This window comes from Methylomonas sp. LL1, from assembly GCF_015711015.1.
Classification (GTDB): Bacteria; Pseudomonadota; Gammaproteobacteria; order Methylococcales; family Methylomonadaceae; genus Methylomonas.
Window position 1 is genome coordinate 689,725 of the sequence record NZ_CP064653.1, and the last position, 922,746, is coordinate 1,612,470.

Here is a 922,746-nt window from a genome sequence, read left to right on the forward strand (position 1 = left end):
CATCGTTTCTTCGCGAGGTGATCCCGGTTGCTTAGCTGAACTGAATTACATCGTGTCGAGACTTCTGATAATCCAGATTCAGGATCGAATCATCGTAAGAATCATCTTGAATTGCTTCAGCGCCTTAAGACTGTGCGGTTGCTGCGCGGGTATGAGAATCATATCCCCTCCATGCAAGTGATTGGGTATACCTGCGATGCTGACTTCCGCTTCGCCTTCGAACACCTGCACCAGGGCGTCGAAGGGCGCCGTATGTTCGCTCAGGCCTTGTCCTTCGTCGAAAGCGAAGATGGTCACGTTACCCGTTGGCTTTTTGACAATTTCGCGGCTGACGATTGAGCCGTCCTGGTAGTTGACCAACTCGCTGACCCTGGCGATTTCGGCGCCATTGAGTCCTTTGGCCTTGGGTGTGTTTTCTGCTTGCATAATTCACCTTTTCAATCTGTTGTACTAAAGAGACAGAAGCCCGATATTTTCGAGATTTGTTGTCACGAGTGAAGTGATGGCTTATTCCATCAGTTTAAAAAAATCTTTAGGTGCGCCACAGATCGGACAAGACCAGTCATCGGGTATGTCGGCCCAAAGGGTTCCGGGAGCAAGGCCGCTATCGGGATCGCCCTTTGCTTCATCATAGATATGTTCGCATTCCCTGCACTGATACTTTTTAAAATTGGCCATGATGATTCTCCAGAATGGATTAGTAACTTGAGTAGATGAAGCAGTCCACGGCAATGCTTTGGATACCCAAAAGAAAAAAGGATAGCTTCGCCTTCATCTTTCGAGTGCCTCGGTTACTCGCTGCTTAAGCATGGGGAGCAACTCCTTCTCGAACCAAGGATTTCGGCTAAGCCAAATATTATTTCGCGGACTTGGATGCGGAAGGGGGATTATCTCGGTCCAATGGGATTGCCAGCCTCGAACCGTCTCGGTAAGTGACGCGCGTGCTTCGCCGATGTGATACGCCTGTGCATACTGCCCAACGACCAACGTCACTTCAAGATGGTGCAGGTGACCGAGAAGTTGGTCGCGCCATGCCGCCGCGCATTCAGACCGTGGAGGAAGGTCACCGGATTTACCCGTGCCGGGAAAACAAAGGCCCATTGGTAGAAAAGACTTCGCGCGTCACCCCCATCCACTCACGCAAACGCTTACCACTGGCATCATCGAAAGGCACACCGGATTCATGAACTTTTCTGCCGGGTGCTTGACTGGCAATCAACACTCTAGCCAGCGGATGTATCTGTAGAATGGGTCGGGGGCCGTGCGGCAGATATGCTGCGCAAATACAGCAGTCTTGCACCTCGGTTAGCAAAGATTCAAATGCGCTCATGGGTGACGTTCCTCACGACAGGCGAACAAACCATAGCGGTACATTTGTTGTTCTCTCCAGCTAACGGAAAAGCCAGGCATTTTCCTGGATCACTATCGCTTGGTTATGCTCTTCGTCCTTAGCTGCATAGACGAGCGTGACGATACCCTTGTCCAGTTCTTGTTTTAAGAGCCGGATTTGCTCGTGATTGTCCTTGAGTTCAACGAGATACCGATCCTGGAATTCTTCCCACCTGCCAGGATCATGGTCAAACCATTTCCGCAGTTCGGTGCTGGGAGCGATATCTTTCAGCCATAAATCAATACCTGCTTTTTCCTTTGTTAAACCACGCGGCCAGAGCCTATCCACGAGAATGCGCCGGCCGTCATGCTGGTCCGGCAATTCGTATACCCTTTTAATCTTGATGCTATGGTTTTCTGGCTGTTGCATTTGTGAATTGGATTCGCCGGTTGATTTAAAAGAGTAATCACGAGGTATGGTGCAGTGGCATATTTGAAAATTACCAGGCCAAGCACTAACCATTTAATCTTTAAAGATAATCGTGAGCAAAACAACCGAATCAACGACTGCTTTAACTGAGTGCGGATCATCGGGCATTAAATAAAGTAGCTGGCCGGATGCCAATAGTTGAGTAGTTCCTATTGCAACGCACTCAATTTCCCCGGTTAGACAATGAATCACACACGGCCCTGATACTTTGTGATCAGCAAATTCTTTGCCTGCCGGAAGAACCAGGCGAACCATTTCCATTTCATCTGTTTTCACAATGACTTTAGTTTTTTCGTTTGGTACGTCTTGCGCCCAAGTTGCCAAGTCAACAATTTCACCTGGTGATGCGTGATGCGTGGCCATGAATATTTCCTCATAAGTTTAAATTTATCAGACACAAGCTAATGCACATCCAGCCAGCCTTTGATGGATGCGATTGCCAACGGTATGGCGCCAAACAGGATAAATACCAGATCACCGGGCAGACGTAGCCATTCGATCAGGCGCGACCTTTCGCTGCCGATGTAATCAAGGCTGCGCGCATGCCAGTATCCATGCTGAACGACATCCCAAACTTGCAACACGCCACTGGGGAACAAGCTCATGATTAACATCAGAGCCAGGCCAACATTGGAGCCCCAAAATCCGACCCTTACGTATTTCTCGATGTCGACCCAGCGCAAATCGGAGCTGGTCTGGCGCAACACGAATACCATCAGTGCCAGTGCCAGCATGCCGAATACCCCCATCATCGCGGCATGGCCATGGTTGGGTGTCAGTTGGGTTCCGACTTCATAATAGCTGACGATAGGCAGGTTGATTAGAAAGCCGAAGATGCCGGCACCGACGAAATTCCAGAAGCCGACGGCCATCAAGAAATAGAACGTCCATTTATGCGGTATGGCTACCGGTTTGCCGCAGACGTCGCAGTCAGCGCGTGTGGTGCGCACGAAATCCCAGGCGTCCAGAGTCAGCAGCGTCAAGGGCACTACTTCCAGTACCGAGACCATTGCCGACAGCGCCATGTTGACGCTGCTCTGGCCGGTAAAATACCAGTGATGGCCGGTACCAATCAGGCCGCCGACGAAATAGAGGATGGCGTCGAGGTAAATCACTCGAAGCGCAACGTTGCGCTGGGTAAGACCCAGTTGATAAAACAGCAGCGCCACCAGCGTGGTGGCAAAGAATTCAAAGAAACCTTCGACCCATAAATGAATGATCCAGAAGCGCCAGGTATCGACCACTGTGAAGTTGGTCTTTGCGCCGAAGAAGAGTGCCGGGATGTAGAACAGCGGAATCGCCAAGGAAGCTAGCAGGAACAGCCTGACTAAAGGTTTCGCTTCTGAGTCGTTCAGGGTATCAGGCTGTAGCAACTTAAATAAAAGCGTAAACCACGCCAGCAGACCGGCGATAAGCAGGTACTGCCACAGACGGCCGAGCTCCAGGTATTCCCAACCCTGGTTGCCAAGCCAGAACCACCATTGATCCAGCATTTGTGAAATCCCCGCCCACTCGCCTAACAGGCTACCGCCTATGACCACGGCGAAAGCACCGAACAGCAGATGAACCCAGCCCGCGAACCAGCGAGGTTCATCATTGCGCAGTGAACGACCGAGAAACAAGGCTGCGGCGACAAAAGCGGTGGCAATCCAGAAAACCGCGGTTTGTAGATGCCAGGTGCGCATCAGATTGCTGGGAAATAGCTTCTCCAGCTCAAGGCCGTAAAAACTGCCTGGATCGGCGCGATAGTGCGCCGTTGCACCGCCCACCAAGGTCTGAGCAAGAAACAGCAGCGCCACCACCACGAAAAATTTCACCAGTGCTAGTTGACCGGCACTGGCTTGCCCAGGCAACAGATGAGGATGTACATGATGTCCTGTGCTAATCCAGCCAAGATAATCGAATTTTCCAAACATCAGAAGTACGATTCCAATACCGGCCAGCAGCACGATAAGGCTCAACGCACTCCATAACAGCGCACCGGGAACGGGCATATTCCCGACGCTGGGGTCGTATGGAAAATTGTTGGTGTAGGAGTAGTTCTCGCCGGGGCGGTTGGCCACCGAGGCCCAGGCAGTCCATGTGATGAAGGCGGTAAACTGGCGCAGTTCAGTCGGATCGCTGATCAATCCACGTTTGAGTCCGCCATTCCGTTCAGGATTCAGGAAATAATCCGTCCAATAAGCGATCTGCTTACGATAGGCGGATGTCTCCGGCACGGTCAGACGCAACGTTGCGCTGGCGGCATCATAATGATTGGTCTTTAGCTCGACTGCGGTTTGTGCATACACGGCGGCCAATTGGCCGGGCGTGAGTGAGGAAAGTGGCTGTTGGTATTGCTGCTGGGCAATGATAGTGGCGGTGTTCTCGCCGATTCGGTGCAATGCCTCGGCCGAATAATCTGGCCCCAAGTATGCGCCATGACCCCAGATACTGCCGTTGTTCATCAACCCGTATTTGAGAAAGATAGCCTGGCCTTCTTTGATTTCGTCACCGGAAAACAGGCGAACACCTTGTGCATCAACGATTTGGGCCGGAATCGGCGGAGCATTGCGATAGGCCAGCGATGTTATGACGATCAGGCCTGCAAAGCCCAGCACCATCACGATCAGCACCGTGCGCAGCCACCAGGGAGACAAATCAGGAGTTTTTGTCATTAAGGGCTGCGCGGCAACATTCATGGTGTTTCAGCTTTCATCAGTAACCTGAAAACTCTTCCGTGCGGATGTTGTCTTCATCGACACCCGCTTCGCTCAACATATCACGCATCGCTTTTACCATTGGGGCAGGACCGTCTATGTAAAAAATGGGCAGCGTCAGATCGTCGATGAACTTCAGCAGCATGGCTTTATTGATAAACCCGGTTTCGCCATGCCATTCGCGACTGGACTTTTCCATCTCGGCCATAGTGCCGACAAAGGTATAATTGGGGTTGTTGGCGTGTGCTGTGGACAAATTGTCCAGAAAGGCCGCATCTTCCGGTCTTCGATTAGCATAAAAGACAAGGATTCGGTGCGAAACCCGATCATGCAAGGCTTGCAGCACAATGCTTCTTACCGGTGTAACGCCTATACCGCCGGTAAGAAAAACCGCCGGAACACTGGCATTGTTATGTAGGGTGAACGAGCCATAAGGTCCATCTAACATCACCTCGGTGCCGGGCTGCAGGGTTTTTAATACCCGCTTAAATGCCGTATCACGCATACGGGCCGCAAAAATAAGGTCGTCTTCGTAAGGCGCGCTGGCAAACGAAAACGCTCGCGTATTGCCTTCGGCATCTGTTTCAGCGGGATTTATCAGCGTCAGGCTGCCGAATTGACCTGCTTTGAAGGTAAAATCCGCAGGCTTCTCAAAATGAAACGCCATAGTTCCTTCAGCAATTTCGCGGTTGCATTTCAGTTTGACGGTGTATCTGGACATGGCGAACTCCCCTGACTTTTGTTAAAAAGCACAAAAAATAGCCGCAAGTACATGCTATACGGGCTGACGGACATTGAACACATCGGCGTAGATATTCTTCACCGCTGTTCCTGCCTCTCTTTTAGTGACACGCATCAGTTCCGGATGCCCGCCGCCAATTTTTCAGACTGGGAAGGCAATGTCGTGAGCACGCCTTGTCGCACAACCAGAGGGGACATCGTCCCCGGAATCCAGTAGCTCTTTGGGATACAAACCGCCTCATACCGTTACCGGTTCGGCTACATGAACTCCCGCAAAAAGTTGCACATTGCCGCTAGCCAAATTCGCGATTGTGATTCTAGGTCACTATAGAAACCCATTTAATATAAGACAAACGATTTTTATTGGAATTTAATATCGGCAAATCAAATGATAAAGCTGACATTCCGCATTCCCATGCAATATTTTGATAAAAAAATCCGGGGTCATATAGGTCTTGTAATCAAGCATCGATAGCTAAACTGACCGGCGGCTATTGAATCAGCTGCTGTCAATACCACTAAAACGGGGCAGCCCGCTTTTGGCCGGCTGCCGCCGATGGACAGTGACATATTTCAGTTGCAAATAATCCCGGTTTGAACGCCCGTCAGTTGTATTTAATTCCGGTCGAGAAATGCGCTGATTGCTGGTTTATGGGTTTTTGATTGCAGGTCGCAACACATAAGCACCGTGGGCATGAGTCATGCCAGTAGGACCCCTCGAAATGAAACCCCAACCAGTACGAACCCTACTGAGGCAATGGTGACTAGAATGACTCTGTGCGCCATTGCAGGAAGGGTTGATGCACTGAGATTTGGAATGACACGAAACCGGGCGTCTAGCGCGGTGAGGATGGTGACGATTAGCAAGGTGAGCTTAAGCGCGATAAGCTTGCCCTGCAGAGAGTTCATGGTAATCCAGCTGGAGAAATCGGGTTCTAACAGGTGGGCCATCCACAGACCCGAGACAACTTGAACAAACAAAGCCGGCATACCGATGCGTTCGAACCCTGCTTCGAAATCGAGCAATATCTTTGGATCTTGTGCTGCCAATGCGCGAGGAAGAACTGTGAAAGCCAGCACCAAGTGCCCGCCAGTCCATACAGTTGCAGCCAGAATGTGGGCTAAGAGTACGTAGCTGTACATAGGTGCGGCCTAATAAAATATTATTCAGACCGACCTAAACTACGTTTTTTCCTGTTCGATTGTCAAGAATCGCGCTTAAACGGCATAACCGACGGCCTATTCGCAAAGGATAGCAATGGCCGTTTCACGACTCATAAACTCCTCTCATCATGCTTCACTTCACAATAACTAGCTCTTTCCAATCCGTCGTATAGCGCTTCGAAATCCGCTCCGCCTTGGGCTTCCAGCTCTTGTCAATGCCCGTAGCGGCGAGGGCAATAGCCTTCGGATAGCGCCGATTGATCCGGTCCATGGCTTGCATCAACTCGCGGTTTTCCGCCGGCAAGTCGCTATCGGCCAGGTCGAATAAATCCAACTGAGCCGGCGCCGTTGCCGGCTGGATGGCGCTCAATTGCACTCCGGCTTTTTTGTAGCCGTAGCCGGGCTTGTAAATCGCTTCGAGGAGGCGGTTGGCCGTGGCGACGATGACGCGGCTGTCCTGGGTGCCAGCGTCGAGCTTGGCGCTGGCCGCGCGCTGGTATTGCGGCTCGTTGGGGTTGAACGGATTGGTGCGGATGAACACCGTGATGCAACCTGTGACAGAGCGCTGCTTCCTGAGCTTTTCCGCCGCGCGCGAGCCGAACTCGGCCAGCGCCGCCGACAGTTCCCTGTATGCGGTCAGCTTGCGGCTGAAACTGCGCGAGCAGACGATTTGTTGCTTGTTCGGTGCTATCTCCTCCAACTCCAGGCAAGAAATGCCGTTCAATTCCAACACCGTGCGGGACACGACGACGCTGAATTGCGCTTGAATGCGCTCGGGCGGCTGGCTGGCCAAGTCCCAAACGGAATTGATGCCAAGCTGTTCCAGGCGCGCGGCGATCTTGCGGCCAATGCCCCACACCTCGCCGACCGGCACGATCTTCATCAGCTTTTCCCTCCGCACCGGGTCGGACAAGTCCAGCACGCCGCCGGTTTTTTTCCACTTCTTGGCCGCGAAATTCGCCAGCTTGGCCAGGGTTTTGGTCGGCCCCAGGCCCACGCTTACCGGAATGCCGGTCGCGCGAAACACGGCCTGCTTGATGCGCTGGCCGTAGGCTATCGGGTTTTGCTGGCACGGGTAAACGCCGGACAAGTCCAGAAAGGCCTCGTCGATGGAATACACCTCCAGGCTGGGTGCGAATTCTTCCAAGGTGGCCATGACGCGGGAAGACATGTCGGCATAGAGCGCGTAGTTGGACGAAAACAGCCGGATGTCGTGTTGGTCGACCAAATGCCGTATCTGGAACAGCGGCACGCCCATCTTGATGCCAAGGTCCTTCACTTCCTGGCTACGGGCCACGACACAACCATCGTTGTTGCTGAGCACGGCCACCGGCTGGCCGATCAAGTCGGGCCTGAATACCCGTTCACAGCTCACGTAAAAATTGTTGCAATCGACCAGGGCCAAGCGCCGTTGCATCAAACGGGATGAATGACGTTGGTCACCACGCCCCAGACCAGCATATCCAGCTCGTCGTTTAGCTCGATGTCGGGGTAAGCCGGGTTCTCGGCTTTCAGCTTCCATTGTCCGTTTTCCGAAGCCAGGCGCTTGACCGTCAGTTCACCGTTCAAGGCGCAAATGACGATCTTGCCCGCTGCGGGCTCGATAGAGCGATCGACGACCAGAATGTCGTTGGGGTGAATGCCAGCGCCGAGCATCGATTCGCCTTGGGCGCGCACGAAGAAGGTGGCAGCGGGTTTTTGTACCAGCAGCTCGTTCAAGTCCAGGGTCTTGTCGACGTAGTCGTCCGCCGGCGACGGGAAGCCTGCCGCGACCTTGCCGCCGAACAAAGGCAGCCGCAACGGTTTGGGGTGGCTGGCCGGCCTGCAAATCCAAGCGGGCAACAGCGCGTTCAAGGGTTTCTTGGGTTTGGGGAAGCGGACAAGCGGCATAGGGGTAACCGGTGAAAATCAGGGTTTGGGTAAAGGTTACCAATGAAATAATAAAAGTTCTAGTATTGTTCTTTTAATGGCGCTATGCTATTTTTAATAAAAACCAAACAAGAACTATAACCATGGATGCCTTGACCCGAAAACAACGCGAGATCCTCGATTTTTTGCTGCAGAACCAAGATGCCTTCGCGCATCCGCCCTCGTTGCAAGAGCTGTGCACGGCGCTGGGCTTGAAGTCGCGCGGTTCCTTGCATTTACTGATGCAAGGCTTGGTCGAGGCCGGCTTGGTCGAACCATTCGACCGCAAGCACCGCGGCGTCCGGCTGACCGAAAAGGCTTTGGACATCGGCAAACACCGGCAAACCTCGCCGCATTCAGTGCGTTACGTCGGCAAGATTGCCGCCGGTAGGCCCATCGAGGCGATAGCCGACGAGCGCTACATGGTGATTCCGGACGAACTCAAAACCGAAAACCCTTGTTACATCCTGAAGGTACAAGGCGATTCGATGATCGAGGCCGGCATCTACGATGGCGACTGGGTCGTCATCGAACAACGTTGCCATGCCCGCAACGGCGAGATCGTGGTGGCCCTGGTCGACAAGGCCGAAGCTACCTTGAAATACATCGAGCAATACCCGCACGAAACCCTGCTCATCCCCGCCAACTCCAAGATGGAAGCCATGCGCTACAAGCCGCAGCAGGTGGAAATCCAAGGCGTATTGGTGGGCCAGATGCGCAGCTACAAGCGTCCACACTAGATAAGGAGCACACCATGAACCGTCCACTCGTCCACATGCGTGACCAAAAAGCCAGCTTGATAGCGATGGAGAAATACCGCAGGCAACAGACCATTCAAGCCGGTTTGGAGAACTTCCTGATGGTGATCAGTATTTGGGTGATGGCGTTTGTGGCGTTGGGGTGAGGGGTAAAGCAGAGCAGGCGTGCGAATATTCAATTCAAAAACAAGGCATTCATACGATTTGCCAAAAAATCAGGAATAGACGATTCAAGCCTCTGTAAGGCAGTCAGTGATGCCGAAAAGGGATTACTGGATGCTGATTTAGGCGGCGGCGTCATTCAACAACGTGTCGTCCGTAGCGGTGGTGGTAAATCGAGCGGATTTCGCACCCTGATCTTGTTCCGCATCGGTTCACTGGCGTTTTTGTGCATGGTTTTGCCAAAAATGAATAAGCCACCATAGATGAACTGGTTGCTTTGCGGAAATTGGCGGCTGTCATGCTGGAGTATGACGAAGCAGCATTAAACTGCGCATTGGCAAATAAGACATTGATAGAGGTGAGCTGCAATGAAAAAACAATACCGTAGCCGTTTGATGGCCTCCGTGCATGAAACCGCTGAGGGTCTGCATGAGGCGGGCATCATGGATAAGCGTACTATGCGGGAATTTGACGAAATGTGCCTAACGCCTGTCAAACCTTTGCAGCCGGAAGAAATTCGCGCGTTGCGGCAGCGTGAACAGGCAAGCCAAGCCGTCTTTGCTCGTCACCTGAACGTTACGACCGGCCTGGTTAGCCAATGGGAGCGTGGAGAAAAACATCCAAAAGGCGCATCACTGAAGCTTTTGTCCCTCGTCGCCAAAAAAGGACTGGAGGCGATAGCGTAAAACCAATGCCTGGTTTCAAATAGCCAACTTCAGCAAAGAACGAATAATCTTCATCGTTTCCAAACTTCTCGTAACCACCCGCCGAATCCTGATAATCTCACCGGCCACAACATCTTGGTTTTGCTAGACATCAGACCGGATCATGACAATCAGTGATCTGTCGATTCATAGTAAAATCGCCTAGATTTTTATTTGGTTGGATTCATCGTGAAAAGAAAAGCAAGAAAAATTCAGATACCACAAGAGGCAGAATTGGCCATACAGCGTGGTAATAAAGTTGAAGCGGCCCGCTTGATACGGATCAAGAATGGTATCAGCCTGCTTGATGCACAACGGACGGTCGAGTCGGTTGCAAGCAAACACAAAGACGGTCATCAACTGGAACAATCTCCGTTGGATTCCAGGTCGATGAGCCATACTCAAGTCTTGTTTCCGTTAATTATTGCATTAGTGGCGGTTTATCCCTTTCTGTATCAATCGCTAGCAGTCCTAGTGGCTGGAGACATGGATGGGCGCTGCGTTGACTCGCCTCTTGCCATTTGCCAGTTGTGGCCGACCGTGGGTAATGCCTTATTTGGTGCGTCGAATGCTTATCTAGGCTATGTATTGCTCATGGGCTTGATTGCCTCCACGCTGATTGGACTGGCGTACCGGTTGTATAAGAGATAGTTGCCTTCGATCTCACGGCCTGGTTTTATGATTGGAGAAAAGATTAAATGGCGGTTAATCCACATTAGCCGCCACAGGTTTTAACAATCGTCGCCTTCAACCTCCACGGGTTGAAGAACCTACAATGTGAATTCAATGCGCCGACGGCAATTCTGGACTACGCCAAGCTTCCAATACAAATTCGGCCACTTCGGTGACGAACAAGCGAATCAATTGAAAACCAGCGACCAGCAAAATCGCTGCAGAAAACAGCATGGTCAAAGCCACGAGTAAAACTTTCATAGCGCACTCCATCAAATCCAACAGGTTATCGATGGGGTGCATTGTTTCAGTTTTTACTGGAATATCAAGTCGATACGCTGCAACAAGTTGTTGCGAGCCAATAGCGATAGCTTGAAAACTCAAGACCTTGGCGAATGTAGTTCAGGTGAAATATTTTTTATAAACAAGCCGACTGTCGACGCTCACTTTGGCAGTTTCACGAAGCCCTGGTCATCCAAGAGAAAGAACGGGTTGTAACAGACTTCCCAGAGAAAACCATCGGGATCGGCAAAGTAACCTCGGAAACCACCCCAGGGTGCTTTTTCTGCAGTTCGAATCAAACGACCTCCCGCAGCCATTGCTTCCCGCAAGGTCGTTTCAACGTCGCTTTCGGAAGCCACGTTGTGTGCAATAGTAAAACCCGGAAATCCCGAGCCCTCGGACGAGACATTGGCATCGTCAGCCAAGGATTCGCGACCAAATAAGGCAAAGGCAATGCAGCCAACTTGAAAGAAGGCGACAGCTGTCTGACTGCTCGGCGATTCGGTCCAGCCCAACGCACGATAGAAGCGGCGACTGCGTTCGAGATCAGCAACCCCCAAGGTGACAAAGCTGATGGTCTGTTTCATGACGCTTTACCTCTCCAAGCTATAGAATCCTTTCGCCATAGAATATTCTCAATCGGTTAATTCAGTTGCATCCATAATGGTACATATTCCAGCCTAAATCAGCTATCCATTCCGAATCAAACCCTCATCGATTCCGATACGATTACGCCAGTAGCGAACTGGCTGAAGCCTTCAGTGAAACTGTCACGATATACGGTGACGGCGCGCGTGTGCAGGCCATAATGCGAATGAACCCCGAGCAAGCCTCGAAAAAGCCAATGTGCAGGCAGCCCCGATTCTACATTCGGGGAAAGCTAATACGCCTGGGGGAATTAAGCAAATGAAGATCCCAGGTGCTGCACCGGGGTAGTCGCGACAGCATGTACACAAGGAATAGAGGTTGACGGGGTGAATCTAGTGTTTGGCTGAGCTTGCGACTTAATATGGGTGCTTGTTTTCTGAGGGGCGACCAGTCCAGGTACCTGATGAAATCCATGGCCTGCCTCTAAATCCGCTTTTGCGTATTGGCCAACAGCACGTTGACGGCATAGACCACGACAAAAACGCCCACCGGGACGGCTTGTGGCGGAATCGGAAACGGTAAGGTCAAGCTGACCAGCAATAGATACAGCGCGCCCAGAATCAAATAAAGACTGTAGCGATGCGCCATGGGGCTGGGGTAATCGAAATTGGTCTGGCTGATCTTGCGCCGCACCAATCCGTCGACGACAAACGGCAGCAAGGCAGCCACCAGGTACGGCAACCAGATGCAGGCCGTCGTCAGGCGCTTGAACATTTGAAAGATCGTGTCCCAGAGCACGTTGAGCCGGCTTTCGATAAAGGGAAACAAATCGTTGCGTCCCACATCCTCGAAACCTTTGGACATCTGGCGTTCGCGCTCGGTCGGGATGAAGTAGCGGAATACGTTTTCTCGGATGCCGGTGGTGACAAACAAGCGATCAAACCAGCGCTGCGCGGTATGTCTGATCTGAGATTCTTTTGCAGCGCCAAAATAGCCGATCATCATCCGGTCTTCGGCGCGCTGCAGTTCACGCGTCCAGCGGTCCGACACAAAACTGGCCACCAGGATCACTTCCAGTAGCCAAAGCATCAGGCTGAACAGCAGATTGCGCGTCATGAGCTCGCGCCCTGACGATCTTCGGCCGAACGCAGTATCGGCAAACGCCCTTTGACAATCCGGCCGCCGGATAACTTGGCGATGTAATGCAAGTCAGGCAGTTGTCCGAGTAACTGCGGGGCAAACAAATCACCTTCTTCTTCCATTAGCCGTTCGCCGACATTGCCGGAAAACACCGTAGGATTAGTCGCGCTAGTGGCTACGCCTTGGGTGCGCATGATGTATTTCAAGCGGGTTTTTGGCAGATTGTCGGTGATGTACTGCTGGGTCTCGCTGTCCATGATCCTCAGCGCGATCAGGTTGTTGACGTTACCCAGCACTTGCCGGGCTTTGTCCTGGGAACCGGTACGGGCGGCAAAATCGGCAAAGGTCTGGGTGGCGATGAACAGGCGAATCTTGGCACCGCGGCCTTTGTTCAACACCTGAATGAAGGGGTCGTTAATGACTTCGGCCGCCTCGTCGACAAACACATTCACCGGTCGGTCCGTGACGCCGTAGTTGTAGCGATCACCGGCTACGGCCGCCAAATCGGCCAACAGAATCGAGCCAATGGCGCTGCCCACCATGCCATCCGATAACGAGTCCAGACCGATATAAGCGACCTGGGCTTTTTCAATGATGTGGCCGGTATTGGTGATCGGCCTAAGATCGTCAATATCATGAGGGTTAGGGGAGAGCAGGGGGCCTAAAGAGCCCGAGGTCAGCATGTTCATGATCGGAATCAAGGAGGCGACCATCTTGCTGAAGTGCGCCCGGTCGTGTTCGAACAAGGACAATAGGCCTTCCAAATCCAAATTGGGCAGTTGGTACTGCACGACCTCCCGATAAAACCGAACCAAACCTACCGCTTTGGAATCGATGTCCTTGGCGTTTTTCAGGTAAGGCCGCGCCTCTTGCCGCCAATGCCCCAGATTGTTGTCGAAATAGCGTTCCAGGGCCTGAATCACCAACGTCGAAGGGCCGCCTTCCAGATAACGGCGCAGCTTAACCAGGGTAGGGCGCTCCTCAATCACCATCAAACCCTGAATCACGTTATCCAACGATTTTTGGCCAAAGGCTTTGAACGGATCGTTACTGCTTTCGCTGGGCGAAATGGCGCTGATACGGCTGGCGATTTCCGAAGGTCGGTTGAAATTGTGCAAGGGATCGAGTCGGACGCTGTCTTCCGGAAACGCCGGGTGGAAATACACGAAACGATCCGGTCGCTTGGCCAAGGCGCAAGCCCGTTTGGCAGAGGCCATCAAATCTTTGTCGCCTTTAGGATCGATGATGATCACCGCTTCGCCGCGCAACACGGCTTGCGTCACCAACACGTCAAAGGCGCGAGTTTTGCCGGCGCCGGTAGTACCGACCAGCAGCGTATGGCCGGCGGTATGCTGCAAAGGCTGGCGGATATCGCTTTCGGAGACTTCCAGGCCGTGTATCCAGGCCGAGCCCATGCGTTGATGATCGCTAGGTATCAAAGTCGAGACATCGCGTTTCAAAATCTCGTAGGCCAATTGCGCGTGCTTTTGCACCCAATCGAATCCCCAGCCGAACCACAAGGCTTCGGGATGCTGTTTCACCATCGCTACCAGCTTCTCGGCATCCAGGTATTGGAACCGAAACTGCCGCAACAGGCGTTTGCGGTACCAAAGATTCAACGCCGGCGACAACCGCCAACACGCCATCACGCCGCACGCCGTCATCAACCAATCGAAGGGCTCACGCGGCAAGCCCGACCAACGACTAGTCCAATATGCCAATCCGGCACCGCCCAACCAACCCGAGATGGCATACACCTCGAAGATCGGCCGCCAGGGAAACTGGTAATCGTAATCGGATTTCATGGGGTACGCCGCAGTTGTAAACAGGTACCGACACTTCGGAAATCACCATGACTGCCGAGTTCACGCATTAACTGCGTGCGGGTCAAGCCGGGTGTATTACTCAGAAAAGTCGCTATCGCCTGTTCGTCCACATCAAGCCATGCCGAGTCATCCCCAGGGGCTGGCGTTCGCGTCGGTGTTTGTTGCAATTCCTCCATCCAAGTTTTGATGGCTTGCCGGTAATGCTGTTTTTTGTCAGCTTTGGCTTTGGATGACTTGGCCGTCACGTGTTCTGGATTGTCGGGAGACCATGCAGCAGGCGTTGGCGGATGGATTCCCGGCGTGCTGGCCGATGGCGCTGAGGGCTTTAGGGTATTTTTCGGCGTGCGTTCGGCCTTCTGTTCCGGTGTCTGTACCGAAGATTCTGATTCGAGCGTTTGAGGCCGATGGGCATCGGGCGTGGTCGTGGTCGCCAACAACTGTTTGAACATGCCGCTCGGTTCACTGGCGAGGAGTACCCCACGGATTTGCTGGATCTCTCTGACTTTACGCATGGGCGAAAGCACATCGGTCACCAACCAACCTTTTTCCTCCAGAGTGCGAATAAACTGGTTGGCTTCCAGCTTAAGCGCATCGGGCGTTCTGGGAAAACTCAACAAGCACTGTTGCTGTACGTCCAAAATATCCGTGCCCCAGCGCCACTGTTCGGCGGTGACGATAGCGGCCAGTTGAATCAGCCAGTGTCCTGCTTGACCTTGCGATGCCAGCCAGTGTCGGGCAACGTCACTTTGATCCGGCGCAGGATTTTGAGATGAAATCGATGCTGCCTCTGCGTCAATCGTGCTGTCCGAACCGCTATTTGAAGCGTTTGGCTGTTGATCGATTCTATCCGCCAAGACTTGACCCGCATGATCGTGTAGCCCACGGTCTCTGTCAGCGTCGGCATCCATCGCCAACATGGCGGCTAAATCCACCGGGATGATCGGCTCAGCCCGTTGCGCAACATTCGGTTCAGCGCTCGCTGTTTGGATTACGCTGTCAGGTGTCTTCGTTTTTCGTCGTTTGCCTCCACTGGTATCGGCAGCCGATTGGCTGGTGGATTGGGAGGGGGCGTTGGCTGGGTTGGCAGGTGCAGACTCCGACACCTCACTGACTTCGATGCCATCCACCGCTACCGGCGGTTCCCCGCTGTACACCAGTTCAATCGAAGCCAGACGTAACATGAACAAGCTGCCGTTCAGGGTTTCGGTTTGCATGCGCCAATAGCGAAACCGTCCGCCGTTCGGCAAGGTTTTGGGAATAGCCAGTCCGCGTTCGATCAAAATATCGGCCAAGGTATCTTCATCGCGGGGAATGCCGGGGATGTGATCCTTGTCCAGCAGGGCCAGCATGTCTTTGACGGCGCTGCGCCAGACGATATGGAGACCCTCCTGGAAACGCCAGATGCGGGCGCCTTTTTCGTTGGCTAGCCATTGACCGGATTTGACCAGTCGACGCATCGCATCGCACAGGTAGCGTTCGATCGGCATGCCCATGGCCGATTCCAGGCCGTGGTAGTGGGCTTTCAAATCCCGTTCCACACTCCTGCAATCCGCGGCCATGACCAGTGCGTAGCATTTCGAGCCACGATCCAGACCGTGAATGGTTTCCAGCATGGCCTGCATGATGTCCGGACCGGGTGCCAGAATGTAGGCGCGTGCCTCACGGGTCAATACGCGTTCGATGACCAGGGCCGAGAACTGTTCATGGCGCTTGTGACGATGCTCTCGCCAGCGTAAGAAATAACGATCGATGTGATGCTGCGCAGCCCAATCGGTCAGGTTTTCATCACAAGGATTCCAGGTATGTTCACCCAGTCTATCCGTCACGGCGATGTCCGATACCGGTTTGCCGATGTCATGCAATAAACCGGCAAAACAGACCGCCAGTCGCCAGCGCGGTTCCAACGCTTTACGTGCCTTCGGCGTAACATCGGTGGCAAACAGACAGTCCTGGGAGGCCAACGTTGCCCAGTGCGCGACTTCCAATCCATGCCGAAACAAACCGCCGGCACCGCGATGGTGATGCGATTCCGACGCCGGCAGCAGATGGCTGAAGGCCGCATAACGCGCGATCACCGGCAGCACGATGCTTTGAAACAGGGATTCCGGACAGGCCAAGGCCTGCTCAATAGACTGGATCAACTCGGTTTGTGTGCCGAGAATACGGGCCACCGGTGCAGCCGGTAAGCCTTTCATGAACGGCGGATAGCGCGGTATCTCTTCCTCCGGGCTGGCTGGATTTAACTCAGGCGCAGGTTTGCCGGCAACGAAGAAACGTTGCAGCCAAGGAATCGAGAACGGTGAACGCGTGGTTTTCATGACTCGCTATCATGCCAGTCATTTTTTTGAGTCAATCTTCGAAAAACGCATAATTATCGAGTTTTCGCAATCGAGCCCAAAAAAATAGTGCTTACTGTGTCGAGTCTTCTTACTGTTTTGGAGACGACATGAACATGCGCATCGCCCCGTTTGCCGCCATCTTGCCCACCTTGCTCAGCGTGAGTTGTAACACCTTACCAACGCCGTCTGCTCAAGTCGGCGAAACCGTCATCGAATCCCTGATTCCCGCCACAGCATCCGAGGCTTGGCGTCTGGATATCACCCGGCAACCCAGTCGTTTGGGAGGCTCGGTATTGTGTGGATCGTCCATCGAACATGTGGTCAGGCTGGAGGATCCGGTCTTGTCGATAGCCACCGAGGCCACCGTCGAGGGAGAGAACCGCGATGAGCTCTCGGTTACACCCGACCCTCAGGCGGTAGAGCGCGCCTGGCGCAAATACTGCCATCACCAGCTCGATCTGACTGCAGCCGAGCGCGAATGGATCGAGAAACCCCCACTGCCGCCGACCGATCCAACCCGGCATTGTGATCCGCGTAGTTTGAAAAAGTGAGGTGGCTATGACTCAACCAACTGCGACCTCACTGACCAATCTGACCGAACGCTTCCAGTTGCTGACGGAGCGCAAAAAAGCCCAACCACGACGTGTTGAGCCGCTAGACACTCTGCCCAGTTGGCCTGCCGGCATGCGCGGCACGCCAAATGCCTGTTTGCGCAGTGCCTTGTTTGCCGGTGTGCAGGGCAATGAACGGATAGCGTACAAAAAGCGCACCTTGCTGGCGGCTGTCGATGGCATCGAAGTCCGTTATCTGGGGGTTCAATTGAATCAGTCCGACCTGGATGTCTGGATGCAGATCGTGCATCTGTCCAGAACACAATTGCCGGGCTTTAGCGTGACCTTCAGTGCCCATGCCTTGCTGACGGCGCTGGGTCGCTCGACCGGCAAAAGTCAGCACGAATGGCTAAAAGAATCCATGGCGCGTTTGGGCGGTGCCTTCGTCGAAATCACCTACCACGGCCGACAGACCTTTGGTGAAAAGGGCTTTTTGCGCTACCACCGCGACGAGTCGACTCAGCGCTATGTGGTGGAACTGACCGAGTCGATGTTACGCCTGTTCGAAGACGGTTACACCCATATCGAATTCGAACAACGGCAGCAATTGCGGAAACAGCCACTGGCGTTATGGCTGCATGGCTTCCTGTCGTCGCATGCCGCACCGTATCCGTTGAAACTGCAAACGCTTTACCAACTCAGCGGCAGTAGCACCCAAAATCCCCGTGACTTCAAGCTGCGGATGCGCAAAGCCTTGCAGGCCTTGGTCACTATCCGGGCTATTGAGCGCTTTGAAATAGATGAGGATGTCGTCAAGGTCCAAAAACAACCCACACCAGCACAAAAACGGCATCTCGAGCTCAGGCAACATTAACCAAAATGGCACGGCATTCGACTGACGCACTTTTAGCCCGGTCGATGCCACCCCGACACGGCATTCGGCTGACGGGCACACGGCATTCGACTGACAGAGGCACGGCATTCGGCTAACAAGGTAACGGCATTCGACTGACACCCCACGGCATTCGGCTAACGCAAAGCACGGCATTCGACTGACAAAACACACGGCATTCGACTGACGCTCGGCTCATTTTTTCGAATCGCTGTAGGCCTTGTCCGGAGTGGGCTGCAGCGATTTTTAACGGCACGAAAAAACGGGTGCTAATCTATTTATAATCTTTTTTTAATCTATATAAGGGGCTACGCCCCTGTGGATAACTTCGGGCCAACATGGCATCCGCAACAGATTGCCGATCAATCCAGGGCTTCCCTCAGTCCACGCCGACAGCGATGAAAGGCATCTCGGAACTTGCCCAATAAATCGACTTGTTTGCGCAGGTCGGCAAACTCGTTCTCGAATTCCTCTACCAGTGCGGCTTCCCAATCGGGCTCTTTTTTCAGAACCTGCTGCAAGGGATAGCGGTAGCCTTTGCCCTTTTTGAGGTATTGCGTCACCGGTTTGGTTTGCCCATCGATCGACAGCGAGGCAATCAAAAACCACTCGATGGTGAAAGAATAAGCGCTCTCTCGGCGCCGGATTCGGACACCCAGTCGGCCGCGTTGAGACGCCGGATATTTTTTGCGTTCCTGGCTGACTCGCCGCCAATAATCATCGACCAGCATACGTGCCTGACCATGCAGACCTTCAACGTTGGCGGCCAGCCACTCGATGACGCGCTCATCGGCATATGCCATGCGATCGTTCGATTCGGTGATCGGATTCATGTCAAAAACCTCTTCTTAACCACAGGTTTTTTCGCTGCAAAAACCTAGTGACTTTTTTGGGAAAAATTACGTGTTCAGAGCAAGTCAAAATCCGAGTCAAAAGCCTAGCCAGTTTTTTTAACGAAACGTCTCATCGAATCAACGACTTGTCAGGCCTTGAGGCGACTCTAATCGTCAGTCATTTCCCTGTATGAACATTGGACGAAAAACCCTGTATAGGGCGGCCATGATCTCGCCGGTCCTCGGTTAGCCTCGCCAGATCAGGCATACCAAGGCGATCGTCACGCCAATGTCACTAGGTTTTTTCATCGTAATCTTGCGCCTGCGCGCTGAATTTTAATCAGCTGCGACTGACGGCCTGCCGTGAGAAGTCGATGTTTTCGCGGTTTTCGTTGATTCAAGCGGTTAAGACACAATTTTTTTGCCACAACTTGCGAAAACTTAAAAATTAGCGAGTTTTCGCAAACTACCGAATCAGGGGTGTAGTGGACAATTCGGCTATGAGCCCAAAAAACGTCCTGCTTCCATTCCTGATCGTTCTGTCGCTGCCGACCTCGATGGTCTGCGGGGATGAGGCGGTGCAGTCGCCCACTATGTCGTATTTCGAAGACAAGCAGCGCGGCTGGTTTTGGTATGAGGTGTTTCCAGAGCCAGTTGTAAAAACCAAACCCGAAATTCAAGCCCATCAGCAAAAGCCCAATCCCGAAATCAAATCGCCGACTGTCGATCAAAACGACGACAAATTAGCTGCGCAGCCTTCTGCAGAACCCCAGCCACTGTCCTCGGCCTGGTTGAAGCAAAACCTGGAGAATTACCTGAACCAGGCCATCGACGATCCCAGTCCCGTGAATGTCGCAGCGTTTTATTACCTGCAACGGGTGATGATGGACAAAGCCGAGCGCTTTACCAACGCCGCCCGTTACGTGGTGATGTCCGATCCGCAACTCGATGAAACCGTGCGCCGACCGGTGGCAACTTATGCGGCCAATGAAGCCAATCATCAGGCCGGCGTGGTGGCCGAACGCGCCTTGAAAACGATTGCTGCGCAAGCCGGCATTTTGTTTTTCTTCCGGTCCGATTGCCCTTATTGCCATGTGCAGGCACCAATTCTGGCCATGCTGGAAAACGCCTACGGTTTCAAAATCTATCCAGTGTCGCTGGATGGTTTACCGATGCCGAACGGCTTTTTCAGTCAGTTCAAACGGGATAACGGTCAGGCTGCAATGTTGGGTGTTGAGCAAACCCCGGCACTGTTTCTGATGAAACCGCCTAAGCAAATCGTACCGTTGGCGCAAGGTGCGTTGTCGTTGGAAGAACTCACTGGTCGGATTCTGCTGGCGGCCAAGGAAGCCGGTTGGATCGATGCATCCCAATACCAAACCACCCAGGGCATTCGTAACACACCGATGTTATTACCGGTCGCCGGCAGCATCAGCCCTGCGGTCACTCAAGATCCACTGTCACTGATCCAGGCATTGCAACGCAGTGCGCATTTGGGGAGTACGCCATGATTTCGTTTTCATTGTCTTTGCGGTATCGCCAGGTTGTCGTGTTGATTCTGTTGGTCGAGAGCTCCGTTCCAGCCTATGCCGACTTGCAACAGGAAATGGACAGCATGTTCGGCACCATGACCAATTTCACGGCCCCGACCGCGCATTTGGGGCAACGCCGTGGCGTGATTACCGGTGGAAGTTTGGTCGCGCGGAACGGTATCACCAATACCAATCTGGTTTCATTCGTGCCGCCGTCGTTCAGCGCCGGCTGCGGAGGCATCGATTTGTTTGCCGGCAGTTTCAGCTTCATCAACTTCAACCAATTCGTGCAATTGATGCGCAACGTGGCCGGCAATGCGGCGGGCTATGCGTTTCAACTGGCCGTCGGTGCCATGTGTCCCTGGTGCGCGTCAGTAATGACCGACCTGCAAAAGAAAATCCAGGAGATGAATCAGATGTTCAGCAACTCCTGCCGTTTGGCTCAAGGCCTAGTCAACGATACGGTCAAAGCCTTCGACCTGCAAAGCAAAACCAATCTGTCCAATGCCTCGTTTACCCAAGGTATTTCGGATGTGTTTTCCAGTTGGACCAATTCCAGCACCTTGGGCGATCCAGTACAGCAAATTAAGCAGAACGACCCTACCGACATGACCAAGATCATTCAGGGCAATCTGGTGTGGCGAGCTTTGGTCAATCAGAACGTCGGCGGCTGGTTCCGGTTTGGCGGTAACAGTTTGCTGGAAGCGGCGATGAGCATTTCCGGTACGGTGATCGTTGATGCGCCGCAAACTGCGCCTGACGGCAAAGGCGAGAACAATGCCATCAGCGCGCCGCCACCGGTGTTGCGAATCAAGGATTTGATGTACGGCAACGAGGCCGGTAACAGTTATCAAACCGTGCGCATGTACACCTGTAGTGATGGTCACGATGCCGATCAGTGTCTCAAACCCATTGTCCAAAACGTCAATCTGGTCGGCTTAAAACAACGGGTAATGGATATCCTGTTGGGTTCGGCTAATACCGGCAACGGCTTAATTTACAAATTCTCGACCAACAGCGGCCAAATCACCGATAGCGAAAAAGCCTTCATGCAAACCGTGCCGGATGCCATCGGCGGCATGATCCACAACTTGGCGCGGGAAGATGCCGGCATTGCCAAGCTGTGGGCTGAAGAAGCCGCGCCGGTGATTGCCTTGGAACTGGCACAACTGATCGTCAACGATTTACTCAATGCCGTGCAAGCGGCCGCGCACATGAATGACCACGCCTACGCCAAATTGCTGATGGATGCCTTGAAGGATGCAAGGGAGCAGGTCCAGGATGAATACGTGACCATCGCCGGTCGCTACGGTAATCCACAAACCTTGATGGCGTTTTACCAGCAGTTGATGACCACCGTGAAGCCGAAACACTACGGCACCGTGGCGCAGTTGCCAGCTACCGGGACGGCTTGGCCAAGTCCTTAAACGCTCATTACTTCCGTCTCCACACTATGCATCTCACCCACGTTGTTTAAAAGGCAGGTCGTCCATGTTTGAAATCTTCTCCGTGGGCGATTCCGCCTATTTGCAAGCCGTCCTCAATGCCATCGCGATGATTTCCGGGACCGGTGATTACCGCACCGCGGCGGCCGTCGGCGGCTTGATCGGCGTCATCATCGTGATGCTCAGGGCGTTGTTGCAATGGGATGGCCGAGGCATTCGTTATCAGGATTTATTGCTGGCCTACGTGTTGTGGTTGATGCTGTATGCGCCGTCGGTGCGGGTGTCGATCGAGGATGCCTATACCGGCAGCGTCGTGGTGGTCGACAATGTACCCTTGGGGCCGGCGGTCGTGGGTAGCGTGATGTCGAACATGGGCTATCGCACGACACGGCTGTTCGAACAGGGCTTTGGCACACCGTCGATGACCGGCAATGGCTTTGCCGACAGTTTGCAGACCTTGACGGCGGTGCGGAAGAATTTGTTGTCGCGGGTGAATTTAGGCGCGGCCAACGTGCCGACTGCCGGCAGCGACATGGAAACCTCGTTTGCCAATTACGTGCGCGAATGCACCTTGACCGGTGTCGATCTGAACCAGAAATCGGTGGATGCCATTTTGCGGGATGCCGATCCGTTGAATGCGATAAGGTTTGATTCCGACATCTACATGACCCAAATCTATGTCGGCGGCCAACCGCAAACCAAAACCTGCACGGATGCCTGGGCCGATTTGAGCGTGGTGGCCACCGGTAATTTCGCGACGGCGCTGGAAGGGTTGTTGCAACCGACCTTGGCTGTGCCGGCGGCGGCCGATACGGTGCCGAAAATCCAGGATGCCTTCGATGCTCTGGCAGGGCCCGGTGTGGTCGATGCCGCCGATTACATGCTGATGTCGGCGATCCTGCCGATGTTTGAGAAAGGCGTCATCGGCCGGCATGAAGACGGCTTGCATTGGAATAAGGCGGCGATGGTCGAACAAGCCATTCAGCAACGCAATACCCAATGGGCGGCCGAACAAACCCTGTTTGCCAAGATCGTGCGTCCGATGATGGCGTTTATCGAAGGTTTGAGTTATGCCATCGCACCGATCATGGCGTTTGTGGTGATGCTGGGCAGTGTTGGTATTCGGATGAATATCGGTTACTTCTCAATGTTGCTGTGGATCCAGTTGTGGATGCCGATTTTGGCAGTGATTAATTTGTTCATCCAGATGTCGGCCGCCGGCAAAATGGCGGCGCTGACCTCAGCCACCTACAACCTGCCGTCGATGATGGGCATTTACCAGTTGGACATGGAGTTGCAGCAATGGTTGTCGATTGGTGGCATGCTGGCCGCGTCGACGCCGGCCATTACCTTGATGCTGATCTACCGTGGGGCAGTGACAGCCACGCATTTCCTGGGGCGCATGGATGGCGGCGATTATGTGAACGAGAAAATTGCCACGCCTGATGTGATCAGCCCGGCGCCGGTATTGAATGCCCAATCGCAGCATCAATACAGTCCGTTATCGGCAGTTACGCAAACAGGCGTCGACAAAGTGCTACCCACATTTACCGCCGGCAAGGACATGAGTGCGGCGGTATCATCGGCTTACTCTGCATCCGAGCAAGCCACCAGTAACTTCATGCACAGCGTATCGTCGACGGCATCGAAATCGGCCAGCATCACCAGCGATGCATTTGATAGTCGTTCCTTGGGCAATCAAATTGCCAGCAGTTCCAGTTATACCGACGCCTATAATCGTCAGTTCGGTGAAGCCTTTGCCAAGAAGCATGCCGATACCGGTATTTCCGCGGATCACTTTTCGGCACTAGTGGCCGGTAGTGCAAATGCCGGCGGCAAGACCTCAAACGATAAATTGAGTGCAGCGATTTCGGGACGGCTCCAGAATGACTTTAAAGTTAGTCAGGACAAGTCCGACGCCATTGCCGCTGATATCAGTCAAACCGTCAACGACAGTCAGGGCTATCAGGCCGGCTTGGCGAAAAGCCTGACACTGGATGCGCAAACCGGCACCCGAAACGTCGCCTCAATGGGACTGCAAAGTCAATCGTTGTCCTCATTGCAACACAGCGCAACCGACGCCATTTCCGCCAGCAAATCCTATCAACAAACCCTATCGGCCCAACAACGCTTCGGGACACAAGCCAGTTTCGGTGCGGCAGAAACAGGTAACAAAATCGCCCATGACCCCGGCCTGATGGAACGCCTGGATCGGACGCTGGATCAATACGGCTTGCGGGGCGATACGCAACGGCTGGCATCGCAATGGAAAGCGGCGGGTTGGATCAGCGATGCCGATCAGGCCTATGCCGCCGCTGGTATGTCGTTATTGACCGGTTTTTCGTCTCCCAGTTACCGCACTCTGGATGATCAACAATCGCACCAGGCGCAAATCTCGGGTTATCAACTGTTGGGCGATGCCTTTAATGCACCGCAGGCCGATCAAAGCTGGAATGCCAGCCGGAACGAATCCCTGAAAGCCAATGCTCCGGAAACTGGCAGGGTTCAAGCCGCCGTCGAACAGGCCAATCTCAAAGGCCCACGCGCTGATACCGAATCATTGGGTCAGCGTGCTCAGGCACAGATTCGTTCAACGACGGGGAAAATTGCCGGTGGCGAAGCCCGTATCGAAGCTCAACATGATCGTAATCTGGCTGAGCGCGAACAAAATTCAAGAGAAGGCTTTGGGCAATTGGCGAATGTCAAAGCGGAGCATTTTAGGCTATCGATCGCGGCAGCGGCCAATGACACGCCTTCGGCAGCGGAGGCCTCCTATAATTTTCTGGGGGGCAGCCTATACAATACCGCTAAGACATTAGAAGCAGTCGGTATGGTGGGTAAAGAGCACATAAATCAATTCGTTGCTCATGCGCGCGCAGCACATGAAAATGGCGAAAACGTATGGGATGCTATTAAAACTGCAGCATCACAATCCTACCCTGGGTTTACCGAAGTGTCTCAAGTTTGGGCTGATCAAAGGGTAAATGAAGTAGCGGATAAGTTGACGCCAAACCAACAGGCTTACTATAAAGCAGCTATGTTTGAAGCCTTTGCTGGAATTGCCGTTGGTGGTGACGATAACGGCAGTATGGGTGAGGCAAGACAACGCTTAATGGATGAAGAAGACCCTTCCGATGGAGATAATATAGCGAAATTATTAAGACAGGCCGCTGGTCAAAATAGACCGGATTTAATCGATCAAATAAGTAACTTAAATCGTGCACGTGGGCGAATTAATTATTGAGTATGGATTACTTGCCTTTTGTTCGAAGAATTTGTAAAACACCTACGACGAACCAGCGCAACATCATGATTCCTGAAAAAAGAAGCAAATAGTCGATTAGATTAGGGTTTTCGTTCGCTAACACCAGGGATATCAAAACTAAAGCAGCCCAATAGTAGTTAATTTCGTGAGACAGTTTGGCGGCTATATACTCAACACACTGAACGATTAGCTCTGTTGCAGCAATAATGCCTAATATAATGGTACCGATTGTCCCAACAAAATTGAATTCTTCCGGCACCTTTAACCAGTCACTGATGAGCCAAATTAATCCAAAGCATAATGTCATCATCATTAAGCTTTTAAAAGCATCAAAAGACAGAGTTTTTGGCTGAAAGCGTTCAAAAAATCGTTGTAACCCACTCGGAAACTTCACAAAGGTCGCACCGCAAAATGGACAGATCGATCGAAGGGGTTGGCCATAATACGTCACCACTCTGGGCACCATGGTTCGATTACATTCGAGGCAATTGACCGTGGCATGATGGCCAGCAAATACCGAATTTACGGAATCAGTTTGGTAAGGCTTACTTGACAGTCGTAAGCGACGGGAGTGCGATGAAAACGAGGGCATTGATGGTCTCCAACCTTGCTTAACAGGATTATCGTACTGCGAACAGACTGAGTTGCCAAGTTAACTTTAACTCATTGGGATTGCTAGCCATTGACTTTGAAGTTCTTTGGCACTTTCTCAACTTTAATCTCGATAGCAGCCCCTCAAATTTCTTGAATTTTTAGGAAATGGCAGACAAGATCCGGCCAATTGCTGACTGCCGCACTTTTTAAGTCATTGGCAGGTAAAAGCCCTAGACCAGCCATTCAACGGTTGAGCAGAGCGGCGGGCTGCTCGAACGAATGGTTTTGCTTTTCACTCCTGACAGATAAATGGGGAATTCATTTAGGCGCACAGTCCAGAATGATCTTCCATATATCCTTTGGATTGCTCGTCAATATTCCCTTATTACACCTACTACATTTACGCCCTTCATCGAAGGGACTTATTTCATAGCAATGGGTACATATTCTCGTTTTGTCAAAGAAAATTTCTAGTTTTTTCACTGCAATATCCCAAGATGATCCGTCAAAATCACGGTCTATTGGCCAACTTCGATATGGCTCAAGGAATTTTGATATGGCCAACTGAGCTTTCTTGATACAAGCCCTCTCATTACTCAATTCGCGCTGATAAGCCTCCTCAGCCTCTTTCTTTTGGGTTATAACTGCCTGGTACTGCTTCGCCTCAAGGTCAAGATTGGCGTAGCGTTGTTTTTTCTCACGGTAATCATTTTCAAGACAGGTAATATCCGATTTTAATTTGCTCAGTTTTTCCTGCATTTCTTTCTCAACGGAATCGAAATCACGAATTCCATAGAGAACTTTCAGGCTTGCCCTAGTTTCGTTCAACTGGGAAGTTAGCTCATCAATTTCCTTGCGTAGAGAGACGCGCTCGGCAGTCTGGTTTCTAAGTTCTTCCTTCTGCCTCTCCAAATCTCCAATTTGCGTTATCAATAGGCGGTATTGTGTTTCTTTCTCTTGCAAGTGTTCGTCGATTTCAGCCAAGGATTGCTGCCGTTGTCGCAACTGCTTGTCGAGTTCAGAGACTTCAGGTGCTTTCCGAACGGCGAGCAATTCATAGAGCCGTTTGAGCATAAATTCAGTATCGTACCTCAGAGAGAGCTGACCGTATGGCAATTTTTCAAGAGTCATTAAACCACTTGGCTGGAGATTGCCCTGAACCAGCCGATCTGTATATTTGTCGGAAAGCCACGGGTACTTTTCTTTGTAATCCCGGTATGTATCGTTTGTGATGATGCTGCGATTTTGATGGTTTGCATCATGTAGAATGACACCATCAGCACGGGTGGCACCGATCACACGATAGAACCTTTCAGGATGATCCTTTAGCATATTCTCAATGCTTGCCGCTTCCGCCTCCTTCCCGTTGTCGCCCATGGAGTGTGTGATCGAAGCATCAAATACGCAATAGAAGTCATCGCCGTTTTCAAGGAGAGCAACAAGAACCGTAAGCAGCGGTTGGATGGATACCTCTTTTGGATGTGCCTGACTGTACCACCAGCAAACATTCATTGCATCGATTACATACGTCTTATTCATGATGTCATATCCTTTAGTTATGCCTTTAACTTAACAATAAGTGACTGCCGGGTTATTTTGAGAGGGTTGATTGAACGGAATCCCCTTGAAAACGTAGGCGCGTTTCCTGGCACCGGGATGTGGGTAATCGTAATAAACCGGCATGCCTGCGAGCCTAATGAGGCTTCTCGCCATCTGCTGCATGACACTTCCAATGTCGCCCTCACATTCGAATGTCCGATTCACTGAGCCGAATCCTTTTATCGATAGTGTCCGCCATGCTTTGCCATCAAATACACACGCGTCGATGTAGCGGGTTCCATTTGCCCCCGGCTTGAGGCGGCAATCGCCAATGGAAAGAAAATTTTGCCCGCAATTGTTTGCATATCCATAGACGGTCCCCGACAGTGTAATGATTGTTTGCTGCATTGTACGCCTCCAAAAAGTTGAAATGCCTGCTATATGATGTTAATAATATGTAAAAATTCATTATTTAAAATCGTAACATCGAAAATAGGATATATCAATAGATATGAATTCAAAGCCAAAGCCAATTCAGATAAGGCTGCCTCAAGACCTTGAGGACTCACTGCGGTATGTGGCATACAAGACTAGGAGCACCTTGAATTCCGTGGTGATCGAGTGCTTGAAAGAATACCTACCGACTGTAAGTCAACTGGATCTAGCCGTCTACGACGGCATGAGCCATTTCTATCAATCGGAGGACCAGCTCTGTAGGGACGCGAATGGGCATCTAGGTCGCTATCAAAAAGCTGTTCAGCTTCAACTCGAACTAGTCATGCAGCTGGCGAGCTTACTGAACGCACAGGCCATCCATGCAAGTAACATGAGGGACGGACTACTAAATGGTGCCAAGCTAAAGGTGCCAGAGAACTGCGATGGGACGATTCCTGACATGCGAACTAAGAGAGGAATCTCTTCCGACGTCCTAAACTACATGGATGCGTCAAATCTGCTCAAGAGTGAAACAGCAATTCGCAAATGCCGTAAAGAGATGGCTCGCCACCAATATGATGCCGCCGGTGAATGGGAGCAAGTCAAGGAACTGCTTCGGAGGCTAGATCAAAACAGTCAGGCACCTACTGATCCTCCTAATTGCTAAGTGGCGTTCACCTCAGCTTGAACAGCGGATGTTCTGGGAACTCCTTTTTTACCGTTCCATCATCAGCGCTTTAGTTACCCAATGCCGATGATGAAGCTAACACGAGCATAACGAGAATATTCGCTATACGCTGCAATCCGGCCGATCACAGCTAATTGATGAACTTCCGCTCTGGGTCGTTAGCGACTGAAATCCCGATGTTGAATTACAACTTTTGACTGTCTGGTACGTAGACGAACATATCGATGATAGTCTGTGAGATCACCAGACCATACAGACTGGTTTGCTGAAATGCAATTCCAAAGCTCGATTTACTTCAACATAAGCGCCGTGTTAGCGGAACCATGGCTTTTTGCTTCTTCTAGGTCGCATAACTGGCAAACTGGCAGAAATTTGCTCTGGTAGATAATCAGAAAGTTATGCCGGCAACGGGGACAATATTTCAGGGCAACCTCACCCTTACGCAGGCCTCGCGCCAATATCCAGGCTTCATTGAAATTGGCCGGCCGGATTTTGCCATAGGGTCTTTCGACAGCGATATGCTCTTTGAAGGTTTTCTGGAAATAGTCCCAGGCAAATAGGATGGCAGGCACATCAAATTGCGATTGGGTGTTGACTTGACTGGCGGCCTGGTAAATTGACAGGAATACAGTCAGGTATAGAAACGATTCGCGGGATGACGGGATGGTTGAGACTATCGGTAGTTGCCCGGACGGTGGTCGATGCAGATGAATGGCATAGTGGATATTCTTGAGTTCGTGCTGGCTAATGGTTTTGATCTGCTCTCTGACGAATGATGTTCTTAGATTGCGTTTCAGCAATTGATAGGCAAGATAATGATCCCTGAGCCGGTCTTCGTAGGTATACCAAGTGCTCATGCGGCATTCCCAGAACCGGTGATTAACATGAGCAAGTCACGCGCCTGGTATTCACAAGCCAGTTTGTCATCCGCCGGTTGTTCGCTCAGCAGATAGCGACTCCAATAGTTGGCATTGAAACGCGGGGTAAACGCCACGCATTCGCGCCGAGCGATTTCTCGGATCTTCTGAACGGGTAATTTTTTCAGGATGGCCACGGCTTCTGGCGTCAAGCCCAAACTAAACATGGCTTTTTGTTCCTGACCGGCCAATACCATTTCCCGTGCCAACATCAAATAATCTAATTGCAGTTGATAGAGACTTTCCTCCATATCAAATTACCTGCCTGACGTGGTCGGCGATGGCCATGACGCTTTGTCCGTAGGCGACAGCGGCTTCCACATTGTTCCAACTATAGTAGCGGCCAATGCCTAAGGCCAAATCGTGCGGAGCCGACCGAATCGCTGTGGTTAACAGTTCGGCGCCGATTTGCACATTGGTCATCGGATCCAGTAATTGCGCCGGTGTGCTCACTCGGTGACCATGCCAGCGCAAATTGATTTGCATCAACCCCACATCGATCAGACGATTGCCTTCGTCGAGCGATTGTTTGAGCAAGGCCTGGGCCTCTCGCCGCGATGCAGGCATCAAGGCTTTTCCTGATTTATTCAGCGCCCAGGGCCAGGGTTTAACCGATGCAGGATCGGCATCGTTGGCGGATTCTTTTAATGCCACCGCATACAGAATGTAGGGGTCCAGTTGGTGCTGTTTGGCAATCCGCCACCAAAGGGTGTTTTGTAGTTTCTGCGCGGGGATAACCGCATGTGCCTGCTTGCTGCCGCCATTGGCTAAACAAGAGGTACTGGCGAATAGAACGCTCAGCAAAATCGGTAGTGGACAGAGACGTTTCCGATTGACGGCGCAAAACCATCGGATTCCGGATTTCAAATCGACATTGTGCATGGCAGCGTTGACTCGTAAGGTTGAACCGAGTCTACTGAAAAATTCAATGCTGTACGTGTTCGAAAAAGGCCCATTTTGAGCCTAATTACTGAAGCTTATTCCCGCTAAAGAAATAATTCGTTGGCAGTACAGTCGGTTACAGATTGTCAATCACTTTTATTGCTCAATCACGGACTGCGACCTTGCCACGCCTTGTCTCGCAAGGCTTTGCGCGGAAAGTGACCCAAAAACACCCACTTTGCGCGCGTGACGCTTACAACGCTAACCTCGTAGCATGGCCCCATGTCGTTATCAACCAGGGAGCATTGCATGGCTACGTTAGAAGAAGATCTGACCCATCTGAATTTTCAGTATTTGCTGCTATTCAGAGAATGTGCCCGCAGCAACGTCATGGAAGCCGCTTGGCGGTTTGGTGTTGATGCGGAAGTGGTCAGCCGAGTGGCAGATCTATCACTGGAAATCCTCAAAGAACAGGCGGCGATCAATCGCGCCGTCATCAGCTTGTTGCCGCTAGGCCATCATCCTGTTTCAGCCGCATCTTATGCGGCCTTGCTCGTCCATGATTCATTGGATCAGGGTGGGCATCATGAATAACGGTGGCTTCGTCGACTTGTCGCATTTTGGTGTCGAACTGATGTTGGCTAAAAATCTGTTCAATCTGGGCGCCCGAACGCCGATCGTTTGCGCTCTTTGCGGTATCAAACGGAAAGCGGCGAACCGGATTTACTGGCTTGCGCACCGGCAAGCACCCATCAAAGGCATGCTGCCATGGGATCCGCAATGGATTGAGCGATCGACCGTCAATAATCTGCATGCTTCGATTTTCTTGGGATTGATTCACGATTATGTGCCTGAGCATTACGATGGCATCGCGTATGGGCAGCAGTTTTGCGATGCATATGCGTTGTACTGCCGCATCGTCGCCCATAATCCAAAGCCCAGCCATCGAGAGTCAGCATCAGAACACCATAGAGTGCTGGACATCAATCGGGCATGGCAACTGACGCAACAATTGCGTGCCTCCACCTTGCGTTTTGTGACGTGCCTGACGTGTCATGCCCGGCACTTGTGCCTCCATCAAGTTACTCAACGGCCTATCCATTGTCCAGTTTGCCAAACCCAAACAGGCATTAGGCGTCGGCAATCTCGTGTTTTGCGAACATTTTCACAAAATGCGCACAAAACTTCGGCGATATGTCTTGGCCGCTACTAACGACCAAGGAGAGTCTTTATGTACTTATTCGTTCAATCTATCAATGCTCGAACAAGACTGGATGCGGCGGAAGGAAAAAATTTAGCCCATCTGGCGCGAGAATGCTTTTTCAATCATCAACCCTTAACCCTCGATTTTGTGAATGTTGGGCAAGTGTCGCAGGCTTTTTGCCAGGCGCTATTGTGCCCCTTAACGAACGAATTCGGCGCCGACTTTTTGAGTCAATGGCTGCAGCTAAAAAACCTGTCAGCCGAAGTCAATGGCGTCATGCGGTCTGCCCTCGGCGAACTGGATGACTATTTCGCTGGCTTGGAGCGCGCACAGGCTCAGGCCACTGATCAGGAAATCGTGTCATTGAACAGTCTATGGCTTATCAAAGCTCGCGAGCTTTGCCGCGATAAACCGTTATGCGCCAGATACATATTGGGCATTACTGATCAGGATTTGCGCCAAGCCATCGGACGCTTGTCGCTGGAAGATATTGAGCATATTGCCCAGTCTGGCTGGTTATGCTTTGCGCCCAGGATGCCGAATCATTTGTTTACGCAGCTCAATACCAAACAGCGTAACGGTATTGATGTTTTGTTGACATTAAGCGGTAGCGAGTAATGGAGGCAAAAAGGATGATCAAAAGACTAAAACAGTATGAATTGACTGTTCAATTGATTCAGCGCCAAGCCAGAATTGCAGTCATTATTAGGGAAACCGCTGTTCCTAAAGACTTGATAAAAGCAGCCTATAAAGAGCTGCTTGGACGCCCTGGCAATCCCGGCCCGATCAAGGAGTCGATTCGTGGACTGACACACAACGTGAAACGTTATAAAGAAGCCACGCTCTTCGCCAAGCTGTTCCGATCAATTGAAACCGAAAATATCCAGGGTGGCATCGATAACGTCATCCAGGCATTCGACTTTTTCAAAATGTCCTTGCCCGATAGCAGCCTGGATTTCACCACGGCGTGGTTGGTGGCGCGAGACCTGAGGAATAAGCAGTTGCGGTTGATTACGTGCCATCAGTGCTGTTCGCCCGTATTGATAATCGTGGGTAGTGAAAAATCATTAGAGCGGTGTTGCGTTTGTAGAACCGCTGTAAAAACCGAGCCTTAGATTCTGTATTTATAACATTCGATGTTCAGAGTCGACCAATCGCTTTTTAGAATAAAGGATTGGTCGACTGGCTGACTTGAAATAAGGACTATCGCCCCATTTTTCCAATGATTATGAGGTTAATAAACATGAGTAAATTGCCCGAAACTGGTTTTCTGCGTTTGAAACAAATTATTGGTGATCCAAAGGCCAATCCGCCCATTTATGGATTGCTGCCCATGAGTAAATCATCCTGGTGGGATGGCATCAAAAAAGGCATCTTTCCTAAGCCGATCAAAATGGGCCCCAATATGACCGCCTGGCGGGTCGAGGATATTGCCCAGCTCATTGCGCGTTTAGGTGCTCAATGCACCGGCAACGCTGATGCCTGATCAACGATTGCCGTTGCCGCCGTTTGGCATAGAGCTGATCGCCAGACTGCAATCCGCTTCGCCGCCTTGGCCGATTGTGATCTGCTTTGGTCGTGATTCCTGGCAGCGCGCCCGGCAGTGGCAAGGCAATCCCACCGTATGGGCACTGATATGTCCTTCTAACTCGGCATTGATCCAGTATCGTTGGCCTGTACTGGGCCTGATGTTAATCGTCGACTGGCAACCTGATCAGGCCGCCGGTCATGATGACGTGATGGCACTGGTCAAGGTGCTGCTCGGTTACGGCGCAGAACGGGTTGCCGTCTGGCCAAGCGATGTGGATTTCAGTCAACCCGCGTTTGATTACGATTCTGGTCGGCTCGTGGGCCAGCGATGGGCGTAGGTGCGTGACGAGATTGTGGTGTATCGACTGGAGGATGGTAGGGGATGACTAACGTAAATACTGATTCTTAACTCATTCTGGAGGAAACGGTCGATGACGGTTTTGCTTTGGTATCCAGCATAGAGCGATTTTTGTTTGCACAGTTGTCGTCCGCCGATTTGGCCGAGATCCGGAAAGCGCGTCAGGCAACAGGTACTGAAATTTGATGTGGATACGGCCCCTTATCAGCATAGGAGGGCAACCGCTTTACCAAAAAACCGACGATCCCAACCGCCTGCACGGCGAGCGTTCCGGTTGTTGGCGCCAAACCGAACAAGGTCGGCAATGGTTGTTCAGCACAGCCGGTTTTAAAAAAGCGATTGGCCATGCCGATCTGGCACTGGCCGTCAAATTGCTGATTGGCCAAGGCATTCTGAAATCCGGTCCCAACCCGAAAAAGCATGTCACTCAGGTCAAGGTTCACGGAGGCTCGGGTTGGTTTTACGTGATTCAATTTGATGACGACTATGTTAGCTGATGTGATCCGGCATTATCTGGTCGAGACGGCCGACGAGCGGTCTCAGTCGGACGATCAACACCTCGCAACGTAAAGTGAAAATGTTTCAGCGGTAACTCCGGTGTTACCCGATCCTGCATCGGTAATACCGCCACAACCCGCGCTAGAAGTGGCCGTAACACCTCAAAATAACGAATACCAACAAAACAACGTCAACAAGCTCGACACTCAGGGGCAGATCCAGTTTCAACATCTTTCAACAGCTGTTGTAATGAAACTCGATCATCGATTCGCATACCACTTTTACCGGCATCGGTGTAGGTTCGTATGATCTCAATATCATGACGAGCGGCGTATTCGCGGATTTTGTCAGACTGATTTTCTGTGGAGTACTGCTGGTGCTCGGTCGACATTCGCACATATTTCACCGCGCGTAATTTGACGAACGTTTCTGGGCGTTCTTCGTTGGATTCAATTTGATTTATCAAACCTGATGATCCCCAATCGATTGAAAATTAGGCTCTCGCTAAGCCACTTACGGACCGGAGCTATCTTCTAAACAGGGACAGCCAAATCCAGGGTTTACCAAGAGCGAACTGACAATACGGTATATGAATCAGGATTGGTTTGCCGATCAAGTCATCTCTTTGCAATGCCGGCCTTTGGTTGGCATTCGCAACCATGTACCGTAATCTCTACGGTCCAAACGTCCGTCTTTGCAATATTGGCGTCTGTCACCAAACTGAGTCTGTAAATCCCGGAAGGCAGCAGTTTCGCTGGAGTTAACGCGTCCATATTTGCAATTCGATTATTCCTGGCTTTGGCGTTGCGTGTCCGTTGCAAAGAACGATTACGATCAGCATACTTTGGATGAGATTCACGGTATTGACACCAATAATCGGGATTGCGCTCTATCCACGATTGTTGAGCCCGTTGTTGGTTCTCTTGATAATCAGGGTCTGTCTTCAGTTTGTTGCGGTGCCATTGTCGTTTGCGATGCTGTTGGCACGAAGGCGTCGAACAATAGGTTTGCAGTGGATCTTGTGGACATGGTTGAAAAGATTGGCCGCAAGCGAGGCATTGTTTAATCGCCATCGAAGGCTCCCTACACAAAATGCGTATTGAGCCCAATTAAATGAGTTAAAAGGCTGAAACTCGATGTTCAAGTTTTTAATTCTTGACTTTATAGAACGCCACAAAATCAGGCCTTGCAGCCATGATCACTACCATGTAACGCCTGACGCTGTTAATGGAAACACCTTAATTTATCTGGGTTCGCTTCAGTCAAGCTGAAAAAACTTGAACATCGAGTGAAATAAGGCTTGGCTTGATTGAATTTTTGCTGATGTAGTAGCTGTGACTTTGTTACGGCAGGATACTAATAACTTTGCGCGCTTTGACTCAAATCATGCGCGGAGTCGACAAATGGCTGATAATGATCCTGTATAAAATAACGCCGACTGAAATGGAATCAGTGATGGTTATTAGAATCAAAAGTAGGGTAGGGAGTAGGGTAGAAAAAATTAAGGCCTTGATAAATCGTTATTTATCAAGGCCTTAACTATAAATAATGGCGGAGAGCTAGGGATTCGAACCCCAGGAAGGGATAAACCTTCAACGGTTTTCAAGACCGCCGCTTTCGACCGCTCAGCCAGCTCTCCATGAGCCGCGCATTATGCCAGAGTTTTTTTATAAATCCAGTATTTTTTCTTGCTACCATAAAATTTTTTTCGTCATCCTACATGGGCAGCATGGACAGTCTGAATCTTCCGTCAAAGTTGTTGGTGATTGCGCAGTCCGCGCGAATGCTGGCGCAACTGGCAGCCAATGCCGGTTTTATGCCCTTCGTCATCGATTGTTTTGGCGATGAAGATACCCGATCGTTGGCGATGGACTCGGTCAAGGTCAACAGCTTGGCTCTGACTGATCTTCGGCCCGCGGTTGAGAGCATGGCAAAACGATGCGAATTAACCCATCTGGTTTACGGTAGCGGTTTCGAGAATCATGTCGACAGTTTGGATTTCCTGGAAAGCCAGTGGGTTGTCCTGGGCAATCCGGCCGCGCTTTTTCGGTGTTTTCAGGATAAGCCGGCATTTTTCTATCATTTAGCCGCATTGTCGATCACGCATCCGCAAACGGTTTTTTCCCCGCCTAATGATGGCGATGAATGGTTGGTTAAACCGATGCGGGGCGAAGGGGGGCTTGCAATTGCGCGTTACGATGGCGCTCGTAGTGTCTATGACGCTGATTTTTACTGGCAGCGTTATTTGGCGGGTGATGTGTTTTCCGTGTTGTTTGCCGCTGCCACTGGCCAAGTCAAGCTGTTGGGATTCAATCGGCAGTGGGCGGCCAGTATTGATGATCAGGAGTTTGCGTTTGCCGGGATCCGTAATCATGCGGAGTTGTCGCCTTTGCATCGAGAACTGCTAAGCGAATGGCTGGAAAAACTGGTCAATATTTATCCGTTGCGTGGCTTGGGGAGTTTGGATTTCATCGTGCATGATCAGGAATGTTATGCCTTGGAGATTAATGCTCGGATTCCGTCCGGCGCCCAGTTATACGGCCAGTCTGTGTTCAGGCTACATTTGCTGGCTTGTTTGGGGGTATTGGCCGAGGTAGAGCAAGCAGCGCCCGCCGGATATCAAGTAATCCTTGCCGAAAAAGACATAGTGATTCCGGTCGGGTTGGCTTGGCCGAAATGGGTGGTAGACAGGCCCGAGAGTGGCGTATTTATTGGCAAGGGCCGGCCGGTTTGCAGTATCATTGCCGGAGGAAACGATGCCGGTCGGGTCGAGGCACAATTGCGGCGTCAGCAAATTATCATCGAAAATTTTTTAAAATCAGGTCTTTAAAGTCATGCAATACCAGGCAAGCGTCAATAAACTCACTCAACCCTTGGTTAAACATCTGCTGGAAAATGCGGATAAACTCAGATTGGGGGTCGAGAAACTGGAAAACGGTTGCACGATTATCGATGCCGGTATCAAGGTGCCGGGTGGCTTGGAAGCCGGCCGTATCATTACCGAGATTTGTATGGGCGGCATGGGTAGCGCGACGATCTCGCAAAGCTGTTACACCCATAACTGGCCGCTGACCATTAATGTACATGCCACCAATCCGGTTCTGTCTTGTTTGGGTAGCCAATATGCCGGTTGGAGTTTGTCGCATGGTAAATACTATGCGCTGGGTTCCGGTCCGGCGCGGGCGATGGCCACTAAGCTGAAAGACGGTGCGGTTGAGCCGGTCGAAGAGCTGTACAAGGAACTGGAGTATCGAGACAACTGTGACAGCACGGTATTAGTGATCGAAAACGATGCGTTACCGCCGGTCGAGATCGTCGAAAAAGTCGCAGTCGCCTGCGGTGTCGCGCCAACCAATCTGACGATTATCGTCACGCCGACCAGTAGTTTGGCCGGCGGCGTGCAGGTGGTGGGTCGGGTGTTGGAAGTGGCAATGCACAAAGCCCATGCACTGCATTTTCCGTTGGAAAATATCATCGACGGTTCAGGCTCCGCGCCGATTTGCCCGCCGCATCCGAATTTCGTCAAGGCGATGGGTCGCACCAACGATGCGATTCTGTTTGCCGGCCAGGTGCATTTGTTTGTAAAAGGCAGCGACGAAGCGGCCGAAAAATTGGCGAAGGAACTGCCTAGCTCGACTTCCAAGGATTACGGTAAGCCGTTTGCCGATATTTTCAAAGCCTACGAATATGATTTCTTCAAAGTTGACGCGATGCTATTTAGTCCGGCTAGCGTGATCGTCACCGCAGTCGAGTCCGGTAAAAGCTTCCGTGCCGGCAAGCTGGATAATGCACTATTGGATCAGTCTTTCGGTTTCTAACCCGCTTTAGCGGTCATGTAAAGCCGGGCTACATTCTAGCCCGGCTTTTTTATTTCCAATCTGATTCAATCAAAATATTCCCTTGCGTCGTATTGCCATTGTTACTGACGACCCCGGTTGGCACGGTAAGCAGTTGTGCCGGGCTTTCGCCGAGCGGTCTTGCGTTGCCGATTATATTTCTCTGACGGCTTGCCGAATTCACGCTACCGGCGGCTTGCCGATTCGAATCCCCGGTTTTGAACAAAATTTACCGGATGCGGTGTTCGTGCGCGGCGTGCCGGGCGGTTCGCTGGAAGAGGTGGTGTTTTATCTGGACGTCTTGCACGCCTTAAAAATACTGGGCGTGCCGGTGTATAACGATGGCCGTGCCGTCGAGCGTAGCGTCGACAAAGCCATGACCAGCTTTTTATTGCAAAACGCCGGTATTGCCACGCCGAAGACATGGGTATTGCGCGATCGTGACGAGGCCTTGGCAATTGCCGAGAATGAGTTGGCGGCCGGGCATTATTTGATCAGCAAGCCGCTGTTCGGTTCGCAGGGCGAGGGGATTCGGCGTATCGAGAAATCTACCGATCTATTCTGGTTGACCAGTAGCCATGGTATTTATTACCTACAGCGATTCATCGAATGCGATGGCGAAGGCTATTCGGATAAACGGGTGTTTGTGATCAACGGCAAGGCCATTGCGGCGATGCGCCGGCGCGGTGTTTCCTGGCTGAATAATGTCGCGCGCGGAGCCTCCTGCGAAACCATCGAATTAAGCGAAGCCGTGTCCGAGCTGGCCGTTAAGGCTGTGGCGGCTTTGGATATGGATTATGCCGGGGTGGATATCATCAAGCAACGCGACGGTACGCTGAGTGTGATCGAGGTCAATAGCGTGCCGGCCTGGAAGGGTTTGCAAAGCGTGTGCGGCGTTAATATCGCCGATTGTTTGGTAGAGGATTTAATCGGGCGCCATATGAATAGGGTGCTTGCGTGATAGGTAGGCGTCAAGTGATCGATGCCTATCGGCGAGCTTGCGAGATTGAGTTGCAAGCCTTTAAGCCCGGCAATGTCAGCGTGTATAGCGAGGGTCACGATATGACTGTGGGCGATTTTAGAGCCAGTGCCATCGCCAGTTCGCTACCGATTACCAATCCGGATTATTCGCTGGGTGAAAAAATTTATTATGCAGTGAAAGCCACCCGCGATGCGGTGGCGTGCAATACCAATCTGGGTATTATTTTGCTGTGCGCGCCGATAATCCGGGCCGCCGAAGTGCGTATGAAGCGCCAAACATTAAGGCAGTCGTTGGGTATGGTGTTGCAAAGTACCACCGAGCAGGATGCCGATTGGGTGTTTAAGGCTATCGTGCTGGCCGCGCCGGGCGGGCTTGGTAGCTCCGGAGAACAGGATGTCGGCGAGCCGGCCACGGTCAACTTGGTTGAAGCAATGGCGATTGCCGCGGACAAGGATAGAATCGCATTACAGTATACAAACTGCTTTAAAGATATTTTTGATTTTACAGTTTTGCGGTATAATCGTGCTTTCGTTTTGTCTGGCGAAAGCGGATGGGCGGCATTGGCGGTTTATGCCGAAATGTTGGCCCGTTTTCCGGATAGCCATATTGAGCGAAAGTATGGAAAGCAGTATTCAGAGTGGATCGCGGCGGAAATGGCATTGCTGTGCAATGCGATGAAAACCGCTACAAGGCTGGAAGAGGTTTTACCAATGCTGCATAGCATTGATGAGACTTTCAAGGCAAAAAAAATCAATCCGGGTACTACCGCCGACATCACTGTCGCAACCGTACTGGTGGTGCTTCTGGAACAACTTTTAGATTGCGAAAGCGATCGATAAAGTATTAGAGGGAACTGTCCGGAAGTTACATTAAACGGACATAAAGTGTCTTTTTCTTGGTTCAATCTTATCTTTAGGGGATAAATTTAAAATGGCAAAAATTACAAACCTGCGCGTTGGCGAATCTTTGGTTGGCGAAGGCAACGAAATTGCTCACATCGACTTGATCATCGGCCCACGCGGTTCAGCAGCTGAAACTGCGTTTGCAAATGCTTTGACAAACAACAAAGACGGTTTCTCAACTCTGTTGGCTGTTGTTGCACCTAACCTGATGGTTAAACCCGCAACTATCCTGTTCAACAAAGTAACCATCAAAGGTTCTAAACAAGCCGTTCAAATGTTTGGCCCTGCTCAACGCGCTGTAGCGATGGCTGTTGCTGATTCTGTTGAAGATGGCACTATCCCTGCCGACGAAGCTGATGATTTGTTCATTTCCGTAGGTGTTTTCATCCACTGGTTGGCTGAAGACGATGCGAAAATCGAAGAATTCAACTACAAAGCAACTAAAGAAGCGATTGAGCGTGCCGTTGCCGGTACTCCAACAGCTAAAGAAGTTGTTGCTGCTAAAAAAGAAGCAAAACACCCATTCGCAGCTAACAAAGTTTAATTTTTTAGCTTTCGAATGATAAAAATACCCCGGCATGCCGGGGTATTTTTTTGCCTAGAGGTTTCTGATTTGATCGGCGCTGATTGCGCCGGAATGCAGGGCCGTGGCTACCAGCGCCGACTGAATACCGACTTTTTTTAGATGATTCAGATCATCCAGGTGGCGTACGCCTCCCGCCGCGATGAAATGTTTGTCGGGATTGCGACGGTATAATTCAGCCAGTTTCTCCAGATCCGGCCCCTGGTTGCCGCCGACTCGGCTCAAGGTCATGACGATAATGTCGTCGGGCCAACAATCGGCTTGCTCAAACCATGATGGATGGCCGGCTGCTTGCTGGTTTTTAAAGTCCAACGACAATATGAATGGCTGGTCGGCGCGGCGAGCGGGGGATGTCTGCGATTCGGTGCCGAGCACCCATTTTTGATTCGGCGGGCCTTGAGTGATGTCCGATATTTGGCGGCCGTTGTCGATCCAGAAGTCTATGTCGGGATATTTATATAGCAGCGACTCGATCAATTCTCGATGGTTGCCCGACCCGGTAATGGCATTTAAATCGGCGATATAAAATCGATTAAACGGATAGAGCGTTAAAAATCCCGTTAAAACGGCATCGATATCGCTACGATGGCTTAAACCGGAATGTAGATGTATCGGTTGGTACCGCGCCCGATCACCACGCACGGCATGCACTACCAAGCCGTCTTTTAAATCAATTACTGGAATAATGCGCATACAGGTAGTTAACGGTTGAAGATTTTAGTGTTCGAATTCATTACCGGCGGCGGGCTGGCGGGGCGGACCTTGCCCGCTTCGTTGCTGGCCGAAGGCGGCATGATGTTACAGGCTTTATTGGATGATCTGAAGTCCTTGCCGAATTTAGAGCTGCTGTTGCCGCTGGATCAGCGTTGTCTGAATCTTTCGTTACCGGCTAATACGCGGGTCATTCCGATTACGCGGGCCGACAACATCAATCCGATATTGCAAGATTTGATCCGGCAAGCCGACCTTGTCTGGCCGATTGCGCCGGAGAGCGGCGGGATATTGGAACAACTGGCGCGAACAGTCTTCAATTCGCACAAGGTTTTATTGCTGTCCGGGGCCGAAACCATAGTCCTGTGCGCCGACAAACTGGCGACCTGCCGTCGGTTAGCGGCCCATGCTTTGCCGGTTGTGCCGGCGCAATCGTTGAGTGGAATAAATGACATGCCTTTTCGGCAATGCGTGATCAAGCCGATTGACGGGGTAGGCTGCGAAGGCAGTCTGATCATTGATGGCTCGGAGGCCTTGTTGGCTGTGATGAATGGCCTGGGTGATCCGGCGAATTATTTGATTCAACCCTTGCTGGAAGGCCAGGCCATCAGTTTGTCTTGTTTGTTCAAGCAGGGCAGGGGGTGGCTGTTATGCTGCAATAGACAACAAGTAGCCGTCGAGCAAAACCGGTTCAGACTAGAGGCCTGCGTGGTGAATACGGCAAATCCTCGCCGGGATTTTTATCAAAATCTAGTGGAGCGAATTGCGCTGGCCATTCCCAGTTTATGGGGTTACGTCGGTATCGATATTATCGAAACCGCCGATCAAGGGCCGCTGATTCTGGAAATCAATCCACGCCTGACAACCTCTTACGTCGGTATCAAGCCAGCCACCGGCATCAATGTTGCCGAACAGGTTTTCCATCTGCTGGATGGCGAGCCCGATTTATCTTTATCCAACGATCAACCGGTTCGGGTTGATATTCATTAGAGGTTTATGCAAAAAAATATCATAGGTTGGGACATAGGCGGAGCCCATGTCAAGGCGGCCCTGCTGAATCAGGCGGGTGAGGTTGTGCAATCGATTCAACAGCCATGCCCGCTGTGGAAAGGACTTTCCTATTTGGAGCAGGCCGTGGAGGCGATATTAAGGGTTTTACCGAACAATACCGCGGCGCACGCGGTAACCATGACCGGCGAACTGGTGGATTGTTTTTCCAGTCGCGAGCAGGGAGTCGAAGCGATTATCCGGACCCTGCAAAATCGGTTGAATACAAGGGACATTCGGATTTTTGCCGGCGTGAAAGGCTTCATCGGCGTTGAAGAGGTGACAAAAGCCGACTGCATGGACATCGCCTCCGCCAACTGGATAGCCAGTGCGCAATTGGCGGCAAAACGGAACGAGCAGGCGCTATTTGTGGACATTGGCAGTACCACCACCGACATTCTGCTGATCGAACGGCATGCGTTACAGGCTTTGGGTTACAGCGACTATCAGCGTTTGGTGTCGGGCGAGTTGCTTTACACCGGCATAGTCCGCACCGCCGTGATGGCGGTGGCTCAACAGGCGGAGTTCAACGGGCAAACCATGGGATTGATGGCCGAGTATTTCGCGACCATGGCCGATGTGTATCGGGTGATTGGTGATTTGAACGAGGCGCATGATCAGAACGAAACCGCCGATGGCGCGGAAAAAACCCCGCAAGCCAGTGCCCGGCGTTTGTCGCGGATGACCGGTTACGAATTTGTCGAAAGCGATTGGTCGTTGTGGCTGGCATTCGCCCAGACTCTGAAGCAACGGCAAAAGTCCTTGATTCGTCAGGCCTGTCTGAAGCAGATCAAAAGAAGCTCGCAACCGGATCGGATAGGATTGGTCGGTGCCGGTGTCGGGCGTTTTTTGGTAAGGGAAATCGCCGCCGAATTGGAACTCGATTATCTGGATTTCAATCGGCTATTCGATCGATTGCCGGCGCTGGATACTTTGGATGCCGCCGATTGCGCGCCGGCGGTTGCCGTGGCTTATCTTGCCGGCGAGTTTGGTTAATGCCGGCGGCTGGTATAAAATCGGGCCATTGCCACGCATGCTTTCGGCCATGCCGAGTCGTCTAATCACACCACTGAATGTCTTTAGCTAAAGTCACCAAACAATTGCTGCCTTATTTCGAGGACAGCTCGTTATTATTTGCCGCCTGTGCCGACCAGCCCTGGGCTGTTTTTCTGGATAGTGCTTTCCCGGTCAGCCAGCAAGGCCGTTTCGACATCTTGGCCTATGATCCAGTTTGTACGCTGCAAACCCACGGGCCAGTCACCGTGATCAGTGAACGGTCGGGTCAAACAACCAGCCGGGCCGATCCGTTTGAATTGCTTAAACTAAAGTTGGGTGCCGTATTGCCGGCCATTGATGACTTGCCGTTCAACGGCGGCGCCATCGGTTATTTTGCCTATGATTTGGCCCGGCGCATTGAAAAATTGCCGGTGCTGGCCGAAGATGCCGAACAACTGCCGGATATGGCTGTCGGTATTTATCGCTGGGCGCTGGTGGTCGATCATCAACAACGCCAAAGTTGGCTGGTCGGTTACGGCCTTGCCGAGGAACAGATAAAACACTTATCCGCGCAATTCAGCCGGGTGCCGGAGCGGCATCGGATCGATGACTTCGGGGTTGCGCGGGCGCCGCAATCGAATATGAGCCGGCAAGCCTATGGCCGGGCTTTTGCCAAAATCAAACATTACCTGAAGGAAGGCGATTGCTACCAGGTCAACCTGACCCAGCGTTTTTCCAGCCCTTGTAGCGGAAATCCCTGGTTTGCTTATCAAACCCTACGAAAAATCAATGCCGCGCCATTCAGTGCTTACCTGAATTTGCCCGATGTGCAGGTATTGAGTTCCTCGCCGGAACGTTTCTTAAAAGTGATAGACGGCAAGGTGGAAACCAAACCCATCAAGGGCACACGTCCGCGCAAGGCCTTGGCCAGCGAAGACCAAAAACAAATTGCCGCCTTGGCCGCCAGTGAAAAGGATAGGGCGGAAAATGTGATGATCGTCGATTTGCTCAGAAACGACATCGGCAAAAGCTGCCGGGAGGGTTCGGTGCAAGTGCCGACGCTATTTGCGGTCGAAAGTTATGCCACCGTACATCATCTGGTCAGCACCGTCACCGGCGAATTGGCGGAAGGTCAACATGCGCTGGATTTGTTGCGCAGTTGTTTTCCGGGTGGATCGATTACCGGCGCCCCTAAGATTCGGGCGATGGAAATCATCGAGGAACTGGAACCGCATCGGCGCGGGATTTATTGCGGCGCCATCGGTTATATCGGTTTTGACGGCCATATGGATACCAATATTGCGATCCGCACCCTGGTGCATAACCACGGCAGCATCCGCTTCTGGGTCGGCGGCGGCATCGTCAACGATTCGGTCGAGGATGAAGAATACCAAGAGTGTTTCGACAAGGCGGCCGCCTTATTGCAGCTGCTGGAACTGTTTCGGCGGTGATCACGGTCATCAAACTGGGCGGCAGCTTGCTTGAAGCTTCGGTTCTACCGGCCTGCCTGGATGCGGTTGAGCGTTATCCCGGCAAAATTCTAATCGTACCCGGCGGCGGGGTGTTTGCCGAGCAGGTGCGGATTGCGCAAAAACGTTGGGGTTTCGACGATCTGGCCGCGCATCGGATGGCTATTTTGGCCATGCGGCAGATGGCGTTGTTGTTCAATAGTCTGAAACCGCAATTTGGGTTATTCGATAGCGTAGCTAAGTCTGCCTGTTTGGAAAACACCGGCATCTGGTCGCCGAGTTTGCCTGATCTGGAACGCGCCGGTATCGCCGCCAGTTGGGACATTACCTCGGATAGTTTGGCGGCCTGGTTGGCCGATCAAGTGGAGGCGGACCGGTTGATTCTGGTAAAGTCGGCCGCCGTTGCCGAAAATTCCACATGGGCCGAATTGCAAGCTCAAGGCATTCTGGATAAGGGCTTTGTCGAATTTGCCGCGCACGCCCGTTTCAATATTCTCGTTATCAACAAAGACCGTTTTCTATCCGCCGCATGATTAAGTTTATAAAAGCGCTCCTGAACAAGCGTCTACGCCAGTCCTATTATCAAAGCCGGGAATCCTTGCTGGGTCATCACAAGCGCGACATCGTGGTGGTCAAGGTCGACCAAGCCTGCGAGAGCCTAAAGGATAGCCGGGATCAGTTTGTCGATGCGTTGGAAAAATTCAAATCGATTGCCAAGCAGGACGATAGTCCGTTGGATGTGCGCTATCAACAATTGAAGAGACGTTATGATGCCTGCCGCGGCAAGGCCGATCAGGTGGCTCAGCGTATCAAAGCCATCGAAGAAGTCAGTGAAGCCTTGTTTAACGAGTGGGAAGCCGAATTGGAGCTTTATAGCAGCCGTTCGCTGCGGGCCAGGAGTCAGCAACAGCTGAAAAAATCCCGCCAACAATACGGGCGCTTGTTAAAAGCCCTGCAAATAGCCGAGTCGCGCATGCATCCGGTACTGGCGGCTTTTCAAGATCAGGTATTGTTTTTAAAGCATAATCTGAATGCGCATGCCATCGCGGCATTGCGGCATGAGTTTATCGAGATGGGCGTGGATATTTCCCGCTTGATCGAGGTGATGGAAAAAACCATCACCGAAGCCAGCCAGTTTGTTTCGGTTCTGGTTGAACAGAAACAACTGCCGGCGCCGGTGTTGCGTCGATAGCTTACATGGATTGCATTTTGTAGTCGACGCGGTGGGGGTTGGATTTGTCGCGGGCATCCGGATTTTTCTTGCGGTTTTGGTCGATCCGCTCTTGAGTATACTGAGCGATCATCTGCTCCCAATTGCTGTATTGTTCATACTCCTTGTTACCGCTGGCCTTGCGTTTCAAGAATAACTCCTTGCCTCTTTCGATCAGCTGTTCCGGTGTTTTACCGTCAATGGCATCCAGGAAGTCATTGTTGTTTCTGATCTCGTCGCGTAGCGTCCAAAAAGACACTTCGAATTCGATGCGTTGATCGAGCGGCAGTTTTTCCTTGATTGCATTAACCGAGCGGTTGACGGTTTTAAGGCTGCTACCGTTAATTTGGTGGCTTTTATTGCACCCTACCAATACTGCACAGGCAAGAAAGACTAAGACAGTTGTTGCTTTTTTCATAATACACAGCTCCCCAGCGGCTAAATGAACAAACCCGGCTTTTATATTTATAATGTTCGAGAGCCGGGCCATTAAACAAACTAATTTGCTTGGTAATTATAAACTCAAGCCTATTTATCATGCTGGAATTTATCCAACTACTCAAATCGCGTTACCAGTCCGTACTTACGCAACTGGATAAAAGAGATCCCCAGTATTTTGAATATCAAACGCGCATGGAGCAACTGCTTTATGGCGAGGCATTCATACGCAAGGGGCTACTGATTGCCGATAAGCCGGGTTTTCCGTTGCAAATTGCGGTGATTGGCCCTACCCAGGCCGGTAAGAGTTCGATTGTGAATCTGTTGTTGAACAGCGATCTGGCCGGTGTTAGCCCGTTGGCCGGTTATACCGTGCATTCGCAGGGGTTTTGCCACCAGGTATCGGTCGATGATTGCGATGGATTGCAGCATTATTTTGGCCGTTTCCAATGTTTGGATCGGGCCGCGCTCAGTCGGAGCCGCTTCGATTGTTACGCCCTCGGCCCCAGTCTATCGGCTTCTTCCTTGTTGCCCGAATGCGTGGTGTGGGATACGCCGGACTTCGATTCGATCGATGCCGCCGATTATCGCGAGGGCGTGATTAGAACCATGGCCTTGGCCGACCTGATTGTGCTGGTGGTCAGCAAGGAAAAATACGCCGACCAGTCGGTGTGGGACGTGATGCAAACCATAGCGGCTTTCGGGCAGCCGACTCTGATTTGTCTGAATAAGCTGGCGGAAGGCAGCGAGACGCTGGTGCTGGAATCCCTGCGCCAGAAATGGCAACAAAGCCGGAACGAGCCGATGCCACCGGTCGTATCGATGCTGTTTCACAAACAGTCGGCCTTGCCAAGTTGGCCGGTTGCCGATACTCGGATTATTGCCAGTCTATTGAAACAGGTCGAACATAAGAAACAGCCGGCCTACCAGCAACAGTTGCTCAACCATTACTGGCCGCAGTGGCTGGAACCGGTATTTGCCGAGCATCGGAACCAGCACCATTGGGAAACTTTGGTCGACCAATGCATGGCTCGGGCGCTGACCGCCTATCGGCGCGATTTTCTCGATCATCCGCACCATTACCATACCTTTCAGGATGCATTGCTGAAGTTACTAAACTTACTGGAGATTCCTGGGCTGGCCAAGGCGCTCGGTAAAACCCGGCGGGTGATGACTTGGCCGATACGTAAACTAATGGCATTGGGGCAGGCTGGCTTCAACCCCAGTCCGGCCCAGGAAGTCGGCGTCTTGAATCAGATCGGCGACCATCTGATGATACAGCTGGCCGACAAATTATTGGAGATTACCGAATCGGAAGCGCTTTACGGTAGCTGGTGGCGCGAGAGTGCGTCTTTACTGAGACAAAAAAAGCCGGAACTGCTGCAAAGCTATCAACAAGGCGTTCTGGCTTATCACCAGGGCTTCAAGCAGGATGTCGACGCCGCCGCCCACCGCCTGTATTACAAGTTACAAGAGCAGCCCTTGGTGTTGAACAGTCTGCGCGCAACCCGGCTTTCAACAGACGCCGGGGCGTTGCTGTTGGCGATCCAGGCCGGCGGTATCGGTGTTCACGATCTGATCATTACGCCCATCATGTTAACCGTCACCTCATTACTGGCGGAAAGCGCTATCGGCGGTTATATGCACAAGGTCGAGGCCGAACTGAAACAACACCAATTGCAGACGGTTAATACCGCCCTATTCGAGAACTGTTTACGCGACCGGCTTTATCGATTGCCTGGGCAAAGCCATTCGCCAACGCGGTTCAATATCACCCAAGAACAATGCCTGCTTGCGGAACAAGCGCTGAAAGAGAAAAAACATGGTTTACGATTACTCTGACATCCTGGCCCAAGCTCAAAACTGGGCCGAAACAGCCCTCTCGGAAGGCCGTCTGAGTGCCGAGCGGGCCCGGGAATTATTGGCCATGGACCTGCGTTCTCCCGCGCAATTGTTTGGCGGTGCCGGCCATGAGGGTGTCAGACCATTGATCGTGGCCTTCATGGGCGGGACCGGAGTCGGCAAAAGCTCGTTGTTAAATCGGCTCGCCGGCCAAGCCATAGCCAGAGTCGGCGTGGAACGGCCCACCTCGCGCGAAGTCACCTTGTACCATTATCGAGCCTTATCTCCGCAACAATTGCCCGCCGGTTTGCCGCTGGATAGTATCAAAATCAATCAACACGACGATGCCGGCAACAGTAATATCGTCTGGATCGACATGCCGGATTTCGATAGCGTGGAACTGGCTAATAAAAGACTGGTATTGGAATGGTTGCCGCATATCGACGTGCTGCTGTACGTGGTCAGCCCTGAACGCTATCGCGACAATAAAGCCTGGCAGTTGTTACTGGCGGAGGGCGTCAAACACGCTTGGTTGTTTGTGATGAACCAGTGGGACAGGGGGCAATCGGTCCAATTCGACGATTTTAGGCGGCAGCTACATAAGGCCGGTTTCACCGATCCGCTGATATTTCGAACCAGTTGCGCCGAGCCCGACGGCGATGAATTCGCCGAATTATTACATCAGTTACAGGAGCTTTCCGGCCGACATAACATGGCCGAGCTTGTACTGCGCGGCGGCCAGTTGCGTAAGCAACAATTAATGCAGGTGTTGGGGCAATTGCTGAACGATTTTCCCGATCAAGCCCATGCGCAATGTCAGCAGGACTTGGAAACGCTCTGGCGGCAAGCAGAATCGCAATTATTTGAAGGTCTGTCTTGGCCTTTGCAGCAGCTTTCGCAGGCTTGGGCGGACAACCTGGGACAAAAAACCGAGATCCAGCTATGGGACGATTGGGCTCAGAATCGCTTGAACGACCTGCTGGATCAGCTGATATTGCAAGCGGCACAATCCGGCCTGCCCAGCAAACCCTTGAAAACCGCGTTGCATGGCGTACGTGAGCATGCCGGCGAAAATCTGACGGCCCGGGTTGAACTGGCCGGCCGCCAAGCCTTGGTGAAACCCGGCAATGCCATGCAGCGCTTTCTGATTCGATTCACCGCCGTTTGCGAAACCCTGTTGCCGTTAGTCGCCATGGGCGTGGTTGGTTATCAGGTGTTTAACGGTTATTATCACAGCGCCGCCGATGAAACCGCTCCGGCTTATTTGGGGGCTAATTTTGCGATTCACAGCGTGTTATTAATTGGACTTAGCTGGCTAATCCCGTATTTTCTACATCAAAAAATTCAGCCGTCGTTGCGGAAAGCCGCTTACAAGGGCGCGCGCAAGGGCTTTCGGCAAGGTTTGGCGACTGTTTTGGCGCAAATTCAACAGGCCTTGGATACCGAGCGCAAGCGTAATGACGTGTTGCGCCGGCAATTGCTGGCAATCATCGAACACTGTTCAACCGAAACGCCGGCTACGATTGACAAGCACGGCGTGTTGGGGAGGGCGTTGCTCGGCGTTTGAAAACGATGGCGGGTTGTCGGTAGACGCTTAACGCACCGCCACGAATGGATTGTTGCGCATTTCTTCGGCAAAGGTCGACATCGGGCCATGGCCGGGGATGAAGGCAATCTCGCCGCCCAGCGGCCACAGTTTTAGCCGGATAGAGTCGATCAGGGTTTGATAATCGCCGCGCGGAAAATCGGTGCGGCCGATCGAGCCTTTAAACAGCACGTCGCCGACCAGAGCCAGGCTGTCGCTGGCGCTATAAAACACTACATGGCCGGGGGTGTGGCCCGGGCAATGTATCACTTGCAATTCCGAGTCGCCGACAAGCACCTTGTCACCGTCGTTTAGCCAACGCGTGGGTTTAAAAGGTTCGCACTTCGGGAAGCCGAACATCTTGCATTGCTCGGCTAGGGCCTGAATCCAGAAATCATCTTCCCGTTGCGGACCGATAATTGGTAAATTCAGTAGTTTCGACAGTTCGGCGACACCGCCGACATGGTCCATGTGGCCGTGAGTCAGTAAAATCGATTCCAACGCAACCTGTTGTTGTTTGACTTCGGCCAGCAGCAGATCCAGATCGCCGCCGGGGTCGACCAACGCGGCCTTTTGGGTTTGTTCGCAGACCAGCAGCGTGCAGTTTTGTTGATAGGGTGTGACCGGGATGGTGGTGTACAGCATGATGTCGATTGAACAATGCAAGGCGCGCCGGTTCGCACTGGGCGCGCGTGGATGAGGTTTAGATATTCAGCAGCAAATGGGCCGGTGATTCCAGGGATTCCTTGATGATGCCAAGAAACTGCACCGCTTCCTTGCCGTCGACCAGTCGATGGTCATAGGACAAGGCTAGATACATGATGGGCCGGATCACGATCTCGCCGTTTTCCACTACCGGTCTGTCCTTGATGGCATGCATGCCCAAGATTGCGCATTGCGGTGGATTCAGAATCGGCGTGGACAGCATGGAGCCGAAGATGCCGCCGTTGGTAATGGTAAAGGTGCCGCCGCTCAAATCCTCGACGCTGATCGAACCGTTGCGGGCTTTGCTGCCGAAGTCGTGGATGCCTTTTTCGATGCCGGCAAAGTCCAGTTGGTCGGCATCGCGCAAAATCGGCACGATCAGTCCGCGCGGCGTGGTGACCGCGATACCGATGTCGTAATAGCCGTGATAGATAATGTCGTTGCCGTCGATGGAGGCATTGATGGCGGGGAAGCGCTTCAAGGCTTCGATGGAGGCCTTGACGAAAAAAGACATGAAACCCAGCTTGACGTTGTGTTTGGCTTCGAAGCGCTCCTTGTACTGATTGCGCAAGTCGATTACCGATTTCAGGTTGACTTCGTTAAAAGTGGTCAGCATGGCGGCGTTTTGCTGGGCTTGCAACAGGCGCTCGGCTACCTTGGCCCGTAACCGGGTCATCGGTACCCGTTGCTCGGGACGCAAACTGGCCACGGCGGTTGCCGATAACGGCGCATGGCTGGTTTCGGCGGCGGGGGTAGGTTCTTCGGGAGCGACCTGCTGTTCGTTCAAATAATCCAGTACATCGGTTTTCAAGATCCGGCCATGCTTGCCCGAACCGCTGATAACGGTAGGATTGAGCTCGTTTTCCGCCACCAGTTTGCGTACCGATGGGCTGAGCGGCGCTTCGTCCTTGACCGCCGGTTTAGCTTGAGTTTGTTTCGAGGCCTGGATATCCAGGGTTGCCAGCAGTTCGCCGGGCAGTACGATGTCACCGGGGGCTTTGACGATTTGTTTCAATATACCGTTATTGGGGGCGGGAACTTCCAATATTACTTTATCGGTTTCAAGGTCGGCCAGATTGTCGCCCGCGTCAACCCAATCGCCGGGTTGCTTGTGCCAAGCCACCAGCGTGGCATCGGACACCGATTCGGGTAGGCTGGGGACCAGAATGTCAAAACTCATGCTTTTTTCCTTCTCTGCTGCCATATAGGGCGGTGTGGACTACGGTTTTCTGTTCGTTCAAATGGGTTTTATAATTGCCTACCGCCGGTGCCGCCGACGGTACCCGTCCGGCATAAATCACCGGTATATTTTCATCGATGATCTCATAAAAATGGTGCTTGCTTTGATACCAAGCCCCCTGGTTTTTCGGTTCTTCCTGGCACCAGACCACCAGTTCCACATTGGGATATTTATCCAGTTCGTTTTTAAAATACTCATTCGGAAACGGATAAAGCTGTTCGATGCGGACAATGGCGACGTGCTTCAAATCGTCTTCGCGGCGCGCTTCCAGCAAGTCGTAATATACCTTGCCGCTACACAGGATCAAGCGAGTGACATGAAAGGGATCGATATCGTCGATTTCGCCGATTACCGGTAAAAACACGCCATCGGTTAATTCCTTCAGGCTGGAGACCGCCAGCTTATGTCTGAGCAGGCTTTTGGGGCTCATCACAATCAGGGGTTTGCGATATTCGCGCACCAGTTGCCTACGCAACAGGTGAAATATTTGGGCCGGTGTCGTCGGGTAGCAGACCTGGATGTTTTGGTCCGCGCACAATTGCAGATAGCGCTCTAATCTAGCCGAAGAATGTTCCGGGCCTTGGCCTTCGAATCCGTGCGGTAACAGCATTACCAGGCCGCTGAGTTTGCCCCACTTGGTCTCTCCGGAGCTGATGAATTGATCAATCACCACTTGCGCGCCGTTGGCGAAGTCGCCGAATTGCGCCTCCCAGATCACCAACTTGTCCGGCACGGTGGAACTGTAACCGTATTCGAAGCCGAGTACGCCGGCTTCCGACAACAGGGAATTGAAAATTTGGGCCCGGCCTTGGTTTTCGGTTAAAAATTTGAGCGGAATATGGTTGTCGCCGGTTAGTTGATTCAGCAGGATGGCATGGCGATGCGAAAAGGTGCCGCGGCCGATGTCTTGACCGGTCAACCTGACGTTATAGCCCTCGATCAGCAATGTGGCATAAGCCATATTTTCGGCAAAGCCCCAGTCCATCGCGAGTTCGCCATGGGCCATTTTGTTGCGGTCTTCCATGACTTTAGCGACCCTCGGATGCAGTTCGAAGCCTTTCGGAAGATCCTGCAGGCGTTGATTACAAAACTGGATGCGGTCCAATGGCACGGAGGTGTCGGCCGGTTGATCCCATTCTCGATTCTGGTATTTCTCCCAGCGCGCCGAATAGGAATAGCTATGGTTTTCCACGATAGGCCGTGAAACCACTTGGCCCTCGCTCAATTTTTGATAATACTCGTCTTCGATTGCATCGACGGCTTCATCGGTCAGTACGCCTTCCTTGATCAGTAGCTGGGCATACAATTGACGGGTGGGGGGAAGATTACGTATTTTTTGGTACATCATGGGCTGGGTGGCGGCCGGCTCGTCGGCTTCGTTGTGGCCCAGTCGACGATAGCAAATCAAGTCGATTACCACATCCTTATGAAAGGTCATCCGGTAATCCAGTGCCAACTGGGTGATGAAGGCCACCGCCTCGGGGTCGTCGCCGTTGACATGAAACACCGGTGCCTGAATCATGTTGGCGACATCCGTGCAATACAGCGTGGAGCGGGCATCGAACGGATTGCTGGTGGTGAAACCGATCTGGTTGTTGATGACGATGTGCACCGTGCCGCCGGTATTGAAGGCGCGGGTTTCCGACATGTTCAGGGTTTCCATCACGATGCCCTGGCCGGCGAACGAGGCGTCGCCGTGTATCAGTACCGGAACGATCGCATCAATGCCGTCAATCCCATGTCTGTCCTGTCTGGCCTTGACCGAGCCTTCCACCACCGGATTGATGATTTCAAGGTGCGAGGGATTGAATGCCAGGGTCAAATGAATCGGTCCGCCTGGCGTGGCGATATTGGAGGAAAAACCCATGTGGTATTTGACGTCGCCCGTCAGCACGCCTGGCGATGAAGTGTGCGTGCCTTCGAACTCGCCGAATAACACGGCCGGACTCTTGCCGAGCACATTGACCAGCACGTTCAAGCGGCCGCGATGAGCCATGCCGAGCACCATTTCACGAACCTTGTTTTCCCCCGCCCGCTGAATTAGTTCGTCCAGGATGGGGATCAGCGATTCGCCGCCTTCCAGCGAAAAGCGTTTTTGGCCGACGTATTTGCGATGCAGGTATTTTTCCAGGCCTTCGGCGGCCGTCAACAGTTTTAACAGGCCAATGCGCTTTTCCGGATGGCTGGCATAGTCCGGTTTGGCGCCTTCCAGTTTTTTTCTGATCCAGTTTTTGGGTTCGGCATCCACGATATGCATGAACTCGCTACCGATGCTGCCGCAATAAATCTCCCGCAGGGTTTGGATGATGGCGTGCAAGGGTAGTCTGTCGATGCCGCACAATCCGCCGGTATCGAACAGGGTGTTCATGTCGGCTTGGGTTAGGCCGTAGTAGATCGGCTCCAGGTCGGCCGGCATGGTGTTGGGATTGCCCAATGGATTGTTGGCGGCAATCTGGTGGCCCTTGACCCGGTAATGATTGATCAGGCGGGCAACGGCCGATTGCTTTTTGACGCTTTGTTCGGTGAAGCCTTGCATTTTGGCCAGCTTGCCCGGTTCGGAGATGGCCAGTTTTTCGAAGCGCTCAACGATCACGCTATGTGGGGTGTCATCGGTTGAACCGCAGTGTATGTCGTCAAAGCGCTGTCGCCAATTCTCGCTGACCGATTCAGGATTGCTCAGGTACTGCTCGTAGAGGTATTCGATGTAGTTGGCATTGCCGCCATACAATGCCGAGGATTCTTCAAACAGTTTAAGCAGGTTGCTCATGCGACATCCCAGTTTCAGCAAGTCAGGAGCATTATGGTAGAGCTAAAATGGTATATTACCAAGGGAAAAATGCAGCAAAAACGCGCGTTCCGGCAGTCGGCGGAACAGGCGCAATTTTAGTCGGATTAAAGAGAACCGGTATGGCGGAAAATAGAGTGGTTATTAAGATAAATTACGACAAGGATAAACATAGAAAGGAGCTCATCGATCCCAAAATGGTGACTGTCTGGCATACGAAGCGGATATTGGTGGCGGCTGTTATTCTGCTGCTATTAATAATACTGATTTTTTCCTGGTTTTCCGTCGGTGAGACTAGCCGGCAAAATCAGTCGGTGCCGGAAGTTTCACCTAATCTCGCCGAGGCACTTCCGCAATCGGTGGCTGCCGATAGGTCCGCAATAAAACCGCTTCCTGGCGGGCAGGATACTCAAGCCACGCAAGGAAGTCGTCCGCCCGCTATTATTCTGGATAAGCGGGTTGTTAGGGCTTCTATTAATAGCGTGATAAAAAACAATGAGCCAGGTGAACCGATTAAATCGCCGGTGACTATCGAACCGAATCAAACTCTTGAATTGTTTTATTTTAGTGAAATTAAAAACATGAAGGATAAGGTTTTATTCCATCATTGGTTTAAGAATGGCCAAGCGGTTTATAAAAAACAATTAGATATTAAAGCCAACAAATCCAAGCTTATATCCAGCAGGAAACTAACGGCTAAAGATAGTGGTGATTGGCAGGTGGTGTTAATCGATAAAAAGGGCAAGTTGTTTAGCGAGGTTAATTTTTCAGTGAATCCTTAATAGTTGTTTATTATTATTTTGATTGAATGTTATAATTAATCCGCTTTTTTTGATTTACGAGGAAAATATGACTGATTTTAACAATCTCTCTGAGACTGAAATACAGGCCCTTATTGAGAATGCAGGGAAGGCCTTGAAAGAAAGGCAATCTAGCAAACGTAAGGAAGTGATTGCGCAAATAAAAGATTTGGCTGCGTCGATTGGCGTGACGGTGGATATTCATGACGGCGATAAAAAAGCCGAAAGAAAAGCCGGTAAAGTGGCCGCCAGATACCGCAATCCGGCGGATGCGACGCAAACCTGGACAGGTCGTGGCCTTGCGCCAAAATGGATGCAAGAATTATTGGCCGCCGGGCGCGATAAGTCCGAGTTTGAGATTAAATAGTCCGCGCATCGTCGCGAAGTTGTTTGATCCAAGCTTCCAGACGATCCGCAACCCATGCGCCGTCGTCTAGTGTCAGATCGTGACCGGCCCAGGGATGAGTCTCCAGTTGCAGCTGCCATTTTTGTTGTAGGGCGCTAGAACAGGCCGGGGCGACCAAGCGGTCGCCCCGGCCGTTCAATAGTAAAATGGGTGGCTCGGGTTTTTCATCACCCGGACGATAATGGGCTGCGGCCGTTATTTGTCTTAGACTGTTGCGTAAACTGACAGGCCGAGCCCGCTGTATTTTTTCCCATTTCAACGCAATTTCTCGATCCCAATCTCGGCGATTGGCCACCCATTCGAGGATGGCTAATTCTCGTCGATACAGATTCGGCAACAGCATGATTTTGAAGAAATCGGGGTAACTCTGCCAACGCATGCGCCGATAAAACGGACTTAGGCTGGCTAGACTGGTGTTAATCAACGCCGCGCCGCAAATATCGTCGGGATGCCGCAGCATCCATTCCCATGTCAGCATACCACCCAGCGACAAACCCACTACGGTCAAGGGTCGACTCAGTAAACCTTGTTCCAGAGCCTGTTTGCGCACGGATTCGGTGATTTCATCCATCCGGCATGGGCAGGTTTGCCGATAAAGCCGGCCGGTACCCGGTAAGTCCAGGGTAGTGATGCGAGCGCTTGGAAAGCGTGATTGCAACAAGGGTAAAAATGCTCCCCAATGCGCCGCTTCGCGAGATAGGCCTCGTAATAACAGCCAGTTTTGCCCGATATCGTTATGCATACCAAAGTGCCAAGGCCTGCTGCCTGTTCATATTGAGTTGCCCGGAATCCAATCGCGACCATTTTGCCGGATACAGCAGACTTCGATACAAAAAATCAAACAGGGTGAAATGCCGCCGCAAAATCCGTTGCTGCCGATGCGGTAACAATGGATGGAATAAACCGTGGCGTTGGAACAAATGCAAGGGACTTTTACGCAGCCAGAGCCAGGAGCCCATTTCCAGTGTCAACGGCAGAAACAGGCCTTGCCGGTTATCGGATTGACTAAAACTATCGTACAGATAATCCCACAAATCGCCGTTGATCACATATTCCTGGCTCATGGGTTCGATTTTATAAAAATGATTCGGATAGCAACGGTCAAACAGGCTTTTCAATGCATGGGCTTCGGCGATGTCGGGAAACGGTTGTTTGCGGGACGCATAGGGAAACCATAAGCGGTCGTGAATACCAAAGCCTGAATGTAAATCCAATGCGATCGATAGCGGCGCGTTGGTTACATGGCGTTGCACCACTTGGCATAAGGCTTGGGCTTCGGCCTCCATTTGGGAGCCGTCACCGCGATACCAGGGTAACCTAGGGCTTAGGCGATGGCCACTATATAGTTTGGTGTTGCCCGAGCCCTCGATCGGCGCATTGCGCATCAAGTCGACGCCGTTAGCGTTACAGCGAGTGCCGCGGAAAACTCCAACCGGATTGACAATCGGCATAAACACCAACCGGGAGCGTTCAAGACGCTGGGCAAACTCTTCATCCCAGTCCAACAATTGAATGATGGTTTGCAGGTAAGACAAAATCACTTCCGAGCCGATTTTCTCCAAGCCATGCACGCCGCCGAAAAATGCCAGGACCGGCACATCGCTACGCATGGAACCCATCACGATGCTGTAAATCGGAAATTCACGGGCCTTAAATGGAATCAAGCCGACTGTCTCCACCCTCGCTCGATCACCGAGCTGCTGGATCACTGTTTCCAGTTGCTCCAGCTCGGTAAATGCTTGGTTCAGCATATCGGTATTAATGGTCTGTTAACGCGCTTTCGATATAGCGCAGGCGTTTTTTCGGGGCGATTTTGTCGATTTCGACCATGATCAGGCTGTCGATGCAGTTATTGAAATCGGGATCGATATTGAAGTCGATGAAATGGCAGCCTTTATCCACGCAGAGTTCTACATATTGTTTGTACAGCGTGGGGACTTTAACGCCGAGTTTTTTCAACTCACTATTCAGAATTTTAAAGCTGGTCGAATAATCGCCATTAAATTCATGTGCGGCAAATTGCCGGCATTGCTCGGAAATCACAAACGGTGTCTTGGCATTGGCGCGGGGAAGGTCGGAGCCGAATTGCTGTTTATAAAAACCGATGATCAGTTCCTTGGCGAGTTGTGGATAGGCATTACTGATACTGACCGGGCCGAATAAGTACTTGATGTCCGGTTGTTCGCGCAGATAAGCGCCGATGCCGTACCAAAGATATTCCAGGCTATGTTGCCCCCAGTAACGAGGCTGAACGAAGCTGCGGCCTAATTCGATGCTATAAGGCAAATAATCGGCAAATTCGCCGTGTAAATCGAACAAGGTGCTGCTGTAAAAGCCCTCTACGCCATGGCTGGCCATGATTTTCGGTCCTTCGCCGATCCGGTAAGCGCCGACGATCTCCAGCGCGAGGTCATCCCACAGCACGATATGGCTGTAATATACGTCGAATTTATCCAGATCCAATGCCTGGCCGGTACCTTCCTCCACGGTTCTGAAGGTTAATTCCCGCAGGCGGGCAATTTCGCGCATCACCGGACAATCATCCTGAAATTGGTACAGGAAAATTTTTTTACCGTCGCGGGTTTCGCCCAGCAGGCGAGACTGAAACAAGGCCTTCTTAACCGCTTTGACATCCAGCGGATGCAGCACGGTTTCGAAGGTTTCAAACAGCGGTGCCTTGTTCTTTTTACCCAGGTTTAAAACGTGTTTGCGAAAGCGTTGGCTAAGTTGCTTGTTGGTTTGCACGCTGTCGGCGATCACGCTATGCGGGATGGGGGCGCCTACCTTGAATTTGATCTCCTGATTTTTTTTGTTGAACATTTCCTTAACTAACAGCATGGTCCCCAGCGGTTTGTAAATAGTGGACATGCTGTAAAAAAAGGCCGAATTCTTGGCCTTGATATGAATCGGCAGAATCGGGCAGTGGGCTTTTTTTGCCAGTTTGATGAAACCGGTTTGCCATTTGCCGTCGCGTATGCCTTTCGGCGTGATACGCGAGACTTCGCCGGCCGGAAACATGATCACCGCTTCTTCCTTTTCCAGCGCATCCAGCATGGCTTTATAACTGTCTTTCAAGCTTTTCTTGTCGGACAACACATCGACCGGCAGGAATATCGATTGCAGCGGTTGCATATGTGACAGCACACGATTGGCGACGATGCGCACATCCGGCCGCACCGAACGAATCAGTTTAACCAGCGCCAACCCGTCCAAGGTACCTATCGGGTGATTGGCTACGATCAGCAATCGGCCTTCGGAGGGAATGTTGCCATAGGAGTCGTTGCTGATCTGATAGTTGAAATTGAAGTAACTCAACAATTTATCCAGAAAGGCAAAGCCGCGCAGATGCTGGTTTTTGCCGATCACGTCGTTGAAGTCGTCTTCGTGTAGTAGCTTTTTCAAGGCTTTGACGGCTAGTTTATTATCCTTGCCGAATTTAAAGTCGGGGTAGGTTTCCTGCAATATGCGTTCGGCATCAATCATTGATGTTGATCCAGTAATAAAGTTTCCACGAGTAACCCGCACAGCCTAATCCGGTAACATGACAGGAATATGACAGCAGCCTCGCCCTGATTGGGCGCGGAGTAATTGGAAAAGGGAAACTAAAAAGGCTAATAATTGCGTGGCCGAATTATTAAAAATTTAATGTATAGGGGCGATGAGGTGTTGAGGTGTTGAGCGTGCATTCGCTCCGAACAACAAGCCGGGCGGGAAAGTAACAAGTAGGATAGGGGGAGAAACAAATCCTACTCGTTGGACCTTTGGGGGTGAAGGTGTCCTGAATTTTGTGTAAACGGGTTTAATTAACGGTTTGGCATCCGGTCGTCGAACTGAATGCTAAACCGATTTAAAGCCGCTTTCCAGTCATGCAATGGCATGGTCCATTTTTTACTGATATTCATCAGCGCCAGATAAAACAGTTTCGATAATGCCTCGTCATTGGGGAAAGAGCCACGATTTTTGGTGATTTTCCTCAGGCTCATATTGACCGACTCAATGGCATTGGTGGTGTAGATGATTCGGCGTATTTCCGGCGGATAGTCGAAAAACGGGATGACCCGACTCCAGTTACGCCGCCATATCTGGGCAATCGAAGGATAATCGCCATTCCATTGTGCCTCGAACTCAGCCAATTGCTGCTCGGCTTCTGCAACGGTAGCCGATTGATAAATCCGCTTGAGGTCATCGGCAATCCGTTTGCGCATTTTCCAATTGACATAGTTCAGGCTGTTACGCACCAGATGGACGATGCAAAGCTGAACGGCGGTTTGCGGATAAACGGTTTCGATGGCTTCGGGAAACCCTTTCAGCCCATCGACACAGGCGATAAAAATGTCCTGCACGCCGCGATTTTTCAGTTCGGTGACCACCTGTAACCAGAACTTAGCCCCTTCGGTTTGGGCGATCCATAACCCCAGAACTTCCTTCTCGCCATTCAGATTGATACCAATCGCCAGATAGACGGCTTTGACCCGCACAGCGCCGGTATCGCGCACTTTGACGTGTATGCAGTCGAGATAGACAATGGGATAAACCGGTTCCAGCGGGCGCGATTGCCAGGTTTTAACTTCATCGGCTACCGCATCGGTGACCGAGGAAATCAACGAAGGCGAAACCTCGGTGCCATACAGCTCTTCCAGATGACTCTGAATTTCTCGGACCGTCATTCCACGCGCATACAGCGAAATGATCTTGTCGTCGAAGCCAATCCAGCGCGTTTGATGTTTGGCGACGATTTGCGGCTCGAAGCTGCCATGACGGTCACGCGGAATCTCAATCGGTAATTCGCCGAAGTCGCCTTTCAGGTTTTTTCGGCTTTTGCCATTACGGGCATTGCCACTCGGATTGGTGATGGGGTCATGCTTGGCGTGGCCCAGATGTTCGGTCAGTTCGGCTTCCAACGCACGTTCCACCAGCGCCTTGGTTAATTGCTTCAACAGACCGTTTTCACCAATCAGGTCTTCGGGTTTTTGATAACCCGATAGCAAGGTATCGAGCAATTCGGTTGGGATGGATTTTAATACGGTCATTTTTGCTCCTTTAAGGATCGGCAGTTTCCCGCCTAATGGCCGTTTACACAAAAATTCTTACACCCTCTTGGGGGTTAGATTTTACCGTCCAAACCCATTTGAAAATATTTGTGAGTGATCTTGTCCTGGTTTTCCAATAGCCAGTCTATATCCGGAGCATGGGTCATGGCTTTGTGTATGGCTTGCGCCATGGCTTTACGATGAATATCAAACAAAATCCGGTGATCCAGGCTGTCGTCCTTGATGACACTGGGATTGAGCCAAACCGAGCAAATAATCCCCAGATCGTTGGCTTTTTCCTTTGGAATATCGCCCGCGCGGACCGCATCCAGTACGCCGTTGGCTATCGCCGCTTGCACCGTACCCATCAAAATATTGGTATAGCGGCTGTTTTTAACCGTGACCTTACTGACCATTAGCGTCACCGGTCTGACTTGGATGTCGGTGTTTAACAGCGCAAACACCCGGCTGTGGCCTTTAACCTGGTCACCGGTCAGTGTTGCCAACGCCACGCCCACTGGACCATCGAGTTCGCCGATAATGACTTCAGGCTCCGCCGCGGTACCCGGTGGCCCTCCGGCTACCAAGGCTTCACCCGTTCGCATGATGATTCGATTACTCATATATTCTCCAGGATTAATTTTTTTTATTCCCGCCGCTTGGGCGGATTGAAAGGAAAACTTACTATGTAGCGGATAACAGTACAACCGTTGATTCCGGTTTGATTGAATAAAATAGGCGCCAATTTCCGCCACGTCGACCTTGTGTTGAAGCGCCATCATACTTTTTGCACATTCGCAAACAATACTAAAACATTCGATTAACGAGCCGCGCCGTGTACAAATCCATTCGAGTCAAATTATTCCTAGCCTTTCTGTTAACGACATTACTGGTTGTGGGCGGGATGTATCTTTTCATGCGTTGGTCGCTGGACCGAGGCTTTAATGAGCTTATCGAGTCTCGCCAAAGCGAACGGGTGGCTAATTTGGTGGAAAGTTTATCCGAATACTACGCCGATGCGGGCAGTTGGGAGCCGCTGGCCGAAAACAAGAAAAAATGGATCCAATTGCTTCTGCAATCGGATAGTCGTCGTCACCGGCATCCGAGGCCGTGGATGTTAAAGGCCATGTCGGAGCCTTCGAATAGCTGGCCCCCCGCCGAAGCAGAGAACGGGAACGATAACAGGCGCTTCAAGCCCTTGGAGTTGCGGGTCATGTTATTGCGCCAGGATAGGTCAATTGTCTTCGGGCGGTCGGATACGCTATCTCAATTAAAGCTCGAGCCTATAAAATACCAGGATCAAGTCATTGGTTTTCTCGGGGTATTGCCGGGCAAACCGGACAACCAGTTCGGAGAACTCAGATTCATGGAGCGGCAGGCGAAAGCCTTTGGCTGGATTGCGCTGTTAATGATCGCGCTTTCCGCCGGCTTGGCCGTGACTTTGGCTTATATCTTGGGGCGGCCGATCAAGCGCATTGCCGTAGCGGCCAAACAGCTGGCCGTGGGTCGCTATAATGTACGGCTGCCGGTCGAATCCGCCGACGAACTGGGTCAATTGGCCCGCGATTTTAACGAAATGGCAGCTGCCCTGGAGCAATCTGAACAAGCCAGGCGGCGTTGGGTTGCCGATATTTCACATGAATTACGGACACCGATGGCCGTATTGCGCGGCGAATTGGAAGCTTTGCAGGACGGTATACGGCCCATGAACCGCGAAGCCATCGATTCATTGTTAAACGATGTGATGCGTTTAAACCGGCTGACGGAAGACCTTTATCAACTGGCTCTTTCCGATCAGGGGGCGTTGACTTATCACAAGGCTATTGTCGATCCGGTGATGATCCTAAAAGATGACGTGGCCGCCCTGAGGCAGGAATTCGATAATAAGCGGATCAGCGTGAATTTGACGGACACTCTACCTCGGGCTGTCGGTCTTTATGCCGACCCGGATCGGTTATCGCAATTGTTCCGAAATTTGCTGAACAATAGCGCCAACTATACCGACAGCGGCGGCCGTTTGGACATCAGCATCGGCAAAAGGGCGGATAGGTTGTTGATACAAATGGCCGACAGTGCGCCGGGGGTTTCCGAACAGGAAAGGGATAAACTATTCGATCGCTTTTATCGGGTCGAAAGTTCGCGCAGCAGGCATCACGGCGGTGCCGGCCTGGGCTTGGCCATTTGCCGAAACATAGTGGCCGCCCATAACGGCGGCATCGAAGCCCATGCTTCGGAACTGGGTGGGCTGTCCATAGAGATTGAATTACCGATCTAATCAGGATTATGAACGACCTCATGCACATTTTGATCGTCGAAGATGAAGAAAAATTGGCCAAGCTGGCGGCCGATTATTTGCGTAATGCCGGTTTTTCCACCGAAACCTTGGAAAATGGCGACGCTGTCGTGCCTCGAGTCAAGCAACGGCCGCCCGATCTGATTTTGCTGGATTTGATGCTGCCCGGCCGCGACGGCTTGAGCCTTTGCGCTGAGATCCGACGTTTTAGCCGTGTACCCATCATTATGGTGACCGCGCGCATTGAGGAAATCGATCGTCTGCTTGGCCTGGAAATGGGCGCCGACGACTATATTTGCAAACCCTACAGTCCGAGGGAAATGGTGGCTCGCGTCAAGGCGGTGCTGCGCCGATTGCAGCCTCAAGCAGGCGAAAATTACCATGCCGATGTTTTAACCCTTGATGCCAACAGTTTCCGGATACTGGCCGCCGGGCGTGAAATCGAACTGACCTCGGTCGAGTTTCAACTGCTGCAAACCTTATACCGGCATCCCGGCCATATCTTTTCCCGCTCCAAACTAATGGATCTGATTTATCAAGATCAGCGTATCGTTTCGGATCGGACCATCGACAGCCACATCAAGAAACTACGGAAAAAACTGGAAGAACTATTGCCCGGCCAGGAACTGATTCATTCCGTCTATGGCGCCGGTTACCGATATGAGCGCTATCAAGCAGGCACGAATTGAATTTGCACAATCTTTCCTCAATTGCTCCAAAGTGTTTGCGATTTTCATGGTTAGAGTAGATACCGAGAACGGAGATAAACCGTTTGAAAATCCTTAATCAATGAGAGACCTAACATGAACAAAAAAATCATAACCATCGCACTAGCCCTTGCCCTGCCTTTGACAGTCGCCGCATTTCCGGGTGATAAAGGTGGAAACCATTTTGAAACTCACCGGGGCGAGAGAGTGGAGCGCCTGGTCAAGGAGCTGGATTTAAGCGCCGAACAAAAAACTCAATTGGAGGCCGTATTCGAGGAACAGCAGGCAAAACGCGAGGCGATCCGTCAGGAAACCCATCAGCGCATGCAGGCAATATTGAGTCCCGAGCAAATGACAAAGTTTGAAGACTTGCAAAAAAACCGCCATCAGAAATGGCAAAAACGCCATGGGCAAAGAAACGCCGATCAGCAAAGCGAAACGCAAAAATAATGGCGTTTGATTAAAGGATTGCGTAGGTTCCAGGGATGGCCCGCGCTTTACATCACCAGCGTGGAGGAAAAGTAACTTGCTTACGAACGAGAACCCAAGCCGGCCTAAATTGGCACTGCGCCATTATGCGGTCGGCTTGAATGAGTTTCGGGATATTGTTATTCCGAAGGATCGCAAACGAAGCCACCATATATGAACATGTCGTCATCCAAGGGTTGCTCGATGAATATATGAGAATAAGTACGTGATTTTGGGACGGTAGGGCACGGTTGAACACCCCGTGCGCGGCGTAGACCGGTAAGGCTGGCGCCGAGTTGTCTGATTACGGCATTGCGGTGTTTTACAGTTACATTCATGTAGATCGTAATGAATTTTCCCGCCTGACTGCTGCTGGCGCTATTTACCCAATTTTACGTTTTGCTAACGGCGCTTTACCTGTATGTTTGGCATCCTGAAAATTGTCGATTTTATGCCCGTTATTTTGCCGGAGCCGCAATACATGTTCACTAGCACATTTGCTCGATTGGCCTGCATGGCCCTGTTTATGCTGTTACTTGCCGCCTGTTCTGGTTTTCGTTTTTCGCCACCGGACCCGGAGGAGCAATCGGAAAAACTGGCCGAGCTGATGGAAAAAGGCGGGTATGCTCCGGCTAGCGGTCTGGCGATCGAGAGCAGTCGCGATATCTGGAACCATGACCGAACCGAGTTGGAAGTGGTGATGACCGCACCGACGCTACCGGGCCGTTATCCGTTGATTATCTATTTGCCCGGCTTGGGCGAGGAGGCCAAGGCCGGCCATTTGTGGCGGGAAACCTGGGCCAAGGCGGGTTATGCGGTATTCAGTATGCAGCCATTGACGATAGCTCGGGCACTTAAGGATCTTCCGGGGATGGAGGGTGCTCCTGATGGACTGGATGACGAAGAACCGGGGCTGGCGGATCCATACAGCATGGAGCCGCCGGAGGATCGGGGAGGCGGATGGCTCGGTGAAAAACGCCGCCGACCGTCGCGTACCGCCCGCAATAGCGAGATGCATTATCTGGGACACGAGTATTTTAGTCCCGATAATTTAAAAAATCGCATGGAACAATTATTCTGGGCCTATCGGCAATTAAAGGCGCGGGCCGGGAAGGGCCTGCCCTTGTTTGCCTCGGTCGATTTTTCCAAGGTGGTCTTGGCCGGCTACGACTTGGGGGCGCAAACCGTGACGGCGGCACTGGGCGAAAATTTCGAGACCGCCCTGCCGGACAGCGGCGAGCTTAAACCAATTGCCGGCTTAGTATTGAGTCCGTCGGTCAATTTGGCGATGGGCAATGTTCGCAGCCGTTATCAGGCATTGAATCCGCCGTTGTTGGTCATTACCGGCACTGAAGATAACGACCCTTACGCGATCAGCTCGGGGGCGGTAAGAACAGCGGTCTGGGAATATGCGCCGGCTGGAGGCAAGTATTTGCTCCTGTTGAAGGAGGCCGGGCATCGAATATTGGCCGGCTCCGAAATGGGCGGGCGCTTCGGTCGGGACGAGCCGGACGGATTCGGTGGTGGCTCGTCAGGTGGTGGTGGACGGTCCGGAGGGCCTCGCGGCCCGGGAGGCATGAACGGCGAACCGGGTGCGGCACGCCGGGTTAGAGATCCCGAGCTGGGTTACAAACATGTCGCCGCAGTCTTTAGCGCATCCACGGCTTTTCTGGATGCGGTGGTCAAAAACGACGAATTTGCCCGTTTTTGGCTGGACGATAAAGGAAACAAATGGTTAGGCAAGGCTGGTTCATTGAGAATTCGATGATAGTTCGCGGACGGAAGCGACGAGGCAATCATTCCGTTCGGAACTTCGCTGTCTCGCGCCTGACGTCTTCCACCGCCGACAGCAAGCGCTCCGAAAGCAGGTTGAGGTCGCGGGAAATATTCGCCGCTTGTTCCGCGTCCTGGGCGGCATCGCCGACACTAAAAGCAATGCCGTCGGCGAGACTGTCCTGCTCGATGGCGGAGCGTTTGACCTCCTCGATCTGCCGGAAGACGCTTTCGATACGAGCCTCCGCTGAATCGAGTTGATGCGCCGTGGCTCCCGAGGCATCGGCCACCGCCCGCATCAGGGAATTGGTGTCCTTCATGGTCTGGTTGGCGTTGGCTATGCCCTGGTTGAAACCGATCAGTATGTCATTGATCGATTGGGTTAAGGTGGTAGTGTTGGTGGCCAGGTTGCGCACCTCTTCGGCGACCACGGCAAAGCCGCGGCCGTGCTCGCCGGCGCGCGCCGCTTCGATGGTCGCATTCAGCGACAGCAAATTGGTCTGGTCGGCGATTTGATCGATGTGCCGTAACTGTTCGGCGACGGCGTGGGATTTTTCGATGATCTCGCCCATATTCCGCGAGGCAACGCTGATCTTGTCGACGACTTGCAGGGTTAATTCCTGGTTTTTGTCCGAGGCCGCGCTGGATCGGCTCAACTCACCCATGACCTCGGTCATCGCGCCATGAATGTCTTGCACGTTATGCGTCACCTGCGCCGATGAATGTTTCAGGTCGACGGCGTTACCGGCGGCGGTCTGCATGCGTTTGGCGATACGCTGATTGTTTTCCAGCATGCTACGGCTCTGCGAAGAGACTTGATTGGAAGCTTGGCCGACGACCAGCATGCGTGCCTTGACTTCGGTGACGATGGTGTGGATTTTGGCCAGGAACTGGTTGAATAGCCGCGACATCAGGCTCATCTCGTCGTGGCCGGACTCGTCGAGTTTGGCCAACAGGTTGCCTTGGCCCTGCGTCAGATCGTCGAAACCGACGATCAGACGGTCCAGAGGCCTAAATACCATCAAGCGCAAGACGATGATCATGACGATGACGACCGGGATCAAAACCGAGAGCACCGAAGCGGTGATGGTCAGCAAATTATCCCGGCGTTGTTCGGCACTGAAACGGTTACTGAGCACTACTTCCAGGTAGCCCGACGTTTCGCCGTTTTTCCAGTTGGCGTGGCAATGAACGCAGTCTTCGTTAGCCACCAGTTTTTGGATGAAACGCGGATTGCCGGTGCCGTCAACCATCGTGGCGCGGCCGTTGGCATCGAAAGCCATATCCTTGTCGAGTCGATAGTGGCAAGTGCTGCAAGGCTGGCCGGCTTCCTCCCTGCTTTTGATATGGGCCTTGGCGGCCGACGTTTCGTGGAGGTCGCGCAGATTCCAATCCTCCCGTTCGTAGCGTCCGGCCGTGGCGTCGTGGATGCCAAGATTAGGGTTGATGAATTGGCCGCCTTCATGGACAAAGGGTTTGCCGACGGTGACGACGCCGGACTTGTAAATCATCATCCCAATACGCGAATACAGTGCCGCGCTTTCGACTTCCGAATTCTGGGTGATGTTGTCGAGTGCTTGCTGGAAGGAGTTGCGTTGGCCTTTGTTGATGGATTCCTTGCTGTTTTCTATCAGCGTATCGAGTATGCCTTCGCCGCTTTGTTCCACCTGATGTTGCAGCTCAAAATTCTGCCATTGGTAAAGCAGGGTCAGCGCCACCAGTAATACCGCGCCAATGCCAAGCCCCAAGAAAAGCATCGCCCGAAACAGAATGGATTGAGAACGCTCGATGCGCCTATCGGAATGCATGTTGCCGCCTTACTAAAACGCGAATATTGCTAAAAAACGAAAACCGGCTCGGTTTCACGAGTCCTCCGAGACACCCTGAGGGTCGCTTGCAATATGAAACATGACCCGGCGCGGAAAGTGTTCGCTTGCACAGCCAATACAGGGGTGGCCGGCGCGGATGCAGATATTGGTATTGCCGTTGTGACCGATGATTAGGCAGTCGTTGCGGGTCAAAGGGCCCTGGCAGCCCAGTTTAAGCAAACAGCCCGCGTCGCCGATGTAGCGCGCATAGTGCTTTTCCTGGAAGTCGGCGTAAAAGATGCAGTGTTCGTGCACGGTGCGATCGAAAAACTTGAGTGGCCGCCCCTTGCTGTCGGTGCTCGGAAAACTGCCTTTATAGGCATAATGCAGCAAGGTGTAAACCAGGTGCTCGGGCTTGAGCGGGCAGTTGGGCAGGTTGATGACCGCTTGCGTGATGCCCTTGCGCGCATAAAAGGCATCGAGCGGAATAGAGCCGGTTTCCATGCCTTTCATGTTGGTGACGCCGCCGAACACGGCGCAAGTTCCTATCCCCACGGAGGCTATCGCCTTGCTGCCGAGTTTTTCCACCCAATAGGTAATCGGCTGATCGGCCATCAGGCAGGCGTGTGGCATCGCGGTCGGAATACCGCCCTCCAGCACGAACAGATACGGCATGCCGCTAGCCGAGACTTTGTCGAGGATCTCGGTAACCTGATCGCCGGTGGCCAGCGACAAATCGGGGTGAAAGATCAGGTTGGCGAACTTGGTCAGAATGTCGAGTACCGAGACATCTTCGATGTTCAGAAAGCTACATGAGCATCCGCTGCACGAACTGGCGTGCAACCAGACCAAGTTGATGCGCTTGTCCGGGTTGGCATCGGCGGCCAACAAGTCTTCGAATGACAGGAAACTGCTGGCGCCGGCGGCAACGATGGCCAGCCAGATGGTTTTCAGAGCTTCGCGGCGATTCATGATGGCCTCCTGGGGATTAGTGCACGGAACAAGCCATGCAGGGATCAGTGGAGCGGATGATGCGGGCCAGTTCCATGGGATTATCGGCATCGGCGACGCGCGTACCGATCAGCATTTTTTCGACCGCGCCTGGCCGGCCGCTGGCATCCCGTGGCGACATGTTCCAGGTGGTGGGCACGATCATTTCATAATTCTTGATCAGGCCTTTATCGTCGGTTTCTATCCAATGCGCCAGCGCGCCGCGCGTGGCTTCGGTGAGGCCGACCCCGCTGGCGTTGCGTGGCAGGGAGCGCTCGATGAAGCCGGATTCTTCCGGGACGACTTGTTCGAGTTGTTCCTCGAGTTTTTCCAGGGTCACCAGCGCGCTGACCAAGCGGGACAAGTGACGCCCCATCACCGAGTTGTAATCGTGTATAGTCAAGCCCAGCGCATTGTTGTATTTGTCGACCCTCTGGGTCAGCGCGGGATTGCTCTTGGCAAAATAGGTGTTGACGACACGGGCAACCGGGCCCACTTCCATGATCTCGTTGCCGTAGCGCGGCGCCCGCGTCCAGGTGTATTTGCCGCCTTCCTTTTTCTTTTCGCTCAGGTATTCTTCGTAGCCGAGCGGATGCAGATTATTCAATTGCAGAGGTTTGATGGTCTTATCGGGTTTTGCCGTGTAGTAGGCATAAGTGTGATCCTCGGTGATTTTGCCAATATCCAGCGCCGCGTATTGACCATTGATGGTGGCGCCGCCGGTGAAGCTGTGATCCTTGCCGTTGCGATCAATCAGCCAGGGATAAGAGAGCAAATTGCCGTAGCCGCGTCCTTCCTTGAAATAGCCTGGGAAGGCCTTGGCGACGCCCAATACGTCGTTCTGGAAATTGTTGCGGATGAACTGGCCAGCTTGACCCAGCCATTGCCGGTAGCGCGCCAAACGCTCTATGGTCGGCATCGTGGTTACGCCGCCGGCTTCGATGGCGACCGGATGTGGCGCCTTGGCGCCGAATATGGCGACCATCTTATGCAAGGTAGACATCATCGGTAAGGCACCGAGATAGTTTTGGATCACCGTCAGATTCAGTTCGCGGTCGTCGCTGTAGGCGGCTTGATAGCGCGGCAGAAAAGGGGATGCCGGAAACACCTTGCCGCTATTGAGCTCTTGCCCTATCCAGTCTTTGAGTTGCAACATGCCGGCATCCCGCCCTTGGTAGCTGGTGATGGCGGTAACATCGATAAAGTCCAGCGCGCACAGCGCGTAAAAATGAAGCAGATAATCGTACAGATGATAGGCGCCAACGGTCAGGTTGCGCAGCAAGCGGCCGTTTTCGTTGATCTGCAGGCCCATGGCCGACTCCAGCGCGCGCGCGGCGGCATCGGCGTGCGCATAAGGACAAACGCCGCAAACCCGTTGGGTAATCTGTTGCGCGGTACGGGCATCGTAGCCTATCAAGGCCTTTTCGATACCACGGTACATATCCCCCGAGCATTTGCTGTCGACCACGATCCCGTCTTCCATCCGCGTCTCGAAACGCAAATGCCCTTCGATCCTTGTCATCGGATCAACGACTACTCGTCTTGCTTCCATTTCACTTCTCCTATGGCAATCTATGGGCAAACCCTAGATCAAAACTAACCATTAATGATAACAGTAGCTCATTTTTGGCTAAGGGCAAATCCATCTGGAATTGAATCGCCTCATGGATCAAGGGAATTCGAAGTTAAAATCCTTCCCGTGGGGGAATAGCCGGTCCGCCGGGGTTGGAGGAAGGTGCCCGATACGCCGATACAATTTTGGTTAGCTTGTTATAATGCCTAGCTTTTCCAATTGATTGGGTCGTTAAAGGTGGACGTTAAACAATACATGCAGCAGTTGGGCCGGCAGGCCAGGCGGGCGGGTCGGGAAATCAGCAAAGCCGACAGCGGCCGGAAAAATAATGCTTTATTGAAAATCGCCGAGGCTATCGGCGCCGGTAGCGCCGATTTGGCAATCGAAAATCGCAAGGATTTACTGGCCGGCAAGGACAACGGCATGGATTCGGCATCGCTGGACCGCTTGGAACTGACGCCGGCCCGGATCGAGGCGATGATCGAAGGCCTAAAACAGGTTGCGGCCTTGCCCGATCCGGTTGGCGAAATCACTAATCTCGGCTATCGGCCCAGCGGCATTCAAGTCGGGCAGATGCGGGTGCCTTTGGGCGTGATTGGCATTATTTACGAATCTCGGCCCAACGTTACCGTCGATGCGGCGGCACTGTGCTTGAAGGCCGGTAATGCCTGTATTCTGCGCGGCGGATCGGAATCGATTCATTCCAACCGGGCGATTGCCGCTTGTATTGCCAAGGGTTTGGCCGAAGCAGGTTTGCCGCAACTGGCGGTGCAGGTGGTGGAAACTACCGACCGGACGGCTGTTGGCGAGTTGATTACGATGAAAGACTATGTTGACGTGATCGTGCCGCGTGGCGGCAAGAGCCTGATCGAGCGCATCAGTAGCGAGGCAACGATTCCGGTGATCAAACATCTGGACGGTATTTGTCATGTCTATATCGACGGCAAGGCTGACCTCGACAAGGCGGTGGCTATTGCGATGAATGCCAAAACCCATCGCTACGGGGTTTGCAATGCAATGGAAACATTACTGGTGGCGGAATCCATCGCTCCCACGGTGTTGCCGAGATTGGCCGAACAATACGCCGAAAAAGGCGTGGAATTGCGTGGCTGTTTGAAAACCTGTTCGTTGGTTAAGAACGCCGTGCGCGCGACCGAGGAAGATTGGCATAGCGAATATTTGGCGCCTATTTTGTCCATCAAGATTGTTACCGATATGGACGAGGCGATCGATCATATCAACAGCTACAGCTCGGCGCATACCGAAGCCATTGTCACCGAGGACTACACGCTGGCGCGGCGATTCCTGCGCGAGGTGGATTCCAGTTCGGTGATGGTGAATGCATCGACCCGTTTCGCCGATGGTTTCGAGTACGGCCTGGGCGCGGAAATCGGTATCAGTACCGATAAATTGCACGCCCGTGGTCCGGTCGGATTGCACGGTCTAACGTCATTGAAATACATCGTGCTGGGTGACGGGCATATCCGGCAATAATGATCGGAATTTATGGTGGTACCTTTAATCCGGTGCATTACGGCCATTTACGCACGGCGCTGGAAGTCAAGGAACTGTTCGAATTGGATCAACTGCGTCTGATTCCTTGCCGTTTGCCTCCGCACCGTGATCAACCGGACGTGGATGGCGAAATGCGATTAGCCATGTTGCATTTGGCCGTTGCCGATTCGCCTGGGTTACAGGTCGATCGGCGCGAGCTGGATAGGGCCGGGCCATCCTATATGGTCGATACGCTGCAAGCCCTCCGCGCCGAAAATCCTGACACCAGGCTGATACTGTTCATCGGTGCCGATGCCTTTGCCGGCTTGGAGAGTTGGCATCAATGGCAGCGCTTGTTCGATTATGCGCATCTGGTGGTCATGACTCGGCCGGCTTATGGCCTACCGGATATGCCGGCTTTTTTATGCCAACGGTTATGCGAAGATCGTCGCCAGCTACGGCAACAATTCGGTGGGCGGCTATTTTTTCAAGCGGTGACCGGGCTGGATATTTCCGCCACTCAGATCCGAAACCTGATCAGGGCCGGCCGCGATCCGCAATTTTTACTGCCGGATCGCGTCATTGCTTATATCCGGCAACATCAACTTTATCTATCCTCAACACAGGACATTGAATGCAAGCAGAACAACTGTTAAAACTGGTCGAGAACGAACTCGACGAGCGTAAAGCTCATCAGGTCACAATTCTCGATGTGCGCGGCAAAACCAGTATTACCGATTACATGATTGTCGCCACCGCCACATCCACTCGCCACGCCAAATCCCTGTGCGATTATGTGGTCGAAAAAATCAAGGAAAACGGCCTGCAGCCCTTGGGGTTGGAAGGCGAACTCGGTTCGGATTGGGTGTTGCTGGATTTGGGTGACGTGGTATTACACGTGATGACCGGCCAGGCACGCGAGTTTTATCAATTGGAGAAGCTCTGGTCCGTGAGCGGCGACCAACAGAGCCGCCAGCGAGTGTAGTTACAATAAATCACCCTGTTAACCGTCCGGCGGGCTTGTTCCAGGCCTGAATTCACTGTCGACCAGCCATTCTGTGATCGTCGGTTCGAGGGACTAATAAAGCGAACCGACGCGATCAAGGTAGGTTAGGTAAAGCCGCATGTCGAATTCCAGTTGGTGATAATCGGGTTCCATGTACTCGCATAGTTTGTAGAAGGCCTTGTTGTGCTGTTTTTCGCGTAAATGCGCCAGTTCATGCACGGCAATCATGCGTAAAAATTCAATCGGCGCGGTTTTAAATACCGCGCCGATGCGGATTTCGTTTTTGGCTTTCAGGTTGCCGCCCTGAACTCTGGATACGAAGGAATGTAAGCCCAAGGCTTGATGAAGCAGATCGATTTTGTCGTCGTACACGACTTTGCTTAGTGGAGCGGATTGGCGAAGAAATTGGTTTTTGATGGCGACGACATAGAGATAAAGCGCTTTGTCGGTTCGAATGTCATGGCTTGCCGGATATTTTGTTAGCAGCATTTGCCCCAGTTTTCCGCTCTCAATCAGCCGTTCAATTTGCTCGGTAATGCTTGCCGGATAAGCGGCCAGATATTTTAATGCCGTCATTGGAGGAGGGGCTTTATCAAAATTGCTTATTCTACCGTCTGATTAGTCGAATGGTTTCTCGCAATCCTAAATGCCGGTATTACCGGCTTTTCTGTTTGGTGCGAGGCTGGGAATCCCTGGTTGATGATGGCTGTCATGCTCCAGCGTGGTCGCGCGGTTTAAGGCTTGGTCGGTAATAACGTGGCTTTTTGGCTGATGGAATGTCGCCGGTGTAGGTCTTTAGCTGCGGCTAAAGCTCCTTCCACGCAGCCCATCGGAGAAGTGATTTATACAAAGTTGTTATTCGCTCTGGTGTCGAATGGATTAGTCGGTGCGCATACCCGAGGTAAGTCCCCCCATCCCATCCGACGGGGGCGACAAACCAATCGGTTTAGGCGCTATGGCAAGTCGTTGCGCATTGGGGGCAGCCGTTGACTTGCTTGAAGGACTCGGCGGCTTTTTTCACCGCGCTGGCGCAACTTGCGATAGAGCCTAAATAACGTATTGCGTCCTTGGCGGGCAATAGAGAGCAATTTGCGTTGTGGACGATATGGTCGCCGTTGGGCTGGGCATTCGTTTCGATGTAAAACTCGGCCATGATAGATACCTCTCTTTAGTTAGTTTTGGGTGGATGGCTCGGATAATGGTTCGCCAGTGACTGATTTATCGGTCGTTGATCCAACACACTGTATTGATAATGTATCGAACCTGACAGACAAAACCGGCAATTTCCATGGTTTGCGAGCTCCGATCCAGAATCAGCAATACATGTGCCACGTTTAATGCAGGATTTCCGGCCCCCAGCGTCCCGCTGGCATGGCGAGACAGTTTTGTAGGCCACAACGAGCAAAAAGCCTCGTTATCCGGATTACTTTTCGGGCCTTGGAGGATAGCCGGTGGGTCCATTGGTCGAACCTCCATGTTGGGCGGTACGTTAACATCAGGTGTCGAATTGATTATCAATAGGTTAAGTTTCCATTTCGTATGGCAAAAGTAAAAAAATCGAAAACCAAGGGCGCCGGCAAAGAGACGAGTAAAGGCACGGCAATGGATTCGTTCTGCGGCTGGGAGGGCGAAGTCCTGGTGCTGAATATTCTCGGTACGCCCAGTGCCAAGCAGGATGCCATCGGCAAACCGAAGGGCCATCAACTGAAGGTCAGTGTCACCGCCGCGCCGGTTGGCGGCAAGGCAACCGATCACATGGTGCGTTTCCTGGCGAAAGAGTTCGGGGTGGCGGCCGGCGATATCGAAGTGGTGTTTGGCCGGTTTAACGTCAATAAGCAATTGCGGATTAAATCGCCCAAGCAGTTGCCGGCCGTGATCAGCAAGGAATTGGCCCAAGCCGGGTAGCCGTTCGCCGTGGCCCGGTAAGCGGATTCATCTGTTTTATAACGGTCATCCATGCCGCCGTTAGCGTCGATAGAGAAGCTAATTGGCTGTTTCCCGGCTATTCAGCCTGCTTGGTTGTCCCTTATTGCCCGCATCGCGTAAAATCCTGAATAAACGATCTTCAACCCATGGAGTTATACAATGAAATATTCTTTAATCGCTGTGCTGTTGTTAGCCGCCAATCTGGCTTTCGCCGAAGAAGCAGCCAAGGATGAGTGGAATGAAACCACTTTGTCCGAAGAAACCATTCAGAAAATTCAGCAAGCGCAATTCACTTATAAAAAATGCGTGGTCGATACCATGCAAAAACCGGAATTTTCCAAACTGGAAAGCCGGAATGCCACCGATGCGATCATCAAACTGTGCGAACCCACGCTGGCGGACATGCGCAAGGTCTATACCGATGCCGAGGTGCCGGGCGTGATTGCCGATCGGCATTTGAAAAAACTCAGAATCCAAGTCACCCGCAATCTATTGCAGGAACTGATGTATGTCGAAGCGGCTAAAAAAGCCGGCCAACCTTAACGAATTTAAACCTAACCCATGAATACCTATACCATTGATTTAAGCCTGCGTCCGACCACATTCGATTTATGGCATGTGTGTCTGGCCGGCACGGTGGCCGTGTTGGCACTGCTGCTAATCGTCGTTTTAATCTCGGTTGTGCTGGGCATGCGCCGCTGCAAACGCATGGAACCCGCGCCCCAATTGGCGCCAGTGCAAAGGCCGGAACCGGAAGTGAATATTGTCGAGAAAATCGTTGAGGTTGAAAAAGTCGTGCAAGCCCCGGCGCCGGAGCCGGTGATTTTGAAGGAAGCCACGCCCGACGCGGCCCTGCAATTACTGAGCCTGTTGCAAAAAGAGGCCCGTTTCATCGACTTCATCAAGGAAGATGTCAGCGTGTTTTCCGATGCAGACATCGGCGCGGCGGCACGGGTGGTGCATCAAGGTTGCGGCAAGGCCATCAATGAGCATTTCACCCTGGCGCCGGTCAGTCAGGATCAGGAAGGCAGTCGGGTGACCTTAAGCAAGGGTTTCGATGCGGCGTCCTATCGTTTGACCGGCAACATCGTCGGCGAAGCGCCGTTTACCGGTACCTTGGTGCATAAAGGCTGGCAAGTTACCGATTTGCGCCTGCCCAAATTGACCGAAGGCCATAACGCCAAAATTATCGCCGCCGCCGAGGTGGAATTATGAGTACCGAGGTTCGCTACTCGGTCGGTATCGACTTGGGCACCACGCACTGTGTATTGTCCTATGTCGATCTTGAGGCCGGCGATGACCAAGTGGTGTTGACTGTGCTACCGATTCCGCAACTGACCGGACCCGGAACGATAGAAGACCAGGCTCAATTGCCGTCGTTTACCTATTTGCCGCACGCGGCCGAGATCGCGGAAGGCGCTACCGCGTTGCCGTGGTCGGCCAAGCCGGAGCATCTGGTCGGCGAGATTGCCCGTAATATGGGCAGCAAGACCCCGATCAGGTTGGTGGCCAGCGCCAAGAGCTGGCTGTGCCATGCCGGCGTCGATTGCAAGCAAGCCATTCTGCCGGCCGATGCGCCGGATGATGTGGCGCGGATTTCGCCTTTCTCGGCCACTAGGGCCTATTTGCAACATTTACGCGATGCCTGGAATCATCGGTTTCCCGATCATAGTCTGGAGCATCAGGATGTAACCATCACCGTACCGGCCTCGTTCGACCCGGCCGCGCGTGAACTGACCGTGGAAGCGGCGCGCTCCCTGGGCTTGGGGCAGGCCGTGCTGTTGGAAGAGCCGCAGGCGGCTTTGTATAGCTGGATCGAAAATAGCGAGGGCGACTGGCGCAATCATGTCCAAGTCGGCGATGTGATCTTGGTGATCGACATTGGCGGTGGCACCACCGACTTGTCGTTGATCGCGGTGACCGAACAGGACGGTAATCTGCAATTGACCAGGGTGGCGGTGGGTGACCACATTCTGCTGGGCGGCGATAACATGGATTTGGCGCTGGCTTACACGGTCAAGGCCAAGATGGAACAGGATAGCGGTAAGAAGCTCGAATCCTGGCAGTTGCAATCGCTGACCCATGCTTGCCGCGAAGCCAAGGAAAAATTGTTCAATCATGCCGAGTTGGGCAGTATGCCCATCGTCGTCGCCAGCCGGGGTTCGTCATTGATCGGCGGTACCTTGCGTACCGAATTGACCCGCGACGAATTGAACCGGGTGTTGGTCGAGGGCTTCTTGCCTCAAGTGCCCGTCAGTGAAAAACCGGTGGCCAGACCGCGTAGCGGTCTCAGATCGGCCGGTTTGCCGTATGCGCAGGATGCCGGGATTACCCGGCATCTGGCGGCTTTTCTGTCCAGGCAAAAAGACGCCACCAGCGAATTTGCCCACGCAGCCAATGCCGAACATGCCAGCTTCCTGCATCCGACCGCCGTATTGTTCAACGGCGGGGTGTTGAAGGCCGAAGCGTTGTCCGAGCGTTTGATGGGGATTTTGAATACCTGGTTGCAAACCGAACAGGCGCCCGGCGCCCGCTTGTTGCAAGGTGCCGATCTTGATTTGGCGGTGGCTCGCGGTGCGGCTTATTACGGTTTTGTGCGTAAGGGCAAGGGAGTGCGGATCAAGGGTGGTACCGCCGCGTCTTATTACGTGGGGGTGGAAAGCGCCATGCCGGCCGTGCCCGGATTGCCGCCGGAAATCGAGGCGTTGTGCATCGCGCCGTTCGGGATGGAAGAGGGCACCGAACAGGAGTTACCCAATGACGAGTTTGGTTTGATCATCGGTGAACCGGTGCGGTTTCGGTTTTTTGCTTCCAAGACCCGCCGCGAGGATCAGGTTGGCTCGCGTCTGGAAAGCTGGAGCGACGAGGAGTTGGAAGAGTTGGACGAAATCGAGATCACTTTGCCGGAGGAAGGCAGAAGTCCCGGAGAAATTGTGCCGGTGCATTTGTCGTCGGCCGTGACCGAGGTCGGCACCCTGGAATTGAAAGCCGTATCCAATCGCGATGGTAAACGCTGGAAAATCGAATTCGAGGTCAGGGCTGGAGAGGCCTGATTGATGTCGAACATGAGATTGGGCATGTCCTTATGCCCAATCTTGGTTAAGGCTACCGATTATATGGGTAGTTTTGTTGCTGATACGGTTGTTGTTGCGGATACTGCTGCTGGTATTGTTGTTGCTGTTGTGGATATTGTTGCTGCGGATAGCCTTGCTGTTGAGGGTAACCTTGTTGATAGTTAGGTTGTTGGTATCCTTGAGGCTGCTGGTAGCCTTGGGGTTGTTGGTATCCTTGTGGCTGTTGATAGCCTTGGGGTTGCTGGTATCCCTGCGGCTGTTGATAGCCTTGGGGTTGTTGGTATCCTTGCGGCTGCTGATAACCTTGAGGTTGTTGTTGGTTGGCGCCGGCGTTGGGGTTAGCAATGATAGACAATTCTACCCGGCGATTGATGGCACGATTGGTATCGTTGGTGTTGGGTGCCTTTGGCTGACTTTCACCCATGCCTTGTTTGGAAATCCGTATGGGATTGACTCCGCGTTGCGCTAAATAGTTGGCAACGCTGGTGGCGCGGGCTTCGGATAACACTTGGTTGTCGGCATCGGAACCCACGTCATCGGTATGGCCCGTGACCATGATGGTGGAATCAGGGTAGTTATTCAACACTTGGGCAACCGAATTCAGCGCATTTTGTGCTTCGAAACTTAAGTCCGACTTGGCAAAGGCAAAGGTTACGTTACTGGTACTGGGCATGTTCAGGGTCAAGGTGTTTTCGGCGGTACGTTGCACTTGGATGCCGGTGCCTTGCAACGATTGCTGCATTTCCTGTTCCTGTTGATCCATGTAATAACCGATACCGGCACCGACCGCGGCGCCGGCCAGCGCGCCCAAACCGGCATTTTTCAGATCGTTGCCGCCGAACAATGTACCGGCGCCTGCGCCGACCGCGGCGCCTATGCCGGTGCCTTTGCCTAGATTGCTGATGCTGGATTGGCCGGTATAGGGATTAGTGGTACAGCCCGCCAGCAAGCCCACGCCGATACCCATTGCTAGTAATTTTTTTTTCATTGTATAAGTCCTGTTTAGGTGTTTAAAAACAGCTCAAGTCGTGCAATTGTCCATATATTCAGCGGAAATTGCGAGTGGCTGAGTTGAGGGAATTTTTATCTTGATTGGCTTAACTCGAGCTTAATCATCGGTTAGCGGAGGTGGTTTTGATCTTGGCTGAATCGCATGCTTAACAAAACCGCCTTCCGTGCCACCTTGGTGTACACCCGATTAAAAGTCAAAATCAATGGTTAACGTCGAAATTTTTATGCCATCAGTCGATAATTTTGCAAGAGGCTTTGTCGTGAAGTTTTAAGTTGATTCTATTCCACGATCCCGCAAATTGTTAAAAACAGCACAACGTGGTTGATTGTAGCAATTACGACAAAATAACCGTTTTATTTGTAGGTAAAATTTATTAGTGCTTATGCTGTATTTGCATAAGATATTGTTTTTAATAAATAATATTATCGAATTGCAAGGTTGGCAGTGATTTTGCTTTATGGTTATACGGATATTATATCCGCTATTCAGACTTATCACGGAGTTATCAATGTCAATCAAGGTAATAAAAGAATTTTCCGAAAAAGCCAAAAGCGATGAAGTTCTTAAAGAAAAATTAAAAGCGTGCGTGAAACTGAAGGAACTACTCATGCTTGCCAAGGAATATGGTTTTGAAATCGATGAAGTAGAACTCTATCCGCCCAATGAACCGCAATTTGTCGAAGAGCAACTCTCTGAAAAAATGGCTAAGGCGTTGTTGAGGGTATAAATCCTTACTGTCGTTTCCCGGTGGTTTTATGCCGGGAAACGGTGCCAAGGATGCCGTCAAAAATAACCTCTTGAAATCAAACGTCTTGAGGTATAGCGTGCTAATTCCAACCTGACAAATGATCATCGAAAACGATTCGCCTGTTTTGATGAAGTCAGCGGCACACTTTATTCCAATCAGGTAAACGAAACGCCGGCCGGAATATCCAGTCAGAATTTCAAAACGGTAGAGGTCTTTGCCTTAGGTAATTTTTGAGAAAGTTTGTACCCATTGCCAATGTCAAATATGTGTCGTTCGCTGAGCGGAGCCGAAGCGAACGACAAATTGCTTGAATTGGGTACATTTATTGCCATAAATCGCCTTAATCCTCAAGCATTTGGCAATGTCGACCGTATGAAAACGACAACCTGGCAAATGCGGGGTCATCGATTGACGACTTCTGCCTCCGCTTGGATTCAGTCAAAAATAAGTTCCCGTTATTCGAATGTCCCGGGGAGAAGTTATTGCCAACCAAATTCTTAGCAATAACAGCCTCCCGAATCGTTCCCGCCAAGATAAAAAGGATTGGAGCGAGATTAGTTTAATCCCGCTAAAACATCCTGAGCCCGACTCGCCATTTGCGCAGCCTGCAAATCTTCGGTGCCGACCTCGCCGCTGTCATTCAACTCTGCCAGTTCTTCCGCTGACAATATTCGGTTTTTGGCCTTTGTTTGTCACCAGCCTCGGCTTTTCGGTTGGCCGTCGAAAAACAATGGGGTTTTACGACGGCCTCCGGTTAACCAAAATTCAGTGCATTTTTCGATACGGATTTCGTTTGTCATAAAAGCTTAAAAAACGAGTCATAAAATGGCTGGCTAGCGGTTTTCATCGGGAAATCCGTTTTTCTAGGAAAAAAAGCATACATGCAGTTAATCCACACCCCATTGGCAAGGACATTGTTCCTATTGACATGCAGTGTAGTCGTTCCGGTTGGCGAAGCCTGGAGTCAGGAGGTCGAAGCGGAAACCGGTACGCAAGAGCAGCAATCGAACAACGCTGCTGCACCGGCGACTTTCGACATGCTGGAATTGCGGGTCAAGGGCAATAGCTTGCTCGATAAAAAGCAGCTGGAGCGCACGGTTTATCCTTTTTTGGGTCCGAAAAAAAGCATCGACAATGTGGAGTCGGCCCGCTCCGCCTTGGAGGAACTGTACCGCAATCAAGGTTATCAGACCGTTTCCGTGGATATTCCGGAACAGGATGTCAAAAACGGAGTGGTTTACTTGCAGGTGGTGGAAGGCAAGGTTTCGCGCTTGCGGGTCAAGGATTCGCGCTATTTTTCGCTGGGAAAAATCAAGGCCGGCGTACCGGAACTGGCGGAAGGCAATGTGCCCAATTTGCCGAAAATGCAGAAACAGCTGGCCGAACTGGCTGGGGAAAGTACGGATAGGCAAATCGTACCGGTTTTACGCGCTGGCGAAACGCCGGGCACACTGGAAGTCGATTTGAAAGTTAAGGACGAACTGCCGTTACATGGCAAAGTGGAATTGAACGGCCGCAATACCGCGACAACCTCGCGCTTACGCTTGGTGTCTTCGCTGCGATACGACAATCTATGGCAGCAAATGCACAGTGCATCATTGATGTATCAGGTCTCGCCCGAAAACAACGAAGAAGTGGATGTCTGGGCCGGTACCTATGCGATGCCGCTGTTCGATGACGGCACCCGGTTGGCGGTATATGGGGTCGGATCTTCGTCAACATCTCAGATAGCCAGTGCCGGCGCATTGTCGGTGATCGGTATCGGTAATATTTACGGTGCCCGTCTGGTCAAGCCTCTAAAACCGTTAACGAATTATTTTCATAGCGCAACGCTGGGCGTCGATTACAAGGATTTTCAGGAAGATTTGGCCTTAATTGGCTCCGATAGTTTGAAAACCCCGATTACCTATTTACCCTTCACGGCGCAATACAGCGGAACGGCGAAGAACGCGGAATCGATGACTACATTCGATCTAGGCATGCATTTTTCGGTTCGTGGCTTGGGTAACGATCAAACCGAGTTCGAGAACAAGCGTTATAAGGCCAAGGCTAATTACATTTACCTGACCGGCGATTTGAAGCATCAGCATAATTTGCCGTTGGGCATGGAACTGGTTGGCCGGTTTTCCGGCCAGGTGGCGGATACGCCCTTGATCAGTAACGAACAATTTTCGCTGGGTGGCGCTCAAAGCGTGCGCGGTTATTTCGAAACTCAATCCCTGGCCGATGACGGGGTGTTCGGTTCGCTGGAACTGTACTCGCCGCATTTGGGTATGACTGACTGGGACTATCTTGACCAACTGAAGGTGCTGGCCTTTTTCGATGCGGCCAAGGGCTGGATCAAGGAAGCGTTGCCCGGCAATTCCAAGGGTGATTTTTTGAGCAGTGCCGGCGTGGGTTTGCATTTCCAGTTATGGAAACACTTGAGTGGCGGATTGGATGTGGGCTTCCCCTTCACCTCGCTGGAACCGGTCAAGAGCGGCGATCCCAAGGTGCATTTTAATATCGCTACCGAGTTTTAGAAGGTTTTGTTTTGGGGGATTTACCGGGGTGACCGGTGGCCCGGAAACCGGGTCGATTCAAGGGTATGGAGTTCGCCTCTCCGAAATTACACAGGGTGCCATCGCGTCAGCGTTTAGCACCATTACAAACAGATCGTTTCGATGTGTCGACGCCAAACCCGTTGCGAGGCGGGGAGGGCAAGCCGAGGGTCTTGAAATCTCAAGGCGGCCTGGTTAGCGCATACAGTCAAGATTAAACATTGAGTAAAGGCAGCAGTATGGTCAGTAGAAGGCAATCAAACATAATTCATTCATCGGACATTCGTTTTCGCTTGAAACCCCTGGTTGCGGGTATGCGTATCGTAGTGGCCGGCGGTATGTTCGTTGGCGCCGTTGCCCGTGCTGAATTGCCGATACCCGCTCAGGCATGGGTTAGCTCCGGTAGTGCCACCAATCAAGTGTTGGGGAATACCTTGCGCATTGATCAGCAAACCGATAAAGCCATACTCAACTGGGAAAGCTTCAATGTCGGCCAGCAAAATGTCGTTCAGTTCGTACAGCCGAACGCCACCTCAATTGCGCTTAACCGGATTCAGCAGCAGGACCCTAGCCGGATATTCGGCCAAATCATCGCCAACGGTCAGATTTATTTGTATAACAAAAACGGTTTCGTGTTTGGCAAGGATTCGGTGGTCAATGCCAACAGTGTGCTGGCCAGTACCCTGAATATTACCGATGAAGTATTCAATCGCGGCATTACCAGGGTCTTCGACGAGGATGGGCGCGCGGCGCTGGCGGTTGATGGCGCTTTTGATGCTAGCACCTCGAAAATATTGATCGAGGCCGGCGCCAAGATCAACGTGGATAAGGCTGGCCGGATCATCCTGGCGGCACCGACCATCGAAAATAAAGGTTCCTTAACCGCCGATGCGCAAGGTCAAATCATCATGGCAGCCAGCCAGGACAAGGTTTACCTACAGGCCGCCGATAGTGAAAGCCCGTTTGCAGGATTAGTGGTCGAAGTCGAAACCGGCGGCAAAGTGACCAACGCCGGCGATATTTTGGCGCGCCAGGGCAACGTGACGTTGGCCGGTTTTGCGGTCAATCAGCAAGGCCGCATTAGCGCGACGACTTCGGTTAGCGTGAATGGTTCGATTCGGCTGTTGGCGCAAGAAAAACACGATACCGTGGGCGGCAAATTGGTGGGAACCAAAACCACCCGCGATAACGATTTGGGCGATGGTTTGGGCACCGAGGCCAAACTTAATTTTGCCGGCGGCAGTGTCACTCAGGTGGTCGCCGATAGCGATGGCGGATCGGCGATCGACGAACAGGAACAACCTCAATCCTATATCGAGGCTAGCGGCCACACAGTCAGCATGCAATCCGGTTCCGCCATCGTGGCGCCGGCGGGCAAGGTCAATATTACCGCTACCGATAAACCACAAAGTCCCTTGCAAGGCACGAGCGGCCGTATTTTCATGGATACTGGAGCCGTAATCGATGTCTCGGGTTCAGCCAATGTGGCGGTTCCGATAGAACGCAATGTGGCGGAAATCTCGGTGCAAAGTTTTGAGCTGCGCGATGCGCCCTTGCAAAAGACCGGGCCGTTGAAGGGCGAGACCGTCAAAATCGACTTGCGCAAAGGCAGTAAAATAGTAGACACCAGTGGCGCCGAATCCAGGATTAGCCGCAGTATCGAGGAGCGGCTGGGTACCGGTGGTGAAATCAATCTGACATCGAGCGGCGACGTGGTGATAAACAGTGGCGCTAAAATCGACATATCCGGAGGATCGGTCGATTATCAGGATGGCTATATCAGCACCACCAAGTTATTGACCGAATACGGACGTGTCGTCGATATCAGTGATGCCGATCCCAATGAACGATATGTGGGCATCTTTGGTATTGTCAATGAGGATCATGAGAAATGGGGCGTGTACAAGGAATGGAACATCCTCGACCAATTCGCCTCGGCCCAATTCGAAGCCGGTTATGCGGAAGGTCTAGCAGCCGGTAGTCTGAATATCAAGGCGCCCAATTTAGCCTGGAATGGGCGGTTGATCGCCGGTTCGGGCAATGGGATTTATCAGCGCCGGCCCGGTAATCGGGCCGATGGCGGGCATTTTTTGTTCGATTCGACCGCCTTCGTGACCGCGCTGCAAAAGGTACGGTTTCAGACCGACAAAAACAGCCTCGATATAGGCCAGGATGAGCCGTTTCCGCAAGATCAAGAAGATCAGCCGCAAGCCTTGATATTGTCGACTGAATTAACCAATCGCTCGGAAGTCCAGCATGTGCTGATCAAAACCCTGGCGGAGGTCGAAGTGGCGGCCGATGCCAATATCAACATGGTGCCGGGCGGCGAATTCAACATTCAGGCCGCCGGCATCGATATACAAGGGAAGGTGCATGCGGCCGGCGGTGAAATTACGCTGGCAATCGCCGATTCCCTGGCCGAGTTGAATCTGGGCGAAGGTTCTGAACTGGATGTAGCGGGCCAATGGGTTAACGATTATATGCTGGGTTATACCCAAACGCCGACCGATTCTTTATATGTCGATGGCGGCAAGGTCAAAGTCAATTCGGTGGGTGACCTATATTTGCGCGCGGGCGGTAAAATCAACGCCGACGGTGGTGCATGGTTGGCACAGAACGGTAAATTGACGCCGGGCAAGGGCGGTAGTATTGAATTGATCGCCGATGGACAGGGTTTTGCCAGCCCAAGCCGCTTGCATCTGGACGGAAGCCTGTCGGCGGCGTCGTTAAGCGAAGGAGGCACACTAACCCTGGGCAGTGCGGAAATCGTCGTGGGTGATGGCGTAGCCAAATCAATCGATCCATTAAGGCTTGGGGTCAGCAATGGCCGATTCGATTTCGATCAGGACGGTGGTTTTGCCGAAATCAATTTGATAGGTAACCTGGAAGGTGTCACGGTTTCCGAAGGTACGGAACTGAACCTAAAGACCGCCAATTTGCTGCTGGATGATGACTATAGAGACCATGCCAGCGGTGACCGTCCGCGCGACTTTGCCCAAATGACCTTGCTGGAAGAGCATTTGCGTTCCGGCAATAGCCTGAATCTGTTGGGACGCGGCGATGTCATTTTGGCGACCGGTAGCACGGTGACGATGGATACACAAGGTAGCGTTGGCTTGGTTTCCTCCCAGGGTGGTGTCTATGTCGACGGTAGCATCAATACGCCGGGCGGTAGTATTCGTCTAGCGATAGAATCCTCCGCTAACGCCGAATTCGATGATAGCCAAAGTGTTAGGCTTGGCCCGAACGCACGCTTACTGGCGCGGGGTGCTACCCGTCTGAATCCTCCGGATAGCTTGGGCCGGCAAACCGGCGAAGTCCTGGACGGCGGCCTGGTTAGCTTTGATTTGCAACGCGGCAGCCTGATTTTCGAGCAAGGATCATTGGTGGACGTTTCCGGCACCCATACCGTGTTGGATTTACCCAAGCAAGGCGATAGCGCCGACATCACCACCCCAACCCAGGTATTTGGCGATGCCGGCAAGGTTGACATCTCGGTGGCCGAAGGCGCGGTTTTCGACGGCAAGATCATTGGTCTGGTCGGCTCGGATAGTGCGCGCGGCGGTCGGTTTTCGTTTGCGTTGGATCGGACCCGGCGATCGCCGCCCCAGGAACCGGTGGCGCCTTTTCCCAATAACCCGCTGGTGGTACGGCTCAGAAACGACCAGGAACCGCTATTCGATAGCGATGTTGAGTTCGGCGAGAGCATACCAGAGGTGTACGAGGGGCAGGGCTTCCTTTCGGCCAGCATGTTACAGGATGGAGGGTTTACCGACATTCGGTTGAAATCCCCCGATACCATTCGTTTTGAAGGTAATGTGACTTTAAACGCCAAGGCGCGTATCGATCTGGATGCGGCGGTCATTGACTGGGTGGGGTTGAATGGCGAGGCGAACGGTGTGGTTAATCTGAATAGCGCATTGATTCGGATGGGGTCGAGTCTGCAGCGCGAAGTTAGCGGATTACCGGCCACCGGTGCGGCGATTTTTACCGCCCAAGCTAAATGGATTGAATTGTTCGGCGCTACGCGTTGGGATAAATTCAACGCCATCAGCTTGAATAGCGCTTACGATTTGCGCACGGTCGGTTTGCGCTTCGGCGCCCAGCGCGAGTTTCTAGGCGCGATGGTGACGGCCGCCAACCTGAACCTGAAGGCCGGTCAAATTTATCCGAGTACGCTGAGCAAGTTTACTTTTGCAGTCAGAAACAATGTGCTAGGCCGAATCAATATCTCATCCAGCGGCAATAGCGTTGAAACGCCGCTGTCGGCGGCGGGTAGCCTGAATTTCGAAGCCTCGGCGATAGAGCAGGGTGGCGTGATCAGGGCTCCGCTAGGCGTCATCAATCTGACCGCGGCCGATCATCTAACCTTGCACAATGGCAGCCTGACCTCGGTATCCGGTCAAGGACTGATTATTCCATTCGGCGTGACTCAAGCCGGACTGGATTGGTTGTATCCACTGGATAGCATTCGCAATTTAGTCTTTAACACGCCGCCGGAGAAAAAACTGGTTCTAAACGCGCCGGAACTGATTTTGGAAAAAGGCAGCACGGTTGATGTTTCCGGTGGAGGCGATTTATATGGTTACGAATTCTTGCCGGGTTCCGGTGGTTCGTATGACTATCTCAATACCGGTAGCCAGTCATATCAAGGCGGCTTTGCCATTTTGCCAAGTCTGGGTTCGGAACTGTCGCCTTTCGACCATTACGAATACAACACCCTCGGCTGGTCGCGCGAAATCGGCAGCAAGGTCTATTTGAGCGGTGACAATGATATGGGCTTGGCCGCCGGCGAATATACCATCCTGCCGGCGCACTATGCCTTACTGCCGGGGGCATTTCTGGTAACGCCGCAAACCGGTACGCGGGATCAAACGATTACGACATTCAATACCCAGGGTTTGCCGATAGTCACCGGCTATTATACCGAGGCTGGAGCCGGTACCCGCGACGCGCGCCGAACCGGCTTTCGTATCGAAAACGGTGCCGACGTGCGTTTACGCTCGGAGTACGAAGAGCACTTGGCCAACGATTATTATCCGGCACAGGCCTTGAAAAACGAGACCGTGGCGCCGTTCTTGCCGATGGACAGCGGCCAGATTTCGCTCGTGGCTCAGAATAAACTGGTACTGGAAAGCACTTTCATGGTCGATGCCCTCGCGGGTGGTCGCGGCGCTAGAATGGATATAGCCGCCGATAAGATTCACGTGGTCAGTGGTTTGAGTCAATCGCCGCAAACCGGGGTTTTGGAAGTGCTGGCTAGCGATTTGAACAATCTGAGCGTGGATAGTTTGATGCTCGGTGGTGATCGCGCGCGTAGCGCCAGTACCGGCGAAACCGATATTACGGTGAGGGCGGAAGAAGTGATCTTCACTAGCGGCACTCGTCTCGGCGTCAAGGATTTGATTGCAGTGGCGACCGATAAGGTCGAGGTACAAAGCGGCGCGGCGTTATCGGCCCAAGGTCCGGTCGACACGGGTGACAGGGTTCTTAATGTTACTGGCGACGGGGCCTTACTGCGGTTGTCGGGCGATGAGCAAATAACGTTGAACAGAAGCAATGCGGACGAAGTAAATGGTCAATTGATCATTGCCGCCGGCGCGACACTGTCGGCTTCGGATTCGATGTTGTTGGATGCCACTGATTCGACCATTTTACAAGGCGACATTTTGATGAGCCAAGGTTCGTTGAGTCTGAGCGCCAAAAGAATCAATCTGGGCGAGGTCGACAATCTGGGGGGGAATGCGCTGAATCTGTCCAATCGCAAATTGCTGAATCTGTCGGTGGATGAATTGATTCTGTCGGCCCGGGATAGTATAGGAATTTACGGTAATCTAGGCCTACAAGAAGCGGTTGCTTTCAAGCGCTTAGTTATCGACAGCGCCGGTTTCACCGGGCACGGCCAGTCCGGCAACCGAGGGCGAATCCAGGCCGATACCCTGCGTTTGCAAAACAGCCGAGGCGTCTCCAGTCAGCAGGTTGCGGATGGGTTGGGTAGTTTCGATTTGATCGGCGACAACATTGAATTCGGTAGCGGTAACCTGGTTATGCAAGGCTTTGATGCCGTCAACATTCTGGCCGGCAAGCAATTGCGCGCCGACGGCATTAGCGTATTGGACATTAGGACGGATTTGAATCTATCCACCCCGGTACTGACCGCGTCAGGCGGCGCCGATTTGACTATCGATTCAACCGGGTACAATGTTCAATTTAATGCGTTGTCTTCCACCGAGGAAGTCGCCAGTGGTTTTGGTGCCGCGTTGTCGGTGATTGCCGACAGTATTGCTTTTAACACCCGGGTCTTGCTGCCGTCGGGTCGATTGAGCCTTCATGCCCTATCCGGCGATGTCAGCTTGGGCGGTCAAGCCGAACTGGATTTGGCGGGGCGGGCGGTCAAGTTTGCCGATATTTACGATTACACGCCGGGCGGCAATTTTACCGCCGTCTCGGATCACGGTAAGGTGATATTGGCGGCGGGTTCCCTGGTCGATCTCGACAGCGGCGGCGGCAATAGTGCCGGGGGGCTGTTGAAATTGCAAGCGGCCGAGCAATCGCTGGTGTTGGCCGGTCAAGTCCAAGCCAGGGCCGGTAGTGCCTATGTCGAAGTCGACGGTTTCAGCGCCGGCATCGGTTTTGATGCCCTGATGCAAACGCTGTACGGTGCCGGTGTTAACCAATCGGTTTATTTTCGATCTCATAGCGCTGATATCGCACAGGGTGCAAACTCCATCATCAACGCGCATGACATAACGCTGGTGGCGGATAGCGGCGCGATTGATTTATCGGGTAGTCTGAATGCCAACGGCGGCAGTGAAGGTGGAACAATTGCTTTATACGCCGGTGACGGCATTACCTTGAGCGACGGCGCGAGTCTGACGGCTAAAGGCGATAAGGGCGGCAAGGTATTGTTGTCGTCAACCGACAGCGACAACGACACTATCGGAGGTATCGACATCAAAGCCGGCTCGTTGATCGATGTCAGCGGCAATACCAACGAGCAGGGCGGCGAAGTCACCTTGCGCGCTTTACGTGACGGTAACGGCATCAAGATTCAGCCGATTGCAGGCAACGTGCAAGGTTTTGCCCAACGGAATGCGGTTTACGACGACAGTAACAACTTGGTTGAATACGGCTACAGCGAGTTTTTCGCCGAAGGGGTTCTGAAATATATCGATGCTAATGGTTTGCTGACCAGTGATGACTATGCGGCAATAAAAGCCGATACCGACGCTTACATGACGGCCGGCAATATGCAGGCGGTGACGGCATTATTGGGAGCCCGATTGCGGGCCGGGGTCGAAGTCGATTACAACGGTAATTTAACCGTCAGCGATCGTTGGGACTTGGCCGATTGGCGTTATAGTGACGGTAGCGATTTGGTGATGATGCCGGGCACGCTGACTATCCGCGCCGGAGGAGACCTGCGTTTCGACCAGTCGCTGACGGACGGTTTCAAGGATGGGGTGATTTCGTCGATATTCGGCGATATTCCGTTTAGCGATATGCTGCAAGCCGGTGCCTCCTGGTCTTACCGCCTGACCGCCGGCGCCGACTTGAGCAGCGCCGATATAGCCGCCACCGGCACGATCGGTAATCTAAAAGTCGGCTCGAATACCGCGATACGTACCGGTAGCGGCGACATGCAACTGGTTGCCGGCGGCGACATCGAGTTGGCCGATGCCAGTTCGACGATCTACAACGCCGGCCGTATTGCCGATAGCAATCCTTACGGCAGCCTGGCGTTGCATATGGCAATCGGATCAGCCCCTTATGTCTATTATCCGGTTGACGGTGGCGATCTGCTGCTTCGGGCCGGCGGCGATATTAAAGGCGCCAATACCAGCCAGTTTATCAACGATTGGTTGATCAGGCAGGGTAGCGCGGATTTCGTCACGGATCAGCCGTATCTGCTGCCGGTCGCACAGACTTTGGAGTCGCTGAAAAACGACGCGGCCGGATTGGCGGCCTATAAGGCAAGTTTGCCGGCCGCGGTTCAGGCCCGCATCGTCGACGGTTATCGACTCGATTCACGGGCCTATGCCGAACCGACCAGTTGGGGATTGTTGCTAACTAATTTCCAACAAAATATCGGTTCGTTCGGCGGCGGCGATGTGACTATCAGCGCCGGTAACGACATCGTCGACTTATCGGTGATGATGCCGACTACCGGCAAACAAACCGGCGATCCCGCCTTCGATCCGAATAATCCCGAAACTCTGGCATTGTTCAGCAATAGCCTGGAGATCAGTGCCAGCGGCGACATGCGGGTGGCAGCCGGCGGCGATATCAAGGGCGGCGCCTATTTAATCGGTCAAGGCCAGGCTAGTTTGGTGGCGGGGGGCGAGATTGGCGGCGGTAGCCAATTTAGCACCGGTCCGCAGCTGTTGCTGGGCGACGGTCAAATCAGCCTGTTGGCCAACCGGCAATTGAGCGTGGCCGGGGTGTCGGACCCGATGATTCTGCACGGTGGCGAAACCAACTTCTTTAGTTATACCGACGATAGTGCAATTGCCGCGCGTTCGTTATCCGGCGATGTGCATTTAGGTGCCAGTATTGCCGCGATTGCACCGATTCTGAATCCGGGCAGTAATCAAACCGCCTTGGCCCAAGTTTATCCCGGCACGTTGGCGGCGACCGCGTTTGGCGGCAGCGTGGTACTCGATAGCGACCTGGTGTTGTTCCCGGCGCCGCTCGCGAATGTCAATATATTGGCCGAACAGGATTTCAAATCACAAGGCGCGGCCAGCCGTCTGGCGATGTCCGATGCCGATCGCGGCTTGCTGCCTACTGCATTGACACCATTGGCGCGCAGTAATATGAGCGATGCCAGTGCCAGAATCAATCCGTTCGGTCTGGCCAGTTTTGTGCATGCCGCCACGCCGGTTCACGCCGACGACACCACGCCCGTCAGATTGGTGGCACGGACCGGCAATATCGAAAATGTCCAGATCAATTTGGCGAAAAAAGCACTGGTACAGACCGGCAACGATTTCAAGAACACTTTGTTATGGATTCAACACGCCAACGCCGACGACGGCACTGTATTCGACATTGGCCGCGATTTGAAATACACCAGTAATCGAGATGTCAATGGTCAGTTAGCGCCGAACATCAATGAAATCAAAGTGGCCGGCTCGGGTGAAGTGCTGATCAAAACCGGCCGCCATCTGGATTTGGGCGCTGCGGTCGGAATTTCGACGGTCGGCGACTTGGGCAATCCCGCCTTGGCCGATAGCGGCGCCGCTCTGACTACGCTAGTCGGCCTGAACGGCAAGCAACCCGCCTACGTTGATTTCATCGAAAAATATCTGCAAACCGACAGTGTCTATCCAACCGATGCGCTGCTGGTCGGCGAATTGATTACTGAATACATGCGCGATAAATTCAACGATCCTAACTTGAGTAACGATCAAGCCTGGTCCGCCTTCAAAGCCTTGGAGGCCAATGATTATCTGGCGCTACAACCCAAACTGAATGCCATGCTGGTGTCGGTGTACATGAATGAGATTAGGGCGGCCGGCAGGGCCGCCGCAAAAGCGCCAGATTCGGAAAAAATGGACGCCTATCAACGTGGCTTGAATGCCATAGAGACACTGTTTCCAGACCAGGACTGGCGCGGCGATTTGAGTATGTTCTTCAGCAAGATACATACACTGGACGACGGTACTATTAACTTGTTGGTGCCGGGTGGTGGAATCAACGCCGGTCTGGCGGCCGGAACCGACGCCAAACAACCGTCCGAACTGGGCATCGTGGTGCAGCGCGCCGGCGACATTAATGCGGTGATACGCGACGATTTTCTGGTGAACCAGTCGCGGGTATTTGCACTGGCCGGCGGCGATATCATGTTGTGGTCATCAAAGGGCGATCTCAACGCCGGTGCCGGCGCCAAATCGTCGATCGCCGCGCCGCCGCCGCAAATCACCTTTGACGAAAATGGCAACATGGTTGTCGTGTTCCCGCCTATCGTCTCGGGCAGCGGGATTCGTACCGCGGCGGAAGCCGGCGATATTCCGGGTGATGTCGATTTATTTGCTCTTGAAGGGGTGGTCGATGCCGGCGAGGCGGGTATCAGCGGTACCGGCGTCACCATTTCGGCCACAGCCGTTTTGGGGGCTAAAAATATTGAAGTCGGCGGTATCGCAACCGGTGTTCCGGTGGCCTCGACCGGCAGCCTGGCGGCGGGTTTGACCGGCGCCGGCAATCTGACCGCCGGTGTCAGTCAAATGGCGGAAAGTTCGGTAGGCAATAGTACGGATAAGGATTCAAATCAAGCGGCCAATGCCGTGCTCGGGATGTTGAGCGTGGAGGTGGTAGGCCATGGCGACTAGCATAACTAGACTGTCTGTCGTCCTAGGCTGACGAGGCCGATCCATGCCGCAAGCCTATCAAGGGGCGTTGATTGAGCGGAGCCGAAGTCGGATGTTTTTAGCAGCAGCTTGGTCCGGCAAATGAGTTCGGTTGGAATAGGTTGTAGGCGGAGAAATTGGTTGTTTTGCTAAATCAAACCCTTACCGGCAATGTTCCGCCTCGTGGCCGAGAGGCTGGCATATTCTCGGGGCATCTGCGGGTATGAGCGACAGGCCACATTGGCTCGGGCCTCGAGGAAACATCTCCAATTTTCAGCGCCGAGGCTTGTAGGATAAATACTGCAAAAATTCGCCATCTTGTCATAAAAATGTAAAAAACGGCTGCGATAATTCAGTAAGTATCCTGAATTGAGAATTAGCATGAAGCGTATCGTTACATTAATTTTGATGCTGTCGATGGTGCCGGGTTTGGCCCTGGCTTGGTGGAATGACGAATGGGGTTATAAGAAGAAAATCACTATCGATGCCCAACGGTTGCAGCAAGAAGGCGTCAAGCTGGTAGCCGAAGGCTTGGTGCCGGTGCGTTTGCATACCGGCAATTTTGCTTACTTTGCGGATCTGGCTGAAAACGGCAAGGATTTACGTTTTCTGGCGGCCGACGATAAAACGCCGCTGAAGTTCTATGTCGAAAAATTGGATCCGGTCAATGAAATGGCGTTGATCTGGGTCAAATTGCCCAAGGACATCGCCAACGCGGCCGAGCCGATGATCTGGATGTATTACGGCAATCCGAAAGCGGTCGATGCTCAGGATGCCGGCGGTATATTCGATGTCGCGCAGTCGGTGGTTTATCACTTTGGCCAAGGTCCGGTCACGGACGCCACAGCCTATGCCAATCAGCCCGCCGCGGCAAGCAATACTATCGTCGACGGCGGCGCGGTGGGCGATGCGGCCGCATTCGACGGCAATCAATCGATTCGTATTGCCGCCTCTCCGGCTATCCAGATGATGGCCGAATTTGGTTGGACGGTTTCCGCTTGGGTCAAAATCGATCAAGCGCAGGACGATGGTGTGATATTTGAACGCGATGGACTTATTTTATCCGTTAGGGGTCAGGCGCCGGTTTTGGATTTAAATCGAAAGGAAATCGTCAGTCCGATTAGTTTGAATTTGGCGGCATGGCATCACTTGGCCGTTTCCGGAACCAAGGAAGGTTATACCTTCTATGTCGATGGCAAGGCGGCCGGTATGTTGCCGGCCAGTGTGTCCGTTTTTCAGGGCGACATTAGTATAGGCTCGGCATTGAGCGGTTCACGCGGTTTTGTCGGCGCGATCGACGAGTTCGGTATTGCCAAGGTAGCCAGGGATCAGAATTACTTGCAGTTTGCGGCGATGATGCAGGGGCAAAGTTCGGCGTTGTTGAACTACGGCGAAGACAGTACTCCCGATAGTGAAGGCGAAAGCGAATCCTATCTGGTATCGACGTTGAACAACGTCACCATCGACGGCTGGGTGATCATCGGTATTTTGGGGGTGATGTTTGTGATCAGTACCCTGGTGATGATCGTTAAAGCTATCGTGTTGAGTCGTACCAGTCGCGAAAACAAGAAGTTTGAAGAAGCCTTCAGCAAGCTGGGAACCATGAATATCAGCAAGCTGGATCATCAGGACGAGGAAGGGCAGGCCGATTTCGACGAATCCCCCTTGTTGCTGTCGTTGACCGGTAACCATGCGGCATTCGCCGGTTCTTCCATCTACCGCATCTATCATATGGGGGTGCAGGAAATGAACAAACGTCTGCCGAAAGGCGTGGGTGCCGATGCCGCCGACCAAATTTTGTCGGCCCAAGGCTTGAATGCGGTCAAGGCTTCGATGGATGGCGTGCTGGTGCGCGAGCTACAGAAACTGAATTCGCAAATGGTGCTGCTAACTATCGCCATCTCCGGCGGCCCGTTCCTGGGGCTACTGGGTACCGTGGTCGGGGTCATGATTACCTTTGCCGCAATCGCGGCCAGCGGGGAAGTCAATGTCAACGCAATCGCGCCGGGTATTGCCGCCGCGTTGGTGGCGACGGTAGCCGGTCTGGGCGTGGCGATTCCGGCCCTGTTTGGCTACAACTATTTGGGTAGTCAGATCAAGATGGTGACCGCCGACATGCATGTGTTTGTCGACGAGTTCGTCGCCAAGCTGGCCGAGCAGCATAGCTGATCGATACGAAACTATCATCGAAAAATGCCGAGGATTCGTAGGGTACGCACTGCGTACCTTTTCGACCGGCTCTTGATCGAAATGGTTGCCGGTACGCAATGCGTACCCTACCGAGCTTGACCTACGAGAATATACAATGAAAGTTCAAGAAGAAAACGCCGCGTACGACGAAATCAACGTCACGCCGATGCTGGATTTGGCATACGTGCTGCTGGTGGTATTTATTTTGATGACTACCGCCGCGGTACAGGGCGTCCAAGTCAATTTACCCAAGGCCAGCAACACCCCCAGTTTGGCCAAGCCGCAAACCAAGGCGATTACCGTGACCGCCGACGGCACTATTTTCCTGGATACTTTTCCGGTCACGATGGAGCAACTGGAGTCGACCCTGATGCAGTATAAGGCCGCCAATCCGGAGTTGCCGGTGGTGGTGAAGGGCGATTCCACAGTGCAGTATCAAAGCGTGATCGATATTTTGGCCTTGCTGGGCAAACTGGAAATCACCCAGGTTGGTTTGGTGACGCAAAGTCTTACCAAATAGCGTATTCAGCCATGTCCGAAACAAAGCATTTCCGGGTGTATATCCCCAGAATCATAGGTGGTTTGCTGGCGGCGCTGGCGATTTTTTACGTGGTCAAGGTCATCGTGGATTTCATCGATAAAAAACCGGCCAAAAATGAGAAAAAAATTCAGCCGATCACCTTAATGAAACCTCCGCCACCACCACCACCTCCTCCTCCCAAGGTGGAAAAGCCACCCGAGCCCGAGATCAAGGAGAAAATCGAAGAGCCGGAACCCGAGCCGGAGCCGATGCCCGAATCGCCACCGGATGAAGCGCCAGCACGCGACTTGGGACTGGATGCCGAAGGCACGGCCGGCACCGACGGTTTCGGTCTGGCCGCGCGCAAGGGCGGCAACGGTTTGTTCGGTGGCGGCGGCAATCCCTATGCCAGGTACGACGGATTGGTCTCGAAAGGCATTCTGAACTTTTTGAGCAGCCACGAAGAACTGCGGCGTAAGGGTTATACGGCCATCGTCAAGGTTTGGCTGAAAGCCGACGGTTCGGTCGAACGGGTCGAGTTCACCAAGGGCAGCAACGATGCCGACATTGACGAATTGATCAGCCGCTTGTTGAACAAATTCGACAAAGTCGCCGAGGCGCCACCTCCGGGCATGCAACAACCTATCAAGCTCAAAATTTCATCACGAATTTAATCATCCAACGGGTAAACAAATGGCGAATAACAAACAGCTGATGGCCTTGGCGCTGTCCGGGCTGATCGGCGTCGCGCACGCCGGTGAAAAGGAAGAATTGCTCAAGTTGCGCAATACCACGACCAGTTTGATCAAACAATTGGTCAAGCAGGGCGTGATTACCGACCAGATGGCTAATGAGATGATCAAGCAGGCTGAAGCCGATGCCGAGCAGCAAGTGGCTGAAGCCAAGGCGGCCGGCGTTAAGGAAGCGGTGCCGGCCGATGAAGTGCGGGTGGCGTATGTGCCTGATTTTGTCAAGGATGAGATTCGCCAGCAAGTGCGTAGCGAATTGCGCGAGGAAGTGGTTGGCGACGTGATGCAAAAAGCCAAGAACGAACAATGGGGCTTGCCGAATGCGTTGCCGGAATGGACCAAGCGCTTCAAATTGTCGGGCGATATACGGTTGCGCTCGCAGCATGAGTTCATGGCCAAGGATAATATCGCCAACTCATACTTCGATTATTCGGCTATCAATGATGCCGGCGGTTTTTTCAGTGCGGGCCAGGATGCGTTTTTGAACACAACCCACGACAGACAGAGATTCAGGGAACGTTTTCGCCTGGGTATCGATGCCAAGATTACCGATGGCTTGAGCGCCGGTATGCGTCTGGCAACCGGCAATCTGCGCGATCCGGTTTCCACCAATCAGACCTTGGGCAACACCGGTCAAAAATACGAATTCGACGTCGACAGAGCTTACTTGAAATACGAAAACTTAGATGACAACAAGTTTAAATGGCTCGAATTGGCGGGCGGCCGCATCAAAAACCCTTGGTATACGGGAGGGGGAGAGTTCACCGGCGGTAGCGAAATGGTTTGGGATACCGACTTGTCATTCGAAGGGGCGGCCGGCACCATCCGCTATAATTTACAAGATACCGATGGCTTGGTTTCCGCCGGCGATGCGGCAAGATCCTTATTCCTGACCGCGGGAGCATTTCCCTTGCAGGAATTTGCGCGGACTAACGACAAATGGTTGTTTGGCGGTCAGGCCGGTATCGATTGGGGATTCGACAATCAAGATAACTTGAAAGTCGGTGTGGCCTATTACGATTATGTCAATATCCAAGCCCAGCAGAATAAAACCAAGATCGGCACTTGCGATCTGAATACGTTTGATAATAATGCCTCCAGGCCGGAGTTTATGCAGGGAGGCAACACCTTGGCAACTATTTGCCGCGAGGGTGACAGGGATAATCCTTTAACCAGTCCGGGCATGGTTGGCTTGGCATCGGATTTTAATATTGTCAATCTGAATGCTTCTTATGATATAGCCCTGTTTGCGCCTTATCATCTAAGATTCAGCGGCGATTATGCCAAAAACATCGGTTTCGATAAGACAGAAGTTAGCCGGCTCTACGGTCAAACTGTCGAGGATAAAACCAGCGCTTGGCAGTTTCGCGCTGATTTCGGTTGGCCGAAGGTTCAACTAGCGGGCAATTGGAATCTGTTTGCAGCCTATAAATATGTCGAGCGCGATGCGGTGCTGGATGCTTTTACCGACTCCGATTTTCATTTGGGCGGCACCAATACCAAGGGTTGGTTTGTCGGTGCTAACTACGGCTTGATGAAAAACGTCTGGTTGAGCGGCCGCTGGTTGACTGCCGACATCATTACAGGTCCGCCGTATGGCGTCGATGTGCTGCAAATCGACATCAATACTCAATTCTAGGTGGGTATCGGGATGCGTAAATGGGTAATCAATTCGTTGGTCGTGCTGTTGCTAGGAAGTCTATGTCACCCGATAGCGTTGGCGGCCCCGCGCGAAGCCAACAAAAACGATGGCGCGATATTAAAACTGCAAGCCATGGTCAAAAGCCTGACCGGCGAGCGAGACGCCGCCAAGTCCGAGGCCGCTCGATTGGCGGCGGAAGTCGAGCAGCTGAAGCAGGACCATGCGCGGGCGGTTGCGGCCAAGGAGCAACTGGGTAGCGAATTATCGGCCCAAAAAAACAGCAATGGCGAAGTGCGCGGCAGGTTGGATCAAGCTCACGCCAAATTGCTGGAGATGATCGAAAAACATAAGCAAATCAGCCAGGATAAATCCGAACTTGGTAACCAACTGACTCAATTAAAGGCCAAACAGGAAGCCACCGACCAGCAATTGTCGGTATGCGGTCAACATAATGTTAAACTCTACCAGTCAGGTAAGGAATTGTTGGAACGGTATCAGAACAAAGGCACTTTAGCCGGTTTGTTGCAGGATGAGCCGCTGCTGCAATTCAATAGCGTGGAGATGGAAACTATCATGCAGGATTATCAGGACAAGCTGAATGACGGTCGGTATAGACTGGATGCCGAAGTGAATTGATTTTCTTTGCGGATGTGTTTCGATACAATATTTATTCATCAATAGATCAATGGCTTAGGAAAAAATCATGTCTTCGGATGATTCAAAAAACAGCAGAAAAAAGATTGCCTTGACCGAGCATACCTATGACCGATTAAAGACATTCTCAAGATTTAATGGCTTGAAGACTCGCGTTTTTATCGACGCCATGGTCGATGTCGTGTTGCAGGACGAAGAGTTGAGTAAACGGGTCGTTGAGATGACATTGGAAAATCAGGCTAGCGATAAGGAATAAAGCGTAAGCGATTGAAACATAATAATTTCTTAAATTATCGCCATCCTGGCGGCTGTACGCCCGTACCTTGGCCGCCAAGTTTTGAACCCTAAGCGGTAAACCTTCATTTGCCATTTTGGCTTTCATGTCCCGCAAGTCAATCTGACTACAAGCACGTCAGCCTTGTATTACATTTCTTGAAAAATTAACCGAGCTGTAAAATTCATTTCTTATGAGCTGGTTAACATTCTTTCCGCAAATCCTGTGAATCAGCTATTTGCGGAACACACAAAACTTAACCCATTTTGCTCAGGAATGTATAACCATGAAGGCTTTTAAATTAACTCTGATTGCCGCGGCAGTGGCATCTCTGGTGTCGCCCTTGGCGGCGCAAGCGGCTGATACCGAGTTTGACAATTTCACCCCCATGACCGGTGATACCACACCGATGAACCCCGGCTCGGCCACACCGTACAAATTGTCTTCGCCTAATTTCAGCCAACAAACCATTGCCGACCGTGCGACCCAAAACGCTTTAGTGCCAGGATCAAATTCCGGCAACTGGGATATGATTGCCGCCAACGAAACGGGCCCTAACGCCGGCCGTTACTTGTTCATGCCATGGGAAATATTTTCTACCACGGCGCCTACTAAAGCCGGTGTTCAACGTATCGATTTGCAGGATAGCAACTATAACACCCGCACCACCACTATCGTGGCTGCCGGTACACAGAATTTCTCTTCCGGCGATGCTTCCCGCTGGACACCCTGGGGCGGTTATCTGACCGCTGAAGAAAGCTGGGGAACAGGTAGCACTGCCGGTCGCCTGTTTGAAATCACCGATCCAACCACGGCGGCGGCTAATAGCGCCAATTTCGTGCAACGTAGCGTGATTCCACGCGTTTCACATGAAGGCTTGGCTTTCGACAGCAACAATAGTCTGTATTTCGTCGACGAATTGAACGGCGGTTCGATCTATAAATATGTTTCGGCCAATCCTTTCGCTAGCACCGGTAATGACTTTTTCGCGGCCGGTCAAACCTTTGCGATGAAAGTGGGTAATGGCGGCCAGTTCGAAGGCAACAATGCCGCGGCAATTACTGGTTTGGCTTCTTGGGAGGCTATCACTGACCTAACTGGCGCCGCGCTGGCTGGCGTTTCCACCGTATTGGCCGATGGAACCATCGATGGTCGCGCGTCGGCGGACAATGCCAATGTGTTGGGCACTGGCTTCAACCGTCCCGAAGACCTGGAAATCCAGACTCTGGCTAACGGTGATCAATTCCTGTACTTCACCACCACCGATTCCGATGACAATGCCAACAGCGGTGACGGACGCGGCCGGGTGTATTCATTTAATCTGACCAGCTATGAGGTCAAACTGTTTGCCGATAGCCACACCACGGACGCAGCCACGGGCCTTGAGGCCGGAGTGGCTTTCAAAAACCCCGACAATCTGGCCATTGATTCCGAAGGTAACATCTATATCGTCGAAGATCAGGATGGCGGTGTCGAAGATGTCTGGTACGCTCTGGATGCCGACCGTGACGGTGTTGCCGAATCCGTTTCCAAATGGATCAGCCTGACGACTCAAGGCGCTGAAAGCACCGGTCTGTATTTTGACAAGTTCAATGCTAATAAAGCCTATATCAACGTTCAGCATCCCGCCGATGGTATCGACCGGACGATTGAACTGACTGCCGCGCCGGTTCCTGTTCCTGGCGCCGCCTGGTTGTTCGGAAGCGCGATCATGGGCTTTCTGGGCGTTAAACGTCGTAACAAAGCCTGATTGATAAACGGGCAAGGACGTCCGTCAAATCAATTACCGAAAGCGGCGGCAAGTGAGTCTTGTCGCCGCTTTTTTGTATGGCATAGGCTGCGATAGCCATTAACCCCCACAGCCTCGGCCACGGACGGAGTCACCATCACCACAATTGCCACTGTAGAACCCGGACCAAGCAAAACCGAACAGGATGATAGGGAGATTCGTGATTACACCAGGCTAACTCCAGTGCGATTTATGCACGTTAAAGTTGCGGCCTTTGATCTTGCCGTTTCTTAAACAAGTCAGCGCCTTATCGGCACTTTCGCGTTTTATGGCAACGTAGGCTTGTTTGTCGAATATATCGATTTTGCCGACTTCACTGCCGGCTATGCCCGCCGTGCCGGTCAATGCGCCCAAAATATCGCCTGGACGAACTTTCTGCTTGCGGCCGCCATCGATCCACAACGTCACCATTGGCGGCTGGAAGCGTTGTTCATAGGCCAATTTAAAAGGCGCCACTTCGTCCCAGCGGGCGGATAGGGTTTGAAAGTCTTCAATGGCCTTAACCCGATTCAGTTCCGCCTCGGTACAAAGACTGAGCGCCAGTCCTTTTTTGCCGGCCCGGCCGGTTCGGCCGATACGGTGCAAGTAAACTTCCGCGTCCCAGGGCAGTTCGTAATTGATCACGGCTTGCATGTCGTGAATATCCAACCCTCTAGCGGCTACATCGGTCGCGACGAGTACCGAGCAACTCTTGTTGGCGAAGCGAACCAGTATCTGGTCACGGTCTTTTTGTTCCAAATCGCCATGCAAGGCTTGCACCGAAAAACCGCAATTGGCCAGCGTATCGGCCACGTCCTGGCATTCGCGCTTGGTGTTGCAAAACACCACGGTCGATTCAGGACGATGATAGGCCAGTAAATAACCCAATGCGTTCAGTCTGTGGGCTTTGTCTATTTTGTGAAAACGTTGTTCGATCACATTGTCGTGATGGCTGGTGTCGATGCTGACCGAAACCGGTTTGAACTGAAACCTTTGGCTCATTTCTCGGATAGGGTCGGCATAAGTCGCCGAAAACAGCAGGGTTTGCCGGTGGCTGGGGGCGTGGGAAATGACATCGGTGACGATGTCGGAAAAGCCCATGTCCAACATACGGTCGGCCTCGTCCAGCACCAAGACTTTCAAATGATCCAGACGCAGGCTGTGTTTTTGCAGATGTTCCTGCAAGCGGCCCGGCGTGCCTACCACCACATGCACGCCATGTTCCAGCGAGTCGCGTTGTGGAGCAAACGGCGTTCCGCCACTCAAGGCCAATATTTTGATGTTTTGGGTAAAACGGGCCAGCCGGCGAATCTCCTTGCAGACCTGGTCGGCCAGTTCGCGGGTGGGGCATACCACCAGGGCTTGCACTTTAAAGCGGCTTAAATCCAACCGGGATAACAGGCCGATGGCAAAGGCCGCGGTTTTACCGCTCCCGGTTTTGGCTTGGGCAATCACATCGCGGCCTTCCAGGATGTGCGGCAGACTTTCGGCTTGTATCGGCGTTTGCCGGCTGTAACCCAGCGATTCGATGTTTTCGAGCAGGGCGGGTTTTAACGGCAAACAGGAAAATTCAGGAGTATTCACAAAGGTTCTAATTTCAAGGAGATACGGCGGATTGCCGTTATTCGATTGGCAATCATATCAGGGATGCATCACAGGGAGGCTAAAGTGATCAATTTTTTCATCAACTCGCCCCGACTGTGCCTATGCATTTTTGCATAGTGTGTAAGGACCGTTTGGAAAGAAGAGGGCAGAGCAATGCTGTTTTGAGAACGCAGCGGCGTATACAAATAACTAGTAATTTATGTTTGTAACTTTCATTAACGATTGCCTGTGTCTATACTAAAAGCCTGTTCAGGAATACCAAATATGAGCTTTAATCAAGGTGTTTCTGCAATGTCATGCCAAATAGATCGGGGGACGTTTGGCGTTAATTACCTAGTTAATTAAGTGATTCAATTATGACTATGCGCTCCCATCGTTTGTTCGGCTTCAGCCTGATTGAGCTGATAATCACCATGACCATTGGCGTGATACTTTTAGGCAGTGCCATGCCCAGTCTGACTTCCGGCATTGTCAGCAACCGATTGACCTCAAACGCCAACGATCTGGTGGTTGCGTTGAATTTCGCCCGCAGCGAGGCGATCAAGCGTGGTCAGCATGTAGTCATTCGGAAAACCGGTGAAAATTGGGAAAATGGCTGGCAGGTGTTTGTCGATATTGATCGAACAAGCGACGCAAGAAAAAACCTGTTAGATGCCGGCACGGATGTAGAACTGAGAACGAGTTCGGCGCTTCCCGATAGATATACCTTGAGAGGCAATAACAATTTTGTCAGCTTCATCCGTTATCAACCGGACGGAACCAGTAATAGATTCGGTAGTTTCGCCATTTGCGAAGGTGGTAACATCCGAGGAGCCAAACTCGTCATAGTCAATTCAGTCGGTCGGGCACGGATGGCGCCCGATGCCGATCATGACGGTGTTCCGGAAAAAGAAGATGGCAGCGAAATCGGCTCATGTACCAGCGGGTTCTAATAAAGTAGTCTAAAAAACAGGGTTTTTAGGATTGGTCCTGGAGAGCCATGCTATGCTAACAGCGTGCTTGGTTAGCCGATGTCCAATTTGGATAAGAGCTAAAAACTATCACTTATCAGCTATGTTGATACGATGAGCTAAACCTGTCCGCTATAAATCCATTATGTGTTGCTCTTCACATTCATCGACTAGCGCCTATACTAGCATCCTGTTCCAGGATTTAGACGAATAAGGCATGGGTTGTGTTTCTTATTCGATTTTCAGGGGGCATGGTTTAAAACTTTTCAAGACGTGGCCGTCCGGCTCAATATTCTGGCAACACATGCAGATTAGGATCGATAACAATGTTTCCCCGGCGCATAGCGCGTGCTCAGGAGATTTGCCCATTATGAATAAACAGCACGGTGTTACCTTGATCGAGCTGATGATCGCTCTAGCGGTGCTATCAATATTATTGAGCATTGCCGTGCCTAGCTTTCGCCAGTCCATCATTAGTAATCGATTGACCACGGTGACCAATGAATTCATGGCTGCGATCAACTTTGCCCGTTCAGAAGCGATCAAATTAGGTCAAAGCGTCACCTTGTGTAAAAGCACTGATGGCAGTTCTTGCTCGACGGTGAATACGGTTTATTGGGAAGACGGCTGGATCGTTTTTGCCGATGCCAATGCGGACGGCGACTTGGATGTCGGTGAAACTCTATTAAGGGTATGGCCGGCGCTTCAACCCCCTTATAGCTTGCGATCTTCTGCATTCCCCAATTTTCTACGCTATAACCCGCAAGGCGCGGCCAGTAACAACGGCAACTTTGCCGCTTGTCACGATAGTGCGGAAGTGGGAGCCAAGGCGGTGATTATCACCCGTGTCCGTCCAAGGCAGGGAGTCGATGGCAATAACGATCGAATCCCCGAAACCGACAGTGGTAATATTAGCTCGTGTGAAAGCCCATGAAATCCTTATCCATTTCCCGTAATAGCGGTTTTTCCATGATCGAAGTGCTGATTGCCGTCTTGATCCTGGCCGTCGGCTTGCTGGGCGTTGCGGCACTACAGACTAACGCCCTGAAAAATAACCAGAGCGCCTTGCAACGCAGTCAAGCCACCATGTTGAGTTATTACATGATGGATGCGATGCGCGCCAACCGAGCAGTCGCCTTGCTGGGTTCCTATAATCTAACCAAGACCTGTTCGGCACCTTCGGCCGGAACGCTGATTACCAACGACCAAATAGCCTGGATCAATGCCTTGAAAGCGAATTTGGGCAATCAGTCCAGTACCTGCGGCGAAATTACCTGCAATACCAACTCCTGCACCGTCAAGGTTTACTGGGATGATAGCCGAAGTGTTGGCGGTGGAAGTAGTCAGGTCGTCGAAATTGCGAGTCGCATATGAACTTACATTCAATAAACTTGCGCAAAAATAGCGGTTTTAGCCTGGTTGAGCTGATGATAGCCTTGCTATTGGGTTTATTTCTGATTGGCGGCGTAATTAGCGTGTTTCTGTCTAATCGGGTCGCTTACCGGCAAAACGAAAATCTGGCCCGGATTCAAGAGAACGCCCGTTATGCCTTCGAAGTAATGGGAAGGGACATTCGGGAAGCCGGCGGAATTGCCTGCGGCAGCAACCTGTTGACCGCCAACGTGCTGAATGACAAAAGCACTACTTGGTGGGCCAACTGGGGCGATGGCCTGCAGGGTTATGAAGGCGATGAAACCTTGCCGGCCAAGGCAAACGGTACCGGCGCCACCGACAGAGTAGCGGGTACCGATGCCGTCGTCATTCACACTGGCACCGATGATAATGGCGTTACCATCACCGAGCACAACCCAGCATCAGCACAATTCAAGGTTAATACCACCGCTCATGGCATCGTGGATGGCGATGTGTTGCTGGTCTGCGATTACAAGCAGGCGGCAATTTTTCAGACCACCAACGCCAGCAGCACCAATGTCACTATTGTGCACAACACGGGTACTGGTACGCCTGGCAACTGCAGCAAGGGTTTGGGATACCCCACCGTTTGCACCGCGCTTGGCACGCCTTATACCTTTGAGGGGGGAGGCTTGATGACCAAGCTGGCCGCTAATGCTTGGTACATCGGTTTCAACGGTCGCGGCGGACGATCGTTGTATCGGGTCAGCGGCACACCGACTCCCGTAGCCGAGGAAATCGCCGAAGGCGTCACCGATCTTCAAATCCAGTACCTTGCCAAGGACGCAGGCGGTAGTTTGCCGGCCAGTTATGTCGATGCCGACGCTATCACCGACTGGACGCGAGTCGTGGCAACGCGGCTGGTTTTTACCATTCAGTCCTTGGAAAACGTCGGTACCGACGCTCAACCGTTGGAGCGTACCTGGAATGTCGTGGTCAGTTTAAGGAACCGAGTATCATGAAAGCCCTAACTCCCTCGCCAATAGCGCAACAAGGCGTCGCATTATTTGTTTCGTTGATGATGTTGATACTGGTCACACTGATCGGAGTGGCCGGGGTACGCATGGTCAGCCTGGAGGAAAAAATGGCTGGTAATAGCTACGACCGTAATTTGGCATTTCAGGCGGCGGAGGCGGCACTACGCGAAGCTGAAAAATATGCGGAAGATAACAAGCCCACGCCCGCGTATACCGATGCCGACGCTACTTGTCCAACCAGTCCCAGCTCCATCGATAATTGCACCAGTGGGGTCTGTCCCACACCTGACCATGATTGTGTCTCGCGCTGGGAGGACTCGACCTTTACCGGTTGGACTGATATCAGCAGCAGTCTGGAAACTCTACTGGGCACAATGGCCGGAGATGCGCCGCAATATTTCATCGAATACCTGGGCAATACGTTTAACTGTAGCGATGGCGGTGCCTCGGATCCTAAAAACTGTAAACGTTACCGGGTCACGGCACGCAGTCATCCTGCTACCGGACGCGCCACGGTGGTTTTGCAATCGGTATATGCCACCAATTAATTCAAGAGGAAGCCATCATGAAACCGCATAACTCCTCGCATATTTTCGCTTGGCTGACTAGCCTTCTCGGTTGCTGTTTTATTTTGTTGACTGCGCCGGCCCATGCCGAATTAATTTTGCCGAACACCCCGCTGGCGGTCAGCGTGTCAGCCACGCCCTTGACGCTGCTGACGGCTAGCCGAGATCACAAACTCTATTACGAGGCCTACAACGATGCTTCCGATTTGAACGGCGACGGTTTTCTGGATATTGGCTATAAGCCGGCCATTACCTATTACGGCTACTTCGATTCGTATAAATGTTACAACTACAACTCTGGCGTATTCGAACCGGTTTATCTGACCATCACTAAAACCTGCAGTCTGAATACTGGCGAATGGAGTGGCGACTACCTGAATTATCTGACCATGACCCGGATGGATGCCTTACGCCGGGTTTTGTATGGCGGCTATCGCAGTACCGACGATGCCGGAGTCACCATCCTGGAACGCGCATTCATTCCTCAAGACGCCCATAGCTGGGGTAAGGAATATACCAGCACCACCTTGGATGGTTACAACATTAGCGACTATACCCCGCTGTCGCAACCTAGCAGCGGCAAGCGGCATATTTTCGCCAACACCACCTTGTACGGTACCTCCGCCCCTTTGTTGCGGGTTTTGACCAATAGCTCCTATCGGGTCTGGGAATGGCTTTCGATAGAACGGCCAGTGGCAGGCACCCAATGCGCCACCGGAAACAACAGCCGGGCTGACTGTGCCGGAGCAGCAAGCACCGTCAATACTTCGCATCCGTCCAACCATGATACATTCGCGACATTAGTTTCTACCTTTGCCAATGCCGACCACTTAACCAGCACTGGCTCGATCTCGACTATCAATGTTAATGCAAACTCGGGCGATAACTACATCACCGTGATTAGCGGAACGCTGACCATTAAAAGCGGTGAGCAAGGCGACTATGAGTTTGCAGTCGACGGTGACGATGCCGTGGAAGTCAGTATCGATGGGAGTGTAGTGGTGGGTTGGTACGATGGCCATGGCAAGTGCAATTGCAAAACCCATACAGCGACTGTTACTTTAACTAGAGGTGTTCATACCATCACGTTTTGGCATGAAGAAGTGTTCGGAGATGACAATTATTACTTATATTGGAAGAGACCTAGCCAAGATTGGGCGATTGTTCCAGCCTTGGATGATGGTCGAGGGCTTTCGAATTTAACCCGATCCACCTACAACAGAACTACCTCGTCTGGTTCGGTCATGACTGACTACACGGTCCGGGTCAAAACCTGCGTATCCGGCTTGTTGGAGCCTGAATGCCGTGGCTATCCGACCGGTGCTCCAACCGCCTACAAACCCATCGGCATCCTGCAACAATACGGCGAAGACGACAGCATGGCCTTCGGCTTGATGACAGGCTCTTATGCCAAAAATACCTCGGGCGGGGTGCTGCGTAAAAATCTGTCGTCACTAACAGACGAAATTAATCTGACCAGCGGGCGCCTGAGTGCCACGGTGGGCGTGATTAAGACGCTGAATCAATTGAAAATCACCGGATTTGGCTCCGGCTACTCTTATGATCAAAATTGCGGCGTGCCTGAAGTTACCGATAGCTTGAGCGAAGGCCGCTGCCGGATGTGGGGTAACCCGATTGCCGAGATCATGTACGAAGGCGTGCGCTATCTGGCCGGTAAGACTACACCAACGGCGGCTTTCGCTATTGCCGACTCCGGCAATGACGATGCCGACCTGGGCTTGCCGAAACCGGCCTGGCTAGACCCTTATCGAACCGAGGGCGGTTATCCCTATTGCGCTAAACCTTCGCAAATTGTCATTAGCGATATTGATCCCAATTTTGATACTGATCAAATGCCCGGCCGTTACGAGTATACGGCCCCGGCTACCATGGCCAGTTTCAGTGGGGATACCAGTTTAAATACTCATGCCATCAATGTCAGCGGATTGGGCGACCTGATCTGGACTGGCGAATTCGGTAGCGGTGTCAGCAAGAATTTATTCATAGGCCAGTCGCAAAATAACTACGATGGCGCGCCTACCGCTAAATCCGCCAATAGTTTTGGCAATATCCGCGGTCTTGCGCCGGAGGAGCCTTCGCAGCAAGGGGGATACTATGCCGCCAGCATTGCACACTTTGCCAAAAACAACGACATTCACGCTATCACGGGTTCGCAGAAAGTCGACACTTACAGCATCGCCCTAGCGTCGCCCAAGCCTCGCATAGAGTTTCCGATTGGTGACCATGTTGTTTCCTTGGTACCCTTTGGTAAAACAGTAGGTGGAATACCGGATGAGTGTAAAACCACCAAGCCACCCGAGGAACCTCTTCCTATCGACCGAACTGCGGGGGCTTATCAGCCAACCAACACCATCGTGGATTTTTATGTATTGGCGTTCAAGAACACCAATGCCGGCAATCAAGACGCTAGCGTCAATAGCGGCAGGCCGTATGCCAAGTTCAGGATTAATTACGAGGATTCCGAATATGGCTCCGACCACGACATGGATGCGATCGTCGAATATGAACTGACCGCCACCTCCAACCACACACTCGATGTCAAGTTGACTTCGGATTATGCGGCGGGTGGCTGTATTCAGCACATGGGGTATGTGATCTCCGGTACTACCGCCGATGGGACTTACCTGGATGTGCGTGATTCGGATACATCGGAAGCACAAGACCTGGATTATTTTCTGGATACACCTAATACGGCGGGTGTCGCTTTGCCGTTAACCAATACACGCACCTTTACGGCGGGAACCTCGGCATCGGCGCAGTTCGTGCCGCATGATCCGCTTTGGTATGCATCCAAGTGGGGTAGTTTTACCGACAGGAATGAAAACGATTTGCCCGATCTGGTTCCCGAGTGGGATGGGAATGCCGATGGGGTGCCCGACACCTATTTTCTGGTGCAAAACCCGTTGAAACTGAAGGAGGCACTAAAGAGGGCTTTCGATAATATTATCGAGCGCACCGGTAGCGCCGGTAACGTAACCTCGAACAGCACCTCGATCTCCACCGATACCCAGGTATTTCAATCGTTGTTCAACACCGCCACCTGGTCGGGTAATTTGTTGGCCTATCCCGTCAGTAGTGCCGGCGTGGGAAGCACGCCGAATTGGCAGGCCAACCAAAACATCCCCATTGAGACCGCTCGTAAAATATTCACTATAAGCAATGGTTCCGCCACTGAGTTTAAGTGGGATCTACTCTCCGCGGCCGACAAAACCGCCTTGGTTAGTGCTAATGTGGTGAGTTTCTTACGTGGCGATCGGAATGGGGAATTACAAAATGGCGGTGCTTTACGTAATCGCACCACCCATGTACTAGGCGACATCGTTCATTCCTCGCCTTATTACGTAAAGGACAATAATACTGTGTTCGTCGGTGCCAATGACGGTATGTTGCATGCTTTCAATGCAGCTACAGGGGTGGAAAGTTTTGCCTATATCCCCAGCGCATTACTGTCGAAGTTGAAAAATTTAAGCGATGTTAATTATGGCTCAACTACCGTGCCGCATGATTATTTTGTCGATGGCGATATCGCTGTTTCGACTCTAGCGGAAACGGCTTCGCATAATTATTTGGTCAGTACCTTGGGTCAGGGCGGCAAGGGCTTGTTCGGCCTGGATGTCACGAGTCCAGGCACTTTTGGCACGAGTAAGGTTTTATGGGAATATTTCAGCACAACGGATCTTGATCTCGGCTATATGCTTGGGCGCCCTGTAATAGCCAAGATGAATAAGGCTAATACAACTGCTGTTATTGTCGGTAATGGCTATAACAGTGCCAGTGGTAAGGCGGTGCTCTATATTTTTAATCTTTCCACCGGCGCCCTCATTAAAAAAATAGATACTCTGGTGTCGGGCGATAACGGCATGGCCTCCCCTGCGGTGTATGACAGCGATAATGACGGCAAGGTCGATGTGATCTATGCCGGTGATTTGAAAGGCAATGTCTGGAAGTTCGATGTCAGCAGCAACAATGAGAATAGTTGGGATGTAGCCTTCAAATCGGGTACCACGCCTGAACCGTTTTTTATTGCCAAGGATGCTTCGGATAACGTCCAACCGATTACGGCACAAATCACCGTCTCGCTCGACAATGTCGCTAGTGATGTGAATGTTGGCAAGCGTTTCATTTTCTTCGGCACCGGTAGTTATCTGCGCACCGCCGATCCCAATGACGAGCATGTGCAAAGCTGGTATGGTTTAATCGATGAAAACCTACAAATTGCCGATCGAAGTGTACTCAAACAACGTACGGTTGTAGATGAAGGAACATTTGCCAGTACCCCTGTGCGTACTTTTTCTGAATCCGTTGCCAATGACATGACGGGTAAAAAAGGTTGGTATACCGATCTGACCGAAACCGATGGCACGGCCGTGGGCGAGCGTATGGTAACGTCCTCCAGGGTGTACCAATTCGCGGAACCGACACTGATTGCCAGCTCCATTATTCCTGTTATCGATCCGTGCATTCCAGGGGGCAGGGGTTATCTGAATGCGGTTAATCCCTGGACCGGTGCCAGACTGGCAATTGGTTTCTTTGATGTCAATGGTAATTCACAGTTCACCGATGACAAGCTAAACGATAATTTGATTGGCTCAGTCGACCTGGGTGTCGGCATGCCCAGCGAGGCCGTAGTGGTGGGTGATCGTTTGGTAGTGGGTGGTTCCGCGGGGCTTATTGAAGATATCAAAATTAATACGGGTATTGTTCCTAACAAGGGCCGGATTTCCTGGCGAGAGTTGATATCGGATTAGGATTTTCACTGCTGCTATAGCATGATCAATCAAACGGCATGTATGCAAGTTGTTCGGCATGAGGCATAGAGATGTACGATTTTAATAGGATTTTTCAAATGCAAAGAAATGTGCTTAAGCCTTCCGGCTTTACACTGGTTGAATTGATGATCGTGGTAGCGATTATCGGTATTCTGGCGGCGATCGCTTACCCATCTTATACTGAACATGTGCGCAAAACCCGGCGTACTACCGCCGAGGCTTGTCTGTTGGAACTGGGTCAGTATATGGAACGTTATTACACGACTAATATGAGTTATGCCAGCGCGACTTTGCCGTCGACCCAGTGCAGAACCGATCTGACCGATTTTTATACATTTGCATTCTCCACCGGCGAGCCGACCGGTTCCACCTATATTATCGAATCCGGTCCAACCGGTGCCCAAGCCAATGATAGATGCGGCACATTGATATTAGATAATACGGGCGACAAAAATATAGTCGATGCTGAAACAGGCCTCACCGCAGCCGATTGTTGGTAGCCAGTCGATCGCTATTCAGTATAATAGCGAAGCCGTTTCATACTCTGTTGGGGAAACTTAGATAGGTCGCCGGTGTAGGAAGGGGCTTTAGCCGCGACCTAGGGCTTATCGTAGCGGCTAAAGCCCCTCCTACACAGACATTCCGGGAAGTTATTTGTTGTCGAATCCTAAGGTAATATCACAAAATCAAAAGGATAGGTTTTGCTTTTTCGTTACTGTTCAGCGCGAAGCACAACTTACCTTCTCCCGCTGGACAAGAGATCGTGCATCATACTGAATAGTTACGTTTTTCTATTAAGCCCGTCTTTCGAGGCGTCAATGAAGACGCGCTCTTATCGCTTTCATTATTAATTTTCGTCCAGGATGATTCCAAGTTGGCTGGCTGTACCGGCCAGCGTAACTGTTGTCAATCGAAATTAAACTATGGTTTCGGATGAAAGATGAGGTAAGATTTTTCGATATATTTTTGGTCAATTTTTTAGGAGTTAATTGTGGCAACGATTCTTGCAGTCGATGATTCTGCATCCATGAGACAGATGGTTTCTTTTACCTTGAAGGGGGCCGGATACAATGTAGTCGAAGCGGTTGATGGCGTGGATGCCTTGAATAAGGCTAAGGCCCAAGCGTTTGATTGTGTTGTTACCGACGTCAATATGCCCAACAAGGACGGCATTCAGTTGATCAAGGAATTGCGGGCATTACCCAACTACAAGTTCACGCCGATGTTGATGCTGACCACCGAGTCGGGCATGGACAAAAAGCAACAAGGTAAGGAAGCCGGCGCCACGGGCTGGATAGTAAAACCGTTTAATCCCGATCAGTTATTAAAAACCATCAACAAAGTCATGGGCTAATTCCCTGAAGCCATCAGAACAGACAATGCGCGGGTAGGGGTCTATGTCAATCGATATGGCGCAATTTCATCAGGTATTCTTCGAGGAAAGTTTCGAGGGCCTGGATGCGATGGAGTCCGGTTTGCTCAATCTTGACATGGGCGATGTAGATGCCGATGAAATCAATACCATTTTTCGAGCGGCCCACTCGATCAAAGGCGGTAGTGGAACTTTTGGATTTACCGCGGTTTCCGACTTTACCCATGTGATGGAAACCTTGCTGGATGAGATGCGCGATGGACGCAGGCAAGTGACTCAGCCGGCGGTGAACGTCTTGCTGGGTTCGGTCGATTGCCTGAGAGAAATGTTGCAAGCCATTCAGAATGGCGGAGAGATCGACCGGCAAACTGTCGATATACATAAGCGGGCTCTGGACCGGGAGCTAAATCATGCCGCTAGCGCCGGCGAAAATGCATCCTCGGAAATTGATCAGGTTGCGTCCGCGCTAAGCGTTTCACGGCATCCATCGGATAGTGCCGAACAGATTTGCGGATGGTCGATTGCCTTTAGCCCTCATCTGCATTTACTGAAAACCGGAAACGAGCCGGTCAGAATGTTCAGGGAGTTGGCAACCCTGGGTGATTTGACCGTGACCGCCGACTTGCATGGGCTTCCCGACATTTATCAGTTGGACCCAGAAGAATGCCATCTTTCATGGAAGCTGGATTTACAAGGCGATGTACCGGCCAGCGAGATTGATGAAATTTTCGATTGGGTGGAGGACGATTGCGATTTAGCCAAACAACCGGTTTTTTCGTCGGTAAATGCCGAACTAGGTCCGCTTGTGGCCGAACCCGCTACAAACCTCGCCGAACCGGTTGCCGCTCCATCGGTTCAAACTCGTCCCGAATCGGTTACGGCGGAAGTCAAGGAACCGAAAAAAGACGAGCAAAAAGCCCCGGCGAAAAGCTCCAGTTCAATCCGGGTGGATACAAGTAAAATCGATACCTTGATCAATATGGTCGGCGAATTGGTGATTACTCAGTCCATGCTGAGTCTGGTCGGCGAGCATTTTGAACTGAGTAAGCTCGATCAGCTGAAAAACGGCCTTTCGCAACTCGAACGCCACACGCGTGAATTGCAAGAAAGCGTGATGAATATACGCATGTTGCCGATCAGTTTTGTGTTTAGCCGTTTTCCGCGCTTGGCGCATGACATTAGCAGCAAACTGGGCAAAAAGATTGAACTGAAATTGGTGGGTGAACATACCGAGGTGGATAAAACCGTGGTGGAGTTGCTCAGCGATCCCCTAGTGCATCTGGTCAGAAATAGTCTGGATCATGGCATTGAAATGCCGGACGTGCGTGTCGCCGCCGGCAAGCCGGAAACCGGCACCGTGACGCTGGAAGCCTATCATCGCGGTGGTAATATTGTGATCGAAGTCAGTGATGACGGTAAAGGTTTGGATAAGGACAAACTTAAAGCCAAAGCCATCGAAAAAGGCCTGATCGAGCCCGATGCCATTCTGACCGACAAGCAAACCTTCGAACTGATTTTCATGCCGGGTTTTTCCACCGCCGAAAAGCTCACGGATATTTCCGGCCGCGGCGTAGGCATGGATGTGGTAAGGCGCAATATTCAGGCTTTGGGGGGCAATATCGAAATTATTTCTACCCTGGGGAAAGGCTCGACTATTTCGATACATCTGCCATTAACCCTGGCGATTCTGGATGGGCAATCGATAGCCGTTGGCGACGAAACCTATATCGTACCGCTGGGTTCCATTATCGAGTCGCTGAATATCAAGGAAGACAGGGTCAATCGGGTAATAGGCAAGGGCGAGACTTTTTTGTTGCGGGGCCAATATCTGCCAATCATACGCATGCACGAAATTTTCAATGTCACTACGGCTAAACACACCAAACTCTCGGAAGGTCTGTTGGTGGTGGTGGAAGGGCAGGGCGTGCGTTGCGGCTTGTTTGTGGATGATTTGTTGGGTCAGCAGCAAGTGGTGATCAAATCGTTGGAGGCCAATTACCGCCGGGTTGAAGGTGTATCGGGGGCAACCATACTGGGCGATGGCTCGGTGGCGCTCATTCTTGATATACCCGGTTTAGTTCGCTTGGCAAACCAGTAAACACGGATCAATATGTCACAGACAGCCGAAATCAGTGAAACAGAACAGGAAAAGAAAACGCAAGCCGCTAGCGCGCAATTTTTGAGTTTTACGCTGGGCAACGAGGAATATGGTGTTGATATTCTGCGGGTTCAGGAAATTCGTAGTTGGGAGCCGGTTTCGCGTATTCCCAATGTGCCGCATTATGAAAAAGGCGTGGTCAATTTGCGCGGTGCCATCGTACCTATCATTGATCTTAGAGAGCGTTTTGATTTGGGCTATAGTCGATACACGCCGTTGACGGTGGTTGTGGTGCTTCAGGCGCGGATTGGCGGCAAATGCCGGGTGATGGGCGTTGTAGTGGATGCGGTGTCGGATGTGATCGATGTCGATAAAAAAAACATCCAGAGCTCGCCTAATTTCGGCGCCAAGGTCAGTACCGAGTTTATCAACGGTTTGGTTGCGGTGAACCAGCGCATGGTGATGTTGTTGGATGTAGACAAATTATTAAAATTAGATGGCGTGGATGAAGACGATGAAAGTTGAAAAATCTGGTAGGAATAGGGTCGGAAATAGTTGCTCGACATCAAGACGTATAGTTGCCGTAATTAGCCTGGGAAACCTACGCGGACTTGGTTTTGGGCGAAACACTGAGTATGGCCGGGATTTATCGGAGAATTTACAATGAAAATCAATCATCCCGTGACCGATCGTGAAGTGATGATGAAGCCGGGTACCATATTGGTGACCCGCACCAATTTAAAAGGCATCATTACCTACGCCAATGATGCTTTCATCGAAATCAGCGGTTTCACCAAAGACGAATTGATAGGGGTCAATCATAATATCGTCCGCCATCCCGATATGCCGCCGGCTGCTTTCGAGGATTTGTGGCAGTGCCTTAAAAATCAGAAACCCTGGTCCGCGCCGGTTAAAAACAGGACTAAATCCGGCGACTATTATTGGGTCGAAGCCAACGTTACACCGGTTTATAAAAATGCCAAGGCGACGAAATCGGTGATTTCAATCGGGCCTTGTATGGCATGCAAGTCAAGTTGAATGCCGACATGGCCTATACCAAGCAAGTCGCGGCCGAAGCCACCCGCATCAGACAGGCTCTGGATAATGTGCAATCGTGCGTGATGGTGGCGAATAATGATCTCGACATCATTTATATGAACCGCACCGTAGCGGAGATGTTCAAACATGCCGAGTCCGATATTCGCACCCAGTTGCCGAATTTCGATTCCGGCAAATTAATGGGGGCCAATATCGATCAATTTCATCGGAATCCGGCTCATCAACGTGGATTACTGGCCGGTTTGAATACTACCTTCAGTTCCGAACTGGTGATTGGCGGGCGTCACATGAATATCGTCGCCAATCCGGTTAAAAACGACGATGGCGAACGTATTGGCGTGGTGGTTGAGTGGCTTGACAGAACCAATGAAGTCAAAGTCGAACAGGAAATCGAGGATATCGTCGAAAGCGTCAAAGTCGGACGTCTGGATAAACGTTTATCGTTGGCGGACAAACAGGGCTTCTTCGCCAAATTGAGCGAGGGGATCAATGAACTGACCGATGTGATCGAACGCGTGTTCAAGGATGTAGGCAGCACCATGGAAAGCATGGCCGAGGGTGATTTGACCAATCGGATTCATAGCGATTACCAAGGGGTCTATCTCAACTGCAAAAACGACATCAATGCCACGATTGATAAATTGAGCGAGATTTTTGGCCAAGTCAACGAATCGGCCATTTTCATCAATAATTCGTCTCAGGAAATCGCCAGCGGTAATAACAATCTATCGCAGCGCGCCGAACAGCAGGCAGCCAATCTGGAGCAAACCGCCGCCAGCATGGAAGAGTTGACCGCGACGGTAAAAAATAACGCGGATAACGCCCAGCAGGCCAATTTAGTTGCCAGCAATGCCAGGGAACTGGCCGAAAAAGGCGGCACCGTGGTTACCGCGGCGGTGGCGGCGATGCAGGAAATCAATGAAAGCAGCAATAAGATCGCGGATATTATCAGCGTAATCGATGAAATCGCCTTTCAAACCAATCTGTTGGCGCTAAACGCCTCGGTGGAAGCCGCCCGGGCCGGCGAGCAAGGCCGCGGTTTTTCGGTGGTGGCCACCGAAGTTAGAAATCTGGCTCAACGCAGTGCGACTGCCGCCCGCGAAAGTAAAGAGCTTATCCAGACCAGTGTGCAGAAAGTTCGCACCGGTACCGAGTTCGTCAACGAAACCGGAAAGGCGTTGAGTGAAATTGTGGCGGGTGTTAAGAAAGTAGGCGACATCGTCGCCGGGATTGCAAATGCCAGCGTCGAACAATCGGCCGGGATCGCGCAGGTCAATCAGGCCGTGGCTCAAATGGATGAAATCACCCAGCAAAATGCGGCCTTGGCGGAGCAAGCTTCGGCCGCAAGCGTGTCGATGAGTGATCTTTCCACCAACATGGTTGAATTGCTGTCGTTTTTCAATCTGGGCAATGAAGGCAAAAAAAACGAGTCGCCCACCCATTACCAAACGCGCGCGGATACTCGTGTTTCCGCCGAACCTAAGACCGCTGCTCATGCGCGCCAGCCCAGCTATAAAAGCGTTGCCAGCGACGAGGAATGGCAGGATTTTTAAGTTTTTATAACGATTCAAAACATTGTGTTGGCGCGAATTTTTTTGCCCATTGAATTTCGATACCTCCGCCTACTGGGTAATCAGCTTCCCACGGGATGGCGTTATCGTGTTAAAACCTCCCGATCTGACCGCCTGGAACAGCCGTAATGACAGCCGATATAAAGTCTGAAACACATATAGAGCAATTCCTGACTTTTGAGTTGGCGGACGAGGCTTATGGAATTGAAATTCTTAAAGTACAGGAAATCAGAGGTTGGGAACCTATTAGAAAAATTCCTAATACACCGGCCTATGTCAAAGGCGCCTTGAATCTTAGGGGAACCATCGTGCCCATCGTCGATTTGCGCGAACGATTCAATATGGAAACAGTGGAATATACGCCGGTCACGGTCGTGATCGTGGTCTGTATTCAGACCGAAAATGCAGGCCCGGCGGTGATGGGTATCGTGGCCGACGCGGTTTCGGATGTTTTGGATATCAATCCGGCGGAGATCAAACACAGTCCTAATCTGGGGGCCAAGATCAATACCCGTTATATCCGCGGCATGTTCGTGGCTAAGAAAAACATGGTGATGTTGCTGGATGTGGACAAGCTGTTGAATCCGGATGAATTTGTCGAGATTACCGATTTGTCCGGTTCCAAAGACTAAATGAGTGCCAGGATCGTAGCTGTTTTGAATCAGAAGGGCGGTGTCGGAAAAACCACTACCTCCGTTAACTTGACTCATGCCTTGGCTCGGCTTGGCAAAAAGATCACTGTCATCGATCTCGATCCACAAAGTCATCTGTCGGTTGCATTGGGGGTGGTGTCGAGGCAGCAAAGCGGAATAGACCAGGTCATGCTAGGCCAAAGTTCGCTTACGCAACAATTGATTCCGGTCAGGGAGAACCTGAACTTGGTGCCGGCCGGCCCCCGGTTGCAGGAAATAGAACAGCTCAACCAGGGTGGTTCTCACCGTGGTGATTTGCTCCGAAATGCCCTGATACAGGGAGTGGAAAATCAGGACTTTGTGTTTATCGATTGCCCGCCTTCTTCGGGTATTTTGGTGGCGAATGCCTTGTTTGCGGCAGAAGAATTGTTGGTGCCAATGACCAGCGATTACCTGGCGCTGCAGGGGTTGTCGCATTTGATGGGCACGATCAAGAAATTTGACGCGGCCTTGAATAAACGCTACCGCATGCAATTGATTATGTCCCGCTACATCCCTAATCGCCGGCTGTCCAAGGATGTTCTCGATACCATAAAGAAATATTTTCCCGGCCAAATTCTGGCAACCCCGATCAGGGAAACCGCCGCGCTGGCCGAGTGCCCCAGTTTTGGCAAAACTATTTTTGAATATCGTCCCGGCTGGCGTTCCGCGCAAGATTTTTCCGCGTTGGCTGGAGACTTTTTAGCAGGCAAGGTAATGTGATGTCGGAAAACGATGATAACAGTTTGATTGGTTACGATCCCCTGGCCTGGATGCATGACCCCGATCAACAGAAAAGCGAAGCGCCTGCCTGGGTTGATGAGCCGACGGCCGAGGAGCTGGTCGAACCAGACCAAAACGCATCGATTGACAATAGTGTCGATGATTCGACTGCCGGCACCGAGGAGGTTCTTGACGTAGTGCAAGAATGGCCCACGGCAGGCTCGGCGGACACGATTCAACGGATTGCGTTGGAGCCGGCGCAAAACATCCAGAATGTTGCCCAATTACATGAACAATTACTGCACATGCTCAATACCGGTAACAAAATAGAGATTGATGCCTCCGCCGTGACCCAGATCGATACGGCAACCTTGCAATTGCTGTTGATATTGAAGCAAACCGCGATCAATTTGCAAAAAGAAGTGGCGATAGATTTTCCGTCGGAGAAATTCACCGAAGCGGCCGGTTTGCTGGGTATTGCGGGCTTGTTGGAAGTCGATCAGTCCGTGGCCGGTTTTTTCTAGTACGGTGCTGGCTTCGATGACCGAATGTAATCGCTTTGAAGAAGGTGGCAATGATTGAAAAAGTGCGCGAGTTTGAATATACCCTGGAGGATTTCAATTGTTTACGAAAAATCTCCAATCAGCATTCCGGGATAATGGTACCCGACGACAAATTCGATATGTTTTATTCAAGGCTATCCAAACGAGTGCGCATGCTGGGGTTTAGCCGTTTCAAACAATATTGCGATTATTTACATAGCTATCCCGATCAGGAGTTTACCCAGTTCATCAATGCGGTCACGACCAATCTGACCTCGTTTTTTAGAGAGAATCACCATTTCGACTATCTAAGTCAAAGCTTGCTGCCCGAGTTACTCAAGAAAAATCAGGCGCAAAGACAAATCAAGGTTTGGTCGGCGGGCTGTTCCACCGGTGAAGAGCCTTATTCTATTGCCATGGCATTGATGGAAAACATTCCGGAAGATTGGGCCATAAAAATTTTGGCGACAGACCTGGATACCAATGTACTTTCGACGGCCGCCGAGGCAATTTATCCGCTGGATAAAGTAGCCGCGATTGGTGAACAACGTTTGCATCGTTGGTTCCAAAAAGGTGTCGGAGCTCAAAACAACAAGGTTCGAGTAAAATCTTCGTTGCGGCGGCTTATCCACTTTGCCCCATTGAATTTGATGCAGGAATGGCCGATGAAGGGGGGATTCGATTTTATTTTCTGCCGGAATGTGCTGATCTATTTTGATAGGGATACCAAATCCCAATTGGCGAATCGTTATGCCGGTTTGTTGAGGGAGGGGGGGCATTTATTTATCGGTCATTCCGAATCCCTGCATCAACTCGACACCCCGTTTACCCTGATCGGCAATACCATATACAAAAAGACCGCTTTATGACCGATAACCTTTCACTGGGTCGGCCATCCCTGCCCGGCTTTGAACACGTCAATCGCTATTGGGATCCGGAAAACCAGATTGTGGCGGCGAAATTATTGCCGGGGGAATACTATGTCACCACCGATAACGAGATGGTAACCACGGTGCTGGGTTCTTGTGTTTCCGCCTGTATCCGTGACGCGGTGAGCGGGATAGGCGGCATGAATCATTTCATGTTGCCGGAGACCAGTAAGTCGCGGTTGAATTCAAGAGACGAGAAAGTTGTGGGAACTGCTTTGCGCTATGGCAATTACGCGATGGAGCATTTGATCAATACCATATTGCAATATGGCGGCAAACGTAAAAATCTGGAAGTGAAATTGTTTGGCGGCGGCAAAATTATTGCGACCTTGAGCGATGTCGGCTCCAGAAACATCGAATTTGTATTGGATTATGTCGATACCGAAGCACTAAAGCTGGTATCGCAAGACCTGGGTGATATTTATCCGCGCAAAGTCAATTTCTACCCGCAAACCGGCCGGGTACGGATGAAAAAGATCAAGGATTTGCATAACGACACAATTATATTGCGTGAAAAACAATACGGTTCGCAAATTAAGGACGTGTCGGTTGAAGGTAGCATAGAGTTATTTTAGGACGCAGATGGACAAGATAAAATTGCTGATCGTCGACGATTCGGCGTTGATAAGAACTATGCTGACTCAGATTTTTAGCGAGGCTGAAGATATAGAAGTGGTCGGCACCGCTAGCGATCCGTTGATTGCCAGGGATAAAATCAAGGCGCTGAATCCGGATGTGCTGACGCTGGATGTGGAAATGCCGCGCATGGATGGCTTGACCTTCTTGCGTAATTTGATGCGGCTCAGACCGATGCCGGTCGTGATGATTTCGACCCTGACTGCCAAGGGAGCCGAAGTAACCTTGGAGGCATTGGCGCTGGGTGCCGTGGATTTTGTGGCTAAACCCAAGGCCGATGTGCCGAACGCCTTGCGGGATTACTCGGAGGAAATTATCAACAAGGTGCGCATGGCGGCCAATGTGAACGTCAAGCCTTTGGAATTCAATAAGCCCAGAGACACGAATGCGATGCTCGAACAACCGCAATCCAACCTGAAAAAACATTTCAAAACCACCGATAAGATCATCGCCGTCGGCGCCTCCACCGGGGGAACCGAAGCGCTGAAGCAAGTGGTGCAGATGTTACCGGCGCATGCGCCGGCCATGGTAGTGACACAACATTTGCCGGTTGCATTTAGTGCTTCATTTGCCAAGCATGTCGATGAAGTCGGCAAGATGAGTGCCTGCATCGCAAACGATGGGCAGCTGATTTTGCCTGGCAACATCTATATAGCGCCCGGCGATCAGCATCTGAGAGTGGCGCGCGATGGCGCCCGGTATATCTGCCGGTTGGATGATGGGCCGCTGGTCAATCGCCACAAACCTTCGGTGGAAGTGTTGTTTCAGTCGATAGCCGAGAATGTGGGTAAAAACGCAATCGGCGTGATGCTGACGGGTATGGGCGCGGATGGGGCTAAGGCCATGCTGCAGATGCGCGAGGCGGGTGCCGTCAATATTGTCCAAGACCAGGCATCCAGCGTGGTTTGGGGCATGCCGGGCGAAGCTTATAGGCAGGGCGCCGCGCATCATATGGTATCCTTGGAACGGATCGCGGCACAAATTCTGGCTTTAATGGATTGAGTTTTTATGACCAAATTTCTGGTAGATAACAGTTTGTCGGTGCTATTCACGCTGTTGCTGGTGTTATCGCCACTGGTAGCTCCCTTGCAAGCATGGGCCTGGTTGTCCGCGCCATTGATTGCGGTTTTATGGATTGCCAAAGCCTTCATCCTGCAGCGGCGGCGATTGGCGGCGGACGAAAATGTCGGCAATAGTCTCGATGAGGAGCGCTTGAATCGAGCGATAGACCGATATGTGAATGGTTTGGCCGGCTGCGTGGGCGATGAATTGATGCAGTTGAATCATGAGTTGCAAAAACTGAAATCGATAGTGGCCGATGCGGTATCTACCATGTCGAGTAGTTTTAACAACTTGCATCAACTGACTTCGGGCCAGTCGTCAGTCGTGCGCTCCTTGATTAGCGATCTTGACGGTTCGACTGAAAAGGCCGACGGTACCATGAGTTTCCAGCAATTTGCCGAGGAAACGGATAGGGTGCTGGGTTTTTTCATTGAACATATCGTGCTGATTAGCAAACAAAGCATGGAAATGGTGGGCGTGATTAACGATGTCGGCGGCCACATGGCTCATGTGGAAAAGTTGTTGGGCGACGTGCAGAAAATTGCCGATCAAACTAATTTGTTGGCATTGAATGCGGCAATTGAAGCGGCAAGGGCTGGGGAAGCGGGCAGGGGATTTGCGGTGGTGGCCGATGAAGTGCGCAACCTGTCCAAGCATTCGGATAAATTCAGCGAAGAAATCAAGGCCGTGGTCAACGCCTCTAAGAATAATATCCGCCAGGCCCAATCCATGATTGAAGTGATGGCCTCCAAGGATATGAACGTGGCGCTTAGTTCAAAAGCCAAAATCGATAAAATGATGGCCGATATTACCGTGATTAATGCCAAGGTATCGAACAGTGTCGCGCAAGTTTCGCAACTGACCTCTCGGGTGGAGGCCAGTGTCAACGATGCGGTCAGGGGCTTGCAGTTTGAGGATATGTCGCGGCAATTGATCGAATATTTGCAAGGTAATATTCAGCATTTTCAAGCGATGAACGATGAAGTCGCGATCGGCATGGGCATATTTAAAACCACCGATGCCGCCAGTTGGGAAAAACAGTTGAATGAAGGTGTCGAACGTTTGCGGGACATGAAGCAACAATGGCATGCCAAAACCACCCATCAGGCGGTATCGCAATCCTCGGTGGAAGAGGGTGATGTCGAGTTATTTTGAACGGGATTATTGTCACAATGCGCGGAAAAACCGATAGGAGAGCAAAATGAGTGTCGAGGCTAGCGTGGTTTCAGGGGTGTTAACGATCAAGATAGGAGGCCGTTTCGATTTTGGCGTACACAAGCAAATGCGAGAGGCCACCAATCTGGCGACGGCCGATGTCAAAAAAATTGAAGTCGATTTGTCGAACACGGACTATTTGGACAGTTCGGCATTAGGCATGTTACTGGTCCTACGCGACAAGATTGCCGGCGACAAGCATACCGTTTCAATAAAAGGCGCTAGGGCTGAAGTAAAAAAAATTCTCGAAATCGCCAATTTTGACAAACTTTTCAGTCTATCCTGACGACTTTTCCTCTGCTTGCTCGTCAACCAAGAGTAAGTTGCGGCTGTTTTCCAAATCAAATTCCCGATGAGCAAACAAACCGATTTTTCCAATCTCGACTTCGTGCGGGATTTCTTTCACCGCTTTTTACCTAATTCTCAAGTCGTTTCCCTGGCAATCAGCCTGGTCGCCGGATCGTTGCTGATCTATAGTCTGGCGGGTTTGTTGATGCCGGTATTTGCTTCCGTTGTGATCGCTTACTTGCTGGAAGGTCTGGTGACCAAGGCCGAGCCTCGCTGGATGCCTCGGTTGGCGGCCGTGCATCTGGTGTTTTTTGCTTTTTTGACCATGCTCGGGTTCATATTGTTTGTGTTGGTGCCTATCGTTTCGGAGCAAACCGTGCAACTGGTGCAGCGCATACCGGAGATAGTCTACAGCGCGCAAACCCAGATCATGCGCTTGCCCGACATGTATCCCGAATTGATTTCGCAGGCGCGTATTCGGGAAATGATGTTTTCCATCCAACAAGATTTATTAAAATACGGCCAAGGAGTGATTTCCGGGTCGGCCCAGTCTTTTGCCGGATTGCTGGCGGCGATTATTTATTTGTTTTTGGTGCCGTTGATGGTGTTTTTCTGCATGAAAGACAAGGACTTGTTGATCGGTTGGTTTGCCCAGTTTTTTCCTCGGGACATGACATTGACGCTACGTGTCTGGCAGGAAGTGGATGCGCAGATAGCCAATTATGTCCGAGGTAAGTTCGTGGAGGTCTTCATCCTGTGGGCAGCCAGTTATCTGACCTTTTCGCTGTTGAACCTGAACTATTCGATGTTGTTGGCCGTGTTGATGGGGCTATCCGTGGTGATTCCGTACGTCGGGGCCACGCTAGTGACGTTTCCGGTGTTGGGCGTGGCCTATGTTCAATGGGGGATGGAGGGCGGCAACGACTTTATGTATGTCATGATCGCCTATTCCATCATTCAGGCTATCGATGGCGTGGTGCTGGTGCCGCTGTTATTTTCCGAGGCGGTCAATCTGCATCCTATCGCTATTATCGTCGCCATTTTGTTTTTCGGTGGTTTGTGGGGATTCTGGGGGGTGTTTTTCGCGATTCCATTGGCCACGCTGGTCAAGGCCGTGTTAACGGCATGGCCGCGGACGGGACAAGGACAAATTCAAACCTTTAATAGCGAATTGCCTTAATCGCTATTTCAACTTGAACAGCCACATAGCCTTTCATGGGGCGAATGAATGTGTCCCAATATTGCTCGCCAAAATTTCTGGAAGTTATTTTTGACCAAACTATGCACGGGCGGGAACCCGTCCGATTTTGCTTTTGCACTATCGGACGGGTTCCGGCTTAAGCTGTTACAGCAACTGCTTTAAGCGGGAAGATGGTTTCGTCTTATAAGTTTTCGGAGGCATAATCCGCCAGCCGCGAACGTTCGCCGCGTTTTAGCGTGATGTGCGCGCTGTTTTCCCAGCCCTTGAAGCGGTCGACCACGTAAGTCAGACCCGAGCTGGTGGCGGTCAAATAAGGCGTGTCGATTTGGGCCAGATTGCCTATGCAAATGATTTTGGTGCCGGGGCCGGCGCGGGTAATCAGGGTTTTCATCTGCTTGGGCGTCAGATTTTGCGCCTCGTCGATAATCAGATAACGGTTTAAAAAAGTCCGTCCGCGCATGAAATTTAACGATCGGATCTTGACCCTGTTCATCATCATGTTGTGCGAGGCGCCTTGTTCCCAGTCGGTCGTGCCCGAGCGGCTGCCCAGCAGTTCCAGGTTATCCATCAACGCCCCCATCCAGGGCGCCATTTTTTCCTCTTCACTGCCGGGTAAAAAACCGATGTCCTCGCCGACGGGCACCGTTTCACGCGTCATGATGATTTCCAGAAAAGCCTTGTGCTCCATGGTCAGCGACAGGCCCGCCGCCAGTGCCAGCAAGGTCTTGCCGGTGCCGGCGGTGCCGAGCAGGGTCACGAAATCGATGTTGGGGTCCAATAACGCATTCAAGGCAAAATTTTGTTCCCGGTTCTTGGCGCACACGCCCCAGACGCTATGGTGCTTGTTGCGGAAATCCTGGGCCAGTTGTAAAACAGCGGTTTCACCGTCGCAGGATTTGACCAGTGCTTCAAAGCCGGACTCGTCCTCGATATACAGATATTGATTCGGATACCAGTCCGCCACATGCGGGCCATGAATCCGGTAAAAAGTATGATTGTTTTCCTGCCAGGATTCCATTTTGCCGCCGTGTTCTTCCCAAAAATCCGGCTCCAGCGCCATCTGGCCGCTGTAGAGCAGGTCGATGTCTTCTATGGTTTGGTCGTTATGGTAATCCTCGGCATTGATTTGCAAGGCTGCGGCCTTGATCCGCATGTTGATGTCTTTCGAGACCAGAATGACGTTAACGTCCGGATATTCCTTACTCAAGGCCAATACAATGCTCAAAATCGAGTTGTCGGCAATCTGGCCCGGCAGGTCGGCCGGCAACAGATGCGACAGTTGCCGGGTTTGAAAATACAGGCGGCCGGATTGTTCGGCGTCTCCGCTTGGCCCATGTTCGATACGCGATAAGGGCAGGCCTTCATTAATGGTGTGCTGATCGGCGCCGCGAATCAACTCATCCAGGAATCTGCTGACTTGACGTACGTTACGAGAAACGTCCGACAAGCCTTTTTTAGCATGATCCAATTCTTCCAATACCACCATCGGAATGAAAAGATTATGTTCCTGGAAACGAAAAATAGAGGCGGGATCGTGCATCAAAACATTGGTGTCCAGCACGAACAGTTTTTTGGCGGTGGAATGAATATTCATGAATACCTTTAAATTGAGGTTGGGTTTTATTATTCGACTTTGTACCGTGCGGCATTTCTACCCCATCCAGCCGGGATGCGTCAAATCCGGCTGAAATCTTGCTATTAAGGTTTGCCGTTAGTCTGCAAGCGGTTTGTATTGCCGGGCCAATTACAATAGAATGCGGGAGTGGCTTCGTTTTGACAGCTTGTGTAGTTTTTTCTTTTATTATTTGGTGTCCATCTATGACGTTTTCAGGATCAAGCCAGCCGGATTTGGATTGGAGCCAGATCAGGGAAACCATTAAATTGCTGGCGGTATCCGTCGCTCAGGTAGAGAGCGGTATGAAGATAGGCGACGCATCGGTGACCGAATTGGCCGAGTCATTTGCCAGCATGGTGGATGACATGAGCGCGATTCAAAATATCCTGATAACCCTGGCACCCAGCGATCAACGCGATAGTGCCTTGCGGCATTGCACCGCGACTCAGGAAAGAATTTATGCTTCGATCGTGGCTTTCCAGTTTTACGATAGGTTGCAACAGTGTTTGCAGCATGTTTCGATCGGACTAAAGGGACTGTCGGACATCATCGAAACACCGAGCAGGCTGTATAATCCGTCCGAATGGTACAAATTTCAGCAGGAAATTCGCGGGCGTTACACGATGGAATCCGAAAAAATCATGTTTGATGCCATTCTGCAGGGCAAAAGCATAGACGAGGCTTTGGCCTTGGCATCGGATTCCGCAAACAATGTCCCTCAGGATGAAATCGAACTCTTTTAATTGATGTAAAAACCCCAAGTTGTTAATGAAAAACAAAGCTCTGTTAGTCGTCCTGCCCGTACTTTTATTGGCTGCGGGTTGTAGTACTTCTCCCGAACAACCGCCAAAGCCGGTTGCGAAAGTAGTCAAGCCGAAGCAGCCATTGCCGCCTCGTCCCCCGGCTAAAAAAGTGGTTCCCCCCGTTGCTAAAAAGTCCGTTCCGAGTGCGGGAAATGCCACCTATGCCATCGATGATGCCAAAACCAATTTCAAAGTAGAGCCGACATTGCCGAGTTTCCGCGCCGAACCGCTGGTGCCTCCGGTCGACGCGGCGCCCGTTCCAGCGCCGGTGGCGCCCGAAGTTCCGGCTTTTACCGTGGAGGAAGCGCGCATACCTTCAGGGACTTCGCCGGCGGTGGTCGCGTTGTTGACCGAGGCCGATCGTAATCGGACGGCGGGTGATCTGGACGCGGCCGTGGTGTCAACCGAACGGGCCTTGCGCATCGATTCCCGTAATCCGACCCTGACCTATAAACTGGCTCAACTCAGAATCAAACAGAACAAACCGCAACAGGCGGAAGAGTTGGCCGGCAAGGCCGCCTTACTGGCCGGTGGCGATCTGGATTTGAAGCGCAAAAGCTGGATGCTGATAGCTGAGGCCAGACGTGTGCAGGGTAATATCGAGGGTGCTAAGGAAGCCAAGGCCAAAGCCGAAAGTTTTTTCGGCCGTTAGTTTAGTTTCGGATTTAGATAGGTTGTTGCTCAATGACTGATCTTGCCGAGATATTCGGCGGCGATGGGGCGTTGGCGGGTGTCATTTCCGGTTATTTACCGCGTTCCGCCCAGATTGAAATGGCGCGGAAAATCGCCGACGCCATCGACAGCCAGCAAAACCTGATTGCCGAGGCCGGCACCGGCACCGGCAAGACCTTCGCCTACTTGATTCCGGCTATATTGTCCGGCAAAAAAGTCATCGTTTCCACCGGCACCAAGAACCTGCAGGATCAACTGTTCAGCAAGGATTTGCCATTGATCCGCAAGGCCTTGAGTCATACCCCGTTCAAGGCCAGTTTATTGAAGGGGCGGGCCAATTATTTATGCACTTACCGGTTGGAACTGGCGCTGAATTCGGCCTTCGGTTACAGCCAGGAAGATGCCGCCGCGTTATCCCAAATCAAGGCCTGGTCCAAGCGCACCAAGGCCGGCGACGTGTCGGAAGTGGTCGACGTGCATGACGGCGACCCGGTCTGGTTCCATGCTACTTCCACTACCGATAATTGCCTGGGGCAAAATTGTCCGGATTATGCGGATTGTTTTTTGACCAAGGCCCGTAAGCAGGCACAGGAAGCCGACATCGTGGTGGTCAATCATCATTTGCTTTGCGCGGATTGGTCGATACGCGAAACCGGCTTCGGCGAATTGCTGCCGGATGCCGAGGTGGTGATTATCGACGAAGCCCACCAACTGGCGGATACCGCCTCCAATTTTCTCGGCGTGACTATCAGCGGCAAGCAGTTGACCGATCTGGCCGACGACAGCCTGGCCGAATATTTCACCGATGCCAAGGACATGCCGGACTTGCGCACGGCTTGCGAGGACTTGCAGCACGAAGTCAAGGACATGCGGCTGGCCTTCGGCTTGGAACTCAAACGCGGCGAATGGCAGGATATCGAAACCAATCCGAAAATCGCCGGAGCCTTGGATTCGCTGCAGAAACAACTGGCCAGATTGACCGACCAATTGGAACGAGCCTCGGTGCGCGGCAAGGGCCTGGAATCCTGTTTCGACCGAGCCGAAGCGCTGGATATGCAGCTGGAAACCCTGATCAAGGATCAGGACGGGCAGTGGATTAAGTGGTACGAAACCTATAGCAAATCTTTCGCGCTGAGCCGCACTCCGCTGGATATTGCCAAGGAATTTCGCGGTTTCATGGCGCGGCATAAAGCTACCTGGATCTTTACCTCGGCAACCTTGAGCGTGGCCAATAATTTCGTGCATTTCTCCAAAAGTCTTGGCCTGAATGGTGCTGACAGCCAAAGCTGGGAAAGCCCTTTCGATTATCCTAATCAGGCCCTGTTTTATCATCCAAAAGGCTTGCCGCAACCCAGCGACCCGGAATTTACCGACAAGATCGTCGAATTTGCCTTGCCGGTTTTGGAAGCCAGTCGAGGCAGGGCCTTTTTCCTGTTCACTAGTCATCGTGCCCTGCAGCGCGCCGCGCAGTTGCTGGAAGGCAAGATCGATCATCCCTTGCTGGTGCAGGGCACGCGTTCCAAGGGCGTGTTGCTGGATCAGTTCAAGCAGTTGGGCAATGCGGTGTTGTTGGCGACCGCCAGTTTTTGGGAGGGCGTCGATGTGCGTGGCGATGCCTTGTCTTGCGTGATTATCGACAAACTACCGTTCGCCTCGCCGGGCGATCCGGTATTGAAGGCGCGATTGAGCGCGATGGAAAAACAAGGCCGTAATCCATTCTTTGAGCACCAACTACCCAGCGCCATCATCATGTTGCGCCAAGGAGTAGGGCGTTTGATACGCGACGTTAACGACCGTGGCGTGTTGATGGTCTGCGATCCCAGATTATTGAAGCGTGCCTATGGGCAAATGTTTTTGGATAGCGTGCCGGCCATGAAGCGCAGCCGGGACATCAATGATGTGCGGAAATTTTTTGCGACGGAGGAAAACACTTGAAATTACTGGCGCTGGAAACCTCCACCGATGCCTGTTCGGCGGCTTTGTTGATCGATGGCGACATCCGGGAAAAATTCGAGCTGGCTCCGCGTGAACACACCAAGCTGATTTTGCCGATGATAGACAGTCTGATGGCCGACGCTCAACTTAAACCGCAACAGTTGGACGCGGTAGTCTTGAGTCGCGGCCCCGGTTCGTTTACCGGCGTGCGCATCGCCACCGGAGTGGCGCACGGCATCGCTTTTGGCGCCGATTTGCCGGTGGTGTTGGTGTCGACCCTGGCGGCGATTGCCCAGGATTTTTTCAATCGGCATGATGTCGGAATCTCTTTTACCGCGATGGATGCCAGGATGGATGAAATATTCTGGGGCGTCTATCGGCGCAATGGATTGGGTTTGGCCGAATTGCTGGGCGGCGAGGCGGTGACGCCGGCCGCCGCGGCGGTATTTCCGGATGTTTCAGGCTTCGGGGTCGGTTCCGGCTGGGGCGTGCATGGCGAAGTTTTGACGGCTCGATTAGGTCGTCGAGTTGAAGACATCGTTTCCGAGGTCTGGCCGCGGGCGGCCTGCATCGCCCAACTGGGAGCCTACGATTTCGCCAACGGACTGGCCGTTCCGGTCGAGCAGGCCATGCCGGTATACTTGCGGGACAAAGTCGCCAAAAAGCAGTCGGAAAGATAAGGTACAATGGCTTTCATTTAATCCTTGTTCCGACTAATGGCCGAGTTTCTCGAAATCCATCCACAAAATCCGCAGCCACGCTTGATACAACAGGCGGTCGCCATTATCCGTAACGGCGGCGTCATCGTCTATCCCACCGATGCCTCCTATGCCTTGGGTGCTCAAATCGGCGACAAGCAGGCGATGGACACTATCCGCCGTATCCGCCGGCTGGATGATAATCACAATTTTACCTTGCTGTGCAACGACCTGTCGCAGGTGTCGACTTTTACCAAGATGGGGAACGATGCCCACCGCTTGATCAAAAACCTGACACCGGGGCCATTCACCTTTCTGCTGGATGCGACCCGCGAAGTGCCGCGCCGGTTGCAACACCCGAAAAAGAAAACCATAGGCGTCAGGATTACCGACAACCGGATTGCTCGTGCTTTATTGGAAGAATTGGGCGAACCGCTGTTGACCACCACGATGATCTTGCCGGGTGAAGACGAGGCCATGGCCGATCCTTATGACATCCGGCAAAAACTGGATCGTGAGCTGGATTTAATCATCGACGGCGGTGTCATCGACTACAAACCCACCACCGTGATCGCATGCATCGATAATGTGATCGAAATCGTCAGACAAGGCGTTGGTAAAGCCCCGATGCTGGAGACTTAATATGATGGACGAACTGACGCTGGTACAGCGTATCGTCGTGTGGATTCTGCCGGTAATTTTCGCGATTACCGTGCATGAGGTGGCGCATGGCTGGATGGCTAAGCAATATGGCGACAAAACCGCCGATCAACAAGGGCGTCTGACCTTGAATCCGCTAAAACATATCGATCCGTTGGGAACCATTATCATCCCCGGTTTGCTGCTGATTAGCTTTACCGGCTTTATTTTCGGCTGGGCCAAGCCGGTGCCGGTCGACGCCCGCAATTTCAAAAATCCGAAACAAGCCATGATGATGGTGGCTCTGGCCGGGCCGTTGTCCAACGTATTGATGGCTCTCGCTTGGGCCTTGTTGGCACGTATCGGCGTTGCCATCGAAATCGAGTTTATTTCCATGCCGCTGATCTACAGTGGCGTGGCCGGTATCACTATTAACCTGGTACTGGCCTTGATCAACATGCTGCCGATTCCGCCGTTGGATGGGAGTCGGATCGTGGCCGGATTGTTGCCGGATTACTGGGCCTGGCGCTTCAATCAGCTCGAACGCTGGGGGTTTTTGATCCTGCTGTTACTGCTGGCCACCAATGCATTGGGTGCGATTTTGTCTTATCCGATGTATTACGCTCAACAATTGTTCTTTAGCTTGGCCGGCTTGTGAGTTGGTTTAGAAATGTGGGATACGCAGTGCGTACCCTAGCATAAACATGAATGCGGTAGAGCCTCGGGTAGAAGCGCCCATTACCCCATTGGCGATGGTCGAGGGCCAGCCCTATCAGGATGCGCCCGACGATTTATACATTCCGCCCGATGCTCTGGAAGTTTTTTTGGATGCGTTCGAAGGACCGCTGGATTTGCTGCTGTATTTGATTCGGCGCCAGAATCTGGATATTCTGAATATCCCCATCGCTCAGATTACCCATCAATATATCGGCTACATCGAGATGATGGATCAGATGCGGCTGGAACTGGCGGCGGAGTATCTGGTGATGGCGGCGCTACTGGCGGAAATCAAATCCCGCATGCTGTTGCCCAGACAGCCAGAGAGCGAAGAAGAGGAAGAAGACCCGCGCGCGTTCCTGATCCGTAAACTGCAGGAATACGAAGCGATCAAAAAAGTCGCCGAGGAAATCGATTTATTGCCCAGAAACGAGCGCGATACTTTCGAGGCCAGCGTCGATGTGTCGACTGTCAACGTACTGCAGGCCCCGCCGGATGTGCAACTCAAGGAAATATTGCTGGCGTTTCAGGATGTATTGAAACGCGTCGAGCAACTCAGTCATCACCAAATAACCAAAGAGCCCTTATCAGTCCGTGAACGAATGGCAGCCATCTTGGAAAAACTTAACGGAGCAGATCAGCTCCCTTTCGCAGCGTGTTTTACCCGAAGTGAAGGAAAAAATGGGGTGGTTGTCGCGTTTCTTGCCATCCTTGAACTCTCCAAGGAGCGAATCATCGACATCTTCCAGCCCGAACCCTACGCCGCCCTCAGCGTTAGAATCCGCCCCGCCACCGCTGGCGGCGATTGACGAGCCGATTAGCGAAACCGTCGTCGATGATGTCATTTCGGAACCCGAACCTAAACCCAAGCCGCGCAAACCCCGAGTCAAGCCGGAGCCTGTTACGGTCTTTGTTCAAGCCCGAAGGAAAGCCGCGCGCTTCCCGGCTGTTTGGACGGCTGAATTGCGCGAGCGCACAATTCCACCGCCTAGCTCGCTGTCGCCCGAACGAAAGGCCGCGACCCGCTTGCCATCCACTTGGGCATCAGACTTGCGCCGGAACAAACAGCAGCCTATTGTTATAGAGCGCCAACCGTTATTACCCGAAAATATTGAGTGCGACGTGAATACCAAACGCATCGTGGAAGCCATCCTGTTTGCCGCCAACAAACCGATGACGATCAAGCAGATACAAGAGGCCTTTCCCGAACTGGAACAGCCCGATACCCTGGAAATCCAGGTGGCGCTGGAAGCCATCGCTCAGGATTATCTGCCGCGGCCGATCGGCTTGAAACAATTGGCGAGCGGTTACCGCTTCCAAATCAAGGAAGGCATGGCGCCCTGGGTGACTCGGCTGTTCGAGGAAAAGCCGGCACGCTATTCCAGAGCCTTGTTGGAAACCTTGTCCATCATCGCCTACCGCCAACCGGTGACGCGCGGCGAGATCGAGGACATACGCGGTGTCAGCGTGAGTTCCGGCATTATTCATACCTTGCTGGAACGGGAGTGGATACGGGTGATTGCCCATAAGGAAGTGCCGGGACGTCCGGCTTTGTATGGCACTACCAAACAATTTCTGGATTATTTTAATTTAACCTCGTTGAACGAATTACCCACGCTGCAAGAAATCGTCGATCTTGATTTCAGCAACGAACAACCACAGCAGGAACATCGTGAAAGACCGCAAACCGAACCATCCCAAACAGAACCCCCATTCGAATCAGCGGAACAAGCAATCGGAGACGGAACGCAAGCCGAGACCGACGGCGATGCCGAAAGCCCAACCATCCACTAAAACCGGCGCGGCAGGCGGCGAGCGCATCCAGAAACTGCTGGCCAGAGCCGGTCTGGGTTCGCGCCGGGAAATCGAACGCTGGATAGAAGAGGGCAGGTTGACGGTCAACAATAACCCGGTTCAGCCCGGTTATCACTTGAAACCCGGCGACCATCTGCAAATCAATGGGCGGGTGGTGAAATGGGAAAAATATGCCGAGCAACCGACTCGGGTGCTGGTCTACCACAAGCCGGTCGGTGAATTGGTCACCCGGCGCGATCCGGAGGGGCGGCCGGTGATTTTTACCCAGCTGCCGCGGTTGCCGGTCGGGCGCTGGATAGCCGTGGGTCGGCTGGATATCAATACGTCCGGCATGATTTTGGTCACCAATAACGGCGAACTGGCCAATCGCCTGATGCATCCGTCGCGCCAGGTCGAGCGCGAATATGCGGTACGCATCTTGGGCGAAGTCGACGAAGCCATGATGGAGCGGCTCAGAGTCGGAGTGGAATTGGAGGATGGTCCGGCGCATTTCGACGAGGTGCGTTTTTATGCCGGCGAAGGCGCCAATAAATGGTTTTATGTCACGGTCAAACAGGGGCGTAACCGTCTGGTCCGGCGCTTGTGGGAATCGCAGGGCGTCAAGGTCAGCCGTTTGATCCGGGTGCGTTACGGTGACGTGGTATTGCCGGAGCGGGTCAGAACCCATTCGTTTTACGAATTGGAGCCCAAGGAATTACAAGCTTTGATGGACTTCGTCGAGCTGTGAGCATTAATTTTTTGATTCAAACCATGGAACAATTCGCCAATTTCAAACAGGTAGGCCGAACTGTTCCTGGTTTATTTAGTTGCTCGGACGGGCTTTGACTGTTTGCCCCAATTGCCGGGTATGGGCATGGGCGTGGATTGCTTGGTAAAGGCTTAAACAGCAAGCTAACCGGCATAAATCGGCGATTTTTCTGTTTAGAGTCGCATCCTCGCTGGTGTACAATCCCGCTCATGGCTTATACGCCGAACCCTTTTATACACACTTACAATTTAGAACACAGGTTCAGACGATGAAAACGATGGATGACAGAGACGGTTGGATATGGCTAGACGGACAATGGGTAGCATGGCGCGATGCGAAAGTCCATGTCTTGACCCACACCCTGCACTACGGCTGCGGCGTGTTCGAAGGCTTGCGCGCTTATAAAACCGACAACGGCACCGCGATTTTCAAACTGGCCGAGCACACCGACCGCCTGTTCCGTTCCGCGCATATCATGAACATGAAAATGCCGTTCTCCAAAGAGGAGATCAATCAGGCCCATCGCGACGCGGTCGCTAAAAATAATCTCGACAGCGCCTACATCCGCAGCATGTGCTTCTTCGGTTCGGAAGGCATGGGCTTGCGTGCCGACAACCTGAAAGTGCATGTGATGGTCGCCGCCTGGACTTGGGGTGCTTATCTGGGCGCGGAAAACATGGAAAAAGGCATCCGCATCCGCACGTCTTCCTATACCCGCAACCACGTCAACAGCACCATGTGCAAAGCCAAGGCCAACGGCAATTACATCAATTCCATCCTGGCCTTGCAGGAAGCCTTGTCGACCGGTTACGACGAAGCTCTGTTGCTGGACCACGAAGGCTTCTGCGCCGAAGGCAGCGGTGAGAACCTGTTCATCGTCCGCAACGGCAAAATTTACACGCCGGAAACCACCTCGGCGCTGGAAGGCATCACCCGTGATACTTTGCTGACCATCGCCCGCGAGCAAGGTTACGAAGTGATCGAAAAACGCATTACCCGCGACGAAGTCTATGTCGCCGACGAAGCCTTCTTCACTGGTTCCGCCGCCGAAGTGACGCCGATTCGTCAATACGACAATCGCGACATCGGCTCCGGCAGCCGGGGACCCGTCACCGAGAAACTGCAGGCTTTGTATTTCGATTATGTTCACGGTCGTAAAGCCGATCACAAGGAATGGCTGACGCCGGTAGCTTAAGTTTTCGTGTCAAAACCGTTTAACATCCTGGTCATCGGCCCGTCCTGGGTCGGTGACATGGTGATGGCGCAAAGCCTGTTCATCACCCTCAAACAACAACATTCCCACTGCAATATCGATGTGCTGGCGCCGGCATGGTCATTGCCGTTGCTGGAACGTATGCCGGAAGTAAGGCTAGGCATTGCCATGCCGCTCGGCCACGGCCAGCTTGGTCTCGGCGCGCGCTTGGCGCTTGGCGGGCAATTGAGAGCGAATCAATACGATCAGGCTATCGTGTTACCCAATTCGTGGAAGTCGGCGCTGGTGCCGCTTTTTGCCGGCATTCCCAAACGCAGTGGTTATCTGGGCGAGCTGCGCTGGGGGTTGTTGAACGACGCCCGCCGTCTCGATAAAAGCCGGTTGACGATGACCGTACAGCGCTTCGTGGCACTGGGTTTGCCGGCCGATGCGCCGCAGCCGCCGGACTATGCCTTTCCCAAGCTGGCGATTAGCGCCGAACAGCGGCAGCAAGTCCTGCGGAAATTTCAAATAACCGGTAACGGTAAAATTCTGGCGTTATGCCCCGGCGCCGAATACGGCCCGGCCAAGCGCTGGTCCGTCGAACACTATGCCGCCGTGGCTCGCGCCAAGCACGCCGCGGGCTGGCAAATTTGGTTGTTCGGCTCGGATAAGGACAAGGTGGTTGCCGAGCAAATCGATCGGTTATCCGGCGGAATTTGCCGAAATTTCGCCGGCGTTACCTCGCTGGCCGAAGCGGTGGATTTGTTGTCTCTGACCGACATCGTGGTCAGCAACGATTCCGGCCTGATGCATGTCGCCGCCGGGTTGGATAAAAAGGTCATCGCCTTGTACGGCTCGTCCGATCCCGGTTTCACGCCGCCGCTAAATGCTACAGCCGAGATTATCAGCCTCAAGTTGGATTGTTCGCCCTGTTTCAAGCGCGAGTGTCCATTGGGTCACACGCGTTGTCTGGCCGATATTGCGCCTGACCGGGTGTTGGCCGCGTTGGACGTTTAAGCGGGCATGAAAATCGCCATCGTCAAATTGTCCGCGCTGGGCGACATCGTGCATGCGATGGCGGCGCTACAGTTCATTAAGGCCGCCTTGCCGGAAGTTCATATCGATTGGCTGGTGGAACAAGGTTTTGCCGGGGTTTTAGCCGACAATCCGGATATTAGGCAGGTCTTGAGCGTCAATCTGAAAGCGCTGAAGACCGACAAAACCCTGTTGTTTCGGGAATTGGCCAAACTCAGGCAATACCGTGAACATCATTATGATCTGGTGATTGATGCTCAAGGCTTGATCAAATCGGCGATAGTGGCGCGGATACTTTCGGCCCAGTGCGCCGGTTTTGATCGCCATTCGATTCGGGAAAAATGGGCCGCCAGCTTCTATAACAAGACCGTAGCTTGCCCCTATGACGCCAATACCATAGACCGTAACGTCAAGGTCTTGACCCAGCCCTTAGGTATTAGTGTCAGCCACCAGCAAATTTTGGATAAACAGCCATTCTTGTTTTTCAAGCCGGCCGATTCCGTGCTGGACGATTATTTCCAGGTCGACAAGCATAATGTGATGCTGGTGATCGGTTCGACCTGGCCCAGCCGTAATTACCCGATCGAGCTATACCTAAAACTGATACTGGGACTGCAAGCCCATTGTTTGATTTGCTGGGGCAGCGAACAGGAGCAACAAAATGCGCAATGGCTGGCCGAGCGTAGCGATGCCCGCGTGTTGCCGCGCCTGAGTTTAAACGATTTAAAAGCCGCGATTGCCCGCGCCGATTTGTTGATCGGCAACGATACCGGCCCTACTCATATGGCATGGGGGATGAATCGGCCATCGATCACGTTGTTTGGCCCGACGCCGGTCAGCCGGGTGTATCAGACCGAGATCAACAAAGTGTTGAAATCGCCGTCCGTGGTCAATCCTTTTAAGCTGGATAAAAACGATTTTTCCATTGCTAAAATTCCGCCGCAACACGTTATTGAGTTGGCGCAAGGTCTGTTGGCCGGAACACCAGGAGTATGAACTATGACAAGCGTTTGCCACTAAACAATATAACGCCCAGCGCGGAACAATTAGCCACCAGAAACATAGCGACTGCGCCCGACTAATTCATCCAGCAATTCTTGCCTAGCATATCGCCAAAAACAACTTACCTGAATTGATAAAGGGGATCGACGAAAATATGGCGCTTTATCCAGCGCAAAATTAGAAACCAGTGATCGGTTACGAACAAGCCATTGAAATTAAAATGCAGCGACTGTTTTGTTTTGCACGCTATTGGAAAAGAATTAGCCTAGTTTGCGGGCATAGCAGTGACGAAACTGGCCATGGTGGTGTCGACTATATTGCGAAGTTATTTTAGATTGATCTCAAAACCATACGACGCGGAGTACAGGAATGAGACTTGACCGATGATCCACCATCGGACCTGGTCCGAAAAAAATGCGGGGCCGGAAATGGCGGTTCAGCACAACCTCCAGTTGTTGGATAACTTTTTGGCGACTTTGGCCTTGAAGGTCATAGCCATATCCAAGCGACTGTCGAAACTCTGGATCATGATTTCCCAAGTGCCAGCCAAGGCAAGCTGATTCCACATGGTATCCATGATGCGACCCTGAATGAGGGCACTATACATCTCAATACCAGCGAATTGTGTTGCGTTAGCATCTCCCTGTGCTGGCAACGGCATGGCAGTCGGCACTATTCCAAAACGTTGCGGATATGATTGGTTTTTTCAATCAAACGATCACTAATAGGAGTTTAGCCGTTGCTCTCGCAGCCCATCCACCACGATAGCCCGTTCCCGTTTTTTTATGCCAATTCTGCATTCTCGGATGAGCAGTGCGCCGCGCTTGAGTATTTATTCTTGCAAGAAGCCGAGTGGCAGCATCGGGATGGTGCGTTTTATCGGTGTTCTCTTAGGGACGTTACCGAGAATATTCCAGCTACGTTTCTGACGGAAGTGCTCATTAGAATGCGTCAGATTACAGGAATGCCTCTGATTAATCGTGTTGTGGTCACGGCTCAACGAATGCAGCCAGGACAAGTCATTGGTATACATAGCGACCGGCCGCTAGTGGGGTATGAGATTGCTCGACTGGTTGTGCAACTGAATATGCAATGGCAAGCTGAACATGGCGGCGTTCTGGAATTATTCTCGTCGCCGGAGAGTGAAGCGGTTTTCAGTGTTAACCCCGAGTACAACAAAGCCTTTGGCTTTCTGCTTCACGTCGATTCATACCACGGCGTCACCGAGGTTACCCAGCCGCGACAAACAGTCGTCTTCAATTTCTGGCATGCGGCGAATACACCAGAACTTGCCGCGCACGTTCAAGCCTTGTTTGCCAACATTCATTTCTCTGACTTGCCGACAGCACTCAATCCTGTTGCCTCGACCGCGGAACTGAGTCTGCCCGAAGATACGACATTTCGTGCAGGCACAGCCGCCGTTGCACTCCAGCGCTGGGGCTATGATGAGACTACCATTGTGGCCGGGTATCTGCACAGCGCCGGTCTTTCCATCTGTGATACTAACGATGCCGAGACCTATGCCGCCGTGCTATTGGCCGATTGGGTGGCGTGTTTGTATCGGGATGCGTTTGATTTGGCACGTTGGCAGATCTTGCGACGCGAACTTGAGGGAATAGAAGTGTTTACACGCCTGATGCCTACATGGCGGCTTTGTCTGCCGGAATAGAGACAACCTGCCGCAGCTAAACCAAAGCTTGCGGCAGTTGTTTTTGCCGAATAGTCAGTGCCTGAAAATAGCTGCGCTTAATCGACCTCATGCTCACAACCCAGTGCAGATTGGTGCGTAAGCACAAATGTTCGAATAGCTGACGAAACTAAAATGGCCGCAAGGTAAAGGCCGTGGGGTCGGTAATCATCTCACCCGGTTTACGATTGGCAATCTGCACAAACTGCTCCGCCCAGCGGTCCATGATGCCTTTAACCGGTCCGTACCAGGTTAACCGGGTAAGATCGATTGGTCCCGCGTCTTGCGTATCGCGATCGGCAAACGTCGCAACCACCTCGCCGGTGCGCAGGTCGCGCAAGCGTCCTTCAAACGCGGCAGTACGTTTGTTGACTAAACCCACTGCGGTTCCCGTACCTGGAGGGCCGGCCCAACTCAGCGCATGCAGCATGGATTGCGACGGATTGACTTCGATCAATGCCAATTCCAACCTAAGCGCGGATGTCATGTTTTTCTGCGGATGTTCGATGACCTGAACCCGGTGATGCGGATCATTTTTGAAGCTTTTCACTACCTGAGCGTGAAAATACTGGGCGAGCTCTTGCGTATCTTTTTTGATATCGCCCAGCACGTTAGCGGAACTGAGTTGATGCATCCAGTCCAGTTCCAACATGTATTGGGTGTTTACCGGTGCAACAACCAGATTCCGGTAACCACCCAGTTCTAATCCCGGTTTGATCCACACCTTCTGAAAAGGAAGATCGGCGGGTTTTGACTGTCTTTCCGGGTGGTCGATAAATCCGGCATCCGGTGCGGGTTGCACCATTTCGTCCTTGATGGCATTGCTGCCGTTATTGACGGTAGAACAACCTACCGCCAGCAGAGCGGCGAGGCAGATAGGCAATAGCCCCGCCATTGAAGCGATGTTTTTTTGAGGATATTTCAAAGGTATTCTCCTGATTGAATGAAATCTACAGCAATGATTAGGATGGATTGTCATTGGCCGGAGCTTGGGTTTCCACGATCACTTTGACGATCTTGCCGGTAAACTGGTTATTGCCTTGGGCATAATCTTCGCTGACAGGGGTGTCTTCATCCGCACCCACATCAGCACCTTCATCCAGCGAGAACACGAATGGCGCGGTGTGTTCGATGCGGCCTTCCGCGGCTTTTTGACCATTCACCAATAGCGTTGCCGCTCCTCCCTTGCCGGAACCGCCGCCGTCATAAGCAAAATCCAGCTTGATGGTGGCTTTACCCGACGCCAAGGGCTGCGAGGAAACGATGCTGGTGCGTTGCATACCAACCAGATTATAGGTATAAGCGGGCTTGCCATCTTTCATATACAGCGCCCAGCCGCCGAAACGTCCACCTTGTGCCAAGATCACGCCATTCGCGCCATTTTCAGGCACTTCAACTTCAGCGGTTATGGTCAGCGAACGGTTTTTAACATCGATAAAGGCGTTTTCCATGATACCGGTCATGCCTTCATAGAGCGTCAACGAATGCCGTCCCGCCATCAAATCCGGGCGCCCCGCCAGCGCCGGCACCAGTCTTTCCAGACTGCGGTCATCCAGCGGCAGCACGTTGTATTTAACCGCTTCTTGCAGGAATAACGCCTGCATGGCTTTCAGCTTGGCGGGTCGTTGTGTCGCCAGATCGTGGGCCAGACTGAAATCGCTGCGGGTATCAAACAGTTCCCATTGATCCTGCTCGAACGGTGCCCGTGGCTGTTTTTCCCAAGGAGCGCGGTGAATGGTGCGCGCCAGCCAGCCGTCGTGATACAGCGCTCGATTACCGAGAATTTCGAAGTATTGCGTACGATGCCGATCAGCTGCGTTGGCATCGTTGAAGGTATAGGCCAGACTGGTGCCTTCAAATGGCTTTTGCGGCGTGCCATTGACCGTTTTCGGCGCGGGCAGGCCGGCAATTTCCAGCACGGTCGGGGCAATATCGACCACATGATGCCACTGCGAACGTAGCTCGCCGCTGGCATGAATGCCCTTAGGCCAATGCACCACCATACCGTTCTTGGTGCCGCCATAATCGGCCGCGACCTGCTTGGACCAGGCAAACGGCGCATTGCCGGCCACCGCCCAACCGACGGCGAAATGTGGGTAAGACTCCGGGCCGCCCCATTTGTCGATGAACGGCATTTGCTCCGCCACGTTGGCGGGCATGCCATTGAAGGCCAGCATTTCGTTGAACATGCCGACCATGCCACCCTCGGCGCTGGCACCATTATCGCCGGCGATATAAATGAACAGGGTATTGTCCATTTCACCGAGTTCTTCCAGCGCCGCGGCGAAGCGACCCACCTCGTGATCGGTAAATTCGGCAAAGCCGGCGAAGACTTCCATCTGCCTAGCATACAGACGTTTTTCCTCGTCGCTTAAGGTTTCCCAGTTCGCAATGACGGGCGGCTTGGGCGCCAGCTTGGTATCGGGCGGCACCACGCCCAGGCGGATTTGCCGGGCCAGGGTTTCTTCGCGGTATTTATCCCAACCCGCATCGAATTTGCCTTTGTATTTATTGATCCAGACTTGCGGCGCATGGTGCGGCGCGTGTGTTGCGCCGGGGGCAAAATACACAAAAAACGGCTTATCCGGCGTTAATGACTGTTGAGACCGCACCCAGGCGATGGAGCGATCGGTCATGTCGGTCATGAAGTTGTAATTGGGGTCGTGCGGCAGTTCTACACGCGCGGTGCCGTCAAAAATATACGGTGACCAATGGTTGGTTTCGCCACCGAGGAAACCGTAAAACTTCTCGAAGCCGGAACCGGTGGGCCAGCGCTCGAACGGTCCGGAGCCAGTGGTTTCCCACAATGGAGTCAGATGCCATTTGCCAAACGCGGCGGTATTGTAGCCGTTCAGCTTCAGCATCTCGGCCAGCGGTGCCACGCTGTTGGGGCGTATGCCGGTATTGCCGGGAAATGCCGTTGCAATGTCCTGCACAGCGCCGGTATTGTTGGTGTGATGGTTGCGGCCGGTGAGCAAAGCCGCCCGTGTCGGCGAACACAAGGCGGTGACGTGCATGTTGTTGTAGCGCAAACCGCTATTGGCCAAACGATCCAGGGTTGGCATGGCCACGCCGCCGCCGAAGGTGCTGGGCTGGCCGAAGCCCATATCATCGATCAGCACTACCACCACATTAGGCGCTCCCTTGGGCGCCTTGACCTCAAAACGCGCGGGAGCTTTGGCTTTACGCACATCGATTTCTTTGATGGGTTTTGGCTTGGTTTCGACAACAGGCAATACCGTACGATCCAGCTTATCGCCTGTTTCTGCGGCCTGTCTAGGCCTGGCCTGCACCGCGCCTATAATGGCAATCCAAATGCCTAAAGCCAGGATAAAGTTTGATTTCAGTTTCATGGCGATTATTTTTCAATTCGTGGCTGTCGATCCGCGCCGATACAATTGCCGCCAACACCGACTTTGGGTACAGCGGAGACGGATAGACTTACTTTTTTGTAATCTGAGGAGTTGATCATCTTTTTCTCCAAGTTGGAACGACAGAACTAGGTAAGGCTAGAATTTGATAGCGGCGGTGAACCCGGCGTAATCGCCGCGAAAGCGGGATTCAGCCTCAAATTCGGTAAAATAATGGAAAGTAAATTGCGTATCGGCCTTGGGTAGTGCCAGTCCGATTTGTCCGCCCACCGCATGCACCTGATTGGGCGAATTCAAAAAACTGGGCTGATCGGCACCGTGATTATCCTGCACCTGCCATTGGCTATAACCAGCCGGGCCTACTTCCAGCAGAACGTTATCGGTAATCGGCAAAAACTGGCTCATGCCCCAGTTCAAGGTGAAATGGCCGCCCTGGGTGAAATTATTGCCTTGGGTTTCATGATTTATTTCGTAAGTACCGGCCAGCATTAGTGCCGTGCCTTTGTGTTCGAAGGGATAATATGCACCGGCCAATTGGAATTGATGTCCCCAAAATCCCAAGCCGGTATTGGCAATGTCATCGACATTGTATTTTCCGCTGGGCGCATAAAATCCGTAGGCCGTGGACACATCGTAGTGCTTACCGTGCCAGCCCAGCATCAGCGGCTGCACGAAAATATCGGCGATATCAAAGGCACTGTCATCGACCGCGAGCTGTTTATTGAACGATGCCGCGCGATTCGCCAGATTAATGTTGGTCAGGGTATCCAGCGAGGCGCCAACAGTAGTGTTGGCGAAGGGTAGTGACAGCAGCATGGCATAATCGGCGCCGAATATTTGATAACCGGTATTCCAGACAAAGGTGGGTGCAATTAAGTACATGTCCACATTGGCATCGATATTTGCGGTAATCGACGCGCCCGCCGGTATGCCCGGCCCCAGGCTCCTGCCGGCTTGAAAGGTAGCGCTGTCAATGGCATTGCCGTGCTGGTCAGTTAATTCGGATGTTGAATAATTGCCCAGATATAGCGCGGCATAGACACCTTTCTTGTCCGGCACCAGAAAATCCCGGATATTCATCATCCCGGGCAAAAAGTGGCTCGCACCGGCAAAGCTTGAGATGGGCCAAGAGAGACTCGCTAGGGCGTAGAGCGCTCGACGAAATTGAGATGTAATGTCAGCCATGTTGATTTTTCTGATTTAAGCGGTGTAGCAGTGGAAACAAAGCAAACGCCATGCCCCCGTTAGCTGATAGCGAACTGTTAAAACTACCTGCGTTCGGATTTTGCAAATTCGTCCGTTAAGGTTTGGCGGTACCGGCAGTCCATGATGCCAACCGTTTAGTCAACATTTCACACCATTGATCGATGGCGTGTTCCGCATCGCCCCATTGCCATTGAAAGCTGTTAACGGCACTACCACCACCAATGCGCTTGTCGACTGCCGCCGCCAGCACAGCACCGGATACTGAATCGGTAATTCTGACTTCCCCTTGGGCTCCACCGACAAATGGGAAGGTACCGGTCGCCAAATACTTCAAATTACTCAACATGTGCGCCTGCGGCACTAGCATCGAAATGCTACGTAATACCGGGGTCGCTGCTTCGGCGTCGGTCATCGCCACTGTCACCTTCAAAACGCCTGGCCCCGGCTGGTCTGCGAGCTTTAATTTTTTCCCCAGTTGCTCGCGAAGCTGCTGCGAAAAATAATTCGTCAGGGCTTGTTGGTCGGCGGCGGGAACTGTCGTGGACTCTCCCCCCCAGAAAGTTACCGGGTCAATTAACACCTTGTCGTATTGTGTCCACTGCGCAGAGGGGGTGAAATAGCGATAGTTCACCTGATCTTTGCCGCCTGCTTGGAGTTTGTGACATTCGTTGGCTAGCAAACCGCAACGAACGTCTGACTGTTCGAGGGGTGCTTTTTGGGTGACGGTACAAGCCGTCAGCAGCAACGCACCTAATACTGACGCCGTCAAGGAGGCAAAGGATTTAAAGTGTCGTTTGGTAACCACTGGATTTATCATGATCATTCTTCCTGATTTTTGTTTTATTCAATGTTGATGGGTCGGTAATGTTCTTTAACCTCAATTACAGGTTTTTTCGCACGCATCATCAGCCAAATGAAATGGATAAGTTGTCTCGCCCATAACTTCAGCGGCATATCCAAGCCCGCGAATTTCATTAATGACTCTGAACTCGCAGCCAATAAACTCCGGTGCTGACTCGGTCAAGGCAATCAGTTGACTGAAGTGACGTGTACGAAGCATCGATTGAAGCTCATCTTCCGATTTCCACCTTTCAACATAGGAAAGGCAATAGGCATCCGAGACCGCCAAATACAGGTCTACGCCAAGACAACCTCGCTCGGCACGCGCCCAAGCCGCGACAAATTCAAATGCCTTTAACAATGACCGTCGTTTATGCCGCGGCAGGCGAATTGATAGATGAAGTTCAATCATGCATTAGACAGTGCAGCTTGCATGCCACACATGGCCATCACAAACTATTGACAGCTGTATTCTTATTAATTCAATAAGTTACAGTCAGATTGGTGGAAGGGTAAAAAAATTAAGCGTTCGAGGGGAATCGATAACTACTAAATATCGTAGATTGCATCCAACATAGTGGATTTATCGCAAAATCGGCCGAGCAATACCCAGTCTAGCCATTCGGCTTTCCAGAGTGGTAGGCTTGACATCCAGAATCAATGCCGCGCCCGCCGAACCACGAATTCGCCAACGGGTCGCCTCCAAAACTCGAACAATATGATCGCGTTCGACATCCGCCAGCGAAGCCAGGCCTAAATCATTGGCAGGCACTGCCGCCGCAGTTTTTGCAGCAGGTAAATCAATCCTCAGCGACGGCCCTTGCGCAAGGATCACCGCCCGTTCTATCACATTACGTAGCTCGCGAATGTTGCCAGGCCATGCATAGTTAATTAAAGCATTAATGCTGGCTTTGGAGATGGTCTCAATGGGTTTACCCATGGATTCAGCGAACTCGCGCACGAATGATTCGATCATGTGCGGCAAATCATCCAGCCGTTCGCGTAATGGCGGCAAATGAACGGGAAACACATTGAGACGGTAATAGAGATCCTCGCGAAACCGGCCAGCGGCAACTTCCTGGCGTAAATCCCGATGGGTAGCGGCGATGATACGCACATCCACTTTGATGGGGCGTGGGTTACCCAAGCGCTCAATCTCTTTTTCCTGTAGCACCCTGAGCAATTTGGCTTGCATTTCCAGAGGTAACTCGCCAATTTCGTCGAGAAAGAAAGTCGAACCATTGGCCAGTTCAAAACGGCCAAGCTGCCGGGCGACGGCGCCGGTATAGGCACCCTTTTCCCGTCCGAACAGTTCACTCTCAATCAGAGCGGTTGGAATGGCGGCGCAATTCACACGAATCATGGTTCTTTCACTGCGTGGACTGAGTTCATGGATGGCGGTTGCCAACAGTTCCTTTCCGGTCCCGGTTTCTCCGGTAATCAGCACGGAAGCCTGCGTCGGTGCCACTTGTTCGGCCAAAGTCAACGCTTGTTGCATCAGTGCACTACGACTCACAATACGGCTTAAACCTTGATGTTCTCCCGCTTCATGCCTTAGATAGACATTTTCCTGCTGCAGTCTGTCCTTCAAACCGCGAATTTCTTCCATCGCCTGCCGCAGCTGATCTGTAGCCAGTTTGCGTTCGGTAATGTCGAATCCCGCTCCCATCATCCGTTGCGGCTGTCCCGTCTCATCCTGTTCGCAATATCCGACGGCGCTAATCCAGCGAATTTGGCCATCGGGTAGACGGACTTGATATTCTTCGCGTAACTCACCACCTTCCAGCAAAATCCGCTGCAAGATAGTCTGCATCCGTATTGAGTCATCGGGCACCAGCGTTTCCAGGAAACGTTGCAATGTCACGGGTTCGTTGTGCGATACACCATAAATATCGCGGGCCCGTTCGGTCGCCCAAATGTTGTCCGCCTTGATATCCCAAACCCATAAGCCAACCTGGGCGGCATCCGCCGCTAAACGCATTTTGGCTTCACTTTCTTTCAGGACTTGCTCAGCCCGCTTGCGTGCCAGCACATTGGCAAACATATCGGCGATCAGGCGCAGTCTGCGCACCAAAGTATCTGGCCAATCCCTTGCATAACTTGACGAAAATGCCAGGCCGCCACGTACGTGTCCGCCGACTATCAACGGAAATATTAAATCGGCCCGAGTGCCCCAACGCAAAAAATTCTCCCGGTCAGCCGGTTCTAAATCCTCCACGTTACAAACGATAACTGTCTCACCTGCCAGCAAGGTTTTCATGACTAGAGGCACTTCGGTCATGACTGATTGAACGATATTGTGAGGAATGCAGGGCTTGTTGTAGCAATGGGTAACAAAGCCATCCTTGCCGTCGGGCGTTACCTCTCCGAGCGTTGCCCGATCCAGATCGATCGTTTCCGCGATTCTCCTCAAACTATCATTGATGACATCATCAATTTCTTCAGCCAGTAAGTTGACAAAACGCGCAGAAATTTCAGTCAACAGTGATTCAAACCGCAGACGATTTTCCAGCTCGGTCAGAAGCGCATTTTTAGTAAAATGTTCCATTAAATTGACCCGACAAGTATAAAAGACGCTACTCAATAGCGGCGCCGTTACGATGAATGGTTTTATCATAACGACTCCGATATGGCGTGTCAGGCATAATTGGTAGAGAAAACTCTAAAAATTTCCTTTCGTCGTTTTCCGACTCAAGTGTTTGACACTTTGTTTTGTCCGGCTGAATTCGCCTTGACCATTTCAACCTCAAGCGGCTTTACGACATCGTGGTGAACATCGCGCTGCAGAAAAGGAATAACACTGTCGGCCTCCGCGAACAGTTGTTCGATAGGCAAACGAACATCGCTCATCACTCGGTAACGATTGGGCTGAATCTGCGAGTTGATCCAAAAATCCAGTTTCAAGCCCAGTGCGTCGGAATTAAGTGTGAAGCGAAATGCTTGATTGACTCAAAAAGATCTACGACATATCGTAGGTTACACGAAATCAGCTCGTTTTAGGCAATCAATGATCGAATCGACGCGCGTAAGCCGCATTCTCTCGGCGCTTGAACATGGCTAATCGTGTGGCATTTTTTTTGCTAATAACTCTGGAAACATTCATGCGTTTTCCGCCAATCTAAATTCACACTGACAACCGAGCTCATGACGACAATTATTTCAGCCTCATATAAAAAGCTATTCTTGGTTTCGTTGATGCACATGGTGATATGCGCCACAGTCGCATTATCGCTGCAGGGCTGTGCGACGCCAGTCGGCAGTAATCCGGTTGACATTCAGACCGGCTATCGATTGAACACCGTCAGTGCGCTCTCGACCGCAGAGGCATCGGAACCTACAAAAACGGTACTCAGGCGCAACGGTTTGCTGGACCGCTTCGAAACCGAACCTGAAACGGTTCTGGCGGAATTACATGCCGGCTTAAAACCCAACGGGGATGAAGACAAACTGTTCGCACTGGCTGAACTGTCCATGCTACATGCGCAGCAAACCAACGACCATGCCTTTTTTCTGGCATCATCGGTCTATGCATGGTCGCTATTGTTTCCGGGCGACACCGGTGGTATCCAATTAAAGGCCTCCGATCCACGTTACCGTCTTGCTTACGATTTTTATAACCAAGGTATCGCTCAAGGTCTGGCGGATCCCGAAGACGATGACCAGGGGGAAATTGAAGTGATATTAACCCCCGGTGATTACCAGCTGCCCTTCGGCAAATTGACCATCGCGGTCGACGAGTCTGGGTTGACCTGGGGCGGGTATAAACTAGAGCATTTTATTTCAACGGCTTCGACAGAAGTGCGAGGTTTACGCAACCGCTATCGCATGCCTGGTTTAGGCGCCTCTTTAGCGGCCAGCATTGCCGCCAGACAGGAAACCGGCAGTAAAACCGTCGGTACTGACCGGTTGGGGCCACGGATCAAAGTTCCGGTGACGGCTGTATTGCATTTGAGCGATGCGCGCCGCCGCCTTGCCAGCGGTAATCTTGGCGCCCACATTCAGATTTACGCCGCCGACCAGGTCTTAGAAATCACGGTCAACGGTCAACCGCAATCCCTTGAGTACGAGCCTACTGCCGCGTTGGCACTTCAGCTACAAGACAATCCGATCTATGCATTGGAAATTGCCAATTTCTTTAGCGGCGGTTTATTCGACAGCATCGTTCCGCAAGATCGCGCCCAAGACGGCTTGCTTACTTTGCGCCCCTACCGACCAGGCAAGATACCCATCGTGTTGGTGCATGGCACCGCTTCAAGTCCACTGCGTTGGGCGGAATTAGTTAATGAATTGGAAGGCGATCCGCTTATTCGCGAAAGGTTTCAGATATGGGGATTCATGTACGACTCTGCCAACCCCGTTCCTTATTCCGCTGGCCGGCTAAGGACGGCTTTACAAAAGGCGGTCATGGAATTCGATCCCGAGGGAAAGGATAGCGCCATTCAACGAATGGTGGTAATCGGCCATAGCCAGGGCGGCTTATTGACCAAAACAACCGCAATTGACACGGGCACACGTTTCTGGGACTTGATTAGCGACAAACCGTTTAATGAAATCTCGGTCAGCCCCGAAACCCGGCAAATGTTGCAGGAATCTTTGTTTTTCAAACCCTTGCCGTTTGTCAAACGCGTGGTCTTCATTTCCACACCACAGCATGGCGCCATGGCGGCAGCCTATGATTGGGTGACAGGGCTGGTTTCAAGACTAGTCAAATTGCCGTCAACCGTGGTCAAGGGAATTGCGCAAGCAGCTACTTCCAGTGGCGACGAAAAGCTAAATCGTTTGTTGCATAGACCGCCAACCGCTGCGGACAATATGAATCCCAACAATCCCGGCTTGAAAGCATTGGCTTCCATTCCAGTATCACCGCTCGTGCGCGCGCACTCCATCATTGCAGTTGAAGGCGACGGCCCGGTAGAAGAAGGCGATGATGGCGTGGTGGCTTACAAAAGCGCGCATATCGACGAGGCAGTTTCTGAAAAAATCATTCGCTGGGGACATTCCTGCCAAGATCAGCCTGAGGCCATCGAGGAAATTCGCCGTATTCTGATGGAGCATTTGATCCTACCGGATTATGCATCCAGATAGATATATTTATGCTGATTTTTACGTCCTGTGCTGGACTGGACTGATCGGCTTGCTGGGTGAACAAAGCTGTCAGACATTCCGCCAAACGGATTGCTGCCATTTTGCTTCAATCAGTCGATCATCCGCCAAGACAAGATTGAGACGCTAAACGCTCGTTCAAAGCCACACATCTTTATCAACTGCAAGGTAAGGAATTCCAAGAAGTGGATGCACTGATTCCGGGTGACATTAGGGCGGTGATTAAAGTTGATGACATCAAATTCGATGTAGTGCTACACGACTCGCACGACGAGGATTACATTCATCTCAAGCCGTTAAGCTTTCCGAAATCTATGTTTGGATTGTCAGTAGAAACCAAACGCAAAGGCGACGAACAGCGATTGTTTGATGTTCTCGATAAACTGGCTTTGGAAGATAGCGGCGTGGTAGCAGGTTTTCCAGTGGTAGACGTGCGTGTTACCGTTTGCGATGGCAAAACTCATGCCGTCGACAGTAAAGAGATCGCTTTCGTTACGGCCGGCCATAAAGCAGTTATTGAAGCCATCCGCGCTGCGAAACCACTGATGTTGGAGCTTGTTGTGGATATTGAGATTATCGCTCCCGAAGCCACGATGGGTGACATTACTGGTGATCTCTCTGTCAAGCGCGGTCATATCATCGGCACAGACCAAGAGGACAAGGCAGAATCGTCATCAACGGTAAGGTGCCGTTGGCAGAATTGACCGATTATCAATCACGCTTGAACGCACTAACCAGCGGACGAGGTCATTATGCTATTGAGTTAAGCCATTATGCGGAATTACCACCACAAATCCAGCAGCAGTTGACCTGCGGGTTTAAATTGAAGGAAGACGAGGATTAAATAAATCTAGCGATTTCGCACAGCATTTCTGTATGCGAAGGATGGAAGTTATTCTCAGATGTTTCGTTAGATCCTTGGCAATATCAGGATCAATCAAGTTGCTTGAGTTCCAGTCTGCGTGGTTTTCGGGGCTAGCCTCGCCGTGGCCACCACTAACAAAGTCCTTGTAATACCGAATATAGCTGACGGCACCAAGCCCAATAATCGCGCGATACCCCCTGATGCGAACGCCCCCAGTTCGTTTGAAGAACCGATAAATATGCCGTTGATCGCCGTAACCGGCTTCGCATGGTGTCTGGTGTAGTCAGTTGCAAGATGGTGGTGGCTATCACCAGCGGATATTTGGAGTAAGGTTTATCAATTTATTGGCCGGTTGGCCCGCGTTGCTGCCCATGGCGAACGATTGCTTTCCGGCATCGAATTCTTGTCCCTGAATGTCGCAAACTGGCCGACAAGCGCCGACCAATTTAACAGGATTGCCGTCAGTAATCGGGCTTGGCGGTGTTGCGCCATGGTTTTGAAATTTATCCAGCAGGACAAGGAGTTGGGTGATGGTTTGGCGTAGTAAATCATTATCTGTTGGCCTGATTGTCCTCGATTCTATTCTCTTTCATCGAGGCTACAGACTGTTGATGTCTTACTAAGCCTCAATCTTGGATGCGCGCGAACGGTTTGATCATGATGGTCTATAAAATGCTAAAATCTAAACTCCATTAAACCAATGCAATGAACTGACATGACTCAAATCAAAATCGAACACAACCCCAGCGAAGAGCGTTTAAAAGAACTCGGCGTTTCAGGCTGGGCGATCTGGGAAAAAGAGATTTCCAAATTTCCGATAGACTTTGATGAAACCGAGTGCGCTTATGTGCTGGATGGCGAAATTCTGGTAACTCCGGCGGGCGGCGAACCGGTGCGGATTCTGCCGGGCGATTTGGTGGTGTTCCCAGCCGGCCTGGATAGCCAATGGGAAGTGGTAAAACCCTTGCGTAAGCATTATAGCTACGACTATCCAAACGGCATCTAGGCGATAGCCAGTCCGTCTATCGTGCGGAAGGGGCTTTCAGTCAGCCTATGCAAGCAAGCCACCGGTCAATAAGGTGATTTTTGAGAAAATTTGTATTTATTGTCAATGCTAAATAGGCCGTTCGCTGATTAGCGAAGCCTAAGTAGCCTAAGCGGACGGTTGACTTCGGCTTCGCTCAGTCAACGGTAAATGGCTTGGATTGGATACATTGATTGCCATAAATCGCTTAAGGATTGGGTTGGAAATAATTTCCGTGAATTCTTTGTAGGGCGAATGAATTCGCCCCTACAGGACATGTGATATTGGGAACTTATTTTTGACGCAATCCAAAGCCCGTTCAGGTACATTTTTCGCGGAAAATCGCCTTAAGCTCCGTTTAATTTGAAAAAGGCATCCTAGGATGCCTTTTTTATTTGTGAATCTCGCCCGATTGCGAATCAACATGAGCCGTTTAATAACTGTTAGAACGATTGCCCGTAAAGCCAGGCTACCAATCGTGCTGTTACTGATAGCCGGTGGCGGCTGGTATTTTTTGATGCCTTCCAAGGCGGGGGAAGATAAAAATCAAACCACGTTGAAAGTGATTGTGGGCGACATCGAAGAAAATGTCACCGCGCAAGGCAAGTTGGAGCCGAAAGAATACGTCGATGTCGGCGCTCAGGTCACGGGCCAATTGCAAAAACTTTATGTCGACATTGGCGATGATGTAACCGCCGGGCAATTGCTGGTGGAAATCGATCCAAGGGTTTACGCGGCCAGGGTGCAGGCCGACGAGGCCAATATCAAAAATCTGCGGGCACAACTGGCCGGGCAGCAGGCCAACGTGGTTTTTGCTCGCCAGCAATTCGAGCGTAACCGTGAGTTGATGAAGATCAAGGGCGTCAGCGAGCAGGATTTTCAAAACAGCGAGTTCAATCTAAAGAAGGCCGTGGCTACCGCCGATTCGATTCAGGCCCAGATAGAGCAAGTTCAGTCTACTTTGAGCGGCGATCGCGCCAATTTGAGTTTCACCAAAATATTTGCGCCGATGGACGGTACCGTGGTGACACGTACTGCAAGGCTCGGGCAAACCCTCAATGCCAATCAAACCACGCCGATGATCCTGCAGTTGGCCAAATTGGATGCTATGACGGTGCGGGCGCAGGTGGCGGAGGCCGATGTGATGCGCTTGAAGCCTGATGTTCCGGTGTATTTCACCACGCTGGGTTCGGGCGGCAGACGTTGGCATGGCACGGTGCGGCAAATTTTACCGTCTCCGGAAGTGGTTAATAATGTGGTGCTGTATAACGTACTGGTCGATGTCGACAATCGGGATCGGCAATTGATGTCGGGTATGAGTACCCAGATGTTTTTCGTGTTGGGCAGTGCCGAACAGGTGACTTTGATTCCGGTGGCGGCTTTAGGGGCCAGAATGGCGGATGCCGATAACGACAAAGGCCGCGCCTATAAAGTCAAACAAGTCGACGGCGATGGGGTAACGGAAAAAATCGTGCATGTCGGCTTGCTGAATCGGCGCTTCGCCGAGGCACGGGACGGTATCGAAGCCGGCGCCGAATTGTTGAGCGCGGCTCGTCTTGACGATAAAACCAACGGCAGGAAGAAAGACAAGGGTTATCCGGCCTCGGGTACGCCGCGCTTATGAGTGCCGAACGATCGGGAAATCAATCGCCCTTGTTGCGGCTCGAACATATCCAGCGCTTCTATCCCAACGGCGAGTCGATTATCAGGGCGCTGGACGATGTGTCGCTGACCATCTGGCCTGGCGAATTCGTGGCGATCATCGGCCAGTCGGGCTCCGGAAAATCGACCTTGATGAATTTGATCGGTTGTCTGGATAAGCCCGACAAAGGCGTCTATCGAGTGTTGAATCGGGAAGTCGCCGGTCTGGATGCCGACCAATTGGCGGCCTTGCGCCGAGAGACCTTCGGCTTTGTATTTCAACGTTACAACCTACTCAATACAGCCTCGGCGGCGGAAAATATTGAAATTCCGGCCTTGTATGCCGGCATGCCGAAAACCGTGCGGGAAAACCGGGCCTTGCAATTGCTGGATCAATTGGGCTTGGCCGAGCGTAGCGGACACCGGCCCATGCAGATGTCCGGCGGACAGCAGCAGCGGGTGGCAATCGCCAGGGCATTAATGAACAATCCGCCGGTGATTCTGGCTGATGAGCCCACGGGCGCGCTCGATAGTCAAAGCGGTAAGGAAGTGATGAGCCTGTTGCGGGAATTGCACAACCGTGGCCGTACCATTTTATTGATCACCCATGACGAGCATGTCGCCGCCCATGCCGAGCGCATCATCAGTATCCGTGACGGTAAGATCGTCAGCGATAGCGGCGAAAACCGTGGCGAAAGAATTGCGCAGGTGCCGGAACATCATGAAATCGATGCGGTAGGCATTTTGGCCGAATTACTGGAGGCCTCCAAAACCGCATTACGCTCACTGCGGGTCAATCTGTTTCGCACCGCCCTGACCTTGCTGGGGATTATCATCGGTGTCGCCGCCGTGGTGACGATGATGGCGGTGGGAGAGGGTAGCCAGAAGAAAGTGCTGGATCAGATGAAGGCGATGGGGACTAATGTGTTGTCTGTCAGACCTGGTGCGCCGGGATTACGCGGTAGTTCCGATGTCGCTACGCTGGTGCCGGCCGATGCCGATGCGATTGCCGAATTGGATAATGTGGAATGGGCCTCCGCCGAGCGCAACGCCCGCTTAACCCTACGTTACGAAAACATCGATTATGCCAGCAGTGTGCAAGGCGTGGCGCACAGCATGCCGGTCGTGCGCGATTGGCCGATCGCAACCGGCGATTTTTTCAGCGAGGATGACTTGCAGCGCTATGCGCCGGTGGTCGTGCTGGGGCAAACCGTAGCCAAGATACTGTTTCCGGAAGGAATTGATCCCTTGGGTAAATATGTGTTGTTACAGAATATTCCCTTTGAAGTGATCGGCGTGATGGCCGCCAAGGGAGCCTCGGCGATGGGAACGGACCAGGACGATGCGGTATTTATTCCGTTGACGACCGGCTTGATCCGGCTGTTCGGGCAGAATTATCTGAACGGTATTACCGTGCGGGTGGAGGACGTGACCCAAATCGACGACACCCAGCAGGCGATTACCGATTTGTTATTGGCACGTCATCAAACCGAGGATTTCCGGATACGTAACATGGCTTCCATCCTGGAAACCGCCGAAGAAACCCAGAGTACCTTTACGATGATGCTGGGCATTGTCGCCGCCATTTCGTTGCTGGTCGGCGGCATCGGGGTGATGAATATCATGTTGGTCAGCGTCACCGAGCGTACCCGCGAAATTGGTATCCGAATGGCGACCGGCGCCCGGCGTCGGGATATTTTGCTGCAATTCAACACCGAGGCGGCGGTGGTTTGCACCCTGGGCGGCATGATCGGAGTGTTGCTCGGTTTTGCGCTGGGCATGCTGTTGCGTTCCCTGGATATGGCCGTGGTTTTTTCGCCGTTGCCGGCCATAATGGCGTTCTCCTGCGCTTTCGGTACCGGTTTGTTGTTTGGATATTTGCCGGCGCGCAAGGCGGCGCATCTGGATCCGGTCGTGGCGTTGGCGGCGGAGTGATGGCCGGATGAAATCGAAAGTATTGATCGTTTCCTTGTCGTTGACTGCCTGTAATCTGGTGCCCAACTTCCAGCAACCGGCTTTGGACATCCCGGCGGATTGGCGCGAAGCCAGCACCGGGCCAGCCAGCCAGGTCGATCCACAATGGTGGACCGCCTTCGGCAGTGCCGAGCTTGAGCGTTTGATCAAAGCCACGCTGGCCTATAACAACGATCTGGCGGCCGCCGGACAACGGGTGGAACAGGCTAGGGCACAAGCCAAAATCGCCGGTGCCGATTTGTGGCCGGCATTGGGGCTGGAAGGCGATTTTAGCAATACGCATAATAAGTTGGGCGACACTCAAAGGAAATCCGCGCTGGTTTCGGTGGCCTACGAAGTCGATCTTTGGGGTGCCAATCGCGCCAAGCGCGATGCGGGACAGGCTCTGCTACTGAGCGAGACTTACGCTCGCGATGCGTTGCAATTGGTGGTGATGGCCGATGTCGGCCAAGCTTATTTCAATTTGCTGGCGGTTAAGGAACGTAGACGCATCGCCATCGAATTTCTGCAAAATGTCAACGATGTACTGGCTATTGTCGAAGCCCGTTTTCAGGCCGGTGCCATATCCGCGGTCGATCTGGCTCAGCAAAGAACCGAACAGGCCAGCGCCCAAGCCAGTCTCGATCTGGTGGTTCAACAGCAAACCCTGGCGGAAAACGCCTTGTCCATCTTGCTGGGCCTGTCTCCCGGGAAGATCGCGGAGGGGGCGGAGCAATTGGCCGATGTGCGCTTGCCCGTGATTAATCCGCAACAACCGTCCAGCTTGGTGCAACGCCGCCCCGATGTGAGGCAAGTAGAAATGCAATTGCAAGCCGCCAACGCCGATATCGGTATCGCGCTTGCCGCGTTTTATCCCAAATTACAACTGAATCTGGACACCCTGCTGGCCAGCCCACAGCCGGCCGGTCTAGCATTGGCCATGGCCGCCAATCTGGCGCAGCCTCTTTTTCAAGGTGGACGCTTGGAAGGTGGCTTGGAGGACGCCAGGGCTCGTAACGCCGAATTGGTGGAAATCTACCAGCAAACCTTGTTGACGGCTTTCAAGGAAGTCGAGGATTCCGCTGCGGTGCGTAGTCAATCCATGCAAAGGATGCGGGCGCTGGCCGAGGCGGTTAACCAAGCGCGGGAAGCTTATCGATTATCGCAAGAGCAATATCGGGTCGGCGCAATCGACTACCAAACCTTGCTGAATACCCAACAGAGTTGGTTGACTGCTCAGAACAATCAGGTTCAAGCCCGGCTGGATGTTTTGGTGGCACTGGTACAGCTATATAAAGCCTTGGGCGGTGGTTGGCGGGCTTCCTCCTGAAGGCCGTAGTGTTGCCAAAATTGGCAGTCATGACAGTACATCAGGCAACTTATCCGCCAAAGGCGCCAGGGAGATGACAGCTTTGGGACACGGGTGTAGACTTTCAAGCGTGGTCGGGTTCCCTTTTACACTGTTGTCAAAGGCTTTTCCCGCGTGCGCTTTTATTATTAGGAAATGATGATATACTGCGATCAACGCGGGTCTATCGTGCCTCCCCGATCAATTTTGCGATAAACGCTTGGTTTATGAGGCGTTTAAGAAACTTAACTGATTGAATTTGCACGTGTATGGGCCGCAATTCCATCCGGATTACTTTCTCGCCACGCGACCCAATCCATGCTGGCCGGGCGTTTTTGCGGACTTTATACACTGTTCCCAAATCCGAGTTTATCGATTTAAAACTTTAATTTAAAGTGGCTTGAACATTGCTTTAAATTGATTGAAGCAGGTATTACGGATTTTAGGAAACTGAGTTCGATTCCCTTATCTTCCGCCAGCTTATTAAGCTAATGCAATGTTTACATTCAATGTTCCATTTTGTCGTTACTGCTTTGGCTGAACCATTTTTACAAAGTATGCGAGTGAGTTAGCCCACATACCGACATACATTTTATAACCGATTGGTTAATTAACGACACGGAGACTAGGCATGAATACTTTATTAATCGTTTTATTTGGATTGCTTCATGTCGCCGATGGCGTTGTGACCTATCTGGGTTTGAACTTTACCTCCGTCGACGAGGTAAATCCTGTTTTGAACTATTTTGTTGAACTATTGGGCCTGGGTTTTTCCATTACCCTGTTGAAAGCGGCCTGCCTTTCCGTACTGATATTCATGTTTTACGATCGGCATAAAATGAAAAGCCGCTGGATTACGGCATCATTGATGTCGGCCGTGACATTTTACGGCTGGGTTGTCAGCAACAACGTGCTGCTGGTGGTTTATGCATAGCCGGTTGGTGTATCGCTAATCCGATTAAATCGTTGACTTGGATTAAAAGGGTTTGGTTAGGAATAACCAAACCCTTTTTTATGTCGTTAATTTTCATACCCGATTTTCTAATTCACATAAAATAGGCATTAAAAAACAATATCGATTTTGACGTTGTTTGCTGGCAATATCCAACGCCGAATAACCCTAAAGACACAATGACGTCTCTCAAAAAGCATTTGTTCCGATTCTCCGCCAGTCTTTGGTTGACCATGGCAATGTTCATCGTGTTTGCGGTGGTGTTTGTGATCTATGTCCGGTCCGAAAAACAAATCGATTTAGCCAATGAACTACGGTTCCAATCCTATTTTCTGGCCGACGAATTACGCCAATCGTCCGACGATTTGTCACGGATGGTTCGCGGTTATGTAACAACCGGCGACCCCATCTATAAACGCCACTATCAAGAAATCCTCGATATCCGAGACGGCAAGCAGGCAAGACCGGTTGACTATCATTTGATCTATTGGGATTTGGTTTTGCAGGACGATCGCCGGCCAAGGCCGGACAGCTCTCGGAAGATTCCCTTGCTGGACCTGATGCGGCAGGCCGGATTCAGCGAAGCCGAATTTGCGAAACTGGCGGAAGCCAAGGCTAGATCGGACGCGCTTACCCACACCGAGTATGCCGCGATGCGGCAGCTCGAGTCAGTTTCTTCGCCGACCGAAGCTGACCGAAACAGAGCTAGCCTGATACTGCGAGATACGGCCTATCATCAAGCCAAGGCCGAGATTATGCGGCCGATCAGTGAGTTCTATCGGATGATGGATAGCCGTACATCGGCGGCGGTTCAAAATGCATTGCTTAAGGCCAAGCTATTGAGAGGAGTGTTCATTGCCTTCGGCCTATTGTTGGTGCTGATGTTGTGGCGAGCTTATCGGAGTTTATTCAATATATTGGGCGGTTCGCTTGATGAATTGCATGACGTTCTGGTCCGCCTGGCTAGCGGCGATTTTTCATCGGTGATTCCGGTCGGCCACGGCAGGAAAAACAGCATCATGGCGTGGGTGTCCGAAACGCAAGTCCAACTGGCCCAACTCGATGCCGAACACCGACTGGCCGAAGCCAAAAATCAGCGTCTGACGCAACTCTATGCCGCCTTGAGTCAGTGCAATCAGGCTATCGTGCGTTGTGGAAATCAACAGCAGCTGTTTTCGGAAATCTGCCACGCCGCCGTGACCTTTGGCGGCATGAAGCTGGCCTGGATTGGTTGGCTGGATCGGGAGGGCGGGAAAATCAAACCTGTTGCTTGGTATGGCAATGACGCCGACTATCTAAAAGACATCGAGATCTCAATCGATCCCAATGACCCGTTCGGTCGCGGGCCAACCGGCACGGCCATGCGCGAGGATCGTCCGTACTGGTGTCAGGATTTTCAACAAAATCCGGCTACCGCCCCCTGGCGCGAACGCGGTGCCAAGTTCGACTGGAAAGCATCGGCCGCGCTGCCTTTGCATCGGAATGGCGAAGTGGCTGGGGTTCTGACGCTTTATGCCACCACCGCCAACGCCTTTGACGAGGCCGCGCGTAACTTGTTGGTCGAAATGGCGATGGACATTGATTACGCCCTCGACAACTTTGAACGAGAAAATCAACGTAGGCAAGTGCGCTCGGACTTGGCGGAATCCCGTAATTTGCTGCGGACCATTATTGACGCTGTACCACTGCGTATTTTTTGGAAAGACCTGGCATCGGTGTATCTGGGCTGTAATCCGGCTTTTGCCCAGGATGCGGGTGTCGATAGCCCTAGCGATCTGATCGGCAAGAACGACAATCAACTCGCGTGGCGGGAGCTGGCGGAGTTGTATCGAGCCGACGACCGCCGAGTGATGGATTCGGGCATTCCCAAATTTTTCTACGAAGAGCCCTTGATCAAGTCCGATGGCGAGACTATTTGGTTAAGAACTTCCAAAGTACCTCTGCTTAATTTCGAGCGGCAAACCATGGGCGTACTGGGTGTCTATCAGGATATAACGGCAATAAAGCAGACTCAACTGGCATTGCTGCGTAGCGAAGCCAACCTCAATCGGGCGCAGGCCGTGGCCAAAATCGGCAGTTGGCGTCTGGATCTGGAGCAAGGCAGTTTGGAATGGTCGGCCGAAACCCACCGCATTTTCGGAGTATCCCCGGATACTCCGGTGGACTACCCATTATTCCTCTCCCATGTGCACCCGGATGATGTGGATCATGTCAATAATGCCTGGCAAGCCGCGTTGAAAGGCGCGCCTTACCACATCGAGCATCGCATTGTCGTAAAAGGTGACATCCACTGGGTGGAAGAGCGGGCCGAATTGGAGTTCGATGCGGCCGGCAACTGTCTCGCGGGTGTCGGCACGGTGCAAGACATCACCGAACGCAAGCTGGCACAGGCGCGCATTGATCTTTTGGCTAACTTCGATCCATTGACCGGCTTACCTAATCGGGCTCAGTTGGATGACCGCGTCAGGTATGCCGTCAGTCTGGCCAAGCGCGGTCATGGATATTTGGCCTTGATGTTCCTCGATCTCGACCGCTTCAAGGATATTAACGACACGCTTGGCCATAGTGTCGGCGACGCCCTGTTGATTAAACTCGCCGATCGTCTGCGCCGATTGCTGAGGGAGGAGGATACGGTCACGCGCCTAGGTGGGGATGAATTCATTTTGCTGTTGCCCGGCATCGATGCACGCGGAGCCGCCTATGTGGCGCAAAAACTGTTGGATGCCATCGCGGAGCCTTATTCGATCGAGCACTATAATCTGACCCTGACTGCATCGATTGGTATTGCGCTTTATCCCGGCGATGGCGAGGATCTGGAAACATTATCCAGAAGCGCCGATGCCGCGATGTATAACGCTAAACAGGAAGGCCGCCAAGGCTATCGGTTTTTCACTCCGGAGATGCAGGCGAAAGCAACGCGTAATTTGTTATTGCTGAACGCCTTACGTCACGCACTGACACTTGAGCAACTGCAGGTCTACTACCAGCCGCAAGTGTCGATGCCCGACGGCCGAATCATCGGTGCGGAAGCCTTGCTGCGTTGGCGGCATCCGGCGCTGGGCATGGTGTCGCCGGCTGAGTTCATACCCGTTGCCGAAGACAGCGGGCTGATTCTGCCGATCGGAGAATGGGTGTTGCGTTGCGCCGCGAGGCAGGCGAAAGCCTGGGAAGCCGAGGGGCTAGGTTCAGTGGTGATGGCCGTCAATTTATCCGCGGTTCAGTTTCGCCACCCCGACCTGCCGGACTTGGTCTCGCGCGTGTTGGATCAAGAAGGCTTGGCGCCTGGCTATCTGGAATTGGAGTTGACCGAAGGCGTGGCAATGCGGAACCCGGAAAGCGCCATCGATGTGATCAACAATCTGCACCAACGTGGTGTACGCATGGCTATCGACGATTTCGGCACCGGTTATTCCTCGCTGAGTTATCTGAAAAAATTCAAGGTCTACAAGCTCAAGATCGACCAGTCCTTTGTGCGCGACATCAGTACCGACGCCGAGGACAAAGCTATCGTCAGTGCCGTGATCAGTCTAGCCCAGAGCCTGGGGCTGCAAACCATCGCCGAAGGCGTCGAAACCATCGAGCAACAGACTTTTTTGAATCAGCAAGGCTGCGATGAAATGCAGGGCTATTTATTCAGCCCGCCGCTACCAGCCGAACAGTTTGCCGCGTTACTTAGGCCATTTCCCGGGAAAAATATAACCGACTGACGGGGCTTTTTGTCCATCTACTTCGGCTGAATTTTTCAATCATCGTCCAGTTTAAAAAAACTAACCACACTCTGTAACTGTTCAGCCTGGCCGTTTAACTGCTCGGAGGTGGCCGCCATCTCTTCCGAGGCCGCGGCATTTTGTTGGGTGACTTTGTCCAGTTGGTGCATGGCTTCGCCGATTTGATTGATGCCCTTGGCTTGCTCGGTGGATGCGGCGGCGATTTCTTGTACCAGGTCGGATGTTTTAATGATGGTGGGCAACACATTGGCGATTAAGTCGCCGGCTTTTTCGGCAATGGCGACACTGTTGGAGGCCAGTTCGTTGATTTCCTCGGCGGTCATACGGCTGCTTTCGGCAAGCTTTCTAACCTCGGCCGCCACCACGGCAAAGCCCTTGCCATGTTCGCCGGCCGAAGCCGCTTCAATGGCCGCGTTCAATGACAACAGGTTGGTCTTATAGGCAATGTCCTCGATCAGGCCGATTTTCTTGGCAATGTGTTTCATGGCTTTGACGGTTTCGATAACGGCTTCCCCGCCTTGTCTAGCCTCGTCGGCCGATCTGCTCGCCATTTTTTCGGTCACCTGTGCGTTTTCGGTATTTTGCTGGACCGAGCCGTTAAGTTGCTCGATGGAACTGGTGGTTTCTTCGACACTGGTGGCTTGTTGGGTAGTGGCCTGACTAATGGCTTGCGCGGTGGCGCTGACTTCCTTGGACGCGCTGCTTAATGCATCCGAATTGCCGCGCACCTGTTGCACGACCTGGCTCAGTTGATCGCGCATCATTTTCAAGTCATACAATAAACTGCCTTGATCGCCGGGGTTAAGCATGACATCGACAGACAAATCGCCGGCGGCCATTTTTTTCATGGTATCGGCGGCATAGCCGGGCTCGCCGCCGAGCTGATTCATCAATGCGCGGGTAATCCAATAAGCCGCGATACAGCCTAAAATCAACGATATCAGGGCTAGAATTTTGATGATATTGCCACTGCTGTTTACCGTGGCCTTTGCTTCCTCCCCGGTTTTTGCCATTAACTGGACTTGGTAATCGATTAGTTTGATGATGGCATCAAAATAGGCGGTTTGTAATTGTCTGACTTTGGTCAGCAGGTGTTGAGCGGCTTCATCCTGTTTGCCCTCGCCGGCCAACTGTATGAATTGATCTTGGGCCAGGAGATACGGGCGGCGGGCATCCTGCACGGCCTGTAACAAGGTTTTGCCTTCCACCGTTTTAATACCGTTGTCCAGCTTATCCAGGTTTTCGGAAATATTGTTACGGGCTTGCTTAATTCGGTTCAGTTCCTTAGTGATGGTGTCTTTATCATCGACTATCAGCGTGTTCCGCATGGCGCGCGCTATGACATTGATATTATCGATAACATTATTGGCCCAGACGGTTTTGGGGAATTTATCGTTGACCATGTCGTCGATATTCAGCAAAAGTTGATTCATTCGAGAAATGCTGAGACCGGCAATAATGGCTAGCAACAGTAACACGCCGCCAAAACCTAGGCTTAAACGGGTTTTAACTTTCATGTCGCTCATTTTTCGTTCTCCAATGCGGGTGGCCAATGTGACGGAGTGGGTTATCTTGAAGAGTATAGTGGCGGAATTCCGGCAAGGCTATGGCCGGTATCGCGCGACATTCTCGTTGCCTATGGCAACCTGAAAACATCGGCCAGTAAACCTTCCGGCGAGGGCTGGCGATTGGCGGCAGCGGAATCGTTGACGATCAGGATCGAAAGCTTGTCTTTGTGGTCGGCGGAAAACAATGTCATGCCTTCCGGATGGTCTTCACCTTGCCCATAAGGGATTTCTAGGATACGTTCCAGTTCAGCGGCCGGAACCAGGCATTCTTGATCCACTGTCGCGGCATCCGGCCAGCGAAAAACCGCAACCGGGCCGTCCAGATTCATGCTCGGTCCGGCCAGAATCAATAAATCCGAACCGGACAAACACAAGTCGCGTATGCCCAGGCCATCCAGTTGCAGGAAATGTTTACGATACAACGCATGCTTGGGGCCAATATTCCGCAGATGTTTGCCTTGTTCATCCGGCTCGATTTCCAGAATCAACGCCCATCCGCGCAACACCGGGCCGCGTAAGCCGATAAACAATCGTTTGCCCACGACCGCCAGGCCCTCGATGTCGAAACCGTTATCTTTGCCGGGAATAGCCATGAACGCCGCTAAATGCCTGTCCTTTTTCAGCGCTTGAGTGAGTTCATTGCCGTCCTTATCAGCGTGCAGACAAGCGGCTTTTAAGGTTTTACCCTGAGTTTCGACTTTTTTGACCAGGCTATAGAGACCGTTATTTTCCACTACGGGGATTCTGGCCAGCAGATAGCGGTTGCCCTCGCTCGATACGGTGGCCAATTTGTCTTGGTTAGCGTCATCGCCACGATCTGGTTTGGGTTTGCCGCGCTTAAGGCTGTGCGAACCTATCATCCACAAATAACCGTCGGCATGGGCCAGGCCTTCCAAGTCGACTTCTTGCCCGGCTTGAACGGAAATATCGGGCGTTACAGGCAGTTTTAAAAAATCCGATAAGCGGAACTGACAGTGATTGAGACCGATAAATTGGGTGTTCTGGTCGGTTTTGAACAGTGTTAGCCTTTCCAAACTCGCTGTTTCGTCGTTGGCCAGCCAGAGTGTGTCGCCGATTCGGGTGACCACGGATAAACCGCCAGCCAGTCTTTTGCCGTTGCCAAGTTGGTTCAGCGCAGGGTCAAATTGCAATAAAACTTGGCTGGTTGGCTTCATGGCAGCAGGCCTCAGGGCTTGATTTTGGAAATTTGGGTTTCAAATTCCTCGATTTTCAAAGCCCCGCTTTTGCCGACGCGATTATGTGTCGAGGAAAAGAAATAGGTTCTGGGTAATTCGCCATACCAGCCAGGATCGATTTCGTAACGTAATTTTTGCGCGTCGTCGCTGCCGAATATCCAGTTATCGAGGTCGCCTAACCGGTTTCGGGCCAGGATGTTCTTGACTTCGGAGGTGGCGCTGGGATCGTCGGTGGAGAGCATGACGATTTTCAAGTCCGGATGATTTTGCCGAATCTGGTTCAGCACGCCCATATCCTTCAGGCACGAAGGGCAATCGACCGACCAGACGGCTAAGATAAACGGTTTGGCGGCATTTTCCCGCAGGATTTGTTGGTAACTGCCGGGATTGAAGGTTTTAACGAATTTTTCTTGGGCTTGGCTGCTGCTAACGGCTAGGGCCGATAACAGCAATCCGGCGAACACGGTTTTGGATGTCATTTGGATACCTTGCTAGAAGAATGAACGAATCGGCATCATAACCGAGGCTTATCCAGGATGAAAATCGTTTAGTAGCAAAGTTTTTTGGCTTGGGTTATCGTTTTCAGGCTGGGCGACTATCAATCGGCCTGAATCAGTTATCGACTTTGGGATCAATAAAATGAAAATGGGTTTTTGGTTTTTTTTAACGGCTTCATTGCTCGTTAGTGCTTGCGCATCGCAGGCGCCGAGTCAGCCGGCAACGGATGTAAGCAACAAGGATTCGGCCGCTGGAAAACTCGTGGTTTGTTCTGATAAAACCACGGCTTCCGTCGCTTGCTCGAATACGGTAACGGCTGTTTTTGACTCAAAGGGCAGGCTCTGGGTGGCCTGGGTTAATCAAGATCATGTTTATGTGCAGCGTTCGGGTGACAAAGGCAATAGCTTTTCCGAGCCGGTTGTGGTGAATAAGATTGCCGAGCCGATTATTGCCCACGATGAATATCGGCCAAAAATTCAATTGGACCAACAAGGCAATATTTTTCTGACTTGGACCCGTAGTCTGGATAAACGTCATACCGGTCATATTCGTTTCAGCCGTTCGCTTGATGGCGGCAAAAGTTTTTCCGAGCCGGTGACGGTCAACGATAACCAAGATGTAATCAGCCACCGCTTCGATAGTCTGTTAGTCGGTGAAAACGGTGAAATTTTCATTGCCTGGCTGGATGCGCGGGATAAGGAAAAAGCCAAAACCGGCAGTGCGGAATTTTTGGGGACGTCGCTGTATTACGCTTGGTCGGATGATGGCGGAAAAAGTTTTCATGCCAACCAGTTAGTGGCTCCGCATACCTGCGAATGTTGTCGGCTGGGTACGGCACTGGACTTAGACAATCTACCGGTGGTGATTTGGCGGCATGTGTTTCCCGGCGGTATTCGGGATCACGCCTTGATTAAATTTGAAAATTGGCAAACCCCAGGTGAATTGAGGCAATTGAGTCATGAAAACTGGAAAATCGACGCTTGTCCGCATCACGGGCCGGCTTTGGCGATTGCCGACGATGGGGCTTATCACGCTGTTTGGTTTAGCGGGGCAGAGTCTCGGCAGGGACTGTATTATGGTTATTCGACGGATCAAGGCTTGACATTCGCCGGCAGCATGCATTTCGGCGGGCAGGGGGCAATGCACCCGCATCTGGCAACCCTGGGCCAACAGGTGGCTATTACTTGGTTAGAGTTTGATGGCACTAACACCGTGGTGCGGCTTTTACGGTCGTCTGATGCCGGCAAGAGCTGGTCAGAACCCAGGCAGGTCGCTACCGCGGCTGGGCCGGCGGATTACCCATATTTGGTGGCCGATCGGGCGGCCATTTATTTATCCTGGCGCAACGGCCAAGGCTATCAAATCAGGGCGTTGGAGTCATTTTAATTCATGACGGCGGATTGTCGGCAAAAATACCGAGGTATTTGGCGCATTACAACCCGCTAATTTATGTCATATAGCATAGTTTAATTAATTGGGAGAAGGTCTTCTGGTTTTCGTTTAGTGATGACAGCCTGATTATACCTGGCTTCCGGCCATTCGGAATCGGCTATATCAGGCTTTTTTAATTGAGAATGATTTTTAGTTGATGTGGCAAATCCCCCTGAAATCGTCAAAATAATCGGTTATTTAACGCAGATTAATTATTGTATAACTGGGAAGGGCGGAAATACCGAGTATTAGGGTTGTAATTTAATGCTTACATATTTTATAAGATACTGTATTTTAAGTTATTTGGTGTTGTTGGTATAAGGGTTGCGATCTAAATCAAGCTCTATTCCTGCTTTGCTTGCCGCAAAAGTGGATTTTTGGAGTTTGATATTGACTGAATAACCAGGTAACACGACTCATGCATAGAACAACTAAAATAACGCCGGCAATCATGTTGCTGCCGGGTGTCATGATTTTACCGACAGCGCCGCGGGCCGCCGAACCTGAAGCCGTCAAACTTGAAGCCGTCGAAGTTTCATCAACCGAAGGGCAATTGTTCCCGCAAACCGCGAAGGCCACGCCAACCTATCAGGTGAATGTCAAGGAAGTCGAAAAATTCGTTAATGCCACGACTGTTGAAGATTACTTAAGATTTTCGCCATCACTGAATATACGTAAACGTTATATCGGTGATCCGAATGGTTCATTGGGCATGCGCGGCTCCAACGTGTTCCAAACCGCGCATACCATGGTGTTTGCCGACGGCATGCCGCTGCATAATCCCTTGCGTACTACTTTCAACGGCGCGCCGCGCTGGTCCATGGTGTCGCCCAGCGAAGTGGAATCGGCCGATGTACTGTACGGACCTTTTTCCGCGCAATACGGCGGTAATTCGTTTGGCGGCGTCGTCAATCTGAATACGCGCATGCCGGACAAGTTTGAAGCGCATGTCGATGCGATGGGCATGTTTCAAGACGCGCATCGGCGCGGCCGCAACGACACCTTGAGCGGTTTTAAAACCAATATATCGGCCGGTAATCGCTTCGACAAGTTCAGCCTGTTTGCCTCCTATAACCATCTGGAAAACGAAGGGCAGCCGATGACGCCGAGAACCACGGCAACCTCAACCGCGGCCGGGGGCACGGCCGTAACCGGGGGGATTCAGGAGCGTCAGCCGAACGCTACGCCTGGCATGTATCTGGGGGACGACGGTATAGCCCAGTCCACTACGGATTTGTTTAAGGTCAAACTGGGTTACGATTTTACCCCGGACCTGCAAGGCCGTTTCACCATCGCTTATGAAGAGCGTCTTGGCGTAACCGACGACCCCTTGAGTTTACTGAAGGATAGTAACGGTAATACCGTTTGGGGCGGGGCGACGAATACCGGCGACAGCCAGAGTACCAACTATCGGCAGGACGGAAAACGGTTCGCGGTACCTGGGGCGACCTTTAACGTATCCGAATCCGAGCGTCAGGCTCTCAACTATGGTTTGAGTTTGAAAGGTAAAGTTTCGGAAGATTGGAGTATCGATACCACGGCCAGCTACTACGATGCGTTCAGGGATAAATCGGTATCGTCGTCATTAAATCCCAATCATCCGCTTAATCGGAATAAAGGCCAGGTGAATGATATCGATGCTTGGTGGGCCAATTACGATATTAAGCTGTCTACCGATAATTTCCTGCAAAACAAGGATTTGTCGTTCATGGGCGGTTACCAATTGAGCCATGCGTCGTTAAATAGTAAGACATTTGATAGCAATAACTATGTCGCCGGTACCAGGGCGGGCATGACCAATGATAGCGGCGGCGAAACCCAGACTAATAGCGTGTTTTCGCAGTTGGAATGGCGCTTTTTGCCTGATTGGGCCATCATGGCCGGCGCCCGTTTGGATAATTGGCAGGCTATTGGCGGGCACGTTTATACCGCTACCTCGACTGAAAATTATGCCGACCGGGATGCGACTCGGATTTCGCCGAAAGCGTCGTTGGAGTTTTCACCCGATGTCTGGACTTTCCGCTATTCGTTCTCGAAAGCCTATCGTTTCCCGATTGCCGAAGAGATGTTCCTGAGCAACTCCCGCTTTAATACCCAATCAATAGCATTTCCCGGCTTGGGACCGGAAAACGGTTATTTCCATAACTTGATGGCCCAATATGATTTAGCCAAAGGTTTTGTACGGGCGAATTTTTTCTACGATTTGATCAACGATGAAATCGCCAATACCTTGCAAAACTTTGGCAACGTAGCCGTGACCACTTTTCAACCGATCGAACAAACCGAAACCATCGGCGTGGATCTGACCTTCCAACAAAATCAACTGTTTGATTTGCCCCTGGATTTCATGGTCAACGGCACCTTTATGAACAAGCAGATCGTGAAAAACAGCCGCAATACCGGCTTGGTCGGCAACGAATGGGATAGAATTCCCAAACTGCAGGTTAATACTTCGGCGACCTACCACATCTTGCCGGTATGGGATTTCTCGGCGGCGGTGCGTTACCGGAGCGATGTGTTTCAACGGTTGGAGAATACCGATACCGAGTCCAATGTTTATGGCGGTACCGATGAATACACCTTTGTCGATCTGAAAACCAGCTATCAATTGCCGACTTATCAGCATCTGAAAAGCACGATTTCGGCCGGTATCGATAATGTGTTCGATCAGAGCGCCTTTGAAAATCACCCATTCCCGCAACGTACTTACTTTGTCAAGGCCTCTTTCGATTACTAAGCGAAAGACCGGAACCACCCAAGATATGCGCTTGCTACATCTTGGGTGGTTTTTATTGTTTTATCCCCATCAATCTCTATTTCTCTGCAAGACATACATATTCGGGAAACTTTTGCGATGAACTCGGCCGATCTTGGCTTAGGGTTTGGTAAAAAACAACTTCCCGGCTGGACGATGTTAGGAGGGGGTTTAGCCGCGACCGAAGGCTTGACAAGTCGCGGCTAAAGCCCCTCCCACGATATACAAGCATCGAAACCGGGACGTTATTTTTGGCGAAATCCTTAGCCGACTCACCAAGGGAAGCCGGTCCATCTTCTGTTTCTAACTCATAGGTATCGGCAAGGCAAGTAAGTAGTTGCCCTGGGTTATTGACGCCTTCGATTTGCTGCTATTATGGTTGCCAAGGCAGCCACGATAATCCAACAGTTCATTCGAATAGTCACATGTCCGGTCAAACCATCAAGTATTTAGAACTCGTCGATGTCGACAGTCTGCGGACGCTGATGGACAGCTTGAGTCAAGTAATCGGTATCGCCAATGCGATTATCGACACCGATGGCGTGGTGATTACCAGTTCCGGTTGGCAGGATACTTGTGTCAAATTTCATCGGGTCAATCCGCAAACTTGCATCAATTGCATCGAAAGCGACACGTCGCTGGTCAAAAGCATGCTGAAGGGGGAGGATTTCGCGATCTATAACTGTCTGAACGGTTTGGTGGACACGGCGATGCCTATTGTTGTCGATGGCCAACATGTAGCGAATGTATTTACCGGCCAATGCTTTACCGAACCACCGGATTTCGAATTTTTTCGCGGGCAAGCTCGGCAATATGGTTTCGACGAAGTCGACTATCTGGATGCTATCGCCAAGGTGCCGGTGCTTTCCCGGCAGCGGATCGAAATCATCACCCAAGTGTACGCGCAAATTGCACGGATGTTGGCCTCCAGTGGCCTGGTCCGTTTACGTGAAAAACAGGCGACGGCCGAATTGGCAAAACTCAATAACGAGCTGACTCGGCGAGTTCGGGATAGAACACGGGAACTGTCCGATAAAAATCTGCAATTACAACAAGAAAAACAAGCCTTGGCCGACAGCGAAGCCAGATTGGCCGCATTGTTCGAAAATATGAGTAGCGGCGTGGCGGTCTATAAACCTTGCGAGGATGGCCGGAATTTCATGTTCACCGAGTTTAACCAAGCGGCCGAACGCATCGAGAAAATCAGCCGGCACCAGTTGATCGGCAAAAAATTGGATGAAATCTTTCCCAATATCGATGCGTTTGGTTTGCCCGAGGTACTGAGGCGGGTTGCGAAAACCGGACAAGCCGAAAGCTTTCCGGTCTCGTTTTATCAAGACGGACGGATTCAGGGTTGGCGCGATAACTACATCTATCCGCTGCCTAGCGGCGAGATCGTAGCCATTTACGATGATGTCACCGAACGAAAACAAGCGGAACAGGCATTGCGCGACAGCGAAGCTAATCTGAAGGCTTTTTTTGATTATTCACCGATCGGTATCAACGTTCTGGACCGGAATGGCAAAGTTCTAGCCGTGAATCGGGCGGCCCGAGAAATGTTTGGTGTCGCTCCCGACGATCCGTTGGAGCGCTATTGTTTATTCGACGACCCCGCAGTGCTACCGGAAACTAAAGCCGCGCTACGGCAGGGCTTATCGGCTTCGGAAGAGCGCTTCATCGATTTTCAGCAGATTAAGCGCAACAGGCTCTATGAAACCTACAAATCCTCGGATAGCCGGATTTTTATCCATCTAGCGTTCAGTCCCTGTTTTACCCAAAACCAGGAATTGGCCGGCTACATTGCTTCGATTATCGACATTACCGAGCGTAAGCAGGCAGAGAAAAAGATGCAGCTAACCCAGTTTTCAGTCGATTGCGCCATCGAGTGTATCTATTGGATCACGGCCGATGCCCGTTTCCAATTCGTTAATAATACCGCGTGCCAATTTCTAGGCTATAGCCGTGAACAATTGCTGACGCGTACCGTGATGGATATCGATCCCGGTTTTAGCCGAGAGGCTTGGAGGAACCACTGGCAACAAGTCAAGCAGCGAGGTTCGCTGCAATTTGAATCGGTGCATAGAACCCGTGAAGGCTGTGAAATACCGGTAGAAATTGCCGCTAACTATATCGTTTTCGATGATTGCGAATATCACTGCGCATTCGTGCGGGACATCAGAGAACGCAAGACATTATTGGCCGAACTGGAACACCAGGCCCATTTCGATTACCTGACCGGTATTGCCAATCGTCGCCATTTCATGGAACAGGGCGAAATGGAGCTGGCGCGAGCACAACGATACGGCAATTCGCTTTCGATATTCATGCTGGATATTGATCACTTCAAGAAAATCAACGATAGCTTCGGTCATGCCGTCGGCGATAAAGTTCTGCAAAAAATGGGATGTATCTTTGCGCAGACATTGCGGGAAGTTGATATTCCAGGACGCCTAGGTGGGGAAGAGTTTGCGGTGCTACTGCCCGAAACCAATAGCAGTAAGGCGCTTGAAGTCGCCGAGCGGCTCAGAAACTTTGTCGCCAACACCACAATTCCGTTGGAAGCGGGGGTGTCGTTGCAGTTCACCATTTGTATAGGCGTGGCGACGCTGAGGGAAAAAATTTCCAACATCGACAGCCTGCTCAATTTGGCCGACAAGGCGCTTTATCAGGCCAAGGACAGTGGCCGGAATAAGGTTTGTGGACTGGAAGAATATCAATTATTCCGCTTGTAATGACCTCATCGGTTACGATTGGCCATAATTGGGCTGGCCCTAGAGTCAGTTAATCGTCTAAAAAATCACCCTATTGATTTGCGCTCAAGCCGTCGTGGTTTTTCAACTTATTGGCGGACGGATTCTATGAATTGAGCCAATGCGGATACCGAAGCAAAGATCTTAACCACGTCATCGTGTTCGACGTCGATTTTGACGTCGTATTTCTTCCTGATTGCCAAGCCCAACTCCAGTGCGTCGATCGAATCCAATCCCAGGCCGCTATTAAACAGCGCGGCGTCGGACTTGATATCGTCGACGTTCACCTCTTCCAGTGCCAGAGTGTCGATGATCAGCTGTTTTAATTCGATTTCAGTCTGACTCATAGCATACTCATGGGTGGGAGAAAGTGTCCCGAAATGTTGAATTCAGCAAAAAACGCTGATTGGTTTGAATCGCCGACAGCGGCAACACACGCAAACGATAGGCTGTAAAGCCGGTCGGGTTTGATTGAAGGTGCCGGCAAACGCCGTTCGCGAGCTGTTTCTGGAGTCAAATGTCGTGCCATTGTCGATCTCTGCCCTTGTTCCCTAAATGCAAAACAACAATCATGGAAAGCCATGATTGATAAAAACCGACAATTGTAACGGTTGCCGATGGCCATGACGAGTGTGTTGGGTTATGGCTTTATCACCAAGGCATCGTTTCTAAGGCAGATTTGGGTATTTTTATGCCAAATGACGGCTAGGTCTTTGATAAATGAGGCAAATGACTATATTGGTTAGTCATTTAACGCAGTTTAATTAACGCCGGGGTTGTTTAAGTATATTAGGGAATATTTTATATCATTGAAACCTAGGATTTTACTGGGTTTTGGCATGTAATATGATAATCATTCTTAGTTGGCTAGGTTTCTGGTCCGATCAGGGAATGATGAGTTTATGTTTTAGTTTATTGGATTTCCCCTCGCCAACCAAGCCACACCCGTCGCGAGGCGGGGCCGGAAAGCCACGGTTCTTGAAAATAACAAAAACAAGAAGGCCGGGCCGCCTCCTAAAGTGATGGGGAGGAAGCGGCGTTTGTCTTTTCCCGAGGCAACGCCGAGAACATTACTGTTAACAATAAATAATTATTTGTACAGTAAAGAGGATTAAAAATGAAAAAAATCGCACTATCTCTAATTGCTCTAGCAAGCTTTTTGTTTGCAAGCCAGGCGTTCGCGCACGTTTCTTACTACAATTTGAACGCCAATAACCCTTCAGTAAGAGCTGTAACCAGCAATATCGGTTGGTCTGATGCGGCAGATGGCGATTGGGGTGATAGCCATCACGCTGCTTGGTTTAAATTTACATGGCTATGAACTTACCACAGGTTACCCGATCTGAATTTTAGTGGGATATTCTGGAGAGCGGTCATGCAAGCAAAGATCACGAGTTTTTGGGAGTGGCAACAGCACTTTGCCGATGAAAAAAGTTGTCTTCAAGCCATCATCAACCTCAGGTGGCCTGAAGGGTTTTGCTGTCCACGCTGTGGCCATCAGAAAGGTTGGTTGCTCCAGACACGACATGTCTACGAATGTGCAGTTTGTCATCATCACACATCGGTGACAGCCGGCACCTTGTTTCACAACACCAAATTACCGCTCGTGAAATGGTTTTGGAGTCTTTATTGGGTATCGTCGGACAAGGGTAGTATCTCCGCATTGCGGCTGACCAAACTAATTGGTGTTTCCTGGCTGACGGCGCAACGGCTGTTGAGAAAATTACGCACGGCCATGGGTGATCAGAATAATCTGTACAAACTAAGCGGCATTATCGAATTCGATGATGCCTTTATCGGCGGCAAACGTGCCGGTAAACGCGGGCGAGGCGCCGCCGGTAAAACCACTATTTTAGTGGCTTGCGAACATAATGATGGTAAGCCCGGCTTTGTGGCTATGAAGGTGGTTGAGCAGGTGACGCACGAGAGTGTTAGAGCATTCGCCCAACAAACGCTTGCCCCAGGCCAAACCCTGCATACCGATGCGCTGGCTGCGCTCAATGTGCTGGCCGAGGAACATCACCATATCGCCAAGGTAACCCCTCCTGAAATGGCGAGTGAATGGTTACCTTGGGTTCATGTGGTCATCAGTAACCTTAAAAGCTATTTGCTGGGTACTTACCATGGTGTGTCAGGTAACTATGTACAGGAATATCTCGACGAATTTTGCTATCGGTTGAATCGACGATTTTGGGAAAACCAGATTCCTAACCGATTACTCACGCTATGCGTCACACATGACCCGGTATTTCTTCAACCTGCAACTTGTTCATAGCCATTTAAATTTAACTTGGCCCAAGACTCTTTGGTCAGTATTACAGTTACTGGTTTAAATGCGGGTACCTACGCAAGCGTTAACCAAAATGGTGCCGCAATTAATGTGACGACTTCTTTAAACCTGGCAGATGTTGGTTTTTCCATTTACAAAGGTTTGTTTCCTGCTGGTGCGTATGATTCTGCCGCTTCATTGCCAATTGATGCTGGGAAAGACGGTCGCTGGGATGCCTTAGGCGACACAACTATGGCTAACAATTCCGCAGTAGTTGGCACTGCAATATACAAAACTGCAGTTAATAACAGCACTGGTAATATTGAAACTTTGATCAACTATTTCCTGGCCGCGGGTGATTACAGTATTGGTACAGGTGGTGCATTTGGTTCTACCGGTACCGTAATTGACGCTAATGTTGGTGATCACGCAGGTTCCTACGCGATTCAAGCATCTTTGAGTGTTCAAGCTGTTCCGGTTCCAGGTGCCGTCTGGCTGTTCGGTAGTGCGGTAGCCGGTTTGGTTGGCCTTAATAGACGTAAACGTGTGCTTAACTGAGACTCAGGAATAGCCTATAGCCTAAAGGAAATAGGCAACACGTTTTGAACAGGATGACTTGGAGTTTGGTTGGAAATAATTTCCCTGAATTCATGTAGGGGGCGATTTTAATCGCCCAGGGCGAATGAATTCGCCCCTACAGGACATTCGAATATCAGGAACTTGTTTTTGACGAAATTCTTTGAACGCTGGAGGTTAAAGGATTAACTTGAGCAAGGAAGCATGCAACCCCGACACGGAATGAAGCCGGTTCGGGGTTTTTTATGGGTAGCATGGTACAAATCCTTATTATTAAATTTCATTGATTTCATTTATGGCAAAAAAAACCGGGTCTGGATCGCCATCCACAGCAGCCCATAAATCCAATATCCCTAACTTAAGCAAGGCGGTCCTGTTGCTCACCGTGACCCTCAGCGGCGGAGCCGTGATGATCCTGGAATTGCTGGGTACCCGCATCATCGCGCCATTCTATGGCGCCAGTCTGTATGTGTGGTCGGCGCAGATAGCCGTGACCATGATCGCCTTGGCGCTCGGTTATTATCTGGGCGGTTTTCTGATCGATCGTTATCCCAAGCTACGTCTGGCTCATGTGATCATGCTGGCGGCGTTGGCGACCAGTTTGATTCCCTTTATCAGTGCAACAGTGATGACGTTGACTAACCCGCTAGGCATGCGCGGTGGTGCGTTTACCAGCGCTTTCCTGTTATTTGCCTTGCCTTTGACGACGCTGGCGATGGTCGGTCCGTTCGTGATTAAACTGGCGACCGAAACCCTGGAGGATGTCGGTAGTACGGTTGGTTCCGTCTATGCGATCAGTACGGTAGGGAGCGTGCTGGCAACCCTGTTACTGGGATTTTTTCTGTTGCCGGTATTCGGCACTCGGGCCATTATTTTTGCTCTGGGATTGATACTGATGTTATGGGCGATAGGCTTGATGTTGGGCGATAAACGGGGATTTGCCCATATTTCATCGACGCTGCCGTTAATGATGGTTGCAATAGTCACTGGCCTGCTCAGTATCAATGGCTATGCCAAGTCGCAACAAGTCGGCCGCGAGTTCAAGGTTTTGCATGAAGCAGAAAGTATTTATGGTTGGGTGCGTATCGTGGATCATCAACGGGACGGTTATCGGCTGTTGCTGTCCGACGCTTCGGTTTTGAGTGCGATGTCCTTGGCCGACGGCAAAACCTTGCTAGGCTATCAAACCATCATCGGTACTTTGCCGGTTTTGCGGCCCCAAGCATCCGACGCCCTTGTGATAGGCTTGGGCGGTGGCCATATCGCCCGCGATTTGAAATCCAAGGGCTTGACTACCGATACCATAGAAATCGATCCGGTGGTGGCCGATGCCTCGTTGAAATACTTCAATTTCACGCCTACCGGCGAATTTATCGTCGGCGACGCCCGTTACGAAATCAAAAAATTAAATAAAAAATACGATTTCATTATCCATGACTGTTTTACCGGTGGTTCCGAGCCGACTCATCTGTTGACGCTAGAAATGTTGCGGGATTTGCGCGGCTTATTAAAACAAGATGGGATTCTGGCGCTGAACTATGTCGGTTTTACTCGGGGTGAAGGTACACAAGCCGTGGCTTCGGTTTACAAAACCTTGAAGCAGGTGCTGCCGAACATGCGCGTGTTTGCTACCGAGAAAACGGAAATGACCGATTTTATTTTCCTGGCGTCAAATCAAGCCATGGTTTTGGATTCAAACAGTCGCGATCAACGGACTCAATGGTTATTAGATCATCAATATGCGTTGACTGAAGAAGGCGGCATTGTGATCACCGATGATTACAATCCCATGGAAAGCCTGCAAGTCAGAAAAGCCGAGTATTATCGGGAAGTGTTTTTAAAACGCGTATCCGCGGAATTATTGTTTTTATGATGCTTGCATCGTCAAAAATCAGCCGCAACGCTCCCTGTCCTTGCGGCAGCGGCAAAAAATACAAAGTGTGTTGTGCCGACTCGGCGGCGGTAAATATGTTAACCCCCTGCCGCCGATATTGAATGGCTGCAGCAGCAAGCACAACAAGCGGTTGCCCGCTCGGATTTTGCCGGAGCGGAACACTATTTTCGGCAACTGACCTTGGCCAAACCGAAGGGTGCTTATTTTCTGGCCAGCCTTGGTCAAGCGCTTTGCTGGTTATTGCGTCGCCGAGAAGGGGTGGGGCATCTGCTTCAAGCAGCCCGCTTGCTTGAGCGTCAGGCGAGTAAAAGTCGCAATCCGCGCTTTTTGGTCGAGTTATCCGGGCAATTGGTGCATTGGGGTGAGATGGCCGCTGGCGAACGTTTAGCACGCCTTGCGGTTGCCTTGGGACCCAGTTCGCCGGTGGCATTGAATAATCTTGTGCTATGCCTGACAAGAATGAATCGCAATGCCGAGGCTCTGCCGATTTCTCGGCAGGTGTGCAAAATGTTACCCGATCATCCCGGTTGTAATATTTTACTGGCGATTTTAGAAGCGCAACTGGTTTCTCCCGAACCAGCCCTGATCAGATTGAATAGCGTGATTGAAGATAATGCCGAGCCGGAACAGACCGCGCGGGCCTGGTTGGAAAAAGCCGTGATCCTGGATAAGAGCGGATGCTTTGATGAAGCGTTTGCCGCCTTAACCGTGGCCGGCGAAATGCATACCACTCTCTCGCCATTTAGTCCTGATCAACGCGAATTGATTTACGAGACTTTGGAGCGCAATCGGGCGGGATTCGATCGCAATCTACTTCAGCGCTGGCCGGTTGATACGCTGATTGACGACGATTTGCCTGCTCCGGCATTTTTGTTGGGTTTTTTACGTTCCGGTACCATATTGACCGAACAAGTGCTAGGCTCGCATCCGGATCTGATAGCCACGGATGAAAGCAGCGTTATTCACGAATTGACCCAGGAATTGCAGCGCATCAGCGGCGTAACCGGCGACCATGCCAAGGCGCTGTCTACGTTGAATTTGCGGCGGATCAAGGAACTCAGGCAATTTTATTGGCGGCGTATGCGTGAAGAATACGGCGACGCAGTTATGGCGAAACAGCTGGTCGATAAAAATGCGCTGAATACCATAGAGCTTGGCGTAATCAGCGTGGTTTTCCCGGAGGCAAAAATTTTGTTTGCCCTTCGCGATCCCAGGGATGTTTGTCTCAGTTGTTTCATGTAGGCTTCAGCCCATCGCCGGCCACGGCTAATTTGACTTCCTGGCAAGGCATTGCCAGACAATATGCGGAAGTCATGAGTTATTGGCTATTGATCCGGAAGGAAATTCAGCCCGGATATATGGAGTTGCGTTACGAGGATACCGTGAATGAGTTTGAAACAAGCTTTCGACAGGTATTTGCTTTTCTGGGCCTGGAATGGAACGCGTCCGTTACCCAGTTTCATCAGCGCGCCAAGGGGCGTTATATTTCCACGCCCAGTTTTGCGGCTGTTTCGCAACCGGTTTATAAAACAGCTGCCTATCGTTGGCTAAATTATCAAAAACATTTTCAGAGTATAGATTTGCAATTGAAACCCTTTGTTGACGCTTTTGGTTATACAGACAAGCACAAATAATTCATTGTAAGAGTTTACCTGGACGTTAGAGCATGTTATCTATACCTACAATTTTTTGACCCGTTCTATAGCTGTTGCAAACCGAATTTCGGCATCTCGGTTTCCTCTCCCGATGGAGAGCTAGGGTGACTATATCCACCGCGGATTAGTTGGCTGGGGGCATGTAAGTTATTTTGTTTTTTAACCACACAAGGAAATGTTATGCAGTTAAATCTAAGAAAAAATCTATTGTTGGCGGGCGGTTGTATTTTGTTGTCTGCTTCCCCGGCACAGGCGGCGGTTTTTGATATTCATTTGAATTTCACCAGTGGATTGAGCACGGATTACCAGAGTTACTTTACCAATGCGGCCAATTTCTGGAAATCGATCATTACCGGTTATGATTTTGATATTGGCGGTAACTTGCTGAATTCCGGCATCACTATCGATGTTTCGGGTTCAGCCGGCGCTGTGGGAGGGACATTGGCAACCGCCGGTGTTTCCTATATTCAACATTCTAATCTGACTAGCGGCCGCGCCGTGGTCAATGGCGGTTCTATCAACATCGATACGGCAGACCTTCCAAATATGATTGCCAACAACACCTTTCAATCCGTGATCGAGCATGAGATGGCGCATGTGCTGGGTTTCGGCACGTTGTGGGAAGCCAATCACTTATATACCGATGGTATCGGGCAATATACCGGCTCTTTCGGATTGGCGGCCTATAGAGCCGAATTTGGTCAACCAGCGGCAGCCTTTGTGCCGGTCGAATTGGGCGGCGGTGCCGGAACCGCCGACGGTCACTGGGACGAAGTTGATGATGGTTTCGGAGTCACAGGGATTACCGATAGCCAGGGTCGCGATATGCGCTATGAATTGATGACCGGCTGGTTGAATGGCCCGACCTTCTTGAGCAATACGACTATCCAATCTTTCCGTGATCTGGGATACACGGTTGCGGCTGTGCCGCTGCCTGGAGCCGTCTGGTTGTTCGGTTCGGCGTTGCTGTCATTGATGGGCCTGTCCGCCAAGAAACGCAGAGTTGGAATTGTATAATTACAACATTTACCACGGCATACGAAGTTGGAAAGCGTTTCATGAAGGTATTGCTGATGCTGGTGCTGTTGGGATCGTCGATCAATTCGATTTTAGCCGCCGAAATCGACGTTCCAGCCTCTCCAGATTATTGGCTTCCGGCCGCCCATAAAACGGAAATCATTCGTTTCGATCTTCTTGGTGGCATGCTGCGGGAACCGCATTCACAACCCTTACTCACCATTACGGCTGACGGATTACTGACGGTTAGCGCTGCCCGGGGCGGAGCCGAAACCAGTCAGTTACTCAGTCAGTCGGAGTTGCAGGCGTTATTACATTTCGTCATCGCCGAACAACAATTTCTGAGTATTCGGCCGGCCGAGATCAGTCAACAAATCAGTCAATTACAACGGCAACAAGGTCGCTTTTTTGCCGTTGCCGATGCGCCGACTACGTTGATACGCATTGATCTGCCACAGTTTCGGCATAGCGTCGAGTTTTATGCCTTGGATTTAATGGCGGGGCGATTCCCGGAAATCGAACCTTTGCAAAATTTGTTGTCGGTACAGACGCGCTTGCAGGCGCTGATGGATGCCGCCATTGGTAAGCCGCAGTAAAAATTATAAATCGGATAAAACCGCCAGCGCTTCCTGGATATTGCTGACCGCGTGAATCTCCAGGTTTTTGATGACTTCCTTAGGCTTGTTGGCTTTAGGAATAATGGCCCGCTTGAAGCCATGTTTGGCGGCTTCATTGAGGCGGGCATGGCCGTTGGCGACCGGGCGGATTTCGCCGTTCAGGCCCACCTCGCCGAAAAACACCGTATCGTAAGGGATGATGCGGTCGCGCAGGCTGGAAACCACGCCGACCATGATCGCCAGGTCGGTGCTGGTCTCCGACACCTTGATGCCGCCGACCACGTTGGTATAAATCTCGTCGTTGCCGGTGAATATGCCGCCGTGGCGCGACAGCACCGCCAACAGCATCGCCAGCCGGTTTTGATCCAGCCCCACCGCCAGGCGGCGCGGATTGCCGTATTGGCTTTCGGTGACCAGGGCCTGTATCTCGACCAGCAACGGCCTTGTGCCTTCCCACAACACCGTCACCACGCTGCCCGGCGAGGGTTTTTCGGCCCGCGACAAGAACATCGCCGACGGGTTCTTCACTTCCTTTAGCCCCGTGCTTTCCATCGCGAAGAAGCCCAATTCGCCGACGCTGCCGAAGCGGTTCTTGTCGGCGCGCAGCACCCGGAAACGCGAATCGTCGGTCGACGACAAAACAACCTGGGCATCGACGATGTGGCTCAAGGTCATCGGCCCCGCCAGCGATTGATCCTTGGTGACGTGGCCGACCATGAAAAAAGACACGCCGCTACGCTTGGCGTATTGGGTCAGGTAGCTGGCGGATTCGCGTACCTGCGAAACCGAGCCGGGCGCGGAATCGGAGTCGGCGGTGTACATGACCTGGATCGAATCGATGATCACCACCCGTGGCTTCTCTTCGTCCAGTACCTGGCAAATCTGCTGCACCGAGGTTTCCGCCAGCATCTTAATGCCGGCGGTTTTCAGGCCGAGCCGGTGAGCGCGTTCGGCGATTTGTTGCAGGGATTCTTCGCCCGATACATACAATACCGGCAACTGCCCGCCGATATGGGCGATGGCTTGCAGTAGTATCGTGCTCTTGCCGGCACCCGGTGCGCCGCCGATCAACACCACGCTGCCGGTGACGATGCCGCCGCCCAATACCCGGTCGAATTCGGCCAGTCCGGTGGAGATGCGTTCTGCCTGGGCGAGGTTGACCTCGGACAACAAGTGTACTTCGCTACGAGCGCCGGCGTAACCGCTGTTGTCGCGTCCGGGCTTGGCGTTGCCCAGCCTGACTTCCTTGATGGTATTCCATTCGCCGCACTGGTTGCATTGCCCCGACCAGCCGGGATAATCGGCGCCGCATTCGGTGCAGACATAAGCTGATTTTTGCTTTTTAGCCATCTTAAGGGTGTTGGGGTGGAATTAATGGTTTAGCCACAGACGCTCGAAATCGTAGGACAATTGCTTATGATGCCTGATGGCGAGCAGATAAACGGCATCCGCCGGTAAATACAGTAGTAAATATTCTTCGAGCAAATATTCGCGGATGGACGATAGGCCCACTGTCAGTCTCTCGGTATGTACCCGCGCTTCAACCGATTCGCAGGGGTGCCGGGAGAAAGCGCGGCCCATCTCCGGGTAGCGTTCGAGATTGGGAATGACGGACTGGTCGAGTTCGTCCAGTAAGCGGTCGAAACTGTGCGGGAAATCGGTACCGGCCCAGTAGTCTTCGATGCTTTGCAGGTTGGCCGAGAAGTTGTCGGTTATCCGAACCCGCATACGCTATAGGCTACCTGATTTAGAGCGACGCTGTCTGAGTTCGCTCAATGCCTCGCGGGCATCGCGATGCCGGCCGGCTTCGACATCAGCTAGGCCTTTGTCGATTTCATTCAGCAACGATAAGTGGATGTGCGCGCGTTCAAGCTGGTGATAATGATCTAGCCTATCTGCCGCGATGAGTGCGGCGACGCCTTCGCCGTTTTTGGTGATGATTTTTTCCTTGCCGGCCTGAACCTCGGCGACTAAGGCGGACAGGTGGGTGCGAGCCTCGGAAAAAGGAACAATATCGGCTGCAGAGATGCTCATGAGGACTCCAAGGATACTTTTTTTGCCCAAAATTTAGCTCAATATAACAGCTTGTTACCGCGCTTGTATACCGTCCGCCGCGACTTGCTCGACGATCTGCACCCGCTGGGTAATCCCGCACAACAGGGTGTAAGGAATGGTGTCGGCATGGCGGGCGATTTCCTCCACCGGTAGGCCGCCGCCCCATAAGATGACCGGATCGCCCGGCTGGGCGTTGGGCTGGCTGTTTAAATCCACGGTGATCATATCCATCGACACCCGGCCGATCAGCGGCACCCGTTGGCCATTGACCAGCACCGGCGCGCCGGATCGGGTATGGCGGTGGTAACCGTCGCCGTAGCCTATCGAAACCACGCCCAGCCGGGTATCGGTTTGGCATTGCCAGGTGCCACTGTAGCCTACGGTTTCGCCGGCGGCGACATGTTTCACCGAGATCAATCTCGAATGCAGGCTCATCACCGGTTTCAAGCCGAAATCGGCGCCGGTCTTGCCGGCGAACGGCGAGCAACCATACAGCATCAAGCCCGGACGCACCCAATCGTTGTTTTTTTCCTGGGTCTGGCCGCTCGGCTCCGCTCGGGACTCGATCCGAGCGGAGCCGAGCGGCCAGCCGATGATGCCGGCCGAGTTGGCGATGCTGCGTTCGCCGGGATAGTCTCGTACCGCGTCGTTGAACAATTCGATCTGGCGGCGGGTCTTGTCGTCGAGCAAGTCGTCGGCATTGGCGAAATGAGTGATCAGTCTGATCGGCTGTTTGACGATGGCGCACTTTGCCAGTTGTTGGTAGGCTGTATTGAAATCGCTACCCTTGAAACCCAGCCGGTTCATGCCGGTGTCCATCTTCAACCATACCGATAACGCCAATGGCTCGCCATTTTGCTGTTGCAGAATGTCGATTTGCTGGTGGGTGTGAATCACCGCTTCCAGTTGATGCTGAAGCATCAGCAGCAATTCATCCACGCAAACAAAGCCTTGCAGCACGGTGATGGGCTGGGTGAAACCGGCTTTCCGCAGGCGCACGCCTTCGTCGACGCGCGCCACGGCAAGACCGTTCGCCTGATCCAGAGCTCGAGCGACACGGGTGATACCATGACCATAGGCATTGGCCTTAATCACCGCCATGATTTTATTGTTGGGAGCGTAGCGCTTTACCTGGGCCAGATTATGCCGCACCGCCTCCAGATCCAGATGCGCGTAAGCAGCGGGCGTCATTCGTAATCCTCGCTACCGGTGTAGACGCCGGCGAAATTCTCGAAGCGGGTGTATTGGCCGAGGAAGGTCAACCGTACCGTGCCTAGCGGGCCGTTACGCTGCTTGCCGATGATGACCTCGGCGATGCCCTTGTCCGGGCTATCCTCGTTATAGACCTCGTCGCGGTAGACGAAGATGATCAAATCGGCGTCCTGTTCGATCGCGCCGGATTCGCGCAAGTCAGACATTACGGGGCGTTTGTTGGGGCGCTGCTCCAGATTACGGTTGAGCTGAGACAGGGCGATGACCGGCACATTCAATTCCTTCGCCAGCGCCTTCAGGCCTCGGGAAATATCGGAAATCTGTTGCACGCGGTTGTCGCCGCTGGAAGGCGACTGCATCAATTGCAGATAATCGAGCACGATCAAACCCAACTGGCCGTGCTCGCGGGTCAGGCGTCGGGCGCGGGAGCGGACTTCGGTCGGGGTCAGGGCAGGGGTGTCGTCGATGAACAGCTTGGTCTCGGCCAGCAGGTTGATCGCCGAGGTCAAGCGCGGCCAGTCGTCATCGTCCAGCTTGCCGGTCCGTACCTTGTGCTGGTCGATACGGCCCAGCGACGACATCATCCGCATTGCCAAGGCCTCGCCAGGCATCTCCATACTGAATACAGCCACCGGCATGCCGCTTTTCAAGGCCACGTTCTCGGCCATGTTCATGGCGATGGTGGTCTTGCCCATCGACGGCCTACCGGCGACGATGATCAAGTCGGATGGTTGCAGGCCGGAGGTTTTTTCGTCGAGATCGGTGAAGCCGGTGCTGGCGCCGGTAATGTCGCCTTCCTGTTCATACAGCATTTCGATCTTGTCGACGGCCTTGGCCAACAGCGACTTGATCGAGTTGAAACCACCCTGGCCGCGTTGGCGCTGCTCGGCGATTTCAAATACCCGGCGCTCGGCGTTTTCCAGCAAGTCGGCGGTTTCGCGGCCCTCGGTGCTGAAGGCTGAATCGGAAATCTCGGTGCCGACGTGTATTAATTGCCGCAGTACGGAGCGGTCACGGACGATGTTGGCATAGGCGACGATGTTGGCGGCGCTGGGAGTATCCTTGGCCAGCATGCCCAGATAAGCCAAGCCGCCGACGCTTTGCAGCTCGCCGGTGCCTTCCAGTACTTCGGACAAGGTCACCACATCGAACGGGTCCTGTTTTTCGGCCAGTTGGGCGATGGAGCGGAAAATCAGTTGATGGTCGCGGCGGTAAAAATCGGTTTCAATGACTTTGTCGGCCACCGAATCCCAAGTCTGATTGTCCAGCATCAAACCGCCCAGCACCGATTGCTCGGCCTGGATGGAATGTGGTGGTACTTTCAGGGATTCGACAGCGTAATCGGGAGCGAAATAATAGTCTTCGGACATCGGCGGCTTAATTAAAAGCGGTGGTTATTGGCAGACTTCCAATTATACCGCATCGGATTAAGAGATTTTTAATGCCTACACAGCCCGATGTACTAGCCGCGCGCCAAGCGGTAATAAAGCTCGGCGTGTTGGGTCAGCTTGTCGACCACCGTGGCATCCAGTTCGCCTAGCGATACCCGATGCTGCAAGTCGTCCAGAATGTCTTGTAATGCCATGCTTTCCCGGTACGGCCGAGCTTGCGCCAGAGCCTGAAAAATATCGGCGACGCTGATGATGCGGCATTCCAGGTCTTGCGATAAGCCGCTGGTTTTAAAAGGATAGCCTTCGCCCCGTAGGTTTTCGTGGTGAAAACCGGCCCAGACCGGAATGTTGGTGTGGGCGAATACCCGTTGCAGGATGCGGAAGGTGTCGTAACTGTGCCGTTGCATACTGGCTCTTTCATCGGCTGTCAGCCGTCCCGGTTTTTCGATGATGTCTTCGGATACCCGCAATTTGCCGATGTCGTGCAATAGACCGGCAATCTCGACTTGTTCCAGTTCCCGTCCGCTAATATTGAATTCCCGCGCCAGTTGTCTGGCCACCAACGCTACCCGCTCCGAATGCTGTTCGGTATAAGGGCTCTTGGCATCGACCACCCGTGAAAACAAATGCGCAACTTCGCGCTGGGTGGGGTAATCCAGCGCGATCAGCGGGACTTTTTTGCCCAGCGTGCGTAAATCTTCATCCAGATAATCCGGATCCATGGCCAGCCAAAATGCCTGACTCTTGGCAATCCTGGAAAACGCATCCAGTAATTCGGGGGCGAATAAAGTGCCGGATAAGCCTTGTAGCCGGATCACGATGCTTGGGGACGCGGTTAATATTTGTTCGCTGTTCAGATAGGGCACTTGTAATACATCGATGCGATCGGCCAGAAACAGCAGATTCGCGCGCAAGCGGGTGCGTTGATCCAGGGGCAATTGCAGCAACCGTTCCCAGCGGGTGTGGTGATAGCGGATTTCGGTCGCCAGATGTGCCAGCGGCGGACAGGCGGATAAATACTCGGCGCCGCGTTCGGCATGCGCTTCGGCACCCTCCCATTCCAGGGTTTCGGTGAGCTGGCGGTGTTCGCGAATTTTCGCCACCCCGCAATCGTGCAGCATGCCGGCATGCAGTAGGCTTAAGCGCTCGCTGTCGGGCCAATTCAATTCCTCGGCAATGTGATAGGCCATCATCGCCACCCGTTTGCCGTGCTTAACCTCGTCAATGCCCACCAGATCCAGCGAGCAACTCAAGGCAGTGATGGCGCTGTGCAAATCGATGTCGGGTTGATCCATGCGTGTTAGCTCCATAATCCGAATGAGGTTTGATGCTACCGTAATTGTTCCGAATCAGCAAAATATCGGTTTTGCGAGACGAGCAAACGGTTTGCATGCAAGCTATCCCTGGACCCGTACTAGTCAGGCAAGGCACAATAGGATTCAATTATTGGTTTTCGATACTTCATGCTTGCTACCCTGATCCGCTTTTCCATCCGCTATTCCGGCATCGTCGCCGCGCTCGCCGTGCTGCTTTTGGTTTATGGCGCTTATCGATTCGCCAGTGCGGGCCTGGACATTTTTCCCGAGTTCTCGCCCAAACGGGTCATCATCCAGACCGAGGCGCCGGGCCTGGCCGCCGAGCAAGTAGAAGTGCTGGTGACACAAGCGATCGAAACCGCAATTAGACCCTTGATCGGTTTGGAAAGTTTGCGTTCGGAATCGATCCAGGGATTGTCCATCGTTACCGCCACCTTCAGCGAAGATAGCGATATTTACCGTAACAGGCAGTTAGTCAGCGAACGGCTGGCCAGTCTGGGACAAAAGCTGCCGGCCGGCATCGGCACGCCGGTCGCCGTGCCGCTGTCTTCGTCGTCGTCCACCGTGCTGACCATTGGCTTGAGTTCCGACACTAAATCGCCGATGGAGTTGCGCGGCCTGGTGGATTGGACCTTGGTCCCCAGATTACTGGCGGTGCCGGGCGTGGCCGATGTTAACGTGTTCGGCGGCGATGTCCGGCAATTGCAGGTACAGATCAAACCGGAGGCTTTGCAGCGGTTTAATCTGGCCATTGAGGATGTGGTCAATGCGGCGGCCGGTGCGGCGGAAATCAGCGGTGCCGGGTTTATTGAAAATGCCAATCAGCGTTTTACCTTGCAAGTCAGCGGTCAGCCGGCCAATCCCAAGCAATTCAAGAGCTTGGTGGTCAAGCACCAAAACGGCGGCGGCATTACGCTGGGCGATGTCGCCGATATTCGGTACGCGGCCGAACCGCCGATCAGCGCCGCTCAAATCATGGGCAAGCCGGGCATAGTGTTGATGGTTATCGGCCAGTTCGGCGCCAATACCTTGTCGGTGTCGCGCCAGGTGGAAACGGTGTTGGCTGGCTTTGAAACTTTATTCAAGCAACAGGGCGTGGATTTTTATTCGCACTTGTTTCGGCCGGCCGATTACATCGAAACCTCTGTGCATAATCTGGCCGGGCACTTGTTGTTTGGCGGTTTGTTCGTGGTGCTGATCTTGTATCTGTTTTTGTTCAATTTTCGCAGCGCCTTTATCGCCGCATTGGCGATTCCGCTGTCATTGATGGCGGCGGTGATCGTACTGTTGGAATTGGGCGTCAATCTGAATATCATGGTGTTGGGCGGTCTGGCGATTGCGTTGGGCGAAGTGGTGGACGATGCCATCATCGATACCGAGAACATTTTTCGCCGGTTACGGGAAAACCGGCTTAAATCACGGCCGGACAGCGTAGCCCAAGTCATTCAGCAGGCTTCGCTGGAGGTGCGCGGTTCGGTGGTCTATGCCAGTTTTATCGTGGCCTTGGTGTTCGTGCCGTTACTGACCTTGAGCGGAGTGGCCGGGCGTTTATTCTCGCCGCTGGGCTATTCCTATATTCTGGCGATTTTGATGTCGTTGTTGTTGGCGCTGACCCTGACGCCGGCATTATGCCATTTGCTGTTGAATCGCAATATGGCGGAAAAGATGGAACCGCCGTTGATCCGTTGGTTGAAGCCGCGCTATGCCAATCAGCTCAATTGGGTGATGCGGCATTTTAAAGCCGTGGTGTCGGTCAGTTTGCTGGTTTGTCTGTTGGGTTTTGTGGCGTTTTTGCGCCTGGAGCATAAATTTCTACCGGAACTGCGCGAAGGCCATTTCATCGTCCATACCGCCAGCGTACCGGGGACCTCATTACAGGAATCGATTCGGGTCGGCGCTTTGCTGACTGAGCAATTCTTGAACATCGAAGGCATCGAATCGGTATCGCAATGGGCCGGCAGGGCGGAACGGGGCGCGGACACTTATGGTAGCCATTACAGCGAATACGAAGTGCGGCTGAAGCCGCTATCCGGCACCGAGCAACAACGGGTATTGGATAGCCTGCGGGAAACGCTGGATGATTTTCCCGGCATCAATTACGAAGCCAATACTTTTTTGATCGAACGGGTGGACGAAACCATTTCCGGCTACACCGCGCCGGTGGTGGTGAATATTTACGGCAACGACTTGGCCGCGCTGGATGTCAAGGCCCAAGCGGTAGCCAAACTGATCGAAACCTTGCCCGGCGCCAGGGATGTGCAAATGCGTTCGCTGCCGGCCACCGCGATGCTGGATGTGCGCTTGAACCTGGAACAGCTTAAGTTTCGCGGCATCAGCCCGGCCCAGGTCATGGCGGTTTTGCAAACGGCTTACGAAGGCCGCATCGTCGGCAAGAATATACAAGGCAACCGCATTTTCAATGTAGCGGTGACCTTGCCGGCCGATATGAAAACCCGAGCCGATTCCTTGCAACAACTGGCCCTAAAAAATGCCGATGGTGAACGGGTGTTGTTGGGGCAGGTGGCGGAAATTCGCCACAGCGAAGGCCGTTACAACATTTTGCATCAAGGCGCGTTGCGGGCGCAAACCGTCACCTGCGACGTCGATCAGCGCGACATGGATGACTTCATGCGGGAATTGAAAAGCCGTGTGTTGAATGACATCGCATGGAGTAGCGACAGTTACCCCGAATTCATCGGCGCGGCGCTGGAGCAGGCCAAGGCTCGCGAAGCGTTGATCATGCATTCATTGCTGGCTGGGGCGGGGGTGTTGGTGTTTATTTATATTGCCTTGGGCAGCCTGCGGCACATGGCGTTGACGCTGGTGAATCTGCCGTTTGCGTTGTTGGGCGGCGTGCTGGCGGTGGTGGTGACCGACGCCGCGTTATCGGTCGGTTCCTTTGTCGGTTTTGTGACCTTGTTCGGGATTACGGTGCGTAACTGCATCATGTTGATTTCGCATTATCGGCATCTGATCGAACATGAAGGCCGGGTCTGGTCGCCCGACACCGCTCTACGCGGGGCACAGGAACGCTTGCCTTCAATTTTGATGACGGCCTTGGTTACTGCGTTGGCGATGTTGCCGGTGGCCTTCGACAGCGACAATCCGGGTCGGGAAATCATGGGACCGATGGCGGCAATCATCATCGGCGGGCTGTTGTCGTCGACCCTGCTGAATCTGTTGCTGTTGCCGGCGATTCTATTGAGGTATGGACGGTTCGAAAAGAGCGCCGTGACAGCGGGAGATTGAGTCTTAAGTTTATCCACCCGAGGACAATATGATGAATCCGACTTGGTTGCATGCAGGCGGAAATATTTTAGATCGCAGTAGTCCTTTGCGCCCAGCCTTAGTCGGAGCGAAACTGCTAACGCTGTTATGGCTGTTGATCGTATCCAGCCCATGCGAGGCGGCGATGGCGGGCGGCACTAGCTCCGAAACGATCGTATTACAACTCAAATGGCGGCATGCTTATCAATTTGCCGGCTATTACGCGGCACGAGACTTAGGTTATTACCGAGAAGCCGGACTCGATGTGGTGTTGCGCGAGGGTGGGCCGAATATCGATCCGGTGGAAGAGGTCGTCAGCGGTCGGGCGACTTATGGTGTTAGTGGGGTGGATATTCTATCGGCCAACAGCCAAGGTAAACCGGTCATCGGGATTGGGGCGATATTTCAGCATTCGGCCGAGGTATTGCTGGTGCGCGACGATGGCAAAATCACTCAACTGGCCGATCTTAAAGGCAAACGAGTCATGCTTTCCCGAGGTACTCCCAGTATCCAACCCATGCTTAGCAAAGCATTGGGATCGCTTGATGCAATGACTGTCATTGAGCATGACGGCGATTTTTTAAAATTAATCGATGGCAGGGTGGATGCGCTATCGGCTTACTACAACGACGAACCCCAATTTTTTCACGCCCGCAACCTGCCGGTCAAAATGTTCCGGCCTATCGATTACGGCTTGGATTTTTACGGTGACGTGCTGTTTACCACCGGTCTGGAAGCGTCGGCCCATCAGCGGCGGCTGGACAAATTTTGGCAAGCATCGCTACGCGGCTGGGAGTTTGCGATGCATAATCCCGAAAAAATGTTGCCGATCATCCGTAACTATTCCGACAAATTCACCGACCAAGAACTCACCTCCGAGTATCGGATCATGTTGGAAACCGTGCAACCGCATTACATGCCGCTAGGGCACATGAGCTTATTACGCTGGCGGGCTATCGGCGAGGCCATGAAAACCGCCGGCCAATTGCCCGAAAATTACGACGTCAACCGAGCATTCCATGCACCCAACCTAAGCATGCCCGACGACGGAAATTACCAGAGGCTGCTGATGATCGACCTGATTGCCGCGACAGCGTTTATGGCGGTGATTTTGTACTTGGTGGTCATGAATCGGCGGCTGAAGCATGCGATGAAAAAACGCCGGCAAGCCGAGAACAGTATTTTACAGTTGGGCGATATTCTGGAACACTCGCTGAACGAAATCTACATTTTCGATGCCGATAGCCTGCATTTCATCAATGTCAATGAACCGGCGCGGCGGAATCTCGGCTACAGCATGGAAGAACTTGGCCTGATGACGCCCTTGGATCTGAAGCACGATTTCAATGAAACGCTGTTCCTGCAAAATTATATCGAGCCGTTACGAACCCGGCAAATCACCAGCAAGTTATTTACCACCCAGCATTTTCGCAAGGATGGTAGTGCCTACCCGGTGGAAGTTCTTTTGCAACCCGGTAATTACCATGACCGGATCGTATTCATCGCATTGATACTGGATATTTCCGATCGGGTGGCGGCGGAAACCCGTTATCAACGGGAAAAAGCCCTGCTTAAAATGCTGATCGACAATATCCCGGATTTGATTTTCATCAAGGATAAACAGTCGGTATATCTGGGGTGTAACAAGGCATTCGAGCAGTATTGCGGCCTTGCGGAACAAGACATCATCGGCAAAACCGATTTTGATTTCGTGCCCCAAGCCAGGGCCGATTATTTTCGGCAATGGGATCTGGAGGCATTGACCAGCGGTAACGTGTCGGAGAGGGAGGAGTGGATCACCTATCCGGACGGGCGCGAGGCATTACTGGATACCTTGAAATCTCCCTATTTTGGGGAAGATCGAGAAATTCTCGGCATCATCGGCGTCAGCCGCGATATTACCCATATGCGCGTGATCGAAAACGCCAGACACGCCGCATTGTTAAGGTTCGAAGCCATTTTCAATTACGCGCCGCAAGTGGCGATTCAAGGCTTTGCTCGGGATGGTACCGTGCTGCATTGGAATCATGCCAATGAATTGATCTATGGCTATAGCAGCGAGCAAGCGCTAGGCCAAAAAATCCAGGACTTATTGCTCACGCCCGACCAGCATCAAGAATTCATGCTGAAGATCGAGTCAATCTGGCAGTGTGGAGCGGACCATAAAAATTGCTCCGACAATGATCATTGCAAACTCGATAACCGGTGCCTGGTCACCAAGAGTAGCGAATACTGGTGTCAGCACAGGGACGGCCGTTCCGTATGGGTTTATCGCGCCATGTTTCCCATCGTCGAAGACGGTCAAATCACCGAAATATTTTGCATGGATGTCGAAATCAGCGAGCTGAAACATGTCGAAATGGAGCTGCGCGAGCTCAACGAAGAATTGGAGCTTTGTGTCGAGCGCGAGGTCGAAATCAGCCGGCAGAAAGACTTGGCATTGATCCATCAAGCGCGTTTTGCCGCACTGGGCGAGATGATAGGCAATATCGCCCATCAATGGCGCCAGCCGCTTAATTCCTTGTCCTTGTTGATGGCGATTCTGCGCGAGACTTGCCATCAATGCGACAGCAATGCCGAAATCCTGCAACATACCTACACCGAGTCGCAACGGTTGATCCGAGCCATGTCCCAGACCATTACCGATTTCAGTAATTTCTTTAAATCCGGCCGCGAAGAGGAACCCTTTTGCGTTATGGATGGGGTTACGCACGCGGTGAGCATGATTAAACCGGTGTTGGACGATGCTGAAATCACCTTGGTGATCGAGGGTATGGCAACCGCTAGGGTACAAGGAATTTACAACGAATTCGTGCAAGTCGTCATGAATCTGATGACCAATGCCAAGGATGCCATTCTCGACCATTGCGGTAGTGGCGGACGGATCGGCATCCTGATCGGCGAAGACGAGCAAAATGTGTTTATGTCAATTAGGGACAATGGAGGCGGCCTCCCCGATCACATCATCGAGAAAATCTTTGATCCCTACTTTACCACCAAGCCGCAGGGCACCGGCATCGGTTTGTCCATGGTGCGCATGTTGCTCGAACGGGCAAACGGCTGCATTGGTTGCGATAACGTTGAAGGCGGCGCGGTCTTCACTGTCAGTTTGCCCAAATTATCCGAAGATGCCGGTTAGGACATGGTCAACATACTTTTATTCCGATCGAATGTCGCCTGCCACAACAACCCATTCCGGGAAGTAATTTGTTACCGAATCGTTAGGTGATTTTTGAGAAAGTTTATACCCATTGCCAATGTCAAATATGTGTCGTTCGCTGAGCGGAGCCGAAGCGAACGGTTGACTTCGACTACTTCGGCTTTGCTCAGCACAAGTCCGCTCAGTCAACGGCAAATTGCTTGGATTGGGTACATTTATTGCCATAAATCGCCTTAGTCATGGTAACCGCGGATTCGGCGCGGGGTTGTTAAATCCGCGTTTCGGCCGTCCCGAGCGAGTGTGACTCGGCTTTTTTCAGCGCCGCCACCGGCAAATGCTGATTTTTCCATGGCTGATCAAGCACGTTGTCGCCGGGAACCGGGCGGCTGAACAGGTATCCTTGGATTTCATCGCAACCATGCCGCAGCAAAATGGCCAGTTGGCCCAGCGTTTCCACGCCCTCCGCGATCACTCGCATATTTAGGCAGTGCGCCACCGAGATGATGGCGTGGACGATTTCCTGATTGCCGCTATCCTCGGTCAGATCGTCTATAAACGATTTGTCGATTTTCAGCACATTCGCGGGAAATTGCTTCAGATATGAGAACGAACTATAGCCGGTGCCGAAGTCGTCGATAGCGATCCGGACGTGTTGTTCGCTCAGCGCCCGGAATGTTGCCAGAGCCTGCTTGGGGTTGTGCAGCATCACGCTTTCGGTAATCTCGACTTCCAGGCAATCGCCGGGCAGTTGGTAACGATCCAGCGCGGCGGTAATGCGGGCGAAAATATCGTCTTTGTGGCATTGCACGGCCGATAGATTGATGGCCACCCTGATATTGTCAAACCCGGCAATACGCCACAGTTCCAGTTGGCAACAGGCTTCTTCGATCACCCAGGCGCCGATTTCGACGATCAAACCGCAATCCTCCGCCACCGGGATAAATTGCGCCGGTGAAATCAGACCCTTTTTGGGATGGCGCCAACGAATCAGGGCTTCCATGCTGGTGACTGTCATGCTTTTTAAATCCAGCTTGGGTTGATAATGCAGTTCGAATTGTTCGGATAATAATGCTTCGCGCAAGCCGGTTGACAATTCCATCAGCTCCAACTGCTTGCGATGCATGTCGCGAGTGAAATAGGCGTAGTTGTTGCGTCCGTTTTCCTTGGCCCAGTACAGAGCGGCGTCGGCATTGCGCAGGATTTCCTGCGCATCAACCCCGTCTTGTGGATATATTGCAATACCAATGCTGCAACACAGATAAAAGTGGTGATTGTTGACCTCGCAGGATTCCGCGATGGTTTGCAAGGTTGCCGTTGCCATTTGACTCAGGGATTCCTTATCGACCACGTCCCGCAGTAAAATCAAAAAATTGTCTCCACCCAAGGAGGCGACCGTAGCCGATGGGCCGCTCAATCCTTGCAGGCGGCTGGCCATCACCCGCAGCAGCCGATCGCCAACCGCATGGCCAAAGGTCTGGTTGACAGTCTTAAAGTGGTCGAGATCGATATACATCAGCGCCACCTTAGTGCCATTGGCGTCCGCATCCAACAATGCTTGCGGCAGATGAGCCAGGATCGAAGAGCGATTCTGCAAATCGGTCAGGCTGTCGTAATTGGCCTGGTAGGAAAGCTGATGTTCGTAAGATTTGCGTTGAGTAATATCCCGTATCAAGGTTATCAGCCGCATACCTTGCGCGGTATCCAAGCGGTTGACGCTGACCTCGCCGGTAAATTCCGAACCGTCGGCCCGACGGCATTGTCTTTCTTCCGCTGTGTTGCAGCCAAGTTCCTCGGCCGAGGAAGCGCCGGTTATCAACGCCGGTAACGAGCAGCCTTGTAACTGGTGTTTCCGGTAACCGAACATCTGCTCCGCGCGGTTATTGGTGAATAAAATTTCACCTTGTGGATTGGCGACGAGTAAGGCGTCGGGGGCAAACTCCAGTACTTCATGCAGGGTTTGATTGACATGATTGAGTGTTTGTTGAGCTTGGCGGCGGTCGGAAACGTCCTTGAACACCATCACCGCCCCTACCGTCTGGCCATCCGGCAGGCACATGGGCGCGGCAAAATCCTCAATGGGTACGCTACTGCCGTCGCTTCGGAGCAATAACAACTGGCCGGCCGAATCGTAAATGGGTTTCTGGCAAAAACATTGCGCCATCACATTGTCCGCTTCTTGATGGCCGTGTTCGTTAATGATCTGAACCGCCATGGCGAACGGTTGGCCGCGCAGTTCCCGGCTGCTTTTCAGCAACAGCCTTTCGGCTTCGGTATTGACGTAGTCTATGTTGCCGTTTCCGTCAACGGTAATCACCGCATCGCTGATGGCCTCGATAGTCGCCGAGGTCAATGCCTGCAAACGTTTCATGTTGGCGAGGTTGGATCGAGTAAATGACGCTTTCATCTGTAAAGCCTTGCTCATGCAATTATTCTCTATGGACTATTGGGGGGCCGGTATATCGGCCATGTGGCAATTTCTCGAATAGCGGATTCGGCATGATCATGGCCCAGGTTTGCGATAAATGGATGGGGCTACCGATTCCAGAGCAAGACCCAAATCATTCAAGGTTTCGGAGTGGCTAATAAAAAAATACCCGCCGCCGCGTAACGCCGGCAACAGGCTGCTCACAACCTGACGCTTGGTGTCCCGGCTAAAATAGATCAAGACGTTCCGTAAAAAAATTACATCGAATTGGCTTAGCGTTGGCGGAGCGCCCATCAGGTTATGTTGAAAAAAATGGATGCGATCGCGCAGCTTTTTTTCCATCAGCAACAAACCGGTTTGCGATCCCGTGCCTTTGAGACAATAACGATAGAGGTACTGCTTGGGAATTTCGGCGATGCGTTCGGCCGGATAGATGCCGCCACGGGCCCGCTCCAGTACCCGTGTGCTGATATCCGAGGCTGAAATTTCCCACGGCTCAAGGCCCAGACTATCGTCAAGTAACATGGCCAGGGTGTAAGGCTCTTCGCCGCTGGAACAGGCGGCACTCCACACCCGCAATAGTTGCCCCTTGCGTCTGGCCGGAAGAATTTGTTGCCGTACAAAGTCGAAATGCTTGGGTTCTCGAAAGAAATGAGTTTCGTTGGTGGTCAGTAAATCGATGGCCATTTGCAATTCGGCTTTACCTTCCGAAGCCGTGATCATCCGGTAATATTCGGCAAAGCTTGACAAATTGTAGTGGCGCAAGCGCTTCATCAGCCGGCTGGTCACCAGCGGCTTTTTAACGGACGACATCGTGATTCCGGCAATCCGAAACAGCAGTTTGCTCAGTAAATCGAATTCATGATCATACAGCTTGGGTACGCTATAAGTACCGGAAAAGCCTTCTGTTTGAATGGGTTGCTGCATGATCGCCTTTTCCTAAAGAATATCTCACAGATTTCCTCTCGCTAGTCTGGTTCCAAGTAGAGGCCGGATTGTTTCCAATTCGCTTAAGGATGCGGTAACAATATTCGATTGCTGTTGTCATCAGATCCTGTTGTAGGGGCGAATTCATTCGCCATATGGTCTTTCATTGGGCGAATGAATTCGCCCCTACAATTTTGCTTTTCAAAACTTTTGGAAGTTATATTCTCAGGTGACTTTTTAGAAAGTTTGTACCCACTATCGATGCCAAAACCGCTCAGTCAACGGCAAATTGCTTGGATTGGCTACATTTATTGCCATAAATCGCCTAACTACCTGATCTCCGAATGACGACCGATGGTTGCCGCCGGCGGCTAATTACGCCGCTAGTGCTTGTGCCGGATTTTCTTCGCGCTTGCCGTCGGAGGCAACGCCGGCCAACGCCGCGATTTCGTCCATCGCCAGCACGTAATCGACGTTCAGGATGATCACAAACTCATCGTTCACCTTACCGACAGCGCTGATGAAATCGGTGCGTATATGCGAGCCGAAGGAGGGTGGCGGTTTGATTTCCGATGTTGGAATCTCCATCACCGCGCTGACACCGTCCACCATCACGCCGACATCCTGTTTATCATCGTCGTCATCGCCGACTTCGATGATAATGATGCAGGTACGCCGGGTCAGCTGTGCCGGTGGTTTGTCGAAGCGCGCGCCAAGATCGACGACGGGTACCACGCCGCCGCGTAGATTGATCACTCCACGGATAAAGTCGGGCATCCTCGGTACCGTGGTCAGGCGGCCCACTTCGGTAATTTCCTTGATGACCAGGATGTTCATCGCGAACATTTCCCTACCCAGCATGAATATCAAGTATTGGCCCTGTTCGGAGGGTTCGGTTGTGATTAACTCGGTGTGTTTTGAATCCATGATTTTCTCCTTACACTGTTCGGCTTATTTCCCGGCGCATGCTTATTCGGCACTGAAACGAATGAATTCTGCCTCGTCCCCGGATTCGATGGTCGGCATCGCCGCCATCACAGCGCCCCTAGAGGTGGGCGCGGAGGCTCTATGCACCAGTTTTAGATCTCCGGTTGCCCGGCGCATACCGCCGCCACGGGTGCCGGATACTTTAAAGAACGCCATCAGTTCACGCAGTTGATTGGATTGCGACTTGAGCTCTTCCGAGGTGGCGGCCAGTTCTTCGGATGAACTGGCATTTTGCTGAGTGACTTGGTTCAATTGGCTCATCGCGGTATTGATCTGACCGACACCGGCGGATTGTTCCTCGGAGGCGGCGGCAATTTCCTGCACCAAATCGGAGGTTTTCTTGATCGACGGCACGATTTGATCCAACAATGTGCCGGCGGATTCCGCCATGCCGACGCTGCTGGATGCCAGTTGACCGATTTCCTGAGCCGCCACTTGCGAGCGTTCCGCCAATTTGCGAACTTCGGCCGCGACTACCGCAAAACCCTTGCCGTGATCGCCGGCACGGGCGGCCTCGATTGCCGCATTCAGCGCCAGCAGATTGGTCTGATAGGCAATGTCATCGATGATGCTGATTTTGTCGGCAATGCTCTTCATCGCCGTGACGGTTTGTTTGACGGCATCGCCGCCTTCGACGGCCTCCTTGGAAGCCTTGGTCGCCATGCCGTCGGTGACTTTGGCATTTTCGGTGTTTTGATTCACCGAAGCCGACATTTGCTCGATCGAGGCCGAGGTCTCCTCGACGCTGGCGGCTTGTTCGCTGGCCGCCTGACTCAAGCTTTGCGCGGTGATGTTGACTTGTTCCGAAGCGTTGTTGACCGCATCGGTGGTGGAGTTGACATCGGTAACGATTTGCGACAACCGGCCCAGCGTGCTGTTGAGCGTTTCCTTCAACTCCAGCAATTTGCCTCGATAATCGCCATTCACCATCCGGGTCAGATCGCCTTGCTCCATCGCGATCATGGATGCCATGGCCTCGTTGACCGGGCCTATCACCGCATCCAGCGTGTCGTTCACCCCTTGGACGATTTTGCGGAAGTCGCCTTGATGCTTGGTCGCATCGGCGCGCGTTTCCAACTTGCCGTCGACGGCGGCTTGCGCCAGCATCGAGGCGTCGGCCACCATTGCATTGACCGCATCGATACAGGTGTTCAGATTATTTTTCAGGATATTGAAATCGCCGTTGTAACTATCGGTGATTTTGGCTGGAATCGCGCCCTTGGAAATGTTATCGACATAAGCTGCAGCCACGTTCAATGGACCAATCACCGCATCCAGCGTATCGTCTACACCTTGAACAATTTTACGGAAATCACCTTGGTGCTTGCTCGCATCGGCGCGGGTGGCCAGACGGCCTTCCACGGCGGCTATCGACAGCATGTTGGCATCGGCTACCAGTGCGTTAACCGCATCAATGCAGGTGTTGAGGTTGTTTTTCAGGATATTGAAATCGCCGTTGTAGGTGTCGGTGATTTTGGCCGGAATAGCGCCCTTGGAAATGTTATCGACATAACTAGCAGCCACGTTCAAAGGTCCAATCACCGCATCCAACGTATCATTCACGCCTTCGACAATTTTGCGGAAATCACCTTGATGTTTGGTTGCATCGGCGCGGGTGGCCAGACGGCCCTCCACCGCGGCTATCGACAGCATGTTGGCATCGGCTACCAGTGCGTTAACCGCATCAATGCAGGTGTTGAGGTTGTTTTTCAGGATATTGAAATCGCCGTTGTAGGTGTCGGTGATTTTGGCCGGAATAGCGCCCTTGGAAATGTTATCGATATAAGTTGCAGCCACGTTCAATGGACCGATCACCGCATCCAACGTATCGTCAACACCTTGAACAATTTTACGGAAATCCCCTAGATGCTTGCTCGCATCGGCGCGGGTGGCCAGACGGCCTTCCACGGCGGCTACCGACAGCATGTTGGCATCGGCTACCAGCGCGTTGACCGCATCGATACAGGTGTTGAGGTTATTTTTCAGGATATTGAAATCGCCGTTGTAACTGTCGGTGATCTTGGCTGGAATCGCACCCTTGGAAATCTTGTCGACATAATCGGCCGCCACGTTCAATGGCCCAATCACCGCATCCAGTGTGCCATTAACCCCTTCGACAATTTTACGGAAGTCACCTTGATGCTTGGTTGCATCGGCGCGGGTGGCCAGACGGCCCTCCACCGCGGCTTTGGACAACTGGTCGGCATCGATTACCAGTGCCTGAATTGACAGTACCATGTTTTTCATCGCCGCCATGATGCTGGTGCTGTCGCCGGCTTTGAGTTCGATTTGAGTACTGAGATCGCCGCCGGCAATTTTATTAGCCAAGCCGGATACGAATGCCGGCTCGCCGCCCAATTGGCGCATCAGATTGTGGGTGATAAACCAGCCGAGCAGGGCGGTAAACAGCACGACTATGCTCGAAATAATGCCGGACATCAGGGCCGCATTGTCATTGGCTTCAGCCGCTACATTCGCCCCTTTTTTCGCCAGCTCTACGTTATATTCCATGTGTGTAGTGAATGCGGCGTTCAATCTATCGACTTGCGGGGTCAAGTCCGTCAGCATGGCGTTAGCGAGATCCTTCTTGTTCTGGCGGGAGAGGTCCAGAATTTTTTCCATGCCAATTGTGTATTCGTTAAAAGAGGTGACATCCTCATCCAGCATTTGCTTATCCTTGGCATCGGCTATCGTGGTCTCATACTCTTTCAGGCTACTCGTTATTTTGTTTTGCGCCTCCTTGAGCTTGGTTTCGATTTCCGCCGTCTTACTCGCATCGGCATTCAGAATATGCCGGTACAACTGAATACGCATGCGGCCGAGCGACTCGGTAGCCTTATCCAGCATCACGATCGCGGGCACGCTGTTGACATTGGCAAAATTGGCTTTTTCATAAACCTCGTCCATCTTGCTGTGTCCTAGCCAGGCCAAGCCCACCAAGCCCATGATGGCGGCGGCCACCAGTAAAATCATCATATTGTTAACGGTCATCTTCATGGCATTTACTCCTCGCTATATTTAAGCGACAAAAATTGCTTGGTTTATCAATTAAACTTGTTAAGAAATCACGCATACAGCGCTTGAAAGCCATGTAGGCTTATTGGGTGTCGATGATTCGATTGCTTGGCTAGACGTTGTAAGGCACCGGATACATCTGTTCGTGCTCGACCTGATGCAACAGTCCCCCCACGTCCAAGACTAGCGCCACGTCGCCGCTGCCTAGTATGGTAAATCCGCCGATGTCCTTGGTTTTGCTGAACACCTTGCCCAGACGCTTGATGACGGTTTGGAATTCGCCCATCAATTTGTCCACCACCAGTCCGGCTTTTTGACCGGCGTAGCGAACCACCACCACACTTTCGCGTTCGGCTCGCTGTCCGGCCTGCGAGAAATAATCATGTAAGCGGATGTAAGGCAGCACTTCGCCGCGTAATTTTAAATATTCCTTGCCGTCGGATTGGCAGTCCCAGGCCGCCAGTTCGATGCATTCTTCCACCATCTCGAGCGGCAGCACATAAGCTGAATCGCCTACGCCCACTAAAAAGCCATCGATGATCGCCAGCGTCAGCGGCAGACGTATCCTTACCGTGGTGCCTACGCCTTCATGGCTCTCCAGTTCGACCGAACCTCGCAGGTTTTCGATATTGCGCCGCACCACATCCATGCCGACGCCACGCCCGGAAAGATTGCTGACCTGATCGGCGGTAGAAAAGCCGGCCTCGAAAATCAGGTTATAAATTTCACGATCGCTGAGAGTTTGGCCTTCGCTGATCAGGCCGCGTTCAACCGCCTTGGCGAAAATACGGTCCCGGTTCAGGCCTCGGCCGTCGTCAGCCACTTCAATCACAATGCTGCCTGAATCGTGATAGGCGTTGAGTCGCAAGGTGCCTTTTTCCGGCTTGCCGGCCTCGCGGCGCGCGTCGGCCGGTTCTATGCCGTGATCCATCGCATTGCGTACCAGATGGGTCAGCGGGTCGCCGATTTTTTCGACCACCGTTTTATCCAGTTCGGTTTCGGCGCCGTTGACCACCAACTCGATTTCCTTGCCCAGCTCTAGGCTGACATCGCGCACCACGCGCTGAAAGCGGCTGAAGGTGGAACCGATCTGGACCATGCGCAGATTGAGCGCTGAATCGCGTACTTCCTCGACCAGACGTTGCAGGGTCGAGGTGGATTCCAACAGTTCGGGTATACCGGCATTTTTGGCAATCTGTCCGGTGCCGGCACCACAGATGATCAGTTCGCCGACCAGATTGATCAGTTGATCGAGCTTTTCCGCGTCGACCCTGATAAAGCGGTTGTCGGTACTCTTGTTTTCCTTAACTTGCTTAAGTTCGGCCGGTTGCGCATTACTTTTTTGCATTTCCAGCGGAACTAATGAAACGGTATCGGCGGCATGGCTAGGATGGCGCATCGCTTGTACGCTCGATAGTTCGCTCGGCGTCAACGTGCCGCATTTCAGTAAAATGCTGCCGATACGTTCGTCATCTTCCGGCACCGATTCGATCAGCTGAAAATAGTCGGATAGCTGACTATGCGGCGGCAGTATCAGTATTTGGCTGTCTTCGCGGACGAAATCGAACACGCCATTAATGTCGTCCTGATTGGCTTCGCTCCTAAAAGCAACTTCAAAGCCTAAGTAACAGCTTTCCGGGTCCATTTGGCTTTCCGCTGGCATGGCATCCGGCAAGGTGACGATGTGTTCGACATGGCCTAAGGTGGACAGGTATCGGAGAAACGACAAAGGGTCCATGCCGCTACGCAGCACATCGGCGCCGAATCGCAGGGAAAGGTGCCAAAGCTCGCTTTCCGACCTGTCGCCTTGCGGGTGTTCCGCGGGCAAGGCGACAGGTGTTGTTGGTTGCTGTATACCTTCCGTTTTGCCGATATGGCTGAACAATTGATCAATTAGCCGTTGGCTTGTTTCTTCGATGTCCGGCGTCAGGACTACGCTGCCGGCGGAGACTTGGTCGATTAACAGTGAAATATGGTCACGGCTTTCCAATAACATCGCCACCAATTCGGTGCCCAGTTCCAGTTCGGCGCTTCGTACCTTGTCCAGCACGCTTTCGGCGGCATGGGTAAACTTGACGATATGATCGAGGCCGAACAGGCCCGCCGAACCCTTGATGGTATGAGCGGCGCGGAACAAGGCATTCACTAGTTCCGGATCGAGTTGCGAGTGTTCGCACCGCAACAGGGCATCCTCCATTTCCCGCAGCAGATCACGACTCTCCGCGATAAAGGTCTGCAATGCATCGTCAATGTTCATGTCAGCTCCCTGGATTAGACCTCAAGTCGTTTGACTGGCCTCTATCCTGACAAGAAATAGGGTTTTGGGCTATCGGGTGATGCTGATTTGGCTATAGGAATTATCGTGCCGGGATAAGACTATTCTTATGGCTCATTCGGGTTGGCCACGGCTAATCCACTTGGCTAACACCGTCAATAATTCGTCTACATCCACCGGTTTTCTGACAAAGTCATTCATGCCGTACTTTAGACAATCCTTGGTTTCGTTGTCCATCATCGTGGCGGAAAGTCCGATAATGGGCAGTAGGCTATATTCCTCAATTGCCCGTAAACGGGTAGTCGCTTCATAGCCATTCATGACCGGCATGTGGATGTCCATGATGATAGCGTCATAGGGACTGCTAGGGTTTTCTGTCTGGTTGCGTTCTATGAGTTGCAAGGCATGCAAGCCATTTTCGGCGGTGTCTACGTCGGTCGCAAAATGCAGTAGAAAGGTTTTGAATAAATTGCGGTTGAGTTCAAAATCTTCCACAATCAAAATTTTAGTGCCGCGGAGAAATGCGCGGTTGTTGAGTCGACCCGCATCCTGCTGGTGGGTGGCTGTTGAACTAGCCATTGCTACGGAGTTTTTATGATATTGATCGGCCATGGTTTTACCTCATTCCGCTGATTCGCGCGGGTAAGCCAACGAATATTCGCCATTCCGATCGCTCCCGATGGATTGCGAACAAATGGTTGCTCATTACGAAAATCCGATAGTTTCAAGGCGGTAACGAAGTTGAATGGGGGTCGTTTCCGCGCGTTACGTTCCGGTTATTCTGAATCCCGCATCAATCACCGAAAGGGCGTTAGCTTCCCGGACGGCAGATTCATCCCGACGGTGTCTCTATTTGCCTAGCATTTGGCTTGTTTGGCTATCGGCTATGCCTGGTTTTTGACTAAGAATGTCTGTAATTGGAATAGGAATTTTCCGAGACCATGCTGTTTCGGAGATTTTCATTTTTTATCGGAATAAATAAGCGGTTATCGCTTTGTTTGATCCAATATTCGGCATGGGTTAACTTCTATCGACGTGCGTAGCGGATCGACTTGACACATCGGTAAATCGAAATAGGGCGGATAGCTGGGCGGGCCATGCATGGCATCGCAAACGGATTTTTGGGCATAAACGGGCGCATGTTGGGTACGCCAGGGCGCTTGCAGGTCGAAACTAATTTTATACGCGATGGGATGGAACATCAGGTTTCAGGATGAATAAAAGATTCCTCCACCGTCACGCCGGCCGCGCCGATAGCCTGCAGCATAGTCGCTTGTAGGTTGTTAGCTTTGCGCAATTCGTTACACACCAAATACTCTCTTTCAAGCTGGTTACACAGTTCGGTATTACAGGATTCCAAGATCACAATTCGCTTTTCCAATTGTTCGGTGCGAGATTGAACATGCTGATCCAGGAAATAGCGATGTGTTTCCAGTTCGTCCCGCATGCTCTTGAGGTCGGTAATATCCCGTATCACGCCTTGGAAAAACATGGCTTGTCCGCTGTGGTTCCTGATAATGCGGGCTTCGTCAACAAACCAATGCAATTTGCCGTGGCGGCCCAATGCTCGGTATTCGCAATGGAACAACTCTCCGGTTTCACAACTTTTGGCAAAAGCGCGTTCAACCATGGTCCGGTCTTGTTCTAAAATACATTGAAAGCGGAGGTCCGGATTGGATAGCCATGTTTCGCGGTCGTAACCCATGGACTCGATTTGGGGGCTGACATACAGCCACTGATGGCTGATTTGCAACGATGCAATATAGGTAATAGCCGGAATATGCTCAATCAGGGTGCGATACAGCGTTTCTATCTGTTGTTTTTCGTGCGCTAGGCGCCTATTGTCCAACATGCGCTGAATCAATACGGGTAACAACTTGAGATAATGGCCGTCCTCGTCCTTTATCAGAAACTCATGTATGCCTCGCCTGACGGCTTCAATTGCTAGCTCGGGTTTATGTGGAGGAACCAGTTTTAATAGCGGTAATTGCAATCCGCTGGTCAACTCGGTCAGCCGGCCTAAAAACTCCAGGCAGTCCATGTCCGGCAACGAACAGTCGAGTAAGATACAGTCAAAGGCGTCTTGGCATGCCAGGTGCAGACCTTCTCCGCCGTTTCCGGCTTCCACCAGCTCGACATTGAAATCACTGGTTTGCTGTAGTGCATTGCGACAGGCGTGGCGATCTTCGGTATTTTTTTGGATCAGGAGTACTCTTACGTGAGCTGGTATTAGGCCGGATTGTGTGCGATGCGGGATATTGGTCGAGGGTAGCGGCAAAACATTGGCTCGATCAGTGTCCGAATGCGGCGGCTGGCGATTTTTTTTGGCCCTGGGAATGGGTACGACATTTCCGCCTGGCCCAAACGAAGCTTGTTTTCGTGCGAATTGCTCGTTACCCAGTATCGTGCCTATGTCGTTCATCTCAACCCCCCTGGTTGCTGCATGTTTATCAATAACAGCGGAAGCGGTTCAACTGTTCCAATGGGGTAATGTTGACAAAAAAAATCTCTAGTCTCTATCGGGCTACGCCGATTTTGTCCTAGGAATAAGTGATGGTTGGGTAGGAATTTTCCGATGAGGCCAGCCTCTACGTTATTCGAACAAGCGATGTTGCAATGCGTATTTCACCAGTTCGGCGGTGCTGCTGACTTGCATTTTTTCCATCAAGTGAATCTTGTGGGTACTAACTGTCTTGTTACTGATTTTAAGCCGTTCGGCTATTTGATTGACGCCTTGCCCATCCGTCAATAGCCGGAAGATTTCAAACTCACGATTCGATAAATGCTTGTGTTGCGCGTTTTCCTCGATGTCGGTCGGTGCGAAAATCAGTTGCTCGGCCATTTGTGCATTGATAAACCTGCCGCCGTCGGCAGTCTTACGGATTGCCAGCAACAGCTCTTCCGCCGCCGATTCCTTGCCGATATAACCATTGGCGCCGGCCTTGATTGCGCGCGCAACCATGGCGACATCTTGATGCATGCTCAGGATCAGAATCGGCAAACTAAAACCGTGGCTGCGAATCCGGACAATAAGGTCGACTCCGCTTGGCTCGGGCATGGACATATCCAGCAGCAGCAATTCGACCGCTTGATTGCGCAGATAATCCAATACTTCATAACCGCAGGTAGCCTCGCCGACAACAGTCATATCCGGTACCGAGGTGATCAAGTTTTTCAAGCCCTTTCGAACAATTGGGTGATCGTCAGCCAATAGGACACGTATCATTAAACTATCTCCATCTGTGCAAGAGTTTTACTGGAAGGATTGAACGAAAGTTTCCTCATTCGCGATTGAGTCGTTGCTGTTTCCGTTGGATTTTTAAACCGAGACCAAGAAGCCCGGAAAGCAAAAACCCTATCAGTTTGGCCCATCCGATAGGGGCTAATGCCCCTTCTAAGCCGACTCTAAGTACCGATAATGCTTGAATAAATTGATGACTGGTTTCGACCGAAAATTTTCGAGCGACTAACTAATTATTAGTTTCGCTGTTTTTGCTTCGCAAGACAATATTTTATCAAGGGTTTTTCATCCGAATGATTCCGGCGGAATCCTTAGCCTCAGTGCTGTACCTATGTTTTTTGAACTGGCAATTTCGATTTGTCCGCCTAGCGCGAATGCACATTCGTCCATTAAAGACAGCCCCGAACGCTTTTGGTGGGGCGCGGTATCGTGAGGATCAAATCCCCGTCCGCTATCACTGACAACGACTTCAAGACCGGTATCGGATGCGTAATTGCAGGTAATACTGACCTTGCAAGGTCCCGCATGCCGGATTACGTTGTCTAAAGATTCATGGATAATGCGGAAAAATACCGTGGCGAAAGTTCGGTCAAATGCCTTGCATTCGCCGGATATAGTCAGCGCGCATGGTAACTTATGCCGTCGTTCAAAGATATGACAAAGCCGATTTAAAACCGTTGCCACATTGGGTTCGGCATCCCCGGTTCGCAGATTATCGATTAAATGGCAGATGGATTGCATGCAACGTTCCGTCAACATCAACATACCGTTAGCCGTTTCCGTCATATCCTTGTCGTCTTGATGCCGCAGTTTGAATAGCGAAATTTGCATGCTGAGTGCGGTCAGTAATTGCCCTAAATCATCGTGTAATTCGCGAGCAACCGCGTTGGATTCTCTCTCCAAAATCGCATTCCATTGCTTGTTGATTGCTAATAAACGTTGCCGCAGGCAAGCTTGGGTAAATTCCGCGCCGATGGGGTTCAATTCATCCTTCATGACCATTATCTTGAGTGCTTAAATGTTGTTTTGTCCGAATCATTGTCGTGTCGCTTCAAAATATTCGTCGACTCCAGAATTGCCAATCAACCTAGGTTTGCGCCGGCATAGACAGCCCCATGATGGATTGCACTGATAAGCGTCCCACAAGTAGGCGCGGCTGGTGGCGCTGGCGGATTGACGTAATCCGAGTCTATAGTCTTCGAAAACCACTATGGAGTCACGCGTTGAAAACGTTTAAGGCCCAAGCCTTCGCGGGGCAAGAACGCGCGTAATGACGGGATTTTTACGGCATAGCCATCATTTGCGCTATAAACAGTCGCTTTTATACCTAAAAACAGCGGTCATGGATAGGCCGATTAATCCGCCGACGATGCCTATGAGAAACCTTGAACAACTGTTCGCCGCGCTTGCCAAATCCGCGTTTCGCGGCAAATTTCATTTGCAAGATAAGGATTTGCATTATATACAGGCGAAAGGGTTGCCGACGATACTCGATCACGCGCGCGATTTTATTGGCAAGCGTCTGGCTCCCGGTTTTATCCCCAACGATGGCAAACAGACGCCTTTTCGCGGACATCCCGTGTTCGTCGCGCAGCATGCAACCGCCTGTTGTTGCCGAAGTTGTTTGCAAAAATGGCATGGGATAGAGCAGGGGCGTAAGCTGAGTGCTATTGAGCAAGACTACATTATCGAAGTACTGCGGCACTGGCTACAGCGGGAAATCAATCGATTCACCGAAAACAGCCATTGACATGTTCAATGAGCCCGGCTTGCTAGGAATTGATAGGCTATAGGGTCAAATTAGCCTCGGGGTGTGGAGTTTGCAAAGATCGGGCCTGATTATTTGTTAAAATGCCGCGCATTCAAATCATTGTCTACTCAATATGAAACACGTCGAACTCCTTTCTCCCGCCGGTACCCTACGTAACATGCGTTATGCCTTTGCGTTTGGCGCGGATGCGGTATATGCCGGCCAACCGCGTTACAGCCTGCGCGTGCGCAACAACGATTTTCTGGCCGATAACTTGGCTAAAGGCATTGCGGAAGCGCATCAGCTGGGAAAAAAGTTTTTTTTGGCGGCCAACGTGATTCCGCATAACGCCAAGATCAAAACCTTTGTCAAGGATATGGCGCCGATCATTGCCATGCAGCCGGATGCCTTGATCATGGCCGATCCCGGCTTGATCATGATGACGCGCGAAAATTGGCCGGAGATGCCGATTCACCTGTCGGTGCAAGCCAATACTGTCAATTTTGCCACGGTTAAGTTCTGGCAGCGGATGGGGGTGGAACGGGTGATTCTGTCACGGGAATTGTCACTGGACGAGATTGCCGAAATTCGCCAGGAATGTCCGGACATGGAACTGGAGGTTTTCGTGCATGGCGCGCTCTGTATCGCTTATTCCGGCCGTTGTCTGCTATCGGGCTATTTCAATCACCGCGACCCCAATCAAGGCACCTGTACCAATTCTTGCCGTTGGAAGTACGACACCGTACCGGCCCGGGAAAATGCCGAAGGTGATTATGTGTTGGACGAGAGTTCGGTATTGTCGATGGACGATCTGAACCAAAGCCTGAATACCGCCAGTTGCGGCGGCGCCGAACGCCATCCCTTGGCCGACAATATTTATTTTCTGGAAGAAGAAGGGCGTAAGGGCGAATTGCTGCCGGTGATGGAAGATGAAAACGGCACCTATATCATGAATTCCAAGGATTTGCGTGCCATCGAGCATGTACAGCGTCTGGTTGAAATCGGTGTCGATAGCCTGAAAATCGAAGGCCGTACCAAATCGCATTATTACGTGGCCCGCACCGCCCAAACCTACCGGCAAGCGATAGACGATGCGCTGGCCGGTAGGCCATTCCAGCCCGAGTTGATCGGAGTGCTGGATAATCTGGCTAACCGCGGTTATACCGATGGTTTTTATCAACGCCATCATACCCACGAGCATCAAAACTATATTTCCGGCTATTCGAAAAGTCACCAACAGCAGTTTTGCGGGGAAATTACCGCCTACGATACCGCAACCGGTCTGGCCGATGTCGGCGTAAAAAATAAATTCGCGGTGGGTGATAGGTTGGAAATGATTTTGCCGACGGGTAACCGTGATATAACCGTGGACAGTATGCTGGATAAATACGGCAATCCGATGCGGGAAGCACCAGGCGGTGGTTATGAGGTGAAGATTCCATTGCCGGATGCCGAGTGCGAATATGGGTTGCTGGCACGTTATTTTTAGGAGGCTATCATGTCGTTTGTAACGGCCGATCTCTGTGACCGCTTCTCCGGTCAGGAAAACTTTCAAATCGCCGAACCACTGTTTCGGCACTTTGGCGGCAATCGCCGGTTTTGCGGGCGCATCTCGACGCTTAAAGTGTTCGAGGATAATTCCTTGGTGCGTACCGCGTTGGAGGAAAAAGGCTATGATCGGGTGCTGGTGGTTGACGGCGGCGGCTCCAGGCGGTGCGCTTTGTTTGGCGATACGCTTGCCGGTTTGGCGGTCGAAAACGGCTGGCGGGGTATTATTATTTACGGTTGCATACGGGGTGTTGAACTGATCGATCAAATGCCGATTGGCGTGATGGCATTGAATACGCATCCCTTGCGCAGCAGTAAGCATGGCGAGGGTCACCGCGATGTGATGATCACTTTCGCCGGCGTCAATTTCAAGCAGGATCATTATTTATATGCCGACGCGGACGGAATTATCGTTTCGGAAACAAAATTAGATTAAAATCGTTCCATCTTTACCCAGTAAAATACTCAAGAATATGCAAATCGTACTCGCAAACCCACGTGGATTCTGTGCCGGCGTTGACCGGGCTATTGAAATTGTCGATCAAGCCATTGATACATTTGGCGCGCCGATCTATGTGCGGCATGAAGTGGTGCATAATCGCACGGTAGTGGATGGCCTGAAACAAAAGGGCGCCATTTTTATCGAGGATTTGAGCGATGTGCCGGTTGGATCGTATCTGATCTTTAGTGCTCACGGCGTGTCGAAAGAAGTACAAAAAGAAGCCGAACAGCGTAAATTAACCGTCTTCGATGCCACCTGCCCATTAGTGACCAAGGTACACATGCAGGTTGCCAAACACGCCAAGCAAGATAGAGAAGTCATATTGATCGGCCATGCCGGCCATCCGGAAGTGGAAGGCACGATGGGCCAGTACGATAAATGCACTGAACATGGTGATATTTATTTGGTGGAAACCCCGGAAGACGTCAAAAACCTGAAGGTCAATAATCCGGATAATCTGGCTTATGTGACTCAAACCACCTTGTCGATGACTGATACCAAGGTCATGGTCGACGCCTTGCGCGAACGGTTTTCTTCCATCAAGGAACAGAAAAAGGACGACATTTGTTACGCCACCCAAAACCGTCAAGATGCCGTGCATGACTTGGCCAAGATTTCGGATTTAATTTTAGTGGTAGGGTCACCGAACAGTTCCAATTCCAACCGCTTACGCGAAATTGCCGAGCAATTGGGCAAATCGGCCCATTTGATTGATACCTACAAGGACATGAAACAGGAATGGCTGGCGGGAATCGAGGTGGTTGGCGTGACGGCCGGAGCTTCGGCGCCCGAAGTGTTGGTACAGGAAGTGATTAATCAGTTGAAGGAATGGGGCGGAGAAAGTACTGTAGTCAGGGAGAACAAAGGCATCGAAGAAAAAGTGGTGTTTTCCATCCCCAAGGAATTAAAAAAACACATGGAAGCCTGATCGAAAGCAGGCATTTTATATTCACGGCAAATGGAGATTTAACATGAGCATAACCGCGCAAGATATGGTTGCCGCAGCTAAGCAACAAATCAAGGAAATTGATAGCGCTACCGCGCAAAGCTGGTTGGACAACAGTTTGGTGCTTGATGTCCGCGAGCCGGCCGAATTCGCGGCCGGACATCTGCCCGGTGCCGTCAATATTCCACGCGGCCTGTTGGAATTCAAGATCGACAGTCACCCGGATTTTCAAGCTAAGCAGAATGCGGATATCGTGGTGTACTGCCAAACCGGTGGCCGCTCCGCGTTGGCGACTTTGGCCTTGAATCAGCTGGGCTATGAAAAGGCGGTCAGCATGGCCGGCGGTTTTAAAACCTGGGCGGAGAGTGGCTTGCCTCTTGGCTGAAATCTCCGAAGTTCGTATCGATAAATGGCTGTGGGCCGCGAGGTTTTTCAAAACCCGCGGCCTGGCGGCCGACGCCGTCAATGGCGGGAAAGTGCATGTCAACGGCCAGCGCTGCAAACCGGGCAAAAACATCAAAATCGGCGATTTGATCAGGGTACACAAAGATCAATACAGCTGGGAAATCGAAGTCACCGATCTGAACAAGCAGCGTCGGCCCGCCAAGGAAGCGTCCTTGCTGTACCAGGAAGATCAGGACAGCATCGGCAAACGTCAGCGGCAAATGGAATTGCATAAGCAACAACAAGCGTTGCAGCACCCTTCCGAACGCGAGCGTAAGCCCAACAAAAAACAACGCCGGTTGATACATCGATTCAAACAAGACGCCAGTTAAACCGCGTCGCGCCTACAAAAACAATAGCCACAATACCTGCTTCAATTTATCATTCCATCCGCTTCGCAAAGGGAACTCCGAGGGTTTGTGGCGAAGCTTGCGTCACCTTCGAGGATAACTAATGTTGAAACGCCGTGCCTTATTGCTCAATTTTGCCCTGTTTGGCAGCGCATTGCTGTCGGGTTGCTCCACCAGTCGGCAAATCGTTGTCGATTATCCTAAAACCGAAACTTCTATTTTAAAACCACTGAAAGGGCAATCCGCTGTCAGTGCCGATGATTACTATGTGCAACTGGTCTCGGAGTTTGAATTCAAGGGCGATAGCGCCCTAAAAGGCGGTTGTAGCGATGTCGGTGCCTCTTACGAGACCGGCGATATGTCGGCGGCACTATTGTTCAAGATCCACAACGACGCGCTCAAGTACAAGCAAGAGGCCAGCGGATTTTTATACCAAGCCACCACCGGCAAATGTAATTTCAAGCTGGAAACCAAGAAGGCCTATCTGACACCTTGGTTGAGATTGGATTCGGCCAAGGATACCTCGCTTGAATACAGCTTTTTGACCAGTAACAGCCGCGAAGCCAATCTTTCCCAATTGGTCGGCGATGTCAATACCGCCAGCAACCTGATGATGTTGACCGGGGTCGGCACCGGGGTTGCCTTGATGGGCAAACTGGCCGGCAGTTGGGTCGAGAGTGCCGCCGCGCAACCTGTTGGCAATAAGCAGCCGTCGCCGTCGGCCAAATACAGTTCCGAGACGCACAATTTGCCCGCCAGCGTGGTGCTGGCTAACGACGGTGGCAGTCTGAATCAAAGCCGGTTGGCGGTCTATGAAGTGGTGGATGGCGGGCTGAAAATGTGGGCCTCCGAAACCAAATTATTGGGCGAAATGCGGGTTTATCCGGAACTGGTGCCATCGTTGTTGTTGAAGTCTTCGGTCGAGGGCATTCCGGACGCGCATGATTTGTCGCTGGATGAATTGATGCGCACGCCGATCAAGACCGTGAGCGGCGAAGTACCGCTCCGGCAATTATTCGAACAAATCGATCCGGCCGATAGACCGGATTTCAAGCCGGATTGGCGCGATTATGACGAAATTGTCAACCAGTGCCGGCGCTTGAAATTGGTCATGAAAGGCATGGGATACAATAAATTCGATCGCAATGCGGTGTTGTTTTATTTCCTGGATAAAGCATCGCCCGACTGGAAAAGCTTTAATATCACGGCGCAACAAGCAATGACCGACGCCATTCGTCCGCGGGTATTGGAACAGTATCGCGCCAAGGATTTTTCCGGTTGTCTGGCCAGCGAAGATTATGCGGTGATGAAAAGTATGCGGTTGCCGGTTAACACCGTGGAAGATTGGGATAATTTGACCAGTAACCGGCAGAAAAAAGAAGGTGTGATCAGTTCGGTTCAGTCGTTGGGGCGGCAGTTATTGGCGGCCTTGAGTCATCCCGATAAGGACGAAATGGCCAGGCAATTGTATCCCTTGTTGTTTACCGCCAAGGACGGTAACGGTTCGGTGTTGCTGCAAAATCACCTGAGCAATTTCGGTTTGGAGAGTTTGCTGCAAATGCCGCCGATTGCCGACGAAGGTGTAGCCATCAACGCCGCGAAACTGGCCGACGTGATGGTAGGGTTGAACGTAGAGAGTTTTAGTTGTGTGCGTCCGGCCCAGGATCAAGGTCAGCCTTTGGCGAATATCGGGATTTTGCTGTTTGCCACCCGGCCCGGCAGTCCGCGCGAAAAGGGCGGGGCGCTGGAGTTTGAAGTGGCTCAAGGCAAAATCAGCCGCTTAAGCTTTCAGCACCCGACATTCCGCGATTTTGAACAGAATATAGCCGATTACCCCGATCTGGGCGGCTGCCGAATCGAGGCCGATTTTTTGAATAAACTGCATTAAAGTCCGCCGAAAATGCTGAAAAAAATCCTGATATTGGCTGCCATCCTGGTTGCATTAATCGGTTTGTACGCCATTTCGGGATTTTATTTGCTACCCAGACTGGCGACCGACAAACTGCCGAAACTGCTGACTGAAATGAGTGGTCGGACGGTGCAATTACAGACCGTGCATTTCGATCCGTTCGAGTTGAAGGCCGAGCTTCAGGGGGGTGATTTTCCGGCCGCGGACGGCAAAGCCTTGTTGAGCTTCGAGGCGTTATCGGTCGATGTCGATCTGATTGAATCGGTCAAGCAAAAAAGCCTGATTGTGGCGAACCTGACCTTGCGTAAACCCGTTGGCAATATCGAGCGCGGCGCGGACGGCCGTTTCAATTTCAGCGATTTGGTCGACAAGGTTTCAGCATCCGGCCAGGAAAAGCAAGATACGTCCGAATCCGGCGCGCCGCCGGTTTTGATCCACCAAATCAGTTTGGAGGAGGGCCAAATCAGCTGGTCCGACGCCTCGTCCGGCCAGCGGAAACAGGAAGCCTTGCTGCCGGTTAATTTGTCGATTTCCGAACTTGCGACACTGCCGGATAACAAGGCGGCTTTTAATTTGAGTCTGAAACTGGCTTCGGGCGGCGGTTTGGATATACAAGGTGATCTGGCTCTGTCCGCGTTGGGTTCGCAAGGGCATGTCAATCTGGACGGCGTCGGCTTGACTCAAATCTGGCGGCTGTTTTTACAAGAGGCAATGCCGTTGGAAATTGTCGATGGCCAGTTGTCACTGCAAGCTGATTATGTATTCGGCGGCAATCAGAAATCGGGTTTGCAGGTGTTGGTCAGCAACGGCTCCGTGGTTGTCAAGCAATTGGGGCTAACCGAAAAATCCAAGGACGCGCATTTGATCGACCTGCCGCTGTTGGCGGTAAACGGCATCCATCTGGATTTGCAGAAACAACAGCTCGGTATTGCTTCCGTTGCCAGCAGCGATGCCAACATCAAAGCCTGGTTGCAAGCCGACGGGCAGGTTAATTACCAAGCTTTATTCACTGATCAAGCCGTGGAGAGCTCTTCGCAAGCGGAACCCGCGGTAGCCGAATCCGCCCCCCCCTGGCAAATCCAGTTGGACACATTGGCGCTGAGCAATTATCGAATCGAGTTTACCGATCACAGCCAGGTCAAGCCGGTGGAAATGGTGTTGAGTGAACTCAATTGCACGCTAAACGACTATCGCAATGCCGACGCCATCCGCGTGCCGCTGGAATTTAGTGCGCGATTCAATCAATCCGGCAGTTTAAAGTTCGGTGGCGATCTTGGATTGTCGCCATTCTCGGCTAATTGGGCGCTGGACATGCGCGCGATCAAGCTGAAAACATTCCAGACCTATGTTGATCCGTTCGTGCGCCTGGAGTTGGTCGATGGCGAACTGAATACTCAAGGTAACCTACGCTTGAGCATGGCGGATGCCATTCAAGTCAACTATCAGGGCGATGCCAATATCGATAGTTTGATTACCCGCGACAAGGCAAAAAATCAGGACTTTGTGAAATGGGCCAATTTGGAGCTCAAGCAAATGGTCATTGATGTGCCCAAGCAGGATTACAAGTTAGCCAAGGTCATTTTCGATCAACCCTATGCGCGGTTCATGATCAAAAAAGACGGTACTAACAATATCAGCGATATTTTGGTAGCTAAAACCAGTAGCAAGTCGTCAGCCAAAAATAACAACAAAATCGATAAAGAAAACGGCAAGGCGGCTGAACCGGTGGTTACCATCGGCAACATCGAGCTGAAACAGGGACAATCGGATTTTGCCGATTATTCGTTGATATTGCCTTTCGTGGTAAAAATGAATGACTTGTCGGGAGAAGTGGATGGTTTTGCCTCGAATTCCGATAAGGCCGCCAAGCTGAAACTGCAAGGCAAGGTCCACGATCTGGCCAGCGTCAAGATTCAGGGTAATTATCAATTTCAAAGTGGTGATTCCGATATTGTCTTGAACTTCAGCCACCTGCCGTTACCTTTGGTGACGCCGTACATGGCTGAGTTTGCCGGTTACCGGATAGAAAAGGGCCAGATGGCGCTTGATCTGAAATACACCATTAAAGACAGCCTACTGACCGCGCAGAATAAAATATTCATAGACCAGCTGGTGTTGGGCGAGAAAGTCGAGAATCCCAAGGCTGTCTCATTGCCCTTGGAGTTGGCCGTGGCGTTGTTGAAGGATGGCGATGGCAAAATCAATCTGGATTTTCCGATCACCGGCAGTTTGGAAGATCCGAAGTTCAGCGTTGGCTCGTTGGTGGCCGATGTCATGGTAAATGTCATCAGCAAAACGGTCTCGGCGCCGTTCAAGGCGATTGCGTCCCTGTTTGATAGTGAAGCTGATCTTAGTACCATAAGTTTTGCGGCTGGTAGCGCGGAATTAAGTTCGGAAGAAATCGCCAAGTTGGATGTCATCGTCAAAGCCTTGACCACCAAGCCCGAACTGGTTTTGGAAATCAAAGGGGTGGCCTACGAGGTTAGGGACTGGCCGGTCATGCGTTTTGACGCACTGACGGATATTTTGAAAAAAATGAAATCAGGCGAGTTGCGCGACAAGGGCGAAAAGGTCCGTTCCGAATATATCGAGTTATCGGATCAGGATTATAAAAGGCTGTTAGCCAAGTTTTACGCCGAGGTTTTTCCGCAAAAAATCGAATATTCGCTTTTCGGCGAACCTAGGATCAAAAGCAGCCCCGCTGCCGATTTTTATAATCAGGCTCGTCAGGAACTGGAGGCTATGATGCAGCCGGAACCACAGCGTCTGAACGATCTTGCGGTAGCTCGCGCCAACCATATTGCCAAATATTTGACCTTGCAAGCCGGGGTGGATAGAAGCCGAATCTATATTTTGGCAACCGAGTTAAGTAACGAAAATGCGGAGAGCGGGATTGTCGCTCATTTATCCTTGAACGTGGCATCGTGACCGGCAGCGCTGGGTTTGTACTATAATTGGCCATTCATGCAATTTAATTCCGCTTTTTCGCGGGATACGTGGAGATAAAATGAACATTCGATTTTCCCGGCTTTTACCGGCGCTGACCGTGGCCGCCTTTTTCGGGGCTGGCGCGATGCCTGCCGCGGCGCAATCAATGGCATCCTGTACCATGACCTATAAACTCAGCGGCTGGTCTTTCGTTTACAAACAATATGATGGCATCGGCCATATCAGTTGTAATAACGGGCAACGCGCGCAAGTAGGGCTGTCGTCAAAAAGCATCGGTTTCACCATAGGCAAATCCGAAATCGAAGGCACCGGCGTGTTTTCCGAAGTGCGAAATCTGAATGAAATTTATGGCCATTATGCCGCGTTTGAGGGACATGCCGGCGTGACAAAATCAGTCGATGCCCAGGTGTTGACATCCGGTGAGATTTCGCTGGCTTTATCGGGTAATGGGCGTGGAGTGGATATTGGCGTGACCATTGGGGCCTTGACCATATCGCCTCGGTAATATCTAGGCCGGTTTTGTTATTGGCATAATAGGTGGACGCACCAGTTTGCTGTTCACGCTCCTACCCAGGCATGGCCTGTTGGGCGAGCATCCGCCGGTGCAAAACCTTTAACGGCCACGGAATTTTAGATTTTCAACTGATGTTTTTCGACTGCCACTAACCCCTGATAGCAGCAAGCAATGTATTTTCAGCAAGCATTCTTTTATTTCGAATTTGATAAAGCTTTGAGTTTTTTCAATGATCCGCATTCGCCTATCAGGCTAAAAAAACGATTGTTTGCTTAATCCATGACTTTGGACAGTGTGTGAAAAACTCTTTTTTTCTGGTCATTCCCGAGCAAAAAAACGATCCGCAATTAGTCGCCACTTTTGCCGAACCGGCATTGCGGCAATGGGTTGCGGAATTGCCTTCGGCTAATCCCGGCCTGGCTACGCGTTTGTTTCAGGATTTAATCAATGATTTGATTTCATTGAAAATGACCACCGCCAATCGCCTGAATGCACTGGAGTTACTCAGGCAGCAGTTTTTAATGATTGAAGAGTATTTGCGTTCCAGGTTGATCAAATCCGGTTTTCCGAAAGGCGAAATTGAAAAAAAGATATTTTCGTTGGTAGTGGTGATTGAAAAACAATTCACCATCGGTTACTGGAGTGTGGCTCGCGATCTGACTCGGCGCGAAGTCGGTTGGTTGCAAGGCAAAAATACCGCATTATCGATACAACGGTCGATTAAGGGTTTGAGCGGCATCATTATCAGCCATTACATGATGGGCTATCCGGTGCCGGAATGGATATGGTTTGATCTGCATTCGCTGTATAGACTGGCCTCCAAACTAGGCAAGGAAAATACTCGTGTCAGCGACCAGGCCGGTATGTTCAGCAAGTCGAGTAGTGTTGAAGATAGCTATAAACAAATCTTGTTGTTGAGTTTGGCCTATCCGTTCGGATTGATGCAAAAAGAGTTTCAGTTGGTGTATGAGTTCATCGAAAAAATCAGCGATCTGGTGGTCATCGAAAGAAAAGCGATAGCCGATCAGGCTACGCAGTGCGTGATATTGGCGGATGAGGATTTGCCGCCGAGTTTTTTCGCGGCCGAAAGCGCCGAAAAGGATAGCCGGACCGAGTCGGTCAAGCTGTATCTGAATCTGAGCAAGTTGCTCAAACTTATCAAGCAATCCGAGAAGTTTTGCAGCAAGGATGAGGCGCGCTTCAGTTCATTGGAGGTCCGTAAAAGCGACAATCAAAAACTATCCGCCGAGCTATTCGACTATCTGATGCAGCGCTGGCAAGGTAATGAACCGCAAGGCACGGCTTTTTTTACCGATCGATTGAATCGTTATCTGGCGATCGGACTGGATGCTACGCATGAATTGCAGGATACCCGTCAAGAGGCTTCCGCCGACCTGGAAATCCTAGCCGAAACCTATTCGGATCGCGCGTTGTTCTGCTGTTTCGAAAAAGAAGGGGTGTTATCGATCGGCAGCTTGGTCAGTTTTAGAAAAATCGACGCATTGCCGCATCAACGTTGCCTGGGCGTGGTCTGTAAAATTCAGTTGCCCAAACAGGATAATAAGCTGATCTTTGAGGTCACGATCATCGCGCAGCAGTCTTTTTCGGTGACCTATCAGGAGCCGGACGCGGCATCGGAATCCGAGCCCAGAAAAGCCTTGTTGTATGGGGTTAAACATCATAACGAGGAAAGAAGTTATATCATCCTGGAATCGTTCATGATAAAAGATGGCGATGTGCTTAGAATGACCATGGGTCATGAAAATTTCCCCATTATCCTTAATGGCCGTAAAAATATCGGCTTGGGATACTGGCAGTTTGAATGCCGGCGTATCATGGAAAAACGCACCCAACAGAGTGAAAGCAAAAAAGGTTATGATTTTATCTAACTTACGAAGCTGTCTTGCGGCAGCCACCCGCCAGTCCCGGCCAAAGTTTTATTCAATGAAAATAAATGACAGAAAACCACGATCAGGAAACTGATTTTAAAACGCTCGAAGATCCTTACGCTCAGCGCGAGGCCGAGAAATACGAAAACCCGATCCCCAGCCGCGAGCTGATACTTCAGCTTATCCAGCAAGCCGGCAAACCCCTACGCCGTCAACAAATAGCTCAACAATTCGGTCTGGAAAGCGCCGATGCCCTGGAGGCATTACGCAGACGCCTGCGGGCGATGGAACGAGATGGGCAATTAGTCTTCAATAGTCGGCAAAAATACAGTTTGGGCGATGGCCATAATACGATTGCCGGTCGAGTGTTGGGCCATCCGGATGGTTTCGGTTTTCTAAAGCCCGACGACGGCAGTGACGATTTATTTTTGTCGCCGCGCGAAATGAAGCCTTTAATGCATAACGATAGGGTGACTGTTCGGGTCTCCGGTATCGACCGCAAGGGCCGGCGCGAAGCTGCGGTGGTGGAAATAATCGAACGTAATACGCATCAGGTGGTGGGCCGGTTTTTTGTCGAAGGCCGGGTGGCCTGTGTGGTACCCGATAACAAAAAAATCATTCATGAAGTGCTGATTGCCAACGAAGATATTGGCAATGCCAAAAAAGGCCAAATCGTCGTGGCCGAAATCGTTCAGCAACCCACCGCGCATTGCCAACCTATCGGCCGAGTCACTGAAGTGTTGGGCATGCACATGGCACCCGGCATGGAAATCGAAATGGCGATTCGTTCCTACGATTTGCCTAATCAATGGCCCGACGCCTTGCTGGAAGAAATCAAATCCCTAACCCCGCAAGTGCCGGAACAAGCCAAGCAGGGTAGGGAGGACATTCGCCATTTACCGTTGGTGACGATAGACGGCGAGGATGCGCGCGATTTCGACGATGCGGTTTATGCGCAAAAAACCGCCAAGGGTTGGAAATTGCTGGTCGCGATTGCCGATGTCTCGCATTATGTGCGGGTCAACACCGCGCTGGATGCGGAAGCGCAAAACCGTAGCACCTCGGTCTATTTTCCGGAAAAAGTCATACCGATGCTGCCGGAAATTTTGTCGAACGGTCTATGCTCGTTGAATCCGGAAGTCGATCGCTTGTGCATGGTCTGCGAAATGCTAATTAATGAAGAAGGCAATGTCTTGCGTTCTCGGTTTTTTGAAGCCGTGATGCGCTCGCATGCCCGGCTGACCTATACCCAGGTAGCCAAGATGCTGGTGGAGGGCGATCAAAAACTGGCTCAAAAATATGCCGGGTTGATGCCGCACTTGCAGAATTTGTATGGTTTGTACAAAGTCATGCGCCACCAGCGTGAATTGCGTGGGGCCATGGATTTTGATACCCAGGAAACCCGCATCGTATTTGGCGCCGGACGCAAGATCTCTGAAATCGTGCCAGTGGTGCGTAACGACGCGCACAAATTGATCGAAGAATTCATGATCACCGCCAATACGGCGGCGGCCAAGTTTTTAAACCGCAAGAAAATGCCGCGCTTATTACGGATACACGATGGTCCGGGCGCGGAAAAACTGCTGGCCCTGAAAACCTTTCTGAGCGAACTCGGTTTACATCTCGGTGGCGGCGCCCAGCCCACGCCTCTGGACTACATGCATTTACTGGAGTCGGTCAAAGAGCGTAAAGACGCTCATCTGATTCAAACCATTTTGTTGCGCTCGATGTCGCAAGCGGTTTATAGCCCCGATACCAAGGGCCATTTCGGTCTGGCGCTGGATGCCTATGCGCACTTTACCTCGCCGATTCGACGCTATCCGGATTTGTTGGTGCATAGGGCAATTCGGCATTGCTTGGCCGGCAAAAAACCGGCCGAATTTCACTACAGTCATCCCGATATGGTGGTGCTGGGTGAGCATTGTTCCGCCCACGAGCGCCGCGCCGATGATGCTACCCGCGATGTGGTGAGCTGGCTGAAATGCGAGTATATGATGGACAAAATCGGCGAAGAGTTTGCCGGCATCATTTCCGCCGTCACCGGTTTCGGTTTTTTTGTCGAGCTGCAATCGATTTATGTCGAAGGCTTGGTGCACATAGCTTCCTTGCATAACGATTATTTCGAATTCGACGCCGGCAGGCATCAGCTATACGGCGAGCGCAGCGGTGTACGCTATCGTTTGGGCGATTTGGTGCGGGTAAAAGTGGTGCGGGTAAATCTGGACGACAAAAAAATCGATTTTGAATTGATAGCCTCGAATAAAGACACCAAAAAAGCCGGAAAAAATTCGGCAAGCAAGTCGTCGCGAGGCAAAAAATCCTCGGATCAGCCGCCGGCCGCAAAAACCAAAGCCAAGCCTAGAAGGCGCCGTAAATCATGAGCTCAACCCAACTCTTCGGAATCCATGCGGTGCAAGCCGCTTTGGAATATTCTCCGGACAAGATTCTACGGGCCTGGGTTGACAGCCAGAGGCAGGATGCCCGTTTGAAACAGGTCATCGATGATCTGGCCGCGCTAGGGATACAGCCGGAAAAAACCGAACGTAAAAAACTCGAACGCATGGCCGAGGGAAAAAATCATCAAGGCATTATTGTGTCGGTGGAATTGCCGGCCATGCGGAGTGAAGACCAACTGAAGCGGGACGTGGAAGCCCTGGCCGAAATGGCGTTCTATCTGGTGTTGGATCAGGTGCAAGATCCGCACAATCTGGGAGCCTGTTTGCGCACCGCCGATGCGGTTGGTGCGCATGGGGTTATTGTGACCAAGGATAACGCCGCCGGTATTACACCGACGGTTTGCAAAGTCGCCAGCGGCGCGGCCGAAACCGTGCCGGTCTATCAGGTAACCAATCTAGCTCGGGTGTTGCGCTGGTTAAAGGAACAAAACATCTGGATCATGGGCGCGGCCGGCGAAGCCGAACAAACCCTCTATGACATGAAACTGGATATGCCGCTGGCCTTGGTGATGGGTGCCGAAGGCAGCGGCATGCGGCATTTGACCCGGCAGCATTGCGACTTTTTGGTCAAGATTCCAATGGCGGGGCAGGTCGAAAGTTTGAATGTATCGGTGGCGGCCGGCGTGTTGATGTACGAAGTGTTTCGACAAAAGCAGGTCAAGCGCTAATCAGGATGGCGATGAAGTTTGCGGGGGCTTTGTGGTTGACTTTCATCGTTTTTCCTGTCCTGGCCGAGGTTGATGCGCGGTTGATCGCGATGAACTGCATGAATTGCCATCAAGCCGATTCACCAGCCGATGCGAAGAGCATTCCGTCGTTGACGGCTTTATCCGAACGGCAATTACTGCAAGTCTTGTTGGATTTCAAATACGATAAAAAACCGGCTACCCTGATGCCTAGGATTGCCAAGGGCTTCAGCGATAGCGAGTTGGCGGCGCTAGCGAGCTACCTGAGCCGGCCTTGAGCGATGGCCGGATTATCCCGCAGGCACTTTTTGCAAGGTCTAACCACGGCCGCCGGTTTGTCCTTGGCAGGTTGCCAGAACCTGCTTCGCAAGACGCCAACGGCGCATGTGGTGGTGGTGGGCGCTGGTTTCGGCGGGGCGACCGCGGCCAAAACCATCCGTTTACTGGATGCCGGCATCAGAGTGACTTTGATCGAACCGAAATCCCATTACACCACCTGTCCGGCCAGTAACTGGTTGTTTGCCGGCTTGACCTCGTTGGACAAACTGACTCTTGATATTCGGGATTTGCACGGCCGGTATGGCGTCGAGCGCATGGCCGCAACCGTCGCCGAAATTGAGCCGGCACGCCGGCGCTTGAGGCTGACAGATGGGCAAAGTGTTTGCTATGACCGCTTGATACTGTCGCCGGGCATCGCTTTTAGATGGGATGCCATGGCCGGTTATGATCAGGCTGCCGCGGAAAGCTTTCCGCATGCTTGGCAAGCAGGTCCTGGGACCCTGCTGTTGATGCGGCAATTGCAAACCATGCCGGATGGAGGGGTGGTTATCATCGCCGCGCCGCCCGATCCTTACCGTTGTCCGCCCGGGCCTTACGAGCGGGCCAGTATGATGGCGCATTGGTTGAAGCAATATAAGCCCCGGTCGAAAATCCTGATACTCGATCCCAAACGTAGCTTTTCCAAACAGAGTTTATTCGAGGCCGGCTGGACTAGACATTACGGTTACGGTACGGCCAACAGTCTGATTGAATGGCATTGTCTGGCCGATAATCCGATCACTCAATTCGAACAAGGCAATAAAACCTTGATCAGCGAATTTGGCGATCGTTTCAGCGGGCATGTGCTGAATATCATTCCGCCGCAAACGGCCGCCGCCCTTGCGCTGGAAAACGGCTTGACCGATAAGTCCGGTTGGTGTCCGGTCAAGCCGCAAACCAGTCAATCGGTTTTTGATGAGTTTATCCACGTGATAGGCGATGCGGCGCATTTCGCGCCTATCCCCAAGTCGGCGTTTGCCGCCAATTCCGAAGCCAAGTCTTGCGCCCTGGCGGTGGTAAGCTTGATAAACGGTTATGAGCCGACGGAACCGGCCTGGTTGAATACCTGTTATAGCCTGATTGCGCCATGGCACGGAGTTTCGGTGGCGGGCGTCTATACACTGGATGACGCACGGGCGATTGTTGCCGTTAAAGGCGCCGGTGGTATCAGTTCTAGTTCTTCCGCTGAAAACGTAGCGTTGGAAGCAGACTATGCGCGCGCGGCTTATCGGACCCTAATAGGCAATACTTTTGCCTGATTCCCGTTTGGCGAGTCTTATTTAGTTCATAATTATCAATAGGTAACAACGCTTTTTTGTTAGTTTGTTTTTATTGTTTTTGCTTGTACTTGAAACTAAAAAATAAAAGCATTTTTTAGGCCAAATTGATGAAGATTCGCTGATTCAACAGTCTGTAAACCTCAAACCGCATGATACAATCGCGCCTATCTATTTTTTCTGGTCGAATGAGTGAAAAAAAATCCGCTTTTACAAGTACTAGTGCTGAGTATGCTGACCGGCAAGGCGGCTCTTGCCAGTAGTTTTGTAGTTGAAGACATACAGGTCAGAGGGTTACAAAGAATTTCAGCGGGTACGGTTTACAACTATTTGCCGGTGGCCGTTGGAGAAACGTTTTCCGAGGACAAACAAGGCGCGGCGATCAGGGCGCTGTTCAATACCGGATTTTTCAAGGACATTACGCTGGAACGTCAAGGTGGCACGTTAGTGGTCAACGTGGTCGAACGGCCATCGGTTGCCAAGATCGTCATCGAAGGCAACAAGGATATTAAAAAAGAAGACCTGGCCGACGCGTTAAAGAAAATCGGTTTGGCTGAAGGCAAGGTTTATAACAAGCAAATTCTCGACAAAGTAGAGCAGGAACTGCGCCGCCAATATTTCAGCCACGGTAAATACGGCTTAAAAATCAAGACGGAAGTCACCGAACTGACCCGAAATCGGGTTGGGATTCATATCGATATATCCGAGGGTCGGGTCGCCAAAATCAAACAAATCAACATCGTCGGCAGCAGGGCGTTCAGCAATGATGATTTAAAGAAAGACTTCGAACTCAGCACTACCAACTTTTTGTCCTTTTATTCCAAGGACGATCAGTATTCCAAGCAAAAACTCTCCGCCGATCTGGAAAAACTGCGTTCGTATTATCTGGATCGCGGTTACATCAATTTCTCGATCGAATCCACTCAGGTTGACATCACCGCCGATAAAAAAGAAATTTATATCACCATCAACGTCAAGGAAGGCGACGTCTACATGCTGGAAAAAGTTAAGCTTTCCGGCGAACTGGTAGTGGATCCGGAGGAATTGGTGAAATTGGTCAAAGTCGGGCCGGGCGAGATATTTTCACGTAAAAACGCCACCGAAACCTCTAAAGCAATTTCCGATCGCTTGGGCGATGAAGGCTATACCTTCGCCAACGTCAACATGGTGCCGGAAATCAACGAGCCTGCTAAAACCGTGGTCATGACTTTTTTCGTCGATCCGGGCAAGCGTGTCTATGTGCATAGGATCAATTACAAGGGCAATACCAAAACCCGGGACGAAGTCATACGGCGGGAAATGCGGCAGATGGAGTCCAGTTGGGCGGCCAGCAGTAAGATCGAACGCTCTAAAACCCGTCTGGACCGCTTGGGATATTTTGAGGAGGTCGGCGTCGAAACGCCGCCGGTCGTCGGGGCGGCGGACCAGATCGATGTCAATTATTCGATCAAGGAAAAAGCCTCGGGAAATCTACAGGCCGGTATTGGTTATTCGCAGGTGCAGGGCGTGATTTTCAATGCCAACATTTCCCAGGATAATATTTTCGGTACCGGTAAGCGGGTCAATTTTGCCTTTAACAACAGCAGTATTTTAACCCGTTATAACTTCGGCTACCGTGATCCTTATTTCACGCTGGATGGTGTCAGCCTGGGCTGGGATGTGGGCTACACCTCGCGCGACGGCTATCAGGCCAATATCTCGCGCTATAACACCGACGTGGCGAATGCCGGCTTTAACTTCGGCATTCCGCTGAACGAATTCGATAATCTGGGATTCGATGTCGACCTGAAAAACACCAGTGTTTCCGACACCGATTATTCGCCGCAAGAAATTGTCGACTTTATCCGCGACAACGGCGATAGTTTCATGACGCTATCGACTGGCCTGGGCTGGTCGCATGATACCCTGGATAGGGCGGTGTTTTCCACCCGTGGCGGGCAGCAGCGATTTTCGGCTTTGGCCACGGTACCGGGCAGCGATCTCGAATATTTCAAGGTCGGTTACAAGCAAGAGCACTATTTTCCGTTAGCCAGTGATTTTACCTTGAGAATGTTGGGCGAAATCGCTTATGGTGATGGCTATGGCGGTACCGATGCCTTGCCGTTCTTTGAGCATTATTATGGCGGTGGCTCGACCTCGGTTCGGGGGTTCAGGGATAATACCCTAGGGCCACTGGATACTCCCCAGGCGGGCAGTGGCCAAAATCCCAGACCTTTTGGCGGCTCCAGCAAAATCCTGGGCAAGGCTGAGTTGTTCTTTCCGGTGCCGTTCCTAAGCGATGTGAAATCGGTCCGGATAGGTTCTTTCGTCGATGCCGGTAATATCAGCGATGGTTTAAATTTCAACAATATGCGTTATTCGGCGGGCTTGTCGGGGCAGTGGCTTTCACCTTTTGGCGCCATAGCGGTCAGTGTGGCTCAACCGTTTAATGCATCCAGTACGGATGATGTGCAGAACTTCCAGTTTACCTTCGGTTCAGGATTTTAGTTTGGACCGCTTCGTTTTTGCCCTATAATTCAACATTGTGTTTTGTTCTAAATCCCTCAAAAAATCTAACCCGGAGATGGTTGTACTCATGAAAAGTAGAATTTCGTTGTTTTTAATGCTGATGTTGGTTGCCGGCGCGAGCCACGCTGAACTGAAAATCGGTTTTGTGAATGTGGCCAAAGTATTGGAAAAGGCGCCTCAGGCTGCAAATGCCAAATCCCGGTTGGAAACTGAATTTTCTCCTCGCGATAAAGCCCTGGTTTCCCAGCAAAAAGAAATCAAGAGCATGGAAGAAAAACTGGGTAGGGATTCCGCCGTGATGGGTGAAGAAGAACGCCGTAGATTGGAAAAGGACATTCTGGATAAGAAACGCGACGCGCAAAGAGCGCAACAGGAGTTCAGCGAAGACTTCAATATGCGCAGAAACGAAGAGTTGGGCAATTTGCAAAAACGTATCGTGGAAGCCGTCAGAGCCCTGGCCAAGGAAGAGTCTTTTGACTTGCTGTTGACCGATGGCGTGATTTACGCCAACGATCAAATCGACGTCACCAGCCGTGTTCAGCAAAAGCTGGAAACCTTGTCGCAATAAATTAAGCGCCGGCTCGCCGGCGTTGCCATGCATAATGCCGGATACCGCAACCGTTGCGGGCATCCGGCCGATCTTCTTACCTGCTTAAAATTTCAATGACAGGCAAACTCGATATATTACAAATCCAGGAACTCCTGCCTCATCGCTATCCCTTTCTCTTGGTTGACAGAGTCATCGAGTGCGAGCCGGGTGTGAAGCTGCTGGGTATCAAAAACGTCACTTTCAACGAGCCTTTTTTTCAGGGCCATTTCCCCAACAAGCCAATCATGCCCGGCGTGTTGATCATGGAAGCCCTGGCGCAAGCCACCGCCCTATTGACCGCGCAAAGCGATGCTAACCTAGGCAAAAAAGGCACGACGTATTTTCTGGCCGGTATCGACAATGCCCGTTTCAAAAGACAAGTCATTCCCGGCGATCAGTTACGCTTGGTAGTGACCTACCTTAAACATAAGCGCCATCTTTGGTCATTCGACTGTCGCGCCGAAGTCGATGGCGAACTGGCGGCCAGCGCGCAAATCATGTGCGCCGCGGTGGTGGACTAAATGATCGATCCACGCGCGGTGGTTCATATCAATGCCGAATTGGCCGATGACGTCAAGGTCGGCCCTTTTTCGGTGATTGGTCCGGATGTGCAGATCGACTCCGGAACCGAAATCGGCCCGCATGTAGTGATCAAGGGGCCGACCAGCATCGGTAAAGATAATGTCATTTATCAATTTACCTCGATAGGTGAAGATCCGCAGGATAAGAAATATGCCGATGAAATTACCAGGCTGGAAATAGGCGACCGAAACGTAATCCGCGAATTTTGTACCATGCATCGTGGTACCCAACAGGATCAGGGGGTGACGCTGATAGGCGACGACAACCTGTTCATGGCCTACACCCATGTTGCCCACGATTGCGTGATCGGTGATCATGTGATCATGGCTAATGGCGCCTCGATTGCCGGGCACGTACATCTCGGCGATCATGCGATACTCGGCGGTTTCACCTTGGTGCATCAATTTACCCAGATCGGCGAATACAGCTTTTCGGCGATGGGCAGTGCGATTACTCAGGATATTCCGCCCTATGTGATGGTGGGTGGCCGCCCGACGCGTCCGCACGGCATCAACTCGGTCGGTATGGAACGTAACGGCAAGTCACCCGAGGTGATTCGGCAAATCCGCCAGGCTTATAAGATTCTGTACAAAAACAATTTGCGCCTGGAAGACGCGATCGAAGAAATGGAAGGCATGGCCGGCGAAAGCAACGAGCTATCGAATATGGTCAGTTTTCTGCGTAATGTTACCCGCGGCATTCTCCGATAATCCCTCGCGCGTTGCCGGTATCGACGAGGTAGGGCGAGGTTGTATTGTCGGCCCCGTGGTCGCGGCGGCGGTGATTCTCGATCCGGCCAAGCCTATTACCGGCTTGACCGATTCGAAAAAACTCAGCGAAAAACGCCGTGCCGTACTGGCCGAACAGATCAGATGTTCGGCATTGGCCTGGGCGGTCGGCCGTGCCGAAGCCAGCGAAATTGACCGCATAAATATCCTGCAAGCCACCATGCTGGCCATGCAGCGGGCTTTCTCGCAATTACAGTACAAACCCGATTTCGTCAAGGTCGACGGTAACCGTCTACCTAATCTGGATTGCCCCGGCGAGGCCGTGGTTCAGGGCGATTTGCTGATAGCCGAAATCTCCGCCGCTTCCATTCTCGCCAAGGTCGCCCGCGACACCGAAATGGAGGTGTTGGATAGGCTTTATCCCGGCTATCAATTTTCGGTTCATAAAGGCTATCCCACCCAATTGCACTTACAGGCCTTGCATCAATTCGGCGTTACGCCCCAGCACCGGGCATCGTTTGCGCCGGTCAAAAAAATTCTCGCTTAGAACGTCATGCATCCGACTTTCGTCCATCTCAGGATCCATACCGAATTTTCATTGGTCGATGGTATCGTCAGGATCAAACCGCTGGTGAAAAAGCTGGCGGATTACGGCATGCCCGCCGCCGCGATCACCGAGCAGAGCAATATGTTCTCGCTTGTCAAGTTTTACAAGGCTGCCCAAGGCGCCGGCATCAAACCCTTGATGGGCGCCGACGTGCTGGTTTTCAACGATGACGAACCGGCGTCGCCCTTCCGGTTGACTCTGTTGGCCCGCAATAAACAGGGTTATGTGACGCTGACCGAATTGATTTCGCAAGGCTATCAGCTTGGACAGCATCAAGGTATTCCGATGTTGCGAAAGGAGTGGATTGCACAAAACCACGAGGGTCTGATTGTCTTGTCGGGGGCGATGGAGGGCGACATCGGCCAGGCTCTGCTGGCTGAAAACGCCGAACAAGCCAGACAGTGCGCAAAATTTTGGAACGAACTGTTTCCGCAATGCTTTTATTTGGAGCTGCAACGGGTCGGTAAAAGCGACGAGGAGCGCTACATCAAGCTGGCGGTCGATCTGGCCGCCGAGCTGGATTTGCCGGTGGTTGCCACCAATGACGTACGCTTTATCGGCAAAAACGATTTCGATGCTCACGAAGTCAGGGTTTGTATTCATCAAGGTCGGGTGTTGGACGACAGCCGCCGGCCGAAAAATTACACCGACCAGCAATATCTGCGTAGCGCCGAGGAAATGGCCGAGCTATTCGCCGACATTCCCGAAGCCCTGCAAAACAGCGTCGAAATCGCCAAACGCTGCAATGTCGAACTAACGCTGGGCAAAAACTACCTGCCGGATTTTCCCGTGCCGGAAGGCATGACGCTGGACGATTATTTCAAGCAAGCCTCGCGCGATGGCCTGGAACAACGTCTGCGGCAACATCCGCCGATAGGCAAGGGCAGCTTCGAAGAAAACCGCAAGGTCTACGACGAACGGCTGGAAATCGAGCTGAACGTGATCGTGCAGATGGGTTTTCCCGGCTACTTCATGATCGTCGCCGACTTCATTCAGTGGGCCAAAAACAACGATATTCCGGTAGGCCCCGGACGGGGGTCCGGTGCCGGCTCGCTGGTGGCCTATGCGTTGAAGATTACCGACCTCGATCCTATCGAATTCGATCTGCTGTTCGAGCGTTTCTTAAATCCGGAACGGGTATCGATGCCCGACTTCGATATCGACTTCTGCATGGATAGGCGCGACGAGGTGATCGACTACGTGGCGCGCCATTACGGCCGCGACCACGTGTCGCAGATCATCACCTACGGTTCGATGGCGGCCAAGGCGGTGATCCGCGATGTCGGCCGGGTGATGGGGCACGCTTACGGCTTTGTTGACCGTCTGGCCAAGTTGATTCCGTTCGAAATCGGCATGACGCTGGACAAGGCTCTGAAGGAAAGTCCCGAGCTGAAAGAGTTGTACGACGCCGAGGAAGAGGTCAAACAGTTGATCGACATGGCGCGCTCCTTGGAAGGTATCTCGCGCAACGCCGGTAAGCACGCCGGCGGCGTGGTGATTTCGCCGACCAAGTTGACCGACTTTTCGCCGCTCTATTGCGAGCAGGGTGGCGGCAACCTCGTCACCCAATTTGACAAGGACGACGTGGAAGCGGTCGGTCTGGTCAAATTCGACTTCTTGGGTTTAAGAACTCTGACCATCATCGATTGGGCGCTGCGGACCATCAACCGCCAGCGTGCGCAACGGGGTGAGCCGCCAGTCGACATCAGCCAGATCCCGCGCGACGATCTGCCGAGTTACGAGCTGCTAAAAAACGCCCAGACCACGGCGGTGTTCCAGCTCGAGTCCAGCGGCATGAAGGCGCTGATCAAGAAACTGAAACCCGACTGTTTCGACGACATCATTGCCTTGGTGGCGCTGTTTCGGCCCGGCCCCTTGGAATCGGGCATGGTCGACGACTACATCAACGTCAAGCACGGCGCCAAGGCCGAATACGCCCACCCCTTGCTGGAACCGATCCTGAAGCCGACCAATGGCGTTATTCTCTACCAGGAACAGGTGATGCAAATCGCCCGGGAATTGGCGATGTATACCTTGGGCGGTGCCGACATGCTGCGGCGGGCGATGGGTAAGAAAAAGCCGGAGGAAATGGCCAAGGAGCGGGAAAAATTCATGTCGGGCTCGGTGGCCAACCAGATCGACGCCGGCATCGCCACCTACGTTTTCGATTTGATGGAGAAGTTTGCCGGCTACGGTTTCAATAAATCGCACTCGGCCGCCTATGCGCTGGTGGCCTATCAGACCGCCTGGCTGAAGGCGCATTACCCGGCTGCCTTCATGGCGGCGGTGATGTCGTCGGACATGGACAACACCGACAAGGTGGTGGTGTTGATCGAGGAATGCCGGGAAATGAAGTTGCAAATCCGGCCGCCCGACATCAACCTATCCGATTTCCATTTTACCGTCAACGACCAGGGCCAGGTCGTTTACGGCATCGGTGCGATCAAGGGCGTCGGCGAAAACGCCATCGACGATTTGCTCAAAGAACGCAACGCCAACGGCCCTTATTCCGGCCTCTACGACTTGTGCAAGCGTGTCGATTTACGCAAGGTCAATCGCCGGGTGCTGGAAGCATTAATCAGGGCAGGGGCCTTGGATTCTATCGATCCCAACCGCGCCGCGCACTTGGCCGAACTGACCACCGCGCTGCGGGTCGCCGAGCAGCATGGCAAGATGGCGCTAGCCGGTCAGAATGACCTATTCGGGTTGGGCGTCGAGGTCGAGGCCAGCGAAAACGAAACCGAGGCCTATTCGACTGAAGTCGAGGCCTGGACCGAAAAAGAACGACTGGAAGCGGAAAAGTTGACGTTGGGCTTGTTCCTGACCGGTCACCCGATTGCCGAATATCTGCCGGAATTGAAGCATATCACCCACGGTACGCTGGGTGGCCTGGAAGTCGATGCCGGCCGCGCGCGGGGCAAGATGGAAGCTCGCGTCGCGGGTCTGATTGTCGACATGCGTACCCGTCAGACCAAACAGGGCAAGATGATGGGCTTCGCGACCCTGGATGACCGTACCGGACGTCTGGAAGTGGCGGCGTTCAGCGGTATTTTCGACAAATACCGCAACCTGTTGGCCAAGGACACCATCCTGGTTGCCGAAGGCTCGCTGGCAATGGACGACTTTAGCAACAGTTTGCGGATGACCGCCGAGAAGCTTTACAGCATCGAAGAGGCGCGAGAAATGTTCGCCCGCGGCATCGTCTTGACTTGGGATGCGGCGCAATGGCCGCCGCAACGTCGGTTTGTCGAGGAACTGCGCAGGATTGTTGAGCCTTTTTGCGGCGGTCAATGTCCGGTAACGATCGATTATTCAACCGGCACGGCCAAGACTAGCCTGCAATTGGGCGATAGCTGGCGGGTCCGGCCAAGCGACGAACTGCTGATTCGCCTGCGCAAGTTTTTATCGTCCGAGGCGGTGGTGGTTAAATATACCAACTGATTTAATGGGCGAGGCCATTGGTGAATACGATGCGGTTGCCGCGCCGTTGGTCGATCGGAGTCGAAGCCCGCGTTCGGGGCTGTGTTACAATCCCCCTTTCATTTGAAATGACTCAATAAGGCCTTCACCATGCAAATTCAAAAACTTCCCGTTATCGTCCTGATGCTGTTATCTTTTTCCGCGGCGGCGGAAGTTAAGTTAACTCAAGCCGATCTGTTGGGGACCTGGAGAATCGATAAAGAATCAGCCAACAGTGACGGCAGCAATGCCAGAAGCTCGAATACCACCTGGACCATTAAAAATGATGGAACCATAGAAGGCTTGACTCACGAATCCGACTCGCACGCCCGCGTCGACAATCTGCGAGCAGTATTAAACTATTCGGTTGAAGACGGCAAATTAGTCAAACAAGCGGCCCCGGGCCGTTCCAAAATGGAAGCCTGCGAGGCTATCGAAAAAAGCGGCAATCAAATGGTGTTAAAGTGCCAAACGGTTTATTTTTTCATGACCAAAAAATAATCGGCGATTCAGTCTGGAACATCCCAGGCGAAAATGGGCTTCGTACCGCCCTGGTAGGTGTCTAATTCGAAGGCAGGATTCCGTCAAAAATAAGTTCCCGATATCTGATGGTCTTGTAGGGGCGAATACATTCGCCCCTACAATGAATTCAAGGAATTATTTCCAACCAAATCCTTAGCCTAAGCATCTTGCCAGTCAGGAAAACTTAACAGTCAGTTAGAATGGCTTGGTGCTCAAGCAAATAAATCGGTTGTGCAGAGATAGTCCGATCACCTTGATCGTGAAACGCTGTTTGGCTATTTCTGCATACGAAGTGTAGTCGGTGCATGCCGCCGTCCGGATCGAACTTTTTGATTCAGGAGGTCTGTTGAATTGCAATCCGTGCTTCATCATCTTCGTGCAGCGTTCGAAATAGTGGGGCTGGTTATTATGAACCGGTCCCGTGGCAGGCAGCGAATAGTTACAAATTGACAATGTTCTGTAACAACAGTACCTTAGCCGGCCTTGCTTACAAGTTGTCTTCAAACCCGAATCTCAAGAGTCATTAATGGAAGAATTTCATCGCATCAGTCGTCTCCCTCCTTACGTTTTTAATATCGTCAACGAACTGAAAGCCAAGGCGCGTGCCGAGGGCGAGGATATTATCGACTTCGGCATGGGCAACCCCGATCAGCCGACCCCTAAGCATATTCTGGATAAAATGCTGGAAGTTGCCCAGCGCGACGATACCCACCGTTATTCCGTTTCCAAGGGTATCCCCCGTTTACGCAAGGCCATTTGCGGCTGGTATAAAAATCGTTTCGATGTCGATCTGGATTTCAACACCGAAGCCATCGTTACCATAGGCTCGAAAGAAGGTTTGTCGCATCTGGCGCTGGCGACCTTGGGACCTGGCGACGTAGTGTTGGTACCGAATCCGGCCTATCCGATCCATCCTTACGGTGTGGTGATAGCTGGCGCCGATATACGCCACGTGCCGCTGACGCCCGGTACCGATTTCTTCGAGGAATTGCGCAAGGGCATCGCCGAGTGTTGGCCCAAGCCGAAAATGTTGATCCTGAACTTTCCGGGCAATCCTACTTGCCAGTGCGTGGAGCTGGATTTCTTCGAGAAAGTGGTGGCGATCTGTAAGGAACACAATATCTGGATCGTGCATGACATCGCCTACGCCGACATCGTATTCGACGGTTATGTCGCGCCGTCGATTTTGCAGGTGGAAGGTGCCAAGGACATCGCGGTCGAATTTTTCTCGCTGTCCAAAAGTTACAACATGCCGGGCTGGCGTGTCGGATTCATGTGCGGCAATCCGACCTTGGTCGCCGCGTTGACCCGGATCAAGTCCTATATGGATTACGGCACCTTCACCCCGATTCAAGTAGCGGCGATCACCGCGCTGGAAGGTCCGCAGGATTGCGTCAAGGAAATTTGCGAAATGTACCGGGTGCGCCGCGATGTATTGTGCGACGGCCTGAATGCGATGGGCTGGCACGTGGAAAAACCCAAGGCGACCATGTTCGTTTGGGCCAAGATTCCGGAAGCCTACCGCGAGATGGGTTCGATCGAATTCGCCAAAAAACTGATCATCGATGCCAAGGTGGCGGTTTCGCCGGGGGTTGGTTTTGGTCAGCATGGCGACGACCATATTCGTTTCAGTTTGATCGAAAACGAACATAGGACCCGGCAAGCCTTGCGCAGCATCCGTAATATGCTGAAGAAGGACAACGTAGTATAATCCGCGCCATTTTGGGTTTAACGCTAGGAGTCAGGTTTGAAGCCGGTAAAAGTAGGGGTTTTGGGATTGGGGACTGTCGGTGGCGGCACCGTCAACGTACTAACAAGGAATGCCGAGGAAATCGCGCGCCGGGCGGGACGAGAAATTGTGGTTAGTCGAGCCTCCGCGCGTCATCTGGCTCAGAAACGGATTTGCGATACCCAGGGTATTGCGCTGACCGCCGATCCGTTCGAAATCGTCAACGATCCCGATATCGATGTCGTGGTCGAATTGATCGGCGGCTATGACATGGCCAAACAACTGGTGTTGTCCGCCATCGCCAACGGCAAGCACGTGGTCACCGCCAACAAAGCCCTGATTGCCCTGCACGGCAACGAAATCTTCGCCGAGGCCAGCAAGAAGGGGGTGATGGTGATGTTCGAGGCGGCGGTGGCCGGCGGTATACCGATCATCAAGGCCATTCGCGAAGGTCTGGCCGGCAATCGTATCAAATGGCTGGCGGGCATTATCAACGGCACCGGCAACTACATTCTGACCGAAATGCGCGACAAGGGCCGCGACTTTGCCGACGTATTGGCCGAGGCGCAAGCCTTGGGTTATGCGGAAGCAGATCCGACTTTCGACGTCGAGGGCATAGACGCCGGTCATAAGCTGACTATCCTGGCCTCTATTGCTTTCGGGATTCCGTTGCAGTTCGACAAGGTCTTCACCGAAGGCATCACCAAGATCACCCGGCTGGACGTCGAATACGCCGAAGCCCTGGGCTATCGAATCAAGAATCTGGGCATCGCCCGCAAAACCGAGGATGGTATCGAGCTACGCGTGCATCCGACCTTGATTCCGAAACGCAGGTTGATCGCCAATGTCGACGGCGTGATGAATGCGGTGCTGGTCTGCGGCGACGCAGTCGGCCCGACTTTGTATTACGGCGCCGGCGCCGGCGCCGAGCCTACCGCTTCGGCCGTGGTGGCCGATTTGGTCGATGTGGTGCGGGCAATGACCAGCGACCCGGAAAACCGGGTTCCGCATCTGGCCTTCCAGCCCGACGCTATCGCCGACATTCCGGTATTGCCGGCCGATGCGATCAAAACCGCGTACTACCTGCGTTTGACCGCCGAAGACAAACCCGGCGTACTGGCCGACGTGACCCGAATTTTGGCGGCCCACACTATCAGCATTGAGGCTCTAATTCAAAAAGAGCCTCCGCAAGGCGAAACTTCGGTACCCATCATTCTGTTGACGCAACAGACCTTGGAAAAAGAAATGAACGCGGCGATTGCGGAAATCGAGGCCCTGGCAACGGTCAGCGGCAAAGTTGCGCGCATTCGCTTGGAAACCTTAGGATAAAACATGGCAACAAACACACGCTACACGGGACTTATCGAACATTATCGCGACCGCTTGCCGGTGTCCGGCACGACGCGCCTGATTAGTCTGGGCGAAGGCAACACGCCGCTGATTCAATTGCAAAACATTCCGCGCCTGATCGGCAAGAACGTCGACATTTACGTTAAATTCGAAGGCTTGAATCCGACCGGTTCTTTTAAAGATCGGGGGATGACAATGGCTGTGACCAAAGCCGTGGAAGAAGGCAGTCAAGCCATCATCTGCGCTTCGACCGGCAACACCTCGGCATCGGCCGCCGCTTACGCGGTTCGCGCCGGCATTAAAGCCTTCGTGTTGATTCCGGAAGGCAAGATCGCACTGGGCAAACTGGCGCAAACCCTGATGTATGGCGCGAAAATCATTCAAATTAACGGCAATTTCGATGCCGGCATGGGCATCGTCAAGCAAATTGCCGATCATGCGCCGGTCACCATCGTCAACTCGATCAACCCCTTCCGTCTCGAAGGCCAGAAAACCGCCGCATTCGAAATCGTCGACGAACTCGGCGACGCGCCGGATTACCATTGTTTACCGGTGGGTAACGCCGGCAACATCAGCGCTTACTGGAAAGGTTATAGCGAATATGCCCGCGACAGTGAAGCGCACAAAGCCGTGACCGACAAACGTCCGGTGATGTGCGGTTATCAAGCGGCCGGCGCCGCGCCATTTGTGGCCGGCAAAATGATAGACCATCCGGAAACGGTGGCCACAGCGATCCGCATCGGCCATCCGCAATCCTGGGATTTGGCTTGGAATGCGCAAAAAGAATCCGGCGGCTGGTTCGATTCACAAACCGACCAGCAAATTTTGGCCGCGCAAAAAATGCTGTCGGCCTACGAAGGCATATTCTGCGAACCGGCTTCCGCCGCTTCCCTGGCCGGCGCCTTGCAGGATATCGGTTCCGGTAAAATTCCCGAAGGCAGCCGTATCGTTTGTACCCTGACCGGCAACGGCATCAAGGATCCGGATACCGCGATCAGTCAATGCAAGGATGCGCATCCGGTGACTATCGAAGCCACATTGGATGCGGTTAAGAAAGCGATTCTGGATAATATGTAATCACCCTGATGAGTATTCAAAAGCCGGCTGTTGCCGGCTTTTTTATTTCCTGATATGTATCTGCAAGGCGTCAAAAAAAATATAGTCCAGCGGCCGCAAGCCGTCGGCAAGGTTCAACTCGGCGACATTGATCCGGTGCTGCAACGCATTTTCAGTAGTCGCGGTATCCAACAGGCCGACGAACTGGAGCGGACTCTGTCGACATTGCCATCACCTTGGCTGCTCGGCGGTATGCAAGTCATGGTCGAACATTTGATCACGGCCCTCAAACAGCAACAAGCCTTGACGGTGGTGGCCGACTTCGATGCCGATGGCGCCACGAGTTGCGCTCTGGCGATCAAGGGCTTGGCATTGCTGGGATTCAAGTGCCTGAATTTTGTGGTCCCAAATCGCTTCGAATACGGCTATGGCCTGACGCCGGAAATCGTCGAATGGGTTAAGCGGCAAGGCCCGGACCTGATTCTGACGGTCGACAATGGCATTTCCAGCGTGGAGGGTGTCAGGGTGGCCAAGGCCGCCGGGATTAAAGTGCTGATCACCGATCACCATTTGCCGGGCCAGCAGTTGCCCGAGGCCGACGCTATCGTCAACCCCAATCTGCCCGAGGACAAGTTTCCCAGCCGCAATATTGCCGGCGTCGGTGTGATGTTTTATGTGCTGATGGCCTTGCGGATACGGCTACGGGAATTGCACTGGTTCGAACAAAACCGGATTCCCGAACCCAATCTGGCCCAGTTGCTGGATTATGTGGCGCTGGGTACGGTGGCCGACGTGGTTGCATTGGATCGAGTCAACCGCGCCTTGGTGCATCAGGGCTTGCTGCGTATCCGGTCCGGGCAGTGCCAAGCCGGGATCAAGGCCTTGGTCGAAGTCTCCGGTCGCTCGTTGCCGAATATTCACGCGGCCGATCTGGGTTTTGCGATTGCGCCGCGATTGAATGCGGCCGGCCGGATGGATGATATGTCGCTGGGTATCCAGTGTCTGTTGACCGAGGATGCCGGATTGGCGCGGGATATCGCCGAGCAATTAGATGCCTTGAACCAGGATAGAAAGGAAGTCGAAGGCCAGATGAAAAACGAGGCCATGGCATTGCTGGCCGAGATGAAGGCGCTGGATGAAAAACACGTGCCGGCCGGTGTCTGTCTCTACGACGCCAATTGGCATCAGGGTGTGATAGGCATTCTGGCGTCGCGAATCAAGGATAGGTTGCACCGGCCGGTGATAGCTTTTGCCCCGGCCGATAAGGCCGAACTGAAAGGCTCGGCCCGTTCCATTCAGGGCGTACATATTCGCGATGTATTGAGCGATATTGCCGCCGCTCATCCGCAGATACTCAGTAAGTTCGGCGGCCATGCAATGGCGGCCGGGCTCAGCATCAAATTGCACGATTATCCGCATTTTGCCTTGTTGTTCGCCGATGCGGTGGCGGCCAAGCTGAGCCAGGCCGATCTGGAGCAAAAAGCCTGGTCCGATGGCCAACTGGATATGCAACACCTGACTCTGGCATTCGCCGAGCAATTACAGCAGGCGGCCATTTGGGGGCAAGCCTTTCCGGAGCCGGCTTTTGACGGTGTTTTTGATGTATATCAGTGCCGCATCGTCGGAAAGCAGCATCTCAAATTCGTGTTAAAGCCGCCGTTCAGTGATTTGTTGATAGACGCGATCGCGTTTTTTGCCGACAAGCCGGAAAATTGGCTGGGTTGCCGCAAGGTTAATGCCGTCTATAAACTGGATATCAATGAATACCGGGGTCAGCGCAGTCTGCAATTGCAATTGCATTATCTGGAAAAAGTGGAGTAGCGATCGATGTTTGAAAAATCCTTGCGCTGGATCGACGAGCACCTTATCGGCTTGTTGTTGACACTGGCGCTGTTGCGTGGCGGTTTTTTGCTGGCCAATGGGCTGGACTTGATCGGCGACGAAAGTTATTACTGGGATTGGTCGCGCCAGCCCGATTGGTGTTATTACAGCAAACCGCCGATGGTGGCTTGGCTGATAGGGGCTTTTACTTGGCTGTTCGGCGGCTATACCGTTGTCGTGCGATTACCGGCCGTGGTGCTGGGCACTGTTTTTCTGGGCTATTTTCACGCCACCGCCAAAGCGTTTTACGGTTCGCGCGCGGCCGCACTGGCTTTGTTGCTGATATTGGCAACGCCAATCAACGTGTTGGCCAATTTTTTGATGACCATCGATCCGCCCTTGTACTGCTTCTGGGTGATGGCGCTGTATTATTTGCGCAGGGCTTTATTCGATCATCAGCCGCGCGCCTGGTTATGGGCCGGTTGCGCCAGTGCCGCGGCTTTATTGACTAAGCAGGCGGCTTTGGCGCTGCCCTTGATGTTGCTGGTTTTTTTGGCTTGCGACCGGCAACGCCGTGCTTATCTGAAGCGCGAGTATTGGCTATACCTGTTGCCGATGCTGGCGGCGGCGCTGCCGATTTTACTGTGGAATCAGCAACATGACTGGGTCATGTTCGGACACAGCAAGGGCCATTTCGGCAATCATGAAGCGGTCGGCTTGGCTAAACATATCGCGCATGCCAGGGATTTTCTGCTCTATCAATTGTTGCTGTTGTCGCCGGTCATTTTTGTGATGGTGCTGGTTACCAGTTTGAAGGCTGCGGCGGGTTTCAAGCGTTTGAGCGCGGAACGGCAGTTCTTGTGGCTGATGGGGCCGGCCTTGCTGTTGGGCGTGTTATTGTTGAGCTTTCTGCAAAAAACCCAAGGCAACTGGCCGATGCCGTTTTATATCAGCGGCTTGATTTTGTTAGCCGGCTACTGGGTCGAGGGGGCTTGGCGTAGGAGCCTAAAGTTCGGTTTGGCGCTGGGTTATACGATGGTGGCGATGACTTATGTGCTGCCGCTGCTGTTGCAGGCCTTGAATCTACAGGATAGTGCCTTCGATCCGACCAAACGCTTCAAGAGTTGGCAAGAATTGGCGGTAAATATTCACTTCGAACGCCTGATTAGCCAGCCCAAGCTTGATGATAGCTTCGTCGTGGCGCTGGGGCATCGCTATTTGGCCAGCCAACTGGCGTTTTATTTGCCCGATCATCCCAAGGTATTCCGGTTCGAGGAATCCGGACAGGTCATCAGTCAGTATGAGGTCTGGCCGGGACCGCGGGCGGCCTATGCCGGCAAAAATGCCTTCATAATCGGCGAGACAGCGGAAGAAAATGTGCCTGCGTCGCTGAAAGCGGCGTTTCAGCGCTTTGTGTTTTTGGCTGAAATCGCCAATCCCAACAACCCGAAGTCGCCCTATTTTCTCTATTTAGGTGAAAACCTGAAGGCTTGGCCCGAAGCCGCCAAGCAATTATCCATAAAGGAATGAGATGCCTCATCGAAAAATAAAGCGTGCCCGGCTGGAGTTGCTGGTATTGCTGCTGTTGGCGGTCGCCACCACCGTCTTGTTCTGGTTGACCGACCTGGACTATCGAGCCGCGGCCGTGTTTTATCGGCCGGACCCTAGTGGGCAAGTCTGGCCGTTGCAGCATTGGTGGCCGTTAAAGCTGCTCTATGATTATGCGTTTCCGTTTACGGTGATTTCCGGCTTAACCGCGCTAATGGTTTATGTCGCTGGCCACTATCATGCTTACAGTCGGCGTTTTCGCAGAAGAGCCTTGTATATTTTGTTGGTGATACTAATTGGTCCGGGCCTGCTGGTTAACCTGGTATTCAAGGATCATTGGGGGCGGCCGAGACCGGTGCATATCGAGCAATTCGGCGGCGAATATCAGTACGTGCCGCCGTTGAAATTGGGCCATACCCCGGATAAATCCTTCGTCTGCGGGCATTGCTCGGTGGGCTACGCCTTTTTTGTGCTGTATTTTTTGTCGCAAAATCATAAGCCGTTGTATTTTCTGTTGACCTTGGTGCTGGCCTGGACCATGGGCTTTACCCGGATGACATCCGGCGGACATTTTGTCTCGGATATTTTATGGTCGGGTTATCTGGTGTTTCTGGTGGCTTTTGCACTGTATTACGGTTGGTTTGTACGCGTGAAACCGGAGCACCCCGAGTCTCCTTCCTCATCATGAGTCTGACGATTTGGGTGGATGGTGATGCTTGCCCCAACTTGATTAAAACCGTGTTGTTTCGTGCCGCGCAAAAACGCCAGTTGGCTTTGCAGCTGGTCGCGAATCAATCGATTGCCACGCCGCCGTCGAAATACATTCGGGCCATTCGGGTAGGCGGCGGTTTTGATGTAGCGGATGATTACATAGTCAAGCATATGCGGGGCGGGGATTTGGTCATTACCGGCGACATTCCGTTGGCGGCCAAAGTGATTGAGCGGCAGGGAGATGTGATCAATCCGCGCGGCGAGGTGTATGGCGCGCACAACATCGGCGAAAAGCTGGCGATGCGTAATTTCATGGAGGAAATGCGTAACAACGGCCAGGTATCCGGTGGCGCGGCGGCGATGGCGGCCAGGGATGTGCAAAAGTTTGCCAATGCCCTGGATAAATTTCTGGCCGGCAAGCAAATATAACAGGCTGGGTTTTGTGGCCGAGCTTGTTATAATGCCGGCTGTTTTTGGAAAAATTCTGACGAGAGATTTGCATGATTCAAGGTAGTATCGTTGCTTTGGTAACCCCGATGACTGAAGACGGCGCGGTGGACGACGTTAGTCTGAAAAAGCTGGTGGAGTTTCACGTCGAGCAAGGTACGGATGCGCTGGTCGCGGTAGGTACCACCGGCGAATCGGCAACTTTGGACGAAGACGAACATTGTCATGTGATCAAGACCATCGTCGATTGCGTGGCTGGCCGCATGCCGGTGATTGCCGGGACCGGCGCCAACTGTACCCGCGAAGCGATTCGTCTGACCCAAAGAGCCCAACAAGCCGGGGCCGATGCCTGCTTGTTGGTCACGCCTTACTACAACAAACCGACCCAGGAAGGTTTGTATCTGCATTACAAAGCCATTGCCGAAGCGGTCGATATTGCGCAAATCCTTTACAACGTGCCGGGACGTACCGCTTGCGACATGCTGCCGGAAACGGTCGGCCGCTTGTCGCATATCGACAATATCGTCGGCGTCAAGGAAGCGACCGGCAAGCTGGAGCGGGTCAAACAAATCCGCGACTTGACCGGCGACGATTTTGCGCTGTACACCGGCGACGACGCCACCAGTCTTGAGTTTTGTCTGCTGGGCGGTAACGGCAGCATCACCGTTACCGGCAATGTCGCGCCTAGACTGCTACGCGATATGATAGCCGCCGCCATGCGCGGCGACCGTGCCACGGCCGAGGCGCTGGATGCCAAATTGACCGGCTTGCACGGCAGTCTGTTTATCCAATCCAACCCGATTCCGGTGAAATGGGCGGTGGCGGAAATGGGCCTGATGGGCAAGGGCATACGCTTGCCGCTAACCTGGCTGAGCGAGGAGTGCATCCCACCGGTGCGCGCCGCGATGCAGCAGGCAGGCGTTTTATAGGTATGAATAACAAACTTATCCTGCGCTGGATAACCGGAGGGTTGCTGGTGGGAGTTCTCCCGGCCTGCGGCACCATCAAAAGCTGGTTTCCGGATAAAGAACGAGACTATCAATTTACCTCCGAAATTCCGGAGCTGATAGTGCCGGACGATTTGAAGAACAAGGGCTTGGCCAGTCTGAGCCCGCAGTCCGCCGAACCGCCTGTTTCCGAAGCTGAATCCGTTTCCGGCTCCAGATATCCGGCCGAAGCGGAAGCGGAACCAACTGCCGCTGAAGTTGCTACAACCGAATCGCAAGCGGCCACTGTTATCTCGGCCGCTGAAACGGAATCCGTCAAAAATCCCGATCAAGATGAGAGCAAACCGGTCGAGCAACCCGTGGTTGCCGGCGGCGTCAGCAGCTTGCAGATCGATCAGCCGAAAAGCCAAGCGGTAAGGATGGTGGGCAGGGCTTTGAGCCGGCAAAAGCTGGAAGTGGTCGAGCGTAACATCGACAAAGGTTATTTTTATGTCAAATTCGATCTGCATGCCGTCAAGGCCACCGATGAAAGTATTTGGGACGAATTGAATTTCTTTTTTGGCGACGATCCGAGTCAGGAACAAGAATATCGGATTACCGTGCGGCAAATCGAACCTCAATTGTCTCAAGTCACAATACAGGATAGCGCGGGTGTTTCCTTGTCCGATGCCACGGCCAATGCCTTGTTGAAATTGATTACCGACGCCATCAACGAGGTTCAGACTCAGGACGCGAACAAGGGCCCAGCCGAAGCCGAGCCTAAGCCAGAAACCGAGCCTAAACTAGAATCCGAGCCCGAACCGAAAGCGCCGGATAATCCCGCCAAGCAGGAATAATCAGGTTTTATATTTTGTCGATCTTGAGGCGTGGACATCGCCATTGGGATCACGAACATTAACCGGCGGCGAATTTCCTTGCGCCCTTGGGAGATTTGCCCTTTAGTTTCAAGCGGGCGAATATACCTGGGGTATTTAAGTTAATTTGCTCCTATCCCGAACTTCGCTGAATAGTCAGGTTAATTTTTACAGTTAACGAACCTTCATCAGCTATTTCTAAACGCTTTACCCATAATTCAAGATCGCCATGTTGACACTTCCCGGAACCGCAGCCCTTTCATCGTTTCGTATCGAAAAATTACTCACCCAGTTGCAAAGTCTGGATAGTGGCATACAAGCCGTGTCGGCCCGTTTCGTGCATTTTGTCCAGCTCGAGGCCGGATTGGCGGATGCGGAAGTTGAAATGTTGAAGCGGTTGCTGGATTACGGATACGCCACGCCGGTAGCGGACTTGCAGGGTGACAAGTTGTGGGTCGTTCCGCGTCTGGGCACTATTTCACCCTGGTCCAGCAAGGCCTCTGAAATCGCCGAACGTTGCGGTTTGACAGCGGTAAAGCGCATCGAGCGCGGTATCGAATATACCATCGTCTCATCCTCGGAATTGAGCGACGCCGTCAAACACCAACTGGCGGCCTTGCTGCACGACCGGATGATTCAACAGGTCGTCTATTATGAAGCCGAGCTGGATTTGTTCGCCGAGCATGAGCCCAAACCGCTGCAAAGCGTCGCCATCATAGAACAGGGCAGGGAGGCTTTGGTCAAGGCCAATACCGAATTGGGTCTGGCTTTGTCGGCCGATGAAATCGATTACCTGACCGACAGCTTTACCAATCTGGGCCGCAACCCGACCGATGTCGAGCTGATGATGTTTGCCCAGGCCAACTCCGAACATTGCCGGCATAAAATCTTCAATGCCAGCTGGACCATAGACGGCGAGGAACAAGCCAAGTCGCTGTTCGCGATGATACGCAACACCCACACTCTGAACCCGCAAGGCGTGTTGTCGGCCTACAGCGACAACTCCTCTGTTCTGGAAGGCCCGACCACTAAGGTATTCATCCGCGACGCGGCTAATAACTATGCCTACGGCTATGTCGAGGAACAGGCGCACATGTTGATGAAGGTGGAAACCCACAATCATCCGACCGCGATTTCCCCGCATCCCGGCGCGGCGACCGGTTCCGGCGGTGAGATTCGCGACGAAGGCGCCACCGGCAGAGGTTCGGCGACCAAGGCCGGCTTGACCGGTTTCAGCGTTTCGCATCTGAAAATTCCCGGTTTCGAGCAACCTTGGGAAGCCGATTACGGCAAGCCGGAACGTATCGTCTCGGCCTTGGACATCATGCTGGAAGGCCCGATAGGCGGCGCGGCGTTCAACAACGAATTCGGTCGTCCCAATATCGCCGGTTATTTCCGCAGCTTCGAACAGCCTTCGGAAACTGGAGAGCCCAATCAATATCGCGGCTATCACAAGCCGATCATGATCGCCGGCGGCATGGGTAACATCCGGCCGATGCTGGTCGACAAGCATCCAATTCCGGCCGGTTCCTTGATCGTGATCCTCGGCGGTCCGGCGATGCTGATCGGTTTGGGCGGCGGTGCGGCATCGTCGCAAACCTCCGGCGAAAGCGCGGCGGAGCTGGATTTTGCTTCGGTGCAGCGCGAAAACCCGGAAATGGAGCGCCGCTGCCAGGAAGTGATCAATCACTGTAATTCCTTAGGGCACAATACGCCTATCGTCTCTATCCACGACATCGGCGCCGGCGGGCTGTCCAACGCCGTGCCTGAGATCATTCACGATTGCGACCGTGGCGGCCGTTTCGAACTGCGCAAGGTGCAAAATGCCGATAAGGGCATGTCGCCTATGCAAATCTGGTGCAACGAGGCCCAGGAACGCTATGTGGTGGCGATCAAACCCGAGTCGCTGGAACTGTTCGAGTCCTTTTGCAAACGCGAGCATTGTTTGTATGCGGTGATCGGCCATGCCACCGACGAGGAATATCTGACTTTGAGCGACGAATGGCTGGGCGGTAGTCCTGTCGACTTGCCGATGTCGGTGCTGTTCGGCAAGCCGCCGAAAATGCACAGAGATGTAAAACGACTGCAAAAAAAATTGCCGGACTTGGTTCTGCAAAATGTCGAGCTGGCCGAAGCCGTCAAGCGCGTGCTGGCGTTCCCGGCCGTGGCCGACAAGAGCTTCTTGATCCATATCGGCGACCGTTCGGTGACAGGTTTGGTGGCGCGTGATCAAATGATAGGCCCATGGCAAGTACCGGTGGCCGATGTCGCGGTGACGGCCTCCGGTTTTTATGCGCATAGCGGTGAAGCGATGGCGATGGGCGAACGCACGCCATTAGCCGTTATCGACGGTCCGGCTTCCGGACGCATGGCAATAGGCGAAGCCTTGACCAATCTGGCGGCGGCCCGAATCGGCAAATTGAATGACGTGAAGCTGTCGGCCAACTGGATGGCGGCTTGCGGTAGCCCCGGCGAAGACGCGGCCCTGTTCGATACCGTCAAGGCGGTGGGCATGGAATTGTGTCCGGAATTGGGCATCGCAATTCCGGTCGGCAAAGACTCCTTGTCGATGAAATCCGTTTGGAAGGATGGCGGAAGCGGTCGCTCTCAGCATCCTGCTTCCCGCGACACTAGCACATCCATGTCCGTCGGTCGTTCACAACATCCTGTTTCCCACGACACTAGCACATCCTTATCCGTCGAAAAGACCATGACTTCGCCGTTGTCACTGATCATCACCGCTTTCGCTCCGGTGCTGGATGTTCGCAAGACGCTGACGCCGGAACTCAAGGATTCGGATAGCGTGCTGCTGCTGATCGATCTGGGGCAGGGCAAAAATCGCCTCGGCGGCTCGGTGCTGGCCCAGGTCTACAACCAGATCGGCAACCAAGCGCCGGATTTGGACGCCGCCGGTTTATTCAAACGTTTTTTCGATACCATCCAATCCTTGAACGAACAAGGCTTGATTTTGGCCTATCACGACCGCGCCGACGGCGGCTTGCTGGCGACCGTAACCGAGATGCTGTTTGCGGCCCGCAAAGGCGTCGATCTGGATATTTCCGAACTGGGCGGCGACGCCTTGGCGGCCTTGTTCAACGAAGAGTTGGGCGCGGTGCTGCAAGTTAAAAAATCCGAGCTGGATCATATCGCCCGCCTGCTGGATCAAGCCGGACTCGATGAGTTCACGCACATCGTCGGCAAGGTGGTCTCAGGTCAACGGCTGCGTATCGTTCAAAACGGTAATGAACTCTTTAGCGCCGAACGCGCCGAACTGCAGCAAACCTGGTCGGAAGTCAGTTACCGGATGCAGGCTCTGCGCGACAATCCCGATTGCGCCCGCCAGCAATTCGAGCGTATCGCCGACGATAGCGATCCTGGCTTGTCGGTCGTCTTGACTTACGACCTCAACGACGACATCGCCGCAAAATTTGCTGGTGCGGCGCGGCCAAAAGTCGCGATCCTGCGCGAGCAGGGCGTCAACGGCCATGTCGAAATGGCGGCGGCCTTCGATAGGGCCGGTTTCGCGGCGATCGACGTGCACATGACCGACATCATCAGCGGCAGGGTTAGCTTGAGCGAGTTCACAGGTCTCGTGGCTTGCGGCGGCTTTTCCTACGGCGACGTGCTGGGTGCCGGCGGCGGCTGGGCCAAGTCGATTTTGTTCAACGCCAAGGCGCGTGACGAATTCGCGGCTTTCTTTGCCCGCAAGGATACCTTTGGTTTGGGCGTCTGCAACGGTTGCCAGATGATGTCGGGGCTGAAAGACATCATTCCCGGTGCCGAGCATTGGCCGCAGTTCAAGCGCAATTTGTCCGAGCAGTTCGAGGCGCGGGTGGCGATGGTCAAGGTACAGGCATCGCCGTCGATTTTCTTTACCGGCATGGAAGGTTCAATGCTGCCGGTCGTCGTCGCACATGGCGAAGGGCGGGCGGAGTTCGGTGAGCAAAATCCCGCTAGCGCGCAGGTTGCGATCAACTATGTCGACAACTACGGTAACGAAACCGAAGCCTTCCCGGCCAACCCCAACGGTTCGCCGAATGGCATCACCGGCCTGACTACTTCCGACGGTCGTTTCACCATCATGATGCCGCATCCCGAGCGTTGCTTCCGCGCCGTGCAGAACTCCTGGCATCCGGCTGATTGGTCGGAAGACGGCGCTTGGCTGCGGATGTTCAGAAATGCACGGGTTTGGGTGGGGTAAATCAGTAGCCGCCATGGCTAGGCTGGCGGCGGTTTTGATGGTCTTTTTTTCCGCTTCGATGCCGGTGGCAGCGGTTGCCGACGGCGTCAGGATTTACAAGGCGGCTCATAAGCTACAAGTGTTGGACGGTCGCCGAGTGCTTTACGAGTTTCCGGTCAGTCTGGGGCGCAATCCGCAAGGCCACAAACTTCAGGAAGGCGACGGACGCACACCGGAAGGCATGTACCGGCTGGATTACAAAAATCCGGCCAGCGCCTTTTATAAAGCTATTCACATTTCCTATCCTAATTCGAAAGACGTTGCCGCCGCCAAGCAACGCGGCGTCGATCCCGGCGGACAAGTCATGATACACGGCCAGCGCAACGGTCTGGGTTGGCTGTGGTTTATCAGCCGCTTTTTCGACTGGACCCAGGGCTGTGTGGCGTTGAGCGACGATGATATGGATTTACTCTGGAATGCCGTTGATGCGGGCACGACGGTTGAAATTTTGCCGTGAATTTAGTTGGCGATACATAATGCGCCAAACTATCCGGAGCCAACCTGAGCGCAATATAACTCGCGCCTATTGATATTCCATGGGTTTGTAGCCAACCAGTTGGCTTTTGATAATAGTTGCCCCTATATTTTTTCTGGTATATAAAGTTATCCCGCACCGACCACAATTTGTCAGCGCCGTGACACTGCCTTCAGTGCCCACTGTGTCCAAGGGGAGAAGAACGATGGCAATCAAACTTGATGTTCCGCTGTTGGCGCAGGAAATGCCTAACTGCTGCTGGCACACTGCGGCTATGATGATCTGGTTGTACCACCAACAGAAGACTCATCGTCAGGGACCAATGAATACGGTGCCCGAGGCTTACGCGCGGGCCGCAACGCAACCGCTCTACTGGGCCGAATTCATCACGTTGGCTAAGAACGTCGGCATGATCGGCTTGCCAATGGCCAACAACTACAGCGTAGAGAGTCTCACCCAAATGCTGACCAATTCCGGCCCGCTCTGGTGCTGCGGGATGTGGTACGGTGCCTGTCATGTAATCGTGCTCACCGGCGTCGAACCGGGTATCGTCTACCTCAACGATCCGGACAGAGGTGTTAGGAAGACCGGTACGATCAACTGGTTTAACCAGAAGCTTTATAGTGCCGCGAGTTGCTCCATCATGGTGAAAGACCCAACCAGATATTGATCACGGCGGGGAGCTTAAGCGTTTAAACGTATTAATGTCGGACGCCAATATGTGCGCAATACGACGGTTGCCCATTCACTGATTAAAACTGCATCCGTTTCGGGCGTGCGAAATTGTCCAAGCGGCGAGAGTTGATGCACAAAAGGTAAATCCCATCGGACTTACCAAACCCCGAAGGGTCTATAATAACCTTACGTCGGCCATTGTTTAGTTTTGGCAGCTGGCTGGCGGCGTATTTTCCGGAATGGCCTTCGTTGTGTCGCCCAGTTCTAATGTTTTAAAAGGATAAAAAACTATGCAAAAATTAACCGCGCTGTTCTCCGATCCCGACTTTATTGCCACGGTTGCTTCTGAAAAAATCTCCTATCCCGCCAATAGCCCCATAGTCGAAGAAGGCGACGAAGGGCAAGATTTGTTTATCATTAGACACGGAGAAGTAGAAGTCAGCTACAACCTGCATGACGATGCCTACGACCAGCCGGCACGCATCACCCGCTTGGCGGATGGCGACGTTTTCGGCGAACTCTCCATGTTTGATGGCGGGCCGCGTAGTGCGGAGGTTAAGGCATTAACCGATTGCGAAGTCTTTAAGGTAGACGGTCCCGCGTTGATCGCTTACCTCGATGGCCATCCCGCGACAGGCTATTTTGTGCTGCGGGAGTTGTTCATGCGTTTGATTATGCAGATGCGCCAAAACAATTTACGCACAAAAATGGCTCTGCAAATGTACTTTCATGAGCACGCCGACGACTAATTTGTACTGGTGAGTTATCTCGATAACCTAGGGCTGTTCGGATAGCGTAGCCCTATTACGAACAGCTTGGGCATGCCTCGTGCCTAGGTTTCACGGTTTTTCTAATTCCGCCGATTGCTTTTGGGGGTCGCGAATATAGCCTTTCATCTTGCGTCGATCGCCTGAGTTACAATCTATTATTTCCTAATCAACAATAAAGCATCAATAAATATCGGTATTGTATATTTATTGTAAGCCTTTATAGTTAAGCCGCACTCATTAATCGACTGAACTCAGTCTAGGCGGCGGTATGGGCAAATCGCAAAATCCGTACAAATATATTATTTTCGGACTGGTTTCTTTGATCGGTCTGTTTAGTTTTCTTCCGGGCGAATTCGTGATTTCCACGCTACTCTTTGCCGCGGTGACTTATGGTGGCGTGTTGATGATCCAATCCGCAATAGCACGCGACTTGAAAACCAAAAAGACCAACAAGACTTAATGCCATGACGGGGGCTTTCTTCCGCAAGGGTTGTTAAACAAGCTCGGGCGAATGGTAACATTTCGCGCCGAGCTTCATCCGGGAGCGGAACCAGCTTGCCTTATTGGCGTTTCGAGACACTTTTGAACCTTTGACCGGGGCAGTTAATCGGATAATTGGGTTTAGCCGCATGGCAAAGGCTTTATTACCCTAGCGCAAAAAACCGCCGATAAAGGTCCGGAGGCTCGTCATGCGTCTTAAGTTCATCTTTTTCACGGCTCCTTCCGACAAGCTCGGCTTTCTTGCGTTGTGGCGATGTCGGTCCTTGGCCGAGGGCCATCAATTAATCGGCTTTATGATGAAGCGTAGCCTGCTGGTCTCATCATTGGTCGCTATCCTTGCCTTAACTCTTTCAGCCTGCGCCGGATCGAAATGGTTTTCTCCCGCTGCGCCGGCGATGCGGGAAGTAGACTGCGAGCGCCTTTTTACTGAGTTTGACCGGTTGGTAGCCGAGCAGGGCACCGCAGATGCCGGGGCGGTTCGGGTGCCTGACTTTCCCGAGCTTCGACTCGACCGCTTTCTGGCGTCCTTCGCGGAAGACAAACCGACAGGGAAGGCTTATGCCGCCTGGTTTGAGCGCATGCGAAAGCTGGATGAAACAGTCCGTTTGATCGAATGGCGCAACCTGCCGCCCGAAGCCGTATCCTCGCTGATAGCTTCTCATGGGCCTAATGTTGGGACGGTATTGAATGTCTGCGGACAAATCCTGGCCGAGCGGGATCTGAATTCGGCGGATCGGCGAGCGCGCTTGCTTTCGGCGGTAGAACCACCCGACGCTTATTCGACTTGGCGGCGCTTGTTCGGATTCTATTTTTTGAGCCGTTGGGCCATCGTCGGTGGCGTTTGGCGGGTGCAGCGGGAAATGCGCGAACCCTTCATCACGCCGGTATTGCCCCACTCCGCCGCAGGGCTATCGATCCGCTATGGGCCGGCCAAGCCGGAAACGCTGGATGCGGCCGAAGTTGCCGAGATTCTGCAACAGTCGACTGCTAACCCGTTGCGTATTCCGGAGCCTTCCACGGAGCAATTGGCTCGATTGTTTTCCGGTTTTGCGCCGGTATGGGTCATCGACACGGAAAATGACAACGATAGGATCGGTAGCGCCCGCATCGACGCAAATGGAATTAATTTCATAGATACCACACAAGCCAGCGTTTATCGCCTACCTTCCCATACCCGCTACGGCGGACAAGTGTTGCTGCAACTGAATTACCTGATCTGGTTTCCAGCTCGCCCAGCAGCAAGCCGAATCGATATTTACGCCGGCCGTTTCGACGGACTGATTTGGCGCGTCACCCTGGGGCCGGACGGCAAGCCACTGGCTTATGACAGCATACATCCCTGCGGTTGTTATTATCAGATCTTTCCGGGCGAAGGGGTCAAGGTTGTACAACCCCAAGACGGCAGCGAACCGATCTTGTCGCCGATGCCGATTCTTGGCCTAAAGCGCGGCCAGCGGCTAGCCATCCATCTCGGTTCAGGAAGCCATTTTATCCATCGCATCTCGGTGGAAAAAAGCGCGCCTGAATCCGTGGTGTATGACTCGCTTGATTACGACCAACTCCGCTCGCTGACTTTGCCCAACGGTCGGCAACGCAGTTTTTTTGATCAGGATGGTTTGGTAACGGGCAGCGAGCGAGCGGAAAGATTCCTGCTCTGGCCTATGGGCGTGCCGAGCGCCGGCGCCATGCGGCAATGGGGAACCCATGCCATTGCTTTCCTGGGTAAACGCCATTTCGATGACCCATGGCTATTGGAAAAGCTAATCCGGCCACTGTGGAAATAGGCGAGGGGAAGGTTTGCCGAAATCGGAAACGAGAGGAAACAACAACAGCGGCGAGCGAGCCGGATTATTCCGGTGCCCGGTCGTGAATTAGCCGTTTGCCGAGGCTGATGACGTCGTCCTGGACGTAGCCGAGTTTGCGATAGAATTCCAGCACATCCAGGTTGCCGGTGCGTACTTGCAGGTTTAGTTTCGGGCAGCCGCGTGCCGTCAGCAAGCGTTCCGCTTCATTCATCAACTGCCGACCCAGCGACAGGCGACGTTTGTCGGCCGCGACGGCCAGATAATTGACCCAGCCGCGATGGCCGTCGAAGCCGACCATCGCGGTAGCGATAACATTCTGCTCGGCATCGATACCGACCAGAAACAGTTCCGGTTGCACGCCAAGCTTGCGCTCGATGTCGCGGTCGGGATCGTTCCAGGGCCGGAGCAAGCCGCACTCATCCCACAACCTGATCACGGCGTTTCGGTCGGCGGTTTGAAACGGGCGGATTTTCATTTAGGCGATTTATTTCAATAAATGTACTCAAGCCAAGTAATTTAGCGTTGAACTAGCTGAGCCGACGTCAACTCTTCGCTTCCTGGCGGCTAACAACGCAGGGTAAACGTCACCGGACCATCGTTGATCAACGCTACTTTCATATCCGCGCCGAATTCACCGAATTGCGAACCCGGATAAAGCAAAGCGGCTTGTTGTTGAAAATAGCCGAACAGTTCGCGCCCCAGTTCCGGTGGCGCGGCCGAAGTGAAACTGGGCCGGTTGCCTTTTTGAGTGTCGGCGGCCAGGGTGAACTGCGGTACAACCAGCAAACCGCCCTGAATGTCGCGTAGGCTGAGATTCATCTTGTCGTCGGCATCGGCGAATATGCGGTAATTCAGAATGCGTTCCAACAGCCGATCCGCTTGGGCTTTGCCATCGTTTTTTTCCACCGCCACCAGCACCATGATGCCTTGATCGATAATACCGATGTCGTTGCCGCCGACCGTGACTTTGGCTCGGCTGACCCGTTGAATGATGCTGATCATGCGTATATTGGTTCCGGTTGTAGTGCTACTGGCCGGGCATTTTATCGTTTTTGGCCCGTGTCTGATCAGTTGGCCTATAAAAATCCCCAATAACCGCAAAATTTTATTTTTTCTTGATACCGGCCCAAGGAATTTTTAGGACATTTTTATTCGCCGCTCCGTAGACTGAAGTCATGGCAATTCGGTCGAGTCGCCATGTTGATGAAAGATTACGAATCGTTGAGGGGGGTAGTCATGAGTGGAATATATTGGCTGAGCGGAGGCTTGGCACTGGCCGTGTTTATTTATCTGGTCGTGGCCTTGTTTTATCCGGAGAAGTTCTGATGACGGCGCAGGGGTTTCTACAAATTAGTATTTATATCGTCACGTTGCTGGTATTGGCCAAGCCATTGGGTGTTTATATGGCCAAGGTGTATCAGGATCAACCGGTGGGCTTGAATCGTTGGTTTGCCGGCATCGAAAAGCTGTTTTATCGATTAAGCGCTATTCAACCCGAGCAGGAGATGCGTTGGACGCAATATGCGCTGGCGATGTTGCTGTTCAATTTGGCGGGCTTGTTGGCGGTTTATGCCCTGCAATGCTTTCAGGATTTATTGCCGCTCAACCCGCAAGCCTTGCCGGCGATCAGTCCGGATTCCGCCTTTAACACCGCCGTCAGTTTCGCCAGCAATACTAACTGGCAGGGCTATGCAGGCGAGACTACGATGAGTTATTTGACTCAGATGCTGGGCTTGACGGTGCAAAACTTTCTGTCGGCCGCCTGCGGCATGGCGGTGTTGGTGGCGTTGATTCGCGGTTTTAACCGCCGAAACAGCAATAGCATCGGCAATTTCTGGGTGGATATGACGCGCGGTACTTTGTACATCTTGTTGCCTTTATCCATGATATTGGCCGTGGTTTTGGTCGGGCAGGGCGTGGTGCAGACTTTCAAGCCTTATCAAAACGTAATGCTTTTGCAAAGTGGTAGCGAGCAGTCGATCTCCTCGCCCTCCGCGGAGGAGATTCAAAATGGCAAACCGAGCACTCAAACCCTGGCGCTAGGCCCGGCGGCGGCGCAAATTGCGATCAAGCAATTGGGCACCAACGGCGGTGGCTTTTTTAATGCCAATTCCGCGCATCCGTTTGAAAACCCAACGCCGCTGTCCAACTTTTTGGAAATGCTGGCGATTTTGTTAATCCCTGCCGCTTTGTGCCACACGTTTGGCGTGATGGTCGGCGATACCCGGCAGGGTTGGGTGATATTGGCGGCGATGACGCTGGTGTTCGTCGCGCTGGTTTTTGTGGCGATCCCGGCCGAGCAAGCTGGCAATCCGGTGTTCAGCAGTTTGGGTGCAGACCAAACCGGGTCCGATCGCCAAGCCGGCGGCAATATGGAAGGCAAGGAAACCCGTTTCGGCATCGTCAACTCGGCCCTGTGGGCGGTAGCCACCACGGCGGCGTCCAACGGTTCGGTCAATTCCATGCACGATTCCTACACGCCCATTGGCGGCATGGTGCCTATGTGGCTGATACAACTGGGCGAGGTGATTTTCGGCGGTGTCGGTTCCGGGCTGTACGGAATGATCGTATTCGCCATCGTTGCGGTGTTTATCGCGGGATTGATGATAGGCCGTACTCCGGAATATCTGGGTAAAAAAATCGAAGCCTACGAAATGAAAATGGCGGCTGTGATTATCCTGATTCCGCCGTTGCTGGTGCTGGGCGGCAGCGCGCTGGCCTTGATGCTGGATGCCGGCAAGGCTTCGATCTTTAATCCCGGCGCTCACGGTTTTAGCGAAGTGCTGTATGCCTTTTCCTCGGCCGGCAATAATAACGGCAGTGCCTTCGCCGGCTTGTCGGCCAACGTGCCGTTCTATAATTTTATGTTGGGGCTGGCGATGCTGGTATCTCGCTATGGGCTGATGATACCGGTGCTGGCGATTGCCGGATCGTTGGCCGCCAAAAAGACTGTTCCGGTCGGTCCCGGTACCTTGCCCACGCACACTCTGTTATTCGGACTATTGCTGATCGTCACCGTGTTGATGGTCGGGGCATTAACCTTTGTCCCGGCGTTGGCCTTGGGTCCTATCGTCGAACATCTGCAAATGCTAGGCCATCACTAATTTTGCTACAGGTACAGTCATGACTGATAAATCAAGTGTCACCTCCATGTTTGATCGAGACATTCTTCGGCAAGCGATCATCGATGCTTTTTACAAATTAACGCCGAAACAGCAATGGAAAAATCCAGTGATGTTCGTCGTTTATCTAGGCAGCTTGTTGACCACGCTGTTATGGTTGCGGGCGTTGAACGGCGACAGCGAAGAACCGGCCGGTTTTATTTTGGCGATTACCCTGTGGTTGTGGTTTACCGTGCTGTTCGCCAATTTCGCCGAGGCGGCGGCCGAAGGCCGTAGCAAGGCGCAGGCGGCATTCTTGCGAACCGCCAAGCGCGATATTGCCGCCAAGAAACTTGACGAGCCGCGCTACGGTAGTCGTTATACCAACCTGGCCGGTTCGGACTTGCTCAAGGGCGACGTAGTGCTGATCGAAGCCGGCGATTTCGTGCCGGGCGACGGCGATGTGATCGAAGGCGTGGCCTCGGTCGATGAAAGCGCCATCACCGGCGAAAGTGCGCCGGTGATTCGCGAATCGGGCGGCGACTTCAGCTCGGTTACGGGGGGAACCAGGGTGTTGTCCGACTGGCTGGTGGTCAGGATTTCCACCAATCCCGGCGAGACTTTTCTGGACCGGATGATTTCGATGGTGGAGGGCGCCAATCGGCAGAAAACCCCCAACGAAATCGCATTGACCATTCTGTTGGTGGCCTTGACGCTGGTGTTTTTAATGGCAAGCGTGACCTTGTTGCCGTTTTCGTTGTACAGCGTCGAAAGCGCCGGGACCGGTCGGCCGATTTCGATTACCGTGTTGGTCGCGTTGCTGGTGTGCCTGATACCTACTACCATAGGCGGATTGCTGTCGGCGATCGGCGTGGCCGGCATAGGCCGGATGATGCAGAAAAATGTTATCGCGACTTCCGGTCGGGCGGTGGAAGCGGCTGGCGATGTCGATGTATTGCTGTTGGACAAGACCGGTACCATCACGCTCGGTAACCGGCAGGCGGCTGCGTTCATGCCGGCCAAGGGCGTCAGCGAAAAACAGCTGGCCGACGCCGCCCAATTGGCTTCGCTGGCCGACGAAACTCCGGAAGGACGCAGTATTGTGGTGCTGGCCAAGCAGAAATTCGGGATTAGAGCGCGCGATGTGCAGTCCTTGGGCGCCACCTTCGTGCATTTCAGCGCTCAAACCCGGATGAGCGGTGTCAATCTTCAAGGCCGGCAAATTCGGAAAGGCGCCGAGGATGCGATACGCGGTTATGTGACCGAACAAGGCGGACGTTTTCCCGATGAAATCCAGACTATGGTGGTCGACGTGGCCCGGCGCGGCAGTACGCCGCTGGTGGTGGCGGAAGGCAAGCGGGCGCTGGGAGTGATCGAATTAAAGGACATCGTCAAGGGTGGCATCAAGGAGCGCTTCATCGAACTGCGGCAGATGGGTATCAAAACCATCATGATCACCGGCGACAACCGCTTGACCGCCGCCGCGATTGCCGCGGAAGCCGGCGTCGATGATTTTCTGGCCGAAGCTACTCCGGAAGCCAAACTGGCTTTGATCCGTCAACATCAGGCCGACGGCCGCTTGGTGGCGATGACCGGCGATGGCACCAACGACGCGCCGGCCTTGGCTCAAGCCGATGTCGCGGTGGCGATGAACAGCGGCACCCAAGCCGCCAAGGAAGCCGGTAATATGGTCGATCTGGATTCCAACCCGACCAAACTGATCGAAATCGTCGAGACCGGTAAACAGATGCTGATGACCCGCGGCGCGTTGACCACCTTCAGCATCGCCAACGACGTCGCCAAGTACTTCGCGATCATCCCGGCCGCGTTTGCCAGCACTTATCCGGCCTTGAATGTGCTGAACGTGATGGGCCTGGCGACACCGGCCAGCGCGATCCTATCGGCGGTCATCTTCAATGCGCTGATCATCATCGCCCTGATTCCACTGGCGTTGAAGGGTATCCGATACCGGCCGGTGGGTGCCGAGCAACTGCTGCAAAACAACATGCTGGTCTATGGTATCGGTGGACTGATCGTGCCGTTTGTCGGCATCAAGGCGATTGATTTAGTCCTGGTTACGATGAATTTGGTGTAAAGGAGTATGAATATGACGAGCTATGTAAAACCCGCCCTAATGCTGTTATTAACCTTGACGCTTGTAACCGGCGCTATTTATCCGGCGCTGGTTACACTGATCGCGCAAACGGCATTTCCAGCGCAAGCCAACGGTAGTCTGATAACGGATAAACAAGGCCAAACCATCGGCTCTAGCCTGATCGGTCAGACCTTCGATCGGCCGGAATATTTCTGGGGTCGGCCGTCGGCTACCGCGCCAGTTCCTTACAATGCCGCCGCTTCCGGCGGTTCAAACTTGGGGCCGACCAATCCGGCTCTGCGCGACGCCGTATCCGCCCGTATTCAGGCCTTGAAACAAGCCGATCCGGATAACAAAATGCCGGTGCCGGTCGATTTGGTCACGGCTTCCGCCAGCGGTTTGGATCCGCATATCAGCATTGCGGCAGCCGAATACCAGATCAAACGCATTGCCAAGTCCGGTAAAATCACCGAAGCCGCGCTATACGAATTGGTCAATGCGCATACCCAGGATAGGCAATGGCAGGTGTTCGGCGAACCCAGGATCAATGTATTGGAGCTCAATTTGGCTTTGGACCGGTTCAAGCCGGGTAAGCGCAAATGAATGATCAACGGCCTAACCCCGATCAACTGCTGGCGCGGGTCGAACGTGAACAGGCCAAGGCCAAGCGCGGCCGCCTGAAGATCTTTTTCGGGGCGGCGGCCGGCGTCGGTAAAAGCTATGCGATGTTGCTGGCGGCGCGGGAACGGCGGGCGGAAAATGTCGACGTGGTGGTTGGCTTGGTGGAAACCCATGGCCGCAAGGAAACCCAGGCCTTGCTGAATGGCCTGGAAGTGCTCCCTACCCGTAAAATCGATTACAAAGGTACCGTATTGCATGAGTTCGATCTCGATGCGGCGCTGAATCGGCGGCCGGGGATCATGTTGGTTGACGAACTGGCGCATACCAATGCGCCGGGCTCTCGACACCCGAAACGCTGGCAGGACATTCACGAATTGTTGGAAGCCGGTATCGATGTTTACACCGCGTTGAACGTGCAACATCTGGAAAGTCTGAACGACGACATAGGCCAAATTGCCGGAATACGAATCTGGGAAACCGTGCCGGACACGGTATTCGAGGACGCGGACGAAGTCGAGCTGGTGGATTTGCCGCCGGACGAGCTATTGGTGCGGCTGAAGGAAGGCAAGGTCTATCTGCCGCAACAAGCACAGCATGCGATCCAGAATTTTTTCCGCAAGGGGAATTTGATTGCGTTGCGAGAATTGGCGTTGCGCCAGACCGCCAGCCGGGTCGATGCCCAGATGCTGGACTACCGCGAAGACAATGCGATCCGCGAGGTCTGGCAGGTTAGCGAACGGATTTTGGTTTGCATCGGCCCCAACATGCTGGCTGAACGCCTGGTACGGGCGGGCAAGCGGTTGGCGGCTAGCCTGCGTTCGGAGTGGGTCGTTGTCTATGTCGAGACACCGGAACTGGCGCGGATGCCGGCCGAGAAGCGTGATGGCGTGTTACGGATTTTACGGCTGGCGGAACAACTCGGCGCCGGCACCGTTACCCTGAGCGCGCCGGCGATGGGCGAAGCGATAATCCGCTTTGCCCGCGAGCGCAACATCAATAAAATCGTGGTCGGTAAGCCTAGCCGCCGCGGTTGGAGGCGCTGGTTGTTAGGGTCGGTGGTGGATGTGTTGATTAGCCATGCCCACAATATCAATATTTATCTGCTGGGTAGTCCGCAGTTGGGCGAGCGCGAGGAACTGGAAGCCGAGCTATCTCTGTTCAAGAAAAAGCCCTTGCCGGGGCTACGCCAGCGTATTCCCTCCAAAACCCGGAAACGTTATCGTGGCTATATCTGGGCGCTTGCGGTAACCTTGCTGAGTACCGCGGTCGGCCGCTTGTTGTTCGGGCGGGTGGAACTGGCTAATGTGGTGATGGTGTTTTTACTCGGTGTGGTGTTCATCGCTACTCGGTTTGGGCGAGGACCATCGATTTTGGCATCGGTGTTGAGCGTCGGGATACTCGACTTGCTGTTTGTACTGCCGTTTTACAGCTTTTCGGTATCGGATAGCCAGTATCTGATTACCTTGCTGGCGATGCTGGTGGTGGCCATCGTCATCAGCAATCTGATGGTCAATGTGCGCGCGCAGGCCAAGGTAGCCGCGCATCGGGAGCGGCGGGCGGCGGCGTTGTATGCCATGAGCAAGGAGTTGGCGGCGGCACAGAATGAGGATCAGATCGTGCAAATCGCCGTCAGACATTTGCATGCCGAATTCAGTAGCCGTAATGTCATTCTGTTTGCCAATGCCGCTGGGCGCTTGGTTTATCCCAGACGGCAAAGTCTGGCGGAATCGTTGCGTGGCGCGGATTTGAGCGTGGCACAATGGGTGTTTGAGCACAACGAAATGGCCGGACAGGGTACCCATACCTTGCCCGGCGCCGACGCCATTTACTTTCCGATTCATGATGAAGACAAAGCGGTCGGCGTATTGGCTTTATTGCCGGTCAATTTACGCCGGGTGTTTCTGCCGGAACAGCAAAAATTGCTGGAGACTTTTTTGCGCCAGATCGGCCAAGCGGTAGCACGCTTACGCTTTTCCGAGCAGGCTAAATCGATACAAATGCAGATCGAAGCCGAGCGTTTGCGCAATTCGCTGCTGAGTGCCATTTCCCATGATTTACGCACGCCGCTGTCGACTATCATAGGCTCGGCTAGTGTACTGGCGGAGGACGATGGCCATCTGCAGGCGCCACACCGGCTCGAACTTAGCCGAGGCATCGTAGATGAAGCCGAGCGCATGGCTGATTTGATTAACAATATTTTGGACATGGCCAGGTTGGATGCCGGCATGGTGGAGTTAAACAAGCAATGGCATCCGGTCGAGGAAATCATCGGAGTGGTGCTGACCCGCCTGCGCAAACATGCCGCCGGCAGGCCGATTAAAGTCAAATTACCGCCGGGTATTCCGATGGTACACGTCGATGCGGTCATGATCGAACAAGTGTTGATCAATTTGTTGGAAAATGCGTTGCGTTATACGCCGTCCGCTACTGAATTGGAAATCACTGCGGAAAGCGTCGGCGATAGAATGGAAATCAGCGTGGCCGACCATGGGCCGGGCATCCCTGATGGGCAGGAGGATAAATTGTTTGAAAAATTTTACCAGGCCCGGCATGAATCGGCGCAAAGCGGGGTCGGCTTGGGGCTGGCGATTTGCCGGGCAATCGTCGAAGTGCATGGCGGCCGGATTCGGGCACAAAACCGGCAGGGTGGCGGGGCGGTGTTTACCTTCACGTTGCCGGCCGATCAGCCGCCGAGATTGGAGTCGGAAGAATGAAACTACTGTCGCTGAATCCGCGCCATGGCTAAAACCAATCCCGTCATTATTTTGATTGAAGATGATCCGCCGATCAGGCGTTTTTTACGTACCAGCTTGGCCTTGCATGAATTTATCGTATTCGAAGCCGACTCGGGTAAACAAGGCCTGATTGAAGCCGGCGTGCGTAAACCGGATTTGTTGATACTCGATCTGGGACTGCCGGACATGGATGGCGTCGATGTGATCAAGGCCATACGTGGTTGGTCGGCCGTGCCGATCATCATCCTCTCCGCCCGTAGCAACGAGCAACAAAAAATCGAAGCCTTGGATGCCGGCGCGGACGATTATCTGACCAAACCGTTCGGATTCGGCGAGCTGTTGGCGCGAATTCGGGTGGCGCTACGCCATTCGAGCCGGCCCATGGAGCAAGTCCAGGCCGATGTGTTTAATATCGACAATCTGAAAGTAGATTTCCTGAATCGGTTGGTGAGCCTGGATGACAAGGAAGTTCATCTGACCCCGATTCAATACCGCTTGCTTTGCGTGCTGATCAAACATGCCGGCAGGGTATTGACCCATCAGCAGATTTTGAAGGAAGTATGGGGGCCGTCCTATCAGGAGAATCCGCATTATTTGCGGATTTACATGAGCCAATTACGGCAAAAGCTGGAAGCCGATCCGACCCAACCCAGGTATTTGCTGACCGAATCCGGCGTCGGTTATCGGTTCAAAATTTAGCAGATTAGTAAGGGGGATTGGTAAATCCGAGTGCGTTTTTCGTTTTCAGGCGATTTCCAACAATCAATAGGCTTGAATGGCGCCGGATTCTTATGGATGGGTAAAAAATCCGTCACTCGGCTGTATCTTTATCGGGAAATTGCCTAAAGTACCTGGGGGCCCAGTACCCGCAGCACCTCGTCACAAGTGGTCAGCCCCTGGCTGACTTTTTCGACGGCATCGTCGAGAATGGTTTTATAGCCGCTGGCGATGGCTACTTTCTTGAATTCCAGATGGCCCGCCTGCCTGACTATCAGGTCGCGCATTTCTTCGTTGGGTATCAGTAGCTCGAATAAACATAGGCGGCCGTGATAACCGCTATTGCCGCAACGTTCGCAGCCCTTACCTTTAAATAGCGGTTGTCGGAGGCTGACAAACCCTGGTCCGAGTTGTTGTAGTAGACTGGTATCCACCGGGTCGGGCGCTTTGCAATGCTCGCAGATACGCCGTACCAGCCGCTGGGAAATAATGCCTTCCAGGCTGCTGGATAGAATATAAGGTTTCAAGCCCAGGTCAAATAAGCGGGCAATGGTGGCAATGGCCGAGTTTGTGTGCAGGGTCGAGAACACCAAGTGGCCGGTCAGGGCGGCTTGAAAAGCCACTTCAGCAGTTTCCAGGTCGCGAATTTCGCCGAGCAGAATCACATCCGGGTCCTGCCGTAAAATAGCCCGCAACACCACCGGAAAGGTCAGTTCGATTTTGCCCTTGATATTAACCTGGCCGGCGGCATCCAGATAATACTCGACCGGTTCTTCGAGGGTAACGAAGTTTTTGGTCGGTGTCGCCCCATGCTGCAAAAACGAATACAGGGTAGAGGTCTTGCCGCTACCGGTCGGCCCGGTACACAGAATAATGCCCTGCGGTTTATTGATCAGCCTGTCGATCTTGAGCAGATCGTCCGCTGAAAATCCCAGTTTGTCGATAGGCTGGATCGAGGCGTTTTGATCTAGTATCCGCATCACTACTTTTTCGCCGTTGATGATCGGCAAGGTCGAGATGCGCAAATCGATAATCCGGGTGGGGGTTTTTACGGTCACCCGGCCATCCTGGGGCCTGCGGCGTTCGGAGATATCCATCTCGGCCATGATTTTGATCCGCGACACCAGCGGTCCATGAAAGTGGTGAGGGAAATAAATCTTGTCCTGCAAAATGCCGTCTATCCGGTAACGCACCACCACATTTTTAGCTCGCGGCTGAATATGAACGTCGCTGGCGCCCAAGTGAATCGCTTCTATGATCACGGCGTTGACCAAACGAATGGCCGGCGGCTCGGCGGTTTGTTGCAATAGCTGGCCGAGCGGCACGGCATCGTCTTCTTCGATGATGATCTGGATGCTTTCAAAGGGATCGTTACCGTTAACGATTTGGTCGACATCGTTAAAACTATGCACTGCGCCGTACACTTCATCGATTTTCTTCTGAATGTCGGCGACATTGGCCATCACGACTCGCAGCGACAAACCACTCATGAAGCGCAGTTCGGCTTGCAAATCCATATTGACCGGATCGGCCATCGCCAATAGCAACAGGCCGCTTTCGATTTTTAACGGCAATACCGCATGTTGTTCGCAAATCGAACGGGGCAACAGGTTGTGCACATCCGAATCGATTTGAAATTCGGCCAGCGAGACTTCTTCCACCATCAAGTCTTTGCGTAAAATCGCCCGGATAGCGGATTCATCGACCCATTGCCGGTTCAGAATCAGCTTTAGCATCGATTGATTGCTGTTTTGTTTGAGCTTGAACAGTTCCTGCAGTTGGTTGTCGCTGAGCAGGTTTTTTTTGTTGAGCAGGATGGCGATCTCGCCGCTATCGGAGCCTATCAGTTTTTTTAGGCTTTTGATTTCCTTGGTTTTGTTGTTGTTATCGACCTTTAGCTTATTGTTCTTTTCGATCAGGTCGTATTGCTCGAGCGCCAGACCGACGGTGATGCGCAAATCATCGTCGTTCCAAGGTTTTAGAATGAATTTGTAAACCGCGCCCTCGTTTATGGCCCCCAGCACCGCGCCGGTATCGGCTTCGCCGGTTAGCATGATACGGATGGTGGCCGGATGCAGGGCCTTGACCCTTTTTAGCAGTTCAGCTCCGTTCATGACAGGCATCTTATAATCGGAAATTACCAGTTGATACGGATTATCCTTGAGTAATTGCAGAGCCTCCGCGCCGGACAGAGCGGTATCGATGTGGTAGTTTTCGCGGCGGAATATCCGGCGTAACGCACTCAGGATGTTGGGTTCGTCGTCGACAAACAGGATCCGGTAAGCGGCTTTTGCCGCATGGTCTTCCTCGGCATTGCCGCCGGTAAACAGCGAGCTATAGCGTGACATAGATGGTGGTTGTCATGATGAGGCTTGACGAACCGGTTTCAGCGGCAAGACGATGCTGACCAGCGTGCCGACATTGGGTTTGCTTTTGATTGCCAAGTTGCCGCCATGGGCCTGAATGATATTGCGGCAGACCGTCAAACCCAAGCCCATGCCTTTTCCAACTTCCTTGGTGGAAAAAAACGGATCGAATACATGCGGCAGATCGGTTTCGGCAATACCGCAACCGTTGTCGCGCACTTCGATGTGAATCCGCTGATCCTTGGAATAGGTGCGAAATTGAATCATACCGGTGGTGTTGATCGAATCGACTGAATTGATCAGCAGATTCAAGAATGCTTGCCCCAGTTCCCCTGGCTGACAGTAAAAAGGCGGCAGCACGGCTAAATCCAACGATAACTTGACTTTGTCGCGTAATTCGGCGATGGCGATATTACAAATTTGCCGAATGATTTGATTCAAATCGGCGCTTTCCCGAGCGGAATCGTTGATGCGGGAGAAGCCTTTTAAATCCTTGACGATGGCGGCGATTCGCTCGGTACCCTGGATGCTCTCGTTGAGAATATCCTGCATATCCTGCTGTACAAAAGCCATATCCTCGGCTTGCCAGGCGGCTCGTAGCGCGGCAGTGTTGGCGCTAGCCTCGAACAGTACTCCGATTTTTTTCAGTGATTCCAGGTAACCGACCGCAGTCGTCAGATTACTGCGGATAAAACCGATCGGATTGTTGATCTCGTGAGCAATGCCCGCCGCCAAACGTCCGACCGAGGCCAGCTTTTCGCTTTCATAGAGTTTCAGTTGCGCGCTTTCTATGGTTTTGACTTGTTGTTCGACCCGTTGCTCCAAGGTTTCGGACAAGGCTTTATAACGTTGTTCGGATTTTGCCAGGGCGAGATGCCGGCGTTGCAGTTCCTCATAATCGGCGCGCTGGGTTTGCAGATGCAAATCGGAGGCCATCAGGTAACGGGCATTGGTGCGCAATAACAAGGTCAACAGTTCCGCTGCCGCTTGAAGGTGTTGCGGCGCGACATCGGCGTTCAGGCTGCCTATGGCTTCCAGTTCAACGATGATCGGTAGACAGGGGGCCTCTCGCGTTACTTCAGTCTCGCCTAGCAGGCGGACCCCCTTGGTATCGAAGATCGCCAGCGGGGCATTCAGCAGGCCTTGCAAGGCGGAGAGCAGGCGGCGGCCATCGATACCGCGCAATAAGTCGTCTAGCGCCAGTTCCCGCTCGAAATCGTTGAAGGGTTCGGTCGACATGATCAAGTTACCTCATTGCCTAACTGCCCGGTGGATTGCCGGATGAATTCGTCGCGAGACAGCTTGTGGGTTTGTTGAAAATCAAATTCCTGATTCAGATTGTCATACACTTGAAGCAGTAGAGCGTTGAAGGTTTCTATCACGCCGCGGCCGTCCAGCGCGGCGCTGAACACAACCGGCCAAGGTGCCTCCCGCCAACGGTCCATGACTTCGTCTTCGCTCAGAATATTGGCCATGTCGCGTTTGTTGAATTGCACCACTAGCGGCAGATGATCAAAGTCTATGCCGACGCGGGCGGCGTTTTCTTCCAGATTGGCAAAGGCCTCGCCATTGTTGATGCTTTGGGTGCGTTGCGAGTCGGCGACGAACACCACGCCGTCGGCGCGCGACAATACCGCCTTACGGGTGCTGTCATGCACAACCTGGCCCGGCACGGTGTAGAGCTTGAACTTGATCAACAGACCCGATGGCGCCTTAAAACCGACCGGTAGCAAGTCGAAAAACAGGGTGCGGTCGTTGGCGGTCTCCATCATCATGATTTCGCCCTTCAGATCGGTACGCAGCAGGTCGTGTAGCCGCATCAGGTTGGTGGTTTTACCGCTCTGCGCCGGGCCGTAATATACCAGTTTGATGCTCAAGCGCTTGTTTTCGTCGTCGTATAATGCCATGGCGATAATGTCCTGGGTCTGACTATTACAGTCAAGTTTACGGGAATCCCGTTAGTATTTCAGCTTGTTGGAACAGGCCGGCTTCACATTGCAATTGGCAAGCTGTGTCTAACAGGCGCATTGTTGCTCGGCTCGGTCTGGCTCGATTTGGTACGCATAATTTTGCCGCATGGATGATTTTATTCAGTACCTGTTCTCGCTGCGCTGGCTGAAAAACGGTTCGACTAGACAAGGGCAAAGTCTTGTCCAGTGGCTATCCAGTATGTTGGCGGGACTCGCCCCCATGCCATGATGCATCAGGATACTCTTACATTAATGTTGGCTTGTTGTATTTCTGATTGCCTAACTCCGGCTATTAGGTGTAGCGATATAGACTGATTACGCCTGACCACCATCCGGACCAGCTCGTTTTTTTAGGCATGCATTTTTACGAGTCTGAAGAAGTATTATCAACTTGTGGCCGGTTATTTTTCGAACAGTTTTTGCGAGAAAAATCCAATCACCGCAATTACGATTAAACCGGAAAAAACGGCTAACCCAATTTCATCTTCTTTTGCGACTTGATGGCTTCTTTTGGCGGCCAGAACCGAGGCGGATGTTCGGCCATCAACGGAATAGCCCGCTTTCAACGTGGCAATTTTTGAAGATTTTTCCGTGGGTTTTGCCGGGCCGGCTTCTAAGGACTGGGTGGCTGCAGTGCTTGTTCCCAAGATTGAAACCATCATCAATAGAGCCAAAAGTAAACCTTGTAAACTGAAAAAATGTCTCATTTTTCTACCCCATCAAACAACTAAACCTGATATTGGCCTACTTTTTTGTAGCGATTTTTATGTTGCGTTTTTATTCGGTGCTTGGTGTGACCTGCCCGGACAAGACGTTTTTGAGCCTGTTTCAGTCCCCGGTAGTCTGCAAACAACACTAACGTTGTAACCCAATCTTAACTGATAGTCTACAACGTTTGCGGTAAGTTGATGGTCAAGGATGCTTTATCGAGAATTCAGCGGAGTTTACTAAAGCAAAAGCTTTTATGTAATTATTAATTAATAAAAAACAATTATTTAACAAATATATTTAATGTTATTTGTATGATTTTTGGCGAGGGAAGGCCGGACGTTTAAATGGTGTTCAGAGAAGCCTGTAAGTTAAGATTTACCCGAGCAATGCAATAATTCAGCAGGTTTTATAGTCTGGTCAGGTCTTGTTGTCTAATCCCGTAGACGTTTTTCTGATTTTTAGTGAAATGTGAATGCGTGGGCATGACATCAGGCGCGAATATTAGGCGGCTCAAGCAGAATCACGATCTATTCAATCAATTTTGCCGGCAATGGTTTCACGGGGAACTCTTAATATTTAGGATTAACCCACTTTAACAATATGCTGTAACTTACTTTAATAATGTTGTGCAATATATTGATACTAAAGTAATAATGTTAATTGTTATTTGTAGTTTTATTTAGAGAGGCAGGTGGAGATGCGGTGTTTTTGCCGATCGAATAAGTATTGGCGCTGGCTTATTCGTTGATGTGTTTTATTCATGGTCTACAATGAACAAAATGATAATGGGGGAGCTGCTATGCAAACCATATTGATTACAGGTGCTAATCGAGGTTTGGGATTTGAGTTTTGCCGGCAATATGCCATGGCCGGATGGCGGGTGATTGCCGCTTGTCGCGATCCTTCCGCCGCGATTGGATTGGTAGCTTTGGCGGAGCAATATCCGTCGCTACAAATCGAGGCATTGGAAATTGCTAATTTTGCCCAGATCGATGCGCTTAGTCTACGTTTGGCCGATCAATCCATTGATGTGTTGCTGAATAACGCCGGAGTATATCCAGACAAGCCCGAGCAGGGTTTTGGTTGGATTGATTATCCGGAATGGTCGAAGACTTTGTTGATTAACACCATGGCGCCAGTGAAATTGGCCGAAGCGTTTTTGCCTCAACTTGAGCGCGGCCACAAAAAGTTGATTGTCGCCGTCAGTAGCTTAATGGGCAGCATAGCTGACAATAGTAGCGGCAGTAGTTTGTTGTATCGCACCAGTAAAGCCGGCTTGAATGCCGCAATGAAAAATTTAGCTATTGATTTGGCCGCTCGTTCGTTGGGTGTGCTGATTTTGCATCCTGGTTGGGTTAAGACCGATATGGGGGGCCAAAATGCGTTAATCGAAGCCAAGGAAAGCGTAACCGGCATGCGAAAACAGATTGATGCATTCTCACTCGAGCAATCCGGTTGCTTTATTAAGTATGACGGTAGCCGTTTACCCTGGTGATTGGGGATGGATTTGTCTATTTTAACCTGGAGTTTGGCTGTTACCGTTGCCCCTTGTTCAGGGGTTATGCACAGAATGTTGGCGTTTTTTCTAAATAAAAATGCTTGACAACGCAACCCTTTGAATTGCTGTGTAAAAATCTTAAGTTATTGATTTGTAATATTTATGCTTGGTTGTTCAAGTTCGATGCAATCTAACGAAAACCCAGTAAAATCGAGGTTTAGCATTCGTTTACGACATTTAATACACAGAGTTATCCACAGTTTCTGTGGGTAACTTGGTTTTTCACAAAACTAGTAATCATACCTAGAACTTACCGAATTTTCCTCGGCAAAACGTTAATAGGGGTAAATTTCAGGGTTTGCGGGTACCGCAGACATAAATCGTCTCGTTTGCTAGTTGCGCTGACTTATAATCGGTGTAAAAGGGTTATGTGCCATTAGCACGGCTATAAGTCCGGTCTTTTCTTTCAGTTAATAAAAGGTTGTTCTATGCAAAATCAGCAAACACTTACCATTGACGGCAACCAGGCCGCGGCTAGCGTCGCGCATAAATTGAACGAAGTGATTGCCATTTATCCGATTACGCCTTCGTCGGCAATGGGGGAGTGGGCGGACGAATGGTCATCGCGCGGGCAGAAAAACCTCTGGGGTACCGTACCCCAGGTCATCGAAATGCAGAGCGAGGCCGGCGCGGCCGGCACCATACATGGCGCGTTGCAGGCCGGTACCATGGCCACCACCTTTACCGCCTCGCAGGGCTTGCTATTAATGCTGCCCAATATGTACAAAATCGCCGGTGAATTAACCCCGACGGTGTTTCATATCGCCGCGCGGTCGCTGGCTTGCCAGGCCTTGTCCATTTTCGGCGATCATAGCGACGTAATGGCGGCGCGCATGACCGGTTTTGCGATGCTGTGCTCCAACTCGCCCCAGGAAGTACAGGACTTCGCCTTGATCGCTCACGCCGCCAGTTTGGAAGGCCGAATTCCGTTCATGCATTTCTTCGATGGTTTTCGAACCTCTCACGAAGTGGCCAAATTGGTGACCATTGATGACGGCGTGCTGAAGGGCATGATCGATCAGGAATGGATTAGCGCATTCCGTAACCGGAGTTTGACGCCTGATCAGCCGATGTTGCGCGGCACCGCCCAGAATCCCGACGTGTATTTTCAAGCCAGGGAAGCGGTTAATCCGTTTTATCAAGCATTGCCCGGCATTGTGCAGCGGGCAATGGATAGGTTCGCCGGTTTGACCGGCCGCCAATATCATTTGTTTGATTATGTCGGATCGCCCGATGCGGAGCGGGTGATAGTGCTGATGGGCTCGGGAGCCGAAGCGGTGGAAGAGACTCTGGATTATCTCAATCGTCACGGTGAATCAGTGGGTATGCTGAAAGTACGGCTATACCGGCCTTTCGCGGCAGATGGTTTGATTGCGGCGCTGCCGGCCAGTTGCCGCAAGATTGCGGTATTGGATCGCACCAAGGAACCCGGTTCCGATGGCGAACCCTTGTATAAGGACGTGTTGGGCGCCATTGCTCAGGATGTTATTGCCGGCAATGGCAAATTTTCAGTGATGCCTAAAGTCGTCGGTGGCCGTTACGGTTTATCGTCGAAGGAATTCACGCCGGGCATGGTCAAGGCAATTTTTGACCAACTCAACAACGATCGGCCCAAGAATCATTTCACCATCGGCATCGATGACGATGTGTCCAACAGTAGCTTGCCATGGGATGCGGGTTTTAGAACCGATGTACATGCCGACATTTTTCAGGCCATGTTTTACGGCCTTGGTAGCGACGGCACGGTTGGAGCCAATAAAAATACTATTAAAATCATTGGCGAAGAAACGGAAGATTTTGCCCAAGGCTATTTTGTCTATGACTCGAAAAAGTCCGGCGCGATTACCGTATCGCATTTGCGTTTTGGCTCCAAACCCATTAAATCGACATATTTGATCGGCGAAAACGACGCCAATTTCATCGGCTGCCATCAAACTATCTTTCTGGAACGTTACGACATGTTGATCAACGCCGCCGACAACGCGGTATTCTTGTTGAACACGCCGGAGCCAGTGGATCAGGTCTGGGACAGCCTGCCCAAGAAGATGCAAGAGCAGATGCTGGCCAAGAATATCCGTTTTTTTGTGATCGATGGTTATGCGGTGGCGGAAAACTGCGGGATGGGGAAACGCATCAATACCATCATGCAGACCTGCTTTTTTGCCATTTCGGGCGTGTTGCCTCAGGATCAGGCGATTGAGGCCATTAAACATGCGGTCGAAAAGACTTACGGTAAAAAAGGCCGTCGTATCGTTGAGTTAAACTTCAAGGCTATCGATGACACACTGGCCGGTTTGCATCAGGTGACTTTACCAAAGCATACCAGCAGCAACTTCGACATCATGGACCATGTTGCCGAATCGGCCCCTGACTTTGTCAAACGCGTCACCGCCGAAATCATCGCCGGGCGCGGTGATTTACTGCCGGTCAGTGCGATGCCCATAGACGGCACATTTCCAACCGGTACCACCGCCTATGAAAAACGTAATCTGGCACTGGAAATTCCGGTCTGGGAAATCGACTTATGTACCGAATGCGGTAAGTGTGCGATGGTTTGCCCGCATGCCTCCATACGCAGCAAAATCTATCCGCTCGAAGCCCTAGACAATGCGCCGGCCACTTTCAAGCATGCGCCGATGCTAGGCAAGGATTTTCCGGCCGGTTTGGCGATGACCTACCAGGTAGCGCCGGAAGACTGTACCGGCTGCAGTTTGTGCGTGGACATCTGTCCTATCCGCGACAAATCCAATGCCAGCCGCAAGGCCTTGAACATGCGTCCGCAAGCGCCGCTGCGCGAACCGGAGCGTGAAAACTGGGATTTCTTCCTGTCACTGCCGGAATACGATAGGCGTCATTTGAAAACCAACACCATCAAGGGGGCAATGGTGTTGCAGCCTTTGTTCGAATTTTCCGGCGCCTGTGTCGGTTGCGGCGAAACCCCTTATATCAAACTGGCTTCGCAATTGTTCGGCGACCGGATGATAGTCGCCAACGCCACTGGCTGTTCATCAATTTACGGCGGTAATCTGCCGACCACGCCTTGGACTAAAAACAGCGAAGGCCGAGGTCCGGCCTGGAGTAATTCCTTGTTCGAGGATAATGCCGAGTTTGGTCTGGGCATGCGGGTGTCTATCGATAAACAGACTGAATTTGCAACCGAACTACTGTCGAGTCTGCGTGAACCATTAGGTGGAGAGTATGTCGATGCCGTCCTGCAAGCCGATCAATCGGACGAAGCCGGTTTATACGAGCAACGTCAACGCGTGGCGGAATTAAAACAGCGCCTGCAAGCCATGACAGAGCCCGCCGCAAAAACACTGCTAGAACTGGCCGATTATTTATGCAAGAAAAGCGTCTGGATCATCGGCGGCGACGGCTGGGCCTATGACATCGGTTACGGTGGTTTGGATCATGTGCTGGCCAGTGGTCGTAACGTGAATATCCTGGTGCTGGATACCGAGGTTTATTCCAATACCGGTGGCCAAACCTCCAAATCCACGCCGCTGGGGGCGGTGGCCAAGTTTTCCGCCAGCGGTAAAGCCACGGCAAAAAAAGATCTTGGCTTGCTGGCCATGGATTACGGTAATGTCTATGTGGCGCATGTGGCCTATGCCGGCAAAGACATTCAGACCCTGAATGCGTTTATCGAAGCCGAAGCGCATGACGGGCCATCCATCATCATCGCCTATGCGCCTTGTATCGCGCACGGAGTGGATATGTCCAACAATCATCGCCAGCAAAATTTGGCCGTGAAAAGTGGTCACTGGCCGCTGTTCCGCTTCAATCCGAATCGGATCAAGCAAGGTAAAAATCCGATGCAACTGGATTCGGCGGAACCCTCTATCCCGTACCGGGAATTTGTGATGAGCGAAACCCGCTTCAGCATGCTTTGGCAGTCCCATCCGGATGCGGCCGAAGCCTTTTTACAGCAGGCCCAGCAGGATGTGAAAAGCCGCTACCGTTATTACAAACAACTGTCGGAGCTGGAATGGAACGAAGCCACCAGCGTTTCGGCGGTAAAAGCGCAGCTGATTACCGAAACTGCCAAGGAGACTCAAAATGGTTGATTTGACAACACATTATCTAGGCCTGCGGTTGGCGCATCCCTTAGTGCCGTCCGCCTCGCCGCTTAGCAAAAATTTGGATAGCGCTCGGCAACTGGAAGATGCGGGCGCATCCGCCCTTGTGATGCCGTCACTGTTCGAGGAAAAAATCGAGGCCGAGCAACAGCAAATGGAGCGGTTTTTTTACGGTCAGGCTATCGGCTATGGCGAAGCGGATTCTTTTCATCCGGTGCCCGATCATATTCTGACCTATCAGGAGCAATACCTCGAACATTTGCAAAAACTGAAAGCCAATTTGCAAATACCGGTGATCGCCAGTCTGAACGGTACTTCCCTCGGCGGCTGGATCGAATACGGGCAGGCCTTGGAACAAGCGGGGGCCGATGCGCTGGAATTGAATATTTATCATTTGGCGGCCAATTCCGAGGAAAGCAGCGGAAGCGTGGAGCGGCTTTACCTGGATATTTTGCAGGAATTGAAAGGCAAGGTCAGCATTCCTCTCGCCATGAAACTTTCGCCGCAGTTCAGTTCTCCGATCAATTTCGCTCAGCGCTTGCAAGCCGCGGGTGCTGACGGCATTGCCATCTTCAATCGATTTTATCAACCCGACATTGACCTGGAAACCTTGCAAGTCGTACCTAAGCTGGAACTTTCAACCGCGGCCGAAGCCCTGTTGCGTATCCGTTGGACGGCGTTGATGTTTGGGCGGGTCAAGATGTCGCTGGCCGTTACCGGCGGTTTTCATCAAACCCCTGATGTGCTCAAAGCCTTGCTGGCTGGTGCCGATGTGGTGCATTTGTGTAGTGTATTGCTGGAACATGGGGTGGGGCGCTTGACCGAAATCCTGAATGAAATGCGGCAATGGTTGGAAGAACATGAGTATCAATCGATCAGCCAACTGAAGGGTAGTGTCAGTCAACAACATGCCATTGATCCGAGTGCCTATGAACGTGCCAATTATGTTCAGGTCTTGGATAGCTACACGCCGGCTAGCGGAGTTTTGAGATAGGGATGGTTAAAGTTCGCTGGCTGGAAAAGCCGAACCGCGCCCGGTGTGCGGTTGCATGACGGATCATTATCAGAGTTCTGTTGACGTTATCATTATTGGTGCCGGCGCTTCAGGTTTAATGTGCGCGATAGAAGCAGCCAAACGCGGCCGTAAGGTGCGCGTGTTGGATCATGCCAACAAGGCCGGTAAAAAAATTCTGATGTCGGGAGGAGGACGCTGTAATTTCACTAATTACCACGTCGATGCCGATAATTACCTTTCGCATAACCCGCATTTTTGTAAATCCGCTCTAAAGCGCTTCAGTCAATGGGATTTTTTGGCGTTGGTGCAGCTCTATCGGATTCCATTTCACGAGCGATTGCATGGCCAGTTATTTTGCGACGATAGCGCCAAGGATATTCTAAATATGTTGCTGTCCGAATGTCGTCAGTTTGGCGTGACTATCAGCTTGCAAACGCCCATAGAGCGAGTTTCCGCCGATGCGGGCGGCGGTTTCGCCGTGCATACGCCATCGGCTAAGCAGCATTGTCAATCGTTGGTGGTGGCAACGGGCGGTTTGTCGATTCCGAAGATGGGCGCCACGCCTTTCGGTTATCGGATTGCCGAACAGTTCGGGATCAAGGTGTGGCCAACTCGCGCAGGCTTGGTGCCGTTGACGCTGCATCCCGATGATAAACAGATCTTTTCGGCCTTGACCGGCATAGCCGTGCCCTGTGAAGTGACCTATCAGCGTCACAGTTTCAAGGAAAACCTGTTGTTTACGCATCGCGGCCTGAGCGGACCGGCCGTCTTGCAAATATCGTCATATTGGCGGCCGGGAGACGTGCTGACGATTAATCTATTACCCGAGCATAATCTTTTGCGGATGTTGAAACAAAGGCGCAATCAAGGCAATAAAGTGAAAGTCAGAAATTGGCTAAGCGATTATTTGCCGAAGCGTTTGATTCAAGCTTTGTTGTCTGAGTCGTCGTTGGAAATGTTGTTGGCCGATTGTTCCGATAAACAACTACAGCATATCGTCGATAGTCTGCAAGCCTGGCGAATCAAGCCTAATGCCAGCGAAGGCTATCGGACCGCCGAGGTTACGGTGGGTGGGGTGGATTGTGATGCGCTTTCTTCCAGAACCCTGGAATGTCTGCAAGTTCCCGGCTTGTATTTTATCGGCGAAGTGCTCGATGTAACGGGTTGGCTGGGTGGCTATAATTTTCAATGGGCCTGGTCGTCGGGGTGGTGCGCGGGTCAATACGCCTAGCGGGTTGGAGTAATTCACCGCCTGTGTGATAATCCTGATTACCTTTCATGGGACATTGATACGGGATATAGAGAACACTATGGCAAATGATACCTTGCTGGTAAAACACAGCGGTACCGGAAAACAGGTTGAATATCCACTCCTGAAAGGCACTTTGGGGGCCGATACCGCCGACATTCGCAATCTCAATAAGGATCTGGGCTGTTTCACCTATGATCCTGGTTTCATCGCAACGGCGGCTTGTAAAAGCAAGATTACCTACATCGATGGCGATAAAGGCATCCTGTTGTATCGCGGTTATCCGATCGAACAACTAGCCGAACACTGCGAATTTACCGAAGTGGCTTATTTGTTGATGAACGGTGAGTTACCTAATCAGACTCAATTGCGCGATTTCAACGAGGAAATCAGCGATCGCGCCATCATTCACGAAGCCTTACGTAAATTTTTCGACGGTTTTCATTACGATGCTCATCCGATGGCGATGCTGGTCGGCGTGGTGGGTTCCTTGTCGGCGTTTTATCACAGCGATCTGAATATCAAGGATCTCAATAGTCGCCGGATTTGCGCGACACGCATGATAGGCAAAATGCCGACCATCGCCGCCGCATCGTATCGGCATTCCGTGGGGAGGCCTTTCGTTTATCCGCGCATGGACTTGAGTTATTGCGAAAACTTTTTGAATATGATGTTCTCGCGCTCATCGCAAAACTACATTGACCAGGATCATTACATCGATCCTAATTTGGTCAAGGCCTTGAATTTGCTGTTCATTCTTCACGCCGATCACGAACAAAACGCCAGTACATCAACCGTGCGTCTGGCGGGTAGTACCGGGGCCAATCCTTACGCCTGTATCGCCGCCGGTATCGCGGCGTTGTGGGGGCCGGCCCATGGCGGCGCCAACGAGGCGGTACTGAATATGTTGGCACAAATCGGCAGCGTCGAAAACGTGCCCAAATATATAGCCAAGGCCAAGGACCATGATGACCCCTTCCGTTTGATGGGTTTTGGTCATAGGGTTTATAAAAATTTCGATCCCCGAGCCACCATCATCCGCAAGACTTGTTACGATGTCCTGGCGCGAACCCAAAAGAACGAACCTCTATTTGAACTGGCCTTGGCGTTGGAAGAACATGCATTGAAGGACGAATATTTCATCGAGAAGAAGCTTTATCCGAATGTCGATTTTTACTCGGGGATTATTTATAAGGCTTTGAACATTCCGGTGGATATGTTCACGGTGATGTTTGCGATCGCTCGCACCGCCGGTTGGGTTTCGCATTGGCTGGAAATGATGGAAGATAGCGTGACTCCGATCAGCCGCCCCCGGCAACTGTATGTCGGTTCGCCGCGCCGCGATTTAATAGCGATCAATAGTCGTTAGTTTTTTCATAAAAACGACATGAAAAAACTAGAGACTATCCACGAACAAGCATCCGAACCGGCACCAGCCGGATTGCCGGATCAGGCATTAACTTCTTCCCCGGTTCCGGAATTAAAAGAAATCAACGGTCCCAAGGGACTGGAGCCCACCCGCTTCGGCGATTGGGAACGCAAGGGGCGCTGCGTTGATTTTTAACCTAACGTCTTGGTAATTTCATAGGGTAACCATGCCAGTCAACAGACCTCTTTCACCTCATCTGCAAGTCTATCGATTACCCTTGACAGGGCTGGTGTCCATCACCCACCGCGTGACGGGTGTTTTGCTATCGATTGGACTGGCGTTGTTCGTCTATCTGTTATATGTGCTAGCGGCAGGCGAAAGTATGTATCTGGCCATGCAGACCTTCATGGCTTTTTGGTGGTCGAAATTGGTTTACTGGGGGTTTATTTATGCCTTGTTTTTTCATCTCTGTCATGGCATTCGACATTTGATTTGGGATGTAGGCAAGACTTTAGATCGTGCTAGCCTGAATTCCTATGCCGTTTTGGAATTGCTTGCTTCGGTAGCACTGACTCTGGGCGCTTTCTTATTGCTTGACGGAGCTTGCTATGTCTGACAAAGCCCTGCGGGTAAAATCAGCTCATCCCGCCACCAGTCATTTTTGGTATCAACGCCTGACCGCCATTGTTTTAATACCATTGACGGCCTGGTTGATCGTGTTTTTTCATAAATCCTTAAATGCGCCCCATGCGGAAACCTTGGACTGGCTGAGGTCGCCGGTCAATGCCGCCGCTGCCTGCGTTTGGGCTATCGCGGCGACCTATCACGCCGCCCTGGGTATGCAGGTGGTGATAGAAGACTATGTATCGACTATCCCGGTCAGACGCTGGGCGATTCGTGGTAGCCATCTGATTTTTTTAGTTCTGGGGGTTGCCGCGCTAGTTGCGATCGCCTTCATTCTGTTTCCAAGGTAACTCATGGCCTCAGCATATAACATCATCGAACACCAACACGACGTGGTCGTGGTAGGCGCGGGCGGAGCCGGTTTGCGCGCCACTTTCGGCATGGTGGAAAAAGGCCTGAAAACCGCCTGCATCAGCAAGGTGTTTCCCACTCGCAGCCACACGGTTGCCGCTCAAGGCGGCATTAGCGCCGCGCTGGGCAACATGGGCGAGGACGACTGGCGTTTTCATATGTACGACACCATCAAGGGGTCGGATTGGCTGGGTGATCAGGATGCCATTGAATATATGTGCCGCGAAGCGATCCCGGCTGTTATTGAGTTGGAGCATTACGGCGTGCCGTTTTCCCGCACTCCGGAAGGCAAGATCTATCAACGCGCCTTCGGCGGCATGTCGACTCATTACGGCAAGGGCCAGGCCCAACGCACCTGCGCGGCGGCCGACGTCACGGGTCATGCGATTCTACATACTCTTTACCAGCAGGCCTTGAAACATAAGGCCGAATTTTTTGTCGAGTACATCGCGCTGGATTTGATCATGCAAGATGGCGAGTGCCGAGGCGTGTTGGCCTGGAGTCTTGACGACGGCTCGATTCATTTGTTTCGCGGCCACCAAACGGTTTTGGCAACTGGCGGTTATGGCCGCAGCTATTTCTCCTGCACTTCCGCGCACACCGTTACCGGTGACGGCAATGGCATGGTATTGCGAGCAGGATTGCCGCTGCAAGACATGGAATTCGTGCAATTTCACCCCACCGGCATCTATGGCGCCGGCTGTTTGATGACCGAAGGCGCGCGAGGCGAGGGAGGGTTTTTGACCAATTCCGAAGGCGAGCGCTTCATGCCGCGTTACGCACCGCATGCCCAGGATTTAGCTTCGCGCGATGTGGTTAGCCGGGCGATAACCATCGAAATCGGCGAAGGCCGCGGTGTCGGACCTAAAAAAGATCATGTGCTACTGCATCTGGAGCATCTTGATCCCGCCGTGATTCATGAACGTTTGCCCGGCATCACCGAAACCGCGCGCATCTTTGCCGGCGTGGACGCCACCAAACAGCCCATTCCGGTATTGCCGACCGTGCATTACAACATGGGGGGCATTCCGACCAATTACAAAGCCGAAGTCGTCACATTGAAGGATGGTAACCCGGACACCGTGGTGCCGGGCTTGATGGCGATAGGGGAAACCGCCTGCGTATCGGTGCATGGTGCCAATCGCTTGGGTTCAAACTCGTTACTGGATATTGTGGTGTTCGGCCGGGCGGCGGCGATACGTTGCTCCGAGTTGGTCAAGCCAGGCATGCCGCTCAAACCCTTGGCGAGTGAGGCTTGCGAATCAGCACTGGCACGTTTCGATAAAATTCGTCATGCCAATGGCAGTCGCTCAACCGCCGAAATCCGGATGGATATGCAAACCACCATGCAGGCTAAGGCCGCCGTTTTTAGGACAGAGGCCACCTTGCAAGAAGGCATACAGCGTATCGGTGAAATCGCGGCATCGTTCGACGATGTTAAGGTTGGCGATAAGTCGCTTATCTGGAATACCGATTTAGTGGAAACCCTGGAGTTGGATAACTTACTGGGTCAGGCGCAAGTTACGATTACCGCGGCCGGCAATCGCCAGGAAAGCCGGGGAGGGCATGCGCGGGAAGATTTCCCTAAACGGGATGACGAAAATTGGCTGAAACATACACTGACTTGGCGCGAGAATAATCAGGTCAAGATCGATTACCGCCCGGTGCATCTGTACACGCTGACCGATGAAGTCGAAGTCGTCGCACCCAAAGAGAGGATTTACTAATGGTCGAGTTCTCATTGCCGAAAAATTCCGTGGTCAAGAAAGGTAAGGCTTACAAGGCTGCATCGAGCGCCAAAAACGTTCGCAAATTCGAGGTGTATCGTTGGGATCCCGATTCCGGCGAAAACCCGCGTATCGACCTATACGAAATCGATATGGATACGTGCGGCCCCATGGTGCTGGACGCAATCTTGAAAATCAAAAATGAGATCGACAGCAGCCTGACTTTCAGGCGTTCTTGCCGGGAAGGTGTTTGCGGTTCTTGCGCGATGAACATCAACGGCAAGAACACCTTAGCTTGTACCAAGGCTATTTCCGACTACAAAGGCACGGTCAAGATATTTCCATTACCGCATATGGCCGTGGTGAAAGATTTGGTGGCCGACATGAGCCATTTCTTCGAACAATATGCGTCGATCAAGCCATGGTTAATCGACGAAACCGAAGCGCCAGCCGATACCGGCGACGCGGGTTCCCTACCGACTGCCGCACTTCCACCTTCCATGGCGGTCGAGCGCCTGCAAAGCCGGGAGCAGCGCGCGAAGCTAGACGGTTTGTATGAATGCGTGCTGTGCGCCTGCTGCTCAACCAGTTGTCCCAGTTACTGGTGGAACGGCGACAAGTATCTTGGCCCCGCCATTCTGCTGCAAGCTTATCGCTGGTTGGCCGACAGCCGTGATCAGAGCGACCAGGAAAGGCTGGACGAACTGGACGACGCGTTCAAGCTTTATCGTTGTCACACTATCATGAATTGTACCGATACCTGTCCTAAAGGCCTGAATCCCGCCAAAGCTATTGCCGAAATCAAAAAGCTGCTGGTTCAACGCGAGCATTTGTGAGCGAACTGAATAAGCTGCGCTGGCGTTGTCGGCGCGGGACGCTTGAACTGGATTTGATGCTAATCAGGTATCTGGACTTATGCTATCGGAATGCCGACACTCGGGAAAAGCAATCTTTTTTGGCATTACTGGAATTGGAAGATACGGAATTGCTACGCTATTTGATGGGAGAGGTTTTGCCCGACAACCCATTGTTAGCTCAACAGGTTTCTATCATCAGAGCGTTACCGGCGCATGATGATTTTGACCTGCGACCATAAAAAGCTAAATCACACTTTACCATTCCTGCCAGCGGTGTCATGCAGTTGGATGCCGCGCGGCTTAACGTTATAAAATCAATGCATTGGGTTATTGTTTTATCGTAGCGCTATTGGCTACACGGTCAGGATTCTCGCCCGGTAATGGGAGTTCGAACGGTAAGTCAGGCATGACACACTTGTCAGTTCAAGTGTCAAATTTGGCATTGGCAAGGTAAAAATGTGAACTAATTCACGACAATCGGCGACGCTTGAGCTCTATTTGATTGATTCGAAGAAAATTTAAGTACATGGCTCGGCTTATGCTTGGTATTTAATGAGTTTAATCAATCAATAGGTGGCCGTCATGGAAACCTTCAGTGAAATCAATGATATGTACGTGGAGCGATTCGCTTTTATCGAAATGTTGAGTCGTGAATTTGTTGCAATGACTGGATGCGGGGTTTATGTTTATCTTAACCCGCTGGATGTTGATCAGTTGTTCAATAACTATCAGAATCTGCGCATGCCTATTAGAGCTTTCGCGCGGCAATGCATCAAAAATGTTGCCGGTTAAGTTTCGGCGGCTGGCTGGCTAGCGGAGAATTGACCAGCATTCAAAAGCAATCTGCCCGTCAAGCTAGATGTTATCACGCAGTCACCTGTGATCGAGAACCGCATATTGAGCGGATCGAGCATGGCAAGAAAGCCAGCCGGTCGGCGGATATGCGGATTCATTTGCCGCTAGCGGGGCTTTGAAAAAGCAAGCCCCGTAACCCCGGTCTTGAAGATCGGCAAAATTTTGGCTTAATAGACATCCCTAACATAGCGTTTGTCTTTTTTCAGTTGATTGACATAATCAACAGTTGTGGTGACGGTTTTTTTGCCGTGTATACGTATCACATCATGCAGGGCTTGATCGACATCCTTGGCCATCCGGTAAGCATCTCCGCAGACGAAGAAGTAACCGCCTTGTTCCAGCCAGGCATACAATTCGGCGCCATTTTCCAGCATCCTATCCTGGACGTAGATCTTCTCGGCTTGGTCGCGGGAAAAGGCCAAATCCAGCTTTGTCAGCAGGCCCGATGCTTGCATGGCTTCGATTTCATCACGGTAGATAAAATCAGTCGCGGCGTTACGGTCGCCGAAGAATAGCCAGTTTTTACCGGAGGCCTTGCGGAATTCGCGTTCTTGCAGGAATGCGCGGAATGGAGCGATACCGGTTCCGGGGCCGACCATAATCATCGGTAGACTGTCGTTATTGGGTACCCGGAAGTTGTTGTTGGGAGTAAAAAAGATCTTAACATCGGTTTCTTCACCGACCAAATCGGCCAGATAAGTCGAGCAAACGCCTTTGTGATGCCGTCCGTGCGCATCGTAGCGGACACTGGCGACAGTTAAATGCACGCTATCCGGATGTTTTTTGCCGCTGGAGGAAATGGAGTAAGCCCGGTGTTGCAGGGGTTTTAGCAAACGCAGGAATTCGGCGGCGGAAAATTCAACGCTTGGAAATTGCAGCAATAAATCCAGTGTATCGCGACCCCACAGATAAGCGGTCAATTTGTCTTTGTCGCCATTATTAAGCAAGGCATTGAGTTCTTGATCACCTGAGCGCCTGGCGATTTCCTCGATCAGCTCCTTGCTCGGTAGTTTGATCTCGAAGTGAGTGCGTAGGGCTTCGGACAGCGTCATCAATTCGCTGTTAACCGGTTCCTCCTCATTACCGCTACAACCCAACACTTCCAAAATCCGAGCGACCAAGTCCGGACAGTTGGTGGGGACGACGCACATCGCGTCGCCGGCTTCGTAACTAAGACCTGAACCTGCAATCGAGATTTCGTAATGGCGGGTTTCCTTGGACGAATCCAACGCGGTGACGATGCGGTTGACGCGCATTTTGGCCGGGAACGGATTTTTACGGTTATAAGCCGATTTGGTCGGTTGCGTTTCACCGCCGATGACCGAGACAGTGGCAGCGCCTTCCGCCATCAAGGGAATCACTTCGCTAATCCATTTTTCCGCCGGTGCTTCGAAATCGACGTCGCAATCGACGCGCTCTAACAGGCGTTTACCACCCAGTTCATCCAGGCGCTTATCCCAATCGATGCCGGCCTGGCAGAACAAGTCGTAGCTGGTATCGCCCAAGGCCAATACCGAATAGTTGACCTTATCCATGTGTGGGGCAACTTCGCTGCTGGCGGATTCCCACAGCATCTCGGCATTATCCGGCATCGCGCCTTCACCGTAGGTACTGGTAATGATCAACAAATACTCCATGGCCGCTAATTGGCCGATTTCCACTTCGTCCATGCTTTTGACCACCGGGACCAAACCGTGGCTTTTGGCGCGCGCGGCGGCATCGTTGGCCACTGATTCCGAATTGCCGGTCTGGCTGCCATAAAGAATATGCACGGTGCGGGCATCGGCCTGATTGATGCTGCCCGCGCTATGCAGCATATGGCTGTGCATGCCGGCAAAAAAGCCGCTTAGCCAGGCGCGTTGAGTATCACTGTAAGGTGCGTTTAACGGGATAAAAGGTGCTTTCATTTTGTTACCAACTTTGGGCCGATTTTCGTCGGCCCTGTCACTTAATAAATCAACGTAGGGATTCATAGGCTGTTTTTTACCCGGTAGGGCAAACCGATGTAAAGCCTGCTGGTGGATTGCCTATTGCGAATCCAGCCTTACGTTAAGCTGTTTCGTTTTCCAACATATCTTTGACGATTGCCAAACTTTCCAAGCTGGCCAGATTTTTATCGACGGTCGGTACCCCGGCCAAGGCTTGGCGGTTGAGGTTGTCCTGCTCGATAATCCAGGCGGTGGAGCCTATGGAATAGATACTTTGCACATCGCGCAGCATCAACGTGGTTTTATAGTCGTGCAAGCGTTTTTCCGCCATCAGCGTGGCGAGTTGGGCGTCGTCATACTGGCTATAGGCTTCCCGGATGTTTTTGACCAAGGCATCCTGCAGCTTGCGCGGGCGCTCCATGATCAATTTGCGGGCATGTTGGTCTATTAAGACTTCGCTAACGGGCAGGCCAGCCTTGTTCAACTGATCCTTGGCGATCTGTTGAGCCTTGTCGATCACGGCGTAGCTGTTGATCAGTTTCAAGGTCAACTCGCCATCGACATCGCCGTAACCGGGAATCGCGCCGTTAAACAAAGTCGTTTGGCTTTGATAAGCCTGTTTGATTTGCGCGATTTGCTTTTGCGCAAAGGCAACCGATAGTTCTTCGATCATGACTTTACGGTCCATGGATTGGCTGAGGAACTCGGCGGTTTGGGTTCTGTTCAGCCACAAGGGTAGGGCAAACTTAAAGTGCTGGCGCTCTTGTGGCCAGTTCGCCAGGATGGCTTTGGCTTTTTCGGAACCCGTGTATTCGATGTGCAGTTCCAGCATGTACAAAATAAATTGTTCATGAGCAGCCGCGACATCGCTACCTTCGCCCAGACTGTGAATACTGACCGAGGTTTTGTCGTACAGAGTTTGCAAGCGGTTTTCCGGATCATATTGATAGGCATTGCCGCCGGACATGCCGGTGCAGAAACCTTTGCCGAATCCGCCCAGATTCAATACCGCGCCATTGATCATGTATTCGCAGGCGAAATCACCGACACCTTCCACAACGGCCATAGCTCCTGAGTTACGCACCGCGAAACGGTCGCCGGCTTCGCCGTTGATGAAGGTTTTGCCGCCGGACGCCCCAAACAAGGCGAAGTTGCCGATCAGCACGTTTTCGCCAGGCAATTTAGAGCCACCGCCGGGCGATTTGATGATGATAGTACCACCGCAAGCGGTTTTGCCGACGCCGTCGTTACAGGTGCCGGTATGTTCCATACGGATGCCGTCGTTGTTGAACGCGGCATAACTTTGACCCGCCGAACCGTGGGTACGGACGATGATGGTGTCATCGGCAAGGTAACGCCGGCCATGCTGGTTGGTGTAAATGATTTTGGACGCGGTAATTTGCTCGGCGCTCAGTTCATATTGCAACAAGCGCTCCAGGTCGATCGCGGTTTGTCCGCCGACGGTTTTGTTGCGATTGTTCAGTTTGAATGCATCGCCTTCCACAATCACTTGCTGTTGGCCTTGTTCGAACAAGGCGGTTTTGACCTGGGCAAAAATCTTGTCGTCGATGGCAAAATCTTTTTCCAGATAGATTGGTTTTTCGATTTTGACTTCCTTGACTTCGGCCAGCAATTTTTGCAGATGAATTTGGCCAACCATGCTGGAATGATTGATCAAATGCAACAATTCGGTTTGTCCCCGAATCTCGCGTAGGCTGGTATAACCCAGGTCGGCCAGAATCTCGCGTACTTCGTGCGCCAGATTCATGAAGAACTGCGCCAGAACCCGTGGATCGCCCTTGAACTCTTCATGTGCGGTGGTCAAGCCGGCCGGGCAGCGGATATTGCAGTTTTTCGCCATTACGCAGCGCAGCATCATCAGCGCGGTAGTACCGAACTCGAACGAATCACCGCCCAATATGGCGGATTTGACCACGTCGACGCCGTTTTGATGGGCCGCGCTACAGCGCAAAACGACTTTGTCGCGTAGGCCGTTGGCGGCAAGGGCCTGATGGACTTCGGCGATACCGATTTCCGGTGAGCGTCCGGTGTTTTTCAGGCTGGTGACTGCCGCGGCACCCGTGCCGCCGGTGTTGCCGGCTACGTTGATCACATCGGCGCCGGCCTTGGCCACGCCAACCGCGATGGTGCCTATGCCTTCGGATGAAACCAGTTTGACGACGACTTTGACTCGCGCGGCCTTGGCGTCGTGAATCAATTGACCTAAGTCTTCGATCGAATAGGTATCGTGATGCGGAGGCGGGCTAACCAGTTCCACTTTAGGCGTGCCGCCGCGCAGGGCCGCAATTTCAACCGATACTTTAGGTGCCGGCAGTTGGCCTCCTTCGCCGGGTTTTGCTCCCTGGCCAATTTTGATCTCGATTTCTTCAATGGTCGGATCGGCCAAGTAGCCGGCCCATACGCCGAAACGGCCCGAGGCAAATTGTTTGATCTTGCTGGAACGCAGGGTGCCGAAGCGGCTGGAATGTTCGCCGCCTTCACCCGAGTTACTTTTGGCGCCGGCTATGTTGGTGCCCTGTGCCACGGCTTCGTGAGCTTCCGCCAGCAAAGCGCCGTGACTCATCGCGCCCGACGCAAAAGCCGGGGTGATTTGATGCGCGGGTTGCACGTCAGCAATGGCTATGCCGGAACGGGCGGGGCGGATATTGCCGAGATAGCGGTAAATATCGCTATCGCCGTCGTTGGCGCGCAGGCTGATGGCGTCGTTTTCAACCGTCAAACCAAAGTCGTTACCGCTAAAACGGGCTTTCAGGTGTTCGGCCAATTGTTCCAGGCGCGCCTTGCTGCTGTTGCTGGTCAAACTCAGGCTAAACACGACATCATTGGATTTTTCGACCTTGAGGCCGCGTACCAGGAAATTGTTATTACCGTACAGATTTTGACTGCCCAACAGGCGATCGAAATCAGCCTTGCTAGTGGCTGACGAAATATCAACCGGAAAATCCATGACATCGCGCAAGGCGGCCGGACGGTTTGCCCGTTCTTGAGACAAATTACGGGAAAAACTGCGATAGGCCGGGGTAATTCCAAAGGCGTCGATTTGTTCCGGTGTGCGTTTGTCGTAACCGAAATCCCGGTAAGCCGTGTCGCTGGCTTCCGCGGCTTGCTGCTCGGCTATATACAGAATCGGTTCATCGGTCATGTTGATGTATTCACGTACCGCCGTATTACCGAAGGTATGGCCGGCGCCTTCCTGACGTTCCTTGAACAGTCCCAGGAATGGGATGTCGTTTTCATCCTTAACCGATAGTGCTTTGTGATGCCATTCGGTGGTGCTGGCGGCAATGTCGGTATAACGCACGCCACCGACCGATGCATTGATGTTGGGAAAATAGGCTTGCAACTTGGGTTCGTCGGTATCCAGATAGTTGGATTCAAAAAATTCGCCGCCGATATAGCTTTCCGCCGTACACAGGCCGAATTTGCCCATGGTTTTCATCAGCGATTTTTCGACGCCTTTCTGGAAGTTATACAAGGCTTTTTTACGCGCGTCGCTGTCGCTGTATTCGGTCATCACCCGGTTATGTACGCTTAGCGGACAAATAGCCGATGCGCCGAAGCCAAGTATGGTGGCGACATCATGCGGGCTGGCGGCTTGTCCGGTTTCCAGAATTAGCGATGAGTTGAACCGCAAGCCGTGCTTGACCAGGTGTTGGTTGGCGGCGGCCACCATCAGTAGGGCCGGGATGGCGGCCTTGTGTTTGCCGATGTTGGCGTCGCTTAGAATGATGATGCCGGTGTTGCCGCGCGCCGCTTGTTCGACCTGGTCGCAAACTGCTTGCAACGCTTGCTCCAGGGATTTTTCATTTTGCGCGGCATTATCGAAATCCGGGCTATACAACATGTCGAAGGTGATGGTTTTCACCTGATTCTGGCGGCGGATTTGTTCCAGCTGGGTCCGTTGCAGGATCGGTGATTCGATCATCAGCTGTTTGCTATGGCTAGGCGCAAAAGTCGGTTTGGCGCCTAGCGCCACGCGCAAGGTCATGCCGTCGCTTTCACGCAAGGAATCCAGCGGCGGATTGGTGACTTGAGCGAAACGCTGGCTGAAATAGCGCGACATACCGCCTTCCGCCGCGCTCAGTGCGTTGGGGGCCAGACCGTAACCCATGGCCGAGACTTTTTCCAGGCCGGTTTGCAGGATAGGATCGAGCAGGAATTTAAAGCTTTCCTGATTCAGCGAATAAGCGGTATGGCGTTGGTCGATATTCAATTCGTGGTCGTTGCCGATTTCCGATAGCTCAACCTTGGGCAGGTCACCAATGTGCATGCAACGTTGCGCCAACAAGGTTTTGTAATCCTTTTCCGTGGCCAACCGCTCCATGACCTGATGGCTGTCATAAGACAGGCCGGTGCCGTGGTCGAAATACAGCATGCCGCCAGCTTCGATCCGGCCGCGTTTTAACACCTGTTCCGGCGGGAAATCGATCTGCCCGGCTTCCGACATGACCGCCAGATAGTCGGCGGTTTCCACCGAACGCAAGGGACGCAAGCCCAATCGGTCCAGTCGCGCGCCGACCCGAATACCATCGTTGAAAATCAAGGCGGCCGGGCCGTCGTTTTTCTCTTCATAGAGGCTGAAGTATTCCAGCATCGCCCGGACTTCATCCGACAGAGTGGTGTCGTTTTCCCAGGCCGGCGGCATCATCGCCAGAATCGCGGTGACGATGTCCAGTTCGTCTTCATTGATCCGGCGAGTCAGGGTTTGGTCGAGGCGGCCGGAGTCGGACTGGCCGCAAGGAAAAATGACGTGTTTGTTATTTTGCCGGGCAATCGCATTTTCGCTGAGGCGGTTTTTCTTGTCCGTGTTCAATTCACCGTTATGCGCCATGTAGCGGAAGGGTTGCGCCATCATCGTGGCGGGCGCGGTATTGGTCGAAAATCGGGTGTGGAAAAACAGCGTGCGGATTTCGTTGTTTTTGTCGTAAAGATCGACAAAATACGGAATCACCTCGAACGAGTTTAGGCGGCCCTTGTAAACCAGGGTGCGCGAACTCATCGACAGCGGGTAAAAGCCTTGAAGTTCGGGGCGGCTGAAGCCGTCGGCTTCGATCGTCAGCAAAGCCTTTTGAATGTGTCTTTCAAATTCGGTATGGCTGGCATCTTGCAATGCGGCTGGTCGGCCGAAAATAACCTGTTTGATCGGTAACTGGGCTTTGACCGCGGCCGCATTCAATACCGAATTGTCGACCGGAACTTCGCGCCATTTGATGATCGGCAGGGCGAATTCCTTGAAGTGTTCTTCAACCAATTGCGCCGCGCTGGAATCGTAATGAACGTGATCTTCCGGGAAAAAGAAGTTGGCAACACCGAATTGCCCAAGTTCCAAGCTGTTGTCGCCAGTGATTTTACGGAAAAAATTTAGCGATAGGTCGATGTTGACGCCCGCGCCATCACCTATGCCTTCGGCGCTCATGCCGCCTCGATGAGGGATGGTACATAATGCTTCATGTGACTTGATCAGTAGATCATGGGTTTGTTTGCCGTCCTTGCGGGTAATAAAACCAACTCCGCAGCTATCCTGGGATAAGTCGGCGTCATAAAGCATATGTACTGTATTGATTTTCTGGGCGTTTTTAATCATTGCTTTCCAGATCCTGTCTTGCTGATCAAATGCGCTACCCGTTATTTGTGTGAACGGCAGCGCTGTTTATGGTTTTTCTACCTGCTGCGTGTTAGAGTCAGCCGATGCAGCGAAAACCTTACGATTTTATACGGAATTTCGGTTAGTGAAACTTGCTAATGATAACACGTGGCGCCGTTTCTGTCATTCCGCCAATATTGAACCCGGCATTTGCTTGCCTAATCTTGCGATTTAGACTCTTTAGACAATTATGAAAGAACATTTTGATGTGGTAATTATAGGCGGTGGCATGGTGGGTGCGGCCGTGGCGTGCTGTTTGGGCAATAGTGATTTACGGGTGGCATTGATAGAGGCGCAGCCGCCCGAGCCGTTTCATGCAGATCAGCCGCATGATTTAAGAGTCTCCGCCTTGAGTATCGCTTCCAGAAATATCTTGGAAACAGTCGGTGCTTGGGAGGGTGTGACATCAAGACGCTACTGTCCGTTTAAACGTATGCGGGTTTGGGAAAATGCCGGTGATACCACGTTTAATAGCGATGATATTCGCGCGGCCGAGCTAGGTTATATCGTCGAAAATCGGATTACGCAATTGGCATTGCTGGAAAAATTACCGAGCTTCGATAATGTGCAAGTGTTGATGCCGGCCATGATCAGTAAAATCAATTATGACGGTAGCGCCAGTGAAATCTCGTTGAGTGATGGCCGGGTATTACGGGCTCAATTGGTGGTTGCCGCCGATGGCGGGCAGTCGCGGGTTAGGCAGGCGGTTGGATTGGGCGTCACCAGTTGGGATTATAATCAACATGCCCTGGTAATTTATGTCGAAACGGCTTATCCGCAGCAGGACATCACATGGCAGCGTTTTGTGCCCAGCGGCCCGCAAGCCTTCTTGCCATTAACCGGTAATTACGGATCTATCGTCTGGTACCAGTCACCCGACGAAGTACGCCGATTACAAGCTTTACCTTTTGAGGCATTGCAAGCCGAACTTATCGCGGCTTTTCCGGATTGCCTGGGCGAGATAAAGCAAGTCTTGGGGGTCGCCAGTTTTCCGTTGAAACGCCAGCATGCGCAGCACTATGTCAAACAAGGCGTGGCTTTAGTGGGGGATGCGGCGCACATGATTAATCCATTGGCTGGGCAGGGCGTCAATATCGGTTTGCTGGATGCCGCGGCCTTGGCCGAAGTGTTGGTGGACGCGCATAACCGCGGCAAAAACATTGCCGATCTTGCCGTTTTAAAACGTTATGAAGCCATGCGGCGAAATGAAAATCTGAAAATGATGACGGTGATGGATTTGTTTTATCAGTCCTTCAGTAACGATATTTTGCCGGTCAAGTTGATCAGGAATCTGGGGCTGGGATTGGCGCAGCGTTTGACGCCGGTCAGGAACAAAGTCATGAAGGCGGCAATGGGGCTGGAGGGTAGTAGGTTGCCGAAATTGGCGCGCGGGGAAAGTTTGTCCGCCAGATCAAGCTGAGGGCCGAATTTTAGCCCTATGTATTAGCGGCGTTTACGGGGCATGGTTTGAGCGACCCTGATTTACTCCTTCAATGCCAGGTAGCGCTGTAGCGTAGTGCTGATCCGCTGCTTTTCGTGATCGTCCATGATGGGCAGCGAATCCTGGTTGCTGACATAAAACATGTCTTCCGCGCGGCTGCCGATGGTGGTGATTTTGGCGTCGTGCAGTTGAATGTCCAACTCGGTGAATGCCCGGCCTATCGTGGACAACAGGCCGGCGCGGTCGGTGGTAACCAACTCGATGATGGTGTGTTGGTTTGATGGATCATCCAGAAAGGTGATGCTGGTGTCGATTGGAAAGTGGCGCGCCTGTCTGGATTGTTTATGAATGTTTTTCGACACTTTGACTTGCTTGGTAATCAAGCCTTGGCGCAATGCGTCGCAGATGTGGATTTCCCGGTGCAAATCGTTGATGGCCGCGCCGGATTGTTCCAATACCTGAAAGCTGTTCAACACATATTGATCGGCGGTAGTAATGATGCGTGCGTCGAGAATAGTCAAGCCCAGTTGGTCCAGTGTCGCGGTGCAAATCGAAAATATCTGCGCTTCATTGCGGGTGTAAATGAATATTTCGGCGCTGCCGCGCTGGGTTTGCGGGCGCAGTAGTACCAGCGGTAATTCGGATTCGGTGGAGGCGGCGATGGCGATGGTGTGCCAGGCAATTTCGTCCGCGGAATAGCGCAAAAAATAATCGTCGCTCAAATGCTGCCAGGATTTTTTCAGCGTGGCTTTGGAAATGCCGAGCTTCAGTAGCTCGTCCTGCGCCTCTTTCTTGACGTCGTGGATTCGCTCGGAGCGGGCGACGGGGTTGTGCAGACCGCGATGCAAAGCCTTATGGGTGGAAATATATAGCTCTTTCAGTAGCGCATCTTTCCAGGCGTTCCATAGGCTGGGATTGGTGGCACGAATGTCGGCGACGGTCAGCAGATACAGATAATTCAAGGATTCGATGCTGCCGACCTGCAACGCAAAAGTATGTATTACGTCCGGATCGCTGATGTCCTTGCGTTGCGCGGTCATTGACATCAGCAAGTGATTGCGCACTAGCCAGATAATGATTTTGCTGTCATGTCTGGGCAGGTCATGCTGCCGGCAAAAGTCGCTGGCGATCTTTTCGCCCAAGATCGAATGGTCGCCGCCCCGGCCCTTGGCGATATCGTGGAACAAGGCCGCGATATAGAGTACGTCAGGCTTTGGTGTCAGCAGAAAGATGTTATTGCAAAACGGCAGTTCCTTGCTGTGTTTGTCCAGTGCAAAGCGGCGCAAATTTCGAATCACGAATAGAGTATGTTCGTCGACCGTGTAAATGTGGAACAAATCGTACTGCATGCGGGCGACGATATTGGCGAAGTCCGGCAAGTATGCCGCCAACACCCCATAGCGATTCATCCGTTTCAGCTGATGGGTGATGCCGCGTGGTTGCCGCAGAATTTCAATGAACAGGCGATTGGCATCCTTGTTGTGGCGAAAGTCGTCGTCGATTAACGGCAGACTCTTGCGGATCAAGCGTATGGTGCCGGCGCGTATCCCTTTCAAGGATGGTGACTGCTGCAGGAGTAGAAAAATTTCCAGTAAGGCCAGGGGATGGTTTTGGAACACATCATCGCTACTCACTTCCAGGTAACCGGCAATGGATGAAAAGTTTGCGGTAATAGGCGTCGGGGTCAGGGCTTCATGGCTGCCGATCAGTCTTTCATTAAGCAATTGCAACAGCATTTCGTTCAGGCGCTCAATATCGACCACGGTCTTGAAGAAAAACTGCATGAATTGTTCGACATCGGGTTGTTGTTCCGGGTCGACAAAACCGAACAGCGTGGCCAGTTCGCGCTGATAGTCGAATAAAAGCCGGTCTTCGCAACGGTTGGTCAAGGCGTGTAAGGCAAAACGCAGGCGCCAGAGGATGTCTCGCGATGCGACCAGGCTGTCGTATTCCGATTTGGGCAGAAAGCCGTATTTGATCAGTTCGCGTAGGGATTGCGCGTTGTAGTGATGCTTGAAAACCCAGCTTATGACTTGAATGTCCCTGAGTCCGCCGGGACCTTCCTTGATGTTGGGTTCCAGGTTATAGGCGGTGTCATGGTATTTGCTGTAGCGTTGTTCCTGCTCGTTCATTTTGGCCAGGAAGAACCGCTCCGACGACCAAAGCTGTGTGTTGATTATTTGTTTTCTGAGCTGCTTGAACAGGTCGTTATTGCCGGTGATTAGGCGCATTTCCAAGCGACTGGTGAATATGGTCTGATCCTGAGAGGCAAATGCCACGCATTCGTTCAGAAAGCAGGTGCTCAGTCCAGGTTTAAGGCCGATATCCCATAGAAAATTACTGAAGCCGGACAGGCTGTCCTGAGTGCTATCGCAATAGTCCGGATTCAGAATGATCAGAATATCAATATCGGAATGCGGAAATAATTCGCTTCTACCATAGCCCCCGGTTGCGATCAGGGCGAGATTGTCCGACTCGCCGGCCAGAAAATGCTTCCAGCTGGCCGATAGCAGGCTGTCCATGAAATGGGCTTTCTCGCTAAGCAGGCTTGCGGCCGATTGTTCGGGGTGAAAGCGCTGCTTTAGATGTTCGTTTTCCTGGCTAATGGCGCTTTTGAAACTGGCGACAGGGCTGCTGTCTAAAAAGCCTCTAGCAAAATCGGCTTCGGTAAACAAGTAAGAGGTCACCGTTCTTCCTGGCGCAAAGTCAAAATTTCATAGCCGTTGTCGGTCACTAATATGGTGTGCTCCCATTGAGCAGACAGGCTGCGGTCCTTGGTCACCGCTGTCCATCCGTCGGGTAGGATTTTCATGTGCCGCTTGCCGATGTTGATCATCGGCTCTATGGTGAAAATCATGCCGGGCTGTATGACTGCTCCATCGCCGCGTTTGCCGAAATGCATTACATGCGGTTCTTCGTGAAAACTTTTACCGATACCATGTCCGCAAAACTCACGCACCACCGAGTAGCGGTTGCTTTCGGCGCATTGCTGGATAGCGTAACCAATATCGCCAAAATGGGCGCCGGGTTTGACTTGTTCGATGCCTAGAAACAGGCATTGGCGAGTGATTTCAACCAGTCTTTTCGCGTGCTGGCTGACTTCGCCCACGCAGAACATTTTGCTGGTGTCGCCATGATAACCGTCTTTGATCACGGTAATATCGACGTTGACGATGTCGCCATTCTTCAGTTTTTTATCGCAAGGGATGCCGTGACAAATCTGATGATTGATAGAGGTGCAAATCGATTTGGGAAAACCGCGATAATTCAGAGGAGCCGGAATGGCTTGTTGTTCGTTGACGATATAATCATGGCAAAGCTGATCGAGTTCGTCCGTGGTGGCGCCGACCACCACATGAGGCGCTATCATTTCCAATACCTCGGCGGCCAGCTTGCCGGCAACCCGCATTTTATTAATTTCGTCGGTGGTTTTTATTACAATGCTCATCAGGCGGTTGGGGTTTTGTTTAGGTTATTAATGCGATACGCGGGCCGTTATGTTGCCCGGTTATCGGACCAGTCTATCAGACTTGCTATTGTTGTGAAATCGTAATCATGGTATAAAGTGAAGTTCACTATGTTTAATACTCACGCCTGTCGACACGATTGATGGGGTGCCGGTTAAAGTCCTAGGGCATTAACGGGTCATCAGTCGGGACGGAGCGGAGGCGTAACCCAACGCCGAATCATTCGGCAAAATCTTAGGAGAAATACATGGCAGCAGTGTCAATGCGTCAAATGCTAGAAGCGGGTGTTCACTTCGGACACCAAACTCGTTACTGGAATCCCAAAATGGCTTCCTATTTGTTCGGAGCCCGTAACAAAATCCATATCATCGATTTGGAACAAACGCTTCCAATGTTCAACGACGCGATGAATTATTTGGGCCAAATGACCGCCAATAAAGGCAGCATTCTGTTTGTCGGCACCAAAAAGGCCGCGCGTAAAGCCGTGGCGGAAGAAGCCAAACGTTGCGGCATGCCTTATGTCAACCATCGCTGGTTGGGTGGTATGTTGACCAACTTCAAAACCATCAAAAAATCCATTAATCGCCTGAAAGAACTGGAAGCGATGAAGGCCGATGGTACCCTGTATCAACGTTTTAGCAAAAAAGAAGCGTTGGGCATGGAGCGTGAATTGGAAAAACTGGAGCGCAGTCTGGGCGGTATCAAAGACATGCGCGGCACGCCGGACGCGATTTTCGTGCTGGATGTCGGCTATGAGAAAAACGCTATCATGGAAGCCAAAAAACTGGGTATCCCTGTTATCGGCGTGGTTGACTCCAATAACTCGCCTGAAAACATTGACTATGTCATTCCTGGCAACGATGACTCGATTCGCGCGGTCACTCTGTATTGCCAAAGTGCTGCCGCGGCGGTTTTGGAAGCCAAGGCATTGCGTATGGATGCCGGTGCAAAATCGGATGACTTCGTCGAGGAAGTTGTAGCGGAAGCGTAAGTTTTATGCATCCCGGCCGCATAAAGCCGGGTATGCTTGAGCCTGATTCGACCAGGCTCCGATTTAGTCTTTTAAACGCCTCCTTAGTGAGGCGTTTTTTTAGTTAATAAACTTGAGGAAAAAATATGAGTATTAGTGCGGCTATGGTTAAGGAACTGCGTGAGCGTACCGGTTCCGGCATGATGGAATGTAAAAAAGCCCTGGTTGAAGCTAATGGCGATATGGAATTAGCCATCGAGAATATGCGCAAAGCGGGTTTGGCTAAAGCCGATAAAAAATCCGGCCGTATCGCCGCCGAAGGCGTGATCGGTGTAAAAGTCTCCGATGACGGTAAAACCGTCGTGATGGTGGATGTCAATTGCGAAACCGATTTCGTGGCCAAGGGCGATGATTTTTCAGGGTTCGTCAACGATGTGGTTAATGCAATGTTGTCCGCCGATGTTGAAAGTGAAGAACAATTACAAGCCATGACTCTGGCCAGCGGCGTCACGGTTGATGACACTCGCCGCGCGTTGATTGCCAAACTGGGCGAGAACATCACCGTTAGACGCTTTAAAAAGTTTTCCACCGCCGAAGGTGGCCAAGCATGCTATTTGCACGGCAGCAAAATCGGCGTTATCGTAGAACTGTCGAAAGACGACAGCGCGCTGGGTAAGGATATTGCGATGCATATCGCCGCATCCAAACCGGAATATGTGTCCGAAGATCAAGTATCCGCCGACGTGATTGCCAAGGAAAAAGAAATTTTCTCCGCCCAAGCCTTGGAAAGCGGCAAACCGGCCGAAATCGTCGAGAAAATGATCGGCGGTCGCATCAGCAAATTCCTGGCCGAAATTACGTTGGTTGGGCAGCCTTTCATTAAAGACGATAGCATGACGGTCGGTAAACTGCTGTCTTCCAAAGGCAATTCCGTGGTGCGCTTTGCCCGTTTTGAAGTCGGCGAAGGGATTGAGAAAAAAGAAGAAGACTTTGCCGCCGAAGTGATGGCGCAGGTAAGAGGTTAACCTCATCCGATAAAAACCCGGTTTTTACCGGGTTTTTTCTGTTCTGAATTGATTACTTTAACCTATCAGCCTTGGGATACTATCGAATATGAGTCACACGATTTGCCAGAGAATTTTACTTAAATTAAGCGGCGAAGCACTGATGAGCGAAAAAGGGGGTAGTATTGATCCCGATATCGTTCAGCGTTTGGCGCAAGAAGTTAAAGACTTGTGTGATGCCGGTATTCAGGTGGGCTTGGTGATTGGCGGCGGCAATATCTTGCGGGGTGGCGAGAAAGCCTCGGAAGGGCTTAATCGCGTTACCGGCGATCAGATGGGGATGTTGGCAACCGTGATTAACGCCTTGGCCATGCAGGATGCACTGGAATACCTGGGCCAGCCGGTGCGGGTGATGACGGCGCTTAAAATCAATCAGGTTTGCGAGGACTACATTCGCCGACGGGCGGTCAGGCACTTGGAAAAAGGCCGGGTCACCATCTTTGCCGCCGGCACCGGTAATCCGTTTTTTACCACCGATACCGCGGCCAGTTTGCGCGCCATTGAAATCGACGCCGAGTTGATGATCAAGGCCACCAAGGTCAAGGGCGTTTATTCGGCCGACCCTAATAAAGTCGCCGACGCCGTGTTTTATTCGCGTTTGACCTATGACGAAGCCATAGACCAGCGTTTGAACGTGATGGATACCACGGCGTTGGTGTTATGTCGTGACAATAACCTGCCGATGCGGGTAATGAACATTTTTGAGCCGGGAGCGGTAATGCGTTTGATGCGCGGTGAAGACATCGGCTCTCTAATCGTGAGGAAATAGAATGATCAGTGATATTCAACAAGATGCGGCGGCGCGGATGGTAAAAAGCATCGAAGCCCTGCAAAAAGCGTTCACCAAAATCAGAACCGGGCGGGCACATCCTAGCCTGCTGGATCAAATCAGTGTCAGTTATTATGGTTCGGAATCGCCCTTATCCCAGGTAGCCAATGTCTCGGTGGAAGATGCCAGAACTTTGAAAGTGGTGCCCTGGGAAAAGGGTATGATACAAGCCATCGAAAAAGCCATTTTGTCGTCCGGTTTGGGCTTGAATCCGGCTACCCAAGGCACGGTGATTCGTATCCCGTTACCAGCCTTGACCGAGGAGCGTAGACGCGACTTGGTGAAAGTGGTTAAAAACGAAGCCGAACAAGGCCGGGTTGCGATCAGAAACATCCGCCGCGATGCTAATGCGGCAGTCAAGGATGCGCTGAAGGAAAAGTTGATTTCAGAAGACGATGCGCGGCAAGCCGAAGACAAAATTCAAAAGCTCACCGATCAATACATCAAAGAAGTGGAAAAGCATCTTGAAGAAAAAGAAGCCGATCTGCTGTCCATGTAGATTAACCGAGAGTGCTTATGTCAGATGAGCTTGGTAGCCCATTGTTAGTTAACAACGATAATCCCCGGCATATTGCCATCATCATGGATGGCAACGGCCGCTGGGCGCAAAAACGATTGATGCCAAGAATCATGGGGCATCATGCCGGCGTCAAAGCGGTTAGAAAAATTGTCGAGTATTGTGCCAAGCAAAACATCGAAGTGTTGTCGCTGTTTGCCTTTAGCAGCGAAAATTGGCGGCGTCCCAAGGATGAAGTCAGTTTGCTGATGGAATTATTCATGAGCACGCTGCAAACCCAAGTCGATAAACTGGACAAAAACAATATTCGCTTGCGTATCATCGGCGACAAGGAAGCATTCCCGGAAAAATTGCAGGAAAAAATCCGTGCCGCCGAAGCCCAGACAGCCCATAACACCGGGCTGACCCTGGTGATTGCCGCCAACTACGGCGGCCGCTGGGATATTACCCAGGCTCTGCAAAAAATTGTTGCTGCTATCAAAGCCGATGAAATCCAGGAACAAGCCATTACCGAAGACTTGATCAACCAATATCTGGTAACGGCCGATCTGCCGGAACCGGATTTGTTTATCCGTTCCGGCGGCGAGGAGCGGGTCAGTAACTTTTTGTTGTGGCAACTGGCTTACACCGAGTTTTATTTTACCGACGTGCTGTGGCCGGATTTCGATCAGGCTATGATGCAGAAAGCCATAGACAGTTTTAAGGGCAGGCAAAGGCGTTTCGGCCACACCGGCGAACAAATCATCGACAAACGTATTCTCTAGGCACTTTTCACAACCATAATAATTAAAAGCACACTATGTTAGTACAACGCATCCTAACGGCCTCGGTGTTGGCGGCCGTCGTTATCCTGGCGGTTTTTCAATTGCCCTCCATTTATTTTTCATTGTTCATCGCTATCGTCACATTAGGTGGGGCCTGGGAATGGCTGTCTCTGACCGGGGTCGAAAAAATGAGCAACAAACTGCTGTTTTTGGCGCTGCTGATTTTCCCGATGTTCGGAGTCACTTACTGGACGGTTTTTCTGGAATTGCTCGGCGAAGCCATGGAATGGCCGGAAGTCAAGGATTACTCCGATGCGCTGGAATGGCTGGTGATTGCCCCGGTATTGTTCTGGATTTTGGCGATGATAGTCATCAGACAATCGGCGCCGCAATTATTGAAAATGGAGTTCAAACCACGCTTGCAAGCTTTTCTCGGCTGGCTGGTATTGTTGTCGGCCTGGATGTTTTTGAGCAAATTGAGAGCTTATTACGGTCCCGGTATGGTGTTGTATTTTCTGATATTGATATGGGCGGCCGATATCAGCGCCTATTTTGTCGGTAAAGCATGGGGCAAGGACAAGTTGGCGCCTGAAATTAGCCCCGGCAAGACAGTGCAAGGCATGTATGGCGCATTGAGTTCCGCGGTAATTTGCGGTATCGGTTTTCACATTTATGGCCGGTTAACTTCGGACGATTCCTCCGAAGCGCAAGACGGAATGTTAAGGTTCCTGGATGAGCTGGTGTTTGTGGATATGCTGGTGTTATCGGTTTTCACTGTATTGGTTTCAATTTATGGTGATTTATTTTTCAGTTTGATTAAGCGGCGCAGTGGGGTAAAAGATAGCGGTAGCTTGCTGCCCGGTCATGGAGGCATATTGGATAGAGTGGACAGTATCATCGCCGCCGCCCCGTTTTTTTATGCGGGTATTGTATTGATCGGTAGGATTTTCTACTCATGAAAGGTATCTGCATTCTCGGAGCGACTGGCTCGATAGGCGTTAGCACCTTGGATGTCGTGGCTCGGCATCCGGATAAATACCGTATCGTCGCGTTGACCGCCAACGGTAACATCGAGACGCTCTACCAACAGTGCCTAACTCATCATCCCGAATACGCGGTGGTCGTCACCGAAAGCAAGGCCGAAGAATTCAGGCAAAGAATTGCCGTATCCCCGGTGGCGGACATCAAGGTTTTGGCGGGCAGCGATGCCTTGCAACAAGTCGCCACGCTGGATAATGTCGATGCGGTGATGGCGGCGATTGTCGGCGCGGCCGGACTATTGCCGACGTTGGCGGCGGCCAAGGCCGGTAAGACGGTATTGCTGGCCAATAAGGAAGCGCTGGTGATGTCCGGTCAAATTTTCATGCAAGCCGTCAGCGATTCGGGCGCGGTGCTGTTGCCGATCGACAGCGAGCATAACGCCATTTTTCAATGCATGCCGGCCGGTTATACACCGGGGCATAGCGCGAAGCAGGCGCGGCGGATTTTGTTGACCGCGTCCGGCGGTCCGTTCCGAAAAACTCCGCTGGAAACCTTGCCGAGCGTCACCCCGGATCAGGCCGTCGCCCATCCAAAATGGGACATGGGGCGGAAAATTTCGGTGGACTCGGCTACCATGATGAACAAAGGCCTGGAACTGATCGAGGCCTGTCTGCTGTTCAACATGGATCCCGATCAGATTCAGGTGGTGATCCATCCGCAGAGCATCATTCATTCGATGGTGGATTATGTCGATGGCTCGGTTTTGGCGCAAATGGGCAATCCCGACATGCGTACCCCTATCGCGCATGCCATGGCTTGGCCCGAGCGTTTTGATTCCGGCGTGGCGCCGTTGAATATCTTCGAAGTCGGGCACATGGATTTCGAACAACCCGATCTGCAACGTTTTCCGTGCTTGAAGCTGGCCTACGACGCCATCAAGGCTGGAGGTATCATGCCGACGGTATTGAACGCGGCCAATGAAATCGCGGTCGAAGCGTTTTTAAACCAAGAAGTGAAGTTCACCGACATCGCCATCATCATCGAACGCAGCATGGCCCAATTTGCCCCTGACAATGCCGATAGCTTGGAATTGGTATTGCGGGCAGATAGCCAGGCGCGCGAGGTGGCTAAAACCGTGATCGGAGCCCTGGCGGCCTAATGGAAACTCTGCATACTCTGTTTTATTTCAGCATCGCGATTGCGGTGCTGGTCGCGTTTCATGAACTGGGCCACTTTTTGGTGGCGCGTAAAACAGGGGTCAAAGTCATTCGCTTCTCGATTGGCTTCGGCAAAAAATTATGGGCTTACCAAAAGTCGCCCGACCAAACCGAGTTTGTGCTGTCCGCCATCCCCTTGGGAGGGTACGTGAAAATGGTGGATGAGCGCGAAGGCGAGGTTAAACCGGAAGATTTGCCCTATGCATTCAATAGGCAATCGGTTGGTGTTAGAACGGTTATCGTGGCGGCGGGCCCGCTGTTTAATCTGATACTGGCCGTGGTTCTATTTTGGCTGGTTCTGGTCATCGGCGAAACGGGTATCAAGCCGATATTGGGTCCCGTCGCCATCGGTACGTTGGCGGCGGACGCCGGATTCCAAGCCGGCGATCAAATTGTTAGCGTCAACCAAAAGCCGACCCCAACGTGGGCGATGGCTTTGGATGAAGTTTTTTCATCGGCTATCGATGGTCAGCGCGATATTGTGGTCGACGTTAAAACCAACGACGAGCAACAGCAGTTTCGTGTAATCACGCTGAACGACGATGATGTCAAAACTCCGGAAGTATTTAATGATCGGCTTGGATTGAAACCCTGGATGCCGGTGATCAAACCTGTTATCGGCAAATTGCTGGAAGATGGCCCCGCAAAGCAAGCCGGTTTGCAAACAGGTGATTTGATCCTCAGTGCCGATGGTCAAGCCATCACGGATTGGCAGCATTGGGTCGATTATGTGCAAGCCAAGCCCGACATGCGGATTGATGTCGCCATCGAACGCAATGACGTGCGGAGCGAGTTGCAGCTGACGCCTCGTGCCGAGACTCAGCCTGATGGCAAATCCATCGGCAAAATCGGCGCCGGCGTGGATATACCGAAAGAGTTGCTGGATAGCTTGCAGGTCGAATATTCGCTATCGCCCTTGGAGGCCGTGCCGGCGGCATTTGAAAAAACCCGGTTTTACGCGCTGAGTACGCTAAAAATGATAGGCAAAATGTTTATCGGGTCGGCCTCGGTCGATAATTTAAGCGGCCCCATCAGTATCGCGCAATATGCCGGACAATCGGCCGAAATGGGATTGACCGCCTTTCTGAAGTTTTTAGGTTTGGTCAGCGTTAGCCTTGGGGTTTTGAATTTGTTGCCCGTGCCGGTTTTAGATGGTGGGCATTTGTTGTTTTTTGCCGTGGAAGCCATCAAGGGCAGCCCGGTTTCCGATCGCTTGCAAATGTATTTTCAGCAAATCGGCATGTTTTTGTTGATTTCCTTAATGGTACTCGCCATGTTCTTGGATCTGGGGCGTTTGTTTCAATAAGGCTGAACAAAGTACCGGATTTAAAGTCCACTTCATTTCCTTCAAATCAAACCATTAGTCTTCATTATGAAAAAAATCACTCAACTATTGATATTTGCGGCCGGTGTACTGATGGCAAGCAGTTGCATGGCCGACGAAGCGGCGATTAAGAAAGCCTTGGCCGAATTCATCCCCGGTGCTCAAGTCGATTCGATTAAAGCGACGGAAATCAAAGGCCTGTACGAAGTCGTTGCCGGCGGTAACATTTTTTACGCTTCCGAGGATGGCCGTTATTTGTTGCAGGGCCAATTGTTTGATGCGGTAGACAAAAAAAATCTTACCGAAAGCAAGCTGGCTGATGTGCGCAAACTGGCGCTCGATAAAGTCGGCGAAAAAAATATGATTATCTTTAAGCCCGAAACCAGTAAACATTTCGTTTCGGTGTTCACCGACATCGATTGCGGTTACTGCCGCAAATTGCATTCAGAAATCGACCAGTATCTGGCTCAAGGTATCACCGTGCGTTACTTGTTCTTCCCGCGCGCCGGCAAGGGTTCCGAGTCTTACACCAAAGCGGTTTCGGTTTGGTGCGCGGCCGATAAACAAAAAGCCCTTACTGCGGCGAAAAAGGGCGAATCACTGGAATCAAAGTCTTGCGACAATCCTATCGACCAGCATATGCAATTGGGTGAATCGTTCGGCATGAGCGGTACGCCGATGATCATTACCGAGAAAGGCACGGTACTGCCGGGTTATGTGCCGGCGGCACAATTGGCAAAAGTTCTTGGCAGCGAGTGAGTTGACACGAGGCGGCTTAGGTTTTTCAAGCCGCCTCAAAGTCCTTATCTTATCGTGACTTCCACCCGGCGATTTTTAGGTTCGGAGGTTTCATCGCCGGTTTTTACCAGTAAATTTTTCTCGCCATGCGAGGTTACGGTAATTTCCTTCACATCCATCTGGCTTGGATCAAACAGCTGACTGACTTGCTCGGCCCGCTGCCGAGCCAGTTTTGCATTCAGTCTATCTTCGCCAACCGTGTCGGTATGGCCTATCACTGAAATATCGGCCGCGGGATGTTTTTTAGCGGTTTCGATAATCTTCGGTAACAAGGCATTCGATTCCGGGGTTAGTTGGGTACCGCCGGTTTCAAAATACAGTAAAAAGGTTTCCGGTAAAACAGGTTCAGAAGCCAATGCTCCGGCAAAATCCGATTTGATCTTTTGTTCATCGACTTTGAAAGCCTTATGGCTGGGGTCTTTTAGATTCGCGCCATAACCGGCCTGATCGATTACGGTTTCTCCTTGGTTGCTCTTGAAAATAACTTGTCCGGTGGAGCCGTCGTGATCTTCCAATAACACCAGATAGGATTGGTTACAGCCGGATAAAAGCAGGCTAAGGCCGACTACAAAAGTTTTGCTTGGAAAGTTTTTTGTCATGGCAAATACTCACTAATCTTCAAGTTTGACCAGAAAACGAGTGCCTCTGACCGCAATCACGCCGGTGGGGGTTTTCACGCTAACGGCTTCGGGTTTCAGCTTGGCGATCACGCCTGAAATATATTGCAAGGTGCCTTTTAGCAAGCTTGCACTGAGTTCCAGCTTGTCGTCCTCGGGCGCGAATTGGTAAGCATCGATGCTGAATTCGGTGTTGGGGCCAATCGACAATAGGGTGTTGTCTTTTAAGGTCAATCCGGCTGAACCATGCTCATCGGTTTTGATCAGACTGCCGATATGCACTGGGGAGCCCTGGCTAGCCCTGCTGGTGTTGCCATCATCGACAATGTAGGCGATGTCACTGACGGTTTTAATATAACCAATGACCGAGGCGTCGGCGGCTGCGTTGCCCGGTATCAGTAGCACGACAAACAGTGCCGAGCACGGTGAAAAAGCTTTCATGTTAACCTCAACTATCAAGGGTGTGGGAACAGGCATCAATACATCCAGCATTGAAATCGCCCTGCAAGTATAGACAGTATTGGTATTTAATCAGGCGGCGAGTCGCTTGCCCGGCTAGTGCTGTTGCTACGGTGTTTACGGATAACGATATTTTCAACGCCGTTGATGGTTAACACCGAGCCGATCAAATTGCCGCCCTTGGCAAACAAAGGCGCAACCACTAAATTCGCCGTCATGCTCTGCCTATCCAAAATAGATAATTCGCAGGCAGGAAATTTCAATGGTTCGTGATGAGTGATGGATTGCCGGATCAATTCACCAAGTTTATAGCGATGCTCATTCACCGCCACGCAGAAAACCTGGTCGACATTTAGCCGTGGTAAGCGAGGCAGGCTATTATCAAGTAGATTGAGCGCCGCCGGATTCATGTAATCGATAAAGCCTTCGGCATTGGTGGTGATCACGGCGTCGACTATCGAATTTAACGTAATGTAGGCTAGCTTCCTTTCCACGAATAAGGAATGGATTAGCTTCTCGAATTGCCCCCAACTGCGTAAGGGATAACCGAGCAATAACACGAACAAGATCGCGGCGGGCGCAAACCAAAAGCCGGCAAAATAAAGCAGAGCAAGGCTGAAAAGCAAGATCACCGCGGCGATTTGAGCTATCACGAGCGGCAGCCAGCGCGGCGAATAGCGTGCGCAAATACTCATCGACAGGGTGACGAAACATAACGTGACGAACAGTTGCCACTTCATTGGCAAGGGTTGCCAGAGAGTGTTTTTGAGCAGGCCATCGAGCGTGGCGGCAGCGAAGTCCACGCCGCTCATAGGCTGGCTGCCGGTGGATACCGGTGTGGTGATGCTAGTATCGATGCCGTTGGCGGTCACACCTACCAGCACGTATTTCCGGTGGAAAAACTGGCTTGGTATGCTTCCCGACAATACGTCTATATAAGAAACCCGGCTGAAGTGGCTACTCGGATCATAAAACGGCAGCCATACTCGATAGTCACCAACCAAGGTGTTGTTCTCGGCGTTGGCGGCGGCAATGACTCGCTGCCCGGGTAAGGCCTGTTGAATTTCGGGATGATGCGGCGTAAACATGGCTAGCGCCAAGGCCGGCCAGCGCCTGGTACCCAAGCCGATTTGTAAAAATACGCTACGGCTGACACCGTCCTTGTCCAACTCGACATTGGCGTGGCCCATGACCGCATGATCGGAAAAAGCGGGTATGGGCAAGGTTTCCACAAAATTCGGGCCGTTGCGTTCGATAATAACCGGTAGAACGACTGATTCGGCGGCGGCCAGTGCCTTGCCAAACTGAGTATCAGGATCGGGGTTGTATTGATCTGCCTCGGAGAACAGCAGGTCGAAGCCGATGGCTTGTGGTTTTGCCGATGCCAAGATTTGCAATAATTGGGCATGAATATCTCTAGGCCAGGGCCAACGGCCGATTTTATTCAGGCTCTTTTGGTCGACTTCGATGATGACAATCTCTTTAGAGGCCGGTGTGGCGAGTAGCTGTAATTCGGCGTCATAAATCCAGCGGTCGAATCGCCACAATAGATCGGAATAACTGAGTGCGGCTGCCAACAGCAACATCAGTAGCGGCGCAAATGACGATTGTTCAAAATAGCGTTTTGCCATATGAGGTTGCAGCGAATGATGTCGGTTAGGGTGGGAGTTAATTAAAGTCGCCCTACAATAGCGTCTTCAAGCGATAGAGTGTATCCAAGGCTTGTCTAGGACTTAAGTTATCGGGATCGATTTCTTCCAGCAAACATACCGCGGGATGGCATTCCTGACTAGTAAATAAATCAAACTGATTCACCTCGCTGTGGCTTTGCTGCTCGATATAAGCGGTATTCTCCAGTTGCAGCAACTTGCTTTTAGCGTTGGCAATCACCGATTGCGGCACGCCGGCCAGCGCCGCCACCTGTAGGCCGTAACTCTGGCTGGCGGGACCGTCTTTCACCGCATGCAAAAACACGATCTTGTCGCCGTGCTCCATCGCATCCAGATGGATGTTGTGGATGTTGCTTTGCTCCTCGGCCAGCGTGGTCAGTTCGAAATAGTGAGTGGCGAACAGCGTGAAAGCCTGGGTGTGGCGGGCCAGATAATCGGCGCAGGCCCAGGCCAGCGACAAGCCGTCGAAGGTGCTGGTGCCGCGGCCGATTTCGTCCATCAGGATCAGGCTGTTGCTGGTGGCGTTGTGCAGGATGTTGGCGGTTTCCGACATTTCCACCATGAAGGTCGAACGGCCGCTGGCCAGATCGTCCGACGCGCCGATGCGGGTGAATATCTTGTCTATCGGCCCGCAACGCAAGGATTGCGCCGGCACATAACAGCCGATATGCGCCAGCAGCACGATCAATGCCGCTTGGCGCATGTATGTCGATTTACCGCCCATGTTCGGGCCTGTGATCACCAACATCCGTCGTTCGGCGGAGAAATTTAGATCGTTGGCGACGAAGGGGATACTGGACAAAGCCTCCACCACCAGATGCCGGCCGGCAACAATTTCGATCCCGGCTTGCTGATCCAGAATCGGTTGCGCCAGATTCAGGGTATCGGCGCGTTCGGCGAAGTTCACCAAAACGTCCAGCTCGGCCAAAGCGTTGGCGCAATGTTGTAAATCGATCAGCGCATCGCTCAGCGTGGTCAACAATTCGTCGTACAAGGCTTTTTCGAAAGACAGTGATTTTTCTCGGGCGCTGAGGACTTTGTCTTCAAAGCTTTTCAGTTCCGGCGTGATGTAACGCTCGGCGCCTTTCAGGGTTTGCTTGCGGGTGTAATGCACCGGCACCTTATCGGCCTGGGCGTTGGATATTTCGATGTAATAGCCGTGCACCCGGTTGTAATTGACCTTGAGCGTGGCGATGCCGGTGCTGGCGCGTTCGCGCTGTTCCATGTCGATCAGGAACTGGTCGGCGTTCTGGCTGAGGTTGCGCAGCTCGTCCAGCTCGGGATGATAGCCCGGCGCGATGACGCCTCCGTCGCGGATCAACACCGGCGGATTGTCGATGATGGCGCGTTGCAGCAATGCCAGCAAATCAGGTTGTTCGCGCAGTTGCGTGCGCAGGTTTTCCAGATGAGGGTTCTCACTGTCGGCTAGCTGGGTTTGTAAGTTGGGCAACACCGCCAAAGTGTGACGCAACACCAGCAAGTCGCGGGGACGCGCGGATTTCAAGGCAATTCGCGAGCTGATGCGCTCGATGTCGCCAACCTGGCGCAGGCTGGCTTGTAAATCGCGATAGAGTTGATCGTCCAGCAAACTGGCAACGCAGGCATAGCGGCCATTGATGATGCCGTGGTCGCGCAACGGCCGGTGTATCCAGCGCCGCAGGCAGCGGCTGCCCATCGCGGTGGCGGTCTTGTCCAGCACGCCCAGCAAGGTGTATTGCAGCTGGCCGCTGGGGTGGCTGTCCAGCTCCAGGTTGCGGCGGCTGGCGGCGTCGAGGCTGATGCTGTCGTCGCAGTTTTCGACGCTGATGCCCTGGATGTGGGGTAGGGCGCTTTGCTGGGTATCGCGGACGTATTGCAACAAGCAGCCGGCCGCGCAAATCGCCGCCGGCAGATGTTCGCAGCCGTAGCCTTTCAAATCGTGGCTGTTGAATTGTTTCAATATCAATTGCCGGCAACTGTCCAGGTCGAAATGCCAGGGCGGCCGCCTGCACAGGCCTTTGCGTTCCTTGACGGCGGCCGGCAATGCTTGGTCTTCGCTAAACAGCAATTCGGCCGGATTCAGGCGTTCGATCTCGCTGAGCAACTGGGTTTCGGTCTCGAGTTGTTGCAGCACGAACTTGCCACTGCCCAGGTCCAGGCAAGCCAGTCCGTAGAATTTATCGAACGCCGCCAGCGCCACCAGCAAATTGTCCTTGCGATCCTCCAGTAAGGCCTCGTCGGTGACCGTGCCCGGCGTGACGATGCGTACCACCTTGCGTTCCACCGGTCCCTTGGATTTTGCCGGGTCGCCGATCTGCTCGCAAATAGCAATCGACTCGCCTTGTTTCAATAGGCGGGCGATATAGTTTTCGGCGGCGTGATAGGGAATGCCGGCCATCGGGATAGGCTGTCCGCCGGAATGTCCGCGCGCGGTCAGCGTGATGTCGAGCAATTGCGCGGCCTTCCTGGCATCGTCGAAAAACAGCTCGTAAAAATCGCCCATCCGGTAGAACAATAGTGTCTCCGGGTGTTGCGCCTTGATGCGGAGAAATTGTTGCATCATTGGCGTGTGTTGTGTTTCGTTGCCTTGCTTGCTTTCTTGTATTGTTTGGAGATTCATTCGTAAATTAATGAAATAACAGATAATTGTTCTATGACTATGGGTCAGGTTTTCACCAGCTACACTTTTCAAAACTTCCCTGTGCTTTGCTGTTTAGTATAGGTTTTTTAGAGTTATCCTTGCGTCATCGAACAACATAAAAAACCTATATTAAAATGCAATTCCATGCCTGCACCGCTAAAGCTTTGAGGCTAGGACAGCATATGGCTTTTGACGATTACCCAGGGCTGCATTTGTCTGCCATGGCAAAGGTGAGAACTTGGTTTTATCGATATAGAAGCTCCTTTGATGGACGCCTTAGGCAGGTGTCCATTGGCCATTGGCCGCCTATGTCATTTTCAGCGGCTATTGTCGCTTGGGAAGCTTTGAAAAACCAGCGTGATTCTGGTAATGATTCTGTATTAGAAGTAAAGCAAGTTAAATTAGAGACAAAAGCTTTCCTGATTAGCAAGCTCCTTTAGCAATCGGCGGAATCCAAGTGATCCCCGATTAAAACGCACATACTAAGTTCAAATTCCAAGGAGACATTCGTCATAGCAGTGTTGGGAGCCGGAATTTGTATTCGGTTGTTGCAATACCTACACTATGTGACGTCTACCTTATATTTTGTAAATCAAAATGCGCCTTCCGCCTAAACACCAGCGAGATGTTCTTAAAATCGGTGAACTGGCCGATGAACTCGGCACCACGCCAAGAACGATTCGCTTGTACGAAGAGCTCGGACTGATCGCCCCCGACCGCACAGAGGGCGGCACACGTCTTTATGCCCGGAAAGATTTGAAACGCATGGCTATCGCGTTGCAGCTTGGTCGTGTCGGTATCGAACTGGAATCGGTGCAAAAGCTCGCTCAAACCCGGCAGCAATGTGTTTCCGGCAAAGAAGCATCAGCCGCGATGCAGCCGCTCCTGCATGATTTGCGTACCAGAATAAGGGGATTGCTGGATGATTTGGAAGAACTGGATCGAGACCTGGAGCGGGCGGATATGCTGATCCGCCAATGCGGAACTTGTCAAAATCGCCCCAATCGCCAGGATTGCCCGGAATGTCCGGTGAATAAGAACGTGGATTTAACCAACATTGGTCGTCTGGTTTGGGATCCGAGTTGTCCGTGAACGACCCGTTGCGGTGTGCGCCAGGATAAGCTGAAATGGTTTAATGATCCCGGACACTTCAAAAGGCAGACTTTATACTGTCAGCAGAGGTGACCATGACAAACGAGCAAAAACTGATGTGTCAACACTTTTCCGGACACACAGCTAAGCAGCTTTAAGCTGCACTTCGTAGTCAACGGGCGACAGGTAGCCATTGGCGGAATGAAGTCGCTCGCGGTTATAAAACACTTCGATATATTCGAATACGGCCTGCCTGGCCTCGGATCGGGTTCGATAGGTCTGGTGATGTATCAACTCGGTTTTCAGGGTATGAAAGAAACTTTCCGAGACGGCATTATCCCAGCAGTTTCCCTTACGACTCATGCTTTGCCGGATGCCGTGTTGCGTTAATAAGGCTCGATGGCTGTCCGATGCATATTGGCTGCCGCGATCGGTATGCCATAGCAAGCCTTTCTCGGGCTTGCGCTTCCAAACCGCCATCAGTAGCGCATCGTTCACCAGTTTGGTCCGCATATGTTCGGCCATAGACCAGCCCACGACTTGCCGGGAATAGAGATCAATCACCACGGCCAGATACAGCCAGCCCTCCTGCGTATGGATATAGGTGATGTCGCCGGCATAGACTTGATTGGGCTTTTCCACGGCAAATTGCCGATCCAGGTGATTGGACGCAACCGGTTGATGATGCTTCGAATTCGTCGTGGCTTTGAATTTGCGCTTGGTTTTACAGGCCAACCCCGCTTCCCGCATCAAACGACCGATACGGCGGCGGCTGACGGTTCGGTTCTGAGCGGATAAGGCGGCTTTGAGACGGCGCGTACCGTAGGTTGCCCGGCTTTTGCCAAAGGTGCTTTGGATCATCTCGGATAGGGCGGCATCGTCTTGTTCGCCCGCAGAGGGGCCTTGCTTCAGCCAGTCGTAGTAGGCGCTTCGGGATACCCTCATGAACCGGCACAGGGTATCTACCGCAAAGTCCTCTGCATGCTGCTTGATCCAGGCGTACTTCATCTTTGTTCCTTGGCGAAGTACGCCGCTGCCTTTTTTAGTAAATCGCGCTCCTCGGTCAATCGGGCCACTTCCTTCTTAAGGCGCTTGAGTTCATCGTACAGATGTTCATCGGTACGGACCGCTTTATTGCTGTCTTTGGGGCGACTGTATTTTCCTATCCAGGTATGCAAGGTATTGACGTTAATGCCAAGATCCTGGGCTACCTGGCTGATCGGTTTATCGGATTCATTCGCCAACTTGACGGCTGAGGCTCTGAATTCGGCTGTATAGGTATTGGGTTTTTCTTGGCTCATTTTGGATTCACGCTTTTTCAGGTTATTTTAAAAAGTGTGTCCGGTTTAGTGTAGCCACATCAGGTGCCGACGGCTAAGGCGACCTTGCCGGAGCGGCTGTATATGCCGAGTCGGATGGCGGTGCGATGCAGATCAAGTAATTTTGCAAAGCAATTACCAGCGGCGGCATTGAAGCCAATCGATTTACACATCTAGAACAACCTCTAACAAAAATGTAGATTTGGAGCGCGCTGTATGGCAAAAAGCAATGCGCATAAATCCATGCAATTAAGCGCGGACGATAAAAATGATAAGCCACGCTCTTTGTTCAAAATATACCATTAAGGTTATATTTTGCAAAATCTCGCAGGTTCCGTTCAATGCACAAAACCATCCAAGTAAGCGCTTTTGCATTGCTTGCTTAAGTCCGGATAAGGCCAAAGTCAGAGCAAAGCGCCGCCGCAGCTGCTGCCTTGGCCGGCGGTGCAGCCGTAACAATGGGCGGCGGTGGCGATGGGTGCGTTTTCGAGTTGTTCCAGGTGCAATTCGCTGATATGTAGTTTGGGTTTGGCTGCGGCGCCCAATGGCAAATCCAGCATCTGATTGAAATCGCAGTCGTAGACGTAGCCTTGCCAGTCGATGCTGAGGGTATTCAGGCACATCAGGTTTTCAAGGTTGGCTGTGCGAAAGCTGCTTTTTAGCAAGGCCATATAAGATTCGAAGCGGCCATGGCTGATCAAGGTGCTGCCGAAGCGCTGAATCGGCATGTTGGCGATGGCAAACAGGCGGTTGAAGACGATGCCGTAATGTTGCCGTAAGTGCTGTTTGTAAGCCTGTTCCAGTTGCTGTTGATCGGGCGGCAACACGGCGTCTTGCGGGTTGAAAACCAAATTCAACTCCAATCCGCTGCCCGGCTGACCATAACCCAAGCGGTTCAGGCGCCGCAAGGCCGCCAGACTGTCTTTGAACACGCCTTTGCCGCGTTGTTTGTCGACATTTTCTTCCAGATAACACGGCAGGGAGGCGACGATGTTGACCTGCTGCGCGGCCAGAAACTCCGCGAGATCGGCGTATTCCGGTTCTTCCAGAATGGTCAGATTGCAACGGTCGATCACCTCGATGCCACGATCACGCGCGGCTCGCACCAGATAACGAAAATCGGCGTGCATTTCCGGTGCGCCGCCGGTCAAATCCAGCGTGTGAATGTTAGCGGCATCGGCCAAAGCCAGTACCTGATCAACGGTTTCCCGACTCATCATCTCGGTACGTTTGGGGCCGGCATTGACATGACAATGCACACAGCTCAAGTTGCACAGATAGCCAAGGTTGATTTGCAAAATCTCCAACGGATTGCGAAAAACGGACGGAAAATCACTATTGGCCAGTAAAGGTTTGGTGTCGTGCATGCTTAGTCCTTGGAAAACCAGATATCGCCGTAAATAGCAGACACCGAGCCATTGCTGTTGTCGGTATCGGTCATGATGGCGACGGCATCGATAGTGCTGATGTCTTCACCGAATAGTTTCTTGAAATCGGCCCTGATGTTGCGCTTTTCGGTTTGCCAAACGTTCAACGATGCTTCCGGGCCGCGCAAAGCCAACATCATGGCATGATCACCGGCAAAGGCATTGGGCCAGACGCTGTCTTTTTTAGTGTTGCCGGCCCATACGTAATTGATGGCCTTGGTTTGCCAAAACGCCAGCCCGCCTTTGACCACCACATACACCCGCGCCGCGTAATCGTCGCCTGCCTTACTTTGTTCATTCAAGTCGGTCAAACGATTGCCGATGCGCCACGACCAGTTCAGGAACGGGGTTTGTTCCAGATCGATATGCTGCTCTTTGAATAAACCGGAACCGGCGGCACGACTATCAGCCGTCAATACCGTCACACCATCGATAGCTTGCAATCGATACTGGGTTTCGCCTTTGAAGCTTTTATGCTCCCAACCCTCCAGGCGATTTTGGCTGAACTCGCCGATAGGCAGTTTGTTATCGGCAACTGCCGCGTGCTGCGGCAGTAAAATAGCCAAGCAAAGCAATAGGCGATTATTGATGAATGGCCTCATGGCGCTAATATGGGAAGGATAGGGGAGAGCTGTCATAGTCGGTTGTCCAGGTTTTGCTTCATGAGGATGTCGTCACGATTTTCCTGCAAATGATAAAACGAGCAAGGCAAGCTGGCTTGCCTTTTCTACTCTAGTAGTCGTGACTGGCGGGGATTCCTTACAGAGGAAATCACGCCCGAAGCGGTCGAGGTGGCCGGTCACAGCCGCATGAAGCGCGGCCGCAAACCGCTCGATCCTCATCTGCCGCGCGAGATTGTGCGCTATGAATTACCGGAAGCCGAATGCATCTGCTCGCATGACGGCGGCCGTCTGGTGGGAATCGGCGCGGAAATCAGCGAGCAGCTCGACATCGTGCCGCAACAAGTGCGAGTGATTCAGCATCACCGTATCAAATATGCCTGCCCCTGCTGCGACAACAGCATCCGGGTGACACGCCAGCACCGGTTCGCACTTGTGCCCCAGAGGGTATCATTCCCAAAGGCTTATTGACCGAAACGGCCTTGGCCTGGGTTGTCACCGCCAAATATCAAGATAGCCTGCCACTGTATCGGCAAGCCGCATTGCTCAGCCGATTCGGCGGCGATTTGTCGCGCACCACGCTGGCCGCCAGCCTGATGCGGGTCGGTCAGGCGGTGCAGCCCATCATCAATCTGCTGCGCGACCATCTGCTGGAAGCCGATCTGATCCTGGGCGACGAAACCGTGGTTCAAGTGCTCAAGGAATCCGCGCGAGTCGCGCAAGCTAAAAGTTATTTGTGGGCACAGATGACCGGCTCCGGCCCGCCGATCCGACTGTTCAGCTACACGCCGGGTCGTGCGGGCACGCATGCGCAGCCGTTGTATGAAGGTATCGAGCCCGGTGTGGTACTGATGAGCAATGGCTATGAGGTGTATAACACTATTGCCGCTGCGCGGGGTGCTATTCACCTCGGCTGCTGGGCGCATGCGCGCCGTTATTTTGTCGAAGCCGAAGCCGCCATCCCCAAAGCCGCGCGTGGACCGGAATCACTGGCGACGCAGTTTATCGTTGAGATTGGCGAGTTGTATGCCATTGAAGCCAAGGCGAAAGACCACCTTAGTGCCGAACAGCATGGACAACAGCGCCAACAGTTAAGCAAGCCGGTTTTGGCCAAGATCGAAGGCTTGCTGATACAGCATCTGCATGGGGTAACTCCCGGCAGTTTGCTGGGCAAGGCCTTGCATTATCTGTCGTCGCAATGGCCGAAATTGATCCGCTTTGTCGACAACGGCGCCTAGCCTATTGATAACAACCTCTGCGAAAACGCCATACGCCCGTTTGTCGTCGGCCGCCGCAACTGGTTGTTCTGCGGCACGGTGGCCGGTGCCCAGGCCAGCGCCAATCTCTACTCGCTCATCGAAACCTGCAAAGCCAACAGTATCGAACCCTACACCTATTTGGTGGCATTGTTCCGCCAGTTGCCTCTGGCAAAAACCGTCGAAGATTTCGAGGCATTGCTGCCTTGGCAACTCGTCGAGCCAAAGATCGAATAATAAACTGGGCGGCTTTGTTCGAAAAATCAATCGCGTGGTTTAAAGGGCGCTTACTGTGTTCCCTATGCGTGGTAACCACGAGGAAAAACGCTGACGTTGCCTGCCAATACGATGGGGCGCATGAATGTGGTGGGTTTGGTCAGTCGGCTAGGCGCGAGCTATTTTCACGCCGTCGAAACGACGGTCACGTCCACCGTGATTGCCGAGGCCATGGCGGGTTTTATTCGATCTCGTCCTACCGGTAAATTGACGGTGGTGATTATGGATAATGCACCGCCTCACCGAAAGGCCGAGCGAGAAAGCCAAGCTGATTGGTTGTTGGGACATGTCTGGGTGTGGTTCTTGCCACCTTATTCGCCAGAACTGAATCTCATCGAAATTCTATGGAAGAAAATCAAATACGAATGGCTTCCGTGGGCGGCTTATGCCAACTTTCAATCTCTCCGTAGCGCTTTGCAGGATATTTTTGAAAATTATGGCGCTGGCTCAAAATACCAAGTGAATTTTGTATGACTGCTTAGGTTAAATTCACTTTTGAATCCGTCTAGCATTTTTTAATAGGATTAAAGTGCAGTAAACCATATCGTTGTGTTAAACGCTCAGCAAAAAGTTAACTGGCATTAGTTGATCTCGCTCCTCTTCGGTGTTTGACACTCATCCCTTGGTTCTTACATTGTTAAACATCCGTTTATTTTAATGCATGTCAATTTGTTGCGGAGCGCTGATCTGTAAAAATCTTAAAGACGCTCCCAGCAGGATAAATGTTTACTCTGGGGCTATAGTTACCTGTCAATATTAGCCCAGTTCGATCGATGAAGTTTATGGCTAAAGTTTGGAACAGCCATCCCAGAGGGAACGAACAGAACATCACACTGCAATTCATCTGCATGCATATATGGCTTAATAGCCACATTAACTCTATATGCTGAATATCCTAGCTCACAAAAGCCATTAATTAATTCATGTTTGTTTGAGCCGAGTTGACGTAAAAACGAGTCTGATATTTCAGCAATGACATAGGGTTTATCACGTGCCAATAGACTTTTCATGCCATTCAACACTAGGGTTTCAGCGCCCTCCACATCGATCTTGATTAACCTAATTGGTGGAAAGTCGTCAATCATATTATCGAGTCGAATTGCTGAAACTTTGACGACAGAACTGGTTTTATTTCCTAGAGATCTAATAGATGATATACCCGTGTGGTTTGTAGGGCCGCAATGAAATTCTATTTCACTATTGGCATCGGAAACCGCATGATTATAAGTCTTGATGTTTCTGTAAAGATTGTTATTGGCTAATACTTGGAGGCGCTGATAAGTACTGGGTGACGCCTCGAATGAGAAGATTTTTCCATTCAATCCGACGGTTAAAGATGCCAATGCAGAAAAATAGCCAACGTTAGCTCCCACGTCTATCATGTTATCGCCTGGTCGAAGCAATTGGCTGATAATATTCGTGAGTGGCTCCCTTATATTCAAACCGTAAATTAAAGTCTTTAGGCCGTCAAAAGATTCCAAAGGGTTAAGGTAAATATAGGTGCGATTGGCGATTTTTGCTGGTCCAGCAGGGGAAGCCCGAAGTACTGTTTTTTGCTGATCAAGCCACCGGCATAGTCGCCATCTTGCAGGGAAGTTTTGGTTTAGTCTATTAAGTTCGCATAAATACTTCAGAAACCGATATTTCATTTTGAACATGGTATAGCCCCTAACTAATTGTCTTATCCTTGATTAAAAGGATAGCCGAATCAAGGAAAAAATGCGTCGAAGTTTTTCCACAGCCCCGGCGCTTAACAATCAATACTTTGGTGCGGATTGGCTCCTAACCAATCAATAATTCTTCCAAAACCCACTGATTTACCCCGCAACCTTAATCCTGGTCGTCATAGGCAATGTGAATTGCGTGGATAGATAATTATATTCTGCTGATTTTGGATGTGATGGCCTATTGAAAAATTGGCAGAAATGCAACTCCCCGGCAGCCATATCTGTGATACTGTTGCTATGGATCATGGAGGCTTCGGCAGATTGGTCGCTTTAAAACAGTGAGGTTTTGTGGCGCCACCTCAAGGCAAAATCGCATTTAACTATTCAATTGAGGTGTTAATTCAGAGGGAAAATGATGGAAAAGCATGCAGCACTTTCGTTAAGTATTGGTGGATTGTCCGGTGTAGCAACGTTTTTGGCGGTAGGTCCGGCCAGCGGCGTATTTTTTATCTGGGCGGCGACTATCGCCTGGGCCGCGTACTTTATGTTGGGCGCCAATAAAGAAGCTTTAATCAACACTATCGTAAACGGTATTTATGGCGTGGTCATGGCATGGATAACGGCCATTTTCCTGACGGAAATTTCGCCCGATGCGGTGCTAGGCTTTACCCTGATGGCTGCGATTACGGTGGCGGTTGTGGTAACGGTGATGTGCCTGTTGGCGGTTATTCCGCAAATCGCGGTGATTCCAGTCAGCGTGCTGGGTTATTCGGCAACTTTTGCCTATTTGCTGCAGACGCCGGATACCTTAACAAAAGACGTATTATTGGGCGCTTCCTTGGGCAATCCATTGTTGGTGATAAGCATTTCAATCTTGGTTGGCGCATATTTTGGACAGCTCTCGGGTCAATTAGCCGCCAAATGGACTAAAGTCTAGAAGTTAGACCATCGGACGGGATTCGCCATCCCGTCCGTGATGTGTTAGCGGTTGTGAAGGACTGGAGGCGGAGTGTATTACGCAAGGATTTGCGTTGATCATCATAGCCTCGAACGTGTCACAACCGTCGGATTAATAACACCGTTAGCCATGGTAAAGTCAATATTGCCAATCCGATAAACCAGTCTTTGCTTGATACGGGCGGCGATGGCGGTTCCAAACTGTCGGCCGCCGGATTGCTGGGAGCGAAACTCAACACGAGTGCAACCAGCAGCATTAGCGGTGGCGCAAACATAAAACCCAACAAAATTCCCCAGGCCGAAGAGCCGATGTCACGGGCGCGTTTGATCATGGCAGTGGCGCCAAATAAACCGAGCAAACTCGCCAAAACCCAATAAAAGCGCTCGGTGTATCCGTCCGGCAAACCGGCTGCGCCGATGTTCAGCGTATAAACCAGCACGGCCGCGTTGAACAAACTTGGTAGGCCCAAGGCGATATATCGGGATCGATCGTAACGTAGCATTAGAGAGCCTGAAGTGATAGGGTTTTAGCTGTGCCGCGGACGTGTAAGGGCTTCAATTGTTGTATAAAAGCTACGGCACCTTAAATGTTGACCGTGGTGAGTAAATGCCTCAACGGTTATGATTTCGGCCCTAATCGTAACAACAACTTTTCCAGAAACACCACCTTATCCTCCATATCCTTAAACGTGTAGGTAAACCTTAATTTATCCGCGCCGTCGAATTTATAGACCCGCGACTGACTTTGAATCATCGTGATTAACTCGCCGGTATCGATTTGAGGACTGGAACTGAAGACGATGCGACCACCGGTGCTGTATGCCTCGATTTTTTTGATACCCAGATGCGCGGCTTGCTGTTTGAGTTCGGTGATGGCGAACAGAGCCCTGACTTGATCCGGCAACAGACCGAAGCGATCGATCATCTCGATTTTCAGCTTGCGCAAATCGTCCTCGGTTTCGGTGCTGGCGATGCGTTTGTACAGCACCAGGCGGGCGTGGATGTCCGGCAAATAATCTTCCGGAATCAAGGCCGCGATTTGTAGATCGACTTCCGGGCCGGTCTCCAGCGGCGCATCGAGCTCCGGCTGCTTACCGGATTTCAAGGCTTTCACGGCCCGTTCCAGCAACTCGGTATATAGGGTAAAGCCGATTTCCTGAATCTGCCCGCTTTGTTCGTCGCCCAGCAACTCCCCCGCGCCGCGGATTTCCATGTCGTGCGAGGACAGCATGAAACCTGCGCCGAGTTCGCCGGAGGTTTCGAAGGCTTCCAGGCGCTTGATGGCGTCCTTGGTCATCAAGGATTTCGGCGGCACGATGCAGTAAGCATAAGCTCTATGGTGCGAACGGCCGACCCGGCCGCGCAACTGGTGTAATTGCGCCAGACCCAGTTTGTCGGCGCGGTTGATGACGATGGTGTTGGCGCTGGGAATGTCGATGCCGCTTTCGATGATGGTGGTAGCAATCAGCAGGTTGAAGCGCTGGTGATAGAAATCCAGCATGATCTGCTCCAACTCGCGCTCCGCCATCTGGCCGTGAGCAATCTGAATCCGGGCCTCCGGCACCAAGGCCTCCAACTCGCGGGCCATCTTGTCCATGGTCTTGACGTCGTTGTGCAGGAAAAATACCTGGCCGCCGCGCTTGATTTCGCGTTGGCAGGCTTCCTGGATTTGCGAGTCTATCCATTCGGTGACGAAAGTCTTGATAGCGTGGCGGTTCGGCGGCGGCGTGGCGATGATGGAGATGTCGCGCAGGCCGGCCATCGCCATGTTCAAGGTGCGCGGAATCGGTGTCGCGGTTAGCGTCAGTAAATCCAACTCGTAACGCAGTTTCTTGAAGTGTTCCTTTTGGGTGACGCCGAAGCGGTGTTCCTCGTCGATGATCACCAGGCCCAATGATTTATATTGCATGTCTTTCGACAGCAGTTTGTGGGTGCCGATGACGATGTCGACCTTGCCTTCGGCCAGCTCGTCGGCGATGGTTTTTTGCTGCTTGGCGGTGACGAAGCGCGAGGTGACTTCCACGCGCACCGGCCAGTCGGCGAAGCGGTCGCGGAAGTTCTGGTAATGCTGTTGAGCGAGCAGGGTGGTCGGCACCAGCACCGCCACCTGTTTGCCGCTCTGCACCGCGACAAAGGCGGCGCGCATCGCCACTTCGGTCTTGCCGAAACCGACGTCGCCGCAAACGACGCGGTCCATAGGCTGAGTGGTGGCCATGTCTTGCAATATGGCGTCGATGGCGTTGAGCTGGTCAGGGGTTTCCTCGAACGGGAAGGCGGCGGCAAAAGCGTCGTAGTCGCTGTTGTCGACATTGAAGGCAAAACCCTGGCGAGCGGCGCGTTTAGCGTGGATGTCCAGCAATTCGGCGGCGACGTCGCGCGCCCGTTCCATGGCCTTTTTCTTGGCCTTACTCCACTGGTCGGTGCCGAGGCGGTGTAATGGTGCGTTTTCGGCACTGACGCCACTGTAACGGCCGATCAAATGCAGCGACGACACCGGCACGTAAATCTTGTCGTGGTTGGCATATTCCAGCATTAAAAACTCGGCGTCTATGCCGCCTACGTTCAGAATTTGCAAGCCCAGATAGCGGCCGACGCCGTGTTCTTGATGTACCACCGGCGAACCGACGGTCAGTTCGTCGAGGTTGTTGAAGATATTTTCCAGCGCCCGGGCCGCGGATTTCTGGCGCCGGCGGCGTTGCTGAACTTTTTCGCCGCTGAGTTGGCTTTCGGTGATAATCGCGATCTTGGGTCCGTCTAGCCACAGTCCTTGGTCCATCGGTGCCACGACGATGCACGGCGAATGATCGCTTTGCAGAAATTCAGGCCAGCTCTGGACTTGTTTGGCGGCGAGTTTGACGCTTTTCAGTTTGTCGATCAGGCCTTCACGGTGGCCGGCGGTTTCGGCGACGAACAGGACTTTGCCGTCGAATCCCTCTATAAACTGGCGTAAATGCTGTGCCGGTTCTTTTAGTCGGCTGTCGATTGCGACCTCAGGCAGGCTTTTGCAATGAAAATCTTGTCCATCTCCACTTGGGAAAGGGACTGGAGTGAGGTTATCCAACACGATGCGGTTGAAACTATCCGTGTGGCACTGGATTTCCTCGGCCGACAAAAACAAGCGCTCGGGTGGTAGCAGGGGGCGGTCTACATCGTATTTGCGCTGTTGATAACGCTCGTCGGCCTCGTTGTAAAAACGCACGGCGTTGTCGGTAAAAGCGGCCGGCAACACGAACAAGGCGGTCTTGGGCAAATAGGCGAACAGCGATTCGGTGCGCTCGACAAACAGCGGCAGATAATATTCGATACCGGCCGGAGCGATTTGCTTGGAAACGTCCAGGTACAGATTGTTTTTGGCGGAAGCGTTAGGAAATTGTTCGCGGAAGGCTTGGCGGAAACGTTTGATCGCATCGTCGGTAAACGGAAACTCGCGGGCCGGAAACAGCTCGACCTTAGTCATCTTTTCCCGCGACATTTGTGTGTCGGGGTCAAAACCGCGTATCGATTCCACGTCATCGTCGAACAATTCGATCCGGTAAGGTTGCTTGCTGCCCATCGGAAACAAATCGATGATGGAGCCGCGCACCGCGAATTCGGCGTGCTGATAGACTTGCGACACGCATTGGTAGCCGACCGCTTCCAGCCTGGCGCGGGTTAGTTCCAGATTCAAGCCGCCGCCGACTTCGATCGCGAAGCTGTGCGCCAGGATATGCTCGCGTGGCGCCAGTCGCTGCATCAGGGTCGAAATCGGTACAATCAGCGCTCCGCGCTTGGTCTCGGGCAGCAATGCCAGGGTACGGATGCGTTCCGAGATAATTTCCGGCAAGGGCGAAAACACGTCGTAGGGCAGGGTTTCCCAGTCGGGAAACTGTAGAATCGGAAACGCGTTGTCCAGGAAAAACGCCAGCTCGTGTTCCAGGCGTAATGCGGTCTGGGTGTCCGGCGTGACGATGACGACCAAACGTTTTTCCTGGGCAATCGCGCTGGCCAGCGCCAGCGAATCGCCACAGCCGGTTAATCCGGACCAGTACAACGGAGCGTCGGTGTCTTTAGGGACAGCGGCGTTAATCAGCGAGAATGACGGCATTACAATATCGAGATGCTAAAAGCGTTGATTATAAACTTGAAGAACGGCGGAAAGGCATTCAATTGCCCGGCAATTCGGGTTGAAGCCGCCAATCCCGCCGTCAGGCAATGTTTTTATGTTGAATATCGATGCTGTGAATATAACGCTGGAGCAGGCTGTCGACATTGGGCGGCAGATAACTGAACTGACAGCCGATGCGTTGCTGGACGCAGAGGCTGCTGACGCGCATGTCGACGTTGTTTTTGATCACAAATGCCACTCGCGCTTGGCTGCCATCCTGCAAATTCAGGATAGAATCGGCAAATTCACGGTCGGGCCGCAGGCATTGAGTCCAATCCGGCTCGGGGTTGAGGAAGGAAAACCCACCCACGCTCATATCGTACAAGGCGAAGCGGATTGTATGGCCGCTATGGTCTGGATTGTCGTCGCTAAAGGTTAATTGGCAATAACTGTCGGTGTGGGATAGCGGGATTTTTACCCGGTGGAATTGGCGGCGCTCCATCCAGAAAATCACCTCGGGAATCGGCATCGATAAAACCCATTCGCTTCCTGCTTTGACTTTTTGGATGCGTTGCCCGTTAAACGACACCTTGACCCCGCCTATCTCGGTGCGGAACAACACTTTTTCCGAAGCCAGCAGTTGATTGTCCAACACCGCCGTGGGACCGCAGTCCAGTTGCAAAATATTGTTTTTAGGGTCTAGGCCGACAATCGTGGTTAGGAAGGAAGCGTTGTGACGGCCGAAATGTGCGGACATGATGCACTTGTGCCTGACTAGATCGGTCAAGTAATTCAATACCCGGTTTGGGGTTCTGACCAGAAAGTCGGAGGGATTTGTCATTATGGGAAGCTAAATCTTGCTGTTTAATCAGCTGGCTATTGTAAAATAGCCAGAATTATTCTGCACTTAAATAGGTATATTGATGGGCTGGTTGTTATTGTTTGCCGCGGGTTGTTCTGAAATCGTGTTTGCGTTAAGTCTGAAATATAACGAAGGTTTCAGTAAATTATGGCCCAGTGTGGTGACTTGTTTTTCCGGGGCAGGCAGCTTTTATCTGTTGATGCTGTCGCTCAAAACCCTGCCGCTGGGCACCGCCTACGCGGTTTGGACCGGCATGGGCGCGGTAGGCGTGGCGATCATCGGTATCTTCTTGTTCAAGGAGTCAGCCGATTGGATTCGTCTGGCGTCGATTATGATGATCGTGATCGGCATTGCCGGTTTAAAACTGACGCACGTCGATTGATGTTGCATTTGATTGCGGAATCTTCCCTGCCTCGGGCAGTGGTTGAACGGATTGCGGCCGGCGACGATGTGGTATTGCAGGCCGGCGCGGTTTGGGCGGCATTCCTGGGGCACCAAGACAACTCCAAGCTGGCCCAATTGCTGGCTGGCGGTTGTAAGGTTCATGCCTTACAGGATTCGTTGTTCATGAACGGTATAGATGATCGGCAATTGTTGCCGGGCGTCGAGCGCATTGATTATCCCGCATTGGTGGAATTGACGGTCAAAAATCCGGTGATTCATACGTGGTGTTGATGGTCGATGGCGTCGTACTGGAAACCAGTGCCGACGGATTTTTACGCGATGCGCGGCAATGGGATCAGAAAGTGGCGGAAGAGTTGGCGCGGAGCTGCGGCATTGAACTCTGCCCGGCGCACTGGGAAATTCTGTTATTTATCCGCGACTATTATTTCCAGTTTCAGCACCTGCCGAATGCGCGAATGTTTGCCTCGGCGATACGCAAAAAGCTAGGCGAGGACAAAGCCGGCAGCCGCTACCTGCAAAAATTATTTCCGGATGGGCCGTTGAAATACGCCTGCAAGCTTGCCGGTTTACCTAAGCCGCCGACCTGTCTGTAATCCCCAATTTATACATTTTGAGAGAATTGAATGAGTAATCCCCGCGTTGGTTTTATCAGTCTGGGCTGTCCGAAAGCCTTGGTCGATAGCGAGCAGATATTGACCCGCTTGCGTAGCGAAGGCTATCAAGTGTCACCCAACTACAAGGATTCGGATCTGGTGATCGTCAACACCTGCGGCTTTATCGATGCGGCGGTGGAAGAGTCGTTGGATAGCATCGGCGAAGCCTTGGCGGAAAACGGCAAGGTCATCGTCACCGGTTGCCTAGGCGCGCGCCAGGATGAAATCCTGGCGCGCCATCCTCAGGTGTTGAAAATCACCGGCGCCCATGCCACCGACGAAGTGGTGGAGGCTGTGCATGAGCATTTGCCGCCGGCGCACAATCCGTTTTTGGATTTAGTGCCGCCGCAAGGCATCAAGCTGACGCCCAAGCATTATGCCTATTTAAAAATTTCCGAGGGCTGTAATCATCGATGCACTTTTTGCATTATTCCGTCGATGCGCGGCGATTTGGTCAGCCGGCCGATCGACGAGGTGATGCTGGAGGCTGAGCGACTGGCCGATGCCGGCGTCAAGGAATTGCTGATCGTTTCGCAGGATACCAGCGCTTACGGCCTGGATTTAAAATATCAGCACCGCCGTTGGCGTGGACGGGATTTACAGACTCGATTTAATGATTTGGCGTCTGCGTTAGGCGAACTGGGTATCTGGGTGCGCATGCACTATGTCTACCCTTATCCGCATGTTGATGAGGTGGTACCGTTGATGGCGCAAGGCAAAATCCTGCCTTATTTGGATATTCCGTTTCAGCATGCCAGCAGCCGGATATTGAAACTGATGAAGCGGCCGGCGGCGGCGGAAAACAATCTGGAACGCATTCGTGCCTGGCGTGCTATTTGTCCCGACCTGACCATACGCAGCACTTTTATCGTTGGTTTTCCCGGCGAAACCGAGTCGGAGTTTGAAGAATTGCTGGATTTTCTGAGCGAAGCGCAAATGGACCGAGTGGGCTGTTTTGCCTATTCGCCGGTCAAGGGGGCCGCGGCCAACGAATTGCCGGATGCGGTGCCTGAAGAAGTCAAACAGGAGCGATTGGCGCGCTTTATGGAGCATCAGGCGGGCATCAGTGCCGAACGTTTGCAGCGTAGGGTAGGGCGTATCGAAACTGTATTAATCGACGAAGTGGTCGAAGAGGGGGCGGTGGCCCGCAGCAAATGCGATGCGCCGGAAATCGACGGACAGGTATTTATCGACGGCGCGACCCATCTTAGTGTCGGCGATTGGGTCGATGTACAAATCGAAGAGGCCGATGAATACGATTTGTGGGGAAAACTAATCTAACGGAAAAAGCCGCCCTGCATTAAATTCAGGGCGGCTTTTTGGTTTATAAGCGCAAGGCTTATAAAGGATTTACGTTTTCGGCTTGAGGGCCTTTTTGACCGTTGGTCACTTCCATAGTGACTTTTTGGCCTTCTTTCAGGGTTTTGCGACCGCTGCCGACGATGGCGCTGAAATGTACGAATACATCTTTGCCGCCGTCTTGCTCGATGAAACCGAAGCCTTTTTCATCGTTGAACCATTTAACTTTGCCTTCTACTTGTGCTGACATAAATCTCTCTTTCTTTAAAGTGCCAATAATGGCGTTTTTGTTACGGGTGGTGAATAAAGCGGGTAGTGGAAGACGTGTAAAGCGACAACGATTACCTTGCTATATCGGTGACATTATACATAGCTGTGGCAATAGTCCAAGAAAAAAAGATGGATTCCGCTTGTTAAGGTTTGATGACGATAAAAAGCCAGCAAATTCAAGCTTGGCGCGCGGCAGGGAGTGGCGCAAATATCATTGATATTAAAAGTATTTTTTATGAATAAGCCTTGCCGATACGCCTTGGCGTAAGGTGCTGACAATTTGTCGCGCCCGGTTATCGGTTGGTCAATTTTACCGATTTCCAGGATTTATTAGTTTTTGTACCGCCCTGGAAATTGATCAAAATTCCGGAGTAAATCAAAAATCGACTGCGGTAACGCAAGAATTTTAACCGGCGTATCCATGTGGAGAACACAATACGGATACACTGATCACGCTCGGGATTTGCCTTGTTCGAGTTCATTCCGCAGCATGATGTACAACTTTCGGGTGATGATTTCGTTTTTATGCAGTCTGTCCAGAGTCTCCATTTGCGCTGCGTGCAGTGTCTGGATGGCCGTGGTTTCATTCAGATGGTTGAGCAAGTCGGTATTTTGCTTGATGATGGTCTGCATGCGATGTTCGGTATTGGCATGTAATTCTTGATAGAGTGCGATCAATTTAGCCAATGCGGTATTGTCGTCAAACACTTCGTTTAGCGTGGTGTCGCTGATGGTGTGTAAGGTATCCAGCACCTTGTTGATGATTTTATTCAAGGCGCGATAATACAGATACAGTTCATCCGGTTTGAAGGCATGATCGCGCCAAAAGGCTAGCCGACTGATGCGCAATACAAAGCGTTCCAATATGTCGATCGGAAAATGTTCGCTGGCGGATATGAGCTGTGGCTGGTTACGCTTTACGCGCTCCGATTCTATGCTCAGCATATTGCTGATTTTTTTATAGGTTTTTTCCTGAATTTCGCCGCGCTGAAAAATTTCCTTCAATTCCTCTTTTTCTATGCCGAGCGCAAAGGTGCGCAACATGCTCTCGATCAAAGTCGATGAGTTGCCAATCGCCTCCTTGCACTGGTAGTAGGCGATATGATAAAGGTTTTGATAATGCTGGTTCAGCGTGTCGTATTGTTGCTGAGTGAGCTGCTGGTTTTGAAATAGCGAGTCAAGCTTCTGTAGCGATTCCTCATACATTTGGGTTTTACATTTGTGGTAGCCGACGTGTTCAACCGCCGTCAGCGCGTCCAGGCCCAGCGCATGCATGAATTTTCCTATAGTCGTGGCCTTGATCAGCAGCGTGAAATAAATACTGCCGATGGTAACGGCGGCAACAAATTGCTTGACGGTGAAATCATAACTCCAACCTTCGATAATGAGATCGTCCGGTATCAGCAACACCATGATTACCGCCAGCGATCCTCGTAAACTGCCCCAGGCCAGTAAATGCATCCAATTTTGAGGGATGGGACGTTCCTTGCCGATCTTGTTCATCAGCCACAGCAATGGATAGACGGATAGGGCGCGACCCACCACCACGGTGGCAATGGCCAGCAAAATCGGCAGAATGGCCACGTTCAAATCGATCGCCAAATCGGCGAACAGCAGCCCCATCAAGATGAACACCAGCGAGTTGGCTACAAATGCAAAATAGCCCCAGAACTTTTCCATGTATTCCTCAACGTCCGACGACATTTTGTAGCGGCCGAAATTGCCCATCACCATTGATGCGGTCAGGGTGGCTATGATCGATGACAAGCGGATTTCATGACCGCCGACCACCCAATGCTCGGAAATGACTTCGGTCAAGACGAAGGTTAAATGCGCTACCAGCAATGTTAGGGTGATTTCCAGATGCTCGTTACCGCGTACTTTTTCGATCAATTTGGCGAACAGAAAGCCCATGATCAGACCGAAGATAATGCCGCCGCCCAACATGATCGAGAATGACATTAGCGCCGCCAGTACCGATTCGTAACCGTGATAGCCTTTCGTCATTACGTCCAACACCACCAGAAAGGCCGCAAAGCCGGTGGCGTCGTTGAACAAACTTTCGCCTTCGAAGATCAAGGTCAACCGTTGCGGCGCGCCATATTCCTTAAACAGTGCCAATACCGCGACGGGGTCGGTGGAGGAGATGATGGCGCCGAACAACAAGAGGGCAAGCATCGGTACTTCGAAACCGGCGAGTTGGAACAGATAAAAACCACCGATGCCGACGAACAAGGTACAAACTATCAGGCCGACCACAGCCAACAAGCCGATTGAATAGATATTTTCGGTTACATTCTGGATATTCATGTTGTACGCCGACTCGAAGATCAATATCGGTAAAAACACGAAAAACAGCAATTCAGGTGTCAGTTCAAAGCTGGTAATGAACGAGAATATCTCGATATGGGAAATTGGGACTAGTAGTGAGCCGGCAATAACCAGTAACACCGTGTAGGGAATGTTAAGTTTTTTCGACAGCAAGAACACGGCTAGCGAAATCAACATCAGACTGAACAACGATAAAAACACGTCAAGGTTCATGATCGATTCTCCAAGATCTAGTTTGCTGCATTACGCATCCCCAAGCAGTCGAAAGTTATGCCAACGCTGACTTCTGGCGCTATTAAACCCTAAAAAATCAGGTTTGCAAGAAGATGCCCAATGAATGGGCGATGTTGCGGATTTTGAAATTTATCGCCATCCTTGGCGATATGGAAGCTAAGGATGCTGTCAAAAATAAGTTCCCGCTATTCGAATGTCCTGTAGGGGCGAATTCATTCGCCCAGGGCGATTAAAATCGCCCCTACAAACATTCAAGGAAATTATTTCCAACCAAATCCTGAGCCGAATCAGGCTTTTTCAAGCAGATAGGTCAACCATAGCGAGGAGAGTTTTTCCTGTACGGTATTCTGCCGCAGGCGGGCAGCCAAGTTAGGGAAGTCGACGTAATCCAGCGCTTGGTCCTGGTTGTAGCAGGAGTACATAAAGCTTTCCTCGCCGCTTTCGGGGTCGACGTGTTTGCACATGCATTGCGCGCAGACGCCTTTCATCATGCACTGCATCGGCGAGTTGATTGAGCCGATCGCTTCGTGGCCGGCTTTCAGATACGGTTGCAGCACGCCGAAACGGGCAGCCTTGACCGCCGCCATCATCTTGTCGGAGCCGATCACGATCAGGTGCTCGACATCCTGCAAACGTAGCGCGGTGTCGCCCAGATGGCCGTCCGCATAAGCGATCATCGCTTCGACGATATTGCCGACGAAGGTTTTGTCTTGAGGACGGGTAACCGGAATCGCTTCGTTGCCGGGACGGTTATCAACCGCCCAGACGATGACGTCGGAAGCGTCCTCGATTTCAGCCACCTTGAACAAGTCTTCGCGGTTACGGTAACCGGCGAAATACAGCACTTTGTTGCCGGCTGCGCGCATGGCTTTGCCGATCGAGAACAGTACCGCGTTACCCAGGCCGCCGCCCAACAGCAGCACGGTTTTGCCGGTCGGAATTTCGGTTGGCGCGCCGGTGACGCCCATCAACACCAGCGGATCGCCGGCTTTCCAGGTCGCGCACAAGCGACTGGAACTGCCCATTTCCAGCGCGATCAATGATACCAGGCCTTTTTCCTTATCGACCCAGGCACCGGTCAGTGCCAAGCCTTCGGCGGCCAGAGCAGTGCCTTCGACCACGGGGGCCAGCGATTCGTAGTTTTGCACCCGGTAGAACTGGCCGGGCTCGAAGTTTTTCGCGGCGGCCGGAGCCTTGATCACCACTTCGATAATGGTAGGGGTCAGGCGGTTGACTTCGACCACATGAGCCAGGAAGGTGGCATCCAAACGTTGCTGCAGGTCGAGCAGTTGCGCATCGCGTTGTGCTTGTTGCGCTGCATCCAGTTTAGCGATGTGGTCGGCAAACAGTTTGACGATATAAGGATAACCGTCCTTGGCGCTGGCCATCGCTTTCACGACGTTGCCGGCGTAAACCGGATGGTTGTCGCCGTAGAAGGTGATGTAACGGCCTTCGCTTTGATACGAAGTGAACGGCGCCGGTTTGCCGACCTTGACTTGCGTATCGTCGGCCATGGCCACCAGTTCCGCCTTGCCTTGCAGCCATTCGGGTTCATGACGTTTATAAAACTTGCTGTCCATCACGAAGGTGCGTGGATGTTCGGACTGGTAAATGGTGTTCGGCGCGGTACCGGCGGCGATGAACAGGCCGCGCAGCTTTATCTCCACCTCATCGGTTTTACGCCAGCGGCCTTCTTGTTCGGCCAGTTTTTCGAAGCGTACCGCCCGTAAATGGCCGTATTGATCCTCAAGGGCTTCCAGCGGACTCATGCCTTCGGCCAGATAGATGCCCTCGGACAAGGCTTCGTGAATTTCTTCGTGGTTTTGACGATACGCGGGCGAATCCTTGATGCCTTTACGGTAGAACATGGTCACCCCGCCCCATTGTTTCAGGAAGGGCAGGAAGTTGGGCGTTTCGCCGGCCGCGGCCGCGCGTTGACGTTCTTGTTCGATGACGCGGCCGTGAGCCAGGAATTCTTCCAGGATTTCTAGTTCTTCCTTGTCGTAACGACCTCGGACCTCGTCTTCGCCGTATTTAGCCACCAGTTTGTCATAGCGATTGGTGATTTTGCTGACCTGCAACGGATAGTAAGCCAGTAATTCGGTGGCGGTATCGATCGCGGTCAAGCCGCCGCCGATCACGCCGGCCGGCAGACGCACCTGCAGATTGGCCAGTGACGATGGTTTGGCCGCGCCGGTCAATTGCAGGCCCATTAGAAAATCCGAAGCCTTACGGATGCCGCGGATCAGGTTGTTTTTCAGGTCGATCACGGTCGGTTTACCGGCACCACTGGCGATGGCGATATGATCGAAACCCAGCTCCCAAGCTTCGTCGATCGTGATGGTGCCGCCGAAACGCACGCCGCCGTAACATTTGAACGCGGCGCGGCGCAGCAGGGTCAGGTAAATTACTTTCAGAAAGTTTTTGTCCCAGCGCACGGTAATCCCGTATTCGGCCACACCGCCGAAGCCCAGCATGACCCGTTTATCCAGGTCTTGGTACAGATCCTTGAAATCGATGATAGGTTGCGGGATGGTGTCTTTATCGCCGGTCAGGTACAACGGCAGCGGCTCGATTTTCAATGCGTCGATGCCGACCACGCCGAAGCCTTCGTTCAACAGATAGTGCGACAGGGTGTAGCCTGCCGGACCCATGCCGGCCACCAGCACGTTTTTGCCGTTGTAGGGCAGGGCGGTCGGGCGTTTGACGTTGAGCGGGTTCCAACGGGTCAACAGGCTGTAAATCTCGAAACCCCAAGGCATGAACAACACGTCGGTCAGCACGTTGGTTTCGATTTGCGGGATGTTGACCGCTTCGGTTTTTTGGTAAATGCAGCCGCGCATGCAGTCGTTGCAAATCCTATGGCCGGTGCCGGGACACATCGGGTTGTCGATAATGATCATCGCCAGCGCGCCGATATTGTCGCCCTGGCGCTTGACCAGATGCATCTCGGAAATCTTTTCTTCCAGCGGACAACCGGTCATCAGCGAACCCAAATGATTGGCCTTGAAGCTGCCGTCTTTTTTGTTCTTGATACCTTTCGAGCAGGAATCGTTGTCGCGGTCGTGGCAATAAATGCAGTGATCGACTTCGTACAGTGCTTGTCTTTGGTTGAAACGTTTGTCGGTGAGGGCAAAGCCGTCGCGGCGGCGATGGTGATGCTCGTCGCAAGCCCAGGCGTCATAACCGGTTTGAGTTACAGTTTGATGCTCGACCAGATTTTCCAAGTCGGTTTTTTCGGCAATTTTGAAGCTCAACCATTTTGCCACCACGGCTTGCAATTCAGGTGCTTGCTTGGCGGCGAAGCTCCAGCGGCAGACGATGTCGAGTAAACCGGCAACCAGCGCGGCGGGACTGTCGTAGCCGGCGCCTAGCGTCTTAAAGTTAGCGACGTCGGCATCGCTAATATTGTCTTGTTTGGATAAGCGCCACAAATCGGCGCCGAGTTGGCTAACCGCCAGTTCCGGATCTTCCAGGAACAACGGCTGTTTGCCGGCGGCTGCCAGCAGCGCATCCAGTTGGGAGCGTAATTCGCCGATGTCCCAGCCTTCGATGGTTTGGCCCTTGAACAGCTTGTTCAGGTTGCCGATGATTTCGGTGCGGTAAACAAATACCGCGTCGAATTCAGCGCGAATATGCTTGATTTGTTGATCGCGCACATTGCTGACATTAAACAGCTTGGCGACGAAAGTACCGACCAACGGCGCCATTCTGACCAACAACTCGGATATTTGCTCGGGTTTCATGCCTTCGCCCGCGCAGGCACGGTAAGCCGAAACTTCAGCAAACAAGTCCGGATCGTGTTGTTGAACCGATTGGTCGAATACTTGCATTAAATCGGTTAGGCGTTTGGCATCGTAGAGGTCTTGGTAGGCAAAACCGGGGATACCCAGGGTCAGTTGTGTCAGGTCGCGAGTATTGAGCTGTTGTGTCATCAAGTTATTCCGTGTCTATTCGCTTGAAGGTGTGAAGTATAAACATTGCAAATTATGGCTAAGGCATTTCGTCAACAACGGTATCTTTTTCCAAAGGCATTAGGTCTTGACGTGTCAGGCCGAAAGTCAGGGCCAGAGAGCTGGCGATGTAAATCGATGAGTAAGTGCCTTTAATCACGCCGATCAACATGGCGATGGCAAAACCGTGTATGGTTTTACCGCCCAAAAATGCCAAGGCCAGCACGGTCAGGAAAACAGTCAACGAGGTCAAAATAGTCCGGCTCAGGGTGTCGTTCAGTGCGTTGTTAACGATCTCGTGAATCGACTCCTTGACGCGGCTGGCTCGGACGGTCTCACGAATTCGGTCGTATACCACAATGGTGTCGTTGATCGAGTAACCCACCAAGGCCAGAATCGCCGACAACACCGTCATGTCGAATTCCCAGCCGAACACGGAAAAGAACCCCATGGTGATAATGGTGTCGTGGAACAGGGCGGCAATCGCGCCGACCGAAAGTTTCCATTCAAAACGCACGCTGACGTAAATCATCACGCCAATGAACGAAAACAATAATGCCAGGCCGCCATCATCGACTAAGTCTTCACCGACCTGCGGACCGACGAACTCCACCCGGCGAACTTCGCCGGCTTGCGGTTGGCTGCTGTTGCTGACGCTAAGCACTTTTTCGGTCAGCTCTTTCTGATTGACGTTATCAACCGGTTTTAGGCGGATTAACACATCTTCCGAACTGCCGAAATGCTGGATGTTGGCATCGGCAAAACCTTGTTGTTCCAGAGTGCTACGCATTTTGTCGAGATCGACAGACTGGTTGTAGTGCAATTCGTAAACGCTTCCGCCGGTAAAATCAACGCCCAATTCCAGGCCTTTGACCATAAAGGAAATGATCGAAATTAAAAATAAAGTGCCGGAAAAGAAAAAAGCCAGTTTTCTTTTGCCGAGAAAGTCGAGTTGTCGAGAGCGAGTCATGCGGATTCCTGAATAAATGAAGAGTTTGTTATCCGTTTGTACCAAAAAGTACGGGGTTTATAGGGGGTATGCCAGTGCCAAGGTGGTGAATTGTACTATTTTCTCCAAAAAGTAGGAGTAAAAAGCACAACTAACGTGAATACTTCCAGGCGTCCGAGCAACATGGTGATAGAGCAAATCCAGGTTTGGAAATCGTTCAGACTGGAAAAATTGGTTGCCGGCCCTAGCTGGTTGAGACCGGGGCCGGCATTGTTAATGCAGGCAATTACGGCGCTAAGTGCCGAAATCGGGTCCAGACCGGTAAAGATCAAGGTAAAAGTCATCACCACTATCGAAATGAAATACAGAAAAATAAACGCCAGTACCGCGAAGATAATCTTGTTGGGAATGGAGGTATTGCCGATCCGAATCGGATTGACCGCGCTTGGATGCAGAATGCTGAACATTTCCCGCCCGGCCTGTTTCATCAATAATAAGGTGCGAAACATTTTGATGCCGCCGCCGGTGGAACCGGTACAAGCGGTAATACAACTGAGATAAAGCATCCACCAGGGTACGAAGGGCGGCCATTTGTCGTAATCAACGCTCATGAAACCGCAGTCGGTGGCAATAGAGACCAAATTGAAGGAAACATGGCGCAAGCTAACGAAAAAATCCGGATAGGTATCCAAATGCCATAAATAGCCCGCGCAGAGCAAGATGCTGCCGGCAACCAAGCCCAGCATCGGCATGGCTTCCGGGTCGAGCAGATAGGGCTTTAAGCTTATTTTGTTCAAGACCGTGTAATGGGTGGCGAAATTGATGGCCGAGATCAGCATGAAGACCGTCAAAACCAGTTCGATAGCCGCCGAATCAAAATAACCGATACTGGCATCGTGAGTGGAAAAACCGCCTAGAGCCAATGTGGCAAAGGCATGGCATATGGCGTCAAACCAACTCATGCCAGCCACTTTCAAACAAAGTATGCACAGCAACGTGTAACCGGCATACACCAGCCAAAGCAAGCGGGCGGTTTCGGTAATACGAGGTGTGAGTTTGCTGTCCTTGACCGGGCCGGCTATCTCGGCCTTATAGAGCTGCATGCCACCGACACCCAGCAATGGCAGAATCGCCACGGCCAATACGATGATGCCCAAACCACCTATCCAATTCAGTTCGTGCCGCCATAAATTTAGCGAGGGCGCCAGAGTATCCAGGCCACTCAGCACGGTAGCGCCGGTGGTGGTAAAGCCTGACATGGTTTCGAAGAAGGCATCGGTAAAAGTCAGTCCCGGAATACCCCAGATCAATGGCAAGGTTGCCGCGGCAGCCATCAGCAGCCAGAAAAAGGCTACCAGCAAGTAGCCGTCCCGGGTTTTGACGTCACCGCGAAACTGCATGGTGGAGCCCGCCAGGATACCGCCCACTCCGATATTCAACGACATGCCGCGTAGGAAGTGGTCGCTCATGCCGTCGTTAAAATACAGCGAGGTAAAAATCGGCAGAAAATATGTCAGCCCGAACACCATCAGAATCAGACCGAGGACAAAGGCGAGGGTACAAAAACGTTGCATGGGTTGCCTGTTTAAGCGGAAAAGGTCGACGGTGGCCGGGATTCGAGAATGGTAGGCAACAAATTGTAGCAAACAACCGACAACGTCGCGCTGTCACAAAATCTTAAACAACTCTTCATCCGCCTGTCATAAATCCTTTTTAAGCTGGCTTCGACCTAACGGAAAGTATTAATAACGGAAAAAATGGGTTTTCCAATTATCGCCGCGGTGGGTTGCGGCCAGGCCGGGAGAGTGCGATGAAGCTGATGTATTCGATCCATCAATTCGATGTCCGAATGTTTATTTGTCTGAATAACAGCACGGCGCACGCCAGTTTGGTGCGCCTGTGCAGGATGCTATCCCGCAGCGGAGACGGTCTGTTGTACCTGCTATTGGCGGCATGGTTGTACTGGGACAGAGGCGCGGGCGACTTATTACTGCAAACCTTGCTGGTGGCTTTCGCGCTGGAAAGGCCGGTGTATTTTGTGTTGAAAAACGGTTTCAAACGTAACCGTCCGCAGCAGGCTATTCAAAACTTTCATAGCGTGATTACGCCTTCCGATCAATTCAGTTTCCCTTCCGGCCACACCTCGGCGGCCTTCATGGTGGCTACTCTGCTGGCGTATTTCTTTCCCGGTTTAACGATGGGTTTGTATTGCTGGGCGCTGCTGGTCGGTTTTTCGCGGGTGGTGCTAGGGGTGCATTTTCCGACGGATACCTTGATGGGAGTGGTTTTGGGTGTCGGTTGCGCAATTTTTAGTCTTAATTTTATTCTACGATGAAGATATTCTACGGTGTACAAGGTACCGGTAATGGCCACATTACTCGGGCTCGAGTCATGGCTCGCGAACTATACGCGGCCGGTTTCGATGTGACTTTTCAATTTAGCGGCCGGCCGGCCGAAAAATATTTCGATATGCAGGTGTTTAACGGTTATCAAACCCGAGAAGGCCTGACCTTCAACACCAGCAAGGGCCAGGTTTCCTATCTAAAAACCGCCCTGCAAGCCAGCCCGATCCGGTTTGTCAAAGACATCAACAACCTGGACTTAAGCGATTACGATTTGGTGATCAGCGATTTCGAACCGGTGACGGCCTGGGCCGCCAAACGGCAGAAAAAACAGGTGATCGGTATCGGCCATCAATATGCCTTCGGTCACGCCATACCACGCAAGGGTTCGGATCCCTTGGCGGACCGGGTGATGAAACATTTTGCCCCCGCCGATATTGGAGTGGGGTTGCATTGGCACCATTTCGGCCAGCCGATATTGCCGCCCATCATAGAAACTCCGGCCTTTCCGGATACGGTGCAAGCGGACAAGATTCTAGTCTATTTGCCGTTTGAAGATCAGCATGAAGTCATGCGGCATTTGTGTCCGTTCGAGAACTTTCAATTTAATGTCTATTCGCCGGAACCGATAGCTTCAAAGTATCCGAACATCGTGTTCAAACCGTTGTCGCGCGACGGCTTTCAAAGGGATTTGTACGATTGCGCCGGTATCATCAGCAATGCCGGTTTCGAGTTGGCCAGCGAATCGTTGCAACTGGGCAAGAAAATTCTGGCCAAACCGCTGCATGCGCAAATGGAACAGATCTCCAATGCGGCGGCGCTGGAGCAATTGGGTTATGGACACACCATGTTCGATCTGGATACGCAAGTCATAGAGGACTGGTTGCATAATCCACACGCTGTGCATGTAACCTATCCGAATGTGGCGAAAGTGCTGGTGCAGTGGTTACGGGACGGCATGCCGAAAATGGACAGCGATTTTATCGAAGCGATTTGGGATGGCGTGGAAGTGTTGCGGGTGAGGCGGCAATAGCTTTGGGCTTCGGCTCCGCTCAGCCCGAGGGCATTTTGAATAATGTCAGCAGCGTTTAGGCTCCGCTCAGCCCGAGGGCTAAAACAACCTAAACGCTGTTGACCATGACGCTATCCAAAATGCCGTTGGCTGAGCGGAGTCGAAGCGATCAGTCATTATCCTCGCTGGGAATCAGATTTTTCAATTCTTGCGACAACAGAGTTTGCGCGCCGGTAATCACAATTTCGTCGCCCGGCTTGAAGTCGCCCGATGCGAAATAGCCGGTTTTAGCCGGAATCAATTCCGGCAATAAACGCCGCTGAAATTCGCCATTCACCGATTTGATAAAGATAAAGGCTTGTCCCAAATGCCAAACTACCGCGTTGTCCGGGATGATGACGCCGGTATTTTCAGGAGTGCCGTTGGTAATCCAGGCGGTTATATGGGCACCGAAAGGCAGGTTGCGCCCCTCGCTTTTGAAAAAATAGCGTTCTCCTTGAGTAACGGGATCGGCTTGAGGCGCAACCGAGATCAGGCTGGCTTTAATCGCGTGATCGCGTCGGCCGTGTTCGTCGACATCGACGGTGCGTAAGTCGGGGGCAAGACGGCTGTTGGCCGGCAATGTAATTTGCAGCAGTTGGGCACGATGGTTTAAAAACTGTTCGGCCTGTTTGCCGTGATTCTGAGTGAACCAGTCGGTTAAAAGTTCGCCCCATTGCAGGCGGCTGGTCGCCAAAATGGTTTGTTGTTGATAATTGCTGGTGGCAAGGTTGGCTTGATCGTTTCGCCATTGTGCCTGCTGTTCCTGCAGTCGGCGTGTCGAAACGATGTCATGACGATGTAAATCTTGAGTTCGGGTTAGATTCAGATCGGCTTCTTGATATTTGGCCCGGGCGCTGTCCTGTTGCGCCCGAGCGGCCAGAAATTGCTGTCTCAGCGCGACCAATGGCTCGAGATTGACAACCGTCCCGTAGGCGCTGAATTCGGGTTGTTGCATACTGGCTTCCAGGCGCTGTGTCTTAATGCCTGCGATGTGGGTGTTTGAAGCGGCCGAGTCGGCTGGTTTCATCGCCCGCGGTTCATCGTCCTGATCGGCGTCGGCAAAGGGACTTGAAGCGGCGAGTAACGCAGCCGCCAGGCAAGCGAAACGGATCAATTTGTACATTTTTAAAGTATTAAGGAATAGTATGAGCCGGAATTATAGGGTTTGGCGGTTCCGGATTTGTATTTTTTTGTTGTGAAAAAAAAATTGCCGGTTATTCTTTACCGGTTGATATTTAGGCTAGAAACGGGAAATGGAAATGAAAAACATACCGGAAAATTTAAAATATGCGGCCACCCATGAATGGGCTGCTCTGGAACAGGATAATCTGGTTCGGGTCGGCATCACCGACTTTGCCCAATCGGAACTGGGAGACATCGTCTTTATCGGCTTGCCGGACGTGGGGCGGACAGTATCCGCCAACGAACAGCTAGCGGTGGTGGAATCGGTTAAGACAGCCTCCGATCTGTTTAGCCCGGTCGCGGGTACCGTGGTGGCGGTCAATGAAGCGGTGCGGGACGAACCTGAAAAAGTCAATGAGGATGCGTTTGCGACTTGGTTGTTCCAGATCAAGGCAGACAATGCCGCCGAGCTGGATCAATTGATGGATGCCGAGGCTTATCAGCGCATGATAGAAGAATAACGGGTAGCGGAATGGCCAATCAAAATGCAAAAGGCTTTAAGCGATTGATCAATGCCTGTTTTTTCTCGATTGCCGGATTTAAAGCCACCTGGCAACATGAGGAAGCTTTTAGGCAGGAAGTAATGCTGTTCATCGTTACCACCCCTCTGGCCTTGTGGCTGGGAAACGGTAACATCGAAAAAGTGCTGCTAATCGGTAGCATGGTGTTGGTATTGCTGGTGGAATTGCTGAATTCGGCGGTCGAAGCCGTGGTTGACCGGGTTGGTTTCGAACATCACGAATTATCGGGCCGGGCCAAGGATATAGGGTCGGCGGCGGTGATGCTGTCCTTGCTGTGGGCGGGAACAACCTGGGCTTTAATTTTGCTGTAAACAGTTAAAACGCTGATGGATGAACGGCGGGAAAATCTTTCGCCTTTCATCTTTTGCCTTGTACCTAAATCGAACATCCGTTATTTTAAACAGGTTAAAAAATTAGTTAATCCAAAAGGAGAAGAATGAGCGCTTTAATCTGTGGTTCGATGGCTTACGACACCATCATGGTGTTTCACGATAAATTCAAACATCACATCTTGCCGGAGAAGACGCACATTCTGAATGTGTCGTTTCTGGTGCCGACGATGCGTCGTGAATACGGTGGCTGCGCCGGCAACATTGCCTATAACCTGCAATTGCTGAAGGAAGAACCGTTGATCATGGCTACCGTGGGCCACGATTTCGAGCCGTATGCGCAGTGGCTAAGCCAATGCGGCATTACAACCCGCTACATCAAAGTGTTGGATGATCATTTTACCGGTCAAGCCTACATCACCACCGATGAAGACGACAATCAGATTACCGCCTTTCATCCCGGTGCGATGAGCTTTTCCCATCTAAACGATGTGCCGGCTACTTCGGAAATCACGGTTGGTATCGTCTCGCCCGACGGAAAACAAGGTATGCAAGAGCACGCCGAGCAATTCGCCGAGTTGGGGATACCGTTCATTTTCGACCCCGGTCAAGGCATGCCGATGTTCAGTGGCGAGGAATTATTGCATTTTCTGGAACTGGCCAATTACGCTACCTTCAACGATTACGAGTCGGAACTGATGCAACAACGTACCGGTTTGACACTGGAGCAAATTGCCGAAAAAGTCGATGCCTTGATCATTACCCTGGGTAGTAACGGCTCCAAAATCTATACCCAAGGTACTTGTATCGAAATTCCGCCCGCCACCCCGAAACAGGTGTTGGATCCCACCGGTTGCGGAGATGCTTACCGGGCCGGCCTGTTGTATGGTCTTATGAATGATTACGATTGGGATGTCACCGGCCGTATCGCCTCGTTATTGGGTGCGATTAAAATCGAACATAACGGCACCCAGAATCATGTGTTCAGCATGCCGGAATTCAAGGAACGTTACCAGGAAACCTTCGGTTCGTCATTTTGAGTTTAACCAAAACCCAGGCCTTATTAGCGCTGATGGCCCGCTTGCGCGACCCGGAAACGGGTTGCGCCTGGGACCGGAAACAGGATTTTTATAGCCTGATTCCGTATACCATCGAGGAAGCTTATGAAGTGGCCGATGCGATTGAGCGCAACGACTTCGATGATTTGCGCGGCGAGCTGGGCGATTTGCTGCTGCAAGTGGTGTTCCATTCGCGTATAGCGGAAGAACGTGGCTTGTTCGATTTCGAACAGGTTGCCGCTGCTATCGGCGATAAATTGGTCAGTCGCCATCCGCATGTGTTTGCCGGCGTCAAGTTCGACAGTGACGATGAACGCCAACAGGCTTGGGAAGAGGCCAAGGCCCAAGAAAGGCAACAAAAACATCCTAATAAAAAAACAGACAGCGTATTGTCCGGAGTAGCCAAAAGTCTGCCGGCGTTGGTGGAGTGCGAAAAAATCCAGAATCGTGCCGCCAGTCACGGTTTCGACTGGCCGGATACCGAGCCTGTATTCGACAAGGTCAGAGAAGAGTTACAAGAAGTGCACGAAGCCTGGCAGTCGGGCGATCAGACTCACATTCAGGAAGAGGTGGGCGATTTATTGCTGGTAGCGGTCAATTTGGCCCGCCATCTGAAAGTCAATCCGGAAATCGCCTTGAAACAAGCCACCAAGAAATTTACCCGCCGCTTCAATTACATTGAAAAGCAGATCGAAGCTTCGGGCAGAGCATTGCGCGATTGTGAACTCGAGGAACTGGATGGCCTATGGCACGAAGCCAAGCGGGTGCAAAACAAGACCGGATCGAGCCATGATGATTAAGTTGGCGCTATTGGCAGTCGCGCTACTGGTTCCGCTCACGGCCACGGCGGAGGTTTTGGGCCATATTTCCGAGGACACCACGCCAATTCCACCGTCGCAACCGGAGGGCAGTCAAAATCACGACAGACGCATCATTTATCGGGTGATCTGCTCACCGGAGGACCAAGGCTTACCGGACTGCGAGCGGCCGTTCGACGATACTGAGTCTTCGGCTCGGCCGGTTTCCCGACCGGAACCCGATATGCCGGATGATGCCTTGCAAGCGGAAACGGAACAGGCTATTCAGCCGGCAAAGCCACTAAAAGCAACGCCAGCCACCAGCAAAAAATCCAATTCCAGCAAAAAAAGCCCAAAGGCCGCTAGCCGGAAAAAATCGACGAAAAAATCACCCGCTAAAAAAGCCGCAAACAAAAAGAAATAAGCCCGACTGGATTCGGCTTCGTGAAACCGTTACTCGGATTAACCAGCCGACCGAACTCTACGGGGCGCTTAATATCTGTTTCCAGGTTTAGGGCAGAAGGCGCTCTGTCGAAGTGAAGCTTGTTAGCCGATAAAATCCCCTCGAATAGTGAACAATATAGCAAAGCATGACCTGCATTTTTGAGGGAGCTGAATTTTATGCCTATTCAGCGTAAATCGCCCTGTCCGTTACTTGTCGTGCCTTGTTTAACGCCATGCGGCGATTGAATTAGCCTCTTCAAGGTCTCGCTGAATAGTTATTGATTTTCTTGATTGCGATGGGCAATCGTCGATTAAAATGGCAAATAGTAACCCGCCAAACCTTAAAACTTAGCCCTGAACAAACGCCGGCAAATAACGAAGTATCCCATGGAAATTTGCAATATCGAATCCTGCGGCGAAGTCGCGGGGCGCAGGCTCGCTGAACAGCGTCTCTCTGAACGGGAACGCCACTACCACGACATACTCCACAACCTTTCCGATGCCATCTATCTGGTGGAAGTCACCGAGGATGATCGTTTTCGCTACCTGGAAACCAACCGCGCCTTCGAGGCCATGATGGGCATGGCTGAGGATGGCATGTTGGGAAAATGTGTCGGCGAGGTGCTGCGGGCGTCGGGCGCGGAAACTTCGGCCGAGAACGCGATCGCCAAGTTTCACCGCTGCCTGGAGCTAGGCCACGCCATCAGCGGGGAAATCACGCTGGATACGCCGTCCGGCCGTCGCATCCTCAATTCAACGCTGACGCCTTTGTTCGACGACGCGGGCCGCATCGACCGCATCCTCGGCGTTTCCCGCGACGTCACCGCAAGCAAACTAGCCGAACGCTTGAACGATTTTCTGGGCTTTGCGCTCAACCAAGCAAACGACGCGGTGTTTTTAATCGATCCCAAGGCCGACCACCGTTTCCGCTACGTCAACGACCAGGCCTGCCGCTCGCTGGGCTATGGCCGCGACGAATTGTTGGGCATGAGCGTGCCGGATATCGATCCTTACGTGGATTTGGAGGCGGCCCGGAACATTGACGAGCAAATACGCAAACAGACTTCTTTTCGTTTCGAAACCTTTCACCGCCGGAAGGACGGCCAGGTTTTTCCGGTCGAAATCAGCGGGACGGAAATCGAGCATGACGGCCAAACCATGGCGCTTTCCATTGTCCGCGACATCACCGAGCGCAAAGCCGCCGAGGCCGCGCTGCGCGCCAGCGAGGAACGCATGCGTTTGTTCTTCGAGCGCCAGCTGGTCGGCATGGCGATAACCTCGCCGGAAAAGGGCTGGCTTAAGGCCAACGACAAGATTTGCAAGATGTTTGGTTACAGCCGCGAGGAGCTGGCGAAGCTGACCTGGGCCGATCTGACCTATCCGGACGATTTGCCGGCCGACGTAGCCCAATTCGAGCGCATGCTGAGCGGCAAAATCGACAGTTACGCGATGGAAAAACGCTATCTCCACAAGGATGGCCGCATCGTTTTCATCAATCTATCGGTCGGCTGCGTACGGCGGGAAGACGGCGCGGTGGATTACGTGCTGGCACTGTTGGAAGACATCACCGAGCGCAAACGGTTCGAGCTCGATAGAAAATTATTAACCGAGATTCTGGAACAGTCGCCCGATTTCGTCGGTACGGTAGACATGCAAGGCCAGCTCGGCTATCACAACCTCGCCGCGCGAAGGATGGTCGGTTTGGCTGATGATGCCGATGTTACCCAGTTGAGCATTTCCGACATGCATCCGAAATGGGTGACGAAGTTGATCATGGAGACGGCCTTGCCCATCGCGCTGGAACAGGGTGTATGGCGCGGTGAAACCGCCTTGTTGCATCGAGATGGCCGGGAAATTTCCGTTCAGCAGACGATCATGTTGCATCGGGATGCCGACGGTAAGCCGAAGGGCACTTCCACCATCATGCAGGACATCACCGAACGCAAACACATGGAAGAGCAGCTTAAATTAAAGGAGTTCGCCCTCGAATATGCGCAAGATGCCGTTTACCTGATGGTTCCCAATGGGCGCTTCGCCTATGTCAACGATCAGGCCTGTCGCGCCTTGGGGTACAGCCGCGACGAACTGTTAAAGCTGACGCCGTTCGACATCGACCCGGACATCACGCCGGAAAGTAATCTAGGCCTCCAGGAGGAGGTTCAAACCCAAGGTTTGATTAGCTTCGAAACTCACCATAAGCGCCGCGACGGCAGCGTGTTCCCGGTCGAGATTCGCGGCTCGCGCTTCGATTACCAAGGGCAGGTATTTTTGCTGGCTTTGGCTAGCGACATCAGCGAGCGCAAACGCATGGAGGAAGAACGCCTTGCCCATCTGCATTTCTTCGAAAGCATGGACAGGGTCAATCGCGCTCTCCAAGGCTCGAACGATTTGGAAATCGTGCTTAACAATGTACTCGATACCGTGTTGGCTATCTTCGACTGTGACCGGGCGTTTCTTTGCCATCCCTGCGATCCAAAAGCCGATTCCTGGAGTGTGCCCTTCGAAAAGACCAAGCCCGAATTTCCGGGAGCCCAGGCCTTGGGTATGGCTATGCCGATGGACGCCGATATGGCTAAGACATTTAGTCTGTTATTGGATACCGATGGCCCCGTGACCCAGGGGGCGGGAAACCAACATCCACTGCCAAAAGAAGTGTCGGAGACATTCGGCATAAAATCCCACATGGCGGTCGCCGTTTATCCCAAGGGCGATAAGCCCTGGCGGTTCGGGATACATCAATGTTCCCGCACCAGAGCCTGGACAGCCGACGAACAAAAGCTGTTTCAAGAGATAGGCCGGCACCTGGCCGACGCGTTGACTGGTTTGTTGGTCTACCGTAGCTTGCAAACCAGCGAACGGGAGTTCAGGACGCTGGCGGAAAATATGCCGGACACCTTGATCCGCTATGACCGCGAAGGCCGTCGTACCTACATCAATCCGGCGTTGGTGCGGATTTCTGCTGTCAGGGAAGAACAAATGATCGGCTTGACGCAGCAGGAATCCAATCCATTTACCATGCCGGAAATTTACCAGCTGGCACTGGAACATACGCTTGCTACAGGTGAGCGTAGCGAGCTCGAGCTACCGATACCCACGCCATTAGGCGACATACGCACCAACCTGATTATCATCGCGGCAGAGCGGGCGGCGGACGGACAAATTTCGGGCGCGATTACCATCGGTCATGACATCACCGAGCGCAAGCAAGCGGAAGCCCTGCTGGTGCAGCGTGAACTTGAGTTCCGCACCCTGGCGGAAAACTCGCCGGACGCTATCATCCGCTACGACCGCGACTGCCGAAGAACCTATGTCAACCGGGCTTACGAGATAGCGACCAATACCCAGAGGGCCGAAATCGTCGGCAAAATCCCGCAGGATGATTGGCGTTTGGCGGTACCCACCGCGGACAAATATACCAAGCTATTGCGGCGCGTGATGGCGACCGGGAAAGTCGAGCAATTGGAGGCACAATTGCTCGACGCCGACGGCGGTTCCCATTACTTTTCCATGCATTTTGTGCCGGAATACGACGAACATGACCAAGTCAACGGTGTGCTGGCGTTCGGTGCCGACATTACCGAACTCAAAACCGCCGAACGCCGCCGCGTGGAGGCGCGCGAAGACGAGCGAAAGCTGCTCGCGCGCGAATTGCACGACGATTTGGGACAACGCTTGACGGCATTGCGTCTGGATGTTGCCTTGCTGGAACTGAAGTTTGGAAAGAATGACCCCGAGTTGTTAGCGAAAATAAAGGAAATGGACGCCGCCGTGGGCGAGACTTTTAAGATCATCCGTAGCCTGTTGACCATGTTGAGACCGGCCATATTGGATATGGGCTTGGTTCCGGCCATGGAATGGTTGGTCTCAGAATTTCGTAAAAGAACCCAAGTTGCGTGCAGATTGCAGCTTCCCGAGCAAAAACTTGCTCTGAACGAAGCCCAATCCATCGCGATATTCCGTATCGTTCAGGAATCGCTGACCAACATCGTCAAGTATGCTCAGGCCAGTAAAGTCAGCATCGTCCTGACTCGGGAGGATGGCGCTTACTGCCTGGACATCCAAGACGACGGCAAGGGTTTCGACCTCGGTGCCGCTAAAAAAATGGGAGCGTTCGGCCTGAAAGGTATAGAGGAGCGGGTCCAAGTGTTGGGCGGCAAACTGACCATCGAAACCGCACCTAGACATGGGGTGAGATTGACAATCCAATTACCTCGGTGGGGTTGAGGGGATAGTCGGCGTATTAACCTCGGCCTCGACGCACGATAGCCAAGTCGTTATCCCCTCACAGCCGACGCGATCGCTGAGAGTCAGTTTAGAGTTGCTTTGGTCAACCAATCTGTTTCAGGTTAGCTGGAGCTCGATAAGCTTCCGGTGCGCGAGACCACAATACAGGCGGTGACCGGGATTTTAAGCATTAACGTACAATTACTTCCTAATTCTGTGAGGAACTCTCTAACCCGCCAGCCTGGTATCAAAGGGTTCAACCGTAACCATGTCGCCGGCAGCCACGCCGGTGCAGTCGTTATCCAATACGATAAAACAATTCGCCAGACTGGCCACCTTGAGTTGGTGCGAGTCTTGTTGGCCTGCAGGTTTCACCGTGAATTCGCCGGGAGCGATTTGGCTCAGTATGCCGCGTTGATATTCCCGCCGGCCAGGAGATTTGCGCAAGGGGTTGTCGCAACGCGCTCGCAGTTGCAACGGTCTTGAAGGCGATAAGCCGGCCAGTTGCAGTAGGGCCGGTTTGACGAATTGTTCGTATGTCACCAATACAGCCACCGGGTTACCCGGCAATCCGAAAAACCAGCATCGGCCAATCCGGCCAAACGCCAATGGCTTGCCCGGCTTGATCGCCAGCTTCCAGAAATTGACCTGGCCGCATTTTTCCAAGGTTTGCCGGATAAAATCAGCTTCACCGACGGAGGCGCCGCCGGTGGAAATTAACACGTCAAATTGTTGCGCCGCCGAGCTCAAGGTCTGTTCCAACAGGGATTGATCGTCTTTGATCACGCCTAAGTCCGTAATGGAATGACTAGGGTCGCTTAATAAACCAGCCAGCATATAACGGTTGCTATCGTAGATTTGTCCGGGTTGCGGGACTTGGCCCAAGGCCGTCAATTCATCGCCGGTGGAGAAAAAGCCGACTTTTAATTGCCGCTTTACTACCAATTCAGCAATGCCGGCCGCGGCCAGCAGTCCCAGGTCGCTGGCATGCAGTTTTTTGGGTGCTTGGATCAGTTGCTGTTGCAGCATGACATCGCTGCCGGCGGCGCGGATGTTTTTGAAGGGCTGGCTGTCGCCGGGCAAGGTAATTTGTGCGCCATGGCGAATAACTTGCTCCTGTGTAATCACGCTGTCGGCAAATTCAGGCAACACGGCGCCGGTGAAAATTCGCACGCATTGATTTTTTTCCGCCGTGCCGGTAAAGGGTTTTCCCGCCCAGGAGGTGCCGACCACCTCTAAGTTTAAAGGCTGGTTTTCAACCAAATCCGCGCTGGAAAATGCATAACCATCCATCGCGGCATTGGCTTGCGGTGGAATATCGATTGGCGAGTAGAGGGTTTCGGCCAGCGCCCGGCCCAAGGCTTGCGGTAGTTTGATGCGTTCATGCTCGCTAATGCTTTCTATGGCGTTACCAATGTTTGACAACGCTTCTTCAACGGACAGAAGCTTGGCCGTTTGGGGATAACAAATTTCGGTCACGTTTGAGGCTCGAAAAAATGATGGAAAATAAAGTCGGCTATAGCATCGGGATGATTCAAATCCAGACAAGGCAGGTGTTCCGGCGTGTCCAATAGCCGGTCGCTGGCAATGGCAATGATGCTGCCGTCATGGGGATAAAGCAAATCCTTACCTAAACCGGGGCGATGCAGTTCTATCTTGGCGAACTTTTCATGCCGAAAGCCTTCGATCAGAATCAAATCCAATTCATCGACGGGAAAGGCGGCTAGTTGCTCCCGTAAACCGATTTGGCGTTGCGGACTGAATTCCGTAATCAACGCCCGCCGATAAGGCGATACGATCATCACCGGGCTGGCACCGGCCAAACGAAGTTGATAGCTGTCCTTGCCGGGATAATCGATTTCAAAGTCATGGTGACTATGTTTAATGACGCCGACCCGCAATCCGCGCTGCTTTAAAATCGGTATCAGTTTGGTCAGTAAACTGGTTTTGCCGGTGCCGCTGTAAGCGGCAAAACCTAGAATGGGAGGCGAGGGCATCGGCTAACTCGGTGGCTGTGAATGGACCGGCATTCTAAGGTATTATGCCCGACTGTTGTTGCTGTTTGCCGGGAGAAAAAGTGATTCGCATTTTGTTGCTGTTGGTGCCGGCGATACTGTTGTACCTTGCCTTTCGTCGACTGCGGAAATTACCGCCATCAGAGATTGGTGGGCGGCTAAAAAAATTCGGCTGGATCCTGGTCATTTTATTGCTGCTGGTGCTGGCCGGCAGCGGCAAACTGAATGTAGTGTTTGCCATGCTGGGGGTGGCAATTGCATTTATCGTGCGATTGATGCCGGCAATTTTGCATTATGCTCCGCAACTGCATCGTTTGTGGCTGTTATTCGTTAGCGATAAGCAACGGCAAAATCAACAACAGTCCTCCTACCGTCCGCCGCGCGGCGGCGGCATGAGCAAAACCGAAGCCTTGGACGTGTTGGGTTTGAAGCCCGGCGCCAGCGAAAAAGACATCATCGAAGCCCATCGTAAACTAATATCCAAACTGCATCCGGATCGCGGCGGTTCGGACTATTTGGCGGCACAGATCAATTTAGCCAAAAAGGTCTTGCTCAACCACTGAGTGCCGATATCCAACTTTATTTTAGCAAAATCCAAAAAAATATTAATCAAAACAAGTATTTGCTTTTAGTTTGTCGCAATTTGACAACAGGCAGCCAGCGATTAGTCCGCCTGAAAATTATTTGAATTGTTTAGCAAAATCAATTGATAACATAATTATTTTAAAGTTATACTGGCACTAAGCCTTGAAAGGCGTTATGCTAAAACCCGTGATTGGAAAGCAACTGTGTTGTCGAAATGGCACACTTGTGTTAACGGGCTTCCAAGCCTTTAACGCCTTGGTTTAAACCGTTGTGTGCGATAAAACAAAAACCTGATTTGAGTCAAGTCAAACTCCGACCACTAACGTCAGTATATGTAAGGGCGTTAAAAAACAAGGCAAGCCGATAAAACCACCCATAATGTAAGCCAATTGACCAAAAGCCTCAAACCTGGAGAAGAGTCATGATGGAAGAAGCGATAGATATAACTAAAGAGCTGGAAATGGACATTCCCCATCTCATGTCATTCGACGATATTGAGGATGACAGCCCCGAGATCGATTCTACCGAGAACTTGAAATTGGCCGAAGTTGAAATCGGCGATACTCTGAGCGAAACCAGCTTCGATGCCACCCGCGCTTATCTGAATGAGCTGAGTAAATCGCATTTATTGACGGCCGACGAAGAAAAGGTCTACGGCAAACGCGCTTTGGCGGGCGACTCGGATGCACGGAAAATTATGATAGAGAGCAATCTGCGTTTGGTGGTAAAAATATCCCGCCGCTATTTAAACCGGGGCTTACCGCTACTGGATTTAATCGAAGAGGGCAATTTGGGTTTGATTCGGGCCGTGGAAAAATTCGACCCGGAACGGGGCTTTCGCTTTTCAACCTATGCCACTTGGTGGATCAGGCAGACTATAGAGCGGGCCATCATGAATCAAACCCGCACCATTCGCTTGCCGATCCACATCGTCAAGGAAATGAACGTTTACCTGAAAGCCCAGCGCAATCTGGCCCAGCATCTGGATCACGAGCCTACCGCCGACGATATTGCCAAGCATCTGGACAAGCCGGTCAAAACCGTCAATAAAATGCTGAAACTGAACGAACGCGTCAGTTCGGTTGATGTTTCCTACGGCAAGGATTTCGATAAACCTTTACTGGAAACCATCTCCGAAGAGGAAAGCCGTTCGCCCGCCGAAATTCTGCAAGACAATCTGATCCAAACCAACGTCACCCACTGGGTCTATCAACTGGCCGATAAACAGCGGGAGGTGATTTGCCGCCGCTACGGTTTATGTGGTTTCGAAAGCGCAACCCTGGAACAAGTGGCGCTGGAACTGGGCGTTACCCGCGAGCGCGTCAGACAAATTCAGATGGATGGCTTAAAACGCCTGAAAGAAATTTTGGAAGATACGGGCTATTCATTCGAATCGATTTTTAACTAAAGTCCGCCGATTCCCCATATCCCGGACCGAAATGTTCGTTGATTGAGCGGAACCGATGCGTTGGCTTCGGCTCCGCTCAGTCAACGGGAAATCCGCAAGACCGCAAAGTTTAATCTTGCAGCCAAAGGCAACCGCCAGCCACCTTAGCGATTTTGTCTAGGCGTTGTTGATGAGCGGCCAGCTCCTCTTCGTCGCAACTAATCACTTTTAGCCTTGGACGGTCGGCGGATAAGCGCACGATAGTTTGTTGCTCGCCACCGCCGGCATTATCGCTTTCCTCCAGCAACGAAGCCTGACCGCCGGTCATGATCAGATAGACGTCGGCCAGAATCTCGGCATCCAGTAACGCGCCATGCAAGTCCCTATGACTGTTGTCTATGCCGTAGCGCTTGCACAATGCGTCCAGACTATTGCGCGCACCGGGATGTTTTTTGCGGGCGTAGGCCAGGGTATCGAATACCGTGCTGTTGCTTTCCACCGAGCCGGTCTGGTGTCCCAATAGGGATAATTCGTGATTCAAAAAACCGACGTCAAACGGTGCGTTATGGATGATCAATTCCGCGCCCTTGGTAAAGGCTAAAAAGTCGTCCACTACCGCGGCAAAGCGCGGCTTGTCTTGCAGAAATTCGTTGGTGATGCCATGCACTTCAATCGCACCGGCATCGATTTCACGGTCCGGATTCAGATAGACATGAAAACGGTTCTGCGTCAGGCGGCGATTGATCAATTCCACGCAGCCGATTTCGATAATTTTGTGGCCTTCCTTGGGATTAATGCCGGTGGTTTCGGTGTCTAGCACCACCTGGCGTATGGATTTTGAGGTTTTCGGCATACGGTCGGATTGATTATTGGCAAAAAGTTTTCAGCAGTTCGGTTTGCACCTGAAACACCGGCTGATCGCCCGGCGTGGCGCGCAAATATTGGCCGTTGGTTTGCAGTAACCAGGCTTGCGAATTGTCCTTCAGATTGGCATGCAGATCGTTGATGATACGTTCGCTAATCCGTTTATCGGCAATCGGGAAGCACACTTCCACTCGGCGAAACAAATTACGGTTCATCAGGTCGGCGCTGGAGGCATAAACCGCCCAATCGCCGCCGTTGTAAAACGCGTAGATCCGGGTATGTTCCAAAAAGCGGCCGACAATCGAGCGCACCTCGATGTTGTCCGACACGCCGGGTACCCCCGGCCGCAGACAACAAATCCCACGCACGATCATTTTGATTTCCACCCCGGCCTGAGAGGCCCGATACAGGGCTTGTATGGCTTGCTCCTCGACCACGGCGTTGACCTTGATAATGATTTTGGCCGGTTTGCCCTTTTTGGCCTGCTCGATTTCCTTGTCCACCATTTTTAGCAAACCGTAGTGCAGGGTGAACGGCGATTGCAGCAGCTTATTCAGTTTGCTGACTTTACCCAGACTGGTCAATTGCATGAATACCCGCCGCACATCTTCGCTGAGCTCTTTTTCACAGGTAAACAGGCCGTAATCGGTATATAGGCGGGCGGTCTTGGGGTGGTAGTTGCCGGTGCCGAGGTGCACGTAATTGCGCAGGGTGCTGCCTTCCTTGCGCAGTACCATGCACATCTTGGCGTGGGTTTTATAGCCCACCACGCCGTAAACCACATGGGCGGCGGCTTCCTGTAGCTTGGCCGCCAGACCGATGTTGTCTTTTTCGTCGAAACGGGCGCGCAGTTCGATTACTACCGTTACTTCCTTGCCGGCGCGCGCGGCCTTGATCAAGGCCGCCACGATCGGCGAATCGACGCCGGTACGGTACAAGGTTTGTTTGATGGCTAATACATCCGGATCGGCGGCGGCTTGGCGAATGAAGTCCACGACCGGCATAAAGGATTCATAGGGATGATGCAGCAAAATATCCTGTTTTCGGATGCTGGCGAATATATCCTTGTTACGTCCCATAGCCGAAGGTACGCCGGGTTTGAACGGCAAAAACTTCAGGTCGGGCCGATCGACCATGGCATAGATCGCTTGAATACGGCTCAGATTGACCGGGCCATTGGCCAGAAACATGCGATCGGCGGTGAGTTCGAACCGAGCCAGCAAAAAATTGACGGTTTCTTCCGGACAATTGGCATCGATCTCCAGCCTAACTTCGTCGCCGTAATTGCGCATGGCCAACTCGCCTTCGACCGCCAGCATCAAATCGTCTATTGCGTCATCGTCGACGAAAAAATCACTGTTACGGGTTACCCTGAATTGGTAACAGCCCTTGACTGTCATGCCGTTGAACAGTTCGGAGACGAACTCGTGAATGATGGATGATAAAAATACAAAATCGTGCGGACCGTTGTCGGTTTCGGTGACCGGCAATTGTATGATGCGTGGCAAGGCGCGCGGTGCTTGCAAAATGGCGCGGCCGCTATTGCGGCCGAAAGCGTCCTTGCCGGTCAGGGAAATAATGAAATTTAAACTCTTATTCAGGATGCGTGGAAAGGGATGGGCTGAATCCAGTCCGACAGGCGTCAGAATCGGTAACAATTCTTCATTGAAATATTTTTCCAGCCAGGCTTTTTGTGTAAGACTCCAATTATCTCGCCGCAGAAAGCGGATGTTTTGGGTTTCCAGGCGCGGAATCAATACATCATTCAGCACCCGATATTGTTCGGCTACCAGTTCATGGGCCTTGATGGATATTTTTTCAAACTGTTCCTGAATGCTCAAGCCATCCGCGCTGATGAGGGTGGCATCCATTTCAGCCATTTGCAGCAAGCTGGCGACCCGCACCTCGTAAAATTCATCCAGATTGGAACAGGAAATACATAGATAATTCAACCGCTCCAGCAGTGGCAGATTTTCATCCAGCGCCTGCGCCAACACGCGCACATTGAATTCCAGCAGGCTTTGTTCGCGGTTGATGTAAAGCTCGGGACTGTTAAGTTCCGGTACGCTGATTTTCGCGCTATTCATAATAATGGAGTGTGAATCAAGGTAGGTTAGGGTAGTCGAATTATAGAGCAATTCGTGGCGCCCGATGGTTAAGCTTGCCTGCTCGGGATTGGCTGATTTGTTATAATCGGCGCATCTTTATTCAGTTTCCGGCCCGTCATGAATTTTCCAACCATAGAGTCCCAAGTTGGCAATACCCCGTTAGTGCGCTTACAACGTCTACCGGGCGCAACCAGTAATATTATTTTAGCCAAGCTGGAAGGCAATAATCCGGCCGGTTCGGTCAAGGATAGACCCGCCCTGAGCATGATCAAACATGCCGAAGCGCGTGGCGAAATCAAGCCCGGCGATCGTTTGATCGAAGCCACCAGCGGCAATACCGGTATCGCGCTGGCAATGGCGGCCGCGATCAAAGGTTATAAAATGACGCTGATTATGCCCGACAATATGAGCTCCGAACGCATTGCCTCAATGAAAGCCTACGGGGCCGAGATCATACTGACGCCGGCCGCCGGCAGCATGGAAGCGGCGATCGATCTGGCTCGCGGCATGGAAGCGGAGGGACAGGGTAAAATCCTCGATCAATTCGCAAATCCCGATAATCCGCGCGCACATTACGAAGGTACAGGCCCTGAAATCTGGCGCGATACCGAAGGCAAGATCACCCATTTCGTCAGCGCCATGGGTACCACCGGCACCATCATGGGCACATCCCGTTATTTGAAAGAACAAAATCCCGCTGTCAACATCGTCGGCGTCCAACCGGAAGGCGCGTCGAAAATACCCGGCATTCGGCGCTGGCCGCGGGAATATCTGCCTAAAATCTATGATGATCAACGCGTCGATCAAATCATCGAAGTCAATCAGCTCGATGCCGAAAATACCACGCGTGCACTGGCCGCCGAGGAAGGTATTTTTGCCGGCGTATCATCCGGCGGCGCGGTATTTGCCGCCTTGCAATTATCCAAGCAACTGGAAAACGCCATCATCGTGGCGATCATCTGCGATCGCGGTGACCGTTACTTATCCACCGGCGTGTTTCCAACCTGAAATCCTTAATCCGGCGGAACCGCCCCTCAAAATTAACGCCTTCAACGTCGGATTACGCTCTGGCGAGCTTATTTGATTTATGTATTTAAAATATGGCCCATAAGAAAAAACTTCCGCAAGACCCCGTCACTGTAACCATCGAATCCCTGTCCCACGACGGCCGAGGCGTTACCCACGTTGACGGCAAAGTCGTGTTCATAGACGAAGCACTGCCCGGTGAAACTCTCGAGTTTGTTTATACCGACAGCCGCAAGGATTATGCCGAAGGCAAGGTGGTAAAACTATTGACCCGCGCCGAACACAGGGTCGATCCGGGGTGCGCGCATTATGGGGTATGCGGTGGTTGTAGTTTTCAGCATGTAGACGACGGAGAACAAATTCATTTCAAGGAAGCCTTGCTGCAAGAACAATTCCGCCGTATCGGCAAGCTCGAGATTCCGCAAATCTGGGAAGCGTTGACCGGCCAGCACTGGTGTTATCGCACCAAGGCGCGGATGGGCGTCAAGTGGGTGGCTAAAAAGGCCCGGGTGTTGGTGGGTTTTCGCGAGCGGCGCAATCCATTTCTGGCCGAAATCGATAGTTGCAAGGTGATGCAGCCTATCGTCGGCGAAAATCTGTTGGCGCTGGGCGATATGATTGCCGGCCTGACTATCAAGGACAAAATACCGCAAATCGAGGTCGCCATCGGTGACAACGCCGTGGTGCTGGCATTTCGTGTACTGACGCCGCCGACCGAGGCCGATAAGCAAATAATGCGCGAATTTGCCCATCAACATCGGATCAGCATTTGTTTGCAGCCTAAAGGCCCGGATACCATAGCTCCGCTGGACGGTGAGCCGGAGGTGATTCCAAGCTATACGCTGGCGGAGCAAGGGGTTAAATTTAACTTCCGGCCGGCCATGTTTACCCAGGTCAACTATGACATCAACCAGAAAATGGTGACGCGGGCGCTGGATGCGCTGGAATTGAGCAGGGACGACAGAGTGCTGGATTTATTCTGCGGCTTGGGCAATTTTACCTTGCCGTTGGCTACCCGCGCGGGCTATGTGGTGGGCGTGGAAGGCGATTTGCCGCTGGTCAAGCATGCGCGCGAAAACGCGCGACTGAATAATTTGGATAACGTCGAATTTTATGTCGCCGATTTGAGCAAGGATGTCAAGGATTCACCCTGGTGCCAGCAGAAATTCAACAAGATATTACTCGATCCTTCGCGCGCGGGTGCGTCCGAAGTGCTGCATAATTTCAAGCACTGGCAACCGGAACGCATCGTTTACGTCTCCTGCAATCCTTCTACGTTGGCGCGCGATGCCGGTATTCTGGTCAACGAATTGGGCTACAAACTGGTCAAGGCCGGGGTCATGGACATGTTTCCGCAAACAGCGCACGTCGAATCCATCGCCCTGTTCGTCAAAAAATGACCTTCACCGAGCGACAACTGGACATTAGTATCGCCAATCAGCAATTGACCTTGCTGGAAAACGGCCGGGCTATCCTGCAATTTCCGATATCTACCGCCAAAAACGGGCCGGGGCAATTGAAGGGCAGCGAATGCACGCCGACCGGCTGGCACCGGATACGGGCTAAAATCGGAGCCGGCGCGCCGATCAACAGCGTGTTCGTCGGCCGCCGCGCTACCGGCGAAATTTATACGCCGGGCTTGGCCGCCGACCAGCCACAACGTGACTGGATATTGAGTCGGATTCTGTGGTTGGGCGGCTTGGAACCAGGACATAATCGCTATGGCGAGGTCGATAGCAGTTGGCGCTATATCTATATTCATGGCTGTCCGGACGAATTGATGCTAGACCAACCCGCCTCTCATGGTTGTATCCGGATGGCTAATGCCGACGTGATCGAGCTATTCGAGTCGGTCGAAGCCGGTTGCAAAGTATGGATTCATGCCTAGAATTTCCGTATGACACGTATTGTTTTAGGGATTGAATACGACGGCAGTGCTTACGCCGGCTGGCAATGGCAGAGCGGTAAACCCACCGTTCAAAGTGAATTACAATCGGCGTTGAGCAAAATCGCCAATCAGCCGATTACAGTCTTGTGTGCCGGCCGCACCGATGCCGGCGTGCATGCGCTGGAACAGGTGGTACACTTCGATTGCGAAGTCGAGCGCGATTTAAAGGCTTGGTTGATGGGCGGCAACAGCCAATTGCCGGATGATATTCGTATCATCTGGGCTAAACCGGCCATGGCCGATTTTCATGCCCGCTATAGCGCGATAGCGCGATTTTACCGGTACGTGATCCTGAACCGGCCGATGAAATCGGCCTTGCTGCGCACCCAGGCCACTTGGTGTTACCAGTCGCTGGACGAGCGGAAAATGCATGAAGCCGCGCAGGCCTTGATCGGCGAGCATGATTTTTCCTCGTTTCGAGCGCAGGGTTGCCAATCCAAAAGCCCTAATCGATTGATGTATTTCATTGATGTGTACCGCCGGGATCAGCAGGTCATCATCGATATTTGCGCCAACGCCTTTTTGCATCACATGGTCAGAAACATTGCCGGTGTGTTGATGGAAATCGGCATGGGGCGCCAACCGGTTGATTGGACCGACCGCTTGCTGCATTTGAAGGATCGTTCGCGCGCGGCCATGACCGCTTCGCCGAACGGTTTGCATTTGGGCGGCGTGCTATACCCCGAACACTACGGCATCGATAGGCATCCGCTTTTTACTAAATTACCCAAGGATGCCCGGCGCTTTGACTAATCAAAAGGTAGGGCGGCATGAGCGATGAGTCGTTGAAGGGTTTAAAGGCTTTACCGTTGAAATTTCCCAGACAATGCGGGTCATGTGGACGGATCTATCAAACCGAGGCCGAGTTTCTGCAACAAACTCTGGGTATGCGGGCGGGGCGCTCATCCTTGAAAGAAGGCGAGGATGATGACGGACGGGTCATCGTTGAAGTTTTCAGAAATTGTCTGTGCGGCTCTACCATGATGGACGAGTTTCATTCGCGCCGCGACAACTCCGTTGAAGGCCAAAGAAGGCGAGCGGAATATGCCAAGGCGCATGCTAAATAAGTAGCCGATCGTTACAAACGGGTTAACACCCGCGCCTAACCGGATCAAACAAGCTTGGATTAACCCATCACAGCCAAACAAACGGGTAATGGACATTAAAAATATAGAAATATTGATCGTTGACGATACGCCCGCCAATTTGCAATTGTTGGCCAGTATCCTGAAGGAAGAAGGTTACAAAATCCGTCCGGCATCCAGTGGTCGGTTGGCCTTGGACTCGATCTCAAAAAAACTACCCGATCTGATTTTGCTCGACATCAGGATGCCGGACATGGATGGTTACGAGGTTTGCAGCAGACTCAAACAAAATCCGCTGACTAAAAATATACCGGTGTTATTCATCAGCGCGTTGACCGATGTCAATGACAAGTTGAAGGCCTTTAATGTCGGAGGCCTGGATTACATCAATAAACCCTTCCAAATTGAAGAAGTCAAGGCCAGGGTTTCTACTCACCTGCAACTCAAAGCCTTGCAAAGCAGCATGGAGCAGAAAATCTCGGAAGGCATAGACGAGATACAGTCGCTTAGCCGGGAAATCATTGAAACTCAACGAGAACTGATCCTGACGATGGGCGAAATCTGCGAAACGCGTTCGCATGAGACTGGCATGCACGTCAAGCGGGTAGCCGATTATTCATTTTTATTGGCGCAATTATACGGTTGTAGCGATGCCGATTTGATCAAGCAGGCTTCGCCCATGCACGACATCGGTAAAGTTGCGATTCCCGATTACATATTAAATAAACCGGGTCCGTTGACCGAGGCCGAGTGGGTCGTGATGAAAACCCATAGTGAATTAGGTTTTCACATGCTGTCGGTTTCGCAACGGCCCTTGCTGAAAATGGCGGCCATCATCGCCCAACAGCACCATGAAAAATGGGATGGCAGCGGGTATCCGCAAGCTTTGAAGGCCGATGAGATTCATATTGCCGGGCGCATCAGCGGATTTGCCGATGTACTGGATGCCCTTGGGCACGAGCGTTGTTATAAAAAGGCCTGGGAGTGGGATAGAATTTTGCAATTTATTGAAGTTCAACGCGCCAAGCATTTCGATCCCAGATTGACCGATTTGTTCTTCGAACACATCGATCAATTTGTAGCACTGGCTGAACAGCACCGGAAACTCGAGCACGGTTAGGGTGATGCAATCATTGTCATTGGGGCGATTTTAATCGCCCAGGGCGAATGAATTCGCCCCTACCGGACATTCGAAAGCGCCATAAGTCGTCTAGTTCGCGAATTGAAGATGTGCGAACTCGCTGAATGTAGCCGGCTCACGCCGGCTTAGTTTTAATCTATGGTTTCTATCCAACGGCAACGTTCGTTGACGATAGGGGCGGTCTTGTCGTTGGCAATTCCCTTGGCGATTAACGCTATCACTCTATCGTCGGTATCGTAACCGATATGCGCATCCATCGGATTGGCCATTCTGCCTAATCCGAAAGCATCATAGATTTTGGCGACATTGATATTGATGTTGGTAACGTTGACGCATAAACGCGAATCCAGGTATTTGCTGACGAAATCATGCGGTAGTGCATAGCTGAGCAAATCATTGGGATCGCTGAAAGCGATGATGTTGGTCTTGCGCAGCATGCGCTCGGCATATTTTTCGCCTTCGGGCCGGCAATAGGCGGCTTCTTGATTGGTGATCTCGGGCAAGACTCTGCCCAGTTGCAGCATGGGTAACTGGTTGGACATCATATAAATCGGCACGTCCTTGTTTCTCATCGCATCGGCCATGGCCGCGTAGTAAGACGTCTCTTTATCGTTGTCTAAAATCGATACGATACGCTGCAAGCCATCTATGGTAATCCGGCTGCCAAGACTGTGCGACACAAAGGCGTAGCTATCGTTATAAAACGGCGTGACGTTTTTCGATGAACACTGTTGATGCACATCGTCCGGCAGATTATTCCAATCACCGTTAATCATCCAGCAAAACGATTGGGCAAACGCGGTCAATATATCTTCGCGCTTTTCGCCCAGATAGATGATGGGGTCGGGGCCGGTATCATTGGAGAATTTTTTCAACAAATCGTTGACTTCGGCTCGACGAAACGACTGCTCGCCGGAGTTGTCGTAAGACAACACTTCCTTTTCCTTTGAAGTGTTCTCGGACCAAGTTAATTCGTAAAAAAGCAATTCTTGGACTTTATCCTTATCCAGATAGCGGTTGATTCGCAGGTTGCCCAATTTTTTACTCGGATCTTTAGGACTTGCCAGCGTGATGTTTTTATAAGCCTTGGCCGTGACCGGCAGATCCAACTCCTTGGCCAGTTTCTCAAGAAACTGGGTCGAATAGCCTGGCAGGTGATTGCCGACACCGTGCACCATCAACACCTTCATTTTCCGTCCCGGCACATCCAATTGCGGCTTGAGGCCGTTGAATTTGTCGCCGGTAATTTCGCATACGCGCGTGTCCACAGTCTCTTGTTTTTCCAGTAAGGCCTCGGCAATGCCCCTGCCGAAACTAGAACATCCGCTCAGCAGGATACCGATACAACAAATAAGCAGTTTGCTATTGATTTTTCTCATCGGAATATAAAAGTTTTAGTCAAAATTGAATCAGTCGGAACAGAAGGCGGTTAAGCTCAGGATTTGGTTGGAAGTTCTTTTGCGATTATTCGATCGCATCACCAGTGAGGAACGGATTTTAGCCGCGAACGCAAACCTTTTCAGGCTATTGACCAATCTCCATCCATTTTCCGACATTATCGCAGGCACCGCCGGTATTCGCCATTATCGCCGCCAAAAGGAAGCTGTACGCGATTGATGATGGTTATTCGATGATTTTTGTGGCACGCTGCCTTAAGGGAGCTTTAGTCAAATAAACTATTTTGCCATTCTTGGTAAATCAACTATCTTGGAACAACTAATTGGGATCAGCGTCCGGTTTCCACGGAAAGAATATAAACAATTTTTAAAATTTTATGGCAAACAATATTTTCTTTTTAGTACCTGTCTCGGCTTTCGTCGCGTTGAGTTTCGCCTTTTATTTCTTCAAGCAGATGATGCGGGAAAGCGAAGGCAGCGACAAGATGAAGCAAATTGCGCTCTATGTACGCGAGGGTGCCATGTCCTATCTGAAACAACAATACAAAGTTGTATCGATTGTTTTCATTGTATTGGCCCTGCTTTTTGCGATTATGGCCTATTTCGGCCTTCAAAATAGCTGGGTGCCGTTTGCTTTTCTTTCGGGTGGATTTTTTTCAGGTCTAGCCGGCTTTTTTGGCATGAAGACCGCCACTTACGCATCGGCGCGCACCGCGCAAGCGGCATCGAAATCATTGAATCAAGGCCTGCAAATTGCTTTTCGCTCCGGGGCCGTGATGGGCTTGGTCGTCGTGGGCCTGGCACTAATCGATATTTCGGTATGGTATTGGGTGCTGGGTTATTTTATCGACGATACCGGAGCCGGACATAAACTGATCGTTGTCACCACCACGATGCTGACCTTTGGCATGGGTGCTTCCACTCAGGCATTATTCGCCAGAGTAGGCGGAGGGATTTATACCAAGGCGGCCGATGTCGGCGCCGACTTGGTGGGTAAGGTGGAAGCCGGCATTCCGGAAGATGATCCCCGAAATCCGGCAACCATTGCCGATAACGTCGGCGATAATGTCGGCGACGTGGCCGGCATGGGGGCTGACCTGTACGAATCCTACTGCGGTTCGATTTTGGCGACGGCCGCTTTGGGCGCTTCCGCATTCTCCTTGAATCCCGGCATGCAGGAAAAGGCGGTTTTTGCACCGATGTTGATTGCCGCGACCGGTATTTTTCTGTCCATATTGGGGATTTTCCTGGTCAAAACCGACGAGAATGCCGACATGAAACAATTGATGCGAGCATTAAATCGCGGCATCAATATCAGTTCCCTGCTGACAGCCATTGCGACTTTTGTGATTCTTCATCATATCGGTTTGCATAACTGGGTGGGGGTTTCCTCCGCGGTCGTCTGCGGCCTGATCGCCGGTATCATCATCGGACAAAGCGCCGAGTATTACACCTCGCACTCATACCGTCCCACCCAAAAAATTGCCGAAAGTGCCATCACCGGTCCCGCTACCGTGATCATTTCGGGTCTGGGGTCGGGTATGATTTCAACAGCCATTCCGGTCATGACCATAGCCGTTGGCATTATCGCCTCGTTTCTGTGTGCCATAGAGTTTGACGTGCAAAATATGCTGGCGGCAAAAAATCTGAGCCTGGGCTTGTATGGCATAGGCATCGCCTCGGTGGGTATGTTGTCGACACTCGGCATTACCTTGGCGACCGACGCTTACGGCCCTATCGCGGATAATGCCGGTGGTAACGCCGAAATGAGCGGTCTGGACCAAGAAGTGCGCAAACGCACCGATGCCTTGGATGCGTTGGGGAATACCACCGCCGCCACCGGCAAGGGCTTTGCGATTGGTTCGGCGGCGCTAACCGCGTTGGTGTTATTGGCTTCGTATATCGAGGAAATTAAAATCGGTTTGCTACGGATCGGTCACACCACATTAGAATTCGCCAATGGCGACACCATTGAAACCGACAAAGCCGGTTTCATTGATTTCATGACTTACTATCAAGTTACTCTAATGAACCCCAAAGTGTTGATAGGCATGTTCCTGGGATCGATGATGGCTTTCGTCTTCTGCGGCTTGACCATGAATGCCGTGGGGCGAGCCGCGCAAAAAATGGTGGAAGAGGTGCGCCGACAGTTTCGCGAAATAAAAGGTATTCTTGAAGGCAGTGGAAAACCGGATTATGCCCGCTGTGTGGAAATCTCGACCCAAAGCGCGCAGCGGGAAATGCTGCTGCCATCGCTTTTAGCGCTGGCCGTTCCGATTGTTACCGGTATTGTTTTTGGTGTTGCCGGCGTCATGGGCTTGTTAGTCGGCGGGCTTTCCGCCGGATTTGTATTGGCTATTTTTATGGCCAATGCCGGTGGAGCCTGGGATAACGCCAAAAAATATGTCGAAGAAGGCCATTTGGGTGGGAAAGGTTCGGCGGTTCACAAAGCCTGCGTGGTGGGCGATACGGTTGGCGACCCGTTTAAAGACACATCCGGTCCATCACTGAACATCTTGATCAAACTGATGAGCATGGTCGCTATCGTAATGGCGGGCTTAACGGCGGCATGGAGCTTGTTTTAAACCCTTCACTCGTAAATGGACTCGATCTATGTCATGCCTGGAGGAAATACTCCAGGTTGATCAGTTCCAGAGGCAAACCCGGTGTGGTGGGCGAAAACTGGCCCAATTCCAGAAGTTGGCTGGGCGCAAGACTGCCGACAATCTTAGTCAGATCGGTCAATTTGATGCCCTGACGCACCAAGTACAAGATGTAGGTATAACGCAAAGTTTCCGCATTAACTTGTTGTGGATTATGCAAGCCGGCGTCGAGCGCCGCACAACAAAGCAGGGTTTCGATTTCCTCGACTGTCGGCCAGTTTAAACAAGAAAATCCGCCGGCAGGGCATTCGGCAACCGATCGTGTCATGACTAGACTGCGCCCTTCCGGAATCATGATCATCAATAACTGGCTATCCAGGCAATCCGGTGTAAGGCTGAGAATCTCGGCCAACGACAAGCCGTTGAACAGCAGATTGATAATCGCCTGGATGGGCGGATCCGCCTCCTGATATAAGGCAAGCACCTCCGGTTGGGTCATTTCCCTGGCGACATCTTCTTTAGACAGCGCTTTGAGTGGATCGTAAACCACTCGCGGCTGATGATGGCTTACATCCAGCATTTCCCGTGGCTGATGATGTAAATGTATGCCTCCCAAAGACATCGGGGCGGGCGCAGCGCTTTCCCGATTCAAAAAATCGATAATCAACACCGCCAGCAGGGCAAGAGCCAGACTCACGCCAAAGGCCAGCAAGGATTGTTGCAAATAATTCGGACTGATGGGTTTGTCCGGCAACGTGGCCCAGTCGACCACATCCACTTGCGGATATTTTTGCCGTTGTTTAACGTCAATGTCCACCAGGCGCTGCCGGGTGTCCTGCTGCAAGGTTTCCAGCTTTTCCAGCTCCTGTTGCAAGGCCTGGTGTTCGGCAAACTGCGAGGTGAAATCGGCGGCCAGTTTCTTGTGCTCCAGCATCTGCTGCTTGAGGGCTATCACGGCCTGTCTGGCGGCCGCGTAGTTATTTTCGGCTTCCTGCCGGGCAAAACTCTTACCGACGCTGGCCTTTTCGCTGATTTTTGTCTCTATTTCTATCAGTTGCTCCCGCACCCGGCGCAAACTGGGGTTTAGATCGATGTAATCTCGAGTGTACTGGGCTTCGATAGCCGCCAATTGATCCCTTAATTTTTCCGCTTGATGAATCAATACCGCCATCGATTGCGAGTCGGACTCAGGCACGACCGTCTCATTTCGGGAAATCGCGATCAGTATGGCATCGAACTTGGCTTTGGCTTTGACTTCTTCCTCCAGTGCGGCATTTAACGAATTATTCAAACCTTGCAGACGGGCATGGGCCTGATTATCGGCGCTCTCGGCGGATAAAATGTCGTGATCCAATCGAAACCGGTCGATTTGGTTACGTTTGTCCCGCACCTGCCGTTCGATCCGCTGCAGTTGCCCGTTTAAATCCTCGGTCACTTTGTCGGTGTTTTCGGCAATGAAGGCGGCCCGAACACGCAGATAGCTATCTATCCAGGTATTCACGGCCAATTGCAATAATTTAGGTTCCGGGCCTTGGGCCTGCAAATGCACCAGATTGGTCTCCGGTTCCGGAACTACCGCAAACAAGCTCCTTAGTTCGTCGGCGTTCCAGTTTTTTGTCTGGAGCGACAGTTGTTGCAAACGTTCCGCCGTTTTGTCCAAAATCGTCGAACCCAGCAAAATCTGCTTTTGAATGCTGACATGTTGTAGATCGGCCGAGGGACTGGCTTGATCGATGTCGGTGGCAGCCATCGTCAACACCGTTGCCACGCTCTGGTATATGGCCGGTTGCAGAAAGATGTAACTCTGCGAACCCAGCATGCACGGTATGAAAATCAACAAGAACACCAACCAGCGCCGTAGCCGAGGTGAATGGAGGCGCGCGGAGTCTCCGAATCCGTCCGAAGCCGACTGAAAACTATGTGATTGATTATTCATGGTAGCCCGCCATTGAACGGAATAGAAGGGACTCAATGCTCAAACATTTGCGGGCTATTCTAATGCAATGCACGCGCAAAACACTATGCAAACCGGCAATTGGTGATGACCACTCCGAGCTTTAACACCGAAACAAGGCTATGGGGTTGAAATATCGGTTGCTTATATCTCTTGGCTTGTGCCTACTCAACGGAATCATGATCAAACCAGCGTCTTTGGAATTCATCCTCCGGCAGCGGTGGCGAGAGATAATATCCCTGATACACATGACAACCATAAGACTGTAATAGTGACAATTGAGACTCGGTTTCGACGCCTTCGGCGACAACCGTTATATCCAAGATTTGGCCCAGGGATACGAAAGTCTTGATAAAAGCCGCCTCGTTCGATGCTGGATCTCCGTTATAAGCTTGAATGAACGAGCGGTCTATCTTTAAAGTCTGGATAGGTAAACTTTTCAAATAAGATAATGACGAATAACCGGTGCCGAAATCGTCCATGGCAACGTGAATACCGCGCTGGCGGATTTGATGCAAGCGTTCCGTGGCCGTATGAATATCATGCATAACTAGGCTCTCGGTTACTTCCAATTCAATCCAACCGGGATCGGTACCGGTTTCGGCCAAGATGGCGTCCAGAACAGGAATGAAATCATCGGCCAGCAGTTGCCGGGGCGATAAATTGATTGCCGTTCTGAATCCCGCCTGTTTCTTCGCCCAAACATTGGCTTGCAGGCAGGCCGTTTTCAGTATCCATTTGCCAAGCGGAACAATCAATGCGGTTTCCTCCGCTATGGAAATGAAACTATCGGGCGGCATCATTCCCAAGCCGGGGCGGCGCCAACGAATCAACGCTTCGGCGCCGATTATCCGGCCTAAAACGCAATCCGCCTTGGGCTGGTAGTAAAGCTGAAACTCTTCTTGTTCAATCGCCAGGCGTAGGGCGTTTTCCAGTAACAGTCGCTGGCGCGCGGCTTCGTTCATGCCGGCCTCGAAATACTGAAACGTGCCCCGGCCCTTGGTTTTTGATGCATACATGGCGGTATCCGCATGCTTGGTCAGGGTGTAAAAATCCCCGCCATCGTCGGGAAATACCGCGATACCGATACTGACGCCGATATAAACCGTGTGATCCTTCAGTTGCACGGGGTCAGTCATCACATTGATCAGTTGCTGGGCGAGTTCGGTGGCTATGGCTATACCGTTCAATCCGGGCAGGATGATAGTAAACTCGTCGCCGCTTAGCCTCGCAACAGTGTCCGATTTACGCAGACAGCCTTGAATGCGGGTCGCGATGATCTGCAATAAACAGTCACCGGCCCAATGCCCCAGGGTATCGTTGATATTCTTGAAATGGTCCAGATCGAGAAAGAACAGCGCCAGACGGTGGTTATTACGCTGCGCCAACAAAATTTCCTGCTCGAGCCGGTCCTTGAACAATGCGCGGTTGGGGAGCTTGGTTAGTACATCGTAGTACGCCAGTTGTTTGAGTTCCTGCTCCGCTTGTTTCTGATAACTGATATCGGTGGCGATAGCCACGTAATGGGTGAGTTGGCCCTGTTCGTTGGACACGGCATTAATGCTGGTCAGCATCGGACAGAATTCTCCGTTTTTTCGGCGGTCCCAGATTTCGCCTTTCCAAAAGCCTTGGTTCAAAAGCGTTTGCCATAAACGTTGATAAAAGGCCTGATCGTGAAGTTGCGACTTTAAGAGGCGGGTGTTTTGGCCCAACACTTCGTGGCGCTGATAGCCGGTGATGGCACAGAAAGCCGCATTGACTTCCAGGATAGTGCCGTGGGGATCGGTGATAAAAATGGCTTCGCAACTATTTTGGAAGACTTTGTTGCTCAAACGCAGTTGTGTTTCCCGGTTTTTTAATTCGGTAATGTTCAATGCGGTAACGACAGCGCCTTCGAATTTTCCCTGCGCCGAGTGCAGCAAATTGCTTTTTAGCCAATAGACGGCTTTTTGCACGCCCTGATTTTTAGCCAGCAATTGATGTTCATGGCTGTAATGGCCGTTCAGGCGGATGGTTTCCAACAGTGCTGAATTTACCGGCCAAGGCAAACTCGGCAGTTGTTCGGCCAGCCGCTGACGTTCGGCCGGGGGCAGCAAGTCGTCAATACCAGTGCCGAGTAGTTCCGCGTCACTGTATCCCAGTTCGCGCGATACGGTCGCATTCAGCCGCCGGATCAAGCCTTGCTGGTCGATGACGAACAACAGATCATCCATGGTATCCATGATACTGTCGACAAAACGGGTCAGCGCTTGTTGTTGGCCGACCTTTTCCTTCAGGATGATTTTTTGCGCCTCAGTCTCGCTGAGCATGGCATCCATGGTTTGGGTAATCACCAGGATTTGCCGTTCCTGTTTTAAATTGGCCAGCCGCAATTGCTTGATTTCCTCGCGCAGTTGTTGCATGGTTTCAGCGTTTTCGCCGCCGGCCGGCGCGGCGGACCAATCTTCGGCGGCTCTCAAAGCGTCGATGTCATTGAGGGATACAAAAAATTGCCCGTCATAGGCCGTCACCGGATAACCGTCGGTTTTCAGCGCGATCCGGTGGCCGTGGGCTGGACAACTCAGCGTATCGCCGTTCGTTAGCGGGCACGCGGACAAGTCGTAGCCTTGATGAGGACAGCGGTCCGGCACCGCCCAATATTCGCCCTCAAGTTTGAAAAGCAAAACATCCAGCGGACGCTGCTTACCCGGCAATTGCAAGCGGCCGGTCCAGCGCGGAGGCTCGGCCGAGTCGAGCAGCGTCAATGCTTCGATCACGGCCACGGCTGCATTGGCGATAGGCTGACTCATTCCGGCAACAGCTCTCTTATCAAGCGGACCGCTTCCGGCACCGCCCGTTCAATCTCGGCGGACAGGCCGAGGCAAAAAGGTTGAACCTTTGCGACCTCGACGCCGACGATCAGGATTTCCGGTAGCGGCGCGCGGACGATTTTTAGCGCCTCCAGCAAATACGGTATGCCGAGGCCGTGACTGGTGGACGTTTGTGGCTGACCAGTCAAATCTTCCGGCGTTAACACGCAAATCTGGCCGATAGTGCCGAAGCCCGCAAAGGCATCGACCAGAATCGCCTGCCGGCAATCCTGCAAAAACCGCAGTGCATCGAGCCCGGCGATGCCGGCGTTGAACAGTTCCACATCGGACGGCCAATCCAACTGGTTGAGCTGTGCATAAACGCCGATGCCGAAACCGTCGTCGCCATGCAACTCGTTGCCGAAACAAAGCACGTGCCGCTCAGGCATTGCTCAAGGCCATAAGGTGAGGCGTTTTCCGCTGTCCAGGATGTGTACGGTACACACCAGGCAAGGATCGTGGGAGCGGATGATGTGGCCGATTTCCACCGGGTCGTCCGGGTCGTCGACACGCATGCCGATCAAGCTGCTTTCCCAATGACCGTGCCGGCCAGCGCTGTCCTTGGGCGAGGCATTCCAGGCGGTCGGGGTGACGACTTGGTAACGGCTGATCGCGCCGTCGGCGATTTGCAGCCAATGCCCCAAGCCGCCGCGCGCGGCGGTGACCAGCCCAAAACCCTCGCCGTCGGGAATGTCCTTTGTCGCGGGGGGCAGCATGTGCGGTTCGTCAAGGTCCGCACTCAACTCGTGTAAGGTGTCCCGCATGGTGCGTAGCAACTTGGCCGTGCGGCGCAGGCGGGCGAACTGGCGCAGCCAGGCGTTGCCGCCCTCGGCTTGATACAGCGAGCGTATCAAGGGTTCACCGTCGATCAAGGCGTCGGCCAGCGGGCCGGTTTGCACCACTTTGTCTTGATAACGCGGGGCTTTGCACCAGGTGTAGCGGTCAGAATGCGGCTGGTAATCCGGCACGGTTTGGCCTTGAAACGGGTGCAGGCCGCCGGGATAAGGTTGAAACCAGGCATAACGCACGTGTTCGGTGATCTTGGCTTGATCGAAAGCTTCGACGATTCCGGTTTCGCCATTCAGGAAGCCGGCTTTGAACAAGCGTTGCTTATGCTGCGTAAAGGTTCCCGCATAGCGCGGGTCGTCGTAAGCGCCATAGCTGAGCATATGCGGCGTGCCGAAACCCAGATACTGCAAACCGATCTCGCGGCTGATTTGAGTCAACAGACCGGTGGCGCTTTCGTCGTGGGCCGGTTTTTCGGTTAACCAGGCAAAAAATTGCTCGGCGCTTTGTAAATCCAGCCAGACATCCAGATCGGTGCCGATCACGGTTTGCTCGAACCAACGGGTTAATTTATTGAGGATGGACAGACTGTCGATGATATGGCGGCTATTGGCCGGCGTGGTGACGCCGCCCGGCAGCATATACGACGAATGCGGCCACTGGCCGCCGAACAGCGCGACGATCTCGACGATATGCCGGGAATTTTCCAGTGCGCCCCGGTGCACCGAACCCTTAAACGGCTGAAATGCGGCCAGGGCTTTGTCGTAAAACGGCCGGGACAGGTATTTGGGGTGACAAAAATCGGCGGTGAAAAACAGGAACGATTGCCGCAAATCGCTTTGTACCGTTTCGGCCATCAGGCACAAGTTACGGATGCGGACAGCATTGGGCGGCACCGCAATCCGGCCGGCATGTTCCAAAGCCAGCACGGCGGCATTCAGTTGCGCGGTACCGCAGATGCCGCAAATTCGCGGGGTAATCACCAGCGCGTCGGTGGGCTTGCGGCCCAGCATAATTTGTTCGAAGCCGCGATACAGCGTGCCGATGCAGCGGGCGTCGACGACGATGTTGTCTTCCATCTCCAGTTGGAAATCCAGATCGCCCTCGACCCGATTCATTTCGATTTGGATGGTTCTGCGGCTCATGTTCAAGGGTCCATGGTTTTGTTCAACACCCGCTCAGGCGCGGCTTCATGCGCCAGGCTTTTGTAGGCCATGTAATTGGCCCGCTCCACGCCCAAGGGCAGGTTGACCGGGATAGGGCCGATTTTTTCGGTGCGGAACAAATCGTGATCGGACGGAAAATCCGGCGAGGTGCAACCGAAACACGGTACGCCGGCGCGGGTTTTGCTGCCGCGGCCGTTCCACAACTCCGAATTGCAAATCGCCATGGTTACCGGCCCCTTGCAGCCCAGATTGAAGAACATGCAGCCCTTGCCGCCGAACAGCTCGTCTTCGACATCGTATTCGTGATATTCGGTTCGGGTGCAGCCTTGGTGCACCATGGTATTGAAAAAAGCCTTGGGCCGGTTCAAATGATCCAGTTCCAGCGGCAGTCCGGCAGCCAGCATGGCCAGGGTTTTAGTCATTGCATTGGGATGAGCGGGACAGCCCGAGATATTGACCACCGGCAGGCCTCGGCGCGAGCGCCAGTCGACCGGCAACAAGCCGCCGGGGGCTTGTTTGTCGAATTGCAAGCCGAGACAGTCGGTGGGATTGGGCGGCGCGGCATGCACGCCGCCGTAGGCAGCGCAGGTGCCCATCGCCACCAGATAACCGGCTTTTTCCGCCAGTTGCCGGATCAGACTCATTTTCGAGCGCCCCCGGTACGGATCGTACATGCCCGATCCATTAGGGCCGGTCATGATGCTGCCTTCCACGCACAAAATATCCAGGGCCAGTCTATCCTCGAGAATCGCATCCAGCACAGTATCCAGATGCTTTTTGGGTTCGGCGGACAGGGAGGGTTGCCAAAGAAATTCAATACCGTACTGATCGACCAGTTCTTCCACGGAAGGACTGTCGGCGCACAGAATCGACATGGTGTCGCCACCGCAGGAGCCGGTTTGGAGCCAGAGTAAGGTCGTCATAAAAGTGTCCGTGAAGCGTCAAGATTGCAGATAGCTCTTAATCGGAACTGCTGCTAACACCGATTAAATGACATGAATCCATAACTTTAAATGGCTATGAACAAGTTGCAGGTTGAAGAAATACCGGGTCATGTGTGACGCATAGCGTGAGTAATCGGTTAGGAATCTGGTTTTCCCAAAATCGTCGATTCAACCGATAGCAAAATTCGTCGAGATATTCCTGTACATAGTTACCTGACACACCATGGTAAGTACCCAGCAAATAGCTTTTAAGGTTACTGATGACCACATGAACCCAAGGTAACCATTCACTCGCCATTTCAGGAGGGGTTACCTTGGCGATATGGTGATGTTCCTCGGCCAGCACATTGAGCGCAGCCAGCGCATCGGTATGCAGGGTTTGGCCTGGGGCAAGCGTTTGTTGGGCGAATGCTCTAACACTCTCGTGCGTCACCTGCTCAACCACCTTCATAGCCACAAAGCCGGGCTTACCATCATTATGTTCGCAAGCCACTAAAATAGTGGTTTTACCGGCGGCGCCTCGCCCGCGTTTACCGGCACGTTTGCCGCCGATAAAGGCATCATCGAATTCGATAATGCCGCTTAGTTTGTACAGATTATTCTGATCACCCATGGCCGTGCGTAATTTTCTCAACAGCCGTTGCGCCGTCAGCCAGGAAACACCAATTAGTTTGGTCAGCCGCAATGCGGAGATACTACCCTTGTCCGACGATACCCAATAAAGACTCCAAAACCATTTCACGAGCGGTAATTTGGTGTTGTGAAACAAGGTGCCGGCTGTCACCGATGTGTGATGATGACAAACTGCACATTCGTAGACATGTCGTGTCTGGAGCAACCAACCTTTCTGATGGCCACAGCGTGGACAGCAAAACCCTTCAGGCCACCTGAGGTTGATGATGGCTTGAAGACAACTTTTTTCATCGGCAAAGTGCTGTTGCCACTCCCAAAAACTCGTGATCTTTGCTTGCATGACCGCTCTCCAGAATATCCCACTAAAATTCAGATCGGGTAACCTGTGGTAAGTTCATAGCCATGTAACTTTAAAAAAGTCCTTGATCCATGCGCCACGGTTCAGCAGTGCTGTAACTAACTATGTTGAATTTTACACTGATCATCTTTTAAGAAGCGGCATAACTACCGTCCGGCAAGCGAGTTTATTCGACTTTTTGTGTCAAATTGTGATCGTCATAGCAAGCCCTTTGTTTTTCGGCTGCAAAACTTTGCAGTTGCGCCAACAATTCATAATTGACATCTGTCCGGTTTTGTAAGGCCAGCAGCGTTTCATTGAACCAAGTCAAGTTGCCGCTACCCTCCGGATTTAACCATCGGTTTCGGCAAAATGCCTGCCATTCATGTAGTTCTTCCGCAGTCAATGTGTCGGAATAATTTCTGCCTCGGTAACGAAACAGCATCTCGGGCAGGCGGGCATCGTCAAAATCGGCGGGAAAACTTGCCAACTTGGCCGGAGGCGTTTGCCTGATTTTTTGCATGGCGACTTTGTCCTTGTTGCTGAAAAAGCCTCCGCTATAAATCATCAAGTCAGGGTCGGCGGGAGTGTAGGCATAGGCACGGGTAAATACTTTCGCCAGTTTTTGTTCCAGCGCAGCCCCGGCGGCGACTTTGATCCGTTCCAAGTGAACTTGGCATTGCGCGATGTCCAATTCCAGCCGTTGTTCGTCGTTTGGGCGGACGACCGATAAAGGTGCCAGAACTGGGCTTTTGTTGATATGCACGGTTTTCAACGCAATGCGCTCAGCGCCTTCGGCTAAATCATCATTGGCAACAAACACCCGCTGCTGAATCTCCGTATCGGATAACTCCAGTAAGGCGGAAGGATCGGCGGACAAGTCATAAACGATGACTTCATTGCTGTTTTTAGGATGCATACAAATCGGCACGACGATAGCCAGGCAATTTTTTCGAGCTGGAAAGCGCCCGGATACATGCAGCAACGGCGTAAAACTACCCAATTGCAGTAATTTCAATACCGCCTGTTTATGCCGGTTGGCATATAGATAGTCGTAAAGTTTGGGTTGGCGTTGTTTAATCAAGCGGGCTAGGGCGATAGTGGCGTATACATCGGACAGGGCATCATGAGCGGCTTGATGCGCTATATCATTGGCGTGCGTGAGCTGTTCCAAGCGAAAGCTGGCCACGCCTTCGTCAGTCATCGGCCAGATGATGCCATCGGGACGCAAGGCACGGGCGGCGCGGGCGACGTCGATCAAATCCCAGCGCGAATTGTCGTTTTGCCATTCGCGGGCATAAGGGTCGTAAAAATTGCGATAGAGCAGGTTACGGGTGACTTCGTCATCGAATCGAATACTGTTGTAACCGATGCCGCAGGTACCGGGTTGGGCCAGTTGCTCGTGGATGATGCCAATAAATTCGGCTTCACACAAACCTTTTTCAGTGGCCAGTTGCGGGGTGATGCCGGTGATCAGACAGGCTTCGGGGTGCGGCAGGTAATCATCGGCGGTTTTGCAATACATCATCAATGGCTCGCCGATGATATTGAAATCCGTATCGGTGCGGATTCCGGCGAATTGACAGGCACGGTCACGTTGCGGGTCGGTGCCGAAGGTTTCGTAATCATGCCAGTAGAAAGTGGTTGTCGTCATGGTTTGAGCCGGAAAAATCATTGAAGGAACGGGAAATTTTCCGCAATTCAGTTTTTGCGGCTACCCGAGCGGGGAAATTATTTTATAATTGCCAGTTCAATTTTATGTGACCACCATAGGAAAGTGTTATGAAAAAAACCTCGCTACTCGCTTCGGCTGCTTTGCTGATGTTTACCGGCATGGTCAATGCCCACGGCCCGGTCAGAGCCAAAATGACTGCAACTATCACCATTGATGCGCCGGCGGCTAAAGTTTGGGAAGTCATTAAAGATTACGGTGACATGTCCTGGCACCCTAGCATCAAAAGCGTCAAAGGTGGCAGCAATGATAAAGGCGCTATCCGCACTCTGACCCTGGCCAATGGCGGCACCATCACCGAAGAGCTGAAATCACATGATGACAGCAAAATGGCCTATAAATACAAAATCACCGAGATGAGTTCAACCGGTACCATCAAACATGCCGGTCAAGACGAAGAACTTCCGGTATTGCCGGTGGGTAACTATGCCGCCGAGCTTTCAGTTGAAGACAAAGGTGGTAAAGCCGAAGTCGAATGGGTTGCGACTTACTACCGCGCCTACGTCAACAACAATCCGCCAGCGGAATTGAACGAGGAAGCGGCCGACAAAGCGGTAACCAATGTGTTAACCACCGGTCTGGAAGCCTTGGCTAAAAAGGTCAACCCCAGCGCCAAAGCCGACGTTAAAATCGACATCAAACGTTAAGCTTGTTTTACGGTTTCCATCGTCCGGTGGAAACCGCCTTCCTCTGCCCTCGAGTGACCATGCCTAAAAAATCGATTGCTGTTGTCGCGTTTCTATCGGCTTGTGCGACTATCGCCAGTGCTCAGCCCCATGCTTTTATCACTAATCAGCTAGACAATAGCGTTTCGGTGATCGATGCCGACCGGCAACAAGTCATCGATACGATTAAGGTTGCCGGAAAGCCGGCCGGCGTGGCGGTCAATCCGGCAAAAAAACAGGTTTACATCAGCACGCCGGAAGGCGGTGGTTTTGCGGTGATGGATGGCGAGTCATTCAAAGTCCAAACAACCGTCAAGGTGGGTGGGGCTTCGTTGGGCATCGCCGTGGATAAGGCCGGCGAGCAGGTGTTTGTTGCCGATTGGTACGAAAATTCGGTCGCCGTATTCGATACCAAGAATTTTGAAAAAATCTCGTTGATCACGGTTGGAAAATCGCCATCCGGCATGACCGTCAGCCCGGATAACAAATGGTTGTATGTGGCTAACCGGGTCGATGACTCTATTTCCCAAATCGACTTAAAAAAACTGGCGATCAGAAACACCACCAAAGTCGGCGCGCATCCGTTCGGTATCGTGGTGGATAGCAAGGGCAAGCGGCTTTACAGCGCCAACGTCGAAAGCAATGATGTTACCGTGCTGGACACGCGCCGAATGAAGCGCGTGGCTACCGTCAAAGTCGGCGCGCGGCCCTATGCGGTGGCATTGGCGATGAACGATAGTTTGTTGTTCGTTACCAATCAGGATGATAGTTCGGTATCGGCCATCGATACGGCCACCTTAAAAACCGTTGCGGTGATCGAAGTCGGCGACAAACCGGAAGGCATCAGCACCCATCCCAATGGCCAATTTGTCTATGTCGCCAACTGGTTTGACAACAATGTCTCGGTGATCGACGCCAAAACCCTGCAAGTGGTGAATACCATTAATACAGGGGAGGGCAGTCGCGCCTTCGGCGAGTTTATCAGCCCGTAACAGCGCTTGTGGTACACTGCGCGCCGTTTTAACCAATCTTGAGAACACTATGGCAGAAACCGTTGAAGAATTAACCATCCGCTACGAGGATGGCGGCATCGAAACCGTCAAGGAACTGGACAAAAAAGTATTGAGCAAGGGCGCATGGGCCACGGTAATCTACCGCTATCAGGACTGGGAGCCTAGCAAGGAACAATATAGCCAGGATAGATTCAGCATTCGCCGCTACCAAAAACGCAACGGCGAATATCAGCAAAAGTCTAAATTCAATATTTCCAGCGAGAAGCAAGCGCTGGAACTGATCGAAGCCTTACAGGGTTGGCTGGCCGAAAAATAAATATTTTAGACGGGGCGGGCCTAAAACGCCGGCTTGCCCCGTATCAATCTATCCATTCATAAATTTCGGTTAAAAGCGGATCGCATTTACAACAGCTGGTGCCGCAACTAGTTCCCGCCGGCGACAAGCGCACCTTGCCCTTGCTGATCCATTTCGCCAACATGCCGCGTAGCGCGTTGGCATCGACATGAAAATGCAACACCAAATCGTTCAACGTGACTCGATGTTTGTCTTGCAGATAATTACGTAAGTCCGACAATATCATGACAAGACTCCTGACTGTTGGCGGGAACCGTAAAAGCGCAGCAGCGACAGAACCGCTACAAATAACAAAATTAACAAGCCAAACCAAAAACCGGCCGTGGCGGGATGCGCGTTAAAGGTCATGCCTTGATAGAACAGGGTAGCGGTCATGTAGGCGACGAAGGTTGTCCAGCACACCACAAATAAGGCCCAGCCGGCGCTGGTTTCCTTGTAGATGGCCGCGGTAGCCGCAACACATGGCGCATAAAGCAAGATGAACAACAAGTAGGCGAATGCGCCGACTTGGCCATCAAACTGATTTTGCATCACAGCAAAGGTGGCGACTTTGACTTCCTGTTGTTCGGCCGCCGCCGCTACATCGTCGACATCGGCGATGCCTAGGCCCAGAGGGTCCAATAATTTGTCGGCGATGGCGGCCAGGTTATCGGGAACGGTTTGGCAGGCCGCCAGTAAGGCTTGCGATAAATTGAATGCTTCGTCTTCCTGAGTGCCGGCATCGGCAGCCATCTGGCTATATAACGCATCCAATGTGCCGACCACGGCTTCCTTGGCTAAAACCCCGGTAAAAATACCGACGGTGGCCGGCCAGTTGTCTTCGCTGATGCCCATGGGTTGGAATACAGGCGTCAACAAACGGCCAATCTGGCTCAACACCGATTGTTCGCTGTTTTCGCGGCCGAAACTACCGTCCATACCCAGCGAATTGAGGATATTCAGCACCAGCACCATCGGCACGATCAATTTGCCGGCATTAAAGATAAAGGTCTTCAGCCTTTCCCAGGTTTTGATGTAAATGCCGCGTAGGGTAGGCAGGTGGTAAGTGGGTAGCTCCATCAGGAACGGGGTTGGTTCGCCTTGCAGCAAGGTATGGCGCATGATCAATCCGGTGAATACCGCTACCAGGATACCGAACAGATATAAACCGAATACCAGATTTTGGCCGCCCACCGGAAAAAACGCCGCCGCAAACAAGGCATAAACCGGCAGGCGGGCACCGCAGGACATAAACGGGTTCATCAGATTGGTCAGAACCCGGTCGCGCTGATTATCCAGAGTACGGGTGGCAATGATGGCCGGCACATTGCAGCCAAAACCGACGATCATCGGTACGAAGGATTTGCCCGGCAGGCCAATCACGCACATAAATCTATCCATCACGAAAGCGGCTCTGGACATGTAGCCGGAGTCTTCCAGCATCGACAAAAAAATAAACAAAAAACCTACGATCGGAATAAAGGTGGCGACCACCTGAATCCCGCCGCCGATGCCATTGCTGATCAACACCACCAGCCAATCCGGCCAGTTTAGAGAAGTGAGTAGGGCGCTCATGCCATCCACCAACAAGGCGCCGACCGCCTGATCGAAGAAATCGACGAAGGCGCTGCCGATATTAATGGTGAACATGAACATGGCATACATCACCAGTAAAAACACCGGTATGCCTAAGAAACGGTTTAACACCACCGCATCGATCTTTTCGGTGGTATGGCGGGAAACTTCATTCAGCTTACAAACACAAGCTTGTACCAATTGATTGACCAAACCATAGCGAGCGTCGGCGGCTAAAATATCGATTTCATCGTCGGTTTCGGTTTCGATGGCTTCGCGCAAGGCTTGCGCAACGGCTTCAAATTTGGGGCCGGCCAGTTGCTTGGCCAGCGTGTCGTTTTCCAATAGCCGCAGTGCCAACCAGCGCAAATCGCATTGATCCTTATAAACCGTAAGTTGGGGTTCCAGGGCGGAAACCGCATTTTCGATAGCCGGATGATAGCTAACCGTTAGCGAGGGAACGGCGGGATGAGTACAAGCGTGGTTGATGGTTTCGCGTAAATCGTTGATGCCTTGTCCGGTTGCGGCGATCACCGAGACTACCGGGCAAGCCAGTTGCTTGGAAAGTTCGGCAAGATCGATTTTGATGCCGCGTTTTTTCACCGCATCCATCATATTCAACACGACGATCATCGGCACTCGCATCTCAATCAACTGCGAGGTCAGGTATAAATTGCGCTCGATATTGGAGGCGTCGATGATGTTGATGATCAGATCGGCTTTACGCGATGCCACGTAATCGCGCGCGACTTTTTCATCCAGGGAAACGCTGTCGTCGTCGGCTTCCAGTGAATAGGTGCCGGGCAAATCGACTACGGTGATGCGTTTGTCTTGAAATTGATATTCGCCGGTCTTTTTTTCGACGGTTACACCGGGCCAATTGCCGACATGTTGCCGTGAACCGGTTAAGGCATTAAATAGCGTGGTTTTACCGCAATTGGGATTGCCTACCACGCCTACGGTTAAATCGATACTCATAGTTTCTCGATCATTAAAACCGAGGCTTCGTTTTTGCGTAGGGATAACGAAAATCCGCGTAGCTTGATCTCGACCGGATCGCCCATCGGCGCGAAGCGAGTAATGGTAAATTCGGTTCCGGGCGTTAAGCCCATCGCCAGCAGTTTTTTGCGGTAAGCGCCGCCGGCTTGGTCAAAACCCACGATACGACCAGAGTCGCCGGTCGCCAGCATCTTTAAAGAAGTCATCATATGCCGCCTGTAGCCAAAAGGTAATTAATAATGGTTCTCATTAATGGCCAATATAGCACATCAGCAAAAATCGATATAAAAATTTGCATGATTTAACGCAAATTATTCGTTATTGGCATCATGTATTGGTTTAGCGCGCCTTAATGTCCTACGAGTAGGCGGGAGGTCGGTTTTGAGCCGAGTGAGATTAAAGGCTACAAGATGCGCACCGGCAATTTCAATGCAAAGCCGGCAGGTCGAGGGCTACCAGCAACCACCAATTATGAGGGCCTGCCATCCCTGTTGCACTACTCCATTGCTTCAATTTTTTTAAGCAGTTGTTTGTATTCCGTCGATTGCCAAGCAGCATAATTCATGTTTTTGAATAGTCCGGTTAGCCGGGTGAAATAGTCCCTGGCCTGGCTCTGGTCGCTGAACTGGTATTGGCGGCCCATGATTTTTATGATCAACATGAAAGTTTCTTTTTGGCGTTCCAGCGGTACGGAAACGTCTACGTTATCGAATGCATCCTGTTGCAGATACACCATGTCGACAAAGGTGGCTTGCTGGTAGATTAAAAAATCTTCCATGGTCACGCCTTCTTCGCCGGCTACTTGGATCATTTCGTAAACACTGTTGCCATGAGCCAGCAGTTCCAAAACCCGCTGAACCTGTTCCGTCCAGTCGGGTGCCAGTTCACGCTGATACCAAGGTTTCAATTGTTCCAGATAGCGCGACCAGGACAACAAGGGGTCAACCGCCGGATAAAAGCGTTTGTAGGCACGATCGGCGCTGAGACCCAGAAAGGTTTTTACGGTACTCAAGGTAGATTGGGTAACCGGCTCTTCGAAATTACCGCCGGCCGGCGATACCGTGCCTATCATGGTTAAACTGCCGGTAACGCCATCGCGGCTCAGGGTCACGCCGGCGCGTTCGTAAATATTTTTGATCGACGAGTCCAGATAGGCTGGAAAAGCTTCTTCTCCCGGAATCTCCTCAAGCCGCCCCGAAGTTTCCCGCATCGCTTGCGCCCAGCGCGAAGTGGAATCAGCCAGTAGCAACACGTTCAGCCCCATTTGCCGGTAGTATTCGCCCAGGGTAATACCGGTATAAATCGAGGCCTCGCGCGCGGCCACCGGCATTGACGACGTATTACAAATGATGATGGTACGATCCATTAACGAACCGCCTGTTTTGGGATCGGTCATCAATGGAAATTCGCTAATGGTTTCCACTACCTCGCCAGCCCGCTCGCCGCAAGCCACCACGATCACTACGTCGACTTCCGAGTTTCGGGCAATCAGACTTTGCAACACGGTTTTGCCCGCCCCGAACGGCCCCGGTATACAACCGGTACCGCCACGGGCAATCGGAAAGAAAGTGTCGACCAGGCGTAAATGAGTCACCAAGGGTTCGCCGGGGTACTGACGTTCAATCAGATTGTTGCGCAATAACTGTTGAGTCAACGGATTGCGCACCGGCCAGCGTTGTTTCAAGGTAATGACTTGTTCCTTGCCGTTGTCGAGGCGGATTTTGGCCACCGGTTCGTCAACCGTAACGTTACCTTCCTGGATCCAAATGACTTCGACGCTGCCTTTAATATCGAAAGGCACCATGATCTTATGTTTGAAGCGGCGCTCTTGAACGCTACCGATAGACGAGCCTGCATACAATTTGGTCCCTAGCTGCACGCAGGGAGTAAACGCCCATTTACAGTTGTGGTCCAACGCATGCAAAGCTACCCCGCGCGGTAGGAAAAAACCGAATTGGGTCGCCAACAAGTCCAGCGGATTTTGCAAGCCGTCGAATACCTGGCCCAATAAGCCGGGGCCGAGTTCCACCGACAGCAATTCGCCGCTTTGTTCCACCGGATCGCCGACTCCGACACCCTGGGTGCTTTCATAAACCTGAGCATCGGCCCGATTGCCATATATGCGCAACACCTCGGCTTTTAGACGCTCCTGGTGTTTCGCTTCGCTCCGGCTGGGTAGGATATAGACCACTTCGTTTTTGGTCAGTGGGGTGTCGCCTATTGATTCGAGCGAGATGATGTCGTCCTGCACGGCGATCACGCGTGCCGTGGGGGCTGCTAAGTGTTGTTGGTTCATGATCTTCCTTCGGACTCCAGCGAAACATCGGCCATTCCGGCGCTGATTAATTCATTAAATCGTAACAAGGCTCTATCCCCATCATAACTGACCCAGCGATTGATCAAATACCAGCGCAGCACATAAAGCACCACGGCCGGAAAATCGAAATAATGGCCGTTACTCAATCGGGCGTAATATTTCCAATTTAGATCCAGCATCAGTTTATCCAATTCCAGGGTTTTATTTGCCGATATAAGCTGTTGAGCCTGATTGATCCACGGCAACGTTTGCCCCATACCGAAATCGGCTTTCCGCCAGTTGCGGCGGATATACTGAATTTTGTCACCAAAGCCATAAAATGGCTGGTTCGCCGCTAGGGATTCACCGGCATGCCGGCGTCTCAATGCGGTCAAGATGGTTCTCAGCTCCAATCGCCACAATACTAGCGAACGCAGGAAGTCATCGCGAATCAACTCCAAATCGGCCAGACCATTTTTTACGATGCTGGCGTCGTCCCATTCATGCATTTTTGACCAATGTAATAAGGCTTCGATGCGGGCAAGATCAGCGGCATCCTCGGGGCTAAGTAAAACCAAGCGTTTATCCAGTTGAATCCTGGATATAGGTAAAATTTTGGTATAAAACAAATCGGCCGGCTGTAGCGGCAAGCTGGTAAGCAACAGTGTGTATTTGAACCGTTGGTTAATCACTTGACTATGCCTTGCAGCAATGCTCTAAAACGGGGTTGAAGATGTTCCAATAACAGCGCGGCAACGGCTTCGTCGGTAAATTCAATCCGCATGGCGTTTTGTTCCAGTTTGATTTTTAAGCCGGACTTGAACTGGTCACTGATGTCGAAACTGACGCCTTGGCGCAACAAATCCCCCGCAATCAAGGCGCTTAAACTGGATAAGGCACCCTGCCGCAGTTCTTCCGGATTTTTGCGGAGTTCATCGACACCGATGACATCCTCGGGCAATATCAAGGTGATTTGCTGATTGTCATCCAGGCCGGCCTTTGCCCGCACCTGGCCGGCCAAGGCCAGAATCAGCTGCTCAATGATAGCGGGTTTAGCCATCTGTTCGGCCACCGCGCGCCGCACTTCCTGGCTGAAGCTGCCTAGCAAGGTGTCGCGCAATTTCAACAAGGCATCGCGGCTAGCCAAATTCAAGGCATCAATGCCGGCTTTTGTAAGGGCGTCGGCTTCGGCTCGGGCTTTACCGACGATGTTTTTGGCTTCCTGTTCGGCCTCGCCGATCAACCAGGTCGCGCGTTTTTGAGCATTGGCGACAATATCCTCGGCTTTTGCTTGCCCGGCATTGACGGCTTGTTCACGCAAACGTTCGATTAATTGTTCGACACCCGAAGATGCAAAATCGGCTTTTTCCTCTTCTTTCATGATTACATCCTTAACCTTTAGGAATGCCGCCGCTGACTACCAGCGCAAAAATAAAGGAAAACACCGCAAAGCCTTCGACAATAGCGGCTGGTACGATCGACAAACCAAAGATTTCCGGTTTGGATTTGGCGGCATGAATGGCGGACGCGCAACATTGGCCTTGATAAATGGCGCTTAACATCAAGGCTAATCCGGACATCACGCCTACCGCGAACAATCCAGGCGCGTTTTCAATGGTCACGGGTCTGTTCAAGGTAAACATGACCACGATGCCGAAAATAACCTGGGACGAAGCCATGGCCGATACGCCAACATAGCGGCCATGACCGGTTTCCGTGTCCAACATCGCGCCGATGGCGGCTTGTCCGGCGGTTGAACAACCGATGATGCTACCAAGGGCTCCCAGCGCCATGGGTGCATATAAACCTATCCAGCCTAAAATAATTAGTAATTCATTCATTAATGGACTCCTTTTTTGGAAAATGCTTTAAACGGGTAACCTTCATCGGAAACGCTCCAATTATAAAATTCAATGAAATTCAAACGTAAACCATGCACCAAACCACTCAATACGCATAACAACAAGTTCAATGCATGTCCCAATAAAAGAATCAAAATACTGAGGAATAAGCCTGGCCCCGGTAAGCTATGAAAAACTTGTTCCGCCAGATTATTGAATGTCACGGCCAGTGATGCTCCCGCCAAACCCAATGCAAATAAACGCATATAACTCAGAACATCGCCAAATAATTTGGTGATATTGACCAGACTCTCAATGCCGTCCAATAATCGCCAGAACCCGTCGCTCCAACGGCGCAAGGGCCGTTCACTGCTGAACAACAGCAATAACAGGGCTCCTAGGCCTAATCCCGTTTGCCCCGCCGTACGCAATAAATCGGAGTCTTGTTCCATGGCTATCCAATAGCAAAATCCGCCAGTTACCATGCCAATCCAGCCTATTGGCGCCAAAGCCTGACTGGAGGTTCGTAGTTGCCAGGCTTTGATCAGATTGGCCATGGCGATATGAACCACACCGACCGCGATGGAAAAGCGCATCATGCCGTCAAAATCATTTAGGTCGAATAGCTTTAATGCCTCTAAAGGACTGTTCGGTTTTGGACCATAACCGAAATAACTGCCGCATAAAATGCCCCAGATGATAGACAGTATAATGGTGGTGGCTGCTAAAACACGTATCCGGCGGCCTTTCAGGTCGGCGCCAAGACTGCGCCACTTGAACGCGAGAATGCCGGCAAATACGGTCGCGTAGCCGGCGTCCGACATAATGATGGCAAAGAATAGCGAGAAGGAGAAAAACACCATCAATGAAGGATCCCAACCTTGATAATGCGGTGTTTGATAGAACTCGACCAAATCTTCGCCGCCGCCGAATTGGGTTGGATTTTCCAATTGTGTCGGCGGTTTATCGTCTGGCGCCGGATCTTCCACCAACAAGGCCAAACCTTGTTTTTCGGCAAATTGAAGATAACGATCAAGATGTTTTTCCGGTAGCCAGCCTTGCACGGCAAAAACCCCGGCGTCATCCCGAGTCAGGGTCTGAGCCTGTTTCAACGCATCCTGATTTAGAGTTTCGTTGAAATGCAACGTCAGCAAGGCAATCCAACGCGTCAATGACTCACGCTGAGCTTGTAGATCCTCGAGGTTTAATTCAACTTCATTGCACTGATCTTGTAGCGTGGATAGCGGCACGGAGCCGGTATGGGTTCTGGCAACCGGTAAGCCATGTTCGGGCGGCTCGGTTTCGGAAATGACGACGACGTAGCAAAACAGGTTGTTTTGATATACCGTTTGCCAGACAAGGCTACAGCTGTCGAGTTGCTTCATCATTTTTTTAGGAATGATATAAAACCATAAGCGTTGGGCGGCCAGCAGACCGGTTTCCGGTAGATTAAAATTGCCCCAGGGTTCCAGTTCCTTGATACGCTTTTGTAACGAGTCAAACCGATCGGTCAATTCGCGGGCTTTATCCTTCAGTTTCACGGCCTGATCGACTACCTGATCGATGTTGAACGCTTTGCCGTGTTTGGCTTGATGCCGTTTATTAGGGCAATTGTTGAGGTATCTCAAGGCTTGAATCACGCGCTCGGATTGCCGGCCTACCTCCCTTTCCCTTGAGCGTCTGGAAGGATTCAATCGAATCAAATGTAGTTCGCCCATGGTTTGCAATTGATCTAGGATTCGAACCTTGTCTTCAATCAATCCGCAGAACGTCAATTTTTTCAGTCTGACAATTGCCATTTAATCCCCCGACTTAGCCCGTAGCTGTTTGGTGATTTTGGAGCGCACGACATCGGCGCGTTCGGCGTCGGACAGAAAAATCCGGATTTTACGGATGTTTTGCTGGGATTTTGGGATCAATACCTTGTCGAATAAATTGACCTTCTGGGTTACTTTTTTGACCGCGGCATTCAACAATTGCAACCGTTGTTGCTCGACCCGGTGTTGCACCTGTAATTCCAGCATCTCACGCAATTGCACCACCACGCCATCGACCCAATGCGGCTTCAAATAAGGTGAATAGGGCTTGTTAATCAATTCAACTTGTTTTAATACCGGTAGATTGATGCCGACGATATTTTCCTTATCCAGTTCCACCGAGCCGACCTTAACCAAATTATCGAGATCGATATCAAGATTGGAGATCATGGGCAGCGAATTAATCACGACTTGTTGGCATTGCGCCATGCGCTGCCGAGTGCTTTCCAGCTGCGTCCAGCCCTTGGCGCGCTCGATCACCAGCTTTTGCCGTTTCATTTCCAACGACGGCAGGTATTGCTGGTAACGTTTAAGCTTACCGTTTTCCCGGTGCAGCGAAGCCTTGTTAAGCGACAGCCTGGCCATGTTGCGCCTTGGGGAAGTATTTGTCGATTAGGGCTTGTTTCATCAATAATTCGGTTTCGGAAAAGCATTCGGCCAGGGTTTGCCAGCTCAAGTCCAATGCTTGCTCCAACGGAATCGATACGTTGATGTCCATGAAACGCTTTCTGAACAATTTACCGAACTTCAGTAACTTATGGTCGTAATCGGACAAATCGAAGGCCATGGCTTGTTTTTGCTCGGCATCGTTGGCCGCGGCATAAAAGCGGATCATGGTGTTCATGATTTGAGAATGGTCTTCGCGGGTCACCTTGCCGATTACATGTTGTTTCAAGCGTGACAGCGAGCCGAACGGGTCGAGCATCCCGTCATGCAGGTAAAACTGGCCTTCGGTGATATAGCCGGTGTTATCCGGTACCGGATGGGTGACATCGTTACCCGGCATGGTGGTTACGGTCAAAATAGTGACCGAGCCCGCGCCCTTATAGTCGCAGGCTTTTTCGTAACGGCGGGCCAATTGCGAGTACAAATCCCCCATGTAGCCGCGATTCGACGGTACGTGCTCCATCGAGATGCCGACTTCCTTCATCGCATCGGCATAAGCCGTCATGTCGGTCATCAACACCAGTACCCGCTTTCCTTCCTCTACCGCAAAGCGTTCGGCCACCGCCAACGCCATATCCGGCACCAATAATCGCTCCACGATAGGATCGGAAGCCAGGTTACAAAACATCACGGTTCTGGCAAAGACGCCGGCCAGTTCAAACTGGGAGCGGAAATAATGGAAGTCGTCGAATATCAAACCCAAACCGGCAAACACCACGATGTCGGCATCCGCCTGAATCCCCACGCGCGCTAAAAATGCGTTGAAGGGTTCTCCGGCAATCGAGAATATCGGGATTTTTTGGCTTTCGACCAGACAATTGAACAAGTCGATCATCGGAACGTCGGTGCGTATCATTTTTGACGCCAACACCCGCTTCATTGGGTTGACCGAAGCGCCGGTGATGGTGACTTTGGGGTCGGGTTGTAAGTCCGAGCCGCCATCCATCGGCTCACCGACACCGTTGAAAATGCGGCCGAGAATATTGGTCGAATAGGTTACTTGCAGGGCATGGCCCAAAAAGCGAACCGAGGCCGCGGTCGATATGCCGCGGGTACCCGAGAAGACTTGCAGTGAAACTTTTCCGCCATCGATTTTGATCACTTGCGCCAGCGAATCGCTGCCGTTGGGATCTTCTATCCTGGCCAGATCGCCAAAGCGGGTGCTAATGTCCTGATGCGTGGATACACTTCCTATGTTGACCGTGATGATGTTACCGACTATAGACAAAATATCGCAATGTCTAATCATGTGTTCAATCATGCCGTGCTCCGTTCAAATCCAGTTTGAATTACCCAAATCTAATATTGAGATTATCACTGGTGGGGGAATATGGGAAATTTGTTTTACGAATCGTCCACTCGCTCCGCCAGCGACGTCAACTGTAACAGGGTTTGCCGAAATGTATCGGCGTCATCGGTTCTCAAGCTGGCGTGGGCGACTTTACGGCCCTTGCGCGGGGTTTTGTCGTAAAGATGCAAATGCGCATGGTTTAAGTCTAGCACTTCTTTCGTTTCCGGCAGGCCGCCGATGAAATTGACCATGGCCGCGTATCCACGGGTTTGGGTTGAACCCAACGGTAAATCCAAGATGGCGCGTAAATGATTTTCAAACTGACTGGTTTCCGAGCCTTCTATGCTCCAATGGCCGGAATTATGTACCCTTGGCGCAAATTCGTTGGCTAACAGGCGGCCATCGACATCGAACAACTCCAGCGCGATCACGCCGACGTAATCCAGTTTTTCCAGCAAGCGCCGTGCATAATCCTCGGCCATGGCTTGTTCGGCATCATTGTGACAAGCGGTCGCCAGCCGTAAAATGCCGCCGCTGTGTTGATTTTCCGACAGCGGATAAAACACGATGTCGCCCGACGGGCGGCGGGCGGCGATAATGGACACTTCGCGTTGGAACGGCACAAAACCTTCGACAATGGAAGATGCGCCCTGCATGGCTTCCCAGGCCGACTCCAGATCATCGGCTGATCTTATAACCATCTGCCCCTTGCCGTCATAGCCCATGCGCCGGCTTTTCAAAATCGCCGGATAACCGATTTCGGGCATGGCACGCTGCAAATCCGCCAAACTATCAACGGCGGCAAACGGCGCGGTACCTATAGCTAAGTCCTTGAAAAAGTTTTTTTCCAGCAATCTATCCTGGGCCACCGCCAAGGCATTGGCTGGCGGATACACCGTGGTATGGCTGGCTAAAAATTCCGCCACATGCGCGGGCACGTTTTCAAACTCATAGGTCACTATATCGGCTTTTTCGGCCAACTCGGCCAACAAAGCCGGATCGTCGTAAGCGCCGCGCAGATGCTCGCTCAAGCCGGCCGCGCCGGCATTGATGTCGGGATCCAGTACGATGAATTTCAAGCCCAAAGGATAACCGGCCAGCGCGATCATCCTGGCGAGCTGGCCGCCACCGAGAATACCGATCTTCATGCTTGCACCTGCCGAGGATCTGGGTTGGCATTGACATTATCGGTTTGTTGCTGGCGATAAGCGTCCAGGGCGGGGCGGTATTGCGGGTGTTTATTGCTGACAATTGCCGCGGCCAGCAAGGCGGCATTGACCGCGCCAGCCTTGCCGATTGCCAGGGTACCCACCGGGATACCGGCCGGCATTTGCACGATAGACAATAAGGAATCCATGCCATTCAGCGCTTTAGACTGCACCGGCACGCCCAAGACCGGTAAGGCGGTTTTCGCGGCGGTCATTCCGGGCAGATGGGCGGCGCCACCGGCGCCGGCGATGATGACTTCCAGGCCTTTGGATTCAGCCGTTTCGGCATATTGAAACAGCTTATCCGGCGTACGATGGGCCGATACCACTTCCACTTCGTGCGGTATATCCAAATGTTCTAGGGTTTGCGCGGCATGTTGCATGGTTTCCCAGTCGGATGTGGAACCCATGATGATGCCTATCAATGCGGTCATGCAAAATCTCCGGTTACAGCTATAGCCAAAATTAGCGCGATTATCGCATAAAAGCGAATTTGATCAGACTGCGGATCACATTTAGCTTTTGCCCAGTTGATAAGTATTCGCGATTTCACGCAATAATGCCCAGGCTTCGGGAAAGTCATAGTTTTCGATCAGTTGATCAAGTTTGCCGCAAATTGTCGGGTTCACCTTGTACTTAACTAAAGGGGCCAGTTCCCGCCATATTTTATTGGCTTTCATGTTGCCATCTTGCAGAAGCTCTAATAACGATTCGGTCAGTGCCCGAATTTGCTCCGGGGCAGCACTGCTAGGCGTTGATGCCGACGGTTCCTGTGCTGATAAGTTAGCAGCGATGGCGCTGCAGGCCGCCGCGAGGTTATCGGTCAACAAGTCGAGTTGTTGTTTGATCTGTGGTTCGGTGGCGTCATTGCGGGCGAGATTTTCCAGCATCAACGTCGTTTTTTGCAACTCGCTAGCGCCCAGTGTGCCGGCAATCCCTTTTAATGTGTGCGCCAAGCGCTTTGCCTCGTCTAGATTGCCGGCGGCGAATAACCGCCGCAATATTGAAGCATCGTCGACATGTTTATCGAGGAATTTAACCAGCATACGCTGATAGAGTTCCTGGTTGCCGGAAAGATGTGTCAGTGCCTTAGCCGTGTCGAGAATCGCGTCGCATGCCGGTTGCCGTGGCAACATGTCGGCATTGGCGCTCATGCCGGCGTTCGCTGAAAATCTTGGAAACGGAGCGTAAGCGAAGTGAAGATTTTTAGTCCACGATAGCCGTAGCGCCGGGCGGGTTTTCGTAGCGAAGCGGAGAAAACCTGCAAGGCCTCGCGAAACGGCGTTAAGTCATGCGAGAGCCGATGTTTCGATCCCCTTGTTGGGTCGAAACGAGGTGACGCGGACGAATCGGGGCCGCCGTAGGCATAAGCGGTCGCGTAATTTTTGCCGCTTGTTGGGGCTGGGATGCCCCTAAACAAGCTTTCGCAAAAATAGCGACTCCCCGAGTTTTGCTCGATAGCGGCTGCGGGAATCCAATATGCCAACTTGGCGTATAAGATATTCGGCTCGACAGGCTTAACGATATGGTCGTTCATGCCGGCTTCCAGGCAACGGTTGCGATCCTCGGCGAAAGCATTGGCGGTCATCGCCAGAATCGGTATGTTTTGCCCTTGTGCTAAAGCGCGAATTTGCCGGCTGGCTTCCAGGCCGTCCATAACCGGCATTTGCATATCCATCAAGATAAGATCGTAGTCGCCGTTTTGTATCATGGTCACAGCTTCGCCGCCATTGTTGGCGATATCAACGCTGAGTCCGAAGTCTTGCAATAATTCCTTGGCGACTTCCTGATTGATTTCGTTGTCTTCGGCTAACAGGATACGAGCATTGCTGCGAAGTTTGCCGCCGTCTTCCTGTCGCCAATGCTTCGGTAAGTCTTCGGCGTTTCCCCTGTTTAAGGTGATAACGGCCCAAAAGATACTGCCCTTGCCCAGTTCACTGATGACCCCGGTTTCACCACCCATCAAGCTTGCCAAACGTCGCGAGATTGCCAAACCCAGGCCTGAACCGCCATACCTGCGGGTTGTGGATGATTCCGCTTGTTCGAAGTCTTGAAACAATTTGTCCAAATGGGCGGCGTCGATGCCGATACCGGTATCTTCAACCTCGAATTTGATCGTGACATGTCCGCTGTCTTCCTTGACTAACTTAGTGCGCATGATGATTTTGCCGCGTTCGGTGAATTTGGCGGCATTGCTCAGATAGTTGACCAGTATTTGCCCAATCCGTAGCGGATCGCCGACTAGCGGCAGATCTTTCAGTCTCGGGTCGGTTTCCTCGATAAATTGCAAGCCTCTGCTGGCGATACGGTCGGCCATCATGCTGCAGACATGGTCCAAGGTTGGAACAATCAGAAAGGTGGTTTTCTCCAGCGTCAAACGCTGGGCCTCGATTTTCGATAAGTCCAGGATGTCGTTGATGATGCCGAGCAAATGTTTGCCGGAGGCAATGATACGATCCAATTTGTCAATATGATCGCTGTCTTGGCATTTGCCGCGTAGTAAATGGGCATAACCGATGACGGCATTCATTGGGGTGCGGATCTCGTGGCTCATGTTGGCGAGGAAAGCACTTTTTGATTGATTGGCGACTTCCGCTGCGTGACGGGCCATTTCGAGTTCGGCGGTACGGGTTTTGACCAGATCCTCAAGATGTTTCCGGTAACGTTCTAATTCTTCGGCATCGCGTTTTTTTTGCGTGATGTCCTCCTTGACCGCAACGTAATGGGTCATGACGCCGGCTGAATTGCGCAATGGGCTAATGTTGACCCATTCGGTGAATTCACGGCCATCCTTGCCGCGATTAATCAATTCGCCTTGCCACACCGAGCCTTTTGTCAGTGTTTGCCACATGTTTTCGTAGACGCTTAGCGGTGTGTGTCCGGACTTGAGGATGCGAGGGTTCTGTCCCATCACTTCCTCGATGCTATAGCCCGTGACTTGGGTAAAGCGCGGATTGACGTATTCGATTTCGGCATTCAAATTGGTGATGACGACGATATTGAGGCTTTGCTCGACGGTCAGCGACAACTTGTTCAACTGTTCTTCGTTTTTCTTACGCCGGGTAATATCGCGGGCGATTTTCGACGCCCCGACAATCTTGCCGTGTTGATCGCGTATCGGCGAAATGGTGACCGAAACATCGATTTCGCTGCCGTCCTTACGGATGCGTTTGGTCTCGTAATGGGCGTAGGGTTGGCCTAGTTTGATTTTTTCGATGATTGTCGATTCTTCGTCGACGAGTTCTAACGGTATTAGCTTGAGCAATGACTGGCCGAGCATTTCCTCGGCGCCGTAGCCGAATACTTTAGCGGCTCCTGGATTCCAGCTGGTGACGATGCCGTCCAGGTTTTTGCTGATAATGGCATCGTCGGAGGAATTGACGATGGCCTCGAAGCGCTTGGACTGTTGTTCCAGACGCTTGCGTTCGGTGATGTCGGTCCAGACCACATGAATCAACAGCTTTTCCTGATAACGTATCGGCGTCAACATGACTTCGGCAATGAAATGCTCGCCGTTGCGGCGAATATGTTCCCATTCGAAACGATTGCTGCCTTGACGGATCGCGTCATCAATGACTTTGACCACCTTGTCGGCCGATAATTGCCCGTCGGGTTGGTATTTCGGCGAAATCTCCTCGGGCGCGGAATTCAGTAGTTGATCCAGAGAGTCCATGGCCATCATGTCCAAAGTGGCCTGGTTGGCGTCAATAAAACGGCCATTCTCCACCAGCAGCACGGGCTGTCTGGAGTCTTCGAACAATTTACGGAAACGTTGTTCGCTTTGTCGCAGTTGTTCCTCGGCTTCGCGTTGCGCGCTGATGTCGACATGGGTGCCGCTGATAATCAGCGGTTTGCCGTCATTCGTGCGTTTCGAGACTCTGCCGCGGTCGGCAATCCAGACCCAATGCCCATCGCGGTGGCGCATGCGCAAATCACAGCTGTAATAGTCGCTTCCGCCGGCTAAATGCTCGGCTAATAATGTATTGGCGCGTTGCAGATCCTCCGGATGCACGAAACCATCCCAGGATTCGACGCTAAACGGCTGCAATTCCTCCAGACGGTAGCCGAATATTTCCGCCCAACGCTCGTTGAAAATCGCTTCGCCGTTTTGCAAATTCCATTCCCAAGTGCCGGCATGGGTTGCATCAATGATGTTTTGCAGGCGTTCGCGTTCCTGTTTGAGCTGGGCCTGCATGGCAACCCGTTCCGAAATGTCTGTCCACATTAGTGATAAGTAATGACGGCCCTCCAACACCATCGCTTGCAAACTGACATCCACGCTTTGTAAATTTCCGCCCTTGGTTCGGCGCAGGGTTTCGAAATGCGCCGAACCCTGTTCCATGAAGTCGGCTGTCATTTGTTCGATTTTGTCCTGGTCGAATTCGCCTTGTATATCCGCCAAGGTCAGTCGGGCAAATTCCTCGCGGCTGTAACCTAAATGCTCGCAAGCGGCATTGTTGAACTCGACGAAACACAAGGTTTCGACATCGAGCAGGGTAATGGAATTGGGTGATTGCGAAACGATGGCTTCGAATATGGCTTGGCGCTTTTGCGCTTCGGCGAACTGGTAGCGGCGGGCGAGGATACTACCTAAGCGATCGGCAATGGCATCGATCAATATCCGCTCCTCCTTGAGGAACGGGCCTTCGTCCAGTTCCGGGTATTGTTGTAAATAGCCGACAATAACTTGCCCGTGCCCATTACCCGAAGAAAAACTGGCGCTCTGACGGCGATGGGTTGGTGCTTGGTCAAAGTTTTTGGTGCTGAATTGTTGGCCTTGCCATTCGATGCAGGCTTCCGCGTTTTCCGGATGGAACCAGCCGTGAGGCAGTACCTGTGCGACGTCGGCCAACATTTTTTCCAATGGCATACCGATGTCTTCGGTCAGGCGCAGCACTTGGTTCAAGCAGCACTGCTCCTTGACCCGTTCGGTCAATGCATTCGCGGTGTTGCGTAGTTCGGTAATGTCGCGCGCCACGCCCAGTATGCCGATGACTTGGCCTTGTGGATTTTTGATGGCAATTTTACTGGTTTCAAACAGCCGTTCGTGGCCCTCATGCACGATGCATTCTTCTTGATTGAACGGCTTTGAGGCAAAGGCGGCGGTAATATCCTGTTCGCGGAAGCGGGTGGCTAACTCGGCATCAAACAGGTCGAAATCGGTTTTGCCTATGATTTCCTGGTCAGAACGGCCGATGAAGTTCTCGAATGCGGCATTGCAAAGTTGAAACACGCCTTGGGTATTCTTGAAAAATACTAAATCGGGTAGGGCACGGATCAAGACATTCAAACGCGACCGTTCTGTGTTCAGAGCCTCGTTGGCGAGTTTTTCCTTTTCGCGAAGCTGTGTCAGCCGCGATGAATAGCGGATAAAGATGATCAACAACAGGCTTATCGTCAGGGTAGCCAAGCCGAGTACGATGACGATCGTACTGTGGTCGCGCCAGATTTCATGCAGGCTGACGGGAGGTTGGTGGTCGTAGGGTGGGAGGCGCAACTTACGTGACAATTCCCGCACCGACTCATAATCGTATGGCAAGGAAAATCCGTGGATGCTCAGGGCTTGCGTAACCGGATCCCCAGGCGACAGATCGAGCAGGGCGCTGGTGATGCGTTTGGCGATTCTCGTATCGACATGCGGCATCGCGGCCACCGGCCGTTCCGGATACAGACGGGTTGAGACCGCGTAGGGATAATCCGGTAATTTGCGCGCATTAATGACTCTGAACATCCCGGCCGGAAACTTGCCGTGTCGTTCCATGGCTTCGAGAAAGCCGGTTCGCAGGAAGGCGGCTTCCGCCTTGCCGGCCAAAACAGTGTCGACCACGTGGTCGAACGGTAATCCGGTTTGTATGATTTTTGATGCTTCAGAAACATCAATGCCGATTTGAGCCAGTTCATAGGCCTGGGCCAAAAAACCGCCCATCAAACCGGTATCCGCGACAGCAATGGTTTTGCCTTTCAGGTCTTGCAAGCGATTGATGTCCGGGTTATTCGACTTGACCACAATGACGCCGCCGAATCCCTCCAGCGCTGCGAAATCGGGAGCGGGTCCCTGATTGATTAAGCCCGCGATCGGTGCCGACAGCCCGATTTGATGCGCATATTTGAGGTAACTGGCTGGGTTGGTGATCACGATGTCGACTTGACGAGCGTTAACCGCCCGGTCCATCCCCGCTAAGTCAAGGGCTTTGACTTCAACCGCTGTCTCGTCCAATCGAGATTCCAGGTATTTAGCCAACGGCCGCCAACGAAAGTTTTCAGTTTCCAAGGGATCCAATGCCAACCAGCCGATGCTCAAGGTTTTCGGATGGGTTTGTGGCCAAGCATTGAGCGCACAACCCATCCAAAGAATGATGAATGCAATGATTTGACGTTTCATGACGGCGCTCAAGGAAGATAATCGGCGATAAACAGTTGGGCGAGGTCGGGTATGTGCTCAAGCGTACCGAATCGGTGCATGATTTGGGCGATGTTCTCGGCTTTAGTCTTGAGTTCCGATGTTGCCGGTGCCAATAGATGGCGGTTGTAGGCCGCATCGGGTAGATCCAGCCCATGGTATGCGGCTTTGACCTCGCTACTCTTTAGTCGAAGTAGTCTGGCGAGACCGTAAACCGTGTCGATCGGTTGATGTTTCCACAATTCCTGAGCTTGAAAATGGCCGGCAATCAATTCACGGACCGCGGCTTCATTATCTTGCAGCGCTTCGCCGCGAATGGCCAACACGTCGATGACGGTGTTGGGGATGCTACGGCTGTCGAAGATATTGACCATGCCGATATTCTCGAACCGTAGGGTATTGGGGGTATAGGTGATGACGGCGTCTAACTGTTGTCGTTGAACTTCTTCAAAATGATCAAAACCGATGTCGACTTTTTGTATTTGCTCGGTTTGCAATCCTGCCGCTTCCAGTAGCCTGGCGAACATGATGGCTCCCAAAGTGGAGTTTTCCACACCTATCCGTTTGCCGGCGAGCTGGACTAGGCTTGTGATTCCCGGTTTAACCAAAACGGCATCGCCGCCCGCGGATGAATCGAGTACCAATACCACACATAAGGAAACGCCTTGCTCGAGCAGGTGTAATACTTCATCCAGGGTCAATGCGGCGCCATCGACACGGCCTTCCAATAACAATCTCGACGAATGAGCCAGATTATCGGTTTCGATCAAATCGATATGGTTGGCGTCTATAAAACCGTTGTCGCGGGCCAGAAATAGAAACGCATATCCCGGCCACATTTGTGCCGCGATTTTCAAGGGGCGCTTGGGTTCACAACCCGTTACATATAACGTTGTGGCAAAGCCCATCGAACCCGCCAGCAGACGTAAAAAGCCGCGGCGCCTTAACGATAAACATAACGAGCGGACTTCGGGAGACATTAGTCGTTGTCCTGAAAGCGCGTGGCAATTGCCGCAAAATCGCCGAGTCGGTGGGCAAACGCATCGACGACAGCCGGATCGAAATGGCTGGCTTTACCTTCGAGGATGATGGCGGTTGCTTCTTCAAACGTGAACGGCGGTTTATAGACGCGCTTGCTGAGCAATGCATCGAAGACATCCGCCAAAGCCATTATCCGGCGGCAAATGGAATGTCTTCGCCGGCCAGGCCATTGGGGTAGCCGCTGCCGTCCCATTTTTCATGATGATGCGCGGCAATCTCCATTGCAATATGTAGAAAACTCAAGCCATCCTGGTCCGACTGGTCCTGTATGGCTTCCCAAATCGCGTTGGCGCCGATTTGGGCATGGGTTTTCATGATTTCCCATTCTTCAGACGTATGTTTGCCCGGTTTATGCAGTACTTGATCCGGTATGCCGACCTTGCCAATGTCGTGAAGAGGGGCGGCCTTGGTATACAAAGTCACGGTTTCAGCGGTCAACACCTTGCCATAACGCGGATGCCCGGCCAATTCTTCCGCTAAAATTTGGACATAGGCCTGGGTGCGCAAGATGTGGTTACCAGTCTCGTTGTCTCTGGCCTCCGCCAGTTTTGCCAGCGCCCGGATGCTGACATCCTGAATCATTTGATTTTGACGCATGCGGCGGGCAACTTCGTTTTCCAGCCAGGTATTGCTGTTTTGCAATAGGTCCCGGGCGGTCTTGGGCTCCAGTTGAGCTTTGACGCGGGCTAAAGCGATAGCGGGTTTAAACGGCTTGGTGATGTAATCGACCGCGCCTGACTCCAGGCCATGGGTTTCGTCATGTTCTTCGTTGAGGGCGGAGATGAAAATGACCGGTATCGATTGGGTTTTGGGGTTTGATTTAAGGCGACGCAAAACTTCATGACCATCCATTTCCGGCATCATGATGTCCAATAAAATCAAGTCCGGTGCGGGTTCACATTCGGCGGAAATCAAGGCGCGCATGCCGTTATTGGCAATTTTTACATTGTAATGCGGCATCAGTAACTCACCCAGAATGGTCAGATTATCGGGGGTATCATCGACGATGAGTATCGTTTTGAGCTCTGCTGGGTGTATATGTGTTTCGGTCATTTTGGCTTTCAATGATTATTCCGCAAGTCAAAAAACATTCCGACCTGATGACCATGTCGTATGCTGTGATATGTAGCAGAGTTTTAAGTCAAGCCCATTTTCAAGGGCTGGGTTGAATTGAACTAATTGCAGCTTACTCACCTAATGGCTTTTGTCAAAGAACTTTGCCGTAAAATCAGATCAATCAACCGAGGTCGATCAAGCCTCAATAATAGAGGTTGGTGGTTTCATTTACAGCCTGGAGGCTATGCTTAATCCCTTAGGGATTTTGTCTGATTACGAATAACCGTCGAATTTGATATGATAAGCAGGACTTTACCGGGACTCGCAACTACACATGGATCATCAATCAGCGTCATTGAGCGTCAGCAATCTGGCTTGCAGCCGTGACGAGCGCTTGTTGTTTTCCAATGTCAGTTTTGCTCTGTCGAGCGGACAAATTCTGCTGTTGGAAGGTAGCAACGGTAGCGGTAAAACCACGCTATTGCGGATTCTCTGCGGTTTCCGCGAGGCCGATGCCGGCGAAATTTTTTGGCGTGGCGCAGCAATTGACGACGGCGATTATTTCAACGAAATGGCCTATGTCGGCCACGCCGACGGCAGCAAAAAAGAATTGTCCGTGTTGGAAAATCTGCATTTCGCGCTGGCCTTGAATACGCCCGGTCATTATTCTATCGATCAGGCATTGGAAAAGGTGCAACTGGCCGGTTTCGACGATAATCCAGTGCAAACCCTGTCCGCCGGACAAAAGCGCCGCTTGTCGCTGGCACGGTTGTTAATTACCCACAACCAGTTATGGATATTGGATGAACCTTTCACCTCGTTGGATAAACAGGGCGTCGAATTGATCGAGAATTTGATGATAGACCACACCCGCCAGGGCGGCATGGTGATTTTGACCTCGCACCAAGACTTGACCTTGTCGCATCTCGATTTGCAACGCGTATACCTGGATACATGTCAATAAGCGCCGCTTTTTTCGCCATCGTCCGTCGTGATCTGCTGCTGGCATTTCGCCGCCGCGCCGAAATGGCCAACCCGTTGTTTTTTTTCGTATTGGTGGTGACCTTGTTTCCGCTGGCGGTCGGCGCGCAACCCAATTTGCTGCAAGCGATGGCGCCGGGAGTGATTTGGGTATCGGCCTTGCTGGCGGCCTTGTTGTCGCTGGACGGCATGTTCCGTTCCGATTTCGACGACGGTTCGTTGGAGCAAATGCTGCTCAGTAGGCATTCACTGTCGATTCTGGTATTGGGCAAAATTTTCGCTCATTGGCTGGTCACCGGGTTGCCATTATTGTTGGTCGCGCCTTTGTTGGCCTTATTCCTGGGCTTGCCGGAACGGGCCATGCCGACCTTGTGGCTGACTCTGACTCTGGCCACACCCATGCTGAGCCTGATCGGGGCCATAGGCGTGGCATTGACGGTGGGCTTGCGCCGGGGCGGCATGATTTTATCGCTATTGGTGTTGCCGCTGTATATCCCCGTGCTGATTTTCGCCAGCAACGCCGTCGACAGGGCCGCAAGCGGCTTGCCGGTCTCGGCCCAAATCAACATTTTGTCGGCCATGTTGTTGCTGGCATTGGTTCTAACCCCGCTGCCGACCGCGGCGGCGCTTAAAATGAGTGTTAATTAACGCCTATGTCCTTCATCCCAGCCCCCGTCAGCCGCTTCTTCCACCGCACCGCCTCGTCACCGCATTTTTATGCGCTGGCGGATAAATTCATCCCGTGGTTGACCGTGTTATTTCTGTTGCTGTTGATTCCGGGGTTGTACGGAGGCTTGGTAATGGCACCGCCGGATTACCAGCAGGGCGACAGTTACCGCATCATTTATATCCATGTGCCGGCGGCCTGGATGTCGCTGTTTATTTATGTTTTGATGGCTATCATGGGCGGGATTGCGTTGATTTGGCATATGAAACTGGCCGAGGTGATGCTGATCAGCAGCGCACCGATAGGCGCCGGGTTCACCTTTATCGCGTTGGTCACGGGCTCCTTGTGGGGTAAGCCGATGTGGGGCACCTGGTGGGTGTGGGACGCGCGTTTGACCTCGGAACTGATTTTGCTGTTTCTGTATCTGGGCGTGATCAGTTTGTATGGCGCGATCGAGGACAAACGCAGCGCCGCTCGCGCGGTGTCGATTCTTGCTCTGGTCGGCGTGGTCAACATTCCTATCATCCATTATTCGGTGGAGTGGTGGAATACGCTGCATCAAGGGCCTACCGTCAGCAAAATGGATAAGCCGTCCATTCATATCAGCATGTTGATCCCGCTGTTGCTGATGGCCGGGGCGTTTAAGGTCTATTACGCCATTGCGGTATTGCAGACGGCCAAATTGGAACTCTTGAAACGCGAAGCCTCGGCGCAATGGGTGAAAAACCTGCTGGAGGAAAAAGCATGAGCCTGGAATATTTTTTACAGATGGGCGGTTACGCCTTTTATGTCTGGACTTCATACGGCATCACTACCGCCGTGCTGCTGTGGAATTTATTTGCGCCCATAGTGCAACGCAAACAGTTACTTAGACAAATGGCCCTGAAACAAAAACGCGCGCAACGATGAAACCACACCGTAAACAACGACTGATTTTAATAAGTTTGATGCTGATTGGCATCGGCTTGGCCGCCACCTTTGCTTTAAAAGCCTTCAACGAGAACTTGATGTACTTTTTCTCCACCACCGATGTCGTTGACGGCAAGGCGCCCAAGGATGCCTTGTTTAGATTGGGTGGCATGGTCGTCAAGGGCACTGTCGAGCGCCCGGAGAAGGATTTGCTGGTGCGTTTCAAACTCAGCGATTTCAGCAAGGAAGTCACGGTCGAATACAGCGGCATTCTGCCGGATTTGTTCCGGGAAGGGCAGGGCATTGTGGCCAAGGGCCGGTTGGACAGCCGTGGGGTGTTCGTGGCCGAGGAAGTGCTGGCTAAGCATGATGAAAATTACATGCCTCCGGAAGTCGCGGGCAGCCTGAAAAAGCCGGCGGAGGCCAAATGATTCCCGAAATCGGACATTTTGCGTTGATTCTGGCGCTATGCATGGCCCTGGTTCAGGGCGTGCTGCCGCTGGCCGGCGCATCGCGCGGCATGGCGGGTTGGGTGCATGTCGCCAAGCCGGCCGCTTATGGCCAGTTGCTGTTCATGGGATTGGCCTATGCCTGTCTGACTTACAGTTTCATCGTGCACGATTTTTCGGTGGCTTATGTCGCGCAAAACTCCAACACCGCCTTGCCGTTTTTGTATCTGGTTTCCGGGGTTTGGGGTGCGCACGAAGGCTCGTTATTGCTCTGGGCCTTGACCTTGTCGATCTGGACCGGCCTGGTAGCATTGTTTAGCCGGCATATTCCCGATGCCACCCGCGCCAGAGTGCTGGGCGTGATGGGATTGGTCGCGGTCGGCTTCATTCTGTTTTTACTATTCACCTCCAACCCGTTCGCACGCCTGTTTCCGGCCCCGGCCGAAGGGCGTGATTTGAATCCCTTGTTACAGGATCCGGGACTGGCTATCCATCCGCCGATGCTATATATGGGCTATGTCGGTTTCTCGGTGGCGTTTGCCTTTTCGATCGCGGCCTTGATCGAAGGCAAACTTGACGCGGCCTGGGCCCGTTGGTCAAGGCCCTGGACTACGGTGGCCTGGATGTTTTTGACCATGGGCATCACGCTGGGTAGCTGGTGGGCCTATTACGAATTGGGTTGGGGCGGCTGGTGGTTTTGGGATCCGGTTGAAAATGCCTCATTCATGCCATGGTTGGTCGGGACTGCCTTGATTCATTCGCTGGCGGCCACCGAAAAGCGCGGTGTATTCAAGACCTGGACCGTACTGTTGGCGATTTTTGCATTTTCACTGAGTTTGCTTGGTACATTTTTAGTTCGTTCCGGCGTGTTGACCTCGGTACATGCCTTTGCCAGTGATCCCGCGCGCGGCGTATTTATATTGGTGTTTTTGGCGGCCGTGGTCGGTGGTTCGTTATTGCTTTACGCAATCAGGGCGCCGCAAGTCAAAAGCAGCGCCAGTTTCGAACTGGTATCGCGCGAATCGGTATTGTTGATCAACAACGTGTTGCTGGTGGTCACCGCCGCCAGCATCTTATTGGGCACCTTGTATCCGTTGGTGATCGACGCGCTGGGACTGGGTAAACTATCGGTCGGACCGCCGTATTTCAATGCGGTGTTCATTCCATTGATGGCGCCATTGGCGATCGTGGTCGGTTTCGGGATATTGCTGCATTGGAAACGCGACGACCTCAAAGTCGTTGCGGGTCGAATCTGGTTGATTGCACTGGCTTGCGTGGCTATTGCGGCCTTATTGCCGCTAGCCATGCCATTTTATTCCTGGGCCGCGGTGCTGGGTTTGAGTCTAGCCCTGTGGACCTTGGCAGTTTCCGCCTTGGCCTTTAAGCAAAGGTTACAAACTTGGTCGTTGGAACGTCTGAAACAAATACCGGCCGGTTTTTACGGCATGACGCTGGCCCATATCGGTATTTCGGTGTTTGTGGTGGGCATCACCCTGACTTCGGTGTACAGCATCGAGCGCGATGTGCGGATGGCGCCGGGCGATACGCTGGATATGTTCGGTTATGTGTTTAGTTTTCAGGGCGTCAAGCAAACCCAGGGGCCAAACTACACGGCCCAGCAAGGCTATTTAACCGTCAGTCATAACGGCGAAACCGTGGCCGAACTGGCGCCGCAAAAACGGGTATACCGGGTGCAAACCATGCCGATGACCGAAGCAGCTATCGATGCCGGCGTGTTCCGGGATTTGTTCGTCGCCATCGGCGAACCGCTGGGCGAGGAGGGGGCCTGGAGTTTACGGGTCTATTACAAGGCTTTCATCCGTTGGATCTGGATGGGTGGCGTATTCATGGCCTTGGGTGGCATGCTGGGCGCGATGGACAGACGCTATCGATTGCTGAACAAAAAAGCGGTGACCGCCGATGCTTAAATATCTGCTGCCTTTAGTATTGTTTATCGTTCTGGCAATTTTCCTGGCGGTGGGTTTGCGCTTGAATCCCAAGGATATTCCGTCACCGTTGATCGATAAGCCGGCACCGGCCTTTTCCTTGCCGATATTGGCGACACCGGATAAAAACTTGAGTAATCAGGATTTAAAGGGCAGGGTATGGCTGTTGAATGTTTGGGCGTCTTGGTGCGTGTCCTGCCGGCAGGAGCATCCCTTGTTACTGGAATTGGCCAAGCTGAAACGGGTGGCTATCGTCGGCCTGAATTATAAAGACGAAGCTCAGGCGGCCGGCTTATGGTTGAAGCAATTGGGCAATCCTTATGACGTCAGCATCATGGACACGGACGGACGGGTCGGTATCGATTACGGCGTATACGGCGTACCCGAAACCTTCGTGGTGGATAAGCGCGGCATCATTCGTTACAAGCATACCGGCCCGGTCGAACCCGGCGACATCGAGCGGGTGTTTCTGCCGCTGGTGCAACAACTGGAACAGGAGCCGGCATGAGAATCGGCGTATTGATGCTGTTATGGCTGATAGCCCTACCGCTGCGGGCGGTGGTGGAATACCACCCGTTTGACAATCCCGAAAAGGAACAGGCCTATCAAACCTTGATTTCCGAGTTGCGCTGTCTGGTTTGCCAAAATCAAACCATCGCCGATTCCAATGCCGATCTGGCCAAGGATCTGCGGCGTCAGGTTTACGAAATGTTGCAGCAGGATAAGACAGAGCAGGAAGTGGTGGATTTCATGACTCAACGCTACGGCGATTTCGTCATGTACCGGCCGGCCTTTACACTAAAAACCGGTTTGTTGTGGCTGGGTCCCATCGTATTTTTACTGATAGGCATCATCACGGTAGCGATTTTGGCCCGCAATAAAAAAGCCGCAAGCCAAGACATAGGACTGGATAGGCAACAACAAAACCGGCTCGACGATATTTTGCAAAAAGGTGAAGAGGATTGAATACGCTGTTCTGGATTATCGTGGCTGGCCTGGTGCTCTTGGCACTGGCGTTGATCGTGCCGGCATTACTAAGAAAACCGACGTTGCAGGATGACGACCACAGTCAGCGCAACATTAAAATTGCCCGCCAGCGTCTGGCCGAATTAAAACAACAATTGCAGGATGGCATTCTGGATCAAGTTCAGTTTGACGAGCAATACACCGAGCTACAACTGATGCTGAATGACGATCTGGAGACAAGCCAAGTCAATCAGCCGTCGAGTCGTGGCGGGCACTGGGTTATTCCGGTCCTGGTGTTGCTGATACCGGGTATCAGTCTGTTGCTGTATCTAGGGCTGGGCGACATCCATGCCCTCAACAAAGCCGAACTGCAGCAGACCGAAGCCAAGACAGCCGCCAATGTTTCGGACATGATAGCCAAGCTGCAACAACGACTGAAACAGAAACCGGACGACATCGAAGGCTGGGTGATGCTGGGCCGCTCCTATACTTATTTGCAACAACATCAAAACGCGGCCGACGTGTTTGCCCAGCTCAATCGCTTGAAACCCGATGACGCCGAGATCATGTTGCAATATGCCAATAGCCTGGCGATGGCTAGGGACGGCAGCATGAAGGGCGAACCGGCGCTGTTGATTGCCAAAGTGATACAAAAGGCGCCGGATAACGGCAATGCCTTATGGTTGGCCGGCATCGCCAAGGCGGAGGAGGGCGATTTCGCCCAGGCCAAGCATTACTGGCAAAAACTGATAGCGCTGTTGCCGCCCGATTCCGAAGCCCTCCCACAAGTGCAACAAATGTTGACGGCGCTGGATAGTCAGCAAACCAGCAATAGCGTGGCCACGCCATCGGTTGAAATTGCTGTTGAGGTAGACATTGCACCGGCCCTGAAGGCTAAAATGAAGCCGGAACATACCGTGTTTATTTATGCCCAGGCCGTCAACGGGCCAAAAATGCCGCTGGCGATAGTGCGGAAAACACTGGCCGATTTGCCGGTCAAAGTGACTTTGAATGATCAAAACACCATGCAAGGCGGCTCGCGCCTAGGCGATCATCGACAGCTTAAAATCGTGGCCCGCGTCTCGCAATCCGGCCAAGCCATGTCCCAGCCCGGCGACCTGATCGGCGGCGTGGAACTCTCAGGGCCGTTTACCGGCCAAGTGGCTAGCGTACTCATCAATCAAGAAGTCAAATAATGGATCAATCAATCAAATTCGATCTCGACCTGATCAATCGTTACGACAAATCCGGCCCGCGTTATACCTCCTATCCGACCGCGCTGGAATTGCACGAAGGCTTTGGCGATGCCGAGTATCGCCAGCACATAGCAAAATCCAATGCCGCCGGCGGGCCGCTGTCCTTGTATTTTCATATCCCGTTTTGTGACACCGTCTGTTTTTATTGCGCCTGCAACAAGATCGTCACCAAAAACCGAGCCCATTCCGCGCCGTATCTGGACAATCTCTGCCAGGAAATCGCGATGCAAGGCGCGTTGTTCGATAAACGCCGCAAGGTAAACCAATTGCACTGGGGCGGCGGCACGCCGACCTTCTTGAGTTACGAACAAATGCAACGGTTGATGGATACCACCCGCGAGCATTTCAATTTGCACACCGATGACAGCGGCGAATATTCGATCGAAGTCGACCCGCGCGAAACCAACGACAAAACCATTGCGCAACTGCGCGAACTGGGCTTCAACCGGATTAGTTTAGGTCTGCAGGATTTCGATCCGGACGTGCAAAAAGCCGTCAACCGTTTGCAAAGCAAGGAACAGACCTTTGCCGTTTTGGAAGCGGCGCGCAAGGAAGGTTTCCGTTCGACCAACATCGATCTTATATATGGCTTGCCGCTGCAAACCGAGCAAACTTTCGCCAAGACGCTGGATCAAGTGCTGGATTACGCGCCGGATCGTTTTTCGATCTTCAACTATGCGCATATGCCCAGTCGCTTTAAAACCCAGCGCCAGATCAACGAAACCGATTTGCCGACGCCGGCGGTGAAGCTGGAGATTCTGCAAATGGTCGGCAAAAAACTGTCCGACGCCGGTTATGTTTACATCGGCATGGATCATTTCGCCAAACCGGACGACGAGTTGGCTGTCGCTCAGCGCCAGGGCAAGCTGTACCGCAATTTTCAAGGCTATTCGACTCATTCCGATTGCGACTTGGTCGGTTTGGGCATTACCTCGATCGGCCGGGTTGGCGATGCCTACATGCAAAACTACAAGGAACTTGACCAATACGATGAAGCGATTTGCGCGGGCCGTTTGCCGGTATTTAGAGGCGTGGACCTGGATGAAGACGATAAATTGCGCCGGGCCGTGATCACCCAATTGATTTGCCATTTCGATCTGACATTCAGCAAAATTGAACGCGAATTCAATATCGTGTTTAGCGATTACTTCGGGCCGGAACTGGAAAACCTGAAAATTATGCGGGACGATGGTTTATTAAGCATGAACGCCAACAGCATCAAAGTGCAACCAGCCGGGCGCTTGTTGATTCGTAACATCTGCATGGTATTCGACAAATACCTGGCGCAAAAACAGCAGCAGTTTTCGCGAGTGATTTAATTTTCTTAATCATCATGTTCTCAGGCCAAGCTATGCAGGCGGTCGCTAGCGCGACCATAATGACTTCGCATAATGTATATTATGTTAAATAATATACAGATAAGGAACATACCAGTAAAACTTCAAATCCACTGAGGTTTTCTTAGCTACTTGTTTATGCAACCAGACGGCAAAAGCCCAACTGTTCTCAGTTGGGCTTTTGGGTCTATAGCATCTAACTGTTTACCTGGACAGTCAGTTCGTTTTTATTCTTCAATCCAGATCAACTCGACACGGCGGTTTTCGGATTTGCCTGCTTCGGTGGCGTTGTCGGCAATAGGCTGAGTTTCACCGTAGCCCTTGGCGGTCAATTTGTTGGTAATACCCTTCATTTTCAGGTATTCAACCACCGAATGCGCTCGGCGTTCCGACAGCTTCATGTTGTACGGATGACTGCCTTCGCTACTGGCATGGCCTTGAACTTCGATTTCATTTTTCTGCGGAAAGGCAATCAAGTCTTTGGCGACACCGTCAAGTAATTCCTTGGCATTCAAACTTAATTTTGCTGAGTCGTATTCGAAGTGTTGTCCTCGGAGTATCAATCTGACCGCGCATCCCTTATTGTCAACTGTGGCGCCTTTAATAGTGCCGGGACACTTATCCAAACAATCGTTAACACCGTCGGAATCGGAATCGCGGGTTGAACAATCCGGCTTCGGTGCCACGGCTACCGGCGCAACGTCCATTCGAGTCTCGGACTTTGCCATATATTTGGGTTTATCGCCGAACGGAATAACCACCCCCAGATTGACTGTCATATCATGGAATTCGTCGGTACCCGGCTGCACATGCGCGTTGAAATTGTTGTTATAGCGATAACGCACGTCGGAACGGATTGATAGATGGTCGTTCAATTCGTAACTAACCCCGACCCCCGCTTCGCCAATGAAGCCAACGCCACAGTTGGCGGAAGCGCAGGTATTCATGGCGCCCAATCCAACCACGGCATAAGGCGAAAAGGTGTCGCGGAAAAAATAGTATTGCGCCTCGGCCGCGCCACCCGCCAGATCCCATGGTCCATTAGTGCCGCCAAAACCTTGATAAAAGCCTTTCAATTCGACATTGAAGTGTTTATCGATCATCTTGCCGATACCAAGACCGCCGCCCCAGCCATCGCTGGCCTTTCGATCGCCGCCGGTGTTTATAAATGTTGCAAAGGGGGCGGCATACCATCGATCGTCCGTCATTTGTTCGGCGGCTTGAACCTGCGGAAAACAACCGGCGCCGATTGACGAGGCAATGAAAAGCAAGTATTTGTTATTCATGATATTTCCTTAGATTATTGAAAATTGAAAATCCTAAAAACACCTCATTGAGTCATCAAATTCAATCCTTGACTCGCTTGGTTTTTAACACCTTATCAGCGCTCACCCGCTACAACCTGTTTAAAATTGAATAGCAGCCACAACGGTTAATAGCATGCATCCATGGCCAGCACTGTTGTAAAAAAGCTGTTAAGTAGCTTATTCGCAACAGCGACAGCCTGTCAGTGCGGTAACGCACATAGCGGCAACCGCTGTAAAAATATCCCACTCTACTGCTTCCCAAAACCCCTAGCTATGTACGTTAGCGTACCGACCGCAGCCACCATTACGCTTACAGTTCACCCAAGACTTCGACGCAGCCGCTTTTAATTACCTACGCTGCGAAACCTTGGAAACGAAGCGTTAGCGAGTGAAGGTTGAGTAGTCCCTGGAAGCCGTAGCGCCGGGCGGTTTTTCGACTAGAAAAACTGCAAGGCATCGCGAAACGGCGTCGAGTCATGCGAGAGCCAAGGCTTTGATCCCCTTGTTGGGTCAAAGGCGAGGTGACGCGGACGGCCAGGGCCGCCGCAGGCAATCACGTGGCGGTGTAGGCGCGATTGCTAGCCAGGGATGGCTAGCAATCTTTCCCGCCGGAAGCCGACACTCGCCGATTTTGCTCTAGCAGTTTCGCGCCTAAGCACAATCCGCCGAATCGGCCTACTCATAAACATTACGACGATTCGGTGAAACCCCTTTTGTATTTTTGTACTCTGGAGATTGACCGATGAAACATCTGCTAAAACTTTTATCCGTAGCGATTATTGCCCTAACCTTAATCGTCGCGACAGGCTGCGCATCGACCGCAAAACACGAGGGAACCGGCGAATATGTCGACGACAGCGTTATCACTACTAAGGTCAAGGCATTGTTATTTGACGAGCCCGACCTCAGGTCCGGCCAGATCAATGTCGAAACCTTCAAAGGTGTCGTGCAACTGAGCGGCTTTGTCGGTACAAGAGCCGACATTAATAGAGCCGTCGAAATTGCACGCAGCGTCAAGGGCGTCGAGTCGGTCAAAAATGACATGCGTCTTAAATAACCAAGGAAACTATTATGGAAACTGTAGAAAAAGCATCGAATTTCGCCCATGAATCTGTCGATAAAATCGCCAGAGTATCCAATCAAGCCGCGGACGCACTGGAGGAAAAAGGCCAACAACTTAAAAGTGCCGAACAGCGCCTGATGAAAAATTGCCAGGGTTACGTTCGGGACAATCCGGTAAGCTCGCTGGGTATCGCAGTAGCCGCCGGCTTTATACTGAGCAGATTATTGAGCAGCCGTTAGATTCTTAGCGCAGATGCAACCGGACACCGTAAAGGAAAACGAAAGCCTGGGGCCATCGACACTACATGTCGACCCTCACTGCGATACCAGCAGTGTGCTGGACGATATTCGGTTTCTATGGCTTGAGTTACGCGGGCTAAGTCACGATCACGTCCGGCTCGCCGCACTGGAAACGCGGCGAGCCGGTCAAAGCCTGGTGACAATGGTGGTGGCCGGCATGATGCTGGCCTTGTTGCTGAATGGCGCCTGGCTTGGATTGTTGGCGGCAGGAGCAACATGGCTTATTGAAAACGGTCTGAATACCAGCAGCGCAATATTTCTCACGGTGGCTTTGAATCTTGTGTTGTTATTGATTGTTGGTGGCGTTATTCGCCGCCGCAGTCGCTACTTACAATTTCCTGCCTTACTGCGTAGCCTGAGAACCGAAACCGAGGAACGGGAAAATCCATAATGTTGACGCTGCGTAAAAACCTAAAAACATCCACTTCACTGAATGCTCAAATTCGGGAAGCCGAGCAGCAGTTGTTAAGTCGTCGTCAAATGATAGCCGGCAGAACAGCAACACTGATTAAAGATATACACAGAAAAATAACAGCCCCCTCCAGCTTGCTGCTGGCGAGCGAAATGGGTTTTATCATGGCCGAATTTAGTAAATGCCCTACTCCCCAAGCCCCAGATACTGGTAACAGCGTTCAAGCCCGAGAAATGACATTTTTTACATCTTCTCTGAACCTGATGCTGTCGGCATACACGCTCTATAAAGCCTTGCCTGTTACCTGGTTGATGAAATGCTTTTCTCTGCCAGATAAAAGGCAAGACCCGCCTAAGCGAGAAAATGAGTGAAACTGATAGATGCCGGGATACCCGCTAAAAGTTTCAGCTAGGGCTAGACCCGAGTGACTTTTCACCACCCTACCCTACAGCAAGCGCTAACTTTTCCTGCTCGCTGCAAATAAAAGCCCACCCCCAGCCACTATCGACACCACGCCAGCCCAAACCGGAATATTGACGGTCTGAGTATCTTTTACCGATAGCTCAATCGGGCCTAATTTGGCCTGCTGGGTTTCCTTGGTATAGCTGAAACGGCCATACATCAACCCCAATAGCCCGGCTATGATCAACACGATCGCCATGATCTTGACTGCGCTCATCTGAGTTCTCCTTTGAAGACAGCATTGCAATGTTGAACACAGGCCAACAAGGCAATGTTGAAATACTCTAAACTGGTGTAGCTAAAGTGCTCGTCGGCCTTGTATGACACGAAGCACGATCACGACGATCGCAACAACCAATAATAAATGAATAAATCCGCCCAGTGTGTACGAAGAAACCAAACCAAGCACCCAGCCGATAATTAGGAGGATCGCAATTGTTTCGAGCATATGTATTCTCCAACTAGGGTCGCCAATTGACGACGAAATCGGAGATGAACATACGAAGCATTGACGAATATCAAAGGCCTAGCTGGCCCCTGCCCCGACAAGCTTCATCATCATCTCCTATTAAAAGCAATTGGTAGGGGATGTTTATCCCGTACTGATTGCATGACAGAAGATACTTTATTGCGCGGCTTTCAGATGGGTTACGGCTTCTTCGGCGGATTTCTTCGCTAAATCGGCGTGCCCTTGTTTGCCATGTTCGATTGCCGCGTCCAGACTAGTGGCTCCGGCTTTCAAATGATCTTCGGCGATGGTCACATGGCTTTTGGCTGTCTCCGCATGTTCGGTTATAGCCTTTGCATCGGTGGCTTTGCTTGCGGCTTCCGCATGCTTTAGCGATTGCGCCATGTGGCTTTCCGCCGCGTACGCACTAACCGAGCATAAGGTTAAGGCAATGCCCGCGCATAAACCGGCGTATTTGATGTTGGTTAATTTCATAGCTGTTCCCCCTAAAAGTAATGAATAGAAATCCCGGTGGCACACTGCCGTTGCAGTCACTGTAATCAGTACTCGGCAGCGTGACACGGTAGTTTTTATTAGTCGTCGTCCTTTATATCCTGTTTCAGATCGCCATACCCCGCCCGGACTTTGCCGACGTTCTTTTGGATATTGCCTTCGATTTCCATACCCTTGTCATCCAGTATTACGCCAGCGGCTTCCTTGATTTTTCCCTTGGTTTCTTCGACTCGGCCTTTTACTTGATCTTTGTTCATGAGTGTCTCCTGATGATTAGTTACATACACAGCGCGGAAAACTCTGTCCCAACGCTTGACACCAACCATACACGCATGGGTGGACTAGGTCGGTACGGCAACGCACATAGATTGAGGGTTAGTGTTTATGTTCGATAGCGTACCGACTGCGGCGCCCGTGACGGTTAAATTCAGGTTGGGTTTGTGAACCTCATCGCGAACCCGGCTAGTTTACAAATAACTAATTCAGTTCGGTCTTTAGCTCAGGTTTAATGTAGGTGGGGATTTATCCGCACGGTTGCCGAACGTATTTCATTCGTATTACTTAGCGAACATTAAAAATAATTGGAGAATGCTATGAAAACATTAATTCCCGTTGTAGCCGTGACTTTTCTAAGTGCGGCATTTATCAGCCCAATTTGCTCGGCTGGCGTCCATGAGAAACAACTGGAGGTTCTCGAAAAACAGGAAGAAGTTAAAGATAAACAAGCCGAACTCAGGCAAGAAAGCCAAAAGGCAGCGACCGAACAAGCCCAGGCGGCCAACAAATCAATGCAGCAGGTAAGCCGGGCCAGCAAGATCACCGGCACCAAGGTGAAAAATACCACTGGAGATAGTCTCGGCGACATCAATGATTTGGTGATTGATCCGGATAGCGGCCAAGTAGTCTATGCCGTGGTGTCTTTCGGTGGCGTGTTAGGAGTGGGTGACAAACTGTTCGCCATTCCCTGGAGAGCGCTGCATTGGGCTAGCGACAAGGAACATTACGTCCTCGATTTGGATAAAGACACCTTAAAAAATGCTCCAGGATTTGATAAAAAGCACTGGCCGGAAAACTCAGAAAAATGGGAGGAACAACGCCAGGCCCTCGGCCAGTTTTACCGCGTAGCGCCCTAAACACGGCGGCAAAGGGATCGGGTTCTAATGCCAATGTATTGACTTAAGAATCTGATCCTTCACATGCCTTAGGTGATTTTTGAGAAAGTTTGTACCCATTATATGTGTCGTCCGCTCAGTCAACGGCAAATTGCTTGGATTGGGTACATTTATTGCTGTAAATCGCCTTAGGTGCTGGCAAGCCGCCGAAGGGCTTGTCGATTAAAGCCTGAGCTTATCCGAGCAAACCGTCAAGGAACACGTCAGCGGTGCTCGGCATCCTTGCCGAAAAGAACCATTATTTCTTTGACTTGAACTTACCCAGCAAACCCGAAAGTTGGGAAGAAACTTTTTTTCCGCCGCTTTCTGTTGGCTTCTCGGTCTCTATTAGCTCTGGCTTACTCTGTTCAATAACGGCCATAGCCGCTGCTTCCGGTTGCTTGGCGGGAGACTTCTTAAATCCGCCTAATAAGCCGTTCAATTTGGCGTTCATGCCGGCGGATGGTTTTTGTTCTTTTTCCACGGCCGCAACGGGTTGCGATTCGGGTTCCGGAGCAGATTCAACCGCTTCAGTCCGAGTTTCGGTAACTAGTGCTTGCTCTTCGGCCTCAACTTTAACCGTTGTCGGGCTACCCATTTTTTCATCCATTTTGGCGATTTTTTCCATCGCCCTGCCGAATAGGCCTTTCAATTTCCCAGCATCTGCCGTTTGAGAAGGTTTGGTGATGGCTTGCGGTTTAACCTCGGGCGTTTGGGGCACGATAACCTGGGGTTTGATCGGTTCCGGCTTGGTCTCGATGACAACCGGTTGAGGCTCGAGGGCTTGTTCGATGATTTCCGGCTGCTTCACGGCCTGAACCGGTTCCGGCTGAATATTGGGAACTTGGTGCGTTTTGACGGACTCCGCAACCGGCGCTGACCGTACTTGCTTTTCCAACTCGGCCAATCTGGCCGCATCCGCCTGCTGTTTACGTATGTCATGCGCCAGTTGTTGTCTATCGGCTTCCAGTTGACGCTGCGCGGCTTCATACTGCTCAACCGCCAATTCCATCTTGGCCATTTGTTGGGTCTGGGTATCCAGACGATTTTGCAAACTGTCGATTAACATGTCTTTTTCCGCCTGTTTGGCGGCTTCGGCATGAAAGCTTAATTGCAACTGGGTTTTAGCCTGCTGTTCATTCTGGAAGCGTTCCGCGACTCGGCCAATAACGGATTCGTATTCAGACAATAGATTGCCGGCATCGGCCGTTGGCAGGTTAGCCAGATTCAATTCAAAACATTCCACCAGTTTAGCTAGGCTATTGGCTAGTTGTTTGTTGCCGGCATCCAAGCGTTGCTTTATGTCCGAGGCGCGCTGGGTTTCGGCTTCAGCCGTATGCACGGATGCTTGCATTTGTTCAGTCGCTTCGGCCAATTGCTGTTGCAAGGTTTGGATTTGTTCCTGGGCGGTATTCAGGCTGGTTTGTGTGTCATTTTGGGCCTTTAAGCTCCGGGCAACGCGATTTTTTAAAAAGCCGATTCGAATACTGTAAAAAATGGCCGTCAATAACCACACCGAAATAGCCAGACACGCGGCATAAACCGGATTGTCCAGTGTAAATTGATACCACTGAAGCGACAGTTCTTGAAAAAATGGCGTCAGTTTTTGCAGGGTTTCCATGGCGGGTTCCTTAGTAAAATTTTCGGGTTTGGCTAAACAAGGCGGTCATTAGACGGCATCAAAACGAACTATTGTATAACGCCACACCTATATTTCGTTCAGTAACGATAATTCGGCCGGATGTGGTGTCATGTAAAAGGATTGATCGATAAAAGCGTCCGGCTGCCTACGGAAATGATGGCGTAATAAGGTCAACGGCACGATCAACGGCACATTGCCCTGCCGATAAGTCTCAATGGTTTCCACCAACTCTTGTTTGTCATCGCTATCCAGTTTAGTTTTCAGATAACCTTGGATATGCTGCAACACATTTACATGATTTCCCCGGCTAGCGACGATTTTTAAACAAGCCATCAGATCGACCACATACCGCCGGGCTATGTTCTCAATATTATCCGAACGCACATCGGCAATCAGACGCCCCAGTTCCTTGGCTAGATTCTGATCGTGACTCATGGCGATCAATTTATGTCGGCTATGAAAGGTCATCAACGCATGCGCGGTTAAAGGCCGCGCGTTTAATTGTTGCCAACGGTGCCGCACAAATACCCTCTGGATAAAATTCTCCCGCAGCCCCGGATCACCCAAACGGCCCTCTTCCTCGATCGGTAAGGTTGGGTAATGTTGTTGCAAATAGTCGGCAAACACCCCTACTCCGTTGCGGGCCGGTATCTCGTCTTGATAAACTTTTACCCGTTCCATGCCGCAGCTGGGTGAATCCTTTTTCAATATATAACCGCAGAGTTCTTCTAACCAGAAACGTTGCTGCTCGCCAACTTGTCGCAAAGGCTCGGTGACATCCAGGTCATGATTCTTCACACCCACTACCCGGATATTCGCGCCGATTCGCCGTAGTTGCACGGCCGGGCGTGGTACGCCTAAACCGGCCTCCAGTTCCGGACAAAAAGCTCGAAATTGAAAATATTGCCCCAAGGTACGCTCAATATAACTGTGGTATTTATGCGCGCCATCGTAACGAACCAGATTGCCCAATAAACAGCTGCTGATGCCGACTAAAATAGTGTCCATGCTCAATGCTCGGGTTGGAGGTAAATTAAATCCTGGGTTGGAAATCCCGCTGCCTTAGCTTGATCAATCAGCTGTTTCAGAATGGCATTCTCCAATCTGGGAGTGCGTGCCAATATCCACAGATAATCCTTGCTGTTACCGGCAACCATCACATATTGATAATGCTGTTTATCCAACGCGATGATGTTGTAAGCCCCATAAAACGGCCCGAAAAACGACACTTTCAGGCGCCCGACATCGGGGCTCTCGATAAAATAGGCTCTGCCTTCCGCCGAGCTGTGTTGCTTCCGTTCGGCATTGTAGCCGCTGTTGATGACTCTGACGCCGCCATCGTCAGTCAAGCTGTATTCGGCTGTCACGTCAACCAATCCGCGCTCGAAACCATGATCCAGACGGGCGATTTCATGCCAGGTTCCAAGATACCTATCCAGTTCAAAGCCGGAAACAGGTTTAACGCCTTCCGGAATTCCAGTGCAAGCGCTCAATAACAAGCATAACGTTAGGAATAAAAATCGAAGCATGGCTGAATGGGCTTGGTTAATGTTCACGGCAATTTTGAAATAGGGTTTTGGCCTGCTGGCTGCGCAAACCATGATCCACTATCGGCGCTGGATAGTCACGGATCAAGGGACTCTTGAACCCATTATGAATCGCGGCCGCCGGATAAGGTTGAAGCTCGGTAAGCCAGCGCTTGATATACAGGCAATCGGCGTCAAACTTTTTTTGTTGCAACCAGGGATTGAAAATCCGAAAGTAAGGCTGGGCGTCGCAGCCGGTAGACGCCGCCCATTGCCAGTTACCGTTGTTTAGGCAAGGATCGTAATCCAACAAATGCTGGGCAAAATAACGTTCGCCCCAACGCCAGCTGATGTGTAGGTCCTTGACTAAAAAAGAAGCGACTATCATCCGTACCCGGTTATGCATGCAGCCGGTTTGATTAAGCTCGCGCATGCCGGCATCCACAATCGGGAATCCGGTACGGCCTTCCGCCCAGGCCTGAAATTCTTCCCGGTCATTACGCCAGTTTATAGCGTCGTAGCGCCGATGAAACGCATGGCCAAACACTTGCGGAAAATGAAAACCGATATGGCTAAAAAAATCCCGCCAATAAAACTGGCGTAATAACGGATGATCACTGCCCAGTTTTTCCACTACCGCGTAATACGCTTCTCTGACCGAACAACAACCGAACTTTAGATAGCCCGATAAATCGCTGGTCGCCGTCCGTGAGGGAAAATCGCGCAGTTGGCTGTAATCTCGACATTCGCCGATAGCATTCAGTTTATCCAAGGCTGGCCGGCGGCCACCCGATAAGCGATTATGGTGATGTTGTTTCAGACCCTTGATCAAATCGCCAGCAGCATCGGCTTGATCACGGCCGAATAAATTTGCCGAAGCCAGAGGTTGCGGCAAAGCCACGGGATTTTGCCGAGCACGCTTGTAAAAGGCGGTAAATACTTGGTAAGCCGAGCCGTCCGCTTTTAACAGCTGTTCGGGTTCATTCAGCAAGGCATCGCCATAGCGATGAAAACCCAGTTCATTTTGTTCACAAAAGATTTGCAAATCGGCATCGCGTTGCCGGCTGAAGGGCGTGTAATCTCGATTGACGAATACCGCCTCAATCGCGTGTTGTTGTTTTAACCTAACGATGACTTTCTCGGCTTGCCCCTCCAATACAAGTAACAGCGCGTTCCGCTGCTTGAATTGCTGTTGCAGATCTTGCAAGGCTTCCAGCATGAATTGCAGGCCCGGCCGGCTTTGATAGGGATGAGGTTCGATCTGCCGGGGATCCAATATAAAACAGCACAATACTTGCTCGGATTGAACAAGCGCCGCATTCAAACCGGTATTGTCGAACAGCCGCAAATCACGTCGAAATATAAACAGGGATTTTGAATAGGGTTTTGCCATTAAACGCAGTCGCCCCAATGGATAATCATCTGCTGGCAATTGAACAGGATATTGGGGTAATACTGGTAAATCACCCAGCGCAAGGCTAAATCGGCATAAGCCGCAACCGTCAGCCATCGCGCCACGCTGGGCCAAATTCTGCTGGAACAATTTTTGGAACAGCGCCAGATCGCGCCCGTCCAGTAAATCAAGGGCATCAGCATGATCACATGCATGGTCACCCAACTGGCAACGGTAAACGTGCCCTCCTCCACCCGATAATCGATGTACAACAAAATAGCGTTATACAAAATAAAAAAAGGCCAGAAAGCGTCTTTTAATTTCAAATAACCTAGCCAACTCCATTGCAAATAAAAATACAGTGTCGCTGGCGTACGTTCCTCCCATTCCGGCAGTGGTTCCGGCGTGATGGAATACATCAGAAAAGCAAATGCCAAAGCCACTATGAGTGCTTCATACCAGCTAATAAAGGAAGTAAAGGCAAATAACAATGACAGACTGTCGATTAACATGGTTGATTATTGAGTTGGCGTCAGGACATTGCGCAAGGCAGTATCCAACTGTGAATATTGGAATTGAAAATCCTGTGCCAATAAGCGTTGCGGCATCACCCGTTGGCTCCCCAATACCAAGGCGGCCATTTCGCCCAACACAACTTTCAGCACGGTTTCCGGCATGGGTAACAACATCGGCCGGTTTAAAATTCCGGCCAAGGTTGCGCTGAACTCCTGGTTGGTCACCGGCATTGGCGCGGTAGCATTATAAGGCCCACGCATGTCGGGATTATCCATCATGGTCAACACGATGCCTATCCAGTCCTGCCAATGTATCCATGACATCCATTGCCGACCATTACCTAAACGCCCGCCCAAGCCAAAACGAAAAGGCAGCAGCATGCGTTTCAATAAACCACCACCCTGCCCCAATACCAAGCCTGTCCGTATCAAGCAAACTCGGGTGCCGGCAGTCTCCGCTTGTAAAGCGGCAGTTTCCCAGTCGGCACATAGTTTTTGAGAAAAATCCGGTCGCGGTTGGCTCTGTTCGGTTAACGTCTGATCGCCTTGATCGCCATAAAAACCGATTGCCGAACCACTGATCAACACATCGGGAGGGTTGCTGGAATCAGCCATCCAGCTCACCAGTTGCTGAGTCAGTTGAATACGGCTGTCGCGCAATACCTGCTTGCGAGCCTCGTTCCAGCGCCGGTCGAAAATACCGGCACCGGCCAAATTGATAACAGCTTTAAACGACCCCGCATCGGCTAAATCCGAAACACGGGTAACGGCTTGCACCTGATTGCCAAAACACCGCATTATCTTATCCGCGCTACGGCCCAAGATTACCGCCGGTTGATGTTGCTGCAGCAATTTAAAAGTCAAGGCGCTACCTAAAAAACCGGTGCCTCCCGTAATTAGAATCGATTTATTTGGCATCCGCGTACTCCGAATAAACGCTAACAAACGACGTCATTGATTGTCTCCAAACGAGGTTAGGCGTCCTTTCGGTAACATCAATTTAGAGAGTTGACGATTTTTAAGCCAGACTAAAATCCTGAATCCCAGTAAAAAAGCGATGATGGTCAGATAAAATAAAGGCTGAAATAAATTGCCCTTCAGTTGCCAAAAATAATGAATCATTGCGGCTCCGGCGGAATAATAAATTAGCCGATGCAATTTTTTCCAATTCTTCCCGAGTTTTTTCTTGGCTAATTTGGGCGACGTTATCGCCAATAAGAACAAGATTATATAAGCCATAACGCCAAACCAAATATAAGCGCTTTCCAGTATGTCGATACCAATAACCCGCCAGAGACCGGCATTATCGACAAACAAATAGCCCAGCACATGCAGGGTGGCGTAAAAAAATGCATATAAACCAAACATCTGCCGGTAATCCGTCATGCCGCGCCATTTGGTCATGGTTTGAATCGGGGTTATTGCCAGCGTAATACATAAAAACCGCAACGACCAATCTCCCAGCCGAATATGAATAGCCTGGATGGGATTTGAACCCAACTGGTTAGTGCTGATATCGAATAACAACCAAAACAGCGGTAGTAAACACCCTATCGAAGTGACTATCCATGGATTATTGATACGAAACAACATTAGAAAAAATGCCGTAAGTCCATGCCGCTATACAGTGAGGCAACTTGCTCACCATAGCCGTTAAATAATTCCGTTTGCCGGCGGGGCGTAAAAAAACCACTACCGAGCTGACGTTCGCTAAATTGGCTCCAGCGCGGATGAGGAACCGAAGGATTGACGTTGGCGTAAAAGCCATATTCGTTTGGCGCAAATTGATTCCAGCTAGTCATCGGCGCTTTTTTTAATAACTCGATTTTGACGATGGCTTTTATGCTCTTGAAGCCATATTTCCAAGGCACCACCAGCCGCAAGGCGGCCCCATTTTGTTTGGGCAACAGATCACCATACATGCCCACGGCCAAAATGGTTAAGGGATGCACAGCTTCGTCCATGCGCAGGGCTTCAACGTAAGGCCAGTCGAGCATCGCATTAATCCGCTGCTTGGGCATGGTGTCGGGTTGATAAATAGAGGTGAATTTGACAAATTTGGCTGACGATAGGGGCTTAACCGATTTGATCAGATCCGCCAGTCCGAATCCCACCCACGGCACCACCATGGACCAGCCTTCCACACAACGAAAGCGATAAATGTATTCTTGCAGGGTTTGCCGGCTGAGAATATCTTCCAGATGATAGATGCCGGGTTTTTCTACCTCGCCACTGATTTCCAATTCCCAGCCGTCGGTACGAAGATTTTGCGCCAACTCGGTTGAATCTTCCTTATTAAAAGAAAATTCGTAATAGTTGGTGTAATTTTTGCTGAGTTTAGCCGGCGTTTCAGGGCCGTAATCGCCGGATAATGGGCTTCCGACAAGTTCCGGCCAACGCGGTTTAGCGGGGTTGGCCGAAACAGAGGCCAAGCTGGAGGGTAGCAGCATGCCGGCCAGCATGGTCTTGATAATTTTTCGCCGTTGTTGAAATACCAAGGGATCGGTAATTTCACTGGCGGGGATAGGCTTTTCTGTTTTTATAATCATCCCAAATTCACCTGCTGATTAGTCCACGCTGAATAAATGCCGGATTGGGCTTATTTTTTACCTTTAGGAATAAGGCCCAATAATTGCCTAATTTTACGTTCGGTAATAAACGCCAAGGAAAATAACTGAATAAAGTTTTCCGCCTCAATCAAATCCAGACCGATATTGGCGGGTACCAGTTCTTTTCGAGTACCAAACAGTCGATCCCAGAAAGCCAAAACGATGCCATAGTTACTATCATGTTCCATGCGCAGGGTTGAATGATGAGGGCGATGCAAGGATGGTGTGATGATAAATTGCGAAATAATCTCTTCCTTGGGAACCCTGATATTAGCGTGATGAAAGAAAATGAAAAACAATTCTATGATTTCAATCGACAATACTAAATAGGCATCGACGCCTATCACAACCACGAACAGACATTTATAGACGATCTCCAATAGCAGATCGAAAACATGAAAGCGAAAACCGGTGGATACATTAAAACTTTTATCACTATGATGGACTTTGTGAAAACGCCATAGCCACTCAAATTTATGCCCGGCCACATGCCAGACATAGATGGCAAAATCGAAAAAGGCGAAAGCCAGCACCCATTTTACCGGCCCATTATCCAGGCCACTCAACAGGCCCATATAAGAAAATTGTTGTGCGACTAGAAATAAGGACGAGGCTCTTAAAATGGTCAGTATAACGTTGTTTATCAAGAAAGCGGTCGTATTGGTGACTAATGACTCCCTATAAACCTTTGGACTAAATACTCGGTAGGGTTTATATTTTTCAACGATCAATAGCAGGATAAAAGCCAGAATGGCTAGACCGAATAATGTCTGGTTGAAAGCCATCCCCCCGCTTCCGGCATTGTCTACTGCATTCATAACACCTACCTTTTAGGGCTGCAAATTAATTATTATTTTTCAACTGCATTTAATAGGTCTGTCAATACTTTAATTTCATTATTTGCATTGACTTGCTGGGTTATATCATATTGAACGCCCAGGTAATAAATTACCCGTTGTTTTTTATCAAATAATGGAATAATTTTTAAATGATTATGGAACAAGGTTCCGTCTTTTTTATAATTTCGCAACGTGACTTCGACCGCTTCATGCTTGTGCATGGCTTCGGCGATTTGAAACCGGGCGGGCTGTTCTCTATCTTGCCCCTGCAGAAAGCGGCAATTATGGCCAACGATATCGGCCTGACTATATCCCGTCAGGCGCTCGAAAGCCTTGTTGGCATAAATAATGGGTGCATCTTCCAAGTCTGGGTCCGCCAAGGTTACTCCATTGACACACTCATCTAAAATAGCGGACAACACTTGTGGAATGATTCCGGAATCTTTTTCAACGATAAAAGCCATGATTAAACTCCAAGCCCTAGCAATGATGTAATTATTTTTAATTGCATTCGACGGCAATTAAATTTTTTATATTTTCAACCGTGTTTTCAGCGCCATCTTCAATTGCATAGCGAATCAGCTTTTCGAACGGTCTCATGAAAACTTCGAGTTCCAACAATTCAAACCGAAAAGTCAAACGAGTGGGTTGTTTTTCTTCGCTGCCTTCCAATAAATAACTATGCTTATAAGGTTCATTCAATCCCTGAAAAATAAGTTTTGAAAGGGGTTGATAATCGGTAATCTCAAAAACAGATTCCATTTCGGATTCATTGTCTTTACGAACCTGTTTCGCTTTCGCGCCGATAAATACCTGCTTGCCGTCCAATGGCTGAAAATCGATGACTTCCACGGCCCATTTAGGATAATTATCAAAAAAATGCTCACCGATAAAGGAAAAGACCGTGGTTAAGGATTTATCAATTTCCACACTCGCCTCTCCGGCAACGGGTTTGGTTGAATCAAATGGAAACTTTATATGCATGCCAATTCCCCGAGTTTAAGCCAAACGAATTTTCGGCTTAATGTGGTATCTTGTTCAAATTAGTCGCTAATAGCAAAATTCCTGGTTTTTCATCACAACCAAGCGGTATTTAAAACTGATGAGTCTTTACCGAGTCCATTAACCGCCATTTTTGGGTAAAATGCAAATTCCACCGTACAAAACATGCGATAAACCGGCGTATAGCAACAATTGCCGATAATTCGGATCAATTTCTATCTGATTAACCGTGCAATAAAATTCCAACGATAGAATCAGTATTAATAAAAAAGCTCCTAAAAAAACTACAGCCGCGTAATTGTTGCTCATTTGATAGAAGCCATAAACAGCCAATTGCACTAGGCACAGATACAGCAATACCAAACGCAAATTATTGGCTAGTGGACCGTATAGGTCACTGCTGTTATCAAAAAAAAGTTCACTGCCCGCCATCGAAAGCACGCTGGCGATCAGCAAGAACAATACCGAAGCATTAAAATTGACCTGCAGCATGAGCCGCAACAGATTTAACGAAACGCTGGATACCGAACGGGCATTCATATTCAATACCTCTGACGATCAAAAAAGCACCCTCCCAAAGTACCACGGCGGGAGGGCACATAGAGGAGGACATTTAAGGCGTCATGACAGGACCGGTTGATACCGGTTGGACATGGTCGCTATCGAGTTCTATTTCAGTTACAACAACTTCGGGTTCTGGCGGCGCAATCATGCGGCCTTGCATCAACTCGTCGATCTGAAATTTATCGATGGTTTCCCAATCCAACAGCGCATGCGCCATGTTGTGCAGAATCTCGATATGCTCCTTCAGGATGGTCTCGGCTCGGTTGTAATTGCTATCAATCACCGCGCGGATTTCTTCGTCTATGGTCTGCGCCATTTTTTCCGACATCGGCTTGGCTTGCGTACCCATGTAGCCACCTTCGCTATCGCCGTAGTCCATGGGTCCGAGGCGGTCGGATAATCCCCATTTGGTCACCATGTTACGAGCCAGTTGAGTGGCGCGCATGATGTCGTTGGAGGCTCCGGTGGTGACTTTGTTTTTGCCGTAAATCAGTGCTTCGGCGACGCGTCCTCCAAATAGACTGGCGATCTGGCTTTCCAATTTATCCTTGCTGGCGCTGTATTGGTCGCGTTCCGGCAGGAACATGGTGATACCCAATGCGCCGCCCCGCGGCATGATGCTGACTTTATAGACCGGGTCGTGTTCGGGCACCATCCTGCCGACAATCGCGTGTCCTGCTTCGTGATAAGCAGTCATCAACAAATCGTCCCGACTCATCACCATGGTACGCTTTTCGGCACCCATGATCATTTTGTCCCTGGCCTTATCCAAATCACTCATCGTGACTTGCCGTTTGTTATTGCGGGCGGCGAACAAGGCGCCTTCGTTGATCAGATTGGCCAGTTCCGCGCCGGAAAAGCCCGGTGTACCACGCGCCAGATCGGTGATATTGACATCTTCGGCCAACGGCACCCGGTCGCCATGTACCTTAAGAATTTGCTCGCGGCCCTTGATATCGGGCAAGCCGACCTGCACTTGCCGATCGAAGCGGCCCGGCCGCAACAAGGCTTTATCCAGCACATCGGCGCGGTTGGTGGCGGCAATCACGATGATACCTTCGTTACCGCTGAAGCCGTCCATTTCCACCAGCAACTGATTCAAGGTTTGTTCGCGCTCGTCGTTGCCGCCCATGTTGCCGGCGCCGCGTTGGCGGCCGACGGCGTCGATTTCGTCGATGAAGATGATGCAGGGCGCGCGCTTCTTGGCTTGCTCGAACATGTCCCGTACCCGCGAAGCGCCGACGCCGACGAACATTTCCACGAAGTCGGAACCGGAGATCGAAAAGAACGGTACCCCGGCTTCGCCCGCGATGGCTCTTGCCAGCAGTGTTTTACCGGTGCCCGGCGGGCCGACCATCAATACGCCGCGCGGAATCTTGCCGCCCAGCACTTCGTACTTGCCGGGATCCTTGAGGAAATCCACCATTTCCACCACATCCTCCTTAGCTTCTTCCACCCCGGCCACATCCTTGAAACGGACTTTGACCTGATCTTCTTCCATCAGTTTGGCCCGGCTTTTACCAAAACCCATCTGTCCGTCACGCCCGCCCGCCATCATCGATTGCTTGCGCATGAAATAGACCAGTACCGCAATCAACAACAAGGTCGGAGCCCAGGAAACGAAGATATTCATCAAGGTCGATGGTGGTTGCGGTTTTTCGACCTTGATTTTGACCCCGTATTCCAACAACTCGTCGATCATGCGCATGTCGTTGGGGTTGTAGGTCGAAAAACGAGTACCGTTGTTGCGTTTGCCGTCGACATAATTGCCGTTGATGTCTACTTCGGTCACCACTTTATTGCGGACGTCTTCGATAAAATCGGAATAGGAAATTTCATAATGCGGATCGTATTCGGGCATGGTCCGATTGAATATCGAAGACACCACGATGCCGATTGCCGCCACTATCACTGCAAAGAATAAAAACTTTTTCATGTACGGATTCCCCTAACTCACTTTTCGCTGGAGAAATATTTGAAAAAATCGGAGTTTGGTTTTAATACCAAGGTATCCTGGGTTTTTTCAAATGACGCTTGATAAGCCTGCAAGCTGCGATAGAAGGCATAGAATTCCGGATTCTTACCGAAGCTTTTGGCATAAATTTCCGCCGATTCCGCATCGCCGCGGCCGCGAACGTTCTCCGCTTCGCGGCGGGCGTTGGCGACAATCACTTGTTTTTGCTTATCGGCTTCGGCGCTAATCAACTCCGCGCTTTCCGCGCCTTGTGACCTGAACTCTCGGGCGACCCTTTCCCGCTCGGCCCGCATGCGCTGATAGACCGAGCTGCTGACTTCCTGCGGCAAATCGATACGTTTGATGCGAATGTCGATCAACTCGATACCGAATTTGTTGGCCGTCGGCGAAAGCTTTTCCAGCAAGGTATCGCGCAATTCGCTGCGATCTTCCGAGATCAACTGTTTGATGGTACGCACGCCGAATTCGCTACGCATCGCATCCTTCATGATTTGGTCGAGCCGGAGATTGGCCTGAAATTCATCGCCCCCGACCGTGGTATAAAAAAGACCCACATCACCGATTCGCCACTTGACGAACGAGTCAACAATAACGTTCTTCTTTTCGGAGGTAAGAAAACGCTCGGATTTGGCATCCAAGGTCAGCACGCGCGCATCAAACGTACTGACATTATTGATGATGGGGGTCTTAAAATGGAGCCCAGGTTTCAAATCCGCTTTGACGATCTCCCCCAGACGAAACAGGATCGCTCTTTCATGTTCGTTGACATGAAAGACCGACATCGAGGCCAACGCCACCGCGGCAAAGCCTATTGGAAAAAGAATTTGTGTTCTGGTCATTGTTTGCTCCTGCTGGGACGCAATTCATTCGCTGGTGTTTTATGCACGCCATTTTTATCAAGGCTATGTTGATCGACATTCAATTCCGGTTCATTGGCTGTCGTGGCCGGTTGCGACTGATGCGCGGGCATTTGTTGCATCGGCAGATACATGGCGGGCGGTTGATCGGTATCCACTACGATTTTATTAGTGGATGCGTATAGCTTTTCCTTGGCTTCCAGATATAAACGTTTACGAGTGATGGCCGGATTTTTTTCATATTCCACCAGCAACTGATCGAAGCGCTCGGTTTCACCCTTGGCTTTGGCGACTTTTTCGGCCGAGTAAGCTTCCGCTTCCTGCAAAATTCGAGAGGCCGCGCCGCGGGATTTGGGTATGATTTCGTTGCTGTAGGCTTCGGCCTCGTTGATCAAACGCTGTTTATCCTCGCGGGCGCGGATCGCATCTTCAAAAGCCCCCTGCACTTCTTCCGGCGGCTGAGCATCCTGCAGATTGACGCTCGCGACAATGATGCCGGCCTTATACTCGTTCATCGCCTCCTGAATCTGCTGCTTGATTTCGGCCACGATTTGGCTGCGGCCTTCGGTCAAGACGAAATCCATGTTATTGCGTCCGATCACGCCGCGCAGAACACTTTCGGTCAGTTGTTTCAGCGTGTTTTCATTGTTTTTAACGTTGAATAAATAGTCCCTGGCGCTATTGATTTGATATTGCACCGCTAATCGCACGGCGATGATGTTTTCGTCGCTGGTCAACATCAACGACTCTTGCGGAACCAATGCCGATTTACTCAGGCGCGCGGCGTCGCTGTAGCCGACCTCTATGAATCGCTGTTGCTCGACATTAACGACACTGACCGATTCAAATGGAGCCGGAATATGCCAATGCGGACCAGGCAATGTGGTTTCACTGTAGGCACCAAATCGAGTTACCACGCCCCGATTGCCCTGGTCGATAATATAAATACCACTAATCAGCCAACCCAGTACCAATGAACCGCCCAGCAAACCGGCTAATTTGGATAGAGAAAACAGGTTCTTGTGGTCATTGTAAAAATCGACCGTTTTGGCGGAAATCACTTTCCATTGTTTATCAAACTCCATTTTCCAATCCGGTGGCGGTGTTTGTTTATCGGCGTTGTGGTTTTCTGATGACATAATCACTCCTCTTGTTGCATAAGTAGCCAGGCCTGGGCTTTGTTGTTATTTTTTAGTCAAACCGCGAGGGTTCAACCTTATAAAAAGCGAAAAACACAGATACAGAGTCTCTAAGTATCTTTTGGTTCCAAAAACAGCATAAGGTCAAAACCAAATTGCTGTTCCAGTTTTTTTAATGCTTCGTTTTGTATTTGTCTGACTCGCTCGCGAGTAACTTGTAAATGATCCGCCACCGCTTGCAAAGTCATTTCGGTATGATTCTTTAATCCGAAGCGCATTGCCAGGATACTGGCCTGTTTTTCCGGCAATGTCGCGACCGCTTTATTGACAAAACGGGCCAGATCGGACTCGATCAAATCATCCAGCGGTTGACTGAATTGCTGTTGTTGCATTTTCTCCATCATGGACATGCCATCATCGTCGGTATGGGCGTTCGTGTCATAACTAAAAGTAGATTGATAGTAACCGCTGATGGTTTTAATCTCTTGCTCGGATAAGTCACAACAGGCTTTTAGTTCCGCCAGACTGGGCCAGCGCTCATGCTGCGTGTAACAATTACGCATCGCCTCGAATATCGGTGAGGATTTTTCGGCCAAGGCCACCGGCAAAGGCACGACTTTGTCCTGTTTGACGATCAACCTTGAAATAGCCTGCCTGATCCAGAAAATAGCGTAGGTAGAAAAACAGTTCCCTCGATCAGGCTCAAACCGATCGACCGCCTTGATCAAGCCGACCAAACCCTCCTGCATCAAATCGTCGAAGCTCAACGAACTGGCTCTAAATTTGTAGGCCACAAAGGCCACCAAGCCGGTATTGCCGGCTATCATGGCTTGACGTAACTGTTTTAGTTCAAGCCGATAGCTTCTCAACTTGGTTTTATAGCCGACATCAAGCTCCGCCACCAGGTTCGGATTCTTTTCGATCGACTCACTGACTTCTATCAAATAGACGGGCAGAAAATGCAGCGCCTGCAAACAGAGGCAAAGTGAAGCGTAAACGGATTCCGATAGGTGACTGAAAGGGTTGTCTAGTTGTAAAAAGACCGATTCTTGTACAACATTGTCCCCGCCGTTCCTTTTGTACTGACAAAGCCGATCGGGCCTGTGTTGGCCGGAAAATTCCGCAATAAAGTCTTGCAGTCTGTGTTTATAGTCCGGATTATTCTTGATCAGGATTATCTCGGAATAATCCTGGCTTTTGCTCAGGCCATCGAATAGCTGTTTTGCGATAAAACCGATTACTTGTTGATTTTCAAGCAATAACGACACTAATAAACCACGCGCCCGTTCGACACGGAATGCCAGCAACACTTGCTCGGACTCCAAGGCGGGTGTTGTGGCGGTAATTATTTCGGATAGTGCTGGCATCAGGATTTACCGATTTAAATATTTGATTGGCATCGAAGATACAATTCTGTAGAATGTTTGTCAAACTATTTTTTGTACAAAACATAAACAATGTATTCAATCAAAGCAATTACCTCATTAACCGGTTTAACAGCCGAAACGTTAAGAGCTTGGGAACGGCGTTATGATTGCATTACCCCGCAACGCAACGAAAACGGCCGACGCTCCTATTCGCAACAGGATCTTGAAAAGCTGAAGCTGTTGGTGAATCTGACCAAAAATGGCCATGCCATCAGTAAAATCGCCGGTTTAAATTGCGACCAGCTACGCCATTTCCAACATCAATCGCCCGAGCAAGCCGACAACAAACAAACCGCCCTATTCAACCAAATCATCGATGCCTTGCAACACTATCGGATCGAGCGTTGCGAACAACTATTAAAGAGGGCCTTGCTGGCTTACGAGCCGTTGGACTATGCCAGAGACATTTTGTTGCCGGCTCTACAAAAAATTGGACTGCTCTGGCACGAGGAGAAAATCAACATCGCTCAAGAACATATGTTCTCCAACTGTGTTAAGCGTATCGTGTTGACCATGGTGAATAATCTGCATCAACCATCCAAACATAATCCATCGATGCTTTTTGCCACGCCCAGCGGCGAGCCGCATGAATTCGGAATTTTGCTGGGTTGTTTGATCGCCGCCACGCAACAATATACTTGCTATTATGTCGGCGCCGACTTGCCAGGCTTGGATATCATTGATGCCAGCCGACACCTCAGACCAAATTTGGTTGTGATCGGACTGGTGAAGTCACCACCGGATCCGCAGACGGCGATACAACTCGAACAGTTGATTGAATACGCCAATACCAGTAAAACACCGATCTGGCTGGCCGGACAAGGCGCCGAATACTGGTTTGAACAACAAACCTCAAACTCGGCCTATTGCGAATACATTAGCGACATCGATCATTTTCAGGCCAAGGCTCAACAACAGCCGTTTTTTAAGCGTTAACCGATTGATCGGCCTTGACAATCCGCATCAGCCCATCCAGACTCAGCCGCCATAACAACTATAAAGAGGTGTGCTATGAGACCCAGTCATTGGATTTGTTTCCTGAGTATATTCTGCCTATTGAGTTCGGCCGGCCATGCCGCGAGCAACGCCCAATTCGAGCCGGGTGATGTGGTATTGACCAACTGCCACCAGATTTACACCAAAGGTAGCGTTAAAGCCAAGGTGGACGATGGCTATACCATCCACTTCCCGAAAAACAGCGGACCGATTAATTGTCCCCCTTTCCGCTGGCATGCCGAATTTGTATTGCCCTATCAATCGGTTCCGGAATATCGGCTACAGTTTATGGGCGGATTTAAAAAAGACCTGATTTTTCGAACCGGAGAAACGGTGACGTTACGCTTTGATGCCGACAAACGCATCATTAAAAACAAGGAGACTGTCGATATTCAGGCCGAAATCACCGACATCAGCAGCAACGGCGCCATTGCGGTTAAATTGCTCAGCAACTCACCGGAGGAAGCCGCCACATTCTGGAAATGGGTAGGCGGCAATTATATCGATTTACGGCACAAAGCACTGGAAGCGGAAAGAAGCAAACGCTAGCTAATAGCAATAAACCCCGCCGGCCGAGGTAGTCGGGCCGGCGGGATTCACAATTTTAGGTTGTTACTGAACGATGGCGGTTCCATAAAATCAACATGGCATCTTCATCGACCGGCCTGCTGAATAAGTAGCCCTGGATGGTGTTACAACCGTTTTGAAGTAAAAAGTTACTTTGAACTTCGGTCTCCACCCCTTCCGCCACCAGTTTGATATTCAGATTTCTGGCCAGATCGATCACCGCCAATGGAATCGCGGTCAAACGGCTGTCATCCAAACTTTCCATATCGGTAATTTCCATGATGAACGATCGATCGATTTTAATCTCATCGATCGGCAGATGCCGCAAATAACTCAAACTCGAATAACCGGTGCCGAAATCATCGATGGAAATCGCAATCCCTAGATTCTTGATCGCATTGAGCAACTCGATGGTGCTCTGCTGGCGATTCATCACCACCCCCTCGGTCAGCTCGATCTGAATCATGGCCGGATCGACGTCATAATCGGTGATGGCTTTCAACAAGGTTCTACGCAAGTTGCCGCGATGGAATTGAATCGGTGAAATATTGATCGCAACAGGCCCGAGTTGCGCGCCTTCCGCTCGCCAATGGTCTATGGTTTTACAGACCTGATTAATCAACCAGCAACCAATATCGACGATAAATCCGGTTTCCTCGGCAATCGGAATGAACTCGCCCGGCGAAACCGTTCCCAAATCGGGACTAGACCAGCGTAACAGGGCTTCGGCGCCAACAATGATTTTCTGGTCCAGCGCATATTTAGGCTGGTAATGAATCGTGAACTCGCCGCGTTTCATCGCGTTGTGCAAACCATGCTGTATCAACATATAGCGCTCGGTTTCGCTTTCCAGTTTTTCTTCGTAGAACTGAAAATTATTGCGCCCTTCCTTTTTCGCCAAATACATCGCGCTATCGGCATGCTTCAGCAAGGTCGCCGGACTCTCTCCATCGCGCGGAAACAAGCTGACACCCATACTCAAGGTAGTACGCAACTCCCGTCCGGCGATTTGGTAGGTTTTACTGCCGGCATTGAATATTTTGGCCACCATGCGTGCCGCCATTTCCGGCGACCCCACGTTAGGCAACAAAATGGCGAATTCATCGCCGCCCAAACGGCTGACGGTGTCGGATTCGCGTACGGACGAACGCAAGGATTGGGCGACGCTTAGGATCAAATCATCGCCAACCCCATGCCCGAGGGTGTCATTGATGTTTTTGAAATGATCGATATCCAGATAAATCACCGCCAAAATAGTTTGATCGCGTTGAGCCTGGATAATTGCCTGACTCAGCCTATCATGCAGTAACAGGCGATTCGGTAAGTTAGTCAGGCAATCATGATGCGCCAGATGCCGCATCTTTTCTTCCGCCGCAATCCGCTGAGTAATATCGGCAAACACGGAGGCATAATTACAAATCTGGCCAGTTTCGTCGCGAATCACGCTGATGTTGATCCATTCCAAAAAAAGCTCGCCATTTTTATGCCGATTCCAGACTTCGCCGGACCAGCGGTCATGGTCGTTCAAATCGGCCCACATCTTGCGGTAAAACTCACTATCATGCCGGCCGGAGCTCAGAATTCTGGGGTTGCAACCCAAAACCTCGGCATCGGTATAGCCGGTAATTTCGGTAAAAGCCGGATTGACGCTGACGAAATTGCGATCTTTATCGGTAATGGTGATCGCTAGCGGCGAGGTCATGAACACCGAGGAAGACAACTTCAGTTTATTCAGGTACTCGACCCTACCCACGCAGTTGTGGACCGCGCTCAACAGTTTTTCGCCTTGCAAGGGCTTGACCAAAAACTGGTTGATTTGCATGCTGAGCAAGCTTTCGATCTGAATCGGCCGGCTTTGCCAACTGTTCATGCCGCTGATCAAAATCACCGGAACCTGCGGGTCGAGAGTGCGTATTTTTTGCGCCAGTTGCAATCCGTCCATGCCCGGCAATACCATGTCGGTAATGACCAATTGCGGACGATAGCGCTCAAACAATGCCCATCCCTGCTCCGCATCCGCGGCCGCATGCACCGCTCCCACCCTGCGCAGCAGATACTTAGACAGATTTTCCAGTGCGTCCCGGTCATCCTCGACATACAGTACCGACAACCATTTCAGCGAATCGAGTTCCTGGCCAACATCCAAGCCGCTAACCGGCGCTTGCTTTTTATGCTGGTCGTGCACGGTTTTAGGGCTATGCGCTTCGGGCGTATACATCAACTCCAACAAGGTGACATCGTCATGTTGAAACTGGTCGGGCACCTGTTGCAGCAAATCGACAATTTTATCGAGTAGTTCATCGTCGTGGCTTTGAGTCATCAGCTCCAAACAGCGCTGCATGCTTACCCGCGGCGCGCCGCGATCCAGAACCTCCGGCAAGCCGTCGCTATACAGGTAGACTTTGGCGGCATCGGCGCATCGGTAGATCTGCAACTCGGGATTAAAATCGTCACCGGTTACAATGCCCATCGACACATGATTGGCGGGAAATTCCTGTAATAACTTGCCATCCAGGGAGAAAACCAACATCGGCGGATTGCCGCAATTGATCACTTCAAGCCGGTGTTGCTTGCTATCCATGCACAACAAGGTCATTGCCACAAAATGGTCGCGTAGACCGCGCTTATAAAGCAGCTGATTCAATTCATCCGCGATTCTAGGCAAACTGAACTCACTCGCCGCCAATTCGCGAAAACGCCTGGGTATATCCAATGCCGGCAAAATAGCGGCCAAACCATGACCCATGCCATCGGCCAACATCACATACAAGCCATTTTCGGTCGCTTCCATGCAATAAAAATCGCCGCTGATGCTTTGCCTGGGCCGATTGAGAACCTTGGCATCCAGGTGCTGATCCCCATAAACCAACTGAGTGACGTACTGCTGCAGTCGCTGCTGCTCGGTCTGATAGGTGTTTACACTTTCTCGAAGATGGTTCAAGGTGATATCGAGAGTGCGCTGCCTATCCAGTTTTTCCATGGCAATATTCAAGGCCTTGTTCAATTTGTCGAAACTGATAGGCTTGACGATGTATTGCGCCGCATTCAGCGTGATGGCTTCTTGTAACAGATCGACTTCCGAGTGCGCGGACAAAAAGATCATCGGCGTACTGGAACCCAAATTCCGGATGGCCTCGCCCATCCGAATGCCATCCATCACCGGCATGCGAATATCCGAAATAATAATATCGGGCCGATGTTGTTGATAAAGGGCCAAACCTTGTTGCCCATCCTCGGCTTCAATCACTTGGGCACCTTGCCGGCGCAAATAAATACTCAGCAGATTACGCGCCTCCCTGACATCTTCGACGCATAATACGGTTAAACCCGATAGTGCCAGATCGGCCGGCGCCGTGGTTGTTTGCGGTTGGTTCATAACAAATGCTCCCGGGCACTGATTTTTGGCAGATATATACTGAATTGCGCGCCATCATCACAATTTTTTACTTCGATACGCCCGTTCATGGTTTGTTGGATAGTCAGGTTACTGATATATAAACCCAGGCCGATGCCGTCGGGTTTGGTGGTAAAGTAAGGATCAAAGATTTTTTGCAGGTTGGCTTCGCTAATGCCGCCCGCGTTATCACTTATCCGTATCTCGGTCCAATCGGCTGGCTGTTCGATACTGATTGTGATTTCGCCGTTTTGAATCTTTCTTTGCAGGATCTGTTCCTTGGCATTATTAATCAGACAGAGCAATGCTTGCGACAGTTCACCCGAATTAACCGTAGCAGTCAACGCACATTCCGGATTGATGAACACCAGTTTGATGTGATGGTAATCCATCGCGGCTTGCAACAGCCTCAAGCTATTTAAAATGACTTCGGCCAACACGGTTTCCGATACAAACTGTTCGTTTTTCAGAAAACCGCGAAACTCATCGATCGTACGCGACATATCCGACAGAATTTCCTGGGATCGCCCCAAAGCTTGGCGGACACTGCCGTCATGGATTTCGCCATGCGCCAGGGCATCTTCCACATTCAATAATATGATGGCCAACGCATTCAGGGGCTGTCGCCATTGATGGGCAATATTGCCTATCATTTCACCCATGGCCACCAGCCGGGCCTGCCGTTGCAGCAACAGATTGGTTTTTTCATTCCTGACCAGTTCCTGTTGCACCCGCTGATCCAGTTCGGCATTCAGGTTCAGCAAATGCGCTTCTTCCTGTTTTTGCAGATTAATATCATGGGTCGCGCCTACCACCTGCTGTATGGATTGGTTACAATCCAAAATCACCGACATCGACAGCGCCATCCATTGCCATTGACCGTCGGCATTTTTGATTCGATATTGCAAATTTCTCACCGATCCGCCGTGTTTCAGCAGGGTACGAAATCCGGTCAATAAGCGGGTACGATCTCGCCGGTGGAACCTATCGGACTGAATCAGGCCTTGTAAATTCATGCCGACAAAGTCGTCGGCCGGCAAACCTAAAATCTCGTTGATCTGTGGCGACACATAATCGATTTGTCCGTCGGCATTGGCCGACCATATGATCACGTTGACCACGCTTAATAAGCTGCCGAGGCGCGCCTCAAGTTGCTTGGTCTGGCTAATGTCGCGCGCGAAGGCTACATTGTATTCAAGATCGCCGACATGCAAATAATTAGCCAATACCTTAACCGGAAAGACCCGGCCATTCTTGGTTTTATGCCGGCTCTCGAACACCAAGGCGCCCTCGCGTTTCAGGGCTTGCCAGTGTTCCCGCCATTGGTTCAGCGGATGGAGGGGGTCGATGACATCCACCGTCAGGCTTAACAACTCCTGTTGGCTATATCCCAAGGTTTGACAGGCACTACGGTTGGCATAACGGACACGGCCATGTTGATCCAGCCAATAGACGGCGATCGAAACGTTATCCATCACAAACTGGGTCATTTGTAATTGTTGCTGATGGCTTTCCAGGATTTTCGGGTTTTCTACTTGGACATGAATAAAACGCCTGCCATCATCATTGAAAAGCTCAAATTTCAACATAACCCGCACCGGATGAAGGTCTTTTCCCTGTTGCAGGGTTTCGAATCTCAGCTCCGACAATTTCCGGGTCAGCAAGGGTGATAATTTTTCAACAAAACTGGCGGTGTTCGCGGTAAATTCCGGATAAATGTCGGTGACTCGCATTGCCAGCAATTGTTGCCGTGAATAACCCAAGTCTTGAATAGCCTGTTGATTAAGCCAACAGAACCTAAGATTATCAGCGTTGAACAGATACAACTCACCGCTAGTAGTCATGCTCTATTCTCATGGATGTCCCGCATTACGTGTGTTACCAACTATTTGATTGAATTGGCCTAATTTTACATTGAAAATAGCCGGTATTTACTATTATCGGTTTTATAGAGACAAATACGCATATCCGATCAAATTGTCTGATTTTGCAGACTGATCCAGGGTACAATTCCTTGAACCCCAATCCAACAGCTTTGAACGGTGCAACTAACCCAAATTAGGAACGCGGCAACCCTTAACAGACTTTTGAATCATTGACATAGTCCAGCCCGGATAGGATAGTTAGGCGTATGCAATTTGACAGCCAGCTCGAACAATTACGCAAAAAATTTGCCGACAACCTACCCTCGCGTTTACAGGAAATCCAGCAACTGTATCGGGAGCAACTGGACGGCGGCGGGCAATCAGAACCGCTACGGCAAGCCTTGCATCGATTGACCGGCTTGGCCGGCACCTTTAAAGCCAATCGGATCAGCGAATTGACGCGCAGCATAGAAATGCACTATGCACAAAACCAAGCCGACGCCCCGCGCGAAACTCAACAAATCATTGCGATTCTATTCCGACGCTTGGAAGAAGCCGTTGATAATTATTTGGCGCAACCGCTACCCATCAATGATTCCCATCCCTCCGGCTTACCGCTAACCCGCGACCAAAAAACCATCTGCCTGATCGAAGACGATCCCCTACAGGCCGAACAAATGGCCGCCGTACTGGAGGAAAATGGTTATCGGGTCAACATTCACCGCACCCTGGCGTCTTCTTCAACCTTTATTAATCTAAGCCAGAGCCTGCCTTCGCTGATTATCATGGAGGCGCATTTCATCGCCGAAAATGACAGCGCCGGCCTATTTTTTACTCAGCTCAAACAACGGATCAGCGACTTTCCGCCGATTATTTTCATATCCTCTTTATCCGATACCTTGTCAAGAATAAGGGCCGTGCGTGCCGGTGCCAGCGAATATTTGGTCAAACCCATCGCCAATAGCAGCCTTATCGATACGGTGGAAAAATATCTAAGCACTTCCGTCAGCCACAGGATTCTGATCGTCGATGACGATCCGATCACGGCCGGTTATGTTGCCCACATCGTTGAGGGCGCCGGCATGCAGGCTCAAACGCTTACAAATCCGTTACAAATTTTTGATGTGCTGAATAACTTCAAGCCGGATCTTTTGATTCTGGATATTCATATGCCGGAATGCAGCGGAATCGAGTTGGCGCAAGCCATCCGCCAATGCTGTTGCTACAATCTGATGCCCATTCTGTTTCTGACTACCGGCACCGACATAGACCAGGAATTGAGTGCCCTAAGTAGTGGCGGCGACGAATTCATTCGCAAAACCGACCCTGACGTGTATCTGTTGCAAAAGCTGGCATCCCGGCTAAGGCGCATGAATCAGATCCGCTCGCTCAATGTACAACTTCACCGCGCTCAACAGCGCTCGGAACGTTTACGCAAATCGCAAAACGATTTTCTAACCTATGTGACACACGAGTTAAAATCGCCCTTGCACGTCATCCTGGGATTCAGCGACCTGTTAAAAATGGACGGCCAATTAAATTCGGAACAGGCTGAAATGGTCAATGAAATCGTCCGTGGCGGCCAAACTCAACTGGCGATCATCGAAGACTTGTCCGAACAGGTCAAAATCGCCACCGGCAGCTTGACCTTGAATATCGAAAGCTTCGATATCTCCGCATTATTGAAGCAAGCGGTGGCCGATGCTTCGGTGCTTGGCCTCCAATCCGGCATCACGGTCAAAGCCGAATTCAATCCAGAGCAAATGCTGCCTATCAAGGCCGATAGGCGCAGAGTCAGTCAAATAATGAATAACCTGCTGTCCAATGCCATCAAATACAACAAACCGAATGGCAAAGTCTGGGTCGGCATGCAAAAACGCAGCAATGGCATGTTGCGGATCAACGTCGCCGACACCGGTATCGGCATTGCCCGCGACGACTTGGATTATGTATTCGAAGCCTTCGAACGCCTCAGTGCCCAAGACCACAGCATAGACGGCATAGGTATCGGATTATCCATTTGCAGCCAGTTGGTAAACCTGATGGCCGGACACATCGGAGTCGACAGTGAATTAAATGTCGGCTCGCAATTTTGGATAGAATTACCGTTAATTTAAGCTTAGCCTGTTTACCGATATGTCGACCGACACCGAAAATCTGATCAATGAACTTCGTAGCCAACTGAAGGATTGGGAGGTACGCCATCACACGCTATTGAACACCTTGAGCGACGCCCTGATCACCATCGACAACCAAGGCCGGATCAAAAATTTCAATCAGGCCGCCGAGCATGTGTTCGGTTATCTGGCCGGCGAAGTGGTGGGTGAAAAAGTCAATATTTTGATGCCGGAACCGCACAGCATCGAGCACGATAAATACATGACCCGCTACATCAATACCGGGCGCAAGCACATTATCGGTACCGATCGTGAAGTCATGGCCATGCGCAAGGACGGCTCCCAATTCCCGATTGAACTGGCCGTCAGCGAGATGTGGCAGGATGGCGAATTACAGTTTACCGGCTTGATCAAGGACATTACCGAGCGTAAAAAAATCGAGCAATTGAAAAACGAGTTTATCTCCACGGTCAGTCATGAACTCCGCACGCCATTGACGTCGATTCGCGGCGCATTGGGCTTGATCAACAGCGGCATTTGCGGCCCGTTACCCGACAAAATGGGCGATTTATTGACCATCGCCACTAACAACACCGAGCGCTTGCTGTTACTGATCAACGACATTCTGGATATCGAGAAAATCGAGTCCGGTAATCTGCGTTTTGATTTTAAACGCCTCGATCTGGCAAATCTGATTGAAAACGCCATCGCCGATTGCAGTAGTTATGCGGCCGAACACCATATTCACTACCGCTTCATTTGCCAGGACAACCCCTTGTATGTCAACGCCGACCCCGACCGCTTGATACAAGTCATCAATAACTTGCTGTCCAACGCCGCCAAATTTTCGCCCAAAAACGGCGATGTCGAAGTCACGCTGATTCAACATCAAGGCTTCGCCCGCATCAGTGTCCGCGATCATGGCCCTGGCATTCCCAGCCAGTTTTTGCCGAGATTATTCGATAAATTTTCCCAAGTCGACGGCAGCGACAAACGCAATACGGGCGGAACCGGTTTGGGCTTGAGTATCGCCAAGGCCATCGTCGAAAAACATCAGGGCAAAATCGGCGTTGAAACGCAGGAACACTTCGGCAGCACCTTTCATGTCGATCTCCCCATGCAATCCATCAATGGCCTGGGCGAACAATTACAGGATGAACTGGCCGAAGGCGCCAAAATACTGATTATCGAGGACGACCCCGACGTTGCCCATTTGATCAAGCGCATCCTGCTGGATGCCGGCTTCAGTTCCGAAATAGCTTACGACACCATGCAAGCCAAGCAGTTATTGCGGAAAAACACCTATCACGCAATTACGCTGGACATCATTTTACCCGGCCAGTCGGGCCTGGATTTTCTGAAGGAATTACAGAACAATAAGGCCGACGAAACGCCGGTGGTGGTGATTTCGGTCGATAGCTACAAAAAACATGCGGATGGCGATGACTTCAGCAGCAGTATTATCAACTGGCTGCAAAAACCGATTAATAGCGAAATACTGATAAGCACCATTAAAAACATCAAACCCAGTTCCGGCCATCACCGGCCTCTGATTCTGCAGGTCGAAGACGAAGCCGACGTGCGCAAGATCGTCGAGCTGATTTTGACCGACACCGCCGACGTGATTGCGGCCGGATCGCTACGGGAAGCCCGCCAACAGCTCGGCCAACGCCATTTCGACCTGGTACTGCTCGATGTCGGCTTGCCGGACGGCAGCGGGCTTACTTTGTTGCCGGAGATCAAAAAGCGTCACCCCGGCACCGAAGTGGTGATTTTTTCGGCGCAGGATGTGGGACAGGATATTGCCAGTCAAGTCAGTGCCGCATTGGTAAAATCCGCCACCAGCAATATCAAACTGATTCAAACCATCAAGGCGGCAATTAAGTAATGAGTCAAAGAAGTCAATCACGCTTCCCCTGCGTCGGTATCGACTTGATGTTCTCGCCGTTGCAGGATGATTATATCGAAGGCATGGGGGCCAAAATCTATCAGGCCGTTTGTCACGACATGAGTTTTTCCGGTTTATCGTTCGATGTGGTTCACGCCATGCAAGTCGGCGAGCAAATCATCATTATCATTGAAAACCAATTTCAACCCAGCGAGCGTCTGCAAGCCGAAGTACGTTGGTGTAAAACCATCTCGGAAGGCGTGTTTAGAATCGGGGTCAAAATCCTGCTCGAACAAATTCACGATGGCTCGCCCATCGCCAGCGCCGATCTTCTGGAAGACATCGCCGCCCACCCGCTTGCCATGCCCAGCGGGGCCGAATTACGCTGCCCAGCCTGTTTGGAACGGGCGGTGTTCGAACTGGTTGATAATCAACTGGGTTACTGGATGGATGGGGTTTTACCGCTTTATACCTGTTCGGTCTGCGCCACCACCCGCACCATACCCAATATTTTGGAGTTCAACCGCCGTTTCTATCTGACCGAACTGAACAGTAACCGACTGGTGTTCGGCGCGAACACCAAACTTAGCCGGCCGAATACGCTGCATAAAATTCTGTATGTGGAGGATGACCCCGACATTCAAACCGTCGCCAAGATGGCGATGGAAATGATAGGCGGTTTTGAGCTGGAAGTCTGCGATGACGGTTACCAAGCCCAGCAGAAGGCTCAAGCCTTTCAGCCCGATCTGTTTTTATTGGACATGATGCTGCCGGGCATGACCGGTATACAAACCCTGGAACAGTTACGCGCGCTACCCGGCTTGGAGCAAGTACCGGCCATATTCATGACCGCAAAAATTCAAAACCATGAAATTGAAGACTACAAACGCCAAGGGGTATTGGGCGTCATTCCAAAACCGTTTGACCCAATGACCTTAACCAACGACATCAATAACATCTGGCAAGGCCAATAAAAATCAGCGCATCGCGCAAGACGAATAGAGGTCTGCCTGGGAACCCAATTGTTGCAGCTTGGCTTTATCCAGCATCACCCTGGCAAACCATTGGGTCTTGGTTTTTTCCCGCTGGTTGATTTCCGCTTGAATGCCGATTTGAGCTAACTGATTTTTATAGTTGTTTGCCCGTTGCCTATCATTGAAAACCCCCAGCGAATATCCGCCTTTGTTGTCTCCGGCCGGAATCAGCCAAATATCCTGCAAACCTTTCGCATTTAACATCAGTTTGTTAATCCTGGATTGCTCGGGATTTTTCGCCGCCGGATAAAAAACCTGAAAATCACTGGGAATGGCGGTTTCTTTTGCAATGATTTGCTTGCTGGCCAAGTTATGCCCGGCCAACCATTTGTTCACGCTAGACTCATCGGCAAATGGGCCGGCCTCGACACATTTGCGAACCACGGCTTGAAGCGGTGTTTTTTCCGGCTCAACCGGTTTGGCGACTACTCGCGGCTTGCGGGATGTGGCAGAGGCTGAATAGGCTTGAAGCGTCCAATGCCGGACGCGCGACTTTTCCAGCAGGCGATCGATTTCAGCCAGACGCCAACGATTGATGTTGTTTTCGACGATTTCGGCAATAACGGCACCGCGCCTAGCGTCGGCATACTCACTGACCAACAAGATGGACGACGGCGTGACGGGTTCGGATGGCCGAGGCGACACCCGGCCGGCATTGAATTGCCACAGAAAAAAACCGATGTTCAGTAGACATAACAACAAAAACAACGATTTCATGCCAACCGATCTCCCTCGCAAAAAACCGACAACCCTTTCAATACCAGTTTCTCATCGACCACGCAAGGCCGTGACAAGGACAGGGCTAGCGTATTGGCATCGCCCCCGGTCAATAACAGGCGATAGCTGCTTGAAAACTGGCGAACGCTATGTTCTACCATGCCCAAGGCCGCCATCAACACACCATTGGCAATCGCCGCATCGGTCGAGTTTGCCGGTTCCGTCCGGTACACCCGAGCATTGAAAGTCAGGTCGGCGGTATTGGAGGCCAAGGCCTTTTGCATCGTGATCAATCCCGGGCAAATCAAGCCGCCCAGATGGGTGCCGTCGGCCCGCATTGCGTCCAAGGTAATCGCCGTGCCGCAATCGACCACGCAGACATCGCCCGGATAATGCCGGTGAGCGGCAATCAATCCCAGCCAGCGGTCCACGCCTAACTTTTCCGGTTCAACATAGCTGTTTTTGACGCCATGGGCATAGTCCGCCGATTTCGGCAGCACCAGCGCAAGCTCCGGCCAAAGGCTATGCCTTAAATCCATAATATCCGTCAGCAGCTGCTTACTGGAAACCGAGGCAATCGCCAGTTTTTTGGGCGGCTCAATGGCCAACCAACGCTCGCGCAGAATCGAAAAAAAACGCGGCTGCCGATAATCCAGGGCCTCGACGACTTCGATACGGCCGTCGGTTTCAACCGCCCATTTCAGGCGTGAATTGCCTATATCGACTAACAGATTCATGCCGCCCTGAAACTGACTTCTCCGGATGCGAAGGCACGTAAGCGGCCATCGCCATCCTCCAGCAACAACAAGCCTTGGTCATCGACGCCTCTAACGATGCCGTCAATACGCTGCTGGCCGATGAAAAGACTTACCGCTCCGCCCCGCATGCAGTCGAACTCGCGCCATTGGTTGACATGATCCGGCAAATCTTGATTATCGAAATCGGCGATGACTGGCAACATTTCGTTCAATAACAATGCCACTAAGCTATTGCGCTGGCTTATGGCGCCGTCGCCGAGGATTTGTTGCAGATCGACCCAAGCCTGCTCGATGCCAGCGGCCTGTCCACTGGGCAAATAAACATTCAAGCCCAATCCGATTACGGCATGACAAGGCCCGCTGCTTTCGCCGGACACTTCTATCAAAATACCGGCCAGCTTACGCCCGCGCCAATAAATATCATTGGGCCACTTCAAGCCGACATCTTCGACGCCGGCACCGCGAAGGGCGCGCACGACCGCAACCCCAATGGCCAAACTTAAGCCGGCAATCGCCCCGGGGCCATTCTGGTAACGCCAAAGCAGGGAGAGATAAATATTATGCCCGAAAGGTGAAATCCATTGGCGCCCACGCCGCCCCTTGCCGGCTGTCTGGTATTCGGCCAGACAAACCCAGCCCGACGCTTGATTCTGTTGGGAGATTTGCAATAGATAGCCGTTGGTCGACGGCAGACAGGTGTGGATTTCCATTCGCTGCATCAAAGACCGGGTTTGCTGGCGCAGACCGGTTTCAATCTGATTTTGATCGAGTAATTGCAAGGGGTGTTGCAACTTGTAGCCTTTGCCGCTGACACCGACCACCTCGACACCCCAAGCAGACATGGCCTGTAGATGCTTCCAGACAGCCGTGCGGCTAACCGCCAGCACCCGCGCCAATTCGGTGCCGGAGTGGAATTGACCATCTGCCAATAAACCCAGCAGGCATTTAAGATTATCGGAATTCAGCATAATGGCCTTGCAGCCACCCGAAACATTGGCATCAAACGATCAACTGGCGTTTTTGTCGCGCAACTGCTGCATCTGCTTTTTGATGACATGTTTAATCAGCAATTCACGGTCTTCTTCTTTCATATTCACATATTCAACACAAATCGCAAACGGGTGCTCGGCATTGTGTTCTGAAATGTCCTTGCATTGCACCACGCGGGCATAGGCTACGATGACCGCCAAACAAGAAGTCAATAACATCCTCAATTCGAGCAATTCGCCAATCTTGATGGGCTGATCATTGGTAAAGGCTACACCGGCGGCGCTCAAGCTGACTTCGCGCATATCATGTTCGGAAAAAGCCTCGTCCTGGGAGGTTAATGCCTGACTAACTAGGTTGACCTTGCTGTCGATCAGTTTGAGATACTCGAACATTTCAGGGTCTCGCCGCTCCAACCTAGGGGCCAGCGTGGACAACTCCTGGTTCAATACATCGAGCGCGGCGGTTAAACTGCAACTGCTCAACACATCGGTTGAAACATAACTCAATTCCTTGATTTTGCTTGGGTCGATCACTCTGTGCAGCAGATTAATCGTATCGCTTACCCTGAAATAACGTCTCTTCTCTTCAAACTCATCCGCCATGATCACTATCCTAACCGGTGTTAATATCTGTTGATTTTAGCCGATGACGGCCACAAACAGGCAATATTTACCACGCCCGTTCAATCCGGAATGACTACATCGTGTTGCCGAATCAGCTCATTCACCCGCTCGCGTCCGATAATCCGGGCCGGCAGAATCAATTGATCCTCGGTCAGTCCTCTGTCCGACAACGATTCGGCTTCCACATACAGGTTTTTAACGTCGTAAATATCCAGCGCTAAATACATCGCCGCGGTATTTTTTAACACCATGGCATCCGGGTTTTGCCCGGCTTTCAGCTGAAATACCCCGTCATCTAAAAACAGTATGCTGACGGACTGATCGAATGCAGCCGTGGTCAGTATCTGATCCAACGTCTCCTGCACATGGCTGCTGACATGCGGTAGTTGCCGCATCACAAATAGATAGTTTTTTTTCACGCCTTTCTACCCGAACACCAAACAGCGGTCGGCCATCAAAGTCGATTCCAGCCATTGGCCTAAACCGGCGATCCGGAAACCGTCCGCCAAATCATCGTCTTTAGCGCCCTGGCGCCGTGCCTCGTCGCCACACAGCAGTCCCCGCCGTTGCGCGGCGGAAATGCAGACCACCAAATCAATTCGATGATCGCGCGCCAACGCCGACCACAGTGCGCCGATCTGGATCTCGTCATCGGGCGGCAAGGCATAGCGGAATGCATGCTGTATGCCATCCTGATAAAAAAAGACACGCAAAATTTGATGATCGGCTTGCAAGGCCGCCAGAATAAATCGATAGGCAATCAACCCGGCATTGGATGCATACGGGCTGGTGTTGACTTGAATGGCATATTTCATGACGCAGTAAAGGGCCGGCAATAAATAACTTATAATTTGTTTATTTTACTACCAACATATCATGTTGTTCCGGTTTTCACTGCCACCGCTATGGGCCTGAAACCAAATTGCCGCATTCTTGTCGGATTTGCCATGAAACTAAAAACCTTAACGCTAGCTATCGCAATCAGCCTACTTCCCTCTATCCCGCGCGCGCTGGAGATCGAAAAAATCCAACTGCCGGAGATGGGCGATTCCGCCGGGGCGCTGATTTCTCCGGTCGAGGAAAAAGAGTTTGGGGCGGCTTTTTTCCGCAATCTACATAGCCAGGCCGACATCAGCCAGGATTTGGAAATAGAACAATATATCCAATCCATTGGCCGCCAACTGGCCGCGCATAGCGACAATCCTTCCACTCCGTTCCATTTCTTCGTGGTGATGGACCCCAACATTAATGCTTTTGCCGGCCCTGGCGGTTACATCGGAGTTAATTCGGGCTTGATTCTGCTGACCGAAGCGGAAAGCGAACTGGCCTCGGTCATGGCTCACGAGATTGGCCACGTCACCCAGCGCCATCTATATCGGCAAATCGAGGCGGCCAGTAAGATGTCGATTCCGACCGTGGCGGCAACCTTGGCCGCGATACTGATAGGCACGCAATCCCCCAGCATGGGCCAGGCGGCATTAATGGCGGTACAGGCCGGCAGCGTTCAATTTCAGATTAACTTTACCCGCGACAATGAGAAAGAGGCCGACCGGGTAGGCATGCAAACATTGGCGGATTCCAGCTACGATCCGCGCAGCATGCCGACTTTCTTCGAGCGGTTGCAGCACTCCACCCGCTATTACGGCAAAGGCATCCCGGAGTTTCTGCGGACTCACCCGGTTTCCGAAAGCCGGATCGCCGACACTCGCGGCCGGGCCGAGACTTATCCCTACAGGCAATATCCGGACTCGATGGGTTACCTGTTAACCAAGGCCAAATTATATGCCCTGACTACTTTCGATAAAAATGCCGCGATGCAGCATTTTTCCACTCTGGAGCAACAAGGTACCGCCGAACAACGCGCCGTCGCCCGCTACGGCATGGGTTTGGTCCATCTGCAGAATTTGCAATTTCCGGCGGCCAGCGAAATCTTTCAAAAGTTGGCCGAGCAATACCCCAATCAACCGCAATACGTGGCGGCGTTGGCCCGCACCGCGATGGAAAGCAAGGATAATCAAAAAGCCAATCAATTGTTTGCCCAAGCCGTCCGCAATTTTCCAAACAACGATGCGATAAAAATCGAATACACCCGCTACTTGCTCAAAAGCGCACAGCCGCAACAAGCGAAAAACATTCTACTCAGCCTGTCGGACAACCAAAAACAGCAGCCGTTTTATTTCCAGCTACTGGCGCAAATTCACGCCGACATGAAGCAGGCGGCCGAGTCCCACCGCTATATGGCCGAACATTACTATGCCAGCGGGCAAACCGACGATGCCATCATGCAAATCAGACTGGCCAAACAAGAAAAAAACCTCAACTATCAACTTCAGGCCATTCTGGATGAACGCTTGAACTTTTTTCTGTCCGAACAAGAACAGAAAAAAATCGATGATTAATAAATATTAGTATATGCAGATATAGCCAAGTTTCTGTTTCAACATATTAATTTCGGCACGAAACTAGTTTTAGGTAAAAGCATGCTTTTTTTGATGGACATCTCAATTTTTTTTCCCTAAACTCTGCCCACCTTTTAGGGGTGCACAAGGTCTTTACACACTGAGGCCAATGTCTTTGAGGGGAGGGAAGCGGCCTGTAGCTAAGGCGCATAACAATAACAATAACAGTAACTGCTTGACTAAACTGCCTTAACCGGTAGACGTCCAAAAATAATAAAAAACAAAAGGACGAGCCCGCGTACAGCGGGCTTTTTATTGCTCGACGTCCCTACTCTTCCCCAGTCCTACAAATAGTCGTTCCCAAGCTCACCCATCGGGAATGCGCTTAAATATCGGTTAACTAAGGTGACCATGTGCCAGGCCTCCGGCCTCGGCTTGCTCCGGCGAACTTCATTTGCCGGCAAAGCCATTGTTAAAATCAGGACTGCAGTCGTTCCTATGTTATGAGGATAGCCGCTAACTGATTTTTGCTGTAGCCTTTTACCGCACCCCACGCTTCCAAAGCCGAACTTCAGTACTTAAAAATATGCCGAATAATGCGTTTCAATCGCTGGCTAAACTACCAGTTCGCCTTCCCTGGCTGATCTTGCTGTTATTCATCGCCGCCAGCGGCATTTGCTTGCCTTATATCGCCGAACATCTGGGAGTTAACAACAACACATCGGAAATGCTTTCGCCGGATTTGCCGTTTCAGAAAGTCAGGCTAAAACTGGAGAAGGAATTCCCTCGCGATGCCGCGGCTATTCTGGTGGTGGTTGAGTCGACAACTCCGGAACAGACTGCGATGGCTGCCGACTATGTCAACCGGCACCTGCAGACGCAAACCAATCTGTTCGAATCCAGCTATATTCCGGAAGATAATCCGTTCTTCCGCCGCCAAGGACTTTTATATCTCAGCCTTGATGACCTGGAAGTCCTATCCACCAAACTGATCGACGCCCAACCGTTTATTGGCTATCTCTCCACCCATTACCATTTTGCCGGATTGATCGACATCATTTCGTTGGCTTTAGAAGGTCATGAGCAAGACCTGACCATGCCTCTCGATCCACTACTAAGCGCAATCGACCAAACCCTAGTCGCGGTCAAAGCAGAGCAACCGCATTTTCTATCATGGCAGCAACTATTGACCGAAACTCGCTTCGGTCGCGATCAGACCCGGCGTCTGGTGATAGCCAAACCCCATATGAATTTCAAGCAACTAATGCCGGCGAAAGCACCAATGGCTCATTTGCGTGGATTAGCCGATGAAGTGTCCGCCCAATTTCCCGGCGTTACGCTCAGCTTTACCGGAGAAGTGCCATTGGAGCACGAGGAACTGGAAACCGTCATGCAAGGCATGGTGATTTCCAGTATGGCGTCCTTGTTGTTGGTACTAATTGCGTTGTGGTTAGGTTATCGCTCCTGGCGGCTGTTGTTCGTAACCTTCATCGTACTCATCATTGGCCTGGTTTTGACCACAGGGTTTGCAACCTTGGCTGTCGGCCATCTGAATCTGATTTCGGTGGCGTTTGCGACGCTTTACATCGGACTGGGTGTCGATTACGCAACCCATTTTTGCCTGCGTTACAAGGAGTGCCGCCGGCAAGGCATGCCTGGTGATCAGGCGCTGTTTAGCACTATCAATAGCATAGGTGTACCCCTTTTTTTATGTGCATTTACCACCGCGATTGGTTTTTTTGCCTTCATTCCGACCGATTTCAAGGGGGTCTCGGAATTGGGCGTGATCGGCGGTGTCGGTATTTTCATTGGCTTCATTGTTTCGGTGACCTTGCTGCCGGCGTTGCTGAAACTGTTGCCGCTGACATCCTTGAGCATTAATGACAAGCCGCTATTGCCTGTCTGGGCTTATAGTTTTCCATTCCGGCATGCCAAAGCCATCCGTATTGGAGCGGTGCTGCTGGCGATAGGCGCATGCTTTATGCTGACCCGACTTACATTTGATTCCAACCCGGTCAATTTGCGCGATCAAAACACCCAGTCGGTGATTGCCTTCAAGAAACTCCTCAAAAGCAAAACCGATTCGCCGTTCTCGACCTCGGCTTTGACCGATAGCCTGGAACGCGCCGACCAATTGGCTGGGCAATTTGCCAAATTGGCCAGCGTACATGAGACCATCACCCTTAGCGACCTAGTCGCTGATCAGCAAGAGGAAAAATTGGAGATCATCGATAATTTGAATCTGATCATGCCGACCCAGCTCAATCGATTCGAACAGCCAGCGGAACCATCCAATGTACGTGGAGCCTTGCTGAAACTGGCCGAAACCTTACAAAAAACGGCGGTGCAACAATCAAGCGTCGTCGCCGGCGGATTATTGAGCAAATTGCATGGCGATGTGCTGGATTTCATCCAGCATGCCGACAATAACGCAAATCCGTCCGGCGTCTACGGTCAATTGGAAAAAAGCCTGTTCGAATTACTGCCGCACACTCTATTGCAACTACGCGATGGTCTGACCGCGACAGCCTTCGGCATCAACGACATTCCGCAAGAGGTTCGGTCACAATGGGTCAGTGATAGTGGCGTGTATCGGGTTTTGGTGATGCCGGAACAGGATCTGAACAATACCGATTATCTGAAAACCTTCGTAAATGATATGCTAAACACCTATCCAGACGTATTCGGCCTTCCGATCGGTGACGTCAAGTCCGGCGAGGCAATAGTCCAGGCCTTTGTCGAAGCCTTTACTAGCGCATTATTGGCAATCATCCTGTTGCTATTGGTGCAGACGCGTAACGTTAAAACCACGTTACTTATAATTACGCCATTGCTCTTGGCGTCCTTGCTGACCGGCGCCGCCAACGTACTACTAAACAACCCGTTCAATTTTGCCAACATCATCGTGTTACCCCTACTACTGGGTATTGGCGTCGATAGCGGCATCCATATCGTCTACCGTTTACAACACCAGCATGACGCGGAAGACACTGTATTACAAAGCAGTTCCGCCAGAGGCGTTTTTTATAGCGCGTTGACCACCCTGTGCAGCTTTTCCAGCTTGGCTTTTAACACCCACGCCGGTACCGCTAGCATGGGTTTGTTGTTGGCTATAGGCATTTCCCTGATGCTAATATGCTGTCTTTTGGTTTTGCCAGCCATCGCACACAAACCATCCCTCCCTCGGTCAAAATAGCAGCATGACCAAAGCGCCCTAAGCCCTGCTTTACATAGCATTTAATCAACGTAACGTTGACAACCACCCCGGCACCACCTTTAAAACGGAAGTCTACGCTCGTCAACTGGATGGCGAGAAATATCTAATAATAAGATCACTGAAGACAACAGAGCAAAAATCACGACGAACAAACCAGCCGGGAGCGTCTGCCATTTGCCGATGTGAAAAAGGAGACAGATTGCCGCTAATGGCTGCCCTACCCCGGTTCGCCGTCGATACGCGGCTCGGTCAGAACCGGCGTGTAATAAAACACAAACAAGGAGAACGCCGCCAGCCAGCAATAACTGGAAGCCAGCACAAAACCGCCATACCAGCCGGGCAGAATGGCCGGTAACAGTACCCGCAACAACGCCGCAACATTGATTAACACGAAAGCAATGGCCATGACATTGGAGGCTTTTAACGCCCTGCCGGTATGCCCCAAGGCCACCCGCGCCATCATGCCCAAGGTCAAAATACCGATACCACCCACGGTAAAGGCATGCAGTGCCAAGGAAGGCACGACCAACGAATAAGCCGCCAACGCAACCAGCGCAAAGCCTAAAATCAGCCAGGCGTAACCGACATATAATACCCACAGCAAGGGTACAAACCAAATACGCGGGTTATACCAACCTAAAACCCGCATCACATTCAGCACCACGGCCGCTAGGGCAACCAGGGTTAATACCAGGCCGGTAATACCGAACATCATCAACACAAAAACCGCCAAGCCGAGCACAATAGCGGCAATATCAAGCCCAGGATTACGAATACAGATGACGCCGGACAAGCCTCGCTCGGTAAAAAACGGAAACACCCGGCCCGCGATCACCAGTATCATCATCACAATCAGCGCAACCACCAGATTCAGCCCCAGCATGGCGCTGGTTTCCGAACCACCCAGGATTTGCGTATGTATCAAACCGTTCCCCAAGGCCATCAACAGCAACAAGGCGGTAAAAATTAGATTTTTAAAATCGCCGGTTTTCAAAACCGGTTTAGTCACGAAATAAGCCAGAGCCGGCAGAAAGGCGAAATCCACAGCGGCAATCAACCCATCCGGCAACAGTTCGGAGTAAAACGGCGTGACTCGGCCGTAAATCCATAACAAACCGAGCGAGGCCAATTGATCGGGTGTCACCGTCTGTCTACCGGTCCAGTTTTTGACGGCCGTCAATAAAAAACCGGCGATCACCGCGACCGAGTAACCCAGCAACATTTCATGCGCATGCCAGATGGTCGACGGATAATAATTGTCGATATGCAAGGAACCATTGGAGATGGAATTCCACAGCGCAATCAGGGCCAAGGCCGACAATCCCGCCAGGGCAAAAAACACCCTGAATCCCATGGCAAACAGCGGGTAATCAAAAACCGGTTTGTTATTCATGCAGCCTTTCCTCCAGCCAATCAATTTCGTTATCCGAGAATCCGGCGATTATACGCACTTCTCGATTAAACGGCCCCTTGGGTTTGCCTTTGTAATAATTCAGAATCAATTCCTTATAGGCTTGCTCGGGCTCCAGGCCGCGCTGTTTTGCCAAGGCATTGAACCAAAAAGAACCGCGCTCGACATGGCCGATTTCGTCTTGATAAATCCGGGTTAAAATCGCCACCCCGGCGCTATCGCCCAGGGCTCGCAGTTTGTCTATCATCGCCGGCGTCACATCCAGGCCGCGCGCCTCCATGCAACGCGGCACCAGTGCCAGCCGGGCCAGAATATCCTCTGCGGTGTCCTCGGCATGAGACCACAAGCCGCGATGCGCCGGTAAATCACCGTAATCAAAACCCAAAGTCAACAGATGATTGCGAATTAAACCGAAATGTTGGGCTTCCTCGTCGGCTATCCCGAGCCAGTCGCGATAAAAATCCTCCGGCAAGCCGCGAAACCGGTAAATGATGTCCCAGGCTAGATAAATCGCCACAAACTCGATATGCGCCAATGCGTGAAAGAATGCCGCCTTGCCTTCCACCGTATCGAGCCGCCGGCGCGGCATATCGCGCGGCATCAGCAATTGTGGTTTAGCCGGAAACATCGTATTAACGATCGGCAAGGCTTGGCTGCCCGTTTCAAATGACAAGCGATTATCATCCAGCAAAGCCCTCGCTTGATGAGTTAAAGCCAGTTTTTGTGCAATGTCGCTGTCGAACAGACAACGCTCGGCAAATTCAAAAAGGTTGTTCAAGTGTGTCCCAAAAGTCGTGAAAGCCAGCCATCGGTTAACCAAATCGAGCAACGGACTGGCATGTCCCGCCGCCGAGTTAAATTGATACCGGGGTGCGGTATTGAAAAGATTATATCCCTGGTTTGTCGTGGTTTGCTGATAGCGGCCTATTCCGACTACTTGTTGCGGAAGAAATCGGCGCAGGCCGACTACTTTCCGCTTACGCCAAAGGCAGATAAATATCCGTGACCTGTTCGTGTTCGGGCGTTTCAGGCACCCGTTTGATGTAGTGGAAAAACAGCGGAAAATCGCGCAGTTCCTCGCCGCTTTCCGGCAACCACTCCCTATAGAGGTAATAAACACTGTCGCTAATGCGGTCGGTCGAGCCGATATGGCGCACCACCGCGCAACGACCTTCCGGAATCCGTTTGTTAACCACCCCTTGCGGGTTTACCGGCACGGGTTGCTTGACCTCGCCGCACACATCGAAACGAAATGCTTCCGGCGGCGTGACCGCCGGATCGTCATAGGCGATACCAAAAGTACGGCTGCCGGCGACCGGTGACAAGCCGCTTTGCTTGCGCCAGTCTATGAATTTTCTGACCGTATCCATCACAAGGGTATGTGATCCACGGTGCTCCAAGACTGCGAGCATGGTTTCTGAAAAATCGACGGTTGTTACGTTCATCTGGGGACTCCTAATTCGTTTGGGTAATTGCATGCGCTCGTTCCAAGGCTGCCATGCAGGCTGCGTTCTGAATTGAGTGGGCGTTTGTCCGAAGCATTTTTTGAACGCGCGGGAGAACGATTCCGCATTGCCGAAACCGGTTTCCAACGCAATGTCGGTAATGCGGCGCCGCTCCTGAAATACCAGTTGGTACGAAGCCTTGCGTAGTCGCAATAACTGAATGTAACGCGTCGTACTCAATCCGGTGTAAGCGGAAAATTGCCGTTGAAAGTGAAATCGGGAAAAATTGGCTTGTTTGCTCAATTCGTTTATGGACAGCGGCTCGAACAGATGCTTGTCTATGTAATCGAATACCCGATCGAAGCGCGTCGCATAGGCCGCGCCGGCCGTTTTGTTGCTCACCTCTATACCCTCCTCAATCGAGATGTACTGTAACAATCTTCGATTAATACCGCCTGACTGAGCGTGCTAAGTTGACATGAGGGATGCATAGAACAAATGGCTGGCGCATTGACCCGATCTCTGTGTTTAAAGATCCCCGCCGAGGAATGACGCGCACGACACACTGGAGTTGAACGCCGTGGCCTCGGCGCTCAAACAGAGGTGGGCTATCGCTCCTCAATTTACAGAATCACAACGGCCTGCTCCCCCCTGATCGGTAGATTGAGCCGCCCGCAGCACCAGTATTTTCCCGAACGTCCGCAAGCCCACCACCTCCCGCAGCACTAACCCGCTCTGATCGAACAGCCGCCGCCATTCGTCCAGCGTCCGTTCCCGGCCGCGCGTGTTGACGAACATCTGCATGTCGAACGCGGTCGCGGCGATGTCGGCCCGTCTGTCCGGCATCAGCATTTCCATCACGGCGATAGTCGCATCAGGGCCTGCGGCGGCACTCGCCACGTTGGATAACGCGGCGATGCAAACGCCGTCATCAAAGCCATGCAGCACCGCGCTCAGCAGGTAAATGTCCTTGTCGCTGCCCGCCTTGGGCACGGATTGCAGTAGGTCGCAGGCTTCGAAGCTCATGCGCTGCAGTACGGCGCCCTCGCCCTGGTCTTTCCAGAACTGCGCCGCGCCTTGGATGATCTGTTCGCGGTCGGCCACCAGCGCTTTGAGATGCGGATGGTGTTTGAGGATGGCGAGGGATTTTGCGCCCTTGGAGCCGCCGACGTCGATGATGCGCTCGAAGCGCGACCAATCGAAATCGGTAACGAAGCTGTCTCCGCTCAATGCTTCCACGCTATCCATCGCTTGCCCGAACAGTGCATCGAATTCGGGGTTGCGGTCCATATACGAGTAAAACGCCTGCCCGTGCGCCGATTCGAACGGCACGCCGCCGCTACGTACGCCCTGCTCCAATTGCTCGAACCACGGCCGGCTCATTTCCGGCGAGTTGTGCATCAGCACCATCGCCCGCACGCTATGGGGATGATCCGGGCACAAGCAGGACGAAAGTTTGTTGTTACGGAAGCGACGCGGCGAAACTTCCTCGAACACGTCCATCGCCGCCAGCATGCGCAGCAAGCGGTAAAGCGCTTCGGCATCGGCAGCGACGCGTTCGGCCAAGGTTTCGGCGCTAGCTTCGCCGTCGGCCAGTGCACCGGCGATATCCAACTTCGCCGCGACATACAGCGCTCGCGATTGCCAAAAGGCTGAACCGATCTGGAGCAGGCGGCTCGGCGGCGGTACGAGTTTGTTGGGCAGATTTTGCAGCCAGGCGCCGAATCTGGCGAGTTTGGCGAAGCGGCGCACTGCGGCGGCGTTCTTTTGCAATGTCATATCATGCCTCCGGTTGCGCGGCGGCCATGCCAGCCGCCAATAATTTGCCGTTGAGGGTGGCGAGTTCGGCGAGAAAGGCTTCGTCCATCTGCCCGCCCATTTGCTCCTCGAAAATATCCTTCAGCAACATCGGCATCATGGCAAGGCTGACGAAGGCCATGCGCGCCACGTCGGGATTGAGCGCCTGATCGACCTGCCCGTTTGCCTTCAGCTGTTCCAGCTGCCGCGCGCCACCGCTGCGGCCACGCTCCAGCAATTGCAGGATAAAACGTCGGCCCGGCCCGTGATTGAGGGCGAGCACTTTGAGGATGAGCTTGGGAAACTCGGGATGCCGGCGCATGGTGTCGTAATAGAAGCGCAGATATTCGGCGAAGCCGCCGACCTCGGACAGGATGTTGTTGTCGAGTATGTCCAGGATGGGCTTAAGCGTCTCGCGGATCATCTCTTCGTACAGCCCTTCCTTGTTGCCGAAGTAATAGCGGATCATCGAGATATTGGCGCCCGCCTTGTCGGCGATGGCGCGGGTGGTGACCTTGTGGTATTCGTCGGCGAGGAAACATTCCAGCGCCGCCTTGAGCAGCCGCGCGTAAACCGGGTCGCGAATATCGTTCATCGTAAATCTCCTGCAAGCCATGATGGCGGCAGGTTAGCACCGGCAGCGCGAGGGCCATAACGTTTTCGCCAATCAAGATACGCGGTTTGATTGAACGGCGACGGCTTCCTTTCGCTGTTAGCGTAGCAAGCGAATCCCAAGCAACATGCAGCCCACGGCAAACGTAAAAATCCCGGCGATAGAAACGAACACCGAAATCGCAGGCCCCAGCGCATAAACCAAGGCTCCGGCGAAAATTAACACCGCCGCAGGTTTGGGATAGAGAGTCGAACGATAGATCGATAGACAAAACAGCACGATGCCGATCAATATCGTCACGGATGCCGAAATTCTAAACGCCAATACAGCCGGATCGTTTTTGATGATGGCGTCCCGTAACAGGAAGGCGGTTTCCGGATAGCGGGCGATGACGGGATAGAGAAATAGCTCCCAAGTCACCTTGCAGGCCTGTAACAAATAAGCCGCCTCGACGAATAAAAAACCGACGGCTCCCTGCAAACCGGCTGTAGCACGCATTTTTGCATAAACGGCGTAGAACCCAACCAGCAACGCTAAAACGCCGGCGAAGGCGACCGCCGCCAAAGGCACCCAGCCGGGACTGCGCACGACCTTGGCATAGTCGAAGGTTCCCGTCCCTAACGGTAATACTAGTGGGAACAAGACCGCATAGGCGCTGAGCAGCAATGAACCGGCTATGATGGCGGTGCCACCGAGTTTTTCGAAAACGTGCATATTCCTCTCCCTGTTTCGATTGATTGTCGACCACCGCCCCATTGGCGACATTCAAGCTTTCCAAGCCAATGTCAGTAGCAAAAGAGTGAGCTGTCAGTCAATGCCAAGTTAGATTGTGTATGCCGGGCATGTAGTGGGCGATAACCCAACCAAGCTAAACGCCAACGTGTTAATTGAAGGCTAAAACCCGGTAACAGAATGGATTTTATTACAGGTTAGCCTTTCGGCTTAAATTCCGCCAGCACCTTCATTAACTCAAACATTTTAGTCGTCGGATCATCCGTATTCAATTGACTTTGTTGTTTGAATAATGATTCAGACCAGACGATTGCGTTTTCTATATTTTTGCCATTATTCAAAAGATTAAATCTATCTTTATCAATCCGCTTATTAGTATGACTATAATCAGTTATATGCTTTTTGAGCCGTTTTATCGTGTTATTTTCGGATCCTAGCGGAGAATCCGCTTTCTCAAAGTGTAATAACATCCAATATTCAAAGCACGGAACAGAGGTTATTTTTATTATTTCACCGCCACGAACAGATTTGGTTCGGTGGCAAGCTTTGGTGAACGCATCCGGATCGTCCTTATCGAATAGGCAATATATGTATTCGTAAGGTTTAAACGGTGTTTTGCGTTTCTGAGCAACGGCAACGGCATAATCAACAACGCTAATGGGCGATGACCCGTACTTAACCTCACCAATTTTGGGTGGAGCTTTTTGAATCTCTGAAAACGTTTTAGGGCATACATGCTGAGTGGCATCTATCAAATGAATTTTGTTTTCAATGTCCCAAGCGTTTCGTAAATGGCGAATATAATCGCCTTCGGTTTCACCTTCGCAAACCACTAAAATGACAGCCGCCTGTTTAACTTGTTGTCTTTTTAGATCGTCTGTTTTTTTCTTATTTCTTTGAAAAAGCTTATCGCTCATTGCCAACTAAACTCATCGATGAAAGGGACGGCACCATACTTTCCTTCTAAATAACCTTTTGCCAGCGATTCATTAGATCGCGGGCAAAAATCGCTCAATGGGTAAAGTTGAGTCGCTAGTTCGCTATCTTTTTCAACAAACCACACTTGGTCGCGGCGGAAAATATCATTTTTTAATACCGAAATATCGTGAGTCGTAAAAATTAACTGGGCATTGTTAGGATTGGTTTCTGGGTTATTGAATAAACCGATAATCATCTTTACGATAAATGGGTGTAAGCTATTGTTTAACTCGTCAATATAAACAATACGCCCATTTTCTAAAATATCAATAATAGGAAATGCCCATCCGAATAGCTTTTGGGTGCCTTCAGATTCTTCAGTTAAACTAAGTGGGGCACGTTGGTCTTTGACATGCGTTAAATTTACTTTGAATTTACTCAAATTACCCTTTTCAAAGGCGACTCTAAGTCTATCAGGGATACTACCGTTTTCTTGTTCAAACTTTTTTAAATCGTCTAAATCCAATTTTTTTTCTTCGACATCAAGGTCGATAATGGATAGGTCAGCAGTAGTGAGGTAGCGTAGAACTTTCTTTTTAAGCTCACTATCTTGGATTTTGTTAGCTGTATAACCAATATATCCTTCTGAAAGAAAGACAATTTTATTTCTAAGCCAATTAAATACGGGTTTTAATGTTTCTGAATTATCTTGTACCGCTACGGATAATAACAAAGAGTTATTGCGTGTCCGGCGTTTCCAAGCCTCTCTATCCGCTTTTTTGGCTAGATTTCTGTGTACAATCCATTGCTCTTTATCTTCCCCATCGCGTTCAATCCAGGTTTGTACTGAGTTTTTTGGAGTAACATAAAGCCATTCATTCAATACTGCTTCCTGGTTTACGGCAAAGCCATACTGATAGCGTGCGCCTTTATCGATAAATACAACTTCAAACGTGGATGGTTCTAGGTAGGAGGTATTGTCTAATTTGAATGGGATCGTGTCGGTTTCCTCGCCTTCATTCATCTTGCTATTGTTAAGAATAAATTGCTCCATGAATTTCAAGGCATCCAGTAACGATGTTTTTCCTGCCGCATTGGCTCCATAAATCGCCACGGTACGAAGTAATTCGCTTGGCTGGCCGCCAGTAGAAAACAGATTATCAGGATGTTCCTTATAAGCTTTAACTGGAGTAAGCCTTAACGTTTGTTGCTCCCTAATCGACTTAAAGTTAGCAACGCTGAATTCAACTAGCATGATTTGTATTTGGCCGCGACAAGAATTATCAAAAATTGCAGGTTTTATGCAAAAAATAGGATTTACGGTTCGAAGTATAGACCTGACTGCCCTAAAATGCACTAAAAATGACGAATCGTCACCCCTACCGATCCGCCGGATGATTGATACCATCCCCGGTTCGCACTTCGCCCAGTTCAAAAGGGTTAACGCCTTCCAGGCAGGCGACGTTGTAGCCATACAGACTAGGTTCCGATCGGCGCTGGTGGTGGGTATAGATGCCGCAATTCGAGCAGAAATAATGTTTGGCGCTCATCGTGTTGAATTGATAAAGCTTCAGGACCTCTTCACCCTTAACGACCCTGATTCCCGAGAGCGGCACCGACGCCATAATCGCGCCTTTGCGCCGGCATAGCGAACAATCGCAACGGCGCGGATCGACGATGCCGTCGGGAAGATCGAGTTCGAGTTCCACCGAACCGCAATGGCATGTCGCGCGGTGCTTGGGGTTGATGGTGGTGTTGCCTACTTTTTTGATCATATCGTGGTTGTCCATTGGGTTTTATTAAGGTTAAGTCTGCGTTAGCAGTTGATTTTGTCTGCAAAAAGCCGCGAAGCGAACAACTGCCGAAGGCACGCTTTTAAACCTCTTACATACCGCCCGAGCATCGCAGCTTTTGTCGAGACAAATCGGCAGGACAGCCGATTTACATGCACAGCACCCGAAGGGCGAGGTACATGGATGTACCGAGTGATTTGCCCGAAGGGGCGCGGCAGGGATGCCGCGCGTTTTACGTAGGGGCTGGGAAGCTCCTTCGGAAAACCCTCGACAAAAGCGAGAAGCGCAGGATTCAGCGGCATGTGGGTGGCCTTTTCTTTGGATACTTTCTTTTGGCCGCGCAAAAGAAAGTATCTCGGCTGTCGGTCCGAGAACCGACTTCTAAATGGCTTCGCGTAGCGTTACTGATCAAAATATATCGGCGGAAGCAATTCAACTACTAACGCACACATAGCAATTATTAATCCGGCCTAAGTTATCACCGGTATTCCGTTCGGGCTGAGCTTGTCCAAGCCCGCTGCAGCCTGCCCTTCGACAAACTCAGTACCCTCAAGGGCATAAAGGCGAACGGTGTTTAAAGGCCGGTTAATCGTCTATGGTCCTCATGCTTTGGATTGGGGCGACTGGCGTATTTTATGACACTGCCTAGCTCTGCACGCGAGCTTACGGGCCAATGCCACGATAGTCGTGCAGCCAAGTGCCGGCGTTTCGGGCCATCTGCTCGTGTTCTTCATCGCGCCATGTTTCGTTCAACGCGGCGGCATACCAATCTTGCATGGCCGGCAATGCTAGCAAACGATCGACGTAGGTTCGGCAAGCAGGGGCCAACTCCAGTCCATAGGTTTGTACGCGAAATGCGACGGGCGCGAAGAAAGCGTCCACGGCGGTAAATACCTGCCCGGCCAGGAAGGGGCCGCCAAAGCGAGTCAAGCCATCGAGCCATAGTTCATTCAGTCGCGTCAGATCCCTTTCCAGCGCCGGCGAAGACGATGCCATTTGAATCCGTAGCCCGCAATTCATCGTGCAACACTCCCGCAGTACCTGAAACCCCGAGTGCATTTCCGCAACCGCGCAACGCGCCCAGGTTCGCGCCGCTGCATCGGCCGGCCAAACCGCCGGGGTTCGCTCGGCCAAGTATTCGGTAATCGCCAGCGAATCCCAAACAACTGTTTCGCCGTCGATCAGGCAGGGGACTTTTCCGCTTGGCGAAAAACTGTGGAAGGCGTTGGTTTCATCGGTTTCGGCAAACGGGAAGAGCTTTTCGATAAATGGAATGTCGAGTTCACGCATCAGTACCCAAGGTCTTAGCGACCATGATGAGTAATTTTTATTGGCAATGTAGAGTTCGAACATGATCGATTTATCCTCTTGGTTTCTAAACGTTGATTTTGGCACTTCGCGCAAGCCCGGCGAAAAAATTGCTTGGCCGTTCGCCATCCGATTTCCGAGCAAGAGATTTCGCAAATTCGCTCACGGCGCCGACAAATCCATCGGCTTGGTCCTGCATGATGAAATGTCCGCAGTTCTTTCGGTTTGATAAACGGCGCCCGCCAGCGCTTAAAAACATGCGATTGCCAAGCCGAACAGCAAGTAGCGCAAACGCTGCAACAATACGAATGTCATGTCAGCGAACGGAAGGTTGGATGCTGCGAGAAATCGAACCATATCCGAACCGGTTGCTGGGCTTCAACTTGCAACTCTCCAACCCACGGAATAAAGCCATTTTTGATATTGCTCATCCAGGTCGGGCGGTGTCGGAATATTCTCGCGCGTGCTTTGCGCTGTTAATTCGGCGGTTCTTTCCTCGATGGTATTCAAGCCGACCGCAAGCCGTCGATCATTGACGGTTTCCGGATTCTCGATTGGATAAGGTTCGAGTTCGCCATTCTTATTTGGCTGGAATTGAGTCCCGTAACGTTGCGGTTTTCCCTCATACATGCGAATACGGTCTTCCAGAAATGCCACCTGCCAAAGCATCACTTCGTTGTTGGAGGCGGCTTGCTTCAGCAAAGAAAGGCAATGCCGCATGAATGAAGGATTGCCAATGGCATGTTGAGCGATCAACCATGCCGCCCAAGCCCCCTCCTCACTCACAAGACGGTTTCCAGGCCAACCATATTGCTCGATGATGGCCTCAAGGCGAGCGGCATTGCTTTTATGTACGGCCTCCATGCGCGGGTGATAGAGAGCGTGGCTTAGAGAGCCATCGGCGACCAACGCCTCCCGTACCGAGAGATCATTTTTTGCCATCGCCACCAGTTCCTGGCTCAACATTTCGTTTGAATGATTCATCGGGGCTCTGTTTTGGCAATTAGAACGTGTACAGTATGTCTTCCAGCAACGATAAGTGGCGCTTCAGCTTGTGCCCACCGGTGGACGATCCGCCGCGCGCCATGAACATGGCATACTATCCCGGCTGCCAATCAGCGTCGAAGATTAATCCGCTTTAAGCTGACGGACGTTTGATCAAGAGCCGAATCCAAAACCACGTCTCGAAGGCTGCCCCAACGATGAAGGCGGCGTTACCAACACCGGAATAGCCAGCCAGATAACAAGCCACGGCTACCGCTAAAATCATTACGGTAATGATGTGATGTTTCATATCCCCGTTCTCCTAAGCATTAACGGCGTAAAAAATTTCTTGGTTCATACCGAACCAATCATACAAAGCATTCATGATTTATTCGCTTAAAAGCTCAATGGCCGGGATCGGCAAATGGTAGACATAAAACTGTTCGTCGCGCGTCCAGCCTGTTGTTCGATAAAGCCCCTGCGCCTCTGTGTTGATTGCTGCCGTTGACAAGGTCAGGCGAACAGCGCCTAAGGCGGCCGCATATTCGACTGCCGCCGCTATGAGCCGGCCGGCAATGCCTTGTCTGCGAAATCCTGCATCGACGAACAGATCGTTGAGAATGTAGGTTCTAGCCAGCGAGACTGACGAAAAGCTGGGATAAAGCTGGACAAAGCCGGTGGTTCTATTGTCCTGTTCGGCCAGGAACAGTATCGATTCGCCGTGTTCGAATCGATCCCGCAAAAATGATCTCGCCGCATGCGGATCGCTGGGCTTACCGTAAAACTGACGGTAACCGTCGAATAACGGAATGAGTGCATCCAGGTCGAACAGCGTAGCTTGGCGAACAGCAAATGGCTTCATGGCGACTTCTCTCAATGGTTGGACTCAGGATTTGGTTGCATCGGCGACCAAACTTGCCATGGCCGGCTGGCCGGATTCGCTCAAAGCTTTGATCACGCTACTTTGGTTTTCCGGCGGCTGGTTTTGGCTGACTTTCCACTTGCCTTGCAGCCGCGTCACGCTGATTTCGATGCCGATAATCTGTGTGATCAATCGTTCGGTAAAATCAGCCGGGGCGTCCGATACAGACCAGGGCTCGGGAAAACCAGCTTCGAATTCCTGCGTCATAGCCTCCAATTGCCGGCGAATCCAGACTGGATCGTCGATGATCCGCAGCCTGCCGTAAGCATGCACGGCGGCGTAATTCCAGGTGGGCACCACCTTGCCGGTTTCAGGTTTGGTCGCATACCAGGATGGCGAAATATAGGCATTTGCTGATTGGAACACCGCCAATACTTCGGTTTGCGGTTCGAAGTCCGTCCACAGCGGATTCGAGCGGGCGATATGGCCGTGCAAACTGCCGTAAGGTGAACCGTCGTCCTCCACCCAATGCAACGGAATATGGTTAGCGTTCAGGCCCTTGGCGGACAAGGTAACTAATGTCGCCAGTGGATAATCGCGTATCAATGTCTGCATGACATCGATTCTGGGTTGTTCGAAATGTTTGGGGATATACATGAGTGATTGCTGGATACTTACCGTTTAAGTGTCGATGTCGCTTAGACATTGATTTTGTAATTCAAGGTCACTTCGTCGCCGTGCATGCCGCGGAATCCCCAATTGCAGGCGGGACTTTCGACAATGCAAATTTCGATGTCCTAACGTCGGCGTGTATTCGCCGAGCAATGCGATTGATACGGTCATGGATGGGTAAACTCTTTGTTTAACCCAACGTTTTGATCGATATGCATATCATCGGCGCGGTTCGATACAGACAGGAATAATGGGAAAGTCCGTCCAGTACCGTGATGTTCGAACAGCCAGGCAACGCCGATGCCAAATAATCGGCCATGGCAACCGGCGACCAATTGTCTTCCGCACCGTGCCAGATATGAGTATCGACGCTTATATCGGCCAGCGTCGCTTTCCAGGGCTGCACGTAGGCAATAACGTCGCGAGTGTAGCCTAGCGAATCGCGCTTGAAACAGGTTTTGAGCGTTCGGGTCATGGCGATCCGAAACGTCTTGTCCACTGCCAAAGCCTTGTCTTCACCGGCCGCGCTGGAAAATAACATTCGCAACAACAGGCCGGGAAAAATACTCGCCAGCCATCCTTGTACGCGAGCCAGCCGCAGAAATGCCGACGGATGATTTTGAGCCAGCCGGAAAACGGCTTTTCCCGCCGCCGCGTCGATAAAGTTACCGGCATCCAGCGGCGCGGCCGCGGAAACCAAATGCAGGCTGCGGACTTTGCCGTTCATCGCGCGGCATACTTGTAAGGCTACGAATGCTCCGATCGAAAAGCCAATAAAATCGACGGGTTTATCGCCAACCTTCTTGGCAATCTCTTCGGCTATACATTGATAATACGCAGCACCTTGCAACCGAGGGGCTATGGTCGAGCGGTCATAACAAATGATGGTCAGCTGATGTTGTTTGCCATAAACATCGAATATTTCGCATTCGTCGGGCGAACCCGGCGTACCGTGGAAATAGATCACCGGCTGGCCGTCGCCGGCGCCGAATTGGCTAAATTCTATTGATGGCATAAGGGCGGCATCCTGTGTTTCCAAGGCTCGGCCTGTTCGAGCTGGGCGGCCAGTTGGAACAGTAGCCGGTCGTTACCTGTTGCGGCCATGAACTGCGCGCCATGCGGCAAGCCGTCGTCGCTCCAATACAGCGGCACCGACATGGCCGGTTGGCCGGTAATGTTGGCAAGCGGGGTGAACGGCGTTTGCTGCACGGCTTTGCTGATGATCGCATCCAACAAGCGGTTGCAGAATAGCTTGTCGGCCAATCCGGTCACCAGCAATCCGCGCATCAGCCATTGTTCCAAGATATTGGGATCGAGCGCATCGGACGCCAACGGCGGCGTGGCGACTGTCGGCGTCAGAACCACGTCGTAGCGGCGATGAAAATCCGCCAAGCGCCCGGCAATCCGCTGCCAGACAGCCAGCGCCTGCTGTACCTGTTCGTCGCTCACGCCTTTGCCGATGCCGGCCATCAGCCGGGTATTCAACTCGATGGCCAGCTGAGGCTCGGTCAGCTCCAGCCACTGCGCCATATTGGCGACATCCCGAGCGGTATAGTAAAAAATCACGGTCAGAAAGGCGCGCATCAATTCGCGGCCGTCGAAATTCCAGACCGCATCCTCCACAACGTGGCCGAGCGCCTCGCAATGTTTGGCGGCTTTGGCCGCGGCAGATAGACAGTCGCGGTGTATCGGCGTCTCGACAGGCGCCCGGTTGACCAGCGCAATTTTCAGCCGTTTCGGTGGCTGCGTGGTAGCGTGCAGGTAAGACGTCAGAGCCGGATTGGTCGAAGCCTGATCGGTGTTGCCGGCCACCCAATCCAGATAGGCGGCGCTGTCGCGCACGCTGATCGTGCAGACATGGCTGACCACAGCCCCGCCCCAAGCCTTCGATAAATCTTCGAAGCGATTCAAGCCTCGGGACGGTTTGAAACCGAAGATGCCACAATAGGACGCCGGCAATCTGATTGAACCGCCGCCGTCGCTGGCATAGGCCATCGGCACGATGCGTGCGGCCACGGCAGCTGCACTGCCACCGCTGGAGCCGCCCGAATTAAGGCTTAAATCCCAGGGGTTGCGGGTGCTACCGAACACGGCGTTGTTGGCCAGCGCCGATGCGCCGAGCTCGGAGATGTTGGTCTTGCCGAAGGTAATCAAACCGGAGGCATTGAGCCGGGCGGCCATCTCGCTGTCGGCGGCGGGACGGTAATCCTTCATCGCCACGCTGCCGTTCGACATCGGGACACCTGCGAAACGCAGCATCAGGTCCTTGACCAGGAACGGCACGCCGGTAAACGGTCCGCGGTTGCCTAGGTTTTTCACCAGCGATTCCGCCAGTTCGTCCATCGGCGTGACGACAGCATTCAGTAACGGATTGAACTCAGCCAAACGCGTCTGAGCGGCCTTCAGCAACTCCCCTGCCGAAACTTCGCCGGATTGCACCAGTTGCGCCAGACCCAAGGCATCGTATTGCGGATATTCGCTGAAGGGGTTCATCGCTCAGACAGCCGTTTACTCGCGCGGGGCATGCCGGTAAGCAACATCAACGTGCCAGCGACCACGACCATATCGGCCACGTTGAACACGCCGGTGCGGATTGGCCCAATGCCGATATTGATGAAATCCACCACATAGCCGCCGTACATCAATCTATCGATCAGATTGCCCACGCCACCCGCCAACAACAGCGTGTATGCCAGTATCGAGGACGGCGAGGCCGATTTGGAAAACAGGATGTAACCCAGCAAAACGGCTAACATTCCGGCTACGCCAAGCGAGAATAAGCCGTCGCGCAAATTTTCCGGAAACGACGATCCCAGACCCAAAAATGCGCCATGGTTATGAGCCAATTGCAAGCGCACCGTGTCCCCCCAAAACGACCAGACTTCAGTCTCGCACAATAACGACTGGGCAACCGATTTACTGGCCTGGTCGCAGCCGACGCAGGAGATCAGCACGATAACGGTCAAGACAATACGTTTGGCTAGGTTCATTCGCTACTTCCTCATGTTAAGTATGTTGTTTCAGTTCAAGATCGGGATTGACATAATCCCAAGGCTGATGGCTGGCAGCCCAAAACACCGTCTGCGGCTTAAACACAGTCGGGGTATCCAAGGTTGCGGCATGAAAAAACAGCATGCCCGGATAACCCGATGATTTCTTTAAAACCGGATTGCCGCAAGTGGACAAAACCCGCTAGTGACTGTATTGCCGCTATCGGCAGTCAATTCGTAAAATTTCAGCTCTCCCGAAATAGCCGTGTCCTTTTCCGATGCCACAACCTCGGCCGAATGGCCTGTTCCGGTGATTCTTTGACACTGCCTGCATTGACATAAAAACGCTAAACGCGGCTCGGTTTGTAATTTATAGCGAATTGCTCCGCACATGCAGCCACCTATAAACTGGCTCATGCAAATTCCCCTGGCAATGATTTAATCGCTATGATGATAGTCATTCCGTTGGCGACATGGATAGGTTTGGCGGAAAGTTCGTTGAAGCACTTAACCATGGCTGTCTCGGTGGCTTGAATGGCTAACGGTTGAATTGAGTAATATTAGCAAATTGCTCGAGCAGTTGCGGCAGCTGCGACATATCATCGAATAAAACATAGCCCGCGGTCTGATATGAATTGGTCACGCCGGTTTGTGCATAGTAAAGCGGCGTCATACCTGCTGCTATGGCAGCCTCAACCCCCACTTCACTATCTTCAATCACCGCACATTGACTAGGCATAAAGCCCATCGCATGGGCGGCATATTGGAATAAACCCGGATCGGGTTTCCAAGAACCGATCTCATACGAACTGAATAGATTGTCACCAAAATAAGCAGCAAGGCCGCTAACTTCCAAGGCCTGACGGATTTTCGGAAGCGGTCCGCTGGAAGCAATGCATTTCGGCGAGTTCAGGGTTGCGAGCATTTCCAAAACGCCAGGCATGGGTTTCAAATCATGCGCGAAGAGTTCCGTAACACGCTGACGATAGTGCTGTTCAAACGAATCTTGCAGATTTAGACCAAGTCGATTTTCTAGGTCAATCAGAATCGAGCTTAGTTTTTGCCCGCGATAGCGCTCGGTCAAGGTCTCCAGTGGATCATGCAATTGCGGAAGCAGATCGAGAAAGGCTTGATTGCACAGTCCCTCGCTGTCAACCAGCGTGCCGTCCAAATCGAAGATGACACAAATATTGTTCATAGCGAGAAACTTGTTAGGCGTCTCAAGCGGACCAAAACCGACGATATAGCGGATGTTGGGGGCGAATTGGAAACCGGAAATGGCATAGGCCCATTGACACCATTTTTAAAGTACCCCAGCCAGCGATTCTTTGAGCGGGATGTCTGCTTTAAGCCTGTACCAGTCATTGAACCGCTGACGATAGGATTCAAAGGGTTCGTGCAGTGCTACGCGCGGATCGTTACTCAGGGCGTAGGCCATGCCTTCGATCAGCCACTGCTCACTTGTTAACAACACCAGGCTACCAAAGCGGTCGGCCTGCCAATGATGGATGAGCTCATGCGCCACGTAGTGTTGCCGCCAAGCTCGTGGCGCGATGGCGATAGCGAAACTGCCCAAGGTGAATCCAGCCTTGTTAGATAGCCCGAATGTCGACCGGCATTGCTCCGTGCTACAGAAGATAATCTTCGGCTCGCCGATAGACAAGCCCCATTGCGCGGCAAGATAATTTTTCGAATCCTTGAGTAGTGATTGCGCCGCCGCCAGCCGAGAAAAATCGTCTACACATAGGTTTTGTTCGTTGCAATTGACGCCGAATGCTTCCGGAATCAACACCCGAACCGGTTTGAAAAAAGCCAACGCGGAAATCGGCAACAGCAGCAGAATCACGACAGACCATTTAATGAATTTCATCAATCTTCCTCCATGGCATCTAATGCAAAGTACCCGATTGCTTAACCATTTGTCGCTAAATTCTGCCTCATTTTCCGACCGCCAACCGGAATAAGACCATTATGTTGATAAAAACTTAATGTCCGCTCGAATTCCGGAAGCGGCGGCGTGCATAACTCCATGCACGACCAACCGCGCTGTTGCCCATAAGTTCTAACCTGCTCAATCAACAGGCCGCCGACACCCGAACAGCGAAACTCGGGAATCACGTAAAACTCTTGAATGACGCCTATTTTGCCGCCGGCATATAACGCATAGGTTTCGGTGATGGTCGCAACGGCAACGGGAGTATTATCCGACCAGCCAACAATGGCCGCGTAGTGACCTGCGGATAACAAGGCTTCACAGCGCTGAACCGTACCTTCCAAATCGATATCGAAATGCTGCGCATGAGTGCGCTCACAGATTTCCTGTGTAAGTTGAATTACCAGCGAGCCTATAATTTCTGCGTGGTCTGGCGTTGCTTGGATAAACTTCAATTTCATTTGTGTACTTACATGCGATAGTTGCTTTAATCCAAGTTCGTTATTTAGACTTGATGAGCAGCATTTGATTACCGCCGCGTTGAAATTCGTATACAACCTTAACGATCTGTACGTCAAACCCTCGACTGGCAAATTCTTCGCTGACAAGAGAAAGATAAGGCGATACCGATCCATCCAGCGTAAGCAGCGGAAAAACCCGCACCTCGCTAGCAATGCTGTAGTGCCTGAAGATGAAACTCCGCCGACAAGTGCGCGCTGTACAAAAACAGAAAATGCGACGACAAGGCAATATCGAATTTTCCGTTTTCGAAAGGCAGCGAAGGTAACTCTCCAGCTACATATCGGCCTTGGTCAGACCAAACATGTCGACATATTCGGTGTATGAACGTCCCCAAGGTACGACCTTGTCCAGTGTAAAAGCCATCCAATGTTCCCTAAATGTTTCGGGTTTCTAACCCGGTTATTGCGCTTCTGAATGTTTGACAGCAAATCGCCCGATGCGGCCAAGATGGGTAAAGCCAAATCCCTCCGGGCATTTGAGTCCGTAACCCAGCGCCCGATCGAAGCCGATGTGGGCACACCAGATTAAACCGGCACATTGCAGTGCCGGAGACGGAACCGTAAAACCTATCACCAGGCTGGTAATGGCACCGATGTAGGAATGTGCGGTGTTATAGCTAATGGCGCCAACTTTGGCGCCGGCGAAATAACCAAGCAAAGATAGATCGGGCACCAGGAAGTAGATTGCGAAAGTACTCCAGTCCAGATCGAGTTTTGCGTAAGCGATGCAGGCCGCAACCAGCACACAAAATCCCTCCAGCCGCAATAAAACACGAACGGCACCTGCTGTTTCACCTAGCATTTTGACTCCAGAAGTTTCTGCATAGAAACTGATTATTTTGGGTTAATTACAACCCAGGTTGATGTCTTGCAACAACTGTCAGTGTTGACAGGGTATGGTTTGAAACTTGTAATTTCCGGCGCGCAGCCCGCTTATTATCCGGCTATAACTGCAATCCAGGATTTGCTATGTATCGACAAGCGCTCTTGGCATTTTGCCTCTCATTCGGCGCCCATAAATGCCAACATAAGATTCATTTGTGCGGCCAACATGGGAACGCCGGTTTGGACGACCTTCCCTTGTCCGGACGCTTCCAGGAGTAGCGGCGTCATTTCCGGCGCGATCACGCATTCGGCTATCAGGTCGCATTGCCATATCAATCCCTTGGCGATCGGTAGCTCGTCACTTGGCTTCATGCCGAGAGAAGTGGCGTTGATAGCGACATCGTAGTGATCATTCGAATACACCTCTGCCGATATCTTTACTTGAGGATAGGCATGGCTGACTCTCGCTAACAGCGCGCTGGCTCTTTCCGGCGTTCGATTCTTTATGCAGAGTGAAGTGCAGCCGTGTTTTGCAAGGGCAAAAGCAATGGCCGATGCCGCGCCGCCAGCCCCGACCAGAAGGACGTGCGCGCCTCTCACGTTGTATCCGGCGCCGACTAATCCGGCAACAAAACCCTCGCCGTCCAGTATGGTGCCGATGAGGCGGCCGTCTTGGTTTCGGCGAACCACATTCACGGCGCCGACCAGGCGTGCCTCCGGGGTAAGTTCATCGACTAAACTGGAGGTAACGATTTTATGAGGCATGGAGACGACTGCGCCCCCGAAGTTTTTCATAGCGCGCAGGCCCGCAATAAATGCGGGAAAGCCTTCGGCCGAGACTTGCATGGGAAGCATTGCAAAGGCCCCCAAGAGTCCCCGTTCATCCAGTAATGTGTTTGCCATGACCGGCGTTCTAGCCTGGCTGACGGGGTCGGCTATTACGCCGAGTATTTTGGTGTTGCCGGTAATGGATGCAAGCATGTTTTTTGGATTCTGCATAAAAGTGAGGCGTTGTCCCTTTGAATGTCATGTTGCACGATAGTGATATACCCCATATTCCCAATAGCCGCCGCCCGGCTTTGAGGGACCAACCCAGTTTCTGGCTAACAATTCCTGAGCTATGAAGTAATTAACGAAACCATGTCCCACCAACAAGATACTTTTATGCTCACGCGCCATGTCTATTAATGTCGATGCGGCAACTTGCGCCCGCTTTTTTGCCATGTAGAGCGATTCGCCGTTTCGCGAGAATCCAATTACCGACAGACACCGCAACAGTATGCCCCAGGCTTCGACCGACATCGTCAATGTACCCTGTTTGAAATGAGGGATAGCAATTTCCCGAAATAGTGGATCGCTCAGTAAAATATCGCTAAATCCCAGTGCCTTGGCCGACTCTAAAGAACGAGTAAAATCGCTACAAACGGCAGCATGGCATGCCGATGCACGTTGCTTGGCGTTTTCCGGCGGTTCGTCTTCTATACCGGATAAATCATAACGGCTGATAATCTCGCCAACGTCCCGCGCTTTGGCTTTACCTTTCAGCTCGAACGTCGGTTTACCGTGCCTGATTAATGTAATTTCCATCACTGCGCATTCATGCAAAACGTAGAAAAACTGAGGAGCTTTTATATGATAGTGGCGTACTTTGTATGCCTAAAGCCTGTTTTGGGAAATGCCAGTTCATGACAGCGATTGTGGTAGAGAATGAATTAGGTCTGTGATCGCCAATTGCATCGGGACAAACGCCACGCCATTGTCTTCGACGCCTGGCCCTTGCGGCTGAAAGCCAAGCCGCGCATAAAACGGCACGGCGGGCAGCGAGGAATTAACCGTGAAAGTTTCCGACGGACTTGCGGCCAGCGATAACTCGATGGCTCGCAACGCTAATGCCGTGCCGATGCCTTGGTATTGGAACACGGGCGCTACGAACAGATGAAAAACATGCCGCGCGTCGCGGACGGCAGCTACTCCGGCCAGCGTATCGCCGAACAAACCCAGCAGATAAAGGAAATTGGCGTTAGCGATGTAACTGTTAATAGCTTGGGCGGAAATGCTCGAAAAAAACATCTCTGTGCCTTCGCCGCTTGGGTTAACTGTACAAAAACCGGCAACTCTGTGAATCAGCTGGCTGATTGCGTCGGCATCTGCCGGCACGGCGTGGCGGATGATCAATGGCGAGTTCATGAATAAGCGGTCGTTTCGACGTTCATTGGTTTGTAGCGATAAAGTCCGGCAAGTTGTCATAAACCTGCTCGACGGTTTGGTGTTCGGTGAGGGCTTTGACGACGGCCGGCAAAGGCTCAGCCCGAATGCCGGGCAAATCTTGTTCCAAAGGATTCACAATCGGGAACGCCAATTTTTCCAGCGGCGGGCAAAAGTCCGCTTCCACGCCGGGCTTGTTGCCGCGCGCATCGATCCGGTACCAGCCGTATTGTTGCAGGTAAACCGCGTTCAAACCGTGCAGGCAATAAGGAGTCCGGTCGCCGTCCATGGTCAGCCGCTGGTAGCAAAGCCCAGCTGGAATGCCATAGGCGCGCAACAGCGCAGCCAGCAAATGGCTTTTGGCATAACAGTAGCCGGTGCCGTGGATCAACACCTCGGAGGCTTTACAGGTCACCGGATTCAGCCGGTAGTCCCAACTATGCTTGATCTCGTCGCGGACGAATTCGAAACAGCGTTTGGCGATTTCTTCCTCATCGGCGCAACCGTCCGCCAACTTGGCGGCTTGCGCGACGATCGCGGTATGTTGGCTATCGATATAAAGGCTACTGTTCAGATATGGCTTCATCGCCGCGCGTTCGATTTCCACTAATACGTCGGTAAGTAAAGAGACTATTTCCGGCGCAGCCAGCAGGTCTGCTTCGCCGATATTCGCGCTCGGCAACGGTAACGTGATCGATGCCGCTTCGATCAGCTTGGCCGACATGGTGATCAAGGTTTCCCGGAGTGCGGCGTCGGCATGATGGGCGCGCGGCGTCGCGTTCAATACCGCCACCGTTTTATAGGCAAATCCCTCGAATGCCACCAGCCAATCTAGCGCGTTTTTGATGGTGCCGGTGACGCCGTGGGCGTATTCCGGGCTGGCAATCAGCAATGCATCCGCCGAGGCCACTTTGTTACGCAATAGCTGTGCGGCGGCCGGAGGCGCGTTTTCCAAATCCGGATTGTATAAGGGCAAGTTGCCAAGGCCGGAAAACAAACAGACTTCAATCGAAGCCGGCGCCAAATGCTTTACGGCGCGCAGCACGGCGGAATTGATGGACGCCGCCCGCAAGCTGCCGGATAAAGCCAGTATTTTCATTGCCAAGCTAGGTGTTGAATGCCAGGGAAAAGTGATGACTGCTCAGTTGAAAGCCCTTGTTAAGATATAAACGATGGGCGTTAATGCGCTGATAGCCGGAATCCAAATGCACGCCCTGGCAGCCGTGCGCTTGCGCATGCTCGATCAGCCAATCGAGCAAGGCGCCGGCGAAACCTTGCGAAGTCTGGCCGCTGAGCGTGGCTAAATCGTCGACATACAGAATTTTGCCCCAGGCCAAAAACTCGGCGAACCGGAAACCCGCCACGCTTTTAATGGCGCCTTGTTGTCTAACAGCCAAAATTTGGTAGGACTGCGCTTGCTGGCGGCGAATTTGGGCCAAGAACTGCTCCTGCTTGAGATGCGGGCGCAGCTCGCTGAACACCGGAAAACAGGCTTGAATGTCGGCGTCGGTATCGGCAATGAAAATATCGAGGGTCATGGCGGCTTAACAATCAAAAGGGTGTCTGTTGGCTTAAAACAAGATACAGTGTGGCTGAAATTCCTACCAACTTTGTTAGATTAGATGCTATTTGCAGTCGGCTAACAACTGTCAATATTGACAGCTTATATCGCCATTTTGCTTTGCCGGTAAATCAGGATTTCGATGCATTCACCATTTTAGGATAAGCTTTCCAACAGTTTTAACGTTGGTAACCCCATGAAAGCCTGGCAAGAAATTCAACTTCAAGCACTGCAGACTTGTGAAAATGAGCATCAGATTTTTCAAACCATTGTTTCAATGGGTGCGGAATTGGGTTTTGATTACTGCGCCTACGGACTGAGGTTGGCGCTGCCACTGAGCAATCCGAAGATCGTGAAAAAGAGTAACTATCCAATGGCTTGGCAAGCGCAATATCAGACAAAAAACTATTGTGCGATCGATCCCACCGTCAAACACGCCCTGCGCTCGCCACTGCCTATCCAGTGGACGGACGGTTTGTTCGCTTCGACGGCGGCGTTTTGGGAGGAAGCGCGTTCGTTCGGTTTGCGTTATGGTTGGGCGCAATCCATGCGGGATGTCCCTGGCGCAACCGGCATGCTCACTTTAGCGCGATCCGATGAGCCGCTTACCGAAACCGAGCTTGCGGCCAAGGCTTTCAAAATGGCTTGGTTAACTCAAAATGCGCATATTGCCTTGTCGCGCAGCTTGTTACCGAAATTGCTGCCGGAAGCGGATACCAAATTATCCAACCGCGAGGTTGCGGTACTACGCTGGACTGCCGATGGCAAGACTTCCGGCGAAATAGCCAGCATCATGAAAATAACCGAGCGGACCGTTAATTTTCATATCAGCAATGCCGCGACGAAATTGAATGCGGCCAACAAAACCTCGGCAGCCGTCAAAGCGGCGATGCTCGGTTTTTTATAAAAACCCTGCGGTCAAATTTGATTACGGTGAATTCGACTCTTCATGACGCTAAAAACTGCCACATTGACTGTTTGATTATGAGCAAACACCTCATGGTATTTCGGCTTTTGCATTCCGCGCCACGACTCAAAAAGGGCTCACACCTGTTGAGGTGCATCATTTGCTCACGCCTCGCTCCGCTGCCGACTTGGCCCGTGAACCGTGCGCGCTGTTCATAAATATGATCGACCCGATGATGCCAGCCCTTGCTCGTCGAAATAATGGGCGCTTTCGGCATCCACCTTGAGATACAGTGTATTGTCCACCACTAGGGCGAACATCAACCCACCGTGATAGATGCCGCAGCCGCCGAACATCATGCGCAGGGTAACGGGGCCGAACAGTTCGAAAACTTCGGGTAGATAGGCAATCAGTTCGCTCATCGCAACCTCAAAAAATGCATGCCCGCACCATCCAGCTAAGTGATAACCCCCCTTTTACCTTACGACCGCCGGTAATGGCAAAGCCTTCGGAATAATCATGCCCCTACCCCAACCGGAAACGCCGTCTTATCCACCACCCGCCGCAATACGAAGCTGGTATGTACTCCGCTGACCCCCGCAATGCCGGTGATACGTTTCAGCAGCAATTCCTGGTAGGCGTCCAAGTCCTTGACCATAACCTTGAGCTGATAATCGGCGGCCTGGCCGGTGATCAGCAGGCATTCCATCACCTCCGGAATCCCGGCAATAGCCGCTTCGAAGGCGCTGAAACGTTCCGGCGTGTGTTGGTCCATCGAAATGTGGATCAAGGCCATCAGCGTCAGACCCAAGGCTTTGGCGTCCAGCAGCGCCCGATAGCCGACGATCAAGCCGCCCTCCTCCAACGCCCGCACCCGCCGCAAGCAGGGTGACGGTGACAGGCCGATGCGATCGGCTAGGTCCTGGTTGCTGATGCGGCCGTCGGCTTGCAGGATGTTCAAGATTTGACTGTCGTATCGATCCAGTTCCATAAAATATCCATTATTCAGATACTAAAACAATTAAATAAAACGTTTTCCATTCTTACGGCAATATTCTATCAATGATAGGCATTTTTCATAGCACAAACGCAATCGCCTAGCGGACGGTTTGGCTTATCTTATCGGCATCCCATTTACCGAGAGCACGCAGCCATGTTGACCGATCCTTCCCGCAAATACCGCCCATTCCCGCCGGTGGCGCTTGCCGACCGGCAATGGCCAAACCGCACGATCACTCAAGCGCCGATCTGGATGAGCACCGATTTGCGCGACGGCAACCAGGCCTTGTTCGAACCAATGAACGCCGAACGCAAACTGCGCCTGTTCCGGACCTTGTGCGGCATCGGTTTCAAGGAAATCGAAGTGGCGTTTCCGTCGGCCTCGCAAACCGATTTTGATTTCGTGCGCCGCTTGATAGACGAGGCGTTGATACCCGACGACGTAACCATCGAAGTGCTCAGCCACGCCCGCGAGCAGTTGTTGCGCCGCACCGTCGAAGCTCTACACGGCGCACGTTCGGCCATCGTCCATATCGTCAATGCAACCTCTCAACCGTTTCGCGAACTGGTATTGGGCATGAGCCGGGCCGAGGTATTGGCGATGGCCGTCAATGCGGTACGGCTGGTCAAACAATTGACCGCCAACCAGCCGGAAAACCAATGGCGCTTGCAATATAGCCTGGAAACCTTCACCGCCACCGAGCCGGAGTTTGCCGTCGAAGTTTGCGATGCGATCAGTGCCGCCTGGGGCGCGACGCCGGACAATAAGATCATTCTGAATTTGCCTTCGTCGGTGGAAACGGCGACGCCGAACGTCTACGCCGACCAGATCGAATGGATGCACCGCCATATCGCCCGCCGCGACAGCGTCATCCTCAGCGTGCATCCGCACAACGACCGCGGCACCGCGGTAGCCGCCGCCGAACTGGCGTTGATGGCCGGCGCCGAGCGCGTCGAGGGTTGCTTGTTCGGCAACGGCGAACGCACCGGCAACGTGGATTTGGTGACGCTGGCGTTGAATCTCTACACCCAGGGCGTGGCGCCGGGCTTGGATTTTTCCGACATCAATAAAGTGGTGGGCGATTTCGAGGCGTGCACTGGCTTGAGCGTACCGCCCCGCCAACCCTATGCCGGCGAGTTGGTGTTCACCGCATTTTCCGGCTCGCACCAAGACGCCATCAAGAAAGGCTTTGCCGCGCGGCAGCCTGATAGCGTCTGGAATGTGCCCTATCTGCCGTTCGATCCGGCTGATGTCGGCCGTGGTTACGACGCGGTGATCCGCATCAACAGCCAGTCCGGCAAGGGCGGTATCGCCCATTTGTTGGAAAGCCATTATGGGGTCGTACTGCCTCGCCGCCTGAAGTTGGAGTTTTCGCAAGTGGTGCAACGCCATGCCGACCGCCGCGGCGGCGAAATCGGCGCGGAACAGTTGTGGCGATTGTTCGCAGAGACTTATCTCGACGCGGCAAAACCGTGGCGTTATCTGGATCACCAATTGTTCGAGCATGCGCAAGGCCAAGGCATACAGCTGCAAATCGAATTTGATGGCACGTCGCACGAATTAACCGGCCTGGGTAACGGACCGATAGCCGCCGCCATCCAGGCTTTAGGCTCGCTCGGCAGCGCAGTGGTGGTGTGCAGCTACGAGGAACGCTCGACCGGCAGCGGCGGCGATGCCCTGGCCTGCGCCTTTGTCGAACTGGCGACTGCGAATAGCCAAACCGCCTATGGCGTCGGCATGGACGGCAACATCATCAACGCATCGATCAAGGCGCTGATCAGCGGTTGCAATCGCTTGGCCAACGATACCGGCATTCTGCAACACCACTCCATTAAATCGGCGGGTTTAACTCAAACAACTCGCCAACCGCAAACCTTATAAAGTGAAACAGGAGACAACATTGAATACTTACCGCTGGAACGCCCAGGATTATGCTCAAAACTCGCAAGCCCAACAGCAATGGGCTAAAGAACTGATCGCACTGTTGCAGCTAAGCGGCCACGAAACCGTGCTGGATTTAGGTTGCGGCGACGGCAAAGTCACGGCGGAAATCGCCAGAATCGTCGATTGCGGCGCGGTGGTCGGTATCGATAATGCCGAGGCGATGATAGCTCTAGCCAAGCATAGCTACCCGGAACAGCAACATCCTAACCTGTCGTTTCGGGTCATGGATGCGGGGAATTTAAGCTTTGCCGAACAATTTGACGTTGTGTTCTCCAACGCGGTGCTGCATTGGGTCAAGCAGCATCAACCGGTGATCGACGGCTTATACCGAAGCCTGAAAATGGGCGGCAAAATCCTGCTGCGCATGGGCGGACAAGGCGATGCCGCCGCCATGCGGGCGGCGATTGACCGGATCAAGGACTCGGCGCCATGGTCGCGGTATTTTATCGGCTTCGAGTTTCCGTATACCTTTTCAGCGGTCGATGAATACCGGGTGATGCTGGACGCCGCCGGCTTTAATGTCAAACGGCTCGAACTCGTCGCCAAGGACATGAGCCACGACGGACGGGAAGGTCTGGCGAGCTGGATTCGAACCACCTGGCTGCCGTACACGCACAGGATTCCCGAAAACCATAGAGAATCGTTTATCGAAGCGGTCTGTTCGAGTTACCTAGATCAAGTGCCGTTATGTGCGGACGGCCAAGCCCATGTGGCGATGGTCTTGCTCGAAGTCGAAGCGGAGAAATCGGCAAAAACTTAAGCCCGCGTGACCCGGACTAGTGAAGCGTTTTCGGGAGAAACGGAAGTCTTTGTTCGTGCTAATACGCTTCGGTATTCGCGCGGCCTTCATGCTCAAGTGCTTACCTGATTGTATTAGTTCGGCCAATACTGAAATTTCGCGCCAATCTCTCCTATGGGATCAGCACACGCTAGAAACCATTATTATCTGTTTTTTTCAATATGAGTACGTGTGTTGTAGTGGTTTACTCTACTGTTTCTGGCGAATAGTCAATACGATTCCACTCAATCGAACGCTTGCGCCAGTGTGTATCAATTTCCTGAGTGAAGTCAGGCCGTACCAACTTGGCGCGAACTTCACACCATTCCGACGATTCACGGCGAATCACCAGCCCTTCCAGGGAGCCAGATCGATAATTACTGGGAGCGGTCACGACTAACCGTTTCAGTTCGGAAAGTGAGGTCTTACCATAAAACACTTGCGGCACCGTTACCAAACCGGCTTCGTTTGCCAACTTATTACGACGAGAGGAGTTCCAGAACCGGCCAACGCTCTTGTCGTACACATCAAACAAAAGCAACCAATCCGGCAGCGCTGAATAGTCCAGCGAATGGCGCGCGGCACACCATTCACAAAAAAAGACTAAGCGAGGGTTTAGCACTGCGTGTAATGCGTCACCATGCTGAGATAGCCAAGCGGGCAAGCGCGTAAACTGGCCTGCATGAGGTTCAGTAAGATACTGGCCCCGATTTTGCAATTGCAGTTGACCGTCGGCATCAAGCGACAACCCTAGATTGGCACCATCGAGCTTCTCTTCCACCAACACTGCATCTGCAAGCAATGATTTGACCTCAGCAGTGGTCAACACCTTGTCATCGCGTGGCACACCTTCACCCAGCCAAGCAAGGTGCGGTGTATGAGGGTAGCGGAAGAAACCGGTCACGACTCAAGCCGGCAACTCTGGCAAGGGATTGTTTGGAAATTTCTTGCGATAAAAAACGCAAGCGTCGGCGGGACACAAAAATTCCACTCTAACACCTTTTGCCTGCAAGCTCTGCCACCAGTCCAGCCATTTGCAGTCGGCGGCCTGCCAAACGGTTGGCTTATTTGGGTGAGCGTTGGCTACAGCCGCGAATTTGCGATCAGGCGCATCGAATACACGTTGCAGTGACGGATCGGGAAACTCCGCAAAATAATCATTCGTGGTTTCAGTTAGTGCTACAAATTCTACTCTTGCGGTATTGCCTTGGTTTTGTAACAGCCATTTTAAAAAACTATCGCCTACTCCTTTAGGTTGATTCGGGTGCGTTTTATTCAGATACTCGCCAAGAATCCGGAAGTCATCATCAATGACAGTTATCCCTGATTTTTCCATGTCCTGCAAACGACGAATACACTCTTCAACGCACTCAGGCGAAACTTCCGGATGCCGTCCATTTGCCACTAGCAGTACATTGGTATCAATTACTGCCTTCATTGCGTGCTGGCCTGTTTATTGAGTTCTTTTTTGCGGTGCATCGCTGCCAAAGTACGGCCGGCAATGTCAGCCATCTCATCACCAAAAAAATTTTCCGGCCAGTTTTCGATCTCTCCAAACATATTAAGGCGCAGTGGCTCCAGTTCTGTTGCTGCATCAGTGCGATGGCAGAAATATACCGCTACATCGTCAGGCAAAACGGAACCCTCTGCCACTCGCCGTTGCAGGCGATTGAGAAAATGTTCTGAATGACTTTCGACGATCAATTGAACGTTGCGCTCTTTGCCGTTTTCACGGGCTTGCGTTGCGGAGATAGATACGTCGGCCAATTCAGCCTGGACTTGTGGATGTAAATGAATTTCCGGTTGTTCCATCCAAATCGTCGAATTGGGAGTGCAATAAAAAGCCTGTACCAGAGCGGGTAAAACCTGTGATACGCCAAAACCCACATCCGTGATTTTGACCTCGCTGGCTGAGGCGTGTGTTTTGACCAGTACCTCGTATTCTTTTCGGCCTTCCGCCACGGGTTTGACCGAAAAACTTTCAATGATCCCCAAGTCTTTAAGCCATTGCGCGATAAACTCATCAAAGCGCGCCAAATGTTTTTTAGGGCCACGATTCAGCTTTCTTTCCTGGGCACTGGCAGCCAGAATGGCTGCAATCGCAAACTCACCCTTCTGTCCTACGCTCTCCGGCGTTTCTCCCGACCATGAATAGATGCGTTTTGGATGATCACGCAAGGGTCCTAGGTAGTACACACTATTGAGCGCCGCTTCCGTACTCAAGGCAAAATCCGATAAAAATTCCGCATTTTGAAAGCGGGCGCGACTCTGATCGGAAATGCGGTAAAACTTGTCTGGGTCATCCAACGGCCAAATTCTTCCTGTATTGCGCACAAATTTATATTCGTTCGAAGAAATATCCAGTTTGTTTTTTTCGTCGCGCGAGTATTCAACTGACAACTGATTTTCATTGTTACGCAAAAGTTGATAAGTCAACTTGTCAACTCTGGGTTGTTCTTTCGCAGCGGCCGAAAGCGTGACATCTAACCGCAGTTCATCTCCGGCAAATTTTTTCTGGCTGATCGGGTCGCGCGCCACCAGCTCTTTGCCTGGAATTTTCCATCCGAGTTCAAATTCCAGCTCGTTCGTTAAATCATGGTTATGCAGGCATTCTGCAAACGTGCCCAAGTCAATAAGAGCATTATCATCACCCAAGTGAAGAGGTCGCTTTCGGTCGGCCGATAATGTTGTTTGCTTGAGCGCCAGCAGTAAGTGACCCAAACTACTCTTGCCCGAGCTGTTCGCGCCGAAAATCACCGTCAACGGTGCGAGACGAATGGGACCGGTGTCTTTCCAGGCTTTAAAGTTTTTGATGTGCAAATGGGTTAGCATTTATGTGATTTTCCTGTTTTAAATTTGTCCTAGGCATACAAGGCGATAAGTGAATATTGGCTTCGAACCATGCACGCTAATCGCACATTTTGACGGACAGATTGTTGAGCGTTTGTTGTCCCTGCAAATTAATTATCTTACGACATCTTAAGCTTAGGGTCGGTTTTACTCACCCATCCTCCATAATCAGAACATTCTACGCGATTAGCGTTTTACGTTCTCACGCGTCCGCATTGGCGGCGACAAATTTAAAAGCTCTCAATACGGCATCCCGTCCTTGTGGGCGAAGCGAAAGTTATTATCGACAAAGGCAGCCTGCAAGTCGTCGTCCGGGTAGACGACTTGGTCACCCGCGCTGCGGTCGCCGATTTCCAGATACACGACGTCACTCGCCGTTTCGTTGACCAGCCGGTGGGCATCGCCGCTGCCGGCTTTAAAGCCGGCGCACATGCCGGGCGACAACGGCGTGGGGCCGGCATCGGTGTAAAGGGTTGGGCAACCTTGCAAGATGTAGATAAATTCGTCCTGCTGGCTATGCGCATGGCGCAAAGCCGATATCGCCCCCGGCGCCAACCGCGTCAGATTGACGCCGAAATTTTGCAGGCCAAACAATTCGCCTAACGCCCGTTTTTCACGGCCCTCCAGCCGGGCGCCATGCAAGTGCAAAATGGCTTGCGGATACAAGGATTTTCTTGCGCGCGGCGGCACTTGCTCCGCTTCGGCGGCAATTGGGAACGTTGATTCAGTCATGGGGAACGATCCTAAGAAGATTGAAAAATGCTGGCGGTTTACTCCCTCTCCTGCTGGAGAGGGCGGGGGTGAGGAGGTTTAAATAGGCAAAATGCATTGTTCTAATTCTCCTCACCCTACCCTCTCCAACAGGAGAGGGGTTTTTTGCTTCGCGCTAAATAGTTACAAAAATGCAAGATTAGTCGACAAACGGCGCGCAGATGAAATCGATGGCGCCGTAGTCGCAACCGCACTGGCTCAACAACGCGGTGATTTGGCCGCGATGGTGGGTTTTGTGGATCAACAAGGTAGTCAGCATAATGGTCACGGCCAACACTTTATCTTGCCCGGTGGACAGGCTGCGGAAGGCGATGCGCCGTTGTAAATCGTCGCTTTGCAAACCTTGAATCCAATCCAGCAAAGCCTGGTCGCAATCGGCTTGCGCCGCGCGCAATTCGGCAAAATCGGCGTAAAGCTCCAAGTCCAGGCGTTGGTATGGCACCGGTTGACCTTGCAAGCGGGCCAGCCAGACGCGGTCGCCCAGCAGCAAATGGTTCCAGGTGCCGTGGATCGAAGCAAAAAACACGCCCCTATCCTGTTTGCGCTCGTCGTCTGTCAAGCTGGCACAAGCGTCGTACAGACGTTGATTCACCCATCGGCTGTAACGCGCCTGCAACTGCAAATTTTCCAACAAATTCATAAGATGCCTCCGCACTCTTGGTCTATGGTCCGCCGAAATGCCTGTTGCAATTGGTGAAACACCGGTCCGGGGCAACTAGGCATTGATCGGCAGTCGATACTGGCGACCGCAATCAGTTCCGCGCCGGTGCCGGTCAAGAAACATTCGTCGGCGGCATACAAGTCGTACACGCCCAACGGCTGTTCGCTGGTTTCGACGCCGTTATCCTGCGCCAACTGTAGCACCAACTCACGAGTGATGCCTTCCAACGCGCCCTCGCTGCACGGCGGCGTCAGCAAGCAGCCGTCGCGGACGATGAACACATTGTCGGCGGTGCCTTCGGCCACCCGGCCTTGGGCGTTGAGCAGTATTGCTTCGTCGGCGCCGGCATGGTTGGCTTCGATTTTGGCCAGAATGTGGTTCAGATAATTCAGGCTTTTGATGCGCGGATCCAGGCCGTCGGCCGGCAAGCGGCGCACCGACGAAACGATCAGCCGCGCGCCAGCTTGTTGGCCGATGTCTATCATCGTCAACTGATCGGCGATGGCGATGACATTAGGCTGAGCACAGCTTTTGGGATTCAAGCCCAGCGGTCCGGCGCCGCGCGTCACCATCAGCCGGATATAGCCGTCGTCGTCTGCAAACGCTTCGATCAGCCGTTCGATGACAGCCTCCAATTCCTGGGTGGAGTATGGTATTTCCAGCGCAATCGCCCGCGCCGACAGCGCCAGGCGTTGCAAATGCCGTTGCAGACGAAAAGCCCGGCGCCGGTAAAAACGTATGCCTTCGAACACGCCGTCGCCGTAAAGTAGTCCGTGGTCGTTGACCGGGATACACGCTTGATTGGTTGGCAGCAATTGGCCGTTCAGCCAAGTTAGCGAATGGGTACTCATAAAATGCTCCTGATGTTAACGTTGGCATGAAGATTTTCTGCCGGCCAAGACGCAGGCGACGACTACAGAGGCGGTTGCCAATTGTTCAATCTCGACACTTTCACCGATCAACCCCGAACCGGCTGCCATGCTGAGAAACGGCTGCAGCAATTGCAGTTGGCCGATCTGCGCGGTGCCGCCCAGCGCTAAACCGCGATACCAGGCAAAAAATGCCAGATACATGCTGACCACACTGACGTAGGCGAAGCCCAACAGACTAGGCCAGCCGACCAGCTCGATGCGCGACGGCGCGGTTTGCACCACCCACGGCAACAACAGCGGTGCACTTATCAATAAGGCCCAGCTGATGGTTTGCCAAGCGCCGAGCTGTTTGGCCAACCGCGCACCTTCGGCATAACCGTAGGCCACGCAGGCAATCGCCGCCAGTAAATACAGATCGGCTTGCTGCAAACCTGCCACACCGGACCGGTAAACGAAGATCAGGATCGCGGAGCTACCCAATGCCGTTGCCAGCCAGAATCGCCATGCCGGCCGCTCACCCGACAACAGCACGCCGAAACCGGCGGTCAACAACGGCGTCAAGCCGACCACCACGGCGCCATGCACCGCCGAAACTTGTTGCAAGGCCAATGCCGACAGTAGCGGAAAACCAATCACCACACCGCCGGCGGTTGCGGCCAATCTGAGCCATTGACGGCCCTTGGGTAAACGACCGCCTCGCCACCACAACGCCAATGCGGCGAATAGTGCCGCGACTACCGCTCGGCCCAGGCCGACGAATACCGGATCGAGTTCCGCCACCGCTAGCCGGGTCGCCGGTAAGGTCAGGCTGAAACCGAGGATGCCGGCACAGCCGAACCAATAACCGCGTGTCAGCTCGGAGGATTGGGGAGGATTACTGAGATTTAGACCGCCAGCGGCAAACGCGGCGCGGTTCAACAAACGGAATTTCATAGTCTTGCCCTGTTTGATCGGAGGCGTCACTTTAGACTATGATGCGGCGATCAATACAGATGCAAAATCTGTAAATTATATCGATACAATTTCGACTCAAAATGAATTGTATCGATAGCCAAACGCCTCAACTGTATTGCAAACGCCATGAATCTTCGCTACGAAAACCTCGCCGAACATTTGCTCAACGCCATCTCCCAGAATCTGTATCGACCGGGGGAACGCCTGCCCAGTGTCCGTCAGCTTAGCCAGCGGCACCAAGTCAGTACCGCAACGGCGGTCAGCGCATTACGGTTGCTGGAGGACCAAGGCCATCTCGAAGCCCGCCAGCGTTCGGGGTATTACGTCAAGTCGCGCCCGCGCTGTTCGCTGCAGGAACCAGCCATGTCGGCGCCACCGCGCGAACCGACGCTGGTGACGGGGCAGGAATTAGTGTTGCGTCTGGTCAAGGCTGCCAACGATCCGAGGATCGTGCAATTGGGCGCGGCGGTGCCGTCGGCGTCGTTTTTGCCGACACAAAAAATGGCCCAGTTGTCGGCCAATGTCGCCCGCCGTTACAGCCAACGCATTGCCAATTACGAATTTCCGCCGGGCGCGCCGGAATTGCGCCGGCAAATCGCCCGGCGTATGTCCGAACAGGGCTGCCCGGTCGATCCCAACGACATCCTGATCACCAATGGCTGTCAGGAAGCGATGACGCTGGCTTTAAAAGCAGTTACCCGGCCGGGCGACATCGTCGCCGTCGAATCGCCGACCTTTTATGGACTGCTGCAAGTCATCGAATCGTTGTCGCTGCGCGCGATCGAAATTCCGACCCATCCGCGCGACGGCATCGCGCTGGATGCGCTGCAACTGGCTTGCGAGCAATGGCCGATCAAGGCCTGTATCGCGGTGCCCAACTTCAGCAACCCTTTGGGTTATTGCATGAGCGATACCCGCAAACGCGCCTTGGTGGAACTGACCAATCGCTACCGGATCTCGCTGATCGAGGACGACATTTACGGCGACCTCGGTTTCGGCCCGCAACGGCCGTCGCTGGCGAAAAGCTGGGACAACGAAGGACGAGTGTTGTATTGCTCTTCGTTTTCCAAATCGCTGTGTCCCGGTTTACGGGTAGGATGGCTGGTGGCCGGGCCACACTTGGAACAAACCGAATATCTGAAATACGTCGGCAATCTGGCGACGCCGACTCACGCGCAATTGACGGTTGCGGAAATGCTGGCCAAGGGCGGCTACGAACGCCATCTGCGCCAGGCGCGCAACCAATACCGGCAAGCGGTGGAGCGAATGACGGCGGCCATCGGCGCTTATTTTCCGCCAGGCACCCGCGTTACCCAACCGGAGGGCGGCTTCGTGATCTGGGTGGAACTGCCGGAAACTGTCGATGCGACGGCGTTGAGCCGGCGAGCATTGGAGCGAGGCATCAGCATCGCGCCCGGCCCGATGTTCTCGGCGACGCAAAAATACCGCAATTTCATCCGCCTGAATTGTGCGGTCGATTGGGATGAGCGAGTCAATCAGGCCTTGGTTAGGTTGGGGCAGATGGTCGGCAAGCAATAACCCGAATTGCATTTCCCAAATACCCTGAGTCATCCAAAATCAAGCCATCGTGTCAACATCGATTTTCTAGCCTTTTTCCAGAGTGATTACAGCTGTCAGCGGTTAGCCTGATCGATGCGGATTGCCGACGGTTCCGCTATCCAGCCGCCGCCGAAAGCCCGGTAGATAGCCACCATGGCTACGCGTGTCGCTGTCTCGGCCTTCGCACGTTCGTCGTTGACGGCCAGCATGCCGCGCTGGGCGTCGAGTACGGCCAAATAATCGCCCGCTCCGCGCCGATATAAGGCATCGGCCAAGCGGTAGGCTTTTTCCGCCGCAGCTTCAGCCTGGGTTAATCGCTCAAAGTGTTCCAGCGCGGATTGACGGGCCACGAAGGCGTTTTCCACGTCCTCCATCGCCAGCAGAAAAGTCTTCTCATAATTGGCCGCGACTTGCTCCAGCCGGGCATCGGCCGCAGAGATGTGTGCCCGGATGCGTCCGGCGTTGAAGATCGGTGCTGTGAGGCCGGAGCCCAGCGCATAAACGCTCTCCGCCAGACTCGGAAATCCGCCGACCGCCAGCGAGCCGAAACCGCCGCTGGCCGACAGCACCAGTTTCGGAAACAGATCGGCTCGCGCCGAACCCAGGCTGGCCGCCGCCGCGCTGACTTCGGTTTGCGCAAAGCGCAGATCCGGTCTTTGCGCCAGCAAATCGGACGGCAGCAGGCCGGGCAGGTTCGGCGCTTCCTTAGGCATCGGGACGACGACGCTTAGCCGGTTTTCCAGACTCTCCGGTTGCTCGCCCAGTAACACGCCCAAGCGATGGATCAGGTTTTTCGCGGCGTTGCTCAGCATTGGCAAGGTGGCTTCCGTGCCATGCAACAGAGTCTGTTGGCGGGCGATGTCCGCTTCGTTGCCGAGGCCGGCTCGATAAAACGATTGCAAGGCTCTCAGCCGCTCCCGCTGCAAGTCGATATTTTTTTGCAGGATGCCGATACGTTGCTGCACGCCGCGCAGTTCCAGATAATTGGTCGCCACCTGTGCCAACAACCCTACTTGCGCCGCATGCAGGGCTTCTCCACTGCCTTCGGCTTGAGCCGCCGCGGCTTCGGCTGCCAAATGCCGTCCGCCGAATAAATCGATTTCCCAACGCGCGGCCAAGCCGCCGCTGACCGCATCAGCGGTAGGCGCGATCAGTTCGATGCCCTGTGCGCCCGGCACGCCGACGATCCGGTCTATCCGCTTTTCCCGGCCGCCGGAGGTAAAAAAATCGATGCTGGGATACAACGCTGATTCAGCGATAGTTACCATCGCGTTGGCTTCGCGAGCGCGGGCGGTGGCAATTTTCAGGTCATGGTTGGCAAGTAGCGCGCGGTCTATCAATTCGTTCAGCAAGGGATCGTTGAACCCTTGCCACCAAGTTTTCAAGTCCGCCGTTTCGGCGGTTTGGGCGTTGGATACGTGTTTCCATTTTGCCGGGCTATTGAGCGCTACTTGGTCGCCGACACGAGTCGGCGTACAGGCGCTTAGCCAAGCTAGGGACAATAGGGTTAGCGGTGTTAAATATCTAGTATTCATTGCAAAACTCCGTGGTCGTATACGCCAAAAATGTAGGTTGGGCAGAGCATCGCGAAGCCCAACAAAATCAAATCGTTGGGCTTCATTACATTCAGCCCAACCTACCTTTTTTATTCCCTCACCCCAACTCTCTCCCGGCGGGAGAGGGAACTTTTGCGTCTCCACGTTTCACTCTGAACCAGGCCGCATAAAGCGCCGGCAGGAAAAAGATCGTCAGCGCGGTCGCCACCGTCAATCCACCCATGATGGCGATGGCCTGTGGGCCGAAGAAATCGTTGCGCGACAACGGAATCATCGCCAGGATGGCGGCGGCGGCCGTCAACAAGATGGGCCGGAAACGCCGCACCGTCGATTCGACGATGGCGGCCCAGGTGTCCAGCCCGGCTTTTTCGTCCTGTTCGATCTGATCCACCAGAATCACCGAGTTGCGCATGATCATGCCGGCCAGCGCCAGAATGCCGAGCAGTGCCATGAAACCGAACGGTGCTCCGAACAAAAGCAAGGCTAAGGCCGCGCCTATCACACCCAGCGGCGCGGTGCTGAACACCATGAAAGTCCAGGACAGGTTCTGCAACTGCATCATCAACAAGATCAACGTGACGATCAGCACCAGCGGAATCCAGACCAGGATGGACTTCTGGGCAATCCAGGCATCTTCCTTGGCCGCCCCGGTCTCGATGAAATAGCCGGCCGGCAGCTGGTTTTTTATGGACTCAAGCTTCGGGATGATTTGCGCCGACACATCGGGGGCCAGCATGCCGTCGGCCACGTCTGCGCGTACCGAGATGGCCGGGAAGCGGTTGCGGCGCCAACGCACGCCGTCCTCGAACACGGTCTCGAACTTGACGAACTGCGACAGCGATACCGATTTGCCGTTGGCGGTGCGAACCGCAACCTCCGGCAATTCGTCGGCGGCCCTGCGCAGTTCGGGGCTGGCCCGCCAGACGATGTCGATCAATTTATCCTGCTCGCGCAATTGCCCGACCGGGATGCCGGTGTAATGCGCCTGCAAGGCCAGCGACAGGCTGGCCGTCGAAACGCCGAGGGCACGGGCCTTGTCCTGATCCAGCGCCAAGCGCAACGAAGGCATGCGCTCGTGCCAGTCGTCATTGACATCCACGGCATTGGGATTGCCGCGCACAACCTCGGCCACCCGATCGGCAATGGCGCGCACGATATTGGGGTTTTCGCCGAGCACTCTGAACACCACGGGATAATCCATCGGCGGCCCGACATTGAGGCGCATGACGCGTCCTCTCACGTCCGGAAAGTCCGTGGCGAAGGCCTGCCGGACGCGTTGCATCACCCGTTCGCGCGCCGCATTATCCTTGGTCATCACCACCAATTCGGCCAGATTGGTATTCGCCAGTTGCTGCACGATCAGCAGGAAAAACCTTGGCGTGCCGCCGCCGATATAGCTGGCCACATTCACCACATCCTCGTCTTCGGCTAATAAAGCCTCCATGCGTTGGGCGGCGGCTTCGGTTTCCGCAAACGAACTGCCCTCCGGCAGCCAGAGGTCGACGATGATTTCCGGCCGGTTGGATAGCGGGAAGAACTGTTCGGGAACGCGGCTTAACGTCACGATACCAAGGCCGAACAATACCAACGTGGCGATAATCACTTTGTTGCGGTGCGCCACGCAGGCATCCACCCAGCGGCGCAAGCGATTGTAGAACGGCGTATCGAACAAGTCGTGGACCGGACCGTCGGCATTGGTGTGCACCTTGAGTATCAAAAATCCCAAATACGGGGTAAACACGACCGCGCCTATCCACGACAGCAGCATCGAGATACCCACCACCTGAAAAATCGACACCGTGTATTCGCCGGCTTGCGACTTGGCTAAACTCACCGGCAAGAAACCGGCGATGGTGATCAAGGTGCCGGTCAGCATCGGAAACGCCGTGGCGCGGTAGGCATAGGTCGCGGCGCGCATCCGGTCCCAGCCTTCTTCCAGCTTGCGCGCCATCATCTCGACGGCAATCATCGCATCGTCCACCAACAGGCCCAGCGCCAGGATCAATGCCCCTAACGAAATACGTTGCAAATCGATACCGCACAGCAACATGACCAGCAAGGTGGCGGCCAGCACCAGCGGCACGGTCAGCGCCACCACGGAGCCGGTACGCCAGCCCAGGCTCAAAAAGCTCACCACCAACACGGTGGCCAGAGCCTCGAAGAAAGTCCCGCCGAACTCCGCCATCTGCTTTTTAACCACATGCCCTTGATTAGCGACCACTTCTACGTCCATGCCCAACGGCAACTCGGTTTCGATGCGAGCCAGCGTGTCATCCAAGGCTTGTTCCAGGTCGATCACATTGCCTTTCTTGTTCATCGTCACGCCGAGACCGAGGGCCGGTTTGCCGTTGAAACGCATCTTGAATTCCGCCGGATCGGTATAGCCGCGCGTCACCATGGCAAAATCGCCGACCTTGAAAGTTCGATTTTCGATGCGCACCGCCAGATTGGCGATGCTGTCCACCGAATCGAACGCGCCAGTCAGGCGTATCGGTAAATTGCGTTGCGGGGAAAATACCGTGCCGGCCGGCACCATGCCGTTTTGCTCCTGTAAGGCCTGAGCAAGCGCCGATGCATCCAGGCCCAATTCGGCCAGCTTCTTGTCGGAAAATTCGACGTAAATCTTTTCGTCCTGCACGCCGATCAGATCGATTTTCTCGACATCCTTGACCCGCAAGAGCTGTTGGCGGACCGAATCGGCCGCCTGTTTCAGCTCGGCATAACTAAAACCCTCGCCGGAAAAGGCGTAGAGCAGGCTATAGGTGTCGCCAAATTCGTCGTTGAAAAACGGTCCGATGCTGCCGGGAGGCAGCGTCATGCGGATGTCGTCGACCTTCTTGCGCACTTGATACCAAAGCTCGGGAATCTCCTTGGGCGGCGTATCCTCGCGGGGCGTGACGAAAATCAGCGATTCGCCGGGTTTCGAGTAACTGCGCAGGTAATCCAGGTTAGGCAGCTCCTGGATTTTTTTTTCCAGTCTATCGGTCAACTGCTGCTCCACTTCCAACGCGGTGGCGCCGGGATAGAGGGTTTTGACCACCATCACCCGGAAGGTGAACGGCGGATCTTCCTGTTGGCCCAGCCGGTAATAAGCGAACATGCCACCGAGAACCACCAATGCGATCATAAAACCGGTGAATGAGCGGTGTTTAAGCACCCATTCGCTGAGATTGAACTCGCTCATAAGCTAGCCTCGCCGCTGGCGGCGCCGTCGCCATCCATGCTCGGCCGAACGGATTGCGGAATACGCACGCTTTGGCCTTCCCTCAAACGATTGCCGCCGGTGCTGACCACCAGTTGTCCTACCGTGAGTCCGGAAACGGCCAGCCGTTGCTCCGGCAAGGTGGCGATTATTTGTATCGGTATGGCTTTGACGGTTGCGCTGTATTCGTCGATTAGCCAGACGCAAGCCTGCCCCGGCCGATTTTGCGGCGTAAAGACCGCCGATAGCGGAACGCCGAGATGGGCCGGGGTATTTGCAGGTATCCAAACCGTCGCCGTCATGCCGAACCGTGCATCCTCTTGGCCTTCCAAAAGCGTTACCTTGGCCCGATAGGTGCGGCTTAATGGATCGGCCGCCGCCGCGATTTCACGAACACGCGCCTTGAAGCGCCGATCGCCGCCGGCCCACAAGCTAACGCTAACCTCCTGCCGGAGACCGATGTCGGCAATCCGATGCTCGGGGATGTCGATAGGGATCTCCTTTTCATCCAGTTGAGCTATCTTGACGATGGGCTGACCGGCGGCGAGGACTTGCCCGGTCTCGACCTCCAACCCCGTCACCACCCCGTCGCGGTCGGCCTCTAAATCGGTGTAAGTCAATTGGTTGCCGACTTGCCCTAGCTGGGCTTCCAGCGCCGCGACCTTCTGCTCCGAGCCAATATAAAGTGTTTCGCGCCTGTCCAATTCCGGCTGGCTGACGGTATTTTCAGCATACAGCGCCCGGTAACGTTCGAGGTCATCCCGGCTGTATTCGCGTTCGGCTTTGGCCGCGATCAATTGAGCTTCGACATTTTGCTTAGCGAGCCGATAATCGCTTGGATCGAGCCTGACCAGAATTTGCCCCTTTTTTACCTTGTCGCCGATTTCGACCGAACGGAATACCACTTTTCCGGCCACCCGGAACGATAACACCGTCTCGTAGCGAGGACGCACCTCGCCGGGATAGGGTCTGTCGTTGTTTGTCTCCTGGCTGGTAATCCTAACCACATTGACCGGGCGAATAGTTTGCTGGGTGTGATCTTGTTGCGCGCAACCGGTCAAGGCAAAAAGCAGACAGCCTATCCATGGCTTGAAGACTACCAGTTGGCCGCCGCAGACTAATAGGCAAGGAATGTTCCGAGAATGCATGGCTACTCCGGTTTAATGGCTTACTCGTATGATGGGACAAACCTTACCGAAACGGATTGGGTTAAGAAGGATGTCCTACGGGTAAACAAATTAATGCAATCGCTTTAACGGCGCGTCACCCGTTCGGGTGAAAAAGGAAAATAATGAAGAAAAATTTGCGGATGGCGTTTTTCCACCGGCATAAATCCGAGGGTGTAGCCAGCGGGGTGCGATTCAAACCGAGGCGGAAATATGCCGAAGGCATGGGGATAATCCCCTTATATCGCCCCGAGCATCACAGCATTTGGCGAGAATAGCCAGTCAGGGGAGCGGCATGGATGCCGCTCGTTTTCGGAGGGGCTTGGAAGCCCCTTCCGAAAACCCTCGCCAAATGCGAGAAGCGCAGGATCCAGGCGGTATTGGGGCGGCTTTTTCTTTGGTTGCTTTCTTTTGGCCGCGCAAAAGAAAGCAACTCGGCTGTCGGTCCGAAAACCGACTTTTAAATTGGCTTCGCGCTAGCGTTTCATTAATTTACGCCTCAATTTGAATCGCACCCTAGCCAGCGAGGGAGGGAGGATCAATTTTTTGTTATCGCGGTGTTGCTTGGCGCCGCCAGCACGCCGAAGCTGGCCGTCAGCAATTGGACGAGTTCGGACTGGCGGTGAGTGCCAGTTTTTGCCAGCACCTGTTTTAGCTGAGTTTTTACCGTATTGTTGCTGATGCCGCGTGTTTGGGCATAATCGGCTAGGGTTTGTCCGCACAACAAGGCCATGGCGAGTTTCGCTTCCGACGGGGAAAGCCCGTAGCATTGAATCAATAAGCTGTCGTCCAGCTCCAACGGCCTGTCAGGATCGTGGAGATATAAGGCAGCGGCTGGCCTGGCGCCGAAAAAAGGCAGATGTTGGTTTTGCAGCGATACCGCGATTGCCGACAACGGACGGTTTGACGCGTAACGTTGCAAACTCATCGCATTGCTTTGCCCCAGCGCTATGGCCTTGCCGATTAACTGGCGCAAGGCCCGGGTGTCGCTTGCATTACCCGCCATGCAGCGGCCCCCGGCATTCAGCGAAAAGCCTGCCGCGGAACCGATTAAGATGTCAGCCTGACGATTGCTGAATACGGCCTGGCCGCATTGATCGAACAAGACTAAGCCGATTGGCAGGCGATTCAAGAGTTCGGTGCCGGTCGCGAGTGCGCCTTTAAGGTCACACAGTTGTTTGTGAATCAGGCAAGAGCGGCGCAAATGCGGTACAAAACGGGCGAACAAGGCGGTTTCGTCGGCGGAAAACGGTTGCGGTTTGGCTCTGAAAATCGACAGACGCACCGCCAGCGTATCCTGCTTGAGAAGATGCCCGACCATGGCATGAAAATAACCCTGGGGTTTAAGCCAGTCGTTGTACCATTCGGTCCTGACCAACTCCCGCGCCGGCAACAGCCGATCAGTGGTGACTAATTTACCTTCGGCTAAATGCCTGGAGTTTTCAAACCAGACATTGACCTTGGAATAATAGCGGTCATAAGACGCTCCGGCTTCGGGGGCGATGCGGACGGATTGAATAAAGGAAATATCGTCGCTATGGCAAATGGAACTGCGGCTGGCAAAATCGACCAGATATAGCGCCGTCCCCCGGCTACTGAAAATATCCGACAATTGTTCCAAAAATATCGGCCATAGCTCGGGCATGACGCTGGCGTCGTAGATTTTTCCGATTAAATCGTCATAGTGGCTTTCGTTCATCAATCGTTTGCGTATAGGTTTGGTCGAAGTCGGGTTGTTATTCATCTAACGACGTGAAAATTGCGCTATCGTTGACGATAGGGCTTTTCCTCGGGCTTGTCGAGTCTCGATCGCTCAGGCCAAAAAACAGCGCCCGAACGCCAGCAGCATCCGGGGATTCCCCTTGAATCGAATTTTTCGTTGGATCAATGCCCAGGCCAGATGCTTTTCCTTGGCGAGAAATGCCAGCCAGGTTTTGCCGTCCGCATGCAATTGAAAATCGGGCCAACCGCAGTGTCCCGGCAAGACTTCCAGTTGTTGATCGCGAATAATCACGGTGGCCTCGATGGCTTCGGCGCCGGTGAAGGTGAAGTGATAGCTGGCGTTCAAACCCGCCGATTTTCCCTTTTGAAACACATGGGGAAGCCCGTTCAGAAAGGCTTGTATCGAGGTTGGCCTAAGGCTATTGTTGACCGGCTTGACATGCTTGTGCGGAAAGCGGCGAACGACATGCTCTTCCGCATCGGATTTGGGCACCACGTAGATGGTCTCCTGCTTGTCCTGCAACGGCCGTACCACCCGTTTTATAAAACCCTTCTTGTCGTTCAGGAATGGGCCTATCACATCCTCGCCCGCCGGACACACCGCCAGACAATAGGCCGCCTTGTAATTGGCGCCGAACGACAGGCTTTGCCACATCGAGACCGACTCGGCATCCGCGACCTTTTGCCGATAACGCTTAGCATTGCCGCTGGCAGCCACCGTTTCGACCCAGTCGGTGAAGCCGCCCATGAACTCTCGGTAGTTATGGGTATAACAGGCGGAAAAGTCGAAATAGCCATCCGCCGCTATAGCTCCCACCGGGCAAGCGGCAACGCAAAGCTTGCATTCCAGGCAAGGGTTGTAATCGATCGGCCGCGATTCCACGTCGATCTCGGCATTCAGAATAATGGTGCCGAGCAGGATGAAGTTGCCGAAAACGGGATGAATGACATTGCGATGAAGGCCGATACGCCCCAGACCCGCCGCCTCGGCGACCGGTTTGTGCGAGACCAGCCACATTTTGTTGGGCCAGCGCTCGGTCTCCATCGGAAAACCCATCGCGGGGTTGATCGCATGGATGCCCTGTTGCTCCAGAGTTTTGACGATGCGTCTGGCAATGTCGTTGACCTCGTCGCCGCTATGATGAAACTCCAGATTCGCAACGGAACGGGCGGGGCTTCGTATGTTTTCCCGATTCATGCGGCAGACGAAGCTCAACAAGCTCTTCGCCTGAGGAAAGGCTTGCAGGATGTCCGTCCGCTGCCCGTCCAGTTCCGTTCGGCTCAGGCTGACACAGCCGGCGTCGTCCGCCCCGGCCTCCAGTGCCAGTTGTCGCAACCATGACGCCGCCAGAATTTGTTTATCCACTCTTAGCTTTGGAGAACCGGCTTCGCGGTAGCGAAGCACTGTGGGATGCTCATCGAATTTCATTGTTTAACCCTCTGTTACCTGTATATACACGTTTATTAACCTAATTTTCCTTTCGCATCGCGCTGCTTGCAGGGATGAACACAGCATTCGCGCATCTATCTAAACCACCGCACCCATGTTCCGGAATTTCCGCCACTAAAGTGTAGTTACACCTATTAATGCAAAAAAATTTACCTCTGGGTTGCCGCCACCAGGGCCGACAGGCCTTCCATTAATGCAGTCAAATGCTCGGGGCTCATCTTCTCCCTGATTTTGGCTTGCGCCTGCTCCCATAGCGGATAGGCTTTGGTCAGCACGGCCAATCCGGTTTCGGTAATAGTGACCATCCGCGTACGTCTGTCGTCGCCCGAACCGACATTGACCAGCCCTTGTTTGCCCAGAATTTCCAGATTGCGGGTCAAGGTCGTGCGGTCCATCACCACGGATTCGGCGAGCTTGGTTACCAGCACCGGACCGCTCAATTTTACCGCCACCAATAGCGAATACTGGGTGCCTCTGATGCCGACCGGCCGTAAAATCTCGTCGTAAAACTGGCTCACGGCCCGGCTCGCTTTACGGAGGTTAAAGCCGGTACAATCCGCGCAAGAGCTGTAATCCGGTGTTTCAATGGACGAGCTGTGTGAATGTGACAAGTTAGTAAACCTAGCGATAAAACACATAAAGGAGTATATGCACATATTAACGTGTGTCAATACTTTTAACGCCGAAGCTTCACGCCATCTTTCGCATCGCGAATATTTTTTGTAAGGTTTCATACTCTTCCGACGACTCACCGCATATAGTCGATCCGATCGAGGAGATTTTCCATGCTCACATGCATCTTATTCATCGGCGTTTGCTTTCTGGCCTATGCCAACGGCGCCAACGACAACTTCAAGGGCGTGGCGAGTTTGTTCGGCAGCGGCACCGCCAATTTCCGGCAGGCGCTGACTTGGGCGACGCTGACGACGTTTGCGGGTTCGATGACAGCGCTGTTTTTAGCTCAGACTTTGCTGGTCAAATTTTCCGGCAAAGGCTTGGCACCGGACGAATTGATACACACTCCGCCGTTCATGATTGCGGTCGCGGGCGGTGCAGGGATGACTGTGATTTTGGCGACGCGTTATGGCTTCCCGATTTCCACCACGCATGCCTTATTGGGTGCCATGGCCGGGAGCACTTTATTAGCGACGTCCGGCGACATCAGCCTGGCGCCTTTGCTGAACAACTTTGTGCTGCCATTGCTGTTGAGTCCGGTTGTAGCGTTGCTATCGGCCGGATTGTTGTATCGAGTTCTGAACCTGTGGTTTAGTCGTCGGCGCATCGAAAACGACTTGTGTTTATGCGTTGAAAACCCGGAAACTCTGGCTCTGGCCGCTGACGCCAATATGACCATGACAATCGAAACGGCAACCCTTCCCTCTCTAAGCCTTGATCGACAAGAGGCTTGCGCCGAGCGACAAGCTAGCCGGATTTTGGGTTTTAATCTTCAGCGCCTGCGCGACGGACTGCATTTTTGCAGCGCCGGCGCAGTTTGCTTTGCCCGCAGCCTGAACGACACTCCGAAAATTGCCGCCTTGTTGTTGCTGGCTCCTGGTTTTGATCTGCAATGGATCATTATCGTTGTTGCTACTGCTATGCTGCTAGGTGGTGTGTTCAACGCTCGGCGGGTAGCGGAAACCATGAGTCATAAAATCACCAGCATCACGCACGAACAGGGTTTATCGGCCAATCTGGTCACCGCATTGTTAGTGATTTTTGCCAGCAAGCTCGGGATGCCCGTATCCACCACCCATGTTTCAGTGGGTGCTTTGTTCGGTATCGGCGTGGTCGGCGGCAAGGCCAATACCGGCGTGATCGCATCCATTGCCTTATCCTGGCTATTGACGTTGCCCTGCGCGGCTGTCTGTTCCGCCGCAATCTCACACTACCTTAACGCCAACCTTCAATAATAAAAATACGAGACATCTCATGACGACCACTATCGAAATCAGCGAATCGGTCCGCCATTACTATGGCCAGGTTTTGCAATCCAGCGACGACCTGAAAACCAGCGCCTGTTGCAGCATCGACGCCATGCCAAGCTATTTAAAAGCGCTGCTGACCGGCCTGCATCCCGAAGTGTTGGAACGTTTTTACGGTTGCGGTTCACCCTTGCCGCCTGCGTTGGAAGGTATGACCGTGCTGGATTTAGGCTGCGGCACCGGCCGCGACTGTTATCTGCTGTCGAAACTGGTCGGACCGACAGGCCGGGTGATCGGCGTGGATATGACGCCGGAGCAACTGGAAGTGGCCGTACGCCATCGCGACTGGCACGCCGAACGCTTTGGTTACGCCAATATCGAGTTTCTGCACGGCCATATCGAAAATCTGGCCACGGTCGGTATCGCTGACGACTACATGGATGCAGGAGGTAGGGCAATGCAGGGAGCAATTGCCGATAACAGCATAGACGTGGTGGTGTCCAACTGCGTGATCAACCTGTCGCCGGAAAAGCCTCGCGTACTGGCGGAAATCTTCCGGGTGTTGAAACCGGGCGGCGAACTGTATTTTTCCGACGTATTCGCCGACCGTCGGATCCCGGTCGAACTGCGCCAAGACCCGGTATTGCTAGGCGAGTGTTTGGGCGGTGCCTTGTACTGGGAAGACTTCCGGCGCATTTTGCAGGACCTGGGCAGCCCCGATGTCCGCAAGGTCAAGCAAAATCCCATCAGCATCGACGACTCCGAGGTGTTCGCCAAAATCGGCATGGTCAAGTTCGATTCGGTGACGGTGCGCGCCTTTAAAATGCCTTTGGAGGATCGTTGCGAGGACTTCGGCCAAGTCGCCGTCTATTTGGGCTCTATCGACCAACACCCGCACAGTTTCGATCTGGACGACCATCATCATTTCGAAACCGGCCGGCCGTTAAGAGTGTGCGGCAACACCGCCGACATGCTGGCGGGCAGCCGTTATGGCGATCACTTCCAAGTGTTGGGTGACAAATCCCGTCATTTCGGTTTATTCGATTGCTCACCCAGACCCGGCAGCGAATCGGCCAAGGCCGACAGCGCATGTTGCTGAACCCCGAGATGGACACATCCAATCAATTGAGCGAAGCATTATTGGCCGAACATCGACCGGTGCTGTTTCGCTATGCCTTGCTGCAACTGAAAGATGCTGAACTGGCCGACGACGCGGTGCAGGAAACCTTGCTGGCCGCCTGGCAATCCTCGGCAAACTTCGAAGGCAAGGCCGGTTTACGCACCTGGCTGATCGGCATTTTGAAGCACAAGATCGCCGATCACTGGCGGCGTAGCAGCCGTGAAGTCACTACCGCTGATTTCGATCAAATGGATAACGACGCAGATGAAGTCGACGAGGAAGATTTTTTCATGAGTAACGGTCATTGGATTGGCGGCCCGACCACCTGGAACGATCCCGAAGCGGCCCTCAAGCAACAGGAGTTCTGGGCCATTTACGAAACTTGCCATAACAATCTACCGCCGAAAATGGCCAAGGTATTCATGTTGCGCGAACTGGTCGGCCTGGAAGCCGAGGAAGTGTGTCGGGAAACCGGCTTAAGCGACGCCAATTACTGGGTCACCATGCACCGTGCCCGATTAAGGCTACGCGAATGTCTGGAAATCCGTTGGTTCAATCAGTCAAAAAAGGAGAATCGTCATGCGTAGTTGTCGCGACATTACCGCCCTGGTATCACAGGGTTTGGACAAGCAGCTCAGTTTAGGCGAACGCCTGGCGATTGGGGTGCATGTGATGATGTGTTCCCGCTGTCGTAATTTCCAAAGCCAAACCCGGTTTATCCGCAAAACAGCGCATCGCTATACCGAGCAATTGCAAAATCGTTTGGATAAAGAACCCTGATGCACAAACCATTACAATCCCAAGTGGCTCTACTATGGAATAACCAAGCCAGATCTGTGAAAAATTGTAATCGGCATGCAAGTAATAATTCCTAACCAGAGTACTATTCAAACGTTGCCAAACTCCGTCAATGGTTTATCAGACTGTTTGTGCCATCGCTACTTACACTGTATTCTCCTCCCGAAAAACCATCACGGCCGTTCGAACAATCTGCGGAACCCATGATACCAACATCAATTGAATCACATTTACGACCAGAACCACAAAGAGGCCTACTGCACTCATGATCAACTTCCCGATAAAACTGGCCGTGGCCAGCAAGGAAGGCATGGCGATCAGCGAACATTTCGGCCATGCCAAACAGTTCCGCATCTATGCCGCAACTCCAGACAGATGCGAACTGCTCGAAACTCGTGAAGTGTCGCATTACTGCCTGGGACAGCATTCCGATCAATCGGCCATGGCCGGCATTCTGGAAACCATCAAGGATTGCCATGCGGTGTTTGTCGCCAAAATTGGCGATGGCCCCACGGCAAAAGTCAATGCAATCGGCGTGCGCGCCGTCTCGCGCTACGCCTACGAGGCAATTGAGGATTCGCTGCTTGACTACGCGCGCCGCATTGAATCAGGCGAGGAAATGTTATGACCAAGAAGCACGTAGCCAGCTGGGTGCTGGCTCACCCTCTATCGCCTATCCATGTGGACTGTGCCACCACGGTGATGCTGAAGATCCTGGACGGCAAATGCAAAATGCGCGAAACCGAAAAGCGGGTGATGGAACTGCTTTACGATGAGGTAAAAACCCGTCCCAGCCAATTGCTGACCGAGGAACTCCATTCGCTGATTGCCGCCGCCCGCGCGCATCCGGATGAGACTATGAAAAACATCATCTACGAAAACCGACTGCTGGCGGAAACCACTATCTCACGTCCGGTGATGAAGGATTTTAAGGCCATGATACGGCGGGAAGGTCTGCTCGATGGCGGATTGGACGAAGACCCGGAAGCCTGATGTCGATAACAGAATTTACCGACCACCGCATCGTCTCCTACAAAAAGCATCCCCGTCACCACAACATGAGTTCGGAAACCTATACATCATGACAACCTACGCTATCGGCAGTGTCAAGGGCGATTATCAAGCGTTATTAAAACTACTGGACAAAATTGAGTTCGATCCGGACAACGATTGCTTGTGGTTTAGCGGTAATTTAGTCAACGAAGGACCGGAGTCGCTGGCAGTATTGCGATTTATCAAAGGTTTGGGCAAAAAAGCCGTGACGGTATTGGGCTATCAGGAATTGCATTTGTTGAGCGTGGCTTCCGGCTTTATACCGCGCGAAGCTGGCGATACACTGGACGAAATTTTGAATGCGCCGGATCGGGACGAATTACTCAAATGGCTACGCCAGCGCGGGCTGATTCATCATGATGCCAAACTGAACTTTACCCTGGTGCATGCGGGTATCCCGGCGGAATGGACTTTTAGCCAAGCCCTGACCTTTGCCTATGAAGTCGAATCGGCACTGTCCGGCGGTAATTATCCGGCGTTTCTGGAAAATCTGCGGCGTGACCAATCGCGCTGGCATGCCAAGCTTAGGGGGTGGAAGCGACTGAATTTTATTGCCAATGCCTATACTCTGATCAAATACTGCAACGAGCAAGGCAAACTGGATTTTAATGCCAGGGGTGCCCTCGGCTCTCAAGCCGAGGGGTTAATCCCCTGGTATCGGCTGCCCAATCGGATGACGGCCAATTTGAATATCGTTTTTGCCGATGATGCCGGTTTCGCTGACGCGGCGTTCCCAGGCATTTACCCATTAGCAGGGCAAGGCAATCTATCCGCGTTAAAGCTGTCCGCAACACCCGAACCCCTGGGCATGCCACGATCGAAATCAAGTTCGATAACGAAATAGCTTCCTTCCCTTCGTTTGGAATCGAGTTAATCGTTAGAATCTTCGCCCCCAGCGGCGCATGCGGATATATCTTTGCCGCAACTTCCAGTCCGACACCAGCTGTTAGCCGAGATACCGATCGGCCAATTTCTGCTTACAAGACTGAATCAGCGAAGACAGTTCATCGGTTCAACACTTATAATGCATGGGTTTTCCACAATTGGAATGTGGAAGCGTGCAATCAATTTCAGAATAAGGCGATTAACCGAATGTTCCAAAAACTCTATGACCGCGTCATCCGCTGGTCCAAGCACCCTCACGCATTAAAATTCCTATTCGCCTTGAGCTTTGCCGAATCGTCGTTTTTCCCGGTACCGCCGGACGTGATGCTGGCACCGATGGCATTGGCACAACCCTCCAAAGCCTTTCGTTTTGCGCTTTGGACTACGGTTGCATCGGTTGCCGGCGGAGTGTTTGGTTACGGGATAGGCTATTTTCTGTTCGACAGCATCGAACCTTGGTTGAAAACTTCGCATTACTGGGACGCCTACCGGCAAGCGACGGCATGGTTTGACGAATGGGGCTTCTGGGCTGTTTTTGTCGCCGGGTTTTCGCCTATCCCCTACAAAGTGTTTACCATTGCCGCCGGCGCCTTGAATATGGCTTTAATGCCGTTTGTGTTGGCTTCCTTGATAGGCCGCGGCGGACGTTTTTTTCTGGTTGCCCTATTGCTGGCGGCGGGCGGTGAGAAACTGGAAGCCAAACTAAGAGAATACATGGATCGTTTGGGCTGGGCGTTGGTCGCTATCGTCGTGGTCGGCGGTTTGATTTACCGTTTCATGCGGTGATCTCATGCGGAATCTTTTTTGACTCACCCTCTCCGACATACCCGAGAGCTATAAAAAAGAGAAGAAGCGCCGAATTTGAAATGCGAAAGGCATAAATTGTGTACACCTCATCCAAACCGGCTATGCGTCTGATCAAATCATGACCGAACTGCTGACGTTCATTCAAACCCATATCGAATACGCCCCATTCATAATTTTCAGTCTACTGATATTGGCCGGTTTTAACATACCGGTGTCCGAAGACGGCATGCTGTTTATTGCCGCATTTTTGGCAAGCCAAAGTCCCGAGCATTGGCCGTTGTTATACGCCAGCGTCTATTTGGGGGCTTATTTTTCCGACCTAATCTGCTATGGCTTGGGTCGAATCATTGGCCCAAGACTATTAGATTTGAAATTTTTTGCCGGCATGGCGCGGCGGGAGCGGATCGATAAAATCCACGCTTATTACGATCGTTATGGCGTAATAACGTTAATCCTGGGCCGGTTTATCCCTTTTGGCGTGCGTAACGGTTTATTTTTAACAGCGGGGCTGGCCAAAATGAACCTCATCAAATTCGCCGCGGCTGATTTATTGGCGTGCACGATCTCCACCGCATCATTTTTTACCCTCTATTATCGCTATGGCGAACAAATGATCGAAATGGTGCGGAAAGCCAATATTGCCATTTTTATTTTAGCCCTAGCCGTGGGTGGTTATTTTTATTTTCGCCGGAAAAACCCCGGTAGGCCGAACCAGCCCTAGGCCCGTTCCGTGAGTCAGCCGAGAAGTTGTTTGTTACCGAATTCTTAGGAAACGCCGGCAGGATAATCCTGTTCCGCGATATCCAGGCTTGGAGCTTCGGCTAACAGCCGATCAACCTCGTTCATCATTTGTAACAACAACGTTTCTGCCTGTTGCAATTGCCGATCAAGTGGACTATCGCCACCCAGCCTAAACTCCTGCTCCAATTCCAGCAAGAGCGTTGCCAGTTCTCGATGAGCAATCGAATTGACGCTACCGGCCAGCTTATGGATGATTTCGGCGGCGCCAATTCGGTCCCCGCTCTGATAACAAGCGCGAGTTTTGGCGATATCATCGGCATGTTGCTCTCGAAGCAGCGCGAGTAATTTACGATATACCAAGGGATTGTTGCCAACTTGCAGTCTGGCACGAGGACCATCAACCCCAGTCGGTAACGGAAAGTTCGGAATATCGGCGGCGATCGATGCCGATATCAGAGTTGAGGGGATACGCGCGGATTGTGTGTTCACCCAGCGAGCCAGAATCTGAAACAATTGGTCCCATTCAATCGGTTTGCCGATATGGTCATTCATGCCGCTCTCTAGGCAGCGCAGACGATCGGGCTGCATGACATTGGCGGTCATGGCGATAATGGGTAATTCGGCATGACTTGGATTGCCGCGGATGGCGCGGGTAGCCTGATAACCATCCATCACCGGCATCAGACAATCCATCAGAACCGCGGAATAATCGTTTTGATCGACCATACTGACCGCTTCTTCTCCATTCACCGCCAAGTCGGCGCGTATGCCTTTATTGGCCAGCACGGCCATCATCAATTCCTGATTAATCGGATTGTCTTCCACAACCAACAAGTAAGCTTGCCGCAGTAGCGGCATCGGGTCGCTGACAGCGACAATCTCTGGCTCGGAGAGACGCGCCTCTTCGGTTAACTTATCCAACACCAGACTGAAATAAAAACAACTGCCCTTGCCCAATTGACTCTCGACGCCTATATCGCCGTTCATTGCGCCGACCAGTTTCTTGCAGATCGACAAACCCAAGCCGGTACCTCCGTATTTTCGGGTAGTGCTATTGTCGGCTTGATTAAAGGCTTCGAACAATCGGCTTTGGTGCTCGGCGCTCAATCCGATGCCGGTATCGGTGACGCTGAATCTCAATTGTGCCTGACTGGCTGTGTTGCTTAAGGCTTCCACCCGCAACACCACCGAGCCTGTTTCGGTAAACTTGATGGCATTGCCGCACAAATTCAGCAATATCTGCCCTAGCCGCAATGGATCGCCCAGGAAAGCCTCCGGCACCGTGTCATCCACCTTAAACTCCATGACCAGGGATTTAGCTTCCAGCAAGGTTGATGTCACATCTTTTAGATACTGCAACAAGTTATCCAGATAAAATTCGGTATGTTCCAACTCCAGCTTACCCGCCTCGAGCTTGGAATAATCCAAAATATCGTTAACGATGCCTAACAACCATTTCGACGAGGTTTTGATTTTATCCAGATAATTGCGTTGCGTGGGGGTGAGATCGGTTTGCAAGGCCAAATCGCTCATGCCGATAATGGCATTCATCGGCGTGCGGATTTCATGGCTCATATTGGCCAAGAACGCGCTTTTGACCCGTGCCGCCGCCAAGGCTTGCTGATGCATGTCTTGCAGTTCCGCGGTACGCTTATCAACTTGATGCTCCAGCCTGATCCGTATCCGTTGTAATTGGCGCACTCGCCACACATAGATACTCAACATCAGCGAAAACAAACCGAGCAGCAATAAGGCACGGAACCAGTTGGTCCGCCAGTAGGGCGGTGTGATGGTAATGGGTAGATTGACCCTTTGTTCGCTCCAAATACCGGCATTATTGCTGGCCTTGACCCTAAACAGATAACTGCCCGGATCGAGGTTGGTATAAGTGGCGACACGATTGTTGCTATCGCCTTCTATCCAGTCCCGATCGAAACCCTCGAGTTTATAGGCATAGCGGTTTCGCTCGGGATTGGCAAAATGCATCGCGGAGAAACGCAAGGAAAATACACCCAGCCGCCAAGGCAAGGTCAGGCTTTGGGGCCGGGTTAGACTACCTTCCAATTTGACGTCCGGGTCATTAAAGTTTGGGCCTAGCGAGCGGTTGAGGATGCTGATGTCGGTGATGGTGGGATGGGGCGGAATCTGATTTTGCTTGAGTTCGGCCGGATCAATCAACATGACCCCATCGGCGGTACCAACATAAACCAAGCCTGCGCCGCCAACCACCGAGGCAGCGGCTTCAACTTTGCTGGTAAACCCCGGTGGATAGGCGTAATAGGTGAAGCGTGCATTTTCGGGGTCAAACCGCGACACGCCGTGTGCTCGAGTAAACCAAAGTTTACCGGCTTGATCCACATGCAGATTTGTGACAATGCCGTTGACCAAGCCATTATCAATCCCCAAATTTCTAAATTGAAACCCGGTTCCCGTTTCAATGGCCTGGCAAACGCCCGCAGCCGTGGCTATCCATATCCTACCCCGTTCGTCCTCAACCAGATCAAACACGGAATCGCTAGGCAAAGAACTGGAATCGGCGGCATCGTAACGATAATGTTGGAACTGCCCCGTCATTGGATCAAGAATACTTAAGCCGCCGCCCGCAATATTGGTTCCTCCCGTCCAAACCCTACCCGCATGATCAACAAACAAGGTATTGACCGAATTATTGCCCAAACTTTTAGGATCGCTTGGATCATGGCGAAAATGTCTTTTGACGCCGGATTTCAAATCGTATTCTATCAAGCCGCCGCCGGTGCCGAGCCACAACACACCATCGGCACCCGGTACGATTTGATTGACAAAATTACTCGCCGAATCGCCAAGATCGATCAACTGAGTGCTTTCACGTTCGTCGTCGTAGCGAATCAAACCAGCTCGGCTACCCAGCCACAATGAACCCTGCGGTTGCTGATACAAGCTATAAACCATACCGATTGAAGCTTGGCCATGTTCGCCAGGCATGGCGGTCAGTTTTTTAAGTATCCGCCGCGTATGCGGATCTATGAGTAATGCGCCCTCCCAACTGCCCAACCATAATCGTTCGGAGCTCTCGGTGGCTATTGACCTGATTGAATTGTTAACAGTATCGTCGGCCCCTTTGAATGCACTGGGAATCAACCTTCCAAAACCGGCATTGGTAACGTCAATTCGGCTCATGCCGCTGGTTGTCGATATAAAAAGACCACCGGAACGCTCGACCAGCAAGGATGGAACTATATTGCCGGCCAGGCTATTGGGATCCTCAATCTTATGCTGGTAAACATCGAATTGTTGTCGCGCTTCATCCCAACGTAATAAGCCCTTCGCCGTTCCGACCCAGATATTACCGGTCGAATCTTGGTTAAATTGGTAAACTCTAAAGTTGTCGGGCAAATTCGAAACTGACAGGTGTTTTCTATTAACCCAGTCCTCGCCGTAATGCCAAACAATGATGCCGGCCTCGGTACCCAGCCATAAGCGTTGCCTATCGTCAAAAAACAAAGTTTTGACATTATTGGCCAAGGCCGACTCGCCATCTGCACTGATTTGATAATGCTTAAATTGCTTGCCGCCGGCGGGCAGATAATCAAGACCCGATGGCCAGGTACCAATCCAGAGTCCGCCGTCCGGATCCCTGGCCAACGCTTCAATATTATCTAAAGCCAAGCTGGCGGGATCATTCGGATCATGCCGATATATCTGAAATTGCCCGCTATCGGGATCAAAATGCCGCAGCCCGGCGCGAGTTGCCAACCAAAAGCCATTACCCCCGTCCGATATAAGGCTGCGAATATTTCGTCCTTGGCCTTCATCCGCGCTATCTTCCGGCAAAGCAATGGTTTTAAAGGTCTCTGTTTCCGGTTCAAAAACAACCAGCCCCTCGCGCGTTCCCAACCAGATTCGATGCCGCCGGTCTTCAATCACACTGGTGATAGAATCAAATTGTAAGCCCCCTTTCACATTCGGCATTTTCTTAAACGACTTAAGTTCATGCCCATCATAGCGGAGCAACTGCCCGATAGTCGCCAGCCAGATAAAACCTTGCTGGTCCTGAGTCATGGTAATGACTAAACCTTCACTAGGAATGCGCTTATCGTTGATAAACAATACATTCGGCTGGGTATGGCCAACTTCCGTAAATAACATCAATCCAAGCAACAATACGGCAACAAGGGATTGTGTTAAAGGAAAACCGATTCGCGGTCGCATGCCGAGTCTAAAAATCCCTTCAAAAATCGGTCGACAGCATGACGCTGAAACTGCGAGGAGCACCGATGTAATAAGAAGGGGCAATACCTCCGGCACCTTGAGCGCGCGTGGTAAAAGTGCTGCCGCTACCGGCATTCAGGTTCAGGTAATCTTCATCCAGCAGATTATAGACATTGAATCTGACCATCGGATCGCGAAACCAGCCGGTCGATGGCAGCCGATAACCGGCATCGAAACTCACCAAGGTATAGCCGCTGATGGACTCATCGTTGACCAGGGTGGAATAACGCCGGCCGGTGTATTTAGCGGATAAATTGGCCGACCATGGCCCGTTGCGATATTGCAAGGCGGCGCCGGCTAGATACTCGGGCACATCGGGAAAGGCCTTGCCGGCCGTGTTTTCGAAACTATTGGCCGCCGTCCGCAGATTCTGTTCCATCCGGCTATGAGTATAGGAAAACGAGCCGTACACGCTCCAGTTGGGCAAAAAACGCCAGGCTGATTCCAGTTCCACACCCTTGGTGGTCGAATCGCCGACGTTGTAATTGGTGCTGGTGGCATTAATTGGGTCGTAGGCCGAAGCGATACGATTGCGGTAATCGATGTAAAACAAGGTACCGGCGAATGACACATCCTGGTTGCTAAACCGGTAACCCAGATCCCAATTGGTTGAGACTTCCTCGTCGATATTCACCGATTTCAATCTGTAGCCGGTTAATTTGCCATCGGCGCCGGCCGTGCCGCCGTTGATCAGGCCGTAAAACACCGAATCGGGCGGAGCCTTGAAGTTTTCGGCCCGGCTGGCAAAAATTTGTTGCTGTTCAGTGAACTGGTAACGGATACCGACATTGGGCAACGGCCTGGCATAACTGGCCTTGACGTTGTAATCGGCGGGAAAACCCTCGCTGGCATAATTGTAGAAATCACGCCTAAGCTCGGTATAGCGAAAACCCAGTGACAACAGCAATTTATCGTTCAAGAACTTGATGTCGTCCTGGGCAAAAAACGATTGGGAATAATTTTCGGTCAGAAAATCCCGGCCCTGAAACGGCGTGCCATCCTGGCGGAGCAGCAATGCCGATGTATTTTCCAGCCAAGGGTCGGCGCTATTGCCGGCCCCATCGAAACGTACCCCCGGTTGCGTGCGGCGATGATGGGCATATTCATACCAGTATCCGGCCATCAGGTGATGGTTGGCGAGCTTGCTATGCAGGCGGGCCGTTACACCGGGGCGCTGCGTTTCAGTCAGGGCTCCGCTGTAAATCATCACGGTATCGCGGCTGTCGCCGTCCTGATTGATGTCGGCCACGCCGCCACCGATTTTGCCGCTGCCATTGCTTTCGGCAAGGGTTCTAAGCTCGTTGCCGCCGGTGCCGTAACCGTAGTTGTAATAAGGGTCGACATCAAATTTCAGATTAGGCATCGGCTCAAAACGGCCTTTCAAGGTCGCCAGATAATTCCGGTAGGGATTAAGGCTTAGATCGAAATAATTATCGGCCGGGACTCGCTCGACCTGCGCCGTGCCGTTCACGCCGACTAAATGGGCGGGCGGTTGATTACCGAAATCGGCATAACGGCCGAGCGTCTGGATTTCCCGCAAAGTCAACGTGCGCAAATTATTGTTGTAAAGCTCGTTATACAGCAAACCGCCGGTAATACTGTTACCGGGCGACAGGTTGAGTACGCCTTTAAAATCCAAATGTTCCCGATCGGCGCCACCATAGCCCTTGAATTTATCGGCCTCGGCCTTGGACACCGAAACAAAGGCCTTGAAGCGCTGATCGCCCAAATAACCGGTATCGGCCCGTAAAAAAGTTTTATAGGCGTCGAAAGCGCCATAGCTTTGTTGCACCCGAAATCGGGCCTGGTCGGTGGGATTGGATGTCAGCATCCCTATCGAGCCGCCGGTGGCGCCGACCATGGGCGCATCGGTGGGATTACCGCCTTGGATAACGTCAATCTGTTCCAGATTTTCCAATTCCACCAGTTCCGAGGCAAATACCGCAAAATTACCGGCATCGTTCATTGGCGCGCCATCAATGCTGACACCAATCTGATCACTGTTAAAACCCCGCATGCGGATTCCGCCGCCAAACAATCCGGTCGCGTCATAACTATAAGTATTAACTCCCGGCAGCATGTCCATGGCTTGGTAAACATTGTTTAGACTGTTTTTCTGCTCGATGGCCGGGCGAGAGACTACGCTAGTGGCTTGGGTCGAATTCTGCGGCGTCATCAATCCATTGCCTGGGGCGGAGATGCCTTCGACTATCACATTTTCAAGTCTGACCGCCTCTTCGGCCTGGATAGGTGTTGTAGAAAACGATGTCACCCATAACGTGAACAGTTGGAGTTGTAACTGACTGGTGAATGATATTTTCATAGGTTGGAACGGTTAAAGTCGGAGTTTTTGTGGCTCATTATGTTGTAAACCGTTGATATATCCTTAGGTTTAATTGTTGTTTTTGCGGCCAAATTCTCGTTTTTTGCTAATGCCTTACCCCTTGCAGCCCGCCCGTGTGCAAAACCACTATGCGTTGCCCTGGCATAAAAAAGCCCTTATTCAGCAAATCAAACACGGCAAATAGCATTTTACCGGTATAAATCGGCTCCAGCGGGACGCCATGTTCGGCCGAGAAATAGCGGATGAATTGTTCCAACGCGGGCGTAGTCTTGGCAAATCCGCCGAAATGATAATTCAAAAGAATTTGCCAGCCAGCCAGAGATGAATTGTTAGGCAACAACCGGTTTACCTCGTCACTCAGATAACCGGCATTTTTCAAAGCCGCAATCCCAACCACTTGCAAATGGGCGGGCGCCGCGGCAATCAATCCGGCCAAGGTAGTACCGGTGCCGCACGCCGTCACCAACACATCAAAAGGCCGTTCAATCTCGGCCAGTATTTCGGCAACGCCTTGTAAAGCCAGATTGCTGGCGCCACCTTCCGCTAGCCAATATTGACCGGGTTTCAAATCAGGTAGACTATCGTGATGCTTGAATGCCCGCAGCTGACGATAATCGCTGCGAGTGACAAAACGCAGCTCCATGCCCCAGTTTTGCAAATCGATCAATGTCGGATTGAATTTTTGCGGTTGCTCGCCGCGCACATAGGCGATGGTTTTCAGCCCCAGACATTTGCCGGCAAAAGCCAATGCATGCAGGTGGTTGGAATAAGCACCGCCCATACTGACGATGCTATCGGCACCGCTGTAGAGCGCATGATTGAGAATAAATTTGAGTTTACGCCATTTGTTGCCCGAGATAACCGGGTGCAGTAAGTCGTCGCGTTTGATCCACAACTCCAGCCGCTGAGCCGTTAACTTATCATCGAATATAGGCGTCAAGGTCGGAACACTTAATTGTGACTCGAGCAGCTTAAGACGTGGATGCAACGCCGAGTTCACCGTGCCTGCTTGATGGCCCAAGCCACGTCGGCCGCCTGCCGATTGGCTTTGATATCATGCACCCGAAACATACTCACCCCAGCCATTACGCCCAAGGCGGTGGTGACGGCGGTAGCGGTGACGAGTTCGGCCGGTTCGCTGACATTGCATAGGCTGCCCATGAAGCGTTTACGGCTAGTACCCAGCAATACCGGAAAGCCAAAACCGACAAACCGATTTAGATGCGCCAACAACTCGATATTATCCTGTTTGCGCTTACCAAATCCGATGCCAGGATCGATGGCAATATTCTCCGGCCTGATCCCGGCCGCCAGGGCCGCGTCGATACGTTGTTGCAGCGCAATTGCCACCTCGGCTACCACGTCGTCATAGCAGGGATTGTCCTGCATGGTTTTCGGCGTACCTTGCATGTGCATCAAAATGATGGGCGCTTGACTAGTCGCAACCAGGGGCAACATATCGGCGTCGTCCAGCCCGGCCGAGATGTCGTTGATCATCGCCGCCCCGGCATTCAGGCACGCATCGGCGACGGCGCTCAACGTGGTATCGATGCTGAGCAACAATCGTGGGTAGGCTTGCGTCAACGCCTTGATAACCGGAAGGACGCGCCGCAATTGTTCATCGGCCGGAACCGGATCGGAGCCGGGCCGGGTAGACTCGCCACCGACGTCAATGATGTCCACGCCCTCCTCGAGCATACTCTCCGCCCGCCGTAATGCGGCGGCAACCCCGGTAAACTTACCGCCATCGGAAAAGCTATCCGGTGTCACGTTAAGTATGCCCATGATTTGAGGGCCGGCATGGCGATTGAACATACGAATTCCTGAAAATGTGATACCGCTCTTGCTCGAATCGGGTATGCAAATTCACCACGCGGCGGCAAAATCGGCTAAGCTAAGGCGGTTAATTTTAGCGCAGGCGGGATGACGATGGCAGAAAATGACAAAATTTTAATTGGGCATCTGACGGAGGTGCGCGGCGACGGCATGGATGCGCGCATCACCGAGGAACATTCGACGGCGGCCCCCATCATCAAAGTCGGCAACGAAGAGATCTTGGCCGGTAATTTGGGTTCCTATGTGGTGATACGCCAAACCAATATCAGTGTGTTGGCCCTGGTATTCAAAATGTGGGAACGTGATCGTTTCGACAGCCTGGGCAACCGCGCCACGGACCGGTTCATTTCGCTGATCCCGGTCGGCGAACTCAACGACAACAATGCGTTCATTCGCGGCGTGCGCCACTACCCCACCCCCGGCGCCAATGTATATGCCGTCGGACTCGAAGAAATCAACGCCATTTTCGTCAAGTTTCGCGAATATCAGTTCTTCATCGGCCAACTCGCGTCGCATAAAGACTATCACTTGAGCCTGGACCCGCGCGCCTTGTTCGGCCGCCATTTCGCGATTCTGGGACAATCCGGTTCCGGCAAATCCTGGACCGTGACCAGCATGATACAACACACCATCAAAGCCATGCCCAAGACCCATTTGATCATGCTGGATCTGCATGGCGAATATTGCTGGAAAAATCAGGAGGGTAAAATTCAATCGGCCTTTCCCGAGGAATTGGTGAATTACGTCGACGCGATGGAACTGGAAATGCCTTATTGGATGATGTCTTATGCGGAATTGGTGGATTTATTCATCGACAAGGATGACCGTGGCGCGTCGATGCAAATGGCTTTTTTGCGCGAAATTCTGCAGACGCTCAAACGCAAGGAAGCTAAGGATATAGGCTTGAGCTCGGTTTCCATCGACACCCCGATTTATTTTTCACTGGCGGAAATGTATATGCAGTTCAAGGCCGCCAATGAAGAGCGCAAGGATTTCGGCAAGACTCAAGGCGCGTTGTTCGGCCAGTTCGACCAATTTTTAGTCAGGATGCAAAGCCGGTTCAACGACGTGCGCTACGACTTTTTGTTAAAGCCCAAAAAACGCAACAACTCGGCTAGCATGGCGGATTTACTCAGGCAATTCATCGGCTTGGGCGACAAAAAAGCCAATATCACCGTGGTCGATTTAAGCTCGGTACCGACCGACATACGCCCGGCGGTTTCGGCCCAGGTCGGCCGCCTGGCCTATGAATTCAACTACTGGAACCCCAAGCGGCGTGAATTCCCAATCACGCTGATCTGCGAGGAAGCTCACGCCTACATCCCCAGGGAAAGAGGCGGCCAATTCGAGGGCACCAAGAAAATGATGGAAAGGATCGCCAAGGAAGGCCGTAAATACGGCGTATCCATCGGCGTAGTCAGCCAAAGGCCGACCGAATTGTCGGAAACCATGCTGGCACAATGCAGTTCGTTTATTTGCCTAAGAACCACCAACCCCGACGACCAAGCCTATATCAGGGGCCTGGTACCTGAAGCCGAGGGCGATTTGACCGACATTCTAACCTCATTGGGCCGCGGCGAGGCCTTGGTACTGGGCGAAGCAGCCCCACTACCGACGCGGGTACAAATCTACCGGCCGAACCCGGAACCGAAAAGTAACGACGTCGATTACTTTACCGGCTGGCGAGAAGGACCGGACGATCTCGACGTCGAAGGCATCGTCAACAACTGGCGAACTCAGACACGCCAGTAAATTCAATCATTATTTTCCGGCGCCCTCGAACTGCGCCGATACATCTGGCATAGGTGGCTGAGATTGACCCGTTGCTGCCAGATAAGATTTAATTTGCGGTGATAATAAAAGGCAAATAAGCTGTCGTCCAAAATGTGATGACGCTCCGTTAATTGCGGGCTTAATAGGATGTGCCGACGTTAGGAGGCGCATCGCTCGAGTATCAAACACAGCATGACGGAATGCCGACGTTTTTACATGCCAAAAGCCATGTGATTTTTCACCGTCAATCTTGCCGCGCGGAAAAACAATCGCCTGCTGATTAATGAGATTGATCAATTACGAAATGCCTTTCGATATGTAAAACAACGCAAACCGTTTCATATTGATGCCATCGTCATCATGCCGAATCATTTACATTCGACTGCATGGATGCAGGAGGTAGAGCAACGCATGGAGCAGTTGCCGAGCATTTGGACATTGCCGCCCGACGACGGTAATTTCTCCGTCAGATGGAATATGTCGTCAAAAACGCCGTGAACGTGGAATATGGCAACGGCGATTATGGGCGCATTTAATCGAAGACCAAGACGATTACAATCGCCATGTCGATTATATTCATTGGAATCCGGTAAAACATGGGCATGTTCAAAATGTAATCGATTGGCCTTATTCAAGCTTCCAGAGTTATGTAAAGCAAAGTATTTATGAAAGAAATTGGGGGCATGATGAAAACAACGAGATTGATGGTATTGAGTGACGCGACCGATGCGCCTCCTAACGTCGGCACATCCTATTTGGCGCACCTTATCGCGTTAAAATTACTCGTTATGCGACGTATGATTCGATTAATTGCCAATAGATGAGGCTATAAATGTGAGATGGGCAATAGAAATTCAAAAGACGAGTCTTAATACAAGGAATCTTTCCGACCTGCTTCACGGATTAGGATTTAACCTAGTTGAAGGAATAGAATATCCGGCTTTAACATCACCGGTTATCGATGCCTGCTTGACTTCAGCAGATGTATTCGAAAAAGCCAAGGCTGTAAGAGAAGCATTTAAAGGCCCTGCACAAATAGATACCAATTTTGTACTAGGGTCAGTCATAGATTACTCCACGAATCCACCAAGACGCCATGCATTTCTTGAAGTTGAATCATTGGTATCAACAAGTACAGTAAGTGCCTGCGCTATAACAATTTCTCCACCAGATGGACTTTCAGCAACCGAATTAAAGCAGTGGCACGCAGAACACGAAGAACAGCAATATCAAGCAAAACTAGAACGTCAACGTTCGAAGCTAGAACCCGCTTTTTATAGTCCAAGAGCGAAAAAGGTTTTAGAGTTGTTAGCTATTGAGAATCCATCCGGTGAAACAATTTACAAAATTTATGAACTAGCTCAGGGACCAGCAGGGAATCGAGAAAATTTCCATAGACAGTTTGGTATATCAAAAGAGCAATTCAATCGTTTTAGAGATGCCGTACATAGCCCAGAAATTTCTGGTGATATGGCTCGACACGCTTATGGACATGGACCAAATACGCCAAATCCTATGTCACTAAGTGAAGCGGAAATCTTTATCCGTCATATTGCAGATAACTGGTTAGAAAGTGTGCGAGACAATGGATCGGACTCGTAATGCCTAACTTTGCTCGAATAGCGAATATATTGCCTTTACCGGCCATTATTTGACTTATCCTGATAGGCAGTTAAGGCCGGTTCCCGTCTTACATACACTGTCTAAGCGCATTCCGAATGCTGCCAGAATCAAATCCGGCTTTCGCAGCCTAAATTTTCATCTTGCTATCCAAAACGATAGTTTGTTCTTCTTGTGCGGCTTGTTCCGCATCCAGTTTTTTACGCTTGTCGCATTTCTCTTCGCAAACACAATTGCCGGTTCCACCACAGGAACCTTTAATGGCGTGGCGCCCGAAGATAACGCCCACCGCCATGATCGCTATCACGATTAACATGAATAAAAAAGTCGCCAAAAAGTAACCCATTGCCCTTCTCCTTAAATCATTTCAAAACCGCCTAAAACAAAAAACGAGGAGAAATCGTTAGATCGCTCCTCGTTCCATGTTCAGCGCAACGCTTGTTTAGCCGCCGAAGTCGTCCAGGAAGATATTTTCCGGATCGACGCCGTTGGCAATCAACATGTTGATCACTGAAGAGTTCATGATTGGAGGTCCGCACATGTAATACTCACAGTCTTCCGGATTCGGATGGTTTTTCAGGAACTCTTCAAACAATACGTTGTGAATGAATCCGGTATAACCTTTCCAGTTGTCTTCCGGCAACGGATCGGACAAAGCCACATGCCATTCAAAATTGTCGTTTTCCTTGGCCAGCATGTCGAAATCTTCGACATAGAACATTTCGCGTTTGCTGCGAGCGCCATACCAGAAGGTCATCTTGCGTTTCGATTTCAGTCTACGCAGTTGATCGAAGATATGCGAACGCATCGGCGCCATACCGGCACCACCACCGATGAACACCATTTCGTTGTCGGTATCCTTGGCGAAAAACTCACCATATGGGCCGGAAACGAAGACTTTATCGCCGGGTTTCAGGTTGAAGATGAAGGACGACATCTTGCCGGGCGGTATGCCATCCGGTGCGCCTGGCGGTGGCGAGGCTACACGCACGTTCAGCATGATTTCTTTTTCTTCCGGATAAGAAGCCATCGAATAGGCACGCAAGACAGGCTCGTTCACCTCGGACACATAGCGCCACAGGTTGAACTTGTCCCAATCGGGGCGATATTCCTCTGCGATGTCCATGTCCGCGTATTTGGAAACATGCGGAGGACATTCGATCTGGATATAACCACCGGCACGGTAGTTGATGGCTTCGCCTTCCGGCAGTTCCAATACCAATTCTTTAATGAAAGTCGCGACGTTGTCGTTGGATTTAACGGTGCATTCCCATTTTTTGACGCCGAACACACTGTCTTCGACTTCGATGTCCATGTTTTGCTTGACGGACACTTGGCAAGCCAGACGTTCGCCGTGGGCCGCTTCGCGTTTGGTAATGTGCGATTGTTCGGTCGGCAAAATATCGCCGCCGCCGCTATGTACCTTGACTTTGCATTGTCCGCAAGTACCACCGCCACCGCAGGCGGAAGATACGAACAACTGGTTATCAGCCAGCGCCGTCAATAATTTAGCCCCTACCGGCACATGGATTTTCTTCTCATGGTTGATCAGAATTTCCACATCCCCGGAGGCCACCAGTTTGTTCTTGGCGCCGATGATCAAAAACACCAGCGCAATCACGATGACCGTGAAGAAAATAACACCTAATGCAATTTCCAGCATTACGATACCCTTATAATTGAATTCCAGAGAAAGCCATGAAGCCCAGAGACATCAAGCCGGCTGTAATAAACGTGATGCCCAGGCCTTGCAACGCAGCCGGTATGTCACTGTATTTGAGTTTCTCGCGCACGCCGGCCATGACGGTAATCGCCAAGGCCCAGCCGAAACCGCTGCCTACGCCATAAACCGCACTTTCAGTGAAGTTGTAGTCGCGTTCTATCATGAACAAACTACCGGCCAGAATTGCGCAGTTAACGGTAATCAACGGCAAGAAGATACCCAGAGCTTGATACAGAGCCGGGAAGAACTTATCCAGGATCATCTCCAGAATCTGCACGATCGCGGCGATCATGCCGATACAGCTCAACAGGCTCAAGAAGCTCAAATCGACGCCGGTAATGCCTATCCAGGATAAGGCATCTTCTTTCAACAAGGTTTGATAGATGAAGTTATTGGCGGGAACCGTCAAGGTTTGCACCACCATTACCGCAATACCCAAGCCCATCGCCGTGGAAATCTTCTTGGACACAGCCAGGAAGGTACACATCCCCAGGAAAAACGACAGCGCCAGGTTTTCGATGAAAACCGCTTTAACAAAAAGACTGATATAGGCTTCCATTAGTGGTGCCCTCCTTCACCGTGAGCAATCGACATGATTTTGAACTCGTTATGCTCGACTTGTTTGGGTTTCCAAGTCCGGAATCCCCAGATAATCAAGCCGATGATGAAAAATGCGCTAGGCGGCAGCAACATCATACCGTTAGGTACATACCAACCACCGTCCTTGACCAGAGGCAACACGTCGAAGCCCAGTAATTTACCCGAGCCCAAGGTTTCTCTAAAGAAGGCCACCATGATCAAAATCAAGCTGTAACCCATGCCGTTACCGATACCGTCGATGAAGCTTTTCATCGGTGGATTTTTCATCGCATAGGCTTCGGCGCGGCCCATCACGATACAGTTAGTGATGATCAAACCGACGAACACCGACAGCTTTTTGCTGACATCGAAAGCAAAGGCTTTCAACAGCTGATCAACCACGATTACCAGCGACGCAATGATGATCATCTGCACGATGATCCGAATGCTGCTGGGCGTGTGCTGACGCACGGCGCTGATCGCCGCGCTGGAACACGCCGTGACCGAAGTCAAGGCCAATGCCATGATCAACGAGGTCGACATTTGCGAAGTCACCGCCAGCGCCGAACAAACCCCGAGCACCTGCAAGGTGATCGGGTTGTTATCGACCAAGGGTTCGAATAATACTTTTTTAGTTTCTTTATCCATTGTTCTGCCCTAACCGTTTTTTCTAATTTTGTTTAGATAGGTGGCGAAACCTTCGCTACCCATCCAATACTGGATCAGGTTGCTGACGCCGCGACTGGTCAAGGTCGCGCCGGCCAAGCCGTCGACTTTATTGACCGCATCGGGGCGACTGGTATCGACCGTGCCTTTGACTAAAGTCAGCGCCACATCACCATTTTCGGAATAGACTTTTTTGCCTTTCCACAATGCGCGCCAGTTCGGGTTGACGACTTCGCCACCCAGGCCCGGAGTTTCGCCTTGGTCATACAGGTTGATGCTTTGCACGGTTTGACCGTCGGCTTCCAAAGCCAGGAAACCGTACATGGTTGACCACAAGCCGTAACCGTTGATAGGCAAAATGATGGATTGCAGCTGATCGCCGTCTTTCACCAAAAACACTTTGGCAACCTTGGCTTTCATGCGAATGCTGGCAATGTCCTTGTCGACAGGAATCAATTCGTTCGTCGCTGGATCCTTAGCGGCTTTACGCTGATCGTATTCATCGACGTTGCCGTCAACATATTCACCCGTTGCCAGATCGACCAACTTGGCTTCGATTCTTTGGTTGAAAGCCTGATCAATATCGGTATCGTCTTGCAGCAAACCGGCCACATCAAGAATATTTTTCTTCATGTCCAGCGCCTTGTTGTAGCCTTGCAAGGGACGCAAGGCGACGGTCGCCAGCGAAACCAGCACTGCGCAAACCAGACACAGGGCCAGCGCCACGTTAACGGTTTTTTCCAGACTGTCGTTGCTTAAAGCCAGGATACGGTCGGCATAGACTCTGAACTGTTCATAATATTTGCAGAGCTGCTCGTTATAATTGCAGGTCTTTTTCTCGGCATTAAGCATGGCGTTTGATCCTTCTTCTAATATTTGCTTGAACAACAAAGTAATCAATCAATGGTGCAAACATGTTTGAGAAAAGAATTGCAAGCATCACACCTTCCGGGAAAGCCGGATTGATAACTCGAATGATGACAATCATGACGCCGATCAAAGCACCGTAAATCCAGCGACCGGTGTCGGTTACTGCGGCGGAAACCGGATCGGTAGCCATATAGACCGTACCGAAGGCAAAACCGCCCAATACCATGTGCCAATACCAGGGAATCGCAAACATCGGATTGGTATTGCTGCCGACCACATTCAGCAATGTCGACATCGCGATCATGCCGATCAACACGCCTGCCATGATCCGGTAAGAGGCAACGCGGGTGTACAGCAGAAAAGTCGCACCGAGCATGCAAGCCAGAGTCGAGGTTTCGCCCATCGAACCCGGAATGAAACCGACGAATGCTTGTAACCAGCTGAAGCTGGCTTTGATAGCTTCCAGACCACCGGCGGACGCCAACGACAATGCGGTCGCGCCGCTATAACCGTCGACGGCAACCCAAACCGCGTCGCCGGAAATCGAAGCCGGATAAGCGAAGAACAGGAAGGCACGGCCGGTCAGCGCGGGATTCAAGAAGTTTTTACCGGTACCACCGAACACTTCCTTACCCAACACGATGCCGAACGAGATACCCAGCGCCACCTGCCACAACGGCATATCGGGTGGCAGGATCAAGGTATACAGCATCGAAGAAACCAGGAAGCCTTCGTTGACTTCGTGTTTACGCACGGTGGCGAACAATACTTCCCAAACGCCACCAACAGCCAAAGTAGTGATGTAAATCGGGAAGAAATACAGCATGCCATGCACTAGGCATGAGATCGGGTTGTACGGGTTGTAACCGAACAAAGCCATGATCAGACTGCGCCAGCCGTTGGTCTCTTCCAGACCCATGCCTTTCATGGCCAAGTTGGCTTGATAACCGGTGTTGTACCAGGCCATCAAGATACAAAACGCCGTGGCGATGACCACGAAAGTCATGGTCCGTTTCAGGTCGTTGCCGTCGCGAACATGGGTTTTACCGCGCGTTACATCGGACGGCGTATAGATGAAAGTATCGACCATCTCGTACAGGCCGTAATACTTTTCAAATTTGCCGCCCTTTGTAAAATGCGGCTCTATGCTATCTAAAAGGTCTCTAGCCGACATTATCCTTCCTTCTCTATTTTATTTAAATTAGCTCTGAGCACTGGCGCGAAGTCGTGCTTGCCCGGATCGACGAAAGTAAACAAGGAAACATCTTCCTCGTTCAGTTCCAGACAGCCCAGGGATTGCGCCATATCGCTATCGCCCACCACGATGGCTTTCAACAGTGGTGTTGACAGAATATCCAGCGGCATCACCGACTCGTAAACGCCGACCGGCACGATGGCTCTGTTACTGCCATTTTTGTCGGTGGTTAACGGAAACAGGCGATTGTCTTTTTTATCCTTGCTGGATACATAAACATTCAATGCCGAATATTTGTCCTTGCCAGGTACTATCCAACCGAACAATTCACGCTCGCGGCCTTCTTTCAGGGCGGAAACCTGCAAGGTATTGGCGCCTAGGAAGGCAACCGGTCCCGCCGCTTCATGGCCGTACAGTACGGAACCTGAAATCACGCGACTTTCAACACCATCTTGCAACTCGCCCGCCACCAAGTCATCAATGCTGGCACCCACGCGGGTACGCACCAAGCGAGGATTCTTGACGGTAGGACCGGCCAATGACACCACTCTTTCCATGTTCAATTTGCCGCTGGTAAACAAGGCGCCGATCGCGATGACCGCTTGATAATCGATATGCCAGACAAATTTGTGAATATTGACCGGGTCGATGAAATGAATATGGGTACTAGGCAAGCCCGCGGGATGTGGACCGGAAAACTCGGCCACTTGTACCGCCGCATTACTGATGACATCGGCACCGCTGGCTTTGCACAGATAGGTTTTGCCCGAGGTTAACTTCGAGATGACGCTTAAGCCATTAGCAAAGTCGTTGGCACGTTCTTTGATGATGACCGAAGGATCCGCCGCCAATGGCCGCGTATCGATCGCCGTGACGAAAATTGAACTCGGCTCGCTGTCGACGGCCGGCACCTTGCCGTAGGGCCGAGTGACAAACGAAGTCCAAAGGCCGGACGCCAGCAGATTTTCCTTGACTTGGCCGGCCGACAGGTCAGCCAGTTCGGCTTCCTTATAACTGGTAAAGGTTTCTTGCTGGTTACCTTTCAACTCAATCACGACCGATAGCAGTGCCCGCTTATCGCCACGATGAATGGCTGTAATCACACCGGCACCCGGCGCGGTATAGTTGACCCCCTCGTTTTTCTTGTCGGAAAACAGAACTTGGCCCAACTTGACCGTATCCCCCTCCGCGACCATCATTTTTGGCTTCAGCCCCACATAATCGGCACCCAAAAGTGCAACCGACTTGATACTGTTACCATCAGTTATCTTTTGTTCGGGTCCGCCCGTGATAGGCAAATCCAAACCTTTTTTAATTGTAAATTGCATAATTGTTAAGCCTGCTCTCCAGACAAATTGCAGCCAAAAGCCCCTTGAGAACCACAAAACTCAAGGGCAGTTCAAGACATAAAACCGCATCATTACATCACAAGTTACAGGCTTACTCAACGACAAATCGCCCCTTACAGAGCGTTAACAACGCCAGCCGAGGATTACAACTCCATATCAAATATCGATTACTTTGTTGATATCAAAAGCAGCAACCGTCCTGCGACCGACATAACCGCGGGTGTTGCTTAAAATCCGGGCATCCGCAATTCGATAATCGCCCATGTTATGCACATGCCCATGAAACCAGGCGGCGATTTCATACTCATGAAACAAGGCTTTTAGATCATTGCAATAAGCCATTTTTTTTAAGGCATTCGGCGTTTCTATCCAACTCCATTCGGTGGGCGCATGATGCGTGATGACGACTGTTTTACCCGGATAAGGCTGAACCAACTGTTTTTCCAACCAAGCCTTGGCTTCATGATACAACTCGGAAAAATGGCTTTGGTTGAAGGCTTGATCGTTGAAACGGACTTTACGAAAATCATTCAGGGTTTTGCCTATCGCGACGGCTTTCTCATCCCCATCGATATACAAATCGGTCCATAGAGTACAGCCAAGAAACCGCACGCCCTGAAAGATAAATTGATCTTTTTCCAGGAACTGGATATTCGATCCGGCGCACTCCTGCCGCAGCATGCTGAGTACCTGCCCATATTCGCCGCCGTAAAATTCGTGATTGCCCGCGACATAAATCACCGGCTTGTTGATGGCCTTCAACCAAGCCACGCCTTGATTGGAAACCCCGATATCGCCGGCCGCAATCACAATATCGGCATCGGTTTCCGGCAGGCTTTGCTCTCCGAACTCAAGGTGCACATCAGAAAAGTAGTTTATCCGCACAATTTACTCTTTCGTTTTACTGCTCATAAGGAGGTATAATTCTAATTCCTAAGTGATTTACTTGGTATTTTTTAAATAACTTTGATTGATTGCAAACAAGAATTCTATGTCGATTAGCCCCAGAAAACACACACAACAGGTTTTGGTCGGAAACATTAAAGTCGGTGGCGGCGCGCCGATTGTGGTGCAGTCCATGACCAATACCGATACCGCTGATGTTGCGGGAAGCGTTCAACAAATCATGGAATTGTCCACCGCCGGCTCGGAAATGGTCCGCATCACGGTCGACCGAGAAGAAGCAGCCCAAGCAGTACCGGAAATCGTCAACCGTCTGGAACAAAAAGGTTATTCGGTCCCCATTATCGGCGACTTCCATTTCAACGGCCACAAGTTACTGGAAAAATATCCGGAATGCGCCCAAGCGCTGTCCAAATACCGTATCAATCCCGGTAACGTGGGCAAAGGCAAGGCGCGGGATCCACAATTTCAGCAAATGATCGAATTTGCCTGCAAATACAATAAACCGGTGCGCATCGGCGTTAACGGCGGCAGCCTCGATCAAGCCGTTTTGACCCGTTTGCTGGATGAAAACAGACAATTGGCAAATCCAAAACAACTGCCAGCCATCACCCGCGAAGCGATTGTTTTGTCGGCGCTCGAAAGCGCCGCCAAAGCGCAGGAGCTAGGCCTTGGCAAAGATAAGATCATCCTGTCCTGCAAAATCAGCAATGTGCAGGAATTGATCAGCATCTATGAAGACTTGTCCAACCGTTGCGATTACGCCTTGCACCTGGGCTTGACCGAAGCCGGCATGGGCTCGAAAGGCATCGTCGCATCCTCGGCCGCGCTCGGCGTGTTGATGCAACAAGGCATAGGCGACACCATCCGCATTTCGTTAACCCCGGAACCCGGCGCGGCGCGCACCAAGGAAGTCATCGTTGCCCAGGAGATCCTGCAAACCATGGGATTCCGCTCGTTCACACCGATGGTAATCGCCTGCCCCGGTTGCGGCCGCACCACCAGCGATTACTTCCAAAAACTGGCGCAGGAAATTCAGGCCTATTTGCGCGATCAAATGCCGATCTGGAAGGATAAATACAAGGGCGTCGAAAACATGGAAGTCGCGGTAATGGGTTGCGTCGTTAACGGCCCCGGCGAAAGCAAAAACGCCAATATCGGCATCAGCCTGCCCGGCACCGGCGAATCCCCTGTCGCTCCTGTATTCGAAGACGGCGTCAAAACCGTCACGTTGAAAGGTGACAACATTGCCGGCGAATTCCAAGCTCTGGTCGAGCGCTATATCGAATCGCACTACAGCGCTCACTAAGCCACAATCTATAGATCGAGCGCGATTGCCATGCCCGAGGGGAAGAGGAAAGCTGATTGACCGAAAATGCTAATAGCGCTAATTACATTAAAGGACCGCTATCGCCAACTTCCCCTAGGATGACGCGTACCCGATGCGGCAGTCCATCATTGTTTAATCCCAGGCTATTGACGCTTAACTGAGGCACTCCGTCCAGCTCCAGCATGACAATACCGCGCGTGACGCCATGGGGGTTTTCTACCGTGATTTCATAGCGGCTATCCAGATGCTGATAAAAAATGCTGTAACCGGGCCAACCGCGAGGAATGCAGGGATCGAATACCAATTCGTTGCCACGCACTTGCAGCCCCAATAGTGATTCCAGTCCCGCCCGGTAAAACCAGCCCGCCGCACCGGTGTACCAGGTCCAGCCGCCTCGGCGGGCGTGCGGCGATTCGGCATAGATATCCGCCGCCAGCACATAGGGTTCGACTTTATAGGCATAGACGCCGGTACGGCTGGCCGTGCGGTTGATCGGATTCAACATCCGCAGCAACTCGGCCGCTTGATCGCCGTCGCCCAGCATGGCATAGGCTATCACCGACCAGATGGCGGCGTGGGTATACTGGCCTCCATTCTCCCGCACGCCCGGCGGATAACTTTTGATATAGCCGGGATCGCGTTCGGTCTTGTCGAACGGCGGCGTGAACAGCAGCACCAAATCGTCGCCGTAACGCACCAGATATTCCCGCACCGAATTCATCGCCCGCCGGGCGCGCTCGCCATCAGCCGCTCCGGAAATGACGCCCCAGCTCTGCGCGATCGAATCGATACGGCATTCGGCGTTGGCGGCGGAACCCAACGGCGTGCCGTCGTCGAAATAGGCGCGCCGGTACCAGGCGCCGTCCCAGCCTTCGGCTTCGACGGCAACCTTCAATTGACTGGCATGCTCGCGCCAACGCTCGGCTTGTTGGTTATCCCCCCTTCCCTCCGCCACGCCGGCAAACTCGAAAATTGTGGCTATCAAAAACCAGGCCAGCCAGATGCTCTCGCCCCTGCCCTGATTACCGACCCTATTCATGCCGTCGTTCCAGTCACCACTGCCCATCAGCGGTAAACCGTGCGAGCCTGTAGTCAGGCTCAGGTCCAACGCACGCGCGCAATGTTCGAACAGACTGGCGCGCTGCTGCGACTCGATCGGCTGATAATAAGCATCATCCTGTTCCGGCCCCAAACTGGCCCCTTCCAGAAACGGCAACTCTTCCTCCAACACGCCGAAATCGCCGCTGACTTTGACGTAATGGGCCACGACATAGGGCAACCAGATGCGGTCGTCGGAAAAACGGGTGCGCACGCCGCGGCCGGTGGGCGGATGCCACCAATGTTGCACATCGCCCTCGCCGAACTGGCGCGCCGCGGCCCGCAGAATGTGGGCACGGGCAAGCTCGGGCTTGGCCACCACCAAGGCCATGCAGTCCTGCAACTGGTCGCGAAAGCCGAAGGCTCCGCCGACCTGATAGAAAGCCGCTCTGGCCCACATCCGGCAACTCAGGGATTGATACAGCAGCCAGCGGTTCAATAATAAATCCAGTTCCCTATCCGGCGTTTTTACCTGCACCTTGCCCAACACCTGTTGCCACGACGCTTGCACCTTGGCATACAGCTCCGTTACCTGGCTGGCGCGATAACGCCGCAGCAACTCCATGGCATGGGCTTTATCATTGCCCTGCCCCAACAGAAACACCAACTCGGTTGTGCCGTTGGCCGCGAGTTCTATCGTCGTCTCCATTGCCGCGCAAGCATCCAGGCCCGCGCCGACCCGGCTTTTTTGCGCCTTGGGATTCAACAGGCCGGCCGGCGCATCCAGGCTGCCGTTCCGGCCGATGAAGTCGGCCCGATTGCAGGTCCAGCCGCTGTGGCGGGCGGTGAAATTGGCGAAAGCAACCCGCTGGCCGAATTCCATGTCTCTGGGGTTGCTGGCCAAGATGGCACCGGTTTCCGGATCCAATTCGGTGATGATGTAAGGCGCGGTCACGCTACGCGAAGCGCCCAGCACCCATTCCACATAAGCCGCAATCGTCAAGCGGCGGGTGCGCCCGGATACGTTGGTCAGGGTCAGCACGGAAATCTTGACCGGATCGTCGGTTCCGACAAATTGCAGCAATTCGCTATGAATGCCGTGCGAGGCATGCTCGAAACGGCTATAACCCTGGCCGTGGCGAATCACATAGCTGGCGTTGTCAACCCGAATCGGCAAAGCGGTCGGGCTCCACAACTGCTGGCTTTCATCGTCCCGGATATAGAAAATTTCGCCGGGCGTATCGCTGACCGGGTCGTTCGACCACGGTGTCAACTGATTCTCCCGGCTGTTGCCGGCCCAGGTGCAGCCGCTACCCAGCTCCGAAACCATGAAGCCGAATTCGGCATTGGCGATGACGTTGATCCACGGCGCCGGCGTCCATTGTCCCTTATCCAGCACAATCAGATATTCTCGTCCGTCTTCGGCAAAGCCACCCAGACCGTTGAAGAACTCCAGCGGCGGCAGCGCCAATGCCGGCGCGTCGTAGACCGGCGAAGTCGGCGCTTTGGCCGCAACAAACGGCGCGGCCAGCCTGGGCCGGCGCAATAATTGTTCGGCTAGGGTGCCACGACTGCTGACCAGCACCGCCCGCGCAAGGGTTTGCAGCAAGCGCCGCTCTTCCATCGACAACTGGTCGATCCGCATCACAAAAATCGTCCCATGGCTTTCATGTTCGTGATGCTGAGAACGCGCCTGATTGTCCCGCACCATGCTCTCCAGCAGAGACTGCAGGTCGTCGACATAGGACACTTCTTTTTCGTTCAAAATTACCAAATCAACGGCCAGTCCCTTGATGCGCCAGTATTCATGGGCGCGCAGCAATTGTTCGACGATGCCGCGGTCTTCCGGCTCGGTTACCCGCAACAGCACGATGGGTCTATCGCCCGAGATACCATGCCGCCACAAGCCGGTAATATTCAGGTTGTTCATCTGCATCAATTTGCTGGCGGGCCGCAGGGAGGGATCGGCGTAAATCAGGCGGTTGGCCAAATCCTGGAACAGCTGAGCTTCGTCCGGCTTGGTACGCAAATGATGCAACTGTACATGGGCATGCGTCCAGGCCAGGGCCGACACCCTATCCCAAACCGTCACGTTGTGGTATTTGTCGGCCAGATCCTCCGCCGCCTGACGCGAACCGGCAACCAGGGTGGTAAAGGTTACATGTTCGGTGGCACCGGCGGCAATCCTGACCCGCGTGCGCAGACTGAAGATGGGATCGAGCACCGCCCCCACCGTGTTACTGAGCGGACGGCCATCCATCACCGCAATCGGTTCCCGCAAGGTTTGGCCGCGACCGATAAAACGGGCGCGGTCGGTTTCATATTGCAGGCCGTCGCCGGTTTGCCGCTCGGCCAGTACATGCACCGACCATAGCTCGGGATCGCTGGCCGCACGCTGACGCCGGTGCGCAAGCAAGGCCCGCGTCTGCGGCAGAAATTCGGTATGGACGAACAGATTGGAAAAAGCCGGATGGGCAATGTCCGCCGGCATGGCTGCCAGCACCAGCTCGGCATAGGAGGTGATGTCGATTTCCTGCTCGCGCATGCCGTTGTTGGTCAAACTCAGGCGGCGGATTTCGGCGTCGTCCTCGGGCGACACCACGATCTCCAGCGTCGTCACCAAGCTGCCGTCGTCGCGGGTGATGCGCACGCGATCTTCGACGAACAGCACTTCATAGTGATCGGGGGCTTTGGTGGTCGGCTGGTAGCCGGCCGACCACACCTGACCGCTGGCGACGTTGCGCAGGTACAGATAACTGCCCCAGGCATCGCGGGTTACGTCTTCGCGCCAGCGGGTCACCGCCAGATTCCGCCACAGGCTGTAACCAGATCCGGCTGCGGTGAGCATTACCGCGTAACGGCCGTTGGATAACAGATGGCTGGACGGCACGGCCGACATCGGCGAAGGTACCCGTCTCACCGGCGGCTGCACGGTTTCCTTGACTTCGGACAATTCCTGCAGCAACGGCAGGCTGGCGGACTCCGCGCCGTGCGGAATGCGTTCCTGCAATAATAAATCGGCGGCCTGAATCAGCGGCGCGCAATGGAAGCGATGCCGCATGGCCCCGTCATGCACCGCATTGGCAAAGGCCACCAGCGACATGCCCTGATGATGCGCCATATAACAACGCACCATTGCCACCCGCTGGCCTTCCGCCAGCCGGATCGGGGTGAAATCCAGCGCTTCGTAGAAACCAAAACGGCCCAAGGCGCCCTCCCGTTCCAGATGCTGAAAATTTTCCACGGCGGCATGCGGCAAATACATCGCCGCCAATGCCGTGGCGTAGGGCGCAATCACCAATTCTTCGCCCAGCCCGCGCTTCATTCCCAGACCTGGCACGCCAAAGGCGGAATATTGATAGGTCATGAACAGATCGCGGCCGTTGAAGGCCGATTCCGAAACCCCCCACGGCACCCCGCGCTGTTCGCCGTATTCGATCTGCCGGTTCACCACCAGCCGGCAGGTTTGATCCAGCAGGCTGTAACGCGGGGTAAAAGTCACCAACGAAGGCATCAGATATTCGAACATAGACCCCGACCACGACAGCAACACCGTGCCCTCGGCGGCGCGCGTTACCCGCCGCCCCAAATGGAACCAGTGATTACTCGGCACATCGCGCTTGGCAATTGCCACCAAACTGGATAGGCGGGCTTCGGAAGCCAGTAAATCATAATAACTGGGATCGAGATCGCCCTCCATGACCCGATAACCCAGCGCAAACATGTGCCTATCCGCCGCGTACAGAAAGCCGAAATCCATCTCATGGAACAAGCTGTCCAACTGTTCGACCATGTTTTGCAGACGTCTGGTCAGCGCATGGGCCTGTTCGCCGGCACGCCGCAACTGGCCAGCCCGTGCTTTCAAATCAGTGGAGGCAATGGGCTGCGTAACCGAGGTTTCAATGTCGGCCAAACACTGTGCATAGTGGCGGGAAAGTTCACTCAAGCCGAGTTGCAGCGTCGGCTGTTTTGGCAACCCGGACTGAGCGGAATGGGATGTCTCCGACTCCGCGCCGGTAGCGAAGAAAGCGGCGAAATGAATCCACGGCACCAGACTATCGACGTCGCGTGCGTGAGAGCGGATGTCATCGCACAGTAAATTGGCCCATGCCAGCACTTCGCTTTTCTCCGCATCGCCGCGTTCGGCGGCATAGGCATGCGCCAAATCCTGCAGGGTGTCGGCGCAAAAACGCAACTGCCTCCAGAGAACGCTCCAGGCGTGAGGCTCGCTCGGCTGGTTGGCCAGCAATTCACCCAGCACAACGGTTTTTTGCCGCAGCTCTTTCAAGGTCACCGTCAACGTCCGCCGGTCGTCCTGGATTTTTTCCAGCTCGTTTATCAGCAGTTGATGAGTATCGGCTAGGCCGCTCAAGGCGTTGGAAAACGCCAGCGGTTGGGACAGCATTTCCCTGCAGGCCTGAGCCAGCACCAACAGATGTCCGGCCAGATTGCCGCTATCCACGGTCGACACGTAACGCGGTTCCAGCGGGTGCAGATCGACGGTGTCGTACCAGTTATAAAAATGCCCATGCAGACGCGGCAGCGCTATCAGTGTCGTCAGGGTCGCTTCCAGGCGGTCAACGCTGTCCATCAAACCAATCCAACCAAAATCTCGTGCTGATACCACCGATAACAAATAGAGACCGAAATTGGTTGGCGAACTGCGATGGGCGATAACGGGTTGCGGGTCTTCCTGAAAATTATCCGGCGGCAGATGGTTTTCCGCCGCCGTGACGAAGGTGGTGAAAAACCGCCAGATACGCCGGCCGATCAAACGCAGTTGCCGAGCGTCCTCGGGCAGCAAGGATTCGGCCAGATCGAGTCTGGGCGGCAGGCTCAAGCCGCGCGCAATCACCGGCGCCAGCCACCACAACAACAGAAACGGTGCCGCGACCTCGATTGCGGCTGGATTGAACAGCAGTACCAGCGCGCCGGCACCGATCACCACGGTAGACGAGTGGCTTAACGGCCGAATCAGGTTAGTCAGTGCGTAACCGGTCGACTCCTTTGCCTGCAAGGCGGTGACCCACTTCAACAATTGGCGCCGGGTAATGAATAACCTGACCAGCGTGCTGACGATGGCATCCGTCATCAGCCAGGCCTGTTGCGCCAAAAAGGTCAACGCCACCAGGCTGTTGCCGCCCGCCAGCAAGATATTTTCCGCCGCCGCGCGCAAATGGGTTTGCAACGAAATGCCACGGCGCAAGGAAGTAAATCCGGCCGTGAATGCCAGAATCGCCGGGAAGGCTAGGGCTGCCAGCACCAAGCCGATCAAAATGACCTGAGGTGCATCCGGAATGGCCCAGGTCGCCACCAATGCCGAGAATGCCGCCGGCGCCGACAGCGAGCGGCGTAAATTGTCCAACATTTTCCAGCGGCCTATCATCGGCATGCCCTTGCCGCGCCGGCCGAAAATCCAGGGTATCAGTTGCCAATCGCCGCGTGCCCAACGGTGTTCCCGCGATGCGGCCACTTCGGTGTGCGAGGGAAATTCCTCGTAAAACTCGATGTCGCTGACCAGTGCACAACGGACATAGACGCTCTCGAACAAGTCGTGACTGAGCTGGGTATTGTCCGGCACCCGTCCCGCCAGCGCGGCCTCGAAGCTGTCTACATGATACAAGCCCTTGCCGCTGTAAGTGCCGAGCGCGAATAAATCCTGATATAGCTCGGACACCGAACTGGAGTAGGCATCGGTGCCGGAAGCACCGGCAAACATCTGGTGAAACATCGAGCGTTCCTGGCGTTGCGGCAAGGTCGGCGTCACCCTGGGCTGAAGAATGCCATAACCATCCACCACCGAGCGGCTGTCGGGATCGAATACCGGCCGATTCAAGGGATGGGCGGCCACGCCGACTAATTGCGACACCACGCCCATCGGCAGTTTGGTATCGGCATCCAGCGTAATCACATAACAAACACCGGGCGGCGCCGTGGCCGGCTTGTCGTCAATCGGCACAAACGAGGTATCGGTGGCGCCACGCAGCAAACGGTTGAACTCGTGCAGTTTACCGCGCTTGCGTTCCCAGCCCATCCACTTGCCTTCGCCAGGATTCCACAGGCGTTTGCGATGAAATATAAAAAAGCGTTGTTCGCCATACTTGGCGTTGAGTGCGGAGACAGCGGTCGAGGCTACGCTCAATAACTGTTCATCGTTGGGCATGGTTTCCTGTTCGGCATCGCTCCAATCGGACAACAAGGCAAAGCGCACCTCGCCTTCCGGATTGGCCAGATAGCGAATTTCCATCTGGGCTACCTGTGCGCTTACGCCGGCCTCGTTTTCAAACAGGGTCGGCACCACCACAAAGGTGCTGAAGAGCCGCGGCACCCCATCCTTCAGATCCAGCCTGGGTAGATGGCTGGGCGGCAGACTGGCGATGATTACATGGTTCAATAAACCGACGGCAATATCCGAGGCCGGGAACAGGCCGAACAACATCAGCAGAAACACTTGAAATCCGTTAAGTCCGGCCGCGATACACACCGTCAGGGGCAGTGCCAGCAGCAACAAGGTTAACAGGGCCAGACTGCCGACATAAGCCACTCCGGCCTGGGCCACATAGGCGCGCAACAGCCGTTGTTTAAGTGTAGGTTTAAAATCGACTTCCGGCTCGAACGCGTAACGGCCGGCGCCGATCAAGTAATAGCCGGGTTCCTGTAGGCGTGGGTCGGCAGTCAGCTGTTCCTTGGCCGATTGCACCTTGGCAATCACCTTGCGGGCGATCTCCACCTCGGAATGTAACGAACGCTTGGCCAGATCCTCGATCGCATGCCGGTAACGATCGCGGGTAAAAAAATCCATTGCCGCGTAACCTTCATGGCCGCGCAGACAGGCGTCCACCAGGCTGGCTTCCTCGACAAAGCTAGGCCATTCGAACGCCGAGATGGCGCGCATACTGGTGATAATATTGCGCACCGTCCAGTTATCGGCGATTTGTTCGGCGTGTTCCCGCCGCACAATGTCGTCCAGGCTGGCGGCTTCCTGGTCCAGCCAGTCATTCAGAAAATCCAGGGACAGCATGGCACCGGGATGCGGGTCGTGCGAGCGTTGCAGGATTTGCACCGCATAAGCCTGACGCAAGGGCTCAGTGGGCAATACCGGCACAGGCAAGGCTGTGTCCGGCTTATCGGCGCGGGCGGCGATTTGTTCGATTTGATCGACGAATTCGTCCGCCAATTGCCGGCCGGTTTGTGAGCGCATGATGCGCACGGCCAGGCGGCGCAGGTTCTCAACCAGCAACACCCGCAGTGTAATCGGTATTGCCCACAATTCCCCCAGCGTCAGCGGCTGCACGTTTTGATAAGCCCGCACGAACAAGGTCAACAAGTCTGGAGCAAAACGGCTGTCGGTATGCGCCACCAAGGCCCAGGCAATGCCGTAGATGCGAGGATAGCCGGCCAGTACGCCTTCGCTCAGTTTCGGCAATTCCCGATAAAAACTTTCGGGTAAGTCCAGGTAAATATCGCTGACCTGTTCTTCGATGACGTGAAAATTATCCAACAACCATTCGGCGGCCGGCGTGATGGCATGCTGGGCACGCACCGACTCGGCAACCGATTTATAGGCTTCCAGCAGCACCAGGGAATTTTCGTGCACCCTGGGAATCAGCTTCTGCACTTTGCCGATGTTGCCGACTTTTTGCGCCTGCGCTAGACTCACCGCATGTTGTTCGAGCCGGTCGGTGCTGAACAACTCGAAACGAATGGGAGCATCCTCGCCGCCGGGATGATCGAGTCTAACCCGTTTCCGTTGTTCTCGCCGCTTAGCCATGCTGATTCCTTGATCCCCAATTTTAAAAAGCGAATGGCCAGACCTGTAACAGATGCAACCGAAACGGTGTGACTTTTCGATTAAATGACGCCTAATACCAGCAGGATCAGTAGGATGATTAAAATCGTTCCCAGTCCGCCGCTGGGTCCATAACCCCAAGAGCGGCTATGCGGCCAGACAGGAATGACGCCAACCAGCATTAGGATAAGTAAAACGAGTAATATTGTGCCGAGTGACATGATAGAGCTCCTGATAATTACAAAGATTGAACGAAAAACTATTGCGATTCCGCGTGACCTTGGTCAGCGGAGAATTGCTGTCAGCGGTGAACGAGGCCCAAGATGCCCACGACAATCAAATACACCGCCACGAAATAATTTAGAAACCTGGGAACCAACAAAATTAATATGCCTATCACCAGGGCCAACAACGGTTCGATTGCGAGATTCATGACACCTCCCCTCAAATGAATGAGTCTGGAGCTTAACGCTAAGAACGAACACGGTCTGTACGCTATCGCACACACTTCCGGGATGTTGTTGGCATACCCCAGCTTCTGGCCAGATATAGGTCGAATTTAAACAAACGACACCAAAGTCCCACGGGAATTTGGGCCGTAAGGCGCAGGCTTTTACTCAGTCTGTTGCTCGCCGCCTATTCCACTACAAACCAGGCCCTTGATTCCGGTCCGATTACGCCAGTAGTGAATATCGGGGGGTCGGGTACGGCGAGCCGACACAACACAACAGCCCATATCTGCCGCCCGGCGAATTTTGCTACAGAAATTCATATTCACCGCTCCCTTAAACTCTCCCCGACATGCTCGATCAACGGGCTGAGGAAATATTCGATTACCCGCCTTTTACCGGTTTTGACTTCCACCGTAACCGCCATGCCGGGACTGAGACTGACGGTTTTGTTTTCGACCCGCATCGTGGTGCGCGGCAGCCTGACGCGGGACGAATAGATCAACCCGCGCTTTTCATCGTTGATGGCGTCACCGGATACTTGCAACATTTCACCGTGCAGGGCGCCGTATTTGGTATAGGGGAAGGTTTCGATCTTGATTTCGGCTTCCTGGCCGGGATTGACGAAACCGATGTCCTTGTTTTCGATAAAGGCTTCGATTTCCAGGGCCTGATCGGCCGGCACCACGATCATCAAAGGCTGAGCCGGCGTTACCACGCCACCGACGGTATGCATGGCCAATTGCTGGACGATGCCATCGACCGGCGCGGTCAGTTTCAGTAACTGGCTGCGTTGGCGGGCTTTGATAATCGCCTGTCGGTAGGTGGCGATTTTTTGCTCGCTGTCGTGTAAACGGTCCAGCGCGGTGCGTTTAGTGGAGGCCAACAGTTCGACTATTTGTTTGTCCGCTTCCTGAATGTAGGCTTTGACCGATTGCAGTTTTTCCTGCTGGGTCGCCAATTCGCCCTCCTGTTCGATACGGGCTTGTTCGCGTTCCAGATAATCATGACTGGAGACGAATTTTTTGCCGTGTAGCTGTTGGTAATCTTCGGCCAACTGGCGGGCAATCGGTGCGGTGTTTTGCAATTTGCCGACCGTCGCTTGAATCGCGCGCAGCTCCGCTTGTCGGCTGATTTTATCGGCTTCCAGCCGTTCCAGTTTACTCAGCAACTCCTGCCATTCACCATCCAAATGCCATTGTTCATTATCGGCCTGTTGCCGCGAAACGCCTTCCGGCGTATGCAGTTGCGGAGCTTGAGCTTTGCCTTGTTGCAATATGTTCAGGCTTTGTAGAAAAGCGTTATCGCGCGCCGCCAATAATTCAGTAATTCTCAGATCGCCCGCAATGCTGTCGGTATCCGCATCGGCGACGGTGGCATCCAGTTCGATCAGTACATCGCCGGCTTTGACTGTTTGGCCGTCGCTGACATGAATGGCCCGAACGGTAGCGGTTTCCATCGGCTGGATAGTCTTGACCCTGTCGTTGGGGACAATCTTGCCCTGGGCGGTGGCGACGATGTCGATATGACCGAGCCAGGCCCATAGCACGGCCAACAAAGCAAAGGCAATCAGAAGCCAGATGGCTACTCTCGGCGCCGGCGACACCGGCGTTTCCTGCAAGGCTAAGGCCGCCGGTAAAAATTGAGCCTCGTAGGACTGCCTCGGCAGGCTATCCAACTCCGCTCGCCGCGCCCAAACCTGGCGGAATACGGCGGTATAGCGGTGCAGTAAATCCAGAGTGGCTTGAAATTTGAGCATGTTTTTGATTCAGTTAAAGATGGGCGTTAAGGATTTTCGATAAACCGGAACGGTGTAGGGTCGAATTTACTTGTGCCCTTGAGGGTATTCGACCTGCCGTTTGCGGCGAAGCCATTAGGTCGAATAAATTCGACCCTACAATTAATCTTTCATCCCATCTGCAAACGGTGCAAATAGGCATAATGCCCATCCTGCCGATTCAGCAATTCGGCATGGCTGCCTTGTTCGATGATCCGGCCCTTGTCCATCACGATAATCCGATGGGCATCACGCACCGCGCTCAAACGATGGGCAATAATGATCACCGTGCGGTTTTGGCAGATGGCTTTCATATTGGTTTGGATGATGCGTTCGGATTCATAGTCCAGCGCGCTGGTGGCTTCGTCGAAGATCAGGATGCGCGGGTTGGCAATCAAGGCCCGAGCGATGGCGATACGCTGGCGCTGGCCGCCGGACAAAGTCGAGCCGTGTTCGCCGACCAGGGTGTCGTAGGCTTCCGGCAGTTCCAGGATGAAGTCGTGGGCGCCGGCCAGCTTGGCGGCGGCGATCACCTGCGGCAGCGGCGCGCCGGGATCGGTCAGGGCGATGTTGTCGCGGATGCTGCGGTTGAACAACACGTTTTCCTGCAACACCACTCCGATCTGCCGCCGTAACGAGGACACATCGGCCAGCGCCAAGTCCAGGCCATCGATCAAGACCCGGCCGCGTTCCGGCACATACAGGCGTTGCACCAATTTCGCCAGCGTGCTCTTGCCGGAGCCGGAACGGCCGACGATGCCAATCACTTCGCCGGGCTTGACCTCCAGACTAATGCCACGCAGCACTTCCGAGCCGTCGGGCTGGTAACGGAACAGCACCTGATCGAAGCTGATGCCGCCCTGAATCGGCGGCAGACTGCTCTTGTTGCCGACGGCTTCGTTGCGGGTATTGAGAATATCGCCCAGCCGTTGCATCGAAATACCGGTTTGCTGGAAGTCGGTCCACAACTGCGACAGGCGCATCACCGGTTGGGCCACATGGCCGGCCAGCATGTTGAAGGCGATCAACTGGCCGACGCTGAGTTCGCCGTCTATCACCAAGCGGGCGCCCAGCCACATGGTGGCGACGGTAACCAACTTGCTTATCAAGGTAACGCCGCCGTTGGCGAAGATGCCGATGGTGGCAGTGCGGAAACCGGCGGCAATGTAGGCCGCCAGCTGTTGATCCCAGTGCCGGGTCAGTTGCGGCTCCACCGCCATGGCTTTTACGGTACCGATACCGGCAATCGCTTCGACTAAAAAGGCTTGATTCTCGGCACCGCGGTTGAACTTTTCGTGCAAACGGCCGCGCAGCATCGGCGTGTACAGCAACGACAACAGCACGTAACAGGGTAAGGACACCAGCACGATCAAGGTCAAATCCCAGCTGTAATAGCTCATCACCGCCAGAAACACCACCGAGAACAATAAATCCAGCACCACCGTTACCGCGTTGCCGGTCAGGAAGGCGCGGATATTTTCCAGCTCGCGGACACGGGCCACCGAATCACCCACCCGCCGCGCTTCGAAGTAAGCCATCGGCAGATTCAACAAATGCCGGAACAAGCGCGCCCCAAGTTCCACATCGATGCGGCTGGTGGTATGGGCGAACACATAGCCGCGTAAACCAGTCAGCACCACTTCGAACAGCGTAACCACCAACAGGCCGACCGCAATCACATCCAATGTGGTAAAGCCTCTATGCACCAGCACCTTGTCCATCACCACCTGAAAGAACAAGGGCGTGACCAAGGCGAACAACTGCAACACGAAACTGACCAGCAACACTTCCAGTAACAGCTTGCGGTATTTGACCACCGCCGGGATGAACCAGGTGAAATCGAACTTGCCCAGTTCGGCGGCCAGACTGGCGCGGGAGGCGAACAGGATCAGCTCGCCCGTCCAACGCTGCCGCAACTCGGCCAAGCTCAAACGCTCCGGTCTGCCGCTGGTGGGGGATTGAATCAGCACCTGATCACCCTCCGCCCTGGCCAGGATGAAATAGCTGCCGTCGACCGCATGTGCCAGGGCCGGCAACGGCGTGGTCAACAAACGCCCCACCGGAACCTTGACAGCCTTGGCCTTGAGGCCCAACTTTTTGCTGGCCAGCAGGATCTCTGTCTGGCTAAAAGCTTGACCGCCATGGCTGTATTCGTGGGCCAGTTGATCGGGATCGGCGGCGATACCGTGCAGCCGGGCCATCATCACCAGACCGATCAGACCAGTGTCGGTGGATGCTTCAGGTGCGGCATGTGTGGGAGAAGAGGAAGTCATTGATCCAATAAAAACGAAAAAGAGTTAAGACCGGAAAGGTTCAAAGCCCAACATAAAAAACAGCGCCAAGCTGAGACAACCCGGCGCTTTGAACCTTGAACCAATTGATTATTTCCAATTCGCCGCCAACACCGGTGACAATGCCGCCTGATAATTGTCCGGCAACGTGGTTTGCCCGGCCGCCGGTGGGGCAAAGGCGGCCATGGCGTTAGGACTTGGCTATTGAGCAAACGCGATAACGTGCGCTGATAGGATGCTGCCGACGTAAGAAGGCGCATCGTTCGCGTTATTCGATACCTTGAATTTCATATTGCTCATTACTTCCCCAATCATTTGAATAAATGCCGCGTTTCACAAATTGATGAAAACTTGAATACGGCCAATCCATCACCCGTTTTACATAACCATGCTTGACCGGATTCCAATGGATATAATCGATATGCCGATTTAAATCATCTTGGTCTTCGATTAAATGTGCCCAAAACCGTCGTTGCCAAATGCCGCGTTCGCGCCGTTTTTGACGACTTTTGGAAACCCGTTCATCGGTTGATATTTTTCTAGAACAACACCCTTTCAATAAATTCCATCGCATTGAATAATCGCTATCACCTGGCGGCAATGTCCAAATGCAATGCAAATGATCGGGCATGATTACTATCGCGTTTATTTGAAATGGCTTTCGTTGTTTTACATATCGAAAGGCTTCTCGTAATTCATTAATCTTTTCGACTAATAAATAATTGTTTTTCCGCTCGGCAAGATTGACGGTGAAAAACCAGGTGGCTTTCGGAATATAAAATCGACGGTATTCGGTCATGGCGTAACTTTGAACTCGAACGATGCGCCTCCTAACGTCGGCAGCATCCTATGGGTGCGCACCTTATCGAGTTGACAAACCACTCTTTAACGGTGACCTGGTCGCTGTCGTTGAGTTTAAAAATCAGATCGTTGCCGCTACGCAGCAGGATCACGTCGGTTGGAGCAATGCCAGCACCTAAGCTGAGTACGTCCTTACCATTTCGGCCTTCCGTGTAGTAAGGCTCATTGCTGCCGTACTCAAGGATGGTATCCTGACCATCGCCCAAATTGAATCGGTAAATATCGCCGGAATTGTCGCCGTAATATCCGCTGGCCACCAAGGTGTCATCGCCGGTGCCACCTTCAAAGATGTAGTGACCAGTGAGGGTATCGTTGCCGGCCCCGCCTTTCAGGGTATTCCAGCCTACCGTGTCGGTCACGGTGTCGTTGCCGTCGCCGCCATCCAATGTGTCGTCACCGTTACCGCCGTTGAGTGTGTCGCTACCCAATCCGCCCAGCAATTGGTCGTTACCATCCCCCCCATTTAACGTATCGTTACCGTCGAAGCCATTGATTAAGTCCCTGCCATTCCAGCCAGTGAGCGTGTCGGCATTGTTAGTGCCCGTGAGTGGGATCGCCATGCCACGAATAGTGTCTACTGTCCACTTGCTGCCATCGGCAAACTGCACTTCCTCGATATAACGGTCGGTACTGACAAACCACTCTTTAACGGTGACCTGGTCGCTGTCGTTGAGTTTAAAAATCAGATCGTTGCCGCTACGCAGCAGGATCACGTCGGTTGGAGCAATGCCAGCACCTAAGCTGAGTACGTCCTTACCATTTCGGCCTTCCGTGTAGTAAGGCTCATTGCTGCCGTACTCAAGGATGGTATCCTGACCATCGCCCAAATTGAATCGGTAAATATCGCCGGAATTGTCGCCGTAATATCCGCTGGCCACCAAGGTGTCATCGCCGGTGCCACCTTCAAAGATGTAGTGACCAGTGAGGGTATCGTTGCCGGCCCCGCCTTTCAGGGTATTCCAGCCCGAGGTGTCGATCAGGCTGTCATCGCCGTCGCCGCCGTCGAGGATGTCGTTGCCGCCGGCACCATTCAGGGTGTCGTTGCCGGCATTTCCAATCAACAAATCATCGCCAGCGCCGGAAGAAAAGCTATCATTTCCGTTAGTTCCCAAAAAGGTATCCTTGCCATTGGTAGCAAGGTTGTAGCCGGCCTGTTGCAGCAAACTGGTGACATTGACGGTATCCGGCAACACATTCAGCCAAGCGGCAATGGTGGATATGCCGTTCCAGCCATTCTCGTTAAGATTCTTTCCGGCATAGTGCTGCAAGTCCAAAAGATTGGTAAATGCCGTAGTTGGATCGATGTCTCTTTCGACCTCTAATTGCGCCAACATGGGTGAAAAATCCAGTTGAATACCCGTTTCGCCGACAGTCAGCGTGATCGCGTCCATATAAGGTTTCAACCGCGTCTGCATCACCAGACTTTCATAAACCGACTCTCTTAAACTGTCATAGCTGCGTTGCAGCAAGTCCTGGCTGGTGGCCCACAGGTTGACGGTGGCCGAAACGGTGCCGTCGGGCACGTTGTTGAAAGTGCGGCCATTAAAATGTTCCAGAATGGTCAACTTGCCGGCCAAGGCATTGTAGGCGGCGCTGCCGGCGGCGATACCTTGCATGCTGACGGTCAGGCCGTGGCCGGCATAGGCACCGGTAAAGGTGGCGGGCATGGCGCTGGTGTCGCTCCAGGCCTTGAGGATTTGGTCCATCAAACCGCGCTGAACCGTGCCACTGGTCGCGGCGGCAAAGTCGGTCAACAGTTGCGCCAAAGCCGGCGACAGGGTGGCCGCTTCGCGCAAGCTACGGACTTGTCCCGCGCCCTGCATGTCCGGCAAAGTGGCGACGGTGCTGGTATCGAGATGGTCGGTAAACTGGCTGTGGAAGGTGTCTTGCACCAGATTGATGTCGCCCAGGTTGCCGGTGACTTCGCCCAGAGTTCCGCTGCTGCCGTCGGTTTTGACGTAGCTGCCCAGGTCGGCCAGTTGGTTGCCGTTGGCGAGAATTTGGCTGTGCTCGCTGCTGCCGACATTGATGGCGGCGATGTTTTGGCTGCCCAGCGTGAACAGTTCGTCGGCCTGGCTGACGCCGTCCTGATTCAGGTCGCGCCATAGGCGCAGGTTGGCGAATTGGGCGTCGGTCGCATCGACTTTGCCGTCGAGGTTGGCATCCAGGTCGCGCAAGGCGTCGAAGCCGTCGGCGGCCAGTTGGCCGTTGCTTTTGACAAAGGCATCGCCGAACAGCTCGCGACCATTGTCGATTTTGCCGTTGGCGTTTTTGTCCAACACCAGGAAGGCGTCGTCGGCTCCGACCCAGCCGGTCGCGGTCTTGATGCCGTCGGCGTCGTGGTCGAAATAAATAGGATTAGTCGTATTGACGCCGGTGGTTTCCAGGCCGTTGCCGTTTAGGTCGAATACCAGAGGGTCGCGGCGGACGGGTGGGGTGGCAGATTGGGCTTGACCGTAACGCTCGGCGATGATGGCAGGGATTCTTGCTAACTCACCAGAAACAATTTGACTGTGTTCATAAAGCTTAGAAATTGCGTACTTCAGGCTATTCAATGCAACATCTAGCGGATTAAGAGTGATAACGGGGTATTGTCCAGTACTTTGTTCATTAAATTTATTAATGCTATCGGACAATATGGCTTTAATATCATTAATATAATTATCAATTTCTGAATCCTTATATCGCTCAATTAGATATTCAACGACGGCGCCAAGCGGATTTTCTGCGGAACTTGCTTGCACATTTTTTGGAATTAGATCAGGAATCGATTGCATTTCATCCGCTGAGAGCGGCGGTTCGCCAAGCTTAGCAAATTCGATATTTATTTTTTCATGTAATTGTGTGTATGTATGATTTTCTACGGGCGCGTCAGATAAAACTTCCAATACAGTTAAAGCCTCTTCCGGAGCATCTACACCAATATTTAGAATAAGTGAAATTAAATCTTTATTGGTCGCTATTTCTTGACTTGCATTTGAATTTATTATTTCTTGTTGAATTAGTGTATATCTTTCTTGATTATTCATTTAGTCGCCCTTATATATTTCGTTAAAAAGAATGAGCAAACATAAAGCAAAGCAGCTTTCAATAAAAAATTTAATAATAATGCGTGATTTTTTATATTTAAAATCTCTTTGAATTTTGTGTCATTTTTTAATTTTCCAGAAACATCATCCAATAACGTATGCACACATTCATTCATGGAGTCTTTGTCAATATATTTAGTTATCTCAGAAAAGTAATACTTTCTTTCAAATGATTCTATGAATTTGAACAACATGCCTACTGACATATCAAATAATAAAATAATCGCAAATAGCTTTATAACAATCAACGAACTAAACTTTATTTCTTTACACATGGTTTGCTTTTCCTAGGTTGTAATCGTTATCACCAAATATATTTGATATTTCCAAAAGTAATTTCATACGAATGAAGTTGTGTCTTGCAATAATGTACTTTGTTGAGTTTTTCATGTTGCCATTCTCCAAGTTTCATCATTCGCCGCCGCATCGGCCGGTACGGCGTTAAAGGTGCGGCCATTAAAATGTTCCAGAATGATCAACTTGCCGGCCAAGGCATTGTAGGCGGCGCTGCCGGCGGCGACGTTTTGGGTGTTGACGGACAGAGCATGGCCGGCGTAAAAACCGACGAAGATGGTGGTGTCCAGGTTGTAGGTGAACTGGCTGAAAAAAATATTTTGCACTAGATCGATGGAGCCCAGCTTACCGACGATCTCTCCCGGAACTCGATAACGTGCGCTAATAGGATGCTGCCGACGTAAGGAGGCGCATCGTTCGCGTTACTCGACATCTTGAATTTCATATTGTCCATTAACTCCCCAATCATTTGAATAAATGCCTTGTTTTACATACTGGTGAAAACTTGAATAAGGCCAGTCTATTACATTTTTAACATGCCCATGTTTTACAGGATTCCAATGAATATAATCAATGTGGCGATTATAATCTTCCTGATCTTCGATTAAATGCGCCCATAACCGACGCTGCCAGATTCCACGCTCGCGGCGTTTTTGACGGCTTTTCGAAATTCTTTCCCCATGGTCAATTGACCTGGAAAATCGGCCTTTCAACATATTCCATCTTACGGAGAAATTTCCGTCGTTGGGTGGCAATGTCCAAATACAATGCAAATGATCCGGTAATATAACGATGGCATCAATATGAAAAGGTTTGCGTTGTTTTACATATCGAAAGGCATTTCGCAATTCATCAATCTTGGTAATCAATAAATGATTATTCTTGCGTTCGGCAAGATTAACGGTGAAAAACCACATGGCTTTCGGTATATAAAATCGGCGATATTCTGTCATGGTGTAAATAGGACTCGACAGATGCGCCTCCTAACGTCGGCACATCCTATTTGGCGCACCTTATCGCGTTACTAATATCTGTTGATGCTTGTTTAACCAGGTTTGTAAGTTGTTCAATTGTAGGAGTTCCAGCCTGTACAATGTCGCGAAGCTGAAATTTTAATGTAGTGGAAGACAAGCCCATTTTGTTTTTCCTTATTCAATGTTTACGCGGACTAAAGCGGTATAAGGCATACTCATGCCTAGTACATCTAATGCTTCCTTAATTAACTTAAGTATTCTTTCACGAGGAACATCAAAATCATCCGGGATTTCAAGGGATAAATTATCAAAAATAATAATAGCTCCATCCACACCTTCTTCGTTCACTCCCTTATATTGCACTTTAAAAATCAATCCTTTGTCTTTTATAAAAAGACCGTATTTTCCCGGACCTTTCCTCATGTGGGAAGTTAGTGCAAAGCAAAGCATCACCGCATCACGTTCACGATCTATTATCCATTGAAAAAATACATCGTCATTTACTCCAACACTTCTAGCCAGAGCATTGGCTTTCTCAGTATCATTTTTCGATAGCCTTTCTTCATATATAAAGCTCATGATATTTCCCTTATTGAAAATTTAATTAAATCTGCATTGACGCCTGAATATTCCGCCGAACCGATTTTGCTAAAAGCCTCTTCAAATGTGTATGCCATAATCTGCTCCCTGATTTATTTAAATTCGACTTCAAAAGAAATGATATTGCCGCGCGTGGTTGTATTTGGATTGTCTCGTGTACCGCCATCGGCAAAAGGTCGAAAATAAGCCATTTCCTCAAGCCCTTTGCATATCAGTTGCTTTACCTCTTCTCGACGCAATTCAAGGCTTGGTGGTATCAGCAAGTCATACACATTCCAATGCCCTTGAATACCAACTCTGTCATCACCTTTCCCTTTTGGGTCAACATTGAACACGACTAGCTGTTCGTCCATTACCAGCGCATAATAATCCAATTGCTCTCGCCCCCCCCCAGTCAGTAAAAGCACATAGGCTCCGCATTCGCGATCAATCGTCCACCTTGAAAGCAAGTCGGTGCGAAATTCAGGTATGTATCGCGCCTGCTTTCTAAGGTTTTCGTAGTTAATAACAGCGGTGAATCTTGGTCTGTCCTGCTCAGGAATTTTTTCGTTTACAAAAGCCATAGCGATTTTCTCCGGTTAAATTTTTTCGAATCTGTTGTGAGTGTATTTTGCCGAGTGTATTGATGTTGTCATCATGCCGCTATTTTCCATATTGATTCATTCGCCGCCGTGCCAGCCGGCACGGCATTGAAGTTGCGGCCATTAAAATGTTCCAGAATGGTCAACTTGCCGGCCAAGGCATTGTAGGCGGCGCTGCCGGCGGCGACGTATTGGGTGTTGACGGTCAGAGCATGGGCGAAGATGCTGGTGTCCAGGTTGTCGGTGAACTGGCTGAAAAAGTATTTTGCACTAGATCGATGGACCCCAGCTTACCGACGATCTCTCCCGGAGTTCCGCCGATAACGATTGAGTTCAGGTTTTGCCAGTAGCGCAGGTTGGCGGATGTGAATCGATACTGATAGTGGCGTGTTCGTAGGTAGGCGAAACTTTCTGTGTAGTTTGTCGATTCCATTCGTTTCATCTGGTTAGTCTCTGAAATTGGTTGCCAGCTCGTTTGTGTTATTGGTCGTCCATTCAGCCAATAATAATTGCCGTTAGTGCATTATCGCAAATCGTTTTTTCGAGCATACCTGTCCAAAAGTCCAATCGGTGGATTGGTTTAATCCGATAACAGGTGCTGAATAAACGTTTCGTCAGCATAAAATACACCAATCAAAGCACATCATACGGTGCAATATGGTTTCATCTATTGATACTCTATATCTGTCTTATCGCGTTTTAACCCGAGAAAAATCCTGTTCTGCATCCTATTTGCTGCCAATGGCTTCTCAAGTCATTCCCAGACTATCTTTATGCCTTCCTAGCGGCTTCAGGACCTTATCCATGACCTATAGATTTGTCCATAGCGCTTCCGGGAGAGTACCCAGCGTTTTTGGTGGCATTTCCAACCGCATTGGGGTGTTGCCTGGAATCGTTGGGTAGGTTCCTGTACAGGATAGTTATTTGCCCAGCCGCGCTGGGGCGTTATCTATCGACGCCGGGAACTTCCCCAGAGCTGCTGGATAGGATTACAGCACCTCCGGGGAAGTCCCCGGCATGGCTCTTAGCAACTCTGCGACATTTAGCCGCGGAGATAGGCTCTTGAATAATCTCATACCCTTAATAAACTTAGTATATGCGTTAGTGACTGGGAGTTACTTTCGCATTTCTATCACTAATCTTTCTCTCTATATTCATCCATTACCTTGAGAATTCATTATGTCAAAATCCGATTATATTCCTCATCCCGATAATGACTTGCAGATCTGGCATGATCGCTTCAAAAATAATATTGTTACGCAGCAGGCCGTGTTGGGATTGTCGGCGGAAGACATTGCTACCATCAACTCTGACAATGAAGAATTACATGCCAAAATTGCGGCAGTTAATGCCACTGCCGCAGCGGCTCATAGTGCCATAGCGGATAAAGCCGCTAGTCGTGGTCATATTGAGAGTAATATCCGAGCCATGTCCCGCCGTATCAAAGCCCACCCTGCCTATACAGAAGCCATGGGCTCTCTATTAGGAATTATCGGTGTGGAAAATCAGATTAATTTTTCCACCTATAAACCAATCTTGAGCGCGATTGATCAAACCGGCGGCATCGTATTATTGAAATTTAACAAGTACAAAAGCGATGGCATCAATATTTATTGTCAACGTGAAGTAGATGCCGAGCTTATCTTTCTATCCCGTGTCATGATGTCACCCTTTACTGATAACCGGCCATTACTGGTCGCCAGTAAACCCGAGTTGCGCCGCTATACAGCCGTATATGTGACCGGTGACGATGAAGTCGGGCAATTCAGCGACGAACTGGTGGTCAATTGCGCGCCGTAGTTTGATCATACCTTAGCCTGCGTAGGTTCGGATTACGCCAATCTAGGCAGGCTAAATTCGTTTACCCTCTTAAGTTCCAACAATAGCTCTTTGGTCAACTGTAAAACAGGGTATGCATCGCATACCTTTATTTGATTGGAAAATATTGAAAATAGTAAGCAAGGCGTATCCTTGGCTGGCCGGGATCGGCGGCGATAGCAAGCAGCCGAGCCATTTCATTCAGGCCGGTGTCGGTGGATGCTTCGGGGGCGGTGTTTGTGGGTGCGAAGAAAGGATCATGGAGTTTGCCGCAAAAATGATTTTGAGGCTAAAGCATAGGGACCGGACTAGCCAATCTCCAGTGTTTTTTCGCCTTTCGCCTTGTGCCTTTCGTCTGTTGTTTTAATGCCAATTAGCCGCCAGTATTGGCACCAACGCGGCTTGGTAATCCGCCGGCAGACTAGTTTCCCCGGCAGCCGGCGGCGCAAAGGCGGCCATGGCGTTGACCAGATTTTCCACTTGGCTGTCCAGCAGGGTCAGGCCGTCCGACGCTATGAACTGCTCGACGTGGTTGGCCGAGCCGGTATACCAGTCCTTAACGATCAGCTTGTCGCTAGTGCCTACAATGCTGGCTTCCAGATCGTTGCCGACATGTTGAAACCAAATCTGCTCCGCAGTGACATCGGACAAAAACTGGGCTATGTCGCTATTACCTGCCGTGGCATCGTTCTCGATCACAGTATCGATGCCGTAATCGCGGCCCAACACATAAGTGTCGCTGCCTTGGCCACCGATTAATGTGTCCGTCCCCGTGCCGCCGTCCAATAAATCGTTGCCGTGCAGACCGAAGCGCAAAGCGCCATTCCACGCCATAACCACCCGGCCGGCAATCAAGTTTTCCCCATCCAATGCCGCGTTGCCATTACCGAGATCGTACTGCACGCCGATTGAATTCGCGGCTAGACTTCGGCCGTTTACCCTAATATTGTCGACATAGAGATTGCGATCCTGTATCGGATTACCAGCCATGTAACCATCGTTGGCGAAGACCACATCAACCTTGTGAGCACCGGCGCCCAATAATGCCGGATCGACACTGTAATCGGCGAAAGCTGTTGTGTTGCTTACAGCAAAAGAGGTTTTGAGTATCCCGTCGACATACACATCCATTTGCGCGGCGACACCGTCGTTCAGCAATGAGGCTTTGGCGGAAATAACCAGTTGATTCAATGGCACCGATGATGAGGTTTCGTCCATCCGGCCACCGTAAAGTATGTCGTCACCTTCCCCGCCATATAGCGCATCGTCCCCGTCATTGCCCAATAGCATATCGTTGCTCTCCTTGCCATGGAGCCGGTTACCGGCCTCATTTCCGGTCAAGTTATTATCGAGCGTATTGCCGTAACCATCGATGCTCGACGATCCCGTTAAGATCAGGTTCTCCAGATTGGCGCTCAAGGTGTAACTGATTGAGGCTTCCACGCTGTCTACACCGGCATTCGCCGCTTCGCTGACCACATCGCCGCTGTTATCGACCACATATTCATCGTTGCCTTGACCGCCTTCCATGCGATCCGCATTTAAGCCGCCGTCCAGACGATTATTTGCCGCGTTACCCAGTAAAGTGTTGTTTAGGCTATTCCCGATGGCATTAATAGCATAGGAACCGGTCAAGCTCAGATTTTCGACATTTGCCGTGCTTGTAAGGTCAAACGATAGCCGGCTTCGAATCGTGTCGAAACCGCCATCAACAGCTTCGGCCACTACATCGCCAATGTTATCGACTTCATATACATCATCGCCGAAACCGCCGCTCATGCTATCGGCGCCGGTACCGCCGTCCAACCAGTCGTTGCCTTCCAGACTGAAACGCAGGGCGCCGCCCCAAGCCATAACCACTCGGCCGGCTATCAGATTTTTGCCGTCCACTGCCGCGCTTCCGCTGCCAAGATCGTACTGCACGCCGTTTGCCATGGCGGCAATGGCCTGGCCGTTGACTTTAATATGGTCGATATAGAGATTGCGGTCCTGTATCGGGTTGCCGGCAACATACCCATCGTTGGCGAAGGCGATATCGATACGATGCCCCATGCCCAGCAAAGCCGGGTCGACGCTATAATCGGCAAAACCCTCCGTATTGGCGACATCAAAGCCGGTTTTCAATACACCGTCGACATACACCTCCATGCGAGCGGGGACGCTGTCGTTGAGCAACGCGGCTTTGGCGTGGATGACGAGCTGTTCGATTAATCTGGCTTTAGGAGTATCTTCATTGCTATCGCCGTACAAAATATCGTCGCCGGCGCTACCTTTCAAAGTGTCGTTGCCATCCAATCCATAGATGCGGTCGCTGGTATTCGTGCCGTTGATGGCCTCATCCGCCGCCGTACCTTCCAAGTCAAAACCGCGAGCCAATAGTTGCTCAAGGCTCAGCACGCTGCCGTCACTAAACCTAAAGATATTGATAGAGGAACTGTTGAAGACATCCTGCGGGTTGAAACCTTCTATATGCACTTCGTTGCCGTTGCCCAGATCAAGCATCAGCGAACCCAGTCGCAGGCTAATATCGGCCGGCGTTATCCCTGGGCCGAAGCTTATAGCGTTGTTGTCTCCCACGGCATCAACGATGGTATCGCGGCCATCGTTCAAGTTGATGATATAAATGTCGTTGCCGGTGCCACCTTCCAATAGGTCGTTACCCGCACCGCCGACTATGGCATCATCACCCGATGAGCCCTGCAAGCCATCATCGCCGGCAGTGCCGACTACGGCAGGATTTACCGTTAACGAGAAGCTATCGCTGACCGATGCGCCGAACCGATCCGTAGCGGTGACGGTAATATCGTACGAACCCGGCATATCGGCGTCGGCGATGCCGGTAAAGGTACCTGTTTCCGGATCAAAGCTTAACCAATCCCACCAAGTGGAATATCTATAGGTCAAGACATCGCCGGCATCGAAATCGACGAAGGCATCCGCCGGCAATGTGTAAGAAAACGCTATGCCGGCAAACGCTTGTTGATCGGCCAATGGATTATTCAATACCGGAGCATGTTCGGGAGACGGGCCGGCCAAGGCCAGCATTTGCGCCATTGACAGTTGGCTGCCGTCGGCGAATTCGAAAAACTCCACCCCGGTATTGAACCAACTATAAGCATCCGATCTCGGCATGACGATTTTAATGACCGAATCGGCTTGCCAACCGATATTGAGGGTTTGAAATAAAGTGGTATTGCCATCGTTGAACGGCGAAAAACTCTCGCTGCCCCAGGAAAAACCGAAATCGGACAGACTAATGCCTGATCCGAACACCAACGTATCGCCCGCCACATCGCCGCCGTAACCGGTGCCCCCATAGCCAGAATCCGAGCCGCCGTAGCCGGTATTGGAACCACCATAGCCTATGTCATACAGTAAATCCGTACCGGTATCTTCGCTATCGAAAAAGTAGCGGTCGTTGCCTGAACCACCCGCCAACAAGTCATTGCCAGCGCCGCCGAACAGCCAATCGTCGCCGTCGCCACCGCTGAGCGTGTCGTTGCCTAATTCGCCGTATAAATCGTCGAGGCCGGCTTGGCCGGTCAGAACATCCGCGCCGTCCGTTCCCAATCGTATAATGCTGAAACGATCGACCGTGGGTCGATCCGGCACGCCGGGTGATGCCAATAGCTGCTCCAGCGATATTCGGCTACCGTCGGCGAATTCGAAAAACTCGATGCCGGTATATTCCCAGTCGTTACGCTCAACGATTTGGCCGTAACCGTTCATAAACGGAGTGGACATGACCACTCTGGCGACGGCGTCTGCTTGGTAACTGATATCCAGGGTTTGAAATCGCCTTATCCGCGATTCGTCGTAACCGCCGTAGGTATAGCCGGGCAAAATTTCGTCACTCCAGGAAAAACTCAGGTCGGAAAGCGTAATGCCTTCACCAAACACGACGCTATCATTATCGAACGAGCCGCCATAAGCCACGTCGTACACCAAGTCGGTACCAGTATCGCCCTCCAGGAAATAATAACGGTCGCCGCCGCCTTCGCCACGCAGCATGTCGTTGCCCCGACCACCGATTAAGGCATCGTTAGCATAACCACCTACGATCAAATCGTCGCCCAAGCCGCCGTCCAGCAGAGTTTGGCCAGCCACATTGCCTTGGTAGCCGATCGTGATGCCGCTAGCATAGGCCTGAATCGTGTCGTTACCGCCGCCGGCATGTACCACGCCGAAGTTGCCGGAAAACCGTATGTCGTTATCGCTGTCGCCGCCATTGACAATGCCGATCTCAGCCCGATTGTCATACGCATTGATTGTCAAGGTATTCGGTAAGCTGGCCAGACTGTACAAACTCTGCGCGTTGCTGCTGGCGATGTCATACCCAGTACCATCCGCCTCGGTAATCGATGCCACCGTGGCGGTGAGTGTGGCGGTTGTGGTCGTCCGGGTATAACTCGGTGTTTGGGTATACACATACGGATTTGCAACGCTACTGACACCCAAGGCCGCCATCAGTGCCAGAGCTTCTTCGGTGGTATATAAATAATGTCCCGTGCTGGTGGTATATAACTGCGAGCTGGTTAGAGTTGGCGCCGCTTCCCAATTCACCTGCACGTTTTTCGGCTGATTGCCTGATGAATTATCCGAGTAGTTGATATGGGCGTCGTTGCTGGAATATGCCGAGACATTTAGGCCGCCCAGGCTCAGATTGTAAGAGCTCAAACTGTAATGAATACTGGTGGCGGGTATAGTCCCGGTATAACCAGTCGCGCGGGTATAACTGTCGGTTTGCTGGCTGACGCTCAATTGCAAACGGCTCATCCAACTGCCGTCGGCTTGTTGCAGCATTCCGGCAGCCTGGTAGCGCCGGTTGACTTCATCGGAGATGTGCGAATGAAATGCGTCTTGCAAACGCTCCAACTCGCTACGGCTGGCTCGATAGGCCTCGTTATCAGCCAAAATACCATTTAAGGCACGTGTGCCGCCGCTGCCGTCGGCGATTTGCCAGTCGTGCGTCAAGGCGTAGAAATTTTTCAAGCCGAGGCTGTCGGCGGCACCGGTTACACCCAGCAGCAAATCGTCGCCGATCCGGGTGCCTATCAGACGGGACACATCGAAGCCACTGATTTCAATCACCGAAGTTTGATCCACCACCTCGAAAATCCGGTCAGCGCCGCCACCCAAGGCAAAGCGATAGGTATCGGTGCCGGTCTCGCCATATAAATCGTCATCACCGCCATTGCCGATCAGTAAATCGTCGCCGGCACCGGCCATCAGGATGTCACGGTAACTGCTGCCGGCCAGGGTATCGTTGCCGCTACCGCCGGTTTGCGGGGTAATCTCCAGTGCCTGCAAGGTATCCGCCGTGACGGATTGGCCGTCGACGAAGACGAAACTTTCCACTCGTTTGGTTGGATCGTTATACCAGCCGCTGATGGTGATCGCATCGGCCAAGCCGGCTACCGTGACCGACAGATCGCCGTTGGGGCGGCGCTTGAACACGACATCGCTTAAGGAAATGCCCGCGCCGAAGCTGACCCGGTCTTGCCCGTTCAGGTTAGCGGCATCGGTTTCACGAACCGTGTCGCGGCCGTCGCCCAGCCGGTAATGGTAAACGTCCGAGCCCAGGCCGCCCTCTAATACGTCATCGCCCCGGCCACCCCACAAGCTATCGTTGCCGGCATAGCCGTACAGATTGTCGGCGCTTTGTCCTCCAAGAAGGATGTCGTCACTGTTGGTGCCGTATACGTTGCCGGTTCCGCTACCGGTGCGATAGTTAAGCAGAAAATCGGTTGTGGTCAGCCGAGTGCCGTCGGCGAATTCGAAACCAAAACTGCTGTAGCCTTGGGTGATGGTAGCCAATTCCACACCGGCCAGGCTCAAGGTCAATGCGGTTTGACCGGCAAGGGTCGAGACACTGGCGATCAGATTGCCGGGGTTGATGTCATCGCCAAAGCGAATCAGGTTTTGGCCTTGCGAGTCGGCAATCATATCCGCACCTGCGGCCGAGGTGAGTTGATAACTGTCGTCGCCACCACCACCCAGCAGCAAATCCTGGCCGGCGCCGCCGATCATGGTATCGTCACCGTCGCCGCCATTCAGTATGTCGTTGCCGGCACCACCATTCAACAGGTCGCTGCCGGCATGGCCATAGAGCTTGTCTGCGCCCAAAGCGCCGCTGAGCGTATCGTTGCCGGTGCCGCCGTATAAACTGTCGGCACCGGCCCCGCCGTAAAGACGTCCGCCACTATCATCAAGTTGTAACGATATGGCACTGGACAATTGATTGCCCACCAGCGCTTCCAAATCCAATTCGATGCCTCCGGCAAATACCAGGGTGGCATTCATGCCGTACAGAGCATTACTCAGGGTGATAGTTTCGCCGTTGTCGAGAGCGATATTGAGATCGACACCGTACTGATCGCCTTTCGACAATGCGTTGCCGGCCGCTAAGCCGCCAGCTTGGTTGAGCTGAATGAGGTTGTTGCCCAAGATGTCATTGACGGTGTCCTCAGCCGTTACATCCTGATAAATATCGTCCCCATTGCCTCCTTGCAGAATGTCCACCCCGGCACCGCCCAGCAGGGTGTCGTTGCCTTCACCGCCGTCGACGATATCGTTGCCGTCGCCGCCATCTAGATAATCGCCTCCGGCATCGCCTCTGAGCTGGTCGTCGTCCGCACCGCCGAAGATTAGATCGTCGCCCGATTCGCCAAACAGATAATCCATTCCGGCGCCACCCAACAAGGTATCATTTTTGCCGCCGCCGTGCAGGGTATCGCTGCCGTCGCCGCCGTCGAGATAATCATCGCCTTCGTCCGCCTCCAGAGTGCCGTTGTGGTCGCCGGCCAATATGTCGTCGCCGAGGCCGCCGAACAAGGCATCACTGCCGCCACCGCCCAATAGTTTATCGTTGCCGGCGCCGCCGTCCAGATAATCGTTACCGTCGTTCAAGGGACTATCCACCCCGGCATTGCCGTACAGTTCGTCGTCGCCATCGCTACCCAACAGAGTGTCGCCGTCTTCGCCGCCGAACAAGACATCGTTACCGACGCCGCCATCCAGCATGTCGCGGCCTTGATTGCCAAATATCCAGTCGTTACCCGCCCCTCCGTAAAGTATATCGGTGCCGCCTACGGGATTACCATCGGCATTGGCATTAGTGTAAGCCAGCGAATAGATTGTGTGGTTATTGCTGGTGGTGGTTGAGCGCGAAACGTCCCAGCCTTGGCTAGCGCTGCCGGTCTGATCACCGAACAAGTTATCGTCACCGCCGCCGCCAAAAATTAGATCGGCTCCGTTGCCGCCCAGCATCAAATCGTTGCTGCCCTCGCCCAGTAAAGTGTCGTCGCCTTCTCCGCCGTACAACCAGTCGCCGCGCAGGCCGGTGGCCGCTTGGCTATCGGCTTGTGCCAAGGCATCCGCCACGCTTATTTCCGCTTCGGCATACAACAAGTCGTTGCCGCTGCCGCCGTTTAAGACGTCGCTAGCGGCGCCGCCCTCTAATACATCGTTGCCGCCGCGAATAGCCTCCAGAATATCGTCGCCGCCAAAGCCTTGTAGCTTGTCGTTGCCGGTGCTGTCGTACAGCGTATCCAGGCGGTCGGAATCGGGCTGGTCAGGATCGGTAATTAGGTTGCCGAGAGCGTCGTAACCGAGCTGAATACCGTCGGCATTAGAGTCTTGATCGAGGGGCTTAAGGTCGCCGACGATAGCGGAATTAGTGTCCACCGTTCCGGGTGTGACGGTGAAAATACCGAAATCGCCCGATTGCCAGTCATCGCCGAGAATGATTTCCGAGCCGTCTTCGGTGACCACTCGCCAGGGGGAATGGTGGGTTACCGTGATCGTACTGCTGCCAATGGTCTGCTGCCAGACGCCGGGCGAGGTTTCGATGAAAGCACCTACAACGAAGAGAGTTTGATCTGGGCCGCCATTTATTTGTATGACGCCGTCCTTGTCTTCGTCGATTATAGTGTCATTGCCGTCGCCGGTGTTCCAGACGTAGGTATCGTGGCCGTTTCCACCGATCAGAATGTCGTCGCCTTTGCCGCCGGTCAGGGTATCGTTGCCGTCTTCGCCGATGAGAATGTCGTTCGAATCAATCTCGTTGCCGTTCTGGTCTTTCTGCCGCGCGTTCAGTTCCGCATTGTGTTGAGGATCGAGAGTCTGGCTGGCATTATTGCGGTTAGGGTCTAGGTAAATCGACAGCGGGCCATAGCTGGAGAGATCGATTCCGGCAAGACTGGAGTATTGGGTTTGCAGGTCGGCGATTAGGGCATCGCGAGCGGGGGTTAGGGCTTCTAGCAGGCTAGGTACTACTACATTGTTGATCTGAGCTGCCTGCAAATCGGCAAGAGCATCATCTATCAGATTACTGTACTGATCTTCATAGGACAGCATTTTGACTCGATGTAAATCAAGCATTCGGTACGCATCCAATGCTTCTTTAAGTTTTTCTTCTGGCGTTGCGGTGGCGGTTGTGAGGCAAAATAAAGAGGACTCAATGTAACGCCGCTTTCCGTGATCCTGATCTAAATTGGATTCATAGCGGATTTGATACCAAGCTTCCGCTCTATTACCGGCTTTCAGCGCTGCTTTGAGTCCGGGGCCATAAACACCGGTGTATTCCGCAGAGACTAATGCAACGAGTTCTTGGCTATAGTCGATATTGGCTGAATTCTTGACGCTGTTGGTGTGGTTGGCGGATTCCAGCGCAAACACTGTCTGGATTTGGTCTTCCGTCATAGCGAAGGGTTTACCTAAAACAGCATCAAAGGCATGTTGCAATGCATTGTCACGACCAGCTTTGGTAGGCAAATTACGTATCGACATATCATTGATAACATTTATCAAATTGCTACGAACTGTCGTATCGGAAATACCCATCGCATCGAATACTTCATTTCTAACTTTTTCAACCGTCAAGTTGAACCCAATTCCTATGGTTGGAATGTGAGTATCATGCGTATCGCAGTATGGTTTTGGTGCATTTTTCTCTAATTGCGCCAATAAACGAAACAGAAAATCTTGATATAATTCAACGGTAATGTTGTTAGTATTTTCAATGCTCATAAATATACATTCCTCTAAAAGAATAAATGTTTAAGCCAATAAATTACTTACTGATTGTTATCTTGTGAAAATGCGTTTTACCTGTTTCCTTAATATCTCTGTAAAACTCGACGACATCAACATAACTTTGTATATCCTCAGGAAAAGCGAATTGCAGATACTCCAGATCATTAGGGCAGGTGTTTTCAATTAACCTGATTTTTATAATGTCATAAAATCGTTTTTGCGGGACATTACGGAGTGTTTTATATTGTCCATAAAAAGTGTTGTCACGATTTCTAGAAATAATTTGATATCGGCCTTCACAACCAGGATCATCTTTTTCCTTGCCCCAGGAAATTTTTTCATTGTTTATTATTACTGTTCCGTATCTATTACTTTCAGTACCATCTTTCCAAACGCCAATCAATCTATTTTCTTCTGCATCAAATTCGTTCTTCTTATGAATGTGGAGCCACCCATTGATATCCGAATTGCGATCATATTCAACCACGTCGGCATATCTTGGTATATCAGTCGGAAAGGCGAACTGCAAATACTTCGTGTTAATAGGACAAGTATTTTCAATCAACTTGATTTTGATAATATTATAGAATCGCTTCTGGGGTAACGAATGGTACGTTTTATCTTGCCCAGGAAAGGAATCAGCATAATCTTTTGAGACTATTTCATAACTTCCTTCGCAGCCTGGGTCAGATTTTTCTTTACCCCAAGAAATACTGTCTTTATAAATCATCATCGTTCCGTATATCGCGTGCACCGCTCTGTCACCACCTTCCCAAACACCAATTAACATATTTTCAGGATTACCTATATCTGCAAAAACAGCTTTATATGACACAACTAAAATCAAGTCCGTAAGGCACAATAACCAACGAGCATTGCGCCGTATTTCTGTTCGTGGCGTATTATTCAAATTCATATAAATCTCCGTCAGTTCCAGCCCAATTTAAAGGATAGACGTTCTGCTCAACCCATGAAAAATAGGGAGGCAGCCCATATTTTCCGATGATTTTCTATTTTCTAATGAAGCCCAAACAGTTTCTGTGTTATTTCACGCAGAATGCACAAGGTATTTAACGCACTTTTTACACTTACATCCTTTCTAAGCGGCTAGTTTGCATACTTATCAGTTTATTGATCTTGTTTTCAGCAAATCTCATACCGAAACCAGGAAACCGCAGCAGCCATTTAAATTGCGGTGTTAAACGCTCTTTCCTATTTTGCCTTGTTCAACGGAATTGCCCGCCCTCCTATTCGCCCTTCAGTTTTATGAATCAAATCCTGTTTTTTTGCAAAATGGGTGTGAATATGCCGATCGACTGCAATAGCCGCGACATTACAGATAACTACCGCACTTCGGTTTGCTCGTTTGCTTTACGATCCGGCAAGAGTTCTTCTATCATCCGCACCGTCTGATTCAACGTTTGCTCTGGATTAAAGCCGGCATGGCGCTGGGCAAATGCCCTGGCTTGTTGCCGATAAGCGGGGGTGTGTAGTGCCTGTTCCAGCAGTTCGCTAAATTGTGTTTCATTACGAGTTTGCTTGGCGGCTATTCCGGCACCGATTGTTTCGACGCAACGGCTCATCAAATATTGTTCGACGTTTTGCGGCAGCAATAGCATCGGCACCCCGGCCAGCAGACAGGTGTTTACCGTACCGGCTCCGGCATAGGACACGGCCAAATCGGCCGATTGCAACAGGCCGTTGTTCAATGCAATGGGTTGGGTATGGAGACGAAAACGATTGGTTGCAAGCGCTTCGGCTTGGCTGCGGCGGATGCCCGGCGCGATAACGATGACTTCCGCCGCTTGTTTGGATAAGGCCCGCAACAAGAGTTCGAAGCCCGGCAGGCTGGGTCTTAGGTAAGCGAATATGTGCGGTTTGTCCGGCTCGCGCCAGCTCTCCTGTTGTCCGCTGAAGTCGGTGGATAGAGGGCCGTCGTAATTCTGACCGTCGCGCACACCGTAGTGGTCCAGTTCGGCAAAGCTAGCCAGCATGATGCTGGCATAGCGGAACAACTCGCTTATGCGTTGCAATTTGGGCCTGCCGGATGACACGGTTAAGGGATTCAGGCGATCCAACACCTTTTCCTCGGCCTGTTGCAAGCGGTCGAGCCCGATGTTGTCCCAGGGACGGATCGAAGGCAGTGGCGAGCGGTCCGGCGGTATTTCAAAGCCGGTGCCTATCACTGCCGCCGGTAATCCGGCCAAATAGGCGGCGAACAGCGCGGTTGGGGCATGATCAATGACGACGCTGTCGGCGCGCAACAAACGTATCAGGCTTAGCCAGCCGCGGACCATGCCGCATAAGGTGGGCGGATCGGCATATCCCGAGGCCAACAGGATTTCGGCGTAATTGGCCGGCGGTTGGACCGGACGCCGGTTTGCCGTGTCGAATGGCGCCTGGGTATAGGCAAAGCCGAGAGGTTCCAAAAGCCGTGCGGCTATGGTGGTATCGCGCACGGCAAAAAAGACCGCGTGACCTTGTTTGCGCAATTTTTCGGCAATCGGTAGTTGACGGGTCAGATGGCCGTAATTGGCGCCCAATTCCCAAGCGAACAAGATTCGGCTCATTTCAATAACACTTTGGTAGTCCTAGAATAAGGATTACAACCCAAACGAAACGGCCAAGGATCTAAAAAAACAAGGCGTCGCATAGGCTGATAGACACTTCTTCGGCTTCAGTGTAACCAGTCTTTCGTCATACTGGTTGGGCAATTTCGGCAATCAGGACTATTGTCGCCGATGGGAAATTAGATGACAGTCGGAAAGTTGTTTTGATCGACGGCGTGCTGAAGCTGAAATCCGCCCAGCCAGATGCGGTTTACGCCAAACCGTGACAAGCCTGGATTGTGGACGACATTATGTCATTATCAGCAAAAGGACGCCAACGTTGGCTCCGATAGACTTTCTGACCGAAGATCAGCGCGTGGCTCTGACCAATGGCAACTTTCGCGTTTCGTTGTACAAGGTACTGATTTTTTCGAGGTCAATGGTGATTGATCAATAGCGGGGCCGTGATAGCTTTTGCTTAACCCTCACGGCTCCCACTCGGCATCATTTCAAAGCCTTGATCAAGGCCTCGAACTGGGCTCTTAGCGATTGGTCGTGCGGTGTGACGGGGGGGATTTCGCGGTCTAAGCCAAGCAGTTGATAAACGGCGATTTGCGCCGCGCGCACCGAATATTCGACGGTAAACACCACGTCTTCCGCAATTTCGACGAACTGGCTGATGAAGCCAAGATTCCTGGAGCCGCGCGGCACCGGCAAGGGCCTGTCGTTGTAATGACGCGGCATGAACATGCTGGTGATATATGGCATGCGGCAGGGAATACAATTGGCCGTGGTCAAAGTCTCCAGGTCGAAGCGCAGATGGCCGCACAGCTCGATCAGTATCTCCGCGCCGCTACATTCGTCCATCGGCCGGGCCACAAAATTACCGATCCGATCGGGAAACAGCGAATAACCCCAAAACACCTGCACATTGCCGGGCTGATTTGGAAAGTGCGGCTGATGCGCCAGCACAATCGACATCAGCCAGTTCGAATCCTTAAACGTCACCAGTCCGCCGGTACCGGCTTCATTGCCGCTAAACTGCGTCATTAGCTCGAAGAACTCCGGGTTATTCAGTGTGACGGTAAACGACTCCCAGCATGACTGGGCAATGCAACTGTTAAAAACTTCCGGGTTGCCGAACTGCGGCCGGCCCTGGGCAAGTTTTTCCCACAACAACCAGCCGCCGCTCTCGGCCTTGCTCAGTTTGACGGGCGCACTGGTCATCGTCCCCAGGGTCGAAGCCTCGGTCATGCTGCCGTTTTGCACAAACACCAAGTCGCCATCCGCCACGGCTATCAGTTCCTGCCTGCCGTGCCGCAGAATGTGAATGCCGGTGACGATCAGCTCATCGTCTTCGGTCTTGTGGTCGAGCTCCATCACCTGGCAACCGGTGTAAATACGCACGCCTTGAGCTTGCAGCCAGGACTGCAACGGTACGACTAAGGAATCGTACTGGTTATATACGGTGCGCTTGACGCCGGCCAGGGTTTCGATGCGGGAAAACTCCAGCATGAAGCGATGCAGATAGCGCCGGAATTCAACCGCGCTATGCCAGGGCTGAAAGGCAAAGGTGGTGGACCACATATACCAGAACTCGGTGTTAAAAAACGTCGGCGAAAGCCAGTCGGTGATGCAGGTCGCGGCCAACGTCGCCTCGTCGGACTGGCTCAGTTTCAGCAACTCGATGCGGTCCTGCATCGAAAAGCCCATCGACGTCACCGGCACCTTGGCCCGGCGGCTATCCACCAGTCTGGCCAGCGAATGCGACTTGTGCCGTGCGTTGAATTCGACGGTTTCGTCGAACACCGATTTACCTTCGTGCTCGACCGAGGGTATCGATTTAAACAAATCCCAGGTGCATTCGTAATTGTCGGTGGTCAACATCCGGCCGCCGCGCATCGAATACCCAAGATTGGGATCGCCGGCGCCATCCAGACTGCCGCCCAAATTCGGCGCCGCTTCCAGGATGGTGATGTCGCTACCCGACAGTTTGCCGTCTCGTATCATGAAGGCAGCGGCGGCCAACGAGCCTATGCCGCCTCCCACCAAATAAGCCTTGGGTTTACTGCGCATTCTAATTCCTTGGAAGAGTGTGGTTAGGTAGCCCATACGGGAATTTATCTGTTGCCCAAGGGCCTAGGCGGCTTTGGGAAAGGCCGCCCAGTACAATCAAGCCCCGGATTCGAGGGTAAACCCTCAAGCCTTCGATGCTAGTGTGAAGCCAAATGAATCCATTATCTAACGGGACCAGGTAAACGATACCCTAGCCCCCAGCTGGTCCTTAACCGTTACCGATTTTTCGATGACCTGCCCCTCGCTATCGGCGCTGATGGCGTAACGCCCAGGCTTGAGTTTGGCGAACAGCATGGGGCCGTCGGATACGGTTTCCAGGACTGCTTTGCCACCCGCATCCTTGATGGTGACATTGACTTCACTGAGATATTCTCCCGAACCCGTTACCGAAAACAGCAGACTCAAGTTGTAATCGTCGCGTATGGCTTGCATCGCATCCCGCTCATCGCCCCCCACGCCACCGCTGACGAAACTGACATCGCCCTGAGTTTGCGGCACGATCGAAGTCTCTTGGGCAAACACCAGAAAGCTCAGCATCAACCAGGGAATAATTAGCTTAATTTTCATAAAATTGCTCCTCGCTCGCCGGACACAAGCATCGATTCAAATTACAAGAACGGATACTGCTAATTTTGATTACCGGCTGTCGCCGATGGGACAGTTTTCCTCAAAGACCTAGCCGTAAAACCAGCGAGTGCAATACCCATAAGCCCAAGCGTTCCCGGCTCTGGTACGGAACCAACTGCGGCAGCGACAGTGCGAAAGTTTAGCGCTTCCACCGCGTCGAGATCGTATGCTTCCGGAAAACCCACGGTACTGAAAGGCGTGGTGCTGATCTGAAAGACGCTTATCGCGTTTACCTCGACACCTTCGATCGCTATCTTCGCGATGTCCACATCCGTGGCGCAGGGCGCCACTGGGAAACATTCTTCATCGGAATTACCGGCAAAATGAAAGACATTATAAAATTTTGAGCCATCAGTGCTAACGCCGAAGTTGAATCCCTCGGATCGGCCGAAAGTATCGTAAACTCTTAGATCGGCGCCCGGCCCGTCAAACACTTCCTCCACTCTGAACGACATAATAATGGAACCTGGCGTAACGTTATCCCCCCCGCCACCAAGAGCCAGGATCACACCATCCAATGTGGTTACCGAAAGCGGGTCATAAACACCGGTGCCGGAGTTTCCCTTATACTTCCCCCCGCTCTGGTCAACAACGCCAAATCCATTACCGCCGACAAAGTTGACCACCTTGTCGGCGAAGTATGCGGCATTTGCACTGCCCGATACGCCCAGAGCAGCGATAAGCCCCAGCGAAATAAAGATTTTTTCCATGATTACTATCCCCCGATTGAAATTCCGTAGAAAACATTTTGTACGGATTGAATAACCCGCCCATGCGGTAAGGATTGGGTTGGAAATAACTTCCCTGAATTGCTTGTAGGGGGCGAATGAATTCGCCCCCTACAGGACATTCGAATAGCGGGAAATTATTTTTGACGGAATCCTGAAAACATAAGCCGGTCAGCGTGTGGCAATATTGCCGTTTTCGTCCGACAGGATGATTTCCACCCGCCGATTCAATTGTCGACTGGCGGCGCTATCGTTATCGGCCACCGGATACTCCTCGCCGTAACCGCGAGTTCTGACACGTTCACTGTTAACACCGCCATCGACCAGTGCTTTTCTGACCGAATAAGCCCGCCGATCGGATAAGTCCTGATTGTGGTCTTCACTGCCCCGGCTATCGGTGTAGCCCTCTACCAGCACATTGTAATCAGGGTATTGATTCAGAAAATCGGCTAACTTATCAACGTTGCGCAGACCGGCCGATTGTAATTGGGCCTTGTTGGTACGGAACAGCACATCGCTCAAGGTGATGACCAAGCCGCGTTCGGTTTGCTTGGCATTCAACTCGTTGATCAATATGTTCTGTTGCATTATCAAGGCTTGATCCCGCTCGCTATTGGCGCCGGCCAAGGCTAATTCATTCGCCTGCCTGTCCACTGTTCGTTGGGAAATTGCCGCTCGTTGATTGGCCGCGTCGGCTTCCGCCGTTCTGGCATCAAGCCGAACCTGATTCCGATTAGCCGCCGCGTTGGTGACGGCGATTTCAGCAGTTTTACGTTTGGCGGTTACCTCGGCGATCGCCACTTGTTGCTTGGCTAAATAGGCTAGATGGTCGACGCTGTCATCGTCTTCATCTTCGCTCAAGGCTAGGTCGGCTTTATTCAGCGTATCGGCGGCCTGTTTCATTTCCAGTTCCGCCAGTTTGGTAACCTCGACATTGGTGCGGGCGTTGTTGTAACTGTTATGCGCATCGGCCAGCGATGCATTGTGCGGCACGGAACCGCAGCCGGCCATGATCGCCGCGGCGAGCAGGGTCAGCGGAAAATAGTGGATGGTTTTCATGGTGGACTCCATTAATGTTATTGAGCTTGACGGTCGATTTCTTGGCGTAACACCCGGTCGCCCTCCCGCAACTCGCTGGCGGCTTTTTGGGCCTTGGCCGAACGCGCCGTGGCCGCCGCGAGTTGCGCATCGACCTGTGCTTGTTCCGCCAGTTGCCTAGCCAGCAGATAATCTTCCCGCGCCATGGCCCGCTCGGCCGAGTCCATTTTCTCCATCGCCGCCTTCAGCGATACCGGTGCAAACTCGTTGCCACCGGCGCTGCTGGCACTGGTTACCGCGGCCTTGGAAACGGCCAGTTGCTCGGTCGGCGCCGGAATAGTGGCGCAACCAACGGCTAGCAATGCAACAGCTGCGATCAAGCCGCTACCATGGCCCCTCTCAAACGATCCGTACTGGTTAAAATTTTTCATGACTTTTATCCTGTGAGTTAAACATCGAACGCTATCAACGCGGTGCTCGACGATCATTACGGGCACCTAGGCTTTCAGATGGCTGAATCAAGTTTCCATGTTGCCAGCCTTCCCTCTCCGTATCCGGACGACAGGATTGGAAAGCAAAACTGTTTTGAGGTAACTTCGGCAATGATTAGACCCCTTTTGGCCAACCAACACAGTTCGTTAGCGAACATAAGCACCGACGGGGGGAAATCGCTGGCTACCGACCCGACGATTGACAAGGCAACTAAAACGTTGTCTATTAATCAGCATTGAAAATTTCGTCAATGCATCACTCTGGAGAATATCCTGCATGGGCCAAAAATGGGATGGAATCGAAAGGCGTAAGTCACTAAGAGCCGGGGCCGAGGCCATGGTCGTCAGTTTGTCGCCCGCGGAAATGACGGCCCACCCCAACGAGAAGCTGCTGCATGAACTGCTGGTGCATAAGATCGAGCTGGAGATGCAGAATGAAGAACTTAGAAAAACCTATAGTGCCTTGGAAGAAGCGCTGGACCGCTATCGAGATTTGTATGATTTTGCCCCGGTCGGCTACATCAGCATCGATCGAGAAGACGGGATTAGCGAAGTCAACCTGACCGCTGCCGCATTACTTGGAGTCGATCGCGATAAATTGATCAATCTGCGGTTCTCCAGATTTGTCGCGGATCAGAACCGTGACCACTGGCATCGCCTGTTCTGGAGTTTGATGGAATCACCCTATTTCGAGAAACAAGCCTTCGATCTAGTGATGCTGCGCGAGGATGGCTCCCAATTCCAAGCCCGTCTCGACTGCCTGCGCTGGGAAACCTCGGATGCCTGGCCGATGTTGCGAATCACTCTGACCGAAATAGGCAAAAACTATCTGGCCGACAATCAACAGGCTATTGCCTCTAGCGCCAATCTTTAATGTGCGATAACGCACCGACTTCGGCACATTTCTCCTGTATTTTTTTAACCGGGCTAATCCCACCGCTAACGGTGGAAAAATTACAGGAGACAGCCATGAAACACTTTAGCAAAATCGTCATTTTTTCCACCTTACTGCCATTAAGCTTTATCTGCGGCGCCGAACAGCCCAAGGAGCCGGCCACGAGCGGCGGAAAGGCGATGGCGCCCGATCCTGGCGGCATGGATCCCGCAAAAATGGAACAACATATGAAGGACATGCAAGAGCACTCCTTGATGATGCATGACTTGTCCAACAAAATTCTGGCCGAAACCGACCCGCAAAAACAACAAGCGCTGAAAGACCAGCAACTGGAATTAATGAAAGCCCAACATATGAAAATGATGTCCGGGCATTCGGGCAAACCGATGGATCACAAGAAAATGCAATAACGCCATCGGCCGGTGATTAAATACGAAGGCCAGCCATGTTACTCCGGCAATGGTTTTCCGGTTTTCCCGGCATTGTCTTGATCGGTGCATTAGCCATATCCGGCTGCAGCTCCGACCGTTCGTCCCCGCCTGATGAACACAAACCGAAACCAAGCGCCGCCACCGGCAAGCCCTTGCACAAGGAAGTCGGCGAGGCATCCTGGTATGGGCCGGGATTTCAAGGCCGGAAAACCGCCAGCGGTGAAACCTTCGACCAAAAACAAATGACCGCCGCTCATCCCAGTTTGCCGATGGGCACCAAAGCCATTGTGACTAATTTGGATAACGGCAAAAAAGTCGAGGTCACCATCAATGACCGTGGCCCGGCCGCCAAGGAAGACCGCGCCATCGACCTTTCCGGCGGCGCGGCCAACAGGCTCGACATGAAAAACGACGGCACCGCCCAGGTCAAGATTGAGACCAAATCCACTCGAAAATAATACAGCGCTAAGGGTTTCTCAGAACATACCACAATGGCGCCAGTAATCCGCCACCGACAATGACTCCCGCCAGCCAAACCAATATTCTTCCCAGCACGCTAACTAGAAAGTGGAAGCCTTCCCGATTGGTTGGAAAATAGACCAGGGGAATCCGGGTTTTCAGTGGCTTAGGCGCAAAGCTTCTGACGTCGACCACGAATACCGCAAGCGTCAGCAGAAAGTAAATCACGAAAAAGGCCAATATCCGCGGACTATCAACACCGTGGTGGCTAACACCGCTGGCCTTCAAAATGCTGATCAGCGTAACGGGTATCGATAGCGTCAGGCCGGCGATGAAGGCGGTCTTTCCGTTCGCGCTGGGAAACGGCATGCTTGAAATCCAACAAATGACTGAAAAAATATAGCGCGTTTATCGCTCGGACTCGTTTCGATAACGGCCCAGCGCCCACAGCGGAAAAAACTTGTCGTAACCGTGGTATTTCAGATAAAAAAACTTCGGAAAACCCGGCGCGTTAAAGCCGTCGTCGCGCCAAAAACCGTCGGCCCGCTGAGTCTTCAACAGATAAGCCACGCCGGATTCGACTTCTGGACAGCCATTTTCGCCGGCGGACAACAAGGCCAGCAATGCCAATGAGGTATGGAACGCGCTGCTGCTATCGAATTCGCCGCGAATGCTGCTATCGTGATAGCCGGCGTTGCCCTCGCCCCAACCGCCGTCGATGCGTTGTTTGGATTTCAGCCAGACCACCGCTTTGCGTATAGCCGGATCGTGCCGGTCGATGCCGGCGTTTTCAAAACCGCTCAATACCGACCAGGTACCATAAATATAATTGCTGCCCCAGCGGCCGAACCAGCAACCGTCGCTTTCTTGCTGTTTGCGTAGGTAAGCTACGCAGCTGTCGACAACATCGCTGTATTCCAACTGCCTTAGGCCCAGTTTACCCAGCAACATGACGCAGCGACCACTCACATCGGCGGTTGGCGGATCAAGCAGAGCGCCGTGGTCGGCAAACGGGATTTGGTTCAGATAATAATGGGTGTTGTCCGCATCGAAAGCGCCGTATCCGCCGTCAGCGGATTGCATGCCGGCGATCCAACCGGCCGCGCGCTGGATATTGTCGGCAAATTCCGGCGTGTCTGCCTGCATCATGGCATAAGCCACCACGGCGGTATCGTCGACGTCGGGGTAATAACTATTGCCGAACTGGAAAGCCCAGCCTCCGCCGGCCAATCCTGGCCGCTGTACCCGCCAATCGCCGGGTTCGTCGCTCAATTGCCTGGCCGCCAACCAGCGCAGGGCAGTCTTGACAGCGTATTGGCTTTTTCGATCATGGTCATAGCGGTCGACTTCCTGCAAAGCCAGCACAGCCAGGCCGGTATCCCAGATCGGCGACACACAGGGCTGGCAATAAGCCTGGTCGTCCTTGACCACCAGCAATCCGTCAATCGCGGCCCTGGCTATCTGCCGCTGTTGGTTGTCGGCCGGCAAGCCGAGATAATCCATGGCTTCGTAGGCATTGACCATCGCGGTAAAAATGGCGCCCAGGCCATCGTAAGCGTTCAAGCGCGCCATGAACCAATCTTGCGCCTTGGCGGTGGCCTTGCGGCGGACGAAAGCGGGAATCAGCGGCTCCATCAACCGGCCGATGCGATCCAGAACCAGAATGGCCTTGCCTAAGCGGGTTTTGACGTGAGAAAAATATTCTGTTTCCCGCTCCGCCGGAATCACGAACAACTCGGCAATGCCGATCTTGAGCGGATTGCGGGCCTTGACCTTGTAACTGCAAAGGATGGACAGCGGCACCATCACGGTACGCGACCAATAGGAAACCTTGTCGATATGAAACGGAAACCAGTTGGGCAGCAACATGATTTCCACCGGGATAAACGGCGTGGCGCGCCAGGGCACCTGCTCGAACATGGCCAGCATGATACGGGTGAATACGTTGGCCTTGGCAGCCCCTCCCCGAGCCAAAATCCAGACTCTGGCCCGGCGCATATGCGCCGCATCCGGCGAATCGCCGGCCAGCTTCATCGCATAATAGGCTTTGATGGTGCAACTGATGTCGCCCTCTCCGCCCGTATAAAGCGGATAACCGCCGTCGTCACTTTGTTTACCGCGCAGAAAATTGGCGATCTTGGCTTGCAGCGGCTTGTCGATTTCGGCCATGTAGTGCATCATCAGGATGTATTCGGCCGGTATGGTGCAGTCCGCTTCCAATTCGAACACCCAATAGCCATCGTGGTTTTGCAAACCCAGCAAGCGGATTTTAGCTAACGCAATGGCCCTATCCAGGCTTGACGATGAATAACAGCTATCTGGGTGTCCTGAATCCGAACCGGACAGCGAAGAAGTTTCTGTTAGCATGGTTTAGTTCTCTGATTTTACTGGTCTGGTAGGGATTTTCGCCGGCGTCCGGCATGCCTGTTGGCGGGTCAAAAAAAACCGCCGCAACAGGAGGACATTGCCGCGGCGAGTGGCACACATGCCCAAAATAACGGCCTTGAAATTCCGGCGGTTTGCGGCAAAGTCCCCCACCCTGCTTGAATCGCCAGTCAGCAGCTTAGCCGCCGGCCTAGCCACGGTCTGTACGCTGCCGCACATAAAATTATTTTTTCGATTCAACCCTTGGAATTAGCGGTAGAATCAGCCCGACACACAGCGCTAGCATTAAATGACAAACAAACTCCGTGCCGTAGCGAACAGAGCGGAATTTATCGACTCACTACCATCATTCGCAGGTTATACTAAGTTTCATAGCTTGGGCCATTCTGATTAATCCTAAAAAAATAACAAAGGAAGCTGATGACCGAACATGACAACCCTCGCCAGAATCATTTGCTGAACGCCTTGTCGGAAGCCGAATACGCAGAGTTGTTGCCGCATCTGGAAGCGGTCAAGATGCCGCTCGGCCATGTCATTTACGAATCCGGCGGCGAGCTGCGCCATGTCTATTTCCCCACCACCTGCATCGTATCGTTACTCTATGTGATGGAAAACGGCGCATCGGCGGAAATCGCCGTGGCCGGCAACGATGGCCTGATCGGCGTCGCCCTGTTCATGGGCGGCAACACCATGCCAAATCGGGCGGTGGTGCAGAGCGCGGGCGGTGCCTACCGCATCAAGGGGCCGCTGCTGATGGCTGAATTCAACCGCTCCGGCGGACGCCGTAACGGCTTGCTGCAAAGCCTGCTGCTGCGTTATACCCAAGCCCTGATCACCCAAATGGCGCAAACGGCGGTCTGCAATCGGCATCATTCGGTGGATCAGCAACTGTGCCGCTGGTTGCTGCTGAGCCTGGACCGGCTGCCGACGAATCAATTGAACATGACGCAGGAATTGATCGCCAATATGTTGGGCGTGCGCCGCGAAGGCGTCACCGAGGCAGCCGGCAAATTGCAACTGGCCGGCTTGATTCAATACAGCCGGGGCCACATTACGGTGCTGAACCGGGCCGGACTGGAAGACCGGGTTTGCGAATGCTACCAAGTGGTCAAAGTCGAATCCGACCGACTTCTCCCCCCCCCCCAGATGTCGCTGAGTTAAGGGAGTTGCCTCCTTCCCAGCACGCTTGACTTCGACTACTTCGGCTTTGCTCAGCACAAGTCCGCGTAGGGGCGATTTTAATCTCCCAGGGCGAATGCCCCGTAACAGCGCGTAGCGAATTCGCCCCTTGTATGATGAATTTTAACAACCGATAGCCTAGAAGAACCGATTAAGCTGTCATCGTTCATTGGGAGGCCGTTCGCCCCTGAGGACTGGTAAATACCAGAGCCTGTGCTGTAGATTGGCCCCCGCCCTATTCACCCATACCGTGGAGTATCCGAGGCTTAGAGCCTGCATACACAAGGAAGGTAGGTGCATGCGCAGGGTCGGGAACCGGTGAATAGTGTACTTAACCTTTAACTGAATTAAAAAACGATTATGACGAACCTCCCAATCAATGCCATCGCTGAATCTATCCACCGCCTGTTTGCCGGCGTGGATGTCGGAGCCGATGAATTGGTGCTGGTGATCCGCAAGAACGGCAAGTCGTTCGATCCACAAAAATATGCCAATACCCGCTCTGACCGTGCCCGCTTGGTCAACAAGCTGATCAAGCTGCCGGGCATCAAAGTCTGCCTGGAAGCCACCGGCATTTACCATTTCGACCTGGCAATTGCGTTGCATGACGCCGGTATTCCCGTGATGGTCGTCAATCCCAAGGCCTCGCATAACTTCGCCAAGGTGTTGATGAGAAACAGCAAAACCGATGCCGTTGATGCCAATACCCTGGCCGAATACGTCGAGCGCATGGACTTTGTCGCCTGGACCCGGCCATCGAATCAGACCCTGGCTTTGCGCGGGTTTGCCCGCCGCATTGATGCGCTGACCGGTCAGAAAGCTGCCGCGAAAAACCATCTGCATGCACTGAGTGCGACTCAGGAAACTCCAAAGGCGTTGCTGCGCGATGCCAAGCTGGCGATCAGTCAATTGGAAAAACGCATCGATACCTTGGCCGCCGAAGCGATGACCTTGATCAACCAGCACCCGGAACTCAAGCGTGTTTTTGAGTTGCTGACCGGCATCAAAGGCATTGCCCATACCAGCGCCATTGCTTTGATGGGCGAACTGCTGTTATTGCCACCCAACCTGTCGCATCGCGAATGGGTCAAGTTTGCCGGGCTCGATCCCAAAGCCTTTGAATCCGGCAAAAGCGTACATAAGAAAATGCGGCTGTCCAAGGCGGGTAACCGGCATATTCGCTCGGCATTGTATATGCCGGCCTTGAGCGCCAAACAGCATGATCCCCATGTCAGCGCTTATTTCCAGCACTTGGTCGACAACGGCAAGAAACCTTTACAGGCCGTCTGCGCAGTGATGCGTAAATTACTGCATGCGATCCATGGCATGCTAAAGCACGACCAGCCGTTCGATAACACACGGTTTTATGTCATTCCGACACCCATCATCGCTGAGTGAAAAAGTGATGGAATTTTGTTGACTTGGAACAGAGTATCTACAGAACATTCGAATATCTGGAACCTATTTTTCACGGAATCTTTAGTTAAGTGTCCGGCAAGTTCAAGCTGAAATAACGGACCACAAAAAAGCCGGCGTTAACCGGCTTTGACACTGCGCTAGCAAAACCGGTCGGTTCGGGCGGTTAACGATGCACCCCTACCCGACTGACTTCAAGCTTATTTTTTTTCCAGTTGCATTTCGACTATGCCTTGCTCAACATCGGCTATACCTTGTTGCAAGTTACCGGCCTTGGCTGCCTTGATGGCGGCTTTTAGCTTGGCGTTAGCCCGTTGCAGGCGGATAGAGCTTCCCTTCTCGTTTTGTTCTTTTAAGGCTTCCCAGGCAACGGTGGCGCTGTCGATAAAGGCTTGGGTATCGCCCTTCTTGCCTGCCTCGACCGCGTTGTTGGACAAGGCGATCAGATTGGTAAAGCTTTCATTCAAGGGACTCCCGGCGGCGTGCGCTTGCAGAGAGAGGAAAGACAAAAGCAACGCCATTAAAAAGTATTTAATTTTCATAAATTTACCCGATTATTTGTAGATTGTATAAAAGCGCAAAATGACAAATTTTGGTGGCTTAGCGCTGCTCAAGAAATTGCATAGTGCTCCGAAACCGTGATGATTAAATTGAAACGGATAGGTGCGAACACACTAAGCGCAAATTTACACTCCCGGTTGCTTGGGTGATTCCACCTAAGCTGTATTTAGACTACAGCAGCGCTACGCCAAAGTCTGTACGTTAGGGTACATAGGTCGATTCAGCCCAAAATTTACGGGTGTATCTAAGCTTCAACCGGTCCTCACCATGATTAGCCATAGCCTACGTGCGCTAACATACAGACAAGCAAAATCATTATCGTTAGTCTGACGCCACGCCAGTAAATCCATAGTCCCTGGCAACAAGCGCCGACACCGCGATTAATATCCTCGGCTGCCGAATTCCCTCAAATCACCGCCGGAGAGCGCCCGTGTTGTGTATACCTGCCGTTCCCGCGGCCAACCGCCTCCTAGCCTCTCTGCCCCGCGCCGATCACCAACATTTGCTTAGGCGTTGCGAAGCGGTCGAGCTGGTTTTTGCCGAAGTGCTTTATCTGGCCGGCGAACGCATTCCGCATGTGTATTTTCCGACCGGCAGTTTTATTTCACTGGTAACGCCGGTCGAAAACGGCGGCGGTTTGGAAGTAGGATTAATCGGTAACGAAGGCATGCTGGGCATTACCCTGATGCTGGGCGTCGATATCGCGCCATTTCAGGCGCTAGTTCAAGGAGCCGGGCCGGCACTGCGATTACCGGCGACCCAGTTTTTGGCCGAACTGGAACGCAGTCCCGCATTACAGATGGCGCTAAAACGTTATTTATACGTATCGATGCGGCAACTGGCACAAACCGCGGCCTGTAATCGTTTTCACGTGGTGGAGGCGCGCCTGGCCCGTTGGCTGCTGAAGACACACGACCGGGCTCACGCCGATACCTTTCATGTGACACACATGTTTTTGGCTTACATCATGGGGGTGCGCCGGGTCGGGATTACCAAAGCGGCGCTCTCATTGCAGCAGCAAAAGTTGATCAGTTACCGGCGCGGCGACGTTACCATTCTGGACCGGGCCGGCCTGGAAGCCGCCGCTTGCGGCTGTTATCGAATCGAGAAAGAAACCTACGAACGAATATTGGCTTGTGGCGCGCCGGAAAGCATAACGGGTTAGGCAAGATTTGATCAAGCCCTTGAGGCTTCAGAGCCAAGGGCGATTAAAATCGCCCCTACAATCAATTCAGGGAAATTATTTCCAACCGAATCTTAATTCAAATCCTGCATAACAGCCTTGTCGGCACTCAACGCCGTCCAGCCGACCACGATTCTGTAAACCAACAGTAGCAATGTCGGAATCAAAATGATCAAACTAATTTGCATCTCCACCATCAGCACCAGGCCGGATAGTGCAAATCCCGCCAAAGTGACCCAAACGGTTTTGATTTGCCAGTTAAAATGCGATTCCAGCCAAGTACCTTTGACATCGTTTCGATAAAGAAAATTAATCGCGACACCGACCAATAAGGGTAAGCCGGCAAAGGCAAAAGTGAGTACCTGGCAAATATAGACCGTCCCGGCCAGTTTCTTCAGCGCGGCCATATCACCGTCGGTTTTTGCATTGGTTATTGACATGTTCATAACTCGATACCTCTTGTAAAAGTTGACTTTGAGCAAGGTTAAGGTCCTGCCACGTGAATGGCTGCGGGATTAAGCTTCTGATTTCAATACAAATAACTTCCCCCTTTGAAAAAGGGGGATCGAGGGGGATTTATTAAAAAATCTCCCCCAGCCCCTCTTTATCAAAGAGGGGAGCCAGAATCCCGTGATTCGGAACCAACCGAATTCCGGGAAGTTATTTATAACCATATCCTTAAAAGTGATAATGCGCCCCCAAGCCGACATATTCCACTTTGTCTTTATAAAACTGGCCGCTGGGGGTGTAACCGTTGAAATATTCGACCATGACCTGCAGTTTGCGGCCCATGACTTGTAAATTATCGAATTCGACCCCGGCCCTGGCCGAGACATCGGTACTCCAATCGTTTTCCTCGTAATTCTTGATGTCGGCGGCAATGATGGGCCGCATGTTGGCAAATTCAAAGCGCCATGGGCTCCTAAACTCGATACCGTATTGGGCCGACCATTTTTTCAGCTCGGTGGGTTCTCTATGAAACAAGCCGCCGCCGCCGCCATAGACTCGCACGCCATAGGGAAGCTCATAGGACAGTTTCAGGTCCACGCCTTCGTAACTGAGGTTCACCCGCTCGAATTTGGTGTTGACCTTGCGCAGTAAAAATTCGTCGCCCAGATGCGAACTCTGGTGGAACAGTCGGCCGAAGGCGGAAAATTGACCGGCCCGCACGCTGGAATAGAGGGATGCGATGAAATCGGTATTGACCAGATCGGACGATGAGGCACCCAGATTGAAATCGCTAAACACGCCGGCCTGAATCCCGGTTTCCCATTGCGCCGAGGAATGGCCGAAGTTGGCGCGGTAAAACGGTATGGTTTCGCCGAAACTGACCGAGGCAATATCGCGGCCATCGAAGTTGTCGCTCTGGTAATTGCGGTAGGCCGCCGAAAAATGCGCCCAACGCGGATCGGCCAACAGCGGTTTGAACAAATGGCCCGACGGCAGCAGCCCGGTCGGCAATATCAATGTATCCGCGGTCGTGACCGCCTCGGTACCGGCAATGGCGGCGGCTTCGGCCGCCTGTTGGCTGGTGGTTTCGGCGACTTTGACGGCGGTAACGCCGGGGATGGCCGACAACACCCTGACGGCTTCGGCGCGTTCCGCGCTGGCCAAGCCAGCCACCGGCAAGGTAATCACACCGTCTTTTACCGCCAATGCCGGCATATCGAGCTTTAAATCATGCTTTAGCGCGGCGGCGGCATAACCGGCAATGTAAGCGTCGTTAGCAACCGTGGCCCGAGCCAATGACACGGGAACCAGCAAAGCGGCGGCAAACGCCATCCAGCGGCGATAAGTCATCATTGTTGACTCGGCACGTTGGCCTTGATCATCAGCTGGTTTTGTACCGACTTTACATGCTCCTGGCTATTCACCAAGCCGATGGCTCGGCCGACCATCTGCTCGGAATCGACGGTGCCGCTCAATGTCACCACGCCATTCACGGTAGTGACTTCAATTTGCGAGGCCTTTAGAAATTCATCGCTTAACATGGCGGCCTTGATCTTGGTGGTAATCGCCGAGTCGTCCAGATATTCGCCGGTCACCACCGAGCTGTCGACCACCGAATCCTTGGCGCTTTCGAGTTGAGTTCCGGCTTTGTTGATGGCCTGGTCGATTTGTTTTCCGGCTTTTTCCAGCGCATCGTCCGAGGCTTTGGCCGATTCATCAAGGTATGCGCCGGCTTTTTCAGACTGATGGATTACAGACTGGTTGGCTGCATCGATTTTCTGGCCGGTTTTGTCAGTCGTGTACTCAATTTTTTGACCGACGTTATCGACCGCTTTATCGACTTTTTGCCCGGCTTTTTCCGCGGAACCTTCTTGCTGGCAAGCGGGAAGACCCAGAGCGATAGTAATACAGCCCAGCGCGATCAGGAGTGCTTGTTGGTATGAGTGGGGGATTTTCATTGTATATTCCTGTTGTGGCGTAATGGAGCGTAAACACTGCTGTTTGCCGGGAATGCAAATGGCAGTGTGCCGTATGCTTGCAAGGAATTTTAAGTACAGGATCGGGCGGGGTCTGTACGCTGTCGAACATAAGCAGAAAGCCGTAACACGGCATCCGGTAAAAGTGGAGGCCAGACTAAACTTTAATCTGAGTTGCTATAAAAAATTTTTCGAACTCCTGTGCCGGCACCGGTTTCGAGAACAGAAAACCTTGCCCATAATCGCAGCCGGCTTTCAACAATAAGTCGCGCTGCTCCGCCGACTCGATACCTTCGGCAATCACCTTCATGCCCAGGATATGCGCCATCAAAATAATGGCTTCGCACAGGGCCATATCGGTGGAATCGGCGACCAGGTTGGAGACAAAGCCCTGGTCTATCTTCAAAAAATCGATGCGGTATTTTTTAAGTTGCGATAACGACGAATAACCGGTGCCGAAATCGTCGAGAGAAGTCTGTATCCCCGCGCGCCTAAAGGCCAACAGTTTATCGGCCACGATGGCCGACGCATCCAGTAATAAGCCTTCGGTGATTTCCACCGCAATGCAACCACCGGGCAAACCCAGGCGGCGCAAATGCTCGAACCAGTCAGCCAGTTTTTCGCTGTTGTTATGAAACTGGGCGGGAGATTTATTGATACTGATCTGGAATTGCGCGGAATACTTGTCGCGCCAGGCGGCTACCTGATCGGCCACTTGATGGAATACCCAGCCGCCCAACTCGGTAATCAGTCCGCTGTCTTCGGCAATGGGGATAAACTCCGCCGGGCTGATCAAGCCCTGAGTCGGATGTTGCCAGCGTATCAAGGCCTCGGCTTTTTGAATATGGCCGCTTGCCAGTTCCACAATCGGTTGGTAGGCCACCCAGATTTGATTATCGGCCAGGGCGTGGCGGAGGTCGTTGGTCATTCGTAAACGGATTTCGGCGGCTTCCTGCATGGATGGTGTGAAGTAACAAAAACGGCTGCGGCCCTGTTTCTTGGCGGCATACATGGCCTGATCGGCCTTCTTCTGCAAATCCTCGGCATTGTCGGCGTCATCCGGATAGAGGGCAACGCCGATGCTGACCGAGACATAGCAGCGTTCGTCCTTCAACTGGAACGGCGCGATCATGGTTTGCAAAATAGACTGGGCCACGCGGTCGATGCTGTTGATTTCATGCAGTTCGCCCATGATCAGGGTGAATTCGTCGCCGCCCGGCCGCGCCAGGGTATCGGTCTCGCGGATACAACCGATCAGGCGCTGGGTGGTTTCCTTCAACAAACGATCCCCCATGTCGTGGCCCAAGGTGTCGTTGATATCCTTGAAATGGTCCAGATCGAGGAACATCAACGCCAACTTTTGATGCCCACGGTGGGATTTATTGATGGCCCGCTGCAGCCGGTCCAAAAACATACGCCGGTTGGGCAAGCCGGTGAGTGGGTCGATGTTGGCCTGGTTATGAATGATTTCTTCCGCGCGTTTTTTTTCGGTAATATCCGAGGACATGCCGACTCTGCGAATGACTTCGCCCTGGTCGCCGTAGACAGTGCTGATCGACAACCAGCTCAGATATTCCTCGCCATTTTTGCGCCGGTTCCATATCTCGCCCTGCCATTGGCCGAGGGTATTCAGTTGTTCCCACATCGCCTGGAAAAAAGCCGGATTGTGACGATCCGATTTAAGCAGCGAGGTCGGCTGGCCGATGGCTTGTTCGGCGCTGTAGCCGGTCAATTTGCTGAAGGCCGGATTGATCGCCACGATCCGGTTGTTGGCATCGGCCACGGTAATGGCCTCCTCCAACGCCAGATAAACGGTGGCCGCCAGTTGCAGTTCCCGCTCGTTCTGTTTGCGCTCGCTAATATCCAATACCGCCATCAGGCAGGTTTCCCGAGTCGTATCGGCCGTCGCCTCGATACTGACCCAGAGCGGTTCCTCGCCGGCCAGCAGGGTAATCTCGCAACTGTGACTGCCGTAATTGGCAAACACATTTTCCAAAAAGCCGTTGAAAATCGGCCGGCATCCGCCGGATACGCTATCAATAAAATGGCGCCCGGCTATCTTCACCCGCTCGTTGCCCAATAATTTTTCACCGCGAAAATTGGTCTGCAGAATCCTGCCATCGAGCCCTAGGCTAAAATAGGCCAGCGGCGCATAATCGAACAGCTCGGCATAACGTTCCAAGGCTGTTTCAGCGCCAGTGCGCGCTTCCCGCAAGGCTTCGTTCTGCATCTCCAGCTCGAGCTGATGCACTTGCAATTCATGCACCAGCCGGTAATGTTGGTGGTCATTGGTTTTTTCCGGCGCGGTCTCGGCCAGTTGCCGTTCCGCGCGTTGCCGCAGTTCCCCGTTTTCTTGAGTATTGTCAGTCCGGTTGGTCATGGCTGTTCCTTAATTTGGCTTCCAGCTTCTTGGTTTCGGAGATGTCGATAAAGGTGATCACCACGCCGTCGATCAAGTTGTCGTGGGTACGGTATGGCATGATCCTGACCTTGAACCAACGCTCGTTGCGGGCCGTGACTTGTTTTTCGATAAAAACCAGGGTACGCAGCACGTCGCGCGCATCTTGTTGCAATTGCGGATACTCCAGATCGGTGACGATGTCCGACAACGGCCGGCCGACATCGGCCGCTATCAGCTTGAACAAGTGGCAAATGTGGCTGGTAAAGCGGCGGATGTTGAGGGCGTTGTCCAGAAATACCGTGGCGATTTCCATGCTGTTGAGTAGATTGTCCATGTCATTGCTGGCCCGCGACAAATCGTCGACCTTGGCCTGCAATTCGGCGTTCACGGTTTGCAGTTCCTCGTTTAGCGACTGCATCTCTTCCTTGGAGGTGGTTAATTCCTCGTTGGAGGACTGCAACTCTTCATTGGTCGATTGCAGCTCTTCGTTGGCCGATTTCAGCTCTTCCTGCGAAGTCTGCATTTCCTCGCGCAAGGTTTGCATTTCATCGCGGGCTTGTTGCAAATCATACTGGAGCGATTTCATCTCGGCGTTTGGAGACTTACGGGGTGTCTTCCCCGCCGGCGGTATTTCCACATCGGTAAATACCACGATCAGCAAGCCTTTTAAGGCTTCGGGTTTACTGATGGCCTGTACCATCAGGTTTACGGTTTGCTTGCCGCCATCGGTCGCTACCAACAGGCCGGCCATCCGCACCGCATCGTCTTGAGTTCGCGCTTTTTTGAGCGAGCTGAGGATTTCATGCCGCAGCCCTTCGCGAGCCATGGCATGGATATTCCAGTTGGCTTTCCCGGCCGCCGGCTCCAGATATTTGCCGGTGCGGCCGTTGATGTACAGAATGTCGCCATCGGCATTGACCAAGACCGCCGCCGGCGCATAGTGTTGCAACAATAGCTTCTCGGCCAAGGTTTGCAGATTGATAATAGAGCTTGGTTGGTCGGTTTCGCTCGGCATGGCTTTGGTTGTGAAATACTTGGTGGGGAAATCGACTTCGAGCGGAAACGGATTGCCAACACGTAGATAAAGCCTGGACTTGCTGTCGAGGACATTGAATAAATGGCTGAAATTGCTGATGGTTTCGGAGTTGCCGAGCAACAAAATGCCACGATTGAGCAGTGTATAGTGAAACAGCAGAATCAGTTTTTTCTGCAATTCGGTACTCAGATAAATCAACAGATTCCGGCAGCTGAGTATATCCAGTTTGGTAAACGGCGGATCCATAATGACGTTATGCGGGGCGAAAATAACCATCTCGCGAATCTCTTTATTGATTCGATAGCCATCGCCATCGACACTAAAGAAACGGCCAAGCCGTTCCTCGCTGACATCGCCGGCAATATTGGCCGGATACAAACCTTGGCGGGCCTTGTCGATGGCATCCTGATCCAGGTCGGTGGCGAAGATTTGCAGTTTAAACGGCTGCGGATATTGGCCTTGCGCCAGGACTTCCTTGAAGGTAATGGCCAAGGAATAGGCTTCCTCGCCGGTCGAGCAAGCCGGCACCCAGGCTCTAAGTACCTTGCCGGCCGGATATTGGGCCAACAGCGTCGGAATGGCGTTATTCTTCAGCGCTTCCCATATCGCAGGATCGCGAAAAAAATTGGTGACGCCAATCAGCAATTCCTTGAACAGCAAATCCAGTTCCTGGGGATTTTCGCGCAGATAGCGCACATATTTGTGGACTGCGTCGATCTGATGCAGCCCCATGCGCCGTTCGATACGCCGATAGATGGTATTTTTTTTATACAGCGAGAAATCGTTGCCGGTGCGTTCGCGTAGCAGGATCACGATTTGTTCCAGCGCGCTTTGCGCTTTCAGTTCCAGGATGGCCTCCGGCGCGGCATTTAGACCACGCGGACTATGCTTCAGATAAGCCAGTATCTTTGCCCACAACTCCTGAGCCGGCGCCACGATATCCGCCAAGCCGGCCTCGATCGCGCTACGCGGCATCGAATCGAATTGGGCGGATTCCGGCGCTTGCACGACCGCCAGGCCGGCGTTTTCCTTGATGGCGCGCAGCCCCAAGGTGCCGTCGGAGCCCATGCCGGACAGAATCACGCCGATCGCCCGCTCATGCTGATCGTCGGCCAGCGCCCGAAAAAATGCATCGATAGGCAAACGTAAACCGCGTGGCGCGACCGGGTCCAGCAGGTGCAGCTTGCCATGCAGGATAGACAAATCCTTATTGGGCGGAATCACATAGACCCAATCCGGTTTGACCTTGATCCGGTCGCCGGCCTGAACCACTGTCAACGGCATGACCCGTTGCAACAATTCCGGCAACATGCCTTGATAATTGGGATCCAGGTGTTGAATCACCACGAATGCCACGCCGCAGTCTGCCGGTACCTGGGAAAAAAACTGTTCCAAGGCCTCCAATCCGCCGGCCGAGGTTCCAACGCCAACAATGGGCGGCGCGATTTCGACATCGAGGTTCGGTTTGGCCGCCCCCAAGGGTTTGGCCACTTTTAAGGTAGGATCGGCAAGTTTTAAGGTATCGGAGCCTAATTTGGCCGTGCGGGATTTGTCCATTTTTGAGCTCACAATGATAGGGATAGAAAGCGGGAAATCATATCACCTCATTTGTTGTCATTCATTTAGTGTCAGATATGAGTGAGTTGACCGAGATCATCGGCGCTCAAGCTCACTCGCATGGATTGAATGACTCACAAGCCATTAGGCCCAAGTTAAAAGTCCGTCATATTCGAAAGGATACCCAATCCCAAAAATCCGCCGATGACCAAGCGCCAAAAATGCTGCCGTTGACTGGGCATCAAAAAAGCTGCCGATGACTGAGCGGAGCCAAAGTCAACTTTTCTCTTCGACTGCTTCGGCTTCGCTCAGCCAGCGGCTCGGCTCGGTGAACGATAGTTTTGCCGAGGGCAACCTGTTTGGGCGAATTCGCTACGCGCTGCTACGGGTCATTCGCCCTGGGCGATTAAAATCGCCCCTACAGGTACTCAAGAAAATTATTGCCAACCAAGTCCTAAAGCGCCCTTCGGCCTTGAAGGACGCGCAGCACAATCACGATCAACGCGATAACCAGCAATAAGTGGATAAATCCGCCCAATGTGTACGAAGACACTAACCCCAATGCCCATAGAAGAATCAGGATGACAGCTAAATTGACCAGCATCTAGTTCCCCTTAAATTACATTGCCGAAAGATCGGTTAACCGTCGAGATGCTCAAACTGGACCAACCCCGATGCTCAACCAAGCCGGAATCAGTTGCCTTCCTTAATATCCTGCTTGAGATCGCCATAGCCCTTTTGGGCCTTACCGAGATTCTTTTGGACATTGCCTTCCACTTCCATGCCCTTGTCGTCCAGTATCTTGCCGGTGACTTCCTTGACTTTGCCCTTGGTTTCTTCAACCCGGCCTTCTACTTGATCATCGTTCATCGGCGCTTCGATTTTGCTGTTTTCGGCATAAGCGTTTAACCCGCAAAATGACAAGATGAAGCCGGCCATTAACAGGGTGGATTTGTTTTGGGTGAATTTCATGATGAGTTTCCGTGACAATAGTGGGAGGAATTAACGCCGGCAGCCCCGGCTTTGCAGGGCAATCCAGCCGGTTTAGTCTTCAGTCGACTTCTTGATGTCTTCCTTAAGGTCACCAAAGCCCGATCGAACCTTACCGGCATTTTTTTGAACATTGCCTTCTAGTTCCATCGCTTCGTCCTCGCTGGCCTTGCCGGCGATTTCCTTCACTTTGCCTTTGAGCACTTCGACTCGGCCTTTTATTTGATCTCTGTTCATAGTGGTTCCCGATAATGGATTGAATCGATATTCGAACGAACTCCGAATTTATTCAGCGCTCGGATGAAACCATACTCACAATGGCTAACATGGTCGGTGCGGCAACGCACATTACTTTTGGATAAGTTATGACCGAGTCCTGGAGCCGCCGAAGCCTTGACCGGTCTGCGCTCGATGCGATTTTGTCTGTGCGAAGCGGAATGTCAAAACAGGCGGTTCAATGGCTAGCAAACCGAAGGATTTCGCCGTCAATAACTGCCCGTTTTCGACGCTTGCATGTCGCCGGTGTGGGGAGGGGCCGTTGGCCGTCAAGGCGATAGTTTGGTTTGCAAGACTTGTAGAATCTTGTCGTACTCAAGATTGTCGGCATAATGTTTTAGTCTGCCGCCAAGCTCGGCATTCCACTCGCTAATTCGGGCGACGGCCTCGGCTATCGGTTCTTCGTATAAGGAAATGGCCGCTTCGTAAAGCTGTTCGCGCAAGGCCGCCGGCATACCTTCCAAATCCTGGGGCGTCAATTCGGCAAAGGTTTTATCGGCCGGCGCTGATGCGTCCCGATAAATGAAGCGCACGCCCAGGTGTTTGCTCAAACAGGCAAAGATTTCGTCGGGACGATACGGCTTGTGCAGTAGATCGTCCATACCCGAATCGCGCATTTCCTGCTGTTGCTCCTTAAATGCCGAAGCGGTCAATGCGACGATCTTGACCGATTGGCCGCCAGGCAAGGCCCGAATGCGGCGGCTGGCTTCCATGCCGTCCATCACCGGCATGCGTCTATCCATCCAGACAAAATGCGGCGCCCAGCTTTGGAATAAAGTGACTGCTTCCAGCCCATTTTCGGCGGTTTGAATCTGGAAGCCGACCTGTTGCAACAGTTTTTTCAATAACAAGGTGTTTTCCAACTGATCCTCGACGATCAAAATCCGGTAGTCGGGCTGGCCTGGTTCCAATCCGATCACGCTGCCAGGTTGCGGTTCGGCGCTGGCGAGCTCGGTTTCACTGGCCAATTGGACCGGAAATTCGGTTCGAAACACCGATCCCTTACCCAGGGTACTGTTCAGTGTCAGGCTACCCCCCAGCAATTGCACGAACTGATGGGAAATCGCCAAGCCCAAGCCGGTACCCTTATGGTTGCCGGTCTTGCCGGCCTGGACAAAGGCATCGAAGATCAGCGGCTGATCTTCGGCGGCGATGCCGATACCGGTATCTTGCACTTCGATAATCAACCAGGGTGTCTGTCCTTGGGTTTTGACATCCAGCCGCAGGGTCACGCTACCCTGCTCGGTAAATTTGATCGCATTGCCGATTAAATTGGTGATGATTTGCCGTAGTTTTGCTTCGTCGCCACGGATCAGGCGCGGAAAACACGAGGATTGATCCAACAGGAGTTTTATGCCTTTTTCATCGGCCCGTTGACGCATCAGGTCGTGGATGTCGCGCACCAACGCGCCCAAATCGAACGGAGCGATTTCGAGTTCAACCCTCCCCGCCTCGATCTTGGCCATGTCCAGCACATCATTGATCAGATGCAACAAATGATCGCCGCTACGGTTGATGATCTCGAGATTTTCGCGCTGGCCGTCGGAAATGCTCGGATCACGCTGCATCAAGCCGGAGAATCCGAGAATCGCGTTCAGCGGGGTCCGCAGTTCGTGGCTCATATTGGCCAGAAACAGGCTTTTGGCGCGGTTGGCGGCTTCGGCCCGTTCCTTGGCCCCTTCCAGCTCGCGGGTACGCGACTTTACTTTGTCTTCCAAGTCGGCCTGGATACTGCGCAAGGCTTCGGTGCGCTGGTCAAAAATCACCGCCAGTTCGTCGAGTTCATCGCCGGTACCTAGCGGCGAGCAACGCCGTTCGGAACTGCCGTCGGCCAATGCCGCGCGTTGGCGCAAGATCAGGATGGGGCGGGCCAGGCGATAGCCGAACCAGGATGCCAACCCGATGCCGATCACGGTCAACAATAGACCGAACAAGGCCACATCACGAATGGCGGTCTTGACCGGCGCCAGAATTTTTTCCCGCGACATGGCCAGTTCCAGTTCCAGGTTTAATCCGCCCAGATTGGTCGCCGCCGGACTTTCGGCTAGGCGCCGGCGTTTAACCATCACGTTGCCCCCAACCTCTTCGCCGCGCAAGTAAAGCCTATTCTGGCCGTCGAAAAGGCTGTGGCGTAAATCGGGATCGGCCGGCAATACGCGTTGAGCTATCGCGGGCAAGTCGAAATTCACCAGCAGCGCCGCCTGAGTGGTGCCGTAATAAACCACCGGAACGAATACTTGCCAAAGCCGGCGTTCGGCATCGACCGATTGGCCGACCACGCCATAGTTCAGTGCGGTGCGCAGTTCATGCGAATCTTGATAGGTTGGCAGGTTGGGCTGGCTGGCATAGATAGGCCGGCCATCGAAATCCAACAACGCCACCGCGCGAACATCGCGCCCTTGCTCGAAATTGGCCACCAACTTGGGTAGGTAAGTCTTGCGTCCCTGGCTATCGATGATGCCGTTGATCAACAACGGATTCTTGGCCAATACCTGAGCGCTTTCCAATAAATAGTCGAAGCGTTGGGCAAGTTGGCCGGCATTGACTTCGTAGCGCTTGTCGAGATCGGTTTCCAACGCCTCGGTCAGGATCCCGATCAGGCGATAAGCCACCACCGATGCCACGCTCAGCATGGCGATGACGACGAAGCTGCCGAATAACCAAGTGATGCGCCGGCGTAAACCGTGGCCACCCGTGAAAAAGGCCAAGGATTTCATCAGCGTGCTCCGACAATACGGCCACGCTCGTCGTATTTGGCCAAATGCAATATGTCCGGCCCTAACGCATCATGCCGTTCGGCCGTAAACGGCGGAACATAGTCGCGAACGATGCCGGGATAGGATTTCAACTTTTCCATCGCCGCGCGGATGGCCTGGGTATCCGAAGTACCGGCTTGGCGGACGGCACTCGCCAACAGATGCACCAGATCATAAGCATGCGCGGTACCGGCGGGCGCCGGGATAGGATCGATGGCTGTTAACCGGTAACGGGCACGATAGCGTTCGGTGAAAGCCGTCAGGCGGGGGTTGGCTGTGCCGTTGTCCATCAGGATGGACTGGACAAAACGCAGTTCCACCTTACTCAGCGCATGTTGGCTTTGACGCCAAAAATCGCCGCCGGTGAATCCCCAGTGCGCGTAGATCGGTAGGGGATTGTCCATCCGCGCCATGTCTTCAACCAGTTCCCTACTTTCCGCCGCATTGGCCACCAGGATAATCACATCGGTGCCGCGGTCACGCAGTTCTGACAGCCTGGCCGCGAAATCGGTTTCACCCCGATTCAACCATTCCAGGGTCACCGTGCCGGGCGGCAGCTTGGCAATCAAGGGGTTCAGCGCTTCTTCGTTACTACGCCCCCAGGCGGACTGTTCCAGCAAGGCGGTGATATGCCGGCCGCGATGCAAGGCATGTTCGAGTAAAAAGGGCGCGACCCAGGTATCGTCGATGGAAACGCGAAAGGTATAACTGGGTTGGTAATCATGGTGGATGACTCCGGTACCGGCCGACCAGGCCATCAAAAACGGCAGTTGCAGACGGTGGATCGTTTCCAGTTCGTCCTGTATCACGCTAGTGTGCATGCCTGCCATCGTTGCCAACATGCCGGGCAGGCGGGCGAAGGTTTCGATATTTTCCAGACCCCGGAACGGATTTTGCCGGTGGTCGCGGGCCACGATGCGCAGCGGTCGTCCCAAAATGCCGCCCTTGCCATTGATCTCGTCCACCGCCATTTCCATGCCGCGTAAAATTGCGCCACCGGCCATTGCACCGCTGCCGGACAAGTCGGCGTCGAGTCCGAGCAACAGCGGCATGGTTGAAGCCGGTTGGCCTGCCCGGTTGGCCTGGTCCAGTAATGCCATGATCCGCAATTCGTCGGTCTTGGCCAACAAGTCGTAGCCGACTTCGAAACCGTAGCCGCGTACCAGGGGAGCCAGCGCTTCGGCAAAACGTTGGCGCTGGTCGCCGCCGAGAGTATGCACTTGCACGCCGGCGGCGCGGATTGTCTCCAGAAACTGGGCTTCGCGCCGGGCCGTTTCTTCCCGTTCCCACGGTGCCAGTTCGCGGGCGGTGTCCAGAATCAGGTCGCGTATATCCTGCGGCAAGCCCTCGAATGCCTTACGGCTGGCCGAAAACACATAGCCTAGCCAGGCATGATTGCTGAGGGTCAAGTGGCTTTGCACCTCGTATAGGCGTTTGCCGGCGATGGCGACCAGCGGATTCTCCTGGCCATCGACCGCTCCGTCGGTCAGTGCTTGATGAAGGGTCGCGAAATCGATAACGACCGGCTCGGCGCCCATTGCGCTGAATTGATCCATCAGCAACCGGCTCTTCATGGTCCGTATGCGCAGACCGGCAAAATCCTCGGGACGCAACAGAGGACGATTGGCGGTGAATTGTTTGAAGCCGTTTTCCCAGAAAGCGATGCCGACCAGACCGATGTCGTTGAGCTTGGCCAGTAACAGATTGCCCGGTTCACCGTCCAGCATGCTGTAAAGCTCGGCACGGTCGGCGAAGTAGAAAGGCAGATCGGCATATTGCATGGCCGGCACATCGACGCTGAGTTTGGCGGTGGGCGTCAACAACAGATCGAGTTTACCTTCCCGCGCCATTTCGACCATCTGTTCGTCGGTGCCGAGTTGTTGGTCGGGATAGACTTTTACCTCCACCCTGCCCTGGCTGCGTTCGGCTATCCGTTCGGCGAAACGCTGCGAAGCGGCATGCAAGGCACTGTCGGCACTGAGGTTGAGGCCTAAGCGTAAACTGTAGCGCGCCACGGCGACCGGTGGCGGGGCATTGGATCGAAGCGGGCCGGCGCCGGAATAATACAAATAGCACCCAACCACAGCCAGCACGATGCTCAAGGTCAGCAAGGTCACGATCAGGTAATGTATCGGTTTCCGTTTCGTTGCCATGGTTCCTACTTTTAAATGCAGATATATGCCGTCGATTTTTACAGTGTACCCCGGTCGCATTAAACGCGTTGGCTAACATGCACGACCGGAGCTATACCTTGCGGATGATCGCTAGCTCGATGGGTGTTGATGATCGCGCGCCAATAATAAATAAAACGCCGGCACTACGATCAAGGTAAATAGGGTTCCTATTCCCAGGCCGCTGGCTATGACCAAACCAATATCGAACCGGCTGGCCGCGCCGGGGCCGGATGCCATCAACAACGGAATCATGGCGACTATCATCGACACCGTGGTCATCAGAATCGGCCTTAAGCGTATGGTTGCGGCCTGTTCCACCGCCTGGAACTTGCTCAGTTTATTATGACTTTGTAATTGGTTGGCGAATTCGACGATCAAGATGCCGTTTTTGGCAATCAAACCGATCAGGGTAATCAAGCCGACCTGGGTATAAATATTGACCGAGGCGAATCCCAGCATCATGAAGGCCAAGGCACTGGCAATCGATAGCGGCACCGAGATCAGGATAATCAACGGATCGCGCCAACTTTCGAATTGGGCGGCCAGCACCAGATAGATGATCAGCAAGGCCATGAAGAAGGTCAGGATCAAGGCACTGCCTTGCTGGGCATACTGACGGGATGAACCGGTGTAGTCCCAACTAAATCCGCGCGGAAATATGTCGCGCGCGGTTTGCTCCATATAAGCCATCGCATCGCCCAAGCCCACGCCGGGCAGCATCATGCCGTTGATGGTCAGGCTGTTAAGTTGTTGAAATTGGGTGCGCTTGCCGGGCTCCACCGAGTGTTCCAATTTGATCAACGACGACAACGGCACTTGCCCACCCGATGCGGTACGCAAATAATAGCTATCCAGCTTGCCGACATCCATCCGGGCCTGATCGTCGACTTGCGGGATGACTTTATAACTTCGGCCCTGTAAGCTGAATCGGTTCACGTATTGGCCGCCCAACAAGGTCGCCAAATTTTTGCCTATATCCTGCATATTGATGCCCAAGTCGGCCGCGCGGTCCCGGTCGATCACCAATGTGGTTTGCGGCCGGTTAAAGTTGACGTCTTTCATCAGGAAGGCAAATTTTCCGCTTTGCATGGCCTTGTCCAGCAACTGGTCGGCTACCTGATCCAACGCGGTGTAGTCGGCATCGGTCACCATCACAAACTGCATCGGCAAGCCACCTCCGGAACCCGGCAAGCTGGGACGGGGAATCACGGCGGTTTGAAAACCGGCGATTTTACCGACCTTGGCTTGCAGTTCCGGCTGAATTTCGGATTGCGAGCGCTCGCGCTGAAAGGTGGACGGCATTTTGAAGCCGCTGAACACGCTGCTGGTATCGCCGCCAAATCCCATAATCAGGAAACTTTCCTGGTATTCCGGAATAGTTTCGAATTGTTTGATCAGTTCGCGCGCATAGGTTTCGTTATAGTGCAAGGTCGCCGTCTGAGGCCCGCTTGCCATGGTAAACAGTATGCTTTGATCCTCGGTCGGAGCCAGTTCCTTGGCCGACAACATAAACATGAAATAAATACTGACCAGCACCAACAAGGCAAACAACATGATGCTGGATGGGTATTCCAACACCTTATGTAACAGGCGTTGGTAATAGCCGGCCAGGCCAGTAAAAAAATGTTCGACGGCCCGTTCGAATCGGCTGGGGTGTCCCGCGTCCTTCAATACTCTGGAGCTCATCATGGGCGACAGGGTCAGAGCCACCACGCCGGAAACCAAAACCGCGCCGGCCAAGGAAAAGGCGAATTCGGTAAATAGGGTTCCAACCAATCCCCCCATGAAACCGATGGGCGCATAGACCGCGATCAAAGTGGTGGTCATCGCGACTACCGGCAGGCCCAATTCGCGCGCGCCCAGCAAGGCGGCTTGCAAGCGCGGCTGCCCGTCTTCTATGTGCCTATGAATGTTTTCCACCATCACGATCGCATCGTCGACCACCAAGCCGATGGCCAGTACCAGTGCCAGCATGGTCAATAAATTGATCGAAAAACCCATCGCCAACATCAAAAAGGCGCCGCCAATCAGGGACAACGGTACCGTCACCGCCGGCACCAGCGCGGCCCGAAACGAACCGATCGACAGGAAAATAATCACCAACACTATCGCCACGGCCTCGATCAAGGTACTGAAGACTTCGTTGATCGAATCCTCGATAAATTGGCTGGCATCATACGGCAGCAATATGTTCATCGAGTCGGGCAAATCGCGTTCAATATCTTTTAACAATACTTTTACCGATTTTGCCACGGTCAAGGGATTGGAACCAGGCGCCTGTTCTATCCCCATGAAAATAGCCATTTTGCCTTTGTACCAGTTGACCGAATCATAATCCTCGCTGCCCAGCTCGGTATCGGCTATGTCCTCCAATCTGACCAAGGTGCCGTTGCGATTGCTGACCACCAATTGCTTGAATTCGTTCTCGTTGACCGCATCGGTCGTGGCGCGTAGATCGATTTTGACGAAGTTGCCCTTGGTGCCTCCCGCCCCGGACAAATAATTGTTTTCCCTCAAGACCTCGCTCACATCGGTGGCCGTTACCCCGAGAGCCGCCATCCGTTCCGGATCCAGCCAAATGCGCATCGCAAAGGTTTTATTGCCCAGCATCTTGGCTTTACCGACACCGGGCACCGCCTGGATCTTGGGTTGCACCACCCGCAGCATGTAATCGCTGAGTTGGGCCGCTTCCAGGCTATCGCTGTACAAGGCGATATACATCAATGCGGTGCTTTCGCCGGTTTGCGAAGTAATCACCGGGTCTTCCGCCTCGGCCGGCAATACGTTGCGTTGGCTGGCGACTTTGGCCTGAATTTCGGCGACGGCGGCATTCGGATCGAAATTTAGCCGCATGTGCGCTTCTATGGTTGAACTCCCCTGCCGGCTGCTGGAAGACAAGTAATCAATGCCGTCGGCTTCGGCGATAGCTTGCTGCAAGGGATTGGTGATGAAGCCCTTGACCAGTTCACTGCTGGCGCCTGGATAAGAAGTGGCGATGGTCACCACGGTGTTTTCGGTTTCCGGATACTGGCGCAACTCCAGTACGGTAATCGCCCTGAGCCCCAGAACCAGAATCAGCAAGCTGATGACGCTGGCCAGTACCGGACGGTGAATAAATAAATCGGTGAATTTCACTGAATCGGCTCCCGTTCGCCGGGCGCGGGCTGGCTATCCAGCGTGACCGGCATGCCGTTACGCAGTTTGACCTGTCCGGCACTGACCACCTTGTCACCGGCTCGAAGGCCACTAACGATTTCAACCCTGCCCTCGCGAGTTTGGCCGGTGACGACTTGGCGGCTTTGCACGGTCAGACCTTTTTCGGTTTGCTCGATCAAGAACACCGAATCGCCGTAAGGATTGTAGCTAATGGCGGTATCGGGCAAGGTCAGCACCTGTAAATTGCTTCCGGATTTGATTTGCACTTGGGCGAACATACCGGGACGTAGGGCTTTGTCTTGATTCGCCACCAGCGCGCGAACCTTCAGCGCGCGAGTATCGCGTTCCACCGCCGGACTAATCGCCATGATGCGGCCGCTAAAGTACCGATCCGGATAAGCTTGCACCGTGGCGCTGATCGGTTGATTTTTAGCCAATTGGCTGACATGCCGTTCCGGCAAGCTGAAATCCAGATAAATCGGATCGAGCTTTTGCAGGCTGACAATGGCTTTGCCTTCGGCCAGGTACTCACCCAAGTTGACTTGGCGAATCCCCAACTCGCCATTGAAGGGTGCTCTGATCATTTTTTTATCGATCAGGGTCTTTTTCGCTTGAACGGCGGCCATGGCCTGATCCAGCATGGCTTTATGCTGATCGTAGTCGGATCTGGATACATATTTTTTTTCAATCATTTTCTCGCTGCGTTCGAAACGGACTTGGGCAAAGTCTTGTTCCGCCTGTAGCCCCTTCAATTCAGCCAAATCGGTATCCGCATCCAGTTCCACTAACAGCTGGCCTTGTTTGACGGATTGGCCGGACTCGAAATGAATGGTTTTGATTTTGCCGACCACTTCATTGCTGACATCCACACCCGAAATGGCGGTCAGACTGCCAACCGCCGATAATGACGACGACCATTGTTCCTGTTTTACCGTTGCGGCGGCCACCACGGCCGGCGGCGGTGGCACCATCTGGCTGATAGCCTGCTGAATTTGATAAAACTTAAACCCGAATATACCGCCCAATATCAACACGGTAAACAATAAGACAATTAGAATACGTTTGATCATCAGCGTTTTAGACAATAATAGAAATAATTCAGCGCTTCCATGCCGGTGTACTGTAAGCGACTAGATATACAAACGCGCCATTTGCCGCCAATATTGGCCTTGATGCGCGCGTCCATCCCATTCATAAAACCGATGGCTTATACCCTTTCGGTTCAACACCTGACTCAATTCACGGTTGTTTTGTAAAAATGGATCTTGTTTGCCGATGACCAAGGTAATGTCCATTTTTTGTAGCAGGTTCAACTGGATTTTATCGGTTAAGTTCGGCAAATAATGGCTGGGGGTATGAAAATAGATGTTGTCGTCATAGTAACCGTCAAACAAATTTTTAAAATATTCCACTTCCAGGGTTAAATCGAATCGACCGGAGAATGCTACCAGCTTTTGAAAGCGATGGGGATGCCGAAATGCGAGATTGGCGGCATGATAGGCGCCCAGGCTGCAACCATGCACGATGGTGCAAGGATGCGGATTTTTGGCATGCATGAATGGGATCACTTCATTCAATACATATTCCTCAAACAACATATGGCGCAAGATTCGGTCTTTTGGCCGGCGCCAAAAGCAATAAAAGCTTTCGTGATCGATACTATCGAGACAAAAAAGCTGCAGATGGCCGGCATCGATTTTGTGTTTTAGGGTATCAACAATACCCAGGTTCTCGTATTCGTAAAATCGGCCATCGCGAGTAGGAAATATCAACACCTTGGCGCCGGCATGGCCAAATACCAGAAACTCCATATCGCGTCCTAAACGGGCGCTATGCCAGTGATGATATTCACGATTCATGGCGTACTTGACTGCTCTCCGAAAAAAAGCCGAATTTCACCTAATAACTGCTGTTCTTGCTGAGGTTGGCATGGATATTCGAAATGCCCGGCATCCAGCACAAACAGGGCTTTGGGACCGGCCCAGGCATTATAAACGGCGAACTGTCCCGGAGGCGCCACCATGGGATCGAATAAAGCGGCGGCCACATGTACGGGTTGTGCCGCAAAAGTAGCGGCAATTGCCGAATCATAATAGGCCAAGGTATCTGAAATGCCAGGATGGCGCTGAAAATAGTCCGTGACGGCCGCCGCGCTTCCAATAGTCGGTAAGGACAAACGCAATGTCTGATGTCCAAAAGTCGGCACGTTCAAGTGCGCGCGATGTATGCGCTTATCCCACGGCAACGCCAAGGCACCGATACCGCCGCCGAAACTCATGCCCATATAACCTATGCGCTCGGTGGCATGCGGATAAAGTTCCAGCATTAGCGAGACGCCCAGCCATAAATCGTCCACGCAGCCGCCCAGAATATAATGATCGGGATCGTCTATGCCATGAACCACATGCTGACTGGGCTGATCCGACAACCCTTGGCAGCGGCTTCGCGACAGGCCGCGAAAGCAAGGAAATAAATAGGCCGTTTCCGGAATTTCGAAATGATAATCCGGTTGGCTTCTGCCGCCATAGCCATGGCCGACGATAATACATTGTTTGACAACTTGATTCTCGGGCTCCAGCAACCAACCGCCAATGCTAAATCCGCCAGTGGATTGGTATTGAATATCAAATATCGTAAAACCGGCATGCGCCCCGCACTGACCGAGGCTGAAACCTGGCCGTAACGACAATGCGTTCTGGTACCGATTTTGCCAGAATTGGGAAAAATTATTGGGTGCTTGCGGTGGTTCGATAGCTAAAAATCTCTCAAGATTGTAGCCATAACTAGGATCGAATGGGAATGGATGGTCGAATGCTTTCACGACGGGTATTTTAGGCATTTAGTCGTGAGGAAATTGATTGAAGCAATTAAAGAGATAAGGGTTTGAGAGCAGTTTTATGCGAAAAAAAACTTTACGCCCCTTATCCCAATAATTGTTTCTTAATGCCGCCGATTTAAAAAATCAATCGACAATTTTGAACTTCTCCCTGGATGCATCGACCATGTCGCGCAGTTCTTTGCCAGGTTTAAAATGCGGTACGTGTTTTTCGGTCAGAGAAACTGACTCGCCGGTTTTGGGGTTTCTGCCGAGACGGGCGGAACGGTGATGCAAGGAAAAACTACCAAATCCGCGGATTTCGATTCGATCTCCGCTTGCCAGCGTGTCGCTCAAGTGATCGACAACACATCTAACTGCCAACTCAACATCTTTAAGCGGGAGATGTGGCTGTTTGCGTGCCAACACCTCGATCAATTCTGATTTTGTCACATCAAACCCTGAGTAATCGAAGAAGGGTGATGTGATAGTTCACATCACCCTTGGACTGATTTATTTGTCCATTTGTTTAAAGATGTCGCCCAATGTCGCTGTACCGGCATTTTGTGACGAGTAATCTTTAATGGCGTTTGACTCTTCCTCAACGTCCTTGGCTTTGATCGACAAGGAAATGGATTTGGTTTTTTTGTCGACGCCGACAAATTTAGCTTCGATTTCGTCGCCTTCTTTCAACAGCGTGCGTGCATCTTCCACGCGGTCACGTTGAATTTCGGAAGCGCGCAGATAACCTTCAACGTTGTCGGCCAAGGTGATTACCGCACCTTTAGCGTCAACTTCCTTGACGGTACCTTTTACCATTGCGCCTTTTTCATGCAGGGCAATGAAGTTTTGGAATGGATCTTGTTCCAGCTGTTTGATACCCAGCGAAATACGCTCGCGCTCGGGATCAACCGCCAAAATCACGGTTTCGACTTCATCGCCTTTTTTGTAGTTACGAATGGCTTCTTCGTCGTTTTCGTTCCAGGAGATGTCGGACATGTGAACCAGACCATCAATACCACCGTCCAGACCGATGAAGATACCGAAATCGGTGATGGATTTGATTTTGCCGGAGATTTTGTCGCCTTTGTTGTGGGTTGCCGCGAATTCATCCCATGGGTTGGAACGGCATTGTTTCATGCCCAGTGAAATACGGCGGCGTTCTTCGTCGATTTCCAGAACCATGACTTCGACTTCGTCACCCAGTTGTACCACTTTGGATGGGTTGACGTTTTTGTTGGTCCAGTCCATTTCGGAAACGTGAACCAAACCTTCGACGCCTTCTTCGATTTCTACGAAGCAACCGTAATCGGTGAGGTTGTTGACCTTACCGAATACACGGGTACCGGCTGGGTAACGGCGAGCAATGTTTTGCCATGGATCTTCTTCCATTTGTTTCATGCCCAACGAAACGCGGGTTTTGTCTTTGTCGAATTTCAAGACTTTGACATTGACTTCTTGGCCGATTTCCACGCACTCGGACGGATGACGCACGCGGCGCCATGCCATGTCGGTGATGTGCAGCAGACCGTCTACGCCACCCAGGTCGATAAACGCACCGTAGTCGGTCAGGTTTTTGACGATACCGGTCACGATAGCGCCTTCCTGCAGGGTTTTAACCAACTCTTCGCGTTCCGCGCTATATTCGCTTTCGACCACGGCACGACGCGACAATACGACGTTGTTACGTTTTTGGTCGATTTTGATGACCTTGAATTCCAGGTCGCGGTTTTCCAGGAAGGTAGTGTCGCGAATAGGACGGACATCGACCAATGAACCCGGCAAGAACGCGCGCAACGCGCCGACCGCAACGGTGAAACCGCCGCGGACTTTGCCGTTGATGCGGCCAACCACGGTTTCTTGGGTTTCAAAGGCTTTTTCCAGCTCGGCCCAGGCTTTGCTTTTCTTAGCTTTATCGCGGGAAAGCAGAGTTGAACCCAAGCCGTCTTCGAACATGTCGAGAGCCACTTCGATTTCGTCACCGACATTGACTTCCAGATCGCCATCTGCGTTTAAGAATTGCCATTTCGGAATCACGCCTTCCGATTTGGCTTGGGTACTGACGATCACGAATTCGTTTTCGATATCGATCACGGTACCCATTAACATGGCGCCAGGACGCATTTCAGTCTTGGCAAAACTCTCTTCTAATAACTGTGCAAAGCTTTCGCTCATTTCTCTACTTTCCCAAACTTGTTAGAACACAAACAAGCTTTCTCTTATCAATAAAATTAAAAAAAACCGCCTGTCGGCAGTCGCCAATAAAGCCCTAACGGACTAAATTTATTACCGCGTCTATCACCTGCTGGATGCTTAAACTGGAGGAATCGATAGTGGTTGCGCCTTCCGGCACGGTCAGAGGAGCGGTTGCTCGCTCACTATCGCGACGATCACGTTCTTCTATTTCCCTGGTAATCTGTGAAAGGTTAGCATCGATTCCTTTTTCAATCAACTGCTTATAACGCCGATTCGCCCTTTCCTCGGCGCTAGCGGTCAAATAGACCTTAAATTCGGCTTCCGGGAAAACCACGCTGCCCATATCCCGGCCATCGGCGACCAGGCCCGGAGCTTGCCGGAAATCCTTTTGTTTTTGCAGCAAAACCGCTCTGACTTCGGGATAAGCGGCCACGATGGAAGCGGCGTTGCCGGTGGTTTCGCTGGCCAGTTGCGAGGTAATATCGACCCCATTCAATCTAACGAGCAAGCTTTCACCACATTCAAATGCCAACCGCATCGCTTCGGCTACCCTCACAATGGCGGGCACGTCATCCAGTGCGATACCGGCTTGCAACACGGCGATAGCCAGTGAGCGGTAAATCGAGCCACTATCCAGATAATTCCAACCTAAAAGTTTCGCGACGGCGCGACTGACCGTGCCTTTGCCGGCGCCACTGGGGCCGTCGATAGTGATAACGGGTATATTCATCATTACAGCGTGGTCAAATTCAAACCCAATTGCGTCGCAAGTTGTCTGAACTCCGGAAATGAAGTATTGACGTTGGCGCAATCCTTGATGGTAATCGAACCAGAGGAACGCAAACCGGCGATTGAAAATGACATCGCGATGCGGTGGTCGCCGTGGGAATCCACTTCGCCGCCGCCGATGTTGCCTCCGCCCCGCACTATCATGCCGTCCTTGGTCGGTTGCGCATCGATACCCAGAATTTGCAGACCATCGGCCATCACCTGAATCCGGTCGGACTCTTTCACCCGTAATTCCTCGGCGCCGGTCAACACGGTTTGGCCTTCGGCGCAGGCCGCAGCAACAAATAATACCGGGAATTCGTCTATGGCCAGCGGCACCAAATGCTCGGGAATGTTGATACCTTTCAATGCCGCCGAACGTACGCGCAGATCAGCCACCGGTTCTCCACCAACTTCGCGCGGGTTCAATACTTCGATATTGGCGCCCATCAAGCGCAAAATGTCGATCACGCCGGTACGGGTCGGATTGATGCCGACATGTTTCAAGGTCACATCGGAATCCGGTGCAATGCTGGCGCCAACCAGGAAAAATGCCGCAGAGGAAATATCGCTGGGCACATCGATTTCAGTCGCCGTCAGTTTACCCTGATTATTGATTTTAGCGGTGCTGCCCTCGCGGACAACTGGGTAGCCAAAACCGTTCAACATGCGCTCGGTATGGTCGCGGGTCGGTGCCGGTTCGGTAACGCTGGTTTCGCCTTCGGCATACATGCCCGCCAGCAACAGACAGGACTTGACCTGGGCGCTGGCAATCGGCATATCGTAATGCATGCCTTGCAGCTTACCGGCCTGGCCTTTGATGTGTAACGGCGCGGTGCCGTTTTCCTGGGTTTCGATTACCGCACCCATTTGCGCCAATGGCGCTGTCACCCGTTTCATCGGCCGAGATTCCAGCGACTTGTCGCCAGTCAGCGTGCAATCGAATGGCTGTCCAGCCAGCAAGCCGCTCAACAAACGCATCGATGTACCAGAGTTACCCAAATACAAGGGCTTTACCGGCGCTTTCAAACCGTGCTTGCCGACACCGTGTATGGTGACTTCGCCGTTGACCGGACCTTCGATTTCAACGCCCATGGCACGAAAAGCTTCCAAAGTCGACATGGCGTCTTCGGCATTCAAAAAGCCGCGCACATGAGTGACCCCCTCGGCAATTGAACCCAACATAATGGAACGATGCGACATCGATTTATCGCCGGGCACGCGGATTTCACCGCGCAAACTGCCGCCGGCTTGAACTTGAAATGTAATGGATTGAGACATAGTGTTTTAATTTAATCGTCTAAAGTATCGAGAAAGCGTTGCCGGGCATTTCTGGCATAAGTAAAGGTATCGAACAATTGCCGGGACTGATTATCGGCCAACAATTGCTCAATGTGACTCAACTCGGTTTTGAATTGTTGAATCAACGGAATGATTTCCTGCTTGTTGGCCAGACAAATATCCAGCCACATGGTCGGATCGCTGGAGGCAATGCGGCTGAAATCCTTGAAGCCGCCGGCGGCATATTTGAAAATCTCGCGCTGCTCGTCCTTTCGCCCAAGCAAACCAACCAGCGCGAAGGCCAGAATATGCGGCAAATGACTGGTAGCCGCCAATACGGTATCGTGGTGTTCCACACTCATCACCGATACGCTGGAGCCAATGCGTTGCCAGAAAACGGTCAACTTATCCAACAGTTGAGGGTCGGTATCCTCCAACGGGGTAATGATCAAACGGCGGTTTTTGAATAACTCGGCATGCGAAGCATCGACCCCGCTACGCTCGGCACCGGCTATCGGATGGGCCGGCACGAAATTGACCGGCACATGGCCGAACACTGCAGTTGCCGCCGCGACCACGCTGCCCTTGGTGCTGCCGGCATCGCTGTACAAGGCCTGTTCATTCCAGTACGGCTTGATCAATTCAAAAATGCCTTGCATGCTGCCGACCGGCGTGGCGATTATCACCAAATCGGCATTTTCCAGCGCCAAGCCGATGTCGGTATAAAACTGGTCAATCACGCCCAGTTCCTTAGCCAACTTCAGGTTGGGCAGATTTTTTTCCCGGCCAAAAGCCACGATCTCTTGACACAAACCTTGCGCGCGCGCGGCACGGGCAATCGAACCGCCGATCAAGCCGGTGCCGATTACACATAAGCGTTTAAACACCGCGCAACACCTCGGCCAAGGCAGCAATGAAAACCCGGTTTTCCCGCTCCGTACCTATGCTGATGCGCAGATGATTCGGCATTTCGTAATTGGCGATGGGACGTACGATCACACCTTTTTGCAACAAGGCTTGATAAATCGGCAAGGCATTTTGTTTGACATCAACCGAAACAAAATTGCCGGACGATGGAATCCATTCAAGTTCCAACTCTTGGAACGCCGACGTTAGTTGGGCCATGCCGGCATTATTGACGGCAAGGGTTTGCGCCAAATATTCCGCATCGTCCAACGCCGCTTCCGCGGCGGCCAAGGCCAGCATATTGCTGTTGAAGGGCTGCCTGACTCGGTTGAGTAAATCCGCCACGTCGACGGATGAAATGCCATAACCGATGCGTAAGCCAGCCAATCCGTAAGCCTTGGAAAAAGTCCGAGCTATAATCAAATTGGGATAGCGCAACGGCCATTGCAAGGATTCGGTTCTGACCTTGGGATCGACAAATTCATAATAAGCTTCGTCCAACACGCACAACACATGGGCCGGCAAAGCCGCAATGAAACCTTCCAGCTCGGCTTGAGGCAACAAGGTACCGGTCGGGTTGTTGGGATTGGCGATAAATACCAGGCGGGTTTTATCGGTAATGCTGGCCCGCATGGCGTCCAAATCATGGCCATAGTTGCTGGCCGGCACCACCCTGGCTTGGGCGCCAACCGCCTGAGTCAAGATCGGATACAAGGCAAATGCATGCTGGGAAAATACCACTTCATGATCGGGCGTGACGAAGCTGCGGGCCACCAATTCCAAAATCTCGCTGGATCCGTTGCCCAGCGTGATTTGCTCGGGTACCACGCCTAACTTGGCGGACAGGGCCGCTTTTAACCCAAAACCACTGCCGTCGGGATAACGCGTCAACTCCGGCAAGGTAGCTTGAATCGCCGCAGCGACTTTGGAACCGGTGCCCAGTGGATTTTCGTTGGAGGCTAGCTTGACGATTTCGGTCAAACCCAGTTCGCGCTGTAATTCATCGACCGGTTTACCCGGCACATAAGGCACCAACTGCCGAACGCCAGCAACCGCGAGATTTAAAAATTTGTTCATGTGGTAAATGCTTAAATAACTGCTTTGGGATAGGAACCGAGAATCTTCAGGAGCTTTACGTTGTTTTGCAGAACTTGTAAGGCCTTGGCTACATCCGAATCATCCTTGTGGCCCTCGATATCGATGAAGAACACATAATCCCACAGGCCTTGTCTGGAAGGGCGGGATTCGATGTGTACCATGCTGATGCCGTATTCGGCGAAAGGCCCTAAAATTCTATGCAAGGCACCGGCTTGATTACCGGTCGAAACCAGAATCGAGGTTTTATCCGCGCCGGTCGAGACCGGCTGTTGGGCACCGATGATGATGAATCGGGTGGTATTATTGGCTTCATCCTCGATGTTTTTTTCGATGATGTTCAGATCATACAACTCGGCCGCGACCAAACCGGCTATCGCCGCCTTGCCATGATCCAGTGAGGCTAGCCGCGCCGCCTCGGAATTGCTGCTAACCGCCGTAAAAGGCACGCCTGGCAAATAGGTATTCAACCATTGCCGGCATTGGGCCAGCGATTGTTGATGGGAAAACACCTCGCTGATACCGATCAGACTATCCATCTTGCCGAGCAGATTTTGATGCACCCGAATCTCGACTTCCCCGCAGATTTGCAAGGGGCTATCGATGAAGCGATCCAGTGTATGAGCAATCACACCCTCGGTGGAATTCTCCACCGGCACCACCCCAAACTGACAATGCCCGGTCTCCACCGCCTGAAAAATCTCGTGTATGGTTGGAACCGGAATATCCTTGACTGCATGGCCAAAATGCTTGAATGTGGCTTGCTGGGTAAAGGTACCGGCGGGCCCAAGGTATGCCACTTCCAGCGGCTTTTCCAGCGCCAGGCAAGCGGACATCACTTCACGGAACAGATGCGCGGCGGCATTGTCGCTCAATGGGCCGGGGTTAAGTTCCTTGATGCGGCGCAGCACCTGAGCTTCCCGGTCCGGCCGATAGAAACTGCCGGTTTCGCCCTCGGCTTGTTTGGTTCTGGCGACTTCGATCGCGCAATTGGCGCGCTGATTGATCAGTTGCAAGATTTGCCGATCAATGTCATCGATCCGGGCACGCAATTCTGACAAAGGAATGATAGCGGTCATGATCGATCTTAGTGTGTACGCTCGAACTCGGCCATGAAAGCGATCAGCGCATCGACTCCGGCCTCAGGCATGGCATTGTAGATACTGGCGCGCATGCCGCCGACCGAACGATGGCCGGCGAGTGTACTCAAACCATTTTTGTCCGCCAAACTTAAAAACTCCTTGTCCAAGCCGGCGTCGGCCAATACGAACGGAATATTCATCCGCGAACGGCAATCCTTGGCAACCGGATTGCTATACAAACTAGATTGATCAATGGCCCGGTACAACTTGTCGGCTTTTTGGATATTTCGTTGTTCGATCGCCGCGACTCCGCCCTCGCCTTTAAGCCACTGCAACACCAGCCCCAGCAAATACCAGTTATAGGTAGCCGGCGTGTTCAACATCGAATCGCTTTTGGCTTGCTGCTCATAATTGAATACCGACGGCACCGATTTCGGCGCCAAGCCGACCAAATCCTCGCGCACAATCACCACGGTCACGCCGGAAGGTCCCATGTTTTTCTGGGTGCCGGCGTAAATAATCCCGTAACGGCTGACATCGACCGGACGCGACAAAATATTGGACGACATGTCGCACACCAGCGGCAAATCGCCAGCCTCGGGCACATGGTTGAATTCGACGCCGTGTATGGTTTCGTTGGAGGTGTAATGCAGATAGGCCGCATTCGGGTCGATTTGCCATTGCTCGGCAGCAGGAATGGTCGTAAATTTAGACTCTTCCGAACTGGCGACCGTTTTAACCTCGCAATATTTGCCGGCTTCCTTAATGGCACTGGTCGACCAGGCTCCGGTATTGGCATAACAGGCGGAGGTTTTGCCGTTTAAAATGTTTTGCGGGATCATGGCGAATTGCGCGCTGGCGCCGCCTTGCAGAAACAACACCTTGTAATTGGCGGGGATCGACAGCAGCTCGATCAGATCATTTTTCATGGCTTCGGCAATCGCCATAAAATGCTTGCCGCGATGGCTCATTTCCATCACCGACATGCCGCTGTCCCGCCAATCCAGCATTTCCTGCTGGGCTTTCAATAACACGGCTTCCGGCAACATCGATGGGCCGGCGCTAAAATTGTATATCCTTGCCATCACTCTTCTTCCCCGCCTAAATCGGCATTATCGGTTACTGAATCGTTGTCTTCGCCTTCCTCTTCATCGTCTTCGCCCAGACCCTCGATCCGGTCGACACCGACGACTTTTTCGCCCTTGTCCAGGCGAATCACCGTCACACCCTGGGTGTTTCTACCGACAATGGAAATCTCATTGACGCGGGTTCTGACCAGGGTGCCGGCATTGGTGATCAACATGATTTCGTCAGTATCGTTAACCAACACCGCGCCAACCACCGAACCGTTACGTTCCGAGGTTTGAATGGCGATCAAACCTTGGCCGCCACGCTTATGCTGGGTAAACTCTTCGATACGAGTACGCTTGCCGTAACCGTTCTCGGTGATATTCAAGACCGTGCCTTCGCTGGAAATAATCAAGGAAATGATTCTCTGGCCTTCCTGCAAGCGCATGCCGCGCACACCGGCCGCGGTTCTGCCCATGGGCCGCACATCGGTTTCATTGAAACAAACCGCTTTGCCGTCGCTATTGAACAACATGACGTTTTGTTGGCCGTCGGTCAAGGCCACGCCAACCAGCATGTCGTTGTCGCGCAAATCGATGGCGATTTTACCCTTGGCCAGCTGGTAGGCAAATTCGGTCAACGGGGTTTTTTTCACCGTGCCGGAAGCCGTGGCCATGAACACGAATTTATCTTCGCTGTATTCGCGCACCGACAACATGGCGTTGATTTTCTCGCCCTCTTCCAGCGGCAACAAATTCACAAACGGTTTGCCGCGCGAAGCCCGGCTGGCCACCGGCAGCTCGTAAACTTTCAACCAATACACTTTACCGCGCGAGGAGAAACACAGAATGGTGTCGTGAGTGTTGGCAATTATCAACTTGTCGATAAAGTCGTTTTCCTTGGTGGCGGTGGCCGACTTGCCACGACCGCCGCGCCGTTGGGCCTTGTAATCGGTCAACGGCTGAGTTTTGACATAGCCTTCGTGCGACATGGTCACCACCATGTCTTCCTCGGTGATCAAATCTTCCGCCGACAGGTTGGAATAATCCTGAATGATTTCGGTGCGTCTGGCGTCCGAATATTGGCCTTTGATTTCTTCCAACTCTTCCCGGATGACTTCCATCAAGCGTACATCGCTGCCCAAGATATGCAAATAGCCGTCGATCAATTCCAACAATTGTTTGTATTCGTTGACGATCTTGTCCTGTTCCAAGCCAGTCAAGCGATGCAGGCGCAAATCCAGGATCGCTTGAGCCTGTTCTTCGGACAAGCGGTAAAAACCGTCGGCTAATCCGAATTCGGCCGCTAAGTTTTCCGGACGCGAACGATCGGCATCGGCTCTATCCAGCAAAGCCGCCACCAGACCTGCGTCCCAGGTTTGGCCTAGCAGGCCTACCTTGGCTTCCTGCGGATTAGGCGAGGTTTTGATCAGTTCGATCATCTCGTCGATATTAGCCAACGCCACCGCCAAACCTTCCAGGATATGCGCGCGCTCGCGCGCCCGGCGCAAGTTGTAGATGGTTCTACGGGTGACGATTTCGCGCCTATGATCTATGAAGGCCGCCAGAATTTCCTTCAAATTCATGCAATGCGGCCGGCCGTCCAGCAAGGCCACCATATTGATGCCGAACACGGTCTGCATCTGGGTTTGTTTGTACAGATTATTCAACACCACATCGGCCACTTCGCCGCGCCGCAGTTCGATTACCATCCGCATGCCGTCCTTGTCCGACTCGTCGCGCAGACCGGAAATACCTTCCAATTTGCCCTCTTTGACCAGCTCGGCGATTTTTTCCAGCAAGCGGGCTTTATTGACCTGATACGGCAATTCGGTGGTGATGATGGCTTGCCGGCTACTGTCGCCGATGTCTTCGAAATGCGAGCGGGCCCGGATGTAAATCCGACCACGGCCGGTGGTGTAAGCCTCATAGATGCCGGAGGCGCCGTTGATGATGCCGGCGGTCGGAAAGTCCGGCCCCGGCACGATTTGCATCAATTCCGGGATGGTCAGATCGGCATTTTCGATCAGCGCCAGACAGGCGGAGACGATCTCGTTCAGATTGTGCGGCGGGATATTGGTCGCCATGCCGACCGCAATACCGGAAGAACCGTTGATCAGTAAAGTCGGGATACGGGTCGGCATCACGGTCGGCTCGGATTCCGATTCGTCATAGTTGGAGACGAAATCGACGGTTTCCTTATCCAGGTCGGCCAACAGCTCGTGAGCGATTTTCGACATACGAACTTCGGTATACCGCATCGCAGCCGGCGAATCGCCGTCCACCGAACCGAAGTTGCCTTGACCGTCGATCAGCATGTAGCGCAACGAGAACGGCTGCGCCATTCTAACCATGGTGTCGTACACAGCAGTGTCGCCGTGAGGGTGATATTTACCGATCACGTCACCGACGATACGCGCGGATTTTTTATAGGGTTTGTTCCAGTCGTTACCGAGCTCGTTCATCGCATATAACACGCGCCGGTGAACGGGTTTCAGGCCGTCTCTAACATCGGGAAGTGCCCTGCCCACGATCACGCTCATGGCGTAATCGAGATAGGATTGTTTCATCTCGTCTTCGAGATTAACCGGAATAATTTCTTTAGCGAAGTCTGACATGGGTCCGTGGTTCCAATTCAGCCAAGCGTTTCGGGCTCGACGGGTTAGCCTGCCGCATCAAATCCATTTTGCGCCGGCATGGCTCGTAAAACCGGCGATTATAGCAAATGCCCGCCAGACTAGTCAGGCAAAAATCTCGGCGAAAAAGTTTTGCATCGCCCGCCAGGAACGCTGATCCGCCGTGGCTTGATAAACGGTGCCGAAAGTGGGGTCGTTGGCCACTGGATTGGTAAAAGCATGCATGGTGCCACCGTAGACATGCATCTGCCAATCGGCGCCGGCTCGGGTCAATTCGGTTTGCAAGGCCAAGACATGCTCGGGCGGCGCCATGGGATCGTCATGGCCGTGCAATACCAAGACTTTGGCTTTGATGCGCGGATTAGGCAAATTCTCCGGCGGAACCAGCAAACCGTGAAAAGACACCACGCCGCGAAGTTCCGCTCCGGTTCTGGCGAAATCCAGCGCACATAAACCGCCAAAGCAAAAGCCCATGGCGGCAATGCGAGTATTATCCGCCCACGGCAGCAGCTTGACACTGGCCAAAGCCGCATGCAGCCGCCTTTGTAATTTCGCCCTATCCCGCATAAATGGCTGCATCAGCCTGCCGTTTTCCTCCGGCGAACTCCCTCTAATGCCTTTGCCGTACATATCAGTGGCGAAAGCCAGATACCCCAGCGCCGCCAACCTTTTAGCCTTGTCGGCCACGAACTCATCCCGCCCAGCCCATGCATGGTGAATCAACACCACGGGCCGCATGCCTTCAACGGCATCGTCGTAGGCGAAAAAACCTTGCAGTAAAACCCCATCATCCAAATAGTCGACGGTATTGGATACGATAGCCATGGGCCACTCCCAAAATTTATGTTAATACGCCTTCGCGTTGCAGAAAGTCGAGAAAACCCTCGGATGCGGCTTCCACCATGTCAAGAACACGTTCAAAGCCGTAGGTACCGCCATAGTAGGGATCCGGTACTTCGCGCTGTTGCAGATGAGGCGCATAATCCAGAAAGTGCCGAATCTTGTGCTTATGCTGATCAGGACAGAGCTCATACATTATGGCGTGATTTTCATCGTCCATCACCAAGATATGATCGAAGCTTTCAAAGTCATCATCCTTGACCTTACGGGCCTTAAGATGCTTTAACTCCACGCCTCTATCTCTTGCGGCTTTCTGTGCCCGCAGATCCGGTGCATCACCAACATGATAGGCATGCGTACCGGCCGAATCGACATGAAACACATCGGTTAAATTGCGGGCGGACAACAGGGAAATAAACACGCCTTCGGCAGTGGGCGAACGACAAATATTGCCCATGCAGACAAATAAAATCTTGATTTTCCTCATGGCTGATAAAGTTTTTTAATTTAGGGTCGATAGATTGTAAGCTATACTCTCGCCGCCTGTCTTTAGCGATGTAGCTAGCGATAGATAGCATTAAGAAAAATAATTTTAAAAGCGTTATCAGGAGTTTCGGATGTTGATGATGAACTGGCATTCTGTGGGTGTGAAAGTAGTCGCGATTACCATGGCAGTGCTGACTGTTGTAGGGATTGGGGTTTTGGTTATTTTTTCGAATGTCCAAAAACAAAACCTTATCGATCGCAAAATCGAGACCTCTCGACAACTACTTTTGGTATCGGAATCCATCCGCGATAACGTCGTCAAAAAATGGGAGAGCGGCATCTACTCTCCCGAACAACTGATGCAGTTGACCCAGAATCAAGACAGGGCCAAGAGCAGGGAACTGATTATTGCCACGGTTCCAACCGCCAATGCCTGGGACGTGATCGAGGCCAAGGCCAAGGAAGGCGGTTTCCGCTTTAAGGCCCCCGCCCTCAATCCGCGCAACCCTCCACGCAATAATCCCGATGAAATAGAACGTCAGGTTTTGGATAAATTCCAGAGCGATCCATCTTTGAAAGAATATAGCGTCGTAGACGACGAGAAACAGGAAATTCGCTATTTCAGACCGGTAAAAATGGTCAAACAATGCGAACTCTGCCATGGCGACCCAAGCACTTCACAAGCATTGTGGAATAACGACAAGGGCCAAGATTTGCTGGGTTATCCGATGGAAAACCGCCGCGCCGGCGACCTGCACGGGGCTTTCGAAATCATTACGCCGTTTGACGTGGCCTTTGCCAACTTTAAAACCGAAATGTATTACGCCATCGGCTTTCTGGTGCTGGGCCTGTTTTTGATTGGCAGCACCGGCTATTTTGTAATGAACAATATTATTATCAGCCCCTTGACCGATCTAGCGTTGAGCTTGCAACAAATCTGCAGCGGCGAAGGTGATTTGCGCGCACGATTGAATGCTTCCGGGAAGTCAGAGTTCGCCTGGGTTGCCTCCAGCTTTAACTCCTTCGTCAAAAAGATCGCCAAAACAGTCGATGAAATCAGCGTTACCAGTGAAAAGCTGGCCAGCGCCTCGCATAAATTGGCTACGATCACCCAAACCACCCAAAAAGGTGTCGAAAGACAGCTGCAGGAAACCACCTTAGTGGCGAATGCCATGAAACAAATGACCGCCACCGTACAAGAAGTTGCCAGAAATGCCGTCAGAGCTTCGGAAGCCGCCGAAACCGCCGACAGAGAGGCTACCAGCGGCAAGAACATCGTCAATGACGCGGTCAACGGTATTAACAGCCTGGCCACCGAAGTCGAAAACGCCGCCAATGTGATCCATGAATTGGAAAACGACAGCAACAGTATCGGCGAGGTGCTGGGCGTGATTCAAGGCATCGCCGAACAAACCAACCTACTGGCGCTCAATGCAGCCATCGAAGCGGCAAGAGCGGGCGAACAAGGCCGGGGTTTCGCGGTGGTGGCCGATGAAGTCAGAACGCTGGCCAGCCGGACTCAGAACTCAACGCTGGAAATCCAAAAAACCATAGAACGCTTGCAAGACCGTGCCAAACAAGCCGTTTCGGTGATGGACAACGGCCGAAAACGGGCGGCATCCAGCGTCGATCAGGCCGCCTCCGCGGGTGGTTCCATCACGTCCATCAGTGAAAGAATAGACACCATCAACGACATGAACAATCAAATTGCCAGCGCGGCGGAAGAGCAAACCGCCGTGGCCGAGGAAATTAACCGCAACATCAGCAACATCAGCCATGTCTCGGAGGAAACCTCATTGGGCGCCAAAAACACCGCCGACGCCTGTCATGAGCTGCTGGAGCTGGCCAATCAATTGCGTTCCACTGTGGGCAATTTCAGAACCTAGAAGTTTTTTGCGAAAAAGCCTAACGATATAATGCGTTGGGCTTTTTCCGCGCGCTCTACCGTAAATTTTCGCTATGTTAGGCTTCCTTAACTCCGCATGGCATAGGCATGGGTTTAACGATTGAATAGTGCCCAATCCATGACAGCACCTTAAGGCTTGCCGCGTGGCGTTTCAGGCGGGTAATTGATAGCCTAGTTGTCTAAACAGCTTTAGACACACGCTAGCCACTGCGGAATCATATAAAACCCCACTGTTGTTTTCTATTTCTTCCAGCGCCGCAGCTATCCCCAAGCCCGGACGATAGGGTCGATGCGACGCCATCGCTTCGACCACATCGGCTACGGCCAAAATCTTGGCTTCAAGCAGAATATCCCGCCCCTTAAGGCCTTGCGGATAACCTGATCCGTCCAGGCGTTCGTGGTGTTGCAAAATCGCCTGGGAAATCGGCCAAGGGAAATCGATCGATTTCATGATTTCGTAACCTGTTTTTGAGTGTTCCTTGATCAGGTTAAATTCAATCTCACTGAGTCGCCTCGGCATACTGAGTATTTCGGCCGGCACCGGAATCTTGCCGACATCATGCACCACGCCGGCCAGATGCAGACCTTCCAATTGATCTTCCGCTAACGGTAGCTCCCGGCCGATCGCTACCGCCAGATTGGCGACACGCCGTTGATGGCCCGCAGTATAAGGGTCGCGCATTTCCACGGTGGCGGCCATGGCCGCGATAAAATCCAACAGACCGGCTCTGAGCTTTTTTTCGCTTTCAACCAGTTTTCCGGTACGCTCGTCCACCAGCTCTTCCAGACGATTGCGTAGCCGATTGACTTCCAAATGGGTTCTCACCCGCGCCAATAGTTCTTCACGCTGGTAGGGCTTGGTGACAAAATCGACCGCGCCCAACTCAAAGCCTTTGACCTTCTCATCAGTGTCGGTGACGGCGCTGACAAAAATCACTGGCACATTATGGGTATCGGCTTGGTGCTTGAGCCTTCGGCAGACTTCATAACCGTCCATTTCCGGCATGCAAATATCCAGCAATATCAATTCAGGCGGATTGCCAGCGGCGGAATGCAGAGCCAGCTCGCCGTTGATAGCGGAGCGTACCTTATACCCCTCCTCCTTTAGCAGGTTAGTCAACAGCTTCAGGGAAGCCGGGGTATCATCAACGACGAGAATTATGCCTTTATCTTCCATTGGTTATTCTCTATTAGCCTCTAGTGCTCTTAGGGCGATTGCCAGGAATAAAGATACCTGGATGGCGCCGGATTTTTGTCCGCCACAAGGATCGGAAAAGGCTGCAAAGTTGCATACTGCATCCTTTTTCGAGCTGCGTCAGTTGGGCAAAGAGACCAGTCAGTCGGGTATAGTTTTCGCGGAAAATGGCCTAAGATGACACGATAGTCAAAATGTTCGGCACGATGAGCCAAGGCATTCCACGGCTTTTGGTTGTACTATCCCACGCCAGGTGTATAAAAAACCCTATACGCGCGCTTTCAAGCACCTTCCAACGAATCCATCAACTCGTACCGCAATTCATTAGGCAATACTAACAGCATCTTGAGGCTTAATACTACTATATCCTCCGGCGCCTCGGCCTCACTCCACGCACGAACAACTCTCGACCGGATGATGATAAGACGACCTTCAACGGAGAATTCGAAAAGAGCGGATAATCATGTAAAATCATAGGCCGGTTTAGTCAGCCAATTAAATCGACACTATCCATTATGGAATCAGGCAATTTTTTAAGGGAGACAAAATGCAAAAAGACAAGGGTATGCCTTTATGGGTTTTTCTGGCGTTATCGAGTATCGAAACTCGCAAAGGCGCACTGATTCTGATCTGGAGCAGTTTGCTGTTTAGCGCTTATTGTATTCCGTGGGTCAATTATTTTGAGAATAATGGTTGGATTAAAAATTTATTTTTAATCGACGACTGGGAGTGGTTTTCGATGATGCTGCCGATGACACTATGGTATTGGCTCAGCATGAAGTGGGTGGACAAAAACAGGGGTTGGGGTCTTGCCTCGAATATTCGGGAAGACCAACCGGGGTAGTCTATAGTGTAGCCGTGCCGGCATGGCTACATCCGGCTCGTTTACAGCAGCGTTATCAGCCAATCAAAGCACTTAATTCACGGTTAAGCATGGCGCTGTCGCCAAGATTCAGCTCCACCAATCGACGCAGGTTAGTCATGCTATCGATGTCGATATGGTCACATTTAAAACCAATTTGGGTACCCGTGCCATGCGAAAATTTGAGCTTCATGGCGATATGTACGTCATCGGATAGACTGAGCATCAAGCTATAAAGAGTGTCGGTCGATCCAGACCATGGCCGATCAAAACCTAAAAAACATCCTTTTAAGGAAATATCGATAATTTTGCATGGCAAGGCATCATTACCATTCTCCAACATAGCCTCGGCGTTGTAGAAAATACGCTGAAAATGCCTTTTATCGTTAACAACTTCTGTCGGCATCGCATTATTCCAAAAAGAACATCATCGGCGTTTTATCCACCTCGATAATGTCGTTATTGTGCAACTGCACGGTGTTTTCACCCAAGGGTTGTTTGTTGACCATCAAACCCTCGTGACCCTGTAGGGCCGACATATAATATCCATCCTTGCGCCGTGAAATTACAGCCACTCCACCTCCGGATCGGCCCAGGCGGGTCATGGCTTTTTTCAACGGTAAAATACGGCCTATATGCGGACCATCCATCACCTGTAAATTGGCTTCCTGAAGTTTACCGCCCTCCTCCAGTTTTTGGCTAAGTTCATGCTGATCAACATCACCCGCCGACGCCATCGAAGTATATTGAGCAAAATCGGCGACTGATTCGGTCGTGTTGTAAACGATATAGTGTTTGCCAATATTGATCACATCGTTGTTTTGCAAATTCCATTCCCTGGAGGGATGATTATTGACCAATAGCGGAAATTTCTCATTCAACTGCTTGATGACGCAACTGCCGTCCTTAATCACCGCCACTGCATGCGCCGGAGCGACAGCCAGACTGTCAACCACGAGTTCATTGGAATCATCACGACCGATGTGTACCACACCGGCATCATAAATACCTGAATGAATGGGTTTATCTTTAAAGTAAATGGTAAATTTTGCCATTGTTGATTTCTAAAAGTCCCTGCGACCGGATTGTAGTATAGACGCAATAAGCAAGCTTGCAGAGTTATCAATATTTATTTTCAATTTCACAATTTGGGAGGCCTGTTAGCGCCGATTCATCAGGAAAAACCGATAAGCCCGAGTCCAAAACCTGTAATATAAACCGCTATCGTTTCGGTGAATTTACATTAAAATCAGCCCAGCCACCATACCCAACAGACGACGATGACTACTTCCCCCGCAGAAATCGAGAACCCATCCTTAATTTCGCAGAACATTTATATCACCGGCGCCGATCGCAATAGTGGCAAATCCATCATTATGCTGGCCATGATGGATATGCTAACCGGCTATGCCGGTAAAGTCGGTTTCTTTCGACCGATCGTGCACGCCGGCGGAAAAAAAGATGAATTAATTCAATTTATCAGTTATCGCTACCAACCCGATTTACCCTATGAAGCCATGTATGGCTGTAAAAGTGATCAGGCTCGAGAACTGCTGGCCGACGAACAATACGATGAATTACACAAAATCATTCTGGCCAAATATCGCGCACTGAAAGCCCAATGCGATTATGTATTGTGCGTGGGACCCGACTATGTGCACGGCGATTCGATTTTTGAATTCGGCTTTAACGCCGACGTAGCCAATAATCTCGATTGCCTGATGATGCCTATCATGCATGGCATCAATCAGGATAATCTGCAGATTTTAAACAGCCTTGCCCGGCTAAAACATGAGTTGCACGAACACGACAGCGATGTATTGGCGGTAGTCATCAACAGCGTGGACCAACAGCAAGTCGAGACTTTGCGCGACATCTTGATTCATCATGCCAACTTCCCGATTTATGTGGTTCCCGCCGAACTCTCGCTGGAAAAACCCACCATGGGCAATATCGCCCACGCTCTAGGCGCCAAAATGTTTTCCGGCGACAACAATGCCCTGAGCCGCGAGGTTTATCATTATAAAGTCGCGGCCATGCTGGTACCGGATTTTCTGGATTATGTCGAACAAGGCGATTTGATCATCACCCCTGGCGACCGTTCCGATATTATCCTGGCTAGCCTGATGGCCTATCATTCGGCCAATTATCCGCAAATTTCCGGCCTGTTGCTGACTGGACACCAGGAACCAGGCCGCCAGGTTCAGGCGCTCATTGACGGCCTGGGCGACGCTCCGTTTGCGGTGATGGGAGTCGATTCCGATACGTTCACCACCGCCATGCGCGTTAGCCAGGTTCCCGCCCGCTTGCATTCGCAGGACGAAAGAAAAATCGCCAAAGCTCTGGGCCTGGTGGAAAGCAATATCAACATGAACGAAATTCGCTTGCAGCTGCGCAGCAAAGTCACCCATAAAATGACGCCGCTAATGTTCGAATACGATCTGATACAACGCGCCAAGGCGAAAAAACAACATATCGTGTTGCCGGAGGGTGGCGAGGAACGCATATTGCGCGCCGCCGAAATTTTGTTGCTGCGGGACGTGGTCAAAATTACCCTGCTCGGTAACGAAACCGAGATACGCCAGAAAATTCAATCCTTGGCGTTGAAACTGAACGATGTGGAAATCATCGATCCGATGACCTCCGAATTGCGCCCACTGTTTGCCCAGGCTTATTACGAAGCGCGGAAACATAAAAACATCATTTATGCCACCGCATTCGATTTAATGGCCGACGTCAGCTATTTCGGCACCCTGATGATCCATCTCGGCTTTGCCAACGGCATGGTATCCGGTGCCGTGCATTCGACCCAACACACCATACGCCCGGCCTTTGAAATCATCAAAACCAAACCCGGCGCCTCTATCGTTTCCAGCGTGTTTTTCATGTGCTTGGAGGATGAAGTACTGGTTTATGGCGACTGCGCGGTCAATCCAAATCCGAATGCGCGGGAATTGGCCGACATTGCCATTAGCGCCGCCGATACCGCCAAGATGTTCAATATCGAACCGAGAGTGGCCATGCTGTCTTATTCCACCGGTGACTCGGGCAAGGGCGAAGCCGTGGATAAAGTCCGGGAAGCGGTCAAAATCGCCAAAAGCCTGCGCCCGGATTTAAAACTGGAAGGCCCCATGCAGTATGATGCCGCCGTCGACTTTGGCGTGGCCAAAACCAAGTTACCCAATAGTGAAGTCGCGGGCCAAGCCACCGTATTCATCTTTCCCGATTTGAACACCGGCAACAATACCTACAAGGCCGTGCAGCGTTCGTCGGACGCGCTTGCGATAGGCCCCGTGCTGCAAGGCCTGAATAAACCGGTTAACGACCTTAGCCGAGGCTGCACCGTGCCGGACATCGTCAATACCGTGATCATTACCGCCATCCAAGCACAGGAGTGTGATGAATCATGATCGTTCGCCTGATTTTGCTGTTTGCTTTGAGCGCGCCGAGCTTTTGCTTAACCGCCGCGCCTCGAATTGCCGTTCTGGATTTCGAACTGAAGGATTTAACACTAGCCCCCGGCATTCCCGCCGAAATCAAGCGTACAGCCTCGATCAAGCCCTTACTGGAACACGAATTAGCCTCGGCCGGTTATCAAATAATCCATATTCCGTTGTCCGCCCAACAGGACGCCACTAGCGGAGTCGGCTATCTGTTCGACCACGCCGATGCCGCCGCCAACCTGGGCAAACAGTTTGCCGCCGATTACGTGCTGGTGGGCAGACTACACAAACCCAGTTTTTTGTTTGCTTATTTGATCGGCAACTTGGTCCGGGTCGGCGACCAAAAACTGATCGGCAGCTATATCACCGAGTCCAAGGGGCCGAATATTGACCTGGTCATCAAAGCCGTGGAAAGTTTGGCCGTCAAAATTGATGATACCTTGGAAAATCGCTACACCCCGCCGCCACCCGGCAAACTGAAACAACAACCTTAAAATCCCTATCCTCTGCAAAATTCGGCATGGTCAAAATCTTACGCGAGATTTACCAAATCAAAGTCACCCAAAAAACAAGGAATTTATGAACATTCTCGTTCTAAACGCCGGCAGTTCCTCTATTAAATACAGTCTGTTCGACATGGCCGATCAATCCGTCTTGTTGACCGGCATTATCGAGCGCATCGGCGAATCGCTGGCCGTGCACCGCTATCGCCTGGCCGACGAACAGCCGAATTCGGCGGAAAAAATCATTAATAACCACCAGCAAGCCTTGCAAGATCTGTTTTGCGTGCTGTCCGCCACGGGCGCCGGCCAGCCGGCCTGTATCGGCCACCGGGTGGTTCATGGCGGCGAATTTTTTCGGGAACCGGCCTTGATCACAGCCGATGTGACTCAACAAATTGCCAGCGTGATTCCGTTGGCGCCACTGCATAACCCCGCCAACTTGCTCGGCATACAAGAAGCGCTACGGCTGATGGGCGACATTCCACAAGTGGCTGTTTTCGATACCGCTTTCCACCATAGCCTGCCGGATTATGCCTATCGTTATGCCTTGCCGAACACGCTTTATAAGGATCAAGGCGTGCGCCGCTATGGCTTTCATGGAACGTCTCATCATTATGTGGCCAAGCAGGCCGCGCAATTTCTCGGCAAAGCATTGACCGCGCTGAACATGATTACGCTGCACTTGGGTAACGGGGCCAGCATTACCGCGATCGAAAACGGCCGCAGTATCGATACCTCAATGGGCATGACTCCGCTTGAGGGGCTGATGATGGGGACTCGTTGCGGCGATATTGACCCGGCGCTGCATTTCTACCTGAGCCGCACGCTGGGGCTTTCGCTGGATGAGATTGAAAACTTGTTGAATAAAAGCAGCGGCTGCAAGGGTATTTGCGGTGAAAACGACATGCGCGGCATTCACCGGATGGCCGAAAGCGGCGATGAAACCGCGCGTCTGGCCCTGGCCATGTATGCTTACCGGATCAAGAAATACATCGGCGCCTATGTTGCGGTACTTGGCCGTATCGATGCGCTGGTTTTCACCGGCGGCATCGGCGAAAACGATGCCTGGCTGCGCCAGCAATGTTGCGCGGGCCTATCCGTGCTCGGTATCGTTATCGATAGCGAACAAAATCTTGCCGCCAATCGACCCTGCGCGCGGATCAGTCCCGCCGATTCACCAGTCCAGGTGCTGGTCATCGGTACGCAAGAAGAACTGGAAATTGCGATTCAGGCTCAAGCCTGTATTCAACAACAAGTTTCGGGATAGGGGCAGCTGCGGTGACAAACTGCCCGTCAAGCGGAACCGATGCGAGTAGCTGACTTCGACAGTTCGGTCAGCGGCTCATGTTACCGGTTTGATGCCGTTTGTTGGCGACATTGGCTTACGCCGTCCAAGTTCCTCTACCGTTGAGCCGGCGATAAAACCACACGATTTCTCCCCCCCTCCTTGGCGGAATAGAGGGCGCGATCGGCTTCGCTCAAAACACTATCGGGGTTTTTACTGCCAGCCGTTAATAGGGCGATACCGATAGAAACCGTCACCTCCAGAAATATGTTCTGGTGACGTAACGGAGAATCCGCCAATGTTTTGCGCAGACGCTCGGCAAACACACGAGCTTCGGACAAATCGGTATCGGGTAGGATAATGGCGAATTCCTCGCCGCCTAGACGCCCTACCACATCGATCTTACGCTGTTGCCTACGAATAATATCGGCAAAGTGTTTCAGAACCGCGTCGCCCGCGGCATGCCCATGAGTATCATTAATCCGCTTGAAATAATCGAGATCCAGCATCAAAACCGCGGATTCCAACTCCGCATTGCGTTGCATCCGGTTGAATTCTTCTTGCAATCGCACCAAAAAATGACGCCTATTAAAAAAGCCGGTCAACCCGTCGGTAGTAGCCAGCTCCCACAATTCTTCCTCCATCCGCTTATGCTGAGTGATGTCGATGCACGAACCGATGAAGCCGACAAAGTTAGTATTCTCGTCGAAGCGCGGCACGCCGGTGTTGATGATCCAGCGATATTCTCCGTCAAAACGCCTAAGCCTAAACTCCACGCTGAAAGGCTTATGCAATTGAAAATGCCAGTTCAGTAGTTTGCCCACCAACTCAAGTTGGGCGGGATCGACGGACACCAACCAGCCATGGCCGGTTTCTTCCGTCAGTGTGCGCCCGGTAAAATCCAGCCAGTGCTTGTTGAACCAGATAGCCGACTGGTCTACGTCCGCCATCCAGATCATCACCGGCGCGGAGTCCGCCATTAATCTGAAACGAGCCTCGCTTTCCTGCAGCTCGTGATTGGTAGCCGCCGCCAATGACAAAGCCTTTTCATGCGCGATTAACTGCCGCATCAGTAGCGCCAGTAGCAAGCTCAAAATCACACCGTTGACCAAGATAATCAATGGGTGGTATCTGCTGAGCCAATGTTGTAGACCCGGCTCGCTATGTATCACCAGAGTCCAGGTACGCCCCCCCAACGATAATTGCCGCGTCGTGCTGAGTGCTTGTTCGGAAATTTGTTGGTTATGATCGCTGTACATCAGGTCGGACTGGGATGCCTGCCGGTCGTCGTAGATGCTTAGATGCAAATCACCGGCCCGTTCGCCACCGATGCCCGCCATAAAATCCTTGATTCGGAAGGGGGCGTAGACCCAGCCTATGATATTGGCTCTGCGTTGCTGCTCGTCGCCAACAGGCTGACCATTCCGGTAAACCGGTAAATACATCAAAAAACCAAATTGTATGTCGCTATCGGTTTCCTGCACTAAGGTAACCTTGCCCGACAGGCCGATAGAATTGTTGTCACGGGCAAAAATCATGGCCTGCCGCCGTACCGGCTCCGAAAACATGTCGTAACTGAACGCACGTAAATTGCGCCCGGCAAAGGGCTCCAGGTAAATGATGGAGGTATAACTTTCTCGTTCGCCGGGAGGATAAATTTGATAATCCGGAAAACCTTGCTCCCGCAGGTTCCTTATATGACTGTCCTTTTTATCCTTCGGCACTATCACTGAAAAACCCACGCCCTGGATGCCGGGGTAACGTTGATCAAGATGCATCGCGGAAATGTATTCGCGAAACTCGCCACGCTCCACCGCATCGGAAGCAGCAAACAAGCCACGGGCGCCATAAAGCACTTGTTGGTAAGTCTCCAAACGCTTGTCTATGCTCTCCATCAGGTGATTCACCCTAAAATTAAAATAGGCTTGGGTATTGCGTTCGATAGTGCGCTCGGTGGCATACCACATAACGACGGTAATCAGCAGTCCCACGGTCAAAATCAGATACACGCTCCCCGTCACCAGCAACCTACTGCGCCAGGGTCTTGATGAGGCTACTCGTGAACCGTGTGGAATAGGCACTTGTATATCTCCTGGTGATCAATAAAGCGGTTTTGGAGCATAAAGTTAACCAACATCTGTTTACCTCGCGCTAGGCGCGTTAGCTGTAAACCGGACTTCATGCTATTCAATGTTAGCCTTTTTTTAAAATTGATGCCTTGAGACGATTAAATCAATACGATGAAGCAGCTAACATAAATGCTAAAATCCTGCTAAACCAGCCATGGAACGACTGTATCCTAGTCTTCCATACTCCGCGTGAAATCAATCCTTCATCCATTTAGATCTTCCAGTTACTCTCACTTTATGCCAGGTCTAACATCGTCTCCCGCGGAGCTGGAAAAATGAAACTCAATGTACACGCGGTCACAAATGAAGGTTAACTGATCAATGGGTAACATGAATTCGATTGATATTTTCCCCTGGAATGAAAATTTCAATACAGGCGTACCCAAAATTGATCAACAGCATCGAAAATTAGTGCAATTGCTGAATGTGCTGGCCAGCCATATCGCATTTGAATCCGACCTTCCGGCTTTGAATATCATTTTCGATGAACTTGCCGACTATGCCCTTCATCACTTCCAAACGGAAGCCACCATTTGGCATCGGTATTTAGCGGACGATGAACTGGAAACACGGCACAAAGCGACGCATGACAGCTTTATAGACACAGTCTTAAAAATTAAAGCCAAGCAGAGTAGCCAACCGGCCAATGCGGTACTTGAACAGGTGCTGGCATTCCTGACGCGCTGGTTGGCGGCTCATATCCTGGAAAGCGACCGGCATATGGCCATGATAGTGCTAGGCATGCAATCGGGCATGACCTTGGAGTCGGCCAAAAAACTCGCGGCCGAGAAAATGAGCGGGACTACGCCAGTATTGATCGACCTGATTCTGTCCATTTACGAAAACCTGTCCAGCAATGCCTTGCAACTGATGCGCGAACTGTCCCAGCGCAAACGCGATGAAGAATCCTTGTTAAAACTATCCCTGGCGGTGGAACAGAGTCCCAGCTCGATAGTGATTACCAACCGGGATGCCACCATCGAGTTTGTCAACGAGGCATTCTTAAACGCAACCGGCTATGATCGCGGCGAAGCCATCGGACAAAACCCACGGCTCTTGCAATCCGGTAAAACGCCCCAGGAAACCTTCGAACGGATGTGGGCTGCCTTGACTCAAGGCAGGGTATGGGAAGGCGAATTCATCAACAGGCGCAAGGATGGCAGTGAATATGTCGAACTCGCTCAAATTTCGCCCATACACCAGGCCGACGGTAGCGTCAGCCATTATCTGGCTATCAAGGAAGATATCACCGAACGCAAGCGACTCGAGCGCGATCTGGTCGATCAATTGGCATTCACCCAAGCCGTAATCAATGCCGAAGTCAATGGTATTGCGGTATTCCATCAGATAGACGAAGAACCCCATGTCCGCTTCACGGTCTGGAACCCCAGCATGCGGGCAATTACCGGCTTTAGCCTGGAAGAGATGAATCGGCTGGGCTGGTACCGGACGATCTATACCGATCCCGCCATTCAACAGCAAGCCAGACTGTGTATGCGGCGCTTGCAACAAGGCGATCCTATTCAGGATCAGGAATGGGCCATCACCCGGAAACATGGGGAACGGCGTATCGTCCAAATCCACGCAACCGGCTGCGCCGATGATGCCCAAGGCGCGCATATACTGGTAGTCATGCATGACATCACGCAGCGTAAGCAGGCCGAGAAGGCGCTGCTAGAGTCTCATCAACAAATGGATTCCTTGTTGAACTCCATGGCCGAAGGCGTATATGGGGTCGATACCGAAGGTGTCTGCGGCTTTGTAAACCGTTCATTCCTGCAAATATTGGGCTACGAAAACACCGAGCAGATCATCGGCAAACCGATCCATGACCTGATTCATCATTCTCACCCGGACGGCAGCCATTTTCCCGCCGAGCAATGCAAGATACATGACACCTGTCTTCACCATCAAGAAATTCACTTAACGGACGAGGTTTTTTGGCGTTCGGATGGCGTGGGAATACCGGTCGAATACCGGGCACAGCCTATTGTTACCAACGGTGTGATGACCGGTGCAATCGCCACTTTTGTCGATATCAGCGATCGAAAAAAGGCCGAGGAGGCCGCTCAATCAGCCGCGCAATACGCCCGAAGCTTAATCGAAGCCAGTTTGGATCCCTTGGTAACGATTAGCGCGGCGGGCAAGATTACCGACGTCAATACCGCTACCGAGTGGGTAACCGGCGTGGGCCGAGAAAAACTGATCGGCAGCGACTTTGCCGATTATTTCACCGATCCCGCCGATGCACGCGCCGGTTATCAGCTGGTATTCTCGCAAGGTTTCGTGACCGATTTTCCGCTCACCATTCGCCATGCCTCGGGCAAGATCACCGAGGTACTCTATAACGCCTCGGTTTATCGGGATGGCAATGGTACGGTGTTGGGGGTGCTCGCCACCGCCCGCAATATAACCGAGCGTAAGCGGATTGAAGCCAGGCTTAGCGATAGCGAATCCCACCTACGCACCATCATCGAGAACGAACCGGAATGTATCAAGATCGTTGATGCCCAGGGCCGACTGGTGCAAATGAATCCCGCCGGATTGGCAATGATAGAGGCGGACGGATTGGAACAGGTTCTCGCGCAACCGGTGCTGAATGTCATCGCGCCCGAATACCGCAAGGCTTTCGCCGACATGCATGCCAGAGTCATTGCCGGCCAATCCGCGCAATTGGAATATGAAGTGATAGGCTTAAAAGGCGGCCGTCGCTGGCTGGAAACCCACGCCGTACCGATGAAGGAAGCCGATGGCACGGTAGTGCATCTGGCCGTCACCCGCGACATCAGCGAACGAAAACGGGCCGAAGATCAACTGCGTATTGCCGCAACGGTTTTTGAATCGCAAGAAGGCATGATGGTGACGGATGCCAATAACGTCATCCTACGGGTCAATCAAGCCTTTACCGAAATTACCGGCTACCCCGCGGCGGAAGTGGTAGGCAAAAACCCGCATATCCTCCAGTCCGGTCGGCAAGATAAAAGCTTTTATGCCGCCATGTGGGAAAGTATCGCCACTAGCGGCACTTGGGAAGGTGAAATCTGGAACCGCCGCAAAAACGGCGAAGTCTATCCGGAATACCTGACGATCAAGGCGGTAACGGATCAATGCCGGCGCGTCACCCATTATGTCGGCACCTTATCGGACATTAGCCTCAGAAAATCGGCGGCCGAGGAAATTGAACGCTTGGCTTTTTACGATCCGCTCACCGGCCTGCCTAATCGGCGCCTGCTGCAGAATCGCTTGAAACCGGCGCTTGCCAACAGCCATCACACCGGACGTAACGGTGCCCTACTGTTCATCGATCTGGACAACTTTAAATCGCTGAACGACACGCTTGGGCATGATATGGGTGACCTGCTGCTGCAACAGGTTTCCGACCGCTTGAACACCTGCGTCAGGGAGAGCGACACCGTTGCCCGGCTGGGCGGCGACGAATTCGTGGTGATGCTGGAAAATTTGAGCGAGGATTTATTGACCGCCGCGCAACAAACCGAAGCCATTGGTGAAAAAATTATTGCCGCCATCAACCGGCCTTTCTCGCTGGCCACGCACGATTACATCAGTACACCCAGCATAGGCGCGACCCTGTTTAAAGGCCAACAAAGATCGGCCGACGATCTATTGAAACATGCCGATATTGCGATGTATCAAGCCAAAATTTCAGGCCGTAATGCCTTGCGTTTTTTCGACCCGAAGATGCAAGAGGCGGTAATTGCCAGAGTCTCCCTGGAAAATGAATTACGCAAGGCGCTCGATAATCGGCAATTTCAACTGTTTTATCAAATCCAAGTGGAAAACTCGGATCGGGTATTTGGCGCGGAGGCTTTGATTCGTTGGCTACATCCCGAACGAGGCTTGGTGTCTCCCGCCGACTTCATCCCGCTGGCGGAGGAAAACGGCATGATCCTTGGCATAGGCCTATGGCTGCTGGAAACAGCCTGCGCACGGCTCAAGGCCTGGCGGCAAGAGCCGGCTACCCGGGAACTGGTGCTATCGATAAACATCAGCCCCAAGCAATTTTTTCAGATCGATTTCGTCAACCAAGTACAAACAGCGCTTCAAAAGCACGCGGTCGATCCAAGCCGGCTCAAGCTGGAACTGACCGAAAATATTTTGATTGAAAATATCGATGAAACCATAGAAACCATGAATGCGTTGGGCGCCATCGGCGTGCAGTTTTCCTTGGACGACTTCGGAACCGGATATTCTTCCCTGCAATACCTGAAAAAATTACCGTTGAATCAACTGAAAATCGATCAATCATTCATCCGCGATATTGTCGAAGATAGCGGCGATCAAGCCATAGTCCGCACCATCATCGCCATGGCCGCCAGCCTCAACCTCGGCGTTATTGCCGAAGGGGTGGAAACGGAACAGCAGCGGCGGTTTCTATTCGACAATAACTGCAAACACTACCAAGGTTATCTATTCAGCAAGCCGCTACCGCTGGAGCAATTCGAGCAGTTGTTGACTCTTACCAAACCTCGAAATTAGCTTTTAAATGATTGGATTCGTCCGTTCCGCCCTATTTGCCACTAGGACTTTATCTATACGAGTCCCATCAATATCGACAACTTCGAAATACCAGCCCTCGTAGACGAAGTTATCCGCAACCCGTGGGATTTTTTCCATAAAAAATAAAATAAATCCCCCCACGGTATTGAAGGAATTGGCGCTTTCGCCTGGAAACTGGCCGCTCATACCGATGACCGATTTCAATCTGTTGATCGATAAACCGCCATCCACTAGCCACGAACCATCGTCGCGTTGCACCACATCGGGATCGAAATCGTCATCCGCCGTGGGCATGTCGCCAACGATAGCTTTCAGTACATCGCTTAGGGTCACCAGGCCTTCCAAATCGCCGTATTCATTCACGATCAGGGCGAAATCGCAGCGTTTTTCCCTGAAAAACTCTAAAAGATGCGGAAGTGTTAGGGAGTCCGGCACATACAGTGGCGTTCGCAGAACGTTAGTTATATCCGCTGTTCCGCCATTCATCAGGGTTTTCAATAGATCGCTGCGATTCAAAATGCCCTGCACATTATCCAGTCCGTCGCGGCAAATCACCGCTCTTGAATAAGGACATTCCGCGATAAGACTGTTCACCTCATGGTTTTCATCGGCCAAATCGATCACGAAAATATCTTTGCGAGTGGTCATGATGGCGCCGACGCGCTGTTCATCGAGTTTTAGAACGTTGGAGACCAAATGGCCTTCACTGGCATGAAACACCCCCGCTTCCGAACCCATATCCATCAGAATCTTGATTTCTTCGTTGGTGACCGTAGCCTGTGGCGGTTGGTGCGCTCTCATGATGCGCAGCAATAAATTGCTGGATGAAGACAGTAGCCAAACCAAGGGACTGGCAATCAGTGCCAAGGCATTCATCGGCCGAGCCACGAACAGCGCAATGCCCTCCGGGCTGAGTAACGCCAGGCGTTTCGGGACCAGTTCGCCGACCACAACCGAAAAATAGGTGATCAAAATAACGGTCGCCACCAAGGCCAGGCTTTCGGCATACGGCGCTAACAGCGGAAATTGATTGAATTGGGCTTTTAAGGGCTCGGTCAGCGCATCCTCGCCCAATGCGCCACTCAAGATACCCACCGAGGTAATACCGACTTGAACAGTCGACAAAAAATGCGAGGGATCATCGTGCAACTTCAAAGCGGCATCCGCTCCGGCGCGTTTTTCATCGGCCAACTTTTGCAGCCGGGCCTTGCCGGAGGAAACCAGCGACATTTCCGACATCGCAAAAATGCCGTTGATTAAAATCAATACCAAAATAAGCGCTATATCCATTTGGTTAACCGTATCGTTTCGCAAAAAATGCGGGTCGAGAATTAAAAATTAAAATGACCACTGTTTACTAACAGTCAAATAAGCCCTACCCTGAATCCATAAATCCAATCACAAGTTACGTTGAAAGCAAGGAGTTCAACAGCAATTCCACAATAAACACGCTAACAATCCGTTACCAAGTTGTTGAACTCAAGCAAACCTTATCATCATATCCAAGCAAGCTTTCATGAACGTTTCAAACGATCCAAACTGAGCGTGATCGATATTACTTGGCTTTATACAATGGTCGCCGATCACTCTCAACAAAGGGCTATCAGTCCCCGTTCGAATTCGAGCGGGAGTTTTATAAAAACGCTGTCTGAATAAGTGTCCGGTTTTGTTGAACCTTACAAATTGCAGGCGAAACAGAACGCACAGCAGTTTGAATCGCCCCCTCCGTCGTAATTTTTAGCTTAAGCTAGGCAAACGGCGTTAACATAAGCCGATTTATTCCACCGCCGATTCGCCATGCTTTCACACATCCTGCCCAAAGCCGAAATTTCGATCCGCGAAAACCTGAACTGGCTGTATATCCTCAGAAATTTGATGCTGTTCGGGGTGGTGGTCACCGTATTCCTGGCGGTACACGGCCTGGGAATCGAATTGCCGATGAACCAGTTATGGCTGGCCATTTTCGCCATTTCGATGCTCAACCTTTATACCTGGCTGCGATTGCGAACGCCGGAACCGGTCACCGAACATGAGATTTTTTCCCAAATCTGCATGGACGTTTTAGCGCTGGCCTATTTGTTATATCTGACCGGCGGTGCGTCCAACCCCATCATCTGGGTATTTTTATTGCCGTTAATCATCACGGCCATCATGCTGCCGCAATCCTACGCTTGGAACATGGTTATCATCACCTCCTGCGTCTACACCGTCCTGATCGCGTATAACGTACCCTTGCCGGCACTGGCCCCGCACGCCGAACATCACAGCATGAGCAATCTGACCCCGGAAATGAGTTTGCGCATGCAATTACTGGAAGACAGGCGTTATTTCAATCTGCATGTGTTCGGCATGTGGTTTGGTTTTGTCTTCAGCGCCGGACTGGTGGCGTTTTTTATCATCGCGCTGGCCAAAACCCTGAAAGATAGCGAACGCAGTCTGGCCGAGGCCAGGGAAAGCGCCCTGCGCGACGACCGCGTGGTATCGCTGGGCACCCTGGCGGCCAGCGCGGCGCATGACATGGGTACGCCGTTGGGGACTATCGCGATTCTGGCCCATGAACTGGCGGAGGACTTCCCGGAACATCGTTTTCCGGAATTGAATCAAAAATTGGTGATCCTGCAGCAGCAACTCAATCGCTGTAAACAGGCCTTGTCGGTGATGTCGGCATCGGCCGGCGAAATGCGCGCGGAGTCCGGCAAAGTCATGCTGGTCTGCGATTATATCGATGACCTGCTGAAACAGTGGCGCACCCACAAAGCCTCGACCAAACTGAATCTATTCATTTCCGGCACGGTCGACATGCAAGCCGAAATTATTGCCGAGCGCACCCTGACCCACTCCTTGATCAATATCCTGAATAATGCCGCCGAAGCCACTATCGGCGATGCCGGCATAGAATTTCATGCCGATTGGACCAGTGCCGATCTGACACTCAAAATCCGCGATTTCGGCCCGGGACTACCAGCCGGACTAATCGATTTCGCCGGCCAACAGCCGGTTAAAAGCAATAAACAGGGAATGGGGGTTGGACTTTTCCTAACCTATACCACCATCAAACGCTTGGGGGGTACAATAAGCTTCAACAATCTTGAATCAGGCGGCGCCTGTGTCGAAATCAGTTTGCCATTATTAACTAAGGAGAGTGTGCATGACAGAAGTTTCCACGGATAAACCCAATTTGCTATTGGTCGATGATGATGTCACATTTTGCTCCGTTCTAAAGCCGGCCCTGGAAAAACGTAACTTCCAGGTCACCACCGCCAACGACGTTACCGAAGCCATGCAATTGGCCGAGCAAACCGAACCCGAATATGCGGTGATCGATTTACGAATTGGCTACGATTCCGGCCTGGAAATGGTCAAGAAGCTGATTTCACTGGATAGCAACACTCAAATCGTCATGTTGACCGGCTTCGCCAGCATTGCAACCGCGGTGGAAGCGATCAAGCTTGGAGCAATCCACTATCTGACCAAACCGGCCAGTCCTGATGAAATTGTCAGAGCCCTCTACAAAAACGAAGGCGATGCCACGGTTGCCATCAGCGACAATCCGCTTTCGGTCAAACGTCTGGAGTGGGAACATCTGCAAAAAGTGCTGATGCAGCATGACGGCAATATTTCCGCGGCAGCGCGCGCGCTGAACATGCATAGACGCACCCTACAAAGAAAACTGGAAAAGCGTCCGGTTAGAGAATGACGCTATCTTCGCAACAAACATCAGGTATTACTCCATGTGGAAATTATTAGATTGGTCGGTTTTGACCGCCTATTGCGCTCTGATTTTTTGGCTATCGGCTCAACAATCATTGCCGATGCCGATGGCTTTTGAATTTCAGGATAAAGTACAGCATGCCGGGGCTTACTTTGTGATGGCTGTGTTCAGCTGGCGCGCCCTAAGACATTCCGGTCCGACAGGCTCGTCACTGGCGCTAATGAGCTTTTTATTTTGCAGTATTTACGGTATATCCGATGAATGGCATCAGGCCTTTGTGCCCGGACGCAACAGCAGCGTTTGGGATTGGCTGGCCGATAGCGTGGGCGCGGCGATGGCGCTGACGTTTTTGTTGAAATTCAACCTAAAACATCGCTATCGGAATGCGTAAACCGATACCGTCATACCTGGAATAGGGCTGGATCGAGCGAGGCGAATCCAGCCCAAGCATATGACATATATGCCTAAATCCCCTGATCGAGTCAACGGATGCGTAACACTATTAAAAATTAAACCGGGTCGAAAATTGCACCCGCTGTAATTCGCCATCTTGCCCATTAACCAGCTCGCGGTTGGCATAGATGTACTCCAGTCCTATCGTGGTCTGCGAGATCGGACTCCACAATAAATTGGCGTGTAACGACTGGGTTTGCTGATTAGCGGCGCCAGCATAATTGGGTTGGTCGGCCCGAGCAAAGCCATAAGCCAGAGTCGAGCGCCAGGCTTTATTCCACCAATGCTGATAGGCCAGCATGCCGCCGTAGGCGGTGATGGTATCAAACCTGCCGGTGTTATCGGCGACGGCATCCGCAAAGAAATTATTGACCGCATACCGTCCCAGGCCATCACCGTAATTGAGCATGAAGCGGATATTATCGGCACCGATGGTACTGATCTTGCCGGCGACACTGACTGCCCCGCCCCATACCGTTTTTTCCTCATTCAGTGCCGTGGGCGTATATTGCAATTGCCGGCCCAAGGCCGCCACGGAGATATTGCCCCAGTTAGGATTAAAATTAACCCGCGCGATCAAGTCCGGATAGTGATTGGTATTGACCGTGGTCATGCTATTGGTGCGGCTATCCCATACCCTGGTCCGCGGCGATTCTACAGCCACCTGCCATTCCATCGGCAGCTTTCCGACCGAAAACGGCTGAGTCCAACGTATTAGCGGCTGGCGCAAGGATAATAATCCTCCCACCGTATTGTTGTTATCCAATGTATCCGCAAAAGCCAGATTGTTGACAAAAGTGCTCCAGGTTTGGCCGGCCAAAAAATTACCCAGCGAACCATAGGCATGCCGAAGCCTTGGTGTATAGGTGTCTAACCTCGGATCGCCGTAAAAATCCGTCTCCAGATAGGTATTAATGTCGCCCCATCGAGTCGGGGTAAAAGATTTAAACCAAAACCGGCTTTCCTTGGCGTGCAGACTGATCTGATCGTCGTTACCCTCCGCGATAGGTCCGACCGGAATTTCAGCCACCTCCAGGCGCTGGTTGCCGCGCGTATCCTGCCCCATTCCGGTACTGCTGAACAAGGCATCGAGTTTGACAAAACCGCCGATACCGATGGAAGTATCGGTGCCGGGAATTTTAATACTGCCACTAACATCGCCGGCGGTGACCACGGGCTTGCCGCCTTGAGCAGGGCTGGCGCTTGCCGGCGGCTGACTCGCCGATGGAGCACCGGCTTGAGCCTGGGTTTGAGCAGCTGGCGAAGCCGTGGCGGCTAGTTTGTCTTCATTGGATTTTTTCAGCTTTTGTTCCAAATCATCGATGCGTGCATTGGATTGCGAAACCTGCGTTTTCAATTCCTTGATTTCGCTGGTGAGCTGCATGATCAGCTCGCGCAGATCGTCTTCGGCATGACTATTGACCGGCAATGCCACTAACAAGGGAGACAGCAGCAGAAGCAATAATCTTGGCAACATCACTCAGTCCCCTTCAAAGTTTGCGAAACAAGGTATGGCAGGCCATGCAGGTCGACTTCATTTCGTGGAGCGTACTAGAAATACTATTGAAGGCACGATTTTCCGCCTGCGTCTGTAGGTTGTGCGCGTGTTGTCCAAGCTTCCGCGCCAAATTCTCAAAGGCACTTTGTTCATCCGGACTCAAACCTAGACCGGGCAATTTGTTAACCAGCGATTGGGCGGTAGTCGCCAGAATTTGCGAGGTTTCAATGATTTGCCGCGCATATTTTCGGCGTTCGATGTCCATTTCGTGTTCCGTCATGAAGCGTTCCATCATCAGGCTGTTCATCCTATCCATCAAATCGCGCAGCTCCCGATCTTGTACCGCATGCAAGGCCGGATCGCTAGCGGCAGCCGAATGCTCATCCTGTTGCGGCCCTGATGAACAAGCGCTTAACAAACCACAAGTTAGCATTAACGCAATGAGTTTTTTCATAAATAATATCGAGTAGTGGTTGGAACGGAGCGGATGATTCGAGGCGGACATGGCCGGATTAGCCCGTCCGCCGCATACAAACAGTTTAGTATTAACCCGAAAATTTGCCGGGTTTTGCTGATCTAGCGCACGAAATGGCCGGATAACCCCTCCGACTCAAAAACGGATCCAGCATCCGGCAAGATTACAAAGACTCGGTCCAGTCGGCGGGGCAACCGCACATCAGATGGCGATCGCCGTGGACATTGTCGATGCGTCCGACCGGCGGCCAGTATTTGTCGTCGTGCTGGTCGCTATCGGGGAAAAAGGCTTTTTGTTTGGAATACGGCAAGCGCCATTCCTCCAACAGCAAACGGTGGGTATGCGGAGCATGGTGCAGCACGTTATTATCGATGGCTGCCAGGCCTTCCTCGATCTCTTGAATTTCGCGCCGTATCGAGATCATCGCCTCGCAGAAGCGGTCGATTTCGGTTTTACTCTCGCTTTCGGTGGGTTCTATCATCAAGGTATCGGCCACCGGAAACGACACGGTCGGCGCGTGAAAGCCGTAATCGATCAAACGCTTGGCGATGTCCTCGACCGTCACATTGGCGCTTTTCTTGAAGGCGTGGCAATCGATGATACACTCGTGTGCTACCCAGCCATTGGCGTCCGTGTAAAGAATCGGATAATGCGGCGCCAAGCGGCGGGCGATGTAATTGGCGTTCATGATCGCCGCCAGCGTGGCCCGCCGTAGACCGGTTGCGCCCATCATCGCGATGTATGCCCAGGAAATGGTCAAAATACTGGCCGAGCCCCACGGTGCCGCCGACACGGTACCGACCGTGCCATATTGGCCCTTGGCCGGATTGACGCCCTCCACCAGCGGATGGTCCGGCAGAAACGGCGCCAGATGCGCACCGACGCCAATCGGCCCGACGCCGGGACCGCCGCCGCCGTGCGGAATGCAAAAAGTCTTATGCAAATTTAGATGCGCGACATCGGCGCCGATCCTGCCTGGCCTACAAAGTCCCACTAGGGCGTTGAAATTGGCACCATCCATGTACACCTGTCCACCATGTTGATGGACAATGTCGCAAATCTGGCGGAAGGCTTGTTCATAAACGCCGTGAGTGGATGGATAAGTAATCATCAAGGCCGCCAGCGTGTCTTGATGTTGCAAAGCCTTGGCGCGCAAATCGTCGACGCTGATATTGCCTTGCTCGTCGCAGGCCACCACCACGACTTTCAGCCCGGCCAACGCCGCACTGGCCGGATTGGTACCATGCGCGGAGGCTGGGATCAGGCAAATATCGCGCTGATCCTGGCCGTTGACCTGATGGAATTTGCGTATCACCAGCAAGCCGGTGTATTCGCCTTGCGAGCCGGCGTTAGGTTGCAGGGAAAAGGCGTCGAAACCGGTCAAATCACACAGCATGTCTTCCAATTCGGCGAACAATTGCTGATAACCCTGGGCCTGATGCAGCGGCACAAAGGGATGCATCGCGTTGAATTCGTAAAAGGAAATCGCCTGCATCTCGGTGGCGGCGTTCAGTTTCATCGTACAGGAACCCAGCGGGATCATGGCTCGGTCCAGCGCTATGTCGCGCCGGGCCAACTTGCGCATGTAGCGCATCATTTCGGTTTCGGAATGGTAGCGGCTGAATACCGGATGTTGCAGAATGGCATCGTCGCGCAGTAAAGCATCCGGTATGCATTCGGTGACGATTTTATCCAGCGCATTGATGTCCGGCATTTCGTGGCCGGGCGAGGAAAACACCTGCCATAAGGCTCTGATGTCGTTGCGGGTAGTGGTTTCGTCCAGCGAAATTCCGATATGATCGGCATCGATAATCCGCAAATTGATGCCGGCCTCTTCCGCCCTAGCCGCTACCCGCCTGGCCCGATTCGGCATCCTGACCAGCAAGGTGTCAAAATAGCAGTGGCCGAGCACCTCATGGCCGTAATGACTAATGCCGGCCGCCAGAATCCGCGCATAGCGATGAACCCGCCCGGCGATCATGCGCAAGCCGTCGGCGCCGTGATATACCGCGTAAAAACCGGCGATCACCGCCAACAATACCTGCGAGGTGCAAATATTACTGGTAGCCTTGTCGCGGCGAATATGTTGTTCGCGGGTTTGCAGGGCCATCCGTAGCGCGGCCTGGCCGTGGCTATCTTTCGATACGCCGATCAACCTGCCCGGCATGGCCCGGACGAAAGCCTCGCGAGTAGCGAAAAACGCCGCATGCGGGCCGCCGTAGCCCATCGGCACGCCGAAACGCTGGGCGCTGCCTATCGCAATATCGGCGTCGAAAGCCGCCGGCGGTTTCAACAATACCAGACTCAACAGATCGGCGGCCACCGTCACCAGCGCCTGTTTACGATGGGCGCTAGCGACCGTAGCGGTCAAATCACGAATTTCGCCTTGAGAGCCCGGATATTGCAGAATCAAACCAAAAAAATCGTATTGCTCCAGCCCGGCATACGGATTAATTTCCAATACCCGATAGCCCAGCGAAGCCGCGCGGGTTTTCACCACCGCGATCGTCTGCGGATGGCAATCCTGATCTATCAACACGGTATTCGAGCTGCTTTTGGCCAGCCTACGCGACATGGTCATCGCTTCCGCGGCAGCGGTGGCTTCGTCCAACAACGAGGCATTGGCCAGTTCCATGCCGGTTAGATCGATGATCATTTGCTGGAAATTCAACAAGGCTTCCAGCCGGCCTTGGCTGACTTCGGCCTGATACGGGGTATAAGCGGTGTACCAGCCAGGATTTTCCAGCACATTGCGTTTGATTACCGCCGGCATGATGGTGTCGTAATAGCCCATGCCTATCATGGATACCAGTACCTTGTTGCGTTCGCGCATATTGCGCAGGTATTTGATCACCGCCCGTTCGCTGATGGTTTCGGTCAGTTTCAGCGGTTCGTGATTCAAGATATTGGCCGGGATGACTTTTTCGACTAAATCCTCCAGCTGGCTCAACCCCAACTCGGCCAACATGGCCTGAATTTGCCGCGGATCGGGACCGATATGGCGCGGAATAAAACTGCCGCGCATTTCCAATTGTTCAAGACGGGGACGATTCGAGGCCATGGCAATTACCTGCGGTAACGATGAGGGACGAAGGGTAAATGACTGACGCCGAGTGTAATCCGCTGGTCGCGAACGGTCGCGGATAACTCGGCGCCGATCCCGGCAAATTCGCGCTGGACCAAGGCCATGGCCACCGGCCGGTTCAAACTGGGGGAAAAACCGCCGCTGGTGACATAGCCGACCGGATTATTGTGGGCATCGCAGATAGTGCAGCCTTCCCTGACCGGAATTCTGCCGTTGACCAGCAATCCGACTCGAACGAGTCCTGGGCCTTGCCGTAATTGCGGTAAAATTTTATCGGCACCGGGAAAATCGGCATGGCCGGTTTTAAACAGCCATTGCAAGCCGGCTTCGCCGGGCGTGATGGATTCGTTCAGTTCATGGCCGTACAAACAAAGTCCGGCTTCCAGTCGTAAGGTATCGCGCGCGCCCAGACCAATCGGTTCCACGCCCTGCTCCGCCAATAACCAGCGCGCGACTTGCTCGACATCGGATTGCGCCACGGAAAGCTCGAATCCGTCTTCGCCGGTATAGCCGCTACGGCTCACACTACAGGCAACGCCATTCATGGTTGACGAGCAAGCCTGCATGAAGCGTAAACCGGGCGCATCGGCACAGAATTTTGCCATCACCGCCGCTGATCCCGGCCCCTGCAATGCAAGTAACGCCTGATCGGCAAGCTCTTCAAACCGGCATTCGGCCGATAGTTGCTGCCTAAGATAGGCAAAATCCTTATCCTTGCAACCGGCATTGGCGATGATGCCGACCCCGGCATCGAGGCGGGTAACGATAATATCGTCGATGACACCGCCTTCCGGATTGGTCAAAACCGTGTATTTTTGGGCGCCGACCGCCAGATCGAGAATGCCGCCGGGAGTCAGCCTTTCCAGTTCGGCCGCAGCCTTATCGCCCAAAATCCGGCACTGTCCCATGTGGGAAATATCGAAAAACCCGGCCTGGGCGCGGCAATGCAGATGCTCGTGAATGATGCCTTTTGGATAGTGTACCGGCATGGCGTAACCGGCGAAGGCGGTCATTTTGGCGCCGAGTTGGAGATGTAAATCATGCAAGGCTGTTTGTTTCAGTTCCGACACGGCTTATCTCCGGCAAAGTGGTTAGCGGTGAGTCATCAGAGAGTATCAAGCTGGCTTAGCAATGCATCGAATTCGTCGGCCGGCACCGGTCTTGAAAACAAATAACCTTGGCCGAAATCGCAGCCGGCATTGATCAACAAATCGAATTGTTCGGCGGTTTCTATCCCCTCCGCGACCACTTTAATCCCCAGTTTATGCGCCATCACGATAATCGCTTCGCATAATGCCATATCGCTGGATTCGGCGCTTAAATGGCGGACGAAGGCCTGATCGATTTTCAAGTAATCGATATCGAACTTTTTCAGATAAGCCAGCGACGAATACCCGGTACCGAAATCATCCAACGCGACTTGCATGCCGGCATTGCGGAACGTCAGCAGTTGCTCGTTGATCAGACTCCCGGCTTCCAGCAACAAGCCCTCGGTAATTTCGATGACGATACTCTGCCCCGGCAAATCGAACTGCCGCAATTGCCTGGGCCAATGTTCCCGGTCGTAACGTTCGTTGCGAAATTGTACCGGGGATTTGTTGATGCTGACTTGAAATTGCGGGTGATACTGTTGGCGCCAAAGTTTGACTTGTTGCGCGGCCGTATTGAATACCCACTCGCCGATATCGACGATCATGCCGGTTTCTTCCGCCAACGGAATGAATTCGGCCGGACTGATCATGCCCAAATCAGGGTGCCGCCAGCGCAGCAAGGCTTCGGCCTTGCAGATCTTGCCCGACGGAAATTCCACGATAGGCTGGTAATACACCATAAACTGCTGCTTTGCCAGCGCACCATGTAGTTCGTTCAGCAAACGCATCCGGTTTTGGGCGATCCGCTGCATTTCCGGGGTGAAAAAACTGTAACGATCACGCCCCTGCTTCTTGGCCTCGAACATGGCCTGATCGGCTTTTTTCAATAATTCCGCGCTTTTGTCGGCATCGTCCGGATAAAAAGCGATGCCGATACTGGCCGACAAATAAACGGTTTCGTCGCCGAGGTCAAAAGGTCGGGCCAAACTTTGCAGAATGGCTTGGGCTATCGCGTCGACACCAGGATGGTTTTCCAGGTCGCCGATGATCACGGTGAATTCATCGCCGCCCAGACGGGCCGGGCTAGGCTGACTGTCGCCAACAGCCTCCCGCAAACGCTTACCAGCCTCTCTGAGCAATATATCACCGCTAACATGCCCGAGGGCGTCGTTGACATCCTTAAACCTGTCCAGATCGATAAACAGCAAAGCCAAGCGCTGGTCCAGTTTTCGGGCCTGGTTCATTGCCTGCGCCAATTTATCCAGAAACTGGTTGCGGTTGGGCAGTTCGGTCAATGGATCAAGGTAGGATTGCCGCCAAATCAACTGCATGGTTTCGACCCGCTCGGTAATATCCTGTAACAGAATGACCTGCTGGCTGGCGAATGCATCGCCGAGAAAGGCGATATTGATCAATATCGTGTGTTTGCGGCCATCCTTGCCGCACACATCCAACTCCATCGGCGCCAGGGAGAGTTTGTTTTGTCCGACACGCTGCAAATGCCGGCGCCAATGAGATAGGCAAGCTTGGCGGTACTCCGGGTCGGGGAAGGCTTTTAACCACCAATCGGACCAGTTCGGCAAATCGGCCATGGTAAAGCCGAAGGTATTGATAAAGGCTGGGTTCAAAAAACTGATGCGCTGTTGGTCATCGTACAGTAGATAGGCTATCGGCGACTCGTTAATAATCGCTTGAAACTTGGCCTCGCTCGCCCGCAAGGCTCGATTAACCTGATAGAGCCGTTGATAGGGAAGCTCGACGCTGTTGATGAACACCGAGCGGTAAATCATTCCGTAGGCAATGACTTTATAGATGTGCCCGAGTAGGTTGTATATATCGGCGACATCGGCATACAGGGTAAAAAATACCTCGCTCATCGCCATCGTCGCCGAAGCGCCGAACAAACAGACCCCGTCGTAAACCTTGGGATCGCGTGTTTTCCGGAACAGGCGGACGGGCATCACGGCATAAGCCGTAAACAGCAGATATTCGGCGTTTTTCTTGAAAGGTGTCAGGCCCCGCCCTTCCAGGAAGGTTCGCGGAAGCCAGTTCTGATGCCATAACACAATCCAGTTGATTAGTCCCACCACGACCAGAACGCTGATCAACATCCACCAACGGCTTTGCCGTTTTGTTAACAATCGATCCGGCAAAAAGGCGACGCTGAACAGGGCCAGCGCGGCAAGAGCGCGGGCCGCCAACCAAAAATCGATGGCCTTTTCCGGCCCGCTGGCGGTAACCCAATCCGGCATGCCGGCGTAGGACAGGGTGTGCATAAAATCGAGTAGCGCCACACCCAGAAAACAACAGGCCAGCAACATCAAATTGCCGGAGCCTTCCTTTTGATAGACACTCCAGCCGACCGCAAACACCAGCGCCGAAATGACGATGGCGCCAACTTCCATCGCGGTGTGCAAGGGCAGGTAATTTAGCAAGCCTTGCCAGCCATGGAGCGACGGTGACAATGCGCTGCCTAGCTGTAACAAAAACAACAACAGCAGCAACTTGATAACCGAACTTAAGCCTATGCCGCCAGTCTGGTAACGGAACATGGCCAATCGCTTATGGGCAAGTCAGTGGCTCGGCGATAGCGGCTAGGCTATTGCCTTGATCATAGGCTTTAACGCCGCCCAGTAACCGTCTGATTCGGCTGAGCTGGCCAACATCCAGCCGCGAGGTACGGCAATGTTGTTGGCATAATGCGCCGCGAAACCCCAAATAATCCGGCCCAAGCGGCAGCAACCCCCCGATGTCGTCCTGTCTCAGCGATCCGGCCAAGCCGGCCAACAAGCCGAGGGATTTAGCCATCCGGACAAATTCCTCCAGTTGCTTTACGTTCATCAATTGCATTAAAGATCCTTTTTGTTTGTCCATGGTATCGAGCATTACGCCGCGAAAACCGGCTTGATCCAGCGCCTCGATAATCGTCAAGTCCGGCAGGGTATCGGCAAACAACACCGCGATCAAGGCATGCCTCCGCGCCGCCAATTCGGCTAACCCGGCGATGCAACCCGGCCAATCGCCGCCCGGAAAAAAGCCGATCTTGACGTAATCGACCCCGGTGGCCGCCATGGCCTCGGCGGCCTGAAACACCAAATCGGGCTGCATCGGTAAATCGCCTATCGTGGCGCTGATCACGCTGTCCGGATTAAGGCCGGCTACGATCTCGGACACTTGTTTTACCTCCAAGGCTCCCAAGGCACCTTGCGCAGGTTGTTTCAGATCGATCACATCCACCTTAAACGACTCGACCAACAAGGCTTCTTCCAGGCTATTGACGCTGGCTAACATTTTACTCATAACAATCTGATTCCCGGACGCCGTTGTTCGATAACCTCCATCAACCAAGCCCAGGCTTCAAGCTCCCTGTCGCCGGCGCACTTATTCAGGCCGATACCGAGATAATCCAGTTCGGATTGAATCTTGTCCCAGGGCAATCTATCCAGACGGCTGATTAAAATCGCCGCTTCCAGTACCGCGAACTGAGCGCGGTTAAAACCTTGAAACGGGCTATGATTAACCGTATGCACGGCCTTGCAAATCAATCTGGGCCTCAGCTCGTCGTCTTCCACACACTGCAGCTTCAGCTCGGTATGCGCCAAACTGGCGGCCAGATAAAAACCCTTGATCCGCTCGGCCGATTTTAAAGCCCAGTCGCGCCGTCCGGTCAGACAACCGGCGAATATTCGCACATCGTCACAACAATTGACGACAGCGGCACCGGTTTCCAGTAAATTGTTTAAGGTAGTGGAAGGCTTGAATGGCAAAATGCTAAAGTCCACGCCATCGACATGCACGCCCATCGGCGCAATATGGACGATGCCGGCCGCGCTGAGAGTGGTTACTATGGTTTCTTGTATCATTGTTAAAAAGGTCAATCCCTATTGTTCATCTTCTATCAATATCTACCAGAATAACATCACATGCACTCCGTAAACATCCACGATTTGGCTATTCTGTTGATCGAGCCGTCCATCACTCAACTGAAAGTCATCATGCAACACTTGCATAGCGAAGGCATCACCCATATCGAAGGTGTTGCCAGCGGCAGTGAAGCCTTGGCCTCCTTGCGCACCCATCGTCCGGATCTGATCATCAGCAGCCTGTATTTGCCGGATATGACGGCTGTCGAACTGCTGGAACAAATCAAACATGACGAGACCCTAAGCCAGATTCCCTTCATGCTGGTTTCCAGCGAATCCAGTTTCCGGATACTCGATGCGGTCCGCCAGGCCGGCGTGGTGGCTATTCTACCCAAACCCTATGCGCATAAGGACTTGAAAAACGCCTTGCGGGCGACCATAGAATTCATCGATCCGCAAGAAATCGATCTGGCTCATTACGATGTCGAGAATATCAGAGTGCTGGTGGTCGACGATAGCGTTTTGGCCCGAAAGCATATTTGCCGGGTATTGAACAACATGGGTATCGTCAAGATTACCCAGGCGGCCGACGGCAAGCAGGGCGCGGAGATTTTTGTCCAATCCCAGGACGAATTCGACCTGATCGTCACCGACTTGAATATGCCGGTAATGGACGGCCAAGCCTTGATCCAATACATCCGGCGGGATTTGGGCAACGCCATCATCCCGATTCTGATGGTCACCAGCGAAGACAATCAAACCCGACTCAGCAATGTCTACAAGGCCGGCGTGTCCGGCATTTGCGACAAACCGTTCGACCCGCAGACCGTGAAGGAAATGTTGTTTCGGGTGCTGGACGACGATTGATTTAGCCAAACGCCGTCATCGTTTTGGATTTTGCTTTTTGAATCTCTCCGCCCCAACCGAAAAATGTGCGGGCTAAAAGACTCACTCAAGCCGTAGCGGCGTGACTTTACCGGTGGAGAGGTAATGCCGGTAATCGGCCAACACCTGGGCATGATCGAAAGCCAGTTGTTCCGGCAAGTTATCAAAACTAAATAAGCCGCAGTTTTTGGCGTCGTCGGCGGCCAACGGCGTACCGTGGGCTTGTCCGACATAGACGGCCGTAACCGTGTGATTGCGTGGGTCGCGCTTGGGGTTGGAGTATAGCCCGAGCAAGGCGGTCAGCGTAACTTCCAGCCCGGTTTCTTCCTTGGCTTCGCGTACCGCCGCATGCTCCACGGTTTCACCGACATCGACAAAGCCGCCGGGCACTGCCCAGCCATAGGGCGGAAACGCGCGCTCGATCAACACAAACGGCCGTTGCGGATGGTCGATCAATTCGATCAAAATATCGGCGGCGAGTAGCGGTGTAACGGGTTTGGCCATGCTGTGTCTCGAGAAAATGACTAAAGCGGCTGATTTTAGAAGGTTGTCCGAATTTACACCAGTAATGGGTCGGGTATTTGTAATTTTTCCTGCCGTAGGGCCGAATTCATTCGACCAGAAATAGCGGCAAGGAGACCCAAGAGCACAAGTCAAGCCGATCAACCTGCTTGGTTTAAATTCTAAGCCATCCCATTGCCGACAACCGCAAAAAACATATCCGCCTCCATCGGCTTGGCATATAAATAACCCTGTACGTATTCGCACCCCACCGCCGCCAGCAAATCGCGTTGCCCCAAGGTTTCCACGCCTTCGGCTATCACCTTTAGGCCTAGCCGATGCCCCATCACCACAATCGCTTCGGCTATGGCCCGGTCGCCGGGATCGCTTTCCAGGTCGCGGATAAACGATTTGTCGATCTTCAGGTAATCGATATTGAATTTCTTCAGATAGGCCATCGCCGAATAGCCGGTGCCGAAATCATCCAGCGCCAGTTGCATGCCGGCGTTCTGAAAACTGCGCAACTTATTCATCACGTCGGTCTGATCGTCGAGCAGCAAGCCTTCGGTAATTTCTATCACAATCGCCGCCGGATTCAGACCGATCGAGTGGATATAGTAGAGACAAACGATATCCGGGTTGCCGCGTACGAATTGGCGCGGCGAAACGTTGACGCTGATCTGTCTCAATACACCGTCCGAGCATAACCGATTCCAGCGTAGCGCCGTTTCGGCGGCCCGATAAAATACCCAGGCACCGATGTCCTGAATCAAATCGATTTCCTCCGCGATCGGAATGAAATGATCGGGCGGCACCATGCCTAGCTCGGGATGCCGCCAGCGTAGCAAGGCTTCGGCCTTCAGCACCTTGCCACTGGAAATATCGACTATCGGCTGAAAATGCAGTTCGAGCTGGCCCTTGTCCAGCGCATCGCGCAGGTCAGCGGCCAATTGCAGCCGGTGCTGGACGTGTTCCAGCATGCCGCGCGTAAAAAAGCTGAAGCCGTTGCGGCCGCTAGCCTTGGCTGCGTACATGGCCTGGTCGGCGCAACTAATCAGGGCTTCGGCATGCACGGCGTCGCCAGGATAAAAGGCAATACCGATACTGGCGGACACAAACGCGGCCTGTCCGCCGAAATGGAAGGACTCGGACATCGCGCTTACCAAGCAGTGCGCGATCCGTTCCAAGGTATCGTCGTCGCCGGCTTCGGGTAAAATCACCACGAATTCGTCGCCGGCCAATCGCGCCACCGTATCGGATTCGCGCACCCGCTCGCGTATGCGTTGGGCCGCTTCCGCCAGCAGACGGTCGCCAATTGCGTGCCCCAAACTATCGTTGACTTCCTTGAAGCGATCCAGGTCAATAAACAGCAGAGCCAGACTATAGCCGCTACGTTCGGCCCTGGCGATTTCATCGTGCAGCCGATCGGCGAACAGGCGGCGGTTGGGTAAACCGGTCAGCGCATCGTAGCTGGCCTGCCGATAGAGTTGTTGTTCGGTACGCTTGCGTTCGATCGCAATCGCGCTCAAATGCGAGGCTTGCAACAACAAAGCCAGATCGGCCGGCCCCGGAGCGCCGGGCCGGTCTTGATAGAGGCTCACCACGCCCAATAAGCGGTTGGCCGAGGAATAAATCGGTTCCGACCAACAGGCGGCCACGCCGGTATCGTCGATGAATGTCCGGCAAGTCGCCAGACAAGCATGCTGTCGCAGATCCTCCACCAGGATGCGCTGGTTTCCGGCTACCACCGCCCCCCAGCCGGGACAGTGGTGATTGCCGCCCGACAAAATACGGTCCAGGTTTTCACGATAGGCCGGTGGAAACGACGGCGCGGCGGCGCTTTGCAGATACGTGCCCTCTTCGTCCAGCAGCAGGATCAGACAGCGCCGCCCGGCTCTGGAGGCTTCGACATACAGTGCCACCTGGCACAAAATTCCATCGAGATCGTCACCGTGCGCCACGCGTTCGAATACCCGCTGCCGCTCGGCCTCCAACAATTGCTGACGCCGGCGCTCGGTGACATCAAAACCCAAGATCAGCAAGCCCCGTGCTTCGCCGTCGTGGCCGAACTCCGGTGCGATACGCACGATATGACTGACGAATCGGCCATCCTCGTGGGTCCATTCCAGCGGCACTTCCTGCTGTTCGCCCAATATCAGCACCGCCCTCAGAATCTTGATATAAGCCCCCGCCGACAAATTGGTCGCCCGCCAGAACTGGCCGGCATGCGTCCCCAGCAATTCCTCCTCGGGAACCCCTATCGACGCCACATAGGCCGGATTGACGTAAAGCCGGCGCAGTTTCCGGTCCAGCCTTACCACATAGGTCGGCAGGTTTTCCACCAGCGTGCGGAATTCGCGTTCGCGGGCCCGCATGGCCTGTTCGGCGCGAACCCGGGCCGAAATGTCACGGGCAAGGGTCAATACGCTGACCACTTCGCCATTGTCGCCGAATTCGGGAACGCCGCGCAGCGCGTAACACACAGGCAACCCGTCGGTGTTGTTCCAGCGCAATTCCCATTCGTCTTCCCGGCCGGTTTCCAACACCTGGCGCAGTTTGTTCATGAAATCCTCGGCCTGTTGCCGGCCGGTCGGCACTCCCCAGTCCTGCAACGGCGTCTTACCCAGCATCTGGTGCCGAGGTTTGCGGCTCAAGGCTTCGTGGGCGGCATTCAGGTAAATACGCCGGCAATCTTTATCGTAGCGGACGATGATGTCCGGTGAATTATCCAACAACGAACGGATTTCCTGTTCTTGCTGACGCTGCACGGCTTCCACCCGCTTGCGTTCGGTAATGTCGCGGCCTATGCCCAATACGCCGACGACAGTGCCGTCGGCGCCCTGCACCGGTAACTTGCGGGTTTCCAGCAGCACTCGCCTGCCCTCGCCGGCAACCGTCACCCATTCCTCGTTGATCCGGATGCGGCCGGCATCGATGGCCTCGCGGTCTTTTTGCCGGAAGAAATCGGCCGAGTCGCGGTCGACAAAGTCGTAATCTGTCTTGCCGACGATCTCGGATTCGCTGGCACCATACAGATTTTCACATGCCTGATTGCACGCCAGATAAACCCCATTCAGATCCTTCAACCAAACATAATCGGGAATTGTCTGTAGTACCCCGAGCAGGCGGTTGCGCGTCTCCTGAAGATGACGTTCGGTTTGCTTGAGCGCGGTTATATCCTTCAAAATGCCGACCAGGACCGGCAACCCGGTGTCATCGGTAAAACAAGCCTTTCGGGTGACGATGATTTTTTCGATACCGTTCGCGTCGGTGATCGTCTGTTGGTTGACGCTCTCCAGGCCGGTTTCGAATATCCTTTCGTCGCTCCGCTGAAATGCAAGCGCCTGATCGGCGGAAAAAAAGTCAGCATCGGTTTTACCGAGTATGGCATCCCGTGACTGCCCAAGCAGTTCGCTACAGGCCTGATTTACCAGTATCCAACGATGTTGCCTATCCTTGACGACTAGCGGATCGCCGATGGTATCGATCACCTGCTCCAGGAAACGCCGGGACCGGGCCAATGCCTGCTCCGATTGTTCGCGCTCCAGTTCCGCCGCCGCCCGCGCCGCCACCAATTGCAAGGTCGATGATAGCGTAGCCGTATCGTGCATCGGCCGGCTGTCCATCAGCGCGATCAAGCCGATGACCTTGCCTAACGAATCCCACAGCGGCAAGCCGATATAGCTTTCGACCCCCATCTCCACCAGCAGGGTATCTTCGGGAAACAAGCGCCAGACATCGGCCGGATAACTGCATAACCCGCCTTCCATCACGTTCGCGCACGGGGTGCCGGCCAGGCTATATTGCAGATTGGGCACTATCTCGCCCTTGGCATACAGGGCGACGGTCTCGGCCCGGGACGAATCGGCGGACAGTTTGTCGACGGCCACATAATCGACCGCCAAGTTCCGGCCCAAATAACGCGCCAGTGCGGCCAGAAACGATTCGCCGCCCTCCTTCCAACCGCGCCGGCCGATGAAACCGAGGGTATCCTCCAGTCGTTTACGATCGGCGATATTGCGTATCAGCGTCAGATTGAAGCTCTTGCCGTAAAACTCGAAATAGTTGGCATTGATTTCTACCGGAGAAATCGTCCCGTCCTTGGCCCGATGCCGGGTTTCGAAAATCAGCGTTTCGTTGGCCTTAAGTTCACGCCAGTGGCCGGGCCAGCGTTGCGCCTGAAAATCGGGGTCAAAATCCGGCACAGACAAGGCCAGTAATTCGTCCCGGCTGTAACCGAGCGAGCGGCTGAAGGCTTCGTTGACGTAATGCAGGCTGGAATCCTCGCCCACCAATGCCACCGCCTCCTTGACATGGTCTAGCGCATAATTCAACAACTCAAGCTGCTTTTCGGCCGCCTTTCGTTCGCTGATGTTGCGGGCCACTACCTGAACAAACGCCACCCGCCCGCTTTCGTCGCGTTCGGGTACGATATGAATCGAGGTGTCGATCATGCAACCATCCGCTATCCGAACCGGATGTTCGAACTCGACCGCCCGCCCGTATTGCAACGCCAGTTTGACCCTTTCCTCGAAAAACCCCGCGTCCGGTAGGCTGGGTACCTGGGTCGGTGTTTTACCCAGCACGTCTTCCATGCGAACGCCGAACAATTGCTCGAATTTGGCATTAACAAACACAAATCGGCCGTCACTGTCGTAACGCACCATCACTCCGGGCATGTTTTGCACCAAGGTGCGAAATTCCTGCTCGCGATGGGGCTGGCGCGAATTCATCGGCTTGGGTTCGCCTACGGCCACGCTGAGGCCGATCAGACGATGAATGCGGCCGCATCCGTCACGGACCGGAATCAAGCGCGATTCGAAGGTTTTCGGGCCTCCCGGAAAATCCACGCTCACCGAATAACAAATGGGACCAGCCTGTTCCAGGCAGCGACGGTAATTGGCCAGCAGGATTTTCACGGAAGCCGCCGGCACGATGTCGTCGACGTAACATCCCAGCACCTCGGCCGGCATCAACCCGGCCATGGCGCGGATGACCGGATTGGTGCCGGCCAGCCGGAAGCGGCCACCCTCGTCCACATCCAACAAAAAGATGCCGTCCGCGACGTTTTCGTAGATTTCCCGGTAACGCAGTTCGACCTCGCGGTTGGCAATATCGTCGCTCAAGCGCCGGCATTCGGCCTGCAAGGCCCGGCGTTCGCTGATGTCGCTCGGATAACCCGCCATCAGCGTTTCGCCGCCCAAGTGCAAGACACTGAATCTACAGGCAATGGCGATGCGTTCGCCGCGTCTGCCGCGTAATTCGGTTTCCACGGTTGCCATGCCGGATGCCGATACCTCCAGCCATAACGCTTTCAATCCGTCCGGCCCCAGTTCAGGGATACTGCCGGATAAACCTTCCTCGCAGCCACCGAGCAATGCCGATGCCGAGGCACTGCAAAATATCAGCCGATAATTCCGCGCCGGATCGATGGCGAATAGTGCCGGCCCGGCCGGGTCATCCAGCATCCGCTCGATCAAATCATGAGCAAATCCTCGGTCTACTCTTGGCATAACCACTCTCCTTCTAGGCCGTCGGCCCGTTGGCGCGTCAACCTGTTATCGGTGAACGGCGATTGGCTAACAAAGGCCATAAACTGTTCGGCCGGCATTGGTCTGGCATACAGATAACCCTGCACATATTCACAACCCACGGCCGCCAACACCGCTTGCTGCGCCTCGGTTTCAACGCCTTCGGCGATCACTTTCAGGTCCAGGCGGTGCGCCATCACCACAATCGCTTCCGCAATGGCCCTATCGCCCGGATCGGTTTCCAGATCGCGCACGAAGGATCGGTCGATCTTCAGGTAATCGATGTTGAATTTCTTCAGATAAGCCATCGACGAGTAGCCCGTGCCGAAATCATCCAGCGATATTTCGATTCCGGCATTGCGCAGCCTTTCCAGTTGTCCGGTAATGTCGCGGCCGTCGTCCAATAACAGGCCCTCGGTTATTTCGATGGCAATGTGCGATGAGGCCAGCCCGCAAGCCCGCAAACAATCGATGGCCATCCGGTCGCCATTGCCCTTGGCGAATTGGCGGGGCGACATGTTGATACTGATTTGGCGGCTGTGGTCCGGCCCCGCCAGCGCGTTCCAACGTTTGGCGAGCAACACCGCTTCGCGAAACACCCAGGCGCCTATCGTCTCGATCAAGCCGGTTTCCTCGGCGATGGCAATAAATTGATCGGGCGGTACCATGCCCAAACGAGGATGACGCCAACGCAGCAAGGCTTCGGCCTTGACCGCTTGTCCGCCGGTGATTGTCATAATCGGTTGGTAATGCAGCTCGAACTGGCCCAGGGCTAGCGCCTCGCGTAAATCGCCGGCCAATTGCAAGCGCTGCTGCGCCTGTTCCAGCATGCCGCCGGTAAAGAAACGGTAGTTGTTACGCCCGTCTTCCTTGGCAAAATACATGGCCTGGTCGGCGCAACCGATCAGGGTTTCGGTATCGCCGGCATCTTGCGGATAGATGGCTATACCGATACTGGCCGACACAAAAGCGTTAAATTGGCCCAAATGAAACGGTTGGCCGATGCCGGCAACCATGGATTGGGCAATCCGTTCCAATGTATCGATACCGCCGTTCTCGGCGACAATCGCCACGAATTCGTCCCCGGCCAGCCTCGCCACGGTATCGGATTCGCGGACACAGGCCTGGATCCGGCGCGCCGCCTCCACCAGCAACTGGTCGCCGACCCCATGTCCCAAGGTGTCGTTGACTTCCTTGAAGCGGTCGAGATCGATGAAAAACACCGCTAGGCCCTGGCGGTGGCGCTCGGCCCTGGCGATTTCCTCATGCAAGCGCTGATTGAACAAGCGCCGATTGGGTAGCGCGGTCAAGCTGTCGTAACTGGCCTGATGCAGCAATTGCCGCTCGGCGGCCTTGCGTTCGGTGACGTCGCGGCCGATCGCCAGGGTACCAATCACTTGCCCACCGGCGTCATATTCTGCCACCACATACATGTCGTGACTCACCCATCGCCCATCCGGTCTGGTCCATTCCAGCAGAATCAAATCGGGCGCGCCGCTATCCATGACTTGTTGCAGCCGGCGCCGGTATTCCCGGCTCGGCATGTCGGGCAGCCAGACTTCGGCGTCGTCCAGGCTTGTATTCAGGACTCGAATGACCGGATTACCGGTTTCCCGGCAGTAGGCGCGATTGACGAATACCCGCCGGCAATCCCTGTCGTAGCGGACGATGATATCGGGTGTGTTTTCCACCAGGGTCCGAAATCGGCGTTCGTTCAAGGCAATGTCTTCCCGCATCGTCTGCTCGGCGGCCAATAAGCTATTCATGCTGTCGATGATCTGGTTAAAGTCATGGGCCAACTGGCCGATCTCGTTATCTGCATTACCCTCCGGCGGGATGACGTGTTCGCCGCTGCTGATGCAAATACCATGCGTACGGTCGGAAAGCGCCCGGATCGGCCCGACTACCCGCCGCATCATCACCAAGGCCACCGCCCAGGCCGACGCGATCACCTCCAGCATCAACACCACCGAACTCATGATGGAATATTCAACCGCCTGCCCCTGTATGAAGGCATTGTCGACCGACAGCTCGATCTCGCCCACGGTTTCATCGGACCCAAACGGCGACGAAACCGCTCGATGCACTACGTTGTTCTCCAGCTCCATAGCCCCAGTTCGGCGATGTTCGGCCAATATCCGATCCCCGGATTTGATGTTCACCGCCGCGATCAGGCGGTTGTTCAACAAGCCACTCGCGACATCGGATGCCAAAGTGACATCGCTGGTAAAACACGCCACGCGAACCGCGCTCTCGACCGTGGACAGCAGTTCGTCCACATGCCCCATCATCCGTTGCGTTTCATGCATGCGGATAAAGCGCATGCTGGCCAATGCAAACAATAAGGCAAGACCGACCCCCACCAGGAAAATTTTGATGGTGCTGTCGACGACCAGACTGCCACGGCGCCATCGCTTAAGATTCCATCGCCGTATGTTGCCTGACCGGTTTGCCTTCATGCCTAGCCCTTAATTCGCCAGTCTGTAAACGACTTTCACCCGACCATCCAGGTGCGCGCTGTCGACATAACCGATGACGGTCTGGTCGCGGGCTATCTTATCCAGCACATCGTCCTGGCTATCCAGAGACACGGGCGGCGAGGTACGGCCGGAGAACACCAGCCTGGCCCAATAGGCATTGATTTCGGCCAGACTCTTGTCCAGCAGTTTTTGATAAAAGTCGCGCCGCTCCGGCGAGTCACCCTTGACATCGATCGGCTGCACCGAGCCGCCGTCCGCCAATTTACGGTAGCGCCCCATAAAGATATTGACGACTTCTTGCTTGGAAATACTTTCGATTTCACGGCCGGCGTTGACGATCACCACCAATTCGGCCGGCGCCGACTCGGCAAGCGCCATCAGAATAATCAGCAAGGCGATACGGCGGATAGTGGCGGGCTTGGCCATGGTCAAAACACGAAATCCAGGGCCAGGGAGAACACGGTCAGCGAGTGCCAGGTTCGGCTTTCAGCCGCCTCGGCCGACAACGCATTATCGATCAAGCTTTCCGGGTCCCGATAACGAATATGGTCGACTTGAAGCTTGAGCGCCATGTTGTCGATAAAATCGTAACGCGCCCCGATTGCCATGCCGGTCTGATTGATCATGGTACCGGCCTGGGCCGATGCCACGGTCCGGTTCAGCGCATCGTAGCCGATGCCGTCGGGAATCCCGCTTGAGACAAAATCCCTGGAAGAGCGTTGGCTGGAATAAGAAATGTAGGGTGTTACCTTGCCCAGGTGATAGCCCATATTGGCGTAAAACAAGTGGCGATCCGACCAGCCGGGCGACGACAAAATGCTATAACTGGCCACGGCTTGTATCGGTCCAGAGTCGTAGGCCAGCGCCAACGAATGATAGTCTACCTGGCGATTTTTCATCGTGGTGGCGGCGATGACGGATTCGGCATTGGGCAGACTATCAAGCGCGGCCCGCGTCGCGCTACCCGGCTTTAACTCGTTGACTTCGTCGTACAGCCTCAGACGGCCCATCGAGAAACGCCCGGTCCAGCCGTCCAGCGCATATTCCAGACCGAAGCCGAGCAATTGGGAACCGCCGGTATCGTAAGGTTCGCCGAACCCGATCAACTCGCCCTGGGTCCAACCGGCCATGCCTTTCAAGCGTATCGTGCCGCTGCCCAACGGCTGGGTGATTTCCGCATCCATGCCATCGAAAGTGCGCGGATAGAAGATAACCGGTTGCCGGATCAGCAGATTGGCATAACCGATTTCGGCCGAGTCGCCTTGCAGATAGGTTTCGACACCCAGGCGTCCGAAACGTAATGCGCTATCTTCGGTGGGTTTGAATTTCAGATAGCCCCAGGTCAGTACCGGCTCGAAATTGTTCTCGGTGGTCAGGCGGCTGACCGCCTGTGCCGACAATTCGAACTGTTCGGAGGGATAAAGAGTGAGTTGGGCGCCGAACATGGAATCCTGCGCCAACGAAATCCGATTCGCCTTGGCGCCGCCGTCTTGTGAGATGTCGCGGCGGTATATCACCCCGTCGTCGTTGTGATATACCCCGCCTAGGGTGCCGAAGCCGCGCAACGCATAATTGGGCGTATCGCCACTATCGGTTTCCGCGTAAGCAATTAATCCCCGCAGCAGCAACACGGCGGCAATTCCCATTCGCCGAAACCGCGTGGGTGAAAAATCGATTGGCATTAGGCCCCCGTTAACCATCGTTCTTACTTACCCACTACCTTGACCCTCACGGGCTGTTTATTTGTCTGTTACGTCAATCCATGCGCCGCGACCTTGATATGCAGGGTCCAATGTTAACGATATTAGCTGTTTGGGCAATCGGCTAATGCCGAATTTCCGGGGGAAACGCCTTACAAGAAATAAATGCCGCCAAGGTAGGGAAAGGACTACAACAACACGGTCGCATTCCTGAAATCAATGAGTTAAAACGAGGATCAGCGATGCTTGCATGATCCGGCAAGCGGCTAAAACCGCCAATGTCGCAATCGGCTAAGAATGCCGCAAACTTTCCATCCCTATTCTGCCGGCCGGCAAAATGTAGGAAATACCCTACAAAAACTCAGTGATCCCTGATTGCGCACGCCTGCCGCATGCTTCAAACTCGAGACGCGCGAGTGGCTGGAGCTGGATGTTTATCCGCCCGGCACCGGATAACTCAACATGTAGTCCATAGAACATACCTTGACCATACAGCCCTTGATCGATTCCCTGGGAGCCAATGGCTTCATCCCGCACGGCGTTTGCCTAAGCTGGAGTCCTGGACTGTTATGGCTGCACGTCCTGTCGGATGCGCTGATCGTGTTGGCCTATTATTCTATCCCACTGACGCTGATTTATTTCATCAAAAACCGCAAGGACCTGCCCTACCCCTGGTTGTTTACCATGTTCGGGCTGTTCATCGTGGCATGCGGCACCACCCATCTGCTGTCGGCCATTACCATTTGGATTCCGTTATATTGGCTGGATGGCGCGGTCAAGGCCATCACCGCCGTGGTATCGGTGGGGGCGGCAATAGCGACCTATTGGGTAATTCCAAACGCGCTGCAATTGCGCGGTCCGGCCCAGCTCGAAGCCGAAGTGCAACACAAAAGCCGCGAATTGGTAGCCATGATCGCCGAGCTGAAGAAAACCCAGGCCGCCCTGCAAGCCAGCGAACAACGGCTGAAACTGGCGGTTGCCTCGGGCAAAGTCGGCATTTGGGACTATAACCTGCAAACCCAGGAACTGATCTGGGACGACACCATGTTCGCGCTGTACGGCGCCAAGCGGGAGGCGTTTTCCGGCGCCTACGACGCTTGGTCCACCCGCCTGCACCCGGACGACAAATCCTCCACCGAGGCCGCGCTGCAAGACGCCGTCGCCGGCATCAAGGATTACGCCCCCGAATTTCGCGTGATCTGGCCGAATGGCGAAGTCCGCTATATCAAGGGCCATGCCACGGTCGTCCGTGACGACAACGGCACCCCGCTACGCATGATAGGTACCAACTGGGATAACTACGAACACGCCAACGCACTGCACCAACTGCAGTTGGCGCATACGGCTATTAACAACAGCCAATGCGCCTATTTCTGGATTAATCGGCACGGCGAGGTCATCGACGCCAACGACTACGCCTGCCGCGCCCTCGGCTATCAGCGCCGGCAACTGATCGGCCTGCTGCTATGGGATTTCGACGCCGAGTTTTGCGCCGCGTCCTGGCCCGGGGCTTGGGCCAAGCTGAAGCAACACGGCATGCGCAGCTTCGAGTCGAGGCACCGGCGCAAGGACGGTAGTACGTTTCCGGTGGAGCTGACCACTAATTACCTGGCCGTCGGCGGTGAAGAATATTGTTTTTCCTTCAGCCTGGACATCACCGAACGCAAACAAGCCGATCTAGCCCTACAAGAAAGCCAAAATTTGCTGAAAACCCTGATCCGGGCGATTCCGGATCTGATCTGGCTGAAGGACCGCGAGGGGGTGTACTTGTTTTGCAATACGCGTTTCGAGGATTTTTTCGGCGCGGCCGAAACCGACATCACCGGCAAGACCGATTTCGACTTCGTCACTCCGGAACTGGCCGACGCCTTCCGCCATTACGACCGCCTGGCAATCGTGGAAGGCCGGTCGACGGTCAATGAAGAATGGATTACCTTCGCCCGCGACGGCCACCGCGAATTATTGGAAACCACTAAAACTCCGTTATTCGACGCCCAGGGCCGAACCATCGGCGTAATCGGCATCGGCCACGACATCACCGGCCGCAAACTGGCCGAACAAAAGCTACAAGATGCCTATGCCGCCTTACAGCAATCGCAAGCGATGTTGATCCGGCAGGAAAAGCTGGCGGCGATGGGGACGCTGGTCGGCGGCGTGGCGCACGAAGTCAACAACCCGTTAATGGGTATCGGCGGCTATATCAACTTTGCCTACGAAAGCATGGACGACGGCAAGCCGCGCGAAATGCTGGGCAAGGCACTCAAGGAAGTCGAGCGCATAGCGCGTATCGTCCGCGGCATGCTGGTATTCGGCCGCCAGACCGATCCGAGCAAACAGGAAGCCGACGTAATTGCGGTGCTGGACAGCCTGGCCTCGCTGATTGCGGCGGAATACAAGGAATGCGGCGTGACGCTAAGCATGGACACGGCCTCGCGGCCGCCGCCGGCCGCCATCAATGACGACAGTTTGCAACAGGTGCTGCTCAACCTGCTTCTGAACGCGCGCGACAGTCTTGCCGGTATACCGCCACCGCGCGAAGTGACAATCAGTACCGGCCTGAGCGATAGCATGCTGGAAATCGCCGTTTGCGACAACGGCCCGGGGGTTGCGGACGCCATCATTTCGCGAATCTTCGACCCTTTTTTTACCACCAAGGATCCGGGCAGCGGCACCGGGCTAGGGTTGGCGGTTTCGCGGCAAATGGCCGAGGAAGTCAACGGTAGTCTGGAATATCGGCCCGGCCCGGCCGGCGCCTGTTTTATTTTGCGCCTGCCCACGCTTAACAGCAAAACTGAAGGATAAGGCTATGTCCAAGTATATTTTGGTGATCGACGACGAACCCGGCGTGCGGGATGCATTCGAACTGGCGCTGACAGTGCTCGGCTACGATGTCGGCGGCGCGGCGGACGGCCCGGCCGGCATCGAGGCGGCTACCCTTCGCCGTCCCGACCTGATCTTTCTGGATCTGAGGATGCCGGGCATGGATGGGGTGGAAACCTTGAAGCATCTAGCGGTACTGCACGACACCCCGCCGCCGGTATACATCGTCACCGCCTTTGCCCGCGAATTCGTGGCGCCGTTACAACAGGCCCGCGAGCTGAAACTGGCTTTTCAACTCGCCGCGAAGCCGCTGACTACCGAGCAAATTCGCCAGATAACCCGCACGGTGATCGGTGAGCCGGCATGAACGATACGCCGAAATTCGTGCTGACGCTTTACGTATCCAGCGTCGACGACAACACCGAACAACGCATCAAAACTCTGCATAACCTGCTCGGCGAGTGCTTCGAGGACGATAGCTGGAAGCTGAGCAGAGCCAAGCATGTATTGGTGATCGACGACGAAGCCAGCGTGCGCGATGCGTTCGAGTTGGCGCTGTCGTCGGCCGGCTATCAGGTCGAGTGCGTGGCGGACGGTGAAGCCGGCATCGCGGCCGCCGCCCGTTTCCGTCCCGACATGGTCTTCGTCGATCTAAAAATGCCGGGCCTCGACGGCCTGGAAACCTTGCGCCGCCTGCTGGCCCGTTACGAATCGCCGCCGCCGGCCTGCATCATCACCACTTTTGCCCATGAGTATGCGGCTCCCTTGCAACAGGCCCGCGCGGAAAAACTGGAGTTCCAACTCGCGTCAAAACCCTTATCCACCGATCAAATCCGCCGAGTAACCCGCGCGGCCTTAGGAGTCCATGCATGACCGCCAGCCCTAAATTCATTTTGACGCTGTACGTGGCGTCCATTGACGAAACCACTCGACAGCAAATCGAAAATTTACGCGCCGCATTGAGCGACTGTTTCAACGGTGATAGCTGGGTATTGAATTTGGTGGAAGTGATGGATAAGCCGGAAAAGGCCGTAAACAACGATATTTTCGCGACCCCGACCTTGGTCAGGGAGTCGCCCAAACCGGTGGTTAAGGTGCTGAACGGGCTGAACATGATTCCGCAAATGCTGAGCGTCATCACTCGGATCAACCCAAACTAAGCCATGACAGGTCTAGCCCCCAACGTACAATTATTCCCGATCGAGTCCATTCTCGACCTGGTCACCGATGGCGTACTGGCCATTGATCAGCGAGGATACGTGCTGTATGCCAACGCCACCGCGCATCAATTACTGGGTCGCAAGGAGCTGGTCGGTAAAAACTGCGGCCTACCGGCGGCGCATGGTGTCGGCGGCACCGATCTGCAACTGGTTCGGCGTGGCGACATGATCTGGGCGCAAATGCGTTCCTTGCCCATTCAATGGTTGGAGCAGGCCGCCTATGTCATCACCCTGACCGACATCACCGAGCGCAAACGCGCGGAAGAAAATTTGCGCATTACCGCCGGTGTGTTCGACAACAGCCGGGAAGCCATCCTGATTACCGACAGCAACAATATCATCGTCGATGCCAATCCGGCGTTTAGCCATATCACGGGTTATAGCCGGCTGGAAGTGTTGGGGCGAAATCCGAGCCTGTTGAACTCCGGCCGCCAGGACAAACAATTTTATGCCGAGATGTGGAAAACCTTGAATCATCAGGGCGCATGGCGCGGCGAAATCTGGAATCGGCGCAAGTCCGGCGAGGTCTATGCCGAGTTGCTGTCGATCTCGGCGATTAGAGACGACAGCGGCAATGCGCAACGTTATGTCGCCATTTTTTCCGACATCAGCTATCTGAAGGAACATGAAGCCAAATTGCGCCATGTGGCCCATTACGATGCGTTGACCGGCATTCCGAACCGGGTATTGTTGGCCGACCGCATCAAGCAAGCTATCGCCCATGCCAGCCGCGATCGGCACAAGATCGCGGTTTGCTACCTCGACCTCGACGGTTTCAAACCCATCAACGACAGCATGGGCCATGAAACCGGCGATCAAGTGCTGATCGAAGTCGCCCGCCGGATCGAGCATAGCTTGCGCGGCGGCGATACCGTCGCCCGCCTGGGCGGCGACGAATTCGTGGTTTTACTGAGGCTGGAGAAGGATCATGAATGCCTGGCGAGCCTGGATCGGCTGCTGGCTTTGATCTCTCAACCGATCACCCTCAAGGGTAGTTCCTATAAGGTGGGTGCCAGTATCGGCGTCAGCATTTATCCACGGGACAACGGCGATGCCGATACGCTACTACGGCATGCCGACCAAGCCATGTACATCGCCAAGCAGTCGGGTAAAAACTGTTTTTACATCTACGATCCGCTGGCGGATCTGCGCATCCGCAGCCAAAACGAATTGTTTAAATCCATCCGGCAGGCACTGGAACACAATCAGTTCGAAATGCACTACCAGCCCAAGGTCCATTTGCGCAGCAAACAGTTGCTGGGCGTGGAAGCCTTGATCCGCTGGCGACACCCTACCCGCGGCCTGCTGTCCCCACTGGAGTTTCTAAGGCCGATAGAAAACACCGAGCTGGACATCCTGATCGGCAATTGGGTGATCATGACGACGTTAGCGCAGTTCGACAGTTGGCGCCGTAACGGTCTGGAAATCGAGATCAGCATCAACATTTCCGCTTACCATCTGGAATCGCCGGGCTTTGCCCATAATCTACGCCAACAAATGGCGCTATACGACATTCCGCTCGGCGGATTGCAGATCGAGGTTTTGGAAACGGCGGCGTTGGCGGACATTGCCACGGTCAAGAACATCATCGAACAATGCCGCCGGTTCGGGGTCCGCTTCGCGCTGGACGACTTCGGCACCGGCTATTCGTCCCTGTCATATCTGAGCAGGTTGCCGGTCGATGTCCTCAAAATCGATCAATCGTTCGTCAAGAACATGCTGGAACAACAAGCCGACAAAACCATCGTGCAAGGCATCATCGCGCTGGCCCGAGCGTTCGATCGGCAGATCGTCGCCGAAGGCGTGGAAACCGAACAGCAGGGCGAGGCTTTGTTGAGCATGGGCTGCGAAATCGGCCAAGGCTACGGCATCGCCAAGCCCATGAAGGCGGAACAACTGCAAACATGGCATCAGCCGGCAATTGAAAAAACCCGATGAGCGCTCGGTTGTAAACGAAAGAGCAGTGGCCCTGTCAAGCTAGCGGCTTTTGTGGGCAATATTCGGCTGAACCCGCGGCATGATTGAGCCACACATTCCCGCACCAAACATCGAAAATGACGTTGCGAGGCCCGATACCACCCGAATGTTCGGCCTTGAGAGTGAATCCGTGTTGCTTCAGCAGTTTGCGCCCGACCTCGACATTGTTATCGGATACGTTGATACGGCTGTTCCCGGCATGATCGGGAAACTGGTTGCCACCGCCGAACAGCTTGACTTCGTAATCAACCGGGCGGCTGGCATTTTTTTCCAACTCGCGCATGAACAGGCTTATTGCATCGCCGGCATAACGCCCATCGAGGCCATGCTCCTTGCCTCGGCCCCGGCTCTCGGCCAATAAATAATGACACATGCCGCCTACTTGCAGGCGGGGATGCCACATCGTAATAGCCACGCAGGAGCCCAGCACGGTTCTGATCCTGGTTTCCCGGCCGCCGAAATAAAATTCGCCCGGCTGCAAAAAAACATCAACGAATTGCGCGGGCTGATGCGCATGACTACTCATTGCCGGGCTTACGGTAAATCGACGGCATAATCATCTGTAAATCACTGTTCATGCCGTTCAGCGACTCGGAATGGCTGATGAAAAAATAACCGCCCGGCCTCAGGTAATATTGGATACGTTCGACCAGCCTCTGCTTGGTGGGCATATCGAAATAAATCATCACATTGCGCAAAAAAATGACGTCGAAGCTGCCGATGTCGGGCAGTCTTTCGATCAAATTGGCTTGCATGAACTTGACGCGGCTACGCAATGCCGAGTCGATCAGCAGAAAACCGTCGTATTCGCCGCTGCCCTTCAAGCAATACTTCTTCAACAACGGCAGCGGGATTTTGTCGGCCGCGCTCAACGGATAGAGGCCATTGCGGGCTTTTTCCAATACGCGGGTGGACAGATCGGTACCGAGAATTTCCCATTGTCCGGTTCTGGAGTGTTCCGCGGCCAACATTGCAAGCGTGTAAGCCTCTTCACCGCTGGAACTGGCCGCGCTCCAAAATCGCATCGGCCGGCCGGGAGGGGACACGGAAAAAAAATGCGTTTGCAAAAACTCAAAATGCTGGGGTTCGCGAAAGAAATAGGTTTCGTTGGTGGTCAGCAAATCGATGGCCATCACGGTTTCCTGTTCGTATCCAGGCTTACCCAGCAAACTAAAATATTCGGTGTAACTGGTCAAACCGTGGAAACGCAGACGCTTGTCCAACCGGCCCGATACCAAGGCCTGCTTGCTGTCGTTCAGCACGATGCCGGCATGTTGGTATAGATAGTCCTTGATCCAGACAAACTCATGCCTATGCAACACCGCCACCCCGAACGACCGAAACTGGGCCATGGCTTCATCGGCGGCGTGCGTATTGGGCGGGTTAGGCATGGTTCGGCCCATCCGCATTCAATTCGGCAAGCACTTGGCTCAACTCTTCCAGCGATTTGCGCTGTTGTGGATTCAGGTTATCGCAGCTACGTAAAACATCGAGATGTTGATCGAGCCTAACCAACAGTCCGGCTTGCCGCTCCCGCCGTTCACGCAGTTTGGTCACCATGGACGAGAAGGCTTCGGCCAGTTCCTGTAACTGATCGTCCTCGCGCAAGCGGGTAACCGGATCGAGATTGCCGTCGCCGACCTCTTGGCACAAGGTTTCGAAACGGTACAAGGGGCCGGCGATCTTATGCGAGGCATACAGGGTACTGGCTACGCCGGCCGCGCCGGCCACCAGCACCGCGACCAAGTTACCCAGCAAAATGGACAGTCCCAAGCGCTCCCAGGCTGTGACGATACTGGCGTGGGCCGATTGAGATTGGGCCAGCAAATCGCCGCCGGTGATCCAGTAAATCAGCAACGCCGAACTCAAACTGGACAATAGGATCAAGCCGACCACGCCGGCCATGAAACGGGCTTGAAAAGCCTTTTTGATAAAAACGCGGCGGCGTTGGCTGGCTGCATTATTCATGACATGGAACCTTGATTGACGATGTAGCAGTTAAGACACAATTCGCCGTCGCTGTTGTCGCGGCGAAGCAAATAACTTATATGCCGCCGTTCGACATTGAACAGACGGTCCATAAGGCTGAAACCGGCCCACGGTTTATCGCTGTTAAGACTACCCTGGGCGTAGTGGCAGGTCAAACAAGTATTGTCGGAGCGTGAAATGGTCAAATAACTCCGGACACTTCTAAAGGCAGAATTTATACTGCTAGCAGAGGTGACCATGAGTAACGACAAAAAACACAATCGACCAAAATACAGCCTGGAATTCAAACAAGATGCCGCCAGACTGGTTCTGGAAAAAGGCTATACCCAACAGCAGGCTGCCGATCATTTGGGTATCTCGCAAAGCGCCCTGGGACGCTGGGTACGAGCGGAACGCAAACCTTCGGCCAACGAATCGGCGGTAAAAAAGTCCTGCCTGAACCTGGGGGATCATGACGAATTGATCCGATTGCGCAAGGAAAACGAACAGCTGCGGATGGAGCGCGAGATATTAAAAAAGGCCGCCGTCTTCTTTGCGAAAGAAGCCGAATAAAGTACGGGTTTATTCAGGTGCAACAGAAGACGTACCCAGCGACCGTGCTGTGTCGAGTCATGCAGGTGAGCACCAGTGCCTACTACGCATGGCTCAAGGCTCTGCAAGATGACGACAACAAACGCCAAGATCAAAAACTTGCCGAAAAAGTGAGGCAGATTTTTACCGACAACAAGCAGTGCTTTGGTTCGCGTCGTTTAGCGAATCACTTGCAGAAACAAGGTTTTGCCGTCGGCCGCTTTAAAACGCGGCGGATCATGCGAGACTTAAAGCTGAAGGTTCGCTACCCCAAACGCTTTAAAGTGACCACGGACAGCAACCACAGCGAGACCATATCCCCCAACCGGCTGGATCGCCAATTCAAGGTCGCTCAGCCGAACCAAGTCTGGACCACGGATATTACCTATGTCTGGACGTTACAGGGCTGGCTGTATGTCGCGGTCGTTATCGATCTGTTCTCCCGCCAAGTGGTGGGCTGGGCCATTGACGACCATATGCGGACCTCGCTCTGTATCAAGGCATTACAAATGGCCTTCTGGCGCCGCAAACCGCCGCCTAGTCTGCTACATCACTCGGATCGAGGCAGCCAGTATGCCAGTCGGGAATATCGGCAACATCTGGCGGTGATGCGCATGGAGCAGAGCATGAGCCGGAAAGGCAATTGTTGGGATAATTCGCCGACGGAACGCTTTTTCCGTAGTTTGAAGCATGAACAGCTCAACTACGAAAAATTCAAAACCCAAGAGGCGGCGAAACTGAGCGTGATCGACTACTTAGCTTTTTACAATGGCCGTCGATCCCACTCAACATTGGGTTATCAATCCCCGATCGAATTCGAGCGGGAATTTTCGAGAGACGCTGCCTAAACAGGTGTCCGGTTTTTGTTGACCATTACAGCGGCATCAGAGAACCGCAAAAATTGCCTCTCCCGCTAGGAGAGGGAGCTTTTAGGACAGCTTCCGGAAGTTTTATAGGCTCCCTTTAACAATGTTTTCCTTAGACCGACTTTGTAACACTCCCATTCATTAAATAATCTGGCACATGCCCCAGTCTATTAAGTTATTTCACACACCTTTAGCTCATTGTTTTGCTAATCATTTTTTATGGATTAGCAACAAACCAGTAATTTACTTCACCAAAATCCATTATCTCTAGGATTTGTCACGTAAGATTCTGTGTTAGCCAAAAAATCTTTAAAAGTGGCATATTAACTGCGTATAACACTCCGTGTGAAAAACCGTTTTGCACAACATGCTTTGAAAAGAGGCACAACAGAATGACGTGACTGCATACGAACGACGGCGGGAGGGGGATAGTTTGTCATTTGGTCATCAAGTTTTCACGAACAGCAAAAACATAGATGCGAGGCTAAAGCTTCACCTCCAAAAGCACCTATGGTTAATTCCGTGTCATTCAAAATAATTCATTATCAAAGGAAAAAAATGACAACACCACGCAATTCAATATCGATCATCCTTACCGGCTCTGCGTTGGCAATGGCTCCGAACATGGCAGCGGCGAGTACATCGTTTACCATGTACAACACCTTTGGCCAAGGTTTACACAGCGTCGGCACCAATAAACAAGGGGCGGCAGATGGCATCCGTGCACCTTGGGTGGGAACAGCGACAAGCACGACCTTGCCTTTCGGTTTTTCCGGCAGCATGGGCTTGAATTGGGCCGTAGAAATCGGCGGCGACACCGACGCGGTGGAAATATCCACCGCCGATGCCCTGACTAGGTATAACCTCGATGCCGACATCGATACCGCCAAGGGCGCATGGTTTGACGGTAAACAAGGCTGGGCGCACAATACCGATTACGGGTTGCTGCGATCTTCGGTTGACAGCAAAATCACTATCACCCCGTCATCGGTAAACAATCAGTTTTCTAATTTCGGTATCACCATCTTCACCGGTATGGATGTTGGCGCAACCTACGATCGTCATACCGCATGGAATGGCGGTTTGGGCTATGCCTACGACCAGAATGGCGATGTGTACTACTATACGGCGACCAAGACTGATTCAAATCCAAGCGGCACGCAAGGCCTCGATTATTTAACTCACAGTGAAAATGGAGATATTTCATTTGTCGCAAGAGCTAACCAGATTTATACCATTGCCTTAGGAGGAAACGATGGTAAAGGCAATTTCGGACCTCATGATGGATATGTACTAAACATTCAAGCCTCACCTGTTCCAATTCCTGCATCTATCTGGATGTTAGGCAGTGGACTTATTGGTTTACTTGGTTTTGGTCGCAGAAAGCAACGCGATAACGTGCGCCTATAGGATGCTGCCGACATAAGGAAGCGCATCGTTCGCGCCACTAATTGTGAGACTCTTCTGATTAGCAAGCCGCTTCAGTTAATTCAAAGGCAGGTCTTGCAAGTCATCGTTTCCGCAGGGATTGCCGAAATCCGGAATAGTACATGGATAGCTCAAAGCTTGCCATCCATGGCACTGGATGCCCGCATCCCTGCGATGCATGACGGACTTTTTTGATTTAGCTAAAGATTTTACCGTTAATCATCAGATTTCTAAGGAAATTAATTTACGTAAGACATTGAAAGTCTTATAAAACACTTTTCATGAATTCCGAGAACAGACATTCAAGGCAAAATCAGTTTCGATACCGCCGCCAGCATTTTCGCGGGTTGAAACGGCTTGACGATCCAGACCTTGGCGCCGACGGCTTGATTGCCCTGTTTTTCGTATTCCCCTGTATCGTTGGTCAGCATGATAATCGGAGTAAATTTGTAGGCGGCCAGTTTTTTGGCCTCATTGACAAAGGTAATGCCATCCATGTTGGGCATGTTGACGTCGGAAATGATCAGATGAATTTTTTGCCTATCCAGCTTGTCCAGAGCATCCTTTCCATCGACGGCTTCTATTACACCGTAACCCGCGGCCTTCAATGCAATCGCGGCCACCTGCCTCACCGAGGCGGAATCGTCTATGATCATAACGGTTTTTGACATAGTGAACTCCTAAAACAAGGTAATTTCCGCTTCCCGTAACTGAGTAGGCCGGCCGGTGCCGTGCGTATCATGCTCTTCGCCCATCGTGTAACTGCCTTGCAGTTCGGCCAGCATGGCATCGGTATCGAGTGCTATCAGCATATCCGGCCCGCCGCCGCGGCAGCGATCCAGATAGTTGGGAAACTGATTTATGCTGTCGCGGACATGCGATAAGGTCTGGCTAATACGATCCTGAAACTGTAATTGCATCAAGGAATGGTCCACTTCGGCCTTAATGCCCTGGGTCACGATACCAAGATGGTCCGAACTGTGTTTCAGATCGTCAAACAGTTTGCCCAGATCGCTCAACACCCGCCGGATTTTGTCATGCGAATCGACAACCGACGACGCATCGCTCAGGGCATTCTTTTCCGCCACTGCGAATGCCGCGGTAATCGCTTGGCTGACTTGCTCGACTTTAGCGGTGATGTGATGGCCGGTCGCGCCGGAAATAGTGGAGAGTTTCCTGACTTCGTCGGCTACTACCGCAAACCCGCGACCCGATTCGCCCGCGCGCGCCGCTTCGATGGCCGCGTTCAGTGCCAGCAAATTGGTTTGATCGGCAATCCGGGCGACTTCCCCGGCCATGCTTTTCATTTCGGAGATAAAGCCGACCAGGCCGCGTATTTCTTCCAGCATATGTTGCTTGTCTTGCAATGCCTGATCCAGGCTAACAACCACCTCGTCCAGTCTTATGCGGCTGGTCTCGAACGCCGATCCGTCAGCCTTGGACAGAACCGCGCGCGACTCTTGCAACAAGCGGTCGAGATTGGCGACGATACCGAGAAAGCGTTGCGTCAGGCCGGAAACCGCCGTTTCCGACTGTAATCTGCTGGATTCGACTTGGGCCGACCAGACCGGAATTATCCGCCGGCCAAAGTCGTGAAATCCGGTCAAATAACGCTCTATCGAGAATCGTGCTTGATCGATCGCTTGCGTTTGCGGTTCCATGGCCGCCGCCGGTCGGTTTCTCGCCCCCAGCCACCAGCCCAATCCGCCGAATACCAAGGCCGTCGATACCATTTGCAGTGCATAAATGTCCATTAAACTCTCTTCGATCAAGCCAGTTGTGTTGTCAACTAGCGCGCTCGGTTTGGCCAAAACGGCCGGGTTGATGGGAGTGTTTAATTTGAACGATCAGGCCGGCGGCCACAATCGGCGAAGGCCGAATTCGATAGAGAATCGACCTACACGCGATGCCTGATGGATTGTCGGGAAAGGACTACAACGAGGGCTATCGATAGCGTGTTATCCACCCCTCGCATGTGATCTATCTTGGCTTCACCTCATCTGGTTGACTTGATAGCATGGGGTTTGCAGATTTTACTGTCACCATGGAAAGTATCCCGACCCAGTTTAAGCGCGTGCATCTCATCATCGGTGACGTTGATACCCTTGGGATATTGGTCACAAGGCTTACAACTTCCTTTTGAACACTGTCCAATATCCATTCTAAAGATACTGCCTCACACAAAGACTGCTATCCCAGTTCAAACGGCAAATAACCTAAAAAATTAAAGTTTGATGAAATTTAGTATTTTAATGAACCTTCCCTTGATGGTTCGGAATAAACGCAATGAGTAAAAATTATTTACCGATGTGCCTAAACCGAACCGGGCGACAGATTTTCTTACCATGAAGCTATTTCTACCCGGCCACTGAATGACTTTAATACAAGGAAGCTGGCCAATGACATTTTTAAACGAGCCCAAAAGAATCATCGTGTACTCACACGACACCTTCGGCCTCGGCAACATTCGACGGATGTTGGCAATTGCAAAATCCCTGGTGGATGCCAATCAGAATGTATCCGTATTGATCCTCTCCGGTTCGCCGATGCTGCACGCCTTCCGCATCCCTGACCGTATCGATTACATCAAATTGCCTTGCTTATCTCGCGGTGTCAAAGGTGACTATTCGGTGAAGTTTCTGGATATGGAATACGAACAATTGGTCAAATTACGCAGCAACATCATTCTCAGCGCGGTGCTGGATTTCGATCCGGATTTGATTTTGGTCGACAAAAAACCTTATGGCGTCAGCGATGAATTGGGCGCTGCCCTTCATCTTATGCAACGGCGTAGTCACCGTGCCAAACTAGTCTTGCTTTTGCGCGACATTCTCGACAGTCCGGAAAGCACGATACCGGTGTGGAAAAAAAACGGATATCACGACGCCATCCAATGGCACTATGACAAGATACTGGTAGTCGGCTCACCGGAAATTTACGACTTGTGCAAGGAATACGAATTTCCGAAAGCCAGCCACGACAAGGTCCGCTTCTGCGGTTATATCGCTCGCGAACGTAGCGACAAACGTAGTGGCGAAATTCGTCAGCAAATCGGCTGCGCCAAGGAGCGTCTGGTGCTGGTCACCGCAGGCGGTGGTGAAGACGGCTATCAATTGCTGCACAGTTATCTGGAAGGTTTGAGTCGGCAGGATCTGGGCGACAACAGCATAACCCTGATGATTTGCGGCCCGGAAATGTCGGAAAGCCGCCGCCACCAAATCGAAGTTTTGGCTCGCAGTTGCCGTAACGTGGTGGTTCAAGAGTTTAACACCGACATGATGGCCTGTATGGAAGCAGCGGATTTGGTGGTCAGCATGGGCGGTTACAACTCTACCTGCGAATTATTGACCTTGCGTAAGCGCGCGATATTGGTACCTCGCGTCAAACCTTCCCAAGAGCAATGGATACGTGCGGAACGTCTGGCGCTACAAGGCTTGGTTCGCGCAATCCATCCAAACAATCTGACGCCTAAATTATTGATGGACACGGTCCGTGAAGAGTTGGGCCGCACCAACGTCCATCACAGCCGCCTGTATCAAATCGACATGGGGGGGCTGCCACGTATCAGTGAATCGATCAGCGAATTGCTTTATGACTGCGACACAAAATTACCGGCACCGATCAGAACTTCGAATCGTAGTGTCGCGGCCGATTAACTTTTTCATCGTTTGAATAATCCTTCGGCCGGTGTGGGGCCGCCCGGACAATTTTTGGATTTTACAATGCAAAATCATGACCACTCGGCGCAAGTCGCCTATATACTCAAAGGCTTTCCGCGCACCTCGGAAACCTTTATCAGTAACGAAATCCACTTGCTGGAAGTCCTGGGCCTGCAACTGTCGATTTTTTCGATCAAGCAGCTCGAGGGCCAAAAACATCACGCCGTTGTCGACGCCATCCGCGCGCCGGTGAGTTATTTACCGCAGGCCAGCGATCTGACCGGACACAGCTTTTTAGCCTGGCTCATCAATAACCTGCCGAAATTCACGCCAAGCCACGGCCGAGTGTTCCTTCAACGCCCGGCAGCCTACCTCGCCGCCTTGCTGGAATGTTTGGGCATGAGCCTTAAATATCGAAATGGCTGGCGGGAGTGGCCGCGCACGGTATTCATCAAGGAATTTCTGCAAGCTGGTTATATCGCCGAATCGGTGTTGCAGAATCCGGCCATCAAGCATCTACACTCGCATTTCTGCCACGGCGCAACCACCGTTGCGATGTTCGTCAGCCGCATCAGCGGCCTGCCGTTCAGCTTTACCGCCCATGCCAAGGATATTTATTTGCGCGAACTGAATCCAGGCGACTTGCTGCAGATCAAAATGCGCCGGGCAAAATTCGCCGTTACCTGCACCGGCGCCAATCAGGAACATTTGGATTCCTGCAAGGGTAGCGATATTGCCGTGCACCGGATTTATCACGGCCTGGATACCGATTTGTTTGTGCCGGCACCGCGCGAACAAAATGAGGCCGATCATATTTCGACCGTGCTGTCGGTCGGCCGATTGGTCGAGAAAAAAGGCTTTGATTATTTGGTCAGAGCCTGCGCAATTCTGCGCGATCGCGGCGTTCGATTTAACTGCCGCATCGTCGGCGGCGCGGATAAATACGCCCAAATCATCAAGCAACTGATCGCCGACTTGGATTTGCAAGACATCGTCAGCCTGCCCGGCGCGGTAACCCAGGAAGAACTGCGCGGCATTTATCAGCAAGGCGATGTATTTGCCTTACCCTGTCTGGTGGTCGATAACGGCGACCGCGACGGCATTCCCAATGTCTTGGTCGAAGCGATGGCGATGGAAATGCCGGTCATCTCGACCGACATTTCCGGGATTCCGGAATTGATCCAGGATCATGTCAACGGCCTGCTGGTGCAGGAAAAGAATGCCGAAGCGATGGCCGATGCGATCGAAAGCTTGCTGAAAGATCAAGCCTTGCGCGAACGCTTGGGCCAAGCCGCGCGGCAAACCGTCTGCCGGGATTTCAATTCCCGCCACACAACCGTAGCCTTGAAAAAACTGTTCGACTCCTGCCTGGAAGGCCAAGCGGTGGAAGCTCATGTCTGCTGTGCTGAACACTCTTAAGTCCGATCCGCGTTTGCTGGCGCTGGCCGCGCCCTATTGCGACATGACGCCGGCGGTTCTGCTGGCGTATTTTCAAGGTCGTCGGCAGATTCGCTATTTTTCGGTGATCGACGAAGAGCAAAATACCCCGGAAAAACTGGACGGTATTTTGCGCAACCGTTTCGAATTCAATCACCAGCCTTACCAGCTTGATGATGCATTCGATTGGCTGACTAATCCCAGTGCCGATGTCGAATGGCTGATTCTGCTGCACAAGTTTTATTACGCAGTCGGTTTGGGCAGACGATTCCAGCAAACCGGCGACACCCGCTACCGCGACAAATGGCAAGCGCTCACCCGCAGTTGGATCGACAACGTGCCGGTCGATTTTCTGTCTAGCGACGTCACTGGCCGCCGCGTACAAAACTGGATTTTTGCCTACCTCTATTTTGTCTCGGAGGCCGCCGAATTAGCCATCGATGCGGAATTTCATCTGGACTTTCTGGCCTCGCTGCAACAGCAGGTCGCCTATTTGTGCGACAACCTGACGCCAGCGCGCAATCACCGTACCCTGGAGCTTTACGCGATTTTTCTGGCTGCGGTGGTATTTCCGGAATTGCGCGGTGCTGATGAATGGCTGAGTTTTTCGATTCGCGAATTGCAACGCAATCTGCAAACCGACTTTTTGGCCGACGGCGTGCATTGCGAACTTTCGACCGATTACCACCATATCGTGTTGCGCAATTTCCTGGGCATTCGCCGCTTGGCGATGATGAACAACATCGCGCTGCCAGCCGATATGGACGAGGCCATCAAAAAAGCCCTGAGCTTTTGCCTCCATGCGCATAAACCCGACGGCTTTATCCCGGCGATCAGCGACGGCGACAGCGCCAATTTCCTGGATTTGCTGCGGCAAGGCCACGAACTGTATCAAGATCAGGCGATGCTATATGTCGCCACGGCCGGTCAACAAGGCCAAGCCCCAGCGGAGCGTTCGAAAACTTTCGAGGCCAGCGGCTACAGCATCTTGCGCAGTGGTTGGGGTGATCAAGGCGATGCTTATCAAGGCGAGCGCTACTTGTTTTTTGACTGCGCGCCCCTCGGTGCCGGCAATCATGGTCATCTGGACTTACTGAATATCGAGATGGCGGCTTACGGCCGGTCGTTGATTGTCGATCCAGGCCGCTATACCTACGATGAATCCGGCGACACCAACTGGCGGGTATTGTTTCGCGGCACCGGCTATCACAATACCGTGCAAATCGACGGCAAGAACCAGACGCTGTATGCGCCGCATATTCGCAAATACAAGATCCTAGGACCGGAACCGACGCGTGAATTTAAATGCGCGCTACACCGGCCGGGTTTCGATTATCTGCACGGCATTGCCGCCAGCCATGAATACCCGGTGATTCACGAGCGCAAAATTCTGTTTGTCGCCTGCGAATATTGGCTGATCTGCGATTTGCTACGCGCCGAGCAAAACCACGATTACGAATTGCGCTTCCATCTGGATGCGTTGGCAGAGCAGTGCACCACAACGCACGTCAATTCAGCCGGATTACGGGTCGACTCGCCGAATCTGGTTATCCTGCAAGCGCCGCAACCAAATACTAAATTGGCACTGGAGCCGGGCTTTGTTTCACCCAGCTACGGTTGCAAATACCCGGCGCCGGTCGTCAATTTTTCCGCGCATGCCGCCAATTATTGTTTTCTGACCGTGCTGTTTCCGTATCAATCGACCCCGCCGCGGCTTACGCTGGAACAATTGCCGGTAAGCCAAAATGGTCAAGCGGTCGGCAGCACTATCGCCAGTGCCGTGCGGATTCACAGCCAACAAGCCCAAGGCGAATACTACGACGAGCTATTCCTGGCGAACCGCGCCGGTCTGACTTACAAATTTGCAGACCTGCAAACCGATAGCGCGTTTTTATTCCGTCGCCAGGATGGTCGGGGGCGAGTCTTGGCCTGGCATGCCGAGTCGGCGGCGGCACAGCGTGGATAAGTCATGAAACCTAGCTATCCCAGCACCGCTACACCGGCGTTTCTCGGCACGCAAAACCCGTTGGCAAGTTCAATGCCCGTATTCCTGGAGCCGCGCTTCGCGGCAATGACGCCCGCCGAGCTGTTGACGCATTTTCGCCTGCGTGCCGTTACCAACTATTTCCCGCTAAAGCCTGGCAAAGCCAAACATGTTGCTAGCGCGCAGCCGATTCTGAACAACGAATTTACCCTAAATAACGAAACCCATCGCTTGGGTGACGAGTTTAATTGGCTGCATAACCCCAGTCCTGATCTGGAATGGCTGATAATGCTGCACAAGTTTTATTATTCCCGCGATCTGGCATTAGCTTACGATTACAGCGGCGACGAGGGTTATGCCGATAAATGGGTGGCCTTGGTCGGTTCGTGGATTGAGCAGGTGCCTGACGGTTTCGTGAACAGCCAAGTCACCGGCCGCCGCTTGCAGCAATGGTTATTGGCTTACCATTACTTCGTACCGGGTCGGCATTGTTTTAAGATAACCGCCGATTTTTTGCTGACGTTGTTGAGCTCCATCCAGTCGCAAGCCCTGTTCCTCAGCAACAATTTAACGCCGGAAGGCAATCACCGCACTATCGAATTATCCGCAATTTTCACGGTGGCGGTTTTGTTTCCCGAGCTCAGTGCCTCGGCCAGCTTGCTGGCGTTTGCCCAACGCGAATTGCTGGACAATTTACGCCATGATTTTCTGGCCGACGGTGTGCAAAATGAGCTGTCCACCGACTATCACCACACCGTCTTGAAAAACTTCCTGCGGGTCCGCGAGTTGGCGGATTTGAACGGACTGGCGCTGCCCGAGGCGTTCGATACCGTCATTCGCAAGGCACTGGAATTTTCAATTTACGCCCACAAGCCCGACGGCTGGCTGCCGGCTATCAACGATGGCGACATCAACAGTTATCTGTCCTTGCTACGCAAAGCCCAACGCTACTATCCCGGCGACGCGCTGAGTTATGTAGTCAGCCAAGGCGCACAGGGCAAGCCATCGACGCAACGCTCACGGTTATTTGCCGACAGCGGCTACTGCATTCTGCGTAGCGACTGGGCGGAGCGGCCTTATGCCGATGGCCGCTATCTGTTTTTCGATTGCAGCGACTTGGGCTTTGGCAGTCACGGCCATTACGACCTCTTGAGTTTCGAAATGGCCGCCTATGGTCGTTCGCTGATCGTCGATCCAGGCCGTTACACCTATCACGAACATGACAGCGACGGCGTCAACTGGCGGCATGCCTTCAAAGGCACGGCCGCGCACAACACCATCATGGTCGACGGTAAGGATCAGATGGCCTACCGATGCCATGAGCCGGTCGGCCCACAACCACGGGCAGCGGTATTAAGCTTTGAATCGAACCAAGGCTTTGACTTCGTGCATGGCTGTGCCCTGAGTCCGCAATACGAGGTGCAGCATCAGCGCAGCATTTTCTTTGCCGAAGCCGAATATTGGATTATCAGCGATCTGTTGCTTGCCTCCGACGCGCATCGTTACGAGCAGTTTTTCCATTTGGCACCGGAAGCACAAGGCCAAATCGAATGGCTGGAAGCCGAACAAGGCCACGGCATTCAGGCGCCCGATCTGTTGATCGCGCAAGCGAGGCGTGCCGAGGTTGCGACGAGTTTGGAGCCAGGTTGGGTGTCGCCGGAGTACGGCGTCAAGCACCCCGCGCCTGTATTAAGCTTTAGCCAGCAATGCAAGGGTAGCGGCTGGTTTCAAACCGTTCTGTATCCCTATAAAAACATTGCTCCGGCTTTGCATGTGGAGGGGATTTCAGTAACCAGTCTTGGCCAATCGGTGCCCGCTACCCAGGCTTTAGCGCTAAGTATCCTCATTCAATCAGAAACTACAACTTATCACGATTGCTTTTTCGTCGCCCATCAGCCCGGTTTAACGGAATACCACTTTGCCGATGTCATCTGCCAGGCACAAGTCTTGTTCATCCGCCGGGATGCCGAAGGCGGCATCCTCAGCGTTCGGGCTTATGCTGCGGAATGGCTGGAAATTGGCGGACGCAAACTGCTGGACAGCATTGGCAAACCGGTTTGCCTGAATTACGCCCAGGGCCAGCTACAAATCGACGCTATCGACGGAAGTGTGCCGGCATGAACCGCGACCCACGCTTCCCGCAAATGGCCGACGCGCTGAATCCGGCCGTGATGGGGCCGTTGCTGGGCTGGGTGCTGGGCATGCCTGGCATTAAAACTGGTCATGTTGAATGTTGCATCAGCGAAAAACGTCATAAACCCGGTAAAAGTCTGGTGATTGGTTATCGGCTTAAAGCCCAATCGAACAAAGTTCTCCAATCGCGCTACGTGACCGGCCGTCTATGCCCGCCTGGCGCGGCCAGCCGGGAATGTGAATTGGCACGTAGCAAACGGCCCGATCTGGCGGCGGGCGCATTGATGTTTTTGCACGAGCCGGCTATGCTGATTTGGGCGTTTCCTTACGATCGCAAGCTAATTAATTTGCCGGCCCTGTTGGATGCGGAATCCGTCAAAAGCCGGATTGGCGCGCCGGATTTAACCGGGGATGATAGGGTCCTGGCTGTCGAATCCGAAGTGCTGCATTATCTGCCGGAGCAATCCTGCATGATCCGCTATCGGGTGTCGTTGGCTGGGTCCGATCAGACTCGATTGTTGTATGCCAAAAATTACGCCGACGATAGCGGCCGCGACGTGTTCAAAGTGATGCGGCAACTGAGCAGCCAATTTAGCTGGGGCGCCAAGGCCCTGGCCTACGACGCTCAAACCCGCACGCTGTGGCAATCGCATGTCCCCGGCAGGACATTGTGCTGGGCCGATTTGCAAACAGCCAAGGGCTTGGCCTTGGCCGAACGCATCGGCCACTGCGCGGCGGCGTTTCATGCCTGCAAAATCGATACCGTACAACGTTTCAGTCAAAGCGATGTCACCGAAGGCCTGCTGGCCACCGTTAGACTCGCCGAACAAACCCGGCCGGAACTGGCGGAACCCATCGAAAGTAGGGTTGCAGGGTTGTTGGCGGACGAGCTTAATCTTCCAAAGCCAGCCCTGGCGACACTACACCACGACCTAAAGCTGAACAATTTTTTAGTCGACGGCGACAAGTTGGGCTTGATCGACCTGGATTGCGTCTGCCTGGGCGACCCGCTGGCCGATTTGGCCAGTCTGATCGCCAACTTTTATCTGCACGGCTTGCGGGAAGGCGATTCAGTCGAGCAAGTGCATCCGCTGGTCAAGCAGTTAGTCGGCTCTTACATGGCCCATAGCGTCCATGCCGTTTCATTGCCTGCCTTGCATTGGCAGGTGGCCGCCGCGCTGATTCACGAAGTCACTCGCCGCAGCCTGCGGCAAATGGATGACTTGCGTATCGCGCATATCCAAAGTTATCTGACGCTCAGCGAAAGCTACCTGGCGCTCAGTAGACAGCCAACCGGAGCCGGCGATGCGCTCATTTGATCGCCCCTTACGTATTTATTTAGCCAGACACGGCCAAAGCGAGTTGAACCTTCAACAACGCATTTCCGGTCAGGCCGACACCCAGCTTTCGGCCCAAGGCCTGGAACAGGCCCAGGCCTTGGGCGATGTGCTGAAGCATGAAACTTTGAGTGCGATTTATTGCAGCAGCCTGACGCGGGCCATACAGACGGCCAGCCCCGCCGCTGCAATTCACGGCCTGCGGATTCAAGCGCTGGATGGTTTGCGTGAAATTGGCTTGGGTATTCTGGAAGGTAGACATATCGATGAGCGCGATCCCGAGGCCTGCCGGCTATGGGCGGCGCGGGCGCATGATAAACACGGTTTCATGGTGCCAGGCGCCGAAATTTATTCGGCTTTCACGAACCGGGTGCTAAGCAGCGTGGAGCAAATCTTGGCCGATAGCAGCAGTGCGATTCTGATCGTCGGCCATCGCAATACCAACGAAGTGATATTGGCCCGGCTGCTGACTAACGACTTTGCCGGCGAGGCCGAGATTAACGTCAAAAACAAATACCTATACGCCATCGATTGGCATGGCAAGCCGCAAGTGATGACGATTCGGCTGGGCGGCGAACACCACGGCCGACATTACCCAGGGCTGCGCACATGAGCAATCCACTGGCTCAATTTGCGCCCTTACTCGATGCCGAGCGGATGGCTGCAACCCTGCAACGGCATTTGCCCGAATGTCTGGCCGGCGACTGGCAGGTAACGGGCTGCGAGATTCAACATCCGCGCTACAAAACCTATCGCCTTGCCGAAAACCGCGAGCGCTCTTTTTTATCGCTGGTTTACCACTTGCAAGGCCGGCAATCGCCCTCATCTGCCGCCGAACAACGCATACTCTACGCCCGCGCCTATTTAGACGGGCGCAGCCATCAGGCCTTTGTTGAAGCCCAAGCCAGCGGTGAAAAAGCGATTCATCTGGCCGAACTGGGCATGGTTGGCTGGCGCTTTCCGAACGATCCGGCTATGCCCTGGCTGGCGGAACTCATGGATAGTGAGCAGGCTGCGACTTTGGTTCCGGCTATAGGCCGGCAGAAATTGTCGGCGATTGAGATCGTCAATTATCGGCCGGAGATTCGTTGTACAGCGCGCTACCGGTTCGCTCGAAGCGGCGTTGTATCTGCGCGCGTGGTTTACGGTAAAACCTACGCCGATGAACGCGGTCTGGCTGTTTACGAGCACCTGCGCGCGCTGCAAATACAGTCTCAAACATACGCTGCTTTTATCATGCCGCGTGCCTTGGGTTACGACGCCGAACGCCACACATTGTGGTTGGAAGGCTTGCAGGGTCAAGCACTAGCGGAGCTGGACTTCGCTGTCGGTGTTTCACAGAAAATTCCGGCGTTGGCCAATGCACTTGCTGCTTTCCATCACCTAATACCACCGGTTCTCCCGGTCGTGACCTTGCAGCAACAATTGCAGGAGTGGCGCAAGAAAGCCGATAAGTTGAGCCACGCCTATCCCGCCATCCAGCCGGCATTGGCAGCGTTGCTAATCCAATTGCAACAAAATCGCCCAGAGTTTGAAACACTCGGCTTGATCCACGGCGATTTTCACATCGATCAACTGCTGGTTTTGCCAGACGGCAGTTTAGCTCTCGTCGATTATGACGAATTGGCGCTGGGCGATCCGTTGCAGGATTTAGCTAACTTCGCGGCGGATTTATACAACTACGCCTATGCCATTGCCGCCGTAGATCAACTCGTTCGGCAACTGTTCAAGGCCTACTCGGCTGCCAGCCACGGTCAAACCGATCCGCAACGTTTTGCCTGGCATCTGCGCGGACAATTGTTGACTCGCGCTTACCGAACCTTCATCCAGCAAAAATCGGCCGCGCCGCAACGTGTTGCCAAACTTATCGACTTGGCACTGCGGCCTTGGCCGCTGGCCGGCTGAATTCATCAGGAAAACCGTTTATGACCAACCAAACTCAACCAACAAACCGCTTCAAGCAGATCGTGTTCGCGCATCTGCGTCGGGTGCGCGGCAGTATTTTTGCGGCCGTCGTCTGTATTCTCGGTTCCACGCTGACCAGCCTGATCGTGCCTTGGCCGCTGAAGCTGATCTTCGATCATGTGCTATTGAATCATCCGTTGCCGGCTCAGCTGGCAGCGGCGCAACCGCTGCTGTATGGCGGTAGCGAACAAGCCTTGTGGATACTCTGCGGCAGCATGGTGGTGATTGCCTTGTTCAAAGGTATTTTTTCTTATTACCAACTGTTCCTGACTTCGCGCATCGGTTATTTGCTGGTTTATACCTTGCGCAGCGAGCTGTTCGACCATCTGCAACGCCTGTCGCTGGCGTTTCACAGCAGCACGCCGTCCGGCGAGTTATTGAACAAACTCACCAGCGATACCAACACCTTGAAGGACGTTTACGCCGACTCGGCCTTGACCTTTACCACCCACGTGCTAACCGTACTGGGTATGTTCGCAATCATGTTCAGCCTGAGCGTGAAACTGAGTTTGATCGTGCTGGCCAGCTTTCCGCTGCTGTGTCTGGCCATCGTGATGATTTACAGCCGGGTCAAACGCTCGGCGCGCAAACAACGCCATAACGAAGGGCGTTTGGCATCGCGAGTCAGTGAGTTATTGAACGCTGTGCCGCTGGTGCAAACCTACGGCATGGAAGATTACGAACGCGAGCGCTTCGATGCCGAAAGCAGCCAATCGATGACCGAAAGCGTGCGTACCGCCCGCATCGAGGCCGGGGCGACGCGGATGATCGAAATCATCAGCGCGATCGGCACCGGCATCGTGGTGCTGTTCGGCTGCCTGCAAGTGTTTGCCGGGGTACTGACGCCGGGCGACGTGCTGGTATTTAGTTCGTATATAGCCCAGATGTATCAACCGATTCGGCAAATCACCCGCTTGTCCACCCGTTTTTCCAAGGCCAGCGTCAGTATCGAACGCATCAGCGAAATTCTCGATACCGAGCCGGATATTCAAGATCCGCCCGATGCGGTGCTGCCGAAAGGCTTGCGCGGCGAAATCAAATTCAGCCACGTGTCCTTCGGTTATCCGACCGGCAAACCTATCCTGCGCGATATTTCCTTTCACATTCAACCGGGTGAACGGGTGGCTTTGGTCGGTGCTTCCGGGGCCGGTAAATCGAGCATCGCCCGCTTGCTGATCCGCCTTTACGATCCGCAACAGGGCGAGGTACGCATCGACGGTATCGAGGTTGGCCGTTATCAACGCGCCGGCTTGCGCCGGGAAATCGGTGTGGTGTTGCAGGATTCGATTCTGTTCGGCACCAGCATTCGTGAAAACATTGGCTATGGTAGCCCGGACGCCACGATTGAGGATATTCAAGCTGCCGCTCTGTTGGTGCATGCCGACGAATTTATCCGCAATTTGCCGGACGGCTACGACACGGTCTTGGGCGAAAGTGGCGGCAATCTGTCCGGCGGTCAAAAACAACGCCTGTGTCTGGCGCGGGCCTTGTTGCGCAAATCCTCGATTCTGATTCTGGACGAACCGACCTCGGCGGTGGATGCCCAGTCCCAGGCCCTGATCCGCGACGCCATCGACAATCTGCACGGCGGCAAAACCGTGTTGGTGATCGCCCATCAATTTCACACTATCCGCAATTTCGACCGGATTTTAGTATTGAAGCAAGGCGTGATTGTCGAGCAAGGCAGTCACGAGGCCTTGATGCGGATGGGCGGCCATTATCACGAACTGTATAAACTCCAACACGGGTTGCGTGCCGCATGAACCCATACAAACCAAGAATCCTCTTATATTGCCAGCACTCGCTGGGCATGGGGCACTGGGTCAGAGCGATGACCTTGGCCAATGCCTTGAGCCGGGAATTTCGGGTGATTTTTCTAAACGGCGGCCGCGCCCCCGATCATCAGTCTGCCATTACCGATCTGGATATGCTGAATCTGCCGCCGCTGGGTATGGGCGAAGATCATCAGCTGTATAGCCAGGATGAGCGTTACAGCGTCAAGGAAGCATTGGCGATGCGCCGGCAACTGATACTCGATAGCTATGCGTTGTTCAGGCCGGAAGTGGTGTTGATCGAACTGTTTCCGTTCGGCCGCAAGAAATTGGCTGGCGAGTTGCTGCCGTTATTAAAAACCGCGCGCCGCGATACACAAGGCCGGCCGTTGGTGCTATGCAGCCTGCGCGACATTATGGTCAACGCCCGCAAGGATCAAAGCCGGCATGACGAACGCGCCCGTTGGATAACGGATCGCTATTTCGACGGATTGTTGGTACACGCCGATCCCAGGTTTGCCAGATTGGAAGATAGTTTTCAGCCGCGTCATCCGTTGAAAACGCCCTTGCTTTACACGGGTTTTGTCGGTCCGCGTCGCACAACGGCAGCGATAAAACCGCCCTGGCGCGGTGTGTTGGTATCGGCTGGCGGCGGCATGGTCGGCGCGCTGTTGTTTCAAGCGGCAGTTCAGGCCCATGCCATCAATTGGGCCGTTGAAAATATACCGATGACCATCGTCGCCGGGCCGTTTTTACCGGAAACAGATTGGCAGGATTTAGTTGCGCAAGCCAAAGATATGGAAGGTCTCACGCTGCTGCGTTCGGTGCCGGCGATACAGCCTCTGTTGGCGGCGCACAACCTGTCGGTCAGCCAATGCGGCTACAACACGGTGATGGATATCCTTGAATCTCGTACCCCGGCCCTGGTCGTGCCGTTCGTGCGTGGCCAAGAAGACGAGCAAAGCCAGCGGGCGCAAAAATTAGCGCAATTGGGTTTGGTGAAAGTATTGAATTCGGCGGAACTGACGGGCCAGCGTTTGGCCGAGCAGATTTTGCAATTAAGGGATTTTTCGCCCAATCCGGCCGGCCTGGATTTGGCCGGCGCGGACCATACCGTGCGTCTGATTCAGGAATTACTGACAAGCAGCAGACGGGACGCGAACGCAGAATCGCTATCAACGGAGTATGCCCATGCCTGCTGATTGGCTGACTCCGGTCCGTGCGGCATTAGATGCCAAAGAGCGGCCGATCGACATATTTTTTCGCGACGACGACGCCGGCTGGGATGATGGCCGTCTGTTCGAGCTACTGGATTGCTTTCAAGCCTGCGAGGTGCCGATCGATCTGGCCGTGATTCCTCAGGCTACCACCGAAAAGCTTGTCAAAGCGCTGCTGGCGCGCTGGCAAACAAAACCGACGATGCTGGGTTTGCACCAACACGGCTATAGCCATGATAACCATGAAGCTCAAGGCCGCAAATGCGAATTCGGTGAGAGCCGTAGCGAAGAGCGGCAATACCGCGACTTGCAAATTGGCAAGCTACATCTGGAGCAATTGCTAGGGCCGGCGCTGGGCCGGATTTTCACGCCGCCCTGGAACCGTTGTAGCCAGGCCACGGCCGACAGCTTGGTTAAACTGGGTTTTCAAGCGCTGTCGCGCAACCGGGGAGCGGCCCCGCTCCATACCGGAACATTGCGGGAAATTCCGGTGGCTATCGACTGGTGCGGGATCAGAGTCAAATCCGCTCAACCCTGGCTTGCGCTTGGCCAAGCCATAGCGGATGTGTTGCATCCGGAGCATCCGGAACCACTGGGCATTATGCTGCACCACGCAGTGATGGACGCAGACGACCTTGAGCATCTGCAAGCCTTATTGCAACTATTCCGCGAACATCCCAATGCACATTGCCGCTTGATGCGCGAATTTTTAGACGTCAGACAGGCTGCTGATGCACCGGGGTGTTCGTTTCAGCTTGAGTCCCAGGCTGTTCCGACAGCTATGCGGCCATGCCTCAATTTACCACACCACTGATTTGCCCTTCGTTCATGAGCTTTAATTCCTTCATACTAAAAACCGGAAAAACGGTATTACTGGCCGGCGGTACCTTGCTGAGTTTATCGGTACTTGCAGAGACCACTAACGGGCAGGTGGCCGCGAACAAACCCAATGACAATGCCTTTCGCCAGGACAACGGCGACGGAGTCAGAAAAGAACCTTTGCGTATCAACCCAGGCGACAAACGGCCGGCCGACCAGTTTAAGGTCGATGTATTCGGCCACCCGTTGACCATCGGCGGTGCCTATGAGTTGGAACCGCGTTACGTGGAAGACAGACGGCTAGACCCGCGCCGCGACGACGACGTGGCTAATGTCTATCAAGATCTGAAACTGGAGTTGTTTTACCAGTGGTCAAAATCCTTGTCGTTTTTTGTGCAGTCCGATGTTTACTACGATCCGGAGGTCTACACCGAAAGCGGTCTGGATCAATACGAAGCCGGAATTAAACTGACCCAGGCCTGGCTGTTCATTCATCAGATACTGGATTCGGGTTTTAGTCTGCAATTGGGCCGGCAACGCATTGCCGACAAACGTCAATGGTGGTGGAACGACGAACTGGACGCGGCAAGGGTGTATTTTGGCGAAGACACGCTGTTTGCCGAGTTGGCGATTGCCAACGAATTGGGTTCCAAACAATCGGATCAGGATTTCATCGATCCGGTCAGCGACCGGGTGGTGCGGCTGATGGGCGACGTGGTTTGGCAATGGGCTCCGAAGCAAAATTTGTCCTTGTTCTTTCTGAGCCAGTTCGACAATTCGGATAACCAAAACCCCGGCGACTTGATCCAAGCCAATCGTAAAGACGCCAGCGACGGCGACCTGAATTGGTTCGGCGGACGGACGATGGGCAAGTTCAAAATCGAACATGTCGGCAAGATCGGCTATTGGCTGGATTCGGCGTTTGTATTCGGTGAAGAGACCACCCAAACCTTCACCGACATAAACAGCAATGTCTCCCGAGTTGGCGCGCAAACCCCACGGCACGTCGCAGCCTGGGGCATGGACGCCGGCATCACTTGGTACAGCAATCTGTTCCTGGAACCTTACCTGACCTTGGGTTATGCCTACGGTTCCGGCGACGCCAATCCCGACGACGGCACCGACAGCAGTTATCGGCAATCGGGGATCCATAACAACAAAATCAAATTATCCGGCAGCCAGCGCTTTCGTTACTACGGCGAATTGTTTCGGCCGGAATTGTCGAATTTAAACATCATGACCGCCGCCTTGGGCTTTCCGATCTCCGAGCAAAGTTCCATCGACTTGCTCTACCACCACTACGAACAGGCCACGCCGTCGTCGGTGATTCGCGATTCGCGGATTCGCGCCACGCCCAACGGCAGAAGCGGCACGCTGGGCGACGAGTTCGACTTGGTATTGTCCCTGGACGAATGGAAACATTTGCAGGTGCAATTTGCCGGCTCGCTATTCATGGCCGGCCCGGCTTTCGGACAATTGGAAGGCAATAACTCCTTCCAGTTGGATCTGACCTTTAAATACAGCTTTTAAGGGTTGGTTAGCATGCATTCGAAACGCCGGAAAATCCTGTTTTATTGCCAAAGCCTGGTCGGTTTGGGGCATTTGACCAGCAGTCTGTTGGTGATTCGCGAGTTGTCGACTTACGCCGATGTCGATTTGATTCACGGTGGACAAGGCTTGCAACAAATGCCGGAACTGCCCGGATTTAGGCATCTGCGTTTGCCAACTATCTTAATCGACAGTGCAACCGATGAGCTTTATGCGCCGGATAGCGATGATCCTATCGAAAACGTCTGGGCCGAGCGCGCCGCCGCTATCGAGCGCTTTTTAGATTGGCCCTACGACGCGGTGATTGTCGAGTTTTTCCCGTTCGGTCGGCGGCGCCTGAAAAAAGAGATTCTTGGGCTGTTTGCCACCGTTAGACAGCGTTGCGCGGCGGTACCGATTTTTTGTTTTGTCCGGGAAATTTTGGTGCCGGCGCCGCTGGACGCCGAACAGCGCATGGTGAAACTGGTGCGGGAACACATCCATACCGTATTCGTGCGCGGCGACCCAAATATTGTTCACTTTGAGGAAACGTTTGCATTGACAGCCGATATTTCCGATCGTCTGGTGTATGTGGGTTATGTCAGCCCTCCATTGCCAGGACAGTGGCCGATTCGCCAAAACAAAATTGTGGTCAGCCAAGGTGGCGGCGAAATCGGTATGAATTTGTTACGCTCAGCTATTCAAACCGCTCCGTTATTAGCCGAATACCAGTTTTTAGTGGTGACAAGTTCCAGAGCATCGACAACTGAAATAACTGAGTTGCAAGCGTTGATACGCAGCGAAAACGTCAAGGTGGTTTCCTTTTTGAGCAATTTTCAAGAAGAGTTACTGACCGCTGCGTTGTCCATCAGTCTAGGCGGTGACAACACTTTGATGGACGTGATCTGCACCCGCACGCCTGCGCTAGCGTTTCCGTATGGCGGCAACAGTGAGCAAGGCCTGCGGATTCAGAAGTTATCGGGTAAAGGATTTATAAGCGTCTTAAGTCAAACGGATCTGACTCCAGCACTTTTATGCACCAAAATCAGAGTGGCTATAAACCAACCCTACCCTGATGAAATTATCGCCATGAATGGCGCAGTAGAAATGAGCAATAGGATTGCTCTGATTATCGACGAGCTTGTAACGGTTTAATGATGGGTATATCAAGCTACCAAGGCCGTATTTGCATCCAACAAATCGGCGTTTGGTGTCTGCGGCTTGCCAATCAGGATGCAACTGCAACAATAAAATGGGCCATCTTCCCGTGAATGAAAAGACCGTACTTTACAGTGAATAGTAGCCAGCCTGTTTCTAAACAGTATCCAGCTACAAGTTATACGGTCATGCCATGGGCTATGGCGTATTGCACCAGCTTGACATCGCTGTCGATATGCATTTTTTGCATCAAACGCGCCTTGTGGGTGCTGACGGTCTTGCTGCTGATATCCAGCTCCTGGGCAATTTCATGGACTTTTTTGCCTTTGGCCAACATCCGCAAAATCATCAGCTCGCGTCCGGACAACAACTCATGCGGCACCAACGGCGCCGCGCTGCTGGCTTCGAAGGCAATTCTCTCGGCAATGTCGCCGGCGATATAACGTCCACCGGCGGCTACCTTGCGTATGGCTTCCAATAAATCCTTGGGCGAACTGTCCTTGGTGATATAACCCGAAGCGCCGCTCTTCAGCTTGCGTTTGGCGATCTGCGGTTCGTTGTGCATGCTCAACACCAGAATCGGCGGGCTGTCCGGCATTTCCCTTATTTTCGCTATCAGCTCGACCCCATGAATACCGGGAATCGATAGATCGAGCAGAACCAAATCGATGTTCTCTTTTTGTAATATGGCCAGCACTTCCTCGCCGCTTGCGGCTTCCGCGCCGACAATGATGTCGTCCTCCCCCTCGAAAAGCTGCTTGAGCCCTTCGCGCATCAGTGCGTGGTCATCGACGATCATGAGGTGTATCACGTTGTTGCTCCTAGTTTTGTTGATGTAGTTTACCCAATCGCGCAAAGCCATTATCCCTGCCCTTGCACGACGCAGGGCTTGGCCGTCTGATTGATCGGAATACGCAATTTTAATACCGTACCACCCGTCACCGCCGTCGCAATCTCCAAGGATCCCTTCAATATCAGCGCGCGTTCGCGCATGCCGACTATGCCATAGGAATTCGGCCTGCCGGCCGTATCCGGATCGAAGCCCTTGCCGTTATCATGCACTTCCACCTCGCAGACACCAGCGTCGCTATGAATGAAAATATCGACGCGGCTGGCCTCGGAATGCCGCAGCACATTGGTCAACGATTCCTGCACGATACGAAATACCACCATCGCCCTATCCTCGTCCAGCGGCACATCCTCGCCGGGCACATGTAATTCGCACGCTATGCCCGTGCTTTCGGCATATTCTTGCACCAACCATTCCAATGCCGACACGATACCCGCGCTCAGTACCGCCGGCCTGAGCCGGCTGGCCAGACTGCGCACCATCTGTATCGCCCGATCGACGATACCGACCATTTTTTGGGTTTTATCGCGTAAAGCCGGATTGGCGTCGCCGAAGCGAAAATCCAGCGTCGTCACATTCAAGCGCAATACATTCAGCAATTGCCCCAACTCGTCGTGAATTTCGCGGGCGATGCGTTTGCGCTCTTCCTCGCGCGCCTCTTCGCGCTTGGCGGTAAGCACGCGCAACTGAGCGCGCGATTCTTCCAAGCGCCGCTCGGTCACCTTAAGATCGGTAATATTATGGCCTATCACCAACACCCCAATAACCTGGCCGTCTTCGTCATATTCCGCTACCGCATGCATGTCATGACTCGCCAAATTGCCGTCGGCACCATACCATTCCAACAAGATACGATCCGGCGCTCCGGTTTCCATCACCTGTTTTAAGCGCCCCATGTATTGTTCGGCCCGCATCATCGGCTTCCAAACTTCGGTCGGACTTTTGTTCCAGGCAGTTTCCAACAAAATGCCGGTTTCCCGTTCGTAGGCCGGATTAAGGTACACGCGACGGCAATCGCGGTCATAACGTACGATCATTTCCGGCGAGTTTTCCGCCAAGGTCCGAAACTCCAACTCGCTCTTGCGCAGCATGGCTTCCATCCGTTTAATGCCGGTTATGTCATGGCCTATGGTCAACACACTGACGATTCGATTGCTCTCGTCGAACTCCGGCACCATCGAAACGGTGTAATAAGTCGGCGAGCCATTCTGACCGGAAACTTCAAGCAGTAATTCGTCAGCCTCGCCACTGGTCATCACCCGTTGCAGCCGCTCGGTATATTCCTCGGCCGTCGGCGAGGCCGGCCACCGGGATTCCAACGTCTTATTAGCCTGGGTTGGACTGGATTCATCGGGCGCGATCTCGAAATAGCTCCGATTGGAGTAAATCCGCCGACAGGCCCGGTCATAACGAATGATAATATCGGGCGAATTTTCCGCCAGACTGCGAAACTCGCGTTCGCGCCGGATTAACTCCTGTTCCAGCCATTTTTGCTCCGTGTAATCGCGGCCGATGGCAATCGCCCCCACCACGTGCCCATGGTCGTCCAACTCCGGCGCGATCCGAATAAAATCGTACAAAGCTCGCCCCCCGCCCAGCGGCCCGCTAATCAACTCGAATTCGGCCGGTTCGCCAGTGGCAATCACCTTTTCCAGCACGTTCTGGTAACACAACATGGCCTGATTTTCGGGAAAGATTTCAATCGAGCGCTTGCCTACCACCTGTTCGTTGTTCAAACCCAGGGTGCGCTCCAGTATCCGATTGATATAGGTCACCCGAGTATCCCTGTCGTAACGTCCTATATTGTCCGGTGCATTTTCGGCCAGGGTACGAAATTCGCGTTCACTGTTTAACAAGCGGGTTTCGATTTGCCGGCGTTCTATCGCAATCGCGGCAAAATGGCTGGCGCGGCGCAGCAGTTCTAAATCGGCGGGACTCGGCCCCCGCGCCTGACGCCGGTAAATACCCAGGGTACCTAACACTTTGCCGGCGGAATCGAAGATCGGCTCGGACCAACAGGCCAACAATCCGGCCTGTAAGGCCACCTGCTTGTAAGCCCCCCAATAAGGATGGCTACCGATATCGTCGACAATCACGGTTTCCCCGCGCCAGACCGCGGTACCGCAGGAACCTGCACCGTCGCCGACCTCGATGCCGTTGACGGCCGAGGTAAAATCGTCAGGTAGATGGGGAGAAGCGAGTGCCCGCAAGTGTTTGCCGTCGGCATCCAATATCATGATGCTGCCTAGACAATCCGGGTTAGCTAGCTCGATATATTGGATCACCAGATTTAATATATCCAGCAGTTCGCCGCCTTGGGCCAAGCCCTCGAAAATTCGCCGCCGGGTTTCCTCCAGGGCTGCCTGTAACTTGCGCTCGCTAATGTCGCGCACCAGGCCCAGGTTGTACTCGGTGCCGAGATATTCGAAGTAGCTGGCGTTGACTTCGACCGGAAACAGCCGGCCGTCTCGAGCCCGATGCCGGGTTTCCAGCGTCACCGATCCGCGCTGTTTCAGGGTTTGCCAAAAACCAGACCACAGCGGCTGGGGCCAGTCCGGGTCGATATCGGCCACCCCCATGCCGAGCAGGGTTTCCCTATCGTAGCCCAACACCCGGCAGGCTTCGTCATTGACGTAATGAAAGCGGGCGTTATCATCGACCAAATAGGCGGCCTCGCCAACATGATTCAAGGCAAAATCCATCAACGCCAGACGCTCCTGGGTCTGCTTACGCTGTTCTATTTCACCGCGCAACTGGGCGTTACTGGCAATGAGCTGGGCGGTGCGCTGCTCCACTTGCTGTTCCAGTTTCACCTGATAATGGCGTAACTGACGGTTTTGCTCCCGCAATTGCCGTTGCATGGCCTTCATGCGCAAATGGGTCGAGACCCTGGCAAGCAGTTCATCGATCTGGATCGGCTTGGTCACGTAATCGACGCCACCGACCTTAAAACCGGCCACTTTGTGTTCGATATCGTTCAGCGAGGTCATGAATATGACCGGTATATTAGCGGTTTCGGCCTGGCTTTTCAGTCTACGGCAGACCTCGAAACCATCCATATCCGGCATCATCACGTCCAGTAAAATCAGATCGGGCTTGACGAAGGCCGCGCGTTGCAAGCCTTCTTCGCCATCCTGGGCCACTACCACCCGGTAGCCGCCGGCGTCCAGACTGTCCACCACCAACGCCAGGTTGACCGGAGTATCGTCTACGATCAGCAAGGTAGGTTGGTCGGAACTGTTATGTAATCTATGCAAATGAATTTACCCAATCGATGAAAATTGCCGCTGACTTCGACTACGCTCAGTCAACGCTATAGTGACTTTTGCCCTCAAAAGCCATTCTCTGCCAGCCAGGCCTCGAATTCGGCCTGCGGCATCGGTTTAGCGAACAGATAGCCTTGGGCGACAAGGCAGCCGTGCCGTTTCAGATAATCCGCCTGTTGCTGGGTTTCCACACCCTCCGCCACCAGTTCCAGATTGAGGGCCTGGGCAATCGAAATAATGGCTTTCACCAGCTCGGCCTTATCCCGAGCTTCGGGAATGTCCCGCACGAACGATCGGTCAATCTTAAGCTGGCTGACCGGAAAACGATGCAAATAACTTAACGACGAATAACCGGTACCGAAATCGTCGATGGACAAAGCCAGCCCCATGCCATCGAAAGCCCGCAGCACGTCGAGAATATCGCTGCTATCTTCGAGCAGCAGACTTTCGGTGATTTCCAGTTTCAGCCATTGCGGCTGGCAGCCGGTTTCCAGCAGGGTTTGACGGACCGTGGCCAGCAAATCGTTGCGCAGAAACTGGCGGGTAGACAAATTGACGGCGATTTTGACCGGCGATGCGCGACCGGCATTCCACAGCACAGCCGCCTCGCAGGCGGTCTTCAGTACCCATTCGCCGATGGCAATGATCAGGCCGCTATCTTCGGCCACCGGGATAAATTTCTCCGGGCCGACCATGCCGCCGTCGCCCCGGTGCCAACGTATCAAGGCCTCGGCGCCGGTCATGCGGCCGCTAGCCAATTCGATCTGCGGTTGATAATACAATGCCAGCTCGCCGTTGGCGCGAGCGTGGCGCAATGCGGTTTCCAGTTGCATGCGCTCGCCTGAGCGGGCAGTCAGTTCCCGGGCATAAAACTGGAAATTGTTGCGGCCCTGCCTTTTGGCATGGTACATGGCCGAATCGGCGTAGCGGAACAAAGCGTCGATGTCGGCACTGTCGCTGGGATAAATGGCGATGCCGAGACTGGCGGAGATAAACATTTCACGCCCGGAAATCTGGAACGGCTGATCGAAGGCCATAACCATCTTGCCGGCCATGGCGGCTATGGCATCGGCTTCCCACACCCGCGGCAATAAAATCGCGAACTCGTCGCCGCCTAAGCGCGCCACCATGTCGTGGCTACGCACACATTGCAACAACCGGTCGGCCGCCGCGCATAGCAGCAGATCGCCCATGCCGTGGCCCAGGGTGTCGTTGATCTCCTTGAACCGATCCAGATCCAGCAGCATCAGTCCGAACCGGTAACCGTATTGAGCGGCGTCGGCCACGGTATGCCGCATCCGCTCGACCAGCAGCGCGCGGTTGGGCAAGTTGGTCAGCGCGTCGTAAAAGGCCAGCCGATGGATACTGCGCCGGTACTGATCGATCTCGGTGATGTCGCGTCCAACCGCCAGTACGCTACCCACGCTACCGTCGCCGGCGAGTTCGGGAATCAGACTGATAAAGCTGACAATCTGCCTACCGCCGGCGGTTTCCCAGGATAATTCGAAGTTGGCCGGCAAGGCGCTGGCGAGAACCTGCTCGATCCGGGCCTGATATTCAAGTGCCGATTGCCCGCCCGGAAACTCGGCCGGCGTCCGGTTAATCACTTGCTCGGCATCGCCGCCCAGCTGTTCGAGCATTTTTGGATTGGCATAAATCCGCCGGCATTTCAGATCGTAACGGGCGACGGTATCCGGGGTATTTTCGACCAGCGAACGGAATTGCCGTTCACTTTCCAGCAAGGCTTCCTCGGCGGTTTGCCGAACTTCGATTTCCGCTTCCAGCTTGCAATTGCTGACAATCAATTCGGCGGTTCGCGCCGCCACTTCTTGTTCCAGTAATTGCTGGTGCTGTTGCAATTGTTGGTTTTGTAGCTGCAGCTGTTTTTGCATCCGGCGCAACTTCAGATGGGTATCGACTCTGGCGATCACTTCGCCAATCCTTAGCGGCTTGGTAATATAATCGACCCCGCCGGCGGCGAAGCCGGCCAATTTATCGTCTTCCTCCGACAGGGCTGTCATAAAAATGACTGGAATATCCCGCGTCGCGGCATCGGCTTTCAAGCGCCGGCAAATCTCGAAACCATTGTCGCCGGGAAGCATCACGTCCAGCAAAATCACGTCGGGTTGCACGAAGGTGGCGCGCCGCAGACCTTCCGATCCTTCCTGCGCTATCACCACCCGGTAGCCGTGGGCTTCGAGATTTTCGACCGCCACGCCCAGGTTAGCGGGAATGTCATCGACAATCAGTATGGTGGGAATCGCCACGCTCGTCGTATCGGCAATCATCATCGGCTGGTCCGGTTCAATTCTAGGGTTTGTTCCACCAGCTCCAGAATCGCCTTGGACTGGTAGCCTTGGGCCAGACCGCGCAGTTGCTCGGCAAAAGGCCGGTAGCGCGGGTCGATTTCAATCAGTTGTTCGGCCTGTTGGATAATATCGCGCATGCTGCCCTCGCGGGCAAAATGGTGCAAAGCCTCCATGGCCTCCGGCGGAGGCAGCGCTAGCTGTTGCAGGATAGCCGATGGCCGCTCCGGTTCCACTAACGACGCCGCGTAGATTAATTCGAGATGTAACAGACCCGAGATTTTGCGCGGAAATGTGTTCATATCGATGGGTTTGGTCAGAAAAACAGCGGCTCCGGCTTCCATGGCATCGGCAACAGTCTTGCCGGATGAATCGTCCGAAATGGCGATGATAGGCGTTTGCGCCAGAGCCGGCAATCGCCGCAAAGCCTGGATGGTTTGCGGACCGCCCCCATCGGTCAACATCATATCCACTACAATCAGGTCCGGCGGCGATTGTCGCGCCTGGTCCAAACACTCGGCCCCGCTGGCCGCCTCAATGGTTTCGAATCCCAAGCGGCCAAGCATCTCAACCAGCAAAACCCGTTGCTCGGGCAATGCCTCCGCCACCAGTACTCGCCGCCTTGGCCCCCGATAGCCGATGACCTCGGCTTGATCGCCGCCGCCCCCTACCGCTACTTCGGTGACCTCCAGATCGAACCAGAACCGGCTGCCCTCGCCCTCCCGGCTACTGAATTGAATGTCGCCGCCCATCAACCTGACCAGTTCCCGGCTGATCGCCAGTCCAAGGCCGGTACCGCCCTGATGGTAGCGGCTGTCCGCCGCCTGCTCGAACGGCTGAAAAATACTGTTCATTTGGTCGGCGGCTATGCCGATGCCGCTATCTTCAATTTCAAAGCGTACCCGGCCCTCTTGCGGCGCCGTCACCCGTAGACTAACCTGGCCGAGTTCACTGTATTTGACCGCATTGGACAGTAGATTCAATAACACTTGCCTGAGGCGGGTTTCGTCGGCGCGTATCATAACCGGCACATTCTCGGCAATCTCGCAGCGGAAGGCCAACTGCTTCTGCTCGGCCCTGACGCTGACAATGCCGGACAGATTGCGCAAAAAACTCGCCAGCGGCACATCGCCGAGTTTCAAAGTCTGTTTACCGGCCTCGATTTTGGCGTAATCGAGAATGTCGTTGATCAGATTCAGCAAGTGTTCGCCGCTTTGCTGGATCACGGTCAGCATCGCGGACTGGCGTTCCTCCAGACCGTTTTCCCTGAGCAACACCTGAGCGTAACCCAGAATGCCGTTCAACGGGGTGCGCAATTCGTGACTCATGCGCGCCATGAATTCGCTACGCATGCGCACCAGCCGCACCGCCTCGGCCAGCGCGGCTTCGCGCGCCGCCTCCATGGCCTTGCGCTCGCTGATATTGCGCGCCACCCCGACAGTACCTAAAACGGCTCCGTTGTCGTCCAGCACCGGCACCTTGTCGATTTCTATCCAGATGTCACCGTCCGCGTTCGCCAAACGATCTTCGTAAATCTTGTGTTGTCGGCTGGCCATCACCGCCCTATCCTCGGCAATGTAGGCTTCGGCCCGCTCATTCGGCCAAAGATCGTAATCGTTCTTACCGACCATCTGTTCGACGCTGAGACGGCAGGATTTGGCGGTGGCCTGATTGACCAATACGAAACGGCTCTCGCTATCCTTGAGCCAAATCAACAGCGGCAGGGTGTCGATGATGGTGCGCAGGTAACGGGTCTGTTGCCGTAGCTCCTCCGTGCGTTCCAATACCCTTTGTTCCAGGCTGACATTTAGCGCCTGGATTTGTTGTTCCGCGCGCTTGCGTTCGGTAATATCCCTGGCAATGCCCAAAATCCGGCGGATTTGCCGAGATTCGTCATACAGAGGAACCAGGGTCGAATGGAAATGGCGGCGCCCGCTCGGCAAATCGACCGTGGTCTCCTCCTCGATATTGCTGCCGGCTTCAAGGCAACGGCGGTATTTGGCGACGATAGCGCGCTCGGGTTCTTCCGTCTCGCCATCCTCGCCAACCACGCTTCCGATGTCGATTCCGATCAATTGTTCGCGCGCTATCCCCATGGATTGTTCGAAAGCGAAATTGAACGCCAGATTGCGGAAGTGTCCTTCCGGCGTGACTTCGACCAAATACAGAGCGTCCGAGGCGTTCTCGAAGATTTCCCTGTATCGCAACTCACTTTCTTGCAAGGCAGCCTCGGCGCGTTTGCGTTCGGTGATGTCCTGCACATTGGCAATACGGTGTAGAACTTGTCCGTCTATCCCCAGCACCGCCGTAACGTCCATGATTACCGGAAAAACCGTACCGTCCTTGCGCACATGTAATGATTCGAACACGTGATGATCGCTCTGGCCGGCTTGGCCTATTCTCCATGGATCCGCGTCACGGATTGCGGGTGCGAAAGCCTCGACGATCGACCGTTCCGACAACTCTTCCACGCTGTAACCGTGCATCCTGGCATAAGCCGGATTCATCAGTTCAATCGTTTTCCCGTCCGCGCTGCCCACGACGACGCCCCATTCGGCATGTTCGAAAACATCCCGCCAGCGCCGCAACTGAATATTGGCGGCGCCAAGCAGGCGATTGACGCGGCGCTGTCGAGCTAGAAAGCCCGCGATAATCATCAGCATGGACAGACTACCGCCCAGCACCGTCCACAGCCAACGTTGCTGCAGGCTGCGATGGCTGATTTCCGCTTCTTGGCGTTCGTTGAGGCGGTTGAGTTCGCCGATCTGGCGCTGCTTGATTTCGTCCTGATAATGTTGGGCCAGATCGACCATGCGGGTACTGGCCTTTTCGGCCGCGGCCTTGGCCGACATTTCATCGGCTTCCGTCAGCAATTGATAAGCCCGTTTATGATCGCCGCGAGCGGCGGCGATGCCGGCCAAACTCTTGGCGCTTTTACCCAGATACAGCGGAAATCCGATTTCCCGCGCAAGTTGGTAACCCCGTTGGGCATCGGCATCGGCCCGTTCGGTTGCTCCCAGGCTCAGGAAGTCGCCGCCGCGAATATATAGCGCCCACCACAGGCCTATCTTGTTATTGCCCTGTTGATAAATACTCTCCGCCTCATCCAACAACACGACTGTTTCGCTAAGCCGGCCTTGCGTCCGCAGGCCCTCGGCCAAGCCAATCAGCGCGTGGGCAACATAAAACGGTGCCCGCAGGGCGCGAAACATGTCGATGGCCCGGCGTATCTCCGCTTCGCCGCCGCTGAAATCGCCCATGCCAAAACGGCTGCTACCCGTGCCGAGCAAGGCCTCTGCCTCCAGGCGCTTGGAATGGGCCTCGATGGCTTTTCCGTGCATATTACGGTAATAGGCCAGGGCATCCGCATGCCGATGATTGAGGTCGTAAGCCGCCGCCATGCCTTGATAGGCATAGGTCAATGCCATGGCATCGCCGCTACGCTCAGCGATGTCCAATGCCTGTACCGCGATGGCGACGGAATCGTCGAGCTGCTCCATGCGCCGGTACATCATCGACGTGCGCAGCATGGCTTCGGCCAACAGATCGGAACGGTCGGCACCCTCGAGTACGGTCATGGCGTGAACTACCGCTTCGTTCATTTTGTCGATTCGGGCCTGATTGACGCTAATCAATGCTCTGTTGAGATCGGCTTCGGCCTGACCGATCCGATCGTTGTGTTGCCGGGCCAGATCGAACGCCTGCCGGGCATGCTCGGCGCTCTGTTCGGTGTGGCCGAGATAAATCTCGATTCGGGCCAATACATTTAACAAACCTGCCCGGTCAGTCGGCGTGGCGTCCAGGGGAACTGTATTTTGTAAACGTTCGGCTTCGACCAGGGCAGCCAGGAAGTCGTTTTCCGCCAAGCGCCGGATCTCGACGATCTGGCCGCGCCATTGTTCCAATGCATTATCGGCATGCGCGCCAGTGCTCAACAATAACAACAACAGCATTGCCAGCATTGGAGGATAAAGCAAAGCCGTCATCAATAGCGCACCATAACCATCGCGCCCACCTGAATATCGTTCATCCATACGCTTTGCGGCCGGGTTTCCACGCCGTAAGGTGATTTTTGAGAAAGTTTGTACCCATTGCCAATGTCAAATATGTGTCGTTCGCTGAGCGGACTTGTGCCGAGCGAAGCCGAAGTAGCCGAAGCGAACGGTTGACTTCGACTCCGCTCAGTCAACGGCAAATTACTTGGATTGGGTACATTTATTGCCATAAATCGCCTAATAGGAGTTACGCAAAATACCGAGTAAGTTCATGCCTTCAAGGGAAAATGTAAAATGGTCATGGATACGACAACCCGGCGAGTCATCCAGCCAGCCGTAATCTCGGCTGTATACCAATCTAGCCGGATGAATAAAACGGCTTAATGTCGGTTCCGGCTTGTAAAGGAGTAATAATTTACCACGAGAGCAGGCGATTAAAATCGCCCTACTCCGCCAAACTGAAAAAGCCAGGAACTTGGCCTGCGTAGCTTGAGGCTTAATAGTGATCCGCTGACAGGTTGCTCAGACAGTTTGCCGGACGGGTTCTCCGACGATACGGGGATCAAATTTACCTGATCTGGAAACCCAAGCCATAACATGCTAAGTTGGTAGGCGACAGTATAGGCGGAAGCCGCCCGCGGTTAGCAGCCGGACCTATCGGTAGTTCCAATTTGTTGAGGTGATATATGACGACGCTGTATTACAGTCATGCGGATTTTCTCAATCACGACACCGGCCCCAGTCATCCGGAGAGCGCGGACCGATTGCGCGCGATCGATCAGGCACTCGATAGCGCCGAATTTAAGTCCTTGCGCCGAGTTCCCCCTCCTATCCCCGACGACATTCAGCAAAAACTGGCGCTGATTCATAGGCCGGCGATGATCGCGCGGGTATTGAGCGGGATTCCGGAGCACGGTCTGGCTTATTTCGATGCCGATACGGTGGCCTCGCCCGGTTCCAAACAAGCGGCCCTGCGCGCGGTCGGCGCGGTTTGCGATGCTGTCGACAAACTCTGCGGCGGCCAAGCCGACAAAGCCTTTTGCGCGGTGCGTCCGCCCGGACATCATGCGATGCCGGGTTATCCGATGGGTTTTTGCCTGTTCAACAATATTGCCATTGCCGCCGAGTACGCCCGCCGTCACTACGGCCTGGAGCGCATCGCGATTGTCGATTTCGATGTGCATCACGGCAACGGCACCCAAGCCGCATTTTATGAACAGCCGCAGGTGTTGTACGCCTCCAGCCATCAATGGCCGCATTATCCCGGCAGCGGCGATCCGTTGGAAAATGGTGTCGGCAATATCATCAATGTGCCGTTGGCGGCCGGCACCGACGGCGCGGTATTCAGGACCAAGTACAGCGACATCATTCTTCCGGCGGTCACTAAATTCAAGCCAGAGCTGATTCTGATCTCGGCTGGCTTCGATGCGCACAAGGACGACCCATTGGCCTCATTGAGATTGGTCGAAGATGATTATCGCTGGGTTACCGCTGAACTGGTGGAGATTGCCGACGCTTGCTGTCAGGGCAGGATTATTTCGACATTGGAAGGCGGTTATAACTTGAAGGCATTGGCGGCCAGTGTTGCCGCGCATGTCGCTGTATTGGCGGGCATAAGTGGGGGCGATTGAAGCGCCCCCGTAAAATCTTATTGCATGGCCGGAACGGTATAAACGTAATCGGCGTCTTTCATCGGTGAGTGGCAGGCAAAACAGGTGGCGGATTTTTCCTTATCGTTCATCACCAGCTTGTCGCCTTCCCAATGGCCAAAGCCCCAACCACCGGTTTCGGCGAATTTTTTGCTGTCCTTGACCATCGCTTCGGCGCCGGCGAATTCACCGGGTACCACAGCTTGCGGCCAGTTTGGGTGGGTTTTTTCCTTCCAGCCTACCTTGGCGATAATGGTACCATCCGGCCAAGGCTTGGTGTTACCGGCGCGGGCGGCTTTGATGGCAATGTCGTTACCGACTATGCTGCGCACCAGTTTTTTATCCAGCCGGTGCGAGACGCTCAATGTCAGCCAGTCTTTATATTCGCCATGCACCGGCTTCTCGGCTTGCGCTTCGGCATGGAGTTGGGTAGCCGTCATCAGCATGGCCGAAGCCAAAAGCCAGGAAACAATAGTGTTGTTTTTCATGTCATCCTCCGTAATCTGCGGTCAAGTTGTTTACTATAGCGCTGGGGATTTTAACCAGTAAATGCTTAGACCGCTAAGGTAAATCGTCAACCTTGTTGCGAAACTCAATGCCCGCCGGCGGCTTCGCCGGCATCGGCGGAAACTTTGCTGACCCACGGCATCAATAGCAAAGCCAGTAGAAAAATCAACGCCAGGGTATGGAACAGGGTATTCATGGTCAGCACTTCGGCTTCACGCATTGCCATTCCGTAGAGCTGTTTCAGCGCCGCTGACTCTGCATCCGGCAATCCCGCCATCGAGAACCGTTCCCGCAAACCGTTCAAAAACGTTTGCGTCTGTGGCGAACCGGGCGTCACATGTTCCCGTATCCCCGCATAATGTTGTTTGTTGAGTTGTATCATCAGCGTGTTGGCCACCGCTAGACCGATTGCCCCACCCAGGTTGCGGGTCAGGTTGTAAAGCCCGCTGGCATTTTTCACCTCATCCGGCGGCAAGGTGCCCAGTGCCAGCGAGTTGATCGGCAAAAAACAAAACATCAACGAAAACCCTCGCACCGCCTGCGGCCAGAAAAACTCCCAGTAACCGGCCTCGTGAGTCAGATTGCCGTTCATCCAGCTGCCCAACGCAAAGCCGGACAGGCCTAACGCCAGCATCAATCGGGAATCCAACACTTTCGCCAGCGGCCCGGCAACGAAGGCCGATAACAACTGAAACAAACCGGTGATCATGATGTATTGGCCGATCTGCAAACTGTTCAAACCCTTGACGCTGGCCAGATAGACAGGCATCAGAAACAGTAAGGTGAACAAACCGATACCGAGGACGAAACTGAATACACAACCCACCGCGAAATTACGATTGCGAAACGCCCACAGATCGACGATGGGGTGTTCTATGCTCAGTTCGCGATAGAACATCGCGATGCCGGATAGCGCGGCGACCAGACTGAAAAATACGATCTCCCGACTCTCGAACCATTGTTCGCGCACGCCTTCTTCCAACACAAATTGCAGACTGCCCAGAAAAATCACGATGTAGACAATGCCGAGAAAATCGATCTTGTCCAGCAAGCCCCAATCCGGTTCGTCGACCCGCACGAACAGCCAGGTAGCAACGCACACCAGCAAACCGGGCACCAAGTTGATCAAGAATAAGGCCTTCCAGGACACCACTTCGGTCAGATAACCACCCAGTACCGGGCCGGCGGTTGGTGCGACGGTCACCACCATGCCGACCACGATCACCATCGCCGGCTGTAAACGAGGAGGGAACAAGGTGTAGATCACCGCGAACACGGTCGGTATCATCGCGCCGCCGAACAAGCCCTGAAAGGCGCGGAACACCACCATCGCCGGCAGATTCCAGGCCAGGGCGCAGCACAGACTCATCAGCGTAAAACCGCCGCAAGACAACACGAACAAAATTCGCGTCGAAAAAGCCCGCGCCAACCAACCGGACAACGGGATGATCACGACTTCCGCCACCAGATAAGCGGTCTGCACCCAGGTGATTTCGTCCTGCGTCGCCGACAGCCCGGCCTGTATCTGTTCCAGGGAACTGGCGACGATCTGGATGTCCAGAATTGCCATGAAAATGCCGAATACCATCGCGAAAAAACCGATCCATTGACCGGTACTAACGCTGAACGCTTCGCTTGAACTCGCTTGTTCAGGCTCGATTATCGTGGCCATGCGCTAGCGCACCTTGATTTTGACCACGGTCGAAAGGCCGGGTTTGAGTTTGCTCAAATCGGCGGCCGAATCGAAGCGTATCTTCACCGGCACCCGGCGCACGACCTTGGTGAAATTACCGGTGGCGTTTTCCGGCGGCAGTAGGCTGAATTCCGAACCCGACGCCGGCGCGAAACTGTCCACCCGGCCGCCAAACACCTGATCGGGATAGGCGTCGACTTTGATTGCCGCCGCCTGCCCCGGTTGCATTTCGGCAATCTGGGTTTCCTTGAAATTGGCTTCCACGAACAAGCCCTCGCTGGGAATCAGATAGCCCAATACATGGCCGGGTTGTACCAGTTGGCCAAGCTGCACGCTACGGTTACCGATGATGCCGGCCATCGGCGCGGTAATCCGAGTGTTCGCCAGATCGATGCGGGCCAATTCCAGAACCGCCTGGGCCGCTTGCAAGCGGGCGCGGGTTTCATTGATTTGGGCATCCAGAGCCGCTAATTGGCTTTCGGCTTCGGCGCGCGCCGACAGCACTTTTTCCCGTTGCGCGGCGGCTTGCTTGTGAACCGAATCGGCCGTATCGCGAGTCTGCGCCGATACCGCGCCCTCCTCGGCCAAATTGCCGAAACGTTTCGAATCCTTGGCGGCCCGGGTCAAATCGGCTTCGGCGGCGTTGATATTGGCCGCTTCCTGGCGAATCTTGGCGTTTTGGGTGTGCTTGTCGGTTTCCAGGGTTTGAATATGGGCGGTTTCGGTTTGCACCCGCGCCTCCGCCTCCGCCACCTTGGCGCGGAAATCGTGATCGTCGATGATCACCAATGCATCACCCGGAGCCACCCGCTGGTTATCCTGGAATAACACTTCCTTGACATAGCCGGTTTCCTTGGCGCTGATCAGGCTGATGTGGGCTTTCAGATAAGCATTATCGGTGCTCTCGAAAGGATGGACAGCCCGCCACCAATACACGACGCCGGCCGCGCCGATGGCCAGAAATAGGACAATACTTAAGAATTTTTTGCTGAATGGCATGAATGACTCTTGCTTAACTAAACGGTATAGTTTAGTCTACTCATCAACCCCACCTCGATGCAACTTTATTTTTTATTCCACAATCCGATGAAGAAAACCGACAATCCCAAACGACAAGCCATACTCGACGCGGCCAAGCGTGCTTTTATTAGCCACGGCTACAGCGGCGCCAGCGTGGAAGCGATTGCAGAGGCCGCGCCGGTATCCAAACCCACCCTGTACAACCATTTCAAAAGCAAACAGGACTTGTTCGCCGCCGTAATCGAATGCCAGTGCCAAGCCTTACTGAACACCCTCAACAGCGTACAAACCGAAGCCGACGATCCGGTGGTGGGTTTGAGCGCCATCGCCCATGCCTTCGTCGATCTGGTTTATGCCGACGAAGCCTTGCAACTTTACCGGCTAATCATCGCCGAACAGCAGCAATTTCCGGAACTGGGCGAGCTGATTTACCGCTCCGGACCGGTACCGGTATTACGGTTAATGTCGTCTTATCTGGCCAAACTGCATGAGCGCAACATAGTCAATATCAGCGACCTGGAAACTTCGAGCCATCTGTTCCTGGACATGTTGAACGGCGATCAACATTTCCGTTGCCTGCTGGGCTTGCAAACCGGTCTAACCAACCAGGAAAAACAGCGGCTGGTCGACTCGGTGGTTGCCTTCTTCCTGAAAGGACATGGCTATGAAGCCTAAGATCTACTTCTTTGTATTCCTGAGCTGGCTGAGCGGCTGTGCGATGGGACCGGATTACCATGAAGAAACGCCAGTAGTGCCGGCACATTGGCAGGCTTCGGCGGCGGCCCAAAATTCGATAGTCTGGTCCAGCACCCCGGAAACGCTGAAAACCTGGTGGAAAAGCTTTGAAGATGCCGGCCTGGACAAGCTGATGGATAAAGCCTTGGCCGGAAATCTGGATGTAAAGATGGCACTGGCGCGCATCGATCAAGCCCGAGCCGAACGCCGCGGTACCCGTGCCGAACTGTTTCCCAGCGTCAATGCCACGGTCGGCGGCCAACGTCAAGAGAATCCGTTCCCCGGCTTGGCGCCCGGTATCAAGTTCAATCTATTCGAACTGGGTTTCGACGCCTTGTGGGAAATCGATTTGTTCGGCCGCCAGCAACGCCGACTGGAAGCGGCGGCAGCCGATCTTGACGGAGCCCGGGAAGAATACCGGCAAACCCTGGTGATACTCAGCGCCGAAGTGGCACGCAACTATATCGACTATCGCAGCTTACAACGCCAGCTACTGATTACCCGTACCAACCTTGAATCCCAACGCCATACGCTGAGTTTGACCGAGAAATTGTTCAACGAAGGCGTCGGCACCAAGCATGACGTAGTGCGCGCCCGCGCCCAAACCGAAGCCACCGAAGCGCGGGTTCCGGCGCTGGAAGCCGGACAAATTGCCCACTTGCGGCAACTGGAATTGTTAATTGGCCAACAGCCGGGTACGCTGGCCGCCGAGTTGAACGACTCGGTACCCATGCCGGTTGCGCCGGCAAAACAACTGCTGACTTCGCCGGCCGAAACCATCCGCAGCCGTCCCGACATCCATGTCGCCGAACGCAAACTGGCGGCCGCCACCGCGATGCAGGGCGCAGCGATCGCTGAACTATTTCCGAAAATATCGTTATCCGCTTTTCTGGGGTTACGCAACACTGATCTGGAAAGCTTGTTCAAATCGGCGGCATTTTCCTATGGCACCGCCGCCAACCTGGTGCAACCGTTATTGAATTTCGGCAAAATCCAAGCCGGCATCGATCTGGCCGAAGCCAAGCAACAAGAAGCTTATCTGGGCTACCAGAAAACCATACTCGACGCATTACGGGAAACCGAAACGGCGCTGACCCATTATCTGAAGGAAGAAATTCGCCGACAAACCCTCGCCCGAGCGGTGGCGGACTTACAGGAATCGGTGCGTTTATCGCAATTGCGTTATAAGGAAGGCGTCACATCCTTTCTGGACGTATTGGATGCGCAGCGAACCTTGTATGTGGCCGAGATTGAACTGGCCCGCTCGGAAGCCGACACCTCGGCCAATCTGATCGCGGTGTACAAGGCGCTGGGTGGCGGGGCGAATGCGACGCTACCGCAAACCTAAATTTACCGAAGGTAAATGATGCCAAGACCGTCACGGTCAAACTGTGTCGCCGAAGCCCATGAAGAGCTGCCCGCCGGGCCGAACGCTGAACAGGGTGTATTTGTCCGACGTCCAGGCACCATGGCCTGAACCGATGCCACAATAGCAAAGCCCGCCTGCGATAAGCATCGGCCTCGTGCTACCATTTACGTCTTTTATCCCGTATCAAAGCGCATTCATCGACAGGAACTCGCCATGCCCGGCAATAACAACCGTTTACCTTCCCTCTTACTCTGGACTGGCGTCGCACTGATCGGCGCCTTTGCCGTCGGCGGCATTGCGCTGCAACGCGGCGAGAGTATCAATAGCATGTGGCTGATCGTGGCCGCGGTTTGCGTTTATGCCTTGGGCTACCGGTTTTACAGCGCCTTTATCGCCGCCAAGGTGTTGGTATTGGATGCTGGCCGCGCCACGCCGGCCGAACGTTTCGACGATGGCCGCGATTTCATGCCGACCCATAAATGGGTGGTGTTCGGCCATCATTTCGCCGCGATTGCCGGCCCCGGCCCGTTGATCGGTCCGACCCTGGCCGCGCAATTCGGTTATCTGCCAGGCACTTTGTGGATTTTGATCGGCGCGGTGCTGGGTGGCTGCGTACAAGATTTCGTGACCTTGTTCTTTTCGATCCGCCGCGACGGCCGTTCGCTGGGCCAAATGGCCAAGGACGAATTGGGCGCGATCGGCGGCGGCGCGGCGATGATAGGCGTGATGATGATCATGGTGATCCTGATCGCGGTGTTGGGTCTGGTGGTGGTCAATGCGATGAAGCACAGCCCATGGGCCACTTCGACGGTGGCGGCGACGATACCGATCGCGGTGCTGATGGGCATTTATTTGCATCATCTGCGTCCTGGCCGGGTGCTGGAAGCGACTTTGATCGGCGTGTCACTGTTGATTTTTGCGGTGATCGGCGGCGGCTGGATCGACGATAACGCCACCATTCGTGGCTGGTTCGATTACGACGCCCCGCAATTGGCGCTGATGGTGATTCTGTATGGTTTCGCCGCCGCCGTGCTGCCGGTCTGGCTGTTGCTGGCGCCGCGCGATTATTTGTCCACCTTCATGAAACTGGGCACCATCTCCGCGTTGGCGATAGCCATCGTGATATTGCGGCCGGAACTAAAAATGCCGGCACTGACACAGTTCATCGATGGTAGCGGACCGATCTTCGGCGGCAAGCTGTTTCCGTTTGTGTTCATCACCATCGCCTGCGGCGCGATTTCCGGCTTCCACGCGCTGATTTCTTCCGGCACCACGCCCAAATTATTGGCTAATGAAACCGACGCCCGCTTCATCGGCTACGGTGCGATGATGATGGAATCGTTCGTAGCGATCATGGCGATGATCGCCGCCACGGTTTTGGAACCCGGGGTTTACTTTGCGATCAACAGCCCTGCCGGCATCGTCGGCAAGGAAGCCGTGGATGCGGTCGCCAAAATCAGCGGCTGGGGATTTCCGGTTAGCGTCGAACAAATGCAGCATCTGGCCCGAACCATGGGCGAATCGACCCTGTTTGCCCGCACCGGCGGCGCGCCGTCGTTGGCCGTCGGCATGGCCAGCCTGTTTGCCCAGGTTTTCGGCGAACATCTGTTGGCCGCGTGGTACCACTTCGCGATCATGTTCGAGGCGCTGTTCATCCTGACCACCCTGGATGCCGGCACCCGCGTCGCCCGTTTCATGTTGCAAGACATGCTGGGCAATTTCAATATCGGCGTCGGCAAGTCCAACAGTTACCCTAGTATCCTTCTGACTAGCGGTCTGGTGGTCGGCGCCTGGGGCTATTTCCTCTACATGGGCACTATCGACCCCTTGGGCGGCATCAACAGCCTGTGGCCGCTGTTCGGCATCGCCAACCAGATGCTGGCGGCAATCGCGCTGTGCGTCGGCACGACGATTTTGGTCAAATCCGACAAGCTGAAATATGTCTGGGTCACCGCCCTGCCCTTGTCCTGGTTGATCATCGTCACCAGCACGGCAGCCTGGGAAAAATTGTTTTCGGCGGATTTGCGGGTGGGCTTCTTGGCACATGCCGCCGATTTGTCGGAAAAATTGACTAACGGCTCGCTGACTACCGACATGGTCAACAAGGCTCCGCACCTGATTTTCAACGATTATCTAAATGCCGGCCTAACCGGTTTATTCATGTTGATCACTTGGTTATTGCTGGCCGACACACTGCGAGTGATTTATTGCGTAATCAGCGGCAAAACTTACCCGGCATCCAGCGAATCCGCGCATATTCCCAGCAGATTGGCCGAGGAATGGGTGCGGGATTGAGTATCGTCGTCAGCCGCTCGGAGGATAATTGCGAAAAAGGATGAGCCCCGCATCACCCGCAAATTGTATTAGCGCCGATCGGCTAGTGGATTTTGGGTGCCGGCATTTTCACGCTGCTGATTCAGATAAGAGCCCCCGACTATGAAAATCATCGCCAACAAGTACAGTACCGCCGCAATGTTTTTGACCTTTTTGCTGCCATCGTCATGGTTGTCGGTTTTCATATCTAACCCTCGCTTGGTGTAAATGCCGATATTGTACTGATAACAAAATACCCGCCACAACCTTTGTGACTTAGTCACTGATATTTAATCAGCTTATCCTTATATTTGAATTGCCTTTTGCTTCTGATCTGACAAACAACAGGTCATTCAACAGGCCAAATTCACTTATAAAAAAGGTAGGATTACAATGTTAGACTTCATATTCGGTATTGCCTCGGGCATTTTACAGATGAACCTGAGAGACCCTCATGACATTCCTTTCGCCTTACCACTGGTATTTTCAGCCGTGCTGGGTTTTGTCCTGGGTTTTATTTTAATTCAGCTGATCGGTAACGAGAAAAAACGGGAGGATAAGCAGCAGGATTAACCGATTTCGGCCCCGGCAATGATCTTGTATAAAGCATCCGCATCAATGACTTCGATGCAGCCCCGGCTTAGATTCAACCATCCACAATGTTCAAAACGTTTTAGATGACGGGAGACCACTTCACGAACCGAGCCCACTTCCAGGGCCAGTTCGTGATGGGTCTTATTGATGGTTTTAGTTTGGTCGGCCAATAGCACTTTTGCCAATTTTTGATCGACTGTACCGAAGCTGAGCGCCTCCATGCGTTTGATGACATCCGTCAAACGCTTGGAAAAATTCCGAAACACAAACTCCCGAAAAAAAACCGATTGTTCCAAACAGCGATGGAAAACATGGGCGGGAATGGCAAAGGCGCTGATATCGGTTTCGGCGTAACCTTCGGCGGGATAGTGGTTATCTCCCAACAGGCAGGATGTCGTCAGCACACAAGAATCTCCAGCATGCACATAATAAAGCAGAACCTCCCTGCCATCGGCCGAAATGATTTGAGCCTTCACTCGGCCGGCAAGCATTAACAGGTAGTTTTCACAGATTTTTCCCGGATAAAACACTTGCTGCCCGGCCGGCAATTTCACCAAAACCGCCGATTCCATCAACTGGTTCAGCACTTTATCGTCCCGGCCGACAAATTCCGGGAAATGCTGTTTCCAAGTTGCCAGGTTCATTAACGAGCGGAAACCAAGGCGCGCAATACATCCACCCGGCTGATCATGCCGGCTAAAGCACCGTCCTTAAACACTGGAAAACTTCTAATGGAAGTGTTTTGAAACTTGGCGGCGACATCGACCAAACTGTCTTCAACATCAATCACCTGTGGGTCGGTCGACATGAACTCGCTCACTTTTCCGGTCATGCTTTGATTGTAAGCGGATTCGATCACCACTTTCATACCATCCTTTTCGGAAAAAATACCAACCAGCTTACCGTGGTGATCCACCACCGGCACACTGGTCACTTTATGATCGAGCATTTTGGTTAAGGCCTGCGCGACATCGGTCTCGGGCAAAACGGTCACCAGATGGGTGGACATGTAATCGGCAACAGCAATTTTAGCTAACATGGTTTTACCTCACTTTATGATTATTATTGTCCGACGGAAAAACTTACGCTGAATACAAACCGCCTATCCTTTTCCGTTACCGCGATTATTATAAAAATCGCTGGCCGTAGCCAGCATTATTGTTATCAACCTCGCGCCAAAGCCATGCCAAGCAAGCTTTGCCTACCCGAATCGGTACTATCGATTGAGTTGCCAGAATATTCTATTCGGCTACACTGATAAGCAATTTTCAACCATCAAGGATACTCGGAATTATGCCAACACAAATGCATCAGCTATTCGACAATATTCACAAGTTGCCCCAAATTCCGGAAGTCGTCAGGACCATTATCAATCAACTGAACAATCCGCATGCCGAAATGCTGAATATTGCTAAGAATGTTGAGAAAGAACAAGTCATTGCGCTAAAAATACTACGCCTAGTCAATTCCGCTCATTTTGGCCTGTCACACAAAGTGGCTTCCATTGAACAAGCGACGGTGATGCTAGGCATAAACCAGCTAAAAACGTTGGTCATTGCATCGGGCATCGTTAGCGCCATTCCGAAGATTGAAAACTTCGATATCAAGAAATTCTGGAACAACTGCTTCAGAACGGCGGCCTACGCAAAATGGCTTGCCGAGCACAACAATCTAGCGGGCGATATTGCCTATACCGCCGGGTTGATCGGCAATTTGGGTAATGTACTGATTCACATGGTTTACCCAAGCGAAGCCAATGAAATCGATCAACATGTAAAAGCCGGCCATGCTACTCGCCCGGAGATTGAGCGCAACCGGATTGGCTTTACCAATCAACAGGTTTGCGCCGAACTGTGCCGCCGCTGGAAATTTGCGGACGAGTTAATCACCGCCGTCGAGCAATCGGCCGAGCCATCGACATTTGAGCAACCCTCCGCGTTAGCATGCACACTGCATCTGGCCCAATATCTCAGCAATTGCGTCGATCAACATAAAAGCGAAGAAGAGATATTGGCCGTTTTCCCGCTATCGGTCGCCGAAGGCATGGGCTTTTCCGAAAACGCTATCAAAATCCATTTGAGCGAAATCCTGGCTATCGAATCCAATCTGGAAGGTTTAACAGACTAGGGAGTATCGGCGGCAAGGATGCCGCTGTCGAGCCTACATGAGCGTTACTGGACTTTAATTGGCTGAGAAGCAGGCAATACCGAAGGTAAAGGAATGTTCATCGTTATTTGCCGGAGCACGGGATTGAACTCATCCACATCGACCGCAAGCATATGTCCGGTATTGGTGCCGATATAGGGTTGCATGGCTGTGACCATATACGGAAAAGTCAGCCGCAAATCGTTACTCCGCCCCTCGCTCTGCACACTGATTTTCCATAGTTGCCGAGGCGTTTGCTGTTGCAAATAAGCCTCCATATCGTAGGCATCCAGCGATAAATAACGCTTATACAGGGTATAGGTTTCGATGCGCTGCGTATAGTAAGTCGACATCATCGGATAATAGCGGTATCGCCTACTATAAAAGGGATAGTAGCCCATATCGTTCCAAACCGGCACCTCGTAGGCATATTGATACATTTGCGGCGCGCCGACTCCATAACTTAAAAACAGCACCATATCGCCATCCCGCAAGGAACTGGCTTTGCTAAAACCCCGATTGATCAAAACTTTTTCCACATAGGTTTTGAACTCGATAAATTGCAAATCCTGTTCGCTGACCTCCTTGCCGCCGGGCAATATCACAAAACGCTGTTTGTTTTGCGCATCGGCCGTCGTCAGCGCATCCACATCGGAGCGGACCGTCATGGGTTGCGGGCCTGTTGCGCAGGCCGCCAGCAACAAGGCCATGATACTGAACGGGACTATTCGTCTACAAAGGCGTTGTATCTGGGTATTCATCGTCATCCCCCTCGCTGTTTTCCGCTTTGGATTGTTCGGCTTGCCGCCAACGCAGTTCCGCGGCTTGCCGACGCTGGATCTCGGCCAGTGTCCGCTTGTCGTCCAAAATAGCCTGATGCGCCAGTTGATCGGTAATCCGCTGCCTCTCGGCCAGTCTCTGTTTGGCTTCAAGCTGTTGCGCCATCCGCAATTCAATTTCCAGGCTGATCTGTTTCAGCTGTTGCTCGTGCTCGACCTGCTCGGCATGTAACCGCCTCTCTACTTCGCGTTGATTGGCAATCTGTTGTTCCCTGTCCAACAGCATTTGAATTTGCGCCTCGGCTTCCTGGAGCTGAATTTGGCGTTGCATTTCCGCCAATTGCTTCAGATGCTCCCGTTCCTGTTGTTTCGCCAACAAAGCCTGTTGTTCAATCAGCCGTTGCTGACGCAGCATTTCCTGATTTTTTTGCTCGCCGAGTTCAAAGGTTTTTTTCAATACATGTAGATATACGCTGTCTCTGCCGAGTTGCACATCCGGAAACTCGACAAATGACACCGACATGCGACAGACAGCTTCGGCTTGGATATGATGCTGGGTCAGCACTTCGCATACCGAAATAGCTATGCGCTTTTCATGATTAACCAAGCCTTTTTGCACCCAGCTACCGTCCGCCAGATTACTGAGTTCCTGATTGATTTTGTCTTCGATCACATCCGCGTATAACGCTTGAATATGCTGATTGATGCTTTCCAGCATTTCACTATTTTTCAGCACATAAGCCAGAGTGGCCTGAAAGCGTATATCCAGCGCAATATCCAGCGTGCAAAACTCATCGAACAATTTCAGCTGCCGCCGATAATCCCAGGTTTCGATGCTAAGCGGATATAGCTGGTGGTAAAAACGTTTGTTGAACTTACCCGGCCGCAGAAACAAGCGCTTGAAGGGGCCAAGCTTGAATACAACCAATTGGCGGTTGGCATCAAAACCCGCGACCCAGTCTTCGGGAACCGGGAGATTTTGTTCAAAAATATCTTGGCCGGCCAGCCAGGCGTCCAGTTCGCTGTTTTGATGATTCATGACTGATCGCCGGACGGATTAACCAAGGCTTTGGCTTTCAGCGCCGCGATTTTATCCGACATTTTCTCGGCAATCAGCGGGTACAGATTGGGCGCAAACTCGACGGTTCTTGCATCGACTTTGCGTAAAAAACCACGGCTCAATAATAGGCCAACCACAAACATCCGGGTCCAGTCGGAATAACGCCTGGCCTTTTCCAACTCGGATTTTTCGATGATCATTTCCAGCTCGTCATTCTCGTTGATCCGAAATTCGCTGAACTGCCTCAAACACTCGAATACCAGTTCTTCTTCCTGCGCGGTCAACGGACCGGGCGCGGTAAACTCAAGCCGATACGACAACAGCACGGTAAAAAAATCCACCATGGCCGCGCAGGCAAAGGCAAACCAGGAAAATCCCTGCCACATCGCAAACGAAGGTTTGACTTCTTCGATGAATTGCTTGTAAGTCATCAACATCGGCGCGTCCGGCAGCAGCAAACCCGCGCTACTGGAAAGTTGATTTACAATCAATTGAATATCTTGATAATTTTTCAGCAACTGCTGATAGGCCGGCTCAGGATTTTCGGCCACGTCCAGATCGCTCAAGCTGGTTTGCAACGAACGAATTTTGCTGTCCAATTCGAGAAAGGCTTGTTCTTGCCCCTGGAATGCCTGCTTTTTTTCCTGATAGACTTGATTGTAGTGACGCCAAAACGGTCCCTCACCGACCTGATTTTTGTAGCCAGGCCCAATTTGATCATGGGTACCGAAATAAGCTTGCGATGCATCGAGTGAAGCTTGATCAAGCTCCTGTTTGTGTTTTTGCAACAGCTGGCCTTTTTGGACCAGGACGGTATCCAGATAGGTTTTGATGTCCTGCCTGATTTGTTGCACCCGATTAATATGCAGGGTTTCCTGCTCGGATATTTCGTAAAATTTGAAATAAGAAAAGGTGACGGATGCGGCCAGGGCGATAAACAACGAGGCCACGACCGAAAAGTAGCGTGTCCGATTGGCGGTCCAATGTATCCCGGCCATTTCCAGCGAGCAAATCACGATAATCGACTGAATGGCAATGGTGATAACCAGCGCTATCCAGGGCGTAATGAAATGCGATAAACCGTAATAGGTGGTAAAACCCGACGAGACGCTCAGCATCAACACGATCGGTATGGTCCAGATTCGCAGCATGCTGACGAACAGCGTTTGGATACGGTTGATGAAATACCCGAGCCCCGCCGAACGTATTTTTAATCTGGAATCATTCATGGTGACGATGTAAGTTGGAAAGAGATCAAGCTTCGATCAAGCCTAACTATGCAAAATCCGATTGAAGCCGCAACTTGCCCCGCGCGAACCATCGTAGAACCCGGTGTGCCTAGTGGAATTTAACTCATGCTCAAGTAACGCTCGCCGGTATCATGAATGACGGTTACCACGGTTTTGCCGGCGCCCAGCTGTTCGGCCACGCGTAAAGCGGCGTGGACACTGGCGCCGGACGAAATTCCCACCATCAAGCCCTCTTCCCGAATCAGGCGCACGCGCATGGCAAAGGCCTCCTGGCTACTGACCAATTCGATAGCGTCGAGTAAATCGACATCCAGATTTTTCGGCACGAAGCCGGCTCCGATGCCTTGAATCTTATGTGGACTATGCGTTCCGCCGGAGATAACCGGCGACTCAAGCGGTTCTACCGCAATCGCTAAAAACTTCGGATTACGGGCCTTGATCACATCCGCCACGCCAGTGATGGTGCCGCCGGTACCGACCCCACAGACAAAGGCGTCTATTTGCCCACCGGTAGCAGACCAGATCTCCTGGGCCGTGGTTTGCCGATGAATTTCCGGATTGGCCGGATTTTCGAACTGCTGCGGCATAAAGGCGCCACTTTGTTCCACGATTTCCCTGGCTTTGCCGATCGCACCCTTCATGCCTTCGCCGCCGGGCGTCAATACGATTTCGGCGCCATACAGGGCAAGCAATTGTCGCCTCTCGACCGACATGGTTTCCGGCATCACCAAGACACATCGATAACCACGCGCGGCGGCTATCATGGCCAAGGCAATGCCGGTATTACCCGATGTCGGTTCTACAATCGTCCCCCCGGCTTTCAAAATCCCGGATTTTTCGGCCGCCAGTATCATGGCCAGCCCGATCCGGTCCTTGATCGAGCCTCCCGGATTTCTGGACTCCAGTTTAACCAGTACGGCCGCCGACTGTTCGGGAACGATATGCTGCAATTTGACTAACGGTGTATTGCCAATTAACTGGGAAATATTACTGACGTTAGCCATGGCCCTTACTCCGGTTATTTATCAATTTTAAAGGCTAAAAACACCGGACTGCCATTACGTTGAATCAGCATCGCAATCGATTTTCCGACCGGCAGCTTGGCGACGATTTTATTGAAATCGGCCGCATCCCGAATCGGCGTGTTTTGAACCCGCAGAATCACATCGCCCGGTTGGATGCCCGCATCCAAGGCAATACCTTTGCCGACTTTTTGTACCAAGACGCCGTTTTTTTCCACCTGTAATTGCTGGCGTTGCTCATCGTTCAAATCCGCCACCGCCAATCCTAAACGATCGACGGCGGTTTCCGGCAAGGCGTCGGTATTGATTTGAGCGGCAGCCTGAGCCGGCAACAGACCTACCTTGACGGTCAACTCTTCCTTGTCACCTTGTCGAATAATTTTTATGTTGGCTTTTTCATCGACCGGCGTCATGCCCACGATGGGGGGTAACTCGCCCGAAGTTTCGATGATATGGCCATCGAAGTCGACGATGATGTCGCCGATTTGAATACCGGCTTTTTCCGCCGGGCCACCGGGAATAACCTTGGCAACCAAGGCGCCGTGTGGCCTATCCATACCGAACGACTCCGCCAATTGCCGGGTCACATCCTGGATTTGAACCCCCAACCAGCCGCGCGAGACCTTACCCTTGGTTTTGATTTGTTCGGCCACATTCATCGCCACATCAATCGGTATCGCGAACGACAACCCCATATATCCGCCGGAACGGCTGTATATTTGCGAGTTGATACCGACAACCTTGCCTTGCATGTTGAATAACGGGCCGCCGGAATTACCTGGATTGATGGCTACGTCGGTCTGAATGAACGGTACATAGTTACCGTCCGGCAAGCTACGGCCCTTGGCGCTGACAATCCCCGCAGTCACCGACTGTTCGAAGCCAAACGGCGTGCCTATCGCCAAAACCCATTCACCGACCTGAAGTTGTTCGGGCGCGCCAATTTGCACTACCGGCAATTCCTTGGCCTCGACTTTTAATAGCGCGACATCCGTGCTTTCATCCGAGCCGATCAGTTTCGCAACCAACTCCCGTCTATCTTTAAGTTTGACCACTATTTCAGAGGCGTTATTCACCACATGATGGTTAGTCAATATGTAGCCGTCTTTCGAGAGCACAAAACCGGAGCCCAGCGAGTTGGTCTCTCTAGGCACATAACCGCGACCGGGTCCTTGAAAAAAATGCCGGAAAAAATCTTCCAACTCGGGCGGCACGTCTTGCGGCATCGGTTGCTGATCCGAATCGGCGGACTGCATGTCCGGAGCTTTTTGAGTCGTACTGATATTCACCACGGCATCGCCGTTGTTTTTCACCATTTCGGTGAAATCGGGTAATTGCGCATGGGCAGCGGTAGTCAAGACTACCAATAACCATATACTATTTACGAACTTGTTAAACATGTATTCTCCATTGAACCTTAACATTCTGAATCTTTAAATCGTCTCGTCGTTTAACGTAAAGCCACGCCGGTAGCGACAAACTCAACGGTTTTCACCGGCACTTCGCCTAGCACGGTAATTTGCAAATCACCGATCACTCGACTATAGGAATTGACCGGCCCCAACGTTCTCAAGCCTTCAACGGCATGGGGACCCTTGGCCTCGAAATAGACCGAGATACTGGAAAAGCCGTCGCTGATCAGCAAATGATCGACAGTCTTTTTCGATTGTTGCATGGTATTGCGAATAAAAAACACTTTTTCAAACCCCGCGGGCCAATTTTTCAACTTGATTAGCGAGTTTTCGAAGCTGTCGGTTTGAGCCAGATGTTGATGATGAGCGTGCTCATCATCGGAAGATGAACTATCGGAAGGGGGATTGGCCTGGTCGACACTAAGTTCGGTGAACAACACCTGCTCCAATGTGCCGCCATCCAACCCATAGACTTCAACCTTCAATGGCAGCAAGGAGTCGGTATCGACCCATATTTTACGGGCATAACGCATTTCATCTTTCGGCAAAACGGCGATGATTTGCGCCGGCCGCATTGCAATCATTTCCCGTCCGGCCACCGCCAGGAGATATTGGCCTTCCACCCGTTTTGGTTCCAGCGGTAAATTGACGATGAAGGAGCGATCGATCGGATGATGTGTTTCAATAGTTTGACTGGTTTCCTTATACAAACAGCTAATTTCACTGGATTTTCGAATAACCTCGCGCAACGGCGAATTCAACGAAGTCAGCCGTTCCTGTTCGATGCCATTTTCAACGGTGTGCTGATATTTCATGGTATCAACCTGACCGTTTTTCATGAAAACCACGGTGCCGTGGTAATTGCGGTGCTTCATCGCATCGCTGATTTTTTCCAGCCACTGTTGGCCGTTCAACGACTGACTATCGTCAGCAAAAGCAGCGGAAATACAGAGCAAAAAGACGAGTAAAAATCGCATTAACAAGATTATTTTTGTTGATAACTGGCCAAGCGCGCATAGGAAGAATTGCCAACGTTGTCATTGACATACCAGACATTGTCATGTGCCTGTAAATATTCCTTGAAACGTGCGTTCATTTGTTCCGCTTGCACCGAACGCTGTGCGATGGCATTGACATCGGCATAGGGTTGAACTGGATGTTGCAACTGATTGGCCGAAAACCACACTACCGCCAGCACCACCGAAGCGGCAACCGCCAAGGCGGATTTTTTAAAATTGTCGTGGGTTTTCTTGCGGGGAAGAAAGTAAATCGGTTCTTGTTTCAATTTTTGATGAATCTTATCGGCAAAATCAGGACTTGCCAGCGAACACTGCTCGCTTTTCAACGCCTGGCTGATCAGCGCATAACGGCGTAATTTGGCTTGTAATTCGGTTTCATGTTGCAGAGCTTTCAATAAAGCATAAGCCTGGGTGTTGTCGAGTTCATCATCAACCAGTAATGACAATTTTTCGTTAAGTTGTTCTTGCATGGTAATACCTTTAACCGAGCAATGGGTTTAATTTTTCATCGATAGCTTCGCGAGCCCTGAAAATCCTGGAACGTACGGTGCCAATGGGACAATCCATGGCTTCGGCGATCTCTTCGTAACTCATGCCTTCAAATTCGCGTAAAGTGATCGCAATCCGCATTTCCTCGGGCAGCTTTTCAATAGCCGATTTAATGACCGTGATTATCTGGTCATTCATCAACTGGTGCTCCGGAGTTTCGATGTCTTTAAGTTGCGGCGCGTTCTCGGTCTGTTCGGCATCCTGCATATCCACTTCGTAGTCGGAATGCCGCCTGGAGCGCGACAACAAATAGTTTTTAGCCGTATTAATGGCTATTCGATATAGCCAAGTATAAAAAGCACTGTCTCCACGGAAATCGCCCAACGCTTTATAGGCCTTGATGAAGGTATCCTGAGCCACATCCTGCGCTTCGCTGGGATCTTTGACGTAACGATTCACCAAATGCACAATTTTGTGCTGGTACTTGATGACCAGAAGATCAAAGGCGGATTTATCACCTTGCTGGACTCTGCGCACCAAGTTTTGATCTAAATCTTCGGAGAGCCTTATTGGTTCGTTCACTGAGCTATTTCGATGATGGGATTGACAGAATTAAACCGCATTAGTTCTGGCAATACAAAAAAAATTACCACACGCTTAAAACACGATATGATTTTCAAAAAACTGTAACAAACTTTATCTCGCAAGCAGACTACATTGACATCGAACTCAACTCATCATTATGACGTCCTGATCGCCGGCAGCGGTGGCGCTGGCCTGAGTCTAGCCCTGCATCTGGCCGACAACTATCGGGTTGCGGTACTAGCCAAATTCGCCCTGACCGAATGCAGCACCTATTATGCACAAGGCGGCATTTCCGCCGTGTTTGACGATCAGCACGACTCGATTGAATCGCATATCGAAGACACCCTGATCGCCGGCGCCGGCTTGTGTGATCCGGAAATCGTCCATCTTACCGTATCCCAGGGCCGAGCAAGCATTGAATGGCTGCGACATCAAGGCGTCAACTTTACCGAGGAAAGTGGAGTTGATGGCACCAAACAACTGCATCTGAATCGAGAAGGCGGCCACTCCCACCGCAGGATAGTCCACACCGACGATGCCACCGGCAAAGCCGTATCGCTGTCGCTGATTCAACGCGCCCAAGATCATCCTAACATTAGCCTGCTGGAATATCACAATGTCGTGGAATTGATTACGGCGGAAAAACTGGGACAAACGCCGCAACGCATTTTGGGGGCTTATGTTCTGGACAGCAAGGCCGGTAAGATTAAGACTATTGCCGCCAAAATCGTGGTTTTGGCCACCGGCGGCGCTAACAAAGTTTATTTATATTCCACCAATCCGCATATCTCCAGCGGGGACGGGATTGCCCTAGCCTGGCGCGCCGGCTGCCGGATCGGCAACATGGAATTCATGCAGTTCCATCCTACTTGTTTATATCATCCCTCCGCCCGTTCCTTCTTGATCAGCGAAGCCGTGCGCGGCGAAGGCGGACACTTGATTTTACCGGATGGCGAACGTTTCATGCGCCGCTATGACGAGCGGATGGAACTGGCGCCGCGCGACATCGTGGCCCGCGCCATCGACAGCGAAATCAAGAAACGCGGTATCGACTGCGTGTTTCTGGACATCAGCCACAAATCGCGCGAGTTCATCCAGAAACATTTCCCGACTATTTATATGCAATGTCTGGAATTGGATATCGACATCAGCCAGCAACCCATCCCGGTGGTGCCGGCCGCGCATTACACCTGTGGCGGCGTAATGACCGACAGTAACGCCAGGACTGACATTCGCGGCTTGTATGCGATTGGCGAAGTCGCCTGTACCGGCCTGCATGGCGCCAACCGGATGGCCAGCAATTCGCTGCTGGAATGCCTGGTGTTTGCCGAACAGGCCAATCAGGACATTCGACGCCAGTTCGACAGCATACCCGAACCACCGCCATTACCGGTTTGGGATGAATCTCAGGTCAGCGATTCGGACGAAGAAGTTGTGATCGCGCATAACTGGGACGAGTTGCGCCGTTTCATGTGGGACTATGTCGGCATCGTCCGCACCAACAAACGCCTGGAACGGGCCATGAACCGCCTGATTCTGTTGAAGGATGAAATCAGCGAATACTACGGCCAGTTTCGGGTCACCAGCGATTTATTGGAATTGCGGAATCTGGTGATCGTGGCCGAACTGATTATCCGCAGCGCCCAACAACGCAAGGAAAGCCGTGGCTTACACTTTACCAAGGATTATCCCGACCTGGATAATAGCCGGCCGCCGCAAAATACCATCCTGACGCCGACCAAACCAACGAAGAAATAATAGCTGCTTGCGTAGGAACAGCTCCAGGCGATCTTCCGCGAAAACTGTTGTCCGGCTCCCAGCATTTATGAAAATTGTTTTATCTGATTTTCAATACGGTGCATAAATTATGCAGTTCCTGATTCTGGTTAGAAATCTCAAGATTAACGGTAAACTCTTTAGGAAACTCACCATTAATGAAGTTTGGAACGGTACAGTTCCGGCCAATACCCGACCGTCGGGGTCACTATCCAATTTCAATAGTTAAGGCAACCTGTGACCCAGTTGACTGACCGGTATTCGGCCAGGGCAATCGCGCTATGTAGCACTTGCCCGATCCTATCGTTTAGTATAGTGATTTGCCCCAAAACGCAGATGTTACCTGATCCAATGCCCTATTTGGCTAATCTTGAAGACCCGCGGCGCGAAACCAAAAACAAGCTGCACAACCTCGGCGATATTGTCATGATTGTATTGTGCGCGGTGTTGAGTGGCATTGAAGACTGGGTAGGCATGGAAGAGTTTGCCGAAGAAAAAGAAGATTGGCTTAGGACATTTCTGGCACTACCGAACGGCATTCCCTCGCACGATACCTTGAGCGATGTATTTGGGCGATTGAATCCCAAAGCCTTTGCGGATGCCTTTCAGTGTTGGGTGCGGGCGGCCTTGCCCAGCCTTTCGGGTCAGCAAGTTTGTTTGGATGGTAAAACCCTGCGCGGCAGTCGTGAAGGGGATAAAGCCGTGCATTTGATGAGTGCTTTTGCCGCTGAAGCGCGCTGGGTATTAGCGCAGCAAGCGGTCGGCGAAAAAACTAACGAAATCACGGCCATTCCGGATTTGTTGTCGATGTTGGATATTCAAGGCGCCTTGATCTCGATTGATGCCATGGGCTGCCAAAAAGCCATTGCCCAAACCATCGTCGCGGCGCAAGCCGATTATGTGTTGGCTCTCAAGGATAATCACGCCTTGCTTTGCGAAGACGTTCGACTCTGGCTGGATACGGAAAATGCCCAAAGTCGATTACCCATCCATGAAACGATCGACAAAAGTCACGGGCGCATCGAAATACGCCGCTATAGCTTGAGTACCCAGATTGATTGGTTGACGCAAAAGCCAGACTGGGCCGGACTACAAGCCGTTGGAAGGGTTGAATCAACGCGCATCATCGGCGATAAAACCTCGGTCGAGCATCGTTACTATTTGTGCTCATTTACCGATTTGTCGCGCTTTGCCAAAGGTGTCCGACAACATTGGGCGATTGAAAACTCACAGCACTGGGTGTTGGATGTGCAATTTGGCGAAGACGCCAATCGAGCCAGAACTGATCATTCCGCCGAAAATCTGGCATTGATGCGACGGATGGCCTTGAATCTGCTCAGGAACAACGGTCCAACTAAAGATAGCTTGAAGCGCCGTAAACTGCGGGCCTGTCTAAACGACAACTATCGCTTCAAGTTACTTTTTGGGACAGAAGCTACATAGCGCGATTGCCCTGGGTATTCGGCGAGCAAATTGACAATATCACTGCTTCACTACGGCCACTTTGCGACATTCATATTAATCTAAAATCATGCCTTTGAAAGTCCGCTGTTTGGCAGTAATCTGACTTTAACTAGACTCAGTTTTTGATTGCATTAGCTTTGTAAATATAAGCCACGCCTGATTAAGGAAATTTTAAGCCGCTCTCAGCAGAATGCGCCACAACTGAATCATTATCCAAAAAGGAGTTCATATGTTCAGAATGGCACAGATTATAATTGTGGGGTTGTTGCTTTCATCAAATGCATTCGCAGATGATGACTGGGGTGAGTATCGTGAACATCATCACGGCCACCATCACAGGCAAAATTATTATCCCTCTTATCGAGAAGAGGTTGTGTATATGCCGCAAAGGGTTGTTGAAGAAGAAATTGTCTATGTTCCCGAGCAAGTGGTGGAATATGTTCCGGTACAGCCTCGTTACTATGCACCACCTCCTCCACCGGTTAATTATTACGGTTACGATCAACGCTCAACACAAGGTTTAGTGAGTGGCATGATCGGCAGCGTGATGGGTTATGAAATAGGCAGAGGTGATCCTTTGGCGGCAGGCATCGGTGCTGCTGCAGGCGCCTGGATCGGGAACGGTATGTATTAAAAATTGCAGGGTAAATAATGCTTGGGTGAGTCAGCATGATCATGCCAACAAAAATGGTACTGCGACATCGCCGAATTGTACCTATTGCCATGGCACAACCAGTGCCGGTTCACCGTTAAGCGCCATCAAGGTTACCAAAACAATCAATGCAGGTGTATTTGGTACTAAACACAGGCCAGCGGGCTATCAAGTCAGCTGTTACAGTTGCCATAACGTCCCGAACCCCTAGTTTTCAAAAGTTCGTACCCATAGATATCCCCCAAGTAGAGGCGATAAGCTGCACTCAGCTGCCATGAGCATTAATACGGCTAACGTGGCAGGAGTAAATCTTCCAGAAAAAAAGCGGATAGTTCTGTGCGTCCAGTCACGCCCGCTTTCCGGTAAATCGCACGCGCTTGGTCGCGAATGGTGCGCTCACTGACATTGCGAAGCTGGCCAATTTCGCTATGACTCAAACCCTTTAACATCAGCATACCGACTTCGGCTTCTGCTGGGGTGAGTTGCCAATTGTCAAACTGCTTCTGTATTTGAACAGCCAGGCCCGCAATAAGCTCACGATTTGCCTCACGCCATTCTTGAGATTGTTGCGTGGCTAAAGCCAAATCTTGCGTCAGCAAATTTATTTTGGTTTGTGTAAATTGATAATAAAGCCGACCGAAATAGACCAGCCCTAGCAGAGAAAGCATCAGAATGATGGCTTCGACAAACAAGTGCGGCCACGGCACGCCATCTCGATAGTCCCCCAGAAAATCCAATGTTATCAGCACTAAAACCAACAAACATATGCTAATAGCCCATTGGCTGAAGCGTTTGTTATCGTTGATAAATGCCATAAATAGTGTCCTATACGTCGGATGACGGATGCCAAAGAAGCCAGTTTAACGCAACATGTAGCTCAACTTGATTTGAACGAGAACTGATTGGGAGTAACGACATGACAAATGAGAAACAAACTTTAAGGGTCTGGGAGCCAGTGATTCGTATTGGACATTGGATTTTAGCGCTTGCATTTTTTACGGCCTATTTCACCGAAGATGATTTCATGACCTTACATGTGTGGGCAGGTTATGTCGTGGGTGCTTATTTGCTCACTCGAATAGTGTGGGGCTTTGTGGGTGGGAAGTACGCGCGCTTCAGTAGTTTTATCTATTCCCCAAGCCGAATTATGGGTTACCTAAAAAACCTGATAGCAGCCAAACCTCAGCATTATATCGGCCATAATCCTGCGGGCGGTGTCATGGTGATCGCCTTATTACTCAGTTTGTCAGCAACCACCTTCACGGGTTTGAAGCTCTACGCTGTGGAAGACAATAAAGGCCCTTTCGCCCTGTCAGCAACTCAAGTCCAGACACAAATTCAGTCCGTCAGCCTGATTTCTGTGGCTAACGCAGAAGATAACGAAGAAGAAGATGATGAAAAATCTGAACTGATTGACAGCGAATACAAGATCGATAAGCAAGCGGAAGAGTTTTGGGAAGAATTGCACGAGTTCTTCACTAACCTGACCCTGTTGTTAGTGTTTCTACACATTATAGGTGTTGCCGTATCCAGCTACATCGATAAAGAGAAATTGGTTAAAGCGATGTTTACAGGAAACAAAGACATTGATGACACTTACCAGTAGTATCCACATCCATAATGCCAAAATTCTAAAAAGGAGCTTGTTTGAGACATTCTGAATTTCATCGCGCCCATCGTATCGGCTGGTTACGCGCCGCCGAATTAGGCGCTAACGACGGCATCGTTTCAACCGCCAGTCTTGTGATCGGCGTTGCTGCTGCCCATGCGAATCTCCAGGCCATTATTGGTTAGCGGCACAGCTGGATTGGTAGCCGGTGCCTGTTTTTGGCCGTCTGCAGACGGATATGAATAGCCCAAATTTCCTTCAATTTTAGTGGCGATTTCTGACCAATCAATCTACCTGTATTCCAAGGTGTGTGTTGATTGCTTGAATTTTCTTGGTTCATGACAATCTCCTAACTGTTGTTTAAGGAGATTTATTGTCATGCTATGCTCTGGATCGGGCGCTGACCGGCCACTAATTGACATTCGAAGCTTTGTACCAAATGTCGGCAAGGATTCAGCGAGCTGTCATTCAACGCTAAGCTCACTCGCGGTGTACTCTTAGGACAAAATGCCATAAAATTCTAGCGTGCGAGCCTGGCAGTTTGGCCTCGACGCACACCGTCTGGTGGAACTTTTTGTTATGCTTTTTAACCTCCAAAACATTGTAACTCAAGTTCAATGGACTAATGAAATTTAATGGCTGCAACTGCGATCAGGAAAACACTTAAGGCGTGGTACGCTGGGTGGCTTGACAGACGTCGCTCTCGTGAGGCATTCATAAACTTACCAGACTTGACGCGCGCTAGATTTATCCTACCGTTGAAAAACCACACAGAAAAGGTGAACGAACTCATTACTCAAATTGAACGTTCTCGTGGTTGCTGTTATTCGATCTCGTCAATCTCATTTCAGCAGAGGACGCCACCTCTCTTCAAGCTTGGCCGTACACCAGATTCAGTTATAACTCCAAACGCAAGCACGAGCCCTTTTCCGATCCTTGTAGCCGAACAAAAATCCGGCGCCAATACGGTTTATTGATTCTTGGCCATCGCCTTATTGGGTGCTGGTTTCCACATCCACTTCGACCGGAATTTGATAAATCGACGACAGCTTGCGTCTGAATTCGTCGGTAATCGATTGGGCATCCTGACGGCTATTGACGACGCGCGGCGTGATCAACACCACCAACTCGCTTTTATCCTTGTTGCGCGTGGTGCCACCAAATAACGGACCTATCAACGGGATTTCGTGCAACAAGGGCACGCCGGATCGATTATGGGTATTGTCTTCCTTGATCAAGCCACCCAACACGATCGTTTCGCCACTTTGTATGGCAACGCTACTTTCGATTTCTCGCTTCTGAATTTGGGGGGAATCAATCGTGCTAACCGTGTTTGCGATGGCGTTATTGACGGTTTGCAGTATGTCCATCAATACCAGACCGCCAGCGTTGACACGCGGTCTGATGGATAGATTAATACCGGTGTCTATCATTTGAATTCCGCTGGTCTGCACCACGCTGTCACTGCCGATGGTATTGGTATTGGTCGATTCCGATGTGCGTATAGGCACCGAATCACCGACCTTGATCGAGGCTTCCTGGTTATTCAACACCATCAACGATGGCGATGAAATGACATTGATATTATTGTTGGTGGCGTTGGCTTGCAGCAAGGCTTTGATATCGCCGGAATTACTGGCAAAAGCATAGGAAAAGCCGCCCGTCGCAATACCCGTACCTATATCCTTCAGACTCAGGCCTTTTCCGCCTGAAATCTCATTAACCCCGCCATTGTTGTGGCTAAAAAACCATTGTATGCCATATTCCAAGTCATCTTTTAGCGTGACTTCCACGATCGTCGCATCAATCAACACCTGCAACGGCAACACGTCCAACTGTTTGATTACCCGGTGAATCTTGGCGTACTCCTCGGAATTAGCCACGATCACCAGGGCATTATTGCCTTCGTCGGGTATGATTTTGACATTGGGCATTTCCGCGTTACTGCTTCCGACGCCGCCACTCGTACCGCTGCTACTGCCGCCGCCTCCGGACAACGAACCGCGCGCACTCGATCTGTCCTGCGTTTTATTATCGCTCAGCGTTTTATCCATCCCCGAGTCTTTCGAGCCGCTACTCTGCTTATTCGTCGCCGACAAGGCTTTGCGCCCGGAAGCGATCGACGCCGACTTCGACCGCGATTGGCTGGCGTTACCGAAGATTTGGCCCAGGGTTTCAGCCAAATCCAGCGCGTTGACGTGCTGGGCGCGATAGACATTGACGCCGCCGCCGGCTTCGCTATTGGTCCTATCCAAACGGTAGACCCAACTTTCGATATCCTGTAGGTATTTGGCATTATGCGTAATGGCCAGCACGGCGTTGAGTCGCTCGATTTCGATAAATCTAAAAAAACTGTTTTCATCGGCTTTGTCGCCCGCCGATACCCGGCTAAAAATCTGTTCCAGTTCCTCGATGATTTTGGCGGCGTCCACATGCGCCGGGGTAAACAATGCAAACGAACGCCCTTTCAATACATCGACATCAAAGGTGTTGATCACATCCTGCACCCGGTTTAATTCAGTGCCGGAACCGGCAACCAGCAAGATATTACGGTTCGGATCGACATGCAGCAGCGCATTTTCCGGTAATAGCGGCTTCAGAATCTCGGCAATTTCGGAGGCGGCGACATTGCGAACCGGAATCACCCGAGTCTGATAGCCGGACGGCATGCGGGTGCTGCCCAACGATTTGAATGAACTGCTGTACATCGCCTCATTGGAAGGCTTGATCAAATACATCCCGCCCTCGACCACCAGCGCGGCGTTATTCAGGCTTAACAGCATTTCCAGGGTAGGAATCAAATCGTCCTTGTTCAGCAGGTCGGTCGTTTGCAGAGTCACCTTTCCGCTGACTTGCGGGCTGATCGTGTAATTTTTCCCCAGAATGTCACTCAAAATCACCTTGGCCACTTCGCCGACATCGGCATCGTCGAAGTTCAAGCTATATTCGCCCTTGCCGGCGCTTTTAACCGGTGTGGCGGTTTTAGCGCTTCGTATATTCGATTCATCATTGGCAAAAATCTCCACCTTGGTGGTTTTGCTGGCGCGTTCCTTGTCGCTGTCCGACGGTAAAGCCTGATCTTCTTGAACCGGCGCCGCGCTGGGAAGAGGTAGTTTTTGATGGAGTTGCGGACCAATGTATTCGCAGCCCGCCATTGTCAAGGCCAGCGCCAATACACGCGGTGCTTTGCTGGTTTTAACCGTCATCGTTGTTATTCTCGGAGGGATTGTTGTTATTCGGCACAATAGGTTTTGCCGGCTTAATGGGAGTTGCTGGCTTTTTAGGCGGCGCGGGCGACTTCGCTTGCTCTCGGGGTTTTCTAAGCATAACGGGTTTTTGTTGCGCGCCCTGCTGCAAAACCACCCTGTCGGACAATATTTCCTTCAATTGCCAACCGGAAATCAGCTGATCCTGGTTTAATTTCAAAAACTTCCTAGCTTCGTTTTGTTTCCGAAACAAGGCGGTTGGACGTTTATTTTTAGTATAGGTGCCGATCAATAACCAGTCGTCCAGTTGGCCGGTATCGCTGGTTTCGGCGGTCTCGACCGGCGTTTCGACCAAGGGTCTTCGCCCCTCGATAAACAGAGGCCGCTCGATGATGGCGTTAACGCTATCCGTATTCTGCTTGGGAATGTTCAGCGTGGGTAAGGGCTCGGAGTGATAATCGGTGGGGACGGTCTGATCCATGATCGCTTGCAGGCGGCCGCGGCTAAACTCGGCATAACTCCATTCCGCCAATAGAATCAAGCTCAATACGCCACCCGCCATGATCTGCCCCGTCAGCAACTTACGGTTCATGGCGTCTGCCCCCGCATGAAACTCACTACCTCAAAGCTGACGTTCAATTGCCCGCTGGGTTCGACCTTGTTAGTCGAACGATTACGCGCGCCCCGCACCGGATTAATATCCAGTTGTTCCACGATCAGTACCGGCACGGCTGTCTCTATTGCGTGTAAAACGCCGAGCAAGGCCTCCATGTTGGCCGTCATGCGTACTTTTACCGAGATCCGCAAAAATCCGTCATTCATTTTACCCGGCAAACCCTGGGTACTAGTCAACTGGCCACCGGCATCCGAAACAGCGGTTTTGACGATATTTTGCAACTCGGCCGATGCCAAGGCTTCGGTACTGCTGGTACTAAAATAGCCTTGTTGGGAAAATTGCTGTTTGATAGCTTCCAGGTCCTCGGCTACCCGGCTTTCGCGGCCGGCAATGCTTTGTTGGCGTTGCAGGCGGAACAGTAAATCGTTTTTTTCTTCGTGATAGGCCAATCCGGTTGTAATCAGCGGCAACAGCAGGGCAAAGATGACGGTAAAAACCACCAACAGTAATAAAGCAACCGCCAACCAGCGTTGAAAACGAACATCAGTCACCCTTCACCTCCGCCGCGGCTTCCGGAATCGCTTCCGGCGGCGACTGCTCCGAGTTCGATTGATCGTTACTGTTAGCGTCGTCCCCCGTATTTGCCGACTCAGCGGCGATTGTAACCGGCATGCTGACATCGGAACTAATCTGAAACCGTTCACGGCCGGTGGTTTTATCTTGGGTCAGCGGCGACACAAAACTGACTTTACTAAAAAATGCCGAACCTTCCAGCAGGCTGATCAGGGCCGAAGCCGCCGGCGACTGTCCCTGAATCTGCAGATGTTTATTGGAATATTGCAAATGCGTCAGCCAGGTATCATCCTTGAGCAAGCTGCTTAGTTCAGCCAACACGCCCAACAATGCCGGCGACTGATCCTTGATGTCGATCAATTTTTGCGTTTCGCCGCGCAAGGCATCGATTTCCCGTTGTTGAGCCTCGACCAACCGGGTTTGCTTTTCCAGTTGTTTGATCCGGCTCTTAAGGCTGTCAACCGCCCGCCCCTCCAACCAGACCGGCCCGACCAAAGCCGCAATGGTCAATAACAACAAGATGCCGCTCAATAGCCAATGTATGGATTGGTTTAATCTGGAACCGCGCTGACGATAACGCTCCGGCAATAAATTATAGGCATCGCGGATTTGCGGAAACTCGGAAACCGTGGCCTGATAGTCGACCCGGTGAGGAGGTACCGCCAAAGCCTCCATCGCCGCCAACTGTTGGTCGAGAAAGTTTTTGGGTACTACAATCAATAACACCCGGATTTGGCCTTGCTCGGTTTTCCCCAGCACCACGGCGCTGAAATAAACCTGTTCCGGCTTGAAAGGCGTGTAGCGGTCCAGCTCAAAACCGACAACCTGTTGCAGGTTTTCCTGGGCGGCGGCCGGCAAAAAAATCACTCTCTGCAAGGCATGCTCGCTCGCCAGACGCAGCACAACCTCCGTTTTTTCAATAGCGGGATATTGGTTTTTTAATTGTTGATAGCCGGCGGTATCGGCCGAGGCTATGGACTTTTGCGCGATGAGCTTATCATCGTCAAAAAATTCCAGTAGATACCCTTGCCGCGATGGCGAAATAATCAGATAACCCTGGCGGTCACGCAGGCGGCGGCGCAATCCGCTAGGCACCAGAAAGGCGAGTTCCCCGCCCCACCAGTGAAAAAACTTTTTCAGATCAAATTCTATCGTCGTATCTAAATTCATCTTGAATTGTGATTATCGAGTTTTCCATTTCTTCATCAAATAGCGACAGACCCGTTAAATTTTGTTTCCAATCCAGTGTTTCAAAGGGTAATGGGTTTTCAATACCTTGGCTTTTTACAACCGCCTCCAGGCCGGAGGCGGCCTCATCATGCAACCTGGCTTCGGCAATAATGGTAAACGCTTGATTTTCGCCGATAGCCGACTGCTCCGAATCCATTATATCGCTATCCGGATTATTCACGGCATCCAGATGCTGTTGCAGGGATGCATCCTGAATATTGCGTTGTTTTAGGTCTTCAGCCAGGATAGCCAATAACTCGGGCGAGGCCTGGTCTTGGTTGACTTGCGCTTGGCCTGAGTAGACGGTAATCCAGGGCTGGATCGCGTTAAAAATCCGTTCGGTCATCCCCAAAACCAGCTGCAATTCTTCCAGGCTTTGAAAACCACTGTTTGCCGGCCCATAACTCAAACCGGCCTGCTGATATTGCCTTCTTTCAGCGCCCTGGGTTCGGGTGTCGTCGTCGGCATCGCGCCAATCCAGTATTGCGTTCAACAATTGCCGTTGTTGCCAGTCATCGTCGACCGCCGATTTTAACACGGCCGCCAATAGCGCTTCGTCGGCCGCGTTGATATCGACTTTGCCTGATTCCGAGAAAATGCGGATCCGGATTTCGCTTTCCTCCCGCTCCAACCGATAGACCGAGCCATTGGCAAGCCAACGCTGACGCGGATCGGGTTGAGTCAACATGAATTCGGCCAGCATAATACCGCTTTCCGCCAAGGCCTGCGCCTCGGCATTGTTTTTGATCGCCGAACTGACACTGGTCTCGCGGCGCATACTCATCGCAAAACTGCCGGCCATTAAACTCAGCAAGGTCAAAATCCAGATCACGATTACCAGCGCCATGCCGCCTTGGTTGCGGGATTTGGACCGTTGCGGCTTATGGATTTTCGGCGACATCGGCTTGTTCCGTAACACTTTCCGCAGTGTGCGCCTGAGTGATTTTTACCGGAAACACCATCTCCGGCCAATAACTACCATCCTCCAGACTAATCGACACCTTGATCAGACCCGGCAGCCTGTCGGCGATGGTCCATTCATCGCGCCATTGCTGCTCGGCGATGTCCTCGGTTTTTCCGAAATAGGAAAACTTCAATTGGGCGATGTTTTCCAATAACACCACCGGTTCCTCGGCCTTGGGATCATCGTCGCTTAGCCGGTAGGGGCTTAATCTAACTCTCAAGCTTGAGGACTTGGCGGGATCGAGTTCGAGCTCGAATACCTGAATCCCCTTGCGCGCCGAGCTGGCCGGCAAAGCTCCGGCAAATCTGAGGCTTTGATTGAAACCTTGAAAAACTTGTTGCGAACCGGTCTCGAAATTTTGCTCGGTATCCAGCGAAGGCAGCGGCCGGATCGCAGTCAAATGGCGCTTGAAAAATTGGTACACCACCGCCTTTTTATTGACTTCGGCAATTTTGTTTTCACCGGCATTCCAACTTTCGGCGGCGACTTTCAAGCTGCTGAATAGTAACACCACCATGACACCCAACAGCGTCATGGCAATCAGCACCTCAATCAAGGTGAAACCGTTACGGCGGGCAATCCTCACAATTCCGGCTCCCGAAACAATTTCAAGCTATTGAGTTCCAGCGAGCGTTGCCGGGTATCTTGTTCGCCCCAACTGACCCGCACCGTAACGGCCAGCAATTGCAGATCGGGTTGGGATTGTTGCTGTTGGGATTGAAAGCGTTCGGCCGTGGCCTGTTGCCGCGTTACCGGGCGGATACTGACCAACCAATCGAATTTTTCGGCCTCGGTGCCGGAGGTTTCGCCGATTTGCAACGGCGTTTCCACGCCGGTTCTGGCCATCAGGGATTCCGCGATTTGCACCGCTATCGTATAGTCCTCCGACAGCACCGCGGCATTGACCCCGGAGCCGAAAATCCGCAACACGATAGTCAATGCCACCGCCATGATGGCAAAGGCCACCAGGATTTCCAGCAATGAAAAGCCCTTATGCCGCCGCATCGGAAATGGCTACTTCGCCGGTGATCCAGTTGACATCGATACGGCGTAACTGCGAACCCCATTCCAACGTAATCCGTCCGCCGGTCGAGGAACCATCGCCGAAGAAACGTATGCTGCCTTCCTCGTCGTCGGCAAACTCCTCTTCCGCCACCACCAGCGAAATATCGATTTCGTGGTTCAGATGGTAGATTTTGTCGCGATTGCTGATGCTATAACTGTTATAGCCCAGATTGACCGCCACGCTGACCGGTTTGCGGGTCATCAAGGCTTGGCCATGCGCATAACGCAAGGCCGAAGCAATATCCCGCGCCGCCGCCTGCAAACGGGTGGTTTGATTGCCGGAGGAAATATTGGTGCCGACTGCTGCAAATCCCAGTACGCTAATCAGCAATACGATGATCAACTCCAGCAGGGTAAAGCCTTGGGCGGTTTTAGCGGCAAACCTCACAACGGCTCACTCCCAGCTATTGATATCCTGCTCCTCGCCCTCGCCGCCTTCTTTTTCATCGGCGCCATAACTGAATAAATCGAAACTGCCGTGCTGGCCCGGATAAACATAATGATAATCCTGCAGCCAAGGATCCTGCGGGACTTTTTCCTTGCGCAAATACGGGCCGTTCCAGCGCTTGGCATCGTTCGGCTTTTGGATCAGCGCATCCAGCCCTTGCTGCTGGGTCGGGTAACGTCCCTCGTCCAGTTTATACATATCCAGCGCCGCCGCCAGATCCTCGATCTGAACCTTGGCGGCCTTGGTTTTGGATGCCCCCATGTGCTTCATCACCTGCGGACCGACGATGCCGGCCAGCAAGGCAATAATTCCCAAAACCACCAACAGTTCCAACAAGGTAAAACCGTCGGAACGGCGTAAAGAATGTTTCATGTGTTTCCTCCGTTAAATGGCAAGATCGTTGACGCTCAATATCGCTAACAAAATCGAGACGATGATACCGGCAATCATCAGCCCCAACGAAATAATCAAAGCCGGTTCCAGCAAAGCCAGCATGCGCTGAATCGTGGTTTTCAGTTGTTTATCGTAAATAAGCGCGACCCGCAGCAACATTTCCTCCAGCCGCCCGGTTTCCTCGCCCATTTTAATCATTTGCACCGCCAGTTTGGGAAACAGGTTTTGTTGGCCCAAGGCTTCGGACATGGTGCGCCCTTGTTTCAATTGTTCTTCGGCATGCGCCAGCAAATCGGACAGCACGCTATTGGTCACTGTCTCGCGCACGATACCCAGTGATTTCAAAATCGACACGCCATTGCCCAGCAAGGTACCGAAGGTGCGGCTGAAATTGGCGGTTTCCAGGTTAATCACGATCTCGCCGAACAAAGGCAAAGTCAAAAAACGTTGATCCCAGGCTTTTTTACTGACCGGATTCGACAGTTGCGATTTCATGAACTGCACGGCGCCCAGCACCGACAACAGTATCAACCACCAATAACCTTGTAAAAAGTCCGCCAGCCCTACCACGATTTGGGTCGGTACCGGCAGCGACTGGCCGGCGCTATCGAACATCTCCTTGAATTGCGGTACCACGAATGTCAGCATCACGAACAACGACGCCAGCGACATCACCAGCAAAATGACCGGATAGATCAAGGCGGTGCTGACCGTGTCCTTCAGCTCCTGGGTGCGCTCCATGTAATCGGCCAAGCGCTGCAACACCCCGCCTAGATTGCCGCCCATTTCCCCGGCCCGGATCATGTTCAAATAAAACTTGGAAAACACCCCGCTTTGGCTTTCCAACGCATCGGCCAGGGCCTTGCCGGCCTTCACCTTCTCCAACACATTCGCCACCAGTTTATTCAGCTTGGGATTTTCCTCGGTCAATTGCAGCAAAATGGTCAACGACCTGTCCAACGGTAAACCCGATTCCAGCAAGGTGGCCAGTTCGCCGGTCAGCATGCCGATTTGCTTATGCGACAAATGCACGGCGGCCGATTTACGCCTGAAACCGAGAAAGGTTTTTTCCTTGGCCGGTTCGATCCGAATCGGAATCAAACCCTGGTTTTGCAGCTCCAACAACAAAGTCCGTTCATCGCTGGCATCGCGCACGCCCTCCTCCGTTAAACCCTGATTATTGACAACTTTATAAGAAAATAATGGCATGGAGTCGTTAGTTGAATGAAGTTGGGCCGTGATACGGGATTGAAATATCGGCCGTCGGCTACGTCGAATTGAAACCAATTATACAGTTTGTCCGCCCGGTCGAACCAGCCATCGAAATCGGTGACACCGGCCACTAACCGCGGGTACAATTACGGCCCGAATTCTTGGCCCGGTATAGCATACGATCCGCTTCGTCCAACAACGCCGACGGCATTTGATCCTGGCCAGGGGTCATCGCGGCGTAACCGACGCTAATCGTGACCCAGCATGAAACGCCGGAGCCGGCATGGCTCATTTGCTCGGACTCGATGCGAAGGCGTAACTGTTCGGCAACCCGCCGCGCGCCATCGATATCGGTTTCGGGCATCAGTATCACAAATTCTTCACCGCCGTATCGCGCCACCAGATCGCAAGGCCTGCTGACCATCGCGCTCAACAGCGCCGCCACCTGCTTCAGACAGGTATCGCCGGCTCCATGTCCATAACAGTCGTTATAGGCCTTGAAATAATCGACATCCACCATGATCATCGCCAGTGGAAAATGACTGCGTTGCGCGCGCTTCCATTCGATTTCCAGCATCTGATCGAATCGCCGGCGGTTGGGCACATCGGTCAAACCGTCTATCCAAGCCATCGCCTCCAGCCTATCGGCCATCTGCTTCAGCCGTATATGATTGCGTATCCTGGCCTTGACCACGGGCAGGTAAAACGGCTTGGTGATGTAATCCAGGGCACCCAGATTGAGACCACGCTCTTCGTCGCCGCCGCCATTCAGCGCGGTGACGAATATCACCGGGATAGCACTGGTTTGCGGGTCGTTTTTCAGGCGGCGGCAGAGTTCGTAACCGTCCATATCCGGCATCATCACATCCAACAAAATCAAGTCCGGCAAGCCCTGCCGGGCGATTGCCTCCAACGCGGCCTCGCCGCTGGCCGCCACTTTAACCCGATAATCCTGAATCAAATTTTCCGCCAATACCTGAATGTTGGTGGGCGTATCATCGACGATCAAGATCAGTGGTTTGGTGGTTTCGATAGTCATGCCGATCCGCTCTCTAAATGCCGCGCGATGGTGGTTTCCAACTCGTCCAAGGTCCCGCGCGCGTTCCGGTAGTCGATATTGCCGACCTGTTTTTCTATTTTATGCAGCAACCGCAAGCCGTTCCCGCCGGGCAAGGCCTTTTTCAAACGTTCCATCAGCTCGCCAGGCACGAAATCACTGCCGTCCAATAATGCGCGCAATTGGCCGACGAGATGGCCGGCCACGAGCCAATCATGGGTGTCGCCGTTGGCGTCCTCGGCCGAATCCTGGCGGCACAGCCTAGCAGAGTTTCGCAGCATGTCGTCCAAACTGCGTTCGAAGGCCTCGCGTTCTTGGTCTTGCGCCCCCAGGTGAAGACTGTCCTCCAGTCTTGCGGCGGCCCGACTCAGCTCGACGGCGCCGATCACGCCGGCCGCGCCTTTCAAATCATGTAGCCACGCCCCCGCCTGCTCGACTTTTCCTTCCGCGAAGAGTCGATTCAATTGTGCCGCCGAGTCGAAAAACTTCTCGTGGAAGCGTTTGAGCAGACTTTTAAGTTTGCCGCAATCCTCGCCTAGCGTAAGCCGGATGTAATCAAGGTCAAAACCGGGTAGTTCGGCGGGTAATGGAGAGATGATCTCGCCGCCAAGCGGCGCGGACCCGGCCGTAATCGCTTGCCCACGCGGCTTGATGCAGCGAACCAAGGTAGTGATCAAGGTTCGCGGCAAAACGGGCTTGCCGACATGATCGTTCATGCCCGCCGCATAGCAATCGTCACGCTCCCTGTCTTGTACGGCGGCGGTCATCGCGATAATCGGCAAGTCGGCAAAACGGGCATCCAACCGAATGGCGCGGGCGGCTTCGATACCGCCCATCTCGGGCATTTGCAGATCCATTAGCACCGCATCGAACGTGGACTTGCGCACCGCTTCCACGCCCTCTCGACCGTTATTGGCCACGGTGACGCTCAGTCCGGCACCCTCCAGATATTCGCGGGCCACAATCTGATTGATTTCATTATCCTCCACCAACAATATGCGCGCCCCGCGTATCGGCGCCGCCATCACAGCCAGCCCTGGCCGGGCTTGCTCGTCGGTTCGAAAGATCGCGCCGCCCTGCAGACGCGTCAATGCATCCAACAGCATGGAAGGCATCACTGGTTTTACCAGAATATCGTCCGGTGTTGCATCGCCCGCGGCACTCAGTAATCTTTCACGACTGAACGCCGTCACCATGATGACCACCGGCGCGTGGCGAATTTCCGCCCTGCGCACCATGCTCCTGATCTCGCGGGTGACCTGAACCCCGTCCAAGCCCGGCATCTTCCAGTCCAGCAGCACCAATTCGAAATCCCGACCGGAATCATTGGCCGATTTCAGGCACGCCAGCGCATCCTCGCCGGTAGCCGCCTCCTCAACTTGAAATCCCCAGGTCCGCATAATGTCCCGCAACATTTGCCGTGAAATGTCAAGATCGTCGACGATCAATACTCGCATGGTTTGCAAATGCGCGAAGACCGGCCCGCATTTGCGCTGCTCCGGGAAAGGCAGCATCAAGCTGAATTCGAATAGGCTGCCTTCGCCGGCTTGGCTTTGCACGCTCAATTCCCCGCCCATCATTTCCACTAGCCGCTTACTGATGGCCAGGCCGAGGCCGGTGCCGCCGAAACGGCGAGTAATCGAGCCGTCGGCTTGAGTGAAAGCTTGAAACAGATGGTTAACCTGCTCCGGCGTCATGCCGATACCACTGTCACGCACCGAAAAATTCAGGGTCGCACAATCGTCGGTGGCTGCCAGCCGCGAAACCTTGATATGGATTTGCCCGGACTCGGTAAACTTGACCGCATTACCGACCAGATTATTCAGTATCTGCCCCAGGCGCAGCGCATCGCCGATCAAGCGCGGCGGAGCGGCGGGATCTAACTCCAGCACTACCTCCAGACCTTTTTCCTCCGCACGGACAATAAACAGGTTCAGCACGTTTTCCAGCATTTCCTCCAGGCCGAACACTTCGTTGGCTAATTCCATCCGCCCGGCTTCGACTTTGGAATAATCCAGAATATCGTTAGTGATCGCCAACAGCGCCAGCGACGAAGTGTGTATTTTATGCAGATAATCGCTCAGCTTGGCCGGCGGCTGACTGTTTAACGCCAGGTCGGATAGTCCGATGATTGCGTTCATCGGCGTGCGGATTTCATGGCTCATATTAGCCAAAAACATACCCTTGGATAGCGCGGCGGCCTCCGCCTGCTCCTTGGCCAACTGCAGTTCGGTGGTCCGTTGCGCCACCTCGAGTTCCAGACAGTCGCGGTGGACGGTCAAATTCTGCTCCCTTGTTTGAATCTCGCCCAACATGGCATTAAAGGCCCGCACTAGGTCGCTGATTTCGTCCTTGCCGCGCGGAACCACCCGGAGCGCGTAATTTTTATCTTCCGCGACTCTGCGGGCGGCTTCGGCCAAATCCTCTATCGGCCGGGAGATGATGCGCTGCAGACGTATAGCCAGCAGATAAACCATAATCAGCGCCAAACCGGCGGCCCCCAACCCCTTGCCCAGGTCGGCCAGCTGATCGTTCCAATGCGCGGTGAAATCGGCTTGCAGCAACACATAACCGATCAACTCGGTATTCTTGATGACCGGAGTAAACAGCTCCGCGCTCCGACCCCAGAAATCGGTGCGCAGCTCGCGATAGGGCTGTCGGTGATAAGTGGGCATGGCAGCATCCCGCCCCGCCCGACTCCAGGAAGATAACGCCGAGCCATCGGCGGATACCATCCAGGCCGAAACGATTTCCGGATGTTCCTTCAGCGCTTCCAGCAACCGCCGCGCCTCGGCCTGATCGGAAAACACCAGCGCGGCCTGGCCGTTTTCCGCTAACACATCGGCCATGCTGGCCAATTCGCTCAACGCATCCTGATTGCGGCTGTAGGCGGAACTGACCACCATCACCGATAAACTGACCGATAAACAGGCCGCGCAGCTCAACATGATGATAGACACCAGTTTCCGGCGTAACGACCAATTTGAAAAACCGGATATGGCGTGCAATGAACTATCTCCCGTATACATAAAATGCGATATTCAACAATTGACCCGGCACATGCAGTCCGGCGTTACGGATAGCCTCCAGATTGACTTCGAACACCACCTTGTTTTCGCGAAACAACAAGCCGATGCCGCCGCCCTTTTCGGCAAAATCGCCGATATCCGACAAGGTCAGGACCGGGGCGTTGCCCAAGGCCTTCAGGGTCATCACGAACCGCTGTTGCTCCGAACTACCGAGAAACAGCAGGTGGCAACCGCTCGGATCGAACGTGTCGTGGCTGTGTTGCACAACCCGTAATTCACGCTCGCCCGCCTTACGGCCATCCAGTGCCCGCAGCGCGCCGTCCAGCTCGTCGTTACCGACCTTGCACAACACGATTTCGGCGCCGGCCGGCAGGCTCTCGGCCGGCCACTCGACGAATTTGGCGAAATTGTAAAGATAAGCGGCCTTGATCTGGCCTTCAGATAAACCATCCGCCGATAAGGCTCGGCAAAACAGCAACAAACCCGGCAAAATCAAGCTAAGCGGTCGGCCGTGGCTCAACAGCGCCATAGCAGCTCTTATCCCGCGCGAGCGAGCTTCGCCGCTAATGCCAAGCGCGCGCGCCACTATCGGATAACCTTGGCATTTTCGGTAAGGCTTCATTTAATGGGTATAAAACTGGACAGACTAGTCATTGCTCGAGAGCTAAAAATGAACATGCGACGATTATGGCAACGGTTGCTGTCGAAACAGGCAGGGACAAGCGAGGGGATTTTTTGAATAAGTCAAACGCTCATGATTTAGCGCGGCGCAGCCATGCCATATGAACGCCCATCCGCTGTCAAGCCGAACCATAAACTGAAGTTTCGCCGAAACCGCGCTGGACCAATTCGAGGACGGGGCTAACCGACGATCCGCGGACAAGGGCAATAGCCGTTGAGCTCCACATAGGCTTTGCCGGATACACTACCGCCAACACCGCATGCACCTTCCCAATAAACCGGTCCGACCCAGATATGGTGTTTGGCGCGTAATTCCTGGTCCTTCAGCAAAGGTTGTACCGTGAATTTTTCGCCGCGAACCTCCACTTCCCAGCCTGATGGGTAGGTGCAACCGGTATGCGGACTGGTCCATTCCTCAAGCACCGTCACCTGAAAATCTTGGGCGTTCAACTGGACGGTAATGCCGGCTGCATCGGTGATCGAACCCGATTTTTCCACCGAAGAATCGCTACCTTTAAAATCGAATAGCATGATCTGCCGGTTGTCGTCCAGTTCGACGGCGAACCACTGCCAACCTTGCAAGATGGCCTGATACAGCTCGCCGTATTGACGATCGAACCAACTGCTGCCGCTGACCTTCAATGTTTCGCCGCCAACCGTCAGCGTACCGCTGGTTTCCATCTTGGGCCGCGAATAATAATAGCTATAGCCGCCGAAACGATAGGGATGGGCATCGCCACCGTAATGCAAGACCGGCGGTTTGGTGGCCTTTAGCTCAATATCCAGTAGGTAATCGCCGACTTGGGCATGCAAGCGGTCATGGCCGTTACCGCCAACGGCGGTGACTTTGTCGCCGTAACCGGATTTTAGATCGAAACCGTTCCTGCCGCGATTAGGCAGCTTGAATTCGACGTACTCGTCGAAGGAAAAACGTTGGCCGTCGACATCGGTTATGGCGGCTTGCACCAGTTGGTCGCGCATGAACAAAAAACTGTCGAAGGCGAAGAACACCACTTCGAAACCGAAACGGCGGCCGTCCTCGGCCTGTAAGTGTCCGGTCCAATACCACCACTGCACCTGCTCCGTCGGTAAAAAAGCATCCATTTCCGGTAAGTTAACCGGCCCGATCAAGCCTCGCCTAGGCATGAACTGATAATAAATCACCACGGCGATCAGCAACGCCCAGGGTAGAAATGGCGGAATCAATAAGCTGATGACAATCAAAACCCCGGCAATGATCCAGGGCAGTTTTTTCCAGAGTTTACTCATTGTCGAGACTCACAAGGGTTGAAAAATCAAAAACGCCAATCGATCTTGCCGTAGATCGAACGCGGGACTTCCGCGCTAAAGTCATATAGCGATATCGCGGTCACTTCCCGATATTCCAAATGTTGCGGCGAGAACAGATTTTGGGCGACGACGGACAATTCGATGCCGGAATAAGGTTGATAAGCAAGCCGGGCGTCGAAAGTCGTGTAAGCCGGAACCGACTGGCCGACCGCGTTCAAGCGGCCGACATGTCGCAAGGTAAGATCGAGCTTAGTCTGCCGGTTCATATCCAACTGCCAACGTAGGGAGCAGTGATGCCTAGGACTTAGCCCGGCCGTGTCCGGATTAGCCGGATCGTAGGGCTTTTCGATCTTCAAATGGCTGTAGTTGCCGGTAAACCGCATCCAATCAAAAACCTGCCAGTCTGAGGAAAGCTCTATGCCGCGGGTAGTGACTTCGCTGGTGTTGTTGTACCAAAGCATGGGTTGCGTCAGTGTCGCGAAATCAAACTGGCCTTGGCGAAACATGATCAGGTCGGTGTAGTGATTGCTGAACGCGGTAATATCGGTGGAGAATTGGCTAGTCCATTGGGTCCGGTAGCCGATTTCGGCGGCAAATACTTTTTCCGCCTTCAAATCGGGATTGGGTAACGCCCGAACTTGAACCCGGTCGAAGGGCGCCGGGAAGCCGGTCGGTGCCGTGCCGAGAGCGATGTTTGATTGTGCCTCGCCTCGCGACGGGGTACGGGCAGCCCTGGAAACCGATGCCCAGATCGAATGCTGGTCGTTAGGCGTCCACAGTAACCTGGCATTGGGCTGAACCTGGGTGTTGCCGAAATGGCTTTCCTCGAGTTTGGTGCCCAACGTCAGCCGCAAGGTGTCGTCTATCAGTGTGATGTCGTCCTGCACGAACACACTGCCGTTGTGATAACCGAGGCTTTCGGGTGTATAGGCAATCGCGGAAGTGTTGCCGGCGGCATTGTGAATGAAGCGGTAACTGGCGCCCCATAGCAGGTCGTGGTTGGAGCTGGGATGCAGGCGGTGTTGGAAGTCGATATCGAACATATCCTGGTCGTCCGACAAGGCCGGCGCGCTAAAGCTGACCCGGTCATAATAGCCCTGCAGTTTAAATTCGGAACCATCGCCGAGATTGCCTTCCCAGCGCGCCAGCAAATTGGCGCCGTCGGCATGTTCATCGACGTTGTACCAGGTATTGAAAGGTGGAGCGACGGTTACCGGTCCAACGGTATTGCCGACGGTTTTCCGATAGACATCGCCTTGCACGGTAAAACGATGATCGCTGGATATACGCTCATCGATTCGAAATCCGCCCTGTACAGAGCGCCAGTCGTCATGCAACCTTTCTCCCGAGGAACCAACATAGGCCTTCCGTTCGAAAGTCTTGGCATAAACCCGGTAACTGCCATCGTCGCTTATTTGGCCGCCGTGCCGATAGCCGGCAAAACCTTGTTCCTGATTGCCGCCGCCGGCCACCAACAGATTGCCCTGAGTATCCTTGGCTTTCTTGGTAATGATGTTGATGACGCCGTTGACCGCATTGGCGCCCCACATCACCGCCCCGGGTCCGCGTATCACCTCGATACGCTCGATGTCTTCCATCATCGTATCCTGTAAATTCCAGAACACACCGGAAAACAACGGTGTATAAATCGTGCGGCCGTCCATCAGCACCAGCAATTTGTTGGCATATTTACCGTTGAAGCCACGGGCGGTGATGGCCCAAGCACTCGAGTTGATTTTCGCCACTTCTATACCGGGGGCTAAGCGCAATGCTTCCGGTATGGAAGTGGCGCCGGAACGGCGAATGTCGTCTTGGCTGATCACAAAAGCCGCGGCGGCGGTATCCGATAAGGTCTGAGATTTTCTGGAAGCGGACGAAACTTCCATTTGCATCAGGTCGTTGATCGATAAATCTTCAATGTCCGGCGTTGGCTCGCCGGCTGCCACGCCGCCAACAAAACCGATATTAAACGTAACCGATAAAACCAAGAAAGCCAGTGGGGTTGGCGCTTGCCCGTGAAACCGGCAATTTAACCGCATCGTTGATTCCATTTTTTTTAATTATTATTTGAAAAGAAGAAGGGCAATTACTTGGCTAAACCGGCGATATTCTCACAATAAACCTTGTTCAAGCTAGTCCCTCGGACCGAGAAATGCATGGCCGGCGAACACTACAAAACTCATGAAATTAATAAAAAATGGCCACTATTTGCCAGTAAAAACCCTATGAATTCACGGGCGTTTTGTCATTAACCAGAAAATCCGGCATTTCTCCAGGCTTATTCATGGATATATTTGCTGTTGTGAGCAGCCTCCAGGGTTAAAGGCTTTTCCAGGCCAAACAGTATAGCCCAGCAATTCCATAAATAAAGTATGGTAAACCTGTTTGAATATTCCCCTTAAATGTCGGCGCCAACCTCCGAACGGACGGAATAAATAGGATAACAACAGGCTTTGGCTTATAACGAAAATCACTTTGTTCTTTTATAGTTCTTAATGTAGCTTTACAATAACCCAGCAAGAACAAAACAAAAACTTAAACCAGAGACAAACTCCATGCCACCCTTGACCCGCAAGCAACACGAAATCATCGACTTTTTATTGCATAACCAACATAACTTTGCCCATCCGCCTTCGCTGGACCAATTATGCGTTGCATTGGGTTTGAAATCACGTGGTTCGCTGCACCGGATTATCCAGGATTTGATTGAAGCCGGCTTGATTGAGGCAATGGATAGGAAACACCGCGGCGTACGCCTGACCGAAAAAGCCCAACAGACTAGACAAGCGCCAATGTCGACGGCAAACAGCTTGCGTTATGTCGGCGTAATCGCGGCCGGCAAACCGATTGAGGCAATCGAAGACTTGGCCTACATGTCGGTTCCCGATGAGATCAAAACCGAAAAGTCCTGTTATGTACTTAAAGTCAAAGGTGATTCGATGATAGAGGAAGGCATTTTTGATGGCGACTGGGTGGTGATCGAGCAACGCTGCCATGCCCGTAACGGTGAAATTGTAGTGGCCTTGGTCGACAAGAGCGAAGCAACTTTAAAATTCATCGAGCAATACCCGCATGAAACCTTGCTGATCCCGGCCAACTCGGCCATGCCGGCCATGCGCTATCAACCGTCGCGGGTTGAAATTCAGGGCGTGCTGGTCGGACAAATGCGAAGTTATCGGCGCCCTTCCTAGGCTATTCTTGAGAAAGCTTGTACCCAGTGCCGATGCCAAAACTATCGTTTGCCTAGCGGAGTCGTTCGTTGAGCGGAACCGAAGCGAGAAGTCGACTTCGACTCCGCTCGGCCAACGGCAATTTGATCGGTACCCGACGACTCTAATTGGTTAACAGATTCTCCAGATAACCATTTTTCCGCGCCAGATAATCATCCACAAAAGCCTGCATCGGATCGGCCTCGAATTCACGCAGCCCGCTGACGGTCAGTTTTTTGAAACCGGAACCTACTACCTCGTCACCTGATTTGATTTGAAAATACAAATAAGCCGTGGCCCGTTTACCGTTGACTTCCATTTTAGGTTCCAGCGTTTCCAAACGCGGATTATCAATATCGAGTCGCTGCATTTTTAGCGTCATACTCTCATAAATCACCAATGGCCTGTCGATGTTGAACATCACATTTTCTTTCTCCAGCATCGGCACCAATACATAGGGGAAGTTTTGTCCCGAAAACGCCACGTAATCGCGTATCAAGGCTTCGATCATGGCCGGATCGTGATTAACTTGGCCCGAACGTTGGATCTGCAAATAGGTTTTACCTTGATTGTCGGTGACATCGATCAGTTCGGCCTCGGTGTCGGGAAAATGTAATAAAACCCCATCGCCGACCATCCCGGAAAAGATGAAATGCATGTTTTCACTGAGGCCGTATTTTTCCAGTACCAACGAAAACAGCAAATCTCCCGGCACGCAGAAGCGTTTGGCATCTTCATCATGCAAGGGATTGAAGTCATGGGCAATTTCTTTGGCAAAAGTGCTGGCTTGTTGAGCAGCGATACGGATGCTGTTGTCGTGAGTTTCGTAAAATTCTTTTAGGAACATGTAGTTATTATTTTAATAGCGTGGAACAGAGGGATCGCAAGTTACCGACCAGGCGTCTATACCGCCTTTAAGATTATAAAGCCGATCAAAACCGTATTGCTCTAAAAACAGACAGGCTTGCTGGCTGCGCATGCCATGGTGGCAAATCACCACGATATCTTGAGCACTATCCAGTTCCTGACTGCGTTCCGGCAGTTGCCGTAACGGGATGTGTAAGCTGCCTTGAATATGAGCAAAGGCAAATTCGTTGGGTTCTCTAACATCCAGCAGCAATACGCTGTCGCCATTTTCCAGGCGTTGTTGCAATTGTAGAGCGGTGCATTGTGTTATTGGCATAGGAATCGTTCCAAACGTTTTAAAGCGGCGGCCATTCTATCGATAGATGCGGTATATGCAAAACGGATATGTTTATCCGCCTGATAAATACCGAAATCCCGCCCCGGCGTCACCGCCACGCCTTCCTTCTCCAATAAATCCTTAGCGAATTGAAAACTGTCGTTGGTAAACGCGCCGCAATCGGCATAAATGTAAAACGCGCCTTCGGGCTTGCAGGCAATTTTAAAACCCAACTTCAGCAGATTTTCGTACAAGAAATCACGCCGAACTTTGAATTCCAGCCTGCGTCTTTCCAGTTCAGCTTGGTTTTCCGGCGTAAACGAGGCCAACGCCGCATATTGCGAATGGGTCGGGGTCGAAATAAAAATATTTTGCGCCAGCTTTTCCGCGGCTTCGACAAACTCGTCCGGCACTACCAGCCAACCGACCCGCCAACCGGTCATGCCGAAGAATTTGGAAAAACTGTTGATGACAAAAGCGTCATTGCTAAAAGCCAATGCACTGACAGCCGGTTGATCGTAAATCAGGCCATGATAAATTTCATCGGAGTAAAAGCAACCACCCAGGTTGTGAACCCGGTCGATGGCGGCTTTAAAATCCTCTCGCCCCAGCAAGGTACCGGTAGGATTAGACGGCGACGCAATCAGTACCCCTTTGCTAGCCGCATGCCAGTTTTGTGCAATCAATTCAGCGGTCAGCTGGTAGCCGGTAGTAGCATCGACATTCACAAACTGGGTTTGACCATTGAACAAGCGCACGAAGTTATCGTTGCACGGATAGCATGGGTCAGACATCATCACTTGTTCGCCCGGATTCAGACTGATGCCGAATGCCAGCAAAAAAGCACCCGAAGCCCCCGGCGTAATAAATACCCGTTTGGGGTCCAGTTTTACACCATACTGCTGTTGATAGTGTTCGGCTATGCAGGCGCGTAATTCTGGCAAGCCTGCCGCGGCGGTATATTTGACCTCACCGGTTTTTAATAAAGCCCGGCCGGCCTCGATCACGCCTTGCGGAGTCGGAAAATCCGGTTCGCCGATTTCCATGTGAATAATATCGCGCCCTTCCCGCTCCAATTGTTTGGCGCGCTGCAATAACTCCATGACATAAAAAGCGGATATACCTTGCATTCTGTCTGCGACTTGCTGTTTCATACTCTGTTTGTGGTGAACTAATGCGCGGGCATGATAACAAACTTCTTGCTTGCGCTTGATCATTCTGATAAAAAGCCCCGATTTTTTTAAAAGACCGTCAGGAGTCAATGGATGAATAGTTCCACGTCAGAATTTACCTTCAAACCCTATGAAGAAAAGGAAGGTGAAGAATACATGAACGAGGCCCAGTTAGAGCACTTCACCAATATCCTGAATAAGTGGAAATCAGAGTTGATGGAGGAAGTGGATCGTACTGTGCACCATATGCAAGATGATGCCGCCAACTTTCCCGATCCGAATGACAGAGCCACTCAGGAGTCGGAGTTCAGTCTGGAGTTGCGCACGCGCGACCGTGAACGCAAATTAATCAAGAAAATCGAGGAGTCGATCAAAAATATCGAAGCCGGCGATTATGGTTATTGCGAAACCTGCGGCGTCGAAATCGGCATTCGCCGCTTGGAAGCCCGCCCCACCGCCACCTTATGCATCGATTGCAAAACCCTGGATGAAATCCGGGAAAGACAAATGGGTTAACTCCTGTCGGAAACTAACCCGCTCTATATCGGCCGGTTTGCGCCCTCGCCCACCGGCCCGCTTCATCTTGGCTCCCTATACACCGCGCTGGCCAGTTATCTGGACGCCCGTCGGCATAACGGCCTGTGGCTGCTACGCATTGATGACCTGGACACCCCTCGCAATGCGGACGGCGCCAGTGATGCCATACTGCGCTGTCTTGAGCGTTTTGGGCTGCATTGGGATGGCAATGTGTATTTCCAAATCCAGCATCTGGAACACTATCAACAGATTTTGGCTACATTACAGCATCAACAATGGCTTTATGCCTGTCGTTGCAGCCGTAAAACCTTGGCAAACACCCCTATTTACCCCGGCTATTGCCGCGAAGCCGGCTTTGTGGATGACGAATCAAGCGCGTTGAGGCTAAAAACTCAAGATCGGCAAATCGAATTTGACGATGCCCTACAGGGATTTATCAGCCAAAACCTTATCCGCGAACATGGCGATTTTATTGTGCGTCGCAAGGACCGGATCATCGCCTATCAGTTTGCCGTGGTCATCGACGACTACAATCAACGGATCAACCACGTGGTGCGCGGCGCCGACTTGCTCGACTCAACAGCCAAACAATTGTATTTACAACAATTATTGGGCTATCCCATGCCACGGTACACACACTTGCCGCTGATCGTGGATCAACAAGGCAACAAACTCAGCAAGCAGACCCTGGCCGCGCCGGCGGACGACAGCCACCCCGAATCGACCATGTTTTTATTGCTGCGGCTATTACGGCAAAATCCCCCAGCTGAGTTAGCCAATGCTCCCGCCGAACTACAATTGCAATGGGCCATTGCACACTGGAAACCGCTAGCCTTGAAAAAAATTCGTGCAATTCAGCCACCAATTCACTAATTTACCGCCCCATAAGCTGGACACAGACCTAAGGACTTACCATGTCGGAACATCACATCTATCCTGTCAAACCCGAAATCGCCCATCGGGCGCACATTAGTGCCGACACTTATCAAACCCTATATCAACAATCTGAAAGCGACCCGGAAGGCTTCTGGGCGGATCAAGCCGAGCGATTTCTGAAGTGGGAGCAACCTTGGCATAAGGTGATGCAATGCGATTTTCCCAAGGGGGACATCCATTGGTTCATGGGCGGCAAGCTGAATGTCAGTGTCAACTGCCTGGATCGGCATTTGGACGCGCGCGGCGATCAAGTGGCAATCATCTGGGAAGGAGACGATCCGTCGCGTGACAGTAGATTGACCTATCGCCAATTGCACGAGCAAGTCTGTAAATTCGCCAATGTATTGAAAACACAAGGTGTGCAAAAAGGCGACCGAGTTTGTATTTACCTGCCGATGATCAGCGAAGCGGCGGTGGTGATTCTGGCCTGCACCCGGATTGGCGCGGTGCATTCGATCGTGTTCGGCGGGTTTTCCGCCGATGCCTTGCGCGACCGGATTTTGGACGCCGATTGCCGCTACCTGATCTGCGCCGATGAAAGTTATCGCGGCGGCAAAATCGTCCCGGCCAAAATCAATGCCGATAAAGCGGCGGCCCAGTGCCCCAACCTGAAAACCGTCATCGTGATCAAACATACCGGCCATGATGTACCCTGGCACGAAGGGCGCGACGTCTGTTACCACACCTCCATGCAACAGGCCGAGACTGATTGTCCGCCGGTCATGATGGATGCCGAAGACCCGTTATTCATCCTTTACACGTCGGGATCGACCGGCAAACCCAAGGGTTTACTGCATACCACGGGAGGTTATCTGCTATATGCGGCGATGACGCATAAATATGTGTTCGATTATCAGGATGGCGATATTTACTGGTGCACCGCCGACATCGGTTGGATTACCGGCCATTCCTATGTGTTATACGGGCCGTTATGCAACGGCGCCACTACCTTGATGTTCGAAGGCGTGCCGACTTATCCGGCGGCCGACCGCTTTTGGCGGGTAGTCGACAAACATAAGGTCAACATCTTCTACACCGCGCCTACCGCAATCAGGGCGTTGATGGCGCAAGGCGACGACTTTGTTACCCGCACCGATCGCGGCAGTCTGCGCATCCTGGGCAGCGTCGGCGAGCCGATCAACCCAGAAGCCTGGGAATGGTATTACCAAGTGGTCGGCGACTCGCGCTGCCCGGTTGTCGATACCTGGTGGCAAACCGAAACCGGCGGCATCATGATTACCCCCTTGCCGGGCGCCACCGCACTGAAACCGGGCTCGGCCACATTGCCGTTCTTCGGCGTAAAACCGGCGATTGTCGATAACGACGGCCATTTGCTGGAAGGCGAGACTGAAGGCAACTTGGTGCTAACCCATTCCTGGCCTGGTCAAGCCCGCACGGTGTATGGCGATCATGAGCGCTTCATCGAAACTTATTTTAAAAAATTTCCGGGTTATTATTTTGCCGGCGACGGCGCCCACCGAGACAATGATGGATACTACTGGATCACCGGACGCGTCGATGACGTGATCAATGTTTCGGGTCATCGGCTGGGTACCGCCGAAATCGAAAGCGCGCTAGTATTACATCACGATGTGGCGGAAGCCGCGGTTGTGGGTTATCCGCATCCAATCAAGGGCCAAGGCATTTACGCTTATGTAACGTTGAACGCAGGCGTTTCACCCAGTGACATTCTAAAAGCACAGCTGAAGGAACTAGTGAAGGAAGAGATCAGCGCAATTGCCCTGCCGGATTTTATCCAATGGGCCCCGGGCCTGCCGAAAACCCGCTCCGGCAAAATCATGCGCCGTATCCTTCGTAAAATCGCCGCCAACGACATCGGCAATCTCGGCGACACCTCGACACTGGCCGATCCTACGGTTGTGGATGATTTACTGACGCAACGCATTCAGCAATAACCCGTGCGTATCTTTTTAGCCTATCTGGGGGTGGTGGTAATCTGGTCCACCACCCCGTTGGCGATTAAATGGAGCGCGGCGGACGTTAGCTATGTATTCGGGGTCACCGCCCGCATGAGCATAGGCGCTGTCTGTTTGCTGCTTTTGATGCTGATAGCCAGACAACCCTTGCGTTTGCATGGCGCCGCGCTCCGCACATATTTGGCGGTGGCATTGCAGTTGTATCTGAGCATGCTGATTACCTATTGGGGCGCGCAATTTATCCCTTCCGGCTGGGTGTCGGTAATTTTTGGCTTGACCCCGTTCATGACGGCGTTTCTGGCGGCGGCGTTTTTGAATGAGCGCAGTTTGAGCATAGGGAAACTGTTTTCGTACACCCTGGGAATAGGCGGCCTGCTGGTAATGTTCGACTCGGCCTTGGAAATCAATCAACAAGCCCTGCTAGGCATGATTGCACTGTTGATTGCCACCTTTCTATACGCCGTCAGCTCGGTCTGGGTAAAGCAAATCAACGCCCAATTACCAGCCCTGACTCAAATCAGCGGCGGCATGCTTTTGGCGTTGCCGGCATATTTCGCCACCTGGTTCTGGCTCGATCACGGCGTCTTGCCAAAGGTTATTTCCGAACAAACCCAACTGGCTATCCTTTACCTGGGCTTGATCGCCACTCCAATCGGTTTTACGCTGTACTATTATGTACTCGCTTACCTACCGGCCACCACGGTAGCCATGATTACACTGATCACGCCGGTGTTCTCGCTGATTCTGGGCTACAGTGTCAATCAAGAGCCGCTGACTCTGAAAATTGCGATAGGGACCGGGCTGATCGTGTTGGCCTTGGCACTTCATGCCTTTCTTGAACGCCGGAGGAACTGAAAACATTAAGGGAATAAATTTAACGCGAACAAACCGCCATTGACTGAGCGGGGCCGAAGTATTGTTATCCTAAGCTCCGTCCATTGGACGACTCATGTAACAACATCAAATATGTCGAATGCATCCCGGATTTTTTCCATTGGCGGCGTAACCTATAAAGCGTCGAAGGATCAAGCAGAATCACCTTTATTAACCTAACTTTAGGGGTGGCCGAAATGTTAAGTAAATTCCACAAAATCAAACCTATTAACCACCCAATTGCGGCGTTGAAGTTATCTCAAAGCTATCTGTATGAAATAGACTTGATAATCCAAACCTCAAATTGGCTAAGTCAAAAATCCCGAAACAAGCTCACAATGACTCAAAAACAAAACTTAGTATGTTGAGTGCTGACATCGAGATCTTTGCTATGAGGGGAATTGGTGTCGCTGCATAAATGACTAGGGTTCGAATTCGAGCATCAAGTCGGGCTAAAGATAACCATTTCAGTACCACAACATAGAATCCCAGAGGGTGTAAGAATTTTTGTGTAAACGGCCATTAGGCAGGAAACTGCCGATCCTTAAAGGAGCAAAAATGACCGTATTAAAATCCATCCCAACCGAATTGCTCGATACCTTGCTATCGGGTTATCAAAAACCCGAAGACCTGATTGGTGAAAACGGTCTGTTGAAGCAATTATCCAAGGCGCTGGTGGAACGTGCGTTGGAAGCCGAACTGACCGAACATCTGGGCCACGCCAAGCATGACCCCATCACCAATCCGAGTGGCAATGCCCGTAATGGCAAAAGCCGAAAAAACCTGAAAGGCGACTTCGGCGAATTACCGATTGAGATTCCGCGTGACCGTCATGGCAGCTTCGAGCCGCAAATCGTCGCCAAACATCAAACGCGCTGGACTGGCTTCGACGACAAGATCATTTCGCTGTATGCGCGTGGAATGACGGTCCGAGAAATTCAGAGTCATCTGGAAGAGCTGTATGGCACCGAGGTTTCGCCTTCGTTGATTTCCTCGGTCACCGATGCGGTAGCCGATGAAGTTAAAACCTGGCAATCGCGCCCGCTGGAACCGGTTTATCCCATTGTCTATCTCGACTGCATACACGTCAAAGTGCGCGATACCGGCGCTGTGCGGGTCAAAGCCGTCTATCTGGCGATTGGTATCAATCTGAATGGCGAGAAGAAAGTTCTGGGGTTATGGATCGCCCAAACCGAAGGGGCTAAGTTCTGGTTACAGGTGGTCACCGAACTGAAAAATCGCGGCGTGCAGGACATTTTTATCGCCTGTGTCGATGGGCTGAAAGGGTTTCCCGAAGCCATCGAAACCGTTTATCCGCAAACCGCCGTTCAGCTTTGCATCGTCCATCTGGTGCGTAACAGCCTGAACTATGTCAATTGGAAAATGCGCAAACGGATTGCCGATGACCTCAAGCGGATTTATCAATCGGCTACCGTTGCAGAAGCCGAGCAGCAATTGGCTGAGTTCGAGGCACAATGGAATGGCGATTATCCTTCGATTGCCCAGATATGGCGGCGTAACTGGAGTCGGGTCATCCCGTTTTTCGACTATCCGCCGGAAATACGCCGAATCATCTACACCACCAATGCCATTGAGTCGGTCAATATGAGCCTGAGGAAAATCACCAAAAATCGTGGCTCTTTCCCCAATGACGAGGCATTATCGAAACTGTTTTATCTGGCGCTGATGAATATCAGTAAAAAATGGACCATGCCATTGCATAACTGGAAAGCGGCTTTAAATCGGTTTAGCATTCAGTTCGACGACCGGATGCCAAACCGTTAATTAAACCCGTTTACACAAAATTCAGGACACCTTCGAATCCTCGCCAAGATAGGCCTCCCTCAATTGCGTTGCTTCAAAGGAGGAAAGCCCAATAGCAAGCTCAAGATCAATCAACCACCTTGCTTGGCTTTTTCCAATGTCTGCTTGGCAGTATCCAAGCCATCAAAATTAGCCTTCGAATCCACTGCTTTTTGCAGATGCTCGGCTGCCTTTGCCATATCGTTCTGTTTGAAATACAGCATACCGATATGATAATTGTTGATAGGCGAAGCAGCATCCGCCTCCAGCGCCTTTGCCAGTATTTCCTTGGCGTAATCTAATTTACCTTGCTTATAGGCAATCCAGCCCGCCGTATCCAGAAAACTGGGGTTTTTCGATTTAACCAAAGGTTCCGCCAGTTTGGCCGCGCGTTCCAGATTTTCCGGAGTTTCCGCGTAATCGGACAAATAACTGGCCAAATTATTGACCGCCACGGCCGAATTCGGATAGCGTTTATAAGAATCTTCATACAAGGCCAACACCTTGTCATGCTCACCGGCGCTGTGATGCAGCCGGGCCAGATCCTCGACCAATTCCATCGCGCCCTTGGTTTTTTCAATACCCTGGGTATATATCTTGACGGCTTCAGCCTTGTTTTTTTGCACCAGCTCGGCCAATGCCAGATTACGGTAAGGACTGAACCAATCCGGCTTAATTTCCAACGATTTATTAAAGGCTTTTTGGGCCTCGGCAAAATTCTTCTGGCTTAGATGTATGCCACCCAACAAGTTATAGGCAATAAAGTGATCGGGATGGCGTTTGATCACCTGTTGCAGTTCTGCGATGGCTTTGGCCTCCTGCTTTTGCGCCATATAGGTCTTGACCAATTCGGTCAAAGGCTCTATGGCATCCGGTTTTTTCAGCAGGGCCTGTTTAAATGCATCGATCGCGGCATCCAGCTTGCCTTCGGCCTGATAACCCAGGGCCGACATGTAAAATCCGGCCGCATCATCCGGAAAAGCCTGCTGCACTTGTTTGGCTACATCCTGCGCCTTGTCCCATTGTTTTTTCGCCACTTCCAGCCTGAATAAAGTTTCGAGGCCTTTTTGGCTCTTCGGATTGGCTTTTAACAGCTCGGCAATCTGCTGTCTGGCTTGGTCTTCATGACCAGCCTTGAGTTGCAAGCCGGCCAAATCCAGGCGTGCGGTTTCATCCGCGGGAGCTGCGGCGATGACTTTCTCCATGTTTTCGCGGGCCAACTCCGGCTCGTTATTGCGAAGATGAGTCGCGGCCAACAGTTTCAGGACGTTGACATTATTGGGCTGATCGACCAGTACCGAACGAAAGTCGCCAATCGCCTCCGGAATTTTGTTTTCCGCCAAGGCAAATTGACCGCGCAGGGTCAGAGCCTCGGCATCGCGCGGATTGGCCTCCAAAACGTCCTTGATCAAGGCCCTGGCTTCGTCGCCGCGTCTATTGGCGGCATAGAAAGCAGACAACTTGTTGCGGGCGGAAATTCCGTTGGGGCCTAATTTATCTTGTTCGACGATTTGTTTCAGCGTCCCTTCGGCTTTATCGGCTTGTTTATTGGCCAATTGCAAGGAAGCCAATTTAAACTTCAATGCGTAAGCCTCCGGCTTTTGCTCAACGATGGGCAGCAATTCGGCAATCGCTACTTCCAGACTGCGTTTTTCCACTAAAAAGTCAATTAAATTGGACTCGGCCGCTTCATTATCGGGTAGTTTCCGGATGGCATCGCGCAATGTGGCTTCAGCCTTGTCGAGCTGATTGGTGCCGACTTGATACAGCGCCAGGTTTTTATAATGCTGAACTTCCTCGGGTTGTAGTTGAATAATGGATGCCAGCAACTCCTCGGCTTCGGCATTTTGTTTGTTTCTGGCGTAAATACCCACCAACATGGTGCGTAACGGAATACTGTCTGACTTTTTCTCAATCGATTGTTTTAAAAGCGAAATCGCTTTTTCGACCTTGTTGTTTTTGACATTGATGGACGCCATCATCAAGGTCGCCGATACATCATCGGGACTTTTTTGCAAGGCTTTTTCAACACTCGCGATCGCCGCGTCGCTATTGTTTTTTGCCATATGTACGCCGGCCATCAGCACCAGTGCTTCGACGTTGTCGGCTTCCTTGGCCAAGGCTTCAGTGGCCATTTTTTCGGCGTCATCCACCGCACGATTCAATAATAATAACTGCCCTACTCTAACCCTTGCCATCACATGATGTTCATCATTGGCGACGATAGTATTGTATTCCTTGAAAGCATTCTCGATTTTGCCCTGCTTGCTCAAAGTTTCGGCCATTTGAAACCGGCCTTCCCAGTTTTTAGGGTCAATTTGCAGCACATTCTTGAAAGCCAGTTGGGCTTTTTCATAATCGCCTGCCTGAAAAAGCTGCTTCCCTTCCTCCATGTATTTTGCTTTACGCTCATCGGCACCGTTGCAAGCCACCAATCCTGCGCTCAAAACAGCAATGCCTAGATTTTTAAGAATAGTTTTTTTTCTTTTCATGTACATCTTGATTCCATTTGCTTTGGGTTATTTGGATGCTATCCGGGATAACGTTGCTCCAACGACGATTTTATCTTATTTGCCTCAAACGAAACGCCGTATTTACTAGGAATGAGAACCCCATGGTGCGACATGTTGCCGCAGGTGTCGGCACAGACTGGCGTGAACTTATCTCCCGTTTGCGGCCAACAAACATTGCTAGCCTTATTGCCAGGATTAATAAAAAGAGCGATTCACCGTTGACCAAGCAGCGCCGAAAACACCTAGCTCTAAGCGTAATCTGGACACGAACTTATACAGACGCTATGCTCTGGGGCTTAATTAGCGCCAGCTGGAGGTATCATGTCTATTACACCTGCAAAATTTCCGGAATTGATTCACGCCATCGCAACCTCGATCAACGAACATGCCGACGCCATTACCGAACTGGATCAAGCCATTGGCGATGGCGACCATGTCTTTAATTTGCAGCGAGGTATCGAGGCTCTACAAAGCCACAGCGCAGAAATTGCCGGCTTGGACTGGACGGCGGCCTGGCAGAAAATAGGCATGACTGTGATGGCGGCAATTGGCGGCGCTTCCGGCTCCCTTTACGCCACCTTATTTATCAGCCTGAACAAAAACAGCAAAGACAAACCCGCCGACCTCGCAACCTTTGCCGAAGCATTTCAATTGGGAATAGAGGCCGTAAAACAGCGCGGCAAAGCGGATGTGGGCGAGAAAACCATGCTGGATGTATTGGTGCCGGTTGCCAACGCGTTGAAACAGGATGTAACCGAAGGCAAGCCACTGACTGACATACTCGATCACATTTGCCAAGTAGCCGAGGCCGGTGTCGAGTCGACTCGAGAGATGCTGGCCACAAAAGGTCGGGCCTCGTTTTTGGGCGAACGCAGCAAGGGCCACATCGATGCTGGTGCCAAGACCGCGCAATTAATGATTGCCGCGATTGCCGAAGTCCTGAAATAGCGCCAAGTTAACCATGGATTTCCATTCCAAGCTTCATTTTATTCTTGACTTCGGCTCGGCTCAGCCGACGCCTACGAAAAGTAAGTTAATGACAGAAGTTGGCTGAGCGGTGCCGAAACCAGCGCCTCCATCGGTCTCGGTTACATCAGCCGCCGATTCAGCAGCCCCAGCGCAATGCGGCGGTATTGACCGGCGCATCCCACAATCGCAACATTTCCTCGTCCAGCAAGGTCAGTGTCAACGAACAGCCCGCCATATCCAGCGAGGTAGTGAAATTACCGACCAGCGAACGCTGTATCGATAATCCACGTCGGCTCCAAAATTGCCAGGCCAGTTCATAAATCAAATGCAACTCCACCAACGGCGTTGCGCCGAAACCATTGACATGCAATAGCACCTGCTGACCAGCCTGGGGATTTAGATCGTCCTCAATATGCCCAGCCAGTTGTTCGACAATCTCGGTCGCGGACACCAGTTTGCCGGTTTCCCGTCCACGTTCGCCATGTATGCCTACGCCCATCTCGATCTCATCCTCGGCAATGGCAAAAGTCGGATGACCCAGCGCCGGCACCGTGCAACTGCTCAAGGCCACACCCATTGAGGCGGTCGCCTTCGCCACTTTCTGGCCCAGCACCTGGCAGGCCGCCAGATCGTAACCCTCTTCGGCCGCCGCACCGACGATTTTTTCGACGATAGCGGTACCGGCCACCCCTCGCCGGCCGATGCTATGCGTTTTCGGCAACGACACATCGTCGTTCACCAATACCGTCGCATTGGGCATATCCAGCATTTCCGCCGCCATTTCGAAGTTCATCACATCGCCGGCATAATTTTTGACGATGAACAACACCCCTGCTCCGCCATCCACCGCCTGGGCGGCGGCCAGCATTTGGTCGGGTGTCGGCGATGTAAAGATTTGTCCGGGACAGGCCGCATCCAACATCCCGACACCGACAAAACCGCTGTGCAAGGGTTCATGGCCTGATCCGCCACCCGAGATCAACGCCACCTTGCCGGATTTTCGAACCGAGCGAAAAATATAATTTGGTTGGGTATTCAGTTGCACGATATCGGCATGGGCCTTGGCAAAGCCTTGCAGACTGGTATCCAACAATGTGGCCGGGCTATCGATAAATTTTTTCATTGCGACTCCTTATGTTGTTTGAGCAAAACTTGAGTGAGTTCACGAATATCCCGCATCACCCAGTTGGGCGCATAATCAAGCTTGGCAATATCACTCTCACAGGAAATACCGGTCAATACCATCAAACTGCGTATCCCGGCGCGCACCGCCCCCAGAATATCGGTATCCAGTCTATCGCCAATCGCGATCACATAAGCGGGATCTACGCCCAAAAGCCTCAGGGCTTGCTGGTAAATGATGGGTTCGGGCTTGCCTATGGTGACAGGGGTGACACCGGTGGCCGCCCGCAGCGCCGCTAGCGTCGCCCCGTTACCGGGCAAAAATCCGCGTTCGGTCGGCAAACTGACGTCACCGTTGGTACCGAAAAAATCCGCGCCCGCTTGTATATTCAACGCCGCGGTACATAGCTTGTCCCAGCTCAATTGTTTGTCCAGGCCGCATACCACCAGATGAGCGCGCCGATCGGGTTCGATGTCGTCCAGCCCGGTCAGCGTAAAGCCTTGATCCAACAAGGGCCTTGACGCACCCGCCCCCCCGATTACGAATACCCGGGTGTCCCTCGCTGGATAGCGCTCGGCCAAAAACAGGGCCGTGGCCATGCCCGAGGTTAAAATTTCCGTTAAATCAATTTCAACGCCCATGTCCGCCAGTTTGAAGACATATTGTTCGGCCGTCAGGCTGGCATTATTCGTGGCTAACACAAAGGGCAAGCGCAAATAGCGCAAAATCTGGAACAACTCAATCAGTCCCGGCTGGGCTCGATCTCCATGCCACAGCACGCCATCCATGTCGATAATGAGACCGCGAACATCAGTAAAAGCTTGCATAAACGAAATATGACATGAAATTGATCGGCCGCGGAAACCCAAAACTCCGGATAAACGCCCTGTATTTACCGCCAGAGAATTGCATAAACACTCTGCACTGTCCAGCCGAAAACCACGCACTGCTTTTTTATGCTTGACTTAAGCCTGATAACCCTGTTTAATGCACGGCTCTTGACGGGCCCAGGTAGCTCAGTCGGTAGAGCAGAGGACTGAAAATCCTCGTGTCGACAGTTCGATTCTGTCCCTGGGCACCATGAATATTAAAGGGCTTGCAGCGATGCAAGCCCTTTTCTTTTTCTAGCCGGCGGCTCTTTGCCGACCGCATGCCGATTCCCCGTTATTCCAAGCGAACAATCGATCGGGAATCCGGTTCCAGTAAATCCCCCTCCAACATCAATATCAACTCGAAATGCGGCTCGAGTATGCGGCCACCCATGGCTTGCTCCTCAACCTACCGGCGAGTGGCGTGATTACGGCGGCGGCAGCTCAAAATCCTCGGCGTTTTCGCTCACCGTTGCCCGGCCCGCTCAATCGATTCGTGAACTTTTTCGGCAAGCCTATTGATACTGCGATAGGTGACTTTTTCATGATTGCCCTTTAACTCGATATCATAGTGCGCGGCAAGCGTTTGGTTTTTTACCCGGATCAAATGCGTCACTAGGTATGAAACCAAGAAACTGGGCTTGCTGTGCTGACTGACAATGATCCAGTCGGCCCCGACTCGTTGGCCTAATTGAGCCGCCAGATCATGAAAGCGAAACAAATACCCAAACCCGGCATTGGCCAATTTTTGAGCGTCGGCATCGATAAACACGATTTCATAATCGCCAGCCCGCCTTAAGGCCTTGTGTAATAAAGGCGCCATCGATGCGGTGCGTTGCAGTTCGGCCGGCGTATTGGGCAGCGAACTCATATCACTGAGTTCGAAACTGACGATGGCGATGCGCTGCGCGGCACGGCCGTTTCCGGACAGTAGGATCAGCGACAACACCAGGGTAATTTTGGTCAGTTTGTTCATGAGGTTTTCCCCATTTGTTTTTTGTACAAGTCGATAAAATCCCGCATGCCGAGTTCGCCGACCACGTTCAAATCGTCGTCCAGAATCTGGTAGAACACGCCGTCGCCACCGCGGATGCTGAAAAACACGACGACATCCACATCGCCACCACCTTCCCGATGCGGCTCGTCGCTGGGCTGGCTGGAGGTATATTTGCCGACCGGCCGGATTTCCTTGAGGCTGCCGTCGGCGTGATATAGCCTATGTTCGCCCTGAATCACGAAGGTCTTGTTCAGGGACTTGTGCCGGTGCAAGACGATTTGTTGTTGGGCGGCAAACTTGAACAGCACGTCGACGATTTGATTGTTTTCATCAATATCCAGGATCGAATATTGTAGGTGATCGAAACCGGCCAGGGTTTGCCATTGAATGTGGGTGTCATCGAAAAAGTGATTGGTCATGGTTGTATCCTCGTCATTGAATGTGTGAATGTGATTTTTATCGGTCGGGCAACGACAGCTTATGCAATGCCGGGTTTGTCGTAAGCCGAATTTTGCCCGGCGAATTCGGGCAATTTGCCCGCCGTGACCGCTTGGCTTGGTGATCGGGTGATCGACTCATAAAATGCTTTGAATCTTTGCTTCATCCACACAGGCGGGCCATGAATTTACAACTGCATTTACTGTCCCGTATCGCGGTGCTTGCCTTGCTGTGCCTGGCGGTGATCGCCGGCTATTCACTGTTTCAAAGCCACAAACAAGCCGAACGAAACACCCGGCAAATGGCCGAGGCCATAGGCAAACAGCTGGAGTCGCAGCTATTGTTGATCGACGCCGGCATGGGCCTAAGCAACCCGTTTCCGAATTTCGAGTTTTGGAAACAATCCGGCGGCCAGCCTGGCGTTTGCGTGGTTTACGCGCCCGCCGATGATGGCAATTCGCGCAGTCTTTGCCAGGGCACCAAACCATCGGACGCCGATTGGCCGGCGAGTTTTGAAAACGTTTATCGGTGGATTTTCAATCCCGGATTGCAAGCGGTGCGGCCCATAGCCTCGAAGGATCGCGTCCATGGCTCGCTGACGGTGACACCCAGCGCCGAGTTGGAGATTACCGATGCATGGAACAAGACGCTTAGCCTAATGGCGTTATCAACCGTCACTGTTTTGGCGATCTGCCTGCTGGTATATCTCAGTATCAGCCGCGCCTTGAGGCCGGCACAAACCATAGTCGCCGGCTTGGAAGACCTGGAATCGGGGCATCTGGATTTTCGCCTGCCGCCGTTTGAATTGGATGAATGGCATCGCATCGCCTCGGCCATTAACCAACTGGCGGCCAGCCAGCAACAATTGCTGAATGAACGCCGAAAATTGGCGGTGAAATTGATCGATCTTCAGGAACAGGAGCGCCGCTATTTGGCCAGGGAGTTGCACGACGAATTCGGCCAATGCCTGGCAGCCATCAACGCCGTCGCCTCTTCCATCAAGCAAACGGCAACCCTTCAATGCCCGGACTTGATGGCCGAAGCCGATCATATCGGCCGCATCACCGCGCACATGCTGGACGGCGTGCGCGACTTGCTCGGCCGTTTGCGTCCGGCGGAATTCGACGAACTGGGCTTGGCGGCCAGCCTCAACAGTTTGGTCGCCGGCTGGAACGGACGTAACGGCGGCAAGACCCGCTACCATTTGAATATAGTCGGCGATTGCGATTCATTGCCGGAAGCGCTGGCCGTGGCCTTGTTTCGGATCGCCCAGGAATGTCTGACCAACATCGCCAAACATGCCAAAGCCTCCAGCGTCGGCATCAGCCTGACGATAGCTGACGAGGCGGCGGTTTTGACCGTAAAAGACGATGGCGTAGCCAGGCAACAACCCTTTGCCGATGTCGCCGGCATAGGCTTGTTGGGCATCCGCGAACGCGTCACCGCCTTGCACGGCCAACTGAGATTGGAGATAGCCGAACCCCACGGCTTGATCGTCGAAGCCCGTCTGCCGATGGCGATCATGACCGAGACGAACGCATGATCAGCATTTTACTGGTCGACGATCACGCCATCGTCCGCGAAGGCTACCGCGCCTTGCTGGCCAAACAGCCCGGCTTGCAGGTAATTGCCGAAGCTGGCGACGGCTCTCAAGCTTATCAGCAGTTTAAGGAACGCCAGCCGGACCTTACGATTACCGATATTTCCTTGCCCGGCAGCAGCGGGCTGGAACTGATAGCCCGCATCAAACAACGCCAGGCCGACGCCAAAATCCTGGTGTTCAGCATGCATCAAAATCCCGGCTTTGCCGGGCAGGCCCTGCGGGCTGGCGCCTTGGGTTACGTGACCAAAAGCAGTCCGCCCGAGGAATTGCTGCGGGCGATACAGGAAGTCCATGCCGGCCGGCACGTGTTGAGCGCAGACATCGCCCAGGCCCTGGCGCTGGAAAAACTCGGCGGCAAGCGCATCGCGCTGGAAACCTTGACGGTGCGAGAATTCGAGATTCTGCGTTTACTGGTCGACGGATGCGGCAACGACGACATCGCCCGTATCCTCAACATCAGCCCGAAAACGGTCGGCAACTGCCATTATCTGATCAAGCGTAAACTCGGCGTCGCCAGCGATATAGAACTGACAAGGCTGGCGATCAAATTGAATGTGCTGGACCTTTTAGAGTTATCCGCCCCAGTCGATTCTTTTCCGCCAGGCTAATGCCGGCTTAAACCTCGGCTCGCGACACCGGCTAGGAACATAGTTTAGCCGCTTGATAAAACCATATCATCTAAGACTTTGGAACCGACTGTTGCAACAGCCATATGTCCATTTCTTTAACACGGCTAATGCTCTTACCATGAACCGAGGCGGCCAATATTTTCGCCTCGGGCTTCAGAAAACCAAGACAACGTATTTGATTGGAAATAGACGATAGAGTTTTAAACTACCATAAAAAACAAGCCTTCACCCCCCTCATTGGCAGCCTGGATAGGTTGGAAACTAAATAACCTTTAAGTTATTCACTTTTTACCAAAACCGGCAATATTCCGTGGATTTAGAATTAGCGTTATAGAGAAACCATCTATAACCACCACAAAATAACATTAACTATTTGATAATAAATGATATTTATCAAATATTTATCACCCTAAAATTCTTTTTCAACCATAGCACCGTTTTTAATCTTAAATTCATTTTTTATGCGCCTAAATAGTTAATAATTGTAGGGTATTTAACTATTTCCAGTATTTGATATTAGATTAGGGCTAGTAGGTAGCGCTATATATAGCAATGGGTAAAGCTGCTAAACCACTCATTTCATCGTCAAATAGTTGATTTAAGTCAAATACGAAAAAACCGCTTTATGATGGAATCCGTTCACCCGCATTATAAGTTAGTACGAATTTTCTGATCTGTTCATTTACTACGAGGGCGCATTATGAGCATAAATTTAATACCCAGATGGCTAGCGGTTATCCTATGGCTGTTTACGGCCGGCAATGTCTACGCCCTCGAGCTGAGCCCGTCTTCGCTCGAGCTCATCGCGGGAAAAACCGCGCAAATCACAGTCTCGAAAACATCCGGCTCGGTCTCGGCCAAATCGAGCAATAAAGAGATTGCAAGCGTCAGTTATTCAGGCGGTATCCTTACCGTAAAGAGCCTAAAATCAGGTTCGGCAGTCATTAGCGTCAAGGATAAAAAAACCTCTAAAACAGCGGAGATTAAGGTTTTAGCCGCATCGGCAATGAGTATTTCGCCGACATCGCTGGCGCTCAAGATCGGGGAGACCGGAAAAATTACCGTGTCGAACCCATCGGGCCGAGTAAGTTCTAAATCTTCGAATACTTCGGTAGCTACCGTCAGTTATGAAAGCGGTACCGTCAAGGTGAAAGGCATCAAAGCGGGTAGCGCGACTATCACGATAAAAGATAGTAGAAGCTCCAAAACGGCTAGCGTGACGGTTTCATCAAGCTCGAGCTCAGGCTTGACGGTGTCACCCTCGGTTGTGTCTCTGAATGTCGGCAATAACACCAACGTATCGGTAACCAACCCGTCCGGCACGGTAAGCGCCCAGTCATCCGATTCAGCCATCGCCACGGCCAGTTACGGCAATGGCACCGCTGTTATAACCGGGGTCAAAGCAGGCTCGACAACCGTCGTGATCCGAGACAGCAGTACCTCGAAAACGGTTTCCGTTACTGTCTTGAATACTACGGCGATTGGTAACTATACCCTGTTAGCCTGGAACGATCTGGGCATGCATTGCATGGATGGCCTGGATTTTTCCGTGTTTGCCATCTTGCCGCCTTACAACACATTGCATGCCCAATTGAAAGATAAGAGCGGAAAATTGGTGACTAGCAACGTATTGCTAACCTACGAAGCCGTCGCGGACAGTTCCGGTTCTATCAACACGAGCAGCGCCGATAAAACCAATTTCTGGACCTGGGTTCAGGATTTGGTTGGTCTCAACCCCGCACCTGATGTGGGTTTGAATCTGGACGGTCTGGCTTCCGGTTCGCCCGCTCCCGGCAATAAAACCCCTACACTGACTCCGGCGCCGATGACTTATAACGCGGCCTATAACTGGTTCGAAGCCGAAGGGATACCGATTACACCGTTTGATGATGCCGGCAAAAAGAATTTTTATCCTACCGTTAAAGTCGTAGCTAAAGACGCGGTCACGGGTAAGGTTCTGGCAAGCACCACCACGGTACTGCCGGTCAGCGATGAAATGACCTGTAAAGGTTGCCATGCCTCGACCGATTCAACCAATCCAGCTCAAACGGCGGCAAAACCATCGCCAAATTGGCTATTCGACAACGATCCGGAGAAGGATTGGAAACGCAATATTCTTTTACTTCACGATCAAAAACAGGCTTCCAACAGTGTATTTACATCAGCGCTTACCAAGGCCGGTTATCCAAACGGATTGTTGGCCTCGGCCGACAACAACAAACCCGTGCTTTGCGTCGCCTGCCATGCCAGCAATGCCTATTTTGACAAGGAAAACAAAACCACGGTCATGGGCGGCATGGCTGGCATCCCGGCGTTTACCCAAGCACTTCATCAAAAACATGCCGATGTGATCGACCCGACCACGAACACCAAGCTCAATGACATTGCCAATCGGTCTTCGTGCTATCAATGTCACCCAGGATCGGTCACTCAGTGCCTACGCGGTGCAATGGGCAAGGCAGTCGACGCTCAAGGAGATTCATCAATGAGCTGTCAAAGTTGCCACGGCGATATGAAAGCCGTGGGCAATCCTGCCCGCCAGGGTTGGTTCAACGAACCGACTTGCGAGTCATGCCATAACAGCGCGGCCCCCGGTAAACGGGCACTATCCGGCGTCAATGCTCAAGGTGTTGAGATTGTGCCAACCGATCACACGTTTGCCACCAATGCCGATACGCCCGTTCCGGGGCTGAATTTATATCGATTCAGTAAAGGCCATGGCGGCTTGCAGTGCGAAGCTTGTCACGGCGCAACTCATGCGGAATATCCATCCAGCCATCAGGATGAAAACCTGCAAAGTATTGCCATACAAGGCCATGCCGGCCCCGTGGCCGAATGTACCGCCTGTCATACGACGGTACCGTCCACGGTAAATGGCGGACCTCACGGCATGCATAGCACGGGAGATAGCTGGGTTAAACAGCATGAAAATGCCAACAAAAACGGCACGGCCACAACTCCAAGTTGCTCTTATTGTCACGGCACGACCAGCGCCGGCACACCGTTAAGCGCAATCAAGGTTGCTAAAACCATTGATGCCGGTGAATTCGGTATTAAAAACTGGCCGGCGGGCTATCAAGTCAGCTGTTTCAGTTGCCACAACGGCCCCAACCCATAATCCGTATCGCTTCCCTGCGTTAATCTTCGCCCCGAAAGGGGCGAAGCCTTTTAACGAGCCTCAACAATCCAATCTGCCACCATTTGATCCGCTATCCTTCAACCAACTCCGGATAGTTTGGTTCCGGACGTTTTCACCCCTCATGCGCCCTGTTCTAGGTCCTCTTTACCCAATCAGAACATGCGGCTCGTTTGTGTAAATTTGCATCGCGTCATTTACCATGCTAAACATCCTTTGCTGGTATTGATCTTCAACCCGGATTATCCTGACGCTAGTCGGCATCGCCCGGTTTGATTCGTCTTGCCCAGCCTGTCGAAAAAACCGCTTGCTCTAAACCATATACCGTCCATGCCGCCGGTTTGACTATCATTGGCCATCGCCGGCTGTTTTATGTCCTATCAAGAGGAGAAGCTCATGTCACAATTATTAGAAAAAAACCAGGAAGCGCCGTTTTTCAGAGCCGTTAATCAAGATAACAAACTACTGTATTTGTCCGATTACAAGGGCGAAAAAAATGTAGTCCTGTACTTTTATCCCAAGGACGACACCCCAGGTTGCACCATTGAAGCCAACGACTTTACCGGCCTTGCCGAGGAATTTGATGCGCTCGATACCGTCATCATCGGCGTTAGCAAGGACGATTGCGAAAGCCATCGGGCATTTATCAGCAAATACGGTCTGAATGTACAACTGTTGGCCGACACTTCCGGGGAACTGTGCGACAGCTACGGAGTTTGGCAAGAAGTGGAAAAAGACGGGGTCAAAAAATGGAAAATTGTCCGTTCCACCTTCATCATCGACAAAGACGGCATGTTGGTCGAAGCCATGTATGGGGTCAATCATGAAGGCCATGCCCAAGCGGTACTGGATACCATCAAAGCTTTGAACGCCTAAAATCCAAACACGGGCTAGGCAATAGGGATGAAAATTGCCTAGCCCCCATCTCAGCCGGAGGTTTTAACCAGTCTCTGCACCACTAGACTACCGACCATATCGCCCTCGACATTGACCATGGTCCGAAACGTATCCAACAAACGATCGATCGGCAGCAGAATGGCTATGGCTTCGGCCGGCAATCCGACCGACTGCAACACCATCACCATCGTCACCATGCCGGCACTAGGGATACCGGGCGCCCCGATCGCGGCCAACATGGTGGTAAAAAACACAATCATCTGCTGAGCCAGATCGAGCTCGATACCCACTAGATTCGCCACGAACATAGCCGCCGCCGCTTCATACAACGCCGTGCCATCCATGTTGGCCACGGAGCCCAATGGAATCACGAAACCGGCAATACTGGGTTTGACATGTAAATGCTGCTCCGCGCACCGTAAGGTTACCGGCAAGGTAGCCGAACTGGAGCTAGTGGCAAAAGCGGTGATCAAGGCCTCGCGCGCGCCACGAAAAAATCTTGAGGGCGACATTCTGGTAACCAGAAATAACAACAATGGTAATATCACAAAACCATGCAGCAACGTGGTACCCAACACCACCGCCACAAATTGGGCCAGACTCGCCAACACCGCCATGTTTTGGGTGGCCAGCAATTGAGCCAGCAGCGCCAAGATACCGAACGGCGCCAGCCGCATAATCCAGCCCACCATGCTCAACATCAGTTCCAAACCTTCCTGCATTAACCGCAAAACATTGCGGTAACGTTCCCCTCCCACCACCAACGCAATCCCTAGCAACAAGGCAAACATCACAATCGCCAACACATTGCCTTGGGCCAGGGCCGCGAACGGATTGACGAACAACCCATGCAAAAAACCGGCAATGAACTCGGCAAAACTCATCTGTTTGGCGGCAATATTCTGATTGGCGCCCTGGAACAAATCCAGGTTCAGGCCTTGACCGGGGTGAAACCAATTACCGGCCAGCAAGGCTAATAAAATCGCCAAGCCCATCGACAATATAAAAAACCCCAGGGTTGATAGCCATACCCGATGCAATTGACTATGTTGGCGCAAATTGGCGACGCCGACCACAATAGAGGTAAACACCAGCGGCACCAAGACCATTTTCAACAAGTCGATGAACAACGTGCCGATTAGACCGCAGAGATACAGGCCTTGCTTCACGCCGCCGGCTTCGATCCCCATCCGCGCGAACAACAGCCCTAGCGCTAAACCCGCTATGCTACCAACAAAGATTTGAATATTTAACGAAAGTCGCACGGTTCCCCCAGATGGGTTATGAAACAGTAAGTGGTGGATTGATTAGCCTGGAACGGCAGTCTTTCGGTAAAATCAGCCTCTATGACTACGACGACTGACGAAATACAGGCTTGCTTGTGCGGTTCCGGCCTTGCCTATCCGGATTGCTGCGGACTATATCACAGCGGTAAACGACTTCCAGATACGGCGGAAGCATTGATGCGCTCGCGTTTTACCGCCTATGCGCGGCGAGACGCCGCTTATCTGCTGGCCAGCTGGAATGCGGGCAAACGTCCGGCTAGCCTAGACTTTTCCGAGGAAACCGCCCTATGGCACTCGTTGCAAATCATCAATTGCAAAAAAGGCGGCGTTACCAACAGCAAAGGGATCGTGGAATTTAAAGCGTTTTACAACCAGGACGGGATTGAATATTTCATGCACGAAATCAGCCGCTTTGTAAAAACCGGCCAACGCTGGTTTTATCTGGATGGTGTCATCAAAGCCGCCGGCAAAACCGAGGCCGGTTCAAATACCGACGGAAATGCCTTATGCACCCATGGCGGCTGCAAGAAATTCAAGTCGGTTTAATCTTTCCGCAAAACATCTAAAACCTCTTCGACGTGGGTTTTGACTTTTACCTTGCGCCATTCGTGAACCAGCACGCCGTTTTCATCGATTAAAAACGTGCTGCGTTCAATGCCACGCACCTGCTTGCCGTACATGTTTTTCATCTTGATCACATCGAACAACTGGCACAATTGTTCGTCTTGATCCGACAACAAATCGAACGGAAACGCCTGCTTGTACTTAAAGCCCTCGTGCATCTTCACGCTATCGCGCGAAACACCCAAAACCGTCGCATTCAAATCGTCAAATTGCGAGATATGATCACGAAAGGCTTGTCCTTCTTGAGTGCAACCCGGTGTGTTGTCCTTGGGATAAAAATACAAAACCAGTTTCCTGCCCTTAAAGTCGGCAAGTGACAGATGTTTATCGCCGGTCGCCGGTAGTTGAAAATCCGGAACGGCTTGGCCAATGGCTACAGTAGTCATATTAACGTTTGATGGGTTCAAGGATGGCGTCAATGTTCAGGCTGTCGCAGAAATCCAAAAATTCCTCGCGTAGCGACAAAATACGTACATCGGGAGGCACCAGCAGTGTGAAACGGGTGGAAAATATCTGATTTTTGAACAGCATCGCCGGATGCAGACTGGCACTGATCTCATCGATGATGATGCCGCGCGCCAATAAAAAAGAGGTCAATTCGAACAGCAAGTCTTTTTTATCCATCGAAATCGTTTCCAGAGTATAAGGCACCCCCTCCTCCACGGTAGGCGGCGGGTCAAACTCCTGTGGACGCAACAAACTGATCTGAACTTGAAACCGGTTGCGGATCGCATCCAGCAAGCCTTCCAGTTTGGCGACATAATTCCAGTTGCCATCGATCAAAATATAAGCCGAGGTAATCTCGGTCAGATTAGAAGTACGAAGTTCCACCACGCTGCACTGGCAGGTGCTGATCGCCGAAAGAATTTCCGCGATAAAACCATCGGCTTTATTTCCCAAAATGCTGATTGCAAGCTGCATAAAATTTGCCCTTAAATTTGATCTGGAAGTTTAGCATCATTCTAATCGATAGTTCCAGGTAAAGCCTTTGCCCAAACACTGAATTGTCCGGACATTATCATGCATTGTCCCATCCCAGCCACCTCGGTTTTATTCTACTGTGCCAACTCCATCTATAGATACGGCCCCATGAAGTTTGAACTAAGGCGTTCATTGATTGTCTTGATGGCATGGATAAAGAAGACGCAAGATATCAAACACTGGCGCAACTGCATGAAAGGCGAAAGCAGGTCGTGCGATTGCATAATAAAGGCATCAAGATCATGGCCATTGTCGGCTTGACGGGCCTGACCTATCCGACGGTCAGGCGAACGTTGGATTTGTATCAGCAAGGTGGTTGGCGAGCGATAAGTCCGACGAGCCGGGGCCGAGAAAAAGGCCAAGGTCGCATGCTAAACGCTGAGCAAGAACAGCAGATTCAGCGAGCCATCATCGACAAACGCCCGGAACAATTGAAAATGGATTTCTGTTTATGGAGCCGGGCCGCCGTGATGCAACTCATTGAACAGGAATATGGGATAAAACTGCCGGTGAGAACCGTGGGCAAATATCTGGCCCGCTGGGGGTTTACGCCGCAAAAACCCATCAAAAAGGCTTACGAACAACGCCCTGAAGCGGTTCAGGCTTGGCTGAATGAACAGTATCCCGCCATTGCGGCCAAGGCAAAAGCCGAAGGCGGCGAAATTCACTGGGGCGATGAAACCGCATTGACCAACACCGATGTGCGAGGCAGAAGCTATGCGCCAGCAGGACAGACTCCGGTGACTTATGCGCCAGGCGGCAAACGCGAAAAACTCTCCATGATTGCCACCGTCACCAATCAAGGAAAAACCCGTTGGATGATCATTGACGAAGCCTTCAACGCCGACAAACTCATCGAATTCCTTCAGGCGCTGATCAAGGATGCCGGCAAAAAAGTCTTTCTGATCGTCGATAACCTGCGCGTCCATCATGCCAAGCCGGTCAAGGCTTGGTTGGCAGAACACAGCCACCAAATCGAAATGTTTTATTTACCCAGCTATAGCCCGGAACTGAATCCAGAAGAACGCTTGAATGCCGATCTGAAGCAGGCGATGGGCAAAAAAGTCCCGGTCAGAACCAAAGCCAAATTGCGCGATGCCGCGAATGAACACATGGTGCGATTAGAACAATCCCCTGATAGGGTTCGGAGTTTCTTTCAGGATCAACCGGTGAAGTATGCCGCTTAAAACTTCATGGGGCCGGATCAATAATTGAACTACTGATCGAAAAGACATCGAAAAAATATTATTTCTCATGGGGGAATAAGCTGTTTCCCATATCGTTATTTACTTGCATGCATAACGATTTAAACTAAGCCTGCCTTTTGCCAGACCTGTCCAGAACATGTCTGTTCACTTAACCCATAACCGGCAATGCGAAAACATCGGTTCATATCAAGACCAACCTGGTCAGGATAGTGAGCTTGTGATCCCGCATATCCGAACCAATAGCAGGTAAATCATGCATACGCGCAGTCTATTTTTGACGATGGCTGTATTGTCGCGGTCGATATTCGCCGATGACGACGTTTTTGAACTCGGTGTCATCGAAATCGATGCCAAAATCGACCGACAACAATTTTCCGATAAAGAAACACTTAGCGCCGAGGATATCGGCCGCAACAACCGTAACGACGTGGCGTCTGCCCTCAACCTGTTACCCGGCGTCTCGGTGCAAAATCTGGGGGCGCGCAACGAACGGCTGATCTATGTTCGCGGCTTCAACTCCCGGCAAGTGCCGCTGTTTATCGACGGCATTCCGGTCTATGTGCCTTACGACGGCAATGTCGATCTGAACCGCTTTACCACTTTCGACATCGGCCAGATCGATGTCAGCAAGGGCAACGCTTCGGTGTTGTATGGCCCCAACACCCTAGGCGGCAGCGTCAATCTGGTCAGCCGGCGTCCAAGCAAGCCGTTCGAAGCCAAGCTGACGACCGGCATGGGCATGGATTCCGAGTTTGATGCCAATTACTATCAGACCGCGCTGAATTTCGGCGCCAATCAGGGCTCGTGGTATCTGCAGGGCGGCGCTTCGTATCTGGACCGGCAGTTCTGGCGCCTGTCCGACGACTTCAAGCCGACGGCCAGCGAGGATGGCGGCATCCGCGAAAACTCCGGTAACACCGATTACAAAGGCAACATCAAACTAGGTTTGACCCCCAACGACAGCGACGAATACACGATCACTTACAGTAACCAGAGCGGCCGCAAGGATACGCCGCCCTATGCCGGCACGGATACCACCGTTACCCCGCGTTACTGGCGCTGGCCGTATTGGGACAAGGAGAGTGTGTACTTCCTGTCCCGAACCGAGTTTGGCGACGTGCATAGCGTCAAATTGCGCGCTTACCACGACAAGTTTCGCAACAGCCTTAAGTCTTACGACAACGCCGGTTACAGCAACATTACTCGGCCCTATGCCTTCGACAGCCATTATGACGATTACACCTTCGGCGGCGGCCTGGAATATGGCAATACCTGGCTGGCCCGCAACGAATTCAAACTGACTTTGAGCTACAAGCAGGACGTGCATCGCGAAGTCAACAACACCAACCTGCCGCAGCAACGGTTCGCCGACGAACTGTTTTCCTATGCGATCGAAAACAGCTATACGCCGAGCGATACGCTGAAGTTTGTGGTCGGCACCAGTTACGAACAACAGCGTCAGTTGCAAGCGCAAAACTTAATCAACAACCAGCTGGTATCCTTCCCGCTCAGCGACACCAAAGATGCCTACAACATCCAGGGCAGCGCCTTTTACCGTATCGTCGACGATCTGCAACTGCACGCCAGCCTGGCCCGCAAGACCCGATTTCCGACCATCAAGGACCGCTATTCTTACCGCCTAGGAACGGCGCTTCCCAACCCGAGTTTGGCACCGGAAAGCGCGTTGAATTACGAGCTGGGCTTCGACGACAAAGCCTTCGGCCGCGTGGATTACGGCGCCAACCTGTTTTTCAGCCAGATCGACGACACCATCGAAAGCGTCACCCTGCCCAACAGCAGTTGCAGCCGTCCGCCATGCTCGCAATTGCAGAATATCGGCCAGCAGGAAAATCTGGGCTTGGAGCTGTTCGCCACCGCGCAAATCAACGATCAATGGCGAGCTCATGCCAACTACACCTGGCTGGACCGCAACAACATCAGCAATCCTGGCATTTATCCGCTGGACACGCCCAAACACAAGATCTTTACCTATCTGGAATATCAGCCTGTTCAATATCTGCGTCTGCTGGCCAGCACCGAATACAACGACAAACGCTACAGCAACACCACCGGCACCCGGGTAGCAAAAAATTTTTTGATCGGCAACCTGAAGGCCACCTTCATCGCCAACAAACAACTGAACGCCGAATTCGGCGTCAACAACGTCGCCGATCAGAACTTCGCCTACGAGGAAGGATTCCCCGAGCCAGGCCGCAACTACTTCGCCAACCTCAACCTTAGTTATTAAGCCGCTGGATACCAACCATGAAAAACTTGCAACTATTGATCGCCCTGATCCTGGGCCTGACTGCTTATCCTGCCCTTGCCAAGGAAAAATTGACGGTATTGACCGCGTTTCACGAAGAGGTGGTATCAAGATTCGAAACTGCCTTCGAGCAGCAAAATCCCGACATCGACCTGCAAATCCTGTGGCGCATGCCGCACGATGCGCAACCTTACCTTAGCCAGCCCCAACAAGGCGGCGTCGATGTCTATTGGTCGGCCGCGCAACAGAACTTCAATGTGTTAAAACAGCAGGGCGCCTGGCAAAAACTTGGCATAGACCGTAGCGGATTGGCCGACCGTCTCGGCGCGATGCCTCTGTCCGATCCGGAAGGCACTTTTTGCGTCAGCGAGATGGCCGGCTACGGCTTCGCGGTGAATCCGGCTTATCTGCAAAAACACGGCCTGCCGCTGCCCAAGACCTGGCTGGACTTGGCCGATGCCCGCTACCAAGGACATTTGGCCCTGCCGGTGCCGTCCAAGGTCGGCTTCGCGCCGATGATGATAGACAGCGTCTTGCGGCAATATGGTTGGGAGCAAGGCTGGGCGGTGTTGGCCGGCATCGCCGCAAACGCCCGCCTGGTGGAATCCGGCGCGACGTTCATCACCGACATCATCGGCTCCGGCGAGCGCGGTATCGGCCCGGCGATCGACTTTTTCACGGCTTCGGCCATCGCCAACGGCGCGCCGCTGCAATTCGTCTATCCCGAGCCGACCGCTTATTCGCCGGCGCATGTCGCCATTACCGCCGCCAGCCAGCATACCGAAGCGGCCAGACGTTTCGTCAGCTTCGTGTTGTCGGATTCCGGCCAGAAAATACTGTTTCATCCGGATATCCGCAAATTGCCGGCGCGCCCCGGCGTTTATAAAGATAAGCCCGACGGCTATTTCGACCCCTTCGCCGCCTCGGCCGAGCATCCGGTGGTTTACGACCCCAACGGCGCAATACAGCGCTTGGCCTTGAACAATGCTTTGTTCGACCGGCTGTTCAGCGATCATCTGCAACGCCTGCAGAATCTCTGGCTCGGTTTGCGAAAGCAGGAACAACATGCCGATGCTGCTAAGGCGGCCCGGCTCTTGAAGCTTCGCCAATTGTTGACGGCGCCGCCCATCGCTGCGGCCAAGGCTCAAGAACCGGAACTGCAAAAGCTGTTCGCCCGCCGCGCCAACGACACCCAAGCCGAAGCAGAAGCCAAGTCTCTCGAACAAGCCTGGGCCAAGGACATCGAGCAGCGTTATGCCGAAGCCGAAAAGCTGCTGCTGGAGCTGGAACGATGAACGCGCGACTGCCTCATCTGTTGTTGAGCTTGAGCTGTTGCCTGGCCGGCCCGCCGCTGGCTCAAGCCGAAACCGGTTTCGAAATCGCCGATGCCAGCCGGGAAGCCTACTCGCGAATTCATCCGGACCTACCCAAGGCAAAATCGGATGAAGTTTTTCGCGGACGCAGCCTGTTCCGGCAAAGCTGGGTGATTCCACCGGCCAAGGACATCGAGATCGCAGGGCTTGGCCCGCTGTATAACCAGATTTCCTGTCTGTCCTGTCATCCCAAAAACGGCCGAGGCCAGCCGCCGGAATCACCGCAACAAGCCATGCGTTCCATGCTGATACGTTTGAGCCTGCCCGGAGAGGATGAGCATGGCGGACCTTTGCCACATCCGGTGTATGGCGGCCAATTGAACGAACAAGGCATACCCGGAGTGCCGGGCGAAGGGCGCGTCAGCGTCGATTATCGCGAGGAAACAATCAAGCTGGCGGACGGCGAATCGGTAAAGTTAAGGAAGCCTGTCTACGCCTTTGTCGATCCGCAATACGGCAAACTTCCCGCCGACATTCTTTATTCCCCGCGCGTCGGGCCTTCGGTTTTCGGTCTCGGTTTATTGGAAGCCATCGATGAACAAACCATCCGCCGATTGGCCGAAGACGGCAAACGCCAAGGTTTGCAAGGCCATCCCAATCTGGTCTGGGATGCCGAGCGGCAGCGCAGCATCATAGGCCGCTTCGGCCTGAAAGCCAACGTCGCCAGCCTCAAACAACAGATCGCCGGGGCATTCATCGGCGACATGGGCATCACCTCATCGCTGCACCGCCAAGAAAATTGCGGCGCCGCGCAAACCGCCTGCAAACAGGCGCCGTCGGCCCGGCAGCCGGAATTGAGCGATGCGCAGCTCGACGCGGTATTGCTGTATCTGCGTCTACTGCAAGTCCCGGCGCGGCGTAACAGTGATGAGTCCAACGTCAGCCAGGGTGAAAAGCTGTTTACAGAAATCGGCTGCGGGACCTGCCACACGCCGACACTGATCACCGGAGACTTTCCGGAACTACCGATACTGTCCAAACAAACCATACACCCCTACACCGATTTGTTGGTGCACGACATGGGCGAAGGCTTGGCCGATGGCCGGCCGGACTTTCAGGCCGGTGGCAAGGAATGGCGCACGCCGCCCTTGTGGGGCATAGGTCTGGTCGAGCGCATCAACGAACACAGCTATTTTCTGCACGACGGCCGCGCCCGCAATCTTGCCGAAGCGGTGCTGTGGCACGGCGGCGAAGCCTTGCCGAGTAAACAACGATTTGCGGATTTACCCGCCGGCAAACGGCAATCGCTGATTCGCTTCTTGGAATCGTTATGACGCACAGTCGCTATACCTACATAACATAACGAAATGTCCGAAACACAACATTGTTTATGGCTTGGCATAACAACAATAAACAAAACAATTCAATAACATAACAGCACATCCGACAACTGGCGCGTCTATTGCTTAATAGCAATTACCATTGTCGCGTTATATACTTAAATGCGTAGCGAATTAAACCGGAGTTATCTTTTTAATCTATCCGAATCAGTTCAGTACGCGTCGACGCGCCAATGCCGGTGACAACTCCATACTTGCGATTATAGGTAATCGATGATGCACAAAACAGCTCTTACCAGCGTTGCCAACCCTATCTTCGGCCTGCTTGTCGCCAGCGGTTTCTACATCGCCGGCAGCGAACCTATTCAGGCCGCGGAAAAGAAAAGCTACACCAAGCCGGCATTTGCGGCTTTCGAAAGCCAAATGTCTGATGCCTTGTTGGGCAGCGACAAGTACGAAAAACCGGTCTGGAATCTGCACGATGCGCTGAACTTGCCGAAATGGTTGGCTATGTCGTTGGAGCAGCGTACCCGCTACGAAACCCAGGACGGCCAATTCAAGGCCAACGGCAGGGGCGGCGACCAGCAAGTCGCGCTGCAAACCGACTTCTGGCTGCAAGCCAGTTTGGGTAAGTTCCGCGCCGGCGCCGAATTTCTGGATGCACGCGCACTGGGCGCCGACAGCGGTTCCGGCGTCAACAACACCCACGCCGACACGGCCGATTTCATCCAAGGTTATCTAGCCTGGGCCGATCAGAATATTTTTTACAGCGGCTACGGTGCCGAAGTCATCGCCGGCCGCCAAACCCTCAATTTCGGTAGCCGCCGGCTGGTCGCCAGAAATGCGATGCGCAACACCATCAACAGCTTTACCGGCGTCAGGCTCAGACTGGTCGATTACAATCACTGGCAATTCAACGGCTTCGTGACGATGCCGGTCAATCGCTATCCGACCGCAGCCGCCGATATTCTCGACGAAACCCACGAGTTCGACGAGGAAGATACCCACACCTGGTTTTCCGGCGGTATTCTGGAAGTCAGCGACCTGTTCTGGGGCATCAACAGCGATGTTTATCTGTATCATCTGGACGAAGGCGACAGCCAACGCAACCAGACCCGCAACCGCCGCTATTTCACGCCCGGCATGCGTTTTTACCTGAAACCCAATAAGGGGCAATTCGACTTCCAAACCGAAACCATAGGCCAGTTCGGCACCGTGCGCTCCAGCACCGCCGCCAGCAATGGCAGGAATCAGGATCATGCCGCCTGGTATCAGCATTTGGATGTCGGTTATACCTTCGATATTCCGTGGTCGCCACGCCTGGCCGCCGAATACGATTATGCCAGTGGCGATCACGATCCCAACGACACCAAAGACCAGCGCTTCGATACCTTGTACGGGGCGCGACGTTTCGAGTTTGGCGCGACCGGCATTTACGGCGCTTTCGCCCGTAGCAATATCAACACGCCGGGTTACCGCATCACCGCCGCGCCCCGTTCCGACGTGCAACTCGGGCTCAGCCACCGCTTCTTCTGGCTGGCGGAAGACAAGGACAGTTGGACCACGGCCAATCTGCGCGATACTAGCGGCAAAACCGATAATTTTATCGGCCAGCAGCTCGAAATGACTGCGCGCTGGGATTTCAACAGCAGCCTGAATTTCGAAACCGGTTGGGCGCATTTGTTCAAGGGAACCTTCGCCAAGGACACCGCCAATGCGCCGACCAAGGAAGACGTCGATTATTTCTACGTGCAAAGCCAACTGCGGTTTTGATGGCTTGGTATCGGGATGAAAACCAATAAGCCGGCTGTTTTCGGCAGCGGCGCACTCATAGGGATATTGGGCGGGCTGATAGGCTTGGGTGGGGCCGAGTTTCGGCTGCCGCTGTTGATCGGTCTGTTCGGATTCGCTTCACTAGAGGCGGTGATTCTGAACAAAACCATGAGCCTGATCGTCGTGGCCTCGGCCTTGCCGTTCAGGGCCGGCGCCGTCCCGTTCGCCGTTCTGATGGAACATTGGCCGGTGATCCTGAATCTGTTGGCCGGCAGCCTGTTGGGGGCTTGGTTCGGCGCCAGTTGGGCGCTTCGATTGAAAAGCGAAACCCTATATCGGGTGATTGCGGTGTTGCTGGTGTTGATCGCGATACTGCTGCTATTCGCCCATAACCCGGCAAACAGTCATCAGCCGGCGTTATCCGGCAGTGCGTTGGTGCTGGCCGGAGTCGCGGCGGGTTTAGTCATCGGCCTGGTTGCCTCGCTGATGGGCGTAGCTGGCGGCGAATTGTTGATCCCGACCCTGGTTTTGTTGTTCGGCATTGACATCAAGCTGGCCGGCAGCCTGTCGCTGGCGATCAGCCTGCCGACGATGCTGACTGGCATCGCCCGTTACAGTGCGGATCAAAGCTTTGCGGTGGTCGGCCGCAGCCGGGACTTTGTGTTGGTGATGGCCATCGGATCGTTGTTCGGTGCGTTTATCGGCGGGCAATTGGTCGGCATGATACCCGCCGAAACCTTATTGCCGATTTTGGCGGCGATACTGTCAATCTCGGCGATCAAGGTTTGGCGGCATGCATAAAAACGTAGGGTATGCATTTATGCCCTTTGGGTATCGCATACCATTTTCAAATGTTTAACCGTCACAAGGTACGCAATGCGTGCCCTACACATTTTTTGTAACCTTTTGGAGAACCCTATGCTAAATCATCGTTTTTTCCGCCTGGCTGTCGCCGCCTGGCTGCTGTCGGTCGCCCCATCGATTTTTGCCGAAACGGTGTTGGTCGCCGTGGCCGCCAACTTCACCAAGCCGATGACCGAGATCGCCGAGGCCTTTGAAAAATCCACCGGCCACGGCGCCAAGCTGTCGTTCGGTTCCTCCGGCAAATTCGTCGCCCAAATCGAGAATGGCGCGCCGTTCGAAGTGTTCATGGCCGCCGATCAGGAAAACGCGGTCAAATTGCAAAGCGCCGGACTGGCAGTGGCCGACACCCGCTTTACTTACGCCCTAGGCAAGCTGGTGTTGTGGTCGGCGACTCCGGGTTTGGTCGACGATCGAGGCGAAGTGCTTGCCAAAGGCGGTTTCAAACATCTGGCGCTGGCCGATCCCAAACTGGCGCCCTACGGCGCGGCAGCTGTTGAAGTCTTGAAAAACTTGGGGCTATTGGAAAAACTGCAGCCTTTGCTAGTCCAGGGCGAAAACATCTCGCAAACCCATCAATTCATCAGCACCGGCAACGCCGAGCTAGGTTTCGTTGCCTTGTCCCAAGTCATCGAAAACGGCAAGATAGCCGGCGGCTCGGGCTGGATTGTACCGGATGCGCATTACGCTCCGATTCGGCAGGATGCGATTTTGCTGACTAAAGGCGCCGAAAATTCCGCCGCGCCGGCGCTGCTGCAATTTTTAAAATCGCCGGAGGCTCGGGCGATTATTCGTAAATACGGTTACAACCTGCCTAGTCAACCCTGAACATGCTAAGTTCCGCCGATATTGTCACGCTGTGGCTGACCTTCAAGGTCGCCAGCTTGGCTACCTTGATCATGCTGATGTTGGGCACGCCGCTGGCCTGGTGGCTAGCCCGTACCAGCTCGCGCTTCAAAGGCATCTGCAATGCGCTGGTGGCCTTGCCGCTGGTGCTGCCGCCGACGGTGCTGGGATTCTATCTGCTGGTGATGCTTGGACCGAAAGGCCCCATCGGCCAGCTGACCAGCGAATTGGGCTGGGGCACCTTGCCGTTTACCTTTCCGGGTTTAGTGGTGGCCTCGGTGTTTTATTCCCTGCCGTTCGTGGTGCAGCCCTTGCAGACCTCGTTCGCGGCAATCGGCAGACAACCGCTGGAAGCCGCCGCAACACTGCGAGCCGGGCCGCTGGATACTTTTTTCAGTGTGGTAATGCCCCTGGCGAAACCCGGCTTCATGACCGCCGCGATCCTGGGCTTTGCCCATACGGTCGGCGAATTCGGCGTGGTGTTGATGGTGGGCGGCAATATTCCCGACAAGACCCGCGTGGTGTCGGTGCAAATCTATAACCACGTCGAAGCGTTGGAATACCAACAAGCCCACTGGCTGGCCGGCGGCCTGCTGCTGTTTTCCTTTACGGTGTTGCTGGTGCTGTACAGCGCGCTGAAGACTCACCCCGTTGCCCATCAACTCAAATGACGACGCCAATCAACGCAAAATTCGATCTCGACTACGGCGAATTTCGGCTCAAAGTAGACCTGGTTTTGCCTGGCAGCGGCGTTACGGTGCTGTTCGGCCATTCCGGTTCCGGCAAGACCACGCTGCTGCGCTGCATAGCCGGTTTGCAGCAGGCACCGAATGGTTTTTTACAAATCAACGGCGAGGTCTGGCAGGACAGCGAACGTAACTTGTTTCTGCCTACCCATAAGCGTTCGTTGGGCTATGTGTTTCAGGAAGCCAATCTGTTTCCGCATCTGTCGGTCAAGGGCAATCTGCAATTCGGCTTGAAGCGCACCGGCTTGGCCGGTGCCGATTTGACACATATCCTGGAACTCTTGGGCATCGCTCATCTATTGGAACGCATGCCGGACGGGCTGTCCGGCGGCGAACGCCAGCGGGTGGCCATCGCCAGGGCGCTGGCGCTGAATCCGCAAATTCTGTTAATGGACGAGCCGCTGGCGGCCCTGGATTTCAAGCGCAAGCAGGAAATCCTGCCCTATCTGGGTCGCTTGCATCGGGAATTGAACATACCTGTGCTGTATGTCACCCATTCCCAGCAGGAAGTCGCGCAACTGGCGGATCATCTGGTGATCATGGACGAAGGCAAAGCGCTGGCTTCCGGCCCGCTGTCGGAAACCTTGAGCCGGCTGGATGTGCCGCTGGCCCACGATAGGGAAGCGGCGACGGTTTGGCAAGTGACGGTTGCCGGCCATGAAGCGCTATACCATTTAATACATATCGAATTTGATGGTGGTAAACTCTACCTGCCAAGCTTTGCTGCCGAAATCGGCGCGCCGCTCAGGATACAGATTCACGCCCGCGACGTCAGCATCACGCTGCAAGAACCCACCGCCACCAGCATTCTCAATGTTTTGCCGGCCGTGGTTACCGACATTGCCGATGATGACAGCGGCCAGAGCGTGGTGCGTTTACTCGTCGGCAGTCTACCGTTGTTGGCCCATATCACCCGCAAGTCCGCCGTATTGTTGGACTTACGGGCCGGTATGCGGGTATTCGTGCAAATCAAGGGCACATCGATACTAAATTAATTCACCCATAAGGAGATTCATCATGAAAGCAAGTGCACGTAATCAATTCACCGGTACAGTTCGCGACGTGATCGTCGGCGCGGTCAATGCCGAAGTTCATGTCGGTCTGAAAGGTGGCGAGATCATCGCCGCCACGGTAACCAAGGAATCGGTCGACGAACTCGGCATCAAATCCGGCATGGATGTCATTGCGATGGTCAAGGCACCGCAAGTCATTATCGTTACCGATTTCGGCGGTTATAAACTGTCGGCTCGTAACCAATTGCCGGGTACGGTGACTGCCGTCAAGCACGGCGCGGTTAATTCCGAGATCGATATCGAACTCAAGGGCGGCGATAAACTTGCCGCTACCATCACCAATGATAGCGTCGAAACATTGGGCTTGGCTAAGGGACAAGCGGCTACGGCGGTATTCAAGGCCGGCGCGGTGATTTTGGCGGTCGCCGGTTAAGCCGCTAGCGGTTTGAAAATAACTTCCCGTTGACCCGGACAGTTCTCACCGGTGCGGGAGGGGCTTAGGCCGCGACCATAATATTGCGTCGCGGCCGAGCCATCTTTACGATGGAGGCAGCATGTTGCTGGAAATGAATGTAAAACTACGCCGGGGCCATTTTGACCTTAGCACGCAATTATCGGTCGGCGATACCAACATCGGCCTATTCGGTCAATCCGGTGCCGGCAAAAGTACGTTGCTGAGCTTGATCGCCGGCACCCTGCAGCCTCAAAGCGGACAAATCGTGCTGGACGGAAAAATTTTATTCGATAGCCGCAAGGGCATCGTGATGCCGCGCGAGCAACGTCCCGTGGGCGCGGTATTACAAGACGACTGCGCCGATTCGACCGAAACCGTGCGCGATAACTTGACCGCCGCCTATCAACGCACGCTGAAACAACGGCGTTTGTTCAAACTGGATTATTTGGTCGGGCTGTTGGAACTAGGCCCCCTGCTCGATCATGCGATCGAATTGCTGTCCGCCGGCGAACGCCAACGCGTGGCCTTGGCACGCTCGCTACTGAAATCGCCAAAACTGTTGTTATTGGACGATACCTTCGCTGCCATCGGCAACGCTTACCGCCAGCAATTACTGCCGATATTGAAACGGCTGCAAGATGAATTCGGCCTACCGGTGCTGTATGCCAGCCAATCGCTGGGCGAAATTCTGGATTTGACCGACAGTCTGATCGTGCTGGAACATGGTCAAATACTGCGTAGCGGCCCCTTACGCGAAGTCGCCAAGCAACAAGGCATCTTGCGTTATCTGGGCATCCGCCAAATCGACAATATCCTGCCCGTCGGCATCCGCGATCACGACTATCAAGCCGGTTGCAGCCTGGCCGACAGTTTCGGCCTACCGCTGGCCCTGCCGTTACGTCCGCATTTAATGCTAGGCAGCCAAACCCAGGTATCGATACGCGCCAACGACATCGCCTTATCGCGCGGCTTTATCGAGGGCATATCAATCCAGAATCAGATCAAGGGACGAATCTGCGCGTTGATTCCCAGCGGCGACAGCCTGATCGTGCAGGTCGATTGCGGCGGCACGCTACTGGCCGAAATCACGCCGGGCGCCTGCCGGGACATGGACCTGCGGGAAGGCGACTGGGTCTACTGCCTAATTAAAACCCATGCCATCGTCTATTTGGCTGAATTGGACACCCTACCCTATCAACGCGTGGTCAATCATCGGGATGGTTACTATTATTTGAGTGCCGGCTAACTGGGTTGAGGCGTTACCGGATTCAAAAATCCGACAACACCATCGATCCGCCCGGAATTGGACAAACCCGCTTTATTCCATCTTAAGGCCATCGGCACGGTGAGGTTAATACAGTCCGGGCCACGCTTGGCGCCCACTCACAGAGGAAACCATGATAAATTAGCACTATACGTTTCCATCCACTCTTCCAACATGAATATTCAACATAAAGCTCATCCTTGGCACGGCATTCAACCCGGCGAAAACGCCCCCGATATCGTCACCGCTTTCATTGAAATTGTCCCTTCCGACACCGTCAAATACGAAGTTGATAAAGCCACCGGCTATTTAAAAATCGATAGACCACAAAAATTCTCCAGCATGATTCCAACCTTGTACGGCTTTATTCCGCAAACCTACTGCGCGGAAAAAACAGCGGAGTATGCGGAAATCATGTCCGGCAAAACCGTCAGTAAGGGCGACGGCGACCCTTTGGATATTTGCGTATTGAGCGAACGTAGCGTGACCCACGGTGACATACTCGTGCAGGCGATTCCGATTGGCGGCTTTCGCTTACTGGATGGCGGCGAGGCCGACGATAAGATCATTGCCGTGATGAAAGGCGACGAGTTTTACCGGCAATGGCGCAATGTTTCGGATTGCCCGGAATCTTATATCAATCGTTTGAAACATTATTTTCTGACTTATAAACACCTTCCTCATGAGAAAAGCATTTGCGAAATCACCCACGTCTACGGCCGGGAAGAGGCGCATGAAGTAATTAAGCGCTCAATGGCCGATTACGAGTATCATTTCGGCAATCGGGATGATGAGTAGATTGGCTTGCTGTGCTATTGAACTGGAAGTCTGACGACCATAAGAGGCTCTACACAAGCTTCTCCAAACAAGAAGACTGGGATGAGGAAGATGTATTTTCATTCTCCCTCCCCCAACCCCCTCCAACAGGAGGATTCAAACGATCATCCCCCGGGCACTGATTTAAAACGGAATTCTGGCGCCTAATTCAACGGTATGATCGGTAATTTGGGATTGCCCCAAGCGGTATTCATAGCGCAGAAATCCTGCCCGGCCTTCGGGCAAGTTCAACGCTACCGAGCTGCCGATGTTGAAATAATCGCGGTCCGGATTATCGGTCAGAACGGTGAATGTTCCCGCGCCAGCGGCGGCTTCACTGAAACGAGCCCGAATCAATCGGCTATCATCCAGATATTGATGCACCCACTCAAAACGCACGCTGGGCGATAAAATTCCCCATGACATACTGATGGCTTTGGAAGCCTGTCCGCCGAGTGTCGATGCCGCCGATTCGATCTCCTGACTATCGAATTCCAAGGCTAAACCGGCGCCACCGGTTTCTTTATAGCTATCGACCTGGGTGTTGATGTATTCCATGCGCATATAAGGATTGATAATAATATCCTGTATCGCTATATCCTTTCCAAACCCGAGGCTTATGCCATATTGATCGCCATTGGGCGAACTTTCGGCCGTCGTATCAAAACTGCTTAATTGAATGCGTCTTTTGGTGTCAAATGAATGCAAGGCATAACTCATGACCCAATCGACATAAAAATCGCTGGGAAGAAAATAACTGCCATAGGTAGAAAACTCGAACGCATCGGTTTCCATGCGGCCGTTGTTATTGAAGTAATTATTTTCGGTACCTCCATAACCAAATGCAGCACCCAGCACCAAATCATCGGTAAAGCTGTAATCAAGGCCGAAGGTGACGGCCTTGCGGTCCACATCAAAGCCCTGCTCGTTCTGGGTTCTTTTTTTATCCCCCACATTGAATTGACCTTTTAGGAAAAAGCCCAGCGGACTATCCCGAAACGGTTCCTCGGTCGGATCGTCACCAGCCGCCCCGCCCCGCGCGGGTCCCAGGGCCGTCATTAGGGCCTTACCGACCGGTATGGTTTCGCCATTAACATTGATGGTGGAGTATCCCAACATCATGGAATTCTGTTGCTGGCTGTTACGTAAACTGACGATACGGCCGTGTATGATGGAAAACTGCTTAAAGCCGAAATCGACCGCCGAACTACCCTGGGCGGCCACCTCGTCCGGGATGATGTTATCGAGATCGGCATTGCTGACTTGATTGCATCGTTCCAGTAATTCACCCGTGGCATTAGCGCAGGCGCTGACCAGACCGTCGTAAATCGAACGTTGATTAGGGGTGAAATCAGGATTGTTGGTCAAGTTGGGGGTTGTGGGGGGTGTATCGTTATCGTTGATAGAGACATTTGCGGTACCGGCACTACCAATTGACGCAGGATCAAAACAACCAGTAATAACCGGATTTTGCAAGGCCAAACTGATGTTTTCGGCCCCCTCAACCAGCGTATCCTCCGAAATGGAGATACTGACAGTAGTAGTATTGGTATACTGCCCACCTGAGTATCCTAGCCCACCCGAGGACGGTGCAATAAAGGAAACCGCTCCAGCGGAAATATTATAGTCACTACCTGAAGTGGCCGAACCACCCGTGGCAACAACAGTGCCACTCACTGTACAACCACCGTAATCCGCCTGTGAAGAGGCAATTCTAACGTTAACAGAAACTGCGCCATCCGCCTCATTAGCAGAATAGGATGTCGGAGAAAAATCAAGAGTCCAAGCTTCAGCCGCAAACGGGGTCATCGACAGTACACTTACCGCTGCCAACATCAACCGCCTAGAGCCGTGTAGACGTGGCTCGATAAGATCAGTTCCACGACCCACTTTACAAAATGGGGACATGGCAGGCAGGTCGACCAAAACAGAATGCCTGATCGGATTTGTTATTAGCATAGGATTTCGCTGAGCAAGTAATAAACGATTTATCGGCAGCGAATCAATATGACCACTGGATTACCGACAACTGAAGTATAGTGAGAACCAGCTAACAGTTCAAACTCAAAGGCCTATAATCTCAAACATTTTGCAAACATGAGTTTTTCAAACTCACTCTTTAGCCGGACGAACACTACAGAAATGAGCAAAATACTATATGCCTGGGAATTGGGCGCGGGTTACGGCCACATAGCCCGTTTTCTTACTATTGCACAACAATTGAAACAGCGTGGTCACCAAATAATATTCGCACTCAAAAATCTTGAGCATGCCGATATACTGCTGGGTAAAAACCAGTTTCATTATTTACAGTCTCCCATACGTTGGCCCACGTCCAACACAATGCCGGCAGCATACAGTTACCCCGGAATCTTAAAAAATGCCGGATTTGACAATCTTAGCGGCTTGATTGGCCGGGTACATGCCTGGCAATCCTTATATCGATACACTAAGCCCGATTTGATTTTGTTCGATCACGCCCCAACCGCATTACTGGCGGCACGCCCTCTGGACATACCTAAAGCCCTGTTCGGCGCAGGTTTTTTTGCACCGCCTGTTGTTACTCCCATGCCCTGTATAAGACCTTTGTTAAAAATTAGCGAAAAAGAACTATTAAGAATGGAATTGGAAGTCTTGGACTCGACTAATTCGGCTTTGCAAATGCTCGATTACGATCCTCTTACCCGTTTGGCCGATTTGTTCAACGTGAACGAAAATTTTCTCTGCACATTTGAGGAACTAGACCATTATCAAAATCGCAAAAAAGACTCCTATTGGGGACCCTCGCTTTATCAATCAGGTGGAATCAAGCCGCAATGGCCATCTATCGGCGGCAATAAAATCTTTGCCTATCTAAACCTAAGCCACCCTGGACTGGAAACCCTATTACAACAACTAAAAAATTCAGCCTATTCGGTCTTGGTCCATATAGCCGGCATCACGCCTGCCTTCATTCAAAAACATAGCGGCGCCAACCTACATATTTCGCCTCACCCGTACCAGCTATCGGAGGTTTGCGAACAATGCGACATGGCAATTTGTCACGGCGGCATCGCGACAATTTCAAGCTTTCTATTATCAGGCAAACCACTACTTATTTTGCCTTTTCATCTGGAACAATGGTTGTGCGCGCTTAACCTTGAATCTTTAGGCGCCGGGAAACACATAACCACCGAAACCAAAAAGCCCAATTACCGCAACACTATCTCTGAAATACTGACAAACCCAAAATATAAGCTAGCCGCTGCCGCATTTGCCAACAAATACGCCAACTTTTCCACGGAGCAACAAGCGAGCAAAATCAGCTTACGTTGCGAGGAATTGATAAATTTATCTAAAAAAACCGCAAATAGTGATTCATAGCGAATCAATAGCATTAATCGATAACTTTTTCGGCCACTGTAACCAAGCTCAACCCTCGCCTACGCCGGTCGGCAATCCGGCGATTTGACTGAGTGGTCGGCATGGCGGGGATATTCGATGCATTATGCCGTCTATCGTTACTCCAAAGCCTGATGACGTATTCATCAACGGAAAAATGCAACCCTGAAATCGAACGCTTTTTAAGCGCCTTGATGACACGCTCCTTAATATCGTCGGGATCGACTCGAAGCAGCCCATACCTTTCAACCGGCTTGCGCTTCCGATTGATTATTTCAATGATTTTTACGGCTTTTAGCTGGCCGTCAATTTGCCAAAATCGTCCCTTCAAAGCCGAAAGCACATATTGTTCCAGCTGATCCACGGCAATTGTGGGCGATATATTTTTGACAATAATCAACACGGATAACCCCCAATCTCTTGGCCTGCGCTATTAAAGCAGCAAAGTTAGTCGCGTACTCTATCAAAAAAGCGATGGAAGCCGAGGCAAACCTTCAAAAAAGATAACGAGTCTAGCGCCCAAAGCTTGCGAGAGATTGTTTAATCCGAGAACCCATGGATAGGTAATTGCCGAGCGAGCAGCGACAAGGGATGCGCGACCGGTGCCGCATCCGTTGCCAAAAAGACCGCGCAACCGAAATTACTGCTGACCACACTATCCGCTTCGGCCTCTTTAATAGCTCGATATTTCAGACCGCGCAATTGTACGGCATTCTCCGGGTGAGTCAGCATGTAGCTGCCGCCGGCGCCGCAGCAAACCTGATTATCCGCCAACGGAACCACATTTAATCCCGGAATTTTCTCCAGCAAGGCATAAACGGTTTGCGGGTTTTTCAACACATTGCGCTGGCTGCAAGGCTCGTGTACGGCGATTTTTAAATCAAGCGGCAAAAGCTGTAAGTCATCTGGCCAATGTTTCAACAAAAAGTCATTAATGTCGGCCAAGCGTTGGCGAAAATCGCCGGCGGCGGCTATATCATGACTTTGATATTCACCCAGCATCGCCCCGCAACCGCTGGCGCAATGCAATACCGCATCGACATCCAGCGTATTGAAAACCGCGATATTTTGATCGATCATACCGGCGGCGGACTGGCCATTGTGCTGCTGAATCGCGCCGCAGCAACCTTGATCCGGCGGCACCAAGACTTCATAACCGATGGCATTCAGAAGTTTAATCGCCGACGACAAGGTATCGCGGTCGAAGGCTTCGGCGATACAACCGGTGAATAACGCGACGCATCCGCGCCGGGCCACCCGAGTTGGATAACGGCTTGCCATGGCTTGCAAAGCGGGTTGTTTCAAAACCGCCTCGGCATCCGCCAGCCCCAGCCATTTCAGAAAACCGGTTTTAGCTAATGGCTTTCGCATGCCCGACTTCAGATACAACGCCAGCAACGGCATGATGCGTTTGCGCCAGCGTTTGTTTTCAATCAAGCGCAATGCCGGCTTTGCCAAGCCCTTGGGTTTAATCCCTAATTGGGCTTGAGCTTGGTCGAATAGCTGCCCGTAAGCCATCTTGCTGGGACAAACCGTTTCACAAGCCCGGCATTGCAAGCAGTTATCCAGATGCAAGCGTTCGTCGGCGCTAATGGCCAGATTTTCGACCAGAATCTTGCTTATGGTGCGTATCCGGCGGCGCGGGGTTTCTTCCTCGATAGCGAACAAACGAAAAGTCGGACAGCCGGCGACGCACATGCCGCAACGCATGCAATCGCCGACCGCCGGAATATAGGGACCCGACGTAGTCACCTCATCTGACGAATTGAAATCCATGTCCATAAAATCAAACATCCTAGCCCTCCATCAGTTTGACATAGGCACGCCGCAATAACTCCATCTCCGCCGGCGGCCTGCCGCGCAGTTCCGGTAGAGTGCGCATCCTGCAGTCCAGGTTTTGCATCAGCTTATGCGGCGGATCCAGCAATATAAAGCGGGCCATATGTACCGTGATAATACCGCCCGGCGCATCGATTTGTTCATGAAAGCCCGGTTCCGCCCGCAATAAATCGCTATCCAATTGCATTAATTGGTTGATCCGATTAACCAACATGGATGGGTGCGCGCTGACCTTGGTTTCAGCGAACTCATCCGGCTCCAAGGCGCTGGATAATGCCGGCAAGGATTCCGGAAAACAGACGCTACCGTTGGCCTGCTGAGCAAATAGCACAAGCGCGCTAATGTCGCCCTTATAGTAGAGCAATAGCCGATCCCGGCTGAATATCCGATTTTGAGGCATGGCTTAATTGATGCGATCGGGCTGCTCGCCGTAACAGTCCCACAACACTTTGTAACTGCTATCCATGCGCGACAAACGGTTAGTGACCCGCTCCAAATGTTGATATTCCGGAAATCGGCTGCTGTTGCCGGCCGCATACCAACTTTCCATCCGCTGATTAAGCTGGTTTTTTTCACCGGCGCAATCGGCGATTTGTTGTTTCAACCAATTCAGGTTAGTGGATGGCGTCAATTCGGCAATACGATAGCGCAAGCCGTGATTAAAAACTTTCACACCCCCACCTTGAGCTGCGGTGTGATACAAGGCATCGGTATCGGTGACTTCGACGCCGGCCAAATAATCGATGCCGAACTCATGCAATTGCGGCAACCAAGGCACGGTCGGCCCCATCAACACGGTCTTGGCATTGCCGGCCAACTCGGCCAAACGCGGAAAGGTTTTGTTGGGAATGGAGCTGGCGGTCAAAAATACCCAATCGGCATTCGGCAATAAAAATTCGCAGGCCGAGTCGGGTAAATCGTCGGCGGAAGGTTGTTTTTCCAGCACAGTCAGCTGCATCCGCTCCCGATAGCGTTCGATGCCAGGATAATGGCCGATCACCACGACTTTCTGATTTAACAGCCGAGGCAGGAAGTAATCGAATACCGCCAGATTGGCATGTTCGCCGTTGTGTTCCAGCACCACTGAATCGGGTAATGGCCGGCTATTGATGCAACTGTTGATCGCGGCCATCGCCACCGTGGCCTGATAGGGGTTCCAGTCCAAAATCCAGGCGGCCAGATCGGTAATCGGCTTACCGGTCAGATTGCCCGACCAGCTCAGCGTCCGTGTCGCAAACCCTGGGCTCATCGCCAAACCGACACCGGACTTTTCATTAGTCTGGCACAGGGTCCAGACCAAACCTATCATCAGATGATCGACCACCGCATCGCTAGTACAGTGATCCAGCAACAATTCGTACAAGTGCTTGGGATTGGCCATCACGCTACCTATTGAGGAATGTCGAGCAATTTGGCTTCCGTTTTGATGTTGTCTTGCTGGCCCCAAGCATTAATCGCTTCGACGAAAAACTGTTTCTTGCTGGGGTGAGGTTGAACCACATCGTATTCGGCGTAAAAACTACCGTCGCCGTGAAACTTGATCTGTCCAATGCGCTGCTTGCCGGTGTTATACCAATAACCGACCAGATCCTGGCTTTGGCTATAAGGATCGGTCACCAGACTAAACTCGGCCGCTTCGAAATCCGGTAAGGTAATTCCGGTTTGCACGGAAAATCCCAACTTGGCGATGTTTTCGCTGATGCGCTGACAAACCGTCTTACCGAAAGCCCGCTTGGCTTCGACAGCCTGCTCGATAGCATTGGTCATGCCGCATCCTCCAGCAAGGCATCGGCCAGACTCATGATCACCGAGGCACCGCAACGGTCTTCGGGATCCAACTCCTGCATCAGCGATAGAATCACGCGGGCTTCAACCTCTTGTTCCCGCCGCAGCTTAATAAACGCCAGCGCTTTCAAGCTGTACAAGTAAAACAAGGGGATGTCGCCGGCATACATGTCCCATTGATCCAGTTCTCGTACCAGTCGCCGGTAATCGCTCGGGAATCCACCTTGATGCGCGGATTGCTCCAGAGCGGCAATCACCTCGCGTTCGGCTTCCAGCAAACGGCCCTGATAAAAATAGAATTTATATAAGGCAAAATAGGTCTGCAAACAGGCGCGATCGGATTCCTGCGCCTGCTTGAACAGTTTTTCCGCCAGTGGCTTGTCGGCATGACTGGCGGCAACCGCGGCTTGCAGCAGCTTATTGACCGCTTCCGGCAGGTTGGGGCTAAACAGCACCCTTTCTTCAAAAATTGCCGCCCGTGCCATACCCTACCAGACCTCGGCCGGCACTTTCAGCGCTTCAACCGGTTGGCCGCCCAACAGATGTTGGTCGATGATGGTTTTAACATCCTCTTTGCCAACCTTGCCGTACATCACTCCTTCCGGATATACCAGTACGCTCGGCCCCATCATGCAGGGTCCCATGCAACCGGTATTGGTCAGGGCAATTTTCTCGAACAGGTTACGGGCTTGAATTTCGTTCATGAACTCGTTCATCACCTCGGCGCAACCGCTGGCGGCGCAGGAACCGCGCGGATGGCCCTCGGGACGGTTTTGGGTACAGACGAAGACGTGTTTATCGGGACGGGGCATGGTTTCGACTCCTTGGTTCAATAACATTCAATGGTGGGCTAAGCCCACCCTACATATTTTTTATGCCGGTTTAGGTTTAAACCCGATCCGCATAGTTTCTAAACGGAGATAGGGTTGTTTCCCGTTTGCCGCGCCGAGCACCGCAGCTTTTGACGAGAATAGCCCGCAGGGGTGCGGCATGGATGCCGTACGCCGACGGAGGGGCAGGAGCCCCTTCCGTCGGTCCTCGACAAAAGCGAGGAGCGCAGGGTCAAAGCGGCATCCGGGTCGCCTTTTCTTTGGTGACTTTCTTTTGGCGAAACAAAAGAAAGTCACTCGCCGGCCGGTGCGAGAACCGGCTTCAATCATCGTCGCGATAGCGACACAACATAAAAAGCTATGCCGCTGCCTTATGCTGATGCGTAAAACAATCCTTGGGACAAACCTTGGAACACGCCTCGCAGCCGATGCAGTCCGCCGCATTTTTAAGACTCATCACCATGCTGTTGTCGTCATCGTCCTCGAAGTCGCCGTAGTCGTCGCCGAAATCCTCGGCCGACAGCACCTCGTCCTTCTCGACCAAGTCGAACACATCGCGCGGACAAACCTTGAAGCAGCGGCCACAGCCTATGCAATTGCGCTGATTAATATCGGACACATAGGACGGTGTCCAAACTGTTCCGCCAAAAGTGGTTCCGGTTACAAATTCGCTCATCTTCTTTCCTCAGGCAGTTGCTTCGCTTGCGGCCAAAAATTTCTTATTGGCTTCGTCCCAGGCTTTGCAAGCGTCATAGGTATTCTGGGCGACAGCCATCAGTTCGCCATAGGCATCGGGCAGCCTATCCTCGATCAAGTCGTGTAACTCCATCGCCGCTTCACCGGCCAGGCGTTTGGTTTTCTTGACCTCTTTTTCCAGTTTTTTCAGTTCTTCGTCGCTCATATCGCACCTCAATATTCGGCAACTTCTCGGAATTTTTCGATCAACTCAAGCGCGTTACCGATGGCCGACTCTGATTTCTCGCTCAGGTCTTCCAGGCTGGGGAAACCGAAACGATGCACATCGCGCAAGGTTTTATCGACCACGATCAACTTGCCGACCAGAATAAATGCCCGGCCAAAACCTTCGTGCGTGATATTGATAACGGGCACGGCCATCAAGCCGCCTTTTTTCTCGATCAATGATGCCAAGCTGTTGTAATACGCTTTAACACGCGCCAAGGTGATTTCGTCGGGGTCGCCGATAATCGGAATTTCACGTTTGCGTTCCTTGGTCAACACTAATGGGTCGATGATTTTTTCATCGGACCAACCTTCATAGGTATCGTAAGTATCCAATGCGCGAAGTTGCTTGATCATTTCGACGACGATTTCCGAAGTCATGTAAGGGTCGTTGGTTTCAACGGCTAATGCGGGTTGGGACATGGTGGTTCTCCTGTGTGTTAAATTCGTTATCGTTCCCATGCTCTGCGTGGAAACGCATTTTGAACCGCTCTGCGGTTCGGGGCGCTGGAGCGTCCCTACCTGGGTTCCCACGCAAAACGTGGGAACCATTGATTTTCGATCACTCTTCCCAGCCCTCATCCTCCATTGCATCAAACCTCTCGGCATTCGGGCCTTTATGCTGATTAATGGCCTTGGCCAACCAGCTTGATGGGCCGGATTTCATTTCGGCCTGCAAATCGGCCAGTAAATCCTTGATGGTGCTGCCTTCGTGAACCTTGATCGGCTGTATGCCCTGGGCGATGATCTGTTTGATCGCCGACGCGCCGACCGCCTGGCAATAAACGGCGGCGCAACCATCCAGCAATTGCAGCTTGACCGACAACTTGTCTTCGTTGCCGTCCTGGGCCAGATCGCCGAATTGGGCGGCCTCCAATATTTCAACTTGTTCCGGATCGACCGCATAGACGGCAAACGACCGGGCCGAACCGAAATGTTGGTTGACGTGAACCATGTCGGTGGTGGCAAAAGCGACTTTAATGGCGGTTTCCATGGGCATCCTCTGTTCGTTGGTATGCACTACGTGCATGCGGCGAGTTAATGACATGACGGCGAGCAAGCTTGTCGTTCGGATTCGGGTTTTTGCGCATAAGGAGAGTGATAGACCTCAATTTCTTCGTGGGCGAAATTTATCACCAGATTGGCCAGGTCGAACAAGGCTTGCCTTGTACCGCGATAGCCGATCCAGGTTTTTTGATAGCCGCCAATGATGTCGTACAACGGAAAACCCGCACGCAGGATCGGAATTCCCAAACGCTCAGCACTGCCGACCGCGTGCGAATTACCGATCAGCAATTGCGCCCTATTTTCCTTGGCCATCAGCTCCAAATCTTCCAGGTCACCGATCTTGATACTGTCGACCGGCGCTTTCGCCAATAACGGCGTATTGCCGGCGCTGATCGCCGCCACCACTTGCGCGCCCATGCCTTTCACCAAATGAATGAAGGCATTGAGCTGATCCGGGTCGGCGGCGATGGCGACTCGTAACTGGCCGAGCATGAAATGGGTGTCGAGCATGGCGTCCTGCAATTGTGAACGCTGGCGTTCTATCTTTTGCGGCACCGGTTGTTCGCTGATTTCGGCCAAGGCCATGATCAGGGCGTCGTTGGCTTCCAGACCATACAGATGATCGAAATAATGGCTGGGCACGCCGGTTTTTTGCTGCAACAGCTCGCCGGCTTTTTGCAGCGAGGCGCCGATTACCAAGGTCGCCCTGGCTTCGCCCAGGGTCGCCATTTCCGACACCAAGGTGCCGCCGATGGTGACCGGCGAAAACTCGTCTTCGGTCAAGCTGCCGTCCAGCGATTCGGATACGTCGGGTATCAGCACCGGCCGCAAATTGAATTGCTCGATCAAATCCCGCAAGGATTCCAGGTCGCCCGGCGTCAACATCGGACTGACCAGCACGTTGACTTGGCGTTGGCGATTGCCCGGCTTGGTGCCGGAGCTGGCCGCATCCGGTACCAGGACCTTGACGATTTCGTAGATGGTGGCGGCGAAACCAGTTTCCACGCAGCCGGTAAAATCCGGGGTGTTAACCGCCACCACAGCCACATGCGCGTATTCCGGATACTTTTCCCGAAACTCGCGGACGTTGCGGTGCACATCGCAGCCCTGGGTTTCGGCCAGGCCGGTGGTCAACACCGTGATCAGGGCCGGGTTGGACTTTTCGGCAATAGCCTTGATGCCTTCGATGACGTTTTCATCGGCGCCCAGCACCGAGCTGGCCTGATCCATTGCCGTGGTTTGCAACGGGATAGGCTCGCGGAAATGGCGGACGAAAAATACCTTGGCGAACGCGGTGCAACCTTGCGAACCGTGCAGCATCGGAATCGCCCGGTCGAAACCCAGACAGGCCAGCGATCCGCCCATCGGTTGGCTGGCTTTCAGCGGGTTGACCGACAGGGCTTTGTTGCGTTTGATGATTTCAGCCATGACTACGCACCAACCGCTTGAGCAGAGTGAATGGCATCGTTCGCGGCCGATGCGCCTCCTTCGTCGGCACATCCTATCGTGGTGTTCAACGATTTTGCCGTCTTCCACGGCGCCGTCGCCCTGACCGACGACCAAACCGGACTTTCCAGCGTCAACGCCAGTTGCCGCACCAACTCCAGCATGCCTTGATAGCCTTCATAACCGAATTCCCGCTCCTGATTGATGTCCAGGAACGGAATCTTCGCCTTCAAGGCGGTGTACATATTCCGGCCACCGGCGATCAGAATGTCGGCTTTGTAATCGTGGACGATCTGGATCAGTTGTTTCGGACTACCATCTTCTATCATCAAAGTGTCTTCGCCCATCAATTCGCGTATCCGCGCCTTGTCTTCCTCGGTGGATTTCTTGGTACCGGTGGCGACCACCACCATCCCTAAATCCTGCAAGGCCGAAATCACCGACCAGCTTTTCACGCCGCCGGTAAACAGCAGCACCCGCTTGCCTTTCAAGCGTTCTTTCCACGGCGCCAGTAACTCGCGGATACGCGCTTCTTCGCGGGCGATAATGGCTTCGGTACGTTCGATTAAGTCGGGATCGTTAATCACCCGAGCAAAGTCGCGCAAGGCCTGGCTGGTATCGGTAATGCCGTAGAAGCTGCCTTCGAACCAGGGTGTGCCGTAGCTTTGTTGCAGCTTGCGGGCCACATTGACCATGGCCTTGGAGCACACCATCATGTTGACTTCGGCCTTGTGCATGGTCTGCACTTCGCGGAAGCGGGCGTCGCCGGATAGGGTGCAAAGAACCCGCAGGCCCATCTCATCCAGCAACGGCAACACATGCCAGAATTCGCCGGCGATGTTGTATTCGCCGACCAGATTGACGTCGTGAACCTTGATGCCGGGCCGTTCGGTGCCGGGTGGCAGAGGATCGGGATCGCGGGTGCCGATCACATGCTTGACCATGGCGTCGCCGGCAATGCGGTTGCCCAGATTCTTGGTGCCGTAAAAACCGGCACAATCGATAGGAATTACCGGCACGCCCCAACGTTCGGCGGCGGATTTGCAGGTGGCGTTGATGTCGTCGCCGACCAGGGCCGGCACGCAGGTGTTATAAATGAAGACCGCCGGCGGATTGTAGCTGTCGATGGCTTGCTTGATGGAATGGAACAGCCGTTTCTCGCTACGGCCCATCACCACGTCCTGTTCGGTCAAATCAGTGGTCATGCCGATCCGGTACAACTCGGAGCCGGAAGAGCGGGTGCCGCGGTTATCCCAGGAACTGCCGGCGCAGGCTATCGGCCCATGGACGATATGGGCGACATCGGCGATCGGCAACAGCGCAATCTGCGCGCCGTCGAAGGCGCAACCGCCCGCCGCCGAACCGGGTTTCGGTTTGGCGCAGCCGGACTTTTCCTTCTTGTTATGCTCGCAGGCTGGCTCGTCTAACAGTTCCGCAATGTCTTTGCTCGATTTCATGGCTACACCTCAGGTTTTGTAAGGGATAATGCAACCGCTGTGCCATTTGTTAAGACATTGACTTTATTGGAGTTGATGGATTTAGTGTTTGTAGCAAAGACGACAAAAGCAGTGGATTACGAAACGATGATTACAATTGGAGCGCATCCATCGCTTACTTTATCTTCAGTAATTCGATACATCCCGCCGGCGGTTAAATCCCCGGTTTTCAGAACAGCGCAAAAACAGCTTGGTAATTTGATAAGCTCGGTTAACATGCCAGGCAAAATTATCATCCGGAGGCCCCATGACTGACACTAACTTTATACTCTCGGCTAATGGCGTGCGGGTGCCCGGCATTATTTACGGCACGGCCTGGAAGAAAGAACACACCGCTCGCTTAGTGGAACAGGCATTGGAAGCCGGCTTTCGCGGTATCGATACGGCCTGCCAACCCAAGCATTACCATGAAGCCGGCGTCGGTGACGCGCTATCGGCCTGCGTCCGGCGTGGATTGAGCCGCGATCGGATTTATCTACAAACCAAATTCACGCCGTTGAACGGCCACGATCCCCTGCAAATCCCGTACGACCCCGATGCGGTATTGGCCGAGCAAGTGTCGCAATCTTTTCAAGCCTCGCTGCGCAATCTGCAAACCGATTATCTGGATTGTCTGGTACTGCATTCGCCGCTGGCCGATCGTCAACAATTGCTGGAAGTCTGGCGGGCCATGGAAGGTATTTTTCAGGCGGGCGGGGCCAAGCAATTGGGCATCAGTAATTGCTACGAGCCCGAAGTGTTCAAGTTTTTATATCAGGCCGCCACGGTCAAACCGGCCGTGATCCAAAACCGGTTTTACGCCGACACTGATCACGACCGCGACATTCGCCAATTTTGCCGCCAGCAAGGGGTTATTTATCAAAGTTTCTGGACTTTGACCGCCAATCCCAAAATCCTGGCCGACACTGTAATCCAAGACCTGGCCACCACATACCAACGCAGCTCGGCGCAAATCTTTTTCCGTTATTTGACTCAAATCGGCATCGTGCCGTTGACCGGCACCAGCTCGGTGGATCACATGCGGGCGGATTTAGCGATTTTCGAATTTAAGCTGACCGAGGATGAATGCGCCGAGATTCAGCGTTTGCTTTAACTATGGCGCGGAGCAAACATGGCTAGGACAGTGTGACCGCCGCCTTATTCACCTGAAATATTGCAACCGGGTTTGCCGGAATTTTCATTCTGAACGTCACACCCTTGCCATTCAGCCCATCAAGCACCTCGATACAACCCTGATGCATCGCAATCGTTTGATAGGCGTTAAACAGGCCAAAGCCGCTGGACTGGAAGCCGCGCGGCAGGTTGGAGGCCGAGACATATTTGCAGAAAATACTGGCACGCTCATTCATGGGTATGCCTGGACCATCATCCATTACCGAGATCTGGACATTATTGTTTCCGTCTTGTTCGATCAGGACCTTGACGATGCCGCCCTTGTCACCGATGAACTTCAGCGCATTGGAAATTAAGTTGTTGATGGCAAACAGGCGAATTTTCAGCATGTCCCAATAGACGTAATCCGGCAGTTCGCCGACCGAAACCGAAAAATCCACCTTTTTACATCGCGCTTCGTTGCGAAAGGTATTCTCGATGATTCGGGCTTTCTCGGTCAATTGGGCTCGGCTGATCAGTTTAGGCGCGATTTGCTCCTGACCGGCTTGCATTCTGGAAGTGGTGAGCATGTTTTGCACCAGCTCCAACATGTCGGCGCCGGCCTGTTGGGCGTTGGATAAATCGCTCAATAATTGCTCTATATCCACTCTACCCGATTTGACATCCTGCTGGATCAATTCCAGCGTGCCCAAAATGACGTTCAGTGGCGATTTCAAATCGTGCGTGACGGTAGCAATAAAATCGATTTCTTTGATGCGGGTATCCATTAAAAATGGCCTGTAAGGTGAAGGGAATTATCATCTATAGGAGCAATAAATATACCAACTCATTATGTCGGTTTTATTACAAATAAGGCGGCATGCCTGCACTGTTATAGTGCTTATTTCCCGCTATCGGCACATGAGGCGCACCAAGATAAACCCATTCCAGCCAGTCTACTTGGGTGGCGAATGATGGGCTTGCTGCTCGGCCCATCCCTCTCCCGGTTGGATGCGTTTGTTACGCAATGGCTTACTCGTGCGCCGCAAAGCGTTTTCTTTCCTCGGGACCGCGGCCCAAGGCTTTCGCCATCCACGGTGGTGGCGCATCGAAAACTTGTTGAAATTCACGCAGTTTTTCAACCGCGCCGATCACATCCGGCACCTTGATCGGGTAAATATCGGCGCGGATGACTTTGGCCGCCGCCGGACCACCGATCGATTGCACGAACAGCACATGGCAGTCCTGGATCATGCTGGCGCGGAACAAGTTGCGGTCATCGGCGCTGTCGGCTTCCACGGTTGAGCGAATATCGATCAAGCGGTAATCGTCGCGGGATAATTGATACACCAGAAAACGGATGCAGGAACCGAAATGGCCGTTCAACAACGATCCGCTGTTGGAAGCCACGGCCACGCGAATCGATTCCGGCATATCGCCCTCTTTATAAGGCATGGCTTGCGGCAAATCCTCATCGCCCTCCTCCTCGCCCCACAAATAACGAACCGCCAGCTTGATGTTTTCCAGACCGATACCGATGTCTTCACCATCTTCTTCGCCATCCAGACTGCCGATGCCGGTCTTCAAATTGGTGACGGTAATCGCCTTCAATTTTTCATCATCCAGCGGCGATCCAACCTTCTCGTGCAGCACACTGATCAATTTGGGTACATCGACGCCGGGCAGGACGCGCGAAGCCAACGCGACGCGTAAAGCCAGTTCTCGTGATAATTGACTCATAATTTCACCTTTATGGAATGTGGTGTTATTGACCCGGATGGGCTTCGCGCCAGCCGGCATAACCGCCCGCCAGACTGTAGACTTGCTTGAAGCCGAAATCGCAAAACATCTCCGCCAAATGCTCGCTGGCATGGCCAAAGTAGCAATAAATCAGCATATCGCGCGCTTTATCGCCCTTCTTCAGCAGACTATCGCGCAATTGCTCATGCACATGCATGGCGTTATCAATGTGGCCGGCGCGGTAATCCTTTAAATCCCGACAATCCAGGATTAAGGGATTGGCGTCGGCTATCAATTTTTCCGCTTCAACGGCGGAGACTGTTTTGAACGGCTTCATTATGATTGACCTTTATGTGACGACGGATTGTTTAAACCGGACCGACAGCCGCATCCTTTTTGACCACGATGGTTTTGCTCAGGCCCTCGTCAAAACTGATAGGATCGGTTTTGATTTTGAAACTTTTTGCGGCTTCGTAGACTGTCACGACCTTGTCTTCGGCGGATTGGCCTTTCAGATCGGCTTTTTCGATATACAGCAGTTCCAAGGTTTCATTCCAGACCATGCCTTCTTTATACGGCACAAACTTGAATGTGATTCCTTCCAGCACCATTTGCATCGGCGTAGCGATGTTTTCGACGTAAAACAGGGTCAGCGTGTCCGGGTTCAAGAAGCTTTTGTATTTTTCAATAAAAACCGGCACGTGTTGTAATTCATCGAACAAACCATTCACAAAAATCAATTTTTCGCTATCAGCCAAAATAGCAGTCTGGTGCAGCAGCAATTCCGGCGGTTTGCGATCGGTGGTCGAGCCTTCGCGGAACGAGCCCTCGACCAACACCAAATCGCCGCGATAAGCGGAAATGCCTTTTTCGCTGGTAGCACCCAACACGTTGGTGATAAAAGTCAGACCTTGTTTGTCAAAGCTTTCGAGTAGCATGGAATTTCTCCTGATTAAAAATTCTGGTGTTCCCGTTCGCCGCTTTTCGAAAAAAAGCGCCAGCCGGGCAATAATCTGTTAGTCAACTTCAACTCGGCGCCGTTGCACTTGCTGCGGATCGGCGGTGATCTTGCGGTAAATTTCCACCCGGTCGCCTTCCTTGACCGGGGCATCCAACTTGGAAAGCTTGCCGAAAATACCGACTTTTTGCGTAGTCAGATCGATATGCGGATATTGGCTTAATACCCCGGACAACTCGATAGCCTGTTGCACGGTGCTGCCTTCCGGCACTTCCAGGCGCAACCACAATTGTCTCTCGGATTCCGCGTAACACACCCCTACGTTCATGGTTTTACTCCTTAACTGTCTTGTTCGGCCAATTGCAGACTTTCGATTTCCAGGCTGGGTGATTGTTTTGCGACAGCCCTTTTATCCAGCAGGCGCTTGGCCGCCACCATAAACCCCAGCATAATGAAGCCACCCGGTGGCAAGGCCATCAGCAGGAAGCCCTTGTACTCGGGAATCACGGTCAGTTCCATGAAGCGAAAGCTATCCCCCAGCAATACCGAGGCATTGGCGAACAAGGTGCCGGCACCGCTGATTTCCCGCGCCGCGCCCAAAACCACCATCGCCAGGGTAAATCCGACCCCCATCATCAAACCGTCCCAGATCGACGGCATCACCGGCTGTTTGGAAGCGAAGGCTTCCGCCCGGCCCAGAATCACGCAATTGGTCACGATCAACGGAATAAAAAGGCCCAGCACTTTATGTAATTCGTGCATCCAGGCATTCAAAAAAATATCCACCAGCGTCACCAGCGCGGCGATCAGCAATACAAAGATCGGAATCCGAATTTCCGATGGAATCAATTGCCGGCTGACCGAAACCAATCCGTTGGAAGCCAGCATCACCACCATGGTTGCCAAGCCCATCCCCAGACCGTTGGTAGCGGTGCCGGTTACCGCCAGCAACGGACACAGGGCCAGATTTTGAGTCAGTACCACGTTGTTATCCCACAAACCGTCTTTGGCGATTTTTCGGTAGGGTTGGGAAAAGAATAGGGCTAGTTTCATGTGAGTTCTCCTAGTTGGAGCCTGCTGTTAACCGGTTGCCACTTGCGCGGCCTGCCTTCATTCCGCTTCGGTATTTGCGGAGCCCACCAATTGGGTTTGGTGGGTTCGATACAATTCCAAGCCACGCTTGATTGCCTGTACCACCTTGCGCGGGGTAATGGTCGCGCCGGCAAACTGATCGAACACCCCACCGTCCTTTTTCACGGCCCATTGCGCCACGCTCAGGTTGTCCAGCGATTTGCCGTTAAAGTCCAAAACCCATTTGGATTTGCTGATTTCAATTTTGTCTCCCAGCCCAGGGGTTTCAACATGGGCGATAACCCGTACCCCCAGAATTTCGCCGTTTTTATCCACCCCCATTACCAGGCTGATAGGGCCGGCATAACCGTCCGGAGCGATCAATTTAAAGCACACCGCATTGACCTTACCCTCCTTCTTGGCCAAATAAAACACCGTTTCGGCCGCCCCCAGATTGGCCTCGGCCGACGGCAGCGCAAGGGTATCGGCCAGCAAGTTGTTGTCGTACAAGTCCGCCGGCACTACCGCTTCCAAACTGGCTTTTAAATCTTCCGCCAGCCGCTGTTGAATCACGTCCCTGGTGGCCAAGTCGGCAAAACCCAACAGGATACTGGCTGCCAGGGCGAATACCGCCAACACACCGGTTTGATAAGACAAGGTGGGGCGTAATTGCTCCAAATTGGACGGTTCCAGGAATGCCGCCAGTTTTTGCTTGATACGTTGCAAGGCGTCGACCGTATTTGGTTCGACGGCGGGTTTATCGTGTGCGGGATCGGAATTCATGGCTGTTCTCAAGATTCGCTGATGTCGATGGGCTTGCCGTTACGGTAACGCCCGTAGATGCGTGGACGAATGTAATGATCAATCAACGGCGTGACGGCATTCATCAACAAGATCGCAAAACCGGTGCCTTCCGGATAACCGCCCCAGCTGCGGATAATAAAAATCAGCGCGCCGCAGCCGGCTCCAAAAATCATCTGTCCCAGCGGCGTATTGGGCGAGGTGACGTAATCGGTGGCGATAAAAAACGCAACCAGCATCACCGCGCCGGAATTCAAATGCACCCATGGCCCCAGATAATGCTGCGCATCAATCATATGAAACAGGGTCGACAGCACGCCAATCGTCAATAGCAAGGACAACGGAATCTGCCATTGAATGACGCCTTCCCGCATCAGCCATAGCCCGCCCAACAGAATCAGCAAGGTGGAGGTTTCGCCCAGACTGCCGCGTTCCCAGCCGATAAAGGCCAGGATACCGGAATAGTCGTACAGCAAGCCAGGCAGGGTTTGATTCAGGGAAAATCCGGTCTTGACCGCGCCCAAGGTGGTGGCGCCGGTGACGCCATCCGGATTGGCCAGGCCGGAAAAGGTAATACTCAGACTATCCAAAACCCCGGGCCCGAACAGCAAGGGTTTTACCTCGACCCAGGTCGTCATCTCGATCGGAAACGAAATCAGCAAGGCCACCCGCGCCAGCATGGCCGGATTGAACGGATTTTGTCCCAAGCCGCCGTAAACCTGCTTACCCAGGATGATCGCTATCGCGGAACCGACCACGCCTATCCACCAAGGCGCCCACGGCGGCAGAGTCATCGCCACCAACAGACCGGTCAGAATGGCGGAACCATCCCGCAGGTAAGGCGCGGCGGTCACCCCTTTTAATTTCAGGCAAAAGGCTTCGAACAGCAGCGCGGAAAAAACCGTAACCGCGCACAAATACAAGGCTGGCCATCCAAACATCAACACACCCCAGGCCGTCGCCGGCAATAGGGCAAGAATCACTTTGCGCATGATGTCGTCGACTCGGCGGACGGCGGCGACATGCGGGCCGCTGATAGGTTTGATAATCATGCTTGTTCCCCGGCGGTGGCTTTAGCACCGGCCTGATCGAGTGCTTGTTGAGCTTGTTGTTTGGCCAACTCCTGTTCACGGGCTCTCGCCGCGCGCGCTTCCATCACCCGTCGCGCTTCTTCTTCCTGTTCCAGGCGTATGCGTTCCATGCGTTGATTACGATCATCGACCAGACGTTTGGTCTGCTCGGACTTATGTTCCATTTGCTGGCGTTTGTATAACTCGCCCGAGGCGAATTTGAAGTAATGCACCAATGGAATATTCGACGGGCAAACATAGGAGCAACTGCCGCAATTGATGCAGTCCTTCAAGCCCAGATCGACGGCGGCATCAAGCTGATTGGCGCGTATCCGGCTGGCCATTTCCAACGGCAGCAATCCGACCGGACAAGCGGTCACGCAAGTAGAGCAACGAATACAGGGTTTGACTTCCGGCGACTCGATGTCCTGCCTAGCCAAGGCCAAGATACCGTTGCAGGCTTTGACCACCGGCACTTCACTGATAGGCAGCGCATCGCCCATCATCGGCCCACCCATGATCAAACGAGAGACTTTGGTTTTATCGGTCGCGCAAAAACTCAATACTTCCGACATCAATGTGCCGATTAACACTTCCACGTTTTGCGGTTTACCGACCGCGCTGCCGGACACCGTCACCACCCGGCTGATCAAGGGTTGCCCCAGGCAAACCGCGCGATATACCGCGTGGGCGGTGGCGACGTTGTGTATCACTACACCGATGTCGGTGGCGCGGCCGTCGGCCGGAATTTCCCGGCCGGTCAAATAGCGCAGCATTTGCCGGTCCCATCCCATCGGGTAGCGCGTCGGCACTTGCACGACATGAATATTGGCAAAATCGGCGCAAGCCTGGCGCATGGCTTCATAAGCTTGGGGTTTATTGTCCTCGATGCCAATAGTCGCTTCCGGCGCATCCATGCCGCGCAGCATCAAGCGGATACCGGCGACGATTTCAGCCGACCGCTCCCGCATCAGACGATCATCACAAGTCAAATAAGGTTCGCATTCGCCGGCGTTAATCAATAAGGTGTGTATCTTGTTTTTACGGCCTAATTCGAGTTTGACCACGGAAGGAAACACCGCGCCGCCCAGACCGACCACGCCGGCCGCCCCTACTCTGGCGCAAATCTCGGCCGGCTCCAGTTGAAACGGATCCGCCACACTATCGGCCTTGATCCATTGATCCAAGCCGTCGGTTTCAATGATGATGGTGCGTATCGGTAATGCGGAAGGATGCGGCGCCGGATAGTCCATGACGTCGACAATGGTGCCGGAACTCGGCGCATGCACCGGTGCCGAAATCGTACCCTGGCTATGGGCCAACAATTGGCCCTTCAGGACTTTTTCACCGACTTTGACCAACGGCTCGGCCGGCTTACCGACATGCTGTTGTACCGGGATATAAAGCTTTTTCGGCAACGGCATATCCAGTGCGATCGGCACGCCGGACGTTTCGTCCTTATGCTCTTCGGCGTGAACACCACCGCGAAGTCTGGGATTTTCGAATAATGCCAACATGCGCGATCTCCGTTCAGGCCGCAGCCAATGGTTTAGGCCAGCGCCATTCCCGCAATGTCACCTCAACCGGGTACATTTGCAGGCATTCGGTAGGACAGACATTGACGCATTTTTCACAGCCGATACAGGCATCGGCCACTACCGCGTGGATCTGTTTGGGGGCGCCGACGATGGCATCGGTTGGGCAGACCTTGAAGCAACGGGTACAACCGGTGCAGGTATCTTCGCTGACACGCGCCACCATGGGCTCGGCATCCTGGGTTTGGCTCAAGTCGACATCCACGCCCAACAGTTTCGCCAGTTGTTCCACCAATGAAGTGCCGCCGGGCGGACACAAAGTCACCGGCGCCGCGCCCGACACCACGGCTTCCGCCGCCGGCCGGCAACCCGGAAAGCCGCATTGACCGCACTGAGAGCCCGGCATCAGGGCCTCGACCCGCTCGATCAAGGGATCGGATTCGACCTTTAGATATTTGGCTGCAATGCCCAGGCTCAGACCCAGAAACAAGCCCAAGGCTGTCAGAATAATGATGGCTGAAAGAATGTACATGGTCTGCCTTTTACAAGAGGTTAACTGATGTCATGCACGCTGCTATTTTGTATAAAGCCCGGCAAATCCCATGAATGCCAGAGACAGAATGCCGGCCGTAATAAAGGCGATGGGCGTGCCGGAAAAAAGTGCCGGTACAGCCATCAACGCCAAGCGTTCACGGAGACCGGCAAAGAGCACCATCACCAGGGTAAAACCCAATGCCGCACCAAAACCGAACATCAGGCTTTGCACGAAGTTATAGTGTTCCTGGATGTTCAACAACGCCACACCCAGAACCGCACAATTAGTAGTAATCAAAGGCAGGAAAATCCCCAGCACCTGATACAACACCGGACTGGTTTTATGAATCACCATTTCGGTGAATTGCACCACGGCGGCAATCACCAAAATGAATCCCAGCACTCGCAAGAAGCCGATATCGAAAGGAATCAACAAGCGGTGTTCCAGCACCCAGCTGGCGGCGGAAGCCAGTGTCAGTACGAAGGTAGTCGCCAGCCCCATGCCCAGCGCGGTATCGAGTTTATTGGATACGCCCATGAACGGACATAAACCCAAAAACTTAACCAACACTACGTTATTGACTAACGCCGTACCCAAAATTAACAGGAAGTATTCACCCATTGCCTTAATACCAAGTCGTTTGACATAAATAGTGCATCATCCATGCCAACACAGTTAATAAGGTTAATTGGGCTGATTTAGTGCATTTGCGACTCTTAACGGTGCATTTTGTCTGTATTAAAAAGGACACAATCGGCGGCACGCCATTTCCAATTGTCGCAAACCCTACAAAAACCCTGCTATCACGCTGGGTTTTCTATCTTCATGTTAGATGCAGCGAGGGGATTTAATATTTTGGCGCTGTATTTGCTTATTACTTTAATAAGCACATAAACAACGAGATTGCCCCCAATGAGCAAAAAAACACCGGAATATCTACCAAGCCAGATAGTCGCCGGAGCGGCCGAGGTGTTGGCGGCCGACACTCCGCCGGCAAACCCGAAATCGAATAGCCGCCATAAAAGCAAAAGCGTACCCCTGTCATTATTTGTGGCCGCGGTGGATCAATCGCCGGTCGCCATTTCGATAACCGATAAAAAAGCCAACATTCTGTATATAAACCAGGCCTTTACCCAGGTGACCGGCTATCAGGCCGCCGAAATACTGGGGGAGAATGAATCGAAGTTATCCGATAAATCGACCCCACGTCAGGTGTATTACGACCTGTGGCATACCATCTCCCGTAAGCAAGTCTGGCATGGCCGCTTGGTCAATCGGCGTAAACAGGGCCAACGTTATCTGGCCGACCTGACAATTTCTCCGATGCTGGATGAACACGGCTCGGTCAGCCACTACATCGGCATGCACCGCGACGTCACCGAGACTCACCACGCCGAACAACAAGTCAACAATCAAAAGCAGTTAATCGAATCGGTGATCAATGCTTCGCCGGTAGCGATGGTAGTGTTGGACAAGGACAATCGCATTGTTCTGGATAACCAGATGTACAAAATGTTGATCAGCGAACTGGGGCATGCCGAACCGGCGCTATTTTTTCTGGATGCCTTGCGCCAGGAACTTGGTGACTTGTGGTCATCGGAAATGGACTTGCATAACGGTTTCAATAATCGCGAAATCCGGGTTGAAGGCATCGGCCGTCGCGGTACCCGCTGGTTTTCCTGCTCGGGCAACTGGTTCAGCGAAAACGACACCCAGGCGGACAGTTTCTTTTCCAAACAATCCAGAGATTATTTGCTGCTGTCGATCAACGACATCAGCCTGCAGCGCCGCCAGCAAGAAAAACTGCAATTGGAAACCCTACGCAGCCTAATGGCCGAGGAAGAGCACATGCGCAGCATCCGGGAAACCTTGCTGGGCGCAATGCACCAAATCCGCCAACCGTTGAACCAAATCCATGCGGCCATCCAAATCATGGCCCAACGCAACGACACCCATAACCAGCCATTGAAGGAATTGCTGAATCAAGTGCAGAGCATGGGAGAGGAAACCTTATCCACATTACAGCGATGCGTGCCGGAAATACCTGAGACGGCAATGATGTCGGTCAATATCAATCAATTACTGCATGAAGTGATGCTGCTCTATAGCTACAAATTTTTAGCCAACGGCGTGGTGATCGACTGGCAGCCCAATCCGGTATTGCCTTCGATTTTGGGGTCGGAGAACAAATTACGCATGCTATTCAAACAACTGATCGATAACGCCGTGAACGCGATGAACCGGGTCGGCAGCAAGGAACGCTCGATTCATATCAGCACGGCCCTGGAAAACGACTGGGTACGGGTGGCACTGGCCGATAGCGGCCCTGGCATTCCGGTCAATCAGCGCAACAAAGTGTTCGAGCCGTTTTTTACCACTCAGCATAACGTGGGGAGCGCGCAATCAGGCATGGGCCTGGTCATGGCACGGGAAATCGTCAATCAACACAGCGGCATCATCGAAATCGATCCGGATTACAGCCCCGGTTGCTGTTTTAACATCAGCTTTCCTTGTCAACATAATGCCTCCAGGGTGAACACCCATGAATGAGCGTTCGATATTGGTCGAATCGGAGCTGGATACACTGTTTTTGGTTAGCCAGCTACTGAACAGCACGCATGACTTGCGTACCAAACTGAAAGGCATACTGGAGATTTTGCATAAGCGTTCCGGCCTGCATTTCGGCATGATTACCCTGCGCGATGTCGACGACGACAGCATGAGCATCTGCGAATTTTACGGCGACGACATCGACCGTTCGATACGTTATCAGCCCGGCGAAGGCTTGGTGGGCGCCATTCTGGACGAAGGCAGCACCATCGTGGTCGAGCGGATTGCCGACGAACCGCGCTTCCTGAGCCGGCTCGGCGTTTACAATCCGGACCTGCCTTTCATCGGTTCGCCGTTGGCGGTCGAACAAGGCGAAGTGGTCGGCATTCTGGCCGCGCAACCCTTCGAGGCTTCATTTCTGGGTGAACGCGCCCGTTTTCTGGAAATGGTCGCCAACCTGATTGCCCAAAGCGTCAACACTCTGCGGGTATTGGAGCGCAAGCAATCCGAACTGGTCAACGAGCGCGATTACCTGAAACAGGCCTTGGTTAAAAACTATCGCTTCGAGAACATCATCGGCCACTCCGAACCGATGCTGAAAGTGTTCGACATCATCCGCCAAGTAGCCAAGTGGCATACCACGGTGTTGATACGCGGCGAGTCCGGTACCGGTAAGGAAGTCGTGGCCAACGCGATCCACTTTAACTCGGCCTGCGCCAGCGGCCCGTTTCTGAAACTGAACTGCGCCGCCCTGCCGGATACCCTGCTGGAATCCGAATTGTTCGGCCATGAAAAAGGTGCATTCAGCGGCGCGATCGGCCAACGCAAGGGCCGTTTCGAACTGGCCGACAACGGCACCCTGTTTTTGGATGAAGTCGGAGAAATCTCCGCATCTTTTCAGGCCAAGTTGTTGCGGGTGTTGCAGGAAGGCGAATTTGAACGGGTCGGCGGCGTCAGGACTATCAAAGTCAATGTGCGCATCATCGCCGCCACCAACCGCAATCTGGAAAAAGACGTGGCCGACGGCACCTTTCGCGAGGACTTGTATTACCGCCTGAACGTGATGCCGATTAACATGCCGCCATTGCGCGACCGGATCGAAGACGTGCCGGAACTGGCCGCATTCTTGATCAAGCGCATCTCCAAGCAACAGGGCGGCAGGCCGCTGGAAATCAAGGAAAGCGCGCTACGCATCCTGATGAAACATAACTGGTCCGGCAACGTGCGGGAACTGGAAAACCGTCTGGAACGCGCGGCGATCATGAGCGCGGACGGTATTATCGATAGGGACGTGATTATCAGCACCGGCCTGGAAGACGAAATCGGCATCAGCCGCCCGCAAATATCGACCAATACGCGCACGCTGGATCTGCACGACGAAGACCTTGACGAACGCGAACGCGTCATCGCCGCGCTGGAACAATGCGGCTGGGTACAAGCCAAGGCCGCCAGATTGCTGGATATGACCCCAAGACAAATTGCCTACCGGATCCAGACCTTGAATATCAGCGTCAAGCAGATCTAGTGTTAGGAATAGGTGAGAAACAAGTTCGGCAACGATAAATGATCATTCCGAAGCATTCAGTCCCCCTCTTTGAAAAAGAGGGGTTAGGGGGAGATATTTTTAAATAATAAATCCCCCCTTTTTCCGAAAGGAGGGATATCTAGCGGCTACCGGCTTTAAACCAAATACCGCCGGATTTCAGCCGGTTACGCAGTGTTATTCTTTCTGATCCGCCCGCTTCAGTAAGTTGAATAACTCGCTGTTGGTGGACAACACGATGCTGGCGTCGCCATTGATGACTTTGCGGTAGGTTTCCATGCTCTTGGTGAATTTATAAAACTTGGCCGCTTCCGGTTTCTGGGCATAGGCCTTGGCATAAATCTCGGTGGCCCTGGCATCGGCCTCGCCTTGAATCTCCTGCACCCGCTTATAGGCGGTAGACTGGATTTCGTTGATGTCGCGTTCCTTGTTGCCGTTGATGCGGGCCGCCTCGCCCTCGCCTTCGGAGCGGAAGCGTTGGGCAATCTGCAGGCGTTCGCTGATCATGCGTTGATAAATCCGCTCCAATACCTGATGGTTGTAATTGATACGTTTGAAGCGCACATCCAGCAGTTCAATGCCGAATTCGGCCAGCTTCGGCGCGGCAGCATCGAATACGTTTTTCTCGATAGCCACCCGGCCAAACCGGATCGGCCGCAACACGCCCAAGGTTCCTTCGCCCGCTAAAACGCCTAGACTCTCATCCACAAAGGGTTTACGGTCCTTGTCGGTGCGCACCACTTCGATCAGTTCATGCCGGGCGATCGCGGTGCGCGTTTCGCTCCCCAAAATATCTTCCAATCGGGACTGCGCGCTGCGCTCGTCCCTCAAACGCAGGTAATACTGCATCGGATCGGTAATGCGCCAGCGGGCGAAGGTATCGACCTGCACATAGGTTTTGTCCTTGGTCGACATCTCCACCATCGGCCCGTCCCAGGCCAGATAGCGCTTGTCGAAACTGTTGACCTGCTGCACGAATGGCAATTTAAAATGCAAGCCCGGACTAGTGACCGGTTCCCCGATTGGCCTGCCGAATTGGGTGATAATCACTTGCTCGGCCTGATTGACGGTATAAGCCGACAAAAACAAGCCGATCGCCAACAGCGCAAATAATACTCCCGCTTTTCCGAAAAGACTCATGGCGCTTGCTCCAACATTTTGGACGGAAACGGCAGCATCGGTAATATTTGCTGCACCGTGTCATCGACGATGATTTGCTGTCTGGCCTGCGGCAGGACATCGCCCAGGGTTTCCAGATAGATACGGGCGCGGGTCACTTCCGGCGCTTTGAGATATTGTTCCAGCACCTGATTGAAGGCTGCGGCATCCCCCTCGGCTTCGTTGATGCGTTTAAAGCGGTAACCTTCGGCGGCGCGAATGGTTTGATCGGCTTCGCCACGGGCTCGGGGCACGGCTTTGTTGTATTCGCCATTGGCGATATTGATGGCGTTTTCCCTATCCTGTTGGGCCCGGTTGACTTCGTTGAATGAGGATTGCACCGGTATCGGTGGATTGACGTTTTTCAGCTGCACCTGATTGATGGATACGCCCAGGTTATAGTGCTGGGCCAGTTCCCGCGTCCGGCTCAATACCGTTTCTTCGATCTCTTGCCGGCCGATGGTGATGATTTCATCGACTGTGCGGTCGCCGACGACTTCGCGCATCACTGCTTCCGACATATCCCGAAGAGTTTGTCCCGGATCGCGCACATCGAACAAATATTTCTCCGGATCGGTAATCCGATACTGGACGATCCATTCCACCAAGGCCGAATTCAAATCGCCGGTGACCATGGACTTTTCCAGCTCGGGATCGCTCCCGACTTGATCGGGATTGGAAAAACCGGGGGTGGCGAAACCGAACTCCAGTTTCTGCTGGCGCTGAGTCGGCACCTCGATCACATCGTCGATACCGAACGGTAGTTTGGCATGTAACCCGGAGGGGACTTTATCGATATATTCGCCAAAGCGTAGCACGATACCTTCCGACTCGGCCGGTATGGTATAGAAACACATATTGATGCCGGTCAGCAGCACAATGGCCGCCAATAGGGTCAGCGGCGAAACCGGCAGCGAAATCGAAAACCGCTCGAAGAAAGGGTTGGGATCATTCATGAACAGCCTCCAGTTCTTACAATAGTCGAGGGTAGTGTTTCCCATGCGTCGATACCATGGTGCCGGGATTTCAATCCCTGTATCGCTTTCAGTTCAGAGTAGTCTGGGCTACTCTGAACTGAGCCGTATTAGTGCTGGCAACCGGCGCCGTGAACATGGCCGTGGGCCAATTCATCGGCACTCGCCGGTCTAACGTCCATCACTTCGACATCGAAAATCAAGGTTTCACCGGCCAACGGATGGTTACCGTCCACCGTCACATCATCGCCGTTGATTTCGGTAATCGTGATAATGCCTGAGCCGTGACTGACATCGGCATGAAATTGCATACCGATTTCCAGATCCATGCCGTCGAACATACGTTTGGATACCACTTGCACCATGTCGGGCGATAATTCGCCGTATGCCTGATCCGGAGCGATCGTAACGTTGAATTTGTCGCCCACCGACTTTCCGGTCAATGCATGTTCCAGACCGGGGATAATGTTGCCGGCACCATGCAAATACAATAACGGTTCTTCGCCGCGCGAGCTGTCCAGTTGCTCGCCGCTATCGTTGGTTAAGGTATAATGAATTGAAACAGCTGTTTTATCAGTGATTTGCATAATTGCCTTGTTACTTGGATTAAATTGCCATTATAACCTTTTCCCAGAAAACACATGTCACGTTGGAGACCTCCCCGCCCCAAATCGTCGCCGTATATCACGGCGGAGGGCTATAAAACCCTGGAACTGGAGTTGAAGCAACTCTGGGACAGACGAAAACACGTCACCGTCGCCCTGTCCGCCGCGGCGGCGGAAGGCGATCGCTCGGAAAACGCCGAGTATATTTACCGGAAAAAAGAACTGCGCGAAATCGACCGCCGTATCCATTATCTGCAAAAACGCCTGCCGTCGTTAACCGTGGTATCCGAAAAGCCCGGCAACCGAAAGCAAGTGTTTTTCGGCGCCTGGGTCACTCTGGAAACCATGGACGGCGAAGAAGTGACCTATCGCATCGTCGGCGCCGACGAAATCGACACCAGCGGCGGCCTGATCAGTCTGGATTCACCCTTGGCCGCAGCCTTGCTGAAAAAGAACCTGGATGACGAAGTCGTCTTCCATCAAGGCGAGCAGCAAAACCGCTACACTATCGTGGCGATAAAATACTGATGCGCCAACCTTCTTTATTTTGGCGCCTGAAATGGCTTTTGGTCCTGCTGACCTTGATGGTACTGGATTTCACGCCCATCCCCTTTTCGGCCGGCGTCTGCCTTTATGTGTTTCTGTTTCGCCCGCTCTGGTTCAAAACCTTTATCGAGCGGCTCTATGCATCGAAATAGATGAGCCATGCTCCGGTACCTGTTCGTTTATGGCACCCTGCGTAAAACCCAAGATGGCCGGCTACATCCTTATTTAAAAAAGCGCGCGGTCTTCATCGATCATGCCAGCCTGCCGGGCAAACTGTATCAAATAGGCTGCTATCCCGGCGCGGTGCCGGAACCCGCGGCCAGCGGTTTCCGGGTTCATGGCGAAGTCTACCGTCTGCTTGATCCGGCGCGGCTCTTGCCCATCTTGGATGAATATGAAGAATGCACCGGCCATTTCCCGCAACCTCACGAATACCGGCGCGTCTCGGCAAGCGTAACCTTGGCCGATGGTTGGCCGCTCAAAGCCTGGGTTTACTGGTTCCGTCACTCGACTGCCGGGCTTCGACAAATCAGCTCGGGCGATTATCTCGATTACCGAAACAGGAATGAATCATGATCGTTTTTTTATCGTACAGCCAGTCACGCTAGGTCGTAATATTGCGGATAAACAAATCCTCGAACTGCTCGGCTGCAATCGGTTTGGAAAACAAATAGCCCTGACCGAAATCGCATCCGGCCAGTTGCAACAATTGTTGCTGAGCCTGGTCTTCCACCCCTTCGGCGATTACTTGCAAATTTAGCTTATGGGCCATCACCACGATGCCTTCAACCAACGCGCGATGGGTTTCGCTGGAGGTTATTTCGTTGACGAAGGATTTGTCAATTTTCAGAAAACTAATCGGAAACTTGTTCAGGTAAGACAGCGACGAGTAACCTGTGCCAAAGTCGTCGATCGACACCCGCATCCCGGCCCGGTGTAGGCTCAGCAATTTTTCATTCACCTCCGGGTCATTATTTAACAAAATACCCTCGGTAATTTCCAACACCAACCCCTCCTGGCCCAAACCGGATGCCTCGAAATGCCGCAGCCAGCTGTCAAAATTTTTGCCTCGCATCAGTTGAACCGGCGATAAATTGACTGAATTCACAAAAATCTCGCCGGTTAAATCGCTCCAGCGCCGGCTCCACTTCAAAGCCTCCATAAATACCCAATTGCCCAATTCATGGATAAAACCGTTGCCCTCGGCAATCGGGATGAAACGGTCGGGACCGATAAATCCAAACAATGGGTGTTTCCACCTCAGCAAGGCTTCGGCCTTTTTGACCTGCCCGCCGGCTAAATCGAAGATGGGTTGGAAATACACGCCGAATTCGCCCGCCTCCAAACTAAAGCGCATATCGGCCGCCAAGCGCATATGCAGCATCGCCGCTTCCTGCATCTCGGGTTTGAAATAATGAAAACAACTGCGTCCAGCATGTTTGGCCGCATACATGGCTTGATCGGCTTTTTTCAATAACTCCTCGACACTGTGTCCATCCGCCGGATAAAAAGCAATACCGATACTCGCCGACACATAAGCCTGTTCCTTGTCCAACTGGAAGGGTTGTTTGATTTGCCCGAGAATGCTATTGGATATCCGTTCGATATGCTCCAATTCGGTATTGGGAACAATGATGGCGAATTCATCGCCACCCAAACGGGCCAGCGTGTCGGTTTCGCGGACGCAACGGCGCATGCGCGCGGCCGCTTCCAGCAACAACACATCTCCCATTTGATGACCCAGGGTGTCGTTGACGTCCTTGAAATGATCCAAATCCAGAAACAGTAAAGCCAACTTATAGCTCTGCCGCTGAGCCCGTTTCAGTTCCTGTTCCATATGTTCGGCCAACATGCGCCGATTGGGTAAATTAGTCAGCTCGTCGAAATTGGCTTGATGCCAGATCATTTCCTCGGCCTGTTTCTTTTCGCTAATGTCCGCGCCCTGCGACACATGCCGAAAGATCGAACCATCGGCGCGGCGCACGACACTGATGCTGAGCCGTTGCGGAAATACTTCACCATTCTTGCGTCGCGCCCAGGTTTCGCCCTCCCAAAAACCCTGCTCGCGGATGCTTTGCCAGATCGCCGGGTAAATCCGCTCGTCCTGCCGGTTCGCGCGCAATAAACTGGGATTTTTCCCTATGATTTCTTCGCTTCGATAACCGGTCAGCCGCGTAAACGCAGGATTGACGGCCAATATCTTATTATTTTCATCGCTGATGATGATGGACTCGCGGCTGTGTTCAAACACCAATCCGGATAATTGTTGCATTTCCTTGAGGTGCTTACGTTCGGCCACATCCTCGTAAATCCCCAAAACCCCCAATAATTCGTTATGCGTATTGAGTAACGGCACCTTGGACGCGCGAATCGACAGGAATTCGCCCCCCGGCAACGGCAATCGCTCGTCCACGCCCAATTTAGCGGTTAATGTACTCATCACTTGCTGGTCGTCATTAACCATGTTACCGGCCTGGTTGGCCCAGGCCAGCTGATCATCATTACGGCCCTTGACCTGCTCCGGTTCCGTCAATCCTGCATCCAACGCAAACAAGGTGTTACACCCCAGATAGCGGGATTGCCTGTCCTTCCAAAAAATCCGTAACGGCAGGGTTTCCACCACCTGTTGCAATAGATTACGCGACTCTTCCACCGCCGCCATGGCGTCTTTCTGCTCGCTAATATCAATACCGATACCCATCAGGTAAGTCACGCCGTTAAAAACAATCGGTTTGAACGAAAAGCTATATACGGTCAACTGCTGATCGGGCAGGCATAAGGGCTGCTCGAAGGACGCTTCCCCGATTGACAGTGCTTGCTGCAAGTGATTATCGAATTGCTGTCTAAACAACAAGGGTATCGCGCAATGGATATGCGAATGTCCCGCGCCTCCCTCATGCTGGTCGATGAACTTTTTCATCCGCGAATTCCGTTTCAGAATCCAGCCTTGCTCATCCAGCATCACAAAAGCGCCAGGCAAACTATCGACTATCGCATTCAACAGTTGTCGTTCCTGTCCCAAGGCCGTTTCCGTCAGTATTAATTTGTCGTATTCAGCCAACATCTCATGCTGCCTGATTGTCGCCAGCACAATAACCACCACCGCACTTATCCAGGCTGTTTGAATAACTACTTGAGGCAAGGATTCCAGGACTTGAGCGGCGATAACGGCAAGGGCGGCCACCACGACAGCGATCAAAGGTAACAAGCGCAGGGCGGCCTCGCAGCGGCGTTCCCAAACAGGGTTTTTCCAGGGATGGGTATCCAAATGCCCGACAGCAACCCCCAACAGCAAAATACCGACGGAAAACCAGCTATTAAACCAGGCGCCGTCGAAAGTCAGGCCGTCCAACGCCAGACTGTTCCAGGTCATCCAACACCAACTGGTCGTCATCAAAGCCGCAATAAACGCCAGCATGGGGATGGTGAGGCGCAGACGTAAACTGGGTATGGCGATCAGCAGCATCGCTAATGCGCTCAACAAACTGACGGGATAAGCTATCAGCACCAACATCGGCCAAAAGGGCGTATCTCCCAGCCTGGGAAGATAGAGTACCAACACCAATGCCACAACGGCGGAGATTAATAAGGCGCAATTCAGCAAAAATAAGTGTAGCTGTCTTGCCGGCATCTGCTGAGCGACGAGCCGAAGCAAGCCGATAGCCAGACACGGCCCCAGCCACAAATAGAACATATCCGACAGCGACGGAAAGCGGTCATACCCTAGCAGTTGTTGAATATCCCAAATAATCTGTCCAATGGCATAAGCACTGATACCAATGGCGAACCACCAGCGACTCGATTCATGGGCCCGCGCCTCGCGCTCGAAACCTAACCAAGACAAGATCGCCCCCGCAACCGTGGCGAATGTCCAGTGCAGGTTATCGAAAAACCTCAACCAGATTTCCGAATTGGCCCAACGCGTACCGATGACGCCCAAAATAACGCCGAGGCAGCCAATCCAAAAGACACTGTTGATTTTTTTGGCGTAACTGAACATCCAGTCTTTGATCTCCTTCCCATGCGCCGGCAGCAACATCACCAGCAAAACGACAGCATTTAAGCAAACGACAAAATTCTGGTCCGATTCGGCCGGTTAGGTTTATTGCAAGCGCTGAATAAAGCTCAGCCAGTTTACAAATCGATTGCCACCCCAACAAAAATAGCTTAAAAATCGGTTTAGGTTGGCAAACTAGCCTCAACCAGCTTTACCCAATAGCTTGCGCCCAATGCCAAAATGTCATCGTTAAAGTCGTAACTGCCATTATGTAAAGTAAAGGGGCCCGCTCCGTGCCCGCTATTTCGGTGCTCTTCGGCACCATTACCGATGAAGCAATAACTGCCCGGCAACTTTTGCAGCATAAAGGCAAAATCTTCCGCGCCCATGACCGGCGCTTGTTCCAATACATTAGCCTCGCCTACGATGGCCGCCATCACTTGGCGCGACAAAGCCACCGGTTGATTATGATTGACGGTGGCCGGATAGCCTTGGGTAAATTCGATATCACAGTCCATTCCATGGGCCAAACAGGTATGTTGGGCAATCTGCCGCATGCGTTGTTGAATCAACCGCATCAGATCGGCGGAAAAAGTGCGCAGAGTACCCGTCAATTCGCAGTTATCGGCGATGACGTTCTTGGCCTCGCCCACATGCACCGTCGTGACCGATAACACGCCCGCGTCCAGCGGATCGGCGCTTCGAGTCAGAATGGTTTGAAACGCCAGGATCATTTGCGCCGCCACCGGCACCGGGTCCAAGCCCAAATGAGGTAAAGCCGCATGGCAACCTTTTCCGCGTATCACGATCCGAAACGTATCAAAAGCCGCCATCACCGGCCCCGGACTGACGGCAAATTTACCCACGTCCAAGCCCGGCCAATTATGCATGCCATAGACCGCCTGCATCGGAAATAACTCAAACAACCCGTCCTTGATCATGGCATCGGCCCCGCCACCACCCTCTTCGGCCGGCTGGAAAATCAAATACACCGTACCGTCAAACTGCCGATGCTTGGCCAGATATTCGGCCGCCGCCAACAACATGGCGATGTGTCCGTCATGACCGCAGGCATGCATTTTTCCAGGGTAGGCCGATGCGTGGGAAAAGCGGTTTTGCTCCTGCATCGGTAATGCATCCATGTCCGCGCGCAAACCTATCGCCCGACGAGACTGACCGGCATTGATAATGCCCACCACCCCGGTTTTGCCCAATCCGCGATGCACGGTTATACCCCACTCGGCCAACTGTTGCGCAACTCTTTCGGCGGTCCTGACTTCTTCAAAACATAATTCCGGATGGGCGTGAATATCGCGCCGTAGCGCTCGAATACCCTCTATCCCCGACACGATCTCGGCCAATAAATCAGCTTGTTGTAAATCCTGCGCTGTTGAAACTACGGTTTCTTTGTCGACTTTTTCCACTTTCAAAGCCCTCTATTCAGAAGTCGATAATTTACCATCGATTGCCATCCGTTGTGCGTAAGTCAAAGTATCGGTTGTAGTTTTTGGCGTTTAACCTGCCTGCCCCGAATAGACTCAAAGGCCTTCGGTGCTTAAAATTGCCTAACAAGATTGCAATAAACGACGATTTGGTTGATAATGAACAGATAATTGCTTGCAGGAGAGATGGCCGAGCGGTCGAAGGCGCACGCCTGGAAAGTGTGTATACGGCAACGTATCGAGGGTTCGAATCCCTCTTTCTCCGCCACAAGCATACAAAAAAATTAAAACCCGCAAGTCACTGACTTAGCGGGTTTTTTATGCATTTTTCATGCGCTGATCTGCAATTTGTTGCAATACCGCAAGCCCCGCCTCAATCCGAACCATTCCTGCCGCGCAAGGCCGGTCAAAGCTTTTACATCACCTAGCCGCTGGACACGAAGAAGCTGATGGGAAATCAGGGCCACATCAAACAAAATCTGTTTGCCTATTTTCAAGGTTTTTCGCCGGCGGGATGCACTTAGGTGATTTTTGAGAAAGTTTGTACCCATTGCCAATATCAAATATGTGTCGTTCGCTGAACGGCGATCACCCTGCTGTCGTTGGCCAATAGCGTCGGCTTGTAACTGCCGCGTAAGTCTTTTGAGTTCTTGCGGCCGCAACACAGCCTCGGAGAGAGAGGGGATTTTTAACGATTCGCTTTAATATAAAAAAGCCGGATCATCCTTCGATGCTCCGGCTAGGGTCAGCCAACAAACTGCCATTGGGGCGTATCAAGCCGCCAACGGTTTTTTTCTATTGAACGCCAATAAACCCATCATGCCACTCAAGAACAACCAGGCCGAGGTCGGAACCGGAACCGCGGTTAGCTGCAATTTACCGTCCAACTCGAACAATTGACCATTGACAGCTGAATTACCCATCACGCTATTGTCGCCGCCGATAACCTGGCTGATCACGGGCGTGCTGGTAAATGGGCCTAAAGCGGTGATGGAAAACAACGCGGTACCGCCATCGATAGTGCTCGGACTGTACACATTAGGATCAACCACGGCCAAAGCGCCGGTAAAACCCAACGACACGGCTTCGAAACCGTAGCCGACATTCATGTTGACAAACCCAGAACCGCCGGTGATGCCGCCAGTCAAGATGGCATTGCCATCGCTAAAGCCGGTATCGTTGGCGAAACTGAAGTTAGGATTGGAATCGAACATCATGCTGGCCGTACCGCTATCGATGGTAAAACCCAACAAACCTCCGATCAACGAGGTGTATGTACCGCTAAACTGGGAAATCACGGTCAATTCAAACCCACCGCCAGTACCGGTGGTATTCAACTGCGGCACGCTGATGCCGGTACCGCCCAAAATATGGCTGTTGACCATGGTTTGAATCCAGCCGCTAAAAGTATTTCCTACCGCAACACTGCTATCGGGTACGATCAAACCTATGCCGGCGCCGAAATCGTAGGTATCGAACGGTCCGACCAGTGCTTCGTCATTTTGCGCACCGGGCGCGGCCAGATAATCGGCGCTACCGATCCAGGGTAGACTGGCAAAAGCGCTTGACGCGGAGGAAAACGTAATGGCGGCCGCGATCAATGTCTGTTTATAGAGGCTATTCATGCTTTTCCTTCTCCATTTTGATCTGTTTCCCTGGCTCGGCCCTGTAAATCGTTGCCTACACTATGTGGAAACAGCGGGTTGATCATAGGGGTTGCGGCCGTCCCTGGCCGCGATGATTTCACAATCAGCGATTGCGATTATTTCAGCTGCACACCGGCGCCGGCTGGTGATCCCAGGTTGTAAACGGTCGGAACCCGGCAGTTGTTAACACCTTCAGCTGAGGTAGCGTGGCTGTAGGGGTTGATAGGACCCGCCAGGTTAACCAAGCCATTGGCATCCGGCGTGTAGTTTCTTGGTGAAGCCAAATAACCGGCCGCGCCGAACGGATGCGAGAAGTTGGCATTCAGTGCCGCCAAAACCGCTGGGTTGCCTGCGGCCTTGATGAACTCGTCAACGATGGCTTTTTCGCCGGCCTCGAAGGCATGGTTTTTCGCGTATTGGAAGGTCAGCTCAACCCAGTCCAGATAGGTGCCGTTAGCCGCGTTTTGCAGCGTCGGTGCTACGCCGTTGATTTTGACGAAACGCCAGCTTTCGGTTTGCTTGGCGTTTTTCTCGGTACCGTGAATACCGATCGCCCAGCGGCCGTTGCCGCTAGTAAAGGTATTGTTAAATGCGCTACCGACGCTGTTGACCATGGTATCCAACTCGGTCAAGCACTCGGACACGCCACCTGAAGTGGACATGGCATGAATCTTGGTAGCCGCGACCAGTTCAGGAGTACTAGGGTTGCCAGGAGCAGGCGCGGTTGCGGAAGGCAAGGCGCAAGGGTAGTTCAAGTACTTGACGGTGAACTGAGCCTTGGTACCGGAACCATTGACGCGAGTACAAAAGTGAACGCGTTGATTGCCGGCTTTATAGGCCGCGGGAGCGGTATCGAACAACTTGTTGGCGCCAAAACGCACATCATTCCAGCTATCCAACTCACCCAGACCAATACTGGCGACCAAGTCGCGCGACAGGCTAGGCATACAGGCTTCGGATTCGGCGGTGCCGTTCAAACCGGTGGTATAGCCGGCATTGGCGGGGTTACAAACGCTGCTAGCGGGAAATTGCGCTGCTTGCAAAGCGTTACGCAGTTTCAGCGTGGCGCCGATACCGAACACTTGGCCGGCGGCGGACTCGATTTGCAGCAAACTGGTGTCGCTGGTAGCAACAGGCGAGAAACCCGCAGGGGTATTGACACCGCGGAATTGTTCAGGGTCGACGTCGGAGATACCGAAGTCGGGAACATGCATTTGATGCTGGCCGACCACCGCGCTGTTATAGGTACAGGTAGCGGTGCGCAAAACCGGGCTAGGCGCGGACGGTACGCCACACACGCTAGGATCGACGTTCAAAAACGAAATTGTCGCACTGGCGGCATTGCCCTTGGCATCGTCGATCAGCGGATTGACGCCTTGCGCCGAACCGCCTTCGCTGCGTTTGTAGATCAACAGATTGGTTTTATTGCCGGCCAGGCCGACCAATTGCGGATTGCTGGGGTTCAGCGAGCAATAATAGGCATCTTGTTCCTTACCGGTGATCTGGTCCTTGAACTTATAAATCGGCTTGCTGGAATCGCACATGCGCTCGGCCAGCGGCACGTTGACGTTGGTGGCCAAGCCTTCGATATAATCCAGCGCGGCGGAAGCGCCTGACAAATAGACTTCATAGGTATCGGTCTGCGTAACGACGACCTTGCCTTGGCCATCCACTGTGATGTCGGCGAAAGCCGCACCGCTGATCATCGCCGAGGATACGGCCATGCTTAGAACTAACTTTTTCATGTGATTGTCTCGCTAAGTTTAAAAAGACGCTTCCGGATAAGCACCGGAAGCGAAGCGCGGCTTATGCCGCGGTTTTACGGCGATTGAGGCCCAACAAACCCATCAGACCGGCGCCGAACATCCAGACCGCGCCCGGAACGGGTACCGCAGCGGGAGCGGCAGCGTAGGTCAGGCTGTTGCCGGCCAGAGTCCATTTGCCGGCGAAAGTAGTCGGAATGGTTTGACCAAGGCCAAAGTTAGGACTGTTTTCATCCAGATTCATCATGCCCAACTGGAAGCCGATGGACTGGCCGTAGTCGGCTTGCGGGTCTTGGTTATGACCACCCCAAACGCTGGCTGCGTTGGCGTGTTGACCCAGGCCTGCACCTTCACTATCCAAAGCGATTGTGCTCAGATTTTGCGTATTGTTGACCACAACCTTGGAATTGATTTCGATGGCATGTGCTTGAATGGTGGCACCAGCTTGAAGGGTAAAGAAAGTACCAGCTGGATCGATATCAACAACAGCATTGTTCTGAGTAATCATGGCGCCTAGATCATCTAAACTCCCTACGGCAACAGCCCACTTGATTTTGTCGGTAGCGGCACCGGTGATGAAGTTCAGCCAGTTGCTATCGTTGGAAAAATCAAAAGACAAGCTGTAGGCCGCATTGGCGACGTTGGACAACAATTGGCCGAAACTAACACCGGTATCGAAGGTAAAGGTTTTACCGGTGGTAAAGTCGTAGGCCGACATATAGGCTTCGTTATTGCTGCCTTGGTCGTATGCGATACTCGCGTTAGCCGCACCGGCTCCCGCCATCAAAACCGCGGCCACGGCCACTTTTGCAAAATGTTTCATGGTTTATCCTCATGTTTAAAAAATTTGAATACATAAGGTGACAGCCCGGCCGTCTTTTATCGTTTTCCCTGTCATTGCCGCTCCGGGGGGAGCGGCAAGCTCTTAACTCCAGCTACTCGCAAGCAAGCATGACTAACAATTCAAGACCCGTGACTTTCCGTCCCCGCCTCGCGACGGGTTTGGCTTTTACACACTTTCCTGTCTAACACTCAAAGAGTGGCGCATCCCCGCTACCATCCTTCATTTTCCCCTGACCTACTCCCTACCCTCTTCCCTTACCCACTCCCTATTCGTGCCGTCCCTGTTCCCTAGTCAATCCCGATTCGGCCATGACCGATCCAGCCGGTCATCTGTTGCCGCGCATTATCCCTGTGCAATCACTGCATTACCGTTACAGAACGGTTACATTCTTCGGAAACGTAATACATTCGTATTGCATCGATAGACTGTGGATTAGTGGAATAACCGAGGGAGGGTTTTATCGGCGGCTGGGTCGAGCCGAAGGGATTTGGATTTAGTCGGAAGTATCTTTTTGCGATCGGATGCCGGCTGCGTGGGAGGTGCCTTAACCGCGACCTAAGTATTATCGTCGCGGCTAAAGCCCCTCCCACACAACCTCTGCTTGGAAGTCCCGTAGGAGCGAATTCGCTACGCGCTCTTACGGGTCATTCGCCCAGGACGATTAAAATCGCCCCATTATGGAAATTATTTCCAACCCAATCCTTAATGCCTAAACCTTTAGTTGGCTTTAATGGGGTCGCGGCTATATGGCAAAAATGGCCTAGCCACGGCCGATCATCAGCTTGACGCTGACCAAACCGTTCGCCTCGGACTGATCGGCCATGTCCATCCTCAGCACCCGCAGGCCATGCTTGGTTTCCAAAATAGCCAGCCAGTAGACCAGCTTATCGAAGGAGACTTGCTCCAGCGATACAGCGACTTGATCGTCGCCTTCTTGTTGCAAACTTTTAATGGCGGGTTTAATTTGTAGTTGCTGACTACTGGCGTCTATCAGCGCCAGCGGCGGTTGACTCGCGCTTTCCGCTTCGGTTTGCACCACGCCGCTTTGGCGTAAAACCTCCACTTCGGCGCCGACTTGTTGTAAATGCCGGTATATTTGGCGCTGGGATTGAATTTGCTGTTGCAGCAAACTGCTTTGCTCCAGCAATGGCCGGTAAGCCAACTGGTATAAAGCATACAGGCAAAGCCCTCCAACCCCGGCCATCAGCATTAATCGCTCTCTGCCCGATAAGGCCCGCCAGCGCTTGAGTATTTCAGTGTTCTCGAATTTCAAGCCGTGCCTCCGCTCCGTTTGAACTGCCGTCGACTGTCTTGCTGTTGACCCGGAATCGGCTTTGCAGCCGTTGTTTGAATGATTCCAGCCGGCCGCTATCGGCGGTTTTAAGCCGCAGCAGCACTGCACCGTCAGCAAAACTCAGTTGTTGGTATCGCGCTTCGGGGAATTCTTTCAGAATTTCACCGCTGCCATATAAAACCCGCATGAATGCGCCGGCTCCTTCGCCGCTTTGCTTTTTCAAGGCCATCAATTGCTGATCGGCCTGAGCTTTGACATTGACTATGCGTTTGATGTCCGGAAAAGTCTGTTTGAATAGTTCCAGGGTTTGCGTCTCCAAGCTTTGCAATTCAGCCTGTTGTTGCCGGTTCTGATTCAGCTGGCCACCGAGTTGGATAGCCATCGCCAATAGCAGAATACCCGTCGCCGGCAGCCAGCGGCGCCAGTCGCCTTCATCATTGGCCCTGGGCGCGTAAGGCCCGCTCAGCAAATTCAGCTCGCTTGCGCTTTTATAAGATTGGCCGAACAGTTGCCAGGCCGTGTCCAGCGACTGTTCCAGGGTGTCCGGCGGCAGCAGTTGGCGCAACGCGCCGGCGGGTTGGCTCGACCATAAGCGCCACTGTCGACATTCCGGCCCCGCTTGTTGCAATACGTCTAGCAGCCGAGGAAAAAAACCGGCATCGATACCCATGCCTTGCAGCGGACCGGTCCGTAAGGTGACGCAATCGCTTTCGACCAGCATCGAGCAACTGCCGGGCTGATACGGCAGACACAGGCTTTCGGGATAAATGGCGTCGAGCTCGATGCCGGCCCGCTGAAAATAGGCGATGCTGTCTATCATTTTCCGATGGGACACCACCGCCACCGCCAGTTTGCCCGCTGCCTGCCGAAACCAGACCAGATGATAATTATCGACATCGTCGGCCAACTGCTCCTCCAGGGCGAAAGGCAGGGCTTTTTTGATTTGGGCATTGCTTTTGACCGGCAGCTCAATCTCCAGCAGCAACACAGTAGTAGCCGGCAACAAACCGATGGTTTGCCGGCCATTGGCCGCATCGGCCAACTCCCGCCAACTACCGGTTTGCGGCTGGCTTGGGGTCTCGGTTAGCGCCAGCCATTCCGGATGCCGCCCGGCATCATGACCCAATCTGACCAACAGGGTTTCAGCCATGCGCGGGACTCCGGCGTTGCCTTTTCTGTAGTGTAACTAGCCCTTGCCGGCTACGCTGCAGCTGCGATTCGAACATAAACCGGGTTTGACCCATCTCGATTTGCCCCGTGAGTAAAAAATACTGGCTCGTCACAGCCAATCCATATTTGCCGATTATGGTAGCGCTAACCGCTTCGTCCTTTAGAAAATCAGCGATGTCGGTAAAAGGTTTGCCGCCGGCTCTGAATATCGATTCGGCCTGGTCGGCGCTGATGTCGTCGGCCAAGCAACGCAACACCGTGGCGCCGGCGGTATTGACATTCAATGGTGCATAGCCAAATGTCACGTAAATATAGGGCAGCAATTTACGATACTGCTCCAGGCTCATGCCCTGGACCAGCAGCAATTCGCTGACGTCGGCAAACGAACGGTTGGCTGCCCGGTACGGCGGCTTTCGCCGGGTATAGGCTTCATCCTCGGCCCCATGCGGATAACGGATTTCCATGTCGCCATCGATCCAATCCAGCATGGCGTCCACCAGTTCCGGCTTCAGCTCCAGACTATGCAAAAGCCGCCGCAGACGTTTGACGTCCTCCTGGCTGACCTCGCCATCGACTACTAAATTGTTCAGATTAATACGCCCTTGTAAATCGACGATTTCGGCTTGTAGCGAGCCTTGCGCCACCGCCGTTTTCGGTAACGGCTTGGCCCAGCTCTCGTTCAAGGCATCGCGTTCGTTATCCTTGCCATCAGTCCGCAGGACGTTGGTTGCCCAACTCTCCAAGCCGTAAACATATTCCCAGGCCTGCATCGCGCGCAGCTGATTTTCGGTCCTGCGTATATCCATCTGGCGCGCGGTCGACATGGAGACTACCGCCAGCGTGGCAATACTCAGCACCAACATCACCGTTATCAGCGCAATGCCTCGTTCGGCGGGCAGTTTTGCCATTATGGATACACCAGAAACAGCCGCCTGACTTCGCCCAAACCGGCCTGGCCAAGCTTTACTTCAACTGCTTTCGGTATCACACCGCCCACGGCCGGCCAGTTATTGGACCATTCCTTGCCATAAAACCGCAGCTCGACAGAGTCCGAATCGAGTATTTTGCGGCGGCGAGATTGAGTTTGCTGAGTGCGGTCGAGTATGTTCCATACTTGCCGGTATATAGCGCCGTTTTCATGGCGATAACTAACCCGTTGCAAATGGCTGCGGTTGGGCGAATCCAGCCAGTCGGGCAGACTACGGGTGAACGTCAGCAATTCCTCGCCATTACCGCCCGAAAAAGCCGGTTGCTCGGTTCCTAATTCGTCGCGGACCGGCCGCTGCACGGCCTGGCTTAAATCCTCATTCAGTAGATACAGCAACTGTTGCAGCTGCGAGAGACTGCCTGAGCGGGTTTCGGTTGCTTGCCGGGTATCCAGCACCGCAGTCAAACCGGCATAGGCCATGGCCGCCATGATGGCGAAAACGGCCAGCGCAATCAAAATCTCCAGCAGCGTAAAGCCGCGATTCGCCAGCGGCCCGCTAATCATAAACACCGATAGCTTGAAATAAGCCAATGTCCGCGAAGCGGCCGCGGGCTGAGCGGACTTGTGCTGAGCGAAGCCGAAGTAGCCGAACTTCGACTCCGCTCAGTCAACGGCAAATTGCTTGGATTGGGTACATTTATTGCCATAAATCGCCTTAATTCAAGCGGATGATTCATGAACCCGCCGCAACGAAACTTATCAAGCCGGCATAAGGCGCCTGATCGCCTTCCAGAAACACCTCGATCCGGTAACGGCGCACACCCGAGTCGAGCGTGCCGGCAACATCGCGCCGAGCTTGCCAATACCAGCGCCGTCCGGCCATGCTGTCCCAGCCGTCAGACTTTTCCGGCGCTTCCCGATCGAGCCGCAGTTGAACCGCATGATTGGCCGCCACCTGCGCGGCAATGGTTTTGTTTTCCAGATACCAGAGGTTTTGCGTGTTATCCGCGCTGATCTTGATCAAGCCGGCCATCAGAATCGCCAGCAGCGCCAATGCAATCAAGACTTCCAATAATGTAAAACCAGCGCTTTTGCCGGCCTTGCCCGTGGCTGTCATGGCCTGGACTCAAGGTTTGCGACTCGCCAGCCTTCCTGATCGCTATTGGCAACGAGGTAGCGGGTTTCGCTATTTTTAGCCTGGATACCGATCTGCAAGTCCTCTATCCCACCATCCGGAGCCAGCACAATCTGGGGCCGTGGCTGCTGGGTCATGCCGGCTCGAGGGTTTAAATAGACCGATTCCCGTTCCAGCTGAAAGCTTAGTTGGATTCCGGCATCCAGATTGCGCGGTTTGAACAGCGAATCCAGCGTTTCCGGTTGCCATTGGCCTTGGCGCCAGCTTAAAAACCGGTAGCCCTCCTGAAACAACTCAATCGCCATGCCCTCGCCGCGTATCATCGCTTCCTGTTCCGCCAACAGCAGTAATTTGGATAAACGTTGCGCTTCCAATTGCAATGGTTTGCTTCGATCGGCATTGCCCATGGACAACATTGCCATGCCGGTCATCAAGCCGATCAATACCATTACGATCAACAATTCGATCAGCGTGAATCCCTGTGTTTTCAATGCCAATCCACAGTGCTTATTTTATGTCCCAGTTGACAATGTCGGCGTTGGCTTCGTTGCCGCCTTCCACGCCGTCAGCACCGAAGGAATACAAATCGAACTCGCCATGCAAGCCGGGTTGCAGGTAATAATACGGTTTACCCCAGGCATCGACCGGCAATTTATCCAGATAACCGCCCTGCTTCCAATGAGCGCCTTGCGCCAGATTGGCCGGTTTTTGCACCAACGCCTCCAGACCTTGCTCGGTGGTCGGATAACTGAAGTTATCCAGCCGGTACAGGTCCAATGCGGCGGTGATGGCGCGTATATCCTGCAAGGTACGCGTGGCGCGAGCTTCGTCCGGTCTGCCCATGATTTTGGGCACCACGATGGACGCCAGAATGCCGAGAATAACGACGACGATCATCACTTCGATCAGGGTAAAACCTTGCTGTATTTTGTTGTTCATGCCATTAAAAAAAGGTTGTGCAAACGGATAGCCGGCATTCGGCCGTTGTGGGATCAATCTTAAAAGACCAACGTGACAGGCATGTGACAAAACCTGTCGGCATTCGCATCTCGGCCCCGGCATTCATCGTGCTGTCATAAAGCCCTCTTACCATGCCCTTGTGTGAAGCAGTTCACACGAAAGCGTTGCCGTCGAAGCACGCTTCGGATCGCCAATTCATTGATTAAGTTAACAAGGGGTATTACCGTATGAAACGCAGACGTATCGTTGTTGCCATCGCCGCCGCGCTGGCTTCGACCACCGCTGGAGCGGCCAGCAACTTTGACTGGAACCTGGAATGGACTTTCGACCACTCGGTTACCAACGCCAAGGGTTCCGAAATCGTGGCCTATGATGCCGATAACCTGCATTTATGGGTGATAGGCACCGATGCCAACCAGGCTAATTTGGGTTTTGGTGGTATTGATGTCCTGGATTTGTCCGGCAACCTGTTGCAAAGCATCGATACCCGTTCACTAGGCGGTATCAACAGTGTGGCGGTCAAAAACGGCCAAGCCGCTGTCGCCATTACCGCGCCGGTTAAAACCGATGCCGGTTTGGTGCGTTTCTACGACACCGGTACTTATAACGTGCTGCAAGACGTGACTGTCGGCGCCAATCCGGACGCGGTCACCTTCACCCCGAATGGCGGTAAGTTATTGGTGGCGAACGAGGGCGAACCCGGCAGTTATTTGACCGGCCCGAGCGGCGACCCGCTAGGCTCGGTCAGCATTATCGACAGCACCGGTTATAACCTGCAAACCGCCGGCTTCGAAGCCTTTAATAGCCAGGCCGCCGCGCTGAAAGCCGCAGGCGTGCGTTTGACCGGACCCAATGCCAGCGTGGCGCAAGATCTGGAGCCTGAATACATTGCCGTCAGCCGGGATGGCAGTAGCGCCATGGTCACCTTGCAGGAAGCCAACTCGGTCGCCATCGTCGACATCGCCAGCGCCACCGTGACCGGCATCAAGGCTCTGGGTATGAAAGACCACAGCCTGCCCGGCAACGGTTTGGATGTATCCGATCGCGACGGAGCCGGCAGCAATCCGTTGAACGGCAACATCCAAAACTGGAACATCAAGGGTCTGTATATGCCGGATGGCATCGCCAGCTTCGACAACAACGGCAACCAGTTTTATGTCATCGCCAACGAAGGCGACTCACGCGCCGATTGGCCGGGTGGTAACGATGAAGTCCGCCTCGGCTCGGCCAATATCGATCCGGCCCTGGCCGCCGACTTGGCCGCGGAGTTCGGCCCGGACTGGAAAACCAACAACGACAAACTCAACCGCCTAAACATTTCCAGTACCAGCGGCGATCTGGATGGCGATGGCGACTTGGACGAAATCCAAGTATTCGGTGCCCGTTCGTTCTCGATTCTGGATGTTGCCGGCAATATCGTATTTGACTCTGGCGATCAGCTGGAGCAAATCATCAGCGCGCAATTTCCATCGCTTTGGGATGACGGCCGTAGCGACAATAAAGGCCCTGAACCGGAAAGCGCGGTGGTTGGCAAGGTCAATGGCCGCGACTTACTGTTTTTAGGCCTGGAGCGCGCCAATGCCGTGATGGTATGGGATTTGACCGACCTGGCTAACATTGCGTTTTTGGATATGATCTTCACCACGGGTGACGTCAGTCCGGAAGGCTTGAGTTTCTTCGGCAATGCCCAAGGCAGCTTCCTGGCGGTAGCCAACGAAGTCAGCGGCACCACATCGCTGTTTAAAGTCTCGGCGGTGCCGGTGCCGGGCGCGGTGTGGTTGTTCGGCTCGGCCTTATTGGGCTTGGTTGGCGCGTCTCGCCGTCGCGCCGTTTCGGTTTAACCCAACGCTAGGGCACGCATTGCGTGCCCTAGCGCTTAGCGTTCGATTATGCATTATTTTTACGCATCAGCCCGGGAAGCATAAAAGCCACAAGTCCCATCAACAATTGAAAGGCCGTGCCGGGTATTGGAACGACGGTAGCATTCAACGCAATATTGCCACCTGAAGAAAGAGAAACTCCGTCCATGAGAAGCAATTCCAAGCGTTTTCTATCCGGGACAACGATTTCCCTAGCGGCAACCACGAACAAATTGCCCTCCCGCGCCCGCAACAATTCACCATCGCGGCTAATCTCAAGCGAAATATCGCCGCCAGCGGAAAGGGAAACCCTGTCCATCGGAAGCAATTCCAAGACTTCCCTATCCGGAACAACGATTTCCCTACCGGCAACCACGGACAGATTGCCTCCTCGGGCCGGCAACAATTCGCCATTGCGGCTAATCCCGTTGGTGGCGGAGACGATAATCGATTCCCCCGTCAGCGTGACATCGGAAAAAAATTGCATGGTATTGGCTGACAACTCGATTAAGGGCGCGAACAGACTAAGACCTCTCAGGCTAAGATCGCCTGTTGCCCTTAAAAAGATACCGGTATCCGAGGAGACGACACCGTCAGTCAAGGACAAATCGCCGCTACAGCTTAAGGTTATACCGTTGCTGTCATCGAAAGTTAAGCTGTCGGAACAAGCCACGCTACCGAACTCTATCGAAGCTTGTGCCCCGTAAGGCAACAGACTCGACAAACACAACAAAACGTAACCGAATCGCATATTGTCTCCATATCTAGTAAAAAAGCTCAGCGTAGCATGGCAACATGTCGATTTCGTTACAGCCTTGCCGCGCGCGGTGGCTGAAGCAATTTGTTAGCGAATCAACTGGTTCATCTCGAAAATCGGCAAAAGAATCGCCAGCACGATGGTCAGCACCACCAGGCCCATGAACAAGATCAAGGCCGGCTCGAACAAACCCATGGTCAATTCGGTGAGCGCCTGAATATCGCGTTCCTGATCGTCGGCGGCGCTTTCCAGCATGCGCGGCAACTGGCCGCTGGCCTCGCCGCTGGCGACCAGATGTATGGTTACCGGCGGAAACAGGCCGCTGGCTTCCAGCGCCTTGTTCAGGCTCTGGCCTTCGCGAACCCTGACGGCGGTGTTGGCCACCGCTTGCTGCATGGCATTGTTGGATAACACTTGGGCGGAAATTTTCAAGGCTTCCAGCAATTCCACGCCGCTATTGGTCAGGATCGCCAGGGTGCGGGTAAAACGGGCGGTATTCATGCCCTTGGAAAAGGGCGCGGTTATCGGCATGGTCAACAAGAAACGGTGAAAGACCATCCGCGGTTCCGGTTTGCGCAGCACCAGTTTGGCTGCAACCGACAAGGCGATCGCCATCAGCAGCAGAATCAAACCGTTGTTCTTCAGAAAATCACTGCAAGCGATCAGGGCCTGGGTGATGGCCGGCAACTCATGCCCCATCTTGTCGAACACGCCGGTGATTTCCGGCACCACGTAGGCCAACAGTCCGATCACTACCAGCAAGGATACCGACGACAGCAGCACCGGATAGATCATCGCCATCTGCAATTTGCGGTAGAGCTGGCCCTTATCGCTTAAATAATCGGCCAGTTTTTCCAGCACCTGATCGAGTTTACCGGACGATTCGCCGGCTTCGATGGTGGCGCGGTACAGCGGCGGAAAGGTGCTGGGAAAGGCTTGACAGGCTATCGCCAGACTCTGGCCTTCCAGAATCCGGCTCCTGACCGCCAACAAGATGCGCCGGGCTTTAGCCGACTCCAGCTGCCTGGCGATGATGCCCAGCGCCTCGTCTATCGCCAGCCCCGATTTGAGCAATGCCGCCAGCTGCCTGGTAATGTGGGCCAGATGGCGCATGCTGATGCGCTGGGCCAGCAGCGGCGACCCACCTGCATGTTCTTTTTTATGGACTTCCTGAATCTCCAGCAGGGTTAAATCGTTGCTCTTCAGCTGCTGGCGGGCGCTTTTAATGGTGTCGCTTTCCAGCGTGCCTTTGACCGACTTGCCCTTGCCGTTGATGGCCTGATACTCGAACACCGCCATGGCTATCAATCCTTCAAGGTGATGCGGATGGCTTCGTCGAAACTGGTTTCGCCGCTCAGGACTTTTTCCAGCGCGCTTTGTTGAATGCTGCGCGAGGACAACCGTGCCTGTCTCTCCAATTCGAGGTCGCCGGCACCATCGTGGATCAACTGTTGCATGGTACTGTCTAGCATGATCATCTCGAAAATACCGGCGCGGCCCTTGTAACCGTGGTCATGGCAATGTGGGCAACCTTGTGCTTGATAGACGGTGACAAGCGCCTGATCGTCGCCGGCATAGCCCAGCCTCGTCAGATCCCTCCCGGGCACTTGCTCGGCCTGCTTGCAATGTGGGCACAGTTTTCGCAGCAGCCGCTGGGCGATCACTCCGACCAGACTCGATGCCAATAAAAACGGCTCGATTCCCATGTCACGCAAGCGGGTGATGGCGCCGACGGCGGTGTTGGTATGTAGCGTCGATAGCACCAAATGGCCGGTCAAACTGGCCTGCACGGCGATTTCGGCGGTTTCCCTGTCGCGAATTTCGCCGACCATGACGATGTCCGGGTCCTGCCGCAGAATGGCGCGCAAGCCTTTGGCAAAGGTCATGTCCACCTTGCTGTTGACCTGGGTCTGGCCGACGCCGTCCAGGTAATATTCGATCGGATCCTCGACGGTGAGGATATTGCGGCTGCGTTGATTGAGCTGATTGACCACGGCATAGAGGCTGGTTGTCTTGCCGGAACCCGTCGGCCCCGTCACCAGGATGATGCCGTGCGGGCGGGCAATCATGTTCTGGATGCTGTTCAGCTCGTAGTCCGACATGCCGACCTGTTTCAGACTCAACTGGTTGGCCTGCTTGTCCAGCAACCTCAACACCACCCGTTCGCCGTGGCCGGACGGCAGGGTCGACACCCGGACGTCGACGGTGCGGCCGCCGATATTCAGCGAGATGCGGCCGTCCTGCGGCAAGCGTTTTTCGGCGATGTCCAGCTTGGCCATCACCTTCAGCCGGGAAATCACCATCGGCGCAAATTCGCGCTGCGGCTCGATGATTTCCCGCAAGGTGCCGTCGACCCGGAACCGCACCACCATGCGTTTTTCGTAACTCTCGATATGAATATCCGAGGCATTTTCCTTGATGGCCTCGGTCAACAGCGCATTGATCAGGCGGATGATAGGCGCCTCGTCCTCGCTTTCCAGCAGGTCTTCCGGTTTCGGCAGATGCAGGGCCATGTCGGACAGGTCGATATTGTCCTGCATGTCGTCAACCATGCGTTGGGCATGACCGGTTTTGTGTTCGTAAACCGCCTGCAACAGGCGTTCAAAATCCTCTTCGCTGACTTGTTCGAAGCTCGCCGGCCTATCAACGAAGCGCCGCGCCTCCAGCAAGGCTGTCGCCGAGGCCTTGCCATGGTAGGCGATGCAGGCCGCGCTATCCGTGTATTCCCGCACGATCACGCCGTGGCGCTTGGCAAAACCGTAGGCCGGCAAGCGGAAGTCATCGACGGCGGCAATCGAGTCCTTATCAGCTTCCATCGCCCTCTACTCCGTCCGGATTATCCGGAAATTTGTAACCGCCGTCCGGCAAACCGTTCAACAACGGCTGTGCTTCGCCCGGCATCAAGAACACACCGTCTTGATTAAATTCCTGCTGTTTGTCCCGCATCAAATTGTATTTATCCGTAGTCACACTCGCGGCTTTATGGGTGTCCCTCAAAATTTGCGGACGCAGAAATACCATCAGATTGACTTTTTCGATCGAGGTGGTGTTGCTTTGAAACAGATATCCGAGTAGTGGAATATCCGACAGCAACGGCACTTTATCGACGGTTTCCTTCACATCGTCCTTGATCAGGCCGCCCAATACCAACACCTTGCCGTCATCGACCAGTACCGAAGTTTCGATCTGGCGCTTGTTGGTCTGCAAATCGGCGCCGGATGTCGCCGGATCGACGCTGGATACTTCCTGAGTCACTTTCAGCTTGACGGCATTGCCCTCGCTGATCTGCGGCATGACCTTCAACTTGATGCCGACATCCTCGCGCTGTATGGTCTGAAACGGATTGCTGCCGCCGCTGGTGTTGTTGGTAGTGTATTGGCCTGTGACCATCGGCACGTTCTGACCGACGATGATGCTGGCTTCCTCGTTATCCAAGGTCACGATGGAAGGCGTCGACAGAATATTCACGTCTTTATCTCGAGCAAACGCGGTCAACAAAGCCTTCAATTCGCTGCCGGCCAAATAACCGACGCTTAAGCCCTTGCCGACACTTTTAATAAATTCCGAAAGGTCTAGGGAATTGCCGGCGCTGTTTCGATAGGCTCCGAACACATCGCTGTCTTCCTTGGTTTGCCACTCGACACCGATTTGCTGATCCTTGCCGTAAGTCACTTCGGCAATGATGGCTTCGATGTGGACTTGGGCGCGGCGCACATCCAGTTGCCTGACTACCGATTTGAGCGTCCGCATCAAATCATGCGGGGCGGTAATGATCAAGGCATTGGCCGCTTCATCGGCCCGAACATCGAAAACCTTGTCGGTGCTGGCCGTGGTTTTAGGCTTGTCGGTTTTGTCTTCCTTCAGCGAACCGACTCCGGTCAGGGTTTCCACCAAATCCTTGGCCAATGCATAGCGCATATAAATGACTTCGGTATTACCGTCTCTTTCTATCGGCGTGTCCAGATTGGCGATCAGCGCCCGCATTTGCAAACGCAGCTCCGAATCGCCGCCGATCATAACGGAGTTGGAACGTTCGTCGGCCACCAGCGGCGGAGCGGCGCTGGTTTTACCGGCATTGCTGCTGGTGATCAGGGTATTCAGCGGCTGAATCAAATCGGTGGCATTGGCATGCCGCAAATTGATCACTTCGATCTTTTGTACATCGCTCTTGTCGATTTGGCCGATGATGGCGGCCAGCCGATTCACGTTGGCCGCCGTATCCGACAAAATCACGGTATTACTTTCGGGCATCGCCGCCATGAAGGCATATTGCGGCATCAACGGCATCAAGGTTTGCACCACCATATTGGCATCGACATGCTGAATATGCACGATGCGCGTCACTTGTTCATCGCCATTTTGCCAGCTTGACCGAAGCTCGTTGGCTTCGCCATCCTGCTTGACGTTGACATTCGGCACGATTTTGATGACGTTGCCGTTGGGAATCGCCGCAAACCCCTGTACCTTAAGGATGGATAAAAACACGTCGTAGACCTTTTCCGCCTTCATCGGGGTGGAGGTAACGACCGATATGTTGCCGGTAATTCGCGGATCGACGATAAAGTTTTTGCCGGTGGCATCGGCTACCGTTTCGATCAATGCCCGAATGTCGACGTCTTTAAGATTCAGCGAAAACTCGTCTTTCTCAGCCGCTAGTACAGGACAAAACATGGCCAACATCAAGCCGATCAACAATCTGGTTTTCATCTGAGGTTTACAAAGGAGAGGTTATTCGGTATTGGCCAGTAAAACGGCATTATTTTTTTCGAGGGCCAACGATTCGCGCCGGCTGTTGTACAGTAGCACGACGCGGGTCTGTTCAACGGTTTGCAGCGTTGCGCCGCCCGGTAATTCATCACCGGGTGAATATTTTTTTTGCGCGCCATCCTCGGTTTGGATAATGGCGCTAGCGGTTTCGGGACTTTTGCTGAGCAAGAACACACCCAACAACTTTAATTGCAATTGGGATGCCGAAACGGTTTGATCCGCCTCTTCAACCGCGGCCGGTTGGCCGAACAAATGCCAATCGCTGATTTGCAAATAATCCGGCGCCGGAGCCATTGCCGTGGCTCTCGGCTCCGGCCGCGATGCCCCATCCTCGCCCGCTTTGTCATCTGGTTGTACGGCAAGCGTCAGGCTGAATAGGGTATATGACAAATAAACCGAGGCTAGAAGCCCGGCATGGAACGGCAATCGCTTAGCCAACAGCGCGGGTATTGATAATGACTGGTGATTAAAAAAACGCCGCGGAAAATACTTGAACCTCATCATGGCGGCGATTATGAGGCCGTAATATGACTGTTTTGTGACGATTCGATAGATCGCGGTGGCCTGGCTCATTGACGGAACCGCGACTGTTATAAACCTGTAACATAAATATTTTATTCTTTGTCGTTAACTTGAGTACAAGTTACAAGGAATCGACATTGAGTGAAGATCAAACTGCTATAGACGACAAAAAGCATATCGTTTCAATCCGCTTGAATAATGCCGACCGGATCGGCGTGCGCTCAACGGCGGCCCGGCTTTTCGTGCGCGAATCGGAGCTATATCGCTTTGCGGTATGCCATTTGTTGCATCGCCTGCACCAATTGCACGACGACACCTGTATAGGTTGCGATCTTATCCCGCTGTTTCTGGAGTTTAGGGATGAACTGAATACCCATTTGAATTTGAAAAAGCATCAACTTTTCAAGATTTTCAATGGCAAAAACACCCTGCAAGACAAGTTCGTGGCAATGTCTGACATCGAACTGCTGCTATTGCCGCGCCATGCCGTCAGGCAACGCTTGCAGCTAATTCCCGAAGCCATCGGCGCAAAATGTCCCGACACCGAAAGCTGGCTGAAGCAGTACCTATTCAGCAAATATCGGATATGCGCCGACCTTTCCAGCCTCCCCTACGACGAACTATAGTTATTGGAGCCATCCAAGTTGACAGCAAGTTCAACATCCAGACCTATCCTATTAAAAAATTACAGCTTTTGCCGGCAATAAACTTATAATTGGCCGGCATTTTAAATCCGGCCGATACGGACATCCAACTAGCGATTTTGGACTTGGCCGCCGAGTGCCGGTTGTTGATCCAACATTTACTCGATCAACTCAAGCCGGTGTAGCAACGGAAAAAAACCTTTGGGCTATTCCAATAACCGCGTTGATGACTGAAATAATTCGATTGATCCCGGCGGCCGGATTCAACCCGGCCTTCAACAATAACCAAGTTCAAAACCCGCGACAGATACCGATTAGGGAGTTATCGCACCTATGCCGTTGACTAAACCTCAACAAAACGTACTTTTAAGTTTGGCCTGGCAATCCATCGCCCACGGCTTAAAAACCGGCAAACCCCTGACTTTCGACAGCGCCAGCTACCCGGCCGCCCTTCTTGAGCCACGCTCAACATTTGTCGTATTGGAATACCATCAGCAACCGCGCGGTTGCGTCGGCAATCTGGAGGCCGTGCGCCCGCTGGCCGAAGACGTGTCCGAAAACGCGTTTGCCGCCGCTTTTTGCGACCGGCATTCCCCTTCCGTGATCGACGCGGAACTGGACGAACTCGAAATTCACATCGACCTGCTGTCGCCGTTGGAACCCTTACATTTTAGTTCGGAAATGGATCTGGTCAGCCAATTAAGGCCCCATCTCGACGGACTGGTGTTGCAGGATGGTTCCCATCACGCCTCGTTCTTGCCTTCCAACTGGGAAACCTTACACTCCCCGATGCGGTTTCTGCAGCATCTGAAGCAAAAAGCCGGGCTGCCCCAGGCCTACTGGTCGAAAACCATCAAGGCCAGCCGCTTCACCACTGCCTGCATACGCTGAATAGCCAACCTACTTCGCCGGGACATGCCGGGCCAACGCTAAAAATCACAATAATGCCGCGCCAGCGGTTTTTTATGCCGAATCTCGGCTGAACAGTTAAAATAGTCGGCCAGCCCGTTTGCATGCTCTTGGATCAAAATATGCCTCGGATTGGCTTGCTACTTCGCATAAAGAGATTAATGATGGTTTTTTCCGGTTACAAGACTTTCCCGATCGCCGCAATTGTACTGCTGCAGGCCGCAGCCTGCTCAACCCTACCTGCTTCGGCACGGCAATACGATAACTTTACCGAGTATGCCGAAGCGGTCTTTAGACACCAGAATGATTTGAGCAGCCGCTTGATGATGATCGATCCCGACATGTTACCCGACAACGATAGCTTGGAAATGGCGGAAGAAGCCATGAACGATGCCTGTCATTTATTAAACGAATACGCCGAACGCGAAAGCAGTGGAGAATCGATGGGGCTGTTCTTCAAACGCGAAGTGCAAGCCAGTATCGAAAATTGCGACCTTAAAATTCAAAGCCTGGAAGCGATGCTGACTGGCATCGGCAAGTAATCCGGCAGCAATGGCCCCGTGCGGATCGTCTTTTGCGGCAATCGCCATTCTCCTAACTGATTCATGACCTCCGCCCATTCCGCCCCGCTGGATAAAGGCATTGCCGTGATTCATTCCAACCAACTGGAAGCCTTGCGGGATGTGGTGGAATACTGGCTGCGCCAACACCCATTGGCGCCGCTGGAAAACGAGATGTTTCTGGTGCAAAGCAACGGCATGGGCCAATGGCTGAAACAAAGCCTTGCGCAAAACAGCGCCCTCGGCATCGCCGCCGCCCTGCAAATCCAATTGCCGTCACTGTTCATCTGGAGTGTATACCGGGCGGTGTTGGGCCAACAAATTCCCAAGGAACAACCTCTGGCCAAAGCCCCGCTGACCTGGCGCTTATACCGCTTGCTGCCGGCCTTGATCGGCCAACCGGGATTCGAAAACCTGGCGCATTTTTTACATCAAGACCTCAACACTCGAAAACGCTACCAATTGGCCGAACAACTGGCCGACTTGTTCGACCAATATCAGGTGTATCGTTCCGACTGGATCGGCGACTGGGCCGCCGGCCGCGATCTATTGCGCAACGCCCACGGCGAAGCGAAGCCGCTGCCCGAAATGCAACAGTGGCAAGCGGTTCTATGGCGCGCAGTGCTGAATGATCTGGGCGCCGACTACAATCCGTTCGCCAGCCGGGCCTCGGTGCATGCCCAATTCATGGCCGGCATTGATGATCTGGATCAACGCCCCGCCGGCATCCCGCGCCGCATCATGCTGTTCGGCCTGTCGTCGTTGCCGCAACAATCTCTGGAAGTGCTGGCCAAAATCGGCAAGTTTTGCCAAATCGTGCTGTTCGTGCACAATCCTTGTCAACATTACTGGGCCGACATCATCGAAGACAAGGAACTGTTAAAAGCCCAGCGCCGCCGGCAATCCCACAAGCCCGGCATGGCCGCCAGCCTAAACCCCGAGGAATTGCATCTACACGCCAATCCGCTGCTGGCGGCCTGGGGTAAACAGGGCCGCGACTATATCCGCTTGCTGGATCATTTCGATGAAACTCAGGCCTATGCCGATTGGCATTGGCCGGATCAGAAAATCGATTTGTTCAAGGATTACGGCGAAGCCGGTAACCGAGGCTTATTGCAACAACTGCAACAGACTATTCTGGATCTGGAGCCGGCACCCGATCAGGCGATTGAGCTGGACATACTCGACGACTCGCTGGCCTTTCATATCGCCCACAGCCCGCAGCGGGAAGTGGAAATCCTGCACGATCAACTGCTGGCCCGCTTCAATGCCGCCCAGCAAGCCGGCGACCCGCTCTATCCGCGCGACGTGATCGTGATGGTGCCGGACATCAACCAATACGCCCCGCACATCCGCGCCGTGTTCGGACAGGTGCAAGCCGGCGACCCGCGCTATATTCCATTCAGCCTGGCCGACCAACAGCAACGCGGCGAAAATCCGCTGCTGGTGGCCGTGGAGGCCTTGTTGAATCTGCCGGATTCGCGCTTCAGCGTCAGCGAATTTCTGGGACTGCTGGAAGTGCCGGCCTTGCGGCTGCGTTTCGGCATGGAACCAACCGCTATCCCCAGGCTGCATCAGTGGCTGGAACAAGCCGGCATCCGCTGGGGCCTGAATGCCGAGCAACGCGTTCGCACGGTCGAGATGCCGGCCGATTTTGCCGCCAACACCTGGCAATTCGGCTTACGGCGGATGTTGCTGGGTTACGCCGTCGGTGCCGGCGACGCCTTCTACGGCATCGAACCATATCCGGAAATCGGTGGCCTGGAGGCTCAATGGCTGGGCAATCTGTGTCATTTGCTGGACACCCTGGAACGCTACGCTAACCAACTGAGCCGGGATCAAAGCGCCGAAACCTGGCTACAAAGCCTGACCCAACTGCTGGAAGATTTTTTTATCGCCGACACGGACCGTGACCGTAAAACCTTGGAAACTCTAGCCCGAGCCTTGACCACCTGGCACCAAGCCTGTGTCCAGGGCGGCCTGGGCGCTGACGATCGGTTGCCGTTGAATGTGGTACGCGAAGCCTGGTTGGCGGCGGTCGATGAACCCAATCTGCAACAACGCTTCCTGGGCGGCCGGGTCAATTTCTGTACCCTGATGCCGATGCGGGCCATACCGTTTAAGCTGATTTGCCTGTTGGGCATGAACGACGGCGATTATCCACGCAGCCAATATCCGCACGGTTTCGATTTGATGAATCAGCGTGGCCAGTACCGCCCCGGCGACCGCTCGCGCCGGCAGGACGATCAATATCTGTTTCTGGAAGCCCTGCTGTCGGCCAGGCAGCAACTTTACATCAGCTGGATCGGCCGCAGCATCCGCGACAACAGCGAGCGGCCGCCGTCGGTGCTGATCGCCCAATTGCGCGATTTTATCGAACAAAGCTGGTGTTTGGCCGGCGAGGCAAAACTGCTGGACGCGTTGACGCTGGAACACCCGCTGCAACCCTTCAGCCCGGCATACATCAAGCAAGACCGCGACCCGCGCCTGTTTACCTATGCCGGCGAATGGTTCGAAGCGGCGGCGATCGAACCCGCCACCCAACCCGAAATCGTCGGCACCGAGGAACAAGCCTACAACCTGAATCCTGAAGCGCTGGCCCGTTTTTTACGGGCGCCGGTCAAGACCTATTGCCAGCACAGCTTGAAATTCAGCTTCGACAGCGAGGACGTCACCAGCGAAGACAACGAGCCGTTCGGTTTCGATCGCCTGGAAGCGCATCTCTACAGTCAAGCCCTGCTGGACGGCTTGCGGAACCAGCAACCGGCCGATGTCGAGGATTTTTTTCACCGGCAGATGACAGCCCTGGCCGGCCAAGGCAAACTGCCGCTGGGCGGTTTTGCCCAAACCGCGTTTGCCGGCATCGCCGTTCCGGCCGACCAAGCTTGGCGTCAATACCAAAGCCTGCTTGAAGCATGGCCACAGGAACTACAGCCGCTACATGTCGAATTGATTTTTAATCTGGCCGGCGCTGTCGATGTGCAATTCAGCGCCGGGCTGAACCATTTACGCCGAGCCGAAAACCATGAAAACTTGGCCCTGGTATCGCTGACCGCGCAAAATCTGCTCAAAAAAGATGCGGTTCAATATCAGAATCTATTACTGCCCTGGCTACAGCATCTGGCCGCCTGCGCCGACGGTATGCCGCTACAAAGCTTCATCGCCGGCGCCGACGGCGTGATTGAAATTCAACCGCTGGCGCAAGCCAAGGCTTTGGCATATTTGCAAACCTTGGTCGAAGCTTGGCAGCGGGGTTTGCAAACCCCGCTACCGGTTGCCTGCCGCACGGCGTTTGCCTGGCTGAACGCCAACGAAGAAAAAGCCCTGGAAACCGCGCAATCGCAATATGACGGCGACGACTGGAACAGCGGCGAAGTCGATTACGATGCCTATCTGGCGCGGTTTTATCCCAGCTTTGACAGTTTGTATCAAACCAGCAATGCCGATTTCGAAACCTGGGCCGATAGGCTTTACCGGCCGATTTATCTCAATCTCAAGCGACACTCTGCTTCGCTGGAAAACGCATCATGACCGCCACCGCCATCGATCCGTTGCAATTCCCTCTGTCCGGCACCCGTCTGATCGAGGCCAGCGCCGGCACCGGCAAGACTTATACCATCGCCGCGCTGTATGTGCGTCTGATACTCGGCCACGGCCGGCAAGGCGCCGAATTATTGCCGCCGGACATTCTGGTGGTGACCTTTACCGATGCGGCCACCAAGGAACTGCGCGAACGTATCCGCGCCCGTCTGACTCAGGCGGCGGGATATTTTCGGGAAAAAACCGTCGAGAACGACGATTTCCTGCAAAGGCTGCGCGCCGATTATGCGGCCGAACACTGGCCGGCTTGCGCCTACCGGCTGGAACTGGCCGCCAACTGGATGGACGAGGCAGCGGTTTACACCATACACGGCTGGTGCAACCGGACGCTGCAACAACATGCTTTCGATAGCGGTAGCCTGTTTCGGCAGGAAGTCGACAGCGACGATCAGGAATTGCTGAATCAGGTGGTGCGCGATTATTGGCGGCGGTTTTTTTACCCCTTGTCTTACACGGCCTGCCTGGCGGTCTACAAGTTGGCCGGTTCGCCGGACCAATTGGCCAAAATCCTGAAACCTCTTCTATTCGAAACCGAGGCCTTGGGTCTGGAGTGCCCGGAACAGGACATTGCCAAGGTATTTGGTGACTGGGAAAATTGGGAAATCCAACGCGGTAACCTGGAAAATCAGGCCCGTACACAATGGCTTAACGACCAACCCACGATTGAAACCCTGTTAAAAGATGCCTCGGAAAAAGGCTGGCTCAACGGCAACCAATACCGTAAGGCCAGCTTTAACGAAAAACTCAAGCAAATGGCGGCCTGGGCGGCCGGCGATCAACTCGATCTCGACGCCCTGGCAAAATTCGGCCAACAAAAACTCCAGGCCGGTTTGACCAAAGCTCATCAGGACAAGGCCCATCCGTTCGAACAGGCCGCGTTTCAAGCCATCGATAGCTTGGTCGAGCATAGCGCCGAACAAATCGACATCGCCGGCCTAATCAGCCTTCATGCCATCCATTGGATACGCGCGCGCTACGATAGCGAAAAACAGCGCATCGCTCGGATGACTTTCGACGATATGTTGAACAGGCTGGATCAAGCATTGCAAGGCGACAACGCCGAGCGGTTGGCGACCGCCATCGTCAAGCAATACCCGATGGCGTTGATCGACGAGTTTCAGGATACCGATCCTGTGCAATACCGGATTTTCGCCCGTCTGTATCCGGCCGATGCCGACCGGGATTCGGCTTGTTTCATGATCGGCGACCCCAAGCAGGCGATTTATTCCTTTCGCGGCGGCGATATTTTTACCTACCTGAAAGCCCATCAGGCCACGCTGGGCCGGCATTACACCTTGAGCACCAACTATCGCTCGACCGAGGCTCTGGTATGGGCCGTCAACCGGGTATTTGAGCAGGCCGACACCAGCCAAGCCGAAGGCGCGTTTTGCTTCAAACACGACGATCACGACCCGTTGCCGTTCATTCCGGTTAATGCCCAAGGACGCCACGAAACCTGGGTCATCAAGCAACAATCAGTCCCCGCACTGACGCTTTGGCAACTACCTTCGGAAACGCCGATAGGCATGCCGGATTATCGCCGGCAAATGGCCGATGCCACCGCCAGCGAAATCGTGCGACTGCTGCATGGCGCCGGCCAAGGCCAAACCGGCTTTCAATCCGAACCCGGCGGCATCCGCCCGTTGCAACCGGCCGACATTGCGATCTTGGTGCGCAGCGGCACCGAAGCCAAGGTCATGCGCCAGGCGCTGGCCGAGCGGCAATTGCGTAGCGTTTATCTGTCCGAACGCGAATCGATTTTTGCCAGCCCGGAAGCCGCCGATCTGCTGATCTGGCTGAAAGCCCTGGCCGAACCGCGCGACGAACGCAAGGTGCGCGCGGCATTGAGTAGCGCCACTATCGGCTGGCCGTATCAAACCCTAAGGCAATTGACCTTGGACGAAGCCGCCTGGGAGCAACAACTGGAACGTTTCATCGCTTACCAGCAACGTTGGCAACAAGACGGCATTTTGCCGACCCTGCGCCAGTTGATGAGCGATTACGCCCTGCCCGCCCGTTTGCAAACCGCTGCCGACGGCGAACGCCGTTTGACCAATTTATTGCATCTGGCCGAATTGCTGCAGCAAGCCAGCAGCCACCTGGAAGGCGAACAAGCCTTGATCCGCCATCTGGCCGAAACCATCGCCGCCACCGATCAAACCGGCGAGGAAAGCGTGATACGGTTGGAAAGCGACGCCAACCTGATCAAAATCGTCACGATACATAAATCCAAGGGCTTGGAATATCCGCTGGTGTTTCTGCCGTTCATTTGTAGTTTTCGCGAAGTCGGCGGCCGCAATAACCGCTACTACCGTTATCACGATGCTGAATTCAATCTAAGCATCGATCTGACTAAAAGCGACGAGATCAAGGCTATCAGCGACAAGGAACGCCTGCAGGAAGACTTGCGTTTGCTGTATGTCGCCATCACCCGCGCCCGATTCGCCTGCTGGCTGGGAATGGCGCCGATTAAAATCGGTAATAGCAAAACCAGCCAGCTGGATAAAAGCGCAATGGGTTATCTGTTGGGTTGGCGGGCCGGCAGCGACCTCAGCAGTTGTCTGACTCAACTGAAAGGCGATTGCGAAGCCATCTCCATCAGCGAACTGCCCGAAGCCAGCCCGGACAAATACCAGCCGCCGCAAACCAAACCGGCCCTGGATGCTGCCCGCGTGTCGACCGCTCGAATAATCGACCACTGGTGGATAGCCAGTTACTCGGCCCTGCAAACCGACCAGTCCGCGACCGGCAAAATCACCGACAGTTTGGCCGAGGCGGAAAACCCACGCGAGGACAAACACGGCGACGAAGCCGACCCGACACCGGTGCTGCCCACTCCGGTTCCCGCCGGCATTCATGCCCTGCCGCGCGGCGCCGAACCTGGCGTACTGGTGCATGAATTATTGGAGCAATCCGCCCAATGCGGGTTTAACAGCGTGCAATCCCAGCCCGAACTGGGCCGGCAGCTGATAGCCAATATATTTAAGTCTCCGCTGTGGGATAACAAACGCGATATTCTGGAACAGGGTTTGCGGCAATGGCTGACGCTGCCGTTACTGGAAGACACCGATCTTAGCCTGTCCGGCCTGGATAGTAGCCAATATCAGGCCGAGATGGAGTTTTGGTTGGGGGCTGAGAATGTCGATGTTTCTGTCATCGATAGGCTGGTCTGCCGCCATACTTTCGCCGGCCAGGCCAGGCCGGGGTTACTGGCCAATCAAATCAACGGCCTGTTGAAAGGCTTCATCGACCTGCTGTTTGTGCATAACGGCCAATATTATGTATTGGATTATAAATTCAACGCCCTTGGCAACGACGCCACCGCCTACAACCGCGACAAGCTGGTCAATGCAATGCTGAGCAAACGTTACGATCTGCAATCGGTGCTGTATCTATTGGCGCTGCATCGCTTGTTGAAAACCCGGCTGGGCGATTGCTACGATTACGACAGCCATATCGGCGGCAGCGTCTATTTGTTTTTACGCGGCGTTGAAAGTCCCAATGCCGGCCGGCTGGTGGATAAACCGCCTAGAGTGCTGATCGAGACATTGGACGCCTTATTCGGCGGCGATTCGATGACAGGCATCGCCGCATGAACGGGAACACAGTCATGAGCCGGATAGCACACTGGGTCGCGCTAGGCTGGCTGAGCCAGCTGGATCAGGCATTTGCCGGTTTCTTACAGGATCAGGATGGCGATGCCGGCGAAACGCTGTTATGGGCCGGTGCCCTGGTCAGCCATCAACTAGGACGAGGCGAAGTGTTTCTGGATTTGGAAAAACTCTGCGCCGATCCCGGCTTGACCCTGGCGATACCCAGCGATGAAGCTTGGCAATCGGCGGATGATGAAACCGATCTGGCATTATCGGTATTCAAGGCCCGAACAGTGGCCGACTGGACCAGCGAACTGGCGCAATCGAGTCTGGTGGCAAGCGGTCAAGGCAACACACCCTTGGTTTTGCACGACGGCCGTCTGTATTTACGCCGCTATTGGCGCTATCAACAAATTCTGGACAGTGAAATCAGCCGGCGCCTGCAACCGGTCAGGCAGCAACTGCCGGCATCCTTGCAACACAGCTTGAATCAACTGTTTAGCGACAACCGGGAACAACCCGACTGGCAAAAAATTGCCTGCGTGTTGGCCTTGCGCGCCCGCTTTGCCATCATCACCGGCGGCCCCGGCACCGGCAAAACCACTACCTTGACCAAGCTGTTGAGCCTGTTGATCGAACTGGCCGCCGAGGAAAGCCAACGCAAACTGAGCATTTTATTGGCAGCCCCCACCGGCAAGGCCGCGGCCCGAGTCAGCGAATCGATAGCCATCGCCCTGGAAAAGCTGCCGATGCCGGAAGCGATCAAACAGCAGATTCCGAAGAAAGCCGCCACCTTGCACCGCTTGCTGGGCAGCCGCCCGGATAGCCGGGGTTACCGGCATCATAAACACAATCCGCTGCTGGCGGACATCGTCATCGTCGACGAAGCCTCAATGATAGACCTGGAAATGATGGCCTCGCTGCTGGATGCGCTGCCTGACCATACCCAGCTGATCCTGTTGGGCGACAAGGATCAGCTAGCCTCGGTGGAAGCCGGTTCGGTGATGGGCGATTTATGCCGGGGAGCCGAGCATGCGGCCTATGATCAGACTACTTTGGATTGGCTGGCAGACTATGCGGGCGAAACATTGCCGTTAGCGCCCGATGCGGGCTCGGCCATAAACCAGCAAACCGTGATGCTGCGCCATAGTCATCGTTTCGGCTCTAACAGCGGCATCGGCCAACTGGCGCGAGCCGTCAATACCGGCGCTGCCGGCCGCGCCCAGGACATTTTATCCGATACCCAAACCTATGCCGACCTCAAGCGCATACTGTTGTCCGATGCGTTCGATGCGCGCTTAAAACAATTGGTATTGGCGGCCGACGACAGGCCCGGTTATGGCGAATACTTGCAAGTCATGCAACGGCAGCGCTCGGGCGATACGGACGCGCACCAGCAATGGGCGCAAGCGGTGTTGACGGCTTTCGACCGCTTTCAGGTGTTGTGCGCGCTACGTCGGGGCGACTGGGGCGTGGAAGGCTTGAATCAGCGCATCGAACAATGGCTGTTTCCGGGCAAGAAAACCGGGCTGTGGTACCAAGGCCGGCCGGTGATGATCACCCGCAACGATTACAACCTGGGCTTGATGAACGGCGACATCGGCATCGCCTTGCCGGATGCGGGCGGCAAACTGCGGGTAGCGTTTCCGGGCGATCAAAATAGCGAGCCAGGCGCGCTGCGCTGGGTTTCGCCGATGCGTTTACCGGATGTGGAAACCGCTTTCGCGATGACGGTACACAAGTCGCAAGGCTCGGAATTCCATCATGTGGCCCTGATCCTGCCGGAAGTGCGCAGCCCGGTATTGACCCGAGAACTGGTCTATACCGGCATCACCCGCGCCAAGGAACATTTTACCTTGCTGGAAAGCCGGGCCGGCATTTTCGAGCAGGCAATTCGGTCCAGCTTCCGCTAGCGCCCTGTCGGCTCATAACAAATGAAAATCTAGAACGGCACGCTACGGCCATTTGCGGACGGATGGTTTAGCTGACGAAAATCACCCAGGTCCAAAAAATGATTGATGCCTCTCAGCAGGTGATCTTTAGGAATGTGGTTTTCGAAACTGAAACCGAAAAACAACTGCTCCTGAATCCCGGATTGTTGTCCGATCATGGCGTCACCTTATGATTGAGTGGTTGTTGGCTGTATTTTACTACTCTAGGAACCGAAAATCAGGGGGGCTTTTCAACAGAATCAGTCGGTTTTACCCGGTCAATTCTGACTGAGCAAGTTCGGCCAATTTCCAACCATCGGGGTGGTAACATTTCAAAGCGGATTGCGACAGTTGACTAAGCTCAATTGCTATCAGTCAAACATCGACGTTCCAACAAGGCCTTATTTGTTGCAAACGCAACATATAAGCGCCGCCTTTTTTATCAAAAAATCAATCACTTAAAAGTTGGTGCAAAATGTGAATTAAGTGAGCTATACAAAAAACAACATGGCTATGAACTTACCACAGGTTACCCGATCTGAATTTTAGTGGGATATTCTGGAGAGCGGTCATGCAAGCAAAGATCACGAGTTTTTGGGAGTGGCAACAGCACTTTGCCGATGAAAAAAGTTGTCTTCAAGCCATCATCAACCTCAGGTGGCCTGAAGGGTTTTGCTGTCCACGCTGTGGCCATCAGAAAGGTTGGTTGCTCCAGACACGACATGTCTACGAATGTGCAGTTTGTCATCATCACACATCGGTGACAGCCGGCACCTTGTTTCACAACACCAAATTACCGCTCGTGAAATGGTTTTGGAGTCTTTATTGGGTATCGTCGGACAAGGGTAGTATCTCCGCATTGCGGCTGACCAAACTAATTGGTGTTTCCTGGCTGACGGCGCAACGGCTGTTGAGAAAATTACGCACGGCCATGGGTGATCAGAATAATCTGTACAAACTAAGCGGCATTATCGAATTCGATGATGCCTTTATCGGCGGCAAACGTGCCGGTAAACGCGGGCGAGGCGCCGCCGGTAAAACCACTATTTTAGTGGCTTGCGAACATAATGATGGTAAGCCCGGCTTTGTGGCTATGAAGGTGGTTGAGCAGGTGACGCACGAGAGTGTTAGAGCATTCGCCCAACAAACGCTTGCCCCAGGCCAAACCCTGCATACCGATGCGCTGGCTGCGCTCAATGTGCTGGCCGAGGAACATCACCATATCGCCAAGGTAACCCCTCCTGAAATGGCGAGTGAATGGTTACCTTGGGTTCATGTGGTCATCAGTAACCTTAAAAGCTATTTGCTGGGTACTTACCATGGTGTGTCAGGTAACTATGTACAGGAATATCTCGACGAATTTTGCTATCGGTTGAATCGACGATTTTGGGAAAACCAGATTCCTAACCGATTACTCACGCTATGCGTCACACATGACCCGGTATTTCTTCAACCTGCAACTTGTTCATAGCCATTAAAAACAATGCTGTGTTTGCTTGCTTATCATTTTACGATGCTTATGTCTGAAATCATCCCGTTCCCCGTTCCCAACAAACAACAAAAATCGGATCTTGATGCGGTTATCGATGAAGCGCTAAAGGCCATCCCAAGGCAAGACCGAGAAAAGCTCAGGTTTGAGTTGATCAAAACGATTGACAGCTACGATGCCTTTTTTACTGAATGGTCTTTGAGTCTACCCGAGGATAGTAACGAAACGCTCAGAAAACAAATCTACGATATTGCACATCAGGAACATGATCGAAAAATGCAGATGCTGAAAGACATTATGCGACTAAAGATTAAAGTGCTGGTTGCGGAATACCAACAACGAAAGTAACTCGGTTTGTCATTAGCGATCCGGCGGCGTATCCAATGGATTCAGCAAGGCACGGATTAACAACGCCAAAGACAATCGATTGTAAGACCTGGCCTTAGGCCCAAATATTCATTGAGGAGTGTCATATGAGTCAACTTGCTGATGTAAACAGTGTGGCGGAGCTTGAAGTCGATATCAATAAGCTGATCGTTGCTTTCGCAAGCTCGGATGGGGAAATGGTCAATCAGCATTTCGGTTCGTCTTTGGGGTTTCATGTCTATGGTATTGATGGCAGTACCGCTACGCCATTGGCGGTTAAGTCGTTTGCTAAAGAACAACGCGACGGGAATGACGACAAGTTAAAACCCAAGCTTGCGTGGTTAACGGGCTGCGATATGGTTTATTGCGGTTCTGTCGGTGGCACGGCGACCAATGAGTTGATCAAATTGGGCGCTCATCCTGTCATCGTTAAAGGTGGCCCCGACATTGAAGAAATCATTACCGAGTTACAACAAGACCTTACCGGGGCCATGTCGCCTCTGCTGGAACGCATTTTTAAACAAAAAACCGGTAAAGATAACAGCCGTTTTGAGGAGATGGCTGACGAAGGATGGGATGAATGAGGATGCCCGCCAATGTCGCCTAAATGCAATCTATGGTCATATCGTCATCGTGTCGGCAAAGCCAGTGAGGCTTCGTATGGATGATAGGCCAGCGGATGAGGAAGAATGGATCATCTGGAATGGCGGTCTCGGCCTCGTCACCACGGTGACGATAGGGCTGGTCGAAGTCGGCGCTGGCGGTAGAGACGCGTGGCTGGATGAGCCTTTCGACATGGTAGGCCCCTTCAGCTTTGACGAGCTAAAGACGCATGGGCGAATCGCCTTCGCCGCCTGTATCGTTATGTCACGCCAGAGATGGCAAGACGACCAAGTGGAGCTGCGGCGGGAGTCCCTGAAACTACGCCGTGCTACAGAACAACAGATAAACGAGAAATTTGAGCACCTCTACGGTGGTCACGGCCGGCAACAAGTCAACCACAAGCCCTTCGACGAGCGGCAACATCGTCAGACACTAAAGCTGCCAATCGACGGGATGCTTGAGTCATCCGCGATCAAGGCTGCTTTTCGGCGGCTCGCTCAAAAGGCCCATCCCGATGCCGGGGGCAGCAACGAACAGTTCATTCGCATTACGGAAGCGCGGAACGCGTTGTTAGCGTACATTTCGTGATTGCCACGAACGAACTGGGTTTTAGCTTGCTGGTATATTGTCGAATTCGAAGTTTCGGCCAATACTTGTCAATCAAGATGTTTTGTCGATCGGCTGGTTTAGATCGATGATTGCTCATTCATAACAAAACGTTTAGCGTAACTGGCTGACAAAAGTGGTGTGGCTGAAGCGTAGTGGAAGCCGCGCCGATTTTGGCAGTCCGAGTTGACGCTTTTGTTAGCTCTTTTGCTTTGTATCGATAACTTCAACATTCACCCCAGCCAGAATTCTCTTTAACTCTTCCATGATCAAATCAACCCGTTTTTCTATAAATTGATCCAGCGCATCAGGCGGCATACTTTCTTGCCTCGACCACTCCAAAAGCTCGCTTGGCAAAAAGTGACTATTAATAACGACCTCGAACTCCGGATTTGAATCATATTCCTGAATGTAGTTGAGCGGATTCTTATCACTAATTTCTAAGTTCGTGATTTGTGTAAGATATGCGATATTCATCAGACTATTATTATTAAGTTCATTTGAACCGGGATTTTGTGAAATATAGTTTGTTGGAAATATATGATGCAAGTTTGGTTTGTCTGTAGAAAAGAAAAAATTATCAACAATCACATTTCTGTCGGTGTACTTCCAGTCTTTTGGTTGTTTGCTGGCATATAAGGAAAGTATTGCTCTGGATAATCTACCTTTCGAGCTATACGACGAATTTCTTAATGTTTCTCTGTCAATCAAAAACCTTGGGAACTCACTTTTCCCATTTTTCTTTTGTGCGTTAAGAAACTCTATATGTGAATTGACGTCCCCTGTATTGCTAAGAAGGTCATCATTATGAAAGCTATGAAACCAGAAGTATTTTTTTAGAAAACCATAATCTGGGCTAATGTTATTAAAAAAATAGGCGGCTATTGTTAGATAGAAATATCGGTAAGGGATAAGTTGGGGGCCTTTAATATTTAATGTGTTTTCAAAGAAATCAAAAGTTTTCTTTATTGCTTTCTTTGCAGTCTCCCAAATTTCCTCAATTTGCTCAGTTTTTATATCATTGAGGTAACGTGGAGTGATATTCCATATTCCCGATTTATCAATGTTTTCACGGATCAAAATAGCAATGATTTGCAAATAATCAAAATCGCTGATCTGCATAAAATTGCTATTGTTCAACTTGCGAAAATTATCAATGTATTCCCTCAGGTAGAATCCGGATTTGTTTTCAGATTTCGGCCTAAATGTTTTCGCTACAACAATATCAAATATATCAAGCGGCTTACCCGCTTGGTTTATCCGCTCAAAAATCTGACAAACTTCAGCGACTTGAATTCCCTTTAACTCAATAAATGACAGCCTGTAGTTATCAAGAACTTGCTTGAGCCTTCTTAGTTGTTCCCGTATGGGATGGTCGTAGTCTTTGTAGTCGCCAAACGCACTTTCCACTAAAGAGCGTTCTACGGATCCAAAATTATTTTTAATGTCGATAAGTTTTACGATAATGCTCGAGTTGAATTTCTTTTGCCTTCCGGTGTTTCTTAAGAAAACTCCATTTTTATCATCTATCTCTTCCCAGTATAAAAATCTCTTTTTGTAACTATCATCGTCTGTTTCCGTTTCGCCCTCAATCGACAAATCAATGTATATTGATGGATCAAATCCATCTTTTCCCTCAATCATCCCCCCGTATAAAGATGTCAGCAGCGACGTTGTACGCTGCTGTCCATCTAAAATATATTGGTATTCACTTCGGTTGAATGTCCCTTCTGAAATGATATGGCCACCAATCTTTCTATGGTTTTGAAGTTTTATATCGGTTTTCCACACCAAAATACTTCCAAGTGGGTAAAACTTGTAAATGCTGTCCCATAATTTCTTTACATTTTCCTTTTCCCACACGACATCCCGTTGAAATGTTGGAATCTGATAATCAAGATTTTCCAACTCATCCAAATAAGTTGTGATGCCTTTATCTGTGGGTCGTATCCTATCGGTAAAGTTCATTCTTACTCCATAGTGAATTTTTGAGAGCTAACAAGGAATTAGATAGTTACCATATATCTACCGAAAAATGATCCTCGAAACGATAATTTATTGATCAGCATATGATTTTCCTTTCTGTATATTTTATCGGAGCCAAGTAGATATGGCTGTTAACAGGTTGTTGATTTTCTATATTTGGCACGTTAGGCGATCTATATTTAGTGGAAAATATTGCTTAGCATCACAATATATAGTCAATTTGTTATCCGGCTAACGTCCACACAACTGATTTTCAACAGCCTGTTAAACACCAAATTGCTGAAATTGAATCAGATTAGGCGATAGACGGCAACGGGTCGATTGCGACAATTCGCCGCTCCCAAAAGCCGTCATTTACTACTGGCGTAATAATATCGGAATGGGTGGCGGTTTTGCGACCGGAATCGATGATCAATAACGCATTGCCCGGTTCTCTCTATTCCGGCAGACAAAGCTGCCATGTGGGCCTCAGGCGTGTAAACACTTCTATTCCTTCAAGTTCGCGTCGCAAGATATTCCATCGTGCCAAATCAAACGAATCCCGATACAAACACGCTAGCCAATCCGCCAATAGCACGGCGGCATAGGTCTCGGCATCGTGATTTTCGCAGATAGCAAGACCGGCGCTGTGCAGGTAGCCGGTCACGATGGTTGGCTCATCGTAGCCCCAGCGGTGGAGTGCCAGCGCAGCCGTGCCGGCACGGAATGTCGTTTCCTCGGGCAGACTCAATTCCGCAGCCGAGGCCACTGGGTTGAGTGCTGTCGGCAGTTCGGAGAAATGAATGTCGGCAAACAAGGCTTGAACGTGCGCGGCAAGTTCTGGTGTATTCGCCGCATGCCAGAAATTGAAGACGACTGTTTGTCGCGGCTGGGTAACCTCGGTGACGCCATGGTGTGAATCGACGTGAAGCAGAAAGCCAAAGGCGTTGTTGTACTCAGGATTGACACGGAAAACCGCTTCACTCTCCGGTGAAGAGAATAATTCCAGAACACCGCCATGCTCAGCTTGCCATTGCTTATTCAGTTGCACGACCAGCCGAACAAGCTCATAGCCCACTAGCGGCCGGTCGCTGTGTATTCCAATGACTTGTCCAGGCAGCATGCGTTGAGCCGTGACCACGACACGATTCGTGAGAGGCAATCCTGTAATCTCACGCATGCTACCGAGCACTTCCGTCAGAAACGTCGCTGGAATATTCTCGGTAACGTTCCGAAGAGAACACCGATAAAACGCCCCATCCCGATGCTGCCAGTCAGCGTCTTGCAAGAATAAAGACTCCAGCGCAGCACACTGCTCCTCGGAAAATGCAGAATTGACATAAAAAAAGGGGAACGGGCTATCGTGGTGGATGGGCGGCGAGAGCAAAGGCTAAACTCCTACTTGGAGATATGAGAACGTTGTATAGGTGGAATCAATGGGGCAGACTGGAATGGCGTGGAAAACGGCATCGAAATGTGCGATTACGTAAGCTAATCGTACCTATCGGACTTGGGGCCGAAGGACATGCTGAGCCGGTAGCGAAGCGCATCTGTCGCGAGGCGCACACCAATCAATGCGCTTCGTGCCCCACCACATCCAACTTGTTTGTAGGTTTTACTGTATAGACTTGCCATTTGAAAAATTTGAAATTCGACACTTCCCAGCACGGAACGCTATTTTTTGTCCTTATCACGCCCCAAAAAACCGAATATCAAAATAGACGCTACCACGATACCGCTATACACCATGTTTTGCCGGGTGGCGCCCAACAGGTAGGCCACGCCCGCGCCCAATCCCATGCCCAAGGCGCTGAAAGCCAGGCTACGCATCATTTTACATACCGAACAATCTTTGCTGTAATGTTGCATCTTGCTCCCGATTAAGACTTGGCTTTTTCTTCCCGCAATTGCCGCCACTGCTGGCGCACCACATGCTTGATCAATAGCTCCTGATCTTCCTCCCGAATATGGGTGTACTCGACGCCAATCGAATACCGCTCGGATTCGACGGCTTCACACTTGATCACTTGACCATAGACCTGAATCAAGGCCAAGGTTGTGGGCAGATACATTTCGATCGCCAGATATTGGCCTATTTCCAACGGACCGGCCTGTTGAAACGCCAAACCGGCCGCGCTTAAATTGACTTCGCGGCAAGCTTGCTTGTCGACATCGCTACCAACCAACATGACAGCCTGCGATACCGCGTTGATTTTTGCGTCCAAAATTTTATAAAGCTCCAAAAGTTCGGGGCTTTGTTTTTCCAGCCTCAGCATGATACGGGCCGCTTCCTGCGATAACACATCCAAGGTGGCGGCCAAGGAATATTCGCCGGACAGATGCCCCATCGATTTGAGCCCCTGGTTGGCGCTGGCTTGGTCGATCAACCGGTAAGAAAGGCTGATGGTGTCGTCAATTCTGAAGAAACGCCGTCTATCGGGTGTTGGGTTAAGCGTCATAAAAAAGTCCCTAGCTTAAGGTGTTTTGTCCGGAACCGTGTCAGTTTGGATAGTTTGCGTCAGGTCGGCCTGATCCTTCAGCAGCGCCTCATCCTGGGCGATCACAATTTCCACCCGCCGATTGGCGGCCCGATTTTGCGGCGAGTCGTTCGGCATCAGCGGATGGGTGTCGGCATGGCCTTCGATCAGAAACCGGTTCTGATCGATTTGATTTTTTTCCAGCATATACTGAGCGACCGTTACGGCTCGAGACGAGGATAATTCCCAGTTGGAGCGGTACATGATGGTTTTGATCGGAATGTCGTCGGTATGGCCGGCAACGATGACCTTGCCTTCCGATTCAGCCACCGATTGGGTGATTTTGTCCATCACCGATTCGAATCCGGGTTTCAATACCGCGCTGGCCGAGGCAAAGGAACCGGTTTCGTTGATACGGATGATGATTCTGAAACCGCTGGTGCCGACCGTGACCAATCCTTGATCGATTTCCAGTTTCAAACGTTTCTTGATGCTCTCCGCTTCCGCCTTGATTTCCCGCAGTTTATCCTCGATCACCTGTTGTTTGGCCCGCTCCATCGTATCCTGCGATTCCGACAGTTGTTCACTTTCCTGCTGGGTGGATTGCTTGATTTCATCCAGCGGCGTGGGCGTTGCCTGTCCGGGACTGAATTCTTGTTGAATCACGCTGGTACCCATTGGAATTTCATCCGCGACAATCAAGCGCTGCACGCCAAAGGCATCCTTCATGGACGCGGCTACCGCCTTGAATTTCTGCACATCCATGCTGGCCATCGACAGCAGCATGATGAAAAAACACATGAGCAGCGACATCATGTCGGCGAAAGTCGCCAACCAGGCCGGCGCGCCGGGGGGCGGACATTTGGGACAATCAGCCATGCTTATTCCTCCAGGCGTTTTTTCTCGGGAATATAGGTATTCAACAGATTCCGCAACACTTTAGGATTGGTGCCTTCCTGCAAATTAGCAATAAAATCCATAACCAACTCCTTGTTGGCCTTTTCGTAATTCAATACGCTGGCCAGTTTATCGATGATGGGTAAGGCGAATACATTGGCGATCAATGCTCCATACAAGGTGGTCAATAATGCCACCGCCATCGCCGGTCCCACCGAAGAGGGGTCGGACATATTCGCCAACATCTGCACCAAACCCACCAAGGTACCTATCATGCCCATGGCCGGCGCCAAGTCGGCAACCCCTTTCCACATACTCTGCCCGACTTCGTTTCGACTGACCATCTGATCGATATCCTGCCGCAACAGATTTTTGACGAACTCGGGGTTATAGCCGTCGACACACAGTTGAATGCCTTTTTGCATGAAGGGGTCGGAAACCTCGGCCGACTCCAGCGCCAGTAAACCGTTCTTACGCGCCATGTCGGCCAGGGTTACCGCTTCTTCGATCAGCACGGAAGGATTGGTTCTTTTGTTGAAAAACGCTCGGCCGACCACGGCGAACGAGCGTAAAAAATCGGCCATAGGCAAACGCATCAACGATGTGCCAAAGGTACCGCCAAACACCAACAAAAGCGACGGTACATCGATAAACAGCATGATGCTGCCACCCATTAATATCGCCGAGGCGACAATAGCAACACCAAGTACAAAACCGAGTATGGTTGCAATATCCACTTGATTATCCTCGCATTGGAATACTGTTGTTCAAAACCGCATCAGAATAGCTGAATTAGTGTTTTAGCGCAGCCTTTTGCTTACCCCGTAACCGATCAAGACCTGGATAGAAATTGGCGCGCGCCACCCGTCTAACCGCATGCCAACTCGCCCGCTATACAGCCCCGCAGAAACAGTCGAGTCACCTGAACCACCCAAACATTGATGTCGGCCTCGCCCGGGGTCGGTTCCAAGCCCAGTTGCAGTCTTTGCAGGCGCTCGCCCCGCAATGCGCCGATGAATTGATCGGCCAAAAAGGCCGGATCGATGTCCACCAGGCGGCCGGCTTGCCGATGGCGGGCAAAAAACTGGGCCAGATGGTCGAGCGTGCGCCTGGGGCCTTGTTCATAAAATTGGGTCGCCAGATCGGGAAAGCGCGGCGATTCGCCGATCAATATGGCGCGCATCCGTACCACATCCGGCCGGGTAATCCGATATAAAAATTGCCGGCCAAACTGAATCAGCGCATCTTCCAAGTTAGTATCATCGTCGACCAATCCGCTGATAAATTGGTCGCTGCAACGTCTGATCAGCGCGCCGAACAAACCGGCCTTGCCGCCGAATTGGCTGTAAATAGTGCGTAACGATACCCGCGCATCGCGGGCAATGGTTTCCATACTGAGGTTTCCGTATCCGTGCTCGAGAAAAAGCCGTAACGCGGCATCGAGTAATCGATCCCGGCTTTGTTGCTCATCACCCTTACACGGGCGTCCGCATTTGACCATGCTGTAGTGCTCATGAAATAAATTGACTCAGTGGAAGATGATACCTTAGACTAAACGGTAATATGTATTACCATTTATCATTATCACCGGAGCAGCACGCTCATGACAGCCATAATCCGCCTACCGATTAGCGATTTTTCGACCACTCCGGATAGGATTTACACCGCTAAAACCGGCATCATGCCGCGCCTCGGTTTTTCGCTGCTGGTTATTTTATTTCTGGCCACGCTGGCCGGTTGCGGCGATAAAGCCGCCGATCCGGGGCCTCCCCCCGCCCCCAATGTCAAGATTGCCCAAGCCTTGATTCAGGAAGTCACGGAATGGGACGAATACACTGGCCGAGTCGAAGCCGTCAATTCAGTCGACATCCGCGCCAGGGTCAGCGGTTATCTGGAAAAGGTCAATTTCACGGCCGGCTCGAAAGTCAATAAGGGCGACCTGTTGTTTCTGATCGATCCCAAACCCTTCAAGGCACAACTTGACTACGCCGTAGCCGAACTGGAACGCGCCCAATCCAAACAGCAACTGGCCAAGAACGACCAAGCCCGCGCCGAAAACCTGTTTCAAGCCAAGGCCATTTCCGCCGAGGAATACGATGCCCGCAACAAAGGTTTACGCGAAGCCGCGGCGGCGGTGAATTCGGCCGAAGCCAATGTCTATAGCGCAAAATTGAATCTGGAATACACCGAAATCCGGGCGCCGATTAGCGGCCGTATCGGCCGCGAACTGATCACCGCTGGCAATCTGGTCAATACCGCCGGCGATACCACGCTGCTGACCACTCTCGTTTCCACCGATCCGGTCTACGTCTATGTCGATGCCGACGAGCAATCGGTGCTGAAATACCGGCGCCAAGCCCAACAAAAACACCAGGGGTCCGCCGATCTGAAAGGCACGCCGGCCCAACTAGCCCTGGCCGATGAAGCCGATTTTCCCCATCAAGGCCAGCTGGATTACGTCGCTCCGCGTGAAGATGCCGCGACCGGCACCGTCACCTTGCGCGGGGTATTCGCCAATCCCGACGAACTGTTGAGTCCCGGTTTGTTCGCTCGGATGCGGGTACGCGGCAGCGCGCCCTATTCCGCGGCCCTGTTGCCCGATCGAGCCATCGGTACCGATCAAGCCCAGCGCTTCGTCTGGGTGGTGGATCAAAACCATCAGGTCAGCTATCGCCAAGTGACGCCGGGCAGCCGCATCGGCCAGATGCGGGTAATCCGCGAAGGCTTACAAGCCGGCGACTGGGTGGTGATCGAAGGCGTGCAAAAACTGAAACCGGGCATCAAAGTCAATCCGGAGCGCATTTCGCTGGCCGAGCCTCGTGGAGTGCAATAAGCATGGATAAATTCACCCATTTTTTCATCGATAGGCCTATCTTCGCCTCGGTACTGTCCATCGTCATCGTGCTGATCGGCGGTTTGGCCCTGATCGGCTTGCCGATTGCCCAATACCCGGAAATCGCCCCGCCGACGGTGGTGGTCAGCACCGCCTATCCGGGCGCCAACGCCAAGGTGGTCGCGGAAACGGTAGCCACGCCGATCGAGCAGGAAGTCAACGGAGTCGAGGACATGCTGTACATGTCCTCGCAATCCACCAACAGCGGCAACCTGTCGCTGACCATCACCTTCAAACCGGGCACCAACCTGGACAAGGCACAGGTGTTGGTGCAAAACCGGGTAGCCCTGGCCGAACCGAAATTGCCGGAGGAAGTGCGGCGCCAGGGTATCACCGTCAAAAAACGTAGCCCCGACTTGAGCCTGGTGGTCAATCTGGTATCGCCGGATAAACGTTACGACAGCGTTTATCTGAGTAACTACGCCTTGCTGCAAATCAAGGACACCTTGGCCCGCCTGCCTGGCGTCGGCGATATTTTGGTATTCGGCGCCCGCGATTACAGCATGCGGCTATGGTTGAATCCCGAGAAAATCGCCGCCCGCAACCTGACCGCCACTGAAGTAATAGCCGCGGTGCGCGAGCAAAACGTGCAGGTGGCGGCCGGCGTGGTTGGCCAACAGCCTTCGCCGAATCATGCCGAGTTTCAATACACCGTCAGCACGCTGGGCCGGCTGCAAGAGCCTGAACAATTCGGCGACATCGTCATCAAGCAAGGCCGGGACGGCCAGGTCACCCATCTGAAGGATGTGGCCCGCATCGAACTGGGGGCCAAGGATTACAACTCAGGCTTGTACCTGGACGGCGAGCAAACCGTGGGACTGGCGATATTCCAGCTGCCCGGTTCCAATGCGTTGGATACCAAGAAAGCCGTGGTCGATGCGATGGAAAAGCTGAAACCCCGCTTTCCGGAAGGCTTGGACTATCTGCTGGTCTACGACACCGTGGTGTTTGTGCAGCAGTCGATCGACGCGGTGGTCAAGACTCTGTTCGAAGCCATCCTGCTGGTGGTGATCGTGGTGATCATCTTCCTGCAGAACTGGCGCGCCACCATCATCCCCTTGCTGGCTGTGCCGGTGTCGCTGATCGGCACCTTCGCGGTGATGGCGGCGATGGGTTTATCGCTGAACACGCTGTCGCTGTTTGGTTTGGTGCTGGCGATCGGCATCGTGGTCGATGACGCCATCGTGGTGGTGGAAAACGTCGAACGCCATATCGCCGAAGGCATGAACGCCCGCCAGGCCACCCGTCGGGCGATGAGCGAAGTGGTCGGCCCCATCATCGCCACCGCGCTGGTGCTGGTGGCGGTGTTCGTGCCGACAGCCTTCATCACCGGCGTGTCGGGCGCGTTTTACAAACAGTTCGCCTTGACCATTGCCGTTTCCACCGTCATTTCCGCCTTCAACTCGCTGACCTTGAGTCCGGCCTTGTGCGCGCTGATGCTGGATAGGGCTCACCACGACAAGGACGCCTTCACCCGACTGTTCGACCGTTGCTTCGGCTGGTTTTTCGTCCGCTTTAACCGCTTTTTCGACTGGTTCAGCCAAGGCTATGGCCGGTTGGTCGGCCGTTTGATCCGGATGACGGCACTGGTGCTGGTGCTGTATGTCGGACTCAATAGCCTAAATTTCCTGGCCTTCGAGAAAGTCCCCACCGGTTTCATTCCGCAGCAGGATCAAGGCTATTTGGTGCTATACGCCCAACTGCCGGACGCGGCATCCTTGGGCCGCACTCAACAGATGGTTCAGCAAGCCACCCGCATTATTCTCGACACCGATGGCGTCGCTCATGTCAACGCCTATGCGGGTTGGTCGATTTTGACCGGCGCCAATCAGTCCAATGTCGCCACCATGTTCGCCCGGCTGGATAGTTTCGACGCCCGAGCCGGACGGCCCGATCTGCATGCCGACGCCGTCATCAAGAGTCTGAGTCAGCGGCTGGCCAAAATCGAAGATGCAAGAATTGCGGTATTTGCGCCACCGCCGATTAGGGGCATGAGCTCGGTCGGCGGTTTCAAGGTCCAGATCCAGGATAGGAGCAATGCCGGCATAGCCGAATTGCAGCGGGTAGCTGGCGACATGATAGCCAAGGGCAATCAGCAGCAAGGCCTGGCCGGTTTGTTTACCACCTTCCGGGCCAATGTGCCGCAGCTGTTCGTCGACGTCGACCGCACCCGCGCCAAGGCCATGGACATTCCGTTACGGGATGTGTTTGAAACCCTGCAGATTTATCTGGGCTCATTGTATGTCAACGATCTGAATGCCTTCGGCCGCACTTATCAAGTAGTGGCGCAGGCCGATGCCGAGTTTCGGATGAAGCCGGCCGACATTACCGAACTAAAGGCCAAAAATGATAGCGGCGGCATGGTGCCGCTGGGCGCCATCGCCGAAATCAAGGAAATCGAGGGACCCGACAAGATTACCCGCTACAACATGTATCCGGCGGCCGAAATCAACGGCGGCACCCTGCCCGGCGTCAGCTCCGGTCAAGCCATAGCCACCATGAGCAAATTGCTGAGCGGCGAATTACCGCCCGGTTTCGATTTCGAATGGACCGAACTGAGTTTGCAGCAGGTACTGGCCGGCAATGTCGCGCTACTGGTGTTTCCGTTGAGCGTCATCTTCGTGTTCCTGGCGCTGGCCGCCCAATACGAAAGCTGGTCGTTGCCGTTCGCGGTGATTCTGATCGTGCCGATGTGCATCTTGTCATCGATGACCGGGGTCTGGTTGAGCAATATGGATAACAATATCTTCACCCAGATCGGCTTCATCGTGCTGGTGGGGCTGGCCAGCAAGAACGCTATTCTAATCGTGGAGTTCGCCAAGCAACGCCAGGAAGCAGGCCTGACTGCCGCCGCGGCGGCCGTGGAGGCCTCGCGCATCCGCTTGCGGCCGATTTTGATGACGTCTTTCGCCTTCATCATGGGCGTGTTCCCGCTAGTGATCGCCGAAGGTGCCGGAGCCGAATCGCGCCATCTGCTGGGCACCGCGGTATTCAGCGGCATGATAGGCGTGACCGTGTTCGGTTTGTTGTTGACGCCGGTGTTCTATGTCGTCGCCCAGACCCTGGCCCAACGCCTGTCTTCCGGTGGCAAACCGCATCGCAATAGGCCAACCGATCAACCCGTTTCGGATACCTCTTCATGAGCCAGTACAGCAACCAATCCCGATTTAAGAGCTTGGCTGGCGACCTCCGCCGCGCCGGCTTGATCTCGCTATCCGCCAGCTTGTTAAGCGCCTGCGCGGTCGGCCCCGATTACCAGATGCCGGCAACCAATCCGCCGGACGCATTTGCCAATGCCTCGCCCGGCGGGTTTTCCGGCCATGCCGTGGAAATCAGCTGGTGGAAATCCTTCAACGATGCCCAATTGACGGCGCTGGTCGAGCAAGCGCTGGCCCACAATTACGACCTGCAAGCGGCACAAGCCAATCTGCGCGAAGCGCGGGCGCTGTATCTGGAATCGGGTTTGAATCTGGCACCGACGATCACCTCGCATGCCAACTACACCGAATCGAAACGCAGCGTCGGCTCGATGAATAACCGCGCCTTCGTGCCGCGCGAATTGAAGTTGTACAGCACCGGTTTCGACGCGTTCTGGGAAGTCGATTTCTTCGGCCGGGTGCGCCGCAGCGTCGAGGCCAGCAGCGATGAAGTCGATGCTCAGGAAGCCAGCTTGCGCGATGTCGGCGTCAGTCTGATCGCCGAAGTCGCCAGAAACTATTTCGAGTTGCGCGGCTTGCAACGCCAGTTGGCCGTTGCCGAGCAAAATGCCGCCAATCAGGCCCAAACCCTGGAGATGACCCGCGTTCGCGCGGAAAACGGACGCGGCACGCAACTGGACGTAGCACGCGCCCAGGCGCAACTCGATGGCACCCGCGCCACCGTTCCCAGCTTCTCGGCCGCGATCAATCGGGCAATTCATAGGCTCAGTGTCCTCGGCGGCCTGATGCCGGACGCGCTGACCCGGCAACTGTCGCAAGCCATGCCCTTGCCCAAGGCGCCAGACATCGTCGCTATCGGCAATCCCGCCGACTTGTTGCGCCGCCGCCCCGACATCCGCATGGCCGAACGCGCGCTGGCGGCCGCTACCTCCCGTATCGGCGTCGCCACCGCCGACCTGTTTCCACGGGTGACCTTTGTCGGCAATATATCGCTGGAGGCGATGACCTTATCCGGGCTGGGTGCGGCGGGATCGGAGGCTTATTCGGTCGGCCCCAGGATCAGTTGGGCGGCGCTGGATTTGGGGCGCATTTATGCCCGTATCAAGGCCGCCGACGCCCGCGCCGAGGCCAGTCTGGCCAACTACGAGCAGACGGTCCTGAATGCGCTGGAAGAAACCGAAAACGCGCTGATCAGTTATAGCCAGGAACGCAACCGGCGCGAGTTACTCGCCTCGGCGGCGCAAGCCAGCGAACAAGCCCATCAATTGGCTCATCTGCGTTATCGGGAGGGCGTGGACGATTTTTTGACGGTATTGGATAGCGAACAGCGGCTATTGCAAGACCAAAGGCAATTGACGCAAAGCGAGACCGCCACCGCCACCGCCCTGACGGCGGTTTATAAGGCCTTGGGCGGCGGATGGCAGAGCATGTCCAGCCAGGATAGCGCCGAATAGGTTTTATTGATTTCCGCCCGTTTGCCGTACAATTTCGCCATAAATCGCCTTGGCACCCGATCCCGAAAACACGGATTAATAAAACCATCATGACCTCCATCAACAGTATCTGCGTTTATTGCGGTTCCAGTCCCGGAAGGCAGGAAGCCTATGCGTCGGCCGCCTCCAGGCTGGCCGAATCATTGGTCAGCCGCGATATCCGATTGGTTTACGGCGGAGCCGGTATCGGCCTGATGGGCATGGTCGCGGACCGGGTCTTGGCCCTCGGCGGCCAGGCAGTCGGTGTTATCCCGAAAGCCCTGGCGCATAAGGAAGTCGCCCACCATCATCTGACCGAATTGCATGTCACCCATTCCATGCACGAACGCAAGATGCTGATGGCCGAGCTGGCGGATGGTTTCATCGCGCTGCCCGGCGGCATCGGCACGCTAGAGGAATTGTTCGAGATTTGGACCTGGGCTCAGCTTGGCTTTCACAGCAAGCCTTGCGGCCTGCTGAATGTGGCGGGTTATTACGATGGGTTGATCGGATTTTTAGATCACATGTTGAGCGAGCAATTCGTTAAACAGTCGCAGCATGCGATGCTGATGGTGGAAACCGATCCCGACGCGCTGCTGGACCGCTATGCCGATTACCGCCCTCCCGCAGTGAAACACTGGGTCGGCAAGGACGAAACCTAATCAAGCTGGCGGCTATTAACAGCCCGACCACTGCTTGCGGTAATCGCCGTAGTCATCGGTTTTAATTAAATCAAGCTCTCCTTCCCGGCACAGATAGATGGCCGGCAAGGCATAACCGTTGAAACGGTTGGCCTTGATCAAGCTGTAGGCGCCGACATCGGCAAACACCAATTTGTCGCCGACGACGGGGATGGTGTCGAAGCGGTATTCGCCGAACAAGTCGCCGGCCAGACAAGTCGAGCCGGCCAGAATCACGGCATGGGTGCCTTGAGCGTCTTCCTCCACTAATTTCGGCTTGGTCTGGTATTCGAAAACTTCCGGCTGATGATTGATCGAGGTATCCAATACCAGAACGGCCTTACCGTCACTGTCGAACCGATCCAGCACCGTGGTCAACAAATAGCCGGCATTACCGACCAAGGCCTTGCCCGGCTCCAGATAGATTTCCTCGGCAACCTGGGCCTTCAGATAGCGGATAGCCTCAATGATGGGGGCTTGCTCGGCAATGCTGTGATACAGATAACCGCCGCCCAGATTCAGCCATTTCAATTTGGCATGCTGTTTCAATAAAGGTTGCAGTTTGGCCAGGGTATGGCGTAAAGGCTCGAAATCGGTCCGACCGAACACGGTATGAAAATGCAAGCCCTCAATGTCGGCCGGCAAACCTTGTTCCAGCAAGGCCATGTCCACGCCCAATTTGGAATGATCCCGGCAGGGGTCATACCTTAAATCGTCGGCAAACGACAGTTTGGGATTGACCCGCAGCCCTTTCGAATAACCGGATACCAAACCGCTCAAGCCTTGATACTGGGATAGGGAATTGAAACTGACATGCGTGCAAAGCTTGCCCAACTCGGCAAACTGATCAGGCCGCAACCCCGGCGTGGTCAAATGCAAACTGCCCTGCCCGGCTAACATCCGAGCGGCCAATCGGGCTTCGAAGAGCGAACTGACTGAAATACCGTCGACATCGGGTTTCAGCGCGGACAATAGTGCCGCTAGCGGCAGGGCTTTCATCGAATACAACACCTTACAGCCGCTGGCTTCCCGCAATTGTTGCAAGGGCCGCAGGTTGGCTTGCACTCGATCCATGTCCAGCACGAATGCCGGACTGTGAGCAATCCGTTGCTTAAAACTATCTACTTTCATCACCGCGCCAGCTTGTTACCGAAATAAAACGTCCGTTCGGTAATGACCCTATCCATATATACATCGTGGCTTTGCATGGTGATGGCGGGCAATAATTGCGATTGGTAACAGACTCCGGCCAACAGCGTATCCGGCCGCACTTGCCGCAGCAAACGGTCGTAATACCCCGCCCCGTTGCCCAGCCGCCCGCCCTCGCTATCGAAGGCCACGCCCGGCACTATTACCACGTCCAATTGATTGGGACTGATTTGCTTTGCCGGCTCCCGCCAGCGCTCGGGTGGCGGCTCCAGGATATTCCACATGCCGGGTTGTAATTCGTCGAGCGCTTGTAAATGCCACAATCCCAGACATTTGTCGCCATGTTGATCGACCGTGCAATACGGCACCGCAATGCGTTTATCGCCGGCCAGTTGCGCTATTACAGCCGGCAAGGTGCGCACCTCGGAACGGCAATGCAGGTACCATAGTATGGTGTCGGCTTCGGCATACCACGGCTGCGAAATAACCCGCCGGCATATTTCGGCACTGACAATGTCTTTATCCGGCTGCCCATTGCGCGCGGCATAGGCGAGTTGGCGTTGCTGTTGTTTATCCATGTTGCCGGCAATAGTCCAAAGCGCTTGCCAGTAAATCCGCTGCTTCGCTAATCAGATGCAGGGCGTTTTCTTCCTTGCGCAACCAGGTAAATTGGCGCTTGGCCAGTTGCCGGGTGGCGGCGACAGCCTTGTCCCGCATCGTATCGAAATCGTATTCGCCGTTTAAATACGACCAGGCCTGCCGGTAACCGACGCAACGGATAGCCGGCAGGCTTTCGTCCAGATCGCCGCGCGCCCCCAGAACCCGGACTTCATCCAGGAAACCCAAGGCTAACATCGATTCAAAGCGCTCGGCGATTTTGGCGTGTAAGGTAGAGCGTTGTTCGGGAGCGACGATCAGTTTGCGGTAAGCAAACGGCTGCTCGGATTGCTGATCGGCAGCGAAAAAACTCGACAGTGGCCGGCCGCTGATTTCAAATACTTCCAAGGCCCGCTGGATGCGCTGCGGATCGTTGACATGAATCCGCGCCGCCGCTTGCGGATCGATTCGCGCCAAGCGGGCATGCAAGGCTTCCTTGCCCAGTTCCAATAATTCCCGGTCCAGCCGTTGCCTGATTTCGGCATCGGCCTCCGGCAAGTTGGCCAAACCCTGGGTCAAAGCGCTGAAATACAACATGGTACCGCCGACCAGTAACGGCAGCTTACCGCGACGAGTAATATCGGTCATCAGTTCCAAAGCTTGGCTGCGAAACTGGCCGGTGGAAAACGACTCGCTGGGATCGAGTATGTCGATCAAATGATGCGGAATGCCGCCGCGTTCGGCCAAAGTCGGCTTGGCGGTGCCGATGTCCATGCCTTTATAGACCAGGGCCGAATCGACGCTGATGATTTCCGCATTCAAGGCTTGCGCCAGCGCCACCGACAGCGCGGTTTTGCCGGACGCGGTCGGCCCCATCAACAAGATGGCGGTAGGTTTGCTGGTGGTCATTTATTGTCCGCGCATGAAAAATTTATCCAGATCCTGATGGCTGAGCGCCACCCAGGTCGGTCGGCCGTGATTGCATTGGCCGATGCGTTCGGTCTGTTCCATGTCGCGCAACAAGGCGTTCATTTCCTCGATGCTGAGTTTGCGTTTGGCCCGCACCGAACCGTGGCAGGCCATGGTCGCCAAAATGGCATTGATGGCTTGCTCGGCTTTTTGGCTGATTCCCAGCGTCAGCATGTCGGCCAGGATGTCGCGGATCAATCTATCGACATCGGTTTTGGCCAGCAAGGCCGGTGTTGAGCGCAAGATTACCGTTTCCGGGCCGGAACGGTTCAGTTCAAAGCCCAGGCCATGAAAAAATTCATGCTCCTGCTCGGCCAGATCGGCCTCGGCCGCCGTCAGCTGCAGTTTGATCGGCAACAGCAAAGGTTGGGAAACGATGGCGCGGTTTTGATAATGCTGTTTCAGCCGTTCGTAGGTGACCCGCTCATGCGCGGCATGGGCATCCACTAGGATGATGCCGTTGGCGGTTTCGGCCAGGATGTAGATATTGTGGATATGCGCCAAGGCAAAACCCAGCGGCGGCATGACTTGCTCGGCCGGCTTGGCATCGGCTTGCGGATAGAGTTTGCCGTAGGCCTTGATTTGCTCGGCGACCGCCCCCGCCATGATCGTTTCTTTTGCTGCCCAGGAACCCGTAGCCACTGAAGCCGAAAAAGATTTTTGCGGCTTTGAACCACGCTCGCCGACTTCGTTAGGGCCGAATTCATTCGGCCTGGAAGGTTGCGGAAGCGATGGCTCAACAGCATCGGCCAGACCCAACGGCAAGGCGGTTTGTTGATTCGGTGTCGGACGCAGCTGGGCTATAGGCAGTTGCTCGGCAAGCGGCAGGGTTTGGTGTTCAATCCGGTGCCCCGGCCTTTGCTCGGCCAAACTACGATGCAAGGCCTGAAACAGAAAATCGTGCACCATGCGCCCTTCCCGAAAACGCACCTCCAGTTTGGTCGGATGCGCATTCACATCCACCAGCGCCGGGTCCAGTTGCAGATACAGCACAAACACCGGATGGCGGCCGTGATACAACACATCCTGATAGGCCTGTTTGACCGCGTGCGCCACCAGTCTGTCCTTGATCAGACGGCCGTTGACGTAAAAAAACTGCATATCCTGCTGGCTGCGGGAAAAGGTCGGCAAACCCACCCAGCCATGTAAATGCAGGCCGGAGGCGGCGTAATCGATCTTGACCGCATTGTCGACAAAGGCCGAACCGCAGATGGCGGCGATGCGTTTTTCCTGCTCGGTTTGGGTCGCGGCGGGTTTTAGATTCAGCACCTCGCGTTGATTATGCTGCAGCATGAAACCGACATCGAAGCGGCTCAGCGCCAGCTTTTGAATCAGGCTTTCGATGTGGCCGAACTCAGTCTTTTCCGCCTTTAAAAATTTGCGCCTAGCCGGGGTGTTGTAAAACAAATCACGCACATCAACCGTGGTGCCGGGCGGATGCGGGTCGGGCTGGGGATCGAAGTTTTTTTCGCTGCCGTCTGCACTGACCTGCCAGGCGCATTCGGCAGCAGCGGTGCGGGAAATGAGGGTTAAACGCGCCACCGAACTGATGCTGGGCAAGGCCTCGCCGCGAAAGCCCATGCTGGACACATGTTCCAGATCGTCCAGCGAGGCAATTTTGCTGGTAGCGTGGCGGGAAAGCGCCAGTGCCAAGTCTTCTTTATCGATACCGCAACCGTTGTCGCGGATTTTGATTTGCTTGACGCCGCCTTGCTCGACATCGATATGGATTTGGCTGGCGCCGGCGTCAAAACAATTTTCCACCAACTCCTTCACCACGGAGGCCGGGCGCTCGACCACTTCGCCGGCGGCGATTTGATTGATCAGTTGGGTGGGTAAAGCGTGAATCCGCATCGGCTGCGCTCGTGCAAAAAGCGCGTATTTTAGCGGATCAGGAGCAGTGGGGGAGAATTGATTCACCCCCCACTATTTATGAAGAACTAACTGCTACGGGGAATTTGCAACACCTGGCCGATTTTGACCTCGCCGTCACCCATGCCGTTGACCGTGCGTATCTGTCGCATAGACACACCATATTGCTGGGCGATCTCGGACAGGGTTTCTCCACGACTGATGACATGTTGGGTAGGGTCGGAACTGACCGTGACAACATTGGTATTCCTACTCTTCTCCAGTTTAGCCGTATTGACGACAAGCTCCGGATCGGATTGCGTTTCGCGAGCGGCCAGCTGAGTGGCTTGTTTGCCGGATTTTTGCAATTGGGCAAACAAGGTATCGGCGGGCGCGTATTGCTTGAAGTGCGCCACGATGCCGCTAAATACCGCCGAAGCCATCTTGTCCTGATAGGCGCGCGTGTTCAAACGGTGTTCTTCTTCCGGATTGGAAATGAACGCGGTTTCGACCAGAATCGAAGGTATCGGTGATTTCAACACCACGAACCCGGCTTTCTGGACGTTCGAACGGTGCAAATGGCCGACGGATTTGACGCTTTTCAACACCCTGTTCCCAATATGCTGACTGGCTTCCTTGGAGGCTTTATTGGATAAATCCATCAATACCGAGGCCAACATTTCATCATGGACTTCATGCTCGCCCACTTTTGAATCCGAGGCATTTTCGCTATTGGCCAAATATTGCGCCATCTGGCTGGTTGCGCCATCGTTGGCAAGCGTATAAACCGAAGCGCCGTGGGCGCTGGCATCGTCGAAGGCATCGGCGTGAATCGATACGAATAGATCGGCATTAGCCTTACGGGCGATATTGACCCGTTCGCGCAATTTAACGAAATAATCGCCTTTACGGATCATGACCGCCTTCATGCCCGGCTGGCGATTAATCGCGCTTTCCAAACGTTTGGCGATGGCCAGCACCACATCCTTTTCCTGCGTGCCGTTGCCGCCCTGCGCGCCGACATCCTTGCCGCCATGTCCGGCATCGATGGCAACCACGATACTACGGCCCTTGGCTTTTTCGGCCTTGGGTTTGGCCTTGATTTTAGTCGTTGTCATGACCGCTTTGCCGTCGTCGGCCCGCACTGGCGGATTGTCGGGCGTGGGCGTGGATTTTGTCGAGGCCGCCTGAACGGCAACCGGCGCGGCGGCGATAGCCGCCAAATCGAATTGCAGTTGCACGCCCTGGGCCGTGTTGACTGCGGCTACCTTGACATCGGCGTCGGCATTCAATTCCACCACTACCCGCAAACCGGTATTGTTATGGATCGCGGAACGCACGCCTACCGCCAATGGATGATCGGCGGGCGGTTGGCCGAAGGCCTGTGACAGCGCGGTATTTTCAAAATCCACCACCAAGCGGCTGGGATTCTTCAGGGTGAAATAGCGGTAATGCGGCGTAGCGTTCAAATCAAACGCCAATCGCCCACCTTGTTGACTGGAAAACGTTAGACTTTCCACCCGAGCCGAGGCGGCGTTTGCCACGACAGCCTGCACGGACAAAACCACTACCCAGAAAAATATAAGTATCTGTCGCATAAGTCAGCCAACCGAGAAGAAATGTAATAATGTTTTGAGATTATAGCAGCAGGTCTTTGTTTTTCCAGTCAATTACCAGCGTATTTTTTAACGACTCCGCTAGCGCATTGATTTCTATCGATCTTCCTTCTCCATGATAGCCAAGCCGCAGCTCAAGATCGGCGGCCGGCAAATAGCCTTCTCCCATTTGCGGCCATTCGACGCAACACAGGGCGTCCTGCTGTAAATAATCATTGATACCCATCCATTCCAACTCTTCGGGGTCTTTCAGGCGGTATAAATCAAAATGAAACACCGCCCGATCGGCCAATCGGTATTCTTCCACCAAACTATAGGTAGGACTCTTTACCGAACCCGCATGCCCCGCCGCCCGCAACAGGCCGCGCACCAGCGTGGTTTTGCCGGCGCCCAGGTCGCCGTACAAAAACAACAAGCATTTTTTCGGCAATGCCCGCCACAACGCGGCCCCTAACAATTCGGTTTCGTCGCTACTGCTTAAATCGATTTTCATTAATTCAAAAATTCCCTGATTTTCGGCAATAAGTCGCTAGCCAGCATGCCGCGTTCGCCCTGTTCCGTGGCAACGGCATCGGCGGCCTCGCCGTGCACATATACGGCCAGCTTTGCCGCATCAATGGGCGACAAACCTTGCGCCAGCAAGGCTCCGATGATGCCCGCCAGCACATCGCCCATGCCGCCGCTGGCCATGCCGGGATTACCGTTGGTGGCGACAAAGGCCGCGCGCTGATCCGCGATCAAGCTACCGGCACCTTTCAACACACAGACGCCGCCGTATTCAGTTTGTAACCGGTTCAACGCGGCAAAGCGGTCAGCGGCAATCTCTTGATTACTACATCCCAGCAATCGGGCGGCTTCTCCGGGATGCGGGGTCAATATCCGGTTGTCTTGTTTGACGTGATCCGTCGCCAGCAGGTTCAGCGCATCCGCATCCAGCACGCTCAATTTATCGCTGGCCCGCACCGCCTCGAACATGGCCCGAGCCCATGCGTCCGCCCCCAACCCCGGCCCTATCACCACCACGCCGGCCTTATCCAACAAAGGCTGTAATTGGGCCTGATTTTCCACGCCATGACACATCAATTCCGGCCGGCCTATATTCAAAAAATCGCAATGCGCGGCGCGGCTGGCAATACTGACCAAACCGGCGCCACCGCGCAAGGCCGCCTCGCCGGCCAAGCGAATCGCCCCGCTAAAACCCAGATTACCGCCGATCAGCAATACATGCCCGAAATGCCCCTTATGCGAGGTTCGCGGCCGGCGGCTTAACGGCGTCTTGGTCAGAAAAGCGGCCGTTGCCGGTAGTTTTGAGAGCACCGATTCCGGCACATTCAAACTCGAACAGACGATGTCGCCGCAATAATCGGCGGCCTCGCCGGTAAACAAGCCACATTTCAATGCAATAAACGTGACGGTCAGATCAGCCTTGACCGCGCGGCCCAACACATAGCCGCTATCGGCATGCAAACCCGACGGCACATCGATAGCCAGCACCGGACAACCGGCGCGATTGATCAAGTCGATCGCCGGCGTATATTCCTCGCTCACTTGCCGGTTCAGACCGGTACCCAACAAGGCGTCAACGATGACCCCCGCCGGCTTGAGTTGGCGATCGAAGTCCAACACACTGCCGCCGGCCTGAATGAAATCATGAAACGAAGTCAAGGCTTCGCCTTTTAAGTTTAGGACGTCGCTCACCGAATAAACCTTGACCTCAAAACCGGCCTGCATAGCCAGCTTGGCCAGTACATAGCCGTCGCCGGCATTGTTGCCGGCGCCGCAAAACACCGTCAGCCGGCGCTGGTTGGGCCAGCGTTTCCGTAGCGCGTTGAATGCGGCCAATCCGGCGCTGCGCATTAGCTGCAAGGCCGGCAATTGCAAATCCTGAATGGCGATCCGTTCCGCTTCGCGTATTTGGGCCACGCGATACAGCGCTTGTGAAAATGCTTGCATGATATGTTGTGTAAAATGGCTAGGATTTCAACCATTATAGTGCAGCCGCGCCATGTCCCCAACCGATCCGCCGGATTTTGAACACCTTGCCGCCCGGATCAAGGCCTGGGGCGCGGAGCTGGGTTTTCAACAAATCGGCATCAGCGATACCGATTTGAGCCAGGCCGAGCAGCATTTGCAGCAATGGCTGAACAAAAACAGACACGGCGACATGCACTATATGGCCGCCCACGGCTTGAAGCGGAGCCGCCCCGGCCTGCTGCAACCCGGCACCCGCAGCATTATCAGCGCACGAATGGACTATCTGCCGGAAATCCCGGTCCATAGCCATGCCATGCTTGACGATCCGGCGGCGGCCTTTGTCTCCCGCTATGCGCTGGGCCGCGACTACCACAAGCTAATCCGCAACCGCCTGCAAAAATTGGCCGATCAAATGACCGCCGCCGTCGGTTCATTCGGTTACCGGGCTTTTGTCGACAGCGCGCCGGTACTGGAAAAAGCCATCGCCGAAAAGGCCGGTCTGGGCTGGATAGGCAAACACAGCAACCTGATCAACCGCCGGGCCGGCTCCTGGTTTTTCTTGGGGGAAATCTACACCGACCTGCCCTTACCCGCCGACGCATCCGCCAGCCGGCATTGCGGCCAATGCCGGGCTTGCCTGGATATTTGCCCGACCCAGGCCATCGTCGCCCCGTATCAAGTCGATGCCCGCCGCTGCGTGTCGTATCTGACCATCGAACTGCACGGCAGTATTCCGGAAGACCTACGGCCGCTGCTTGGCAACCGCATCTACGGCTGCGACGACTGCCAGTTGATATGCCCGTGGAACCGCTTTGCCAAACTCAGCGCGGAAGCGGACTTTAAACCCAGGCATAAACTGGACCGCGCCACCTTGCTGGAATTATTCGCCTGGACCGAAAGCGAATTTTTGCAAAAAACCGAAGGCTCGGCGATCCGCCGCATCGGCCATCAACGCTGGCTGCGCAATATCGCCGTGGCCCTAGGCAACGGCGCCGCCAGCACGGCCGCTAAAGCCGCGCTCAGCGAAAAACTACGGCATGAGTCCGAACTGGTACGCGAACACGCAAGCTGGGCGCTACTGCAACTGGATAAAAAATCGCTTCAAATGTCGACAGAATAAGGTGTTTTCCTGCTTTTCCCGTATAATATCCGGCAGTTTTGAGCCTAATCGACCGAGGAAATATGAGTATCACACTGTCTAACCGAGTCAAAGCCGTCAAGCCATCACCGACCCTGGCGATCACTGCCCGCGCCGCCGCCATGCGCGCCGCCGGCAAGGATATTATCGGCCTGGGAGTTGGCGAACCCGACTTCGACACGCCGGACCACATCAAAGCCGCCGCCGTCAAAGCCCTGGACAACGGCTTTACCAAATACACCGCGGTTGACGGCATACCCAGCCTGAAAAAAGCCATCGCCCAAAAATTCAAGAAAGACAACGGTCTGGACTACGAACTAAAACAGATTCTGGTATCTTGCGGCGGCAAGCAAAGTTTTTATAACCTGGCCCAAGCTCTGTTGAATCCAGGCGATGAAGTCATCATCCCGGCACCCTACTGGGTATCTTATCCAGACATGGTGTTACTGGCCGATGGCGTCCCGGTCATCATCGAAGCCGGCCAGGCGCAAAATTTCAAAATCAGCCCTGCCCAACTACGCGCGGCGATTACCGATAAAACCCGTTTATTGGTCATCAACAGCCCATCCAACCCGACCGGCGCCGCTTATAGCCTGGACGAACTTAAAGCACTGGGCGAGGTATTGCAGGATTTCCCCGAGGTTTTGATCGCCACTGACGACATGTACGAACATATCCTGTGGAACAAGGGCGAGTTCGTCAATATTTTGAATGCGCGCCCGGATTTTTACCAGCGCACCATCGTACTGAACGGCGTGTCCAAGGCCTACTCGATGACCGGTTGGCGCATCGGTTATTGCGCGGGACCGGCCAACTTGATCGACGCGATGTGCATCATTCAATCGCAAAGCACCTCCAACCCAACCTCGATTTCGCAAGTCGCCGCCGAAGCCGCCCTGAATGGCGACCAAGGCTGTATCGACATCATGATGGCCGAATTCAAGAAACGCCACGACTATGTAGTCGCCGAACTGAACACCATTGACGGCATCGAATGCCTGCCGACCGACGGCACCTTTTACGTGTTTCCCAACGTCGAAAAACTGATGCGGAAACTGGACGGCATAGAGGATGACCTGCAATTCGCCGAGTTCCTGATCGAAAAAGCCGGCGTGGCCCTGGTGCCCGGTTCCGCTTTCGGCTGCCCCGGCCATATCCGCATATCGATCGCCACTAGCATGACCAATCTGGAAAATGCGATAAGCCGGATCAGGCAGGCGGTTTAATCGGCCGAGGAACGCCACCTAGGTCAAGTGCACAGGTGGCGTCAACCTCTCGCCGGATTTAATCCGAACTAACGCAGCACAATGTCGCTATCTTGTCGAAACGAAAATCCTTGACCAACTCGGCGATCATGTCGGCCTCATCGGGGAAATCGGTGCGCAAGCGTTCGATGATGGCAAGCATGGACGCGTCGTCCAGCATCGTCGCAACATCGCATATTTCCTGGCGCAGCTCTATCGGCAAGTTCCCAAGATCGTCAATCTTCCGCTCGATTTTGGCGGCACCCGCGCCGGCGTATTCGTAACGCAATCCGAGCAGTCGACCGATCATTCGATATAAACATTGCGCCTCGATTGGTTTACTCAGAATCTCGTTGCAACCGGCGGCAATGACTTGAACACGGTTTTCCTGAAAGGCGGAGGCCGCCAAGGCGACGATGGGTACATCACTGGCATCTGGCAAGGAGCGAATCTGGCGGCTCACTTGACTGCCATCCATCTCGGCCATGCCCATATCGATCAAGATCAAATGCGGACGGCGGCTTTGGAATAACTGCACCGCCACCTGCCCCTTGGCGGCGACACACACTTCGCAGCCGATTTGTGTCAGCAGCTGCTCCGCCACATGCTGGTTATCGGGATTATCCTCGACCAACAAAATACGAGGAGATGGCTGCCCTGGCGCCAAACCCATGACCTGGTCGCCGGCCGTGTATTCGGTGCCGACCGTGGAGGATGTCTGATTGGCCTGAGGCAGCGGCAGCGCGAAACAGAAGCTGCTACCCTGCCCCAGCGTGCTGTGCACGGTCAATTCACCTCCCATAAGACGAATGAACTCACGACTGATCGTTAGACCCAAGCCGGTACCCTCGCCCTTGGCGATGCCGATTTCTGTCTGATAAAAGGCTTGAAAGATGCGTTCTTGATCGTCCGGCGCAATACCGGGTCCGGTATCGTTGACCCGAAAGCCGATGATCTGGCCGGGTTGTAAATCGACGACGAGCTGGACTTCGCCATGCTCGGTATATTTGACGGCGTTAACCAGTAAATTGATCAGAACTTGACGCAGATGCGGGTCGTCGCCAAGCACGAAGCGTGGCAACTGGTCGGGAATGTCAACCACCAGCGCCAGCCCCTTGCCGACTGCCTGAGCTCGGATCATCTCCCGAACGGCTTGAAGGGTGGCGGACAAATCGAAGATATCCTTGCTTACCGTCGTCCGCCCCGCTTCGATGCGGGAGATTTCCAATACGTCATTGATAAGCGCCAATAGATGATTGCCCGAGCGATTAATGATCGCAATATTTGCGCGCAGGTTTTCCGGAATGAGCTTGTCGCCTTGCATGATTTGGGCAAAACCGAGTATGGCGTTCAGCGGCGTTCTCAATTCATGGCTCATATTAGCGAGGAAGACAGTCTTGGCCCTGTTGGCGGCCTCGGCGGTATTTTTCGCCTGTTCCAATTCCGCGGTGCGCTGCGAAACCAACTGTTCAAGATTATGCCGATGCGCCTCCAGTTCCTGACTGATTCGTTTGCGTTCACTGATGTCACGAATGATGGCGCTGAAATGGCGGCCGGACGAAGTCACCCATGAACCCATGACCATTTCGAAAGAAAACTCACTACCGTCCTTGCGTAAAGCTTCCATTTCCAACGACTGTCCCAACAGGCGAGGCTGTTCCCCCGACTGGATACGCTCCATGCCCGCCAGATGCCCGGCCAGGTAGCGCCGGGGCATCAATTGGGTCAATGGCAGCCCTAAAATCTCGTCCATGGCGTAACCGAACAGGTGTTGCGCGCCTTTATTCCAGCCCGTGATCAGTCCTTTCGCGTTGGCTAGGATAATCGCGTCGGGGGCCGATTCGATTAGCGTACTCAAGCGTTCCTCGCTCTCGCGCAGTTTGCGCCGACTCAACGCCAGCCAAACCAATAACAGCAAGATGATTGCAACCGCCAGCAAGGCAAAACTGATCATCAACCTATAGCGATGCCAGACATCCCGCCATGAAAATTCGGGAACCTGATCGAAAGGCGATATATGCAAGGCCTGCATGACTTCCTTCACCGGCTGATAATTGGCGGGTATGGTAAATCCCCAGATATTGCTGGCACGAGCCACCTCGCCATCATGGGGCAGCATTAACAAAGCCGCGGCCACTTGGGCGGCCAACTCATCGTCGACCTGCGTCATCGCGGCGAACGGCCAAAGCGGGTACAAGGTGGTGGAAAAGGCCCAGTCGAACCCCGCCAATTTCTGGGCGTTTAGCACCTTGACGCTATTGGGAGCCAGTTTTCCTTCCCGCATCATTTGCTCGGGCAACCCCATGCGAGCAAATGCGGCATCGGCCTTGCCTTCGAGCACGGTGTCGACCGAGCGGTCAATGGGCAATTCCACTTCGATCACCTTGACGTCGTCCGGAATCGATAAGCCGATCTTGAATAGTTCATAGGCCTGCATCTGATAACTGGCAAAACCTTGGATGCTGGAGGTGGCGACGGTCTTGCCTTTCAGGTCGGCCAATTGCGCGATGTCGTTACGATCGGCGCGCACGATAATAGTGCCGGCATAGACCGGCATGGGCCTATCACTCTCGCGCTCGATCACTGTTGCCAAAGGCGAGGACAGTGAAATCATTGCATTTATCTGCACGAAATGCGCCGCATGAGTCAAGACAAAATCCACCTGACGCCGCTCGATCGCGTCTTCCAACTCTTTATAGGTATAGGGCTTCAGTGCGAAACGGTATCTGGGCAAGGTAAGGTCGAGATAATTGGCCAACGGCTGCCACTTCTGGATAGTTTGCGCTTTATCGCGGAAAGCCAAAACACCAATATTCAAGGTTTTTTCGGCGTGCGCGCGGGTAACCCCCACTAACAGGCAAATCAATAAAGCTAGTGAGATCGACCTCATGGGCTATCCTCCAAAGGCAGAAAAGCGGGACTGGTAAGATCAGACCAATCAGTTAGCCGATTCGGCAAGATGCCCGTATGCAACAGAAATTCGCTCAATTCCCTGGCAGTCTCAACCAAAGGGGAATCCTCGGCCCGCAATAGTTTTCGATTTCGATAGATATTGGGTAACTCCAGCCCGGCGTAGGCGGTTAATACTTCCTTGGCGGGAAGACGGAAACGTTCCGCCATGCGGTAGGCCGTGTCGTTGGGATTTTTGCGAAAATTGCGCAGCCCTCGAAAATGCGCGGCAATCAGATGGCTCAGTGCTTCGGGTTTACGCCTCATCGCCTCGGGCGTCACGGCCAGTACGTCGAAAATAATATCCGGAATCTGGCTACTGTCGAACAGGCGTAGAGCCCCCTTCTCCTGCAGATGACTGGAAACCGGTTCGAAGGTGATCAACGCGTCGACCTCCCCTGCCTCCCAAGCCTCATAGTGCCGATCAAACGTCACCGGAATGCTGACCACCTGATCGGGACGCAAGCCCGCAATCGCCAATGCCTTGTGCAACATCAGGGCGCCGACTGCGGAAGGTTCATAGCCGATGCGCTTGTCTTTCAGTTGAACCATGTTTTCGATTCCGGGCCTCGATAGCAGCACATCGGCGCCAAGCGAAATGTCGAAGACCAGTATCACCACCAAGGATAAACCACGCGCCCTTGCGCCCAACACCTCATCCAGGGTCAGCGCCGCACCATCGACTTGGCCGGCCGTCAGCAACTGAATTGATTCGGTAGCCGAGCCGGTCTCGACCAGAACGGCCTCCAGTTGGTTAATCCAACCCTCGCGCTGTGCCAAGAACATGAATTCGTAACCGGGCCAAACGTAACTCGCGATCCGAAGCGGTGTACCGCTGTGGTTGCACGCACCTTGCATGATCGGTAATCCCAATGCACCCAGGGATATAAGAAAGGTTCTTCGGCTCGGCATGATTTACCTACCTATCGGTAGCTGTGTCCACTATTACGATTGTACGATTGTCAAGCCTCCGTCGTCACCCGCAGCACCTCTTCCAAGGTAGTCACGCCTTGCAAGGCCTTGCCGACGCCATCGTCGTACATGGTATGCATGCCGTCCTGTATCGCCTGCTGCTGGATCACGTAAGCTTCCTCGTGTTTCATGATCTGCTTGCGGATAGAGTCGGTCATGGTCAGAAATTCGATTATCGCCAGCCGACCCTTGTAACCAATGCCGTTGCAGGCCGGACAGCCCACCGGTTTATGAAGCAGGATTTCGCCATCGGGTTGCCAGCGTCTGAGTTGCATTTCCTCGACCAGGGTATCCGAGGCCGGATGCGCTTGCTTGCAGGCCGGGCACAGCTTTCTGACCAAGCGCTGCGCCAGGATGCCGTTGATGGTGGAACTGAGCAGATATTCCTCCAGCCCCATGTCCTGCAAGCGGGTGATACCGGCCGCTGCATCGTTGGTGTGCAAGGTAGACAGCACCAAGTGGCCGGTCAAGGCCGATTGCACGGCGATCTTGGCGGTTTCCAGGTCGCGCATCTCGCCTATCATGATCACGTCCGGATCTTGGCGGACGATGGAACGCAGTGCCGAGGCAAAGGTCAGGCCGATTTGCGGTTTGGCCTGAATCTGATTGATGCCTTCCAGCTGATATTCGACCGGGTCTTCCACCGTGATGATTTTGCGCTCGGAGGTATTGAGCTGTTTCAGCGCCGCGTACAGGCTGGTCGATTTACCGCTACCGGTGGGGCCGGTAATCAAGATGATGCCGTGCGGCTGCGCCAACACTTGCATGAAGTTTTCCGCCTGTTTGCCGACAAAACCCAGCGCGGTAAAATCCAGCACCGCATTCTCCTTGTCCAACAAACGAATCACCACGCTTTCGCCATATAAAGTCGGAATGGTCGATACCCGCAAATCCAGTTCCTTGCCTATCATCTGCAGCTTGATCCGGCCATCCTGCGGCAAGCGGCGTTCGGCGATGTTCAACTTGGCCATGATCTTGATCCGCGACAACACGGCGGCGGTCGAAGCTACCGGCGGCGAATCGATGTCCTGCAACACGCCGTCGATGCGCAAGCGCACTTTCAGGCTTTGCTCGAACGGTTCGATATGGACGTCAGAGGCCCGGCTTTCCACGGCTTTTTGCAGGATGAAATTGACCATCCGGATAATCGGCGCTTCGCTGGCCAGGTCTTTCAGATGCTCCAGGTCTTCGCTACCCTCTTCTTCCACCGTCAGGCCATCGACCAATTTATCCATTTGCGACTTGCCTTCGCCGTACTGGATTTCGAGTGCGGCGTCGATGTCGGACAACTGGCCGACATGCAGCCGGATTTGCTTGCCGGTTGCCAAGCGTAAGGCTTGCGGCAGATAGTCGTCTTCCGGGTCCATCACCGCCACATCGATTACGTCATCGTCCGCTTGCAGACCAACGACGTGATGATATTTCATGAAGCGTAGCGAAACGCTGTCCTGCAATGGCGACTGCGGCGGGTAATTTTCCGGGCGCAGCCTGTCAAGGGCATGGGTCTGGGCAAAGGTTTCCGCCACATCGGCATCGGAACATAAACCCAGCTTGATCAACATCTGCGGCAAGGAGTCGTCCTGGGTGGACTTCTGCATGCGGCGGGCCTTGGTCAGATCGTTGTCGGACAGTTTGCCGTTGCGTTTCAAACCACTTAAAAACTCGGCGTATTTTTCGGGGGCGTTGGCGGTTTCCATGCGTATTCTCGGGTAGTAATCCTAAACGGGCTTGCGCGGCATTTTATAAAAAATCAGCTGGCGGCATTGGCAACCATAACTGCGAGGGATTATAAGCCGCCGCCGCCTGATGCGGAGCGAAAAAAGCGGGTCCGGGAACTTGACGCCTATCCAACCAAGCGGACTCACGCAAACCATGGGTTTTAAACCGCAATTGCATAATCAAAATCACCGATACGCCACGCTAGCTTCAATGTAAACTGAAACAGCAAATAATCACGTATTGACCGTGCAGCCTTACGCCACTAACCTTTACAGCTTATCAAACCCTATAGCCGAGCTCCGATCATGCCGAAACACCAAGACAACAATATCCACTGGGTCGAAGGAGAATTACGTCTGGCTGGAATGCTGGACAGCCGGATGATAGGTTTATTGGAAGCCATCGATCAAAGCGGTTCCATCAACCAAGCGGCCAAACAAGTGGGTTTGAGTTACAAAGGTGCCTGGCAAATCTTGGAACGCGCCAATAACGGCTCGCCCAAAAACCTGATCAACACGGCCACCGGCGGCAGCAAAGGCGGCGGCACACGTTTGACCGATGCCGGCCGGGCGCTGTTAAATTTGTTCAATCGGCTGGAACAGCAGCATCAACAATTCTTGGCCGAACTCAATCAGCGTCTGGCCGGCGATCCCGACACCATATTGTTGCTACAGCGTCTGGTGGTTAAAACCAGTGCTCGCAATCAATTGTTCGGCAGTATCGTTGCGATAAAAATCGGGGCCGTCAATGCGGAAGTGTTGGTCAAACTGAAAGGCGGCGAACAGGTAGTCGTGACCACCAGCCTGGCATCCCTTGAACAACTCAATCTAAAGATCGGCGTGGATGCCTTGCTATTGATCAACGGCACCGACATCACGCTGACGATGGATGCCGACTATCGGCGCTTCATGGTCGGCAACCGCTTGTCCTGCCGTGTGATCCGGATACAGCAAGATGAAGTCAATGCCGAAATCATGGTGTTGTTGCCGGGTGGGGAAACCCTGGCCGTGCTGATCACGCCACAAAGCCTAAACGACATGGCGATTGAAACAGGGCAACACTTGTGGGCGATATTTCACGACAATGCCGCCATACTGGGCGTGAGCCAGCAAAGCTAACCCGCTTCGGCGGCGCTCGGCGAACCGGCACCCGCGTTATCCAAGATCGCCCCAGACCCTTGCGCTCCGGAAGTTGTCCGCTATTACGCACAGTTGATATTCATATCCAGCCGTGTCGATCGAATCAGGCCGATAAAATCCAAAAACATTTTGCAAATCACGTCAGCCCTTGCCTACAAAATCAGTCATAATATGGGCAAGGACCGGCTATTCACACCATACGGCGCGCATAGCCCAACCAAGGGCTTGATTGCTCTCCAGCAAACCTTCACGTCAACCTCGATCAGGAGGCACGAAACAGACACTATCGATCGCTTATCCACCGGCTATCTATTGAATACTCTGCTTTCTCAAACCTAAATTTAGTTTGCTACCATGCAAGGTCTCCAAGCCGATTGCGCTATTCGTTTTTGCTTCTTGGATTGACACTTTGCTGCCCATGGGAGACGCTTCGCGCCATGAATCGATATGTGATCAACGAACTCAAAATTTCCTCTCGGCTTGCTTTCGGCTTTGGCATCTTGCTACTCCTGGTAGCGATTCTGGGCGGACTGTCCTTGCAACATATTTTCACGCTTTCCAGCTTGATGAATCGGATTTCCGACCATCCGCTACGCGTCATCGACGAAACCCAGCAGGCTATTACCAACATCATCTCGATCCAACGCGACATCCGCGATTTAATTCGAGGCGATAGACTGATCAATCCGGAGGAACTTTCGAACAATATCCGGAAAATGGACCAGGAGCTGGATCAACATTTACAGGTCATACGCGAACGCTATCTGGGAGCGCCGGAAGATATTGCCGAAGCAGAAAATGCCCTGTCCAATTGGCGCAAACTGCGCGATCAGACCCTGGTATTCGAAAAAAACGGCCAACTCGACGCGCTGGATAAGTTGCTGCCGGAACGGCGGCGCTATGCAATCGAAACCGTCAACGAATTTCAGAACATACTCAGTTTCGCCAGGATCAAGGCCAGAGCTTTGCGCGCCGACGCCGATGCGGAAACGCAACGGGCCGTCATCCGGATGGGACTGATTATCGCGGCATTAATGCTGCTGGGCGGCTTAATAGCCTGGCTGATCACGCGTAGCGTCAGTAAACCGCTCGAAATTCTGCGGCTGAGAATGATGGCACTGGCGGCGGGCGATTTGAGCGTTGAGATTCCTTATCGCGAGGGCAACTCGGAGCTGACCGCGATGGCGCAAGCCGTTCAGGTTTTCAAGGAAGCCTCCGCCAAGCTGGAAAGCCAACGCTGGGTGAAGTCCACCCTATCCCGCCTCAGCACCACCCTGCAATCGGCCACCACCCCGCTCGAACTTGCCCAGCAAGCGATCATCTCGCTGGTTCCGGAACTGGGTGGCGGGGCCGGCGTGTTCTATTGCTGGGACGAAGCCGGCCAAAGCCTGGAATTGCTGGGCAGCTATGGGCTGAAGAAACGCCGCCATCTGCTGACCCAGTTCAAAATGGGCGAAGGCCTGGTCGGCCAAGCCGCATTGGAGCGCTCCACCATCATTCTGACCGAAGTCCCGGACGATTACGCCCGCATCGTCTCCGGCATCGGTGAAGCACCACCCCGCACCATTCTGGTGGCGCCGGTGTTATCCAAGGACAAGGTGCTGGCGGTGGTCGAAATCGGATCGTTTGCATCCTTTAGCCCGGAACAACAAACCTTGATCGATGAAGTATTGCCGATATTGGCCCTTAATCTGGAAATTCTGGAGCGCAATGCCCGCACGCTGACGCTGCTGGAGCAAACCCAGCAACAAGCCGAGGAATTGCGGGCTTCGGAAGAAGAGTTACGGGCGCAAAGCGATCAATTGCACGCGGTCAATGAGCAACTCAGGCTTAAAAGCGATACCCTGCAGCAACAGGCGGAAGAACTGCGCGCCTCCGAGGAGGAATTACGGGCTCAGCGCGAGGAATTACAAGCCACCAACGAAGAATTGGAGGAAAAGAGCCACGGTCTGGAACAACAAGCCAGATTATTGGAACAAGCCCGTGGCGAAGCCGAAAAACGCGCGCTGGAGCGCGACACCGCCAGCCGTTACAAGTCCGAATTTTTAGCCAACATGTCGCATGAACTGCGCACGCCGTTGAACAGTTTGTTGATCCTGGCCCGCTCGTTACGCGACAACGAAGAAGGCAATCTGACCCAGGACCAAGTCGAATCGGCCGGCATCATTCATGAGAGCGGCGCCTCGTTGTTGCGTTTGATCAACGATATTCTGGACTTATCCAAGGTCGAAGCCGGCAAGATGGAAATTGCCGCCAGCGAAATCAAACTCGAACATTTCACCAACTCGCTGTTGCAACGCTTCCGCCTGCTGGCCGAAAGCAAAGGCCTAAAACTGACGGTAACCACCGACACCGAGCTACCCAAATCACTGCATTGCGATTCCGGCAAGCTGGAACAAATCATCAACAACCTGCTCGGCAATGCGATCAAATTTACCGAACAAGGCGGGGTCGCGGTGCATATCAAGCGGCCGCGGGCATCCGCCGCGTTGATCAACGCCGGCCTCTCGCCGGAAACCGCGATCGAAATCGAGATTACCGACACCGGCATCGGCATCCCCGCCCACAAGATCGAGTCGATTTTTCAGGCCTTCGAACAGGTCGACGGCAGCGCCAGCCGCCGTTACGGCGGCACCGGCCTGGGCTTGACCATTTCCCGGCGCTTGGCGCAATTTCTGGGTGGCGACATCAGTGTCACCAGCATCGAAGGCAAGGGCAGCACCTTCAGCTTGGTTCTGCCGCAAGCCGTCGACATCCAGTCGCCTAGCGCGCCTGCAGCGGCTTCCGCGCCCGCGCCGTCATCGCCAGCAGCCACGCCGGCCGACAACCAACCGGCGCCAATCCTGCCCGCCTTAAGCGCCGAGTCCAAGGTCACCGACGATAGGAACAATATCAGTCCGAAGGATGAGAGTATCCTGGTCATCGAGGACGACGAGGCTTTCGCCAAAATCGTGCGTGACTTGTCGCGCAAGCGCGGTTTCAAATGCCTGGTGGCGGGTGACGGCGTGGTCGGCCTGGAACTGGCCAAACGCTACCGGCCGACCGGCATCGTGCTGGACATCGGCCTGCCGCGCATGGATGGCTGGACGGTGATGGAAAAGCTGAAGCAGCAACCGGAAACCCGGCATATCCCGGTACATTTCATGTCGGCGACCGATTCCGGCCAACGCGGACTGGAGATGGGCGCGGTCGGTTATTTCACCAAGCCGGTCAGCAAGGAACAAATCGAAAGCGCCTTCGAACGCATCCGGCATTTCTCCAGCTCCAGCAATCGGCGCATCTTGCTGGTCGACGACGACCCCGGTACCCGCAAGGCGGTCAACACCTTGCTGGCCAACCAGGATGTGGAAATCGTCGAGGAAAACAACGGCGAGTCGGCCCTAGCCCGTCTGCAAAGCGGCGAACAGTTCGACTGCATGATCCTCGACCTGAGCCTGCCGGGCATCAGCGGCGTGAATTTGCTGGAGGAATGTACCCGCCAGCAACTGGTATTACCGCCGGTCATCGTCTATTCCGGCCGCGACCTGTCGGAGGAAGACACCCTGGCGCTACGGGAATATACCGACAGCATCGTGATCAAGGGCGCCCGTTCCCCGGAACGCTTACAGGACGAAGTGACCCTGTTCCTGCATAGCGTGCAAGCCAGCCTGCCGCCGGCCCAGCAACAACAGTTGCGCAAGCCGCAACAACTGAAGGAGGAAGGCATTGCCGGGCATAGCGTTTTGATTGTCGATGACGACATGCGCAACACCTTTGCCCTATCCAAGGTATTGCGCGGCAAGGGCCTGAACGTATTGATGGCCCAGGATGGGCAAAAGGCCCTCGCCCAGCTGGCCGAGAAACCCGAGATCGAGCTGGTGTTGATGGACATCATGATGCCCGGCATGGACGGCTATACGGCGATCCGCGAAATCCGCCGGCAAGCTTGTTTTCAATCGCTGCCGATTATCGCGCTGACGGCCAAGGCCATGATAGGCGACCGGGAAAACTGCCTGGAAGCCGGCGCCAACGACTATTTGTCGAAACCGGTCGACATCGACGACCTGATGGCGATGATGCGCCGCTACCTGCTGAGTTAAGGCGATTTATGCCAATAAATTTATCCACGCCGAGAAATTTGCCGTTGACTGTGCGAATCAGAAATTTGTCATTGACTGAACCAATGACAAATTTACCGTTGACTGAGCGGAGTCGAAGTCACCCATTCGCTTCGGCTTCGCTCAGCGAACAAATTATTCGGCATTGGCGACAACTACAATCGTTCCGATACCTCTCATAGTCCAAAACCATGATGGATCACGCCAAAATTCAGGAGATCGAAATCAGTCTGTTTCTGCAGGCGCTGTTTTTACGCCACGGTTACGACTTTCGTGATTACGCCAAGGCTTCCTTGAAACGGCGGGTGCTGAATATAGCCTCCGCCGCCAAGGTCGATAGCGTTGCCGAATTGATACCGCGTCTGCTGCACGACAGGGATTACCTGGCCGAGGTACTGGCCGAACTATCGGTGCCGGTCACCGAGATGTTCCGCGACCCGACCGTGTTCAAGGCCCTGCGCCACACCGTGCTGCCCAGGCTTGCCACCTACCCGCGCTTCAATATTTGGCAAGCCGGTTGCGCCACCGGCGAGGAAGTTTATTCGCTGGCGATTATGCTGGAGGAAGAAGGCTTGCTGGATCGGGCGCAAATTTATGCCACCGATATTAACGACAATGCCTTGCAAAGCGCCGAGGACGGTATCTTCCCGCTACGCTGTCTGGAAGAGTACCAGCGCAACTACCAGGCCGCCGGCGGCAAGGCCAAATTTTCGGATTATTACCTGGCCAATGCCGGCTTTTTTCGAATTCACGAACGCTTTCGGAAAAAGATCGTGTTTGCCCACCATAACCTGGTGTCCGACGGCGTGTTCTGCGAAGTGCAATTGATTTTATGCCGCAACGTGCTGATCTATTTCAACAATGATCTACAACGGCACGTATTGAAGCTGTTTCACGATAGCCTGGTACGGGGCGGCTTTTTGTGTTTGGGCACCCGCGAAAGCCTGCGCGCGGTGGAAGCCGAAAAGCTGTTCATTCCGGTCAATCGCGACATGATGATTTTTCACAAGAATGGCGAGGCACCGTAAATGCCGTCGCCCGCCGCTTCCCATCACTCATCCGTCAATCGCCAGGCCGGCCAGCCACGTTTCCAGGCGGCGGTCATCGGCTGTTCGGCCGGAGGGCTAGAGGCCTTGAAAATAGTGCTTGGCGCATTGCCGCCCAATCTCGATATCGCCGTGATCGTCGTCGCTCATACCGCGCATGATGGCGACCATTTGTTACCCTCCCTGCTCGGCAATATCTGCAAACTGCCGGTCAGCGAAGCGCGGGAGCGGGATCCGGTAGAGCCAGGACGGATTTATGTGGCACCGCCCAACTACCACCTACTGATCGAACCTAACCGGGGTTTTGCCTTGTCGGTGGATGAACGTGTTTGCTTCGTCAGACCCTCCATCGACGTGTTGTTTTGCTCCGCCGCCGACGCCTACCGCGAGCAGTTGATCGGCCTGATTCTGACCGGCGCCAACCAAGACGGCGCCCTGGGACTGAAAGCCGTCAAGGACGCGGGCGGCTACACACTGGCCCAAGATCCAAGCACGGCTTATGCCGACACCATGCCCAAGGCGGCGATTGAGACCGGAGCCGTCGACCGGGTCTTGCCGCTGGATGCGCTGGCGGCCGACATACTGCGCGCCTGCACCCTATCGGTTGAATCATGATGATTGAAAAACCCAAAATCCTGGTGGTGGACGATATTCCAGCCAATCTGGTCGCAATGCGAAGCCTGCTCAAACGCCTGCCTTGCGACTTAGTGGAAGCCAGCTCGGGCAACCAAGCGCTGGGATTTAGCATAGAACACGATTTCGCCTTGATCCTGCTGGATGTCGACATGCCGGGCATGGATGGCTACGAGGTGGCGCGCTGGTTGAAGGAAGAACCCTCTACCCAGCACATCCCAATTATTTTCGTCACTGCCAGCTATGAAGACCAGCAACACCGATTGCGCGGCTACCAGGCCGGCGCGGTGGACTACATTCAAAAGCCGGTCGACGACGTGATTTTGCTATCCAAGGCCGGCATCTTTCTGGATCTTTACAATAATCGCCAACTCGCCAAGCGCGAATTGGCGCGCAGTGAAGCGATGCGCATCGCCTCGACCGAAAACGAGGCCCGCTTTCGCCAAGCCCTGATCGATGCGCCTATCCCCATCATGCTGCATGCCGAGGATGGCGAGGTTATTCTACTGAGCCGGGTCTGGACCGAACTGACCGGTTACCGGCAAAGCGACATACCGCGTGTCCAGGACTGGTTGCGGAAGGGTTATTGCGAGAGTAATGCCGATAACATTCCATGCGGAATCGATCGGCGGTTCGCCAAGGACGCTTGGGCCGCTTTCGGCGAATATAAGGTGCGCGCCGCCGACGGCAATTGCCTGACCTGGATATTCAGAAGCGGCACATTGGCACCGCTGCCGGATGGCCGCAGTTTGGTGGTTACCATGGCCGCCGACCTAACCGAACGCAAGCGCGCGGAGGACCAATTACGCCTAGCGTCGCTGGTCTTTCAGAACAGCAGCGAAGGCATGACTGTCACCGATGCCGACGGCACTATCGTCAGCGTCAACCCCGCCTTTACCGAATTGACCGGCTATACGGCGGCGGAAGTGATGGGCAAGAATCCGAGGATACTCAAATCCGGCCGCCACGATGCCGATTTTTACCGAGCAATGTGGGATGACTTGAACCATAAAGGCAGCTGGCAAGGCGAAATCTGGAACCGGCGCAAGGACGGCACGATTTATGCTGAATGGCTCAGTATCAACAGCATTTTTAACGACGACGGTTCCGTACAACGGCGAGTGGCGTTGTTTTCCGACATTACCAAACGCAAACTGGACGAAGAACTGATCTGGCAACAAGCCAATTTCGATCCGCTGACCGGCTTATCCAATCGGCGCATGTTTCATGACCGCCTGGCCCAGCAAATCAAGGAAAGCCACCGTAACGACTCCTGCATGGCCTTGATCTACCTCGATCTGGACGAATTCAAGAATGTTAACGACTCGCTGGGCCATGATATGGGTGACATCCTACTCAAGGAAGCGGCCCAGCGTTTATTGCATTGCGTGCGCGAAACCGACACGGTTTCACGGTTGGGTGGCGACGAATTTACCATTATCGTCGGCGACCTGGAAGACTACAGCAAGGTCGAGCGAATTGCGCAGGAAATCATCGAAAAACTCAGCGAGCCCTACGTGTTGGCGGATGAAGTCGCCCATGTTTCGGCTAGCGTCGGCATCACCTTGTATCCCGACGATGCACTGGACTTCGACACTCTGTTGAAGAATGCCGACCAGGCCATGTACGCGGCCAAAAACCAAGGACGAAGACGCTATTGTTATTTCACGCCGGCCATGCAGGAAGCCACTCTGCAGCGGATGCGGATAGTCAACGATTTACGCGAAGCGCTAGCCAACCGGCAATTTTATTTGCATTACCAGCCCATCGTTGAGCTGGCCAGCGGCAAGACCTACAAGGCGGAGGCCTTGGTGCGCTGGCAACACCCGGTTCGCGGCGCCATTGGCCCCGACGAATTTATCCCGATTGCGGAGGAAACCGGCACCATTGTCGAAATCGGCGACTGGGTATTTCGCGAAGCCGCCAGTCAGGTGGTGCGCTGGCGGGCAATGTTCGATCCGGCCTTTCAGGTCAGCGTCAACAAATCTCCGGTTCAATTCCGCAGCAACTCGGCCAATCATATCGCCTGGCTGGAATTACTCCGAAATCTGGGTTTACCCGGCGACAGCATCGCGGTGGAAATTACCGAGGGTTTATTGCTGGATGTGAATATCAAAATCAACAACAAGCTGCTGGCGTTCCGCAATGCCAACATTCAGATGTCGATCGACGATTTCGGTACCGGCTACTCGGCGCTGTCCTATTTGCAAAAGTTTGACATCGACTTCCTGAAAATCGACCGGGCCTTTGTCTGTAATCTGGAGTCCGATCCGAAAAACAAATCGCTCTGCACCGCGATTATCGTGATGGCTCATGAGTTAGGCCTGAAAGTAGTCGCGGAAGGGGTGGAAACGGAAGCGCAGCGCGAATTTCTGCTGGCGGCAAAATGCGATTTTGGACAGGGCTATTTATTTTCCCGACCGCTAGCGGCCGATGAATTTGAAAACTGGATCAACAGTCAATAATCCTGATGGCCAGAAAAGATTCGGTTTGCGGCCAATACACCGCAAACCGTTGATTTAGACTTACTCGGCCATCAATGCCAGGCGATTTTCCAGTTCCACGGCGACCAAGGCATCATAATGCCGACGCAATACCGAGTCGGTTGGGCGTGGGAATAAATCGGCTTCGATCTCGCTTTTTAGATGGGTCAGAAAATTAAAGGCTTCCGATGAGGATTGCTGCTTAGCCTTGACTGGCGCCGCTGGCTGGCCTCCTCCCGCCGGTTGCTGTAATTTGGAGAAAAACAGCATGCTACCGCCCACTGGGAAAAAAGCACATGCCGCAACTAAAAACATGATCACAAATAGTATGATGACTTCAAACATAACAACACCTCTCGACGATTAAAAAAGCCGGTTTGCAATAAGCAATTGACTAGATAAGCCGCAGCCCGGCGCCTCATTACTTGCAAATAGGATGCCACGCCACTTAATGCCATAAGACATTATTTTTTAAGAGGTTTTTACAGGGTGTTTAAATTAGGAATGGCGGTTTTTGTACAATTTGTAAACAATGTAGCAAAAATGCTACACAACCGGCCTTGCCGCTACAATTTGCCGATTATCTGGGGCCTAAAGCAAAAGACCAGCAACAGTAGGTTTTGAAATCGATGTATTAGCCAAAAAGTCAGCAACAGAACCGACAAGGCGATTTCAGGCAGCCAGTTGTCGCTGACCGCCGCCGATAGCATCGTGTTGGCGACACCGACGCCGATCAACATCGTCAATAGCGGCAGCAGATACAACACTAACGAACTCAGCAACACATGCGAATCGTCTATCGCAACCCGCACCTGATCACCGACCCGCAGTTCCAGGTCGCAATCGATGGCAAACTCGCGCTTGGGCAGCCATTTGGCCAATGTCGCCGTAGCGCAACTGGCTTGCTGCATGCAACCGCCGCAGGCACCGCTTTGCAGACTCTTGATCCAGACTTGGCCGTCCGCTATCCGAGTAACGACGGCGGGTTCTTCGATCATGCCCCCTCCTCGCCGGCTAGCGGAAGGTGGCGATGAACCGCCAATACTTGTAGGTGTTTTTCGGTAAACACGACCAGTCCGTCCCGTTCCACGACTTTAATCGCTTTCAAGCTTCGCCCTTGGCAAACCGGGCTAAGGCAGACACCGGTTTCCGGATCGAAAATAAAGCCGTGCATCGAGCAGCGCAACCAACGGCGCTCGGCATCGAAAATGGCATCTTGTTGGCAATTCAAGGCTTTGTGCATATGCATGCAATGGTTGACATAGGCATGCACCTGGCCTCGATAACGAAATAGCAGCAGATTGGCGGAAGTCGCCCTGACCGACGTGCTGTTTAACAACACGTCGACGCTCAGATAATTCTGTTCGGTTAGCGCATGGCCATCAATACGGGGCATGAGGCTCCATTCAATCAGGCCCAGCTGGATTCGATTTGTTTGAGCCAGTCTTGCAAGCGTTGGTCGGACAGCTCTTTCTGGTTATCTTCGTCCAACACCAAGCCGACGAACTGGTCGTCCATCACCGCTTTGGAACTGGTAAAGTCATAGCCCTCGGTGCTGGTAAAACCGACGAATGAGGCTCCGCAATCGGCAAAGGCGTCGTACAGCATGCCTAAGGCATCGACGAAATTACCGGGATAACCGGCCTGATCGCCCAAGCCGTACAAGGCGACGGTTTTACCGGATAAATCGGCGCCGGTCAGGTTGGGCAGAAACTCTTCCCAGCTTTCGGTGGAAGTACCGGCCGTCAGACCGGGCAATTCGCCTTCGCCATAGGTCGGCGTACCGATGATCAACACATCGTAGGCCAACAAATCATCGATGCTGGCTTTGTTGACGTTGAACGGTTTATCCGCCAGGTCGCCCAGTTGTTTATGTATGGTTTTGGCGACTTTGCGCGAGTTGCCGGTATCGGTTCCAAAAAAAATGCCTACTTTAGCCATGGTGGTTACTCCTGATTAGAAAATTAGAGCTGAATCTGCAGCAAGCCGGGCTTTGCCTCGGTCTGCTGTGCTTGCCATTGATCGGGGGTGAAGGTTTTTAAAGTCACCGCATGCAAACGCCCGGTCGCCAGCGGATCGGTCAAGGTTGCCATCACGCCCTGGTGTTGCTTGACCATGGCCAAGCCGGCAAATTGTTCGCTGATCACCCGAATGGTCAGATCGCAGCCCTGCCCTTCGATGGCGATTTCAGCATCAGGGTAGGCGCTGATAATCAATGCCTCGACCTCTGAGTGGGTAATCGTGTTGTTTTCGGCCGCGCCATCGGCCGGTTTAACCGCAGCCTGTAATAGAGGCAGCAGGCTGCCGTCGTTATACATGGATTCGACGATGTCGGCGCCGCCGACCAATTCGCCCTTGACGAACAATTGCGGGAACGTCGGCCATTTCGATACCGACGGTAATCTATCGCGGATAAACGGCGCTTTCAACACATCGACGTAAGCGTACGGTATTTTGGTGGTATTGAGGATTTCGACGGTCTTGCCGGAGAAACCGCATTCGGGCGCGGTCGGAACCCCTTTCATATAGAGGATGACCGGGTTATCGGCGATTTGTTTCAGAATGATGTCTTTCGTGCTCATTTAATTATCCAATTGAAAGTGGCTATTGATTGATCTGGCATGACAAATTATGCTTTCGCCGCCGGGCTTAAGGAATCAGACTCTCGGCCCGCGGCACCGGCCATGCCGATCATGGCCCAGAACCGATTCCTCAAGGCGCGGGCGTTACCCATTTTTAGAGAAATGTGGCATCGGCGCTATGGACGCGCCTTGCGCAACCTTGATTCATTCCCCGCCCGACAAGCGCTGTAAATCCTCGGATTGCCGTTCTATGACTTCAATTTCGGCTTCGCCCTTGATCACGTCGGCGGTGACGATACAGCGTTCGACATTGCCCCTGGACGGCACATCAAACATCGTGCGTCTCAGCACATGCTCCATGATACTGCGCAAGCCGCGGGCGCCGGTATCGCGCGCTATGGCTTTCTCGGCAATTTCCACCAGGGCTTCGCGGGTAAACTCCAATTCAACGTCGTCGTAGGCAAATAAATGCTGATACTGTTTGACCAGCGCATTCTTCGGCTCGGTCAACACTTGTATCAAGGCATCGACATCCAAGGGTTCCAGTGGCGCCAGCACCGGGAAGCGGCCGATGAACTCCGGGATCAAACCAAAACGCTTCAAATCGTCGGGTTGGGTGGCATTCAACAAAGCTTCCAGCGAAGGTTTCTGACTGGAATCCGTCATTTCGGCATGAAAACCTATCGCGGTCTTGGGCGGCTGCAGACGTTTCTCGACATGTTTTTCCAGTCCGGGAAACGCGCCGCCGGAGATGAACAGGATGTTGCTGGTATCGATCATCAACGTATCGCTATTGCTATCCTTGCGCCTGCCCTTGGCGCTGATCTTGACATGCGAGCCTTCCACCAAGCGCAATAAAGCCTGTTGCACCCCTTCGCCGGACACATCGCGGGTGCCGAAGGCTTGTTCCGGACTGCGGGCGATCTTGTCCACCTCGTCGATATAGACGATGCCCCATTCGGCCTTGCTGATATTGCCGTCGGCCACATCCAGCAAACGCACCAGTATGTTTTCCACGTCATCGCCAACATAGCCGGCTTGGGTCAATGTGGTGGCGTCGGCCACGGTAAAGGGCACACCGACGATTTTGGCCAAGGTGCTGGCCAACAGAGTCTTACCGGTACCCGAAGGGCCGATCAGTAAAATATTGGATTTGCCGATTTCCACGTTGGTATCGGCATCGCCCAAACCGCCGGTTTTGTTGCTGACATGCTTCAAGCGCTTGTAATGGTTGTAGATCGCTACCGACAGGATTTCCTTCGCTAAATCCTGGCCGATCACATATTGATCCAGCATGGTCTTGATTTCGGCCGGTTTGGGCAGAGAGCCCTGCATTTCATTCAGCTCTTTTTTCTTGCCCCAACTCGATACCACTTGGCTGGCCAGCATCACGCAAGCCTCGCAGATAAAACCTTCGGTGCCGGCGATCATGGGCACGGAAGCCGAGGCTTCAATACCGCAAAACGAACAGTGTTTGGATTCTTTGGCCATCATTTTCACCATGAGTTGGGATAGTTAGCACAAGGGTCGCAATGCGTACCCTAGGATTTGATTGCCGGCAAACTGGCCAGCCAAGTTCGCTGGCAATTTCGCCGATAGCGTTCCTGCATCAATTGCTTGATCTTCGGCGTGGCTTTTTTCAACGACAAGGTTTCGGCATGCATGATCTTGGTACATTGGATCAAGTGAAAGCCGATTTCGGTTTCCACCGCCGCGCTGATTTCATTTTCCTTCAGTTTGAACAGGGCTTCACTCAATTCGGGATAAAGTTTGCCTTCCACCACGGTGCCCAGCTCGCCGCCGTTGAAGGCGGTCGGACATTCCGAATGCTTCAAGGCCAAATTGGCGAATTTATGCGGCTTGCGCTTCAAGGTTTCGGCGATTTCATCGATACGCTGCTTGGCCATTTCCCGGGTATTCTCCGGATAATCCGGGTTGATACTGATCAGGATATGCCGAGCAACCCGTTGCTCGGGAACGCGGAACTTTTCCGGGTGCGAATGGTAGAAAATTCCTACTTCCACTTCATTGACCTTGGGCGCTCGCGACGCCACTTTTTCCAATACCGAGTTGACCTTGCATTGTCTGGATAGCGCGGATTTCAAACTTTCCTCGCTCAGCTGATTGGCGGCCAACGCCGCATCGAAGGCTTCATCGTCATCAAAGCGATCGCGAACCTCGGCAAATGCGCGCGCCAGTTCCTGATCGGACACCATGACACTGACTGCCTCGGCGGAATTAAGCACCCGTGTTTCGATTTCGTATTCGTTTCTGGCCTGTCTTTGTGCCTGCCGTAATTGCTGGTTTTCCAATTCGGTGGGGGCTTTCTTGAACAGGCTTAATGACGCGCGCAACAAGGTATAAGGCTCAATCACTGCTTCGGAAGTCTGACTCATCATTACTCCTCCGGTTCTCTAAAATTATCCGGGTCGGCCGGCTCCAGCACGCTTTCCGGTACTTGCATGGTCCTGCCGGAAAAGCGGACGTGATACAGCAAGGGCTGATTGTCTCTCAAAATTTTCAGGACTTCGCCCTCGGTGCCGGCGGGTATGGGGTTGTCCTTCAGCGGTAAATCGATAGTGCACACCACTTTATCGCGAAATTCAAACCGACTCGGGTTCCAGGGCGCATCGGCGGATATTAATTCCTCGGCCCGACAACCCACCATACGGCCCTGATCCAGGAAATGCACGGTGTAAATCACCTGGTCCTGCAGGAAAGTCCCCACTTCGATGACATTGCCGACACTACCCCGCCTAACCAGGAAATCTCCAATTTCCTTACCCGGATAGGTGCCGTCGTTGCGCACGTTGCGGGTGAGCCTTACCCGCTCACCAAATTCGAAACGTTCTTCGTCGTAGCGTTCTTCTATCATGTTTGAATATCGCTCAGTGAAACAAACACGGTTTGCGGTTCCGCCATCTTGAACACTTTGAATACTTTCTCGGTTTGGGCATCGGATTCGACGAAATCACCATAGGCGCGCGCCAACAGCTGTTTGTAAACTTGACGTTTACTATCTTCGTCTTCCGGCATCTGTTCAGCACCTTTATCCAGGTAATCGTGGAAGCGCTGCAAGATATGCAAGCGGTTGACGTGAACAATGGTTTGATCGTAGTCCAGCCCGAAATACTGTAAAAAGTCTTCGGCGGATTCCAGTTCTTCAATATCGTCTTCAAAACTCATAGAGTTACCTCGCGGCAATAAGATGATCCAGATTGCCGCTATCGCCGCCTAGAACATACATCACAAACAAAATCACCAGCATCACGGAGGCCTGGGCCAGGAACGGATCGGATTTATGCTTAATCATGGCAATCACCTTTATAAATGGAGGATGGGTTAATCCATCCGTGATGAAGGAACGGCGCGTTCAGCCGCCGCTCTAAAAAGGCCCAACAATGCTGGTATCGCTACTCAGCAAATAAATCACCAACAACGCAAATAGCAACACCGGTAACCACGTTGCATCGAGCTTTTCTTTCAACATTTCACTCACCTGTCTGATTGATAAAATTTATGACTCGAAACTCGATGGAAACCGCTTCGGCCGCGATAAAAAATTTACACCGCGGCTAAAACCGCTTCTCCAGTATTGGCTTCCTGCCGTTGAATCACCAGTTCCAGTAAGGCTTGCGCGCCTATCCGGTCCCTGTCATCCAACGCAACCACTTTCTCGAAAATACGGCGGCTTAACTCCAGGTTTTCCAGCCGCATATTCAAGAATCCAATCGACTTCAGGGTGAACAGATACAAGCGGATTCGAGTCATCCAATCCTTGGGTGCTTCACTGATATGCGTTATATCCAGCTGGCGCCAGTCATCCGGAAATTCTATGCCCCGGCGAATCAAGACCAAGGCCTTTTCCGCAATCATCAAGGCTTCCGTCAAGCGATGCTGGTAGTAATAAAACCGGTTTAGCGCCACCAGCACATTCAACGATTCCGGCGCCCGCAGGTAGGCTTGCAATAAGGGCAATTCCGCCTCGCCGCTACCGTATAAATCGGAGGCAACCTTGATTAACCGTTGAACCTCTGGACTGTCTTCCTGCTGGAAATACAAGTCCTTGGCATCGAATTCCAATAAATCCATCACTGTCCGCCCGCTGCTTGTTTCAAAATGATTTTGTCCTCGCCATGACAGACGCCTTCCGAATCGCAGTTTTCGCAATTATCGGTCTCCAACATGACGAACTTCTCCTGATTGGCTTCCAGTTTATCCAGCCGCTCCACTAGACAATTGATAGCCTTACCGACCGGATCCGGCACCAGATGATGGTCCAGATCGATACCGCGCGGATTTTGAATCTTTACCCCTTTTTGCTGGATGATGCGGCCGGGAATGCCGATCACCGTGCAGCATGGCGGCACGTCCTTCACCACCACCGAGTTAGCCCCTACCCGGACATTGTCGCCCAGCGTGATGGCACCCAAAATCTTGGCGCCCGCGCCTATCAGTACGTTGTTACCCAGCGTCGGATGGCGTTTTTCCTTATTCCAGGTGGTGCCGCCCAAGGTCACGCCGTGGTACATGGTCACATCGTTGCCGATTTCGGCGGTTTCGCCGATCACCACACCGGCGCCGTGATCGATAAAAAAGCGCCGGCCTATGGTGGCGCCCGGATGTATGTCGACATTGGTCATCCAGCGGGCGAAGGCCGCCAGCAAGCGGGCCGACAGTTTCCAGTCAGCATGCCACAAGCGGTGGCTTGCCCGATGCATCAATACCGCATGCACGCCCGGATAAGCCATCAATACTTCCAGCACACCGCGCGCGGCGGGGTCGCGGGCAAACACACAGCCGACGTCTTCTCTCCAGTCTTGCCAGAGACTCGACCCTGTAACCGATCTAGGCGGAGAGAAAAACATCATTTTGCTAAACTCCAGGTGGTTTTGCCGGGCATCGGCACACCGGGTATCCTGAAAAAAGAACCGGGATAACGGTCGTCTTCACTGACCGACGGCAGACTCGATGAGGCGGGGCGATAGCGCAAATTCGTTTCCATCCCCGCGTCCGCAAGCTCAAACGCTACTAGCTTTTGTCCAATACGATTTTGGTCCATGACACACCTCGCTTATAGGCTGTGAAGAAATTGATTCAAGTCAGCGGACTGCGGAGCCCGCTTGTTTACGCTGACAAACTGCCGGATTAACGGCAACAGACGCCCGGCCTGTAAACGGTTGATGCCTATGCCCAGTTGCCGGTAGGCATGCATGACACCCTGGCTACCGGAATGTTTACCCAGCACCAGTTGATGAAATCGTCCGACCAGGGCCGGATCGACACCTTGGTAATTGTTGGGATCTTTCAATAAACCATCGACGTGAATACCCGCTTCGTGGCTGAATACATCACGCCCGATCAGGCTTTTACGGCTGCCGATGGTGTCGCCGGAAGCGGTGGCTACTTGATTCGATAGTTCCGGGAAACTGCGCAAATCCACACCGGTTGCGATGCCGTACAACTGTTTCAAGCCCACCACCACCTCTTCCAGGGCGGCATTGCCGGCGCGTTCGCCTAGGCCGTTGACGGTGGTATTCAGATGCGTTGCCCCGGCCACCGCGGCGGCCAAGGTATTGGCCGTAGCCAAGCCCAGATCGTCGTGTGCGTGCATTTCAATATCCATGTCGGTGACGGAACGAAGTTTGCGTATCGCATCCAACACGCCGAACGGCTCCATGATGCCGACCGTATCGGCAAAACGCATCCGGCAAGCCCCGGCTTGTTGGGCCGCTTCCGCCATTTGCGCCAGGAAATCGCTATCGGCGCGGGACGCATCCTCGGCCCCGACGCAGACCCGCATACCGGCATCGACGGCTTTCTTTACACAACGTTCGATGGTGCTTAATACCCAAGCCCGGCTTTGTTTGAGTTTGTATTGAATATGTTGATCGGATGCGGAAATCGACAAATCCACCATGCCGACCCCCAACCCCAGACAATGTTGCAAATCGTCATCGCGCATCCTGGACCACACCAGCAAATTGCTGGGCAAATTCAAAGCGGCAATGGCCTTGATTTCTTCCCGCTCTTGTTCGCCCATCGCCGGAATACCGATCTCCAGCTCAGGCACGCCCAGCGCGGCAAGTTTGGTGGCAATGCCAAGCTTCTCCTCCAGCGAAAACACCACCCCGGCCGACTGTTCGCCGTCGCGGAGCGTGGTGTCGTCGATGATAATTGCGCGGGTGTTGGTTTTCATGCTTAAACCTTTATTCACAGGGTTGAGTTTCTGCAACCTGGGCATCAATGAAGCCCTTGCTTGTGATAATGCAAAAGGCTTGCCAACTGCTAAAGCATTGAAATTTGCGAGGTAGGGTTGAGGTTTGGTTGTTTTGCCGACAAAACAACAGGAAGTAGCGAAGATGGATTGTCGTAAAACCGACAATCATGGGAAGGTAATATCAGAATTTTATTCTTACCCTTCTGAAACGGCGTGTTACTGCAGTATCCAAACATTACAATAGGAAAGATCTCGTTACGAAATGCCACCTAAACACGAATCCGCAATGACTAACAAGACTCCACCATCGATTTGAGCCAAATGAACGAAGATCAGAACGACATCCTGACGCCAACTTCCAGGATATGATCGGATATGTTGGATTGCCCAAGCCGGGTTTCATAACGGATAAATCCTGCACCGCCACCCGGTAGGGTCGCACTGACTGAACCACCCAGGTTAATGTAATCACGATCCGGGTTACCGGTCTGAATGATGAAATTACCAAGCCCCTGCGCCGCTTGGGATAAACGCATATTAATTGAACGATTGTCGTTGAGGTATTGATGCTCCCATTCCACCCGCACTGCAGGCGTTATGACACCCCATGCAGTACTGAATGGGTAACTGATCTGTGTCCCCAAGTTACTGATAAATGAATGATTGGTTTGTGCCCCGGTAGTCATGTCGAATCCATTGCCGCCCTGTTCCTGATACTCTCCTATATGCATACCAAGATACTCCAAACGTAGGTAAGGACCGATCGTCCACCCCTGCCAGCTTAAATCCTTGCCACTGCTCAACACGAAGCTGTATTGATGACCCGTGGGATTTGCATTGGACTGGCCATTGAATCCGGAATAACCATATTGACGATTAAATGAATACTCATTGCTTCCATAATTAGCCATCCAGTCCACATAGAAATTCTCCGGCAAGAAATAGCTGCCATAAAATGCCCCCATATAAGTATCGCTATTCATATGGCCAGCAGATTCATCGTACTGCGCTGACGAGCTGGTGTAATTGAAAGCCAAGCCTGTCACCAATTGATCGTTGATACGATAATCTGCCCCGACTGTAGCTGTATAGGATTGGGAATTAAAACCCCGATCCCAACTGCTATTATGCAAGTCTCCAAAGTTAAATCGTGTCTGTATAAAAACACCTAAGGGACTATCCCTGAAAAGTTCATTGTCGTCGCCGGCTGCACCACCTGTGGTATTAATCCCCAATGCACGTGATAACTGGTCAGTGGACATATGAATTCCATTGAAGTTAATCGACAAGGGTACACTGCCGCCACCACTACGCAAACTGGCTAGTCTTGAAAAAGGCGCATCCATTCGGGTTGCACTGAATTTAATCGGACCAGCCATCTGTCCGGGTACTTGATCGGGTGTCAACGAAGCAACAGCAAGCCTTTGCTGAGATGGACTCAAACCCTGGAGTTGCAGGCAACGAGTAACCAAATTACCTGTTGGCGCTGTGCAGGCTTCAGCCAAAGCGGCGGCAAAGTTTTGTTGGTTAGTGGTTAAACCTGTATCGCCGGTAATATCGCTGCCAAAAGGCACAAGACTCCAAGGCAACAACTGACCACTGCCCGCACCAAAGCGTCTGATGCTGCCCAACAGATATTGGTTGTCTAGCAACGTCGGATCGAAATAAACGTCGTAATTGCTGTTAATGCTGTTAAGTTGACTAAGCCCATCCGGCAAAATGATCCGACCGGCATAAAGCGCGGCACCCGGCGTAGTGTTTCCATCGACCAACCTGAGGAAATTACCACTACTGAGCGTCATAGAACCCCAGGCGAAATTATCAAGTGGAATAGCGTTGGTAATGCCTAGATCGGCACTGGCTAACCCCATGGTATGCTGGGTTCCGGCCTGGCCACTGAAAATCAAGTCGGCATTGGCGGTATTCCATAATGTGTTCTGTGTGCTGGCGTTATTGAAATCACCGTTAACGATGAACTGGTCTCCCGTCCCGCCCACCAGATAGCCCGTGACACCTACACTCAGGTTGTTGAACTGATTAGTAGACGGATCACTGATATAAGCCCCATTGTTAGTGAAATCACCCGTGTATTGCACTGTGGTATCCGAAACCTTAACAGTACCTTCGTTTTTTACTGCACCTGCAATGACATGAATCCCTGTATTATTGATATTGAGATTACCTTGGTTTAGGATTGAATTTGCTTCCAGATATGCCGCAGAAAAATTTAACGTTCCGTTGTTATACACGTTCAATTGGTTGAGAACTGTCAAGTTGCCGGCGTTCAGATCGAGCGTTGCAGTTCCAGTTCCACCGCCTAATTCCAAGCTTTTAATAACTGTATCTGTGGCAGGGCCATCAACAACGATATTGTTTCCAGTCGGCTGAATGATTGCGGGAAGCAATGCGTTCGGAGTAAATCCAAGCCCAGAATCCCAGTTGGACGGATTGTCCCATGAGCCGTACAAGGACCCCCAGTTCAATGTACCAGTGGGAGTGGCTAGAAAACCGTGAATTTCGTCATTAACAGAAGCTTCACCGACAATTTGACCCAAACTATTGATTCCAAAAGCCTGGTTCAAATTAAACGGGGAGGATTGAAATATTGCATAATCGTTTAAATTCACAGCATCACCCCAACCACCGGCAGTGGTTCGATACCAGATGATTCCGATACTCCCTTCGCTCCCCTGCGTCCCCACCACCTGCCCCGCATTGTTTAAGGCATAAGCTTCCTGATTCTGTGCTACATTCAATCTTACGGAGCTACCATCTGCTAACAAGATGAAGGAATCGCCATCATTAATAAATGCAATTTCTCCCAGATCATTTAGTGCAGTAATCGATTTGCCAGATAATACAGGGATCGAATCAACATCAGGCAGCAAGTAAACTTTACCGTCTTGTTTCACTAATAACTGGCCAGCGTTGTTGATTGCTAAGCCGGTACTACCAAAGCCTAAGGGATTAGAAACCGTCCCGTCCTGTTGCATAATAAAAACTTCAGAGGTGGTTTGATTAGTACCGATCACTTGACCCGCGTTGTTAATCCCAACACCGGTGTTATTGACTGCACCGAGCCCATTCAGAGGCGTGCCTGTCGCGAGAGCATTTTCCCAAAGTATCGCCTGAACTTGATTTGGATTGTCAAGGCGATTACCCAGGATTTGCCCCCGATTATTAATAATGATGTGCGATGTAAAATTGTAGTAGTCCTCGCTTACATTAGCCGAGGCCAACGTGCCGAGGTTAACTGGAGATATTGTCGAGCTACCCTGTTGCCAATTCCAGATGACGGCATTGCGCACATTGGTAGATTGGTTTTGGTTTGCGGGATCAATTGAGTCAGAAAAACCGACTATTTGCCCCAGGTCGTTGATGGATTGGGCATGGGCGGATGGATTTTCGGACCATGGCAGAAGGTCTGTTACCTGATAAATCACTCCAGCGAATGATGGCAATGCCGTAATCGCCAACATAAAGCCAGTGACAACTTCCAACGGAGCGAGCCTGAGGAATAAATTTTTCACATTCATGACGAGATCCCTGGCTGAGGTAAATCAACAACGAATTACCCAAGTCACATGACTTGATGTCAACTAATTTAAATACTGAATTCAGAGGAACTCACAATCAACTAAGAGGAACTTGCAAAACTCGATAAACCGAACGTAATTAGTGGCAAGAATGGCCAAAAAAGAAAAAAATGCGCCGGACCAAAAGCGATAAAGTTGGCCTACTAAAACCCAAAAAATCATCAATAAATTAACAGGTTACACGAGACTTTATCACAAGCGTGGTTGAACATTCAAAGTTCATTATTTCCATGGCTAGCGGAAGAGTTAGGTCCACTGACGGCGAAGCAGCAGGAATTAGCCACGACACTGTAACGGGTGCGCATTGAAGTGTTCATTTATTCCTCGCGCGGTTTTCCAGGTCGCCCGGCGCAAGATCGTACCGCTATCGCGAGGGGTTCGTCGCGAAGATGATCTACAACCAACCGACGACGCGGGCTTTGCTGGATCGACTGTTAACGGATAGCACGTTACGGCGCATTTGTGACTGGGGGAGCAAAGGTGGTGTCCGTGGCCCATCCGCGGAGGTGTTTCATTTCAACTCAGATGGCAAGGTTACGAAAGCCTATGCCCATTACCTCTAACTTCATTGGCTTTATGCCTATTCCTAGTCGCGGCAGATGCGGCACATTCTCGCCATGCCACGTTAGCTTTCAAAATCACAACTATTCATGGCTGAATGCCATCGGTAATCTGTTCGGTTTGCCGCAACATCTGCTGGATACGATCGAAGCGAAAATCTTCCGCCAACTTGGCCATCAGTTCGGCTTCGGCCGGGTATTCGGGACGCAGACGATTGAGAATAAGCATTAAGTTATCCTTGTCCAAGGTCATGGCGGCCTGGCTTAAATCGCTTATTAACTCGGGCGGCAAATCGGCTAGATTGGTAATCGCCGGCACAATTTCCGATTGGGTTTCGGCGGACTCGAAACGCAGCCCTAGCGCCCGTCCGATGGCTTCGAACAAACGTTGGGCCTCGATGGGTTTGCTCAACATCTCATCGCAACCGGCCGCCAACACTTGTTCCTTATCTTCCTCGAAAGCCGAAGCGGTCAGAGCAAGAATCGGGAATTTGTCGCCCCCAAGTAGCGAACGTATCGCTCGGGTGGCCTGGTAGCCATCCATCACCGGCATGCGCATATCCATCAGAATCAGCTGAGGATGCCAGCTTTGGAACAATTCGACCGCTTCCTGGCCATTGGCGGCTATCGCTACCTCGCAGCCGATCTGTCTCAATAATTGCTCCACCACCTGCTGGTTATCGAGTTTATCTTCGGCCACCAGGATACGCGGCGCATGCTGGCCGGCCGCCAAGCCGACGATTCCAGCGGGGCTGGCGGTATTGGATACGGCTTCGGCAATTGGCAACGGAATCCCGAAAGCAAAAGTACTGCCCTTGCCCAGCTCACTGGTCACGGTCAACTCCCCTCCCATCAGGCGAACGAACTCCCGGCTGATAGCCAGCCCCAAACCCGTACCCTCGCCCTTGGCGATGCCGCCGGCGGTTTGGTAGAAGGCTTTGAAAATACGACCCTGATCATCCTCGGCGATGCCGGGGCCGGTGTCGCTGACCTCGAAGCGAATAGTTCGATCCGGCAGCAGGTTGACATTCAGGCAAATCCGGCCTCGATCGGTATATTTCACGGCATTGCCCAGCAAGTTGAGCAGCACCTGATGCAGATGGTGAACGTCCCCCTGGACATAGCACGGCAAGTCGGAAGCTCGTTCGACACTGAAAGCCAGTCCCTTGGTTTCCGCGCGGACACGTATCATCTCTTCTACCGCATTTAGGGCAAGAGGCAAATCGAAGGCCTCATTGGTGACCGTGGTTCGGCCGGCTTCGATGCGGGAGATTTCCAGTACGTCGTTGATCAGCGCCAGGAGATGATTGCCAGAACGATTAATGGTGGCAATGTTGCGGCGCTCATCTTCCGGAATGCGCTGATCGCGCGCCATGATCTGAGCAAAGCCGAGGATGGCGTTCAAAGGCGTCCGCAACTCATGCGACATATTGGCCAGGAAAATACTCTTGGCACGATTGGCCGCCTCGGCTGCGTCGCGGGCTTGCTCAAGCTCCCGCGTGCGCTCGGCCACGAGTTGTTCGAGGTGGCACCGATAGCTGTCCAATTCCGCCTCCGCTTTCTTGCGTTCGGCTATTTCCCGTTCCAGCGAGTCGCGAGAGGTAGTGATAAGCTGCAACTGCCGCGACATGCTGTCTATCGAGTTAGACAGGTCGCCCATCTCGTCATGGCTCATCAGGCCAACCCTATGTTCCAGATGGCCTTTGCCTATGATTCGGGCCCCCTGCCGCAGGCGGCTGATCGGCTCCAATACCCGGCGTCCCAGCAAATAGGTATTGATGCTAATAAAAACCAGCCAGTAGACCACGCTGGCGACGAACAGGCTTATCAATATCGCCTCATCCGCTTCACTACGGCGTCTGGCCTCGCTACGCGAGGTTTCAATGCTGGTGATCAGGCTGCGTACCCGTAACTCGAACTGGGCCGTCGTCACCTCTCGAGTCATGATCAGATCGTCGGTCGCATTGTTGCGTTCGTGATATTTGACCAGGTCTTCGAACACGCCGCGCAAAAATTCGCTGTCATGCCGGATTATAGGTAATAGGCGGTCTTTGTTGCCGGTCGCTATCGCATCCAGATGATTCATCGCTTCGGCGTGCAACGCGAACCATTGTTGTTTCGGGCGCTCCGAGCGTGTCAGCCGATATTCGTTGGCCAGATTATTGATTTGGGTAAAATCCGAGACCAGATGGTCTAGGGTTGCCACGGTCAGCCGGATTCGAGTGGTACGCTCTTGCATTTGCCAAATCAACAGGCTTAGCAAAGCCATGATGGCAAAGGCAGCAGTGAAACTCAGCGTGGCCCATTTCCGTATCCTCATGTTCCCGCTCCATTCAGGTCACATCGTCCGATGCCGTGAAATTTCATTTCAACGAACGATGGTGACCGCTTCGGGTTTGACCGCCTTCAGCGGTTCGGTTGCGAAGAAATCCAGATAATTCGGCATCGCTTGCCGCGGCACGATGCCACGTTGCATAACCCAGTGGGATAAGCTTTCCAGTATCACCAGCATGGCCTGATCGAGGCGCAGGGCGAAACGATAAACATTGGTATCGTAGAGTTCCGCGCTGATCTTGGCCCGCTCGGCCAGCACTCGGCGCATGTCTTCCGGTTGCTCTTGATGATGATGTTCCGCTTCCACTAGGGCATGAAAGAATTTCTGGAGAGTCTCGCCATGGCCGGCCACATAATCCGGGCTGGCGGTGATGTACCAGGTCAGGGTGTAATAGTGGGGGTTCGAATAGCTGTAGGCATGATCACCCAATTGTTTTTGCCAAGCCAACACATAGGGTTGCCAGCCGACACCGGCGTCAACCTCCCCCGAGGCCAAGGCCTCGCCGATCTTGTCGGTGGAAATCGAAACTATCCTGACCTGATCGCGAGTGATGTTATGGTTGGTCAGTGTGGCGTCAAGAAAATATTCGGAAGAGGTGCCAACCTCGACGGCAATCGCCTTGCCTCGCAGATCTTCCGGTTTTGCCATGCCATGGTCCATATTACCGACCAGCATGATGTCGCCAAAACTTTCACCCAGCGAGCCCAAGATAGCGAGCCGTTTGCCGGTCATGATGGTCTTGACGACCGGGGTCTCGGAGGCCAGGGCGATCTGGGCTTTTTGTTCCAGCATGGCGTCCAAACTTTGCTTGCCAGAGGGCTTTAGGTCGACAACGACGTCCAATCCCTGTTGCTCGAATAACCCTTGATCAATCGCCAGAAACACGAGGCCGGTCAGCGCATATGGGGAACTGGCGATCACGATTTTTTCCTTGACAGTCTGTCGTTCCGCCGCTTTATCGCAACCGGAAACACCCGCGCCGAACAGGATAACCAACACCAGCACGGTCATTGTCCTAATTCGCTTCAAGACGGCATGATTCATGGATTCTCCTATAGCGATCGGCGCTACGCTTATCCTGTCTCGCCGGCTCTTAGGCCGGCATCAGAGCATCAGGTAGGCCAACCGGCGCAACGATGTGCAATTCAAGGGCGTTAATGCGGGCGAATATCAAACCGCCGTATTTATATTCTGCCACATAATACGCCGGCTTATCCGGCATACTGGGGCTAGCCTTGCCTCAGCCATCAAACAATACGGCGAAAAGTCAGATTGATACGCGGTAGTTTAGTTTTGCGGGTTTTGGGCAACTCGTGGCGCCAATGATGTTGCAGTTCACCGGCCATTATCAGTAAGTCACCGTGGCCCAATTCAACATCCAGTTTGTATCCGGTTTTTGTGTGGCGAAAACGCAGCAGCCGGCTTTCGCCGAAACTCAACGAGGCGATCAGCGGATTGTTGCCCAGTTCTTTCTCATCGTCGGCATGGCAGCCCATGGAGTCCCGGCCATCGCGATACAGATTGGCCAACACGCTATTGAACGCTTGCCCGCAAACGGCCTCGACATCGGCCCTAAGATTCAGCAATTCCGCGGTCCAGGCTTGCGGGATATGATTAACACCGGAATAGCGGTAATGCGCGCCCGGATCGCCATACCAGGCCATCAATCGCGGCACTTTCAGCCAACGGCCATAGATGTGCAATTGCTCTTGGCGCCAATCCAGCCCTTGATAAAGCCGTTGAAAATAAAGGTCGGCCCGATCCCGCGGATAGAACTTCCGCAGCCAATATAATTGGCCGTCAAACGGGACATGATTCGCTTGCCCCGACATAAACCCGGCGGCTACCAATTGACCAGCACGATGATCAGTTGCGCGGCGATGATCCTGAGTATCATCACCAACGGATAGACGGTGGCATAGGCGATCGATACCGCCGCCGATGGGCTCAGGTTATTGGCGAAGGCCAGCGCCGGCGGATCGGTCATGCTGCCGGCCAACAATCCGCAGAGGGACAGATAATTGAGTTTATTGACCAAACGGGCAATCAGCGCCACGATCAGCAAGGGCAGCACGGTGATCAAGGAGGCGCAAGCCATCCAGTAAAAACCATCACCCTGCAACAGGGTTTTCATAAACTCGTCGCCCGAATGCAAGCCGACGCACGCCAAAAACAGCACGATGCCGATATCCTTCAGGATGATATTGGAGCTTTTCGGCAAATGCCAGGTCATGGTGCCCCAGTTGCTGACCCGGCTGAGCATGATCGCCACCAGCAACGGCCCGCCGGCCATGCCCAGATGCAAAGCGGACGGTAAACCCGGCAAATAAAACGGCCAACTGCCCAACAAAACCCCCAGGGTGATGCCGAGAAAAATCGGCATGATTTGCGGATGATCGAGTTCTTCCAGCGAGTTTCCCAAGGCTTTCTCGATATTGTCCAACGCCTCCTGACTGCCCACCACATGCAACTCGTCGCCAAAATGCACATGCATGGCATAGGTCGGGGTAAATTCGACATCCGGCCGATGAATGCGGGAAATGGTAACGCCATAGCGGACGCACAAATCGCCAATGGCCTGATTGATCGAAGACTTGTTGGTGACTACCAGACGCTTGGTACGCAAATTATTGGCGATTTCATGCAAATTGATCTTGGCATCCGGCCCGATCACGATTTTCAAACGTTGCAATTGCTCGCGCTTGCCGACCACACGAATCGTATCCCCAAGCAATAATCGGGTATCGTGACTAGCAATCACGACCTCGGATTCCCCCTTGTGCAAAATCCGAGTTATCACCACTCCCATGCCCTCGAAAAACGGCACTTGCTCGATGGTCAGCCCGTTCAGATTCGGGTTTTCAACCACTAGGTCTTCCCAAACCGGAATGTCCACCTGTTGCTGTTGATGATCGGCAAAATCCTCGGCTTCGGCGGCAATGTTGACGTTAAACAGCCGTTTAACCAGCAGCATGGACAAAATGATGCCGACGATGCCGAACGGATAAGCCACCGCATAGCCCAGACCCGGCATTTTCATGATTTCGCCATTGATGTCCGGCATACTGCTCAACACATGCTGGGCCGCGGCCAGGGACGGAGTGTTGGTGGTGGCGCCGGAGAACAAGCCCACGGCCACCGGCATCGGTATCTTGCCAATCTCACTGATTGCAACGGTAACCAACGCCCCCAACATGACGACCCCGGCCGCCATCCCATTCAGGCGCAGACCATATTTGAAAAACGAACTGACAAAGCTGGGGCCGACCTGCAGCCCGATCGCATAGACGAACAGAATCAAGCCGAATTCGCGTAAAAAATGCATCACTTCGGGGTGGATAGTCAGATTGAAGTGGCCGAATATCAACCCGGAAAACAACACGCCGGCAATCCCGAGTCTGATACCGGCAAACGCCAACCGCCCCAGCAGCAAGCCGGTCGAAATCACCAAGCTGATAATCAAAATGGCGTGAGGCACGGAATCCTGATTGAAAAGTTGCACAAGCCAGGGCATGAATGTCCTTAGATGAGAAGAAGATAGGCGCGAATTTGTATTGCTAATGACCAGCCCTCTGCATATGATAGCCGGCAGTGCATACGCGTCTTAACGATTGTACAACAAGCCAGCGAGGCCATCGATATGAACCACTCTTTCTATAAAATCGGTTTTAGCATTTTTACATCGTTATTGATGATGCCCGCGCAAGCGGCCGACATCAATGCCGGCAAGACTCAAGCCGGCGCTTGCATGGGTTGCCATGGTAGCGCCGGTGTCAGCAATAACCCGATGTGGCCGAGTCTGGCGGGGCAGACCAGCGCTTACATCGAAACTCAATTGAAAAACTTTAAGTCCGGCGCCCGCGCCAATCCAACCATGAAGGGCATTGCGGCCGGTTTGAAGGATGCCGACATCCAAAATCTGGCAGCCTACTATGCCAGCCTGCCCGGCAAATCCGCCGGCGGCGATGCCAAATCGGCTCAAATCGGCAAGGATAAGGCCGCCATGTGTATGGGTTGCCACGGCAACACGATGCAAGGCAACGGCCAATTCCCGAAACTGGCGGGCCAACATCCGCAATATCTGGTCAAACAGTTGAACGATTTCAAAAGCGGTGAGCGCAAATCCGGGCCGATGAATGGCATGGCAAAAAGCCTGTCCGATGACGACATCAAGGCATTGGCGGAATATCTAAGCTCGTTGTAAACCGGCGCTTGTTTTTGTCTAACCCACTGATTCCACGGCAAGCAGGAAAAATCAGTATTGCTAAGAGCCATCGACAACCTCGAGACCGCCAAGCCAAACTCGTCAATACGACTGTAAAAGCCAACCGCGTAACCCTGTTGCCAAGGATGGCAAAACTTAGGCGATTTATGGCAATAAATGTACCCAATCCAAGCAATTTGCCGTTGACTGAGCGGACTTGTGCTGAGCAAAGCCGAAGTAGTCGAAGTCAACCGTTCGCTTCGGCTCCGCTCAGCGAACGACACATATTTGAGGGTACAAACTTTCTCAAAAATCACCTTAACGCTAATTTGTAGTCCCCTCCCTAGCATTATGCCCGCGAGCTCGCCGCGTACTGCTCGCAAGCCCATGATTTCGGCCTAACCCCCATGGCACAGAACCCCCGAAAATGACCGTCGCGCCGACGGCATTCCGATGTATGCCACGGAAGGTATGCCATATCCAAGCCCCTCCGATCGCATTGATGGAAACCCCCGTGGATTTAGCTTAAGTCAAAGAAAGCCGGTGAGCCTTGTAATAAAATGGGTCAAATCCCGCAATCAACTTGGTATTTTCGAGCAAATGGTTATCATGTTTGACAAAGCATTTCCTTTACCATGAAAGTAGCTAAACCGGAGTTCGTTATGTCTCGCCGATTCCCTTTCCTTGTCTACGCCGCAAGCCTATGCGCCAATGCGCTAGCGCAACCGGTCTCGTTCGAGGAAGAGGAAAAAGCGTTGTCGCGGATCTACGGCGGCGAGGAAATGGTCAGCATCGCCAGCGGTTATAAACAACCGATTTCCAAGGCGCCGTCGATCGCCACCGTGATAACCGCCGCCGACATCAAGCAAATCGGCGCCACCGACATCGACGAAGTGCTGGAAACCGTGCCGGGCCTGCATGTCGAGCGCAACACCATAGGCTATAACCCGATTTACACCTTTCGTGGGATTTTTTCGCAATTCAACCAGCAAGTGCTGATGATGATCAACGGCATCCCGATCACCAACGCCTATACCGGCAGCCGCAGCGAAGTTTGGGGCGGCATGCCTGTTCAAGATATTGCCCGCATCGAAGTAGTGCGCGGGCCGGGCTCGGCGGTATACGGCGCCGACGCCTTCGCCGGCGTCATCAACGTCATCACCAAAACCAAGCAGGACATCGAAGGCACCGAAGTCGGCGGCCGGGTCGGCAGTTTCGATACCTACGACGGCTGGGGGCTGCACGGCGGCGAATGGGCCGGCTTCGACGTGGCGTTGGCGTTGGAATACCATAAGACCGCCGGCCAAAATTCCATCGTCGACGCCGATTTGCAGAGCCAGTTCGACACCCTGCTCGGCACCAACGCCTCGCTGGCGCCGGGGCCTGTCAACCTGTCGCGCGACAATCTCGATGCCCGGCTGGACCTTTCGCGCGGCAACTGGCGCTTTCGCGGCGGCCTGCAACATCGCAGCGACTGGGGTAACGCGACCGGCGTCGCGCAGGCCTTGGACCCGGTCAACCGTTTCGGTAGCGACCGCTGGAACGCCGACCTGACCTACCACTCCGACGAAATCGATAATTGGGATTTGACCACCCAACTCAGCTATTTCGAGACCAGCCAGGAAATCGAACGTAATCTGACCCTGTTTCCGGCCGGCACCACGCTACCCATCGGTGCCAACGGCCAGATCGGCGCCGGCGCGCCGGTGACTTTCCCCTCGGGCTACATCGGCAACCCGGAAGTGTGGGAACGCCATATCCGCATCAGCCAATCCTTTGCTTATACGGGTTTTCAGCAGCACCAGCTGCGTAGCGGCATCGGCTTTAATTACGATAGTTTATTCAAGGCCCGAGTCAGCCAAAACTTCGGTATCGACCCGGCCACCGGCACCCCGATTCCTTCGCAGCCGGGCATCCCGCTAATCGATGTATCCAATACCTCGTCGACCTTTATCCCGACGGTGGACCGTAAAGTGGCCTATCTGTTTCTGCAAGACCAATGGAATTTCGCCAACGACTGGAGTTTGACCGCCGGCGCCCGCTATGACCGCTATTCGGATTTCGGCAATACCTTCAATCCGCGCGCGGCGCTGATCTGGGAGGCTCGCTACGACCTGACCGCCAAATTGATGTACGGCTCGGCGTTCCGGGCACCGTCGTTCCAGGAAATGTACATCATCAATAACCCAGCCCAGCTCGGTAATCCAACCCTAAAGCCGGAAACCATGGAAAATATCGAGCTGGGCTTCGATTACCGTCCGCTGGATAATCTGCATCTGGGTTTGAATTTCTTCAATTTCTGGTGGAACGACATCATCCGCTTTGTGCCGGATGCCAACACCACCACCTCGACCGCGCAAAATACCGGCACCCAACACGGCTACGGTACGGAAATCGAGGCCGAATGGCAGGCGATCGACACCTTAAAAATCACCGGCAATTACGCTTACCAGGAAAGTAGGGACGAGACGCTGAACTTCGATGCCGGTTACGCCCCTCAACATCAGGTTTACTTGCGATTGAACTGGGAGTTTTTGCCTGAATGGAGCTTCAGCCCGCAAGCCAAATGGATCGTTGGCCGTAGCCGCGGCTTCGGCGACGCACGGGCGCCGATAGGCGATTATACTTGGGTGGATTTAACGCTGCGCCGGCAAAATTTGCTCAAGCACGTCGACATCGCCTTTTCGGTGCGCAACCTGTTCGATGTCGACGCACGGGAACCTAGCTTGGCGGGCATTCCGCAAGCGGCCATCCCCAACGATCTACCCCTGGCGTCCCGCGTCTTTTTTGGTGAAGTCAGTTTTAAATTTTAGCCGTCAAGGTTACACGAGTTTCCCGCTTGATGAATTACCCCAGGAGTCATTTTGTTTGGTCGAATTTTTTTTCAACTTTGGTTGGCCTTGTTGCCGGGGCTTTTTTGCGCTGTTGCATGGGCGGAACCGCCTTCGGTCGCCATCATCTATCCGAACGTGCGCGAACCTTATCTGTCCGTTTTCCAGGAAATTGCCCGCGGCATGGAACAAGAATTGGGCAGGCCGGTCGAGCATTATCTGCTCGACGAACGCGATACCCCCACCGCCGACCGTTTAATCAACGAGTTGAAGGACGATGGAATCGATGTGGTCGTCACGCTGGGACGGGCCGGCCTGGCGGTCGCCAAACCGCTGTCCGCCGCGTTTCCGGTGGTGATCGGCGCCACGATGATACGCCCGGATGAAATGCCGCAAGGCTTGACCGGCATCAGCCTGACGCCGGCGCCGGAAGCCATGTTCGATCATTTGAAAAAGCTGGTGCCGGAGATCAATAAAGTCACGGTCATTTACGATCCTAAGCAGACCGCCTGGGAAATTGAGCACGCCGAAAAAGCCGCTCGGGAACGTGGTTTGACGCTGGTCGCCCAGCCCACCGCTACGCTACGCGACTCATCCGATCTGTTCCGGCAAATTCTACTGGAAATAAAAGACAATTCCATCGCCTTATGGCTGCCGCGCGAGAACATGGCAATGGACGAACAATCGCTACTGCCGGAAGTGCTACGGGAAGCCTGGGAGAAAAACTTCGTGGTGTTTTCCAGCAATCTCGATCACGTCCGCAAGGGTGCGCTGTTCTCACTGTATCCGGATAATTTCGGCATGGGCCGCAGCCTGGCCAACCTGGCCTTGCAGCAAACCCAAGCCAACGGAAAATTCGAATCGATTAAATTACTGCGGGATTTACTGGTGGCGGTCAATTTACGCACCGCCGAGCATTTGGGTTTGCGCTTTTCCAGCCAGACCCGGCGCGAATTCGCGATGGTTTTCCCAAGCCCTTAGGTCGAAATGAGACGCCTGTCATGGCCCCGTTTCAAGGGGGCGAGTTTTCAACAGCAGTTGACGGTGACGTTTTCATTCGGCGTACTGGTCATGTCACTGCTGTCCGGGTTCGTGATTTCCTCGCTGTCCTACCAGATCGTCCGCGACAAATGGATCGCGCAAGGCCGGCAATCGACCGAGGCCTTTGCCGCCCAAAGCGCGCTGGCGCTACTCTATGCCAGCCGGGAAAATGCCGAGGAGCCGGCCCGACGGTTTTTGTCGTTTCCGGATGTACTCGGCGTCGCCGTCTATAATCTCGCCCATGAACCGTTACTGGAACGCGGCGAACCAATCTCGGCCACCGACACCGGACCGCAATGGCCGGAATCCTGGCCATTGACCCAAGAAACCCATCAAGCCTGGTATTTTACCGCGCCGGTATTCGCTCGGAGCGGCATCGAACAGGAGACATCGCCGTTCGAAGCCCAAACGCCCAAACCCGAGTTGATTGGCTACGTGCGCCTGGTCATCGGCAAGCAATCGCTGAGCGCCATGAAGAAAAAGATTCTGTGGACTACGTTGATGGTTTCCGGTTGTTCCGCGGCACTGTTTTTACTGTTTTTGCTGGCGATGTCGAGGCGTCTAACGTCGCCCATCAAACAATTGGCGCTACGCATGGGCAAGGCTTCGGCCGGCGAAAAAAACGTGCGGGCCAAACTGAGCGGTCCGCGCGACATCACCGACATGGGCTCCGCGTTCAACACCATGATGGAGGTACTGGAAACCCGAGAAAGACAATTGGAGCGCGCCCGCGATACCGCGTTGGAATCGGCCCGCATGAAAGGCGAATTCGCGGCCACCGTCAGCCATGAACTGCGTACGCCGTTGAACGCGGTGCTGGGCATGTTGGAGCTGTTGCAAGATATGGGACTGACACCCAAGCAACTGGAATATTCGATGATCGCCCGCAATGCCGGCGAAGCGTTGTTGAAACTGATCGAGGACATACTGGATTTTTCCCGCATCGAAGCCGGCATGTTGAAGCGCCAACCGGTCGATTTCGTGTTGTACGAAACGCTGGACGAAGTGGTCGAATTGATGGCCGCCCAAGCCCATCGCAAAAATCTACAACTGAACTATGCCATAGTCGACGACATCCCACTGGTATTGAACGGCGAAGCCTCCAGGGTGCGGCAGGTATTGATTAATCTGGTCGGCAACGCCCTCAAGTTTACCGAGCGCGGTTCCATCGGCATAGAAGTGCATGCCGAGCAAACCGATAACGCCACCACCTTATTGCGCTTTAACGTGACCGATACCGGGATGGGCATACCCGACGCGGCGCAAGCCACCATATTCGACGCCTTCGTCCAGGCCGACGGTTCCAGTACCCGCCATCACGAAGGCGCCGGCCTGGGCTTGGCGATTTGCCGGCGATTGGTACAACTGATGGGCGGACAGATCGGCGTCGATAGCCGGATTGGGCGGGGCAGCCGCTTTTGGTTTACCGTGCCGTTCGGCCCGCCGTGCGGCAGCCGGATATTATCGGAAGCTCGGCAGGCTTATTTTGCCCATTTGCGGATTCTGCTGATCACCGAAAACGATAAAATGCGCCAATTCTTGGCACACAGTCTGGATCATTGGCAAATCCATCACCGTCATTCCGACTACGGTATCCGTGCCGTGGACATGCTACGCTCCGCCAGCGAACAGGACGAAGCTTACCAATTTGCGATTATCGATCTAAAAGACTCCGGCGATACCGGCTGGATCGATATGATAGCCCATGACCCGTCATTAGCCGGCCTCAAGATCATCCTGCTGTCCGATCCCGGCAAGACCGCCCGCCTATCCGGCTTGCCGAACGTGGCCGCGAACCTGACCAAACCGGTTCAGGCTTCCAGACTGTATGATTTTATTTTGACCGTCGGACAAAATTATCAAGAATCGGCGGCCGAATTACCGATGGAACACCCGCAACCGGCGGCATTGGGACGCACCATTTTGATCGTCGAAGACAATAGAGCCAGCCAGATGGTAGCGGTCGGCATGCTGGAACGGCTAGGCTGCGGTTACGAAATCGCCGCTTCCGGCATTGAGGCGCTGGCATGGCTGGAGCGAAAAACCTTCGATTTGATCCTAATGGATTGCCACATGCCGAACATGGACGGTTTCGAGGCAACCCGGCGCATCCGCCTATTGCCGGAACCGGTCTGCGGTCTGCCAATCGTGGCGATGACCGCCAACGCTCGCCAAGGCGACAGCGATTTGTGCCTGACGGCCGGCATGGACGATTACTTGTCCAAGCCGATCAAGTTGAATCCGCTGCGTGAAAAGCTGTTGACTTGGCTCGGCCCCGAGCATCCGGGCCAATCGGTAGCCGATCCGCTACCGCCCTCGCCCATCAATACGCTCGAAACGCTGGACGGTCGGGTGCTGAATCAGTTGCGCGAGGAAATCGGCCAGGGTTTCGCCAAGATGGTCGGTTTTTATCTGGAAGATACCCCACGGGAAATCGAGCAAATCGGCTTGGCCCTGGCGACAAACGATCATTTGCAAGTGCGCGAATTAGCCCACGGTTTGAAAGGCGCAAGCCGCAACCTGGGCGCGGAAAAACTGGCGGCCATCGCCCGGCAACTGGAAGAGCAAGCCAGCCACAACCAAGTCGAAAACGGCGATGAACTGCTGACGCAACTGCGCGACGAATACCGCTTCATCGAACAGTTGCTGAACCGGGAAAGCGGCGCCTCCATCGACCTTGCGCCGCCCGAACCGCTCGGACCCAGAATTCTGGTGGCCGACGACGACAGGGCGATACGTTTTGCGCTGCAAGACGTGCTGGAGAAAGACGGCTATGTTGTCGATGTGGCCAGCACCGGCCATCAGGCGGTGGAGCTATGCCAGCGCCACATGGCCGATTTGATTTTAATGGATGCCATGATGCCGGAAATGACCGGCTTCGAAGCCTGCCAAAAAATTCGCGCTTTGCCGAAAGGGGCCGAAGTACCGATTTTAATGATTACCGCATTGGAAGACGAACATTCGGTCGAGTTGGCGTTTTCAACCGGCGCCAACGACTACATTCCCAAGCCCATCCATTTCGCCGTATTGCGCAAACGCATCGGCCTGTTGTTGGAAACCAGGCTGACGCAACGCACGCTGAATCGTTTAGCCTATCACGATCCGTTGACCAATCTGGCTAATCGCGCCCAGTTCATGGATCGGTTGAACACGTTGATCAAGGCGACTTCCGGTCAGCGCCAACTGCATGCGGTGCTGTTTCTGGATTTAGACCGATTCAAGCTGACCAACGACACCATGGGCCACGAAATCGGCGATCAAATGCTGAAAGCCGCCGCGGAACGGATTCAAGGCTGCGTTCGCAAGGATGACATGGTATCCCGTTTCGGCGGCGACGAATTTACCTTGTTATTGGAACAAATCGCCAGCCCGCAAGTCGCGGCGGCGGTGGCCGAAAAAATCTGTAGCACTATCGCCATGCCGTTCGTACTGATGGACCAGGAGTTTTATATCAGCTCCAGCATCGGTATTTCCATCTATCCGGCCGACGGCACCGATAGCGGTTTGTTGATCAAACACGCCGATACCGCGATGTATCGCGCCAAGGAACAAGGCAACACCTACTGCTTTTACGAAGACAGCATGGAATTTGCCGTGTCCTCCAAACTGCGGCTGGAAAGCGATTTACGCCGCGCGCTGCAGCGCGATGAATTTTTTCTACATTATCAACCGCAAATCGATCTGGATAGCGGCATGATTGTCGGCGCCGAAGCGTTGATCCGCTGGCGGCATCCCGAACTGGGCCTGATTGCGCCGGACATCTTCATTCCGGTTGCCGAGGAAATCGGCTTGATCGAGGCAATAGGCGCTTGGGTATTGGGCGAAGCCTGCCGGCAAAACCACGCTTGGCAACTGGCCGGTTATCCAGCGTTCACGATGGCCGTCAACGTCTCTCCGCGCCAGTTGGAACAGGAAAATTTCGCCGATCAAGTCATAGAGATCGCCGCCGAAACCGGTTTGCCGCCGGAATATCTGGAACTGGAATTAACCGAAAGTTTGTTCATCCGCAACCCGGAAAAAAAACGCGATGTGCTGGCCCGATTGAAAGCGGCCGGCATGCAAATATCGATCGACGATTTTGGCACCGGCTATTCCAGTTTGAATCAACTCAAACAGTTCGATTTCGACAAACTGAAAATCGACAAATCATTCGTCGCCAATATCACCCACGATGCCGACGCCGCCGCCATCGTGCTGGTGATTATTTCCATTGCCAAAATCTTGAAATTCAACGTCATCGCCGAGGGTGTGGAAACCGAGCGACAAGCCGAATATTTACTGCAACACGATTGCGACGAAGCGCAAGGCTATCTGTTCGGCAAACCGATGGCGTCCGAGGACTTTTGCCGACTGCTGGAACGGAACCGGGAAGCCCTCAGCCCATGACCTGAATACCGACCCTTGAAGCCGTTATCAGGCAAGGCCAGTCAATCTGTGGGCTGAACCGGGAATGGCCGGCGATTCATCTGAAGGGTGGCGGCGGTGGCGAACCGGGTGGTGGTGGCGGTATCCGCATGGCCGGCCTAACAAGCGGCGGCGAACTTTCGTTGATGAATTGTCCCGATACCGGCACCCTGTGCCCCTTGGCGTACATGCATTGGATATAGGCATTATCGTAACCTTCCTGGGTCGCATAAGCCGCCCGCCCGCCTTCACCGGCTCCGATGATACTACCCGCCACCAAACCGGTTCCGGCACCAATCGCAGCACCCTCGCCGCCGCCCAAGGCCGCGCCGGCGGCCGCGCCGATCGCGGCGCCGACAATGGCGCTGCCGATTTGGCTATCGGCCGCCGCCTGGTTGGCGCTTGAACCATCAAGCTGTCCGGAAGCATATTGCTGGCACAAATAATCGTCTTGCTGAAATTGCTCGAAAGACATGCTCGAACCCGGCAGAGCCATCACACTGGGTCCGCTTGGCATATTCGCGCATCCGGACAGTAAGCCGACCAAACCCAATCCGACCATCTTCAGTATCCGTTGCATCAGTATTCTCCGTTTACCGGGGTGGAATAGGGTCAACTTGGCGCCAGCCCGACGGGCAATCCTGGACATAGGGGTAATAGCCTTCCGGGTTGCCGCAGTAATACCAATATCCGGCCGGATATTGCTGGGTGACGGGCGGCGGACTACGTTCGATGTAAAGCGGCGGCCTGGAAGGCACCGTCACCACGGCCGGCGGGTGGATAATAGGGGTAGGAATAATAAGGACGCGGAAAAAGCGGCACGCCGAAATAAAAACTAAAGCCCGGATGACCGTGAAAACTGTGGTATCCGCCGCCATAATGCCGGCCATGATGGCGATGGTCCGCGACACTCGCCGAACTACCCGCAGCCATGACCAAAATCGCCAGCACGATTGGAAATAGTTTGGTTTTGAGCATGTTAACCACCTCTGAATCGGAAATATGCCTTCGACCAAGAAGGTTATCCGGCCTGGCTTATTGCCGGCTTAAGACTTGGCTCCCGATTGTAAACTTGTATCTCAGACACTGATACTCTCTTTCACTTTGGATTCTCTAAACCAGTGATCAAATTTATCAGAATCCAATCACCCCTCACATAGGTCAAATGTTGCAGAGTCCCTCGGCATAACCGGGATTTACCATCAATCATTTGCGGGGCTATCTTATTCAGAGGCCTTGTATCAAAATATGGAACGCCGGCATCAGCACCAAGCGCTTCCCTGCGGCCTTTTTTGTTTCGTAATTAGCCAATCTTTTAATGCTCCCAACAAATATTCAAAATTCAGTGCAAAACTTCCGTAAAGCACTGGAATCGCTTGACCGGATTCAGGCCGAAACATTGTTTCAACAAGCTTTAACCGGAGATTCGGTCATCGAAGTGGTGGAACGGTTTGTCGTGCCGGCCTTGGAACAAATCGGCCAGCGCTGGAACGATGGCCATATTGCCCTTTCGCAGGTCTACATGAGCGGCAAATTTTGCGAGGAACTGGTCGACCGCGCCCTACCGCCCTGCGCGCCGGAACGTAAACATCAGCCCCGGCAGGCTATCGTGGTGCTCAACGATTACCACATGCTGGGCAAGCGCATTGTCTATTCGGTGATGCGGGCCAGCGGCTTCGAACTGTTCGATTACGGACGCATGGACGTCGGCGAACTGGTCGAGCGCATCGTTGTCGACAAACTCGAAATCCTATTGGTTTCGGTGCTGATGCTACCCTCGGCGCTCAAGATTCGAGAACTGCGCGACGCACTCGACGCCCGAGGCATTGCGCTGAAAATCCTGGTCGGCGGCGCACCTTTTCAATTCGATCCGCAACTCTGGCAAGAGGTCGGCGCCGACGCGATGGGGTTATCGGCGGCCGATGCCGTGGTTATTGTGCAACGCTGGGCGGGAGACATGGCATGAATTCAATGCAACGGGTTCTGACCACCCTCAGTTTTAAAGAGCCAGACCGGGTGCCGCTATTTTTGTTCACCGGGCTGCAAGGCGCCGGAGAGCTGGGTTTGTCGATCGAGGACTATTTTTCCCGATCCGATTATGTGGTCGAAGGGCAAATGCGTTTGCTAAAGAAATACCGTGGCGACTGTATCACCGGTTTTTTTTACGCCGCGATTGAATTGCAGGCCTGGGGCGGCGAAGCCATTTTTCAGCCGGATTGCCCGCCCAACGCCGGCCCCGCCATCATTCGACGGCCCGAGGACATTGACCGTTTGCGGGCGCCAAGGGTTGCCGATTCCCCGCTTTTATTAAGAGTGCTGGAAACGATTCGACAACTGAAAGCGCGGGTGGGAGATACGGTACCGATAATCGGCATCGTGATCTCGCCGTTTTCATTGCCGGTGATACAAATGGGCTTTGACCGTTACATCGAATTGATTTACGAACAGCCCGAGCGGCTGGCCAAGCTAATGCGCATCAACGAAGATTTTTGCGTCGAATGGGCCAATGCCCAACTGGCGGCGGGCGCCACCGCTGTTGGTTATTTCGACCCGGTATCTTCCGTGACCATCATCCCTCGTGAACTTTATCTGCAAACCGGGCAGCAAGTTGCCATGCGCACGCTGGCGCGCATCAACGGCCCGGCCGCCACGCATCTGGCGTCCGGCCGCTGCCTGCCCATCATCGACGACATCGCCGCCACCGGCAGCGCCGGGCTGGGCGTCAGCGCGCTGGAGGATCTGGCGGCACTGAAAGCCGCCGCCCAGGGTAAGCTGACCTTGATCGGCAATCTCAACGGCATCGAAATGCGGCGCTGGACGGCGGAACAGGCGGAGCGCGAAGTAAAATCCGCCATCGCCAAAGCCGGGCGCGGCGGCGGTTTCATCCTGGCCGACAACCACGGCGAAATTCCCTGGCAAGTGCCGGAACAAACCCTGCTGGCTATCGCCGATGCCGTCGAACGCTGGGGACGTTATCCGCTGGACTGGATCGAGTAACGCCGATGAAGCTCGATAACGGCAAGCACTGCATTCTCTGCTGCGACGGCTTTCGGCGCGAACTGGCCGCCGCCGTGGCCGCCGAAGCCTGGGACGATGTCGACATCGCCGGCTTTTCTACACATTGCGGTAATCCTCCGCTCAATTGGGACGATCTGAGTCCTTTACTCGGCGAAGGCTGTAGCCAAATTACGATCATGGGAATGAGTTGCCTGAGAACGCTAGGCGAGCCTCCACCCGATTGGCCAACGGTGCGCTTCGAGCATCTTGAGCAATGTTTCCACCTGATCGCCGGCTCCGCATTAGTATCCGATGCCATCGAGAGCGGCGCCTATCTGATGACGCCGGCCTGGTTGGAACACTGGCCCGAGCGTTTGGCCGACATGGGTTTTGGGCCGGAAAATGCCGGCGAATTCTTTCGCGATGTCACGCGCGAATTGCTGCTGCTCGATACCGGCCTTGATCCCAACGCCAGCGCAAACCTGGCCGAATTCGCCAAGGCAGTAGGGCTTCCGACCCGGCGTATGGCCGTCGGTATCGATCATACCCGCCTGTATCTGAACAAGATCGTCATGGCATGGCGCTTGGAACAATCGCAGCACGCCGCCCAGGACTTGCATGACCGCCACGCGCGCGAGCACAGCGATCAAATGATGGCGATCGATTGCCTATCGCGCTTGGGCCGCATCATGACCGAGGCCCAAGCGATTGCCGCCATTGAGGAACTGTTCCGGATGCTGTTTGCGCCGCAACAATTGCATTATTTGCGGATCGAAGACGGCGGAATCGATCCCCATCACTCGGTACCCGCCGATCTACTGGCGCAAATGCTTGCATTGAATGCCGATTATGCCTGGACTGAAAGCCGGCAAGGATTTCTACTGCGCATCCGCCGCAATGGCGAGCCGCTGGGGCTGGTTGCCATCGAACAGTTGGCTTTTCCCGAATATCGCGAGCAATACCTCAATCTCGCGCTGGCGATTGCCGGCGTCTGCGCGCTGGCGATCGAGAATGCCCGCGCCTACCAACGCACCAAGGCAATAGAAGCTGAACTGCGGGAAAAAGAAGAGCGATTGTCGCTAGCTACCCTGGTCAATGGCGTCGGCATCTGGGACTGGAATCTGCTTACCGAGGAAATGATCTGGGACGACTCCATGTATGCGCTCTATCAACTCCGCCGAGACGATTTTGCAGGCACCGAGCAAGCCTGGCGAACAGCCTTGCATCCGGACGATCTGGCCCGTGGCGACCGCGAAGTGGCGGCTGCAATTTCCGGCGAAAAACCTCTGGACACCGAATTTCGAGTTTGCTGGCCGAACGGCGAAGTACGTTACATCAAGGCGGTCGCCAAGGTATTTCGCGACGGCGGTGGCAAGCCGCTGCGCATGCTCGGCACCAACATCGATATTACCGAACTAAAACGCGCCGAAGCCGAACTCGATCAATATCGCCAGCATCTGGAACAACTGGTGGAACATCGCACCCTTGAACTCTTGACCGCCAAGGAGGCCGCCGAGGCCGCCAATCGCGCCAAAAGTGTTTTTCTGGCCAATATGAGCCATGAATTACGCACGCCGTTGAACGCGATTCTCGGCTTTTCCAACATGATGCGCAAAAATACGCGCCTGGAACAGAGCGAGCGCGACAACCTCGACATCATCAATCGCAGCGGTGAACACCTATTAAGTGTCATTAATGACGTGCTGGAAATGGCCAAGATCGAAACCGGGCGCATACGATTCGAAGAAGTTCCATTTGATCTTGGCGGCATGGTGAGCGACACCTCCGATATGCTCGCCGCACGCGCCAGAAAAAAAGGGCTGCAATTGCTCATCGACCAGACTTCGCCGTTTCCGCGCTTCATCATCGGCGACCAAGGCCATCTGCGCCAGATACTGATCAACCTGCTCGAAAATGCCATCAAATTCACGTTGCAGGGCAGCGTCACCTTACGTCTGGGGATAAAACAAAACGCCACTGCCCATCTTGCGATTGAAGTCGAAGACACAGGCCCCGGCATTCCACTGGAAGATCAGCCACGTATCTTCGAACCGTTTGTGCAACTGGGCGAACATGGCATCAATCAGGGCACGGGGCTCGGCCTGACTATCACACGTCAATTCGTGCAAATGATGGGTGGCAGTCTCATGCTGGAAAGCGAACCTGGAAAAGGCTCTGTATTCCGGGTTGAATTACCACTGAAAGAAGCACGCGAGGCGGACGTAATTCCTAAGCCGGTACAACAGACTCAGGGCGAGGTGGTCAGTCTGGCGCCCGGACAACCCGACTACCGCATCCTGATTGTTGAAGACCAATTGGAGAATCGACAGCTACTCACCCAACTGATGGAGTCGGTCGGTTTTCAGGTCAAACTGGCGGAGAACGGAGAACAGGGCGTGCAACTTTTCCTGAGCTGGCGGCCGCATCTGATCTGGATGGATAGGCGCATGCCGGTGATGGATGGTCTTGAAGCCACCCGGTCTATTCGCAAACTTCCGGGCGGCAAAGAGGTGAGGATCGTTGCCGTCACCTCCTCCGCCTTTATGGAGCAGCGCGACGAAATGTTGAATGCGGGAATGGATGACTTGGTGCGAAAACCCTATCGCTTCAACGAAATCTACCAATGCCTGACCAGACAACTCGGTGTGCAATTCATCCATGCCCAAGCGCAACCGGAAAAGGCAGTGGAGACAATGCCGCTGACCGCGCAGATGTTGTCGGTGCTACCGCCAAGCATGTGCCAAGAGCTTCAGGATACCCTGAAATCCCTGGATGCCGAACGCATCGCCGAATTGATTGAACAAGTCGCTTCCTATGATGCAAACCTGCGGAAGACGCTAGCCCAATTGGTGGATAACTTCGACTACCTTGCAATCCTGAAGGTATTGCAGACACTCCATCGCTAAACCAAACCTTAGGCTTTCGGCTTTACAATTTCGCCGTTGGGCAATCTGAGATTTTTGCAACCACGGCGCCGTTTGATTTTAATCAGTGCCTGAAAGGAAACTCGCTTTTTTCAAAATCCTGCCGGCTCACTGAGCATGGTCACAGCTGTTTTTTCGGCACGGGCCAAGCAATTTACCCTGCTGAGCGTCCCCAAATGATGCCAATCAGCCATTCCGAGTGAATTTTGGACTCATCTTTCCTTGCGCTTTTGGCTTTTTTCCGCCATTTGCTTATGTCTTGATCTTCGATCAAATGCGCCCAAAATCGGCGTTGCCACTTGTGCCCTTTGGGTAAATATCCAGCTCGCGGCGTTTTTTACGGCTTTTTGAAACTCTTTCGCCTACATCAATTGACCGAGAAAATCTCCCTTTCAACATATTTCACCGTATCGAAAAATTGCCATCGTCTGACCGCACTGTCCAAATGCTCGGCAACTGCTCCATGCTTTGCCCTACCTCCTGCATCCATGCAGTCGAATGCAAATGATCCGGCATAATCACTACCGCATTCATATAAAAAGGTCTTTGATATTTTAAATATCAAAAGGCATCTCGCAATGCATCAATCTTTTCAATCAACAAACGCTTGTTTCTTCGCTCGGCAAGATTGACTGTAAAAAATCACATGACTTTCGGTATATAAAATCGTCGGTATTCGGTCATGATGTTTTTAATTACGCGATCGATGCGCCTCCTAACGTCGGCAGCATCCTATAGGCGCACATTATCGAGTTGGAAATAAACCCCGCACGACCGCGTTACCTGCTGACTGATGTCGGCGTGGGCTATCGTCTGGCGATCAATGACGATCGACTTGAGTTGTAAATCGAGTCGAAGATGCTGTTGGACAAGTGCATTTTTACGATTTTTTTATATGGTGTTCCGTATAGTGCGGCCTCTTGTATTTTCCGCGCCAGTTGTCGCTAGGTCTGCCGTTGAGCCGATCCCTTCGGTTTCTGCCGAACTCAGTGAGTTTGGTCTAATTAAATCCTTTAATTCCATGTCTGCCAATCCGAAAGACTCCCAACTAAGAACGTTAACCTTGAGCGCTATCGGCGTCGTCTTCGGCGACATCGGTACCAGTCCCTTGTATGCAGTCAAGGAAGTATTTCACGCTGGGTTAACGACCGATACTACGCATGTCTTTGGTGCTCTATCACTCATTTTTTGGTCATTGACTATGGTTGTTACCACCAAATACGCCATATTCATTATGCGGGCCGATAACAAGGGCGAAGGCGGCATCATGGCTCTACTAGCTTTGACGCTGCAAACAGCAAAGAATAATCCACAAAAAACCCGATTTATCGTCATCACCGGTTTGATCGGCGCGGTGTTATTTTATGGCGACAGCATTATCACGCCGGCTATTTCAGTACTTAGCGCGGTGGAAGGTCTACAAATCATCGCTCCCCAACTCGAACATTACGTACTGCCCGTAACTTTTGTGGTATTGGGAGGACTATTCCTGATCCAGGCCTGGGGCACCGAAACAGTCGGCAAATTATTTGCGCCTATTATGTGCGTATGGTTTGCGGTATTGGCAATCATGGGCTTGATCAATATTGTCCAGCAACCCGAGGTGCTAAAGGCGATTAATCCCTATTACGCTGTCAGTTTGTTGGGTGAACTGGGCTGGAAAGGCTTTTTAATCATGGGGTCGGTAGTGTTGGTCATTACCGGCGCCGAAGCACTGTATGCCGATATGGGCCATTTCGGCTTGAAACCGATACGCTATGCCTGGTTCGGCTTCGTCTTTCCGGCTCTGTTGCTGAATTACTTTGGACAAGGTGCGCTGTTGATCGGCCATCCCGAAGCAATTGAAAACCCTTTCTATCTGCTGGCGCCGACCTGGGCACTTTATCCCTTATTGATTCTATCGACGTTGGCAACGGTGATCGCCTCGCAAGCGGTTATTTCCGGAGCGTTTTCACTGACCCGGCAGGCCATTCTGATGTGGCTACACTAAACCGGACACACTTTTTAAAATAATCTAAAAAAGCGTGAATCCAAAATGAGCCAAGAAAAACCCAATACCTATACAGCCGAATTCAGAGCCTCAGCCGTCAAGTTGGCGAATGAATCCGATAAACCGATCAGCCAGGTAGCCCAGGATCTTGGCATTAACGTCAATACCTTGCATACCTGGATAGGAAAATACAGTCGCCCCAAAGACAGCAATAAAGCGGTCCGTACCGATGAACATCTGTACGATGAACTCAAGCGCCTTAAGAAGGAAGTGGCCCGATTGACCGAGGAGCGCGATTTACTAAAAAAGGCAGCGGCGTACTTCGCCAAGGAACAAAGATGAAGTACGCCTGGATCAAGCAGCATGCAGAGGACTTTGCGGTAGATACCCTGTGCCGGTTCATGAGGGTATCCCGAAGCGCCTACTACGACTGGCTGAAGCAAGGCCCCTCTGCGGGCGAACAAGACGATGCCGCCCTATCCGAGATGATCCAAAGCACCTTTGGCAAAAGCCGGGCAACCTACGGTACGCGCCGTCTCAAAGCCGCCTTATCCGCTCAGAACCGAACCGTCAGCCGCCGCCGTATCGGTCGTTTGATGCGAGAAGCGGGGTTGGCCTGTAAAACCAAGCGCAAATTCAAAGCCACGACGAATTCGAAGCATCATCAACCGGTTGCGTCCAATCACCTGGATCGGCAATTTGCCGTGGAAAAGCCCAATCAAGTCTATGCCGGCGACACCACCTATATCCATACGCAGGAGGGCTGGCTGTATCTGGCCGTGGTGATTGATCTCTATTCCCGGCAAGTCGTGGGCTGGTCTATGGCCGAACATATGCGGACCAAACTGGTGAACGATGCGCTACTGATGGCGGTTTGGAAGCGCAAGCCCGAGAAAGGCTTGCTATGGCATACCGATCGCGGCAGCCAATATGCATCGGACAGCCATCGAGCCTTATTAACGCAACACGGCATCCGGCAAAGCATGAGTCGTAAGGGAAACTGCTGGGATAATGCCGTCTCGGAAAGTTTCTTTCATACCCTGAAAACCGAGTTGATACATCACCAGACCTATCGAACCCGATCCGAGGCCAGGCAGGCCGTATTCGAATATATCGAAGTGTTTTATAACCGCGAGCGACTTCATTCCGCCAATGGCTACCTGTCGCCCGTTGACTACGAAGTGCAGCTTAAAGCTGCTTAGCTGTGTGTCCGGAAAAGTGTTGACACATCATTCAGCTGGGCTATTCACCACGTATGAACATTCACCATACCTCCGGCGATGAAATGGGACAAATCTACATTCCGGCGGTGAACTGGCTATTGATGGTATCGGTATTTATTCTGGTGGCGGGTTTCGGTTCGTCCTCGGCCCTGGCTTCCGCCTATGGCTTAGCGGTAACGGGCACCATGATCACTACCACGATACTGGCGTTTATTGTGATTTCGGAATTGTGGCATTGGAATAAAATTACCAGCATCAACTTTCTGTCGATTTTTTTGGCCTTGGATATTTTATATTTCGTGGCTAACAGCCTGAAAATCCCCGAAGGTGGTTGGTTGCCTGTTACGGTGGGTGCCGTGCTGTTCGTAATCATGACCACCTGGATTAAAGGACGTGATTTGCTAGCCAGAAACATGGATGAAAAACGGGTGATGTTCGAAGACCTGGAACAACGCATACAGACTCATCATCTGGAAAATGTATCCGGCACTGCAATTTATCTGGCCAAAAATCTGCACGGCGTGCCGCAAGTGCTGTTGCACAATTTGGAGCATAATCACGTATTACACGAACAAATGGTCGTGCTCACTATCGTCACCAAGAATGTACCCTATGTCGAAGAAGATCAACGCATCAAAATTCGTGTGTTTGGTGAAAAGGGCAAATTCTTTCGAATAAAAATGTACTTTGGCTTTCAAGATGAGCCGGACATGCGCCGAGCCTTACAACTCTGCGCGCGGCAAGGTTTGTTCGTCGACCCAAAGACCGCATCGTTTTTTATCGCCAGCGAGAAATTATTCTTCCGCCGCCATTGCCCGATGCCAAAGTGGCAAAGAGCCTTGTTTCGCTTCCTTTACCATAATGCCTCCAGTGCTATCGATTATTTTAGGATTCCGGTTGACCGGGTAATTGAACTAGGCATTCGAATTGAGTTGTAACAAGAGTTTAGGGCGCGGACGGTTTACACCAGCACACCGCTAAAAGCATCGTTAGTATTGCAATCATTTGATATTCGGTGCAGTTATCTTGTTAAAATGACACTCACAACGTTTATCCGGACTACTTCGGCTCGAAAGTCATCAGATAACCGACGTGGTCAGACACCTGGCCGTAATCGCTATCGGTGAATAACACCCTGGCCGAAGTCACCCTCAACTCACTGGTCTTATTCATGAAAATGTAATCGATCCGGTAATCATCGGCCATCAGATTGCTCCAATGCGAGTCGTTGACCCGAAATATTTTTTCGAACAAGCCTTGATGATTGGCCGCCAGATATTGATCTTCGAACTGGTTGCCGTTAACCACCAACTGATAGCCGGTCGAACCGGCGGCGATGTTGAAATCGCCGCACAATAAGGTGGTTTTCACCTCGTCGTTCTGCTGGCTGGCGGCCCACTCGCACAAACGTTGAAACTGTTGCTGAAACCCGTCTTCCCACCAGCTCAGATGGGCCGAAAACAGATTGATGGCGCCGATGTATGGCACATGGATTTGCGCCATCACCACTTTGCGGGAATGGATGCTATAAGCGTCGTTACTTTCGGACACATAGCGGGAATGGCAATGATGCAAGGGATAGCGGCTCAAGATCGCCACCCCCTCGCGGTATTTCTCGAATCCCAGATGCGACCAATCGGTATACAGGTGCATGGCATGCTTCAGGCGCTGATTGATGATATTGGCGGAATTGGAGGCCCAATCGCCATGACCGTGGTTCCAGTGTTCGGCCACCTCCTGAAAACACACCACATCGGCCGCCTGCTCATCGATGGCCTTGGCGATTTGCGATAATTTGTAATCCTGCCTGTCTTCCTGGTAACAATGTAGATTCAGGATCATCACCTTCAGTGGCTCGCGGCTGATACGGTAATTTCTGCCGCCGTTGTTGTCCCAAACCTCGCGATGATCGGTCTCACAACAAATGCCGTATTGCAACGCAAAGGCGTCGGCCACCTTTAAGCGGGCGGTCCAAATCTGGGCGCCCTGCTGTTTCAAGCGTTTATTGTGATGGCAAACCGTTTGCCGGCTATGGCGCCAATTGTCGCTGGTCCAGTGCAACAGCAGGCTTTCGGCCCGCAGACTCGGATTTACCGCGATCTTGACCTGCACAAATTGCTGATCCTCATCCAAGCGGTGTTTGAAGCCGAGATTCTGCAGCGCCAAATCGCCGTGCAGATACACCCCGCTACCCTGCCCGCTGTGGTGGTTCCAGCCCTGATTGTTATCCCAGAATTCGCCGGCGCCGCAACGCAAGCGCAACGCAAAGCTGATATTGCCCGGCAGCCCGCGTCCGGATTTGGCGCCGACGGTGATGCGGGCCTGCCAAAACTCCTGATGGTCGCCGCGCGGACCAAGATACTTGGCGTGCAGGGTATACCAGACCCCATCCTGCCCGGCCCAGACCACATCGACCTGCTTGTGATAATCCGGGCTTTCAACCGCCAGCAAAAAGATCAAAACTTGCTGACTGGCGTTTTTTTTTCGCGTCAGGCTGTTTTCCACCGCCAGCAATTGGATGTTTGGCATAGCTAAGCCTCCGGGTTATGGGGCGCGGTAATCTCGAAAATCAATATCGGGAAAAATGTCGTCCATCACTTCCAACGCCGTCAGATAACGTTCGTCGATTCGGTTTTTACGAATGCTGTCATACAGATAGTTGAAACGCGCCAGATGATCGGTAATCCGTTTCTTGGCGTATTCGGCGGTAGTGCCGGCCTTGAGGATGAAGGGCCAATCGGAGGCTTGCGCCAGCAATAACGAGCGTAAAGCCTGATTCAAGGCGCGCCGTTGCAGTTCGTTGACCTTGAGGCCTTTCAAGTCGGCCACCAGCTTTTCCATCTCGGCTCCGGCCTTGTGCAGCAATGGATAAATCCAGTCGTTGCTGTCGTTCAGCCAATAATCGGAATAGCCCTGATCGCCCCAAGTCGAAGCCGAGGGAGTCGCCTGCTGCTGGGATGGATAGCGTTGCAGATAATCGCCGCAACTGACCGTCTCTATTCCGCTATTCTCCGCGCTAGCGAGGCGTAACACCCATTCCAGCCAATGCGGACCTTCGTACCACCAATGCCCGAACAACTCGGCATCGTAAGGGGCGACGATGATGGGCGGCTGGGTCATTTCATCGGTTAGCGCTTCGATCTGCAGCCGGCGTTTATTGATGAAGTCTTCGGCATGCTGCCGGACTTTGTGCTCGGCCCTATCCGGCTGATAAACCGCCTTGACGCTGCCTTCGCCGGTCACCCGGTAATATTTGATCCCGGTATTGATACGGGTGCTGCCGTCCAGGATATAAGGACCGATATAGTCCAGCGGCAAATCGAAACCAATATCGCGGTAATACTCGCGGTAATCGGCATCGCCGGGATAACCTTCATCGGCGCTCCAAACCTGTTGCGAACAGGCCGGATCGCGCCCGAAAGCCATCACGCCGTTACCGCAATCCAGCGGCGCATAGACGCCATTCTGGGGTAATTGACTGGCATCCATGATACCGTGACTATCGACAAGGAAATACTGGACACCCGCCTCTCGCAACAGGATCTCCAGTCCCGGATAATAACCGCATTCCGGCAGCCAAAAACCCGTGGGGGCAAAACCAAAGTGCGCCTTAAAGGTGGCTATGCCGACCTCGATTTGATTACGCACCGCAGCCTCGCTGATATTCAGCAACGGCAAAAAACCGTGAGTGGCAGCCGTGGTGATCAATTCTAGCCTGCCGCCGCGTTGGTGCTTTTCGAATGCCGCCAGCAAATCGGATTGATAGTGGTTCTGGTAACAGTGCAAGGCCTCTAAAAAACCAAGATGATAACGCTGGGCCAACGGGTGAAATTCGGGATGGTCCGCCGTGCGCGCCACTTCCTTTTCCGCCAGTTCCAGCAACCGGTTCAGATAGCGTAGATAGCGATCCCGCAACAGTTCGTCCCGCAACATGGTGATCAAGGTCGGTGATAGCGACAGGGTCAGCCGACAGCGGATTTGGTCCTGCTGCAGCCTGTCCAACATCGCGACCAAGGGCAGATAACATTCGGTGATGGCTTCGAACAGCCAGTTTTCCTCGAAAAAACTGTCGTGTTCCGGATGATGCACATAAGGAAGATGGGCATGCAGAACAATGCCGAGGTAGCCTTTATTCATCGTATCGCTTATTTTCCTTGAGCGGAGGCGGTTTTGCCGGCGGACGACGCCGGACTGCTAGCCATCATTATAGACTGTGCTATCGCTTTGGGCAGTTCATGGTCCATTACGGGAGGCTTCAATCCCGGCGCGACGGCAATATTCGAATACGCCAAGGGGCTAAACACTTGATCGCCGATCGCGTCGGCCAGCATGGCCCGATAACGGATGGCATTGACGGTGGGCGCGGGCTCGGGCAAGAAAATATCCTGCTGTCCGTCCTGGCTATCAACCGCAATATCGAACCAAGTCGGCTGATTATCGGTCTGTTCGGACCTGCTCGCCCCGGCCTCGGCCTCCGGCTGGGCATAAATTCTGAGCGTCATCGGCTGCCGTTGCTCAACCCGCTTCAAGATCTGGTTCAATCGGCGCTTGGCAATATGCCAGTAAGCATGAAGCCGCCGAGGCGATACCGCCAACAACACCAATCTCGACTGTTGGCCGACCTTACTGGGCGCGTATTCACGGCTAATTTGCCGGCTAATTTCCAATAATTCCTGGGTGGAAAACTGGATTTTAGCCTTAGGCTCCGTTCTGCCGCTGAAGAATCGCGGCGAGAAATCCCGGCTGATAACCTGGCTAATAATGCACATTTCCTGCCGCGAAAGCTCGATACGGTTGCGGAAATTTTGTTTTAAAACTGGCATTATTGGCCTGAAAAGTCGAGTTATTTGCTCCGGGATGCCCGGTAACAGTAGGCAATCACTATCCGATGATATGGGCAAGGAATAGATCAAACTCTACCTGTTGTCGAATATTTGCGCAAGATAGAGGCCGAATAACCCGTATTTGCAGTAGAATCACGGGTAATTAAACGCTTTCATTTCAATCCATGCCTAAAAAGTACCCTACAAAATCCGGAAGTCCTTATCCGCATGGCACTCAAGTCAGCGAGGAAGGTGTCAACTTTTCGATTTCCAGCCGCCACGCGACCAAGGTGGAACTATGGCTGTTTGCCGAAGCCGACAGCCACCAGCCTTTTCAGATCATAACCCTGCAAAAAGATAAAAATCATACGTTCTTTTCCTGGCATGTGTTTGTAAAGCAATTACCGGTAGGCACTTGGTACGCCTGGCGTATCGACGGCCCCTCGTTGACCAGCGAATCCGGCTTACGCTTCGACCGGGAAAAACTGTTGCTGGATCCTTGGGCGCGCGCCGTCAGCGACAAACTCTGGCTGCGAAGCGCCGCCTGCCTGCCCGGCGATAACAGCCATTGCTCGATGCGGGCGGCGGTGGTCGAGGACAACCATTACGATTGGGAAGGCGATACCCCGCTGGCGATTCGTAGCGAAAAAGCCATCATTTACGAATTGCACGTCGGCGGCTTCACCCGCCATCCCTCGGCCAAGGTCAAGCACCCCGGCACATTTGCCGGTTTGATCGAGAAAATACCCTATCTGAGGGAACTTGGCATCACTCATGTCGAACTCTTGCCTATCATGGCGTTCGACGAACAGGATGTCCCTCCCCATACCGCCGAACTGGGTCTAAGCAACTATTGGGGCTACAGCACGCATAGCTTTTTTAGCCCCCATCCAGGCTATTGCGTCACGCCGGAACAGGCGACCCATATCAGGGAATTCCGTGACCTGGTCAAAGCCCTGCATAAAGCCAAGATCGGCGTGATCATGGATGTGGTATTCAATCACACATCGGAGGCCGGCGCGGAAGGCCCGGTGATTAACTTCAAAGGCATTACCGGCAATAGCTTTTATTTAACCGACAAGCACGATAAACGCATATTCCACGATTACACCGGTTGCGGCAACACCGTCAACGCCAATCATCCCTTGGTCAGCAATTTCATCATCAGCTGCCTGGAATATTGGGTGCGCGAAATGCATGTCGACGGCTTTCGTTTCGATCTGGCCAGCGCGCTGGCGCGCGGCGAAGACGGCCATGTGATGCAGGATCCGCCGCTGGTCTGGGGTATCGAGCTCTCCGAACAACTGGCCCGGACCAAACTCATCGCCGAAGCTTGGGATGCATCCGGCCTGTACCAGGTCGGCAGCTTTCCCGGCTATCGCTGGGGCGAATGGAACGGCATGTATCGCGATGCGATGCGCCGGTTTCTGCGCGGCGATCCCGGCATGACCAACGAAGTCGCCACCCGGCTGTGCGGCAGCAGCGATTTATATGAAAGTCAGGGCCGCCTACCGATCAGCGGCATTAACTTCATTACCTGTCATGACGGCTTTACCCTGAACGACCTGTTTAGCTACAACGAAAAACATAATGCCGCCAACGGCGAAAACAATCGTGACGGTTGCAATAATAATCTGAGTTTTAACTGCGGCGCCGAAGGCCCAACCCAGAATAGCGCCATACTGGCCCTGCGCCACAAACAGGCCAAAAATGCCTTTACCATTCTGTTGTTGAGTCATGGCGTGCCCATGCTGCTGGCCGGCGATGAATTTCTGCACAGCCAACAAGGCAATAACAACTGCTATTGTCAAAATAACGACCTCAGCTGGCTGAACTGGGCCGACGGCAAGCGCAATGCCGACGTCCTGCGCTTCGTGCAACAAATGATAAAACTCAGAAAACGCCATCCATCGCTAATGCGGCGTAATTTCCTGACCGGTGCCATTTTGCCGGATAGAGGCATGGCCGACATCACCTGGCATGGCCTGGAGCCGAACCATCAGCCCCAGTGGAACAATCCTGAATCTCGAATGCTGGCCTTCACCCTGGCGGGCATCAACGAGAACGACGCCGACCTCCACGTCATCATGAATATGTCCGACCATGCGCTCAAAATGCAGTTGCCGGTCATAGCCGAAAGAACCTGGTGCTTGGCGGTCGATACCTCGATGGTATCTCCTCAAGACATCACTCCGGCCGAACTGCAAAAACCGTTGGCTAAACAGTCTTATGCGGTCGAAAGCCGTTCGATCGTGGTTTTCGAAACGATAGACAACCAGCTGATACACACTAAAAAGGCGCCGGGGTTTTTCAGCAAATTGTCGCATATGAAAATATTCGACCAGCATGACTGATACTTTCCGTCATCCGAAACCGGGTTGCCCCTATATCGGATGAAAGCTACCGATTTATTCGGTTGATTGCGCGCGGGAGCGATTTTAATCACCGATTTACTCAGGAAAGTCGCAAATTGGAAAGTCGTTTTTGACGAAATCCTTAACTTGCGGGCTGGAAGCGGGTGTTACAATGACAGCCTTTCCAACCACGCCATTACCGGTATGTCTGTGGATTCTGAATTTCCGAAATTGTTTAACGATCCGTCGCCGGCTCGGCTACGCGAAATCCCCTATAACTACACCTCCTTTTCCGACCGCGAAATCGTCATCCGTCTGCTGGGCGAGGAAAATTGGCGGGTATTGGACTCCTTGCGCGACGAACGCATCACCGGCCGTTCGGCTCGAATGCTGTTCGAAGTGTTGGGCGACATTTGGGCGGTGCAGCGCAACCCTTACCTGGAAGACGATCTGCTCGATAATCGCAAGCGCCGGCAAGCGCTGCTGGATGCCTTGCGCCACCGTCTGAAACAGATGCAAAAACGTCATGCCGAGCACGAAGCCGAGCATCCCGACCGAGCCAGACGGGTCGGTCTGTTGATTGACGCCGCCCATCAAGCCGTCAATGCCTTCGAAGCCCACTTCGAGCGTACCCGCGAGATGCGCCATAAAGCCCTCGCCCTGTTTTCCAAGCACACGCGCAAGGACAATATCGGCTTCGACGGCTTTGCCCGCGTCTCTCACGTGACCGATGCCACCGACTGGCGGGTTGAATACCCATTTGTGGTGCTGTACCCCTGCAACGAAGAGGAAGTCGGCCATCTGGTGCGCGATTGCATCAAACTAGGCCTAACCATTATTCCGCGCGGCGGCGGTACCGGCTATACCGGTGGCGCGGTACCGCTGACGCCCTACTCCGCCGTCATCAACACCGAAAAGCTGATCGAAATCGGCCAAGTCGATCCTAGCAGCAGCCTACCGGGAGTCGATCAAACCTATGCGACGATTTTTACCGGAGCCGGCGTGGTAACGCGGCGGGTAATGGATGTGGCCGACAATGCCGGCCTGGTATTTGCCTGCGACCCGACTTCGGCCGACGCCTCCTGCGTGGGCGGCAATGTATCGATGAACGCCGGTGGTAAAAAAGCCGTATTGTGGGGCACGGCGCTGGACAATTTGGCGTCCTGGCGCATGGTGACGCCAGACGGTAACTGGCTGGAGGTTGAGCGTCTCAATCACAACCTGGGCAAAATTCACGATCAGGAACAAGTGACTTTCGCCTTGAAACGCTTCGATAGCAAGCGCAAAAAATTATTGTCGGAACAACAACTGGTAATGCCTGGCGCGCTGTTTCGTAAAGGCGAATTGGGCAAGGATGTCACCGACAAATTCCTCGGTGGCTTGCCCGGCATCCAAAAAGAAGGCTGCGACGGCATCATCACCTCGGCACGCTGGATATTGCACAAAATGCCGCCGCATACCCGCACCTTTTGCCTGGAGTTTTACGGCCAAGTGCGCGAGGCCGTGCCGGCCATAGTCGAAATCCGCGACTATCTGGCCGCCCTACCAAAAACCGGTCCTAACCGAGTCATGCTGGCCGGCCTCGAGCATCTGGACGAACGCTATGTCAAGGCCGTGGGTTATGCCAGCAAAGCCAAACAACACGGCCGGCCCAAAATGGTCCTGATCGGTGACATCGTTGGCGACGACGACACCCAGGTGGCCTTGGCCGCCTCTGAAGTTGTTCGGCTTTGCAATGCACGCGGCGCCGAGGGCTTTATCGCCGTCAGCCCTGATACCCGCAAGCGCTTCTGGCTGGATAGAGCCCGTACCGCCGCGATTGCCAAACACACCAATGCCTTCAAAATCAACGAAGACGTGGTGATTCCATTGCCGCGCATGGGCGATTATTGCGACGGCATCGAGCGCATCAATATCGAATTGTCGCTACGCAATAAACTACGGCTATGCGAGGCGCTGAGCCGCTCCCTGGAAGGCGACTTACCGGTGCGTTTTTTCGAAGGCGACACCAATAAAAACGACCTGATCTGGGACCGGCGCAAGCTAGCTTTGGAAGCGATCGCCAAGGTGAGCCAGCGTTGGCAGTGGCTGCATGACAACCTGGATTTGCCTCTAGCCCAGGCCGAAGCTCTATTTGGGAACTACGACATCAATGTCGCCGAATTGACCAATCGCACCCCACAACCCACCGTTTTTCATAGGTTGCAGGACTATTCCTTGCGGGTATCCTGGAAACTGGAACTGCTGCCGCGCCTGAAGGAAATTTTCGTGGGCGATAGTTTTCGGCCTGTGATAGAGCGTATCGAAGCCGTGCATAAAGAAGTGCTGCGCGGCCGGGTATTTGTCGCGCTGCACATGCATGCCGGCGACGGCAACGTCCACACCAACCTGCCGGTCAATTCCGACCACTATCAGATGCTGCGGGAAGCCAATCAGGCCGTGGCCCGGATCATGGCCCTGGCCCGCTCGCTGGGCGGCGTAATCTCCGGCGAGCACGGCATCGGCATTACCAAGTATGAATTTTTGAGTGCCGAAGAGCTGGCGGATTTTCATGCCTACAAACAACAAATCGATCCGGAAGGCCGCTTCAACCGTGGCAAACTGATGCCGGGCGCCGATTTGAGCACGGCCTATACCACCTCGTTCAGCTTGATGGGTTTCGAATCACTGATCATGCAGCAAAGCGACATCGGCGCCATCTCGGACTCGGTCAAGGATTGTCTGCGCTGCGGCAAATGCAAGCCGGTCTGCTCCACCCATGTGCCGCGCGCCAATCTGTTGTATTCGCCGCGGAATAAAATCCTGGCAACCTCCTTACTGATCGAGGCTTTTCTATACGAAGAGCAAACCCGGCGCGGCATCTCGATCACCCATTGGAAGGAATTCGAGGACGTGGCCGATCATTGCACCGTCTGCCACAAATGCTACAGCCCTTGCCCGGTCGACATCGATTTCGGCAATGTATCGATGAATATGCGTAATTTACTGCGCAAGATGGGCAAACAAAGTTTCAATCCGGTTAAATCGGCGGCGATTGCATTTTTGTCCACCGGCCGGCCGAGCAGCGTCAAACTGATGCGCAAACTGCTGATCGAATGGTCTTACAAAGCCCAGCGTCTGGGCAGTTTCTTCCTCAGACCCTGGGGTAAGGCCCAACTGCTGCAACCGCCCTCCTCGACCGGCAAGCCGGAGATGCGCGAGTATGTGATTCATTTCACCAACCGCAAAATGCCGGGCAAACTGCCGTCGAAAACGGCCCGAGCCCTACTGGGTATCGAGAGCGATCAAATCGTTCCCATCATTCGCGACCGCGCCAAAACCCGTACCGATTCCGAAGCGGTGTTTTATTTTCCCGGCTGCGGTTCCGAACGGCTATTTTCCCAAGTCGGCCTGGCGACGCAAGCCATGCTTTATGAAATCGGCGTACAAACCGTCTTGCCGCCCGGCTATTTATGCTGCGGTTTTCCGCAACGCGCGGCCGGCCAATACGATAAGGCGCAGGAAATCACCACCGATAATCGCGTACTATTCCACCGGGTAGCCAACACCCTAAATTATCTGGACATCAAAACCGTGGTTGTCAGCTGCGGCACCTGTCTGGACCAATTGCTGGATTACGAATTCGACAAGATATTCCCCGGCTGCCGCCTGATCGACATCCACGAATATCTGCTGGAAAAAGGCGTCAAACTGGAAGGCGTCGGTGGCGACCGTTATGTCTACCATGATCCCTGCCATAGCCCGATGAAATTGCAAGACCCACTGAAAACCGTGTCGAGCTTAGTCGGTGGCACCGTCAACAAATCAGAGCGCTGCTGCGGCGAATCCGGCACATTGGCGGTCGGCCGGCCGGATATTTCCACCCAAATCCGTTTCCGCAAAGCGGAGGAATTACGCAACGACGCAGCTGCACTCCGTAACGAAGGCTATGACGGCCCGCTGAAAATGCTGACCTCCTGCCCCTCCTGCATGCAAGGCTTGCAACGCTATCAAGGCGAGGTGGATCAATTGGAAGTCGATTACATCGTGGTGGAAATCGCCAAGCACGTACTGGGCAAGGACTGGATGAAAAACTACATCAAACAGGCATCCAACGGCGGCATCGAACGGGTATTGGTCTAAGCAACTGTCGCTTGAATACCCGATCGCGCGGAAAAAGCTTGCTTAATTGAATTAACTCGCTATAATGCGCAAATCGAATGACAGACTTTAGGCGCGTAGCTCAGTTGGTTAGAGCACCACCTTGACATGGTGGGGGTCGGTGGTTCGAGTCCACTCGCGCCTACCAAAACATATAAGCACCGCTCGTCGGTGCTTTTTTTATTGTGGAATCGAAAAATGCCTGTAATTACTCTTCCCGACGGTTCTCAGCGCCAGTTCGATCAAGCGGTTACCGTGATGGATGTTGCCAAGTCGATCGGCTCCGGCCTAGCGAAGGCCACTCTGGCGGGCAAGATCGGCGATAAACTGGTTGACGCCAGTACATTGATCGAATCCGACGCCCTCTTGCGAATCATTACCGCCAAGGACGAGGAAGGCGTTGAAGTCATTCGCCACTCCACCGCGCATTTATTGGCGCAAGCCGTCAAACAACTGTTCCCTAGCGCTCAAGTCACCATAGGCCCCGTGATCGAAAACGGCTTCTATTACGACTTTGCCTACGAGCGCTCGTTTACACCGGAAGACCTGGAAGCAATTGAAAAGAAAATGCAGGAACTGGCCGCGCAAGACATCGCGATTAGCCGGTCCGTGCTGTCGCGCGACGAGGCCGTTAACTTTTTCCTCGGCCAGGGTGAAAAATACAAAGCCGAAATCATCGCTTCCATTCCCGCCAACGAAGACCTGTCCTTGTACAACCAAGGCGAATTCACCGACTTATGCCGCGGCCCGCACGTGCCCAGCACCGGCAAACTGAAGGCCTTCAAATTGATGAAAATTGCCGGTGCCTATTGGCGCGGCGATTCCAACAACGAAATGCTGCAACGCATTTACGGTACCGCCTGGGGCGACAGTAAAGAACTGGCGGCTTATCTGCATCGCTTGGAAGAAGCGGAAAAGCGCGATCACCGCAAAATCGGCAAAGCCCTGAACTTGTTCCACACCCAAGAAGAAGCCCCTGGCATGGTATTCTGGCACGACAAGGGCTGGGCGATTTATCAGCAAGTCGAGCAGTACGTGCGGGAAAAACTGCGCGTAAACGGTTATGGCGAGGTTAAGACCCCGCAAATCGTCGACCGCAGCTTGTGGGAAAAATCCGGCCACTGGGACAAATTCAGCGCCATGATGTTTACCACTAATTCGGAAAACCGCGATTATGCGGTCAAGCCGATGAACTGCCCCTGCCACATCCAGATTTACAACCAGGGCATCAAAAGCTACCGCGACCTGCCGGTGCGGCTGGCCGAATTTGGCTCCTGCCACCGCAACGAACCGTCCGGCACCTTGCACGGCCTGATGCGAGTCAGAAATTTCGTGCAGGACGATGCGCACATTTTCTGCACCGAGGATCAGATTCAGTCGGAAGTGGCCACTTTCATCGACCTGCTGTTCGAAGTCTACAAAGACTTCGGCTTCGAAGAAGTCATCATCAAACTATCCACCCGCCCGGAAAACCGGGTCGGCGACGACAGCGTTTGGGACAAAGCCGAGAGCGCCCTAGAGCTGGCCTTGAACACCAAAGGCCTGGACTGGCAATTGCAACCCGGCGAAGGCGCCTTTTACGGTCCGAAAATCGAATTCTCCCTGAAAGACTGCATCGGCCGGGTCTGGCAATGCGGCACTATCCAGGTCGATTTCTCGATGCCGGCGCGCCTCGATGCTACTTATATTGGCGAAGATAGCGCCAGACATGTACCCGTGATGCTGCATCGTGCGATACTAGGCTCCCTGGAGCGTTTCATCGGCATTTTGATCGAACAACACGCCGGCAACTTCCCGCTGTGGCTGGCTCCAGTGCAAATGGTGATTATGAATATCACCGACCGTCAGGCTGAATATGCCGAAAAATTAAGGCTAGAATTGGAAAAACAAGGCTTTAGAACCAAAATAGACTTGAGAAATGAGAAGATAGGCTTTAAAATCCGTGAGCATTCCATGCAGCGTGTGCCGTATCTTCTGGTTATCGGCGACAAAGAAATGGATAACCAAACGGTAGCAGTACGCACCCAAAAAGGTGAGGATCTGGGAAGTCTGTCAGTCAACGCGTTAATCGAACGATTAAACACCGAAATTGCGGACAGAAAATAATAACAACTTGGAGGATTAGGGTATCAGCTCTAAAAAAGATGCAACGCGCTTAAACACCGATATCACCGCTAGACGGGTTAGGCTAATAGGCGCCGAAGGAGAACAAGTCGGGGTTGTTTCGATAACCGAAGCTTTACAACTTGCCTATGAAGCAAACATGGATCTGGTCGAAATATCGCCCAACGCGGATCCTCCGGTTTGCAAAGTCATGGATTACGGCAAATACCAGTTTGAACTGAATAAAAAACTGCAAGCCGCCAAGAAAAAGCAAAAACAAATCCAGATCAAGGAAATCAAATTTCGGCCAGGCACCGAGGAAGGTGACTACCAGGTCAAACTGCGAAACCTGATCAAATTCCTCAACGAAGGCGACAAGACCAAAATCACTGTCCGCTTTAAAGGCCGCGAGTTGACTCACCGCGAGCTGGGCATGGATTTGTTAAAACGCATCGAGACCGACCTGGAAGAAGTTGCCGCGGTTGAGCAATTTCCCAAGCTGGAAGGCCGGCAAATGGTCATGGTCATGGGACCGAAAAAGAAAAAATAGTTTTAACTGTTTTTAAAACAGTTTGCCGAATCAGGAACGATTCGGTTTAAGGTGGATTTTGTCCGCCAGAAATTCAATGGGGCCAAGCATTTTGCCTCACTGGGTTTTATCTCAGGGACTTTATTTTTAATTATTGGAGAAAACAAATGCCAAAAATGAAAAGCCATAGCGGCGCTGGCAAGCGCTTCAAGAAAACCGGTACCGGCGGTTTTAAGTGCAAACAATCGCACAGACGTCATATTTTGACCAAAAAAACCACCAAGCGTAAAAGACAGCTGCGTAAAACAGCCATTCTTCACCCTTCAGATGCGCCATTGGTAGCGCGCATGCTGCCTTATAGTTGATTTGACATCATCCATTAAAGAGAGAAGAACATGGCAAGAGTAAAACGCGGCGTCACCGCTAGAGCAAGACACAAAAAGATTTTAAAACTGGCTAAAGGTTACTATGGTGCCCGTAGCCGGGTTTATCGCGTAGCCAAACAAGCGGTCATCAAGGCCGGCCAATATGCGTATCGCGACCGCAAACAGAAAAAACGCCAATTCCGCGCCCTGTGGATTGTGCGTATCAATGCCGCGGCCCGCATGTGCGGTATTTCCTACAGCCGCATGATCAACGGTTTGACTAAAGCCAATGTAGCCATTGACCGTAAGGTTTTGGCCGACCTGGCGGTACGCGATATGGACGCTTTCGCGGAAATTGCTAAAGTGGCCATTGCCAACCAAAGCAAACCTTAATTTTTAAGGTAACCGCCGGCAGAACCGGTAAAAGGAAAGTTTGACTCCCCGCGCATGCGGGGAGTTTTCCGAGCAGCCTAGCCATCGGAAGCCTATCCAGTTGTAATCCTTCCCAAATTCAAAAAGTGAGCTGAGTCGTGTCGGCTAGTATCGAAGAAATTCTTACGCAGGCATTACAAGCGCTTGCACATGCAAATGACCTTGCCGAGCTGGATCAGGTAAGAGTCAATTATCTCGGCAAAAAAGGCCTATTTACCCAGCACATGAAAGAGCTGGGCAATCTCGACCCGGAACAACGCAAGAGCGTGGGCCAGGTGATCAACACCGCTAAAAACAGCTTTCAAGAAGCATTGGACAGCCGCAAATCGACCCTGGAAGCCGAGCAATTGCAAGCACGGCTGGCCAGCGAATGCGTCGACGTGACATTGCCAGGCCGCGGCCAAGCCATTGCCGGCCTGCACCCCGTCACCATTACCATGCGCCGGATTGCCAAAATTTTTGCCGACGCCGGATTCAGCATCGCCGAAGGCCCCGAAATCGAAGACGATTATCACAACTTCGGCGCCTTGAATATTCCGGAACACCACCCTGCCCGGGCGATGCACGACACCTTTTATTTCGACGCTCACACGGTGTTGCGCACCCATACCTCGCCGGTACAAATTCGGGTGATGGAATCCTCCGAGCCGCCGTTGAAAGTCATCGCCCCCGGCCGTGTCTACCGTTGTGACTCCGATATGACCCATTCGCCGATGTTTCATCAGGTCGAAGGCTTTTTGGTCGATACCGACGTCAGTTTCGGTGACCTGAAAGGGGTTATTTTTGAATTTTTACGCGCGTTTTTCGAAAAAGACGTGCAAGTGCGTTTCCGCCCGTCCTATTTCCCGTTCACCGAACCCTCCGCCGAATTCGATGTTTCCTGCGTGATGTGCGACGGCAACGGCTGCCGCGTTTGCAAACAAACCGGCTGGCTGGAAGTCGGCGGTTGCGGCATGATCCATCCCGAGGTGTTCAAATCGGTTGGCATCGATCATGAACGTTATTCCGGCTTTGCCTTCGGCACCGGGGTCGAGCGTCTGGCCATGATGAAATATGGTATCAATGATTTAAGGATGTTCTTCGAGAACGATCTTAAATTTTTACAACAGTTTAAATAAGAGTGGTTTGAGTCATGCAAGTAAGTGAAGCGTGGTTGAGGGAACTGATCAATCCACCCATCGGTACGGAACAACTGGTCGAGCAATTGACCATGGCCGGCCTGGAAGTCGACGCCCTGCAACCGGTTGCCGCCGAATTCAGCGGCGTGGTGGTGGGCGAAGTCATCAGCACCGAACAACACCCGAATGCCGACAAACTCAAAGTCTGCCAAGTCAATGTCGGCCAAGCCGAGCCGCTGCAAATCGTTTGCGGCGCCGGCAATGTGCGTCCGGGCTTGAAAATTCCGGCGGCCCTGATCGGTGCCGTATTGCCCGGCGATTTTAAAATCAAGGAATCCAAACTGCGCGGTGAATTATCCTTCGGCATGCTGTGCTCCGAAAAGGAACTGGGCTTGGCGTCCAGTTCCGACGGATTGATGGAATTACCCGCCGACGCCCCCGTCGGTAGCGACATTCGCGATTATCTGACGCTGAACGACCATGTCATCGAACTGGGTTTAACGCCCAACCGCGCCGATTGTCTCAGCGTGGAAGGCGTTGCTCGTGAAGTGGCGGTATTAAACAAACTGGCTTTCCAGCTTATATCGGTCACTCCGGTTTCGATTGCTCACCAGGAAACCCTGGAAATCCGAATCGAATCGTCCGATGCTTGCCCGGTGTATTTAGGCCGCTTGATCAAAGGCGTCAACCCCGGCGCCGCTACCCCGATGTGGATGCAGGAACGTCTGCGCCGCAGCGGCATCCGAAGCTTGAGTCCGGTAGTGGATGTCACCAACTATGTATTGCTGGAACTGGGACAACCGTTACATGCCTTCGATGCCGCCAAATTGTCGGCACCGATTGTGGTCAGAAACAGCCGTGACGGAGAAAGCCTGAATTTGCTGAACGACCAAACCATGCAACTGGACGGCGACGCGCTGGTGATTGCCGATCAGAACCAGGCCTTGGCCCTGGCCGGCGTCATGGGTGGCAGCGCCAGCGCGGTTTCGGATACGACACAAGACATTTTCCTGGAATGCGCATTTTTCAGTCCACGCAGCATTGCCGGCAAGGCTAGAAAATTCGGTTTACACACCGACTCTTCGCACCGTTTCGAACGCGGCGTCGACTTCACCCTGCAACATCGGGCCATCGAGCGTGCCACGCAGCTGATCGTCGAGATTGCCGGCGGCAGTGCCGGTCCTGTCAATGCCGCCATCAGCCAGGAACAGCTCCCTACCCGCCCGCCGGTCAAATTACGCCGCCAGCGCATCGAAAAAGTGCTGGGCATTAGCCTGGCTAATGACGAAGTCACCGACCTGTTCCAGGGTTTGGGGATGCAGGTTGCCGAACACACCGAAGGCTGGCACATCACCCCGCCGGGCTTTCGCTTCGATATCGCGATAGAAGAAGACTTGCTGGAAGAAATCGGCCGCATCGTCGGTTATAACAATCTTCCCAGCAGCAGCCTACTGATGCGTTCCGAACTGGGCAAAGCGCCGGAAGCCACACTGCCACTGGCCAGATTGCAGGATTGTTTGGTCGATAGAGGCTACCAGGAAGCGATTACCTACAGCTTCGTCGATGAAACGATACAACAGGCAATTGCGCCCGATGATGAATTCATCCGTCTTCAAAATCCGATTTCCTCGGAACTAGCCGTGATGCGGACGACATTGTGGTGTGGCCTATTGAACGCGGCAATTTACAACGTCAATCGCCAGCAAACCCGCGTGCGCCTGTTCGAATCCGGCTTGCGCTTTGTGCGTCAACGAGGCGAAACCCAACAACAAAAAATGCTGGCCGGTTTGGCATTGGGTAGCGCCCACGCCGAACAATGGGGTGAAAAAACCCGAAACATCGACTTCTTCGACGTCAAAGCCGATGTCGAAACCTTGCTGGCCTTATCCGGCCGAGGTTTGAGTTTCCGTCCGGCACAACACCCAGCCCTGCATCCCGGCCAAACCGCCGAGATCATTGATGCCGATGTTAACGTAGTTGGCTTGATCGGCATGCTGCACCCCAACTTGGAAAAACAATTGGGCTTCGATAGCCCGGTATTCCTATTCGAACTGGCTGAGGGTGCGATTTTGCAACGCGCGGTACCAAAATTCGCGCCGTTATCCAAATTCCCGTCGGTACGCCGCGACATGGCGTTGATCGTCCGCCAACAAGTGTCCGCCAACGACATTATCAACTGCATTACCGGCAGCCGGGAAGCGTCAGTGCGAGACGTTTCGATCTTCGACATCTACCAAGGCAAGGGTATTGAGGAAGGCTTTAAAAGCGTTGCATTGAGTCTGGTATTACAAGATTTCAATCAAACGCTTACCGACTCGGAAATTGATGCTATATTTCGCAGGTTGCTGGAAAAAATGACAGCCGAATTAAATGCAAGATTGAGGGATTAAGGGTGGGATTGTGGCATTAACCAAAGCAGATATTGCGGAAAAACTTTTCGAAGATTTGGGTTTGAACAAACGCGAGGCCAAGGAAATCGTCGAGTTGTTTTTTGAAGAAATCAAACGTTCCCTGGAAAGCGGTGAACAAGTTAAAATTTCCGGTTTCGGCAAGTTCGAATTACGGGATAAAAGCGGTCGCCCCGGCAGAAACCCCAAAACCGGCGAAGAAATTCCGATTACACCGCGTCGAGTAGTGACGTTCAGAACCGGTCAAAAATTAAAAGCCCGAGTGGAAGCCTATGCTGGAACCCAGTAATAACAACGAGCTGCCGGTTATACCGGCAAAACGTTACTTCACCATCGGCGAAGTCAGTGAACTATGCGGCGTAAAACCGCATGTCTTGCGCTATTGGGAGCAGGAATTTACCGAGCTCAGCCCGGTCAAACGCCGTGGCAATCGCCGATATTACCAACGCCATGACGTGCTGTTGATCCGCCAAATCCGCGCCCTGCTCTATGAACAAGGCTATACCATAGGCGGAGCCCGCGCGCATTTGACTAGCGACAATGCTAAGGAAGACTCGATGCGCACCAAGCAACTGATCCATCAGATGATAGGCGAACTGGAAGATATTTTGGAACTGTTGAAGTAGCGAATTCCGAATATTGTGGTAATATGGGTGGGCTTTGTTGGGACCAACAAAAATCGTTTCAAACATATAAGCATCGGGGCGTAGCGCAGTCTGGTAGCGCACTTGTCTGGGGGACAAGGGGTCGTGGGTTCGAGTCCCGCCGTCCCGACCAATAAAATCAACAACTTGAACAATCAGTTGTTCGGCAAAAGATATAAAATCCAGTTTCGGGGTACCACTCGGGGCACCAAATTTCATCGCTTGCCGATTGATTGCCCCGAAAATGCCGGTGTTACCCGGCTCGATTGTTACATTATCACATCCGTGTTTTATGATTAAGTCACTAACTTTCATTGCTGTCATTACTCTTAATGGTTGCATGGCAATGATTTTTGGGACAGCTGACCAGCTTAATCAACTTACTATCGGAATGCCCAAACAGGAAGTACTAACATTACTTGGCCCACCTAAGTCAGTTTCGGCTAATGAAGGAATTGAATACATGCAATACAGTTGGGTTAAAACCGTTATTGCAGCGGATGGCAACTTTCCTGAAGATTACTATGTGGCAATTCGTGATGGTAAAGTTTCAAATTTTGGGCGAAAGGGGGATTTTGATTCTGCAAAATATCCGGCTCAACGAGTAGAGATTGACCAGACAATCCGCCAGACAACAACAAGCCCGAAAACAAAAGACCTATACACTGAGATCAATAAACTAAAAGACTTAAAAGATTCAGGTGCAATAACCGAATCAGAATTCAACACCCTGAAAAAGAAACTGTTAGCTGATCAATAAAGACGCCTTGCCAACGACATCAAAACGCCAGCGTTAACCGGAAGGGTTTTTAGTTTATCCCATCAACATAAATTGGCAGAAATATCTTTCGATAGTTGTAATCAGGCCAAACAACGATCGCAAAACAGCGCTTTTGCAAATCATCTATAGACTCGTCTGATTGCCGGATTACCTCGATACCTCCACAACTGTAACCGGCCGGTTCAATTCGTTGGAACTACCGAATATTATAATGGCCTTGTAGATTAGACATTCCATGCAATCTGTTTTTCAACATGCCCCCATTTATGCCCCCAATTTGATTATTTATCCGCCATCTTTAGCAGGCCCTATCAAAAAAGCCGATGTTACCCTGCCTCGATTGTTACATTATCACATTGACTGTTATAAACCATTCCGGGTTAGCCAGTTTCCTACTTCATCGCAGTTTATTCAGGTAAAACATCGCCCAACCATTCCACCAGCGCCGCGCCGGGGTGAGTGGACGCGCCATAGTCGGCAAGCTCCCGTTGTAGCCTCGCCATTAGCTTTGGCTCGATTTCTATATCCAGCCGACGAACACCTCGCCTTCTATTCGATTCGCGCCGCTCTCGCTGATATTCTGCGGATGTTTTAAAACTGGATGCACCCATAATTATTACCTCTGCTTTCGTTGAAAGTAGTCTTTTAGCTACCGTTATGACTCCGCTTCCGTTTGGGGCAATTGCCATTCATTGCCGAACGCTTTTTGCCTTCTTCGGTTTTTGCGCCTGTACTGCACCCGCCATGCCATTTACATCGACCGTTTGAGTAAATCGCCTTTTGCTTACAGGGCGTCCCGGCTCTGGTCTTTGCGCCACACTCTAGGCCGATCAAGTCCGGCGGCATCGGTTCGCTTTTGGGTGGAGGGTATTGGTAGCCACGCCCCCGTGATGTGTCAACACTTTTCCGGACACACAGCTAAGCAGCTTTAAGCTGCACTTCGTAGTCAACGGGCGACAGGTAGCCATTGGCGGAATGAAGTCGCTCGCGGTTATAAAACACTTCGATATATTCGAATACGGCCTGCCTGGCCTCGGATCGGGTTCGATAGGTCTGGTGATGTATCAACTCGGTTTTCAGGGTATGAAAGAAACTTTCCGAGACGGCATTATCCCAGCAGTTTCCCTTACGACTCATGCTTTGCCGGATGCCGTGTTGCGTTAATAAGGCTCGATGGCTGTCCGATGCATATTGGCTGCCGCGATCGGTATGCCATAGCAAGCCTTTCTCGGGCTTGCGCTTCCAAACCGCCATCAGTAGCGCATCGTTCACCAGTTTGGTCCGCATATGTTCGGCCATAGACCAGCCCACGACTTGCCGGGAATAGAGATCAATCACCACGGCCAGATACAGCCAGCCCTCCTGCGTATGGATATAGGTGGTGTCGCCGGCATAGACTTGATTGGGCTTTTCCACGGCAAATTGCCGATCCAGGTGATTGGACGCAACCGGTTGATGATGCTTCGAATTCGTCGTGGCTTTGAATTTGCGCTTGGTTTTACAGGCCAACCCCGCTTCCCGCATCAAACGACCGATACGGCGGCGGCTGACGGTTCGGTTCTGAGCGGATAAGGCGGCTTTGAGACGGCGCGTACCGTAGGTTGCCCGGCTTTTGCCAAAGGTGCTTTGGATCATCTCGGATAGGGCGGCATCGTCTTGTTCGCCCGCAGAGGGGCCTTGCTTCAGCCAGTCGTAGTAGGCGCTTCGGGATACCCTCATGAACCGGCACAGGGTATCTACCGCAAAGTCCTCTGCATGCTGCTTGATCCAGGCGTACTTCATCTTTGTTCCTTGGCGAAGTACGCCGCTGCCTTTTTTAGTAAATCGCGCTCCTCGGTCAATCGGGCCACTTCCTTCTTAAGGCGCTTGAGTTCATCGTACAGATGTTCATCGGTACGGACCGCTTTATTGCTGTCTTTGGGGCGACTGTATTTTCCTATCCAGGTATGCAAGGTATTGACGTTAATGCCAAGATCCTGGGCTACCTGGCTGATCGGTTTATCGGATTCATTCGCCAACTTGACGGCTGAGGCTCTGAATTCGGCTGTATAGGTATTGGGTTTTTCTTGGCTCATTTTGGATTCACGCTTTTTCAGGTTATTTTAAAAAGTGTGTCCGGTTTAGTGTAGCCACATCACATGAACCTACGCTGATGAAGGCATGGCATCGCCCCGGCAAATTCAAGTTTTTGCTAACGATAATAGGTACGAATCGACGAACTTTCAAAGCATCAGCAAACCCAGGAAAAGCCCGAAATACACTCAAACAATCAATGGGTTATTAACTCTTTGAAATTTTTTGTGATTTTTGCATCTTTCATGAAGAGAATACTTTTTTCAGCATGAACTATGCGACCGTTACCAATCGCCAATTCAGATACAGCTATCACCAATCGGCATATTAAATTTTTCGAAAAGGATATGAAAAACTAACGTTTCTCTCGATTAAACATTTTTTATATCCTACTTCCATCAATTCTATGAATCGAAATTAGCGTTTTTTAAAGAGGATATTTGCATGTCTACAGAAGATAGCGGAATCGATTTGAATTTATCGAAACAAGATGTTGCCGGCCATATTATTTCCATCCTGCAAGGCATCCGTTTCGGCTCGATCGAAATCGTGGTGCATGACGGGCGTATCGTGCAAATCGATAAACACGAAAAATTCAGAGTCAAAAACGATTCGGCTACCCATTAATCGTATCCACCGAAAGATCGGCGATACAAAAACAGAAACGACACACTGACCGGACCACCGGAAGTTACCGTGATTAACACTCATTGATTACCTAACACCACTCGAAAGGTCAGCCATGAAACAACAATTTTTCAAAACAGCGAGCAAGACGCGACTGGCGGGCGTGTTATTGCTGTTGCCGCAATTAGTCAACGCCGAGGATTACTATCGTCCGACCAAAGGCTACCGGGTCGAACCCGCGGGCGATGTCCCGGCATATGTGCGCAGCTTGAGTAAAACTCAGTTCGAGCAATTCCGCGATGTGGAATGGCTGGACCTGGGTCTGGATTTTCGCAGCCGCTATGAATACCGGGAAAACGATTTGCGGCCATGGACCGACACCTCGTCCGGTACCGCCGTCAGTAAATATCGCGCCGAACCGGACAACTTGTGGTTACTCAGGACGCGCGCCTATGTCGGAATCAAGGATATTCTCGACCCGCTACGCTTTGCCGTCGAGATGGAAGACGCGCGGAGTTATAACGGTAACTACGAAACCAGCGACGCGGATGTCAACGAGTTCGAATTAATCCAGGCCTACGGCGAGTTATATTTCGACAATGCCCTGGGACATAACCGGCCGATCAGCATACGCGCCGGCCGCCAACACTTGGAAGTGTTGGATAGGCGCTTGGTGGGCAACAATGAGTTCCGCAACACTACCAACAACTTCGAAGGTTATCGGCTGCGTTTCGGTAAAAAGCAAAACAACTGGGACCTGGACACCTTTGTGTTTCAACCGGTCGAACGCTACAAATACGAATTCGACCAACCGGATGAAGATACCTGGTTTTATGGCGCGGTACTGAGCATACGGGAATGGTCCGATTTCATCACCATCCAGCCGTATTTTTTGGGTAGAAATACCGACGGCGACCCGAACAACAGCGTGGCGGCTAACCGGAAAAACGACCGCAGCATCTATGCGCCCGGTTTAAGGGTATACGGTCTGTTCGGTGAAAGCGGTTTTGATTTCGATGGCGATATCAATAAACAATTCGGCCGCTTTGGCGAAACCGTAAATGGAACACAGCAGTTGCGTCAGCATGACGCCTTGGCCTACTCATTGGAGGTGGGCTACAGCTTCGATCACGATTGGAAACCGCGAGCCAGTCTGTACTATGGCTATGGCACCGGCGACAAACAATCGGGCGATGGTTACAACCAGCGTTTCGATGCCTTTTACGGCTTCAACCAACCCTGGTCGCGCAACGATTATTATTCCTGGGATAACCTGCATGCACCGAAAGCACGCTTGGAATTCACCCCTTACAACAATGTGCGGGTCGATCTGGGTTACAACGCCTATTGGCTGGAAAGCGAAACCGGTGGTTGGAACCGGGCCAACTTGCGTGATCGGACCGGCCAAAGCGGTAGTTTCATGGGTCATGAATTCGACATTCGTTTGCGGCACAAACTCAATCCCTATATCGACTGGAGCATGAGCTATGCCCGCTTCACACCTGGCGACTACACCGAGTCCTTCGACAGGGGCAATACCGCCGCCGGCCCCTTTACCTCCGAACCCAGCAATTTCTTTTATTTCGAAGTTTCGCTGAATGCGTTCGGGGACGGTAAACCGAAGTACCGATAACCAGACCCGGCCGACACAGGTTCAAGGACTCAAACGGAAGCCGTAAAGTCTTCGCCGTCTTGAGCCCGTGCTTTCATCCGGGCTTTTATATCTTATTTCAAGATATTTAATTCTAAACATATCGCTTTTGCTGACCGTTGAAGTTGCATAGACTAGCGCCAGCTCAAACGGCAGCCATCCGAAACCCGACATTTTGATTTCAACCTTAGGAGAAGTCATGCAATTTCCAAACACAGTAAAACCCCTACTCTTCGGTTTAACCCTGTTACTTGGCGGTAACGCCTGGGCCGATAGAACCCTTTTGAATGTGTCCTACGATCCGACTCGCGAGTTCTATCAAGCATTCAATCAAGAGTTCATCAAACACTGGAAAGAAAAAACCGGCGAAGACGTCAACGTCCAACAATCGCATGGCGGCGGCGGCAAACAAACCCGAGCCGTCATCGACGGCCTGGAAGCCGACGTGGTTACCCTGGCCTTATCCGGGGACATTGATCAAATCGCGGAAAGAGCGGGCTTATTCCCGAAAGACTGGCAAAAACGCCTGCCCAACAACAGTTTGCCTTATACCTCAACCATCGTGTTTCTGGTCCGCAAGGGCAATCCGAAAGCCATTAAAAACTGGGACGATCTGGCCAAGGCAGGTATCTCCGTCATCACTCCAAACCCAAAAACTTCCGGCGGCGCCCGTTATAACTATCTGGCGGCCTGGGCATTCGGCGAAAAAACTTTTGGCAGCAAGGACGCCGCCAAGGATTTTGTGAAAAAAATCTTTAAAAACGTACCGGTACTGGATTCCGGCGCGCGCGGTTCCACCACCACCTTTATCCAGCGCGGCATTGGCGACGTCTTGATCACCTGGGAAAACGAAGCTTTTCTAGCCTTGAAAGAATATGGTGCCGGAGAATATGAGATCGTGGTGCCGCCGGTCAGCATCAAGGCCGAAACCCCGGTGACAGTGGTGGACAAAGTCGCCAAGAAAAATGGCAATCTGGACTTGGCGGAAGCCTATTTGCAATACCTGTATACCCCAGTCGGCCAGAAACTGGTGGCCAAGCATTTTTATCGGCCGTCGCATCCTGAATTTGCCGATGCCGAAGATTTGAAACGCTTCCCGAAACTGGACTTTTTCACCGTCGACGCACAGTTCGGCGGCTGGACCAATGTGCAGAAAGACCATTTTGACGATGGCGCGAACTTCGATCAAATCTACGCCCCATAAGCAACACTGTCGGCGAGGGGTATTAGTGTTACTAACACCCCTCGTTTCACCCGGCCGAGAGGTTGGCGTGCAAAAAACGGATGAGAGATATCACACCGCTGTTTTTTAACTTAACCCAAGATCAACCCCATGCCACAAAGCCACATCATGCCGGGATTTCGCCCGGCGCTCGGTTTCACCGTGTTTTACCTGACGCTGATCGTGTTGATACCGCTCTGCGCGATGCTGCTGAAAACCCTGCAACTCAGCCTGGACCAGTTCTGGGCCATTATGACCAACCCGCGGGTCCTAGCCTCCTTTCGGGTCAGCTTCGGGGCGGCCCTGATGGCGGCTGCCGTGGCGGCGCTACTGGGATTTATCATCGCCTGGTGCTTGGTGCGCTACCCCTTCCCCGGTAAAAAAATCTTCGATGCGCTGATCGACCTGCCGTTTGCCTTGCCGACCGCCGTGGCCGGCATCGTGCTGGCCACCATTTACGAACCCAAGGGCTGGATCGGCCAATGGGTGATGGAGGCCATCGGCGTGCAGATTGCCTACAAACCGCTGGGCATCGTGTTTGCATTGATCTTCATCGGCCTGCCGTTCGTGGTGCGCACCATCGAACCTGTATTGCAGGAATTCGACCAAGCCATGGAGGAAGCCGCCGCCAGTCTCGGCGCCACCCGTTGGCAGGCCTTTGTTAAAGTGATTTTCCCCAATATCTTGCCGGCGGCGATCACCGGTTTTGCGCTGGCATTTGCCCGGGGTGTCGGCGAGTACGGTTCGGTGATTTTTATCGCCGGCAATATGCCTTATATCTCCGAGGTGGTGCCGCTGCTGATCATCACCAAATTGGAACAATACGACTACGCCGGCGCTACCGCCATCGGTCTGACCATGCTGGTCCTGTCGTTTGTATTGCTGTTGTTGATCAATAGTCTGCAAGGCTGGATACGCCGCCGCGGTGGACAACTTTAAGAGGTCTTGTGATGAACGCCATAAATCCTAGTTTTAGCCAGCGCGCCAAGCCGCTGACCTTGACCGACGCGACCTGGGTACGCCGCACGCTGGTTTTTTTTAGCCTAGCCACCATTGTCTTGTTTTTGATCCTGCCGTTGGCCACGGTATTGATTGAAGCCTTTGCCAAGGGCTGGGCGGCTTATGCCTCCAGTTTAAGCCATCCCGACGCCTTGGCCGCGATGCGGTTAACCTTGCTGACGGCCGCCATTTGCGTGCCGCTGACCACCGTATTTGGGGTGTCGGCGGCTTGGGCCATTGCCCGCTTCGAGTTTCGCGGCAAGAGTTTGTTGGTAACCTTGATCGACTTACCGTTTTCGGTGTCGCCGGTGATTGCCGGCTTGATTTATGTGCTGATTTTCGGCGCCCAAGGCTGGATAGGCCCGTGGCTGTCCGCGCACGACATTAAAGTCATTTTCGCGGTACCCGGCATCGTGCTGGCGACCTTGTTCGTGACCTTTCCGTTCGTGGCGCGCGAGTTGATTCCACTGATGCAGGAAATCGGCCACGAAGAGGAGGAAGCCGCGCTCTCGCTGGGCGCCAGCGGCTGGCAAACCTTTTTTAAAATCACCTTGCCCAACATCAAATGGGGTTTGCTGTACGGCGTATTGCTGTGCAATGCCAGGGCCATGGGCGAATTCGGCGCCGTGTCGGTGGTGTCCGGCCACATTCGCGGCCTGACCAACACCCTGCCCTTGCATGTCGAAGTCAGCTACAACGAATACGATTTCGTCGGCGCCTTTGCCAGCGCCTCGCTGCTGGCCGGATTGGCGGTGGTGACACTGGTGGTGAAGACCTTCCTGGAGTGGAAGCAGAAACAAGATTAAAGGCATCCCGGCGAGCCGCCACCGAATGATGATCAGAGCACGCATTTTACGAGACATAGCATGAGCATTACTTTACAAAATATCAGTAAACAATTCGGCGCCTTTAAAGCGTTGGACAATATCAACCTCGAAATTCCCGAAGGCGAATTGGTGGCCCTACTCGGACCATCCGGTTGCGGCAAAACCACCTTGTTGCGCATCATTGCCGGCCTGGAACAAGCCGACCGGGGCGAGGTTTACCTGAAGGGCGACAATGTCACCGAACAACCGGTGAAAAACCGCCAGATCGGCTTCGTGTTTCAGCACTATGCCTTGTTTCGGCACATGACCGTGTTCGACAACATCGCCTTCGGCCTGCGAGTCAAACCGCGCAAGCAGCGTCCCAGCGAAGCCTTGATCCGGGACAAGGTCCATTCCTTGTTGCAACTGGTGCAACTGGACTGGCTGCACGACCGTTTTCCGGATCAACTGTCCGGCGGCCAGCGCCAGCGTATTGCCCTGGCGCGCGCTTTGGCGGTCGAACCGTCTGTGCTGCTGCTGGACGAACCCTTCGGCGCGCTGGATGCCAGCGTGCGCAAGGACTTACGCCAATGGTTGCGGCATTTGCATCACGAACTGAATGTCACCAGCATCTTCGTCACCCACGATCAGGAGGAAGCCATGGAGGTGGCCAGTCAGATCGTGGTGCTTAATCACGGCAAGATCGAACAAAAAGGCACGCCCAGCGAGATTTACGATCAGCCTCAGAGCGATTTCGTGTCGCGTTTCATCGGCCAGACCAATGTCTTTCATATCGAAGACGACGATCACAGCTGGCTGAAAAGTACCGGCATT

787 protein-coding genes, 5 tRNA genes, 5 pseudogenes and 3 riboswitches (1 of these 800 only partly in view) are annotated in these 922,746 nt (G+C 52.7%); of the genes and pseudogenes, 379 read left to right on the plus strand and 418 right to left on the minus strand.

What is annotated here, in order from left to right; translation table 11 throughout:
• Window positions 1–78: 78 nt before the first annotated feature.
• From IVG45_RS03710 to IVG45_RS03760, 11 genes are all read right to left on the minus strand, one after another.
• Window positions 79–426, minus strand: a complete 348-nt coding sequence (locus IVG45_RS03710) for a cupin domain-containing protein (protein WP_196436547.1) — start codon at window positions 424–426, stop codon at window positions 79–81.
• Between the two features lie 81 nt (window positions 427–507).
• Window positions 508–678, minus strand: coding sequence for a rubredoxin (locus tag IVG45_RS03715; protein WP_196436548.1), 171 nt, complete (start codon window positions 676–678; stop codon window positions 508–510).
• Window positions 679–771: 93 nt separating this feature from the next.
• Window positions 772–1,101: a uracil-DNA glycosylase family protein gene (locus IVG45_RS03720; protein WP_196436549.1), complete on the minus strand. Its 330-nt coding sequence runs from the start codon at window positions 1,099–1,101 to the stop codon at window positions 772–774.
• The gene (locus IVG45_RS03725; RefSeq protein WP_196436550.1) at window positions 1,073–1,330 is read right to left on the minus strand and encodes a uracil-DNA glycosylase family protein; all 258 of its coding nucleotides are present in this window, start codon (window positions 1,328–1,330) and stop codon (window positions 1,073–1,075) included. Before IVG45_RS03725 ends, IVG45_RS03720 begins: the two co-directional genes overlap by 29 nt.
• Window positions 1,331–1,390: 60 nt before the next feature.
• Entirely contained in the window at window positions 1,391–1,759 is a 369-nt protein-coding gene (locus tag IVG45_RS03730; RefSeq protein WP_196436551.1) for a DUF488 domain-containing protein, read from the minus strand.
• Window positions 1,760–1,852: 93 nt separating this feature from the next.
• Window positions 1,853–2,182: a hypothetical protein gene (locus IVG45_RS03735; protein ID WP_196436552.1), complete on the minus strand. Its 330-nt coding sequence runs from the start codon at window positions 2,180–2,182 to the stop codon at window positions 1,853–1,855.
• A gap of 38 nt (window positions 2,183–2,220) precedes the next feature.
• Window positions 2,221–4,500, minus strand: a complete 2,280-nt coding sequence (locus tag IVG45_RS03740) for a nitric-oxide reductase large subunit (RefSeq protein ID WP_196436553.1) — start codon at window positions 4,498–4,500, stop codon at window positions 2,221–2,223.
• Between the two features lie 16 nt (window positions 4,501–4,516).
• Window positions 4,517–5,239 (minus strand): ferredoxin--NADP reductase, encoded by a 723-nt coding sequence (locus IVG45_RS03745; protein ID WP_196436554.1) that lies wholly within the window; start codon window positions 5,237–5,239, stop codon window positions 4,517–4,519.
• Between the two features lie 719 nt (window positions 5,240–5,958).
• Window positions 5,959–6,402 (minus strand): CopD family protein, encoded by a 444-nt coding sequence (locus IVG45_RS03750; protein WP_196436555.1) that lies wholly within the window; start codon window positions 6,400–6,402, stop codon window positions 5,959–5,961.
• 154 nt (window positions 6,403–6,556) lie between these two features.
• The gene (locus IVG45_RS03755) at window positions 6,557–7,840 is read right to left on the minus strand and encodes a Y-family DNA polymerase (protein WP_196437911.1); all 1,284 of its coding nucleotides are present in this window, start codon (window positions 7,838–7,840) and stop codon (window positions 6,557–6,559) included.
• Window positions 7,840–8,223: a LexA family protein gene (locus IVG45_RS03760; RefSeq protein ID WP_230874870.1), complete on the minus strand. Its 384-nt coding sequence runs from the start codon at window positions 8,221–8,223 to the stop codon at window positions 7,840–7,842. The genes IVG45_RS03755 and IVG45_RS03760 overlap by 1 nt, the downstream gene beginning before the upstream one ends.
• Window positions 8,224–8,435: 212 nt before the next feature.
• Here IVG45_RS03760 and lexA (IVG45_RS03765) point away from each other — a divergent pair, with 212 nt between their 5' ends.
• The 5 genes from lexA (IVG45_RS03765) to IVG45_RS03785 all read left to right on the plus strand — a co-directional run bounded on the left by lexA (IVG45_RS03765) (window position 8,436) and on the right by IVG45_RS03785 (window position 10,606).
• On the plus strand, window positions 8,436–9,071 hold the full coding sequence (lexA, locus tag IVG45_RS03765) for a transcriptional repressor LexA (RefSeq protein ID WP_196436557.1): 636 nt from the start codon (window positions 8,436–8,438) through the stop codon (window positions 9,069–9,071).
• A gap of 14 nt (window positions 9,072–9,085) precedes the next feature.
• Window positions 9,086–9,235, plus strand: coding sequence for a hypothetical protein (locus tag IVG45_RS03770; protein ID WP_196436558.1), 150 nt, complete (start codon window positions 9,086–9,088; stop codon window positions 9,233–9,235).
• A gap of 75 nt (window positions 9,236–9,310) precedes the next feature.
• Window positions 9,311–9,514, plus strand: coding sequence for a type II toxin-antitoxin system RelE/ParE family toxin (locus IVG45_RS22550; RefSeq protein ID WP_230874871.1), 204 nt, complete (start codon window positions 9,311–9,313; stop codon window positions 9,512–9,514).
• Between the two features lie 105 nt (window positions 9,515–9,619).
• A complete protein-coding gene (locus IVG45_RS03780) occupies window positions 9,620–9,937 on the plus strand; it encodes a helix-turn-helix domain-containing protein (RefSeq protein WP_196436559.1) in 318 nt (105 codons plus the stop codon).
• A 207-nt stretch (window positions 9,938–10,144) separates the two neighbouring features.
• Window positions 10,145–10,606: a hypothetical protein gene (locus IVG45_RS03785; RefSeq protein ID WP_196436560.1), complete on the plus strand. Its 462-nt coding sequence runs from the start codon at window positions 10,145–10,147 to the stop codon at window positions 10,604–10,606.
• Window positions 10,607–10,738: 132 nt separating this feature from the next.
• Here the strand turns inward: IVG45_RS03785 and IVG45_RS03790 are convergent, their stop codons facing one another.
• From IVG45_RS03790 to mobH, 5 genes are all read right to left on the minus strand, one after another.
• Complete coding sequence (locus IVG45_RS03790) at window positions 10,739–10,888, minus strand: hypothetical protein (protein WP_196436561.1); 150 nt, start codon at window positions 10,886–10,888, stop codon at window positions 10,739–10,741.
• Between the two features lie 182 nt (window positions 10,889–11,070).
• Window positions 11,071–11,496: a VOC family protein gene (locus IVG45_RS03795; RefSeq protein WP_196436562.1), complete on the minus strand. Its 426-nt coding sequence runs from the start codon at window positions 11,494–11,496 to the stop codon at window positions 11,071–11,073.
• A 484-nt stretch (window positions 11,497–11,980) separates the two neighbouring features.
• Window positions 11,981–12,613, minus strand: coding sequence for a DUF4400 domain-containing protein (locus IVG45_RS03800; RefSeq protein WP_196436563.1), 633 nt, complete (start codon window positions 12,611–12,613; stop codon window positions 11,981–11,983).
• Window positions 12,610–14,442, minus strand: a complete 1,833-nt coding sequence (gene traD / locus IVG45_RS03805; protein WP_196436564.1) for a conjugative transfer system coupling protein TraD — start codon at window positions 14,440–14,442, stop codon at window positions 12,610–12,612. Before traD ends, IVG45_RS03800 begins: the two co-directional genes overlap by 4 nt.
• Window positions 14,439–16,781, minus strand: coding sequence for a MobH family relaxase (mobH, locus tag IVG45_RS03810; protein WP_196436565.1), 2,343 nt, complete (start codon window positions 16,779–16,781; stop codon window positions 14,439–14,441). Before mobH ends, traD begins: the two co-directional genes overlap by 4 nt.
• Before the next feature lie 128 nt (window positions 16,782–16,909).
• Here mobH and IVG45_RS03815 point away from each other — a divergent pair, with 128 nt between their 5' ends.
• Together IVG45_RS03815 and trfA are read left to right on the plus strand one after the other, a co-directional pair.
• Complete coding sequence (locus tag IVG45_RS03815) at window positions 16,910–17,353, plus strand: hypothetical protein (protein WP_196436566.1); 444 nt, start codon at window positions 16,910–16,912, stop codon at window positions 17,351–17,353.
• Between the two features lie 7 nt (window positions 17,354–17,360).
• Entirely contained in the window at window positions 17,361–18,227 is an 867-nt protein-coding gene (gene trfA, locus IVG45_RS03820) for a plasmid replication initiator TrfA (protein ID WP_196436567.1), read from the plus strand.
• 380 nt (window positions 18,228–18,607) lie between these two features.
• Here trfA and mobI read toward each other — a convergent pair whose 3' ends face one another.
• Window positions 18,608–19,078 (minus strand): conjugative transfer protein MobI(A/C), encoded by a 471-nt coding sequence (mobI, locus tag IVG45_RS03825; RefSeq protein WP_196436568.1) that lies wholly within the window; start codon window positions 19,076–19,078, stop codon window positions 18,608–18,610.
• Between the two features lie 500 nt (window positions 19,079–19,578).
• Between mobI and traF the strand changes: the two genes are divergently transcribed.
• The 3 genes from traF (at window position 19,579) to IVG45_RS03840 (ending at window position 25,299) form a co-directional block, all read left to right on the plus strand.
• On the plus strand, window positions 19,579–20,589 hold the full coding sequence (gene traF / locus IVG45_RS03830; RefSeq protein WP_196436569.1) for a conjugal transfer protein TraF: 1,011 nt from the start codon (window positions 19,579–19,581) through the stop codon (window positions 20,587–20,589).
• Window positions 20,586–22,037 (plus strand): conjugal transfer protein TraH, encoded by a 1,452-nt coding sequence (locus IVG45_RS03835; RefSeq protein WP_196436570.1) that lies wholly within the window; start codon window positions 20,586–20,588, stop codon window positions 22,035–22,037. Before traF ends, IVG45_RS03835 begins: the two co-directional genes overlap by 4 nt.
• Window positions 22,038–22,101: 64 nt before the next feature.
• The gene (locus IVG45_RS03840; RefSeq protein ID WP_196436571.1) at window positions 22,102–25,299 is read left to right on the plus strand and encodes a conjugal transfer protein TraG N-terminal domain-containing protein; all 3,198 of its coding nucleotides are present in this window, start codon (window positions 22,102–22,104) and stop codon (window positions 25,297–25,299) included.
• A 7-nt stretch (window positions 25,300–25,306) separates the two neighbouring features.
• On the opposite strand, the gene IVG45_RS03845 is transcribed toward IVG45_RS03840, so the two are convergent.
• From IVG45_RS03845 to IVG45_RS03855, 3 genes are all read right to left on the minus strand, one after another.
• Window positions 25,307–25,912 (minus strand): hypothetical protein, encoded by a 606-nt coding sequence (locus IVG45_RS03845; RefSeq protein ID WP_230874743.1) that lies wholly within the window; start codon window positions 25,910–25,912, stop codon window positions 25,307–25,309.
• Between the two features lie 320 nt (window positions 25,913–26,232).
• On the minus strand, window positions 26,233–27,453 hold the full coding sequence (locus tag IVG45_RS03850) for an NYN domain-containing protein (RefSeq protein WP_196436572.1): 1,221 nt from the start codon (window positions 27,451–27,453) through the stop codon (window positions 26,233–26,235).
• 30 nt (window positions 27,454–27,483) lie between these two features.
• The gene (locus IVG45_RS03855; RefSeq protein WP_196436573.1) at window positions 27,484–27,861 is read right to left on the minus strand and encodes a hypothetical protein; all 378 of its coding nucleotides are present in this window, start codon (window positions 27,859–27,861) and stop codon (window positions 27,484–27,486) included.
• Window positions 27,862–28,078: 217 nt separating this feature from the next.
• On the opposite strand from IVG45_RS03855, the gene IVG45_RS03860 reads away from it, so the two are divergent.
• Complete coding sequence (locus tag IVG45_RS03860) at window positions 28,079–28,555, plus strand: hypothetical protein (protein ID WP_196436574.1); 477 nt, start codon at window positions 28,079–28,081, stop codon at window positions 28,553–28,555.
• A gap of 311 nt (window positions 28,556–28,866) precedes the next feature.
• Here the strand turns inward: IVG45_RS03860 and IVG45_RS03865 are convergent, their stop codons facing one another.
• From IVG45_RS03865 to IVG45_RS03875, 3 genes are read right to left on the minus strand one after another with little or no spacing between them, the layout of a single operon-like run.
• A complete protein-coding gene (locus IVG45_RS03865) occupies window positions 28,867–29,433 on the minus strand; it encodes a FlhC family transcriptional regulator (RefSeq protein WP_196436575.1) in 567 nt (188 codons plus the stop codon).
• Window positions 29,430–29,744: a flagellar transcriptional regulator FlhD gene (locus IVG45_RS03870; RefSeq protein WP_196436576.1), complete on the minus strand. Its 315-nt coding sequence runs from the start codon at window positions 29,742–29,744 to the stop codon at window positions 29,430–29,432. The genes IVG45_RS03865 and IVG45_RS03870 overlap by 4 nt, the downstream gene beginning before the upstream one ends.
• A gap of 1 nt (window position 29,745) precedes the next feature.
• Window positions 29,746–30,375 (minus strand): transglycosylase SLT domain-containing protein, encoded by a 630-nt coding sequence (locus IVG45_RS03875; RefSeq protein ID WP_196436577.1) that lies wholly within the window; start codon window positions 30,373–30,375, stop codon window positions 29,746–29,748.
• 309 nt (window positions 30,376–30,684) lie between these two features.
• On the opposite strand from IVG45_RS03875, the gene IVG45_RS03880 reads away from it, so the two are divergent.
• From IVG45_RS03880 to IVG45_RS03910, 7 genes are all read left to right on the plus strand, one after another.
• Window positions 30,685–30,969, plus strand: a complete 285-nt coding sequence (locus IVG45_RS03880; protein ID WP_196436578.1) for a flagellar transcriptional regulator FlhD — start codon at window positions 30,685–30,687, stop codon at window positions 30,967–30,969.
• On the plus strand, window positions 30,962–31,588 hold the full coding sequence (locus IVG45_RS03885) for a FlhC family transcriptional regulator (protein ID WP_196436579.1): 627 nt from the start codon (window positions 30,962–30,964) through the stop codon (window positions 31,586–31,588). The genes IVG45_RS03880 and IVG45_RS03885 overlap by 8 nt, the downstream gene beginning before the upstream one ends.
• Before the next feature lie 18 nt (window positions 31,589–31,606).
• Complete coding sequence (locus tag IVG45_RS03890; protein ID WP_196436580.1) at window positions 31,607–32,197, plus strand: hypothetical protein; 591 nt, start codon at window positions 31,607–31,609, stop codon at window positions 32,195–32,197.
• A gap of 14 nt (window positions 32,198–32,211) precedes the next feature.
• Complete coding sequence (locus IVG45_RS03895; protein WP_196436581.1) at window positions 32,212–32,694, plus strand: FlhC family transcriptional regulator; 483 nt, start codon at window positions 32,212–32,214, stop codon at window positions 32,692–32,694.
• Window positions 32,695–32,822: 128 nt separating this feature from the next.
• The gene (locus IVG45_RS03900; RefSeq protein WP_196436582.1) at window positions 32,823–33,065 is read left to right on the plus strand and encodes a helix-turn-helix transcriptional regulator; all 243 of its coding nucleotides are present in this window, start codon (window positions 32,823–32,825) and stop codon (window positions 33,063–33,065) included.
• Window positions 33,058–33,447: a hypothetical protein gene (locus IVG45_RS03905; protein WP_196436583.1), complete on the plus strand. Its 390-nt coding sequence runs from the start codon at window positions 33,058–33,060 to the stop codon at window positions 33,445–33,447. Before IVG45_RS03900 ends, IVG45_RS03905 begins: the two co-directional genes overlap by 8 nt.
• 205 nt (window positions 33,448–33,652) lie before the next feature.
• Window positions 33,653–33,964, plus strand: coding sequence for a hypothetical protein (locus IVG45_RS03910; RefSeq protein WP_196436584.1), 312 nt, complete (start codon window positions 33,653–33,655; stop codon window positions 33,962–33,964).
• A gap of 191 nt (window positions 33,965–34,155) precedes the next feature.
• On the opposite strand, the gene IVG45_RS03915 is transcribed toward IVG45_RS03910, so the two are convergent.
• The gene (locus IVG45_RS03915; protein ID WP_230874744.1) at window positions 34,156–34,431 is read right to left on the minus strand and encodes a recombinase family protein; all 276 of its coding nucleotides are present in this window, start codon (window positions 34,429–34,431) and stop codon (window positions 34,156–34,158) included.
• A gap of 309 nt (window positions 34,432–34,740) precedes the next feature.
• Between IVG45_RS03915 and IVG45_RS03920 the strand changes: the two genes are divergently transcribed.
• A complete protein-coding gene (locus IVG45_RS03920; protein ID WP_196436585.1) occupies window positions 34,741–35,031 on the plus strand; it encodes a hypothetical protein in 291 nt (96 codons plus the stop codon).
• A 483-nt stretch (window positions 35,032–35,514) separates the two neighbouring features.
• Here IVG45_RS03920 and IVG45_RS03925 read toward each other — a convergent pair.
• Window positions 35,515–35,604: transfer RNA gene (locus IVG45_RS03925), tRNA-Ser, on the minus strand.
• Window positions 35,605–35,694: 90 nt separating this feature from the next.
• Between IVG45_RS03925 and IVG45_RS03930 the strand changes: the two genes are divergently transcribed.
• From IVG45_RS03930 to fae (IVG45_RS03950), 5 genes are all read left to right on the plus strand, one after another.
• On the plus strand, window positions 35,695–36,795 hold the full coding sequence (locus IVG45_RS03930) for an ATP-grasp domain-containing protein (protein WP_196436586.1): 1,101 nt from the start codon (window positions 35,695–35,697) through the stop codon (window positions 36,793–36,795).
• Between the two features lie 4 nt (window positions 36,796–36,799).
• On the plus strand, window positions 36,800–37,783 hold the full coding sequence (gene mch / locus IVG45_RS03935; protein WP_196436587.1) for a methenyltetrahydromethanopterin cyclohydrolase: 984 nt from the start codon (window positions 36,800–36,802) through the stop codon (window positions 37,781–37,783).
• Between the two features lie 82 nt (window positions 37,784–37,865).
• A complete protein-coding gene (locus IVG45_RS03940; RefSeq protein WP_196436588.1) occupies window positions 37,866–38,762 on the plus strand; it encodes an ATP-grasp domain-containing protein in 897 nt (298 codons plus the stop codon).
• Entirely contained in the window at window positions 38,759–39,622 is an 864-nt protein-coding gene (locus IVG45_RS03945) for a triphosphoribosyl-dephospho-CoA synthase (RefSeq protein ID WP_196436589.1), read from the plus strand. Before IVG45_RS03940 ends, IVG45_RS03945 begins: the two co-directional genes overlap by 4 nt.
• 91 nt (window positions 39,623–39,713) lie before the next feature.
• On the plus strand, window positions 39,714–40,229 hold the full coding sequence (gene fae, locus IVG45_RS03950; protein ID WP_196436590.1) for a formaldehyde-activating enzyme: 516 nt from the start codon (window positions 39,714–39,716) through the stop codon (window positions 40,227–40,229).
• 54 nt (window positions 40,230–40,283) lie between these two features.
• Here fae (IVG45_RS03950) and IVG45_RS03955 read toward each other — a convergent pair whose 3' ends face one another.
• A complete protein-coding gene (locus IVG45_RS03955) occupies window positions 40,284–40,961 on the minus strand; it encodes a HisA/HisF-related TIM barrel protein (protein WP_196436591.1) in 678 nt (225 codons plus the stop codon).
• A gap of 27 nt (window positions 40,962–40,988) precedes the next feature.
• On the opposite strand from IVG45_RS03955, the gene IVG45_RS03960 reads away from it, so the two are divergent.
• The 5 genes from IVG45_RS03960 (at window position 40,989) to IVG45_RS03980 (ending at window position 45,683) form a co-directional block, all read left to right on the plus strand.
• On the plus strand, window positions 40,989–41,969 hold the full coding sequence (locus IVG45_RS03960; protein WP_196436592.1) for an ATP-grasp domain-containing protein: 981 nt from the start codon (window positions 40,989–40,991) through the stop codon (window positions 41,967–41,969).
• A 6-nt stretch (window positions 41,970–41,975) separates the two neighbouring features.
• Window positions 41,976–43,022, plus strand: coding sequence for a hydantoinase/oxoprolinase family protein (locus IVG45_RS03965; RefSeq protein WP_196436593.1), 1,047 nt, complete (start codon window positions 41,976–41,978; stop codon window positions 43,020–43,022).
• A gap of 77 nt (window positions 43,023–43,099) precedes the next feature.
• Window positions 43,100–44,473, plus strand: coding sequence for an aminodeoxychorismate synthase component I (gene pabB / locus IVG45_RS03970; RefSeq protein ID WP_196436594.1), 1,374 nt, complete (start codon window positions 43,100–43,102; stop codon window positions 44,471–44,473).
• On the plus strand, window positions 44,470–45,024 hold the full coding sequence (locus IVG45_RS03975; RefSeq protein WP_196436595.1) for an amino acid kinase family protein: 555 nt from the start codon (window positions 44,470–44,472) through the stop codon (window positions 45,022–45,024). Before pabB ends, IVG45_RS03975 begins: the two co-directional genes overlap by 4 nt.
• On the plus strand, window positions 45,021–45,683 hold the full coding sequence (locus tag IVG45_RS03980; protein ID WP_196436596.1) for a DUF2959 domain-containing protein: 663 nt from the start codon (window positions 45,021–45,023) through the stop codon (window positions 45,681–45,683). The genes IVG45_RS03975 and IVG45_RS03980 overlap by 4 nt, the downstream gene beginning before the upstream one ends.
• A gap of 1 nt (window position 45,684) precedes the next feature.
• Here IVG45_RS03980 and IVG45_RS03985 read toward each other — a convergent pair whose 3' ends face one another.
• The gene (locus IVG45_RS03985) at window positions 45,685–46,119 is read right to left on the minus strand and encodes a DUF6694 family lipoprotein (RefSeq protein WP_196436597.1); all 435 of its coding nucleotides are present in this window, start codon (window positions 46,117–46,119) and stop codon (window positions 45,685–45,687) included.
• Window positions 46,120–46,238: 119 nt separating this feature from the next.
• Here IVG45_RS03985 and IVG45_RS03990 point away from each other — a divergent pair, with 119 nt between their 5' ends.
• Together IVG45_RS03990 and IVG45_RS03995 are read left to right on the plus strand one after the other, a co-directional pair.
• Window positions 46,239–47,981 carry a GTPase gene (locus tag IVG45_RS03990; RefSeq protein WP_196436598.1) on the plus strand — a complete coding sequence of 581 codons (1,743 nt, stop codon included), beginning with the start codon at window positions 46,239–46,241 and terminating at the stop codon, window positions 47,979–47,981.
• Window positions 47,962–49,548 (plus strand): GTPase, encoded by a 1,587-nt coding sequence (locus tag IVG45_RS03995; protein WP_196436599.1) that lies wholly within the window; start codon window positions 47,962–47,964, stop codon window positions 49,546–49,548. Before IVG45_RS03990 ends, IVG45_RS03995 begins: the two co-directional genes overlap by 20 nt.
• A 27-nt stretch (window positions 49,549–49,575) precedes the next feature.
• On the opposite strand, the gene IVG45_RS04000 is transcribed toward IVG45_RS03995, so the two are convergent.
• Genes IVG45_RS04000 through IVG45_RS04010 form a run of 3 tightly spaced genes read right to left on the minus strand, consistent with a single transcriptional unit; the run spans window position 49,576 to window position 54,278 of the window.
• Window positions 49,576–50,232, minus strand: a complete 657-nt coding sequence (locus IVG45_RS04000) for an MBL fold metallo-hydrolase (RefSeq protein WP_330165379.1) — start codon at window positions 50,230–50,232, stop codon at window positions 49,576–49,578.
• Window positions 50,233–50,269: 37 nt separating this feature from the next.
• On the minus strand, window positions 50,270–51,451 hold the full coding sequence (gene odhB, locus IVG45_RS04005; RefSeq protein WP_196436600.1) for a 2-oxoglutarate dehydrogenase complex dihydrolipoyllysine-residue succinyltransferase: 1,182 nt from the start codon (window positions 51,449–51,451) through the stop codon (window positions 50,270–50,272).
• Window positions 51,441–54,278 (minus strand): 2-oxoglutarate dehydrogenase E1 component, encoded by a 2,838-nt coding sequence (locus IVG45_RS04010; protein WP_196436601.1) that lies wholly within the window; start codon window positions 54,276–54,278, stop codon window positions 51,441–51,443. Before IVG45_RS04010 ends, odhB begins: the two co-directional genes overlap by 11 nt.
• A gap of 47 nt (window positions 54,279–54,325) precedes the next feature.
• Here IVG45_RS04010 and IVG45_RS04015 point away from each other — a divergent pair, with 47 nt between their 5' ends.
• Window positions 54,326–55,078, plus strand: coding sequence for a DUF2914 domain-containing protein (locus IVG45_RS04015; RefSeq protein ID WP_196436602.1), 753 nt, complete (start codon window positions 54,326–54,328; stop codon window positions 55,076–55,078).
• 67 nt (window positions 55,079–55,145) lie between these two features.
• Window positions 55,146–55,463 (plus strand): H-NS histone family protein, encoded by a 318-nt coding sequence (locus IVG45_RS04020; RefSeq protein WP_196436603.1) that lies wholly within the window; start codon window positions 55,146–55,148, stop codon window positions 55,461–55,463.
• Here IVG45_RS04020 and IVG45_RS04025 read toward each other — a convergent pair.
• The 5 genes from IVG45_RS04025 to fae (IVG45_RS04045) all read right to left on the minus strand — a co-directional run bounded on the left by IVG45_RS04025 (window position 55,456) and on the right by fae (IVG45_RS04045) (window position 61,155).
• Entirely contained in the window at window positions 55,456–56,244 is a 789-nt protein-coding gene (locus tag IVG45_RS04025) for an alpha/beta fold hydrolase (RefSeq protein WP_196436604.1), read from the minus strand. The two genes, IVG45_RS04020 and IVG45_RS04025, sit on opposite strands and share 8 nt — an antisense overlap.
• Entirely contained in the window at window positions 56,237–57,253 is a 1,017-nt protein-coding gene (locus IVG45_RS04030) for a M14 family zinc carboxypeptidase (protein ID WP_196436605.1), read from the minus strand. The genes IVG45_RS04025 and IVG45_RS04030 overlap by 8 nt, the downstream gene beginning before the upstream one ends.
• A 7-nt stretch (window positions 57,254–57,260) precedes the next feature.
• Window positions 57,261–58,985 carry a lysophospholipid acyltransferase family protein gene (locus IVG45_RS04035; RefSeq protein ID WP_196436606.1) on the minus strand — a complete coding sequence of 575 codons (1,725 nt, stop codon included), beginning with the start codon at window positions 58,983–58,985 and terminating at the stop codon, window positions 57,261–57,263.
• Window positions 58,986–59,305: 320 nt separating this feature from the next.
• Complete coding sequence (locus IVG45_RS04040; RefSeq protein WP_196436607.1) at window positions 59,306–60,532, minus strand: IS256 family transposase; 1,227 nt, start codon at window positions 60,530–60,532, stop codon at window positions 59,306–59,308.
• A 74-nt stretch (window positions 60,533–60,606) separates the two neighbouring features.
• On the minus strand, window positions 60,607–61,155 hold the full coding sequence (gene fae / locus IVG45_RS04045; RefSeq protein WP_196436608.1) for a formaldehyde-activating enzyme: 549 nt from the start codon (window positions 61,153–61,155) through the stop codon (window positions 60,607–60,609).
• Window positions 61,156–61,367: 212 nt separating this feature from the next.
• Between fae (IVG45_RS04045) and IVG45_RS04050 the strand changes: the two genes are divergently transcribed.
• The 4 genes from IVG45_RS04050 (at window position 61,368) to IVG45_RS04065 (ending at window position 65,768) form a co-directional block, all read left to right on the plus strand.
• The gene (locus IVG45_RS04050) at window positions 61,368–62,807 is read left to right on the plus strand and encodes an ATP-binding protein (RefSeq protein WP_196436609.1); all 1,440 of its coding nucleotides are present in this window, start codon (window positions 61,368–61,370) and stop codon (window positions 62,805–62,807) included.
• Between the two features lie 20 nt (window positions 62,808–62,827).
• The gene (locus tag IVG45_RS04055; RefSeq protein WP_230874745.1) at window positions 62,828–63,514 is read left to right on the plus strand and encodes a response regulator; all 687 of its coding nucleotides are present in this window, start codon (window positions 62,828–62,830) and stop codon (window positions 63,512–63,514) included.
• A gap of 114 nt (window positions 63,515–63,628) precedes the next feature.
• Window positions 63,629–63,982, plus strand: coding sequence for a Spy/CpxP family protein refolding chaperone (locus IVG45_RS04060; RefSeq protein ID WP_196436611.1), 354 nt, complete (start codon window positions 63,629–63,631; stop codon window positions 63,980–63,982).
• Between the two features lie 499 nt (window positions 63,983–64,481).
• A complete protein-coding gene (locus tag IVG45_RS04065) occupies window positions 64,482–65,768 on the plus strand; it encodes a hypothetical protein (protein WP_196436612.1) in 1,287 nt (428 codons plus the stop codon).
• Between the two features lie 28 nt (window positions 65,769–65,796).
• Here IVG45_RS04065 and IVG45_RS04070 read toward each other — a convergent pair whose 3' ends face one another.
• Genes IVG45_RS04070 through IVG45_RS04080 form a run of 3 tightly spaced genes read right to left on the minus strand, consistent with a single transcriptional unit; the run spans window position 65,797 to window position 70,123 of the window.
• Window positions 65,797–67,581, minus strand: coding sequence for a methyl-accepting chemotaxis protein (locus IVG45_RS04070; protein WP_196436613.1), 1,785 nt, complete (start codon window positions 67,579–67,581; stop codon window positions 65,797–65,799).
• Window positions 67,582–67,635: 54 nt separating this feature from the next.
• Window positions 67,636–68,553 (minus strand): hypothetical protein, encoded by a 918-nt coding sequence (locus tag IVG45_RS04075; RefSeq protein ID WP_196436614.1) that lies wholly within the window; start codon window positions 68,551–68,553, stop codon window positions 67,636–67,638.
• A 16-nt stretch (window positions 68,554–68,569) separates the two neighbouring features.
• Window positions 68,570–70,123 (minus strand): nickel-dependent hydrogenase large subunit, encoded by a 1,554-nt coding sequence (locus IVG45_RS04080; RefSeq protein ID WP_196436615.1) that lies wholly within the window; start codon window positions 70,121–70,123, stop codon window positions 68,570–68,572.
• Between the two features lie 276 nt (window positions 70,124–70,399).
• On the opposite strand from IVG45_RS04080, the gene IVG45_RS04085 reads away from it, so the two are divergent.
• The 3 genes from IVG45_RS04085 to rsfS are packed head-to-tail and all read left to right on the plus strand — an operon-like array spanning window position 70,400 to window position 72,623.
• Window positions 70,400–71,638 (plus strand): glutamate-5-semialdehyde dehydrogenase, encoded by a 1,239-nt coding sequence (locus IVG45_RS04085; RefSeq protein WP_196437914.1) that lies wholly within the window; start codon window positions 70,400–70,402, stop codon window positions 71,636–71,638.
• Window positions 71,638–72,294, plus strand: a complete 657-nt coding sequence (gene nadD / locus IVG45_RS04090; RefSeq protein WP_196436616.1) for a nicotinate-nucleotide adenylyltransferase — start codon at window positions 71,638–71,640, stop codon at window positions 72,292–72,294. Before IVG45_RS04085 ends, nadD begins: the two co-directional genes overlap by 1 nt.
• Entirely contained in the window at window positions 72,273–72,623 is a 351-nt protein-coding gene (rsfS, locus tag IVG45_RS04095) for a ribosome silencing factor (protein ID WP_196436617.1), read from the plus strand. The genes nadD and rsfS overlap by 22 nt, the downstream gene beginning before the upstream one ends.
• A gap of 93 nt (window positions 72,624–72,716) precedes the next feature.
• Here rsfS and IVG45_RS04100 read toward each other — a convergent pair whose 3' ends face one another.
• Together IVG45_RS04100 and IVG45_RS04105 are read right to left on the minus strand one after the other, a co-directional pair.
• Window positions 72,717–73,220, minus strand: coding sequence for a M48 metallopeptidase family protein (locus tag IVG45_RS04100; protein WP_196436618.1), 504 nt, complete (start codon window positions 73,218–73,220; stop codon window positions 72,717–72,719).
• Between the two features lie 370 nt (window positions 73,221–73,590).
• Complete coding sequence (locus IVG45_RS04105; protein ID WP_196436619.1) at window positions 73,591–73,797, minus strand: hypothetical protein; 207 nt, start codon at window positions 73,795–73,797, stop codon at window positions 73,591–73,593.
• 386 nt (window positions 73,798–74,183) lie between these two features.
• Here IVG45_RS04105 and IVG45_RS04110 point away from each other — a divergent pair, with 386 nt between their 5' ends.
• The 4 genes from IVG45_RS04110 to IVG45_RS04125 all read left to right on the plus strand — a co-directional run bounded on the left by IVG45_RS04110 (window position 74,184) and on the right by IVG45_RS04125 (window position 77,623).
• Entirely contained in the window at window positions 74,184–74,549 is a 366-nt protein-coding gene (locus IVG45_RS04110) for a DUF167 domain-containing protein (RefSeq protein WP_196436620.1), read from the plus strand.
• Window positions 74,550–74,729: 180 nt separating this feature from the next.
• Window positions 74,730–75,113 (plus strand): hypothetical protein, encoded by a 384-nt coding sequence (locus IVG45_RS04115; RefSeq protein ID WP_196436621.1) that lies wholly within the window; start codon window positions 74,730–74,732, stop codon window positions 75,111–75,113.
• An 18-nt stretch (window positions 75,114–75,131) separates the two neighbouring features.
• Entirely contained in the window at window positions 75,132–75,785 is a 654-nt protein-coding gene (locus IVG45_RS04120) for a DUF2760 domain-containing protein (protein ID WP_196436622.1), read from the plus strand.
• Window positions 75,782–77,623, plus strand: a complete 1,842-nt coding sequence (locus tag IVG45_RS04125) for an Hsp70 family protein (protein WP_196436623.1) — start codon at window positions 75,782–75,784, stop codon at window positions 77,621–77,623. Before IVG45_RS04120 ends, IVG45_RS04125 begins: the two co-directional genes overlap by 4 nt.
• Window positions 77,624–77,675: 52 nt before the next feature.
• Here the strand turns inward: IVG45_RS04125 and IVG45_RS04130 are convergent, their stop codons facing one another.
• Window positions 77,676–78,632, minus strand: coding sequence for an OmpA family protein (locus tag IVG45_RS04130; protein ID WP_196436624.1), 957 nt, complete (start codon window positions 78,630–78,632; stop codon window positions 77,676–77,678).
• Window positions 78,633–79,164: 532 nt separating this feature from the next.
• Here IVG45_RS04130 and IVG45_RS04135 point away from each other — a divergent pair.
• From IVG45_RS04135 to IVG45_RS04180, 10 genes are all read left to right on the plus strand, one after another.
• Complete coding sequence (locus tag IVG45_RS04135; protein ID WP_196436625.1) at window positions 79,165–79,383, plus strand: Nif11-like leader peptide family natural product precursor; 219 nt, start codon at window positions 79,165–79,167, stop codon at window positions 79,381–79,383.
• A gap of 944 nt (window positions 79,384–80,327) precedes the next feature.
• Entirely contained in the window at window positions 80,328–81,926 is a 1,599-nt protein-coding gene (locus IVG45_RS04140; RefSeq protein WP_230874746.1) for a ShlB/FhaC/HecB family hemolysin secretion/activation protein, read from the plus strand.
• 141 nt (window positions 81,927–82,067) lie between these two features.
• A riboswitch (cyclic di-GMP riboswitch) is annotated at window positions 82,068–82,147 on the plus strand.
• Window positions 82,148–82,258: 111 nt separating this feature from the next.
• On the plus strand, window positions 82,259–92,275 hold the full coding sequence (locus IVG45_RS04145) for a filamentous haemagglutinin family protein (RefSeq protein WP_196436627.1): 10,017 nt from the start codon (window positions 82,259–82,261) through the stop codon (window positions 92,273–92,275).
• Between the two features lie 399 nt (window positions 92,276–92,674).
• The gene (locus IVG45_RS04150) at window positions 92,675–94,462 is read left to right on the plus strand and encodes a DUF2341 domain-containing protein (protein ID WP_196436628.1); all 1,788 of its coding nucleotides are present in this window, start codon (window positions 92,675–92,677) and stop codon (window positions 94,460–94,462) included.
• A 136-nt stretch (window positions 94,463–94,598) separates the two neighbouring features.
• On the plus strand, window positions 94,599–95,003 hold the full coding sequence (locus tag IVG45_RS04155; protein WP_196436629.1) for an ExbD/TolR family protein: 405 nt from the start codon (window positions 94,599–94,601) through the stop codon (window positions 95,001–95,003).
• 11 nt (window positions 95,004–95,014) lie between these two features.
• Window positions 95,015–95,677, plus strand: coding sequence for a TonB C-terminal domain-containing protein (locus tag IVG45_RS04160; RefSeq protein WP_196436630.1), 663 nt, complete (start codon window positions 95,015–95,017; stop codon window positions 95,675–95,677).
• A gap of 19 nt (window positions 95,678–95,696) precedes the next feature.
• Complete coding sequence (locus IVG45_RS04165; protein ID WP_196436631.1) at window positions 95,697–97,391, plus strand: putative porin; 1,695 nt, start codon at window positions 95,697–95,699, stop codon at window positions 97,389–97,391.
• A 12-nt stretch (window positions 97,392–97,403) separates the two neighbouring features.
• Window positions 97,404–98,030 (plus strand): hypothetical protein, encoded by a 627-nt coding sequence (locus tag IVG45_RS04170; RefSeq protein WP_196436632.1) that lies wholly within the window; start codon window positions 97,404–97,406, stop codon window positions 98,028–98,030.
• A 67-nt stretch (window positions 98,031–98,097) separates the two neighbouring features.
• The gene (locus IVG45_RS04175) at window positions 98,098–98,304 is read left to right on the plus strand and encodes a hypothetical protein (protein ID WP_196436633.1); all 207 of its coding nucleotides are present in this window, start codon (window positions 98,098–98,100) and stop codon (window positions 98,302–98,304) included.
• Between the two features lie 304 nt (window positions 98,305–98,608).
• Window positions 98,609–100,072: an alkaline phosphatase PhoX gene (locus tag IVG45_RS04180; protein WP_196436634.1), complete on the plus strand. Its 1,464-nt coding sequence runs from the start codon at window positions 98,609–98,611 to the stop codon at window positions 100,070–100,072.
• A gap of 213 nt (window positions 100,073–100,285) precedes the next feature.
• Here IVG45_RS04180 and dbpA read toward each other — a convergent pair whose 3' ends face one another.
• Window positions 100,286–101,674 carry an ATP-dependent RNA helicase DbpA gene (gene dbpA / locus IVG45_RS04185; RefSeq protein WP_196436635.1) on the minus strand — a complete coding sequence of 463 codons (1,389 nt, stop codon included), beginning with the start codon at window positions 101,672–101,674 and terminating at the stop codon, window positions 100,286–100,288.
• Window positions 101,675–102,051: 377 nt separating this feature from the next.
• Here dbpA and IVG45_RS04190 point away from each other — a divergent pair, with 377 nt between their 5' ends.
• The 21 genes from IVG45_RS04190 to IVG45_RS04285 all read left to right on the plus strand — a co-directional run bounded on the left by IVG45_RS04190 (window position 102,052) and on the right by IVG45_RS04285 (window position 123,737).
• Entirely contained in the window at window positions 102,052–102,627 is a 576-nt protein-coding gene (locus IVG45_RS04190; protein ID WP_196436636.1) for a GspH/FimT family pseudopilin, read from the plus strand.
• Between the two features lie 388 nt (window positions 102,628–103,015).
• Entirely contained in the window at window positions 103,016–103,579 is a 564-nt protein-coding gene (locus tag IVG45_RS04195; protein WP_196436637.1) for a GspH/FimT family pseudopilin, read from the plus strand.
• A complete protein-coding gene (pilV, locus tag IVG45_RS04200; protein ID WP_196436638.1) occupies window positions 103,576–104,019 on the plus strand; it encodes a type IV pilus modification protein PilV in 444 nt (147 codons plus the stop codon). Before IVG45_RS04195 ends, pilV begins: the two co-directional genes overlap by 4 nt.
• Window positions 104,016–105,020, plus strand: coding sequence for a PilW family protein (locus tag IVG45_RS04205; RefSeq protein WP_196436639.1), 1,005 nt, complete (start codon window positions 104,016–104,018; stop codon window positions 105,018–105,020). The genes pilV and IVG45_RS04205 overlap by 4 nt, the downstream gene beginning before the upstream one ends.
• The gene (locus IVG45_RS04210; protein WP_196436640.1) at window positions 105,017–105,583 is read left to right on the plus strand and encodes a pilus assembly PilX family protein; all 567 of its coding nucleotides are present in this window, start codon (window positions 105,017–105,019) and stop codon (window positions 105,581–105,583) included. Before IVG45_RS04205 ends, IVG45_RS04210 begins: the two co-directional genes overlap by 4 nt.
• A gap of 17 nt (window positions 105,584–105,600) precedes the next feature.
• Window positions 105,601–110,370, plus strand: a complete 4,770-nt coding sequence (locus IVG45_RS04215; RefSeq protein WP_196436641.1) for a PilC/PilY family type IV pilus protein — start codon at window positions 105,601–105,603, stop codon at window positions 110,368–110,370.
• A gap of 98 nt (window positions 110,371–110,468) precedes the next feature.
• Window positions 110,469–110,891: a type IV pilin protein gene (locus tag IVG45_RS04220; protein ID WP_330165380.1), complete on the plus strand. Its 423-nt coding sequence runs from the start codon at window positions 110,469–110,471 to the stop codon at window positions 110,889–110,891.
• Between the two features lie 491 nt (window positions 110,892–111,382).
• Window positions 111,383–111,745 carry a response regulator gene (locus IVG45_RS04225; protein WP_230874747.1) on the plus strand — a complete coding sequence of 121 codons (363 nt, stop codon included), beginning with the start codon at window positions 111,383–111,385 and terminating at the stop codon, window positions 111,743–111,745.
• A 43-nt stretch (window positions 111,746–111,788) separates the two neighbouring features.
• A complete protein-coding gene (locus IVG45_RS04230; protein WP_196436642.1) occupies window positions 111,789–113,861 on the plus strand; it encodes a chemotaxis protein CheA in 2,073 nt (690 codons plus the stop codon).
• A 12-nt stretch (window positions 113,862–113,873) separates the two neighbouring features.
• Complete coding sequence (locus IVG45_RS04235) at window positions 113,874–114,386, plus strand: chemotaxis protein CheW (protein WP_196436643.1); 513 nt, start codon at window positions 113,874–113,876, stop codon at window positions 114,384–114,386.
• Window positions 114,387–114,524: 138 nt separating this feature from the next.
• Window positions 114,525–114,899: a PAS domain-containing protein gene (locus tag IVG45_RS22560; RefSeq protein ID WP_230874748.1), complete on the plus strand. Its 375-nt coding sequence runs from the start codon at window positions 114,525–114,527 to the stop codon at window positions 114,897–114,899.
• Window positions 114,884–116,473 (plus strand): methyl-accepting chemotaxis protein, encoded by a 1,590-nt coding sequence (locus tag IVG45_RS04240; RefSeq protein WP_230874749.1) that lies wholly within the window; start codon window positions 114,884–114,886, stop codon window positions 116,471–116,473. Before IVG45_RS22560 ends, IVG45_RS04240 begins: the two co-directional genes overlap by 16 nt.
• A 146-nt stretch (window positions 116,474–116,619) precedes the next feature.
• Entirely contained in the window at window positions 116,620–117,123 is a 504-nt protein-coding gene (locus tag IVG45_RS04245) for a chemotaxis protein CheW (protein WP_196436644.1), read from the plus strand.
• Window positions 117,124–117,885 (plus strand): ParA family protein, encoded by a 762-nt coding sequence (locus IVG45_RS04250; protein WP_196436645.1) that lies wholly within the window; start codon window positions 117,124–117,126, stop codon window positions 117,883–117,885.
• Window positions 117,885–118,409: an STAS domain-containing protein gene (locus IVG45_RS04255; protein ID WP_196436646.1), complete on the plus strand. Its 525-nt coding sequence runs from the start codon at window positions 117,885–117,887 to the stop codon at window positions 118,407–118,409. The genes IVG45_RS04250 and IVG45_RS04255 overlap by 1 nt, the downstream gene beginning before the upstream one ends.
• A gap of 50 nt (window positions 118,410–118,459) precedes the next feature.
• On the plus strand, window positions 118,460–119,296 hold the full coding sequence (locus IVG45_RS04260; protein ID WP_230874750.1) for a CheR family methyltransferase: 837 nt from the start codon (window positions 118,460–118,462) through the stop codon (window positions 119,294–119,296).
• Window positions 119,293–119,931, plus strand: a complete 639-nt coding sequence (gene cheD / locus IVG45_RS04265) for a chemoreceptor glutamine deamidase CheD (RefSeq protein WP_196436647.1) — start codon at window positions 119,293–119,295, stop codon at window positions 119,929–119,931. The genes IVG45_RS04260 and cheD overlap by 4 nt, the downstream gene beginning before the upstream one ends.
• Window positions 119,932–119,938: 7 nt before the next feature.
• Entirely contained in the window at window positions 119,939–120,994 is a 1,056-nt protein-coding gene (locus IVG45_RS04270; RefSeq protein ID WP_196436648.1) for a protein-glutamate methylesterase/protein-glutamine glutaminase, read from the plus strand.
• 6 nt (window positions 120,995–121,000) lie between these two features.
• Window positions 121,001–122,209, plus strand: a complete 1,209-nt coding sequence (locus tag IVG45_RS04275; RefSeq protein ID WP_196436649.1) for a methyl-accepting chemotaxis protein — start codon at window positions 121,001–121,003, stop codon at window positions 122,207–122,209.
• Between the two features lie 46 nt (window positions 122,210–122,255).
• Entirely contained in the window at window positions 122,256–122,555 is a 300-nt protein-coding gene (locus IVG45_RS04280) for an STAS domain-containing protein (RefSeq protein ID WP_196436650.1), read from the plus strand.
• Between the two features lie 66 nt (window positions 122,556–122,621).
• A complete protein-coding gene (locus IVG45_RS04285) occupies window positions 122,622–123,737 on the plus strand; it encodes an AI-2E family transporter (RefSeq protein ID WP_196436651.1) in 1,116 nt (371 codons plus the stop codon).
• Between the two features lie 202 nt (window positions 123,738–123,939).
• On the opposite strand, the gene IVG45_RS04290 is transcribed toward IVG45_RS04285, so the two are convergent.
• Window positions 123,940–125,352 (minus strand): PhoH family protein, encoded by a 1,413-nt coding sequence (locus IVG45_RS04290; protein ID WP_196436652.1) that lies wholly within the window; start codon window positions 125,350–125,352, stop codon window positions 123,940–123,942.
• Between the two features lie 224 nt (window positions 125,353–125,576).
• On the opposite strand from IVG45_RS04290, the gene IVG45_RS04295 reads away from it, so the two are divergent.
• The 12 genes from IVG45_RS04295 to waaC all read left to right on the plus strand — a co-directional run bounded on the left by IVG45_RS04295 (window position 125,577) and on the right by waaC (window position 136,626).
• Entirely contained in the window at window positions 125,577–126,116 is a 540-nt protein-coding gene (locus tag IVG45_RS04295) for a hypothetical protein (protein WP_196436653.1), read from the plus strand.
• 25 nt (window positions 126,117–126,141) lie between these two features.
• Window positions 126,142–126,828 carry a tetratricopeptide repeat protein gene (locus IVG45_RS04300; RefSeq protein ID WP_196436654.1) on the plus strand — a complete coding sequence of 229 codons (687 nt, stop codon included), beginning with the start codon at window positions 126,142–126,144 and terminating at the stop codon, window positions 126,826–126,828.
• A gap of 32 nt (window positions 126,829–126,860) precedes the next feature.
• A complete protein-coding gene (locus tag IVG45_RS04305) occupies window positions 126,861–128,783 on the plus strand; it encodes an ATP-dependent DNA helicase (RefSeq protein ID WP_196436655.1) in 1,923 nt (640 codons plus the stop codon).
• The gene (gene tsaB, locus IVG45_RS04310; RefSeq protein ID WP_196436656.1) at window positions 128,780–129,463 is read left to right on the plus strand and encodes a tRNA (adenosine(37)-N6)-threonylcarbamoyltransferase complex dimerization subunit type 1 TsaB; all 684 of its coding nucleotides are present in this window, start codon (window positions 128,780–128,782) and stop codon (window positions 129,461–129,463) included. Before IVG45_RS04305 ends, tsaB begins: the two co-directional genes overlap by 4 nt.
• Before the next feature lie 36 nt (window positions 129,464–129,499).
• Window positions 129,500–130,123 (plus strand): L-threonylcarbamoyladenylate synthase, encoded by a 624-nt coding sequence (locus tag IVG45_RS04315; protein WP_196436657.1) that lies wholly within the window; start codon window positions 129,500–129,502, stop codon window positions 130,121–130,123.
• A gap of 1 nt (window position 130,124) precedes the next feature.
• Window positions 130,125–130,778 (plus strand): site-2 protease family protein, encoded by a 654-nt coding sequence (locus IVG45_RS04320; protein ID WP_196436658.1) that lies wholly within the window; start codon window positions 130,125–130,127, stop codon window positions 130,776–130,778.
• Between the two features lie 46 nt (window positions 130,779–130,824).
• Window positions 130,825–131,646, plus strand: a complete 822-nt coding sequence (locus IVG45_RS04325) for a segregation and condensation protein A (protein WP_196436659.1) — start codon at window positions 130,825–130,827, stop codon at window positions 131,644–131,646.
• 313 nt (window positions 131,647–131,959) lie between these two features.
• Complete coding sequence (gene scpB, locus IVG45_RS04330) at window positions 131,960–132,631, plus strand: SMC-Scp complex subunit ScpB (RefSeq protein ID WP_196436660.1); 672 nt, start codon at window positions 131,960–131,962, stop codon at window positions 132,629–132,631.
• Complete coding sequence (rluB, locus tag IVG45_RS04335; RefSeq protein WP_230874751.1) at window positions 132,606–133,379, plus strand: 23S rRNA pseudouridine(2605) synthase RluB; 774 nt, start codon at window positions 132,606–132,608, stop codon at window positions 133,377–133,379. Before scpB ends, rluB begins: the two co-directional genes overlap by 26 nt.
• A 289-nt stretch (window positions 133,380–133,668) precedes the next feature.
• Complete coding sequence (locus IVG45_RS04340; RefSeq protein ID WP_196436661.1) at window positions 133,669–134,595, plus strand: branched-chain amino acid transaminase; 927 nt, start codon at window positions 133,669–133,671, stop codon at window positions 134,593–134,595.
• Between the two features lie 57 nt (window positions 134,596–134,652).
• The gene (waaF, locus tag IVG45_RS04345; protein WP_230874873.1) at window positions 134,653–135,612 is read left to right on the plus strand and encodes a lipopolysaccharide heptosyltransferase II; all 960 of its coding nucleotides are present in this window, start codon (window positions 134,653–134,655) and stop codon (window positions 135,610–135,612) included.
• 6 nt (window positions 135,613–135,618) lie between these two features.
• Complete coding sequence (gene waaC / locus IVG45_RS04350) at window positions 135,619–136,626, plus strand: lipopolysaccharide heptosyltransferase I (RefSeq protein ID WP_196436663.1); 1,008 nt, start codon at window positions 135,619–135,621, stop codon at window positions 136,624–136,626.
• Between the two features lie 442 nt (window positions 136,627–137,068).
• Here the strand turns inward: waaC and IVG45_RS22565 are convergent, their stop codons facing one another.
• Entirely contained in the window at window positions 137,069–137,209 is a 141-nt protein-coding gene (locus IVG45_RS22565) for a hypothetical protein (RefSeq protein WP_230874752.1), read from the minus strand.
• Between IVG45_RS22565 and IVG45_RS22950 the strand changes: the two genes are divergently transcribed.
• Together IVG45_RS22950 and IVG45_RS04360 are read left to right on the plus strand one after the other, a co-directional pair.
• Complete coding sequence (locus IVG45_RS22950; protein WP_442923364.1) at window positions 137,153–137,329, plus strand: ISAzo13-like element transposase-related protein; 177 nt, start codon at window positions 137,153–137,155, stop codon at window positions 137,327–137,329. The two genes, IVG45_RS22565 and IVG45_RS22950, sit on opposite strands and share 57 nt — an antisense overlap.
• Before the next feature lie 42 nt (window positions 137,330–137,371).
• On the plus strand, window positions 137,372–138,301 hold the full coding sequence (locus IVG45_RS04360) for a 2OG-Fe(II) oxygenase (RefSeq protein ID WP_230874753.1): 930 nt from the start codon (window positions 137,372–137,374) through the stop codon (window positions 138,299–138,301).
• A 148-nt stretch (window positions 138,302–138,449) separates the two neighbouring features.
• Here IVG45_RS04360 and IVG45_RS04365 read toward each other — a convergent pair whose 3' ends face one another.
• The 7 genes from IVG45_RS04365 to IVG45_RS04395 form a co-directional block, all read right to left on the minus strand.
• Window positions 138,450–139,244 carry a DUF3313 family protein gene (locus IVG45_RS04365; RefSeq protein ID WP_196436664.1) on the minus strand — a complete coding sequence of 265 codons (795 nt, stop codon included), beginning with the start codon at window positions 139,242–139,244 and terminating at the stop codon, window positions 138,450–138,452.
• A gap of 37 nt (window positions 139,245–139,281) precedes the next feature.
• A complete protein-coding gene (locus tag IVG45_RS04370) occupies window positions 139,282–141,672 on the minus strand; it encodes an arylsulfatase (RefSeq protein ID WP_196436665.1) in 2,391 nt (796 codons plus the stop codon).
• Window positions 141,673–141,828: 156 nt separating this feature from the next.
• Window positions 141,829–142,773, minus strand: a complete 945-nt coding sequence (locus IVG45_RS04375; RefSeq protein WP_230874874.1) for a SphA family protein — start codon at window positions 142,771–142,773, stop codon at window positions 141,829–141,831.
• A 217-nt stretch (window positions 142,774–142,990) separates the two neighbouring features.
• Window positions 142,991–143,713 (minus strand): DUF3313 domain-containing protein, encoded by a 723-nt coding sequence (locus IVG45_RS04380; RefSeq protein ID WP_230874754.1) that lies wholly within the window; start codon window positions 143,711–143,713, stop codon window positions 142,991–142,993.
• Window positions 143,714–143,773: 60 nt separating this feature from the next.
• The gene (locus IVG45_RS04385) at window positions 143,774–144,148 is read right to left on the minus strand and encodes a putative quinol monooxygenase (protein WP_196436667.1); all 375 of its coding nucleotides are present in this window, start codon (window positions 144,146–144,148) and stop codon (window positions 143,774–143,776) included.
• Window positions 144,149–144,319: 171 nt separating this feature from the next.
• Window positions 144,320–146,353: a sigma-54-dependent transcriptional regulator gene (locus IVG45_RS04390; protein ID WP_196436668.1), complete on the minus strand. Its 2,034-nt coding sequence runs from the start codon at window positions 146,351–146,353 to the stop codon at window positions 144,320–144,322.
• Window positions 146,354–146,427: 74 nt separating this feature from the next.
• The gene (locus tag IVG45_RS04395; protein ID WP_196436669.1) at window positions 146,428–146,640 is read right to left on the minus strand and encodes a hypothetical protein; all 213 of its coding nucleotides are present in this window, start codon (window positions 146,638–146,640) and stop codon (window positions 146,428–146,430) included.
• Between the two features lie 291 nt (window positions 146,641–146,931).
• Between IVG45_RS04395 and IVG45_RS04400 the strand changes: the two genes are divergently transcribed.
• The 9 genes from IVG45_RS04400 to IVG45_RS04440 all read left to right on the plus strand — a co-directional run bounded on the left by IVG45_RS04400 (window position 146,932) and on the right by IVG45_RS04440 (window position 160,329).
• Window positions 146,932–148,821 (plus strand): esterase/lipase family protein, encoded by a 1,890-nt coding sequence (locus tag IVG45_RS04400; RefSeq protein WP_196436670.1) that lies wholly within the window; start codon window positions 146,932–146,934, stop codon window positions 148,819–148,821.
• A 203-nt stretch (window positions 148,822–149,024) separates the two neighbouring features.
• Window positions 149,025–149,543, plus strand: coding sequence for a hypothetical protein (locus IVG45_RS04405; protein ID WP_196436671.1), 519 nt, complete (start codon window positions 149,025–149,027; stop codon window positions 149,541–149,543).
• Complete coding sequence (locus IVG45_RS04410; RefSeq protein WP_230874755.1) at window positions 149,531–149,683, plus strand: hypothetical protein; 153 nt, start codon at window positions 149,531–149,533, stop codon at window positions 149,681–149,683. Before IVG45_RS04405 ends, IVG45_RS04410 begins: the two co-directional genes overlap by 13 nt.
• Window positions 149,684–150,419: 736 nt before the next feature.
• Window positions 150,420–150,710, plus strand: coding sequence for a cupin domain-containing protein (locus IVG45_RS04415; protein ID WP_196436673.1), 291 nt, complete (start codon window positions 150,420–150,422; stop codon window positions 150,708–150,710).
• Window positions 150,711–151,152: 442 nt separating this feature from the next.
• Window positions 151,153–152,352: an efflux RND transporter periplasmic adaptor subunit gene (locus IVG45_RS04420; protein WP_196436674.1), complete on the plus strand. Its 1,200-nt coding sequence runs from the start codon at window positions 151,153–151,155 to the stop codon at window positions 152,350–152,352.
• Window positions 152,349–154,304 carry a MacB family efflux pump subunit gene (locus tag IVG45_RS04425; RefSeq protein ID WP_196436675.1) on the plus strand — a complete coding sequence of 652 codons (1,956 nt, stop codon included), beginning with the start codon at window positions 152,349–152,351 and terminating at the stop codon, window positions 154,302–154,304. Before IVG45_RS04420 ends, IVG45_RS04425 begins: the two co-directional genes overlap by 4 nt.
• 7 nt (window positions 154,305–154,311) lie before the next feature.
• The gene (locus IVG45_RS04430; protein WP_196436676.1) at window positions 154,312–155,652 is read left to right on the plus strand and encodes an efflux transporter outer membrane subunit; all 1,341 of its coding nucleotides are present in this window, start codon (window positions 154,312–154,314) and stop codon (window positions 155,650–155,652) included.
• A 649-nt stretch (window positions 155,653–156,301) separates the two neighbouring features.
• Window positions 156,302–156,604, plus strand: coding sequence for a DUF5658 family protein (locus tag IVG45_RS04435; RefSeq protein WP_196436677.1), 303 nt, complete (start codon window positions 156,302–156,304; stop codon window positions 156,602–156,604).
• Window positions 156,605–156,801: 197 nt separating this feature from the next.
• On the plus strand, window positions 156,802–160,329 hold the full coding sequence (locus tag IVG45_RS04440; protein ID WP_196436678.1) for a sensor domain-containing phosphodiesterase: 3,528 nt from the start codon (window positions 156,802–156,804) through the stop codon (window positions 160,327–160,329).
• Window positions 160,330–160,364: 35 nt separating this feature from the next.
• Here the strand turns inward: IVG45_RS04440 and IVG45_RS04445 are convergent, their stop codons facing one another.
• The 3 genes from IVG45_RS04445 to IVG45_RS04455 form a co-directional block, all read right to left on the minus strand.
• Window positions 160,365–161,876, minus strand: coding sequence for a methyl-accepting chemotaxis protein (locus IVG45_RS04445; RefSeq protein WP_196436679.1), 1,512 nt, complete (start codon window positions 161,874–161,876; stop codon window positions 160,365–160,367).
• Between the two features lie 110 nt (window positions 161,877–161,986).
• Window positions 161,987–163,093 (minus strand): DUF3616 domain-containing protein, encoded by a 1,107-nt coding sequence (locus IVG45_RS04450; RefSeq protein WP_196436680.1) that lies wholly within the window; start codon window positions 163,091–163,093, stop codon window positions 161,987–161,989.
• An 11-nt stretch (window positions 163,094–163,104) separates the two neighbouring features.
• Window positions 163,105–163,593 (minus strand): TlpA family protein disulfide reductase, encoded by a 489-nt coding sequence (locus IVG45_RS04455; protein WP_196436681.1) that lies wholly within the window; start codon window positions 163,591–163,593, stop codon window positions 163,105–163,107.
• A gap of 160 nt (window positions 163,594–163,753) precedes the next feature.
• Here IVG45_RS04455 and IVG45_RS04460 point away from each other — a divergent pair, with 160 nt between their 5' ends.
• The 3 genes from IVG45_RS04460 to IVG45_RS04470 all read left to right on the plus strand — a co-directional run bounded on the left by IVG45_RS04460 (window position 163,754) and on the right by IVG45_RS04470 (window position 170,530).
• Entirely contained in the window at window positions 163,754–164,998 is a 1,245-nt protein-coding gene (locus tag IVG45_RS04460) for a sialidase family protein (protein WP_196436682.1), read from the plus strand.
• Between the two features lie 463 nt (window positions 164,999–165,461).
• Window positions 165,462–167,780, plus strand: a complete 2,319-nt coding sequence (locus IVG45_RS04465) for a TonB-dependent receptor (protein WP_196436683.1) — start codon at window positions 165,462–165,464, stop codon at window positions 167,778–167,780.
• Window positions 167,781–168,223: 443 nt separating this feature from the next.
• Window positions 168,224–170,530 carry a diguanylate cyclase gene (locus tag IVG45_RS04470; protein ID WP_196436684.1) on the plus strand — a complete coding sequence of 769 codons (2,307 nt, stop codon included), beginning with the start codon at window positions 168,224–168,226 and terminating at the stop codon, window positions 170,528–170,530.
• A 107-nt stretch (window positions 170,531–170,637) separates the two neighbouring features.
• Here IVG45_RS04470 and IVG45_RS04475 read toward each other — a convergent pair whose 3' ends face one another.
• Window positions 170,638–170,895 carry a phosphopantetheine-binding protein gene (locus IVG45_RS04475; protein WP_196436685.1) on the minus strand — a complete coding sequence of 86 codons (258 nt, stop codon included), beginning with the start codon at window positions 170,893–170,895 and terminating at the stop codon, window positions 170,638–170,640.
• Window positions 170,896–171,476: 581 nt separating this feature from the next.
• Window positions 171,477–171,563, plus strand: a riboswitch (cyclic di-GMP riboswitch).
• A 102-nt stretch (window positions 171,564–171,665) separates the two neighbouring features.
• Between IVG45_RS04475 and IVG45_RS04480 the strand changes: the two genes are divergently transcribed.
• From IVG45_RS04480 to IVG45_RS04520, 9 genes are all read left to right on the plus strand, one after another.
• Window positions 171,666–171,869, plus strand: coding sequence for a hypothetical protein (locus IVG45_RS04480; protein ID WP_196436686.1), 204 nt, complete (start codon window positions 171,666–171,668; stop codon window positions 171,867–171,869).
• Between the two features lie 54 nt (window positions 171,870–171,923).
• Window positions 171,924–172,823: an IS1595 family transposase gene (locus IVG45_RS04485; protein WP_196434642.1), complete on the plus strand. Its 900-nt coding sequence runs from the start codon at window positions 171,924–171,926 to the stop codon at window positions 172,821–172,823.
• 15 nt (window positions 172,824–172,838) lie between these two features.
• Window positions 172,839–173,375, plus strand: coding sequence for a hypothetical protein (locus tag IVG45_RS04490; RefSeq protein WP_196436687.1), 537 nt, complete (start codon window positions 172,839–172,841; stop codon window positions 173,373–173,375).
• 313 nt (window positions 173,376–173,688) lie between these two features.
• On the plus strand, window positions 173,689–175,266 hold the full coding sequence (locus IVG45_RS04495) for a spermidine synthase (protein WP_196436688.1): 1,578 nt from the start codon (window positions 173,689–173,691) through the stop codon (window positions 175,264–175,266).
• Window positions 175,266–175,388 carry an SEC-C metal-binding domain-containing protein gene (locus IVG45_RS22955; protein ID WP_442923365.1) on the plus strand — a complete coding sequence of 41 codons (123 nt, stop codon included), beginning with the start codon at window positions 175,266–175,268 and terminating at the stop codon, window positions 175,386–175,388. The genes IVG45_RS04495 and IVG45_RS22955 overlap by 1 nt, the downstream gene beginning before the upstream one ends.
• 79 nt (window positions 175,389–175,467) lie before the next feature.
• Window positions 175,468–176,529, plus strand: a complete 1,062-nt coding sequence (locus IVG45_RS04505) for a tetratricopeptide repeat-containing sulfotransferase family protein (RefSeq protein WP_196436690.1) — start codon at window positions 175,468–175,470, stop codon at window positions 176,527–176,529.
• A gap of 140 nt (window positions 176,530–176,669) precedes the next feature.
• A complete protein-coding gene (locus tag IVG45_RS04510) occupies window positions 176,670–176,921 on the plus strand; it encodes a hypothetical protein (RefSeq protein ID WP_196436691.1) in 252 nt (83 codons plus the stop codon).
• Between the two features lie 201 nt (window positions 176,922–177,122).
• A complete protein-coding gene (locus IVG45_RS04515) occupies window positions 177,123–177,959 on the plus strand; it encodes a leishmanolysin-related zinc metalloendopeptidase (protein ID WP_196436692.1) in 837 nt (278 codons plus the stop codon).
• A 41-nt stretch (window positions 177,960–178,000) separates the two neighbouring features.
• A complete protein-coding gene (locus tag IVG45_RS04520) occupies window positions 178,001–178,555 on the plus strand; it encodes a hypothetical protein (RefSeq protein WP_196436693.1) in 555 nt (184 codons plus the stop codon).
• Window positions 178,556–178,558: 3 nt separating this feature from the next.
• On the opposite strand, the gene radA is transcribed toward IVG45_RS04520, so the two are convergent.
• The 6 genes from radA to IVG45_RS04550 form a co-directional block, all read right to left on the minus strand.
• A complete protein-coding gene (gene radA, locus IVG45_RS04525; protein WP_196436694.1) occupies window positions 178,559–179,926 on the minus strand; it encodes a DNA repair protein RadA in 1,368 nt (455 codons plus the stop codon).
• A gap of 21 nt (window positions 179,927–179,947) precedes the next feature.
• A complete protein-coding gene (locus IVG45_RS04530; RefSeq protein ID WP_196436695.1) occupies window positions 179,948–180,304 on the minus strand; it encodes a type II toxin-antitoxin system RelE/ParE family toxin in 357 nt (118 codons plus the stop codon).
• A 3-nt stretch (window positions 180,305–180,307) separates the two neighbouring features.
• Window positions 180,308–180,610 (minus strand): type II toxin-antitoxin system Phd/YefM family antitoxin, encoded by a 303-nt coding sequence (locus tag IVG45_RS04535; protein ID WP_196436696.1) that lies wholly within the window; start codon window positions 180,608–180,610, stop codon window positions 180,308–180,310.
• A 54-nt stretch (window positions 180,611–180,664) separates the two neighbouring features.
• Window positions 180,665–181,822, minus strand: a complete 1,158-nt coding sequence (gene alr / locus IVG45_RS04540; RefSeq protein WP_196436697.1) for an alanine racemase — start codon at window positions 181,820–181,822, stop codon at window positions 180,665–180,667.
• Complete coding sequence (gene dnaB, locus IVG45_RS04545; RefSeq protein ID WP_196436698.1) at window positions 181,819–183,213, minus strand: replicative DNA helicase; 1,395 nt, start codon at window positions 183,211–183,213, stop codon at window positions 181,819–181,821. Before dnaB ends, alr begins: the two co-directional genes overlap by 4 nt.
• Window positions 183,214–183,305: 92 nt before the next feature.
• Window positions 183,306–184,529 carry an HD-GYP domain-containing protein gene (locus IVG45_RS04550; RefSeq protein ID WP_196436699.1) on the minus strand — a complete coding sequence of 408 codons (1,224 nt, stop codon included), beginning with the start codon at window positions 184,527–184,529 and terminating at the stop codon, window positions 183,306–183,308.
• A 168-nt stretch (window positions 184,530–184,697) separates the two neighbouring features.
• Between IVG45_RS04550 and IVG45_RS04555 the strand changes: the two genes are divergently transcribed.
• Window positions 184,698–187,799 carry an efflux RND transporter permease subunit gene (locus IVG45_RS04555; protein WP_196436700.1) on the plus strand — a complete coding sequence of 1,034 codons (3,102 nt, stop codon included), beginning with the start codon at window positions 184,698–184,700 and terminating at the stop codon, window positions 187,797–187,799.
• Window positions 187,800–187,884: 85 nt separating this feature from the next.
• Window positions 187,885–190,956 carry an ABC transporter substrate-binding protein gene (locus IVG45_RS04560; protein WP_196436701.1) on the plus strand — a complete coding sequence of 1,024 codons (3,072 nt, stop codon included), beginning with the start codon at window positions 187,885–187,887 and terminating at the stop codon, window positions 190,954–190,956.
• 289 nt (window positions 190,957–191,245) lie between these two features.
• Here the strand turns inward: IVG45_RS04560 and IVG45_RS04565 are convergent, their stop codons facing one another.
• From IVG45_RS04565 to IVG45_RS04605, 9 genes are all read right to left on the minus strand, one after another.
• Complete coding sequence (locus tag IVG45_RS04565; RefSeq protein ID WP_196436702.1) at window positions 191,246–193,399, minus strand: putative bifunctional diguanylate cyclase/phosphodiesterase; 2,154 nt, start codon at window positions 193,397–193,399, stop codon at window positions 191,246–191,248.
• 78 nt (window positions 193,400–193,477) lie between these two features.
• Window positions 193,478–194,329, minus strand: a complete 852-nt coding sequence (locus IVG45_RS04570; protein ID WP_196436703.1) for a CheR family methyltransferase — start codon at window positions 194,327–194,329, stop codon at window positions 193,478–193,480.
• Between the two features lie 375 nt (window positions 194,330–194,704).
• A complete protein-coding gene (locus IVG45_RS04575; protein WP_196436704.1) occupies window positions 194,705–195,256 on the minus strand; it encodes a chemotaxis protein CheW in 552 nt (183 codons plus the stop codon).
• A 42-nt stretch (window positions 195,257–195,298) separates the two neighbouring features.
• On the minus strand, window positions 195,299–198,313 hold the full coding sequence (locus IVG45_RS04580; RefSeq protein ID WP_196436705.1) for a methyl-accepting chemotaxis protein: 3,015 nt from the start codon (window positions 198,311–198,313) through the stop codon (window positions 195,299–195,301).
• A 130-nt stretch (window positions 198,314–198,443) separates the two neighbouring features.
• The gene (locus IVG45_RS04585; RefSeq protein WP_196436706.1) at window positions 198,444–200,588 is read right to left on the minus strand and encodes a chemotaxis protein CheA; all 2,145 of its coding nucleotides are present in this window, start codon (window positions 200,586–200,588) and stop codon (window positions 198,444–198,446) included.
• Between the two features lie 132 nt (window positions 200,589–200,720).
• A complete protein-coding gene (locus IVG45_RS04590; protein WP_196436707.1) occupies window positions 200,721–201,218 on the minus strand; it encodes a response regulator in 498 nt (165 codons plus the stop codon).
• 589 nt (window positions 201,219–201,807) lie between these two features.
• Window positions 201,808–203,028 (minus strand): PAS domain-containing protein, encoded by a 1,221-nt coding sequence (locus IVG45_RS04595; RefSeq protein WP_196436708.1) that lies wholly within the window; start codon window positions 203,026–203,028, stop codon window positions 201,808–201,810.
• 171 nt (window positions 203,029–203,199) lie between these two features.
• Window positions 203,200–203,832, minus strand: coding sequence for a response regulator (locus IVG45_RS04600; RefSeq protein WP_196436709.1), 633 nt, complete (start codon window positions 203,830–203,832; stop codon window positions 203,200–203,202).
• A 300-nt stretch (window positions 203,833–204,132) separates the two neighbouring features.
• A complete protein-coding gene (locus IVG45_RS04605; protein WP_196436710.1) occupies window positions 204,133–204,843 on the minus strand; it encodes a sensor histidine kinase in 711 nt (236 codons plus the stop codon).
• A gap of 274 nt (window positions 204,844–205,117) precedes the next feature.
• Here IVG45_RS04605 and IVG45_RS04610 point away from each other — a divergent pair, with 274 nt between their 5' ends.
• The 36 genes from IVG45_RS04610 (at window position 205,118) to IVG45_RS04785 (ending at window position 249,288) form a co-directional block, all read left to right on the plus strand.
• Window positions 205,118–205,597 (plus strand): DUF4186 domain-containing protein, encoded by a 480-nt coding sequence (locus tag IVG45_RS04610; protein ID WP_230874756.1) that lies wholly within the window; start codon window positions 205,118–205,120, stop codon window positions 205,595–205,597.
• 133 nt (window positions 205,598–205,730) lie between these two features.
• On the plus strand, window positions 205,731–207,086 hold the full coding sequence (trhP, locus tag IVG45_RS04615; RefSeq protein ID WP_196436711.1) for a prephenate-dependent tRNA uridine(34) hydroxylase TrhP: 1,356 nt from the start codon (window positions 205,731–205,733) through the stop codon (window positions 207,084–207,086).
• A gap of 9 nt (window positions 207,087–207,095) precedes the next feature.
• Window positions 207,096–207,581: a ribonuclease E activity regulator RraA gene (gene rraA, locus IVG45_RS04620; protein WP_196436712.1), complete on the plus strand. Its 486-nt coding sequence runs from the start codon at window positions 207,096–207,098 to the stop codon at window positions 207,579–207,581.
• 37 nt (window positions 207,582–207,618) lie between these two features.
• Window positions 207,619–208,575: a 4-hydroxy-3-methylbut-2-enyl diphosphate reductase gene (gene ispH / locus IVG45_RS04625; RefSeq protein WP_196436713.1), complete on the plus strand. Its 957-nt coding sequence runs from the start codon at window positions 207,619–207,621 to the stop codon at window positions 208,573–208,575.
• 43 nt (window positions 208,576–208,618) lie between these two features.
• Window positions 208,619–208,978, plus strand: coding sequence for a rhodanese-like domain-containing protein (locus IVG45_RS04630; protein ID WP_196436714.1), 360 nt, complete (start codon window positions 208,619–208,621; stop codon window positions 208,976–208,978).
• The gene (locus IVG45_RS04635; protein ID WP_230874757.1) at window positions 208,971–209,369 is read left to right on the plus strand and encodes an RNA-binding S4 domain-containing protein; all 399 of its coding nucleotides are present in this window, start codon (window positions 208,971–208,973) and stop codon (window positions 209,367–209,369) included. Before IVG45_RS04630 ends, IVG45_RS04635 begins: the two co-directional genes overlap by 8 nt.
• A gap of 121 nt (window positions 209,370–209,490) precedes the next feature.
• Entirely contained in the window at window positions 209,491–211,275 is a 1,785-nt protein-coding gene (locus IVG45_RS04640) for a hypothetical protein (RefSeq protein WP_196436716.1), read from the plus strand.
• Between the two features lie 12 nt (window positions 211,276–211,287).
• Entirely contained in the window at window positions 211,288–214,224 is a 2,937-nt protein-coding gene (locus IVG45_RS04645) for a DUF748 domain-containing protein (protein ID WP_196436717.1), read from the plus strand.
• A gap of 79 nt (window positions 214,225–214,303) precedes the next feature.
• Window positions 214,304–214,750, plus strand: coding sequence for a hypothetical protein (locus IVG45_RS04650; RefSeq protein WP_196436718.1), 447 nt, complete (start codon window positions 214,304–214,306; stop codon window positions 214,748–214,750).
• Between the two features lie 305 nt (window positions 214,751–215,055).
• Window positions 215,056–216,648 (plus strand): hypothetical protein, encoded by a 1,593-nt coding sequence (locus tag IVG45_RS04655; protein ID WP_196436719.1) that lies wholly within the window; start codon window positions 215,056–215,058, stop codon window positions 216,646–216,648.
• A 65-nt stretch (window positions 216,649–216,713) separates the two neighbouring features.
• On the plus strand, window positions 216,714–219,029 hold the full coding sequence (gene rnr / locus IVG45_RS04660) for a ribonuclease R (protein WP_196436720.1): 2,316 nt from the start codon (window positions 216,714–216,716) through the stop codon (window positions 219,027–219,029).
• Window positions 219,026–219,772 carry a 23S rRNA (guanosine(2251)-2'-O)-methyltransferase RlmB gene (gene rlmB, locus IVG45_RS04665; protein ID WP_196436721.1) on the plus strand — a complete coding sequence of 249 codons (747 nt, stop codon included), beginning with the start codon at window positions 219,026–219,028 and terminating at the stop codon, window positions 219,770–219,772. The genes rnr and rlmB overlap by 4 nt, the downstream gene beginning before the upstream one ends.
• Before the next feature lie 11 nt (window positions 219,773–219,783).
• Window positions 219,784–220,068, plus strand: coding sequence for a c-type cytochrome (locus IVG45_RS04670; protein ID WP_196436722.1), 285 nt, complete (start codon window positions 219,784–219,786; stop codon window positions 220,066–220,068).
• A gap of 30 nt (window positions 220,069–220,098) precedes the next feature.
• Window positions 220,099–221,367 carry an NAD(P)/FAD-dependent oxidoreductase gene (locus IVG45_RS04675; RefSeq protein ID WP_230874758.1) on the plus strand — a complete coding sequence of 423 codons (1,269 nt, stop codon included), beginning with the start codon at window positions 220,099–220,101 and terminating at the stop codon, window positions 221,365–221,367.
• Window positions 221,368–221,577: 210 nt separating this feature from the next.
• Complete coding sequence (bamA, locus tag IVG45_RS04680) at window positions 221,578–223,872, plus strand: outer membrane protein assembly factor BamA (RefSeq protein ID WP_442923354.1); 2,295 nt, start codon at window positions 221,578–221,580, stop codon at window positions 223,870–223,872.
• A gap of 88 nt (window positions 223,873–223,960) precedes the next feature.
• Complete coding sequence (locus IVG45_RS04685) at window positions 223,961–224,461, plus strand: OmpH family outer membrane protein (protein WP_196436724.1); 501 nt, start codon at window positions 223,961–223,963, stop codon at window positions 224,459–224,461.
• 95 nt (window positions 224,462–224,556) lie between these two features.
• The gene (fabZ, locus tag IVG45_RS04690; protein ID WP_196436725.1) at window positions 224,557–225,003 is read left to right on the plus strand and encodes a 3-hydroxyacyl-ACP dehydratase FabZ; all 447 of its coding nucleotides are present in this window, start codon (window positions 224,557–224,559) and stop codon (window positions 225,001–225,003) included.
• Window positions 225,004–225,774, plus strand: a complete 771-nt coding sequence (lpxA, locus tag IVG45_RS04695) for an acyl-ACP--UDP-N-acetylglucosamine O-acyltransferase (protein ID WP_196436726.1) — start codon at window positions 225,004–225,006, stop codon at window positions 225,772–225,774.
• Window positions 225,749–226,339 carry a ribonuclease HII gene (gene rnhB, locus IVG45_RS04700; protein ID WP_196436727.1) on the plus strand — a complete coding sequence of 197 codons (591 nt, stop codon included), beginning with the start codon at window positions 225,749–225,751 and terminating at the stop codon, window positions 226,337–226,339. The genes lpxA and rnhB overlap by 26 nt, the downstream gene beginning before the upstream one ends.
• A gap of 6 nt (window positions 226,340–226,345) precedes the next feature.
• A complete protein-coding gene (gene dnaE, locus IVG45_RS04705) occupies window positions 226,346–229,840 on the plus strand; it encodes a DNA polymerase III subunit alpha (RefSeq protein WP_196436728.1) in 3,495 nt (1,164 codons plus the stop codon).
• Between the two features lie 129 nt (window positions 229,841–229,969).
• Window positions 229,970–230,359, plus strand: coding sequence for a lipocalin family protein (locus IVG45_RS04710; RefSeq protein WP_196436729.1), 390 nt, complete (start codon window positions 229,970–229,972; stop codon window positions 230,357–230,359).
• A gap of 547 nt (window positions 230,360–230,906) precedes the next feature.
• Window positions 230,907–232,091 carry an alanine transaminase gene (gene alaC / locus IVG45_RS04715; protein ID WP_196436730.1) on the plus strand — a complete coding sequence of 395 codons (1,185 nt, stop codon included), beginning with the start codon at window positions 230,907–230,909 and terminating at the stop codon, window positions 232,089–232,091.
• A 36-nt stretch (window positions 232,092–232,127) separates the two neighbouring features.
• Window positions 232,128–233,438, plus strand: coding sequence for a homoserine dehydrogenase (locus IVG45_RS04720; protein ID WP_196436731.1), 1,311 nt, complete (start codon window positions 232,128–232,130; stop codon window positions 233,436–233,438).
• A 3-nt stretch (window positions 233,439–233,441) separates the two neighbouring features.
• On the plus strand, window positions 233,442–234,536 hold the full coding sequence (thrC, locus tag IVG45_RS04725; protein WP_196436732.1) for a threonine synthase: 1,095 nt from the start codon (window positions 233,442–233,444) through the stop codon (window positions 234,534–234,536).
• Window positions 234,537–234,590: 54 nt separating this feature from the next.
• Window positions 234,591–236,336, plus strand: coding sequence for a single-stranded-DNA-specific exonuclease RecJ (gene recJ / locus IVG45_RS04730; RefSeq protein WP_196437924.1), 1,746 nt, complete (start codon window positions 234,591–234,593; stop codon window positions 236,334–236,336).
• A gap of 6 nt (window positions 236,337–236,342) precedes the next feature.
• Window positions 236,343–237,866 carry an ArnT family glycosyltransferase gene (locus tag IVG45_RS04735; RefSeq protein ID WP_196436733.1) on the plus strand — a complete coding sequence of 508 codons (1,524 nt, stop codon included), beginning with the start codon at window positions 236,343–236,345 and terminating at the stop codon, window positions 237,864–237,866.
• A 1-nt stretch (window position 237,867) separates the two neighbouring features.
• A complete protein-coding gene (locus IVG45_RS04740; protein ID WP_196436734.1) occupies window positions 237,868–238,572 on the plus strand; it encodes a phosphatase PAP2 family protein in 705 nt (234 codons plus the stop codon).
• On the plus strand, window positions 238,569–239,024 hold the full coding sequence (locus IVG45_RS04745; protein ID WP_230874759.1) for a YaiI/YqxD family protein: 456 nt from the start codon (window positions 238,569–238,571) through the stop codon (window positions 239,022–239,024). The genes IVG45_RS04740 and IVG45_RS04745 overlap by 4 nt, the downstream gene beginning before the upstream one ends.
• Before the next feature lie 71 nt (window positions 239,025–239,095).
• The gene (gene dapA, locus IVG45_RS04750) at window positions 239,096–239,971 is read left to right on the plus strand and encodes a 4-hydroxy-tetrahydrodipicolinate synthase (protein ID WP_196436735.1); all 876 of its coding nucleotides are present in this window, start codon (window positions 239,096–239,098) and stop codon (window positions 239,969–239,971) included.
• Window positions 239,972–239,973: 2 nt separating this feature from the next.
• Window positions 239,974–240,825, plus strand: a complete 852-nt coding sequence (gene bamC, locus IVG45_RS04755) for an outer membrane protein assembly factor BamC (RefSeq protein ID WP_230874760.1) — start codon at window positions 239,974–239,976, stop codon at window positions 240,823–240,825.
• A 247-nt stretch (window positions 240,826–241,072) separates the two neighbouring features.
• The gene (purL, locus tag IVG45_RS04760; protein ID WP_196436736.1) at window positions 241,073–245,044 is read left to right on the plus strand and encodes a phosphoribosylformylglycinamidine synthase; all 3,972 of its coding nucleotides are present in this window, start codon (window positions 241,073–241,075) and stop codon (window positions 245,042–245,044) included.
• Window positions 245,022–245,540 carry a L,D-transpeptidase family protein gene (locus IVG45_RS04765; RefSeq protein ID WP_196436737.1) on the plus strand — a complete coding sequence of 173 codons (519 nt, stop codon included), beginning with the start codon at window positions 245,022–245,024 and terminating at the stop codon, window positions 245,538–245,540. Before purL ends, IVG45_RS04765 begins: the two co-directional genes overlap by 23 nt.
• Before the next feature lie 223 nt (window positions 245,541–245,763).
• Entirely contained in the window at window positions 245,764–246,228 is a 465-nt protein-coding gene (locus IVG45_RS04770) for a papain-like cysteine protease family protein (protein ID WP_196436738.1), read from the plus strand.
• Between the two features lie 295 nt (window positions 246,229–246,523).
• A complete protein-coding gene (locus IVG45_RS04775) occupies window positions 246,524–246,982 on the plus strand; it encodes a cyclic nucleotide-binding domain-containing protein (RefSeq protein WP_196436739.1) in 459 nt (152 codons plus the stop codon).
• Between the two features lie 289 nt (window positions 246,983–247,271).
• Complete coding sequence (locus IVG45_RS04780; RefSeq protein WP_196436740.1) at window positions 247,272–247,463, plus strand: hypothetical protein; 192 nt, start codon at window positions 247,272–247,274, stop codon at window positions 247,461–247,463.
• A 229-nt stretch (window positions 247,464–247,692) separates the two neighbouring features.
• Window positions 247,693–249,288: a hypothetical protein gene (locus tag IVG45_RS04785; protein ID WP_196436741.1), complete on the plus strand. Its 1,596-nt coding sequence runs from the start codon at window positions 247,693–247,695 to the stop codon at window positions 249,286–249,288.
• Between the two features lie 64 nt (window positions 249,289–249,352).
• Here the strand turns inward: IVG45_RS04785 and IVG45_RS04790 are convergent, their stop codons facing one another.
• Together IVG45_RS04790 and dtd are read right to left on the minus strand one after the other, a co-directional pair.
• Window positions 249,353–249,784 (minus strand): GNAT family acetyltransferase, encoded by a 432-nt coding sequence (locus IVG45_RS04790; protein WP_196436742.1) that lies wholly within the window; start codon window positions 249,782–249,784, stop codon window positions 249,353–249,355.
• A gap of 89 nt (window positions 249,785–249,873) precedes the next feature.
• Window positions 249,874–250,311 carry a D-aminoacyl-tRNA deacylase gene (dtd, locus tag IVG45_RS04795; protein WP_196436743.1) on the minus strand — a complete coding sequence of 146 codons (438 nt, stop codon included), beginning with the start codon at window positions 250,309–250,311 and terminating at the stop codon, window positions 249,874–249,876.
• A gap of 234 nt (window positions 250,312–250,545) precedes the next feature.
• On the opposite strand from dtd, the gene kdpF reads away from it, so the two are divergent.
• Genes kdpF through IVG45_RS04825 form a run of 6 tightly spaced genes read left to right on the plus strand, consistent with a single transcriptional unit; the run spans window position 250,546 to window position 258,560 of the window.
• Window positions 250,546–250,635 carry a K(+)-transporting ATPase subunit F gene (kdpF, locus tag IVG45_RS04800; protein ID WP_196436744.1) on the plus strand — a complete coding sequence of 30 codons (90 nt, stop codon included), beginning with the start codon at window positions 250,546–250,548 and terminating at the stop codon, window positions 250,633–250,635.
• Window positions 250,635–252,413, plus strand: a complete 1,779-nt coding sequence (gene kdpA / locus IVG45_RS04805) for a potassium-transporting ATPase subunit KdpA (protein ID WP_196436745.1) — start codon at window positions 250,635–250,637, stop codon at window positions 252,411–252,413. The genes kdpF and kdpA overlap by 1 nt, the downstream gene beginning before the upstream one ends.
• A 19-nt stretch (window positions 252,414–252,432) precedes the next feature.
• Complete coding sequence (kdpB, locus tag IVG45_RS04810) at window positions 252,433–254,505, plus strand: potassium-transporting ATPase subunit KdpB (protein WP_196436746.1); 2,073 nt, start codon at window positions 252,433–252,435, stop codon at window positions 254,503–254,505.
• Between the two features lie 12 nt (window positions 254,506–254,517).
• Window positions 254,518–255,108 carry a potassium-transporting ATPase subunit KdpC gene (gene kdpC / locus IVG45_RS04815; protein WP_196436747.1) on the plus strand — a complete coding sequence of 197 codons (591 nt, stop codon included), beginning with the start codon at window positions 254,518–254,520 and terminating at the stop codon, window positions 255,106–255,108.
• Window positions 255,105–257,840 carry a sensor histidine kinase gene (locus IVG45_RS04820; protein ID WP_196436748.1) on the plus strand — a complete coding sequence of 912 codons (2,736 nt, stop codon included), beginning with the start codon at window positions 255,105–255,107 and terminating at the stop codon, window positions 257,838–257,840. The genes kdpC and IVG45_RS04820 overlap by 4 nt, the downstream gene beginning before the upstream one ends.
• A 24-nt stretch (window positions 257,841–257,864) precedes the next feature.
• Complete coding sequence (locus tag IVG45_RS04825; RefSeq protein WP_196436749.1) at window positions 257,865–258,560, plus strand: response regulator; 696 nt, start codon at window positions 257,865–257,867, stop codon at window positions 258,558–258,560.
• 143 nt (window positions 258,561–258,703) lie between these two features.
• On the opposite strand, the gene IVG45_RS04830 is transcribed toward IVG45_RS04825, so the two are convergent.
• The 4 genes from IVG45_RS04830 to IVG45_RS04845 all read right to left on the minus strand — a co-directional run bounded on the left by IVG45_RS04830 (window position 258,704) and on the right by IVG45_RS04845 (window position 263,621).
• Window positions 258,704–260,926 (minus strand): ATPase, T2SS/T4P/T4SS family, encoded by a 2,223-nt coding sequence (locus IVG45_RS04830; RefSeq protein WP_196436750.1) that lies wholly within the window; start codon window positions 260,924–260,926, stop codon window positions 258,704–258,706.
• Window positions 260,927–260,938: 12 nt separating this feature from the next.
• Window positions 260,939–262,183 carry a sensor histidine kinase gene (locus IVG45_RS04835; protein ID WP_196436751.1) on the minus strand — a complete coding sequence of 415 codons (1,245 nt, stop codon included), beginning with the start codon at window positions 262,181–262,183 and terminating at the stop codon, window positions 260,939–260,941.
• A 2-nt stretch (window positions 262,184–262,185) separates the two neighbouring features.
• Window positions 262,186–262,851 (minus strand): GTP-binding protein, encoded by a 666-nt coding sequence (locus tag IVG45_RS04840; protein ID WP_196436752.1) that lies wholly within the window; start codon window positions 262,849–262,851, stop codon window positions 262,186–262,188.
• Between the two features lie 464 nt (window positions 262,852–263,315).
• Entirely contained in the window at window positions 263,316–263,621 is a 306-nt protein-coding gene (locus IVG45_RS04845; RefSeq protein WP_196436753.1) for a hypothetical protein, read from the minus strand.
• An 803-nt stretch (window positions 263,622–264,424) separates the two neighbouring features.
• Between IVG45_RS04845 and IVG45_RS04850 the strand changes: the two genes are divergently transcribed.
• From IVG45_RS04850 to IVG45_RS04905, 12 genes are all read left to right on the plus strand, one after another.
• Entirely contained in the window at window positions 264,425–265,120 is a 696-nt protein-coding gene (locus IVG45_RS04850) for an SDR family oxidoreductase (RefSeq protein WP_196436754.1), read from the plus strand.
• Window positions 265,121–265,611: 491 nt separating this feature from the next.
• Window positions 265,612–269,250: a pyruvate:ferredoxin (flavodoxin) oxidoreductase gene (gene nifJ / locus IVG45_RS04855; RefSeq protein WP_196436755.1), complete on the plus strand. Its 3,639-nt coding sequence runs from the start codon at window positions 265,612–265,614 to the stop codon at window positions 269,248–269,250.
• The gene (locus IVG45_RS04860; protein WP_196436756.1) at window positions 269,243–270,256 is read left to right on the plus strand and encodes a dihydroorotate dehydrogenase-like protein; all 1,014 of its coding nucleotides are present in this window, start codon (window positions 269,243–269,245) and stop codon (window positions 270,254–270,256) included. The genes nifJ and IVG45_RS04860 overlap by 8 nt, the downstream gene beginning before the upstream one ends.
• Window positions 270,257–270,311: 55 nt before the next feature.
• Window positions 270,312–271,508, plus strand: a complete 1,197-nt coding sequence (locus IVG45_RS04865; RefSeq protein WP_196436757.1) for an NAD(P)/FAD-dependent oxidoreductase — start codon at window positions 270,312–270,314, stop codon at window positions 271,506–271,508.
• A 79-nt stretch (window positions 271,509–271,587) separates the two neighbouring features.
• A complete protein-coding gene (locus IVG45_RS04870; protein WP_196436758.1) occupies window positions 271,588–272,895 on the plus strand; it encodes a citrate synthase in 1,308 nt (435 codons plus the stop codon).
• Between the two features lie 18 nt (window positions 272,896–272,913).
• Window positions 272,914–273,090, plus strand: a complete 177-nt coding sequence (locus IVG45_RS04875) for a DUF1674 domain-containing protein (protein WP_196436759.1) — start codon at window positions 272,914–272,916, stop codon at window positions 273,088–273,090.
• A 31-nt stretch (window positions 273,091–273,121) separates the two neighbouring features.
• On the plus strand, window positions 273,122–273,511 hold the full coding sequence (sdhC, locus tag IVG45_RS04880) for a succinate dehydrogenase, cytochrome b556 subunit (protein WP_196436760.1): 390 nt from the start codon (window positions 273,122–273,124) through the stop codon (window positions 273,509–273,511).
• Window positions 273,504–273,869 carry a succinate dehydrogenase, hydrophobic membrane anchor protein gene (gene sdhD, locus IVG45_RS04885; RefSeq protein WP_196436761.1) on the plus strand — a complete coding sequence of 122 codons (366 nt, stop codon included), beginning with the start codon at window positions 273,504–273,506 and terminating at the stop codon, window positions 273,867–273,869. The genes sdhC and sdhD overlap by 8 nt, the downstream gene beginning before the upstream one ends.
• A gap of 3 nt (window positions 273,870–273,872) precedes the next feature.
• The gene (gene sdhA, locus IVG45_RS04890; RefSeq protein ID WP_196436762.1) at window positions 273,873–275,657 is read left to right on the plus strand and encodes a succinate dehydrogenase flavoprotein subunit; all 1,785 of its coding nucleotides are present in this window, start codon (window positions 273,873–273,875) and stop codon (window positions 275,655–275,657) included.
• On the plus strand, window positions 275,657–276,493 hold the full coding sequence (locus IVG45_RS04895; RefSeq protein WP_196436763.1) for a succinate dehydrogenase iron-sulfur subunit: 837 nt from the start codon (window positions 275,657–275,659) through the stop codon (window positions 276,491–276,493). The genes sdhA and IVG45_RS04895 overlap by 1 nt, the downstream gene beginning before the upstream one ends.
• A complete protein-coding gene (locus IVG45_RS04900) occupies window positions 276,490–276,753 on the plus strand; it encodes an FAD assembly factor SdhE (RefSeq protein ID WP_196436764.1) in 264 nt (87 codons plus the stop codon). The genes IVG45_RS04895 and IVG45_RS04900 overlap by 4 nt, the downstream gene beginning before the upstream one ends.
• 343 nt (window positions 276,754–277,096) lie before the next feature.
• The gene (locus tag IVG45_RS04905) at window positions 277,097–277,306 is read left to right on the plus strand and encodes a hypothetical protein (RefSeq protein ID WP_196436765.1); all 210 of its coding nucleotides are present in this window, start codon (window positions 277,097–277,099) and stop codon (window positions 277,304–277,306) included.
• A gap of 230 nt (window positions 277,307–277,536) precedes the next feature.
• Here IVG45_RS04905 and IVG45_RS04910 read toward each other — a convergent pair whose 3' ends face one another.
• Both IVG45_RS04910 and IVG45_RS04915 read right to left on the minus strand, forming a co-directional pair.
• Window positions 277,537–279,276 carry a diflavin oxidoreductase gene (locus IVG45_RS04910; RefSeq protein WP_196436766.1) on the minus strand — a complete coding sequence of 580 codons (1,740 nt, stop codon included), beginning with the start codon at window positions 279,274–279,276 and terminating at the stop codon, window positions 277,537–277,539.
• Window positions 279,277–279,418: 142 nt separating this feature from the next.
• Window positions 279,419–284,902 carry a glutamate synthase-related protein gene (locus IVG45_RS04915; protein ID WP_196436767.1) on the minus strand — a complete coding sequence of 1,828 codons (5,484 nt, stop codon included), beginning with the start codon at window positions 284,900–284,902 and terminating at the stop codon, window positions 279,419–279,421.
• Window positions 284,903–285,152: 250 nt separating this feature from the next.
• Between IVG45_RS04915 and IVG45_RS04920 the strand changes: the two genes are divergently transcribed.
• The gene (locus IVG45_RS04920) at window positions 285,153–286,382 is read left to right on the plus strand and encodes a UbiH/UbiF/VisC/COQ6 family ubiquinone biosynthesis hydroxylase (protein WP_196436768.1); all 1,230 of its coding nucleotides are present in this window, start codon (window positions 285,153–285,155) and stop codon (window positions 286,380–286,382) included.
• Between the two features lie 62 nt (window positions 286,383–286,444).
• Here the strand turns inward: IVG45_RS04920 and glnD are convergent, their stop codons facing one another.
• Together glnD and map are read right to left on the minus strand one after the other, a co-directional pair.
• Window positions 286,445–289,090, minus strand: a complete 2,646-nt coding sequence (gene glnD, locus IVG45_RS04925; RefSeq protein WP_196436769.1) for a [protein-PII] uridylyltransferase — start codon at window positions 289,088–289,090, stop codon at window positions 286,445–286,447.
• Complete coding sequence (gene map, locus IVG45_RS04930; protein ID WP_196436770.1) at window positions 289,087–289,851, minus strand: type I methionyl aminopeptidase; 765 nt, start codon at window positions 289,849–289,851, stop codon at window positions 289,087–289,089. Before map ends, glnD begins: the two co-directional genes overlap by 4 nt.
• 266 nt (window positions 289,852–290,117) lie before the next feature.
• Between map and rpsB the strand changes: the two genes are divergently transcribed.
• The 9 genes from rpsB to IVG45_RS04975 all read left to right on the plus strand — a co-directional run bounded on the left by rpsB (window position 290,118) and on the right by IVG45_RS04975 (window position 298,295).
• Window positions 290,118–290,861, plus strand: coding sequence for a 30S ribosomal protein S2 (gene rpsB, locus IVG45_RS04935; protein ID WP_196436771.1), 744 nt, complete (start codon window positions 290,118–290,120; stop codon window positions 290,859–290,861).
• A gap of 125 nt (window positions 290,862–290,986) precedes the next feature.
• Window positions 290,987–291,865, plus strand: a complete 879-nt coding sequence (gene tsf / locus IVG45_RS04940; RefSeq protein ID WP_196436772.1) for a translation elongation factor Ts — start codon at window positions 290,987–290,989, stop codon at window positions 291,863–291,865.
• An 88-nt stretch (window positions 291,866–291,953) separates the two neighbouring features.
• A complete protein-coding gene (gene pyrH / locus IVG45_RS04945) occupies window positions 291,954–292,673 on the plus strand; it encodes a UMP kinase (protein WP_196436773.1) in 720 nt (239 codons plus the stop codon).
• A gap of 1 nt (window position 292,674) precedes the next feature.
• Window positions 292,675–293,232 carry a ribosome recycling factor gene (gene frr / locus IVG45_RS04950; RefSeq protein WP_196436774.1) on the plus strand — a complete coding sequence of 186 codons (558 nt, stop codon included), beginning with the start codon at window positions 292,675–292,677 and terminating at the stop codon, window positions 293,230–293,232.
• A gap of 17 nt (window positions 293,233–293,249) precedes the next feature.
• The gene (locus tag IVG45_RS04955; protein WP_196436775.1) at window positions 293,250–294,014 is read left to right on the plus strand and encodes an isoprenyl transferase; all 765 of its coding nucleotides are present in this window, start codon (window positions 293,250–293,252) and stop codon (window positions 294,012–294,014) included.
• A 35-nt stretch (window positions 294,015–294,049) separates the two neighbouring features.
• Window positions 294,050–294,973 (plus strand): phosphatidate cytidylyltransferase, encoded by a 924-nt coding sequence (locus IVG45_RS04960; RefSeq protein WP_196436776.1) that lies wholly within the window; start codon window positions 294,050–294,052, stop codon window positions 294,971–294,973.
• On the plus strand, window positions 294,970–296,154 hold the full coding sequence (gene ispC / locus IVG45_RS04965; RefSeq protein ID WP_196436777.1) for a 1-deoxy-D-xylulose-5-phosphate reductoisomerase: 1,185 nt from the start codon (window positions 294,970–294,972) through the stop codon (window positions 296,152–296,154). Before IVG45_RS04960 ends, ispC begins: the two co-directional genes overlap by 4 nt.
• Complete coding sequence (gene rseP / locus IVG45_RS04970; protein WP_196436778.1) at window positions 296,154–297,518, plus strand: RIP metalloprotease RseP; 1,365 nt, start codon at window positions 296,154–296,156, stop codon at window positions 297,516–297,518. The genes ispC and rseP overlap by 1 nt, the downstream gene beginning before the upstream one ends.
• A 66-nt stretch (window positions 297,519–297,584) precedes the next feature.
• A complete protein-coding gene (locus tag IVG45_RS04975) occupies window positions 297,585–298,295 on the plus strand; it encodes a DsbC family protein (RefSeq protein ID WP_196436779.1) in 711 nt (236 codons plus the stop codon).
• A 44-nt stretch (window positions 298,296–298,339) separates the two neighbouring features.
• On the opposite strand, the gene IVG45_RS04980 is transcribed toward IVG45_RS04975, so the two are convergent.
• From IVG45_RS04980 to mutS, 4 genes are all read right to left on the minus strand, one after another.
• Entirely contained in the window at window positions 298,340–298,933 is a 594-nt protein-coding gene (locus tag IVG45_RS04980; RefSeq protein ID WP_196436780.1) for an OmpA family protein, read from the minus strand.
• A gap of 12 nt (window positions 298,934–298,945) precedes the next feature.
• Window positions 298,946–299,392, minus strand: a complete 447-nt coding sequence (locus IVG45_RS04985; RefSeq protein ID WP_196436781.1) for a FecR family protein — start codon at window positions 299,390–299,392, stop codon at window positions 298,946–298,948.
• 86 nt (window positions 299,393–299,478) lie between these two features.
• Window positions 299,479–301,041 carry a CHASE2 domain-containing protein gene (locus IVG45_RS04990; protein WP_196436782.1) on the minus strand — a complete coding sequence of 521 codons (1,563 nt, stop codon included), beginning with the start codon at window positions 301,039–301,041 and terminating at the stop codon, window positions 299,479–299,481.
• Between the two features lie 52 nt (window positions 301,042–301,093).
• Window positions 301,094–303,679, minus strand: a complete 2,586-nt coding sequence (gene mutS / locus IVG45_RS04995; RefSeq protein ID WP_196436783.1) for a DNA mismatch repair protein MutS — start codon at window positions 303,677–303,679, stop codon at window positions 301,094–301,096.
• 203 nt (window positions 303,680–303,882) lie between these two features.
• Between mutS and IVG45_RS05000 the strand changes: the two genes are divergently transcribed.
• On the plus strand, window positions 303,883–304,140 hold the full coding sequence (locus IVG45_RS05000; RefSeq protein WP_230874761.1) for an Arm DNA-binding domain-containing protein: 258 nt from the start codon (window positions 303,883–303,885) through the stop codon (window positions 304,138–304,140).
• Between the two features lie 157 nt (window positions 304,141–304,297).
• Window positions 304,298–304,792 (plus strand): MerR family transcriptional regulator, encoded by a 495-nt coding sequence (locus IVG45_RS05005; protein ID WP_196436784.1) that lies wholly within the window; start codon window positions 304,298–304,300, stop codon window positions 304,790–304,792.
• Between the two features lie 144 nt (window positions 304,793–304,936).
• Here IVG45_RS05005 and IVG45_RS05010 read toward each other — a convergent pair.
• From IVG45_RS05010 to IVG45_RS05025, 4 genes and pseudogenes are all read right to left on the minus strand, one after another.
• Window positions 304,937–306,093: pseudogene (locus tag IVG45_RS05010) on the minus strand (IS3 family transposase).
• A gap of 59 nt (window positions 306,094–306,152) precedes the next feature.
• Window positions 306,153–306,284, minus strand: coding sequence for a hypothetical protein (locus IVG45_RS22795; RefSeq protein WP_269059625.1), 132 nt, complete (start codon window positions 306,282–306,284; stop codon window positions 306,153–306,155).
• 231 nt (window positions 306,285–306,515) lie between these two features.
• Window positions 306,516–307,478: an arsenosugar biosynthesis radical SAM (seleno)protein ArsS gene (arsS, locus tag IVG45_RS05020; RefSeq protein ID WP_196436785.1), complete on the minus strand. Its 963-nt coding sequence runs from the start codon at window positions 307,476–307,478 to the stop codon at window positions 306,516–306,518.
• A gap of 2 nt (window positions 307,479–307,480) precedes the next feature.
• Window positions 307,481–308,176: a DUF3047 domain-containing protein gene (locus IVG45_RS05025; RefSeq protein WP_230874762.1), complete on the minus strand. Its 696-nt coding sequence runs from the start codon at window positions 308,174–308,176 to the stop codon at window positions 307,481–307,483.
• Window positions 308,177–308,296: 120 nt separating this feature from the next.
• Here IVG45_RS05025 and tnpC point away from each other — a divergent pair.
• A pseudogene (gene tnpC / locus IVG45_RS22960) lies at window positions 308,297–309,651 on the plus strand (IS66 family transposase); the annotation flags it as partial.
• Between the two features lie 96 nt (window positions 309,652–309,747).
• Window positions 309,748–310,164, plus strand: coding sequence for a transposase (locus IVG45_RS05035; protein ID WP_196436786.1), 417 nt, complete (start codon window positions 309,748–309,750; stop codon window positions 310,162–310,164).
• 269 nt (window positions 310,165–310,433) lie between these two features.
• Here IVG45_RS05035 and IVG45_RS05040 read toward each other — a convergent pair whose 3' ends face one another.
• A complete protein-coding gene (locus tag IVG45_RS05040; RefSeq protein ID WP_196436787.1) occupies window positions 310,434–311,348 on the minus strand; it encodes an FkbM family methyltransferase in 915 nt (304 codons plus the stop codon).
• 421 nt (window positions 311,349–311,769) lie between these two features.
• Between IVG45_RS05040 and IVG45_RS05045 the strand changes: the two genes are divergently transcribed.
• Window positions 311,770–312,294 carry a DUF1097 domain-containing protein gene (locus IVG45_RS05045; RefSeq protein WP_230874764.1) on the plus strand — a complete coding sequence of 175 codons (525 nt, stop codon included), beginning with the start codon at window positions 311,770–311,772 and terminating at the stop codon, window positions 312,292–312,294.
• A gap of 118 nt (window positions 312,295–312,412) precedes the next feature.
• Here the strand turns inward: IVG45_RS05045 and IVG45_RS05050 are convergent, their stop codons facing one another.
• The 3 genes from IVG45_RS05050 to IVG45_RS05060 form a co-directional block, all read right to left on the minus strand.
• The gene (locus IVG45_RS05050) at window positions 312,413–312,817 is read right to left on the minus strand and encodes a DUF805 domain-containing protein (protein WP_196436788.1); all 405 of its coding nucleotides are present in this window, start codon (window positions 312,815–312,817) and stop codon (window positions 312,413–312,415) included.
• 116 nt (window positions 312,818–312,933) lie between these two features.
• Window positions 312,934–316,398: a transcription-repair coupling factor gene (mfd, locus tag IVG45_RS05055; RefSeq protein WP_196436789.1), complete on the minus strand. Its 3,465-nt coding sequence runs from the start codon at window positions 316,396–316,398 to the stop codon at window positions 312,934–312,936.
• A gap of 100 nt (window positions 316,399–316,498) precedes the next feature.
• Window positions 316,499–317,239: a flagellar brake protein gene (locus tag IVG45_RS05060; protein ID WP_196436790.1), complete on the minus strand. Its 741-nt coding sequence runs from the start codon at window positions 317,237–317,239 to the stop codon at window positions 316,499–316,501.
• Between the two features lie 82 nt (window positions 317,240–317,321).
• Here IVG45_RS05060 and IVG45_RS05065 point away from each other — a divergent pair, with 82 nt between their 5' ends.
• The 4 genes from IVG45_RS05065 to rimO are packed head-to-tail and all read left to right on the plus strand — an operon-like array spanning window position 317,322 to window position 319,599.
• Entirely contained in the window at window positions 317,322–317,642 is a 321-nt protein-coding gene (locus IVG45_RS05065; protein ID WP_196436791.1) for a DMT family transporter, read from the plus strand.
• A complete protein-coding gene (locus IVG45_RS05070; protein ID WP_196436792.1) occupies window positions 317,642–317,935 on the plus strand; it encodes a DsrH/TusB family sulfur metabolism protein in 294 nt (97 codons plus the stop codon). The genes IVG45_RS05065 and IVG45_RS05070 overlap by 1 nt, the downstream gene beginning before the upstream one ends.
• The gene (locus tag IVG45_RS05075; RefSeq protein WP_196436793.1) at window positions 317,926–318,258 is read left to right on the plus strand and encodes a TusE/DsrC/DsvC family sulfur relay protein; all 333 of its coding nucleotides are present in this window, start codon (window positions 317,926–317,928) and stop codon (window positions 318,256–318,258) included. The genes IVG45_RS05070 and IVG45_RS05075 overlap by 10 nt, the downstream gene beginning before the upstream one ends.
• Window positions 318,259–318,288: 30 nt before the next feature.
• Window positions 318,289–319,599 carry a 30S ribosomal protein S12 methylthiotransferase RimO gene (gene rimO, locus IVG45_RS05080; protein ID WP_196436794.1) on the plus strand — a complete coding sequence of 437 codons (1,311 nt, stop codon included), beginning with the start codon at window positions 318,289–318,291 and terminating at the stop codon, window positions 319,597–319,599.
• 58 nt (window positions 319,600–319,657) lie between these two features.
• Here the strand turns inward: rimO and IVG45_RS05085 are convergent, their stop codons facing one another.
• Entirely contained in the window at window positions 319,658–319,867 is a 210-nt protein-coding gene (locus IVG45_RS05085; RefSeq protein WP_013818493.1) for a cold-shock protein, read from the minus strand.
• 470 nt (window positions 319,868–320,337) lie between these two features.
• The gene (locus tag IVG45_RS05090) at window positions 320,338–322,431 is read right to left on the minus strand and encodes a cation:proton antiporter (RefSeq protein ID WP_196436795.1); all 2,094 of its coding nucleotides are present in this window, start codon (window positions 322,429–322,431) and stop codon (window positions 320,338–320,340) included.
• 113 nt (window positions 322,432–322,544) lie between these two features.
• Here IVG45_RS05090 and IVG45_RS05095 point away from each other — a divergent pair, with 113 nt between their 5' ends.
• Window positions 322,545–322,685, plus strand: coding sequence for a hypothetical protein (locus IVG45_RS05095; RefSeq protein ID WP_196436796.1), 141 nt, complete (start codon window positions 322,545–322,547; stop codon window positions 322,683–322,685).
• 54 nt (window positions 322,686–322,739) lie between these two features.
• Here IVG45_RS05095 and IVG45_RS05100 read toward each other — a convergent pair whose 3' ends face one another.
• The 3 genes from IVG45_RS05100 to IVG45_RS05110 form a co-directional block, all read right to left on the minus strand.
• The gene (locus tag IVG45_RS05100) at window positions 322,740–326,387 is read right to left on the minus strand and encodes a pyridine nucleotide-disulfide oxidoreductase (protein ID WP_196436797.1); all 3,648 of its coding nucleotides are present in this window, start codon (window positions 326,385–326,387) and stop codon (window positions 322,740–322,742) included.
• 58 nt (window positions 326,388–326,445) lie between these two features.
• Complete coding sequence (gene secF / locus IVG45_RS05105; RefSeq protein ID WP_196436798.1) at window positions 326,446–327,375, minus strand: protein translocase subunit SecF; 930 nt, start codon at window positions 327,373–327,375, stop codon at window positions 326,446–326,448.
• A gap of 95 nt (window positions 327,376–327,470) precedes the next feature.
• Window positions 327,471–328,928, minus strand: coding sequence for a TrkH family potassium uptake protein (locus tag IVG45_RS05110; protein WP_196436799.1), 1,458 nt, complete (start codon window positions 328,926–328,928; stop codon window positions 327,471–327,473).
• Between the two features lie 236 nt (window positions 328,929–329,164).
• Here IVG45_RS05110 and IVG45_RS05115 point away from each other — a divergent pair, with 236 nt between their 5' ends.
• The gene (locus IVG45_RS05115) at window positions 329,165–329,689 is read left to right on the plus strand and encodes a phosphatase PAP2 family protein (protein ID WP_196436800.1); all 525 of its coding nucleotides are present in this window, start codon (window positions 329,165–329,167) and stop codon (window positions 329,687–329,689) included.
• Complete coding sequence (locus tag IVG45_RS05120) at window positions 329,686–330,729, plus strand: MJ1255/VC2487 family glycosyltransferase (RefSeq protein ID WP_196436801.1); 1,044 nt, start codon at window positions 329,686–329,688, stop codon at window positions 330,727–330,729. Before IVG45_RS05115 ends, IVG45_RS05120 begins: the two co-directional genes overlap by 4 nt.
• Window positions 330,730–330,877: 148 nt before the next feature.
• On the opposite strand, the gene IVG45_RS05125 is transcribed toward IVG45_RS05120, so the two are convergent.
• Entirely contained in the window at window positions 330,878–331,873 is a 996-nt protein-coding gene (locus tag IVG45_RS05125) for an efflux RND transporter periplasmic adaptor subunit (RefSeq protein WP_196436802.1), read from the minus strand.
• A 136-nt stretch (window positions 331,874–332,009) separates the two neighbouring features.
• Here IVG45_RS05125 and gcvH point away from each other — a divergent pair, with 136 nt between their 5' ends.
• The 6 genes from gcvH (at window position 332,010) to IVG45_RS05155 (ending at window position 339,305) form a co-directional block, all read left to right on the plus strand.
• Complete coding sequence (gene gcvH, locus IVG45_RS05130; protein ID WP_196436803.1) at window positions 332,010–332,393, plus strand: glycine cleavage system protein GcvH; 384 nt, start codon at window positions 332,010–332,012, stop codon at window positions 332,391–332,393.
• Between the two features lie 11 nt (window positions 332,394–332,404).
• Window positions 332,405–332,764 carry a diacylglycerol kinase gene (locus IVG45_RS05135; protein WP_196436804.1) on the plus strand — a complete coding sequence of 120 codons (360 nt, stop codon included), beginning with the start codon at window positions 332,405–332,407 and terminating at the stop codon, window positions 332,762–332,764.
• A 125-nt stretch (window positions 332,765–332,889) separates the two neighbouring features.
• On the plus strand, window positions 332,890–333,822 hold the full coding sequence (locus IVG45_RS05140; protein WP_196436805.1) for a carbohydrate kinase family protein: 933 nt from the start codon (window positions 332,890–332,892) through the stop codon (window positions 333,820–333,822).
• Complete coding sequence (gene mazG / locus IVG45_RS05145) at window positions 333,819–334,640, plus strand: nucleoside triphosphate pyrophosphohydrolase (protein WP_196436806.1); 822 nt, start codon at window positions 333,819–333,821, stop codon at window positions 334,638–334,640. The genes IVG45_RS05140 and mazG overlap by 4 nt, the downstream gene beginning before the upstream one ends.
• On the plus strand, window positions 334,630–335,061 hold the full coding sequence (locus IVG45_RS05150) for a hypothetical protein (RefSeq protein ID WP_196436807.1): 432 nt from the start codon (window positions 334,630–334,632) through the stop codon (window positions 335,059–335,061). Before mazG ends, IVG45_RS05150 begins: the two co-directional genes overlap by 11 nt.
• Before the next feature lie 407 nt (window positions 335,062–335,468).
• Entirely contained in the window at window positions 335,469–339,305 is a 3,837-nt protein-coding gene (locus IVG45_RS05155) for a PAS domain S-box protein (RefSeq protein ID WP_196436808.1), read from the plus strand.
• A gap of 228 nt (window positions 339,306–339,533) precedes the next feature.
• Here the strand turns inward: IVG45_RS05155 and moeA are convergent, their stop codons facing one another.
• Entirely contained in the window at window positions 339,534–340,784 is a 1,251-nt protein-coding gene (gene moeA, locus IVG45_RS05160) for a molybdopterin molybdotransferase MoeA (protein ID WP_196436809.1), read from the minus strand.
• Window positions 340,781–341,302, minus strand: a complete 522-nt coding sequence (gene mobB / locus IVG45_RS05165; RefSeq protein ID WP_196436810.1) for a molybdopterin-guanine dinucleotide biosynthesis protein B — start codon at window positions 341,300–341,302, stop codon at window positions 340,781–340,783. Before mobB ends, moeA begins: the two co-directional genes overlap by 4 nt.
• Before the next feature lie 80 nt (window positions 341,303–341,382).
• On the opposite strand from mobB, the gene IVG45_RS05170 reads away from it, so the two are divergent.
• Both IVG45_RS05170 and rpoS read left to right on the plus strand, forming a co-directional pair.
• Window positions 341,383–341,883: a DnaJ domain-containing protein gene (locus tag IVG45_RS05170; protein ID WP_196436811.1), complete on the plus strand. Its 501-nt coding sequence runs from the start codon at window positions 341,383–341,385 to the stop codon at window positions 341,881–341,883.
• A 443-nt stretch (window positions 341,884–342,326) separates the two neighbouring features.
• Window positions 342,327–343,313, plus strand: coding sequence for an RNA polymerase sigma factor RpoS (gene rpoS, locus IVG45_RS05175; RefSeq protein ID WP_196436812.1), 987 nt, complete (start codon window positions 342,327–342,329; stop codon window positions 343,311–343,313).
• 109 nt (window positions 343,314–343,422) lie between these two features.
• Here the strand turns inward: rpoS and dnaQ are convergent, their stop codons facing one another.
• Together dnaQ and ppk1 are read right to left on the minus strand one after the other, a co-directional pair.
• Window positions 343,423–344,145: a DNA polymerase III subunit epsilon gene (dnaQ, locus tag IVG45_RS05180; protein ID WP_196436813.1), complete on the minus strand. Its 723-nt coding sequence runs from the start codon at window positions 344,143–344,145 to the stop codon at window positions 343,423–343,425.
• A gap of 13 nt (window positions 344,146–344,158) precedes the next feature.
• On the minus strand, window positions 344,159–346,243 hold the full coding sequence (ppk1, locus tag IVG45_RS05185; RefSeq protein WP_196436814.1) for a polyphosphate kinase 1: 2,085 nt from the start codon (window positions 346,241–346,243) through the stop codon (window positions 344,159–344,161).
• Window positions 346,244–346,381: 138 nt separating this feature from the next.
• Here ppk1 and cysM point away from each other — a divergent pair, with 138 nt between their 5' ends.
• The 6 genes from cysM (at window position 346,382) to IVG45_RS05215 (ending at window position 351,443) form a co-directional block, all read left to right on the plus strand.
• Complete coding sequence (gene cysM, locus IVG45_RS05190) at window positions 346,382–347,272, plus strand: cysteine synthase CysM (RefSeq protein WP_196436815.1); 891 nt, start codon at window positions 346,382–346,384, stop codon at window positions 347,270–347,272.
• 92 nt (window positions 347,273–347,364) lie between these two features.
• Complete coding sequence (rlmD, locus tag IVG45_RS05195) at window positions 347,365–348,690, plus strand: 23S rRNA (uracil(1939)-C(5))-methyltransferase RlmD (protein WP_196436816.1); 1,326 nt, start codon at window positions 347,365–347,367, stop codon at window positions 348,688–348,690.
• A complete protein-coding gene (locus IVG45_RS05200; protein WP_196436817.1) occupies window positions 348,687–349,178 on the plus strand; it encodes a L,D-transpeptidase in 492 nt (163 codons plus the stop codon). Before rlmD ends, IVG45_RS05200 begins: the two co-directional genes overlap by 4 nt.
• Before the next feature lie 9 nt (window positions 349,179–349,187).
• Window positions 349,188–349,991: a tRNA pseudouridine(38-40) synthase TruA gene (gene truA / locus IVG45_RS05205; protein WP_196436818.1), complete on the plus strand. Its 804-nt coding sequence runs from the start codon at window positions 349,188–349,190 to the stop codon at window positions 349,989–349,991.
• A gap of 17 nt (window positions 349,992–350,008) precedes the next feature.
• Window positions 350,009–350,305, plus strand: a complete 297-nt coding sequence (locus IVG45_RS05210; protein ID WP_196436819.1) for a hypothetical protein — start codon at window positions 350,009–350,011, stop codon at window positions 350,303–350,305.
• Between the two features lie 88 nt (window positions 350,306–350,393).
• Window positions 350,394–351,443: a response regulator gene (locus IVG45_RS05215; RefSeq protein WP_196436820.1), complete on the plus strand. Its 1,050-nt coding sequence runs from the start codon at window positions 350,394–350,396 to the stop codon at window positions 351,441–351,443.
• A 152-nt stretch (window positions 351,444–351,595) separates the two neighbouring features.
• On the opposite strand, the gene IVG45_RS05220 is transcribed toward IVG45_RS05215, so the two are convergent.
• On the minus strand, window positions 351,596–352,843 hold the full coding sequence (locus IVG45_RS05220) for a hypothetical protein (protein WP_196436821.1): 1,248 nt from the start codon (window positions 352,841–352,843) through the stop codon (window positions 351,596–351,598).
• A 395-nt stretch (window positions 352,844–353,238) separates the two neighbouring features.
• Here IVG45_RS05220 and IVG45_RS05225 point away from each other — a divergent pair, with 395 nt between their 5' ends.
• The gene (locus tag IVG45_RS05225; protein ID WP_196436822.1) at window positions 353,239–355,446 is read left to right on the plus strand and encodes a sodium-translocating pyrophosphatase; all 2,208 of its coding nucleotides are present in this window, start codon (window positions 353,239–353,241) and stop codon (window positions 355,444–355,446) included.
• A 31-nt stretch (window positions 355,447–355,477) separates the two neighbouring features.
• On the opposite strand, the gene IVG45_RS05230 is transcribed toward IVG45_RS05225, so the two are convergent.
• From IVG45_RS05230 to sbcB, 7 genes are all read right to left on the minus strand, one after another.
• Complete coding sequence (locus IVG45_RS05230) at window positions 355,478–357,400, minus strand: GumC family protein (protein WP_196436823.1); 1,923 nt, start codon at window positions 357,398–357,400, stop codon at window positions 355,478–355,480.
• A gap of 182 nt (window positions 357,401–357,582) precedes the next feature.
• Window positions 357,583–360,207 carry an EAL domain-containing protein gene (locus IVG45_RS05235; RefSeq protein WP_196436824.1) on the minus strand — a complete coding sequence of 875 codons (2,625 nt, stop codon included), beginning with the start codon at window positions 360,205–360,207 and terminating at the stop codon, window positions 357,583–357,585.
• On the minus strand, window positions 360,204–360,656 hold the full coding sequence (locus IVG45_RS05240) for a hydrogenase maturation protease (protein WP_196436825.1): 453 nt from the start codon (window positions 360,654–360,656) through the stop codon (window positions 360,204–360,206). Before IVG45_RS05240 ends, IVG45_RS05235 begins: the two co-directional genes overlap by 4 nt.
• 3 nt (window positions 360,657–360,659) lie before the next feature.
• Window positions 360,660–362,198 (minus strand): nickel-dependent hydrogenase large subunit, encoded by a 1,539-nt coding sequence (locus IVG45_RS05245; RefSeq protein WP_196436826.1) that lies wholly within the window; start codon window positions 362,196–362,198, stop codon window positions 360,660–360,662.
• 2 nt (window positions 362,199–362,200) lie between these two features.
• The gene (locus IVG45_RS05250) at window positions 362,201–363,142 is read right to left on the minus strand and encodes an NADH:ubiquinone oxidoreductase (protein WP_196436827.1); all 942 of its coding nucleotides are present in this window, start codon (window positions 363,140–363,142) and stop codon (window positions 362,201–362,203) included.
• A 94-nt stretch (window positions 363,143–363,236) separates the two neighbouring features.
• On the minus strand, window positions 363,237–364,136 hold the full coding sequence (locus IVG45_RS05255; protein ID WP_196434642.1) for an IS1595 family transposase: 900 nt from the start codon (window positions 364,134–364,136) through the stop codon (window positions 363,237–363,239).
• A gap of 184 nt (window positions 364,137–364,320) precedes the next feature.
• Window positions 364,321–365,787: an exodeoxyribonuclease I gene (sbcB, locus tag IVG45_RS05260; protein ID WP_196436828.1), complete on the minus strand. Its 1,467-nt coding sequence runs from the start codon at window positions 365,785–365,787 to the stop codon at window positions 364,321–364,323.
• A gap of 128 nt (window positions 365,788–365,915) precedes the next feature.
• Here sbcB and IVG45_RS05265 point away from each other — a divergent pair, with 128 nt between their 5' ends.
• From IVG45_RS05265 to IVG45_RS05275, 3 genes are read left to right on the plus strand one after another with little or no spacing between them, the layout of a single operon-like run.
• Entirely contained in the window at window positions 365,916–366,512 is a 597-nt protein-coding gene (locus IVG45_RS05265) for an SRPBCC family protein (protein ID WP_196436829.1), read from the plus strand.
• A 59-nt stretch (window positions 366,513–366,571) separates the two neighbouring features.
• A complete protein-coding gene (locus IVG45_RS05270; protein WP_196436830.1) occupies window positions 366,572–367,522 on the plus strand; it encodes a YncE family protein in 951 nt (316 codons plus the stop codon).
• A 49-nt stretch (window positions 367,523–367,571) separates the two neighbouring features.
• On the plus strand, window positions 367,572–367,859 hold the full coding sequence (locus tag IVG45_RS05275; protein WP_196436831.1) for a hypothetical protein: 288 nt from the start codon (window positions 367,572–367,574) through the stop codon (window positions 367,857–367,859).
• 43 nt (window positions 367,860–367,902) lie between these two features.
• On the opposite strand, the gene IVG45_RS05280 is transcribed toward IVG45_RS05275, so the two are convergent.
• The 16 genes and pseudogenes from IVG45_RS05280 to IVG45_RS05355 form a co-directional block, all read right to left on the minus strand.
• Window positions 367,903–368,124, minus strand: coding sequence for a FeoC-like transcriptional regulator (locus IVG45_RS05280; protein WP_196436832.1), 222 nt, complete (start codon window positions 368,122–368,124; stop codon window positions 367,903–367,905).
• Window positions 368,121–370,430 (minus strand): Fe(2+) transporter permease subunit FeoB, encoded by a 2,310-nt coding sequence (feoB, locus tag IVG45_RS05285; RefSeq protein ID WP_196436833.1) that lies wholly within the window; start codon window positions 370,428–370,430, stop codon window positions 368,121–368,123. The genes IVG45_RS05280 and feoB overlap by 4 nt, the downstream gene beginning before the upstream one ends.
• On the minus strand, window positions 370,427–370,660 hold the full coding sequence (locus IVG45_RS05290; RefSeq protein ID WP_196436834.1) for a FeoA family protein: 234 nt from the start codon (window positions 370,658–370,660) through the stop codon (window positions 370,427–370,429). The genes feoB and IVG45_RS05290 overlap by 4 nt, the downstream gene beginning before the upstream one ends.
• Before the next feature lie 287 nt (window positions 370,661–370,947).
• Entirely contained in the window at window positions 370,948–372,747 is a 1,800-nt protein-coding gene (locus tag IVG45_RS05295; RefSeq protein WP_196436835.1) for a V-type ATP synthase subunit A, read from the minus strand.
• Entirely contained in the window at window positions 372,744–373,439 is a 696-nt protein-coding gene (locus IVG45_RS05300) for a DUF2764 family protein (protein WP_230874765.1), read from the minus strand. The genes IVG45_RS05295 and IVG45_RS05300 overlap by 4 nt, the downstream gene beginning before the upstream one ends.
• Window positions 373,436–374,128 carry a hypothetical protein gene (locus IVG45_RS05305; protein WP_196436836.1) on the minus strand — a complete coding sequence of 231 codons (693 nt, stop codon included), beginning with the start codon at window positions 374,126–374,128 and terminating at the stop codon, window positions 373,436–373,438. The genes IVG45_RS05300 and IVG45_RS05305 overlap by 4 nt, the downstream gene beginning before the upstream one ends.
• A gap of 10 nt (window positions 374,129–374,138) precedes the next feature.
• Complete coding sequence (locus IVG45_RS05310; protein WP_196436837.1) at window positions 374,139–374,588, minus strand: ATP synthase subunit C; 450 nt, start codon at window positions 374,586–374,588, stop codon at window positions 374,139–374,141.
• Window positions 374,588–376,387: a V-type ATP synthase subunit I gene (locus IVG45_RS05315; RefSeq protein WP_196436838.1), complete on the minus strand. Its 1,800-nt coding sequence runs from the start codon at window positions 376,385–376,387 to the stop codon at window positions 374,588–374,590. Before IVG45_RS05315 ends, IVG45_RS05310 begins: the two co-directional genes overlap by 1 nt.
• Entirely contained in the window at window positions 376,388–376,990 is a 603-nt protein-coding gene (locus IVG45_RS05320) for a V-type ATP synthase subunit D (RefSeq protein WP_196436839.1), read from the minus strand.
• On the minus strand, window positions 376,971–378,332 hold the full coding sequence (locus tag IVG45_RS05325) for a V-type ATP synthase subunit B (protein ID WP_196436840.1): 1,362 nt from the start codon (window positions 378,330–378,332) through the stop codon (window positions 376,971–376,973). Before IVG45_RS05325 ends, IVG45_RS05320 begins: the two co-directional genes overlap by 20 nt.
• Before the next feature lie 83 nt (window positions 378,333–378,415).
• Window positions 378,416–379,510: a 5-(carboxyamino)imidazole ribonucleotide synthase gene (locus IVG45_RS05330; protein WP_196436841.1), complete on the minus strand. Its 1,095-nt coding sequence runs from the start codon at window positions 379,508–379,510 to the stop codon at window positions 378,416–378,418.
• The gene (purE, locus tag IVG45_RS05335) at window positions 379,507–380,004 is read right to left on the minus strand and encodes a 5-(carboxyamino)imidazole ribonucleotide mutase (protein ID WP_196436842.1); all 498 of its coding nucleotides are present in this window, start codon (window positions 380,002–380,004) and stop codon (window positions 379,507–379,509) included. The genes IVG45_RS05330 and purE overlap by 4 nt, the downstream gene beginning before the upstream one ends.
• An 81-nt stretch (window positions 380,005–380,085) precedes the next feature.
• Window positions 380,086–380,724: an Hpt domain-containing protein gene (locus IVG45_RS05340; RefSeq protein ID WP_196436843.1), complete on the minus strand. Its 639-nt coding sequence runs from the start codon at window positions 380,722–380,724 to the stop codon at window positions 380,086–380,088.
• A complete protein-coding gene (locus IVG45_RS05345; RefSeq protein WP_196436844.1) occupies window positions 380,721–385,952 on the minus strand; it encodes a PAS domain S-box protein in 5,232 nt (1,743 codons plus the stop codon). The genes IVG45_RS05340 and IVG45_RS05345 overlap by 4 nt, the downstream gene beginning before the upstream one ends.
• An 8-nt stretch (window positions 385,953–385,960) precedes the next feature.
• Window positions 385,961–386,950, minus strand: coding sequence for an ABC transporter substrate-binding protein (locus tag IVG45_RS05350; protein ID WP_196436845.1), 990 nt, complete (start codon window positions 386,948–386,950; stop codon window positions 385,961–385,963).
• Window positions 386,950–388,064, minus strand: a pseudogene (locus tag IVG45_RS05355) (HD-GYP domain-containing protein). The gene IVG45_RS05350 and the pseudogene IVG45_RS05355 overlap by 1 nt, the downstream one beginning before the upstream one ends.
• A gap of 337 nt (window positions 388,065–388,401) precedes the next feature.
• Between IVG45_RS05355 and ccmA the strand changes: the two are divergent.
• Genes ccmA through hemN form a run of 10 tightly spaced genes read left to right on the plus strand, consistent with a single transcriptional unit; the run spans window position 388,402 to window position 396,560 of the window.
• Window positions 388,402–389,031, plus strand: coding sequence for a cytochrome c biogenesis heme-transporting ATPase CcmA (gene ccmA / locus IVG45_RS05360; protein ID WP_196436846.1), 630 nt, complete (start codon window positions 388,402–388,404; stop codon window positions 389,029–389,031).
• Entirely contained in the window at window positions 389,022–389,696 is a 675-nt protein-coding gene (ccmB, locus tag IVG45_RS05365) for a heme exporter protein CcmB (RefSeq protein ID WP_196436847.1), read from the plus strand. The genes ccmA and ccmB overlap by 10 nt, the downstream gene beginning before the upstream one ends.
• Before the next feature lie 5 nt (window positions 389,697–389,701).
• Window positions 389,702–390,463 carry a heme ABC transporter permease gene (locus IVG45_RS05370; RefSeq protein ID WP_196436848.1) on the plus strand — a complete coding sequence of 254 codons (762 nt, stop codon included), beginning with the start codon at window positions 389,702–389,704 and terminating at the stop codon, window positions 390,461–390,463.
• Window positions 390,460–390,624, plus strand: a complete 165-nt coding sequence (ccmD, locus tag IVG45_RS05375) for a heme exporter protein CcmD (protein WP_196436849.1) — start codon at window positions 390,460–390,462, stop codon at window positions 390,622–390,624. Before IVG45_RS05370 ends, ccmD begins: the two co-directional genes overlap by 4 nt.
• The gene (ccmE, locus tag IVG45_RS05380) at window positions 390,621–391,055 is read left to right on the plus strand and encodes a cytochrome c maturation protein CcmE (RefSeq protein ID WP_196436850.1); all 435 of its coding nucleotides are present in this window, start codon (window positions 390,621–390,623) and stop codon (window positions 391,053–391,055) included. The genes ccmD and ccmE overlap by 4 nt, the downstream gene beginning before the upstream one ends.
• Window positions 391,052–393,001 (plus strand): heme lyase CcmF/NrfE family subunit, encoded by a 1,950-nt coding sequence (locus IVG45_RS05385; RefSeq protein ID WP_196436851.1) that lies wholly within the window; start codon window positions 391,052–391,054, stop codon window positions 392,999–393,001. The genes ccmE and IVG45_RS05385 overlap by 4 nt, the downstream gene beginning before the upstream one ends.
• A complete protein-coding gene (locus IVG45_RS05390; protein WP_196436852.1) occupies window positions 392,994–393,527 on the plus strand; it encodes a DsbE family thiol:disulfide interchange protein in 534 nt (177 codons plus the stop codon). The genes IVG45_RS05385 and IVG45_RS05390 overlap by 8 nt, the downstream gene beginning before the upstream one ends.
• Complete coding sequence (locus IVG45_RS05395; RefSeq protein ID WP_196436853.1) at window positions 393,524–393,985, plus strand: cytochrome c-type biogenesis protein; 462 nt, start codon at window positions 393,524–393,526, stop codon at window positions 393,983–393,985. Before IVG45_RS05390 ends, IVG45_RS05395 begins: the two co-directional genes overlap by 4 nt.
• Entirely contained in the window at window positions 393,982–395,181 is a 1,200-nt protein-coding gene (gene ccmI / locus IVG45_RS05400) for a c-type cytochrome biogenesis protein CcmI (protein WP_196436854.1), read from the plus strand. The genes IVG45_RS05395 and ccmI overlap by 4 nt, the downstream gene beginning before the upstream one ends.
• A complete protein-coding gene (hemN, locus tag IVG45_RS05405) occupies window positions 395,181–396,560 on the plus strand; it encodes an oxygen-independent coproporphyrinogen III oxidase (RefSeq protein ID WP_196436855.1) in 1,380 nt (459 codons plus the stop codon). Before ccmI ends, hemN begins: the two co-directional genes overlap by 1 nt.
• A gap of 245 nt (window positions 396,561–396,805) precedes the next feature.
• Here the strand turns inward: hemN and IVG45_RS05410 are convergent, their stop codons facing one another.
• Window positions 396,806–397,864: an OmpA family protein gene (locus IVG45_RS05410; protein WP_196436856.1), complete on the minus strand. Its 1,059-nt coding sequence runs from the start codon at window positions 397,862–397,864 to the stop codon at window positions 396,806–396,808.
• Between the two features lie 763 nt (window positions 397,865–398,627).
• On the opposite strand from IVG45_RS05410, the gene IVG45_RS05415 reads away from it, so the two are divergent.
• The 4 genes from IVG45_RS05415 to IVG45_RS05430 are packed head-to-tail and all read left to right on the plus strand — an operon-like array spanning window position 398,628 to window position 400,030.
• The gene (locus IVG45_RS05415) at window positions 398,628–398,942 is read left to right on the plus strand and encodes a BON domain-containing protein (protein WP_196436857.1); all 315 of its coding nucleotides are present in this window, start codon (window positions 398,628–398,630) and stop codon (window positions 398,940–398,942) included.
• A gap of 14 nt (window positions 398,943–398,956) precedes the next feature.
• Window positions 398,957–399,187 carry a DUF883 domain-containing protein gene (locus IVG45_RS05420; protein WP_196436858.1) on the plus strand — a complete coding sequence of 77 codons (231 nt, stop codon included), beginning with the start codon at window positions 398,957–398,959 and terminating at the stop codon, window positions 399,185–399,187.
• A 13-nt stretch (window positions 399,188–399,200) separates the two neighbouring features.
• Window positions 399,201–399,638, plus strand: coding sequence for a phage holin family protein (locus IVG45_RS05425; protein WP_196436859.1), 438 nt, complete (start codon window positions 399,201–399,203; stop codon window positions 399,636–399,638).
• Window positions 399,638–400,030, plus strand: coding sequence for a hypothetical protein (locus IVG45_RS05430; protein ID WP_196436860.1), 393 nt, complete (start codon window positions 399,638–399,640; stop codon window positions 400,028–400,030). Before IVG45_RS05425 ends, IVG45_RS05430 begins: the two co-directional genes overlap by 1 nt.
• Before the next feature lie 86 nt (window positions 400,031–400,116).
• On the opposite strand, the gene IVG45_RS05435 is transcribed toward IVG45_RS05430, so the two are convergent.
• The 4 genes from IVG45_RS05435 to IVG45_RS05450 all read right to left on the minus strand — a co-directional run bounded on the left by IVG45_RS05435 (window position 400,117) and on the right by IVG45_RS05450 (window position 401,339).
• Complete coding sequence (locus tag IVG45_RS05435; protein ID WP_196436861.1) at window positions 400,117–400,338, minus strand: hypothetical protein; 222 nt, start codon at window positions 400,336–400,338, stop codon at window positions 400,117–400,119.
• A gap of 81 nt (window positions 400,339–400,419) precedes the next feature.
• The gene (locus IVG45_RS05440; RefSeq protein ID WP_196436862.1) at window positions 400,420–400,569 is read right to left on the minus strand and encodes a lmo0937 family membrane protein; all 150 of its coding nucleotides are present in this window, start codon (window positions 400,567–400,569) and stop codon (window positions 400,420–400,422) included.
• A gap of 177 nt (window positions 400,570–400,746) precedes the next feature.
• Window positions 400,747–401,064, minus strand: coding sequence for a small metal-binding protein SmbP (gene smbP / locus IVG45_RS05445; protein WP_196436863.1), 318 nt, complete (start codon window positions 401,062–401,064; stop codon window positions 400,747–400,749).
• Between the two features lie 98 nt (window positions 401,065–401,162).
• Complete coding sequence (locus IVG45_RS05450) at window positions 401,163–401,339, minus strand: CsbD family protein (RefSeq protein ID WP_196436864.1); 177 nt, start codon at window positions 401,337–401,339, stop codon at window positions 401,163–401,165.
• A 336-nt stretch (window positions 401,340–401,675) separates the two neighbouring features.
• Here IVG45_RS05450 and IVG45_RS05455 point away from each other — a divergent pair, with 336 nt between their 5' ends.
• A complete protein-coding gene (locus IVG45_RS05455; protein ID WP_196436865.1) occupies window positions 401,676–402,215 on the plus strand; it encodes a PRC-barrel domain-containing protein in 540 nt (179 codons plus the stop codon).
• Between the two features lie 277 nt (window positions 402,216–402,492).
• On the opposite strand, the gene IVG45_RS05460 is transcribed toward IVG45_RS05455, so the two are convergent.
• The 16 genes from IVG45_RS05460 to IVG45_RS05535 all read right to left on the minus strand — a co-directional run bounded on the left by IVG45_RS05460 (window position 402,493) and on the right by IVG45_RS05535 (window position 417,661).
• The gene (locus tag IVG45_RS05460) at window positions 402,493–403,854 is read right to left on the minus strand and encodes a hypothetical protein (RefSeq protein ID WP_196436866.1); all 1,362 of its coding nucleotides are present in this window, start codon (window positions 403,852–403,854) and stop codon (window positions 402,493–402,495) included.
• 87 nt (window positions 403,855–403,941) lie between these two features.
• Entirely contained in the window at window positions 403,942–404,883 is a 942-nt protein-coding gene (locus IVG45_RS05465) for a YbgA family protein (RefSeq protein ID WP_196436867.1), read from the minus strand.
• A 2-nt stretch (window positions 404,884–404,885) separates the two neighbouring features.
• A complete protein-coding gene (locus IVG45_RS05470; RefSeq protein WP_230874768.1) occupies window positions 404,886–405,431 on the minus strand; it encodes a lipocalin family protein in 546 nt (181 codons plus the stop codon).
• Window positions 405,421–406,794 carry a cryptochrome/photolyase family protein gene (locus IVG45_RS05475; protein WP_196436868.1) on the minus strand — a complete coding sequence of 458 codons (1,374 nt, stop codon included), beginning with the start codon at window positions 406,792–406,794 and terminating at the stop codon, window positions 405,421–405,423. The genes IVG45_RS05470 and IVG45_RS05475 overlap by 11 nt, the downstream gene beginning before the upstream one ends.
• Window positions 406,794–407,306, minus strand: a complete 513-nt coding sequence (locus IVG45_RS05480; protein ID WP_196436869.1) for a hypothetical protein — start codon at window positions 407,304–407,306, stop codon at window positions 406,794–406,796. The genes IVG45_RS05475 and IVG45_RS05480 overlap by 1 nt, the downstream gene beginning before the upstream one ends.
• Before the next feature lie 6 nt (window positions 407,307–407,312).
• Window positions 407,313–408,227, minus strand: a complete 915-nt coding sequence (locus tag IVG45_RS05485) for a TIGR01777 family oxidoreductase (RefSeq protein WP_196436870.1) — start codon at window positions 408,225–408,227, stop codon at window positions 407,313–407,315.
• A gap of 33 nt (window positions 408,228–408,260) precedes the next feature.
• Complete coding sequence (locus IVG45_RS05490; protein WP_196436871.1) at window positions 408,261–408,902, minus strand: sulfite oxidase heme-binding subunit YedZ; 642 nt, start codon at window positions 408,900–408,902, stop codon at window positions 408,261–408,263.
• A complete protein-coding gene (gene msrP / locus IVG45_RS05495) occupies window positions 408,902–409,855 on the minus strand; it encodes a protein-methionine-sulfoxide reductase catalytic subunit MsrP (RefSeq protein WP_442923366.1) in 954 nt (317 codons plus the stop codon). The genes IVG45_RS05490 and msrP overlap by 1 nt, the downstream gene beginning before the upstream one ends.
• Before the next feature lie 53 nt (window positions 409,856–409,908).
• Window positions 409,909–410,736: a sterol desaturase family protein gene (locus IVG45_RS05500; protein WP_196436873.1), complete on the minus strand. Its 828-nt coding sequence runs from the start codon at window positions 410,734–410,736 to the stop codon at window positions 409,909–409,911.
• Between the two features lie 32 nt (window positions 410,737–410,768).
• Window positions 410,769–411,221 carry a PAS domain-containing protein gene (locus IVG45_RS05505; RefSeq protein ID WP_196436874.1) on the minus strand — a complete coding sequence of 151 codons (453 nt, stop codon included), beginning with the start codon at window positions 411,219–411,221 and terminating at the stop codon, window positions 410,769–410,771.
• A 37-nt stretch (window positions 411,222–411,258) separates the two neighbouring features.
• Window positions 411,259–411,741, minus strand: coding sequence for an SRPBCC family protein (locus IVG45_RS05510; protein WP_196436875.1), 483 nt, complete (start codon window positions 411,739–411,741; stop codon window positions 411,259–411,261).
• Between the two features lie 138 nt (window positions 411,742–411,879).
• On the minus strand, window positions 411,880–412,299 hold the full coding sequence (locus IVG45_RS05515; protein ID WP_196436876.1) for a hypothetical protein: 420 nt from the start codon (window positions 412,297–412,299) through the stop codon (window positions 411,880–411,882).
• A gap of 73 nt (window positions 412,300–412,372) precedes the next feature.
• On the minus strand, window positions 412,373–414,259 hold the full coding sequence (gene ftsH / locus IVG45_RS05520) for an ATP-dependent zinc metalloprotease FtsH (RefSeq protein ID WP_196436877.1): 1,887 nt from the start codon (window positions 414,257–414,259) through the stop codon (window positions 412,373–412,375).
• Window positions 414,260–414,276: 17 nt separating this feature from the next.
• Window positions 414,277–415,137, minus strand: coding sequence for a protease modulator HflC (gene hflC / locus IVG45_RS05525; RefSeq protein WP_196436878.1), 861 nt, complete (start codon window positions 415,135–415,137; stop codon window positions 414,277–414,279).
• Window positions 415,134–416,294, minus strand: a complete 1,161-nt coding sequence (hflK, locus tag IVG45_RS05530; RefSeq protein ID WP_196436879.1) for an FtsH protease activity modulator HflK — start codon at window positions 416,292–416,294, stop codon at window positions 415,134–415,136. Before hflK (IVG45_RS05530) ends, hflC (IVG45_RS05525) begins: the two co-directional genes overlap by 4 nt.
• 110 nt (window positions 416,295–416,404) lie before the next feature.
• Complete coding sequence (locus IVG45_RS05535; RefSeq protein ID WP_196436880.1) at window positions 416,405–417,661, minus strand: sigma-70 family RNA polymerase sigma factor; 1,257 nt, start codon at window positions 417,659–417,661, stop codon at window positions 416,405–416,407.
• A 90-nt stretch (window positions 417,662–417,751) separates the two neighbouring features.
• Here IVG45_RS05535 and IVG45_RS05540 point away from each other — a divergent pair, with 90 nt between their 5' ends.
• Window positions 417,752–418,657, plus strand: a complete 906-nt coding sequence (locus tag IVG45_RS05540) for a MerR family transcriptional regulator (RefSeq protein ID WP_196436881.1) — start codon at window positions 417,752–417,754, stop codon at window positions 418,655–418,657.
• Window positions 418,658–418,732: 75 nt separating this feature from the next.
• Window positions 418,733–419,266 carry a hypothetical protein gene (locus tag IVG45_RS05545; protein WP_196436882.1) on the plus strand — a complete coding sequence of 178 codons (534 nt, stop codon included), beginning with the start codon at window positions 418,733–418,735 and terminating at the stop codon, window positions 419,264–419,266.
• Window positions 419,267–419,321: 55 nt separating this feature from the next.
• Here the strand turns inward: IVG45_RS05545 and IVG45_RS05550 are convergent, their stop codons facing one another.
• Entirely contained in the window at window positions 419,322–422,660 is a 3,339-nt protein-coding gene (locus IVG45_RS05550) for an EAL domain-containing protein (RefSeq protein ID WP_196436883.1), read from the minus strand.
• Window positions 422,657–424,522, minus strand: a complete 1,866-nt coding sequence (locus tag IVG45_RS05555; protein WP_196436884.1) for a PAS domain S-box protein — start codon at window positions 424,520–424,522, stop codon at window positions 422,657–422,659. Before IVG45_RS05555 ends, IVG45_RS05550 begins: the two co-directional genes overlap by 4 nt.
• A gap of 287 nt (window positions 424,523–424,809) precedes the next feature.
• Between IVG45_RS05555 and IVG45_RS05560 the strand changes: the two genes are divergently transcribed.
• Genes IVG45_RS05560 through IVG45_RS05570 form a run of 3 tightly spaced genes read left to right on the plus strand, consistent with a single transcriptional unit; the run spans window position 424,810 to window position 429,522 of the window.
• A complete protein-coding gene (locus tag IVG45_RS05560; protein ID WP_196436885.1) occupies window positions 424,810–426,660 on the plus strand; it encodes a sensor histidine kinase in 1,851 nt (616 codons plus the stop codon).
• 19 nt (window positions 426,661–426,679) lie between these two features.
• Window positions 426,680–428,548, plus strand: a complete 1,869-nt coding sequence (locus IVG45_RS05565; RefSeq protein WP_196436886.1) for a response regulator — start codon at window positions 426,680–426,682, stop codon at window positions 428,546–428,548.
• Complete coding sequence (locus IVG45_RS05570; protein ID WP_196436887.1) at window positions 428,548–429,522, plus strand: response regulator; 975 nt, start codon at window positions 428,548–428,550, stop codon at window positions 429,520–429,522. Before IVG45_RS05565 ends, IVG45_RS05570 begins: the two co-directional genes overlap by 1 nt.
• A gap of 3 nt (window positions 429,523–429,525) precedes the next feature.
• Here IVG45_RS05570 and IVG45_RS05575 read toward each other — a convergent pair whose 3' ends face one another.
• The 6 genes from IVG45_RS05575 to tusD form a co-directional block, all read right to left on the minus strand.
• The gene (locus IVG45_RS05575; RefSeq protein ID WP_196436888.1) at window positions 429,526–430,299 is read right to left on the minus strand and encodes a hypothetical protein; all 774 of its coding nucleotides are present in this window, start codon (window positions 430,297–430,299) and stop codon (window positions 429,526–429,528) included.
• Entirely contained in the window at window positions 430,296–431,036 is a 741-nt protein-coding gene (locus tag IVG45_RS05580) for a type III pantothenate kinase (protein ID WP_196436889.1), read from the minus strand. The genes IVG45_RS05575 and IVG45_RS05580 overlap by 4 nt, the downstream gene beginning before the upstream one ends.
• Window positions 431,033–432,025, minus strand: a complete 993-nt coding sequence (birA, locus tag IVG45_RS05585) for a bifunctional biotin--[acetyl-CoA-carboxylase] ligase/biotin operon repressor BirA (RefSeq protein WP_196436890.1) — start codon at window positions 432,023–432,025, stop codon at window positions 431,033–431,035. The genes IVG45_RS05580 and birA overlap by 4 nt, the downstream gene beginning before the upstream one ends.
• A gap of 39 nt (window positions 432,026–432,064) precedes the next feature.
• Window positions 432,065–432,649 carry a PilZ domain-containing protein gene (locus IVG45_RS05590; protein WP_196436891.1) on the minus strand — a complete coding sequence of 195 codons (585 nt, stop codon included), beginning with the start codon at window positions 432,647–432,649 and terminating at the stop codon, window positions 432,065–432,067.
• A gap of 80 nt (window positions 432,650–432,729) precedes the next feature.
• Window positions 432,730–433,089, minus strand: a complete 360-nt coding sequence (gene tusC, locus IVG45_RS05595) for a sulfurtransferase complex subunit TusC (RefSeq protein WP_196436892.1) — start codon at window positions 433,087–433,089, stop codon at window positions 432,730–432,732.
• Between the two features lie 6 nt (window positions 433,090–433,095).
• Window positions 433,096–433,485: a sulfurtransferase complex subunit TusD gene (gene tusD, locus IVG45_RS05600; protein ID WP_196436893.1), complete on the minus strand. Its 390-nt coding sequence runs from the start codon at window positions 433,483–433,485 to the stop codon at window positions 433,096–433,098.
• Between the two features lie 132 nt (window positions 433,486–433,617).
• On the opposite strand from tusD, the gene IVG45_RS05605 reads away from it, so the two are divergent.
• Together IVG45_RS05605 and IVG45_RS05610 are read left to right on the plus strand one after the other, a co-directional pair.
• Complete coding sequence (locus IVG45_RS05605; protein ID WP_196436894.1) at window positions 433,618–435,069, plus strand: M48 family metalloprotease; 1,452 nt, start codon at window positions 433,618–433,620, stop codon at window positions 435,067–435,069.
• A 586-nt stretch (window positions 435,070–435,655) separates the two neighbouring features.
• Window positions 435,656–438,265, plus strand: a complete 2,610-nt coding sequence (locus IVG45_RS05610; protein WP_196436895.1) for an MMPL family transporter — start codon at window positions 435,656–435,658, stop codon at window positions 438,263–438,265.
• Window positions 438,266–438,503: 238 nt separating this feature from the next.
• Here the strand turns inward: IVG45_RS05610 and IVG45_RS05615 are convergent, their stop codons facing one another.
• The 28 genes from IVG45_RS05615 to IVG45_RS05750 form a co-directional block, all read right to left on the minus strand.
• Window positions 438,504–439,679 (minus strand): NnrS family protein, encoded by a 1,176-nt coding sequence (locus IVG45_RS05615; RefSeq protein WP_196436896.1) that lies wholly within the window; start codon window positions 439,677–439,679, stop codon window positions 438,504–438,506.
• A complete protein-coding gene (locus IVG45_RS05620) occupies window positions 439,672–440,475 on the minus strand; it encodes a ferritin-like domain-containing protein (protein WP_196436897.1) in 804 nt (267 codons plus the stop codon). Before IVG45_RS05620 ends, IVG45_RS05615 begins: the two co-directional genes overlap by 8 nt.
• A gap of 199 nt (window positions 440,476–440,674) precedes the next feature.
• Window positions 440,675–441,544 carry an AraC family transcriptional regulator gene (locus tag IVG45_RS05625; RefSeq protein WP_196436898.1) on the minus strand — a complete coding sequence of 290 codons (870 nt, stop codon included), beginning with the start codon at window positions 441,542–441,544 and terminating at the stop codon, window positions 440,675–440,677.
• A 216-nt stretch (window positions 441,545–441,760) separates the two neighbouring features.
• The gene (locus IVG45_RS05630) at window positions 441,761–442,921 is read right to left on the minus strand and encodes a methyltransferase (RefSeq protein WP_196436899.1); all 1,161 of its coding nucleotides are present in this window, start codon (window positions 442,919–442,921) and stop codon (window positions 441,761–441,763) included.
• Between the two features lies 1 nt (window position 442,922).
• Entirely contained in the window at window positions 442,923–443,534 is a 612-nt protein-coding gene (locus IVG45_RS05635) for a TetR/AcrR family transcriptional regulator (RefSeq protein ID WP_196436900.1), read from the minus strand.
• A gap of 117 nt (window positions 443,535–443,651) precedes the next feature.
• Entirely contained in the window at window positions 443,652–444,266 is a 615-nt protein-coding gene (locus IVG45_RS05640) for a hypothetical protein (RefSeq protein ID WP_196436901.1), read from the minus strand.
• A 215-nt stretch (window positions 444,267–444,481) separates the two neighbouring features.
• Entirely contained in the window at window positions 444,482–445,201 is a 720-nt protein-coding gene (locus IVG45_RS05645; RefSeq protein WP_196436902.1) for an RloB family protein, read from the minus strand.
• Window positions 445,198–446,457 (minus strand): AAA family ATPase, encoded by a 1,260-nt coding sequence (locus IVG45_RS05650; protein WP_196436903.1) that lies wholly within the window; start codon window positions 446,455–446,457, stop codon window positions 445,198–445,200. The genes IVG45_RS05645 and IVG45_RS05650 overlap by 4 nt, the downstream gene beginning before the upstream one ends.
• A 124-nt stretch (window positions 446,458–446,581) precedes the next feature.
• Window positions 446,582–446,977 (minus strand): GFA family protein, encoded by a 396-nt coding sequence (locus IVG45_RS05655; RefSeq protein ID WP_196436904.1) that lies wholly within the window; start codon window positions 446,975–446,977, stop codon window positions 446,582–446,584.
• Between the two features lie 681 nt (window positions 446,978–447,658).
• The gene (locus IVG45_RS05660; RefSeq protein WP_230874769.1) at window positions 447,659–448,348 is read right to left on the minus strand and encodes a glutathione S-transferase family protein; all 690 of its coding nucleotides are present in this window, start codon (window positions 448,346–448,348) and stop codon (window positions 447,659–447,661) included.
• 333 nt (window positions 448,349–448,681) lie between these two features.
• On the minus strand, window positions 448,682–449,269 hold the full coding sequence (locus tag IVG45_RS05665; protein WP_196436905.1) for a DUF6624 domain-containing protein: 588 nt from the start codon (window positions 449,267–449,269) through the stop codon (window positions 448,682–448,684).
• 172 nt (window positions 449,270–449,441) lie between these two features.
• The gene (locus IVG45_RS05670; protein ID WP_196436906.1) at window positions 449,442–449,597 is read right to left on the minus strand and encodes a hypothetical protein; all 156 of its coding nucleotides are present in this window, start codon (window positions 449,595–449,597) and stop codon (window positions 449,442–449,444) included.
• A 78-nt stretch (window positions 449,598–449,675) separates the two neighbouring features.
• Entirely contained in the window at window positions 449,676–450,149 is a 474-nt protein-coding gene (locus IVG45_RS05675) for a GNAT family N-acetyltransferase (RefSeq protein WP_196436907.1), read from the minus strand.
• 24 nt (window positions 450,150–450,173) lie between these two features.
• Window positions 450,174–450,806 carry an FMN-binding negative transcriptional regulator gene (locus tag IVG45_RS05680; RefSeq protein ID WP_196436908.1) on the minus strand — a complete coding sequence of 211 codons (633 nt, stop codon included), beginning with the start codon at window positions 450,804–450,806 and terminating at the stop codon, window positions 450,174–450,176.
• Window positions 450,807–451,011: 205 nt separating this feature from the next.
• The gene (locus tag IVG45_RS05685; protein WP_196436909.1) at window positions 451,012–451,836 is read right to left on the minus strand and encodes an alpha/beta fold hydrolase; all 825 of its coding nucleotides are present in this window, start codon (window positions 451,834–451,836) and stop codon (window positions 451,012–451,014) included.
• Window positions 451,824–453,314 carry an amidase gene (locus IVG45_RS05690; protein ID WP_196436910.1) on the minus strand — a complete coding sequence of 497 codons (1,491 nt, stop codon included), beginning with the start codon at window positions 453,312–453,314 and terminating at the stop codon, window positions 451,824–451,826. The genes IVG45_RS05685 and IVG45_RS05690 overlap by 13 nt, the downstream gene beginning before the upstream one ends.
• Entirely contained in the window at window positions 453,311–453,811 is a 501-nt protein-coding gene (lspA, locus tag IVG45_RS05695) for a signal peptidase II (protein WP_196436911.1), read from the minus strand. Before lspA ends, IVG45_RS05690 begins: the two co-directional genes overlap by 4 nt.
• Before the next feature lie 16 nt (window positions 453,812–453,827).
• Window positions 453,828–453,956, minus strand: coding sequence for a hypothetical protein (locus IVG45_RS22800; RefSeq protein ID WP_269059626.1), 129 nt, complete (start codon window positions 453,954–453,956; stop codon window positions 453,828–453,830).
• Between the two features lie 23 nt (window positions 453,957–453,979).
• Window positions 453,980–454,228 (minus strand): GFA family protein, encoded by a 249-nt coding sequence (locus IVG45_RS22965; protein WP_196436912.1) that lies wholly within the window; start codon window positions 454,226–454,228, stop codon window positions 453,980–453,982.
• A 121-nt stretch (window positions 454,229–454,349) separates the two neighbouring features.
• Window positions 454,350–455,009, minus strand: coding sequence for an HAD-IA family hydrolase (locus IVG45_RS05705; RefSeq protein WP_196436913.1), 660 nt, complete (start codon window positions 455,007–455,009; stop codon window positions 454,350–454,352).
• Between the two features lie 105 nt (window positions 455,010–455,114).
• Window positions 455,115–455,681: a hypothetical protein gene (locus IVG45_RS05710; RefSeq protein WP_196436914.1), complete on the minus strand. Its 567-nt coding sequence runs from the start codon at window positions 455,679–455,681 to the stop codon at window positions 455,115–455,117.
• Window positions 455,682–455,722: 41 nt separating this feature from the next.
• The gene (locus IVG45_RS05715; RefSeq protein WP_196436915.1) at window positions 455,723–456,205 is read right to left on the minus strand and encodes a GNAT family N-acetyltransferase; all 483 of its coding nucleotides are present in this window, start codon (window positions 456,203–456,205) and stop codon (window positions 455,723–455,725) included.
• A 460-nt stretch (window positions 456,206–456,665) separates the two neighbouring features.
• The gene (locus IVG45_RS05725) at window positions 456,666–457,067 is read right to left on the minus strand and encodes a DUF4260 domain-containing protein (protein WP_196436916.1); all 402 of its coding nucleotides are present in this window, start codon (window positions 457,065–457,067) and stop codon (window positions 456,666–456,668) included.
• A gap of 200 nt (window positions 457,068–457,267) precedes the next feature.
• Complete coding sequence (locus IVG45_RS05730; protein WP_196436917.1) at window positions 457,268–458,089, minus strand: shikimate dehydrogenase family protein; 822 nt, start codon at window positions 458,087–458,089, stop codon at window positions 457,268–457,270.
• 27 nt (window positions 458,090–458,116) lie between these two features.
• Complete coding sequence (locus IVG45_RS05735) at window positions 458,117–458,677, minus strand: histidine phosphatase family protein (protein ID WP_196436918.1); 561 nt, start codon at window positions 458,675–458,677, stop codon at window positions 458,117–458,119.
• A 96-nt stretch (window positions 458,678–458,773) separates the two neighbouring features.
• The gene (locus tag IVG45_RS05740) at window positions 458,774–459,277 is read right to left on the minus strand and encodes a GNAT family N-acetyltransferase (RefSeq protein ID WP_196436919.1); all 504 of its coding nucleotides are present in this window, start codon (window positions 459,275–459,277) and stop codon (window positions 458,774–458,776) included.
• A gap of 22 nt (window positions 459,278–459,299) precedes the next feature.
• Window positions 459,300–460,394: an NAD(P)H-dependent oxidoreductase gene (locus IVG45_RS05745; RefSeq protein ID WP_196436920.1), complete on the minus strand. Its 1,095-nt coding sequence runs from the start codon at window positions 460,392–460,394 to the stop codon at window positions 459,300–459,302.
• Window positions 460,395–460,401: 7 nt separating this feature from the next.
• Window positions 460,402–460,833, minus strand: coding sequence for a GNAT family N-acetyltransferase (locus IVG45_RS05750; protein WP_196436921.1), 432 nt, complete (start codon window positions 460,831–460,833; stop codon window positions 460,402–460,404).
• A gap of 219 nt (window positions 460,834–461,052) precedes the next feature.
• On the opposite strand from IVG45_RS05750, the gene IVG45_RS05755 reads away from it, so the two are divergent.
• Entirely contained in the window at window positions 461,053–461,763 is a 711-nt protein-coding gene (locus IVG45_RS05755; RefSeq protein ID WP_196436922.1) for an autoinducer binding domain-containing protein, read from the plus strand.
• A gap of 212 nt (window positions 461,764–461,975) precedes the next feature.
• Here IVG45_RS05755 and IVG45_RS05760 read toward each other — a convergent pair whose 3' ends face one another.
• Both IVG45_RS05760 and IVG45_RS05765 read right to left on the minus strand, forming a co-directional pair.
• Window positions 461,976–462,185, minus strand: a complete 210-nt coding sequence (locus tag IVG45_RS05760) for a TfoX/Sxy family protein (protein WP_196436923.1) — start codon at window positions 462,183–462,185, stop codon at window positions 461,976–461,978.
• Between the two features lie 95 nt (window positions 462,186–462,280).
• Entirely contained in the window at window positions 462,281–462,754 is a 474-nt protein-coding gene (locus IVG45_RS05765; protein ID WP_196436924.1) for an Lrp/AsnC family transcriptional regulator, read from the minus strand.
• 162 nt (window positions 462,755–462,916) lie between these two features.
• Here IVG45_RS05765 and leuA point away from each other — a divergent pair, with 162 nt between their 5' ends.
• Complete coding sequence (gene leuA, locus IVG45_RS05770) at window positions 462,917–464,644, plus strand: 2-isopropylmalate synthase (protein ID WP_196436925.1); 1,728 nt, start codon at window positions 462,917–462,919, stop codon at window positions 464,642–464,644.
• A gap of 19 nt (window positions 464,645–464,663) precedes the next feature.
• Window positions 464,664–465,467 (plus strand): methyltransferase domain-containing protein, encoded by an 804-nt coding sequence (locus IVG45_RS05775; protein WP_196436926.1) that lies wholly within the window; start codon window positions 464,664–464,666, stop codon window positions 465,465–465,467.
• Between the two features lie 223 nt (window positions 465,468–465,690).
• On the opposite strand, the gene IVG45_RS05780 is transcribed toward IVG45_RS05775, so the two are convergent.
• The 7 genes from IVG45_RS05780 to IVG45_RS05810 form a co-directional block, all read right to left on the minus strand.
• Window positions 465,691–466,389, minus strand: a complete 699-nt coding sequence (locus IVG45_RS05780) for an RNA ligase family protein (protein ID WP_196436927.1) — start codon at window positions 466,387–466,389, stop codon at window positions 465,691–465,693.
• Window positions 466,390–466,392: 3 nt separating this feature from the next.
• Window positions 466,393–466,923: a hypothetical protein gene (locus tag IVG45_RS05785; RefSeq protein ID WP_196436928.1), complete on the minus strand. Its 531-nt coding sequence runs from the start codon at window positions 466,921–466,923 to the stop codon at window positions 466,393–466,395.
• Window positions 466,920–468,317 (minus strand): DUF3696 domain-containing protein, encoded by a 1,398-nt coding sequence (locus IVG45_RS05790; protein ID WP_196436929.1) that lies wholly within the window; start codon window positions 468,315–468,317, stop codon window positions 466,920–466,922. Before IVG45_RS05790 ends, IVG45_RS05785 begins: the two co-directional genes overlap by 4 nt.
• A 258-nt stretch (window positions 468,318–468,575) precedes the next feature.
• Entirely contained in the window at window positions 468,576–469,067 is a 492-nt protein-coding gene (locus IVG45_RS05795) for a cupin domain-containing protein (protein ID WP_196436930.1), read from the minus strand.
• 178 nt (window positions 469,068–469,245) lie between these two features.
• The gene (locus IVG45_RS05800) at window positions 469,246–469,746 is read right to left on the minus strand and encodes a DinB family protein (protein ID WP_196436931.1); all 501 of its coding nucleotides are present in this window, start codon (window positions 469,744–469,746) and stop codon (window positions 469,246–469,248) included.
• Window positions 469,743–470,618, minus strand: a complete 876-nt coding sequence (ilvE, locus tag IVG45_RS05805; protein ID WP_196436932.1) for a branched-chain-amino-acid transaminase — start codon at window positions 470,616–470,618, stop codon at window positions 469,743–469,745. The genes IVG45_RS05800 and ilvE overlap by 4 nt, the downstream gene beginning before the upstream one ends.
• A gap of 15 nt (window positions 470,619–470,633) precedes the next feature.
• Entirely contained in the window at window positions 470,634–471,572 is a 939-nt protein-coding gene (locus tag IVG45_RS05810) for a DMT family transporter (protein ID WP_196436933.1), read from the minus strand.
• 147 nt (window positions 471,573–471,719) lie between these two features.
• Here IVG45_RS05810 and IVG45_RS05815 point away from each other — a divergent pair, with 147 nt between their 5' ends.
• On the plus strand, window positions 471,720–473,132 hold the full coding sequence (locus IVG45_RS05815) for an aminotransferase-like domain-containing protein (RefSeq protein ID WP_196436934.1): 1,413 nt from the start codon (window positions 471,720–471,722) through the stop codon (window positions 473,130–473,132).
• A gap of 95 nt (window positions 473,133–473,227) precedes the next feature.
• Here IVG45_RS05815 and IVG45_RS05820 read toward each other — a convergent pair whose 3' ends face one another.
• The 6 genes from IVG45_RS05820 to IVG45_RS05845 all read right to left on the minus strand — a co-directional run bounded on the left by IVG45_RS05820 (window position 473,228) and on the right by IVG45_RS05845 (window position 482,767).
• A complete protein-coding gene (locus IVG45_RS05820) occupies window positions 473,228–474,688 on the minus strand; it encodes a TolC family protein (RefSeq protein WP_196436935.1) in 1,461 nt (486 codons plus the stop codon).
• 118 nt (window positions 474,689–474,806) lie between these two features.
• Window positions 474,807–477,893 (minus strand): efflux RND transporter permease subunit, encoded by a 3,087-nt coding sequence (locus IVG45_RS05825; protein ID WP_196436936.1) that lies wholly within the window; start codon window positions 477,891–477,893, stop codon window positions 474,807–474,809.
• The gene (locus IVG45_RS05830) at window positions 477,890–479,059 is read right to left on the minus strand and encodes an efflux RND transporter periplasmic adaptor subunit (RefSeq protein WP_196436937.1); all 1,170 of its coding nucleotides are present in this window, start codon (window positions 479,057–479,059) and stop codon (window positions 477,890–477,892) included. Before IVG45_RS05830 ends, IVG45_RS05825 begins: the two co-directional genes overlap by 4 nt.
• A gap of 556 nt (window positions 479,060–479,615) precedes the next feature.
• The gene (locus IVG45_RS05835; protein WP_196436938.1) at window positions 479,616–480,776 is read right to left on the minus strand and encodes a helix-turn-helix transcriptional regulator; all 1,161 of its coding nucleotides are present in this window, start codon (window positions 480,774–480,776) and stop codon (window positions 479,616–479,618) included.
• A 114-nt stretch (window positions 480,777–480,890) separates the two neighbouring features.
• Window positions 480,891–482,228 (minus strand): SCP2 sterol-binding domain-containing protein, encoded by a 1,338-nt coding sequence (locus IVG45_RS05840; protein WP_196436939.1) that lies wholly within the window; start codon window positions 482,226–482,228, stop codon window positions 480,891–480,893.
• Window positions 482,229–482,398: 170 nt separating this feature from the next.
• Window positions 482,399–482,767 (minus strand): MarR family winged helix-turn-helix transcriptional regulator, encoded by a 369-nt coding sequence (locus tag IVG45_RS05845; protein ID WP_230874770.1) that lies wholly within the window; start codon window positions 482,765–482,767, stop codon window positions 482,399–482,401.
• Between the two features lie 267 nt (window positions 482,768–483,034).
• Between IVG45_RS05845 and IVG45_RS05850 the strand changes: the two genes are divergently transcribed.
• The 9 genes from IVG45_RS05850 to IVG45_RS05890 all read left to right on the plus strand — a co-directional run bounded on the left by IVG45_RS05850 (window position 483,035) and on the right by IVG45_RS05890 (window position 489,555).
• Window positions 483,035–484,159: an inorganic phosphate transporter gene (locus tag IVG45_RS05850; protein ID WP_196436940.1), complete on the plus strand. Its 1,125-nt coding sequence runs from the start codon at window positions 483,035–483,037 to the stop codon at window positions 484,157–484,159.
• A 19-nt stretch (window positions 484,160–484,178) separates the two neighbouring features.
• Complete coding sequence (locus IVG45_RS05855; RefSeq protein WP_196436941.1) at window positions 484,179–485,270, plus strand: methyltransferase domain-containing protein; 1,092 nt, start codon at window positions 484,179–484,181, stop codon at window positions 485,268–485,270.
• Complete coding sequence (locus IVG45_RS05860) at window positions 485,261–485,878, plus strand: sigma-70 family RNA polymerase sigma factor (RefSeq protein WP_196436942.1); 618 nt, start codon at window positions 485,261–485,263, stop codon at window positions 485,876–485,878. The genes IVG45_RS05855 and IVG45_RS05860 overlap by 10 nt, the downstream gene beginning before the upstream one ends.
• Window positions 485,871–486,071 carry a zf-HC2 domain-containing protein gene (locus tag IVG45_RS05865; protein WP_196436943.1) on the plus strand — a complete coding sequence of 67 codons (201 nt, stop codon included), beginning with the start codon at window positions 485,871–485,873 and terminating at the stop codon, window positions 486,069–486,071. Before IVG45_RS05860 ends, IVG45_RS05865 begins: the two co-directional genes overlap by 8 nt.
• Window positions 486,072–486,354: 283 nt before the next feature.
• Window positions 486,355–486,717 carry a NifB/NifX family molybdenum-iron cluster-binding protein gene (locus tag IVG45_RS05870; RefSeq protein ID WP_196436944.1) on the plus strand — a complete coding sequence of 121 codons (363 nt, stop codon included), beginning with the start codon at window positions 486,355–486,357 and terminating at the stop codon, window positions 486,715–486,717.
• The gene (locus IVG45_RS05875) at window positions 486,714–487,082 is read left to right on the plus strand and encodes a hypothetical protein (protein WP_196436945.1); all 369 of its coding nucleotides are present in this window, start codon (window positions 486,714–486,716) and stop codon (window positions 487,080–487,082) included. The genes IVG45_RS05870 and IVG45_RS05875 overlap by 4 nt, the downstream gene beginning before the upstream one ends.
• An 88-nt stretch (window positions 487,083–487,170) precedes the next feature.
• On the plus strand, window positions 487,171–487,986 hold the full coding sequence (locus IVG45_RS05880; protein WP_196436946.1) for a symmetrical bis(5'-nucleosyl)-tetraphosphatase: 816 nt from the start codon (window positions 487,171–487,173) through the stop codon (window positions 487,984–487,986).
• Between the two features lie 248 nt (window positions 487,987–488,234).
• Window positions 488,235–488,813, plus strand: a complete 579-nt coding sequence (locus IVG45_RS05885) for a YqaA family protein (protein ID WP_196436947.1) — start codon at window positions 488,235–488,237, stop codon at window positions 488,811–488,813.
• Window positions 488,814–488,952: 139 nt separating this feature from the next.
• Window positions 488,953–489,555, plus strand: coding sequence for a DedA family protein (locus IVG45_RS05890; RefSeq protein ID WP_196436948.1), 603 nt, complete (start codon window positions 488,953–488,955; stop codon window positions 489,553–489,555).
• 44 nt (window positions 489,556–489,599) lie between these two features.
• Here IVG45_RS05890 and IVG45_RS05895 read toward each other — a convergent pair whose 3' ends face one another.
• The 4 genes from IVG45_RS05895 to folP form a co-directional block, all read right to left on the minus strand.
• Window positions 489,600–493,703, minus strand: a complete 4,104-nt coding sequence (locus IVG45_RS05895; RefSeq protein ID WP_196436949.1) for a hybrid sensor histidine kinase/response regulator — start codon at window positions 493,701–493,703, stop codon at window positions 489,600–489,602.
• Between the two features lie 82 nt (window positions 493,704–493,785).
• On the minus strand, window positions 493,786–496,149 hold the full coding sequence (locus IVG45_RS05900) for a TonB-dependent receptor (protein WP_196436950.1): 2,364 nt from the start codon (window positions 496,147–496,149) through the stop codon (window positions 493,786–493,788).
• A gap of 106 nt (window positions 496,150–496,255) precedes the next feature.
• Complete coding sequence (locus IVG45_RS05905) at window positions 496,256–497,170, minus strand: 1-aminocyclopropane-1-carboxylate deaminase/D-cysteine desulfhydrase (protein ID WP_230874771.1); 915 nt, start codon at window positions 497,168–497,170, stop codon at window positions 496,256–496,258.
• A complete protein-coding gene (folP, locus tag IVG45_RS05910; protein WP_196436952.1) occupies window positions 497,167–497,985 on the minus strand; it encodes a dihydropteroate synthase in 819 nt (272 codons plus the stop codon). The genes IVG45_RS05905 and folP overlap by 4 nt, the downstream gene beginning before the upstream one ends.
• Before the next feature lie 114 nt (window positions 497,986–498,099).
• Between folP and IVG45_RS05915 the strand changes: the two genes are divergently transcribed.
• The gene (locus IVG45_RS05915; RefSeq protein ID WP_442923355.1) at window positions 498,100–499,758 is read left to right on the plus strand and encodes an ATP-binding protein; all 1,659 of its coding nucleotides are present in this window, start codon (window positions 498,100–498,102) and stop codon (window positions 499,756–499,758) included.
• A 9-nt stretch (window positions 499,759–499,767) separates the two neighbouring features.
• Here IVG45_RS05915 and IVG45_RS05920 read toward each other — a convergent pair whose 3' ends face one another.
• On the minus strand, window positions 499,768–500,076 hold the full coding sequence (locus tag IVG45_RS05920; protein WP_196436954.1) for a hypothetical protein: 309 nt from the start codon (window positions 500,074–500,076) through the stop codon (window positions 499,768–499,770).
• Between IVG45_RS05920 and IVG45_RS22970 the strand changes: the two are divergent.
• Together IVG45_RS22970 and IVG45_RS05925 are read left to right on the plus strand one after the other, a co-directional pair.
• A pseudogene (locus IVG45_RS22970) lies at window positions 499,972–500,497 on the plus strand (REP-associated tyrosine transposase). The gene IVG45_RS05920 and the pseudogene IVG45_RS22970 overlap by 105 nt on opposite strands.
• Before the next feature lie 92 nt (window positions 500,498–500,589).
• Window positions 500,590–501,381, plus strand: a complete 792-nt coding sequence (locus IVG45_RS05925) for a hypothetical protein (protein WP_196436955.1) — start codon at window positions 500,590–500,592, stop codon at window positions 501,379–501,381.
• 148 nt (window positions 501,382–501,529) lie between these two features.
• Here IVG45_RS05925 and nqrM read toward each other — a convergent pair whose 3' ends face one another.
• From nqrM to IVG45_RS05965, 8 genes are all read right to left on the minus strand, one after another.
• The gene (gene nqrM / locus IVG45_RS05930; RefSeq protein ID WP_196436956.1) at window positions 501,530–501,745 is read right to left on the minus strand and encodes a (Na+)-NQR maturation NqrM; all 216 of its coding nucleotides are present in this window, start codon (window positions 501,743–501,745) and stop codon (window positions 501,530–501,532) included.
• 96 nt (window positions 501,746–501,841) lie between these two features.
• Window positions 501,842–503,062: an NADH:ubiquinone reductase (Na(+)-transporting) subunit F gene (nqrF, locus tag IVG45_RS05935; protein ID WP_196436957.1), complete on the minus strand. Its 1,221-nt coding sequence runs from the start codon at window positions 503,060–503,062 to the stop codon at window positions 501,842–501,844.
• Between the two features lie 10 nt (window positions 503,063–503,072).
• Window positions 503,073–503,681, minus strand: coding sequence for an NADH:ubiquinone reductase (Na(+)-transporting) subunit E (gene nqrE, locus IVG45_RS05940; protein ID WP_196436958.1), 609 nt, complete (start codon window positions 503,679–503,681; stop codon window positions 503,073–503,075).
• Window positions 503,681–504,349: an NADH:ubiquinone reductase (Na(+)-transporting) subunit D gene (locus tag IVG45_RS05945; protein ID WP_196436959.1), complete on the minus strand. Its 669-nt coding sequence runs from the start codon at window positions 504,347–504,349 to the stop codon at window positions 503,681–503,683. Before IVG45_RS05945 ends, nqrE begins: the two co-directional genes overlap by 1 nt.
• A gap of 9 nt (window positions 504,350–504,358) precedes the next feature.
• Entirely contained in the window at window positions 504,359–505,219 is an 861-nt protein-coding gene (locus IVG45_RS05950; protein WP_196436960.1) for a Na(+)-translocating NADH-quinone reductase subunit C, read from the minus strand.
• Window positions 505,212–506,411, minus strand: a complete 1,200-nt coding sequence (locus IVG45_RS05955; protein WP_196436961.1) for an NADH:ubiquinone reductase (Na(+)-transporting) subunit B — start codon at window positions 506,409–506,411, stop codon at window positions 505,212–505,214. Before IVG45_RS05955 ends, IVG45_RS05950 begins: the two co-directional genes overlap by 8 nt.
• Window positions 506,411–507,760: a Na(+)-translocating NADH-quinone reductase subunit A gene (locus IVG45_RS05960; RefSeq protein ID WP_196436962.1), complete on the minus strand. Its 1,350-nt coding sequence runs from the start codon at window positions 507,758–507,760 to the stop codon at window positions 506,411–506,413. The genes IVG45_RS05955 and IVG45_RS05960 overlap by 1 nt, the downstream gene beginning before the upstream one ends.
• 177 nt (window positions 507,761–507,937) lie before the next feature.
• Window positions 507,938–508,666, minus strand: a complete 729-nt coding sequence (locus IVG45_RS05965; protein ID WP_196436963.1) for a metallophosphoesterase — start codon at window positions 508,664–508,666, stop codon at window positions 507,938–507,940.
• 106 nt (window positions 508,667–508,772) lie between these two features.
• Between IVG45_RS05965 and ispG the strand changes: the two genes are divergently transcribed.
• A complete protein-coding gene (gene ispG / locus IVG45_RS05970; RefSeq protein WP_196436964.1) occupies window positions 508,773–509,993 on the plus strand; it encodes a flavodoxin-dependent (E)-4-hydroxy-3-methylbut-2-enyl-diphosphate synthase in 1,221 nt (406 codons plus the stop codon).
• A gap of 82 nt (window positions 509,994–510,075) precedes the next feature.
• Here the strand turns inward: ispG and IVG45_RS05975 are convergent, their stop codons facing one another.
• From IVG45_RS05975 to IVG45_RS06030, 12 genes are all read right to left on the minus strand, one after another.
• Window positions 510,076–518,823, minus strand: coding sequence for a GH36-type glycosyl hydrolase domain-containing protein (locus tag IVG45_RS05975; RefSeq protein WP_196436965.1), 8,748 nt, complete (start codon window positions 518,821–518,823; stop codon window positions 510,076–510,078).
• Between the two features lie 80 nt (window positions 518,824–518,903).
• Window positions 518,904–519,062, minus strand: coding sequence for a DUF3309 family protein (locus IVG45_RS05980; protein ID WP_196436966.1), 159 nt, complete (start codon window positions 519,060–519,062; stop codon window positions 518,904–518,906).
• An 80-nt stretch (window positions 519,063–519,142) separates the two neighbouring features.
• Window positions 519,143–519,274 carry a DUF3096 domain-containing protein gene (locus IVG45_RS05985; protein ID WP_196436967.1) on the minus strand — a complete coding sequence of 44 codons (132 nt, stop codon included), beginning with the start codon at window positions 519,272–519,274 and terminating at the stop codon, window positions 519,143–519,145.
• Window positions 519,275–519,615: 341 nt separating this feature from the next.
• Window positions 519,616–521,049 (minus strand): HlyD family type I secretion periplasmic adaptor subunit, encoded by a 1,434-nt coding sequence (locus IVG45_RS05990; RefSeq protein ID WP_196436968.1) that lies wholly within the window; start codon window positions 521,047–521,049, stop codon window positions 519,616–519,618.
• A gap of 149 nt (window positions 521,050–521,198) precedes the next feature.
• Window positions 521,199–523,340: a type I secretion system permease/ATPase gene (locus IVG45_RS05995; protein ID WP_196436969.1), complete on the minus strand. Its 2,142-nt coding sequence runs from the start codon at window positions 523,338–523,340 to the stop codon at window positions 521,199–521,201.
• Between the two features lie 286 nt (window positions 523,341–523,626).
• The gene (locus tag IVG45_RS06000) at window positions 523,627–524,157 is read right to left on the minus strand and encodes an REP-associated tyrosine transposase (RefSeq protein WP_196436970.1); all 531 of its coding nucleotides are present in this window, start codon (window positions 524,155–524,157) and stop codon (window positions 523,627–523,629) included.
• A 31-nt stretch (window positions 524,158–524,188) separates the two neighbouring features.
• The gene (locus IVG45_RS06005; RefSeq protein WP_196436971.1) at window positions 524,189–526,774 is read right to left on the minus strand and encodes a calcium-binding protein; all 2,586 of its coding nucleotides are present in this window, start codon (window positions 526,772–526,774) and stop codon (window positions 524,189–524,191) included.
• A 470-nt stretch (window positions 526,775–527,244) separates the two neighbouring features.
• Complete coding sequence (locus tag IVG45_RS06010) at window positions 527,245–527,583, minus strand: hypothetical protein (protein WP_196436972.1); 339 nt, start codon at window positions 527,581–527,583, stop codon at window positions 527,245–527,247.
• A gap of 111 nt (window positions 527,584–527,694) precedes the next feature.
• Entirely contained in the window at window positions 527,695–527,928 is a 234-nt protein-coding gene (locus IVG45_RS06015) for a hypothetical protein (protein WP_196436973.1), read from the minus strand.
• Between the two features lie 96 nt (window positions 527,929–528,024).
• Window positions 528,025–528,555, minus strand: a complete 531-nt coding sequence (locus tag IVG45_RS06020) for an REP-associated tyrosine transposase (RefSeq protein ID WP_196436974.1) — start codon at window positions 528,553–528,555, stop codon at window positions 528,025–528,027.
• Between the two features lie 195 nt (window positions 528,556–528,750).
• Entirely contained in the window at window positions 528,751–529,155 is a 405-nt protein-coding gene (locus IVG45_RS06025) for a hypothetical protein (protein ID WP_196436975.1), read from the minus strand.
• Window positions 529,156–529,268: 113 nt separating this feature from the next.
• Window positions 529,269–529,739, minus strand: a complete 471-nt coding sequence (locus tag IVG45_RS06030) for a hypothetical protein (protein ID WP_196436976.1) — start codon at window positions 529,737–529,739, stop codon at window positions 529,269–529,271.
• Window positions 529,740–530,936: 1,197 nt separating this feature from the next.
• Between IVG45_RS06030 and IVG45_RS06035 the strand changes: the two genes are divergently transcribed.
• Window positions 530,937–531,557 (plus strand): hypothetical protein, encoded by a 621-nt coding sequence (locus IVG45_RS06035; RefSeq protein ID WP_196436977.1) that lies wholly within the window; start codon window positions 530,937–530,939, stop codon window positions 531,555–531,557.
• 381 nt (window positions 531,558–531,938) lie between these two features.
• On the opposite strand, the gene IVG45_RS22875 is transcribed toward IVG45_RS06035, so the two are convergent.
• From IVG45_RS22875 to IVG45_RS06130, 8 genes are all read right to left on the minus strand, one after another.
• Entirely contained in the window at window positions 531,939–540,605 is an 8,667-nt protein-coding gene (locus IVG45_RS22875) for a carbohydrate-binding domain-containing protein (protein ID WP_230874772.1), read from the minus strand.
• A 43-nt stretch (window positions 540,606–540,648) separates the two neighbouring features.
• Complete coding sequence (locus IVG45_RS06100) at window positions 540,649–541,527, minus strand: hypothetical protein (protein ID WP_196436978.1); 879 nt, start codon at window positions 541,525–541,527, stop codon at window positions 540,649–540,651.
• Window positions 541,528–541,954: 427 nt separating this feature from the next.
• Window positions 541,955–543,181 carry a glycosyltransferase gene (locus tag IVG45_RS06105; RefSeq protein WP_196436979.1) on the minus strand — a complete coding sequence of 409 codons (1,227 nt, stop codon included), beginning with the start codon at window positions 543,179–543,181 and terminating at the stop codon, window positions 541,955–541,957.
• A gap of 483 nt (window positions 543,182–543,664) precedes the next feature.
• Window positions 543,665–545,236, minus strand: coding sequence for an oleate hydratase (locus tag IVG45_RS06110; protein WP_196436980.1), 1,572 nt, complete (start codon window positions 545,234–545,236; stop codon window positions 543,665–543,667).
• 165 nt (window positions 545,237–545,401) lie between these two features.
• Window positions 545,402–545,803, minus strand: coding sequence for a carboxypeptidase regulatory-like domain-containing protein (locus IVG45_RS06115; RefSeq protein ID WP_196436981.1), 402 nt, complete (start codon window positions 545,801–545,803; stop codon window positions 545,402–545,404).
• Between the two features lie 59 nt (window positions 545,804–545,862).
• Window positions 545,863–546,573: a PEP-CTERM sorting domain-containing protein gene (locus tag IVG45_RS06120; protein ID WP_196436982.1), complete on the minus strand. Its 711-nt coding sequence runs from the start codon at window positions 546,571–546,573 to the stop codon at window positions 545,863–545,865.
• A 189-nt stretch (window positions 546,574–546,762) separates the two neighbouring features.
• Entirely contained in the window at window positions 546,763–547,650 is an 888-nt protein-coding gene (locus tag IVG45_RS06125; RefSeq protein ID WP_196436983.1) for an OmpA family protein, read from the minus strand.
• A 17-nt stretch (window positions 547,651–547,667) separates the two neighbouring features.
• On the minus strand, window positions 547,668–548,060 hold the full coding sequence (locus IVG45_RS06130; RefSeq protein ID WP_196436984.1) for a DUF4398 domain-containing protein: 393 nt from the start codon (window positions 548,058–548,060) through the stop codon (window positions 547,668–547,670).
• 337 nt (window positions 548,061–548,397) lie between these two features.
• Between IVG45_RS06130 and IVG45_RS06135 the strand changes: the two genes are divergently transcribed.
• From IVG45_RS06135 to IVG45_RS06145, 3 genes are all read left to right on the plus strand, one after another.
• Window positions 548,398–548,994: a PAS domain S-box protein gene (locus tag IVG45_RS06135; protein ID WP_230874773.1), complete on the plus strand. Its 597-nt coding sequence runs from the start codon at window positions 548,398–548,400 to the stop codon at window positions 548,992–548,994.
• 95 nt (window positions 548,995–549,089) lie between these two features.
• Window positions 549,090–549,425: a hypothetical protein gene (locus IVG45_RS06140; protein ID WP_196436985.1), complete on the plus strand. Its 336-nt coding sequence runs from the start codon at window positions 549,090–549,092 to the stop codon at window positions 549,423–549,425.
• A 35-nt stretch (window positions 549,426–549,460) separates the two neighbouring features.
• The gene (locus tag IVG45_RS06145) at window positions 549,461–549,904 is read left to right on the plus strand and encodes a septal ring lytic transglycosylase RlpA family protein (protein ID WP_196436986.1); all 444 of its coding nucleotides are present in this window, start codon (window positions 549,461–549,463) and stop codon (window positions 549,902–549,904) included.
• A gap of 7 nt (window positions 549,905–549,911) precedes the next feature.
• On the opposite strand, the gene IVG45_RS06150 is transcribed toward IVG45_RS06145, so the two are convergent.
• Both IVG45_RS06150 and shc read right to left on the minus strand, forming a co-directional pair.
• Window positions 549,912–550,274 carry a hypothetical protein gene (locus IVG45_RS06150; RefSeq protein WP_196436987.1) on the minus strand — a complete coding sequence of 121 codons (363 nt, stop codon included), beginning with the start codon at window positions 550,272–550,274 and terminating at the stop codon, window positions 549,912–549,914.
• 39 nt (window positions 550,275–550,313) lie between these two features.
• Window positions 550,314–552,272: a squalene--hopene cyclase gene (gene shc / locus IVG45_RS06155; protein WP_196436988.1), complete on the minus strand. Its 1,959-nt coding sequence runs from the start codon at window positions 552,270–552,272 to the stop codon at window positions 550,314–550,316.
• Between the two features lie 438 nt (window positions 552,273–552,710).
• Between shc and IVG45_RS06160 the strand changes: the two genes are divergently transcribed.
• A complete protein-coding gene (locus tag IVG45_RS06160; protein ID WP_196436989.1) occupies window positions 552,711–553,451 on the plus strand; it encodes a Crp/Fnr family transcriptional regulator in 741 nt (246 codons plus the stop codon).
• Window positions 553,452–553,829: 378 nt separating this feature from the next.
• On the plus strand, window positions 553,830–554,867 hold the full coding sequence (locus IVG45_RS06165; protein WP_196436990.1) for an IS110 family transposase: 1,038 nt from the start codon (window positions 553,830–553,832) through the stop codon (window positions 554,865–554,867).
• 218 nt (window positions 554,868–555,085) lie between these two features.
• On the opposite strand, the gene smbP (IVG45_RS06170) is transcribed toward IVG45_RS06165, so the two are convergent.
• Window positions 555,086–555,427 carry a small metal-binding protein SmbP gene (smbP, locus tag IVG45_RS06170; protein ID WP_196436991.1) on the minus strand — a complete coding sequence of 114 codons (342 nt, stop codon included), beginning with the start codon at window positions 555,425–555,427 and terminating at the stop codon, window positions 555,086–555,088.
• Between the two features lie 449 nt (window positions 555,428–555,876).
• On the opposite strand from smbP (IVG45_RS06170), the gene IVG45_RS06175 reads away from it, so the two are divergent.
• Complete coding sequence (locus IVG45_RS06175) at window positions 555,877–556,611, plus strand: Crp/Fnr family transcriptional regulator (protein WP_196436992.1); 735 nt, start codon at window positions 555,877–555,879, stop codon at window positions 556,609–556,611.
• A gap of 92 nt (window positions 556,612–556,703) precedes the next feature.
• On the opposite strand, the gene IVG45_RS06180 is transcribed toward IVG45_RS06175, so the two are convergent.
• From IVG45_RS06180 to IVG45_RS06200, 5 genes are all read right to left on the minus strand, one after another.
• Window positions 556,704–557,075, minus strand: coding sequence for a DUF4870 family protein (locus IVG45_RS06180; RefSeq protein ID WP_196436993.1), 372 nt, complete (start codon window positions 557,073–557,075; stop codon window positions 556,704–556,706).
• Between the two features lie 232 nt (window positions 557,076–557,307).
• Window positions 557,308–558,432 (minus strand): DUF1207 domain-containing protein, encoded by a 1,125-nt coding sequence (locus tag IVG45_RS06185; RefSeq protein ID WP_230874774.1) that lies wholly within the window; start codon window positions 558,430–558,432, stop codon window positions 557,308–557,310.
• Complete coding sequence (locus IVG45_RS06190; protein WP_196436994.1) at window positions 558,429–559,037, minus strand: BON domain-containing protein; 609 nt, start codon at window positions 559,035–559,037, stop codon at window positions 558,429–558,431. The genes IVG45_RS06185 and IVG45_RS06190 overlap by 4 nt, the downstream gene beginning before the upstream one ends.
• Before the next feature lie 175 nt (window positions 559,038–559,212).
• Window positions 559,213–561,435 (minus strand): sensor domain-containing protein, encoded by a 2,223-nt coding sequence (locus IVG45_RS06195; protein ID WP_196436995.1) that lies wholly within the window; start codon window positions 561,433–561,435, stop codon window positions 559,213–559,215.
• Window positions 561,419–564,049 (minus strand): chemotaxis protein CheB, encoded by a 2,631-nt coding sequence (locus IVG45_RS06200; protein WP_196436996.1) that lies wholly within the window; start codon window positions 564,047–564,049, stop codon window positions 561,419–561,421. Before IVG45_RS06200 ends, IVG45_RS06195 begins: the two co-directional genes overlap by 17 nt.
• 256 nt (window positions 564,050–564,305) lie before the next feature.
• On the opposite strand from IVG45_RS06200, the gene IVG45_RS06205 reads away from it, so the two are divergent.
• Window positions 564,306–564,569: a hypothetical protein gene (locus IVG45_RS06205; RefSeq protein WP_196438126.1), complete on the plus strand. Its 264-nt coding sequence runs from the start codon at window positions 564,306–564,308 to the stop codon at window positions 564,567–564,569.
• Here the strand turns inward: IVG45_RS06205 and IVG45_RS06210 are convergent.
• The 20 genes from IVG45_RS06210 to IVG45_RS06305 form a co-directional block, all read right to left on the minus strand.
• A complete protein-coding gene (locus IVG45_RS06210) occupies window positions 564,504–564,653 on the minus strand; it encodes a lmo0937 family membrane protein (protein WP_196436997.1) in 150 nt (49 codons plus the stop codon). The genes IVG45_RS06205 and IVG45_RS06210 overlap by 66 nt on opposite strands.
• 89 nt (window positions 564,654–564,742) lie before the next feature.
• Window positions 564,743–565,021: a CsbD family protein gene (locus IVG45_RS06215; protein ID WP_196436998.1), complete on the minus strand. Its 279-nt coding sequence runs from the start codon at window positions 565,019–565,021 to the stop codon at window positions 564,743–564,745.
• A 72-nt stretch (window positions 565,022–565,093) separates the two neighbouring features.
• Entirely contained in the window at window positions 565,094–565,276 is a 183-nt protein-coding gene (locus IVG45_RS06220; RefSeq protein WP_196436999.1) for a CsbD family protein, read from the minus strand.
• 308 nt (window positions 565,277–565,584) lie between these two features.
• On the minus strand, window positions 565,585–568,032 hold the full coding sequence (locus IVG45_RS06225; protein WP_196437000.1) for an ATP-binding protein: 2,448 nt from the start codon (window positions 568,030–568,032) through the stop codon (window positions 565,585–565,587).
• Complete coding sequence (locus IVG45_RS06230; protein ID WP_196437001.1) at window positions 568,032–570,224, minus strand: DctP family TRAP transporter solute-binding subunit; 2,193 nt, start codon at window positions 570,222–570,224, stop codon at window positions 568,032–568,034. Before IVG45_RS06230 ends, IVG45_RS06225 begins: the two co-directional genes overlap by 1 nt.
• A gap of 111 nt (window positions 570,225–570,335) precedes the next feature.
• Window positions 570,336–573,380 carry an efflux RND transporter permease subunit gene (locus tag IVG45_RS06235; protein WP_196437002.1) on the minus strand — a complete coding sequence of 1,015 codons (3,045 nt, stop codon included), beginning with the start codon at window positions 573,378–573,380 and terminating at the stop codon, window positions 570,336–570,338.
• A complete protein-coding gene (locus IVG45_RS06240) occupies window positions 573,377–574,471 on the minus strand; it encodes an efflux RND transporter periplasmic adaptor subunit (RefSeq protein WP_196437003.1) in 1,095 nt (364 codons plus the stop codon). Before IVG45_RS06240 ends, IVG45_RS06235 begins: the two co-directional genes overlap by 4 nt.
• A 60-nt stretch (window positions 574,472–574,531) precedes the next feature.
• Entirely contained in the window at window positions 574,532–575,260 is a 729-nt protein-coding gene (locus tag IVG45_RS06245) for an esterase family protein (protein WP_196437004.1), read from the minus strand.
• Window positions 575,257–576,222, minus strand: coding sequence for an acetylxylan esterase (locus IVG45_RS06250; RefSeq protein WP_196437005.1), 966 nt, complete (start codon window positions 576,220–576,222; stop codon window positions 575,257–575,259). Before IVG45_RS06250 ends, IVG45_RS06245 begins: the two co-directional genes overlap by 4 nt.
• A gap of 141 nt (window positions 576,223–576,363) precedes the next feature.
• Window positions 576,364–576,669: an integration host factor subunit beta gene (locus IVG45_RS06255; RefSeq protein ID WP_196437006.1), complete on the minus strand. Its 306-nt coding sequence runs from the start codon at window positions 576,667–576,669 to the stop codon at window positions 576,364–576,366.
• A gap of 60 nt (window positions 576,670–576,729) precedes the next feature.
• Window positions 576,730–578,391 (minus strand): 30S ribosomal protein S1, encoded by a 1,662-nt coding sequence (gene rpsA / locus IVG45_RS06260; protein WP_196437007.1) that lies wholly within the window; start codon window positions 578,389–578,391, stop codon window positions 576,730–576,732.
• 94 nt (window positions 578,392–578,485) lie between these two features.
• Window positions 578,486–579,142, minus strand: coding sequence for a (d)CMP kinase (cmk, locus tag IVG45_RS06265; protein WP_196437937.1), 657 nt, complete (start codon window positions 579,140–579,142; stop codon window positions 578,486–578,488).
• Between the two features lie 2 nt (window positions 579,143–579,144).
• A complete protein-coding gene (aroA, locus tag IVG45_RS06270; protein ID WP_196437008.1) occupies window positions 579,145–580,461 on the minus strand; it encodes a 3-phosphoshikimate 1-carboxyvinyltransferase in 1,317 nt (438 codons plus the stop codon).
• 11 nt (window positions 580,462–580,472) lie between these two features.
• Window positions 580,473–581,348, minus strand: coding sequence for a prephenate dehydrogenase (locus IVG45_RS06275; RefSeq protein WP_196437009.1), 876 nt, complete (start codon window positions 581,346–581,348; stop codon window positions 580,473–580,475).
• The gene (hisC, locus tag IVG45_RS06280; protein ID WP_196437010.1) at window positions 581,341–582,444 is read right to left on the minus strand and encodes a histidinol-phosphate transaminase; all 1,104 of its coding nucleotides are present in this window, start codon (window positions 582,442–582,444) and stop codon (window positions 581,341–581,343) included. The genes IVG45_RS06275 and hisC overlap by 8 nt, the downstream gene beginning before the upstream one ends.
• Before the next feature lie 11 nt (window positions 582,445–582,455).
• Window positions 582,456–583,541 carry a prephenate dehydratase gene (gene pheA, locus IVG45_RS06285; protein WP_196437011.1) on the minus strand — a complete coding sequence of 362 codons (1,086 nt, stop codon included), beginning with the start codon at window positions 583,539–583,541 and terminating at the stop codon, window positions 582,456–582,458.
• A gap of 8 nt (window positions 583,542–583,549) precedes the next feature.
• Window positions 583,550–584,629: a 3-phosphoserine/phosphohydroxythreonine transaminase gene (serC, locus tag IVG45_RS06290; RefSeq protein WP_196437012.1), complete on the minus strand. Its 1,080-nt coding sequence runs from the start codon at window positions 584,627–584,629 to the stop codon at window positions 583,550–583,552.
• Window positions 584,629–587,229: a DNA gyrase subunit A gene (gene gyrA, locus IVG45_RS06295; protein ID WP_196437013.1), complete on the minus strand. Its 2,601-nt coding sequence runs from the start codon at window positions 587,227–587,229 to the stop codon at window positions 584,629–584,631. Before gyrA ends, serC begins: the two co-directional genes overlap by 1 nt.
• Before the next feature lie 123 nt (window positions 587,230–587,352).
• On the minus strand, window positions 587,353–588,072 hold the full coding sequence (locus IVG45_RS06300; protein ID WP_196437014.1) for a dienelactone hydrolase family protein: 720 nt from the start codon (window positions 588,070–588,072) through the stop codon (window positions 587,353–587,355).
• Between the two features lie 16 nt (window positions 588,073–588,088).
• Complete coding sequence (locus IVG45_RS06305) at window positions 588,089–588,574, minus strand: low molecular weight protein-tyrosine-phosphatase (protein WP_196437015.1); 486 nt, start codon at window positions 588,572–588,574, stop codon at window positions 588,089–588,091.
• A 181-nt stretch (window positions 588,575–588,755) separates the two neighbouring features.
• Between IVG45_RS06305 and IVG45_RS06310 the strand changes: the two genes are divergently transcribed.
• The gene (locus IVG45_RS06310) at window positions 588,756–590,459 is read left to right on the plus strand and encodes a methyl-accepting chemotaxis protein (RefSeq protein WP_230874775.1); all 1,704 of its coding nucleotides are present in this window, start codon (window positions 588,756–588,758) and stop codon (window positions 590,457–590,459) included.
• Window positions 590,460–590,630: 171 nt separating this feature from the next.
• Here IVG45_RS06310 and IVG45_RS06315 read toward each other — a convergent pair whose 3' ends face one another.
• Window positions 590,631–591,656, minus strand: a complete 1,026-nt coding sequence (locus IVG45_RS06315) for an HD domain-containing phosphohydrolase (RefSeq protein ID WP_196437017.1) — start codon at window positions 591,654–591,656, stop codon at window positions 590,631–590,633.
• A 565-nt stretch (window positions 591,657–592,221) separates the two neighbouring features.
• On the opposite strand from IVG45_RS06315, the gene IVG45_RS06320 reads away from it, so the two are divergent.
• Complete coding sequence (locus IVG45_RS06320; protein ID WP_196437018.1) at window positions 592,222–592,518, plus strand: hypothetical protein; 297 nt, start codon at window positions 592,222–592,224, stop codon at window positions 592,516–592,518.
• A gap of 55 nt (window positions 592,519–592,573) precedes the next feature.
• On the opposite strand, the gene IVG45_RS06325 is transcribed toward IVG45_RS06320, so the two are convergent.
• Both IVG45_RS06325 and IVG45_RS06330 read right to left on the minus strand, forming a co-directional pair.
• Window positions 592,574–592,942 (minus strand): PilZ domain-containing protein, encoded by a 369-nt coding sequence (locus IVG45_RS06325; protein ID WP_196437019.1) that lies wholly within the window; start codon window positions 592,940–592,942, stop codon window positions 592,574–592,576.
• 4 nt (window positions 592,943–592,946) lie between these two features.
• Window positions 592,947–593,591, minus strand: coding sequence for an FHA domain-containing protein (locus IVG45_RS06330; RefSeq protein ID WP_196437020.1), 645 nt, complete (start codon window positions 593,589–593,591; stop codon window positions 592,947–592,949).
• A gap of 225 nt (window positions 593,592–593,816) precedes the next feature.
• Between IVG45_RS06330 and pta the strand changes: the two genes are divergently transcribed.
• The 3 genes from pta to IVG45_RS06345 all read left to right on the plus strand — a co-directional run bounded on the left by pta (window position 593,817) and on the right by IVG45_RS06345 (window position 597,749).
• On the plus strand, window positions 593,817–595,946 hold the full coding sequence (pta, locus tag IVG45_RS06335; protein ID WP_196437021.1) for a phosphate acetyltransferase: 2,130 nt from the start codon (window positions 593,817–593,819) through the stop codon (window positions 595,944–595,946).
• Window positions 595,943–596,473: a DUF2380 domain-containing protein gene (locus IVG45_RS06340; RefSeq protein ID WP_196437022.1), complete on the plus strand. Its 531-nt coding sequence runs from the start codon at window positions 595,943–595,945 to the stop codon at window positions 596,471–596,473. The genes pta and IVG45_RS06340 overlap by 4 nt, the downstream gene beginning before the upstream one ends.
• Before the next feature lie 85 nt (window positions 596,474–596,558).
• Entirely contained in the window at window positions 596,559–597,749 is a 1,191-nt protein-coding gene (locus tag IVG45_RS06345; RefSeq protein WP_196437023.1) for an acetate/propionate family kinase, read from the plus strand.
• Between the two features lie 134 nt (window positions 597,750–597,883).
• Here the strand turns inward: IVG45_RS06345 and IVG45_RS06350 are convergent, their stop codons facing one another.
• Complete coding sequence (locus IVG45_RS06350) at window positions 597,884–599,848, minus strand: CHASE domain-containing protein (protein ID WP_196437024.1); 1,965 nt, start codon at window positions 599,846–599,848, stop codon at window positions 597,884–597,886.
• Window positions 599,849–600,226: 378 nt separating this feature from the next.
• Between IVG45_RS06350 and IVG45_RS06355 the strand changes: the two genes are divergently transcribed.
• Entirely contained in the window at window positions 600,227–604,393 is a 4,167-nt protein-coding gene (locus tag IVG45_RS06355; RefSeq protein ID WP_196437025.1) for a bacteriohemerythrin, read from the plus strand.
• 3 nt (window positions 604,394–604,396) lie between these two features.
• On the opposite strand, the gene IVG45_RS06360 is transcribed toward IVG45_RS06355, so the two are convergent.
• Entirely contained in the window at window positions 604,397–605,704 is a 1,308-nt protein-coding gene (locus IVG45_RS06360) for a hemolysin family protein (RefSeq protein WP_196437026.1), read from the minus strand.
• Window positions 605,705–606,211: 507 nt separating this feature from the next.
• Between IVG45_RS06360 and IVG45_RS06365 the strand changes: the two genes are divergently transcribed.
• From IVG45_RS06365 to IVG45_RS06375, 3 genes are read left to right on the plus strand one after another with little or no spacing between them, the layout of a single operon-like run.
• Window positions 606,212–607,585, plus strand: coding sequence for an ATP-binding protein (locus tag IVG45_RS06365; protein ID WP_196437027.1), 1,374 nt, complete (start codon window positions 606,212–606,214; stop codon window positions 607,583–607,585).
• Window positions 607,563–608,111, plus strand: a complete 549-nt coding sequence (locus IVG45_RS06370; RefSeq protein ID WP_196437028.1) for a response regulator transcription factor — start codon at window positions 607,563–607,565, stop codon at window positions 608,109–608,111. The genes IVG45_RS06365 and IVG45_RS06370 overlap by 23 nt, the downstream gene beginning before the upstream one ends.
• A gap of 34 nt (window positions 608,112–608,145) precedes the next feature.
• Window positions 608,146–608,517: a VanZ family protein gene (locus IVG45_RS06375; RefSeq protein ID WP_196437029.1), complete on the plus strand. Its 372-nt coding sequence runs from the start codon at window positions 608,146–608,148 to the stop codon at window positions 608,515–608,517.
• A gap of 111 nt (window positions 608,518–608,628) precedes the next feature.
• On the opposite strand, the gene IVG45_RS06380 is transcribed toward IVG45_RS06375, so the two are convergent.
• From IVG45_RS06380 to IVG45_RS06410, 7 genes are all read right to left on the minus strand, one after another.
• On the minus strand, window positions 608,629–610,056 hold the full coding sequence (locus tag IVG45_RS06380) for a DcaP family trimeric outer membrane transporter (protein ID WP_196437030.1): 1,428 nt from the start codon (window positions 610,054–610,056) through the stop codon (window positions 608,629–608,631).
• Window positions 610,057–610,069: 13 nt separating this feature from the next.
• Window positions 610,070–610,531, minus strand: a complete 462-nt coding sequence (locus tag IVG45_RS06385; RefSeq protein WP_196437031.1) for a cytochrome c — start codon at window positions 610,529–610,531, stop codon at window positions 610,070–610,072.
• A gap of 184 nt (window positions 610,532–610,715) precedes the next feature.
• Window positions 610,716–613,613, minus strand: coding sequence for an aminomethyl-transferring glycine dehydrogenase (gcvP, locus tag IVG45_RS06390; RefSeq protein ID WP_196437032.1), 2,898 nt, complete (start codon window positions 613,611–613,613; stop codon window positions 610,716–610,718).
• Between the two features lie 5 nt (window positions 613,614–613,618).
• On the minus strand, window positions 613,619–614,707 hold the full coding sequence (gcvT, locus tag IVG45_RS06395) for a glycine cleavage system aminomethyltransferase GcvT (protein WP_196437033.1): 1,089 nt from the start codon (window positions 614,705–614,707) through the stop codon (window positions 613,619–613,621).
• A gap of 35 nt (window positions 614,708–614,742) precedes the next feature.
• Complete coding sequence (locus tag IVG45_RS06400; RefSeq protein WP_230874776.1) at window positions 614,743–617,280, minus strand: bifunctional diguanylate cyclase/phosphodiesterase; 2,538 nt, start codon at window positions 617,278–617,280, stop codon at window positions 614,743–614,745.
• A 10-nt stretch (window positions 617,281–617,290) separates the two neighbouring features.
• On the minus strand, window positions 617,291–618,028 hold the full coding sequence (locus IVG45_RS06405; RefSeq protein ID WP_196437034.1) for a (5-formylfuran-3-yl)methyl phosphate synthase: 738 nt from the start codon (window positions 618,026–618,028) through the stop codon (window positions 617,291–617,293).
• Window positions 618,025–618,591 carry a DUF447 domain-containing protein gene (locus tag IVG45_RS06410; RefSeq protein ID WP_196437035.1) on the minus strand — a complete coding sequence of 189 codons (567 nt, stop codon included), beginning with the start codon at window positions 618,589–618,591 and terminating at the stop codon, window positions 618,025–618,027. The genes IVG45_RS06405 and IVG45_RS06410 overlap by 4 nt, the downstream gene beginning before the upstream one ends.
• Before the next feature lie 60 nt (window positions 618,592–618,651).
• On the opposite strand from IVG45_RS06410, the gene IVG45_RS06415 reads away from it, so the two are divergent.
• Window positions 618,652–619,458: a response regulator gene (locus IVG45_RS06415; RefSeq protein ID WP_196437036.1), complete on the plus strand. Its 807-nt coding sequence runs from the start codon at window positions 618,652–618,654 to the stop codon at window positions 619,456–619,458.
• Between the two features lie 81 nt (window positions 619,459–619,539).
• On the opposite strand, the gene IVG45_RS06420 is transcribed toward IVG45_RS06415, so the two are convergent.
• The 5 genes from IVG45_RS06420 to IVG45_RS06440 all read right to left on the minus strand — a co-directional run bounded on the left by IVG45_RS06420 (window position 619,540) and on the right by IVG45_RS06440 (window position 629,634).
• Entirely contained in the window at window positions 619,540–619,980 is a 441-nt protein-coding gene (locus tag IVG45_RS06420) for an NUDIX domain-containing protein (protein WP_196437037.1), read from the minus strand.
• A gap of 179 nt (window positions 619,981–620,159) precedes the next feature.
• On the minus strand, window positions 620,160–625,490 hold the full coding sequence (locus IVG45_RS06425; RefSeq protein WP_196437038.1) for a PAS domain-containing protein: 5,331 nt from the start codon (window positions 625,488–625,490) through the stop codon (window positions 620,160–620,162).
• Complete coding sequence (locus tag IVG45_RS06430) at window positions 625,478–627,967, minus strand: EAL domain-containing protein (RefSeq protein ID WP_196437039.1); 2,490 nt, start codon at window positions 627,965–627,967, stop codon at window positions 625,478–625,480. The genes IVG45_RS06425 and IVG45_RS06430 overlap by 13 nt, the downstream gene beginning before the upstream one ends.
• A gap of 9 nt (window positions 627,968–627,976) precedes the next feature.
• Window positions 627,977–628,414, minus strand: coding sequence for a hypothetical protein (locus tag IVG45_RS06435; protein WP_196437040.1), 438 nt, complete (start codon window positions 628,412–628,414; stop codon window positions 627,977–627,979).
• A gap of 2 nt (window positions 628,415–628,416) precedes the next feature.
• Window positions 628,417–629,634 (minus strand): hypothetical protein, encoded by a 1,218-nt coding sequence (locus IVG45_RS06440; RefSeq protein WP_196437041.1) that lies wholly within the window; start codon window positions 629,632–629,634, stop codon window positions 628,417–628,419.
• Between the two features lie 537 nt (window positions 629,635–630,171).
• On the opposite strand from IVG45_RS06440, the gene IVG45_RS06445 reads away from it, so the two are divergent.
• From IVG45_RS06445 to IVG45_RS06465, 5 genes are read left to right on the plus strand one after another with little or no spacing between them, the layout of a single operon-like run.
• A complete protein-coding gene (locus IVG45_RS06445) occupies window positions 630,172–632,490 on the plus strand; it encodes a PAS domain-containing sensor histidine kinase (protein WP_196437042.1) in 2,319 nt (772 codons plus the stop codon).
• Between the two features lie 4 nt (window positions 632,491–632,494).
• Window positions 632,495–632,875: a response regulator gene (locus IVG45_RS06450; RefSeq protein ID WP_196437043.1), complete on the plus strand. Its 381-nt coding sequence runs from the start codon at window positions 632,495–632,497 to the stop codon at window positions 632,873–632,875.
• Window positions 632,872–633,381 carry a response regulator gene (locus IVG45_RS06455; RefSeq protein ID WP_196437044.1) on the plus strand — a complete coding sequence of 170 codons (510 nt, stop codon included), beginning with the start codon at window positions 632,872–632,874 and terminating at the stop codon, window positions 633,379–633,381. The genes IVG45_RS06450 and IVG45_RS06455 overlap by 4 nt, the downstream gene beginning before the upstream one ends.
• A complete protein-coding gene (locus tag IVG45_RS06460) occupies window positions 633,378–633,668 on the plus strand; it encodes a circadian clock KaiB family protein (RefSeq protein WP_196437045.1) in 291 nt (96 codons plus the stop codon). The genes IVG45_RS06455 and IVG45_RS06460 overlap by 4 nt, the downstream gene beginning before the upstream one ends.
• A gap of 3 nt (window positions 633,669–633,671) precedes the next feature.
• On the plus strand, window positions 633,672–635,666 hold the full coding sequence (locus IVG45_RS06465) for a putative bifunctional diguanylate cyclase/phosphodiesterase (protein WP_196437046.1): 1,995 nt from the start codon (window positions 633,672–633,674) through the stop codon (window positions 635,664–635,666).
• 34 nt (window positions 635,667–635,700) lie between these two features.
• Here the strand turns inward: IVG45_RS06465 and IVG45_RS06470 are convergent, their stop codons facing one another.
• The 4 genes from IVG45_RS06470 to IVG45_RS06485 are packed head-to-tail and all read right to left on the minus strand — an operon-like array spanning window position 635,701 to window position 637,879.
• On the minus strand, window positions 635,701–636,231 hold the full coding sequence (locus IVG45_RS06470; protein WP_196437047.1) for a chemotaxis protein CheD: 531 nt from the start codon (window positions 636,229–636,231) through the stop codon (window positions 635,701–635,703).
• Window positions 636,224–637,096 (minus strand): CheR family methyltransferase, encoded by an 873-nt coding sequence (locus IVG45_RS06475; protein ID WP_330165382.1) that lies wholly within the window; start codon window positions 637,094–637,096, stop codon window positions 636,224–636,226. Before IVG45_RS06475 ends, IVG45_RS06470 begins: the two co-directional genes overlap by 8 nt.
• On the minus strand, window positions 637,089–637,673 hold the full coding sequence (locus IVG45_RS06480) for a hypothetical protein (RefSeq protein WP_196437048.1): 585 nt from the start codon (window positions 637,671–637,673) through the stop codon (window positions 637,089–637,091). The genes IVG45_RS06475 and IVG45_RS06480 overlap by 8 nt, the downstream gene beginning before the upstream one ends.
• On the minus strand, window positions 637,670–637,879 hold the full coding sequence (locus tag IVG45_RS06485) for a hypothetical protein (RefSeq protein ID WP_196437049.1): 210 nt from the start codon (window positions 637,877–637,879) through the stop codon (window positions 637,670–637,672). Before IVG45_RS06485 ends, IVG45_RS06480 begins: the two co-directional genes overlap by 4 nt.
• A 52-nt stretch (window positions 637,880–637,931) precedes the next feature.
• Between IVG45_RS06485 and IVG45_RS06490 the strand changes: the two genes are divergently transcribed.
• From IVG45_RS06490 to IVG45_RS06500, 3 genes are all read left to right on the plus strand, one after another.
• On the plus strand, window positions 637,932–638,246 hold the full coding sequence (locus tag IVG45_RS06490) for a transposase (protein ID WP_196437050.1): 315 nt from the start codon (window positions 637,932–637,934) through the stop codon (window positions 638,244–638,246).
• Between the two features lie 17 nt (window positions 638,247–638,263).
• A complete protein-coding gene (locus tag IVG45_RS06495) occupies window positions 638,264–639,112 on the plus strand; it encodes an IS3 family transposase (RefSeq protein ID WP_230874777.1) in 849 nt (282 codons plus the stop codon).
• A gap of 576 nt (window positions 639,113–639,688) precedes the next feature.
• The gene (locus IVG45_RS06500; RefSeq protein ID WP_196437051.1) at window positions 639,689–640,540 is read left to right on the plus strand and encodes a VPLPA-CTERM sorting domain-containing protein; all 852 of its coding nucleotides are present in this window, start codon (window positions 639,689–639,691) and stop codon (window positions 640,538–640,540) included.
• Window positions 640,541–640,860: 320 nt separating this feature from the next.
• On the opposite strand, the gene IVG45_RS06505 is transcribed toward IVG45_RS06500, so the two are convergent.
• Both IVG45_RS06505 and IVG45_RS22880 read right to left on the minus strand, forming a co-directional pair.
• A complete protein-coding gene (locus IVG45_RS06505; protein ID WP_196437052.1) occupies window positions 640,861–641,229 on the minus strand; it encodes a response regulator in 369 nt (122 codons plus the stop codon).
• Window positions 641,230–641,238: 9 nt separating this feature from the next.
• On the minus strand, window positions 641,239–642,312 hold the full coding sequence (locus tag IVG45_RS22880) for a methyl-accepting chemotaxis protein (RefSeq protein ID WP_330165383.1): 1,074 nt from the start codon (window positions 642,310–642,312) through the stop codon (window positions 641,239–641,241).
• Between the two features lie 645 nt (window positions 642,313–642,957).
• Here IVG45_RS22880 and IVG45_RS06515 point away from each other — a divergent pair.
• The 12 genes from IVG45_RS06515 to IVG45_RS06570 all read left to right on the plus strand — a co-directional run bounded on the left by IVG45_RS06515 (window position 642,958) and on the right by IVG45_RS06570 (window position 659,563).
• Entirely contained in the window at window positions 642,958–644,214 is a 1,257-nt protein-coding gene (locus tag IVG45_RS06515) for a glycosyltransferase family protein (protein ID WP_196437053.1), read from the plus strand.
• A gap of 66 nt (window positions 644,215–644,280) precedes the next feature.
• On the plus strand, window positions 644,281–645,636 hold the full coding sequence (locus tag IVG45_RS06520; protein ID WP_196437054.1) for a glycosyltransferase: 1,356 nt from the start codon (window positions 644,281–644,283) through the stop codon (window positions 645,634–645,636).
• Window positions 645,611–647,620 (plus strand): alginate lyase family protein, encoded by a 2,010-nt coding sequence (locus IVG45_RS06525; protein WP_196437055.1) that lies wholly within the window; start codon window positions 645,611–645,613, stop codon window positions 647,618–647,620. The genes IVG45_RS06520 and IVG45_RS06525 overlap by 26 nt, the downstream gene beginning before the upstream one ends.
• Window positions 647,621–647,623: 3 nt before the next feature.
• Complete coding sequence (locus IVG45_RS06530) at window positions 647,624–649,759, plus strand: alginate lyase family protein (protein WP_196437056.1); 2,136 nt, start codon at window positions 647,624–647,626, stop codon at window positions 649,757–649,759.
• Entirely contained in the window at window positions 649,756–651,090 is a 1,335-nt protein-coding gene (locus IVG45_RS06535) for an aminoglycoside phosphotransferase family protein (RefSeq protein WP_196437057.1), read from the plus strand. The genes IVG45_RS06530 and IVG45_RS06535 overlap by 4 nt, the downstream gene beginning before the upstream one ends.
• Window positions 651,077–651,721: a histidine phosphatase family protein gene (locus IVG45_RS06540; RefSeq protein ID WP_196437058.1), complete on the plus strand. Its 645-nt coding sequence runs from the start codon at window positions 651,077–651,079 to the stop codon at window positions 651,719–651,721. The genes IVG45_RS06535 and IVG45_RS06540 overlap by 14 nt, the downstream gene beginning before the upstream one ends.
• On the plus strand, window positions 651,718–653,013 hold the full coding sequence (locus IVG45_RS06545; RefSeq protein WP_196437059.1) for an aminoglycoside phosphotransferase family protein: 1,296 nt from the start codon (window positions 651,718–651,720) through the stop codon (window positions 653,011–653,013). The genes IVG45_RS06540 and IVG45_RS06545 overlap by 4 nt, the downstream gene beginning before the upstream one ends.
• A gap of 20 nt (window positions 653,014–653,033) precedes the next feature.
• Window positions 653,034–654,836 carry an ABC transporter ATP-binding protein gene (locus IVG45_RS06550; protein ID WP_196437060.1) on the plus strand — a complete coding sequence of 601 codons (1,803 nt, stop codon included), beginning with the start codon at window positions 653,034–653,036 and terminating at the stop codon, window positions 654,834–654,836.
• Window positions 654,833–656,047 carry a glycosyltransferase family protein gene (locus tag IVG45_RS06555; protein ID WP_196437061.1) on the plus strand — a complete coding sequence of 405 codons (1,215 nt, stop codon included), beginning with the start codon at window positions 654,833–654,835 and terminating at the stop codon, window positions 656,045–656,047. The genes IVG45_RS06550 and IVG45_RS06555 overlap by 4 nt, the downstream gene beginning before the upstream one ends.
• Window positions 656,037–656,876 carry a polysaccharide deacetylase family protein gene (locus IVG45_RS06560; RefSeq protein ID WP_196437062.1) on the plus strand — a complete coding sequence of 280 codons (840 nt, stop codon included), beginning with the start codon at window positions 656,037–656,039 and terminating at the stop codon, window positions 656,874–656,876. The genes IVG45_RS06555 and IVG45_RS06560 overlap by 11 nt, the downstream gene beginning before the upstream one ends.
• The gene (locus tag IVG45_RS06565; protein ID WP_196437063.1) at window positions 656,852–658,411 is read left to right on the plus strand and encodes an alginate export family protein; all 1,560 of its coding nucleotides are present in this window, start codon (window positions 656,852–656,854) and stop codon (window positions 658,409–658,411) included. The genes IVG45_RS06560 and IVG45_RS06565 overlap by 25 nt, the downstream gene beginning before the upstream one ends.
• Before the next feature lie 12 nt (window positions 658,412–658,423).
• Window positions 658,424–659,563 (plus strand): glycosyltransferase family protein, encoded by a 1,140-nt coding sequence (locus tag IVG45_RS06570; protein WP_196437064.1) that lies wholly within the window; start codon window positions 658,424–658,426, stop codon window positions 659,561–659,563.
• 181 nt (window positions 659,564–659,744) lie between these two features.
• On the opposite strand, the gene IVG45_RS06575 is transcribed toward IVG45_RS06570, so the two are convergent.
• From IVG45_RS06575 to IVG45_RS06590, 4 genes are all read right to left on the minus strand, one after another.
• Complete coding sequence (locus IVG45_RS06575; protein WP_196437065.1) at window positions 659,745–660,377, minus strand: response regulator; 633 nt, start codon at window positions 660,375–660,377, stop codon at window positions 659,745–659,747.
• A 50-nt stretch (window positions 660,378–660,427) separates the two neighbouring features.
• Window positions 660,428–663,673, minus strand: coding sequence for a PAS domain S-box protein (locus tag IVG45_RS06580; protein ID WP_196437066.1), 3,246 nt, complete (start codon window positions 663,671–663,673; stop codon window positions 660,428–660,430).
• 74 nt (window positions 663,674–663,747) lie between these two features.
• The gene (locus tag IVG45_RS06585; protein WP_196437067.1) at window positions 663,748–665,973 is read right to left on the minus strand and encodes a two-component system response regulator; all 2,226 of its coding nucleotides are present in this window, start codon (window positions 665,971–665,973) and stop codon (window positions 663,748–663,750) included.
• Window positions 665,970–670,022, minus strand: coding sequence for a PAS domain S-box protein (locus IVG45_RS06590; RefSeq protein WP_196437068.1), 4,053 nt, complete (start codon window positions 670,020–670,022; stop codon window positions 665,970–665,972). The genes IVG45_RS06585 and IVG45_RS06590 overlap by 4 nt, the downstream gene beginning before the upstream one ends.
• 647 nt (window positions 670,023–670,669) lie before the next feature.
• Between IVG45_RS06590 and IVG45_RS06595 the strand changes: the two genes are divergently transcribed.
• Window positions 670,670–671,614, plus strand: a complete 945-nt coding sequence (locus IVG45_RS06595; RefSeq protein ID WP_196437069.1) for a histone deacetylase family protein — start codon at window positions 670,670–670,672, stop codon at window positions 671,612–671,614.
• Between the two features lie 17 nt (window positions 671,615–671,631).
• Here IVG45_RS06595 and IVG45_RS06600 read toward each other — a convergent pair whose 3' ends face one another.
• The 3 genes from IVG45_RS06600 to IVG45_RS06610 form a co-directional block, all read right to left on the minus strand.
• Complete coding sequence (locus IVG45_RS06600) at window positions 671,632–672,120, minus strand: cytochrome P460 family protein (RefSeq protein ID WP_196437070.1); 489 nt, start codon at window positions 672,118–672,120, stop codon at window positions 671,632–671,634.
• 104 nt (window positions 672,121–672,224) lie between these two features.
• Window positions 672,225–673,811, minus strand: a complete 1,587-nt coding sequence (locus tag IVG45_RS06605; RefSeq protein WP_196437071.1) for a DHA2 family efflux MFS transporter permease subunit — start codon at window positions 673,809–673,811, stop codon at window positions 672,225–672,227.
• 3 nt (window positions 673,812–673,814) lie between these two features.
• Entirely contained in the window at window positions 673,815–674,831 is a 1,017-nt protein-coding gene (locus IVG45_RS06610; protein WP_196437072.1) for an HlyD family secretion protein, read from the minus strand.
• An 87-nt stretch (window positions 674,832–674,918) separates the two neighbouring features.
• Here IVG45_RS06610 and IVG45_RS06615 point away from each other — a divergent pair, with 87 nt between their 5' ends.
• The 3 genes from IVG45_RS06615 (at window position 674,919) to IVG45_RS06625 (ending at window position 679,251) form a co-directional block, all read left to right on the plus strand.
• On the plus strand, window positions 674,919–675,527 hold the full coding sequence (locus IVG45_RS06615; protein WP_196437073.1) for a TetR/AcrR family transcriptional regulator: 609 nt from the start codon (window positions 674,919–674,921) through the stop codon (window positions 675,525–675,527).
• Complete coding sequence (locus IVG45_RS06620; RefSeq protein ID WP_196437074.1) at window positions 675,517–676,935, plus strand: efflux transporter outer membrane subunit; 1,419 nt, start codon at window positions 675,517–675,519, stop codon at window positions 676,933–676,935. Before IVG45_RS06615 ends, IVG45_RS06620 begins: the two co-directional genes overlap by 11 nt.
• Before the next feature lie 234 nt (window positions 676,936–677,169).
• Complete coding sequence (locus IVG45_RS06625) at window positions 677,170–679,251, plus strand: carbon starvation CstA family protein (RefSeq protein WP_196437075.1); 2,082 nt, start codon at window positions 677,170–677,172, stop codon at window positions 679,249–679,251.
• Window positions 679,252–679,319: 68 nt separating this feature from the next.
• Here the strand turns inward: IVG45_RS06625 and IVG45_RS06630 are convergent, their stop codons facing one another.
• The gene (locus IVG45_RS06630; RefSeq protein ID WP_196437076.1) at window positions 679,320–679,475 is read right to left on the minus strand and encodes a hypothetical protein; all 156 of its coding nucleotides are present in this window, start codon (window positions 679,473–679,475) and stop codon (window positions 679,320–679,322) included.
• 187 nt (window positions 679,476–679,662) lie between these two features.
• Here IVG45_RS06630 and IVG45_RS06635 point away from each other — a divergent pair, with 187 nt between their 5' ends.
• Entirely contained in the window at window positions 679,663–679,842 is a 180-nt protein-coding gene (locus IVG45_RS06635) for a hypothetical protein (RefSeq protein ID WP_196437077.1), read from the plus strand.
• On the opposite strand, the gene IVG45_RS06640 is transcribed toward IVG45_RS06635, so the two are convergent.
• Entirely contained in the window at window positions 679,839–680,507 is a 669-nt protein-coding gene (locus tag IVG45_RS06640) for a Crp/Fnr family transcriptional regulator (protein WP_196437078.1), read from the minus strand. The genes IVG45_RS06635 and IVG45_RS06640 overlap by 4 nt on opposite strands.
• On the minus strand, window positions 680,507–680,902 hold the full coding sequence (locus tag IVG45_RS06645) for a CBS domain-containing protein (RefSeq protein ID WP_196437079.1): 396 nt from the start codon (window positions 680,900–680,902) through the stop codon (window positions 680,507–680,509). The genes IVG45_RS06640 and IVG45_RS06645 overlap by 1 nt, the downstream gene beginning before the upstream one ends.
• A gap of 254 nt (window positions 680,903–681,156) precedes the next feature.
• Here IVG45_RS06645 and IVG45_RS06650 point away from each other — a divergent pair, with 254 nt between their 5' ends.
• The gene (locus IVG45_RS06650; RefSeq protein WP_196437080.1) at window positions 681,157–681,990 is read left to right on the plus strand and encodes an HDOD domain-containing protein; all 834 of its coding nucleotides are present in this window, start codon (window positions 681,157–681,159) and stop codon (window positions 681,988–681,990) included.
• A 44-nt stretch (window positions 681,991–682,034) separates the two neighbouring features.
• Here IVG45_RS06650 and IVG45_RS06655 read toward each other — a convergent pair whose 3' ends face one another.
• The 8 genes from IVG45_RS06655 to rpoE all read right to left on the minus strand — a co-directional run bounded on the left by IVG45_RS06655 (window position 682,035) and on the right by rpoE (window position 689,621).
• Complete coding sequence (locus tag IVG45_RS06655) at window positions 682,035–682,769, minus strand: hypothetical protein (protein ID WP_230874778.1); 735 nt, start codon at window positions 682,767–682,769, stop codon at window positions 682,035–682,037.
• Window positions 682,741–683,826: a hypothetical protein gene (locus IVG45_RS06660; RefSeq protein ID WP_196437081.1), complete on the minus strand. Its 1,086-nt coding sequence runs from the start codon at window positions 683,824–683,826 to the stop codon at window positions 682,741–682,743. The genes IVG45_RS06655 and IVG45_RS06660 overlap by 29 nt, the downstream gene beginning before the upstream one ends.
• A complete protein-coding gene (locus IVG45_RS06665; protein WP_196437082.1) occupies window positions 683,823–685,076 on the minus strand; it encodes a hypothetical protein in 1,254 nt (417 codons plus the stop codon). Before IVG45_RS06665 ends, IVG45_RS06660 begins: the two co-directional genes overlap by 4 nt.
• Before the next feature lie 119 nt (window positions 685,077–685,195).
• On the minus strand, window positions 685,196–686,101 hold the full coding sequence (gene cysK / locus IVG45_RS06670; RefSeq protein ID WP_196437083.1) for a cysteine synthase A: 906 nt from the start codon (window positions 686,099–686,101) through the stop codon (window positions 685,196–685,198).
• A gap of 14 nt (window positions 686,102–686,115) precedes the next feature.
• Window positions 686,116–687,519, minus strand: coding sequence for a DegQ family serine endoprotease (locus IVG45_RS06675; RefSeq protein WP_196437084.1), 1,404 nt, complete (start codon window positions 687,517–687,519; stop codon window positions 686,116–686,118).
• 50 nt (window positions 687,520–687,569) lie between these two features.
• Complete coding sequence (locus IVG45_RS06680) at window positions 687,570–688,508, minus strand: MucB/RseB C-terminal domain-containing protein (RefSeq protein ID WP_196437085.1); 939 nt, start codon at window positions 688,506–688,508, stop codon at window positions 687,570–687,572.
• Between the two features lie 8 nt (window positions 688,509–688,516).
• Window positions 688,517–689,020, minus strand: coding sequence for a sigma-E factor negative regulatory protein (locus tag IVG45_RS06685; RefSeq protein WP_196437086.1), 504 nt, complete (start codon window positions 689,018–689,020; stop codon window positions 688,517–688,519).
• A gap of 10 nt (window positions 689,021–689,030) precedes the next feature.
• Complete coding sequence (rpoE, locus tag IVG45_RS06690; protein WP_196437087.1) at window positions 689,031–689,621, minus strand: RNA polymerase sigma factor RpoE; 591 nt, start codon at window positions 689,619–689,621, stop codon at window positions 689,031–689,033.
• A 135-nt stretch (window positions 689,622–689,756) separates the two neighbouring features.
• Between rpoE and nadB the strand changes: the two genes are divergently transcribed.
• From nadB to IVG45_RS06705, 3 genes are all read left to right on the plus strand, one after another.
• Entirely contained in the window at window positions 689,757–691,382 is a 1,626-nt protein-coding gene (gene nadB, locus IVG45_RS06695) for an L-aspartate oxidase (protein ID WP_196437088.1), read from the plus strand.
• Between the two features lie 354 nt (window positions 691,383–691,736).
• Window positions 691,737–692,843 carry an ISAs1 family transposase gene (locus tag IVG45_RS06700; RefSeq protein WP_196435104.1) on the plus strand — a complete coding sequence of 369 codons (1,107 nt, stop codon included), beginning with the start codon at window positions 691,737–691,739 and terminating at the stop codon, window positions 692,841–692,843.
• 250 nt (window positions 692,844–693,093) lie between these two features.
• Window positions 693,094–693,498 (plus strand): hypothetical protein, encoded by a 405-nt coding sequence (locus IVG45_RS06705; protein ID WP_196437089.1) that lies wholly within the window; start codon window positions 693,094–693,096, stop codon window positions 693,496–693,498.
• A gap of 308 nt (window positions 693,499–693,806) precedes the next feature.
• On the opposite strand, the gene IVG45_RS06710 is transcribed toward IVG45_RS06705, so the two are convergent.
• On the minus strand, window positions 693,807–694,331 hold the full coding sequence (locus tag IVG45_RS06710) for a helix-turn-helix transcriptional regulator (protein WP_196437090.1): 525 nt from the start codon (window positions 694,329–694,331) through the stop codon (window positions 693,807–693,809).
• Window positions 694,332–694,432: 101 nt separating this feature from the next.
• Here IVG45_RS06710 and IVG45_RS06715 point away from each other — a divergent pair, with 101 nt between their 5' ends.
• Entirely contained in the window at window positions 694,433–695,122 is a 690-nt protein-coding gene (locus tag IVG45_RS06715; RefSeq protein ID WP_196437091.1) for a cytochrome b/b6 domain-containing protein, read from the plus strand.
• A gap of 41 nt (window positions 695,123–695,163) precedes the next feature.
• Window positions 695,164–695,310 carry a VIT1/CCC1 transporter family protein gene (locus IVG45_RS06720; RefSeq protein ID WP_230874779.1) on the plus strand — a complete coding sequence of 49 codons (147 nt, stop codon included), beginning with the start codon at window positions 695,164–695,166 and terminating at the stop codon, window positions 695,308–695,310.
• Here IVG45_RS06720 and IVG45_RS06725 read toward each other — a convergent pair.
• The 16 genes from IVG45_RS06725 to IVG45_RS06800 form a co-directional block, all read right to left on the minus strand.
• Window positions 695,307–695,465, minus strand: coding sequence for a hypothetical protein (locus IVG45_RS06725; RefSeq protein ID WP_230874780.1), 159 nt, complete (start codon window positions 695,463–695,465; stop codon window positions 695,307–695,309). The two genes, IVG45_RS06720 and IVG45_RS06725, sit on opposite strands and share 4 nt — an antisense overlap.
• A 652-nt stretch (window positions 695,466–696,117) precedes the next feature.
• Window positions 696,118–698,331 (minus strand): type II secretion system secretin GspD, encoded by a 2,214-nt coding sequence (gspD, locus tag IVG45_RS06730; protein ID WP_196437092.1) that lies wholly within the window; start codon window positions 698,329–698,331, stop codon window positions 696,118–696,120.
• Window positions 698,321–698,923 (minus strand): hypothetical protein, encoded by a 603-nt coding sequence (locus tag IVG45_RS06735; RefSeq protein WP_196437093.1) that lies wholly within the window; start codon window positions 698,921–698,923, stop codon window positions 698,321–698,323. The genes gspD (IVG45_RS06730) and IVG45_RS06735 overlap by 11 nt, the downstream gene beginning before the upstream one ends.
• The gene (gene gspM, locus IVG45_RS06740) at window positions 698,920–699,498 is read right to left on the minus strand and encodes a type II secretion system protein GspM (RefSeq protein WP_196437094.1); all 579 of its coding nucleotides are present in this window, start codon (window positions 699,496–699,498) and stop codon (window positions 698,920–698,922) included. The genes IVG45_RS06735 and gspM (IVG45_RS06740) overlap by 4 nt, the downstream gene beginning before the upstream one ends.
• Entirely contained in the window at window positions 699,491–700,690 is a 1,200-nt protein-coding gene (locus IVG45_RS06745) for a PilN domain-containing protein (protein WP_196437095.1), read from the minus strand. The genes gspM (IVG45_RS06740) and IVG45_RS06745 overlap by 8 nt, the downstream gene beginning before the upstream one ends.
• Window positions 700,662–701,651 (minus strand): general secretion pathway protein GspK, encoded by a 990-nt coding sequence (locus tag IVG45_RS06750; RefSeq protein ID WP_196437096.1) that lies wholly within the window; start codon window positions 701,649–701,651, stop codon window positions 700,662–700,664. The genes IVG45_RS06745 and IVG45_RS06750 overlap by 29 nt, the downstream gene beginning before the upstream one ends.
• Window positions 701,632–702,300 (minus strand): prepilin-type N-terminal cleavage/methylation domain-containing protein, encoded by a 669-nt coding sequence (locus tag IVG45_RS06755; protein ID WP_196437097.1) that lies wholly within the window; start codon window positions 702,298–702,300, stop codon window positions 701,632–701,634. The genes IVG45_RS06750 and IVG45_RS06755 overlap by 20 nt, the downstream gene beginning before the upstream one ends.
• The gene (locus IVG45_RS06760) at window positions 702,297–702,719 is read right to left on the minus strand and encodes a type IV pilus modification PilV family protein (RefSeq protein WP_196437098.1); all 423 of its coding nucleotides are present in this window, start codon (window positions 702,717–702,719) and stop codon (window positions 702,297–702,299) included. The genes IVG45_RS06755 and IVG45_RS06760 overlap by 4 nt, the downstream gene beginning before the upstream one ends.
• Window positions 702,706–703,167 (minus strand): GspH/FimT family protein, encoded by a 462-nt coding sequence (locus IVG45_RS06765; RefSeq protein WP_230874781.1) that lies wholly within the window; start codon window positions 703,165–703,167, stop codon window positions 702,706–702,708. The genes IVG45_RS06760 and IVG45_RS06765 overlap by 14 nt, the downstream gene beginning before the upstream one ends.
• Window positions 703,168–703,173: 6 nt before the next feature.
• Complete coding sequence (gene gspG, locus IVG45_RS06770; RefSeq protein WP_196437099.1) at window positions 703,174–703,599, minus strand: type II secretion system major pseudopilin GspG; 426 nt, start codon at window positions 703,597–703,599, stop codon at window positions 703,174–703,176.
• A gap of 12 nt (window positions 703,600–703,611) precedes the next feature.
• Window positions 703,612–704,829 (minus strand): type II secretion system F family protein, encoded by a 1,218-nt coding sequence (locus IVG45_RS06775; protein WP_196437100.1) that lies wholly within the window; start codon window positions 704,827–704,829, stop codon window positions 703,612–703,614.
• Between the two features lie 133 nt (window positions 704,830–704,962).
• Window positions 704,963–705,871, minus strand: coding sequence for a diguanylate cyclase (locus tag IVG45_RS06780; protein ID WP_196437101.1), 909 nt, complete (start codon window positions 705,869–705,871; stop codon window positions 704,963–704,965).
• On the minus strand, window positions 705,868–708,897 hold the full coding sequence (locus IVG45_RS06785; RefSeq protein WP_230874782.1) for a response regulator: 3,030 nt from the start codon (window positions 708,895–708,897) through the stop codon (window positions 705,868–705,870). Before IVG45_RS06785 ends, IVG45_RS06780 begins: the two co-directional genes overlap by 4 nt.
• A gap of 4 nt (window positions 708,898–708,901) precedes the next feature.
• Complete coding sequence (locus IVG45_RS06790) at window positions 708,902–709,540, minus strand: YfiR family protein (RefSeq protein WP_230874783.1); 639 nt, start codon at window positions 709,538–709,540, stop codon at window positions 708,902–708,904.
• A gap of 239 nt (window positions 709,541–709,779) precedes the next feature.
• A complete protein-coding gene (locus IVG45_RS06795; RefSeq protein ID WP_196437103.1) occupies window positions 709,780–710,868 on the minus strand; it encodes a lipocalin family protein in 1,089 nt (362 codons plus the stop codon).
• Between the two features lie 26 nt (window positions 710,869–710,894).
• Window positions 710,895–712,928, minus strand: coding sequence for a TonB-dependent receptor plug domain-containing protein (locus tag IVG45_RS06800; protein WP_196437104.1), 2,034 nt, complete (start codon window positions 712,926–712,928; stop codon window positions 710,895–710,897).
• Between the two features lie 516 nt (window positions 712,929–713,444).
• Here IVG45_RS06800 and lexA (IVG45_RS06805) point away from each other — a divergent pair.
• Window positions 713,445–714,080, plus strand: coding sequence for a transcriptional repressor LexA (gene lexA / locus IVG45_RS06805; RefSeq protein ID WP_196437105.1), 636 nt, complete (start codon window positions 713,445–713,447; stop codon window positions 714,078–714,080).
• 142 nt (window positions 714,081–714,222) lie between these two features.
• Here the strand turns inward: lexA (IVG45_RS06805) and IVG45_RS06810 are convergent, their stop codons facing one another.
• The 3 genes from IVG45_RS06810 to IVG45_RS06820 are packed head-to-tail and all read right to left on the minus strand — an operon-like array spanning window position 714,223 to window position 716,435.
• On the minus strand, window positions 714,223–714,945 hold the full coding sequence (locus IVG45_RS06810) for a DUF3581 domain-containing protein (RefSeq protein WP_196437106.1): 723 nt from the start codon (window positions 714,943–714,945) through the stop codon (window positions 714,223–714,225).
• Window positions 714,946–714,957: 12 nt separating this feature from the next.
• The gene (locus IVG45_RS06815; protein ID WP_196437107.1) at window positions 714,958–715,281 is read right to left on the minus strand and encodes a rhodanese-like domain-containing protein; all 324 of its coding nucleotides are present in this window, start codon (window positions 715,279–715,281) and stop codon (window positions 714,958–714,960) included.
• Complete coding sequence (locus IVG45_RS06820) at window positions 715,272–716,435, minus strand: pyridoxal phosphate-dependent aminotransferase (RefSeq protein WP_196437108.1); 1,164 nt, start codon at window positions 716,433–716,435, stop codon at window positions 715,272–715,274. Before IVG45_RS06820 ends, IVG45_RS06815 begins: the two co-directional genes overlap by 10 nt.
• Before the next feature lie 111 nt (window positions 716,436–716,546).
• On the opposite strand from IVG45_RS06820, the gene dksA reads away from it, so the two are divergent.
• From dksA to IVG45_RS06845, 5 genes are all read left to right on the plus strand, one after another.
• Complete coding sequence (dksA, locus tag IVG45_RS06825) at window positions 716,547–716,969, plus strand: RNA polymerase-binding protein DksA (protein ID WP_196437109.1); 423 nt, start codon at window positions 716,547–716,549, stop codon at window positions 716,967–716,969.
• 27 nt (window positions 716,970–716,996) lie between these two features.
• Window positions 716,997–717,863, plus strand: coding sequence for a tRNA glutamyl-Q(34) synthetase GluQRS (gluQRS, locus tag IVG45_RS06830; RefSeq protein WP_330165402.1), 867 nt, complete (start codon window positions 716,997–716,999; stop codon window positions 717,861–717,863).
• A gap of 41 nt (window positions 717,864–717,904) precedes the next feature.
• Complete coding sequence (acs, locus tag IVG45_RS06835) at window positions 717,905–719,842, plus strand: acetate--CoA ligase (protein WP_196437110.1); 1,938 nt, start codon at window positions 717,905–717,907, stop codon at window positions 719,840–719,842.
• 3 nt (window positions 719,843–719,845) lie between these two features.
• Window positions 719,846–720,718, plus strand: coding sequence for a DMT family transporter (locus IVG45_RS06840; RefSeq protein ID WP_196437111.1), 873 nt, complete (start codon window positions 719,846–719,848; stop codon window positions 720,716–720,718).
• 576 nt (window positions 720,719–721,294) lie between these two features.
• Window positions 721,295–722,521 carry an IS256 family transposase gene (locus IVG45_RS06845; protein WP_196437112.1) on the plus strand — a complete coding sequence of 409 codons (1,227 nt, stop codon included), beginning with the start codon at window positions 721,295–721,297 and terminating at the stop codon, window positions 722,519–722,521.
• Between the two features lie 110 nt (window positions 722,522–722,631).
• Here IVG45_RS06845 and IVG45_RS06850 read toward each other — a convergent pair whose 3' ends face one another.
• Window positions 722,632–725,031, minus strand: a complete 2,400-nt coding sequence (locus IVG45_RS06850; protein ID WP_196437113.1) for a tetratricopeptide repeat protein — start codon at window positions 725,029–725,031, stop codon at window positions 722,632–722,634.
• A gap of 342 nt (window positions 725,032–725,373) precedes the next feature.
• On the opposite strand from IVG45_RS06850, the gene dhaL reads away from it, so the two are divergent.
• On the plus strand, window positions 725,374–726,000 hold the full coding sequence (gene dhaL, locus IVG45_RS06855) for a dihydroxyacetone kinase subunit DhaL (RefSeq protein WP_196437114.1): 627 nt from the start codon (window positions 725,374–725,376) through the stop codon (window positions 725,998–726,000).
• Window positions 726,001–726,157: 157 nt separating this feature from the next.
• Here the strand turns inward: dhaL and dhaK are convergent, their stop codons facing one another.
• Together dhaK and IVG45_RS06865 are read right to left on the minus strand one after the other, a co-directional pair.
• Window positions 726,158–727,144 carry a dihydroxyacetone kinase subunit DhaK gene (gene dhaK / locus IVG45_RS06860; protein ID WP_196437115.1) on the minus strand — a complete coding sequence of 329 codons (987 nt, stop codon included), beginning with the start codon at window positions 727,142–727,144 and terminating at the stop codon, window positions 726,158–726,160.
• Window positions 727,141–727,971, minus strand: a complete 831-nt coding sequence (locus IVG45_RS06865) for an HAD-IIA family hydrolase (protein WP_196437116.1) — start codon at window positions 727,969–727,971, stop codon at window positions 727,141–727,143. The genes dhaK and IVG45_RS06865 overlap by 4 nt, the downstream gene beginning before the upstream one ends.
• 178 nt (window positions 727,972–728,149) lie before the next feature.
• Here IVG45_RS06865 and IVG45_RS06870 point away from each other — a divergent pair.
• Window positions 728,150–728,225: transfer RNA gene (locus tag IVG45_RS06870), tRNA-Phe, on the plus strand.
• Between the two features lie 254 nt (window positions 728,226–728,479).
• Here the strand turns inward: IVG45_RS06870 and IVG45_RS06875 are convergent.
• Window positions 728,480–728,989, minus strand: coding sequence for a DUF2380 domain-containing protein (locus tag IVG45_RS06875; protein ID WP_196437117.1), 510 nt, complete (start codon window positions 728,987–728,989; stop codon window positions 728,480–728,482).
• Window positions 728,986–729,429: a regulator gene (locus IVG45_RS06880; RefSeq protein WP_196437118.1), complete on the minus strand. Its 444-nt coding sequence runs from the start codon at window positions 729,427–729,429 to the stop codon at window positions 728,986–728,988. The genes IVG45_RS06875 and IVG45_RS06880 overlap by 4 nt, the downstream gene beginning before the upstream one ends.
• A gap of 200 nt (window positions 729,430–729,629) precedes the next feature.
• Between IVG45_RS06880 and IVG45_RS06885 the strand changes: the two genes are divergently transcribed.
• The 4 genes from IVG45_RS06885 to IVG45_RS06900 all read left to right on the plus strand — a co-directional run bounded on the left by IVG45_RS06885 (window position 729,630) and on the right by IVG45_RS06900 (window position 735,692).
• Window positions 729,630–730,991, plus strand: coding sequence for a sensor histidine kinase (locus IVG45_RS06885; RefSeq protein WP_196437119.1), 1,362 nt, complete (start codon window positions 729,630–729,632; stop codon window positions 730,989–730,991).
• Window positions 730,988–731,659, plus strand: a complete 672-nt coding sequence (locus IVG45_RS06890) for a response regulator (RefSeq protein ID WP_196437120.1) — start codon at window positions 730,988–730,990, stop codon at window positions 731,657–731,659. The genes IVG45_RS06885 and IVG45_RS06890 overlap by 4 nt, the downstream gene beginning before the upstream one ends.
• A 721-nt stretch (window positions 731,660–732,380) precedes the next feature.
• Window positions 732,381–734,798 (plus strand): multiheme c-type cytochrome, encoded by a 2,418-nt coding sequence (locus IVG45_RS06895; protein WP_230874784.1) that lies wholly within the window; start codon window positions 732,381–732,383, stop codon window positions 734,796–734,798.
• Window positions 734,799–735,212: 414 nt separating this feature from the next.
• On the plus strand, window positions 735,213–735,692 hold the full coding sequence (locus tag IVG45_RS06900) for a peroxiredoxin (RefSeq protein ID WP_196437121.1): 480 nt from the start codon (window positions 735,213–735,215) through the stop codon (window positions 735,690–735,692).
• 50 nt (window positions 735,693–735,742) lie between these two features.
• Here IVG45_RS06900 and IVG45_RS06905 read toward each other — a convergent pair whose 3' ends face one another.
• Window positions 735,743–736,978 (minus strand): dicarboxylate/amino acid:cation symporter, encoded by a 1,236-nt coding sequence (locus IVG45_RS06905; RefSeq protein ID WP_230874785.1) that lies wholly within the window; start codon window positions 736,976–736,978, stop codon window positions 735,743–735,745.
• Between the two features lie 81 nt (window positions 736,979–737,059).
• Between IVG45_RS06905 and IVG45_RS06910 the strand changes: the two genes are divergently transcribed.
• A complete protein-coding gene (locus IVG45_RS06910) occupies window positions 737,060–737,545 on the plus strand; it encodes a YchJ family protein (RefSeq protein ID WP_196437122.1) in 486 nt (161 codons plus the stop codon).
• Here the strand turns inward: IVG45_RS06910 and bcp are convergent.
• Both bcp and IVG45_RS06920 read right to left on the minus strand, forming a co-directional pair.
• Window positions 737,542–738,009 (minus strand): thioredoxin-dependent thiol peroxidase, encoded by a 468-nt coding sequence (gene bcp, locus IVG45_RS06915; RefSeq protein ID WP_196437123.1) that lies wholly within the window; start codon window positions 738,007–738,009, stop codon window positions 737,542–737,544. The two genes, IVG45_RS06910 and bcp, sit on opposite strands and share 4 nt — an antisense overlap.
• 1 nt (window position 738,010) lies before the next feature.
• Window positions 738,011–738,544 (minus strand): glycine cleavage system protein R, encoded by a 534-nt coding sequence (locus IVG45_RS06920; protein ID WP_196437124.1) that lies wholly within the window; start codon window positions 738,542–738,544, stop codon window positions 738,011–738,013.
• Window positions 738,545–738,753: 209 nt separating this feature from the next.
• On the opposite strand from IVG45_RS06920, the gene IVG45_RS06925 reads away from it, so the two are divergent.
• The 12 genes from IVG45_RS06925 (at window position 738,754) to IVG45_RS06980 (ending at window position 752,486) form a co-directional block, all read left to right on the plus strand.
• A complete protein-coding gene (locus IVG45_RS06925; protein ID WP_196437125.1) occupies window positions 738,754–739,791 on the plus strand; it encodes an IS630 family transposase in 1,038 nt (345 codons plus the stop codon).
• A gap of 274 nt (window positions 739,792–740,065) precedes the next feature.
• Window positions 740,066–742,060 (plus strand): TonB-dependent receptor plug domain-containing protein, encoded by a 1,995-nt coding sequence (locus IVG45_RS06930; RefSeq protein WP_196437126.1) that lies wholly within the window; start codon window positions 740,066–740,068, stop codon window positions 742,058–742,060.
• 17 nt (window positions 742,061–742,077) lie between these two features.
• Window positions 742,078–743,373, plus strand: a complete 1,296-nt coding sequence (locus IVG45_RS06935; RefSeq protein ID WP_196437127.1) for an ABC transporter substrate-binding protein — start codon at window positions 742,078–742,080, stop codon at window positions 743,371–743,373.
• Window positions 743,370–744,725: a di-heme oxidoreductase family protein gene (locus tag IVG45_RS06940; protein ID WP_196437128.1), complete on the plus strand. Its 1,356-nt coding sequence runs from the start codon at window positions 743,370–743,372 to the stop codon at window positions 744,723–744,725. The genes IVG45_RS06935 and IVG45_RS06940 overlap by 4 nt, the downstream gene beginning before the upstream one ends.
• Window positions 744,726–745,004: 279 nt before the next feature.
• Window positions 745,005–746,504: an alginate export family protein gene (locus IVG45_RS06945; protein WP_196437129.1), complete on the plus strand. Its 1,500-nt coding sequence runs from the start codon at window positions 745,005–745,007 to the stop codon at window positions 746,502–746,504.
• Window positions 746,505–746,519: 15 nt separating this feature from the next.
• The gene (locus IVG45_RS06950; protein ID WP_196437130.1) at window positions 746,520–747,305 is read left to right on the plus strand and encodes a sulfite exporter TauE/SafE family protein; all 786 of its coding nucleotides are present in this window, start codon (window positions 746,520–746,522) and stop codon (window positions 747,303–747,305) included.
• 117 nt (window positions 747,306–747,422) lie between these two features.
• Window positions 747,423–748,193 carry a molybdate ABC transporter substrate-binding protein gene (gene modA / locus IVG45_RS06955; RefSeq protein ID WP_196437131.1) on the plus strand — a complete coding sequence of 257 codons (771 nt, stop codon included), beginning with the start codon at window positions 747,423–747,425 and terminating at the stop codon, window positions 748,191–748,193.
• Between the two features lie 2 nt (window positions 748,194–748,195).
• A complete protein-coding gene (gene modB, locus IVG45_RS06960; protein ID WP_196437132.1) occupies window positions 748,196–748,882 on the plus strand; it encodes a molybdate ABC transporter permease subunit in 687 nt (228 codons plus the stop codon).
• A complete protein-coding gene (gene modC / locus IVG45_RS06965; RefSeq protein ID WP_196437133.1) occupies window positions 748,879–749,952 on the plus strand; it encodes a molybdenum ABC transporter ATP-binding protein in 1,074 nt (357 codons plus the stop codon). The genes modB and modC overlap by 4 nt, the downstream gene beginning before the upstream one ends.
• A 22-nt stretch (window positions 749,953–749,974) precedes the next feature.
• The gene (locus IVG45_RS06970; protein ID WP_196437134.1) at window positions 749,975–750,403 is read left to right on the plus strand and encodes a TOBE domain-containing protein; all 429 of its coding nucleotides are present in this window, start codon (window positions 749,975–749,977) and stop codon (window positions 750,401–750,403) included.
• Between the two features lie 121 nt (window positions 750,404–750,524).
• Window positions 750,525–751,670, plus strand: a complete 1,146-nt coding sequence (locus IVG45_RS06975) for a molybdenum ABC transporter ATP-binding protein (protein WP_196437135.1) — start codon at window positions 750,525–750,527, stop codon at window positions 751,668–751,670.
• A gap of 192 nt (window positions 751,671–751,862) precedes the next feature.
• Window positions 751,863–752,486, plus strand: coding sequence for an inorganic pyrophosphatase (locus tag IVG45_RS06980; RefSeq protein WP_196437136.1), 624 nt, complete (start codon window positions 751,863–751,865; stop codon window positions 752,484–752,486).
• 162 nt (window positions 752,487–752,648) lie between these two features.
• Here the strand turns inward: IVG45_RS06980 and IVG45_RS06985 are convergent, their stop codons facing one another.
• Complete coding sequence (locus tag IVG45_RS06985) at window positions 752,649–754,463, minus strand: autotransporter family protein (RefSeq protein WP_330165384.1); 1,815 nt, start codon at window positions 754,461–754,463, stop codon at window positions 752,649–752,651.
• 183 nt (window positions 754,464–754,646) lie between these two features.
• On the opposite strand from IVG45_RS06985, the gene IVG45_RS06990 reads away from it, so the two are divergent.
• Complete coding sequence (locus tag IVG45_RS06990; protein ID WP_196437138.1) at window positions 754,647–755,867, plus strand: glycosyltransferase; 1,221 nt, start codon at window positions 754,647–754,649, stop codon at window positions 755,865–755,867.
• Window positions 755,868–755,880: 13 nt separating this feature from the next.
• On the opposite strand, the gene IVG45_RS06995 is transcribed toward IVG45_RS06990, so the two are convergent.
• The 13 genes from IVG45_RS06995 to nifE form a co-directional block, all read right to left on the minus strand.
• Window positions 755,881–756,288 (minus strand): hypothetical protein, encoded by a 408-nt coding sequence (locus IVG45_RS06995; RefSeq protein ID WP_196437139.1) that lies wholly within the window; start codon window positions 756,286–756,288, stop codon window positions 755,881–755,883.
• A gap of 137 nt (window positions 756,289–756,425) precedes the next feature.
• Window positions 756,426–757,679, minus strand: a complete 1,254-nt coding sequence (locus IVG45_RS07000) for a (Fe-S)-binding protein (protein ID WP_196437140.1) — start codon at window positions 757,677–757,679, stop codon at window positions 756,426–756,428.
• A gap of 1 nt (window position 757,680) precedes the next feature.
• Window positions 757,681–758,124, minus strand: a complete 444-nt coding sequence (locus IVG45_RS07005) for a hypothetical protein (protein ID WP_196437141.1) — start codon at window positions 758,122–758,124, stop codon at window positions 757,681–757,683.
• Between the two features lie 3 nt (window positions 758,125–758,127).
• Window positions 758,128–759,105, minus strand: a complete 978-nt coding sequence (locus tag IVG45_RS07010; protein WP_196437142.1) for a DUF364 domain-containing protein — start codon at window positions 759,103–759,105, stop codon at window positions 758,128–758,130.
• An 8-nt stretch (window positions 759,106–759,113) separates the two neighbouring features.
• Window positions 759,114–759,491 (minus strand): hypothetical protein, encoded by a 378-nt coding sequence (locus IVG45_RS07015; protein WP_196437143.1) that lies wholly within the window; start codon window positions 759,489–759,491, stop codon window positions 759,114–759,116.
• A complete protein-coding gene (locus IVG45_RS07020; RefSeq protein WP_196437144.1) occupies window positions 759,488–759,994 on the minus strand; it encodes a hypothetical protein in 507 nt (168 codons plus the stop codon). The genes IVG45_RS07015 and IVG45_RS07020 overlap by 4 nt, the downstream gene beginning before the upstream one ends.
• Before the next feature lie 3 nt (window positions 759,995–759,997).
• A complete protein-coding gene (locus tag IVG45_RS07025; RefSeq protein ID WP_196437145.1) occupies window positions 759,998–760,321 on the minus strand; it encodes a (2Fe-2S) ferredoxin domain-containing protein in 324 nt (107 codons plus the stop codon).
• A gap of 376 nt (window positions 760,322–760,697) precedes the next feature.
• Window positions 760,698–761,015 carry a ferredoxin III, nif-specific gene (fdxB, locus tag IVG45_RS07030; protein ID WP_196437146.1) on the minus strand — a complete coding sequence of 106 codons (318 nt, stop codon included), beginning with the start codon at window positions 761,013–761,015 and terminating at the stop codon, window positions 760,698–760,700.
• 9 nt (window positions 761,016–761,024) lie between these two features.
• Window positions 761,025–761,240, minus strand: coding sequence for a CCE_0567 family metalloprotein (locus tag IVG45_RS07035; RefSeq protein ID WP_196437147.1), 216 nt, complete (start codon window positions 761,238–761,240; stop codon window positions 761,025–761,027).
• Between the two features lie 8 nt (window positions 761,241–761,248).
• Complete coding sequence (locus IVG45_RS07040; RefSeq protein ID WP_196437148.1) at window positions 761,249–761,722, minus strand: NifX-associated nitrogen fixation protein; 474 nt, start codon at window positions 761,720–761,722, stop codon at window positions 761,249–761,251.
• Between the two features lie 139 nt (window positions 761,723–761,861).
• Entirely contained in the window at window positions 761,862–762,293 is a 432-nt protein-coding gene (gene nifX / locus IVG45_RS07045; protein WP_196437149.1) for a nitrogen fixation protein NifX, read from the minus strand.
• A 44-nt stretch (window positions 762,294–762,337) separates the two neighbouring features.
• Complete coding sequence (gene nifN, locus IVG45_RS07050) at window positions 762,338–763,735, minus strand: nitrogenase iron-molybdenum cofactor biosynthesis protein NifN (RefSeq protein ID WP_196437150.1); 1,398 nt, start codon at window positions 763,733–763,735, stop codon at window positions 762,338–762,340.
• Between the two features lie 2 nt (window positions 763,736–763,737).
• Window positions 763,738–765,210, minus strand: a complete 1,473-nt coding sequence (nifE, locus tag IVG45_RS07055; protein ID WP_230874786.1) for a nitrogenase iron-molybdenum cofactor biosynthesis protein NifE — start codon at window positions 765,208–765,210, stop codon at window positions 763,738–763,740.
• A 286-nt stretch (window positions 765,211–765,496) separates the two neighbouring features.
• Here nifE and IVG45_RS07060 point away from each other — a divergent pair, with 286 nt between their 5' ends.
• Window positions 765,497–766,342 carry an aldo/keto reductase family protein gene (locus tag IVG45_RS07060; protein ID WP_196437151.1) on the plus strand — a complete coding sequence of 282 codons (846 nt, stop codon included), beginning with the start codon at window positions 765,497–765,499 and terminating at the stop codon, window positions 766,340–766,342.
• Between the two features lie 22 nt (window positions 766,343–766,364).
• On the opposite strand, the gene IVG45_RS07065 is transcribed toward IVG45_RS07060, so the two are convergent.
• The 11 genes from IVG45_RS07065 to rsxA form a co-directional block, all read right to left on the minus strand.
• Complete coding sequence (locus IVG45_RS07065) at window positions 766,365–767,129, minus strand: sensor histidine kinase (protein ID WP_196437152.1); 765 nt, start codon at window positions 767,127–767,129, stop codon at window positions 766,365–766,367.
• A 244-nt stretch (window positions 767,130–767,373) separates the two neighbouring features.
• The gene (locus tag IVG45_RS07070; protein WP_196437153.1) at window positions 767,374–768,081 is read right to left on the minus strand and encodes a dinitrogenase iron-molybdenum cofactor biosynthesis protein; all 708 of its coding nucleotides are present in this window, start codon (window positions 768,079–768,081) and stop codon (window positions 767,374–767,376) included.
• A gap of 25 nt (window positions 768,082–768,106) precedes the next feature.
• Complete coding sequence (locus IVG45_RS07075) at window positions 768,107–768,418, minus strand: rhodanese-like domain-containing protein (RefSeq protein ID WP_196437154.1); 312 nt, start codon at window positions 768,416–768,418, stop codon at window positions 768,107–768,109.
• Window positions 768,419–768,449: 31 nt separating this feature from the next.
• Window positions 768,450–769,019, minus strand: coding sequence for a hypothetical protein (locus tag IVG45_RS07080; protein ID WP_196437155.1), 570 nt, complete (start codon window positions 769,017–769,019; stop codon window positions 768,450–768,452).
• 78 nt (window positions 769,020–769,097) lie between these two features.
• Complete coding sequence (locus tag IVG45_RS07085) at window positions 769,098–769,367, minus strand: RnfH family protein (RefSeq protein WP_196437156.1); 270 nt, start codon at window positions 769,365–769,367, stop codon at window positions 769,098–769,100.
• 11 nt (window positions 769,368–769,378) lie between these two features.
• A complete protein-coding gene (locus IVG45_RS07090) occupies window positions 769,379–770,092 on the minus strand; it encodes an electron transport complex subunit E (protein ID WP_196437157.1) in 714 nt (237 codons plus the stop codon).
• 57 nt (window positions 770,093–770,149) lie between these two features.
• Entirely contained in the window at window positions 770,150–770,893 is a 744-nt protein-coding gene (rsxG, locus tag IVG45_RS07095; protein WP_196437158.1) for an electron transport complex subunit RsxG, read from the minus strand.
• An 8-nt stretch (window positions 770,894–770,901) separates the two neighbouring features.
• Window positions 770,902–771,963, minus strand: coding sequence for an RnfABCDGE type electron transport complex subunit D (locus IVG45_RS07100; RefSeq protein ID WP_196437159.1), 1,062 nt, complete (start codon window positions 771,961–771,963; stop codon window positions 770,902–770,904).
• Window positions 771,960–773,498: an electron transport complex subunit RsxC gene (gene rsxC, locus IVG45_RS07105; protein WP_196437160.1), complete on the minus strand. Its 1,539-nt coding sequence runs from the start codon at window positions 773,496–773,498 to the stop codon at window positions 771,960–771,962. Before rsxC ends, IVG45_RS07100 begins: the two co-directional genes overlap by 4 nt.
• A gap of 13 nt (window positions 773,499–773,511) precedes the next feature.
• Window positions 773,512–774,048: an electron transport complex subunit RsxB gene (gene rsxB, locus IVG45_RS07110; protein ID WP_196437161.1), complete on the minus strand. Its 537-nt coding sequence runs from the start codon at window positions 774,046–774,048 to the stop codon at window positions 773,512–773,514.
• A gap of 42 nt (window positions 774,049–774,090) precedes the next feature.
• Window positions 774,091–774,672, minus strand: a complete 582-nt coding sequence (rsxA, locus tag IVG45_RS07115) for an electron transport complex subunit RsxA (protein ID WP_196437162.1) — start codon at window positions 774,670–774,672, stop codon at window positions 774,091–774,093.
• 291 nt (window positions 774,673–774,963) lie between these two features.
• On the opposite strand from rsxA, the gene nifL reads away from it, so the two are divergent.
• Both nifL and nifA read left to right on the plus strand, forming a co-directional pair.
• Entirely contained in the window at window positions 774,964–776,601 is a 1,638-nt protein-coding gene (gene nifL / locus IVG45_RS07120) for a nitrogen fixation negative regulator NifL (RefSeq protein ID WP_196437163.1), read from the plus strand.
• Window positions 776,594–778,126, plus strand: coding sequence for a nif-specific transcriptional activator NifA (gene nifA, locus IVG45_RS07125; protein ID WP_196437164.1), 1,533 nt, complete (start codon window positions 776,594–776,596; stop codon window positions 778,124–778,126). The genes nifL and nifA overlap by 8 nt, the downstream gene beginning before the upstream one ends.
• Window positions 778,127–778,321: 195 nt before the next feature.
• On the opposite strand, the gene hflC (IVG45_RS07130) is transcribed toward nifA, so the two are convergent.
• The 3 genes from hflC (IVG45_RS07130) to IVG45_RS07140 all read right to left on the minus strand — a co-directional run bounded on the left by hflC (IVG45_RS07130) (window position 778,322) and on the right by IVG45_RS07140 (window position 780,863).
• Entirely contained in the window at window positions 778,322–779,284 is a 963-nt protein-coding gene (hflC, locus tag IVG45_RS07130; protein WP_196437165.1) for a protease modulator HflC, read from the minus strand.
• Entirely contained in the window at window positions 779,281–780,258 is a 978-nt protein-coding gene (gene hflK, locus IVG45_RS07135) for an FtsH protease activity modulator HflK (protein ID WP_196437166.1), read from the minus strand. The genes hflC (IVG45_RS07130) and hflK (IVG45_RS07135) overlap by 4 nt, the downstream gene beginning before the upstream one ends.
• Window positions 780,259–780,386: 128 nt before the next feature.
• Window positions 780,387–780,863, minus strand: a complete 477-nt coding sequence (locus tag IVG45_RS07140; RefSeq protein ID WP_196437167.1) for an FKBP-type peptidyl-prolyl cis-trans isomerase — start codon at window positions 780,861–780,863, stop codon at window positions 780,387–780,389.
• 54 nt (window positions 780,864–780,917) lie between these two features.
• Between IVG45_RS07140 and greB the strand changes: the two genes are divergently transcribed.
• From greB to IVG45_RS07155, 3 genes are read left to right on the plus strand one after another with little or no spacing between them, the layout of a single operon-like run.
• On the plus strand, window positions 780,918–781,409 hold the full coding sequence (greB, locus tag IVG45_RS07145; RefSeq protein ID WP_196437168.1) for a transcription elongation factor GreB: 492 nt from the start codon (window positions 780,918–780,920) through the stop codon (window positions 781,407–781,409).
• Window positions 781,409–781,579 (plus strand): hypothetical protein, encoded by a 171-nt coding sequence (locus tag IVG45_RS07150; RefSeq protein WP_196437169.1) that lies wholly within the window; start codon window positions 781,409–781,411, stop codon window positions 781,577–781,579. The genes greB and IVG45_RS07150 overlap by 1 nt, the downstream gene beginning before the upstream one ends.
• Window positions 781,580–781,586: 7 nt before the next feature.
• Window positions 781,587–782,003 (plus strand): gamma-glutamylcyclotransferase family protein, encoded by a 417-nt coding sequence (locus IVG45_RS07155; RefSeq protein WP_196437170.1) that lies wholly within the window; start codon window positions 781,587–781,589, stop codon window positions 782,001–782,003.
• 28 nt (window positions 782,004–782,031) lie between these two features.
• Here IVG45_RS07155 and IVG45_RS07160 read toward each other — a convergent pair whose 3' ends face one another.
• Both IVG45_RS07160 and IVG45_RS07165 read right to left on the minus strand, forming a co-directional pair.
• Window positions 782,032–785,427, minus strand: a complete 3,396-nt coding sequence (locus IVG45_RS07160) for a sensor domain-containing protein (RefSeq protein ID WP_196437171.1) — start codon at window positions 785,425–785,427, stop codon at window positions 782,032–782,034.
• A 179-nt stretch (window positions 785,428–785,606) separates the two neighbouring features.
• Window positions 785,607–786,848, minus strand: coding sequence for a M20 aminoacylase family protein (locus tag IVG45_RS07165; protein ID WP_230874787.1), 1,242 nt, complete (start codon window positions 786,846–786,848; stop codon window positions 785,607–785,609).
• Window positions 786,849–787,046: 198 nt separating this feature from the next.
• Here IVG45_RS07165 and IVG45_RS07170 point away from each other — a divergent pair.
• Window positions 787,047–787,134, plus strand: a tRNA-Ser gene (locus tag IVG45_RS07170).
• Window positions 787,135–787,195: 61 nt separating this feature from the next.
• On the opposite strand, the gene IVG45_RS07175 is transcribed toward IVG45_RS07170, so the two are convergent.
• The 11 genes from IVG45_RS07175 to gspG (IVG45_RS07225) all read right to left on the minus strand — a co-directional run bounded on the left by IVG45_RS07175 (window position 787,196) and on the right by gspG (IVG45_RS07225) (window position 796,585).
• Window positions 787,196–787,528 carry a hypothetical protein gene (locus IVG45_RS07175; protein WP_196437172.1) on the minus strand — a complete coding sequence of 111 codons (333 nt, stop codon included), beginning with the start codon at window positions 787,526–787,528 and terminating at the stop codon, window positions 787,196–787,198.
• A gap of 111 nt (window positions 787,529–787,639) precedes the next feature.
• Window positions 787,640–788,491, minus strand: coding sequence for a flocculation-associated PEP-CTERM protein PepA (gene pepA, locus IVG45_RS07180; protein ID WP_196437173.1), 852 nt, complete (start codon window positions 788,489–788,491; stop codon window positions 787,640–787,642).
• Between the two features lie 137 nt (window positions 788,492–788,628).
• Entirely contained in the window at window positions 788,629–790,257 is a 1,629-nt protein-coding gene (locus IVG45_RS07185; protein WP_196437174.1) for a hypothetical protein, read from the minus strand.
• A gap of 61 nt (window positions 790,258–790,318) precedes the next feature.
• The gene (locus tag IVG45_RS22605) at window positions 790,319–791,098 is read right to left on the minus strand and encodes a PEP-CTERM sorting domain-containing protein (RefSeq protein WP_230874788.1); all 780 of its coding nucleotides are present in this window, start codon (window positions 791,096–791,098) and stop codon (window positions 790,319–790,321) included.
• A gap of 119 nt (window positions 791,099–791,217) precedes the next feature.
• Window positions 791,218–791,292: riboswitch (cyclic di-GMP riboswitch) on the minus strand.
• 587 nt (window positions 791,293–791,879) lie between these two features.
• Window positions 791,880–792,392, minus strand: coding sequence for a type II secretion system protein GspM (gene gspM, locus IVG45_RS07195; RefSeq protein WP_196437175.1), 513 nt, complete (start codon window positions 792,390–792,392; stop codon window positions 791,880–791,882).
• Window positions 792,373–793,563: a type II secretion system protein GspL gene (gene gspL, locus IVG45_RS07200; protein WP_196437176.1), complete on the minus strand. Its 1,191-nt coding sequence runs from the start codon at window positions 793,561–793,563 to the stop codon at window positions 792,373–792,375. Before gspL ends, gspM (IVG45_RS07195) begins: the two co-directional genes overlap by 20 nt.
• Complete coding sequence (gene gspK / locus IVG45_RS07205; protein WP_196437177.1) at window positions 793,556–794,491, minus strand: type II secretion system minor pseudopilin GspK; 936 nt, start codon at window positions 794,489–794,491, stop codon at window positions 793,556–793,558. Before gspK ends, gspL begins: the two co-directional genes overlap by 8 nt.
• Complete coding sequence (gspJ, locus tag IVG45_RS07210; RefSeq protein WP_196437948.1) at window positions 794,491–795,075, minus strand: type II secretion system minor pseudopilin GspJ; 585 nt, start codon at window positions 795,073–795,075, stop codon at window positions 794,491–794,493. Before gspJ ends, gspK begins: the two co-directional genes overlap by 1 nt.
• Window positions 795,076–795,244: 169 nt before the next feature.
• The gene (gene gspI / locus IVG45_RS07215) at window positions 795,245–795,628 is read right to left on the minus strand and encodes a type II secretion system minor pseudopilin GspI (protein ID WP_196437178.1); all 384 of its coding nucleotides are present in this window, start codon (window positions 795,626–795,628) and stop codon (window positions 795,245–795,247) included.
• A complete protein-coding gene (gene gspH, locus IVG45_RS07220; protein ID WP_196437179.1) occupies window positions 795,625–796,137 on the minus strand; it encodes a type II secretion system minor pseudopilin GspH in 513 nt (170 codons plus the stop codon). Before gspH ends, gspI begins: the two co-directional genes overlap by 4 nt.
• Before the next feature lie 16 nt (window positions 796,138–796,153).
• Window positions 796,154–796,585, minus strand: coding sequence for a type II secretion system major pseudopilin GspG (gspG, locus tag IVG45_RS07225; RefSeq protein ID WP_196437180.1), 432 nt, complete (start codon window positions 796,583–796,585; stop codon window positions 796,154–796,156).
• A 248-nt stretch (window positions 796,586–796,833) separates the two neighbouring features.
• Here gspG (IVG45_RS07225) and IVG45_RS22610 point away from each other — a divergent pair, with 248 nt between their 5' ends.
• On the plus strand, window positions 796,834–798,447 hold the full coding sequence (locus IVG45_RS22610; RefSeq protein ID WP_230874789.1) for a choice-of-anchor I family protein: 1,614 nt from the start codon (window positions 796,834–796,836) through the stop codon (window positions 798,445–798,447).
• A 46-nt stretch (window positions 798,448–798,493) separates the two neighbouring features.
• On the opposite strand, the gene IVG45_RS07235 is transcribed toward IVG45_RS22610, so the two are convergent.
• The 5 genes from IVG45_RS07235 to IVG45_RS07255 form a co-directional block, all read right to left on the minus strand.
• Entirely contained in the window at window positions 798,494–799,216 is a 723-nt protein-coding gene (locus tag IVG45_RS07235; RefSeq protein WP_196437181.1) for a hypothetical protein, read from the minus strand.
• 93 nt (window positions 799,217–799,309) lie between these two features.
• Complete coding sequence (gene gspF, locus IVG45_RS07240; RefSeq protein WP_196437182.1) at window positions 799,310–800,521, minus strand: type II secretion system inner membrane protein GspF; 1,212 nt, start codon at window positions 800,519–800,521, stop codon at window positions 799,310–799,312.
• Window positions 800,522–800,526: 5 nt separating this feature from the next.
• A complete protein-coding gene (gene gspE, locus IVG45_RS07245) occupies window positions 800,527–802,038 on the minus strand; it encodes a type II secretion system ATPase GspE (RefSeq protein WP_196437183.1) in 1,512 nt (503 codons plus the stop codon).
• Complete coding sequence (gene gspD / locus IVG45_RS07250; RefSeq protein ID WP_196437184.1) at window positions 802,028–803,929, minus strand: type II secretion system secretin GspD; 1,902 nt, start codon at window positions 803,927–803,929, stop codon at window positions 802,028–802,030. Before gspD (IVG45_RS07250) ends, gspE (IVG45_RS07245) begins: the two co-directional genes overlap by 11 nt.
• A 21-nt stretch (window positions 803,930–803,950) precedes the next feature.
• Window positions 803,951–804,493 carry a type II secretion system protein N gene (locus IVG45_RS07255; protein WP_196437185.1) on the minus strand — a complete coding sequence of 181 codons (543 nt, stop codon included), beginning with the start codon at window positions 804,491–804,493 and terminating at the stop codon, window positions 803,951–803,953.
• A 155-nt stretch (window positions 804,494–804,648) separates the two neighbouring features.
• Here IVG45_RS07255 and IVG45_RS07260 point away from each other — a divergent pair, with 155 nt between their 5' ends.
• The 6 genes from IVG45_RS07260 to recD all read left to right on the plus strand — a co-directional run bounded on the left by IVG45_RS07260 (window position 804,649) and on the right by recD (window position 815,730).
• Window positions 804,649–805,137, plus strand: a complete 489-nt coding sequence (locus IVG45_RS07260; RefSeq protein WP_196437186.1) for a hypothetical protein — start codon at window positions 804,649–804,651, stop codon at window positions 805,135–805,137.
• Window positions 805,138–805,488: 351 nt separating this feature from the next.
• On the plus strand, window positions 805,489–806,046 hold the full coding sequence (gene amrA, locus IVG45_RS07265) for an AmmeMemoRadiSam system protein A (RefSeq protein WP_196437187.1): 558 nt from the start codon (window positions 805,489–805,491) through the stop codon (window positions 806,044–806,046).
• Window positions 806,047–806,225: 179 nt separating this feature from the next.
• Window positions 806,226–806,606 carry a hypothetical protein gene (locus tag IVG45_RS07270; protein WP_230874790.1) on the plus strand — a complete coding sequence of 127 codons (381 nt, stop codon included), beginning with the start codon at window positions 806,226–806,228 and terminating at the stop codon, window positions 806,604–806,606.
• 63 nt (window positions 806,607–806,669) lie between these two features.
• Window positions 806,670–810,155: an exodeoxyribonuclease V subunit gamma gene (gene recC, locus IVG45_RS07275; protein ID WP_196437188.1), complete on the plus strand. Its 3,486-nt coding sequence runs from the start codon at window positions 806,670–806,672 to the stop codon at window positions 810,153–810,155.
• A complete protein-coding gene (recB, locus tag IVG45_RS07280) occupies window positions 810,152–813,820 on the plus strand; it encodes an exodeoxyribonuclease V subunit beta (protein ID WP_196437189.1) in 3,669 nt (1,222 codons plus the stop codon). The genes recC and recB overlap by 4 nt, the downstream gene beginning before the upstream one ends.
• Window positions 813,817–815,730: an exodeoxyribonuclease V subunit alpha gene (gene recD / locus IVG45_RS07285; RefSeq protein WP_196437190.1), complete on the plus strand. Its 1,914-nt coding sequence runs from the start codon at window positions 813,817–813,819 to the stop codon at window positions 815,728–815,730. The genes recB and recD overlap by 4 nt, the downstream gene beginning before the upstream one ends.
• Window positions 815,731–815,759: 29 nt before the next feature.
• Here recD and IVG45_RS07290 read toward each other — a convergent pair whose 3' ends face one another.
• The gene (locus IVG45_RS07290) at window positions 815,760–815,927 is read right to left on the minus strand and encodes a hypothetical protein (protein ID WP_196437191.1); all 168 of its coding nucleotides are present in this window, start codon (window positions 815,925–815,927) and stop codon (window positions 815,760–815,762) included.
• Between the two features lie 392 nt (window positions 815,928–816,319).
• Between IVG45_RS07290 and IVG45_RS07295 the strand changes: the two genes are divergently transcribed.
• The 4 genes from IVG45_RS07295 (at window position 816,320) to IVG45_RS07310 (ending at window position 818,794) form a co-directional block, all read left to right on the plus strand.
• Window positions 816,320–817,219, plus strand: coding sequence for an IS1595 family transposase (locus tag IVG45_RS07295; RefSeq protein WP_196434642.1), 900 nt, complete (start codon window positions 816,320–816,322; stop codon window positions 817,217–817,219).
• Window positions 817,220–817,267: 48 nt separating this feature from the next.
• On the plus strand, window positions 817,268–817,585 hold the full coding sequence (locus tag IVG45_RS07300) for a hypothetical protein (protein WP_230874791.1): 318 nt from the start codon (window positions 817,268–817,270) through the stop codon (window positions 817,583–817,585).
• 125 nt (window positions 817,586–817,710) lie between these two features.
• On the plus strand, window positions 817,711–818,187 hold the full coding sequence (locus IVG45_RS07305) for a NifB/NifX family molybdenum-iron cluster-binding protein (protein ID WP_196437193.1): 477 nt from the start codon (window positions 817,711–817,713) through the stop codon (window positions 818,185–818,187).
• Window positions 818,180–818,794: a J domain-containing protein gene (locus tag IVG45_RS07310; protein ID WP_230874792.1), complete on the plus strand. Its 615-nt coding sequence runs from the start codon at window positions 818,180–818,182 to the stop codon at window positions 818,792–818,794. Before IVG45_RS07305 ends, IVG45_RS07310 begins: the two co-directional genes overlap by 8 nt.
• 216 nt (window positions 818,795–819,010) lie before the next feature.
• On the opposite strand, the gene IVG45_RS07315 is transcribed toward IVG45_RS07310, so the two are convergent.
• The 7 genes from IVG45_RS07315 to IVG45_RS07345 form a co-directional block, all read right to left on the minus strand.
• The gene (locus IVG45_RS07315; protein WP_196437194.1) at window positions 819,011–820,780 is read right to left on the minus strand and encodes a GmrSD restriction endonuclease domain-containing protein; all 1,770 of its coding nucleotides are present in this window, start codon (window positions 820,778–820,780) and stop codon (window positions 819,011–819,013) included.
• A 454-nt stretch (window positions 820,781–821,234) separates the two neighbouring features.
• Window positions 821,235–822,164: a 2OG-Fe(II) oxygenase gene (locus IVG45_RS07320; RefSeq protein ID WP_230874793.1), complete on the minus strand. Its 930-nt coding sequence runs from the start codon at window positions 822,162–822,164 to the stop codon at window positions 821,235–821,237.
• 287 nt (window positions 822,165–822,451) lie between these two features.
• Window positions 822,452–822,646 carry a hypothetical protein gene (locus tag IVG45_RS07325; RefSeq protein WP_196437195.1) on the minus strand — a complete coding sequence of 65 codons (195 nt, stop codon included), beginning with the start codon at window positions 822,644–822,646 and terminating at the stop codon, window positions 822,452–822,454.
• Between the two features lie 11 nt (window positions 822,647–822,657).
• Window positions 822,658–823,236, minus strand: coding sequence for a PilZ domain-containing protein (locus IVG45_RS07330; protein ID WP_196437196.1), 579 nt, complete (start codon window positions 823,234–823,236; stop codon window positions 822,658–822,660).
• Window positions 823,237–823,251: 15 nt separating this feature from the next.
• Window positions 823,252–824,133: a MotB family protein gene (locus tag IVG45_RS07335; protein ID WP_196437197.1), complete on the minus strand. Its 882-nt coding sequence runs from the start codon at window positions 824,131–824,133 to the stop codon at window positions 823,252–823,254.
• 2 nt (window positions 824,134–824,135) lie between these two features.
• On the minus strand, window positions 824,136–824,888 hold the full coding sequence (locus IVG45_RS07340) for a MotA/TolQ/ExbB proton channel family protein (protein WP_196437198.1): 753 nt from the start codon (window positions 824,886–824,888) through the stop codon (window positions 824,136–824,138).
• Window positions 824,889–825,019: 131 nt separating this feature from the next.
• A complete protein-coding gene (locus tag IVG45_RS07345) occupies window positions 825,020–825,652 on the minus strand; it encodes a TetR/AcrR family transcriptional regulator (protein ID WP_196437199.1) in 633 nt (210 codons plus the stop codon).
• Window positions 825,653–825,832: 180 nt separating this feature from the next.
• Between IVG45_RS07345 and IVG45_RS07350 the strand changes: the two genes are divergently transcribed.
• From IVG45_RS07350 to IVG45_RS07365, 4 genes are all read left to right on the plus strand, one after another.
• A complete protein-coding gene (locus IVG45_RS07350; protein ID WP_442923367.1) occupies window positions 825,833–826,984 on the plus strand; it encodes an efflux RND transporter periplasmic adaptor subunit in 1,152 nt (383 codons plus the stop codon).
• 2 nt (window positions 826,985–826,986) lie between these two features.
• Complete coding sequence (locus tag IVG45_RS07355) at window positions 826,987–830,187, plus strand: efflux RND transporter permease subunit (RefSeq protein WP_196437201.1); 3,201 nt, start codon at window positions 826,987–826,989, stop codon at window positions 830,185–830,187.
• A complete protein-coding gene (locus IVG45_RS07360) occupies window positions 830,184–831,656 on the plus strand; it encodes an efflux transporter outer membrane subunit (protein WP_196437202.1) in 1,473 nt (490 codons plus the stop codon). Before IVG45_RS07355 ends, IVG45_RS07360 begins: the two co-directional genes overlap by 4 nt.
• A gap of 89 nt (window positions 831,657–831,745) precedes the next feature.
• A complete protein-coding gene (locus IVG45_RS07365) occupies window positions 831,746–832,336 on the plus strand; it encodes a TIGR00730 family Rossman fold protein (protein ID WP_196437203.1) in 591 nt (196 codons plus the stop codon).
• A gap of 15 nt (window positions 832,337–832,351) precedes the next feature.
• Here the strand turns inward: IVG45_RS07365 and IVG45_RS07370 are convergent, their stop codons facing one another.
• The 7 genes from IVG45_RS07370 to IVG45_RS07400 all read right to left on the minus strand — a co-directional run bounded on the left by IVG45_RS07370 (window position 832,352) and on the right by IVG45_RS07400 (window position 840,489).
• Entirely contained in the window at window positions 832,352–833,485 is a 1,134-nt protein-coding gene (locus IVG45_RS07370; RefSeq protein WP_196437204.1) for a carboxynorspermidine decarboxylase, read from the minus strand.
• Window positions 833,485–834,081 carry a 5-formyltetrahydrofolate cyclo-ligase gene (locus IVG45_RS07375; RefSeq protein ID WP_196437205.1) on the minus strand — a complete coding sequence of 199 codons (597 nt, stop codon included), beginning with the start codon at window positions 834,079–834,081 and terminating at the stop codon, window positions 833,485–833,487. Before IVG45_RS07375 ends, IVG45_RS07370 begins: the two co-directional genes overlap by 1 nt.
• Window positions 834,074–835,009 carry a tRNA (adenosine(37)-N6)-dimethylallyltransferase MiaA gene (gene miaA, locus IVG45_RS07380; protein ID WP_196437206.1) on the minus strand — a complete coding sequence of 312 codons (936 nt, stop codon included), beginning with the start codon at window positions 835,007–835,009 and terminating at the stop codon, window positions 834,074–834,076. The genes IVG45_RS07375 and miaA overlap by 8 nt, the downstream gene beginning before the upstream one ends.
• Window positions 835,010–836,923 (minus strand): DNA mismatch repair endonuclease MutL, encoded by a 1,914-nt coding sequence (gene mutL / locus IVG45_RS07385; protein WP_196437207.1) that lies wholly within the window; start codon window positions 836,921–836,923, stop codon window positions 835,010–835,012.
• Between the two features lie 86 nt (window positions 836,924–837,009).
• A complete protein-coding gene (locus tag IVG45_RS07390; RefSeq protein ID WP_196437208.1) occupies window positions 837,010–838,518 on the minus strand; it encodes an N-acetylmuramoyl-L-alanine amidase in 1,509 nt (502 codons plus the stop codon).
• 40 nt (window positions 838,519–838,558) lie between these two features.
• Window positions 838,559–839,029 (minus strand): tRNA (adenosine(37)-N6)-threonylcarbamoyltransferase complex ATPase subunit type 1 TsaE, encoded by a 471-nt coding sequence (tsaE, locus tag IVG45_RS07395; protein ID WP_196437209.1) that lies wholly within the window; start codon window positions 839,027–839,029, stop codon window positions 838,559–838,561.
• Window positions 839,029–840,489 carry an NAD(P)H-hydrate dehydratase gene (locus tag IVG45_RS07400; protein WP_196437210.1) on the minus strand — a complete coding sequence of 487 codons (1,461 nt, stop codon included), beginning with the start codon at window positions 840,487–840,489 and terminating at the stop codon, window positions 839,029–839,031. The genes tsaE and IVG45_RS07400 overlap by 1 nt, the downstream gene beginning before the upstream one ends.
• Window positions 840,490–840,541: 52 nt before the next feature.
• Between IVG45_RS07400 and queG the strand changes: the two genes are divergently transcribed.
• Both queG and IVG45_RS07410 read left to right on the plus strand, forming a co-directional pair.
• On the plus strand, window positions 840,542–841,630 hold the full coding sequence (gene queG, locus IVG45_RS07405; RefSeq protein WP_196437211.1) for a tRNA epoxyqueuosine(34) reductase QueG: 1,089 nt from the start codon (window positions 840,542–840,544) through the stop codon (window positions 841,628–841,630).
• A gap of 62 nt (window positions 841,631–841,692) precedes the next feature.
• Window positions 841,693–842,874 (plus strand): pyridoxal phosphate-dependent aminotransferase, encoded by a 1,182-nt coding sequence (locus IVG45_RS07410; protein WP_196437212.1) that lies wholly within the window; start codon window positions 841,693–841,695, stop codon window positions 842,872–842,874.
• 58 nt (window positions 842,875–842,932) lie between these two features.
• Here IVG45_RS07410 and IVG45_RS07415 read toward each other — a convergent pair whose 3' ends face one another.
• From IVG45_RS07415 to gspE (IVG45_RS07425), 3 genes are read right to left on the minus strand one after another with little or no spacing between them, the layout of a single operon-like run.
• Window positions 842,933–845,782, minus strand: coding sequence for a PhnD/SsuA/transferrin family substrate-binding protein (locus IVG45_RS07415; protein WP_196437213.1), 2,850 nt, complete (start codon window positions 845,780–845,782; stop codon window positions 842,933–842,935).
• On the minus strand, window positions 845,779–846,753 hold the full coding sequence (locus IVG45_RS07420; RefSeq protein ID WP_230874794.1) for an ABC transporter substrate-binding protein: 975 nt from the start codon (window positions 846,751–846,753) through the stop codon (window positions 845,779–845,781). Before IVG45_RS07420 ends, IVG45_RS07415 begins: the two co-directional genes overlap by 4 nt.
• 50 nt (window positions 846,754–846,803) lie before the next feature.
• On the minus strand, window positions 846,804–848,510 hold the full coding sequence (gene gspE / locus IVG45_RS07425) for a type II secretion system ATPase GspE (protein ID WP_196437214.1): 1,707 nt from the start codon (window positions 848,508–848,510) through the stop codon (window positions 846,804–846,806).
• A 327-nt stretch (window positions 848,511–848,837) separates the two neighbouring features.
• Between gspE (IVG45_RS07425) and IVG45_RS07430 the strand changes: the two genes are divergently transcribed.
• From IVG45_RS07430 to IVG45_RS07450, 5 genes are all read left to right on the plus strand, one after another.
• On the plus strand, window positions 848,838–849,650 hold the full coding sequence (locus tag IVG45_RS07430; protein ID WP_196437215.1) for a TOBE domain-containing protein: 813 nt from the start codon (window positions 848,838–848,840) through the stop codon (window positions 849,648–849,650).
• A 458-nt stretch (window positions 849,651–850,108) separates the two neighbouring features.
• Window positions 850,109–853,750: a response regulator gene (locus tag IVG45_RS07435; protein ID WP_196437216.1), complete on the plus strand. Its 3,642-nt coding sequence runs from the start codon at window positions 850,109–850,111 to the stop codon at window positions 853,748–853,750.
• A gap of 209 nt (window positions 853,751–853,959) precedes the next feature.
• The gene (locus IVG45_RS07440) at window positions 853,960–854,796 is read left to right on the plus strand and encodes a CheR family methyltransferase (RefSeq protein ID WP_196437217.1); all 837 of its coding nucleotides are present in this window, start codon (window positions 853,960–853,962) and stop codon (window positions 854,794–854,796) included.
• Entirely contained in the window at window positions 854,797–855,429 is a 633-nt protein-coding gene (locus IVG45_RS07445; RefSeq protein ID WP_196437218.1) for a chemotaxis protein CheB, read from the plus strand.
• Window positions 855,426–857,912, plus strand: coding sequence for a two-component system response regulator (locus tag IVG45_RS07450; RefSeq protein WP_196437219.1), 2,487 nt, complete (start codon window positions 855,426–855,428; stop codon window positions 857,910–857,912). The genes IVG45_RS07445 and IVG45_RS07450 overlap by 4 nt, the downstream gene beginning before the upstream one ends.
• Before the next feature lie 60 nt (window positions 857,913–857,972).
• Here IVG45_RS07450 and IVG45_RS07455 read toward each other — a convergent pair whose 3' ends face one another.
• The 19 genes from IVG45_RS07455 to IVG45_RS07540 all read right to left on the minus strand — a co-directional run bounded on the left by IVG45_RS07455 (window position 857,973) and on the right by IVG45_RS07540 (window position 876,701).
• Window positions 857,973–858,275, minus strand: a complete 303-nt coding sequence (locus IVG45_RS07455) for a hypothetical protein (RefSeq protein ID WP_196437220.1) — start codon at window positions 858,273–858,275, stop codon at window positions 857,973–857,975.
• Window positions 858,276–858,496: 221 nt separating this feature from the next.
• Window positions 858,497–858,928: a SoxR reducing system RseC family protein gene (locus tag IVG45_RS07460; RefSeq protein WP_196437221.1), complete on the minus strand. Its 432-nt coding sequence runs from the start codon at window positions 858,926–858,928 to the stop codon at window positions 858,497–858,499.
• On the minus strand, window positions 858,925–859,326 hold the full coding sequence (locus IVG45_RS07465; RefSeq protein WP_196437222.1) for a Rieske (2Fe-2S) protein: 402 nt from the start codon (window positions 859,324–859,326) through the stop codon (window positions 858,925–858,927). Before IVG45_RS07465 ends, IVG45_RS07460 begins: the two co-directional genes overlap by 4 nt.
• Before the next feature lie 14 nt (window positions 859,327–859,340).
• Entirely contained in the window at window positions 859,341–859,871 is a 531-nt protein-coding gene (locus IVG45_RS07470) for a flavodoxin (protein ID WP_196437223.1), read from the minus strand.
• A 23-nt stretch (window positions 859,872–859,894) separates the two neighbouring features.
• Window positions 859,895–860,512 (minus strand): Grx4 family monothiol glutaredoxin, encoded by a 618-nt coding sequence (gene grxD / locus IVG45_RS07475; protein WP_196437224.1) that lies wholly within the window; start codon window positions 860,510–860,512, stop codon window positions 859,895–859,897.
• A gap of 204 nt (window positions 860,513–860,716) precedes the next feature.
• Window positions 860,717–862,003, minus strand: a complete 1,287-nt coding sequence (clpX, locus tag IVG45_RS07480) for an ATP-dependent Clp protease ATP-binding subunit ClpX (protein WP_330165394.1) — start codon at window positions 862,001–862,003, stop codon at window positions 860,717–860,719.
• Between the two features lie 50 nt (window positions 862,004–862,053).
• Window positions 862,054–862,911: a nitrogen fixation protein NifM gene (nifM, locus tag IVG45_RS07485; RefSeq protein ID WP_196437226.1), complete on the minus strand. Its 858-nt coding sequence runs from the start codon at window positions 862,909–862,911 to the stop codon at window positions 862,054–862,056.
• Window positions 862,911–863,387, minus strand: coding sequence for a nitrogen fixation protein NifZ (locus IVG45_RS07490; protein WP_196437227.1), 477 nt, complete (start codon window positions 863,385–863,387; stop codon window positions 862,911–862,913). Before IVG45_RS07490 ends, nifM begins: the two co-directional genes overlap by 1 nt.
• Window positions 863,384–863,698: a nitrogenase-stabilizing/protective protein NifW gene (nifW, locus tag IVG45_RS07495; RefSeq protein WP_196437228.1), complete on the minus strand. Its 315-nt coding sequence runs from the start codon at window positions 863,696–863,698 to the stop codon at window positions 863,384–863,386. The genes IVG45_RS07490 and nifW overlap by 4 nt, the downstream gene beginning before the upstream one ends.
• 4 nt (window positions 863,699–863,702) lie before the next feature.
• The gene (locus tag IVG45_RS22830) at window positions 863,703–863,825 is read right to left on the minus strand and encodes a hypothetical protein (RefSeq protein ID WP_269059627.1); all 123 of its coding nucleotides are present in this window, start codon (window positions 863,823–863,825) and stop codon (window positions 863,703–863,705) included.
• Window positions 863,826–864,076: 251 nt separating this feature from the next.
• Complete coding sequence (locus IVG45_RS07500) at window positions 864,077–864,604, minus strand: hypothetical protein (RefSeq protein ID WP_196437229.1); 528 nt, start codon at window positions 864,602–864,604, stop codon at window positions 864,077–864,079.
• Window positions 864,604–865,383 carry a serine O-acetyltransferase gene (gene cysE / locus IVG45_RS07505; RefSeq protein ID WP_196437230.1) on the minus strand — a complete coding sequence of 260 codons (780 nt, stop codon included), beginning with the start codon at window positions 865,381–865,383 and terminating at the stop codon, window positions 864,604–864,606. The genes IVG45_RS07500 and cysE overlap by 1 nt, the downstream gene beginning before the upstream one ends.
• Entirely contained in the window at window positions 865,380–865,517 is a 138-nt protein-coding gene (locus IVG45_RS07510) for a hypothetical protein (RefSeq protein WP_196438127.1), read from the minus strand. Before IVG45_RS07510 ends, cysE begins: the two co-directional genes overlap by 4 nt.
• Before the next feature lie 69 nt (window positions 865,518–865,586).
• Window positions 865,587–866,711, minus strand: a complete 1,125-nt coding sequence (nifV, locus tag IVG45_RS07515) for a homocitrate synthase (protein ID WP_196437231.1) — start codon at window positions 866,709–866,711, stop codon at window positions 865,587–865,589.
• A gap of 353 nt (window positions 866,712–867,064) precedes the next feature.
• A complete protein-coding gene (locus IVG45_RS07520) occupies window positions 867,065–870,268 on the minus strand; it encodes an autotransporter outer membrane beta-barrel domain-containing protein (protein WP_196437232.1) in 3,204 nt (1,067 codons plus the stop codon).
• 708 nt (window positions 870,269–870,976) lie between these two features.
• Window positions 870,977–873,208 carry an ATP-binding protein gene (locus tag IVG45_RS07525; RefSeq protein ID WP_196437233.1) on the minus strand — a complete coding sequence of 744 codons (2,232 nt, stop codon included), beginning with the start codon at window positions 873,206–873,208 and terminating at the stop codon, window positions 870,977–870,979.
• Between the two features lie 48 nt (window positions 873,209–873,256).
• Window positions 873,257–874,267, minus strand: coding sequence for an ABC transporter substrate-binding protein (locus IVG45_RS07530; RefSeq protein WP_196437234.1), 1,011 nt, complete (start codon window positions 874,265–874,267; stop codon window positions 873,257–873,259).
• Between the two features lie 203 nt (window positions 874,268–874,470).
• Window positions 874,471–875,055 carry an alpha-ketoglutarate-dependent dioxygenase AlkB family protein gene (locus IVG45_RS07535; protein ID WP_196437235.1) on the minus strand — a complete coding sequence of 195 codons (585 nt, stop codon included), beginning with the start codon at window positions 875,053–875,055 and terminating at the stop codon, window positions 874,471–874,473.
• Window positions 875,056–875,066: 11 nt separating this feature from the next.
• The gene (locus IVG45_RS07540) at window positions 875,067–876,701 is read right to left on the minus strand and encodes a putative transporter (RefSeq protein WP_230874795.1); all 1,635 of its coding nucleotides are present in this window, start codon (window positions 876,699–876,701) and stop codon (window positions 875,067–875,069) included.
• Window positions 876,702–876,863: 162 nt separating this feature from the next.
• Here IVG45_RS07540 and IVG45_RS07545 point away from each other — a divergent pair, with 162 nt between their 5' ends.
• The 4 genes from IVG45_RS07545 (at window position 876,864) to IVG45_RS07560 (ending at window position 885,685) form a co-directional block, all read left to right on the plus strand.
• Window positions 876,864–877,427 carry a c-type cytochrome gene (locus IVG45_RS07545; protein ID WP_196437237.1) on the plus strand — a complete coding sequence of 188 codons (564 nt, stop codon included), beginning with the start codon at window positions 876,864–876,866 and terminating at the stop codon, window positions 877,425–877,427.
• Between the two features lie 662 nt (window positions 877,428–878,089).
• The gene (locus IVG45_RS07550; protein WP_196437238.1) at window positions 878,090–880,240 is read left to right on the plus strand and encodes a TonB-dependent receptor plug domain-containing protein; all 2,151 of its coding nucleotides are present in this window, start codon (window positions 878,090–878,092) and stop codon (window positions 880,238–880,240) included.
• Between the two features lie 51 nt (window positions 880,241–880,291).
• Window positions 880,292–881,239: an ABC transporter substrate-binding protein gene (locus IVG45_RS07555; protein WP_196437239.1), complete on the plus strand. Its 948-nt coding sequence runs from the start codon at window positions 880,292–880,294 to the stop codon at window positions 881,237–881,239.
• Window positions 881,240–881,245: 6 nt separating this feature from the next.
• Complete coding sequence (locus IVG45_RS07560; protein WP_196437240.1) at window positions 881,246–885,685, plus strand: EAL domain-containing protein; 4,440 nt, start codon at window positions 881,246–881,248, stop codon at window positions 885,683–885,685.
• Window positions 885,686–885,761: 76 nt separating this feature from the next.
• Here the strand turns inward: IVG45_RS07560 and IVG45_RS07565 are convergent, their stop codons facing one another.
• Window positions 885,762–886,283 (minus strand): glycine zipper family protein, encoded by a 522-nt coding sequence (locus tag IVG45_RS07565; protein ID WP_196437241.1) that lies wholly within the window; start codon window positions 886,281–886,283, stop codon window positions 885,762–885,764.
• 143 nt (window positions 886,284–886,426) lie between these two features.
• The gene (locus IVG45_RS07570; protein WP_230874796.1) at window positions 886,427–886,681 is read right to left on the minus strand and encodes a hypothetical protein; all 255 of its coding nucleotides are present in this window, start codon (window positions 886,679–886,681) and stop codon (window positions 886,427–886,429) included.
• 367 nt (window positions 886,682–887,048) lie between these two features.
• Here IVG45_RS07570 and IVG45_RS07575 point away from each other — a divergent pair, with 367 nt between their 5' ends.
• The 7 genes from IVG45_RS07575 (at window position 887,049) to IVG45_RS07605 (ending at window position 895,775) form a co-directional block, all read left to right on the plus strand.
• A complete protein-coding gene (locus tag IVG45_RS07575) occupies window positions 887,049–887,669 on the plus strand; it encodes a cobalamin B12-binding domain-containing protein (RefSeq protein ID WP_196437242.1) in 621 nt (206 codons plus the stop codon).
• Window positions 887,666–888,700, plus strand: coding sequence for a uroporphyrinogen decarboxylase family protein (locus IVG45_RS07580; protein ID WP_196437243.1), 1,035 nt, complete (start codon window positions 887,666–887,668; stop codon window positions 888,698–888,700). The genes IVG45_RS07575 and IVG45_RS07580 overlap by 4 nt, the downstream gene beginning before the upstream one ends.
• A gap of 5 nt (window positions 888,701–888,705) precedes the next feature.
• Window positions 888,706–891,606 (plus strand): ATP-binding protein, encoded by a 2,901-nt coding sequence (locus IVG45_RS07585; protein ID WP_196437244.1) that lies wholly within the window; start codon window positions 888,706–888,708, stop codon window positions 891,604–891,606.
• Between the two features lie 1,081 nt (window positions 891,607–892,687).
• Window positions 892,688–893,614 (plus strand): KUP/HAK/KT family potassium transporter, encoded by a 927-nt coding sequence (locus IVG45_RS07590; protein ID WP_330165386.1) that lies wholly within the window; start codon window positions 892,688–892,690, stop codon window positions 893,612–893,614.
• 45 nt (window positions 893,615–893,659) lie between these two features.
• Window positions 893,660–893,956, plus strand: coding sequence for a transposase (locus IVG45_RS07595; protein ID WP_196433868.1), 297 nt, complete (start codon window positions 893,660–893,662; stop codon window positions 893,954–893,956).
• Window positions 893,953–894,816, plus strand: a complete 864-nt coding sequence (locus tag IVG45_RS07600) for an IS3 family transposase (protein ID WP_196437953.1) — start codon at window positions 893,953–893,955, stop codon at window positions 894,814–894,816. Before IVG45_RS07595 ends, IVG45_RS07600 begins: the two co-directional genes overlap by 4 nt.
• A gap of 53 nt (window positions 894,817–894,869) precedes the next feature.
• Window positions 894,870–895,775, plus strand: coding sequence for a KUP/HAK/KT family potassium transporter (locus IVG45_RS07605; protein ID WP_230874797.1), 906 nt, complete (start codon window positions 894,870–894,872; stop codon window positions 895,773–895,775).
• 121 nt (window positions 895,776–895,896) lie between these two features.
• Here IVG45_RS07605 and IVG45_RS07610 read toward each other — a convergent pair whose 3' ends face one another.
• Genes IVG45_RS07610 through IVG45_RS07620 form a run of 3 tightly spaced genes read right to left on the minus strand, consistent with a single transcriptional unit; the run spans window position 895,897 to window position 899,660 of the window.
• Window positions 895,897–897,366: an endonuclease/exonuclease/phosphatase family protein gene (locus IVG45_RS07610; protein ID WP_196437245.1), complete on the minus strand. Its 1,470-nt coding sequence runs from the start codon at window positions 897,364–897,366 to the stop codon at window positions 895,897–895,899.
• A gap of 15 nt (window positions 897,367–897,381) precedes the next feature.
• Entirely contained in the window at window positions 897,382–898,974 is a 1,593-nt protein-coding gene (locus IVG45_RS07615) for a glycoside hydrolase family 57 protein (protein WP_196437246.1), read from the minus strand.
• An 8-nt stretch (window positions 898,975–898,982) separates the two neighbouring features.
• The gene (locus IVG45_RS07620; protein WP_196437247.1) at window positions 898,983–899,660 is read right to left on the minus strand and encodes a DUF4912 domain-containing protein; all 678 of its coding nucleotides are present in this window, start codon (window positions 899,658–899,660) and stop codon (window positions 898,983–898,985) included.
• 185 nt (window positions 899,661–899,845) lie between these two features.
• Here IVG45_RS07620 and glgX point away from each other — a divergent pair, with 185 nt between their 5' ends.
• The 13 genes from glgX (at window position 899,846) to IVG45_RS07685 (ending at window position 914,513) form a co-directional block, all read left to right on the plus strand.
• Window positions 899,846–902,014: a glycogen debranching protein GlgX gene (glgX, locus tag IVG45_RS07625; RefSeq protein ID WP_196437248.1), complete on the plus strand. Its 2,169-nt coding sequence runs from the start codon at window positions 899,846–899,848 to the stop codon at window positions 902,012–902,014.
• A 204-nt stretch (window positions 902,015–902,218) separates the two neighbouring features.
• Complete coding sequence (locus tag IVG45_RS07630) at window positions 902,219–906,136, plus strand: DUF3683 domain-containing protein (protein WP_196437249.1); 3,918 nt, start codon at window positions 902,219–902,221, stop codon at window positions 906,134–906,136.
• Window positions 906,137–906,225: 89 nt separating this feature from the next.
• Window positions 906,226–906,302 (plus strand) — tRNA-Val (locus tag IVG45_RS07635).
• Window positions 906,303–906,352: 50 nt separating this feature from the next.
• Window positions 906,353–908,260 carry a threonine--tRNA ligase gene (gene thrS / locus IVG45_RS07640; RefSeq protein ID WP_196437250.1) on the plus strand — a complete coding sequence of 636 codons (1,908 nt, stop codon included), beginning with the start codon at window positions 906,353–906,355 and terminating at the stop codon, window positions 908,258–908,260.
• An 85-nt stretch (window positions 908,261–908,345) separates the two neighbouring features.
• Window positions 908,346–908,807 carry a translation initiation factor IF-3 gene (infC, locus tag IVG45_RS07645; RefSeq protein WP_442923368.1) on the plus strand — a complete coding sequence of 154 codons (462 nt, stop codon included), beginning with the start codon at window positions 908,346–908,348 and terminating at the stop codon, window positions 908,805–908,807.
• Window positions 908,808–908,953: 146 nt separating this feature from the next.
• Window positions 908,954–909,151 (plus strand): 50S ribosomal protein L35, encoded by a 198-nt coding sequence (rpmI, locus tag IVG45_RS07650; RefSeq protein ID WP_013818388.1) that lies wholly within the window; start codon window positions 908,954–908,956, stop codon window positions 909,149–909,151.
• A 30-nt stretch (window positions 909,152–909,181) separates the two neighbouring features.
• Entirely contained in the window at window positions 909,182–909,544 is a 363-nt protein-coding gene (gene rplT, locus IVG45_RS07655; protein ID WP_196437251.1) for a 50S ribosomal protein L20, read from the plus strand.
• Window positions 909,545–909,681: 137 nt separating this feature from the next.
• Window positions 909,682–910,701, plus strand: a complete 1,020-nt coding sequence (gene pheS / locus IVG45_RS07660; protein WP_196437252.1) for a phenylalanine--tRNA ligase subunit alpha — start codon at window positions 909,682–909,684, stop codon at window positions 910,699–910,701.
• Window positions 910,702–910,715: 14 nt separating this feature from the next.
• Complete coding sequence (pheT, locus tag IVG45_RS07665) at window positions 910,716–913,091, plus strand: phenylalanine--tRNA ligase subunit beta (RefSeq protein WP_196437253.1); 2,376 nt, start codon at window positions 910,716–910,718, stop codon at window positions 913,089–913,091.
• Window positions 913,092–913,101: 10 nt separating this feature from the next.
• Window positions 913,102–913,398, plus strand: coding sequence for an integration host factor subunit alpha (gene ihfA, locus IVG45_RS07670; RefSeq protein WP_013818384.1), 297 nt, complete (start codon window positions 913,102–913,104; stop codon window positions 913,396–913,398).
• On the plus strand, window positions 913,382–913,735 hold the full coding sequence (locus IVG45_RS07675; RefSeq protein ID WP_196437254.1) for a MerR family transcriptional regulator: 354 nt from the start codon (window positions 913,382–913,384) through the stop codon (window positions 913,733–913,735). The genes ihfA and IVG45_RS07675 overlap by 17 nt, the downstream gene beginning before the upstream one ends.
• A 74-nt stretch (window positions 913,736–913,809) precedes the next feature.
• Window positions 913,810–913,886: transfer RNA gene (locus tag IVG45_RS07680), tRNA-Pro, on the plus strand.
• Window positions 913,887–914,045: 159 nt separating this feature from the next.
• Window positions 914,046–914,513 carry an SHOCT domain-containing protein gene (locus tag IVG45_RS07685; RefSeq protein ID WP_196437255.1) on the plus strand — a complete coding sequence of 156 codons (468 nt, stop codon included), beginning with the start codon at window positions 914,046–914,048 and terminating at the stop codon, window positions 914,511–914,513.
• Between the two features lie 666 nt (window positions 914,514–915,179).
• Here the strand turns inward: IVG45_RS07685 and IVG45_RS22975 are convergent.
• Window positions 915,180–915,380 carry an HGGxSTG domain-containing protein gene (locus IVG45_RS22975; protein ID WP_442923356.1) on the minus strand — a complete coding sequence of 67 codons (201 nt, stop codon included), beginning with the start codon at window positions 915,378–915,380 and terminating at the stop codon, window positions 915,180–915,182.
• Between the two features lie 72 nt (window positions 915,381–915,452).
• Window positions 915,453–916,609, minus strand: a pseudogene (locus IVG45_RS07690) (IS3 family transposase).
• A 442-nt stretch (window positions 916,610–917,051) separates the two neighbouring features.
• On the opposite strand from IVG45_RS07690, the gene IVG45_RS07700 reads away from it, so the two are divergent.
• The 6 genes from IVG45_RS07700 to IVG45_RS07725 form a co-directional block, all read left to right on the plus strand.
• The gene (locus IVG45_RS07700) at window positions 917,052–917,234 is read left to right on the plus strand and encodes a YezD family protein (protein WP_196437256.1); all 183 of its coding nucleotides are present in this window, start codon (window positions 917,052–917,054) and stop codon (window positions 917,232–917,234) included.
• A gap of 115 nt (window positions 917,235–917,349) precedes the next feature.
• Window positions 917,350–918,867, plus strand: coding sequence for an alginate export family protein (locus IVG45_RS07705; RefSeq protein WP_196435958.1), 1,518 nt, complete (start codon window positions 917,350–917,352; stop codon window positions 918,865–918,867).
• 217 nt (window positions 918,868–919,084) lie between these two features.
• A complete protein-coding gene (locus IVG45_RS07710; RefSeq protein ID WP_196435957.1) occupies window positions 919,085–920,089 on the plus strand; it encodes a sulfate ABC transporter substrate-binding protein in 1,005 nt (334 codons plus the stop codon).
• Between the two features lie 129 nt (window positions 920,090–920,218).
• Entirely contained in the window at window positions 920,219–921,046 is an 828-nt protein-coding gene (gene cysT / locus IVG45_RS07715; protein ID WP_196435956.1) for a sulfate ABC transporter permease subunit CysT, read from the plus strand.
• Between the two features lie 11 nt (window positions 921,047–921,057).
• Complete coding sequence (gene cysW, locus IVG45_RS07720) at window positions 921,058–921,912, plus strand: sulfate ABC transporter permease subunit CysW (protein WP_196435955.1); 855 nt, start codon at window positions 921,058–921,060, stop codon at window positions 921,910–921,912.
• A 60-nt stretch (window positions 921,913–921,972) separates the two neighbouring features.
• A protein-coding gene (locus IVG45_RS07725; RefSeq protein ID WP_196437257.1) for a sulfate/molybdate ABC transporter ATP-binding protein crosses the window boundary here: on the plus strand, window positions 921,973–922,746 show its 5' portion. 270 nt of this gene lie beyond the right edge of the window; only the first 774 of its 1,044 coding nucleotides appear in the window; the start codon lies at window positions 921,973–921,975; its stop codon lies beyond the right edge, outside the window.

Bases quoted from the DNA above. Each gene is read 5' to 3' on its own strand.
- IVG45_RS03710 (WP_196436547.1), bottom strand. From the start codon at position 426: ATGCAAGCAGAAAACACACCCAAGGCCAAAGGACTCAATGGCGCCGAA.
- IVG45_RS03715 (WP_196436548.1), bottom strand. From the start codon at position 678: ATGGCCAATTTTAAAAAGTATCAGTGCAGGGAATGCGAACATATCTAT.
- IVG45_RS03720 (WP_196436549.1), bottom strand. From the start codon at position 1,101: ATGGGCCTTTGTTTTCCCGGCACGGGTAAATCCGGTGACCTTCCTCCA.
- IVG45_RS03725 (WP_196436550.1), bottom strand. From the start codon at position 1,330: ATGAGCGCATTTGAATCTTTGCTAACCGAGGTGCAAGACTGCTGTATT.
- IVG45_RS03730 (WP_196436551.1), bottom strand. From the start codon at position 1,759: ATGCAACAGCCAGAAAACCATAGCATCAAGATTAAAAGGGTATACGAA.
- IVG45_RS03735 (WP_196436552.1), bottom strand. From the start codon at position 2,182: ATGGCCACGCATCACGCATCACCAGGTGAAATTGTTGACTTGGCAACT.
- IVG45_RS03740 (WP_196436553.1), bottom strand. From the start codon at position 4,500: ATGAATGTTGCCGCGCAGCCCTTAATGACAAAAACTCCTGATTTGTCT.
- IVG45_RS03745 (WP_196436554.1), bottom strand. From the start codon at position 5,239: ATGTCCAGATACACCGTCAAACTGAAATGCAACCGCGAAATTGCTGAA.
- IVG45_RS03750 (WP_196436555.1), bottom strand. From the start codon at position 6,402: ATGTACAGCTACGTACTCTTAGCCCACATTCTGGCTGCAACTGTATGG.
- IVG45_RS03755 (WP_196437911.1), bottom strand. From the start codon at position 7,840: ATGCAACGGCGCTTGGCCCTGGTCGATTGCAACAATTTTTACGTGAGC.
- lexA (WP_196436557.1), top strand. From the start codon at position 8,436: ATGGATGCCTTGACCCGAAAACAACGCGAGATCCTCGATTTTTTGCTG.
- IVG45_RS03770 (WP_196436558.1), top strand. From the start codon at position 9,086: ATGAACCGTCCACTCGTCCACATGCGTGACCAAAAAGCCAGCTTGATA.
- IVG45_RS03780 (WP_196436559.1), top strand. From the start codon at position 9,620: ATGAAAAAACAATACCGTAGCCGTTTGATGGCCTCCGTGCATGAAACC.
- IVG45_RS03790 (WP_196436561.1), bottom strand. From the start codon at position 10,888: ATGAAAGTTTTACTCGTGGCTTTGACCATGCTGTTTTCTGCAGCGATT.
- IVG45_RS03795 (WP_196436562.1), bottom strand. From the start codon at position 11,496: ATGAAACAGACCATCAGCTTTGTCACCTTGGGGGTTGCTGATCTCGAA.
- IVG45_RS03800 (WP_196436563.1), bottom strand. From the start codon at position 12,613: ATGACGCGCAATCTGCTGTTCAGCCTGATGCTTTGGCTACTGGAAGTG.
- traD (WP_196436564.1), bottom strand. From the start codon at position 14,442: ATGAAATCCGATTACGATTACCAGTTTCCCTGGCGGCCGATCTTCGAG.
- mobH (WP_196436565.1), bottom strand. From the start codon at position 16,781: ATGAAAACCACGCGTTCACCGTTCTCGATTCCTTGGCTGCAACGTTTC.
- IVG45_RS03815 (WP_196436566.1), top strand. From the start codon at position 16,910: ATGAACATGCGCATCGCCCCGTTTGCCGCCATCTTGCCCACCTTGCTC.
- trfA (WP_196436567.1), top strand. From the start codon at position 17,361: ATGACTCAACCAACTGCGACCTCACTGACCAATCTGACCGAACGCTTC.
- mobI (WP_196436568.1), bottom strand. From the start codon at position 19,078: ATGAATCCGATCACCGAATCGAACGATCGCATGGCATATGCCGATGAG.
- traF (WP_196436569.1), top strand. From the start codon at position 19,579: ATGAGCCCAAAAAACGTCCTGCTTCCATTCCTGATCGTTCTGTCGCTG.
- IVG45_RS03835 (WP_196436570.1), top strand. From the start codon at position 20,586: ATGATTTCGTTTTCATTGTCTTTGCGGTATCGCCAGGTTGTCGTGTTG.
- IVG45_RS03840 (WP_196436571.1), top strand. From the start codon at position 22,102: ATGTTTGAAATCTTCTCCGTGGGCGATTCCGCCTATTTGCAAGCCGTC.
- IVG45_RS03845 (WP_230874743.1), bottom strand. From the start codon at position 25,912: ATGCCCTCGTTTTCATCGCACTCCCGTCGCTTACGACTGTCAAGTAAG.
- IVG45_RS03850 (WP_196436572.1), bottom strand. From the start codon at position 27,453: ATGAATAAGACGTATGTAATCGATGCAATGAATGTTTGCTGGTGGTAC.
- IVG45_RS03855 (WP_196436573.1), bottom strand. From the start codon at position 27,861: ATGCAGCAAACAATCATTACACTGTCGGGGACCGTCTATGGATATGCA.
- IVG45_RS03865 (WP_196436575.1), bottom strand. From the start codon at position 29,433: ATGAGCACTTGGTATACCTACGAAGACCGGCTCAGGGATCATTATCTT.
- IVG45_RS03870 (WP_196436576.1), bottom strand. From the start codon at position 29,744: ATGGAGGAAAGTCTCTATCAACTGCAATTAGATTATTTGATGTTGGCA.
- IVG45_RS03875 (WP_196436577.1), bottom strand. From the start codon at position 30,375: ATGCACAATGTCGATTTGAAATCCGGAATCCGATGGTTTTGCGCCGTC.
- IVG45_RS03880 (WP_196436578.1), top strand. From the start codon at position 30,685: ATGGCTACGTTAGAAGAAGATCTGACCCATCTGAATTTTCAGTATTTG.
- IVG45_RS03885 (WP_196436579.1), top strand. From the start codon at position 30,962: ATGAATAACGGTGGCTTCGTCGACTTGTCGCATTTTGGTGTCGAACTG.
- IVG45_RS03890 (WP_196436580.1), top strand. From the start codon at position 31,607: ATGTACTTATTCGTTCAATCTATCAATGCTCGAACAAGACTGGATGCG.
- IVG45_RS03895 (WP_196436581.1), top strand. From the start codon at position 32,212: ATGATCAAAAGACTAAAACAGTATGAATTGACTGTTCAATTGATTCAG.
- IVG45_RS03900 (WP_196436582.1), top strand. From the start codon at position 32,823: ATGAGTAAATTGCCCGAAACTGGTTTTCTGCGTTTGAAACAAATTATT.
- IVG45_RS03905 (WP_196436583.1), top strand. From the start codon at position 33,058: ATGCCTGATCAACGATTGCCGTTGCCGCCGTTTGGCATAGAGCTGATC.
- IVG45_RS03910 (WP_196436584.1), top strand. From the start codon at position 33,653: ATGTGGATACGGCCCCTTATCAGCATAGGAGGGCAACCGCTTTACCAA.
- IVG45_RS03930 (WP_196436586.1), top strand. From the start codon at position 35,695: ATGGACAGTCTGAATCTTCCGTCAAAGTTGTTGGTGATTGCGCAGTCC.
- mch (WP_196436587.1), top strand. From the start codon at position 36,800: ATGCAATACCAGGCAAGCGTCAATAAACTCACTCAACCCTTGGTTAAA.
- fae (WP_196436590.1), top strand. From the start codon at position 39,714: ATGGCAAAAATTACAAACCTGCGCGTTGGCGAATCTTTGGTTGGCGAA.
- IVG45_RS03955 (WP_196436591.1), bottom strand. From the start codon at position 40,961: ATGCGCATTATTCCAGTAATTGATTTAAAAGACGGCTTGGTAGTGCAT.
- IVG45_RS03965 (WP_196436593.1), top strand. From the start codon at position 41,976: ATGCAAAAAAATATCATAGGTTGGGACATAGGCGGAGCCCATGTCAAG.
- pabB (WP_196436594.1), top strand. From the start codon at position 43,100: ATGTCTTTAGCTAAAGTCACCAAACAATTGCTGCCTTATTTCGAGGAC.
- IVG45_RS03980 (WP_196436596.1), top strand. From the start codon at position 45,021: ATGATTAAGTTTATAAAAGCGCTCCTGAACAAGCGTCTACGCCAGTCC.
- IVG45_RS03985 (WP_196436597.1), bottom strand. From the start codon at position 46,119: ATGAAAAAAGCAACAACTGTCTTAGTCTTTCTTGCCTGTGCAGTATTG.
- IVG45_RS03990 (WP_196436598.1), top strand. From the start codon at position 46,239: ATGCTGGAATTTATCCAACTACTCAAATCGCGTTACCAGTCCGTACTT.
- IVG45_RS03995 (WP_196436599.1), top strand. From the start codon at position 47,962: ATGGTTTACGATTACTCTGACATCCTGGCCCAAGCTCAAAACTGGGCC.
- odhB (WP_196436600.1), bottom strand. From the start codon at position 51,451: ATGAGTTTTGACATTCTGGTCCCCAGCCTACCCGAATCGGTGTCCGAT.
- IVG45_RS04010 (WP_196436601.1), bottom strand. From the start codon at position 54,278: ATGAGCAACCTGCTTAAACTGTTTGAAGAATCCTCGGCATTGTATGGC.
- IVG45_RS04015 (WP_196436602.1), top strand. From the start codon at position 54,326: ATGGTATATTACCAAGGGAAAAATGCAGCAAAAACGCGCGTTCCGGCA.
- IVG45_RS04020 (WP_196436603.1), top strand. From the start codon at position 55,146: ATGACTGATTTTAACAATCTCTCTGAGACTGAAATACAGGCCCTTATT.
- IVG45_RS04025 (WP_196436604.1), bottom strand. From the start codon at position 56,244: ATGCATAACGATATCGGGCAAAACTGGCTGTTATTACGAGGCCTATCT.
- IVG45_RS04030 (WP_196436605.1), bottom strand. From the start codon at position 57,253: ATGCTGAACCAAGCATTTACCGAGCTGGAGCAACTGGAAACAGTGATC.
- IVG45_RS04035 (WP_196436606.1), bottom strand. From the start codon at position 58,985: ATGATTGATGCCGAACGCATATTGCAGGAAACCTACCCCGACTTTAAA.
- IVG45_RS04040 (WP_196436607.1), bottom strand. From the start codon at position 60,532: ATGACCGTATTAAAATCCATCCCAACCGAATTGCTCGATACCTTGCTA.
- fae (WP_196436608.1), bottom strand. From the start codon at position 61,155: ATGAGTAATCGAATCATCATGCGAACGGGTGAAGCCTTGGTAGCCGGA.
- IVG45_RS04055 (WP_230874745.1), top strand. From the start codon at position 62,828: ATGCACATTTTGATCGTCGAAGATGAAGAAAAATTGGCCAAGCTGGCG.
- IVG45_RS04060 (WP_196436611.1), top strand. From the start codon at position 63,629: ATGAACAAAAAAATCATAACCATCGCACTAGCCCTTGCCCTGCCTTTG.
- IVG45_RS04065 (WP_196436612.1), top strand. From the start codon at position 64,482: ATGTTCACTAGCACATTTGCTCGATTGGCCTGCATGGCCCTGTTTATG.
- IVG45_RS04070 (WP_196436613.1), bottom strand. From the start codon at position 67,581: ATGCATTCCGATAGGCGCATCGAGCGTTCTCAATCCATTCTGTTTCGG.
- IVG45_RS04075 (WP_196436614.1), bottom strand. From the start codon at position 68,553: ATGAATCGCCGCGAAGCTCTGAAAACCATCTGGCTGGCCATCGTTGCC.
- IVG45_RS04080 (WP_196436615.1), bottom strand. From the start codon at position 70,123: ATGGAAGCAAGACGAGTAGTCGTTGATCCGATGACAAGGATCGAAGGG.
- IVG45_RS04085 (WP_196437914.1), top strand. From the start codon at position 70,400: ATGCAGCAGTTGGGCCGGCAGGCCAGGCGGGCGGGTCGGGAAATCAGC.
- nadD (WP_196436616.1), top strand. From the start codon at position 71,638: ATGATCGGAATTTATGGTGGTACCTTTAATCCGGTGCATTACGGCCAT.
- rsfS (WP_196436617.1), top strand. From the start codon at position 72,273: ATGCAAGCAGAACAACTGTTAAAACTGGTCGAGAACGAACTCGACGAG.
- IVG45_RS04100 (WP_196436618.1), bottom strand. From the start codon at position 73,220: ATGACGGCATTAAAATATCTGGCCGCTTATCCGGCAAGCATTACCGAG.
- IVG45_RS04105 (WP_196436619.1), bottom strand. From the start codon at position 73,797: ATGGCCGAGTTTTACATCGAAACGAATGCCCAGCCCAACGGCGACCAT.
- IVG45_RS04110 (WP_196436620.1), top strand. From the start codon at position 74,184: ATGGCAAAAGTAAAAAAATCGAAAACCAAGGGCGCCGGCAAAGAGACG.
- IVG45_RS04115 (WP_196436621.1), top strand. From the start codon at position 74,730: ATGAAATATTCTTTAATCGCTGTGCTGTTGTTAGCCGCCAATCTGGCT.
- IVG45_RS04120 (WP_196436622.1), top strand. From the start codon at position 75,132: ATGAATACCTATACCATTGATTTAAGCCTGCGTCCGACCACATTCGAT.
- IVG45_RS04125 (WP_196436623.1), top strand. From the start codon at position 75,782: ATGAGTACCGAGGTTCGCTACTCGGTCGGTATCGACTTGGGCACCACG.
- IVG45_RS04130 (WP_196436624.1), bottom strand. From the start codon at position 78,632: ATGAAAAAAAAATTACTAGCAATGGGTATCGGCGTGGGCTTGCTGGCG.
- IVG45_RS04135 (WP_196436625.1), top strand. From the start codon at position 79,165: ATGTCAATCAAGGTAATAAAAGAATTTTCCGAAAAAGCCAAAAGCGAT.
- IVG45_RS04145 (WP_196436627.1), top strand. From the start codon at position 82,259: ATGCGTATCGTAGTGGCCGGCGGTATGTTCGTTGGCGCCGTTGCCCGT.
- IVG45_RS04150 (WP_196436628.1), top strand. From the start codon at position 92,675: ATGAAGCGTATCGTTACATTAATTTTGATGCTGTCGATGGTGCCGGGT.
- IVG45_RS04155 (WP_196436629.1), top strand. From the start codon at position 94,599: ATGAAAGTTCAAGAAGAAAACGCCGCGTACGACGAAATCAACGTCACG.
- IVG45_RS04160 (WP_196436630.1), top strand. From the start codon at position 95,015: ATGTCCGAAACAAAGCATTTCCGGGTGTATATCCCCAGAATCATAGGT.
- IVG45_RS04165 (WP_196436631.1), top strand. From the start codon at position 95,697: ATGGCGAATAACAAACAGCTGATGGCCTTGGCGCTGTCCGGGCTGATC.
- IVG45_RS04170 (WP_196436632.1), top strand. From the start codon at position 97,404: ATGCGTAAATGGGTAATCAATTCGTTGGTCGTGCTGTTGCTAGGAAGT.
- IVG45_RS04175 (WP_196436633.1), top strand. From the start codon at position 98,098: ATGTCTTCGGATGATTCAAAAAACAGCAGAAAAAAGATTGCCTTGACC.
- IVG45_RS04180 (WP_196436634.1), top strand. From the start codon at position 98,609: ATGAAGGCTTTTAAATTAACTCTGATTGCCGCGGCAGTGGCATCTCTG.
- IVG45_RS04190 (WP_196436636.1), top strand. From the start codon at position 102,052: ATGACTATGCGCTCCCATCGTTTGTTCGGCTTCAGCCTGATTGAGCTG.
- IVG45_RS04195 (WP_196436637.1), top strand. From the start codon at position 103,016: ATGAATAAACAGCACGGTGTTACCTTGATCGAGCTGATGATCGCTCTA.
- pilV (WP_196436638.1), top strand. From the start codon at position 103,576: ATGAAATCCTTATCCATTTCCCGTAATAGCGGTTTTTCCATGATCGAA.
- IVG45_RS04205 (WP_196436639.1), top strand. From the start codon at position 104,016: ATGAACTTACATTCAATAAACTTGCGCAAAAATAGCGGTTTTAGCCTG.
- IVG45_RS04210 (WP_196436640.1), top strand. From the start codon at position 105,017: ATGAAAGCCCTAACTCCCTCGCCAATAGCGCAACAAGGCGTCGCATTA.
- IVG45_RS04215 (WP_196436641.1), top strand. From the start codon at position 105,601: ATGAAACCGCATAACTCCTCGCATATTTTCGCTTGGCTGACTAGCCTT.
- IVG45_RS04220 (WP_330165380.1), top strand. From the start codon at position 110,469: ATGCAAAGAAATGTGCTTAAGCCTTCCGGCTTTACACTGGTTGAATTG.
- IVG45_RS04230 (WP_196436642.1), top strand. From the start codon at position 111,789: ATGTCAATCGATATGGCGCAATTTCATCAGGTATTCTTCGAGGAAAGT.
- IVG45_RS04235 (WP_196436643.1), top strand. From the start codon at position 113,874: ATGTCACAGACAGCCGAAATCAGTGAAACAGAACAGGAAAAGAAAACG.
- IVG45_RS22560 (WP_230874748.1), top strand. From the start codon at position 114,525: ATGAAAATCAATCATCCCGTGACCGATCGTGAAGTGATGATGAAGCCG.
- IVG45_RS04240 (WP_230874749.1), top strand. From the start codon at position 114,884: ATGCAAGTCAAGTTGAATGCCGACATGGCCTATACCAAGCAAGTCGCG.
- IVG45_RS04245 (WP_196436644.1), top strand. From the start codon at position 116,620: ATGACAGCCGATATAAAGTCTGAAACACATATAGAGCAATTCCTGACT.
- IVG45_RS04250 (WP_196436645.1), top strand. From the start codon at position 117,124: ATGAGTGCCAGGATCGTAGCTGTTTTGAATCAGAAGGGCGGTGTCGGA.
- IVG45_RS04255 (WP_196436646.1), top strand. From the start codon at position 117,885: ATGTCGGAAAACGATGATAACAGTTTGATTGGTTACGATCCCCTGGCC.
- IVG45_RS04260 (WP_230874750.1), top strand. From the start codon at position 118,460: ATGATTGAAAAAGTGCGCGAGTTTGAATATACCCTGGAGGATTTCAAT.
- cheD (WP_196436647.1), top strand. From the start codon at position 119,293: ATGACCGATAACCTTTCACTGGGTCGGCCATCCCTGCCCGGCTTTGAA.
- IVG45_RS04270 (WP_196436648.1), top strand. From the start codon at position 119,939: ATGGACAAGATAAAATTGCTGATCGTCGACGATTCGGCGTTGATAAGA.
- IVG45_RS04275 (WP_196436649.1), top strand. From the start codon at position 121,001: ATGACCAAATTTCTGGTAGATAACAGTTTGTCGGTGCTATTCACGCTG.
- IVG45_RS04280 (WP_196436650.1), top strand. From the start codon at position 122,256: ATGAGTGTCGAGGCTAGCGTGGTTTCAGGGGTGTTAACGATCAAGATA.
- IVG45_RS04285 (WP_196436651.1), top strand. From the start codon at position 122,622: ATGAGCAAACAAACCGATTTTTCCAATCTCGACTTCGTGCGGGATTTC.
- IVG45_RS04290 (WP_196436652.1), bottom strand. From the start codon at position 125,352: ATGAATATTCATTCCACCGCCAAAAAACTGTTCGTGCTGGACACCAAT.
- IVG45_RS04295 (WP_196436653.1), top strand. From the start codon at position 125,577: ATGACGTTTTCAGGATCAAGCCAGCCGGATTTGGATTGGAGCCAGATC.
- IVG45_RS04300 (WP_196436654.1), top strand. From the start codon at position 126,142: ATGAAAAACAAAGCTCTGTTAGTCGTCCTGCCCGTACTTTTATTGGCT.
- IVG45_RS04305 (WP_196436655.1), top strand. From the start codon at position 126,861: ATGACTGATCTTGCCGAGATATTCGGCGGCGATGGGGCGTTGGCGGGT.
- IVG45_RS04315 (WP_196436657.1), top strand. From the start codon at position 129,500: ATGGCCGAGTTTCTCGAAATCCATCCACAAAATCCGCAGCCACGCTTG.
- IVG45_RS04320 (WP_196436658.1), top strand. From the start codon at position 130,125: ATGATGGACGAACTGACGCTGGTACAGCGTATCGTCGTGTGGATTCTG.
- IVG45_RS04325 (WP_196436659.1), top strand. From the start codon at position 130,825: ATGAATGCGGTAGAGCCTCGGGTAGAAGCGCCCATTACCCCATTGGCG.
- rluB (WP_230874751.1), top strand. From the start codon at position 132,606: ATGCCGAAAGCCCAACCATCCACTAAAACCGGCGCGGCAGGCGGCGAG.
- IVG45_RS04340 (WP_196436661.1), top strand. From the start codon at position 133,669: ATGAAAACGATGGATGACAGAGACGGTTGGATATGGCTAGACGGACAA.
- waaF (WP_230874873.1), top strand. From the start codon at position 134,653: ATGGTGATGGCGCAAAGCCTGTTCATCACCCTCAAACAACAACATTCC.
- waaC (WP_196436663.1), top strand. From the start codon at position 135,619: ATGAAAATCGCCATCGTCAAATTGTCCGCGCTGGGCGACATCGTGCAT.
- IVG45_RS22565 (WP_230874752.1), bottom strand. From the start codon at position 137,209: ATGGATACCATGTGGAATCAGCTTGCCTTGGCTGGCACTTGGGAAATC.
- IVG45_RS04370 (WP_196436665.1), bottom strand. From the start codon at position 141,672: ATGAAACTGAAATCAAACTTTATCCTGGCTTTAGGCATTTGGATTGCC.
- IVG45_RS04375 (WP_230874874.1), bottom strand. From the start codon at position 142,773: ATGATGAATATCCGGGATTTTCTGGTGCCGGACAAGAAAGGTGTCTAT.
- IVG45_RS04380 (WP_230874754.1), bottom strand. From the start codon at position 143,713: ATGATAAATCCAGTGGTTACCAAACGACACTTTAAATCCTTTGCCTCC.
- IVG45_RS04385 (WP_196436667.1), bottom strand. From the start codon at position 144,148: ATGATTGAACTTCATCTATCAATTCGCCTGCCGCGGCATAAACGACGG.
- IVG45_RS04390 (WP_196436668.1), bottom strand. From the start codon at position 146,353: ATGATAAAACCATTCATCGTAACGGCGCCGCTATTGAGTAGCGTCTTT.
- IVG45_RS04400 (WP_196436670.1), top strand. From the start codon at position 146,932: ATGCACATGGTGATATGCGCCACAGTCGCATTATCGCTGCAGGGCTGT.
- IVG45_RS04415 (WP_196436673.1), top strand. From the start codon at position 150,420: ATGACTCAAATCAAAATCGAACACAACCCCAGCGAAGAGCGTTTAAAA.
- IVG45_RS04420 (WP_196436674.1), top strand. From the start codon at position 151,153: ATGAGCCGTTTAATAACTGTTAGAACGATTGCCCGTAAAGCCAGGCTA.
- IVG45_RS04425 (WP_196436675.1), top strand. From the start codon at position 152,349: ATGAGTGCCGAACGATCGGGAAATCAATCGCCCTTGTTGCGGCTCGAA.
- IVG45_RS04430 (WP_196436676.1), top strand. From the start codon at position 154,312: ATGAAATCGAAAGTATTGATCGTTTCCTTGTCGTTGACTGCCTGTAAT.
- IVG45_RS04435 (WP_196436677.1), top strand. From the start codon at position 156,302: ATGAATACTTTATTAATCGTTTTATTTGGATTGCTTCATGTCGCCGAT.
- IVG45_RS04440 (WP_196436678.1), top strand. From the start codon at position 156,802: ATGACGTCTCTCAAAAAGCATTTGTTCCGATTCTCCGCCAGTCTTTGG.
- IVG45_RS04445 (WP_196436679.1), bottom strand. From the start codon at position 161,876: ATGAGCGACATGAAAGTTAAAACCCGTTTAAGCCTAGGTTTTGGCGGC.
- IVG45_RS04450 (WP_196436680.1), bottom strand. From the start codon at position 163,093: ATGAAGCCAACCAGCCAAGTTTTATTGCAATTTGACCCTGCGCTGAAC.
- IVG45_RS04455 (WP_196436681.1), bottom strand. From the start codon at position 163,593: ATGACATCCAAAACCGTGTTCGCCGGATTGCTGTTATCGGCCCTAGCC.
- IVG45_RS04460 (WP_196436682.1), top strand. From the start codon at position 163,754: ATGAAAATGGGTTTTTGGTTTTTTTTAACGGCTTCATTGCTCGTTAGT.
- IVG45_RS04465 (WP_196436683.1), top strand. From the start codon at position 165,462: ATGCATAGAACAACTAAAATAACGCCGGCAATCATGTTGCTGCCGGGT.
- IVG45_RS04470 (WP_196436684.1), top strand. From the start codon at position 168,224: ATGTCCGGTCAAACCATCAAGTATTTAGAACTCGTCGATGTCGACAGT.
- IVG45_RS04475 (WP_196436685.1), bottom strand. From the start codon at position 170,895: ATGAGTCAGACTGAAATCGAATTAAAACAGCTGATCATCGACACTCTG.
- IVG45_RS04480 (WP_196436686.1), top strand. From the start codon at position 171,666: ATGAAAAAAATCGCACTATCTCTAATTGCTCTAGCAAGCTTTTTGTTT.
- IVG45_RS04485 (WP_196434642.1), top strand. From the start codon at position 171,924: ATGCAAGCAAAGATCACGAGTTTTTGGGAGTGGCAACAGCACTTTGCC.
- IVG45_RS04495 (WP_196436688.1), top strand. From the start codon at position 173,689: ATGGCAAAAAAAACCGGGTCTGGATCGCCATCCACAGCAGCCCATAAA.
- IVG45_RS22955 (WP_442923365.1), top strand. From the start codon at position 175,266: ATGCTTGCATCGTCAAAAATCAGCCGCAACGCTCCCTGTCCTTGCGGC.
- IVG45_RS04515 (WP_196436692.1), top strand. From the start codon at position 177,123: ATGCAGTTAAATCTAAGAAAAAATCTATTGTTGGCGGGCGGTTGTATT.
- IVG45_RS04520 (WP_196436693.1), top strand. From the start codon at position 178,001: ATGAAGGTATTGCTGATGCTGGTGCTGTTGGGATCGTCGATCAATTCG.
- radA (WP_196436694.1), bottom strand. From the start codon at position 179,926: ATGGCTAAAAAGCAAAAATCAGCTTATGTCTGCACCGAATGCGGCGCC.
- IVG45_RS04530 (WP_196436695.1), bottom strand. From the start codon at position 180,304: ATGCGGGTTCGGATAACCGACAACTTCTCGGCCAACCTGCAAAGCATC.
- IVG45_RS04535 (WP_196436696.1), bottom strand. From the start codon at position 180,610: ATGAGCATCTCTGCAGCCGATATTGTTCCTTTTTCCGAGGCTCGCACC.
- alr (WP_196436697.1), bottom strand. From the start codon at position 181,822: ATGACGCCCGCTGCTTACGCGCATCTGGATCTGGAGGCGGTGCGGCAT.
- dnaB (WP_196436698.1), bottom strand. From the start codon at position 183,213: ATGTCCGAAGACTATTATTTCGCTCCCGATTACGCTGTCGAATCCCTG.
- IVG45_RS04550 (WP_196436699.1), bottom strand. From the start codon at position 184,529: ATGGATCAACCCGACATCGATTTGCACAGCGCCATCACTGCCTTGAGT.
- IVG45_RS04555 (WP_196436700.1), top strand. From the start codon at position 184,698: ATGCTTGCTACCCTGATCCGCTTTTCCATCCGCTATTCCGGCATCGTC.
- IVG45_RS04565 (WP_196436702.1), bottom strand. From the start codon at position 193,399: ATGAGCAAGGCTTTACAGATGAAAGCGTCATTTACTCGATCCAACCTC.
- IVG45_RS04570 (WP_196436703.1), bottom strand. From the start codon at position 194,329: ATGCAGCAACCCATTCAAACAGAAGGCTTTTCCGGTACTTATAGCGTA.
- IVG45_RS04575 (WP_196436704.1), bottom strand. From the start codon at position 195,256: ATGGATTCAAAACACACCGAGTTAATCACAACCGAACCCTCCGAACAG.
- IVG45_RS04580 (WP_196436705.1), bottom strand. From the start codon at position 198,313: ATGAAGATGACCGTTAACAATATGATGATTTTACTGGTGGCCGCCGCC.
- IVG45_RS04585 (WP_196436706.1), bottom strand. From the start codon at position 200,588: ATGAACATTGACGATGCATTGCAGACCTTTATCGCGGAGAGTCGTGAT.
- IVG45_RS04590 (WP_196436707.1), bottom strand. From the start codon at position 201,218: ATGGCCGATCAATATCATAAAAACTCCGTAGCAATGGCTAGTTCAACA.
- IVG45_RS04595 (WP_196436708.1), bottom strand. From the start codon at position 203,028: ATGAACGACATAGGCACGATACTGGGTAACGAGCAATTCGCACGAAAA.
- IVG45_RS04600 (WP_196436709.1), bottom strand. From the start codon at position 203,832: ATGATACGTGTCCTATTGGCTGACGATCACCCAATTGTTCGAAAGGGC.
- IVG45_RS04605 (WP_196436710.1), bottom strand. From the start codon at position 204,843: ATGAAGGATGAATTGAACCCCATCGGCGCGGAATTTACCCAAGCTTGC.
- IVG45_RS04610 (WP_230874756.1), top strand. From the start codon at position 205,118: ATGACGGGATTTTTACGGCATAGCCATCATTTGCGCTATAAACAGTCG.
- trhP (WP_196436711.1), top strand. From the start codon at position 205,731: ATGAAACACGTCGAACTCCTTTCTCCCGCCGGTACCCTACGTAACATG.
- rraA (WP_196436712.1), top strand. From the start codon at position 207,096: ATGTCGTTTGTAACGGCCGATCTCTGTGACCGCTTCTCCGGTCAGGAA.
- ispH (WP_196436713.1), top strand. From the start codon at position 207,619: ATGCAAATCGTACTCGCAAACCCACGTGGATTCTGTGCCGGCGTTGAC.
- IVG45_RS04630 (WP_196436714.1), top strand. From the start codon at position 208,619: ATGAGCATAACCGCGCAAGATATGGTTGCCGCAGCTAAGCAACAAATC.
- IVG45_RS04640 (WP_196436716.1), top strand. From the start codon at position 209,491: ATGTTGAAACGCCGTGCCTTATTGCTCAATTTTGCCCTGTTTGGCAGC.
- IVG45_RS04645 (WP_196436717.1), top strand. From the start codon at position 211,288: ATGCTGAAAAAAATCCTGATATTGGCTGCCATCCTGGTTGCATTAATC.
- IVG45_RS04650 (WP_196436718.1), top strand. From the start codon at position 214,304: ATGAACATTCGATTTTCCCGGCTTTTACCGGCGCTGACCGTGGCCGCC.
- rnr (WP_196436720.1), top strand. From the start codon at position 216,714: ATGACAGAAAACCACGATCAGGAAACTGATTTTAAAACGCTCGAAGAT.
- rlmB (WP_196436721.1), top strand. From the start codon at position 219,026: ATGAGCTCAACCCAACTCTTCGGAATCCATGCGGTGCAAGCCGCTTTG.
- IVG45_RS04670 (WP_196436722.1), top strand. From the start codon at position 219,784: ATGAAGTTTGCGGGGGCTTTGTGGTTGACTTTCATCGTTTTTCCTGTC.
- IVG45_RS04685 (WP_196436724.1), top strand. From the start codon at position 223,961: ATGAAAAGTAGAATTTCGTTGTTTTTAATGCTGATGTTGGTTGCCGGC.
- fabZ (WP_196436725.1), top strand. From the start codon at position 224,557: ATGACAGGCAAACTCGATATATTACAAATCCAGGAACTCCTGCCTCAT.
- lpxA (WP_196436726.1), top strand. From the start codon at position 225,004: ATGATCGATCCACGCGCGGTGGTTCATATCAATGCCGAATTGGCCGAT.
- rnhB (WP_196436727.1), top strand. From the start codon at position 225,749: ATGTTACCCGCGGCATTCTCCGATAATCCCTCGCGCGTTGCCGGTATC.
- dnaE (WP_196436728.1), top strand. From the start codon at position 226,346: ATGCATCCGACTTTCGTCCATCTCAGGATCCATACCGAATTTTCATTG.
- IVG45_RS04710 (WP_196436729.1), top strand. From the start codon at position 229,970: ATGCAAATTCAAAAACTTCCCGTTATCGTCCTGATGCTGTTATCTTTT.
- alaC (WP_196436730.1), top strand. From the start codon at position 230,907: ATGGAAGAATTTCATCGCATCAGTCGTCTCCCTCCTTACGTTTTTAAT.
- thrC (WP_196436732.1), top strand. From the start codon at position 233,442: ATGGCAACAAACACACGCTACACGGGACTTATCGAACATTATCGCGAC.
- recJ (WP_196437924.1), top strand. From the start codon at position 234,591: ATGTATCTGCAAGGCGTCAAAAAAAATATAGTCCAGCGGCCGCAAGCC.
- IVG45_RS04735 (WP_196436733.1), top strand. From the start codon at position 236,343: ATGTTTGAAAAATCCTTGCGCTGGATCGACGAGCACCTTATCGGCTTG.
- IVG45_RS04740 (WP_196436734.1), top strand. From the start codon at position 237,868: ATGCCTCATCGAAAAATAAAGCGTGCCCGGCTGGAGTTGCTGGTATTG.
- IVG45_RS04745 (WP_230874759.1), top strand. From the start codon at position 238,569: ATGAGTCTGACGATTTGGGTGGATGGTGATGCTTGCCCCAACTTGATT.
- dapA (WP_196436735.1), top strand. From the start codon at position 239,096: ATGATTCAAGGTAGTATCGTTGCTTTGGTAACCCCGATGACTGAAGAC.
- bamC (WP_230874760.1), top strand. From the start codon at position 239,974: ATGAATAACAAACTTATCCTGCGCTGGATAACCGGAGGGTTGCTGGTG.
- purL (WP_196436736.1), top strand. From the start codon at position 241,073: ATGTTGACACTTCCCGGAACCGCAGCCCTTTCATCGTTTCGTATCGAA.
- IVG45_RS04765 (WP_196436737.1), top strand. From the start codon at position 245,022: ATGCACGGGTTTGGGTGGGGTAAATCAGTAGCCGCCATGGCTAGGCTG.
- IVG45_RS04770 (WP_196436738.1), top strand. From the start codon at position 245,764: ATGGCAATCAAACTTGATGTTCCGCTGTTGGCGCAGGAAATGCCTAAC.
- IVG45_RS04775 (WP_196436739.1), top strand. From the start codon at position 246,524: ATGCAAAAATTAACCGCGCTGTTCTCCGATCCCGACTTTATTGCCACG.
- IVG45_RS04780 (WP_196436740.1), top strand. From the start codon at position 247,272: ATGGGCAAATCGCAAAATCCGTACAAATATATTATTTTCGGACTGGTT.
- IVG45_RS04785 (WP_196436741.1), top strand. From the start codon at position 247,693: ATGCGTCTTAAGTTCATCTTTTTCACGGCTCCTTCCGACAAGCTCGGC.
- IVG45_RS04790 (WP_196436742.1), bottom strand. From the start codon at position 249,784: ATGAAAATCCGCCCGTTTCAAACCGCCGACCGAAACGCCGTGATCAGG.
- dtd (WP_196436743.1), bottom strand. From the start codon at position 250,311: ATGATCAGCATCATTCAACGGGTCAGCCGAGCCAAAGTCACGGTCGGC.
- kdpF (WP_196436744.1), top strand. From the start codon at position 250,546: ATGAGTGGAATATATTGGCTGAGCGGAGGCTTGGCACTGGCCGTGTTT.
- kdpA (WP_196436745.1), top strand. From the start codon at position 250,635: ATGACGGCGCAGGGGTTTCTACAAATTAGTATTTATATCGTCACGTTG.
- kdpB (WP_196436746.1), top strand. From the start codon at position 252,433: ATGACTGATAAATCAAGTGTCACCTCCATGTTTGATCGAGACATTCTT.
- kdpC (WP_196436747.1), top strand. From the start codon at position 254,518: ATGACGAGCTATGTAAAACCCGCCCTAATGCTGTTATTAACCTTGACG.
- IVG45_RS04820 (WP_196436748.1), top strand. From the start codon at position 255,105: ATGAATGATCAACGGCCTAACCCCGATCAACTGCTGGCGCGGGTCGAA.
- IVG45_RS04825 (WP_196436749.1), top strand. From the start codon at position 257,865: ATGGCTAAAACCAATCCCGTCATTATTTTGATTGAAGATGATCCGCCG.
- IVG45_RS04830 (WP_196436750.1), bottom strand. From the start codon at position 260,926: ATGTCACGCTATAGCTCGCTGTTTACCGGCGGCAATGCCGAGGAAGAC.
- IVG45_RS04835 (WP_196436751.1), bottom strand. From the start codon at position 262,183: ATGTCGACCGAACCCTTCAACGATTTCGAGCGGGAACTGGCGCTAGAC.
- IVG45_RS04840 (WP_196436752.1), bottom strand. From the start codon at position 262,851: ATGGCATTATACGACGACGAAAACAAGCGCTTGAGCATCAAACTGGTA.
- IVG45_RS04845 (WP_196436753.1), bottom strand. From the start codon at position 263,621: ATGAGACATTTTTTCAGTTTACAAGGTTTACTTTTGGCTCTATTGATG.
- IVG45_RS04850 (WP_196436754.1), top strand. From the start codon at position 264,425: ATGCAAACCATATTGATTACAGGTGCTAATCGAGGTTTGGGATTTGAG.
- nifJ (WP_196436755.1), top strand. From the start codon at position 265,612: ATGCAAAATCAGCAAACACTTACCATTGACGGCAACCAGGCCGCGGCT.
- IVG45_RS04860 (WP_196436756.1), top strand. From the start codon at position 269,243: ATGGTTGATTTGACAACACATTATCTAGGCCTGCGGTTGGCGCATCCC.
- IVG45_RS04865 (WP_196436757.1), top strand. From the start codon at position 270,312: ATGACGGATCATTATCAGAGTTCTGTTGACGTTATCATTATTGGTGCC.
- IVG45_RS04870 (WP_196436758.1), top strand. From the start codon at position 271,588: ATGGCAAATGATACCTTGCTGGTAAAACACAGCGGTACCGGAAAACAG.
- IVG45_RS04875 (WP_196436759.1), top strand. From the start codon at position 272,914: ATGAAAAAACTAGAGACTATCCACGAACAAGCATCCGAACCGGCACCA.
- sdhC (WP_196436760.1), top strand. From the start codon at position 273,122: ATGCCAGTCAACAGACCTCTTTCACCTCATCTGCAAGTCTATCGATTA.
- sdhD (WP_196436761.1), top strand. From the start codon at position 273,504: ATGTCTGACAAAGCCCTGCGGGTAAAATCAGCTCATCCCGCCACCAGT.
- sdhA (WP_196436762.1), top strand. From the start codon at position 273,873: ATGGCCTCAGCATATAACATCATCGAACACCAACACGACGTGGTCGTG.
- IVG45_RS04895 (WP_196436763.1), top strand. From the start codon at position 275,657: ATGGTCGAGTTCTCATTGCCGAAAAATTCCGTGGTCAAGAAAGGTAAG.
- IVG45_RS04905 (WP_196436765.1), top strand. From the start codon at position 277,097: ATGGAAACCTTCAGTGAAATCAATGATATGTACGTGGAGCGATTCGCT.
- IVG45_RS04910 (WP_196436766.1), bottom strand. From the start codon at position 279,276: ATGAAAGCACCTTTTATCCCGTTAAACGCACCTTACAGTGATACTCAA.
- IVG45_RS04915 (WP_196436767.1), bottom strand. From the start codon at position 284,902: ATGATTAAAAACGCCCAGAAAATCAATACAGTACATATGCTTTATGAC.
- IVG45_RS04920 (WP_196436768.1), top strand. From the start codon at position 285,153: ATGAAAGAACATTTTGATGTGGTAATTATAGGCGGTGGCATGGTGGGT.
- map (WP_196436770.1), bottom strand. From the start codon at position 289,851: ATGAGCATTGTAATAAAAACCACCGACGAAATTAATAAAATGCGGGTT.
- rpsB (WP_196436771.1), top strand. From the start codon at position 290,118: ATGGCAGCAGTGTCAATGCGTCAAATGCTAGAAGCGGGTGTTCACTTC.
- tsf (WP_196436772.1), top strand. From the start codon at position 290,987: ATGAGTATTAGTGCGGCTATGGTTAAGGAACTGCGTGAGCGTACCGGT.
- pyrH (WP_196436773.1), top strand. From the start codon at position 291,954: ATGAGTCACACGATTTGCCAGAGAATTTTACTTAAATTAAGCGGCGAA.
- frr (WP_196436774.1), top strand. From the start codon at position 292,675: ATGATCAGTGATATTCAACAAGATGCGGCGGCGCGGATGGTAAAAAGC.
- IVG45_RS04955 (WP_196436775.1), top strand. From the start codon at position 293,250: ATGTCAGATGAGCTTGGTAGCCCATTGTTAGTTAACAACGATAATCCC.
- IVG45_RS04960 (WP_196436776.1), top strand. From the start codon at position 294,050: ATGTTAGTACAACGCATCCTAACGGCCTCGGTGTTGGCGGCCGTCGTT.
- ispC (WP_196436777.1), top strand. From the start codon at position 294,970: ATGAAAGGTATCTGCATTCTCGGAGCGACTGGCTCGATAGGCGTTAGC.
- rseP (WP_196436778.1), top strand. From the start codon at position 296,154: ATGGAAACTCTGCATACTCTGTTTTATTTCAGCATCGCGATTGCGGTG.
- IVG45_RS04975 (WP_196436779.1), top strand. From the start codon at position 297,585: ATGAAAAAAATCACTCAACTATTGATATTTGCGGCCGGTGTACTGATG.
- IVG45_RS04980 (WP_196436780.1), bottom strand. From the start codon at position 298,933: ATGACAAAAAACTTTCCAAGCAAAACTTTTGTAGTCGGCCTTAGCCTG.
- IVG45_RS04985 (WP_196436781.1), bottom strand. From the start codon at position 299,392: ATGAAAGCTTTTTCACCGTGCTCGGCACTGTTTGTCGTGCTACTGATA.
- IVG45_RS04990 (WP_196436782.1), bottom strand. From the start codon at position 301,041: ATGGCAAAACGCTATTTTGAACAATCGTCATTTGCGCCGCTACTGATG.
- mutS (WP_196436783.1), bottom strand. From the start codon at position 303,679: ATGAATCTCCAAACAATACAAGAAAGCAAGCAAGGCAACGAAACACAA.
- IVG45_RS05000 (WP_230874761.1), top strand. From the start codon at position 303,883: ATGGCTTTTGACGATTACCCAGGGCTGCATTTGTCTGCCATGGCAAAG.
- IVG45_RS05005 (WP_196436784.1), top strand. From the start codon at position 304,298: ATGCGCCTTCCGCCTAAACACCAGCGAGATGTTCTTAAAATCGGTGAA.
- IVG45_RS22795 (WP_269059625.1), bottom strand. From the start codon at position 306,284: ATGTGTAAATCGATTGGCTTCAATGCCGCCGCTGGTAATTGCTTTGCA.
- arsS (WP_196436785.1), bottom strand. From the start codon at position 307,478: ATGCACGACACCAAACCTTTACTGGCCAATAGTGATTTTCCGTCCGTT.
- IVG45_RS05025 (WP_230874762.1), bottom strand. From the start codon at position 308,176: ATGACAGCTCTCCCCTATCCTTCCCATATTAGCGCCATGAGGCCATTC.
- IVG45_RS05040 (WP_196436787.1), bottom strand. From the start codon at position 311,348: ATGTTCAAAATGAAATATCGGTTTCTGAAGTATTTATGCGAACTTAAT.
- IVG45_RS05045 (WP_230874764.1), top strand. From the start codon at position 311,770: ATGATGGAAAAGCATGCAGCACTTTCGTTAAGTATTGGTGGATTGTCC.
- IVG45_RS05050 (WP_196436788.1), bottom strand. From the start codon at position 312,817: ATGCTACGTTACGATCGATCCCGATATATCGCCTTGGGCCTACCAAGT.
- mfd (WP_196436789.1), bottom strand. From the start codon at position 316,398: ATGCCGTCATTCTCGCTGATTAACGCCGCTGTCCCTAAAGACACCGAC.
- IVG45_RS05060 (WP_196436790.1), bottom strand. From the start codon at position 317,239: ATGACAAATCCCTCCGACTTTCTGGTCAGAACCCCAAACCGGGTATTG.
- IVG45_RS05065 (WP_196436791.1), top strand. From the start codon at position 317,322: ATGGGCTGGTTGTTATTGTTTGCCGCGGGTTGTTCTGAAATCGTGTTT.
- IVG45_RS05070 (WP_196436792.1), top strand. From the start codon at position 317,642: ATGTTGCATTTGATTGCGGAATCTTCCCTGCCTCGGGCAGTGGTTGAA.
- rimO (WP_196436794.1), top strand. From the start codon at position 318,289: ATGAGTAATCCCCGCGTTGGTTTTATCAGTCTGGGCTGTCCGAAAGCC.
- IVG45_RS05085 (WP_013818493.1), bottom strand. From the start codon at position 319,867: ATGTCAGCACAAGTAGAAGGCAAAGTTAAATGGTTCAACGATGAAAAA.
- IVG45_RS05090 (WP_196436795.1), bottom strand. From the start codon at position 322,431: ATGAACCTTGACGTGTTTTTATCGTTGTTCAGTCTGATGTTGATTTCG.
- IVG45_RS05095 (WP_196436796.1), top strand. From the start codon at position 322,545: ATGCCCAATGAATGGGCGATGTTGCGGATTTTGAAATTTATCGCCATC.
- IVG45_RS05100 (WP_196436797.1), bottom strand. From the start codon at position 326,387: ATGACACAACAGCTCAATACTCGCGACCTGACACAACTGACCCTGGGT.
- secF (WP_196436798.1), bottom strand. From the start codon at position 327,375: ATGACTCGCTCTCGACAACTCGACTTTCTCGGCAAAAGAAAACTGGCT.
- IVG45_RS05110 (WP_196436799.1), bottom strand. From the start codon at position 328,928: ATGCAACGTTTTTGTACCCTCGCCTTTGTCCTCGGTCTGATTCTGATG.
- IVG45_RS05115 (WP_196436800.1), top strand. From the start codon at position 329,165: ATGAAGCTGATGTATTCGATCCATCAATTCGATGTCCGAATGTTTATT.
- IVG45_RS05120 (WP_196436801.1), top strand. From the start codon at position 329,686: ATGAAGATATTCTACGGTGTACAAGGTACCGGTAATGGCCACATTACT.
- IVG45_RS05125 (WP_196436802.1), bottom strand. From the start codon at position 331,873: ATGTACAAATTGATCCGTTTCGCTTGCCTGGCGGCTGCGTTACTCGCC.
- gcvH (WP_196436803.1), top strand. From the start codon at position 332,010: ATGAAAAACATACCGGAAAATTTAAAATATGCGGCCACCCATGAATGG.
- IVG45_RS05135 (WP_196436804.1), top strand. From the start codon at position 332,405: ATGGCCAATCAAAATGCAAAAGGCTTTAAGCGATTGATCAATGCCTGT.
- IVG45_RS05140 (WP_196436805.1), top strand. From the start codon at position 332,890: ATGAGCGCTTTAATCTGTGGTTCGATGGCTTACGACACCATCATGGTG.
- IVG45_RS05150 (WP_196436807.1), top strand. From the start codon at position 334,630: ATGATGATTAAGTTGGCGCTATTGGCAGTCGCGCTACTGGTTCCGCTC.
- IVG45_RS05155 (WP_196436808.1), top strand. From the start codon at position 335,469: ATGGAAATTTGCAATATCGAATCCTGCGGCGAAGTCGCGGGGCGCAGG.
- mobB (WP_196436810.1), bottom strand. From the start codon at position 341,302: ATGCCCTCGCCTCCCATTCTAGGTTTTGCCGCTTACAGCGGCACCGGC.
- rpoS (WP_196436812.1), top strand. From the start codon at position 342,327: ATGATGGAAGAAGCGATAGATATAACTAAAGAGCTGGAAATGGACATT.
- dnaQ (WP_196436813.1), bottom strand. From the start codon at position 344,145: ATGCCGAAAACCTCAAAATCCATACGCCAGGTGGTGCTAGACACCGAA.
- ppk1 (WP_196436814.1), bottom strand. From the start codon at position 346,243: ATGAATAGCGCGAAAATCAGCGTACCGGAACTTAACAGTCCCGAGCTT.
- cysM (WP_196436815.1), top strand. From the start codon at position 346,382: ATGAATTTTCCAACCATAGAGTCCCAAGTTGGCAATACCCCGTTAGTG.
- rlmD (WP_196436816.1), top strand. From the start codon at position 347,365: ATGGCCCATAAGAAAAAACTTCCGCAAGACCCCGTCACTGTAACCATC.
- IVG45_RS05200 (WP_196436817.1), top strand. From the start codon at position 348,687: ATGACCTTCACCGAGCGACAACTGGACATTAGTATCGCCAATCAGCAA.
- truA (WP_196436818.1), top strand. From the start codon at position 349,188: ATGACACGTATTGTTTTAGGGATTGAATACGACGGCAGTGCTTACGCC.
- IVG45_RS05210 (WP_196436819.1), top strand. From the start codon at position 350,009: ATGAGCGATGAGTCGTTGAAGGGTTTAAAGGCTTTACCGTTGAAATTT.
- IVG45_RS05215 (WP_196436820.1), top strand. From the start codon at position 350,394: ATGGACATTAAAAATATAGAAATATTGATCGTTGACGATACGCCCGCC.
- IVG45_RS05220 (WP_196436821.1), bottom strand. From the start codon at position 352,843: ATGAGAAAAATCAATAGCAAACTGCTTATTTGTTGTATCGGTATCCTG.
- IVG45_RS05225 (WP_196436822.1), top strand. From the start codon at position 353,239: ATGGCAAACAATATTTTCTTTTTAGTACCTGTCTCGGCTTTCGTCGCG.
- IVG45_RS05230 (WP_196436823.1), bottom strand. From the start codon at position 357,400: ATGAATAATCAATCACATAGTTTTCAGTCGGCTTCGGACGGATTCGGA.
- IVG45_RS05235 (WP_196436824.1), bottom strand. From the start codon at position 360,207: ATGAGTCAGCCTATCGCCAATGCAGCCGTGGCCGTGATCGAAGCATTG.
- IVG45_RS05240 (WP_196436825.1), bottom strand. From the start codon at position 360,656: ATGCCTGAGCGGCACGTGCTTTGTTTCGGCAACGAGTTGCATGGCGAC.
- IVG45_RS05245 (WP_196436826.1), bottom strand. From the start codon at position 362,198: ATGAGCCGCAGAACCATCCAAATCGAAATGAATCGGGTCGAGGGCGAT.
- IVG45_RS05250 (WP_196436827.1), bottom strand. From the start codon at position 363,142: ATGACGACCTTACTCTGGCTCCAAACCGGCTCCTGCGGTGGCGACACC.
- IVG45_RS05255 (WP_196434642.1), bottom strand. From the start codon at position 364,136: ATGCAAGCAAAGATCACGAGTTTTTGGGAGTGGCAACAGCACTTTGCC.
- sbcB (WP_196436828.1), bottom strand. From the start codon at position 365,787: ATGACGACAACCACTTTCTACTGGCATGATTACGAAACCTTCGGCACC.
- IVG45_RS05265 (WP_196436829.1), top strand. From the start codon at position 365,916: ATGAAAAAAACCTCGCTACTCGCTTCGGCTGCTTTGCTGATGTTTACC.
- IVG45_RS05270 (WP_196436830.1), top strand. From the start codon at position 366,572: ATGCCTAAAAAATCGATTGCTGTTGTCGCGTTTCTATCGGCTTGTGCG.
- IVG45_RS05275 (WP_196436831.1), top strand. From the start codon at position 367,572: ATGGCAGAAACCGTTGAAGAATTAACCATCCGCTACGAGGATGGCGGC.
- IVG45_RS05280 (WP_196436832.1), bottom strand. From the start codon at position 368,124: ATGATATTGTCGGACTTACGTAATTATCTGCAAGACAAACATCGAGTC.
- feoB (WP_196436833.1), bottom strand. From the start codon at position 370,430: ATGAGTATCGATTTAACCGTAGGCGTGGTAGGCAATCCCAATTGCGGT.
- IVG45_RS05290 (WP_196436834.1), bottom strand. From the start codon at position 370,660: ATGATGACTTCTTTAAAGATGCTGGCGACCGGCGACTCTGGTCGTATC.
- IVG45_RS05295 (WP_196436835.1), bottom strand. From the start codon at position 372,747: ATGAACCAACAACACTTAGCAGCCCCCACGGCACGCGTGATCGCCGTG.
- IVG45_RS05305 (WP_196436836.1), bottom strand. From the start codon at position 374,128: ATGAAAGAAGAGGAAAAAGCCGATTTTGCATCTTCGGGTGTCGAACAA.
- IVG45_RS05310 (WP_196436837.1), bottom strand. From the start codon at position 374,588: ATGAATGAATTACTAATTATTTTAGGCTGGATAGGTTTATATGCACCC.
- IVG45_RS05315 (WP_196436838.1), bottom strand. From the start codon at position 376,387: ATGGCAATTGTCAGACTGAAAAAATTGACGTTCTGCGGATTGATTGAA.
- IVG45_RS05320 (WP_196436839.1), bottom strand. From the start codon at position 376,990: ATGGCCAGGCTGTCGCTTAACAAGGCTTCGCTGCACCGGGAAAACGGT.
- IVG45_RS05325 (WP_196436840.1), bottom strand. From the start codon at position 378,332: ATGATTGAACACATGATTAGACATTGCGATATTTTGTCTATAGTCGGT.
- IVG45_RS05330 (WP_196436841.1), bottom strand. From the start codon at position 379,510: ATGAAGATCGGTATTCTCGGTGGCGGCCAGCTCGCCAGGATGATCGCG.
- purE (WP_196436842.1), bottom strand. From the start codon at position 380,004: ATGACCGCATTGATAGGCATCATCATGGGTTCCACATCCGACTGGGAA.
- IVG45_RS05340 (WP_196436843.1), bottom strand. From the start codon at position 380,724: ATGAGCGCCAATGCCGACATGTTGCCACGGCAACCGGCATGCGACGCG.
- IVG45_RS05345 (WP_196436844.1), bottom strand. From the start codon at position 385,952: ATGAAACGTCAAATCATTGCATTCATCATTCTTTGGATGGGTTGTGCG.
- IVG45_RS05350 (WP_196436845.1), bottom strand. From the start codon at position 386,950: ATGTCTCCCGAAGTCCGCTCGTTATGTTTATCGTTAAGGCGCCGCGGC.
- ccmA (WP_196436846.1), top strand. From the start codon at position 388,402: ATGGATCATCAATCAGCGTCATTGAGCGTCAGCAATCTGGCTTGCAGC.
- ccmB (WP_196436847.1), top strand. From the start codon at position 389,022: ATGTCAATAAGCGCCGCTTTTTTCGCCATCGTCCGTCGTGATCTGCTG.
- IVG45_RS05370 (WP_196436848.1), top strand. From the start codon at position 389,702: ATGTCCTTCATCCCAGCCCCCGTCAGCCGCTTCTTCCACCGCACCGCC.
- ccmD (WP_196436849.1), top strand. From the start codon at position 390,460: ATGAGCCTGGAATATTTTTTACAGATGGGCGGTTACGCCTTTTATGTC.
- ccmE (WP_196436850.1), top strand. From the start codon at position 390,621: ATGAAACCACACCGTAAACAACGACTGATTTTAATAAGTTTGATGCTG.
- IVG45_RS05385 (WP_196436851.1), top strand. From the start codon at position 391,052: ATGATTCCCGAAATCGGACATTTTGCGTTGATTCTGGCGCTATGCATG.
- IVG45_RS05390 (WP_196436852.1), top strand. From the start codon at position 392,994: ATGCTTAAATATCTGCTGCCTTTAGTATTGTTTATCGTTCTGGCAATT.
- IVG45_RS05395 (WP_196436853.1), top strand. From the start codon at position 393,524: ATGAGAATCGGCGTATTGATGCTGTTATGGCTGATAGCCCTACCGCTG.
- hemN (WP_196436855.1), top strand. From the start codon at position 395,181: ATGGATCAATCAATCAAATTCGATCTCGACCTGATCAATCGTTACGAC.
- IVG45_RS05410 (WP_196436856.1), bottom strand. From the start codon at position 397,864: ATGAATAACAAATACTTGCTTTTCATTGCCTCGTCAATCGGCGCCGGT.
- IVG45_RS05415 (WP_196436857.1), top strand. From the start codon at position 398,628: ATGAAACATCTGCTAAAACTTTTATCCGTAGCGATTATTGCCCTAACC.
- IVG45_RS05420 (WP_196436858.1), top strand. From the start codon at position 398,957: ATGGAAACTGTAGAAAAAGCATCGAATTTCGCCCATGAATCTGTCGAT.
- IVG45_RS05425 (WP_196436859.1), top strand. From the start codon at position 399,201: ATGCAACCGGACACCGTAAAGGAAAACGAAAGCCTGGGGCCATCGACA.
- IVG45_RS05430 (WP_196436860.1), top strand. From the start codon at position 399,638: ATGTTGACGCTGCGTAAAAACCTAAAAACATCCACTTCACTGAATGCT.
- IVG45_RS05435 (WP_196436861.1), bottom strand. From the start codon at position 400,338: ATGAGCGCAGTCAAGATCATGGCGATCGTGTTGATCATAGCCGGGCTA.
- IVG45_RS05440 (WP_196436862.1), bottom strand. From the start codon at position 400,569: ATGCTCGAAACAATTGCGATCCTCCTAATTATCGGCTGGGTGCTTGGT.
- smbP (WP_196436863.1), bottom strand. From the start codon at position 401,064: ATGAAATTAACCAACATCAAATACGCCGGTTTATGCGCGGGCATTGCC.
- IVG45_RS05450 (WP_196436864.1), bottom strand. From the start codon at position 401,339: ATGAACAAAGATCAAGTAAAAGGCCGAGTCGAAGAAACCAAGGGAAAA.
- IVG45_RS05455 (WP_196436865.1), top strand. From the start codon at position 401,676: ATGAAAACATTAATTCCCGTTGTAGCCGTGACTTTTCTAAGTGCGGCA.
- IVG45_RS05460 (WP_196436866.1), bottom strand. From the start codon at position 403,854: ATGGAAACCCTGCAAAAACTGACGCCATTTTTTCAAGAACTGTCGCTT.
- IVG45_RS05465 (WP_196436867.1), bottom strand. From the start codon at position 404,883: ATGGACACTATTTTAGTCGGCATCAGCAGCTGTTTATTGGGCAATCTG.
- IVG45_RS05475 (WP_196436868.1), bottom strand. From the start codon at position 406,794: ATGGCAAAACCCTATTCAAAATCCCTGTTTATATTTCGACGTGATTTG.
- IVG45_RS05480 (WP_196436869.1), bottom strand. From the start codon at position 407,306: ATGTTAATCGACAGTCTGTCATTGTTATTTGCCTTTACTTCCTTTATT.
- IVG45_RS05485 (WP_196436870.1), bottom strand. From the start codon at position 408,227: ATGCCAAATAAATCGATTCTAATTACGGGAGGCACCGGTTTTTTAGGT.
- IVG45_RS05490 (WP_196436871.1), bottom strand. From the start codon at position 408,902: ATGTTGTTTCGTATCAATAATCCATGGATAGTCACTTCGATAGGGTGT.
- IVG45_RS05500 (WP_196436873.1), bottom strand. From the start codon at position 410,736: ATGAATGCAGTAGACAATGCCGGAAGCGGGGGGATGGCTTTCAACCAG.
- IVG45_RS05505 (WP_196436874.1), bottom strand. From the start codon at position 411,221: ATGGCTTTTATCGTTGAAAAAGATTCCGGAATCATTCCACAAGTGTTG.
- IVG45_RS05510 (WP_196436875.1), bottom strand. From the start codon at position 411,741: ATGCATATAAAGTTTCCATTTGATTCAACCAAACCCGTTGCCGGAGAG.
- IVG45_RS05515 (WP_196436876.1), bottom strand. From the start codon at position 412,299: ATGAATGCCCGTTCGGTATCCAGCGTTTCGTTAAATCTGTTGCGGCTC.
- ftsH (WP_196436877.1), bottom strand. From the start codon at position 414,259: ATGAAAAAGTTTTTATTCTTTGCAGTGATAGTGGCGGCAATCGGCATC.
- hflC (WP_196436878.1), bottom strand. From the start codon at position 415,137: ATGACCAGAACACAAATTCTTTTTCCAATAGGCTTTGCCGCGGTGGCG.
- hflK (WP_196436879.1), bottom strand. From the start codon at position 416,294: ATGTCATCAGAAAACCACAACGCCGATAAACAAACACCGCCACCGGAT.
- IVG45_RS05535 (WP_196436880.1), bottom strand. From the start codon at position 417,661: ATGCCAGCACTATCCGAAATAATTACCGCCACAACACCCGCCTTGGAG.
- IVG45_RS05540 (WP_196436881.1), top strand. From the start codon at position 417,752: ATGTATTCAATCAAAGCAATTACCTCATTAACCGGTTTAACAGCCGAA.
- IVG45_RS05545 (WP_196436882.1), top strand. From the start codon at position 418,733: ATGAGACCCAGTCATTGGATTTGTTTCCTGAGTATATTCTGCCTATTG.
- IVG45_RS05550 (WP_196436883.1), bottom strand. From the start codon at position 422,660: ATGAACCAACCGCAAACAACCACGGCGCCGGCCGATCTGGCACTATCG.
- IVG45_RS05555 (WP_196436884.1), bottom strand. From the start codon at position 424,522: ATGACTACTAGCGGTGAGTTGTATCTGTTCAACGCTGATAATCTTAGG.
- IVG45_RS05560 (WP_196436885.1), top strand. From the start codon at position 424,810: ATGCAATTTGACAGCCAGCTCGAACAATTACGCAAAAAATTTGCCGAC.
- IVG45_RS05565 (WP_196436886.1), top strand. From the start codon at position 426,680: ATGTCGACCGACACCGAAAATCTGATCAATGAACTTCGTAGCCAACTG.
- IVG45_RS05570 (WP_196436887.1), top strand. From the start codon at position 428,548: ATGAGTCAAAGAAGTCAATCACGCTTCCCCTGCGTCGGTATCGACTTG.
- IVG45_RS05575 (WP_196436888.1), bottom strand. From the start codon at position 430,299: ATGAAATCGTTGTTTTTGTTGTTATGTCTACTGAACATCGGTTTTTTT.
- IVG45_RS05580 (WP_196436889.1), bottom strand. From the start codon at position 431,036: ATGAATCTGTTAGTCGATATAGGCAATTCACGCCTGAAATGGGCGGTT.
- birA (WP_196436890.1), bottom strand. From the start codon at position 432,025: ATGCTGAATTCCGATAATCTTAAATGCCTGCTGGGTTTATTGGCAGAT.
- IVG45_RS05590 (WP_196436891.1), bottom strand. From the start codon at position 432,649: ATGGCGGATGAGTTTGAAGAGAAGAGACGTTATTTCAGGGTAAGCGAT.
- tusD (WP_196436893.1), bottom strand. From the start codon at position 433,485: ATGAAATATGCCATTCAAGTCAACACCAGCCCGTATGCATCCAATGCC.
- IVG45_RS05605 (WP_196436894.1), top strand. From the start codon at position 433,618: ATGAAACTAAAAACCTTAACGCTAGCTATCGCAATCAGCCTACTTCCC.
- IVG45_RS05610 (WP_196436895.1), top strand. From the start codon at position 435,656: ATGCCGAATAATGCGTTTCAATCGCTGGCTAAACTACCAGTTCGCCTT.
- IVG45_RS05615 (WP_196436896.1), bottom strand. From the start codon at position 439,679: ATGAATAACAAACCGGTTTTTGATTACCCGCTGTTTGCCATGGGATTC.
- IVG45_RS05630 (WP_196436899.1), bottom strand. From the start codon at position 442,921: ATGACATTGCAAAAGAACGCCGCCGCAGTGCGCCGCTTCGCCAAACTC.
- IVG45_RS05635 (WP_196436900.1), bottom strand. From the start codon at position 443,534: ATGAACGATATTCGCGACCCGGTTTACGCGCGGCTGCTCAAGGCGGCG.
- IVG45_RS05640 (WP_196436901.1), bottom strand. From the start codon at position 444,266: ATGCACGTTTTCGAAAAACTCGGTGGCACCGCCATCATAGCCGGTTCA.
- IVG45_RS05645 (WP_196436902.1), bottom strand. From the start codon at position 445,201: ATGAGCGATAAGCTTTTTCAAAGAAATAAGAAAAAAACAGACGATCTA.
- IVG45_RS05650 (WP_196436903.1), bottom strand. From the start codon at position 446,457: ATGCTAGTTGAATTCAGCGTTGCTAACTTTAAGTCGATTAGGGAGCAA.
- IVG45_RS05655 (WP_196436904.1), bottom strand. From the start codon at position 446,977: ATGATCAAAAAAGTAGGCAACACCACCATCAACCCCAAGCACCGCGCG.
- IVG45_RS05660 (WP_230874769.1), bottom strand. From the start codon at position 448,348: ATGTTCGAACTCTACATTGCCAATAAAAATTACTCATCATGGTCGCTA.
- IVG45_RS05665 (WP_196436905.1), bottom strand. From the start codon at position 449,269: ATGTTGAGCCAGGAACTGGTGGCGATGGCAAAAAATGATCTCTCGGTA.
- IVG45_RS05670 (WP_196436906.1), bottom strand. From the start codon at position 449,597: ATGAAACATCACATCATTACCGTAATGATTTTAGCGGTAGCCGTGGCT.
- IVG45_RS05675 (WP_196436907.1), bottom strand. From the start codon at position 450,149: ATGAAGCCATTTGCTGTTCGCCAAGCTACGCTGTTCGACCTGGATGCA.
- IVG45_RS05680 (WP_196436908.1), bottom strand. From the start codon at position 450,806: ATGTATATCCCCAAACATTTCGAACAACCCAGAATCGATGTCATGCAG.
- IVG45_RS05685 (WP_196436909.1), bottom strand. From the start codon at position 451,836: ATGCCATCAATAGAATTTAGCCAATTCGGCGCCGGCGACGGCCAGCCG.
- IVG45_RS05690 (WP_196436910.1), bottom strand. From the start codon at position 453,314: ATGAACCCCTTCAGCGAATATCCGCAATACGATGCCTTGGGTCTGGCG.
- lspA (WP_196436911.1), bottom strand. From the start codon at position 453,811: ATGAACCTAGCCAAACGTATTGTCTTGACCGTTATCGTGCTGATCTCC.
- IVG45_RS22800 (WP_269059626.1), bottom strand. From the start codon at position 453,956: ATGCTGTTTTTTCATGCCGCAACCTTGGATACCCCGACTGTGTTTAAG.
- IVG45_RS22965 (WP_196436912.1), bottom strand. From the start codon at position 454,228: ATGAGCCAGTTTATAGGTGGCTGCATGTGCGGAGCAATTCGCTATAAA.
- IVG45_RS05705 (WP_196436913.1), bottom strand. From the start codon at position 455,009: ATGAACAATATTTGTGTCATCTTCGATTTGGACGGCACGCTGGTTGAC.
- IVG45_RS05710 (WP_196436914.1), bottom strand. From the start codon at position 455,681: ATGAAATTCATTAAATGGTCTGTCGTGATTCTGCTGCTGTTGCCGATT.
- IVG45_RS05715 (WP_196436915.1), bottom strand. From the start codon at position 456,205: ATGAAATTGAAGTTTATCCAAGCAACGCCAGACCACGCAGAAATTATA.
- IVG45_RS05725 (WP_196436916.1), bottom strand. From the start codon at position 457,067: ATGCTAGGTGAAACAGCAGGTGCCGTTCGTGTTTTATTGCGGCTGGAG.
- IVG45_RS05730 (WP_196436917.1), bottom strand. From the start codon at position 458,089: ATGCAGAATCCAAAAAACATGCTTGCATCCATTACCGGCAACACCAAA.
- IVG45_RS05735 (WP_196436918.1), bottom strand. From the start codon at position 458,677: ATGGAAATTACATTAATCAGGCACGGTAAACCGACGTTCGAGCTGAAA.
- IVG45_RS05740 (WP_196436919.1), bottom strand. From the start codon at position 459,277: ATGAACTCGCCATTGATCATCCGCCACGCCGTGCCGGCAGATGCCGAC.
- IVG45_RS05745 (WP_196436920.1), bottom strand. From the start codon at position 460,394: ATGAAAATACTGGCTTTATCCGGCAGCTTGCGGGCGGCGTCCATCAAT.
- IVG45_RS05750 (WP_196436921.1), bottom strand. From the start codon at position 460,833: ATGACCCTCGATATTTTCATTGCCGATACCGACGCCGACATTCAAGCC.
- IVG45_RS05755 (WP_196436922.1), top strand. From the start codon at position 461,053: ATGAAAGCCTGGCAAGAAATTCAACTTCAAGCACTGCAGACTTGTGAA.
- IVG45_RS05760 (WP_196436923.1), bottom strand. From the start codon at position 462,185: ATGAGCGAACTGATTGCCTATCTACCCGAAGTTTTCGAACTGTTCGGC.
- IVG45_RS05765 (WP_196436924.1), bottom strand. From the start codon at position 462,754: ATGGAACTGGATCGATACGACAGTCAAATCTTGAACATCCTGCAAGCC.
- leuA (WP_196436925.1), top strand. From the start codon at position 462,917: ATGTTGACCGATCCTTCCCGCAAATACCGCCCATTCCCGCCGGTGGCG.
- IVG45_RS05785 (WP_196436928.1), bottom strand. From the start codon at position 466,923: ATGAAGGCAGTAATTGATACCAATGTACTGCTAGTGGCAAATGGACGG.
- IVG45_RS05790 (WP_196436929.1), bottom strand. From the start codon at position 468,317: ATGCTAACCCATTTGCACATCAAAAACTTTAAAGCCTGGAAAGACACC.
- IVG45_RS05795 (WP_196436930.1), bottom strand. From the start codon at position 469,067: ATGACTGAATCAACGTTCCCAATTGCCGCCGAAGCGGAGCAAGTGCCG.
- IVG45_RS05800 (WP_196436931.1), bottom strand. From the start codon at position 469,746: ATGAATTTGTTGGAAAATTTGCAGTTGCAGGCGCGTTACAGCCGATGG.
- ilvE (WP_196436932.1), bottom strand. From the start codon at position 470,618: ATGAGTACCCATTCGCTAACTTGGCTGAACGGCCAATTGCTGCCAACC.
- IVG45_RS05810 (WP_196436933.1), bottom strand. From the start codon at position 471,572: ATGAAATTCCGTTTGTTGAACCGCGCCGCGTTTGCCGCTGGCGGTCTA.
- IVG45_RS05815 (WP_196436934.1), top strand. From the start codon at position 471,720: ATGAATCTTCGCTACGAAAACCTCGCCGAACATTTGCTCAACGCCATC.
- IVG45_RS05820 (WP_196436935.1), bottom strand. From the start codon at position 474,688: ATGAATACTAGATATTTAACACCGCTAACCCTATTGTCCCTAGCTTGG.
- IVG45_RS05825 (WP_196436936.1), bottom strand. From the start codon at position 477,893: ATGAGCGAGTTCAATCTCAGCGAATGGGTGCTTAAACACCGCTCATTC.
- IVG45_RS05830 (WP_196436937.1), bottom strand. From the start codon at position 479,059: ATGCATTCTCGGAACATTCCTTGCCTATTAGTCTGCGGCGGCCAACTG.
- IVG45_RS05835 (WP_196436938.1), bottom strand. From the start codon at position 480,776: ATGAACGAAAGCCACTATGACGATTTAATCGGAAAAATCTACGACGCC.
- IVG45_RS05840 (WP_196436939.1), bottom strand. From the start codon at position 482,228: ATGAAATTCGATGAGCATCCCACAGTGCTTCGCTACCGCGAAGCCGGT.
- IVG45_RS05850 (WP_196436940.1), top strand. From the start codon at position 483,035: ATGCTCACATGCATCTTATTCATCGGCGTTTGCTTTCTGGCCTATGCC.
- IVG45_RS05855 (WP_196436941.1), top strand. From the start codon at position 484,179: ATGACGACCACTATCGAAATCAGCGAATCGGTCCGCCATTACTATGGC.
- IVG45_RS05860 (WP_196436942.1), top strand. From the start codon at position 485,261: ATGTTGCTGAACCCCGAGATGGACACATCCAATCAATTGAGCGAAGCA.
- IVG45_RS05865 (WP_196436943.1), top strand. From the start codon at position 485,871: ATGCGTAGTTGTCGCGACATTACCGCCCTGGTATCACAGGGTTTGGAC.
- IVG45_RS05870 (WP_196436944.1), top strand. From the start codon at position 486,355: ATGATCAACTTCCCGATAAAACTGGCCGTGGCCAGCAAGGAAGGCATG.
- IVG45_RS05875 (WP_196436945.1), top strand. From the start codon at position 486,714: ATGACCAAGAAGCACGTAGCCAGCTGGGTGCTGGCTCACCCTCTATCG.
- IVG45_RS05880 (WP_196436946.1), top strand. From the start codon at position 487,171: ATGACAACCTACGCTATCGGCAGTGTCAAGGGCGATTATCAAGCGTTA.
- IVG45_RS05885 (WP_196436947.1), top strand. From the start codon at position 488,235: ATGTTCCAAAAACTCTATGACCGCGTCATCCGCTGGTCCAAGCACCCT.
- IVG45_RS05890 (WP_196436948.1), top strand. From the start codon at position 488,953: ATGACCGAACTGCTGACGTTCATTCAAACCCATATCGAATACGCCCCA.
- IVG45_RS05895 (WP_196436949.1), bottom strand. From the start codon at position 493,703: ATGTTATTTACGGAAGTTGGCCATACCCAGCCGAATGTATTGTTTATC.
- IVG45_RS05900 (WP_196436950.1), bottom strand. From the start codon at position 496,149: ATGAAAATATCATTCACCAGTCAGTTACAACTCCAACTGTTCACGTTA.
- folP (WP_196436952.1), bottom strand. From the start codon at position 497,985: ATGTTCAATCGCCATGCCGGCCCTCAAATCATGGGCATACTTAACGTG.
- IVG45_RS05915 (WP_442923355.1), top strand. From the start codon at position 498,100: ATGGCAGAAAATGACAAAATTTTAATTGGGCATCTGACGGAGGTGCGC.
- nqrM (WP_196436956.1), bottom strand. From the start codon at position 501,745: ATGGGTTACTTTTTGGCGACTTTTTTATTCATGTTAATCGTGATAGCG.
- nqrF (WP_196436957.1), bottom strand. From the start codon at position 503,062: ATGCTGGAAATTGCATTAGGTGTTATTTTCTTCACGGTCATCGTGATT.
- nqrE (WP_196436958.1), bottom strand. From the start codon at position 503,681: ATGGAAGCCTATATCAGTCTTTTTGTTAAAGCGGTTTTCATCGAAAAC.
- IVG45_RS05945 (WP_196436959.1), bottom strand. From the start codon at position 504,349: ATGGATAAAGAAACTAAAAAAGTATTATTCGAACCCTTGGTCGATAAC.
- IVG45_RS05950 (WP_196436960.1), bottom strand. From the start codon at position 505,219: ATGCTTAATGCCGAGAAAAAGACCTGCAATTATAACGAGCAGCTCTGC.
- IVG45_RS05955 (WP_196436961.1), bottom strand. From the start codon at position 506,411: ATGTCGGCTAGAGACCTTTTAGATAGCATAGAGCCGCATTTTACAAAG.
- IVG45_RS05960 (WP_196436962.1), bottom strand. From the start codon at position 507,760: ATGCAATTTACAATTAAAAAAGGTTTGGATTTGCCTATCACGGGCGGA.
- ispG (WP_196436964.1), top strand. From the start codon at position 508,773: ATGTCGATTAGCCCCAGAAAACACACACAACAGGTTTTGGTCGGAAAC.
- IVG45_RS05975 (WP_196436965.1), bottom strand. From the start codon at position 518,823: ATGGCTAAGCGGCGAGAACAACGGAAACGGGTTAGACTCGATCATCCC.
- IVG45_RS05980 (WP_196436966.1), bottom strand. From the start codon at position 519,062: ATGTCACTCGGCACAATATTACTCGTTTTACTTATCCTAATGCTGGTT.
- IVG45_RS05985 (WP_196436967.1), bottom strand. From the start codon at position 519,274: ATGAATCTCGCAATCGAACCGTTGTTGGCCCTGGTGATAGGCATATTA.
- IVG45_RS05990 (WP_196436968.1), bottom strand. From the start codon at position 521,049: ATGCTCAAATTTCAAGCCACTCTGGATTTACTGCACCGCTATACCGCC.
- IVG45_RS05995 (WP_196436969.1), bottom strand. From the start codon at position 523,340: ATGACTTCCTCTTCTCCCACACATGCCGCACCTGAAGCATCCACCGAC.
- IVG45_RS06000 (WP_196436970.1), bottom strand. From the start codon at position 524,157: ATGACCGAATACCGTCGATTTTATATTCCGAAAGCCACCTGGTTTTTC.
- IVG45_RS06010 (WP_196436972.1), bottom strand. From the start codon at position 527,583: ATGTGTAAAGAAATAAAGTTTAGTTCGTTGATTGTTATAAAGCTATTT.
- IVG45_RS06020 (WP_196436974.1), bottom strand. From the start codon at position 528,555: ATGACAGAATATCGCCGATTTTATATACCGAAAGCCATGTGGTTTTTC.
- IVG45_RS06025 (WP_196436975.1), bottom strand. From the start codon at position 529,155: ATGAGCTTTATATATGAAGAAAGGCTATCGAAAAATGATACTGAGAAA.
- IVG45_RS06030 (WP_196436976.1), bottom strand. From the start codon at position 529,739: ATGGCTTTTGTAAACGAAAAAATTCCTGAGCAGGACAGACCAAGATTC.
- IVG45_RS06035 (WP_196436977.1), top strand. From the start codon at position 530,937: ATGTCAAAATCCGATTATATTCCTCATCCCGATAATGACTTGCAGATC.
- IVG45_RS22875 (WP_230874772.1), bottom strand. From the start codon at position 540,605: ATGAGCATTGAAAATACTAACAACATTACCGTTGAATTATATCAAGAT.
- IVG45_RS06100 (WP_196436978.1), bottom strand. From the start codon at position 541,527: ATGAATTTGAATAATACGCCACGAACAGAAATACGGCGCAATGCTCGT.
- IVG45_RS06105 (WP_196436979.1), bottom strand. From the start codon at position 543,181: ATGAGCCGAATCTTGTTCGCTTGGGAATTGGGCGCCAATTACGGCCAT.
- IVG45_RS06110 (WP_196436980.1), bottom strand. From the start codon at position 545,236: ATGCGCAGTAAACCCAAGGCTTATTTGGTGGGAGGCGGCATAGGCTCG.
- IVG45_RS06115 (WP_196436981.1), bottom strand. From the start codon at position 545,803: ATGAAAATTAAGCTAATTATTCCCTGGTTGATGCTGAGCTTTCTGGTG.
- IVG45_RS06120 (WP_196436982.1), bottom strand. From the start codon at position 546,573: ATGGAAAAAATCTTTATTTCGCTGGGGCTTATCGCTGCTCTGGGCGTA.
- IVG45_RS06125 (WP_196436983.1), bottom strand. From the start codon at position 547,650: ATGAAAACCATCCACTATTTTCCGCTGACCCTGCTCGCCGCGGCGATC.
- IVG45_RS06130 (WP_196436984.1), bottom strand. From the start codon at position 548,060: ATGAAAAATTTTAACCAGTACGGATCGTTTGAGAGGGGCCATGGTAGC.
- IVG45_RS06135 (WP_230874773.1), top strand. From the start codon at position 548,398: ATGGGCCAAAAATGGGATGGAATCGAAAGGCGTAAGTCACTAAGAGCC.
- IVG45_RS06140 (WP_196436985.1), top strand. From the start codon at position 549,090: ATGAAACACTTTAGCAAAATCGTCATTTTTTCCACCTTACTGCCATTA.
- IVG45_RS06145 (WP_196436986.1), top strand. From the start codon at position 549,461: ATGTTACTCCGGCAATGGTTTTCCGGTTTTCCCGGCATTGTCTTGATC.
- IVG45_RS06150 (WP_196436987.1), bottom strand. From the start codon at position 550,274: ATGCCGTTTCCCAGCGCGAACGGAAAGACCGCCTTCATCGCCGGCCTG.
- shc (WP_196436988.1), bottom strand. From the start codon at position 552,272: ATGCTAACAGAAACTTCTTCGCTGTCCGGTTCGGATTCAGGACACCCA.
- IVG45_RS06160 (WP_196436989.1), top strand. From the start codon at position 552,711: ATGACCGAACATGACAACCCTCGCCAGAATCATTTGCTGAACGCCTTG.
- IVG45_RS06165 (WP_196436990.1), top strand. From the start codon at position 553,830: ATGACGAACCTCCCAATCAATGCCATCGCTGAATCTATCCACCGCCTG.
- smbP (WP_196436991.1), bottom strand. From the start codon at position 555,427: ATGAAAATTAAATACTTTTTAATGGCGTTGCTTTTGTCTTTCCTCTCT.
- IVG45_RS06180 (WP_196436993.1), bottom strand. From the start codon at position 557,075: ATGAACATGTCAATAACCAATGCAAAAACCGACGGTGATATGGCCGCG.
- IVG45_RS06185 (WP_230874774.1), bottom strand. From the start codon at position 558,432: ATGATGACTTATCGCCGCTGGATGGCGTTTGCCGCCGCTTTGCTGGTT.
- IVG45_RS06190 (WP_196436994.1), bottom strand. From the start codon at position 559,037: ATGAAAATCCCCCACTCATACCAACAAGCACTCCTGATCGCGCTGGGC.
- IVG45_RS06195 (WP_196436995.1), bottom strand. From the start codon at position 561,435: ATGACCAACCGGACTGACAATACTCAAGAAAACGGGGAACTGCGGCAA.
- IVG45_RS06200 (WP_196436996.1), bottom strand. From the start codon at position 564,049: ATGGACAAATCCCGCACGGCCAAATTAGGCTCCGATACCTTAAAACTT.
- IVG45_RS06205 (WP_196438126.1), top strand. From the start codon at position 564,306: ATGACTGAGCGGAGCCAAAGTCAACTTTTCTCTTCGACTGCTTCGGCT.
- IVG45_RS06210 (WP_196436997.1), bottom strand. From the start codon at position 564,653: ATGCTGGTCAATTTAGCTGTCATCCTGATTCTTCTATGGGCATTGGGG.
- IVG45_RS06215 (WP_196436998.1), bottom strand. From the start codon at position 565,021: ATGAAATTCACCCAAAACAAATCCACCCTGTTAATGGCCGGCTTCATC.
- IVG45_RS06220 (WP_196436999.1), bottom strand. From the start codon at position 565,276: ATGAACAGAGATCAAATAAAAGGCCGAGTCGAAGTGCTCAAAGGCAAA.
- IVG45_RS06225 (WP_196437000.1), bottom strand. From the start codon at position 568,032: ATGAAATCCTTGGCCTTTTTCACGGGTGGCCACGGTTTACGCCGGCGC.
- IVG45_RS06230 (WP_196437001.1), bottom strand. From the start codon at position 570,224: ATGGCAACGAAACGGAAACCGATACATTACCTGATCGTGACCTTGCTG.
- IVG45_RS06240 (WP_196437003.1), bottom strand. From the start codon at position 574,471: ATGATCAAACGTATTCTAATTGTCTTATTGTTTACCGTGTTGATATTG.
- IVG45_RS06245 (WP_196437004.1), bottom strand. From the start codon at position 575,260: ATGAATCGTGAATATCATCACTGGCATAGCGCCCGTTTAGGACGCGAT.
- rpsA (WP_196437007.1), bottom strand. From the start codon at position 578,391: ATGAGCGAAAGCTTTGCACAGTTATTAGAAGAGAGTTTTGCCAAGACT.
- cmk (WP_196437937.1), bottom strand. From the start codon at position 579,142: ATGAATATACCCGTTATCACTATCGACGGCCCCAGTGGCGCCGGCAAA.
- aroA (WP_196437008.1), bottom strand. From the start codon at position 580,461: ATGTCTCAATCCATTACATTTCAAGTTCAAGCCGGCGGCAGTTTGCGC.
- hisC (WP_196437010.1), bottom strand. From the start codon at position 582,444: ATGAACAAATTTTTAAATCTCGCGGTTGCTGGCGTTCGGCAGTTGGTG.
- pheA (WP_196437011.1), bottom strand. From the start codon at position 583,541: ATGACCGCTATCATTCCTTTGTCAGAATTGCGTGCCCGGATCGATGAC.
- serC (WP_196437012.1), bottom strand. From the start codon at position 584,629: ATGGCAAGGATATACAATTTTAGCGCCGGCCCATCGATGTTGCCGGAA.
- gyrA (WP_196437013.1), bottom strand. From the start codon at position 587,229: ATGTCAGACTTCGCTAAAGAAATTATTCCGGTTAATCTCGAAGACGAG.
- IVG45_RS06300 (WP_196437014.1), bottom strand. From the start codon at position 588,072: ATGGCTATCGTATCCAATACCGTCGACTATTTGGATGATGGGGTTTTA.
- IVG45_RS06305 (WP_196437015.1), bottom strand. From the start codon at position 588,574: ATGAGGAAAATCAAGATTTTATTTGTCTGCATGGGCAATATTTGTCGT.
- IVG45_RS06310 (WP_230874775.1), top strand. From the start codon at position 588,756: ATGGCAGTGCTGACTGTTGTAGGGATTGGGGTTTTGGTTATTTTTTCG.
- IVG45_RS06315 (WP_196437017.1), bottom strand. From the start codon at position 591,656: ATGGAAGATAAAGGCATAATTCTCGTCGTTGATGATACCCCGGCTTCC.
- IVG45_RS06320 (WP_196437018.1), top strand. From the start codon at position 592,222: ATGCAAAAAGACAAGGGTATGCCTTTATGGGTTTTTCTGGCGTTATCG.
- IVG45_RS06325 (WP_196437019.1), bottom strand. From the start codon at position 592,942: ATGCCGACAGAAGTTGTTAACGATAAAAGGCATTTTCAGCGTATTTTC.
- IVG45_RS06330 (WP_196437020.1), bottom strand. From the start codon at position 593,591: ATGGCAAAATTTACCATTTACTTTAAAGATAAACCCATTCATTCAGGT.
- pta (WP_196437021.1), top strand. From the start codon at position 593,817: ATGACTACTTCCCCCGCAGAAATCGAGAACCCATCCTTAATTTCGCAG.
- IVG45_RS06340 (WP_196437022.1), top strand. From the start codon at position 595,943: ATGATCGTTCGCCTGATTTTGCTGTTTGCTTTGAGCGCGCCGAGCTTT.
- IVG45_RS06345 (WP_196437023.1), top strand. From the start codon at position 596,559: ATGAACATTCTCGTTCTAAACGCCGGCAGTTCCTCTATTAAATACAGT.
- IVG45_RS06355 (WP_196437025.1), top strand. From the start codon at position 600,227: ATGAATTCGATTGATATTTTCCCCTGGAATGAAAATTTCAATACAGGC.
- IVG45_RS06360 (WP_196437026.1), bottom strand. From the start codon at position 605,704: ATGGATATAGCGCTTATTTTGGTATTGATTTTAATCAACGGCATTTTT.
- IVG45_RS06365 (WP_196437027.1), top strand. From the start codon at position 606,212: ATGCTTTCACACATCCTGCCCAAAGCCGAAATTTCGATCCGCGAAAAC.
- IVG45_RS06370 (WP_196437028.1), top strand. From the start codon at position 607,563: ATGACAGAAGTTTCCACGGATAAACCCAATTTGCTATTGGTCGATGAT.
- IVG45_RS06375 (WP_196437029.1), top strand. From the start codon at position 608,146: ATGTGGAAATTATTAGATTGGTCGGTTTTGACCGCCTATTGCGCTCTG.
- IVG45_RS06380 (WP_196437030.1), bottom strand. From the start codon at position 610,056: ATGTTGCCAAGATTATTGCTTCTGCTGCTGTCTCCCTTGTTAGTGGCA.
- IVG45_RS06385 (WP_196437031.1), bottom strand. From the start codon at position 610,531: ATGAAAAAACTCATTGCGTTAATGCTAACTTGTGGTTTGTTAAGCGCT.
- gcvP (WP_196437032.1), bottom strand. From the start codon at position 613,613: ATGGCCTCGAATCGTCCCCGTCTTGAACAATTGGAAATGCGCGGCAGT.
- IVG45_RS06400 (WP_230874776.1), bottom strand. From the start codon at position 617,280: ATGTTCCGTTACCAGACTGGCGGCATAGGCTTAAGTTCGGTTATCAAG.
- IVG45_RS06405 (WP_196437034.1), bottom strand. From the start codon at position 618,028: ATGAGTAAAATGTTAGCCAGCGTCAATAGCCTGGAAGAAGCCTTGTTG.
- IVG45_RS06410 (WP_196437035.1), bottom strand. From the start codon at position 618,591: ATGATACAAGAAACCATAGTAACCACTCTCAGCGCGGCCGGCATCGTC.
- IVG45_RS06415 (WP_196437036.1), top strand. From the start codon at position 618,652: ATGCACTCCGTAAACATCCACGATTTGGCTATTCTGTTGATCGAGCCG.
- IVG45_RS06420 (WP_196437037.1), bottom strand. From the start codon at position 619,980: ATGGCCAAACCCGTTACACCGCTACTCGCCGCCGATATTTTGATCGAA.
- IVG45_RS06425 (WP_196437038.1), bottom strand. From the start codon at position 625,490: ATGCCAAGAGTAGACCGAGGATTTGCTCATGATTTGATCGAGCGGATG.
- IVG45_RS06430 (WP_196437039.1), bottom strand. From the start codon at position 627,967: ATGAAGGCAAACCGGTCAGGCAACATACGGCGATGGAATCTTAAGCGA.
- IVG45_RS06435 (WP_196437040.1), bottom strand. From the start codon at position 628,414: ATGGCCAAGCCCGCCACTATCCGCCGTATCGCCTTGCTGATTATTCTG.
- IVG45_RS06440 (WP_196437041.1), bottom strand. From the start codon at position 629,634: ATGGGAATTGCCGCCGTGTTGCTGCTGCGGGGATTAATTGCTTACGCG.
- IVG45_RS06450 (WP_196437043.1), top strand. From the start codon at position 632,495: ATGTCCAAGTATATTTTGGTGATCGACGACGAACCCGGCGTGCGGGAT.
- IVG45_RS06455 (WP_196437044.1), top strand. From the start codon at position 632,872: ATGAACGATACGCCGAAATTCGTGCTGACGCTTTACGTATCCAGCGTC.
- IVG45_RS06460 (WP_196437045.1), top strand. From the start codon at position 633,378: ATGACCGCCAGCCCTAAATTCATTTTGACGCTGTACGTGGCGTCCATT.
- IVG45_RS06465 (WP_196437046.1), top strand. From the start codon at position 633,672: ATGACAGGTCTAGCCCCCAACGTACAATTATTCCCGATCGAGTCCATT.
- IVG45_RS06470 (WP_196437047.1), bottom strand. From the start codon at position 636,231: ATGAGTAGTCATGCGCATCAGCCCGCGCAATTCGTTGATGTTTTTTTG.
- IVG45_RS06475 (WP_330165382.1), bottom strand. From the start codon at position 637,096: ATGCCTAACCCGCCCAATACGCACGCCGCCGATGAAGCCATGGCCCAG.
- IVG45_RS06480 (WP_196437048.1), bottom strand. From the start codon at position 637,673: ATGAATAATGCAGCCAGCCAACGCCGCCGCGTTTTTATCAAAAAGGCT.
- IVG45_RS06490 (WP_196437050.1), top strand. From the start codon at position 637,932: ATGAGTAACGACAAAAAACACAATCGACCAAAATACAGCCTGGAATTC.
- IVG45_RS06500 (WP_196437051.1), top strand. From the start codon at position 639,689: ATGACAACACCACGCAATTCAATATCGATCATCCTTACCGGCTCTGCG.
- IVG45_RS06505 (WP_196437052.1), bottom strand. From the start codon at position 641,229: ATGTCAAAAACCGTTATGATCATAGACGATTCCGCCTCGGTGAGGCAG.
- IVG45_RS22880 (WP_330165383.1), bottom strand. From the start codon at position 642,312: ATGGACATTTATGCACTGCAAATGGTATCGACGGCCTTGGTATTCGGC.
- IVG45_RS06515 (WP_196437053.1), top strand. From the start codon at position 642,958: ATGACATTTTTAAACGAGCCCAAAAGAATCATCGTGTACTCACACGAC.
- IVG45_RS06520 (WP_196437054.1), top strand. From the start codon at position 644,281: ATGCAAAATCATGACCACTCGGCGCAAGTCGCCTATATACTCAAAGGC.
- IVG45_RS06525 (WP_196437055.1), top strand. From the start codon at position 645,611: ATGTCTGCTGTGCTGAACACTCTTAAGTCCGATCCGCGTTTGCTGGCG.
- IVG45_RS06530 (WP_196437056.1), top strand. From the start codon at position 647,624: ATGAAACCTAGCTATCCCAGCACCGCTACACCGGCGTTTCTCGGCACG.
- IVG45_RS06535 (WP_196437057.1), top strand. From the start codon at position 649,756: ATGAACCGCGACCCACGCTTCCCGCAAATGGCCGACGCGCTGAATCCG.
- IVG45_RS06540 (WP_196437058.1), top strand. From the start codon at position 651,077: ATGCGCTCATTTGATCGCCCCTTACGTATTTATTTAGCCAGACACGGC.
- IVG45_RS06545 (WP_196437059.1), top strand. From the start codon at position 651,718: ATGAGCAATCCACTGGCTCAATTTGCGCCCTTACTCGATGCCGAGCGG.
- IVG45_RS06550 (WP_196437060.1), top strand. From the start codon at position 653,034: ATGACCAACCAAACTCAACCAACAAACCGCTTCAAGCAGATCGTGTTC.
- IVG45_RS06555 (WP_196437061.1), top strand. From the start codon at position 654,833: ATGAACCCATACAAACCAAGAATCCTCTTATATTGCCAGCACTCGCTG.
- IVG45_RS06560 (WP_196437062.1), top strand. From the start codon at position 656,037: ATGCCTGCTGATTGGCTGACTCCGGTCCGTGCGGCATTAGATGCCAAA.
- IVG45_RS06565 (WP_196437063.1), top strand. From the start codon at position 656,852: ATGCCTCAATTTACCACACCACTGATTTGCCCTTCGTTCATGAGCTTT.
- IVG45_RS06570 (WP_196437064.1), top strand. From the start codon at position 658,424: ATGCATTCGAAACGCCGGAAAATCCTGTTTTATTGCCAAAGCCTGGTC.
- IVG45_RS06585 (WP_196437067.1), bottom strand. From the start codon at position 665,973: ATGATGATTGCCGATACGACGAGCGTGGCGATTCCCACCATACTGATT.
- IVG45_RS06590 (WP_196437068.1), bottom strand. From the start codon at position 670,022: ATGGATGAACGATATTCAGGTGGGCGCGATGGTTATGGTGCGCTATTG.
- IVG45_RS06595 (WP_196437069.1), top strand. From the start codon at position 670,670: ATGACGACGCTGTATTACAGTCATGCGGATTTTCTCAATCACGACACC.
- IVG45_RS06600 (WP_196437070.1), bottom strand. From the start codon at position 672,120: ATGAAAAACAACACTATTGTTTCCTGGCTTTTGGCTTCGGCCATGCTG.
- IVG45_RS06605 (WP_196437071.1), bottom strand. From the start codon at position 673,811: ATGGCCACGATAATCGAGCCTGAACAAGCGAGTTCAAGCGAAGCGTTC.
- IVG45_RS06610 (WP_196437072.1), bottom strand. From the start codon at position 674,831: ATGCCATTCAGCAAAAAATTCTTAAGTATTGTCCTATTTCTGGCCATC.
- IVG45_RS06615 (WP_196437073.1), top strand. From the start codon at position 674,919: ATGAAGAAAACCGACAATCCCAAACGACAAGCCATACTCGACGCGGCC.
- IVG45_RS06620 (WP_196437074.1), top strand. From the start codon at position 675,517: ATGAAGCCTAAGATCTACTTCTTTGTATTCCTGAGCTGGCTGAGCGGC.
- IVG45_RS06625 (WP_196437075.1), top strand. From the start codon at position 677,170: ATGCCCGGCAATAACAACCGTTTACCTTCCCTCTTACTCTGGACTGGC.
- IVG45_RS06630 (WP_196437076.1), bottom strand. From the start codon at position 679,475: ATGAAAACCGACAACCATGACGATGGCAGCAAAAAGGTCAAAAACATT.
- IVG45_RS06635 (WP_196437077.1), top strand. From the start codon at position 679,663: ATGTTAGACTTCATATTCGGTATTGCCTCGGGCATTTTACAGATGAAC.
- IVG45_RS06640 (WP_196437078.1), bottom strand. From the start codon at position 680,507: ATGAACCTGGCAACTTGGAAACAGCATTTCCCGGAATTTGTCGGCCGG.
- IVG45_RS06645 (WP_196437079.1), bottom strand. From the start codon at position 680,902: ATGTTAGCTAAAATTGCTGTTGCCGATTACATGTCCACCCATCTGGTG.
- IVG45_RS06650 (WP_196437080.1), top strand. From the start codon at position 681,157: ATGCCAACACAAATGCATCAGCTATTCGACAATATTCACAAGTTGCCC.
- IVG45_RS06655 (WP_230874778.1), bottom strand. From the start codon at position 682,769: ATGAATACCCAGATACAACGCCTTTGTAGACGAATAGTCCCGTTCAGT.
- IVG45_RS06660 (WP_196437081.1), bottom strand. From the start codon at position 683,826: ATGAATCATCAAAACAGCGAACTGGACGCCTGGCTGGCCGGCCAAGAT.
- IVG45_RS06665 (WP_196437082.1), bottom strand. From the start codon at position 685,076: ATGAATGATTCCAGATTAAAAATACGTTCGGCGGGGCTCGGGTATTTC.
- cysK (WP_196437083.1), bottom strand. From the start codon at position 686,101: ATGGCTAACGTCAGTAATATTTCCCAGTTAATTGGCAATACACCGTTA.
- IVG45_RS06675 (WP_196437084.1), bottom strand. From the start codon at position 687,519: ATGTTTAACAAGTTCGTAAATAGTATATGGTTATTGGTAGTCTTGACT.
- IVG45_RS06680 (WP_196437085.1), bottom strand. From the start codon at position 688,508: ATGCGATTTTTACTCGTCTTTTTGCTCTGTATTTCCGCTGCTTTTGCT.
- IVG45_RS06685 (WP_196437086.1), bottom strand. From the start codon at position 689,020: ATGCAAGAACAACTTAACGAAAAATTGTCATTACTGGTTGATGATGAA.
- IVG45_RS06700 (WP_196435104.1), top strand. From the start codon at position 691,737: ATGTTACCTGATCCAATGCCCTATTTGGCTAATCTTGAAGACCCGCGG.
- IVG45_RS06705 (WP_196437089.1), top strand. From the start codon at position 693,094: ATGTTCAGAATGGCACAGATTATAATTGTGGGGTTGTTGCTTTCATCA.
- IVG45_RS06710 (WP_196437090.1), bottom strand. From the start codon at position 694,331: ATGGCATTTATCAACGATAACAAACGCTTCAGCCAATGGGCTATTAGC.
- IVG45_RS06715 (WP_196437091.1), top strand. From the start codon at position 694,433: ATGACAAATGAGAAACAAACTTTAAGGGTCTGGGAGCCAGTGATTCGT.
- IVG45_RS06725 (WP_230874780.1), bottom strand. From the start codon at position 695,465: ATGAACCAAGAAAATTCAAGCAATCAACACACACCTTGGAATACAGGT.
- gspD (WP_196437092.1), bottom strand. From the start codon at position 698,331: ATGACGGTTAAAACCAGCAAAGCACCGCGTGTATTGGCGCTGGCCTTG.
- IVG45_RS06735 (WP_196437093.1), bottom strand. From the start codon at position 698,923: ATGAACCGTAAGTTGCTGACGGGGCAGATCATGGCGGGTGGCGTATTG.
- IVG45_RS06745 (WP_196437095.1), bottom strand. From the start codon at position 700,690: ATGAATTTAGATACGACGATAGAATTTGATCTGAAAAAGTTTTTTCAC.
- IVG45_RS06750 (WP_196437096.1), bottom strand. From the start codon at position 701,651: ATGTCGCCGAAAATCCATAAGCCGCAACGGTCCAAATCCCGCAACCAA.
- IVG45_RS06760 (WP_196437098.1), bottom strand. From the start codon at position 702,719: ATGCGGCGGCATAAGGGCTTTTCATTGCTGGAAATCCTGGTGGCCTTT.
- gspG (WP_196437099.1), bottom strand. From the start codon at position 703,599: ATGAAACATTCTTTACGCCGTTCCGACGGTTTTACCTTGTTGGAACTG.
- IVG45_RS06775 (WP_196437100.1), bottom strand. From the start codon at position 704,829: ATGCCATTATTTTCTTATAAAGTTGTCAATAATCAGGGTTTAACGGAG.
- IVG45_RS06780 (WP_196437101.1), bottom strand. From the start codon at position 705,871: ATGACTATCGAAACCACCAAACCACTGATCTTGATCGTCGATGATACG.
- IVG45_RS06790 (WP_230874783.1), bottom strand. From the start codon at position 709,540: ATGAAGCCTTACCGAAAATGCCAAGGTTATCCGATAGTGGCGCGCGCG.
- IVG45_RS06795 (WP_196437103.1), bottom strand. From the start codon at position 710,868: ATGAGTAAACTCTGGAAAAAACTGCCCTGGATCATTGCCGGGGTTTTG.
- IVG45_RS06800 (WP_196437104.1), bottom strand. From the start codon at position 712,928: ATGCGGTTAAATTGCCGGTTTCACGGGCAAGCGCCAACCCCACTGGCT.
- lexA (WP_196437105.1), top strand. From the start codon at position 713,445: ATGCCACCCTTGACCCGCAAGCAACACGAAATCATCGACTTTTTATTG.
- IVG45_RS06810 (WP_196437106.1), bottom strand. From the start codon at position 714,945: ATGTTCCTAAAAGAATTTTACGAAACTCACGACAACAGCATCCGTATC.
- IVG45_RS06815 (WP_196437107.1), bottom strand. From the start codon at position 715,281: ATGCCAATAACACAATGCACCGCTCTACAATTGCAACAACGCCTGGAA.
- IVG45_RS06820 (WP_196437108.1), bottom strand. From the start codon at position 716,435: ATGAAACAGCAAGTCGCAGACAGAATGCAAGGTATATCCGCTTTTTAT.
- dksA (WP_196437109.1), top strand. From the start codon at position 716,547: ATGAATAGTTCCACGTCAGAATTTACCTTCAAACCCTATGAAGAAAAG.
- acs (WP_196437110.1), top strand. From the start codon at position 717,905: ATGTCGGAACATCACATCTATCCTGTCAAACCCGAAATCGCCCATCGG.
- IVG45_RS06845 (WP_196437112.1), top strand. From the start codon at position 721,295: ATGACCGTATTAAAATCCATCCCAACCGAATTGCTCGATACCTTGCTA.
- IVG45_RS06850 (WP_196437113.1), bottom strand. From the start codon at position 725,031: ATGAAAAGAAAAAAAACTATTCTTAAAAATCTAGGCATTGCTGTTTTG.
- dhaL (WP_196437114.1), top strand. From the start codon at position 725,374: ATGTCTATTACACCTGCAAAATTTCCGGAATTGATTCACGCCATCGCA.
- dhaK (WP_196437115.1), bottom strand. From the start codon at position 727,144: ATGAAAAAATTTATCGATAGCCCGGCCACATTGTTGGATACCAGTCTG.
- IVG45_RS06865 (WP_196437116.1), bottom strand. From the start codon at position 727,971: ATGCAAGCTTTTACTGATGTTCGCGGTCTCATTATCGACATGGATGGC.
- IVG45_RS06875 (WP_196437117.1), bottom strand. From the start codon at position 728,989: ATGAACAAACTGACCAAAATTACCCTGGTGTTGTCGCTGATCCTACTG.
- IVG45_RS06880 (WP_196437118.1), bottom strand. From the start codon at position 729,429: ATGACCAATCACTTTTTCGATGACACCCACATTCAATGGCAAACCCTG.
- IVG45_RS06885 (WP_196437119.1), top strand. From the start codon at position 729,630: ATGAATTTACAACTGCATTTACTGTCCCGTATCGCGGTGCTTGCCTTG.
- IVG45_RS06890 (WP_196437120.1), top strand. From the start codon at position 730,988: ATGATCAGCATTTTACTGGTCGACGATCACGCCATCGTCCGCGAAGGC.
- IVG45_RS06895 (WP_230874784.1), top strand. From the start codon at position 732,381: ATGAGCATAAATTTAATACCCAGATGGCTAGCGGTTATCCTATGGCTG.
- IVG45_RS06900 (WP_196437121.1), top strand. From the start codon at position 735,213: ATGTCACAATTATTAGAAAAAAACCAGGAAGCGCCGTTTTTCAGAGCC.
- IVG45_RS06910 (WP_196437122.1), top strand. From the start codon at position 737,060: ATGACTACGACGACTGACGAAATACAGGCTTGCTTGTGCGGTTCCGGC.
- bcp (WP_196437123.1), bottom strand. From the start codon at position 738,009: ATGACTACTGTAGCCATTGGCCAAGCCGTTCCGGATTTTCAACTACCG.
- IVG45_RS06920 (WP_196437124.1), bottom strand. From the start codon at position 738,544: ATGCAGCTTGCAATCAGCATTTTGGGAAATAAAGCCGATGGTTTTATC.
- IVG45_RS06925 (WP_196437125.1), top strand. From the start codon at position 738,754: ATGGATAAAGAAGACGCAAGATATCAAACACTGGCGCAACTGCATGAA.
- IVG45_RS06930 (WP_196437126.1), top strand. From the start codon at position 740,066: ATGCATACGCGCAGTCTATTTTTGACGATGGCTGTATTGTCGCGGTCG.
- IVG45_RS06935 (WP_196437127.1), top strand. From the start codon at position 742,078: ATGAAAAACTTGCAACTATTGATCGCCCTGATCCTGGGCCTGACTGCT.
- IVG45_RS06940 (WP_196437128.1), top strand. From the start codon at position 743,370: ATGAACGCGCGACTGCCTCATCTGTTGTTGAGCTTGAGCTGTTGCCTG.
- IVG45_RS06945 (WP_196437129.1), top strand. From the start codon at position 745,005: ATGATGCACAAAACAGCTCTTACCAGCGTTGCCAACCCTATCTTCGGC.
- IVG45_RS06950 (WP_196437130.1), top strand. From the start codon at position 746,520: ATGAAAACCAATAAGCCGGCTGTTTTCGGCAGCGGCGCACTCATAGGG.
- modA (WP_196437131.1), top strand. From the start codon at position 747,423: ATGCTAAATCATCGTTTTTTCCGCCTGGCTGTCGCCGCCTGGCTGCTG.
- modB (WP_196437132.1), top strand. From the start codon at position 748,196: ATGCTAAGTTCCGCCGATATTGTCACGCTGTGGCTGACCTTCAAGGTC.
- modC (WP_196437133.1), top strand. From the start codon at position 748,879: ATGACGACGCCAATCAACGCAAAATTCGATCTCGACTACGGCGAATTT.
- IVG45_RS06970 (WP_196437134.1), top strand. From the start codon at position 749,975: ATGAAAGCAAGTGCACGTAATCAATTCACCGGTACAGTTCGCGACGTG.
- IVG45_RS06975 (WP_196437135.1), top strand. From the start codon at position 750,525: ATGTTGCTGGAAATGAATGTAAAACTACGCCGGGGCCATTTTGACCTT.
- IVG45_RS06980 (WP_196437136.1), top strand. From the start codon at position 751,863: ATGAATATTCAACATAAAGCTCATCCTTGGCACGGCATTCAACCCGGC.
- IVG45_RS06985 (WP_330165384.1), bottom strand. From the start codon at position 754,463: ATGCTAATAACAAATCCGATCAGGCATTCTGTTTTGGTCGACCTGCCT.
- IVG45_RS06990 (WP_196437138.1), top strand. From the start codon at position 754,647: ATGAGCAAAATACTATATGCCTGGGAATTGGGCGCGGGTTACGGCCAC.
- IVG45_RS07000 (WP_196437140.1), bottom strand. From the start codon at position 757,679: ATGTTTGATTTTATGGACATGGATTTCAATTCGTCAGATGAGGTGACT.
- IVG45_RS07005 (WP_196437141.1), bottom strand. From the start codon at position 758,124: ATGCCTCAAAATCGGATATTCAGCCGGGATCGGCTATTGCTCTACTAT.
- IVG45_RS07010 (WP_196437142.1), bottom strand. From the start codon at position 759,105: ATGGCCAATCCCAAGCACTTGTACGAATTGTTGCTGGATCACTGTACT.
- IVG45_RS07015 (WP_196437143.1), bottom strand. From the start codon at position 759,491: ATGACCAATGCTATCGAGCAGGCTGTCGAAGCCAAGCGGGCTTTCGGT.
- IVG45_RS07020 (WP_196437144.1), bottom strand. From the start codon at position 759,994: ATGGCACGGGCGGCAATTTTTGAAGAAAGGGTGCTGTTTAGCCCCAAC.
- IVG45_RS07025 (WP_196437145.1), bottom strand. From the start codon at position 760,321: ATGCCCCGTCCCGATAAACACGTCTTCGTCTGTACCCAAAACCGTCCC.
- fdxB (WP_196437146.1), bottom strand. From the start codon at position 761,015: ATGAGCGAATTTGTAACCGGAACCACTTTTGGCGGAACAGTTTGGACA.
- IVG45_RS07035 (WP_196437147.1), bottom strand. From the start codon at position 761,240: ATGAGCGACGAAGAACTGAAAAAACTGGAAAAAGAGGTCAAGAAAACC.
- IVG45_RS07040 (WP_196437148.1), bottom strand. From the start codon at position 761,722: ATGTCCCAACCCGCATTAGCCGTTGAAACCAACGACCCTTACATGACT.
- nifX (WP_196437149.1), bottom strand. From the start codon at position 762,293: ATGGAAACCGCCATTAAAGTCGCTTTTGCCACCACCGACATGGTTCAC.
- nifN (WP_196437150.1), bottom strand. From the start codon at position 763,735: ATGGCTGAAATCATCAAACGCAACAAAGCCCTGTCGGTCAACCCGCTG.
- nifE (WP_230874786.1), bottom strand. From the start codon at position 765,210: ATGAAATCGAGCAAAGACATTGCGGAACTGTTAGACGAGCCAGCCTGC.
- IVG45_RS07060 (WP_196437151.1), top strand. From the start codon at position 765,497: ATGACTGACACTAACTTTATACTCTCGGCTAATGGCGTGCGGGTGCCC.
- IVG45_RS07065 (WP_196437152.1), bottom strand. From the start codon at position 767,129: ATGGATACCCGCATCAAAGAAATCGATTTTATTGCTACCGTCACGCAC.
- IVG45_RS07070 (WP_196437153.1), bottom strand. From the start codon at position 768,081: ATGAGTCAATTATCACGAGAACTGGCTTTACGCGTCGCGTTGGCTTCG.
- IVG45_RS07075 (WP_196437154.1), bottom strand. From the start codon at position 768,418: ATGAAGCCGTTCAAAACAGTCTCCGCCGTTGAAGCGGAAAAATTGATA.
- IVG45_RS07080 (WP_196437155.1), bottom strand. From the start codon at position 769,019: ATGCTACTCGAAAGCTTTGACAAACAAGGTCTGACTTTTATCACCAAC.
- IVG45_RS07085 (WP_196437156.1), bottom strand. From the start codon at position 769,367: ATGAACGTAGGGGTGTGTTACGCGGAATCCGAGAGACAATTGTGGTTG.
- IVG45_RS07090 (WP_196437157.1), bottom strand. From the start codon at position 770,092: ATGAAACTAGCCCTATTCTTTTCCCAACCCTACCGAAAAATCGCCAAA.
- rsxG (WP_196437158.1), bottom strand. From the start codon at position 770,893: ATGAATTCCGATCCCGCACACGATAAACCCGCCGTCGAACCAAATACG.
- IVG45_RS07100 (WP_196437159.1), bottom strand. From the start codon at position 771,963: ATGATTATCAAACCTATCAGCGGCCCGCATGTCGCCGCCGTCCGCCGA.
- rsxC (WP_196437160.1), bottom strand. From the start codon at position 773,498: ATGTTGGCATTATTCGAAAATCCCAGACTTCGCGGTGGTGTTCACGCC.
- rsxB (WP_196437161.1), bottom strand. From the start codon at position 774,048: ATGTACATTCTTTCAGCCATCATTATTCTGACAGCCTTGGGCTTGTTT.
- rsxA (WP_196437162.1), bottom strand. From the start codon at position 774,672: ATGGGTGAATACTTCCTGTTAATTTTGGGTACGGCGTTAGTCAATAAC.
- nifL (WP_196437163.1), top strand. From the start codon at position 774,964: ATGAGCAAAAAAACACCGGAATATCTACCAAGCCAGATAGTCGCCGGA.
- nifA (WP_196437164.1), top strand. From the start codon at position 776,594: ATGAATGAGCGTTCGATATTGGTCGAATCGGAGCTGGATACACTGTTT.
- hflC (WP_196437165.1), bottom strand. From the start codon at position 779,284: ATGAGTCTTTTCGGAAAAGCGGGAGTATTATTTGCGCTGTTGGCGATC.
- hflK (WP_196437166.1), bottom strand. From the start codon at position 780,258: ATGAATGATCCCAACCCTTTCTTCGAGCGGTTTTCGATTTCGCTGCCG.
- IVG45_RS07140 (WP_196437167.1), bottom strand. From the start codon at position 780,863: ATGCAAATCACTGATAAAACAGCTGTTTCAATTCATTATACCTTAACC.
- greB (WP_196437168.1), top strand. From the start codon at position 780,918: ATGTCACGTTGGAGACCTCCCCGCCCCAAATCGTCGCCGTATATCACG.
- IVG45_RS07150 (WP_196437169.1), top strand. From the start codon at position 781,409: ATGCGCCAACCTTCTTTATTTTGGCGCCTGAAATGGCTTTTGGTCCTG.
- IVG45_RS07155 (WP_196437170.1), top strand. From the start codon at position 781,587: ATGCTCCGGTACCTGTTCGTTTATGGCACCCTGCGTAAAACCCAAGAT.
- IVG45_RS07160 (WP_196437171.1), bottom strand. From the start codon at position 785,427: ATGTTCAGTTACGCCAAAAAAATCAACAGTGTCTTTTGGATTGGCTGC.
- pepA (WP_196437173.1), bottom strand. From the start codon at position 788,491: ATGAATAGCCTCTATAAACAGACATTGATCGCGGCCGCCATTACGTTT.
- IVG45_RS07185 (WP_196437174.1), bottom strand. From the start codon at position 790,257: ATGAAAAAGTTAGTTCTAAGCATGGCCGTATCCTCGGCGATGATCAGC.
- IVG45_RS22605 (WP_230874788.1), bottom strand. From the start codon at position 791,098: ATGAAACATTTTGCAAAAGTGGCCGTGGCCGCGGTTTTGATGGCGGGA.
- gspL (WP_196437176.1), bottom strand. From the start codon at position 793,563: ATGGCTGAAACCCTGTTGGTCAGATTGGGTCATGATGCCGGGCGGCAT.
- gspK (WP_196437177.1), bottom strand. From the start codon at position 794,491: ATGGCAAAACTGCCCGCCGAACGAGGCATTGCGCTGATAACGGTGATG.
- gspJ (WP_196437948.1), bottom strand. From the start codon at position 795,075: ATGATTAGCGGGCCGCTGGCGAATCGCGGCTTTACGCTGCTGGAGATT.
- gspI (WP_196437178.1), bottom strand. From the start codon at position 795,628: ATGACAGCCACGGGCAAGGCCGGCAAAAGCGCTGGTTTTACATTATTG.
- gspG (WP_196437180.1), bottom strand. From the start codon at position 796,585: ATGAACAACAAAATACAGCAAGGTTTTACCCTGATCGAAGTGATGATC.
- IVG45_RS22610 (WP_230874789.1), top strand. From the start codon at position 796,834: ATGAAACGCAGACGTATCGTTGTTGCCATCGCCGCCGCGCTGGCTTCG.
- IVG45_RS07235 (WP_196437181.1), bottom strand. From the start codon at position 799,216: ATGCGATTCGGTTACGTTTTGTTGTGTTTGTCGAGTCTGTTGCCTTAC.
- gspF (WP_196437182.1), bottom strand. From the start codon at position 800,521: ATGGCGGTGTTCGAGTATCAGGCCATCAACGGCAAGGGCAAGTCGGTC.
- gspE (WP_196437183.1), bottom strand. From the start codon at position 802,038: ATGGAAGCTGATAAGGACTCGATTGCCGCCGTCGATGACTTCCGCTTG.
- gspD (WP_196437184.1), bottom strand. From the start codon at position 803,929: ATGAAAACCAGATTGTTGATCGGCTTGATGTTGGCCATGTTTTGTCCT.
- IVG45_RS07255 (WP_196437185.1), bottom strand. From the start codon at position 804,493: ATGATGAGGTTCAAGTATTTTCCGCGGCGTTTTTTTAATCACCAGTCA.
- amrA (WP_196437187.1), top strand. From the start codon at position 805,489: ATGCCGTTGACTAAACCTCAACAAAACGTACTTTTAAGTTTGGCCTGG.
- IVG45_RS07270 (WP_230874790.1), top strand. From the start codon at position 806,226: ATGATGGTTTTTTCCGGTTACAAGACTTTCCCGATCGCCGCAATTGTA.
- recC (WP_196437188.1), top strand. From the start codon at position 806,670: ATGACCTCCGCCCATTCCGCCCCGCTGGATAAAGGCATTGCCGTGATT.
- recB (WP_196437189.1), top strand. From the start codon at position 810,152: ATGACCGCCACCGCCATCGATCCGTTGCAATTCCCTCTGTCCGGCACC.
- recD (WP_196437190.1), top strand. From the start codon at position 813,817: ATGAACGGGAACACAGTCATGAGCCGGATAGCACACTGGGTCGCGCTA.
- IVG45_RS07290 (WP_196437191.1), bottom strand. From the start codon at position 815,927: ATGATCGGACAACAATCCGGGATTCAGGAGCAGTTGTTTTTCGGTTTC.
- IVG45_RS07295 (WP_196434642.1), top strand. From the start codon at position 816,320: ATGCAAGCAAAGATCACGAGTTTTTGGGAGTGGCAACAGCACTTTGCC.
- IVG45_RS07300 (WP_230874791.1), top strand. From the start codon at position 817,268: ATGTCTGAAATCATCCCGTTCCCCGTTCCCAACAAACAACAAAAATCG.
- IVG45_RS07305 (WP_196437193.1), top strand. From the start codon at position 817,711: ATGAGTCAACTTGCTGATGTAAACAGTGTGGCGGAGCTTGAAGTCGAT.
- IVG45_RS07310 (WP_230874792.1), top strand. From the start codon at position 818,180: ATGAATGAGGATGCCCGCCAATGTCGCCTAAATGCAATCTATGGTCAT.
- IVG45_RS07315 (WP_196437194.1), bottom strand. From the start codon at position 820,780: ATGAACTTTACCGATAGGATACGACCCACAGATAAAGGCATCACAACT.
- IVG45_RS07325 (WP_196437195.1), bottom strand. From the start codon at position 822,646: ATGCAACATTACAGCAAAGATTGTTCGGTATGTAAAATGATGCGTAGC.
- IVG45_RS07330 (WP_196437196.1), bottom strand. From the start codon at position 823,236: ATGACGCTTAACCCAACACCCGATAGACGGCGTTTCTTCAGAATTGAC.
- IVG45_RS07335 (WP_196437197.1), bottom strand. From the start codon at position 824,133: ATGGCTGATTGTCCCAAATGTCCGCCCCCCGGCGCGCCGGCCTGGTTG.
- IVG45_RS07345 (WP_196437199.1), bottom strand. From the start codon at position 825,652: ATGGTCAAATGCGGACGCCCGTGTAAGGGTGATGAGCAACAAAGCCGG.
- IVG45_RS07350 (WP_442923367.1), top strand. From the start codon at position 825,833: ATGCCGCGCCTCGGTTTTTCGCTGCTGGTTATTTTATTTCTGGCCACG.
- IVG45_RS07355 (WP_196437201.1), top strand. From the start codon at position 826,987: ATGGATAAATTCACCCATTTTTTCATCGATAGGCCTATCTTCGCCTCG.
- IVG45_RS07360 (WP_196437202.1), top strand. From the start codon at position 830,184: ATGAGCCAGTACAGCAACCAATCCCGATTTAAGAGCTTGGCTGGCGAC.
- IVG45_RS07365 (WP_196437203.1), top strand. From the start codon at position 831,746: ATGACCTCCATCAACAGTATCTGCGTTTATTGCGGTTCCAGTCCCGGA.
- IVG45_RS07370 (WP_196437204.1), bottom strand. From the start codon at position 833,485: ATGAAAGTAGATAGTTTTAAGCAACGGATTGCTCACAGTCCGGCATTC.
- IVG45_RS07375 (WP_196437205.1), bottom strand. From the start codon at position 834,081: ATGGATAAACAACAGCAACGCCAACTCGCCTATGCCGCGCGCAATGGG.
- miaA (WP_196437206.1), bottom strand. From the start codon at position 835,009: ATGACCACCAGCAAACCTACCGCCATCTTGTTGATGGGGCCGACCGCG.
- mutL (WP_196437207.1), bottom strand. From the start codon at position 836,923: ATGCGGATTCACGCTTTACCCACCCAACTGATCAATCAAATCGCCGCC.
- IVG45_RS07390 (WP_196437208.1), bottom strand. From the start codon at position 838,518: ATGCGACAGATACTTATATTTTTCTGGGTAGTGGTTTTGTCCGTGCAG.
- tsaE (WP_196437209.1), bottom strand. From the start codon at position 839,029: ATGAAAATCGATTTAAGCAGTAGCGACGAAACCGAATTGTTAGGGGCC.
- IVG45_RS07400 (WP_196437210.1), bottom strand. From the start codon at position 840,489: ATGCAAGCATTTTCACAAGCGCTGTATCGCGTGGCCCAAATACGCGAA.
- queG (WP_196437211.1), top strand. From the start codon at position 840,542: ATGTCCCCAACCGATCCGCCGGATTTTGAACACCTTGCCGCCCGGATC.
- IVG45_RS07410 (WP_196437212.1), top strand. From the start codon at position 841,693: ATGAGTATCACACTGTCTAACCGAGTCAAAGCCGTCAAGCCATCACCG.
- IVG45_RS07415 (WP_196437213.1), bottom strand. From the start codon at position 845,782: ATGAGGTCGATCTCACTAGCTTTATTGATTTGCCTGTTAGTGGGGGTT.
- IVG45_RS07420 (WP_230874794.1), bottom strand. From the start codon at position 846,753: ATGCCGAGCCGAAGAACCTTTCTTATATCCCTGGGTGCATTGGGATTA.
- gspE (WP_196437214.1), bottom strand. From the start codon at position 848,510: ATGGAAACCGCCAACGCCCCCGAAAAATACGCCGAGTTTTTAAGTGGT.
- IVG45_RS07430 (WP_196437215.1), top strand. From the start codon at position 848,838: ATGCCGAAACACCAAGACAACAATATCCACTGGGTCGAAGGAGAATTA.
- IVG45_RS07435 (WP_196437216.1), top strand. From the start codon at position 850,109: ATGAATCGATATGTGATCAACGAACTCAAAATTTCCTCTCGGCTTGCT.
- IVG45_RS07440 (WP_196437217.1), top strand. From the start codon at position 853,960: ATGATGGATCACGCCAAAATTCAGGAGATCGAAATCAGTCTGTTTCTG.
- IVG45_RS07445 (WP_196437218.1), top strand. From the start codon at position 854,797: ATGCCGTCGCCCGCCGCTTCCCATCACTCATCCGTCAATCGCCAGGCC.
- IVG45_RS07450 (WP_196437219.1), top strand. From the start codon at position 855,426: ATGATGATTGAAAAACCCAAAATCCTGGTGGTGGACGATATTCCAGCC.
- IVG45_RS07455 (WP_196437220.1), bottom strand. From the start codon at position 858,275: ATGTTTGAAGTCATCATACTATTTGTGATCATGTTTTTAGTTGCGGCA.
- IVG45_RS07460 (WP_196437221.1), bottom strand. From the start codon at position 858,928: ATGATCGAAGAACCCGCCGTCGTTACTCGGATAGCGGACGGCCAAGTC.
- IVG45_RS07465 (WP_196437222.1), bottom strand. From the start codon at position 859,326: ATGCCCCGTATTGATGGCCATGCGCTAACCGAACAGAATTATCTGAGC.
- IVG45_RS07470 (WP_196437223.1), bottom strand. From the start codon at position 859,871: ATGGCTAAAGTAGGCATTTTTTTTGGAACCGATACCGGCAACTCGCGC.
- grxD (WP_196437224.1), bottom strand. From the start codon at position 860,512: ATGAGCACGAAAGACATCATTCTGAAACAAATCGCCGATAACCCGGTC.
- clpX (WP_330165394.1), bottom strand. From the start codon at position 862,003: ATGGCCAAAGAATCCAAACACTGTTCGTTTTGCGGTATTGAAGCCTCG.
- nifM (WP_196437226.1), bottom strand. From the start codon at position 862,911: ATGATGAGTCAGACTTCCGAAGCAGTGATTGAGCCTTATACCTTGTTG.
- IVG45_RS07490 (WP_196437227.1), bottom strand. From the start codon at position 863,387: ATGATAGAAGAACGCTACGACGAAGAACGTTTCGAATTTGGTGAGCGG.
- nifW (WP_196437228.1), bottom strand. From the start codon at position 863,698: ATGAGTTTTGAAGACGATATTGAAGAACTGGAATCCGCCGAAGACTTT.
- IVG45_RS22830 (WP_269059627.1), bottom strand. From the start codon at position 863,825: ATGATTAAGCATAAATCCGATCCGTTCCTGGCCCAGGCCTCCGTGATG.
- IVG45_RS07500 (WP_196437229.1), bottom strand. From the start codon at position 864,604: ATGGATTTATTGGAATTCGATGCCAAGGACTTGTATTTCCAGCAGGAA.
- cysE (WP_196437230.1), bottom strand. From the start codon at position 865,383: ATGATGTTTTTCTCTCCGCCTAGATCGGTTACAGGGTCGAGTCTCTGG.
- IVG45_RS07510 (WP_196438127.1), bottom strand. From the start codon at position 865,517: ATGGAAACGAATTTGCGCTATCGCCCCGCCTCATCGAGTCTGCCGTCG.
- nifV (WP_196437231.1), bottom strand. From the start codon at position 866,711: ATGAAAACCAACACCCGCGCAATTATCATCGACGACACCACGCTCCGC.
- IVG45_RS07520 (WP_196437232.1), bottom strand. From the start codon at position 870,268: ATGAATGTGAAAAATTTATTCCTCAGGCTCGCTCCGTTGGAAGTTGTC.
- IVG45_RS07525 (WP_196437233.1), bottom strand. From the start codon at position 873,208: ATGAGGATACGGAAATGGGCCACGCTGAGTTTCACTGCTGCCTTTGCC.
- IVG45_RS07530 (WP_196437234.1), bottom strand. From the start codon at position 874,267: ATGAATCATGCCGTCTTGAAGCGAATTAGGACAATGACCGTGCTGGTG.
- IVG45_RS07535 (WP_196437235.1), bottom strand. From the start codon at position 875,055: ATGTCGGGGCAAGCGAATCATGTCCCGTTTGACGGCCAATTATATTGG.
- IVG45_RS07545 (WP_196437237.1), top strand. From the start codon at position 876,864: ATGAACCACTCTTTCTATAAAATCGGTTTTAGCATTTTTACATCGTTA.
- IVG45_RS07550 (WP_196437238.1), top strand. From the start codon at position 878,090: ATGTCTCGCCGATTCCCTTTCCTTGTCTACGCCGCAAGCCTATGCGCC.
- IVG45_RS07560 (WP_196437240.1), top strand. From the start codon at position 881,246: ATGAGACGCCTGTCATGGCCCCGTTTCAAGGGGGCGAGTTTTCAACAG.
- IVG45_RS07565 (WP_196437241.1), bottom strand. From the start codon at position 886,283: ATGCAACGGATACTGAAGATGGTCGGATTGGGTTTGGTCGGCTTACTG.
- IVG45_RS07570 (WP_230874796.1), bottom strand. From the start codon at position 886,681: ATGCTCAAAACCAAACTATTTCCAATCGTGCTGGCGATTTTGGTCATG.
- IVG45_RS07580 (WP_196437243.1), top strand. From the start codon at position 887,666: ATGAATTCAATGCAACGGGTTCTGACCACCCTCAGTTTTAAAGAGCCA.
- IVG45_RS07585 (WP_196437244.1), top strand. From the start codon at position 888,706: ATGAAGCTCGATAACGGCAAGCACTGCATTCTCTGCTGCGACGGCTTT.
- IVG45_RS07595 (WP_196433868.1), top strand. From the start codon at position 893,660: ATGAGCCAAGAAAAACCCAATACCTATACAGCCGAATTCAGAGCCTCA.
- IVG45_RS07600 (WP_196437953.1), top strand. From the start codon at position 893,953: ATGAAGTACGCCTGGATCAAGCAGCATGCAGAGGACTTTGCGGTAGAT.
- IVG45_RS07605 (WP_230874797.1), top strand. From the start codon at position 894,870: ATGAACATTCACCATACCTCCGGCGATGAAATGGGACAAATCTACATT.
- IVG45_RS07610 (WP_196437245.1), bottom strand. From the start codon at position 897,366: ATGCCAAACATCCAATTGCTGGCGGTGGAAAACAGCCTGACGCGAAAA.
- IVG45_RS07615 (WP_196437246.1), bottom strand. From the start codon at position 898,974: ATGAATAAAGGCTACCTCGGCATTGTTCTGCATGCCCATCTTCCTTAT.
- IVG45_RS07620 (WP_196437247.1), bottom strand. From the start codon at position 899,660: ATGCCAGTTTTAAAACAAAATTTCCGCAACCGTATCGAGCTTTCGCGG.
- glgX (WP_196437248.1), top strand. From the start codon at position 899,846: ATGCCTAAAAAGTACCCTACAAAATCCGGAAGTCCTTATCCGCATGGC.
- IVG45_RS07630 (WP_196437249.1), top strand. From the start codon at position 902,219: ATGTCTGTGGATTCTGAATTTCCGAAATTGTTTAACGATCCGTCGCCG.
- thrS (WP_196437250.1), top strand. From the start codon at position 906,353: ATGCCTGTAATTACTCTTCCCGACGGTTCTCAGCGCCAGTTCGATCAA.
- rpmI (WP_013818388.1), top strand. From the start codon at position 908,954: ATGCCAAAAATGAAAAGCCATAGCGGCGCTGGCAAGCGCTTCAAGAAA.
- rplT (WP_196437251.1), top strand. From the start codon at position 909,182: ATGGCAAGAGTAAAACGCGGCGTCACCGCTAGAGCAAGACACAAAAAG.
- pheT (WP_196437253.1), top strand. From the start codon at position 910,716: ATGCAAGTAAGTGAAGCGTGGTTGAGGGAACTGATCAATCCACCCATC.
- IVG45_RS07675 (WP_196437254.1), top strand. From the start codon at position 913,382: ATGCTGGAACCCAGTAATAACAACGAGCTGCCGGTTATACCGGCAAAA.
- IVG45_RS07685 (WP_196437255.1), top strand. From the start codon at position 914,046: ATGATTAAGTCACTAACTTTCATTGCTGTCATTACTCTTAATGGTTGC.
- IVG45_RS22975 (WP_442923356.1), bottom strand. From the start codon at position 915,380: ATGCCGCCGGACTTGATCGGCCTAGAGTGTGGCGCAAAGACCAGAGCC.
- IVG45_RS07700 (WP_196437256.1), top strand. From the start codon at position 917,052: ATGTCTACAGAAGATAGCGGAATCGATTTGAATTTATCGAAACAAGAT.
- IVG45_RS07705 (WP_196435958.1), top strand. From the start codon at position 917,350: ATGAAACAACAATTTTTCAAAACAGCGAGCAAGACGCGACTGGCGGGC.
- IVG45_RS07710 (WP_196435957.1), top strand. From the start codon at position 919,085: ATGCAATTTCCAAACACAGTAAAACCCCTACTCTTCGGTTTAACCCTG.
- cysT (WP_196435956.1), top strand. From the start codon at position 920,219: ATGCCACAAAGCCACATCATGCCGGGATTTCGCCCGGCGCTCGGTTTC.
- cysW (WP_196435955.1), top strand. From the start codon at position 921,058: ATGAACGCCATAAATCCTAGTTTTAGCCAGCGCGCCAAGCCGCTGACC.